General features: G+C 60.4%; 642 protein-coding genes, 10 tRNA genes, 1 other RNA gene, 8 pseudogenes and 3 riboswitches (1 of these 664 cut by a window edge). Of the genes and pseudogenes, 377 read left to right on the top strand and 284 right to left on the bottom strand.

Going from position 1 to position 693535, the window contains the following annotated elements; all coding sequences use genetic code 11:
* Positions 1–20 precede the first annotated feature (20 nt).
* From rpmH to def (GMET_RS17825), 12 genes are all read left to right on the top strand, one after another.
* On the top strand, positions 21–170 hold the full coding sequence (gene rpmH, locus GMET_RS17880) for a 50S ribosomal protein L34 (RefSeq protein WP_004513719.1): 150 nt from the start codon (positions 21–23) through the stop codon (positions 168–170).
* Positions 171–219: 49 nt separating this feature from the next.
* The gene (gene rnpA / locus GMET_RS17875) at positions 220–570 is read left to right on the top strand and encodes a ribonuclease P protein component (RefSeq protein ID WP_011366204.1); all 351 of its coding nucleotides are present in this window, start codon (positions 220–222) and stop codon (positions 568–570) included.
* A complete protein-coding gene (yidD, locus tag GMET_RS17870; protein ID WP_004513718.1) occupies positions 564–773 on the top strand; it encodes a membrane protein insertion efficiency factor YidD in 210 nt (69 codons plus the stop codon). The genes rnpA and yidD overlap by 7 nt, the downstream gene beginning before the upstream one ends.
* Before the next feature lie 19 nt (positions 774–792).
* Positions 793–2403, top strand: coding sequence for a membrane protein insertase YidC (gene yidC / locus GMET_RS17865; RefSeq protein WP_004513717.1), 1611 nt, complete (start codon positions 793–795; stop codon positions 2401–2403).
* A 7-nt stretch (positions 2404–2410) separates the two neighbouring features.
* Positions 2411–3784 carry a tRNA uridine-5-carboxymethylaminomethyl(34) synthesis GTPase MnmE gene (gene mnmE, locus GMET_RS17860; RefSeq protein WP_004513716.1) on the top strand — a complete coding sequence of 458 codons (1374 nt, stop codon included), beginning with the start codon at positions 2411–2413 and terminating at the stop codon, positions 3782–3784.
* 150 nt (positions 3785–3934) lie between these two features.
* Positions 3935–5809: a tRNA uridine-5-carboxymethylaminomethyl(34) synthesis enzyme MnmG gene (mnmG, locus tag GMET_RS17855; protein ID WP_004513715.1), complete on the top strand. Its 1875-nt coding sequence runs from the start codon at positions 3935–3937 to the stop codon at positions 5807–5809.
* 1 nt (position 5810) lies between these two features.
* The gene (gene rsmG, locus GMET_RS17850; protein ID WP_004513714.1) at positions 5811–6473 is read left to right on the top strand and encodes a 16S rRNA (guanine(527)-N(7))-methyltransferase RsmG; all 663 of its coding nucleotides are present in this window, start codon (positions 5811–5813) and stop codon (positions 6471–6473) included.
* 216 nt (positions 6474–6689) lie between these two features.
* Positions 6690–7430, top strand: a complete 741-nt coding sequence (locus GMET_RS17845; protein WP_004513713.1) for a hypothetical protein — start codon at positions 6690–6692, stop codon at positions 7428–7430.
* 65 nt (positions 7431–7495) lie between these two features.
* Positions 7496–7894, top strand: coding sequence for a YbgC/FadM family acyl-CoA thioesterase (locus GMET_RS17840; protein WP_004513712.1), 399 nt, complete (start codon positions 7496–7498; stop codon positions 7892–7894).
* Between the two features lie 25 nt (positions 7895–7919).
* On the top strand, positions 7920–8267 hold the full coding sequence (locus tag GMET_RS17835; protein ID WP_004513711.1) for a phage holin family protein: 348 nt from the start codon (positions 7920–7922) through the stop codon (positions 8265–8267).
* 116 nt (positions 8268–8383) lie between these two features.
* On the top strand, positions 8384–8950 hold the full coding sequence (locus tag GMET_RS17830; RefSeq protein WP_035468817.1) for a glycine cleavage system protein R: 567 nt from the start codon (positions 8384–8386) through the stop codon (positions 8948–8950).
* A gap of 4 nt (positions 8951–8954) precedes the next feature.
* Positions 8955–9461 (top strand): peptide deformylase, encoded by a 507-nt coding sequence (gene def / locus GMET_RS17825; RefSeq protein ID WP_004513709.1) that lies wholly within the window; start codon positions 8955–8957, stop codon positions 9459–9461.
* Positions 9462–9545: 84 nt separating this feature from the next.
* On the opposite strand, the gene GMET_RS17820 is transcribed toward def (GMET_RS17825), so the two are convergent.
* Together GMET_RS17820 and hemG (GMET_RS17815) are read right to left on the bottom strand one after the other, a co-directional pair.
* Complete coding sequence (locus tag GMET_RS17820) at positions 9546–9902, bottom strand: hypothetical protein (protein WP_004513708.1); 357 nt, start codon at positions 9900–9902, stop codon at positions 9546–9548.
* Positions 9903–9985: 83 nt separating this feature from the next.
* Entirely contained in the window at positions 9986–11395 is a 1410-nt protein-coding gene (hemG, locus tag GMET_RS17815; RefSeq protein WP_004513707.1) for a protoporphyrinogen oxidase, read from the bottom strand.
* Between the two features lie 158 nt (positions 11396–11553).
* On the opposite strand from hemG (GMET_RS17815), the gene GMET_RS17810 reads away from it, so the two are divergent.
* Entirely contained in the window at positions 11554–12450 is an 897-nt protein-coding gene (locus GMET_RS17810; RefSeq protein ID WP_004513706.1) for a DnaJ C-terminal domain-containing protein, read from the top strand.
* A gap of 93 nt (positions 12451–12543) precedes the next feature.
* Here the strand turns inward: GMET_RS17810 and GMET_RS17805 are convergent, their stop codons facing one another.
* From GMET_RS17805 to mfd, 3 genes are read right to left on the bottom strand one after another with little or no spacing between them, the layout of a single operon-like run.
* Positions 12544–13545, bottom strand: coding sequence for a peptidylprolyl isomerase (locus tag GMET_RS17805; protein ID WP_011366203.1), 1002 nt, complete (start codon positions 13543–13545; stop codon positions 12544–12546).
* A 60-nt stretch (positions 13546–13605) separates the two neighbouring features.
* Positions 13606–14553: a peptidylprolyl isomerase gene (locus GMET_RS17800; protein WP_004513704.1), complete on the bottom strand. Its 948-nt coding sequence runs from the start codon at positions 14551–14553 to the stop codon at positions 13606–13608.
* A 57-nt stretch (positions 14554–14610) separates the two neighbouring features.
* Complete coding sequence (gene mfd, locus GMET_RS17795; RefSeq protein WP_004513703.1) at positions 14611–18087, bottom strand: transcription-repair coupling factor; 3477 nt, start codon at positions 18085–18087, stop codon at positions 14611–14613.
* A gap of 242 nt (positions 18088–18329) precedes the next feature.
* Here mfd and GMET_RS17790 point away from each other — a divergent pair, with 242 nt between their 5' ends.
* The gene (locus GMET_RS17790; protein ID WP_004513702.1) at positions 18330–19211 is read left to right on the top strand and encodes a pentapeptide repeat-containing protein; all 882 of its coding nucleotides are present in this window, start codon (positions 18330–18332) and stop codon (positions 19209–19211) included.
* Between the two features lie 84 nt (positions 19212–19295).
* Here GMET_RS17790 and GMET_RS17785 read toward each other — a convergent pair whose 3' ends face one another.
* Positions 19296–19829 (bottom strand): gamma carbonic anhydrase family protein, encoded by a 534-nt coding sequence (locus GMET_RS17785; RefSeq protein WP_004513701.1) that lies wholly within the window; start codon positions 19827–19829, stop codon positions 19296–19298.
* A gap of 54 nt (positions 19830–19883) precedes the next feature.
* A complete protein-coding gene (nadA, locus tag GMET_RS17780) occupies positions 19884–20798 on the bottom strand; it encodes a quinolinate synthase NadA (RefSeq protein ID WP_004513700.1) in 915 nt (304 codons plus the stop codon).
* Positions 20799–21027: 229 nt separating this feature from the next.
* On the opposite strand from nadA, the gene GMET_RS17775 reads away from it, so the two are divergent.
* On the top strand, positions 21028–21339 hold the full coding sequence (locus GMET_RS17775) for a TatA/E family twin arginine-targeting protein translocase (RefSeq protein WP_004513699.1): 312 nt from the start codon (positions 21028–21030) through the stop codon (positions 21337–21339).
* A gap of 56 nt (positions 21340–21395) precedes the next feature.
* On the opposite strand, the gene ybgF is transcribed toward GMET_RS17775, so the two are convergent.
* The 7 genes from ybgF to GMET_RS17740 form a co-directional block, all read right to left on the bottom strand.
* Positions 21396–22211, bottom strand: coding sequence for a tol-pal system protein YbgF (gene ybgF / locus GMET_RS17770; protein ID WP_004513698.1), 816 nt, complete (start codon positions 22209–22211; stop codon positions 21396–21398).
* Positions 22212–22291: 80 nt separating this feature from the next.
* The gene (pal, locus tag GMET_RS17765) at positions 22292–22873 is read right to left on the bottom strand and encodes a peptidoglycan-associated lipoprotein Pal (RefSeq protein ID WP_004513697.1); all 582 of its coding nucleotides are present in this window, start codon (positions 22871–22873) and stop codon (positions 22292–22294) included.
* 112 nt (positions 22874–22985) lie between these two features.
* Positions 22986–24275, bottom strand: a complete 1290-nt coding sequence (gene tolB, locus GMET_RS17760; protein WP_004513696.1) for a Tol-Pal system beta propeller repeat protein TolB — start codon at positions 24273–24275, stop codon at positions 22986–22988.
* Entirely contained in the window at positions 24272–25027 is a 756-nt protein-coding gene (locus GMET_RS17755) for an energy transducer TonB (RefSeq protein WP_004513695.1), read from the bottom strand. The genes tolB and GMET_RS17755 overlap by 4 nt, the downstream gene beginning before the upstream one ends.
* Positions 25024–25443 carry a protein TolR gene (gene tolR, locus GMET_RS17750; protein ID WP_004513694.1) on the bottom strand — a complete coding sequence of 140 codons (420 nt, stop codon included), beginning with the start codon at positions 25441–25443 and terminating at the stop codon, positions 25024–25026. Before tolR ends, GMET_RS17755 begins: the two co-directional genes overlap by 4 nt.
* Before the next feature lie 9 nt (positions 25444–25452).
* Positions 25453–26127 (bottom strand): protein TolQ, encoded by a 675-nt coding sequence (gene tolQ / locus GMET_RS17745; protein WP_004513693.1) that lies wholly within the window; start codon positions 26125–26127, stop codon positions 25453–25455.
* A 113-nt stretch (positions 26128–26240) separates the two neighbouring features.
* A complete protein-coding gene (locus GMET_RS17740) occupies positions 26241–27020 on the bottom strand; it encodes a carbon-nitrogen family hydrolase (RefSeq protein ID WP_004513692.1) in 780 nt (259 codons plus the stop codon).
* A gap of 126 nt (positions 27021–27146) precedes the next feature.
* Here GMET_RS17740 and hemW point away from each other — a divergent pair, with 126 nt between their 5' ends.
* From hemW to dnaJ, 5 genes are all read left to right on the top strand, one after another.
* A complete protein-coding gene (hemW, locus tag GMET_RS17735) occupies positions 27147–28298 on the top strand; it encodes a radical SAM family heme chaperone HemW (RefSeq protein WP_004513691.1) in 1152 nt (383 codons plus the stop codon).
* A gap of 116 nt (positions 28299–28414) precedes the next feature.
* The gene (hrcA, locus tag GMET_RS17730) at positions 28415–29446 is read left to right on the top strand and encodes a heat-inducible transcriptional repressor HrcA (protein WP_004513690.1); all 1032 of its coding nucleotides are present in this window, start codon (positions 28415–28417) and stop codon (positions 29444–29446) included.
* A gap of 20 nt (positions 29447–29466) precedes the next feature.
* Positions 29467–30036, top strand: a complete 570-nt coding sequence (gene grpE, locus GMET_RS17725; RefSeq protein ID WP_004513689.1) for a nucleotide exchange factor GrpE — start codon at positions 29467–29469, stop codon at positions 30034–30036.
* An 82-nt stretch (positions 30037–30118) separates the two neighbouring features.
* Complete coding sequence (gene dnaK / locus GMET_RS17720; RefSeq protein ID WP_004513688.1) at positions 30119–32035, top strand: molecular chaperone DnaK; 1917 nt, start codon at positions 30119–30121, stop codon at positions 32033–32035.
* A 102-nt stretch (positions 32036–32137) separates the two neighbouring features.
* On the top strand, positions 32138–33256 hold the full coding sequence (dnaJ, locus tag GMET_RS17715; protein ID WP_004513687.1) for a molecular chaperone DnaJ: 1119 nt from the start codon (positions 32138–32140) through the stop codon (positions 33254–33256).
* A gap of 75 nt (positions 33257–33331) precedes the next feature.
* Here dnaJ and thpR read toward each other — a convergent pair whose 3' ends face one another.
* Together thpR and GMET_RS17705 are read right to left on the bottom strand one after the other, a co-directional pair.
* The gene (gene thpR, locus GMET_RS17710) at positions 33332–33886 is read right to left on the bottom strand and encodes an RNA 2',3'-cyclic phosphodiesterase (protein WP_004513686.1); all 555 of its coding nucleotides are present in this window, start codon (positions 33884–33886) and stop codon (positions 33332–33334) included.
* A 22-nt stretch (positions 33887–33908) separates the two neighbouring features.
* Positions 33909–34958, bottom strand: a complete 1050-nt coding sequence (locus tag GMET_RS17705; RefSeq protein ID WP_004513685.1) for a CapA family protein — start codon at positions 34956–34958, stop codon at positions 33909–33911.
* A gap of 89 nt (positions 34959–35047) precedes the next feature.
* Between GMET_RS17705 and serS the strand changes: the two genes are divergently transcribed.
* The 11 genes from serS (at position 35048) to GMET_RS17650 (ending at position 42757) form a co-directional block, all read left to right on the top strand.
* Positions 35048–36319 carry a serine--tRNA ligase gene (gene serS / locus GMET_RS17700; protein ID WP_004513684.1) on the top strand — a complete coding sequence of 424 codons (1272 nt, stop codon included), beginning with the start codon at positions 35048–35050 and terminating at the stop codon, positions 36317–36319.
* Positions 36320–36435: 116 nt separating this feature from the next.
* Positions 36436–37659 (top strand): ISL3-like element ISGme5 family transposase, encoded by a 1224-nt coding sequence (locus tag GMET_RS17695; protein ID WP_011365652.1) that lies wholly within the window; start codon positions 36436–36438, stop codon positions 37657–37659.
* Between the two features lie 97 nt (positions 37660–37756).
* Positions 37757–37842: transfer RNA gene (locus GMET_RS17690), tRNA-Ser, on the top strand.
* Positions 37843–37862: 20 nt separating this feature from the next.
* Positions 37863–37955: transfer RNA gene (locus GMET_RS17685), tRNA-Ser, on the top strand.
* Between the two features lie 49 nt (positions 37956–38004).
* The gene (locus GMET_RS17680; protein ID WP_004513683.1) at positions 38005–38496 is read left to right on the top strand and encodes a DUF2155 domain-containing protein; all 492 of its coding nucleotides are present in this window, start codon (positions 38005–38007) and stop codon (positions 38494–38496) included.
* 7 nt (positions 38497–38503) lie between these two features.
* A tRNA-Arg gene (locus GMET_RS17675) sits at positions 38504–38580 on the top strand.
* 174 nt (positions 38581–38754) lie between these two features.
* Positions 38755–39858 carry a hypothetical protein gene (locus tag GMET_RS17670; RefSeq protein WP_011366202.1) on the top strand — a complete coding sequence of 368 codons (1104 nt, stop codon included), beginning with the start codon at positions 38755–38757 and terminating at the stop codon, positions 39856–39858.
* 23 nt (positions 39859–39881) lie between these two features.
* Positions 39882–40397 (top strand): tRNA adenosine(34) deaminase TadA, encoded by a 516-nt coding sequence (gene tadA, locus GMET_RS17665; protein ID WP_004513681.1) that lies wholly within the window; start codon positions 39882–39884, stop codon positions 40395–40397.
* Between the two features lie 176 nt (positions 40398–40573).
* On the top strand, positions 40574–41227 hold the full coding sequence (gene elbB, locus GMET_RS17660) for an isoprenoid biosynthesis glyoxalase ElbB (protein ID WP_004513680.1): 654 nt from the start codon (positions 40574–40576) through the stop codon (positions 41225–41227).
* 40 nt (positions 41228–41267) lie between these two features.
* Positions 41268–41873, top strand: a complete 606-nt coding sequence (locus GMET_RS17655) for an OmpW family outer membrane protein (RefSeq protein WP_004513679.1) — start codon at positions 41268–41270, stop codon at positions 41871–41873.
* A gap of 446 nt (positions 41874–42319) precedes the next feature.
* Complete coding sequence (locus tag GMET_RS17650) at positions 42320–42757, top strand: GSU0071 family protein (protein ID WP_004513678.1); 438 nt, start codon at positions 42320–42322, stop codon at positions 42755–42757.
* 109 nt (positions 42758–42866) lie between these two features.
* On the opposite strand, the gene nrfD is transcribed toward GMET_RS17650, so the two are convergent.
* The 6 genes from nrfD to GMET_RS17620 form a co-directional block, all read right to left on the bottom strand.
* Complete coding sequence (gene nrfD / locus GMET_RS17645) at positions 42867–44120, bottom strand: NrfD/PsrC family molybdoenzyme membrane anchor subunit (RefSeq protein WP_004513677.1); 1254 nt, start codon at positions 44118–44120, stop codon at positions 42867–42869.
* Positions 44121–44122: 2 nt separating this feature from the next.
* The gene (locus GMET_RS17640; RefSeq protein ID WP_004513676.1) at positions 44123–44896 is read right to left on the bottom strand and encodes a 4Fe-4S dicluster domain-containing protein; all 774 of its coding nucleotides are present in this window, start codon (positions 44894–44896) and stop codon (positions 44123–44125) included.
* Complete coding sequence (locus GMET_RS17635) at positions 44889–45371, bottom strand: cytochrome c3 family protein (RefSeq protein WP_004513675.1); 483 nt, start codon at positions 45369–45371, stop codon at positions 44889–44891. Before GMET_RS17635 ends, GMET_RS17640 begins: the two co-directional genes overlap by 8 nt.
* A 137-nt stretch (positions 45372–45508) precedes the next feature.
* Positions 45509–46144 (bottom strand): carbonic anhydrase, encoded by a 636-nt coding sequence (locus tag GMET_RS17630; RefSeq protein ID WP_004513674.1) that lies wholly within the window; start codon positions 46142–46144, stop codon positions 45509–45511.
* A complete protein-coding gene (locus GMET_RS17625) occupies positions 46141–46833 on the bottom strand; it encodes a peroxiredoxin-like family protein (RefSeq protein ID WP_011366201.1) in 693 nt (230 codons plus the stop codon). The genes GMET_RS17630 and GMET_RS17625 overlap by 4 nt, the downstream gene beginning before the upstream one ends.
* Before the next feature lie 131 nt (positions 46834–46964).
* Positions 46965–47177: a GSU3473 family protein gene (locus GMET_RS17620; RefSeq protein WP_004513671.1), complete on the bottom strand. Its 213-nt coding sequence runs from the start codon at positions 47175–47177 to the stop codon at positions 46965–46967.
* Between the two features lie 803 nt (positions 47178–47980).
* On the opposite strand from GMET_RS17620, the gene GMET_RS17615 reads away from it, so the two are divergent.
* Both GMET_RS17615 and GMET_RS17610 read left to right on the top strand, forming a co-directional pair.
* Positions 47981–49537 (top strand): hypothetical protein, encoded by a 1557-nt coding sequence (locus GMET_RS17615; RefSeq protein ID WP_004513670.1) that lies wholly within the window; start codon positions 47981–47983, stop codon positions 49535–49537.
* Between the two features lie 286 nt (positions 49538–49823).
* Positions 49824–50585, top strand: a complete 762-nt coding sequence (locus tag GMET_RS17610; protein ID WP_004513669.1) for a hypothetical protein — start codon at positions 49824–49826, stop codon at positions 50583–50585.
* Between the two features lie 3 nt (positions 50586–50588).
* Here GMET_RS17610 and pruA read toward each other — a convergent pair whose 3' ends face one another.
* Positions 50589–53600 (bottom strand): L-glutamate gamma-semialdehyde dehydrogenase, encoded by a 3012-nt coding sequence (gene pruA / locus GMET_RS17605; RefSeq protein ID WP_004513668.1) that lies wholly within the window; start codon positions 53598–53600, stop codon positions 50589–50591.
* A gap of 199 nt (positions 53601–53799) precedes the next feature.
* On the opposite strand from pruA, the gene GMET_RS17600 reads away from it, so the two are divergent.
* Positions 53800–54129 carry a CGGC domain-containing protein gene (locus GMET_RS17600; protein ID WP_004513667.1) on the top strand — a complete coding sequence of 110 codons (330 nt, stop codon included), beginning with the start codon at positions 53800–53802 and terminating at the stop codon, positions 54127–54129.
* An 11-nt stretch (positions 54130–54140) separates the two neighbouring features.
* Here GMET_RS17600 and GMET_RS17595 read toward each other — a convergent pair whose 3' ends face one another.
* The 7 genes from GMET_RS17595 to GMET_RS17565 all read right to left on the bottom strand — a co-directional run bounded on the left by GMET_RS17595 (position 54141) and on the right by GMET_RS17565 (position 64446).
* Entirely contained in the window at positions 54141–54734 is a 594-nt protein-coding gene (locus GMET_RS17595; RefSeq protein ID WP_004513666.1) for a hypothetical protein, read from the bottom strand.
* Positions 54731–57835 carry an efflux RND transporter permease subunit gene (locus GMET_RS17590; protein WP_004513665.1) on the bottom strand — a complete coding sequence of 1035 codons (3105 nt, stop codon included), beginning with the start codon at positions 57833–57835 and terminating at the stop codon, positions 54731–54733. The genes GMET_RS17595 and GMET_RS17590 overlap by 4 nt, the downstream gene beginning before the upstream one ends.
* Before the next feature lie 132 nt (positions 57836–57967).
* A complete protein-coding gene (locus tag GMET_RS17585) occupies positions 57968–59242 on the bottom strand; it encodes an efflux RND transporter periplasmic adaptor subunit (protein WP_004513664.1) in 1275 nt (424 codons plus the stop codon).
* Complete coding sequence (locus GMET_RS17580; RefSeq protein WP_004513663.1) at positions 59239–60546, bottom strand: TolC family protein; 1308 nt, start codon at positions 60544–60546, stop codon at positions 59239–59241. The genes GMET_RS17585 and GMET_RS17580 overlap by 4 nt, the downstream gene beginning before the upstream one ends.
* 122 nt (positions 60547–60668) lie before the next feature.
* On the bottom strand, positions 60669–61022 hold the full coding sequence (locus tag GMET_RS17575) for a hypothetical protein (protein WP_004513662.1): 354 nt from the start codon (positions 61020–61022) through the stop codon (positions 60669–60671).
* A 152-nt stretch (positions 61023–61174) separates the two neighbouring features.
* A complete protein-coding gene (locus GMET_RS17570) occupies positions 61175–62158 on the bottom strand; it encodes a dipeptidase (protein ID WP_004513661.1) in 984 nt (327 codons plus the stop codon).
* Between the two features lie 254 nt (positions 62159–62412).
* Positions 62413–64446 (bottom strand): B12-binding domain-containing radical SAM protein, encoded by a 2034-nt coding sequence (locus GMET_RS17565; RefSeq protein ID WP_004513660.1) that lies wholly within the window; start codon positions 64444–64446, stop codon positions 62413–62415.
* Between the two features lie 232 nt (positions 64447–64678).
* Here GMET_RS17565 and GMET_RS17560 point away from each other — a divergent pair, with 232 nt between their 5' ends.
* From GMET_RS17560 to pal (GMET_RS17545), 5 genes are all read left to right on the top strand, one after another.
* Entirely contained in the window at positions 64679–65740 is a 1062-nt protein-coding gene (locus tag GMET_RS17560) for a threonine aldolase family protein (RefSeq protein WP_004513659.1), read from the top strand.
* Positions 65741–66044: 304 nt separating this feature from the next.
* Entirely contained in the window at positions 66045–66263 is a 219-nt protein-coding gene (locus tag GMET_RS17555) for a hypothetical protein (protein WP_004513658.1), read from the top strand.
* A 62-nt stretch (positions 66264–66325) separates the two neighbouring features.
* Positions 66326–66559, top strand: a complete 234-nt coding sequence (locus tag GMET_RS17550) for a hypothetical protein (RefSeq protein ID WP_004513657.1) — start codon at positions 66326–66328, stop codon at positions 66557–66559.
* A 593-nt stretch (positions 66560–67152) separates the two neighbouring features.
* Positions 67153–67278 carry a hypothetical protein gene (locus GMET_RS19215; protein ID WP_261974671.1) on the top strand — a complete coding sequence of 42 codons (126 nt, stop codon included), beginning with the start codon at positions 67153–67155 and terminating at the stop codon, positions 67276–67278.
* A 65-nt stretch (positions 67279–67343) separates the two neighbouring features.
* A complete protein-coding gene (pal, locus tag GMET_RS17545) occupies positions 67344–67928 on the top strand; it encodes a peptidoglycan-associated lipoprotein Pal (protein WP_004513656.1) in 585 nt (194 codons plus the stop codon).
* 109 nt (positions 67929–68037) lie between these two features.
* Here the strand turns inward: pal (GMET_RS17545) and GMET_RS17540 are convergent, their stop codons facing one another.
* Positions 68038–68499, bottom strand: a complete 462-nt coding sequence (locus GMET_RS17540) for a universal stress protein (RefSeq protein ID WP_004513655.1) — start codon at positions 68497–68499, stop codon at positions 68038–68040.
* Positions 68500–68639: 140 nt separating this feature from the next.
* On the opposite strand from GMET_RS17540, the gene GMET_RS17535 reads away from it, so the two are divergent.
* On the top strand, positions 68640–71141 hold the full coding sequence (locus GMET_RS17535; RefSeq protein WP_238378955.1) for a plasma-membrane proton-efflux P-type ATPase: 2502 nt from the start codon (positions 68640–68642) through the stop codon (positions 71139–71141).
* A 162-nt stretch (positions 71142–71303) separates the two neighbouring features.
* Positions 71304–72137, top strand: coding sequence for a hypothetical protein (locus GMET_RS17530; RefSeq protein WP_004513653.1), 834 nt, complete (start codon positions 71304–71306; stop codon positions 72135–72137).
* A gap of 146 nt (positions 72138–72283) precedes the next feature.
* On the opposite strand, the gene GMET_RS17525 is transcribed toward GMET_RS17530, so the two are convergent.
* Together GMET_RS17525 and ric are read right to left on the bottom strand one after the other, a co-directional pair.
* Positions 72284–73072, bottom strand: coding sequence for a PP2C family protein-serine/threonine phosphatase (locus GMET_RS17525; protein ID WP_004513652.1), 789 nt, complete (start codon positions 73070–73072; stop codon positions 72284–72286).
* Positions 73065–73814: an iron-sulfur cluster repair di-iron protein gene (ric, locus tag GMET_RS17520; protein WP_004513651.1), complete on the bottom strand. Its 750-nt coding sequence runs from the start codon at positions 73812–73814 to the stop codon at positions 73065–73067. Before ric ends, GMET_RS17525 begins: the two co-directional genes overlap by 8 nt.
* A 228-nt stretch (positions 73815–74042) precedes the next feature.
* On the opposite strand from ric, the gene GMET_RS17515 reads away from it, so the two are divergent.
* From GMET_RS17515 to GMET_RS17490, 6 genes are all read left to right on the top strand, one after another.
* The gene (locus GMET_RS17515) at positions 74043–76313 is read left to right on the top strand and encodes a nitric-oxide reductase large subunit (RefSeq protein ID WP_004513650.1); all 2271 of its coding nucleotides are present in this window, start codon (positions 74043–74045) and stop codon (positions 76311–76313) included.
* Between the two features lie 66 nt (positions 76314–76379).
* Positions 76380–76601 (top strand): ferredoxin, encoded by a 222-nt coding sequence (locus tag GMET_RS17510; RefSeq protein WP_004513649.1) that lies wholly within the window; start codon positions 76380–76382, stop codon positions 76599–76601.
* Between the two features lie 23 nt (positions 76602–76624).
* Entirely contained in the window at positions 76625–77197 is a 573-nt protein-coding gene (locus tag GMET_RS17505) for a DUF488 domain-containing protein (RefSeq protein ID WP_004513648.1), read from the top strand.
* A gap of 68 nt (positions 77198–77265) precedes the next feature.
* Positions 77266–77727 (top strand): (2Fe-2S)-binding protein, encoded by a 462-nt coding sequence (locus GMET_RS17500; RefSeq protein ID WP_004513647.1) that lies wholly within the window; start codon positions 77266–77268, stop codon positions 77725–77727.
* On the top strand, positions 77724–79964 hold the full coding sequence (locus tag GMET_RS17495) for a xanthine dehydrogenase family protein molybdopterin-binding subunit (protein WP_004513646.1): 2241 nt from the start codon (positions 77724–77726) through the stop codon (positions 79962–79964). The genes GMET_RS17500 and GMET_RS17495 overlap by 4 nt, the downstream gene beginning before the upstream one ends.
* A gap of 12 nt (positions 79965–79976) precedes the next feature.
* The gene (locus GMET_RS17490; protein WP_004513645.1) at positions 79977–81113 is read left to right on the top strand and encodes an ion channel; all 1137 of its coding nucleotides are present in this window, start codon (positions 79977–79979) and stop codon (positions 81111–81113) included.
* 29 nt (positions 81114–81142) lie between these two features.
* Here the strand turns inward: GMET_RS17490 and GMET_RS17485 are convergent, their stop codons facing one another.
* From GMET_RS17485 to GMET_RS17465, 5 genes are all read right to left on the bottom strand, one after another.
* On the bottom strand, positions 81143–82012 hold the full coding sequence (locus GMET_RS17485; RefSeq protein WP_004513644.1) for a L,D-transpeptidase family protein: 870 nt from the start codon (positions 82010–82012) through the stop codon (positions 81143–81145).
* A 306-nt stretch (positions 82013–82318) separates the two neighbouring features.
* Positions 82319–82621 carry an Lpp/OprI family alanine-zipper lipoprotein gene (locus GMET_RS17480; protein WP_004513643.1) on the bottom strand — a complete coding sequence of 101 codons (303 nt, stop codon included), beginning with the start codon at positions 82619–82621 and terminating at the stop codon, positions 82319–82321.
* 51 nt (positions 82622–82672) lie between these two features.
* Positions 82673–83989, bottom strand: a complete 1317-nt coding sequence (locus tag GMET_RS17475; protein ID WP_004513642.1) for a L,D-transpeptidase family protein — start codon at positions 83987–83989, stop codon at positions 82673–82675.
* A gap of 83 nt (positions 83990–84072) precedes the next feature.
* Positions 84073–84149, bottom strand: a riboswitch (cyclic di-GMP riboswitch).
* A gap of 131 nt (positions 84150–84280) precedes the next feature.
* A riboswitch (cyclic di-GMP riboswitch) is annotated at positions 84281–84357 on the bottom strand.
* 145 nt (positions 84358–84502) lie between these two features.
* Positions 84503–86188, bottom strand: coding sequence for an FAD-dependent oxidoreductase (locus GMET_RS17470; RefSeq protein WP_004513641.1), 1686 nt, complete (start codon positions 86186–86188; stop codon positions 84503–84505).
* A gap of 387 nt (positions 86189–86575) precedes the next feature.
* Positions 86576–86651 (bottom strand) — tRNA-Asn (locus GMET_RS17465).
* Positions 86652–87141: 490 nt separating this feature from the next.
* On the opposite strand from GMET_RS17465, the gene GMET_RS17455 reads away from it, so the two are divergent.
* The 12 genes and pseudogenes from GMET_RS17455 to GMET_RS18675 all read left to right on the top strand — a co-directional run bounded on the left by GMET_RS17455 (position 87142) and on the right by GMET_RS18675 (position 104373).
* The gene (locus GMET_RS17455; protein WP_187148458.1) at positions 87142–87441 is read left to right on the top strand and encodes a hypothetical protein; all 300 of its coding nucleotides are present in this window, start codon (positions 87142–87144) and stop codon (positions 87439–87441) included.
* Positions 87442–87579: 138 nt separating this feature from the next.
* On the top strand, positions 87580–88833 hold the full coding sequence (locus GMET_RS17450; RefSeq protein WP_011365741.1) for an ISL3-like element ISGme6 family transposase: 1254 nt from the start codon (positions 87580–87582) through the stop codon (positions 88831–88833).
* A 177-nt stretch (positions 88834–89010) separates the two neighbouring features.
* A complete protein-coding gene (locus GMET_RS19320; protein WP_202943502.1) occupies positions 89011–89319 on the top strand; it encodes a M48 metallopeptidase family protein in 309 nt (102 codons plus the stop codon).
* Positions 89220–89531, top strand: a pseudogene (locus GMET_RS17440) (integrase core domain-containing protein); the annotation flags it as partial. The gene GMET_RS19320 and the pseudogene GMET_RS17440, both read left to right, overlap by 100 nt.
* Positions 89532–89821: 290 nt before the next feature.
* On the top strand, positions 89822–92887 hold the full coding sequence (locus GMET_RS17435; RefSeq protein WP_011366197.1) for a PAS domain S-box protein: 3066 nt from the start codon (positions 89822–89824) through the stop codon (positions 92885–92887).
* A gap of 165 nt (positions 92888–93052) precedes the next feature.
* Positions 93053–97357, top strand: a complete 4305-nt coding sequence (locus GMET_RS17430; RefSeq protein ID WP_238378954.1) for a PAS domain S-box protein — start codon at positions 93053–93055, stop codon at positions 97355–97357.
* Positions 97358–97486: 129 nt separating this feature from the next.
* Positions 97487–98797, top strand: a complete 1311-nt coding sequence (locus tag GMET_RS17425; RefSeq protein WP_004513926.1) for an HD domain-containing phosphohydrolase — start codon at positions 97487–97489, stop codon at positions 98795–98797.
* Positions 98798–98806: 9 nt separating this feature from the next.
* Positions 98807–99484, top strand: coding sequence for a GTP-binding protein (locus GMET_RS17420; protein ID WP_004513925.1), 678 nt, complete (start codon positions 98807–98809; stop codon positions 99482–99484).
* 78 nt (positions 99485–99562) lie between these two features.
* Entirely contained in the window at positions 99563–100882 is a 1320-nt protein-coding gene (locus GMET_RS17415) for a sensor histidine kinase (RefSeq protein ID WP_004513924.1), read from the top strand.
* Position 100883: 1 nt separating this feature from the next.
* Positions 100884–103355: an ATPase, T2SS/T4P/T4SS family gene (locus tag GMET_RS17410; RefSeq protein ID WP_004513923.1), complete on the top strand. Its 2472-nt coding sequence runs from the start codon at positions 100884–100886 to the stop codon at positions 103353–103355.
* Positions 103352–103915: a response regulator gene (locus GMET_RS17405; protein WP_004513922.1), complete on the top strand. Its 564-nt coding sequence runs from the start codon at positions 103352–103354 to the stop codon at positions 103913–103915. Before GMET_RS17410 ends, GMET_RS17405 begins: the two co-directional genes overlap by 4 nt.
* Before the next feature lie 275 nt (positions 103916–104190).
* Positions 104191–104373, top strand: a complete 183-nt coding sequence (locus tag GMET_RS18675) for a hypothetical protein (RefSeq protein WP_138983420.1) — start codon at positions 104191–104193, stop codon at positions 104371–104373.
* Between the two features lie 79 nt (positions 104374–104452).
* Here the strand turns inward: GMET_RS18675 and GMET_RS19210 are convergent, their stop codons facing one another.
* The 5 genes from GMET_RS19210 to treZ form a co-directional block, all read right to left on the bottom strand.
* Entirely contained in the window at positions 104453–104587 is a 135-nt protein-coding gene (locus tag GMET_RS19210) for a hypothetical protein (protein ID WP_261974672.1), read from the bottom strand.
* Positions 104588–104629: 42 nt separating this feature from the next.
* A complete protein-coding gene (locus GMET_RS17400) occupies positions 104630–106471 on the bottom strand; it encodes a chloride channel protein (protein WP_004513921.1) in 1842 nt (613 codons plus the stop codon).
* 79 nt (positions 106472–106550) lie between these two features.
* A complete protein-coding gene (gene treS / locus GMET_RS17395; RefSeq protein ID WP_004513920.1) occupies positions 106551–109889 on the bottom strand; it encodes a maltose alpha-D-glucosyltransferase in 3339 nt (1112 codons plus the stop codon).
* A 26-nt stretch (positions 109890–109915) separates the two neighbouring features.
* On the bottom strand, positions 109916–112900 hold the full coding sequence (locus GMET_RS17390; RefSeq protein WP_004513919.1) for a malto-oligosyltrehalose synthase: 2985 nt from the start codon (positions 112898–112900) through the stop codon (positions 109916–109918).
* A gap of 27 nt (positions 112901–112927) precedes the next feature.
* Positions 112928–114766, bottom strand: a complete 1839-nt coding sequence (treZ, locus tag GMET_RS17385) for a malto-oligosyltrehalose trehalohydrolase (RefSeq protein ID WP_004513918.1) — start codon at positions 114764–114766, stop codon at positions 112928–112930.
* 278 nt (positions 114767–115044) lie between these two features.
* Between treZ and GMET_RS17380 the strand changes: the two genes are divergently transcribed.
* From GMET_RS17380 to GMET_RS17330, 11 genes are all read left to right on the top strand, one after another.
* Positions 115045–115647, top strand: a complete 603-nt coding sequence (locus tag GMET_RS17380; protein WP_004513917.1) for a TetR/AcrR family transcriptional regulator — start codon at positions 115045–115047, stop codon at positions 115645–115647.
* Positions 115648–115911: 264 nt separating this feature from the next.
* Complete coding sequence (locus tag GMET_RS17375; protein ID WP_004513916.1) at positions 115912–117237, top strand: TolC family protein; 1326 nt, start codon at positions 115912–115914, stop codon at positions 117235–117237.
* Positions 117234–118241: an HlyD family secretion protein gene (locus tag GMET_RS17370; RefSeq protein WP_004513915.1), complete on the top strand. Its 1008-nt coding sequence runs from the start codon at positions 117234–117236 to the stop codon at positions 118239–118241. Before GMET_RS17375 ends, GMET_RS17370 begins: the two co-directional genes overlap by 4 nt.
* A complete protein-coding gene (locus tag GMET_RS17365) occupies positions 118238–119155 on the top strand; it encodes an ABC transporter ATP-binding protein (protein ID WP_004513914.1) in 918 nt (305 codons plus the stop codon). The genes GMET_RS17370 and GMET_RS17365 overlap by 4 nt, the downstream gene beginning before the upstream one ends.
* On the top strand, positions 119152–120078 hold the full coding sequence (locus GMET_RS17360; RefSeq protein WP_004513913.1) for an ABC transporter ATP-binding protein: 927 nt from the start codon (positions 119152–119154) through the stop codon (positions 120076–120078). The genes GMET_RS17365 and GMET_RS17360 overlap by 4 nt, the downstream gene beginning before the upstream one ends.
* Before the next feature lie 53 nt (positions 120079–120131).
* Positions 120132–121241 carry an ABC transporter permease gene (locus GMET_RS17355; RefSeq protein WP_004513912.1) on the top strand — a complete coding sequence of 370 codons (1110 nt, stop codon included), beginning with the start codon at positions 120132–120134 and terminating at the stop codon, positions 121239–121241.
* Position 121242: 1 nt separating this feature from the next.
* Positions 121243–122364 (top strand): ABC transporter permease, encoded by a 1122-nt coding sequence (locus tag GMET_RS17350; RefSeq protein WP_004513911.1) that lies wholly within the window; start codon positions 121243–121245, stop codon positions 122362–122364.
* A 137-nt stretch (positions 122365–122501) separates the two neighbouring features.
* Complete coding sequence (locus tag GMET_RS17345) at positions 122502–122873, top strand: hypothetical protein (protein ID WP_004513910.1); 372 nt, start codon at positions 122502–122504, stop codon at positions 122871–122873.
* Positions 122874–122947: 74 nt separating this feature from the next.
* Positions 122948–123610 carry a DUF6448 family protein gene (locus GMET_RS17340; protein WP_004513909.1) on the top strand — a complete coding sequence of 221 codons (663 nt, stop codon included), beginning with the start codon at positions 122948–122950 and terminating at the stop codon, positions 123608–123610.
* An 88-nt stretch (positions 123611–123698) separates the two neighbouring features.
* Positions 123699–124382 (top strand): hypothetical protein, encoded by a 684-nt coding sequence (locus tag GMET_RS17335; RefSeq protein WP_004513908.1) that lies wholly within the window; start codon positions 123699–123701, stop codon positions 124380–124382.
* Between the two features lie 98 nt (positions 124383–124480).
* Positions 124481–125521: a DMT family transporter gene (locus tag GMET_RS17330; RefSeq protein ID WP_004513907.1), complete on the top strand. Its 1041-nt coding sequence runs from the start codon at positions 124481–124483 to the stop codon at positions 125519–125521.
* Positions 125522–125535: 14 nt separating this feature from the next.
* Here the strand turns inward: GMET_RS17330 and GMET_RS17325 are convergent, their stop codons facing one another.
* From GMET_RS17325 to GMET_RS17310, 4 genes are all read right to left on the bottom strand, one after another.
* On the bottom strand, positions 125536–126933 hold the full coding sequence (locus GMET_RS17325; protein ID WP_004513906.1) for a sensor histidine kinase: 1398 nt from the start codon (positions 126931–126933) through the stop codon (positions 125536–125538).
* On the bottom strand, positions 126926–127180 hold the full coding sequence (locus GMET_RS17320; protein ID WP_004513905.1) for a sulfurtransferase TusA family protein: 255 nt from the start codon (positions 127178–127180) through the stop codon (positions 126926–126928). The genes GMET_RS17325 and GMET_RS17320 overlap by 8 nt, the downstream gene beginning before the upstream one ends.
* Before the next feature lie 34 nt (positions 127181–127214).
* Positions 127215–128330 (bottom strand): YeeE/YedE family protein, encoded by a 1116-nt coding sequence (locus GMET_RS17315; RefSeq protein ID WP_004513904.1) that lies wholly within the window; start codon positions 128328–128330, stop codon positions 127215–127217.
* Between the two features lie 267 nt (positions 128331–128597).
* Positions 128598–129446, bottom strand: coding sequence for a hypothetical protein (locus tag GMET_RS17310; RefSeq protein WP_004513903.1), 849 nt, complete (start codon positions 129444–129446; stop codon positions 128598–128600).
* Between the two features lie 501 nt (positions 129447–129947).
* Here GMET_RS17310 and GMET_RS17300 point away from each other — a divergent pair.
* The 3 genes from GMET_RS17300 (at position 129948) to GMET_RS17290 (ending at position 131824) form a co-directional block, all read left to right on the top strand.
* Entirely contained in the window at positions 129948–130424 is a 477-nt protein-coding gene (locus GMET_RS17300; RefSeq protein WP_337998865.1) for a MarR family winged helix-turn-helix transcriptional regulator, read from the top strand.
* Between the two features lie 77 nt (positions 130425–130501).
* Positions 130502–131092: a YceI family protein gene (locus GMET_RS17295; protein WP_004513901.1), complete on the top strand. Its 591-nt coding sequence runs from the start codon at positions 130502–130504 to the stop codon at positions 131090–131092.
* Positions 131093–131206: 114 nt separating this feature from the next.
* The gene (locus tag GMET_RS17290) at positions 131207–131824 is read left to right on the top strand and encodes an NUDIX hydrolase (RefSeq protein ID WP_004513900.1); all 618 of its coding nucleotides are present in this window, start codon (positions 131207–131209) and stop codon (positions 131822–131824) included.
* A gap of 18 nt (positions 131825–131842) precedes the next feature.
* On the opposite strand, the gene GMET_RS17285 is transcribed toward GMET_RS17290, so the two are convergent.
* A complete protein-coding gene (locus tag GMET_RS17285) occupies positions 131843–133012 on the bottom strand; it encodes an IS4-like element ISGme2 family transposase (RefSeq protein WP_004514806.1) in 1170 nt (389 codons plus the stop codon).
* 192 nt (positions 133013–133204) lie between these two features.
* On the opposite strand from GMET_RS17285, the gene GMET_RS17280 reads away from it, so the two are divergent.
* The 6 genes from GMET_RS17280 to GMET_RS17265 are packed head-to-tail and all read left to right on the top strand — an operon-like array spanning position 133205 to position 135818.
* The gene (locus GMET_RS17280) at positions 133205–133759 is read left to right on the top strand and encodes a nitroreductase family protein (protein WP_004514674.1); all 555 of its coding nucleotides are present in this window, start codon (positions 133205–133207) and stop codon (positions 133757–133759) included.
* A 9-nt stretch (positions 133760–133768) separates the two neighbouring features.
* A complete protein-coding gene (locus GMET_RS17275) occupies positions 133769–134029 on the top strand; it encodes a nitroreductase family protein (RefSeq protein WP_261974689.1) in 261 nt (86 codons plus the stop codon).
* A gap of 35 nt (positions 134030–134064) precedes the next feature.
* On the top strand, positions 134065–134358 hold the full coding sequence (locus GMET_RS18495; RefSeq protein ID WP_004514672.1) for a hypothetical protein: 294 nt from the start codon (positions 134065–134067) through the stop codon (positions 134356–134358).
* Positions 134297–135400: an amidohydrolase gene (locus GMET_RS17270; protein WP_004514671.1), complete on the top strand. Its 1104-nt coding sequence runs from the start codon at positions 134297–134299 to the stop codon at positions 135398–135400. Before GMET_RS18495 ends, GMET_RS17270 begins: the two co-directional genes overlap by 62 nt.
* Positions 135401–135637, top strand: a complete 237-nt coding sequence (locus tag GMET_RS19315) for an MFS transporter (RefSeq protein ID WP_202943501.1) — start codon at positions 135401–135403, stop codon at positions 135635–135637.
* Positions 135537–135818, top strand: a complete 282-nt coding sequence (locus GMET_RS17265; RefSeq protein ID WP_202943491.1) for a hypothetical protein — start codon at positions 135537–135539, stop codon at positions 135816–135818. Before GMET_RS19315 ends, GMET_RS17265 begins: the two co-directional genes overlap by 101 nt.
* Positions 135819–135821: 3 nt before the next feature.
* Here the strand turns inward: GMET_RS17265 and GMET_RS17260 are convergent.
* Positions 135822–135911, bottom strand: a tRNA-Ser gene (locus GMET_RS17260).
* 161 nt (positions 135912–136072) lie between these two features.
* Between GMET_RS17260 and GMET_RS17255 the strand changes: the two genes are divergently transcribed.
* From GMET_RS17255 to GMET_RS17245, 3 genes are all read left to right on the top strand, one after another.
* Positions 136073–136663: a hypothetical protein gene (locus tag GMET_RS17255; protein ID WP_004514669.1), complete on the top strand. Its 591-nt coding sequence runs from the start codon at positions 136073–136075 to the stop codon at positions 136661–136663.
* A gap of 74 nt (positions 136664–136737) precedes the next feature.
* Positions 136738–136935, top strand: coding sequence for a hypothetical protein (locus tag GMET_RS17250; RefSeq protein WP_004514668.1), 198 nt, complete (start codon positions 136738–136740; stop codon positions 136933–136935).
* Positions 136936–136944: 9 nt separating this feature from the next.
* Positions 136945–137268 (top strand): PilZ domain-containing protein, encoded by a 324-nt coding sequence (locus tag GMET_RS17245; protein WP_004514667.1) that lies wholly within the window; start codon positions 136945–136947, stop codon positions 137266–137268.
* On the opposite strand, the gene GMET_RS17240 is transcribed toward GMET_RS17245, so the two are convergent.
* Complete coding sequence (locus GMET_RS17240) at positions 137265–137855, bottom strand: helix-turn-helix domain-containing protein (RefSeq protein ID WP_004514666.1); 591 nt, start codon at positions 137853–137855, stop codon at positions 137265–137267. The genes GMET_RS17245 and GMET_RS17240 overlap by 4 nt on opposite strands.
* Before the next feature lie 177 nt (positions 137856–138032).
* Between GMET_RS17240 and GMET_RS17235 the strand changes: the two genes are divergently transcribed.
* The 5 genes from GMET_RS17235 (at position 138033) to GMET_RS17215 (ending at position 142793) form a co-directional block, all read left to right on the top strand.
* Positions 138033–139451 carry a DegQ family serine endoprotease gene (locus tag GMET_RS17235; protein ID WP_004514665.1) on the top strand — a complete coding sequence of 473 codons (1419 nt, stop codon included), beginning with the start codon at positions 138033–138035 and terminating at the stop codon, positions 139449–139451.
* 59 nt (positions 139452–139510) lie between these two features.
* Complete coding sequence (locus tag GMET_RS17230; protein WP_004514664.1) at positions 139511–139774, top strand: hypothetical protein; 264 nt, start codon at positions 139511–139513, stop codon at positions 139772–139774.
* A 73-nt stretch (positions 139775–139847) separates the two neighbouring features.
* Positions 139848–140807 carry an RluA family pseudouridine synthase gene (locus GMET_RS17225; protein WP_004514663.1) on the top strand — a complete coding sequence of 320 codons (960 nt, stop codon included), beginning with the start codon at positions 139848–139850 and terminating at the stop codon, positions 140805–140807.
* 5 nt (positions 140808–140812) lie between these two features.
* Positions 140813–141613, top strand: a complete 801-nt coding sequence (pgeF, locus tag GMET_RS17220) for a peptidoglycan editing factor PgeF (protein WP_004514662.1) — start codon at positions 140813–140815, stop codon at positions 141611–141613.
* A gap of 4 nt (positions 141614–141617) precedes the next feature.
* Positions 141618–142793: an aminotransferase gene (locus GMET_RS17215; RefSeq protein ID WP_004514661.1), complete on the top strand. Its 1176-nt coding sequence runs from the start codon at positions 141618–141620 to the stop codon at positions 142791–142793.
* 63 nt (positions 142794–142856) lie between these two features.
* Here the strand turns inward: GMET_RS17215 and GMET_RS19115 are convergent, their stop codons facing one another.
* From GMET_RS19115 to GMET_RS17170, 9 genes are all read right to left on the bottom strand, one after another.
* The gene (locus tag GMET_RS19115) at positions 142857–145247 is read right to left on the bottom strand and encodes a sensor histidine kinase (protein WP_011366192.1); all 2391 of its coding nucleotides are present in this window, start codon (positions 145245–145247) and stop codon (positions 142857–142859) included.
* Between the two features lie 227 nt (positions 145248–145474).
* The gene (locus GMET_RS17205; RefSeq protein ID WP_004514659.1) at positions 145475–146320 is read right to left on the bottom strand and encodes an FAD/NAD(P)-binding protein; all 846 of its coding nucleotides are present in this window, start codon (positions 146318–146320) and stop codon (positions 145475–145477) included.
* Between the two features lie 81 nt (positions 146321–146401).
* Complete coding sequence (locus tag GMET_RS17200; protein WP_004514658.1) at positions 146402–147430, bottom strand: 4Fe-4S dicluster domain-containing protein; 1029 nt, start codon at positions 147428–147430, stop codon at positions 146402–146404.
* Positions 147431–147478: 48 nt separating this feature from the next.
* On the bottom strand, positions 147479–148435 hold the full coding sequence (locus GMET_RS17195) for an IS110-like element ISGme8 family transposase (protein WP_004513407.1): 957 nt from the start codon (positions 148433–148435) through the stop codon (positions 147479–147481).
* A 310-nt stretch (positions 148436–148745) separates the two neighbouring features.
* Positions 148746–149663: a 4Fe-4S dicluster domain-containing protein gene (locus GMET_RS17190; protein ID WP_004514235.1), complete on the bottom strand. Its 918-nt coding sequence runs from the start codon at positions 149661–149663 to the stop codon at positions 148746–148748.
* 1 nt (position 149664) lies between these two features.
* On the bottom strand, positions 149665–150171 hold the full coding sequence (locus tag GMET_RS17185) for a hydrogenase iron-sulfur subunit (RefSeq protein WP_004514234.1): 507 nt from the start codon (positions 150169–150171) through the stop codon (positions 149665–149667).
* A gap of 167 nt (positions 150172–150338) precedes the next feature.
* Complete coding sequence (locus GMET_RS17180; RefSeq protein WP_004514233.1) at positions 150339–152336, bottom strand: CoB--CoM heterodisulfide reductase iron-sulfur subunit A family protein; 1998 nt, start codon at positions 152334–152336, stop codon at positions 150339–150341.
* A 214-nt stretch (positions 152337–152550) separates the two neighbouring features.
* Entirely contained in the window at positions 152551–153441 is an 891-nt protein-coding gene (locus GMET_RS17175) for a CoB--CoM heterodisulfide reductase iron-sulfur subunit B family protein (protein WP_004514232.1), read from the bottom strand.
* Positions 153438–154022, bottom strand: coding sequence for a 4Fe-4S dicluster domain-containing protein (locus GMET_RS17170; RefSeq protein ID WP_004514231.1), 585 nt, complete (start codon positions 154020–154022; stop codon positions 153438–153440). The genes GMET_RS17175 and GMET_RS17170 overlap by 4 nt, the downstream gene beginning before the upstream one ends.
* 461 nt (positions 154023–154483) lie before the next feature.
* On the opposite strand from GMET_RS17170, the gene GMET_RS17165 reads away from it, so the two are divergent.
* The 23 genes from GMET_RS17165 to GMET_RS17060 all read left to right on the top strand — a co-directional run bounded on the left by GMET_RS17165 (position 154484) and on the right by GMET_RS17060 (position 179152).
* Positions 154484–156208 carry an ABC transporter ATP-binding protein gene (locus GMET_RS17165; protein ID WP_011366191.1) on the top strand — a complete coding sequence of 575 codons (1725 nt, stop codon included), beginning with the start codon at positions 154484–154486 and terminating at the stop codon, positions 156206–156208.
* An 89-nt stretch (positions 156209–156297) separates the two neighbouring features.
* A tRNA-Ser gene (locus tag GMET_RS17160) sits at positions 156298–156385 on the top strand.
* Positions 156386–156481: 96 nt separating this feature from the next.
* An RNA gene (gene ffs, locus GMET_RS18490) (signal recognition particle sRNA small type) lies at positions 156482–156580 on the top strand.
* A gap of 83 nt (positions 156581–156663) precedes the next feature.
* Positions 156664–158412: a DNA polymerase III subunit gamma/tau gene (gene dnaX / locus GMET_RS17155; protein WP_004514229.1), complete on the top strand. Its 1749-nt coding sequence runs from the start codon at positions 156664–156666 to the stop codon at positions 158410–158412.
* A gap of 70 nt (positions 158413–158482) precedes the next feature.
* Positions 158483–158797, top strand: a complete 315-nt coding sequence (locus GMET_RS17150) for a YbaB/EbfC family nucleoid-associated protein (RefSeq protein ID WP_004514228.1) — start codon at positions 158483–158485, stop codon at positions 158795–158797.
* 276 nt (positions 158798–159073) lie between these two features.
* The gene (gene recR, locus GMET_RS17145) at positions 159074–159667 is read left to right on the top strand and encodes a recombination mediator RecR (RefSeq protein ID WP_004514227.1); all 594 of its coding nucleotides are present in this window, start codon (positions 159074–159076) and stop codon (positions 159665–159667) included.
* 205 nt (positions 159668–159872) lie between these two features.
* Positions 159873–163460 (top strand): pyruvate:ferredoxin (flavodoxin) oxidoreductase, encoded by a 3588-nt coding sequence (gene nifJ, locus GMET_RS17140; protein ID WP_004514226.1) that lies wholly within the window; start codon positions 159873–159875, stop codon positions 163458–163460.
* Positions 163461–163736: 276 nt separating this feature from the next.
* Entirely contained in the window at positions 163737–164228 is a 492-nt protein-coding gene (locus GMET_RS17135) for a roadblock/LC7 domain-containing protein (protein ID WP_004514225.1), read from the top strand.
* 19 nt (positions 164229–164247) lie between these two features.
* On the top strand, positions 164248–164835 hold the full coding sequence (locus GMET_RS17130) for a GTP-binding protein (protein WP_011366190.1): 588 nt from the start codon (positions 164248–164250) through the stop codon (positions 164833–164835).
* Positions 164836–164977: 142 nt separating this feature from the next.
* Positions 164978–166786, top strand: coding sequence for an ABC transporter ATP-binding protein (locus GMET_RS17125; protein WP_004514223.1), 1809 nt, complete (start codon positions 164978–164980; stop codon positions 166784–166786).
* A complete protein-coding gene (selB, locus tag GMET_RS17120) occupies positions 166783–168693 on the top strand; it encodes a selenocysteine-specific translation elongation factor (protein ID WP_011366189.1) in 1911 nt (636 codons plus the stop codon). Before GMET_RS17125 ends, selB begins: the two co-directional genes overlap by 4 nt.
* A gap of 93 nt (positions 168694–168786) precedes the next feature.
* Positions 168787–169206, top strand: a complete 420-nt coding sequence (locus GMET_RS17115) for a response regulator (RefSeq protein ID WP_004514221.1) — start codon at positions 168787–168789, stop codon at positions 169204–169206.
* Between the two features lie 144 nt (positions 169207–169350).
* Positions 169351–170124 carry a ParA family protein gene (locus GMET_RS17110; protein WP_004514220.1) on the top strand — a complete coding sequence of 258 codons (774 nt, stop codon included), beginning with the start codon at positions 169351–169353 and terminating at the stop codon, positions 170122–170124.
* Positions 170117–170956: a ParB/RepB/Spo0J family partition protein gene (locus GMET_RS17105; protein WP_004514219.1), complete on the top strand. Its 840-nt coding sequence runs from the start codon at positions 170117–170119 to the stop codon at positions 170954–170956. The genes GMET_RS17110 and GMET_RS17105 overlap by 8 nt, the downstream gene beginning before the upstream one ends.
* Before the next feature lie 182 nt (positions 170957–171138).
* Complete coding sequence (locus GMET_RS17100) at positions 171139–171564, top strand: ATP synthase F0 subunit B (RefSeq protein ID WP_004514218.1); 426 nt, start codon at positions 171139–171141, stop codon at positions 171562–171564.
* A 1-nt stretch (position 171565) separates the two neighbouring features.
* Positions 171566–172186 (top strand): ATP synthase F0 subunit B, encoded by a 621-nt coding sequence (locus GMET_RS17095; RefSeq protein ID WP_004514217.1) that lies wholly within the window; start codon positions 171566–171568, stop codon positions 172184–172186.
* The gene (gene atpH, locus GMET_RS17090) at positions 172183–172725 is read left to right on the top strand and encodes an ATP synthase F1 subunit delta (protein WP_004514216.1); all 543 of its coding nucleotides are present in this window, start codon (positions 172183–172185) and stop codon (positions 172723–172725) included. The genes GMET_RS17095 and atpH overlap by 4 nt, the downstream gene beginning before the upstream one ends.
* Before the next feature lie 8 nt (positions 172726–172733).
* Complete coding sequence (atpA, locus tag GMET_RS17085; protein WP_004514215.1) at positions 172734–174245, top strand: F0F1 ATP synthase subunit alpha; 1512 nt, start codon at positions 172734–172736, stop codon at positions 174243–174245.
* A gap of 21 nt (positions 174246–174266) precedes the next feature.
* Entirely contained in the window at positions 174267–175130 is an 864-nt protein-coding gene (atpG, locus tag GMET_RS17080; RefSeq protein WP_004514214.1) for an ATP synthase F1 subunit gamma, read from the top strand.
* Positions 175131–175188: 58 nt separating this feature from the next.
* Positions 175189–176601, top strand: coding sequence for a F0F1 ATP synthase subunit beta (atpD, locus tag GMET_RS17075; RefSeq protein ID WP_004514213.1), 1413 nt, complete (start codon positions 175189–175191; stop codon positions 176599–176601).
* A gap of 62 nt (positions 176602–176663) precedes the next feature.
* Positions 176664–177080, top strand: a complete 417-nt coding sequence (locus GMET_RS17070; protein WP_004514212.1) for a F0F1 ATP synthase subunit epsilon — start codon at positions 176664–176666, stop codon at positions 177078–177080.
* Between the two features lie 87 nt (positions 177081–177167).
* Complete coding sequence (pdxA, locus tag GMET_RS17065; protein ID WP_011366188.1) at positions 177168–178187, top strand: 4-hydroxythreonine-4-phosphate dehydrogenase PdxA; 1020 nt, start codon at positions 177168–177170, stop codon at positions 178185–178187.
* A gap of 2 nt (positions 178188–178189) precedes the next feature.
* Positions 178190–179152, top strand: a complete 963-nt coding sequence (locus tag GMET_RS17060) for a transglycosylase domain-containing protein (protein WP_011366187.1) — start codon at positions 178190–178192, stop codon at positions 179150–179152.
* Between the two features lie 212 nt (positions 179153–179364).
* Here the strand turns inward: GMET_RS17060 and GMET_RS17055 are convergent, their stop codons facing one another.
* Positions 179365–180369, bottom strand: coding sequence for a hypothetical protein (locus GMET_RS17055; RefSeq protein ID WP_004514209.1), 1005 nt, complete (start codon positions 180367–180369; stop codon positions 179365–179367).
* 183 nt (positions 180370–180552) lie between these two features.
* Between GMET_RS17055 and GMET_RS17050 the strand changes: the two genes are divergently transcribed.
* The 3 genes from GMET_RS17050 to GMET_RS17040 all read left to right on the top strand — a co-directional run bounded on the left by GMET_RS17050 (position 180553) and on the right by GMET_RS17040 (position 184714).
* Entirely contained in the window at positions 180553–182175 is a 1623-nt protein-coding gene (locus tag GMET_RS17050) for a GspE/PulE family protein (protein WP_004514208.1), read from the top strand.
* Between the two features lie 12 nt (positions 182176–182187).
* Positions 182188–183258, top strand: a complete 1071-nt coding sequence (locus GMET_RS17045; protein ID WP_004514207.1) for a type IV pilus twitching motility protein PilT — start codon at positions 182188–182190, stop codon at positions 183256–183258.
* 139 nt (positions 183259–183397) lie between these two features.
* A complete protein-coding gene (locus GMET_RS17040) occupies positions 183398–184714 on the top strand; it encodes a hypothetical protein (protein WP_004514206.1) in 1317 nt (438 codons plus the stop codon).
* A gap of 51 nt (positions 184715–184765) precedes the next feature.
* On the opposite strand, the gene GMET_RS17035 is transcribed toward GMET_RS17040, so the two are convergent.
* Both GMET_RS17035 and GMET_RS17030 read right to left on the bottom strand, forming a co-directional pair.
* On the bottom strand, positions 184766–185533 hold the full coding sequence (locus GMET_RS17035) for an alpha/beta fold hydrolase (RefSeq protein WP_004514205.1): 768 nt from the start codon (positions 185531–185533) through the stop codon (positions 184766–184768).
* Between the two features lie 50 nt (positions 185534–185583).
* Positions 185584–185874 carry a hypothetical protein gene (locus GMET_RS17030; RefSeq protein WP_004514204.1) on the bottom strand — a complete coding sequence of 97 codons (291 nt, stop codon included), beginning with the start codon at positions 185872–185874 and terminating at the stop codon, positions 185584–185586.
* A gap of 147 nt (positions 185875–186021) precedes the next feature.
* On the opposite strand from GMET_RS17030, the gene GMET_RS17025 reads away from it, so the two are divergent.
* Positions 186022–186098: transfer RNA gene (locus GMET_RS17025), tRNA-Pro, on the top strand.
* A gap of 49 nt (positions 186099–186147) precedes the next feature.
* On the opposite strand, the gene GMET_RS17020 is transcribed toward GMET_RS17025, so the two are convergent.
* Together GMET_RS17020 and gabD are read right to left on the bottom strand one after the other, a co-directional pair.
* Positions 186148–187371, bottom strand: coding sequence for an ISL3-like element ISGme5 family transposase (locus GMET_RS17020; protein WP_011365668.1), 1224 nt, complete (start codon positions 187369–187371; stop codon positions 186148–186150).
* 147 nt (positions 187372–187518) lie between these two features.
* Entirely contained in the window at positions 187519–188973 is a 1455-nt protein-coding gene (gabD, locus tag GMET_RS17015) for an NADP-dependent succinate-semialdehyde dehydrogenase (protein ID WP_004512621.1), read from the bottom strand.
* Positions 188974–189212: 239 nt separating this feature from the next.
* Here gabD and GMET_RS17010 point away from each other — a divergent pair, with 239 nt between their 5' ends.
* Genes GMET_RS17010 through GMET_RS16985 form a run of 6 tightly spaced genes read left to right on the top strand, consistent with a single transcriptional unit; the run spans position 189213 to position 194627 of the window.
* The gene (locus GMET_RS17010) at positions 189213–189743 is read left to right on the top strand and encodes a hypothetical protein (protein WP_004512620.1); all 531 of its coding nucleotides are present in this window, start codon (positions 189213–189215) and stop codon (positions 189741–189743) included.
* Positions 189733–190629 carry a 4-hydroxybenzoate octaprenyltransferase gene (locus GMET_RS17005; RefSeq protein ID WP_004512619.1) on the top strand — a complete coding sequence of 299 codons (897 nt, stop codon included), beginning with the start codon at positions 189733–189735 and terminating at the stop codon, positions 190627–190629. The genes GMET_RS17010 and GMET_RS17005 overlap by 11 nt, the downstream gene beginning before the upstream one ends.
* Positions 190626–191246, top strand: a complete 621-nt coding sequence (locus GMET_RS17000) for a flavin prenyltransferase UbiX (RefSeq protein ID WP_004512618.1) — start codon at positions 190626–190628, stop codon at positions 191244–191246. Before GMET_RS17005 ends, GMET_RS17000 begins: the two co-directional genes overlap by 4 nt.
* A gap of 43 nt (positions 191247–191289) precedes the next feature.
* On the top strand, positions 191290–192372 hold the full coding sequence (mqnE, locus tag GMET_RS16995) for an aminofutalosine synthase MqnE (protein ID WP_004512617.1): 1083 nt from the start codon (positions 191290–191292) through the stop codon (positions 192370–192372).
* A gap of 2 nt (positions 192373–192374) precedes the next feature.
* Positions 192375–193436, top strand: coding sequence for a cyclic dehypoxanthinyl futalosine synthase (gene mqnC, locus GMET_RS16990; RefSeq protein ID WP_004512616.1), 1062 nt, complete (start codon positions 192375–192377; stop codon positions 193434–193436).
* Positions 193437–193478: 42 nt separating this feature from the next.
* The gene (locus GMET_RS16985) at positions 193479–194627 is read left to right on the top strand and encodes a ribonuclease D (RefSeq protein ID WP_004512615.1); all 1149 of its coding nucleotides are present in this window, start codon (positions 193479–193481) and stop codon (positions 194625–194627) included.
* Positions 194628–194866: 239 nt separating this feature from the next.
* Here the strand turns inward: GMET_RS16985 and GMET_RS16980 are convergent, their stop codons facing one another.
* The 3 genes from GMET_RS16980 to prmA are packed head-to-tail and all read right to left on the bottom strand — an operon-like array spanning position 194867 to position 197375.
* A complete protein-coding gene (locus GMET_RS16980; RefSeq protein ID WP_004512614.1) occupies positions 194867–195643 on the bottom strand; it encodes a hypothetical protein in 777 nt (258 codons plus the stop codon).
* Between the two features lie 44 nt (positions 195644–195687).
* The gene (locus GMET_RS16975; protein ID WP_004512613.1) at positions 195688–196479 is read right to left on the bottom strand and encodes a 16S rRNA (uracil(1498)-N(3))-methyltransferase; all 792 of its coding nucleotides are present in this window, start codon (positions 196477–196479) and stop codon (positions 195688–195690) included.
* The gene (prmA, locus tag GMET_RS16970) at positions 196476–197375 is read right to left on the bottom strand and encodes a 50S ribosomal protein L11 methyltransferase (protein WP_004512612.1); all 900 of its coding nucleotides are present in this window, start codon (positions 197373–197375) and stop codon (positions 196476–196478) included. Before prmA ends, GMET_RS16975 begins: the two co-directional genes overlap by 4 nt.
* A 142-nt stretch (positions 197376–197517) precedes the next feature.
* Between prmA and GMET_RS16965 the strand changes: the two genes are divergently transcribed.
* From GMET_RS16965 to GMET_RS16935, 7 genes are all read left to right on the top strand, one after another.
* A complete protein-coding gene (locus tag GMET_RS16965) occupies positions 197518–198681 on the top strand; it encodes a M20 family metallopeptidase (protein WP_004512611.1) in 1164 nt (387 codons plus the stop codon).
* Positions 198682–198759: 78 nt separating this feature from the next.
* Positions 198760–199569, top strand: coding sequence for a pyruvate, water dikinase regulatory protein (locus GMET_RS16960; RefSeq protein WP_004512610.1), 810 nt, complete (start codon positions 198760–198762; stop codon positions 199567–199569).
* A gap of 49 nt (positions 199570–199618) precedes the next feature.
* On the top strand, positions 199619–200293 hold the full coding sequence (locus GMET_RS16955) for a response regulator (RefSeq protein WP_004512609.1): 675 nt from the start codon (positions 199619–199621) through the stop codon (positions 200291–200293).
* 4 nt (positions 200294–200297) lie between these two features.
* On the top strand, positions 200298–201710 hold the full coding sequence (locus GMET_RS16950; protein WP_004512608.1) for an ATP-binding protein: 1413 nt from the start codon (positions 200298–200300) through the stop codon (positions 201708–201710).
* Between the two features lie 16 nt (positions 201711–201726).
* On the top strand, positions 201727–202458 hold the full coding sequence (mqnB, locus tag GMET_RS16945) for a futalosine hydrolase (protein WP_004512607.1): 732 nt from the start codon (positions 201727–201729) through the stop codon (positions 202456–202458).
* Positions 202448–203293 (top strand): 1,4-dihydroxy-6-naphthoate synthase, encoded by an 846-nt coding sequence (locus tag GMET_RS16940; protein ID WP_004512606.1) that lies wholly within the window; start codon positions 202448–202450, stop codon positions 203291–203293. Before mqnB ends, GMET_RS16940 begins: the two co-directional genes overlap by 11 nt.
* A gap of 106 nt (positions 203294–203399) precedes the next feature.
* Positions 203400–203852: a septal ring lytic transglycosylase RlpA family protein gene (locus GMET_RS16935; protein WP_004512605.1), complete on the top strand. Its 453-nt coding sequence runs from the start codon at positions 203400–203402 to the stop codon at positions 203850–203852.
* 79 nt (positions 203853–203931) lie between these two features.
* Here the strand turns inward: GMET_RS16935 and GMET_RS16930 are convergent, their stop codons facing one another.
* Together GMET_RS16930 and GMET_RS16925 are read right to left on the bottom strand one after the other, a co-directional pair.
* Entirely contained in the window at positions 203932–204675 is a 744-nt protein-coding gene (locus GMET_RS16930) for a lipoprotein insertase outer membrane protein LolB (RefSeq protein ID WP_004512604.1), read from the bottom strand.
* 126 nt (positions 204676–204801) lie between these two features.
* The gene (locus GMET_RS16925; protein WP_004512603.1) at positions 204802–205818 is read right to left on the bottom strand and encodes an ADP-ribosylglycohydrolase family protein; all 1017 of its coding nucleotides are present in this window, start codon (positions 205816–205818) and stop codon (positions 204802–204804) included.
* 239 nt (positions 205819–206057) lie between these two features.
* On the opposite strand from GMET_RS16925, the gene GMET_RS16920 reads away from it, so the two are divergent.
* Positions 206058–206717, top strand: a complete 660-nt coding sequence (locus tag GMET_RS16920) for a hypothetical protein (RefSeq protein WP_004512602.1) — start codon at positions 206058–206060, stop codon at positions 206715–206717.
* 96 nt (positions 206718–206813) lie between these two features.
* Complete coding sequence (locus GMET_RS16915; RefSeq protein WP_004512601.1) at positions 206814–207227, top strand: DUF309 domain-containing protein; 414 nt, start codon at positions 206814–206816, stop codon at positions 207225–207227.
* Positions 207228–207254: 27 nt separating this feature from the next.
* Here the strand turns inward: GMET_RS16915 and gspN are convergent, their stop codons facing one another.
* From gspN to gspC, 12 genes are read right to left on the bottom strand one after another with little or no spacing between them, the layout of a single operon-like run.
* The gene (gene gspN / locus GMET_RS16910; RefSeq protein ID WP_004512600.1) at positions 207255–208097 is read right to left on the bottom strand and encodes a type II secretion system protein GspN; all 843 of its coding nucleotides are present in this window, start codon (positions 208095–208097) and stop codon (positions 207255–207257) included.
* Positions 208094–208639 (bottom strand): hypothetical protein, encoded by a 546-nt coding sequence (locus GMET_RS16905; RefSeq protein WP_004512599.1) that lies wholly within the window; start codon positions 208637–208639, stop codon positions 208094–208096. Before GMET_RS16905 ends, gspN begins: the two co-directional genes overlap by 4 nt.
* On the bottom strand, positions 208636–209919 hold the full coding sequence (gene gspL, locus GMET_RS16900) for a type II secretion system protein GspL (RefSeq protein WP_004512598.1): 1284 nt from the start codon (positions 209917–209919) through the stop codon (positions 208636–208638). The genes GMET_RS16905 and gspL overlap by 4 nt, the downstream gene beginning before the upstream one ends.
* Complete coding sequence (gene gspK, locus GMET_RS16895) at positions 209919–210818, bottom strand: type II secretion system minor pseudopilin GspK (RefSeq protein WP_004512597.1); 900 nt, start codon at positions 210816–210818, stop codon at positions 209919–209921. Before gspK ends, gspL begins: the two co-directional genes overlap by 1 nt.
* Positions 210815–211426, bottom strand: a complete 612-nt coding sequence (locus GMET_RS16890) for a GspJ family type II secretion system protein (protein ID WP_004512596.1) — start codon at positions 211424–211426, stop codon at positions 210815–210817. The genes gspK and GMET_RS16890 overlap by 4 nt, the downstream gene beginning before the upstream one ends.
* 1 nt (position 211427) lies before the next feature.
* Entirely contained in the window at positions 211428–211799 is a 372-nt protein-coding gene (gspI, locus tag GMET_RS16885; RefSeq protein ID WP_004512595.1) for a type II secretion system minor pseudopilin GspI, read from the bottom strand.
* Positions 211799–212335, bottom strand: coding sequence for a pilus assembly FimT family protein (locus GMET_RS16880; RefSeq protein ID WP_011366184.1), 537 nt, complete (start codon positions 212333–212335; stop codon positions 211799–211801). The genes gspI and GMET_RS16880 overlap by 1 nt, the downstream gene beginning before the upstream one ends.
* Positions 212304–212747: a type II secretion system major pseudopilin GspG gene (gspG, locus tag GMET_RS16875; RefSeq protein ID WP_004512593.1), complete on the bottom strand. Its 444-nt coding sequence runs from the start codon at positions 212745–212747 to the stop codon at positions 212304–212306. Before gspG ends, GMET_RS16880 begins: the two co-directional genes overlap by 32 nt.
* Before the next feature lie 22 nt (positions 212748–212769).
* Positions 212770–213981 (bottom strand): type II secretion system inner membrane protein GspF, encoded by a 1212-nt coding sequence (gene gspF / locus GMET_RS16870; RefSeq protein ID WP_004512592.1) that lies wholly within the window; start codon positions 213979–213981, stop codon positions 212770–212772.
* Entirely contained in the window at positions 213962–215524 is a 1563-nt protein-coding gene (gene gspE / locus GMET_RS16865) for a type II secretion system ATPase GspE (RefSeq protein ID WP_004512591.1), read from the bottom strand. The genes gspF and gspE overlap by 20 nt, the downstream gene beginning before the upstream one ends.
* Positions 215521–217431 carry a type II secretion system secretin GspD gene (gene gspD / locus GMET_RS16860; RefSeq protein WP_004512590.1) on the bottom strand — a complete coding sequence of 637 codons (1911 nt, stop codon included), beginning with the start codon at positions 217429–217431 and terminating at the stop codon, positions 215521–215523. Before gspD ends, gspE begins: the two co-directional genes overlap by 4 nt.
* A gap of 50 nt (positions 217432–217481) precedes the next feature.
* Positions 217482–218354 carry a type II secretion system protein GspC gene (gene gspC, locus GMET_RS16855; protein WP_004512589.1) on the bottom strand — a complete coding sequence of 291 codons (873 nt, stop codon included), beginning with the start codon at positions 218352–218354 and terminating at the stop codon, positions 217482–217484.
* 164 nt (positions 218355–218518) lie between these two features.
* Between gspC and GMET_RS16850 the strand changes: the two genes are divergently transcribed.
* Both GMET_RS16850 and GMET_RS16845 read left to right on the top strand, forming a co-directional pair.
* Positions 218519–219913 (top strand): DegQ family serine endoprotease, encoded by a 1395-nt coding sequence (locus tag GMET_RS16850; protein WP_011366183.1) that lies wholly within the window; start codon positions 218519–218521, stop codon positions 219911–219913.
* Between the two features lie 59 nt (positions 219914–219972).
* Entirely contained in the window at positions 219973–221463 is a 1491-nt protein-coding gene (locus tag GMET_RS16845; protein ID WP_004512587.1) for a leucyl aminopeptidase, read from the top strand.
* 86 nt (positions 221464–221549) lie between these two features.
* On the opposite strand, the gene atpE is transcribed toward GMET_RS16845, so the two are convergent.
* From atpE to hemL, 5 genes are all read right to left on the bottom strand, one after another.
* The gene (atpE, locus tag GMET_RS16840; RefSeq protein ID WP_004512586.1) at positions 221550–221825 is read right to left on the bottom strand and encodes an ATP synthase F0 subunit C; all 276 of its coding nucleotides are present in this window, start codon (positions 221823–221825) and stop codon (positions 221550–221552) included.
* 54 nt (positions 221826–221879) lie between these two features.
* Complete coding sequence (locus tag GMET_RS16835; RefSeq protein WP_004512585.1) at positions 221880–222569, bottom strand: F0F1 ATP synthase subunit A; 690 nt, start codon at positions 222567–222569, stop codon at positions 221880–221882.
* A gap of 3 nt (positions 222570–222572) precedes the next feature.
* The gene (locus GMET_RS16830; RefSeq protein ID WP_004512584.1) at positions 222573–222956 is read right to left on the bottom strand and encodes an ATP synthase subunit I; all 384 of its coding nucleotides are present in this window, start codon (positions 222954–222956) and stop codon (positions 222573–222575) included.
* A complete protein-coding gene (locus tag GMET_RS16825; protein ID WP_011366182.1) occupies positions 222931–223173 on the bottom strand; it encodes an AtpZ/AtpI family protein in 243 nt (80 codons plus the stop codon). The genes GMET_RS16830 and GMET_RS16825 overlap by 26 nt, the downstream gene beginning before the upstream one ends.
* Before the next feature lie 82 nt (positions 223174–223255).
* On the bottom strand, positions 223256–224539 hold the full coding sequence (gene hemL / locus GMET_RS16820; RefSeq protein ID WP_004512582.1) for a glutamate-1-semialdehyde 2,1-aminomutase: 1284 nt from the start codon (positions 224537–224539) through the stop codon (positions 223256–223258).
* Between the two features lie 318 nt (positions 224540–224857).
* Here hemL and GMET_RS16815 point away from each other — a divergent pair, with 318 nt between their 5' ends.
* Genes GMET_RS16815 through GMET_RS16750 form a run of 14 tightly spaced genes read left to right on the top strand, consistent with a single transcriptional unit; the run spans position 224858 to position 239872 of the window.
* A complete protein-coding gene (locus GMET_RS16815; protein WP_004512581.1) occupies positions 224858–225214 on the top strand; it encodes an NADH-quinone oxidoreductase subunit A in 357 nt (118 codons plus the stop codon).
* Positions 225205–225717, top strand: a complete 513-nt coding sequence (locus GMET_RS16810) for an NADH-quinone oxidoreductase subunit B (RefSeq protein WP_004512580.1) — start codon at positions 225205–225207, stop codon at positions 225715–225717. Before GMET_RS16815 ends, GMET_RS16810 begins: the two co-directional genes overlap by 10 nt.
* Before the next feature lie 31 nt (positions 225718–225748).
* On the top strand, positions 225749–226237 hold the full coding sequence (locus GMET_RS16805) for an NADH-quinone oxidoreductase subunit C (RefSeq protein ID WP_004512579.1): 489 nt from the start codon (positions 225749–225751) through the stop codon (positions 226235–226237).
* A 60-nt stretch (positions 226238–226297) separates the two neighbouring features.
* The gene (gene nuoD, locus GMET_RS16800; RefSeq protein ID WP_004512578.1) at positions 226298–227470 is read left to right on the top strand and encodes an NADH dehydrogenase (quinone) subunit D; all 1173 of its coding nucleotides are present in this window, start codon (positions 226298–226300) and stop codon (positions 227468–227470) included.
* Positions 227471–227497: 27 nt separating this feature from the next.
* Positions 227498–228019 carry a complex I 24 kDa subunit family protein gene (locus tag GMET_RS16795; RefSeq protein ID WP_004512577.1) on the top strand — a complete coding sequence of 174 codons (522 nt, stop codon included), beginning with the start codon at positions 227498–227500 and terminating at the stop codon, positions 228017–228019.
* A 37-nt stretch (positions 228020–228056) separates the two neighbouring features.
* Positions 228057–229832: an NADH-quinone oxidoreductase subunit NuoF gene (nuoF, locus tag GMET_RS16790; RefSeq protein ID WP_004512576.1), complete on the top strand. Its 1776-nt coding sequence runs from the start codon at positions 228057–228059 to the stop codon at positions 229830–229832.
* Between the two features lie 42 nt (positions 229833–229874).
* A complete protein-coding gene (locus GMET_RS16785; protein WP_004512575.1) occupies positions 229875–232361 on the top strand; it encodes a molybdopterin-dependent oxidoreductase in 2487 nt (828 codons plus the stop codon).
* Between the two features lie 59 nt (positions 232362–232420).
* Positions 232421–233461: an NADH-quinone oxidoreductase subunit NuoH gene (gene nuoH, locus GMET_RS16780; RefSeq protein WP_004512574.1), complete on the top strand. Its 1041-nt coding sequence runs from the start codon at positions 232421–232423 to the stop codon at positions 233459–233461.
* 27 nt (positions 233462–233488) lie between these two features.
* On the top strand, positions 233489–233884 hold the full coding sequence (gene nuoI, locus GMET_RS16775) for an NADH-quinone oxidoreductase subunit NuoI (RefSeq protein ID WP_004512573.1): 396 nt from the start codon (positions 233489–233491) through the stop codon (positions 233882–233884).
* A gap of 13 nt (positions 233885–233897) precedes the next feature.
* Positions 233898–234401, top strand: coding sequence for an NADH-quinone oxidoreductase subunit J (locus GMET_RS16770; RefSeq protein ID WP_004512572.1), 504 nt, complete (start codon positions 233898–233900; stop codon positions 234399–234401).
* Positions 234402–234419: 18 nt separating this feature from the next.
* Positions 234420–234722 (top strand): NADH-quinone oxidoreductase subunit NuoK, encoded by a 303-nt coding sequence (gene nuoK, locus GMET_RS16765; protein WP_004512571.1) that lies wholly within the window; start codon positions 234420–234422, stop codon positions 234720–234722.
* A 57-nt stretch (positions 234723–234779) separates the two neighbouring features.
* A complete protein-coding gene (nuoL, locus tag GMET_RS16760) occupies positions 234780–236789 on the top strand; it encodes an NADH-quinone oxidoreductase subunit L (RefSeq protein WP_004512570.1) in 2010 nt (669 codons plus the stop codon).
* Positions 236790–236824: 35 nt separating this feature from the next.
* Positions 236825–238384 (top strand): NADH-quinone oxidoreductase subunit M, encoded by a 1560-nt coding sequence (locus GMET_RS16755; protein WP_004512569.1) that lies wholly within the window; start codon positions 236825–236827, stop codon positions 238382–238384.
* A gap of 33 nt (positions 238385–238417) precedes the next feature.
* Positions 238418–239872 carry an NADH-quinone oxidoreductase subunit N gene (locus GMET_RS16750; protein ID WP_004512568.1) on the top strand — a complete coding sequence of 485 codons (1455 nt, stop codon included), beginning with the start codon at positions 238418–238420 and terminating at the stop codon, positions 239870–239872.
* A gap of 205 nt (positions 239873–240077) precedes the next feature.
* Here GMET_RS16750 and GMET_RS16745 read toward each other — a convergent pair.
* The 5 genes and pseudogenes from GMET_RS16745 to priA form a co-directional block, all read right to left on the bottom strand.
* A pseudogene (locus GMET_RS16745) lies at positions 240078–241210 on the bottom strand (IS256 family transposase).
* Between the two features lie 570 nt (positions 241211–241780).
* The gene (locus tag GMET_RS16740) at positions 241781–242536 is read right to left on the bottom strand and encodes a DUF116 domain-containing protein (protein ID WP_011366180.1); all 756 of its coding nucleotides are present in this window, start codon (positions 242534–242536) and stop codon (positions 241781–241783) included.
* A gap of 1 nt (position 242537) precedes the next feature.
* Complete coding sequence (gene fmt, locus GMET_RS16735) at positions 242538–243473, bottom strand: methionyl-tRNA formyltransferase (protein ID WP_004512564.1); 936 nt, start codon at positions 243471–243473, stop codon at positions 242538–242540.
* Positions 243474–243482: 9 nt separating this feature from the next.
* On the bottom strand, positions 243483–243986 hold the full coding sequence (def, locus tag GMET_RS16730) for a peptide deformylase (protein ID WP_004512563.1): 504 nt from the start codon (positions 243984–243986) through the stop codon (positions 243483–243485).
* 87 nt (positions 243987–244073) lie between these two features.
* A complete protein-coding gene (gene priA / locus GMET_RS16725) occupies positions 244074–246314 on the bottom strand; it encodes a replication restart helicase PriA (RefSeq protein ID WP_004512562.1) in 2241 nt (746 codons plus the stop codon).
* Between the two features lie 138 nt (positions 246315–246452).
* Here priA and ttcA point away from each other — a divergent pair, with 138 nt between their 5' ends.
* The 12 genes from ttcA (at position 246453) to GMET_RS16665 (ending at position 257343) form a co-directional block, all read left to right on the top strand.
* Positions 246453–247226 carry a tRNA 2-thiocytidine(32) synthetase TtcA gene (gene ttcA / locus GMET_RS16720; protein WP_004512561.1) on the top strand — a complete coding sequence of 258 codons (774 nt, stop codon included), beginning with the start codon at positions 246453–246455 and terminating at the stop codon, positions 247224–247226.
* A 203-nt stretch (positions 247227–247429) separates the two neighbouring features.
* The gene (locus GMET_RS16715; RefSeq protein ID WP_004512559.1) at positions 247430–248410 is read left to right on the top strand and encodes a 4Fe-4S binding protein; all 981 of its coding nucleotides are present in this window, start codon (positions 247430–247432) and stop codon (positions 248408–248410) included.
* 113 nt (positions 248411–248523) lie between these two features.
* Positions 248524–249177 carry a lactate utilization protein gene (locus GMET_RS16710; RefSeq protein WP_004512558.1) on the top strand — a complete coding sequence of 218 codons (654 nt, stop codon included), beginning with the start codon at positions 248524–248526 and terminating at the stop codon, positions 249175–249177.
* Positions 249177–249905 carry a ComF family protein gene (locus tag GMET_RS16705; protein ID WP_004512557.1) on the top strand — a complete coding sequence of 243 codons (729 nt, stop codon included), beginning with the start codon at positions 249177–249179 and terminating at the stop codon, positions 249903–249905. The genes GMET_RS16710 and GMET_RS16705 overlap by 1 nt, the downstream gene beginning before the upstream one ends.
* A gap of 231 nt (positions 249906–250136) precedes the next feature.
* Positions 250137–251276: a hydrogenase small subunit gene (locus GMET_RS16700; protein WP_004512556.1), complete on the top strand. Its 1140-nt coding sequence runs from the start codon at positions 250137–250139 to the stop codon at positions 251274–251276.
* Positions 251257–252957, top strand: coding sequence for a nickel-dependent hydrogenase large subunit (locus GMET_RS16695; protein ID WP_004512555.1), 1701 nt, complete (start codon positions 251257–251259; stop codon positions 252955–252957). Before GMET_RS16700 ends, GMET_RS16695 begins: the two co-directional genes overlap by 20 nt.
* Before the next feature lie 9 nt (positions 252958–252966).
* The gene (gene cybH / locus GMET_RS16690; RefSeq protein ID WP_004512554.1) at positions 252967–253635 is read left to right on the top strand and encodes a Ni/Fe-hydrogenase, b-type cytochrome subunit; all 669 of its coding nucleotides are present in this window, start codon (positions 252967–252969) and stop codon (positions 253633–253635) included.
* A 1-nt stretch (position 253636) separates the two neighbouring features.
* Positions 253637–254155, top strand: coding sequence for a HyaD/HybD family hydrogenase maturation endopeptidase (locus tag GMET_RS16685; protein WP_004512553.1), 519 nt, complete (start codon positions 253637–253639; stop codon positions 254153–254155).
* 215 nt (positions 254156–254370) lie between these two features.
* Complete coding sequence (locus tag GMET_RS16680; RefSeq protein WP_004512552.1) at positions 254371–254721, top strand: VOC family protein; 351 nt, start codon at positions 254371–254373, stop codon at positions 254719–254721.
* 7 nt (positions 254722–254728) lie between these two features.
* Entirely contained in the window at positions 254729–255193 is a 465-nt protein-coding gene (locus tag GMET_RS16675; protein WP_004512551.1) for a WbuC family cupin fold metalloprotein, read from the top strand.
* Between the two features lie 2 nt (positions 255194–255195).
* The gene (locus GMET_RS16670; protein WP_004512550.1) at positions 255196–255786 is read left to right on the top strand and encodes a hypothetical protein; all 591 of its coding nucleotides are present in this window, start codon (positions 255196–255198) and stop codon (positions 255784–255786) included.
* Between the two features lie 252 nt (positions 255787–256038).
* Complete coding sequence (locus GMET_RS16665; RefSeq protein WP_004512549.1) at positions 256039–257343, top strand: pyridoxal phosphate-dependent aminotransferase; 1305 nt, start codon at positions 256039–256041, stop codon at positions 257341–257343.
* A gap of 82 nt (positions 257344–257425) precedes the next feature.
* Here the strand turns inward: GMET_RS16665 and GMET_RS16660 are convergent, their stop codons facing one another.
* From GMET_RS16660 to tssJ, 15 genes are all read right to left on the bottom strand, one after another.
* Complete coding sequence (locus GMET_RS16660; RefSeq protein ID WP_004512548.1) at positions 257426–259030, bottom strand: methyl-accepting chemotaxis protein; 1605 nt, start codon at positions 259028–259030, stop codon at positions 257426–257428.
* A 1-nt stretch (position 259031) separates the two neighbouring features.
* On the bottom strand, positions 259032–259553 hold the full coding sequence (locus GMET_RS16655) for a hydrogenase maturation protease (protein ID WP_004512547.1): 522 nt from the start codon (positions 259551–259553) through the stop codon (positions 259032–259034).
* Positions 259514–259972 carry a hypothetical protein gene (locus GMET_RS16650; RefSeq protein WP_004512546.1) on the bottom strand — a complete coding sequence of 153 codons (459 nt, stop codon included), beginning with the start codon at positions 259970–259972 and terminating at the stop codon, positions 259514–259516. The genes GMET_RS16655 and GMET_RS16650 overlap by 40 nt, the downstream gene beginning before the upstream one ends.
* Complete coding sequence (locus GMET_RS16645; protein WP_004512545.1) at positions 259969–260220, bottom strand: 4Fe-4S dicluster domain-containing protein; 252 nt, start codon at positions 260218–260220, stop codon at positions 259969–259971. The genes GMET_RS16650 and GMET_RS16645 overlap by 4 nt, the downstream gene beginning before the upstream one ends.
* Positions 260220–261641: a Ni/Fe hydrogenase subunit alpha gene (locus tag GMET_RS16640; protein ID WP_004512544.1), complete on the bottom strand. Its 1422-nt coding sequence runs from the start codon at positions 261639–261641 to the stop codon at positions 260220–260222. Before GMET_RS16640 ends, GMET_RS16645 begins: the two co-directional genes overlap by 1 nt.
* Positions 261619–262569 carry a methyl viologen-reducing hydrogenase gene (locus GMET_RS16635; RefSeq protein ID WP_004512543.1) on the bottom strand — a complete coding sequence of 317 codons (951 nt, stop codon included), beginning with the start codon at positions 262567–262569 and terminating at the stop codon, positions 261619–261621. Before GMET_RS16635 ends, GMET_RS16640 begins: the two co-directional genes overlap by 23 nt.
* Positions 262566–263078 carry a hypothetical protein gene (locus tag GMET_RS16630; RefSeq protein WP_004512542.1) on the bottom strand — a complete coding sequence of 171 codons (513 nt, stop codon included), beginning with the start codon at positions 263076–263078 and terminating at the stop codon, positions 262566–262568. Before GMET_RS16630 ends, GMET_RS16635 begins: the two co-directional genes overlap by 4 nt.
* A 2-nt stretch (positions 263079–263080) precedes the next feature.
* The gene (locus GMET_RS16625) at positions 263081–263581 is read right to left on the bottom strand and encodes a chemotaxis protein CheW (RefSeq protein ID WP_004512541.1); all 501 of its coding nucleotides are present in this window, start codon (positions 263579–263581) and stop codon (positions 263081–263083) included.
* A gap of 303 nt (positions 263582–263884) precedes the next feature.
* The gene (locus GMET_RS16620; protein WP_011366178.1) at positions 263885–264331 is read right to left on the bottom strand and encodes an SH3 domain-containing protein; all 447 of its coding nucleotides are present in this window, start codon (positions 264329–264331) and stop codon (positions 263885–263887) included.
* Positions 264328–266964 (bottom strand): type VI secretion system ATPase TssH, encoded by a 2637-nt coding sequence (gene tssH / locus GMET_RS16615; RefSeq protein WP_004512539.1) that lies wholly within the window; start codon positions 266962–266964, stop codon positions 264328–264330. Before tssH ends, GMET_RS16620 begins: the two co-directional genes overlap by 4 nt.
* Before the next feature lie 30 nt (positions 266965–266994).
* Positions 266995–267984 (bottom strand): type VI secretion system baseplate subunit TssG, encoded by a 990-nt coding sequence (tssG, locus tag GMET_RS16610; RefSeq protein WP_004512538.1) that lies wholly within the window; start codon positions 267982–267984, stop codon positions 266995–266997.
* Entirely contained in the window at positions 267948–269678 is a 1731-nt protein-coding gene (gene tssF / locus GMET_RS16605) for a type VI secretion system baseplate subunit TssF (protein ID WP_004512537.1), read from the bottom strand. The genes tssG and tssF overlap by 37 nt, the downstream gene beginning before the upstream one ends.
* Before the next feature lie 29 nt (positions 269679–269707).
* Positions 269708–270118 (bottom strand): type VI secretion system baseplate subunit TssE, encoded by a 411-nt coding sequence (tssE, locus tag GMET_RS16600; protein ID WP_004512536.1) that lies wholly within the window; start codon positions 270116–270118, stop codon positions 269708–269710.
* A 3-nt stretch (positions 270119–270121) separates the two neighbouring features.
* Positions 270122–271513 (bottom strand): type VI secretion system baseplate subunit TssK, encoded by a 1392-nt coding sequence (gene tssK, locus GMET_RS16595; protein WP_004512535.1) that lies wholly within the window; start codon positions 271511–271513, stop codon positions 270122–270124.
* On the bottom strand, positions 271510–272064 hold the full coding sequence (gene tssJ / locus GMET_RS16590; RefSeq protein ID WP_004512534.1) for a type VI secretion system lipoprotein TssJ: 555 nt from the start codon (positions 272062–272064) through the stop codon (positions 271510–271512). The genes tssK and tssJ overlap by 4 nt, the downstream gene beginning before the upstream one ends.
* Before the next feature lie 299 nt (positions 272065–272363).
* Here tssJ and GMET_RS16585 point away from each other — a divergent pair, with 299 nt between their 5' ends.
* The gene (locus GMET_RS16585) at positions 272364–272825 is read left to right on the top strand and encodes an NUDIX hydrolase (RefSeq protein WP_004512533.1); all 462 of its coding nucleotides are present in this window, start codon (positions 272364–272366) and stop codon (positions 272823–272825) included.
* Positions 272826–272828: 3 nt separating this feature from the next.
* On the opposite strand, the gene GMET_RS16580 is transcribed toward GMET_RS16585, so the two are convergent.
* Positions 272829–274475: a sigma-54 interaction domain-containing protein gene (locus GMET_RS16580; RefSeq protein WP_004512532.1), complete on the bottom strand. Its 1647-nt coding sequence runs from the start codon at positions 274473–274475 to the stop codon at positions 272829–272831.
* 253 nt (positions 274476–274728) lie between these two features.
* On the opposite strand from GMET_RS16580, the gene GMET_RS16575 reads away from it, so the two are divergent.
* From GMET_RS16575 to GMET_RS16555, 5 genes are all read left to right on the top strand, one after another.
* Positions 274729–275871 (top strand): cyclohexane-1-carbonyl-CoA dehydrogenase, encoded by a 1143-nt coding sequence (locus tag GMET_RS16575; protein WP_004512531.1) that lies wholly within the window; start codon positions 274729–274731, stop codon positions 275869–275871.
* Between the two features lie 46 nt (positions 275872–275917).
* Positions 275918–277060: a cyclohex-1-ene-1-carbonyl-CoA dehydrogenase gene (locus GMET_RS16570; protein WP_004512530.1), complete on the top strand. Its 1143-nt coding sequence runs from the start codon at positions 275918–275920 to the stop codon at positions 277058–277060.
* Positions 277061–277121: 61 nt separating this feature from the next.
* The gene (gene oah / locus GMET_RS16565; RefSeq protein WP_004512529.1) at positions 277122–278246 is read left to right on the top strand and encodes a 6-oxocyclohex-1-ene-1-carbonyl-CoA hydratase; all 1125 of its coding nucleotides are present in this window, start codon (positions 277122–277124) and stop codon (positions 278244–278246) included.
* A 97-nt stretch (positions 278247–278343) separates the two neighbouring features.
* Positions 278344–279657 (top strand): acetyl-CoA hydrolase/transferase family protein, encoded by a 1314-nt coding sequence (locus GMET_RS16560; protein ID WP_004512528.1) that lies wholly within the window; start codon positions 278344–278346, stop codon positions 279655–279657.
* 47 nt (positions 279658–279704) lie between these two features.
* Entirely contained in the window at positions 279705–281051 is a 1347-nt protein-coding gene (locus GMET_RS16555; RefSeq protein ID WP_004512527.1) for a hypothetical protein, read from the top strand.
* 282 nt (positions 281052–281333) lie between these two features.
* On the opposite strand, the gene GMET_RS16550 is transcribed toward GMET_RS16555, so the two are convergent.
* From GMET_RS16550 to GMET_RS16460, 19 genes are all read right to left on the bottom strand, one after another.
* Positions 281334–282509 carry a thiolase family protein gene (locus GMET_RS16550; protein WP_004512526.1) on the bottom strand — a complete coding sequence of 392 codons (1176 nt, stop codon included), beginning with the start codon at positions 282507–282509 and terminating at the stop codon, positions 281334–281336.
* Between the two features lie 49 nt (positions 282510–282558).
* Positions 282559–283479 (bottom strand): electron transfer flavoprotein subunit alpha/FixB family protein, encoded by a 921-nt coding sequence (locus tag GMET_RS16545; protein ID WP_004512525.1) that lies wholly within the window; start codon positions 283477–283479, stop codon positions 282559–282561.
* A gap of 56 nt (positions 283480–283535) precedes the next feature.
* Positions 283536–284312, bottom strand: a complete 777-nt coding sequence (locus GMET_RS16540) for an electron transfer flavoprotein subunit beta/FixA family protein (protein WP_004512524.1) — start codon at positions 284310–284312, stop codon at positions 283536–283538.
* 81 nt (positions 284313–284393) lie between these two features.
* Positions 284394–285740: a hypothetical protein gene (locus GMET_RS16535; RefSeq protein WP_004512523.1), complete on the bottom strand. Its 1347-nt coding sequence runs from the start codon at positions 285738–285740 to the stop codon at positions 284394–284396.
* 135 nt (positions 285741–285875) lie between these two features.
* On the bottom strand, positions 285876–286406 hold the full coding sequence (locus GMET_RS16530) for a hypothetical protein (RefSeq protein WP_004512522.1): 531 nt from the start codon (positions 286404–286406) through the stop codon (positions 285876–285878).
* Between the two features lie 33 nt (positions 286407–286439).
* The gene (locus GMET_RS16525; RefSeq protein ID WP_004512521.1) at positions 286440–287096 is read right to left on the bottom strand and encodes a CoA transferase subunit B; all 657 of its coding nucleotides are present in this window, start codon (positions 287094–287096) and stop codon (positions 286440–286442) included.
* A gap of 17 nt (positions 287097–287113) precedes the next feature.
* Positions 287114–287803 (bottom strand): CoA transferase subunit A, encoded by a 690-nt coding sequence (locus tag GMET_RS16520; protein WP_004512520.1) that lies wholly within the window; start codon positions 287801–287803, stop codon positions 287114–287116.
* A 32-nt stretch (positions 287804–287835) separates the two neighbouring features.
* Entirely contained in the window at positions 287836–288414 is a 579-nt protein-coding gene (locus GMET_RS16515) for a DUF6125 family protein (RefSeq protein WP_004512519.1), read from the bottom strand.
* Between the two features lie 142 nt (positions 288415–288556).
* Positions 288557–289870: an acetyl-CoA hydrolase/transferase family protein gene (locus GMET_RS16510; protein ID WP_004512518.1), complete on the bottom strand. Its 1314-nt coding sequence runs from the start codon at positions 289868–289870 to the stop codon at positions 288557–288559.
* A 26-nt stretch (positions 289871–289896) separates the two neighbouring features.
* Positions 289897–290826 (bottom strand): hydroxymethylglutaryl-CoA lyase, encoded by a 930-nt coding sequence (locus GMET_RS16505; RefSeq protein ID WP_004512517.1) that lies wholly within the window; start codon positions 290824–290826, stop codon positions 289897–289899.
* Position 290827: 1 nt separating this feature from the next.
* Positions 290828–292834 (bottom strand): acetyl/propionyl/methylcrotonyl-CoA carboxylase subunit alpha, encoded by a 2007-nt coding sequence (locus tag GMET_RS16500; RefSeq protein ID WP_004512516.1) that lies wholly within the window; start codon positions 292832–292834, stop codon positions 290828–290830.
* 5 nt (positions 292835–292839) lie between these two features.
* Positions 292840–293631 carry an enoyl-CoA hydratase/isomerase family protein gene (locus GMET_RS16495; protein WP_011366176.1) on the bottom strand — a complete coding sequence of 264 codons (792 nt, stop codon included), beginning with the start codon at positions 293629–293631 and terminating at the stop codon, positions 292840–292842.
* 145 nt (positions 293632–293776) lie between these two features.
* Positions 293777–295384: a carboxyl transferase domain-containing protein gene (locus GMET_RS16490; RefSeq protein WP_004512513.1), complete on the bottom strand. Its 1608-nt coding sequence runs from the start codon at positions 295382–295384 to the stop codon at positions 293777–293779.
* A gap of 54 nt (positions 295385–295438) precedes the next feature.
* Positions 295439–296611 carry an isovaleryl-CoA dehydrogenase gene (locus GMET_RS16485; RefSeq protein ID WP_004512512.1) on the bottom strand — a complete coding sequence of 391 codons (1173 nt, stop codon included), beginning with the start codon at positions 296609–296611 and terminating at the stop codon, positions 295439–295441.
* A 492-nt stretch (positions 296612–297103) separates the two neighbouring features.
* Positions 297104–299071: a solute symporter family protein gene (locus tag GMET_RS16480; protein ID WP_004512511.1), complete on the bottom strand. Its 1968-nt coding sequence runs from the start codon at positions 299069–299071 to the stop codon at positions 297104–297106.
* 9 nt (positions 299072–299080) lie between these two features.
* A complete protein-coding gene (locus GMET_RS16475) occupies positions 299081–299389 on the bottom strand; it encodes a DUF485 domain-containing protein (protein ID WP_004512510.1) in 309 nt (102 codons plus the stop codon).
* Positions 299390–299474: 85 nt separating this feature from the next.
* Positions 299475–300230, bottom strand: coding sequence for an IclR family transcriptional regulator (locus GMET_RS16470; protein ID WP_004512509.1), 756 nt, complete (start codon positions 300228–300230; stop codon positions 299475–299477).
* A 447-nt stretch (positions 300231–300677) separates the two neighbouring features.
* Positions 300678–302450 carry a sigma-54 interaction domain-containing protein gene (locus GMET_RS16465; protein ID WP_004512508.1) on the bottom strand — a complete coding sequence of 591 codons (1773 nt, stop codon included), beginning with the start codon at positions 302448–302450 and terminating at the stop codon, positions 300678–300680.
* Positions 302451–302493: 43 nt separating this feature from the next.
* On the bottom strand, positions 302494–303306 hold the full coding sequence (locus tag GMET_RS16460) for an enoyl-CoA hydratase-related protein (RefSeq protein ID WP_004512507.1): 813 nt from the start codon (positions 303304–303306) through the stop codon (positions 302494–302496).
* Positions 303307–303880: 574 nt separating this feature from the next.
* On the opposite strand from GMET_RS16460, the gene GMET_RS16455 reads away from it, so the two are divergent.
* The 4 genes and pseudogenes from GMET_RS16455 to GMET_RS19310 all read left to right on the top strand — a co-directional run.
* Positions 303881–304894, top strand: coding sequence for an IS5 family transposase (locus GMET_RS16455; protein WP_148206087.1), 1014 nt, complete (start codon positions 303881–303883; stop codon positions 304892–304894).
* 81 nt (positions 304895–304975) lie between these two features.
* Positions 304976–306001 carry an IS21-like element ISGme4 family transposase gene (gene istA, locus GMET_RS16450; protein WP_004514801.1) on the top strand — a complete coding sequence of 342 codons (1026 nt, stop codon included), beginning with the start codon at positions 304976–304978 and terminating at the stop codon, positions 305999–306001.
* Positions 305998–306792, top strand: coding sequence for an IS21-like element ISGme4 family helper ATPase IstB (gene istB / locus GMET_RS16445; RefSeq protein ID WP_004514800.1), 795 nt, complete (start codon positions 305998–306000; stop codon positions 306790–306792). The genes istA and istB overlap by 4 nt, the downstream gene beginning before the upstream one ends.
* Positions 306793–306815: 23 nt before the next feature.
* Positions 306816–306938: pseudogene (locus GMET_RS19310) on the top strand (IS5/IS1182 family transposase); the annotation flags it as partial.
* 343 nt (positions 306939–307281) lie between these two features.
* On the opposite strand, the gene GMET_RS16440 reads toward GMET_RS19310, so the two are convergent.
* The 4 genes from GMET_RS16440 to radA form a co-directional block, all read right to left on the bottom strand.
* Positions 307282–307357 (bottom strand) — tRNA-Ala (locus GMET_RS16440).
* A gap of 83 nt (positions 307358–307440) precedes the next feature.
* Positions 307441–309267: an ATP-binding protein gene (locus GMET_RS16435; protein WP_004512717.1), complete on the bottom strand. Its 1827-nt coding sequence runs from the start codon at positions 309265–309267 to the stop codon at positions 307441–307443.
* A gap of 57 nt (positions 309268–309324) precedes the next feature.
* Positions 309325–309681, bottom strand: a complete 357-nt coding sequence (dksA, locus tag GMET_RS16430; protein ID WP_004512716.1) for an RNA polymerase-binding protein DksA — start codon at positions 309679–309681, stop codon at positions 309325–309327.
* 101 nt (positions 309682–309782) lie between these two features.
* Positions 309783–311123, bottom strand: coding sequence for a DNA repair protein RadA (radA, locus tag GMET_RS16425; protein WP_035468633.1), 1341 nt, complete (start codon positions 311121–311123; stop codon positions 309783–309785).
* Between the two features lie 177 nt (positions 311124–311300).
* Here radA and GMET_RS16420 point away from each other — a divergent pair, with 177 nt between their 5' ends.
* Positions 311301–312974, top strand: coding sequence for a HEAT repeat domain-containing protein (locus GMET_RS16420; protein ID WP_011366173.1), 1674 nt, complete (start codon positions 311301–311303; stop codon positions 312972–312974).
* Positions 312967–314313: an HD-GYP domain-containing protein gene (locus GMET_RS16415; RefSeq protein WP_011366172.1), complete on the top strand. Its 1347-nt coding sequence runs from the start codon at positions 312967–312969 to the stop codon at positions 314311–314313. The genes GMET_RS16420 and GMET_RS16415 overlap by 8 nt, the downstream gene beginning before the upstream one ends.
* Before the next feature lie 22 nt (positions 314314–314335).
* On the opposite strand, the gene GMET_RS16410 is transcribed toward GMET_RS16415, so the two are convergent.
* Positions 314336–314920 (bottom strand): HEAT repeat domain-containing protein, encoded by a 585-nt coding sequence (locus tag GMET_RS16410; RefSeq protein ID WP_011366171.1) that lies wholly within the window; start codon positions 314918–314920, stop codon positions 314336–314338.
* Between the two features lie 181 nt (positions 314921–315101).
* Between GMET_RS16410 and GMET_RS16405 the strand changes: the two genes are divergently transcribed.
* Both GMET_RS16405 and GMET_RS16400 read left to right on the top strand, forming a co-directional pair.
* Positions 315102–315422 (top strand): hypothetical protein, encoded by a 321-nt coding sequence (locus tag GMET_RS16405; protein ID WP_004512710.1) that lies wholly within the window; start codon positions 315102–315104, stop codon positions 315420–315422.
* A gap of 117 nt (positions 315423–315539) precedes the next feature.
* The gene (locus GMET_RS16400; RefSeq protein WP_004512709.1) at positions 315540–316520 is read left to right on the top strand and encodes a beta-ketoacyl-ACP synthase III; all 981 of its coding nucleotides are present in this window, start codon (positions 315540–315542) and stop codon (positions 316518–316520) included.
* Here the strand turns inward: GMET_RS16400 and GMET_RS16395 are convergent.
* Positions 316507–317598, bottom strand: coding sequence for a CheR family methyltransferase (locus GMET_RS16395; protein WP_004512708.1), 1092 nt, complete (start codon positions 317596–317598; stop codon positions 316507–316509). The two genes, GMET_RS16400 and GMET_RS16395, sit on opposite strands and share 14 nt — an antisense overlap.
* Before the next feature lie 82 nt (positions 317599–317680).
* Here GMET_RS16395 and GMET_RS16390 point away from each other — a divergent pair, with 82 nt between their 5' ends.
* Positions 317681–318013 (top strand): hypothetical protein, encoded by a 333-nt coding sequence (locus tag GMET_RS16390; protein ID WP_004512707.1) that lies wholly within the window; start codon positions 317681–317683, stop codon positions 318011–318013.
* On the opposite strand, the gene GMET_RS16385 is transcribed toward GMET_RS16390, so the two are convergent.
* The 5 genes from GMET_RS16385 to GMET_RS16365 are packed head-to-tail and all read right to left on the bottom strand — an operon-like array spanning position 318010 to position 323234.
* A complete protein-coding gene (locus GMET_RS16385; RefSeq protein ID WP_004512706.1) occupies positions 318010–319083 on the bottom strand; it encodes a protein-glutamate methylesterase/protein-glutamine glutaminase in 1074 nt (357 codons plus the stop codon). The two genes, GMET_RS16390 and GMET_RS16385, sit on opposite strands and share 4 nt — an antisense overlap.
* A 6-nt stretch (positions 319084–319089) precedes the next feature.
* Positions 319090–319983 (bottom strand): HDOD domain-containing protein, encoded by an 894-nt coding sequence (locus GMET_RS16380; RefSeq protein ID WP_004512705.1) that lies wholly within the window; start codon positions 319981–319983, stop codon positions 319090–319092.
* A 17-nt stretch (positions 319984–320000) separates the two neighbouring features.
* Entirely contained in the window at positions 320001–320834 is an 834-nt protein-coding gene (locus GMET_RS16375) for a CheR family methyltransferase (RefSeq protein WP_004512704.1), read from the bottom strand.
* Between the two features lie 44 nt (positions 320835–320878).
* Positions 320879–322702 (bottom strand): chemotaxis protein CheA, encoded by a 1824-nt coding sequence (locus tag GMET_RS16370; protein WP_004512703.1) that lies wholly within the window; start codon positions 322700–322702, stop codon positions 320879–320881.
* A 37-nt stretch (positions 322703–322739) separates the two neighbouring features.
* A complete protein-coding gene (locus GMET_RS16365) occupies positions 322740–323234 on the bottom strand; it encodes a chemotaxis protein CheW (RefSeq protein ID WP_004512702.1) in 495 nt (164 codons plus the stop codon).
* Positions 323235–323689: 455 nt separating this feature from the next.
* Between GMET_RS16365 and GMET_RS16360 the strand changes: the two genes are divergently transcribed.
* The 3 genes from GMET_RS16360 to GMET_RS16350 all read left to right on the top strand — a co-directional run bounded on the left by GMET_RS16360 (position 323690) and on the right by GMET_RS16350 (position 326788).
* Complete coding sequence (locus tag GMET_RS16360) at positions 323690–325084, top strand: sigma-54-dependent transcriptional regulator (RefSeq protein WP_011366169.1); 1395 nt, start codon at positions 323690–323692, stop codon at positions 325082–325084.
* A gap of 9 nt (positions 325085–325093) precedes the next feature.
* The gene (locus tag GMET_RS16355) at positions 325094–325867 is read left to right on the top strand and encodes a lytic transglycosylase domain-containing protein (RefSeq protein ID WP_004512700.1); all 774 of its coding nucleotides are present in this window, start codon (positions 325094–325096) and stop codon (positions 325865–325867) included.
* Positions 325868–325993: 126 nt separating this feature from the next.
* Positions 325994–326788, top strand: a complete 795-nt coding sequence (locus tag GMET_RS16350; RefSeq protein ID WP_004512699.1) for a sterol desaturase family protein — start codon at positions 325994–325996, stop codon at positions 326786–326788.
* A gap of 146 nt (positions 326789–326934) precedes the next feature.
* On the opposite strand, the gene GMET_RS16345 is transcribed toward GMET_RS16350, so the two are convergent.
* The 23 genes from GMET_RS16345 to GMET_RS16235 all read right to left on the bottom strand — a co-directional run bounded on the left by GMET_RS16345 (position 326935) and on the right by GMET_RS16235 (position 350637).
* Positions 326935–327012: transfer RNA gene (locus GMET_RS16345), tRNA-Glu, on the bottom strand.
* Between the two features lie 50 nt (positions 327013–327062).
* A tRNA-Lys gene (locus GMET_RS16340) sits at positions 327063–327138 on the bottom strand.
* 70 nt (positions 327139–327208) lie between these two features.
* Positions 327209–328501: an adenylosuccinate synthase gene (locus GMET_RS16335; protein WP_004512698.1), complete on the bottom strand. Its 1293-nt coding sequence runs from the start codon at positions 328499–328501 to the stop codon at positions 327209–327211.
* A 13-nt stretch (positions 328502–328514) separates the two neighbouring features.
* Positions 328515–329819 (bottom strand): ATP phosphoribosyltransferase regulatory subunit, encoded by a 1305-nt coding sequence (locus GMET_RS16330; RefSeq protein ID WP_011366168.1) that lies wholly within the window; start codon positions 329817–329819, stop codon positions 328515–328517.
* A gap of 173 nt (positions 329820–329992) precedes the next feature.
* Positions 329993–330412, bottom strand: coding sequence for a type VII toxin-antitoxin system HepT family RNase toxin (gene hepT, locus GMET_RS16325; protein WP_004512696.1), 420 nt, complete (start codon positions 330410–330412; stop codon positions 329993–329995).
* Entirely contained in the window at positions 330405–330803 is a 399-nt protein-coding gene (mntA, locus tag GMET_RS16320; RefSeq protein ID WP_004512695.1) for a type VII toxin-antitoxin system MntA family adenylyltransferase antitoxin, read from the bottom strand. Before mntA ends, hepT begins: the two co-directional genes overlap by 8 nt.
* A 25-nt stretch (positions 330804–330828) precedes the next feature.
* A complete protein-coding gene (locus GMET_RS16315) occupies positions 330829–332361 on the bottom strand; it encodes an FG-GAP-like repeat-containing protein (RefSeq protein ID WP_004512694.1) in 1533 nt (510 codons plus the stop codon).
* A 188-nt stretch (positions 332362–332549) separates the two neighbouring features.
* Complete coding sequence (locus tag GMET_RS16310; RefSeq protein ID WP_004512693.1) at positions 332550–332831, bottom strand: hypothetical protein; 282 nt, start codon at positions 332829–332831, stop codon at positions 332550–332552.
* Between the two features lie 129 nt (positions 332832–332960).
* A complete protein-coding gene (locus GMET_RS16305; protein WP_004512692.1) occupies positions 332961–334379 on the bottom strand; it encodes a hypothetical protein in 1419 nt (472 codons plus the stop codon).
* A 526-nt stretch (positions 334380–334905) separates the two neighbouring features.
* Entirely contained in the window at positions 334906–335310 is a 405-nt protein-coding gene (gene mce, locus GMET_RS16300) for a methylmalonyl-CoA epimerase (RefSeq protein WP_004512691.1), read from the bottom strand.
* A 48-nt stretch (positions 335311–335358) separates the two neighbouring features.
* Positions 335359–335769, bottom strand: a complete 411-nt coding sequence (locus GMET_RS16295) for a GxxExxY protein (protein WP_004512690.1) — start codon at positions 335767–335769, stop codon at positions 335359–335361.
* Positions 335770–335773: 4 nt separating this feature from the next.
* Entirely contained in the window at positions 335774–337432 is a 1659-nt protein-coding gene (locus GMET_RS16290) for an acyl-CoA mutase large subunit family protein (RefSeq protein ID WP_004512689.1), read from the bottom strand.
* 92 nt (positions 337433–337524) lie between these two features.
* Positions 337525–338160 carry a dTMP kinase gene (locus tag GMET_RS16285; protein ID WP_004512688.1) on the bottom strand — a complete coding sequence of 212 codons (636 nt, stop codon included), beginning with the start codon at positions 338158–338160 and terminating at the stop codon, positions 337525–337527.
* Between the two features lie 106 nt (positions 338161–338266).
* Entirely contained in the window at positions 338267–341146 is a 2880-nt protein-coding gene (locus GMET_RS16280; RefSeq protein WP_004512687.1) for a biotin carboxylase N-terminal domain-containing protein, read from the bottom strand.
* A gap of 172 nt (positions 341147–341318) precedes the next feature.
* Positions 341319–343043: an acyl-CoA carboxylase subunit beta gene (locus GMET_RS16275; RefSeq protein ID WP_004512686.1), complete on the bottom strand. Its 1725-nt coding sequence runs from the start codon at positions 343041–343043 to the stop codon at positions 341319–341321.
* A gap of 138 nt (positions 343044–343181) precedes the next feature.
* A complete protein-coding gene (locus tag GMET_RS16270; protein ID WP_004512685.1) occupies positions 343182–343745 on the bottom strand; it encodes a helix-turn-helix domain-containing protein in 564 nt (187 codons plus the stop codon).
* A 243-nt stretch (positions 343746–343988) separates the two neighbouring features.
* Positions 343989–345254, bottom strand: a complete 1266-nt coding sequence (locus GMET_RS16265; RefSeq protein ID WP_004512684.1) for a (Fe-S)-binding protein — start codon at positions 345252–345254, stop codon at positions 343989–343991.
* Between the two features lie 197 nt (positions 345255–345451).
* On the bottom strand, positions 345452–346831 hold the full coding sequence (locus GMET_RS16260) for an FAD-binding oxidoreductase (protein ID WP_004512683.1): 1380 nt from the start codon (positions 346829–346831) through the stop codon (positions 345452–345454).
* Between the two features lie 125 nt (positions 346832–346956).
* Entirely contained in the window at positions 346957–348219 is a 1263-nt protein-coding gene (gene larA / locus GMET_RS16255) for a nickel-dependent lactate racemase (RefSeq protein ID WP_004512682.1), read from the bottom strand.
* A 6-nt stretch (positions 348220–348225) separates the two neighbouring features.
* Positions 348226–349446, bottom strand: coding sequence for an FprA family A-type flavoprotein (locus tag GMET_RS16250; protein WP_238378952.1), 1221 nt, complete (start codon positions 349444–349446; stop codon positions 348226–348228).
* Positions 349447–349548: 102 nt separating this feature from the next.
* Positions 349549–350001, bottom strand: coding sequence for a ferritin family protein (locus GMET_RS16245; RefSeq protein WP_004512680.1), 453 nt, complete (start codon positions 349999–350001; stop codon positions 349549–349551).
* A 54-nt stretch (positions 350002–350055) separates the two neighbouring features.
* Entirely contained in the window at positions 350056–350166 is a 111-nt protein-coding gene (locus GMET_RS19255; RefSeq protein WP_011366166.1) for a rubredoxin-like domain-containing protein, read from the bottom strand.
* Positions 350167–350190: 24 nt separating this feature from the next.
* A complete protein-coding gene (locus GMET_RS16235; protein ID WP_004512679.1) occupies positions 350191–350637 on the bottom strand; it encodes a Fur family transcriptional regulator in 447 nt (148 codons plus the stop codon).
* A 233-nt stretch (positions 350638–350870) separates the two neighbouring features.
* Here GMET_RS16235 and GMET_RS16230 point away from each other — a divergent pair, with 233 nt between their 5' ends.
* Positions 350871–352925, top strand: coding sequence for a sodium-translocating pyrophosphatase (locus tag GMET_RS16230; protein ID WP_004512678.1), 2055 nt, complete (start codon positions 350871–350873; stop codon positions 352923–352925).
* 87 nt (positions 352926–353012) lie between these two features.
* Here the strand turns inward: GMET_RS16230 and GMET_RS16225 are convergent, their stop codons facing one another.
* From GMET_RS16225 to GMET_RS16190, 8 genes are all read right to left on the bottom strand, one after another.
* Positions 353013–353510 (bottom strand): ferritin family protein, encoded by a 498-nt coding sequence (locus GMET_RS16225; protein ID WP_004512677.1) that lies wholly within the window; start codon positions 353508–353510, stop codon positions 353013–353015.
* 78 nt (positions 353511–353588) lie between these two features.
* Positions 353589–354356 carry a tRNA threonylcarbamoyladenosine dehydratase gene (locus tag GMET_RS16220; protein WP_004512676.1) on the bottom strand — a complete coding sequence of 256 codons (768 nt, stop codon included), beginning with the start codon at positions 354354–354356 and terminating at the stop codon, positions 353589–353591.
* Between the two features lie 216 nt (positions 354357–354572).
* Complete coding sequence (locus tag GMET_RS16215; RefSeq protein WP_011366165.1) at positions 354573–355331, bottom strand: TatD family hydrolase; 759 nt, start codon at positions 355329–355331, stop codon at positions 354573–354575.
* A 52-nt stretch (positions 355332–355383) separates the two neighbouring features.
* Positions 355384–356925 (bottom strand): uroporphyrinogen-III C-methyltransferase, encoded by a 1542-nt coding sequence (gene cobA / locus GMET_RS16210; RefSeq protein WP_011366164.1) that lies wholly within the window; start codon positions 356923–356925, stop codon positions 355384–355386.
* 9 nt (positions 356926–356934) lie between these two features.
* The gene (hemC, locus tag GMET_RS16205) at positions 356935–357891 is read right to left on the bottom strand and encodes a hydroxymethylbilane synthase (protein WP_004512673.1); all 957 of its coding nucleotides are present in this window, start codon (positions 357889–357891) and stop codon (positions 356935–356937) included.
* A gap of 50 nt (positions 357892–357941) precedes the next feature.
* Complete coding sequence (gene hemA, locus GMET_RS16200) at positions 357942–359246, bottom strand: glutamyl-tRNA reductase (RefSeq protein WP_004512672.1); 1305 nt, start codon at positions 359244–359246, stop codon at positions 357942–357944.
* 16 nt (positions 359247–359262) lie between these two features.
* On the bottom strand, positions 359263–360078 hold the full coding sequence (ccsB, locus tag GMET_RS16195; RefSeq protein WP_004512671.1) for a c-type cytochrome biogenesis protein CcsB: 816 nt from the start codon (positions 360076–360078) through the stop codon (positions 359263–359265).
* Complete coding sequence (locus GMET_RS16190; RefSeq protein ID WP_004512670.1) at positions 360075–360749, bottom strand: precorrin-2 dehydrogenase/sirohydrochlorin ferrochelatase family protein; 675 nt, start codon at positions 360747–360749, stop codon at positions 360075–360077. Before GMET_RS16190 ends, ccsB begins: the two co-directional genes overlap by 4 nt.
* Before the next feature lie 160 nt (positions 360750–360909).
* Between GMET_RS16190 and trxA the strand changes: the two genes are divergently transcribed.
* The gene (gene trxA / locus GMET_RS16185) at positions 360910–361239 is read left to right on the top strand and encodes a thioredoxin TrxA (protein WP_004512669.1); all 330 of its coding nucleotides are present in this window, start codon (positions 360910–360912) and stop codon (positions 361237–361239) included.
* A 29-nt stretch (positions 361240–361268) separates the two neighbouring features.
* Positions 361269–361781 (top strand): TlpA family protein disulfide reductase, encoded by a 513-nt coding sequence (locus GMET_RS16180; RefSeq protein ID WP_004512668.1) that lies wholly within the window; start codon positions 361269–361271, stop codon positions 361779–361781.
* A 39-nt stretch (positions 361782–361820) separates the two neighbouring features.
* On the opposite strand, the gene uvrC is transcribed toward GMET_RS16180, so the two are convergent.
* On the bottom strand, positions 361821–363665 hold the full coding sequence (gene uvrC, locus GMET_RS16175) for an excinuclease ABC subunit UvrC (RefSeq protein ID WP_004512667.1): 1845 nt from the start codon (positions 363663–363665) through the stop codon (positions 361821–361823).
* A gap of 206 nt (positions 363666–363871) precedes the next feature.
* Between uvrC and GMET_RS16170 the strand changes: the two genes are divergently transcribed.
* Positions 363872–366853, top strand: a complete 2982-nt coding sequence (locus GMET_RS16170) for a tetratricopeptide repeat protein (RefSeq protein ID WP_004512666.1) — start codon at positions 363872–363874, stop codon at positions 366851–366853.
* Position 366854: 1 nt separating this feature from the next.
* A complete protein-coding gene (locus GMET_RS16165) occupies positions 366855–367547 on the top strand; it encodes a LysM peptidoglycan-binding domain-containing protein (protein ID WP_004512665.1) in 693 nt (230 codons plus the stop codon).
* 165 nt (positions 367548–367712) lie between these two features.
* Here GMET_RS16165 and GMET_RS16160 read toward each other — a convergent pair whose 3' ends face one another.
* Entirely contained in the window at positions 367713–369413 is a 1701-nt protein-coding gene (locus tag GMET_RS16160) for a LysM peptidoglycan-binding domain-containing protein (RefSeq protein ID WP_004512664.1), read from the bottom strand.
* 30 nt (positions 369414–369443) lie between these two features.
* Positions 369444–370829, bottom strand: coding sequence for a hypothetical protein (locus tag GMET_RS16155; RefSeq protein WP_004512663.1), 1386 nt, complete (start codon positions 370827–370829; stop codon positions 369444–369446).
* Positions 370830–371033: 204 nt separating this feature from the next.
* Between GMET_RS16155 and GMET_RS16150 the strand changes: the two genes are divergently transcribed.
* Positions 371034–374261: a UvrD-helicase domain-containing protein gene (locus GMET_RS16150; protein ID WP_004512662.1), complete on the top strand. Its 3228-nt coding sequence runs from the start codon at positions 371034–371036 to the stop codon at positions 374259–374261.
* Positions 374262–374272: 11 nt separating this feature from the next.
* Here the strand turns inward: GMET_RS16150 and GMET_RS16145 are convergent, their stop codons facing one another.
* The 5 genes from GMET_RS16145 to GMET_RS16125 form a co-directional block, all read right to left on the bottom strand.
* Complete coding sequence (locus tag GMET_RS16145) at positions 374273–374938, bottom strand: NAD(P)/FAD-dependent oxidoreductase (RefSeq protein ID WP_004512661.1); 666 nt, start codon at positions 374936–374938, stop codon at positions 374273–374275.
* Between the two features lie 81 nt (positions 374939–375019).
* Entirely contained in the window at positions 375020–376270 is a 1251-nt protein-coding gene (locus GMET_RS16140; protein WP_004512660.1) for a spinster family MFS transporter, read from the bottom strand.
* Between the two features lie 10 nt (positions 376271–376280).
* Positions 376281–376982 carry a response regulator gene (locus GMET_RS16135; protein WP_004512659.1) on the bottom strand — a complete coding sequence of 234 codons (702 nt, stop codon included), beginning with the start codon at positions 376980–376982 and terminating at the stop codon, positions 376281–376283.
* 16 nt (positions 376983–376998) lie between these two features.
* Complete coding sequence (gene uvrB, locus GMET_RS16130; protein ID WP_004512658.1) at positions 376999–378996, bottom strand: excinuclease ABC subunit UvrB; 1998 nt, start codon at positions 378994–378996, stop codon at positions 376999–377001.
* A gap of 121 nt (positions 378997–379117) precedes the next feature.
* Positions 379118–379570 carry a response regulator gene (locus GMET_RS16125; RefSeq protein WP_004512656.1) on the bottom strand — a complete coding sequence of 151 codons (453 nt, stop codon included), beginning with the start codon at positions 379568–379570 and terminating at the stop codon, positions 379118–379120.
* A 261-nt stretch (positions 379571–379831) separates the two neighbouring features.
* Here GMET_RS16125 and GMET_RS16120 point away from each other — a divergent pair, with 261 nt between their 5' ends.
* On the top strand, positions 379832–380017 hold the full coding sequence (locus GMET_RS16120; protein WP_004512655.1) for a twin-arginine translocase TatA/TatE family subunit: 186 nt from the start codon (positions 379832–379834) through the stop codon (positions 380015–380017).
* A gap of 102 nt (positions 380018–380119) precedes the next feature.
* On the opposite strand, the gene GMET_RS16115 is transcribed toward GMET_RS16120, so the two are convergent.
* Complete coding sequence (locus GMET_RS16115) at positions 380120–382051, bottom strand: tetratricopeptide repeat protein (RefSeq protein ID WP_011366162.1); 1932 nt, start codon at positions 382049–382051, stop codon at positions 380120–380122.
* Positions 382052–382529: 478 nt separating this feature from the next.
* Here GMET_RS16115 and GMET_RS16110 point away from each other — a divergent pair, with 478 nt between their 5' ends.
* The 12 genes from GMET_RS16110 (at position 382530) to GMET_RS16055 (ending at position 393086) form a co-directional block, all read left to right on the top strand.
* Positions 382530–382982 carry an Hsp20/alpha crystallin family protein gene (locus GMET_RS16110; protein WP_004512653.1) on the top strand — a complete coding sequence of 151 codons (453 nt, stop codon included), beginning with the start codon at positions 382530–382532 and terminating at the stop codon, positions 382980–382982.
* On the top strand, positions 382982–385453 hold the full coding sequence (gene lon, locus GMET_RS16105; protein WP_004512652.1) for an endopeptidase La: 2472 nt from the start codon (positions 382982–382984) through the stop codon (positions 385451–385453). Before GMET_RS16110 ends, lon begins: the two co-directional genes overlap by 1 nt.
* Positions 385450–386439 (top strand): thiamine-phosphate kinase, encoded by a 990-nt coding sequence (gene thiL / locus GMET_RS16100; RefSeq protein ID WP_004512651.1) that lies wholly within the window; start codon positions 385450–385452, stop codon positions 386437–386439. Before lon ends, thiL begins: the two co-directional genes overlap by 4 nt.
* A gap of 104 nt (positions 386440–386543) precedes the next feature.
* Positions 386544–387401 carry a CheR family methyltransferase gene (locus GMET_RS16095; RefSeq protein ID WP_238378951.1) on the top strand — a complete coding sequence of 286 codons (858 nt, stop codon included), beginning with the start codon at positions 386544–386546 and terminating at the stop codon, positions 387399–387401.
* Between the two features lie 102 nt (positions 387402–387503).
* Complete coding sequence (locus GMET_RS16090; RefSeq protein WP_004512649.1) at positions 387504–387872, top strand: response regulator; 369 nt, start codon at positions 387504–387506, stop codon at positions 387870–387872.
* A 61-nt stretch (positions 387873–387933) separates the two neighbouring features.
* A complete protein-coding gene (locus GMET_RS16085; RefSeq protein ID WP_004512648.1) occupies positions 387934–388548 on the top strand; it encodes a chemotaxis protein CheC in 615 nt (204 codons plus the stop codon).
* Positions 388545–389033 carry a chemotaxis protein CheD gene (locus GMET_RS16080; protein WP_004512647.1) on the top strand — a complete coding sequence of 163 codons (489 nt, stop codon included), beginning with the start codon at positions 388545–388547 and terminating at the stop codon, positions 389031–389033. The genes GMET_RS16085 and GMET_RS16080 overlap by 4 nt, the downstream gene beginning before the upstream one ends.
* An 18-nt stretch (positions 389034–389051) precedes the next feature.
* Positions 389052–389870: a LolA family protein gene (locus GMET_RS16075; RefSeq protein WP_004512646.1), complete on the top strand. Its 819-nt coding sequence runs from the start codon at positions 389052–389054 to the stop codon at positions 389868–389870.
* A gap of 92 nt (positions 389871–389962) precedes the next feature.
* The gene (locus tag GMET_RS16070) at positions 389963–390691 is read left to right on the top strand and encodes a LolA family protein (protein ID WP_004512645.1); all 729 of its coding nucleotides are present in this window, start codon (positions 389963–389965) and stop codon (positions 390689–390691) included.
* A gap of 31 nt (positions 390692–390722) precedes the next feature.
* Positions 390723–391208: a YajQ family cyclic di-GMP-binding protein gene (locus GMET_RS16065; protein ID WP_004512644.1), complete on the top strand. Its 486-nt coding sequence runs from the start codon at positions 390723–390725 to the stop codon at positions 391206–391208.
* Between the two features lie 33 nt (positions 391209–391241).
* Complete coding sequence (rimO, locus tag GMET_RS16060; RefSeq protein ID WP_004512643.1) at positions 391242–392579, top strand: 30S ribosomal protein S12 methylthiotransferase RimO; 1338 nt, start codon at positions 391242–391244, stop codon at positions 392577–392579.
* 87 nt (positions 392580–392666) lie between these two features.
* Complete coding sequence (locus GMET_RS16055) at positions 392667–393086, top strand: TraR/DksA family transcriptional regulator (protein WP_004512642.1); 420 nt, start codon at positions 392667–392669, stop codon at positions 393084–393086.
* 98 nt (positions 393087–393184) lie between these two features.
* On the opposite strand, the gene gpmI is transcribed toward GMET_RS16055, so the two are convergent.
* The 13 genes from gpmI to GMET_RS15990 form a co-directional block, all read right to left on the bottom strand.
* On the bottom strand, positions 393185–394723 hold the full coding sequence (gpmI, locus tag GMET_RS16050) for a 2,3-bisphosphoglycerate-independent phosphoglycerate mutase (protein ID WP_004512641.1): 1539 nt from the start codon (positions 394721–394723) through the stop codon (positions 393185–393187).
* Between the two features lie 30 nt (positions 394724–394753).
* On the bottom strand, positions 394754–395218 hold the full coding sequence (locus GMET_RS16045; RefSeq protein WP_004512640.1) for a 23S rRNA (pseudouridine(1915)-N(3))-methyltransferase RlmH: 465 nt from the start codon (positions 395216–395218) through the stop codon (positions 394754–394756).
* The gene (gene rsfS, locus GMET_RS16040; protein ID WP_011366160.1) at positions 395215–395610 is read right to left on the bottom strand and encodes a ribosome silencing factor; all 396 of its coding nucleotides are present in this window, start codon (positions 395608–395610) and stop codon (positions 395215–395217) included. Before rsfS ends, GMET_RS16045 begins: the two co-directional genes overlap by 4 nt.
* Entirely contained in the window at positions 395600–396250 is a 651-nt protein-coding gene (gene nadD / locus GMET_RS16035) for a nicotinate-nucleotide adenylyltransferase (RefSeq protein ID WP_004512638.1), read from the bottom strand. The genes rsfS and nadD overlap by 11 nt, the downstream gene beginning before the upstream one ends.
* 31 nt (positions 396251–396281) lie before the next feature.
* Entirely contained in the window at positions 396282–397538 is a 1257-nt protein-coding gene (locus tag GMET_RS16030; RefSeq protein ID WP_004512637.1) for a glutamate-5-semialdehyde dehydrogenase, read from the bottom strand.
* Positions 397539–397633: 95 nt separating this feature from the next.
* Positions 397634–398755, bottom strand: a complete 1122-nt coding sequence (gene proB, locus GMET_RS16025; protein WP_004512636.1) for a glutamate 5-kinase — start codon at positions 398753–398755, stop codon at positions 397634–397636.
* A 10-nt stretch (positions 398756–398765) separates the two neighbouring features.
* Positions 398766–399782 (bottom strand): GTPase ObgE, encoded by a 1017-nt coding sequence (gene obgE / locus GMET_RS16020; RefSeq protein WP_004512635.1) that lies wholly within the window; start codon positions 399780–399782, stop codon positions 398766–398768.
* 89 nt (positions 399783–399871) lie between these two features.
* Positions 399872–400129 (bottom strand): 50S ribosomal protein L27, encoded by a 258-nt coding sequence (rpmA, locus tag GMET_RS16015; protein ID WP_004512634.1) that lies wholly within the window; start codon positions 400127–400129, stop codon positions 399872–399874.
* A gap of 81 nt (positions 400130–400210) precedes the next feature.
* Entirely contained in the window at positions 400211–400519 is a 309-nt protein-coding gene (gene rplU / locus GMET_RS16010) for a 50S ribosomal protein L21 (RefSeq protein ID WP_004512633.1), read from the bottom strand.
* Between the two features lie 77 nt (positions 400520–400596).
* On the bottom strand, positions 400597–400899 hold the full coding sequence (locus GMET_RS16005) for a Rieske (2Fe-2S) protein (RefSeq protein WP_004512632.1): 303 nt from the start codon (positions 400897–400899) through the stop codon (positions 400597–400599).
* A 24-nt stretch (positions 400900–400923) separates the two neighbouring features.
* The gene (gene purT / locus GMET_RS16000) at positions 400924–402102 is read right to left on the bottom strand and encodes a formate-dependent phosphoribosylglycinamide formyltransferase (RefSeq protein WP_004512631.1); all 1179 of its coding nucleotides are present in this window, start codon (positions 402100–402102) and stop codon (positions 400924–400926) included.
* An 18-nt stretch (positions 402103–402120) separates the two neighbouring features.
* Positions 402121–403623, bottom strand: coding sequence for a ribonuclease G (gene rng, locus GMET_RS15995; protein ID WP_011366159.1), 1503 nt, complete (start codon positions 403621–403623; stop codon positions 402121–402123).
* Positions 403613–406141, bottom strand: coding sequence for a TIGR03960 family B12-binding radical SAM protein (locus GMET_RS15990; RefSeq protein ID WP_004512629.1), 2529 nt, complete (start codon positions 406139–406141; stop codon positions 403613–403615). Before GMET_RS15990 ends, rng begins: the two co-directional genes overlap by 11 nt.
* A gap of 315 nt (positions 406142–406456) precedes the next feature.
* On the opposite strand from GMET_RS15990, the gene GMET_RS15985 reads away from it, so the two are divergent.
* Positions 406457–406705 carry a hypothetical protein gene (locus GMET_RS15985; RefSeq protein ID WP_004512628.1) on the top strand — a complete coding sequence of 83 codons (249 nt, stop codon included), beginning with the start codon at positions 406457–406459 and terminating at the stop codon, positions 406703–406705.
* Positions 406706–406794: 89 nt separating this feature from the next.
* On the opposite strand, the gene GMET_RS15980 is transcribed toward GMET_RS15985, so the two are convergent.
* From GMET_RS15980 to GMET_RS15950, 7 genes are all read right to left on the bottom strand, one after another.
* Positions 406795–407172: an exosortase system-associated protein, TIGR04073 family gene (locus GMET_RS15980; protein WP_004512627.1), complete on the bottom strand. Its 378-nt coding sequence runs from the start codon at positions 407170–407172 to the stop codon at positions 406795–406797.
* Positions 407169–407585 (bottom strand): exosortase system-associated protein, TIGR04073 family, encoded by a 417-nt coding sequence (locus GMET_RS15975; protein ID WP_004512626.1) that lies wholly within the window; start codon positions 407583–407585, stop codon positions 407169–407171. The genes GMET_RS15980 and GMET_RS15975 overlap by 4 nt, the downstream gene beginning before the upstream one ends.
* A gap of 76 nt (positions 407586–407661) precedes the next feature.
* Positions 407662–409896 (bottom strand): DNA polymerase domain-containing protein, encoded by a 2235-nt coding sequence (locus GMET_RS15970; RefSeq protein WP_004512625.1) that lies wholly within the window; start codon positions 409894–409896, stop codon positions 407662–407664.
* Between the two features lie 69 nt (positions 409897–409965).
* Positions 409966–410565 carry a peroxiredoxin gene (locus tag GMET_RS15965; RefSeq protein WP_420794821.1) on the bottom strand — a complete coding sequence of 200 codons (600 nt, stop codon included), beginning with the start codon at positions 410563–410565 and terminating at the stop codon, positions 409966–409968.
* Between the two features lie 128 nt (positions 410566–410693).
* Positions 410694–411407 (bottom strand): ATP-binding protein, encoded by a 714-nt coding sequence (locus tag GMET_RS15960; protein ID WP_004512623.1) that lies wholly within the window; start codon positions 411405–411407, stop codon positions 410694–410696.
* A gap of 51 nt (positions 411408–411458) precedes the next feature.
* The gene (locus GMET_RS15955; protein WP_011366158.1) at positions 411459–411815 is read right to left on the bottom strand and encodes a nitrous oxide-stimulated promoter family protein; all 357 of its coding nucleotides are present in this window, start codon (positions 411813–411815) and stop codon (positions 411459–411461) included.
* Positions 411816–411923: 108 nt separating this feature from the next.
* Entirely contained in the window at positions 411924–413093 is a 1170-nt protein-coding gene (locus GMET_RS15950) for an IS4-like element ISGme2 family transposase (RefSeq protein WP_004514806.1), read from the bottom strand.
* A gap of 150 nt (positions 413094–413243) precedes the next feature.
* On the opposite strand from GMET_RS15950, the gene pcnB reads away from it, so the two are divergent.
* Complete coding sequence (pcnB, locus tag GMET_RS15945; RefSeq protein ID WP_004513899.1) at positions 413244–414617, top strand: polynucleotide adenylyltransferase PcnB; 1374 nt, start codon at positions 413244–413246, stop codon at positions 414615–414617.
* A 15-nt stretch (positions 414618–414632) separates the two neighbouring features.
* Here pcnB and GMET_RS18660 read toward each other — a convergent pair whose 3' ends face one another.
* Complete coding sequence (locus GMET_RS18660; protein ID WP_138983419.1) at positions 414633–414818, bottom strand: hypothetical protein; 186 nt, start codon at positions 414816–414818, stop codon at positions 414633–414635.
* 300 nt (positions 414819–415118) lie between these two features.
* On the opposite strand from GMET_RS18660, the gene GMET_RS15935 reads away from it, so the two are divergent.
* The 7 genes from GMET_RS15935 to GMET_RS18880 all read left to right on the top strand — a co-directional run bounded on the left by GMET_RS15935 (position 415119) and on the right by GMET_RS18880 (position 424621).
* Positions 415119–416741 carry a sensor histidine kinase gene (locus GMET_RS15935; RefSeq protein WP_004513897.1) on the top strand — a complete coding sequence of 541 codons (1623 nt, stop codon included), beginning with the start codon at positions 415119–415121 and terminating at the stop codon, positions 416739–416741.
* Between the two features lies 1 nt (position 416742).
* Positions 416743–417105 (top strand): response regulator, encoded by a 363-nt coding sequence (locus tag GMET_RS15930; RefSeq protein WP_004513896.1) that lies wholly within the window; start codon positions 416743–416745, stop codon positions 417103–417105.
* A gap of 97 nt (positions 417106–417202) precedes the next feature.
* The gene (locus tag GMET_RS15925; protein ID WP_011366156.1) at positions 417203–419713 is read left to right on the top strand and encodes a mannose-1-phosphate guanyltransferase; all 2511 of its coding nucleotides are present in this window, start codon (positions 417203–417205) and stop codon (positions 419711–419713) included.
* Positions 419710–421914 carry a glycoside hydrolase family 57 protein gene (locus tag GMET_RS15920; RefSeq protein WP_004513894.1) on the top strand — a complete coding sequence of 735 codons (2205 nt, stop codon included), beginning with the start codon at positions 419710–419712 and terminating at the stop codon, positions 421912–421914. The genes GMET_RS15925 and GMET_RS15920 overlap by 4 nt, the downstream gene beginning before the upstream one ends.
* A 13-nt stretch (positions 421915–421927) precedes the next feature.
* The gene (gene galT / locus GMET_RS15915) at positions 421928–422953 is read left to right on the top strand and encodes a galactose-1-phosphate uridylyltransferase (protein ID WP_011366155.1); all 1026 of its coding nucleotides are present in this window, start codon (positions 421928–421930) and stop codon (positions 422951–422953) included.
* Between the two features lie 53 nt (positions 422954–423006).
* Positions 423007–424461, top strand: coding sequence for a glycogen synthase GlgA (glgA, locus tag GMET_RS15910; protein ID WP_004513892.1), 1455 nt, complete (start codon positions 423007–423009; stop codon positions 424459–424461).
* A 4-nt stretch (positions 424462–424465) separates the two neighbouring features.
* Entirely contained in the window at positions 424466–424621 is a 156-nt protein-coding gene (locus GMET_RS18880) for a hypothetical protein (RefSeq protein ID WP_004513891.1), read from the top strand.
* Between the two features lie 92 nt (positions 424622–424713).
* On the opposite strand, the gene GMET_RS15905 is transcribed toward GMET_RS18880, so the two are convergent.
* A complete protein-coding gene (locus GMET_RS15905) occupies positions 424714–426228 on the bottom strand; it encodes a cytochrome c3 family protein (protein ID WP_004513890.1) in 1515 nt (504 codons plus the stop codon).
* A 342-nt stretch (positions 426229–426570) separates the two neighbouring features.
* Between GMET_RS15905 and GMET_RS15900 the strand changes: the two genes are divergently transcribed.
* Both GMET_RS15900 and GMET_RS15895 read left to right on the top strand, forming a co-directional pair.
* Entirely contained in the window at positions 426571–427644 is a 1074-nt protein-coding gene (locus tag GMET_RS15900) for a pyridoxal-phosphate-dependent aminotransferase family protein (RefSeq protein ID WP_004513889.1), read from the top strand.
* A gap of 111 nt (positions 427645–427755) precedes the next feature.
* Positions 427756–427935 carry a hypothetical protein gene (locus GMET_RS15895; RefSeq protein WP_004513888.1) on the top strand — a complete coding sequence of 60 codons (180 nt, stop codon included), beginning with the start codon at positions 427756–427758 and terminating at the stop codon, positions 427933–427935.
* A gap of 60 nt (positions 427936–427995) precedes the next feature.
* Here GMET_RS15895 and rd read toward each other — a convergent pair whose 3' ends face one another.
* On the bottom strand, positions 427996–428154 hold the full coding sequence (rd, locus tag GMET_RS15890; protein ID WP_004513887.1) for a rubredoxin: 159 nt from the start codon (positions 428152–428154) through the stop codon (positions 427996–427998).
* 36 nt (positions 428155–428190) lie between these two features.
* The gene (locus GMET_RS15885) at positions 428191–428382 is read right to left on the bottom strand and encodes a ferredoxin (protein ID WP_004513886.1); all 192 of its coding nucleotides are present in this window, start codon (positions 428380–428382) and stop codon (positions 428191–428193) included.
* A 213-nt stretch (positions 428383–428595) separates the two neighbouring features.
* Here GMET_RS15885 and pckA point away from each other — a divergent pair, with 213 nt between their 5' ends.
* Complete coding sequence (pckA, locus tag GMET_RS15880) at positions 428596–430188, top strand: phosphoenolpyruvate carboxykinase (ATP) (protein WP_004513885.1); 1593 nt, start codon at positions 428596–428598, stop codon at positions 430186–430188.
* 169 nt (positions 430189–430357) lie between these two features.
* Positions 430358–430813, top strand: a complete 456-nt coding sequence (locus GMET_RS15875) for a hypothetical protein (RefSeq protein WP_004513884.1) — start codon at positions 430358–430360, stop codon at positions 430811–430813.
* On the opposite strand, the gene GMET_RS15870 is transcribed toward GMET_RS15875, so the two are convergent.
* The 3 genes from GMET_RS15870 to GMET_RS15860 form a co-directional block, all read right to left on the bottom strand.
* Positions 430794–433313: a helicase C-terminal domain-containing protein gene (locus tag GMET_RS15870; RefSeq protein WP_004513883.1), complete on the bottom strand. Its 2520-nt coding sequence runs from the start codon at positions 433311–433313 to the stop codon at positions 430794–430796. The two genes, GMET_RS15875 and GMET_RS15870, sit on opposite strands and share 20 nt — an antisense overlap.
* A 91-nt stretch (positions 433314–433404) precedes the next feature.
* Positions 433405–433677 carry a cytochrome c7 gene (locus GMET_RS15865; protein WP_004513882.1) on the bottom strand — a complete coding sequence of 91 codons (273 nt, stop codon included), beginning with the start codon at positions 433675–433677 and terminating at the stop codon, positions 433405–433407.
* 131 nt (positions 433678–433808) lie between these two features.
* Positions 433809–434096: a cytochrome c3 family protein gene (locus GMET_RS15860; protein WP_004513881.1), complete on the bottom strand. Its 288-nt coding sequence runs from the start codon at positions 434094–434096 to the stop codon at positions 433809–433811.
* A 148-nt stretch (positions 434097–434244) separates the two neighbouring features.
* Here GMET_RS15860 and GMET_RS15855 point away from each other — a divergent pair, with 148 nt between their 5' ends.
* Together GMET_RS15855 and GMET_RS15850 are read left to right on the top strand one after the other, a co-directional pair.
* A complete protein-coding gene (locus GMET_RS15855) occupies positions 434245–435192 on the top strand; it encodes a helix-turn-helix transcriptional regulator (protein WP_004513880.1) in 948 nt (315 codons plus the stop codon).
* Positions 435189–436121 carry a TIGR01212 family radical SAM protein gene (locus tag GMET_RS15850; RefSeq protein ID WP_004513879.1) on the top strand — a complete coding sequence of 311 codons (933 nt, stop codon included), beginning with the start codon at positions 435189–435191 and terminating at the stop codon, positions 436119–436121. Before GMET_RS15855 ends, GMET_RS15850 begins: the two co-directional genes overlap by 4 nt.
* Here the strand turns inward: GMET_RS15850 and GMET_RS15845 are convergent.
* From GMET_RS15845 to GMET_RS15820, 6 genes are all read right to left on the bottom strand, one after another.
* Positions 436118–437362 carry a BamA/TamA family outer membrane protein gene (locus GMET_RS15845; RefSeq protein WP_004513878.1) on the bottom strand — a complete coding sequence of 415 codons (1245 nt, stop codon included), beginning with the start codon at positions 437360–437362 and terminating at the stop codon, positions 436118–436120. The genes GMET_RS15850 and GMET_RS15845 overlap by 4 nt on opposite strands.
* Before the next feature lie 94 nt (positions 437363–437456).
* Positions 437457–437741, bottom strand: a complete 285-nt coding sequence (locus tag GMET_RS15840) for an EscU/YscU/HrcU family type III secretion system export apparatus switch protein (protein WP_004513877.1) — start codon at positions 437739–437741, stop codon at positions 437457–437459.
* Positions 437728–439446: a flagellar hook-length control protein FliK gene (locus GMET_RS15835; RefSeq protein ID WP_004513876.1), complete on the bottom strand. Its 1719-nt coding sequence runs from the start codon at positions 439444–439446 to the stop codon at positions 437728–437730. Before GMET_RS15835 ends, GMET_RS15840 begins: the two co-directional genes overlap by 14 nt.
* 96 nt (positions 439447–439542) lie before the next feature.
* Complete coding sequence (locus tag GMET_RS15830) at positions 439543–442107, bottom strand: glycosyltransferase family 1 protein (protein ID WP_004513875.1); 2565 nt, start codon at positions 442105–442107, stop codon at positions 439543–439545.
* Positions 442108–442229: 122 nt separating this feature from the next.
* Positions 442230–443618, bottom strand: coding sequence for a sigma-54-dependent transcriptional regulator (locus tag GMET_RS15825; protein ID WP_011366154.1), 1389 nt, complete (start codon positions 443616–443618; stop codon positions 442230–442232).
* Positions 443619–443729: 111 nt separating this feature from the next.
* Complete coding sequence (locus GMET_RS15820; protein WP_004513873.1) at positions 443730–445184, bottom strand: sensor histidine kinase; 1455 nt, start codon at positions 445182–445184, stop codon at positions 443730–443732.
* Between the two features lie 172 nt (positions 445185–445356).
* On the opposite strand from GMET_RS15820, the gene hypA reads away from it, so the two are divergent.
* The 11 genes from hypA to GMET_RS15765 all read left to right on the top strand — a co-directional run bounded on the left by hypA (position 445357) and on the right by GMET_RS15765 (position 453350).
* Positions 445357–445689, top strand: coding sequence for a hydrogenase maturation nickel metallochaperone HypA (gene hypA, locus GMET_RS15815; protein WP_004513872.1), 333 nt, complete (start codon positions 445357–445359; stop codon positions 445687–445689).
* Positions 445690–445825: 136 nt separating this feature from the next.
* Positions 445826–446914 (top strand): glycine cleavage system aminomethyltransferase GcvT, encoded by a 1089-nt coding sequence (gene gcvT, locus GMET_RS15810; protein ID WP_004513871.1) that lies wholly within the window; start codon positions 445826–445828, stop codon positions 446912–446914.
* A 50-nt stretch (positions 446915–446964) separates the two neighbouring features.
* A complete protein-coding gene (gene gcvH / locus GMET_RS15805; RefSeq protein ID WP_004513870.1) occupies positions 446965–447339 on the top strand; it encodes a glycine cleavage system protein GcvH in 375 nt (124 codons plus the stop codon).
* Positions 447336–448682: an aminomethyl-transferring glycine dehydrogenase subunit GcvPA gene (gcvPA, locus tag GMET_RS15800; protein WP_004513869.1), complete on the top strand. Its 1347-nt coding sequence runs from the start codon at positions 447336–447338 to the stop codon at positions 448680–448682. The genes gcvH and gcvPA overlap by 4 nt, the downstream gene beginning before the upstream one ends.
* Entirely contained in the window at positions 448673–450118 is a 1446-nt protein-coding gene (gene gcvPB / locus GMET_RS15795; protein WP_004513868.1) for an aminomethyl-transferring glycine dehydrogenase subunit GcvPB, read from the top strand. The genes gcvPA and gcvPB overlap by 10 nt, the downstream gene beginning before the upstream one ends.
* Complete coding sequence (locus GMET_RS15790; protein WP_004513867.1) at positions 450096–450938, top strand: lipoate--protein ligase family protein; 843 nt, start codon at positions 450096–450098, stop codon at positions 450936–450938. Before gcvPB ends, GMET_RS15790 begins: the two co-directional genes overlap by 23 nt.
* On the top strand, positions 450935–451786 hold the full coding sequence (gene lipA, locus GMET_RS15785; protein ID WP_004513866.1) for a lipoyl synthase: 852 nt from the start codon (positions 450935–450937) through the stop codon (positions 451784–451786). The genes GMET_RS15790 and lipA overlap by 4 nt, the downstream gene beginning before the upstream one ends.
* An 81-nt stretch (positions 451787–451867) precedes the next feature.
* The gene (locus GMET_RS18875) at positions 451868–452212 is read left to right on the top strand and encodes an NfeD family protein (protein WP_004513865.1); all 345 of its coding nucleotides are present in this window, start codon (positions 451868–451870) and stop codon (positions 452210–452212) included.
* 125 nt (positions 452213–452337) lie between these two features.
* Positions 452338–452559: a hypothetical protein gene (locus tag GMET_RS15775; protein ID WP_004513864.1), complete on the top strand. Its 222-nt coding sequence runs from the start codon at positions 452338–452340 to the stop codon at positions 452557–452559.
* Positions 452560–452643: 84 nt separating this feature from the next.
* Positions 452644–452865, top strand: coding sequence for a dodecin (locus GMET_RS15770; protein WP_004513863.1), 222 nt, complete (start codon positions 452644–452646; stop codon positions 452863–452865).
* A gap of 50 nt (positions 452866–452915) precedes the next feature.
* A complete protein-coding gene (locus GMET_RS15765; RefSeq protein ID WP_004513862.1) occupies positions 452916–453350 on the top strand; it encodes an FKBP-type peptidyl-prolyl cis-trans isomerase in 435 nt (144 codons plus the stop codon).
* A gap of 203 nt (positions 453351–453553) precedes the next feature.
* On the opposite strand, the gene GMET_RS15760 is transcribed toward GMET_RS15765, so the two are convergent.
* Positions 453554–454030, bottom strand: a complete 477-nt coding sequence (locus GMET_RS15760; protein ID WP_004513861.1) for a ferritin family protein — start codon at positions 454028–454030, stop codon at positions 453554–453556.
* A 158-nt stretch (positions 454031–454188) separates the two neighbouring features.
* Here GMET_RS15760 and GMET_RS15755 point away from each other — a divergent pair, with 158 nt between their 5' ends.
* On the top strand, positions 454189–455073 hold the full coding sequence (locus GMET_RS15755) for a complex I NDUFA9 subunit family protein (RefSeq protein ID WP_004513860.1): 885 nt from the start codon (positions 454189–454191) through the stop codon (positions 455071–455073).
* Between the two features lie 10 nt (positions 455074–455083).
* On the opposite strand, the pseudogene GMET_RS15750 reads toward GMET_RS15755, so the two are convergent.
* Positions 455084–455311, bottom strand: a pseudogene (locus tag GMET_RS15750) (JAB domain-containing protein); the annotation flags it as partial.
* A gap of 80 nt (positions 455312–455391) precedes the next feature.
* On the opposite strand from GMET_RS15750, the gene GMET_RS15745 reads away from it, so the two are divergent.
* Positions 455392–457260 carry a recombinase family protein gene (locus GMET_RS15745; RefSeq protein WP_004513858.1) on the top strand — a complete coding sequence of 623 codons (1869 nt, stop codon included), beginning with the start codon at positions 455392–455394 and terminating at the stop codon, positions 457258–457260.
* A gap of 185 nt (positions 457261–457445) precedes the next feature.
* A complete protein-coding gene (locus tag GMET_RS15740; RefSeq protein ID WP_004513857.1) occupies positions 457446–458057 on the top strand; it encodes a recombinase family protein in 612 nt (203 codons plus the stop codon).
* Positions 458058–458240: 183 nt separating this feature from the next.
* On the opposite strand, the gene GMET_RS15735 is transcribed toward GMET_RS15740, so the two are convergent.
* Positions 458241–459410: an IS4-like element ISGme2 family transposase gene (locus tag GMET_RS15735; RefSeq protein WP_004514806.1), complete on the bottom strand. Its 1170-nt coding sequence runs from the start codon at positions 459408–459410 to the stop codon at positions 458241–458243.
* Positions 459411–459675: 265 nt separating this feature from the next.
* Between GMET_RS15735 and GMET_RS15730 the strand changes: the two genes are divergently transcribed.
* The 4 genes from GMET_RS15730 to GMET_RS15720 are packed head-to-tail and all read left to right on the top strand — an operon-like array spanning position 459676 to position 464515.
* Positions 459676–461592, top strand: coding sequence for a Dam family site-specific DNA-(adenine-N6)-methyltransferase (locus tag GMET_RS15730; protein WP_004514315.1), 1917 nt, complete (start codon positions 459676–459678; stop codon positions 461590–461592).
* Between the two features lie 2 nt (positions 461593–461594).
* Positions 461595–462590: a DUF7226 domain-containing protein gene (locus GMET_RS18485; RefSeq protein ID WP_004514314.1), complete on the top strand. Its 996-nt coding sequence runs from the start codon at positions 461595–461597 to the stop codon at positions 462588–462590.
* A 27-nt stretch (positions 462591–462617) separates the two neighbouring features.
* Positions 462618–462800 (top strand): hypothetical protein, encoded by a 183-nt coding sequence (locus tag GMET_RS15725; protein WP_004514313.1) that lies wholly within the window; start codon positions 462618–462620, stop codon positions 462798–462800.
* A gap of 44 nt (positions 462801–462844) precedes the next feature.
* Positions 462845–464515: an AlwI family type II restriction endonuclease gene (locus GMET_RS15720; protein ID WP_202943490.1), complete on the top strand. Its 1671-nt coding sequence runs from the start codon at positions 462845–462847 to the stop codon at positions 464513–464515.
* A gap of 868 nt (positions 464516–465383) precedes the next feature.
* On the opposite strand, the gene GMET_RS15715 is transcribed toward GMET_RS15720, so the two are convergent.
* From GMET_RS15715 to GMET_RS15705, 3 genes and pseudogenes are all read right to left on the bottom strand, one after another.
* Positions 465384–465758 carry a hypothetical protein gene (locus tag GMET_RS15715; RefSeq protein WP_238378949.1) on the bottom strand — a complete coding sequence of 125 codons (375 nt, stop codon included), beginning with the start codon at positions 465756–465758 and terminating at the stop codon, positions 465384–465386.
* A 513-nt stretch (positions 465759–466271) separates the two neighbouring features.
* Positions 466272–466742 (bottom strand): annotated as a pseudogene (locus GMET_RS15710) (UPF0758 domain-containing protein); the annotation flags it as partial.
* An 88-nt stretch (positions 466743–466830) separates the two neighbouring features.
* On the bottom strand, positions 466831–467640 hold the full coding sequence (locus GMET_RS15705) for an undecaprenyl-diphosphate phosphatase (RefSeq protein ID WP_004514308.1): 810 nt from the start codon (positions 467638–467640) through the stop codon (positions 466831–466833).
* A gap of 204 nt (positions 467641–467844) precedes the next feature.
* On the opposite strand from GMET_RS15705, the gene GMET_RS15700 reads away from it, so the two are divergent.
* Both GMET_RS15700 and GMET_RS15695 read left to right on the top strand, forming a co-directional pair.
* Positions 467845–468462 carry a DUF47 domain-containing protein gene (locus GMET_RS15700; protein WP_004514307.1) on the top strand — a complete coding sequence of 206 codons (618 nt, stop codon included), beginning with the start codon at positions 467845–467847 and terminating at the stop codon, positions 468460–468462.
* Complete coding sequence (locus GMET_RS15695; RefSeq protein ID WP_004514306.1) at positions 468455–469456, top strand: inorganic phosphate transporter; 1002 nt, start codon at positions 468455–468457, stop codon at positions 469454–469456. Before GMET_RS15700 ends, GMET_RS15695 begins: the two co-directional genes overlap by 8 nt.
* Before the next feature lie 76 nt (positions 469457–469532).
* On the opposite strand, the gene GMET_RS15690 is transcribed toward GMET_RS15695, so the two are convergent.
* A complete protein-coding gene (locus tag GMET_RS15690) occupies positions 469533–470015 on the bottom strand; it encodes a DUF2062 domain-containing protein (protein ID WP_004514305.1) in 483 nt (160 codons plus the stop codon).
* Between the two features lie 241 nt (positions 470016–470256).
* On the opposite strand from GMET_RS15690, the gene GMET_RS15685 reads away from it, so the two are divergent.
* From GMET_RS15685 to GMET_RS15555, 28 genes are all read left to right on the top strand, one after another.
* The gene (locus tag GMET_RS15685; protein WP_004514304.1) at positions 470257–471597 is read left to right on the top strand and encodes a TolC family protein; all 1341 of its coding nucleotides are present in this window, start codon (positions 470257–470259) and stop codon (positions 471595–471597) included.
* The gene (locus GMET_RS15680) at positions 471594–472706 is read left to right on the top strand and encodes an efflux RND transporter periplasmic adaptor subunit (RefSeq protein ID WP_004514303.1); all 1113 of its coding nucleotides are present in this window, start codon (positions 471594–471596) and stop codon (positions 472704–472706) included. The genes GMET_RS15685 and GMET_RS15680 overlap by 4 nt, the downstream gene beginning before the upstream one ends.
* A gap of 34 nt (positions 472707–472740) precedes the next feature.
* On the top strand, positions 472741–472878 hold the full coding sequence (locus GMET_RS18870) for a hypothetical protein (protein ID WP_187148457.1): 138 nt from the start codon (positions 472741–472743) through the stop codon (positions 472876–472878).
* Positions 472879–472888: 10 nt separating this feature from the next.
* The gene (locus tag GMET_RS15675) at positions 472889–476104 is read left to right on the top strand and encodes an efflux RND transporter permease subunit (protein WP_004514302.1); all 3216 of its coding nucleotides are present in this window, start codon (positions 472889–472891) and stop codon (positions 476102–476104) included.
* A 61-nt stretch (positions 476105–476165) separates the two neighbouring features.
* Complete coding sequence (locus GMET_RS15670; RefSeq protein ID WP_004514301.1) at positions 476166–476594, top strand: C-GCAxxG-C-C family protein; 429 nt, start codon at positions 476166–476168, stop codon at positions 476592–476594.
* A 48-nt stretch (positions 476595–476642) separates the two neighbouring features.
* Positions 476643–477041, top strand: a complete 399-nt coding sequence (locus tag GMET_RS15665; RefSeq protein ID WP_004514300.1) for a DUF302 domain-containing protein — start codon at positions 476643–476645, stop codon at positions 477039–477041.
* 21 nt (positions 477042–477062) lie between these two features.
* On the top strand, positions 477063–477275 hold the full coding sequence (locus GMET_RS15660; RefSeq protein ID WP_004514299.1) for a YgaP family membrane protein: 213 nt from the start codon (positions 477063–477065) through the stop codon (positions 477273–477275).
* Positions 477272–478102 (top strand): MBL fold metallo-hydrolase, encoded by an 831-nt coding sequence (locus GMET_RS15655; RefSeq protein ID WP_004514298.1) that lies wholly within the window; start codon positions 477272–477274, stop codon positions 478100–478102. Before GMET_RS15660 ends, GMET_RS15655 begins: the two co-directional genes overlap by 4 nt.
* A 21-nt stretch (positions 478103–478123) precedes the next feature.
* The gene (locus GMET_RS15650) at positions 478124–478507 is read left to right on the top strand and encodes a rhodanese-like domain-containing protein (RefSeq protein ID WP_004514297.1); all 384 of its coding nucleotides are present in this window, start codon (positions 478124–478126) and stop codon (positions 478505–478507) included.
* 114 nt (positions 478508–478621) lie between these two features.
* Positions 478622–479029, top strand: a complete 408-nt coding sequence (locus GMET_RS15645; protein ID WP_004514296.1) for a bacteriohemerythrin — start codon at positions 478622–478624, stop codon at positions 479027–479029.
* Between the two features lie 59 nt (positions 479030–479088).
* On the top strand, positions 479089–479358 hold the full coding sequence (locus tag GMET_RS15640) for a hypothetical protein (RefSeq protein WP_004514295.1): 270 nt from the start codon (positions 479089–479091) through the stop codon (positions 479356–479358).
* A gap of 78 nt (positions 479359–479436) precedes the next feature.
* Positions 479437–479799 carry a response regulator gene (locus GMET_RS15635; protein WP_004514294.1) on the top strand — a complete coding sequence of 121 codons (363 nt, stop codon included), beginning with the start codon at positions 479437–479439 and terminating at the stop codon, positions 479797–479799.
* The gene (locus GMET_RS15630; protein WP_004514293.1) at positions 479796–480302 is read left to right on the top strand and encodes a chemotaxis protein CheX; all 507 of its coding nucleotides are present in this window, start codon (positions 479796–479798) and stop codon (positions 480300–480302) included. Before GMET_RS15635 ends, GMET_RS15630 begins: the two co-directional genes overlap by 4 nt.
* 24 nt (positions 480303–480326) lie before the next feature.
* Positions 480327–481424 (top strand): response regulator, encoded by a 1098-nt coding sequence (locus GMET_RS15625; RefSeq protein WP_004514292.1) that lies wholly within the window; start codon positions 480327–480329, stop codon positions 481422–481424.
* A gap of 177 nt (positions 481425–481601) precedes the next feature.
* A complete protein-coding gene (locus GMET_RS15620) occupies positions 481602–483710 on the top strand; it encodes a tetratricopeptide repeat protein (RefSeq protein WP_004514291.1) in 2109 nt (702 codons plus the stop codon).
* Between the two features lie 151 nt (positions 483711–483861).
* On the top strand, positions 483862–484284 hold the full coding sequence (gene flgB / locus GMET_RS15615) for a flagellar basal body rod protein FlgB (RefSeq protein ID WP_004514290.1): 423 nt from the start codon (positions 483862–483864) through the stop codon (positions 484282–484284).
* Positions 484284–484727: a flagellar basal body rod protein FlgC gene (gene flgC, locus GMET_RS15610; protein WP_004514289.1), complete on the top strand. Its 444-nt coding sequence runs from the start codon at positions 484284–484286 to the stop codon at positions 484725–484727. Before flgB ends, flgC begins: the two co-directional genes overlap by 1 nt.
* Before the next feature lie 104 nt (positions 484728–484831).
* Positions 484832–485137, top strand: coding sequence for a flagellar hook-basal body complex protein FliE (fliE, locus tag GMET_RS15605; RefSeq protein ID WP_004514288.1), 306 nt, complete (start codon positions 484832–484834; stop codon positions 485135–485137).
* A gap of 169 nt (positions 485138–485306) precedes the next feature.
* Complete coding sequence (gene fliF, locus GMET_RS15600; RefSeq protein WP_011366144.1) at positions 485307–486890, top strand: flagellar basal-body MS-ring/collar protein FliF; 1584 nt, start codon at positions 485307–485309, stop codon at positions 486888–486890.
* A gap of 50 nt (positions 486891–486940) precedes the next feature.
* Positions 486941–487933 carry a flagellar motor switch protein FliG gene (fliG, locus tag GMET_RS15595; RefSeq protein ID WP_004514286.1) on the top strand — a complete coding sequence of 331 codons (993 nt, stop codon included), beginning with the start codon at positions 486941–486943 and terminating at the stop codon, positions 487931–487933.
* Complete coding sequence (locus GMET_RS15590; RefSeq protein ID WP_004514285.1) at positions 487920–488834, top strand: FliH/SctL family protein; 915 nt, start codon at positions 487920–487922, stop codon at positions 488832–488834. Before fliG ends, GMET_RS15590 begins: the two co-directional genes overlap by 14 nt.
* A complete protein-coding gene (gene fliI / locus GMET_RS15585) occupies positions 488827–490152 on the top strand; it encodes a flagellar protein export ATPase FliI (RefSeq protein ID WP_035468938.1) in 1326 nt (441 codons plus the stop codon). Before GMET_RS15590 ends, fliI begins: the two co-directional genes overlap by 8 nt.
* A 59-nt stretch (positions 490153–490211) precedes the next feature.
* Positions 490212–490658, top strand: coding sequence for a flagellar export protein FliJ (fliJ, locus tag GMET_RS15580; protein WP_004514283.1), 447 nt, complete (start codon positions 490212–490214; stop codon positions 490656–490658).
* A 3-nt stretch (positions 490659–490661) separates the two neighbouring features.
* On the top strand, positions 490662–491210 hold the full coding sequence (locus GMET_RS15575; protein ID WP_004514282.1) for a MotE family protein: 549 nt from the start codon (positions 490662–490664) through the stop codon (positions 491208–491210).
* Between the two features lie 214 nt (positions 491211–491424).
* Positions 491425–492864: a flagellar hook-length control protein FliK gene (locus GMET_RS15570; protein ID WP_004514281.1), complete on the top strand. Its 1440-nt coding sequence runs from the start codon at positions 491425–491427 to the stop codon at positions 492862–492864.
* A gap of 62 nt (positions 492865–492926) precedes the next feature.
* On the top strand, positions 492927–493583 hold the full coding sequence (locus GMET_RS15565) for a flagellar hook assembly protein FlgD (RefSeq protein WP_004514280.1): 657 nt from the start codon (positions 492927–492929) through the stop codon (positions 493581–493583).
* Positions 493584–493590: 7 nt separating this feature from the next.
* A complete protein-coding gene (locus GMET_RS15560) occupies positions 493591–493980 on the top strand; it encodes a TIGR02530 family flagellar biosynthesis protein (protein ID WP_004514279.1) in 390 nt (129 codons plus the stop codon).
* A gap of 158 nt (positions 493981–494138) precedes the next feature.
* Positions 494139–495398 (top strand): flagellar hook protein FlgE, encoded by a 1260-nt coding sequence (locus tag GMET_RS15555; protein WP_004514278.1) that lies wholly within the window; start codon positions 494139–494141, stop codon positions 495396–495398.
* Between the two features lie 47 nt (positions 495399–495445).
* On the opposite strand, the gene GMET_RS15550 is transcribed toward GMET_RS15555, so the two are convergent.
* Positions 495446–496669, bottom strand: a complete 1224-nt coding sequence (locus GMET_RS15550; protein WP_011365668.1) for an ISL3-like element ISGme5 family transposase — start codon at positions 496667–496669, stop codon at positions 495446–495448.
* A 469-nt stretch (positions 496670–497138) separates the two neighbouring features.
* Here GMET_RS15550 and GMET_RS15545 point away from each other — a divergent pair, with 469 nt between their 5' ends.
* The 8 genes from GMET_RS15545 to flhB all read left to right on the top strand — a co-directional run bounded on the left by GMET_RS15545 (position 497139) and on the right by flhB (position 502541).
* Positions 497139–497663 (top strand): flagellar basal body-associated FliL family protein, encoded by a 525-nt coding sequence (locus GMET_RS15545; protein ID WP_004514555.1) that lies wholly within the window; start codon positions 497139–497141, stop codon positions 497661–497663.
* Between the two features lie 45 nt (positions 497664–497708).
* Positions 497709–498692: a flagellar motor switch protein FliM gene (gene fliM, locus GMET_RS15540; RefSeq protein WP_004514554.1), complete on the top strand. Its 984-nt coding sequence runs from the start codon at positions 497709–497711 to the stop codon at positions 498690–498692.
* Positions 498689–498994 carry a flagellar motor switch protein FliN gene (gene fliN / locus GMET_RS15535; protein WP_004514553.1) on the top strand — a complete coding sequence of 102 codons (306 nt, stop codon included), beginning with the start codon at positions 498689–498691 and terminating at the stop codon, positions 498992–498994. The genes fliM and fliN overlap by 4 nt, the downstream gene beginning before the upstream one ends.
* Positions 498991–499482 carry a flagellar biosynthetic protein FliO gene (gene fliO, locus GMET_RS15530; protein ID WP_004514552.1) on the top strand — a complete coding sequence of 164 codons (492 nt, stop codon included), beginning with the start codon at positions 498991–498993 and terminating at the stop codon, positions 499480–499482. The genes fliN and fliO overlap by 4 nt, the downstream gene beginning before the upstream one ends.
* A gap of 19 nt (positions 499483–499501) precedes the next feature.
* Positions 499502–500254, top strand: a complete 753-nt coding sequence (gene fliP / locus GMET_RS15525) for a flagellar type III secretion system pore protein FliP (RefSeq protein WP_004514551.1) — start codon at positions 499502–499504, stop codon at positions 500252–500254.
* 78 nt (positions 500255–500332) lie between these two features.
* Complete coding sequence (fliQ, locus tag GMET_RS15520) at positions 500333–500602, top strand: flagellar biosynthesis protein FliQ (protein ID WP_004514550.1); 270 nt, start codon at positions 500333–500335, stop codon at positions 500600–500602.
* 83 nt (positions 500603–500685) lie between these two features.
* On the top strand, positions 500686–501480 hold the full coding sequence (gene fliR, locus GMET_RS15515; protein ID WP_004514549.1) for a flagellar biosynthetic protein FliR: 795 nt from the start codon (positions 500686–500688) through the stop codon (positions 501478–501480).
* Positions 501480–502541 carry a flagellar biosynthesis protein FlhB gene (gene flhB / locus GMET_RS15510; protein ID WP_004514548.1) on the top strand — a complete coding sequence of 354 codons (1062 nt, stop codon included), beginning with the start codon at positions 501480–501482 and terminating at the stop codon, positions 502539–502541. The genes fliR and flhB overlap by 1 nt, the downstream gene beginning before the upstream one ends.
* A gap of 353 nt (positions 502542–502894) precedes the next feature.
* Here flhB and GMET_RS15505 read toward each other — a convergent pair whose 3' ends face one another.
* The 3 genes from GMET_RS15505 to GMET_RS15495 all read right to left on the bottom strand — a co-directional run bounded on the left by GMET_RS15505 (position 502895) and on the right by GMET_RS15495 (position 504575).
* Complete coding sequence (locus GMET_RS15505; protein ID WP_004514547.1) at positions 502895–503116, bottom strand: YgiT-type zinc finger protein; 222 nt, start codon at positions 503114–503116, stop codon at positions 502895–502897.
* Complete coding sequence (locus GMET_RS15500) at positions 503113–503448, bottom strand: DUF4258 domain-containing protein (protein ID WP_004514546.1); 336 nt, start codon at positions 503446–503448, stop codon at positions 503113–503115. Before GMET_RS15500 ends, GMET_RS15505 begins: the two co-directional genes overlap by 4 nt.
* An 86-nt stretch (positions 503449–503534) precedes the next feature.
* Entirely contained in the window at positions 503535–504575 is a 1041-nt protein-coding gene (locus GMET_RS15495; protein WP_004514545.1) for a cytochrome-c peroxidase, read from the bottom strand.
* A gap of 592 nt (positions 504576–505167) precedes the next feature.
* On the opposite strand from GMET_RS15495, the gene GMET_RS15485 reads away from it, so the two are divergent.
* The 18 genes from GMET_RS15485 (at position 505168) to GMET_RS15400 (ending at position 525560) form a co-directional block, all read left to right on the top strand.
* Positions 505168–506784 carry a DUF3373 family protein gene (locus GMET_RS15485; RefSeq protein ID WP_004514544.1) on the top strand — a complete coding sequence of 539 codons (1617 nt, stop codon included), beginning with the start codon at positions 505168–505170 and terminating at the stop codon, positions 506782–506784.
* Between the two features lie 81 nt (positions 506785–506865).
* A complete protein-coding gene (locus tag GMET_RS15480) occupies positions 506866–507162 on the top strand; it encodes a TOBE domain-containing protein (protein WP_004514543.1) in 297 nt (98 codons plus the stop codon).
* A gap of 147 nt (positions 507163–507309) precedes the next feature.
* The gene (locus tag GMET_RS15475) at positions 507310–508674 is read left to right on the top strand and encodes a cytochrome c (RefSeq protein ID WP_004514542.1); all 1365 of its coding nucleotides are present in this window, start codon (positions 507310–507312) and stop codon (positions 508672–508674) included.
* A gap of 191 nt (positions 508675–508865) precedes the next feature.
* Positions 508866–511289, top strand: a complete 2424-nt coding sequence (locus tag GMET_RS15470; protein ID WP_004514541.1) for a methyl-accepting chemotaxis protein — start codon at positions 508866–508868, stop codon at positions 511287–511289.
* Between the two features lie 76 nt (positions 511290–511365).
* Positions 511366–512370, top strand: a complete 1005-nt coding sequence (locus tag GMET_RS15465) for a helix-turn-helix transcriptional regulator (RefSeq protein WP_004514540.1) — start codon at positions 511366–511368, stop codon at positions 512368–512370.
* 109 nt (positions 512371–512479) lie between these two features.
* Positions 512480–515197, top strand: a complete 2718-nt coding sequence (locus tag GMET_RS15460) for a sensor domain-containing protein (RefSeq protein WP_004514539.1) — start codon at positions 512480–512482, stop codon at positions 515195–515197.
* 106 nt (positions 515198–515303) lie between these two features.
* Complete coding sequence (locus GMET_RS15455; RefSeq protein WP_004514538.1) at positions 515304–516461, top strand: class I SAM-dependent methyltransferase; 1158 nt, start codon at positions 515304–515306, stop codon at positions 516459–516461.
* A gap of 49 nt (positions 516462–516510) precedes the next feature.
* Positions 516511–517602: an HAD family hydrolase gene (locus GMET_RS15450; protein WP_004514537.1), complete on the top strand. Its 1092-nt coding sequence runs from the start codon at positions 516511–516513 to the stop codon at positions 517600–517602.
* A 39-nt stretch (positions 517603–517641) separates the two neighbouring features.
* On the top strand, positions 517642–519051 hold the full coding sequence (locus tag GMET_RS15445) for an aspartate ammonia-lyase (protein ID WP_004514536.1): 1410 nt from the start codon (positions 517642–517644) through the stop codon (positions 519049–519051).
* A gap of 121 nt (positions 519052–519172) precedes the next feature.
* Entirely contained in the window at positions 519173–520342 is a 1170-nt protein-coding gene (locus GMET_RS15440) for an IS481-like element ISGme9 family transposase (RefSeq protein ID WP_011365616.1), read from the top strand.
* A gap of 224 nt (positions 520343–520566) precedes the next feature.
* The gene (locus tag GMET_RS15435) at positions 520567–520791 is read left to right on the top strand and encodes a NifU family protein (protein ID WP_004513639.1); all 225 of its coding nucleotides are present in this window, start codon (positions 520567–520569) and stop codon (positions 520789–520791) included.
* A gap of 52 nt (positions 520792–520843) precedes the next feature.
* Positions 520844–521044 carry a hypothetical protein gene (locus tag GMET_RS15430; RefSeq protein ID WP_004513638.1) on the top strand — a complete coding sequence of 67 codons (201 nt, stop codon included), beginning with the start codon at positions 520844–520846 and terminating at the stop codon, positions 521042–521044.
* A gap of 124 nt (positions 521045–521168) precedes the next feature.
* Complete coding sequence (locus GMET_RS15425) at positions 521169–522359, top strand: phospholipase D-like domain-containing protein (RefSeq protein ID WP_004513637.1); 1191 nt, start codon at positions 521169–521171, stop codon at positions 522357–522359.
* Between the two features lie 84 nt (positions 522360–522443).
* The gene (locus GMET_RS15420; RefSeq protein WP_004513636.1) at positions 522444–522704 is read left to right on the top strand and encodes a type II toxin-antitoxin system Phd/YefM family antitoxin; all 261 of its coding nucleotides are present in this window, start codon (positions 522444–522446) and stop codon (positions 522702–522704) included.
* Entirely contained in the window at positions 522701–523129 is a 429-nt protein-coding gene (locus GMET_RS15415; RefSeq protein ID WP_004513635.1) for a type II toxin-antitoxin system VapC family toxin, read from the top strand. The genes GMET_RS15420 and GMET_RS15415 overlap by 4 nt, the downstream gene beginning before the upstream one ends.
* 28 nt (positions 523130–523157) lie before the next feature.
* Positions 523158–523871 (top strand): 7-cyano-7-deazaguanine synthase QueC, encoded by a 714-nt coding sequence (queC, locus tag GMET_RS15410; protein WP_004513634.1) that lies wholly within the window; start codon positions 523158–523160, stop codon positions 523869–523871.
* 58 nt (positions 523872–523929) lie between these two features.
* The gene (gene folE2, locus GMET_RS15405; protein ID WP_004513633.1) at positions 523930–524715 is read left to right on the top strand and encodes a GTP cyclohydrolase FolE2; all 786 of its coding nucleotides are present in this window, start codon (positions 523930–523932) and stop codon (positions 524713–524715) included.
* Positions 524716–524873: 158 nt separating this feature from the next.
* Positions 524874–525560, top strand: coding sequence for a TIGR04282 family arsenosugar biosynthesis glycosyltransferase (locus GMET_RS15400; protein ID WP_148206086.1), 687 nt, complete (start codon positions 524874–524876; stop codon positions 525558–525560).
* Here the strand turns inward: GMET_RS15400 and ilvA are convergent.
* Both ilvA and GMET_RS15390 read right to left on the bottom strand, forming a co-directional pair.
* Complete coding sequence (gene ilvA, locus GMET_RS15395; RefSeq protein WP_004513631.1) at positions 525511–526719, bottom strand: threonine ammonia-lyase; 1209 nt, start codon at positions 526717–526719, stop codon at positions 525511–525513. The genes GMET_RS15400 and ilvA overlap by 50 nt on opposite strands.
* Before the next feature lie 18 nt (positions 526720–526737).
* Positions 526738–527742: a cation diffusion facilitator family transporter gene (locus tag GMET_RS15390; protein WP_004513630.1), complete on the bottom strand. Its 1005-nt coding sequence runs from the start codon at positions 527740–527742 to the stop codon at positions 526738–526740.
* 142 nt (positions 527743–527884) lie between these two features.
* Here GMET_RS15390 and trxB point away from each other — a divergent pair, with 142 nt between their 5' ends.
* The 13 genes and pseudogenes from trxB (at position 527885) to GMET_RS15335 (ending at position 545700) form a co-directional block, all read left to right on the top strand.
* Positions 527885–528835: a thioredoxin-disulfide reductase gene (gene trxB / locus GMET_RS15385; protein ID WP_004513629.1), complete on the top strand. Its 951-nt coding sequence runs from the start codon at positions 527885–527887 to the stop codon at positions 528833–528835.
* A gap of 52 nt (positions 528836–528887) precedes the next feature.
* Positions 528888–529814 (top strand): YifB family Mg chelatase-like AAA ATPase, encoded by a 927-nt coding sequence (locus GMET_RS15380; protein WP_004513628.1) that lies wholly within the window; start codon positions 528888–528890, stop codon positions 529812–529814.
* Position 529815: 1 nt separating this feature from the next.
* Entirely contained in the window at positions 529816–531510 is a 1695-nt protein-coding gene (locus GMET_RS15375) for a hypothetical protein (protein ID WP_238378948.1), read from the top strand.
* Between the two features lies 1 nt (position 531511).
* Positions 531512–531790 (top strand): annotated as a pseudogene (locus GMET_RS18650) (IS5/IS1182 family transposase); the annotation flags it as partial.
* Between the two features lie 114 nt (positions 531791–531904).
* Positions 531905–532264 (top strand): nitrous oxide reductase accessory protein NosL, encoded by a 360-nt coding sequence (locus GMET_RS15370; protein WP_081431805.1) that lies wholly within the window; start codon positions 531905–531907, stop codon positions 532262–532264.
* A 312-nt stretch (positions 532265–532576) separates the two neighbouring features.
* Positions 532577–532789 carry a hypothetical protein gene (locus GMET_RS15365; protein WP_138983417.1) on the top strand — a complete coding sequence of 71 codons (213 nt, stop codon included), beginning with the start codon at positions 532577–532579 and terminating at the stop codon, positions 532787–532789.
* A gap of 264 nt (positions 532790–533053) precedes the next feature.
* Positions 533054–534478, top strand: a complete 1425-nt coding sequence (locus GMET_RS15360) for a Wadjet anti-phage system protein JetA family protein (protein WP_004513624.1) — start codon at positions 533054–533056, stop codon at positions 534476–534478.
* 24 nt (positions 534479–534502) lie between these two features.
* Positions 534503–535102: a DUF4194 domain-containing protein gene (locus GMET_RS15355; protein ID WP_238378947.1), complete on the top strand. Its 600-nt coding sequence runs from the start codon at positions 534503–534505 to the stop codon at positions 535100–535102.
* Complete coding sequence (locus tag GMET_RS15350) at positions 535099–538521, top strand: SbcC/MukB-like Walker B domain-containing protein (protein WP_004513622.1); 3423 nt, start codon at positions 535099–535101, stop codon at positions 538519–538521. Before GMET_RS15355 ends, GMET_RS15350 begins: the two co-directional genes overlap by 4 nt.
* Positions 538508–539713 carry a Wadjet anti-phage system protein JetD domain-containing protein gene (locus GMET_RS15345; RefSeq protein ID WP_004513621.1) on the top strand — a complete coding sequence of 402 codons (1206 nt, stop codon included), beginning with the start codon at positions 538508–538510 and terminating at the stop codon, positions 539711–539713. Before GMET_RS15350 ends, GMET_RS15345 begins: the two co-directional genes overlap by 14 nt.
* A gap of 11 nt (positions 539714–539724) precedes the next feature.
* A complete protein-coding gene (locus tag GMET_RS18480; protein WP_004513620.1) occupies positions 539725–540942 on the top strand; it encodes a DUF6361 family protein in 1218 nt (405 codons plus the stop codon).
* Positions 540939–542714 (top strand): phospholipase D family protein, encoded by a 1776-nt coding sequence (locus GMET_RS15340; protein ID WP_004513619.1) that lies wholly within the window; start codon positions 540939–540941, stop codon positions 542712–542714. Before GMET_RS18480 ends, GMET_RS15340 begins: the two co-directional genes overlap by 4 nt.
* 4 nt (positions 542715–542718) lie before the next feature.
* Positions 542719–545700 carry a C-terminal helicase domain-containing protein gene (locus GMET_RS15335; protein ID WP_004513618.1) on the top strand — a complete coding sequence of 994 codons (2982 nt, stop codon included), beginning with the start codon at positions 542719–542721 and terminating at the stop codon, positions 545698–545700.
* A gap of 5 nt (positions 545701–545705) precedes the next feature.
* Here the strand turns inward: GMET_RS15335 and GMET_RS15330 are convergent, their stop codons facing one another.
* The gene (locus GMET_RS15330) at positions 545706–545999 is read right to left on the bottom strand and encodes an integration host factor subunit alpha (RefSeq protein WP_004513617.1); all 294 of its coding nucleotides are present in this window, start codon (positions 545997–545999) and stop codon (positions 545706–545708) included.
* A gap of 384 nt (positions 546000–546383) precedes the next feature.
* On the opposite strand from GMET_RS15330, the gene GMET_RS15325 reads away from it, so the two are divergent.
* The 6 genes from GMET_RS15325 to GMET_RS15305 all read left to right on the top strand — a co-directional run bounded on the left by GMET_RS15325 (position 546384) and on the right by GMET_RS15305 (position 551072).
* Entirely contained in the window at positions 546384–546596 is a 213-nt protein-coding gene (locus GMET_RS15325; protein ID WP_004513616.1) for an integration host factor subunit alpha, read from the top strand.
* Positions 546596–547252 carry a 3'-5' exonuclease gene (locus tag GMET_RS15320; protein WP_004513615.1) on the top strand — a complete coding sequence of 219 codons (657 nt, stop codon included), beginning with the start codon at positions 546596–546598 and terminating at the stop codon, positions 547250–547252. The genes GMET_RS15325 and GMET_RS15320 overlap by 1 nt, the downstream gene beginning before the upstream one ends.
* Positions 547253–547266: 14 nt before the next feature.
* Positions 547267–547701, top strand: a complete 435-nt coding sequence (locus GMET_RS15315) for a hypothetical protein (RefSeq protein ID WP_004513614.1) — start codon at positions 547267–547269, stop codon at positions 547699–547701.
* A gap of 16 nt (positions 547702–547717) precedes the next feature.
* A complete protein-coding gene (locus GMET_RS15310; protein WP_004513613.1) occupies positions 547718–548257 on the top strand; it encodes a thermonuclease family protein in 540 nt (179 codons plus the stop codon).
* Between the two features lie 280 nt (positions 548258–548537).
* A complete protein-coding gene (locus GMET_RS19305) occupies positions 548538–548708 on the top strand; it encodes an antitoxin Xre/MbcA/ParS toxin-binding domain-containing protein (protein WP_081431804.1) in 171 nt (56 codons plus the stop codon).
* A gap of 45 nt (positions 548709–548753) precedes the next feature.
* Positions 548754–551072 (top strand): surface-adhesin E family protein, encoded by a 2319-nt coding sequence (locus GMET_RS15305; RefSeq protein WP_004513612.1) that lies wholly within the window; start codon positions 548754–548756, stop codon positions 551070–551072.
* Positions 551073–551079: 7 nt separating this feature from the next.
* On the opposite strand, the gene GMET_RS15300 is transcribed toward GMET_RS15305, so the two are convergent.
* From GMET_RS15300 to GMET_RS15275, 6 genes are all read right to left on the bottom strand, one after another.
* Positions 551080–552330 carry a YozE family protein gene (locus GMET_RS15300; protein WP_004513611.1) on the bottom strand — a complete coding sequence of 417 codons (1251 nt, stop codon included), beginning with the start codon at positions 552328–552330 and terminating at the stop codon, positions 551080–551082.
* Between the two features lie 12 nt (positions 552331–552342).
* Positions 552343–557715, bottom strand: a complete 5373-nt coding sequence (locus GMET_RS15295) for an AAA domain-containing protein (protein WP_004513610.1) — start codon at positions 557713–557715, stop codon at positions 552343–552345.
* A 586-nt stretch (positions 557716–558301) separates the two neighbouring features.
* Positions 558302–559495 (bottom strand): TniQ family protein, encoded by a 1194-nt coding sequence (locus GMET_RS15290; RefSeq protein ID WP_004513609.1) that lies wholly within the window; start codon positions 559493–559495, stop codon positions 558302–558304.
* Positions 559492–560403 (bottom strand): TniB family NTP-binding protein, encoded by a 912-nt coding sequence (locus GMET_RS15285; protein WP_004513608.1) that lies wholly within the window; start codon positions 560401–560403, stop codon positions 559492–559494. The genes GMET_RS15290 and GMET_RS15285 overlap by 4 nt, the downstream gene beginning before the upstream one ends.
* Position 560404: 1 nt before the next feature.
* Positions 560405–562315, bottom strand: a complete 1911-nt coding sequence (locus GMET_RS15280) for a Mu transposase C-terminal domain-containing protein (protein ID WP_004513607.1) — start codon at positions 562313–562315, stop codon at positions 560405–560407.
* Positions 562293–562952, bottom strand: coding sequence for a heteromeric transposase endonuclease subunit TnsA (locus GMET_RS15275; protein WP_004513606.1), 660 nt, complete (start codon positions 562950–562952; stop codon positions 562293–562295). The genes GMET_RS15280 and GMET_RS15275 overlap by 23 nt, the downstream gene beginning before the upstream one ends.
* Positions 562953–563123: 171 nt before the next feature.
* Between GMET_RS15275 and GMET_RS15270 the strand changes: the two genes are divergently transcribed.
* Positions 563124–563825, top strand: coding sequence for a YifB family Mg chelatase-like AAA ATPase (locus GMET_RS15270; RefSeq protein ID WP_081431803.1), 702 nt, complete (start codon positions 563124–563126; stop codon positions 563823–563825).
* Between the two features lie 259 nt (positions 563826–564084).
* Complete coding sequence (locus tag GMET_RS15265; RefSeq protein WP_004513604.1) at positions 564085–565680, top strand: acetyl-CoA hydrolase/transferase C-terminal domain-containing protein; 1596 nt, start codon at positions 564085–564087, stop codon at positions 565678–565680.
* A 145-nt stretch (positions 565681–565825) separates the two neighbouring features.
* On the opposite strand, the gene GMET_RS15260 is transcribed toward GMET_RS15265, so the two are convergent.
* The gene (locus GMET_RS15260; protein ID WP_004513603.1) at positions 565826–567184 is read right to left on the bottom strand and encodes a DEAD/DEAH box helicase; all 1359 of its coding nucleotides are present in this window, start codon (positions 567182–567184) and stop codon (positions 565826–565828) included.
* Between the two features lie 377 nt (positions 567185–567561).
* The gene (gene xerC / locus GMET_RS15255) at positions 567562–568446 is read right to left on the bottom strand and encodes a tyrosine recombinase XerC (RefSeq protein ID WP_004513602.1); all 885 of its coding nucleotides are present in this window, start codon (positions 568444–568446) and stop codon (positions 567562–567564) included.
* A gap of 186 nt (positions 568447–568632) precedes the next feature.
* Between xerC and GMET_RS15250 the strand changes: the two genes are divergently transcribed.
* Together GMET_RS15250 and GMET_RS15245 are read left to right on the top strand one after the other, a co-directional pair.
* A complete protein-coding gene (locus GMET_RS15250) occupies positions 568633–569874 on the top strand; it encodes an NAD(P)/FAD-dependent oxidoreductase (RefSeq protein ID WP_004513601.1) in 1242 nt (413 codons plus the stop codon).
* Positions 569871–571001 (top strand): DUF362 domain-containing protein, encoded by a 1131-nt coding sequence (locus GMET_RS15245; protein WP_011366136.1) that lies wholly within the window; start codon positions 569871–569873, stop codon positions 570999–571001. The genes GMET_RS15250 and GMET_RS15245 overlap by 4 nt, the downstream gene beginning before the upstream one ends.
* A gap of 17 nt (positions 571002–571018) precedes the next feature.
* Here the strand turns inward: GMET_RS15245 and GMET_RS15240 are convergent, their stop codons facing one another.
* On the bottom strand, positions 571019–572188 hold the full coding sequence (locus GMET_RS15240; protein WP_004514806.1) for an IS4-like element ISGme2 family transposase: 1170 nt from the start codon (positions 572186–572188) through the stop codon (positions 571019–571021).
* A 450-nt stretch (positions 572189–572638) separates the two neighbouring features.
* Here GMET_RS15240 and GMET_RS15235 point away from each other — a divergent pair, with 450 nt between their 5' ends.
* The 3 genes from GMET_RS15235 to GMET_RS15225 are packed head-to-tail and all read left to right on the top strand — an operon-like array spanning position 572639 to position 575802.
* Positions 572639–573850, top strand: coding sequence for an efflux RND transporter periplasmic adaptor subunit (locus GMET_RS15235; protein ID WP_004514352.1), 1212 nt, complete (start codon positions 572639–572641; stop codon positions 573848–573850).
* Entirely contained in the window at positions 573851–574576 is a 726-nt protein-coding gene (locus GMET_RS15230) for an ABC transporter ATP-binding protein (protein ID WP_004514351.1), read from the top strand. It begins immediately after the preceding gene.
* Positions 574573–575802, top strand: coding sequence for an ABC transporter permease (locus tag GMET_RS15225; RefSeq protein ID WP_004514350.1), 1230 nt, complete (start codon positions 574573–574575; stop codon positions 575800–575802). Before GMET_RS15230 ends, GMET_RS15225 begins: the two co-directional genes overlap by 4 nt.
* A gap of 90 nt (positions 575803–575892) precedes the next feature.
* Here the strand turns inward: GMET_RS15225 and GMET_RS15220 are convergent, their stop codons facing one another.
* Complete coding sequence (locus tag GMET_RS15220) at positions 575893–577209, bottom strand: DEAD/DEAH box helicase (RefSeq protein WP_004514349.1); 1317 nt, start codon at positions 577207–577209, stop codon at positions 575893–575895.
* A 135-nt stretch (positions 577210–577344) separates the two neighbouring features.
* Here GMET_RS15220 and trmB point away from each other — a divergent pair, with 135 nt between their 5' ends.
* From trmB to GMET_RS15190, 6 genes are all read left to right on the top strand, one after another.
* On the top strand, positions 577345–577980 hold the full coding sequence (trmB, locus tag GMET_RS15215; protein ID WP_011366135.1) for a tRNA (guanosine(46)-N7)-methyltransferase TrmB: 636 nt from the start codon (positions 577345–577347) through the stop codon (positions 577978–577980).
* Positions 577977–579191, top strand: a complete 1215-nt coding sequence (gene truD / locus GMET_RS15210) for a tRNA pseudouridine(13) synthase TruD (RefSeq protein ID WP_004514347.1) — start codon at positions 577977–577979, stop codon at positions 579189–579191. The genes trmB and truD overlap by 4 nt, the downstream gene beginning before the upstream one ends.
* Before the next feature lie 90 nt (positions 579192–579281).
* Positions 579282–579608: a DUF4212 domain-containing protein gene (locus GMET_RS15205; RefSeq protein WP_004514346.1), complete on the top strand. Its 327-nt coding sequence runs from the start codon at positions 579282–579284 to the stop codon at positions 579606–579608.
* A complete protein-coding gene (locus GMET_RS15200) occupies positions 579601–581130 on the top strand; it encodes a VC_2705 family sodium/solute symporter (protein WP_004514345.1) in 1530 nt (509 codons plus the stop codon). The genes GMET_RS15205 and GMET_RS15200 overlap by 8 nt, the downstream gene beginning before the upstream one ends.
* 24 nt (positions 581131–581154) lie before the next feature.
* Positions 581155–582351, top strand: a complete 1197-nt coding sequence (locus GMET_RS15195) for a putative nucleotidyltransferase substrate binding domain-containing protein (protein ID WP_004514344.1) — start codon at positions 581155–581157, stop codon at positions 582349–582351.
* A gap of 5 nt (positions 582352–582356) precedes the next feature.
* Complete coding sequence (locus GMET_RS15190; RefSeq protein WP_004514343.1) at positions 582357–583154, top strand: sugar phosphate isomerase/epimerase family protein; 798 nt, start codon at positions 582357–582359, stop codon at positions 583152–583154.
* On the opposite strand, the gene GMET_RS15185 is transcribed toward GMET_RS15190, so the two are convergent.
* On the bottom strand, positions 583144–583599 hold the full coding sequence (locus tag GMET_RS15185) for a universal stress protein (protein WP_004514342.1): 456 nt from the start codon (positions 583597–583599) through the stop codon (positions 583144–583146). The two genes, GMET_RS15190 and GMET_RS15185, sit on opposite strands and share 11 nt — an antisense overlap.
* A gap of 336 nt (positions 583600–583935) precedes the next feature.
* On the opposite strand from GMET_RS15185, the gene GMET_RS15180 reads away from it, so the two are divergent.
* A complete protein-coding gene (locus GMET_RS15180; protein WP_004514341.1) occupies positions 583936–584718 on the top strand; it encodes an IclR family transcriptional regulator in 783 nt (260 codons plus the stop codon).
* Positions 584719–584732: 14 nt separating this feature from the next.
* On the opposite strand, the gene coaE is transcribed toward GMET_RS15180, so the two are convergent.
* The 3 genes from coaE to GMET_RS15165 all read right to left on the bottom strand — a co-directional run bounded on the left by coaE (position 584733) and on the right by GMET_RS15165 (position 588264).
* Entirely contained in the window at positions 584733–585338 is a 606-nt protein-coding gene (gene coaE, locus GMET_RS15175; RefSeq protein WP_004514340.1) for a dephospho-CoA kinase, read from the bottom strand.
* A gap of 80 nt (positions 585339–585418) precedes the next feature.
* Positions 585419–587059: a FapA family protein gene (locus tag GMET_RS15170; protein ID WP_004514339.1), complete on the bottom strand. Its 1641-nt coding sequence runs from the start codon at positions 587057–587059 to the stop codon at positions 585419–585421.
* 119 nt (positions 587060–587178) lie between these two features.
* A complete protein-coding gene (locus GMET_RS15165; RefSeq protein ID WP_238378946.1) occupies positions 587179–588264 on the bottom strand; it encodes an aminopeptidase in 1086 nt (361 codons plus the stop codon).
* A 283-nt stretch (positions 588265–588547) separates the two neighbouring features.
* Between GMET_RS15165 and GMET_RS15160 the strand changes: the two genes are divergently transcribed.
* The gene (locus GMET_RS15160; RefSeq protein WP_004514337.1) at positions 588548–590566 is read left to right on the top strand and encodes a dihydropyrimidine dehydrogenase subunit A; all 2019 of its coding nucleotides are present in this window, start codon (positions 588548–588550) and stop codon (positions 590564–590566) included.
* A 121-nt stretch (positions 590567–590687) separates the two neighbouring features.
* Complete coding sequence (gene nuoG / locus GMET_RS15155; RefSeq protein ID WP_004514336.1) at positions 590688–593183, top strand: NADH-quinone oxidoreductase subunit NuoG; 2496 nt, start codon at positions 590688–590690, stop codon at positions 593181–593183.
* A 140-nt stretch (positions 593184–593323) separates the two neighbouring features.
* Here nuoG and mltG read toward each other — a convergent pair whose 3' ends face one another.
* The 9 genes from mltG to typA all read right to left on the bottom strand — a co-directional run bounded on the left by mltG (position 593324) and on the right by typA (position 599823).
* Complete coding sequence (gene mltG, locus GMET_RS15150; protein ID WP_004514335.1) at positions 593324–594400, bottom strand: endolytic transglycosylase MltG; 1077 nt, start codon at positions 594398–594400, stop codon at positions 593324–593326.
* 26 nt (positions 594401–594426) lie between these two features.
* Entirely contained in the window at positions 594427–595011 is a 585-nt protein-coding gene (gene plsY, locus GMET_RS15145) for a glycerol-3-phosphate 1-O-acyltransferase PlsY (RefSeq protein WP_004514334.1), read from the bottom strand.
* Positions 595012–595082: 71 nt separating this feature from the next.
* On the bottom strand, positions 595083–595499 hold the full coding sequence (locus tag GMET_RS15140; RefSeq protein ID WP_004514333.1) for a MauE/DoxX family redox-associated membrane protein: 417 nt from the start codon (positions 595497–595499) through the stop codon (positions 595083–595085).
* Positions 595499–596017: a rhodanese-like domain-containing protein gene (locus GMET_RS15135; RefSeq protein ID WP_004514332.1), complete on the bottom strand. Its 519-nt coding sequence runs from the start codon at positions 596015–596017 to the stop codon at positions 595499–595501. Before GMET_RS15135 ends, GMET_RS15140 begins: the two co-directional genes overlap by 1 nt.
* A 6-nt stretch (positions 596018–596023) precedes the next feature.
* Entirely contained in the window at positions 596024–596368 is a 345-nt protein-coding gene (locus GMET_RS15130; protein ID WP_004514331.1) for a DUF190 domain-containing protein, read from the bottom strand.
* Positions 596369–596379: 11 nt separating this feature from the next.
* Entirely contained in the window at positions 596380–596754 is a 375-nt protein-coding gene (gene crcB / locus GMET_RS15125; RefSeq protein WP_004514330.1) for a fluoride efflux transporter CrcB, read from the bottom strand.
* Between the two features lie 7 nt (positions 596755–596761).
* On the bottom strand, positions 596762–597154 hold the full coding sequence (locus GMET_RS15120) for a nuclear transport factor 2 family protein (protein ID WP_004514329.1): 393 nt from the start codon (positions 597152–597154) through the stop codon (positions 596762–596764).
* Positions 597154–597903 carry an outer membrane protein assembly factor BamD gene (locus GMET_RS15115; RefSeq protein ID WP_004514328.1) on the bottom strand — a complete coding sequence of 250 codons (750 nt, stop codon included), beginning with the start codon at positions 597901–597903 and terminating at the stop codon, positions 597154–597156. The genes GMET_RS15120 and GMET_RS15115 overlap by 1 nt, the downstream gene beginning before the upstream one ends.
* 123 nt (positions 597904–598026) lie before the next feature.
* Positions 598027–599823 (bottom strand): translational GTPase TypA, encoded by a 1797-nt coding sequence (gene typA / locus GMET_RS15110; protein WP_004514327.1) that lies wholly within the window; start codon positions 599821–599823, stop codon positions 598027–598029.
* Between the two features lie 227 nt (positions 599824–600050).
* On the opposite strand from typA, the gene GMET_RS19205 reads away from it, so the two are divergent.
* Both GMET_RS19205 and GMET_RS15105 read left to right on the top strand, forming a co-directional pair.
* Positions 600051–600182, top strand: a complete 132-nt coding sequence (locus GMET_RS19205; RefSeq protein ID WP_004514326.1) for a hypothetical protein — start codon at positions 600051–600053, stop codon at positions 600180–600182.
* A 23-nt stretch (positions 600183–600205) separates the two neighbouring features.
* Entirely contained in the window at positions 600206–600805 is a 600-nt protein-coding gene (locus GMET_RS15105; protein ID WP_004514325.1) for a M23 family metallopeptidase, read from the top strand.
* A gap of 30 nt (positions 600806–600835) precedes the next feature.
* On the opposite strand, the gene GMET_RS15100 is transcribed toward GMET_RS15105, so the two are convergent.
* From GMET_RS15100 to GMET_RS15090, 3 genes are read right to left on the bottom strand one after another with little or no spacing between them, the layout of a single operon-like run.
* Positions 600836–601699: an NAD(P)-dependent oxidoreductase gene (locus GMET_RS15100; RefSeq protein ID WP_004514324.1), complete on the bottom strand. Its 864-nt coding sequence runs from the start codon at positions 601697–601699 to the stop codon at positions 600836–600838.
* Positions 601700–601719: 20 nt separating this feature from the next.
* Complete coding sequence (gene pabB / locus GMET_RS15095; RefSeq protein ID WP_004514323.1) at positions 601720–603480, bottom strand: aminodeoxychorismate synthase component I; 1761 nt, start codon at positions 603478–603480, stop codon at positions 601720–601722.
* Positions 603477–604334, bottom strand: coding sequence for a TIGR02757 family protein (locus GMET_RS15090; protein WP_004514322.1), 858 nt, complete (start codon positions 604332–604334; stop codon positions 603477–603479). The genes pabB and GMET_RS15090 overlap by 4 nt, the downstream gene beginning before the upstream one ends.
* Positions 604335–604490: 156 nt before the next feature.
* Here GMET_RS15090 and GMET_RS15085 point away from each other — a divergent pair, with 156 nt between their 5' ends.
* On the top strand, positions 604491–604688 hold the full coding sequence (locus GMET_RS15085; protein ID WP_004514321.1) for a hypothetical protein: 198 nt from the start codon (positions 604491–604493) through the stop codon (positions 604686–604688).
* Positions 604689–604700: 12 nt separating this feature from the next.
* Here the strand turns inward: GMET_RS15085 and dtd are convergent, their stop codons facing one another.
* Genes dtd through GMET_RS15070 form a run of 3 tightly spaced genes read right to left on the bottom strand, consistent with a single transcriptional unit; the run spans position 604701 to position 606701 of the window.
* Positions 604701–605156: a D-aminoacyl-tRNA deacylase gene (gene dtd / locus GMET_RS15080; RefSeq protein WP_004514320.1), complete on the bottom strand. Its 456-nt coding sequence runs from the start codon at positions 605154–605156 to the stop codon at positions 604701–604703.
* A complete protein-coding gene (locus GMET_RS15075) occupies positions 605153–605674 on the bottom strand; it encodes an O-acetyl-ADP-ribose deacetylase (RefSeq protein ID WP_004514319.1) in 522 nt (173 codons plus the stop codon). The genes dtd and GMET_RS15075 overlap by 4 nt, the downstream gene beginning before the upstream one ends.
* A 37-nt stretch (positions 605675–605711) precedes the next feature.
* Positions 605712–606701, bottom strand: a complete 990-nt coding sequence (locus GMET_RS15070) for an integron integrase (protein WP_238379041.1) — start codon at positions 606699–606701, stop codon at positions 605712–605714.
* 178 nt (positions 606702–606879) lie between these two features.
* Here GMET_RS15070 and GMET_RS15065 point away from each other — a divergent pair, with 178 nt between their 5' ends.
* From GMET_RS15065 to GMET_RS15040, 5 genes are all read left to right on the top strand, one after another.
* The gene (locus GMET_RS15065; RefSeq protein ID WP_004514317.1) at positions 606880–607323 is read left to right on the top strand and encodes a hypothetical protein; all 444 of its coding nucleotides are present in this window, start codon (positions 606880–606882) and stop codon (positions 607321–607323) included.
* Between the two features lie 984 nt (positions 607324–608307).
* Positions 608308–609561: an ISL3-like element ISGme6 family transposase gene (locus tag GMET_RS15055; protein ID WP_004514804.1), complete on the top strand. Its 1254-nt coding sequence runs from the start codon at positions 608308–608310 to the stop codon at positions 609559–609561.
* A 64-nt stretch (positions 609562–609625) separates the two neighbouring features.
* Positions 609626–610690: a hypothetical protein gene (locus tag GMET_RS15050; RefSeq protein WP_011366133.1), complete on the top strand. Its 1065-nt coding sequence runs from the start codon at positions 609626–609628 to the stop codon at positions 610688–610690.
* Between the two features lie 228 nt (positions 610691–610918).
* Entirely contained in the window at positions 610919–611221 is a 303-nt protein-coding gene (locus GMET_RS15045; RefSeq protein WP_004514492.1) for a HigA family addiction module antitoxin, read from the top strand.
* Positions 611222–611319: 98 nt separating this feature from the next.
* Positions 611320–611769 (top strand): hypothetical protein, encoded by a 450-nt coding sequence (locus GMET_RS15040; RefSeq protein ID WP_004514491.1) that lies wholly within the window; start codon positions 611320–611322, stop codon positions 611767–611769.
* Positions 611770–611831: 62 nt separating this feature from the next.
* Here the strand turns inward: GMET_RS15040 and GMET_RS15035 are convergent, their stop codons facing one another.
* From GMET_RS15035 to dapF, 8 genes are all read right to left on the bottom strand, one after another.
* Positions 611832–612887 (bottom strand): response regulator, encoded by a 1056-nt coding sequence (locus tag GMET_RS15035; RefSeq protein ID WP_238378945.1) that lies wholly within the window; start codon positions 612885–612887, stop codon positions 611832–611834.
* A 16-nt stretch (positions 612888–612903) separates the two neighbouring features.
* The gene (locus GMET_RS15030) at positions 612904–615315 is read right to left on the bottom strand and encodes a response regulator (RefSeq protein ID WP_238378944.1); all 2412 of its coding nucleotides are present in this window, start codon (positions 615313–615315) and stop codon (positions 612904–612906) included.
* Positions 615316–615326: 11 nt separating this feature from the next.
* Positions 615327–615728, bottom strand: a complete 402-nt coding sequence (locus GMET_RS15025) for a hypothetical protein (protein WP_004514488.1) — start codon at positions 615726–615728, stop codon at positions 615327–615329.
* A gap of 14 nt (positions 615729–615742) precedes the next feature.
* Positions 615743–617089, bottom strand: coding sequence for a hypothetical protein (locus tag GMET_RS15020; protein WP_004514487.1), 1347 nt, complete (start codon positions 617087–617089; stop codon positions 615743–615745).
* Between the two features lie 135 nt (positions 617090–617224).
* A complete protein-coding gene (locus tag GMET_RS15015; protein ID WP_004514486.1) occupies positions 617225–618040 on the bottom strand; it encodes a nitroreductase family protein in 816 nt (271 codons plus the stop codon).
* A gap of 3 nt (positions 618041–618043) precedes the next feature.
* Positions 618044–618901: a deoxyribonuclease IV gene (locus tag GMET_RS15010; RefSeq protein WP_004514485.1), complete on the bottom strand. Its 858-nt coding sequence runs from the start codon at positions 618899–618901 to the stop codon at positions 618044–618046.
* 184 nt (positions 618902–619085) lie between these two features.
* Positions 619086–619502, bottom strand: a complete 417-nt coding sequence (locus GMET_RS15005) for an HIT family protein (protein ID WP_004514484.1) — start codon at positions 619500–619502, stop codon at positions 619086–619088.
* 90 nt (positions 619503–619592) lie between these two features.
* On the bottom strand, positions 619593–620441 hold the full coding sequence (gene dapF, locus GMET_RS15000) for a diaminopimelate epimerase (RefSeq protein WP_004514483.1): 849 nt from the start codon (positions 620439–620441) through the stop codon (positions 619593–619595).
* 151 nt (positions 620442–620592) lie between these two features.
* Between dapF and GMET_RS14995 the strand changes: the two genes are divergently transcribed.
* The 5 genes from GMET_RS14995 (at position 620593) to larE (ending at position 623772) form a co-directional block, all read left to right on the top strand.
* Positions 620593–620802 (top strand): hypothetical protein, encoded by a 210-nt coding sequence (locus GMET_RS14995; protein WP_004514482.1) that lies wholly within the window; start codon positions 620593–620595, stop codon positions 620800–620802.
* Positions 620803–620889: 87 nt separating this feature from the next.
* Positions 620890–621291: a cytochrome c gene (locus GMET_RS14990; protein ID WP_011366132.1), complete on the top strand. Its 402-nt coding sequence runs from the start codon at positions 620890–620892 to the stop codon at positions 621289–621291.
* Positions 621292–621447: 156 nt separating this feature from the next.
* Entirely contained in the window at positions 621448–621912 is a 465-nt protein-coding gene (locus GMET_RS14985; RefSeq protein WP_004514480.1) for an RrF2 family transcriptional regulator, read from the top strand.
* 15 nt (positions 621913–621927) lie between these two features.
* Positions 621928–622851 (top strand): cysteine synthase A, encoded by a 924-nt coding sequence (cysK, locus tag GMET_RS14980; RefSeq protein ID WP_004514479.1) that lies wholly within the window; start codon positions 621928–621930, stop codon positions 622849–622851.
* 78 nt (positions 622852–622929) lie between these two features.
* On the top strand, positions 622930–623772 hold the full coding sequence (larE, locus tag GMET_RS14975) for an ATP-dependent sacrificial sulfur transferase LarE (protein WP_004514478.1): 843 nt from the start codon (positions 622930–622932) through the stop codon (positions 623770–623772).
* Positions 623773–623847: 75 nt separating this feature from the next.
* Here larE and GMET_RS14970 read toward each other — a convergent pair whose 3' ends face one another.
* Both GMET_RS14970 and GMET_RS18645 read right to left on the bottom strand, forming a co-directional pair.
* Complete coding sequence (locus GMET_RS14970; RefSeq protein ID WP_004514477.1) at positions 623848–624291, bottom strand: Hsp20/alpha crystallin family protein; 444 nt, start codon at positions 624289–624291, stop codon at positions 623848–623850.
* Between the two features lie 134 nt (positions 624292–624425).
* Positions 624426–624596: a hypothetical protein gene (locus GMET_RS18645; protein ID WP_187148488.1), complete on the bottom strand. Its 171-nt coding sequence runs from the start codon at positions 624594–624596 to the stop codon at positions 624426–624428.
* 278 nt (positions 624597–624874) lie between these two features.
* On the opposite strand from GMET_RS18645, the gene GMET_RS14965 reads away from it, so the two are divergent.
* The 5 genes from GMET_RS14965 (at position 624875) to GMET_RS14945 (ending at position 630714) form a co-directional block, all read left to right on the top strand.
* Entirely contained in the window at positions 624875–625060 is a 186-nt protein-coding gene (locus GMET_RS14965) for a DUF4177 domain-containing protein (protein ID WP_004514475.1), read from the top strand.
* On the top strand, positions 625057–627735 hold the full coding sequence (polA, locus tag GMET_RS14960) for a DNA polymerase I (protein ID WP_004514474.1): 2679 nt from the start codon (positions 625057–625059) through the stop codon (positions 627733–627735). The genes GMET_RS14965 and polA overlap by 4 nt, the downstream gene beginning before the upstream one ends.
* A 166-nt stretch (positions 627736–627901) precedes the next feature.
* Positions 627902–628930, top strand: a complete 1029-nt coding sequence (locus GMET_RS14955) for a GGDEF domain-containing protein (protein ID WP_004514473.1) — start codon at positions 627902–627904, stop codon at positions 628928–628930.
* 131 nt (positions 628931–629061) lie between these two features.
* The gene (locus GMET_RS14950) at positions 629062–629802 is read left to right on the top strand and encodes a DUF4197 domain-containing protein (RefSeq protein WP_004514472.1); all 741 of its coding nucleotides are present in this window, start codon (positions 629062–629064) and stop codon (positions 629800–629802) included.
* A 9-nt stretch (positions 629803–629811) separates the two neighbouring features.
* Positions 629812–630714, top strand: coding sequence for a L,D-transpeptidase family protein (locus GMET_RS14945; protein ID WP_004514471.1), 903 nt, complete (start codon positions 629812–629814; stop codon positions 630712–630714).
* A 178-nt stretch (positions 630715–630892) separates the two neighbouring features.
* Here GMET_RS14945 and GMET_RS14940 read toward each other — a convergent pair whose 3' ends face one another.
* Positions 630893–631306: a hypothetical protein gene (locus GMET_RS14940; RefSeq protein ID WP_004514470.1), complete on the bottom strand. Its 414-nt coding sequence runs from the start codon at positions 631304–631306 to the stop codon at positions 630893–630895.
* Between the two features lie 28 nt (positions 631307–631334).
* A complete protein-coding gene (locus GMET_RS14935; protein WP_004514469.1) occupies positions 631335–631964 on the bottom strand; it encodes an O-methyltransferase in 630 nt (209 codons plus the stop codon).
* 139 nt (positions 631965–632103) lie between these two features.
* On the opposite strand from GMET_RS14935, the gene GMET_RS14930 reads away from it, so the two are divergent.
* The 6 genes from GMET_RS14930 (at position 632104) to GMET_RS14905 (ending at position 637741) form a co-directional block, all read left to right on the top strand.
* Entirely contained in the window at positions 632104–633033 is a 930-nt protein-coding gene (locus GMET_RS14930; RefSeq protein WP_011366131.1) for a DMT family transporter, read from the top strand.
* A 3-nt stretch (positions 633034–633036) separates the two neighbouring features.
* Entirely contained in the window at positions 633037–633402 is a 366-nt protein-coding gene (locus GMET_RS14925) for a peptide chain release factor family protein (RefSeq protein WP_004514467.1), read from the top strand.
* 315 nt (positions 633403–633717) lie between these two features.
* On the top strand, positions 633718–634674 hold the full coding sequence (locus GMET_RS14920; protein ID WP_004513407.1) for an IS110-like element ISGme8 family transposase: 957 nt from the start codon (positions 633718–633720) through the stop codon (positions 634672–634674).
* Positions 634675–634736: 62 nt separating this feature from the next.
* On the top strand, positions 634737–637094 hold the full coding sequence (locus tag GMET_RS14915; RefSeq protein ID WP_004512907.1) for an endonuclease MutS2: 2358 nt from the start codon (positions 634737–634739) through the stop codon (positions 637092–637094).
* A gap of 48 nt (positions 637095–637142) precedes the next feature.
* Positions 637143–637421 (top strand): type II toxin-antitoxin system RelE/ParE family toxin, encoded by a 279-nt coding sequence (locus GMET_RS14910; protein WP_004512906.1) that lies wholly within the window; start codon positions 637143–637145, stop codon positions 637419–637421.
* 14 nt (positions 637422–637435) lie between these two features.
* Entirely contained in the window at positions 637436–637741 is a 306-nt protein-coding gene (locus tag GMET_RS14905; RefSeq protein ID WP_004512905.1) for a HigA family addiction module antitoxin, read from the top strand.
* A 19-nt stretch (positions 637742–637760) separates the two neighbouring features.
* On the opposite strand, the gene GMET_RS14900 is transcribed toward GMET_RS14905, so the two are convergent.
* Positions 637761–639275, bottom strand: coding sequence for a B12-binding domain-containing radical SAM protein (locus GMET_RS14900; RefSeq protein WP_004512904.1), 1515 nt, complete (start codon positions 639273–639275; stop codon positions 637761–637763).
* Positions 639276–639395: 120 nt separating this feature from the next.
* Here GMET_RS14900 and GMET_RS14895 point away from each other — a divergent pair, with 120 nt between their 5' ends.
* From GMET_RS14895 to GMET_RS18470, 6 genes are all read left to right on the top strand, one after another.
* Positions 639396–640076 (top strand): class I SAM-dependent methyltransferase, encoded by a 681-nt coding sequence (locus GMET_RS14895; RefSeq protein ID WP_004512903.1) that lies wholly within the window; start codon positions 639396–639398, stop codon positions 640074–640076.
* Positions 640077–640101: 25 nt separating this feature from the next.
* Positions 640102–640422 (top strand): toxin-antitoxin system TumE family protein, encoded by a 321-nt coding sequence (locus GMET_RS14890; protein ID WP_011366130.1) that lies wholly within the window; start codon positions 640102–640104, stop codon positions 640420–640422.
* 1 nt (position 640423) lies between these two features.
* Positions 640424–640765, top strand: coding sequence for a hypothetical protein (locus GMET_RS14885; RefSeq protein ID WP_004512901.1), 342 nt, complete (start codon positions 640424–640426; stop codon positions 640763–640765).
* A 117-nt stretch (positions 640766–640882) separates the two neighbouring features.
* Positions 640883–642253 (top strand): hypothetical protein, encoded by a 1371-nt coding sequence (locus GMET_RS14880; RefSeq protein WP_011366129.1) that lies wholly within the window; start codon positions 640883–640885, stop codon positions 642251–642253.
* Positions 642254–642320: 67 nt separating this feature from the next.
* Positions 642321–643250, top strand: coding sequence for a hypothetical protein (locus GMET_RS14875; protein ID WP_004512899.1), 930 nt, complete (start codon positions 642321–642323; stop codon positions 643248–643250).
* A gap of 40 nt (positions 643251–643290) precedes the next feature.
* The gene (locus GMET_RS18470; protein ID WP_004512898.1) at positions 643291–643935 is read left to right on the top strand and encodes a hypothetical protein; all 645 of its coding nucleotides are present in this window, start codon (positions 643291–643293) and stop codon (positions 643933–643935) included.
* Between the two features lie 121 nt (positions 643936–644056).
* On the opposite strand, the pseudogene GMET_RS14870 reads toward GMET_RS18470, so the two are convergent.
* A pseudogene (locus tag GMET_RS14870) lies at positions 644057–645402 on the bottom strand (IS5-like element ISGme3 family transposase).
* A 127-nt stretch (positions 645403–645529) separates the two neighbouring features.
* On the opposite strand from GMET_RS14870, the gene GMET_RS14865 reads away from it, so the two are divergent.
* The 6 genes from GMET_RS14865 (at position 645530) to GMET_RS14845 (ending at position 649284) form a co-directional block, all read left to right on the top strand.
* On the top strand, positions 645530–646939 hold the full coding sequence (locus GMET_RS14865) for a hypothetical protein (RefSeq protein WP_004512896.1): 1410 nt from the start codon (positions 645530–645532) through the stop codon (positions 646937–646939).
* Positions 646940–647054: 115 nt separating this feature from the next.
* On the top strand, positions 647055–647213 hold the full coding sequence (locus tag GMET_RS19105) for a type II toxin-antitoxin system RelE/ParE family toxin (protein WP_315971691.1): 159 nt from the start codon (positions 647055–647057) through the stop codon (positions 647211–647213).
* Positions 647210–647491 carry an XRE family transcriptional regulator gene (locus tag GMET_RS14855; RefSeq protein WP_004512895.1) on the top strand — a complete coding sequence of 94 codons (282 nt, stop codon included), beginning with the start codon at positions 647210–647212 and terminating at the stop codon, positions 647489–647491. Before GMET_RS19105 ends, GMET_RS14855 begins: the two co-directional genes overlap by 4 nt.
* Before the next feature lie 142 nt (positions 647492–647633).
* Positions 647634–647888, top strand: coding sequence for a DMT family transporter (locus tag GMET_RS18465; protein WP_238378943.1), 255 nt, complete (start codon positions 647634–647636; stop codon positions 647886–647888).
* A 34-nt stretch (positions 647889–647922) separates the two neighbouring features.
* Positions 647923–648429: a glutaredoxin domain-containing protein gene (locus GMET_RS14850; protein ID WP_004512894.1), complete on the top strand. Its 507-nt coding sequence runs from the start codon at positions 647923–647925 to the stop codon at positions 648427–648429.
* Positions 648430–648447: 18 nt separating this feature from the next.
* Complete coding sequence (locus GMET_RS14845; protein WP_004512893.1) at positions 648448–649284, top strand: class I SAM-dependent methyltransferase; 837 nt, start codon at positions 648448–648450, stop codon at positions 649282–649284.
* Positions 649285–649308: 24 nt separating this feature from the next.
* Here GMET_RS14845 and GMET_RS14840 read toward each other — a convergent pair whose 3' ends face one another.
* On the bottom strand, positions 649309–650013 hold the full coding sequence (locus tag GMET_RS14840) for a YkgJ family cysteine cluster protein (RefSeq protein WP_004512892.1): 705 nt from the start codon (positions 650011–650013) through the stop codon (positions 649309–649311).
* A gap of 266 nt (positions 650014–650279) precedes the next feature.
* Between GMET_RS14840 and GMET_RS14835 the strand changes: the two genes are divergently transcribed.
* The 12 genes and pseudogenes from GMET_RS14835 to GMET_RS14785 all read left to right on the top strand — a co-directional run bounded on the left by GMET_RS14835 (position 650280) and on the right by GMET_RS14785 (position 661603).
* Entirely contained in the window at positions 650280–652622 is a 2343-nt protein-coding gene (locus GMET_RS14835; RefSeq protein WP_004512891.1) for a GAF domain-containing sensor histidine kinase, read from the top strand.
* Between the two features lie 175 nt (positions 652623–652797).
* Positions 652798–653403 carry an SAM-dependent methyltransferase gene (locus GMET_RS14830; protein ID WP_004512890.1) on the top strand — a complete coding sequence of 202 codons (606 nt, stop codon included), beginning with the start codon at positions 652798–652800 and terminating at the stop codon, positions 653401–653403.
* 160 nt (positions 653404–653563) lie between these two features.
* Complete coding sequence (locus GMET_RS14825) at positions 653564–654103, top strand: hypothetical protein (protein ID WP_238378942.1); 540 nt, start codon at positions 653564–653566, stop codon at positions 654101–654103.
* Between the two features lie 93 nt (positions 654104–654196).
* Positions 654197–654724: a menaquinone-dependent protoporphyrinogen IX dehydrogenase gene (gene hemG / locus GMET_RS14820; protein ID WP_004512888.1), complete on the top strand. Its 528-nt coding sequence runs from the start codon at positions 654197–654199 to the stop codon at positions 654722–654724.
* Positions 654725–654742: 18 nt separating this feature from the next.
* Positions 654743–655300 carry a cysteine hydrolase family protein gene (locus tag GMET_RS14815; RefSeq protein WP_004512887.1) on the top strand — a complete coding sequence of 186 codons (558 nt, stop codon included), beginning with the start codon at positions 654743–654745 and terminating at the stop codon, positions 655298–655300.
* Positions 655301–655359: 59 nt separating this feature from the next.
* Complete coding sequence (locus GMET_RS14810) at positions 655360–656046, top strand: DUF2461 domain-containing protein (RefSeq protein WP_004512886.1); 687 nt, start codon at positions 655360–655362, stop codon at positions 656044–656046.
* Positions 656047–656116: 70 nt separating this feature from the next.
* Positions 656117–656266 (top strand): annotated as a pseudogene (locus GMET_RS19200) (GyrI-like domain-containing protein); the annotation flags it as partial.
* A gap of 67 nt (positions 656267–656333) precedes the next feature.
* Entirely contained in the window at positions 656334–657206 is an 873-nt protein-coding gene (locus GMET_RS14805) for an EamA family transporter (RefSeq protein WP_004512885.1), read from the top strand.
* A gap of 92 nt (positions 657207–657298) precedes the next feature.
* Entirely contained in the window at positions 657299–659227 is a 1929-nt protein-coding gene (locus tag GMET_RS14800) for a carbon starvation CstA family protein (RefSeq protein WP_004512884.1), read from the top strand.
* A complete protein-coding gene (locus GMET_RS14795; protein ID WP_004512883.1) occupies positions 659224–659709 on the top strand; it encodes a dihydrofolate reductase in 486 nt (161 codons plus the stop codon). Before GMET_RS14800 ends, GMET_RS14795 begins: the two co-directional genes overlap by 4 nt.
* Positions 659706–660842, top strand: a complete 1137-nt coding sequence (locus GMET_RS14790; protein ID WP_004512882.1) for an HAD-IA family hydrolase — start codon at positions 659706–659708, stop codon at positions 660840–660842. Before GMET_RS14795 ends, GMET_RS14790 begins: the two co-directional genes overlap by 4 nt.
* A gap of 317 nt (positions 660843–661159) precedes the next feature.
* Entirely contained in the window at positions 661160–661603 is a 444-nt protein-coding gene (locus GMET_RS14785; RefSeq protein ID WP_004512881.1) for a tetratricopeptide repeat protein, read from the top strand.
* A 59-nt stretch (positions 661604–661662) separates the two neighbouring features.
* Here the strand turns inward: GMET_RS14785 and GMET_RS14780 are convergent, their stop codons facing one another.
* Positions 661663–662925, bottom strand: a complete 1263-nt coding sequence (locus GMET_RS14780; RefSeq protein WP_004512880.1) for a porin — start codon at positions 662923–662925, stop codon at positions 661663–661665.
* A 303-nt stretch (positions 662926–663228) separates the two neighbouring features.
* Between GMET_RS14780 and recO the strand changes: the two genes are divergently transcribed.
* From recO to GMET_RS14755, 5 genes are all read left to right on the top strand, one after another.
* The gene (gene recO, locus GMET_RS14775; protein WP_004512879.1) at positions 663229–663963 is read left to right on the top strand and encodes a DNA repair protein RecO; all 735 of its coding nucleotides are present in this window, start codon (positions 663229–663231) and stop codon (positions 663961–663963) included.
* Positions 663964–664098: 135 nt separating this feature from the next.
* A complete protein-coding gene (glyQ, locus tag GMET_RS14770) occupies positions 664099–664974 on the top strand; it encodes a glycine--tRNA ligase subunit alpha (protein ID WP_004512878.1) in 876 nt (291 codons plus the stop codon).
* A gap of 1 nt (position 664975) precedes the next feature.
* The gene (gene glyS / locus GMET_RS14765; RefSeq protein WP_004512877.1) at positions 664976–667036 is read left to right on the top strand and encodes a glycine--tRNA ligase subunit beta; all 2061 of its coding nucleotides are present in this window, start codon (positions 664976–664978) and stop codon (positions 667034–667036) included.
* A gap of 140 nt (positions 667037–667176) precedes the next feature.
* Positions 667177–669843, top strand: a complete 2667-nt coding sequence (gene ppdK, locus GMET_RS14760) for a pyruvate, phosphate dikinase (RefSeq protein WP_004512876.1) — start codon at positions 667177–667179, stop codon at positions 669841–669843.
* Positions 669844–670035: 192 nt separating this feature from the next.
* Complete coding sequence (locus GMET_RS14755) at positions 670036–672126, top strand: methyl-accepting chemotaxis protein (RefSeq protein WP_004512875.1); 2091 nt, start codon at positions 670036–670038, stop codon at positions 672124–672126.
* A gap of 9 nt (positions 672127–672135) precedes the next feature.
* On the opposite strand, the gene GMET_RS14750 is transcribed toward GMET_RS14755, so the two are convergent.
* The 14 genes from GMET_RS14750 to GMET_RS14685 form a co-directional block, all read right to left on the bottom strand.
* Positions 672136–673830: a methyl-accepting chemotaxis protein gene (locus tag GMET_RS14750; RefSeq protein WP_004512874.1), complete on the bottom strand. Its 1695-nt coding sequence runs from the start codon at positions 673828–673830 to the stop codon at positions 672136–672138.
* 510 nt (positions 673831–674340) lie between these two features.
* Entirely contained in the window at positions 674341–674997 is a 657-nt protein-coding gene (locus GMET_RS14745; protein WP_004512873.1) for a fumarylacetoacetate hydrolase family protein, read from the bottom strand.
* A gap of 39 nt (positions 674998–675036) precedes the next feature.
* Positions 675037–675996 carry a TIGR01212 family radical SAM protein gene (locus GMET_RS14740; RefSeq protein WP_004512872.1) on the bottom strand — a complete coding sequence of 320 codons (960 nt, stop codon included), beginning with the start codon at positions 675994–675996 and terminating at the stop codon, positions 675037–675039.
* Between the two features lie 3 nt (positions 675997–675999).
* The gene (gene thiE / locus GMET_RS14735; RefSeq protein WP_004512871.1) at positions 676000–676641 is read right to left on the bottom strand and encodes a thiamine phosphate synthase; all 642 of its coding nucleotides are present in this window, start codon (positions 676639–676641) and stop codon (positions 676000–676002) included.
* Complete coding sequence (locus GMET_RS14730) at positions 676634–677416, bottom strand: thiazole synthase (RefSeq protein ID WP_004512870.1); 783 nt, start codon at positions 677414–677416, stop codon at positions 676634–676636. The genes thiE and GMET_RS14730 overlap by 8 nt, the downstream gene beginning before the upstream one ends.
* A gap of 15 nt (positions 677417–677431) precedes the next feature.
* Entirely contained in the window at positions 677432–677629 is a 198-nt protein-coding gene (gene thiS / locus GMET_RS14725; RefSeq protein WP_004512869.1) for a sulfur carrier protein ThiS, read from the bottom strand.
* Between the two features lie 93 nt (positions 677630–677722).
* A riboswitch (TPP riboswitch) is annotated at positions 677723–677828 on the bottom strand.
* A gap of 118 nt (positions 677829–677946) precedes the next feature.
* Positions 677947–678477, bottom strand: coding sequence for a menaquinol oxidoreductase complex Cbc5, membrane protein subunit (locus GMET_RS14720; protein WP_011366126.1), 531 nt, complete (start codon positions 678475–678477; stop codon positions 677947–677949).
* A 37-nt stretch (positions 678478–678514) separates the two neighbouring features.
* Positions 678515–679363 (bottom strand): HAMP domain-containing protein, encoded by an 849-nt coding sequence (locus GMET_RS14715; RefSeq protein WP_004512867.1) that lies wholly within the window; start codon positions 679361–679363, stop codon positions 678515–678517.
* Positions 679364–679484: 121 nt separating this feature from the next.
* On the bottom strand, positions 679485–680474 hold the full coding sequence (locus GMET_RS14710; RefSeq protein ID WP_004512866.1) for a cytochrome c3 family protein: 990 nt from the start codon (positions 680472–680474) through the stop codon (positions 679485–679487).
* 175 nt (positions 680475–680649) lie between these two features.
* Positions 680650–681324, bottom strand: coding sequence for a cytochrome b/b6 domain-containing protein (locus GMET_RS14705; protein ID WP_004512865.1), 675 nt, complete (start codon positions 681322–681324; stop codon positions 680650–680652).
* Positions 681325–681326: 2 nt separating this feature from the next.
* Entirely contained in the window at positions 681327–682379 is a 1053-nt protein-coding gene (locus GMET_RS14700; RefSeq protein ID WP_004512864.1) for a cytochrome c3 family protein, read from the bottom strand.
* Positions 682380–682443: 64 nt separating this feature from the next.
* On the bottom strand, positions 682444–682674 hold the full coding sequence (locus GMET_RS14695) for a hypothetical protein (RefSeq protein WP_004512863.1): 231 nt from the start codon (positions 682672–682674) through the stop codon (positions 682444–682446).
* 49 nt (positions 682675–682723) lie between these two features.
* The gene (locus GMET_RS14690) at positions 682724–683116 is read right to left on the bottom strand and encodes a response regulator (protein WP_004512862.1); all 393 of its coding nucleotides are present in this window, start codon (positions 683114–683116) and stop codon (positions 682724–682726) included.
* 31 nt (positions 683117–683147) lie between these two features.
* Positions 683148–683387, bottom strand: coding sequence for a hypothetical protein (locus tag GMET_RS14685; protein WP_011366125.1), 240 nt, complete (start codon positions 683385–683387; stop codon positions 683148–683150).
* A 480-nt stretch (positions 683388–683867) separates the two neighbouring features.
* On the opposite strand from GMET_RS14685, the gene GMET_RS14680 reads away from it, so the two are divergent.
* A complete protein-coding gene (locus tag GMET_RS14680) occupies positions 683868–685280 on the top strand; it encodes a sigma-54-dependent transcriptional regulator (RefSeq protein ID WP_004512860.1) in 1413 nt (470 codons plus the stop codon).
* Positions 685281–685371: 91 nt separating this feature from the next.
* Here GMET_RS14680 and GMET_RS14675 read toward each other — a convergent pair whose 3' ends face one another.
* Positions 685372–687003, bottom strand: a complete 1632-nt coding sequence (locus GMET_RS14675; protein WP_004512859.1) for a sensor histidine kinase — start codon at positions 687001–687003, stop codon at positions 685372–685374.
* 187 nt (positions 687004–687190) lie between these two features.
* Between GMET_RS14675 and GMET_RS14670 the strand changes: the two genes are divergently transcribed.
* From GMET_RS14670 to GMET_RS14650, 5 genes are all read left to right on the top strand, one after another.
* Entirely contained in the window at positions 687191–688048 is an 858-nt protein-coding gene (locus GMET_RS14670) for an alpha/beta hydrolase (RefSeq protein ID WP_004512858.1), read from the top strand.
* 63 nt (positions 688049–688111) lie between these two features.
* The gene (locus tag GMET_RS14665; RefSeq protein ID WP_011366123.1) at positions 688112–688576 is read left to right on the top strand and encodes a DUF3015 family protein; all 465 of its coding nucleotides are present in this window, start codon (positions 688112–688114) and stop codon (positions 688574–688576) included.
* A gap of 110 nt (positions 688577–688686) precedes the next feature.
* Complete coding sequence (locus GMET_RS14660; RefSeq protein WP_187148454.1) at positions 688687–690639, top strand: Lnb N-terminal periplasmic domain-containing protein; 1953 nt, start codon at positions 688687–688689, stop codon at positions 690637–690639.
* A gap of 52 nt (positions 690640–690691) precedes the next feature.
* Positions 690692–691096: a glutaredoxin family protein gene (locus GMET_RS14655; protein WP_004512855.1), complete on the top strand. Its 405-nt coding sequence runs from the start codon at positions 690692–690694 to the stop codon at positions 691094–691096.
* Positions 691093–693535, top strand: partial view of an alpha-amylase family glycosyl hydrolase gene (locus GMET_RS14650; RefSeq protein ID WP_011366121.1) — the 5' portion only. Its footprint extends 1103 nt past the window's final position; only the first 2443 of its 3546 coding nucleotides appear in the window; the start codon lies at positions 691093–691095; the stop codon falls past the right edge of the window. Before GMET_RS14655 ends, GMET_RS14650 begins: the two co-directional genes overlap by 4 nt.

The raw sequence follows: 693535 nt of genomic DNA, 5'->3' as shown, positions 1-693535 counted from the left end.
CTGATTCAGGGAGATAGCATATGAAAAGGACCTTTCAGCCCAGCAACACTTCCCGGAAGCGCACCCACGGCTTCCGTGTCCGTATGTCCACCAAGAACGGCCGGCTCGTCATCAAGCGTCGTCGTGCCAGGGGGCGTAAGCGTCTTGCTGTGACCATCGCCGGCAAGTAATCCTCCGGTTGCCTTCCGACGCCTGGAGGCGGACCGAGGGGGAATTCCTCTGTTCACGTTCACCAAAGACGAGCGCCTACTCAAAAGAGTCGATTTTCTCAGGCTCTCGGAGAGCTCGCGCAAGATCAGCACCCCCTGTTTCCTAGTTCTTTGGGCAGCGGGGCCTGATCCAGCCTGTCGTATTGGCATCACCGTAAGCCGCAAGGTAGGTAATGCGGTAACCAGAAACCGGATCAAGCGCCTTGTGCGGGAGTACTATCGACTGCACAAGGCGCTCTTTCCTCCCCTCGACATCAACATAATTGCCCGAAGGGGAGCTGACAAGCTCGACTACCAGGGAGTCTGCAAGGAACTGGACCGGGTGGTGGAGCGCCTTGCGGGCCTCACACGATCATGCTGAAGATTCTCATCAAGATCATCGGCATCTACCAGCGCTACCTCTCGCCCCTCACCGGGCCCACCTGCCGCTTCTATCCCTCCTGTTCAACCTATGCCAAGGAATCGCTCATGCGGCACGGCCTTCTCAAAGGGCTGTGGTACAGTGCCGTCCGGATCATGAAATGTCATCCGTACCACCCCGGTGGCTACGACCCCGTCAAGTAACCATCCATCAGGAGCTGACATGGAAAAAAGGGCTTTGATTGCAGTTATCCTCTCTATTGTATTCTTCTACGGGTACTCGGCCCTGTTCCCCCCGCCGAAGAAGGAGGCTCCGGCGCCGTCCGCCCAGCAGGCGGTGACCGGTTCCCAGCCGGGAGCACCCCAGGCTTCTGTAGCGGCAGTTCCGGCCCCTTCACCTGTGCCCGCTGCAGCGGTTAAGGCCCAGCAGAAGGAGATAGCCGTCGAGACGCCGGACTATACGGCGGTCTTTTCGACTCAAGGGGGTAGTCTGACCCGCCTTGTCCTGAAAAAGTACCGCGAAACCGCTGACCTCACCGGCAAACATGTCACCTTGGTGGACGAGCGCGACCCGTCCGCTTATACCCTCTCCACCCGTGCCGCCGGCATTGGTCTCGATCCGTCTGCCCTCTTTGTGTCGAGCGCCGACTCCCTGACCGTGGAGGCAGGGGAGGAGAAGAAGGAACTTGCCTTCACCTGGATATCGCCTGCCGGCGTCACGGTCCGCAAGATTTACACTTTCCAGGGTGGCAACTACGGCATCGACATGGTCTACCAGACTGCCAATTCCGGCACGGCCCGGGTCGGCGCCGCCTTCCAGACGGTCATGACCTATCCGGCGGTTCCCCGGGTCAAGGAGAGCCGGCTTGAGACGTTCGGACCGGTGACCTTTGCCCAGGACAAGCTTACGGAGGAGAAGGTCAAGGACCTGGTCGGGCAGGGGAAGAGCTACAGTGCACCTCTCTGGAGCGGTTTTGCCGACAAGTATTTCCTCTCGGCCGTCGTGGGGCAGGGGGGGAGCATCGCCACGGCCGCTGTCCGCAGCACCCCCCGGGGGATGCTTGAGGACACCATCACCGCACCGGAAACTTCTCTGAATCCCGGCGAGTCGAAATCCGTCGCCTATCGCCTCTACTTCGGTCCCAAGGATCTGGATATCCTCAAGGCACAGGGGAACAGCCTGGAGCGGGCCATCGACCTGGGCTGGTTCGCAATGCTGGCCAAACCGCTTCTCCACAGCCTCAAGTTCTTCTACAAGTACGTCCACAACTATGGCATCGCCATTATCATTATCACGGTGATCCTGAAGATCATCTTCTATCCCCTGACCCACTCCAGCTACAAGTCCATGAAGCAGATGCAGAAGCTTCAGCCGAAGATGCAGGAGGTGCGGGAAAAGTACAAGAATGACCGCGATGCCATGAACAAGGCGATCATGGAACTCTACCAGACCCACAAGGTGAACCCCGTGGGTGGTTGCCTCCCGATGCTCGTCCAGATCCCGGTCTTCTTCGCCCTCTACAAGGCCCTCATGTTCTCCATTGAACTGCGCCACGCGCCGTTCATGCTTTGGATCCAGGATCTCGCCGGCAAGGATCCTTATTATGTGACTCCCATCATCATGGGGATCACCATGGTCATCCAGCAGAAGATGACGCCGTCCCAAATGGACCCCATGCAGCAGAAGATGATGATGGCCCTGCCGGTGGTCTTCACCTTCATGTTCCTGAACTTCCCGTCGGGACTCGTCCTCTACTGGCTCGTGAACAACGTTCTGACCATTATCCAGCAATCCTACATCAACAAGAGCATCGCCGCGGCCGAGGCCAAGTAGGGACACGATGTACCTGGAAGATACCATAGCGGCCATCGGCACGCCGGTGGGGGAGGGGGGGATCGGCATCATCCGCGTGAGCGGTCCCGATGTCCCCGCCATTGCCCGGCGGATCGTCCGGCGGGTTAACGAGAACGGTGACTTCGTGAGTCACCGTTTTTATTATGGCACCGTAGTGGATCCCGAGTCGCGGGACACCGTTGACGAGGTTATGGCGGTGCTGATGCGGGCACCCCGTTCCTTCACCCGGGAGGATGTCCTTGAGATCCAGTGCCACGGGGGATACCTGGTCACCCGCCGGGTCCTGGACGCGGTGCTCCAGTGCGGCGCCCGTCCGGCCGAGCCGGGGGAGTTTACCCGCCGGGCGTTCCTGAACGGCCGCATTGATCTCGTTCAGGCCGAGGCGGTCATCGACGTGATCCGCTCCAAGACCGAGGCGGCTCTCAATCTGGCCCAGCACCAGCGGGAGGGGCGCCTCTCCGAGCGGCTCAAGGCCGTGCAGGGTTGCCTGCGACATAGTCTTGCCCTTGTTGAGGCGTTCATCGATTTCCCCGATGACGAGGTGGATCCCGCCTCCCGGGTGGAGATCGAGGCAAAGGCCCGGGAGGCCTCGGGCCGAATTGAAGAACTCCTGGAGGGTTTCGACGAGGGGAGGGTGCTCCGGGACGGGGTGTCGGTCCTCATTGCCGGGAAGCCCAACGTGGGGAAGTCGAGTCTCCTTAATACGCTCCTCCAGGAGAAGCGCGCCATCGTCACGTCGGTCCCCGGCACCACCCGGGACATCATTGAGGAGGTGGTTAACGTCCGGGGCCTGCCGCTCCGGATGCTGGACACCGCCGGCATTCGGGAGACTGAGGATGTCGTCGAGCAGGAGGGGGTCCGTCTCACCCTGGAGAAGATACCCCAGGCTGACCTGATCCTTTTCGTCCTCGACGGTTCCCGTCCCTTTGACGACGACGACCGGATGATTCTTGCCGCCCTGGCGGAACGGCGCGTAATTGTCGTCACGAACAAGAGCGATCTTCCGGTCACCCTTCGTATTCCCGGCGAGCTGGAGGGTGTGCACACCGTTGCTATTTCCACTGCCACCGGGGCCGGCATCGACGACCTGCGGGAGGCCGTTTTCGAAACCTTCATTCACGGTCGAGCCATTGACAGCCGGGAGTATGTGGCCCTCTCGCAGACACGGCACCGGGATGCCCTGGTAAAGGCTCGGGGAAGAATCGCCGTATTCTTCGCCAATCTGGCGGCGGGCAACGATCTGGAAATTCTGGCCGTGGACCTCAGGGACGCCCTTGATGCCGTTGGGGAGGTTACCGGCGAAACGACCCCCGATGATATTCTTGAGCTTATCTTCCAGCGGTTCTGCATCGGGAAGTAGGTTTGACGAACAAGGGGTGCAACGGGTATCATTGGGTAGATGTTTCACGTGGAACATTGTGGCTAACTTCTTGTTGCCACTGACTAATTTGCTGGGATACCGTATCCATTATCGCCTCCTGTGAAACAGGATTGAGGTCATACGCAAGAGATGGAATTCATCGACTACGATAAACAGTACGACGTCATCGTGGTGGGGGCGGGCCATGCCGGCTGCGAGGCGGCCCTGGCCGCTGCCCGCATGGGGTGCGAGACGCTGCTTCTCACCATTAATCTGGACGCCATTGCCCTCATGTCGTGCAACCCTGCCATCGGCGGGTCGGCCAAGGGGCATCTGGTGAAGGAGATCGATGCCCTCGGCGGCGAGATGGGAAAGAATATCGACGCCACCGGCATCCAGTTCCGCATCCTCAATACCCGCAAGGGGCCGGCGGTCCGGGCCTCCCGGGCCCAGGCCGACAAGCAGCTCTACCGTCTCCGGATGAAACACGTCATGGAGCAGCAGGAACGCCTCTCCCTCAAGCAGGCCGAGGTGACCGGCATTGTGGTTGAGGATGGCGAGGTACGCGGTGTCGATACGAAGGTCGGGGTCCGCTACCTCGGCGCCACCGTCATCCTCACCACCGGCACCTTCATGCGGGGGCTCATCCATGTGGGGCTCACCAACTACCCCGGGGGGAGGGCGGGGGATCTACCGTCCGTGGGGCTGTCGGACCAGCTCCGGGAGCTGGGCTTTGCCGTGGGCCGTCTCAAGACGGGCACCCCGGCCCGGCTCGACGGCCGCACCATTGATTTCACCCGCCTGGAGCCCCAGCACGGGGATGACCCGCCAGTACCGTTCTCTTTCTCCACGGAGCGGATCGACCAGCCCCAGGTGCCGTGCTACATCGCCTACACCAACCCCCGCTCCCACGAGATCATCCGCTCGGGGCTCGACCGCTCGCCCCTCTATGCCGGCGTGATCGAAGGAATCGGTCCCCGCTATTGCCCCTCCATCGAGGACAAGGTGGTCCGCTTCCCCGAGAAGGACCGTCACCAGACCTTTCTGGAGCCCGAGGGGCGGGACACGGTGGAGTACTATCCCTCGGGGCTCTCCACCTCGCTCCCCATCGATATCCAGTGGGCCTTCTACCGGAGCATCGAGGGGCTGGAGCGGGTGGAGATCATGCGGCCCGCCTATGCCATCGAGTACGATTACGTGGACCCGATCCAGCTCCACGCCTCCCTGGAGACCAAGCTTGTCCGTAACCTCTACCACGCCGGCCAGATTAACGGCACCTCCGGCTACGAAGAGGCGGCGGGGCAGGGGCTCATGGCGGGGATCAACGCCGCCCTGCGGGTGCGGGACAAAGAACCGCTGATTCTGGGCCGGAGCGAGGCTTATATCGGCGTCATGATCGACGACCTTGTTACCCTCGGCACCCGGGAACCCTACCGGATGTTCACCTCACGGGCCGAGTACCGGCTCCTCCTGCGGGAGGACAACGCGGACCTGCGGCTCCGGGAGCGGGGCCACGCCGTGGGGCTCGTGCCGGAAGGAGCGTACCAACGGTTCCTGGAGAAACGGGAGCGGATCGGTGCCGAGCTTGCTCGGCTCAAGGGAACGAAACTCCTCCCCTCCGAAGCGGATCCGGATTTCCTGGCCGCGTTCTCCCTGACAGCTCTCCAGAATGCCCTCACCTATGAGCAGCTCCTGCGGCGTCCCGATATAACCTACGAGGAATTATGCCGCATCGATCCCCGGGCGGCGGAGGTGCCGCCGGTGGTTCGGGAGCAGGTGGAGATCCAGATCAAGTACCAGGGGTACATCGAGCGGCAGCTGGACCAGGTGGAGCGGGCCCGGAAGCTGGAAGGGACCCGTGTTCCCGCCGGCTTCGACTACGGGGCCCTCCCCGGCCTCTCGGCCGAGGTGCGGGAGAAGCTGGCCAAATTCCGTCCCGACACCCTGGGGCAGGCCTCCCGCATCCAGGGGGTAACCCCGGCGGCGGTGGGGATTCTGTCCCTTGCCCTCAAGGCCCGGGGGTAGCATGGACCAGGAAGCCAAGGACCTCCTGGTGCGCGGAGCGGCCCAGCTGGGTGTGGAACTCACGTCGGCCCAAGTGGGGAAATTTGCTCTCTTTGCCGCTGAGCTTCGGAAATGGAACCGCAAGATCAACCTGACCGCCATCACCACCGAACGGGAGATCGCCCTGAAGCACTTCGTGGATTCCCTCTCTCTCTGCCGCGCGGTCGGGAAGGGGGGGAAGCTCTTGGATCTCGGCTCCGGCGGCGGCTTTCCGGTCATCCCCTTTGCCATCCTTCATCCGAAGAGCGAAGTGGTGTCAGTTGACGCAGTGGAAAAGAAGATTATCTTCCAGCGCCATATGGGGAGGCTCCTGGGGCTTTCGTGCTTTCAGTCGATCCATGCCCGGGGCGAGGAACTGGCCGGGCGGTTCGCCGGTCACTTCGACTGGATCGTTTCCCGGGCCTTCTCCGACATCCCCACCTTTGTCCGCATGGCGCTGCCCCTCCTGAGGCCAAACGGTGCCATTGTCGCCATGAAGGGGCAGGGGGGCCGCGAGGAGGCCGAGACGTCCCGCCCCGCCCTGGAGGTGCTCGGTGTGGAGATCCGCCAGGTGCTGGAATTCCCTCTGCCGTTCTCCGGTGACGGGCGAAGCCTCATCGTAATGGGACGAAAAAACGAGTCATAGACTGTTTTCGCGTTATTGACACCAGATTCGCGTGTGGACGGTTTTGGGGTATAAATGAGCCTGTGCCCTGTCTCTGCTCGAGAAAACCCGTTACATCGAAAAATCTGATGCCGCTTTTTTGGGCACATTGAGCCACGGATGATGATTGTCACGGGAAAGAAGCGTGATAATCTTTTCACAGTTCCATTCACATCATCACCAAGGAGTGAACAAGCCATGAAGCATGCCATGCTCAAGAAAGGCGCCACCCTGCTTATCCCCCTGATGCTGATCTCGGCCTGCACCCCCTACCGGAGCCAGTACGTCGGTTTCCGGCCCGCCGAGGACTACGTGAACCGGCTCGTGGTAAGCGGCGTCACCATCGGCGGCGAGGCCTACGCCGACAGCGGGGCCGCCCAGAACGCCTTCGGCTTCGACATCAAGGGGAGCGGCCTCATTCCCGTTCAGATCGTCATGACCAACCAGGGAGCGAAAAACATGGAGATTGTCTCCAATCAGACCTTCCTGGTGAACGACCAGAACCGCTACTTCCAGGTGGTCCCCAACGCGGTGGCCGTGGACCGGATCGAGAAATCGACCCAGTTCGCCTCCTTCTTCGGAAGTGAAACCGGAAAGGGTGCCATTCTTGGCGCCGTCGGTGGTGCCGTTCTCGGCGCTGCAATTGGCATTGTCTCCGGGCAGAGCATCGGCGAGGCGGTCGGCAAGGGGGCTGCCATCGGTGGTGCCGGTGGTGCCGTTGCCGGCGGCCTCAAGGGGGGAACCTCGGGGGAACGGGAGCGATCCATTATCAACGACATTCGGGCCAAGGGGCTGGAAGGGAAGACCCTCCCGGCCGGGAGCATCGCCAGCGGCTTCCTCTTCTTCCCTGCCGAGGCGGATACGGCGCGGGAACTGCGGATGCAGCTCCGGGACCAGAACACCGGCTCGCTCCACAGCGTGGTTCTGAAATTCAAGTAGCAGCGCTAAGGTGCCGCTCATAAAGAGGCCCCGGGCCTCTTTTTTTTGCCATGGGAGGGGAAGGAATGGAGTTTCGCGTCTACTATGAGGACACCGATGCCGGAGGGATTGTCTACCATGCCCGCTACCTGGGTTTTTTCGAGCGGGGGAGGTGCGAGTTCCTCCGCCGGCGGGGACTGTCGGTGCGGGAGTTGGCCGACGAGGGTGCCGTCTTCCCGGTAGTGCGGATGGAGGTGGATTTCCGGGCGTCGGCGGTCCTCGATGACCTCCTCCGGGTGGAAACCGAGGTGCTTGAGGTGGGGAAGGCCACGTTCTCCCTGAGGCAGCGGGTAGTGAGGGCGGAAGACGGAAAGACCCTCGTGGAGGGGCGCGTCACCCTCGTCTGCGTCCGGCCTGGGATGAAGCCCCGCCGGCTTCCCGAGCAACTCATCGGGGCGCTCAGATCTACGAATGGGGCCGGCTAAAAGACCGGTAGGGAGACATCACACAATGCTCGGAATTATCCTTAAATTGATTGTCAACGCAGTGGCCCTCTTTGCCGTGGTCCGCCTGGTTCCCGGCATCAGCATCGCCGGTAGCGGTACTCTTTTCCTTGCGGCCCTTGTGCTGGGCTTCCTCAACGCGGTACTCAGGCCCATCATCTCCTTTTTCACCCTGCCGATCACGGTGCTCACCCTCGGCCTCTTCACCCTCGTGGTGAACGGCGCCGTCTTTGCCCTGGCCGCCTGGATCGTCCCGGGATTCAACATCGCCGGCATCGGGAGCGCCATTCTAGGCGCACTCGTCTTCAGCGTCGTCAGTTTCGTGCTCAATATAATCGTTCGGCCGGTCGAGTGAAGTCCTGGCCCTGAGGAACCTCATCCGCACCTTGCCATTGGCGGCGCCATCTGCTAGAGTCGACGTCTACCCGCTGCGGAATAGCGCGCCGATCACCGAAGGAGACCCTTTCCATGATGAGCACGAAGAAAACGGATTCCCTTGCCCACTACGCCGTCACGGTTGTGGGAAAAGACCGCCCCGGTATCGTGGCCGCAACGGCCGGGGTCCTCTACCGGCTGGGGTGCAACGTCGAGGATTCCAGCTCCACCATGCTCGGGGGGGAGTTCTCCATGATTCTCATCGTCTCCCATGAGAAACCCTTCAGCAAGGGGAGGATTCTGGAGGAGTTCCGGGGAGTGGCGGAAGAGATGGGGCTCACGGTGGCGGCCCGGACCCTTTCCCCCGACGAGGTGGCCTACCAGGCGCCGGAAGGGGAGCTCTGCATGGTTTCGGTCTACGGCTCCGACCGGCCCGGGATCATCTACCGCGTGACAAATGAGCTGGCAGAGCGGAAGGTGAATATTACCGACCTCAATACCAAGCTCATCGGCACCAAGGAAGAGCCGGTCTACGTCCTGATGCTGGAGGCGGCACTACCGGAAGGTATTGTCGTGGAAGACGTGGCGGCAATGTTCGACAAGATTAAGAAGGAGATGAACGTGGAGATTTCGGTGCGATCCATCACGCCGGTCTCCCTCTGACGCCATGCCCGCACAGCCCATCCTCTGCTATCCCCATCCCGTTCTAAAGAAGGTGAGCCATGCCGTCGCCGTTATCGACGACGAGATCCGGGGTCTTATCGACGACCTTCTGGACACCATGCGTGCCGGACCCGGCTCCGTCGGGGTCGCCGCACCCCAGATCGGCGCCACCCTCAGGGTCTGCGTGGTGGACGTCTCCGGAAGCCGTCACGGCAAGGAGAACAACCACGGTGTCCTTGTCATGGTAAACCCCGAGATCGTCCACCGGGAAGGTGCGGCTATCATGCGGGAGGGATGCATGAGCGTCCCAGACTACACCGGCGACGTAGAGCGGGCCACCACCATCACCGTCCGGTTCCGGGACGGGGAGGGGACGGAGCGGGAGATCTCCGCCAGCGGCTTCGAGGCGGTCGCCATCCAGCACGAGATGGACCATCTGGACGGGATCCTCTTTTTGGATCGGATCGTGTCGCTCAAGACGGGGCTGTTCCGGAGGAAGAACTACAGGTAGCGTGAGCTGCCGGATGGATAAAACTAAAGCGGGGAGGCTGCTGGCGCGGCCCCCCCCGAAGACTGGCGTCGTAGTCTGTGGCGGTTACTTCATCTCTTTCAAGTCCTGCACTTCTTTCTTCCCGGCTTCCTTCATCTGCTTGGCCTTCTCCTTCTTCTGCTTCACTTTGCTCTTTACCTTTTCGTGCTTTTCAGTGGCCTGGGCTTTTTTCTTCTCAACCTGCTCCTTTACGTCGGTCTGCTTGTCGGAGACCTTCTTTTCCTTTTCGGCAAGCTTCTCTTTCGCGGCCTTTTCCTTCTTCTGGACCTTTTCCTTTGCCTTATCCTCCCTCTTCTGGAGCTCGGCAGAGGGGGAGGGGATGGTGTAGTCGGCGGCCGAAGCGATACCGGCAAAGGCGCCGAGGGTGATGCAGGCGGTCAGGGTCAGCAGGGTTTTCTTCATGGTCTTCCTCCTTGGTATTGGTGTGAATGCCCGTACGGGGTACGGGAAGAATAGAATGTGATCGTCGTATGTTCAAGCATTAACTATCGGCCCTTCAGATAGGCCACCACCTCGTCGGTGGTGCGGTTGGCGGCGGTGGCGCAGTCGTTGAGGCCGATGCCGCGGTAGGAGTTTCCGGTAAGGAAGAGCCCCGGGAGGGCCGAGGAGCGTTCCTGGAGGGCCGCCAAGCGCTTTCCGTGGCCGACGGTGTACTGGGGGATGGCCTGGGGATGGCGGAAGATCCTGATGAAGGAGGGGTCCGCCGTGATTCCCATGGTCGCCTTGAGATCTGCCTTCACCCGCTGCATCACCTCCGCGTCGGAAAGTTTCACGTACTCGGGGAAGCAGGCGCCGCCGAGCATGCTCCGCAGTAACACCTTACCCTCTGGGGCACGGTTTTCGAAGATGCTGGAGTCCCAGAGGGTACCGAGGGTGTTCATCCCCTCATCCTTGGGGATCAGGTAGCCGAAGCCGTTCAGGTCGTAGGCGATCCGCTCCCGTTCGAAGCCGAAGCAGACCACGGTCATGGAGGCGTAGGGGATCTCCCCCAGCACCTGGGCCATGGCGGCGTCAACGCCGCTGACGATGCCGGCGGTGGCATGGGCCGGCGAGGCGAGAATCACCACGTCGGCGTCGATATCGACGGTGGGTGTCTTCAGCCGCCACGGGACGCTCGATCCCCTGGTCAAGCCCGTCACGGGCTGACCCGTAACCACGGTCGCGGAACCGAGCTGCTCCGCCAGGATGTCGGTCAGCTCCTGGATCCCCCATCGGAAAGAGGTGAGGACTCCACCGGGGCCGGCGGCGCTCGATACCGCCTTTCCCTGGGCCGCTTCCTGCTTCTTCTTTTTCGCCAGTTTGATCATGGCTTTTATGAGGCTACCGTATTCGTCCTCCAGTTCCGCGATGCGGGGGAAGCAGGAGCGGAGCGACATGGTTTCCGGGTCGCCGGCGAAGATCCCCGACACCATGGGGGAGATGAGCTTCTGGAGGGCCTCCTCGCCGAGGCGCCGGCGGCCAAAGGAGGCGAGGGTCTCGTCGGTGCCGTCGGTCCGCTTCGAGATGAAGGGTTCCATTGCCAAGCGGAGTTTGCCGGGCCACGAGATGAGGCTGCTCTTGAGAAACGTGGGGCCGTTCTCGGGGAGCCGGTTCAGAACGCCCCCGGTGTAGATGAAGCGCTTACGGGCGTTATCGTTACTCCGCAGGAGCCTTTCCGAGGCACCCAGGTCCCGGCAGAGGTCGAGGGTCTGGGGCTTGGAGTCCAGAAAGCCGTTGGGCCCCCACTCGCAGAGGTATCCCTCCTCCTTGATGCTCCAGATCTTGCCGCCGACCCGCTCTTCCTTTTCCAGCAGGGTCACATCCAGCTCGATGCCCGCCTCTGCTCCTTTATTGCGCAGCTCAAAGGCGGTTGCGAGCCCAGAAATGCCGCCCCCCACCACGATAACTTTTTTCATCCCTGCTCCTCGCCGTTCGATGAATGCACTCTGATCATTGATAGACCCTGCATGGGCGGCTGTCAAGAAAGTAAACATGGAGCCTTCTCCAGCTGAACCGTTGACAGGGTACTCCGGAGCGCTTACATTCTTTCAAGACCTACGGAAAGGATTTTCAGATGGCGCAAACGGATTACTACGAGGTACTCGGCCTGAAGAAAGGGGCCACTGAAGCTGAGATCAAGAAAGCTTACCGGAAGCTGGCCGTCAAGTACCATCCCGACAAAAATCCCGGCGACAAGGGGGCCGAGGACAAATTCAAGGAGATCAACGAGGCCTATGCGGTCCTCTCCGATCCCCAGAAGCGGGCCCAGTACGACCAGTTCGGCTCCAGCGGCTTCCACCAGCGCTACAGCCAGGAGGACATCTTCCGCGGGTTTGACGTGGGGGACATCTTCAAGGACATGGGGTTCGGCACCGACGACATCTTCTCCCGCATCTTCGGCGGCGCCGGCGGTTTCCGCCAGGGTGGGTTCGGCTTCGGTGGCGGTCGCCGGCGGGGCGAGGACTTCACCATGGAGGTTCCCGTTACGTTCCGGGAATCGTATGACGGCGGAGAAAAGCGAGTGGCCTTCATGCGAGACGGGAAGCGGGAGGAGCTCGCCGTCAAGATACCGGCCGGGGTGGAGGACGGCGCGCGGCTTCGGGTAGCGGGGAAGGGGGGCTTTGGCCATGGCGGCGGACCAACCGGCGACCTCTACCTGATCATCAAGGTGGGAACCGATCCCCATTTCACTCGGGAGGGTGATGACATCGTGGTGGAGCGGAAGATCCGCTTTACCGACGCCCTCCTCGGTGCCTCCCTCGACGTGCCAACCTTGGAGGGTACCAAGCGGATCAAGATACCCGCCGGCATCCAGCCGGGGACCAAGATCCGCCTCAAGGGGCTCGGCTTCCCCCGCATGGGGAAGGCGGGAAAGGGAGATCTTTTCGTGCGGATTGGGGTGTCAGTGCCCGAGAGCCTTACCCCGGAGCAGAAGACCCTGGTGGAGGAGTTGCGGGGCAAGGGGCTGTAAAGGCCGGGACCGGGGACCAGGGATCGGTAAAAGCGAAGAAAAACGTCAAGAGCATCCGAACCAAAAGTCGGCGAGAAGCGGGTGGAGGTTGGTTTACGGTTTTGCTGGTCCCCGGTCCCCGGTCCCCGTTTCCTGTCTAATCTCTATGGCCGCCCCCTTGCGGAGGTCGGCCACCCACTGGTTGAAGCGCTCTTCCGACTTTTTCCGGTAGAGGATGTCCTCCACTTCGGCCTTGACCTGTTCGAAGGGTTTCGGTGTGCCGGCGAAGCGTGCCTCCAGCTTGACGATGTGGAGCCCCCCCGAGACATAGATGAGGTCGCTCACCTCGCCCGGCTTCATCTTTATGAGGCTCTCCTCGAATTCGGGGAGGATGTCCCCCTTGCGGAAGGTTCCCAGATCGCCACCGGTATTCTTTGCCGCAGGGTCGTCTGAGTGCTGGCGGGCCAGTTCGGCAAAGTCCTTGCCGTCACGGGCCTCGTGGAGGACGGTCAGGGCGGTGGTCATGATCTTCTTCACCTGGTCGGCCGGCATCTTTTCATCGAGCTTGAAGTAGATGTTGCGGGCCCGGAAGTTCTCCTCGCCGCCAAACCGGCCGGGGTTCGCCTCGTAGTACTCCCGCATCTCCCGTTCACCGACCTGGATCTTCGACCGCACCTCCTGGCTTACAAGGCGCAGCCGCTCCAGCTGTTCGCGGATCTGGACCTTGTACTGGTCGAAGGAGAGCCCCTGATTGGCCAGGGCCGATACGAGGGACTCCTGGGAGAGCTTGTTCTGCCGCTTCACGTCCTCGATGGCCTGCCGGACTTCCTCTTCGCTTACCTTGATGTCCAGCTCCCGGACTTTCTGCTCCACGAGCTTCTTGTCGATGAGGCGGTTAAGGGCCGTCTCGTCCAGATGGACGAGGGATTCAGGGGGGGGCGGAGGCTGCTGGCGCTCAGCCTCTTTGAGGATAGTGGCCTTTTCCTTCTCGACCGCGTAGGAGGTGATGATTTCGTCGTTGACGACGGCAAGAATCCGGTTGACCACCTCTGCGTGTGACGGTGAGGGAAGGGTGGCGATAAGGACAAGGGTGGCTGTGATGAGGGTTTTGATCATGGTTTCCGTTGGGGAGGGGGCACGGGGCTGCCGACGTTGCTGCCGGCAGCCCCGGTGCGCTTACTTCGTTTCCGCTTTCTTTGCCGGAGTGCTCTCGGGGCCCGCGGGTGCCGGCTTTTCCGCGGCGGCGCCTCCGATTCCCTTGAGGACGTCCTCCTTGATGGTGACCTTGGCCCCCTTCTTGATGTCATCCTTGAGCTTCTGGAAGACTTCCTGCTGCTTGCTGGGGAGGATGGCTGCCCTGAGCTGCTCTTTCACCTCGTCGAAGGTACGGATGCCGGCCGGCCGCTTGCCGGTCAGCTTGATAATGTGGTAGCCGAACTTGGTCTTGACGATGCCGGAGGTTTCCCCCTCTTTCAGGCCGAATACCACCTTTTCGAATTCGGGGACCATGGAGCCCTTGCTGAACCATCCCAGGTCGCCTCCCTTGGCCGCGGCGGAGTCGATGGAGTGCTTCTTGGCCAGCTCCTCGAAGTTCCCCCCTTCTTTGAGTTCCTTGAGGACCTTCTGGGCTTCGTCCTCGCTCTTCATGAGAATGTGGCTCGCGTGGACCTGGGGACCGGTCTTGAATTTGTCCTTGTTTTCTTCGTAGAATTTCTTCATCTCCTCGTCGGAGACTTTGGCCTGCTCCTCCACTTTCTTCTTGAGGAACGCCTCCACTACGACCCGCTTCTTGAGCTCCTCCAGCTTGGCTGCCACGTCGGGGCTCTTGTCCAGGCCGTCCTTTCTGGCCTGCTGGAGGATCAGCTCCCGGACCACCATGGTATCGAGGAGTTCCTTTTTCCCTTCGGCAGTGTCGGCCATGGGCTTCAGGTAGGGGGGAAGGTTTTCCAGCTCCTTCTGGAAGTCGCCGGTGGTGATGGTGTCGCCGTTAACCTCGGCGATCACTTCCCCGGCCTTCTTGGCGGGGGCCGTGGCAGTGCCGGTTTCGGTCTTTCCTTTGCAGCCGGTGAACGGGACCGCCAGGAGGGTGGCCGAGAGGATCGTCAGAACCGCTGTTCGTTTCACGTTGAAACTCCTTTTCAGGCTCATTAAGTATTGAAGAATCTTACGGAAGCTAGCACATCACCCAAGCCTTTTCAAGAGATTTCTGGCCTCTTCCAGGACCCCCTCGAAGGAGGTGTCGGCAAGCTCCGCCGTAAGCCGGAAGTCCGGTGAGAACTGGTATCGCTTCGGGTTTGAACGGATGAGTCCGATGATGGTATCCGGAGGGACCGGCGTCTTCTGGTGGAAGCTGAGGCAGAGGCGCCTGCCGTCGAATTCCGCCATGGTGATCAGGAAGCGCTTGAAGTGAATCCGCAGCTTCATCACTTCCAGGAGGTACGTGGCGGCCAGGGGAAGCTTGCCGAAGCGGTCCACCAGTTCCGCCATGACTTCGTCCACTTCTTCCTCGCTTTCGGCCTGGGTGAGCTTCTTGTAGATGATAAGCCGCTGGTTCGGCTCCCGGACGTAATCCTCGGGAACGAAGGCGGGGATGCGGAGGTTGATCTCCGGCTCCACCCGCTCCAGCCGTTCCTCACCCTTCAGGTTCTGGATCGCCTCCTCCAGGAGCTCCGTGTAGAGGTCAAAGCCAACGGCGGCTATGTTCCCCGACTGCTTGGCCCCGAGGATGTCGCCGGCGCCGCGGATTTCGAGATCATGGGTGGCGAGCCGGAAACCGGCGCCGAGTTCCGTCAGTTCCTGAATAATCTTCAGCCGTTCACGGGCATCGGACGAGATGGCCCCTTCGCCGGGGATCAGCAGGTAGGCGTAGGCCCGCTGCTTGGAGCGCCCGACGCGACCCCGAAGCTGGTAGAGCTGGGCCAGGCCGAAGGTGTCCGCCCGGTCGATGATGAGGGTGTTGGCGTTGGGGATGTCGAGCCCCGACTCGATTATGGTCGTGCAGAGCAGGAGATTGGTCTCCCCGTGCATGAAGCCGAGCATCACCTTCTCCAGTTCCCCTTCGTCCATCTGGCCGTGCCCCACGGCGATCTTCGCCTCGGGGACGATGCGGCGCAGGTGCTCGGCCCAGTTCATGATGGACTGGACCCGGTTGTGGACGAAGAAGATCTGCCCCCCCCGGCGCAGCTCCCGCATGACCGCCTCCCGGATAAGGTCGTCGGAGGAGCGGGCCACGAAGGTCTTCACCGCCAGCCGGTCCACGGGCGGGGTGTCGATGATGGAGAGATCCCGGATCCCCATCATGGACATGTAGAGGGTCCGGGGGATCGGGGTGGCGGTGAGGGTCAGGATATCCACCACCGCCTTGTATTTCTTGAGTTTTTCCTTGTGGGTGACGCCGAAGCGCTGCTCCTCGTCCACGATGAGGAGCCCCAGGTCCTTGAAGGTCACGTCGCTCTGGAGCAGGCGATGGGTACCGATGATGACGTCGATGGCCCCTTTCTTCACCTTCTCAAGGATTTCCTTCTGCTCCTTGGGCGTGCGGAAGCGGGAGAGCATCTCTACGGTGACCGGGTAGGCGCCGAGACGGGCCTTGAAGGTTTCCAGGTGCTGCTGGGCCAGGACCGTGGTGGGGACCAGCACCGCCACCTGTTTCCCGTCCATGACCGCCTTGAAAGCCCCCCGCATGGCCACCTCGGTCTTGCCGTAGCCGACGTCGCCGCAGACAAGGCGGTCCATGGGCTTCGCGCTCGTCATGTCGCCGATCACATCCATGATGGCCGACATCTGGTCCGAGGTCTCCTCGTAGGCGAAGGAGGCCTCAAACTCCCGGTAGAGGTCGTCGGGGGGGGAGAAGGCATGCCCTTCGTGGAGCTGGCGGGCAGCGTAGATCTGGAGCAGTTCTCCGGCCATCTCCTGGACGGCGGCCCGGGCCTTCCCCTTGGCCTTTTCCCAGGAGGTCCCCCCCAGCTTGTCCACCCGGGGTTCGAGCCCCTCGGCCCCCACGTAGCGCTGGACCAGGTTCAGCCGGTCCACGGGGAGGTAGAGCTTGTCTCCCCCCGCGTACTCCAGGAGGATGAAGTCCCCGGCGCAGCCGCTCAGGGAAATGTGTTGCAGTCCCCGGTAGATGCCGATGCCGTGGTCCAGGTGGACCATGTAGTCGCCGGGCTTCAGCTCGGCCAGCGACGTCATGATCTGCTTCTTGCGCAGCTCCGAGACCCCGCGCCGCTTCTGGCGGCGGCCGAAGATCTCCTCTTCGGCGATAACAATGAGCTTCTCTTCGGGGAGCCGGAACCCCCGTGAAAGGTCGCCGATTACAACGTCCACCTTGCCGTCGTCCCGCTCCCGCTCGGCGGGGAAGGGGCGGTCGGAGATGTTCAGGGGGAGGGGGTAGTGGGAGAGGAGCTCGTAGAGGCGCTGGGCCTGGCCCCGCTGGTGGCAGGCGACGATCACCCGCTGCCGTTCCTCCAGCCAGCCGTTGAGCCTTGTCACCAGAGGCTTCAGGATCCGCTCGCTGTCGGAGGAGACATCCACCTTGAGGTCGGTGTTTTCCTGGATGTCCAGGGCGAGGGCTGTTTTTTCGTCGCTCTCCCCGGTTACGGTCAGGTAGGGGATGGTCACGAGCCGTCCCGCTTCGATGCTGCCGGCGGTTTCCGAAGCTGTCAGGAAGAATTCCGCCGGTGACGCGAAGAGGTCTCCCCGTTCCCGGGCCTGGTCCTCGGCCGTTACCAGTTCGCGGTCGAAACGTTCGTCCTCTTCGGCCAGGGCTTCCGGGTCCAACACCACCCGGACTGCGTCGCCGGCATAGTCGAAGAGGGTCTCCAACCGGGGGTGGAAGAGAGGGAGGAGCCACTCTACGCCGGTGGGATAGAGGCCTTGCTGTAGCTGCTCCAGAAGTTCTCGCCGGGCCACGGGGGATATTTCCAGCTCGTCGCAGCGGGCCTTGATGTGGTGAGAGGCGGACTTCAGCACTTCATCGGTCAGGACCATCTCCCGGGAGGGGAGGAGAAGGAGCTCTTCCAGGGGAGCCAGGGAGCGCTGGGATAGGGGATCGAAGGCCCGGATGGTCTCCACGAAGTCGCCGAAGAACTCGATCCGCACCGGCTGTTCGAAACCGGGGGGGAATATGTCCACGATCCCTCCCCTTACGGCGAAGGTTCCCCGGTCTTCCACCAGGGGGACATTCAGGTAGCCCAGGGTGACGAGTTTTGCGAGAAATTCATCCCGGTTGCTTTCCTCGCCGGGGAGGAAGTAGAGGGAGGCGTTGTCCAGCATCGTCCTGGGGAGCACCCGCTGCCTGAGGGCGTCCGGTGTGGTCACCACGGCGGCCGTCTTGCGGTCCATGAGGCGGCGGAGGCAGGCGAGCCGCTGGCCGGTCACGTCGGCGTGGGGCGATCCCTTTTCGAAGGGGGCCACGTCCCAGGCGGGAAAGGAGAGGACGTCGAAGGGGCGCCCGCTGAAGAAGCGAAGCTCGGTGCAGATCTCGGCGGCCCTGTCGGCGTCGGGGGCGATGACGAGGAGGGGGCGCTCCGCCGTTTTCAGAAGCTGGGCCAGGAGATAGGCCGGGGCCGATCCTTTGAGACCGGTGAGGGTGACCCGGCCGGTTTTTGGGGCGAGGTGGCCGGTGATCCGGTCGATGAGCTGGCTGTCTACGAGGGGCATTCCGTCTTCCTTTGCGTCGTAAGGGTGCTCTGGAACGATACCAGCGCGGGTGTGAAAAGGCAAGGCTGCCCCCTCGGCATATCCCTTGGTGAAAGGGGTTCCGGGGGCGCAGGACCGGGTTCTCGAGAAAAAAATGCTCAAGGAAGGCGAAAAATGTCCGATACGGAAAGAGGGGACAATGTCGTCTGCCTCCGGCAAGCCCGCCCCCCTGTTCGCACTACGCCCGAGAGGAAGTACCGTCCATGAAGCACCTCCTGTTCCGTTGCCTGGGAATTCCGATCGTCATCACCACCTTCTTCGTCTCCGTCGGCAGTGAAACGCCGGCCGCCGCCTCCCCGGCGGGGAAGAAAAAAACCGAGTCCACCGAAGTCGCGGCCTCTTCCCCGGCGAAGCCGGCCCTTGCCTATGCCGAGTATGTGCGTCTCGTAAGCAGGCGGGGTGTCGCCGGGCGTGGCCACGCCAAAAAGAAGCCGGCGAAGGCGGCAAAGGTGACCCGTACTGCAAAGAAAGCGGACCAGAAGGTGGTTTCCGCAAAAGCCGAGCCGACGCCGGTCGTTCCCGTCCGGACCGTTGCGCCGGTCGTGGCAGTCGAGCCGAAGCGGGGAGGGGGATGGCGGCCCGGTCCGGCAGAGGTGCGCGAGGTCCTTGGCACGACCCGCGATCTGTCGGGGGCGAACCTGCGGGGGATGAACCTGGCCGGCCTTGATCTGCGCAACGCCTCCCTGGCCAATGCCGACCTCTACCTGGCTAATTTGGCGGGGGCGTGCCTCGACGGGGCGAACCTGCGAGGGACATCCCTCGAAATGGCCAATCTGCGGGGGGCAAGCCTCAAGGGGGCCAAGCTCTCGGGGGCCGGCCTCTTCATGACGAACCTGGAAGGGGCCGACCTGGAGCGGGCGGACCTGACGGGTGTCTATGCCGTGGGGGCGAACCTGCGGGGTGCAGCGCTGGCAAGCGCAAACCTACGGGGCGGGCTCTTCACCAATGCGGTCATGGCGCGGAGCGTGGCGGTGCTGACGGAGGATGGAGAGGGGAGGGGGGGCGGCACGGTGACAAAGGCGACGGCACGGGACGATGCAGCTCGACCCGACCCGGCCGAACGGCTCACGTTCCTCAAATTCTGACCAGTTTCCCTGCGTTGCGATAACAAAAAAGCCGGCTCCCCTCGAGGGGATGCCGGCTTTTTTGTTGGCTGCGGAGGCCGGGTGCTATGGCGTATCGTCCAGATACTCCCGGGAGTATCTCACGTAGTTGCCGGCCGAACGCTTGAGCCAGGCGATCTCGTCGGGGGTCAGGTCCCGCTTGTACCGGGCCGGCGCGCCGACCCAGAGGGTATGGGGTGGGATGACGGTTCCCTCGGTGACGAGGGCCCGGGCACCCACCAGCGCCCCTTCCCCCACCACCGCCTTGTCCATAACCATGGCCTGCATCCCGATGAAGGCGCCGTTTTCGATGGTGCAGCCGTGGAGGGTGACGCTGTGCCCCACGGTCACGTCGTCACCGATGACGAGCGGGGCGCCGGGGTCGTCGGCGTGCTTCTTGTGGGTCACGTGGAGCATGGTGAGGTCCTGGATATTGCTCCGGGCGCCGATCCGGATGAAGTTCACATCTCCCCGGACCACCACGTTATACCAGATGCTGCTTTCGGCCCCCACGGTCACGTCGCCGATGACCACGGCGGTTTCGGCGATGAAGGCGGAGGAGTCGATCCGGGGGTTCATCCCCTGAAAAGAACGTATCATCATAGACCTCGACAGGTTGGATTTTTCCGATCACGGGTCCCCGGTCCCCGCATCTCAGTCCCTCGGTATGGCGATCATCCGGTCCAGTGCCCGCTTGGCTTGCACCCGGATATCCTCAGGCACCTGCACCACCGGCGCCATGGTCGTGAGGGCATCGAGGATGTCCTCCAGGGAGGTGAGCTTCATGTTGGGGCAGACCAGGGCCGGCGAGGCGAGGATGAACTCCTTGTCGGGGTTCTCCAGGCGGAGCTTGTAGAGGATTCCCGCCTCGGTGCCGATGATGAAGCGTTTGGCCGGACTCTTGCGGCAGTAATCGTACATGCCGCTCGTGGAGCAGGCGTGGTCGGCCAGGGCCACCACCGCCGGGTTGCATTCGGGGTGGCAGATGAAAAGGGCATCGGGATTCTCTGCCTTCAGGCGCGCCACCACGTCGGCCTTGAGCCGCTCGTGGGTGGGGCAGTAGCCGTCCCAGAAGTGGAAGGCCTTGTCCGACTGCTTCGCCACGAACTGGCCCAGGTTCCGGTCGGGGACGAAGATCACCTCCCGGTCCGGGAGGGAGTTGACCACCTTCACGGCGTTGGCGGAGGTGCAGCAGATGTCGCTCACGGCCTTCACTGCCGCCGAGGAGTTCACGTAGGTGACAACCGGCACGCCCGGATGCCTGGCCTTCAGCTCCAGGAGTCCCTCCACCGTCACCATGTCGGCCATGGGGCAGCCGGCGTCGCGCCGCGGCAGGAGCACCGTCTTATGGGGCGAGAGGATGGATGCCGACTCGGCCATGAAGTGAACACCGCAGAAGACGATCACGTCCGCAGCGGTTTTGGCCGCCTCTTGGGAGAGCCCCAGGGAGTCGCCGGTGATGTCGGCGATTTCCTGCACCTCGTCCCGCATGTAGTTGTGAGCCAGGAGGACGGCGTTGCGCTCCTTGAGGAGCCGCCTGATTTCCTGCTTGATGGTATCGGCCTGCATGGGTGTGTTTCCTTTCCCGTTTTCCCGTATACGGGCGAAATTGGATGATACTAAATCAACGTTCGCCCCGATGTCAAACCCTTTGCCCGTCCATGGGCGGGGCCTCGATATGGCGCCCTTGACACGACTCGGCCCACACTCTATTATTTTCACATCCTTTGGTCAGAATTGAGAAGGTGTTTTGCGGCGGGCCGGCGACTCCGGTCGCTGTCACGGGAGGTATACGAACATGTTTGGAATCGGCATGCCGGAGTTGATAGTCATCCTTGTCATCGCCCTGATCGTTATCGGTCCCCAGAAGCTCCCCGACATCGCCCGGTCCCTGGGGAAGGGGCTGGCCGAGTTCAAGCGGGCCTCCGACGACTTCCAGCGGAACATGGCCGAGGAGGTCCGGAACCTGGATGAAAGGGAAAAGGCCGAAAAAGAAGCCCAGACCGCCGCTGCTGACCCGAAGGGGGACCCGGCTGCCGAGGTTAAGGCCCATGGGGACCGGGCAGCAGAGACTGCGTCCAGGGGAGGCGACGGGGCGAAGTCGGCTTGAGACGGCCTGATACGAGATGTCGGAAATGAAAAAGGCGGGCTTGCACCCGCCTTTTGTTATTTGAGGGCCTTGAGCCTCTCCTTGGCCCGCCTCGCCTCCTCGGTGGAGGGGTGCTCGTCGATGAGTTTCCGCAGCACGTAACGGGCGCTCTTCACGTCGCCGATCTCGTTGAAGGCCCCGGCCTGTTTCAGCATGGCCGCAGGTACCTTTTCCTTGCCGGGGAAATTTTTGATCACCTCCTGGAATTCCAGGATTGCCTGTTCGTATTTCTTTTCGCCGTAGTAGGCCTCGCCGGACCAGTAGTGGGCGTTGACCGCAAGTTCGTGCTTCGGGTGCTGTTCCAGGAAGCGGGCAAATGACTCCCGGGCCGCAGCGAAATTGCCGCTCCGGTAGGCGTCGAGCCCCTTCTGGTAAAGGGCTTCGGGAGTCGCAGGCTCGGGGGGCTTGGCCTGGGCCGTTTCCATGTCCGTCACCTTCTTCTGCACCGCTCCTAGCCTTTCCTCCAGGGAGGAAAGGCGCCGTTCCAGGTCTTCCTTGAGGAGATTCACCTCCTCGGTCGGCTTCTTGGCGGCCAGGGAGAGGTCGTCCACCTTCCCGGCCATTACCTGGAGGTCAACCTTCATGGCGTCCATGGATGCTTGGAGGTCCGCGAGCCCCTTACGGGCGCCGGCCCGCTCCTTCTCGAAGTCCTGCAAGGTTGTCTCGATGCCGGCCCTGGTCTCCGTCCGCACCCCTCCCAGGTCCTTCTCAAGGCGGAAGATGCGGGTCTTCAGTTCCTCGTTGTCCCGTTGCACCGTCTCCAGGTCGCTGCGCATGGCGCATCCCGACAGGGCCAGCAGCACGACGAGCGATATATTCCGTACGATGTTCATCGGCGTCTCCGTAGTTGTTGCCCGGCAATAGAGAAAGGGAGCCGTTGCCGGCTCCCCTCCCGTTTTCCCGGACGATGGTTTTATTTGACAATGAGGAATTCGGCCCGACGGTTTTTCGCCCAGGCTTCTTCGGTATGTCCCGGATCAAGGGGCTTCTCCTCACCGTAACTGATGATGGAAAGGCGATTGGCGGCGACGCCGAGGGTCACCAGGTAATCACGGGCCGCCTTGGCCCGCTTTTCCCCCAGGGCCAGGTTGTACTCGTCGGAGCCCCGCTCGTCGCAGTGCCCTTCAATGAGGACCCGGGCATTGGGCTGCTTCTTGAGGAGGTACTCCGCGTTCTTGGAAAGGATATCCCGGGCGGCCTGACTGAGGACGAAGGAGTCGAAATCGAAGAAGATCCGATCCAGAGTCGCCGTGACGGTGTCAAGGGCCGTGGCCGGTTGGAGGGTTTCCGTCTTGACGGGGGCCTCGGGGATGGGCTGGGCCGCAATGGGCTCCTCCTTCACCGGCGGAGCAGCGGGTTTGGCCGGAGTTGTGGGTTGGGGGGCCGCTACCGGCGGTACCGCCTCTTCAGGCTTCACCATCTCCTTTTTGGCGCAACCAGCCGCAACGAGACCGAAACAGAGCAGGGCAACGAGACCAAAGGTGCATTTACGCATACATCTTCTCCTTTTGTTGTTAGACAATCGCCTGCCGGAACATGATCACCGGCCGGTCACCGAAAATTCTGTTTTCATTATAGAGAACGGTGCTTCATTTTCAACACCTGCCTCACCAACGCGGCGACCACGTGGGATGGGAGTCCCTCCCCTTCCCGCCGGAAACCCGGGTCTGGCCGCTGCCGTCGGCCCTCATCACGTAAATCCCTTCACCGCCGCCGCGGGTGGAGCTGAAGGTGATGAAACGGCCGTCGGGAGACCACCGGGGATGCTCGTTGCTTCCCTCGCTGGTGAGCCTGGTATCGTTGGTTCCGTCGGGGTTGATGGCGTAGATCTGGAACCCTCCCTCCTGGCGGCTGTAGACGATCCGGTCACCCTTGGGGGACCAGCGGGGGCTCACGTTGTAGTTGCCGCTGGTGGTGAGGCGCCGGACCCCGGTGCCGTCGGCATTCATGATGAAAATCTGGGGTTTGCCGAGCCGGTCGGAGACGAAGACGATCTTGCGGACGTCGGGGGACCAGGCGGGGGAGACCTCGATGGCGCTGGTGTTGGTGAGCCGGTGCGGGTTCTTCCCGTCCCGGGAGATGGTGTAGATCTCCGAGTTGCCGTCCTTGCTCAGGGTCAGGGCGATGGTCTTGCCGTCGGGGGACCAGGCGCCGGTGGCGTTGATCCCCCGGTAGGAGGAGATCCGGGCCTCGGCGCCGGTGAAGAGCTCGCGGCGGAAGAGGTCCGGATTTCCCTGGCGGTAGGAGGTGAAGATGATTTCCTTCCCGCTGGGGGAAAAATCGGGGTTCAGGTTGATGGAGCGGTTTTTCGTGAGCTGCTGGACGTTGTGACCGTCATAGTCCATGAGGAAGATCGCCTTGGCGCCGGCCCGGGTGGAGACAAAAGCGATTTTTCCCGTGAAGGGGCCACGCTCCCCGGTCAGGGCGGCCATGATGTCGTCCGAGAAGGTATGGGCGATTCTCCGGACATCGCCGGGACGGCCCGTGTACCGCTTGGCCAGGATCTCCTTCCCCTGGGTGACGTTGTAGAGGCGGAACTCCATGGTCATGGCGTTTCCCGTAACCGTGTAGCCGCTCTTGACCAGAAGGTCGACCCCGGCGCCGCGCCAGGGGGCGAAGTCGAACTCTCCCGGCCGGATGCCGGCCGAGGCCGCGGCGGCCGAGGGGGCCGTGACGGTGAAGGGGCCGGCAAGGACCATGTCGAACTGGAGCGCTTCGGCCGTCTCGCGGGCCACCTGGGGAGCATCGGAACCGCCGAGGCGCCGTGGGGAGTCCACGGTGAGGGTCAGTTTGTGGGTTCCCGCAGCCGTCACTTCCCGATACCCTTCCTGGGAATGGAGGAGTGCGGGGATCAGGCAGAGCATGATGGTGATGAGAATGAAGAGACGTCGTGTCATTTTTTTCCCACTCCCTGTGGTCTGAAGATGAAACCGTAGTCGAATTCGCCGCCGCCGGGGGGCGGGACAAAGGTCTTTTCGGCCCGGGCGATGGCCTTGTAGACCGATTCCTCGAAAATTTTGTCGCCGCTCGAACGCTCGATCCGCTTCCGCGCGATGTGCCCGCCGGCGTCGATGGTGAGTTTTACCACCACTTCCGGTGCCTTGCTCTGGTGGGCGATGGTGGACTGGAAGGCGTCCGTGAGCCGGGACTGGATATAGCTGGCGTAGTCGCTTCCGGCCTCTTTCCCGGTGCCGCCGGGGGTTCCCACCCGCTCCGGCTGGCGGCCGCTTCCTGCGGTCTTGCGCCGCAGGGAGTCGAGGGCCGCTTCTTGGCGCCGTTCGTCGATGGCCCGCTGGAGTTTGTCCATCCGCTCCTCGAAGGCCTTGCCGGCATCACTCTCCTTTGAGGAACTCTTCTTCGGCGTGGCCGCCTTTGTCGGGGTGCGTTTCTGGGGAAGGGCCATCTCCGCGGGCTTCGGTGGGGGAGACGGCGCCGCTGGGGGCGGGCTCCCTCCGGTTACGGGACTCCCGGCTTGGGGAGCGGCCACCGGCAGGTTCACGACATCCACGTAGTAGACGGGCGCCTCTAGGGGGGCGGGGGAAGAGAAGTGGTGGAGGAGGACAAAGGCGGCGACGGAGGCGTGGACGACGCAGGAAGCGGCAACCCCCCACCCCAGCCCGGTATCTCTCGGTTGGCGGGTACGGCTCATTTTGTCGGGGCTGGCTCCGTCACCATGCCGAGGCGCTCGATGCCGGCCCCCTTGATTTCAGCCATGGTTCGCACCACATCTCCGTAGGGGACATCCCGGTCGGCCTTGAGGAAGACCTCCTTCTTGGTCCGGTTGGCCACCATGGAAGTCAGCTTTCCCTTCAGGTCCCCCGGAGCCACCTCCGTGGCGTTGATGAAGACCTTGCCGCTTCGGTCGATGGAGACGACCACCGACTCTTCCTGGGTGGCCATGGCCTTGGTTTCCGCCTTGGGGAGGTTCACCTGGACCCCCTGCTGCATCATGGGGGCCGTAACCATGAAGATGACCAGGAGCACGAGCATCACGTCCACCATAGGGGTGACGTTGATCTGCGACATGGTGCCGCGGTCGCCGTTGTTTCTGCTGCCGATTTCCATGGTCTGCTCCTACTTCTTGGTCACGGTCCGCTGGACGATATTCAGGAACTCGGTGGAGAAGTTGTCCATGGTGGCGATAAGAACCTTGATCTTGTACTGGAAGTGGTTGTAGGCCATGACCGCCGGGATGGCGGCCACCAGGCCGATGGCGGTGGCGATGAGGGCCTCGGAGATGCCCGGGGCCACCACGGCCAGGGATGCCGACCCGGTCTCGCCGATCCCCTTGAAGGCGGTCATGATCCCCCAGACCGTGCCGAAAAGGCCGATGAAGGGAGTAGTGGAGCCGGTGGTGGCCAGGAAGGTCACATACTTCTCCAAGCGGGTGATTTCCGAGGTGGTGGCGCGGCGCAGGGCCCGGGCGATGTTCTCGATGCCCCCCAGCTCGGTGCTCATGACATCCAGCTCCTCCTTCTGGTCCCCCTTCTCCACGAGGCGCTTCAGTTCACTGTAACCCTCGCTGAACAGGACCGTCAGGGGAGAGTTGGTGAAGCGGTCCAGTTGGGAGTTGACGGCATCGAAGCGCTTGGTCTTCCAGAAGAAGTCCAGAAAACGCTCCGACTCGCTGTTGGCCCGGTAGACCTGGAGGAGCTTGAAAAAGATGATTGCCCACGAGACCACCGAGAAGAAGATGAGAATGAGCAGAACGAGTTTTACGACAAGACCGGTTCCCGCAAGGTGTAACACGGTATGAACCTCCGTTAATAATTAATGGGTTACGTGATCGCTGAACAATAGTCCCGGCCCGCCGTCGCGTCAACCGTTTTCCTGAAGCCGACCGAAATCGGCAGAGAATAATCTTAGTAATATTCGGGCTTTCGATCCTCGAAGCAGGGGATCTGCCGCCGCCAGGATTGCATTTCGCCAAAGTCGAGGGTGGCGCTGATCTCGCACGGCTCATACCCCCCCTCGGCCAGGTGCTCCCCCTTGGGGCCGATGATGAGGCTTGAACCGAAGAAGTCCAGCTTTCCCTGGATTCCGCAGCAGTTGGCCGCCACCACGAAGAGCTGGTTCTCGATGGCACGCGCCTTCAGGAGCGCCTTCCAGTGCTCGTCCCGGGGCTTGGGCCATTCGGCTGGCACCACGAGAATCTCCGCCCCCTCCACCGCCAGCCGCCGGGTCAGCTCCGGGAACCGGAGGTCGTAGCAGATGAAGACGCCGATCCGTCCCACGCTGGTATCCACCACGAGCCAGCGGTCGCCGCCGTCCAAGGAGCGGTCCTCCCCCATGAGGGAGAAGAGGTGGATCTTCCGGTAGGAGCCGACCAGCTCCCCCCGGTCCAGGACGTAGGCGGTATTGCAGACCTTTTCCCCATGGGGCTCCGGCATGCTCCCGACGATCACCATCCCCAGCTCCCGGGAGAGCCGTCCCAGTTCCGTCACCACCTCGGGGGTCCGCTTTGCCAGCTCGTTCAGCTCCCGGTAGGCATAGCCCGTGTCCCACATCTCGGGGAGGACCGCCAGGGCGCACCCCTGGGCGGCGAGGCGGCGCAGCGCCCCCTCCACATACCGCATGTTGACGTCCACATCGCCAACCTTGATGGTGAACTGGACGGCTCCTGCCTTCACGGTACGCGTCATGCCGATCTCCCTCCGGGTCCTTTTGGGGTGCCTGCGGAACGCCGTTTAGTGTAGCGGCATACCGGGCCATTTTCAACCAAAGAAGTTTGGACTTCCACGTAAAAACTGGCGTATCATCGGCACTAAATGGACGACACGACAGCCCTCTACATCCACATTCCTTTCTGTGTGCGCAAGTGTCTCTACTGCGCCTTCGCTTCCACGGACGAAGCCCCCCTCGCGATCGGGGAGTACACGGCGCTTCTCCTCCGGGAGATGGAACTTCGGGCCGCCGCGCTGGCATCCCCACTGCGCGCCACCACCCTCTATCTGGGAGGAGGAACCCCGTCGCTGTTGGAGCCCGACCTTGTCGGGAATATCATCGATGGCGCCGCCCGCCTCTTCTGGCTCGATCCGTCGGCGGAAATCACCCTCGAAGCCAATCCCGGCACCGTCACGGCCGACTCCCTCGCGGGGTACCGGGGCGCTGGGGTGAATCGCCTCTCCCTCGGGGTCCAGTCCTTCGACGACCGGATGCTGGAGCGCCTCGGCCGGGTCCATACGGCCCGGGAAGCGAAGGACGCCTTTGCCCTGGCCCGCCGGGCCGGCTTCGACAATATCGGTATCGATCTCATCCACGGGCTTCCGGACCAGAGTCTTGACCACTGGCGGGACCAGCTCCGGATGGCGGCAGCCCTTCGGCCGGGGCACATCTCCGCCTACGGCCTCACGGTGGAGGAGGGAACCCCCTTTGCCCGCCTGGAGGATCAGGGTGTATTGGCGCTTCCGGACGAGGATGACGCTGCCGCCATGTTCGAGGAGACGGCGGAGGTCCTGGCGGCGGCCGGCTATGAACAGTACGAGATTGCCAACTTCGCTCTGCCGGGACGCCGCTCCCGCCACAACCAGGTCTACTGGCGGCGGTGGAATTATCTCGGGTTCGGCGCCGGGGCCCACTCGTTCCTGCGGGAGCCGTTCCCCGGCATCCGCTGGCGCAACCCGGATGATCTCGGCACCTACGGATGCTCCCTGGCGGATGGGGTTCTGCCCGAGACGGACATTGCCCTTCTTGCGGAAGAGGACGCCATGGCCGAGTGGCTCTTTCTGGGGCTCAGGATGCTCGAAGGAATCGAGGAAGCGCGGTTTCGGGAGGAATTCGGCCGGCCCCTCATGGAGATCCACGGCACCGCCATCGAGGGGTTCTGCGCCGCCGGTCTCCTCGTGCGCGGGGGGGGGCGCCTGCGGCTCACCCGCCGGGGGGTAATCCTCTCAAACCGGGTCTTCGCGGCCTTTCTCTGACCGGTCCCACTGCCGGAAATCTCCGGAAATCTCCTTGACAAAGAAGAGGGGCGTTGTTACCTTTACCCCGTTAGCACTCACCAACTCTGAGTGCTAATCTTCTTTGTGGGGTCGGTATGGGAGAAGGGCTTTCAGAGCGCAATAAAAAGATCCTTGAGGCGATCATCGAGGACTATATTGTGACCGCCGAGCCGGTGGGAAGCCGGGCCGTCACGCGGCGGCACGGTCTCAACCTGTCGCCGGCCACGGTCCGCAACGCCATGGCCGATCTGGAGGAGATGGGGCTCCTTACCTCGCCCCACACCTCTGCCGGCCGTGTTCCCACTGACCGGGCGTACCGTTTTTACGTGGATTCCCTTCTGGCGGTGGGGCGCATCGACAAGGCCGAGCGGGAGCGGATACGGAAGCGCTACACCGGCGCGGGGCGCGACATGGGTGCGGTCCTCCACGAGACGACCCGGCTCCTGTCGTCGGTTTCCCACTACATGGGGATTGTCCTAGCTCCCCGCTTCTCCTCCACCACCCTCCGGCACATGGAATTCGTGAAGCTGGGGGGGCGCCGGATCCTGGCCATCCTGGTGGCCGATAACGGCGCGGTCCAGAACCGGCTCATCGAGTCAGAGGAAGAGTTCGCCGAGGCCGACCTGGTCCGGATGTCCAACTACCTGAACGAGCTTCTTCAGGGGCTTCCCGTCGCCCAGGTGCGGACCCGTATCCTGGAGGAGATGCGGAACGAAAAGGTCCTCTACGACACGCTCTTCTCACGGGCGCTCAAACTTTCGGAGCAGACCATCGTGGAGGGTAGCGCCCAGATCTTCATGGAAGGGCAGACCAACATTCTGGATCAGCCTGAATTCGCCGATGTGGGGCGCATGAAGGATGTGTTCCGGGCTTTCGAGGAGAAGAACCAGCTGGTGAACCTCCTGGACCGCTGCATCTCGGCCCAGGGAGTCCAGATTTTCATCGGTTCCGAGACCCACCTGAACCACATGGAGGGGTTGAGCGTCATCACCTCCGCCTATGTGTCGGGGAAAAACACCCTCGGCGTCCTCGGGGTGATCGGCCCGACCCGCATGGGGTACGGCAAGGTGATCCCCATCGTCGACTACACCGCGAAGCTTGTGAGCAAGCTGCTCGAAGACGAGTAGAGTAAGAAAGGAAAACCATCGTGGACAAAAAAAAGCACGGCTCCCACGCAGGAGCGCACCATACCGATGAGCCCGCAGCCGAAACCGTGGCCCCGGCAGCCGAAGGGGCACCTGCCGCCGCCGACCGAGTGAAGGAGCTGGAGGAGGCCCTGGCCGCCAAGGAGGCCGAAGCGGCCGCCAACTGGGATAAGTTTGTCCGGGAGCGGGCCGACCTGGAGAACTACCGCAAGCGGACCCAGAAGGAGAAGGAAGAGCTCCTCAAGTACGGCAACGAAAGCCTTATCGTAGAGATCCTCCCGGTGGTGGACAACATGGAGCGAGCCCTGGATCATTCCGATGATGATAGTGCCTCGGCGGTCATCGAGGGGGTCCGGATGACCCTAAACATGCTCCTGTCCACCCTGAAGAAGTTTGGGGTCACGGTTGTGGAAGCCGAAAAGGGAACCCCCTTCGATCCGGCGGTTCACCAGGCCATGTGTCAGGTGGAAAACACCGATGTGCCGGCCAACAGCGTGGTGGAGATCTTCCAGAAGGGGTACCTCCTGAACGAGCGGCTGATCCGCCCTGCCATGGTTTCGGTGTCCAAGTAGATTTTTTTCGCCGTCCCCTTGTTTTTCACCGGGGCGATAACTAGGTTCTGTCTCAGAGACACACTAAAGGAGGAACAGTAACATGAGCAAAGTCATCGGTATCGACCTGGGTACCACCAACTCCTGCGTTGCCATCATGGAGGGGGGGGAGCCCGTTGTCATAGCCAACTCCGAGGGGAGCCGCACCACGCCGTCCATGGTGGCCTTTGCCGAGAGCGGCGAGCGTCTGGTGGGACAGCAGGCCAAGCGCCAGGCAGTCACCAACCCGGAGAACACCCTCTTCGCCATCAAGCGCCTCATCGGCCGCAAGTTCGACACCGACGAGGTCCGCAAGGACATCTCCATCTCCCCCTTCAAGATCGTCAAGGCCGACAACGGCGACGCCTGGGTGGACGTACGGGGCAAGATGTACTCCCCCCCTGAGGTCTCGGCCATCGTGCTCCAGAAGATGAAGAAGACCGCTGAGGACTACCTCGGTGAGACGGTCACCGACGCGGTCATCACCGTGCCGGCCTACTTCAACGACTCCCAACGCCAGGCCACCAAGGACGCCGGCAAGATCGCGGGGCTCAACGTCCTGCGGATCATCAACGAGCCGACCGCTGCGGCCCTGGCCTACGGCCTCGACAAGAAGAAGGACGAGAAGATCGCCGTCTTCGACCTGGGTGGGGGTACCTTCGATATCTCCATCCTGGAGCTGGGTGATGGCGTGTTCGAGGTGAAGTCCACCAACGGCGACACCTTCCTCGGGGGCGAGGACTTCGACCAGCGGGTCATCGACTGGATCGCCGACGAGTTCAAGAAGGACCAGGGGATTGATCTCCGCGGCGACAAGATGGCCCTCCAGCGCCTGAAGGAGGCGGCGGAGAAGGCCAAGTGCGAGCTCTCCTCCTCCATGGAGACCGACATCAACCTGCCGTTCATTACCGCCGACGCCACCGGGCCCAAGCACCTCACCATGAAGCTCTCCCGTGCCAAGCTGGAGGCCCTCTGCGCCGAGCTCCTCGACAAGCTGGAAGGTCCCTGCCGCACCGCCCTCAAGGATGCCGGCCTCTCCCCCTCCGAGGTGGACGAGGTGATCCTCGTGGGGGGCATGACCCGGATGCCGGCCGTCCAGAAGCGGGTCCAGGAAATCTTCGGCAAGGCACCCAACAAAGGGGTTAACCCCGACGAAGTCGTTGCCATCGGCGCTGGCATCCAGGGCGGGGTTCTCCGGGGCGATGTGAAAGACGTGCTCCTGCTGGACGTGACGCCGCTCTCCCTGGGGATCGAGACCCTCGGCAGCGTCATGACCAAGCTCATTGACAAGAACACCACCATCCCGTGCCGGAAATCCCAGGTCTTCTCCACGGCCAGCGACAACCAGCCGGCGGTCACCATCCATGTCCTCCAGGGCGAGCGGGAGATGGCCTCCGACAACAAGACCCTCGGCAACTTCGAGCTGACCGGCATCCCGCCGGCACCCCGCGGTGTCCCCCAGATCGAGGTCACCTTCGACATCGATGCCAACGGCATCGTCCACGTGTCGGCCAAGGACCTCGGCACCGGCAAGGAGCAGTCGATCCGGATCACCGCTTCGTCGGGCCTCTCCAAGGAGGAGATCGACAAGATGGTCCGGGAGGCCGAGTCCCACGCCGCCGATGACAAGAAGAAGCGGGAGTTGATCGAGGCCCGCAACCATGCCGACACCCTGGCCTACTCCACCGAAAAGTCCCTCAAGGAGTACGGCGACAAGATCGGCGACGACGAGAAGAAGAAGATCGAAGAGGCCGTGGCCGCCCTCAAGAAGGCCATGGAAGGGGACGACGTCGACGCCATCAAACAGGCCACCGACGCCCTGACCCAGGCATCCCACAAACTGGCCGAGGCGGTCTACGCCAAGACCCAGACCGAGGGCGGAGCCCAGCCGGGCGCCGAGGCCGACGGCGACACCGGCGCCAAGGGTGGCGAGAAGGTGGTGGATGCCGACTTTGAAGAAGTGAAGGACGACAAGAAGTAATCAAAACACCACTGGCTGAAGGCAAAGGGGCCAGGGGCGCAGGGGGCGGTTATATCCCCCTGCCGTCCCTGGCCCTGAGCCGTTTGCCCTAAAGGATATCACTTGGCAGAAAAACGCGACTACTACGAGGTTCTCGAGGTCCACCGCAACGCGTCGGACACCGAGATCAAGAAGGCATTCCGCAAGCTGGCCATCCAGTACCACCCGGACAAGAACCCCGGCGACAAGGAGTCCGAGGAGAAGTTCAAGGAAATTACCGAGGCTTACGAGGTTCTCTCCGACTCCCAGAAGCGGGCCCAGTACGATCAGTTCGGTCATGCCGGCCTCGGGGCCGGCGGCTTTTCCTCTGGCGGCTTCGGTGGTTTCGGCGCCGGAACTCCCTTTGGCGACATCTTTGGGGACATCTTCGGCGATATCTTCGGGGGGCGTCCCCGGGGGAGCCGGGGACGGCGGGGGGACGATCTCCAGTACAACCTGGAGCTCTCCTTCGAGGAGGCCGCCTTCGGGGTGGAGAAGGAGATCCTGGTACCCTTCGGCAAGCGGTGCGACGAATGCGGCGGCAGCGGCGCCAAGCCCGGCACCGAGCCCAAGGTCTGCCCCACCTGCCGCGGCGCCGGCCAGGTCCGGTTCCAGCAGGGGTTTTTCAGCGTCAGCAAGACCTGCAGCCACTGCAATGGCGAGGGACGCGTGGTGGAGAACCCGTGTCCCACCTGTCGGGGGAACGGCATGGTGCGGGACACCAAGACCCTCTCGGTGAAAGTACCGGCTGGCGTCGAAACCGGCACCCGCCTCAAGATGACCGGAGAGGGGGGGCAGGGGACCAAAGGGGGGGGCAACGGCGACCTTTACGTGGCCATTGCCGTGAAGGAGCATCCAATCTTCACCCGGGAGGATAACGACGTCATCTGCGAGATCCCCATCAGCTTCGTCCAGGCGGCCCTGGGATGCGAGATGGAGGTGCCGACCCTTGACGGCAAGGTTTCCATGAAAGTCCCCGAGGGTACCCAGTCGGGGAGGATATTCCGCCTCAGGGGCAAGGGGGTTCCCCAACTCCAGGGGTACGGTCGGGGCGACCAGATGGTGGTCGTCAAGGTGGAGACCCCCTCAAATCTCAACAAGCGCCAGAGGGAGCTCCTTGAAGAATTCGCCCGCATCAGCGGCGAAGACGCCCACCCCATGAAGAAGAACTTCTTCGACAAGGTCATGGACCTCTTTAGCTGATCCCTCCAATGACCACGGCCGCCATCCCCTCAGGATGGCGGCCGTGCTTTAACCCTGTTTCGCCCCTCCCGAACGTCAGCCAGCCGTCTCCATTCGCCCTGCAAGAGGATAGCTCGCCTCGTGCCGGTGGATGGCCCCCTTTGCGGCAAGGATGCTCGAATAGAGGTGGAATGCGTCGACCGTGAACGGCTCGCAGTGGAAGGAGGCATTCCGCGCCAGGAAGGGGGCGACGTCACCCTCCCGGTGTTCCCTCAGGCGGGCCAGGGTGATGTGGGGTGAGAAGGGGCGCTCTTCGGCAAGGATGCCGGCTGCTACCATCGCCGCCTCAACCTTCTGCTGGAGCTGCTGGAGGGGGGCTCCGCCGCTGAGCCCCACCCAGAGAACCCGCGGACGCCGGGGGGAAGGGAAGCAGCCCACCCCCTGGAGGGAAAGGGGGAAGGGGGGAGAGGTGATCTCTGCCAGGCCGCGACGGATCGCCGCAGCGACGGCATCGTCCTCCTCGCCGATGAACCGGAGGGTCAGATGGAGTTGGTCCGGTGGAAGCCACCGCACTCCGGGGACTCCCCGGCAGATATCAGCCACTGACCGTTTGACCTCGTCGGGAAGATCGATTGCCACGAACAGGCGCATGACGCGCCTCCTTTCCAACCCGTCAGCGGGTGGCGATGCGCTGGTCGGCTCCGGATGTTCTTGCCCTGAAGCGCCCCGCAGAACCCGAAATCACCGTGCCGAACGGTTGCGACAGCCGGTTCAGCCGCTCGATAACCTCCGCTCCCTTGCGCCCCGCAAGGATGCCGGGCTGGTAGCGGGTCTCCCGGTGCAGAACGTTCAGGGGTACCAGTTCCACGGAGGTTTCTTCGTCGGAGAGGGTCAGCCGTGCCATGACGCTCCGATCGGCGGCGGTGCTCCGGCTGCCGAAGGCGAAGTTGCCGAGGCTGTAGAGAATCGGCTTTCCCCGGTAGAATTCGATCCCCTGGAGCACGTGGGGGTGGTGGCCGATGATGGCGTCGGCGCCGGCATCAATGGCCAATCGGGCAGTCTCCGTCTGGTACTGCTTCGGAAACTCTGCCCGTTCCGCCCCCCAGTGGAACGAGACCACCACGTAGTCGGCCTCCGCCTTCGCCCGCCTGATATCCTCCCGTACATGGGGGGCGTAGCCGGGGGCGGTGCCTGGCCGGTTCGGGCCAGCATAGAACTCCGACGGAAAGGTGAGGGAATAAGCGAGGAAGGCGATCCGCTTCCCCCGCACCGAGACCACCGCCTCCCGGCGGGCCTCGGCCAGTGACGCGCCGGCGCCCGTGTGGGCAATGCCGTGGCGGGAGAGGGTCGCCAGGGTGTCCTGGAGTCCCTCATTTCCGTAATCCATCATGTGGTTGTTGGCCAGGGTGAGGACCGAGAAGCCGGCCCGCTTCAAGGCTGCTGCAGCGATGGGGTTTGTCCGGAAACGGTACGTTTTGTCCCGGTACTCGGTTCCGCGCTCCGTAAGGGGGGCCTCCAGGTTCCCCATGGCAATATCGCCCCGCCGAAGTTCCTGGGCCGTCTTCGCGAAGGGGTAGTCGTATCCCGACCGGGAGAGGGTCGGTGTGGCGCTGCCGGCGAGCATGATGTCGCCGACGCAGGTGATGACGATTCCGTCGGCGCCCAGGGCCGGGACGGCAAGGAGGGTGACGATGGCGGCAAGCATAAGCCGGACCTGGCGCATGGGGACTCCGAGGGGGAAAACGGTTGACTCTTGGGGATACGGATGCTAAGAACTATAGCTTTAATGCCTGAAAAGTAAAGGACTTATCCATGCTTGACCCCAAACACCTGAGGGAAAATTTCGAGTCTGTCGAACAGCGTCTTGCCACCCGTGGCGGCGCGGTGACCTTGGACCGGTTCCGGGAACTGGACTCCCGTCGCCGGGAACTCCTCCGCGAGGCCGAATCCCTCAAGGCGGTGCGCAACGCCGCCTCCGAGGAGATCAGCCGGATCAAGGACAAGAGCCAGGCCCAGCCCCGCATCGCCGAGATGCGCGAAGTCTCCGCCAAGATCAAGGTTCTCGACGACGACCTCCGGGGGGTCGACGACGACCTCCAGGCGGTCCTCCTGACGATCCCCAATATCCCCCACCAATCGGTGCCGGTGGGCGCCTCCGAGGCCGACAACCGGGAGGTGCGGAAATGGGGTGAGCCTCCCCGTTTCGGGTTCACCCCCAGGCCCCATTGGGAGATCGGCGAAGGTCTCGGTATCCTCGATTTCGAGCGGGGAGCCAAGCTCACGGGCGCCCGCTTCACCCTCTACCGCGGTGCTGGTGCCCGGCTTGAGCGGGCGCTTATCAACTTCATGCTCGACCTCCATACGGAGAAGCACGGCTACGAGGAAACTCTCCCGCCATTCATGGTCAACCGCGAAAGCATGACCGGCACCGGCCAGCTCCCCAAGTTCGAGGAGGACCTCTTCCACCTGGACGGCACCGACTACTACCTGATCCCCACCGCCGAGGTGCCGGTGACCAATATCCACCGGGGCGAGATCCTGAAGGGAAGCGATCTTCCCCTCTCCTACACCGCCTACACCCCCTGCTTCCGGAAGGAGGCTGGCTCCTACGGCAAGGACGTGCGGGGTCTGATCCGCCAGCACCAGTTCAACAAGGTGGAACTGGTTAAATTCACCCATCCCTCCACCTCCTATGCGGAGTTGGAACGGCTTCTGGCCAATGCCGAGGAGGTGCTCCGCCAGCTCGGTCTCCACTACCGGGTGGTGGAGCTTTGCACCGGCGATATGGGATTCTCGGCCGCCAAGACCTATGATATTGAGGTATGGCTCCCGGCCCAGGATACCTACCGGGAGATCTCCTCGTGCAGCAACTTCGAGGATTTCCAGGCCCGTCGGGCGTCGATACGCTTCCGTGAGGACGACAAGGCCAAGCCCGAATTCGCCCATACCCTGAACGGCTCAGGGCTTGCTGTTGGCCGGACCCTGGTTGCCATCCTTGAGAATTACCAGCAGGAGGATGGTACCGTGGTGATTCCCGAGGTGTTGAGGCCCTACATGGGAGGATGTTCAAGCATCGGCCGTTAGATGCGGTGAAAAAATTAGGTTCTTCAGGGAATTCCGGGGAAGATTAATAAACAACAACGGCAGCACTGCGGTATCTTGATGGTTCCCCAACCAAAAAAGATCGCAGGAGGCTGCCGTTGTCGTATTCCGATGTTATCGCAATTGCGGGAGGGTGGGAAGGATATCGTGTTGCTGGGGCACGCACTATCGTCACAAGTGATGCCAAACGGATCGAGGTAGAACTGATTGCCCTGTCCCAGGATGAGATGGTGTGTGGCTCGTGCGGTGGGCGTTGCACAAGCGTCCATGAAACGACCAAGCGCGTAATTCGAGATTTGCCGATTCTCGATGCTCAGACTTATCTGATCGTTCACCGCCGCAGGCTGCTGTGCCCTCAGTGTGGGCCAACGCTGGAGCGTCTGTCATGGCTGGCGAAATACGCCCGCGTGACGCGCAGGCTTGCAGAGAGCGTAGCGCGACTGTGTGGTGTCGTGTCTGTGAAGCACGTGGCGCAGTATCTGGGGCTTTCTTGGGACCAGGTGAAGGAAATCGACAAGCGCTCACTCACAGAGCGGGTCGGCACCGTCGACCTCTCAAACATCGAAGTTCTCGGGATGGATGAGTTCGCCCTTCACAAGGGGCACCGCTATGCGACGGTTATCATCGAGCCATACCGTAAGGAAGTCTTATGGATCGGCAAAGGCAGGAGTCGCGAGAGTATCCGTCCTTTCTTCACGCAGCTTGGCCCACATGGCTGTAAACGGCTCAAAGCGGTCGTGATGGATATGAACGCATCATATGAGGAGGAAATCAAGCAGCACTCGCCCCAGGCAGACATAGTCTACGACCTGTTCCATGTGGTGGCGAAGTATGGCAGGGAAGTGATCGACAGGGTGCGAGTCGATGAGGCAAACCGCCTGAAGGAAGACAAGAAGGCACGGAAGGTAGTCAAAACATCGCGGTGGTTGCTGCTACGAAACAGCGAGAACGTCAAGGGCGACGACATGCTTCGCCTCCAGGAACTGTTGGAGGCAAACCGCAGCCTCCTTACGGTCTACCTGCTCAAAGACGATCTGAAGCAACTGTGGAAGTTTACCTGCATTGAAGAGGCGGGACTATTCTGGGAGCAGTGGCACCAAAGGGCGATGGAGAGTGGAATACCGCCACTCATCCTGTTTGCCCGCCGGCTAAAGGGCTATCTCCAAGGAATCCTCAATCACTGCCTCTGGCCCCTTCACACCGGAATCCTCGAAGGCATCAATAACAAGATCAAGGTGATCAAAAGAATGGCCTACGGCTTCCGGGATCACGAATACTTCTTTCTCAAGATCAGGGCCGCTTTCCCCGGAATTCCCGGATGAACCAAAAATTAATTGCGTGACCACGGAAAGTATGCTAAACAGGACGTTCCGTGTGGCTGCGTAGGGCGGATAATAAGGTTGGATCGGTTGGACTCCCGGAGGAGTGGCCGAGTGGTTTAAGGCGGCGGTCTTGAAAACCGTTGAACGAAAGTTCCGTGGGTTCGAATCCTACCTCCTCCGCCATTATCAGATATGAGTTTAAGGGAGAGATGGCCGAGTAGGTCGAAGGCGCTCGCCTGCTAAGCGAGTATACTGGGAAACCGGTATCGAGGGTTCGAATCCCTCTCTCTCCGCCAGTTGACAGCGCGACGGCGGTGCCGGCGCGATTCGGATTGAGGAGGCCTTGTGGGGTCGGTTTTCAGGCTCTTTGTGGTAGTTGCCATGGTAATGGCAGCGGTTGCCGGTTGCAGCAAGAAGGAAGAAGCAAAGCCTGAGGGAATGGCATCTCCCCATGGGGAGGCGGCGACAAAAAAGAAAGAATCGGTAGTTGTCGTCCCTGAAAGCGTCAAGGGGAAGTGGAAAGCGGTCAAGATCGCCGTCACGGATAAGGCTGTCAACAAGGAAGCCGTTTACACGGTAAATATCGGCTCTCAGCTTGCAATTCCCGGCTCGGGACTTACCATTGCGGTGGACACGTTCCTCCCCCAATTTACCATGGATGGAACGACCCTGACGTCCCAGTCCAATGAGCCGAAAAACCCGGCAGCCCAGATCCGAATCATTGAAGGTGGAAAAGAAGTTTTCAAGGGATGGCTTTTTTCGCTGTATCCGACGACCCATTCATTCAGTCATCCCAAGTACGGTTTTACGCTGGTGGATTTCATTCCTGCCAGTTAATGCATGCGCGCTCGTAGCTCAGCTGGATAGAGCACCAGACTACGAATCTGGGGGTCAGGAGTTCGAATCTCTTCGAGCGCGCCATTTTTACAAGAGGGGTTACGGCAAGAGCCGTAACCCCTCTTCTTTTCAGGCGTGGGGCGCCCACCTGACAGCGTGACCGGTTGAGCGATGAATGTGGCCGAAATGGTACGAAACCTGCTAGTCTTATGCCTTGACGAGTTGTTCATAGCTACTGTTCTCTTGATGGAGTCATACGTGAAATCACATATCCCCTACATGCGGCGCCGGGTTGTAGCCGTTGCGGCGTGCGGCGTTCTCTTCCTGCTGTCCGTTCTGCCAGGATGCAAGTTCAACAAGGCACAACAGGAGAGCAGTCGTTCCGTTGAGACGTTGGAGTCAACGGCGATTGCTGGAAAGAAGACGGTTGCTCCTCCTCCCCAACCAGAAGAGCCACGCTTTAAACCTGTTTCCAGTTCGAGGGTTGCCACGCCGAAGAACCGGTACCGGACCGGCGAGAACCCCGAGGTGGCCGCGCAGGCCGGATGGCCCGTGAAGAGCCCCAACCCGTTGCCGGGGGCGATCCTTCCCGGGAGGCGCATCGTTGCCTATTACGGGAATCCGCTTTCAAAGAAGATGGGGGCGCTGGGCGAACATCCGAAGGATGACATGCTGCGGCGCTTGAAGGAAGAGGTGTCCCGCTGGGAAAAGGCGGACCCCTCGAAGCCGGTGCAACCGGCCCTTCATCTTATTGCAGTGGTAGCCCAGGGTGACCCTGGCAAGAGTGGCAAATACCGGATGGTCATGCCGGATGACGTGGTGAATCAGGTGCATGAATGGGCACGGGAGGCCAATGCCCTCATGTTTATCGATATCCAGACGGGGCACGAGAACATCAGGACGCTTCTGCCGCGCTTCGAGTGGCTCCTGAAAAATCCCGACGTTCATCTGGGCATCGATCCTGAATTTAACCTTGTCAAAAGCGGGGCGAAGCCGGGGACGAAAATCGGCACCTACGATGCTGCCGATATCAACTACGTCACCGAGTATCTCAGCCGCCTGGTAAAGACCAATAACCTCCCTCCCAAGGTGCTGACGGTACATCGCTTTACCCGCAACGGCGTCACCAATGCACGCAAAATCACCCTCCGGCCCGAAGTGCAGATCGTCATGCACATGGACGGCTGGGGCGCACCTTCGCTGAAGCGCGATTCCTATGCCGACTATATCGTGGCAGAGCCGGTCCAGTATACGGGGTTCAAGCTTTTCTACCACAATGACACCAAGAAGGGAGACCCGATGATGACCCCTCGCGAGGTGCTCATGCTGGATCCGAAGCCCCTGTACGTTCAGTATCAATAACCGACGGAGAGGAACCGGATCGGATGGTTCGCCGTAAAGCCGAGGGAGTGCGGGACGACAGCTACTGGATGGGGAAGGCCCTGCGAGAAGCGGAAAAGGCCGCTGCCCGGGACGAGGTCCCCATTGGTGCTGTCGTTGTCAGAAATGGCGCAGTAATCGGTCGTGGGCACAACCTGCGGGAAAATAAGCAGGACCCCTCGGCCCACGCCGAAATGATAGCCATCCGTCAGGCCGCCAGGCGACTCGGGTGCTGGCGCCTTACGGGATGCGTTCTCTATGTGACCCTTGAGCCGTGCCTCATGTGCATGGGGGCCATCATCCTCGCCCGGTTCGACCGGGTGGTCTTCGGCTGCCATGATCCCAAGGGAGGCGCGGCCGGTTCCCTCTACGACCTCTCCGATGACCGCCGGCTCAATCACCGGGTTGAACTCACTTCCCGGGTGCGGGAAGAGGAATGTTCCGCAATCCTGAGCGGTTTTTTCGCCGATCTCCGCACACGGAAAAAGAAGGCCCGTCGCGCACCATCGGCCGGTATCTGATCTCTCCTCCTGTAAGCCTTTTCCTCCAGTAATTGACACAAGCGTGTAAAAATCATCCTTGCGGAGAGGGGGGAGAGGGATTACACTTTACTCCACTTTGGTACCCTCTATTACTCCATTCACGCCAGATATGACCGGCGTCCGCCATCCCGCAACGAAAACAAGGAGGAGAGCGCATGAAGAAAATCGGAGTTGTCCTTTCCGGCTGTGGTGTTTACGACGGTAGTGAGATTCACGAGGCGGTTTTTACCCTGCTTGCCATCGACCGGAACGGGGCAGAGGCGGTATGCCTGGCGCCCGACATGGAATTTCGCGAGGTGAACCATCTCACCTCCCAGGAGACCGGCGCCGTCCGCAATACCCTCGTGGAGTCGGCCCGGATCGCACGCGGCAAGATCAGGAACGTGGCGGAGATTGCGGCTGCCGACCTGGATGCCGTCGTCTTTCCCGGCGGTTTCGGGGCGGCAAAGAACCTTTGCAATTTCGCGGAGAAGGGGGCAGATGCGGCCATCCATCCCGAGGTGGCGCGGCTTATCCGGGAGATGGCCCTCGCGAAGAAGCCCATTGGCGCCATCTGCATCGCTCCGGCTCTCATCGCCGCAACCCTCGGCCGTGACTACAAGCCGAAAGTGACCATCGGGACCGACGCCGGCACGGCGGCAGCAATTGCCGCTACGGGGAGCGAGCATGTTGATTGTCCAGTTACGGAATTTGTGGTGGACCGGGAGAACAAGATTGTCACCACCCCCGCCTACATGCTTGCCAACCGGATCTCTGAAGCGGCCGAAGGGATCGAGAAGGCGGTGAAGACGGTCATCGACATGGCGTGAAGACGGTGCGCCAGCACATTCTAATCAAGGAGGAGAAAGGATGAAGCGATTGGTAACCGTGGCATGGATTGTTGTGGCTGTTGCCGGCCTCAGCGGCACGGCGCTGGCCGACAGCATCAAGGGAAAGTTGGGCGTTACGGGGCGGCTCGGTGTTTACCTCCCTGCCGAGAGTGATTTTGACGACCGCAAGTTGGAGACCGACGTCGGGTTCATCGGCGGAGGCGGGGTGATCTACGGCATTACCGATAACATAGCGGCCGAGATCGACGTGACGCATACCGAATTCGGCTCCAACCGCGTTTCGGGACTGGACGAGGGGGACTTTGAGGTTGTGAACGTCTCCCTGGGGGGGCAGTATCGATTCCTGTTGCCCCAATCCAAGTTTGTCCCTTACGCAGGGGGTGGTCTCGACATCCTGCTGATCGATTATACGCGCCCTTCGGGCACAAAGGCCCATGTGGACACGGGAGTTGGAGTCCATGTCAACGGGGGTGTTGATTATTTCGTCACCAGACAGCTTGTGTTGAACGCCGAGGTCAAAGGGGTTATTGCTCCCGAGGTCGACATGACGGCGGAAGGCAGACCGGGAAATTTTGACCCGAGCGGCGTTGCCGGTACCGTGGGTGTAAGATTTTTCTTCAATTAGCTCATTTCTGGAGGGGCGGCCCGGCTGCCCCTCCGACACATCTCTCCTTTTTCGCATCGCTACGAAAATGTGCTGGGGCGCTTCGCGCCGCTGCGAAATGCCCGATGCCGCGTCACTGTCCCTCCTCCAGATGTAAATGCCCGCCGTACAACGATCCGCGTGTTAACAGAAATATAATGTGACCTGATATGATGTAAAATATGAAACTGTAGTAAAATGATATACACATAAGGAACATTGCCCGAACTGCCTGTAACCACTGAAGAAAAAACCATAAGATGCGAAGCGGGCATCTGCTGGCACGATTTGTGTAGTTTAATTCTGCGCAAAGGAACATGGAAGACGTCGAAAATGCGTCGTCAATTCTTTGCCAGGCCAGTGGTTGCGGGAAAATTTCCCGACCTGTTATACGTCTTGAAGTGGACAGTAGACAGAAGGGTGGGTTTATGGACACGACAGTTATTGATGAGGCTATTGACAAGTACGTGAACGAGCGGATGAAAACGGGGAAAAAGTCGGCGGCGGACCGGTTCATCTCCTATGCATACCTGAGATATGCAGGGGACGAGCTGGCTGAATTCCTCAAGAAGGTGCGGGGGCTTTCCCGCTACTATGTTGATTTCCTTACGCTCATGGAGAACCCCTTCAAGGGTCCGGAACTGGCGTGGTTTGCCTCCATGATCACCGTGGGGGTCGTCTCCTGCTACATGATGGGAAACGAGGATACCCGAATCGCCGGAATCTTCGTTTTTTCCGGCACGTTGGTCCACGCTTTGTCTCTGCTCAGGATGGTGGCGAAGAAGTGGCGTGAGATCGGCGTCATGATTGCCATCTACCGCGAGATCATCGAGATCGTGGAACGGGAAGCGAAGACCCTGGCGTAAAGCCGGAAAAGAGGGTTGCTCGCATCATCCGGCGCGAGCCCTCTCCGAACGTCCTTTCTCCGGGCGGCCATGCAGGCCGCCCTTTTTTGTGCCGAAGAACGGGGAGAGGTCAGTGGGGTTCCTTCAGGTCGAAGATTGGGAAGATGCGGGAAAGGAGCCAGAAGAGGGCGAAGGGGATAGAGCCCACCATGAGGGCGCCGAAGAGCCCCTCCTTGAAGGTCTCCATGTCGTGGGGCCAGATCGGCATGTGATAGTGCATGAACCCGGCAAAGGAGGCGGAGAAGGCCTGGCCGCCGATGACCACGTTCCACCGCATCATGAAGACCCCGAAGAGGACGAGGACCGTCCCGACCACCGCCCGGCGGACCGTGAGTCCCGGCATGAGGAACAGGATGAAGGGAACCAGGTTCCCGAGCCCGTACTGGAGGATGAAGATTGAGGTGAAGTCCTTGCCGTAGATGACGCTTCGGAGGATATCCCACGATTTGACCGCCGTGTACCCCCGGAAGATCAGGTCGAGAAGCTCCAGGGTGATGGCGAGGATGAGGAACATGATGAGATACCTGGAGGTCATCGTCACCACCTGGGTCTCCACCCCTCCCAGTTCACCGGGGGAGGGGAGGGAGGGGTTCTCCTTCCACCGCCAGGCAATGATGAGTTTTCTCAGCTCCATGGTGATGACGTAGGTGAGAATGCAGAGGGCAATCCCCGAGACCACCGCCGAGCAGATGAAGATGACCGGCATGAGCGGCGTCATCCAGAGGGCGTTGGCCTTCACCGAGCCGAAGATGAAGCCGGCGTAGCCATGGAGAAAGCAGGCCACGGGAATGCCGACCGCGGCCAGGATCTTCACCGCCCTCTCGTCCTGCTCCAGGGCGTGGTGGCTCACGTCCCAGGCTCCCATCACGAGGATCGAGTAGAGGCCCATGAGGAAGGTTTCGGAGAGGGTGCGGTTCGGCTTCAGGCGCAGCTCCCGGGCGGTGGTGACGAAGTAACCACGGTAGACGAACCAGAGCTCCGAGGCGACGATCATCCCGTAGGTGAGGAAGACAATCCCGAAGGCGGCGATGGCCGAGGTGAAGTGGGGGGTCATGAGGACATTGAGGTTCCGCTGGGGCTGCTGGAGGTGGAGGAGGAGCGGCATGGGGGCGCAGGGGAGTAGGGCGAAGGAAAAGACCAGGGAGAAACGGGCGATCTCCTTCAGCTTCGTGACGCCGAAGACGTGGTAGAGGGACGACAGCACGAAGGCCCCGGCCACAAGACCCGTGAGGAACGGGTACATGACGATCTGGATGGTCCAGTAGATATACTCGTTGGGATAGACGAAGAGCTCCTTAACGGTCCAGGCTTCCCCATGCAGCATGGCTAGCGTACCTCCTTGGACAGGCCGATGTAGTAGACCTGGGGCTTGGTTCCGTACTCCTCCTTGAGGATGCCGACCCGCTCGGTCATGATCACCTTGGTGACCGGGTCGTCGGGGTCCCGGAGGTTGCCGATCTGCCGGGCCCCGAAGGGGCAGGCGTCGACGCAGGCCGACTTCATCCCCTTGGTGATCCGGTGGTAGCAGAAGTTGCATTTCTCCGCCGTCTTGTGGACCGGGTGGAAGAAGCGGACCCCGTAGGGGCACCCCATGATGCAGTAACCGCAGCCGATGCACCACTTCCGGTCCACGAGCACCACCCCGTCCGCCGTGGCGTAGGTGGCCCCCACGGGACAGACCTGAACGCAGGGGGGATTCTCGCACTGGTTGCAGAGTTTCGGCACAAAGAAGGCCTTCTCGATCTCCTCGTCCTTCACCTCCCGGAACTTCCCTTCTCCCACCTCGATTTTCTTCGTGGTGAACCCATCCCGGGCCGCCTTGGGGGAGTCTATCAGGACTTCACCGTCCTTCTTCACCACATAGCGCTCCACCCAGGTGCGGGAAACATTGGCCTCATAGGGTACCTCGTTCTCCAGTTTGCACGCCTTGACGCAGAATCCGCAGCCGACGCACTTGTAGGCATCCACCAGGAAGGCCCAGCGGAGTTCCGGCTTTGCTGCCAGAAGCTGTTTCGGGTCGATGAGGTGTAGGGCCGCCGCCGGCACCGCCATGCCGGCCACGACAACCATGCTCCGCTTGAGAAACTCGCGTCTATTCATGGCGTTTCAGCTCCTCCAGGTTCGGGTGGTGGGGGTCGTGGCAGAGGCTGCATTCGGCCTCGGGATTGTGGGTCTCGGGATCGATGCCGCGGATCTTCGACCTGCCGCTGGATGGTGTGTCGAGCTTGGCGTGGCACCGGATGCAGAGCTTGCGGCTGTGGTCGATGGTGAGAGTCGGCGGGTCTTTCGGGTGGTCCAGGGCCGGCCCGTGGCAGTTTTCACACTGCAGGACACCGTGGGGGGAGCGGCCGATGCTCTCCACCTTTTCCCCGTGGCATTCCTTGCAGTATGCCTTGGTCTTGTACTTGACCGTGACCTTCTTCCACTCCTCCTCGTTTCCCTTGCGGTGCCAGCCGTACATGTAGCCCCGCTCTCCGATGCCGAAATCCGCGGGAACCACGAAGACCCTGGCAACGAGGATGAGGATGACGAGACCGAGAGCCACGAACAGGGGGCGCCAGACATGACTTTTCACCGGGTTGCCTCCTTGAGAGATGTGAAGGAAAAGCTGATCGCTAAGCCGATTTTGATGTTGTGTTTTGTTGATTGTATAAGTAGTGAAAGGCTATTGCAATAGGCTGGTTCGTAAATTTTCTGAAAAATATAACGATGTTATTTTATTTTAATGCTGCATGTCCCCTTCCCGATCCTGGGCGCACTCTCGGTGGCGACTATCCTGATCTCGCCGTTGCCCATGTCGTAGACCCAGCCGTTAAGGGTTAGTTTTCCCTCTTCCACGGCCCTGCGGACAAAGGGGTATTCGCGCAGGTGTTCCAGCTGGAGGCGGACATTCTCCTCCACGATCAGCTTCATCCGCTGCTCATGGGGAATATCTATGTGGAGCGCCCGGAGCTTTTCGTCGACCCGTTCCTTTGCCTTGTAGGCGTTGATGAGCCAGATGGGAATGTATTTGTCGTCGCTGTTTTCCTCGTCGAGGGCCTGGATGCCGCCACAGCCGTAGTGGCCGCAGATGACGATGTCGGGGATCTTCAGGTGGTTGATGGAGAATTCCAGGACAGCGGAGAGGTTCCAGTCGTTGGCGGCGACGATATTCCCCACGTTGCGGTGGACGAAGACCTCGCCGGCCTTGGTCTGGGTGATGGTGTTGACCGGCACCCGCGAGTCGGAGCAACCGATCCAGAGAACTGTCGGTTTCTGTCCCCGCGTCAGTTCGACAAACAACTCCTTCTCCTTCTCGAACGTCTCGGCCACGAAGCGCCGGTTTCCTTCCAGAAGCGTGGTAATCACGGAATACCCCCCACATCCCGCATTGCCCGGAGGGTGTCGAGGATTGCGGCGGGCTCCAGGCGCCGGGTATAGTCTGCATCCACAAAGGAAAGCCGGACGGTCATGGTCCGGTCGATGACGAAGGTGCCGGGGAGAGGGAGTTCCCAGGAGTCGTCGCCGTTGTACTCGGCCAGGTCGACGCCGAAGCCCAGGTAGATCCGCCGTACCTCGGCGCCCACCGGGTAAACGAGGCCGAAACGTTTCGCGACACGGTTCCCCACGTCGCTCAATACCTCGTATTCGAGGAAGTTCTTGAGGAGGGTCGCCTGGGTCTTGTCAGGGGTCTGGGGGGAGATGGCGAGGAGCTCTCCCCCCAGTAACTTGAGCTGGGGAAGGATTTTCTGGTAGGCCCGCAACTGCAGGCTGCAGTAAGGTCACCAGGCTCCGCGGTAGAAGGTGATTACCGAGGGCCCCCGAGCTGTGACCGACGAGAGGCGGACTTCCCGCCCCACGGCGTTGGGGAGGGCAAAATCCGGTGCAGGGGAGCCCACCTGCAGTGCCCGTTCCACGATCCCGGCGCGGATGAGTTCCTCCGCAGACCGATCCATGGCGGTAACGACGTCAGGAGATGCCGTTGCCCTGAAGTTTTCCCGAATCGCGTCAAGCTCCTTCTGGAGCTCGAAAATGAAGGTCGGCTGCTCACCGTCCATGGGCCGCCTCCCGTGCAGGGGCCGACAGGCACTGTGTAGTCTGAATCGGGGTGTGGCGGAACAGTTATCTGTCGGCCGGGCTGGAAGAATGCAAACGGTGCCTCTGGGCACCGGTCATGGGAGAATTCCGGTCAGGCGACCCGGGAGAGGTTGTTTTCACGCCGGCGCCGTTCGGGGCCGCCATAGGATGTGTCGCCGCTGTGGCGGACCTGGTCGCGACTGACGGTCACCCATTCGTTGCCCCGGTGGAAGGCGGAAATTTTGCCCGTGGCGATGTACTCCTCAAGGCGCCACGCCTTCACCATGTCGTAGGTGTTGTCCTGATATCTGACCCGTATGAGCATCCGTGCCACCTCCTGGAAAAAAGATTGGTCGGAACGGTCGACTATGGTCACATTCTAACAGTGAAGGGGCTGCTGTCAAACGGCCGGTCATTCTCCCCGGGTAGGCTTTTCGGATTTCGGGATTGTCCGCCAGTTCCCCGGCCGGACCCTACGGACGGTTTCCAGCACGTATGCCCGGTGGGCGATATAAAGGGCCATGTGGCGGAGGTGAGTGCCATGGTGTAGCAAAGGTCATCGGGGTAATACTTTGTCCTTGTGCAACGTTACCGATGGTCCTATGGGCAAGTGTCGAAAATTATTACATAAAATTTCATTAACGCCGCTAAGTTCGTCGAACGCCTTTACAGTGGGCACATCCTTTAATCAAAAAAGAACTGTTTATTGGCATGTTATAATCTGGAACGCACATTGCATTAACCTTGATTAATTGCATAAAGGCTTTGCCACGGATGACGCTTTCACCTCTCGGGAATCCTCTAACCATTCCCGAACATTCCTTATGCTGCAAATGCGGAGCCACTGTGAAGGCTCCATGCCCCACCGTTAGTCTTCTATGTAATCCCTATGTGCCATCAATGGTTTTTTCCGCTCAACTGATTGGAATGTAAAACAATCCGACAGGAGGTGATGTCTCATGAGGAATACAATGGCCTGAGACAGAAGTCGAGGGGCGTGTTTGCATGGTGTCAGTTGGCGGGAGTGTGGATACGACCCCCTTTTCTCACCATGTCAGGGTGCAAGCCTGACAACCTTGCTCTTTGTATTGGCAAGGCAGTTTTACTACAACTATCAAGGAGGATAGTATGAGATATTTCAGGCGGATAGTACCTTTCGTGCTCCTCACGCTGACTGCCCTGGCGTTTGCAGGCTGCGGGGGAGGAGGTGGTGGTGGCGCCGCGCCGGCCGCAACCCAAACAGACACCTACCGCTTCTTTGCCGGCAGCCTCCACGCCGTCGACCCGGCAAATCCCGCAAACCCCCTGGTTGTTGACAGCGAAGCGCATGCTGATGAAGCAACCATAGTACACGGCACCATCGACGCTGCCGCCAAGACGGTGACCGATCTCCACGCCCGCACGGTGGTCTACGTGAAGGGGGGGAAACTGTACAAGGTAAGCGCCCTGAAGGGGGCGACTCCTGCCCCGGTCCAGCTCTCCAGTGCGGCCGACGTTCAGTCCATTGAAACGGTTGCACCCGACCTTGCCAACCATAACAATGCGCAGGTCGTTTTTCGTGCAGTCGCGGTAGCACCCACACCTACACCCACACCGGTACCGGTAGAACCGGTAGCTATTAAGCAAGCGTCATTGGCAGCAGGAGATGCATCGGGAACAAGCTATAAGATGGTCAGGGTGGGGATGAGCGCTACGGATACACCGATCCCGGCCAAGGAACCCCTTTCAGCTCTTAACGACCAGACCGGCGCCATCATCGGTTGGCTCGCCTTTGAAGACAATGCCAATGTGATCAAACGATACGATGCGAACTTCCAGAACGGCAAGGATGTTATCCCCTATAAGAACAGTGTCGCGTTCGTGGACTCCACCCTCGAGGGGATCTTCATGGAGGTCGACGGCGATCTCTATGGCTACCATGTGGCCACGGGGGAACTCAGGAGGCTCACTTCCACCGCAACGGGTATATATGGCAACACCGTAAAGGACGGCGATCATCTCTACGTTACGGACGGTGGCTATAACATCCTGAAGGTGCCCCTCGGCAATCCGACATCGGCTGAGACATTCGTGCCGACTGATGGCGCATGGGCGATGCCTTTCGGCTTTACCGACACCAAGGTGGTGTATTACCAGGGAGGAAAGATGCTGGCGAAACCGAAGGTGGGCGGAGAGCCTGTCATCCTCTCCCCAGCCGGGTGGGGGTTCGTGGGAGCCAAGGGGACAGTTGTTTATTTCAACTCCTCTAAGGAAGGAATTCCAACGGCGGTAGCCGTCAGGGATGACGGAACCGTCCTGAGCGAGACTGCCAATGCCTACTGGGTCGGTGCCTCAGTCTCCAACACCTATGCCCCGGCGGTCAGCTCAACTCCCCAATACATGGTCATGGCCACCGGCTATAAAACCGACGGGACGGGGTTTGGGGGAGGTGCGCTCCAGTCCTTCGACGCGGCAACCAACAGGCTGGTGGCAACCCTCGGCACCATCCCGGCTGATGTCCGCTGGATAGAGGTGTATGGCCAGATTGGCGTCGACGTCCTTGGATATGCATGGGATAACAATGACGATGACGTATTCTTTATGAACCTCAAGACCCCGAACTCCCTGGTACGTATGTCCAATACCCCTGAAGTCGACGAGTGGCCACTTCCCGTGCTTGACTATGATTGGTGGCGGTGGAGTTAATAAAGATTTCTCCCCCTGCGGTAATCCCGCAGGGGGAATCTCCCTCTGTATTCTCTTCCTGATCAATTCTCCCTCCCCTTCCATTCCAACGTCCTCCCCGTAGGTATCCGTCCCCTTTGCCGTGGCTGTTGCACGAGCTTTCCTTAGGGAATGACTGCCGCCGGTCCGTCATGCAACTCTCTAAAATTATTCCTAAAGTTTTTCTCTCCCCTGCCGAAGAGAGTCTCAGGGTCACCGAAAATTCTGGTGACCCCGAAAACGGAAGAAATGGAGAGGAAGAAGACGTATGCGACTGGTTCTCACGGTGTGTGTGCTCGTGTGCCTGGCCGCCTCTGCCTGGGCGGGGGAGACCGAAGTTTTTCTCAAGAGCGGCTACTTCGACTGGAAGGAAACCGTCAGCGATAAAGGGGTTATCAGGGAAAGGGGGCTGGTGAGCGGTGCCGGCATTGCCTACACCGGCTTTGTCGGGGAGAGGGTGTTCATCCGGCCGTCTCTTGAGGTCTGGGGGGGGAACGTCGACTACCGGGGATTCCAGGTGGGGACCTGGGCACCCCTTGAGGGTGATACAACCTATTTCGGAACCACCGAAGAGGTCCGGGTGGGGCTGAAGCTGCCGGTGGGGGAAGCTTTTTCGGTTTCGCCCTTTGCCGTGCTGGGCCATAAATTCTGGCTGAGATCCCTTTCGGTCGAGGACTGGAACAGTTTTTACGGAAGGATCGGTGTGCGGGGTGCGACGAAGCATCTGTTTGCCGAAGGAGGAGTCACCCTCCCCGTGTACACCCGCGTTCATACCGACTGGAGTTCGGATGGGTACAACGATTTTGTCACCGAGCCCAAGAATAAACCGTCGGCTTTCGCCGAAGCCGGCGCCACATTCGGGCAGTGGAGGATCGGCGTCTTCTACGAGCAGATGGAATTCGGCCAGTCCGACACGGTGCGGGTGGAGAAATCTTCCGGTTCCGCAGGTGCGGTCCTGGTAGCCTCCGGTGCCTTCCAGCCCGATTCCGTGGCGCACCATGTCGGGCTTAAGGTGGGGTTTGCCTTCTGAGTTTTAAAGGCGGCCGCTCTCCTCGTCGCTCGGCGCGAAGCCGCGCCGCATGGTGTTCTCGGTCACCGTTCGCGGGTCCATGAAGTGGAGGAGGTAGTCAGGTCCCCCCGCCTTGGTCCCTCCCCCCGACATGCGGGAGCCGCCAAAGGGTTGCCGCTCCACGAGGGCGCCGGTGATGCCGCGGTTGAGGTAGAGGTTTCCCACCCGAAACTCCCGCCTCGCCTTTGCCAGGTGCTCGGGGCTGCGGCTGAAGACCCCTCCCGTGAGGGCAAACCGGGGGGCGTTTGCCCATTGGATGGCCTCATCGAAGTCCTTGGCCCGCATGACCGCCAGCACCGGGCCGAAGATCTCCTCCCGGGCGATGCAGTGCTCGGGCCGGATGCCGCCGATGATGGTCATGGGGACGTAGTACCCGGTGCCGGCCGGCACCGGCCCTTCGTGGAGGAGCTGCCCCTCCGTTTTCCCGATTTCAATGTACTCCCTGATCCTCTTCATGGCGTTGTCGTCGGCCACGGCCCCCATGGAGTGGGCCGGGTCCTCCGGCGGACCCACCGAGATGGCCCGGGCCATGGCCACGAGCCGCGCCACGAACCGGTCATGGATGGCGTCCAGCACGATGACCCGGGAGCAGGCCGAGCACTTCTGCCCCTGGAACCCGAAGGCCGATGAGAGCACCTGGGGGACCGCCTCGTCCAGGTCCGCGTCGTCGTCGATGATGATGGCGTTCTTCCCCCCCATCTCGCAGATGACCCGTTTCACGTTGGCCTGACCAGGCTGGACCCTGGCGGCCCGCTCGTTGATCCTCAAGCCCGTCTCCAGGGAGCCGGTGAAGGCGATGAGGCTCACGTCCGGGTGGTCCACCAAGTAGTCTCCCATGACCGAGCTCCGCCCCGGCACGTAGTTGAAGACCCCGTCGGGGAGCCTCGCCTCCCGGAAGAGCTCCGCCAGGTGCCAGCCGACGATGGGGGTGAGGCCCGACGGCTTGTAGACCACGCAGTTGCCGGTGACGATTGCCGCCGCAGCCATCCCCGTGCTGATGGCCAGGGGGAAGTTCCAGGGGGCGATGACCGCGGCCACTCCCCGGGGCTCGTAGCAGTAATGGTTCAGCTCCCCCGGTGCGTGGCCGAGCCGTTGGGGCTCTCCCAACCGCATCATCTCCCGGGCGTAGTATTCCAGAAAATCAATGGCCTCGGTCACGTCGGCATAGGCCTGGTCCCACTGCTTGCCGATTTCGAGGATCTGCCAGGCGGAGAGGTCGAAAATCCGCGTGCGGGCTATCAGAGCTGCCTTGAGGAGATAGTCGGCGCGGGTCCGGGGATCGGTGTCGCGCCACGCCGGAAAGGCGGCCTTGGCTGCGGCGACGGCATCCCCCGCCTCCTTTGTCCCGGCCTGGCAGATCTGCCCCAGGACCTCGGAGGGGTTGTTGGGGTTCACGGTCGGCATGAGTTCGGCGGTCAGGACCTCTTTACCGTTGATGAAGAGGGGATAGGTTTTTCCACGTTGAGTCCGCACCCGGGCCAACGCATCCGGAAAGGCGGCGCGGTGGTCGGGCCGGGTGAAATCCACCATCGGCTCGTTCCCGAAGGGGGGGAGACCGTCGGGGCCCGTCCGCTCCTTTTCCGGCCTGGCGGCCCGGGCTTCCCGCTCCCGCTCCGCCGCCACGGCCGGGTCTTCCAGGAGCTGTTCGATCCGGGCCTCCTCGGCAAAGCTCTTGCGCAGAAACGATTCGTTGGCGGTGTTCTCCAGGAGCCGGCGCACCAGGTACCCCATCCCCGGCACCATGCTCCCGTAGGGACAGTAGAGGCGGATGCGCCCCGCAACCCTGAGGATCCCCTTGCGGACCGGCTCGGCCATGCCGTAGAGGACCTGGAACTCGTAGCGGTCAGGGGGGACGTTCAGTTCCCGCGCCAGCTCCATGACCGCCGAAATGGTGCGGATGTTGTGGGAGCCGCAGGCGAAGTGGCAGACGGCGTGGTTTTCCAGAATCTTTCGGGACTGGCGCTCGAAGGCGGCATCGGTTTCGGCCTTGATGGTCCATACCGGCACCTCCCAGCCGTTCTGCCGGGCCCGGACGGTCTCGTAGTCCCAGTAGGCCCCCTTCACGAGGCGGATGGAGATCGGGACCCCCTGCTCCTTCGCCCAGGCCAGGAGGCCGTCCAGGTCCCGGTCCGTATCCTTCTGGTAGGCCTGGAGCGCGATCCCCAGGTGGGGATAGCCCGGATGCTCCAGCCTGAGGCGGCGAAAGACCTCCAGAGTCATGTCCTTGAAGCGGTACGATTCCATGTCGATACAGAGGAAGCCGTTTAGCGCCATGACCTTCCGGAAGATGCGGCGCATCCGGTTCAGGATGGCGACCACCGACCCCTCGAAATCCTGGGGATTGGCGAGACAGTAGAGGGCCGTGGGCTTTACCGCGATATTCACCCTGGGGGCGTGGCCCCAGTCGAGATCCGGATCGCCCCCCGTGCCCGGTAGTCCCTTCCAGGTTCCCTGCTCCTTCTTCAGCGTCTCCAGAAGCTCCAGGTACGTGTTCGTGTAGGCCTCGGCCTCCTCCTCCGAAAGAGTCGCCTCGCCGAGGACATCCACCACGGCGGCGAAGCCGTCTTTCCGGAGTTTTTCCAGGTTCTTCACCGCCTCCTTCGTGGTTTCACCCACGATGAACTGGCGGGCCATATCCTCGACATTGGAGGTGAGCACCCGGTTCAGCACGGCGCCGCCGAAGGAGCCGAGCATCCCCGCCACCTTGGCCCCAGTGGCCATGAACGGGGGCATTGCCTCCTCATCCCCGAAGTACTCGCGGATGTGCTCCGTCAGGAGCCTGCTGGTGGTGAGGGAGGGGAACACGTCCACGAACCGGAACAGCTGGACCTTGAACTGGTCGTTCCGCATGCTCCAGTCCATGGCCTTTCCCATCCAGGCCCCCTTGTCGAAGAGGGACGGCTTCTCGCCGGCGATGCTGGTGAAAAATTCCTTGCCGCGGCTGACGATTCTGGCGTTCAGTTCGCTGCTGTGCATGCTGTGCTCCTTCGTGAGGGCCACCGGGGCGAAGCTCGTGGTGTCGCGTAGTCTGTCTTTTTAAAAAACCCGGTGAGATGCTATAAAAGGGTACAACCATTGTAATCCTGCATGGCGACGATGCAACGGGAGGGAAGCCTTATATGGTTCCGGCTGGTGTAGTCATTCGAGCAGAAAAACGAGAGGGAGGAACGCAGCGATGAAAGTGGGAATCATCCGGTGTCAGCTGACCGAGGATATGTGTCCGGGGAGCACCGATTTCAAGGTCGCCCGTGAGGGGAGCCTGGCCTTTGCGGAAACCGGGCCGGTGGAGATCATCGGGTTTCTTTCGTGCGGCGGCTGCTCCGGCAAAAAAGCCGTGACCAGGGCCAAGATGATGGTCGAGCGCGGAGCGGAGGCGATCGTGTTCGCCTCCTGCATGAAAAATGGCAATCCCATCGGGTATCCCTGCCCCCATTTCGCCGCCATCAAGGGCGCCGTGGAGAAAAAGGTCGGTCCCGAGACCCGGATCATCGACTGGACCCACTGAGTTCCCGCGCCTTAAATGGTCTCGTCATTGAGCACTACGCGCAGGGCGCGGATCCCTTCCCTGAAATCGGTTACGGTGTAGGACGAAGGACGCCTTCGGGGGGATGCTGTACCGTATCCCGGCTCCAACACGATGGTGGTGCTGCTCCCCTCGGGGAGGATGATCTCCCGCTCGGTGGCGACGTTGTCGGCGGGGAGGGCAACCACCATGTGGTGGGTGCCCGCCTTGACATACAGGGTCTGCGTGAACCGGTACCTCATCCCCTCGCCGGCCTCCGGGTCGCGGAGTCCGAGGGGCTCGCTGCGCTCCGGGCGGGGATCGCCTGAAAGCTCCGCAGTCTGCCCCCCGATGTTCAACAGCAGTTTGTATTCCGGGGTGCCGTGGACGTCTCTGCGTGAATAGATTTCCGGCCCATGGGTCTTCAGGGACGACACAACCCGAAGCTCGGCATAGCCCGGCGGTAGAGACTGCCCCTGCGCTTTTTCGACAAAAACATCCTGCCGCGTGGCGATGGCAGCGGTTCGTGCCAGTTCGGCAGTCCCCGCGCAACCGCCAAGGATGGCAAGGGTGACGACGGCCAGCACGGTCATGGTGATCCGGTTCATACCTCTTCCTCCACCTTCCTCTTTTCAAACCAGCCATACACCGACGGAATGACCAGAAGCGTCAGCAGGGTGGACGTCACCAGTCCGCCCACGACAACCGTTGCCAGCGGTTTCTGAATCTCCGAGCCGGTGCCGCCGGCCAGGAGCATGGGGATCAGGCTGAAGATGGCGATGGAGGCGGTCATCAGCACTGGCCGCAGTCGGTCGGCGGCACCTTTGCGGATGGCCTCCTCCAGTTCCAGCCCCTCCTCCCGCAGTTGTGAGATCCGTGACACCAGCACGAGGCCGTTCAGGACGGCAACGCCGAAGAGGACCACGAACCCCACCGAGGCCGGCACCGACAGGTACTGCCCGGAGATGAAGAGCGCGAATACCCCGCCGATCAGGGCAAAGGGGAGGTTGGCGATGACCAGGAACGCCAGGCGGATCGAACGGAAGGTGACGTAGAGGAGGAGCAGGATCAGGCCGATGGCCACCGGTCCGATGATCATCAGCTTCTTCATGGCCCGCTGCTGGTTCTCGAACTGCCCGCCCCAGGTGAGGTAGTAACCGGGGGGGAGCTTCACTTCTTCCCTGATCTTCTGCTTCGCCTCGGAAACGAAGCTGCCGATGTCCCGGCCGGTGATGTTCATCTCGATCCCGATGCGGCGCACCCCGTCCTGGCGGCTGATCTGCACCGGGCCTTCGATCATCTTCACCTCGGCCAGCTGCTGGAGGGGGACGTTGACCCCGGTCTTCGTGGTGATGATCAGGTTGTTGATGGCGTCCAGGGAGTTGCGCTTCTCCTCCGGCAGACGCACCGTGATGTCGAAGCTGCGGTTCTCCTCGTAGAGCTGCGATGCCGCCTTGCCGGCAACGGCGATTTCGATCACCTTCTGCACGTCGCTGATGTTGAGGCCGTAGCGGGCGATTTTTGCCCGGTCGATGTTGACGGTCAGGTAGGGCTGTCCGGAGACCTTTTCGGCGTTCAGGTCGGTGCCGCCCCTGATGGTGGAGAGGACCTTGGCGATCTCCTGGGACTTTGCACTGAGCACGTCGATGTCGTCGCCGAAGAGCTTGAGGATCAGCTGCGCCCGGGTTCCGGCCACCAGCTCGTCGATGCGGCACTGGATAGGCTGGCTGAAGCCGAAGGTGATGCCGGCGATGGACTCCAGGGACTCGCGCATCTCGTTGGTGAGCTCTTCCTTGGAGATGTCCCGCGGCCATTCGTCCTTCGGCTTGAAGATCCCCACGTAGCCGGTCTTGTCCGACCCCCTGGTGTCCAGGGCCACGCCGGTCTGGCCGGTCCGCGACACCACCGTTCCCAGCTCGGGGAACTGCTTCAGTTTCTCTGCAACCCGCTGGTTGACCTCCATGGCCTTGGCCAGGGAAACACCGGGGAGCAGGGAGACATCCATGTCGAAGGAGCCTTCATCCATGGTAGGGATGAACTCCGTCCCGAGCCGGGTCACCATGACGAGGGAGACCACCAGGAGCGTTCCGGCCACCCCGAGCACCACGCGCCGCTTGTTCATGGCGTAGTCGAGGAGCGGCTCGTAGAGCCGGTGGGCCCGCTGCATGATGACGCTCTCCTTTTCCGGATCCGGCTTCAGGAAGAGGCTGCAGAGCACTGGGATGATGAAAATGGAAAGGAGCAGGGACGCCAGGAGGGCAATGGCCACGGTGATGGCCAGGGGGCCGAACATCTTCCCTTCGATCCCCTCCAGAGCCAGGATCGGGATGAAGGTGATAGCGATGATCATTTCGCCGAAGATACTCGGTTTGCGCACCTCCATGACCGCCTTCAGCACCGTCACCAGTTTGGGATGGCGTTCCCCTTCTTCGCTTAGGTGCCGCTGCACGTTCTCCACCTGGATGATGGTGGTGTCGATGATCATCCCGATGGAGATGGCCAGGCCCCCCAGCGACATGAGGTTGGCGCTGATTCCCGAGAGCTTCATCACGACGAACGTCGCCAGGAGGGAGAGGGGGAGGGCGATCAGGACTACGATGCTCCCCCGGATGCTGTTCAGGAGCAGATAGAGAACGATCAGGACCAGGATAGAACCTTCGATGAGCGCCTTGTTGACCGTGCCGACGCTGGCCTTGACGATGTCGCTCCGGTCGTAATAGGGAACGATCTTGATCCCTTCCGGCAGGACGTTGTTCTCGTTGATTTCCTTCACTTTTTCCGCAACCCGGCGCACCACGTCGCGGCTGTTCTCGCCCCGCAGCATCATGACGATGCCGCCGACGCACTCATCCTTGCCGTCCTTCATGGCGGCCCCCATGCGGACCGCCTCACCCACCTTCACCTGGGCCACGTCGCGGATGTAGGTGGGGGTCCCCCCCGCCGACCTGAGGACAATGTTCTCGATGTCCCCCACATCCTTGATCAGGCCGACGCCGCGGACGATGTACTGGTCCGTCCCCCGCTCCAGGAGGTTGCCCCCCACGTTCTCGTTGTTGCTGCCGATGGCGGTGTAGACGTCATCCACGGTGATGCCGTACTTCAGGAGCTTTTCCGGCGCCACGAGCACCTGGTACTGCTTGAAATAGCCGCCGAAGGAGTTGATCTCGTTCACCCCGGCCACGTTCTTCAGCTGCGGGGTCACGATCCATTCCTGGACGGTCCGCAGGTTGGTCAGGTAGGCCGTCTTCTGCTGCGGATCCTGGGGCATCTTTCCTTCCAGGGTGTACTGGTAGATCTCCCCCATGGCGGTGCCGATGGGCCCCATGGCGACCTCGACTCCCTTCGGCACCTTCTCCCGGGCCTCTGCCAGTCGCTCAAACACCAGCTGCCGGGCGAAGTAGATATCCACGTTGTCCTTGAAGACGATGGTGACGATGGAGAGGCCGAATTTGGTGACCGAGCGCATCTGTTCAATGTCGGGGAGCCCCCGCATGGCCATCTCGATGGGGTAGGTGACGTTCCTCTCAATTTCGATGGCCGACAGGCCGTCGGCGTGGCTGACAACCTCCACCTGGATGTTGGTCACGTCGGGAAAGGCGTCGATGGGGAGTCTCGCGTACGAATACAGTCCCGCGACGATAATCAGCAGCGCCAGGAAGATGATCATTCCTTTCTGCCGCAACGTATAGGCAATGAGTTTTTCCAGCATGAACTGTATCTCCTGTAGTCGTAACACCTTCTCCCCATGGGAGAAGGTGGCCGAAGGCCGGATGAGGGGAAAACAGGGAGGCAGCAACATATCCCCCTCACCCTAGCCCTCTCCCATAGGGAGAGGGTATTATCATTTGCCGTGGCCGTGCTCGTCGGTCATCTCACCCTTCTTGATCTCCGACTTGAGGATGAACGAGCCCTTGACGGCGTAGTTCTCACCCTCCTTCAGACCGGAAACGATCTCCACCAGACCGCCGGCCGCCCGGCCGGTCTGCACGGGACGGGCAGCGAATTCGGAGTCCTTCTCCGCGATGAAGAGCACCTTTTTCCCGTCCAGGTCCTGCAGGGCATCCTCGGGGACGGCCAGGACCGGCGGCGCGTCGGCCGCCAGCGTCAACTCAATAGTGGCGAACATCTCCGGCTTCAGCTTCCGCCCCGGATTGGCCACCTCGACCCGGGCCTTGACCGTGCGGGTTGATTCGTCAACCAGGTCGGCGATGTAGGTGATCCGCCCCTTCAGTTTCAGGTCGGGAAAGGCGCTGACGGTGACGGCGGCAGTCTGCCCCCGGTGAATCTTGACCAGATCTTTTTCGTTGATGTCCACCATCACCCAGACCGACGAAAGGTCAGCCACGGTGTAGAGGCTCTTGGATGGGTCGGCCAGCTCGCCGACGATGGCGTGTTTTTCGGTGATGATGCCGCCGATGGGGGAGCGGACCGGCAGGAGCGGCTTCCGGTGGTTTGCCTTTCCGAGGTCAGAGGTTGAAACGCCATAGAGGGAGAGGCGTTCTTCATCGGTATGGAGTTCCGTCTGCGCCATCTTGTAGTCGGTCTCCGCCTGGAGGATGTCCTTGCGGGCTGCAATCTTCTTCTCCACCAGCGCCTTGATCCGGTCCATATTGGACTGGGCCAGGGCGAGCCGTGTCTTTGACTGGTGGTAGCGGTTCAGGGCCTCACCCAGTTCGACGCTGTCCAGGGTCACCAGGGGCTGCCCGGCGGCGACGCCGTCTCCGAGGGAGGCCCGGACGCTGACGATCTTGCCGGAGATGCGCGGCGAGACATGGGCGATCCGGTCGGCATTGGCCTCCACCTTGCCGGTGGCGCTGATCGCGCCGGCGAGCCGCTGTTTTTGGGCCGGAGCAACGGCCACGCCGTTCTGCTTCTGCACCTCGGCGGTCATCTTGATCGTCCCTTCTTCCCCATGCTCATCATGGCCTTCATGACCTTCCTTCTCTCCCTCGTGCTTCCCCTCTTCGTGGCCTCCCTTTTCATCCGTATGGCCGGCCTCCTTCGTTTCGGCGTGCTCGCCGGCGCCCCCTTTCACATGGGTAGAGCGATAGACAAAGGCACCGCCGACGGCCATGGCCAGGATGATGCCGATTATGATTCCGTTTTTCCTGTTCACTGCGCACCTCCGCTGGTCTTGTTCTGGAAATCGACCCCCACCGAGGCTTCGAGCCGCGCCAGGGCGGTCTGCCGGTCGGCAAGGGCGGCGAGGTAGCCGTCGTGGACCTCAATGTATTTCTTCTGTTCCTCGATGACTGAGAGGATCCCCACCTCGCCCAGCTGGTAGGCCTCCTGGATGATCTTCAGGTTCTCCTCCAACTGGGGGAGGATGCCGCCGGTATAGAGGTCGAGGGCCTTGTCCGCCGTCGCCAGCCGGGCATAGTCCCCGTCGATCTCCCGGGCCACGCCCGTGCGGGCGAACTCCAGCCGGTTCCCGGCGCTCTGCGCCCTGGCCCGGGCTTCGAGGATGCCGGCCTGGTTCCGGTCGAATACGGGGAGCGGGATGGAAAGTTTCATTCCCAGGAGGTTGTCGCGGGTCTTTTCTTCTCCGACGCCGGTGGCGTCCACCCGTTGCTCGTGGGTGTAGCCGACTCCAACAATCACATTCGGGATGCGCTCCGCCTCGGCCAGTTCCACCGCGGCGTCCCCCCTGTCGTGGGCAGCCTGGAGCGCCTTCAGGTCGGGGCGGTTTTCCAGGGCGAGGCGGGTGAGCTCATCGGGGGGGATAGTTACGGGCTGCCGTTCGGGAGAGTCGGCTAAATTGACCTCATCCCCTGTCGGGAGCCCCAGGAGGGTCAGCAGTCGGGCCAGAAGGGGGCTGAGCCCGCGCACGGTCTCGATTTTTCGCCCTTCGCTCCGAGCCAGCTCCACCTGGGCGAGATTCACCTCAAGCTCCGGGATATCCCCGGCTGCCAGGCGCTCCCGCGTTATCTCCAGCAGCTTCCCGTTCAGTTCCACGGCCCGCTGGGCCAGCTCCCGCCTTTTGTGGGCCAGCATGAACTCGGCAAACGTGCTCTTCACCTCCAGGGCAAGGGTTCTTTCCCGGTCGGCAATCTGCTGGCGGACCTCCTCCGCCTCCACCTCGGCGACGGCCCGGCGCTTTGCCCGCTTGCCGCCGGTGAGGAATTCCTGGGAAAGGCCGATTGAGACGACGTTCTCGCCGGAACTGCCGGTCAGGGCACCGGTATCTCCGGACAACTCCAGGGTGGGGTTGGGAAAGAGCGCGGCCCGCTCCAGCCCGGCCCGGGCCACCTCCTTTTCGGCGCGCAGCGCCTTCAGCTCGCCGTTGTTGACGAGGGCATACTCCACAGCCTGCGGCAGGGTCAGCGAGTGCATTTCACCCGAGGCTCCCTGGGGGGAAAGAACCAATGACGCCAGGAGCAGATGGACCGCTCCGGGCACGAAACGATACGCTCGCGACAAGACAGCACCTCCTTGCTGATTTGCTGGGTTGAATTGTGGGTGACAGAGTGGCGCTGAAGGGTGGAAATTCGGACTAAGGGCGCACGAATTCCCCACGGCTGCGGGGCCGTTGCTTCAGCGGATCAGGCTTGTATCTGGGGAGGGACAAAGATGGAGCGGTACACGTCCGGTGGCGCGTTGAGGTGTTCGAGGAACGACAAGCTGATGACAAGAGGCGAATAGGAAATCAGGGGGGGCTGGCTGTTCAGCGGGGCGTGGCACGGGCAGGAGAGACAGCAGTGGCAGTGCCCCTCGGTATCCCCGCCATCATCGGGACAGCAGGGGCTTGCGTCTCCGCAATCCGCCTTCAGAACCGTCCCGGCCTTGGCGCAGGATGCCTGGGGGCAATGGTCGTTATCCTGCGCGAAACAAAGCCCGTTGCCGGCAATGGTGATGACGGCCATGATGAGCAAAACGGCTATGATTTTGTTGAACATGGCTGGTCCCGTACGCAATTGCCAGGCTTTCATGAAAGTGAGGAATATCATAATTGTGGGATGTCGGGCGTGTCAATGAACAATCGGCTCCAGGGCAAAAAGCTCTTGTCCGGCAGTCTGTTAGGCATCCGAAAAGATAAAAACAGCGACTCTCATGCCGGTCCGCCGGGAATTCCCCCGTAGATCCGGCACCAGTTTCCCCCCATGATGAGCCCCACTGCCCCGGCGGGATAGCCCGCCCCCAGGAGGCGCTCCGCCAGGAGGGGAAGTCCGCCGTGGTCCTCCGCTCCCTTTGCCGTGTCGTCGAACCCGCCGAAATCGCTCCCGATGCCGACCGCCTCCGGTCCATGCCGCTGAACCACGTGATCGACCTGGCGGAAGAGGTCGTCGAGGGTCGCCGTTCCTCCGGGAACAAGCATCTCGGGAGCGGCGGAAATTCCCACCACCCCTCCCCGGCGGGCAATCTCGGCCACCTGGGGATCGGAGAGGTTGCGGGGGCGGTCGCAGAAGGAGCGAAGCCCCGTGTGGGAGGAGATGAGGGGGCCAGTGACGAGGGAAGCCACCTCCCGGAAACCAGGCTCGGCCAGGTGAGCCACGTCGAGGATGAGGCCAGCGCCGGCGATGCTCCTCACCAGACTTTTCCCCGCAGCGGTCAGCCCCTTCGGGTCGGTAACGCCGTTGCCGTCGGCCAGCCGGTTTCTGCCGGCATGGGTCAGCCCCACGGCCCTCACTCCCCAACGCCGTACCTCGTCCAGGTCCAGCTCCAGCAGGGCGTCGGCATTTTCGACGAGAAAGACGATGCCGGGGGGGCCGCTTCCTCCGAGGGCGGCCGCCATCTCCCCGGGACTCCGGAGTAGCGCGAACCATTCCAGGTATCGGCAGGCGTAGTCGTGGAGCCGCCGCATCTCCCGCGCGGCGCTCGCGGGACCGTTGTGGCTGTCGGCGCAGTAGAGGGCAGCCACCAGCACCCACACTCCTCCCTTCTTTAGTGATTGGGCGGTTACCTGCCCGTCTGCCACCTGCTCGAAGGGGATTCCGGGGTGACGGCGCATCAGGTCGTAGACGAGGTCCACGTGGCCGTCGACGACCGGGAAGCGCGGCGGTTTTTCAATGAAGTCCGCGGGATGCAGCGACACAATCGCTCCTCATCGGTTCCGCAGCAGCGGAACGAAAAAGAGCGGGCAGACCATGGCGTCAACCCGCTCGGAAAACTTCAGCGATCATTTCCTATGCCGGGGCATGGCACGCAGGTGCATGACATGCGGGTGAGTGGCAAGCCGGCGAATGGCACGCCGGACCGTGACAGGCAGCCGTCGACATGGCTTTTGATTCGATCGTCCTGATCTTCAACACGGGAATCACCTCCTTTCCGTGGGATGAGAAGAGCGTGTCAAGGGGCGGGTGCCGCACCGTCGCGGACGAGTCCCATCCCCGTGAACACGGTAAGGGCGTCCTTGCACTCTTCGCTGAACGCGCCGGAATCCATGGCGTCGCCGTACTCTCCGTACAGCGTCGCCGCGATCTCCTCGCAGGTGGCCAAGCCGTTGCAGAGGAGGAGAAAATCCTTGCCGAACCGGTTGATCTCCATCACCTCAAGCCTCTCCCCCGAGGGATAGAAGATGAGGAGCGTCGGCTCCGGGGGGTAGGACTCCCTGAAGATGCCGCTCTTCAGGTCGGCGATGATCGCCGGCAGGTTCCGGCGGAATTCGGACACTGTGACTTCTTCCCGGAGCACCGGCCGGCACTCCCCAGCGGGGTCGCCCTTGAGCGGTCCGGCCCCGTCCGCGCGGGGCGGACCGCGATGGGTCGCCCGTAGCGCCAGGGTCTCGTAGGTGAGGATTTCGGCGAAGTGGGGCCACGAGGCGCTTCCGGCCATGAGCCCTTCGGCATGGCAGGGAAAGCGCTCCAGGAAAGCGGTTTCGGCCGTCGGGTCATCCTCGCGCCACCCGTCCTCCTCCAGCCGGGAGAGGATTTCCCGGAAGAGGTTGCTGGGAGGCCGGCCGAGGGCCAGGGAGAGGAGGATGAACGACTTGGGGTAGCCGTTGAGGATGAGGGGAAACCACCGGGCGATCCGGTCCAGCTCCGCCAGGGGAACCCCGGCGCAGGGGAGGTTGTAGAAGGAACTGAAAAGGAAGGGGTCGGCATCGATGAGACGCTCGTCGTCGGCCAGGCGGCGGCCATGGTCGAATTCGAGGCCGAGGGAGAAGTAGGTGTCCACCTCCCTGACAAGGCGGCCGGTATAGCGCCGGTGGAGCTCGGTCCCCGCCAGGACCGTCGGGAGCTGGACGAGGGGAGCGCTGTTCCCCTGGACTCCCGCCTTCAGGGCGAGGAAGAGGGTTTGGTCGATATCCTCGCGCTCCTCCTCGGGAAAGCCGATAACAAAGCTCAGGGTGGGAACCATCCCCGCCTCGGTGGTCTCCCGCACCCGCTGGTAGAGGATCCCCTCGTCGATCTCCTTGCCGATGAACGCCAGGGTCCTGCGGGAGCCGGAGTCGATCCCGTAGCACATGGACTCGCACCCCGCTTCGCGCATGAGGTCGAGGAGCGGCCTGTCGAGGGAATCGAGCCGGGAGATGCAGTACCAGGGGACGCGGTTCAGCCGGGCATCGATGACCCGGTTGCAGAACTCCTCCACGAAGCGCCGGTCCGCCGTGAACTGGTCGTAGGCGAGGACGAGGCACTCGGCGCCGAAGCGGCCGTGGAGTTCCTCCATCTCGCGGATCAGCCGGGGAATGGAGAAGGTCCGGGTCCGTCGCCGCCACATGACCGACTCTGAGCAGTAGACGCACCGGTGGGGGCAGCCTCGCCCCACTTCGAGGATGGCGATGCTCCGGGGGATGCCGCAGGCGTCGCGGTAGCTGGCCAGGGGGGGGACGAGGGTGTAGTCGGGGAGGGGAAGGGTGTCGAGGTCGGCAATCAACTCCCGGTCGGGATTGCGGACGATCTCCGTGCCCCGGCGCCAGGTAACTCCCGCTACCTCCGCAGGATCATTGCCGACTGCAAAGGAGGCTGCCAGTTCCCGGAACGTCACCTCTCCCTCGCCCCGGACCACGGCGTCAATCCAGGGGAAGCGCTCAAGGGTGGGGACGTCGAGGAAGGAGACGTTGTGCCCACCCGCCACGATGCGCAGGTCGGGCTTTTGTTCCTTGAGGAGCCGGGCGATCCGGACGACTGCCGGGAAGGTGGTGCATTGGGCGGAAAAGCCGACCAAGTCCGGATCGTCCCGGAGGATCATCCGTGCCGCCTCCCCGTACAGCTCCTTTCCCATGCCGAGGCTTCCCTGCCGCAGGGCCAGCACCAGGTCGCGGATGACCGCACGGTGCCCCGCCTCACCCAGCACCGTGGCGAGGCTGATGAGTCCCAGGGGGGGGAGATTGTAGAGGGACTGGAGATGAAAGGGGGGGAAGACCAGGGAAATGTTCATGGGCCGCTACCTCCCCGGCGTTCCCGCCTCGAACGCAAAACCGGGCGGCTGTTTCTGCCGGAGTAGCTGAGAGTGTAGCACACAAATCGACCCGTGCAAGGCGGCGGGCCAGCGACCGTTTTGTCCGCTCTTGACCGTGGATCCGCGACGGATTCAGGTTTACTATTTTCCCGCGCCCGTATACTCTCTCCCGAAAAGTGCCCGCGTCCGCGCGGTTCTATGGAGAGTGCCGATGACAGATGGAGTCGATACGGTCAAAAAATACCAGTTCGCCAGCGACAACTACGCCGGGATCTGTCCCGAGGCCTTGCAGGCCATGGAGGCCGCCAACAGGGGGTACGCCTGCTCCTACGGCGACGACCCCTGGACGGAGAAGGCGTGCCGGCTCCTGCGGGACCTCTTCGAGACCGACTGCGAGGTCTTTTTCGTCTTCAACGGCACCGCCGCCAACTCCCTGGCCCTGGCATCCCTCTGTCACTCCTACAACAGCATCATCTGCCACGAGACCTCCCATGTGGAGACCGACGAGTGCGGAGCCTCCGAATTCTTCTCCAACGGGACCAAGATCCTCCTCGTCTCCGGCGGGCACGGCAAGGTGGACCTGGAGGCCGTGGAGCACACGGTGAAGCGCCGCACCGACATCCACTATCCCAAGCCCAAGGCCCTGAGCATCACCCAGGCCACGGAGCTCGGCACCCTCTATTCGGTGGAGGAGCTTCAGGCCGTGGGGGAGCTGGCCCGGCGCCTCGATCTGAAGCTCCACATGGACGGGGCCCGCTTCGCCAACGCCGTTGCCACTCTCGGCGCGGCCCCCGCCGAACTCACCTGGAAAGCGGGGGTGGATGTCCTCTGCTTCGGCGGTACCAAAAACGGCATGGCGGTGGGGGAGGCGATCATCTTCTTCAACCGGGACCTGGCTTCCGAATTCGACTACCGCTGCAAGCAGGCGGGGCAGCTCGCCTCCAAGATGCGCTTCCTGGCCGCCCCCTGGGTCGGCATGCTGGAAAGCGGCGCCTGGCTCACCCGCGCGGCCAACGCCAACGCCTGCGCCGCCAGGCTGGAGGCCCGCCTGCGGGAGATTCCCGGCGTGGGAATCCGTTTCCCCCGCCAGGCCAATTCGGTCTTCGCCGACTTCTCCCCTGAGGTGGCCGCCGCCCTCCAGGAGCGGGGGTGGCACTTCTATTCCTTCATCGGCTCCGGCGGGGCCCGTTTCATGTGCTCCTGGGAGACCACCGAGGCGGACGTGGATCTCCTGGCGGCCGACCTTTCGGCCGTCGCCTCGCGCCATGGGTGAGGAGTTAGAATTTTTTCTTAAGACGCATTATTTTTATATGCACCCGATACGAGGTTTAGTGATGAGTAATATCAAGCTGTTACACTGATGTGTTTCAGGGAAGGAGAGATTTCCCTTCCCAGCATGTATGCCCCCCCTATACGATTTCCTCCCCCGCCGTATCTCCGTTGCCGGATGCTTCGAATAATCATTCAGTAATTTCAATATGTTATAAAATAATAATAAATTTTCATACTCCTGGCATGCCCGATGCTATGTAAAAGACAAAAGCAATCAGTTAGCACCGGAAAACAAGGAGGATGTCATGAAAGCCATAGCCAACGCCCTGATCGTTACGATAGTCACCGCTTCTTCAGCCCTTGCCGCCAGCGGCGCAGCCGCCGACGAAGGGGGATTCCTCGCCCCGTTGTTCCTGACCCTGGGCGCCGCCGTCATCGCCTTCCAGACCATCCCGGCAATCGTCCTGCTCGGCTCCATGGTAAAGGGGCTCTTCTCGGGCAAGGAAGAGGAAGGTGCCCGCTAGGTTTCGGAAACAACCCGGTCAGAGACCGGCACAATACGAATACGATGAGAAAGGAGACGGCCATGAGAGCGAGAACTGCAGCCGGCACACTGGCACTGGTAATGGGGAGCGTAACGTCGGCCCTGGCGGCATCGGGAGCACGGGAAGACAACAGCGGCGTGTTCGTGTGGATTTTCCTCGGGTTCTGCGCCCTGATCATCGTGGCCCAGATGGTCCCGGCGGTTCTCACCATGCTCGGCATGGCCAAAGGGGTTAAGGAGAGCTTCGGCGAAAAAGCTGAGGTGAAGAGCCGCTAGAACGCACGGCAACCACTGCGGCCTCAAGATGATCGGGTGCCCGGCACGGGAGAATTAATGGAGCCGCAAGCAAAAAGGCCGTCCCCTATGAGAGGGAGACGGCCTTTTTGCTTGCCTGCTGATAGCCTTCAGGTTTTCAGAGAATTCCTTGCAATGCTCCTCTATTCGGTATAGATAGTGTTCTCATGAAAGAGTGGAGGGTTTCTCTTGCAGATAAAAGGGTTCTGTGGCCGGTCATAGTGACCGTTTCCCTTGTCCTCGTGTTTCTGGGGACGAGAACTCCGAACATAGCAAGACCCCAGAAACCCACGTCACGGCCCCGTGCCGTAATTGAAACTCAGGTAAAAACGACACAGGCAGGTATTGAAAAACACGGTCAGGCGGTTGAACTCTGCCATCGAGCCGAGTTCTTCAATGTATCAGCGCCACGGGTTTCAGCCGTCCATTTCGAACCCCACAAGATTGTTTCTTCCGTACTCTGCTTCATTTCCGCCAGAGCACCTCCCCTAGCGTACGCCTGATACATTTTGTTCTCTCTGTTCGTTGACGTCAGGCATGTTCCGGACGTAATCACCATTCATTCCATTTTCTGATTGGCACTGATCTCTGCTAAAACCTTCTCTCTAGGGAAGAAGGTGGCCGAAGGCCGGATGAGGGGAGCGACACGATATCGCCACTCCCCCCTCACCCTGGCCCTCTCCCTCAGGGAGAGGGGATGATGTAATCGCCGAAGCGGAAAATTTGATGCCAATCAGCTTCCATTTTTACCAGGAGAAGTATCGCCATGAGAAAAATGTTGTGTCGTGTCACAATGTTAAGCATCGGAATCCTTGCGGTGGCAGGTTGTGCCAAAAACGAGACGATAAAGAAAGATGAGATGGTCCCGGTCGCATCAAACAAGACTGCTCAAGCGGCCGTTGCCAAGCCGGCAGTAAAGGATGGGGGAATCAAGACTCCGCCGGCCAAGGAGGTTCAGTCCAAAGACCAGTCCAAGGAAGGTGCCGCAAAGGGCACTATGACAGAAGCTCAACTGCAGGCTGCCCTTACCAAGATTTTCTTTAATTTCGACTCGTCCGTGCTTTCTTCGGAAGGGCGGGAAACACTGGTCAAGAACGCCGAGTTGTTAAAGAGTGCCAGTTTCAAGGTGCGGATAGAAGGGAACTGCGACGAGCGGGGTTCTGACGAGTACAATCTTGCCCTTGGGGAGAGGAGGGCACAGGCAGCAATGAAATACCTGCTTACCATGGGTGTGCCGGCCGATCGCCTCTCCATCATCAGTTACGGAGAGGAAAAACCCGCTGATCCGGGACACGACGAAGCAGCCTGGGCAAAAAACAGGCGGGATGAATTCGTCGTAATGGTCAAGTAACGGAAACCATGGGGGCAAAGGAGCCGGAACGGCTCCTTTGCCCCTCTACCCACGCCTTGCCACGTTCGCTGCATCACTCTGCTGATGGCTGGTTGGCAAGGCGACCTTCCTACCACTTCACCGACTGGGGTTCCTTTTTTACGAGAAGGACCGAGCAGGGCATCTTCCGGACGATCTCCTCGTTGCTCCTTCCGAACAGGAAATGCTCGAGACGCCATTCTTCATGGGAGAGCATGATCAGAAGATCGATCTTCAGCTCTTCCACCGCCTTCAGGATCTCCTTGGTTGGCTCCCCTTTCCTGATCAACTCGGCCACCGGGAGACCATTGCTTCGTTCCCTCTCCAGAATCCTGTCCAGGTCTGCCTTGGCCTCCCGCGTGATCTTCTCATACTCCTTTTCGAGGGAAACAACGGGGAGGTTCCATCCTTCAAGTCCAAACGGATTGTGAATTGCGTGGATAAGAAAGAGTTCCGCGCCATACTTGCGGGCGAGGGAGACGCCGCAGTGAACCGCCTCCTGGCAGTAGGTGGTCATTCTGCTCACCACGAGAATACGCCTGAAATCTTCCATGATTTTCACCTCTGTCAGTAAATTTGAACGCCTTTCCTGCTACAAGTGTAACACGGATCAAGTGCGAGGAAAGTAGTCGTCCGGGCGGTTGCCTGTGGAGCGGGACGGGATATCCTTTAGCCTGACCCACCGTTATCAGGATGAAGGCACGCAAAGGACTGCAGAGAATGAACCAGAACCCTGTAAACGAGGAACGATCCGCTGAGGATCCTTCGCTGCAAACGATCCCCCTTGTCGAGCTCTTCGGCCGGCTCTCTTCTTCGCCCGAAGGACTTTCCCCCACCGAGGCTGCCCGACGTCTCGAAAAGGTTGGCTACAACGAACTCCAGGAAAGGGAGCCCTCCGCCTTCCGGAAACTCCTCACCTTCTTCTGGGGGCCTATCCCATGGATGATCGAGGCTGCGGCGTTGCTCTCTGCGCTCGTGGGGCACTGGGAGGATTTCGGAATCATCATCGTCCTCCTCATGGTGAATGCCGTCGTGGGGTTCTGGGAGGAGTACCAGGCGGGGAATGCCATTGCGGCCCTGAAGCAGACCCTTGCCCTCAAGGCAAAGGCCCGGCGTGGTGGCGAGTGGCAGAGTGTGCCTGCCCGGGAACTGGTCCCGGGAGATGTGATCCGGCTCCGGCTCGGGGACATCGTCCCGGCCGATGGGCGCCTCATCGAAGGAAATCCCCTGGAGGTGGACCAGTCGGCCCTGACTGGCGAATCGCTCCCGGTTTCGCGAGGGGTGGGGGAGGCGGTCTACTCGGGAACCGTGGTAAGGCGGGGCGAGGGTAATGCCCTTGTCTACGCCACCGGCCGGGAGACATCCTTCGGGAAAACCGCCCGGCTCGTGGAGGAGGCCCGGACCGTCAGCCACTTCCAGCGGGCCGTTCTCAAGATCGGCGATTACCTCATCATCGTCGCCATTGGCCTCGTGCTGCTGATCATCGCCGTGGCCCTCTTTCGGGGGGACCCAATCGGCGAAACGCTCCAGTTCGCCCTGGTTCTGACCGTGGCGGCCATCCCGGTGGCGATGCCGACCATCCTCTCGGTGACCATGGCGGTGGGAGCCCGGATCCTGGCCGGCCGCCAGGCCATCGTGAGCCGCCTTGCCGCCATCGAAGAGCTTGCGGGGATGGATATCCTCTGCTCCGACAAGACCGGGACCCTCACGAAGAACGAGCTCACCCTCGGCGCTCCCTCCTGCACCGAGGGGATCGACCCTGACGCCGTCATCCTCGCCGCGGCCCTCGCTTCCCGAAGGGAGGACGCCGATCCCATCGATCTGGCCATTTTACGAAAACTCCCGGCAGGAGCATCCCTGGAAGGATACCGGGTGCTTCGCTTTGTCCCCTTCGACCCCGTGACCAAGCGGACCGAGGCAACGGTTTCCGCCCCCGACGGGACCACTTTCACGGTCACCAAGGGAGCCCCCCAGGTCATCGTTGGACTTGCGTCGCCTCCCCCCGAGGTCCGAGCCCGGATCGACGCAGCCGTGGAGGCGTTCGCGGCCCGGGGGTTCCGCTCCCTCGGTGTGGCCCGCGCCGACAAGGAAGGGGCGTGGCGCATGCTCGGCATCCTCCCCCTCTTCGACCCCCCACGGGACGATTCACGGGAGACCCTGGCCGCTGCCCGTCGCATGGGGACCCGGGTCAAGATGGTGACGGGGGATCAACTCGCCATTGCGCGGGAAATCGGCAGGGAGCTCGGCCTTGGGGACCGGATTCTCGATGCCGCGCTCCTTACCGGCGCCGACTACCGGGAGGCCTCACGGCTCGCCGACGCCATCGACAAGGCCGACGGCTTTGCCCAGGTCTTCCCCGAGCACAAGTTCCACATTGTCGAGGCCCTCCAGCAGCAGGGGCACATCGTGGGGATGACCGGCGATGGCGTCAACGATGCTCCGGCCCTCAAGAAGGCGGATGCGGGAATTGCCGTCTCCGGGGCCACCGACGCCGCCCGGGCCGCGGCAGACATCGTTCTCCTCACCCCCGGCCTCTCGGTCATTATCGACGCCGTCACCGAGAGCCGCCGTATTTTCCGACGGATGAACAGCTACACCATCTACCGGATCTCCGAGACGATCCGGGTTCTCCTCTTCATCACCCTCTCGATCCTTGTCTTCAACTTCTATCCGGTCACGGCGGTGATGATCGTGCTCCTGGCGCTTCTGAACGACGGGGCGATCCTCGCCATTGCCGTCGACCGGCAGGAGGCGGCCCCGGAGCCCCAATCCTGGAACATGCCGGTGGTCCTCGGCGTATCCACGGTGCTTGGCATCGTCGGCGTCGTCGCAACCTTCGGTCTCTACTACCTGGCGGAACGGCTCTCGGGTCTTGGCCGTGACGTCATCCAGAGCCTCATCTACCTGAAACTCTCGGTATCGGGACACCTCACCATCTTCGCCGCCAGGGCGCGGGGGCCGTTCTGGAGCAACCGGCCGGCCACGGCCCTTCTGGCCGCCACCGTCGGCACCCAGCTCGTCGCCACCGCCATCGCGGTCTATGGCCTCTTCATGGCTCCCATCGGCTGGGCATGGGGCGGGATCGTCTGGGCCTACGCCCTTGTCTGGTTCGTGATCGAGGACCGGGTAAAACTGGGGGCCTACCGCATCTTTGACCGGCGGGCCCCGGGACTGCTGGAGAAAGTACGGCGTTGACGTTGTTCAACCTCCTGGCAATGTCACAGGCATCGGATATTCGCTAATAAGGTTGTCACAACGGTGAAAATTGGTGTATTGAGTGTTGTGGTTTTGCCTCTTCATTAAAGCGTCATGCCAGAGGTTGGCGGATTATTTCATTTCATCGGAAGGAGAAGTGTCGTGAAGAAGACGGTTGTTGCAGTGGTAGGGATGTTGCTGTCGGCGACAGCGGCGCATGCGGAGCACAAACTGCTGATCACTGACGTTCTGGAGCAGAAGCAGATGGAGGCCCAGGCCCGCTTCGAGTACTCCCACACCAGAGGGGATGTCAGCAGCCCCATCGATGGTTCGGGGACACGGACGACCAACATCCTCGAGTCCGTTTACTCCCTCGGTGCCGGTCTCGGGCATGGCCTGGAGATAACCGCCTCGATTCCGTTCGTTTTTAACGAGCGGGCAAAGACGGAACTGAGCGCGGTCGAGGCTGAATTTGAAAAGCGTGACGGCTTCGGCGACGTTGCACTCGAAGCCAAGTATCGGTTGCTTGGGGGAGAAGAAGAACCGTTCACCGTTGTCACCGGCCTCGGCCTGAAATTCGATACCGCCCGGAAGAAGGACGCAGGGACAGGCACGACGGACGTGAGTCCCTTTATCGCGGCAAGCGCAAACCTTGGCCACCATTACCTCCCCTATGCCGTCTACCGCGCGACCATCAGGAATCACGACATGCAGGACACCCATACCCTTTCCCTCGGCCTCGAGAAGGAGCTTAACCATACGGTCACGCTCGACGCGAAGATCGATGCCAACTTCAACACCTCGACAGCTGACATGGGTGCCAACGAGGATTTCGTCTTCGAAGTGTCGAGTTACCTTCAGGTGGCGCACAACTTCTATCTGATTCCTTCCGTGGCCTACACGGTCGCCACCGATGCCACCGACAAGGCTGCAGAACTCCGCTTGGGGCCGGCTGACGGATTCCGTGGCGGCCTCTCCCTCTATTACCTCTTTTAAGCGTACGTTCCGCACGATAAACCCGATTCAGGGCGTAGGCCCCACAAGAAAAGTCCTCGCTCAACAGCGGGGACTTTTCTTGTGGGGCCATCACGTTCCGCAAAGGACAGGACCGGCACCAGGAGAGTCTGAAATTTTTACAGATGTCAGGGCGGCACCTGACCGTGGATATCCACGACCAGGAGGGTGCAGTCATCTTCCGGAGGGTCGGCGGCGCCGAACGAGCGAAGGCCCGCGAAGACGCGGTCGAGAAACTCCATGTGGTCAGGGGAGTTGCCCGCCAGCGTCTCCTTCAGGCGCTCCAGGCCGAACCGGTCCCCGGCGGGATTGACGGCTTCGATGATCCCGTCGGTATAGAGGAGCAGGCGGTCGCCCTGTTCCAGGCGGACCGACGCGGACGGAATGTCGAGGGCCTTGAAATACCCGAGGGGGTTGGTGGTCGGGGGAAGCTCGATGATGCCGTCGGCGCGGCGGATAAGGGGAGGGACATGCCCGGCGTTGATGTACTCCAGTTTCAGGGTTGTCGGGTCGATGATCCCCATGAAGAGGGTGGTTGAAAAATAGAGGTCGAACGTTCGGGACCGCTCGGCAAAATGGGAGAGAAAGGCATTTACCTGCGCGGCCAGTCCCTTCGGTTCGATCTGGTCGAATGCCGCATGGTGGATGAATCCGTAGAGCATCGACATCACGACGGATGCGTGGAGACCGTGGCCGGTGACATCGCCGACAATGAGGGCCAATCGGCCGTCCGGCAGGGTGATGGAGTCAAAATAGTCTCCGCCCAGCACCCCGGCCGTGCGATTCTTCACGCCGATACAGTTCCAGGTGCAGACCGGCGAACTCTTCGGGAACAGGAGCCGCTCCACCTCCCGTGCCAGTTTCAGCTCGAACGGATCTACCCGTAAGCCGCCCTTGCCGCGCTTTTTCTCAGTCATAGTCCCCCAGATCCCTTTCCGCGTTCAGAAAAAGGATGTTGTTTTCTAGGTGCACGTGCTTGTGGAGGTCGTCCTCGAACTCCTTCAGTTTCCGGTAGGTGACCGCGTAGGTGTTGCAGGCGTCGTCGGGGATCGCGAAATCCCCGGCAAGGCGGCGGATGGTGTGAATCGCATCCCCCACCTCTTCGTGCTCCCGGCGGAGCCTTGCCAGATCCCCCCGGATGGCGTCGATATCCTGCCGTTCCGGCCTCTTCCCCGCTTTTTTCGCCGCATCGGCCCGCTTGACGGCCGGAAAGAAGATTTCCTCCTCCTCGCGCAGATGGGTTGCCAGATCGGCGGCGACCTTCTCGAAGATCGCGGCGATCTCCTTCACTTCGGCATGGCGGCCGCCATGGACCTCGGCAACCTTGCGGGCGTACAAGACGATCTGCCCGGCATTGTCCTTGATGTAGGCATGGTGGACGGCAACGATGTAGTCGGCCAGGAACGAGAGTTCCCACACCGCAAAGTTCTGGCTCCGCTCCATCGGTTCCCTCTTCGCTGCTTCGATCTCGTCCAGGATAACGGCCGGGTCGATCCCTTTCTGTCGGCAGGCAGTATCAAGGGGAACATTTCCGCCGCAGCAGAAGTCGATCCCGTGCCGCTCGAACACCTCCGCCGTCCGGTAATCCTCGGCCACGAACCCACCGATGGTCCTGACGGCGCCTGCATCTTCCTGCTGCGTCTTTGTGTCTTCCATCATCGTCCCCCCTTGGATAGTTGCTGCACACACCTACGTTATCGCATTCCCCTGCGAGGTCAAGCCACCTTCACCTGCTTGTTCTTCCCGGCGGAAGCAGGCAGGGGAGCCCGGATTTGTATTTCCCGGAAAAGGTTGTACTGTTGACTGTGCGCCCGCCTGATATCAGATGGTTGTGATGGACGATACGTCCCAATGTCCAAGGATGGAAGCGGGGAAGGAGGGACGCACATGGCCGAACGAATCACGCCGGTCGAAACCCTTTCGCCCTGGTGGCGGAATTCCGTCATCCTGGTCCTCGTGCTCGGGTTCACGGTGTTGATCTGGATTGCCGTCCGGAGCTACCGGGATGCGCCGCCGATCCCCGACAGGGTGGTGAGCGGGGACGGCACAACCATCTTCACCGGGGACGACATCCTTGCGGGACAGCAGGTGTTCCTCCGGTACGGCCTCATGGAGAACGGGACCATCTGGGGGCACGGCGCCTACCTGGGGCCCGATTTTTCGGCGGAATACCTCCACACGCTGGCGGGCGATACTGCCCAGTCCCTCGCCCGGCAGCGCCATGGCCGGGATGCCGGAGGGCTGAATGCCGCGGAGCGGGAAACCGTTGCCGGCGCGGTGGGGACCCTTCTGAAGGAGAACCGCTATGATTTCCGGACCCGGACCCTCACCTTCCTGGAGCCCGAAGCGGCTTCGTACCGGCAGCAGATTCGGAAATGGCGGGACTATTTCTCCCACCCCACAAACGATGGAGGACTCCCCGGCGCCTACATCAGCGACCCGCGGGAACTGGAGCAGCTCACCTCCTTTTTCGCCTGGACCGCGTGGGCGTCGGTCGCCAACCGTCCCGGCAAGCCGTATTCCTATACAAACAACTTCCCCTATGACCCGGCGGTCGGCAACCGACCCACCAGCGATGCCTTCCTCTGGAGCGCCCTCAGCCTGATCATGCTCCTGGGCGGCACCGCGGCCGTCCTGTTCGCCTTCGGCAAGTTCGATTTTCTCGGCTGGCGGGGGAGGGGGGAGCATATCCATCCCCAGATGCTCCCCGGCGCCACCACCGACAGCCAGCGGGCCACGATCAAGTACTTCGTCGTCGTGGCGCTCCTCTTCCTCGCCCAGACCCTGGTGGGAGGGGCAACGGTCCACTACCGGGTCGACCCGGAGAGTTTCTACGGGATCGACATCTCCTCCCTCCTTCCCAGCCACATCCTCCGCACCTGGCACCTCCAGTTGGCGATCTTCTGGGTTGCCACCGCCTATGTGGCGGGGGGGCTCCTTCTGGCCCCCTCCCTCGGCAAGGAGCCCAAGGGGCAGGTGGGGGGGATCAATTTCCTCTTCGGCGCCCTGGTCGTTGTCGTGGTGGGGAGCCTCGCGGGCGAGATGCTCGGCGTCCGGCAGATGCTCGGCTCACTCTGGTTCTGGTTCGGCCACCAGGGGTGGGAATACCTCGACCTGGGGCGCGCCTGGCAGATCCTCCTGGCGGTGGGGCTTGTGGTCTGGGGATTCCTCCTGTTCCGGGCGCTCGCCCCGGCCAGGCAGGACCCGGAGCGCCGCGAGATCGCCTCCCTCTTCCTGTACGGCGCCCTGGCCATACCGCTTTTCTACCTCCCCGCCATGTTCTTCACCGGCACCACCCATTTCTCCGTGGTGGACACCTGGCGGTTCTGGATCATCCATCTTTGGGTCGAGGGATTCTTCGAGGTCTTCGTGACCGCCATGGTGGCGGTCATCTTCTACAACCTCGGCATGGTCTCCCACCTGACAGCGGCGCGGGTGGTCTACCTGGATGCGCTCCTCTACCTGGGAAGCGGCATCGTCGGCACCGGGCACCACTGGTACTGGACCGGGCAGTCCGCCGTCACCATGGCTCTTGCCGCCATGTTCTCGGCCCTGGAGGTGGTCCCCCTCACCCTCCTTACCCTCGATGCGTGGGACTTCGTCAAGCTCACCCGGGGAAAGTGCGACGTCTGCAACAAACCGGTCTCTATCCCCCACAAGTGGACGTTTTACTTCCTGATCGCCGTCGGCTTCTGGAACTTCGTCGGCGCTGGCGTGTTCGGTTTCCTCATCAACCTTCCCATCGTCAGCTACTTCGAGGTGGGGACCATGCTCACCCCGAACCACGGCCACGCCGCCATGATGGGGGTCTTCGGCATGCTTGCAGTGGCGCTTACGGTCTTTGCCCTGCGCCAGGTGCTGACCGACGAGCAGTGGGCCGGACCGGAGAAATTCGTCCGGTTCTCCTTCTGGGGGCTGAACATCGGCCTGGCCCTCATGGTGGTGACCAATCTCTTCCCCGGCGGGGTGCTCCAGCTTTTCGACGTCCTGGACCACGGCTACTGGCACGCCCGGGGACCCGGGTTCCTCAACGGGACGATCCCCCGCCTCATCGAGTGGCTCCGGATGCCGGGAGACCTCGTTTTCATCGTCGCGGGCGCTTTTCCCCTCCTGGCCGCCACGGGGCTCACCTACCGGATGGTGAGGAAACGGTCGTGAAGGAGGAAGAGGTTCGCGCATATCCAACGTCAGTGTGTTCAGTAACCCCACGAGGAGGAAACAGCTATGACAAAAGCACCATTGGTGGACAAGGACGTATGCATCAGTTGCGGGCTCTGCGTCGACAACATTCCCGACGTGTTCCGCTTCGATGACGACAACAAGGCGGAATGCTTCGACCCAAACGGCGCCGCTGAGGATGTTATCCAGAGCGATGCCATCGATGCCTGTCCGGTATCGTGCATCAGCTGGAGCACCGACCCCGATTACCTGAAGAGCTTCGCCTGAGCGCCGAACTCTACCAGGCACCCATGCAGCTCACGATCTACACCGTGGGGCATTCGACGCGCAGCCTGGAGGAATTCGTGGTGCTGCTGCGGGCACACGGCATCAGGCAGCTTGTGGATGTGCGCACGATACCCCGCTCACGGCACAATCCACAGTTCAATCGCGACACCCTAGGGACGTTTCTCCGCAACCGCCGTATCGGCTACCGGCACATGAAGGAGCTGGGAGGGCTGCGGCATGCCCGGGCCGATTCGGTGAACATGGGGTGGCGCAACGCCTCCTTCCGCGGCTTTGCCGACTACATGCAGACACCGGTGTTTGCCGCGGCCCTGGAAAAGCTTATCGTGCTGGCCAGTAAACGACCGACCGCCATCATGTGCGCCGAGGCGGTTCCCTGGCGTTGCCACCGCTCGCTCATCGGCGATGCGCTCGTTGTCCGGGGGATCGAGGTGAAGGACATCATGGGGATAAACAGCGTGAAACAACACCTCCTGACCCCTATGGCGAGGGTCGAGGGGGGGCAGGTAACCTATCCGGCTCAGGGGGAAGAGGATAGCGGCGTTTCCGCTCGAGGGATCAAAACCGCCATAACGTGAAGAATACTTGTCGCCATGAGCTAAGGAGAATTGTGCCACCGGAGGTGCCGGCAACAGGGGAGGAGTCCATGAAAAGGATCACGTTCAAGGTCAACGGCGTTACGCACTCGTTCGCAGGGGAACCGGAGATGCCGCTTCTGTGGTATCTCCGGGACGAACTGCACCTGACCGGCACCAAGTACGGCTGCGGCAAGGGGCTCTGCGGGGCTTGCACGGTGCAGATCAACGGGGAGGCGACGCGCAGCTGCATAACGACCATGAAGAGCGTGGCGGGGAAGAAGATCGTCACCATCGAGGGGTTGAGCGCCCGGGGAGACCACCCGCTGCAAAAGGCCTGGCAGGAGCTGAACGTGCCCCAGTGCGGCTACTGCCAGAGCGGCCAGATTATGCAGGCCGCGGCTCTTCTCAAGGGAAAGCCCCATCCGACCGATCAGGAGATCGACGAGGCGATGGGAGGCAATATCTGCCGCTGCGGAACCTACGAGCGGATCCGCCAGGGGATCAAACGGGCAGCGGAGGTGAAGCCATGAGCGCCGTGGTTCGCATGAGCCGCCGCGGATTTCTCAAGACGACGTTTTCGGCGGGGGCCCTGATCCTCTGCGCCCGTGTTCTTCCCGGCGGAGCCCTCGACGCCCTGGCGGCGCAGACGTGGCATCCCGGCGTCTACCTGGGGATCGAGCCGGACGGCACGGTGATCATCGTCGCCCATCGCTCGGAGATGGGGACCGGCATCCGCACCTCTCTGCCGATGGTGGCAGCCGACGAGCTGGACGCCGACTGGCGGCGGGTCAGGGTCGAGCAGGCCATCGGCGACCCCCGGTACGGCGACCAGAACACCGACGGTTCCAAGTCGATCCGCGATTTCTACGGCGCCCTGCGCCAGGCCGGGGCCACGGCGCGTCTCATGCTCGAGCGGGCCGCCGCTGCCCGGTGGGGAGTGCCGGTTGCCGAATGCCGGGCCAGCAATCACCAGGTTGTGCATACCGGCGGCAAGACCCTCGGCTTCGGCGAACTGGCCGCCCTTGCCGCACGCCAGCCGGTCCCCGCCGCGGATGAGCTCCGCTTCAAGGCGCCGGCCGACTTCCGCTACGTGGGCCACGGGGTGCCCATCGTCGATCTGGCCGGCATCTGCACGGGAAAGGCCGTCTACGGCATCGACGCCCGGATGCCGAAGATGGCCTATGCCTCCATCGAGCGGCCGCCGGTCCTCGGTGGGAGACTGAAATCCCATGATGACCGGGAAGTCCGCAAGGTCAGGGGAGTGCTGCGCACGGTGGTGCTGGAGACCCCCATCCCTCCCTACGGGTTCAAGGCGCTGGGGGGAGTGGCGGTGATCGCCGGGAGCAGCTGGGCGGCCATGGAGGGGCGCAAGAAACTGAAGGTCGCCTGGGAGGCAGGGGAGAACGGCAGCTATGATTCGGCAGCCTTCGAGAAATCGCTCCTGGAAACCGTCCGGCAGCCCCAGAAGGCAGTGAGGGCCGTCGGGGACGTGGATGCGGAATTTGCCAAGGGGGGGACGGTGCTGGAGGCGGAGTACTATGTTCCCCACCTCGCCCACGCCTCCATGGAGCCTCCGGCGGCGGTGGCCGAGTTCAAGAACGGCAAGGTGACGGCCTGGGCCGCGACCCAGAACCCGCAGGCGGTGCAGGATGCGGTGGCCAAGGCGCTCACGATCCGCAAGGAGGACGTGACGTGCCACGTGACACTTCTGGGGGGCGCCTTCGGCCGGAAATCGAAACCCGATTACGTCGTGGAGGCGGCGCTGCTGTCCAAGAACGTCGGCAGGCCGGTGCAGGTCACCTGGACCCGGGAGGACGACATCGCCCACGACTACTACCACGCCGTGGCGGCCATGTACCTGAAGGCGGCGACGGATGCCCGGGGAAAGCCGACCGCATGGCTGCAGCGGTGCGCCTTCCCGCCGATCCCCTCCACCTTCGACGCGTCGGTGCGCTACGGCGGTGACGGGGAGCTGGCCCAGGGGTGGGTGGACGTGCCGTTCGCCATCCCGAACCTGCGCGCGGAAAACGGACCGGCAGAGCCCCACGTCCGGATCGGCTGGTTGCGGTCGGTGGCCAATATCTACCACGCCTTCGCGGTCCAGTCGTTCACCGATGAGCTTGCCGCCGCCGCGGGGCGCGACCGGATCGAGTATTTCCTCGACCTTCTCGGCCCGCCCCGGACCATCGATTTCACGGCCGAGGGGACGAAGAACGCCAATTACGGCAAGCCGGCCGATCAATACCCCTGGGAGACGGGACGGCTGCGGCGGGTGATCGAAGTGGTGGCGGAGAAGTCGGGGTGGGCGAAGCGGAAACCGGAAAAGGGGCGTGCGCTCGGTTTTGCCGCCCATCGGAGCTTCCTCACCTACGTGGCGGTGGTGGTTGATCTCCAGGTGGACGACCAGGGGCGGATCACCATCCCGCGGATCGACATGGCCCTGGATGCCGGGCGGGTGATCCATCCGGAGCGGGTGACGGCCCAGTTCGAGGGGGCCGCCGTATTCGGCGCGAGCCTTGCGCTCATGGGGGAGATCACGGCAGCCCATGGCCGGATCACCCAATCCAACTTCGACAACTACCCGGTGGCGCGGATGGCCGAGGCCCCGCGGGAGGTCCACGTGCACATCGTCCCCTCCGACGCCCTGCCGACCGGCGCGGGTGAACCGGGCGTTCCCCCCATTGCGCCGGCGATCTGCAATGCGCTCTTCGCCGCCACCGGCCGGCGCATCCGCCGCTTGCCGGTCAAGAACACGAAGCTCGTGTAGCCGGAGGGGCCTGTGACTATCGTTGCCGTCATGTGCGGCATTGCCCTGATCGTGGTGGTGCTCTGGGAGGGGTTTGAGACCATTGTCCTCCCCCGCCGGGTGACCCGCCGGTTCCGCATGACCCGCTTTTTCTACCGGCGCACCTGGCTCCCCTGGGTAACGATGGTCAACGCCTGTGTCCCGCCGCGGCGGCGGGAAACCTGGCTGAGCTTTTTCGGCCCCCTGTCGCTCATCCTCCTGCTCAGCATCTGGGCCTTCGGGTTGATCGTCGGCTTTGCCCTCCTCCACTGGGGGCTTGGCTCGGCCATCGTAACCCATGACGGGAGCAGCGGGCTCCTTGTCGACCTCTACCTGAGCGGCACCACGTTCTTCACCCTCGGGCTGGGGGATGCCATCCCCCGGAGCACGGCGGCGCGCTTTCTCGTGGTGCTCGAATCGGGGATGGGGTTCGGCTTTCTCGCCCTCGTGATCGGCTATCTGCCGGCCCTCAACCAGTCGTTCGCCAGCCGCGAGGTGAGCATCTCGCTCCTGGATGCCCGGGCCGGTTCACCTCCTACCGCCTCCGAAATGCTTCGCCGCCACGGCCACGAACGGGGGATGGACGCGCTCCGGCAACTCCTCCACGAGTGGGAGAACTGGTCGTCGGAGTTTCTGGAGGGGCACCTCTCCTACCCGGTCCTTGCCTATTTCCGCTCCCAGCACGAAAACCAGTCGTGGCTGGGGGCCCTGACGGCGATCCTGGACACCTGCGCCCTCCTCATGGCTGGCGTGGACGGGGCCTGCGAGCGCCAGGCGGAACTCACCTTCGCCATGGCCCGCCACGCCGTGGTCGATCTCTCCCTGGTCTTCAGGACCAGGCCGCAGGAGCCCGCGTCACCACGACTTCCGCCCGAAAAGCTGGAGGATCTCCGCGCCCTTCTGGCGGAAAGGGGACTGAAGCTCCGTGAAAGGGATACCGTTGACCGGAAGCTGACCGAGCTGCGCTGGATGTATGAGCCCTACGTCCACGCCCTGGCAGCGTACTTTCGGGTCAAAGTTCCCCCCTGGATCGCCGCGGAAAACCAGCCGGACAACTGGGAGGTGAGTGTCTGGGATCGTCGCACCGTCAGCAGAAAGGTTACGGAAAAGGCCAAGGGGGAGCATTTCTAGTCGCCCTGCGGAATGATCCGTGCGGCCTTCTATGGCCTGATCTCGACAATGGTGCCATTGGGCGCCAACGTGTCAATTTCCTCTATTTCCTCGTCCGTTACGGCAATGCACCCCTTTGTCCAGTCCACCCCTGCGTGAGCATCTCCAACCCACGAGAAACCATTCTTGATGCCGTGGATCATGATGTTTCCGCCCGGGGAGACTCCGAGTTCCCGGGCGCGCTTCCTGTCCCTCTCGTTGGGATAGGAGATATGGAGAGCCCGGTGATAACGGCTATCCCTGTTTCTGGCATCGATGGTGTAGGCTCCTTCCGGGGTTTTGTTGTCGCCTTGCCGTTCTTTCGGGCCGATGGGGTCTCCCCCCAGGGCGATCCTGTAGGTTTTGAGCACCGCCCCCTTTGAGATCAGCATCATGCGTCGTGCCTGTTTTTCTATCAGGATCTTGTCGAGCGATGGCTTCCGGATGGCGTAGGCAAACACATTTTTTTCAAGCGCTTCAATCTTTCCCCGCAGGGCAGCGATCTCATCCTCTTTGCCCGTGAGCTCGCGCTGGAGGGCCTCGATCCTCGTTTGCTGCGTGGCAATCGTCGCGTCCTTGACCGGGACAGTATTGATATACGATGCCATCGTCTGACTGTTCTGCCGGTAGTGGCTCCCGGGATAATCCTTTATGACCCGCTGAAAGCACTCCAGGGATTTCTGATAATCTTTGCGCTCGTTCTTCGGGTACGAATAAACGATACCCATCTCGAAGAGAGCCCTGTCGCCCGCCGCAGGTTGCTGGTCGACAATCTGCTCGTATTTGCTCAGCGAGGCCTGGTAGCTTCCCTGATTAAACAAGTCATTCGCTTCTTCAAAGGTCGGCTTGGACTGAAGGTGACCGCATCCCGCCATGAGCATCGGTGTTACCAGGATGCCGATACGAAAAAAGCTAAGGCGTTTGCCCGGCCGGCTTTGTTTTGTTGCCGTATCGGCCAAAGACCGTCCTGATTCCGCAGACGGTCCACGGCGAAAGATTTCCGGTCCCCTCATCTCCTCACCCCTTGCTGGAATCATCAGGAATATCCCGTTCCGGGAGCCTGATGTCCGTATGTTCAAAATGTCCGGCCGGACCCACCTGCCGGATAAGGAAATGGCAGGGCGCGTGGACCCTGCCATTTCTTGTCCGGGCGTCGCAGGTAACGCGACGGCCCCCTTGAATGTGCCTTACTTCCTCATGGATTTCTGGAAAGTAGCGTCAGCCTTTTTCGCCTTTTCATCGGCGATCCGTTCCCTTTCCTCAGCCGCCTTTATAGCACTATCGGCGCGGGCTGTGGCATTATCTGCCTTTGCTTTGGCCGCATCGGCTGAGGCCTTGGCTGCTTGTGCATCCTGCACTGCCTGCTCGACTTTCGCATCAAGCATTCTTTGATCCGCCTGCACTCTCTCCAGGTCACCGGAGGTTGCACAACCAATCATGGTGACAGGGAGAACGAGCAGCATTGCGATCAGCAAGAGAATCCCTTTCATCGCTAATCACCTCCTTTCTCTCTAGGTTGCCCAGCCAGGAAGAGGGGCTGTCTACTTCCCAGCAGGATCAATCAATATGCCGTCGATTTCCAAATCGATCTTCAGGCGTTTGGCCGCATCCCTGGCCCTACTGCCATCAGCGAACGGGCCGGCGATGACACGGTAGGCGTTGTTCTTTGCCAAGACCCGTGCCGGTATCGGAGGGCCCTGGTGGTTGATGATGGCGGCAATCCTCCGGGCCTCAAGCTCGTTACGCACATCGGCAGCCAGAACATACCAGGCATCCGGTTTCAGGTCCGGTATTTCCGGTCTGCCGTGCAGTGTGTCGGGGTGCCCGACTTCCATGGTTTGCGGAATCCCTTTTTCACTTCCCTGGCGCAGTTCGAGGATGGGAACCGGAATCCCCCGGGCCTCGGCCTGAACTTTTCTGATTTTTGTCCAGTCAAGCGCACGGCCTGTTTTCTTTTCAATGGCTCTCAACTTTTCATACACCTTCGTCAGTTCGAGAGTGCCTGCGTCTTCCAGCGGGGTATGGGCTTCCAGGTAAAGCACCCCGTCCCGTTGACCGATGAGGTAGGGTTGGTTGACAATGGCCACCGGGGTGTTGACCGGCGTGTCGTTATAGAGCACCTCGATGTTTTCCGGATAGAGCCTCATACAGCCATTGGTTGCCTTAAGCCCGATGCTGGCCGGCTTGTTCGTGCCATGGATCAGATACCCCGGTTTGCTCAGGTAGAGAGCGTATTCCCCCAGGGGATTCTCCGGCCCCGGCGGAACTTCCGGGGGGAGCGGATCCCCCTTCTTTCGATGGTCCTCGGCAATTGAAGCAGGCACATGCCAGGTCGGCCGGGCCGCCTTGCGATACACCCGCGTTGGGCCGGTGGGGGTGGGGCGCTCCTTGGTGCCGACGCCGACGGGGTAGGTGGATACCGCCAGGGAGGCGCCATCGCCCTTGTACTGAAAGAGCCTCATTGTGGCGACGTTGACCACAATCCCTCGTCTCGGGGTGTCCGGCAGGACAAAGCTCAGGGGCAGGATGACCGGTTTTCCGGCCTCGGGCGCCCAGACATCCATGCCCGGATTGGCGGCGCTGAGTGCCGTGATCCCCAGACCGAAATGTCTCGCAATATCCGGGAGCGTATCCCCCTGTTCAAGTCTGAGGACGGCAAGCCGGCCAATGACGTCGTCGCCATTGGCAACGGGAAAGTCATTTCGTTCGATCTCCGCGGCAAGATGGCCTGGCGCAAGCGATGATTGCTCCTGGGCACCCCTGAGTACAGCGCATCCTTGAAGGGATAGGATACATACCCCTAGAGCGATCAGGCGAAAACAGGCGGTAGAGAGGGGCAGGTCAGCGATTCGGTACATGGATTGAGTTCGGTACCTTTCTCGAGAATGGGTAAGTTCCGCGTCAAGACACAAAAAAGCCGGGACCAAATATCGCGTGATATTTCGGCAACCCGGCTGTCTCAGGGAGACCCTATAGGCTTTCCGCCCCATTCTCGCGAATGGTTTAGTATTATCGTCTACCACCAACTATTTTGTTGCAGTTTTCCGGCGCCCACAGGCACCGCCACGTCAGAGACGCACTCCTTGTCGGCTCGGCCTCCAGTCATGGTTTGCACAATAAAAAAGCCGGGACCAAATATCGTGTGATATTTCGGCAACCCGGCTGTCTCCATGAGACCCTATAGGCTTTCCGCCCCATTCTCGCGAATGGTTAAGTATTGTCGTCTATCTACTCAAGCAAAATTTTTGGCAATAGTACATCACAATGAGGCTTTGTCAATAGTATTCTTGAAGTCCCGGGTGACAAACAGCCAGCGGATCAGTCCCTTCCTAAAGCAGGATTTTGCGGGAGTGTCGGCATTGCCCGGCTGATCAGGCTCCTCCGCCGCGTCGAAGTTCATAGGGCCACGTCATTATGCCGCCATCCAGGAACTTGACATCCCTGAAGCCGGCAGCATCGAGGATCTTCTGGGCCTCGTAGCCTCTGAGGCTGATTTTGCAGAAGGTGACGATCTCTTTGTCCTTGGGGAGACTCTCCAGCTTTTCCCTCAATGCCCCCAGGGGGATAAGCGTGGCCCCCTCGATGCCGACCTCTGCATGTTCCGCGGGAGAGCGGACGTCGAGGAGGATGAAGTCGTCGCCATCATCCAGCATCTGCCTCACCTTTCGGGGGGAGATACCCCTGGCGTGGCCGGCCAGTTTGTTCTTCAGGATATCCGCGGCCACGATGAGGTTGTCCATGGCGGCTGAGTAGGGGGGTGCGTAGGCCAGATCCAGGTGCGAAAGCTGGTCGGCGGTGGCGCCGAACGTAATGGCCGCGGCTGCGGCGTCCACCCGCTTGTCCACGGCCCCCTCGCCGACAGCCTGAAGCCCGAGAATCCTCCCGGTAGCCCGGTCTGCCACGAGCTTTAGGGCGATCGGTTTCGCGCCGGGGAAAAAGTGCGCTTTGTCGGGGGCCGGCGAGAGGACGGTTTCGACGTCATACCCCTGTGCCCTCGCCTCGGATTCAGTGAGGCCGGTCTTCCCGGCGTTGACACTGAAGACCCTGAGGATGCTGGTGCCGAGGATTCCGGCAAAGGTTGCCTCCCCCCCGGATGCGTTTATCCCGGCGACCCTCCCCTGCTTGTTGGCGGTGCTGCCGAGGGGGACATGAACCTTTTTCCCGGTAACCAAGTGGGTGGTTTCGCAGCAGTCACCGCAGGCGTAGATTGCCGGGTCGCTGGTCCCCATGCGGGAGTCGACGGCGATGGCGCCAGTGGGGCCGATCTCCAATCCGGCCTCCTTCGCCAGCTTCACGTTCGGCGTCACCCCTGGTGCCAGTACCACCACGTCAGCCGGGATCTCTCCCCGTTCGGTCAGAACTTTATTCACTACTCCGGTGCCGTCAAAACCGGCCACCCGGCAAGAAGTCTCAACCTCGACACCGTTCTGACGGATATGCCTTTCAACCAGACTCGCCATCTCCGGGTCCAGTATTCCCGGCAGAAGCTGGTCGCGCATCTCGACGATCGTGACCTCCAACCCCTTCTGCCTCAAGGCCTCTGCCGTTTCCAGGCCGATCAGACCGCCGCCGACGATACAGGCTCTCTTTCCCGTCACGGCCCGCTCTTTCAGCAGTTCCGCATCCTCAATGGCCTTGACCGTCAGGATGTTGCCAAGATCCCGGTTCTTCAACGGTGGAAGGGACGGCGAGCTCCCCGTGGCCAGAACCAGCCGGTCGTATTCAAGGGAGAAGGCTTTCGCGCTCTCCTTTTCGAACAGCTGGACCGTCCTCGACTGCCGGTCGAGGCTGACCACCTCGGTTCCGGTGATAACGTGGACTCCCTTCACCTTGTTGAAAAAGGCTGCATCTCGCACCACTCCGACCGGGGTGCTCATCAACTCTTTTACATCGGCTACGGTATCCGAAACGAAATAGGGAATACCGCAGGCGCCGTAAGAAATAAAATTGCCCCGCTCGATCAGAGTAACCTCCGCATGGGGGTTCATCCTTTTTGCCTTGGAGGCGGCCTTTGCCCCCGCAGCGTTGGCTCCGATCACGACAACTCGCAGTTTCATGAGAGACCTCCGTAGCTTAAAGTCTTGTGAATGGTGCAATTCGAATATATAGCTAATACCATTTTGAGGTCATTTTTGAAACCGTCTTTTGTCAGTTACACTAAACAGCTCTTTCCGGGACGGGTAGAACTCGAGCTTCAGTGGCAGATGCTTCAGAGGAGGCTTTTTGAAACCGTCTTTTGTCAGTTACACTAAACAGCTCTTTCCGGGACGGGTAGAATCTCGAGCTTCAGTGGCAGATGCTTCAGAGGAGGCTGGATGCACTCTACGTGGACAGATTGGAGGGTGTCCCAGGAGACAAAACCCTTTGATTTACTGGCAGCTACAATGGGAGAGTGGCGACAAAAAAAGGCCGTCAATCCTATGGATGACGGCCTTTGTCCAATTTGGCTCCCCAGCGCGGACTCGAACCACGGACAAGGTGGTTAACAGCCACCTGCTCTACCGACTGAGCTACTGGGGAATGAGTTGTTTCCGCAGGTTGTTAACCCTACGGTGCTTTTTGCTGGGTTTTGACTACAAGCACATGTTGTAAATGCCTGAATTTACGTTCCGAAAACCTTGTAGCATAAAGCGAAGATTCTTGTATCACACCGGATTTGGGATGTCAATAACAAGATTCCCATGCCGCGATTATCTGCTCTGTTCTTGACAGGACACGTCATGGAACTCAAGTGCTAAAGAAGAACAAACCGCCATCGCCGCCATCCTCTCCGACATGGACACCGGGAACGCCTCCCTGGAACAAAAGCGCGACAAAACCCGGCTGCTGAAGCAGGGGATGATGCAGGAGCTGTTGACCGGGAGTATCAGGCTAGTGTGATGGAGTAAAATCACTCAGTGACTGAGTAAAATTGGTTATGCTCTGAATTGCTCTATGATACAAGGCGGTTATGAGCTACGAACGTCCCCTTTTAGCACCCCTTCGCGCTGCCTTGTCCCGCCCGACGCCGGTGGTTCACGTCCTGATCGGCCCGCGGCAGGTGGGAAAAACCACCATTACCCGCCAGATTCAGGAATCCATCGGCATCTCCTCCATCTACGCCACCGCTGATAGCCTGGTACCGCTGGATTCGGCCTGGATCGAAACCCAGTGGCGCCGTGCCGTGGCCGAAGAGGCCGCGTCCGGCGGCCCGGAGATCCGTGTCCTGATCCTCGGGTCGTCGGCCCTGCTGATGCAGCAGGGGCTGACCGAAAGCCTTGCCGGCAGGTTCTTTCTGCATCGCTGCACCCACTGGGGCTATCCGGCGTGACCCATCCGGAGAATGAATCCATGAGAGCCTCGTCCGCAGAATCTGTGGGTAGTTGGCTGAAAAAATAAGGGCATTGCCCCTCCGTGAAGGATAAGATTGTTTTTGCGAGAAACGATCAAGTCCGACACGGGAGAAGCAATGCTTATCAAGACTGTACTGAACAAGTTCGAGCGTTTCAAGTCCTTCATTTACGGAGATTGCCGACTGGCGAAAGTCGGCGGCTCAGAAGCACTAGTCATTGACATCAAGGCTCGTCGCAACAGCAAGCCCGAATGCCCGGAATGTGGCAAGCGAGGCAAGACATACGACACGCAACCGGCCCGACTGTTCGAGTATGTGCCGATCTGGGCGTTCAAGGTCTTCTTTCGCTACGCTCCCCGTCGGGTTCTGTGCCCAATCCATGGGGTAAAGGTTGAATCCCTCCCCTGGGGGTATGGCAAAGAGCAAATGACGATCTCGTACCAGGTCTATCTTGCCCGGTGGGCTCGGCGACTCTCCTGGAAGGAAGTTGCCGAAATCTTTAAGACCAGTTGGGACAGCATCTTTCGGGCGGTGCAGTATGCTGTCGATTACGGCCTGGCAAACAGAAACCTTGATGGCGTTACGGAAATCGGTGTTGATGAAATTGCCGTCTTCAAGGGCCATCAGTATCTTACGATGGTCTATCAGCTCAATGCCGGCGTCAGGCGTCTTCTCTGGTGTGGTCCGCAACGTCGGATAAGAACGCTACTGCGCTTCTTTCGGGAATTCGGCAAAGAACGCAGCGCCAAGCTCAAGTATGTCTGCAGCGACATGTGGGCACCGTATCTCAAGGTTATCGCCAAGCGGGCACCCAATGCCGTGAACATCCTCGACCGCTTCCACATCATGCGGAAGTTTAACGAAGCGATTGACGAGGTTCGGCGCACCGAAGCCAAGGAGTTCAAGGCCGTAAAGCAGGAGAACGTCCTGGAAAAGGGCCGTTGGTTGCTGCTGAAACGGCCGGAAAATCTGTCCGAGAAGCAGACGTCACGATTGGGAGATTTGCTCAAGCTCAACCTCTCATCAATCAAGGCATATCTGCTGCGCGAGGACTTTCAGCAGTTCTGGGACTACCAGCGGTCTGACTTTGCTGGCAAGTTCCTCGACGACTGGGTCATCAGGACAATGCAAACTGACCTGGAACCGATGAAGAAGGTTGCCAGGATGTTACGCAACCACAAACCGATGATTCTCAACTGGTTCAAGGCAAAAGGCCGACTTTCCAGCGGCGCGGTAGAGGGTCTGAACCTCAAAGCAAAACTGACTATCAGAAAAGCGTACGGTTTCCGAACCATCAAGTGCCTGCAAGTGGCGCTATATCACACACTTGGCGACTTGCCAGAACCCCTGTGTCACCACAGATTCTGCTAAAGAGCCCCATGAGAGGAGTTCAGGCATGACTCCCGTAGGTCAGATCGAGAAGAAGACCCAAAACCGCATCGTCGCCAGTTGAAAGAGCAGATCCCCCTTCTCCTGGAAAAATGGGAAGAACCCATCGTCGTCCAGGCCGCCGCATGGGGGGGAAGCGGATGAAAACCAAGTGGGGGTCTGCAACACCACGGCCCTCGGATCTGGCTGAACCTGGAGCTGGCCAAGAAACCGGCCCCCTGCCTGGAGTATATCGTCGTCCACGAGCTGGCCCACCTGCTGGAGCGGCACCATAGCGATCGGTTCACGGCCCTCATGGATCGGTTCATGCCCCAGTGGCGTCTCTACCGCGATGAGCTGAACCGGGCACCGCTTGGGCATGAGGCGTGGGGAGCCAGTTCACCAGCGATGCATTCACCAAGGTGCTCAAGGACGCCAATATCCGCATCTCCATGGATGGGAAGGGGCGTTGGCGGGACAACGTCATGATCGAGCGGCTATGGCGGTCCCTCAAGTACGAGTGCATCTACCTGCAAGCCTACAAGACCGGCAGTGAGGTTCGCCAAGGATTGAAACACTGGATCGAGTTCTACAACAGGCTGCGCCCGCATTCCAGTCTGGACGACCGGACTCCGAATGAGGCATATTGGCAAAAACCCCGGCCTGGCTACGCCGGCCGGTCGCTCTTACTGGCGGCATGACTACAACTGGCTATCCACCTTATTTGGGCCGCCAACCTGTCCTACTAACCGGGGCCACCTCTATGTGCCGGCGCTTGGGAACAACGTTGGGCTATCTCAGGCAATCTTTTATCGCCTCCCAAGGAATTCCCCCATCCCCTCCTCTACGACTTTTCTTCAGTTTTTCCTTTTTAAGTCGATAAGCTAGTGAAAGGCTTCTTCTTTGGTCTGGCGCCCATACACGTTGAATCTGTACGCCAGTCCGCCCGTGGCCGATTTTTCCCCTTGGAGTCAATTCCGTGAAACAAGTCATGAGCATCAAGACCAGGATGAGCGTTATCGCCTGTTGCCTTGTGGCGGGCTTTCTCGTGCTGACGGCTGTTCCTGCCTACATCTACATTTCCAGCGAGCTAAAGAGGCAGATCTCCAGCGAGCAGTTCGCATTGGCCAGGTATATGGCTGCCCATTTCGACGACAATGTCGACATGGCGAGGGAGAAGATCGCAAAGTGCGCGGCAGCCCTCAATCCCGCTGAAGTGAACGATCCGGCCGGTCTTCGGGAATTTCTGGAGTTCGAGCAGGAACTCCAGACATTTTTCGACCAAGGGATGTATGTGATCCGTCTTGACGGCACCCTGGTCGCGGCCACCTCCCGGGATGCTGCCCTGAGGAAAATATCTCCCGACGAAATTGATCTCCTCGTGAGGGGAAAAGCCGTGTCGAATGCCTGTGCTTCGCCCCACGGGCCGATCCCCTGCCTGACAGTGGCCGCTCCCATCCGTGACCGTTCCGGAAGCCTGGTCGCGGTGCTGGCGGGACGGCTCGATGTCACCAAAAAGCATTTTCTCGGCGAGCTTACCGCTTTGAAGGTGGGGAGCGACGGATACGCGTACGTTATCGATTCCCGCCGTACTCTCATCATGCATACGGACCGGATCCGGATCCTGGAAACACTGCACGTCGGCGCCAACGAGGGAATCGAAAAGGCCCTCCATGGCTTCGAGGGAACCGTGGAGAACACCAACGCAAGCGGCGTGCGCGGCCTCACATCGTTCAAGCGACTTTCCTCGGCCGGCTGGATTCTCGCGGTTCATCTTCCCCTCCAGGAGGCGTATGACTCCCTCTACCGTGTCCGGTTCTACTTCGGGATCATGTTGGCGGCCGCCATGTTTTGTTCCGCGATGGTTGTCTGGTTCGTAATGGGAAGGGTTGTGGCCCCCCTCCTTTCCCTGACCCGGCACGTGAGGGACATGGCCGAAAAGAACGGAGCGGACAGGCTGGTACGCGTCGATACCCCCGACGAGATTGGCGATCTGGCCCGGGCGTTCAATGGCATGGTCCGGAAGATCGAGCAGCAGCGGGGGGAACTGGAGCGGGCCAAGGATTTTCACCTCTTACTCTTTGAAGAGTTTCCCACCCTCATTTGGCGGATGGGCCTCGACGGACGGTGCAACTACCTGAACCGGACATGGTTCGAGTTTACCGGTAGGAGATCCGCCGAAGCTCTCGGAGACGGCTGGCTCGAAGATATCCATCCCGACGACCGCCCGGAGGTTGAGCACTGCTTTGCGAAGGCATTCGCCGCCCGTAGCGCCTATGTCATGGAATACAGACTTCTCCACCGCAACGGAGAATTCCGCTGGATCGAGGACAATGGCAGACCTTTCAATGATCTAGACGGCAACTTTGCCGGATACATCGGTTTCTCCCTCGACATAACCGAACGGATGAGAGCGGTAGAGGCGCTAAGGGAGTCGGAGCGCTTTGCCCGTTCCACGGTCGATGCCCTGTCGAGCCATATCGCCATTCTGGACGCCACGGGAACCATTGTTGCAGTCAACAAAGCGTGGCGGGAGTTCGTCCTGGCCAATCCACCTCTGTCAAACAATGTGAACGAAGGAGCCAATTATCTGGCTGTCTGCGATGCGGCGGTCGGTGAGGATGCCGAGACGGCGCAATCCTTTGCCCAAGGGATACGGAACGTGCTGGAGGGGAAAGCTGCCGTTTTTTCCCGGGAATATTCCTGCCATTCCCCCGAAGAGAAATGTTGGTTTGTCGGGCGCGTCACCCGCTTTTCGGGAGATGGTCCACCCCTCGTGGTTGTTGCCCATGAAAACGTGACGGTCCGGAAGCTGGCGGAGGAGGAGCTGGCCAGAAGTCGGGAGGAGCTTGTCGCGAAGCACAAGGAGCTCAAAAGTGCCTTTCTCCAGGTGGCTCAAGGAAAGAAAGAGTGGGAGCTCACCCTTGATTGTATCGGTGACTTGGTCATCATGGCGGATGCCGCCGGTCGGGTCAGGCGGTGTAACCGCGCCGTGACCGAGCTTGCCCGCAAGCCCGTGGACGAGCTGATTGGCCGACCGTGGCCCGAGGTTGTTATTCTTCCTGAGGTGGAAACCGATAGTTACGCGAACGGGGGAGGTGAAATACACCACAGGGAAACAAATCGGTGGTTCTTGCTCACCTCTTATCCGTTCACCGGCACTGGAACGGAGAAGGGCGCTGTCATTACGCTCCATGACGTGACCGAGGCCAAGCGGTCTGCCCTTGAACTGGAGCAGGCCAACACCGAGCTGAAGGAAACCCAGTCCCAGATGCTCCAGAGGGAGAAAATGGCTTCCATCGGCCAGTTGGCGGCCGGCGTGGCCCACGAGATCAACAATCCCATGGGGTTCATTACCAGCAACCTGGGAACGCTGCGCAAGTATGGGGACAAGTTGTTGGAATTCATGGCGTTTATTGCAGAGAAAGCGGAAAGTCACCTTGATCTGCGGAAGGAAATCGAGGCTGAGCGGCGAAGGCTCAAAATCGACTACGTGGCCGACGATCTGGAGAACCTCATCACTGAGTCATTGGAGGGGGCCGAGAGGGTCAGAAAGATTGTTGCCGATCTCAAGAGTTTTTCCCGGGTCGACGAGGCTGAATACAAGGTGGTTGACTTGACCGAGTGTCTCGACAGCACCATCAACATCGTCTGGAACGAGCTGAAGTACAAGGCAACCCTGAAAAAGGAGTACGGAGAACTGCCGCCGCTCCGCTGCTACCCCCAGCAGCTTAACCAGGTCTTCATGAATCTGCTCGTAAATGCGGCCCACGCCATCGAAACCCAGGGAGAGATCACCGTCCGGACCAGGTCGAAAGAGGGGTGGGTCAGCATCGCCATCGAGGATAACGGCTGCGGGATTCCCGACGATGTCATGGCGAGGATCTTCGAGCCGTTTTTTACCACCAAAGAGGTCGGAAGGGGGACGGGGCTCGGGCTCTCCATCAGCTACGACATAGTGAAGAAGCACGGCGGTGAGATCACTGTGACCAGCGAACAGGGGAAGGGAACCACCTTCGTCGTCCGTCTGCCGTCATGCGCTGCTGGCCAGGGGTAGAACGCCGGCTGTTGGCCGTGAACCGGTCATGAGGATGGGCCTCGGTGATACTTGATGTACGCAGTCTGAAACATGCTAAAGGAATCGGCTACTTTTGCCGATAAGTTAGCTGTAACTATTTTTTTTAAAGGCAAGCACATGCGACCCTTGAGCCTGAAATCGAAGATGAGCATCACGGTCTTTCTCCTGGTGGCCGTGCTGATGTCCTCTCTGGCATTCTTCTCCTACGGGTATTTTGAAGGGGAGTTCAAGCGGTTGATTTGTGCCCAGCAGTTTACGCTGGTATCGTCCCTGGCCGACGAGGTGGACGACGAGCTGGCGACCAGCAGCGCCCTCCTCCGGGAGACGGCGAAGCGGATGCCTCTGGACGCATATGGAGACCCACTCAAGGCCCAGAGATACCTCGACGGCTGCGCGGAAACCCTCTCGGTCTTCGACGACGGCCTCTCCCTCTTCTCTCCGGAGGGAACGCTCATGGCTGCGACCCCCCATGAGCCGAACCTCCTGGGAAAGGACTATTCTTACCGCGAATACTTCCGCCAGACGGTTGCCACCGGCCGCCCCCACATTTCCATCCCTTACTGCACCACCAGGCAGCACCGGAATCCGGCCGTCATGTTCACCGTGCCGCTCTTCGGGACCGATGGAAAGCTTGCCGGTATCCTGGCCGGGAGCTTTGACCTGCTGAAGGACAATTTCCTGGGAAAGATAGAAAAGACCAGGGTCGGCAAGACCGGGTATCTCTATACATTCAACGCCGACAGACGACTCATTACCCATCCCGACAGTCCGCGGATACTGGAGACAGTGCCCGTCGGGAAGAACATCGGCTTCGAGAGGGCACTCCAGGGATTCGAGGGGAGCATGGAGAATGTGACGTCCCGTGGAAACAGGGGGATCACATCCTTCAAGAGGCTCAGGAACGCCAGTTGGACCATCGCTGCCCACTATCCCGTGGATGAGGCCTACGCCCCGGTCCATGCTGTGAAAAAGTACTTACTTGCTGCACTCGTGGGGGCGATTCTTCTGTCGATCTTCGTTGTGCGGCTGACCATGGCGTACCTGACCGCCCCGCTCCTTCACTTCACCAGACATGTGGCCAACCTCGGCGACATGTCGCCGAAAGGGAGGCGTTTCTCCGCTCCGTCGCGGGACGAGATCGGAACCCTGGCCGAGACCTTCAACGCCATGGTGGCTAGGCTGGAAAAAAAAGAGGAGGAGCTGAAGCGGAGCAAGGAGCTCTACCAGGTGGTGGCCGATTTCTCCACGGACATGGCGGTCTGGCGGAATTCCGACGGCACGATGGCCTACGTCTCTCCCCACTGCTTCCAGATCACGGGGTACACGGACGCCGAATTCTATGCCGACCCAGGGCTCATGGACCGGATCATCCATCCCGATGACCGTGACCTGTGGATCGAGCACAAGGAGACTGTGGGTACCGAAATCCAGGCAACTCCCCTGGAATTTCGCATCGTCACCAAGGCGAACGAGGTACGTTGGGTCAGCCATTTCTGCCGGTTCGTCCACGATGAAGCCGGGGAGCTCATCGGGGTCCGGGGGAGCTTCAGCGATATCTCGGCAAAGAAGATGGCCCTTGATGTCGTTATCGCCCAGAAAAACTTCGCGGAAAATCTCATCAGCAGCGCGACAGCCCCCATCTTCGTGCTTGACAGCCGGAACCGGATCCTTTTCTGGAACAAGGCGTGCGAAGAGCTGACCGGATACCCGGCGGCCACGATGATCGGCACCGACCGGCAATGGCAGCCGTTTTATTGCGGCAGGCGGCCCACCCTGGCGGATGTGATCATTGACTGCGGGGAGGAGGCAACCCTTTCGGAACTCTATGAGAAATTTTCACCTTCTCAGCTGGCCAAGGAGGGTATGCAGGCCGAGGGGTGGTATTTGGGCCTCGGCGGCAAGAACCGCTACATCCTCTTCGACGCCGCCCCCATCAGAAATGCCGAGGGGGAGCTGGTGGCGGCCATCGAGACGTTCCACGACATCACGGACCGGCAGATCGCCGAGGACAGCGTGGTTCTCCTGAAGGATTTCTACCTCACCCTGTTCGAGGAGTTTCCGGCCCTCATCTGGCGTTCCGGCACCGATGCGAAATGCAACTATTTCAACAAGACCTGGCTCCAGTTCACCGGCCGTTCCCTGGAGGAGGAACTGGGGGGCGGGTGGGCCGAAGGGGTCCACCCGGAAGACCTGGAACGGTGCGTCTCCACGTATCTACGGGCGTTCGACAGTCGCGAACCATTTTCCATGGAATACCGCTTGCGTTGCCACGATGGTGACTACCGGTGGATTGTGCACACGGGGAGGCCCTTCCAGGAGCCCGACGGCGCTTTCGCCGGGTATATCGGGGTCTGTTACGACATTACCGACCGCCGGCGGGCGGCGGAAAAACTCCGCGAAAGTCAGCGGGACCTCGCGCAAAAACACAAGCAACTATCCACCCTGTTCATGGAGGTTGAAATGGCCAAAAAGGAGTGGGAGCAGACACTAGACTGCATTGGCGACCTGGTGATCCTGACGGACAACGAAGGACACATCCGGCGCTGCAACCGGGCCGTCGTCGAGCTTGCCGGTCTTCCCTACCAGGATGTCCTTGGGAGAGAGTGGCGTTCGATCGTTCTCTCGCCCGAGATGGAGAGGATCCGGTTCACCCAAGAGGGAGGAGAGCTCTTCCACAGGTTGACGGAACGCTGGTTCTTCTGCGCCATCTACCCCTTCAGACAAAAAAATGAAAGCGGGATGAGTGGGAGCGTCGTCACACTTCACGATACCACGGAGCTGAAAAAGGTCGGCGAAGCCCTGGAGAAGGCCTACGGCGAGTTGAAGGAGGCCCAGGGACAGATGCTCCAGCGGGAAAAAATGGCCTCCATCGGGCAGCTGGCCGCCGGCGTGGCCCATGAGATCAACAATCCCATCGGTTTCATCATGAGCAACCTCGGAACCCTCGGTAAGTATCTGGGACGGATTCGGGAATTCATCGCCGCCCAGGATGAGACCATCGCCGAACTGGAAGGGGAAGCGGTGTCGCAGCGCCTCGCCCAAGCAAAAAAGACGCTGAAGATAGAGTACATCATGGGAGACATCGACGGCCTCATCACCGAATCCCTCGACGGGGCGGAGCGGGTGAAGAAGATCGTGCAGGATCTCAAGGGATTCTCCCGGGTGGATGAGGCAGAGGTGAAGGTGGTGGATCTGCGCGAGTGCCTCGACAGCACCATCAACATCGTCTGGAACGAGTTGAAGTACAAAGCGACTCTCAAGAAGGAGTACGGCGACGTCCCTCCCCTGCGGTGCAACCCCCAGCAGCTCAACCAGGTATTCATGAATCTCCTCGTGAATGCCGGCCATGCCATCGAGAGCCAGGGAGAGATTACCGTCCGGACCTGGCGTGAGGGGGAGGACGCCTTCATTGCCATTTCCGACACTGGCTGCGGGATTCCCGAGGAGATCAGAGCCCGGATCTTCGAGCCCTTCTTCACCACCAAGGAGGTGGGAAAGGGGACGGGGCTCGGGCTTTCCATCAGCTACGACATCGTGAAGAAGCACGGCGGCGAGATTACCGTGGAGAGCGAGCAAGGCCGGGGGACCACCTTCACCGTGCGGTCCCTGTCCGGGAGAGGAACTGATATGGACGAACAGGTACGCATTCTCTGTGTGGATGATGAGATGAACGTGCTCCGGTCGCTGGGACGGATGTTCCTCGACGACAACTACGACATCCTTACCGCTTCGTCGGCGGCCGAGGGGCTGGAAATCCTCGAGCGGGAGTCCCCGGTGCAGATCGTTATCTCTGACTACCGGATGCCGGTCATGAACGGGGTCGATTTTCTCCGTAAGGTCTGTACCCAGTGGCCCGACACGGTCCGCATCGTCCTGTCGGGGTATGCCGACACGGCCGCCATTGTCGCCGCCATCAACGAGGGGCAGATCTACAAGTTCGTCCCCAAGCCGTGGACCGACGACGAACTCAGGGTTACAGTGATAAACGCCCTGGAGAAGTACCAGCTCCAAAAGCATAACGCCAAGCTCCTTGATGAGTTGAGCCGGTCCAACGAGGAGCTCGTCCTTATGAACGAGAACCTGGAGGCGATCGTTGCCGAACGGACCGAGGAAGTCCTGTTCCGCAACCGGGCCCTCAGTGCCGCCCAGAACATCCTCGACGCTTTGCCGGTGGGGGTCCTGGGGATGGACACGGAGGGGACGGTGGTCCAATGCAACCGGAGTGCGGCGCGGCTTCTGGGGCTCGATGAATACGCAGTCGTCGGTAGAGGCGCAGCCGAAGCCCTGTCGCCGGAGATCTGTGCGTTCATTGACGAGCTCGCCCGGGAAAAGACCTCCATGTGCCGGCTATTGGCCGGTGTCGCCGGAGTCCGGAGTCTGGGGGTGTATCTCAAGGAGGGGGAGCAGGAGGGAATCGTTCTTGTCTTCAATGGGGAGGAACCCCTATGAGTGCCAAAATTCTGTTCGTGGATGATGAAGAGCATATTCTCAACTCCTTGGAGCGGCTCTCCGCGGATATTTCCGCATTCAAGAAAAGGGAATTATTGCCGAACGATAGTAAAGAGGGAGTACACGTTCATGTATGAACTGCCGGAAACTGCACCGGTACGGGTGCTTTTCGTCGATGACGAGGAAAACATGCTCAAGTCCCTGAGCAGGGTTTTCATGGATGAGGAGTTCGAGGTCATCACCGCTCCGTCGGCCAGGGAAGGACTGCGGATTCTCATGGAGACGGAGGACGTGGGGGTTATCGTGTCCGATCAGCGGATGCCCGAGATCACCGGGGTCCAGTTTCTGGCCCAGGTCCGGGAGATGTTCCCCGAGACACTCCGGATCATGCTGACCGGATACGCAGACATTTCGGCAACTGTGGATGCCATCAATCGCGGCGGCGCCTATCGGTACATCACCAAGCCGTGGAACGACGAGGAACTGGTCCAGATCATCCGCGACGCGGTCAACCAGTACCGGCTCGTTCAGGAGAACCGGCGCCTCACGGAGATCGTCAACAAGCAGAACGAGGAGCTCAAGGAGTGGAATGAGAACCTGAAGGTGCGGGTCCTCGAGCAGACTACCGAGATCCGGAAGAAACACGAAAACCTGAAAGAGCTCAACGAACGGCTCCGGAGCAATTTCAAGGACACCGTCACGGCGTTTTCCCGGCTTATAGAACTGGGGGGGAAAAAGCGTCACGCCGAAACCGTGGCGACCCTCGCCATGAACATTGCCCAGGCAATGGGGGTTTCCGCCGGGGAGGTGGAGACGGTGCACAACGCGGCCCTGCTCCACGACATCGGGGAGTTGGGGATAGCTGATGCGATCCTGAAGAAGGACCTGTCAGAGATGACTCCGGGAGAGCTGAGAGAGTACATGCTCCATGCCGTGAGGGGGCAGACGGCCATTGACGCCATTGAGGAGCTCACCCCTGCCGGGGTCCTCATCCGCCATCACCACGAGCATTACGACGGCAGCGGTTACCCCGACGGCCTGCGGGGAGAGGCTATTCCCCTCGGCTCCCGCATCATCGCCATAGCCGATTTTCTCGATAGGGCCATACAGAAGCTGCACGGTTACACTGCCATCGACTACGGCCTGCGGAGCGTCGCCGCCGAGTTGGGGAAGAAGCTCGATCCGTCCCTCTATGAGTCCCTGCGCAAGTTCGCCAAGCACGTCTACTATGTGAAGGAAACGGATACCAGGAAACTCGGCGAGGTCGAGGTGGGAATCGCCGAGCTTTTTGTCGGCCAAGTGCTCTCCCGCGACATATACAGTGGCACCGGCCTCCTTCTCCTCAACCGGGGGGTACGCCTCGATGTGGTCAAGATCGAGGCGATCCGCCGCTACTACCGCCTCGACCCTCCCCCTCACGGCGTCTTCGTGGAAGTATGAGCGTGGGTAATGATTGAATACGACGAAGCACAAAAAAAGATGGTCTTGAAGCTGGTCTACTACGGACCAGCCATGTCGGGAAAGACTACAAATCTACTGAAACTCCACGACCTGATCACCCAGGAGGGGCGTGGAGAGCTGATGGTCCTCGACACGACTGACGACCGGACCATATTCTTCGATCTCCTCCCCTTTTTCCTCGTGGCGCCAAGCGGCTTGAAGATCAAGGTGAAGGTCTACACAGTGCCGGGGCAGGTGCGCCACGATGCAACCCGCAAGGCGGTTCTTCAACGGGCAGACGGAGTGGTCTTCGTGGCTGATTCCCAACTCTCCGAGGCGGCCAACAATTTCGAGAGTTTCGACAACCTGGAGAAAAACCTTGCCTTCGTGGGAATCGATATCGAAAAGGTTCCCCTCGTGATCCAGTTCAACAAGAGGGACCTGACAAACATCGTGAGCGAGGAAGAGATCGCCCGGGTCTGGGAACCCACGGGGATCCAGGTGACGGGCGCATCGGCCCTGGAGGGGTGGGGTGTGGTGGAGACCTTCACTAGGCTTCTGGAGCTTACCTATGCTGCCATCGACCGGAAGTACCGGCTCCTGGATGAGCACGGACTCGGCAGCGAGAGCTTCGTGCGAAAGATGACATCGGTTGAAGCGACGCAGGGCATAGCTGGATTCGTGTAGGGGCGCCTTCATGGCGCTCTGCTCATGCGATGCGAGGCGCTATAGAGTGTGCCCAGTGGATGTTCAAAGAGACCTATCATGAAAAACCAACATACATCAAACGTATCGGCCAAGCGCCTCAACTACGTGGTCGGCGAAGAGCGGCTCCTCAGGGACGTCATCACCGAGACAGAGGTGATCCCGCTCCTCAGGGGTGCCGTACGTGCCGGCGCCCGTGCCGCGGCCCTCGCCGATGCCGAGGGAACCACTCTCTGGTCCCATGCCGCGCCGACCGACGGAGGGGAAGCTGCCTCCCTGGGGCTCCGAGGGCCCGCCATCCTCCTGGAGGGGGAGCCGGTGGGGTCGATTCTGGTGAAGGGAGAGAGGGGAAGGGAGGAGTTCCTGAAGGGGATTGCCGTCATGCTCACGGCTGCGGTGAACCTCCTGGTGGGCTCGAACCTGAAGAGGATGCTCACCACCGAGATCCACACGACGGTGGTGAACCAGTCCTACGAGGAGCTTCTGGAAACTAACCGGAAGCTTACTGCCTCCGAGGCCCGCTATCGGGAGCTGGCGGAGAGCCTGGAGATCAAGGTGGAGGAGCGGACCGCGGAGCTGAAAAAGGCCCTGGCCCGACTCCTGCAACAGGAGAAGCTCGCCTCGGTGGGGCAGCTGGCGGCTGGCATCGCCCACGAGATCAACAATCCCATGGGGTTCGTCACGAGCAACATCCGGACGATGCAGAAGTATGCAGGGCGCTTCGTGGAGATGCTTCAGTTCGCCCGGGATCTCTTCCCCGTGGCGGGGGGAGGAGCGGGCGGGGAGCGCTTTGCCGAGAAGTGGCGCCAGTTGAAGCTCGACATGGTACTTGCCGATGTGGACGAACTTGTATCCCAGAGTCTCGGCGGGGCGGAGCGGGTGAAAAAGATTGTGGCCGACCTGAAGGGGTTCTCGCACATCGACGACCTAGGGGAAACGGTGGCGGACCTGAACGCCGAGATCGACCGAACCCTCGCCGTGCTGGTCCACGAGATCCCGGCGGGGACCGAGATCGCCAGGGAGTACGGCTCCATTCCGGGACTCAGCTGCCGGGCGGGGGAACTCTGCCAGGTGTTCCTCAACATCATCATGAACGCCTGTCAGGCCCGGAGCGAGGGGCTCAGGCTCACCATCCGCACCGCCCTGGAGGGGGATGCCATCGCCATAACCATCACCGACAACGGCCCCGGCATCCTGCCGGAGCTCCTGGACCGCGTCTTCGAACCCTTCTTCACCACCAAGCCGGTGGGCCAGGGGATGGGGATGGGGCTTGCGGTGGCCCACGAGGTAGTAACCGCCCACGGCGGCACGGTGGAGGCTGGAAGCACGCCCGAAGGAGGTGCCTCTTTCGTGGTGAGACTGCCGGTGACAGGGGGATAGCATGGCAAAGTTTTCGGAACTCTTCAAAACCGTTGCTGCCGGCAAGGAGCCCCCGCCGCCCCTTTTGCCCGATGACGACGCCTCGCTGGTGGAGTACAGCGAGACCGAGAGCAGGTTCACCCTCCTCTTCGTCGACGACGAGGAGGGGGTCCTAAGGGCGTTGCGGCGTATTTTTATCGACGAGAACTACGAGATCCTCACCGCCGAATCGGCCGAAAAGGCTTTGGAGATCCTTGGAAAACATTCGGTGCACTTGGTCGTCTCCGACCACCGGATGCCGGGGATGACCGGCGCTCAGCTCCTCAAGGAGATCAAACAGAAGTGGCCCGATACCATCCGGATCATGCTGACCGGCTACGCCGACGTCCAGTCGATCATGGGGGCGGTGAGGGAGGGGGCGGTCTTCAAGTTCATCACCAAGCCGTGGAACGACGAGGACCTGCGCCTCACAGTGAGTCTCGCGCTCCAACAGTATGCTCTCATCCAGGAGAACAAGAAGCTCAAGGAGATCGCCAAGGCCCAGCAGACGAAGATCAGGAACTTCGCCGGGCTCTTCGATGAGGACAAGTCGATGCTCGGGAGCATCCTGACCGAGGCGGGGGTGATCCGCAAGGATGACTTCGCCGCGGTGCTCCAGGGGAAGAAACCAGGAGAGCTCCTGGTGGACGCCCTGGTGAGGACCAGCGTCTCCACCGAGGCGAAGATTCTCAAGACCCTCCAGAACCACCTGGGCGTCGAGTTCATCGACCTGCGGGAGGCGAACATCACCCCCGGGGTGGTGCGGTGTCTCCCCCGCGACATGTGCGACAGGCACCGCCTCATCCCGGTGCGGCTCGACGGTAACCGGCTCACCATTGCCATGGCCGACCCCTCCGACATCTTCAAGATCGACAATATCTCCCGGGTCCTGGGCCTCAAGGTGATGCCCCTCCTCTCCACCAGTTCCGAGATCCAGGCCCAGCTCGCTCGGATCTACGGCGAGGGGGCCGCCGCCATCGTTTCCGGTGGCGGAGAGGAGCTCGACGAATTCGGCGAACTGGAGCCCCTGGACGAGATTGACATCGTCATTGAGGACGAAGAGGCCGACGTGAGCGTCGACGAGTTGATCGGCTCCTCCAAAGTCCCTCCCATCATCAGGGTCGTCAACGCTGTCATCTCCGAGGCGGTCCGCTACCGGGCCAGCGACATCCACATCGAGCCCAAGACCAAGTGCACCGTGATCCGCTACCGGATCGACGGGCTTCTCCACGGTAAAATCAGGATCCCCTCCGACATCCACGCGGCGGTGGTTTCGCGGGTGAAGATTCTCGCCAAGATGGACATTTCCGAGCGGCGTAAACCCCAGGACGGCCGGATCACGGTCAAGGCCGGAACCAGGATCGTAGACATGCGGGTCTCGACCCTCCCCACCATGAACGGCGAGAAAGTGGTGATGCGGATCCTCGACAAGAGCGCTTCCATCAAGGGGTTGGACGAACTGGGGGTACTTCCCGATGACATGAGGAAGCTGACCGTTCTCAGCAAAAAGCCCCAGGGGGTCATCATCTCCACAGGCCCCACCGGGAGCGGCAAAACCACCATGCTCTACTCGCTGCTGTCTGCCATGATGGACAGCCACAAGAACTTCGAGACCATCGAGGAGCCGGTGGAGTACTTCCTGGAGGAGGCGAACCAGGTGGCGGTCCGGGAGAAGATCGGCCTCTCCTTTGCCCAAGTGCTCCGCTCGACGCTGCGCCAGGATCCGGACGTGATCATGGTGGGGGAGATCCGCGACCAGGAGACCGCCGACGTGGCGTTCAAAGCATCGCTCACGGGCCACATGGTCCTCTCCACCCTCCACACCAACAGCGCCGTCGCCTCCATCACCCGCCTCATGGATATGGGGATCAAGCCGTACATCATCGCCTCGGCCCTGGAGGGGATCATGGCCCAGCGGCTCGTGCGGCGGGTCTGCGAGGCGTGCAAGACCGCCGTCCCCCCCGACCGGGACCTCCTGGAGCTTCTGCGGGTTCCCGCCGACTACCTGAATGGAACCGTCTACCAGGGGAAGGGGTGCGACAAGTGCAACAAGACCGGCTACCGGGGGCGGATCGGGGTGTTCGAACTCTTCGTTATGAACGATGACTTCCGCCACTTCATCAGCAGTCACTACCGGGAGTCAGAGCTCTTCGAGATGGCGCGGGCCAACGGCATGAAGACGCTCATCGAGGACGGGATTGAGAAGGTAAGGCTGGGGCTCACGACCCTGGAGGAGCTCCTGCGGGTGATTGGCCCCCAGATGGTCTACGAGCGGGCCTGCCCCCACTGCGGGAAGATGGTGGACGCCAAGTTCCTCTTCTGCCCCTTCTGCGGGACTTTCAAGAGCAACTGCTGTAAGGGATGCAAGATGCCCCTGGAGGAGGAGTGGTCCGTTTGCCCCTTCTGCGGGGTGGAGAAGGGGACGGACAGCCTGACTTTGATGGAGGAAATATGAAAAAGACCCTGCTGCTGGTGGATGACGAGCCCTTTGTCATTAATTCGCTCCGGAGGGCCCTCGCGGACGAGCCCTACGAGATACTGACTGCCGGAAGCGGTCAAGAGGGGTTGGCGCTTTTCGCTGAGCACCGGGTCGGTGTGGTGGTGTCCGACGAGAAGATGCCGGGCATGGGGGGAGCCGAATTTCTTGCTGCTGTCCGCGAGCGGTACCCCGAGACGATCAGGATCATGCTCACGGGTCATGCCTCTATCGATGCCACCATGAGGGCGGTGAACCAGGGGGAAATCTACCGCTTCTTCACCAAGCCGTGGGATGACCTGGAGTTGAGATTTGCGCTACGCTCAGCTTTTGACAGGTTGGTGCTCGAAGAGGATAACCGGCGTCTCCTGCGAACGGTGAAACGCCAGAGCCAGGAACTGAGCGCTCTGGAACAGAAGTACCCCGGGATCACCGACGTGGAGAAAGATGCCGATGGCGCTCTGGTTCTGCCGGAGATTTCGGTTGAAGACATCAACAATTTCATTGAACGATGCAACAGAGAGTATCAGAAGACCTGACGGGTTTGTGGAGACATTGCACGGTTGCACGGTTTGTCACGGGGCATTTCGGGGTGGGTCTGCCTTTGAAGCCGATCAACATCAACGATTTGTTAATTTGGACTGCAAATGTTAACTGGCCGATAACATTATGTAATTGAGCTTGAAGTGTCCGTCTCCAATCGCCATATTGCAGCGTAATTGAACGCATAAAAGCCCATGGATGCTGTGTCCATGGGCTTTTATTGTTATCTTCATGCTCACTCGTTCTACCGACTGAGCTACAGGAGAATGAATTGTTCCCGCAGGTTGTTAACCCTGCGGCGCTTTCTGCTGGATTCTTTGGCTACAAGCACCGTTTTGAAAGTACCCGAAAATACACTCCTCAAAACCCTATGACGAAAAGCGAAGAATTTTTTACCACACCATATTGGGGTGTCACAGTATTCCTAGTTGATGGCGCAGGGCTGACCGCCTGAAGGACGTACCCATAACAATCATCCCTGCCCGCGCTTGATAAATGTCCCCTTTTCGTATTCCTCGAAGGCAATCCGGAGTTCATCCTGGATATTCATGACGATGGGGCCGTACCAGGTCCAGGTACGAGGGATCGATGACCACGTCCCCGACCGATCCCCGGACGCCGTTGATCTCGCCACAGATGACCTTTGCCCGGACATCCCCCTTGAGCATGAGGTCGGGAAAGTGATGCCGAGAGCTATGGCGGAAGGGGGCTCACGCCCGGAACGTCCGTTCCACGATCGCCCGGTTGTAGGCGGCAATGACTTCCCGTCGCGACAGAATCCCGATAACCTTTCCATTGCCGGAATCGACAACCGGCAGTTCTTCGATGGGGGTGAGGTCCATCTTCCTGAGCGCAGCGGCGAGGCTTTCGTCGCCCTGCACGGTGATGACGTCGTCGGTGGCCATTTCCCCGAGGGGAACCTTGTCCAGGATGTCCGGTTCGAAGGCGACGCCCAGGAAGTCATGGATCGTGACGACGCCGGCCAGGCCGCCGCCGGCGTCTACCAGGGGAAAGGTGTGCTGGCGAGGGGTATGGGCGCGTTCCAGAAACTCACGGATGGTCATCGATTCGGGGAGAACCTCCGCATCGTGCATCATGACTCCCCTCACCTGGATCTTCTCCAGTATCGTCTCCTCGCGCCCCGTTCTCAGGTCGATCCCCCGGGCTGCAAGGTCGGCGGTGTCGATGCCGTCCTTGCGGAAATGGCGCGCCACGGCAGTGCCGATGGAGCAGGCAAGCATGATCGGAATGATAACCTTGTAGGAACCGGTCATCTCAAACAGGAGGAAGATGCCGGTCATGGGCGCATGGGTGACCGAGGCGAGGAACGCCCCCATTCCCACCAGGGCATAGGCCCCCGGCGTTGCGGTATGGAGCGGAAAGAGGAGGTTTGCCAGGAAACCGAAACTCATGCCGGTCACTGACCCTATGAAAAGCGACGGGGCGAAGGTTCCCCCCGGCAGCCCCGAGCCGATCGTGACGCAGGTGGCGGCCATCTTCCCGACGATGAGGAGCGTGACAAGGAGCCATCCCACGTCGTTGCCGACGGCCTTTTCAATGAATCCGTACCCGTTTCCCTGGACCTGGGGGAGGAGGACCCCGACACAGCCGGCGAGGAATCCCCCGAGCAGCGGCTTCCAGAGGGGATTCACCCGGAGCTGCTCGAAAAACTCCCTGGTTTTTCCATAGCCAGTGATGAAGAGGGCCGCGACGCAGCCGCACACGATCCCTAACAGGGCATACAAGACCAGTTCCAGGGGGTGGACGAGCTGGTAGGCCGGTACGTCAAAGGCGGGGATGTCGCCGTACATGGCCCGGGAGACGACCGTGGCCATGCCGGATGAGATGACGATGCTCGTGAAAGAGGAAAGCTCGAAGCTGGAGAGAAGGACAATTTCGTGGGCAAAAAAGACGCCGGCGAGGGGGGCGTTGAAGGTGGCTGCCACGCCGCCGGAAACTCCGCAGCCGATCAGGACCTTGAGCCGTTCCTCCGGCATGCCGAGCAGATGGCCAACCACGGAGCCGGCCGTGCCGCCGATCTGGGCGATGGGGCCTTCCTGGCCGGCCGAGCCGCCGGAGCCGATGGTGAGGGCCGACGAAATCCCCCTGGTGAACATGAGCCGCAGGGGAAGTCGTCCCCCCCTCAGGTTGACCCTCTCAAGGAAACGGGGGAAGCCGAAGGCCATGTCCTCTCGGTACCAGATGAAGAGGGGGAGCATGATGGTCGCGCCGATGACGGGAAAGGCCAACGCCCAGAGCCGGCTTGCGTCCCAGGTGTCGGGGGAATAGCCGGTCAGTCGGGCACCGTTGTCGATGATGAGCCAGCGGAAAAAATCGATGCACGAACGGAAGGCGTAGTTGCAGAGTCCCGCCAGGAGCCCTATCCCCACGGCCAGAACTGCCATGAGGGTGCTCTCGCTGATCCGCAGACGGGAGAGGAGGGCCAGGACACTCCGCCGTAGCCGAACGAACCGGCGAAGCAGGTGGAGGTCGTGGATCAGGACCAATGGCGTGGGCCAGAGCGGAGCTCGTCGAGGGGGTTGCTGTTTCATGGGCACGCAGATTTTATACTGACGCCACGGGAATTGCGCAACTGATTTTCCCAGCGCGGTTCTAACGCGGCGGCGCGGACTATTCCCCGTATTCCCGCAGCACCGTCTCGATCCCCTTCAGGGGGGACGAGGCCGTTTCGGGGCGGTTGCCCAGGGCGAACCCGAGGTCGCGGAGCGCCCTGTCGAGCAGGAACGAGCGGAGGAGGGTCGCCAGGTCGTTCCGGTCTGCCGGAACGAGGGGACTGTTCCCCATCCGTTCGAGGTACCCCGCGAGGTAGCGGCAGCTCACGTGGTAATAGCAGGCATCCGCCCACGGCTCCAGAAGCTGGACGTCTCCGGAACGGCCGTTCCCATGCCGTGCGAGGGCAGTCAGCGTGGCAGCGTGGAAGGAGCGGATCATTGATGCCACGTCCCTCAGGGGAGAGCGCTTGATGCGGCGCTCGCTGAGGGTCCGGTCCGGCTCCCCCTCGAAGTCGAGGATTACGAAATCCTTGCCGGTGAAGAGCACTTTCCCCAGGTGAAAATTGCCGTGGATGCGGATCTTCATCGTCCCTATCCGCCGGCCGACGATTTGGGCCAGCCAGGAGAGAATCTCCTTTTCGGCCCCCAGGACCCGGTCAGCCGGTCCCTGGTCGTCGATCGGCAGAAGATTGCGGTTCTGGGACAGGAGCTGAAGGGTGCGCCGTGCCTGGTTGCGCATGGACTGGTACACGGAGCGCTGGTAAATGGTTGAATACGCCTCCGGTTTCCAGGCCGGATCGTTTCCCCCCGCGGCAAGGGCCAGGTGGAGTTCGGCGGTTCTACGCCCGAGAAGTCCCGCCATTTCCAGATAGAAGCCGCCAATGAGATTCGCGACCGGTTCCGGAACGGTGCAGGCGCTGCCGTCTATGAGGCTCGAGAACCGCTTCGGCGGAGGAGGGATCTCGCCCCGGCGGGAGAGAATCCGCTCGAAGTACTGGCCGAGGAGGTGGAGCGCGAGCCGCCAGCCGTTACCCTGGTTTTTCACATATTCCTGCACAAGGCCAATGGTGCATGGTTCGGTGCCGGGATGGCGCAACTCGAGACTCGCCTGGAAGGGGACAATGTTGGGGTAGCGGGACTTTTCCGTCAGAAACCGGACCAGCTCCACCTCCGAATTCACCCCCGGTTCCACCGTGCGGTACAGCTTGAACACGTGCCGATCGCCATAGAGGATGACACTGCTCGCCTCTTCCCCCGTGACGAGCTCGGAAATGAGATGCTCCGTTTCCCGCATTCCTTCGGCGTGGCCTCCTCTCCCATGGAGCGGTACGACGAGGCTCTCCCGTTTACCATGGAGTCGGCGCCGGCCAAGGGCAAGGGCGAGGAGCGCGTCCCTGAACTCCCGGTCATGGAGCGCATCGCAGAGGATCCCTGCTTCGTCCCCCACGGAGAGGGATGCAATGGCCGCCTGTGGCGATTCGGCATCGACCCGTTTCGCCCCGGGGCCCCGGAGAAACGCAACGGGGATCAGGTAGGTTTCCGGCGCGCCGTTCTGGTAGCGGACCTCCAGGAAGAACAGGGGAAAGACCTGGTCTGATGTCCGCAGAAGCACGGTGTCGCGCAGGGCATAGCCGATGATTGCCCGGGCTTTCCCCCGGAACCAGCCGCTTCGGTTCAGGTAGTCGGTGGTCGCCCGTTCCAGGCGGGTGTCCCCTCCGGTATGCTGGAGGGCCTCCCACCACGGGAGTCCTCCCGGGAGGTTGATCCGCGGCAGTTCTCCCTCTGGCAGGCGTGGCGACTCTGCACGGCTCAGGATGAACCAGAAATGATCGTGGGGGCCCAGGGTGAGGGGGTAGGGGATTTCGCGGATGACCGGAAACCGGTTCCGGCTGAAGAGGTCTGCTGGCGATATGCCGGCGAACTCCTTCAGGTCGAGGCTCACGGCCTGGGCGAAGCGGGAGAGGTTTCCCACTACGAGGATCACCTCGTCTTCGTGGCGCCGGAGAAAGGCGAGGACCCGGTGATTGGCCGGATAGAGCATCTCCAGGGTGCCGCTGCTGAAGGCCCGGTGGCGGCGGCGCACGGCGATGGTGCGGCGCATCCACCATAAGAGCGACGTGGGGTTGCGCTCCTGAATCTCCACGTTTACCGCCTCGTAGTGGTATTCGGGGTCGATGATGACCGGCAGGTAGAGCCGCTGGGGGTTGGCGCCGGAGAAGCCGGCGTTGCGGTCAGGGCTCCACTGCATGGGGGTGCGGACGCCGTTGCGGTCCCCCAGGTAGTAGTTGTCCCCCATGCCGATCTCGTCGCCGTAGTAGATGATGGGGGTGCCGGGGAGCGAGAAGAGAAGGGCGTTCATCAGCTCGATCTTCCGCCGGTCCCGCTCCATGAGCGGAGCGAGGCGCCGCCGGATCCCCAGGTTGATCCGCGCTTTCGGGTCGGCGGCGTAGATCCGGTACATGTAGTCCCGCTCTTCGTCGGTGACCATCTCCAGGGTCAGCTCGTCGTGGTTGCGGAGGAAGATGGCCCACTGGCACCCCTCGGGGATGGCGGGGGTCTGGTCGATGATGTCGATTACGGGGAAGCGGTCCTCCATTTCGATGGCCATGTACATACGGGGCATGAGGGGGAAGTGGAAGAGCATGTTGCACTCGTCCCCCTCGCCGAAGTAGGCGATGGCGTCTTCGGGCCACTGGTTGGCCTCGCCGAGGAGCATCCGGTTGGGGAACGAGGCGTCCACGTGGGCCCGGAGCTTCTTCAGGAAGGCGTGGGTTTCGGGGAGGTTCTCGCAGTTGGTCCCCTCGCGCTCGAAGAGGTAGGGGACCGCGTCGAGGCGCACCCCGTCCACTCCCATCCCGAGCCAGTAGTCGATGACCCGGAGCATCTCCGCCTGGACCTTGGGGTTGTCGTAGTTGAGATCGGGCTGGTGGGAGTAGAACCGGTGCCAGTAGTAGGCCTTGGCCACCGGATCCCAGCTCCAGTTGGAGGTTTCGAAGTCCTGGAAGATGATCCGGGTTCCTTGGTAGCGGTCGGGGTTGTCACTCCAGACGTAGTAGTCGCGGTGGGCCGATCCCGGTTTGGCCCGGCGGGCCCGCTGGAACCAGGGGTGCTGGTCCGAGGTGTGGTTGAGGACCAGCTCAGTGATGACCCGGATGCGGCGGGCGTGTGCCGCCCGGAGGAACTCCCGGAATTCCCGCAGGGTGTTGTAGCTGGGGTTCACGCTGTAATAGTCGGCGATGTCGTACCCGTCATCCCGTAGCGGCGAAGGGTAGAAGGGGAGGATCCAGATGGCGGTGATCCCCAGGGATTGGAGATAGTCGAGCTTCCCCATGAGGCCCCGGAAGTCCCCCATGCCGTCGCCGTCCGAGTCGGCGAAGGCCTTGACGTGGAGCTGGTAGATAATGGCGTCCCGGTACCAGAGGGGATTGCCGCCCCGCAACGGTTCTCTGCGTGCCATGGGGTACCTCCTTGTCACTCATCCCTTCATGCTTCCAGCAGGGCCACGGGAAAATCCGAGAGCACGGCGGAAAGGGGGAGGGTCGCCACTCTCTCCTGCTGCGACATCGCGACCCGCTCGCCGGTGAAGATGTTGCGGCAGGCGCGGCCGCTCCCCGCGGCAGGGATGACGAGCCGCGTATCCTCCCAGACCGCGGCACCCAGGGGGGGAACCCCCAGCCGGGTGAAGAAGCGCGGAGCCACGGCAATGGCCATCGCGCCGTCGTGGCAGCGCGCGAAGGCGCAGACGTTGTCGCTCTGTTCGCCCTGAACCTCAAGCGGAAGGTATGTGCCGAGCTCGAAGAGGGAGCGGTTGGCCCGGCGATGGGCGAGGGCCTTCCCGATGAGGAATAGCTTCACCCGGCCGTCGGCCATGGTTTCGAGGAGCTCCCGCGTCAAGGCAAGGGGGCCCCGCTCCTCCTCTGCCGTCCGCAATCCATCGAGCATGGCGATCCGCTTCGCGAAATCCACCGGCCGGCGGTTGTCCGGGTCCACGAGGCTGAAGTCCCAGAGCTCGTTCCCCTGGTAGAAGTCCGGGACGCCGGGTGAGGCCACCTTGAGCAGGGTCTGGGAGAGGGAATTCAGCATTCCGCAACGGATGAGGGGGGGAAGGGTCCGCCGCAGGTCGGCAAGGAAGTTGTTGGCGGTGACGTCCTGGAGGATGGTGTCAACGAAGTGGAGCGCCGCCTCTTCGTAGACCGAATCCGGGTTGATCCAGCTCGTGTTCACCTTGGCCTCCCGCATGGCCTTGAGCATGTACTCCCTGATCCGTCCCACGAAAACGTCCCGTTCATTCCCCGTGAAATCCTCTGCCGGCCAGGCGCCGACGATGGTCTGGTAGAGGAGGCACTCCTCGTTGCGGCTCGGCACCTTGATCCCCTGGACGGTCGCCTTGTGGGGGCGGTTCATCCGGCTCCAGCGCATGAGGCAGTCGTGCCACGCTCCAGGGTCCTCCGAGAGGACGCAGATCCGGGCGCGGACATCCTCGCTCCGCTTGGTGTCGTGGGTGGAGGTGGTAAGCAGCGCCGTCGGGATGCTCCGGGCCCGCTCGATGTTCTGGCCGTGGAAGGCCTCGATGGTGATGCCGAAGCGCTCCGGGGTTCCTCCCACCTCGTTGAGGGCGACGAGCCGGTTGTAGACGTAGAAGGCGGCATCCTCAAGCCCCTTGGCCATGACCGGTCCGGTGAGCTGCTGGACCCTCATGACAAAGTCGAGCCACTGCTCCTGCTCATCCCCGCTGGTGCTGTCATGGAAGCGGAGCAGGAGCACATCCTCGATGAAGGTGAAGATCGATTCGCTCATGGCCGGATTGCGCCGCTTGGCCCTGGCCACGGCATATTCGATGTACTGGCGGTCCCGGTCAGCCACCTTGCGGGTTGCCGTGTAGGTCCGGTAGACGGGGAAATGGGCGATCACCTCCAGCAGTGCCTTGGTGAGGCTCCCGAGGGTGAAATCGCGGGTGTGGCGGTTGGTCTCCGAAAGCTTGTTGAGGTAGTGCCCCAGGGTGTTGATTTCGCCCCCCATGGAGAACTTCATGACCTGCTTCTTCTTCTGATAGGCGATCTCGGGGAAATCGGGCTTTTCGTGGATGAACCGCGCGTAGACGGTGTCGAACCGGCGGCCGTTGCGGGTATCCACCAGGAGGCCGGTCGCGGCGTTGGCGAATTCGTACCCCGTGGTGCCGTGGACCGGCCAGTCCTCGGGGAGCCGCTCGTTCTTCATGAGAATTTTTTCGCCGATGATGTAGAAGGGCTTGATCCGGGGCGAAACCTCCAGCATCTCGTCGTAGAGCTGAAGGATACCCTCGGCGAGAGTTCCCGCGGGTTCTTCCTCTTCCCTGGCCCTGCTCCTGTTCCCGAGGCCTGCCAGGCGCGTCTCCAGGAAGCAGCTCCGCTGGAGCCGCCTGAAATAGTCGGTGGGGTTAAAGAGCCCGTCGGCGTGGTCGATCCGCAGCCCCGTCACCTTCCCCTCCCGCACCAGTCCCAGGACCAGCCGATGGGTCTCCTCGAAGACCCGGGGGGTCTCCATCCGTATGGCGCCGAGGGCGTTGATGTCGAAAAAGCGGCGGTAGTTGATCTCGTCGGTGGCGGTCCGCCAGTGGGCGAGGCGGTAGACCTGCTGGCGCAGGATTCCGTCCAGCAGGTCGAAGCTGCGGGGATTCCCCTTCTCGCCATTGAAGATCCGGACATTCTCATCGATGAACGTCTTGACGGGCCAGTAATCACGGCAGAGGGCCGCGAGCCGCAGCTTGATCACCTCCTTTTCCCGATAGCGCTCCCGGACCAGGTCCGGATCGCGCTCCGTGTAGAAGGGGAGGTGAGAGATGGCGGTCACGATGCTCAGGAGCTCCTGGTACGCCTCGTGATCAGGGGGGAGGAGCCGCTCCAGTTCCTGGAGCCGGTGGGTGAGGAGGGGGCAGTAGGTCTTGGGGATGATGGGGAACCGGTGCTCGTAGTAGCTGATGAAGAATGCCCCTTCCTCGAAGGAGAGGACCAGTTCCCCCTTTTCCAGAGCCGTTCCGTACTGGTCGCCGAGGACCGGAATGAGCACCTTGTCGGCCAACTCCTTCTTGACCGGCGACCAGTCCACATCGAAAAAGGCCGCGTGGGGCGAGCTGGGGCCGTTTTCCATGAGGTCGAGCCACCGCTCGTTGCCTCCCCCCTCGACGCACATGTGGTTCGGGACGAAGTCGAGTACCTGCCCCATGCCGTGGCGCCCGAGGCAGTCGCAGTAGGAGTCGAAGTCCTCCCGGGTGCCGAGTTCCGGGTTCAGGCGGTTGTGGTCGACGATGTCGTAGCCGTGCATGCTCCCGGCCCGGGCCTTGAAGAAGGGGGAGGCATAGACGTCGCTCACCCCCAGGGCGCTCAGGTAGGGAACGATCCGCTCCGCATCCTGGAAGCGGAACCCCTCGTTGAACTGGAGGCGGTAGGTTGCCGTCGGTATCCGTGCCTTGGCAAGGTTCGTCTGGTTCATGGGTGACTCCGTGAGGCGGCGTAGCTCTTACCCTGTGCCGTAGAGCGTGACGCTGAAGGGCGCGAGGGTGAGGCCTGCGCCATCGCCGTCAGCGCCGATTCGTTCCGGCGCGATGCTCCCCGGACCGCCCCAGCTCTTCCCGGCCGAATCGAGGAGCTTGCGGCATTCGCCGTGTCTGAAGGGGAGCCGGACGGTGCGGGGAGTTTTCCCCAGGGCAAAGAGGGTGATGAGTTCTCTCCCGCCATGGCGATAGCGGAGGGCGATGACCCGGTCCGCTTCCAGCCCGACCACCGCCACCTCCTCCCGCTCGGGGTGGCGCAGGTGCGGAAGCTCCCGGCGGAGCCGGATCACTTCCCGGTAAAAGGCGTACAGGGAGCGGTGCCACCCCTGGTGACGGCGCTCCGGGTCGATTCTGGCGGCGAGGAAGGTCTCTTCGGCCTGGGGGTCAGGCACCTCGGCCTCCCAGCCGAAGGAGGCGAACTCTTCCCGGCGCCCCTGCCGCACCGCCTCCGCCAGCTCCGGGTCGCCGTGGCTCGTGAAGTAGGGAAAGGGTGCGGTTTCGCTGTACTCCTCCCCCATGAAGAGAAGGGGGAGGTAGGGGGAGAGGATGACCGCGCCGGCGGCCAGCTTGAGCTGCTCCAGGGAGAGGCGGAGCGAGGGGCGGTCCCCCCGTAGCCGGTTTCCCACCTGGTCGTGGTTCTGGGAGAAGACCACCAGCTGCCGGGGTGGACGGGCCGCCGACGGGCTGCCGTGGCGGCGCCGGCGGTGGCGGGAGTATTGGCCGGAGTAAACGAACCCTTCCCGAAAAGCCTTCTCCAGATGGCCGAAGAGGCCGAAATCCGCGTAATACCCCTGACGTTCCCCGGTGAGGTACGTCATGAGCCCGTGGTGGAAATCGTCGCACCACTGGGCGTGGCAGCCGTGTCCCCCCCATTCCGGCGGCGTGATGGTCCGCACGTCGTTCAGGTCGCTCTCGGCGATGACGTGGACCTTCCTCCCCAGCTGCCGGGCCAGGGAATCGACCGCCTGGCTGATGTCCAGAAGGATGTGGCGGGCGCTGAAGTCGTAGATGCCGTGGATGGCGTCGAGGCGCAGGCCGTCCACGTGGTACTCGCTTACCCAGTGGAGGGCGTTGGCGATTACGTAGTGGCGCACCCCGTTGCTGTCGGGTCCGTCGAAGTTGACGGCATCTCCCCACGGCGTGCGGTAGCGGTCGGTGAAGTAGGGGGCAAAGGGGTGGAGATAGTTCCCCTCGGGGCCGAGGTGGTTGTAGACCACGTCGAGGATCACGGCGAGCCCCCGCCGGTGGCAGGCGTCCACCAGGGCCTTGAGCCCGTTCGCCCCTCCGTAGGCGTGGTGCGGGGCAAAGGGGAAAACCCCGTCATACCCCCAGTTGCGGGTGCCGGGAAACTCCGCCACCGGCATGAGCTCCACCGCGGTCACTCCCAGCTCCGCCAGGTAATCGAGGCGCCTGATTGCCGCCGTGAAGGTACCCACGGGGGTGAAGGTCCCCACGTGGAGCTCGTAGGTGATCAGTTCTTCAAGCTTCAGCCCCCGCCACTGGCCATCGGTCCAGCAGAAGGAGACCGGAGCCACCACTTGGGATGGACCGTGGACCCCGTCGGGCTGGCTCCGTGACGCGGGGTCGGGACGCCGGAGAGTGCCGTCAAGCAGGTACCAGTAACGGTCTCCCGGGGCCATGCCGGCGATGGTCCCCTGGAAGTATTCGCCGGCCCGGGAGAGGGGGTACGATGCCTCTTTCCCGCAGGGGATGACCGCCACCGACTCGGCCAAAGGGGCCCATACCCTGAAGCGAACTCCCCCGGCAAGGGGGGTCGCCCCCATGTCCAGATGCCACTCTCCCATGTCTGCACCTTCCCTGTGCCGTCAGCCGGGTTATGGCTGCGCCGGTGCGCGGCCGTTTTCCGGCAGGGTAAGAGGGCCGACTCCGTGGCCCCCGCCTGCTGCAATCATCTCTGAAAGACTAACAGGCAACGGCATGGATGCAAAGGGTTCGGCCGAGATGGAGCTAGGGACGGTCTTTGCCAGAGAAATAGCCCTTTTTGACTTAGATCAAACTCAAACCGGGAGGGAGCCTGCAATACTGTCATGCAAGTAACCGCTCACTTGCAAAGAGACCGACCATGAAACCACGAAAAAAAGAGCCCACGGAAGTAAGGCGACAGCAGATTACCGAGGCGGCCCTCAGGATTATCGGAACGAAAGGAATAAGCGGCGCAACAACAGCGGAGATCGCCTCTGCGAGCGGCATCTCCGAAGGGAACCTTTACCGGCACTTCAAGGGGAAGGAAGAGATCCTCGGGTCGGTGATCGACAAGATCGGAAACGATCTCGCATCGATTCTCGATGCCGCTGCGGATATCGCCGAACCACTGCGCAGACTTGAGGAAATCTTCAAGCGGCACCTCTCGTACATCGAAGAGCATGTGGGCATTCCCCGCACCATCTTCACCGAGGAGGTTCTGGTGCTGAACGAGACCCTCCGGGAAAAAGTCAGGGGAAATCTCATGCACTATTTCAGGGGGATCAGCGCCGTTATCGAACAGGGACAGGAAGCGGGGGCATTGAACAGGGAAATGGACCCGAACGCTCTGGCCACCATGTTCATCGGCACGGTCAATTTTACCGCCCTGCGGTGGGTAATGAACAAGTTTTCCTCGAAACTGAGCGATGAGGGGGAAAGGCTCTGGGAAACCTTTGTGAAGTCGCTCGTCTGCAAGGTGTGAGATTGCAGGCAAGATCTTTCAACTCGCTCACTAGTGAGAGGCGCTCATTCAGCACGGAAAAAAGACTGGCGCCATCGGGCATGTTGTTGATCCGGCGGCCGCCGCCTCGATGCTGATAGGAATGGTGCTGGCAATGACCCTCAAATGGTCGCTGAACGGTCATTCCTTTTCCCTGGTCAATGAAGGGATGAAGCTCTGGCGCAATTACGAGGAATATCTGACTTCGGGGATTTTGCGGACTCAACCTTCATAACGGAGACGGGCATGAAAAGGTTAGTGATCTTGATGGGGATGGTTCTTCTGCCGCATGGAGTCTTTGCAGAGGCTGGCGTGCCGGCCTTCGCCCTTTCCCGGGTGATTGATTTCGCCCTGGAGAACGAGCCGAAGCTTTCGGTCTTGGGCAAGGATATCGAGGCGGCAAAACACACCGTCGACGCCGCCAAGGGGGGGAGGTGGCCAAGGCTCGATCTGGAGGCAGGCATCACGCGCTACCGCTATGCCGCTCCCATCACCCCTATCTCCGGGGCCCCGCAGAATGGCGGAGGATTCCCCCCCTTCGACAAAGACATCTACGATGCGTCGCTGACCCTGAAGCTTCCCATCTACCGGGGGGGACGCCTGGTGAAAAACGTGGAGATTGCGGAGATCAACCGGCTGATTGCGGAGCGGGCCCTTCATCAGGGGAGACAGGAGCTGGTCTTCAACGTCACGAGCGTCTACTGCAAGATCCTGGAGCTGGAGGAGCTCCTCAAGGCCCACGAGCAGAATGTGCGGCAACTCGAAGAGCACCGGCGAGTCACCGAGCAGTTTGTCAAGGCCGGGAGCGCGGCGCGGGTGGACCTCATGAAGACCGACGTGGAGCTCGCCCATGGCCGTCAGCAGGTCCTGGCGACGCAAAACGCCGGCGCTGCCGCCTATGCGCTGCTGCGCTCCCTCATGGGGGTGGACGAAAGCTACCCGCGATTCACCGTGGCCGAAGAGCCTTTCCCTGAAAAGGGGTATCCGCCTGAAGAAAAAGCGGTCGAGGTCGCCCTGCGGCAGCGTCCCGACTACCTGAAGGTAAAGGCGCGGACGGAACTTTTCCAGGCACGGCTCGACCTCGCCAGGGGGAAACGCCTCCCATCCGTGGATGTGGCGGGGGAGTACGGGGAAAGGGCGGGGGATTCCTTGTCGTTCAAGGAGAACTGGAACATCGGTCTTCGGCTCTCCTACCCCCTCTTTGACGGCGGGATAACCAGAGCGGAGATCAAAAAGGGGATGGTGGAGCTGGAGCGGACCGGCGAAGAGCTCCGTGCCGTGCGGCTTTCGATCGTCCGGGAGGTGAGGGAGGCGTATCTTGCCGTCGCCGACGCGGAGAAGAGGCTTGCCGTGGCGCGGGAGGCGATCTCCTCGGCGGAAGAGAACCTGCGGGTAGAGCAGTTGAAGTATGAAACCGGGGTCGGGACGACGAGGGACGTGATCGACGCCCAGACGGCGCTCCTGCGGGCAACGACCGACCGGCACCAGGCCTCCTACGACTTGGCGGCGGCGAAGGCGGCCCTGGACAAGGCCTTGGGGAGCAACGCATACGGGGAGGTGGCCTCACGATGAAAAGGAAACTGATACTTCTAATACTTGTGGTCGTCATTGCGGGTGTTGCCGCCTTCTTCCTGCTGAATCGGAAAAAGGACGATACCGGTATCCTGCTAAGCTCCGGAAACGTGGAGGTGACCGAGGTGGATCTCGGCTTCAAGGTTCCCGGGAGGGTGGAGAGGCTCCTGACCGACGAGGGGAGGAAAGTGGTAGCGGGGGAGGCCGTGGCGGTGCTCGACCGCTCGGAACTCCTGCGCCAGATGGAAGCGCAGCGGGCCGTCATCGACGCCAGCAGCGCCCGGCTCCTGGAACTGCAGCACGGCTCCCGCCCCCAGGAAAAAAGGAGCGCTCGGGCCATGGTCGCATCGGCATCGGCTGATCTGGAAAAGGCTGTAAAGGACCTCGAACGGGCCGAGACCCTCTTCAGAAACGGCGCCATCGCCGCCCAGCAGCGGGACGTCGCCAAGCGTTCCTTCGAGGTGGCAAAGGCCCAGCAAGATCATGCCGTGCAGAACGAGAGCCTGGTAAAGGAAGGACCGCGCCTGGAGACGATCAGGGCGACGGAGGCCCAGGTGCGGCAGGCCGGGGCACAGCTCGGGGTCTACCGGGAGCAGCTGGCGGACATGGAGCTGAAAACGCCGGTAAAGGGGGTGGTCCTGCGGAAAAACGTGGAAGCGGGTGAAACCGTTACCGCCGGGACCCCCATCTTCACTGTGGGGGAACTGGAGCACCCCTGGGTGAAGATCTATGTGAAGGAGGACAAGCTGGGGCTCGTGAAGCTCGGCCAGAAGGCCGAGGTGACGGTCGACACCTATCCCGGCAGGAAGTTCGCGGGGGTGGTGACCTACATCTCCTCCGAGGCGGAATTCACTCCCAAGAACGTGCAGACCCAGGAAGAACGGGTGAAGCTCGTCTTCGGGGTCAAGGTGAGCGTGGACAACCCGAACCAGGAGCTGAAGCCCGGCATGCCGGCCGATGTCAGGATCGTGACCGGGGACCGGGAATCGGGGACCAGGAAATGAACCCGGTCATCCGTACCGACAACCTCACCAAGGGCTTCGGCCCGCTGACTGCCGTGGACGGCCTGACCCTGGAGATCGGCAAAGGGGAACTGTTCGGCCTGGTGGGTCCGGACGGCGCCGGCAAGACCACTACCATGCGCCTTCTGACCGCCATCATGGAGCCTTCGTCCGGCGAGGCATGGGTGGCCGGGCATTCGGTCCGGACAGAAGGAGAGCGGATCAAGGAGCGGATCGGCTACATGTCCCAGAGATTCGGCCTCTACGAAGAGCTGACCGTCATGGAAAACATCACCTTCTACGCCGACCTCTACGAGGTTCCGAAACGGGAGCGGCCGCCGCGCTTCGAGCGGCTTCTCGGCTTCTCCAACCTCACCCCCTTCAGGGACCGGCTGGCGGGAAAGCTCTCCGGCGGCATGAAGCAGAAGCTGGGGCTTGCCTGCGCCCTCATCCACACCCCGGAGATCCTCTTTCTCGATGAGCCAACCAACGGGGTCGATCCGGTCTCCCGGCGGGACTTCTGGCGAATCCTCTACGATCTCCTGAAGGAGGGGATCACCATCTTCGTCTCCACCGCCTACCTGGACGAGGCGGAGCGCTGCACGAGAGTCGGCCTCATGCACCGGGGGAGAATCCTGGTCGACGACACCCCGGCGCGGATCAAGGGTTCCCTCGGCTTCCCGATGGTGGAGCTCTGGACCGGCGAGGCAAGGCTGGCGGAGGAGATCGTGCGGGGAACCGACGGAGTGCGGAGCGTGAGCATCTACGGCGACAAGCTCCACGTCTCCCTGGAGCGGAGCGGGATCGAGGAGCTGGTGGCCGGGAGGCTGAAGGGGGAGGGAATCGAGGTGAAGGGGCACCGGCCGATCCTCCCATCCCTGGAGGATGTCTTCATCGCCATGGTGGAGGGGAAATGAACGGAAACGGTACGGCAGTGGAGTTTGGGGGGCTGACCCGGGTCTTCGGCGACTTTACCGCCGTGGATCACATCAGCCTCACGGTCCGCAAGGGGGAGATCTTCGGCTTTCTCGGCCCCAACGGCGCCGGAAAGTCCACCACCATCAAGATGCTCTGCGGCCTCCTCACTCCAACGGCCGGCAAGGGGATGGTGGGGGGCTTCGACATCATGGGGGAAGCGGAGGAGATCAAGAAGACCATCGGCTACATGTCCCAGAAGTTCTCCCTCTACGACGACCTCACCGTTGAGGAGAACATCAACTTTTTCAGCGGGATCTACCGGGTGCCGAGGGAGAAGAAGCGGGAGCGGAAGGAGTGGGTCTTGGAGATGGCGGGGATCGCCGGCAAGCGGGGCGCCCTCACGCGGACCCTCTCCGGCGGGTTCAAGCAGCGGCTGGCGTTGGGCTGCGCCATCCTCCACGAGCCCCCCATCATCTTTCTCGACGAGCCGACCTCCGGGGTCGACCCCATCTCCCGGCGCAACTTCTGGCGGCTCATCTACGACATGGCAAGGGAGGGGAAGACCATCTTCGTCACCACCCACTATATGGACGAGGCGGAGTACTGCGACCGGCTCGCCCTCATCTACCGGGGACGGATCATTGCCGAGGGAATGCCCGGCACCCTGAAGGAGCGGCACATGGCCCGGGATGTCCTGGAGATCGAGGTGGAGGGGGTGGTGGAGGCGCTGGAACTCCTCGACAGTCACGGCATTGACGCGGCCATCTTCGGCAGTGTCCTCCATGCCACCGTGGAAAACGCGGCCGACGATATCCCGCGAATCAGGGAGGCCCTTGCCGGGGGGGGGATCGGGGCCGTGCGGATCGAGAAGATCGTGCCGTCGCTGGAGGATGTGTTCGTGACGTTGATCGAGACGTCGTGAACAATGCTTGCAAAGTCCCCCTTTAAAAAAGGGGGGAGCAAAGGACTATCGCCATGAAACTCTCTCGCATCCGCGCCATAGCCAAGAAAGAGCTGATCCAGGTTATCCGCGACCCCCTGAGCCTCGCCATGGCGTTTCTCATGCCGGTGATCCTCCTCTTCATCTTCGGCTACGCCATCACCATGGACGTGAACAACCTGCGCACCGTGGTCTACGACCTGGACCGAAGCTCCCTGAGCCGGGAGCTCGTGTCCCAGTTCCGGGAGTCGGGGTATTTCACCATTGTCGCCACCCTGGAGCAAGGCGGCGACATCGACGCCGCCCTGGACGCGAACCGGGGACAGGTGGCGCTCTGGATCCCGGAGGATTTCTCCGAGAACCTTCGGCGGGGGAAAAGCGCCCCGCTCCAGGTGGTGGTGGACGGAAGCGATTCCAACACCGCCACCATCGCCCTGGGCTACGTGGAGGCGGTTGCGGAGCGCTTCAGTCAGCGGACTTCGGGAGGGCTCGCGACCCCCACCATCGATCCCCGGGTGCGGGTCTGGTACAACCCGGAGCTGAAGTCCCGCAACTACATCATTCCCGGCCTCATCGCGGTGATCATGGCGGTCATCGCCGCCCTTCTCACCTCCCTCACCATCGCCCGGGAGTGGGAGCGGGGGACCATGGAGCAGTTGATCGCCACCCCGGTAAAGCCCACCGAGCTGATCGCCGGAAAGCTCATCCCCTACTTTTTCATCGGTTTCATCGACGTGGCCCTCTCGGTGGCCATGGCGACGCTCATCTTCGACGTTCCGTTGCGGGGGAGCCTCCTTCTTCTCGCCCTCCTCTCCTCGCTCTTCCTCTTCGGCGGACTCTCCCTGGGAATTCTCATCTCCGTGGTCGCCAGGTCCCAGCTTGTGGCGAGCCAGATCGCCATGGTGGTGAGCTTTCTCCCCGCCTTCCTCCTCTCCGGGTTCATGTACGCCATCGCCAACATGCCGACGCCGCTGCGGAACGTGACCCGGGTCATCCCGGCCCGCTACTTCGTCTCGATCCTCAAGGGGATCTTCCTCAAGGGGAGCACCCTCCGGCTCCTGGCGGCGGAAACCGCCCTCCTCGCCCTCTTCGGCGTGGTGGTCTTCATCCTGTCGGTCAGAAAATTCAGGAAAAGGATCGTGTGAGATGTTCGAACGGATAAGAGAGATGGTAATCAAGGAGTTCAGCCAGGTCTTCCGGGACCGGCGGATGAAGGCGATCATCTTCGTCACCCCCATCCTGCAGCTCCTCATGTTCGGCTACGCGGTCACTACAGATGTCAAGAATATCACCACCGCCGTTTACGACCTGGACCGCTCATATGAAAGCAGGGAGCTTGCCCGAAGACTTGAATCCTCGGGCTACTTCACCATCACCTCCACCCCTGCTTCGCCGGAGGAGCTGGGGGAACTCATCGACCGGGGGAAGGTCCTCGCTGCGGTGCAGGTGAACCGCGGGTTCGGCCGCGACCTGGCGCGGGGGATCCCCACGGAGGTGCAGGTGATCGTGGACGGCACCGACTCGAACACCGCCTCTGTCGCCATGGACTACGCCACGCGGGTCATTGCCCGGTTCGGCAAGGATATGGGGAGCCGGGCGATGACCCGGCCCCTCGCGAAGACGGGGAGAGTCGATCTCCGCCCCCGTGCCTGGTACAACCCGGATCTTCGGAGCCGAAACTACAACGTCCCGGGGGTCATCGCCATCATCATCATGCTCACCTCTCTGCTGCTCACCGCCATGGCGGTGGTGCGGGAACGGGAGATCGGGACCATGGAGCAGCTCATGGTAACCCCCCTGAAACCGGTGGAGCTGATCCTGGGGAAGACCATCCCCTTCGCCGTCATCAGCTTCTTCGACATGGCACTGGTGACCACGGTCGGGGTCTTCTGGTTCGGCATCCCCATAAAGGGCTCCCTGCCGCTTCTCACCCTCGCCACCGGCATCTACCTCCTGTCGGTCCTCGGGATCGGGCTCTTCATCTCCACCATCTCCCGGACGCAGCAGCAGGCCCTCATGGCCACCTTTCTCTTCTACATCCCGGCGGTGCTCCTCTCCGGCTTCATGTTCCCCATCGAGAACATGCCGGAGGCGATCCAGTACGGCACCTTCCTCAATCCGCTCCGCTACTTCCTGGTCATCATCCGGGGGATCTTCCTGAAGGGAAACGGCATCGGCGTCCTCTGGCCCCAATTGGCCGCGCTCCTGGCCCTGGGGGTGGCGGTCATGTCCCTGAGTGCCCTGCGGTTCCGCAAGAGACTCGGCTGAGATGGAGGTGTCCGTGGCGATGAACGCGACGGGAAAAGGGGACGGTTTTTGACCTCGGTCAAGGAATTACAAGTCGGTACCGGGTATATAAGTGTAGAATAAAACATGGCAATTTAATGAAAGGGCAACACGCGACCATGAAATTTTCGCATGTACCCATACAGGCCGTGGCCATGGTGATGGTGGTGCTTCACCTGTTCCTCTTCCCCCTGGTCCACGCCCACGGCCTTGCGTTCGTCGAGCCTGGCGGGCCCCACGCCTCGGATATCGTCTGCCTTGCCACCGATGCTGACGCCGGCCATGACTCCACGGAGGACGCCGGCCATGACTCCACGGGGGACCATCACGGCAGCTCCGGCATCTGCCATCCGGACACCCCTTTTGTCGTCACGCATAGTCAATCCCATGCCGTAACGCAGCTCATCGTGGAACTCTCCCCTTCCTATGCCGGCAGACTCCTCCTCGGCTATCCCCGGCCCCTGTATATCCCCCCGAGGAATGCTGCCTGACCATGGGCGCCCGGAAAACCATGCGGGCGTGATTACTTCAAACTCAGAAATCAAAGAACAGGAGACAGATAACCATGAACACGAAAAATATACTCTCTATCAAAACGGCGGGAATCGCGGCAGCCATCGCCCTCTCCCTCGCGCTTCCCCAATTCGCCTCGGCCCATTGCGATACCCTCGACGGGCCGGTCGTTCAGGACGCGCGGAAGGCCATCGAAGCCAAGGATATTACCCCGGTCCTGAAATGGGTACGGCCGACGGATGAACATACGGTAAAGAGTGCTTTCAACGCGGTGCTGGCCGCCAAGGGGAAGAATGCCGAGGCTGCGGAGACACGGTTTTTCACGACCCTCGTCAAGGTCCATCGGGCCGGCGAGGGAGCACCGTTCACCGGCCTGAAGCCCGCCGGAGCGGTGGAGCCCGCCGTCGCCGAGGCGGACAAGGCCCTGGTCGGCGGTTCTGCCGACGCCTTGGTGAAACTGGTCAGCGACGATGTTGCGGCGGGGATCAGGAAACGCTACGAGCATGCCGCGGAGACCTACCGGCACAAGGATGAGAGTGTCGCCCAGGGGCGGGAGTTCGTGAAGGCGTATGTGGAGTTCACCCACTACGTCGAGCGGCTCCATACGGATGCCACCGGCGCGGGCGCCCACGGCGAGCACGGCGGAGACCCCCATGCCGAGCAGCACGGCGGCGCCGGGCATTCCCCGGTCGGGCACGGCGCGGCGGAGCACTGATCCATCGGGATGAACAGGGGAGGCGGGGCAGAGCCCCGCCTCCCATCACGACAATCGCTGTCATTGGTCAGCAAAGAGAGGAACACCCATGCGTCACGGTATCTACAACCTGATCCTGATTCTACTGTTGCTTGCCCCACTGCCGGCGCAGGCGATTCCCGCCATCACCTGCCATTGCTTCACCGACCGCTCCTACGATCCGGCGAGCCCCACGGTGGCCGATCCGTACTTCCTGGCCACCACCCAGAACTCGTTTTTCGCAACGGCGTTCAATGTGGAGAAAAAGACGATCGTGATGAAGAAGCAGCGGGGAACCTCTGCGGATGACCTCTGGGTAGCCTACTGGATCGCGTCCAAATCCCCGGCGTCGCCGGAGTCCCTCCTTGAGGCGAAGAAGTCCAGGGAATCGTGGAAGGATGTCGTGGCATCCCAGGGGATATCCCCCGGCGTCCTCGGCCCCCGGTTCTCCGGCACCCTTGCCGCGAAGGCCCCGGCAGCGCGCCTTGCCGGCGCAGTGGTCGACGAGCTGCTCCTTCGGTACCGGTTGCTGAACGATGGGGAACTGGCGGGAATGCACAAGGATGGCGCTTCCAACCAGGAGTTGATCATTGCCTCCGTCATTGCCCGGAAGACGAAACAACCGGCCCCACAACTCTACCACGAGGTCAAAAGCGGAAAGAAAAGCTGGGGAGCGCTCCTCCAGAATGCGAAGATCGATGCGACCGACATGCAAGGGGAGATCTCGGACCTGCTGAAGGCACAGCCGCGGTGATGGCACTGGCGGCCCCAATCGGGTAATTCATTCAGACAATTTGGGGGGCGTATGGTATCCTGAAGCGCTTGAACAAAGCCACTAGTTTAAGGATGCCTATGTATTCCGGACAATTCCTTGCTGTCATATCCGCGGCGCTCTTCGGCATTTCTCCTGTCTTATGCAAGCTGGTGATAGGTGAAATGTCGCCCGCCCTGTTGGCAGGCCTTCTCTATTTAGGGTCGGGGATCGGACTGCACATCCTGCTGTTGTTTCAGGGGAAAAAATCAATCGAGGAGGTAAAGCGGCTATCCCCGAAGAAGCGGCTTGCTTTGCTTGGTTCGATACTCTCCGGCGGTGTTGTCGCTCCGCTCTTTCTTGCCTACGGCATTAAATTCGGCACCGCTTCAGAGGTTTCTCTCCTATTGAATATTGAAACGGTGGCAACCACACTCATTGCGTGGTTTGTCTTCAGGGAGCATGTGGGCCTCGGCGTTTGGGGGGGCAAGGCGCTCATTCTTCTCGGTTCGGTATTTGTCATTCTTAAGAACGACGGTTCTCTTGCCTTTTCCTTTGCCGGACTGCTCGTCCTTCTGGCCTGTGCGTTCTGGGGGATCGACAACAACCTGACCCGTGACATCGAGGAGCTGCCGGCAACGGTTCTCGCCAGCATCAAAGGGTTTGGCGCCGGGGCGTTCAACACACTCCTGGCGCTCGCTCTCTCAACCGGAACGGCAACCGTCCCTCAGGTCGCCGGTTCGCTCCTGATCGGCGCCATGAGCTACGGCATGAGCCTGGTTCTGTTCGTCGAGGCGTTGCGGAGAATCGGTTCCGCCAGGACCAGCACCCTCTTTGCCATTGGCCCTTTCGTCGGGACGTTCCTCTCCGTTCTCATCCTCGGCGAACGCCCGCCAGCGACCTATTGGGTTGCCGCTTCACTCATGCTTGCGGGGATAGCGCTCCTCCAGCGGGAAATGCACGGCCACCCCCATACCCACGAGGAGCTTTCTCATTCCCACAAGCACCTGCATGATGAGCATCATCAACATGAGCACGCTGAAGGTGAGGGGACGGAGCCCCATGACCATCCCCACCTGCATGAGCCGCTCACCCATTCTCACGTTCACTGGCCCGATATCCACCACAGGCACAGCCACTGATCATGGATGGGGGCCTAAGGTTGCCGCGGGGAGGCCAACGTGAAGTAAAAGGTTGCCCCGTTGCCCGGAGAAGACTCAGCCCAGATATCTCCGCCGTGACGGTTGACGATCCGCTTGACTATTGCCAGGCCGATGCCGGTTCCCTCAAATTCTTCGCCGTTCAGCCGTTCGAAGACCTTGAAAAGCTTGTTCTGATAGGTCATGTCGAAGCCGACGCCATTGTCAAGCACAAAAAATACGTCCCTCTCCCCCTGTCGTTTCCTCCCGAAAGAAATGGCCGCCCGGCTGCTCCTTGCCGTGAATTTCCATGCGTTGCCGATCAGGTTCTGGACTACCATGTTCAACAGTGAAACATCCCCATGGGCAACCAATCCATCCTGGATTTCCACCTCCACCTGCCGGTCGGGCTCCGTTTCGCGGAGCATGACGGTTACGTCGCGGGCCAGTTGGCTCAGGTCGACCGTTTGAGGGTTTTTGAGGGTTCGCGGGATCCGCGAGAAGGAAAGGAGGTCGTCGATCAGCATTCCCATCTGTTTGCTGGCGGCATCGACCCGTTGCAGGCAGTTGATCCCAGCCATATCCAGATGGCCGCCATAATCCTCGCGGAGAATGTTGATATAGCCGTTGATGTGCCGTAACGGCGCCCGCAGGTCATGGGAGATGGAGTAGCTGAACGACTCCATCTCGCGGTTGGCCTGGATCAATTCCGCCGTTCGTTCCTGCACCCGCATTTCCAGGTCATCATTCAGGGCCAGGATCTCTGCTTCCGCCTCTTTCTGGGCAGTGATGTCAATGAAGCTTTCAAGAAAGTGCGGAATGCCGTGCACCATGACCCGCCCGACGGTTTTCAGCACCGGCACGATGTGACCGTCAGCCGCACGGAGCATCCGTTCGGAATTGTCGATTTTCAGGTTCTGCTCCTTCATGGGGCAGGCACCGGTGCAGTCGGGGTAGATGAACGAAAAACAGAGTTGGCCGAGGATGTCTTCACGCTTCAGCCCAAGGCTGCGGCACGCCGTTTCGTTCACGTCCGTGATCACATGGTCTTCCTCCCGGATCAGGAGGATGCCCGATTCGAGAGAGGAGAAGATGGTCTGCAACAACTCCCGATTCTCGGTGAGTTCGCGGTTTGTCGTGTGGAGATGGTCGAGGATGTGGGCGAAGGAATCCACCAGGATGCCCAAGGGGTCCACGTCGATCAAGGTGTTGTCGTCGAGTTCTTCCTGGCGGAGCGGCCGGGTGCCCATGACCGTGAGCATCTGGTCGACCTTGCGGCGGATGTAGTCGGACTTGCTGGCGAGCCGGGCGCGGAGCCGGGCATTTTCCTCCTTGAGTTGCGCGAGCTCGGCCGCGGGGCCGTCAGGGACTCGAGCCGTTATCGTGCCGCTGGTTTGCGGTTGATGCTCACTCATTGCCGGACACCCTGATGGCATAGTAGCCGTCCCGGGGGGCCACCACAGCACAAAATCCCATGTTCTGCGCCGATTCGGGAATGGTGTGGGTCGAGTCGCGATTGGTGGTCAGGAACAGGAGGGCTACCTCGCCTTTGCGCAAGGCAGCAGCATGGCTGTTGATCTCCCGCAGGGCGATGAGCAGCGTGGACGGGCATATCTGGCCCCGGATGTCGTATTCGATAGTGTCGACAGCAGCGGATGTCATGATTGTATCTCCGGCAAAATGTAGGGCGACACGCTCAGCGCACTACCCATCTGGTTAGTATGCAAGCTCCGAGCCAGGCGCCCGGGAGGATTCCTGCCAGGAAAAAAATGCTGGAAAATGCAAGGATGGGCAGCCCCCCCAGAAAATGCCAGACATTACAGGCAGGAGCCATGCGCGAGGCGAGCCCCATCAGGATTCCCCCCACTGCCGCCGAAAGGTACTGCCGCCAGGGGGCGGGATGGCCAAGGGTGAATTCGCCAAGGGAGAGGGCGGAAACCGTGCTTCCCAGGATGATGCCGGCAATGAGCGGGAACTGGATCAGGGCAATACCGTCCAGGGCCGGCCCCGGCCCTCCGGTCAGCATCATGCCGGTCAGGGGATTTCGGCAGGAAAGGGGCTGGGAAGCAAAAAAACCGAGGTCCGCCACATGGTCCGGGAATACAAGCTGTTCACCCATGGCGCCGATTTTCGCGTAGGCGTTTGTGATCCCCAGCGGCATGCCGATCAGCAGATACGAGGCGAGGCTGACGCCGGCAAGCACGAGGGCCGCCTGCCACAGCTGCAGGGCTCCCTTGGCATAGAGCCTGCGTGACAACTGTCCGTGCCGGCACCAGAACGTGACTAGTCCGCCGAGGATGGCAACCGCCACGGCAATCAGGGGGGTCGGTGACAGACTGAAATATTGGGGAATGGTAATGCTTCCTGAGAAGAGGGTGGTTGCGGTCAGGAGGCTCTTCCAGAACGGATGGAACTCAGCGTACAGGGCGCTGCCGATGATCAGGCCGATGAAAGCAACGAGGCTGGGGCGGTTCCCTGCCCCCAGGCGGTAGAGGGTGCCGACGACACACCCCCCGGCCAGCACCATGCCGATCCCGAACAGCACCCCTCCCAAGGTACCGGCAAGCGACGCCGGACCGAGGAGGGGGAACGGATAGAGAGGCAGAAGACCCAGGAGTCGGGCACCTTCAAACAACACCATGGCCACGGCCAGGTAGAGGACCAGGGCGCGCAGCCTGGCCGTCGACCGGAAGAGGAACAGGTCCCGGAACATGCCGGCAATGCAGAAGTCAGCACGGTGCATGACAAAGCCGGCAATCAGCCCGAGCATCAAGCCAATTGCCGTCACTATGACCGTGGGCGAAACGAACATTACCGCCTCCCTTTGTGCCTGATGTTGCTTGATATTCCTTTTTCATACCACAGTTACGCCGTAGTGCGATGGAATTTCCACTTGCCGTCAGCCGGTGATGCCCGTATGAGAAGTCTGATAAGCGGCAATGGGCTGTGAAAAAAACATGCCCGCGACCGGTTGGACCAAATCCTGGTCCAAATCCCGGTGCGCGGGCAAATAGTGCAGTGTTTCAGGCTGGTTGGGGATAGGGCGTCGAGACCGCTATCCGGGCGAGGGATCGATTTGTTACATCATGCCGCCGCGCATTGGCGTCATGGGAGTAGTGTTGCTCCAGAAATAGCGGCTGCTCGTCATATTGCGGAACATGGCCGAATAGTTCACGAAGCCGCCAGTCGTTGGTATCGCTCCGATTTGTGACTGCATGGTTGTCATCATGGTTGTCATGAACGGACTGTTCGTGACATTTGCCGCGATCCCCGGCATATTGGCGTTAATCGTGGCCATCATACCGCGGTACCGGTTGACCTGCACACTGCTGCCGGTCATGACCAGATTCGCCTGTCCCCCCATCAGGCCCGCCATTTGTTGCGCGATTGAGTGCATGGTCTGGTAGGAAGCCCCATTTGTTCCCGACTGGGACTGTGCCATGTAATCAGCCATCACGTCGATACCCTCGGGCAGATTCATCTGGTTCCGGAGTTGCGTCATGGCGTCGGTCAGGGTCATGGCGGGATTGGCCGTCATTTTTTCTCTGACAAGCGTAGTCATGGGGCTTATGAATCCCGGATGCCCCGCGGGGGCGGACATGACATAGCCGTTCGCGACCGCGGTATTGGTGTCCTTGTCAATGGTCGTTCCGGCAATGGCGCGGACGACGACCGGGTACATGGAAGCATCGGCGGCCGATACCGTCATGCGGTATGCCCCGTTGGCATCAGTCGTCGTCTTTGGCTCACCGCTATCCCACTGGTAGTTGCCGTTCTTGTCCAGAAAGACCTCTGCCCCGATGAGATAACCATCAGCAACAGTGCCGCTGATTGCTGTCGTGGCCGGACTGCTGGAGCCTCCCCCACCACCGCATCCGGCAATGGTTACAGCCATGGGAATGAGAACCGCCACAATTACTCTCTTCATCGTGCCTTCCTCCCTTGTGCGCCTTATCGGCATTTAACTACTGTTTCCGTCAAGTATCCTACAGCACCTTTTGTATGAAAGTATATATATTTTGCGATTAATTTCCGCTTATGAGTCCTTCGTAACTATGCGATTCTTAGAGGGATTTTCGGTTTGAGGAACGGTGGTGTCAGTTCTGACTCCGTTCTCGCATCATTCCCGGGAGTTAGCCGGCGGTTGTTTCAGTCTGCCGGAGAAAAGGGGGCAAACTTGCTGTGCCACTCCCGCGCCACAACTCCAAAGGAGTTCTCCGCCGGCTCGCCCACTGCGGCCTTCTGAGTCCAGTGGTTCTGGGGGGCTGCTTGCCGGATAATAAAAAAGTCCGATTTTTCGGGGCTTTTTAGCCGGCATTGGACTGTGCCGGATTCTTGAATGGCGGAGAGATTCATACGATTGGCCAGTATGAAAAATATGTTTGACAAGTTTGCTGGAATCATATAGCTTAACGTTAAGCTATATGACATGGAAATAAAGAGGCTGAAAATGAAACATGCAAACAACTACACTGCCTATCGTGCTCTGAACAGTTACACCAAGCTGATGCGTGCGGCGGAGTCAGTGACCTCCCGCACTAGTCGGCCGATGGCGGCAGCAGGTCTGACCATCAGCCAGTTTGGCGTGCTGGAAGCTTTGTTGCACAAGGGACCATTGTGCCAGCGGGACATCGCGGCCAAGATCCTCAAGAGTACCGGCAACATCACCATGGTGATCGACAACCTGGAGAAACAGGGTCTGGTAAGGCGAGAGCGTGACATGGAAGACCGGCGCTATCTGACTGTCCATCTGACCGAAAAGGGGACAATACTCATTAATAAAGTGTTTGCGGATGTTGAGGCATCGATCGTTGCCGAAATGTCCACGCTTTCCGCTGATGAGCAGGAACAGCTGGGAAGTTTGTGCAAGAAACTGGGATTGAAAGGGGGAACCAGCCAAGCATAAAAAATTTGTCCAACTAGTTTAATGTCAAATTATCTGGCATCCAGCCAGGCATAACAACAGAAAAGGAGAAACAGTTCATGAAACGCATCATCGCATCAATCGCCACTATCGCCGCCCTGTCCCTTCCGGCCTTTGCCTTCGCCTCCACCTGGACTATCGACCCCGACCACTCCAATGTCGGTTTCAAAGTCCGTCACCTGATGGTGTCCAACGTGAAGGGGAATTTCGACAAGCATAGCGGTACCGTTGAAATCAATGACAAAGACATCACCAAGTCCAAGGTGAACGTCAGCATCGACACCGCTTCCATCAACACCAACGTGCAAAAGCGGGATGAGCATCTGCGCAGCGCCGATTTTTTCGATGTGGCCAAATATCCGACCATGACCTTCGTTTCGAAGAAAGTGGCCAAGAACGGCAAAGACAAGCTGAAAGTTACGGGAGACCTGACGTTGCACGGTGTTACCAAGCAGGTAGTGCTTAATGTGGAAGGGCCCACCAAGGAGAGCAAGGACCCGTGGGGGAATATCCGCAAAGGCGCCACCGCCGCCACCAAGATCAACCGCAAGGATTTCGGCCTGGTCTGGAATGCGGCCCTTGAAACCGGCGGAGTCGCCGTGGGCGATGAAATAGCCATTACCCTGGAAATCGAGATGATCAAGAAGTAAAGAGAATGGCTCTGGGCCGGGAGGGGGAGGGTTGACCGCACCCTCCCGGCCCAGAGCGGCTATCGCAGGAAGCATAGACTGACCCGGCAGTATCGTTTCTAAGGACAGATCGCTATGAAACAGGCCCAAGACATCAGCACTGCGCTCAACAGCCACCCGGTTCGCATTATCGAGCCTGGCAAACGCGCCCATGCCGCAGTGGCCCTGATTCTGGAGGAACAGCCAGACGGGCCGAACATCCTCTTCATCCAGCGGTCAACCGACGAATGCGATTACTGGTCTGGCCAGATCGGGTTCCCGGGAGGGAGGGCGGAACCCGGTGACAAGGGGCCGCAAGAGACTGCCGAGCGGGAGACGCGTGAAGAGATCGGCCTGGATCTTGGCACCGCAACGTATCTTGGACGGCTCAATGACCTTGTGCCCGGCGGCTTGCAGATCGTTATTTCGTGTTTCGTGTATGCGGTAGACCGACAGCCGATCCTGAATCTGGACAGAACGGAAATAGCCCGTGCCTTCTGGCTGTCGGTCCGTGAATTGAACAACCCTGCCCGCCTTACCCGGGTGGAATTTATCGGTCGGAGAAGGCAGAGGAGATTCCCCGCATTGCGACTCGGCGACGGGACGGAACAGCCGCTCTGGGGGATAACGTACCGGTTACTGCGCAATCTGGACAAGATACTCAGGGGTGCCGGCAAGCAGGTGCGGAGTACCTGCAAGGAGCAAAAACCATGATCACCCACTACTGTCCGGTTAATAGTTGAATAAGTTCAGTTGGTTGCGCTCAGGATAATCAGCATTTCGCTTGAGAGCCTCCGCAACCAGCGATGAAATGGGCTTTTTCTCGAACAAGTTGACCTCCAGAATCTGTAGAAAAGTGTAGAGCGAACACGGAACCCCCAACTTCTTTTTCGTGATCGCCACCAGCAGATAGATGCACAAGGCAACCCATATCTGGCTCTTCACGGCATTGACTGACGTTCCGATGAACGACTTGATCCGCAGGTGCTGTTTGATCCATTTGAAAAACAGCTCCACCTGCCAGCGCTGCTTGTAAATCGCAGCCACCGTCGCTGCCGGAATCTCGAAGTTGTTCGTGAGAAATACGAGTCGCTTGTTCCGTTCTTTGTCAACATAGCTGACCCGGCGCAGTTTCTCCGGATACCCCTTTTTCGACTTCTGCGTCACCAGGGTGATAATCTGGTCTGCCCGTACACCTGATTCCTTGTCCTTCGGATGGGAATATAACCGCTGGCATTTCAGGTTGTCCTTTGCCCGAACTACGAAGAATGCTCCCTGCTTGTGGATGGAGTGGAGCCGGGCAAAATCGACATACCCTCTGTCCATCGTGTAAATGGCATCCTTTGCAACCGGCAGATGGTCCAGCATCCTGACATCGTGGACCTTGCCAGTGGTAATAGTGACCCAGGTTGGAATGGGACCACGCAGATCAATGAGCGTATGCATCTTGACCGCCGCCTTGGTTTTGCGGAACTCGGCCCATGGGAACAGCGTAAGGCACAGGTCGATAGTGGTCGAGTCAAAGGCGTAGAGCGGTTGCGTAAGCTCAACGGCGATGGCATCAGCCTGGTACAGCTGCTGAGCTATGCCGATCAGTACATGACCGAAGTCTTGGAAGATACGCCAGTCCCTGCGCTCGTTCGCGTCGGCAAGGGTCGTGCGGGAGACATCACCACGAAAGCCGATGTGGTACAGCTTCTCCTGGTGGGAGTTCAGGCAGGTCTCGATATCCCGCAAGCTCTCACGGCCAGCCATCTGGGCATAAGCCAGGCAGAGGAACTGGTCATAGGTCGAGAACTTCTTCTCCCGATACTCGCCACGGTGTCGGCGAACGCAGAGATTGAATTCGTACCGGGGCAGAAACTGCAGAAGTTGTTTGAAAACGGTCGGACCGGTGTGCATTGCTCCCCTCCTGTAAAGGGAGGAAGGCTACACCCAGAACGAATTCATGTCGAAAAAAGAACAATTGTGCCAAAGAGCAATAAAGTTCAACAAGTTACAGCTGTACAATCAAAGTTTACCGGACAGTAGTAATGATCACCATAAATACCGACCATTGAACAACACAAGAACGGATAGGCAAGGAGGTTAAGAATGAACGTTACAGAGGCAATAACAGCGAGAAAGAGCGTAAGGGCCTATCTTGACACACCGGTCCCGGCGGATGTCCTGGAAAAGATCGTTGAAGCAGGGCGCTGGGCGCCGAATGCCGGGCCAATCCAGCTTTCGGTGGTCCGCAACGCCGAGCTGCGGAAGAAAATTAACGACGTGACACTGGACGCCATGGCTCACTCAGGCATCGAATTCCTACGGCAAAGGGCGGCGCTGCCTGGCTATCAGCCGCTTTACGACGCTCCAGTTCTGATCCTCATTTCAGGTCCGGTGACTATCCCGATCAGCGCCGTCAATGCGGCGGTCTCCGCTGAGAACATGCTTCTCCAGGCAACCGGCGCCGGACTGGGATCGTGCTTTCTCCTCTCTCTGACGCTGGCGTTCGACGGAGCAGATGGCAGCGATCTTTTACAGAAAGCGGGTATCCCTGATGGGTACCGTGTCCAGTGCGCAGTTATCGTGGGGTATGCGGCGCCTGAGAGCAAGTTCACCACTGGCGAGCGCACTATAAAGGGCGCCGTCAGTTACATCGACTGATCGTTCCCCCTGTACAGCGACAACTTCCCCGTCTGGTCCAATCAGTCATCCGGCATGCTGCAGTACGCCATCTGGTCGGCCCTGGAGTTGGAAGGATGGGGAGCATCGCTGCAGCATTACAATCCGGTCATCGATGATTCGGTCAAAGCAGCCTGGAACATCCCGGACAATTGGAAACTCATTGCGCAGATGCCGTTCGGTAAGCCGGTTGCCGAGCCTGTCAGTAAAGAATTTCAGCCAGTTGCAGGCCGGGTAAAGCTGTTCAAATAGTGAATTGAATTACTGACGTATCGCGGTAGGCTTGAGTGATTGGAGCCAAATTTATCAAGGCAGGTATCGCCTGTCCCAACGCCGGCAACCTCTATGCCACCGTCGGCAAACAGCCGAGACTTCCCCCCGAACAGCAGATGAACTCCTCGCGCCACTTCATGCGGGAACTGAATCGCTTCGGCCTCACCAGCCTGGTGGACGCTGGTGACGGCAGCGTGAAATATAAGCTGACAATGAAGAGATTGGCTACAATCGAAAGGAGTTGCCATGAATTCAGTCCGCAAGATCAGGCAAATATCCGGGGTGGTCGGCATCCTGAAGAATGGTGATGGTCCGACGGTCATGCTGCGTGCTGACATGGACGCCATGCCGATGAAGGAAGATACCGGAGTGCCGTACGCCAGCACCAAAGAAGGGGCTAACGCCAAGGGGGAGACCGTGCCGGTGGCACATTCCTGCGGACATGACATGCACACCTCGTGGCTGCTTGGCGCCGCCACGGTACTGTCCCTGGCACGCGAGACCTGGCATGGCACGCTCATGACGGTGTTCCAGCCGGCGGAAGAGACCGCCCAGGGGTCGCAGGCGATGCTCGATGACGGACTGATGGAGCGTTTCCCGCGGCCTGACGTCATCCTGGGTCAGCATCTGCTGCCGTTCCGAGCCGGTACAGTCGGCTATCATTCGGGGCAGATTCTGACCTCAGGCGACAGCCTGCTGGTACGTTTTTTCGGTAAGGGAGCCCATGGCGGCATGCCGCAAAACGGCATCGATCCGATCGTGATGGCCGCCTCAGCGGTGCTGCGCCTGCAAACCATCGTCAGTCGCGAGATTTCTCCCCAGGCCCAGGTTGTGGTGACGGTAGGGGAGTTCCATGGAGGCACGGCGGAAAACATCATTCCGGCCGAGGCGTATATAAAGCTGAATGTGCGGACGACGGACGAAGCCGTGCGCGATCATGTGTTGGCAGCGATCAGGCGGATCTGCGTCGCCGAGGCCCGCGCCTCCAATGCGCCGAAAGACCCTGAGTTCGAAGAAATCAACAATTACCCGCTGACCGTCAATGATGCGGAAGTGACCAGAAAGGTTGCCGATGCGTTCCGTGGCCAGTTTGGCGACCAGTTGTTCGAAGCGCCATCCCAGGGTGCCAGCGAAGACTTCGGTCGTTTCGGTCAGGCATGGAAGTCTCCGTATATGTACTGGTTTGTCGGAGGCAGCGACCCCGAAAAGTACGACCAGGCGGTACGGGAAGGGGGGGTGGAACGGCTGCCCGGTCCCCATTCACCATTCTGGGCGCCCGTACTGTATCCCACACTGCAGACCGGTCTTGAAACTATGCTGACCGCTGCCGGTGTCTGGTTGGCCAGATAGATCAAAGGGAATCAGCATGGCAGACTCGACAACGGTAGGGGTCCGCTCCGCCACGCGGTTTTCCGCTGTCTGTGGATTGCATCACTTGTCTCCAACCTGGGTACCTGGATGCAGAATGTGGCCGGGGTGTGGGTTCATGACCACGGAGACTCGATTGGCGACGCTGGTGGCGCTCATGCAGACGGCTCTCCGTCTCGTGCGGCTCATGGGGCATGGAAGCAAGCAGATGGTCTTTGATGTCTACGGCAACTACATTGACGGGTTGGAGAACGATTACTGGGACGTCCTCAACTGTTTCGGCAAGGACTATGTCGAGATAAAAAGAAGACCCCTGCCGTTTCATAAAAACCTTCTTTGTGAAAGTTTTTGTGAAAGTCAGGGGCCTGCTCAGTCTAACCAGTTGATTACACTGAGGTAAATATGGCGGAGAGATAGGGATTCGAACCCTAGGTACCGCAAGCGGTACAACAGATTTCGAGTCTGCCGCCTTCGACCACTCGGCCATCTCTCCTGGAGTGATATTCTGTTAGAGGGAACACGTCCGGCTGGTCTTGGCCGGAAGAGGTTTACTTATAGCCCACTTTTTTCTAAAACTCAAGGATCCTGTGGCAGGTCTCCGGCATGGAGGGGACAAGGAGGGACGGGTGTGATATGGTGTCCGATGGAGAAAGCATGAACGGAACATCGCCCCCCGTTGAACAGTTGATAGCGTGCCAGCAGGTGCTCATGGATGATTCCACGGTCTTCTCCATTCAGTGGATGACCATGCCGGAGTCCGGTGTGGCCGGCGTTACCCCCGATCTCCTGTTTGACCGCTACCTTGCCTACATTAGGCGATTCACCCGTTCTCTCGTCCGCCCAAAGGTGACGGACAACGGGGTTGAGTTTCGCCTCCTGGGCCTCCCCGTGAGCCTCATCAGCTTCGCATCGCCCGTCAGGTCGGAAGAAGAGAACAGGGCATCCCTGTCTCTCCCCATCAGCGGCGGCCTTCTGGTGTTGGCCGGCCAGGGAGCCCTTTCGTTCCTTGTTGAAGAAGCTGCGGGTGGCGTGAGGCTTACGCTCCGCCTTGCCCACTCCCGACCGTTGCTTCTGGGGAGCGCTCCCGTTTCCCCCTTAAGGAAGTTCCTCTATCGCTTCACCCAAGCACATATCCACAAGGTGGTGACGGTGCGGTTCCTTGCCCGGCTCTACCGGCAGCTGACCGGTTGCGCGGCCCGCGCGAGGGTCGTGCCGGTCCGGGTCTGTCAGGGGGAGGAGCTGTAGCCGGTACCGATTGCAAAGCGGGGCTGCCGTGCTACGCTAGTGGTGTAACTACGCTTGGACACAGGAGGAACATCATGAAAGAAAAGGATCGCGTAGCAGTATGCGAGCGGACAGAGCGGAAGGAAGAACGGGTAAAGGTGAGGAACCTGAAGAGCGGCGAGATCGGGTACACCTCCTTCTGCACCGAGGCGGGAGAGACGATCCAGGTCACGCTGGAGAACGGCCAGTTTGACAGCTGGGTCTATGCCGACTGTGAGGAGTTGCCCGAGTAGGGTGGTGTCGTGGAAGAGCGCTCGTGCAGGAGAACGCCCATTGAGGTGGGATGCTGGCTCGTGGAGCTGGACGGGGCATCCTGCCTTTATACGTTCGACATCTCGGAGAACGGTGTTTCGATCATCACCAAGGATCCTCGGCCGGTGGGGCAGGTGGTAAAGCTCCAGTTTTACACTTCCCGGTCTGCGCAGGCCGTCACCCTGGATGCCCGGGTGGTCTGGAGCCGTCTGGAACCGGAGGGGGGGATGGGGCTCGCGTTCAGCGATCTCGACGCCGAGAAGAGGGGGGTGCTCCGCTCCTTTATGGCGGAGCTGAAAAAGCGCAAGCTCTAATCCTTCGAGTAGAGGACGGCCACCGCTGTTGCCTTCTGCTCTCCCACCGACACATAGCCGTGGGGCTCGGAGGAATCGTAGTAGATGCTGTCACCCGGGTTGAGGCGCATGATGTCGGTGCCGTAGTGGAATTCCAGCTCCCCTTCCAGAAGATAGATGAACTCGAAGCCGTCGTGGCGGTAGAAGAAGGCGTCGTCCCACTCTGTCAGCTCGAATTCCACGAGGAACGGCTCCATGGGCTTGTGGCGGATGCCGGGGGCGAGGGAGCGGTAGACGTAGCCGTGGGGAGCGTCGTTCCCGGTACGGCGCCGGGTGGCTGTCTGCTGGGAGGCCCGCGTCAGCACCAGCTTCTGCTGGTCTTCCTCTTCCTCGAAGAAGTAGTGGATCCCGACCTTGAGCCCCTTTGAGATCTTGAGGAGCGTGGCGATGGGGGGGGTGACCTGATCGTTTTCGATCTGGGACAGGAGCGGCTTGGAGAGGCCGGAGAGTTCCGAGAGCTCCTGCAGGGTGAGCCGCTGTTCCTGGCGGAGCTTGCGAACCTTTTCGCCGAGCCGCAGTTCCTTGATCTGGGATTTTATGTCTGGCACGGTCACCTCCTCTCTCCCGCCCGTTATAGGGCAATCGAATGGGCAGCGTCAAGAGCTTATATATGATGGGAATCCGAGTGAGTTTGACAGCCGAAAGGACGTTGACATCGCAGGGTAATTTGGCTACTCTTTCAACGGTTTAAGGTCATCTCCTCCGTTGCTGCCGAGGCATTTCCGATGCGTATCTGTCGCCTGTTCATTGTCATCATTGCGCTCTTTACCGTTGTGCCCGCCTGCTCGAAGAAGGAAGATAAGCTCTTCTACGAGACGGGGCGGGCCGAAGCGCCGGTAAAGGACGTTCCCAAGGACATCATGGCTACCCAGCAGGCCTTCGTGGAGTTGGTGAAGAAGGTGACGCCGTCGGTGGTCAACATCTCCACCATCAGCAGGAAGAAGGTCGAGCAGCCCTTTTTCGAATTTTCTCCCTTATTCGGCGACTTGTTCGGCGACGGCAGGCCCCGCTACCGCCGCGACAAGAGCCTCGGCTCCGGATTCATCATCAACAAGAGCGGCTACATCGTCACCAATGACCACGTGGTGCGGGACGCCGAGACCATCAAGGTCAGGCTCTCCAACGAAAATGTCTATGACGGCAGGGTTGTCGGCAGTGATCCCAAGACCGACATCGCCGTCATCAAGATCGACGCCAAGGAGGATCTCCCCGTGGCGGTCCTGGCCGATTCCGACAAGCTCCAGGTGGGGCAGTGGGCCATCGCCATCGGCAATCCTTTCGGCCTCGACCGGACCGTGACCGTGGGGGTAGTGTCGGCCACCGGCCGCTCCAACATGGGGATCGAGACCTACGAGGACTTCATCCAGACCGACGCCTCCATCAACCCCGGCAACTCGGGGGGGCCGCTCCTGAACGTCCACGGGGAGGTGATCGGCATCAACACCGCCATCGTGGCCGCCGGCCAGGGGATCGGCTTTGCCATCCCCGTCAACATGGCCAAGCAGATCGTCACCCAGCTCGTCACCAAGGGGAGTGTGAGCCGTGGGTGGCTCGGCGTATCAATCCAGCCGGTGACCGACGAGATTGCCCGGGAGTTCGGCCTCAAGAAGGCCCGGGGGGTGCTGGTGGCCGACGTCGTGGAGGGGAGCCCCGCTGCCAAGGGGGGGATCAAGCAGGGAGACATTATCCTCGACTTCGCCGGCACCGAGATCAAGGACGCCCAGCACCTCCAGCGGGTCGTGGCCGCAACGGCACCGGGGAAGACCGTCCAGGTCACGGTGTTCCGTGGGGGGCGCGAGGTGAAGCTTTCCCTCACCTCGGCCAGCGCCGACAGCGCCGGGGCCCGGCAGGCCCGACCCCAGGGGGAGGAGCCCGACCTCCTCGGTCTGATGGTCGAGGAAATTCCTTCCGACCTGCGCCGCCGTGGCGTATCCGGCGTGGTCGTGGCCGAGGTTGACGAGGAGGGGATTGCCGCCGAGGCGGGGATCCAGCGTGGCGACATCATCGTTTCGGTGAACCGCAAGGGGGTCGCGACCCGGGCCGAATATGAACGCGCCATGGCGGAAGCCGGACGCCGGGGCACGGCGATCCTGCTAGTGCGCCGGGGCAACGCCAGCATTTTCTTCTCGCTCAGGCTGCGCTAACTCCTTCTTCCGGGGCTGTTGCCGGGAGTCTGCAATGAATTCACAGGAGAGGATATCTCATGAGTCTTATCGATAACCCCGACCAGGCAAAGCGTCTCGCCCGGGCCATCATCTCGGACATCGCCATCTACAACCGCGAGAAGGTGGAGCGGGGGATCAAGGAGGATTCCATCTTCGAGCTCCTCGCCGAGGAGATCGAGGAGGGGCGCCAGCACTTCCAGTCGCGGGTGGCGCCCGAGCTTTCATCCGAGGCCATCTATGACATGGCCCTCGTGGACGTGCTCATCAAGAGGGCAGGGAAGATCGAGTCATCAATCTGGTGATTGAGGGGACGCACAACGGTTTATGCGGACGGGGCGCGATCAACGGTCGCGCCTTCGCCGTTTTTGAGGATCAATGGACACAACCTATGAATTCATAGCCCCCGGCGAGGGGGAGGCCGGCCGTCTTGACCAGTTCGTGGCCCGCTCCGTGGAGGGGATGACCCGCTCCACGGTGCAGCGCCTCATCGATGAGGGGCGGGTGACAGTGGACGGGAAGGTGGAGAAGCCGTCCCTGAAGCTGCGGGGAGGGGAGCGGATCGTGGTGGCGGTGCCGCCGCCGGCTCCGGCGGTTCCCGAGGCGGAGGAGATTCCGCTCGTGATCCTCCACGAGGACAGCGACCTGGTGGTGGTCAACAAGTCGGCGGGGATGGTGGTCCACCCCGGAGCCGGGACGCCGGGCGGAACCCTCGTGAATGCGCTCCTGGCCCACTGCACCGACCTGTCGGGGATTGGCGGCGAGATCCGCCCCGGCATCGTCCACCGCATCGACAAGGACACCACCGGCGTCCTGGTGGTGGCCAAGAACGACCGTTCCCACGAGGGGCTCGCCCGCCAGTTCCGGGAGCACACCATCAAGCGGATCTACCTGGCCCTGGTCTTCGGCTCGCCGAAAACCGACACGGGGCGCATCGAGGGGGCCATCGGCCGCCACCCCACGGACCGCCTCCGGATGTCGGGAAAGGCGAAACACGGCAAACATGCCGTCACCCACTGGAAGGTCCTGGCCCGCTACCCGGGGATGACCCTCCTGCGGCTGCGGCTTGAGACGGGGCGGACCCACCAGATCCGGGTCCACCTGGCGGAATCCGGGCATCCCCTGGTGGGGGACGAGGTCTACGGGGGGGCCGGCCGAGCCAACGACCTGCGGGACCCGGTCCTGAAGAAGCTCGTCCGGGAGCTGGGGCGCCAGGCCCTCCACGCCAAGACCCTCGGCTTCATCCACCCGGCCAGCGGCTCCTACGTCGAATTCGACACGGAGCTGCCGGACGATATGGCCCGAATCATTACCTATCTTGAACAGCAAGGAGCATAGAACTTATGGAGATGAAACGAGCCGACAAGGTTCACTATCTGGAGCCGGAGCTCCTGACCGCCGCCGGGGCATCGTTCCACGGCTTTACCTCCCGCCACGAGGGGGTGTCGCGCCCTCCGTACAACTCCCTCAACCTGGGGGTCGGCACCAACGACTCGCCCCACTCCGTTGAGGGGAACCGGAGCCTCCTGTCCCGGGCCTTCGGGGTGGAGGCGGGGCGGCTTGTGACCGTGACCCAGGTCCACGGCACTGACCTCCTGGTGATCGATTCCCCCAACCCGGACTACGCCTACTTCCAGAAGCTGGAAGCCGACGGCATCATCACCAACCAGCCGGGCGTGATGATCGGGGTCTGCGTGGCCGACTGCGTGCCGGTGCTCCTCCTGGACCCGGTTAAAGGGGTTGCGGCTGCGCTTCACGCAGGGTGGAAGGGAACCGCGGCCGGAATCTGCCGCAAGGGGGTGGATGCCTTTGTCAGCCTCTTCGGTTCAGAGCCCCGGGACATCCTGGCGGCCGTGGGGCCCGGCATCGGTCCCTGTTGCTACGAGGTGGACACGCCGGTGGCCGAGGCGTTCCGGGCCGGGGGGCATGACTGGGACGCGGTCGCCACCATCAAGGAGATGGCCCGGTGGCAGTTGGACCTGGTCCGGGCCAATGCCCTGCAGCTGGGGGCAGCCGGCATCCCCGAACGGAACATCGAGACGGCGCCCCAGTGTGTTTCGTGTGCCCCGGAGTTCTTCTTCTCCCACCGCCGCGACAGCGGGGAGACGGGACGGCAGATGGGCTTCATCATGTTGAAGGGGTAAACCGATGAAATTCGCCATTTCCGACCAGATCCGCTCGGTCCACGCACCCCCCATCACCGAGGTGAAGGGGTGGCTCGCCAGCCGGGAGCCCGATCCAGGGCGTCACCTCATTGATCTCTGCCAGGCGGTGCCCGACTACGCCCCGGCCCGGCAGTTGACCGACTACCTGGCGACATGCCTCGACGATCCGGCCATGGCGAAGTATTCCCCCGACGAGGGGCTTCTTGAAGTGCGGGAGGGGGTCTGTGCCCGCTACGGTCGGGTTTACGGCGCGGCCCCCGCGCCGGAGGGGGTCTGCCTCACCATCGGCGCCAGCCAGGCCTTCTGGCTCGCCATGGTGACCCTCTGCCGGGCCGGGGACGAGGTGATCGTGCCGCTCCCCGCCTACTTCGACCACCCCATGGCCCTGGAGATGCTAGGGCTGAGGCCGGTCTGGCTCCCCTTCGACGAGAAGCGGGGGGGCGTCGTGGACCCGGCGGCGGTGGAGCGGCTCATCACCCCCCGGACCCGGGCGATCCTGCTGGTGACCCCCTCGAACCCCACCGGTGTCGTCACCCCGCCCGATGTGATCCACGAACTCTACTCCCTGGCCCGGCGCCGGGGAACCGCCTTGGTCATCGACGAGACCTACGCTGACTTCATCCCGGGCGGCGCGGCCCCCCACGACCTCTTCGCCGACCCCCACTGGGGGGATCACCTGGTCCAGATCATGTCCTTCGGCAAGACCTACGCCCTTACCGGCTACCGTGCCGGGTGCCTCGTGGCGTCCGACGCGTTCATCTCCCATGCCCTCAAGGCCCAAGACACCATGGCGGTCTGCCAGCCCCGCATCACCCAGCACGCGGTCCTCTACGGCGTGCGTCACCTCGACGACTGGGTCGCCGAAAATCGCCTCATGATGGAGCGGCGCCACGATCTTTTCCGGTCAGTGTTCACACGGCCGGGGAACCCCTTCGAGCTGGCGGCCAGCGGCACCTTCTTCGCCTGGGTCCGGCACCCTTTCCCGGGAAAGACCGGCCGGGAGGCGGCCCGCCGGCTTGCCGTTGAGGCTGGAGTCATCTGTCTGCCCGGCGAGGTGTTTGGACCGGGGCTCGAACCGTACCTGCGGCTTGCCTTTGGCAATATCCGCGAGGAGGCGATACCCGAGGCCGTGGAGCGGTTCAGGGGGCTGGCCGTTTGATGGCGAAGCAGAGGGAGAACGTGTTGCCTTTCTCCTGAATTCTGACTCCTTGAATTCATTCAGTTACCCCTCAGCAAGGGTAAAGAAGAAGGTTGCCCCCTTGCCAGCCGCGCTTTCGGCCCAGACCGTTCCCCCGTGGCGGGTGACGATGTTGTGGACGATGGCGAGCCCCACGCCGGTCCCCTCGAAATCCTCACTGCGGTGGAGACGCTGGAAGACACCGAAGAGCTTGTCGGCGTACGCCATGTCGAAGCCGTCCCCGTTGTCCCGCACAAAGTAGACCGTTGCCCCGTCCTTTTTGAAACTCCCCACCTCTATCCGGGCATCCTCCCGTTTGCGGCTGTATTTGAAGGCATTGGAGAGAAGATTCGCGAAGACCTGTCGGATGAGGGAGGGGTCCGCCTGGCAGGGGGGGAGCTCTCCCACCGTAACCTGCACCGTGCGTCCCGCCCGTTCCCCTTCCAACTCTTCCAGAACGTCGCGGACCACGGCGGCAGGATCCACGTTCTCCCTCTTCAGGGGGTGGCGGCTGAGGCGCGAGAAGGTCAGGAGGTCGTCGATGAGGGCGGCCATCCTGATGCCGTTGCCGGCGATCTGGCCGAGATACCGTTGGGCCTCGGCCGGGAGGTGCGGTGCGAAATCCTCCAGCAGGATGGTGGCGTAGCCGTTCACTGCCCTCAGGGGAGCCCGCAGGTCGTGGGAGATGGAGTAGGAGAAGGACTCCATATGGAGGAGGGCCGATTTCAGCTGCGCCGTCCGTTCATTGACCCGCTCCTCCAGCTCCTCGTTGAGGCGGCGGATATCCTCGGTACGCTCGATCACCCTCTGTTCCAGTGATTCGTTGAGGGTCTGCAGTTCGTGGACGTAACTCTGGAGCGTGGCCGCCATCTGCCGGACGTTGCCGATGAGCCCCGCCACCTCCCGAATGCCGCTGTGGGGCCAGTCAATCTCCTGGTGCCGTATCACGTCCACGGGGAGGGTGGCGGATATCTGCTCCAGGTGGGCGATGGGGCGGGTGAACGCTGCGCTGGCCACGTGTGCGGTGGCGATGGAGAAGAGGATGAGGGCGAGGAGGAGGGCAAAACCCCGGCTGGCGTTGTTCTCGAGCCCCTCCAGGAAAGGTTTCATCGGCGTCGTGATGACAATGGACCACGGCACGTCAGCATTGAGGGGAGAATCCATGCCGAAGGACGCCTGTTGCCAGCGCTGAAGGTCGCGGCCCCCCGGGGTGAGGGGAATGAACTGGTAAAGTCCATCTGACAGCCGGCGTCGTTCCTTCCCCATGCCGGGGGCGAAGCGCTCCATCATTTTTCTCGCTGAGTCGGTGCTGGCGATGACCTGCCGTTTCCGGTCCAGGAGGGTGATGTCCATGGCGCGGTTGTCGGCGATGATGCGCAGCTGTTCCGTCATGCGCGCGATCTCGACGGTGCCGGTACAGTAACCGCGGAATTCGCCATCTATGACAATGGGGGCGAAGAGGGCCAGCCGGGGCACCTTCGACACGGTTCCGTAGTCGATGTCAGAGACCGCCGGACGCAGGGTTTCCCGTACGATCCGGTGGTAGGGCATGGTGGAGTAATCTCTCCCCACATTGGAGCGCCCCTGCTGATCCACCGCCGGAACGAAGGCCACGGAGATGGCCCTGCTGTTCTGCACTGACATCTTCACAAAATGGGGTGAAAGCAGCTTTATCAGATTAGCCTTATTCTGGATGATGGCGGCGGGGGTAGTCTGGGGGTCTCCAACCTGGGACGCCAGGGTCTGAACGTCGTGGGTTTTGTCGGCAAGCCAGGTCTCGATCACCTGGCGGGTAAGGTTCGTGGTGGTCTGCAACCGCTGGTGGATCCGTTGTTCTTCCTGGGATATGTCCCGTCGGATTTCGAGAACGACGTAACAGATACCCGGAATGAGGATGGCTGCCACCATGGATGTCGCGAGGAGGTGGTGGAAGTGGGTTGACTGTTCGCCAGGACGCCTGAAGGGCTGCGAGAGGTTTACCAGATGAAGGAGCAGGGCGGCGGCCAAGGCGTTAAAGATGCCGTTGACTCCATACTTGAGTGACAGCAGGACGGCCAGAGACAGGTCGGTCTGGCTTGCCATATGGTAAAACAGGTAAAAGGGCATGCCGAGGCAGAACCAGTAGAGGGTGTCGAGAAACGCGATATTGCGGGACCGCCGCAGCATCCGCCCCACGACCAGGGCCTCGCCCACCCAGACCAGCACCCCCAAGGGACTGTGCCAGAAAATCAGAGAGTAGCTTGCGGCCAGGGCTGCCGCCAGGACGCCGGCCCCCGTCCCGTAGCGGAACAGGGCGAGCATGACAAAGAAGGAACCGAAGAAGATGTTGACACCAAAGAAGAGGGACGGGTTCAGCCAGTTGACGGCAAAGCCAAGAGTGCCGAGCAGCAGGGCGGCGGCAATGGTCTTAATCTTCGATGTTGTGTGGTTGCGCATTGCCGAGAGATGCCCCTCCCTGACGGAACGAAACAAGGTGAACCTCTGGAGGATTATAAGCGTGACGCCGGTGTCAGGGACATAAAAAACTTTGTACACTGACACGGCAAAATGCGTTCCGAAAGGGAAAGGGCCTGTTCTGGCGCAACGGAAGGGGGCCGGGGGGAAAATCCCACGGGCAAGGACCAGTGCTGCCGGCTGCTGAGAGGTGAGGGTGATGGGAGGTTTCAGAACTCCTGGGGCATGGCCTTGACCTGAGCGGCAGTGAAGACCGGGCCGTCCTTGCAGACATAGACGTTCCCTACGTTGCAGCGGCCGCACTTGCCGAGGCCGCACTTCATCCGGTTTTCCAGGGTGGTGTAGATGGCGTTGTCACTGAAACCGAGCTTCTCCAGCACCGGCAGGGTGAACTTGATCATGATGGGGGGGCCGCACACAAGGGCGATGGTGTTGTCCGCCGCGGGAGCCGCCTCTTCCAGGATCGTGGGGACAAAGCCGACCTTGCCGTCCCAGTCGGGTGAGTTCCCGCCGGGGTCCACGGTCTTCACGAGCCGCACGTCGCTGCGCTCTTCCCACTCCGTGAGCTCCCGCTTGTAGACCAGATCCCCCTCGGTGCGGGCGCCGTAGACAATCGTAATGTCGCCGAACTTCTCCCGCCAGTCCAGGCACTGCCCGATGAGGGTCCGCAGCGGCGGGAGCGCGATCCCCCCGGCCACAAAGACGAGATTCCTGCCGAAGAACTCCTCGATGGGAAAGGAGTTGCCGTAGGGGCCCCGCACGCCGATGGCGTCGCCCACCTCCAGTTGCCGGAGCGCCTCGGTGACCCGCCCCACGGCCCGGAAGCAGCACTCGATGTACCCTTTGCGGGTCGGCGCCGAGGCGATGCAGAAGGTGGCCTCCCCGGCCCCGAAGGCCGAGTACTCGGCGAACTGGCCGGCCCGGAAGGTGAAGTTCTCCCGCACCGTCTCGTCCTGGAACTCAAGCCGGAAGGTGCGGATGTCGGCGGTCTCGTCGACGATCTCCTTGATCGTGGCGAGTTGGGGGAGATAGATGTTTTTACTGTGATCGCACATAAAATCGGTGATTGGGGACCGGGGACCGGGGACCAGTAAAAATCTTTACCAGTCCAGGGCTTCCGGTCCCTGGTTCCTTTCTTAGTCTTTGCCGGTCCCTGGTCCCTGGTCCCTGGTCCCGATCGCGGAAAGAATTTCCGCGATGTCGATCCCCACGGGACAGGCGCGGATGCACCTGCCGCAGCCGGTGCAGAGGCGTTGGTCGAACTTGTCCACGTAGTACTTGAACTTGTGCATGATCCGGTTGCGGTAGCGCTGGGGCTGCACATCCCGGGGGTTGTGGCCCGAGGCGTGGTTGGTGAACTTACCGAAGCCGCAGGCATCCCACGATTTTCTCCGCGCTCCCTTCTTCTCGCCCCCCTCATCGTTGATGTCGAAGCAGTGGCAGGCGGGGCACAGGAATGCGCAGGCGCCGCAGCCGGCGCAGCGCTCGGCGATTTCCTCCCAGAGCGGGTCCTCGAAGTGGTTGTCGAGCCACTGTTTGATCTTCTCCAGGTCGAGCTTCCCCAATGCCGGCTCGGCTAGGGGTGCGGGGGTGCCGTCACCCTCGGCAAAGAGGCCACCATGGGCGGCAAGAAGCGCCATCCCCTTGTCGGTGATGACGTCGCAGCGGTAGCCCCCGCCGGTGAGGGTGGTGAGAAAGAGGTCGCTCCCCTTGGTGTCATTGGTGGAAAGCCCCACGGCGGTGCAGAAGCAGGCGTCGTCGGCCCTCGCGCAGGCCAGGCCGATGATGGTGGTCTTTCCCCGGCGCGAGAGGTAGAACTCATCCTGGTAATCCCAGGAAAAGACGCTGTCCAGAACCGGCGCGGCGGCCACGTCGCAGGGGCGGGCAGCGACGAGCACCGTCTCGGGGATGGCGCCGGGGTCCACGTCGGTGACCCGCACCCCCTCCCTGTCCCGCTCGTAGGTGAGGATGGTCTCGCACAGGGGAAAGAAGGTCTCCTTGGCGGAGCGGCGGGGAAGCTCCCCGAGGTTCAGCTCCTCGCCTGTTGCGAGGGGCTCGTAGAGGGTCATGGTGCCGGCGGCCTTCGGGCCGATGACCCGCTTTCCTTCGTTCACCAGGGTGTCGATGAGGCGCAGGAGATTCTGTTCGGAGATGGTCTTTGGCATGGATAACCCTTTTGATAACACAGAGCAACCGTGTTCTCAGTCAACAAATTAGTGCAGAAGTGGAGTGAATTTCGAGTGATCCCACTTCTGGTTGTTTTTCACCATGGCATTGAGGATGGTGAGTAGTTTTCGCATGCAAGCGGTGATCGCGACTTTGTGAAGTTTTCCGGCGCTTGTAAGGCGTTGATAGAAGGCTTTTATAACCGGGTTAAACCTGGCGGCACACAATGTTGCCATGTACAGGACAGAACGCACGGTTGCTCTGCCACCGGAGATTGCGCGCTTTCCACGGAATTTGCCACTGTCCCGATTATAGGGGCATACTCCGACCAGAGCGCCAAGCTGCTGTCGGGAAATGGTCCCCAACTCCGGAAGTGCTGCCAGTATGGTGGCCGCAGTCACAGGGCCGATGCCCTTGACACTGGTAAGGATTTCTTCTTTTGCCTTCCAGGATTCGCTGGACTGAATAAGAGTTGAGATGTCTTTATCAACGTCATCGATCTGCTGTGTCAGCCAGGCAATATGGGTCATGATGCCTTTGCGGACCGTAGGTGCAGCGGAAATCACGCGATTTTTTTCCGCCACAAGCATCTCGACCAACTGCCGGCGGCGGGCCAGCAGTGCTGCTAGATTTTGGCTTGTCTCGTCCTTGAGCGGCCTGATTTCAGGCTTGATGGCTTGGGCAAATCGGGCAATGATCTTGGCATCAAGAATATCGGTCTTCGCCAGCAGCCCGCATGCTTTGGCAAAGTTTCTGACCTGCCGAGGATTAACCACGACCACTGGCAGACCCGCTGCTGATAAGGTGCTGACAGCTAGCATCTCCAAGCCGCCGGTGGCTTCGAGAACAATCCGACAAGGGGCGTTCGTAATGAGCCACGTCGTCAGCTCAGCACAACCGGCATCATCGTTAGTCACCCTTTTCTGGTCACCAGTTGGCATGAGGTAGACATCAAGATGCTCTTTACTAACGTCGACTCCAACAACTGCATCATTGGGTTCCATATTCTCTCCAGTCCCTTTCTTGCGAAAATTCGGGCTCGTTTCGGCCCAAGCAACCGTTCGGGTTGAGGAAAGATGGACACGACGCATTACGCTCTGTGACGGGCTCAATTGGCCCAAGCAACGACCAAGCTGTCGTGTCCAATTCTGGAGAACATATAACCGGTTACTGAAACATACAAGCAACGGAGCAACGGAGAACGGCTTAAACCCGATCATTAGGGGTACCTGAAATGATTTGCGACCCGTTGTCTTGTCAGTTTATTCGGTTTTCTCCGTGTGCTCCGTTGTTCCGTGTTATTCCAGGTTTTGGTTATTTTATAAAACTCTGGTCGTCGTTTTCCCGGTACTCCGCCAGGGGACCCTTCTCCTTCACCTCGAACCCCGCCTCGTGGCCGTAGAGCTCCTTCAACTCCTTGGCCATCTTGCGGTTCAGGAGATTCAAGGGGATGTCCATGGGGCAGGCCCGCTCGCACTCGGCACACCCGGCGCAGCGCCCCGCCAGGTGCATGGCCCGTACGATGTGCCAGGCCATGTTGCCGGCCGGCCGCGGCGTGGTCTCCACCGCCTGGGGGCGGTTGCGGTCGCAGAGGCACTGCTCGCAGTAGCAGAAGGGGCAGACCTGGCGGCAGGCGTAGCAGCGGATGCAACGGGCGAAGTGTTCCTTCCAGAAGCTCCAGCGCTCCGCCGGGGTCATGGCCTCAAGCCGGGCCAGTTCCTCGCTCTCGGCCGGCGTGAAGTGCGGCAACTCGGGGAGCGTCCCCACGGTGACATCGGCCCCTTCCGGGGTGTGCACCGTGCACTCCCGGCACTTCTTCGCGAGGGGTTCGCTTGTCCCTCGCACCCCGGGGCAGACCACGCCGATCACGTGGATATCCGCCCGTTTCAGCTGGTTCTCTCCCATGAGTCCCACAAGCGCCTTGAGGTCGCATCCCTTGACCACGATGGCGATCTTCCCCCTGGCCCGGATCTCCTTCTTGGCTTTGGAGAGGTAGAGGGCCAGGTTGTTGACGCAGGCCGGGGAAAAGATGAGCTTGTCCGTATCTGCCGGGGTGGTGACGATGGCCGGCATGGCGGTGCCTTGCCTTCGCCCCGCCTGCCACCCCACCACGGCGGCCACGGCGCCGCTCTCCAGGGCTTTCTCAGCTTCCCGGCAGATGGCGTCGGTAATGGTCGCGTAGACCGCAGGGGCGATGGCGGTGGTATCGAGTTGTTGAGCCGTAGTGTTCATGTCAGATGTTCCCCACCGCCTCGTACGCTTCCTGCAGCTCCGGAGAGTCTATTGCTCCGGACCACTGCTCCTGCGCCTCCAGTTCCTTGAACTCCCGCATCGGCCCCAGTGCCCGGACCCGTTCGGTGAGCTCCGTGGCCACCTCGACCCATTTGCCCCCCTCGGCGGCGGAGACCCAGGAGAACTGGAGCCGCTGCAGGTCCACCCCGATGAAGTCCAGAAGCGCCCGGAAGGCGGCAAAGCGGCGTCGGGCGTGGAAGTTGCCCGCCATGTAGTGGCAGTCCCCGGGGTGGCACCCGGAGACCAGCACCCCGTCGGCCCCCTTCTGGAAGGCCCGCAGGATAAAGACCGGGTCGATCCGCCCGGTGCAGGGGAACTTCACCACCCGGGTGTTGGCCGGGTACTGCAGGCGCGCGGTCCCCGCCAGGTCCGCCCCGGCGTAGGTGCACCAGGTGCAGACAAAGGCGACGATCTTCGGTTCGAATGTGTGGTTTGGTTTTACATGCATTTTTAAAACCTTCTCTAGCCACAGAGGACACAGAGAGCACAGAGAAAAGTCGAAAACAACGCCCACTTACCCTGTACTCTCGGCAAGAGGGTAACTTCGGGCGTATTTTTTTTGATGCTGGTTTTCTCTGAGTCCTCTGTGACCTCTGTGGCAAAAAGTTTTTGATCCTACAGCGCCTCGATCATGGCCATGATCTGTTCGTCGGTGTAGCCATCCAATTCCACCGATTTGGACGGGCAGCTCGCCTGGCAGGTGCCGCAGCCGCCGCAGACCCCGGGGTTCACGTAGGCCACGACGCGAATCAGGTTCCCCTGGCGGTCCCGGATCTCCTTCTCCTCCACGGCGCCGTAGGGGCAGACCTTCTTGCAGTAGAGGCAGGCCACGCAGTTCTTCTCGTTCACCTTGGCGACGATCGGCTCCCGCTCCAGCTCATCCTTGGCAAAGAGGGTCATCACCTTGGCCGCAGCGGCGCTCGCCTGGCTCACGGTGTCGGGGATGTCTTTCGGCCCCTGGCAGGCGCCGGCCAGGTAGATGCCGGCGGTGGCGCACTCAACGGGCTTCAGCTTGGCGTGGGCCTCGGAGTAGAAGTGATAGCTGTCGTAGGAGATGCCGAGCTTCTGGGCCAGGGTGTCGGCGCCGGCCCGGGGCTGCACCGCAGTGGCCAGAACCACGAGGTCCGCCTCGATCTCCACCTGGACCCCCACGGAGATGTCGCTCCCCATGACCACCACCTTGTCACCCTTCTGATAGAGCCGGGAGACCATTCCCCGGATGTAGACCGCCTCCTCTTCCTCTACCGCCCGGCGCCAGAACTCGTCGTAGCTCTTCCCCGGGGTCCGGGCGTCCATGAAGAAGACGTAGGCCTGGCCGTCGTGGATCTTGTGCTTGTAGAGCATGGTGTGCTTGGCGGTGTACATGCAGCAGATCTTGGAGCAGTAGGAGATTCCCTTCTCCCGGGCCCGGCTTCCGACGCACTGGACAAAGACCACCTGCTTGGGCTCTTTGCCATCGGAGGGGCGCAGGATTTTTCCCCCGGTGGGGCCGGAGGCCGAGGCCAGCCGCTCGAAGGTGAGGCCGTCGATGACATCGGGGATGGTGCCGTGGCCGAATTCGCCGTATCCCTTGATGGGGGAGCCCTTGGGCTTCTCGGTAATGGAGTAGAGCTCGAAGCCGGTGGCGACCACGATGGCACCAACGGGCTCGACGATCAGTTGGTCCTCTTGTTCGTAGTTGATGGCGCCGGGGCCGCAGACCTTCTGGCAGACCCCGCATTTCCCCGTCTTGAACCAGGTGCAGTTTGCCCGGTCGATGACCGGGGTGTTGGGGACCGCCTGGGGGAACGGGACGTAGATGGCAGGGCGGGTGCCGAGGTTCTTGTCGAAGGTGTTGGGGATCTTCTTCTGGGGGCACTTGGCGGAGCAGACGCCGCAGCCGGTGCACTTTTCCTCGATGACGCTTCTGGCCTTCTTGCGGACCGTGATCTGGAAGTTGCCGATGTAGCCGTCAACCGCCTCGATCTCGCTGTAGGTGTGAAGCGTGATGTTGGGGTGATTGGCGACATCGACCATCTTGGGGGTCATGATGCACTGGGAGCAGTCCAGGGTCGGGAAGGTCTCGGAGAGTTGCGCCATGTGCCCGCCGATGGAGGGCTCCCGCTCCACGAGCACCACCTGGTGGCCGGCGTCGGCGATATCCAGGGCCGCCTGGATGCCGGCGATGCCGCCGCCGATCACAAGGGAACGCTTGGTGACCGGCACGGTGATCGGGACGAGCCTCTTGTCCTTCTTTACCCGGGCGACCATCATGGCGACGATGTCGCTGGCCTTGGCGGTGGCTTCGTCTCTGTCCTCGTGGACCCAGGAGCAGTGCTCCCGGATGTTTGCCATCTCGCAGAGGAAGGGGTTCAGCCCCGCGCTCTTCGCGGCATTGCGGAAGGTTTTCTCGTGCATCCGGGGACTGCAGGCCGCCACGACGATCCCGTCGAGCCGGTGCTCGGTCACGGCGTTTTTCAGGAGATTCTGGCCCGGGTCGGAGCACATGTACTTGTAGTCGGTGGCATAGGCAACGCCGGGAAGCCGCGCGGCCTCGGCAGCTACCCGTTCCACGTCAACGGTCCTTGATATGTTCTCGCCGCAATGGCAGACGAATACGCCGATTCGGGACATTGAATACCTCTTACAAATTCAATAACACGGAGATACGGAGAGCACGGAGAAAAGCAAAAATATTTATTGTTTAATGGGGATACTCATAAGGATCGGGATGCGAACCGAAAATCATTTTTTGGTTTACGCCTCGACGTCTCTTAATCCTTGAATACCCTTTGATGAGGCCTGTTAATTATTGTCCGTTCTCCGTGTGCTCCGTTTCTCCGTGTTATTACAAAAGCTGTTTTTCCCGCAACAGCGGCAGCGGGTTCACGATCATGCTGTCAAAGCCGAGTTTTCCCGGCGCGACCCCTACAGCCAGGGCCAGGAGCTGGGTCATGTAGAAGACCGGCATGCCAAAGCGCTGCCCTGTGGCCTCCTCGATCTCTTTCTGCCTGATGTCCAGGTTGCCGTGGCACAAGGGGCAGGCGACCATGAGGCAGTCGGCGCCGGCGGCCTTGGCGGAATCGAGGATACTGCCGGAGAGCTTGAGGACCACGCCGGGGCGCGACAGGGTGAAGTTGGCGCCGCAGCACTCCATCCGGTGGCTCCAGCCCACGGTCTCGGCCCCCACGGCGCCGATGACCCGCTCCATGATGGTGGGGGCCTCGACGCAGTCCAGTTGCGGCACCTCGGGGGGGCGGGTCAGGAGGCAGCCGTAGTAGCAGGCGACTTTCAAGCCGGCAAGGGGTTTCTGTACTGCCTCTGTGAGCCGGTCGAGACCAAAGTCCTTCGCCAGGATCTCCAGCAGGTGCTTCACCGGTTTGGCCAGGTTCACAGTCCCGTCGATGGCGTACTCCACCTGCTTGCGCTTGGTCTCGTTGTCGGCCAGGTGGTGCTGGGTGACCTTCAGGCGCGAGAAACAGGCGGCGCAGGCCACGGCCAGGTCCCCCTCAACCCCTTCGGCCAGGGAGAGGTTCTTGGCGCACAGGGAGAGCGACAGCAACTCGTCCACGTTGTGGGCCGGCGTGGCTCCGCAGCAGAGCCAGTCGGGGACTTCCTGCAGGCCGATCCCGAGGGCCTTGAACAGCCCGCGGGTCGATTCGTCGTATTCCTTGGCCGAGGCGTGCAGCGAGCAGCCCGGGTAGTAGGAGTAAGAAAGGAGTTTCTTTGCAGGGGTCACGGTGCCTCCCCCTTTTTGCGCAGCTCCTCGATCCGCTTGAAGATCTGCTCGATCTCGGCAAGGTTCTTGTTCTTCTGGTGGAACACCTTGAGCTTCCCCTTGGTGATGAGTTTGGGGCCGAGCATGAGATCCTTCAAAAACTGGCCGCTCTTTACGTTGAAGACCGCGGCGAGCCGCATCTCGTACTGTCGGCCGTAGGTGCGGATGTTGTCGATGAAGAGCCGGTTCGCCAGCTGCACGTAGGATTCCTTGGACGGCCCCTTGGCGTCCCAGGAGCATTTGCGCAGGGCATCCATGATGGCCGCAAGGTCCACCTTGTTGGGGCAGCGGGTGGTGCAGGTCTCGCACGAGGCGCAGTACCAGATGCTCCGGCCCGCCAGGACCCGCTCGTACTGCCCCAGTTGCAGGAACCGCACGATCCGGTTGGGGGGGTGCTCCATGAAGCTGCGCATGGGACACCCCGCCGAGCACTTGCCGCACTGGAAACAGCGCCGCACGGAACTGCCCGACAGGGCTTCGACCTTCTTCACGAAGTCCAGATTCATCGTCTCGATGGAGAGACGCATTGTTGAGTGCTTCATACGACCTCCTGGGCTGGGGTGGCCGAAGGAAGAAAGGGGGGCGGAAATCGCGGTGCGGAGCGACATGGGGAAGGGGGAGGAATTAGTGCTCCGTCGCGTAATTTATGAAAAAGCAAATGACGGTTTTACTTTTACTAAAACAAATATTCTATTAGTCGTTGTTTGACGGGGTTGTGTGGGGGTAGTTTTTAGTTTTATTAAATTGTGGTACCACAGGGTACAACGCCTTGTCAATGCCAAAGTAGAACGGTGTGTGACTTTGTGGGTGCGCACTATTGCTGAAAAATGCGTTGTTCAATCGGCCCGTTGCCGCCAGTCGGTTTCAAAACTGGAACTGTCAACATGAAGGGATGAGTGCTGGACCTGATTTTGACAACGAGCCGGAAATGGATTACAAGGTCCGGAGCAACCATTCCCCCGGGAGGCGACCCATCGGCGAACTCAGACGACTCTACGGTTACATGCGGGAACGTCGCGGGACGTATGTTCTCGGCGCCATCTGCCTGCTCGGGACCAACGCCTTTTCTCTCCTGATCCCATGGCTCCTGAAGCTGGCGGTGGAAAGCCTCCGGAATCCGGGCACTGCCTCCCGTTCCGCCGCCTGGTACGGTGGGGTTATCATGGTCGCGGCCCTTCTCCACGGCGTGATCCGGATCTTTTCCCGCACGACGCTCCTCCATGCTGCCCGGCGAACCGAGTATGCCATCCGCGAAGACCTCTTTGGAAAGCTCCTCACCCTCGACATGCCCTATTATGCCGGGGAGCGGACTGGCGACCTCATGTCCCGCTTCGCCAACGACCTGACCAACGTCCGGATGCTCCTCGGCTTCGGCATCCTGAACGTCATCAATACCGCCCTGGTCTATGTTTCCGCCATAGTTCTCATGGCGAGCATCAATCCTTCCCTCACCCTCTGGGCCGTCATCCCCTTCCCTCTCATGATCGTCGCCGCCAAGGGGATTACCCGCCGGATGTTCCATCATTCCAGGCGGGCCCAGGAGGAGCTGGCACGCCTCACCAGTCAGGCGGAGGAGAGCATCGCCGCAGCCGTGGTGGTGCGCTCATATTGCCGCGAAGAGGCGACGGTGGCCGCCTTCGAGGAAACCGGCCGTCGCTACCTGGCCCGCAATATGACCATGGCGCGGCTGCGGGGGATCCTGCTTCCCATCATGGCGGCCGCCTCGGCCTTCGGCACCCTCGTTGTCCTCTTCCTCGGGGGGCAGCGGGTCATTGACGGCGTCATGACTCTGGGGGATTTCGTAGCCTTCAACGGCTATCTGGCCATGCTGGTCTGGCCCACGATCGTTTTTGGCTGGATTCTCAACCTGATCCAGCGGGGGGGCGCGTCCATGGCCCGCCTTAACGAGGTGCTCGACGCCACTCCCATCGTCACGGAGCCGGCGGAGCCGGCCGATGCCTGTACTCCTCGGGGTGAGATCGCGCTGCGGGAGGTGAGATTCTCATATAACGGCATGGGGGAGGCGTTGCCGCCGATTCTCGACGGAATATCGCTCACTATTCCCGCCGGTTCCCGCCTCGGCATTGTCGGGCCCGTGGGGAGCGGTAAATCGACTCTGGTTCGCCTGCTGGCCCGGCTCTATCCAGTTCCGGATGGCAAGATTTTCCTGGACGGGGTCGACATAAACCGGCTCCCGCTGGCCCAGCTCCGGAGCGCCATCGGGTTCGTTCCCCAGGAGAGCTTTCTCTTTTCCCGCACCATCCGCGAAAACATCGCCTATGGCAGGGAGGGGGCGACCGTGGAGGAGATCGCGGGGGCGGTGCGCCTTGCCAGCCTGGAAGGGGATGTGTTCCGTTTCGCCGACGGCTACGATACTCTGGTGGGGGAGCGGGGCGTGACCCTCTCCGGTGGCCAGAAGCAGCGCGCCGCCATTGCCCGGGCGCTTCTCAAGAATCCGGCAATTCTGATCCTCGACGACCCCTTGTCGGCCGTGGACGCCCAGACCGAAGAGGCGATACTCGAGGGGCTTTCGGGTTATTGGGGCGACCGGACCGTCATCGTTGTCTCCCACCGCCTCTCGGCTGTGCGGGAGTGCGACCGGATCATCGTGCTGAAGGATGGCGTCATCGCCGAGCAGGGGAGTCATGACGACCTGGTTGCCCGTGACGGGCTCTACTGCGCCATGTGGCGTGAGCAGCAGATCCGTCGTGAGCTTGCGAGCCTCTGAGTTGTCCGGTATGCTCTTCTGCAGTGAGAAAAGCGGGAGAAAAAAGTGGCTTTACAAACCGGGGGGCTTATACTATAGTCCATGGTTCCGGAGAGATGTCCGAGAGGTCGAAGGAGCACGACTGGAAATCGTGTGTACTGCAAGGTACCGAGGGTTCGAATCCCTCTCTCTCCGCCATAATGGAAATCGACAAGTCCGCCGTGGCTTGTGTGATAATAACACCGAGGCCCGGACTCCGTTCCGGGCCGAGCGTCTTTTGCGGGCAGAGCTGATAGCTGGGTCCCGCGCAACGGTAGGTTATGAACCCCGCCAGGTCCGGAAGGAAGCAACGGCAGTAACTGACACCGTGTGCCGCGGGGAAGCCCAGCTATCAGTTGTGCCCGCAACGCCCCCGTTACACCCTCCCCCCTTTCCGAGCACGCAAGCATCCGACCGCGTCGTGAGGTGTTGATCCCTTGTCCTATCTCGTTCTCGCACGAAAGTGGCGCCCCCAGACCTTCAGCGACCTGACCGGCCAGGAGCATGTCAGCCAGACCCTTCAGAACGCCATCGATTCCGGCCGCATCGCCCATGCGTTCCTTTTCACCGGCGCCCGTGGGGTGGGGAAGACCTCGTCCGCCCGTATTCTGGCCAAGGCCCTGACCTGCGAGCAGGGGATGAGCCCCGAGCCGTGCAATGTCTGTCCCGCCTGTACGGAGATCACCGCCGGCACCGCCGTGGACGTCCTCGAGATCGACGGCGCCTCCAACACCGGCGTCGACGACATCCGGGAGCTGCGGGAAAACGTCAAGTACCTCCCGTCCCGGCTCCGCTACAAGATCTTCATCATCGACGAAGTCCACATGCTCTCCACGAATGCCTTCAACGCTCTGCTGAAGACCCTGGAAGAGCCCCCTCCCCACGTCAAGTTCATCTTCGCCACCACCGAGCCCCACAAGGTGCCGATCACCATTCTCTCCCGCTGTCAGCGGTTCGACTTCCGGCGGATACCGCTCGGCAAGGTGGTGGGGCGTCTGCGCCACATCGTGGACCAGGAGGGGATCGCCATCAGTGACGCGTCTCTCACCATGGTGGCTCGCAAGGGGGACGGGAGCATGCGCGACTCCCTGTCGGTGCTCGACCAGGTCCTCGCTTTCTGTGGCGACCAGGTGCGGGACGAGGAGGTGGTGAGCCTCCTGGGGGTGGTGGACCGACGGCTTCTTCTCGATGCCACGGCGGCGGTCTTTGGCCGGGATACCCGCACGGTCCTCGACATCGTGGCGCGGGTGGACGAGTTCGGCTACAATATGCGACAATTCTGCGGAGAGCTCATCGACCACCTTCGCAACCTCCTGATCCTCAAGGCGGTGGGGGATGGCACCGACCTCCTTGACCTTTCCGAGGCGGAACTGGCGACCCTGCGGCAGCAGGCGGAGAGCGTTCCGCTTGATGACCTCCAGCGGCACTTGACGGTGCTGTTGCGGGCTGACGGGGAACTCGGCCACACATCCTTCCCCCGGCTCGTGCTGGAGATGGCCCTGGTCAAAATGGCGACTCTGGCACCGGCGGTGCCGGTGGATCAGCTCTTGGAGCGTCTGAACAAGATTGAAGAAGGGAGCGGGGGCGGCGTTGCCGACGCTCGTGCCCAGTGGCGTGCAACGCCCCCGGCGCCTGCCGGTTCTCCCACTCCGGCCAGGGCACCTGAACGCACCGCCGCCACTCCACCACCACGGCCGGCCGAGCGGCAGGCTGCACCCTCTGCTCCCGCGCCGCGCCGCGAGGAGGCGAAGCCCGTTTCGGAGCCTCGCCGGACCGGCGATTCCTGGGCTGATTTCGTCGCTCTTGTCAAGGGTGCCAAGCCGCGACTCGGTTCGATGCTCGAACAGGGGAGTCCGCTTGTTGTCTCGGCAGACCGGCTGGAAATCGGTTTCCCGGAAGGCGCCTTCGCCCTGGCCAGCCTCAGGGACAGCGACTCCCAGGCTGCCTTGAAGGAGCTGGCTCGCCAGTTCTTCTTGGCCGAACCCGTTCTCGTCATGCGTCCCCTTGCTCCTGACGCGGCGGAAGCTCCTCCCAATCTTCTGGAAAAAAAAAGGGTTGAGAAGGAACAGCAACAGACCGTCCTGAAGCAGGCCGCCACCTCTCATCCCGCGGTTGCCGACGCGCTCGATGTCTTCGGCGGCACCCTTGCGGAGGTTGAGCCCCTGGAGCGGAAAGAGTCCCGCTAACAATGTTTTAATTTCAACAAAACTCTTTAATCAAGAGTAAATCTCATCTCACGAAACCACGGAGGAACAGATGTCCAAAGGTTTGGCAGGTATCATGAAGCAGGCCCAGATGATGCAGCAGAAGATGGCGAAACTGCAGGAAGAGGCGGCGCAGCAGACCGCCGAGGCGACGGCAGGGGGCGGTGCGGTGACTGCCGTGGTGACCGGCAAGAACCAGCTCGTTTCCCTGACAATCAAGCCGGAAGCGGTTGACCCCAACGATGTGGAAATGCTCCAGGATCTCATCGTTGCCGCTGTGAATGAGGCCCTCAAAAAGGTTCAGTCCAAGTTTTCCGAGGAGATGGGCAAGATTACGGGCGGCCTCAATATTCCCGGCCTTTTCTGAGTCTGGCATGGGTCTGTCCGGGCATTGTCCCGGTTGCAGCCGGTTTTGGGGCGGTAGCTGGAAGGCTGTCGCCCCTTCTTTGTATCTGACGCGAAAATGAAAACTCTGCTTGATTTTGGGGGTGGTGGCGGGTTCCCTGGTGCAGCATTAAAGTAGTAATTTTTACTATAACTAAAAAATCTTTAGTGCAAATCGCAAAAAGCGGTGAAACTTTACCGTAAGTAAAAAGTTTTATTTTCGTTTTAATAAAAAATTGTTTTATCTTTGGCGGGAACTATGCTACAGTCCTCAAACTCGTTTGCGCGGCTCCTTGCGGAGCTGCAGAAATTGCCGGGTGTTGGTGAGAAAACCGCGTTGCGGCTCGCGTTTCACCTGCTTAAATACCCGGAGAATACCGCAGCCCTTGCTGAGAGCCTCGGCGAGGTGCTGAGCCGGGTGAAATTTTGTTCCGTCTGCTTCGGCATCACCGAGGAAGATCCCTGCCGGCTCTGCAGCAGCGACCGCGACGAGACGTCCCTTTGTGTTGTCGAGGAACCCCAGGACCTCCTGGCGGTGGAGAGGACCCGGGCCTTCCGGGGACGTTACCACGTCCTTCAGGGGGCCCTGTCGCCGTTGAACGGGGTCACTCCCGACCGGCTCCGGATCGCCGAACTGATGCGGCGGCTCGAAGAGGGTACGGTGCGGGAGGTGGTCATTGCCACCAACTTCTCCGTTGAGGGGGAAACGACGGCCCTCTATCTTGCGCGGCAGATCAAGCCCCTTGGCATCAGGGTCACGCGGCTTGCCCACGGCATCCCCCTGGGGAGCGATCTGGAGTATGTGGACGCGGCCACGGTGCAGCGGGCCCTTGAGGGACGGAGCGAATTGTAGGACAAATGAGGCACGTGCAAAACGTGATTGGGAGGCCGGGATGCTGGCGCAAGAGAACGAGGAAGTGAGGCGTACCCCTCGGTACGTTGAGCTTTCGAGTGAACGGCAACAACGCAAACCGGCCACGCAATAGTTTTGCATGAGCCTCAACTCAGGAACGACGACAGTTTAACGCTGTTTCGTATTTATCACAGAGGAGGAGAGCATGAGTCGCAACATGGTTACCATCGACGGCAACACAGCGGCCGCCCACGTGGCCCACGCCACAAACGAGGTGATTGCCATCTACCCCATCACCCCGTCTTCGGTCATGGGAGAGATCTCGGACATGAAGAGCGCCATGGGTGAGAAGAACATCTGGGGGACCATTCCGTCGGTCGTCGAGATGCAGTCCGAGGGGGGCGCCTCCGGTGCCGTCCACGGCGCGCTCCAGGCAGGGGCGCTGACCACCACCTTCACCGCCAGCCAGGGCCTGCTCCTGATGATCCCGAACATGTTCAAGATCGCCGGCGAGCTGACCTCCACGGTCTTCCACGTCTCGGCCCGCGCCATCGCTGCCCAGGCTCTCTCCATCTTCGGCGACCACTCCGACGTCATGTCCTGCCGCTCCACCGGCTGGGCCATGCTCTGCTCCAACAACGCCCAGGAGGTCATGGACTTCGCCCTGATCTCCCAGGCCGCCACGCTCCGCGCCCGGGTGCCGTTCCTCCACTTCTTCGACGGATTCCGTACCTCCCACGAGGTCTTGAAGGTGGAAGAGCTGACCTTCGACGACATGCGCGCCATGCTGGACGACGAGCTGATCGCCGCCCACAAGGCCCGCGGACTCTCCCCGGATCACCCCTTCATGCGCGGCACCGCCCAGAACCCCGACGTTTACTTCCAGGGGCGCGAGACGGTAAACTCCTACTACCCGAAGTGCATCGAGATCGTCGAAGAGGAGATGAACAAGTTCGCCAAGATCACGGGCCGCCAGTACAAGCTGGTGGACTACGTGGGCGCCCCCGACGCCGACCGCGTCATCGTGATCATGGGCTCCGGCGCCGACACGGCGCAGGAGACGGTTGAGAACCTCTCCGCCAAGGGTGAGAAAATCGGCGTGGTGAAAGTCCACCTCTACCGGCCGTTCCCCATCGACGCCTTCATCGCCGCTCTGCCGAAGACCGTAAAGAAGATCGCCGTCCTCGACCGGACCAAGGAGCCCGGCGCCCTGGGCGAGCCCCTCTACATGGATGTCCGCACTGCCATCGGCGAGGCCATGGCCGACGGCAAGTGCCAGTTCGACGGCTACCCGGTTATCGTCGGCGGCCGCTACGGCCTCGGATCCAAGGAGTTCACCCCGGCCCAGGCCAAGGCGGTGTTCGATAGCCTCGCCACCGACAAGCCGAAGAGGAACTTCGTGGTCGGTATCACCGAGGACGTGACCAACAGCAGCCTCCCCTGCGATCCGGCCTTCTTCAACCCGATGGAAGGGGCCTACCAGGCCATGTTCTTCGGCCTCGGCTCCGACGGCACCGTGGGCGCCAACAAGAACTCCATCAAGATCATCGGCGAGATGACCGACAACAACGCCCAGGCCTACTTCGTCTACGACTCCAAGAAGGCCGGCTCCATGACCACGTCGCACCTGCGCTTCGGCAAGAAGTATATCCGGGCGCCGTATCTGGTGCAGGAGGCCGACTTCGTGGCCTGCCACAACTTCGCCTTCGTGGAGAAGTACGACATGCTGGCCAAGGCCAAGCAGGGGGCCACGTTTCTCCTGAACGCCCCCTTCGACCACAACGAGATCTGGGACAAGCTCCCCACCGACGTGCAGCAGCAGATCATCGACAAGAAGCTGAAGTTCTACGTGATCGACGGTGTGCGGCTCGGCAACGAGATCGGCCTCGGTCCCCGGATCAACGTCATCATGCAGACCGCGTTCTTCAAGATCTCCAACATCATCCCGCTGGATCAGGCCGTTGCCGAGATCAAGGGCGCCATCAAGAAGTCCTACGGCAAGGCGGGTGAAGCGGTCGTTGCCATGAACTATAAGGCGGTGGATGCCGGCCTCAACAACTTCTACGAGGTGGCGGTGCCCGAGAAGGCCACCAGCACCATCACGAAGCCGCCGGTCGTCAGTCCCAAGGCGCCCCAGTTCGTTCAGGAGACCACCGCGCCCATGATCGCCGGCCTCGGCGACGATCTGCCGGTTTCCAAGATGCCGGCCGACGGCACCTTCCCGACGGCCACCGCCCAGTTCGAGAAGCGGAACATCGCCGTGGATATCCCGGTATGGGACGAGCAGCTCTGCATCCAGTGCGGCATCTGCTCCTTCGTCTGCCCCCACGCCACCATCCGGATGAAGGCCTACGACGCCTCTGTCCTTTCCGGCGCTCCGGCCACCTTCAAGTCGGTGGACTGCAAGGTTCCCGAGTTCAAGGGACAGAAGCTGACCGTCCAGGTGGCTCCGGAAGACTGCACCGGCTGCGGCGCCTGCGTCCACAACTGCCCGGCCAAGAGCAAGGAAGACCCGAACCACAAGGCCATCAACATGGCATTCCAGGCCCCGCTCAGAGCACAGGAAGTGGCGAACTGGGATTTCTTCCTCACCATTCCCGATGTTGATCCGACCGTGGCCAAGCTGGATACCGTCCGCGGCTCCCAGCTGGTTCGCCCGCTGTTCGAGTTCTCCGGCGCTTGCGCCGGCTGCGGCGAGACCCCGTACCTGAAGCTTCTGACCCAGCTCTTCGGCGATCGGACCCTCATCGCCAACGCCACCGGCTGTTCCTCCATCTACGGTGGCAACCTCCCGACCACCCCCTATGCCAAGCGGGCCGACGGGCTTGGTCCGGCTTGGTCAAACTCCCTGTTCGAGGACAACGCCGAGTTCGGCTACGGCATGCGGCTGGCCGTGGACAAGTTCAACGCCATGGCCCTTGAGCTGATCGACAAGCTTTCCTCCTCCTGCTCCTGCTCTTCCTGCACGAGCGCGGTACCCCTCATGAACGAGATCAAGGGTGCCGACCAGTCGACCCAGGCCGGCATCGAGGCCCAGCGCGGTCGGGTGGCGGAGCTGAAGAAAGCCCTGGCCGGCTGCCCCGAGGCGGAGGCCAAGCGTCTCCTCACCGTGGCCGACTACCTGGTCAAGAAGTCGATCTGGTGCATCGGCGGTGACGGCTGGGCCTACGACATCGGCTACGGCGGCCTCGACCACGTCATTGCCAGCGGCAAGAACATCAACCTGCTGGTTCTCGACACCGAGGTGTACTCCAACACCGGCGGCCAGGCCTCCAAGTCGACCCCGCTGGGCGCCGTTGCCCAGTTCGCCGCCGGTGGCAAGGCCGTTTCCAAGAAGGACCTCGGCATGATGGCCATGTCCTACGGCTCGGTTTTCGTGGCGGCCGTCTCCCTGGCCAATCCGGCCCAGTGCATCAAGGCCTTGCTGGAGGCGGAAGCCTATGACGGCCCGTCCCTCATCATCGCCTACGCGCACTGCATCGCCCACGGCATCGACATGACCAAGGCCGTCGATTGCCAGAAGCGGGCGGTCAACTCCGGCTACTGGCCGCTGTACCGCTACAATCCGCAGCTTGCCGCCGAGTGCAAGAACCCGCTGCAGCTGGACAGCAAGGCCCCTACCATCGCCTTCGACGAGTACGTCAACAGCGAGAACCGCTACCGCGTCCTCAGAAAGAACAACCCGAAGGGGTACGAGGAGCTGATGCGGAAGGCGGCTGCCTGGTCCAAGGCCCACTTCGGCTACTACCAGAAACTGGCGGCCCTCAACTTCGAGGAGACCTGCGAGAAGTAACGTCTGCCCGTACCAACAAAAAGCCCCGGCAAGGATCTTGCCGGGGTTTTTTGTTGCACGAAATGCCAGGGACGAATACTGAAAGTGTCATCCGGGTGGCATTGATACACTGGCCTTGATTTTGCAGAAATGTCGGCTAGTTGCAGAAGGGCTAGTGGCGGCTGTGACGGCAGGTGCCGCACTGGCGCTGTTTTCTCTCCTTGAACGAGTGTCAAATTTTTGTTATAACCCATCAGTATCGGTGCAAATTTTACAGCCCGGTGAAGGGGTGCATACATGGCAGATCCTCAGATGGTGATGTACGACGAGGAGTTCAGGCTGATCAATCTTGCGATCGAGAAGCTGCTCCGGGAGGCCAACGCCAAGGTGATCTTCCTGGTCGACAAAAACGGCCAGCTCATCGCCGGCTGCGGCGAGACCGAGCGGTTTGACACCACGTCGCTGGCATCGCTCACTGCGGGAAACATCGCCGCCACCGGTGGTCTTGCCAAGCTGATCGGCGAGAAGGAATTTTCCATCCTGTTCCACGAGGGGGAAAAGGACAACCTCCATATCTCCATCGTCGGTGGGCGGGTGATTCTTGTGGTCCTCTTCGACACCCGGTCCTCCCTGGGGCTGGTAAGGCTCCGGGTCAAGAAGGCCTCCGAGGAGTTGACCGCCATCTTCGACCGGCTCATGAAAAAGGCCGAGGAGAAGGAGCGGAGCGGCATCCAGGAGTTCCCTTTCGCCGAGATCACCGACGACGACATCGATAATCTCTTTAACTGACGGCCCGGGGGTACGGCGGATGTCCTTCATCAACTACGCATCGCGCGAGATAAACTGTAAGATTGTCTACTACGGGCCGGGCCTCTGCGGCAAGACCACCAACCTTCAGCATGTCTACCAGAAGACCGCTCCCGAGGCGAAGGGGAAGATGATCAGTCTCGCCACGGAGACGGAGCGGACTCTCTTTTTCGATTTCCTCCCCCTGGCCCTTGGCGAGATCCGCGGCTTCAAGACCCGGTTCCACCTCTACACCGTTCCCGGCCAGGTTTTCTACGATGCCTCCCGCAAGCTGATCCTCAAGGGGGTGGACGGCGTGGTTTTCGTGGCCGATTCCCAGGAGGAGCGGATGGATGCCAATGTCGAGTCACTGGACAACCTCCGTTTCAATCTCAAGGAACAGGGATACGATCTGGACAAGCTTCCCTACGTGATTCAGTACAACAAGCGGGATCTGCCGGAAGTCCTGTCCGTGGAAGAACTCCGGCGAGAACTGAACCCCACGGGGGTTCCCGAGTTCGAGGCCTGCGCCTCCACCGGCGAAGGGGTTTTCGAGACCCTGAAGGCGGTCGCCAAGCTGATCCTCATTGACCTCAAGAAAGGGCGCTGAAGCCTCAGCGCGTGAATCGATCCCACGTTTGCGGCCCATGGCAATGCCATGGGCCTTTTTTGTTTTGCCTGCCGGTAAAATGACGTAGAATGGCGGCCACCGACGGTTAGAAGCCGAAGGACGGGCTTTCAGGCGGGGGACGATGCATTTCGGTGGTGCCTACGAAGACGAGATAGTTGGCAAGGCCTATGACGGGAGGCTCATGGCGCGGTTTATCCGCTACGTGCTCCCCTACCGGTGGCTCGCCGTGGCAGCCCTCTGCCTCCTTCCCCTCTCGGCGGCGGCCCGGCTGGCCCAGCCGTGGATCATGAAGGTGGCCATCGATGAGCACATTATCACCGGCCGGATGGAGGGTCTGCCGCTGGTGGCGGCCGGATTTCTCGCCCTGATCCTTGCCGAGTCGCTCCTGACGTTCTTTGAGGTCTGGCTCCTCCAGTACCTGGGGCAGAGGGTGATGTTCGATCTCCGCATGGAGCTCTTCAGCCACGTCCAGCGGCTTCCGGTCGCCTTTTTCGACCGGACTCCCACCGGGAGCCTCGTGACAAGGCTCACCAGCGACGTGGAAGTCCTCGGCGAGATGTTCGCCGCAGGGATCATTACGGTGGTGGGGGACATCCTCTTCCTGGCCGGGATCGTCGGGGTGATGCTCTGGATGAACCTGAAGCTCTCCCTAGTCACCTTCGCAGTCCTGCCGGTGCTCATCTGGGTCGCCTTTACGTTTCGGGTCAGGATGCGCAAGGCCTTCCGGGAGGTACGTGCCCGGCTGGCGAACCTCAACACCTTTCTGGCCGAGACCATCGGCGGCATGGCGGTGGTTCAGCTTTTCAACCGGCAAGAAACCGAGCGGCGGGAGTTTTCGCGGCTCAACGCCGCTTACCGGGACGCCAACCTCCCGGTCATCACCTGGGACGCCTCCCTCTATGCCTTGGTGGAGACCCTTTCCTCCATCGCCGTGGGGCTCATCATCTGGTACGGCGGGGGGGAGATCGTCAGCGGCGCCCTTACCTTCGGGGCACTGGTGGCCTTCATCCAGTACACCGAAAAATTTTTCGGCCCCATCCGGGATCTTTCGGCCAAGTACTCCATCATGCAGGGAGCCATGGCGGCCCTAGAGCGGATTTTCAACCTGCTGGACACCGAGAAGGATGGATACCCCTCACCCGGCCTTCGGCCACCCTCTCCCTCCAGGCGGGGGGCCGGGGATGAGGGGGCAGTCAACACCATCGCCTTCAAGGATGTCTGGTTCGCTTACAAGGACGAGGAGTACGTCCTCCGGGGGATAGACCTCACCATCCGGCGGGGGGAGAAGGTGGCGTTGGTGGGGGAGACGGGCGGCGGCAAGACGACGGTGACCCGGCTCCTCTCCCGCTTCTACGACGTGAGCAGGGGGAGCATCCTCTTTGACGGCGCCGACATCCGGGAGCTGCCCCTTCCCGACCTCCGGCGCCGGATCGGCGTGGTCCTCCAGGAACCGTATCTTTTCACCGGCACCATCGGGTTCAATATCTCCCTGGGGGACGAGGGGGCTGCTGCCAGGATGGAGGAGGCGGCACGGCTTGTGGGGGCCGCCCGGTTCATCGAGGCGCTTCCCAAAAAGTACGACGAGGAGGTGCGGGAGCGGGGGGTGAACCTCTCCGCCGGCGAGCGGCAGCTCATTTCCTTTGCCCGTGCCGTGGCTTTCGACCCGGAGATCCTCGTCCTCGACGAGGCCACCTCCAGCGTCGACAGCGAGTCTGAGCGGCTCATCCAGGAGGGGCTCCGGGCGCTCATGGCGGGCCGTACGTCTCTGGTGGTGGCTCACCGCCTCTCCACGGTTCAGGATGCCGACCGGATCGTCGTCATCCACCGGGGTGAAAAGGTGGAGGAGGGGACCCACCGCGAACTCCTGGCCGCCGGAGGAGTCTACGCACGGCTCTATCAGCTTCAGTTCAGGGAGCAGGACAATCCATGAAACACCTCATCCTCGGCACCGCCGGCCATATCGACCACGGCAAGACCTCCCTCGTCCGGGCACTCACCGGCATCGACACCGACCGCCTCCCCGAGGAGAAGAAGCGGGGGATCACCATCGAGCTCGGCTTTGCCCACCTGGAACTGCCGGGCGGTCTCCGGTTCGGCATCGTGGACGTGCCGGGGCACGAGCGCTTCGTCCGGACGATGGTCGCCGGTGTAGGGGGGATGGATCTCGTGATGCTCGTCATCGCCGCCGACGAGGGGGTCATGCCCCAGACCCGGGAGCACCTGGAGATCTGTCAGCTCCTGGGGGTGAAGAAGGGGCTCGTGGCCCTCACCAAGAGCGACATGGTGGACCCCGAGTGGCTCGGTCTCGTGGCCGAAGAGGTGCGGGAGTACCTGGCAGGGAGCTTCCTGGAGGAGGCGCCGGTGGTGCCGGTCTCGTCCCGGACCGGCGCGGGGATCGATGATCTCAAGGGGGAACTGGCCCGCCTTGCCGCCCAGGTGGAGGAAAAGCGGAGCGAAGGCCCGTTCCGCCTCCCCGTGGACCGGGTTTTCACCGTCACCGGCTTCGGCACGGTGGTGACCGGAACGCTCCTGGCCGGCGAGATCCGGGTGGGGGACGAGGTGGAGCTGCTCCCCTCGGGCAGGGAGGCTCGGGTGCGGGGCGTGCAGACCCACGGCCGGAAGGGAGATGCGGCCGGCGCCGGGCAGCGGGTGGCGGTGAACCTCCAGGGGGTCGAGCACACGGAAGTGGTGCGGGGGGACATCGTGGTGCCCCGGGGTGTTTTTCGGACCACCCGTGCCGTGGATGTCCGCCTCGACCTCCTCCCAACGGCCCCCAAGGAGCTTCGGCACCGGGCCACGCTCCGGCTCCATTCAGCCACCTACGAGGTGCCGGCCCAGGTGATCCTTCTGGACCGGGACGTCCTGGCGCCGGGGGAATCCGCTTTTGTCCAGCTTCGCCTGAAGCATCCGGTGCTCCTCCTCCCCGGCGACCCCTTCGTGCTCCGCTCCTACTCCCCCCAGGTCACCGTGGGCGGTGGCCGGGTTCTGGACCCGATACCTCCCCGTCGCCGGCGGCGCTCCGATGAGGCGCTGGCGCTTCTTCATGCCTTGGGGGAGCACGCCGAGGCGGACACCGTCAGACTCCTGGTGGCCGGAAGCCTCCTCTCCGGCGTTGCCTTCGAGGAAATATCGCTCCGCAGCGGCCTCTCTCCCCGCAGGGCCGAGGCTGCCCTGGCCTCGCTCCTGTCGGCCGGCGAGGTGGTGCAGGTGGTCCGGGAACCCCGGATCCTCCTCTCCCGGGACGCGTTCGGCTCCCTCAAGTCCCATCTTCAGGGGGAGGTGGAAGGGTATCTGCGGGATAACCCGCTGAAAGAGGGGATCGGCAAGGAGGAGTTGAAGACCCGCCTTCCGAAACGGAGTGATCCCCGTTTCTTCACGCCACTGCTGACTTCCCTCGAAAAGGAGGGGAAGGTGGTGGTGGAGCGGGAACTGGTGAAGCTCCCCGGCCGTAAGGGGGAGCCGACCGTGGACCAGTCCGGCCTCCAGGGGCGGATCGAGGCAGCTCTTCTGCGGGGGGGCTTTGAGCCTCCCACCGTGAAGGAACTGTGCGACCAGCTCCGCTGCGGCGAGAAGGAGCTTCTGGAGCACCTGAACATCCTTGCCCGGCAGGGGCGGGCCGTGAAGCTCAAGAGCGACGTGTTCTACCCCCCCGGCCCTGTCGGAGAGATCCGGGAGAAACTCGTCGCCCGCCTTCGGGAGAAGGGGGAGATCACCCCACCGGAGTTTCGGGAGCTTACTGGCCTCTCCCGTAAATTCATGATCCCTCTCCTTGAGTTTTTCGATCAGGAGAAAATCACCATCCGGGTTGGTGACAAGCGGATTCTGCGTAAGGGGTAGAGGTTTGCACTCTGGAGCATTGCAACAGTTTCATTATGGCGTACTATTTAACGGCCAGTTTTGGGAAAGCGGGACGCAGAGAGGAGAGTGCCGATGGAGAAGTTTCAGGTTCTTCTGGTGGAGGATAATCCGGACGATGAATTTCTCGCGCTGCGCGCCTTGCGCAAGCAGGGAATCGACAACATTGTCGTTGCCCACGATGGGGAAGAGGCCCTTGCACGTCTTCTGGGCCCCGGTTCTCCGGGGGGGGGAGGGGAGATTCTCGAACCGGCGTTTATCCTGCTCGACCTGAAGCTGCCGAAAATAAACGGCATTGAGGTTCTCACCGCCCTTCGCGGCAACGTGAGGACTAAGCAGGTTCCGGTCATCGTCATCAGTTCGTCCCGGGAGGAGACCGACCTGAAATGCTGCCGTGAGTTGGACGTCCTCAGCTGCCTGACCAAGCCGGTGGATGGGAAAGAGATAGTTGGCATCCTGGAGAAGGCCGGCCTCTTCGATATACACCCCTCTTGACGCGCCCTGCCCCGTGGGGGGGCGATGACCCTCATTCCACGCGCCATCGGGTAAAAATACCTTCACAAGTCGGGGGTAATGTGGTAATTATTACGACTTTCCAGCTGCTTTCCCTTCTCACTTTTCCCGCGACGGTTACCTGTGATGGCAAAGAAGATCTGCATAGCGAATCAGAAGGGTGGGGTCGGCAAGACCACCACCGCCGTCAACCTTGCCGCTTCCCTTGCGGCGGCGGAAAAGCGGACGCTCCTGGTGGACATGGACCCCCAGGGGAACGCCGGAAGCGGCGTCGGCATCGACAAGGGGAGCCTGACGGAGTCGGTCTACGACGCCATCATCAACGACGCCGATCCGGCAACGCTCATAGTCAGGACCGACCTCGCCTGTCTCGACCTCCTTCCCGCCACCACCGACCTGGCCGGCGCCGAGCTGGAACTCGTCTCCGCCATGGCGCGGGAATGGAAACTCAAGGAGGCCCTGGCACACCTTGATGATCGGTATGACTACATCATCATCGACTGTCCCCCATCCTTGGGGCTTCTCACCGTCAACGCCATGACCGCCGCCGACTCGGTCCTTATCCCGCTCCAGTGCGAGTACTACGCCATGGAAGGGCTTTCACAGATCATCAAGACTATCAAGCTGGTTCAGAAGGGGCTCAACCCGAAGCTCGCCATTGAAGGGATCCTTCTCACCATGTACGACGGCCGTATCAACCTTTCCCGCCAGGTAAGCGAGGAGATCCGGACCCACTTCGGCTCCCTTGCCTTCCAGACCGTGGTCCCCCGCAACGTGAGACTCTCCGAGGCCCCGAGCCACGGCCGTCCCATCATCCTGTACGACATAACCTCCAAGGGGGCCGTCACCTATATGGAACTGGCCAAGGAACTCATGGAAAGGGAGGCGCACCATGGTTAGGAAGACCGGACTCGGCAAGGGGATGGCGGCCCTTCTTCCGGTCGTGGAGGAGGAGGGGAAACGCTACTTCTCCTGCCCCATCGAAGAGATCCGTCCCAACCGGAACCAGCCCCGCAAGACCTTCACCCCCGACAGGCTGGAAGAGCTTGCCGCATCCATCCGCGAGAAGGGGATAATCCAGCCCCTCGTGGTGCGGAAAAAGGGAGACCACTACGAGCTCATCGCCGGCGAGCGCCGCTGGCGGGCCGCCCAGAAGGCCGGACTCCGCGAGGTGCCGGTGGTCATCCAGGACGTCTCCGAGGATACCGCCCTGGAGATGGCCCTCATCGAGAACATCCAGCGGGAGGACTTGAACGCCGTGGAGGAGGCCGAGGCCTACCACGCCCTCATGGAGAACTTCAGCCTGACTCAGGACGAGCTCGCGAAGAGGGTGGGGAAGGATCGATCCACCGTGGCCAACTCCCTGCGGCTCCTGAAGCTTCCCGCCGAACTGAAGAAGGACATCGTCGAAGAGCGCTTGGCCATGGGCCATGCGCGGGCGATTCTTGCCCTCGATACCGACCTCCAGATGCGGGAGGCCCGCGATGCCGTCGTCAAGGGAAACCTCACCGTGCGCGAGGCGGAAAGCCTTGTGAAACGGTTGAAGGGGGAGCAGAAGCCCAAGCCTAAGGTTGCAACCGTGGAGGTCCATGCTGCTGACCTCGTGGAGCAGTTGCGGCGTCGCTTCATGACAAAAATTGCGGTTCGCAAGAGCGGCAAAGGGGGCAAAATCGAGATTGCCTACGGCAGCCGCGACGAACTTGCAAGAATCGTCGATCTTCTGCTCGGTTAAAGGGCGTGCGATACGGTCGGGAGCATGCACGCCGTATCGTTTTTTGGATAAATTTGTTGACAAGTGCCAATGCGTGTGATAGCTAACGTCTGTTTTGCGGCCTTACGACCGCATATTTTTTTGATACAGTACCCCGTATACGGAATACAAACTACAAGTGGTGGATTTTACGGAGCGGTAGCGTGATAAGTTTAGATCTTGCCTTTGTGATTCAGTTCGTAAACTTCCTGGTTCTCCTCCTGGTTCTGAACATCTTCCTCTACAAGCCGATCAGAAAAATCATGGCGGACCGGAAGGCGCAGATTGACGGCGCAAAAGAGCGGGCCGCGGCGGTTGACAAGGACGTGCAGGAAAAAATGGCACTCTACGAAGCCCGCCTGCGCGAAATTAAGGCGAAGGCCAATGCCGAGCGTGAGACCCTTCGCAGCGGCGCACTTCAGGAAGAGGCCGCTGTCATCGAGAAGGCCCGCAAGGAGGCTGCCGATTCTCTCTCCTCCATCAAGAACAGGGTGGCACAAGAAGCCGCTGCCGCCAAGCAGCTCCTGGCGGAGCAGGCCCGTGCCCTGTCCCTTGAAATCAGCGAGAAAGTCCTTGGGAGGAGTCTGTAACATGGCAAACGCATGCAAGAAGAAAAGGCTCCTGAAGTCCGTGATGATGCCTGCGGCGGTCTGTGCCGCCGTGATCGGCCTTTCAGCCCTCGGGTTTGCCGCCGAGGGGGGCGAGGGTGCCCACCACGTCGACACCGGCAAGCAGATGAAGGATTTCATGTGGAGGGTCATCGACTTTGCCGCCCTTCTCGGTGTCATCATCTGGGCCCTCAAGAAGGCCAATGCCAAGGGTGCCTTGGCAGACCGCACCGCCAACATCGAGAAGGCCCTCCGTGAAGCCGAGGAGGCCCGGGCAGCTGCCGAGAAGAAGTTTGCCGAGTATAGCGGGAAGCTGGAAAAGGCGAACCTGGAAATCGACGATATCTACGCCGCAATCCGCAAGGAAGCCGAGTTGGAGAAGGAGCGGATCATCGCGGAGGCGAAGCTGACCGCTGACAAGATTCGCGAGCAGGCCGCCGCCACTGCCTCTCAGGAGGTTCTCAAGGCCAAGGCAGAACTCCGCGGGGAGGCTGCGCGACTTGCCGTTCAGATGGCTGAGCAGTCACTGCGCGAGAACATCAAGAAAGACGACCAGGATCGGCTGGTTAACGACTATCTTACGAAGGTGGAGAACTTACATTGATCTCGAACGCTATTGCACGTCGCTACGCCAAGGCGCTGGTGCAGCTCGGGGCCGAGGAAGACGCGGTCGACCGGTTCGGTGCCGAGTTGGGGCAGTTCGCAGCCCTGCTTGAAGGAAACGCCGACATCGATTCCGTCTTGAAAAGCCCTGCGTACCGCATTGAAGCCAAGAGGGAAATTCTCAAGGACGTTCTTGCGAAGTTGAGCCTCTCCGGCACGGTCTCCAACTTTCTCCAGGTTCTCCTCGACCGGGGGAGAATCAGTTTCCTTCCCCAGATTGCCCACAGCTATGCCGCATTCGCCGACGAGCTTTCCGGCGTCATTCGCCCGGTGCTCACTTCGGCTTTCCCTCTTGAGGATGCCCAGGTGGAGAGCATGAAGGGCGCGCTGGTCAAGGCAACGGGGAAGAAGGTGCAGCTGTCGGTCCAGGTGGAGCCCTCGCTCATCGGCGGGGTGATCACCAAGATCGGCGACAAGGTTTTTGACGGCAGCGTACGGACCCAGTTGAACAGGATTCAGGATATATTACAGAAGGGGTGAGAGGTTCCATGGAAATCAGAGCCGAAGAAATCAGCGAAATTATCCGCAAGCAGATCAAGGAGTACGGCAAGGAGGTCGAGGTGGCCGAGACCGGCACCATCATCTCCGTCGGTGACGGTATCGCCCGCATCCACGGCCTGGACAAGGCCATGGCCGGCGAGCTCCTGGAGTTCCCCGGCGGGGTCTCCGGCATGGTTCTCAACCTCGAAGAGGACAACGTCGGTGCGGCGATCCTCGGTGAAGACAACGAGAACATAAAGGAAGGGACCACCGTCAAGCGGACCGGCAGGATCGTCGAGGTTCCGGTTGGCGAGGCCCTCATCGGCCGCGTTGTCAACGCCATTGGCCAACCCATTGACGGCAAGGGCCCCATCAACACCTCCACCTTCGGTAAGGTCGAGGTGAAGGCCCCCGGCATCGTCAAGCGGAAGTCGGTCCACCAGCCGATGCAGACCGGCCTCAAGGCCATCGACGCCATGGTTCCGGTTGGCCGCGGCCAGCGGGAGCTCATCATCGGCGACCGCCAGACCGGCAAGACCGCCGTTGCCATCGACACCATCATCAACCAGAAGGGTGGCGACCTCATCTGTATCTACGTGGCCATCGGCCAGAAGCGTTCCACCGTTGCCCAGGTGGTGAGCAAGCTCCAGGAGCACGGGGCGATGGATTACACCATCATTGTTTCCGCCTCCGCCTCCGAGCCTGCACCGCTCCAGTTCATCGCCCCCTACACCGGCGTCACCATGGGCGAGTACTTCCGGGACAACGGCAAGCATGCCCTGATCATCTACGACGACCTCTCCAAGCAGGCCGTCGCCTATCGCCAGCTTTCCCTGCTCCTTCGCCGTCCGCCGGGGCGTGAAGCCTATCCGGGCGACGTTTTCTACCTCCACAGCCGCCTCCTCGAGCGTGCGGCGAAGCTCTCCGACGACTGCGGCGCAGGCTCCCTTACCGCGCTCCCGATCATCGAGACCCAGGCTGGTGACGTTTCCGCCTATATTCCGACCAACGTCATCTCCATCACCGACGGTCAGATCTATCTGGAGAGCGACCTGTTCTACTCCGGCGTCCGCCCGGCCATCAACGTCGGCCTCTCGGTCTCCCGGGTCGGTGGTTCCGCTCAGGTGAAGGCCATGAAGCAGGTTGCCGGTACGCTCCGTCTGAACCTCGCCCAGTATCGCGAGATGGCAGCCTTTGCCCAGTTCGGTTCCGACCTGGACAAGGCGACCCAGATGCAGCTGGCCCGTGGCGAGCGCCTCGTGGAGATTCTCAAGCAACCCCAGTACCGTCCGATTCCCAACGAGAAACAGGTCCTCATCATCTTCGCCGCCAACAACGGCTACGTGGATGACTACCCCGTCGCCTCCCTGCGCCGTTACGAGAGCGAGCTCTATTCCTTCTTCGATGGAAGGAAGGCCGATATCCTCGCCGAACTGCGCGACAAGAAGGCGATCGATGACGACCTCAAGGGCAAGATTGTTGCCGCCCTTGACGAATTCAAGAAGGAATTTACCGCGTAATCTAAGGACGGTTCTCCCACTATGGCAAGCCTGAAAAGCATAAAAAAGCGTATTGTCTCGGTAAAAAACACCAGACAGATAACCAAGGCCATGAAGATGGTCTCGGCTGCGAAGCTGCGCCGTGCCCAGGAAAACGTGGTTGCCGCCCGCCCCTACGCGAAGAAGCTGGGGGAGGTTCTGGACCGCCTGGCCAAGAGTCAGGACGGGAGTTCGAGCCCCCTGCTACAGAAGCGCATCAGCCAGAAGGCCCTCCTCGTGGTGGTTACCTCTGACCGGGGTCTCTGCGGTGGCTTCAACGCCAACATCTGCAAGGCCGCGGAGCGCTTCATCAGGGAGAAGAAGGCTGAGTTCGCCGAAATCTCCGTGACCACCGTCGGCCGCAAGGGTTTCGAGTTCCTGAAAAATCGTCAGAAGATCCACAAGAACTACGGCAACGTCCTTTCGAACCTCAGCTACCCCACTGCTGCGCTTCTGGCCCAGGAAGTGGTTGAGGGGTACGTGGCGGAGGAATACGACGAGGTCTATCTCCTCTTCAACGCGTTCCGCAGTGTCATGTCCCAGGACATCACCCTCCAGCAGCTCCTCCCGATTGTTCCCGAGGAGACAGCCGAAGAGGAATACGTTCCCGAGTACATCTACGAGCCATCCAAGGGGGAGCTTCTTGATGAACTCCTTCCCAAGCACATCGAGGTGCAGGTATTCAAGGCGCTGCTGGAGTCGGTGGCATCGGAGCACGGCGCCCGGATGACCGCCATGGACAGTGCGTCCAAGAACGCCACCGAGATGATCGGCAAGCTGACCCTTCAGTACAACCGGGCCCGCCAAGCAGCAATCACGACCGAGCTCATGGAGATCATCTCCGGTGCCGAGTCGATCAAGGGATAAGTTAATCTCACGATTATAAAATAGAGGCCCGGCACGGGCCGCAGGAGGAAGAGGCACCATGAGTCAGAACTTTGGTAGAATTTCGCAGGTTATCGGCGCGGTTATCGACGTCGAGTTCGAGCCGGGCAAACTGCCTCCCATCTACAACGCCCTCCGGGTCACCAACCCGGCCATTGACGATAAAGAATACAACCTGGTGCTCGAAGTTGCCCAGCACCTGGGCGAGAACTCCGTCCGGACCATCGCCATGGACTCCACCGACGGTCTCGTTCGGGGCCAGGCTGCCCTCGACACCGGCAAGCAGATCTCCGTGCCGGTCGGCCGCAAGACCCTGGGCCGCATCCTGAACGTCATCGGCGAGCCCGTTGACGAGATGGGTCCGGTCAATGCAGAGAAGGAGTACGGCATCCACCGCGAATCCCCTTCCTTCGTGGACCAGTCCACCAAGGTTGAAGCCTTCACCACCGGCATCAAGGTCGTCGACCTCCTCGCTCCCTATGCCCGGGGGGGCAAGATCGGCCTCTTCGGCGGCGCCGGCGTCGGCAAGACTGTTCTCATCATGGAGCTCATCAACAACATCGCCAAGCAGCACGGCGGTTTCTCCGTGTTCGCCGGCGTTGGCGAGCGGACCCGTGAAGGAAACGACCTCTGGATGGAGATGAAGGAGTCCGGCGTTCTCGATAAGGCTGCTCTTGTCTACGGCCAGATGAACGAGCCGCCGGGAGCCCGTGCCCGGGTGGCACTCTCCGCGCTTTCCATTGCGGAGTACTTCCGTGACGAAGAAGGGCAGAACGTGCTCCTCTTCATCGATAACATCTTCCGTTTCACCCAGGCGGGTTCCGAGGTTTCGGCGCTTCTCGGCCGGATCCCTTCTGCCGTTGGTTACCAGCCTACTCTGGCCACTGAGATGGGTGAGCTCCAGGAGCGGATCACCTCCACCACCAAAGGTTCCATCACTTCGGTTCAGGCGATCTACGTTCCGGCTGACGACCTTACCGACCCTGCACCGGCAACGGCCTTCGCCCACCTGGATGCAACCACGGTTCTGTCCCGTCAGATCGCCGAGCTTGGCATCTACCCGGCCGTTGACCCCCTCGACTCCACGTCGCGGATTCTCGACCCCCAGGTAATCGGCGAAGAGCACTACGCCATCGCCCGCCAGGTTCAGTACGTCCTCCAGAAGTACAAGGACCTCCAGGACATCATCGCCATTCTCGGCATGGACGAGCTCTCCGAGGAGGACAAGCTGGTGGTTGCCCGCGCCCGGAAGATCCAGCGCTTCCTCTCCCAGCCCTTCCACGTGGCAGAAGCCTTCACCGGCAGCCCCGGCAAGTACGTTGAGCTGAAGGACACCATCAAGGGCTTCCAGGAGATCGTTGCCGGCAAGCACGACGACATCCCCGAGCAGGCCTTCTACATGGTTGGCACCATCGAAGAGGCACTAGAAAAAGCGAAGAAGCTTGCTGCCTAAGATTCACATGACCTCGTCGCAGGGAGGCCGTGACGGCTTCCCTGCCAAAAGGATGAAGATAGATGGCTGAAAAACTGAAAGTCGATCTGGTAACACCCTATAAGAAGATCCTGTCCGAAGAGGTCGATGAGATCACGGCCACGGGCGCCCTCGGCGAGTTCAGCGTTCTTCCGGGCCACGCGCCGTTTCTCACTTCCCTGAAGATCGGTGAGCTCACCTACAAGAAGGGTGGGCAGTTCTTCCATCTGGCCGTCAACTGGGGCTATTTCGAAGTGGAGGACGACAAGGTCACGGTGCTCGTCGAAACCGCGGAGCGGGCAGACGAGATCGATCTTGAGCGCGCAAAGGCTGCTCTTGGTCGTGCCGAAGCGGCACTCAAGGGTCTCTCCCCTGAAGACAAGAGCTACAAGACCCAGGAGGCAGCCCTGGAGCGGGCCCTGATCCGTATGCAGGTGGCAGGCAAGTCCACCCGGAAGTAGCGAAAAATCACCACGTACCAAGAAGAGCGGCCTAGCCGCTCTTTTTTTTTCACTGATGCAGGCCCTGAATCCTGCTATGATCCGACCATGCCAAACACTAAACCACGTATTGTCATAACCATGGGGGACCCCACCGGGGTCGGCCCCGAGATCATCGCCGCAACCCTGGCCGAGCCAGAGGTGCGCCAATGCTGCCGCTTCCTCGTTGTCGGCGACAGCGCGGCCATGGCACGGGGAATCACCGTCGCAGGCGCCGCGCTCCGGGTAGAGCGGACCGATACCCTGAACTGGGAAGAAAGCAAAGAAGGGGTGCTCCCCCTTTGGGAGATTTCGTCCCTCACCGAAGCGGACATGCAGTATGGCTGCCCCACCGTTGCCAGCGGCGACGCCATGTACCGGGCCATCTGCGAGGCCGCGCGACTCTGCCTTGAAGGAAATGCCGACGCCATGGCGACCGCTCCCATCAGCAAGGAGGCCCTGAACCGGGCCGGGCATCGGTATCCGGGGCATACGGAACTCCTGGCCGAACTGGCGGGGGCGGAGCGGGTCGTCATGATGCTGGCCGGCTTCCGGCTCCGGGTCACTCTCGTCACCATCCACGAGGCTTTGGCCGACGTGCCGCGTCTAGTGACCTTCGAGCGGGTGCTGGAGACAATCCGGATTACCCACCGGGATCTGCACCGCTATTTCAGGAGGAATCCCCGCATCGCGGTCCTGGCCCTCAATCCCCACTGCGGCGAAGGGGGGATGTTCGGGGACGAGGAGGCGCGCATCATTGCCCCTGCCGTGGCGGCTGCCCGGCAGGAGGGGATCGATGCGATCGGCCCCCTCTCGGCCGATACGCTTTTCCACTTCGCCGTCCAGGGCGCCTACGACGCGGTGGTCTGCATGTACCACGACCAGGGACTCATCCCCCTGAAGCTCCTCCACTTCGACGACGGGGTCAACGTGACCCTAGGGCTCCCCATTATCCGCACCTCCGTGGACCACGGCACCGCCTACGATCTGGCCGGAACCGGCAGGGCCTCGGCCGAGAGCATGAAGGCGGCCATCCTCATGGCGGCGGAGATGGCGCGGGTGAAGGGATCGGGAGGCGGAACACCGTGACCATGAAAAAGATGCTCTATCTGGCCATCGGGGCCGTGGTGGCCTATGGAGCCTACATTGCCCTATCCCTCATGTTCCTTCCGTCGGTGGAAGAGCTCAAGAACCGCCGCACGAACATGACCATTCAGGTGAAGGACTGGCACGGCGACTACCATCCCTTCACCGTGGGGCCCAAGAACCGCTACTGGACCCCGTCGGGGAGCATCCCGGCGGAGATGAAGTGGGCGGTGATCCTGGCGGAAGATTCCAACTTCTACAAGCACGAGGGGATCGACGTGAAGGCCATCAAGAATGCCATCAAGTACGATCTCGAAAAGAAGAGCTTCGCCCGAGGGGCCTCCACCATCACCCAGCAGGTGGCCAAGAACCTCTTCCTCTCCCGCGAGAAGACCATCTCCCGCAAGGTGAAGGAGATCGTCCTGGCCAAGCGGATGGAGGAGGAGCTGACCAAGGGAAGGATCATCGAGCTCTACCTGAACGTTGTGGAGCTGGGGCCCATGGTCTACGGTATCGGCCACGGCGCCCGCTACTACTTCGGCAAGCCCGCCTCGGCCCTGACCCCCCGGGAGTGCGCCTTCCTGGCCGCCATGCTGCCGGGGCCCCGGGTGGCCTACAATCCCTACAAGAATCTGGACAAGGTGCTGAAGCGCTCCAACATGATCCTGCGGCTGCTGCGGAACAAGGGGGTCCTCTCGGCTGGCGAGTACCAGCAGGCCCTGGGGCAGGAGCCCAATATCGCCGGACTCCAGCGGAAGGTGGATCAGAGCATCGAGAAGGTGGAGGCGACGTTCCAGAACTTCACGGGTAGTGCCGGGCCCCAGGAGCCGGTGCCGGTGCCGGCGTCCGAGGGAGAAGGCACCGTTAAGGAAGCGCCTGCTGCACTGCCGCCTGCGGAACCAGCCGGTACGACACCTGCGGAAGAGGGGAAGGGGGGAGCGCCCCCCGTTCAGGAGGAGCAGAAATAGGAAAGGGCGGGGATTTCCCCGCCCTTTTTGCGCGAACTCGATTAGTAAGAAAACCTGAAATTCATCAGAATAACCCGGAGATACGGAGGACACGGAGCAACGCCAAGCGGTCGGTAACAAATGAACTTTGGTATCCCCCCGCCTTGCAGGCTGGAGCTATTGTCTTTTCTCCGTGCTCTCTGTGTCTCCGTGTTATTAATAACGATTTCATTCTACACGCGGTAACTCTCGATGGCCGGGTCCGAGAACTCGTTAGGGACGACAATAATTCGCTCGTTGTCGTCGATCACCACTTTCACCCGGCACTCAGCCCCCGCTTCGGCCCGGGTGTAGCGCAGGAGTATCTTCGCGGAGGTCTCCAGAAGCGCGTCGTCCACGACCCCCATGAGGACCCCCAGGGGGCTCGATCCGTCGAGCCAGCGGAGCGTCGCCTCTCCCGGCTGGATGTTGTGGGAGAGGAGCTCGTTCTCCGCTTCGTTGCGGCCGATGAGGACCTTAGTGCGGGGGCCGACCCGGAAGTGGCGCGCAACCTTGAGGAGGCGGAAATCCCGCAGGTTCAGCTGGTCCGAGTGATCGAACACGTCCCTCACCTTGGAGACAAAGGAGACCTCGGTCAGGAGGCACCCCCCCGCGGGGCAGGGGTAGTTCTTCACGTCCAGCTCTTCGGCCAGCTGCATCTGCTCCTTGCGGGAGCGTCCCTGGATGGCCAGGAGCTTCTCCCGGTCCACCCACCCTTCCTGCTCGGGGAGGGTCGGTTCGAAGTGCTTGGCCGACAGGGGGCGCAGGAGCCGTCCCGCCAGGCCGCTCTCCCGCTCGATGATGTCGAGGGTGTGGCGGCGCTGGCTCATGGGGCGCTGCCCCAGCACCTCGCCGGTGATGACGAAGTCGGCGCCGCTTTCTTCTAAGTACTCTTTTGCCTTGCGCAAGAGGAAGATCCGGCAGTCGATGCAGGGGTTCATCCCCTTGCCGTAGCCGTGTTTGGGCTTTCTGACCACCTCCAGGTAGTCGACACCCTTGTGCATCACCTTGATGGGGATGCCGAACTCTTCGGCCACCCGGATCGCTTCCGATTTGCATCCCGCGTTTTTTCCGGTACAGGTACAGAAGGGGGAGGTGAAATTGAGGGCTTCGACCTCGATCCCCTGCTCAAGCATCACCTTGACCGCAAGGGTAGAGTCGAGCCCCCCGGAGAGGAGGGCGAGGGCTTTTCTTTTCATGTGAACGCTCCTGGGGCGCCATGACGGGCGTCAGCAGACGCGGGGCCGGTCACGGAACCGAAAATTTTTCATGAGCCTAGCACAGGGCCGTCTGTTGTGTAAAGGATGAGAACCGGGGCAAGCCGAAAATATTCCTCAAGAATTGAGCTGACCCGACCGATGTAGTCAAAAGGGAGGATTACCATGGAAAGCATCGTACGGCCTGGGTCTCTGGGGGACATACTCTTCCGGTGCCAGATCATCAGCGAGAACGATATCCGCGCCGCCCTCGACGAGCAGCAGACGACGGGGTGCCGCTTCGGCGAGGCCCTGGTGAAACTGGGGGTCGTGGCCCAGGAGGACATCGACTGGGCCCTCTCCAACCAGCTCAACATCCCCTACGTACGGCTCAAACCGACCATGGTGGACACAGAGGCCGTGGCCCTGATCCCGGCGGCACTGGCGCGCCAGCACAACCTTATCCCCCTCATCGTCACCGGGGACGAGATCAGCATCGCCATCGCCGATCCCCTCAACACCGCGGCCCTGGCAGCGGTGGAGAAGGCTGCCGGCTGCCCCGTATCGGTGTCGGTGGGGCTCCTGCGGGAGATCCGCGAGATGCAGGAGATCTTCTACGGCCCGCCGGAGGAGACCGACATCCTCGGCTTCGAGTCGGCCGCCTTCCCGGCCAGCGTCCTCAGCGCCATCAACCACGACCTGACCGGCGCGAAGTTCGTCGATTACCTCCTCCTCTTCGTGGTCCAGCAGAAACTCTCCTCCCTCTCCCTTCAGCCCCTGGGGGACGGGATCGTGGTGGTCTGCCGCCGGGGCGGGGTCGGACGCGAAGCGGGGCGGCTCTCCCCCACCCATTACCCCGAGGTGGTCATGCGGGTGAAAAAGCTGGCCAAGCTGGCAGGAGGCGAATTCACCGCCAAGGGGGCATTCGCCTTCGGGTGGAAGGGGCGGATGATCCCGTTCCAGGTGGCGCTCCTGCGGGGGGAGGGGGGCGATTACCTCACCTTCAGGATGCGGGTCGACGCCTCCTTCCCCGACTCCGTGGCCGACATGGGGCTTCCGGAGGCCACCACGGCCCGCTTTGCGGAACTGGCCGCGGCGGGGCGGGGGATGGTGGTCGTGGGCGCCCGGGAAGAGGAGATGCGGGGACGGCTCATGGAGCTGTACCTTCAGGAGTGCGACACCGCCGGCAAGACCGTCATCATGGTGGGGAGCGGCTCGCCCCAGGGGGGGCGGCGCTTTCCCCGGGTGCCGGTGCCGGCCGGCACCGAAGTGGGAGCCGTGGTCATGGCAGCCCTCGAACACGACCCCGACATCCTGATCCTGGAGGATGTGGCCGACGGCAAGGTCTTCGCGGCCGCCTGCCGGGCCGCCCAGCGGGGGACCCTCGTGGTTGCGGGGTTCTCCTGCGGCGACGGGGCCGGTGCTCTGCAGCAGCTCATCACCTTCCGGGACCGGCACCTCCTCACCCCGGCCCATCTGCGGGGGATCATCGTCTGTGCCGGGGTCCGCACCCTCTGCCCCGACTGCCGTGCGGCCGTGCCGTCGCCTCCCAACGAGGCGGAGCCCTCCTTCCGGTCGGCGGGGTGCCCGGCCTGCGGCCAGACCGGCTACGCGGGTACCCGCTTCCTCATGGACATCATCGCCTTCGACCAGCGGGTGCGGGAGCTCTTCGAGTCCGCCCGCGACGCCGGCGACGTGCTCGGACACCTGCGGGAGCACGGCTGGCGGGGGATCGCCGAGGACGGACGGTCACTGGTCGCGCAGGGAGTAATCTCCCGGGAGGATTTCATGGCCTCCCTACTCGGCTGACGGAGAAACCACATGGCACGCATCGACACACTCTTTAAAATGCTCAAGGATCAGGGGGCTTCCGACCTCCACCTCTCCTCCGGGGCGCCCCCCATCTTCCGGCTCCACGGCGAGATGGCCCGCCAGAACTTCAAGCCTCTCACCCATGACGAGCTGAAGGCCATCCTCTACGAGATCCTCACCGAGAAGCAGAAGGCCGACTTCGAGGAGCGCCACGACCTCGACTTCGCCTACGCCATCCCGGGGCTCGCCCGGTTCCGGGGGAACTACATGCTGACCCACCGGGGGATCGCCGCGGTCTTCCGGATCATCCCCAGCAAGATCCTCTCGGCCGACGATCTCAGCCTCCCCGACGGGGTCCGGCGCATGACCCTGTTCAAGAAGGGGCTCGTGCTCGTCACCGGCCCCACCGGCTCGGGGAAATCCACCACCCTGGCCGCCATGATCGACCTCATCAACGCAACCCGCAAGGAGCACATCCTCACCCTGGAGGACCCCCTCGAATTCATCCACGAGAACAAGATGTCGCTCCTGAACCAGCGGCAGATCGGCGAACACTCCATGACCTTCACCGCTGCCCTGCGGGCAGCCCTGCGGGAAGACCCCGACGTCATCCTCGTGGGGGAGATGCGGGACCTGGAGACCATCGGCCTCGCCATGAGTGCCGCCGAGACCGGCCACCTGGTCTTCGGGACGCTGCACACCAACTCGGCGGCCAAGACCATCGACCGGATCATCGACGTCTTCCCCACCGACCAGCAGGAGCAGACCCGGGCCATGCTCTCCGAATCCCTCAAGGGGGTCGTCTGCCAGCAGCTCCTGAAGACCGCCGACGGCAAGGGGCGGGTGGCGGCCCTGGAGATCATGCTCGGCACCCCGGCCATCGGCAACCTGATCCGCGAGGGGAAGACCTTCCAGATCCCCTCCATCATCCAGACCGCCAAGCGGGACGGGATGCAGCTCATGGACCAGCACCTCCTGGACCTCTTCAAGACCAAGCGGATCACCGCCGAAGAGGCCTACCGCTGCGCTCAGGACAAGAAACAGTTCGAGCAGTATTTGGCCGAGAAGCCGGCCCAGTAAGGGGGACCGTGTTCCGGAAATAATGTGACGGTGTGGTTGTGCGGAAGGGCAGGGTTATTGAGATTGGTTTGATTTAACAATTGACCGGTACAGGCGATATGTCTAGGATGCGGGGCATCTCTGTTCTTGGAGGGTTCCCATGGGTCGACTCGTTTGTGCCGTTGTCCTTCTCGCCGCTCTTTTCGCGGCAACAACTCCCTGCCGCGCCGAAGGGGGAGAGCACCCCTTCGGCTCCCACCAGCCCCGACATACAGGGCAGCAAGAGGAACACCCGCTTCAGCAGCTTCTCCTTGCCCTAATCACCCGACCCGGCATCCCCTCCGACTCCCACCGCACGGCCCTGCTCCCCGCCATCCATGCCGGGGCCGAAGCGTTTGGCGATGCGCTCGGCCACAGGCGCGCCCATCGGTTTTCCCGCGACCTGAAGCCCCTGCTGGCAGCCTACGACGCTGCGATATCGAGTGCCGCCGACGGCCTTGCCGGGGCCGAAGCGCGGGGCGCTACCATGGACCGGCTCCTGTCAGGCATCATCGAAGTTGCGAAACAGTCAAAAATCTACCCCGAAGAAGTGGATACGGCCCTTCTCCAGGCGGCAGCGGCAGTGGAGAAGTCCCTGCTGAGGCCGCCGCTTGCCAAAGTCCTCTCCCTTGAGGACCGCGAGCTGGTATCACTGCTTCTGCTGAAAAGCGTCTATCAGGTCCACGGCCGGACCGTTCTGCTGGTGGAAATCCCCGATGCCCTGGCGACCCTCGGCGTCGAAGCCTCTCTTGCGGAAACCTACACCAAGAGTATCGCCTGGTGTGGGCCGGCGCTGGCTCGAGAGCTTGTCGCCCTGGAACGGGACCTCTCAGACCCGAATATCCTTGCTGACCTGAACAACCTCATCATGATGCAGTTCAACGCCGAAGCAACCAACGACATGTTCTATGCGAAGGTGGGATTGGAATCATACTTGGCTGCGTACAGCTTTGATCTGACTCCCCTCGCCGCGAAAATGGCGTCCTTGGGGGGCATCATGGCACACATGACCCCCGACCTGCTCCGGGAGTCCGGCGCTGTCCCCCTCGGCCTCCGGTACCTCGCAGCCTTCAGCTGGCTTGAACCCTTGTCGCCCCTTGTCTATGCACCCGACCCGGCCCTGGCTGACAGGCTTCGTTCCCTGGGAGGAGAAGTGCCCGCTTCGCCAGATTTTTCCCTGTTCACATCCCCCTATCGGGACATCTTTCAGCTGCGTTACGACCTTACCCTCTGCGAGCTGATCATGATACGGGAGTGGTGGGATGCCGCGGACCAGGCCTTCGTGCTGAGACAGCGGCCCCTTTCCATGACCGAGCGCCTCGCCTTGCGCAAGGCCGATGCCGAACGCCGCCAAACGGTGATGGGGAGGCTCGCCGGGGTCACCGAGAACGAGAAGCACGCGCTCCGGATTCTGATGTCGGGCTTTTTCGGCAAATAGCCCCAAGGGATCTGTTCCACTGGTCCCTCTTTCAGGGAAGAGGGACCAGACTCACGCCGGCAGGCGCTCCACGAACTCCGCCATCAGCCCCAGAACCTCAGCGCTCCTCTCCAAGTGCGGCACATGGCCGCACCCCTCAATCATCACCTTCCGGGCATCCGGCACCTTTGCCATGATCGTATCCACCTGGGCTACCGTTCCGTAGTTGTCCTCCGTTCCCTGGATAACCAGTACCGGACATGCTATTGAGGGCAAGGCATACTCGATGTTCCACGGCCTGAAGCCGTCGCTGAGCCATGCGCCGGACCATGCCGTGAAGAGTTCCTCGGTCTTGTCTCCGTGATACCGGAAAAGCCCGCGCAGCTTGCCGGCCCTGAAGGCGTCCACAGTGGCCCGGATACCCGCTAACGTCTTCTCCTCCACGAATACATGGGCCGCCTCGGCGATGAGCCCCTTGAGCCGGAGGGGCCTCTCGGCAGCCGCAATGAGGCCGATGCTCCCCCCGTCCGAGTGGCCGATGAGCACATACTCCTTCTCCGGGATCAGCTGTTCGATAACGGCCGGCAACTCGATCAGGGCATAACGGTGGAGAAAATGGAGGTTCATGGGGCCATCGAGGGGCGACGACTTGCCGTAGCCGAGACTGTCGTAGAGAAGGCCGGGACACCCGGTTTCCCGGCAGAGCTGGTGGGGGAACCCCTTCCACATGGCCGCGCACCCCAGCCCCTCATGGATGAAGACCAGGTGGGGGCGGTCCGGTTCCCCGTCGATGAGTTCGTAGTAGATCTGTTTGTTCCGGCCCAGGTCCAGGAATGGCATGGCAAGAGTCCTCCTCGTTCGTGCGTCTTTTCAGGATGGGGCGTGCTTCGTCAGGCGCTGTAGGTGCCCGGCTCCACCTCCCTGGCCTGGCCGATGGCGGCGAGGGTTGCCAGCAACTCCGCCACCTTGTCGGTGCGGGCCCGTTGGAGGGTGCGGGCGATGGTGTCGGCGGTGGCGGGGCCACCGGCCGCGGCCAAAGCGGCCCGGACCGCCTGGACCTGCTCGGGGAGGGTTTTGAGCCAGGGCGTTTTCTCCCCTGCTCCCCTCGCCACGGCCCTCTCCCTCAGGGAGAGGGTGGCCGAAGGCCGGGTGAGGGGGTGTCTCTTCGCCGTGGTGGTCATTGCATGGCAAAAACAGAGTCGGCAAAGGACATTAGCGTATTTTGAGGTGGATGTCGAGGGGGCGGAAAAGGTGAGAGAAACATGACAAAACAGAAAAAAACCTTGCCACAACGCCACATCGCGTGATATAGAAAGTTCCTTCTTTGTCGGGGCGTAGCGCAGCCTGGTAGCGCACCTGCTTCGGGAGCAGGGGGTCGGAAGTTCGAATCTTCTCGCCCCGACCATAAAAAGATCAAGGGGTTACGGCAGATGCCGCAACCCCTTTCTTTTGGTTCATCCGGGAATTCCGGGGAAAGCGGCTCTGATCTTGAGAAAGAAGTATTCGTGATCCCGGAAGCCGTAGGCCATTCTTTTGATCACCTTGATCTTGTTATTGATGCCTTCGAGGATTCCGGTGTGAAGGGGCCAGAGGCAGTGGTTGAGGATTCCTTGGAGATAGCCCTTTAGCCGGCGGGCAAACAGGATGAGTGGCGGTATTCCACTCTCCATCGCCCTTTGGTGCCACTGCTCCCAGAATAGTCCCGCCTCTTCAATGCAGGTAAACTTCCACAGTTGCTTCAGATCGTCTTTGAGCAGGTAGACCGTAAGGAGGCTGCGGTTTGCCTCCAACAGTTCCTGGAGGCGAAGCATGTCGTCGCCCTTGACGTTCTCGCTGTTTCGTAGCAGCAACCACCGCGATGTTTTGACTACCTTCCGTGCCTTCTTGTCTTCCTTCAGGCGGTTTGCCTCATCGACTCGCACCCTGTCGATCACTTCCCTGCCATACTTCGCCACCACATGGAACAGGTCGTAGACTATGTCTGCCTGGGGCGAGTGCTGCTTGATTTCCTCCTCATATGATGCGTTCATATCCATCACGACCGCTTTGAGCCGTTTACAGCCATGTGGGCCAAGCTGCGTGAAGAAAGGACGGATACTCTCGCGACTCCTGCCTTTGCCGATCCATAAGACTTCCTTACGGTATGGCTCGATGATAACCGTCGCATAGCGGTGCCCCTTGTGAAGGGCGAACTCATCCATCCCGAGAACTTCGATGTTTGAGAGGTCGACGGTGCCGACCCGCTCTGTGAGTGAGCGCTTGTCGATTTCCTTCACCTGGTCCCAAGAAAGCCCCAGATACTGCGCCACGTGCTTCACAGACACGACACCACACAGTCGCGCTACGCTCTCTGCAAGCCTGCGCGTCACGCGGGCGTATTTCGCCAGCCATGACAGACGCTCCAGCGTTGGCCCACACTGAGGGCACAGCAGCCTGCGGCGGTGAACGATCAGATAAGTCTGAGCATCGAGAATCGGCAAATCTCGAATTACGCGCTTGGTCGTTTCATGGACGCTTGTGCAACGCCCGCCGCACGAGCCACACACCATCTCATCCTGGGACAGGGCAATCAGTTCTACCTCGATCCGTTTGGCATCACCTGTGACGATAGTGCGTGTCCCAGCAACACGATATCCTTCCCACCCTCCCGCAATTGCGATAACATCGGAATACGACAACGGCAGCCTCCTGCGATCTTTTTTGGTTGGGGAACCATCAAGATACCGCAGTGCTGCCGTTGTTGTTTATTAATCTTCCCCGGAATTCCCTGAAGAACCTTTCTTTTTGCTCAGCGAAGGTGAAAACTCCGCACTCCCTTGAAGAAATCAGATTCCCCCCATGCAGAGGTATTTCACCTCCACAAACTCCTCGATGCCGTACTTTGACCCCTCCCGGCCCACCCCCGACTCCTTCACGCCACCAAAGGGCGCCACTTCGGAGGAGATCAGGCCGGTATTGATGCCGACCATGCCATATTCCAGGGCTTCGGACACTTTCCATACCCGCCGGATGTCCCGGCTGTAGAAATAGGATGCCAGGCCGAATTCGGTATCGTTGGCCATCCGGATCGCTTCCTCGTCGGTGCTGAATTTGAACAGGGGGGCCAGGGGGCCGAAGGTCTCTTCCCGGGCGACCAGCATCCCGGGGGTCACATCGGTGATGATGGTGGGCTCGAAGAAGGTCCCCCCCAGGGCATGGCGCTTCCCCCCGAGGACGACGCGGGCCCCCTTGGCAACGGCGTCGGCAATGTGCTCCTCCACCTTCTCCAGGGCAGTCATGTCGATGAGGGGCCCCTGCTGCACCTCTCCCTTGAGGCCGTCGCCCACGGTCATTTTTGAGACGGCGGCGACCAGCTTCGCGGAAAAGGCTTCGTAGACCGATTCCTGGACGAGGATGCGGTTCGTGCAGACACAGGTCTGGCCGGTATTGCGGTATTTGGAGGCGATGGCCCCCTCCACGGCGGCATCGAGATCGGCGTCGTCAAAGACGATGAAGGGGGCATTCCCCCCCAGCTCCATGGAGACCTTTTTCATGGTGCCGGCGCACTGGGCCGTCAGCTGTTTGCCGACCTCGGTGGAGCCGGTGAAAGTCAGCTTGCGGACAATGGGGTTGCCGGTCATCTCGTCGCCGATCTCCTTGGACGAGCCGGTGATGACGCTGAAGACCCCCGCCGGAATGCCGGCCTGCTCGCCGATGAGGGCCAGGGCCAGGGCCGAAAACGGGGTGGCGGTGGCGGGTTTGACCACCATGGTGCAGCCGGCGGCCAGGGCCGGGCCGGCCTTGCGGGTGATCATGGCAGCGGGGAAATTCCAGGGGGTTATGGCGGCGCAGACGCCGATGGGCTCCTTGATTACCACGATCCGCTTGTCCCGGGCATAGGAGGGGATGGTGTCGCCGTAGATCCGTTTTCCTTCCTCGGCAAACCACTCGATGAACGAGGCGGCATAGGCGATCTCACCCCTGGATTCCGCCAGGGGCTTCCCCTGTTCGGCGGTCATGATGACGGCCAGATCCTCCAGGTTCTCCATGATCAGCTCGAACCACCGGCGGAGGATCGCGCTCCGCTCCTTCGCGGTCCTCGCTTTCCAGCCGTCCAGCGCCCCGTTGGCGGCCTCTATGGCGCGCCGTGTTTCCTGGGTACCCATTTTGGGGACAACGCCCAGTATCTCGCCGGTGGCCGGATTGGTTACATCAATGGTTGCGCCGCCATCGGCGCAGCACCAGTGCCCATCAAGATAGCATTGTTGCTTCAGGAGGGAACTATTCTTGAGGATCATCATTTCGCTGCTCTCCTTCGTCGTTTTTTGCAAATCCAGTTGTAGTGTAAACGGAAAATCGCACAATGGAAGTTCCATTATGAAGGTTCCTTACTTTGTTGCCAAAAAACTTCTTCGTGAAACGGCTCCGGAGAAAATGATTGTCACCATCCGACCGGAAATGCTACAAAACTAAGGTTTTGTCGAACGGTTCGGGAGGCTGCCGGGCGAATGATCGAAGAACGGTGGAGGGAGTACGGGTTTTGACGGCGAGACGTTGGTTGTGGGGATGGATCCTGCTGCTCTGCTTTCTGGTGACGCCCGGGTGTTACTACTTCAGACTGGCGGCCGAGCCTCTGCAGAAGTCGCGGATTGTGACGGTACGGCCGGCGGACGAGGTCTTTGCCCTGGTGAAGAACCTCCTTATGAAGGACGGCTACGTGATTGCCGAGGAGGATCCGAAGAATCATCTCCTCCTGACGGAATTGCGCCACATTTCGACCCGTGCCGGTGGTGTGACCCTTCCGGAGGGAGGGCGCCTTTACTACCACCGGCTCCGGGTCGCCGTGGACGGTGGCGAGGAGGGCGCCGCGGTGGAGCTGGAATCGAGGGACCTTGAGATCCGCTCCCGCTATGTCTATGAGGAGGGGGGGAAGGTGCTCTCCTTCATGAAACGCTATCCCTACGACCACTACCCCAGCATGTTCGACCTTTCCACGGTAAACGTCGAGATGGGCCGCATGAGGAGATATCTGGAGAGTACCCTCGGGGAAGGGGGAGCAAATGGTAAGTGAGGAAAGGATGGCCATGGGGATGTTCGGGAAGATTAAGGTGTTTCTGGAGATGATCAAGTTCTCCCACACGGTCTTTGCCCTCCCCTTCGCCTTTACGGGAGCGGTGCTGGCCGCCCGGGGAGTGCCGACGGCGTACCAGGTGTTCTGGATCCTCATGGCAATGGTGGGGGCCCGGACGGCCGCAATGGGGATGAATCGGGTCATCGACGCGGAGATTGATGCCCGCAACCCCCGCACCGCCGGCCGCGCCATCCCGGCGGGACTCATCGGCAAGGGAACCGCCGTCGCCTTCATCGTTATTTCGATCCTCCTCATGCTCTACGCGGCTTACCGGCTGAACCCCCTCTGCCTCTACCTGTCGCCAGTGGCCCTCTTTTTCCTGGTCCTCTACTCCTACTGCAAACGCTTCACGGCACTGGCCCACGTGGTTCTCGGCATCTGTCTGGCCGCTGCCCCCCTGGGGGCCTGGATCGCCATCCGGGGGACGGTGGAGCTCCCTGCGGTGCTCCTGGGGCTTGCGGTCCTCTTCTGGGTGGCCGGCTTCGACATCCTCTACGCCCTCCAGGACCTGGAGTTCGACAAGGGGGCAGGGCTCCACTCGATTCCGTCCCGGCTCGGGGTGAACGGGTCCCTCTGGACTGCCCGCCTCTTCCACGTGGCCATGGCGGCGCTCCTGGCGGGGCTGTACGTCAGCGCCGGACTCGGCGTCTGGTACCTGGCGGGGCTCGGGCTCTGCGTCACCATGCTCCTCTACGAGCACTGGCTCCTCCGGGGTGGGGACCTCTCCCGTCTGGACGCCGCCTTTTTCGCCATGAACGGCTACATCAGCATTACCCTCTTCGTGGCCACCTTCGTGGATGTCCTGGCGCGAAAGGGGGGGGCATGAGCGGTACGGTTCTCGTGGGGATCACCGGGGCCTCCGGCTCCGTCTACGGGCTGCGACTCTGCGAGGAGCTCCTCAAGGCGGGAAAGCGGGTGGTGGTCACCGCCAGCGGCGCCGGCATCGGCGTGGTGCGGGAGGAGACCAATCTGGACCTTTCGGCTGGGGAGGAGGACGCGGTGGCCCGACTGCGGGAGCTCTTCGGCGCTTCGCCGGAACAGCTCTCCTTTTATGGCGCCGATAACCTCTTCGCTCCCCCGGCCAGCGGCTCGGCGGCCCCCGACGCCATGGTGGTGGCCCCGTGCAGCATGGGGACCCTGGCCCGCATCGCTACCGGCCTTTCCTCAACGCTCCTTGAGCGGTGCGCCGATGTCATGGTCAAGGAGGGGCGTCCCCTGGTGATCGTCCCCCGGGAGACTCCCCTGTCAGCCATTCACCTGGAGAATATGCTGAAGCTGGCCCGGCTCGGGGTGCGTGTTGTGCCGGCCATGCCCGCCTTCTACCATCGGCCCAGAACCCTGGACGACCTGGTGGATTTCGTGGTGGGTAAGGTGCTCGACACCCTCGGCGTTCACCATGAGCTCTTCACCCGTTGGGGAGTAAAGGCCGGGACCGGGGATTAGGGACCGGTGACCAGCAACTGATTTTTTCATAGAGCGAGGCACCATGACATCTCTTTCTTCAATATCCGAGAAGGTTCACGCCGGCGAGCGAATCACCGACGAGGAGGCCCTCTTCCTCTTCGAGTGCCGGGATCTCATCGCCGTGGGTGAGCTGGCCGCAACCGCGAACCGGCGCCGCAACGGCGACCGGGTTTTCTTCAACGTGAACCGCCACATCAACCACACCAACATCTGTGTGAACCGCTGCTCCTTCTGCGCTTTCTACCGCACCGCCGACCAGCCGGGGGCCTACCTCTACGACCTGGAGGAGATCCGCAACCGCGCCTTGGAGGCCCACGCCCAGGGGGCCACGGAGATCCACATCGTGGGCGGCCTCCACCCGGACCTCCCCTTCGACTTCTACCTGGAGATGCTCCGGACCGTGAAATCGGTCTCCCCCGAGCTCCATCTGAAGGCCTTCACCGCCGTGGAGATCGAGTACCTCTCGAAACTGGCAGGCCTCTCCGTGGCCGAGACCCTGGCGGAGCTGAAGGGGGCCGGGCTCGGGTCGCTGCCCGGCGGCGGGGCCGAGATCTTCGCCCCTGACGTGCGCAGCCGGCTCTGCCCCGAGAAGATCAGCGGCGAGCGGTGGCTGGCGGTCATGGAGGAGGTCCACCGGGCGGGCTTGAAGTCCAACGCCACCATGCTCTTCGGTCACATCGAGAGCTACGCCGACCGGGTCGATCACATGCGCCGGCTGCGGGAGCTCCAGGACCGGACCGGAGGGTTCCAGGTCTTCATCCCCCTGGCCTTCCAGATGGAGAACAACCCCCTGGGGCACCTGAAGCGCCCCGGCCCCGGCGGGGTCGACGCCCTGAAAACCTTGGCGGTCGGCCGCATCTACCTGGACAACTTCGCCAACATCAAGGCCTACTGGGTGATGCTCGGGCTGAAGACGGCCCAGGTGGCCCTCTCCTTCGGGGTGAACGACCTGGACGGCACCGTGGTGGAGGAGAAGATCGGTCACGACGCCGGCGCCGCCACCCCCCAGACCATGGGGCGCGACGAGATCGTCACGCTGATCCGCACGGCAGGGCGGGTGCCGGTGGAGCGGGATACGCTCTATAACGAGCTGAGGGTGTACTGACCATGGATACCGTGATCGAAAAAATCGAGCAAGGGGAGGCCGTCGACCGGGCCGAGGCCTTACATCTCCTGACCAGGGCCGACCTCCTCACCCTGGGGCGCCTGGCCGACGGCATCCGCCGGCGCCTCCACCCGGAAGAGGTGGTCACCTTCGTGGTGGACCGCAACGTGAACTACACCAACGTCTGCGAGTCCAGGTGTAAATTCTGCGCCTTCTACCGGGAGGAGGGTGCCCCCGACGCCTACCTCCTGGCCGAGGAGGCCATCTACGCCAAGATCGCCGAGCTGGTGGAGCACGGCGGGACCCAACTCCTCATGCAGGGGGGGCTCCACCCCCATCTGGGGATCGAGTGGTTTGAGCGGCTCTTTCGGGAGATAAAGGAGCGTTTCCCCCAGGTCCAGAACCACTCCCTCTCTCCGGCGGAGATTACCCAGATCGCCACGGTCTCGAAGCTCACCATTCCGGAGACGGTCAGGCGACTGCGGGAGGCGGGGCTCGACTCCATCCCCGGCGGCGGGGCCGAGATCCTCGTGGACCGGGTTCGCAAGGAGATCTCCCCCAAGAAGATCGGCTGGGAGGGGTGGGCCGCGGTGATGGGGGAGGCGGCCCGGCAGGGGATGGCCACCACGGCCACCATGATGTTCGGCAGCACCGAGAAACCCGAGGATATCGCGGAGCACCTCTTCCGGGTCCGGGAGCTTCAGGCCGCCGGGGGCTCCTTCACCGCCTTCATCCCCTGGACCTACCAGCCCGGGAACACCGAGCTGGGGGGTGGGAGCGCCACCGGGGTCGAGTACCTGAAGGTCCTGGCCCTTTCCCGGATCGTCCTCCATAACGTGCCGAATATCCAGGCCAGCTGGGTGACCCAGGGGGGCCAGATGGCCCAGGTGGCCCTCTTCTTCGGCGCCAACGACCTGGGGGGGACCATGCTGGAGGAGAATGTGGTGGCCGCAGCCGGCTGCACCTTCCGCATGAGCCTCGATGAGATGGTGGAACTGATCCGCGAAGCCGGCTTCAGGCCTGCCCAGAGAACGACGCTTTATAAAATAATTCGGGAATTTTAGAGTATTTTCCCCTCCCGACAATTCTTACGACTGGAGATTTCCTTGCCCGTTCAACCCGTTTCACCCGAGATCATAACCACCCCCGACGGGGTCCGCCGCCTTGCCGACCGCCTCTCCCGGGAGCCCTATGTGGCCTGCGACCTGGAGGCCGACTCCATGCACCACTACCAGGAGAAGGTCTGCCTGATCCAGTTCACGGTGCCGGGGCTTGCCGCCATCGTCGACCCCCTGGCGGTTGCCGACCTGGCCCCCTTGGCGCCGGTCTTTGCCAACCCCTCCATCCGCAAGGTATTCCATGGGGCCGATTACGACATCCGGTCCCTGCACCGGGACTTCGGCATCGAGGTGAATAACCTCTTCGACACCATGATCGCGTGCCAGTTTCTGGGGGAGCGGGAGTTCGGCCTGGCGGCGGTGCTCCGGAAGCGTTTCGGAGTGGAGCTGGACAAGCAGTACCAGCGGGCCGACTGGAGCCGGCGCCCCTTGACGGCGGGGATGATCGAGTATGCGGCGAAGGATACGACGCTCCTCATCGAACTCTGCGGGCGGCTGGAGGCGGAACTCCGGGAGAAGGGGCGTATCGGCTGGGTGGAGGAGGAGTGTGCCCTCCTGGCGCGGGTGCGGGTAGCCCAGCGCTCCGACGGCGAGCCGATGTTCCTCCGCTTCAAGGGAGCCTCGCGGATGGCTTCCCGGTCCCTGGCGGTGCTGGAAGAAATCCTCTGCTTCCGGGATCGGCGGGCGCAACAGATGGACGTCCCTCCCTTCAAAGTGCTGGGCACGGAAACGGTCCGGGAACTGGCCGAGAAGAAGCCCCGATCCCTTGCCGAGTTGACCGGCATTACGGGCATCACGGAACGGGTCGTGGAGCGGTGCGGCGAGGGGATAGTGCGGGCCGTGGAGAAGGGGCTGGCGGTGCCGGAGCAGGAGCTTCCCTTCTTTCCCCGGGAGGAGCGGCGGAAGGTGGGGGGGGACGAGGAGCGGCGCATCAAGGCCCTCAAAGGGTGGCGTGAGGATAAGGCCCGGCGGTTCGCCGTGGAGCCCGGCTTCCTGGCCAATAACGCCCTTTTGGAGCAGATTGCCCTGGTCTTTCCCCGGTCGGAGGTGGAACTGGAGGGGATCGCCGGTCTTCGTCCGTGGCAGCGGCGGGAGTTCGGGGCCGAGATGGTGGCGGCCCTCCAGGCCAGGCGCTAGCAGGCTGTTGAAAAACTATTGCGGGGCCGGTCTGCGTTGTTTCCGCTCGCTCAAAAGCTCAACGTACCAACGGGTACGCCTCGCTTTTTCGCTTGCTTGCGCCTAGCATCCCGGCCTCCTCACGACGTTTTTCAACAGCCTGTTAAGAGCAGTGGGCTGCAGAAAAAGAAAACGGCACGGCGGAGAGGATAATTCCTGCTCCGCCGTGCCGTTTTTTTATGTGTGTCGTGACGCCGCTGTTACGGTTTGTCCGGCTCTCCGAAGAGGGAGTCGAACTCGGCGGGGGAGAATCCATCCAGCTCCACCTGAGGGCCCTTGGTCGGAGGGGATGGGTTGAAGCTTTCCAGGTCGAGCCCGCCGGCTTCCTGGGGAGCGGGGGGAGCCTCGTTTCCCCCCTCGCCGAAGCCGCCAAATACGTTGGCAGGGGTCTCCCAGGCGGACTCCAGTTCAGGGGTGGCATCCGGGATCGCTGCCGCCGCGGTCTCTTCGCTGCTGTCGCCGGTCTCCAGGAGGGACGCAAACCCGTCGTCATCAGCCGGCGCAGAACCGAAAAGGGACGGTGGGGTCGCCGAGGCGTCGGCAGCCGGTTCATCGAAGGAGAAATCGGGGAGGTCTGCCTCTTGCGCGGTTGGAGGAACCGGCGGAGCAGCTGCGCTGGTGGGTTCCAGGTCGAAGGAGACGGGCGGGGGCGACGCCGGTGCCGCCGGCGGCGGAGTGGCGAAGTCCAGGTCCATGGAGGGGAAGATGTCGTCTCCCTGCTTGATTGAAGGGGGAACAGGAGTTGCCGTGGCGGCCGGTTCGTCCCAGGTGAAGTTCTCATCGGCGGCTGCCGGGGGAGCGGCTACGGCTGCTGCGACCGTCGCCGCCGCAACGGCCGGTGCTGCTGCAGCGGCAGCGAGGGAAGTCATCGGGGAGTGGATGCCGTGGGTCTGCTTGAAGCCGCTCAGATCGGTCTTGCACTTCTTGCAGGTGTCGAGAAATTCGAAACTGTTGTATCCGCACTTGGGACACTTCATGGTTGCTGCTCCTTGTGCGGCACAACACAGCTGGTGGCTGGCCGCTATGACGTGAGTGACGATCCGGGGCCTTCTTCGGGATTTTCTCCTTCTCCCAGGTCGCCGTAGAGATACTGCAGAATTGCCAAAAGGGCGATTCCCGCGGTTTCGGTTCGGAGGATGCGCCTGCCGAGGGTCACGGGGATGAAGCCCGTCCGACGGGCCGTTTCCGCCTCCTCCCTCGTGAGCCCTCCCTCGGGCCCGACGATGACGGCGATGCTTGCGGGCCGGGGCCGGACGTTAATGGCCCCCTGCAGGGTCGTTGCCCGCTCCTCTTCCCAGAGGAGGAGCTTCAGGTCGTGGTCCGTATCCCGGACAGCTTCATCCATCCCCTGGGCCAGCTGCACCGTCGGGATGTCGAGACGTCCCGCCTGGCGGGCCGCTTCGGCGGCTATCCGCTGCCAGCGCCGCAGCCGTTCATCCTGCCGGTCGGCCGGGATGCGGGAAACCGACCGGTCCGCCTGGAAGGGGACCACCTCGTTTACCCCGAGTTCAGTCCCTTTTTGCAAGATGAGTTCCATCTTCTCCCCCTTGGGGAGCCCCTGGATAAGGGTGATTCGCAGTGACCCGCCGACGGGGGCCACAGCATGGCGCTCCTCCACGGCTACGGTGAGATGGTCGCGGCCGATCTCCTGAATGATTCCCGCGCATTCGACGCCGTGGCCATCAGCCAGCCTGACGCGGGTGTCAATTTTCAGGCGCAGGACCTTCACCATGTGACGGAAAAGGTCCCCCTCGATCCGCACCGACTCTCCGGCGAGGTCGGCGCCGGGGGCCATGAAGCGGCGGACGCTCATTGTCCGGCCTGATAGAGGAGGCAGCTCCACTCCCCCTCGCGGGTGGTTTCGGCAAGGGTAAGGCCGGTGGAGACAAAGCCGTCAATGACGTAGGACTCGCGCTCCACGAGAATTCCGGACAGGATCAGGAAGCCGCCGGGGGCGACCTTTGCCGTCAGGTCGGCCGCCATCCTCACCAGGTCCTCGGCAAGGATGTTGGCGAGGACCACGGAGAATTGCCCCGGGATATCCGCCAGGGGAGTGGTGACCAGTTCGGCGGTGACCCCGTTCATGGCGCAGTTTTCCCGGGCCACTGCCACGGCGTCGGGGTCGATGTCGGTCCCCACGACGCGTTGCGCCCCCAGCTTGACGGCGGCCATGGCCAGGATTCCCGAGCCGGTCCCCACGTCGAGGACATCGCCGGCGGTGCCGAGCTTTTCCAGGGCCTCCAGGCAGAGGCGGGTGGTGGGATGGGTGCCGGTGCCGAAGGCCATCCCCGGGTCCAGTTCGATGACTAAGTCGCCGGGCTCCGGCGAGAACGGCTCCCAGGTGGGCTTGATCACGAGTTTTCGGCCGATGCGGGTCGGTGCGAAGTGCTGGCGCCACCCCGTGGCCCAGTCCTCCTCCCTGAGGGTGGTGACGGTGGGCGGGGCTGGAGCGGCGTCGCCGTAGGCGGGCGCGTGCTCCTGGATGAACCGGTTCAGGGCGGCCAGTTTTTCTTCCAGTTCGTCGTCGGGAGTGAAGTAGGCCCGCACGGTCTTCACCGGCGCCTCGTCCATGGTGTCGAGGGAGAAGGTGTCCAACTCCAGATTGTCGATGCTCACTCCGTTGCCGGAGAGTTCCACGAGGAAGTCGGCCAGAAGGTCGATCATTGCCGCGGGGATCTCGCAGGTGACTTCGGCCCAGGTTTTGTCCATGGATGCTCCTCGGAGTTGCGTTTGGATTGATTCAGTCAAGGTGGGCCAACGTAGCAAAACTAAAGGGCTTTGACAATAAAAACCTTGACAAATACCCGTCTCTGGGGTTGAATTTCATTAAAATAAATTCGGGGTGGCCGTGATGGATCTGGATCGAATCAAGGGGGAGATCGTCGCCTTCGTCGAGGGGCGGAAGAGCGAATTTGCTGCTATTGCGGAGGATCTTTATCTCCATCCCGAGACCGGCCTGAACGAGGTGCGGAGTTCGGCCCTCCTGGCCGATTTCCTGGAACGGGAGGGGTTCCGGGTGGAGCGGGGTATTGCCGGGCTTCCCACGGCGTTCCGGGCCGAGACGGGTGAGGGTGGGCCGGTCATTGCCTTCATGGCCGAGATGGACGCCCTCCCGGTTATGGGTCATGCCTGCGGCCACAACGTGATCGCCGCCGCGGCCGTCGGGGCTGCCACGGCACTGCGCTCCATTCTTCCTCCGGATGCGGCCCGGATCGTCGTCCTCGGCACCCCCGCCGAGGAGATGGGAATCGGGAAGGTGGATATGATCGCCAACGGCGCCTTTGACGGGGTCGAGTTCGCCCTGATGGTGCATCCATCTTCGCGGCGGTACGTGATCAAGCACTACCTGGGGCTCGCCCGGGTTCGCTTCACCTTTTTCGGCAAGCCGGCCCATGCCGCCGCCTACCCGGAAGAGGGGATCAACGCCCTCGATGGTGTCATCCAGACCTTCAACGGGATCAGCGCCCTGCGCCAGCAACTCCGCCAGGACGTGCGGGTCCACGGGATCATCACCGAGGGGGGAGTTGCCCCCAACATCATTCCGGAGCGGGCCTCGGCCCATTTCTATGTCCGGGCCGACGACCTGGCGGAGCTGGAGCGGGCGAAGGCACGGGTTCTCGCATGCGCCGAAGGGGCCGCCCTGGCCACCGGGTGCCGGCTCCAGGTGGACGCGGATCCCCGGATCATGGCCCCCCTCAAGGTGAACCGGATCTTCTCCGACCTCTACTCGGCCCAGCTGGCGTATTTGGACCTTCAGGAATCGGAGAATCAGCCCGATAAGAACAAGGGGTCGTCGGACATCGGCAACGTCTCCCAGATCGTGCCGACCATCCACCCCCATGTCCCCATTGGCGACGGCATCAATATCCACAGCGAGGCATTCGCCCGAGCCACGGTCTCCGGAAAGGGAAAGGCCGCCGTGGCGGAGGGGGCCACGGCCCTGGCGCTGACCGCGGCGGAGCTGGCCGCTCGGCCGGATATCCGTGAGGAAATCTGGCGGGAATTTCGCTCATGAGAATTCTGCCATTGCCATGGTGAGAATACATGGTATATAGTATTTAATGAAAATGCTGGCGACTCGAATAGGACGGCCATGAACGGATCAATGCGGCATATCTACCTCTTTTCCGACGCCACGGGGGAAACCGTGGAGCGGGTGTTGCGCGCCGCCCTCTCTCAGTTCCGCGACGTGGAGGCCCGCATCCACCGGATGAGCAAGATCCGGACGAGGGAAGATATCCTTTCCGCTCTGGAGGACGTGCTCAAGGAGCCGGGGATAGTGATCTATACCCTTGTTGACGCGGAGCTGGCGCAACTGCTTCGGGACGAGGCCGAGGCCCACGGCCTCGACGCCCTGGATCTCATCAGCTCGCTCCTCTTCAAGCTGTCGGATTTCTTCGGCGTTGCTCCCCAGAATGAGCCGGGACTCCTGTACGAGCTCAACACCGAATATCACAAGCGGATCGAGGCCGTTGACTTTACGGTGAAGCACGACGACGGCCAGGACCCCCGTGGGCTCAGCAAGGCCGATTTTGTGCTGGTGGGGGTGTCGCGTTCCTCCAAGACCCCCCTCTCCATGTACCTGGCCCACAAAGGGTACAAGGTGGCCAACGTCCCCCTGGTGAAGGGGATCGATCCTCCTGCTGAACTCTTCAAGGTGGATCAGAACAAGATTGTGGGGCTCCTCATCGATCCCCACCGGCTTCTGGAGATACGGTCGGTGCGTCTCAAGAACCTGGGGCAGATGTCCAGGGGAAGCTACGCCGACTACGAAAAGATCGAGGACGAGCTCAACTACTGCCGCCAACTCTACCGGCGCAACCCCCAGTGGCTCGTCATCGACGTGACGAAACGATCGGTGGAAGAGTCGGCGGCGGAAATCATACAGAAACTCTGCAGCTAGAAACCATGAGTCCGCAGCATCGGAAAACAGAGAAAGGGAGGTGCAGACAATGAAGATTCTCGTGGTAGAGGACGAAAAGAAGGTTTCGAGCTTCATAAAGCGCGGTCTTGAGGAGGAGCGGTACGAGGTTGAGGCCGCCTTCAACGGCGAGGATGGTCTCAAGATGGCCCTGGAGAAAGGGTTTGATCTGATTATCCTCGATGTCATGCTCCCCAAGAAGGACGGACTGAGCGTGGTGCGGGAACTGCGGGAGAGGAAAAACGCAACGCCGGTTCTCATGCTGACCGCCAAGGATTCCGTGGAGGACATCGTGGCGGGGCTCGATTCCGGTTCCGACGACTACCTGACGAAACCCTTCGCCTTTGCCGAGCTCCTGGCCCGGGTACGGGCCCTGGTGCGGCGCAGCGAGCAGGACCGGGGCGCCGAGATCCGCTTCGCCGATCTGCGGCTCGATCCGGTCACCCACAAGGTGTGGCGCAAGGACAAGGAGATCGACCTGACCGCCAAGGAGTACTCGCTGCTGGAATACTTCATGCGGAACCCGAACCAGGTCCTGACTCGGACCATGATCGCCGAGCACGTCTGGGACTACACCTTCGACAGTTTCACCAACATCATCGATGTGTATGTGAACTACCTGCGGAAGAAGATCGACCGCGAGGCCGACAAGAAGCTGATCCACACGGTACGGGGCGTGGGCTACATCCTGAAGGAAGAGGAGTGACCCGTTGTTCTTCCGGTCGATCCGCTTTTCCCTTACCCTCTGGTATGCGGTCACCCTGGCGGTCATCCTCGTTCTGTTCAGCTCGTTCATCTACCTTATCCTTCAGAACCAGCTCACCAAGGAGATCGACCGGGAACTTCTGACCGTTGCCGAGGCCGTGGCGAGCCCGACGCTGGAGCCCTTCCGGCGTGCGGGCCCGTCGGTCTTCGATCAGGTTCTGGAGGACTTCATCGGCACCCGTCTGACCGGTAAGTTCGTCCAGGTCCTCGACGGGGGTGGGCGGATCACTGCGTCGTCCAAGGGGGCCGAGGGGCTCCGGACTCCCCTTGGCAAGGGAGCTTCCCGCCGGGCGTGGGCCGGTAAGGTGACCTACGAAACCAAGGTCAGCCTCGATCTCTATCCGGTCCGCACCATTACCTATCCGATCATGGATAACGGCAGGCTACTGCAGATCGTCCAGGTCGGCACCTCCATGCGGGCCGCTGCCGAAACCCTCGACAAGGTTCTCGTCGTCTTTGCCGTTTCCATTCCCTTGGCGCTTATCCTCTGGAGCGTCGGGGGATGGTTCCTGGCGGGACGGGCGCTGAAACCGGTCGATTTCATCACCCGCAGCGCCCAGAAGATCACGGCCGAAAACCTGGGGCTGCGGCTTGAAGTGGTCAATCCCCAAGACGAAATCGGGCGTCTCGCGATAACCTTCAACGACACCCTTGAGCGCCTTGAGGACGCCTTCCGGCGGGTGAAGCAGTTCACCGGCGACGTCTCCCACGAGCTTCGGACCCCCCTCACCATCCTCCGGGGAGAGACCGAGGTGGGGCTGCGCTGGGCTCGGGAGCCGGAGGAGTTCCGGGAGCTTTTCCGGAGCAACCTGGAAGAGATCAACCGGATGTCGAAGATCATCGAGGCGCTCCTGGAGCTATCCCGTGCCGAAGAGGGAGGGCTCAAGCTGGAGCGTGTCCCCATTGAACTGGAGGACCTCCTGGGAGAGCTGGTCCAGCAGTCCCGCCTCATTGACCCGGAAAAGGGACTCAAGATTGCCTTCTCGGCCGTGACGCCGGTCACTGTCACGGGGGACTGGCTCCGGCTGCGTCAGGTATTCATGAACCTCCTCGACAACGCCGTCACCTATACCCCTGCCGGCGGAGAGGTGTCGGTGGTCCTCGACGCCAGCGGCGGATTTGCCCGGGTGACCGTCATCGACAGCGGCGTCGGCATCCCGGCCGATGACCTCCCCCACATCTTCGAGCGATTCTACCGGGTCGACAAGGCCCGTAACCGGGCCGACGGTGGCTGTGGTCTCGGTCTCTCTCTGGTTCGCACTATCACGGAGGCCCATGGCGGAAAGATCGACGTGGTGAGTGAGGTGGGGAAGGGGAGCGTCTTTACGGTGTATCTCCCCCTTCAGGGTACGGTCTGACGGAGCGCACTCCCCCATGGATTCCATTATCATTGCCGCGGCAACCAGTCTGGAGCTTTCCCTCCTCGTCCGGAGCATCGGTGCCCGGGAGGTCAGGAGAAAAAAAGGTTTTAGCGATACCTACCGGGGGAAGGTCGGCGGCACCACGGTGCTTCTGGCCGTGACGGGGATCGGCAAGGCGAATACCGCATCGGCGCTCACCGCGCTTCTGGAGCGGTACACTCCACGGCTCCTCATCGATACCGGCTGTGCCGGAGCCTACGGGGGGGGCGGCCTGGCGGTGGGAGACCTGGCCGTGGCCTCGACTGAGGTCTATGGCGACGAGGGGATCCTGACGCCGTCCGGTTGGGAATCCCTTGAGATCATCGGCATTCCGCAGCTGGAACGGGGAGGACGCCGTTTTTTCAACGAGTTCCCCCTGGCTCTTTTGCCGGCGGAGCGGGCCGTGCAGCTTGGCGCCGCGCTGGGGGTGCCGGTGCGGCGCGGAAGGTTTGTCACCGTATCCACCTGTAGTGGCACCACCGCCCGGGGGAACGCGCTGGCCCGCCGCTTCAACGCCATCTGCGAGAACATGGAAGGAGCCGTGGCGGCCCACCTGGCGCTCAGGTACGGGATCGACTGCCTGGAGCTCCGTGGCATCAGCAACATGGTGGAAGACCGGGATCTCTCCGGCTGGAACATTCCCCTGGCGGTGGAGAGGGCCCAACGCTTCATACTCAAATTCCTGGAAACCTGCAATGACGACTGACACCGTTCCCCTTACCCTCGGTTTTTCACCCTGCCCCAACGACACCTACATCTTTCACGCCCTGGTCCACGGCCTGGTCGACACGGGGGGGCTCACCTTCCGGGAGCGGCTCGAGGACGTGGAGACACTGAACCGCCTCGCCCTGGAAGGGGCCCTGGATGTGAGCAAGGTCTCCTACCATGCCCTCGGATTTCTCCGGGACGAGTACGTACTCCTGCGGTCAGGGGGGGCTCTGGGGCGGGGGTGCGGACCCCTGGTCGTGACACGGGGGGCAGCGTCCATGGCAGAGCTGCGCGGCAAGCCCGTCGCCGTCCCCGGGCGCTACACCACCGCCGTGCTCCTGCTGCGTCTCTTCGACCCATCCCTCGATAACCTCGTCTATCTCCCGTTCCACGAGATCATGGGGGCCGTGGCCAGGGGCGAGGTGGCCGCCGGGGTCATCATCCACGAATCCCGCTTCACCTTTCCGGAGTACGGTCTCTCGAAGCTCCTCGACCTGGGAGAGTGGTGGGAGGGGGAAACCGGCTGCCCCATACCCCTGGGAGGGATCGTGGCCCGCCGCTCCCTCGGCCGGGAGGCCGTTGCCGCCATCGACAGGGCGCTTCGGGCGAGCGTGGTCCATGCCCGGACCAATCCCGGCGCTGCTGCCGGTTACATCCGGGCCCACTCCCAGGAGATGAGCGATGAGGTCTGCGCTGCCCACATCGATCTCTATGTGAATGATTTTTCCCTCCAGCTCGGTCCCGAAGGGGAGGGGGCCGTGGCCACGCTCCTCCAAAGGGCTGAGGCTTCAGGGGTCATTCCCCGTTCCACGGCACCTCTTTTCGAAGTCTGATAACTTATTGAAATATCTGCATATTGCCTCTGGATGGCACTCTTTTTTCTTGACCTGACTTCCCCGTCTGTGCTATTAAAGCGCCTCGCCCAGAAGGAGGTGCCTATTGGTATCTGTTTACCGGAAGGGGCGTCTGGCCACCCTGATTATTCTTTGCCAGGCGTTCTTCCAGATCCAGACACTGTCCTTGCAAGCAGATGAAATTGCAGCAAAGGCAACAACGGAGGGGGTCGCATCAGCGACCACGAAAGCGGATGAGGGGGTCATAGGGACCGCCTCATACTATGCAAAGCGGTATAACGGAAGAAGAATGACATCGGGGAAGCGGTACAATCCGCAGGAGCTGACCGCCGCGCACCCCACCCTCCCTCTCGGAACCAAGGTCAAGGTAGTTAACGTGGCCAACAACCGGGAGGTGACGGTCACCATAACCGATCGCTGCCGGAAGAAAGTGTCGCATTTCATTGACCTTTCCCGGGCCGCGGCCAGGAAACTCGGCTTCCTCGGCAGGGGAACAACGGTAGTTCGGATTATCACCCTCGACGAAGCAGTATCCTGAAAAACAACATTTGGGCGAACAGTAGAAAAGGGTCGGCACCATGCCGACCCTTTTCTCGTTTTAAATCTCCCTCACCCGGTTACCGGGAGCTATACGCCTCTGCCAGGCGTGCCAGCGGCAGAATAGTCACACCCTCCAGCTTCGGGGTGAGCGCTCCGTCGTCCACCGGAGCGTTTACCTCCGGTTCATCGAAGGATATTTTCACCTGAACCCCCTGGCGATCAGTGAGCTCAATGGTCGCGGGAAACGGCACCCCCCCCACTGACTGGTAGTCGCGGTAGACCGCCTCACTCCCTCCCGATGTCTTGCCTTGCAGGAGCCCTTCTCCATCGTAGCGGGCAACGGTCGTGCGCCCCTCCGCATCGGTTCGTTCGACGGTTCCAGTGGTGCCGGGGGCGAAGAGAGGATCCCCTTCCACCACCCACCGCATCATCCGCCATCCCTGAAGCCCTCCCTTTGCCGGAAGGTCCCCGAAGGAGCCTACGTAGGCTATCCCCTTGGAAGGGACAAGGACCGTTACCCGGTCGTCCCTGGCAAAGAACTCCAGGGCCGTTGTGCCGAAGGGGGTGAGCATGACCACGTGGAAGCTGTCGGGACGCCGGTAGAGGAGGTAACCGGTACCGCCGGTGCTCCCCTCGAGGCTTGTGACTGAAAGGGAGATTCCCGACGCCAGGGTCTCAACCGTGGCGCCGGGGATGAAGGGTTCCCGGGGCTTCGGTGCCGTGGCACAACCGAGGGTGGTGAGGATCAGGAGGGCCAGGAGGAATAAGAATCCGTATGCTACGGGGAGTCGCCGGTGCGGCGTCCAATCGGTAACGGGCATTATCGTGCTTTCGAAGGATAAGATGATTCCAGCTTACCTGAGTGAAATTACAGTTGTAAACTGATTTCTCGACGCAATAATTCCGGTATGTCATGGCGTGCGCCGGCGGCGTCGCGGATCGCCCTGTCATTGGGCCTTTTGCACGAGTTCTTCGAGGTGCCTCTCAATTTCATAACGGGCGGCAAGGCGGTGGCGCCACGCCGCCGATATCCCTGCAATGCCGTGGAACGCCCCGAGCCATGACCCGATCAACGCCGCCCGTCCCGCGCTGTCACCTCCGGCATTGGCCGTATCGAGAACGGCGGCGGCGAAATCGACCGAATGCCGCAACGCACAGTGCACCGCTGCCGGGAAACTGGAAGAGAGGGGACATGACTGGCCAAAGGCGAGGGTTGCATCCCGTACGCTCAGGGTGAGTGATGCACAGGCTTTCCGGATGCCGTCAGCCACCTCCGGGCCGAAGCCGGATCCACGCTCCATTTCCGTCGCGGCCCGGTGAAAAGCCTCGTGCAGGTCGGTTCCGTTGAAAAGCTCCCGCAGGATCAGAGCGTGGCACTTCAAGTAGTCCACTGCCCCGTCGTTATTCTGGCAGACGCGCGTAGCGGTTTCCACCACCCGGAGGAGTGATGCGTCACGCCAATGGGCGATCACCACCGGGACTAGCCGTGTGGCGGTGGCCGGCTGGTCGTCATCGGCCCCGTCCTGGAAATTATAGGGGTCGCCGGGGTGCGTTTCGGTGAATGCCCGCCAGTGGGTAAGGGTATCCCTGGTGGCGTGGTCGAGGTACCCCCGGTACGAATCGGAACCAAACAGTTCCACGAAGCGGCGGCCGAAATCCTGGGGATCGAAATGTCCCCTTTCAGCCACAGACCGCAGCATTACCAGGGCTCCGTCACCGTAGTGGGTAAGTTCGCCGGAGTGTTTGCCCGTGTGGTAATGGCCGTCTGCCGGCGTCTCGAACCCGACTACTCCCCCCTGAAACCGTCGTTCCAATTCCGCCAGCTCGTAGATCCAGTGGCTTCCGAGGCAGGCCGCGTCCCCCACGAACTGTCCCCAGACCGCCCCCCGAAACCGGTCGGCGACAGTCGGTACGCCTTTGGTCTCCCGGTGTTTTGCCGCCCCCTCTCTGTCTCGTTGTTCCATTGTCGTACCTCCCCATTGTTTGGCACGCACCGTTCGATCTCCGGCGAATGGCCTCTTCGGTATCTGTTATCAGCTCCATGACGGTTGTCAAGGTATCCACTGGACTAATCGGTGTGGGGGATGATGGTAAGTTGGGGGGGAGAAGATGTCGATATATTCAGTATTTTGCATGTTCCGATTTCAGAAGAAAGAGTATAATGATGTCAAAGGTAGGTAGGGCACAAAGGAGGTAGTAAGCCATGAAAAAGATACTATTGATTTTGCTGGCCATGGCTGTGACAGCCTTGGCTCCGATGGGAACAACGGCGTATGCTGCCGAGCATTCCCATGCCGTTAGGGATAAGGGAGCAACAACGGTGACGGCGCGGGCTGATTTGCAGGCGGGGTTGCGAGACCTGTGGATCGGCCATGTGTTCTGGGTGAGGAACGTCGCATTGACGACAAAATATGGGGACAGTACGGCTGCGGCAATAGCCGAAGGAAAGGTCGTTGAAAATGCGAAGGCCATTGCAGCCTCCATCGAGCCGTTTTACGGCAAGCCGGCGTCCGACAAGCTGTTCGGCCTGCTGGCGGGGCACTACGGCGCGGTAAAAGCGTATATGACAGCGTCCTATGCGGGCGACAAGGCGGGCAAGGAGGCGGCAAAGGACAAGCTGGTCAAGAATGCCGATGAAATCGCGGCCTTCCTGAGCGGAGCAAACCCGTATCTTCCTAGGGAGACGCTCAAGACGCTCCTGTACGCCCACGGCGGCCACCACATGGCGCAGCTTGACGCTCTGGCCGGGAAGGACTTCGCACAAGAAGCCAAGGTCTGGGATGACATGAAAGACCACATGTACGTCATTGCCGATGCCTTGGCCGGCGGACTCGCGAAGCAGTTCCCGAAAATGATCCGATAACGGGGAGATGGCCGGGTTAATAGAAGAGAGGGGATGGCTGCTTGTCCCTGAAGCAGTCATCCCCTCTCGGTGCGACCTGATGAGGCAATGATATCCATGGAAAAGATGCCAGAAACCAGCCGTGCCTGTGAAGGCTCGCCGTCGGGACAATTGCTGCTGGGCATCCGCCAGTTCAACAGGGAGGAGTGGTTTGAGTGCCATGAGACTCTAGAAGCCCTCTGGCTCAAGGAAAGGGGAGACGTGCGGAATTTTTACCAGGGGATCATCCAGATTGCCATCGCGCTTCATCACTGGCGAAACGGCAACCTTGGCGGGTCACTGAGCCTCTTGGCCGGCGGCAGAGGCTATTTGCTCCGTGTGCCGGAGGTCTGCCTGTGGGTTGATGTGGCAGGGTTCATCGCCCAAGCTGACCGAGTGATCTCTGCACTGGAACGGCTCGGCAAGGAGAAAATGGGGGAACTGGACCCGGTGCTCATCCCGCGACTGAAGACGGTGGAGGTAACAGAGTAACCCCCGTCTCTCTGTCTTATCGGGTGGCTACAGGAGGAGTGGTTTCGCCAGTGCCCCCCGCACCGGCAGCTGGTAGTGGCCGGGGGTTACAAGGTACTTGGAGAGGAGAACGAAGACCAGCTTCTGGCGGTCGAGAAAGGCCGGCTGAGGCATCAACTCCAGGGTCAGGTTGAGGGGAGACGCGCCGAGAGGGGTGGCGAGGGGACTATCTCCTTTGAGGCGGATATAGAGGTCCGCCCCCTGGAGGGTGAAGCTGTCGAGGGTGGCCCGACCCGAAGCCACGCGGACCATTCCCCGGACCGTGTCGTAGGCGGCATCGGGAAGAGGGGTGCCGCCGATGGCCACCCCGCGGATATCAGCCCCCTTGACCTCCAGGCGGAGTTGCCCGGCGGTCCGGGGCCCCGCCCCCGTGAAGGATGCATCCACCGTCAGGAGCCCCTTCACCTCGGCGCCGGCAACAGTCTTGAAGAAGGGGATATCCTCCAGCCGGACATCCCGCGCTTCCAGGGTTCCCTTTCCGCCATTGGAAGGACGGTAGGAACCGCTCACACGGCCTGGCCCCACGGTGGCGTCCATGGTGACGACCGCTTTTCCGGTCAGGAGGGGGAGGAGGGCGAGCCGCGCCGCGACCCGATCGAAGCGCAGGACCGGCCCCTCATCGGTGGCAATGGTGACACCTTTGGCCGAGATCCCCAGGGGGAAAGCCTTGCCGAAGCGGTCGGCGTGGAAGGTGTACCCCTCCCGCGCCAGAAGCCGAGACACGATCCCTTCCAGCTCACGGGAGGGGATGAGGATCACCGTGAAGGCGACGGTCATGAGGATGCCTGCCACGATGGCGGCACCCCAGCGGAGGGGACGGCTGAGGGTCATCGGGCCCCCGGGGCCTGCCGCAGGAGCGCCACGGTGAGGGTCAGGTCAAGGCGGGAGGGGTCGTCGAAGCGGGTCCGGAGGAGGGCCTTTTTCACGATGAGCGGCCTGGTGCCCTTTTCGAGCCGGTGGAGGAGGTTCACTGCCTCGTTGGCGGTGAGCCCTTCGATCTTCACCTCGGCGGCGTCTTCCAGGAAGCCTCCCCGCTCCTCCCCCTTCATGGGGGCGACTCGGGTCGATTTTCCCTTGATACCGGTCTCCTCCACGATCTTCGCCGGAGTCTCGTCGCCGCGGGTGGCCGCAAGGCGGTTGGTGAACCGCTGGGAGACCGCCCTTACGTCGCGAATGTTATTCTTGAGCCCCATCATCTCCACCAGGTCGGCCTCGCGACGGATCCGTTTCTTCTCCAAAAGGGCGATCCGGTCGTAGATGGCTGAAAAAGCCACGGCCAGGGCCAGCAGCGCAATGAGGGCATATCCCCAGCGGAGGCGGGTCTGGCTGTCCATGGCCCCATAGGCGTCGCGGATGCGGTCGAATACGGTCATTGGCTCCCCTCCTTCATGGTGCCCCGGAGGGTGAACGTGACGGTGCCGTCCGGCTTCGAGGTTATCTGGCCCACCTCAGCGGGAGAGAGCATGGCTGCCAGGCGGTTCTTGAAGTCGTTGACCGCCTGGGTCGAGCGGGCGTCACCCTTGAGTCGCACCTGGCCGCTGTCGATCTCCACCTCGTAGAGGCCGAGGATGTCATCACCCTTGGCCATGGCGAGGCGGTTCAGGGTTTCCAGCACCTGGCTTTTCCCGCCGGATGAGCCCAGCTTGCGGAGTTCGGCCCGCATCTCCGCTGCCTCGTCCACCCCCTTTTTTCGTCCGGGGAAGACCTCGCGATAGATGGTGCCAATGGAGGCGTCAAGGGATGCCAGATCGCGCTTCACGAGGAGATAGCGGATGCTGGCGTCGGCCCCCAGGAGGAAAAGGAGGAGTGCCGCCAGGGCGAGGGGGAGGCGGAGGCGGCGCAGCGCCTTTTCCTTCCCCTTTGTCCAGGCCAGATCCCCGGCGCGGAAATCCACCGCATCCCCCTGGGCCATGGCCGTGGCCAGAGCCCAGGCGGAACCATAGCGGCGGGCCGCTCCCTCGTCGCCGCCAAAGGCTGCGGCAAGGCTCCCCTCAACCGGAAGGGGGGTGCCCTCCGCCGTGGCAGGTGCGCCGAGGCGGCAGGTCCGGTCCACGGTGATCCCCTTGCTTATTTCCAGGAGCGCCAGGGTGCGGGCGCAATCCTCCCCCTCGGTCAAGGCCCGGAAAAAGAGAGGTTCCCTGTCCCGGAAGAGGGCCAGGGCCGACCCGTCGGTGAGGGCCACGGTCCCATGATCTTGCGACGGGAGGAGTTCCCCCCAGTGGAGAGGAGCCGCGGAGAGAACCTCCGGTTCGACACCGGCCGCTGCCGTGGCCGAGATGCAGGCGGCAAGCTCCCGTTTCCTCCCCCAGAGGGCGAGGACCGCTCCCCCCGCAAGGGGGAGTCCGGCAAAGGCCAGTTCGTCGGTCTCCAGGGCCGTTTCTCCCCTGAGTTCCAGGGGGAGTACCTCCCGCAGTTTCTTCCGGTCCCGGATGGGGAGACCCATCTCCCGCATGAAAAGGCGGGCCAGGGGGAGGGAAAGGGCGATCCGGGAGTCGTTGCCGGCAGGAGGCAGTTCCCGCAGGGCATCGGCCAGTTCGGCTTCGGTTGCTGCAGGACGGCTGTCGGCGCCCTGGAAAAGGAGCTCGCCCCGGCGCTGCAGGAACCGGCTTGCAACCAGCTCGGCGCCGGTCCATTCGAGAATCAGGTAGATCATCAATACTCTCTCCAGTAGAGATACTGCGGCTGCATTCCTTCGAGGCCCACCACCGCTTCGACGATCCGGACCGCCTCGCCCACCGTGGCCCGCGAGACGAGCCGGTAGGTGGAACCCCTCACACCCAGCTGCATGCCGGGTGAGTTGGCGATCCGGTCCATCCCCGGCACCGTGGCGAGTTCTCCGGTGCTGGCAAAGGGGGTCTGGCGGCGCCGCTCGATGATGGCCCGGGCCAGCTCTTCGGTCATGTCGTCGTGGAGCGCCATGAGGACCGGAAGCGGGGCGGTGTTGATGTCGATGGCCCAGTCAGCGCCGTAGACGGTGGCATAGGGGCTCAATTTCTGGACGATGGCCGGCGTGAAGCCCCGGACGAGTCCCAGTTCCCCGAAGGTTTGCATGGGGCCGTTGCGGGGAAGGTACGGGGCGGACAGCGCCTGGTAGTAAGGTGTCTCGGCGCCGTCGGGGCGCGGGTCCTGATCCGCATCCACCCAGTCTGCCACGGCGTCGCTGATCCCTTCGGGGAACCCCTGGAGCCGCAGCAGCCGCCGCCTGGCCTGGTCGTGGAATTCGGAGACGGCGTTCAGGTTGAGCTTGCCGTTCTCCTCCTCGATGGTAACGGAGACCTTCCCCTTTTCGTCTTCCAGTTCCTGTGGTATTTCCAGGACCTGGAGCAGGGCCGTGTTGTCCCCACTCTGCCGCAGGCTTCGAATGAGGGCGATCCCTCCCTTTACTCCACTATCGGCCATGAGGCTTGCCTGCTGGAGGTTCACGAAGTTGCGCTGCAGGGACGTATCCACGTAGACTCCGTGGATGAATTCGACGGCCACCGCCACCAGCAGGGCGGTCACCACCAGGGTCAGGACGAGGGCGAATCCCTGTTCTTGGCGGAGTGTTCTCATCGCAGCCTCGGCTTGGCCGTGACGGAGTAGTCGGCGGTATTCTCCCCGTCCCTGACGGTGAGGATGATCCGCACCCGCTCCGGGAGCTTGGGGGAAAGCTCCGTGTTCCAGGTCCGCACCCACTTGCCGCTGTCGTAGCACTCCACGAGGAACCCCTCGATCTCGTCCATCTGGGGATAGGGGATCGGCTTCATGCTCCCGAAGAGGTCAGTGGCCTCCCGGTTGAGGCTGAGTCGCTTCTCCTTTTCCTTTACCTCGTATTTCACCAGAACGAGGTCCGAGGCGGGGCGCTCCTCCGCCGATGGCGGAGCCACAGTCACCAGCTCCAGGGTGGAGGCAGGCTTGCCGAAGATGTCCCGGTCGTTTACCACGAAGCGGAGGCGTTTATCGCTGGTCCGGTAGAAGGCCCCGTCGAGCTCCCGCCGGAGGAGGTCGAGGGTTCCCCGCAGTTCCCGGCGCTGCTCCCCCCCTTCCTCCGCCCGCTCCCTGGCCCGCAGCACGGTGAAGTAGCTGGAGTAGAGGGCGCCGGCTATGATGACGAGGAGGAGCATCGCCACCAGCACTTCCAGGAGGGTGAAACCGCCGTTTCCGCGTTCGGTTCGAGTCATTCTAGGGGGCCAGGTACCGGACAAGGGCAACGCTCCGCTTCTTGTTGTCCCACGACACGACAAGGGTCATCCGGCGCAGGCTTTCCACCTCCGTGGGTGTCGCAGTCATCTCCCAGCTGTATTCCGGGCGCGTGGGGGCGAAAGTCCCTTCCTTTTTTTCCGGGATGTCCTTTTCCTCTTCCAGGTCGGACAGCTTCTGCCGCGCCAGGAGGACGGCCACGGTTTCCCGGCGGTCCCGCTCCACGATGGAGAGGTGATAGTTCACCGCACCGATCACGGTGAAGACGACGCCGGCCATGATGGCAAGGGCGACCATGACCTCCAGGAGGGTGAATCCTCCCGCATCGCCGCACAACAGGGTGGGTCGCCGCATTACTGGGGTTCCTCCACGTATCCCTCGGAAACCGTCACCTTCCCGGAGGGGTAGGCCATGACCGTCATGGCGGCATCGTCCTCTCCCCTCAGGTGGATTGCTGTGAAGTCGCCGAGACCGGCCATGTCGAACCGGAGCACTACCTCGCCGGTCGTCACCTTCCCCCCACGGGGAGTCGTCACGTCGGCCACGGTGACCCCTTCGGCCGGAAGCGGCCGATCGAGGAAGCTTTCCCCCGTCGATCCTTCCGTGCCATCGGAGAGGAGGCGAGTGACCCGGACCGTGCCGGTGCCGGGCTCAAGGCGGATCCGGTGGGGGGTCTTCCCCGTAATGGCCCGGTCCTGCACATAGCGGATCGTGGCCGCCAACTGCCGGGCCGAGCGGTTAAGCTCCAGGGCATGGCTGACGGTGAGCCGGGGGAGGGCGATTGCCGCCATCAGCCCGAGGAGGGCGATCACCACCAGGAGCTCCATGAGGGTGAAGCCCCGGCATGAGGGGCGCCGGTTACTGGAGGTTCCAGCTCTCGATGTCGGCATTCTTTCCTTCGCCCCCCTTCACGCCGTCGGCGCCGAGGGAGTAGAGGTCGTAGTCGCCGTGCTCCCCCGGGGAGAGATAGGCGAAATCGTTCCCCCAGGGATCCTTGGGAACCTTCTTGCTTTCCAGATACCCTTCGGCCTTGTAGTTCTTGGGGATTTGCCCCACCGCGGGCTTCGCCACCAGGGCCGCCAGTCCCTGCTCCGTGGAGGGGAAGACGCCGTTGTCCAGCTTGTAGAGCTTGAGGGCCGTCTCCATGTTCTTGATCTGCACCTTGGCGTCGGCGATCTTGGCGTCGTCGGAGCGGCCGATGATCTTCGGCGCCACGAGGGCCGCCAGGAGCGCCAGGATGGCGATGACCACCATGATTTCGATGAGGGTGAAGCCGCGGTTGTTCATGGGTTTCCGGTTCATTGGGGAAGACCTCCTGTCAGGATTATCGGACCAGTTGGTTCAATTCGAATATGGGGAGGAGCACTGCCAGGACCACGAGCCCCACGGCAAGCCCCATGGCGAGGACCAGGAGCGGCTCCAGCAGCGCCATGAGCCCCGAAACGGCGGTGTCAAACTCTCGCTCGAAGGCATTTCCCGCCTTGGCCAGCATCTCTTCCAGCTCTCCCCCCTTTTCTCCCACCGCCACCATGTGGATCAGGAGTGGCGGAAAGAGCGTTCCTTTGCGTAGCGCCCCCGAGAGGTTCCCCCCCTCGGCCAGTTCCGCCGCGATAGTGTGGAGAGACCCCCGGTAGACCCGGTTCACCAGGACCTGGGCGGTGATCTCCAGGGCCTTGATGACCGGCACGCCACTGGCCAGCAGAAGCCCTAGGACCTTGGCGAAGCGGGAGAGGATCAGGTGCCGGATGAGTCCCCCCACCACGGGGAGCCCCAAGAGCCACCGGTCCCGCCGGAGCCGGAACCCTTCCTGCGTCGCGAGGCGGCGGTAGAGGAATACTCCGCCGGCGGCGAGCCCCAGAAGTGCCCACCAGAAGTGGCGCAGGAAGGCACTCGTCTTGATGAGCGCAATGGTGATGAGGGGGAGGGCAGCCTTGTTGTCCTCGAAGATGGTGACGATCTTGGGGATGACGAAGGTGAGAAGAAAGAGCATCACCCCCCCACCCACGACGATCATGAGGAGCGGGTAGGCGAGGGAGGCCGTCACCTTGCTTCGGATGGCCCGCTGCTCCTCCAGAAAGAGGGCAAGCTTTTCCAGCACCGTTTCGAGGGAGCCGCTTGCCTCGCCCGCCGCCACCATGGCCACGTAGCTCTCGCTGAAGAGCCCCGGCTCCAGGGAGAGAGCCTTGGCCAAGCTCGCACCCTCGGCCAGCCGTTCCCGGATGCGCCCCAGGGCCTTTTTCAGCTCTCCCGGCTCCTCCTGCTCACCGAGGGTGGTGACCGCCTCGAAGATCGGCACCTGGGAGCCCACGAGGGTTGCCAGCCGCCGGGTCATGAGGGCGATCTCCGCAAGCCCGGTGTGCCCCCCGAAGAGGCGGCGTCCCGGTGCCGCTCCCTCATCTTCGGCCGGCGAGATCTCTCGGGGGAAGAGGCCGTCCCGCTTGAGCCGCTGGCGGGCCTCCTTGAGGTTTTCCGCCTCCAGGGTGCCGGCGGTGTCGCGGCCTTCGGCCGTATAGGCGCTATACCGGAAGGTCGGCATACTCCTCCTGGGTCACCCGCAGAACCTCCTCGATGGTGGTGATGCCGGCCGCCGCCTTGGCAAGGCCATCATCCCGCAGGGTCCGCATGCCGCGGGAGACGGCGTACTCCTTGATGGTTCCCGCCGGTTCCCGCCGGATGATCATGGAACAGATCTCCCCGTCCACGGGGAGGAGCTCGTAGATGCCGACCCGTCCCCAGGTGCCGAGTCCGTAGCACTTCTCGCATCCCCGTCCCCGGTAGAGGGTGGCGGGGAGAGTGATGCCGGCGTACTGGCGCTCGGGCGTATAGGGCTCCCGGCAGTGGGGGCAGATGCGACGCACGAGACGCTGGGCCAGGACCGCCGAAAGGGACGACGCCACCATGAACGGTTCGATCCCCATGTCCACGAGCCGGGCGATGGCCGTGGCCGAATCGTTGGTGTGGAGGGTGGAGAGGACCAGGTGCCCCGTGAGGGAGGCCTGCATGGCGATCTCCGCAGTCTCGGCGTCCCGGATCTCCCCCACCATGACGATGTCCGGGTCCTGGCGGAGGATGGCCCGGAGCCCCTGGGCAAAGGTGAGGTCGATCTTGGGGTTCACCTGGATCTGGCCGATCCCCTTGATCTGGTATTCGATGGGGTCCTCGATGGTGATGATGTTCTTCTCGGGGGAGTTGAGTCGGTTCAGGGCCGCGTAGAGGGTGGTGGACTTGCCGCTCCCCGTGGGGCCGGTGACGAGGATGATGCCGCTGGTGCGTGACAGGAGCCGCTCCATGGCGGCGACCCCCCGCTCTTCCATGCCGATGTCGGCCAGGGAGATGATCCCCTTCTGCTTGTCCAGGAGCCGGAGCACGGTCCGCTCGCCGAAAAAGGTGGGGATGATGGAGACCCGGATGTCCACGTCGCGCCCTGCCACGATGACCCGGATGCGGCCGTCCTGGGGGAGGCGTTTTTCGGCGATGTTGAGGCCTGCCATGATCTTCACCCGGGAGGCAAGGGCCTCCTGCACCACCTTGGGGGGGGCGAGCTTTTTGTAGAGGATGCCGTCGATCCTGAACCGGACCTCCAGCTCCCGCTCGTAGGGCTCGATGTGGATGTCGCTGGCCCGCTCCTTCACCGCCTCGGAGAGGATGGAGTTGAGGAGCCGGATAACCGGGGCCTCGTCGGTCAGATCCAGGAGATCCTTGGGTTCCGAGAGCTCGGTGGCGATGACAGAGAGGTCTTCTCCAACCAGTTCCTCCACCACCTCCTGGGCCGTGCTCCCGAGGCGGCCATAGAGGCGGTTCACCGCGTCGAGGACCGTCTTTTGCGGCGCCGCCACAAGCTCCACCGGCAGGCCGTAGACCCCGCGCACCTCGTCAACGGCGGCCAGGTCGGCCGGGTTCCCGGCCGCCACCATCAGTCTCCCGTCTCGCTCCCGCAAGGGCAGGACGAGCCGCCCCCGGGCGAAAGCGAGGGGAAGCCGGGCCAGGAGCGTCAAGTCGGCTTCACCTTCCTCGATTTCGGCCGTGAAAGGGATACCGAGCCTTTCGGCTATGCGTTCCACGTCGTGGGTATCGGTCATTGCTTCGTCTTCAGTTCTTCCCGGTCGAGGCTGAAGGGGATATCCATCCTCACCGCGTTGTCGAACGTTCCCTTCTGAAGGTTCGACACCTCAGCCATTTCCTGGGCACCGCGGATAATCCGCGGGGTGAGGACGATCATCAGATTGGTCTTTTCCCGCCGGGCCGATTTGGTCTTGAAAAACCACCCCAGGAGCGGGATGTCGCCGAGGATCGGGATCTTGTTGATTGTTTCGGTGTCGCGGTCCTGGATGAGCCCGCCGATGACCACGGTGTCCTTGTCCTTCACCACCACGGCGGTCTTGGCCGAGCGCTTGGTGGTGACCAGGTCCTTGGCCTGGCCGACGCTATCCTTGACGGCCGAGATCTCCTGGTAGATGTCGAGCTTCACGAATTCCCCCTCGCTGATCTGGGGGGTGATCCGGAGCGTGATGCCGGTGTCCTTCCGCTCGATGGACTGCTGGGAAAGGCCCGTGGATGTGAGGTTTGTCTGGGTGAGAAACGGCACGTTCTCGCCCACGAAGATCTCGGCTTCCTTGTTGTCGGAGGTCAGAATGTTGGGTGTGGAGAGGACGTTCACGGCGCCGTTGGAGATGAGAGCCTTGAGGACCCCTCCCAGTTGCAGGTTGCTTGAGCCGGCAAATCCGGTGAGTACGTTGAGGATTGCTGCCTGTTGCGGAGAAGCCCCCCCCACGAAGTTGAAGGGATCGAAGACCCCTGCCTCAGCCGTGTTGCCGGCTGTCCCTCCGCCGCTCACGGCCAACTGGAGGCCCAGTTCTTTCGCCTTGTCGAGGGAGACTTCGGCAATGACCGCCTGTACGAATACCTGGCGGCGTCGCTTGTCCAGTTTCTGGATCACCTGGAGGAGGTTCTGGTAGTCGACCGGCGAGGCCATGATCACCAGGGAGTTGGTGGCCTTGTCGGGGGTGACGGAAATCTTGCCCCCCTCGAAGGGGGATTGGGCAGGGGCCGTTGCGGGCGCTCCCCCCTGCTGGCCCGGGAGAGGGACACCTTTGATGATGCCGTCGAGGACTTTACCCACCTCGGTGGCATCGGCATTCTCCAGGTAGTAGACGTTGATCTTGCTGCTCGAAGTGGGGGGAACGACGTCTATCAGGGCGACCAGCTTCTTGATGTCTTCCTTGTCGCGGTCGTTGCCGGAGATGACGAGGGCGTTGAGTCGGTTGTCGGGAATGACGAGCACGCCGGCGGCGGAGGTGGTCTGTTGCCCGCCCTGACCAGCGGCGGCCGGCCGGCTCCCCTTGCCGCCGAGCCATTCGCGGATCACCGTTGCCACGCTTTCCGCCGAGGCGTTCTTGAGGAAGACGGTTTCGGTTCCCTCGCGCTTCTGGAGCGAATCAACCTGGGCGAGGATGCCGGTCAGCTTCTGGATGTTCAGGGCCGAATCCACCACCATGAGCATGTTGTTGGCGCCGAAGGCGGCGATGTAGCCATCCTTGGAAACGATGGGCTGGAGAAAGGTCACCGCCTCCTGGGCCGAGATTCTTTCGAGGGGAATAATTCGGGCCACGTAGGCGTCGCTGACCGGTCCCCGGTCCTTCTCCGTGAGGAGCTTCATCCCCGACTGCTTCGCCTGGGACGTCGGGATGATCTTGTAGACCCTTCCTGCCGGTACGATGGTGAATCCCTTCAGTTCCAGCACTGATGTGAAGACGTTGAAGGCTTCGTCGGACGAGAGCTTCGAAGGGGAATAGACCGAGATCTTCCCCTTCACCCGTTCGTCCATGACGAAGTTCTTACCGGTGAGGTCGCTGATGAACTTCACCATGGTGGCGATATCCACATCGCTGAAGTTGAGAACCACCCCCTTGGCCATGGCTGGCACGGGGGCCAGGAGAGAGAGGAGAAGTGCCGCCGAGGCGAGCCCTGCTGAGAAGCGTATGATCACGAATGCCTCCGGGTGAAGCGTCTGCTGGTTCGGGATGGCCCGGACCTGGATTAGCGTATGTCGTAACTGAACGTTGACGGTTGCCCGTCCCGTACCAGATCGAGCTTGATCCGGTTCTGCCCCTTGAGGGAGGCAAGGGACTGGATAGCCCGTTCAGGGGAGTCAACGGGGAGATCGTTTATTTTGTGCAGCACATCGCCGTTTTTGATGCCTACCATGGCAAAGACCCCTGACGGTTTCACCTCCGAAACGCGGAACCCCTCCACTTTGCCGTCCTTGACGCTGGGGAGGAGCCGGGCGTCGGTCATGGCCTGGCCGATGTTGTCGAGGGCCGCATTCAGGAGCCGTTGGTCGACGACGAAGGTCCCCGATCCGGTTTGGGTTGCCCCGCCTGTCACGGCAGGTCCCTGGGGGGAAGGAGATGCCGGTGATTCAGACGGTGTCGCCTGAGGTGTCAGCAATTTGACCCGCTTTCCGCCGGACAGAATTTCGACACTCTCCTTTTGGACGCTCACGAGGGGGCCCCGTTCGAAAACCTGGTCGCCGAGCCTGAAAACCCGCTCCTCGGGCGGCGTGGTTCGCCTGATCAGGGCAAAGGTCTCCCGGAATGAGCCCCGTACCGTGCCGACGAGGACAAGGTCCCCTTGAGCGGATGGCGGGTTGCTTCCCTTGGCAACTGGTGCTGTTGCTGTGAGGAGTGTCAACTTCCCCTGTGCCGCACGCCCGAAGAGCCCCTTTTCGACAATGGGCGCATACGCTGACAGCGCCTCTGATTGGGCCGGTTTCACGGCGTTGTGGGTACGATTGACGGTGCTCTGAAGGGTATGGGACAGGCGATAGCCCACCAGGGCCGCCGCAATCCGAGCGAGTGCCAGAGAGTTCAGAATGAGGAGAAGAGCGGTTATGAAATAAATCTTTTTCATAATGCCTACTTAGCGCTGCCGAAAGTGAGGTTCATACTAATCAAGATGTTCAGGGCTGGCAAGAGAAAACACCACCAGAGCGCTATCAACGGGAGGCCCCCATGTTGACAAACCGCTACCCCCTTATTACAGTTATCAGGTTAAATCCATTGTCGGAGGTAGCCATGAAACTGTCTTCACTGCGGTTTTTTAAAGAGATTGTCTTCGCTGCCTGTCTCGCAGTGCTTGCGGTGGGAGAATCCCCTGCAAAGGTTTTGACGCCCGATTTCGTCGATCTCGCTGAGAAGCTCAAGCCTACGGTCGTCAACATTAGTACCACGAAGACGTTAACGCCCCAGTTCCGAATGCGGCGCCAGCCATCTCCATTCCCCGACCCGTTTCAGGACTTTTTCGAGCATTTTTTCGAGGAAATGCCCCGCCGCCCCCAGCGTGAGCGGAGTCTCGGATCGGGCTTCATCATCAGCAAGCAGGGGTTCATCATTACCAATAATCACGTCATTGCCGGGGCTGACGAGATCAAGGTCCGCCTCTCCGACGGCCGTGAATTCAAGGCGGAGGTCAAAGGCTCCGATGAGAAGCTCGATTTAGCTCTTATCAAGATTGATGCCAAAGAGAATCTCCCCGTGGCTGAACTGGGGGACAGCGCCCAGATCAAGGTGGGGGAATGGGTCATGGCCATCGGCAACCCCTTCGGCCTGGCTCAGACTGTTACCGCAGGGATTGTCAGCGCGACGGGGCGCGTTATCGGCAGCGGCCCCTATGACGACTTCATCCAGACTGATGCCTCCATCAATCCGGGGAATTCCGGTGGTCCCCTCTTCAACGCCGAAGGGAAGGTCATAGGGATCAACACCGCCATTGTGGCTGGCGGACAGGGGATCGGCTTTGCCATTCCGGTCAATATGGCCAAAGATGTTCTTCCCCAGCTCGAAGAGAAAGGGAAGGTGACGAGGGGATGGCTTGGCGTTACCATGCAGCCGATGTCACCGGAGTTGGCCAAGTCGTTCGGCCTCGAAGGTGAAAAAGGAGCCCTCATCACGGATGTTGTCAAGGACGGGCCGGCGGCCAACGCGGGGCTCAGGAGCGGCGACATAATTCTGGAGTTCGATGGGAAAAAGATCAATGAGATGAGCGAGCTGCCGCGGCTGGTGGCTGCCGAGCCCATTGGCAAGGCTGTCAAAATCAAGGTTCTCCGGGAGGGGAAACCCCGGGAATTCACCGTTTCTGTCGGCCGGCTTGCCGAGTCGGGCGACGAGAACAACCAGAAGACCGCCGGTGATGCGTTCGGCCTCTCTGCCCGGGAACTGACCAAGGATCTCGCTGCACGGTTGGGGCTGAAGGAGTCCCGGGGGGTGGTCGTCACCGGTGTGAAGCAGGGGAGCATTGCCGAGCTCGGAGGCTTCCAGTCAGGGGACATAATACTCGAGATTGGCGACAAGGCGGTTGCGACTGTTATGGATTACGAGAAGCTGATCAAGGAATACGGGAAGGGTGATGTTGTCCGCTTCCTGTTGCGTCGTGGAGACTCCAACTACTATCTGGCTTTGCGAATAGAATAGATGTTCACGGGGTGCAGGCTGAACTGAACGCACCCCGTTTTTATTCAGGAGGAACTGTTATGAATGCTCGGGTTGTTTTGCATGATGCCCTGCTCTACCCCTGCCCGCTGCTTGTTCTGGGCTGCTACGAAGACCGATTCAGTGAGAACACCCTTCTGGGTTCCGTTGACGATGCATTGGGGCGAGGTCTGTCTGCCATCCGTGAGGCTGGAGAATTTACCGGCAAACTCAACAGGACCAAGCTCATCCACACCCTTGGCCGTCTCCCTGCGGAACGGCTTCTCCTTGTCGGGCTGGGCCAGCGGGATGCGGTTACTCCCGAGCGGGTTCGCCAGGCGGCGGGGAGTGCGGTGAAGGCAGTCCGTGCCACCGGTGTGGTGCGCTTCGCTACCATCTTGCACCGTTCGGCTGATTCCGTGCCTGGATCACTGGAAGCCTCACTGGAAGGTTATCTTCTTGGCGGTTACGGTTTCGATATCTACAAGACTACGAAAAATGACGAAGGCACCGTTGAGGAGATGGCCGTCCTTGTGGACGAGGAAGGCGAACTGGCATCGACCGAGCGCGCGGTGAGCGAGCGCACGACGGTCTGTGATGCGGTAAGCTTTGTCCGCGATCTGGTTTCCCATCCCTGCAACGTGGCGACCCCCGCATATCTCGCCGACCGAGCCATCGAAATGGCAGGGCGACTCGGCGTCGCCTGTCGCGTGCTCGAGCGCGAGGATATGGAGCGGCTTTCCATGGAGGGAATCCTGTCCGTGGCCAAGGGATCCCATCACTCGCCCCGGTTCATCATTCTCGAATATCTGGCGGGAGACCCCAAGAAACGTCCCGTTGTTCTCGTCGGGAAAGGAGTGACGTTCGACTCGGGGGGGATATCCCTCAAGCCGCGGGAGGGGATGGAGAGGATGAAGGACGACATGGCGGGAGCCGCGGCGGTAATGGGTACCATCAGTGCTGTGTCCGGGCTCCGGATGCCGGTCAACGTTGTCGGCCTCATCCCTGTAGCGGAAAATATGCCCGGCGGTGGCGCCTATAGGCCTGGCGATGTGGTGCGTACGATGTCAGGGCAAACGGTGGAGATTGTCAACACAGATGCGGAGGGGAGGATGCTCCTCTGTGACGCCCTTTATTACGCGCAACGCTATCGTCCCGCCGCTCTCATCGACCTGGCTACCCTCACGGGGGCCTGTCTCGTGGCCCTTGGCACTGTCGCAACAGCGGTCATGGGAAACGATTCGACGCTCATCCGCGCGCTTACGACTTCAGGCGAAGCCACGGGGGAGCGGCTCTGGGAGCTTCCCGTCTGGGACGAGTACGGAGAACTCATGAAAAGCGACATCGCCGACATGAAAAATGCCGGGGGACCCCATGCCGGCACCATCTCTGCGGCATGGTTTCTCCAACGCTATGTGGGGAAGGCGAAATGGGCCCACCTCGACATCGCGGGCACCGCGTGGGAGGAGAAGGGGAAGCCTTACCTCCCCAAGGGGGCGACCGGTGTCGGCGTGAGGCTCCTGGTGGAATATCTGCAGAGAACCTTTGGCTGAAATTCGGATTGACGGTTGGATAGAGACAAAAAGGGGTGTGCCCACTGGGACACACCCCTTTTGCTCTTTAAGAGATTTGAAACCGATTACTTCGCGACGGTCTCGGCAAGCTTGATCGCAACGTCCTTGTAGGGGTTGGCGAACAGGATGATGAGGCACACGACGAGAACGTAGATGGCCAGAGACTCGATCATGGCCAGACCGATCATCATGGTGGTCAGGATCTTGCCGGAAGCACCCGGATTGCGGGAAACGCCTTCAACGGCGCTCTTTACCGCGAGACCTTGGCCGATACCGGTACCGAACGCACCGATAGCCATACCGAAACCAGCTGCGAGCATGCACATCGTAAGAAAATCCATCTTTTACTACCTCCCTTTGGGTGTTGTCTCCTAAACAGTATAGGATTCGAGTAATTAGTGAGCCTCTTCGAGAGAGCCCTGAATATAAATCATGGCGAGAAGCATGAATACGAACGCCTGGATAAAGGATACGAGAACCCCCATCAGCATCATCGGCAGCGGCACGAGGAACGGCGCCAAGGCGAAGAAGATCATGAGAACGAGTTCGTGGCCGTTCATGTTGCCGAAAAGACGCAGTGAGAGAGAAAGGGGACGGCTCAGGTGGCCGATGATCTCAATGAAGAACATGAGCGGTGCCAACCACCAGATCGGGCCCATGAAGTGCTGAAGGTAATGGAATCCGTGTTTCTTGATCCCGACCACGTGGGTCGAGAGGAACACGATAATTGCGCACGCCGCGGTCGTATTCAGGTTTGCAGTTGGCGGGAAGAACCCGGGAATGAGGCCGATGAGGTTCGATACGAGAACGAAGAGGGCAAGGGTGGCTATGAGCGGAAAGTAGGGCCGTCCTTTCTCTCCCATGGTTTCTTCCACCATATTCTCGATGCCGCCGACCACCACTTCCATGAAGTTTTGCATTCCTGTGGGAACGGCTTTGAGCGCTTTGGTGGCAATAAGCGAAACGATTAGCAGGAATACGATAATGAGCCATGTGTATGCAATGGCGTCAGCTCCCGCTTCCGAAATGTGGAGCGGTTCGAGGAGCTTTCTGAAGAACTGCAGGAACAGCAGCGGATGAACCATGAGTTACTCTCCTTTATCAAGCAACATATAAATCGAAAGTCCTATAATTACGACCACGAATATCGACAAGCCGATGATAAGGCCTATGACGTCGATTCCAGCGTGGACAATGAGCACATAAAGTATAAGGGCGACAAAGGCAAGCCGGAGCAAATAGCGGAACTGGGCGAAACTGCCTGCCTGCCGGGGATGAAGATTCAGGACACGTTTCAGGGTGTTTCGCATCCAGTAAAAATTGAAGAGGGCAAGAATTCCGCCAGCAAGGATACTAACAGCAAATCTGCCAGACCAGAACACATAGCCGGTCAGGCAGAGAACACCAAGAAGAACTAGGCCACCAATTGTGACGGCGGCAAAGAGCCTATCCTCGCTTATTGTCCTCCCCATCTTTTCGTATTTCCCTGCCGGCGATTATATATATATTCCTGAAGCCGGCCGCGATGCCAAAAAACAGAAATATGAAGAAGAACCAAGGGTGCGTGCCGAACCACTTGTCGAGTTGTCTTCCGATGACAACGCCAATGATGATAGCCAGCGCCATCGAAATGCCCATGCTCGAAACGAGACCGACGGTCTTTATGAGGTTTCGTTTTTCTTCGTCCATGGGGCAACGTATAGTGGAATGTGGCACGGAAACCTCAGCTTCTTACCACAGCATCTATAACGGTGTCAATGACAATTAACGGCTAGAGTTTTTTGAAACATGAGAATGCCGCTGCAATGGTCTTTTCGATGTCTTCACTGGAGTGGGCAATGGAGACAAAAGCGGTTTCAAACTGCGATGGTGCCAGGTAGATACCTTCTTCAAGCATCGATCGGAAGAAGGTGGCGAAAGACTTGGTGTCGCACATGGCCGCCGACGTCCAGTCGTGCACTTCGCCGTTTGTGAAGAAAGCGCAAAACATGCTGCCGACCCGTGTCGAGTAGATTGGGTAGCCTGCACGACGAGCTGCGTCTGCAATCCCTTCGGCCAGCGCACGACTCTTTTCCTCGAGGCGACCGTAGAAGCCGTCTTCCTGGAGTAGCTTGAGTGTTTCTATGCCCGCGGTCATGGCAAGTGGATTGCCAGAAAGAGTTCCTGCCTGATAAACCCCGCCCGAGGGCGAAAGTTGTTGCATTATCTCTCTTTTGCCACCAAATGCTCCGACAGGAAGGCCTCCGCCGATAATTTTCCCCAAGGTGGTCATGTCAGGTGTTATGCCATAGCGTTCCTGGGCGCCGCCGTATGCAACGCGGAAACCAGTCATGACTTCGTCGAAGATGAGGATAATTCCCTCGTTGGTGCAGATCTCTCGGAGTCCTTCAAGAAATCCCGCGCGGGGAGGGACGGTACCCATATTGCCAGCAATTGGCTCGACAATAATGCACGCGACCTCTCTGGAATGGGCGCAAATGAGTTCCTCGACCGATTCAAGGTCATTGAAGGTTGCAGTGAGGGTATGTTGAGCAAAGTCCCTTGGAACGCCAGGTGAGTCGGGAACGCCAAAAGTCGCCGCGCCGGAACCTGCCTTGACGAGGAGGGAGTCGGCGTGGCCATGGTAACATCCTGAAAATTTGATGATCTTGTCTCGTCCTGTATAACCGCGTGCCAGGCGGATGGCGCTCATGGTTGCTTCTGTGCCTGAGCTTACCATGCGGACCATTTCGATCGATGGGACTGCTGCAACCACCATCTCCGCCAAAGTGATTTCGAGTTCGGTCGGCGCACCAAAGCTGCTGCCGTTCTCCGTGGCGCGCTGAACGGAAGCCACGATCCGGGGGTGACAATGGCCGAGAATCATCGGTCCCCAGGAACCAACATAATCTATATAGGCATTATCGTCGGCATCAATAATGGTAGAGCCTGAAGCTTTCTTAATGAAAACCGGTTCTGCTCCTACTGATTTGAATGCTCGTACTGGGCTGTTAACACCGCCGGGGATAATTTCTTGTGCCTTGGCAAAAAGTTCTTTGGAATGGGATGTGTTCATCGTCGTGTGGCCCCTTATTGTGTCTAATTTAGCTGGAAAATTAATATGTTATTAGCATGTGGCAAGTCAGGTGTCAAGGGGCAAAAGGTTGCGGCCAGGGGGTGCTGGAGAGGCTGGAATTTGGTAGGAAATCGACAAATTAAGCGGGCAAGATTAAAGCTTTTTTTCCTTGACAAAGTTTTTTAAATGGCATAAGTTCCCATCAAATTGTATACAGTATACGCATGCGACAAACGTGGTTTTAGATAGAACCTGAGTCGCCAGTTGATGTTGATAATAATTAAATTGAAGCAATAACTCAGTCTGGAGGTAAGACATATGCTTGGCGCCTATCTTCCGATACTTGTCTTGGTGGCAATTGCTGTCATCTTTGGTCTCTGCTCGCTGGTGTTTTCGTCGCTGATCGGGCAGAAGAAGCCAAGTGTTGTCAAGCTTGCTCCATACGAGTGTGGCTGTGAGCCGGTCGGGTCTGCCCGTGAGAGGTTCTCGGTAAAGTTTTATATTATCGCCATGCTCTTTATCTTGTTTGATATTGAAGCAGTCTTTCTCTATCCGTGGTCGGTTCTCTTTAAGAGGTTGGGGATGTTCGGCGTGATGGAGATGGGGGTCTTTATCGTTATACTCTTTGTTGGTTACATCTATGTATGGAAAAAAGGAGCCTTGGAATGGGAGTAGATCAGCCGTTGGGAGATAGCTTCATTACAGCGTCCTTGGACGGTCTCGTCAACTGGGCGAGGAAGTCCTCCATTTGGCCGATGACCTTCGGTCTTGCCTGCTGTGCCATCGAGATGATGGCTACCGGGGCATCCCATAACGACCTTGACCGTTTTGGTATTATTTTCCGTGCTTCGCCAAGGCAGGCCGACTGCATCATTATTGCTGGAACGGTCACCAAAAAGATGCTGCCCGTAATCCAGACCGTTTACGAGCAAATGCCTGAGCCGAAGTGGGTGGTCGCTATGGGGGCCTGTGCCTGTTCGGGTGGGGTTTTTGATACGTATAGTGTCGTGCAGGGGATTGATGAGGCGCTTCCGGTAGATGTGTATATCCCTGGTTGCCCTCCCCGGCCGGAGGCATTGCTTTATGGTCTTATCAAGCTTCAGGATAAAATCATGAAGGATAAGAACTCCTTTGGTTCTACTATCGGTCTTGGCCAGCGACTCGAGTCGGCGGCGTGACCATATCAACTAGGTAAGGGAGCCAACGGTTATGGCTGAAACTAATCGCGCAGTAATAAAGCTCAGGGAAAAATTTTCCGCTTCCGTGCTTGATGTGAAAGAGTTCCGCGGAGAGGTGACGGTTACGGTGAAGCGTGAGGACATTGTTGAAATTTGCAATTTCCTCAAGTCGTCGCTTGCCTATAATCTCTGTACCGACGTAACCGCGGTGGACTATCTGGGGAAGCAAGAGCCACGCTTTATGGTAGTTTACAATCTTTATTCGATTCCGAATAAAGACCGCCTCAGGGTTAAGGCGGGGGTTCCGGAGGCTGGCTGCTCCATTGATACGGTTTCCTGCGTCTGGAGCGCGGCCAATTGGTTGGAGCGTGAAGTTTACGATTTGATGGGTGTGGTCTTCAATAATCACCCAGATCTTCGTCGGATACTGATGACTGATGACTGGGTCGGCCATCCGCTTCGGAAGGATTATCCGCTGCAGGGGCCTGGTCGTGAGCCTTACAAAGGGCGGTTGTCGTAGCGATACGGATTATTTGAGCGAAATTAACCTACTCTAGAGAGAAGAATACAGAGGCGCGCAATGGCTAGTACTGAGATTATGACAGTCAACATGGGGCCACAGCATCCGAGTACCCACGGCGTTTTGCGGTTGGTCGTCGAACTGGACGGCGAAATCATCCAAAAGATTACGCCGCATATCGGGTATCTGCACCGTGGCGTTGAGAAACTCTCGGAACACCGCACGTACCACCAGACGATCCCTCTGACCGACCGTCTTGATTACCTTGCACCGATGCACAATAACCTCGGCTATGTGTTGGCAGTTGAGAAGCTCTTGGGAATTGAGGTTCCTGAACGTGCTCAGACTATACGTGTGATCTTGGCTGAGTTGACCAGGCTCAAATCTCACCTTGTCTGGGTTGCGTGCCATGCCCTTGATATCGGTGCCATGACCGTGTTCATCTATGCTTTCCGCGAGCGTGAGATGGTGATGAGCCTTTATGAGAAGATTTCCGGTGCCCGGATGACAAGCAGTTATTTCCGGGTGGGCGGTCTCTCGTCGGACGTATATGACGGATTCGAAAAAGACGTGAGGGAAATTGTTGACACGTTCCCCGGTCATTTTGATACGTATGAGGGGCTTCTCACCAAGAACACTATTTGGCTTAACCGCACGGTCGGCAATGGCGTGATATCTGCTGAAGATGCAATTGATTACGGCATTACCGGGCCTGCGCTGCGTGGCTCGGGTGTTGATTGGGATCTTCGCCGCGACAACCCCTACAGTGGGTACGAGAAGTACCAGTTCAAGGTTCCAGTGGGGGAGAAGTGTGACACCTTCGACCGTTATAAAGTCAGGCTCGTCGAAATGCGCGAAGCGGTCAATATCATCCGTCAGGCTCTCGACTCCCTTAAGCCTGGTCCCGTCTTGGCTGATGCACCTCAAGTGACTTATCCGCCCAAGGAAAATGTTTACAATACGATTGAGGGACTTATCCATCATTTCAAGATAGCCAGCGAAGGATTCCCTGTTCCTGAAGGTGAAGTATATCAGGGAGTGGAGAACCCCAAGGGAGAGCTTGGCTACTATATCGTCAGCGACGGTGGCAACAAGCCGTACCGCATGCGCATACGCCCCCCCTCATTCGTCAACCTTGGGGCCATAGAGAAGATGGCAAAGGGTTCCATGATTGCAGACCTTGTTGCCGTTATCGGTACGTTGGATATCGTGCTTGGTGAAATCGACCGGTAATGCCACTGCGATAAAGGAGAGGGAGTAATGAGCAACGCTCCGGCCGAAGCGACAAATGTTGAGGAAACGCCAGTAGAGGAAATAGATCTCGGACCGGCGAACCATGTCATTGACAAATACTTGACCCTTCCAGGCAATCTTATGCCGGTGCTACAGGGTATTCAAGATGAGTATGGCTATGTGCCAAAGCCGACCATCGATCTGGTGGCAGAGCGTCTCAATGTCTATCCCAGCCAGATATTCGGAGTGCTGACATTTTATGCCCAGTTCCATCTCAAACCTCGTGGACGCTACATTATCCGGGTCTGTGTGGGAACCGCGTGTCACGTTCAGGGGGCTCCCCGAATTGTTGAAACCTTTTTCGACAAGCTTGGGATTAGTCATGCCGAAACCTCACCCGACCTTCGGTACACCTTTGAGAAGGTTGCTTGTCTCGGTGCCTGCGGGATGGCTCCTTTGGCGATGGTCAACGACGACACCTTTGGGAAAATGACAGTGCAAAAGGTTGAAGAGATTATCGCTGAGTATAATCAGCGGCCGATGAAGTAGGATCGATCCAACCATTCACATCAGAGGATAGAGCGTTATGGGCGAAGCTATAAAGATTCTGATTTGTCAGGGGACAGGCGGCGTATCGGCCGGTGCAAAAAAGGTCGAGGCCGAATTTAATCGGATAATTTCCGAAAGAGGCGTCAACGCCGTTGTGGGCAAGCGTTGCGACATTATTAAGACTGGCTGCCGCGGACTCTGTGCAAACGATGTTCTCGTCGATATCGTGGATCCTGAGCTTGGACGGGTCACCTATGATTTTGTGCAGCCAGAAGAAGTAGCGCAGCTCGTTGATGAACACATCATCAAGCGCACGCCTTTGGAAAAGCGAAAGGCAAAACCTTATTACAATACATTTGTCGATCAACAAATGCGGATTGTTATGACCGGTTGCGGTCAGATTGATCCCGAGAGCCTTGACGCCTATCTGGCAGAAGATGGATTCAAGGCCATCGAAAAATGCGTGAAAGAGATGACTCCGGCTGCGGTTATCGATGAGGTCAAGAAGGCGGGTCTGCGCGGCCGTGGGGGGGGGGGCTTTCCCACCGGCATGAAGTGGTCCTTTTGTGCTGCTACACCCGGGAAGCTTAAATATTTGATCTGTAATGCTGACGAAGGGGATCCCGGGGCCTTCATGGACCGTTCGATCCTTGAGGGTGACCCCTACTGCATCATCGAGGGGATGATGATTGCGGCGTATGCGATCGGTTGCTCTAAGGGGTACGTTTACGTACGCGCAGAGTATCCGCTGGCGATTGAGCGCCTCCAAAAGGCCCTTGATGTATGCCGTGAGAAAGGCTATCTCGGGCACAATATACAAGGTTGGGGCTTTGACTTTGACCTGATTATCAAAAAGGGTGCCGGTGCCTTCGTGTGCGGTGAAGAGACTGCGCTCATGGCTTCCATCGAAGGTGAACGAGGCATGCCACGCCCCCGGCCACCGTTCCCTGCGGTCAAGGGCTTGTGGGCCAAGCCGACCAACATCAATAACGTTGAGACGTTTGCCAACGTCCGTCACATAATCAACAAGGGAGCTGAGTGGTATGCCTCCCTCGGAACTGACACGACCAAGGGGACCAAAATTTTTGCCGTCACTGGCAAGGTAAAACACACGGGCCTTGTTGAGGTTCCTGCAGGCATGACAGTTCGCGATGTTATTTATAATGTCTGCGGTGGGATTGCGAATAATCGCAAATTCAAGGCGGTACAGGCGGGTGGGCCCTCTGGTGGCTGTATCCCTCCTGAAGTGCTTGATACTCCCGTTGACTACGATTCATTGATTAAGGCCGGAGCCATGATGGGTTCGGGTGGTCTGGTCGTCATGGACGAGACAACCTGTATGGTCGACGTTGCCCGCTTCTTCCTTTCGTTCACCAGAATGGAGTCTTGCGGGAAATGTGTCCCCTGCCGGATTGGCCTCAAGGTTATGCTTGACATTCTGGAGAGAATTACCGCAGGCCGCGGCCAGGCGGGCGACATTGAGACTCTTCTGGAGATGGGCAGTACCATCAAGAAGGCTTCTTTATGTGGCCTCGGCCAAACAGCGCCGAACCCTATTCTCTCGACCATTCGCTATTTCCGGGAAGAGTACGAAGCCCACATCACCGATAAACGCTGCCCGTCAAACTGCTGCAAGGAACTACTCCTGTGGCAGGTAATAGAGGAAAAGTGCGTTAAGTGCGGTGCGTGCTTCAAAGCGTGTCCGGTAGACGCAATTGTCTGGGAAAAGGGACAGGTTGCCTATTTGGACAAGGAAAAGTGTACAAAATGTAAGTCGTGTTATGACGCCTGTCGGTTCATGGCGATTGAGTAACAGCTCGATGAGCTAACTATCCGAGGTTATACAGAGGTCAAGATGGTAAATCTCACGATTGACGGAAAACAGGTAACGGTACCCAAGGACGCTACCATTTACGATGCTGCAAAATCAGCCGGCATCAGGATACCCATTCTCTGTCACGACAAGAAGCTCCATCCCTTCGGCGGTTGCCGTATGTGTCTTGTCGAGGTCGAACAGATGAAAGGGCGCCAGATTCCGGCGTGTACGACCCCTGTAACTGAGGGCATGATAGTCAACACCATGACTCCTGAGATTATTCAGGCCCGTAAGCTCGTTCTTGAACTACTGTTGCTGAAGCATCCAATCGACTGTCCTGTTTGCGACGCCGCTGGCGATTGCGACCTCCAGAATCTCACCTACGAATACCAGGTGAATTCAAATCGGTTCAAAGATGAAAAATTTCAGCATCAGATCGACTACCAAAACCCGCTCATTGAACGGGACATGAATCGTTGCGTTCACTGCGGCAAGTGTGCTCGAATCTGTGATGAAATAGTTTCATTCGGCGCCTATACCTTTATCAATCGGGGTCTTGAAGCAAAAATTGGTACAGAGTTCGATGGACCGCTTAATTGCGAGTTTTGCGGATCATGTGTATCAGTTTGCCCCGTTGGCGCTCTCGTGAGCAGACCGTTCAAATTCAAGGCCCGCTGGTGGTCATTGAATAAAGTGAAGACGGTTTGTTCTTACTGCGGAACGGGGTGCCAGCTAACTCTTGGGGTAAAGGATAACAAAGTACTTACCACGGTCTATGACGAGAATCAGGGTTTCCATAATGGTCAGCTTTGTACTCGTGGTAGATTTGGATATCAATTCGTGAACAGTGATAAGCGTCTCAAGACACCACTGGTCAAGAAGAACGGTAAGCTTGAGGAGGCCAGCTGGGACGAAGCTCTCGGACTGGTACACCAGAGACTTGCTGATGCAAAAAGCGTTGGTGCATCATCTGTTGCCGGACTGGTAACGCCCCGTCTTACCAATGAAGAGCTCTATCTTTTCAAGCAGCTTTTCAATAAAGGAATTGGGTCCGATAACATTGATCACTCGGCAGGCTACGCCCACGATGCGTTGACAGCGGGCGCGGTCGAGAGCCTTGGGTATCCAGCCTCGCCAGCTTCTATTTCGGATATTCAGACAACGAATCTGTTGTTGGTTGTGAAGACGGATGCTTACGAAACGCACCCTGTCCTTGGCTTTGAGATAAATCTCGGAGTGAAGCGCAAAGGCGTTAATCTCCGAATTGTGTCGGACAAGAAAGGTAAGCTTTCAAAACTTCCGAACGCTATTACATATGTTCATAAGCCCGCAAGTGAAGTCCTCCTCTTTAATGCCCTTGCAAAGGTCATCGTTGATGAGGGACTTGCTGACAGCTCAGCCTCATCCCTCCCTGGTTATGACGATTTCGTTAAGAATCTCGGGGCATGTGCTCCGGCTATTGTCGCAGCCCAGTGTGGTATGTCAATTGAAGATATTACAACCCTTGCACGCGACTATGCAAAAGCCGAGAAGGCACTCATCATGCTGCCCATCGGGCTTGCCTATCCGGGGCATGGGAAGGCGCTTGCCCAAGCCACCATCAACCTTGCGTTGCTTACGGGCAAGATTGGCAAAGAAGGGTGTGGCGTTCTCATAATGGGCGAGAAGAACAATAGCCAGGGGGCTGCTGATCTTAGGATTCATCCGGTTGCAGGTGGTCGTGATGCCATGGGAATTCTAGACGGTTGTGCTTCAGGCGCCATCAAGACACTGTACGTAGTTGGTGAGAATCCCGTTATCTCTTACCCGAACCGTAAAAAGGTCGAAGCTGCTCTCGATGCTGTCGAGTTCCTTGTGGTTCAGGATCTGTTTATGACCGAGACGGCCAGTAAAGCAGATGTCGTTCTCCCGGCATGCTCCTTTGCTGAGAAGAATGGTACCTTTACCAGCGCCGGTAAGGCCGTTCAAAGGGTTCGCAAAGCAATAGATACTATCGGCATGGCCCGCAGTGACTTTGATATATTTAACTCTTTGTATTCAACCCTTGGGTGTGACTCCTTTAAAGGATTGTCGGAAGTTTTTGCCGAGATTGCGTCTGTGGTTCCTTCGTACAGTGGGCTTACTTTCGATGGTTTGGACGAGAACGGTTCAGTCTATTCAGTTGCCAACAGGCTGCGGTTCGTTTCAACGGTTGCGGATGGCCAGGAGTCGGCAGCTGGTGCGATGGCTCTCGTTACGGGCAATGCTCTCAATCATTGCGGTACCTTGTCGCTGCATGGGGAAGGCCCCATGTATGTCTGCCCAGAAGGATATGTAGAGTTGAATAGTGGCGATGCTAAAAAACTTGGCGTTGAAAATGACCAGACGTTAACAGTGAAATCGTCTGTTGGAGAAGTCAAGCTGAAGGCCAAAGTAAGTATGCGCATGCCTGAAGGTGTTGTGTTCGCGCCGTATCATTTTTCCGACATGTCCATTAACAGTATCACCAACGGTGCACCTGTTACGTGGGTTACAATAAGCAAGTAGCTATACTTGGATGTAAAGTCCACTCACAACACCATCACATCAAGAGGGGAAGAGTGCAAATGGGATACGAAATATTGGGATTGCCGATGGCATACTACATCGCCATGGTACTCAAGGTTCTCGTGGTGTTCGTCTTCGTACTGCTTACTGTGGCGTACGCCACCTATGCTGAACGTAAGATCATTGGTCACATGCAGGTGCGGCTTGGTCCAATGCGCACTGGCTGGCATGGCCTGCTGCAACCGATTGCAGACGGTGTTAAGCTATTCTTTAAGGAGGAGATAATCCCTTCGAAAGCGGACAAATTCGCCTTCCTGATAGCTCCTCTGATAGCGCTCGTCCCAGCGTTCATTGGCTTCGCAGTCATCCCTTTTGGTGAAACAATTGAGGTGGGTGGCTACAAAATACCCCTCCAAATTGCTGCATACTACGACACTGCGTCGGGACAAGTTGTAGACCTCAATGTTGGTGTCCTTTATATCCTTGCGCTGGCATCAATAGGTGTATATGGCATTGTCTTGGCCGGGTGGTCTTCAAACAGCAAATATTCACTTCTCGGTGGTCTGCGCTCCTCCGCCCAGATGATCTCTTACGAGTTGGCCGCTGGTCTGGCGATCATTTCGGTCTTTATGCTCTCTGAGTCCCTTTCGCTCCAGAAGATAGTGGCTGATCAGGCCAATGGTGCCTGGTACGCCTTTAAGCAGCCCTTGGCGTTCATACTTTTCTTTATCTGCTCCATTGCAGAAATCAACCGGACCCCCTTTGACCTTCCTGAAGCTGAAACAGAGTTGGTTTCCGGTTTCTGCACCGAATATTCAAGTATGAAGTACGCCATGTTCTTCATGGCAGAATATGCAAACATGGTAACGGTCTGTGCTGTAACAACCACCCTGTTCCTGGGGGGATGGCATGGTCCCAGCTTCTTGCCCGGTTGGTTCTGGTTTATTGCAAAGGTCTATTTCCTGATCTTCACGTGCATGTGGATTCGTGCTACCTATCCCCGCTACCGGTATGACCAACTGATGCGTCTCGGATGGAAGGTGTTCCTGCCTTTGACTCTGATCAATATCGTAGTAACTGGAATTATTGTATCACTCTAGTCACAACCTATTACGAGGTTACACGCCATGATAATGCCATTGATTAATGGTCTCAAGATCACCCTGAAGCATATGTTCATGAAGCCAGTTACGCTTCAGTACCCAGATGAGCGGCCGACACCGTCACCCAATTTCCGTGGCTTGCATGCTCTGAAGGTTTCTCACAGTAAAGCCAAGTGTGTTTGCTGCTATCTCTGTCCTACAGTGTGCCCAGCAAAATGCATAACCGTTGAGGCTGGTGAGGATCAGGAACACAATAAATATGCCGAGCGGTATGAGATTGATATGCTGCGGTGCATTTTCTGCGGCTATTGTGTTGAGGCTTGCCCTGTCGATGCCCTTAAGATGACGGGTGAATTTGAATTGGCAAATTATAAGCGCGAAGATTTTGTATTCGTCAAAGAGCGACTCTTAGAAAAGTAATAAAGGAGCAGCAATGGAAACGTTCTTCTTCATGATCGTGGCAGCAGTAGCTGTCCTGGCCAGTATTCTGGTCATTACCTGCAAGAACCCGATCAACAGCGCGCTCTCTCTCATTCTGACTTTCTTCTGCTTGGCAACTCTGTACGTGACGCTTGATGCACCGTTCATGGCAGCCATACAGGTGTTGGTCTATGCAGGCGCAATCATGGTCTTGATTGTGTTCGTAATCATGCTTCTCAACGTACGGACAGAATCTGGTCGGAGGAGCTCGCACAGTGTGCTGTTTGGCAGTCTGATCGGACTATTTAGCTTGTTCCAGCTGTTCTACCTGTTTAATAGAAGTTCGCTCACAGGGCAGAAGGGAGCAATTGATTCGGCTCTCATAAACAAGGTTGGCCATACTGAATTGATCGGCAAAGCGTTGTACACTGACTTCCTTCTCCCCTTCGAGGTGACCTCCATTCTTCTCTTGGTGGCCATCATCGGCGCGGTTGTTCTCACGAAGAAGAAAATCTAACTGACAGGGGTTAAGCTCATGGTCTCTTTGCACAGTTACTTGATACTCAGCGCAATACTATTTTCCATCGGGACCATTGGTGTCCTCATCAGAAGAAATGCCATCGTTATCTTTATGTGCGTCGAAATGATGCTAAATTCGGTCAATCTTACCTTCATCGCGTTGTCTAAGCATCTTGGAAATGTTGACGGACAGATATTTGTTTTCTTTGTTATGACGGTTGCCGCAGCAGAAGCCGCCGTGGGCCTGGCGCTTATGATTGCATTTTATAAGAATCGTGAGTCTATTGACGTTGAAGATATCAAGCTCATGAGACTGTAGCAGTTCTGACAGAACTTACGAAATTCTGAATTACTCGCGATAATAAAGGAGTCAGGAATGTTCGAGTACGTATGGCTGATACCACTGTTCCCTCTGATCGGCGTCGTCATAAACGGCCTTCTTGGGAAGAAGATCAAGAACGAGACCGTGATCGGTGGAATAGGATCACTCATGGTGTTCGGTTCGTTTCTTGTGTCATTCGGCATCCTGATCGAGCTTCTCTCGAGATCTGCGGAAGAGCGCGTCTTTGAGAAGGTGCTCTTTACGTGGATTAAATCCGGTAACTTCAACGCTGAGATCGGTTTTCTTATCGATCCGCTTTCCGCGCTGATGATCATGGTCGTGACGGGTGTTGGTTTCCTGATTCATGTTTACTCCATCGGCTATATGCACGGTGAAGAGGGCTTCTATCGGTATTTTACCTACTTGAACCTTTTCACTTTCTCTATGCTCCTTTTGGTGCTCGGGAACAACCTCCTGCTTATGTTTGTCGGTTGGGAAGGAGTCGGTCTCTGCTCTTACCTCCTTATTGGTTACTATTTCCATAAGAAATCAGCGGGAGACGCCGGCAAGAAGGCATTCGTAATGAACCGGGTAGGTGACTTCGGTTTTCTGCTGGGTGTCTTCACGCTCTACTGGTATCTCGGACAAAACCATAATGTCTGGACCATCAATTTCCGTCAATTGGCAGCAAATGCCCATCTTCTTCCGGTTGGTGGCGTAGTTACGGTAATTGCACTCTGCTTCTTCCTGGGTGCTACCGGCAAGTCAGCACAGCTTCCACTCTATACATGGCTTCCTGATGCCATGGAAGGCCCGACGCCAGTATCCGCACTCATCCATGCGGCAACAATGGTCACAGCTGGCGTATATATGATCGGTCGTTTGAATTTCGTATATATTCGTTCGCATGAGACGATGATGATTGTTGCCATAGTTGGTGCGGCTACAGCCATTTTTGCTGCGACTATTGGTACTGCTCAAAACGATATCAAACGCGTCCTTGCCTATTCAACAGTATCGCAGCTTGGTTTCATGTTCCTCGCCATGGGTGTTGGCGCCTTTACTGCGGGTATTTTTCACCTGATGACTCACGCGTTCTTCAAGGCCTGCCTCTTCCTAGGGTCTGGTTCAGTCATTCATTCAATGCACCATGCCTTGCATCATGCCCATTCCCATGATGACCCGCAGGACATGCGTAACATGGGTGGTCTGAAGAAGCAGATGCCGATAACCTTCCTGACATTCCTTGTGTCAACTATTGCTATCGCCGGTATCCCAGGTTTCTCCGGGTTTTTCTCCAAAGATGAGATTCTCTGGCAGGCCTTTGCCAACCCGCTCCATGGAGACCTGAATATTATTCTCTGGGCAACTGGCGCTATAGCCGCAGGTTTCACGGCGTTCTATATGTTCAGACTTGTGTTTATGACCTTCTTCGGTGAGTGTCGCATCGTGGAAAAGGCAAAGAGCCACCTCCATGAATCTCCCCTTGTCATTACTTTTCCGCTGATGGTACTTGGTTTGCTGGCTGTCGTAGGTGGTTACGTTGGCATACCGAAGCTGATTGGCGAGCTTTTTGGGGGCATTCCGAATTATCTTGAGCACTATCTTGAGCCAGTATTCAAGGGATCCGAAGAGTTCATGGCTCAGCAGCTCGCTCATGGTGCGGCTCACCATAGCCCTGCACTTGAGTGGGGACTCATGGGCACGTCTGTTGTGATCGCGCTGATCGGTATCTCCATTGCCTTCTTCCTCTATGTGGTGTCACCGTCCATTCCTGCAAAATTCACAGCTGCCTTCCCGGCGCTCCACCGGGCAGTTTATAACAAGTGGTATGTTGACGAACTCTACGATTTTCTCTTCGTCAACCCCTGCAAGGCGCTCGGTAATGGTCTCTGGAAAGGTTTTGACGTCGTGGTGGTAGATGGTGTTGTCAACGGTGTTGCGGCAATCGTCAAGGGTTTCGGTGGCGCGCTCAGAAACATTCAGACAGGGTATGTGCACAACTATGCCCTTGGCATGTCACTCGGTGTTGTAGTTATCGTTGCCTTCTATCTCTTCCGCTAACTCTGAATTACCAATAGGACTAAAGGAGCAGATTCATGAGTCAGTTTCCCTTAATCAGCGTGATGACCTTTCTACCACTTCTAGGGGTCGTACTGCTCTTCTTCGTTCCCAAGCAGAGCCATTCTGCACAGCGGGGGCTTGCACTTCTGGTGGCTCTTGCGACGTTTGTCGTATCACTTCCGCTTGTTACCGGCTTCCAGAGCAACGCTGAGTTCCAGTTTGTGGAGAAGGTACCCTGGATCGCTGCCGGCCCGTACCAGATGAATTATCATGTTGCCATCGATGGAATCAGTCTCTGGCTCGTGATTCTGACAACCTTCATCGTGCCAATCGCCATTCTTTCAACCTGGACAGCCGTTGAGAACAAGGTGAAGGAATACATGATCTGTCTCCTCCTCCTTGAGGTCGGGATGCTTGGCGCTTTCGTTTCACTTGACCTGTTCCTCTTCTACATATTTTGGGAGGTCATGCTCATTCCAATGTACTTCATCATCGGTATATGGGGTGGGAAAAACAAGATATACGCTGCGCTCAAGTTCTTTATCTATACAATGGTCGGTTCGCTCCTGATGCTGATCGCTCTTGTCGTCCTTTACTTTAAGGGCGGAGCCGGCGACTTCAGTGTGCTTCGCTTCTATGATCTCGCTCTCGATCCTGCGACCCAGACCTGGATGTTCCTTGCGTTCGCTTTGGCCTTTGCCATTAAAGTACCGATGTTCCCGCTGCATACGTGGTTGCCGGATGCACATACCGAAGCCCCGACCGCTGGTTCCGTAATTCTGGCTGCCGTTCTCCTTAAGATGGGAACCTATGGTTTTGTACGCTTCGCCATGCCGCTTTTCCCGGACGCTACAGCTCAGTTTACTCCTCTCTTTGCAGTCCTTTCAGTGATAGGTATTGTGTATGCTGCCCTTGTGGCTATGGTTCAGGAGGACGTAAAAAAACTTGTTGCCTACTCCTCAGTTGCACACCTTGGCTATGTTATGCTCGGCGTGTTTGCGCTCAACCAGCAAGGACTCTCGGGCGGAATGATTCAGATGCTCAATCACGGTGTTTCCACTGGCGCACTGTTCCTTATAGTTGGTTTCATCTATGAGCGTCGTCACACTCGTCTCATAACTGATTTCGGCGGATTGGCCAAGCAGATGCCGGTTTTTGCTACAATTTTCATGATTGTCACCCTTTCTTCCATCGGTCTTCCGGGAACCAACGGCTTTGTTGGAGAGTTCCTTATTCTCATCGGTGCGTATGAAAGTGAACTGCGTTGGTATGCTGTAATCGGGACGAGCGGCGTGATTCTTTCCGCAGTTTATATGCTCTGGATGTTCCAGCGTGTCATGTTTGGAGAGCTGAATAACCCCAAGAACCAGACGCTTACAGATTTGAATGCACGCGAAGTGGTGATTATGCTGCCGTTGCTCGTGTTGATCTTCGTTATGGGCGTGTATCCTACCCCCTTCATCGACAAAATGAGCCCATCGCTTGAGAAATTGATCGTTCACGTCAAGTCGAAGCAGACCGCCAAGGCACAGATTCCTCAGATCCCGGCACCGCAGGCTCTTCCTGCCGCCGTGCTGCCTGTTGAGCACAAGTAATCGGTTTCAGAAAAGCCACCGGAGGGAACCTAGATGGAAACAATTGCAATTCCTGCCATTAACTTCGCACCAATAATGCCAGAGGTCATACTTTCGATCTTTGCGATGGTGCTGCTCCTTGTAAACGTATTCGTTCCGAGTGAGCACAAGGCCTATCTGGGATATTTGAGTCTCGTAGGCGTCATTGTCGCCGGATTCACGCTCATTGGTGGATGGGGGGTACCTCTCTCGGCGTTCAATGATTCTGTTGTTCAGGATAACTTCTCTATATTTTTCAAGGGCATTTTCCTCCTCACGGTTGCGATGAGCATTCTTATCTCGGATCAATATTTCAAGCGTGAAGAATGCAATCTCGGGGAACTTTACCCACTGCTTCTCTTTGCCACGGTTGGTATGATGCTTATGGCGTCTGGTACGGATTTGATGACTATTTTTCTTGGTCTCGAAGTGCTCTCCGTATCTCTGTATATTTTGGCAGGCTTTAACAGGGCCAATGTTAAGTCGAATGAAGCTGGCCTCAAGTACTTTCTTCTTGGCGCGTTTTCAACTGGATTCCTCCTGTACGGAATGGCCCTCACCTACGGCGCTACCGGCACTACGCGCGTAGTGAAGATTGCTGAGTATGTGTCGCAAAACGGAGTCGTGGCGCAGAATCCTATGTTTGTGATCGGAATGCTGCTGATGGCGGTAGGCTTTTCCTTCAAGATCGCCGCTGCTCCGTTCCATATGTGGACTCCGGATGTCTACGAGGGTGCTCCGACTCCAATGACCGCTTTCATGTCAGCGGGGCCGAAGGCAGCCGGTTTCGCAGCATTTATGCGCGTTGTTATTATTGCTTTCCCTTCGCTTAAGGCTGACTGGTCCGATCTCCTCTGGATTCTTGCCGTTCTTACCATGACCATTGGTAACCTGATTGCTCTCAATCAGGACAATATCAAGAGGATGCTCGCATACTCATCGATTGCGCACGCTGGGTATGCTCTGGTCGGTTTTGCCGCCGGAAATGCAGAGGGGACGGCAGGCATTCTCTTCTACATGCTTTCCTATGCTTTTATGAATATAGGGGCCTTTGCCATTATCGTTCTTGTTGGCAAGAAGGGCGAAGCAAACAATAATGTTATGGATTACGCAGGGTTCGGAACTAAGCACCCGGTGCTGGCCCTGGCAATGGCAGTCTTCCTCTTCTCGCTGGCTGGCATACCGCCGACTGCTGGTTTTATCGGTAAGTTCTACCTCTTCTCTGGCGCCATAAAGGCTGGGTATGTATGGCTTGCCATCATCGGGGTACTGAATAGTGCCGCGTCGGTATATTACTATCTCCGTGTGATGGTTTATATGTATATGAAGGATCCTGTTGAAGAGTTTGACTGGATGAAGCTTACTCCGGCAGTTGCCATCTGCATTATTATTGCTGTGGTTGGTGTCCTGTTGCCAGGAGTTGTTCCAGCGTTTCTCCTCAACCTTGCACAGCAGGCAGTTCTCCTTTAACTAGAAGTAAGTAATAGGCTTTTCCCTCAGGGCTCCTTTATATGAAGGAGCCCTTTTGTATTTTGTAAGAAGAATCGGCATGGCACGGAATAACTGGGTGTTCGACGTGACGATTTCGAGCCCTGAAGTTACGCTTGCCCACGATGCTACATGGATAGTGTAAAGAGTTTTTCGCTTTTTTGTTTTTGGCAGTGCCTTCGGTAAGTTAGATTGCCTCAGCCTCTTCGAGTTGTTGGTTTAACTCCTGTTCTCTGAGAAGATCGATATTGAGGTAGCGTTTCGTACCCCATTGGGTTCCGGCAATGTGACGCAGCCGCGCAGCGCAGAGCATCAATGCTGAATTCCCGTCGGGGAAAGCGCCAACGACTTTGGTTCGTCGTCGGATCTCTTTCATGATCCTCTCAAGGGCGTTATTCGTCCGGATGCGGATGCGATGCTCGCGGGGAAAGTCATAGTAGGACAGGGTTTCGGTAATAGATTCCTGAACCTTCTTGGCCGCTTCCTTGAGTTTCATCGCTTCCAGCTTGGCAAAGACAGCCTCGGCCTTTTCCAGGGCCGCCTTCTTGTCTTCCGACGCATGGATCGCCTTGAGCATGGCCGCTACTTCCGCCATCCGTTTGGCCGGCACAACGCTGAAGACATTGCGGTAGAAATGAACCGTGCAGCGCTGCCATTTGGTTTTCGGATAGAACTCGGCCAGGGACTCCACCAGCCCCATGCAGGCGTCGGTGATGAACAGCCGCACGCCCGTGAGGCCAAGTGGCGCAGAAAGCTCGACCAGCCGGCCTTGTCCTCCTTGGCCCCTTCGCAGACGCCGAGGATCTTGCGATATCCCTGATCGTTGACGCCTATGGCCACCAGTACCGACACGTTGGTCACTTCGCCGCCCCAGGAGCGCTTGAGCACGATGCCGTCCAGATAGACATAGGGAAACTCCCCTTTGATGGGACGGTTACGCCACTCCTCGATCTTGGCGTAGACCTTCTTGTTGAGGTTGCTGATGGTGCCGGGACTGACCTTGGTTCCCCACAAGGTTTCGGTAATGTCTTCGACGCGCCGGACCGAAACACCGGCCAGGTACATCTCAATCAGCGCCTCTTCCACCGAGGCTTCACGCCGGCGGTAGCGCTCGATGATGGCCGTTTCAAAGGTCTGTCGCCGCAGCTTCGGCATGTTCAAGGTCACTTCTCCGGCCTTGGTCTGGAGCTTTCGCTGGTAATGGCCAGCCCGGGTATCGGTTCGAGCATCGTTGCGCTGATACTTCTCGGCGGTGCATAGACGATCCGCCTCGGCATCGAGCATCCGGTTCAGGGTCTCTTCCACCGTACTACGGACCATTTCTCCGAGGTGGTCGCGGACGGCAGTTTCATTCAGTTGGATGATTTGAGCCTTTGGGGTACAATGTTCTTCCACGGCAGTGTGCTCCTTTCGGGTCGAATTTTCGTTTGGCGACGCAATTCTAACCGATTCGAGGCACTGCCGTGCTTCGTTTTAAAAAAGCGAAAGATATTTTACGTTATCGCTACATGCCGTTCGATCAAAGATCCGTGGTGGAGATAGCCGCAAGTCTTGGACTCAGGCGCCGAAACAAGACTTATGAACCCCTCCCGGCAACGCTAGTCAGGTTGCTGCCGAAATGCCGACAGAGCAAACCTTGACGGTTTTATTGAGGCATGGAATCAAGCTTTTTGCGGAGGAAAACGCCAACCACTGTTGAGCATAGTTCCAACCGACTGCAGCCTCCTGCCGGCTGGTGGCTTGTGGCCAGCGCTTGTGAATGGATTTGCTGCTTGCTACTGTTATGGACATCTCGGGTGGAAACATCTCGTCGGAGGGTAGTAATTCAGGCGCTTGCGGAAAGAAATGGAACGGGAGAGAAAACTCGGATAAGGACGTCGTGCGAGGGTTCTAGCCAATTACTGCCTGTAGGGCTTCATTGATCTTCTCTATGTCAACCTTGGTGTTGAAGCAAGGTCCGAAGGGGCGGTCGTTCAGAACTCCGATGACCGGCAGGGGGTAGCAGTCTTTGATACCGGAAGTCAGGTCACGCTCGCAGGCAACTGCCAGAACGAGTTTGGGACGTTTCTCTATGATGACCTTCCGTGCCAGAGTTCCCCCTGTGGCCACGGAGATATCTATTGAGTATTTTTCGGCCAGTTCTGCCAGTCCCATGATATCGCAGCGGCCGCACCGGACGCATTTGTTGATGTTGCCGGTCACCTTGATCTCGCATTCGAAAAGCTGGAGACAGTGAGGCAGGAGTATCAAGACTCGGTCGGGTTTTACCCGGCGACGCTGGGAGAGAACCAGACTGTTATTCATGGCAATGAACGACTGGCGGATGGTGTCAATGGAGATGCCGAACGTGCGACCGATCAGTTCAATGGCCGGAAGAAGAAACTTGATGACAACACCGCGCAGAAAACGGGTGAAAAGGATATCCTTGCCGAGCGCCGAGGTCAGCACGAGCACAAGGGTGCCAAGGAGGGCTAGTAGGGACAGGCCACCAAAAACTATTCCGGCGATGCGAGGGAGGCTTGGGTGGATGTTCGCCAAGCCGGTCGTGGGAATCCACCAGAGAAGGTAGATTGCGCCGACAATCAGGAGACAAGTGACCCCCATGAGCACAATGAAAAGACGTTTTTTAGGAGTATTGTCAGGCATTTTAATGACCGAGCCGAATCCCTGGCTCCAGACGGCAACCTGCTAGGAAATCTTGAGCCGATAGCCGTTTCCTTCCTTCCAGTTGCAGTTCCTCGATTCGGAGGCTACCTGACCCGCAGCCGACGATGATCCCGTCTTTTCCGACAGCCATGATATCTCCGGGCTTGCCGCATTCAGTGGCCACCGACACCTTGTACAGCTTCAGTGTCTTGCCGTCCAGCGTGGTATACGCTCCGGGCCACGGAGTGAAGCCGCGAACGAGGTTTTTAATTTGCTGCGGCTCCTGCTTCCAGTCGATAAGGCCGTCTTCCTTCTTCAGCATCGGAGCGTAGCAGGTAAGAGCGTCATCCTGCTTTTCGCGAGTAAGGGTGCCTACCTGGAGTCTGTCCAGGGTCTCGTCGATGGTTTCAGCCCCAAGGAGGGAGAGGCGGTCGTGGAGCGACTGGGCGTCCTCGTCCGGGCCAATGGAGATGGACCGTTTGACAAGCATATCCCCCGTGTCGAGACCCGCATCCATCTGCATGGTGGTTATGCCGGTCTCGGTCTCGCCGTTGATGAGGCACCAGTTAATGGGAGCGGCCCCCCGGTAGCGTGGAAGGAGTGAGGCGTGAATGTTGATGCAGCCATGCCGAGGGATTTCGAGGAGGCTCTGGGGGAGAATCTGGCCGAAGGCGACCACCACAATCAGGTCAGGATTCAGTTCCCTGATCTGTGCGACAACCTCGGGCGCACGGACTTTCTGGGGCTGCAGGACCGGAATGCCATGCTCCTCGGCAATGACCTTCACGGGAGGCGGCACCAGTTTCTGGCCACGACCCTTGGGGCGGTCAGGTTGGGTCACGACGGCAATTACATCCTCGCCTCGCTCGATGAGTCTCGTGAGCGTGGGACAGGCGAAATCAGGGGTTCCCATGAAGATGATGCTGAGTCCGGCCATGCAGTAATCCTACCCTTCCTCAACCATGCGGCGGTATTTTTTCTTGAACATCTCCCGCTTCAGGGGAGAAAGGTGATCCACGAAGAGCATCCCTTCCAGGTGGTCTATCTCGTGCTGGAAAGCGATGGCCAGAAGCCCTTCCGCCCTATAGGTCACTTCCTCTCCATCGAGATTGAGCGCCTTAACGACAACCTTGGCGTGCCGGTGCACATTGGCGGAGTACTTGGGGACAGAGAGGCAACCCTCTTCCTCGTATGATTCCCCTTCGGTATGGACGAACACCGGGTTGATGCAGACAATCAGCTCCGGCCTTTCTTCGCGCTGAGAGACATCAATGACGATGACCCGCTGGCTTACGCCGATCTGCGGGGCGGCCAGGCCGACCCCCTGGGCGTCATACATGGTTTCGGCCATGTCGCGGACCAGTTCACGGGTCGCGTCGTTGATGACCGCAACCGGCACCGCCTTCTTTTTGAGGATCGGGTTGGGATAAGTAAGAATTGTACGCACCATGGTTCATGCACCTTCAACGATAGTTATTCGTATGAATATAGAGAGATAGGGCGAAAAAATCAAACCCTTCCTGACGGGACGGCGAAGTCACATGAGATCCACCGGGTCAACATCGATCAGGATCCGTATGCCGGAAGGAGGGGTATAGGTTCTCCGCAGACGGGCAAGGAGGCGGTGGAGCGCCGAACGTACCGGTGCCTTGAGTAGGAACTGCCACCGGTACCTCCCCCGCAGCTTCAGCAGGGGGGCGGGGGAGGGGCCGAGTATCTCGACATGTCCACCCGCTTCACGGCGCAGGGTGCGGATCTGTCCGGCAAGGCGCCTGCTCTCCTGTTCCACGGCTGATGCAGCAGTGCCGGTCAGGTAGATGGCCCCCAGGTGAACGAATGGTGGATAGCCGGTTTCCTGACGAAAGGCAAGCTCAGTCGTGTAAAACTCCTCCATGGATGCGGTTCCGGCGTGGATGAGAGCATAGTGGTCGGGATTGAGGGTCTGGATGATGACCCTCCCCGCATCCTCGCCCCGTCCGGCCCGCCCCATGAGCTGTGTCATCAGCTGATAGGTCCGTTCGGCGCTCCGGTAGTCGGGGATGTTGAGAGTTGACTCCACCGACACGATCCCCACGAGGGTGATGCCGGGGAAGTCGTGCCCTTTGGCAACCATCTGGGTGCCAATGAGGATGTCGGTCTTCCGCTCGGCCACCTTGCGCAAAATCCGTGCGTGGCCCCCTCTCCCCCGCGTTGTGTCCCGGTCCATCCGGTCGACCCGGGCTTCGGGAAAGCGTTCCCGCACAAGTTCTTCCACCTGTTCGGTGCCAAGGCCGAGGTGCGTGACCCGGGTGCTTCCGCAGTCGGGGCAGACAGAAGGGGCCGGGATGGCGTAGTCGCAGTAGTGGCAGACGTGGCGGTTCTTGCGCTGGTGATAGGTGAGGGTGACGGCGCAGTTGGGGCAGCGGAGCACGTGGCCGCACTCCTCGCAGGTGAGCCAGGTGGCAAAGCCGCGGCGGTTCAGAAAGACCAAAGTCTGCCCGCCGTTGGCCAGGTTGGCGGCCGTGGCATCGGCCAGCAGCGGGAGTATTGCATCGGCTTTTTTCCCCCGGGCATCGATAATCTCGGCATGGGGGACCGGAAGGCCATTCACCCGTTCGGGAAGGGAGAGGAGGGTGAGCTTCCCGGTCACGGCGGCATGCCACGTGGTAACCTGGGGGGTGGCGGACCCAAGGACCACTGAGGCTTTCTCCATCTTTCCCCGTACGAGGGCCAGGTCCCGTGCGTTGTAACGGAACCCCTCCGACTGCTTGTAAGAGGACTCGTGCTCCTCATCCACCACGATCATGCCGATCCGCTCCAGGGGGGCAAAGATGGCCGAACGGGCACCGATGACGATGGCCACTTCACCTCGCCTGATCCGTCGCCACTCGTCGTAGCGCTCCCCGTCGGAGAGGCCGCTGTGGAGCACCGCGATGCCGCACCGGAACCGGCGCCGGAAGCGGTTCACGAGCTGGGGGGTGAGGGCGATTTCCGGAACGAGGACCAGGGCGGTCCGTCCGGCATCCAGGAGGTGGGCGATGGTCTGGAGATAGACCTCGGTCTTGCCGCTGCCGGTGACGCCGTGGAGGAGGAAGGGGGCAAAACGCCCCGTATCGATGGCTGCGACGATGCGGTCTCGGGCCTCGGTTTGACCAGGGTTCAGGGGAAGGGGGGCGTCGGGGGTGACGGACTCCTCCCGGAACGGGTCCCGGTAGACCTCTCGCTCCTCCGTCACCACGAGGCCAAGCTCCCGGAGCCGGCGTAGCTGGGGGGCGCAGTCGGCAAAAATACCGCGCAGTTCCGCCGCCGTGGCTTTCCCTTCCTGCTGGATATGGGAGAGGATGGAGGATGCTTTTCCCCGCGGCACCTCCACAGCCGGAGGGGGTGTTGCGGGGTGGTAGACGGTCTCCGTCAGCACTCTCCTTCCCCCGGTCATGGCATCGCCGTCGGTGGAGGTGCCCCGCCGGCTCTGGACATTGATTCCGGCAGGAAGAGCCGCCTTGATCACCTCCCCCAGGGGATGGAGGTAGTAGGCAGCGGCCCAGCGGTAGATCTCCAGTTCCCGAGGCGTGAAGAGGGGAGCGTCATCCAGGACGTCTGCCACCTCCCGCAGTTCCCGTTCCTCGCCGGTCGCGAAGCCGAGGATATAGCCGGTCACCTTCCGCCGGCCGAAGGGGACCAGGACCCGCTTTCCCGGGGCGATGCGCGGCATAAGCCCTTCCGGCACCCGGTAGTGGAAGGTGGTGTCAAGGGGGAGCGGGATGGCAACCTCAATGATGTCCGTCGTGGAATGGTTCATGGGATCCGATGCTGATGGCGTTACGGGAATAATAGCAGGACGGTCCCGGGGGAACAAGGGAAAGGGAGGGGCACACTGTCTTGACTTGGGCAAGACCGGTGGGGTACCGTAGTCGAATTGTGGAAGGAGAAGGAATCCGTGGAGTTTGTGGACGAAAAGCGGTATCGGAAAATAAAGAACGGGGTCGGCCGGGCCGTCGCCGACTTCAACCTCATCGAGGAAGGGGACCGGATTGCGGTGGCGGTCTCGGGGGGGAAGGATTCCTACACTCTCCTCCATATCCTGGAGGCGCTCCGGCGCCGGGCGCCGGTGAAGTATGATCTGGTGGCGTTTACCATCGACTCTGGGTACCCCGGCTTCCGCAGCGACGTCATCGCTGCCCATCTCAAGGAGCATGGCTTCAGCCACCACGTGGAGGCCACCACCCACTACGACATCATCAAGGAAAAGCGGCGCCCCGGCTCCTCCTACTGTTCCATCTGCGCCCGGCTCAAGCGGGGCGTCCTCTACACCCTGGCTCAGCAGCACGGCTGCAACAAGCTGGCCCTGGGGCACCATCTGGACGACTTCGTGGAGACCCTCCTCCTCAACCAGTTCTTCGTGGGGACCCTCAAGGCCATGGCGCCGCGGATGCTGGCCGACAACGGCGCGACCACGGTGATCCGTCCCCTGGTCTACGTTGAGGAGCGGGAGATCATCCCCTTTGCCCGGGAGAACAGCTTTCCCGTGGTCTGCTGCTGCTGCCCGGTCTGCGGCAAGGCTGACATCCAGCGCAAGCGGATGAAGGAGCTTCTGAAGGAGTTGGAGCGGGAGAATCCCGCTGTCAAGCGGAGCCTTCTGCGGGCATTGGCCAACGTGCAGCCGCGGCACCTCCTCGACCGGGAGCTGCAGCGGGTCTGCGAGGTCCCCTGACGACAGCCTTTGCCCGGGCCGTCTCCCGCTTGGCGCTGCGGGCCGGTGCCCGGTCCCGGATCATGTCCATGATGCAGATATAGGCGCCCCAGGCCACGAGGCCGACGCCGAAGACAACGATGGGTTCCATGGTATCCTCCTTTGGTTCGATGGTGACAGGATACCGCAGTCATGCGACACAATATGTCTCAAGGAGCAACGGCGTGAGCAAGCGCTACGTGCAGCCCCTCAGGATTGCCATCCAGTGGGGATTTCTCCTCTTCATGGTCTATCTGGGCGTCAGGCTTTTCCTCTTCGTGAGCCACTTTCGCACCGGCGGGGCTGCCCCCTTCGTTCCCCGGGCCGACGGGGTCGAGGGGTTCCTCCCCATCGCCGGGCTCCTGGGGGTGAAGGACTGGGTCGAGAGCGGCGTCATCAATCCGATCCATCCGGCGTCGGTGGTGATCTTCGTCACCGTGGTGGCAGTGTCGCTGCTGCTCAAGCGCTCCTTCTGCTCCTGGATCTGCCCGGTGGGGACCCTGTCGGAGCTTTTCTGGAAGCGGGGATTCGTGCTCTTTAAACGCAATATCCGCCCCCCCCGGTGGCTGGACGTGGCGCTACGGGGGATCAAGTACCTGCTCCTCCTCTTCTTCCTCTACTCCATCCTTTGGGCCATGACGCCGGAGGCGGCCACGGCCTTCATCCATTCCGACTACAACGCGGTGGCCGACGTGCGGCTCCTGGACTTCTTCCTGCACCTGTCGGGCATCCCCCTCGCGGTGATCGCGGTGCTTCTGGTCCTGTCGCTCCCGGTGCGGAATCCCTTCTGCCGCTACCTCTGCCCCTACGGGGCGCTGTTGGGGCTTGTGTCGGTCCTCTCGCCGGTGAAGGTGACCCGGGAGAAAAAGACCTGCGTCTCCTGCGGGGTCTGCACCCAGGTCTGCCCCTCCTACATCCCGGTGATGAGCAAGGAGCGGGTCATGTCCGAGGAGTGCGTCGGCTGCTGGCGCTGCGTGAGCCACTGCCGGGCCATGGGGGCCCTGGAGATGAAGCTGGCCGGCCGGAAGGTGGCGGTGAACGCCATCCTCTTTGCCGCCCTCGTGGTGCTCATTGTTGCGGGCGGATCGCTGGTGGGGCGCGCCACGGAGAACTGGAAATCCCGGATTCCCTATGCCGAGTACATGCGGCTTCTGGGGCTGCGGTAACTAAGCGAGATTGCGAAATAGCGAGGGAGCGAGCTAGTCAAGAACTGAGATTTTACTACTTCACTACTTGCTATCTCGCTACTTCGCTCATTGACAAGAAAGGAGTATTACCCATGTCACTCACGACCGAACTCGTTGACTGGACCCATGAGCAGAAATGCCGCAAGGCGGTGGCGTCCCTGGAAAAGAACGGCTTTACCGCCGTCTACTGCGGCACCGGTCAGGAGGCCCTCGAATACATCGTGGCCGAGGCGGCCGAGGCGGAAAGCGTCGGCTTTGGCGGCTCCATGTCGGTTGACGACCTGAAGGTGATCGAACGAATCCGGGAGATGGGAAAGGAACTCCTCATTCACGGGGCGCCGGGGCTCTCCCTGGAGGAGCGGGTGACCATCATGCGGCGCCAACTCACCTGCGACCTCTTCCTTGCTGGCACCAACGCCCTTACCCTCTCCGGGTGGCTCGTGAACATCGACGCCACCGGCAACCGGGTCGGCTCCATGTTCTTCGGGCCCAGGAAGGTGATCGTCGTGGCTGGCCGGAACAAGATTGTGGACGGAGGCGTCCAGGAGGCCATCGACCGGATCAAGGAGTGGGCCTCTCCTCCCAATGCCCGGCGTCTCAACTACAAGACCCCCTGCGGCACAACCGGCTTCTGCTCCGACTGCAACTCCCCCGACCGGATCTGCCGCATCACCACAGTCATCGACCGCAAGCCCCGCCTCACCGACCTGCGGGTGCTGGTGGTGAACGAGGAGATGGGGTTCTAGTGGAACTCCTCCGGGCGTTTCTCGACGTCCTCTTCCCGCCCCTCTGCCACCTGTGCAAGGCGCCGGTGCCCGGGGCCGGCCCGCTCCATCTCTGCGATGCCTGCCTTGGGGCCATGACCCCCATCACCTCCCCCCTCTGCCCGGTCTGCGGCGTACCTCACCGGACCGAGGGGGGGATCGACCACCTTTGCGGTTCCTGTATGCTCACCCCGCCTCCCTTCGACGGGGTCCGGGGGGCGCTCCTCTTCGACGGCCCTCTCCAGGAGTTGATCCACCGTCACAAGTACGGCCACAAGGTCCACCTGCGCCGCCCCCTGGCCCTCCTTGCCATTCGGCATCTCACCCCCTTTGTCCAATCCGTCGCCCCCGATGTAATCATTCCCGTCCCTCTCCACCGTTCGCGTCTGCGGGAGCGGGGGTTCAACCAGGCGGTTCTCGTGGGTGCCGTCCTGTCCCGCGAGTGGCGCCTGCCGCTCCTGCGGCACACCCTCCGTCGTGTCCGTCCCACCGTTGCCCAGGTGACCCTTTCCGCCCGGGAGCGCCGGGCCAACGTCCGGGGGGCCTTCGCCGTTTCCGGTCCCGCCGGCATCGCGGGAAGGCGTGTCCTCCTCATGGATGACGTTGTCACCACCGGTAGCACAGTGGCGGAGTGCGCCCGGGTGCTCAAGGATGCCGGCGCCTCGGCTGTATTCGTCATCACGGTTGCGCTGGCTCCGCCGGGGCGCTAGATCGACGGCCGCAAGAAGAGGCATGTCCGCAGTTAAGGAAATATCGTTATAGTATCGCGAATGGTCTTCGCATAAACCTACTTGGATTGCGGAGTATTATATAAAACTAACTTGACAAATATGGTGGTTGGAGCGATTTGACATAAGAGAATATCGTTATAAAGTCGATGTAGGCAGTCTGCCGTTCGTTGTGGTGATGTCACGCTGTATTCTGTCCGGGGAGGAATGTCCATGGCGAAGAATGGTGATGAGCATGACGAGATGAAGCAGCATTGTTCCGGCACGTCGGGGCCCTGGGAGGAGCGGGGGGTATCCCGGCGCGACTTCCTGAAGTTCTGCACCGCCATGTCGGCGGCCTTGGCCCTGCCGGTCTCCCTGGCGCCACGCATTGCCGAGGCGCTGGAGAGCGACAGTCGGCCGTCGGTGATCTGGCTCGAATTCCAGAGTTGCACCGGCGACACCGAGGCGCTCCTGCGGGCCGCTAACCCCACGGTGGGTGAGATCGTCCTCGACGTCCTCTCCATTGATTATGCCGAGACCATCATGGCCGCCGCCGGCCACCAGGCCGAGGAGGCGCGGCTGAAGACCCTGAAAGAGCGAAGTGGCAAGTACATCGCCGTCGTCGAGGGGGCGATCCCCATGAAGGACAACGGCGTCTACTGCTGCGTCGGCGGGAGATCGGCCGTGGATATCGCCCGGGAGGTCTGCGGCGGCGCCATGGCCACCATCACCGTCGGCACCTGCGCCTCCTACGGCGGCATCCCGGCTGCATCCCCCAACCCCACCGGCGCCGTGGGGGTCAAGGACGCGGTCCCCGGCGCCACGGTCATCAACCTTCCCGGCTGCCCCGTCAACACCGACAATCTGGTGGCCACCGTGGTCCATATCCTCACCTTCGGCAAGCTCCCGGCCACCGACAGCAAGGGACGCCCCCTTTTCGCCTACGGCAAGCGGATTCACGACAACTGCGAACGCCGCCCCCACTTCGACGCCGGCCAGTACGTGGAGCAATGGGGCGACCAGGCCCACCGTGCCGGCCACTGCCTCTACAAGATGGGGTGCAAGGGGCCCGAAACCTTCCACAACTGCCCGACCCAGCGCTACAACGAGAAGACGAGCTGGCCAGTGGGATCAGGCCACGGCTGTGCCGGCTGCTCCGAGCCCCACTTCTGGGACACCATGACCCCCTTCTACCGGCGGCTTCCCAGCGTTCCCGGTTTCGGGATCGAGGCCACGGCCGACAAGATCGGCCTTGGCGTCGCTGCGGCCACGGCGGCGGTCTTCGGCATCCACGGCGTGGTGAGCGCGCTGCGCAAGGGAGATGAATCCGACGGGGAAGGAGGGGTAGACCATGGCCAGGATCGTCGTTGACCCGATTACGAGAATAGAGGGGCACCTCCGTATCCAGGCCGAGGTGAACGGGGGCCAGATAACCGATGCCTGGAGCTCCAGCACCATGTTCCGGGGGATCGAGAAGATCCTCAAAGGGCGCGATCCCCGGGACGCCTGGTACTTCACCCAGCGCTTCTGCGGCGTCTGCACCACGGTCCACTCCATAGCCTCCATCCGGGCCGTGGAGAACGCCCTGAACATCCGCGTCCCCCTGAACGCGGAGTTGATCAGGAACCTCATCATCGGCATCCAGGTGGTGCAGGACCACGTGATCCACTTCTACCACCTCCACGCCCTCGACTGGGTGGACGTGGTCTCAGCTCTCAAGGCCGACCCCACAAAGACCGCAGCCTTGGCTGCCTCCCTTTCCGACTGGCCCCTCAACTCCCCCACCTACTTCAAGTCGGTACAGGACAAGGTGGCCGCCTTCGTGAAAAAAGGGCGCCTTGGCCCCTTCGGCAACGCCTACTGGGGACACCCGGCCTACAAGCTGCCGCCCGAGGCGAACCTCATGGCCACGGCCCACTACCTGGAGGCCCTGGACTGGCAACGGGAGGTCATCAAGATCCACGCCATCCTCGGCTCCAAAAACCCCCACCCCCAGACCTTCCTCGTCGGTGGCATGGCGATCCCCGTGGATCCCAACTCCCAGAACGCCCTCAACGCCGACAAGATCGCCGAGATTGCCCAGCTCCTCAAAAAGGCCAAGGCGTTCGTGGAGAAGGTCTACATTCCCGATCTCCTGGCGGTGGCCTCCTTCTACAAGGAGTGGGCCGGAATCGGCGGAGGGGTGGGGAACTACATCTCCTACGGCGAATACCCGCTGGACAACAGCGGCAAGCCGGAAAAGCTCTGGTTTCCCCAGGGGATCATCGTGGGCAAGGACCTCTCCCGGGTCTATCCCATCGACCAGCAAAAGATCACCGAGAGCGTGGCCCACTCCTGGTACGAGGGGGGTGATGCCGGGGTCCATCCGTGGGAAGAGCAGACCGAGGTACGGTACACTGGCCCCACGCCCCCCTACGACATGATCGACACGGACAAGAAGTACTCCTGGGTGAAATCCCCCCGCTACGACGGCAAGCCGATGGAGACCGGCCCCCTGGCCACCATCCTCGTGGCCTACGCCGCGGGGCACCAGGGGACGAAAGGGGCGGTGGAGCTGGTCCTCGGCAAGCTGGGGGTCGGCCCGGAGGCGCTCTTCTCGACGCTCGGTCGGACCGCGGCCCGGGGGATCGAGACCCTGTTGGTGGCTCAGGAACTTCCCAAGTGGCTCGACATGCTCGTGGCCAACGTGGCCGGCGGCGATCTGGCGATTCATAACGGCGAGAAGTGGGACCCCGCCACCTGGCCCCGGGAGACGGCGGGGTACGGCTGGCACAACGCTCCCCGGGGTGCTCTCGGTCACTGGATCAGGATCAGGGACCAGAAAATCGAGAATTACCAGGCGGTGGTCCCCTCCACCTGGAACGCGTCACCCCGGGATGAGAAGGGGCAGCGGGGCCCCTACGAGGCGGCCCTGGTCGGCACCCCCATGGCCGACCCCAACAAGCCCCTGGAGATCCTCCGCACCATCCACTCCTTCGATCCGTGCCTCGCCTGCGCCGTCCACGTGGTCGATCCCCGCGGCGGCGAGCTGGTGAGCGTCAAGGTCCTGTAGGAGGTCGCCATGGCACGGAACCGGAGCTGTCTTTACGAAAAGTACGTCTGGGAGGTCCCGGTGCGGCTGACCCACTGGGTCAACGTGATCGCCATCATCGTCCTCTCGGTCACCGGCTTCTACATCGGCTCCCCCAGGACCCTGGGGCTCGTTCCCGCCGACTTTGTCATGGGTTGGGTGCGGGTGGTGCATCTTACGGCAGGGTATGCCTTTGCCGTGAGTATCGTGAGCCGCATCTGGTGGGCCTTCGCGGGGAACCGCTACGCCGGGTGGCGGGAGTTTGTCCCGTTCATCTATCCCGAAGGGCGGCGCGACATGGGGCGGATGTTCCTCTACTACGTCTTCCTCTCCCGGAAGGTTCCCCACCCCACCGGCCACAACGCCCTGGCCGGAGCCACGTACCTTCTCGTCTTTGTCCTCTATCTGGTGATGGCCGGCACCGGCTTCGCCCTCGATGCCGAGCACGCGCCAGGCGGTTTGGCGCATGTTCTCCTCACGCCGCTCTACGCTCTCTTCAGCAACCAGGGGATGCGGCTCACCCACCACATGGGCATGTGGCTTCTCATCGCCTTTGCCATCCATCACATCTACAGCGCTTGGCTCATGGACGTGAAGGAACGGGGCGGGGTCATGTCGAGCATCTTCGGCGGCTACAAGCCGGTGAAGCGGGGGGAGTAGAATGTCGATTCTCGTGCTCGGCATCGGGAACCTGATCATGACCGACGACGGCGCCGGCGTACGGGTGGCGCAGCGGCTCATGGACGGGTGCCGCTTCCCCGAAGGAGTGACGGTCATGGACGGCGGCACCCTCGGCCTCGACCTGCTCCCTTACCTGGACGGCGTGGAGCGGCTCCTCCTGGTGGATGCCGTGGAGACCGGCGGACCACCGGGGACGGTGGTGCGGCTGGCGGGGGAGGAGATTCCGGTGGCCTTCCGGACCAAGCTCTCTCCCCACCAGATGGGGCTCCAGGATCTTTTGGCCGTGGCCGAGTTCCAGGGGAGCTGTCCCGTCGAGATGGTCCTGTGGGGGGTGCAGCCGGAGTCGGTGGAACTGGGGATGGAGCTCACGCCGGCGGTGGCGGCGCAGGTGGACCATCTTGTGGAGAAGGTCCTCGCGGAGCTTGCCCTGTGGGGAGTGGTTCCCGAGCCGCTTGATCCTGAAAAATGCACTCGAAACACTGAGCAACAGAGCAACTGAGCAAAATCTGGGAAAAACCTTTCAGACTGTTTTTGATAAATTCTCAGTTGCTCTGTGTTATTCATGCTGACGTTTTCATGAGGTGAAGGGGCGTCCGGACCGTTGCAGGTGCGGGCGCCCCTTCCCGTTGGGGGCCCGGCGGTTCCCCCTTGCCGCGAACGCCCCTCTCTGCTATGTTCGGACGGTACGCGAAACATCATTCAGAGAGGTCTTCCATGGTTGAAGCGATGAAGAACGTGGTGGTCTTTGTCCGCGATTTCGAGGCGGCGAAACGGTTCTACAAGGAGCAGTTGAAGCTCCCCCTGACCCAGGAGGGGGTGACGATGATGGAGTTTTTCTCCGGCGGCGCGACCCTCGGGGTGGCCATGGCCCTCACCGACGAGGCCGCGGCCCTGGCGGGGCGCCACACCGGCATCACCCTGCGGGTGAAGGATATCGACGACTTCTGCCGCGAGCTGACCGATACGGGCGTCCGATTTGATCAGCCCCTGGAGCAGAGCCCCTGGGGAAAGATGGCGGTGGTGGCCGATCCCGACGGCAACCTTTTTGCCCTCGCGGACCGGTAGGCCTCCCGTGAAGATCATCACCCGGGAGCTTCTCGATCAGGTTACCGGTGAGGCCCGTGGCAGCGCCCGCCTCCGGAAGAACCACAACCTCCACCCCAGCGACGATTTCTGCTGCCACCGGCTCCTGAACGCCATGGAGCCCGGCTCCTACATCCAGCCTCACCGGCATCTCGACCCCAACAAGGACGAGTCGATGGTGATCCTGCGGGGGCGGCTCGGCGTCGTCTCCTTCGACGGGGCGGGGGCGGTGACCGGCACTCGTCTCCTCCAACCCGGCGATGCGGTGGCTGTCGACATCCCCCACGGGGAGTTTCACACCGTCGTGAGCCTTGAGCCCGGCACGGTTTTTTTCGAGGCCAAGGCCGGACCGTACCTCCCCCTTGCCGGGGAGGAAAAGGCCTCCTGGGCTCCTGCCGAGGGGGACGGGGGAGCCGGTACCTACCACGCGTCACTTGTGGCACTCTTTTGCTGACCATGGCCTTCATCCGTACGATCGTGCCGGTCATCTGTGTTGCTCTCTTCGTAGCGGTATCCGGTGCGGCGCCTCCTCCCCGCCCCGACACGGGGATAGGCGTTCTTCTGGTTGGTGCCGTCCCCGGCGAGCCGGCTCCCCCTCAGCTCATCCTCTACGGGGAGCCGGGGATCGGCCGGATCGCCGAAAAGAGCGCTGCGTCGTTGCCCCATCTGGCAATTCCCCACAAGATTCCGCCCGGTGAGTTTCCCCTTGTGGTCACCGCCCGCAAGGGAGGGTGGCTGAAGGTCATTTATGATGACGCCGGGCGCGCGGCATGGCTGAAGCCGCGTCGGGCGTGGCCCTTCGTTTTATGGGATGAGCTGCTCAAGGGGAGGGAGGCGCGGCTCTTGCGGGGACTCAAGAAACCCTTGTACCTTCTCTGGGGAAGCGGGGGGGATACGGTGCCGGATCTGGAACCTCTCACCCCCGAGCGGAGCTTCAGGATCATCTCCGTGGACGGGGATCGGATCCAGGTGCTTCTGGATCTGGCTGTCGTGGGATGGCTGCGGTGGCGGGACGAGGATGGCCGGCTCCTCATCGCTCTGGAGTGACGGGGGGCGGCAAAAAATCGTTGACGCCCCGCGACTTTCTGTGTTATTCGAGACCCCTATGAAGAAAAACACCGTTTCCATCGCCATCGCAGCACGAGCTATCATCGCCGCGGCGTCCGTCGCCGCAGGGGAACCCGCTGCCGTGTGAGGAGGCGTCGTAACGCTTCGTGTATCATCAAAGGCCGTGGGTACCTCCCACGGCCTTTACCATTTTCAGGACCATCACCAACAGAGAGAAAAGAGGGAGATGACGTGAGAAACGAACTGGTGACGCCCGGAGCGGGCGAACTGACCTACGAGATCCGCAACATCGTCAACGTGGCGGAGAAGCTCCAGAAGCACGGGGTGAAGATCAACTGGGAGAACATTGGCGACCCGATCGTCAAGGGGGAGGAGATTCCCCGCTGGATGAAGGAGATCGTGGCCAATGAGGTGATGGAGAATGACACCTGGGGCTACTGCCACACCCGGGGGGTCCTGGAGACCCGGGAGTTCATCTGCGGCCTCACCAACAACCGCGGCGGTGCCCGGATCACCCCCGACGACATCATCTTCTTCAACGGCCTCGGCGACGCCATCTCCACGGTCTACGGCAACCTCCGCCACGAAAGCCGCATCCTCATGCCGTCCCCTACCTACACCACCCACTCCATCGGCGAGGCGGCCCACGCCCAGGCCTCGCCGGTCTGCTACCGGCTTGACCCGGCCAACAACTGGTTCCCCGACCTGGAGGACATGGAGAACCATGTCCGGTACAATCCCCAGATTTCCGGCATCCTCCTCATCAACCCCGACAACCCCACCGGCATGGTCTTCTCCAGGGAGACCCTGGAGAAGATCGTCGCTATCGCCCGGAAATACGAGCTCTTCATCATCGCCGACGAGGTCTACAACAACATCACCTACAACGGCCAGACCACCGTCCCCATCTCCGACGTTATCGGCGACGTGCCGGCCATCGCCATGAAGGGGATCTCCAAGGAGATACCCTGGCCCGGCTCCCGCTGCGGCTGGATCGAGGTCTACAACGGCGCTAAGGATGACCAGTTCCGCAAGTACATCAACTCCATCCTCTCCGCCAAGATGAACGAGGTCTGCTCCACCACCCTGCCGCAGAAGTGCATCCCGGCTATCATGAAACACCCGGAATACCAGACCTACCTCCAGGAGCGGATCAGGCGCTATGAGAAGATGAGCACCATCACCTTCGACTGCCTCAGGGAAGTTCCCGAACTCATGGTGAACCGGACTAACGGCGCCTTCTACATGTCCGTGGCCTTCCGGGATGGCCTTCTCACCAACGGCCAGTCCCTCCCCATCGAGAACGCCGAGGTGCGGGAGCTGGTGGAAGGGCTCGTGAACGCCCCCGGCGTCTCCCCGGACAAGCGGTTCGTCTACTACCTCCTGGCCAGCACCGGCATCTGCATCGTGCCGCTCTCCTCCTTCAATACGCCGCTGCAGGGGTTCCGGGTGACCCTCCTGGAGAAGGACGAGGCCGAATGCCTTCGGATCTACCAGACCCTGGCGAAGAAGATTGCGGAGTATCTGAAGTCCTGACACAGGGTTCTTCAGGGAGTGGTGATGAAAAAGGGGGAGCTGACTGCCGGCTCCCCCTTTTTTTGTCCCGCATTGGCTGCTTTTATTGCCCCGCCGCCCTCGCCAGCCGGAACTTGCTCACCATCTTCGACAACTTCGTCACCTGCTGCCCCAGCCCCTGGGCCACTTCGGACGACGAGAGGGCGCAGGCGGCGTTCTGCCGGGTGACCTCGTTGATGTGGGTGACGGAGCAGCTGATCTCCTCGATGGCGCTGGCCTGTTCCTGGCTGCTCTGGGAGATCTCGTCGGTGAGGGAGCTGATGGTGGATGCCCCGGTCACCGCCGTGGTGAGGTGGCCGTCGATTGCCTGGGAAAGGTCCTCTCCCTTGCGGGCCTGCTCCACCGATGTCCTGATGAGGGTGTCGGTCTGCTTGGCCGCGTCGGTGGAGCGCTTGGCCAGTTCACGGATCTCTTCGGTGAGGACCTGGAAGTCGTTGCCGGCCCCCTCCACGTGGGCCGCCGAAATGGCCGCGTTCACTCCCAGGAGCCCGGAGTTGGAGGCGACGCTCTTCAGGTCGTGGATGAGGTCGAGATACTCGCTCACCAGCTGATCGGTGGTGCTGTCGGTGCCGGCATTGGGGGTGAAAGTGACCCGGCGCCGGAAGTCGTGGAGCCGGGAGACTGCCTCCTCGCACCGCTTCGACAGGTTCCGCACCTCGGAGGCGACCACGCTGAAGCCGCTGGCCGAGGAGCGGATCAGGGCCGCCTTGCTGGTGGCGTTGGAGGAGAGCTTGTCGGTCTCCTTGGCGATGGCGTCGATCTGCTGGACGATGCCGACGGTGTTGTCGGCGGAGCCGCGGATCTCCCCCATGGCGTGGAGCATCTGGTCCATGACGGTCTTGGCGGTGCCGATGGACTCGGCGGCCTGCTGGGCCACCTGCCGGGCGTCGGCGGTGTTTTTGGCGCTCTTCTGGGAGGTGTCGGCGATGTGATTGAGGACGCTGGCCGCCTCGGTGAGTTGCGTCTCCTGCTCCCGGGTACCCGCGGTGACGGTCTGGCTGCTGGCGGCAATCTGCTCGCCGACGGCGGAGACCAGGTCCACCGTCTCCGCCATCTGGGTCACGGCGGAGTGGAGGGATTCCGCCGTGGCGTTCATGGCCTTCTTGATGGCGGCATGCTCACCGTGGTACTTCCCCCGCATCCGGGCGCTCAGATCGTATTGGGCCAGGCGCTGCAGGACGGTCCCGGCTTCGTTCACCGGGTCGATTACCGCGTCGAGGGTGCCGTTCACCCCCCTGATGAGGTCCCGCCAGATCCCCTCGAAATCCCAGTCGTTGCCCCGGGTCTGGAGTCGTCCCTCGCCGATGTTGCCGATGAGGTGCCGGGTCTCGCTGTCGAGGCCGTACAGCGTTGCCAGGAGGGTGTTGAGGTTGCGCTTGAGGGTGTTGTATTCCCCGGCATAGTCGTCGATGACGAAGGGTGGGATCCTGCCGTGGGCGATCTCGTCGATGGCGCCGGCGGCCAGGCGCAGCGGGGTCACGAGGGTGTCCAGCATCCGGTTGACCGTGAGGACCAGGGCGGCGTCGTCACCGGTGAACTGGGCGGGGTTTCCCCGCTCGTCGAGCCTGCCGTTCATCATGGCTTCGGCGAGCCTCTGTATCTCGCTGTGCAGAGTCGGTTTTGTCTCTTTGGCGGTGGATGTCTTCATGTCAGGTTCCTTGGCGGAGAGTGTGAAGATGTTCCCGGATGGAGGCGGTGGCGGGCTCGATGGCGGCGGCCACCTCCGGCGACATGGCGTCGCGGGTCTGGTCGAAGCGGCGTCCCTCGATCCCCACCAGCAACACCGTTGACGGGATCAGCTCCGGGTAGAGGCATCTCCCGATGTCGATGGTTTCCTTCAGGCCGATGAAATGGGCCGATATGGCCCCGGCGCCGAAATCGGGGAGCTCATTCCAGCCGAGGTTGTGGATGGTTCCCGTTGGCGCGCCGAACTGGACCGCGTCCACGACGATCATGGCCGACTCATCGCCGGTCAGGTAGTCAAGGAGGTCAATCCCCCCCACGGCCGCGTAGTGGAGCGTGACCCCCGGCGGTAGGGACGAGCCGGCCAGCTTCCGGTAGACCTCGAACCCCGCGGCGTCGTCGGCCACCAGGTCGTTGCCCACGCAGACCACAACGATTCTGCGGAAAGCTACTGAGTCCTGAGACTCAGGCGGCACTGGTCCCCGCATGAGACAACCTCCGATTTCACCGGGCGGCAGATGAGTTCGTTCAGGATTCCGTCCAGGTAGGCATGGAAGAGGCGGCAGAGGGCCGTCCCCAGGGTGAGCCCCCGCTTGGCGCAGACCTCCTGCAGAACGCAGTGGTCGAACAGGAGGACGCGCTCCGTCCCTTCCCCCTCCAGCCGGAACTGGTACCCGGCCTTCATGCGGGAATTGAGGAGCGCGACGATCTCGTCCAGGGTCGGGTTTGTCAGGTGGATCGGGAGCTTGCGCGCCATTTCCCGCCCGGCGATCCTCCCCACCGACGCCGTTGCCCCCCCCATGATGGTGTCGACGGTGGCGGCGAAGATGTCCAGCAGAAAGGCAACCTCGGTCGCGGCGTTTACATGGTCCTCAAGGGTGACCTGTTCCGTGGTCGTGGTGCTCATATGAATTTCTCCATCTTGGCGCAGAAAGCCAGGTCCCGGTAGAAGTTTTTCACAACGTGATAATCCTCGTGGCGCAGCGCCCCGGAGGGGCAGAGGTAGGCGCAGCTCAGGCAGGCGATACAGTCGTCCCGGTGCTCCACCGCGCAGAGCCGCTTCTCCTCGTCGAAGGCAAAGACCTTGGTGGGGCAGATGTCCACGCACATCCTGCAGCCGCGGCACGCCTCTTCATGGAGCTTGATCTCGACCATCAGCAGTTCCTCCTGATGAGATGGGGCCTGTCGGCACGGTTCACGACGATTTCCAGCGGCATGGCCCCCAAGGCATGGGTGGCGCAGGAAAGGCAGGGGTCGTAGCAGCGGATGCCGAACTCCACCGCGTTGAGCAGGGCCTGGTCGTCGGGGCGGTTGATGACATGGGACGTGGCGGCCTGGGCGATCATGGTGTTGATCAGGGCATAGTTCTGCTGGGTCGCCACGATGAGGTTCGCGGCCCGGACGATGCCGTTCTCGTCGATCTCGTAGTCGTGGATCAGGGTTCCCCGGGGGGCCTCCACGTGCCCCACCCCCCGTCCGCCGGAGAATTTCACCGGCACCCGCGTCTCGCCGTGGATCTCCGGGGAGGCCATGATTTCCTGCGCCCGCTCTGTGCAGTAGAGAAGCTCGATCAGACGGGCCCAGGGCTGGAGGGCATTGGCATGGCAGGGGCGGCCCACGGTCCGGATGAATTCCTCCCGCTCACGGTCCGCCAGGGGGGTGCCGTACCGGTCGGAGATGTTCAGCCGCGCCAGGGGGCCGACCCGGTAGTCGTGGCGGGTCTCGCCCTCCACAAAGGAGACCTGCTTCATGTAGGAGAAATCCACCGCCGCTTCGGAGAGGTGGGTGTCGTAGCCGGCGGTGGGGAACTGGGCCTTCCGGGCTCCGCTTTCGTCAATGGCCCGTATCTCTCCGTTCACCAGGGCGATGGTGCCGTCGCCCTTGACGGTGCCCACACTCCAGGCCGGGATGACCCACTGTTCCAGCATCGCCGGGTTGGCGTCGAGCATCTTCATGAGGAGTTGCTTCACCACCGGCGCCAGTTCCAGCACGAGCCCGTGGGCTTCCTGGATCCAGGCGTTCAGCTGGCGCTCACGGTCGGCGTCGAGCACAAAGGCGATCCCCCCGGCCACCGAGGTGACGGGGTGGGTTCCCCGTCCCCCCACCAGCTCGTTGATCTTCTGGCCGATGGAGCGGCACTGGAGGGCCTTTCTGGCGATGTCGGGGACCGCCTGCACCACCCCCACCACGTTGCGGATGGCGGGGTCGGCGTCGAGCCCCAGGACCAGGTCCGGCCCCTGGAGCACGAAGAGGGAGAGGCAATGGGAGTGGATCAGGTGCCCCATGTACATGAGCTCCCGCAGGAGTTTCGCGGCGGTTGGGGGCTCAACGCCCGCGGCGTTGTCCAGGGCGTTGGTGGCGGCCAGATGGTGGGCCGTGGGACAGACCCCGCAGATGCGGGCCGTGACCAGCGGCATCCGGTCCGCGTCCATGCCGGTCAGGATCTTCTCGAATCCCCGCAGCTCGTTCACCACGAGCCCCGCCGCTTTGAGCGCTCCCCCATCGTCCAGGTCGATGAAGACCCGCGCATGCCCTTCGATGCGGGTGACGGGATCAATGGTTATGGTCTTGTTCATAGTCGTCTCGTTCCTCATCGGTCCATTTTTTAATCAGAAAGGTGGGCTTCTCGCCGATCATGGGGGTCGCCATGGTGTAGGAGTAGTGGGTCTTGGATGTCCTCTCGATTTCCCGGACGATGGCTTCCCGGGGGATCTCGGTCAGGCGCGACATCCGCTCGGCGATCTCGGTGCGGATGTCGCGGTTGGGCTCGGCCAGCACCTGCATGGTGGCGCCGGCGCAGCCGCTGCACGGTATCCCGTTCAGGGGGCAGGGGGACATGCAGCGGTCCAGGGTCACCGATCCCATGCAGAGGTATCCCTGGCTCAGGAAGCAGCGGTCCGGGTCGGGGACCCCCTCCGAATTCTTCCTGATCCGGTCAACCTCCGTCTTCTCCATCTTCCTCCGGCACCGGGCGCAGACCGATTCACCGGTGGCGGTGCGGGGGGAACGCCCTTCCAGCAGCGCCAGGAGGGCATCGAATACAAAGGCCGGGTGCGGTGCGCAGCCAGGGAGGTAGAGGTCCACGTCGATGACGCTGTCCAGGGGGGAGACGGACGGCTCCAGGGCCGAAACCTCCTTCGTTGGCGGAGCGTGGGTAGCGGTGGTCTTGTTGCCGATGTAGACTGCATCGATGATCTCCTGGCGGGAATGGACATTGCCGGCACCGGCGATCCCCCCGTACACCGCGCAGGAGCCCCAGGCGATGATCAGGTCGCAGCTCTTGCGCATCTCAATGGCCGCGTGGCGGTCGTGCTCGGTCCGGATGGCGCCGGAGACGAGCCCCAGCTTCGCCTTCGGGTAGTCCTTCACATCAGTCAGTACCGGGCAGCGCTGGATGGTGACGGATTCCAGGACCGCGAGGATTTTCTCGTGCAGGTCGACGATGGCCACATGGCAGCCCGAGCAGTCGCTCAGCCATTCCAGATTTATGGGTACGGTGCTCACTGGTCTTCCCCCTTCTTCCTGTGGATCACCAGCCGCTTGAGGCAGGCGTTTTCTCCCGCATGGAGGATCTCCAGGGTGGAATCGACCCCCATGACGTTCAGGAGCGCCCCGGAGAAGAAGCCGAACATCATGGTGCAGAGGGACCCCTTCTGGTGGTGACCGAAGCGAAAGAGGGACTGGCGGATCATGCAGTCCCGGAAAACGAGCTGGAGATCCTCGTCGCCGCTGTCAGTGGTCTGGACCAGGGCCGGCCGGTCGTGGGCCTTGAACGGCTCGAAGTGCCAGAGGCAGTTGTTGTCGAGGAGCACTTGGTGAACGGCTTCCAGGGCCTCCTCCACGTCGTCGGTCTTACGGATATTGGCGGAAAGCTGCATGCCGAGCCGTTTGCCAGCCAGGTAGGTGATGCTGTTGGCGGATTCGCCGATGGCCTCTTCGATGCCGCTGGCGATGGCGCCGAGGAAGGTCATGGTCTCCTGGAGAGCCGCGCGGGTGGTCATGAGATCGGACATGGTCAGCTCACTCCTGTCAAAGTGGTTAGTTCATCGGCGGAAAACATCTTGTCCAGATCGAGAACGATGACGAGCCGGTCGCCCACGTTGCCTACCCCCCGGATGGCCTCGGCGTCGCACCCCGCGCCTCCCGCCGGCGCAGGCGACAGATCCTCGGCAGGCAGCTTCATGACCTGGCTCACGCCATCGACGATGAAACCGACGGTCGCGTTCCCCGTGCCGGTCACGACGATGACCCTGTCCGCCTCGTCGACGGTGCGTTCGCCGGTTATGCGGAACCGCCGGCGGAAGTCGATGATGGGGACGATCCTGCCGCGGAGGTTGATGATCCCCTCCACATGCTCGGGAGCGTCGGGAACGGCAGTGATGGGTACTATCCGGATGATCTCCTGCACCGTGAGGATCTCGAAGCAGTATTCCTCATTCCCCACCCGGAAGCCGACCAGGTGGAGGGGCTTCCCTGCAGCGGATCTCCCCTTGGCAAGGGTTGGCAACGATGTCATGGGTCGGCCTTTTACTCCTCGGTTTTTGTGTGCGTGGGGCTTCGTAAAACGTCTTTTGGTGTAAGCCGGGTACGGCAACGCATCTGCAATGCAGTTTGACTTCGTGTGTCAGGGCGGTGAAATTGCCGGGCAGGTAGTATAGTTTATCGGTAGGGAATGGGGAAACTTTAGGCGTTTTTTGAGAAATAATAAATAAATGAGAACATATGGAGCGGGGAGAAGGAAACCGCGGTTGAGGAGAGGAGAGGGCGAGCCGTAAGGGAAAAAGGGAGGGGGCCGACGGTCGGCCCCCGTGGCGAGGGTTCAGGGAGTAACGGTGTCCACAAATTTCCCGGCCACCCATCCTTCATGGGCCTTCTTTCCCCGGGTCCAGCGAATCTTCACCCATGTCCCCTCCCGGCCGAGCACCTCCACGTACTTTCCTCCCGAGAGCACGGCGACAGGTTTCTTGCCGGTGGAGGGCTCCGGGCGGACGTTCACGTACTTCTGCCGGGGAGTTATTTTCCCGGGGACCAGAGGGATCGTTGTTACGGTGACCGATGCCTGAGGGGTCACCGGCGCCACTGCCGGGGGGGCGGCCGGTGCCGGTACGGGAGCGGGTGGCTCGGCTTCCAGCCCTGTCTCCGGCGCCTGGGGGCCGGCCTGCTCCTCGACGGGAGCGGTATTCACGGTGGCACACGCTGCCGTGAGCGAAAGGGAGAGGAGAAACGCCATCCTGGCGATACCCATTGCTGTTTGATGCTGGTTCATTGTTCCATGCCTCCACTGGTATCAAAGGTGACGGCAAAGTCGCCGTCGGCCGTCGTGTCGAGCCTGATAGCCTCCGGCGTCTCGCCGGTGCCGAGCCGGGGGAGAATTTCCCGGGAGAGAAGCGGCAGCAGCGTGCTCCGTAGGATATGGTCGATGGTCCGGGCGCCGCTCTCCACCTCGGTGCAGCGGGCCGCGATCCGTTCCGTGACCGCCGGGGTCCAAGAAAGCGCCGTTCGGCTGTTCTCCCGGAGCCGCTCCGCCACCCGCCCCAGCTTCAGGGTAACGATCTCCCCCAGGTACTCGGGGGCCAGGGTCAGGTAGGGGACCACCGACATCCGGGCCAGGAGCGCCGGCTTGAAGTGTCGGGAGAGGTGGGGGCGGATGGCGGAGGTCAGCCCCTCCGCCGTCGGTGCTTGATCCCCGCAACAGAGGGAGGTGATGACATCCGAGGCCAGGTTACTCGTGAGGAAGATGACTGTGTTGGCGAAGTCGATGACCCGCCCCTCGCCGTCGGCCAGCATCCCCTTGTCGAAGACCTGGTAGAAGAGGTTCATGACGTCGGGGTGGGCCTTCTCCACTTCGTCCAGGAGGACCACCGAGTAGGGCTGGCGCCGGACCGCCTCCGTGAGGACCCCCCCCTCGCCGTACCCCACGTACCCCGGCGGCGAGCCGATGAGGCGGCTCGTGGTGTGGCGCTCCTGGAACTCGCTCATGTTGATGACCGTGAGGAACCGCTCCCCCCCGAAGAGGAGGTCGGCCACGGCCAGGGCCGTCTCGGTCTTCCCGACCCCCGACGGCCCCACCAGGAGAAAAACTCCCAGGGGCTGGCGTGGGTCCTTGAGCCCTGCCGCCGAGGAGCGGAGCACCTCGGCCACGGCGGAGAGGGCCGGCTCCTGCCCCTTGATGCGGCGGCGCAGGTCGCCCTCCAGGGTGAGGACCCCGGCGGCCCGGTCCTTCTGGAGGCTCCCCAGGGGGATGCCTGTCCAGTCGGCCACCACCCGGGCCACCACCTCCGGCTCCACCTCGATCCGTACCAATGGGGCGTCACCCTGGAACTCCGCTAGGCGAGCCGTGGCCTCGGTCACCTGCCGTTTCAGTCCTCGCCGATCTTCGTTTTCTTCCGCTTCCGTCGACAGTTCCTTGCGAAGGGCCATCACTTCCGCGGCCAGCTCCTGTTCCCGGTGCCACCGCGCCGTGACGGCGGCCAACTCCTCCCGCAGGGTTAACAATTCCGCCTTCAGGAGATCCAGTCGCTCGTCGTCAACGGGGCGGCCGTGGAGCTGGTCCCGGGCCATGGCCGCCTCTTCCCTCTCCAGAGCCTGGATGCGGCGCTCTTTCTCCTCCACGGCCCCCGGCTTCCCGGTGAGAAGGAGCTTCACCCGGGCCGCCGCCGTATCCAGGAGGTCCACTGCCTTGTCCGGGAGCTGGCGCCCCGACAGGTAGCGGGAAGAAAGCTCCGCCGCCGCCCGGATGCCGTCGTCCCGGATGGTGACCCCGTGGGCCGCCTCGTACTTCTCCTTGAGACCCCGCAGGATCAGGACGGCGGTCTCGACGTCCGGCTCGTCCAGCTTCACCGGCTGGAAGCGCCGGGCCAGGGCCGCGTCCTTTTCGAAATATTTCTTGTACTCGCTCCAGGTGGTGGCGGCGATGGTCCGCAGTTCCCCTCGGGCCAGGGCCGGTTTCAGGAGGTTAGCGGCGTCACCTCCGCCGGTCTGCCCCCCGGCGCCGATGATGGTATGGGCCTCGTCGATGAAGAGGATGATGGGGCGCGGCGACCCCTTCACCTCCTCGATGACGCTTTTCAAGCGGTTCTCGAACTCACCCTTCACTCCGGCCCCCGCCTGGAGAAGCCCCAGATCGAGCCCCAGGAGCCGTACCTCCCGGAGGGCCTCCGGCACGTCCCCCTCCACAATCCGAAGTGCAAGCCCTTCGGCTACGGCGGTCTTCCCGACCCCCGCCTCGCCGACGATGATGGGGTTGTTCTTCCGGCGCCGGGCCAGGATGTCGACCATCTGGCCGATCTCCCGGTCCCGGCCGAAGACCGGGTCGATATTACCTTCCGCCGCCTGGCGGGTGAAATCGGTGCAGAAGCGGTCGAGAGAGGTGGTTCCCTTGGGTGCCTCGTCGCTGGTTGCGGAGCGGACACTGGTCGGTGCATGCTCCACCGAACCGGCCGTGGCCGTGCCGAAGCGGGAGAGGAGCGTCTCCCTCCCCACGGCCATTAGAAGGTCCACGTAGCGGCCCGCCGTGAGCTGGAGCGGCCGGGCCAGGAGCGCCAGCAGCAGCGCGCCGGAGCGGATCCGCTCTTCGTTGAGGTCGAGGGAGGTGATGAGCCACGCTGCCTGGAGCCACTCCAGAAGCACCGGCGAGAAGACCGGCTTCCCCGAGTTCCCGGAGGGAAGCTCGTCGAGGACCCTGGTGATCCCGGCCTTCACGGATGCGGCATCCACCTCGAAGGCCCGGAGGATGAGGGGGAGGTCACCCCCCGGCTCGTCCAGAAGCCGCGCCAAGAGGTGCTCCACGGTCACCTCGTAGTGGCCCCGGGCCACGCAAAGCCCCGCCGCCCCTTCCAGGGCGCCGGAACAGTGGGGATTGAGGCGGGATATGAGGGCTTTAAGGTCAACGGTCAGCATGAATGGTTGATTCTCCTTGGGTTTGTTCGGTTAACGAGGTGCCGCGAGGGGCTCCCCTCCGCCGGGAAAGCTCACCGACACCCGCCCCACATCCGCCCCTGACGTCATCCACACATCCCATCCGAGCCGAATGCCGCTGCCGAGCATGGCCGGCGGGGCCTCGCCGGGGGCGAGGATCAGCTCGATTTCGTAGGCGAGGGGGTCGGTGATGTAGAGGGCGACGAGGAGGTCGAGGCGCTTGCGCTCCGGGGTGCCGGGGAGGAGTTCGGCGAACCGGTCGCGGCGCAAGGGACCCACCTCAATGCGGAACATGCCGGAGCGGTCGGGGATCTCGGAGCCCACAAAGGCGTCCTCGCCGAGGGTGCCGATGGTGCCGAGGCGTGAGCGCTCCTCCGGCGGTACCGTCACGATGCGGGGGACGGCGGAGATTACCTCCACCGGCGCGTCGAGGGCATCGGTCAGCAGCGTCCGCAACCCCAGGGCCGAGCGGGGGTGTTGGGCGAAGAGCCCCGTGTAGCGCAGGAGCGACCGGGGATCGGGGAGTTGGGCCCGAAGCGTTTCTTCGCCGTACCCCCCGAGGGCGTGGAGCCGCTCCGTGACGGCGTCGCTGCGCTGCTCGTCCACCTGGAGAAAGAGCCGGTATTTCCGGGCAACATTCGCGAAGATGCCGTAGATGTGCCGGTTGACGATGTCGAGGAAATCCCGGCCGGCGCTGCTGTCGGTGGCTTCCTCGTCGAGAAGTTCCTCGGTGTAGAAGGCGGGAAGCGGGGTCGCCTGGCCGTAGAGCCCCAGGAACGTGGCAATGACCCGATAGCCGTCGCCGACCCGCTCCACCCCGGCTACGTCCGCGGCCGGAAAGCCCAGGGAGAGCCGGGGGATCACCTCCACGGGCCGTTTGGTCCCGTCCCGTTCTCCGAGAAGCTCCAGGATCCGGAGCACCTGGAGGAATGAGAATTCGTGCCCCCGGTGGAGGAGTTCCTGCTCTAGAGGAGCGGCTGGTATCCGGCTCGCGGCGGCCACTGGAACTCCTCTCCCCGCACGGTTTCGCGGATGGTCAAGCGCGTGAAGGTGTTGAGGGTGGCGCTCCCCGCCATGAATTCATCGAGGACCGACCCGAAGAGGAAGAGGTCCCCCGGTCCCGCGAAGTGGTCGCCCCGGATATCAATGGCGATCTCCACCCCCCGCATGGGGGCGCCGCGCACGATGCGGTCCGTCTGCCGGGTCGCGACCCGTTCGATCCCCTCGATCCGGCGCCGGTTGGCCGCAAGGAGGGTCCGGTCGAAGCCGGGGAAGAGGTAGAGGCCGAGGCACTCCCGCAGGTTGTCGGCGTGGGCCACGGAGAGGCGGCTCAGGGGAATGGCCGAGAGGAGCCGCCAGAGGAGGTTCGGCCCCAGGGGGGGAGGGGACGATGGGGTGACGGGGGTGATGTTCCGGAACGAGGCAAAGGTCGGCGCATCCCGGGTGGGTTCCGCCACGTCGCCGACCCGGAGGCTTTCGGGGAGTCGCCCGTTGGTGCAGGTGAGCCCCACCGACAGGGTCGTCCCCTCTGGGGGTACCGTGCCCGGCGGATAGGCGAGGGCGAGGCGGACGTCGCAGCCGTCCTTGAAGGGGGATTGCGCGATGGACGTGTGGTAGCTGGGGCGGCCGTCGGCCGGGGTCCGGAATGCCTCGAAGGGGTCTAGGTGGTACTCCCGGGAAGTGCCCCGCTCGAAGGCGGTGACCCGGTCCACGGAAAAGACCTCGGCGTGACCGGGGGGCAGTTCGGCTGGCCGCAGGAGGTGGCGCTCCTTCCGGTGGTCCAGGGGGATCGGGTCGGCATCGTGGGAGAAGAGGTTGACGGCCGGGGTGGCGAAGAGGGCGATGCTCTCCCGGCTGACTCGGGGCGCTTGGGCCGGCGCGTTTAGCAGTTCGAAGGTGACGCTGAACCGGGTGCCGTTGCCCCGTCCCCGCCACTGGTCCCAGCCGGTCAGCTCCAGGAAGAAGAAGCGGCGGGGGGCCGTCAGGTACTCCTGGAGGAGCCGGTAGCCGGGGAAGGCGTTGGGGGGGTAGGGGATGAGGGGCTCATTTCCGTTGAGCCCCGCGGGTCTGAGGCAGTTGGCCGGCAGGACGGTCCCCGTTCCCCCCTCGGCTGGGGCGATGACGATGCGGGAAACGGAGCGGGCGAGGAGGAGGTAGAGCTCCGCCGCCTCGGCCTCCCCGGCCGCCAGGAAGAGCCGCAGGGATTGGGGCGCCCACTGGCCGAGGGTGAGCCCCGTGAGGGCCAGTCGGAGGGTCACGGCCGGGGGGCGGCCGGCCGGCTGGTCAAAGGAGGCGTCTTGGAGGGTGAGGGGGTGCACCTCCACGGGGCTCGTAGTCCGGAAGTGGCAGCGGGTCCCCTCCACCGGCACCGAGGCGAGCTGCATCCCGGCCGGCACCGTCTGGGGCTGGACCAGGGAGGGCTTCGGTTCGAAGGCGACGATGGTGGTGGCGGGGATGGGTCGCAGGTAGTGGGGGGCCACAAGCCGCACCATGTCGTGGACCAATTCGGGGAAATCGTCATCCAGCTTCCGGCGCAGGAGCGCCGTCTGGAAGGCTACTCCCTCCAGAAGCCGTTCCACGTCAGGGTCGGTCGAGGTGCCCCCGAGCATCGGCGCCAGGGCCGGGTGCCGTTGGGCGAACTCACTCCCCAGCTCCTTGAGGCGGGCCAGTTCTTCCTGATAGTGGCGGGTGATCATTGCGTGGGTGCTCTCTTATCTGGAATCGGTCAGCGTTTGACTGCGATCTTGCCGTCGGTGTCCACCACGGTCTCGAAGCGGACCGTACCCCCATCGTCATCGGTGATCCGGGCGGTGATCTGGAACCGGAGCGCCAGGACGTCGTCTTCCTGGGGGATGAAGGCGACCCGCACCCCGTCGAGGCGGGGCTCGTAGGTCTGGATGGCGACGCGGATGCTCCGCTCGATCTCCCGCACCGAGTCGGGGTAGGTCTGGAGGAAGTCGAGAAAATCGGGGACCCCGTAGTCGGGGGCAATGGGGGCGCTCCCCTGGCGAGTGTTGAGAATCTGGCGCAGGTGAGCCAGGACCGACTCCACCAGCCGCCCGTGGTCGGGGCGGCCGCGCCGGGCCGGGTCCCGCTCGAAGGAGCGGATCCGTTCCAGAAGACGTTCGTCGCGCATGGGTTAGTCTCGCGCCACCACCATCAGCTCCACCTCCAGGTCGGCGGGGGCGCTGGTCCAGTAGAGGGCCAGTGTGTGCTCCCGCTCCACCAGGGGCCACTGGTCGCCGGCGGCGTCCACGGCGAAGTAGTGGGTGTCGGAACGGCGCGGCAGCTCCTGGGGCGGAACCGGCATGTGGGCCAATTCGATGCCGGGGAGTGCCCGTGACGCCAGGACCGGCAGGTGCTCCCGGGCGCTGAGCTTGGCGGAGGTTTCCAGGGAGGGGAGGAAGGTGGTTGGCTCTTCCTTGGTGCGCAGGGCCAGGTAGTAGCGGCTGCCGCCGTCGAATACCGCAGGTTTCAGCTCGGCGCTGAAGAAAGTGCCGTCGTGGAGGAGGCGGATCACGTAGTTGGGACCGGCGGTGATCTCGTCCAGGAGCTGGGCGATCAGGTCCCGGGCCCCGGCGAAGCACTCTCCCAGGGCCCGGTGGTCGTAGGGGGGAAGGAGGCGGACCCCGTCGTCCAGCTCTCCCAGGGCCGAAACCCGCTCCGAGAAGGAGGCCAGCTCGCCGATGAGCTGACGCAGGGCACCGTAGGCGTCCCAGGGGTGGACCCGCCTGGCCTCGGTCAGGTGGAAGAGGTACGGTACATGGCGGTTCAGGGAGCGGAGCGCCAGGAGGTAGACCAGGTCCCGGGAGCCGAACTCGGCGTTCTGGATCCCCCGCTGCTTCTTGTGCTCCTCCAGCTGCCGCCCCCGGGCCGCCACCTGGTCCCGGATTTCCCGGATGATGCGGAAGAGTGGTTCGCTGGCTTCCAGGGCCAGGGAAGGGGGGATGAATCGCCGGGAGAGGCGCACCTCGGCCCCGAAGCGCTCCAGCCGGGCCACGGGAATTAGGTGCCAGTCCCCCAGCTGCTCTCGCTCGCTGTCCCAGAAGATCTTGATCATATGCCGCAGCCGCTTTACCTGCCCCGGGGGACCACCGGCGTGGAGATCCCGTGCCTCCTCCGGGTCCATGGGGGCCGCAAAACGGGTGGAGACGGCCGAAAGCCCCTCCAGACGCTCCACCGTCGTCACGTTTTCCCCCGCTTCCTGCCATTTGCGGATACCGACGGAGACCATGAGGGGTTTATCCCCCTCAAGCCAGGCACTGTCGAAGGAGCGGGGCTCGCATAGGGCGTTTTCGCCCAGGACCGCCCAGGTGCCGTCGGGGAAGAGAAATTCTCCCGAGAGGATGCTGAAGATCCCGGTGCCGAGGGCGCTCTCCTCGATCTCCAACTCCCCGGCCCCCCAGAAATGGGGGTGGAGATAGCTGAAGAGGGGGGCGAGGCGCCCCTGGATTGACAGGTCAAGAAGCTGGAAATGCTGGGGCTGGAGAAAGAGCCCCTGGTGCCAGTGGACTGGGGGGTGGGCGGTCATGGTTTTTCGGTCTCCTCAGTCACGTCCTGGATCTCCTGGGGACCTAGGAGGAGTTTCATGTCAAGCCGTCCCGGTTTCACGAGTTTGGTCCGGCTGAGGAAACCCTTGGTCTCTTCCACTGAGGGGATGGTGTAGAGCCGTGCCGAGCGATCCTTGTCAAGGCGGTAGTAGCCGGCAACGAACCCCACGTAGCGGGCCCCTTCGGCTCGGTCCAGGGACTCGTTCACCTCTTGTCCCGGCTGGATCACCATCCGCTTGGCGGTCGCCACTCCCGGATCGAAGCGGCCGCACTCCAGAAGCTTGGTCAGGCCGTCGGGCTCGGTGCGGAACTGGTTGAAGGCATTGGGGTCCCGGAGCTGGTAGAGGCAGGCCACGAGAGCGTGGGGACTCTTCTGGAAGAGATTCAGCTGCGGGTCCCCCTTCAGGGTGACGGAGATCGCCTCCTTTTCGTAGCCCCAATCCAGCGGAGGCGTTGCCTTCGGAGTGGAGGTGCAGGAACAAAGCGATGCTATGGCGGATACATAGAGCAGCAAAGCGGCTCGACGCTTCATGGGCTTCTCCCTATGGATGGTGTCGTCGGCAAGAGATAGGACAGACGGGTGGGGGGAAATGAAATATTCCTAAGTTTGCCAAAAATAAAAAAATTCTTATTATCATTTTTCATGTATGTATGTCAATCAGCTTGCGTCGAGGTGTGGCAAGGCACTGAGAGAAGGTACGGAGCACTGCTGTGTCATTGCTGACGGCGCAGCGAAGGCCAAGGGGCAGAATTGTGATCTGACGGCGAGAAAAGAAGTAGAGACTTTGCTAAAGTTGACAGGCGTATCTATTTGATGCCGGAGAGGTGGCCATGAGTACCCATGATTCCCCTGTTCACATCGTTGTCGTAGGGTGTTTGATTCGAAACGGGCTCGGCGAGATCCTGTTGATCCGGCACCATAAACGTGGCTGGGAAATCCCGCAGGGGCGTGTCGAGGCAGGGGAGGGGATTGTCGACGCGCTTCGCCGGGAGGTGAGAGAGGAGACGGGGGTCGAGATCAAACCGGGACCCCTTACTGCCGTCTGGTCCAAGGTTTCACCCCCTGCGTCGCTAATCCTCACGTTTCTGGCGGACTATGCGGAGGGTGAACTGGCTCCCAGCGATGAAACGCCGGAGCTGGGGTGGTTTAGCGAGCGCGAAGGGGTGGAGCTGGTTGCTCATCCCGTGACCCGGGACCGGCTCAGGGCGCTTCTTGACTATTCGGGAACCGTTGCCTGTTTCTCGTACGCAACCAATCCATACAAGCTTTTGGGAAGTTTGGGGGAGCCATAGTCGCTATTCCATCCCCAGTCGGTGCATCTTTTTGTATAAGGCGGTGCGATGGATTCCAAGCATGCGTGCGGTCAGCGCCCGGTTCCCACCCGCAGCCTGCAGGGCCGATTCGATGGCGGCCCGCTCCGTCCTGGCTGTCTGTTCCTCCAGCGTACCGGAGACCCCGACGGTCTGTCCCTTGTTGAGCGCCGGCGGCAGGTGGTGGGGCTCTATGGTTAATCCCTGGGATTTCCAGGCCATCTGACGCATGACCCCGCGCAGTTCCCGTACATTGCCGGGCCAGTCGTGCGATATCAACGCCTCCGTGGCTCCTGCGGAAATCTTGAGCATCGGCAGTTCTTCCCGGCGTGACACTTCCGTCAGAAAATGCTTCGCCAGCAGGGGGATGTCTTCCGGTCTGGACCTGAGGGGGGGAATCTCGAGGGGGAACTCGTTGATGCGGTAATAGAGATCGGCGCGGAATCTCCCTTTGTTGACGTTCGTCATGAGATCGCGGTTCGTGGCGGCCACCAGGCGAAAATCGACGGGGAGCGGCGCCGTGCCTCCCAGGCGGTCTATCTTACGCTCCTCAAGCACCCGCAGCAGCTTTGCCTGACTTTCGAGGGGGAGTTCACCGATCTCATCCAGAAAGAGCGTTCCGCCGCACGCCAGTTCGAACTTGCCGGGCTTCCCCTTTTTCCTGGCGCCGCTGAAGGCCCCTTCTTCGTAGCCGAACAGTTCCGATTCGATCAGGTCGCGGGGGATTGCGCCGCAGTTTACTGCAATGAAAGGCCCCTTGTTCCTCCTCGAAGCTTCGTGGAGCGCCTGGGCGAACAACTCCTTGCCAGTCCCGCTTTCTCCCAGGATGAGCACGGTCGCGCCGGAGTCGGCCACGCGTCGTGCCTGTTCGATGAGCATCAGCATTTCTTTGTTTTTGGTGAGGATGTTACGGAAGGAGTAGCGTTTCCCCCGCATTTCATCCAGCAGGGTCTCGAAACGCTCCACCTGGAGTTCCATGGTCCGCACCTTGGTCACCAGCTTCTCCACTTGTTCCGTGCTCTTGAAGAGGATTCTCCCGAAAGCGCCCATCACCTTGTTGTCCCGCCGGATGGGAAGGTTCACCGTGACCTTGGTCTTGCCGTGCAGGTCGACAACCTGGGCGTGTTCGGCCACGCCGGTGCGGGCCACCTCCGACAAATGGCTGGCCGGCGCAATGGCCGACAGGTCGAGGCCCCGTCCCCCTCCGACTTCCAGCCCCAGCCACTGCTCGTTGGACGGGCTGAGCAGGGTGACCTTCCCCGTAGCGTCGACGACCGTCAGTCCCTCGTAGGGGTTGTCGAGGACCATTTTCACCATCTCTTCATTCAGGCAGTTCTCTCCGTACGGCCCCAGTATATGGTCCGCAGCCCGAACGCGCCGGATTGCCAGCAGCTCCACCCCGTGCCGCCCCTCCGCTTGCACGAACCACTTCCTCCCCCAGAAAATCCACTCTCCTTTCTTCAGCCCCCGCAACTCGTCGGGAGGGAGATCACCCTCTCTGAACTCCAGGCCTGTCGTGTCGAAAAACTGCCGGTTCAGGGCGGTAACGCGGCCTGATTCGTCGAGGAGGACAATACCGCATCTGCAATAGTCTGCTTTAAGGAACAGCGAAGCGGGGGTATGTGTATCCATCAGTCGACATGTCTCCTTTTGGGTTCATAGCTGCAAAACCGCCATCTCTTCGGAGGTGGTGGGCGATGTGTGTATCCATATGTCTACACGCGTTAAAATATAACAAATCGTTTTCTAGATGTATACATTAAAAATATCATTACATATTAGTGTTTTACGATGTTGTTGCAGTTGTTGCCTTTGTTGGCACGGGTGTTGGATATAAAGGCGTTATAAAAAATAAATATGCCTGTGTCGGCATGAGGAGGGACGAATGTTTAATACCAGCGAAGAAGTACGCATTGTGACTGAAACCATACGCCAGGCGGCACGGGAACGGATTGCACCGGCGGCTGCATCCGTCGACGCGACCGGTGAGCTCGACGGCGAGGTGTTGTCGCTGCTGTGGGATCTGGGGCTCATGACCCTGGTGTTCCCGCCGGAGTTCGGCGGCGCGGAACAGAGCCAGGGGACGCTGCTCTGTACGGCAGTGGAAGAGATCGCGCGCCACTGCGCCTCATCATCCTTGATGCTGATCATCCAGGCTGTGGGCAGTTTTCCGCTGCTGCACGGCGGCAGCCGGGAACTCCTGGAGCGGGTGCTCCCCCGGATTGTGGAAAGGCGGGAGTTGGCCGCCTATCTGGTCTCCGAGCCGGGTGCCGGGTCCGATGTCGGCTCTATCCGCACCACGGCGGTCAGGGATGGCAACGAGTACGTCATCTCCGGCACCAAATGCTTCTCCACCAACGGACCGGTGGCATCCTACTACACCGTCCTGGCGCGCACCTCCGAGAACGGGCGTAACGGCCTCAGCTTTTTCCTGGTGGATGGCGATGCGCCGGGGCTCAAGGTGGGGAAGATCGAGAAGAAGCTGGGCCAGCGCGGGTCCAAGACCTCCGAGATGTATCTCGACGAAGTGCGGGTTCCGGCCGGTAACCTTCTCGGCGAAGAGAACAAGGGGTTCCTCCTCGCCATGAAGGACTTCGACATGTCCCGCCCCGCCATCGGCGCCCAGGCCCTCGGCATTGCCGAAGGGGCCTTCGATCAGATGCTGAAGCATTCCCGGGAGCGGAAGACCTTCGGGCAACCGCTCTGCGAGCACCAGATGATCCAGCAGATCATCGCCGACAGCGCCACCAAGATAGAAGCGGCGCGCGGCCTCATCTACCGGGCCGCGGCCCTCTACGACCAGGGCAAGCGCAACACCAAGCTCGCCTCCATGGGGAAGCTCTTCGCCTCCGACGCCGCCATGCAGATCACCACCGACGCCATCCAGGTCTTCGGCGGCTATGGTTACATGCAGGACTACCCGGTGGAGCGGATGTTCCGGGACGCCAAGCTGACCCAGATATTCGAGGGGGCCAACCAGATCCAGCGGCTGGTCATCGCCCGGGAGATCCTGAAAGAGGCCGCTTGAATCCCGGAAAGCGTGAATTTTCGCACTGATAAAAGGAGATATCCCCATGAAACATCTTACCGAAGAACAGAAACTGACGCTGGACATGGTGCGCGACGTGGCGACCCGCGAGATCGCGCCCCGGGCGCTGGAACTCGACGAGAAATCGCTCTTTCCGGAGTACGCCCGTGACCTCTTTGCCAAGCTGGGTCTCCTCAACCCGCTCCTCCCCGCTGCATACGGGGGCACGGAGATGGGGGTCCTGACCCTGGCCCTGATTCTCGAGGAGCTGGGCCGCGTCTGCGCCTCCACCGCTCTCCTCCTCATCGCCCAGACCGATGGCATGCTGCCGATCATCCACGGGGGGAGTCCGGAGCTGAAGGAGCGCTACCTGCGCCGGTTTGCGGGTGAATCCACTCTGCTGACGGCCCTGGCCGCCACCGAGCCGGCCGCCGGTTCCGACCTCCTTGCCATGAAAACCCGGGCGGTGCGCCAAGGCGACAAGTATGTCATCAACGGCCAGAAGTGCTTCATCACCAACGGCTCGGTGGCTGACGTCATCGTCGTGTATGCCTACACCGATCCGGAGAAGGGGTCCAAGGGTATCAGCGCCTTTGTCGTGGAGAAGGGGACCCCGGGACTCGTCTACGGCCGCAACGAATCGAAGATGGGGATGCGCGGCTCCATCAACTCCGAGCTCTTTTTCGAGAACATGGAGGTCCCGGCGGAAAACATCATCGGCGCTGAAGGGACCGGCTTTGCCAACCTCATGCAGACCCTCTCCACCAACCGAGTCTTCTGCGCGGCCCAGGCCGTCGGCATCGCCCAGGGTGCGCTGGACATAGCCGTCAGACACACCCAGGACCGGGTGCAGTTCGGCAAGCCCATCGCCCACCTCGCGCCGGTTCAGTTCATGGTCGCCGACATGGCGACGGCCGTGGAAGCCTCGCGGCTGTTGACCCGGAAGGCGGCGGAACTGCTCGATGATGGGGATAAGAAGGCGGTGCTCTACGGCAGCATGGCCAAGACTATGGCGAGCGACACTGCCATGCGGGTGACCACCGATGCCGTGCAGGTGCTCGGCGGCTCCGGCTACATGAAGGAAAACGGCGTGGAGCGGATGATGCGGGACGCCAAGCTGACCCAGATCTACACCGGCACCAATCAGATAACCCGCATGGTGACGGGGAGGGCCCTGTTGTTCCCGTAAAGGGTAACAACAGGAATGTATCGTGACATCAGGCAGATAGCCTTAAGAGCGGAGAAAGAGAATGGCTAGGACAAATGTGATGATCGCCGAGACCTTTCCGGAATATCTGGTCGACCACAACCTGATCGACTGTGAGGTGGAGAGCCTCTGCAACGGCATGGTCCGGTACGAGAAACGGCCGGCCAGGCGCCGTGACGGGTCGGTGGCGGAAGGGCTCTACAACGCCTGGATCATCTTCAACAACCCCAGGCAGTACAACTCCTACACGACCGAGATGGTCAAGGCCACCATCCTTGCCTTCCGTCGCGCCTCCGTCGATCGCGAGGTGAATGCCGTGGTCTTCACCGGCGTTGGCGACAAGGCGTTCTGCACCGGCGGCAACACCAAGGAGTACGCGGAGTACTATGCCGGCAACCCCCAGGAGTACCGGCAGTACATGCGGCTGTTCAACGACATGGTCTCCTCCATCCTCGGCTGCGACCGGCCGGTGATCTGCCGGGTGAACGGCATGCGGATCGGCGGCGGCCAGGAGATCGGCATGGCCTGCGACTTCTCCATCGCCCAGGATCTGGCGAAATTCGGGCAGGCTGGCCCCAAGCACGGCTCAGCCGCCATCGGCGGGGCAACCGACTTCCTGCCGATCATGATTGGCTGCGAGCAGGCCATGGTGTCCGGGACCCTCTGCGAGCCCTTCTCGGCCCACAAGGCGGCGCGGCTCGGCATCATCGCCGATGTGGTCCCGGCCCTCAAGGTTGGCGGTACGTTCGTCGCCAACCCCACCGTCGTCACCGACCGGTTCCTGGACGAGTATGGCAGGGTAGTCCAGGGCGAATTCAAGACCGGCGCCGACTTCAAGGCGGGACAGGCCCGGATCAAGGAAGGGGAGGTCGATCTCAGCCTCCTCGATGAGAAAGTGGAAGAGCTCTGCGCCAAGCTTCTGGAGACCTTCCCCGAGTGCATGACCAAGAGCTTGGAAGAGTTGCGCAAACCAAAGCTCCAGGCGTGGAACCTGAACAAGGAGAACTCCCGCGCGTGGCTGGCGCTCAACATGATGAACGAGGCCCGCATCGGCTTCCGGGCGTTCAATGAAGGAACCAAGGAGACGGGGCGCGAGATCGATTTCGTCAAGCTTCGCCGTCAGCTGGCCGAGGGAACGCCCTGGGCCGAGGAGTTGATTGAGATTTGATGCTTCCGGTCGTCACGATGATCCGAGATGTCATCAGGTGCGTAACGTGCCGGCAGGTGTGCCGAACCAATGAAACCATCCAACGGGGGTATCGTTTATGGAAAGCGTAAAAAATGCCAAGCGCAGCTATGAAAAGGAGTACCGGCAGAAAGTCTGCTCGCCGGTAGAAGCCGCGGCAGTCGTCAAGTCGGGGGATTGTCTCTGCTTCCCCATCAGCGTCGGGGAGCCGACGCTCTTCGTGAGGGCGTTGGCGGCCCGCAGGCACGAGTTGGAAGGGGTCGTCATCAACCAGCAGCATCACCTCTGCCCCGATTACTTCACGGAGGATTCGGCTCCGCACATAAAGGTCAACGCATGGTTCACGAGCCACGTTTCCCGCGAGGCGGTCCAGAAGGGGTGGGCGGATTTCGTTCCCAACTATTTCCATGAGGTTCCCCGGCTCCTGCGTGATTACTGGCCCGTTGACGTGGCCGGGACCGTGGTTTCCCCCATGGACGAGCATGGCTACTTCACCTGCAGCCTCTCCGTGGCCTACACCATGGAGGCGATTAAGAAGGCAAAGAAAGTGGTGGTGCAGGTGAACCCCCAGGCCCCCCGGACCCACGGCAACTGCCATATTCACATCTCCGAGGTGGACCACATCATCGAGTGTGACGAGCCCCTGGCATCCTTGACCATCCCCCCCATCACGCCAGTTGAAGAGGCTATCGGCGGCTATATCTCGGAACTTGTGGAAGACGGTTCATGCCTGCAACTCGGCTGGGGCGGCATACCGAACTCGGTCTGCAAGGCACTGCTGCACAAGAAGGATCTGGGGATACACACCGAGCTCCTTTCCGACGGCATGGTGGACCTGATGCTTTCAGGGGCGGTCAACAACTCCCGCAAGCAAACCCATACCGGCAAGACCGTCGCCACGTTCGCCCTCGGCACCAGCCGGCTCTATGAGTTCATGAACGAAAATCCGCGGATAGAGATGCACCCGGTGGATTACGTCAACTATCCCCACAACATCGGCAAAAACGACAACGTGGTGTCGATCAACGCCACGCTTGAGGTGGACCTGCTCGGCCAGTGCTGTTCCGAGTCGTTCGGGCATCTGCAGTACAGCGGAACCGGCGGCCAGGCCGATTTCGTCCGGGGTTCGAATATCTCCAACGGCGGGAAAGGCTTCATCACCACGGCGTCCACCGCAAAAAACGGAACCATATCACGCATCGTTCCGACCTTGGCGCCGGGGGCATCTGTCACCACCGGGAAGAACGATGTGGATTATGTGGTCACCGAGTTCGGGGTGGCCAAGCTCCGGGGGCAGACTGCCCGGCAACGGGCCATCAACCTGATCAACATCGCACACCCCGATTTCCGGGGCGAACTCACCGAGGCAGCCAGAAGGATGAACCGCATTTAGAGCCTGTCGGCAGTACTGTCCCGCAACCGGTTTGGGAGGGGTACGTGATGAGATTTACATTGATGTATTGTGCAGCGGCTTTGGTAATGCTTGCGGTGCCGGTATCGGCCCAGGATGTTCCACAGCAGTCTCCGCCTGCGTATAATTGCGATTTTGAGCCGGCCTGCGAGGTGAGCCCCGGCATCTATGGAAATATGGCGTCACCCGTCACGAGTAAATTCAAACTGTCGATCGGCGGTTTTGTAAAGCTCGATTACGTGTACAACTCCGTCAATCTGGGCTCTGCAAACGGTATCGGCCTCGTGGCAACGCTGCAGCCCAACGGCATTCCCAAAACCAGTTCACCTGCGGCGAAACAGGATCAATCCCTCTTCTCCGCCCGACAGAGCCGCATCTGGTTCAAGGCCGAGGGGCCGACATTTCTGGGCGCCAGGACGGGCGCGCTGATCGAGACCGATTTCTTCGGCTCCGGCGGCAGCAGCAATGAAACCGCCACCATGAGGATCAGGCTTGCCTACGGCACCCTCGACTGGGCAAACACGCAAATCCTCTTCGGACAGTCATGGGATCTCTTCGGGCCGGCGGCGGCATCCACTGTCGACTTCGGCCAGGGGCAGACCGCCGGCAACCCGACCACCCCCCGCGTTCCCCAGTTACGGGTGTCACAGAAAGTGAGGCTGAGTGAGCAGAACTCTCTCAAGCTCATAGCGGCACTGCAGAATCCGATACAGAACAGCAATACCGCCAACGGCACGGCGGGGGAATCCTGGGGAGCCAGGCCCAATATCGCGGGACAGGCGATGCTTGTCAGCAAGGCCCTTGGCGCGGCACCCGGATTCTGGGGGCTCCCCATGAACCAGTTTACGGTTGGGCTGTTCGGCCTCTACGGCAATCAGGAGATAGCGGGCAACGGGGGAACGGTTGATTCATGGGGATATGGCTTGTACGCCTTCGTGCCGGTTCTGAGGTCCGCGGATGGCAAAAGCAGGGCCATGACCGCCTCCTTCGAAGGGCAGGCGTACCGGGCCGCCAACATGTCGTTCAACTACGCAACCGTCAGCCCGTTAATCGGTCCACAGGGGGACAAGACCGGCGCCAAGGGGTATGGCCTGTTCGGGCAGATGATATTCTACCCGACCCAGAATCTGGGCATCACCGCCGGGTACGGCATGAGGGGGGCGGAAAATTTCGCGGATTATACCCGGAGTGGCATCAAGGACTTCCAGAAGTCAAACTCCCAGGCCTTTGCCAATATCGCCTACGACCTCAACGCCGCCGTCAGGGTCGCAACCGAGTATCAATACGTGAGCACCCGGTATGGCAACGTTACCGCAGGCACTTCAGATTTCGGGAAGGCGAACGTGTTCCGGTTCTCGATGATCTATTTCTTCTAGAATGTTCAGGTTCCCGCAATCGAGTTGCGCCGGAAGTTACCCGTGAGGCGCCCCGATAACAGACTGGCTGTCGGCTCCACCTTCACGACGGACGCTCCCGGTTGCCGGAGGCGTCGGGCAGCGGCGGACCAGAAAGATTTACGGCCAAATTGTTTCCTCAGAGGGGGGCTTGATTCCTCTTTGCAACCACTGAGAGACGGAGGCGTTGAGATAACCTGGGAAACGAACCCCATTTCTTTGCCTTTTTCCGTGCCACCCTGTCTCCGTGGTGGATTTTTAATATCAAACCCGCTCGAAGATGACTGCCACCGCCTCGCCGCCGCCGATGCAGAGGGTGGCGAGGCCGTAGCGTTTCTGCCGCCGATGGAGTTCCCGGATGACCGTGGCTGCAAGCCGGCCGCCGCTGGCGCCGATGGGGTGGCCGATGGCGCAGGCGCCGCCGTTGACGTTCACCTTGTCCAAGGGGAGGCCGAGACCCTTGACGGCCAGGAGGGCCACCGAGGCAAAGGCCTCGTTGATCTCGAAGAGGTCGATGTCGGACACCGTCAGGCCGGCCTTGGCGCAGGCCTTCTCGATGGCGCCGATGGGGGCCTCGGGGAAGTTGTCGGGATGACGGCTTTCCGTGGCCGAGGCAACGATCCGGGCCTTGGGGGTGAGGTTGTACTTCTTTAGGCCGTCGGCATCGGTCAGTAGGGCCAGGGCCGCGCCGTCGTTGATGGTGGAGGCGTTGCCGGCGGTGATGGTGCCGTCCTTCTTGAAGGCGGCCCGCAGAGATGGCAGCTTGCTCGGATCACCCTTGAAGGGCTCTTCGTCCGTGCCAATGGTTTCGTCACCCTTTTTCCCCTTCTTTACCACCGGCACGATCTCGTCGGCAAAGATGCGGCCGGTCACCGCCGCCTGGGCCAGTTCGTAGGAGCGCCGGGCGAACGCGTCCTGCTCCTCGCGAGAGAGGTTGCCCCGCTCCGCGCTCGCCTCACCGATCTCTCCCATGTGGCGGCCCGTATAGGGATCCTGGAGACCGTCGTAGATCAGCAGGTCCAGCAGTTCACTGTGCCCCATGCGGTAGCCGGCGCGGGCCTTCTTGAGGAAAAAGGGCGCCAGGGACATGTTCTCCATGCCGCCGGCGATGACAATTTGGGACTCACCGAGACGAATGCTGTCGGCGCCGAGCATGATTGCCTTCAGGCCGCTTCCGCAGACCTTGTTGACGGTCAGGGCATGGGCCGTGTCGGGGATTCCCGCCCCGCGCATGGCCTGGCGGGCCGGGGCTTGGCCACAGCCGCCGGAGAGGACCTGCCCCACAATGACTTCATTCACCGTGTCGGGGGCGAGGCCGGCCTTTGCCAGAAGCTCTTTCATGACGGTGGCGGCCAGCTTTGGGGCATCCACGTCGGCCAGCATGCCGGAAAATGAACCAAACGGTGTTCTCAGAGCATCAACCACAAATATTTCATTCATCGAAGCCTCCCGATAGTCTGTGCCACTTTTGTAGAAGATATGCCGTTTGTCACCGCATGACCCGTGCTGTCAGGGCCGGCACGAACTGCATGACATCGGCCACCACCAGGACGTCGGCAACCTCTCCGATGGGGGCATCCCGGTCCTTGTTGATGGCCACCACAAAGTCAGCCTTTTTCATTCCTGCAACATGCTGGATGGCACCGGAGATACCACAGGCCACATAGAGCTTGGGGCTGACCACCTGGCCAGTGGTTCCCACCTGGTGGCTATGGTCAACCCATTTGGCATCGACCACCGGCCGACTTGCCCCCAACTCTCCGCCAAGCACCTTGGCAAGCTCGGCAATGACCCCCACGTTTTCCTTCTTTCCGACACCCCTGCCGGCACTGACGACTATTTCTGCCCGGCCGAGATCAACCCCCTTTTTCTCCGCAGCCTCGTAGCCGTCGAATTGAATCCGGTCCGGTTCAAGGGGGACGTCGAGGGGGACTATTGCCGGCATTCCCGCAGGTTCTCTCTCAAGGCTGAATGCCCCGGCCTGGATGGTGAGTATGGTCCTGGGTGTTTTTGGCGTCACGGCGCGGCGTAGTTTGGCGTTGCAGCAGTTCACCTCGTAGGCGCCGTCGCCGGCAACCGCAACCACTTCCGACACCTGTGCAGCCCCGAGTGCAACCGCCAACCGCGGGGCCAGATCCCAGCCGTAGGATGAGTGGACAAAAGCGATGCAGTCAGGGTCTTCCCGCTCTACGGCAGCGAGGATTATTCTCTTGTGGTGCTCCGGGTTGTACTCGCCGCACTGCGCCGCGTCGGCAATGTAGAGGGTCCCGTCCACGGTTGGCACCGTCCCCGCCGGCGCCACGAGAACCATGGAGCGCTGGGCACCAAGGGCGTCGGCAAAGGCCACTAGATCGTAACTTTCCTCGCGGAGCTTTCCTTCGCGGTATTCTCCCACCAGAAGCACCTTCATAGAACCTCCTTCATAGGCGGGCCGCGGAACCGTTGATCGCGGCCGGCATGTTGTCACTACCTCAGCACCATGGTTTTCTGCTTCAGTATCCCCACGAGCCTGTCGGCAAGATCATTCACTTCCCCCTCGATGACGAGCCCGCCCCCCTTCTTTGCCGGCTGATAGAGTCGCAGGGTTGTTGCATGTCCGTCCACGACGGAGAAATCCGCCACCGGCACCGACAGAATTTCCTTTTTTTTGGCCTTCATGATATTGGGAAGGGTAGGGTAGCGCGGCACGTTGAGCCCCAGCTGGCAGGTGACGACCGCCGGCGTCCGGAGTCGCACGACTGCCTTGGTTCCTCCTTCCAGTTCCCGCCTGGCGCTGATGATGCCGTTGTCGTAGGAGAAACCGACCAGGGTGGAGGCGCAGGGATAGCCGAGGATTTCGGACACCATGATTCCCACCTGGGCGGAGCCCCGGTCCTGGGATTGCATCCCGGTGAGAATGAGGTCAAATTCCTTGTCCCCGGCGAAGGAGGCGATGAGGGAGGCGATCTGCCACGGATCCTTGCGGGACGATTCGGGGTCCCGGATGTGGACTCCCCGGTCGCATCCCATGGCCAGTGCCTTCCTTATGGACTCGCCGACCCGGTCCGGGCCAATGGAGAGGACCGTGATCTCGGGGATGTCCCCCAGCTGTTCCTTGAGCTGGACCGCCTGCTCCACGGCGTACTCGTCGTACTCGTTAAGCCGGAAGGCCAGATCGGATTCTTCGAGCCAGTTTCCGGAGCTGCTTACCCTGAAGCGGGACTCCATGTCGGGTACCTGTTTGATGCAGACCAGTATCTTCATGCTGACCTCCTAGGTGAAGAGCGTTAAGCCTGTTCCGCGGTTGCGGCGTGCCCCCCGGCGGAAGGGGCACGCCGCCGCTGATCAGAAGAAGTAGAATGCCGCAAACCGCGCAATGTTGGCGGTCCCGCTGGTCGCCAATCCCGCCAGGTTGCCGGTGCCGTTGGTGACGTTACCGTACTGGGTGTTGAGGTTCTGGTATTCCACGGCGACCCGTACTGCTGCGTTCAGGTCGTAGGCGATGTTGGCGTAGATATTGGAGTTGGATTTCTCGAAGTTGTTGATGCCGCTGTAGCTGGCATAGTTATAGGCGTTTCTCCGCCCGTAGCCGGCGGTTATTCCGAGGTCCTGGGTGGGATAGAAGATGAGCTGGCCGTAGAAGCCGTACCCCTTGGCGGCGGTCTTGCTGCCGGCGGGGCCGATCACGGTCCCCGCAGTGGCGCCGTTCACGCTCTGGTTGGCCGCCATGTAGAGCTGTCCTTCGAAGGAGGCGGTCATCGCCCGATTCCTGCCGTCCTTGGAGGACAAGAGCGGCACGAAGGTGTAGAAGCCATACCCCCACGTGTCGACGGTCTTGCTGTTATCCCCCACGCTCTGGTTGCCGTAGAGGCCGAAGACGCCGGCGGTCAGGGAGTTCATGGAGAGCCCGTAGTAGCCGGGGGCGACCCCGAGGGCCTTGCTGATCAGCATCGCCTGGCCGGCCACGTTCAGCTTTCCTCCCCACGAATCGCTGTTGGTGCCGGTCTGGGCGTTGGCATCCTGCACCGGGTTCTGCACCCCGAGGACCAGCCGCAGAGCGTTGTCGGAGTTCAGGTTCACCTTCTGGGTTACCCTGACCTGGGGGACACGGGGGTTGTTGGGGGCGCCGGTCTTGTTGCCGGACCCGAAGTCGACCGTGGAGGAGATGGCCGGTCCGAAGATGTCATAGGCCTGGCCCACCAGCACCTGGGTGTTGACCCAGTCGAGGGTGGTGTTGGCGAGCCGCAGCCGCATGTTGGGGCTTTCGTTGGAGGAGCCCCCTCCGCCGTAGAAGTCCGCCTCGATGATGGCGTTGGTTTTGGCGCCGAGGAAGTTCGGTCCGGCGACCTTGAGCCAGAAGCGGGACTGGCGGGCGGTGAAGATGGACTGGTCCTGCCGGCCGGCGGCGGAGCTGCTTTTGGGGATGCCGTTCTGGAGGGTCCCCAGTGCGCCGTTGGACCCCAGGTTCACCGAGTTATAGGCGTAATCGAGCTTGACAAAACCGCCGATGGAGAGATTGAATTTGCTGGTGACCGGCGACGCCATCTTGCCGTAGATGCCCGGGGCCACCTCGCACGAGGGCTCGAAATCGCAGTTATAGGCCGGTGTGGTGGCCTGGGGTACCTCCTGGGCTAGGGCCGGCGCGGCCAACATCATTACTGCTGCAACCGAAACAGATGTTTTCTTGATCATTAATTCCTCCTTCACAATTCCCAGAAAAAATTGACAACAACCCTCCAGCCACCGTTACCCGTAGCCCGCAGCGCACCTCCTCTTCCCCGCTCCTCCGGAGAGTCAGCGGATCTTGTCACCGCCGAAAGCCGCGTTTCATTCCACCCTCACCAAGTCGTTCACCCGCGCCTCTCCTCCCTGATCGAGGGTTCCGCAGGCGCCGGAGCCGACCGGATCGGTAATCGTCACCGTCCCCACCACGTTGCCCGGCACAAAGCCGATCCCTTCAACGACACTCCCGCCGCGATACAGCCGCAGCTTCACTCCCGGCTTGATGCCGGCGTTCCGGTCGGTGTTAAAGCAGACTCTCTCCTTTTCCACTGAGACCACCCGGTTGTATCTGGCATAGGATCGGCTTTCTTCCGCTCTCGCCGGCGGCGAAGAAATCTCACCGGAACCCCGTGTCGCCGCTTCATACCCTTTCTTAACCAGTTCCCCTCCACGGGGAATGCCGTTATCCACATAGCGCTTCGGGACCCAGATGGTGGCAGGGGCGGAGGGAGACATGGTGGCGGCCGGGTTGTCGACCTCCACGTACTCCTCGGTTGGGGCGGGAACGGGACGGCTTCCCGCGCACCCCGCGAGGAGAAGGAGGACAAGGATTACGGCCAGGGGACATGCTTTCATTGAGTTGCTCCTTTCCCGTCGGGGATTGCGCGGTTACAGGGCCATCGTTCCTACGTCGGCGGGCACGGCAAGCGACGCTTCCGTTGCCCGGACCACATCGTCGACGCTCACCTCCGGTGCCAGTTCCCGGAGGATGAGACCGTCGCCAGTGACATCCATCACTGCCAGGTCGGTGATGATCCGGTTCACTACTCCCTTGCCGGTGAGGGGGAGGGTGCACTGCTTCAGGATCTTGGACTGCCCCCCCTTGCTGCAGTGCTCCATGACCACCACGATCTTCTTCGCCCCGTGGACCAGGTCCATGGCTCCCCCCATTCCCTTCACCATCTTTCCGGGGATCATCCAGTTCGCCAGGTCGCCGGAGTCCGAAACCTCCATCCCCCCGAGGATGGCCAGGTCGATGTGCCCACCCCGGATCATGGCGAAGGAGTCGGAACTGCTGAAGATGCAGGCGCCGGGAATCATGGTGATGGTCTCCTTGCCGGCATTGATCAGCTCCGGGTCCACCTCGTCCTCGCGGGGGGACGGGCCGATCCCCAGGAGGCCGTTCTCCGACTGCAGGACCACGTGACAGGCAGGGGGGATGTAGTTCGCAACCATGGTGGGGATGCCGATCCCCAGGTTCACGTAAAAGCCGTCTTCAACCTCCTGTGCTGCCCGCTGGGCCAGCTGTTCCCGTGTCAAAGCCATTGTTTCTCTCCTTTCAATCAAGCCCGGACAGTCCGCCGCTCGATCCGCTTCTCGTAGTTGCCACACAGCACGATTCGCTGCACATAGACGCCGGGTGTGTGAATGAAAGCCGGGTCCAACTCTCCGGGGTCCAGAAGATCCTCAACCTCGGCGATGGTGACCTTTGCCGCCGTGGCCATCATGGGATTGAAGTTGCGGGAGGTCTTGTTGTAGATGAGGTTCCCCATCCAGTCCCCCTTCCACGCCTTCACCAGGGCGAAGTCGGCCACAAGGCCTGTCTCCAGGAGGTACTCCCGGCCGTTGAAGCTCCGCACCTCGCGCCCCTCGGCCAGGGGGGTGCCGACGCCGGCCGGGGTGTAGAAAGCCGGGATTCCCGCGCCGCCGGCCCTGATCCGTTCCGCTAGAGTCCCCTGGGGGGTAAGCTCCACCTCCAGCTCGCCGGAGAGGAACTGGCGCTCGAATTCCTTGTTTTCCCCCACGTAGGAGGAGACCATCTTCCTGATTTGCCGGTTCTGGAGCAGAATTCCCAAGCCGAAGTCATCCACCCCGCAGTTGTTGGAGATGACGGTCAAATTCTTCACCCCCTTTTCCCGGAGCCCGAGGATCAGCTTCTCGGGGATTCCCACCAGGCCGAACCCGCCGACCATGAGGGTTGCCCCGTCCTGGATCCCCTCCAGGGCCTTTTCTATGGACGATTGAACTTTCATTGCACGTTCTCCCTTTCTCCCGGAGGACTTCGTTATGACTCCCGCAGGGTAAATTCCCAGGCACACCAGAAATAGTCGGGGTGCGGGTCGGGGGGGCAGGCGATGCAGCGGGTTTCGATCCTGGGGTCCACGGTCCGGGCGAATTCGGCGTATTCCACGATTCCCACCGACTTGCAGGGGAAGTCCGGAAGCCCCTTCCGCTTGCGGGCCGACTGGACCCGGCAGTCCACCATCATGAAGACGGCACGGGTGTCGGTCGCTTCATCCATCTGCTGGAGGTTCAGGCGGGCGTAGAGACGGTGCTTCAGGCACTCGACCAAAGCGGGAATTCCTCCCCCCGGTTCGATGCCGAGGCGCGCCATGATCCTCTGGGCCTCGATGACGGTGAACTTCCGCCACGCCTCGCGGTCGGCGTCCATGGCCGCGTCCATGCCATGGGTAGCTTCGATGGCCTGGAACCAGAGGCCGTCGTGGGCCAGCCAGTTTTTGGCGCTGTCGACGATGATGTCGACCAATTGGTCCTTGTTCAGGTCGTAGAGGAGGCGTACCCCCTCGTCGAGGATTATGCTTTTCGGGGGCATGAAGCCGGGTGCGCAACAGGTGTCGGACATGTCTCTCTCCTTTGGTAAAGGTGGCACCGCGCGCCGGGCGAAGGAGGCGCCCCTCCCGGCGCGCGGTGCGGTCCCAGGCCTTGGGACTCGGAATATTCCTCGGCGTATCTTCCGAATCCCTACCAGGTCCCGGGCCATTTCTTTAAATTCGGTTCATCCGCCGGGCTTCAGCCGTCAGTTCCTCACGGAAGTCGGGGTGGGCGATATTGATAAGGTTGAGGGCACGCTGCCGGGCGGTCTGGCCGCGAAGCTTCGCCACCCCGAACTCGGTCACCACGTAATCGACGTCGTTCTTGTTGGTGGTGACCGCCGCTCCCGGCTTGAGGGTCGGTACGATGCTCGACACCGTTCCGTTCTTGGCGGTGGCGGCGGTGGTGATGAAGCTTTTCCCTCCGCGAGAGATGTTGGCCCCCCGGACGAAGTCGGCTTGGCCGCCGGTGCCGCTCCACTGGACGTGGCCCAGGGATTCGGAGCAGCACTGTCCCAGGAGGTCCACCTCAATAGTGGCGTTGATGGCCACCACCTTGTCGTTCTGGCCGATGTTGTAGGGGTTGTTGGTGAAGTCCACGGGGTGCATCTCAATCATGGGGTTCTCGTTCATGAACTCGTAAAGCCGCTTGGTTCCCAGGGCGAAGGTGCCGAGGGTCTTCCCCGGCAGGAGGTTCTTTTTAGAGTTGTTCACCGCTCCGCTGAACATGAGGTCCACCATGCCGTCGGTGATCATCTCGGTGTGAATTCCCAGATCTCGCTTTTTCAGGAGCGCCTTGCAGACTGCGTTGGGAATGCCGCCGATGCCGAGCTGCAGGGTGGAGCCGTCCTCGATGAGTTCGGCGATGTAGCCGCCAATCGCCTCCTCGATGGGGGTGATGGGAGGAATGGCCAGTTCGACGATGGGGTCGTTGGTTTCGATGATGAAGTCCACGTCGGATATGTGGATGTGGCAGTTGCCGTGGGTGCGGGGGGCATTGGGGTTCACCTGCACCACCACCCGGTTCGCCTTCTTGACCGCCTCCATGGTGTAGGCCACCGAGAGGCTGCAGGTGAAGAAGCCGTGCTCGTCCATGGGGGAAACCACGGTTCCCGCGATATCAACGGGCCAGTATTCCCGCAGGAGCTTGGGCACCTCGTGGAAGTAGTTGGGGACGAAGTCGGCCCAGCCGTTCTGGACCGCCTTGCGGGAGACGTGGCTCGTGAACCAGGAGTTGACCCGGATATGGGGAGTGGACTCCTCGGTGAGGTAGTCGGGGCAGAGGTGGTGCTGCTGGTTTACCACCACCCTTTCGAGCTCATGTTTGCGGGCTGCAAGGGCCTTGACGAAGAGAGTCGGCTCTCCGGCGCAGATGGGGAAGCAGAGATGGTCCCCCGATTTGACGGTGGCCGCCACCTCTTCGGCGGTGGAGAGCTTCTGCTGATATTCCTGTTCGTATCGGGATACGGCCAATGCTGCATTATTCATGGTCAATCCTCCTGTATTGTTTTAGTTCAGGCGTTTGCCGTCGTCGTTATCTGGTGTGGAGAGCACCCCATGGCCCGAGCCACACGGGAGCCCGACGGGCGGCCCAAGTGGCCGGAGATGTAGTTTCCGGCGGCCATGAGGTGTTCCAGGTCGACCCCGGTCTCGATGCCGAGGCCGTTCAGCATGTAAAGAAGATCCTCGCTGGCAACGTTGCCCGAGGCGCCGGCGGCGTAAGGACAGCCGCCGAGGCCGGCCACGGAGCTGTCGACGGTGGCGATGCCCCGTTCGAGGACTGCCAGGATGTTGGCCAGGGCCTGGCCGTAGGTATCGTGGAAATGGACTGCCAGTTTCTCCCGCGGCACCAGTCTCGACACCACATCCACCATGGTCTGCGCCCGGCCGGGGGTGCCCACGCCGATGGTGTCGCCAAGAGATATCTCGTAGCAGCCGAGCTGCAGGAGCTGCCCTGCCACCCCTGCCACCACGTCGAAGCTCACCTCACCCTCGTAGGGGCAGCCGAGGACGCAGGAGACATACCCCCGCACCCGCAACCCCTGGACCCTGGCCACGGTGATGACCTCGGCGAAGCGTTCCAGACTCTCGGCAATGGAGCAGTTGATGTTCTTTCGGGAGAAGGACTCCGAGGCGGCGGCGAATATGGCGATTTCGGCCGCGCCGGCGGCAATGGCCGCTTCCAGCCCCTTTCGGTTAGGGACGAGAACCGGATAGGCGACACCCTCCCGGCGGGCGATTCCGGTCATGACCTGGGCGTTGTCGGCCATCTGGGGGACCCAGGTGGGAGAGACGAAGCTCGTGACCTCGATCGCCGGAAGCCCCGCCTCCGACAGCTTATCGATAAGGGCGATCTTTACCTCGGCCGGGATGATCGCCTTCTCGTTCTGGAGACCGTCCCGGGGCCCCACCTCCACCATCTTCACCCGCGTCGGCATTGGCATCTCAGACCCCCTCTTCGTCGGCAAGGGCCAGAAGTTCCGCCCCATCGCTCACCAGGGAGCCGACGGTGAAGTTGAGCCGGGCCACGAGTCCGTCCCGGGGGGCGGCGATGGTGTGCTCCATCTTCATGGCCTCCAGGATCATGAGGGGGCGCCCCTTTTCCACCCGCTCCCCCGGTTCCACCATGACCGCCACAACTTTTCCCGGCATTGGGGCGGTGAGTCTGCCGCCGGCACCCTCCTCGTCGCCGGAGAGGGCGTAGGGGTTATGGATGGCCAGAGTATGGCTCCGCCCTCCCTTCATGATGGTGAGGGTGGCGCCGTGGCGAACCACGGTGGCCTTAACCCGTGCCCCACCCAGATCGGCCAGAATATCTCCGGCTGCATCCAGCTCGCCCCGGACAAGGAGATCTCCCCCCGGCAGGGCAAGGAGATACCCCTCTGCGCGGTAGTGGACCGTGATCGTCACGACCTTTTCCCCGTCCAGGAAGTGGAGGTCGTGGTGGTTGTCGAAGTTGAGGCGCCAGCCGCTGGTCTGGTGCCACGGGGAATAGGGATCGGCGGAGGCGAGGGCCGTCCGCTTCGCCTCGGCGGCCCGGCGCAGGAGCACGTCGAGGGAGGCGAGGGCCAGGGTCCGGTCCGATGCCAGGCTGGGATCGGGGAAGAGGTCGGTCCGGTGCCGCTCGATAAAGCCGGTGTCCAGGTCTGCGGCGGCAAAGGCGGGGTGTGCCGCTACGCTCCCGAGGAAGCCGATGTTGGTGGTAACCCCGACCACCTGATAGTCGGCCAGGGCCTTCTGAAGTCGGCGCAGTGCCCCGGCCCGGTCGGTGTCCCAGACGATCAGTTTGGCAATCATGGGGTCATAGTAGATGCTCACCTCCCCCCCCTGGCCCACGCCGGTGTCGATCCGGACGTTGGCGCTTTCGGCGGGGGTGCGGAGATGGGCCAGCCGGCCGATGGAGGGGAGAAAGTCCTTGGCCGGGTCTTCGGCGTAGATGCGGGCCTCGATGGCGTGGCCGCCAATGGCGAGATCCTTCTGCCGGCAGGGGAGGGGGGCGCCGGCCGCCACCTGGAGCTGCCACTCAACCAGGTCCTGGCCGGTGATCATCTCGGTCACGGGGTGCTCAACCTGGAGGCGGGTGTTCATCTCCATGAAGTAGAAGGAGCCGTCTTCGTCCAGAAGAAACTCCACGGTTCCCGCCCCCACGTAGCCGATGGCGCTGGCCGCGGCTACCGCCGCCTCCCCCATCTTCTTGCGGAGGGCAGGCTTCATGCCGGGGGCCGGTGCCTCCTCCAGCACCTTCTGGTGGCGGCGCTGGATGGAGCAGTCGCGTTCGAAGAGGTGCACCGCGTTGCCGTGGGTATCGGCGAAAACCTGGATCTCCACGTGGCGGGGCTTGGTGAGGTATTTTTCGAGGAGCACCCGGTCATCGCCGAAGGAGGCCTGGGCCTCCCGCTTGGCCGAGGCGAGGGCATCGGGAAACTCCACTGCCTCCCGCACGGCCCGCATCCCTTTGCCGCCACCGCCGGCACTCGCCTTGATGAGGACCGGGAAACCAATCCGCTTCGCTTCCCGCCCCAGAAACTCCGGATCCTGGTTCTCGCCGTGGTAGCCGGGAACCAGGGGGACGCCGGCCTTCTCCATGATCTCCTTGGCGGCGCTCTTGGAGCCCATGGCGCGAATCGCCCCGGTGGGGGGGCCGATGAATACGACACCGGCCTTGGCGCAGGCTTCTGCAAATTCAGCGTTTTCGGAAAGGAAGCCATAGCCGGGGTGAATGGCTTGGGCGCCGCTCCTGGCCGCCACCTCCAGGATGACGTCACCTCTCAGGTAGCTTTCCCGGGCAGGGGCCAGGCCAATGTGGTACGCCTCGTCGGCCATGGTCACGTGAAGGGCGTCGGCGTCGGTGTCGGAGTAGACGGCCACGGTGCGGATGCCGAGGCGGCGGGCGGTGCTGATGACGCGGCAGGCAATTTCGCCCCGGTTTGCAATGAGAATCGTATCGAACATGGTATCTATCCTTTCACCCAGCGAGGTTTTCTTTTTTCCAGGAAGGCGGAGAGCCCCTCTTTCCCCTCGGCGGAGGCGCGGGTGTCGGCGATCCGTTCGGCGGTGTCGCGTATCATCGCCTCGTCGATGGGGCCGGAGGCGACCCGGGCCACGAGCTCCTTGGCGGCGGCCATGGCCCGGGGACCGTTGAGGAGAAGAGTTGCGGCAAGGCGTTCCACGGCGGCGGGAAGCTCCTCCTCCGTCGTCACCTCGTGGACGAGACCGAGGCCGCGGGCCTCGGCGGCGTCGAATATCTCGGCGCTCTGGAAGTAGCGGCGCGCGGCCCGGGGACCTAGTGCCTCCACCACGTAGGGGGAGATGACCGCCGGGATGAGCCCCAGTTTCACCTCCGAGAGGCAGAAGGTGGCCCGCCGGCTGGCGATGGCCACGTCGCAGCAGGCCACAAGCCCCACCCCCCCGCCAAAGGCGGCCCCCTGGACCTGGGCGATAGTCGGCTTCTTCAGGGTGGCCAGGGTCCGCATCAGCTCGGCCAGCACCTGGGCGTCGGTAAGGTTTTCCTCCCGGGTGTAGTCGGCCATGCGGCGCATCCAGGAGAGGTCCGCCCCGGCGGAGAAGCTTCGGCCCGAGGCGGCGAGGATCACGACCCGCACGCTGTCGTCCGCTTCGAGCCGCCGCAGTTCCGCGGTGAGGGCGGCGATGAGGAGATCGTCAAAGGCGTTGTGGAGCTCGGGCCGGTTCATGGTGAGGGTCGCCACGCCCCGGTCGTCGATCTGGGTCAGGATGGTTTCAGTGGTCATTGTTCTGTGTCCTTTGGTCTTCCGGTGAACGTGGATTTTTCGCAAGGTCAAGGCGATCTAGGAATTGCGCGGAGGCGTAGCAGCGCTACGTCGCACAAGCAAATTCCGAAGATAAACGCAGAGATTGCGGAAAAGCCGCGTTCACTTACATCCGGAAGACGCCGAAATCGGTCTTCATGGGCGGTGCGTTGAGGGTCGCCGAGATGCCGAGCCCCAACACCATCCGGGTGTCGGCCGGGTCGATGATTCCGTCGTCCCAGAGCCGGGCGCTGGCATAGTAGGGGTGCCCCTGGGTCTCGTACTGCTCTCGGATGGGTCTCCTGAATTCCTCTTCCTCGTCGGCGGGCCAGGTTTTCCCCTGGGCCTCTATTCCGTCTCGCTTTACCTGGGCCAGGACGCTGGCCGCCTGCTCTCCCCCCATGACCGAGATCCGGGCATTGGGCCACATCCAGAGGAAGCGCGGCGAGTAGGCCCGGCCGCACATGCCATAGTTGCCGGCTCCATAGCTTCCGCCGATGATGACCGTGAACTTGGGGACCTTGGCGCAGGCCACGGCGGTCACCATTTTGGCCCCGTCCTTGGCGATCCCCCCCGATTCGTACTTGCTTCCCACCATGAAGCCGGTGATGTTCTGGAGGAAGATGAGGGGGATCCCCCGCTGGCTGCAGAGCTCGACGAAATGGGCCCCTTTGAGGGCCGACTCGGAGAAGAGAATTCCGTTGTTGGCCACGATCCCCACCGGGTAGCCAAAGATGTGGGCGAAGCCGCAGACGAGCGTGGTGCCATAGAGTTGCTTGAATTCGTCGAACTCCGAGCCGTCCACGATGCGGGCGATAACCTCCCGCACGTCATAGGGCTTGCGAGTGTCGGTGGGGATGACGCCGTAGAGCTCAGCCGGGTTGTAGAGAGGGCCTGCCGGCTCCCGGAGGGCGAGCTCGGGGCGCTTGACGCGGTTCAGGTTTGATACGATCCGGCGGGCCACCTCCAGGGCGTGGCCGTCGTTGGCGGCATAGTGGTCGGTGACGCCGGAGGTGCGGCAGTGGACGTCGGCGCCACCCAGGTCCTCGGCGCTCACCACCTCGCCGGTAGCCGCCTTCACCAGGGGGGGGCCGCCCAGGAAGATGGTCCCCTGGCACCGGACGATGACGCTCTCGTCGGACATGGCCGGGACATAGGCCCCGCCGGCGGTGCAGGAGCCCATCACCACGGCAATCTGGGGAATTCCTTTGCCCGACATGTTCGCCTGGTTGTAAAAGATCCGGCCGAAGTGATCCCGGTCGGGGAAGACCTCGTCCTGCTGGGGGAGGTTGGCTCCGCCGGAATCCACCAGGTAGATGCAGGGGAGGTGGTTCGCCTCGGCAATCTCCTGGGCCCGCAGGTGTTTTTTGACCGTGCTGGGAAAGTAACTCCCCCCCTTGACCGTGGCGTCATTGGCAACGATCATGCACTCCCGGCCCGAGACTCGGCCGATGCCGGTGATGACGCCGCCGGAGGCGACGTCACCACTGTACATTCCCCAGGCAGCTAGCTGTGACAGCTCCAGGAAGGGGGAACCCACGTCCAGGAGCTGGCGGATACGCTCCCGCGGAAGGAGCTTTCCCCGCTCAACGTGCTTGGCGCGAGCCTTTTCGCCGCCACCCAGCTTGATCTGGGCGACCTTGTCCTCCAGGTCGGCCACCAGCCCCCTCATCACGTCGGCATTGGTGCGGAACTCTTCGGTAGTTGTGTTGATGGAACTTTTCAGTACGCTCATGGCGGGTTGGTCTCCTCGTCGTTTCTGCGTGTTCAGGCGTCTGCCGCCGCTTCCTCAGGCGTGGACCGTTTCCTCGAACAGTTCGCGGCCGATGAGCATTCTGCGGATTTCGCTGGTGCCGGCGCCGATCTCGTAGAGCTTGGCGTCCCGCAGGAGGCGACCGGTGGGGTACTCGTTGATGTAACCGTTGCCGCCGAGGCACTGGATCGCCTCCAGGGCCATCCAGGTGGCCTTTTCCGCTGCGTAGAGGATGGCGCCGGCGCAGTCCTTGCGGCTTGTTTCGCCACGGGTGCAGGCGTTGGCGACGGCGTAGACGTAGGCCCGGGAGGCGTTCAGGGTGGTGTACATGTCGGCGATCTTCCCCTGCATGAGTTGGAACTGGCCGATGGGCTGATCGAACTGCTTCCGCTCGTGGAGGTAGGGGACGACCACGTCCATGCAGGCCTGCATGATCCCCAGCGGACCGGAGGCCAAGACCGCCCGCTCGTAGTCGAGGCCGCTCATGAGTACGTTGACCCCCCGGCCCACGCCGCCGAGGATGTTTTCTTCGGGTACCTCACAGTTTTCGAAGACCAGCTCGCAGGTGTCGGAGCCCCTCATCCCGAGCTTGTCCAGCTTCTGGGCCGTGGAAAACCCCTTGAATCCCTTCTCGATGAGGAAGGCGGTAATGCCGCGGGGGCCCGCGTTCATGTCGGTCTTGGCGTAGACCACCAGGGTGTCGGCGTGGGGGCCGTTGGTGATCCACATCTTGTTGCCGTTAAGAATGAAGCGGTCTCCTTTTTTGTCGGCCCGCAGGCGCATGCTGACCACGTCGGAGCCGGCGCCGGGCTCGCTCATTGCCAGGGCGCCCACGTGCTCGCCGCTGATGAGTTTGGGGAGGTACTTCCGCCTTTGGGACTCGTTGCCGTTGCGGAAGATCTGGTTGACGCAGAGGTTTGAGTGGGCGCCGTAGGCCAGCCCCACCGAGGCCGAAGCCCGGGAGAGCTCCTCCATGGCGATGACGTGCTCCAGGTACCCCATGGCGGCGCCGCCGTACTCCTCGGAAACAGTGACCCCTAGGAGCCCCAGTTGCCCCATCTTGGGCCAGAGGTCCATGGGGAAGTGGTTGTCCCGGTCGATGTCGGTGGCACGCGGCGTGATCTCCTTAGCTGCAAACTCCTTTACCGTTTCCCTGAGGATGCTGCTGGTCTCGCCGAGATCGAAATTAAGAGTTGGATATGCTTTCATCGTTGCTCCCTCCTGTGTTTTTTTCGGAAATGGCGCCCTCTTATGAGAGAAGAGGGTTGCATGCCTGATTTCCGTGTGTGTGCTATTTACGCAAAGGTAAAGCAATGGCAATGCCAAACACTGTTTGTAGGCAATTGTTTGAGCGCTTATATTTGTAACAGTCTGTAAATATTTGATAAATAAAAAGTGAGCTAGCGAGGGTGGGTGTTGGTGGTAATGGTTGCAGTGTAAATAAAGGTAAACAGTGTTTTGACTGGTTTTGCCCGTTGTGCCAAAAACCTTCAATTATTATGCAGTTAACAAACGGTTTTACTGAAATTTACAGAGTCTACAAAAGTAGACATCGCATGGAACAAATAAATAACATCAATGCATATTGTGAAAAATAATATGACAAAAAGAAGAGCACACAGATAATTATCCGTGTGCTCTTGTGTGTGATGTGAATTGAATGTTATGGCTATGACATATTATAAATATTTTGGTACATAATTAGTGATCTATTGCCTCGGCAATACCAATTCCGGTATTTTGACGTACATAGATTTCGTCGAACATCTCTTCGGCACGGCGATCCCTGAAGGCCAGGCAGCCGATGATGGCGGCCAGGAAGCCGAGGGGGACAGAGACGATGCCGGGGTTCTTCAGCGGGAAGAGCGGATTGTCCAGCCCCATGATCGACTTGCCGTCCTTGTTCTTGGTGTAGTCGGTTCGTGCCTTGTTCAGGGCGTTCAGATCCTTCTCCGCCAGGATCTCGCCGGTCGCCTGCTTTTTCTCCAGGGTATCAATCACATTCTTGGCATCGGCTGCGATTTTTTTCGGGTAGGTCATGTTGGGAGAGACCAGCACGAGGCCAATTGCGGCAATGGTGCCGACCACAATGCCCGAGACGATCCCCGCTGTGTTGAACTTGCGCCAGAAGAGCGAGAGGATGATGACCGGGAAGTTACCCGATGCGGCCACGGCAAAGGCAAGGGCCACCAGGGCGACGATATTCTCCTTTTCGGCGGCGATTCCCAGCCAGATGGCGGCCGTGCCCACCACAAGCGAAGTGATGCGGGCGGTCAGGACCTGTTCCTTCTGGTCGGCCTTGCCGTTTTTTACGATGTTTACGTAGATGTCGTGGGCAATGGCGGCGGAGGCCGCAAGCACCAGCCCCGAGACGACGGCCAGGATGGTGGCGAAGGCCACCGCACAGACGAAGGCGAGGAATAGGTCGCCGCCAATGGAGCCTTCACCCCCGCCCAGGTACTGGGCAAGCAGGAGGGTCGCCATGTTGCCACCTTTGTCCATGGCTGCGACCTTCTGGGGGGTGATGTGGATGGCGGCGCCGAAGCCGAGGAAGGTAGTCATGATGAAAAAGGCACCCATAAGGAAAACCGAGACCCGGATCGACTTACGCGCCTCTTTGGCGTTGGGCACCGTGAAGAAGCGCATCATGATATGAGGGAGGCCGGCGGCTCCCAGAACCCAAGCGAGGCCCAGCGATATCTGGTCGAGGGGATTCTTCAGGAAGAGGCCTGGCTGGAGGAAGCGCCTGCCGTAATCGAATCCAGGCTCGGGGAGCGGATGCTTGAGCACGGCGATCCTGACATGATCCTGAACAGCGCCGCTGTTGACCACGTCTGCAAAGAGGCGCAGGGGGTTCATCCCCGCCTTGACCGCCACCAATATCGACAGAAGCACCGCAGCGGACAGAAGGAGAGACGCTTTAATGATCTGTACCCAGGTAGTGGCCTTCATGCCGCCGAACACCACATAGATAATGAGGAGTGTGCCGACGCCGATGACCGACACCTTGTAGGGGATGTCCAACAGGAGCTGCATCAGTTTGCCGGCGCCCACCATCTGGGCCAGGAGATAAAAGGTGGAAACCGCCACGGTGGAGATGGCCGCCGCGGCCCGGACCGGCTTCGGGGAGGCCCGGAAGCAGAGGATGTCACCCATGGTGTACTTACCGGCGTTGCGGAGCGGTTCAGCCATGAGGAGGAGAATGGTCACGAAGCCGAGGATCGGTCCGGTGGAGTAGAGAAACCCGTCGATCCCGTAGAGAGAGATGAGTCCCGACATGCCCAGGAACGAGGCAGCCGAGACCACGTCGCCGGTGATGGCCCAACCGTTCTGCAGGCCGGTGATGCCGCCGCCGGCTGTGTAGTAGTCGGCAGCGGTCTGGGTCTTCCTGGCTGCCCAGACCACGACCCCCAGGGTGGCGAGGACGATGAGGGCAAACATGCTGAGGGTGATGGCCTTGTTGGTCTTGATCTTGGCGGGCGCGCCGGCTGCGGGGGCGGCAGTGCTCTTGGCCGTCGCGGCCGCCGCGGATGCCATAGGGGCTGGCGCCGGGGCCGCCGCGGAAACGGCGGAGGTCTGGGAGGGTGTCGCTTGCTTGGCTGGTTCGGCTGCGACGGCTGCGCCCCCCATGAGAAGTGCTGCAATACAAAATGGAGCCAATCGTTTCATCATACCCTCCTATCCGATTTGCTTGACAAGCTCCTGGGTGAGCCTGTCGAAGTCCCTGTCGGCAACCCTGCCGTAGTGAATGGCAATGCCGAAGCTTACGACGAACTGGGCAAGGGCCAGGAGGTAGCCGACGTTTATGTTGCCGATGATTTCAAGGCCGAAGAATCCGGGAGTGTATCCCGCTCCAAGGAGGAGCAGGAAGTAGAATCCGGCAGAAAATGCCCACCAGCCGTAGAGAAAAACCATCTTTTTCCGGTGGAGTTCCACGAATCTGGGATGATTGGCTATTTTGGTCCAGTTATGCTGATCTGCTGCCATGGTCACCGCTCCTTTTCCAAGTGTATTGGTATTGCCGACTCAATTCCCCATCCGTTCCGCACAAACGTTTCGTTCTCCTTTCCCGTTACTTCGCATAGCCGAATCTAAGAGAAAGCACCTCAGCACCCTCCATGAGGGACGGTGCAATTTCCTTCTCGATGCGGTCCCTAAGCATTCTGACCGACGGGCCGAGCACCGTCAGGGCGCAAACAATTTTTCCGGTATAGTCTCGTACCGCCGTTGCCGCGCTGCTGGTTCCCCCCCCCTCGTCAATGGCAACACCGTGTTTTCTGATGACTTCAAGTTCACCGATGATCGCCTCCAGATCCACGGAGCGCTGACGCCCGCGCTTCCCTCCCAGGAGTTTTTCCAGCAGATCCCGTGATTGGAGCGACCGGATTGCCTTGCCGGCGCTGGTGGCCAGGGAGGGGAACCGCTTGCCGACAAGGGAGCCGGAACCTTCTACCCCGGCACAATCGGCAACATCGAGAAATATCACGTCGTCGTCCTTCAGGACCGACAGGTAGACCGCCTCTCCGTGTCTTCTCGCCAGTTCATTCAGCACCGGCCGTGCGTGGCCGATTATGTTCACGTTGTCCAAAAGACGTCGAGCCAGGTCCGCAGCCGCGGTGCCGAGGCGGTATGAGCCATGCTTGTCCTTTTCCACGAGTTCTCGGGACTCAAGGGTAGCGAGGAGGCGAAACGCCTTATTGCGGCTAATGCCGAGCCGCGACGAGATGGTGGCCACAGAGTGGATCGGAGTGTCTTCGGTCAGTGTTTCCAGCAGTGCGATGACGTGTTCCACTGATCCTGTCTGGTGAAGTGAGAGATCCTGTTTCATGTATTCGCCTCGGCATCATTGTGGGGAGAATGAAGCTCATTCCGTTGACGTTAAAACAAAGCAATTCAAATACCAAACATCGTTTTTAGTTTGGCTTGTCGTGCGTTTTGTGGGTAGTCGCCTGAAATTAATGAAAAAATCAGGCTGACTCCTGGCAGGGGGGCGGTAACCGGAGGGGTGAGGCTGTGTAAACAAAGGTAAGCAGTGGAGGCTGCCAAAAGGGGGGTGTGTGCCGTAAGCCGTGTAAGTATAGATAGTTAGACGTAGTTTACAGCTAGATACACATGATGCTTTAGTTTACAGTGTTGATTAAAGCCTTGGTCAATCTGAAAGCCTGTCTGTCGTTTGAAAAGGTTTGAAATGTAGGGCTTCGGATGTGTGAAATGAATAGAACGTTATTGTATGGCCATTGAATGGCAATTCGGCGACGGTATACTCATATACGTCTTATGTTTTTTCCAGTGAGGGGTACTTCTGGAGCTTTTTGTAGAGACCTGGGCGGGATATGCCGAGGAGTTGAGCGGCGTGGAGCTTGTTGCCGTTGCAGATTTCAAGGGCTTTTTCCAGGATTACCCGTTCAAGGTCGTCCATCATATCACTAATGTTTTTCTTTCCCAGGTGCTGTCGAATGTAACTTTCCAGATCCTCTCCAGGCGCAAACTCATGGGGCAGCGTGGAATGTGGGCAGAGTTGGGCGAGACGGATTGGGAGGTTTTCTTTGGTGATGAGAGGGCCGCTTACTGCATTGAAGGCGCTTTCGAGCACGTTGCGAAGCTCGCGGATATTGCCGGGCCAGTTGTGGTGCTTGAGGACCTCCCACGCTTCACTGTCGATTCCCTGGACGGAGAGGCCGAATTCAGCGTTGAAATGATCAATGAAATTTTTCGTGATGATGTAGATGTCTTCCATTCTGTCCTTCAGCGCAGGAATGGTAAGGGCGACCACATTAAGCCGATAATAGAGGTCCTCCCTGAATTTCCCTTCGCTGACCAACTGTTCGAGGTTGCTGTTGGTTGCCGCCACGACTCGCACATCAACTACCTTTGGGACGGTGCTTCCCAAGGGGACCAGTTCCCGCTCTTGAAGAACTCGGAGAAGTTTTGCCTGCATGGCAAGGGGCATGTCACCGATCTCGTCAAGAAAGATGGTGCCGGTGTCGGCCAGCTCGAACTTGCCGACCTGCCCTCCTTTTTTGGCCCCGGTAAAGGCCCCGTCCGCGTAACCGAAGAGTTCCGATTCCAGGAGGTGGTCAGGGATGGCGGCGCAGTTCACCTTGACGAAGGGGGCGTAGCGTCGTGTGCTGGCAGCGTGGATGGCATGGGCGCAGAGTTCCTTCCCCGTCCCGCTCTCTCCCCTCAAGAGAACGTTGGAGTTCTTGGGGGCTACCCTGAGAAGGGTCTCCTTCAGTTCGGCGATTTTGGCGCTCTGCCCCACAATGCTGTCAATGTCGTATTTGAAAAGGGAACCTTTTTCCGCAATTGCTCTCGCGGGAGTTTTTTTCTCTCGGGCACTCTGCAGCCGATTCGCGAGGAGTGAGATCTCGCGGACATCCTTGAAAAGAATCTTTCCCACGCAACCGATCACTTTCCCCTGCTTGATAAGAGGGTAGCGGCTGGCAAAGACCTCTTTGCCGTTCATGTAGTGGGAGCTGATCTCCGGTTTGCCGGTTTCCATCACGACCGGCATCCGGGAGGGTTGTGAATTATGATAAGCCTGATGGACATGCTTGCCGATCATGGTCTGCGGGGTGGCGTCGAGCACCTCGGCAAAGGACTGGTTTACCATTACGACCGTGCCGTTGCGGTCGAGGATGATGATGCCGTGATAGTCGAGGTCCATGAAAGCGCCGGCAGAGCGAAGAAGTTCCTTGAGGTCGTCCGAAGAGCCGTCGGTCTCCTTGGGGAGTACGCCGAGTACCGTCAATACTCCGCCGACAATCCTGTCATCCTCCACGATGGGGACGTAATCGCAGGCGAGACGCCGGTCACCGGCAACGATGACCTGATTGCTGAAGCTGATGCCGTTGTGCATCAGTTTGCCCAGGTTCGCCAAGTCGACTATCCCGTCGATTCTCCGTCCCAGAAGAGATTCGGGAGGGCTTCCGATCAGGCTTCCGGAGGTTTCGTCCAGGGAGACGATCCCCAGTTCGGCGTCAAGTCGGATAATTCCAGCCTCCCCGGCCTTTTTGTGCATATTTTCAGAAGCGCCGTTTCTCTCCATTATTTCCTCTTGATCCATGACAACCTGTTTTCCGTTTCGAGGTTCACCTGCCTGCATAGACGGGAGCCCTTTTTTCGAGGAAGGCATTGATGGCCTCTCGGTGATCGTCGGTATGGTGCGCCATCCCTTGGAAACAGGCGCACAGATCGAGGAAATCGGCCAGATCTCCCCGCTGGGCATGTTTCATAAGCCGCTTGGTCATGCGTACGGCATGGGGGGATTTGCTGGCGATGCGGCTCGCCAGCTCATGAGACCGTGGTATGAGCTGGGTCGGTTCGGTCACCTCCAGAAATATCCCAAGCTTCAGCGCTTCTGTGGCATCCACTAGACGCCCTGTAAAGGTAAGTTCAGCTGCCCGCTGATACCCCACAAGCCGTTGGAGGAACCAAGCCCCCCCGTCGCCGGGGATGATACCTAGATTGATGAAGGTCTCACCGACAACTGCTTCCGATGAGCCGATGCGAATGTCGCACATGCAGGCGAGATCGAATCCTGCGCCAATGGCGGGGCCGTTCACCGACGCAATAAGGGGAATCTCTGCCCGTTCCATGGCCAGAGGAATCCGCTGGATCCCGCGACGGTATTGATCCTGGATGGTCATGGAAGAGCCGCTGAAGATTCCCTGCCGGTCCCTCATCTCCTTCACGTTGCCACCGCTAGAAAATGCTGCTCCCTCGCCGGTCATTACCAGCACCGATACCTCCGGTGTCCGGTTGGCCCAATCGAGGGTCGCTAGGATGTCATCCACCAGGGTGGTTCCCGTCAGGGCGTTGCGCACGTCGTTACGGCAAAAAGTAAGGAGCGCCACTCGCTCTGAAAGTTCAAGGGTCGCATCGGTCAGTTGTGGCATTGCCATTGTCATTCTTCTCCCTGCTGGAATTCCTTGACAAGTTCGTCGGTCGAGTGGCCGAATTTGTTGTCGACTTCCCGGTTGCAGATGATGTCACAAATAAAGCCGCCATGAACTAGGAAAGGATGAATAGAAAGCCCCAATTAACCACGCAGATGATCAGATCTTGTTGCTCCGCCAAGCAGGCAGAAATACCTTTCCTTCCGTTTCAGTTCCAGCCATTAGGGTTTCTCGCGACCAAGATACGGTTGCATCTACTGGTAAGTGTTGCTTGGTTTTAAGTTTACGTTTCACGGCTGCTTATGTAATGCGGCGCTGTGACTTGGTGTGTTGGCGGTAACGGACATACATTAACATTTGGGCGGAACTTACATACATTTTACGTGCATGTCAATTGCATTTAAAACGGCTTTATATATATTCATTAGCGATTCAATAATGGAAAAGCTCATTGTTGAAAATCCTGTGGAGTCAGCAACCTTTAACAGGTTGTTGAAAAACTAAACCTTTTTGATTCAATAGGTTAGCGAACTGTGCTATATTTTTACGCGTAACAATCTGAATTTACAGGAGAAAAGTTATGCGCGGCGCCGAGACAAAAACCGAAGCTCTGTTCTGTTATCTCTCCCCTGAGTCGTACGTCCCGAAGGACCACCCCTTGCGGTCGATCAGGGCGATGGTGGATAAGGCCCTTGCAGAGCTCAGCCCGCAATTCGAGGCCATGTACTCCCACACCGGCCGGCCCTCGATTCCTCCTGAGCAGTTGCTTAAAGCACTTCTGCTTCAGGCGCTGTACACCATCAGGAGTAACCGTCTGCTGGTGGAGCAGATCAGCTACAGCATCCTGTTCCGCTGGTTTGTGGGATTGGCCCTGGACGAGAAGGTCTGGGACCACTCCTCGTTTTCCACCAACCTGGAGCGGTTGATCGATACCGACGTGGCACGGCTGCTCTTGGCAAAAGTAGTTGAGCAGGCCCGAAGGGCAAAGCTGTTGTCCGACGAGCACTTCAGCGTTGACGGCACCCTCATCGAGGCGTGGGCTTCTATCAAGAGCTTTCGGCCCAAGGATGGACCAAAGCCTCCAGTGGGTCGTAACACGGAGCGTGATTTCCACGGCGAAAAGCTCAAAAACGACACCCATGCCTCCACCACCGATCCGGATGCGCGGATTGCCAGGAGAAGCTCGGGCAAAGAGGCGAAGCTCAGTTACCACGGGCACGCTCTCATGGAGAACCGCAACGGGATCATCGTCGATGCCAGAATCACCCACGCAACCGGTACCGCTGAGCGGGATACCGCAGTCGAGATGATCGCAGACGTCGCCGGTAACAAGCGGATCACCATGGGCGGCGACAAGGGCTACGACACCAAAGAGTGCGTCAAAGATCTGCGAGCACTCAAGGTAACCCCTCACATTGCTCAGAACACCGCTAACCGCCGCTCAGCCATCGATGGCAGGACTACCCGCCACGAAGGCTACAAAACCAGCCTGAGGATTCGCAAGCGGATCGAAGAGGCCTTCGGCTGGCTCAAGACTGTCGGCAATCTCCGCAAGACCCGGCATCGGGGAATAGCGAAAGTCGACTGGTGTTAGCGGCAATGTAAAAATGACCCACCTCGGAAATTGAAAATTGACCCACTCTTCCTGATAACCTAGCCGACCTGGAGGGTCGGCATGATCGGAAAGGAAGAGTGTATGGAAGTCAGAATTCTCAAGAAACAGGGCAAAAGCATCCGGGAGATCTCGCGGATCACCGGGCTATGCCGAAACACGGTCAGGAAGTTCCTCAGATCAACGGCCGATCCCAGATACAAAGAACGGGCGAAGCGGCCGGGGAAGCTAGATCCATTTAAAGCCTTTCTCGAAGAGCGGGTGAAGGCGGCGCTGCCACACCGGATTCCTGCTCCGGTGCTTGCTCGGGAAATTGCCAGCTTTGGCTACGATGGCTGCGAGCGCACCGTAAGAACGTTTTTGGCGACACTTTACTCCCGTGTCACTCCGGAGCCGGTTGTCCGGTTTGAAACGGAGCCCGGCAAGCAGATGCAAGCCGACTGGTGCGAATTGCGCAGGGGTAAACACCCATTGTACGCGTTCGTTGGAACCCTTGGTTTCAGCCGCGATTCGTTCGTCGTCTTCACCACCAGCCAGGCCTTTGATGTCCTTCGTGAGTGCCATGAGATGGCATTTTCCTTCTTCGGCGGCGTCCCGCGTGAAGTGCTCTATGACAACATGAAGACTGTGGTTCTGGAGCGAAACGCCTTCGGCGAGGGCAAGCACCGCTTCCACTCCGGCCTGTGGGACACAGCCAAGCATTTCGGGTTTATCCCCCGGCTGTGCAAGCCGTACCGCGCCAAGACCAAGGGAAAGGTCGAGCGGTTCAACCGCTACCTGCGGTACAGCTTCTACTATCCGCTGGTCTCGCGCCTTAAGCAGGCAGGATTAACTCTCGATGTCGCGACCGCCAACATCGAGGTCCGTAACTGGCTTAATGACGTAGCCAACTGCCGAATCCATGGCGAGACCAGCGAGCGCCCCTGCGATCGTCTCAAGATCGAGCGCGCGGCAATGTCGCCGCTGCCGCCAAGGGTTAAGGTTGAGCAGGGCAAGCCGGAAGTCATCACTCCCATGCCGTGGCCGGTGATCCCACTTCAGCGCCCCGCCTCCTTCTATGATCAGATCCTTCAGGAGGGGCGGCTATGAGCGACATCCAGCACCAGCGTATGGTCACCCTCTGCGACGACTTGAAGTTTCTGGCGGTGACCGATGTGTACGCCGACCTTGCCGATGCTGCGGCAAAGCAGGAGTCGTCATACATCGACTATCTCGAGCAGGTACTCAAGGCCGAGAACGACGTCCGGCAGGGGCGCTCGCGCCACACCATGGCAAAGCTCGCGGGCTTTCCCGCGATCAAGACCCTTGAGGATTATGACTTCGATTTTGCCACCGGCGCCCCGAAGCAGCGAATCCTGGACCTATCGGCAATGGCGTTTCTGGAGCGTCGGGAGAATGTAATCCTGCTCGGTCCCAGCGGTACCGGCAAGACTCACCTCGCCATTGCCCTCGGCTACCGGGCAACCCAGTGCGGCGTGAAGGTGCGCTTCATTTCCGCTGCGGACCTGATGCTGCAACTCGAAAGCGCCCAGCGCCAGGGGCGGTACAAGGAAGTAATGCGGCGCAGTGTCCTGGGGCCGAGACTACTCATCATCGACGAGATTGGATACCTTCCGTTCAGCGAAACACAGGCAAACCTGTTCTTTCAGGTGATCGCCAAAAGGTACGAAACAGGTTCCGTCATCCTCACCTCGAACCTGAGCTTTGGGGAATGGGAACAGGCTTTCGGCGGCAACACGGCACTCACATCAGCAATGCTCGACCGGTTGCTGCACCACGCCCATGTCATTCAGATCAGGGGTGACAGCTACCGATTGAAAGAGAAGCGCCGAGCTGGCATTCTCGGGCAGCAACTGCCGACACCCCAGATGGATGATTAACCCAGGAAGGTGGGTCATTTTTCAATTGCCGATCAACCGGTAAAGTGGGTCAATTTTCGATTGCCGTTGACAACTGGTACTTCACCATGGCCATTGCGGCATACAATCTGGTCCGGCTGCGCAATCTCGGGACGAAAACGGCATAATCAGGGGAATAATGCGACTCTTGGTCGCAAAGCCCGCCCGAAAAGGCCAAATCAAGGTAAAAAGCAAAGTTTCAAAGAACGAATAGGGCGAGATCAATGCAACTATCGGCCTAAAATGATCTCCTTGAAGGGGATTGCCCTGGAAATGAAGGAGTTTTACAACGGCCTGTTAAAAGCCCCGTGCCGGCCAGACACGAGGCTTTTGTTTTTTTCTGGGTTGCCATCCATTTTATTTCATCCTATTCCTTCCTTATCTACGTCACAGAAGGCAACGAAGCGGCAACAGTTGTTGCCAGAAAAGAACAAAGGGCCTACAGCATTAGCTGTAAGCCCTTGTTATTATTGGTGGAGATGAACGGGATCGAACCGTCGACCTATGCGTTGCGAACGCATCGCTCTCCCAGCTGAGCTACATCCCCGTTATTGAATTGTAAATGCTCCTGTTTAGACAAACACAACATCGTGTTTATACCGTAAACTGATTCTCTTGAAAAGGGCAAAGTTAGGGGGATACCGGGATGACGACGGTGAATTCAGCTCCTCCGGTCTCGCGGTTTTTAACCGTGATGGTGCCTCCATGGGCCGTTATGATCTTGTGGGCGATAGCCAGACCGAGGCCGGTCCCTTTTTCCTTCGTGGTGAAGAAGGGGCTGAAGAGGGTATGGATATGTTCAAGGAGAATCCCTGCTCCTGTGTCGGAAACCTTGACTGAGACGGCTCGGCTTCCGTCGATCTGGGCGGGGAGGGACTCGATTTCCAGGACGCCCCCAGGCTCCATGACGTCATTGGCGTTGCTGAACAGGTTGATGAAAACGTGGCGGATCTGCTGGTAGTCGCCCAGGACCGAGGGGAGGCGCGATGCCAGGATTTTTTCAACCTTAATTCCTTTTTCCTCGATGGGGAGAGCGACCACCGAGAGGGCGTCTTCGATAATCTGGTTAATGCTGCACCGGCTGTAGCAGATGGTCGTCTTCTTCGAGAAGAAGAGGATGTCGGTCAGCATGGTTTCCAGATGCTGGACTTCACGGGTGATGAGATCCGCGTATTGCCATTCCTCGGTATCGGCGGGGAATCTCCTTTTCAGCCGTCCCGCAAAGCCCCCTACCGAAACGAGAGGGTTCTTGATCTCGTGGGCGATTCCGGCGGCCATCTGGCCGATGGCAGCCAGTTTCTCCCCCTGCAGGAGGCGCTCCTGGGTCTCGTGGAGATTGCGGTTGGTTTCTTCGAGCCGGTTGTAGAGGATGGAGTTTTCCGCCGCCATTCCCGCCTGGTTGGTGAACAGTTGCAGCAGATTGAGTTCATCGGGGGTGATGGGGCGTCCGCTGGTGCAGTTGTCGACGACGATGGCGCCGATGACCTGATTGTGGGCGATGAGTGGGGCGATGGCGAATGGGGTACCGCCGAACTTCCGGTTGAAGGATCGGTCAATGGGGGATTCGCGACGGGGGGCGCGGACAAGGACCAGCTGCCTGTCGAGCACTGCCTTGGAGATGTGGTTCTGGGTGCTGTCCAGGGGAAGCCGCGTCGCCTTGACAAGTCTGCAAAATTCGGTTTGCTGTAGGAGGGCAATCTCTTCGTCTGATACGTTCAGGGAATCCGGCGTGGGGGCGGGTGGCAGGTCCGCCGGCGGTTCAGGTCCCCCGGCCCGGGCGATGCCGGTCATTCCCTGGAGGATCTCGGTCCGTTCGTTGGCCAGAAAGAGCATGGCACGGTCGAAAACAGGGGGGGTCCCCGACGTGATGGCTGAAAGAATCAGGTGCACGAGTCGGTTCAGCTTGATGGTGGAGAGCATCGCGTTGCTGATGCGGTAGAGGAAAGAAAACTCCTCAAGCCGCTTGTTCATGTCATCGCGGGAGCGCTTGCGGCGGATAATGCCGGCGGCCTCGATCAAGAGGACCTGCAGAAGTTCGAGATCCTCCCCGTCGAGAAGGGTGGTGTCGGGGAGGCCGATGGTCAGGACCCCCAGCAGTCGCTCTCCGTCGATGATGGGGTGGGCATGTACTTGGTGTTCGGTGCCCAGGGAGGGCTCGTGGGGGTGCAATGACGAGATTCCGCGGTAGATTGGTCTGGCATGCGCCGCGCATCGTCCTGCAACTCCCTTGCCGAAGGGGATAATGCAATCGCTGATTTCGTCGGGGAGGAGAGTGGATATCTTTCGGTGGAGCAGGTGGTCTCTCTCGTCGGCCAGGTAGATGGTCGCCGATGAGCAGTGGAAGGCTTCGGTAATGAGGTGCGCGAAGGCTTTCAGCCGGACATGGTGAGGGTGTTCGGTGGAGTTGGCTATCCGAATCGCATTGCTGGCTATCTTGAATTGATTCTGAGCAGCCATCCGGACTCCGGGGCACGGGTAGATGCTACGGGGAGTAAGCGGGACGAAAGGATAAGATTACGGGTGTTTTTCTTTCCGCTCCTGCTCCATTTTGCAGTCAATGCAGAGGGTGGTGACCGGACGGGCCTTGAGGCGCGCCTCGCTGATATCCTCTCCACAGACCTCGCAGGTGCCGAAGCTGCCGTCCTCGATCCGTTCGAGGGCCTCCCGGATCTTGTTGATGAGCTTGCGCTCCCGATCCCTGATGCGGAGCTCGAAGTTGCGGTCTGACTCCTGGGTTGCCCGGTCGGTGGGGTCGGGGAAGCTGGTGGAGTCGACGGTCATTTCCGAGACGGTTTTTCCCGCCTCTTCCTGGAGCGATCGGATCTCATCGTTGAGGATCGATCTGAAATATTCGAGCTTCTCCTTGTCCATGCCGCGTGTCTCCCCTTTATGACGCTTAATCGTACAGATAATAAAGGGATTGTGCGGTCAAGTAAAGTAAAAAGTATGTGACGCCGGTAATGGGGAGAGGCTCACAGGAGCCGGTCCAGGGCCTCTTCAACCGATTTGACCCCGATTACTTCCATCCCCTCCACGGCGGTCACCTGCTTGAGGCTGCCGGCGGGGATGACGGCCCGGGTAAAGCCGAGCTTGGCCGCCTCCCGTACCCGGGTTTCCGGCTGGGTTATGGCCCGCACCTCTCCGGCCAGTCCCACCTCGCCCACAACCACCGTCTGGGGATCGATGACCTTGTCCAGATGGCTGGAGGCGAGGGCGGCCACCATACCGAGGTCGGCGGCCGGTTCGCTTACCCTCGCCCCGCCGGCGGCATTCAGGAAGATGTCCTGCCCCGCCATGTGGAGTCCCACCTTCTTGTCGAGGACGGCCACCAGGAGGGCAAGACGGTTGGCGTCGACCCCCAGGGTGGTGCGGCGGGGAACCCCCAGGGAGGAAGGGGTGACCAGGGCCTGGAGCTCCACCAGGAGCGGACGGCTTCCCTCGATGGTGGTGACCACGGCGGAGCCGGACACCCCCAGGGGGCGCTCCGAAAGGAATATTTCCGAGGGGTTGCGGACCTCGCAGAGTCCCCCCTCCTTCATCTCGAAAACGCCGATCTCGTTGGTGGAGCCGAAGCGGTTTTTGACCGCCCGCAGGATCCGGAAGGCGTGCCCCCGGTCCCCCTCGAAGTAGAGGACCGTGTCGACCATGTGCTCCAGGACCCGGGGGCCGGCGATGGAGCCGTCCTTGGTGACGTGCCCTACAATGAAGGTGGGGATGGCGCTCCGTTTCGCCGCCACCATGAGGCGCCCCGCGCACTCCCGCACCTGGCTCACGCTTCCGGGGGCCGATTCGAGCCCCGGGGCGTACATGGTCTGGATGGAGTCGATGACCACGGCCCGGGGGGCCACGGCGCCGATCTGGGCCAGCACTGTTTCGAGGGCAGTTTCGGCCAGGATGAGAAGCTCCTTTGCCCGGATACCGAGCCGCTCTCCCCTCAGCCTCGCCTGCCGGGCCGACTCTTCGCCGGAAACGTAGAGGACCGGTCCGACGGTGCGCGCCAAGTGGTCCATCACTTGCAAGAGAAGGGTTGATTTTCCGATGCCGGGATCGCCGCCGATAAGGATGACGGAGCCGGCCACTAACCCTCCGCCCAGGACCCGGTCGAACTCGGATATGCCGCAGGGGAGCCGTTCTTCCGCCTCCCCCGCCACGTCGCAGATGGGGACCGGCGCCACGCCGGAGAGGGGGGCGGAGGGGCCTTTCCCCTTGCCCCGCACCTCTTCCACGAGGCTGTTCCAGGCGGAGCAGTCGGGGCACTTACCGAGCCACTTGGCCGACTGGTATCCGCAGTTCTGGCAGACATACAATGTCATGGTTTTCAAACGGATTATCCTCCGCAACGGGTTCGAGGGGTGGCGCAATGCTCAGTTCTAAACCGATTCGGAGTGTCTGTCAACGGAGCCACAGGACAACCCGTGTCAGGAAGTTGTCGCCGGCGTGCTCCCTTTGACAGGTGCGTGGGCGTTGTCCCGACCATAAAGGAGACAGAGATGGTTACTCGGGAGGAGCAGCACAACCGACGTGATAATGCCGCCTCACGTCGTCGCGGTGCTGCCTTGGCCGAACTCCACAAGGCCCTCAAGGCCATGGGATTCTACCCTGCGGGGCATCCGCTCCGGGCGGAAAGCCTCCGTCTTGCCTTCGGCGCCCTTCGCGAGGCCGTGGGGGAGGAGCATCTTCTGCTGGCGGTGGGCAAGGGGGGCTTTGCCGTTCCCGACGGGGAAGCGGCCGTGGAGGATAATCCCATGGCCCAGGCCCTCGCCCGGGAGCTCTTTATCCGGAGGGTTCGCCGCATCGCGTTTCTGGCAGACCTCACCCTGACAGACCTGGAGTCCTTTCTTTCCCTTCTTTCCCTCGATTATCGGAGCATTCCCTCTGCCGGCGGCATGGAGGCGCTCATGGCGCAACGGGGGATCACCACCATCTGGGCCAATGAGATCGATCTGTCCGCCATCGGCCGCAAGCGGCAGGAAATTCAGGACTCCTTTGCCGCGGCGGGGCAGGGACCATCTGTCGGGGAATGGCAGCCTGGCGAGGCGTTTCTGAAAGAAATTGAGGAGGCAGAGATCGATACGGCGCTTTCCGTGATCCCTGCGGCGGAGTTCCATGCCGACGGTGCCTGGGAGCAGCAAACGACGACTCCTGAAGAGCTCATCGAACTCATGGCGCGGGAGCCCGATGACGAACGCTATCGCGAGCTCAGTCGGGCTTTCGTGAAAGAGTGCCTCCGCCTTCAGGACGACAGCGAATTCGAGCGGCTCTTTCCGCTCCTTGAGCGTCTACTGCAGCAGGCCAATGACGGGGAGATGGGACTCGCCCGGCGCGGCAGCGCCCTCCTCGCCTTCGACCAGACGGTGGGGACGGGGATGGTCGGTTTTCTCGTGCGGCACCTGGAGGAACACGGGGCCACGGAGGGGGACCGCCTTCTCCCCTTCTTCGCCGAATTGGGCTCCCGGGCAGCGGCTCCCCTGGCGGCGCGGCTTCGCTGCGCCGAAGGGGTCCGTCCCCTCAGGAATCTTGCTTTGGGGCTTTTGGCCGTGGGAGACGAGGCGGTCGAGCCCGTGCTTGAACTTCTTGCCGACGGGAGCGATCCCGTGGTTCAGACGGCGGCGGAGATTCTCGGCGAGATCGGCGCGGGTGGCTGCTTGGCGGAACTGCGGCAATGCCTTGGCCATCCCGCTGAGGGGGTGCGCCGCGAGGTCCTCAGAAGCCTTGTGCGCATCGGCGGTCCCGAAGCGGAGGAGGCGATCATTGCCTGTCTCGACTCGTCCCGCGATCCGGCCCTACGACGCCTTGCAGCAGTCTCCCTTGGGGCGCTCCGGAGCGGCCGGGCGGTGGAGCCGCTCCTTGCCGTCGTGGCCAGGAGGGATCTCTTTGCAAGCACGTTCTCCCTCAAGAAGGTTGCTCTTGCCGCCCTCGGCAAGATCGGCGACCGGCGGGCCGTTCCCGCCCTTGTGGCGCTGTTGGGGAGTCGGCACTGGTTTTCCCGGCGGCGGGGAGAGGAACTGCGCTGCCTTGCCGCCGCCGCCCTCGGCCAAATTGGTGATACGGCAACGCTTCCCCTTCTTTCGGAGCTGGCTGCCAAGGGGGGGCGCCTCGGCGCGGCCTGCGACGGGGCCGTCGGCGCCATAGGGCAGCGACAGCAGGAGGGAGCCCATGACTGATTTGTCCCTGGCCCAGGCGCAACGGGTGGTTCTTCTTCTGGCGGGCACCGTGAAGGGGTACTCCCTCTATCCCGAGGCCCATCCTGCCATTGCCCAGCCCCTGCGAGAGACCTGCACAATTTTAGAGCAAATTCTCAGGGGGAGGAACGATGTCCGCCTTGGCATCCACGACGGGGTTCTCTTCCTGGAGCAGCACCTCTTCTTTACTCCCACCGCTTCAGTGGATGAACTGGCAGGGATTCTCACGGCACGGGAAATCCGGGCCGTCACCTTCCTGCGGGGCCTTGTCCCTGACGAACTGGCGGCACTCGTGGCCCTTCTGTCCCGACGGGAACTCACGGGGGGGGGCCTGGCGGCGGAGCTTGCCCGGCGAGGGGGGGGCCACGTGGCTCTGGAGCTGGAAGAGCACCGGCAGGAGGAGGCGGAGGAGTTCGATCCCTCGGCCACCTACCGGCAGGCTATCACCGCCGTCAGCGCACTCTTTGAGGATATCGAGAACGGACGGATCCCCAGCACGAAGATGCTCCACGGCGTCGTGGACCGGGTGGCCGACCTCACCATCCGGGAACCGTCGACACTCCTGGGGCTTGCCATGATCAAGGATTACGACAATTACACCTTTTTCCATAGTGTCAACGTGGGAATCCTTGCCATGGCCCTGGGGGCCGCCTTCGGCATGGGGAAAGAGGAGTTGCGGGAGCTGGGTATGGCGGGTTTCCTCCATGACGTGGGCAAGACGAGGGTGGCGAAGAAGATACTCAACAAGCCCGGGAAGCTTTCCCCTGAAGAGTTCGAGGTAATGAAGCGGCATGCCGAGGACGGCGCCCGGATCATCGATGAGATGGAAGGGATAAGTTCCGGTGTTGCCCGTGCGGTCCTGGGGCACCACCTCGGTTTCGACCGCACCGGCTACCCCGGCTGGGCCAAGGAGCTTCCCTTCGGCCGCTCATGCGAGATCATTGCCGTAGCCGACTGCTACGATGCCATCACCACGCTGCGGGTTTACAAGCCTCCCCTCACCCCCCGGGAAGCCGTGGAGATGATCAGGGGACTTGCCGGAACCCAGCTCAACCCGGATCTGGTGGAGACCTTCACGGGAATGATGGGGCGCTATCCCGTCGGCACCCTGGTGCGGCTCGACACGAACGAGATTGCGGTGGTCTTCCGCCCTCCTCCCCCCGGGGGGGAGCGGCCGATGGTAAAGGTGGTGAAGGACGGCCTGGGGAGGGTGCTGCCGTCGCCGGTGGTGAAGGATCTGGCCCGTGAGGAGGGGGTGGGAATCGTCGCCGTGGTGGATCCTGCCCTGGCTGCTGTCGAGGTGTCCCGCTACCTTGAGTGAGGCTCGCTGGCTTGTGGGCCGGTCACTCCGGGAGAGGAAGCATGCCGAGGGCCGTGGCGGCCGCCTGGCGGGTCTGCGGATGGGGTGAGTCGAGAAGGGCCAGGAGCCGTTCTTCCAGGTCTGGACCGCCGATTCTGCCGAGGGCCAGGGCGGCTTCGGCATCGAGAAAGCCGTCTCCGGCGTCGAGGAAGGGGATGAGGAGGCGCGTTGCCTCCGGGGTCGGGTAATTGCCAAGGGCGGCGATTGCTTTCGCCCGAATCGCCGTACTGGTTTCCTGGAGTCCCTGGGCCAGGGCAGGAAACGCCCGGGGATGGCCCAATGCGCCGAGAACCTCGATGGCGGCCGACTTGATGTCCTCTTCCGGGCGGGACGCGCAGTAGATGAGGGGGGGGAGGACCCGCTCGCCGCCGATCTTGCCGAGGGCGTAGATGGCCTTCACCTTGGTTCCCCGGTCTCCCTTTTTCAGAAGCTCGGCCACCTCGGCAAAGCTGCCGATCCCTTCAAGGCGCTCCAAGGCCGCTGCCGCCGCTTCCCTCACGTCGCCGGCCGGATCCTTCAGGAGCGGAACGAGCCGCTCGCGCCGTTTTCCCGTTGCGTTAGACTCCATGACTGTGGCATTAGTAGCAGAATTCCCCCGGATCAACAACCCCATTAATCCAGGAAAAAGCATTTGATAACACAGCGAAACAGAGAAAACGGAGCAGCCCCGGGGATAAGCTGTTCAAGAAGCAGTTCTCCGTCTCTCCGTGATCATTCCGAATGCCGTTCTTCAGATTGAAAGGAACACGATGAAACTGGACGTGAAAGCTGCCCTTCTCTCCGCTTTTGTCCTGCCGGGTCTCGGCCAGGTCGTCCGCGGTGAGCGGGTGAAGGGAGGGATACTCATCGCCCTCGCCAATATCTTTCTCCTGGGAGCCTTTTTTCTGGTCCTCAAGGGGATGGGGCCGGTGCTCCTCGAAGCCCAGTTGGCCGGCAGTGTCGATCCGAACGCCGTTACCCGCAAGCTCGCCGCCGGTGCGCCGGCAGCACGTATTCTCCTTGCCTGTTTCGCGGCTCTCTGGTGCTTCGCTGTCGTCGACGCCTTTGTGGGCCGACGAAAAGGAGAGTAAACTGGTTTATAATTGCGTTTGACAAAATCATGTAAACTATGAGATAAACTAACGAGTTAGCATGGAGCCCCCGTTCAGGGGGCTTATGTGTATCACTGGTCAGAATGGAGCGGTGCGATGATTTATGCCGAAATCGTGGCAACAGGCGGGTGCGTTCCCGAGCGGGTCGTTCCCAATGATTTTTTCAACTACCTCGTGGATGACGCCGACACCTGGATCGCATCCCGTACGGGAATCCGGGAGCGCCGCTTCGCGTCTCCCAAGGAGTCCACCTCTGACCTGGCCACCGCCGCGGCCCGCAGTGCCCTCGCCCGGGCCAACATGGAACCGGGCGAGCTCGACTGCATCATCGTAGGCACCTCGACCCCCGACATGTATCTCCCCGCCACCGCCTGCATGGTCCAGAAAAACATCGGCGCCAAAAACGCCGTTGCCTTCGACATGAACGCCGTCTGCAGCGGCTTCATCTTCGGCGTGGAAACGGCCGACAACTTCATCCGCTCCGGCAAGTACCGACGGGTCATGGTGATCGGCGCCGACACCTATTCGAAGATCCTCGACTTCGATGACAAGGGGACCTGCCCCCTTTTCGGCGACGGAGCCAGCGCCGTCATCCTTGGCGCCACCGAGGAGAAGCGGGGAATCCTCCAGAGCATGATCTTCAGCGACGGCGGCGGGTGGGAGCTGATCCAGGTCCCCTCGTCGGGTTCCCGGTGTCCGGTCACCGCAGAGACTATCGCCGCTCACGACAACACCTTCAAAATGTCGGGCAAGCAGGTTTTCGTCTTCGCCACCGACGTCATCCCCCGGATCATCGAACAGGTCACCACCAGGGCAGGGGTGAGCGTCGGCGACCTCGACTACATCATCCCCCACCAGGCCAATGTCCGGATTATCGACTTCATCTCCAAGAAGACCGGTCTCGGCAAGGAGCGGTTCCTTCTGAACCTGGACCGCTATGGCAACACGGCTGCCGCCTCGGTGGGGCTTGCCCTGGACGAGAACCTCCGTAACGGCACCCTCAAGCCGGGGCAGCTGGTCCTCATCATGGGATTCGGCGGTGGACTTTCCTGGGGAGGCGCCCTTATCCGCCTCTGATTCCCGCTATTCCTTCGCCGGCCGTTACCACCGAAAGTCCCTTGCCGGTAAGGATTTCAACGAGCAGCTCTGGCGGCACGATCCGCTTCCATCCGTCGTGGAAGCGGTCGGCCGCCAGGATGATCCCCCCCCGTGCCAGGCGGTTCGCCAACCCCGCCACGACCCGCTCCAGAATCCGCCGTTCGTGCATGAACGGCCCGCCGAGAATTCCGTTGCAGAGAATGACATCGAAGGTTTCAGTGCCACCGGCATCGGCTGTCAGGTCTGCGGCGATGAACCGGATGCGCCCGAGGGCGCCGGTTGGGCGGAGCTCGTCCCTGAGCAGGCGGAAGGCCTCCTGTCGTGGCGGATCATGGGGGAAAAAGCCGTGGGCCGCCGCGAAGATTTCAAGGGGATCTCGGCTGGCGCCCACGATGCGGAAGCCGTAGGGCTCCAATCCCGTTTCAGCCAGGAGACGGGCCAGACCGTAGGTCCCTTCGCCGGCCCCGCAGGCGGCGTCGAGGCATCGGAGCCGCTTGTCGAACCTTCTGCCCCTTGTCACGAGCCATTGGCGGAGAAAATCACCCTGGGCAGGGTAGCGGTCGGCGTTGGCCCCGTGGCGGCGGGGAACGAAGAGGGAGAAGATACAACGGGTACGGAACTCCGCGTCGTCCGCAAGCTTTGCAAGGAGCCGGGCCGGATTTGGTTCCCGAAAGGGTGGATCGAGGCGCTCCAGGCAGTCGGGCCACGAGGGGGCCGTCTGCAGGGGCGTGCCGCCGATGTCCGGGGCGAAGGGGAGGGCGCGGCGGAGGAGCAGCCGGAAGGCCCGCCGCACCTCTTTCAGGGGAAGAAGGAGATCGGTGGTTGCGCGCATCTCCGCCGTGATGGCGAGCCCCTCCCCCCAGAGGCCGAAGGGAACCGTGCCGGCATAGACGCGAAACCGCTCTCCGAGGCGGGTGATGTGCTGCTGCAGGTCATGGTCGTCGAGGACCCCCGGGACCAGGAGGCGGCGCAGGGCCTTCTGCGTTTCGTCCGGATCGGTAACTGGACGGATACACGCCGGCGGGTGCGGCCGTGGTAAATGGTGAGGATTTTTCATCGGGCTCCCGTGGGGCTCTATTCGGAAGCCATTCTATGCAACGGATTTTCCCCTGTCCAGAGAGGATGCAGGAGGTGACGGCGTGGCCCTTTTCTCCGGAATGAAACTCTTTGTCATCATCGCGTTCAATGCCCTCTGGCCCCGGACGAAAAGGGGCGGCGCCCCTCTGCGGAACGCCGCCTCTCATCTTCCTTCCGTCCCGCCGGGCTTTACCCCCGTGGCGCCTGCCGGCATCCCCCCCATCCTGGCTGACCCCGGACGGGCCGTGAATGCTGAGGGGGATCTTTCGCTCTTTTTCCCCGGATGCCCGGCCCTGGCTGCCCCTTTTCTCCTCTTTCGCCTCAAACGGCTCGGATTCTCCCGGTGCCGCGTTCGTCTCCTTCCAGAGGGCCTTGCCCTTACTGCCCGGCGCTAACCTGCGATCTTCGTGATCTCGGTGCCGATCTGGGTGAGCGGCAGGACCGTATCGGCCACCCCCCCCTCGATGCAGGCCCGGGGCATGCCGTAGATGGTGGAGGTGGCCTCATCCTGAACGATAGTTCCTCCCCCCTTGGTCTTTAGGTGCTTCATTCCCTTGAAACCGTCAGCTCCCATCCCCGTAAGGATGACCCCGAGGAGTGAACCGTTGCAGGCGTCGGCAAAGGTGGTCAGCATGTGGTCCACCGACGGGATGTAGATGTACTGGGGATACTCGGCCGTGGCAATGGTCCGGATGGCGACGGTGCTTCCCTGGCGGACCAGCGCCGTGTGCATCCCGCCTGGGGTCACGAGCACAACGCCCGGTTGGACGATGTCGCCGGCCTTCGCCTCCTTTACCTGGAGGGAGCACTTGGTGTTGAGCCGCTCTGCGTAAGGGCCGGTAAACGCCTTGGGCATGTGGATGGCCACCACGATCCCGTGGGGGAAGTTGCCCGGGATCCGTCCGAGAACCTCCTGCACGGCCACCGGCCCGCCGGTGGAGGCGCCGATTCCCACGTACTGGTACCGCTGCCCCGCCGGTCGGGGGATTATCACAGGGCGCGGCGGCACCACGAGGCGAGGGGAAGGGGAGACCAGGGGCCTGCCGAGGATCGATATGCCGGACCCCTTCACCTTCCGCAGGAGCTCCTCCTTGAAGGCTTTCTGGGCGTCAATGCTGTCGGTGACGTTCTTGGGGATGTAGTCGATGGCGCCGGCGTCGAGGGCGTCGAAGGTGGCCTTGGCACCCTCGCAGGTGAGGGTGGAGACCATGAGAACCCTGGTCGGGGCCTTGGCCATGATCTCCTTGAGGGCTGAGATGCCGTCGAGCCGGGGCATCTCGATGTCCATGGTTATGAGGTCCGGTCTGAGGGCCAGGGCCTTTTCCACCCCCTCGACCCCGTCCATGGCCACGGCGATGACCTCGATGGCGGGATCCTTCTCCAGCACGCTCCGGATGACCATCCGCATGAAGGACGAGTCGTCCACAACGAGTACGCGCAGTTTTCTTTCCTGATTCGGAAGCATGCTTTGTCACCTGTCCTTGAAGATGTTCGTGACCAGTTCCCGGATCTCCTCCACCTGGTCGTCCAGTTCGTAGCAAAACCGTTCCACGTCAAACTCCGCAAGCTTCTTCCCCTGTTCCTGAATCATGGCCCAGGCCGGCTCATCGGCCAGGGAAAAGCTGGTCCACTCCTTCCCGCCGTAATCCAGGTTCCGGACGGTGCAGAAGAGGTCCGCCAGGTTCACGATGGCGACGAGCCGCGGCGCGTTTGTGGCCTCGCGGGGGGCGTGGTGGCAGGCGACAATCTCACAGTAGTCATCGGGGAAATGCCACTCCCGGGCCAGGCAGAGTCCCACCTCGCAGTGGGTCGTGCCGAGAATGCGTTCCTCGGCCTCCACCAGTTGCACCGGGCTCTCCCTGATGGCGTCTACCACCTTTTGGAATTTGTCCTTCAGGTAATAGCTCAGGAAGACCTCGCCGATGTCGTGGATGAGGCCGCCGATGTAGGCCTTCTCCGTATCGTGGTATCCAACCTTCGCGGCGATGAGCCGCGCTACGATGCCGACGCCGAAGGAGTGCTCCCAGAAGGGCTTTACCCCGAGCACTCCCTCTTTTCCCTCGAAGCTCTGGATGAAGGAGCAGGTGAGGATGAACTCCCTGATGTGCCGCAACCCCAGATAGACCAGCGCCCCCTTGAGGGAGGTGATGACCGTGGCTGGCCGGTAGAGGGGAGAGTTGACCATCTTCAGGACCCGGGCCGCCATGACCTGGTCGGTGAGGAGAAGCTCGGCCACCTGGTCGATCTCCACGTCGGGTTGGTCCAGGAGCGACAGGACCTGGGTGGCCACGGCGGGGATGGTGGGGAGATCAGTCATGCCGCGGATCAGAGCCGCGGCTTTTTCCATTTTGCTCAATTGTTCCACGCTATCCGTTCCACCTTTCACTTTTTGTAGGCAAATCCGCCGGGGAAGTGGACCGTTTTGAACTTGTCATTCACGCCGTGCAGGGATTCCGATTGCCCCACGAAGAAGTAGCCGTAGGGCTGGAGGTTGTTGTAGTAGTGCTGCACTACCTTGGTCTTGGATGCCAGGTCGAAGTAGATCAGGACGTTGGCGCAGAAGATGAAATCGAAGCTCTTCATGAAGACCATCTTCGCGTCTTCGTAGAGGTTTAGGTGATTGAAGCTCACCAGCTTCTTCACGTCGGGGGAGAGGACATAGCGTTCCCCCGGTTCCTGACGAAAGTATTTCTTCTTGTAATAATCGGGAGTGTTGCGCACGGAGTAGGCGTTGTAGACCCCTTCCCGGGCCTGGGCTAGGACCGTCTCGCTGATGTCGGTCCCTACGATCTCGATGATCCAGTCCTTGAGGATCGTGGCCCGCTTCTCCAGGAGGAGCATGGCCATGGTGTAGGCCTCTTCGCCGGAAGAGGAGCCTGCGCTCCAGATCCTGAGCTTGCGGAAGCCGATTTTCCCCTTGGCCGCCACGATCTCGGGAAGAAAGACGTTTTCCAGAGCCTTCAACTGGGGAGGATTGCGGAAAAAGCAGGTTTCGTTCGTGGTTATTTCGGTCAGGAGTTTCAGCAGTTCATCGGATTTGCCGGGGCCACTTTTCAAGAGCCCCATGTAGGTCATGAGGTTCGGTGAGCTGGTTGCCTCGATCCGCCGAGTAATGCGGCTCTCCAGGAAATACTTCTTGCTCGTGTGGAAATATATCCCGCAGTGATTGTAGATGAAGTCCCTGAGGACCTCGAAATCCTTGTCAGAGAGTGTCACTGGCGTCCCTTCTTCGGTTGAGTATCGTGCTTTCGGCCGGCGGGTCAGGCGGCAATGCGGCCGCCGCCGCTTCCGTCGCTGTTCTCCATGAGCCCCGCGGGGTCGATGATGAGGGTGACCCGTCCGTCACCGAGGATGGTGGAGCCGGCAATGCCGGGGAGGTTTGCCAGGTACTTGCCGAGGGACTTGATGGCCACCTCCTGCTGCCCCAGAAGCCGCGAAACCACAAGCCCGACCCGCTTCTCGGCAACCCCCACGACAACCACGTAGCAGGCGACACGGCTCCGCTCGCTCGGGGCGACGTTGAAAATCTTCTGCAGCCGCATGAGGGGGAGCACCGAATCTCGAAGCTTGAGCACCTCCTGGCCGCCGATGGTGTGGAATTCCCGTTCCTCCACCCGGAGCGTCTCCAGGACCGCCGCCAGGGGGATCGAGTAGGTCTCGTCCTCCACCTCCACCAGGAGCGACTGGATGATGGCGAGGGTAAGGGGGAGCTTCAGGATGAACTCGGACCCCTGCCCCAGTTCGCTGCGGATATCGATGATGCCGTTCAGCTTTTTGATGTTGGTTCTGACCACGTCCATGCCGACGCCGCGTCCCGAGAGGTCCGTGGCCTTCTCCTTGGTGGAGAAGCCGGGGAGAAAGATCAGGTCCAGGATCTCACGCTGTCCCATGGCGGCCAGTTGCTCGTCGGTTACCAGCCCTTTTTCCTTCGCTTTTCTCGCGATTCTCTCGGGATCAATCCCTTTGCCGTCGTCCTTGATGCTGATGACGATCTGGTTCCCCTCATGGGCCGCCGAGAGGATCAGGGTCCCCTTGCGGGGCTTGCCGGCCGCCATCCGTTCGTCGGGGGTCTCCAGGCCGTGGTCCATGGCGTTACGGATCAGGTGGATCAGCGGGTCGCCGATTTCATCCACCACTGAGCGATCCAGTTCGGTCTCTTCGCCGAAGACGAGGAGATCCACTTCCTTGCCCAGGTCCCGGGCCAGGTTGCGCACGATGCGGGGGAACTTCTTGAAGACCTTTTCCACCGGGATCATCCGCATCTTGAGGACCTGCATCTGGAGTTCCGAGGTAACGAAGCTGATCCGCTTGGAGAGCTTGCCGAACTCTTCGCCGAAGGTGTCGTCTCCGCCGTCGTTGAAATCGGTGTTGAGCTGCATCATCCGGTTGCGCTCAAGAACCAGCTCCCCCACCTGGTTCATGAGGTCGTCGAGCCGTTTCACATCCACCCGGACCGTGGTGTTGTCCGCCAGGTCATCCCCCTTTTTGTCGTCACGGGGGGCAGGGGGCGGGGGCGCCTGGACGCGGGGAGCGGGCTCGGGTGCCTTGACCGGCGCTGCCTCCGGGGCCGGAGAAAGTTCGGCAGAGGGGTGGGTTTCCGTTTCCGTCGCTTGGGGCGTCGGAGCCGCTTCGGCCGGCGCTGAAGGCGTCACGGTGGTCGCCGACGGCTTGAGAACCGTCGCTTCCTTGGCGTTTTCCGAGAGGAAGGGGAGGAGTTTGCCGACGGTCCCGTCGATTTCACGCTCGACGATGTCTCCCCCCTTGATGTCGCTCACCAGGAGTTTCACCAGGTCCACCGCCTCCAGGATCACGTCCATGACCTCCGGGGTTACCTCCAGCTCTCCCCGCCGCATGCGGTTCAGGACGTCCTCGGTCTTGTGGGTGACCTTCACGAGAAGCTCAAAACCGAGAAAGCTGGAGGCCCCTTTCACCGTATGGATCGACCGGAAAATGCCGTTCATGAGCTCCGCGTCCGATGGGGTCTTTTCCAGGGCAACCAGATCGTCGTCAAGCTTCTCGAGCAGTTCCGCCGTTTCGGTCAAAAATCCATCCAGGAGTTCCTGGTCTTCGCACTCAATCGCCATCTGCTATTCCTCACGAATGTGAAAGATATTTATTGTGTCACATCATGCCGCTGAACAGGCTTCGCTCGTCCCGGGAGATGAGTTTCTCCAGGTTGAGGAAGAAGAGGAGACGGTCGGTCTGGTTGATGACCCCCGCGAGGCACTCCTGCTCCACGGCGCTGTTGACCACGGCCGGCGGAGGCTGGATCTCGCTCTCGGAGATCCGGATCACCTCTGAGACCGCATCAACCACGAATCCCATCAGCTCCCCTTCCATGTCGATGACCATGATCCTCGTCTGGCTGCTTGTCTCCCCCTCGGGGAGGCTGAAACGCTTGCGCATGGAGATGATGGGGATTACCTTGCCCCGCAGGTTGATCACCCCCTCGATATAGTGGGGGGTATTGGGAACGCGGGTGATGCTCGGCATCCGGATGATCTCGCGCACCTTCAGGACGTTTACCCCATACTCCTCCTGCTCCAGCTTGAAGCTCACGAGTTGGATCAGTTCGCTTCTCGATTCCTCTACTTTGGTCTGCAGCGCAGTTTCCATCGCCCTCTTCCTCCTTATCCGTTCCGACTGATCGGAATTCATCGCCCTGGTCGCTTGCAAGGAAACACTTCACTGCTCGATGCAAAGAGTGTTCTCATGCCGCTCGATTCAGAATGAATCTGGCGGATAGAGGACTTTTTCGCAGTGAAGGCTGTGCATTTATATTTATCGGCGCAGCCGGTGAAAATTTTAACAATTTTTTTCGACGGTTTCTCGGTAGGTTTTGGGTCTTTGATAAAAATTGACACGCCGTGCGACAGAAAATCTGAAATGGGCGCCGCCGGCCGCATCGGGCTGGCGAGGGAGTCGGACGAATACAAAAGTTGTTTCAAGAGGTTCCCGTAAAAAATATTTATCACTGGTCGTCATTTTGTTGACTTTTGTCAGGATTATGACTACACTGACGTCCGCATCGAGATGACCCGCTCCAGATACCCAGTTTGTTCGAGGAAACCATGGATACGCCGCGACTGCTCATTGCCGACGACGACAAAAAAACCCGAGACTTTGTAGCCGCTTTTCTCAAGTACAAAGGGTACGACGTGGTCCAGGCCTGTGACGGTCAGGACGCCCTCGACAAGCTGGAAACCGAAGAGGTTCACCTTGTCATCACCGACCTGATGATGCCCCGGGTGAACGGCCTCGAATTCGTCAAGAAGCTGAAGACCATGCGTCCGGGCACCGTCATCATTGCCTACAGCGCCTTCGGCAACTACGAAATGGCCTCCAACCTCCTCAAGGCAGGGGTCTTTTTCTATCTGGAAAAGCCCTTCAATCTGGACGAGCTTGAAACGCACGTGAAGCGCGGGTTCGAGCACCAGTCCCTCCAGAGCCAGACCTACCGGGCCAAGCCGGCCCTCAAGAACCGGGCCCTCATGCCGAATATCATCGGCGAGAGCTCCAAGATGCTCTCCCTCTTCGAGCTGATCGAAAAGGTTGCCGAGTCCGATTCCACCGTCCTCATTCAGGGTGAGTCGGGGACCGGCAAGGAACTGGTCGCCCGGGCGGTCCATGACCTGAGCAATCGCAAGACTCGCAACTTCGTGCCGGTCAACTGCGCCGCCATCCCCGACGAGCTCCTTGAAAGCGAGCTCTTCGGCCACGTGAAAGGTTCCTTCACCGGCGCCGTGGCGAACCGCATCGGCCGTTTCGAGATGGCCGACCGCGGCACCCTGTTTCTCGACGAAATCGGCGACATGAAACCGAACCTCCAGGTGAAGCTCTTGCGGGTGCTGCAGAACCGCGAGCTGGAGCCGGTGGGTGCCACCCGCTCCAAGAAGATCGACGTGCGGATCATTGCCGCCACCAACCAGAACCTGGAAAAGCTGGTCGCCACGAAACAGTTCCGCGAAGACCTCTACTACCGGCTCTCTGTCATTCCCATCTTCATTCCGCCCCTGCGGGAGCGCAAGGAAGATATCCCGCTCCTGGTCAACTCTTTCCTTGAGCGTTTCAACCGCAACAAGAAGAGCAAGGTGAAGGGGATCGACTCCGACGCCATGGACCTTCTCGTCCACTACGACTGGCCCGGCAACGTGCGCGAACTGGAGAACCTCGTGGAGCGCCTCGTGATCCTCAAGGGGTTCGGCGCCATTGGTGTCAATGATCTGCCCGAAAAGTTCTCCGGCGTCACCATTTCCCCCCCTTCCGAAAGCATGACCCTTCCCGATTCGGGCATCTGCCTCAATACCGTGGTGGAGGAGTTCGAAAACAACCTCATCCTCCAGGCCCTCAAGAAGACCGGCGGCAACAAGAAGGAGGCCGCTCTTCTTCTGAACCTCAAGCGAACCACCCTCATCGAGAAATTAAAAAAGCGGAGACTCGATACAATTGCCACGTCTTTTGCATAAGACGTGGGTATGATCATCGATACTCTTATCAATCGTTCCACTCCATCCGAATCCAAACCCCAGACTGACCGCCCCACTGTTCGAGAGGCCGGTGCAGGCCTCGTCTTCGACGAGTTCCTGGCTGCCGGTACCGGTATCGACGTGCAGCCGGGAGCACGTGCCTCCGCTGCCGCTGCTGCGGAATTGATGCGGCTCGACATGATGCGGAGCGCCTTCACTCTTGGCGACTCCGAAGGTGGGGGGAATCCGCCGGCAATGGGGCGTGCCGTGGAATTCATGCTCAAGAGCTTTGCCGAAAACAGCCGGGAACCTGTTGATCCGGCATCTCCCGTGGCTGCCGGGGGATCTTCTGCTGCCCCGGTTGCTTCTGCCGCTCCCGAGCCTCTGCCCGCAAAGGGCAGTGGCAACTGGCTCGACGACGTCGTCAATCGTGCTTCACGCCGCCATGGCGTCGAGGTTGGACTCATCAAGGCAGTCATCAAGGCCGAAAGCAACTTCAATCCCAACGCCGTCTCCCCGGTGGGCGCCCAGGGGCTCATGCAGCTCATGCCTGCCACCGCCAAGGGACTCGGGGTCACCAACTCCTTCGATCCCGAGCAGAATGTCATGGCCGGCACAAAGTTTCTCAAGGATCTCCTGGCCCGTTACGGCGGGAATGTGGACAAGGCCCTTGCCGCCTACAATTGGGGGCCGGGCAATGTCGATCGCAAGCCCCATCTCCTTCCCCGGGAAACCCGCGAATATCTTGCCAAGGTGAAAGATTACTACAATCAGTACGCCTGATGGCGCCACTTGATCCCCGTCGGTCGTCAACGGCCCTTTCGCGTGATGCGAGGGGGCCTTTTTCGTGGTAAACATTCTCCGTAGCGCAGCATCGCTTTTGGGCAGGACAGGGGAGGGGATAAGGGCATGCACGACGAAGCGCTGATCAGGCTCGCTTTTTTCTTCGGCGTGCTGGCGGCGGTTGCCATCTGGGAGGTGGCGGCTCCGCGCCGACGGCTCACTGACAGCAAGGCACGGCGTTGGTACACCAATCTCTCCCTAGTAGCCATCGACACCGCGGTGGTACGCCTGACCCTTACCGTCCTCCCCGCTGACATGGCGGTACAGGCGCGCGAACACGGCTGGGGACTCATGAACACCGTCGTCCTTCCGCCATCGGCCGGGATTCTTCTGGCCTTCATCGCCCTCGATCTGATTATTTACCTGCAGCATGTCCTTTTTCACTTTCTTCCGGTGCTCTGGCGTCTCCACCGGATGCACCACACCGACCTTGACATCGACGTTACGACCGGCAACCGCTTTCACCCGGTCGAGATTTTTCTCTCGGCCGGGATCAAGCTTGGGGCGGTTGCGCTGCTCGGAGCGCCCGTTGTGGCGGTGGTTGCCTTCGAGGTGGCACTGAATGCTACCTCAATGTTCAATCATGGCAACATTCGGCTTCCTCTCACCTTTGACAGGTGGTTGCGGCTCGTCGTCGTGACGCCGGACATGCACCGTGTCCACCATTCAATTATTCTTCGGGAAACTAACAGCAACTTCGGCTTTAATCTCCCCTGGTGGGACCGCCTGGCAGGCACCTATCGTCCACAGCCCGAAGGCGGCCATGGGGAAATGACGATCGGGCTTAAGGAGTTCCGTGATCCGGCACAGCTGACCCTTTCCCGTCTTCTCGTTCAGCCGTTTGTGCGCAAATCGACTTGAAGCGGTAGCTCTGTCGCGGTGAGGACATGCGAGCTGGACCATCACAGGAGGGAGGATAGTCTGGAGGGGGAAAGGGTTTGGAGAAGCAGGCGATAAAGCGTAGCAACAAAAAAAGCCCTTCCGCATCTTACGGAAGGGCCTTCGATTGGCGTCCCCTGCCGGATTTGAACCGGCGTCGCCGCCGTGAAAGGGCGGTGTCCTGGGCCGGGCTAGACGAAGGGGACGAAGGGAAAACGACCCGGTCGGATATCCGACCGGGTCGTTCGATTGTGAATGGTGAGCCGCGTTGGGATCGAACCAACGACCACCTGATTAAAAGTCAGGTGCTCTACCAGCTGAGCTAGCGGCTCTCAAAGAGAAAACATCTTTTATCAAACCTATTGCGATGCGTCAAGAAAAAATTTCCAAACGCTCAATTTTTTACGCAAACGGGTTTCTGATCGTTATGGTTTCGTCGCGGCCTGGACCGATCGAAACAAGGACAATGGGGCAGCTGATCAGCTCCTGGAGCCGATGGACATAGAGCCGGGCCTTCTCCGGGAGATCCTCGAACCGGCGAACGCCGCGGATGTCGCTCTTCCAGCCGGGCATTTCCTCGTAGACCGGCTGGCACTTCTCGAATACCGCCAGGTTGGCCGGCAGGTCCTCAACCGGTTTCCCCTCGTAGGTGTAGCCGGTGCAGATCTTGATGGTATCGAAATCGTTCAGGACGTCCAGCTTGGTGAGCGCCACGCCGGTAAGGCCGTTGACCCGCACGGCGAAGCGGACCACCATGGCATCGAACCAGCCGCAGCGCCGGGGCCTGCCGGTGGTGGCGCCAAACTCGCCGCCGGTCTGGCGCAGTTGCTCGCCGTCGGCGTCCAGCAGCTCGGTGGGGAAGGGGCCGCTGCCGACACGCGTCACGTACGCCTTGGAGATGCCGATAATTTCGTGGATATCCCGGGGGCCAACCCCTGTTCCCGTACAGGCGCCTCCCGCGCAGGTGGACGAAGAGGTGACGAACGGATAGGTGCCGTGGTCCACGTCGAGAAGGGTTCCCTGGGCACCCTCGAAGAGGAGCTTCTTCCCCGCCGCGATGTCCTTGCAGAGAATCAGGGAAGTGTTGGCAACATACTTCCGGAGGATATCGGCGTAGCCGCTGTAGGTTTTGTGGATCTCATCGAAGGAGAGAGGTTTTTCGCCCAGGAGCTTTTCGAGGATGAAGTTTTTCTCCTCCAGGTTCTCGCGGAGCTTGCGGGCGAATATTTCGGGGTCGAGCAAATCCATGAGGCGGATCCCCCGACGGCCGATCTTGTCCTCGTAGGTGGGACCAATGCCCCGGCCGGTGGTGCCGATCTTCTTGTCGCCGCTCTTGGCTTCACGGGCCAGGTCGATCTGCTTGTGATACGGCATAATGATGTGGACCGATTCGCTGACCAAAAGGGCGCTGTCGTCCTGGAGGCGACCCTTTTCCTTCAGTCGGTTGATCTCCATGATGAAGACCTCGGGGTCGAGCACCACGCCGTTGCCGATGATGCACCGCTTTCCCTTGTGGAGAATCCCGGACGGAATGAGGTGGAGGACGGTCTTCTCGCCGTTTACGACCAGCGTATGGCCGGCGTTGTTTCCTCCCTGGTAGCGGACCACGTCGTCTGCATGCTCGGTGTAGATATCGACAACCTTGCCTTTTCCTTCATCGCCCCACTGGGCGCCAACCACTACCACGTTTGCCATGTTCTTCTCCTTGTCAGGGAAGGGTATTGAGCGAAAAATCGTTCCGCATGAGATCGGCCTTCTTGACGGCCGTCCCCCGTTTGTCTGCCACCCGTACAACGTATGCTTCGTCGGCTGCGCAGTAGTCGCCGCCGATTACCATCATTCTGAGGATATTCATCCGCCGGGCATAATCGAGGGAGTCGTTGAAGTCCCTGTGGATGATGTCGCGGGCGGTGGAGTAACCCAGTGCCCGCAGGTGCTGGGCGATTTCGAGGGCCTCCCGGCGGTCGTCCTTGAGGTTGAAGATGAGGAGATCGCGGGTCTTGCTCGCCTCCACATCGGGCCGCTTTTCCAGTGCGTTCAGGAGGGCCAGGATATTGAAGGCGAAGCCGGTGGCCGGGGCTGGATATCCGTAGCGCTGTGTCAGGTTGTCGTAGCGCCCGCCGCTGCAGACCGCCTCGCCGATTCCGGTCACGAACCCCTCGAACGTGAGGCCGCTGTGGTAATCGAGCCCCCGGATCTCCCCCAGGTCGAGGGTCAGGTGGTCGGAAACGCCGTGGATATCCAGAATGTCCAGCACCTGCGCGATATTGTCCAGTGCCCGGCGGGATGAATCGGAAGTAGCAACCCGCGCCGCTTCGGCCAGCACCTCGCGCCCGCCAAATAGGCGCGGCAGCGCGGCGAGCTCTTCCTTGATCCGGTCCGCGACCGGCTCGGTTTCGAGGATTGCCCTGACCGCCGACGAGTCCTTCTTCCCCACTGCCTCCTGGAGCCGCCGGCGCGCATCGCCGCCGAGCCCCGAAGCCGCCATGACCCCGCGGATGAACCCCGTATGCCCCAGATCCACCTTGAATTCTTCGAACCCGAGCCCCTTCAGGATTTCCACCGCCATGGCAACCATCTCGGCATCAGCCTCGGGGGAATCGAGCCCGATCAGCTCGACCCCAGCCTGAAACGTCTCGCGGCTTCGACCCGACTGGAGTTCCACGTGCCTGAGCACCCGGCCGATATAGTAAAGTCGGTGGGGAAGGGGGCAGCCCCGCATGCGGGTTGCGACGATACGGGCCACCTGGGGGGTGATGTCCGAGGGAATGGCCAGGAGCTTACCGGTTTGGCGGTCGTCGAAGCGGAAGGTCCGCTCCTTGAGATCCTCGCCGAGGCCCGCGGCCATGACGTCCTGGAACTCCAGGAGCGGGGTGATGATCCGCCGGAAGCCCCAGAGTTCGAACACCCTGCGGATTTTCCCTTCGATGTAGCCGATCTTGTCGGCCTTTTCGGGAAGAAAGTCGGTTACCCCCTTGGGAAGGGGCGCTTCTATGGGAGCGGGATTTGTCAAACGCGTGTCCTGTGAAGTGAAAAAAAGTGCTAAACCGTAAGCAAAACGGGAAAAATCGTAGCAGCATACGGGTTCGATGTCAACGAAATATATCCCCTCGAAATTGCTGAAAAACAAAGAAAAAAGCGGCCCGAAGACCGCTTTGCGGCAAACCGCTGCGAAGAGACATCGGTTCAGCAGCGCATATGACGAACAATCATTCTTGAGTACTCCGTAAAGTCTCCAAGTCTTCGCTGCAGAATGCCGAAGACTATTTCGTCGTCGATTTTGCCGTAATCGTGGACGATCAGATTCCGAAACGAGGCCATCGGTTGGAGGGCTTCCAGGAGCTTCGCATTAATAATTCCCCCTTCGGCAAGGACTTTGAATACATCCCTGTTGTCCTCGGGCTCCCGCAGTCCTTCATCCGCTATAATGTGATAACCCAGGTCAAGGCAGGCCTCTATGGCTATCTGCAAGGTCCGTTCAACGAACCTCTTGGTCCGGAGGTCGGCTGAATACTCGGCAAAGCTCATGGACTGAACCGATCGGAGGTCATTGACATATCCTTCCAGCAGCCCGATGAGTCTCTCCGCCACTTCCCTGTCAACCATTGCCGTCTCCCTGCAAAAGCCTTTCCTCCCTCTTGCTTACGAAGAGATGGTGGGCCGGGAGAAAATCGAAATACATCTTGCGGGAACGGATTTCGAATGCCAGGCGCGCTCTCCTGTCACGTTCATAAAGGACGATGCCGTGCTTCAGCACCTGCCGCTGCATGAGAATTCCGCACTGGTCCAGCACCAGTACATCCACCTCCGTTTTCAAGAGGCTCGCAAGGTCGGACATTGCCCTCAGGCGGTAGTCGTACGCGGGCTTTTCCCGGAGAAGGACCGCCAAATCGATATCGCTCTTCGCCGTGGCCTTCCCCGTGGCCTGTGAGCCGAAGAGGTAGACTGCCGTCACCGCCTCGTCGCCGGCGAAAAACGCCCGGATTGTTTCGGTCATGGCATCGTTCACAGGCTCGGTACCTTTACTCCACCCTCTTCACCACCACCACGCTGGCTCCCTTGTCCAGGAGCCCTTCCTTCTTCACCACCTCCAAGGCCACAAGCTCCTTGCGGGCACCGTCATAGAGGTAATCGGCCAGGTAGCTCTGGCTCTGCTTGGTGTGCCAGACCTCGTCCAGGGATGATCCGTTCCAGGTAAAGGCATAGATGCTGCTCTTTTTGTAGGCGCGGTTGTTGCCGATGACGAACATCCCCTCGTTTTTCGGCACGATCACCTCGCCCGATGGGGAAACCGTAATCCGTTGCTCCAGGAAGACCCAGCGGAAGGGGTCGCCGGTCCTCTGGACATTGGCCAGATCCTCGCGCTTGAAGTAGGTCTCCGAACCGCCGAACTTGTCGCTGCTCCGCCACAGTTCCTCGCCGGCGGCGGAATAGACGATGAGGTACCCGTCGTCGTTCAGCACCGCGGTGCAGCTGTTACCCGCCGCGTCACGGAACTGGTTGAAGTTGTACAGGTAGCCGAAGCGGGGGAGCTTTATGGGATTTTTCAGCTCAAAGCGGTCACCGGCTTTGACCACCTCGTAAACGTCGCCGTAGAAATCCTTGTCGGTGCTCATCTGCTGGGCGTACATCTTATACTCTTTGCCGTTCAGGGCGATTCCGCGGAAGTAATAGGGGAGCTTGGCCGCGACCCGCTTGAGGGAATCCTTTTCCGCCACCCATACCTGGGAAGCGAGCGAATCGCCGTTGAGGACGGTCAGGTAGGCTTCGGGGGTCCCGTCGCCGTCCAGATCGGCGGAATCGACAGCAATCACCCGGTCGCCGGGAGAGAACGATACCTCGGCCACCAGCTTCAGCCCCTCCCTCTTGCGATAGAGGCGCAGGGCCTGCTCGTCGGCCACGTAGAAATCCCGTGTCCCGTCGGCCGCCGCCTTGCCCGGGGCAATGCCGATGAGGGTACCCGTGAGCCGCTGGCTCATCCAACCGCCCGAGGCGGTGCGGGTAAGATCCTGGGGCTTCACAATATCACTGGTGGTGGACGCCTTCACCACATCCGCGGCCGGCTGGGGAGCGGATGGGCGCACCACGTCGGAGACGGGAACCGGTACCGGCGCGGCGACCGGTTGGACAACCGGCTGCGGCACCATCACCACGCCCGGCTTCACCTTGGCCGCGATCTCGGCCGCCAGGCTCTGCCCCAGCTTGCCGGCGGCGGGGATCAGCTCGTCCTGGCTCTCCCCCTGCTGGAACGACCGGGCAATGACCCGGCCGCTCGTATCCTTGGCCACCGCGTCGAGGCTGAAGACCTTGCCGAAGGCGATATAGCTCCCCTTCACCAGCACATCGGCCCCCACCGGTGAGTCCACCGACAGCACCGAATCATTGCTCAGGCGCGATGCAAACAGCGTCTGCAGCGTCGACTTCAGTTCATCCTTGTTGGCGGCGCCCGTCACCGCGAACTCCGACACGTAAACCCTGATCTGGGCCGCGAACAGGGTGGAGGCGGCCGTGAGGGCCACGAACAGAACTGCGCAGAGAAGGGAAAGTCTTTTCATTGTTGCTCCTGGAAGAGGTGTTACCTTCTTGATTGTTGCTGAGTTACTAGGTTGCGCAGGCCGATTATTGCAAACCGCCTTTACCATGTCAAAGCATTAGTCGTCGGCTGAATCACCACTGCGGCACACTGAAACAAAAAGAGGGGAGAGTTGCCTCTCCCCTCGGGATGGTGCCGGTGCGGGACGGGTTAATTGCCGCCACCCTTGAGGATGTCGTCGAGCAGGGCGTTGGCCTCGTCAAGCTTCTGCTGGAGCTTCTTGATCTCGTCGGCGGAGTAGACTTTCTTCCCCTTCTTGATCTCGGAGTTGAGCTTCTTGATCTTCTTCTGCAGAGTGTCGACCTCCATACCGCAGTTCTTGGAAGCCAGGAGGCACTGGTCCTTCTCTTCCTTGGTCATCTCAGCAGCGAAAACCGGTACGGTAGCCGACATCATAAATGCCGCCATCAACAATACAGCCATCTTCTTCATGGTTGACCTCCAAGTGGATAGTTGAACTTCCTGTTCATTTAGTTAACCAGACAGCGCGGTAAAGTCAAACGGCACAGCGTAAAGAAAAACCGGGGGGAAGCAGCGCTTCCCCCCGGCGTCGAGCATTACTTAGAATGCGTAGTTCAGCATGATGCGGCCCTCGTACGGGTCGCGCGGGGTTTGAGGATTGGCTGCCGTGCCGACAGTATCCTTGTAGTAGTCGCCAAGGAACACATAGGCGCCCTGGAGGCTGGCGGTCAGGTTGTCGAACACCTTATAGCCGATTTCGCCGTTGATCTCGGTGCCGAGGTAATCACTCTTGTGGCCGCCAATCGTGACGCGCGCGGAACCGAAGTCGTCGTTCCCCGTGGCGGCAGCCACGAAACCGGCATTGACGTTGGCGAAGGCCTTGGGAGTAATGTTGGCGTTGTAGCCCACAAAGCCGCCGATGACGTTGGTCACGTTGTACACGATGGCCCGGTCGCCGGTAATGTTGTACTTGTTCCGGAACAGGATCATCATGTCGGACTCATAGAAGCTGTGCTCGCCGTTGGCTCCAGAGGTCTCGTTGGTGATCCCGTAATAGGTGTTGTCATCTCTTACCGTGCCTCTCTTGCTGTCGCCGGAGGCATAGAGGAACGACGCCTTCAGGGTGCCAGGGCCCAGCTTCCCCTTGCCGGTAAGGTTGGCGGCCCAGCCCTTCTGGTCGATCTTGTCCGGCCCGTTGGTGCGGGCGGTCTGATAGAGGAGGAAGCCGTCCAGGGTGAGAGGTGCGAACTTTGCTTCAGCGTTCACGCCGAAGGTGTGGCGCATGTAGTCATAAGTTTGGGTGGTTGATGTGGGGACGAAGTTATCCCCGGCCTTCTGATCGACGTTGAGGAGGTAGTAGGAGGCCCCAACCTTCACGTCCTTGGTGATGTTGTACTTGCCGTCCACGATGTAGAGGTCGCGCTTGGCCTTACCGGGGGTGGACGTTGATCTGCCAGCTGCTGAACCAAGGGTAAAGGTGTCGGCGTCGTCCAACCGGGCGAAGCCGACCACCACGGAACCGTTGCCGAGCTTGGCGGTGGCAAGGGCTGCGGCCACGTCGGTGTTGAAGAAGACCCCCTTGTAGGAGTCGACGAGCGGCTGGATACCGACCTTGAAGTTCATGGGGGTGGAGGGGATGTTGAAGTCGAGGTAGACGTTCTTGGTTTCCAGGTTCACGGTGTCGGCGCCGATGGCGCCGCCGGAGTTGCGGCCGTTGGCATAGGAGTTGTCACCCCAGCGGGAGTCGATCTCGAAGTGGGTAACCAGTTTGAGATCGTCGTTGGCCTTGGCGATGTACATGAGGCGGGCCCGCTGCTCGACGAAGCTCCTGGTCTTGGGGTCTCTTCCCGTGGTTGCGTCTGTAGGCAGAAGGCGCCCGGAACCACCGTCGTTGAAGTTTGACATCGTCCCGAACACCCGGAACATCCCGTGGAACTCGTTTTCCAGCGCCAGGGCCGGAACTGCCGTCGCAGCGGTCAGCGCACAGGCTGCGGATACTGCCAATACTTTCTTTTTCATGTTGCCTCCTTCATTGGTGATAATAACTGCATATGAGAGTTGTGGTGCTAAAAGCCGTGGTTTGTTGTGCTGTTTCGCCGATCACCACCTTTCCCGAGAGAAATGTCCAGACGTAACTGGCTTAAGTACCCCCTCCAAAAACAAAAACCCTTTTCGCCCTTCTCAGGGAAGGGGGAAAAGGGGTCGTTCAGTCAATGCGCCAAACCTGCGGGAGACCCCGCCGGTTGCGAACATGCAAGCAAAATTGTGATAAGGACGTGTAGACATCGGCACCTGTGCGTTCATATCAGGGATGAGATTCTACTTAACAATCAGGTTCTGTCAATCGCAAACTGCATGGGGCACTGCGTCATCAGTGTGAAAACGTGGATAATGCCTGGTTAATGTCACGAATATGTTACATTTTTATCGCAATAACGTTAAATTGCAAAATAGCGTTCTAAAATTCAGGGACACTATAAAGAGATTAAAAGCAATGTCAAGAAAAAAATCCCGATAAATCAAGGCCTGGGGAGGCTTTATGCAGTCAGTGCCCCATCTGGCAGAGTTCGGTCAGGACCCCACGACTTGTTTTAGGGTGGATGAACGCGATGCGGGCGCCGTGGGCGCCGTTTCGCGGCACGCTGTCGATCATCCGGGCGCCGTCGGCCACGAGCCTGGCGATGGCCGCTTCGATGTCCTCCACCTCGTAGGCGATGTGGTGGATGCCGGCGCCGTTCTTCTCGATGAACTTCGCCACCGGGCTGTCGTCGGATGTGGGCTCCAGGAGCTCGATCTTCGATTCACCGATCTGGAAAAAGGCCACGGTGACCTTCTGCTCCGGAACTTCCTCGGTGCCCATGAAGGCCATGCCGAGGTTGTCGCGGTAGAAGGGAACGGCGTCGGCGAGGGATTGGACGGCGATGCCGATATGGTTGATTTTGGTGAGCATGGGAAAACCTTTCTGAATAACACGGAGATACGGAGAGCACGGAGAAAATCAGAATATTATCCGTTTGATTCCCTCTTTCAGGTATTTCGTATAAAAGTTCATGAGAAGCCCAACTCTCAATCCTGAAAGCTTCAAATAGGTCTGAAGCTGTGCTTCGTGGACCGGGAGAATGGTGTCAACGCACTTCAATTCGAGAATGATCCTGTTTTCGACAACCAGATCCATGCGGAGTCCATCATCAAGGTTGATGTTCTTGTATCGTACCGGCAAAACCTTTTGACGTTCTACGTGTAAGCCGGCTTCTGATAATTCATAGGCAAGGCAGGCTTCATAAACTGATTCGAGAAGCCCTGGACCGAGCGTACTGTGGACAACAATGGCTTTGCCAATAATCAGGTCGGTCAATTCTGATTCTAAGAGCTTTTTCTCCGTTTCTCCGTCTCTCCGTGTTATTCCCATAAAATTACAGCACCACCGTCTCCCGGTGGACACCGAAGACGTCGCGGAGGACGTTGGCGATTTCGCCGAGGGTGGCGTAGGCCTTGACAGCGTTGAGGATCGGCGGCATGAGGTTGTCGGTTCCCTTGGCGGCGGCGGCGAGGGCGGCGAGGGTTTCCTTGACCCTTGCGTCGTCGCGTTTGGCCTTCATGTCGCCGAGGGACTTCTTCTGGGCGATTTCGACCTCTTCCTTGATCTTGAGAAGCTCGGGGGCCGGCTCGCCGGTGACGGTGAACTTGTTGACCCCGACGATGATCAGGTCGTCGGTTTCGATGGCCCGCTGGTAGGCGTAGGCGGAGTCCTGGATTTCCTTCTGCTGGAAGCCGCGGGAGATGGCTTCGACGGCGCCGCCGAGGGAGTCGATCTTGTTGATGTACTCGGTGGCGGCCATTTCGATCTGGTCGGTGAGGGATTCCACGAGGAAGCTGCCGGCCAGGGGGTCGATGGAGTCGGCCACGCCCGATTCGTAGGCGATGACCTGCTGGGTGCGGAGCGCTATCCGGACCGAGTCTTCGGTGGGGAGCGCCAGGGCCTCGTCGCGGGAGTTGGTGTGGAGCGACTGGGTGCCGCCGAGAACGGCGGCCAGGGCCTGGATGGTGACCCGCATGATGTTGTTGTCGGGCTGCTGGGCGGTGAGGGTGCAGCCGGCGGTCTGGGTGTGGAAGCGGAGCATGAGGGACTTGGGATCCTTGGCCCCGAACCGCTCTTTCATGATGGTGGCCCACATGCGGCGGGCGGCCCGGAACTTGGCGACTTCCTCCAAGAGGTTGTTGTGGGCGTTGAAGAAGAAGGCGAGCCGGGGGGCGAATTCATCCACGTTGAGGCCAGCCTTGATGGCGGCTTCCACGTAGGCGATGCCGTCGGCCAGGGTGAAGGCCACTTCCTGCACGGCGCTGGAGCCCGCCTCGCGGATGTGGTAGCCGGAGATGGAGATGGTGTTCCACTTGGGGACGTTGTCTTTGCAGTAGGCGAAGATGTCGGTGATGATCCGCATCGACTCCTGGGGGGGGTAGATGTAAGTCCCCCGGGCCATGTATTCTTTGAGGATGTCGTTTTGGATGGTGCCGGAAATCTTCTCCGGCGAGACACCCTGCTTCTCGGCCACGGCGATGTACATGGCTAGGAGGATAGCGGCGGTGGAGTTGATGGTCATGGAGGTGGAGACCTTGTCCAGGGGGATGCCGTCGAAGAGGATCTCCATGTCGGCCAGGGAGTCGATGGCGACCCCTACTTTACCAACTTCGCCCTGGGCCATGGCGGCGTCGGAGTCGTACCCCATCTGGGTGGGGAGGTCGAAGGCGACGGAAAGGCCGGTCTGACCCGCCTGAAGCAGATATTTGTAGCGCTCGTTGGATTCCTTGGCCGTGCCGAAACCGGCGTACTGGCGCATGGTCCAGAAGCGGCCCCGGTACATGGTGGGCTGGACGCCGCGGGTGAAGGGGTACTGGCCCGGGAAGCCGAGCTCCTCTTCGTAGCCCGGATAGTCGTCGAAGCCGGGAGTGAAGCAGCGCTCCATCTCGATATTGGAAGTGGTGCGGAATTCGGGCTTCCGCTCCGGGGATCTGGCGATGCTCTTGGCCACGACAGTGTCCTGCCAGGCCTGTTTCTTGTCGCTGATGCTCATGGTGTTCTCCTTCCGGTGGATAATTCGTGTCCTGAAAATGAAAACGGCCCCCGCCGTGGTGTTCAGCAGGGGCGCGTCGGTGGGTTGTGCGGCTAGAGGATGGTTTGAACCTTGGCCCAGATGTCGGCGTTTATCTCCTCTTCCGACCTGTCGGCTCCAGCGGCGATGCTGGCGCCATGCCAGCGGGAAATCTCCTTGAGATAGAACTCCCGCATCTTCTCATAGTATTCGATGCCCCCTTCGTGGTGGATCTGCAGGACATCCTCGATCCGCTCGAAGGCCTCCTGGGCCGGCACGTCGATGAAGAGGGTCAGGTCCGGATAGATCTCATCCTCGAAGAGAAATCCCCGGGAAAGCTTTTCGATATGGCGCAGCACGTCGAAATGCTTGGTGTAACCGCTGACCCAGGCGTTTGCCAGGGAAGAGATGCTCGATTGCTTGCACAGGACGATCTTGTCATCCTGGAGCGCCGGCTCGACGATGTTCTTGAAGACCTCGGTCCGGACCGCGGCCTCGAACATGAAGTCGGCCCGGGGGGTCCTGCCGAAGGGCCAGTTGAGAAGATTGTCGATCCCGAGTTCCTTTGCCCGGCCGGAATCGGGGTTGGCGCATTCGACCACGTCGTATTTCATTCCTGTCAGCGCCTTGTGCAGCCCCACGATGGCCGCCTTGACCTGCTGGCCCGAGCCGCTGATTCCCTCAATGACGATAAGTTTTCCTTTTCTCACGGTATCCTCCCGAATGTTGGTGTTAGTTCAGGCAAGGCAATTCGGCCGGCCCATAAAAACCGACCCCGCCTTTCCGGGCGGGGCCGGCGGATGCGGGCAGGGCCTGCTAGAGAACGGCCTTGAGATAGGCCGCGGTCCGCTCCCGTTTGAGCTGTTCCACCTCTTCCGGGTTCACTTCGACGAATTTCTCGTCGGGCGTGACCTTGAAGAGGGGCTGCCCCTTCTGGACGATGCTCCCGTCGGCGCCCTGCATAATGATCTTGTCGATGGTGCCTGAGAAGGTGGCTCGCACGGTATTGAACATCTTCATGACTTCGATGATGTAGAGAGCCTGCCCCTTCTCGAAGTGCATCCCCTCGTACACGAAGGCGGGCATGCCCGGCGCCTCCTGGCCGTAGTACATGCCGCCGCACATGGCGACGATCTCGTCGGCCTTGGTGGCGGGGGGAGGAACGAGAATCTTCTTCATCCTGGCCTGCAGCTCCGGATCGTTCAGGTAGTCGGGGATGGTGACTTCCAGGTCGTCCTCAACCTTGAAGTCCCAGAACTTGACGGTATCGGCGATGATGAAGAGCATGCCGAGGAGTTCAAGCCCGGCCTCGAAGCCCATGTGGGCGGACTGGATTTCGAGCCACCGTTCGTCGGAGAACCCGCCTTGGGGCTTCTCCTTGACGAGGATGGCCGAAAGGGCGTCGAACTCGTGGAGCCCCAGCTTGAAATGGCCGGCCAGGGTCGTGTAGAAGCGGAGTCCCTTCTGGAGCAGGTCGTTGTCATGGTCCCAGATCACGTCGGCTGCCGGTGCCGCCGGGTCGTAGGACATGTTCAGATACTCGTAGGTGTCTGCCAGGATCACAAAGGGGTTGTCGTGCCAGATTACCTTCCCGTTTTCCATGGTGAAGTTCCTGCGGTTGATGGAGAGCCACCCCGAGAGGAGGTGCGGGTCGGCCAGGAGCCGGTCCATGGGGCGGGTGACCAGGGTTCCCTTTCGGTCGAGGATGGCGGACATCTCCTTGGCGATCTTCGGGTCGTCGGGGAACTGGGCGGCCACCTTCCTGGCGTAGGCCTTCTTCATCTGGATGAAGGCGAAGACCGTGTCGAGCTTGTTGGCCTCTTCCTTCAGCTGCCCCACCAGAGTCAGGTAGGGGACCACGAAACGGGTAGTCGGTTTGGCCATGACGTTCTGGCCAAGGAACCAGTTGACGAGGCCGTAGTGGAACTCCAGGTTGGTGGCCAGGTCGGTGCCGCGCAGGATGGTTTTGCCCAGAACTTCGGAAAGCTTCAGGTAGCTGTCGAGGCGGTCCTCTCCCTTGGTGAGGAGCAGGGCGATGTTGGAGTCGTAGGCGCCCGCCACCTTGTAGCGCATGAACATGCCGGTGTCGGGGTTGACCAGGCAGATTCCCTGGTCATCGCGGATTTCTCCTTCAATGGGATCCGACCAGTACCGTATCATGCCGCCGGCATGGGGGGAGAGGGAGGCGTCGGTGGCGTTGAGGCGGGCCTCGGCGCCGGCCGCGAACCGGGCAATCCGCTCCGGCTTGGGGAGCCGCTTCTTGTGCTTCACCAGCAGGGCCATGGCCTCCACCAGGGACTCGACGATAAAGAAATCGTTCTTGTCCTTGGGATTGGTGAACTTGAGGGAGTAGCAGAGCTCGGAGACCCGGTGCTCCACCTGGATGCGGGTGTTCACTTCCATGAAGTAGTAACGGTCCCGGTCCACGATGCACTCGAAGGTGGAAGCGGAGTCGAGCCCCACGGCGGCGCCGAACTTGGCGGCATCTTCCTCCATCCGCTTGAGCACCTTGAGGTCGCTCTCCAGGGCCTTCACCTCGGCCTTGCGCCCGGCAGCCTTGGCCTTGTCGATGGCCAGGGCAAGCCCTTCCTGGGTGACGGAGATTTCAAGGAGCTTCTGCTCGTGCATCTGGAGGGAGCAGTCGCGACCCCCCATGGAGATGCACCACTCGCCGTTGCCCAGGAGCTGGATCTCGTTGTGGCGGGTCTGCTCGATGTTGAGCTCGATGAGGACGTTCTTGTTGTCCCCCACGCCGTTGGCCTTGACCTCGTTGAGGACCTCCCGGACCAGGCCGGGGGCCTCGGCGGCCGCTTCCCTGACCTGGGCCTCGGTCGGCTTCTTGGTGTTCAGCAGCGACGCGCCGAGGATCCGTTGCCCCTTGCCGCCGCCGCCACCAATGGCCTTGAGGCGGATCCGGCTGCCGGGGTACTCGGTGAACATGTTCGCCACTTCCACCTGCACCTGGGCGGAGAGCTCCTCAATGGAGTAGAGGTCGATACCCTTGGCGTAGGAGGCGTAGAGGATGGCGTCGGCCAACTCCTCAAGGGAGAGTTTGGTGTCTTTCAGGACCTTGGCGTCCACGTCGAGCCCCTGGGCCGGCACGAGGGCCAGGAGCGCCTCGCGGGTCTGGTGCTTTTTGACCAGGGTCCGGGCCGTGACGTTGTTGATGCCCGGGGTGACGCTGACCCCCACTTGGAGGGCGGTCCGCTTGGCCTCGTCCTTCTTGCCGGCGTCGGCCTGGGTGCGGGAGTTGGGGCCCATGAACGACAGGCCGGCGTTCTCGATGGCGGCGACAAACTCCTCGTCCTCGGCCATGAAGCCGTAGCCGGCGAAGATGGCGTCGTACCCGTTGTCCTTGGCGATCTGGATGATCTGGCCGATCCGCTCGACCCGCTCCTCCTTGGAGGCGCCGGTGTAGTCAGGCACCCGGTGGACCCGGTTGGAATCGGTCAGCTGGCGCAGTTCCGGAGCCAGGGCGTTGGCGTAGACGATGGAGTCCTTCTCGGAGAGGAGGATACCGTAGTGGGTGATCCCCATCTCCTCATAGACATCCATGGCCTCCTTGCGGATGGGGCCGCGGCAGACGATGAGCGGCTTCAGGTCCTCGCAGGCAAAGGAGCGCACCCACTCGGAATCGGACGCGCCGAGACGACGGTCCCGGTGAATCAAGGGGTTGTTCATGTACAGGTCGGTCATTGGTCTCTATCTCCAATTCATTAGAATGAAAAATGCCTGATCAATAACACGGAGAGACTGAGGGCACGGAGAACGGCTAAAACCATTAATTGGGGTAAGCCTCGGCACAGCAGGTGAAACCGTTCAAGAGGTTTTTCTCCGTGTCCTCCGTGTCTCTGTGTTATTCAATAATCTAGTGGAACTCGCGCTGCGGGCCGCACATGGGCGACGGCTTGTAGTGCCGCATCAGGAAGGCGATGTTTTCGCCCAGGACCTGGCGCAGGTCGGTTGGCATGACGATGGAGGAGATGGAGCCCAGGGCTAGACCTTCCTTCGGGTTCATCAGTTCTTTTTCGTACCGCTGGTTCAGGGTCGCTTCCTGGCCTTTGAGCCACTCGGCGGCTTCCTTCTCGGCATCCCGTTTGGCTGCCGCGGCTTCCGTGCCGGCACAGATCCGCTCCTCGGTCCCCTTCTTGACCATCTCGGCCACGGTTCCGCGAATCTTGCGCAGTTCGTCCTTGTAGACGAATTCCTTGCCGGCGGGCCCCATGACGGCGAGGCGGGTGGTGGGAAGCGCTAGCACCAGGTCGGCGCCGGTGGGGTAGTTGTTGTAGGACGCGTAGGCGCCGCCGAAGGCGTTGCGGAGGATGAGGAGGATCCGCGGGGTCCGGACGTCGACGATGGCGTCGAGCATGGAGCGGCCCGCCTGGACGATGCCGCGGCTCTCCTGTTCGCGCCCCGGCAGGAAGCCGGTGGTGTCTTCCATGAAGATGATGGGTATGTTGTAGATGTTGCAGAACCGGACGAAACGGGCGATCTTCACCGCCGAGTCGCAGTCGATCTGTCCCGAGGCCACCGCCGAGTTGTTGGCCACGAAGCCGACCACCTGGCCCCCGAGGCGGCCGAAGGCGGTGACCGCTTCCTTGGCCCGCTCGGGCTGGAGCTCGAAGTAGTCGCCGTGGTCGCAGATCTGCTGGATGATGATGGAGACGTCGAACGGCGTGTTGAAGCCGGTGGGGGAGTTGAAGGCTTTTTTCAGGAGCGTGTTGATCTCCCAGGTCTTGCGGTCCAGGGGATCGCTGGTCTTCTGGAATGGAGCCCCCACGCTGTTGTTGTCGGGAATGTAGGAGAGGAGGCGGACCGCCGTGCGGAGGGCGGCAAGTTCATCGGAAACGGTCAGGTCGGCTACGCCCGATCTGCCGTGGACCTTGGGCCCCCCCAGCTCGTCGGGGGTGATGTCCTCGCCGAGGACCGACTTGACGACGCCGGGGCCGGTGAGGCCGAAGAAGGTCTCGTTGGGCTGGATGACGAAGCTCCCCTGCCGCGGCAGGTAGGAGCCGCCGCCGGCGTTGAAGCCGAACATGCACATGATGGAGGGGACCACGCCGCTGATCTTGCGCAGGGCCGTGAATGCCTCGGCGTAGCCGTCGAGGCCGCCGACCCCGGCCGGCACGAAGGCGCCCGCGGAGTCGTTCATGCCGATGAGGGGAATCCCCTTCTCGCCGGCCAGGTTGAAAAGCTTGGCCAGCTTGCTCCCGTTGGTGGCATCGATGGAGCCGGCCCGGACAGTGAAGTCATGGCCGTAGACCGCAACGTCGCGGCCGCCGATATTCATGATGGCGGTCACCAGGGAGGCACCGTCCAGGTTCTTGCCCCAGTTCTGGTACAGGACGTTGGGAGCCTGGTCGGAGAGGACCTTGAGGCGTTCCCACACGGTCATCCGCTTCTTGAAGTGCTGTTTCTCGATCTGGTCGATCTTGACCGACTTGATGGGGCGCTGGATGAGGTCGTATCCCTCCTGTATCGCCTCCTCGTAGGGGCCGGTCGTCCGAGAGATTTCGCCAGGGATGGTAAATTCTACTTTCTCGGGGGGGTCAAACGGGTTCTTGAGTTGCGGTTTGATTGCATTCTTAGACATCGCGGCCATCCTTCCGGTTGGTAGATTTTTTCAACAGTCGCATTGCGAAATCCCTCCTGTTGAGTTCCGTGCACGTTTAAAGGTGATTATGTATACGATTCTGCATAAAAAAACGGGTTGTCTGAGGGGGGTGTCGGTTTAGCGGGTAACCACCGCCAGCACTTGGACTTCGTTTCCGTCCCTGGAGAGGAGTCGGTGTCTGAGGGACGAGTCGAAGTAGACGCAATCCCCCTCTTCGAGGGCGATCCGTTCGTCTTCGAGCAGTAGCTCCGCAGTCCCTTTCATGACAAAGAGGAACTCTTCGCCATCATGGCTGTAGGTGTTCTCCTCGGCGGCCTTTTCGGTGACGGTGAGGAGGAAGGGTTCCATCTTCTTGTTCTGCTTGCGGAAGGAGAGTGACTCGTAGGAGTACCCCTGGCTGGTGCCGGCCCGGGAGATGACCCGGGGGATCACCTTGCGCTCGCCCCGGCGAACCACCTCATAGCGGTATTCCTCTTCATCCTCGGAGAAGAAGAGGCTGATCTTAACGTCGAAGAATTTTGCGATCTTGGACAAGGTCGCGATGGGAGGGGAGACGTTGTTGTTCTCGATCTGGGATATGAGGGCGGGGGAAAAGCCTGTTTCTCGGGCGACCGCCTGGAGAGTCAGCTTCTTGGCCAGACGGAGCTTTTTGATCTTGGCCCCGATGTTGTATTCGGACATCCGCTACCCCGTTGAAGAAAGAAATAAAACTGGTTTTTATTCAGCATTTACATACCCTAAAGTGGTTTGTACTGTCAATAAAATAATTTTTATCTTGACTTAATTTGTCAGAATAGACGGGGGATTGGAGCGGGGAGGGAGAGATGGATACCGTCATTGAGGAGACTATAGAACGATTTTTCCAGAGGGGAAAAACGAGTCGGCGGGAGAGGGATGGAAACCCCGTCCCGCCGACTCGCCGGATTACGGGCGGATGGAACGGGCGAGGATCTCGAGGGTATGCAGGACGCGGGTCCGGTTGCGTTGCTGCTTGAGCCCGTCGGAGAGTTGCATCATGCAGCCGGGGCAGCCGGTGACCACCGCATCGGCGCCAGTGTTGATGATGGCGGCGCTCTTCATCTTGTTGATGGCCAGGGAACTCTCGTAGTGGTAGACGTTGAAGGTGCCGCCGAGGCCGCAACACTTGTCGGCGCCCTCCATCTCGGCCAGTTCCACGCCCGGGGTCCCCTGCAGCAGTTCCCGGGGCTGACGGGTGATGGCGCGGGTTCTCAGGTGGCACGGGTCGTGGTAGGTGACGCGGATGTCGCTGCCGGCGCCGGTTTCCTCGGGATTGAGCCCCAGTTTTTGCAGGAGCTGGGCCGCGTCCACGGTCTTCTCGGCGATGGCCTTGAGGCGGGCCGCCAGTTCCGGGTGCCGCTTACCTACCAGGTTGGGGTAGAACTTGTGGAGGGCGCCGCCGCAGGTGGCGCAGGCGGTCATGATGTAGTCGGCCTCGTACCGCTCCAACTCGGCCAGGTTCTTCTCGGCCAACCCGCGCACCGTGTCCAGGTCGCCGCCGGACATTCCCGGCAGGCCGCAGCACTGCTGGTTCTTGGGGATGATAACCGTGCACCCCAGGTGCCGGAACAGGGCCAGGGCCGCCTCCCCCACCTGGGGGTAGCAGAAGTTGGTCATGCAGCCGACGAAGTAGACGATGCGCGGCTTTCCCGGTTCCCCTGGAATCACTTCGGGGTGGCGGTCCAGGAACGGCTTTTTCGCGATGGAGGGGATGTGGCGCTTCCCCCCCAAAAAGGGGAGCGGGAAGCGGAGCCGCAGCCCCGAGGTCTCCGGCACCTTGCGGAAAAAGAGGGGACCGAGAATCCGGGCCGCCGCGGCGCCAAATTTCATGAGAGAGCGATTCCTGATCACCCGCCCCACCGCCGCGTGGAAGGTGGTGAGTCCCCGCTGGCCCGAGAGGGCCTCCCGGGCCACCACGACGATCTCGTCCGTGGGGACGTCGTTGGGACACTTTTCCACGCAGCTTCCGCAGAGGAGGCACTTGGACATGGCGGCGTAGGTGGCGTCGTCCAGCTCGATGTCCCCCTTGAGGAGGTGCTGGGCCAGGGCCACCTTCCCCCGGGCCACGGCCGGCTCCTTGCCGAAGGTGGCGAAAGCGGGGCAGTGGGCCCGGCAGGCGCCGCACTTCACGCATTTTTTCAGTTCGTTTTCGACTCGTTTGAGAGGATCCACGGGAAAACCTTTTTGAATAACACGGAGAGACGGAGGGCACGGAGAAAAGCTCGTAACTAAAAAGAAGAAGTGTTTTGAGAAGTCCAGCTGATCGTCGAATTATGAGGAAATCATTTGTGAATCTAATTTCCTGATAGTACTGGAACTCCGTGCTCTCCGTCTCTCCGTGTTATTAATGAAGTTGGTCTTGCAGCTACTTACACCGGGAACATCTTCCCCGGATTGAGGATGTTGTTGGGGTCCAGGGCCTTCTTGATGGCCTGCATGGTCGCCACCTGGGCCGGTTTCAGCTCCAGGTGGATGTAGGGCTGCTTGGCGAGCCCCACGCCGTGCTCGCCGGACATGGTGCCGTTCAGGTCAAGGGCCGCCTGGAACACCTCGGCGATGGCCTCGTGGGCCTTCTCTTCCTGTCCGGCCACGGACTTGTCGATCATGATGTTGACGTGGATGTTGCCGTCGCCGGCATGGCCGAAGTTGACGATGGGGATCGCGTACTTCTGCTGAATCTTCTCGATCACCCGGATAACGTCGGGCACCTTCGAGCGGGGGACCACGATGTCTTCGTTGAACTTGTCCGGGTTCACGTCCCGAAGGGACGGCGACACCAGCCGCCGCACCTTCCAGAGGGCCTCGGATTCGGCGGCGTCCTTGGCGATCTTGCACTCAACCAATCCCAGCGGTTTGATCAATTCCTGGATGCGGGCCGCCTGTTTCTCGATCAGGTCCCGGTCGCCGTCCACTTCGATAATGAGGACGGCTCGGCCGCTGGCCGGAATCCCCAGGTTGAAGCGCTTCTCCACGCACTGGAGTGTGGCGTGATCCATGAACTCCAGGGTCGTGGGGATGATCTTGTTGCCGATGATGGTGGAGACCGCCTTGGCGGCGCCGTCGATGGAGTCGAAGATGGTCATCATGGTCTTCTTCGCCTCTGGCAACGGCAGGAGCTTGAAGATGATCTTGGTGATGACGCCGAGGGTCCCCTCGGAGCCGCAGAGGAGCCGGGTTAGGTCGTACCCCACCACCCCCTTGTAGGTCTCGCCCCCGGTGCGGATGATCTCGCCGGAGGGAAGGACCACTTCGAGCCCCATGACGAAGTCCCGGGTGACACCGTACTTCACGCAGCGGGGACCGCCGGCGTTCTCGGCCACGTTTCCCCCCAGGGTGGAGAACTTGAGGGATGCGGGGTCCGGCGGGTAGAAGAGCCCCAGCTTTTCCACCTCCAGTTGGAACTGCTCGGTGACTACGCCGGGCTCCACCTCGGCGATGAGGTTCTCGGTGTCGATGCGGAGGATGCGGTTAAGCCGCGTGACGACGAGGACAATACCGCCCCCCTTGGGGAGCGCCCCGCCGGTGAAGCCGCTGCCGGCCCCCCGGGGATAGACCGGGAACTGCTCTCGGTTGGCCAGCTTCAGCACCGCGGAAACCTCGTCGGGGCTGCCGGGGTGAACCACGGCGTCGGGGAGGAATTCCATCTGGGTGGCGTCGTAGCCGTAGCAGATCAGGTCCTGGCGGTCGGTGGCCACGTTGTCGGCGCCGACGATGGTTTTCAGTTCATCGATGATGCGGTTGTCGAGCATGTTACCTCTGTTCTTGAATAACACAGAGCAACAGAGCAACTGAGAAATCAAAAGCTAAAATACAAAACGTTCAAAGAACTTGTCTTGTGATTTTCAACTCTGTTGCTCAGTTGCTCTGTGTTATTTCATGGTTTTATTACCGGCAGCACCGTTCCCCCCTCGGGGATGACGTAGGCGGTGTAGTCGGCCGGGAGGAACTCCGCCGCCTGTGCCATGGCCTCGTCGAGGCTCCTTGCTGGAGTCATTCCCATGGTGCGGACTTCCTCCGGCGGAAGCTCCGAGACGAGGATGACGCGGAATTTCTGCGCTTTTTGGAGCAGGGAGTAGGCGGTCTGGCCGTTGATCTCGTAGTGGCTCCGGAGCCGCGTCTCAAAGGCGCCCAGATCCCTGAACCGGAACCAGTCGAAGAAGGTGGCGTTGCCGTAGCCGTCCCGGCACTGGGCCAGGAGGACCATGACCCCCCCCTCCTTCAGTGCCTGGCTACCGTACTCCATGGCCTTGTGGGACTGGATGACGTTGATGTCCTTGGGGAAGCCGCCGCAGGAGACCACGACGAGATCCGCCTTCTCCCGGAGCGGCCAGGCGAACCGCTCGGCGTAGAAGCGGCACCCCTCTTCGTGGGCCTCCCGCCAAGGGCCGGCAAAGGCGGCCATGATCCGCTTGTCCGGGGAGAGGACCGTGTTCAGGATGAAGTCGGGCTCCACCATGGCGCACGCCTCCACCATGGCGCCGTGGACCGGGTTCCCCTCCAGGTTGCCGGTAACGGCCAGGGGGTTCTTGCCGGTCCCCTCGCCGGGGTTCAGGACGGCGAAGTGGCTGGCCATGCACGTTGCCCGGGACGCCACGCCGGGGAGGATGCTCTTTCTCCCCCCACCGAAACCGGCGAAGTAGTGGAAACCGATGGTGCCGGTGAGGATGACCCGGTCCGCCTCCACCACCCGGCGGTTCACGGTCACCTCGATGCCGTTGGAGGTGCGGCCGATGAAGGCCAACTGCCCCGGGTCGTCGCAGTCGTGGTCCACGATCCGGATCCGGCCGTGGAGGGGGCCGGCGATCTTTTGGTGCTCATGCTCCGTCTGCTTCCGGTGGATGCCGAGGGCCACGAGGATTTCCATGTCCCGCTCCCGGATGCCGGTGGCCACCAGTCGTTCCACGAGAAGCGGCAGGTAGAGCTCACTCCCGGTGTAGCGGGTGATATCCGAGGTGACGATGACGACCCGCTCCCCGGGCCGGAAGGTGCCGATCGTTTCGGCGCACCGGTCGAGGGCGGCCGCGATGATCGTTTCGGGCCTGTCGACCGGTACGCCGATTTCCGGGCGGATGACGCCGAGAAGCCGCTCCGGGGGAAGCGTCAGGGTGAATGAGGTGTCGCCGTAGTGCAGGTCCATGGGGGATCAGAACCCCTTGTGGTACTCGGATACCTGGCGGGCGAAGGTGCGGCCGAATTCGAAGCAGGCCTCCTCGTCGGCCAGGGAAGGACGGTAGGCGAGTTGGATTCCCGGTTCCACGGTCTGGAGCCCCATCTGTTTGAACACCTCGTAGGACTCCTTCACGGCGCCGCCCCCCCAGCCGAAGCTGCCGAAGGCCCCGACGATCCGGTTTTTTGGGCGCAGGCCCCGCAGGTGGGTGAGGAATTCGGCCACGCTCGGGAAGAGGATGTTGTTGAGGGTCGGTGAGCCGATGAGGGCGCCACGGCACTTCCAGAATTCCTTGATGGCGACGCTGGTGGGGGTGGCCCGCAGCTTGATGATCTGGCAGTTGAGACCCTCGGCCCTGACCCCTTCGGCGATGGGGCCCGCCATCTTCTCGGTGCTCTGCCACATGGTGTCGTAGATGATCGCCACCGATTCCCGGGCCTTGCCGTTGGCCATGTCCAGGTACATGCCGAGGACCTTGCCGGGGTCTTTGCGCCAGATGAGGCCGTGATCCGGAGCGATTATGTCGATCTCGAATCCCTTTGCCTGGATCTCGGCAATCTTGGTCTTGATCATCTGGCCGAAGGGCATGAGGATGTTGGCGTAGTAGTCGACGACCGCGTCTTCCAGTTCGACCGGGGAGTTGGAAATCTCGTACTCGTCATCGAAGCGGTTTGCCGAGGCCACGTGCTGGCCAAAGGCGTCCTGGGTGAAGAGGATCTTGTCTTCACGGGCATAGGTCACCATGGAGTCGGGCCAGTGGAGCATGGGGGTTTCGAGGAATTCGAGGGTCCGCTTGCCGATGGTGAGGGTGTCCCCCGTCTTGACCGTCTTCACGTTCCAGCGGGAGAGGTCGAAGAAGCGCTCAAGCCCCTTTTTCCCCTTTTCCGAGATGTAGATGGTGGCGTTGGGGGCCAGATCCATGACACAGTCGAGGCTCGTGACGTGGTCGTTTTCGATGTGGTTGATGATAACGTTCTTGATCCGTGCCGGGTCCACCACCCCGCTGATGTTCTTGAGGGTGTAGGTGGCAAAATCATACTTGACCGTGTCGATGAGGGTGATCTCGTCGTCCATGATCAGGTAGTTGTTATAGGTGGTGCCCCGGGGGGTCTCGTAGCCGTGGAAATCACGCACTGCCCAGTCGACGGCGCCGACCCAGTAAATATCTTTCTTTATCTCAACAGCCTTCACTGGCATATCCTCCTGTTATATGGTGTTTGGTTGCCGTCGGCATGCCTTCCGGCGGGTAAAACGAGAGCGGGAGCGCCTCGGCGCCCCCGTTGTCAGTAGCCTGAAGAGTTACATCTCGGTAAGGACCCGTTCGTCGTAAACCGCCTCTATCTTCTGTTTGTGCCCCTTCTCGATGTCGGCGAGCACCAAGAGCATCCGCTTGAACTTGGGGTCGTCGGTCAACTCGGCCGCGGCCGTATAGAGTTTGTACGCATTCTCTTCAGTCTTCATGGCGTAGCGGAGGATTTCGGGGTAGCTCATGTCGTCCCGGAAGGGCATCTCCACCATGTACTCGGCGATCTTCATGTCAGGGCGGTCGGCGAGAGAGTACTTTTCAGCCCCCTCGATGTCCAGTCTTTCGAAGGCGGTCTTGTGGCCTGCCTCTTCGTTCGCCATCTCCTCGAACATCTTGCGGGCCGAGATGCTGGTGGCCTTCTGGGCAGCGGTCTTGTAGAGCTGGTAGGCGTTTTCTTCCCGCTCAACGGCGAATTTGATGATATCGTCAAGGGTCTTGAATTCCATGCTGTCTCCCCTCCCTGGCAGGTTTGAGTTCTCGTTCATTGCAGACAAACAAATCTATTCAACTTCCTCGAACTGGTCCCTGCCGACTCCGCAAACGGGACAGATCTCGGGCGGCTCCGGTCCCTCGTGAATGTAATCACAGACAACGCATCTCCATTTTTTCATCCTGTCCTCCTTTCGCGTGATGGGTCATGAACGACAGTCGGGGCAGATCCCGCTGAAGTTGATGGAATAGTCGACGATGGTAAAGCCGCTTTCCGTGGCGATGGGCACCTGCTGCGCGAGGTGAAGGGCCGGGGTGTGCATGTCCTCGATCTTTTCGCAGCGAATGCAGTGGATGTGGTGATGGCGCACCGTATTGGCATCATACCGGGCCTTGGACTCGGGGTTGCTGATCTTCTGGACAACGCCGATTCCCACGAGGGTTTCCAGAACCCGATAGACGGTGGTGCGGGAAATTCCCCGGAGCCTTCCGCGGACCGCATCGTAGAGCTGGTCGGCGGATGGGTGGTCCGTGCGCTCCGCAAGGGCGTCCAGGACGACGCGGCGCTGGACGGTCATGGCGAGGCCGTTTTGGCGGCAGCCGTCTTCAAGGTGGCGGAGTTTTTCCTTTTTGAATGCAAGAGGACAATCCATACTAGGTTGGTACTTTATTGCAATCGATGCCGCTAGTCAAGTGGATTCCCCTGTTGATGAAGGTCCTGTTTCCGCCTCGACTACTTGAGAGTGACGGTCGGGATCCGGTAATTTAACATTGACAAAACTTCAGACGTTCTATAACAATGTTACGTTTTTTGCTCTCTTGGAGCATTGTCTGGTTCGAGCAGGTTCAAAGCCTTTCGCAGGCTATTTTGTCAGGAGGTTGGTAAATGGAACAGTATGCAGTTTATTTCGCCCTGGCCTGTGCCGTGGCGGCCGTCGCCTACGGCCTCGTTTCGGCCCAGTGGATTCTGGGGCTCCCCCAGGGCAACGACCGGATGCGCCAGATTGCGGCAGCCATCCAGGAGGGTGCCGGCGCCTACATGAAGCGCCAGTACACCATCATCGCCGTCGTCGGGGTGATCATGTTCATCGCCCTGTTCGCTACCCTGGGGATGAAAACCGCCATCGGCTTCGCCATCGGCGCCCTCTTCTCGGGACTGACCGGCTTCATCGGCATGTTCGTTTCGGTCCGCGCCAACATCCGCACCACGGAAGCGGCCAAATCCGGCATCCACAAGGCCCTCAACGTGGCCTTCAAGGGGGGCGCCATTACCGGCATGCTGGTGGTGGGTCTGGGGCTCCTGGGTGTTGCCGGTTACTACTTCATCCTCCAGCAGGTCATGCCGGGCGCCCCGGTGAAAGAGGTGGTCAGCCAGCTTGTGGGCCTCGGCTTCGGCGGCTCGCTCATCTCCATCTTCGCCCGTCTCGGCGGCGGCATCTTCACCAAGGGTGCCGACGTGGGCGCCGACCTGGTGGGTAAGGTGGAGGCCGGCATCCCCGAGGACGACCCCCGCAACCCGGCGGTCATCGCCGACAACGTGGGGGACAACGTGGGTGACTGCGCCGGCATGGCCGCCGACCTGTTCGAGACCTACGCCGTGACCCTCATCGCCGCCATGCTCCTCGGCGCCATCGCCTTCACCGGCAATGTCGCCGCCGTCAACTATCCGCTGATCCTCGGCGGCATCTCCATCGTCGCCTCCATCATCGGCACCTTCTTCGTGAAGCTGGGCGGCAACCAGAAGATCATGCCCGCACTCTACAAGGGGCTCATCGCTTCCGGCGTCCTGGCCTGCATCGCCTTCTATGTGGTGACCGCCCAGATGTTCCCCCAGGGGCTGACCACTGCCGCCGGGGTGACCTATTCGGCCACCAACCTCTTCATCTCCGCCATCGTGGGCCTCGTGGTCACCGGTGCCATCTTCTGGATCACCGAATACTACACCGCCACCGAGTACGGGCCGGTTAAGCACATCGCCCAGGCCTCCACCACCGGCCACGCCACCAACATCATCGCCGGCCTCGGCGTCTCCATGAAGTCCACCGCCATGCCGGTCATCGTCATCGCCGCCGGCATCATCGTCGCCTTCCAGTGCGCCGGAGTCTACGGCATCGCCATTGCCGCCGTCTCCATGCTGTCGCTGACCGGCATCGTCGTCGCCATGGACGCCTACGGCCCCATCACCGACAACGCCGGTGGCATCGCCGAGATGGCCGAGCTGGACGACTCGGTCCGCGCCGTCACCGACCCCCTGGACGCCGTGGGGAACACCACCAAGGCGGTCACCAAGGGGTACGCCATTGGCTCCGCCGGCCTTGCCGCGGTCATCCTCTTCACCTCCTACGTAGATGAGCTGAAGCTGGCCGGCAAGATTATTGACTTCAACCTGGCCGATCCCTACATCATCGTCGGTCTGTTCCTCGGCGGGATGCTCCCCTACTACTTCGCCGCCCTCTGCATGGAGGCGGTTGGCAAGGCGGGCGGGTCGGTCGTTGAGGAAGTCCGTCGCCAGTTCCGTGAAATCAAGGGAATCATGGAAGGGACCGGCAAGCCGGACTACGCCTCCTGCGTCGACATCGTGACCAGGACGGCGCTTAAGGAGATGGTCATTCCCGGCATCATCCCCATCGCCGCTCCGATCATCATCGGTTTCACCCTCGGCCCCAAGGCCCTGGGCGGGGTCATCGTCGGCACCATCGTCACCGGTATCTTCGTGGCCATCTCCATGACCACCGGCGGCGGCGCCTGGGATAACGCCAAGAAGTACATCGAGGACGGCTACCACGGCGGCAAGGGTGGCGACGCCCACAAGGCCGCCGTCACTGGCGACACCGTCGGCGACCCCTACAAGGATACCGCCGGCCCGGCCGTCAACCCGATGATCAAGATCATCAACATCGTGTCGCTCCTCATCGTGCCGCTGCTCGCCAAGCTGGGGTAACGTGACAAGCAGTTTTTGACGCAGAAAGGGCGGCCGGAATTTTCCGGACCGCCCTTTTTTATGCCCCCACTGCGGCCATGTTCTCCCTCACTCCCGCACGTAGATGTCCTGATCCGACTCGTGGACCATGGTCATGACGTGGCGGTACTCCTCTTCGATCATTGCCAGGTGCTTTTCGGTCTCCTTGATGACCTGCTCGAAGATGGATCTGACAAGGGGATCGATGAGGTCCCTGGCAAGGACCGTGTACTGGTCGATGCAGGACTTCTCCTCCCTGAGGGCCAGTTCGAGGGCCTGCTGCTCGGGGGTCTCCTCGTTGACCGCCTTCATGAGGGCAACGTACGTGGGGTTCTTGGTGTCCGGGGGCTGTGCCATGTAGTCGGCCACGCTGCCGAATTCTCCTCCCTTGTAGTGGTCGAAGAATGCCTTGAGGTGTCCCACCTCCTCGTTGGCCAGAAGATCGAAGACCTTCTGCGCTCGTTCATTCCTGGTCACCAAAGCGGCCTTGCGGTAAAAGTCCATGCTGTCCTTTTCGCCCTTGATGGCGAGCTTCAGGGCCTCCTGAACCGAATACTCCCTCGTCATACGGGTATCCTCCTTTCATCCCATTCGATGGCGTCTGGTTGAAAGTATAGCGGCAAATTGTTGACCTTCAACCGGGTGTCAATCCTTCGCCAGATCGTTCACCACGACCCCCGCCATGGTGAGCCCGAAAATGCTCGGGATGAAGGAGATGCTCCCGAGGATGTTCCGGCGGTGCTCACAGGAAAAGCGCTGTTCCTCCTTGTTGGGGCAGATGCAGTTGGAGCGGCAGCCGGCATCGGCAATGGCCTGTTCCCGGGGCTCCTCGGTGGAGTAGACCACGGTGACGCCGCTCTTGATCCCTTGCCTGCGCAACTGCTTGCGGACCACCCTGGCCAGGCCGCAGACGCTTGTCTTGGAGATGTCGGCCACGCGGATCTTCGTGGGGTCCAGCTTGTTGGCGGCCCCCATGCTGGAGATGATCCGCAGTTCCCGCTCCCGGCAGCTGCGGATCAGGTGGAGCTTGCTCGTGATGTGATCGATGGCGTCCACCACGTAGTTGTATCCCCCCGAGAGGAGGAAGTCGCTGTTGCCGGCTTCGTAGAAATCCTTGTGGGGGACGATGTCCGCATCGGGGTTGATGAGGCGGAGCCGCTCGGCCATGACCTGCACCTTGGCCTTCCCCACCGTGCCGTCCATGGCGTGGAGCTGACGGTTTACGTTGGTGAGGCAGATGTCGTCGAAATCCACGAGGACGAGCCGACCGACCCCGGCCCGACAGAGGGCCTCGGCAGCAAAGCTCCCGACCCCTCCCAGGCCGAAGATGGCCACGGTCGACTCGCGGAGCCGCTGGAGCTTCTCGGGGCCGATGAGGATCTCGGTGCGGGAAAAGCGGTGAAGTGGTGACATGGAAATACCTCGTTTCAAAAAATATCCTGAAAACGGCTGATTGAATAACACGGAGAGACGGAGCACACGGGGAAAGACGTAGAAGTTCGAAGTGTTATGGTCTGATTATAGCCTTTGAACCGGAATCTCCTGAATATCATAGCGATGAACAAATCGGATCTTGCTTTTCTCCGTGTGCTCCGTTGCCCCGTGTTATTGCATTGATTTTGCAAAGAATTATAAACGAAAGAGCCGCACAGCATTCTCGCTCGTAGCCCGGGCCACCTCCTCCGGCGTCACCCCCTTCAGCTCCGCCAGGCGGTGTGCCGTCACCGCGAGAAATGCCGGCTCGTTGGGTGCGCCGCGGAAAGGCTCGGGGGTCATGTCGGGGGCGTCGGTCTCGATGAGGAGGTGTTCCAGGGGGATCTCCCGGGCTACGGTCACGGGTCTCACGGCGTTACGGTAGGTAACGGTCCCCGCGACGGAGATGAAGAGGCCGAGCCTGATGCATTCCCGGGCAATCTCCACGCTACCGGAGAAGGCGTGCATGACCCCGCCAACCCGGGAGACACTTTCCTCTCTGAGGATGCGGAGAAGGGGCTCGAAGGCCCGGCGGCAATGAATGATGACCGGAAGCCCCGCTACCACCGCGATCCGGAGTTGCTTCCGGAACGCCGCCTCCTGGGTTTCGTGGGGAACGGTGGAAAGCAGATGGTCGAGCCCGATCTCCCCCACGGCAACGGCTGTGCCACTGAGGGTGGCGAGCCGCGCCAGGGCGCCGTCGTCGGCCTGGCCCGCCGTCTGGGGATAGATGCCGAAGGCGGGAAAGATTCCCTCCTGCTCCCGTGCCAGGGAGGCGATCCGCTCCCATCCACCCGGAGCGATCCCCGGAACGATGATCCGTCCGACCCCGGCCTGTCGCGCGGCGGCCATGACCTCGCCGAGGCGCGAGCTGAGGGTCGGGTCATCCAGGTGGCAGTGGGTGTCGGTGAGCATCGGGGCGCTCCACACTCCGGTTGCAGGGGCGAGGGGTGAAGGAGAGGCGTATCTACTTCGACCGTGAAAAAAAGTCGACGAGGGCGTCCGTCATGGCAGCGAGGGTGTACTTCGAGGGCTCCACGTGAACCTCAAGCCCCAGTTCCCGGCAGGTTCTGGCGGTGATTGGGCCGATGGCGGCGATCGTCACCCCCTTCAGGAGGTGGAGGAAGCGGTTCTCCCCGAGGATGGCGGCCAGGTTCTCCACGGTGGATGACGAGGTGAAGGTGACGCAGGTGATGCGCCGTTCTTCCAGCTCGGCGATGACGCCGGCGGGAAGGGAGTCGGGCGTCACGTTGCGGTAGGCGACCGGCGCGGTCACCTCTCCCCCCAGCTCCGCGAGGCCCTGGGGGATCACGTCCCTGGCCCGGTCTCCCTTGGGGAAGATGATCCGTTTCCCTGCAATCTCCTCCGAGCGGAACACCTCCACCACCCCTTCACCCTTGTAGTCGGCCGGAATGAGGTCCGGTCGGATGCCGAAGGGGGCCAGGGCTGCTGCCGTCTTGGGCCCCACGGCGCAGACGCGGCAGTTCCCCAGGGCGCGGGAGTCCTTTCCGGCTGCGGCGAGTCGCTCAAAGAAGAAACGGACCGCGTTGACCGACGTGAAGACGGCCCAGTGGAACCGATCCAGAGAGGCGATGGCTGCGTCGAGGTTGTCCCAGCTTTCGGGGGGGACAATGGCAATGGTGGGGCACTCCAGGACCCGGGCCCCCAGTGCCCCGAGCATGGCACCGAACTCGCCTGCCTGGTCCGCGGCACGGGTAACGAGGATGCTTGTGCCGAAGAGGGGACGGTTGTCGAACCAGCGGAGCTTCTCCCGCAGGCGCACCACCTCTCCCACCACGGTGATGGCCGGGGCCCGGAAGCCGGTCCGCCGTGCCTGCTCGGCGATGTCGGCCAGGGTGCCGGTGAGTACTTCCTGCTCGGGCCGAGTCCCCCAGCGGATGAGGGCGACCGGGGTCTCCGGCGGCCTGCCGTGGGCCATGAGGTTTGCCGTTATCTGGGGGAGGTTCTTGATCCCCATGTAGAAGACTACGGTGCCGCTCCCCAGGGAGAGACCCTCCCAGTCGATCTGGGAGACCTCCTTGTCGTGCCCCTCATGGCCGGTGACGAAGGTGACGGAAGTGGTCACCCCCCGGTGAGTGAGGGGGATGCCGGCGTAGGCAGTGACGCCGATCCCGGCCGTGACGCCGGGGACGATCTCAAAGGGGATTCCCGCCGCCACAAGGGCCTCGCACTCCTCACCCCCCCGGCCGAAGACAAAGGAGTCACCCCCCTTGAGTCGTGCCACCACATTCCCCGCCAGGGCCTTTTCCACCAGGAGCGCGTTGATCTGCCACTGCTCGCGGTTGTGGTGCCCGCCGATCTTGCCGGCGTAGATCAGCTCGGCGTCGGGCCGTGCGAAGCGGAGGAGGTCGTCATTGGCCAGGTAGTCGTAGATGACCACGTCGGCTCTTCCCAGGGACTCCCGACCCTTGACGGTGATGAGCCCCGGGTCGCCGGGGCCGGCACCGATGAGGTGGACGAACGGTTTTTTGAGGGATTTATCGGGCATGGGGTGCGACTAGACCGGGATTTCCTTCTCCCGCGCCACTTCCCGCTGGTAGACCTCAGCGAGGATCTCGTGGGCGCCGTCGGCCAGGAGCTTCTCCGCCAGGGCAATGCCGAGCTTCTCGCACTCCGTCACCGGTCCGGAGATGGTGTCCTTCACCGAGCGGGTGCCATCCACCGAGGCGACGAAGCCGGTGAGGGTGAGGGTGTCGCCGGAAACCTGGCCGTGGGCGGCTATGGGGACCTGGCAGCCGCCTTCGCAGCGCCACAGAAGCGCCCGCTCGGCCCGGACCGCGTGGGCGGTGTCGGGGTGGTTGAAGAAGGCGATGGTATCCTTGATGGTTTCGTCATCGAGGCGGCACTCGATGCCGAGGGCCCCCTGGCCGATGGCCGGGAGCGACAGCTCCACCGGCAGGTACTCGGAGACCTGGTCGGCGAAGCCGAGGCGGTTCAGGCCGGCAGCGGCCAGAATGACCGCATCCAGGTTCTCGTCGGTGAGCTTGCGGATGCGGGTCTCCACGTTGCCGCGGATGACCACCATCTGGAGGTCGGGGCGCACCTTGAGGATCTGGGCCTGGCGGCGCAGGGCCGAGGTGCCGATACGAGCCCCCTGGGGAAGGTCGGCGAATTTCACCCCCCGGGAGATGACGGCATCGCGCGGGTCCTCCCGCTCGGTGATGCAGTAGAGGCCGAGCCCCTCGGGGAATTCGGTGGGGACGTCCTTCATGCTGTGGACCGCGATATCGATCTCGCCCCGGAGCATCGCCTCTTCAATCTCCTTGACAAAGAGCCCCTTGCCCCCCACCTGGGCCAGGGGGACGTCGAGGATCTTGTCCCCCATGGTCTTGATCTTGACGAGTTCCACGGCCATGCCGGGGTAGCGCTTTTCCAGCTCACCCTTCACCCAGTTGGCCTGCCAGAGGGCAAGCTGGCTCGCCCGGGTTCCTATTCTCAGCTGCTTCGGTGCCATTGCAGTCTCCTTTTTTTATCTATGAAAACAGCGGAATGCTTTGAGGGGTCTTACTCTTCCAGCTCTCCAAGTTCCTCCGCCTCAGACTCGCCGGTCTGGAGCTCGAAGAGGGTACGGAGGGCATCCACGTAGAGGTCGGTCCGCCCTCCCTGGCCCACCCGCTTGAGGGTTGCGGTAGGGGGGTGGAGGAGCTTGTTGACGATGGCGGTGGTGAGGGCCTCCAGCCGCTTGGCCCCGTCGGGGGGGAGGTCCTTCCAGGAGGCGAGGGTCTTTTCCAACTCGGCCTTCCGCGTCTCCTCGAATTTCGACCGGAGCGCCACGATGGTCGGCGTCACCTCCAGGTTGGAGAGCCACTTGTGGAACTGGCCGATTTCCTCGTCGATAATCGCCTCGGCCTTTTTCGCCTCCTCGGCCCGCTGCTGCAGGTTGGAGGCGACGACCCCCTGGAGGTCGTCCATGTCATAGAGGTAGACGTTCTCCACGTCGTTCACCTTGGGATCGATGTCCCGAGGCACCGCGATGTCGATGAAGAACATGGGCTTCAGCTTCCGGCGCCGGATCACCTCCTCCACGTCCTTGGGTTTGATGATGAATTGGGTGGCGCCGGTGGAGGAGAGAACGATGTCGGCCTTATGGAGCTGGTCGAAGAGGTCGTCGAAGGAGACCGGTTTCCCCTCGAACTCCTCGGCCAGCTTCACGGCCCGTTCGTAGGTCCGGTTGGTGACCATGACCCCCCGCACCCCGTTGTTGATGAAGTGCTTGGCTGCCAGTTCGCACATCTCGCCGGCGCCGATGAGCATGACCGTCTTGTCCGAGAGATTGCCGAAAATCTTTCGGGCCAGTTCCACCGCGGCAAAGGAGACGGAGACGGCCGACGAGGCGATCTTCGTTTCGGTCCGCACCCGCTTGGCCACGGAGAAAGCCTTGTGGAGGAAGCGGTTGAGGATGATGCCGCTGGTCTTGAACTCGGCGGCGTAACCGTAGGCGGTCTTGATCTGGCCCAGGATCTGGGGCTCTCCCACCACCATGGAGTCGAGGCTTGAAGCGACCCGGAAGACGTGCCGGATGGCTGCCTCGCCGTGGTGGGCGTAAAGGTGAGGTTCGAGGATTTCGGGGGAGATGCCGTGGTAGTCGGCCAGAAAACGCTTGATCCGCGCCATCCCGCCGGCGATGTCGCGGGTGGAGATGTATACTTCCACCCGATTGCAGGTGGAAACGATGACCGCTTCGGCAATGTCCTCGATGGCCAATAGCGCCCGCAGCGGCTTTTCCATCTGTGTCGGTGCGAAGGCGACTTTTTCCCGTATATCGACGGAGGCGGTCTTGTGTGACAGCCCCACAACCACAATGTTCATGGGATCCTCTGACTTCTTATTTGTAACTGTGCAGCCCCGACAGGAACAGGTTCACGCCGAGGAAGGTGAACAGGAGGACGAAGAAGCCGACAATGGCGAGAATGGCGGCCTTCTTTCCCCTCCATCCGGTGGTTAGCCTGCCGTGGAGCAGCGCCGCGTAGACGAACCAGGTGATGAGGGACCAGGTTTCCTTCGGGTCCCAGCTCCAGTAGGTTCCCCACGCGGATTCAGCCCAGATGGCACCCGAGATGATGGCGAAGGTGAGAAGCGGGAACCCGATGGTGAGGCAGCGATAGTTGATCTCGTCCAGTATGTCCAGGGAAGGAAGCTTCTGGTACATGGGGCCCAGCTTCTTGCTCTTGAGGAAATGCTGCTGGATCAGGTACATGATGGCGGCGCCAAAGGCAACGGAGAAGGCGGCGTAACTCAGGAACGCCATGACCGTGTGGACCATGAGCCATTTGCTCTTGAGGGCCGGATTCAACGGCATGATGGCCGAGGGAAAGCCGGTGGAGGCCGCCATGAGCAGGAATGCCACAGGGGTGACGAAGGAGCCGAGGATGAAGATCCGGTATTTCCGCTCGAAGAGGATGTAGATGCCTACAACGGCAAGACTGAAGAAGGAGAGGGACTCGTGGAGGTTGGTGATGGGAGTGTGTCCCGCCTCCAGGTACCGGTCGACCGTGTAGGCACAGTGAGCCACGAACCCCGCCGAGAGAATCCAGCAGGAAACCTTGCCGAGTACTTCCCGGGGTTTGACGAGGTAAGCCAGGTAGGCAATGGTGGCTGCGAAGTAGATGGCCAGGGTCAGTTTGAAGAACAGGGCGTTCATGCGGGGTCCTCGGTCCTCGTTCCCAGCGAGGCCAGGGTAAAACCGGGGCCGGCGTGGGTCACGAGGAGGCGGTCGATCGTTTCGTATTCCCCCCGCCGGATCAGGCCGGGGAGGTCGGCATCGGCAAGGGTGCGTAAAACCGCCTTATTGTAGGTGCGGTTGCCGCGGACAGTCAACAGCTTTTCACGGACTGCGCCAAGTATCGCAACGGTTTCAGCGTATTCGGGGCCGAATCGTTGTGCCAGATCGTTACAGATGCTCTGAGCCAGGGCCGGGCTCTTCCCTCCCGTGGAGACGGCGACCAGAAGATCTCCCCTGCGGAAGTGCGCCGGAGTTGTAAAACTTCCGTGCTCCGGCGCACCGGTGATGTCCACAAGGATGCCGAGGGCAGCCGCGTCCCTGGCCACGTGCAGGTTCACGGCGGGGTTGTCCGTGGCTGCGAAGGCGAGAAAGGCATCTGCAAGGTCCCCCTCCCCGTACTGGCGGGCGTGGCAGATGATCCAGCCTTCCCTCCGAAGTTCTTCCAGGCGGGGATCGAGGCGGGGAGCGATCACGGTGACCCGCGCTCCCGCTTCCATAAGGAGAAGGCACTTGCGTGCGGCAACGGCACCGCCGCCGACGATGACGGCATTCCGCTCGCGAAGGTTCAGGTTTACGGGGAATTGGGACATGGAATCCGGTAGTTTCGCTAGGGTAAGTAACGATATGTGTGTGTACCAGATTTCAGGCCGATTGCCAAGGGGAGGGGAAACGGTGCCGTTTTCCTCCTTGATGTTTCGGGGAAGCTCGTCTATATTCTAAAAGTACAATTTGTTTGACAAGGAGGCTTCCATGGCCAGTGAAAAGGTGCTGACGTTCAGTGATGATAACTTCGATACCGATGTGCTCAAGGCTACCGTTCCGGTCCTTGTGGATTTCTGGGCCACCTGGTGCGCCCCCTGCAAGGCCATCGCCCCGGTCATCGACGCCATTGCCGACGAGTACGACGGCAAGGTGAAGGTCGGCAAGGTAAACGTGGACGACAACCCCGGCACCCCCGGCAAGTATGGCGTACGCGGCATCCCTACGGTCATCCTCTTCAAGGACGGCAAGGTTGTCGACCAGGTCGTAGGGGCTGTTCCCAAGGCTCAGCTTGAGGCCCTCATCAAGAAGGCGCTCTAGCTCGAACTAACTCAGGAGTTGTGCCTCTTATGCGGATAGTCCCTGTTTTGAGAGCTTTTGTTGCGGCGGCCGGTTTTACGATGGCGGTTGCCTCGCCGTCGCTTGCCATCCCCCAGAAAGGGCAGCCTGCCCCGCCCCTCAAGGTGGTAAGCACCTCCGGGCAGCAGATAAGTCTCGCCAATTACAAGGGGTATGTGTTGGTCATCGATTTTTTCGCCACCTGGTGCCCCCCCTGCAGAGAGGCTATTCCGCATCTGAATGGCATCAGCAGGAAGTACGGCAGGCAGGGACTCCAGGTCCTGGGGCTCTCGCTTGACGATGGCGATGAGGGGGCAGTCAAGGACTTCATCGCCAGCAAGCGGATAGTCTATCCCGTGGCCCTTGCCGGCCAGGATGTCCAGACCGATTACGGTCTCCGGTCCCTCCCCACGGTGTACGTCATCGACAAGAGGGGAAATGTGGCCGACAGGTTCATGGGAGGTTCGGACGCCACCCTCAAGAACATGGAAACCCTCATCAAGAAGCTCCTGGCCGAAAAATAGGGGGAGTTTCCACTGGAGCGCCCGAAGGCGGCATCCCTTTCAGGGGGTGTCGCCTTCGTCGTTTTCGTGGAGAGATTTCCAGATGCTCTCGGCTAGGGTCGGCGGAATGGTCGGGGTGGCGGCCAGCTCATCCCGACTCGCTTCCCGTATTCGCCGCAGGCTTCCGAATTGCCGCAGAAGTTCCTTCCGCCGTTTCGGCCCGATTCCTGGAATGGTGTCGAGGATCGACCGGATGGTGTCTTTTCCCCGCAGTTTCTGGTGGTAGGTGATGGCGAAGCGGTGGGCCTCGTCGCGGATCCGTGCCAGGAGGAGGAGTGGCGCGCTGTTCTGGCGGAGGATCACCGGGTTTTTGCGGCCCGGGAGGAAGACCCGCTCGGTGCTCCGTGTCAGCTCTTCCGCCGCCATGTCCCGTTCCACCCGGCTCTTGGCCAAGGAGGCGGCATCCACATCCTCCACCTGCAACTCCCGGAGAACGGCGGTCAGGATGTTCAACTGTCCGATGCCGCCGTCAACCACAATCAGGTCGGGATGTTCGTCCTTGGCCGGGCTGTCCCTGAACCGGCGTGAGAGGACCTCGTGCATCATGGCGAAGTCGTCGGCGCCGGCGACCGTCTTGATCCGGTAGTGGCGATAGCCTCCCTTGTCCGCCTTGCCGTCACGGAACGAGACCCTGCTTCCCACTGGGTAGGTCCCCTGGATGTTCGATATGTCATAGCACTCGATGCAGCGGGGGAGGTTCCGCAGGTGGAGCCGTTCCTTCAGTTCCGTCAGGACCGCTTCCGCTCCTTCCTCCCGTTTCTGCTTCTCCCGAAGGGCCGCCTCGGCGTTCTTCCCCGCGAGTTTGACCAGACCGGCCTTTGTTCCCCGTTGGGGGTGCGCTACGCTTGTCCGCTTGCCCCGCCGCTCGGAGAGAAGTTCCGCCAGTGCCGCGCTGTCGGCCACGGGCAGCGGAACAAGCACCTCGTCGGGGATGAAGACCTCCCGGCTGTAGTAGTCGTTGAGGAATGACGAAACGGCCTCCTCGTCCTCCAGTTCCCAGGCGAGAAGGTAGCTGCGGCTGCCGATGAGACGCCCTCCCCTGATGAAGAGGAGGGCGAGGGAGAGGGAGCTCCCTTCCCGGTGTATGCCGAGAACGTCGGCATCTCCTCCCGTGGTCACCATTTTCTGTTTTTCCACCGTTACCTCGATGGCGCGGATGAGGTCCCGGTAGCGGGCCGCCTCCTCGTAGCGCTCGTTCGCTGCCGCGGATGCCATCCGTTCCCGGTAGGTCTTCAGAAGGTCACGGTTCTTCCCGTCCAGAAAGAGGGCGGCCCCCTGGACGAGGCCCTGGTATTCCTCGGGTGAGATGAGGCCGTGACACGGAGCCGAGCACTGCCTAAGCTGGTAGAAGAGGCAGGGGCGCCGGCGCCGGCGGCAGGTTTCAAGGGGGTAGTGGCGCAGGGGAAAGAGCCGGTAGAGCTGCTTAAGGGCTTCGCGGGCCGAAGCGGCCGATGAATAGGGGCCGAAATAGCGGGCTCCGTCCTGGCGCACCTTCCGGATGATGGTGAGTCGGGGGAACTCCTCGTTCATGTCCATGCGGAGCGAGAAGTAGGTCTTGTCGTCCCGCAGGTCCAGGTTATAACGGGGGCGATGCTTCTTGATGAGAGTGTTCTCGAGGATGAGAGCCTCTTTCTCGGTGTCGGTGACAATGACCTCCACTTCCGCCACCCGGGCCACGAGGAACCGGATGTGGTAGCGGGATTCACCGGCAGCGCCGAAGTAGGAGCGAACCCGTTTCCTGAGGCTCTTGGCCTTCCCCACGTAGAGGATGGTGCCGTCTGACCCTTTCATGAGGTAGACGCCGGGGGATTCGGGGAGGGTGTTCAGGCGAGATTTGTCGAACATGGGGCCAGTATACCGAGTGAGGGCTCCGTTGAAAAGAGGGTCGGGACCCCGGAATTCAAAGTTTTGTATGGCCGTTTTTCGCGTAGTTACGGGGCCTCGCGCCGGCATTCATCGTTGACAAGCGGGTGTTATGATGCTATGTAACTGAATCTAATTACCTTAATTTCTTTGCCCTCACGAAGGGAAAGGTCAAGCCCGTGGATTTTATGAAATATTTCCGCACTGCCGCTTTCCGGTGCCTGACCGGATGTCTCATAATCGCGTCGCTCCTTTCCACTCCCGTCTATGCTGTCAACTCCGACGATTCCCAGGTATTCATCGCAGGTTTCAACGCCTACCAGAAAAAGGACTACCAGACCGCCATCGAGCGGATGAAGACGGTCCTTGAGAAATACCCCGACACTCCCTTGCGCGACATGGCCATCTTCTGGCTTGCCCGGGCCAATTTCAAGGCGGGGTTCGAGCGGGACGCGGCACGGTACATGTCCCAGTTCATGAAGGAGTATCCCGACAGCCCTCTCAAGGGAACCGTCGAGGATGAGCTTCTTGGGCTTGTGGCGCGCTTCGACAAGGGGGAGCAGCTTCCCGTTACGGCTAAGCGTCCGGCATCCGCGACGGTTGCCGCTGCTCCGGCGCCGGAACGGAAGGCGCTGGCGGAAAAGACTGCGGCGGCAAAGCAGGCCGCGGAGCAGGCTGCGCGCACCGTGTCCGAGGCCGAGCGCCTTGCGGCGGAGAAGGCTGCTGCGGAAAAGGTTGCGGCAGAGCGGGCCGCTGCAGAGAAGGCTGCGGCGGAACGGGTTGCCGCCGAACGTATGGCAGCGGAGAAGGCTGCCCGGGAGAAGGCGGAAGCCGAGCGCATGGCCCTGGCGAAGGCAACGGCCGAGAAGGCGGCCGCAGAGCGTGCGGCTGCGGAAAAGGCCGCAGCGGAACGGGCTGAGGCTGAGCGCCTGGCAGCGGAGAAGCTTGCGAAGGAGAAGGCTGAGGCTGAGCGACTGGCCTCGGAGAAGGCCGCCAAGGAGAAGGCCGAGGCTGAGCGCTTGGCCCTGGAAAAGGCGGCTGCGGAAAAAGCCGCTGCGGAACGTGCCGCAGTCGAGAAAGCCGCTGCGGAGCGGGCTGCTGCGGAACGCCTGGCAGCGGAGAAGTTTGCGCGGGAAAAGGCGGAAGCCGAGCGTCTGGCGGCGGAAAAAACGGCCAGGGAGAAGGTCGAGGCTGAGCGCCTTGCCGCGTTGAAGGCGGCTGACGAAAAGGCTGCTGTCGAGCGCGCTGCTGCAGAAACGCTCGCCGCTGACCGGGCCGCTGCCGAGCGGATCGCCGCGGAGAAGGCTGCCAGGGAGAAGTCGGCGGCTGAGCAGGCGGCCCGAGAGAAGGCGGAAGCCGAGAAGCGTGCTGCCGAACGCCTTGCCGCCGAAAAAGTGGCTGCAGAGAAGGCGGCTGCGGAGCTCCGGCTTGCCGAACAGAAGGCCCGGGAGAAGGCCGAGGCTGATCGTCTCGCAGCCGAGAAGGCCACAAGGGAACGGGCCGCAGCGGAAAAACTGACTGCGGAAAAGGCGGAGGCCAGCAAACGTGCAACTCTCAGGGAAAAGGCCATCGGCGAATACAAGTCGCTCATCGACCGTTTCCCGGGGACCAGGGCCGCGGCAACAGCGACGGCCAAGCTGAAGGATCTCGGCATTGTCTATCCGGTTCCCGGTACCGCCGCCGTGGCGTCGAAGCCGGCACCTTCCGAAAAGAACGCCCAGATCCTCTCTCTGGAGGTGGGTCAGTTTGCCGATGCGGACCTGACGGTTGCCCCGGTCTCCCAAAGCCTGGAGGTCGGCAAGCGGCACGACATTCCCTTTGAAGTGGCCAACAGGGGTAACGGCACCGACAGTTTCTATCTCGAATCGGGCTTTCCTGCCGAGTTCGGAGCCCAGTTCGCCGATGCAGCCAGGAAGGAAATCCCCGTCAACATGACGCCGCCCATCGCTCCCGGGGAACGTTTCAACGGTGTGGTCTCCGTTACCGTTCCGCGCGAGTACATCGATGGCCAGAAGATGATCTATCCCATCAAGATTGCCTCGCGTATGGACAGGGATGCCACCCAGGCCCGGGATATCATGTTTGCCGCCTCGGCGCCGCTTCTCCGCGCCGTGGTCAAGACCGACAAGGGTCAGATTCTTCCCGGAGAGAAGGTCGCCTATCGGGTGACGCTCCTCAACATCGGTACCGCCACTGCCCAGGGGGTAAGCCTGCGGCTTAACTATCCGCCCCAGTACGAACCGGTAAGCCCGGTGGGGACCGGCCTCAAGCAAGAGATGAAGGCGGCGCTGGTGCTTGACGCCATACGTCTCGCATCGGGAGAGAGCAGGGAATTCGATGTGGCCTTCCAGCTGAAGGATGAGGCAATCGCTCAACAAGAGCTCTTCCTGCGGGCAGACGTGGTCAATACTGAACTCCAGACCCGGGATTCCTTCATCTCGGCCTCTTCCTTCGTGAAGCCAGTGAGCGGCGTCGCCGTCAGGACCAACAGCGACAAGCTGGTCGTGATTCCCGGCCAGTCAATAGCCGTGCCCCTTATCGTTACCAACACCGGCAACGTGCGGGAGGATTTCCTCATCAAGCCGCAACTTCCTCCCAACGTCACCTATACCTTCTATCAGGACCTCAACCGCGACGGCATCCGCCAGACGAACGAGCCGATCATTAACCACGTTGGGCCGCTGGCGCCTAAGGAGGAGTCCTACGTGATCCTCGATCTCTCCACGCCGGCCGCCGAGAGCGACGGGACAGCCGCCACCGTTTCCATGGCCTTCGAGCCGGAAAGCGACAAGGCAAAAAGCGTCACCGCGAACCTGCGGTTGGTCTACGCTAGACCTGTGGTTGAACTGGCCATGAGTGGCAAGGGGGGAAGGCTCAAGCCGGGCGAGGTGTCCTCCTTCGAGCTTAATTTCACCAACCGGGGTTCGAGCATGGCCAAGGCTGTGGAACTCCAGAGCGTTCTCCCTGAAGACCTGGAACTGGTCGCATCGGATCCTTCTTTCGGTCGAGCGAAAAACGGCGATTACATCTGGAAGTTTGACGAGCTGGGGGCTGGAGAGAAGCGGGTCATCAAGGTGACCTTCAGGGTCAAGGCGGGAACCGCGGTTGGCAGGAGCATCCAGGTGAAGAACGTCCTGAACTACCAGGATCAACTCGGGAACAGGTACTGATATGAACGGCACTCTCAGACTTGTCGCGTCGTCTCTTGTCCTCTCCCTTGCGTCGCTTTCCTCAGCCAGTGGCGCGGAGTATCTCCGCTACGCTCCGGAACCATCGGATGGCAAACCACTGGCGGGCCCCGAGGAGGGGGTTCTTGTCGAGCGCATCACCATCGAAAAGGGAGATACCCTGTATGGCCTGTCGCGGAAATACAGCGGCAAGGGAACCTACTTCTCCCAGATTCTGCTCTTTAACGAGATTGCGAACCCCAACCTGATCTATGCGGGCCATAAACTCCTGGTTCCCCTGCCTCCCGGTCACGGCGAGGAAACCGCGGCGCCGACACGCCGTGCCAAGCCTGCAGAGAAGCGGAAGGGTGCCAGAAAGCATCAGGCGGTGACCCCTGCTTCAAAGGAGGCAAAGCCGGTGGTCAAGTTGCCTGCGGCTACGACCCGTCCCTCCTCGCCACCTAGGGCGTCCGAGGTGCCGGCGTCAAAGGCCGTTTCTCCCTCTCCGGCCACGCGCAAGGGGGGAGAGAACGAGCAGACCCTCTTTGAGAAGGGAGTCAGCGCATACAAGTCGGGCCAGTACCAGCAATCGCTCGACGCGTTTGACCGGTTCCTGGCCCGTTATCCGGAATCTCCCCTTGCCCCCGATGCATCCCTCTATCGGGCCGATGCCCTCATGAAGATGGCGGGTCAATAGGTACTAGTTCATCTGCAGTATCATCTCTTTTGCCGGTAGTCTGTTCATGCGGAAATCACACATTTCCGTGATGCCGCGCCCGTTTCCTTTGATCGAAAAATCCCCTCCCGATAGTCTGTAATCATCGCCCGTGCACCATGGCGGCGTTGCTTACCCCAGGGCCCTTTATTTCCTCTCAGCCGGAGCCCACCGCAGCAACTCGGCAAATACCGGGTCGGATGGCCGGGACGTGAGCAGGAGACGGCCGGCTGACGTATCGCGGCGGGTAATCTTGAAGCCGGTGATCGCGATCCTGTACCGCCCGTAGTCCATTTCATGCCTTCCAAATGAGTTGGGGTAGTTGAGCTCAGTGAGCAGACGCCGCGTTACGTCGGTGAAATCATCGTTCTCCTGGGGTTGGATGATGCCGTAACCCTGCACCTGGAGGAGCCTGAAGAGGGTGTAGTTGTAGGGATCGTTTCCTGAGCAATCGAGGATAAAGCGCTTTCCCCCCGCCTCGAAGTATCCTTCTACCCTGATGCTGAACCGGTTCTCCGAGTTCTCTCCCATGGCCCCGGAAACGATACGGTTGCGGTCCAGTTTCAGGGAAAGTGCGTTAAGAAGCGAAACCGCCACATCGCAAGGTGTGGAAGGAGGGATGGCCCTGAGGTCGTACCCCGGCTCGGCAACGGTGTCTCCCGGACGGTCGCAGAACTGGGCCACCTGGTAACCTTTCCGATGGAGGTAATCGGTGAGGGGGGGAGGAAGGCAGGGGCCATGTTCGTCCAGAAAGACGAGGACGGTTTCGGGCCCCCCCCGGCCCGTCGGAAGCCTCACGATGCGGAAGTCTGCCCGGACGGAGAGGGTGGGATCAGCTCCCAGGTCGACGGCCACGTTCTCTTCTGCCCGGGCGAACTCGGCTGCTCGCACGAGGGTTGCGACGAGCGTCTTGAGGCTATCGTTGCCCCGGGTGACAATGTGGATGTCGGGGTACTTTTGAGCCAATTGAGTACGAAGCTGGGGTTGGAGGGTGCCCCGGAGATCCACCAGAATCCGGCCTCCATCGGCAGCCAGGAGGAGCGGGTAGTCGGCCGGGTCGAGAACCTTCCCGTTGACGGTCAAAGGTTCGATTTGCCGCTGGCCGGGAACGAGGTTTTCCCACAGACGGATAAGTGCCGTGGAAAAGGAAAGGTCAGCCTTTGCTTCCGTGGCTGGTGCAGGCGACACAGTTTCATGGCCCGATAGTGTGAGTGGCGGTGGCGGCGGAGGCGACGCCACCGTTTCCGTTGCTGTTTCATGTTGTGAGGACGCCACCGGCTCAGGGGGCGAGGTGACGACGGTGGAGGGAGCCGGCGCCGATGACGGAGCAGGCGGGATGATGAGGGGGCGGTGTCCTTCCGGTGCAGATGCGGATCCATGCGTGGATGCCGGAGTGGGTGCAGGTGTAGCGGCCTTAGCCAGGGATGATGCCCGGCGGTGACGGGGAATGAGGATGGTCTGTCCCACCTCGAGGCGCGTGGTGCTCGGCAATTTGTTGATTCGTTGGATTTCCGGGATGAGCGCCTCGGCCTGGGCGTTGCTGAGGCCGAAATCGCGGATCAGGATCTTAAAGAGAAAGTCGCCGGGCCTGACGGTATAGCGGGTATAGTCGCCGGATGCTTCTGAGGCTGGGGTGTCCGGCTTGGTGTCTGGTTTCCGGGCACTATCCTTGCGGGGGGGGCGGACGGGTTGCCGCCGGTGTTGGGGGGAAGGCTTCGTCGTTTCCAGGTCCTTCAGCTCCAGTTCGAAGGAGGGGGAGGCAGCCTGGGCGGTTCCAGCCTGCAGCGGTCCGAGAAGTCCCCAGAGGGTAAAGGCGGCGCAAAAACTCATGTAGGTGCGTGATGTCATGGAAGAGTCCGTATCCTCGGTAAGGAGTAATCAGTTGAAGTGGACGACGAAGGCCCTGATGGCGCCTTTGGGAACCGTACGGTAGACAACGAGCCGGCCCCCTCCCTTCACCGTCCCCTTCTCCACCCGGAATTTCCCCTGGGTCTCCGTGGAGTCCAGGGTGAACTCCCGCGAGGTGCTCATCTGGTTCAGGGCGCCGCGCAGGAAAGATTCGGGAATGCCGACACCGCTGCGGTCGATGGCCTGCACGGCCCGGATGACGGTGCCGTCGCGGTAGACCTTGAACTCGGTGCGGGCGCCCTTGTAACGCTCCCAGCCGGGGTTCGACTTTCCATAGTCCCGGTCGCGCCCCTCCCGCGGTATGAAGGAGGGAAGCTGGGCGAGTCCCCCCCCCGTGCCAACCGGGGGGTGAGGAGGCGTGGCAGCTTGAGGGGGGCGTTGCGGCTCTGGCTGTGCCGGGATTTTGACTGGTGTCACTGCCGGTGCGGTTGCCCCAGGCGATGAGGCTTGTGCGGCAGTCGGTGGCGCCGCCGGTGCGGGGGGCTGTGGTGTAGGGACAATTTTCTTCGGCGCTGGCGCTGCGGGACGTGCCGCCGGCCTGGGGGCCTGTTTGGGGGAGGGCGTTTCGGGAGTCAGCAGCATGATTGTTCCGACCGCAACGACAGCCAGAGCGGCAAGCCCGATCCAGAGTAGCTTTGTGAGTTTCGTCTCTTTCCTGCCAATGCGGGGGCGTGTTGCGGCAGATGACCTCGCACCGTCAGCCCCAGCGGTGAGGTGCACCGTATCCTCCATCTCCGCCAGGGGGACCGGTTCGGCAGTCTGTTCGATGACGGTCGTGAGCTTCTCGTCGAAGGGGCTCATGGATTGAGGCGGAACAGGTGATCCCTGCCGGCCGAAAGTGTCCACCACGGTATCCGTGGCCGGTATGGGCGGTTCCGTGCTCGACGGCGCGGCATCGGTGGCTGGCGAAGCAGGTACGGGCTGTTCCGCGGGGGAAGGCGCAGGCGCCTGTTCTTCCGTCTCCACGGAAGGTGGGATCTCGACGGGGGGCGGCGGTGCGGGGAGTTCCGAGATGATGCCGATGATGGCGGCGGTCAGTTCCTCGTCGGTGCGGGCAATGTCGAGGCATGCGTCCAGGGGGCCCTGGTCCGGCGGCTGTTGTGCCATCTCCCCGAAAAGTACCACCCGGGGCCTTGCCCCTTCCGCCTGGCCGATGAGGTGCCGGGCGATGATTTCCCCGGAGAGCCCCGAGAGGTGGTTCTGGACGAAGAGGATGTCCGGGGCCTCGTCGGCAATGTCCTGACTTCCCTGGCGGAGGGAACGGGAGATCCTGAAGTGTATCTGAGGGGAATCGCTCACAAAGTCGAAGAGCTTTTCGAGCCGGTCCTGGTCCGCTATGAGAAGGATTTTTACCACATGCACCCCGTGCGCCGAAAAAATAACCGTATTCTATGTGACGGTCTGGAGAGAATCAAGAGCGAATGGATCATGGAATGCAAAATGGTTGCCGTCCAGCCAGGGGGGTGACGTTGGGGCCGGATTTCACGGAAAAGGAGTGGACGGCCTCCGCCGACTCGGTGTACCTTTGACAGTCGAAAAACGCAGAAGGAGAAGAGATCCATGGAGTACGTTGCCGATCTTCACGTCCATTCTCCCTTTTCGCGGGCCACGAGCCGGGAGTGTGATCCGACCGGCCTTGCCGCCTGGGCCCGGGTGAAAGGGATTCAGGTTCTGGGGACCGGCGACTTCACCCATCCCGGCTGGTTCCGTCTCCTGAGGGAGACCCTCGTGCCGGCGGAGCCAGGGTTCTTCCGGCTGCGGGAGGGAACGGTCCCCTCCCCCCTGCCGGGGCTCCCCCCCTCATCGACGCCGGTCCGCTTCGTCCTTTCTGCAGAGATCAGCTGCATCTACAAGCGCCACGGTGTGGTCCGCAAGGTCCACAACCTCGTCTACGTTCCGGATTTCGCCTCGGCGGAGCGTCTTGCCGCGCGGCTAGCGGGCATCGGCAACATCGAGTCGGACGGCCGCCCGATCCTCGGCCTCGACTCCCGGGATCTCCTGGAAATCGTCCTTGAGGAGGCACCCGAGGGGTTCCTCGTCCCGGCCCACATCTGGACCCCGTGGTTTTCCCTCTTCGGTTCCCGGTCCGGCTTCGACACGGTGGAGGAGTGCTTCGGCGACCTCTCTCCCCACGTCTTCGCCCTAGAGACCGGCCTCTCCTCCGATCCTGACATGAACCGGATGATATCGGCCCTGGACCGTTTCACCCTCATCTCCAATTCCGACTGCCACTCCCCCTCTCGGCTCGGCCGGGAGGCGAATCTCTTCGCCACTGGCTTCGATTTTTTCTCGCTCCGCGACGCCCTGAAGTCGAATCACCGCGATACCTTCCGGGGGACCGTTGAGTTTTTCCCCGAGGAGGGGAAGTACCACCTGGACGGCCACCGGGCCTGCTCGGTCTGCCTTGAGCCGGAGGAGACCCGGCGCCTCGACGGCCGCTGCCCCGCCTGCGGCCGCCCCCTCACCGTGGGGGTCCTCCACCGGGTGATGGAACTGGCCGACCGGGAGCACCCCCTGTTTCCTCCTGATGCGCCGGAGTTTTTCAGTCTCGTGCCCCTCCCCGAGGTGCTGGGGGAGATCCTTGGCGTCGGCCCGGGCTCCAAGGAGGTGTTGCGCCAGTACGGACGCCTTATGGCCCGCTTCGGCTCGGAGTTTGGACTCCTGCTCCACACGCCTCCGGAGGAGATTTGGGAGGTGGCGCCCCTGGTGGCCGAGGCGGTGACCCGCATCCGGTCAGGACGGGTCATCCGGCACGGGGGGTACGATGGAGAGTTTGGGACGATCCGGGTCTTCGAGGAGGGGGAGGTGGCGCGCCTCTCGGGCCAGGCCGGCCTCTTCGCCGACGATCCCCCCCGACGGAGCCGTCGGAAAGAACCGCCGCAGCCCCTCGCCCCGTCCGTTCGCAAGGACGTTACGGCAAGCGATTCCCCACCCGGAGGGCCGAACCCCGAGCAGGCCGAGGCGATCGGCTGTGCCGACCGGCAGGTGCTGGTGGCGGCCGGACCGGGCACCGGCAAGACCTACACCCTCGTAGCGCGCATCGCTGCCCTCCTGGCGCGGCCGGAGACGGTGCCGGAGCACGTTTGTGCTATCACCTTCACCAACCGGGCCGCCAGGGAGGTGCGGGAGCGGCTTGTGGCTACGGCCGGCGGAGCAGGGGAGCGGGTCTTTGTGGGGACGTTTCACCGGTTCTGCCTTGACTGGCTCCGGCAGGAGGAGCCGGGGCTCGCCGTGGTGGGGGAGGAGAGCCGGGAGCGGCTCCTGAAGCGCCTCTTTCCCGATCTGGGGAAAAAGGAACAGGGTGCCGTGGCCGACGGCATCGCAGATCATCTTCACCGCTCGGGTCTCGACGGGGCGTCTGAGTCGCTGCGGCGGTACCTGGAGGAGCTTGCGGGACGCGGGGCCGTGGACCTGGATGCCGTGGTCCCCCTCGTTGTGCGGCGCCTCGCGGAGGACGACTGTTTTCGGCAAAGGGTCTGTGGCAGTGTCGAGCATCTCTTCGTGGACGAGTTCCAGGACCTGAACGCCCCCCAGTACGCCCTGGTGGAGATCCTGGCCCGGGAAGCGACGGTCTTTGCCATCGGCGACCCGGACCAGGCCATCTACGGCTTCCGGGGGAGCGATCCCACCTTTTTCTTCCGCTTCGCCGACCATCCCGGCACCCGGCGGCTTTCCCTCTCCCGCAACTACCGTTCGGTTTCGCCGGTGGTGGAGGGGGCTTCGGCGGTCATTGCCCGAAATACCCTGCGGAGCGGCCTCGCCCTTGTGGCCGGGGCACCGCACCAGGGGATGATCGAGCTTCACCGTGCCCCCACGCCGGCAGCGGAGGCGGAGTTCATCGTGCGGCGCATCGAGGAGTTCATGGGTGGGGTCAGCAACTTCTCCCGGATTTCGGGGCGGGGTGGCGACCAGGGGAGGGGGCGAAGCTTCGGGGAGATGGCGGTTCTCTACCGGCTTTCCAGGCAGGCCGAGGAGCTGGCCGGGGCGCTGGAGCGGCGGGGCATCCCCTTTCAGCTCATTGGCTCGGTCCCCTACTTTCTGGGACCGGCGGTGCGGGCCGTTACCCGGTTCATTCAGGCAGCCGCCGGAAGCGACGACATCGGCGAGTGGCTGGCCCTCCTGGGGGGGCTGCGGGGAATCGGCGAGGAGAGCCTGACCCGGCTGGAGGAGGCGCTTCCCCTGACCGGCGATTTCCTTCCCTTGACGGCCGCGGCGGGCCTCCCTTCCGTGGCCGCGCGTCAGGTGGCGGAACTGGCCGCCGCCCTGGGGCGGTTCCGGGACGTGATGTCCCGGGAAGGAATCGCGCCGGCCATTGGTCCTGTCTTTCCCTTTCTGGAGGTGGATGCCGGCCATCCCGATGTCTGCCGCCTCGTGGCCCTTGCGGGGAGTTTCGGGCGCAATCTCGCGGCCTTTGCCCGCCATCTGCGGGACTATGCCTCCGAGACCCTCTACGACGAGCGCGCCGAGGGGGTTCCCCTCATGACGATCCATGCCGCCAAGGGGCTGGAGTTCCCGGTGGTCTTCCTGGCCGGGTGCGAGGAGGGGCTTCTCCCCTGCACCCTCTGGCGCGATGCCGATCTGGAGGAGGAACGGAGGCTCTTCTACGTGGGGATGACGCGGGCCAAGGAGGCGCTTATCCTGACCGCCTCCCGGGAGCATCCCTGGTGCGGCCCGGGGGAGCGCCCCCTTTCCCGGTTCGTGGAGGAGATTCCGGCGCGGCTTGTCAGCCGCGCCGTTCAGGATACCGTGCGCACGGGGAAGAAGGGGGAGCAACTGGAGCTGTTCTGAGGGGTGTTCCGTCAGGTGCCGAGAACTGCCTGCCGGAACGTCTCGATCCCCATCTGCTCCACGATCCGCCCCAGCCTCTGCTCGCTTCCGGAGCCTTTGTAGTAGTCGACGATCCGTGCAACAACAGCCAGAACCTCGTCATCGTCAGGAGCGGTATCGGTGAATACCTCCCCGATGCGGGGCCGGGCGCCGGCGTTTCCCCCCACGTAGATCCGCCACCCTTTCGGCGTCCCCACCACCCCGATGTCCTTCAGCAGCGTTTCGGCGCAGTTGACCATGCACCCCGAAATCCCCATCTTCATCTTGTTGGGAAGCTTCATGGCGTGGTAGATGGTGTCGATCTTGAGGCCGAGGGCCACTGAATCCTGCACCCCCCGCTTGCACCAGGTGGTGCCGGGGCAGATCTTGACGCTCCTGACGCAGAGGCCGATGGCCGCCCCTGGTTGCTGGTCCAGGTCGCTCCAGATGGTGTCCAGGTCCTCTTCCTTCACCCCCATGAGGGCGATGCGCTGGGCCGACGTGAGTTTCAGTTCCTTGACGCCGTAGCGGTCGGCCACGTCGCAGATCTTGCGGAGGGTGGCGGTATCGGTGATGCCGCCGGGGATGTGGGGGGCGATGGCGTAGGTTTCCCGGTCCCGCTGGACGATTGCCCCCTTTTCGAGGATGTCCTTTTTCATTGACTGACTCCTGGATTGGAAAATAACCCTTTCATTAGCATAGTTCAGGGGGGAACGGAAGGGGATTGGCGATGCCAGAGGCTACTCAGCCTTTGCCATGTCCCCTTCGATGCTGTGGCAGCAAACGAAGGCAAAGAGAGCCGCAACGAGGATGGCGACAGGGGTGGAGAGGAGGGCAGTGCGGAGTCCCCAGATGTCCGAGAGCCGGCCGAGGATGGTGGGGGAGATTGCGTCCCCCAGGGCATGGATGAAGAAGATGTTCACGGCGAAGGCCATGGCGCGGACGGCCGGGCGGGTAACGTTGACGATGACGGTGTTGAGGGGGCCGGTGTTGAGGAAGAGGAAAAACTCGGCCAGGAACATCCCTCCCAGGCAGTGGTTGAGGGAAGGGGTCAGGATGGCGTAGGCCGCCGCCGGCGTCCCCAGGAGGAACCCCCAGCCCGAGACCAGGAGGTATCCCTTGGGGGTGCGGCGCTGGAGGCGGTCGCCGAGCCATCCGCCGGTGAGGGTGCCGCAGATGCCGGTCACCACGGTGAGCCCCCCGAACAGGGTGTTACCGGTGGACACGCTGAGGCCGTGCTCCCGGTAGAGGAAGGTGGGTATCCACTGGGCGAGCCCCCCCAGGGCGAAGGTCATGGCTGCCATGGCCAGGGTGTTGGCGATGAAGGAGCGGTTCCGGAACAGGGCGCGGTAGCCGCCGTTGTCCGGGTTATCGTTCTGCTCTAGTGCTGCATCGGCGCTGCGGGGCGGTTCCCGCATGAGCCAGACCGGGAGGACGAGGAGAAGCCCCGGCAGGCCCACCATCATGAACGCGGCATGCCATCCCCATTGCTGGCCGATGACCCCTCCCAGGAGATAGCCGAGGGCGCTCCCGACGGGAATCGCCAGGTAGAAGTAGGAGAGGATGCGCCCTCGACGCTCCCGGTCGAAAAATTCGGCCAGGAGACCGGGGGAGACGGTGCCGAAGCTCGCTTCACCGACCCCGACCGTGGTGCGGGCAGTCAACAGTGCCGGATAGGTGGGGGCAAGGCCCGCGGCGGCGGTGGCGACGCTCCAGATCCCGAGGCCCGCCGCGGCGAGCCTGGTCCGGCTCCAGCGGTCGCCGAGCCACCCGAAGAGGGGAGCCGATACCATGTAGGTGACCATGAAGCCGCTTCCCAGAAGCCCCAGGGCGGTGTCGGAGAGGCTGAAATCGTGCTGGATGAGGGGAAAGACGGCATAGAGGACCTGGCGGTCGATGTAGTTGAGAAGGTTGACCCCCAGAAGGAGGGCCAGGACGTAGCGTGCGTAGGGAGAGCTTTTCGAGGGGGGCGACGGAGCGTTGATATGCATGGGCTGATCCCTAACGAGGAACGTAAGCGGCAATGTACCGTTTCACCTGGTCGGCGGCCTTGGCTGCGATGCCGACGAACTCGACCCCGAACCCTTCGGGGAGGCCCGACTTGATCCGGCGGTGTCCTTGGTTGACCCACGCTACCCGGGCGTCGGTCTCGATGAGATCGCTCCCCGGGAGAAAGAAACCGAGCCGGATCCGGTCCTCCATTTTCACGTCGCACCGCGCACCCACATAGACACCGCTGAAGCTGATGTCCTCGATGGAGCCGTGGAAGCTTTCGTTCCCCCTGCGGAAGACGGCCAGGGACCCGCACCGGATCCGCTGGTGGCGACGCTCCACCTCGGGGACGAATCGCCGCCCCGCTTCGAGGAACTCCCGCCGGTCGATGGGCTTCGCGATGATCCCGTCGCACCCCGCTGCAAGGCACCGCTCCCGGTCCTTCTCCTTACCCTCCGGCACCATCATCAGAACGGGAATGGTGCGCAGTTCCCGGTCTCCCTTGAGGATCGTACAGCAGGCGACGCCGTCCATCTCCGGCATCCGGCAGTCGAGGTAGATCAGGTCGGGCCGCTGCTCCCGGGCGATTCTCAGGGCCTCCTCTCCCCCCGAGGCGGAGAGGACGGCGATCGGGGAGCCCTTGAGAAAGTCCCGCTGCACGGAGAGAAAAAAGCGTTCATCGTCGACGAGCAGTACTGATGGTGGTTTCATGACGTTCTCCGGCATTTCAGGGGTGGAGCTGAAGGTGCCGCTCCTCCAGGTTCTTGATCCGGTCACGGAGTTCGGCCGCCTTCTCGAATTCCAGGTTCTTGGCAGAGGCAAGCATCTCCTTGCGGAGGCGCTTCACCAGCTTAGGAATCTCATCGGCAGGAACGTATTCTTCTTGAGGCTCGGCCGCAAGGGGAATGGTGTAGTAGTCCCGCTCCTCGATGGATTCGAGTATGGTGCGGAGCCCCTTTTTCACCGTCCGGGGGGTGATGTTGTGCTCGGTGTTGAAAGCCTCCTGGATCGTCCGGCGCCGTGCGGTCTCTTCGATGCATGCCTCCATGGAGCCGGTTACCGCGTCGGCGTACATGGTGACCCGGCCATTGACATTGCGGGCGGCCCGGCCACAGGTCTGGATCAGGGACCGGGCTGAGCGGAGGAATCCCTCCTTGTCGGCATCGAGGATCGCCACCAGCGAAACCTCGGGGATGTCGAGCCCCTCCCGCAGGAGGTTGATCCCCACGAGCACGTCGAACTCGCCGAGGCGCAGGTCCCGGATGATCTGCATCCGCTGGATGGTGTCGATATCCGAGTGGAGGTACCGCACCCGTACCCCCAGGTCCCGGTAGTAGTCGGTCAGTTCCTCGGCCATCCGCTTGGTGAGGGTGGTGACCAGCACCCGCTCGCCCCGGGCCACGGTCTCCCGGACTTCGTGGAGGAGGTCGTCCACCTGGCCTGCGGCAGGCCTCACCTCAATGACCGGGTCCAGGAGGCCGGTGGGGCGGATCACCTGTTCCACCACCACGCCGCCGGCCTGCTGCAATTCGTAGTCGGCGGGGGTGGCGGAGACGTAGATCGTCTGGTTGAGCCGGGCAGTGAACTCCTGGAAGGTGAGGGGGCGGTTGTCCAGGGCCGACGGGAGGCGGAACCCGTAATTCACCAGGGTCTCCTTGCGGCTTCGGTCCCCCCGGTACATCCCTCCCACCTGGGAGACGGTGATGTGAGACTCGTCCACGAAGAGGAGGAAGTCCTTCGGGAAATAATCGAGGAGTGTGTAGGGGGGCTCCCCCGGCGCCCGGCCGTCAAAGTGGCGGGAGTAGTTTTCGATTCCCTGGCAGAACCCCATCTCTTCCATCATTTCCAGGTCGAACATGGTGCGCTGCTCGAGCCGCTGGGCCTCCACGAGCATGTTACGTTCCCGGAACCACTGGATTCGCTCCCGCAGGGCTACTCTGATTTCTTCGATTGCCCGCTCAAGGGTTTCCCGGGTGGCCACGTAGTGGGACGCAGGATAGACGGCGCATTTGGCAAGCCGCTGGTGCGCCACCCCCCGCAGGGGATCGATCTCGCTGATGGCCTCCACCGCGTCGCCGAAGAATTCGATCCGCAGCGCCTTCTCGTCCTCGTGGGCCGGAAAGATCTCCACGATGTCCCCACGCACCCGGAAGGTTCCCCGATGGAAATCAATGTCGTTACGCTCGTACTGGATCTCCACGAGCTTGCGCAGCAGGGTGTCCCGCCCGTACTCCTCTCCCTCGTGAAAGAAGATGTGCATTGCCTGATACTCGGCCGGGGAGCCGATGCCGTAGATGCACGACACCGAGGCCACGATGATCACGTCCTGCCGGGTCAGGAGGCTGCGGGTGGCCGCGTGGCGCAGTTTGTCGATCTCGTCGTTGATGGAGGAGTCCTTCTCGATGAAGGTGTCCGTGGTGGGGATGTAGGCTTCGGGCTGATAGTAGTCGTAGTAGGAGACGAAGTACTCCACGGCGTTGTGGGGGAAGAGCTCCTTGAATTCGCCGTAGAGTTGCGCAGCCAGGGTCTTGTTGGGGGCCAGGACCAGGGCGGGACGGTTGGTGGCGGCGATGACGTTCGCCATGGTGAAGGTCTTCCCCGAGCCGGTGACCCCCAGGAGAACCTGGTGCCGGTCGCCCCGGAGGATTCCCTCGCTGAGTTCCTCGATGGCCCTCGGTTGGTCTCCGCGGGGAGTATAGTCACTTACCAGGGTATAACGGTCCATGGGGGGATAGTACCATGGACGGGTCGCGTTTGCATCGGGGAAAAGGACGCACGAAATCCGGAGTTATGCGAATGTTTCGGAAGGAAGCGGTAGCGGAGCCACAGATTGCCGCGGGTTGCGACTACCTTGCGGCGTTGGAGAGCTTCGGGGTCAGGTTCATGGTGAGCCAGTAGGTGCCGATGAGGCGGAGCGCCTCACTCAGGTGGTTGAAATCGACCGGCTTGCGGATGTAGCTGTTGGCCCCCAGGGTATGGCACTCAAGGATGTCCTGCTCCTCGTTGGAGGAGGTGAAGACCACCACCGGAAGGAGCTTTGTCCGTTCGTCGCTTCTGATTCTGCGCAGGACTTCGAGTCCGTCCACCTTGGGGAGTTTCAGGTCAAGCAGGACCAGGCAGGGCATGGTGGTCGTGTCGCGTCCGCCGTGGGTGCCGGTGCCGAACAGAAAATCGAGGGCCTCAACCCCATCCCGTGCCACGGTTATTTCGGAGGCGATGTTGTGCTTGCGGAGTGCGCGAAGCGTCAGTACTTCGTCGTCGGGGTTGTCTTCAACAAGGAGAATGTGTCTGTTGGTCATGGAAGGCCCTTGCATCTAGCGTTGCCGACAAGTTAGACAATATATACCATAGAGGGAAAGGATAGTTGAAGAGTATAAATAAAATGTGCTGCTGATTTTGAGATGTCGAGGTTAATTCTATCGGCAGTCAATCATAAAATACAGGAAAATATTGAAGAGGGCGAGGGAGACCGTTGGGTGCCGATGAAGGATGAGCTCTTGATTTTTAAGGACCCAGATGTAATACTTTTTCGTACCGTTCAGAGCAGAAGGAGGTCCAGTATGTTTGGAATCGGCATGCCCGAGCTGATAGTTATTCTCGTCATTGTCCTGGTGGTCTTCGGCGCCGGGAGGCTCCCCGAGATCGGCGGCGCCCTCGGCAAGAGCATCCGGAACTTCAAGAAGGCATCGGATGGAAAGGATGAAATCGAGATAAAGCCGGAGAAAAAGGACGACCCTTCGAAATAGGGCAAAGGTCTCCGATGGGCGAAGGGCCGGCAATGCCGGCCCTTCTTGTTATCAATAAGAGGATATTTCTGACGAATCGATCCGTGGTGAGCGGGCAGGCTCCTAGTGGCTCTTCTTGGCTTTTTTGGCCTTGCCTCCGGATTTAGTGGATGATTTCTTGGAAGTGGCCTTAGCGCCCTTCTTCGATGATTTCTTCTTTGATGCCCGGGATTTTTTTGCCTCTTTCGAAGCTTTTCCTTTGCGCCCTTTCTTGCTGTAGCGGGGTGGTTCGGGAGAAAGTTCTTCTTTGATGTTGCTCAGAAGGACGGCTGTTTCTTCCATTCCCGGGTCGGCTTTCTTGGCTGCTTCCAGAGCTCCTTTTGCTTCGGAGATCTTTCCCGTCTTCAGGTAGATCCGTCCCAGGGCATTGAGACTCTTGGCGTGATCCCCCTTCAGTTCCACCGCCTTTTTGTACTCTTGTTCGGCGGCATCGTAGTCCTTCTTGAATTCGTAGATGAGCCCAAGCTTGTAATGGCTGGCCGGATCATTGGGGGCGAGTTCCACCCCGTCCTTCAGAAGGGTGATTAATTCGTCGTATTTCTTGGACTTCACATAGAGCGCAGTGAGGATGTTGCGGGCTTCGGCGTCGTCTTTCTTGATGCGGAGGATTTCCTTGTATTGCTTCTCCGCCTCCTCGTTCTGGTTTCCCTTGCGGTAGAGGGCCGCCAGTTCGCGGCGGGCCTCCAGGTTGTCGGGAGCGATTTTGAGGGCGTCCTGGTAGGAGGCCATGGCTTCCTTGGGGTTCTTGGCCCCCAGCAGTGCCCGGGCGAGTTTCAGATGGAGGACCGGGTTGTTGTCCCCTTTCTTGAGAAGCTCGCGGTACTGTTCGATGGCCTGGGGGTAGCTGCCGCGAAGCGCATATATGTCTGCCAGGCGTCGGCGGGCGTCGCCGTTGTCGGGTGAACTGTGGATTGCCTGTTTGTACTCGACCACTGCCTCGTCGATGAGACCCTTCCGCTCATAGAGGACGCCGAGGTTGTAGTGGGTATCGCCGGTGCCGAGTTTGAGCCTGATCAACTCCTTGTAGGAGGTAATGGCCTCGTCATCGAACCCCGCTGCCGTCTGGGCTTCGGCGAGCCTCATCAGGGCCTCTGGCCAGTCGGGTTTTTCCCTGAGTGCCGCCTTGAACTCTTCCGCGGCCTTTGCATACTCCTTGGCCTGCATGAGTTCGTCTCCCCTCCTGAGTCGCTCGTCGGAGAGGACACCGCGCTGCTTCCCCGCCAGGAGTGACTGGTAGTCGGCTGCCTGACGGTCCCCCTTTTTCTCATAGGCCTCGGCGAGGAGGCTGCTGACCTCCTTGTTCCCGGGGCTGGCGATCTGGGCCTGTTTCAGTTCCTCGATTGCCCGGTCGGTCCGCCCTTCCGCCATGTAGAGGGACGCAAGGCCCACTCGTGCCTCTTCGTGGGAGGGGGAGAGGCTGAGGGCCTTGCGGTACTGCTTTTCGGCGTCGCTAACCTTCCCCATCTCACGGTAGAGGGCGGCAAGCTCGGTGGGGATTACCGGGTCGGCAGGGAGCCCCTTTGCCGCTTCAGCGTAATGGTAGAGGGCGAGGGAGTATATCTTGCGCTGGCCGAAGATCATGGCAAGGCCATGGTGGTAGCCTGGGTCGGGGTCGGAGGAGATGGCCCGGGTCAGTTCCACGACGGCGTCGTCGTGACTTCCTTTAGCCAGGAGGGCGAGGCCCAGGTTTCCCTGTGCCCGGGGAAAGGCCGGCTCAAGGCGGAGAGCCTCGCGGTAGTCCTTGATTGCCTCGTCATGGCGTCCCGCCCGCTCCGCGCGGAGGCCTCGGACGAAATAGCCCGCGGCCCCGTCGGCACAGGATTCGAGGACGACATCCTCGGTTTTCCTCGTCGTATCGCCATCGGCCTGCACCGGGATGGTGGCTGCCAGGCGCTTTGCGTCGTCGCAACGGCTGTCGGCCCCTGCAGCAAGGGGGAGCGCGAGTGCAAGCTGAAAGAGGAGGGTCGGGACCAAGATCGTTCTGCTGTGTATCACGAAGTGTCCTCCTGAAATCGTTTCGAGTGTGTTTCGATGCCTGTCGGTTCACTCTGCATGACAGGTCTTTGTTGTGCGTGGGGTGCCCGGCGGCAGTCTCCTCGCAGTGGTCCCCTTGCTGATGGGACGTTCTGGTGTGGCGGCGGCGCGTAAGGGCCGGTTAGGCGGAGCAGGCGGCCGCCAGTGCGGCACGGTTTCCGGATGAAGGGAGTGGGAGTCGGTACGGGACAATGTCCGGCCGGCATATGCAATTCGGGGGATTATACACAGTGGGGTGGTAAAATTCAACGGATTAACCTCTTTCGAGGCTTCCCGGTGGGCAAGGGTGCGGTATTCCCGTCGGTTTTAGCCAGCGCGGATTGCCTTGACTTCGGACGCAAAGATGATTAGATGATTAAACTGATGCACTGGACCTGAATTCAATTCCAGAGAGCGCGGATTTCTCCGTCCAGGTCTTTCCGCACACAATGAGGGTGCTATGGCCGTTATTCCCAAGGAGCCGCTTGACTGGCTCTCCCTCCTGCATCTGCAGATTGACGAGGTCTTCGACTACATCGCCCGCATCGGCGGGGGGGAGCGTTGGGGCGAATGCGAGTATCTTCCGGCCATTGACATCTTCGAGACCCCGGACGAATTCACGGCGGAGTTTGAACTCCCCGGCTGCGACCGGGGCGACCTGTCACTCAAGCTATGCTCTAATACGCTGATTCTGGAAGGGGTCAAGCGTGACGATACCCGTGACGGGGTGAGCTACCGTTGTCTGGAGCGGAGGTTCGGGCGCTTCTGTCGCGCCGTCGAGGTTCCGCTCACGGTGGATATCGCCGCCGTCAGGGCCTCTTTTCGGCAGGGGGTCCTCACGGTCACCTTTCCCCGTCTCGCGGATCGGGGGAAAATCATCCGCGAGATACCGATAGAACAAGGAGACGAGTAATGGAAGAAATTGAAGATAAAGAACCCCGGCAGGAGAACGAGGAACTGAAAATCCCCGATGTTTTGCCCCTGTTGCCGGTGCGGGATGTGGTGGTCTACCCGTACATGATCCTTCCCCTTTTCGTGGGACGCGAGATCTCCATCAACGCGGTGGACCAGGCTCTCTCCAGGGACCGGCTCATCTTTCTCGCCACCCAGAAGGAGATGGGAGACGAAGAACCGACCCCCGAGGGGATGTACACCGTCGGAACCGTGGCAATGATCATGCGGATGCTGAAGCTTCCCGACGGGCGGGTGAAGGTTCTCGTCCAGGGGCTCGCCAAGGGGCTTATCACCGAGTTCGTGGAGTCGAAGCCCGCCTATACGGTCCGGATCGAGCGGATCGTGGAGCCCTCGGTCCCCGAGGAGTCCCTGGAAACCGAGGCTCTCATGAGGGCTGTCAAGGAGCAGTTGACCCAGATCGTCTCCCTCGGCAAGGCCGTTTCTCCCGAAGTCCTCGTGATTGTGGAGAACATGCAGGAGCCGGGAAGCCTGGCCGACCTCATTGCCAGCAATATCGGCCTCAAAGTCGATGACGCCCAGGCCCTCCTGGAGATCATCGATCCGGTCCAGCGGCTCCAGAAGGTCAATGAGCATCTCAACAAGGAGCACGAGCTCCTCGACATGCAGGTGAAGATCCAGTCGGCCGCCAAGGAGGAGATGGGGAAGAGCCAGCGGGAGTACTTCCTCCGGGAGCAACTGCGGGCCATCCAGCAGGAGCTGGGGGAGACCGATCCCCGTTCCGAGGAGCTGAACGAGCTCCGCAAGGCCATCGAGCAGGCCAAGATGCCGCCGGTCGTGGAGAAGGAGGCCTTCAAGCAGTTGGGGCGCCTGGAGCAGATGCACCCCGACGCCGCCGAGGCGGGGATGCTCCGCACGTTCCTGGACTGGATGGTGGAGCTTCCCTGGGGCAAGGCGACCAAGGACGTTCTCGACATCAAGCGGGCCCGGCAGATTCTCGATGAGGACCACTTCTACCTGGAGAAGATCAAGGAGCGGATCCTGGAGTTCCTGGCCGTGCGCAAGCTTCGCAAGAAGATGAAGGGGCCGATCCTCTGTTTCGTTGGTCCTCCCGGGGTGGGCAAGACCTCCCTCGGCAAGTCCATCGCCCGGGCCATGGGGCGGAAGTTCGTCCGCATCTCCTTGGGAGGGGTGCGGGACGAGGCCGAGATCCGGGGGCACCGGCGCACCTATGTGGGGGCGCTCCCCGGCCGGATCATCCAGGGGCTCAAGCAGGCCGGCTCCAACAACCCCGTTTTCATGCTCGACGAGCTGGACAAGCTTGGGGCCGACTTCCGGGGCGATCCCTCCTCGGCTCTGCTGGAGGTGCTGGACCCGGAGCAGAACCACATGTTCTCGGACCATTACATCAACCTCCCCTTCAACCTGTCCAACGTGATGTTCATCGCCACCGCCAACCAGATTGACACGGTCCCGGGGCCTCTTCGCGACCGGATGGAGGTGATCCAGCTCTCCGGGTACACGGAGGAGGAAAAACTGGAGATCGCCAAACGCTACCTCATCCCTCGGCAGATGAAAGAAAACGGCATTTCGGAGAAGGAGATCGTCATCAGCGACGAGGCGGTGCGCACCATCATCGCCAAGTATACCCGGGAGGCGGGACTGCGGAACCTGGAGCGGGAGATCGGCAGTGTCTGCCGCAAGGTGGCCCGCAAGGTGGCCGAGGGGGATGGCCGCCGCTTCCGGATCACCCCGGCCACGGTGGCGAAATATCTCGGACCGGCCCGGTTCATCCGGGAGGGGGAGATGGAGAAGAACGAAGTGGGGATCGTTACCGGCCTTGCCTGGACCCCCGTGGGGGGCGAAGTCCTCTTCGTGGAGGCGACGATCATGAAGGGGAAGGGGGGACTCACCCTCACCGGGCACCTGGGAGACGTCATGAAGGAGTCGGTTCAGGCGGCCCTTTCCTACATCCGCTCCAAGGCCAAGGAGTTCCACCTGGCCGAGGATTTCCTCTCCGGGTATGACATCCACGTCCACGTTCCAGCGGGCGCTATCCCCAAGGATGGCCCCTCTGCCGGCGTTACCATGGCAACGGCCCTTGTCTCGGCCCTGACGCGGGTTCCGGTCCGCAAGGACGTGGCCATGACCGGCGAGATCACCCTGCGGGGGAAGGTTCTTCCCATCGGTGGCCTCAAGGAGAAGATGCTCGCCGCCATCCGGGCGGGGATCAAGACCATCGTCATCCCCGAGCAGAACGAGAAGGACCTGGAGGAGATTCCCAAACATATCCTCAAGAAGGTGACGGTCGTTTCCGCCAAGGTCATTGACGACGTTCTCGCGGTGGCTCTGGAAACCTTCCCGCCACCCCCTCCCGCCAGCGAGGGGAAGCCGGCAGCCACGGTGAAGGCGCCGCCGCGGCGGGGGATTGCCGCTCCCCGCAAAGGAGCCATGGCCGGGGCAAAGAGTTGAGACTTAGGGAGATAGGGGAATTCGGCCTCATCGGACGCATATCTTCCCGGGTCGCCGACGGTGCCGGGGTGCGGATCGGCATCGGTGACGACGCTGCCGCCACGGAGCCCACGCCGGGGCGGTGGCTCCTCGTTACCTCCGACATGCTTCTGGAGGGAATCCACTTCGACCTTGCCTTCACCGACCCCTACCGCCTCGGAAGAAAATCCCTGGCGGTGAACCTCTCGGACGTGGCCGCCATGGGGGGGGAGCCCCGCCATTTCCTTCTTTCCCTTGCCGTCCCTACCGGCGTGACCGTGGAGTTCCTTGACCGGTTCACCGAGGGGATGCTCGATCTGGCCCGCGAACACGGCGTTACTCTCATCGGCGGCGATACCTGCCGCTCGTCAAATGGTCTCGTGATATCGGTTACCCTCCACGGCGAGCAGGTTCCGGAACTGGTTGTCCGCCGTGGCGGCGCCCGCCCCGGTGACCATGTTTTCGTGACGGGCACCGTTGGCGATTCGGCCCTGGGGCTCGAACTCCTGAGACGGGGTGAGCGTCGGGGATGGGCCGTGGACCGCCACCTGGACCCCACCCCCCGGGTCCGGGCCGGCCTTGCCCTCGCTGGGGCAAGGCTTCCCAGTGCAATGATCGACGTGAGCGATGGCCTTGCCGCCGATCTGGGACACATCCTCGATCTTTCCGGCGTTGGTGCCCGTCTTAAGCTCGACCTTCTTCCCCTCTCTCCCTCTTTTCGCGAACTCGCTCCCCAGATGACCCCGAATCCCTCCCTTCTCTCCCTGACCGGCGGCGAGGATTACGAACTCCTGTTTACGGTTCCGGCCGATCGGAGCGAGGAAGTGGCCCCCCTCCTGGTGGAAACCGGTTGTGCCGCCACCCTCATCGGTGAAATAACCGACGGTAGAGGCCTTGCGGTGGTGGGACCCGATGGCCGCGAGATACCCGTTACCTGCGGTGGCTACAATCATTTTGCCGTAGCGTGACGCCCGGGGGGGGATTCTTTCGCTTCCCGGAACGGTTCTTGCTGCCAACAACCGACATCTCCCGTGACAATGCAGGGCATGAGGCCATGATTTTACCAACATGGATGGCAACCGAGAGTGACGAAACCTCCCTTGATTTCCCCGATCACGCCCTGGAGCGGGTCCGGGACATCCTGAGGCTTCGTCGGAACTTTGACATCAGCAGTTATAAGGACAAGTATCTGAAGCGGCGGATTGCCATTCGGGTAAGGGCGACCCGCTCCGTGACGGCAGACGCCTATTGCGATCTCGTGGCACGAAACGAAAGGGAACTGGAACTTCTCCTCAAGGGGCTCACCATCCACGTGAGCCAGTTTTTCCGCAACAGTTCCACCTTCGAGGCGCTGCGCGGAACGGTCCTCCCGGCGATCTTCGACCGGCTTCGGCGCGAGGGGCGGGACAGTGCTACCTTTTGGAGCGTCGGCTGCGCCAGCGGCGAAGAACCTTACTCGCTGGCGATCATCCTGAGAGATTCGTTCCGCGAGTCACTGAAAGAGTTCAAGGTTTCCCTCGTGGCGACCGATATAGATGGAGGGATACTTGATGCGGCCCGCGCCGGGATATATTCTCCGGAGCGTCTCGCCGAGGTTCCTGCCGAAGTTAAGGATCGCTATTTCAGGCCCATGGGAGAGCGGTTCGTGCTGGATCCGACCATCAGGGAGATGGTGGACTTTCGCCGCAGCGACCTGTTCGACCCTGAATCATCCGTCGAGAGCGACCTGATTCTCTGCCGCAATGTTCTCATCTACTTTGAACGTAGTGAGCAGGCGCGGATTCTGCGAGGATTCGTTTCTTCTCTCTGTACCGGGGGGGTGTTGGTGCTCGGCAAGGCAGAGACCCTCGTCGCAGAGGTGCGGCAGCGGTTTACCACCCTCTGTCCCATGGAGCGGATTTACCAGAAGAACCGTTTTTCAGTCTACTGAGGCCCGCTGCCGAGCCCTGCCGCCGAATGGCAGCAATGCTTGCGCCGAAAGTACCGGCTGAATTTCATAAAGAGATCCAGAAAGCCTAAACATGGAGGATTCATGGCTAAGAAGAGAGTGATGGTCGTTGACGATGCCCTGTTCATGCGGAACATGCTGCGGGGCATTCTGGAGGCAAACGGTTTTGAGGTGGTGGCCGAGGCGGCGGACGGAGCCGAGGCGGTGGTGACCTATCGCGACGTCCGGCCCGACATCGTGACCCTTGACATTATTATGCCGGTCAAGAACGGCATCGAGGCGCTCCGCGAGATCATGGCCATCGACCCTCACGCCCGGGTCGTCATCTGCAGCGCCGTAGGGCAGGAGTCCCTTGTCCAGAAGGCCCAGAGCTTTGGTGCGCGGGATTTTATCCTGAAGCCCTTTAACCCCGACCGGGTCAAGGAGATCATCAAGAAGGTCTCCGAAGGGTAAGCGTCGGTCCGTAGTTTTTTTTCACTCACCAAGCCGGCAATGGAATAGGGGGAAAAGCTGCATGAAATTCGATGCATTGACAGAGGAACACCTGGATGCCCTACGGGAGGTGAGCAATATCGGGGTGGCGCACGCTGCCACAGCCCTTTCCCAACTTATCGGCCGGAGCATCTCGCTCACCGTCCCGAAGGTGCTCCTGACGGAAATCTGCAAGGTGCCCGAGGTCTTCGGCGGTGCCGAAAAACTTGTCGTGGGCATCTATCTGCAGATGCTCGGCGACGCCCGGGGGAACATCCTCATCGTTCTCCCCCGGGACAGCGCCCTGAAGCTCCTCTCGCGGTTGCTCCCCCGGGAGAAGAGCGAAGGAACGCTCCTCACTGAACTGGAGATATCGGCCCTCAAGGAGGTGGGAAATATTCTCGCTTCCGCCTATCTGAACGCCCTTGGTGCCCTCATGGGGAAGACCTTGATCCCTTCCGTGCCGGTCCTCTCCTTTGATATGGTCGGTGCCGTCATCGACTACGCCCTCATTGAGCTGGGGGAGATCGGCGACCTGGCTCTCATGGTCGAAACCGACTTTTTTGGAGAGGAGGAGAAGATCAACGGCCAGTTTTTCCTCCTTCCCGACCCCGAGTCCCTGAAGATAATCCTCAACGCCATAGGGGTGAAACTTTGAGCAAGATTATCAGCGTCGGCATATCGGAGCACAAGGTTGCATCTGACCCGGTGGTCCTTGTGACCTACGGGCTCGGCTCCTGCGTCGGCATCGCCCTCTACGATCCCGAAGTCCGGATCGGCGGGCTTGCACATACCCTGTTGCCCGCCCCTGTCCGCGAAGTGCAAGGTGCGGAAAGGACAGCCAAATTCACCTGCTGGGCCGTCGATCTCATGGTGGAGGAACTCCTTAAATGCGGTTGCGCCCCTGAGCGACTTGTGGCAAAATTGGCCGGCGGTGCCACCATGTTCGAACCCCAGTACCGCTCGGCCCACGGCGGCATCGGCGAGCGCAATGTTGCGGCGGCCAGGGAAGCCCTGGAGCGGAGCGGCATCCCCCTTGTGGCCGAGGATACGGGGGGGGACTACGGGCGGAGCCTGGAGTTCAATACAGCAACCGGGATCATCATGGTCAGGGCGCTGCAGCAGCCCATAAAGCAACTTTAGCGGTCGCGCGGAGGGGGCATGAAGATTTACAGGCTCGTCATCGTGGTATTCCTGGCGCTTTTTGTAGGGGCGGTTCCCGCCACGGCGGCACCGGTGGCTAGAGTGAACGCCGGCCTTCAGGATGTCATCGACACGGTGGAGAAGTCGTTCAGACCGGACAGGAATACCGGCCTTCCTCCCCTTGCCACGGTGACTGCCGACTTTTTCCAGCGTTCGACCATTGCGGGGAAGGAACGGGAGATGCGGGCCGACGGCCAGATGTACTTTAAGACGGCTTCCAGCCGCGAGCCGCTCATGTTCCGCTTCGACTACTTCCGCCCCCTGAAGCAGGAGATCGTTTCCGACGGCCGGACCCTCTGGATGTACCTCCCCGAGAACCGCCAGGTGATCGTGAGCGACGTAACGCCGGTCTTCAATCCCTTTACCTTTAATCCAGACCGGGACCGGGCATCGAATTTCCTCCAGGGTTTGCCGCGGATATCCAAGGATTTCCTGATTGTTTTCTCACCCCAGGGGCAGGACATCGCCGGCAACTACGTACTGGAACTGACCCCTCGCCGGGCCACCGCGGCCATCGCAAAGCTTTTCATCGTCGTTCCCCGTGAGGCGGTCCTGAGTTATGTCCAGAGCGGGAGAACCTCGGTGAACACTATCTCCAACATCGGCCGGCAGGAGTGGCCGTTTCCGATTCTCTCCACCACCATGGAGGACCATCAGGGGAGCACGACCCTCATGGAGTTCAGCAACGTGCGGACGAACATCATGCTGAGCGACAGCCTCTTCTCGTTTGCTGTTCCGCCAGGGGTCCAAGTGGTGAAGCCACCCCGGAAGCACTGAAGCAGATTTTCCGTAAGGTTTGTTGGCGGGGGCGGTATGAAACATGCCGCCCCCGCTGTTTGCATGGACCATCAACCGCTCAGGAGGAGCCCATGATCTTTCGTCGCCTCTTGCCGTGCCTCGTCGCGGCCCTTATGACCGTAGCCCCGACTCTTGCCGCTGCAGCCTCTGTCAGCGAGGTGGTGACGGCCCTGGAGAAGGGGTACGCATCCCTCAGGGACCTGCAGGCCTCTTTTACCCAGCGCTCCGAGCTGGCCTCGGTGAAGAAGGCACAGACCGGCAGCGGGGAAGTATTCATCCGCAAGGGGAGCGGAGCAGGGGCCATGTTCCGTTTCAACTACACCAAACCCCGGCAGGAAATCATCTCCAACGGTAAGAAGGTCTGGTACTACCTCCCCGAGAACCGGCAGGTGATGACCATGGACGCTGCCTCCCTCTTTGCGGGGGGAGGAGGGGTGGCTCTATCATACCTTACGGGGATGGGGGAGGTTTCCCGGGACTTCACGGTCCGTTTCGTGGGGGACGGGAAGGACGCCCGGGGGAACTACGTCCTGGAGCTTGTGCCCAAGAAGCCGGGCCAGGCTTTCCAGAAGCTCCATCTGACCGTGTCGGGCCGGGCCGTGGAGGAGTATCTGGCGCAGGGCCGCGCATCGATGCCGTTTCCCATTGTGTCATCCGTGGTCTTCGATCAGATGGGCAACCGGACCGCCATTGAGTTCAGCAAGGTCAAGGTAAACCGGGGGGTGAAGGCTTCGCTCTTCACCTTTACGCCTCCCCCGGGTGTTGAAGTGATACAGAACCCCATGGGGGGAGTCCGATAACAAAGGCACTAACCAGATAAAGGAGGAGATGATGCCGTCATTCGACATCGTTTCAAAGGTGGACATGCAGGAAGTGGACAACGCGGTCAATCAGGCCGTGAAGGAGATCGGCCAGCGCTATGATTTCAAGGGATCCAAGAGCGAGGTGACCCTGGAGAAGGATGCCATCAAGATCCTGGCGGACGACGACTTCCGGCTGAAGGCCATCGTCGACATCCTCCAGTCCAAGTTCATCAAGCGGGGGATTTCACCCAAGGCCCTCCAGTACGGCAAGGCCGAGACCGCCTCCGGCGGCATGGTGCGGCAGATCATCACCGTCCAGCAGGGTATCTCCAAGGAGAAGGGGAAGGAGGTCGTGGCCGTCATCAAGGATACCAAGCTCAAGGTTCAGGGGCAGATCCAGGATGACCAGGTGCGGGTCACCGGCAAGAACCGGGATGACCTCCAGGAGGCGATCCGGACCCTCAAGGGGAAGGATCTGGGGATCGAGCTTCAGTTTGTGAATTTCAGGGATTAGACGTTACGGAAACAGAGAGAGGGAGCGGATTTGATGAAGGAAAAAGTTAGCATGGTCAGCCTCGGCTGCCCGAAGAACCTGGTGGACGCCGAGGTGATGCTCGGCTGCCTGGCCAAGGACCAGTACGAGATCACCACCGACGAACACGAGGCGGACATCATCATCGTCAACACCTGCTCCTTTATTGGCGATGCCAAGAAGGAGAGCATCGACACGATCCTCGATCTGGCCGACCGCAAGCACGACGGCCGCTGCAAGCTCCTGGTCGTGACCGGCTGCCTCCCCCAGCGCTACCAGGAGGAACTGGCCACGGAGCTCCCCGAGGTGGATATCTTCGTGGGGACCGCCGACTATCCCCGCATTGCCGAGATCATTGCCGAGAAGCGGGGCGTTGCCGAGCAGCTCCGTTACATCAGCGACCCCAACTACATCTTCGACGAGAGCCTGCCGCGGCTCAAGTCGTCCCCCGCCTACACCGCCTACCTGAAAATCGCCGAGGGGTGCTCCAACTGCTGCTCCTACTGCGTCATCCCTTCGCTGCGGGGTGCCCTCCGCTCCCGCCCCCTGGACAACCTCCTCATGGAGGCCCGGACTCTGGTCGCCACCGGCACCAGAGAGATTAATCTCATTGCCCAGGACATCACCGCCTGGGGGCGCGACCTGCCGGGAAGCCCCACCCTGGAGGAGCTTGTCCGGGAACTGGCGAAGATCGTGGGACTGCGCTGGATCAGGCTTCTCTACGCCTACCCCGACGGGATCACCGACGGGCTCATCGAGATCATCAAGACCGAGCCCAAGGTCTGCAAGTACCTGGATATCCCGATCCAGCACATCAGCGATCCGGTCCTGAAGCGGATGAACCGCCGGAGCACCGAGCCCCAGATCCGGGCGCTCATCGCGAAGATCCGCGCCGAGATCCCCGAGATCGCGCTCCGCACCTCCCTCATCGTCGGCTTCCCCGGCGAGACCGAGGAGGATTTCCGCACCCTTCTCCACTACGTGGAGGAGACCCAGTTCGACCGTCTTGGCGTCTTCTGCTACTCACGGGAGGAGGGGACACCGGCTGCCGGGATGGAGGACCAGGTTTCGGAGCGGGTCAAGCGGGACCGCTACAAGAAGCTCATGAAGGTTCAGGCGAGGCTCTCCTTCAAGCGGAACCGCCGCCTCATCGATACCGAGGAGGAAGTGATCGTGGAGGGGTACAGCGACGAGACCGACCTCCTCCTCAAGGGTCGTTCGTCCCGGCAGGCCCCCGACATCGACGGCCAGGTCTACATCACCGCCGGCAATGCCAACGTGGGGGATATTGTGCGGCTGCGGATCACCGATTCGTCCGACTATGACCTCATCGGCGAGATTGTTGAAGAGTAATGGGCCTGAAATTTGCTTGACAATCAAAAGTTTTTGAGTAACATTTCGAGACCTTTTGGCCCACCCTATAACGATGGAGTGATGTAAATGGTTGAAAAACAAGACGAAATGAAGGCTCTTCTCCTGAAGGCAAAGGAGGAGATCCTGGCAGGGATAAACAAGGCGCTGAAGTCGGGGTCCGAGACGAACACCGGCGAGCCCACGGGCGACATCTACGACCAGGCGTCCAGCGAGCGGGACCGGGAACTGGGGCTTCTCCTCAACGACCGGGAGCGGGACAAGCTGCGCCAGATCGATGAAGCTCTGCTCCGCATCGCCGATGGCGAGTACGGCATTTGCGAGGAGTGCGAGGAGGAAATCCCCCTCGGGCGCCTCAAGGTGATGCCCTTTGCCCGCTTCTGTGTCCGCTGCCAGTCGGACATGGAAAAACTCCAGGCCCAGACCCGGCGCGTGGAGGAAGAACGGTCCTACCGCGAGGTTTCCTTCGGCGAGGAAGAGGAAGGGTAGCAGCCGACCAACAAAAAGGTTAACGGAAACGGAAAAAGGGCGCCACGTGATGCGGCGCCCTTTTTTTGTCAAATGAAAGAATTCTTGTCAAAAAACTGTCATGATTGGGCGATGAGGCTCTTTCCCGTTATCTCCGCCGGCTGGGAAAGGCCCAGAATCTCCAACATGGTGGGGGCGATGTCGGCCAGGGTGCCGGCACGAAGCCGAATCCCTTTGCGGCTGTCATCCACGAGCACCAGGTGGACCGGCTCGCTCGTATGGGCGGTGTGGGGGCCTCCGGTCTCGTCCACCATCTTCTCGGCGTTGCCATGGTCGGCGGTGATGATGACGGCGCCTCCTTTCTCCCGCACCTTTGCCACGATGCGCCCCACGCAGCTGTCCACCGCTTCCACGGCCCTGGCGGCTGCTTCCAGGATCCCGGTATGCCCCACCATGTCGGCATTGGCGAAATTGACGATGACCACGTCGTAGGCATCGCTGTCGATTCGCTTCAGGAGCTCGTCGGTGACGGGGTAGGCGCTCATCTCCGGTTTCTGGTCGTAGGTGGCCACGTCCTTGGGGGAGGGGATGAGGCAGCGCTCCTCAAGGGGGAACGGCTCCTCGACGCCGCCGTTGAAGAAGAAGGTGACGTGGGCGTACTTCTCGGTTTCGGCGATCCGCAGCTGCCGAATTCCGGCATGGGCAAGGACGTCGCCGAGAATGTTCTTGAGCTCCTCGGGGCCAAAGGCGATCGGGAGGCCGAAGGTGGCGTCGTACTCGGTCATGCAGACGTAGGAGGCGAGGTTCGGCCGCGCCTGCCGCGCAAAGCCCTCGCAGTCGGGGAGGGCCAGAGCCCTGGTGATCTCCCGTGCCCGGTCGGAGCGGAAGTTGAGGAAGATGAAGCCGTCCCCGTCCCGCAGCTGCCCCACCGGCGCGCCGTCGCGGACCATCACGGAAGGCTCCACAAATTCGTCGGTCACGTCGGCGGCGTAGCTCGCCTCGATGGCTTCGGCTGAACTTGCCCGCTGGACCCCTTCGCCCTGGACCATGGCGTTGTAAGCCCGCTCCACCCGCTCCCAGCGGTTGTCCCGGTCCATGGCCCAGTATCGCCCCATGACCGTAGCGATGGCGCCGACGCCGATGCGGGCGATTTCCGCTTCCAGTTGGGCCAGGTAGTCGGCGCCGCTCTTGGGCGGGGTGTCGCGGCCGTCGAGAATGGCATGAATGAACACATCCGTGAGCCCCTGGCGCCTGGCCAGCTCCAGCAGGGCGTAGAGGTGGGTGTTGTGGGAGTGGACCCCCCCGTCGGAGAGAAGCCCTGCCAGGTGGAGCCGTCCGCCGGCAGCCTTGGTTTTTGCAATGCACTCCAGGAGCACCGGGTTGGTGAAGAAGTCGCCGTCCTGGATCGCCTTGGTGATGCGGGTGAGATCCTGGTAGACAACCCGCCCGGCGCCGATGTTCAGGTGTCCAACCTCCGAGTTCCCCATCTGGCCATCGGGAAGTCCCACCGCCATACCCGACGTCTGGATTTCGGTGGTAGGGTAGGTGGCAAGGAGGGTGTCAAGGTTCGGAGTCCGGGCCTGGGCCACGGCGTTGTGCTCGGCGCTGGGGTTGATCCCCCAGCCGTCGAGGATCATGAGCATGAGGGGGCGGGTCATGGTTCCTCCATAAGAAGATAGAAATTCATATCATGAGTGATGATACGGTTCGCCGTTGAGGATGGTATGGGCTCGGTAGATCTGTTCGAGGAGGATGACCCGCACCATCTGGTGGGTAAAGGTGAGACGGGAGAGGGCGAGTACTCTGTCGGCCCGGGCCCGGAAACTGTCGGCAAAGCCGTAGGCGCCGCCAATGGCGAAAACCATCTCAGGCACGGCGCTGTCCCGGCACTTGCCCATGAAGGCCGCCAGTTCCGGGGATGTCAGCTGGTCGCCCCGCTCATCCAGCAGGACGAGGCGGGCGTTCTTCGGCACCAGTTTCTCCAGCCGCTCGCACTCCCGGGTTCTCATGGCCTCGGCGGCGGCTCCCTTCTCCTCACGGGCCTCGGCGATTTCCAGGGGGGTGTAGCGCCTGATCCGGCCCGTGTACTCGTCGATGCCGCGCCGCAGCCACTCCTCCTGGGTCTTGCCGACCCAGAGGATCTTCAGCTTCACGTGGGGATACCTTCTTTCCCTTCCCAGAGCCACGCGTCGGGAATCTCCGACGTCGGGGCCGATGACCAGAGTTCGTCCAGGTTGTAGTAGCGGCGTACCTCCTCCTGGAAGACATGGACGAGGACGTCACCGTAGTCGATGACGACCCAGTTACCTTCCTTCAGCCCTTCCACGTCGAGGGCCTTGCCGTACTTCTTGAGCCCCTTCTTCACCGAATCGGCGATGGCCTGGACCTGTCTGTCGGAGCGGCCCGAGGCGAGCACCAGATAATCGGCGATGGACGAAAGACGGCCGATCTTCAGGATCTTCACGTCGAGGGCCTTCTTGTCGAGGGCGAGGCGGGCGCATTCAAGGGCCCGCTCAAGGGGGGCGAGGGTCGGTTTATCGGTCATGGGTGTAAATCCTTTGTTCCGTGATGTAATGCGCGACCGGCTCCGGCACCAGGTACCTGATGGAACGGCCCAGACGGGCGAGTCTGCGGATGGCGCTTGATGAGATGTCCAGGGGGATGCCGGCCAGGTAGTAGACCGAGTATCCCGAGCGGTGGGCGAGGCGTTTTTCGGCGGCATGATAGCAAAACTGCGGCGCCACCGCAACGGGGATGGCCGCCGCCAGGTCGCGGATAACGGCGCCGGGGCGCTCCACCGCCACGATGTTGCACGAAGAGAAGATGGCTTCGTACTCGTGCCAGGAGCCGAAGTCCAGGAAGGAGTCGCTGCCGATGATGAAGAAGAACTCGTCCCCGGGGCGCTCCCGCCGCAACTCCCGCAGGGTGTCGATGGAGTAGGATTTTCCCGTCCGCCTTCCTTCCAAGTCGGAGACGGCGAAGGAGGGGTTGTCCGCCGTGGCAAGGCGGACCATCTCGCAGCGGACCTCGAATGGGATCTCTCCCTCCATGGGTTTGTGGGGAGGGGAAGCCGCGGGGATGAAGATGACCTGGTCCAGGGCGAACGCGTCCCGGACCTCCTCCGCAATGCGGAGGTGGGCGTGGTGGATCGGGTTGAAGGTGCCGCCGAGAATCCCCGTTCTCATGCTTTGCCGGTCTCTGGTCCCTGGTCCCTGGTCACTGCCTTACCTGGCCGTCGCCGTAGACGATGAACTTGGTGGTCGTCAGATCCTCAAGTCCCATGGGGCCGAAGGAATGGAGCTTGGTGGTGGAGATGCCGATCTCCGCGCCGAGCCCCAGCTGGTTCCCGTCGGCGAAGCGGGTGGAGGCATTCACGAGGACCGTGCTGGAGTTCACCTCCCGGATGAAGCGCTGGGAATTGTGGTAGTCCCGGGTGACGATGGCCTCGGTGTGGAGGGAGCCGTAGGCATTGATGTGGTCGATGGCTTCGTTCAGGCCGTCCACCACCCGGACGGCCAGGATCAGCTCCAGGTACTCGGCCTGCCAGTCCTCTTCCGTGGCCTTCTTCGCCTGGGGGGCGAACTGGCGGACGCAGTCATCGCCCCGCAGCTCCACCTTGAGGTCGGTCAGGGTTGCGGCGATGCGGGGGATGAAGGCCTCGGCCACATCCTTGTGGATAAGGAGCGTCTCCAAGGCGTTGCAGACTCCGGGGCGCTGGACCTTGGCGTTCACCACGATCCGCTCGGCCATGTCGAAATCAGCCGACGCATCCACAAAAACGTGGCAAACCCCCTTGTAGTGCTTGATGACCGGGATCTTCGAATGCTCCACCACGAAGCGGATCAGGCTCTCGCCCCCCCTCGGGATGATGAGGTCGATGAACTCCTCCTGCTTGAGCATCTCCAGGACCCCCTCGCGCTCCGGGAACGGGATGACCGACAGGGCCGCCTTCGGGATGCCGGCCCGCTCCATCTCCTCCCCCAGGATGCGGGCGATGGCGAGGTTGGAGTGGATGGCCTCGGAGCCCCCCCGCAGAATCACGCTGTTCCCCGCCTTGAGACAGAGGGCTGCGGCGTCGGCCGTCACGTTAGGGCGCGCCTCGTAGATGATGCCGATGACCCCCAGCGGAATCCGCATCTTCCCCACCATGAGGTTGTTGGGGCGTTTCCACATCCGCGTCACTTCCCCCACGGGATCGGGGAGTCCCGCCACCTCCCGCAGGCCGTCGGCCATGGCCTTGATGCGTGCCTCATCCAGCATGAGGCGGTCGAGCATGGCGCTGGAAAGCCCCTTCTTCTCCCCGGCCTCAAGGTCCTTGCGGTTCTCGTCGATCAGGTGCGGGGTGTTGCTGATGAGGGCCATGGCCATGGCCATGAGGAGGTCGTTCTTGGCCGTGGTGGGGAGCTTCGCCATGGCGATGGCGGCCTGGCGGGCGTCGGCGGCGATGGTGCGGATCTGTTCAGCGATGGTCACGGGAGGTACCTCCGTTATGAGTAGTCAGGAGACAGGAGTCAGAATTCAGGAGAAAAACTTACTGGATTCTGAATTCTGACTCCTGAATTCTTTCTTTATAGCACCACCAGGTTGTCCCGGTGGATGATCTCGTCTCCGTACTTGTAGCCGAGGATCGCCTCGATCTCGCCGCTCCGGTGGCCGAGGATCCGCTCGATTTCGGCGTGGGAGTAGTCCACCACCCCCCGGGCGATTTCGGCGCCGTCGGCCCCGCAAACCCGGACACAGGCCCCTCGGTCGAACTCTCCCTCCACTCGGATTACCCCCGAGGGGAGGAGACTTTTCCCCTGACGGGAGAGGACCGTCCGGGCTCCGTCGTCCACGATGACTCGGCCGCTGGGGCGCAGGGTGTGGGCGATCCAGTGCTTGCGGCGGTTGAGGCTCTCCCGGGCGGGAAGGAAGAGGGTTCCCACCTCCCGGCCGGCAAAGGCCTTGGTGAGAATGCCCGGCACCGTGCCGTTGAGCATGAGGGTCGGGACGCCGAACTGCCCCGCCTTCTTGGCTGCGGCCAGCTTCGTCACCATGCCGCCGGTGCCCACGCTGGAGCCGCTGTCGCCGGCGGCCCGCTCCGTTTCGCGGGTGATGCTCTTCACCAGGTGGATCAGCCTGGCATCGGGGTTCGCCCGGGGGTCGGAGTCGTAGAAGCCGTCGATGTCGGTCAGGATCACCAGGAGGTGGGCCTCGGCCAGGTTGGTCACCAGGGCCGACAGGTTGTCGTTGTCGCCGAACTTGATCTCGTCCACCACCACGGTGTCGTTCTCGTTGATGACGGGAATGACGCCGAAGTCCAGGAGCGTGTCAAGGGTTGCCCGGGCGTTCAGGAAACGGCGGCGGTTGGCGAGATCGTCCCGGGTGAGGAGTATCTGTGCCACCTTGTGGCCGAAGCGGCCGAAGTCCTCTTCGTAGGCCCGCATGAGGCGTGACTGGCCGATGGCGGCAGCGGCCTGCTTCTGGGGAATGCTCTTGGGCCGTCCCTCGATGCCGAGTTCGCGCCTGCCGGCAGCCACGGCACCCGATGAAACGACGATGACCTGGCGCCCCTGCTGTCGCAACGATGCGGTCTCGGCGGCAAGCCGGGCGATGAAGGCGTGGTTGAGGCCGTTCTCGTCGCCGGTGAGGACACGGCTCCCGATCTTGATGACGATCCGTTTGACCTTTTTGAGGATGGCTGTGCGCATTGGTACCACGCTACCACTCTTCCTCGGCCTGGCCCCAGAGATGCCGGGCGATTTCGTCGAGGAGGGTCGGGATTCCCTCGCCGGTGGCGGCGGAGATGGGAAACACCGCAATCCCCCGCTCCTTGAACCAGTCGATGACCGATGGGAGGTTCTCGCGAACCACCGGGAGGTCGATCTTGTTGATGACGGCGATCTGTTCCTTGCCGGCCAGCTCGGGGCTGAAGAGGGCCAGTTCCCGGTTGAGGGTCTCGTACTCCCGGATCGGGTCTCGATCGGGGATCCAGGAGAGATCGATGAGGTGAAGGAGAATGTTGGTCCGCTCCACGTGCTTGAGGAACCGGTGCCCCAGTCCCGCCCCCTCGGACGCCCCCTCGATGATGCCGGGGATGTCGGCCACGACGAAGGAACGGTAGTTCTTGTAGGAAACTACCCCCAGATTCGGCTTGATGGTCGTGAAGGGGTAGTCGGCGATCTTGGGCCGGGCCGCGGAAACCTTGGTGATGAACGACGACTTCCCCACGTTGGGGAATCCCAGGAGTCCCACATCGGCCATGAGCTTCAACTCCAGCCGCAGCCAACGCTCCTCCTCGTCCTCACCCGGCTGGGCGAACTTGGGTGCGCGGTTGGTGGAGGTGGTGAAGCGGGCGTTCCCCTGGCCACCGCGCCCCCCCTTGAGGAGGACTACGGTCTGTCCCGGCTCGGTCAGGTCCGCAAGGATTTCCCCGGTCTCCGCGTCTTTCACGATGGTCCCGGGGGGGACAGGGATGGTGAGGTCATCGCCGTTGGCGCCGTGGCGGTCCTTCCCCATGCCGTTTTTCCCCCGCCCCGCCTTCAGGTGGGGGCGGTAGCGGAGGTCCATGAGCGTGGAGAGGTTCGGGTCGACGGTGAAGATCACGTCGCCACCCTTGCCGCCGTCTCCGCCGTCGGGGCCGCCAAAGGGGATGAACTTCTCCCGGCGGAAGGAGACGCACCCAGCGCCGCCGTGCCCCGACTGTACGTGGATTTTTACTTCATCGATAAACTGCATCGTCGTATCTCGTATCCTGTTTCAAGAAACAACAAAAGCCCGGAACTCGAAAGTCCCAGGCTCTTGGGTTTGTGCGACCCGCCAACGCGTTAGCTGGCCGGGTAGACGGAGACCTTCTTCCGGTCGCGGCCCAGTCGCTCGAACTTCACCACGCCGTCGATGAGGGCGAAGAGGGTGTAGTCCTTGCCGCACCCCACGTTGGTGCCGGGGTGGATCTGGGTGCCGCGCTGGCGGTAGATGATGTTCCCCGCCTTGACGTTCTCGCCGCCGTACTTCTTGCAGCCGAGTCGTTTTGATTCGGAATCGCGCCCGTTCCGTGTGGAACCGACGCCTTTCTTGTGTGCCATGGTGTTAAACCTCCTGACGGCATGCCGTATCGGTAGTCAGGACTGCCGAGCCGTCGTTGCGAAAAAATGCTGTGGTGCTGATTACCCGTTGATCTTTTCGATCTTGAGTACGGTTCTCGGTTGACGGTGCCCGCGCAGCTTCTTGCTGTCCTTGCGCTTCTTGGACTTGAAGACGAGGATCTTCTTGTCCTTGCCCTGCTCGACAATTTTGCCGACCACAGAGGCGCTGGGCACTAACGGTGTTCCGATCTTGACCGTTTCGCCGCCAACCATCAGGATGTCCTTGAGTTCGATGGTGTCGCCCACCGCTCCCTCAAGCTTCTCGACTTTCAGAAAGTCGCCTTCGGAAACTTTGTACTGCTTCCCTCCGGTTCTCACTACCGCGTACATGTACTTCACCACCTTTGTTCAAATTTTTTGACGAGCTTGGAAGGTTAACCGGAACAGCGCGAGGAGTCAAGAAATTTTTATTCCAGTCCCACCAGCACATCGTCACCTGCCACCTCCACCGGATAGACCTTGAGGGTGTACTCGGGAAACTCCTTGCAGGCCCCGGTCTTCAGGCTGAACCGATAGCCGTGGCGCTGGCAGGAGATATGCCCTTCCTCCTTGACCAGGGCGCCGGATAGAGGGGCTCCCTGGTGGGGGCACTCGGTCTCGCAGGCGTAGATGTTTCCCTTGGTCTTGACGAGGAGGATCTCCTGGCCCTTGACGGTGACAATTTTCTTTCCCCAGTCGGGTACATCGGAAACTTTGGCCGCGAAATCCATGACAAACCTCCTTTTGAATGATGGTCAGAGGGTGACGATCTTCACTGCATGGGCTGCCTGCTCGGCCCGGTTTCTCGCCTCGTCGGTGTCGGCGCCGAAGGAGAGTGCGACCCCCATCCGTCGTCCCGGCCGGGTGTCGGGTTTTCCAAAGAGGCGCAGCTTCGTTTCCGGGACAGAGAGGGCGGCGTCCAGGCCGGAGAAGGTGACCTCCTCGGCTGCTTCCGAGGCCAGGACGACATGGGAGGCCGCCGGGGCCAGGTTTGCCACCTCCGGAACGGGAAGGCCAAGGATTGCCCGGACGTGAAGCTCGAACTCGGAGAGGTTCTGGGAGATCATCGTGACCATGCCGGTGTCGTGGGGGCGGGGTGAAACCTCGCTGAACCAGACCCGATCTCCCTTGATGAAGAGTTCCACCCCGAAGATCCCGGAGCCGCCGAGAGCGTCGGTCACTGCTTTGGCCTGGCGCTGGGATTCCGCCAGGGCGGCCGGCGTCATGGCCATGGGCTGCCATGACTCGTGGTAGTCCCCCTTGATCTGCACGTGGCCAATGGGAGGGCAGAAGGTGGTGCCCCCGGCGTGGCGCACGGTCAGGAGCGTGATCTCGTAGTCAAAGGGAATGAATTCCTCAACGATTACGGTATCGGAGGCCCCCCGGCCCCCTTCCATGGCGTAGGTCCAGGCGCCGTCGATTTCTTCCATACTCTTTACAACGCTTTGTCCCTTGCCGGAGGAACTCATGATTGGTTTCACCACGCAGGGAAGGCCGATATCCTTCACCGCCGCCCGGAACGATTCGATACTCGCGGCAAAGCGATAGGCAGCCGTTGGCAGGCCCAGCTCTTCCGCCGCCAGGCGCCGGATGCCTTCCCGGTTCATGGTCAGGTTGGCGGCCCGGGCCGTGGGGATCACGGTGTACCCCTCCTGCTCCAGTTCCAGGAGGTAGGGGGTGTCGATCGCCTCGATTTCCGGGACGATAAGGTGGGGCCGTTCCCGGGCCACGATCCGGCCGAGTTCGACCCGGTCGAGCATGTTGACGACATGGGCGCGGTGGGCCACCTGCATGGCGGGCGCATCGGCGTAGCGGTCGACGGCGATTACCTCGACGCCGAGCCGCTGGGCTTCGAGCACAACCTCTTTCCCGAGCTCGCCGGAGCCGAGGAGCATGACGCGCGTGGCGCTTTTCTTGAGAGGGGTTCCAATCATGGAAGAATTCCTTTGTTCCTAGCTGATGGCGATCTCGAACTGCTCCTGGTGGAAGCCCGGCTTGGCCCGGACGGTGATCCGCTTCTTGAATTTCTTCTCCAGCTCCTCCAGCCCCCGGCGCTCCTCATCGTAGAGGAGGTCGGCCACCTGGGGATGGACGGTGAGGGTCGCCTTGGTGCCGCGAATGTCGAGCATCTCCCGGCGCAGTTCCCGGAAGATCTCGTGGCAGACCGTGGTCTTGGATTTCACGTAGCCGCGCCCCTCGCAGTAGGGGCAGGGTTCGCACATCATCCGGCCGATGGACTCGCGCACCCGCTTGCGGGTCATCTCCACGAGGCCCAGTTCCGAGATCTTCAGGATATTGGTCTTGGACTTGTCGGCCTTCATGGCCTCTTCCAGGGCCGTGAAAACCTTTTCCCGGTTCACCTCCTTCTCCATGTCGATGAAGTCGATGATGATGATTCCGCCGATGTTCCGGAGCCGGAGCTGGTAGGCGATCTCCTTCACCGCCTCCAGGTTGGTCTTGAGGATCGTATCCTCAAGGTTGTGCTTCCCCACGAAACGGCCGGTGTTCACGTCGATGGCGGTCAGGGCCTCGGTCTGCTCGATGATGATGTAGCCGCCGGACTTGAGCCAGACCTTGCGCCCCAGGGCGCGGCTGATCTCCACCTCCAGCCCGAAGTGGTCGAAGATGGGCTCCTCGTCGTCGTAGAGCTCCATGGAGTACTTCATCTTCGGCATGAAGGTGGAGATGAACTGGACAATCTTGTCATGCTCGGTCTTGGAGTCCACCACGATGCGGGAGACGTCCTCGGTGAGGATGTCGCGGATCACCTTCTGGGTCACGTCCAGGTCGGCGTGGATGAGGGAGGGGGCGTGCCCCTTGTCGTTGCGCTTGACCACCTCGTCCCAGAGCTTGGTCAGGTAGTTCATGTCCGAGACGAGATCCTCCTCGCTCTTCCCCTCGGCGGCGGTCCGGACGATGAAACCGCCGTTCTGGGGCTTCATCCGCTCCACGATCTCCTTGAGTCGTTCCCGCTCCGGCTCCTCCTCGATCCGGCGGGAGATCCCCACGTGATCCACCGTGGGCATGTAGACCAGGTGCCGACCCGGCAGCGAGATGTGGGAGGTGATCCGCGCCCCTTTGGTGCCGATGGGCTCCTTGGACACCTGGACGAGGATCTCCTGCCCCTCCTGGAGGAGCTCTTCGATGGGGTGGAGGGGCTGGAGCACCTGCTGCTCCCCTTCGCCGTCCTCGCCGTTGCGGTCCATGAAGGAGTCGAACTCCTCCATGGCGTCGAAGACGTCGGCCACGTAGAGGAAAGCCGCCTTTTCCAGGCCGATGTCCACGAAGGCTGCCTGCATGCCGGGGAGGACCCGGACGACCTTCCCCTTGTAGATGTTCCCGACGATCCCCTTCTCGCGGCTCCGCTCGATGTAGAGCTCGGCAATGGTGCCGTTCTCGATGAGGGCGATGCGGGTCTCGTGGGACGAGGTGTTGATTACCAGTTCATTGGCCATTGCACATACCCTGTATAGATAAAATCGAAAATTCTTTGAAAAGGACGTCGAGCTTTTCGATGCGGGCATCGGCCAGCTCTTCGGGCGAAAGCCCCGTGATGGCGGCGGCGTACTCGAGGGGTTTTCCCCGGCCGATGGTCAGCTCCAGGGTCGGGCCATCGACGGTGAGTGCGGCCAGTTCGTGGCGCAGGTCGTATTCCTGGATCCGCCCCTTTTTTGCCCGCCGGAGGGGGAAGCTGTCCCGGGCAAGGAACGCCTCTGCCCGGGCGGCAAGGTCGCGAGCCGCTTCCTCCAGCAGGATAATCCGGTAGCGAACCTTGTCCATGAGCACTGACAGGGACGGCGTCCCCGGCGGGATGACCACGGCCTCGACGATCCGCATCCCTTCGGGGAGTGCGGCGTTGAGCCGGTCCCGTACTTCCCCCGGCGTGAGGCTGGGGATGAGCTCCATGTCGAGATACTCGGCCCACGATTCTACACCGACCGAAAGGGCCGTGGCAAACGAGAATTTGGGGTGGGGGTGGAACCCTTGGGAGAAGCGGATGGGGAGTCGGGCGCGTCCCACGGCCCGGGTGAAGAGGCCGATCATCTCCAGATGGCTCAGGTAACGCATGGCGCCGGTCTTCGTGTAGCGAAGCCGCATGGTCACCTTCGCGTCGGCTTCAACGGGGGAAGGCGTGGCGGGTGCGCTGCCTTTCTGCCACGCCGGATCGGTGGTCCGCATGGCGATCCGGTCGAAGTCGCAGATGCCGCAGCCGGTGCAACGTCCCGTACGACAGTCGCCGGTGGGTTCCCCGGCCCACGCCTTTTCCAACTCCTGGCGCAGGAATGCCCTGGTCACACCGAAGTCCAGGTGGTCCCAGGGGAGTGTTTCGTCGATTCCCCGGCGCCGGTGGTAGAAGGCAGGGTCGATGCCGCAGACGGCAAAGGCCTCGTGCCACGTGGTGCTTTTCAGCCGGTCCCCCCAGCCGTCAAAACGGCATCCCAGCTCCCACGCCTTTGCCAGCACGGCGCCGAGACGCCGGTCTCCCCGGGCGAAGACCCCTTCCATGAAGGAGAGGGGGGCGTCGTGCCACTTGAGGCCCAGCTTGCGCTTCTTGAGCTCGTCCCGGAGAAACCGCTGCTTGGCCACGGTCTCCTCGGTGGTGATCTGGGGCTCCCACTGGAAGGGGGTGTGGGGCTTGGGGACGAAGGTGGAGACCGAGACGTTTACCTCGCCGCCGCTGCCGGCACGCTTTCCCTCCTGTTTTACCTTGCGGGCCAGGTCGGCGATGCCGACGAGATCCTCCTCGGTTTCGCCGGGAAGTCCGATCATGAAGTAGAGCTTGATGACCCGCCAGCCGTTGGAAAAGGCTTCGAAGGCGTTGCGGAGGAGGTCTTCTTCCGAGATCCCCTTGTTGATAATCGTGCGCAGTCGCTCGCTTCCCGCCTCGGGGGCCAGGGTGAAGCCGGTCTTGCGGACCTTGCGGATCTCTTCGACCAGTTCCTGGCTGAGGCTCCCGACCCGCAGTGACGGCAGCGCCACGGCGATCCTCTCGTGGGCATAGCGGACCATCAGCTCCCGCAACAGCGGCGTGAGGCAGCCGTAGTCGCCGGTGGAGAGAGAGAGGAGCGACACCTCGTCGTAGCCGGTGTTCCGCAGGGTCTCCTCAACGAGCTTAAGAATCGTTTCCGGGGAGCGTTCCCGCACCGGCCGGTAGAGGTACCCCGCCTGGCAGAAACGGCACCCCCGGGTGCAGCCCCGGCCGATCTCGATGCTCACCCGGTCGTGGATCGTCTTGAGAAAGGGGACCACCGGAGCCGTGGGGTAGGGGGCCGTATCGAGATCGGAGAGAAACCGCCGCCGTACCCGGCCGTGGGCAGGACGCAGGGGGATGATGGCGTCGATGGTGCCGTCGTCGTGGTAGCGGGGCTCGAAGAAGGAGGGGACGTAGACCCCGTCAATGCTGGCAAGTCGTTCCAGGAGCCACTGCTTCGACTCGCCGTTCCGCTTCCGCTCCAGGCAGGCCGCGGCGATCTCTACTACCGCCTCCTCACCGTCCCCCAGGAGGACTGCGTCGAGAAAATCGGCCAGGGGCTCTGGGTTGCAGGCGCAGGGGCCCCCGGCGATCACGAGGGGGAATTCGTCCCCCCGCTCCGCGGCCCGGAAGGGGATACCGGCCAGGTCGAGCATGGTGAGGATGTTGGTATAGGAGAGCTCGTACTGGAGGGTGAAGCCGATGATGTCGGCCCGAGCCAGGGAGGTCTGGCTCTCCAGGGTCGCAAGGGACTCGCCGAGGCTCCTCAGTTGTGCTTCCCGGTCGGGCCAGGGGGTATAGGCCCGTTCCGCGGCGATCCCCTCCTCCCTGTTCAGGATATCGTAGAGAATCTGGAGTCCCAGGTGGCTCATCCCCACCTCATAGACATCGGGGAAGGCGAGGACGAAGCGGAGTTCGGCATCCTCCTTCGGGCGGGAGCCGATTTCATCTCCTGTGTAGCGGACAGGTTTTTCTATGGCGAGCAGATTGTTATACGACACTAGTTGGGTTCTCCGTGTGAGGGACGACAGAGGGATGCCATACAGGTTAAATATTCAAATTTAGTGAATTAGTCGTGATTTGGCAAGGCAAAAGACCATGGTTTGCCTTGGCCGTTCCATTCCCGGCGGTAAATCCTGGTGCCTTATATGCGGTAGTCTTCGGAGCATATGCGGTTATGTTGCGATCTATTTCCTTCCCCTGATCGAGGTCGTCTGGGTTTGCAATGGTGTTATTTCAGTGAGTTGAAGGTATTCTTGAGAAGTGGCACGTTCCCTGCTCAAGGATACGACAAAATATCCTTTGGAGGTGTTGTAATGAAGAAAGTTGTTTCCTCGATCGTTGCTGCTCTTGTTGCCGTTGCCTTCGCCGGTGCTGTTTTCGCTGCCGAGCCGAAGAAAGAAGCTGCTCCGGCTGCCGCTCCGGCTGCTCCGGCTGCTGAAGTGAAGAAAGAAGAGAAGAAGCCGGCTGCCAAGAAGGCCAAGAAAGCCAAGAAGGCCAAGAAAGCCGTGAAGAAAGAAGAAGCCAAGCCTGCTGAGGCCCCGGCTGCTCCGGCTGCGAAGTAATAAGTCCCCTAAGGACGTAAAAAAGCCGCATCTTTGGATGCGGCTTTTTTTGTGCCTAATGAGTGTCGGCCTGATGTACCGTCCTTGGACTACTCCTTTTCCCAAACGTAGGCTGGGTCCATGTAGGCGTCGAAGAAGCCGGGCCAGGAGATAAAGAACGTCACCGCTTCCCCCGCACCGGCCAGGGTCCTCGCCACAGTCATTCCCACCCCCTTCAGGGGGCCGACGGTCAATCCCTTTGCCGGCCCCTCTTCCTGCCAGGTGACATAAATCTGCTTTGGAAACTCCAGCCAGCCGGTCGCCGTGTTGGCTACCCCCCGGGCGAACTTGTTGGCCATGCCGTCAACCACCTCCTGGGCCGAGGCGTCTTCGACCGAGGTTATGCTTTCGGCATGGACCCGTTGGTGCTGCCCACAAACGAGCAGGCAGGCGAGGGCTGCTCCGGTAATCAGGCGTCCCGGTTTCATTGCCCCTCTCCCGACTCTGTCTCCATCGTCATGTCACCTTCCTCCACAGTCGCGCGCTGGGGCGGCTCCCATCCTTTCCATACGAAGTCGGGTTCGATCATGGGGTCGTAATATCCCGGCTGGGGGACGGGGAAAAAGACTGCCTCGGTGGCGCCGATGAAGGCCCGGTAGAGGGTCATGCCGACTCCCTTGAGGGGGCCGATGACGTAACCCACGTTGCCCCGGTCACGGACGCTCAGGTACGACTGCTTGGGAAGTTCCACGATAGCCGTTGCAAAATTGGTCACGCCGCGGGCCAGTTTGAAGGCCATTTTTTCCACGACGAATTCCGGTTTCGGTTCGTCCTGGGCAAAGAGGGGGGTTGAGCAGGAAAGGGTCAGCGTCAGGGCAAGAAACCATGCGAAAGAACGCATATATTCTCCTTTTGCCGGCATGTGATGGGAGTTTCTTACCCCTTGTAGCACACTTGCCGACAGGTGGCAAGCGGCCTCAGTCAAAGAGGGTGGGCTCCTTCGGCAGGTAGGCGGCAAGCCTTTTCACGAGCTGGTTGAGCTTGTCGAGATAGAATTCCGTATTTTCATCGGGCCGGGTTGGATCGTACTGGGAGACCGGCTTGCAGTTTTCGTAGACGGTCACCCCTTTTCCGTGTCCCGTTACGTAGTAGCTGATCTGGTCGCCGGCCCGGAAGGGGCGCTCGGCGCGCAGGGCTATCTCGAATGCCGCCGACGGGTTCCGCTTCCCTTGGCGGACCTTCTGGAGATAGGTGGGCGGCGCTTCACCGAGGGTTTCGGTGCGGGCGAGGCTCTCGATGGGGATGAGGTGGTTCCGCAGGCGCCGGATGCAGTCCTCGTGGAACGCCGGGATTTTTGCCCCGTCGCCCTGTAGCAGGAGCCGGACCGCCGCTGCCATGAAGTCCCGCAGGTACCGTTCTATCCCCCGGGAGCGGAGGGCGCTTCCCCTGACAATTACCTTCCCGTCGTGGTCCAGGAGGGCGTAGTTCTTTATCTTGTAGGAGAAGATGGCGCGGTACCGGCCGTCCATCTCCACGGCAATCCCTTCCGGGAGGGTTGCGGAGAGCTCCCGGACAAGGGCCTCCTCCTGCCCGATGGTTTCTATCCCCTGCGGAGGGATGAAGTAGATGCCGTCGGTGTCCACTTCCACGGGACGAGCCCCGTGCCGGCGAAGCCATTCGATCATGTCCTGGATCAGCTCTCGCCCCCGGCGGGTCACCTCGGCGGCCACCCCCGGGTCGGAGAAGGTGTGGATGGTGGTTCCCAGGTAGCCGTAGAAGGAGTTGATGAGCACCTTGAAGGTCTGCTGGAGGGCGTTGAAGTAGTCTCGCTCGTGGGGGAGCGCCGCCTCCCGTGCCCGCTCCTTGGCGGCGAGGCGAAACTGCCGCAACTGCGCCAGGAGCGGCAGGAAGAGCCCCAGGTGCTCCCGTCGGGGGTCTAGGCCGTAAGCAAGCATGATGGAGGGGTAGAGGGAGGCCACGTCGCAGTGGACGATGGGGCCGAGAACGCCGGTCTCGAAGACGGCGGCGTACCCACCCTCGAAGGTCCCCACGGATCCGGCAGGTTTCGGGACCGCAGCGCCCTGCCGCAGGTATTCCCGCAGGAAGAGAGCGTTGATCCGCGTGGCGTTCCCCCGGATGACGCAGGTCTGGTAGGAGTAGGGAAAGATGCGGGCCTGAAGGAACCAGGGGTAGGAGAGGAGCCGCGACAGGGCAAGGGTCTCCCGCACGTCGTCCAGATTGTAGCGCCTGAGCGCCTCCGGGTCGCTGCGGAAGACCTCGTCCATGGCCTGACGGTCCAGGTAGACCCGGTCGGGTGAGGCGAGGCCGAAGTGGATAGCCGCCTGCTTGAGGCCGTGGCTCTCCAGTTCCCGGCTGGAGACGTCATAGATTTGAAGGAGGAAGTAGGTGTCCATGACCGAGCGGCCGTAAATGTTCCAGCGGGGATAGTCGATGGTCCGCTCCGCCACGGCGAACCGGGAAGGGTGGACCCGGGGCTCGCTCCCGTCGCGCCCCCAACGGAGCCTGACCCCGTGCCGGGCCGCCCGGGCCCTGATGTATTCGAGGTCAAAGCGGAAGAGGTTGTGCCCTTCGATTACGTCCGGATCCCGCTCCCGGATGATGGCGGTGAGCCGTTCCAGCATCTCCCGCTCGGAGAGTGCATGGGCCGACAGGTACTCCTCATAGCCCCCTTCCTCCATGACGGCGATGGAAAGGATGCGGTCCTCCTCCCGCGCCGGGTTGGAGAACTCGAACCCCTCGGCGCAGGCGGTCTCGATATCCAGGGCCAGGCGGCGCAGCGCATTGAATTCCAGCCCTTTGAAGAAGGTGGTGCCGGCGAGGAGGAGGTGTTGGTGCACCGGGTCCGAGAGAAAGAGGTAGGGAGCGTCGGGGGCGGAGGGGGTATGGCCGGTCCGCTTCGCCAGGAAATCCCGGGCGGCGAGGCATTCGGACCAATCGGCGAAGAGGGCCAGGTAACGGAAGGCGCCGGGGCCGGCCAGGGGGCGGGTCTCGACGTCGCTCCGGAAGCCGCCCAAAAGTGCCCGGTCCTCCAGGAGGATGAAGGGGCGGAAGGGGGTGTCCCTGAAGATGACGCCGCCAGGCGTGCGGATGAAGAGGCGGATGAACCGTCCCGCCAGTTCGGCGGCAACGATCCCTTCCGTGGGATCGGCGCCGGAGAGGAGGGGGCTTTCGGTGAGGCGGGGCTCGGCCATGGAATCCTCGGAGAAACAGAAAAGGCACGGTCGCCGGACCGTGCCTTTCATTTCGCTGCGTGGAGGCAGCTACCCTGCGGCATGCTTCGCCAGGTAGTCGGCAACGCCGGCGGCCGTGGGCTTCATGGCCTCGTCACCCTCCCGCCAGTTGGCAGGGCAGACCTGGTCGCCGTGGGTTTCCACGAACTGGAGGGCGTCCAGCATCCGCAGGGCCTCGTCAACGCTCCGACCCAAGGGGAGGTCGTTGATGACAGCGTGGCGGACGATCCCCTTGGTATCGATGAGAAAGAGTCCCCGAAGGGCGACGCCGCCGTTCTCGAAGAGAACGCCGAACTGGGTGGCGATCTCCTTCTTCAGGTCTGACACCAGGGGGTACTGGATGTTGCCGATGCCGCCATCTTCCACCTTCGTGTTTTTCCAGGCCAGGTGGGTGAACTTCGAATCCACGGAGACGCCGATGACCTCGCAGTTTTTGGCCTTGAACTGGTCCAGCTTTTTGTTGAAGGCGAGGATTTCCGAGGGGCAGACAAAGGTGAAGTCCAGGGGATAGAAGAAGAGGATCACGTATTTCCCACGAAAGCTCGACAGCTTGATGGTGGCGAAGGTGTTGTCGGGCAGGACAGCGTCGGCTGCGAAATCAGGGGCCTCTTTGGTGACGAGGGTACACATGCACATGGAATGGTCTCTCCTTTCGTACGGCGAGTGTGAATGCAATGACAGTGAAAGAGATACCAGCCGCAGTGCCCCTTGTCAATGGAAAAAGACAAAAAGAATCCTGTTTGTCCTGTGTGATGAATTTATCCCTTTACATCCCCCTGGATGCCGATGGTCACCTCCCGGAAGGGGATATTTTTTCCGCTGGCGGTCAGGGCCTGTCGGGCCGCCATGACGATGCCGCCGCAGCAGGGGACTTCCATCCGCAGGACCGTGATGCTCCTGATGGAGGAGACCCGGAAGAGCTCGGTCAGCTTCTGGAGATAGGCGTTGTTGTCATCCAGCTTGGGGCAGCCCATGACGAGGGCTTTCCCCTCCAGGAATTCCCGGTGGAAGTCGCCATGGGCGAAGGCGACGCAGTCGGCGGCGATGAGGAGGTCGGCGTCCTGGAAGTAGGGGGCCGTGGTGGGGACCAGGTGGAGCTGCACGGGCCACTGGCGCAGCCGGCTGGCGATCTTCCCCCCTGCGGATTGTTCGCCGGCGGGGTGGGAGGGAGCAAAAGCCATGGCCCGGGAGCCGGGACAGCCGCCGGCATGGTGCCCGTGGGGCTGCGGGCCCGTCCCCTTCAGGTGCTCGTCCACCGCAGCCTCGTCGAATTCGTCCGCTTCCCGCTCAATGATCCGGATGGCGTCCTGGGGGCAGTCCCCGAGGCAGGCCCCGAGTCCGTCGCAGAGGTTGTCGGCGGCAAGGACCGCCTTACCGTTCACGATTTTGATGGCCCCCTCGGCGCAGGCGGGGACGCAGAGGCCGCAGCCGTTGCACTTCTCTTCGTCGATCTGTACGATTTTCCTGATCATGGCAGATATCTCCTTTACACCTTATGTTTCTCGTCGTGTCGTTGGTTCGGTTCAGAAAAGGAAATGCAGGAGGTAATCGAGTCGGCCCCGCATGATCATCCGTTTCCCCGAAAAGCCCATGACCTCCCGGATCTTTGCCCGGTACTCCTTGCTGTAGCAGTGGATGCGGCAGCTCTTGCATGAGGGCTTCGGGTCCAGGGGGCACTTGCGGCGTTTCTGGATGCCGTGGGCAAGGAGGGCGGCGCATTCGGGGCAGAGCTCCACTCCCCTGGAGTAGCGGCGCTGCAGCTCCGGAGGCAGGTCAAAGGGGGCGCGGAGGGAACGGTCGTGGCAGGCGTGACAGTAGACCCTGACAAAGTCGACGAGTACCTTCACATCCTTCAATTGTTTGTTTGAGAACGTTTCCATGGGGTCATCATAGGTCAAGCAGGTGGACCTTGTCATGACCAATGTCAAAAAATACCCGTTTTTTGACTGCTCGGGGGCTTTTTGCTTTTGTCCCCCACTACTGTCCGGTTAATAGTTGAATAAGTTCAGTTGGTTGCGCTCAGGATAATCAGCATTTCGCTTGAGAGCCTCCGCAACCAGCGATGAAATGGGCTTTTTCTCGAACAAGTTGACCTCCAGAATCTGTAGAAAAGTGTAGAGCGAACACGGAACCCCCAACTTCTTTTTCGTGATCGCCACCAGCAGATAGATGCACAAGGCAACCCATATCTGGCTCTTCACGGCATTGACTGACGTTCCGATGAACGACTTGATCCGCAGGTGCTGTTTGATCCATTTGAAAAACAGCTCCACCTGCCAGCGCTGCTTGTAAATCGCAGCCACCGTCGCTGCCGGAATCTCGAAGTTGTTCGTGAGAAATACGAGTCGCTTGTTCCGTTCTTTGTCAACATAGCTGACCCGGCGCAGTTTCTCCGGATACCCCTTTTTCGACTTCTGCGTCACCAGGGTGATAATCTGGTCTGCCCGTACACCTGATTCCTTGTCCTTCGGATGGGAATATAACCGCTGGCATTTCAGGTTGTCCTTTGCCCGAACTACGAAGAATGCTCCCTGCTTGTGGATGGAGTGGAGCCGGGCAAAATCGACATACCCTCTGTCCATCGTGTAAATGGCATCCTTTGCAACCGGCAGATGGTCCAGCATCCTGACATCGTGGACCTTGCCAGTGGTAATAGTGACCCAGGTTGGAATGGGACCACGCAGATCAATGAGCGTATGCATCTTGACCGCCGCCTTGGTTTTGCGGAACTCGGCCCATGGGAACAGCGTAAGGCACAGGTCGATAGTGGTCGAGTCAAAGGCGTAGAGCGGTTGCGTAAGCTCAACGGCGATGGCATCAGCCTGGTACAGCTGCTGAGCTATGCCGATCAGTACATGACCGAAGTCTTGGAAGATACGCCAGTCCCTGCGCTCGTTCGCGTCGGCAAGGGTCGTGCGGGAGACATCACCACGAAAGCCGATGTGGTACAGCTTCTCCTGGTGGGAGTTCAGGCAGGTCTCGATATCCCGCAAGCTCTCACGGCCAGCCATCTGGGCATAAGCCAGGCAGAGGAACTGGTCATAGGTCGAGAACTTCTTCTCCCGATACTCGCCACGGTGTCGGCGAACGCAGAGATTGAATTCGTACCGGGGCAGAAACTGCAGAAGTTGTTTGAAAACGGTCGGACCGGTGTGCATTGCTCCCCTCCTGTAAAGGGAGGAAGGCTACACCCAGAACGAATTCATGTCGAAAAAAGAACAATTGTGCCAAAGAGCAATAAAGTTCAACAAGTTACAGCTGTACAATCAAAGTTTACCGGACAGTAGTATTTGTCCCCGTTGTGTGCTATGAAAACCCCTATGAACAGCGAACCAGTCATCATCCCCCGCCCCGATCATCCCATCTCCCGCTCCCAAGTGAGCCCCAACGCACTCCGGGTTCTCTACCGTCTCAAGGATAACGGCTGCATTGCCTACCTCGTGGGAGGATGCGTCCGCGACCTCCTGCTGGGACGCGAACCCAAGGATTTCGATGTGGCCACCAACGCCACCCCAAACCAGGTGAAGCGGCTGTTCCGCAACTGCCGTCTGGTGGGGCGCAGGTTCCGGCTCGCCCACATCCATTACCAGGACGAGATTATCGAGGTTGCCACTTTCCGGGCCCTGGCGCCGGAGGAGCCCGAAGATACCGCGCCTGCTCCGGTCTCCCCGGAGAACGTGCCCGGCGAGGGGGAGCGCCCCCGGCTGCCCCGCCATGTGGTGAGCGACGAGGGAATGGTGCTGCGGGACAACGTCTTCGGGACCCCTGAAGAGGACGCCGTGCGGCGGGACTTCACCGTGAACGCCCTGGCTTACAACATCGCGGATTTTTCCATCATCGACTATGCGAATGGCATGGAAGACCTGCGGCGGGGGGTGATCCGGACCATCGGCGATCCCCTTGTCCGCTTCACGGAAGACCCCGTCCGGATGCTGAGGGCGGTGCGCTTTGCCGCCACCCTGGGTTTCACCGTGGAGGATGCCACCTGGCAGGCAATCCGGGAGCTGGCCCCCGCCATCACCCGGGCCACGGCCCCCCGACTCTACGAGGAGGTGCTGAAGCTCTTCCTCTCGGGTGAAGGGGAGCGGGTCTACCAGCTGCTCCGCCAGGCAGGGCTTTTCAGTCATCTCTTTCCCCGTTTCAGCGCCTGGCTCGACCGGGAGATCGACGGTTTTCCCCATTCCCAGGTCGGCAAGGCCCTGGAGTGGGCGGACGATCAGGTGGGGGGCGGAGAGCCGGTCTCGCCCCCCCTCCTTCTCGCCCTCATGTTCGGCGAGTACGTGGAGGAACGGGCCGCGGAGTTGGCTGATGCGGGGATGCCGGTGCCGGACGCGGTCAACGCGGCAATGGCCGGCTTTCTTGGCGAGCAGGCGCCGATCATTGCCATTCCCCAGCGGATCGCGCTCGCTGTGCGGGAGATTCTGCTGATTCAGCACCGTCTCCGGAAGATACCGGGGAAGCGGCCTCAGGGGGTACTTGCCCGATCCTGCTTTGCCGAGGCCCTGGCCTACCTCCGTTGCCGGTGCGCGGTGACGGGGGAGGGTGGGAAAATTCTCGCCTGGTGGGAGCGCTACGCCCGGGAAAGCGTCATGCCGCCGGTGGAGCCGGCGACCGGCGGAGGAGAAGCTCCCCCGAAACGCCGGCGGCGCCGGGGGAAAAGGCGGAAGCCTCCTGCCGCGTGAGTGTCGACGGGATTGCTACCTGTCCGCGGAGAGCCTCTCCTTCCATCGCCGATAGGCGAAGATCCGTTCGATGAAGCTTTTCATAAGCTCCCGGTCGCGGAGCCGTTCCTCCTCCGGCAGGTGGGGGAATGCTCCGTCACCGCGTTGGCGAAGAGCCCCCGCCCCCTTACCGCCGCATCCCCTTGCGATACACCGTGACATCGTTGAGTCCCGAGCTTCCCCGTTCACTCAGGAGGCAGGCGCTGGCGCCTATTCTCATCAGTAACTGCTTTGACATGATCATGGTTGTAAGTGCCTCCTCTCGAAAAAATATTCATGAATTTTTGTGGAGTGCCGATGAGTATCCAATGAAGAAGCACGCGTTCAAGCTCTCCTTGGTGGAGCGGATATTTGGTGAACTGATTAATTAATAAAACCTTTACCGTCTTGAAAAGGTGCTGTCTGCTGGTATAATTGTGCTGTTGTGTCGCGCATAAAATCAACCCTCTCGGGAGATGGTCAGTGGATTGGGTCTGTTGTTGGCACAGAAAAGTGGTTGAACCGGGAGGATGTCCGAATATCGGCGAGGGGGAGGAGGTTCTCTACACCTCCTACCAGCGGCGGATCCTTGAAAAGTGCATCGACTGTCCCAATTTCCGTAATGACCTGCAGAAGATGCAGGAGTCGGGAAATCCCCTGGGAGAAGTGGTTTCGTTCCTGCTCGGCGAAGTCAGGGAACAGCGGGGAAAGCTCCAGTCCATGGTCAGTTTTCTCGACAGCCGGGAACGGGAGATTAAGTTCCTCCACGAGATCAGCCTCGTTCTCCAGACCTCCGTCGACCTGGACGAAGTCCTTTCGGTGGTAATGACCGCCATCACCGCCGGCAAGGGGTTCGGCATGAACCGGGCCTTCCTCCTGCTTGCCGACAAAGAGCGGAAATTTCTCCGGGGGTACCTGGGTGTGGGCCCCCTGACCTTCGGCGAGGCGTGGGAGATATGGGAGGATATCCAGCGGGACGACTTTACCCTCAAGGAGATGGCCAGGGACTTCTACCAGACCAAGCTCACCTCCGAGAAGCAGAAGTTCCACGACGTCCTCAAGCGGATGACCATCCCCCTGTCGGACCCGAACCATGTTCTCGTCCGGGCGTTGCGGGAAAAGAGGCCGATCCTGGTGGAGAACGCCTTCCAGAACCCCGAATGTGATCACTCCCTGGTTCAGGCCCTGGGGGTGGATACCTTCCTCATCACGCCGCTCATCTCCCGCAACCGCCGGATCGGGGTGATCATCTCCGACAATTGCATCACCCACAAGCAGATCACCCCCCAGGACGTGCAATCCCTGGAGACCTTCGCCTTCTCCGTGGCCTTCGCCATCGAACGTGCCTCGCTCTACGAGCGGCTCCAGGAGGAGCTCCTCAAGGTGACGGCCGCCAACGTGAAGCTCAAGGAGCAGCAGGAGCTGATCGTCAGGATGGAGCGGATGGCGCTCGTGGGGAAGATCACCTCCAGCATCGCCCACTCCATCCGCAATCCCCTCATGATCATCGGCGGGTTTGCCCGCACGCTCCTGCGGGGGGCTGCCGATGACGACCCCCAGCGGGAGTACCTGGAGTCCATTGGCCAGCAGGTGCGCCAGTTGGAGGAAGTTCTGGAGGATATTCTCAACTACTCCGATTCCCTCTACCCGACCTTGGATATCTGGGACGTGAACCAACTGGTGAGTGCTGTCTGCCGCGAGTTGAACGGCCGGCTCCACGAGCGGCGGGTGGCTTGCCGCCTCCGGCTCGACACAGGCCTGCCGCCGGCCCGCATTGATTACAAGCAGGTGGCTTACTGTGTCAGAACCATCGTCAATACGGCCATGGAAGGTATGCCGGAGGGGGGGGAGATCAGGGCCGAAACCCGTCGGGAAAACGGCTGGATCCTTGTGGAAATATCGGACAACGGCGTCGCCTTGAGCCGGGAAAGCATCGATGCCATGACAACCCCCTTCGGCTCCACCGAGGAACTCGGTTCCGGCCTCGGCGTGGCCATCTGCAAGACGATTATGGAGAAGCACGGCAACCTCTTCGAGGTTGATACCCCGCCTGGCGGGGGAACCCGGTATATCATCAAACTACCCGTGAACAGGGAGGAGACGTAACATGGCACGACTGCTGGTGGTGGACGATGAAAGCAGCATCAGGCTGCTCTATTCCCAGGAACTGGCTGACGATGGGCACGAAGTGGCCACCGCCGCCACTGCCGCCGAGGCGGTGGAGAAGATCAAGGAGAGTGAGTTCGACCTGATCGTCCTCGATATCAAGCTCAAGAACGAGAGCGGCCTCGACCTCCTCCAGAAGGTTGTCAAGGAACGCCACAACCTGCCGGTGATCCTCTGCACCGCCTTCTCCTGTTTCAAAGATGATTTTTCCGCCTGGCTCGCCGACGGCTACGTGGTGAAGTCCAGCGACCTCACGGAGCTCAAGGAGGAGGTCAAGCGGGTTCTGGTGAAGAAAGGGAAGTGAGGTGGCGAGATGGCGAGGTCGCGAGGTAGTTTAATCAATACTATCTCGCGACCTCGCTCCCTCACTACCTCGCTCAATACATAAAAAGGAGCATCCCATGAAAGCAGTCATTATGGCAGGCGGGTTCGGGACCCGCATCCAACCCCTCACGAGCAGCATCCCGAAACCGATGATCCCGCTGCTGAACCGCCCCATCATGCTCCATATCGTAGAATTGCTGAAGAAGTACGAGATCACCGATCTCGTAATGCTCCTTTACCACCAGCCGGCGGTCATCAAGAACTTTTTCCGGGACGGCACCGACTTCGGCGTCAAGATCACCTACGTCACCCCCCTCCAGGACATGGGGACCGCCGGGGCCGTCAAGTGCGCCGAGAAGTTCCTGGACGAGCGGTTCCTCGTCATCAGCGGTGACCTCCTCACCGACTTCAACCTCCAGAAGATCATCGACTCCCACGAGGACAACAAGGCCCTGGCCACCATCACCCTCACCTCGGTGAAGGACCCGCTCCAGTTCGGGGTCGTCATCACCGACAAGGAAAAGCGGATCACCCAGTTCCTGGAAAAGCCGGGGTGGGGGGAGGTGATATCAGATACCATCAACACCGGCATCTACGTCTTCGAGCCGGAAATTTTCGCCCATATCCCGGAGGAGGAGAACTACGACTTCTCCCAGGACCTCTTCCCGAAACTCCTGGAGCAGCAGAAGCCCCTCTTCGGCTACACCGCAAAGGGGTACTGGCGCGACATCGGCAACACCGACTCCTACCGTGAGGCCCATCACGACATCTTCAAGGGGAAGGTAAACGTAAAGATCGACGAGGCGAAGCAGGACCTGGTGGGGAAGGATCTGCGGCTTGGGAGCGACGTGAACCTGGACGAGCATGTCACCCTGGAGGGAACGGTGGTCGTGGGGGACAACTCCCAGGTCTTCGAGAGCGCCCACATCAAGGACACGGTTATCGGCCGCAACTGTACCATCGAGCCGGGGGTCCGCCTCAACCGCTGCGTCATCTGGGACAACGTCTACGTGAAGAAGGGGGCGAAGCTCAACGACGGCGTCCTCTGCAGCAATGTGCGGGTCGGGCACGGGGTCGTCATGGAGGAGGGGGTCATCGTGGCCGACGACACCTCCATCGGCGAGGAGGCCTACATCAAGCGGGACGTGAAGATCTGGCCCCGGAAGGTGATCGAGGCCGGGGCCACCGTCACCGGCAACCTCATCTGGGGTGAAAAGTGGAAAAAGTCCCTCTTCGAGGGGGCCATGGTCAAGGGGCTCACCAACATGGAGCTTACCCCCGAGTTCGTGGCCAAGCTGGGGTGCGCCTATGGTACCATGCTCCCCAAGGGGAGCCATATCATCTCGGGCCGCGATTCCTACCGCTCCTGCCGGATGCTGAAGCGAAGCTTTATCGGCGGGCTCCTCTCCGCCGGGATCAATGTACGGGACCTGACCATGGTGCCGATGCCGGTCTTGCGCTATAAGCTCCGCACCTTTGGCGAGGTGGGTGGAATCTACTTCCGCCAGGCCATTGACGACCCCGCTTCCACCGAGATTGTCTTCCTGGATGGCGACGGCCTCGACTTCTCCAGTTCCATGGGGAAGAACGTGGAGAGAATCTTTTTCAAGGAGAACTTCCGCCGGGCCCACCACACGGAGCCGGGGGCGTTGTCCGAGATTCCACAACAGGTGACGGATTTTTATCGTGAGGGGTTCCTCCACACCATCGGCAAGTCGCCGCTGCAGAAGAAACAGTTCAAGGTGGTGATCGACTTCAACCACTCATCGGCCAGCCAGCTCCTTCCCGGCATCCTGACCCAGATGGGGTGCGAGGTCATCAGCCTCAACGCCTACGTGGACGAGGAGCGGGGGATCCAGGCAGTGGCTGAACGGCAGCAGAGTCTCGCCCAGCTTTCCAAGATCGTTGCCACCCTGGAGGCAAGCGCCGGGTTCTGGCTCGACCCCGGCACCGAAGGGGTCATCGTGGTGGACGAGACCGGCAAGGTCTACGAGGGGGCCGAACTTCTGCCGCTCATGGTGGGGCTTGCGCTCCGCTCGGGCGAGAAGGGGCTCTTCGCGGTGCCGGTGTCGGCCCCCTCGGCCATCGAGCGGATGGTCCAGGAGCGCGGCAGTGCCGTGACCCGCACCAAGAGCGCCGACCGGGCCATGATCGAGGCCACCCTCTCCTCCGAGGTGGTCCTTGCGGGGACCATGGACGGCCGTTTTGCCTTCCCGAAGTTCCAGTCCGCCTTCGACGGCATGTTCGCCATCGCCAAGACCATCGAGCTGGTGGCCAAGGGGGGGCTCTCCATCTCCAGGGTGGCGGCGGAGATTCCGCAGCGTGTCTTCCTCCAGACCCGGGTCCCCTGCGTCTGGGACATGAAGGGGGGGATCATGCGGAAGATGAGCGAGGACAGCCTCGACAAGGAGGCGAGCTTCATCGACGGGATCAAGGTCCATTTCGGCGAGGACTGGGCACTGGTGCTCCCGGACCAGTACCTCCCCTACGTTCACATCGTGGCCGAGGCCCGGGATGCCAAGACGGCCCAGAAGCTCCTCGATGAGTACAAGAAAAAGGTCGAGGGGTGGAAACGGGAACTGCAGTGAGCGCCCCCCTCTCCGTCATATTCGTATGGCACATGCACCAGCCCTACTACAAGGATCCGGTGAAGGGGGAGTACGCCCTTCCCTGGACCTACCTCCACGCCGTCAAGGACTACTTCGACATGGCGGCCATCGTGGACGACACCCCCAATGCCCGGGCGGTCTTCAACCTGGTGCCGTCGCTCCTGGACCAGATCATCGACTACGCCGGCGGCACGGCCGTGGACCCTTGGCTTGTCCGGGGGCGGATGGCCCCGGCCGACATGGCCGAGGAGGACCGGCTCTTCGCCCTGGAGAACTACTTCTCCGCCAACCGCCAGCGGCTCATCGAGCCGAACCGCCGCTATCTGGAGCTCCTCCATCTTGCAGGCGACGGGACCCGGGTGAAGAGCCGGGAACGGCACCGCCACTTCAGCCACCAGGACCTCCTGGACCTCCAGGTCTGGTTCTTCCTGGCCTGGACCGGCGAGGCGGCCCGCCGCCGCTACCCCGAGCTCAAGGAGCTGGCGCGGAAGGGGCGCAACTTCACCGAGGATGACAAGGCGCTCCTCTTCACCCGCCACGCCGACATCCTCAACGGGATCATTCCCCTCTACAAAAAGCTCCACGATGAGGGGAAGGTGGAACTGGCCGTCTCCCCTTACTACCACCCGATTCTTCCCCTTCTCTGCGACATGAAGGCGGCCGCCATCGCCATGCCCCGGGCGAACCTCCCGGCAACCCGCTTTCGCCATCCGGAGGACGCCCGGAGCCAGGTGAGTCGCGGCATCGCCCGGTTCCAGGAGGTGTTCGGCTTCACCCCGGTGGGCATGTGGCCGTCGGAGGGGTCGGTGAGCGACGAGGCCCTTGCCATCATTGCCGGCTGCGGCATCAAGTGGATCGCCACCGACGAGGAGATCCTCGCCCGCACCCTTCCCGGGGGACTCGGTCCCGACCGGGAGGCCCTCTACCATCCCTACACCTTCCGCCACCGCACCCGGGAGCTGAAGGCCTTTTTCCGTGACCATCTCCTCTCGGACCTGATCGGCTTCACCTATTCCTCCTGGGAACCCCGCCGGGCGGTGGAGGATTTCGTGGGGAGACTCCGGGCAATACGGGAGAGCACTCCCGACGCCCGGGTAGTGCCGGTGATCCTGGACGGCGAGAACGCCTGGGAGTACTACCCCGACAACGGCTACGACTTCCTTCGGGGTCTCTACAGCGTCACCGCCGCCGCGCCGGGAATCGAATGCACCACCTGCTCCGGGTTCCTTGCCCGGGAGCCGGAGCGGAGGGTCATCGAACACATCCACCCCGGCTCCTGGATCAACGCCGACTACGGCATCTGGGTCGGCCATCCGGAGGAGAACCAGGGGTGGGACTACCTGGAGCGGGCCCGGGAGGCGGCGGTCACCGCCAGCCCGCTGGTGGCCGACCTCATGGCCGTGGGTGACCAGTGGGAGGGGGAGGGGACCGACGAGGAGCGCGTTGCCCGGCTCGTCTGCACCTCCCTCTACGCCGCCGAGGGGAGCGACTGGTTCTGGTGGTACGGCGATGATCACTTCTCCTCCCACAGCGACCGCTTTGACCGCCTCTTCCGCAAGCACCTCATGAACGTCTACCGCCTCCTCGGCCTCGACATCCCCCGGGAGCTCTACGAGCCCATCAAGAAGCTTACTCCGGCGGGGCTCGTGCGGGAACCGGCGGCCCTTATCACCCCCACCATCAACGGACGGGTGGACGACTATTTCGAGTGGCTGGCGGCGGGGCTCGTGGACCTCACCAAGCAGGCATCGGCCATGCACGCCGCTGAAAGCCTTCTCCAGTCCATTTTTTACGGCTATGACCGGGATAACCTCTATATCCGCCTCGACGGCCCAACACCGTTGAACCTCGCCATTCAGGAGGGTGATGCCCTTCAGCTCCACCTGGTCACCGGGAGCGAGTATCGTCTCGAAATAACTCCGTCCGATCGGTCTGGTGAGCTCATGGTGAAAGGGACCAAGGGGTGGAAGAAGGCCAAGGGGCGCTGCTGCTGGGAGATCGGCCATGTCTGCGAGGCGGCTGTTCCCCTGGGGCCCCTGGCGCTCAAGCCGAGGGGGAAGCTCTTCGCTTTCGTGACCCTCGTCCGCGGAGGCGAAGAGTTTGGTCGCTGGCCCGCCGATTCGCCCCTCGTTCTGAGCTATGCGGGGCCGGAGCTGGATGCGGAGAACTGGCTCATATGAAACTGGAGGAACAATGTCCGAACTGAGATGGGACCCCCTCAAGCAGCACTGGGTGATTATCGCCACCGACCGGGGGCGCCGGCCGCGGGATTTCCTCGTGGAGCCCGAGCCCACGGAGATGACCAGCTGTCCCTTCTGCTACGGCAACGAGGACAAGACCCCCGGCGAGGTGTACGTGGTTCGTCCTGTCGGCGGAGCGAATGCCACCGGGTGGAAGGTGCGGGTGATCCCGAACCGCTTTCCGGTGCTCCGGATCGAAGGGGAACTCAACAGCCGCGCCTACGGCATCTATGATGTCATGAACGGCATCGGCGCCCACGAGATCATCATCGAGACACCGGACCACAACCGGGGGCTGGCAGAGCTCTCCCCCGCAGAGATCACCGAGGTTCTCAAGGCGTACCGCGCCCGTTTCCTGGACCTGCGCCGGGACACGCGGTTCCGCTACATGGTCCTTTTCAAGAACCACGGCCGGCGGGCCGGGGCCACCCTTTCCCACTCCCACAGCCAGCTCATCGCGGTCCCCCTCATTCCCCCGGCTGCGGCCACCGAGCTGCGCGTCTGCCGGGAGCACTATGCCAACAAGGAGCGCTGCCTCTTCTGCGACCTGCTCGATTTCGAGCTCCAGAGCGGCGACCGGATTGTTCGGGAATTCGGCAACTACGTGATCATGACACCCTACGCCTCCTGTTTTCCCTTCGAGCTGCGGCTCTACCCGAAGCGCCATTCCCACGATTTCGCCCTGTCCACCGACGGCGAACTGGCCGAACTGGCCGTGGCCCTCAAGGATATGCTCGGCCGGCTCAAGAGCGTCCTCAAGGATCCCCCCTACAACTTCATCCTCCATACCGCGCCCCCACCGCAGCCGCGGCTCGGCAAGCCGGAATTCTGGAGTTCCATCGAATACGACTACCACTGGCACATCGAGTTGGTGCCACGGCTTACCCCCATCGCCGGCTTCGAGTGGGGGACCGGCTTCTACATCAATCCAACCTCGCCGGAAGACGCAGCCACATTCCTTCGGGGGGCTGAGCTGTAGATGCCCGAAGCCTGACGCCACCTATCGACTCTGAGCCGCTGCGAGGCCCGATAATGAAAATCCTGCAGGTTGCATCCGAGGTTGCCCCCCTTGCCAAGACCGGCGGTCTGGCGGACGTGGTCGCTGCTCTCCCCAAGGAGCTCCGGCGGATGGGGCACGATGTCCGCGTTGCCATCCCCTTCTACAAGGAGGTGTCGTCGGGGAATCTCCCGGTGCGCAAGGCCCGTAAGAGTGCGGAGGTGGCGTTGGGGGGGGAGCTCCACAAGGGGTACCTGCGCCAGACTGCCTTGGGGGAGGTGCCGGTCTACCTGGTTGAAAACCGCGATCTCTTCGGGCGGGACCACCTCTATGGCCCCCCCGAGGGGGACTATCCCGATAATCCCCTGCGCTTCGCCTTCTTTTGCCGCAGCGTGCTCCAGTTCCTGAAGCGGATGGACTTCCGCCCCGACGTGATCCATTGCCACGACTGGCAGTCGGCCCTCATTCCCATCATCCTGAAATACGAACTGGGCCATGACCCGTTCTTCAACCGCACGGCAGTCATCTTTACCATCCACAACCTGGCCTACCAGGGGGTGTTCCCCGCTGACGCCCTGGCGCAGACGGGGCTCGACCCGTCCCTCTTCTCCGTGGACCGGATTGAATTCTACGGCCGCATCAACCTCCTGAAAGGGGCGATCCTTGCCGCCGACGCCATCACGACCGTTTCGGAAACCTACTGCCACGAGATACTGAGCCCTGGCCAGGGATGCGGGCTTGAAGGGGTGCTCGAGCGCCGTCAGGCCGACCTTGCCGGCATCCTCAACGGTCTCGACTCGGAAGAGTGGAACCCATCCCTGGATCGGCGCATTTTCCGGAACTACTCGTCCAAGTCCCTGGCGGGAAAGGGGGCTGACAAGCGGGAGCTCCAACGGGAACTGGGGCTCAAGGCGGGAGCGTCGATCCCCATCATCGGCATGGTGGGACGGATTGTGGAGCAGAAGGGGATCGACCTGGTCATCGACCTCCTTCCCCGGTTTGCCGCCGAAGAGCTGCAGTTGGTGATTCTTGGCACCGGCGACCTCCGCCTCATGCATCAGCTCCATGAATTCAGGAACAAGGGGGTGAAGAACGTCTCCATCAACCTCGGCTTCAAGGAGCCCCTGGCGCCAAAGATCTATGCCGGATGCGACATGTTTCTCATGCCCTCGCGATTCGAGCCCTGCGGCCTGAGCCAGCTCATTGCCCTCAGCTACGGCACGGTGCCGATCGTGCGAAGGACCGGCGGACTTGCCGACACGGTCATCGATGTCACCGCCAATCCCCGGGAAGGGAACGGCTTCTCCTTCACGGAGTTCAGTGCCGATGCGTGCTGGGACGCTGTCCAGCGGGCGCTGGCCGCCTACCGGGACCGGGAGGGGTGGCGCAAGATCATGCGGCGTGGTATGCTCCGTGACGTTTCCTGGCGCAGTGCCGCCGGCAAGTACGAGGAACTCTATCGCACATGTGCGGACAATAGGCGGGGGTAAGGAGATGGGTGACGAGCGCAACGAGTTGGACGAATTGAGCAGGGAGATCCGGAAGGTCATCGAGAACAACCGGAAATTTCTCGACCATGTCATGGATGAGGATTTTGAGCCGGAGGAGACAGAAGAAACAAAGGACGAGGACGTTTTCGAGGAATTGTAGCTCCCGGCCGCTCAACAGGATACTGAACAAAAAAATCCCCCCGGTGGCTGACCTCCGGGGGGATTTTTTTGTTCAGCGAAATCAGTGAGTGCCTAGTGCTTTCCGCCACCCGGCACGTCTTCGCCGCCTGACATGTGGCAGTCGCTGCAGTTGGTCTTGTGGATTTCATCCCCGATATCCACCGGGTGAACAAAGTCCTTCACCTGCTTGCCGGCCGGAATGTTCTCCTGGGTCTGGCTGATCATGGTGTGGCACATGTTGCAGTCCTTGGAGATGGTTTTCTTCCCGTCGATGGACTTGTGCTTGCCGTCGTGGCAGCGGAAGCAGCCGGGGGTGTAGAAGTGGCCGATGTGGTTCGGGTAGGTGTTCCAGGAGACCTTCATCTCGGGGAAGAAGTTCCGTGAGTAGATATCCTTCACCTGGGTCACCGCCTGGTTGATGGCCGCGGCCTTGGTCTTGCTGACCTCCGGGTAATTGGTGGCGTAGTACTCGGGGAGCTTCGCCGCGATGGCGGTAAAGGCCTCTTGCTGGGTCTTATAGGGTTTCTCCAGAAGTTCAACGCCAATTTTCTTGATGTACGGGAGCGCCGGGTCGATGAGCCCGGAGACGATGTGCTCGTCCATCTCTTGCCCCGGCGACTTGTAGATGTGGGTCGGCCGGTTGTGGCAGTCGGTGCAGTCCATGAGCCGCTTCTTGGCCTTGGCGATCTCGTCCCTGGTCAAGGGGGTCTCGGTGCTCATGTACTCCACGAAGGAGCCGTCCTTTTGCTTGACCGCGATGTAGGGGATGTCGAGGCGCTTCTTGTCCCGGGAGATGTAGTAGACCTCGGTGCCGATGTGCCAGTGGATACCCTTGGCATGGGGCGATTTGGGAGCGCCACCGATGTTGATCAGCATGTTGATCTCGCGGGGGGTGTTCTCCTTGTTGGGTGCATAGTGATAGAAGATCTTCTGGCGACCGGAATAGAACTTCTCGGGCCAGTGGCAGTGTTCACAGGTGTCCCGCGCCGGGCGGAGGTTCTCGATGGGGGTCTCGATGGGGGTCGGATAGCTGTGGGTCGCAACGGCCCATACTTGGCGCAGGCCGGAGATCTTCGCTTTGACGTACCATTCGGCGCCGGGGCCCACGTGACACTCGACGCATTTCACCCGTGCATGGGGAGAGTTCTTCCAGGCCGTGTGCTCGGGAGTCATGACCGTGTGGCAGAGTTCGCCGCAGAAGGTGGTCGACTCGGTGAACTCGAAGCCGAGGATCGACGCCACCGAAACGATCAGGACGAAGATGACGCTTGCCAGGACGAAGAAGATGAAGAGGCGGCGCTTGTGGGGATCGTTGAAATCCATCCGGGGGTAGGGGGGGATATCTTCCTCCTCCTTGCGCCGACGGTTCCGGACCATCCACGCGCCGACCGGGACCAGGATGAGCCCGAAGATGAGCATCCCCGGGAAGGCAAAGTAGGTCAGAAGTCCGATGTAGGGGTGTTCGACCCCGGTGATCATCTCCATCGCGAGGAACGCGATGATGAGACCGGTTCCCACGAACGCCAGGAGCAGACCGATGAGGCTGATCGGGTTCCAGAGATAACCTGCCGTCTTGCGCAAAGCCATACCTTTTCCTCCAAATAAAACACTTTTTTGTTGTGGAATGGGTTGTCGTATTGACACCACCGAATCCAAAGCTCTTAAACTTACCGTCAGACTTGGCAGTTTGTCAAACCTAAAAAAATTGTTTTGAATAAAAGCCTTGCCGGACCGGGGAAGCATGAAATCGAATGGAGGGTCTGGCTTATGAGTGAATTCTTAAAATGGTGGTTTGCTGTGTGGTGCCTCCCTTGACAGTTTGGGCGGATTTTGCTAATTTATTAAGCTCTCGATAGCACCGTGAATGGGCGCTTTGCAAGGCCCGTATCCCCCGTATCAGTTTCGATTCCTTCTTCCCGAGGAGACTTTATGGCAAAGAAGCTTTTTATCCCCGGACCGGTTGAGGTCCATCCCGATATCCTTCAGGCAATGGCGACCCCCATGGTCGGCCACCGGATGGCGGAGTACGCAACTCTCCACGGCAGGGTGACGACGGGGCTCAAAAAGCTCCTCGCAACCGAGGCGAAGGTTTTTCTCTCGACTTCCAGCGCCTTCGGCGCCATGGAAGGGGCGGTGCGCAACCTGGTGGCAGGGCGCTGCGTCAATTTCTGCAACGGCGCTTTTTCCGACAAGTGGCACGATGTGACGCGTCGTTGCGGCAAAGAGGCCGATGCGGTCAAGGTGGAATGGGGAAAGCCGATTACCGCGGAACTGGTTGACGAGGCACTGGCCACGGGAAAATACGACAGCCTTACCCTTATCCACAACGAAACATCAACCGGCGTCATGTCCCCCCTGCCGGAGATCGCCGCGGTGCTTCGAAAGTACCCTGATGTGGTCTCCATCATCGACACCGTCTCTTCCATGAGCGCCCTCCCGATTCCGGTGGATGAACTCGGCATCGACTGCTGCATTTTCGGCGTCCAGAAGGCCTTCGCGCTTCCTCCCGGCCTTGCCGTTTTTACGGCGAGCGAAAAAGCGCTGGCCCGGGCCCGCACCGTCGAGGGGCGCGGCTACTACTTCGATTTCCTCGAATTCGAGGCAAGCGACGCCAAGAACAATACGCCCTCCACCCCGTGCATTTCGCTGATCTACGCCATGGACAAGCAGCTGGAGCGGATGTTCGCCGAGGGGTTCGAACAACGCTGGGCCAGGCATCGGGCCCTGGCCGACTTCGTGCGGGGCTGGGTGTCGGACCGCGGGTACGGTTTCTTCGCCGAGGAGGCCTACCGTTCCATGACCCTTACCTGTGCCGTAAACTCCCGTGGCACCGATCTTGCTAGCCTCAAAAAGATGCTTGGCGAGCGGGGCTTCGCCTTTGACGACGGCTACGGCAAGATCAAGGGGAAGACCTTCCGGATTCCCCATATGGGGGATATGCAGCGTTCCGACCTGGAGGAGTTCCTTGCTGTGATTGATGAATGCCTCGCCGTACTCGGTTAATGAAATTTTGTGTGACGCCCTGACTTTTTCTCACCTCCTGCTATACTGTGCTGTGGTGAACGAGCCACGCTCTCTGCCTGCGGGGAGATCCGGCAAAAAGGAGAAAGAACGATGAAATGCCCCAATTGCGGCAATAGAACTTCGGTGGAGATCGATATTCATTCCGAGGGGTTCTCTGCAGAGGAGTCTCCCGTCAAGGAGTGCGGTGAGTGCGGTCTCGTCTGGCGTGTTCGGATCGTGAAGGGAGAACCCGAGATCGATATCATCAAGGCCGGGAAAAAGGGGAAATAGAAGAAGCCTCCCCGTGAGGAGAGGCTTCTTCCCGAGCGGACCGGCATTGCCGGTACGTCGTCAAACTTCCTCGAACATCTCCTTGCCCGCTCCGCAGAGGGGGCAGACCCAGCTGTCGGGCAGATCTTCAAAGGGAGTTCCCGGGGCGATGCCGTTTTCCGGGTCCCCTGCTGCCGGGTCGTAAATGTACTGGCAGATGGTGCATCTCCATGATTGCATGGTGTTCAGTCTCCTCTCTTTTTTGTTTTGCTGCGGCTACTCCTTCCAACTGATTGCCTGGACCGGACAGCCATCGATGGCCTGCTGGATTTCCTGCTCCGAGGCCCCTGCCGGATCGTAGGCCTCCGATTTGCCGTTCTCGGCGAACCGGAATACGCCGGGGCAGACCGACACGCAGAGTCCGCAGCTTATGCACGCTTCCTGATCCACCCATGGTCTTCGTGCCATTGACATTTCCCTCCTTTGAAATTCCCGATGTCCCCAATTGTAGCAACGCCGATACTGCTGTCAATGCGAGGCGCACGTTCACCGGGAAGCGTTTTCCCCCTTCTAACGTGCCGGTTTTTCTGGTTTTTACTGGTGCTTGATATTTTCTTGTGCTAGTAAAGGTGTCAGTTTCTCTATCTGGGCAAAACCTAATCCCCCATGGAGGTGACGACCGTGAGACTGAACGACATAACCAGAGGCACCGGGCTCGAGGAGCATGGGATTACCAACGCGAACCTCATCTACTGGACCCCCCCGACCGCCGTGCTCTACGAGCAGATCGTGAAGCGGGGCGAGGGGCTCGTGACCCATCTGGGCGCCGTTGCGGTGAAGACCGGCCATTACACCGGCCGGGCAGCCAACGAGAAGTTCATTGTCGATGAGCCCTCCAGCAACGACCACATCGCCTGGGGCAAAGTGAACCAGCCCTTCGACTCCGCCAAATTCGACGCCCTCTTCGGCCGGATGCTGGCCTATCTCCATGGCAAGGACATTTTCGTTCAGGAGTGCTTTGCGGGGTGCAGCCCCGACCACCGGCTTCCGGTCAGGGTCATCACTGAGCGTGCCTGGCACTCCCTCTTCGCCCGCAACATGTTCGTGCGGGCAACCCCCGAGGAGTTGGTCGGCTTCAAGCCGGGTTTCACGGTCATCGACCTCCCCGCTTTCCACGCAATCCCCTCCGTGGACGGCACCAACACCGAGACCTTCATCATCGTCAACTTCGAAAAGAGGCTCATCATCATCGGCGGCACCAGCTATGCCGGCGAGATCAAAAAATCCATCTTCACCATCCTCAACTACCTCCTTCCCCAGCACAAGAATGTCCTCTCCATGCATTGCTCCGCCAACGTGGGAGAGAAAGACGACGTGGCAGTCTTCTTCGGCCTTTCCGGCACCGGCAAGACCACCCTCTCCGCCGACCCGCGGCGCCGGCTCATCGGTGACGACGAGCACGGCTGGGACAACAGCGGCGTCTTCAACTTCGAGGGGGGGTGCTATGCCAAGATCATCAACCTCTCTCCCGAGGCCGAGCCGGAGATCTACCAGACCACGCGGCGCTTCGGAACGATACTGGAAAACGTGGCCATCGACACCGTGAGCCGGCGCATCGACCTGAACGACGACTCCTTCACCGAGAATACCCGGGCCTCGTACCCCATCACCCACATCCCGAACATCGTGAAATCGGGGATGGGGGGACATCCGACCAATATCATCATGCTCACCTGCGACGCCTTCGGGGTCCTTCCCCCCATTGCCCGGCTCACCCCTGACCAGGCCATGTACCACTTCCTCTCCGGCTACACCGCCAAGGTGGCCGGTACCGAGGCAGGGATCACCGAGCCCCAGGCGGCCTTTTCCGCCTGCTTCGGCGCTCCCTTTATGGCGCTCCACCCGTCGGTCTACGCCAAGCTTCTCGGTGAGAAAATAGCCCGGCATGGGGTCAGCTGCTGGCTCGTGAACACCGGCTGGAGTGGCGGCCCCTACGGCGTCGGCTCCCGCATGAAGATCGCCTACTCCCGCGCCCTGGTCAACGCCGCCATCGACGGGACCCTCAATGCCGGTTCCTTCGTGAAGGACCAGTTCTTCGGCCTTGACATCCCCACCGGCTGCTCCGGTGTCCCCGCCGAGGTCCTCAATCCGAAGAACACCTGGGTCGACAAAACGAAGTACGACGAAACCGCAACTATGCTCGTGGAGCGTTTCCGCAAGAACTTCGAGCAGTATCGCTCCTATGTTTCAGCCGGAGTGGCAGAGGTCATGTAGGTTTTTTAGCGCGCGAGGTAACGGTGAACGAAAAAAGGCTCCCGGGGAGGGGGCCTTTTTTCTTGAGTACAAATGCAAAACGCACTGCACTATTGTAAAACGATATTTTATTTGCTACAGTGCGTGGCAACGGTTTGACGCGTTATCCATCTTACGGCGGGGAGTTCCCATGGCACAAACGTTTGATTTTACCCGGTTGCGCAAGCTTACGGTTATCCACGGATTCGTCCAGGTTTTTCTCCTGATCCTCCTTGCCGGCATGTCCTTCGTGCTCCTGGGGAAGGTTCCTTCCCAGGTCTTCATGAACAGCATCATCCGGGTGGTGGTGATCCAGCTGATTCTCTTCTACCCCGTTTACAAGTTCGCCCTCGGCGATGCCCGGCGGGAGGTATCATCGGCAGCCGCGGGGCTCACCGCCGACGAGCAGCAGGCGTTGCGGCGCAAGCGGGTCTTCAGCGACATCCTGAAGGGCGCCCTGATCATCTTCTTCTTCACCTTTACCCTCAGGGCCCCCAGTGCGCCCCAGATCCAGTTCATGATCCTGGCCGTGTTCCTCCTCTCCTACCTCACCTACTTCCAGTGCTTTAACTACGCCGCGAAGAAGCTCATGAAGGCGAAGAGCTGAAAAACCGCTCCATCTCCCCGAAGACCTCCCCGCTGCCGCCGTCCGCAAGCCGTACCGGCGGCAGCGACCGGAGGAAAAACCGCCCGTAGTTTTTCGAAAGCACCCGGCTGTCGAGGATCAGGACCGCTCCCCGGTCCTCCCTGCTCCGGATCAGCCTCCCAAATCCCTGCTTGAACTTGATGACCGCCTGGGGGACCGTGTACTCCATGAAGGGGTCCCCTCCCCGGAGGGCGATGTGGTCGGCCCGTGCCTCCAGAATCGGCTCCGTCGGTACCCGGAAGGGGAGTCGCGTGATGACCACCAGCTCCAGTGCCTTCCCCTGCACGTCGACCCCTTCCCAGAAGGAGTCGGTGCCGAAAAGGACCGCGTTGGGCTCCTTCCGGAACCGGGCCAGGAGGTGGTGCCGGTTGATCTCCCCCTGGCGCATGGGAGTGAGCCCCCGGCGCCGCAGCGCCTCTGCCATCCTGCCGTGGATGCGGGAGAGGAGGTCGTAGGAGGTGAAAAGGACGAAGGCGTGGCCGTTGGAGATGGCGAGCCCCCGGTGGAGGGCCACCTCCAGGGCCTCCTGGAACCCCCTTGACGTGGGCTCGGGAAGGTCGGCGGGGATACCGACGAAGGCCTGGCGCTCGTAGTCGAAGGGGGATGCGAGGAGGAGCTCCGTCACTCGTCCCCGGTCCAGAAGGGCGATTCCGGTCCGACCTTCCAGGTAGTCGAATGTTTCCCCCACCGCCAGGGTGGCCGAGGTGACCACCACGGTCCGGAAGGCGTCGAAGACAGTTCGCTTGAGGGAGGCGGCCACCTCCAGGGGGGAGGCGCAGAGCCTCACCGCTATCCCCTTGGCCCCTTTTTTCACCTCGAACCAGCGGCAGACTTCGCCGTCCCGGCCGATGAAGAAGAGGAGGTCCGCGGCCAAGGCTTCGAGGCGCCCCGTCACCCCCCGAAGGTCCACGAGGAGCCCCGAGAGCTTCTCCTGGACCGCTTCCGGGAGCCGTCCGCACCCGGTGAGGAATTCCTTCAGCTCCCGCACGAACGTGTTCAGGTCCGCGGCCAGCTCCCGGGCCTCGTCGTCGGTCTCCTGCCAGAGCTTTGAGCCGAAGAGGGACGGGGTGACCCGGAGCTTCTTTTCCCCGTTCTCCGGTCCCTTCCCCTTCAGGTGGGAGAGGAGGGCGAGGCCGATGGCGTCCATGGCCCGCACCGCCCCGGCTGCCAGCTCCTGGGTGCGGGAGATGAGCTTTTCCTCCAGCCGCTCGGCCAGGTCCCGGTAGAGGTCGTCCAGCTCCACCGGCACCTCCCGGGAGAGCTGGGCCGAGAGCTGGGGCAGGAGCCCCCGCTGGGCTTTGCGCGGATTCTGGAGGCGCCCCAGGAGCTTCAGGATCCCTTGGCGGGAGACCTGAGAGGAGAGGTGCCCGGTGGCCACGTCCTCCAGGTGGTGCCCTTCGTCCACCATGAGCCGTTCGAAGGGGGGGAGGATGGCGGTGGAGCGGTAGCCGGTCTCCTGGCGCAGGGCCACGTCGGCCATGAGGAGCGCGTGGTTCACCACGAGGACATCGGCGCTTGCCGCCTGGCGCCGGGCGCCGTAGAAGAAGCAGCGGGCGTAAAGGGGGCACTTGATCCGGCCGCACTGGTCCGCCTCGCAGGCTACCTCCTCCCAGGTCTCCGGCTTGGGGATGAAGGAGAGATCGCTGCGGCATCCCTCGGCCGTCTTTTCGCTCCAGGCGATGATCGCCTCCAGTTCCCCGGCCGCCGGGTCATCGGCGAAGAGGGATGGTTCGCTTTTGACTCCGGCCAGTTTCCGGAGGCAGAGGTAGTTGGAGCGACCCTTCACGAGGACTGCCCGGAACTGGACCCCGGCGTGGCGCTGGAGGAAGGGAATGTCTTTTTTTATGAGCTGTTCCTGGAGGTTGATGGTGTTGGTGGAGACGACGATCCGCTCCTTGTTGCGGATGGCCCAGAGCACCGCCGGGACGAGATAGGCGAGGGATTTGCCGGTGCCGGTGCCGGCCTCGATGACCGCCACCCGGTCGTCATTGAACGCCTCGGTGACGGCAAAGGCCATCCGGAGCTGCTCTTCCCGGTGCTCGTAACCGGGGAGATTGGCTGCCAGGACCCCGGCCGGCGCGAAAATCCGCTCGATCTCGGGGAATGACAGCCGCTCTGTCTCCCGCCGGGCAAAGGGGGCCACCGCCTGATAGCACCGCTCCACGGCGTTGTCCACGATGGAAAAGCCGACTCCCTGGTTCCCCAGGAGGGATGCGATCTCGATGTCGGCCTGGGAGGGGTCAAGGTTCCCTGAGGGGTGGTTGTGGATCACCACGTCGCCGAAGCTGGTGGCGATCATGATGGCGGCAACCGCGTCCCGGTTCCCCCGGGCCAGGGGCTCCGCCTCGGTCACGATCCGGTTTTCGTCGGTGCGCCCCAGGAAGAAGACTTCGTTTCCCCCCGCCGCCGCGATGGCGGCCCGCATGTCGAGGATGGCCTGCTCTGAAAAGTACCGCTTCATCCGGTCGAGAATATCGGGTTTGGGGGGAGGGGGCAATGAAAAAAGGGGCGGATCGCTCCGCCCCCTGTTCCGGCTGATTCGGCCGAAGAGATTACTTCTTGTGGCACTCACCGCACTTGGTGGGGCCGGCCTTCTTCTGCTCGTGGCACCCTTTGCAGGTCTTGTGGGCCCAGTCCTTGCCGAACCCTTCGATCTTGCCGGGGGCCTTTTCGTGGCATGCCTTACAGCTTCCCGCTACTTGCTGGTGCTTCTTGTGGCCGAAGCTCACGTTGCCGTTCTTGGCGGGGAAGGTGAGGGTGTCGGCCGCCATGGCCGCCCCGGCGGCAAAGATGGTGAGGGCTACTGCTGCAATCAGTTGCTTCATGGTACATCTCCTTTCGGTGTGTGGTGGTGTAACCGCATGGGGTCATTGTATGGGATATCCCATGCCTCTGGTATCGATATCGACCGGAATGTGACCCGATGTCGGGTCGTCATAGACAAAAAATCAACGAGTTAGCCACCTCCGTGACATCCCTTGCAGAGGACCGGTCCCCTCTTCATGGCTTCGTGGCACCCTTTGCACCCTTTGCCGTGGGCCAGCACCTTGTCGAAGCCGTCGATCTCTCCCGGTCCCTTTTCGTGACATCCCCGGCACTGGCCCAGGGCATCCTGGTGCTTCTTGTGGGGGAAGCTCACCTGGCCGATCCGGTTCGGAAAGGTAATGGTCTCGATGGCGCTGGCGGCTCCGGCACCGAGGATCAGTATGGCCACCACAGCTGCGGCATGAATTTTACGTTCCATCGCGTCAGCTCCTTAGGAAGGCTTTGCCCAGGGCATTACCCCGGGACGGGAATCCAGTACTGCAAGTTTCTTGCCCGTGGCTGAGCACCTGGCGTCTGAACGCAAAATGCTTCCGTGACTTTCGGAAAACCTGCTACAATGCCACCCCATGGAAACCCAGGACGAAAAGAGTGAACGCGAACGGAGTGTGCCCCCGATCGTCGCCATCGACGGTACGGCCATTAAAAGGATACGCGAAGCCAAGAAACTGACCCAGCTCTACGTGGCGAGCGTGGTGGGAGTCACCACCGACACTATTTCCCGGTGGGAGAACAACCGCTACCCCACCATCAAGCGTGACAACGCCGAGAAGGTGGCAACGGCCCTGGAGGTTTCCCTTGAGGAAATTCTCAAGCCGGAGCCGGTTTCCGAGCCGGAACCGGAGCCGGAAGCCGTTCCCGTGCTCCTGTCGCCGCGGAAACAGCGTCTAGCGCCCCTTGTCCTCGCCGTGGGCCTTGGCACCCTCCTGGTCGCCTTGATTGTGGGGGCCGTCCTCTCGCGCCGTGGCGCCGCCGAGCTGGTGGCGACCAGGGTTCTCCCCCCCTTTGGAGCACCGGGACAGCTCGTTCCGGTTCAGGTGAAGGTGGACCGGCGCGACGGAGAGAAGAGCGGATTCATCGTCAAGGAGCGGATTCCTGCCGGCTGGCGGTTTGTTGCCTCCAATCCCCCGGTGGCAGGAGAGGCGGGGGAACGGGAGGTGAAATGGCTCATCCCCCCCGGCGGTACCGGTCCTGTCACCATTTCGTATACCCTCACGGCGCCCCGGACGCTTCTCCTGGGGAGCCAGGCCGACTTTGGCGGAGAGGTCATCCTGAGCCACGGGAAGGCAACCCGCCGGGGGATCATCGGCGGTCCGGCGCGGATTGTCGTCAATGGCCGCCACTGGGCCGACACCAATGGCGACGGCAGGATTGACGACAACGAGATCATGCCCGCCTACTACCTGTGCGAAGAGATGAGGGGTCTCGGCCTCGACTGGAAGACCATCGAGACCATCTGGAGCGGCGCGGGGTATACGTGGAACGATAAGCTGAAGGTTTTCGAGGTGGTCAAGTGACCGAGCGGCGCTATACCGCCTTCTCCGACGAGCTGCGCCACATATTCGGTTGCCGGGTCCAGCGGATCTCGGTGGATGCCGGTTTCACCTGTCCCAACCGGGACGGCGCAGTCGGTACCGGTGGGTGCATTTTCTGCGGCGGCAAGGGGTCCGGCTCCTTCGGCATCAGGCCCGAGCTCTCCGTCACCCGCCAGCTCCTCCATGGGAAGGAATTCCTCGCCCGCCGTTACGGCGCCGCGAAGTTTCTCGCCTACTTCCAGGCCTACTCCAACACCTACGCCCCCGTGGAGCGGCTCCGCCTCCTCTACGAAGAGGCCTTGGCAGTGTCCGACGTGGCTGGCCTCATCGTCGGCACCCGCCCCGACTGCCTCCCCTCCGAGGTTCTCGATCTCCTGGCCGGGTATGCCCGCCGCACCTACTTCTGGCTGGAGTTGGGTCTTCAATCCCCCCTGGATCGGACCTTGGCGCTCATCAACCGGGGCCATGACTTCGCCGCCTTTGCCGATGCCGTGGTCTGGAGCCGGGAGCGGGGAATCCGGGTCTGCGCCCATGTGATCCTGGGGCTGCCGGGGGAGTCGCGGGAGGAGATGCTGGCAACTGCTGAAATACTGAACGGACTCGGCGTGGAGGGGGTGAAGCTTCACCAGCTCCACGTGATGAAGGGGACAGTGCTTGAGGAGATGTACCGGCGGGGAGAGGTGCGGTGCCTGGAGCGGGACGCCTACGTGGATATCGTCTGCGATTTCCTGGAACGGCTCGATCCCCGCATCGTCATCCATCGCCTTGTGGGGGATGCCCCCGCTGACCACCTGGTGGCGCCGGATTGGTCCTTGCGGAAGGGGGAGGTGCTTGATGCCGTCGATGCCGAGCTGACGCGGCGGGTGACACGGCAGGGATCGGTTATGCGGGATCGTGGGAGGATGGTCTAGAACGGATACCCCAGCCCCACGAAGACCGCTGGCCCGTCGTTGCCGACGCCGATGTCGACCCGTCCCACGATGTTGGGGCGGACCACTGCCCGGAAACCGATGCCGGGGTTGAACTCGAAGTTTTTGCTTCTGGTTTTGTCCAGGGACTCCATCACCGCCCCCAGGTCGATGAAGGGAGCCACTTCCCAGTCGGTGTTTACGTCGAAGACGCTCCAGCGGAAGAGACGGATCCGCTCCTCCAGGTTGCAGAGGAAGTAGCTGGAATCGATGAAGCGGTTGCGGCCGTACCCCCGCAGGGTGGACTCGCCGCCGAGGATACTCCGCTCCAGGAAGGGGACGTCGCTCCCCAGGGTCTGGTTGTAGGCAACCCGCGCCACAGTGATGTAACGGGCTTCCTTCAGGGGGAAATACCCTTTGAGTTCTGCCTCGTAGTGGCGGTAGCTGGCGTCGCTTCCAAGGAACTCCGCGCTTCCTTCGATGGCTGCCTTGGCGTAGAGCCCTCGGGTGGGCATGTCGCGGGAATCGAGGGTGTTGTAGATGAGGGAGAGCTTCTGGGCATGGGCGGTGAAACCGTTGATTCCCGGCACCTGGCTGTCGGTGAAGCGGTCGCGGATGGAGGGGAGTTTTGAAACGGCGCCGCGTCTGATGGAGACCTGACGGAAACGCTCGCCGACGACCAGTTGGAGGTGGTCGATGATGTCGTAGCCGACCCCCAGGGTGAAGCCGTATTCCTTGTCGGCGTAGTTGGTCTCGTCCTCTTTTCTGCTGTCCGACTGGAAGCCAAAGAACCGGGCCGAGCCGTCGGTGAAGTTGTAGATGAAGGCGTTGGTCTCCAGCTTGCCGTCAAGAAAGGTCTTGTCCCGGAGCCTGACTTCGTAGTCCTCGTTGACTTTGGTGGACGTGGAGAGGTTGAACTCCCAATTCCGGTTGGGGAGCGGAAAGAAGGCGCCGTAGAGGGAAAAGGTGGTGCCGAAGTTCGCGTTGTAGTTCACCTGGGGGGCGATGAGGGTGTTCACCTCGTCCCGGGCGTTATGGAGGAGGAAGGCAGTCAGCCCGCCGAGGATGGCCCCCTCGTTGGGGCTTGTGGCGATGACCGGCAGCGGAATGGTCACCACCTTGACCGGGTCGCCGAAGCTGGCGTCGGTGATAGGGTAGGGGAGCTTCTCCCGGGGGACCATGGTGGTACAGGCCGCCAGGAGGGACGTGCCGAGTATGAACAGCAGGAGGACTATGCGTTGCATCGAGCGGTCTTTCTTTCTGGAATCGTGAGAGACGACCCCGAAGAATAACGGGTTTTTCCCTCGCGGGCAACACAAAAGACCGCCTCACGCCAGGTCACGGTTTCCCGTCGCGTCCCTCCTCCTGCTCCAGCCAGTAGAGCCAGGCGAGCAGCTCCGCCACCGCCCGGTAGAGTTCGGGGGGGATGTAGTGGTCGATGTCCACCTGCATGAGCTGGCTCACAAGGGCCGGCGACTCATGGACGAACACACCGGCCTCCCGGGCGCAGGCGATGATCGCCTCGGCGGTCACACCGTGCCCCTTTGCCACCACCTGCGGCGCATACTGCCCCTCCCGGTAGGAGAGGGCCACCGCCTTTTTTTCCCGCTCACTGTGATCCATCTCTCACCGTAAAACCGCCGAGCCGCAGCCCTGCGGCGTCGAACCGCTCATCAAGGCCATTCTGCCCTGCCGCAAGAATCTCCGCCGTCCGTCCGTCTTCCGCAACCAGGGTCACACCGATCCCCTCCTTTCCCGCACGGAGGGTTGCCCGGACAGCCCCCAGGCTTGGCAACTCCACGGCCACCTCGGTCAGCCACGACCGCTCCCCCTTACCCCCTTCCGCCTCCCGCTCCTCCACCTTCCATTCCATGTCCTGGCCGGGCCAGGCCTGGCCGAACCAGGTGAAGACGCCGGTGGTGAGGGTGGTGAGCTGCTCCTTGATGATGGGGATGGTCTGGGACTCAATGCCTGCGGGAGGCGGTGGCTCCCCCAGCCGGCCCATTGCGCCCCGGCTGGTTGGCGCGGTCTCTCCGGGAATTACAACTCGTGCTCCTCCCTCCGGCGTTCCGGGGAGGGGGGGAGGAGAGGACGCCCTGCCGGGGGATGTGGCTGCTGCTCCGTCCCTAAGGAGGGACTGTGGGTGGCCTTCTGTCTGGGGGCGTGCGTCCGGTGATGATGCCGGGGCGGGGTGCCCGAATTCCGTAGGGTTCGGGACAACGGTGTCCCGCGGTTGAGGTGGCTGCCCCCCCTGGAGAACCGTCGTTGCAAGCTGTTGACCGGGAACCTCACCAACAGATTTTGGCAGGGGGGCTCCGGTCGGTGCCGCTGCGTTTTGCGGGGCGGCCGGCGGTGCGTCGACGGTCTCGGGGTCTGGTGAGGTCGTGGCCACGCCTCCCTGAGGCTCCGCAGGGAGAGGTGCAGGCGCTCCTGGCCGTCCCGGGGCCTGGGGCTGGTTCTGGGGCGAAATAGCCGTTTGGGGAAGGGGGTCTCGGGGCGCTGCTGAGGTCGTCTGGCCCCCTTTCGGGGTGTCGGGAGAGGGCGGAGTTTCCCCCTGCCGGGGTGCCGCGTCGGGGGCGGCGTTCCCTGGTGCGGACGGACTCCCCTCCGCGATGGTTCGTGGGGGGGGTGGAGTGACGCCTTCCTCGAGAGGTAGTCCTGGCGTCACAGCTGGAGGCGCCGGCGCCGGTGGCGTCTCGCCAGGAGAAACCCGGACGCCATGAAGTGTCGTGGTTGCCCCGTTTCCCTCGGCCGGGAGCCGGCCGGCAAGGGGGGAGAGTTGCCCCTGGGGCTCCCGGAGGAGGTCGGTAAGGGGATATTCCCCCTGCACCCACTGGGCCAGGTGGGATTCGTAGAAGACTCCGCTCCGGCTGAGGACGTTCTTCAACCCCTCGGCCAGGAGGGCCGGGTCCCGGGGAGGGCCCGAGATTACGAGGGAAGGGCGGGGGAGAGAGCTCGCGGCCTGTGTGCCGCCGGTCCCCTGGGCCAGGGTGTTGAGCCAGCGCCCTGTGTCGCTGATCTGGACGGGCGTCGCGGAATTGCCCGACTTCGACAGGGAAAAGACCAGCCGGGGCTCGTCGGTGACGTAGGTGAGCTCCACTGCCTGGCCCGGCTGGAGGTTGAGGGGAAGCTCCATGTGGAGGAGCTCGTTGGCGATTCTCACCAGGTAGCGGCTGTTGGCGAAGTTCGCCATGACCTCGCCGTGGACCATCTGTCCCGGCGTGAGGTTAAGGGGGGTAAGGGACTGCCAGGTGGCCTCCACCAGGGAACCGGTGGTGTCTTTGAGGAGGGCCTGGGCGATCCGGGCTATGTCCTGGGTGATGATCATGTCATACGTATCGGCCGAAACGGCAGAAACTTGAAGGGAGAGACCCCAGGCTGCGCGACCGGGATGTTTCCGATCCCCGATCCCCGGTCCCGGTCTTCACCCCCACGCAATACTTCCCTGCTCGTAGACCGGCCCCAGCTTCGGGTGGCGGGGCATGACCCGCACCATGAAGCCGTGCCTGCCGCAGAAGCGGCTCTCGATCTCGCCGTAGAAGCGGTGGGCACCGTCCCCTGTCGCTTCTTCCCAGGCAAGGGGAACCAGTTCTCCTCCGACGATGTTCCCTCGGGAGTCCAGGACCCCGCAGTAGAGATCCGCGGAAAGCTGGTCGGGGGGGATGTCGCCGAGGATAATGTTCACCGTCACCGGAATTACCGCCCCCAACGGGACCTCGGTGGGGGTCTTGGCTTCGATCCCCGCAATCCTTACCTGGTGCCAGGTGCGGCGGATATCCCCCTTCCAGCCGGCGAGATCCACTGCCAGGGCCAGGCCGTCCGCCGAGAGCATCTCCCAGTGGGCGAAGGAGGGACGGTACATGGTCCTGGTGTACTCCTGAACCATCCGCTCGGTGCTGAAAAGGGGGCAGAGGGTCTGGAGGCTTGCCTTCATGAAGGCGAGCCAGCCGCGGGGGATGCCGTCGGGGCCCCGGTCGTAGAAGAGGGGGACCACTTCTTTCTCCAGCAGGTCATAGATGGCCCGTCCCTCTACTTCGTTCTGGTAATCGAGGTCGTCGTAGACCTCTCCTTTGCCGATGGCCCAGCCATTGTTCCCCTGGTACCCCTCGGGCCACCAGCCGTCGAGGATGCTCATGTTGAGGCCGCCGTTGAAGGCCACCTTCATGCCGCTGGTGCCGCTGGCCTCCAGGGGGCGGCGGGGGGTGTTGAGCCAGACGTCGACCCCCTGGACCAGGTGCCGGGCCACGGCCATGTCGTAGTCCTCGATGAAGACGATCCGTCCCCGGAACCGACTGTCGAGGGAATGCTGGAAGATCTCCCGGATCAGCTCCTTCCCTTCGGTGTCGTGGGGGTGGGCCTTGCCGGCAAAGATGATCTGCACCGGCCGGTCGGTGCTCCCCAGGATTTTTTCCAGCCGCGCCAGGTCCCGGAAGAGAAGGGTCCCTCGCTTGTAGGTGGCGAAGCGGCGGGCAAAGCCAATGGTGAGGGCTTCCGGGTCAAGAACCTCGTCGGCCTGGGCGATCTCTTTTGCCGTGGCCCCCACCTGCTTCAGGTGGTCCTTGAGGCGGCGGCGGGCGAAGAGGACGAGCCGCTCGCGGCACCGTTCGTGGGTCCGCCAGAGCTCCGATTCGGGGATGTGGGCGACCCGCTTCCAGAGCAGGGGATCGGTGGCGTCCTCGCGCCAGCGGTTGCCGAGGTACCGGGTGAGGAGCCCCGCCATCTCGTTGGAGAGCCAGGTCTTGGTGTGGACTCCGTTGGTGACCGAGGTGATGGGGATATGTTCGTCGGGGAGCTCGGGCCAGAGGTTCTTCCACATGAGCCGCGACACCTCGCCATGGAGCTGGGAGACGCCGTTGGCATGGTCGGCCAGCTTGAGGGCCAGGACCGCCATGCAGAACGCTTCGTGGGAGTTCTTGGGGTTGATCCGTCCCAAGGCCAGGAACTCGTCCCGGGAGAGGCCCAGGAAGCGGTAGTAGCGCCCCAGGTACTTCTCTAGGAGATCGGGGGGAAAGTGGTCGATGCCGGCATCCACCGGGGTGTGGGTGGTGAAAACGTTGCCGGCCCGCACCGCCTCCATGGCCTCGGCGAACCGGATGCCGTGCTCTTCCATGAGGAGGCGGGTCCGCTCCAGGGCCAGAAACGCCGCGTGCCCCTCGTTCATGTGGCAGACGTTGGGGGTGATCCCAAGGAGGTGGAGGGCCCGGATGCCGCCGATCCCCAGGAGGATCTCCTGCCGGATCCGCATCTCCAGGTCGCCGCCGTAGAGCTGGGCCGTGATCTCCCGGTCCTCGGGGGCGTTCTCCTCCAGGTTCGTGTCCAGGAGGTAGAGGGGGACCCGCCCCACCTGAACCCGCCAGATGTGGGCCGTCACCTTGCGGCTTGGCATGTTGAGTTCCACGGCCAGGGGGGCGCCGGAAGCATCCCGCTCCAGGGTGAGGGGGAGGTTGTAGAAGTCGTTTTCGGGGTAGAGTTCCTGCTGCCACCCCTCAATGTTCAGGTACTGGCGGAAGTAGCCCTGCCGGTAGAGGAGTCCGACTCCTACCAGGGGAATCCCCAGGTCGCTGGCCGACTTCAGGTGGTCGCCGGCCAGGATTCCGAGTCCCCCCGAATAGGTGGGGAGCGACTCGTGGATACCGAACTCCATGGAGAAGTAAGCGACGGACATGGGCCTGCCGCCGTTGCAGGTCCGCTCGAACCAGGTCCTGGCCGAGAGGTATTCCCGGAACTTCTCATCCACCTGTTTCAATTGGGACATGAATCCCTCGTCGGTGGTGAGCTTGTCGAGGGTGGTCTGCTGGAGGATACCGAGCATCTCCACCGGGTTGTGGCGGGTCTGCTGCCAGAGGTCGATGTCGAGCCGCTTGAAGAGCTCCACCGCCTCGGGCTCCCAAGTCCACCAGAGGTTGTAGGCGATGGTCTGGAGTCTGGCCAGTTCGCCGGTCAGCGACGGGACAACGGTAAAACGGTGCATTCCCTTGGTGAAGTCCATTGAAACCTCCGGGACCGGGGACCGGGGACCGGGAAAACCCTTGATCCACGGTCGGTCGTTGCATCCTCCGTATTTGACTGGTTGATGGCGTTTTCGTATGTGCTGAAAAGATTGTAAGGTTCTTACTGGTCCCCGTTCCCCGTTCCCCGGTCCCGGCCTATCTCGAACTTCTCCAGCCGGTACTGAAGCGTCTTGTAGCTCATGCCCAGAAGCGGGGCCGCCTTGGCGATGACCCAGTCGGCCCGTTCCATGGCCTTGATGATGAGGTTGCGCTCCAGCTCATCGAACTGGATTCCGTCGGGGGGAAGCTCGAAGGGGAGCCATCCTGCCCGGGAGAGCCCTTCGGTGATCTCGGCCGGCAGATCCTCGGGCTGGATCAGGTCGCTTTCCGCCATGAGCGCCCCCCGCTCGATGACCGATTCCAACTGCCGGACGTTGCCGGGCCAGCTGTAGTCCATGATGAGCTTCAGGGCCGGTTTGGCGATCCCCCTGACGGTGACTCCCGCCTGGGCGCTGCACTTTTTCACGAAGAAGTCGGCCAGGGCCGCGATGTCGCTCCCCCGCTCCCGCAGGGGGGGGAGAGTGATCCGGATCACGTTCAGGCGGTAGAAGAGGTCCTCCCGGAAGCCCCCCCGTTTGATCTCCGCCTCCAGGTCCCGGTTGGTGGCGGAAATGATCCGCACGTCCACGGGGATGTTCACCTTTCCCCCGACCCGGCGGATCTCCTTCGACTGGATGGCCCGCAGGAGCTTTGCCTGCATGGCCACACTCATCTCGCCGATTTCGTCCAGGAAAACCGTCCCACCGGTGGCCGCCTCGAAAATTCCCAGCTCCCGGGAGCTGGCGCCGGTGAAGGCCCCTTTCTCGTGGCCGAAGAGCTCGCTCTCCATGAGGCTCTCGGGGATGGCGGCGCAGTTTATGGCGAAGAAAGGCTTGTCTTTCCGGGGGCTCCCGTCGTGGATCGCCTTGGCCACCAGCTCCTTGCCGGTCCCCGACTCGCCGTAGATGAGGACTGTTGAGGCGGTGGGGGCGATCTTGGTGACGATCCGGAAGACCTCCCGCATCTTCGGGTGTTCGCCGATGATGTTGGGGATGCTGCTCGTCTCCTTGAGCCGCTTCTGGAGGACCCGGTTCTCCCGCAGGAGATTCACCCGCTCGAAGGCCCGGCGCAGGGTGAGGAGGAGGTTGTCCCGCTCCAGGGGCTTCTCCAGATAATCGAAGGCCCCCTTTTTCATGGCCTCCACCGCCGAGTCGACGGTGCCGTGGGCGGTCATCATGATGGCGCACTGGAGGGGGTCGGCCTCCAGGACCCGCTCCAGGAGCTCCATCCCCGACATCCCCTGCATCTTCAGGTCCGTGAGGATCACGTCGAACTCGCTCGTTTCGAGCTGCTCCAGGGCCTCGCGCCCTCCGGGAGCCGCTGCCACGCGGTACCCTTCTCCCTCCAGGATCGTCTGGATGATCTCCCGCTGTGCCCGCTCGTCGTCAACTATGAGAATGGTTCCGGTCATTGGTCTCCTTCGGAGACAGGGACCGGCAAAGGCCGGGACCGGGGACCAGTAACGTAAAACCTGATTTTGCTCCCAATCCCTCTTCCCATGCTAGATCCCTGTCGTTTGTTTCTAGTCTTTTCCTGGTCCCCGGTCCCTGGTCCCCGGTCCCGGCTTCTCCCCTCCGGGGAGAAGCACCGTAAACGTCGTCCCCTTGCCGGCACTGCTTGCCACCCTGATTTCTCCCCCATGCTCCCGGACGATCCGCTCGGTGATGGCAAGGCCCAGGCCGATGCCGGCCTCGCGGGTAGTGTACCAGGGCTGGAATACCTTCGCCAGGTCCTCCTCCCGAATGCCGCACCCCTCGTCGCTGAAGGTGAGGAGGAAGCGATTCTGCTCCCGGTCGAACGTGGCGCCGAGGGTGACGGTGCCGCCGTCGGGCATGGCCTGGGCGGCGTTGGTGACGAAGTTGAAGAGGCAGTTGCGGAGCATCTCCCCGTCGACTCGCATGGCGGGAAGGTCGGTGGGGATGGCGGTGCGCACCGTTACCCGCTGTTCCGCGAGCTTTTCCTCAAGGAGCGGCAACGCCTTTTCGATAAGCTCTCGGTAGGAAATCTCCGTTATCCTCAACTTCAGGGGGCGGCCGAAGTTCATGAAGTTGACCACCATGTAGTTGGCCCGCCGCACCTCTTCCTTGATCTTGTCGGCCACGGGGACGACCCGCTCCGTCTTGTCCGGGCAGGCGGCCGTAAACTCGCTCTTCAGGTGGTCGATGGCGAGGCTGATGTAGTTGAGGGGGTTTCGGATCTCGTGGGCAATGCCCGAGGCGAGCTGCCCCACCCGGGAGAGGTGCTCGGCCTCGTAGAGGCGCTTTTCGAGGATCTCCCTCTCCCGGAGCTTCTCCACCATCTCGTTGAAGTTCTTGGCCAGTTCACCGATTTCATCACCGGTTGTTACCGGGAACGTGACGGATAGGTCCCCGACGGCCACCCGCCGCACCCCGTCCGCCAGGTGGTTGATGGGTGCGGTGTAGCGCTTTGCCAGGAAGATGGTAAGGGATATGCCCAGGAGAAAGACCAGGGAGGTGGCCACCACCCGGTTGACGAAGTTCTCGTGCTGGATGGTGCGGATGTTGTCGAGGAGGAGGTTAATCTGCACATAGCCCAGCTGCTCGTCGCCGACGATGACCGGAACGACCAGGTCGTAGGCCCGCGACGACCCGGCATCGGTCTTCGTCCCCGGGGAAACCTTGAGACCCTTCTCAAGCTTCTTGATCTCGCGCTTTTTCCCGATCTTCGCCGGGTTCGAAGAGTCGATAATCTCCCCCTCGTTGCTGAAGATGTTGATCTCCTTGACCCCCTTGACCTTCGCCTCCTTCAGGTACTCCGTGAGGCGGCCCCGGTCGGGCTCGTACTCGGAGGTGAGGTCCTCGATGCTCATCTGGAGGGCCTTGGTCACCATGGTGGAGCTTTCCTGGATTTCCTGCACCATCTCGTTCTGGCTGTACTGGTTCAGGAAGAAGAGCGTGAGGATGGCGATGACCAGGAGCGTCAGCATGATCATAACCAGCCTGGTATTGAGGGTCATGGATAACCTCGGGGAGAACGGCGTGAAATACCGCGGAAGTATACCTTACCCATGCCGGTGGAGACAAGGAAGTAAGGAAGTATATCCCTTTCTTTCCTCGGAGAGGCGGCTCTGCTATCATGCCCGTTCAAGCACAAACGGCCCTCGGGGCTTTGCGGAAGGGGAGATGCAGATGCACGAGATGTCCATAACCCAGAGCGTGGTGGAGATCTGCGAGAAGAGTGCCGGGGGGCGGCGGGTCCTGGCGGTGACCCTGGAGATCGGCGACCTCTCCGGCGTGGTCCCCGATGCGATCGAGTTCTGCTTCGAGGCCTGCACGCGGGATACGCTCCTGGAGGGTGCCCGGCTCGTCATCGAGCGGGTGCCGGGTCGTGGGGAATGCACCTCCTGCGGAAAGGAATTTCCGGTTCGTGGCTACTTCGACCCCTGTCCAGCCTGTGGCGCCTACGGCATGAGAGTTGTGTCGGGGGAGGAGCTGCGGGTGAAGGAGTTGGAGGTGGAGTAACCGCCGATATTTTCTCTTGCCTGACCTGGTGGCGTCGCTGGTTTTGTGGTGTACAATAGTGTTTTACAAAGCCAGGCAAATCAATTAGAGTCCAGTTTTATGTATCTTGTTTAATTTCCCCGCCGGAGGACCAGTCATGGAACCCCTCAAGAACACCCCCCTTTGCGCTGAACACGAGAAGCTGAACGCCCTCATGGCCCCCTTCGGCGGCTGGAACATGCCGATCCAGTACGAGGGGATCATTGCCGAGCACCGTTGGTGCCGGGAGAAGGCGGCCCTCTTCGACATCTGCCACATGGGAGAGTTTCACTTCAAGGGGGACATTGTCGCCTCGGGGCTTGAAGACGTCTTTACCTTCTCCGTTAAGTCGATCCCGGTGGGGCGCTCCCGCTACGGGTTCCTCCTGAACGAAAACGGCGGTGTCATTGACGACCTCATCGTCTTCCGCCTGGCCGATGACGAGGCCATGGTGGTGGTGAACGCCGCCACCATCGAGAAAGACTTTGCCGCCATCTCTGCCCGGCTCTGCGGCGGGGAGTTCCGGGATATTTCGGCTGAAACTGGCAAGCTGGACCTCCAGGGGCCCCTCTCCCGCGAGGTCCTTTCCGGCGTCGTTGGCCCGGAGATTGCCGCCATCCCCTACTTCAAGTTCATCCGGACGAAGGTCCTCGGCGTTGATGCCATCGTGAGCCGCACCGGCTACACCGGCGAGTTGGGGTACGAGATCTTCCTTCCGGCGGAAAAGAGCGCGGAGCTCTGGACCCGGTTCCTCTCCGACGAGCGGGTGAAGCCCGCCGGCCTCGGCGCCCGGGATGTGCTCCGGCTGGAGATGGGGTACAGCCTCTACGGGAGCGACATCGACGAGGCCACCACCCCCCTTGAGGCGGGGCTTGAGGCCTTCGTCAACTTCGACAAGGCGTTCGTTGGCAAAGAGGCGCTCCTGAAGCAGCGGGCCGAAGGGGTGAAGCGGCTCAAGGTGGCCTTCGACGTCACTTCCCGCCGTTCCCCCCGCCACGACTATGAAATCCACTTCGAGGGGGAGCGGGTCGGCACCGTCACCAGCGGCGTCTTCTCCCCCATGCTCGGTTGCGGCATCGGCATGGGATACGTGAATCCCTCGGTGGCCACCCTCGGCGCGCCCCTAACCATAACTCACGAGAAGGTGAGCATGGAGGCGACGGTGGTGGAGCTTCCCTTCTACCGGGGCGGGTCGCTTCGTTCATAAGAAATTTTTCGCCGGATACGGATTCTGTTATCAAAATCAAGGAGGGATACATGGAAATCTATTTCACCAAGGAGCACGAGTGGGTCAAGGTCAAGGAAGGAGTTGCGTTGGTGGGGATCACCGAGCATGCGGCCCACCAGTTGGGGGATGTGACTTTCGTGGAGCTTCCGAAAGTGGGTAAGGTCGTGAAGCAGTTCGAGGTCCTGGCGGCCATCGAGTCGGTGAAGGCGGCCAGCGACATCTACGCCCCGGTTTCCGGCACGGTGACCCAGGTGAACGAGGCCCTTGAAGAGCGCCCCGAGATCGTCAACGAGGCGGCCGAGGACGCCGGCTGGATGGCAATTATGGACATGGAGGATCCGGCCGAGCTCCAGAAGCTCATGACCCGCGACCAGTATGACGAGTACGTGAGGAGCCTCGGATGAGCACTGCCAGCTACTGCCCCAACACGCCAGAGGAGGTACGGGAGATGCTGGCCGCCATGGGCGCGGCGAGCATCGACGACCTGTTCCAGCCGATTCCGCCGGGGTTGCGGGCCCGCTCCTTTGATCTCCCTGCGGGGATGTCCGAGTTCGAGATGCTCCGCCGGTTCGAGCACCTGGCCGGGAAGAACGCCCAGCACCTCGCACACTTTGTCGGCGGCGGCTACTACGACCACCTGATCCCGGCCGTGGTGGACCACCTTTCGGGGCGGGCCGAATTCTACACCGCCTACACCCCGTACCAGCCCGAATGCTCCCAGGGGACCCTCCAGGCCCTCTTCGAGTACCAGACCGCCATCTGCCGCCTCACCGGCATGGAGGTCTCCAACGCCTCCCTCTACGACGGCGGCACGGCCCTGGCTGAGGCGGCCATGATGGCCCTGCGGATCACGGGGCGAAACCGCCTCGTCATCGACGGGGCCGTGAACCCCTTTCACCGGGAGGTCGTCAGGACCTACCTGGCCAACCTGGACGTGGAGCTGGTGGAGATCGGGCCCAAGCTCGGCATGGAGGACGACCTGCGGCTCCGGGCCGCCATCGACGACGCCACTGCCGCGGTCCTCGTCCAGAACCCCAACTTCTTCGGGAGCGTGAGCGACTTCCGCAAGCTGGCTGCCGACGCCCATGCCGCCGGGGCGCTCCTGGTGGTCTCCGCCTACCCGGTGGCCCTGGGGCTCATCGAGAGCCCCGGCGCCATGGGGGCCGATGTCGTGGTGGGGGACGGCCAGAGCCTTGGCAACCCCCTCTCCTTCGGGGGGCCCTCCTTCGGCTTCATCGCCAGCCGCAAGGAGTACATCCGCAACTTGCCGGGCCGGATCATCGGCGAGACCGTGGACAAAAAGGGACAACGGGGCTTCGTCCTCACCCTTCAGGCCCGTGAACAGCACATCAAGCGCCACAAGGCCACCTCCAACATCTGCAGCAACCAGAGCCTCTGCGCCCTGCGGGGGCTCATCTTTCTCTCCAGTCTCGGCGCCCAGGGGTTTGCGGAGCTGGCGCGGCTCAACTACGATAAGGCCGAGTACGCGAAAAAGGTCCTCGGCTCCCTCTCTGGGGTCGAGGTGATGAACGGCGGTGCCACCTTCAACGAGTTCACCGTCTGTCTCCCCACGATCGCCGAGGAGGTGGTCACGGCGCTCCTGCGGAAAGGGGTCGCCGCCGGTGTTCCCCTGAGCCCCTACTATCCGGAGATGGAGCGGTGCATGGTGGTGACCGTGACCGAGAAGCGGACCCGGGAGGAGATCGACACCCTGGCCCGGCACCTGGAGGGTATCCTATGCAGCTGATCTATGAGAAATCGGTCCCGGGCCGAAGGGGAGTGCGCCTCCCGGCCAGTGACGTCCCCGCTGCCCCGGAGCTTCCGGCGGCGCTTCGCCGGAAGGAGCCGGCGGCACTCCCCGAGGCGAGCGAGTTGGACGTGGTGCGCCACTTCACGGGGCTCTCCCGCCGCAACTTCTCGGTGGACACCAATTTTTACCCCCTGGGCTCCTGTACCATGAAGTACAACGCCAAGGTCCTGGAGGAGGCGGCGCGGCTCTTCGCCCCCTACCATCCCATGGTGCCGCTCCTTCCCCATGGCTCTTCCTTCAGCCAGGGGTGCCTGGGGCTCGCCTATGAACTGGGGGCGGCCCTCGCCGAGATCACCGGCATGGACGAGGTGACCACCCAACCCCTGGCCGGCGCCCACGGCGAGATGACCGGCATCATGCTCATCGCCGCCTACCACGAGGCCAAGGGGAACAAGAAGAAGTACGTGGTGGTCCCCGACTCCTCCCATGGCACCAACCCGGCCTCCGCCACCATGGTGGGATACGAGATCATCACCGTCCCGACGGCCCCCTACGGCGACATGGACCTGGACAGATTCCGGGAGGTGATGACCGACGAGGTGGCGGCAGTCATGATGACCTGCCCCAACACCCTGGGGCTCTTCAACCCCCACATACAGGAGATCTGCGACATCGCCCACGACCACGACGCCCTCATGTACTACGACGGCGCCAACCTGAACGCCATCCTCGGCAAGGTCCGCCCCGGCGACGTGGGATTCGATGTGATCCATCTGAACCTTCACAAGACCTTCGGCACCCCCCACGGCGGGGGCGGTCCCGGGAGCGGCCCGGTCGGGGTGAAGAAGCAACTGGTCCCCTTCCTTCCCTCTCCCCGGATCGTGAAATACGACGACGGTTGCTACGGGGTCGATGCCCCGGCCCACGGGAGCATCGGCCGTACCTCTGGCTTCTTCGGCAACTTCGGGGTCATGGCCAAGGCCTTTGCCTACATCACCATGGTGGGCCGCGAGGGGCTCATCCAGGTGAGCGAGCAGGCGGTCCTGAACGCCAACTACGTGATGCACCGCCTGAAGGACGTGTACGACCTCCCCTATGACCAGACCTGCATGCACGAGTGCGTCTTCTCGGCGGCCCGGCAGGTGAAGAGCGGCGTCCATGCCATCGACATCGCCAAGTTCCTCATCGACCGGGGCTACCATCCTCCCACGGTCTACTTCCCGCTCATCGTCAAGGAGGCGATCATGATCGAGCCCACCGAGACCGAGAGCAAGGAGACCCTGGACGCCTTCATCGCCGTCATGCGCGAGGCGGCGGAACTGGCCGAGTCCGATCCGGCCGCCTTTGCCGAGATGCCCCGGACCATGCCGGTCACCCGCCTCGACGAGACCAAGGCGGCCCGGGAGCAGAATGTCTGCTACTTTGGCTGCTGATGGTTCTCCCAACCTGACCCGCTGGCGCCTCGTGGACACCGGCCCCCTGGACGGCCCCGCCAACATGGCGGTGGACGAGGCGCTTCTTCTCCATTTCGACCCTGCTGCATCGCTGCCGGTGCTCCGCCTCTACGGGTGGGAGCCACCGGCTTTTTCCGTAGGGCGGTTCCAGCGGGCCGAGGATGCGCTTCACCTGGAGCGGTGCGCGGCCGCCGGCATTCCCGTGGTGCGGCGGATCACCGGCGGCGGGGTTATCTACCACGCCGCAGAGTTGACCTATGCCGTGGTCTGCGCCCCGCGCCATATTTCCGACGCACAGGGAGTCAAGGAATCGTTTCGGGCCCTCACCGGCTTCCTCATTCGCTTTTACGGTACTCTCGGGTTCGAGGCATCCTGGGCCGTGGATTCCCAACCGCCAGGGAAGCGCTTAGGCGTGCGAACTCCCCTTTGTTTTGCCGGCCAGGAAGAATACGATATCGTTTCCGGCGGGAGAAAGATCGGCGGCAACGCCCAGCGGCGGCTGAAGGATGTGATCTTCCAACATGGCTCGGTGCCGTTGCGTTGCGCCCTGGCCGAGGCACTTCCCTTTTTCCGCCAGCCTCCCGCCGGCCTCCTGGAGGGGGCCGCGAGCCTTGCCCAACTGGGGGTGACGGCTGATTCGGCATGGTTGCGGGAGCGGCTTGTCGCCGCTTTTGCTGAAAGCCTCGGCGTCGACCTCGTTCTTGCGGTCCTCACCGCCGAGGAAGAGGCGACCGCGGCCCGCCTCGGCGCGGAGCGTTACGGGAAAGCTGCCTGGAACCTGCACGGAGAAACGCCATGACCATCGTCCGCAAGCCCCAGTGGCTGCAAAAGAAGATCAACCCCGCGGCCCACGCCGGCATGGAGGGGCTTCTGGGGGAGCTGCGCCTTCACACGGTCTGTCAGGAGGCCCGCTGCCCCAACATTACCGAGTGCTTCCGGGAGCGACAGGCGACCTTCCTCATCCTGGGGGCCGCATGCACCCGCCTCTGCTCCTTCTGCAACGTGACGAAACAGACACCCATCCCTCCCGACCCGGGCGAGCCGGACCGGGTTGCGGAGGCGATCCGCCGCCTTGGTCTCTCCCACGTGGTCATCACGAGCCCCACCCGGGACGACCTCCCCGACGGCGGTGCCGGCCACTATGCCGAAACCGTCGCCGCCATCCGGAGTGCGTCTCCCGCCACCACGGTGGAGCTCCTCATTCCTGATTACCTCGGCAACCGCGAGAGCCTCGCCCGGGTCGTCGCCTCGGCGCCGGCCATCATCGGCCACAATGTCGAGACGGTGCCGCGCCTCTACCAAATCCGGGCCGGGGCCGACTACGGCCGCTCCCTTGGAGTGCTCCGGACCCTGCGTGAACTGGACCCTGTCGTGCGAAGCAAGTCGGGAATCATGCTCGGCCTCGGCGAGGCGGAGGAGGAGGTGCTGGCGGTTTTCGCCGACCTGCGGTCGGTGGGGTGTTCCTACCTCAGCATCGGCCAGTACCTGGCCCCCAGCAAGAGCCACCATCCCGTCAGGGAATTCATTCCTCCCGAATGTTTCGAAAGATACCGGGCAGCGGCCCTGGCCACGGGGTTTGCCCACGTGGAGAGCGGCCCCTACGTGAGGAGTTCCTACCACGCGGCCCGTTACGACGGGCAACTGTGACCCTCGGCACGAAACGTGCTGATTATTCGCCAGAACACCTCGGGGAGGTTGTGACGGATATTGGCGCGTGGAGGTCGACAGGTGGTGTGCGAATGGTGGTACTGGATAGTCTTCGGCTTCGCCTTGATAGGTTTTGAACTTCTTTTCCCCTCGTTCACCATGGTTTGGTTCGGGCTCGGTGCCCTTATGGTTGGGGGCTGGTCGCTTTTCTGGGGTGGCTTCGGCCTGCTGGTGCACGTTGCCATCTGGGTTGCGGTGTCGGCGGCCTGTTCCCTCTGCTGGCGCAGGTACCTGAGGCGCAGGTCAAGCCAGGGGGGAGGGCAGGATACCTCCTCACCCCCTTTTGACGGATGCTCCTCCGTGGCGGGCCGGGCTGTTCACATGGTTTCCCGGCAGGGGCATCTGCTGAGAGTGGTCAAACTCTGATTCCCAAACTTTCACTGGACGTTTGCTGAGAATTCTTTCATACTGCTGCAAATTTTTGCCCTGCTGCAGATGTCGCTGCAATGAGGGCTTTGATTCTATTGATCAGTTGCATTGGGGGAGGGAATATGGGGCGAGGTGTCGTTGTCGCTTTTTTCTTCTGCATGCTCGCTCTGGCGGCATGTTCCGGCAAAGGTGCCCAGGAACTCTTCGAGACGGCTCAGTTCGAGGAGAAGCAGCACAATCTTGAGCATGCCCGCAAGCTCTACGAGGAAATCATTGCAAAGCATCCCCAGTCGGAGCTTGCCGCCAAGGCCAAGGAGCGGCTGAACGCGATGCCGGCGCGGTGACGGGACGTTCCTGACGGATTCCGACCCTTTACACCTCTTTACCCGGTGGTAAGCTTGTGGAAAATTCACGCTGCGGAGGATGCCATGAGCTACGGTGACGACAGGATTTACAAAAAGGTTGAGATTATCGGGGTGTCGAAGCGGGGGTTGGAGGCGGCCATCCAGGCGGCCGTGGCCAAGGCTCACAAGTCGCTGGACAAGCTCTCCTGGTTCGAGGTCCAGGATATCCGCGGCCATGTCGGGGACGACGGCATGATCGCCGAATATCAGGTGGTGCTGAAGGTGGCGTTCGAGATCAAGGAGTAAGCATCTGACAGGGAAGACAATTCATTAATTCGTGAAAGGAACAATCAAACATGGCACAGGCAAAAAAGGGTGATACCGTCAAGGTTCACTATACCGGCAAGCTCACCACCGGCGAGATCTTCGATTCTTCCGAAGAGAGCGGGAGCGGCCCCCTTGAGTTCACCATCGGCGAGGGCGACGTGATCCCCGGCTTCGAGGAGGCGGTGATCGGCATGAATGCCGGCGATGCGAAGACGGTGACGATCCCCGTGGACCAGGCCTATGGCCCCAGGCAGGAAGAGCTGGTGGCCGCGGTGGAGCGGGAGTATCTCCCTCAGGATGCCGAGCCGAAGCTGGGGCAGCAGTACGAGGTGACCCAGGATGACGGCCAGGTCTTTAACGTGACCGTGACGGAGATGACCGACACCACCGTGACCCTTGATGCCAACCATCCATTGGCTGGCCGGGACCTGGTCTTCGAGATCAAGCTGGTCGAAATCGCCTGACCGCGAATACCTGCGCCACAAGAAAAAAGGGAAGGGGCTGTGAGCCTCTTCCCTTTTTGTTTATGAAAAACCACTGAGCTGCGGAACGTGGATTTTGTGTCCTGGCTAGGCGCCCGAGCAAGCACGCGGAGGCGTACCCCTTGGTACGCCGCACAAGTGCTCGCGCAGGGCAACAACGCCAGGGCGCAAAAGCCGCGTTCCGCTCAGTTTTCGGTCATGAAGTGCTCTTCGTACAGATCCTCCAGTTGCTGCAGGTGTTTCGCCTCGTCCGCCAGCATCTTCTCGAAGATGCCCGCCATGGGGGCACCGGCGCACCCCTGGGACATCCGTTTGTAGAAATCCATGGACCCCTTTTCCAGGTGGATGGCGTAGGCCAGGGCCTCACGAGTGTCCGAGTTGGGGCTCAGTTCCTTCTTGGCGAGGACATAGCCGAGGTTCATGGTCGAAATCTGCCGGTCAAGGGCGCCAGCCCCTTCCATCTCCCCTTCGAGGAGGGCCTGCTCCAGGCTGTGCTTGTGCTCAAGCTCGTCAAGGGCCGCTTCCTTGAGAATCTCGCGGGCTCCCTTGTGCTTCACCTTCCTGATGGCGGCCAGATAATGCCGGAAACCCTCTTCCTCCATTTGTATCGCCATTTCAACGGCGGCTTCGAACGTGTAGCAGACCGCACCCTGTTCGCTCATGGTTTTCTATCCTCCCCATGTCTCGATAAATGATTCTTTATTAACACACCCGCCGGTCAATCACAAGGGTCTTGTATACACGTGGTGCTGGCAAATGGACGGCAGTACGGTACACTTCACTCATCACACCACCATCGCCTGGGCTGAAGGAGGGCTTCATGAAAATATTTCTGACGGGTGGAACAGGTTTCATCGGCGGTCATGTGAGGAAGGCGTTGCTGGAGGCGGGGCACCGCATCAGGCTCCTCGTCCACCGCCGGCACGAGGGGGTCGAGGCAGGGGTTGAACAGGCCGAGGGGGACGTGACGCGGCTGGACACCTTTGCCACGGCAGTGGAGGGATGCGACGCGACCATCAATCTCGTGGGGATCATCCGGGAGTTTCCCGGGCGGGGAATGACGTTCGATAAACTCCACGTGGAGGCGACGCAAAATGTCGTGGAGGCGGCCCGGCGGGCGGGGATCCGGCGCCATCTCCAGATGTCGGCCCTGGGCTCCCGGCCCAACGCCACCTCTCGGTACCATCAGACCAAATGGCGGGCCGAGGAGGAGGTGCGCGCCTCGGGGCTGGAGTGGACCATCTTCCGCCCTTCCATTGTCTTCGGTCCCAAGGACGATTTCATCAACAAGCTGGCCGGTTACATCAGGTCGTACCCGGCAGTGCCGGTCATCGGCGACGGCAAGTACCGGCTTCAGCCGGTGGCGGCCGATGACGTGGCCCGCTGTTTCGTCCTGGCCCTGGAGAAGCCGGAGACGGTGGGGCAGGCCTATGAACTCTGTGGCCCCGACCGCATCTCCTACAACGACCTTCTCGATACCATCGGCCGGATCGTCGGCAAGGGGCATGTGCCCAAGGTCCCCAACCCCCTGGGGATCATGAAGCTGGTCGTGCCAGTCATGCAGGGCTTCTCCTTTTTTCCCATCACCATGGACCAGATCACCATGCTCGTGGAGGAGAATATCTGCGCGAGCCCCTGGCCCCAGGTCTTCGGTTTCGATCCCGAGTGCTTTGAGCTGGGGATTGCCAAGTATCTTCGGCACTGACTCGCTGCTACTACATGAAGCCCGCTGAAACGAAACTCGTGAAGCGGCCGTCGCCGATGATGATGTGATCGAGCACTTTTATCCCCATGAGATCCCCCACCTCCCGGAGACGCCGGGTGATTTCCTGGTCCTCGCGGCTCGGGGCCGGGTCGCCGGTTGGGTGGTTGTGGACGAGGATCACGGCGGCGGCCGATTCCCGCACGGCCGGGTTGAAGACCTCCCTGGGATGAACGATGCTCTAATAGTGTATAGATTTGCACTACTGAAAAATGTATAAAGATTAATCATAGTTGAATATTAAAGACAGGGAAGCTCTCCGTGGAACGACCTCTTTGTATTTCGTATATCCGGTTTTCAAAAGCAACACAAGCAGAGGGAAGCAGCTTGGAAAGACAGCTTCAACTCTCCCGAACGTACGCAGAAGAACACGGGTTAGTGCTAGATGATAAACATTCCTATCAAGATTTGGGTAAGTCCGCCTTCACGAGTGAACATGTCAAGGAAGGTGAATTTGGTGTATTTCTCGAATTTGTGAAGCAAGGACGGGTGCCTAAAGGATCGGTTCTTCTAGTCGAATCGCTGGACCGATTGAGTCGAGAGAGTGTATTGACAGCCTTCAAGCAATTTCAAGAGATTTTGGACGCTGGCATCAAAATCGTTACTCTTAGTGACAAAATGGAGTACACAAAAGAAGGATTTGAAGCGAATATCGGCAACATATTCATTTCCTTGGGTATTATGGCTCGTGCAAATGAAGAAAGCTTGCGGAAATCAGAACGAATATGTGCGGCGTGGCGTCTGAAGCGCAAAAATCTTCACAATATAAAGTTGACAGCGAATTGTCCAGGGTGGCTTGAACTAACTCCTGACAAGAAAGATTTTATACTGAAAGAAGACAGAGTCGAAATTGTAAAACAAATATTTGAATTATCTTTATCTGGTCTTGGTGTAAAGGCAATATCAACCATATTAAATAAACAAAAAATAGAACCTTTTAGGTCAAAAATAGGTTGGTATCAGACAACCGTCAGAAAAATCCTTTCCAATAGTGCTGTGATTGGAGAGTTTCAGCCACATGTGTTTGGCTCAAAACATTCAAAACCGGTTCCGGACGGTGAACTAATCAAAGATTATTTTCCTCCTATTATAGACACCGATACATTCTATGCAGTACAAGCTAAATTGAAAAACGGAGCACATAGACCTGGTAGAACTGCTAAAGTAGAAAATTTGTTTAGCGGATATACAAGGTGTGGTTACTGTGGTTCACGTATGGATGTTGTTGCTAGGCATAACGTTGGAGGTGAAGTAAGGTATCTGGTATGTGATAGTGCAAGACGCGGAGTCAAGTGTAGTTACATTTCTATGAAATGTAATGAGATCGAGAAAGCATTTTTTGAATATTGCAGAGAAATTGATATTAGATATGTGCTTAGAGCAGAACAACAGGCAGACCAGAATAGATTAAATGAACTGAGAAAAAGCTTAACGGCAAGAAATGGCAAACTAATGAAGGTGCAAAAACAAATTGATATGTTGAATGTTTTTTTAGATGATATTACTGAAAGAGCAGAATTAGAGCATTACCACGAACAGATAAAGAAAAAGTTAGAAGAAAAAACAAACCTATCTGAAGAGATAGAAAAATTGAGTAAGGGAATATGCATCGCAGAATATGATAATAATAATATAGATGTTAGAGTGCAAAATTTGCTTACTTTGGATAAGGCACAGAATAAATCAGTGAAAGAAGATGACAAAATAATGTTTAGAATCAGATTGCGTGACGAGTTAAGACAAATAATAAGCCAAATATTAGTATACCCGAGAGGAAGCGTCTTTAGTGATGAACAGATAGAACAGAAAGAAAGAGACTACGAAATTAAAATAAAAAGTGCATCTGATTCAGAAAAACACATTCTGAAGCATGAAAAAACCATTGATTTGGATGGAATGAGGCAGTCACAGCAAAACACAAAAGATGATAGATTCTTCGTCGTCAGGTTCAAAAACGGTAACTACCGAACTATTAAATACGACAAGAAACAACAAGCGTACCGGGTAACTTCAGAATTAATTAACGATAAATTGAATTGGTGGATGGGGAATAAAGAAATGGCGCCAATATTTAGAGAAGAGGAAGAATTACACCCATTCGAAACCGAATTTGAACTGGATTCAAATTAGTCTCGCCAAACATAATGAATGGTATTGTAAGAGTGACATCTCTAGTTACCATTAATAAGAGTCTAGCAAAACATACGTTTTTAGTATGCAATATATAACAAATTAACCATAGACTTCCTTTGACTGTATCCGTAAAATAAAAATAGCAATTAACTATTTTATTAACAGGCAAAGGAAGGCTGAATATGGCGAAAACAATAGCATACTTGAGAGTCAGCACAAGTCAGCAAGATTTGAAAAATCAAAAATTTGAGATTCTTGATTACGCTCAAAAGAATGGATTATCTATAGACGACTTTGTAGAAGTTGAGATTTCAAGTCGTAAGTCAGTAGAAGAGCGTAAAATTGACTATTTAGTTAGTATGTTGTCTCAAGGGGACCGTGTTATTGTCTCTGAATTGTCGCGGATAGGTAGAAGTACAGTAGAAGTTTTGAATATTATAAATGAATTGGCATCTAAGAAGGTGTTCTTAATAGCGATAAAGCAAAACCTGAATATAAATGGGAGTGAGAACCTTCAGGCAAAGGTTATGGTTACGATGTTCTCGCTCTTTGCAGAGTTGGAAAGAGATTTGATTTCTGATCGCACAAAAAGGGCTCTAGAAGCCCGAAAGGCTGCCGGGGTCAAGCTAGGACGTCCCAAAGGAGCTACCGGGGTAAGCAAACTTGACGGTATGGAAGGTCAGATAACAGAACTCCTGCGGAAGCAGGTATCATTGTCGTCTATTGCTAAAATATTTTCGGTTTCGCGCGGTACAGTCTACAGTTTCATTGCTACACGCGGGTTGACTGCCTGAATGTGGACCGATTTTTACCAATAGCTTCTGCATGAAAGGGGGAATTCTATTATTTCCAGAAAACCAGCTTAAATCTGCCATGAAATCCATTCAAGCATATCTCTTAAGGCAGCTACCGAATTTGTTGAGACAAATCGGGTAGCTTATTCACAATTTTTTCGTTTCGATATCACTACTGTCCGGTTAATAGTTGAATAAGTTCAGTTGGTTGCGCTCAGGATAATCAGCATTTCGCTTGAGAGCCTCCGCAACCAGCGATGAAATGGGCTTTTTCTCGAACAAGTTGACCTCCAGAATCTGTAGAAAAGTGTAGAGCGAACACGGAACCCCCAACTTCTTTTTCGTGATCGCCACCAGCAGATAGATGCACAAGGCAACCCATATCTGGCTCTTCACGGCATTGACTGACGTTCCGATGAACGACTTGATCCGCAGGTGCTGTTTGATCCATTTGAAAAACAGCTCCACCTGCCAGCGCTGCTTGTAAATCGCAGCCACCGTCGCTGCCGGAATCTCGAAGTTGTTCGTGAGAAATACGAGTCGCTTGTTCCGTTCTTTGTCAACATAGCTGACCCGGCGCAGTTTCTCCGGATACCCCTTTTTCGACTTCTGCGTCACCAGGGTGATAATCTGGTCTGCCCGTACACCTGATTCCTTGTCCTTCGGATGGGAATATAACCGCTGGCATTTCAGGTTGTCCTTTGCCCGAACTACGAAGAATGCTCCCTGCTTGTGGATGGAGTGGAGCCGGGCAAAATCGACATACCCTCTGTCCATCGTGTAAATGGCATCCTTTGCAACCGGCAGATGGTCCAGCATCCTGACATCGTGGACCTTGCCAGTGGTAATAGTGACCCAGGTTGGAATGGGACCACGCAGATCAATGAGCGTATGCATCTTGACCGCCGCCTTGGTTTTGCGGAACTCGGCCCATGGGAACAGCGTAAGGCACAGGTCGATAGTGGTCGAGTCAAAGGCGTAGAGCGGTTGCGTAAGCTCAACGGCGATGGCATCAGCCTGGTACAGCTGCTGAGCTATGCCGATCAGTACATGACCGAAGTCTTGGAAGATACGCCAGTCCCTGCGCTCGTTCGCGTCGGCAAGGGTCGTGCGGGAGACATCACCACGAAAGCCGATGTGGTACAGCTTCTCCTGGTGGGAGTTCAGGCAGGTCTCGATATCCCGCAAGCTCTCACGGCCAGCCATCTGGGCATAAGCCAGGCAGAGGAACTGGTCATAGGTCGAGAACTTCTTCTCCCGATACTCGCCACGGTGTCGGCGAACGCAGAGATTGAATTCGTACCGGGGCAGAAACTGCAGAAGTTGTTTGAAAACGGTCGGACCGGTGTGCATTGCTCCCCTCCTGTAAAGGGAGGAAGGCTACACCCAGAACGAATTCATGTCGAAAAAAGAACAATTGTGCCAAAGAGCAATAAAGTTCAACAAGTTACAGCTGTACAATCAAAGTTTACCGGACAGTAGTATTTCGATATCTGAAAACTTTGTAACTCCTTACAACATTTATAGCAGCGAAAATATACAGCAGGGTCCATGGAATTACTTTGCATTGTGGCTAAATTTTAGAGTAGATTGTACCCTTTGAACATCGCTATCTATTATGACAAAATCAAAAACAAACAGAAATATCAGTGAGTTGTGCGATTTGTCTGGTTGCCGACCTCTTTTGAAGTGGGCAGGCGGCAAGTCGCAACTGCTTGGGCAACTGTTGCCCAAGATGCCGAAGAAGTACGGTCGCTATATCGAGCCATTCTTCGGCGGCGGAGCATTGTTCTTTGCGGTCAAGCCGGAAGATGCCATTATTGCCGACAGCAACCCGGAACTGGTCAACCTGTACCAATCGGTTGCCGACAATGTTGACAATGTTATCCGGTGCCTGAAACGCCACAATAACACGGAAGACGATTTCTATAAGGTCAGGGCGCAGGACTGGACCAAGCTTTCGCCAGCGTCCGCAGCGGCTCGGACAATCTTCTTGAACCGGACCTGCTTCAATGGATTGTACCGGGTCAACAAAAGCGGTCAGTTCAACTCGCCCTATGGTCGGTACGTCAATCCCCGCATTCTTGACGAAGAAGGATTGCGTGCCGCTTCTTACCTGTTGAGCAAGGCAACGATAGTTCTTGGCGACTATAAGGACGTACTACGGGAACACGCACGTTCCGGTGATTTTGTCTTCCTTGACCCGCCATATCTCCCGGTATCGGCGTATGCTGATTTCAAGCGATACACCAAAGAACAGTTCTACGAGGAAGACCATGTGGAACTTGCTACGGAAATCGCCCGCCTGCATGAACTAGGGTGCTATGTCATATTGACTAACAGCAACAATCCCTTGGTGCATGAACTATACGGGCGTTATGAAATGTACGTCGTTGAGACCAAGCGCCATATCAGTTGTAATGGACAAGGACGCACAGGGCAAGATGTTATCGTTGACATCAAGCCCAAGGCACGTCTGAACCTGAAACTTGTGCCGGAACCACTTCCGGAACAGGCTTTGCTGTATCCGCCTACCCGTTATATGGGAAGCAAGAACAAACTCCTGAAAGACATTTGGGCAGTAGCGTCCCAGTTTGACTTCGATACCGCCGTTGACCTTTTTTCCGGTAGCGGGATTGTCGGCTATATGTTCAAGTCTCATGGCAAGGCGGTCATATCGAATGACTACATGCACATGTCGGCGTGCTTTACAAAAGCAATGGTCGAGAATAATTCCGTTATTCTTCCGCTTGAAGAAGCACGGAGACTGTTGGAACCAAAGCACAAGTCTGACGGCTTCGTGGCGGAGAAGTTCAAGGGTCTTTACTTCGAGGATGCCGATAATCGCCTGATTGATGTCTTGAGGTCAAATATTTGGGCATTGAAGAATCAATATAAGAAGGCAATCGCCCTTTCGGCGCTTATCAGAGCCTGCACCAAGAAGCGTCCACGCGGGATATTCACTTATACCGGTCTTGGTCGCTATGACGACGGGCGGCGTGATCTTCACCTGTCATTTGCGGACCAGTTCCTAGAAGCTGTGGAAGCGATTAACAGTGCCGTTTTTGATAATGGGCATGAAAACAAATCACGCCACGGCGACGCTTTGACCGTACCGGTCGTAGAAAATGCACTGGTCTACATTGACCCGCCATATTACAGCCCGCTGTCGGACAACGAGTATGTCCGCCGGTATCACTTCGTTGAAGGGCTGGCAAGGAACTGGAAGGGTGTGGAGATACAGGAACACACCCAGACCAAGAAATTCAAATCCTATCCGACACCATTTTCCACAAGAAAGGGTGCTGCGGACGCCTTTGACCACTTGTTTAAGCGGTTCAAAAACAATATTCTGATAGTATCATACTCGTCCAACAGCCAGCCCACGCAGGACGAGATGCTTGAAATAATGGGCAAGTACAAGACCAATGTTGCGGTCATTCCGGTGGACTACAAGTATTCATTCGGAACACATGGGCACAAGGTCGGAGATAACAATAACGACGTGCAAGAATACTTATTTGTTGGGTATTGAGAATGATTTCCCAAAGCGACTTTCCGCAAGCAGACAGACTTGAAAAAGTCGGTGAAGTCGCTATTGCTGTATCACAAGGGAACTTTTCGGATGTCAGCATTGAAGGTGTTATAGGGTTAGATTCTGGCGGAAGACAAGGAAGATATTATAGGCTTGCAGCAGAGATACTTGGTCTTATTGTAACCAGTAATAATCACTCTGAACTTACCGCTCTTGGCAAGGAATTTTCTTCTCTCAATACGTCATCTGCTCGTAATGAATTTCTAACAAGATGCGTACTTGATTCGATAGTTTTTCAGCGTGCCATTGCATATATCAATAGTGATCATCCTACTGAAGCACAATTGAGGCTTTGGTTTTTGAAATTTTATCCAGGTGCTGAAAGTACGGCTAAAAGACGTTTTTCGACTTTTATTAATTATTTGAATTATCTCGTAAAAAATAAAACCATTGTTATTAATAAAGATAATTACATCCTTAACAAATACATTGGAGCTGCGGTAAAAACCAAGACTTTGTTATGTGATGGCATTTCTGACAAAGAATTCAAATCTGACCCTAAAGTGGGTAAAAAAATTAAATTCGAAGTTCAATCACAAAAACTCGACAGGGCAAACCAGATACATTGGAATCTTGTCACGGCAAAATCACTTTTTCTAAAAAACAAGAATCTCCCGGCATTTGAAAATGAAATAATTGACTTATACTCAAAAAACAATAAAGACATCGTCCTATACGAAATGAAATCAATCACAGATACAAACTTTGTAAGCCAAATTCGAAAAGCATTGTCTCAATTGTACGAATATCGGTATGTATTTTCAGAACCAAATGCATGTATCTGTATAGTGACCAATGCACCTATCAGTAAGAAAGACAAGTGGGTTATTGATTACCTGAATAATGACCGGCTGATTGCTTATGAATGGACAGAAGATTTCAAGACATTTGAATGTCATGATGGCTCCCAGAAATTACTTTCATATTTTTCTCCGTAATAAGTTTATATAGGTTCAGGAGGCAATATGTTATTAACAGACCGTGAGAAGTTGGAAGCGGCGCAGCAGGCGCTTGACCTTTCCCGCCAATCTGTAACCGAACTATACAAGGCAGACGACATGATACTGGTGGAGCACGCTTATGACCTGCTGCAACCGTTGGTGAAAATGGAACAGAAACTTTTCCGTCTTCTGACTGTTGTCAAATGAGACCTTGGTACCTTGGCAATACGACCGTCCGTAATCCATTCAGGTTGCGCGACGGTCTTTTAGCATTAGCGACCTCGAACCTTGACGGAAATATCAAGGGACGTGAAAACGAAATCCGTTTCGCTTGGGAACTTCACCACGCTGGCGTAGTGAATATTATCCGACCGGATGCAGACGTATCCGACATGGGACGCAAGTGGCGGGCGGCATTGAGCCAGCTTGGCTTTATCTATCCGGAGCTTCCAACACGAGCCGGGATTGCACAGGAAGAACTGGGCAGACCGTTTATCATTACCCCAAACGGTCGCCGACTGGTGGAAGCGGAAAGCGTTTCCGGCATTCAGGAATGCTTCCTGCGGTCCTTGGCAGCATATTACATTCCTTCGGTTCTTGAACCAAATTACACCTACAATCTGTTTTCCCCTTTACGTCATACCTTGGCGGTGCTGCTGGAACTGGAACGTCGGACCGGTGAAAGCAGGCTGAACTTTCAGGAAATGGCGCTGTATGTCCAACTTACCGCCACAGAAGCGCCAACGGTTGAAATCGTTGACCAGATACTGACTTTCCGCGCTGCACGCAGTGAAGCGCAGAACAAGCGGCGTTTCGACCAAGATAGCTATAATGCCGCTGGTGTGGAGCATCAGTATGCTCCGGGCACATTCCGGGATTATGCAGATACAAACTTCCGGTATCTGAAAGCTACCGGTCTTGTGCAAAGCAAGGGACGAGGGATTGCTATTGTTCCGGAGAAACACGTCTTTGTTGAACAGCTGGTGGCGGATATTGCCCTTCCGGATAATGACCTTCGGCTTGTTTCTTCTCTGTGCAACGGCGCTACGCTGCCGACTGATAACCGTGATACGGCTCGGATAGTCCTTTACGACCTTGTTGCTCAAGTCAATCGCCGGGGTGTCCAGTTCAACATTACCGGAAGAACGGTTGATACTGCTGCCGATATAGCGATTGTCCGGCACGAAGCCGAAGATATCCTGTCCCGGATGAATGAAGAGGAATATGCGAACCGCCAAGGGGAAGAATGGCATGAGATAGCGGAGTATATGGACCTGCTTATCAATCCGCGTAGGCGTCGTGGTGGCGATGACGATGAAGAGGCTATTGCCATTCCACAGGCGGAAGCTCCAGCATACTTCGAGTGGACGCTATGGCGGGCGTTCCTTGCCATTGATAGCCTTATGAACCGTCCTTACGAAGCTCGCCGGTTCAAAATTGATCAGGACTTCCTGCCTATTGGACCGGCTCCGGGCGGTGGTCCTGACCTGCTGTTTGAATTTGAGGATTTTGTGGTCGTCGTTGAGGTCACTCTGACGGAGAATTCCCGGCAGGAAGCTGCTGAAGGGGAACCAGTCCGACGGCATGTAGCAGACGAGGTTGTCCGGTATGCTGCCCAGAATAAGCCGGTTTATGGGCTGTTCCTTGCCAAGAAGATTGACAGCAATACCGCTGAAACGTTCCGTATCGGCGTCTGGTATGACCGGGACGATAATAGAATGGGACTGGACATTATTCCGCTGACCATAGCCCAGTTTAAGACACTGTTCGAAGCCATGTTCCGTTCGGGCAATGTTAGGGTTGCAGAAATCCGGGAACTGCTGAATATCTGCACCGGTTTCCGACCGGACCTGCATGCTCCCGAATGGAAGGCTGAAATTGATAGAACTGTGCTTGCTCGTGCAGCAGTTTTGACTGCTTGATTTATATTGTCCCTGTCCTGCTGCTGCCAAGTCGAAAAGAGACAGTTACCCGATATTCCCCTAGGTTATCGCCCTTCGTGTATTCCCGACTGTCCCTCGGTGTGGCAGGAGTAGCTCATGGGGATATTTTCCCCGGAAGAACTGCTCCTCCGATAACACATGGATACTCGGTATCCGCTGCACTGGCAAGTTTTCGGACAGCTGGTAATCATAGTATCCGTAACATTGGACTGTTCCAAGAATCCCCCGCGTCGGCTCCCGCATAGTTACGAATATCCCCAGTTTAACGCTTGCCCGCTGCATGGTCCAGTACCATGTCAGGCTGTATAAGGTAAATTTGCCCACAAGAAATACGATAAATACAGTTAAAGCAACGACGGTTTGCCGTTGCTACTAACAATTTGATTCAGTGGAGGGGCAAGGTGGGCAATAAAGACATAAAACTGGATACGAAAAGTATTACAGGTAATTGTGACTGCAATTCTGGTACGGATGTCGACCATCAAGAAAAATCGTGCAATAACTGCGCGGAAACCAAAAGAAGTAAGGACATTTCATTGTCTGATACATCCATACTCAAAAATTTTATGACATTCAAGCAATTTATTAACAGCAACAGGTACAAGACAAAAAATAAAATTATATAATTTATATAGTTAGCGTATGGCAAAAAATGTAATTATAGCACCATTGACAATATGTCTGTAATTGCTTGACCAGGAGTCATTTTTGATTCATTTTTAGCTATCCAATTCTCCAGCTTCTGCATCGTGTCTTCTGGGACATAAATACTGAGGCGCTGTTTGTTGGTCCCTGTTTTCTTGCAATGATAAAGAGATTGTCGATAAGGCTTTAGCATATCCTTCTCCTATTGTATTCCATACTTGCCTATTGGTTGAAAAGCATCTAAGTTCAAATTCCTTTCAAAGGTCTTTGTGAAATAGCTAACTAGACCATCCAAGTCATAAATTACAGTAATATCACAACAATTTTTGGCAAAGGCTTTGACCTGCGGAATGTCCTTTCCATGAAGCACCCCGTACTGAACATTGACCTTCCCCAAGCACTCATAAAAGTGCTCAGAAAAGGGCTTTTTGCCCTCACAGTCCAGTTTGTCATGAGAACATAAAAGAATATGACAGTGCAGTTCATTGTTTGCAAAAGAGCGATGTTTTTCAAAAGCACAAAATCCGTTCAAATACTCTCCGTCTGATTTCCTTCCCAATACCTTTTGTTTAAGCAAATGAAGCAGAAAGTTTATCTGCCGCTTGCTTTCGTCTTCGGATTGCCGATTTCTGAACGTTAGCGTTATAAAGTACGAAAACGGTGCGCACTGCATTATAAAGTCCTTATAGCTCTTGTGGAGCTGGTCTTGGTATGTATATGAATATGTAGATTCAATGTTCATTTTAGATGCACCTTTCCCATCAAGTAGATATAGTGATTTTTCAATGTTTAGTTGCAGTGCCCCATAGCATTGCTGATGGAGTGATCTGCGTTGTTCATTTCGAGGTTCAGTTCAGACTTGGTCTTGAACATGTTTATTTATGTTCGGAAGACCCAAAAACTCGGGATAAAATAAATTATTTTTACCTAATGTTGCGCAGGGAGAAATATATGTAATTATAAGGTGTTGTGGGGGGGTGTGGAGTGATGGGGTTGAGTCTTGAACTCTAATGAAATAAAAAAAGCCCTTGGGCAAGTTGTGTGTCCCAAGGGCTACCATTTTAAAGAAATGTTTCGGGGTTAAATTCTACACGATACTCTGGTTGAGGCTTCCTTCCGATATCTGCACTTCCCGCATGATCCGGTTCTTTCCGTCCAGCAGCAGCACCATGAAGTACTCCTTGCGCCGGTCCCGAAAGGCATAGTGGTAGTGGTTGTAGACCTGTTCGGGGGAGGTGAACCGCTCGCTGCAGATCATGAGTCGCTCAGAGTTGATGCGGGACGCGATCTCCAGGGCCGCCTTGATGGAGGCCGCCTTGGCCGGTCCGGTCCCCTTCACGGCGCAGAGCTCCCCCACGGTGGCGCCGGCCAGGGCCCGGAGATCGCCGAACTCCTGAAGGAGCGCCCTGCCGAGGTCGATGGCGCTCCGCCTGCTGACCGAGTCGCCGGTGCGGATGATGAGGGCCAGAAGTTCCGCGTCGGAGAGGGCCGGACTTCCCCGTCGCATGAGTTTTTCCCGGGGACGCTCGTCCTCGGGCCACGCCTTGATGCCGCCTGCCATATGGTCGTTCCTCCCTGCTGATTGGTGCCGGATCGGGAGCGGGAACTGTAGCATGGGTGGTAAATAATGAAAAGAGGCTCAGGATGTTTTATTGGTTGAAGATGAAGAGTAGCACTCCTGCCCCTGCCAGGAGCCGGTACCAGACAAAGGGGTAGAGCGAGTAGCGCTGCACCAGCTTGAGGAGGAGGGCGACGCTCACATAGCCGAACACTGCCGAGACGCCGACGCCGATCAGGAGCGGCTGCAGTTCCCCTTCGGGAACGCCGTGCCGCACCAGGTGCCCCACCTTCAGGAGCGCCGCTCCGGCCACGATGGGGAGGGAGAGGAGGAAAGAAAACCGGGCCGCCGTTTCCCGGCTGAAGCCGAGGAAGAGCGCCGCGGTGATGGTGATCCCCGAGCGGGAGACGCCGGGGAGGAGCGCTAGGCACTGGGCGAGACCGATCATCATGGCGTTCTTGAGGTCGATCTGGTCCATGCGCGACTTTTTCGAACCGAGGGTGTCCGCCAGGGCCAGCAGAAGCCCGAAGCCGATCAGGAAAGCGGCGATAATGGCCGGGTTGGCGCGGAAGATCGCTTCGATGGGCTCTTCGAGGGTCTTTCCGACGATGGCGGCGGGGACGCAGCCGGCGATGATGTACCAGGGAAGCCGGGTGGCGGAGGAGTGTGCCCCCCCTGTGAGGCCCGAGAGGGCATTCACGACCAGTTCGGCGATGTCGCGGCGGAAGTAGAGGGCGAGAGCGATGAGGGTTCCCAGATGGAGGGCCACGTCGAAGGTGATCCCCGATTCGGGCCACCCGAAGAGCCAGGGAATGAGAATCAGGTGCGCTGAACTGCTGACGGGGAGCACTTCGGTGAGACCCTGAATGGCTCCGAGAACTGTTGCGTGAAGGGGATTCATGACTGCTTTCTCCTTGGCGTCCTGAAGTGAGCGTCGTAGCGTAACCGATGTGTCGCTACAAGTCAAAGAGTGGAGTGAAGTACACGGAGTTGTAACGCAGTTGTAATAATTTCATAGGCAGTGGGGGGATTTTATGCTATGTCTCATCTGTTTTGGACCTTAAACCCGCGGCGTTTTGCTGCCGCACCAGAAGCGGAGGGAGCAATGTTCGGCCTTATTCCGAAGGAAGAAAAATTTTTCGCCCTGTTCAAGGACATGACCGCCAATATCATCGAGGGGGCCAAGCTCCTCAAGGATATGATCGACAACTACGACGATCCCCAGGGGATGCAGAAGCGGATCAAGGACGTGGAGCACAAGGGTGACCACATAACCCACGACATCATCCAGAAACTCAACAAAAGCTTCGTTACCCCCCTGGACCGGGAAGACATCTATGCTCTCTCCGCTGCCCTGGACGATATCCTGGACCTGATTGACGCATCATCGCAGCGCTTCATCATGTACAACGTGGAGAAGCCGACCCCGGAGGCCAAGGAGCTCGCCTTCATCATCCTCAAGTCGTGCGAGGCGGTTGCCAAGGCGGTGGCCCAGCTCGGCGGCAAGTTCGAGCACATCGCCGAATCCTGCGTGGAGGTGAATGCCCTGGAGAACGAGGCTGACCGGGTCTGCCGCGAGGCCATCAGCCGCCTCTTCGACGAGGAGAAGGACCCGATCCAGCTCATCAAGTGGAAAGAGATCTACGAGACCCTGGAGCGGGCAACCGACAAGTGCGAGGACGCGGCCAACATTCTGGAAAGCGTGGTGGTGAAAAATGCTTGATGCCACGTTGATCATGCTCGTCCTGGTCATCGGAGCGGCGCTGGCGTTCGACTACATCAACGGCTTCCACGATACGGCAAATGCCATCGCCACCTGCGTCTCGACCCGGGCACTCTCCGTCAGGGCCGCCATTATCATGGCGGCGGTGCTGAACTTCGCCGGCGCCATGATCTCCACCAAGGTGGCCGCCACCATCGGCAAGGGGATCGTCGATGCGCCCAACGTTACCCAGATGGTGGTCCTGGCGGGGATCCTCGGCGCCATTGTCTGGGATTTGATCACCTGGTACTACGGACTCCCCGCCTCCTCCTCCCACGCCATCATCGGTGGACTCATGGGTGCGGTGATCGCCCATGCCGGCACGACGGCCCTCCACTGGAAAGGCCTCGAAAAGATCGTCCTCTCCCTGGTCCTTTCCCCCATCGTGGGAACCTTCCTCGGTTTCGCCGTCATGGTCATCATGCTCTGGTGTTTTAAAAGCACATCACCCTATTCCATTAATAAACACTTCCGGCGACTTCAGGTTCTCTCGGCGGCCTTCATGGCCTTCTCCCACGGCACCGCCGACGCCCAGAAGTCCATGGGGGTCATCACCATGGCGCTGGTGAGCTACGGAGCCCTCTCCTCCTTCGTTGTTCCCACCTGGGTGAAGATTGCCTGCGCCGTGGCCATGGGGCTCGGCACCGCCGCCGGCGGGTGGCGGATCATCAAGACCGTCGGCAAAGACTTCGTGAAGCTTCAGCCCGTTCACGGCTTCTGTGTCGAAACCGCCTCGGCCGGGGTCATTCTGGGGGCGTCATCCATCGGGATGCCGGTCAGTACTACTCACGTCATCACGTCCGCAATTCTCGGCGTTGGTCTCTCAAAGCGCCTCACAGCGGTCAACTGGAACGTGGCCGGGAGGATAGTCGTCGCCTGGGTCCTGACCATCCCGGCATCGGCGATCATGGCCTATGTCTGCTACCAGGTTCTCAATCCTATTCTTGGGAAGTGAGCGGAGTTGCCGCTGAACAGTGGCGGGTGACAAATCGACAGGAAACAGAAAAAGCGGGGCATCGTCCCCGCTTTTTCTATTCCAGCTCTTCGCCGACCTCTTCCATCTCATCGGCAAGGGTGGCAAGGGTTTCATCCTTTTTCCGGAAGCGGACCACGAGCCAATAGCAGAGGGCGTAGGAGACGAGGGCGGCGGCAAAGCCGAGGAGGGAGGTTCCCACTATGAGGGTGGCGGCGTGGCTCTTCAGGTAAGCCCAGTGGAGCCCCTTGAAATGGAACTCCTGGGGGGGGAGTCCCCGGACCACCCGCCCCAGCTTGTAGCTGGCCGCCAGGATGGGGACCACGGTAAAGGGGGTGTTGACCCAGGCGCCGGTGATGCAGGTGAGCTTGTTGAGCCGGAAGATGAAGGCGGCCGCGATGGCCAGGACCGTGTGGAACGTGAAGAAAGGGGTGAAGCTGATGAAGACCCCCACGGCAAGGCCGGCGGCGATGTGCCCCGGATGGCTGTCGAGGGAGAGGATGGCCCTGAAGTTCTTTTTCCACTTTTCCTTGTCCAGCACGTCATCCTCCCTAGTTCAGCAGGGGTCCGAGTCTAAAGGCCCGCCCCCCCCCTTGTCAATTCATTTCACCCCCCAACCACTCCGCACATGAAATCCCCGGGCGTTTGCTGAGAGCTCTGACAAATTATCTCCTTCCGGTATACTTTTACGGTTGACACAATCGAGTGCAATACATATATATAAATTCATATATTTTACGTTCTGCTAGATTTGGCCGACATCAAGGAGAAAGGGACGTTCCGTGAAGTATTTTTCCGCCGCTTTATTGTTACTGGTTCTTACCCCGTCGTTCCTGCTGGCTGCCGAACCCTCGGTGGCCCTTAACGAGGCCCTGATCCTGGCTCTGAAACAGAACCACCTGGTGAGCGGCGCCGCTTACGAGAAAGAGGCGGCGGTGGAGGGGGCGGCTGCGAGCCGCAGCCGGTACCTGCCCCGGATCGTGGCGGAAGAGGCGTTCAGCGCTTCGGACCTTCCCACCCGCGTTTTCATGATGAAACTGGACCAGGGGCGTTTTGCATCGAGCGACTTCGAACTCGGCAATCTGAACACTCCCTCTTCCTACCATGACTTCCGCACGGCGCTTACCCTGGAACAGCCCCTCTTCGACCTGGGGATCGGCTACGGTCGGGAGATGGCAGAGCGGGAGGCGGAGCGGATGGGGTACCGGTTCGAGGGGCGCCGTGAAGATGTGGGGTTCGCAGTTTATGGAGCCTATCTGGGAGTGCAGCGGGCAAAGGCTGTCCTGGCTGCCGCCGAGAAGGACGTGGAAGAGGCCCGGGAGCACCTGCGGGTGGCCACGGTCCGCGGCCATGAGGGAACCGGGCTCAAGTCCGACGAATTGCGGGCAAGAACCTTCCTTTCCGAGGCGGAGGAGCGGACCATCACCGCCCTCAACGACCTGAAGCTGGCCAAAATGCGCCTGGCCCTCGCCGTGGGAGGCGGACCCGGGGAATCCCTCGATATCCGCGGGGATGTGACGGGTGAGGCGTTCCGCTTGAACGAGGATGAGATCGTGCGCCAGGCCGTTGCCAACCGCCGGGACCTGAAGGGGGCCGAAAAGGGGGTGGAGCGGGCCGCGGCCGCCGTGGGGCTCGCCCGTAGCGCCTGGTTCCCCACGCTTTACGCCGCTGCGTCCGTGCAGATGAACGACAGGGATGTTCCCTTCGGTCGCGATAACGACGGGTGGAGCGCCGGGGTGAACCTGCGCTGGGAGGTCTTTGACGGCATGGGAAGGATGCACGGGGCGGCCAAGGCACGGGCCGAGCGGGACGCTGCCGCCCAGTACCTGGAGCAGTTCCGCAAGGAAGTGGACCTCCAGGTGCGGGAGAGCATTCTGCGCCGGGCCGAGGCGGGAAAACGGCTGGAGGTGGCGCGCCATGCGCTTCTGGCGGCCGAGGAGGGATCCCGGCTCGTGAACAAGCGCTTCGCCAACGGCCTCGCCACCATGGTGGAGCTTCTGGATGCCCAGTCGGCCCTCAGCCGGGCGAGGACCGGACTCGTGGAGCGAGAGGCCGACCACCTGCTGGCAACGGCCCGGATATATTACACCGCCGGCATATTCCTGAAGGAGATGGCACCATGAGGATGCGGACAATCACCGTCCTTCTCCTTTTCGCCGCTGCCGTACTGACGTTTTACGGCTGCGGCGGGGGGAAGGAAGGAGCGGAGAAGAGAGAAAAACCCCCTGTCGTGACCGGGATCGCGGTGGAAAAGGTCGCCGCGGTGACGGTCCCCGAAGGGATTGAAGCGGTGGGGACGGTGAAGGCCCGCAATGCCGCGGTGATCGCCGCCCGCATCCCCGGTACCGTCACCGGCGTCTTTGCGGTCGAGGGGGATCGGGTCGGGCGGGGGAAGGTTCTCGTGACCCTGGAGGCCACGGAGAGCACGGCCCAGGCGGCGGCCGCATCGGCCTCGGCGGAGGAGGCAAGGCGTGGGCTGGAGGAGGCCCGGGCCCGCAAGCGTCTTGCCGACGCCACTTTTGAACGTTACCACAACCTTTTCAGGGAGGAGGCCGTTACGCGGCAGGAACTGGATAACCGGCGTGCCGACAAGGATGTGGCCGACCAGGGGGTTGCCCGGGCCGAGGCCAGAGTTGCCGCAGCGCGGGAAGGCGCCCGGGCCGCCGGTGCCGTTGCCGGCTACACCCGGATCACCGCACCCCTGACCGGGGTGGTCACGGCGAAACAGGTGGAGCGGGGGATGACGGTCTTCCCCGGCACGCCGCTTCTCACCGTTGAGGAGGAGGGGAACTACCGCCTTGAGGTGGCGGTTCCCGAGTCCCTGGTGGCCAAGGCCAAGGTGGGCGCCACGGTGCGGGTGGCCGTGGATGGCGCCGGTGCGGCTGCATCCGGACGCATCGCCGAGGTGGTTCCGGCCGCCGACCCGGCGAGCCGCACCTTCACCGCCAAGGTGGATATTGCCGGCAAGGGGCTGAAGTCGGGGATGTTCGGCCGGGTCCTTTTATCCACCGGGGAAAAGAAGGGGATCCTCGTGCCACGGGGGGCGGTGCTGGAGCGGGGCGCCCTCACCTCGGTCTGGGTGGTTGACGGGCGCAACATCGCCCGGATGCGGCTCGTGAAGCCCGGAGCGGTCCAAGGGGATCGGGTGGAGATCCTGACGGGGCTCACCGAGGGCGAGCGGGTCGTGACGAGCGGCATGGAGAAGGTTGTCGAAGGAGCGGAAGTCCGGTAGCACGGCTCCCATCACCCGTGGGGGGGTGCCTTGAGTGCGTCGCGACGATGACGATACCCGCAGCGGGAGGAGGTACCTTGTCTGGTTCCTCTGCTTTGTGGCGGTCTGGCTCCTGATTGTTGGCATCATCCTCGTGGTGCGCCACGGGTGGTCGTTCCCGGACATGGGATAAGGTACACGTAATGGAAAAACTCGGCGTCGCCGGAAACATAGCGAAAGCGTTCATCAATTCGAAACTGACCCCCCTCATCGTACTGGCCGCGCTTCTGCTGGGGGTCTACGCAGTGCTCGTGACCCCCCGGGAGGAAGAGCCCCAGATCGTCGTGCCGATGATCGATGTGTATCTCCCCATGCCCGGCTCCACCCCAAAGGAGGTGGAGGAGCGGGTGGTAGTCCCCTTCGAGAAGGTCATGTGGGAGCTTCCGGGGGTGGAGTATGTCTACTCCATGAGTCGGCCGGGGATGGGGATCGTGACGGTACGCTTCCTGGTGGGCGAGGATATGGAGAAGTCCCTCGTCAAGCTCTACAACAAGGTGATGGAGAAGCGGACCATGCTTCCGCCGGGGGCGGGTGAGCCGATGGTCGTTCCGAAATCCATCGACGACGTCCCCATCCTGACCCTTACCCTCTGGTCCGACCGCTACGACAGCCAGACCCTGCGACGCCTCGGGCGCGAACTCTGCGACGAGCTGAAGAAGGGGACCAACGTGGCCGAGACCCGCATCACGGGCGGCCTCAGCCGGCAGCTCTCGGTCCGCCTCGACTCGGCCCGGCTCGCCGCCTACAGCCTCTCTCCCCTCCAGGTCATGGGCGCAATCCAGGGGGGGAATGCCCGGCTTTCCTCTGGCTCCTTCGACGCGGGGAACCGGGAGCTTCTCGTGGATACCGGCGGCTTCATCGCCAGTGCCGACGACGCCAGGCGCCTTGTGGTGAGCGCCCGCGACGGCCGTCCCGTCTACCTCTCCGACGTGGCAACCGTGGTGGACGGCCCTGAGGAGCCCAGGGACTACGTCTCCTTCGGCCTCGGGCCGGCAGCGGACCACAAGGGGATTTCCGGCAACCGGGCCGAGAGCTATCCTGCCGTCACTCTCTCCGTTGCCAAGCGGAAAGGGGCCAACGCCACCTGGGTGGCCGAGGACCTTCTGAAGCGGGTGGAATTCCTCAAGGGGAAGCTGATCCCCTCCGACGTGCAGGTGACGGTCACCCGCAACTACGGCGAGACGGCCAAGGAGAAGAACAACGAGCTCCTTTTCCACATGTTCCTGGCGGCCATCTCGGTCACGATCCTCATCGCCGTCTTCATGGGGTGGCGGGCCGGGGCCGTGGCGGCCATCGCCATCCCGGTGACCCTGGCCCTCACCATGCTGGTCTTCAATCTGATCGGCTATACGCTCAACCGGATCACCCTCTTTGCCCTCATCTTCTCCATCGGCATCCTGGTGGACGACGCCATTGTGGTGGTGGAGAACATCCACCGCTACTTCACCACGACGCGCTTCAAGCCCCTGGAGGCGGCCATCCGGGCCGTAGACGAGATCGGCAACCCCACGGTGCTCGCCACCTTCGCGGTCATCGCCTCCATCCTCCCCATGGGGTTCGTGGGGGGGCTCATGGGGCCGTACATGCGCCCGATCCCCGTGGGTGCCAGCATGGCGATGCTCCTCTCCATGTTCATCGCCTTCATGGTCACTCCCTACTTCGCCTACCGGCTCATGAAGGGGGAGTCCCACTTCGGGAGCGAGGCGCCGGCCGAGGAGTCGAAGCTTACCGCCTTCTACCGGAAGTGGATGGGGCGCCTGATCCATGACCGGAAGCTCCGCTACGGTTTCCTGACCGGGGTTGTGGTGCTCCTCCTGGTGGCCTGCTCCCTCATCTACTTCAAGCTCGTCACCGTGAAGATGCTCCCCTTCGACAACAAGAACGAGCTTCAGGTGATCATCGACGCCCCCGAGGGGACCCCCCTGGAGGAGACGGCCCGCATGACCGCCGAGATGGCCGAGGCGCTGCGCACCGTGCCCGAGGTGACCGACTTCCAGACCTACGTGGGGACCAGCGCCCCCTTCAACTTCAACGGCCTCGTGCGCCACTACTACCTGCGAAGCGGCTCCAACGTGGCCGACATCCAGGTGAATTTCGTCCACAAGGAAGAGCGCACGGACCAGTCCCACGCCCTGGCCAAGCGGATTCGCCCCCTTCTCAAGGCCGTGGCCGACCGCCACGGTGCCCGCATCAAGGTGGCCGAGGTGCCGCCGGGGCCGCCGGTCCTCTCGACCCTCGTCACCGAGGTCTACGGCCCCGACCAGGCGACCCGCCTCGACATCGCCCGGAAGATCAAGGCCATCTACCAGAAGGTGGACGGGGTGGTGGATACCGATTGGTATGTGGAGGACGACCAGCAGAAGGTCACCTTCGCCGTGGACCGGGAGAAGGCGGCCCTTTCCGGCATCGCTGTGGCGGACGTGGCGAAGACCCTGCGAATCGCCCTGGCGGGGATGGATGCGGGGATCATGCACCTGCCGGCGGAGAAGGAACCGGTCCCCATCACGTTGCGGCTCCCCGTGGCCCAGCGGAGCTCCGTGGCCTCCCTCTCCTCCATCTACGTTCCCGGCCCCCGGGGGAATGTCCCCCTGTCGCAGCTGGTGCGGGTCTCCACCGGCATCGAGGACCAGACCCTCTACCGGAAGAACCTGAAGAGCGTGGTCTACGTCACCGGCGACGTGGCCGGGACAATCGAGGCGCCGGTCTACGCCATCCTGAAGATGCAGAAGGAGATCGACAAGATAGAGCTTCCCGGAGGGTATCGCATCGAGCAGCGGGCCGCGACCCAGCCCTGGAGCGAGGAGCGCCCCGGCATCAAGTGGGACGGTGAGTGGCATATCACCTACGAGGTCTTCCGGGACCTGGGGCTCGCCTTCGGGGCGGTGATGATCCTCATCTACCTTCTCGTGGTGGCCTGGTTCCGGGACTTCACCACGCCGCTGGTCATCATGGCGCCGATTCCGCTCACCCTCATCGGCATCCTCCCGGGACACGCCCTGTTCGGCGCCTTCTTCACCGCCACGAGCATGATCGGCTTCATCGCCCTGGCCGGGATCATCGTGCGGAACTCCATCATCCTCATCGACTTTGCCGAGCTGAAGCGGCGGGAGGGATTGCCGCTCGACGAGGCCATCATCGAGGCGGGAGCGGTCCGGTTCCGCCCCATGCTCCTGACTGCGGCGGCGGTGGTGGTGGGGAGCTTCGTCATCGTCTTCGACCCCATCTTCCAGGGGCTCGCCCTGGCCATGATGTTCGGGGAGATCGCCTCTACGACCCTCTCTCGGGTGACTATCCCAATACTCTATTATATGGTTGAAGACTGGAAGGAGCGCCACCGGAAGGGTGTTTCCGTATCGTAGGGGCAATTCATGAATTGCCCCTACAGGGCGTTCAGAAAATCAATTCATAACCGGAGGTTCAATGTTCTGGCAGAAGAAACAAGTGACTCCCGCTGACGAGTCCGTGGCCGAGAAGGTGGGGATCGAGGCGGAGGGGTTCTACCGCTCCGGGAAGATGCACTGCGCCGAGGCGGTGCTTATGGCGGCCCGCAACCAGTTTTTCCCGTCGGTGCCCGAGGATGTCGTGGGGGCCGCGTCGGGCTTTGGCGGCGGTTCCGGCGTGGGATGCGTCTGCGGCGCCGTGGCCGGCGGCACCATGGCCTTCGGCTTTGTCCTCAAGGATGACAAGCGCAAGCTTAAGCGGGTCACGAAGGAGCTCCACGAGTGGTTCAAGCAGGAGTACGGCGCCTCCTGCTGCCGCATCGCCACGAAGAATGCCAAGGACAGGGGCGGGTGTGCCGTCCTGACGGGCGAGGTGGCGAAAAAGATGGCGGAACTTCTGGCGTCGTAGAATCGGGGCGGTCACGAGGATCGCTCCAAGGAAACAGGGAGGTTTGACATGGAACTGACGACATCGTACGCATTCGGCAAGACGGTCGGGATGGGCTACGTCGAGGCCGTGGCCCGGGTCCGGGAGGAACTGGGGAAGGAAGGGTTCGGCGTCCTCACCGAGATCGACGTGACCGAGAAGTTCCGGGAGAAACTGGGCCGCGACTTCCGGGATTACATTATCCTCGGGGCCTGCAACCCGGCCATGGCCTGGGAGGCCTTCCAGCGGGAGCTGAACATCGGGACGCTCCTCCCCTGCAACGTCTGCGTCTACACCGACGACGACGGAAAGACCGTCGTGATGGTCATGGACCCGGTGGCGGCCCTCGGCGTGATCGGCAACGCGGAGTTGACCGAAGTGGCCGCCGCCGTGCGGCAAAAGATGGAGCGGGTGCTGGCCGCCCTGTAGCACACGTAAGGAGAACAAACAATGTACATTGATCGCATGCTCAGAATCATCGCCGGGAGCTTCATCCTCATCTCGCTCCTCCTGGCCAACTACCACAGCATCAACTGGCTCTGGTTCACCGCCTTCGTGGGGCTGAACCTCCTCCAGTCGGGGTTCACCAACTGGTGCCCGATGATTACCATCCTGGAGAAACTGGGAGTGCCGCGCTTTCCCGCGGAATGCTGCCGTAAATGACCCGGAGGATCACCATCCTCTGCGACAACACCGTGGGCCCCATCGCCGGCACCATCGGCGAGCACGGCTTCTCCGCCCTGGTGGAGTGGGAGGGGGGCGCGCTCCTCTTCGACACCGGCCGGGGGGAGGGGCTCCTCCCCAATGCCCAGCGGATGAACCGGGACCTGCGCCGGGTGGGTACGGTGGCCCTCTCCCACGGCCACTATGACCACACCGGCGGGCTCTGGGGACTCCTCTCCTCCTGCGGGGGGAAAGAGATCCTGGCCCATCCGGGGATCTTTGCCCGGCGCTATCGCGTGAAGGACACCGGCGAAGCCCTTTCCATCGGCATTCCCTATGCCGAGGAGTTTCTTCGGGGCCAAGGGGCCCGCTTCTCCTTTTCGGACCAGTTCCGGGAGGTGGGGTCCGGCCTCTTTCTCACGGGGGAGGTGCCTCGCACCGCCCCCTTCGAGAGGGGGGACACGGGGCTCTTCTGTGACGATGCGGGGTGCGACGCGGACCCGATTCGCGACGACCAGTCCCTCATTGTCCGGACGGAGCGGGGGCTCGTGCTCCTTCTCGGATGCTGCCACGCGGGGCTCGTGAACACCATCGAGTGGGCCCGGGAGGCCACCGGCGTGGCCGAGATCCATGCCGTCATCGGCGGAACTCACCTCGGCTTCTGCGGCCAGAATCAGTTGGACGAGACGGTGGCGGCCCTCAGGGGGTATGGCGTGCGGAAGATCCTCGGGAGCCACTGCACCGGATTCGCCGCCGCGGCCCGGCTCCACCAGGAGTTCCCGGGCCGCTTCCATCCGGCCCACGTGGGATACACTATCGAAGTGTAAGAAACGAAAACGGAGTCACTCATGGTCATGAAACAGATTGCCATCTTCCCGATGATCGTTCTGGCCCTGGCGGTCACGGTCCTGGCGGCCGGCTACCGCGACATCAAGGCCTCTGAGGCGAAGAGCCTCCTCGCCGCAAACAAGAAGGTCTTTCTCCTGGACGTTCGCACTCCCGAAGAATTCGGCCAGGGGCGGCTCCAGGGAGCGGTCCTGATACCCATCAACGAGGTGGAGCGCCGCATCGGCGAGATCCCCCGCAACCGGCCTGTCGTGGTTTACTGCGCCGTGGGCTCCCGCTCGGGGCTCGTGGCCGGTTTCCTCTCCCGGAAAGGGTACCGGGAGGTATACAACATGGCCGACGGCATCGTTGGCTGGTACCGCAACGGCTTACCCATTCTCCGCTGAACCCTTCCAGATACGCCCTCTTATTTTTCTAAAGTTTACCTTCCGTTGGTCGATTGATAGTAGTACGTGACGGCGACGCCGTGCGATCACCATGACGAAGGAGGCAATACCTCTATGGCGCTCATTACCTGGAACGACAGCCTGAGTGTGAAAGTGAAACAGTTTGATGATCAGCACAAGAAGCTCGTCGAAATGCTGAATCAGCTCTTTGACGCCATGAAGGCCGGCAAGGGAAGTCTGGTCGTGGGGGACATCCTCAAGCAGCTCATCGCCTACACGCAGACCCATTTCGCCGCCGAGGAACGGCTCATGACGCAGTACGGTTACGCCGACCTCGAGATCCACAAGAAGGAGCACAACGCCCTTGTCGTGCAGGTTCTTGACCTCCAGAAACAGTTCCAGGACGGGAAAGCGGTTCTCACCCAGAATGTCATGACCTTCCTGCGGGACTGGCTCTCCAAGCATATCCAGGGCGACGACAAGAAGTACGGCGTCTTCTTCAACGGCAAGGGAGTGATGTAGCCGCTCGACCCTTCTTCCGGAATTTCTCTTCTTTCAAGCTTTTGTGGAACGGACCGTGCATGAGACACGGATGCCCGGGGGTATTCCCGCGGCCGGTGAGGGAACACGTGAACAAAGCGGGGGCAACGGTCAGAGGGATGGAGGAGGTGCTTCGCACCATCGAGGAATCGGCGGATGCGGCCAATCTCCTGGCTATCGAAATGGCCATCGGGGGGTGGGAGACGGCACCGGTGCGTCAATGCGACGATCAGCTTGCAGCGGCGGCGGACCGTTCCGTGCGGGCGACCGCCGACATGGCCTGCCTCTTGCGTTCCTCCGGGCTCCTTTGACGAACGGTTCAATATTCTGACTCGTCGGGGCAACCCGGCATACTCTATCGGTTATAGTAGAAACGGAAGGAGAAAGGCATGGCCAACGTACTCATTGTGGACGATTCCTCAACCATGAGAAAGATCATCTCCCGTTCGCTCCGTCAGGCGGGTCTCCCCGTGGACGAGATCTTCGAGGGGGGCGACGGCATCGAGGGGCTCAATGTCCTTGCCGGCAAAAGCGTCGACCTCATTCTCTCCGACATCAACATGCCGAACATGGACGGCCTCGAGTTCATCAAGCAGGCCCGGGCCAACGGCTGCAAGGCCCCCATCGTCATGATCACCACCGAGGGTGGCGAGGACATCCTCAAACAGGCTCTGGAAAACGGTGCCAGCGACAGCATCAAAAAGCCCTTCACCCCGGACCAGCTCAACGAGAAGCTCGGAGGCCTCCTATGACCCTCGCGAGCGGTGTGGCCGAAGCGACCAGGCTTACCGAGGAGCAGGTTGCCGGCTTCATCATCGATGCCACCAAGGAAGTATTCAACACCATGGTGATGATGGAGCTGGAGGACCAGTACCCCCTCCAGGAGCCGGTTACGAAATTCCGCTGCAGCGTCACCGGGATGGTGGGGCTTGCCGGTACCTATTCGGGAATCCTTTCCATTCACTGTCCCTTGGAGTTTGCCCTGCGGATCACCTCAAACATGCTCGGCATGGAGGTGGACCAAGTGGGCGAGGATGTGAACGACGCCCTGGGGGAGATTGCCAACATGCTGGGCGGCTACGTGAAGATGGTCCTCTCCAAAGGCGGGATGGACCTCCACCTTTCGGTCCCGACGGTCATATCCGGCGAGGAGTACACCCTGAACGCCATGGCCGACAGCGACTGCGTCATCATTCCCTTCGTCAACGAGTCGCAGCGGTTCCTCGTGGGGTTGAAACTGCAGAAGGAAGCATAGATCTCAGCAGGAGCCTCTTGATCCATGGATGGGTTTACGAATCTCACCTCCATCATCGATAACGCCCTGAAGCAGACCGCCGAAGACAGCGGCATGCTTCTGGGGCAGGAACTCACCATCGGCGAAGCCGACATCATCGCCACGAACCGGGCCACCTACTTCTGCGACCTGGACGAGGTCTGTTTCGTGGCGGAGGTAACGGCCAGCGGTGAGTACCCCGGCACGTTCCACCTGGTTTTCGGGTTGCGGGACGCCATCTGCATGAGCGGTTTCCTCCTTGGCATCCCCTCTGCCCGCATCAACGAGAAGCGCCGCCTCGCCATCATGGAGACTGACGACGCCGACGCCTTCTCCGAGATCATCAACCAGGCAATCGGATCGTTCAACACGGTTTTCCAGCCGGCCTTCGAGAACAAGGTTCACCTGAAGGTAGTTCCCCCCAAGAAGTTTGTCCCCGAGACCACCGAGATCACCGACACCGAACCGATTCCCGACGGCGAGTATCTCATGTTCCGCGCCCGCATGGAGATGCCGGGGCTGGAGATGGGGAATTTTGACATCCTCATGCCGCGGGGGCTTGCCGAACTCTTCGATCCGCCGGCGGAAGAGCCTGAACCGGTTCCCGAAGACTCAGGCAGCGACAGCGAAGAGGGGGATGAGGCGGCTGCTGCTGAGGAGGAGTTCGTCGCAACGCCGGTGGTCGCTCCTGTGGCCGAAGAGGGCGAGGCGGCGTCTGCCGTGGTGGAAAGCTGCGCCCGCAGGGTCCTCATCCTCGAAGACGACGAGACCGATCGCCAGATGGTGCGGGAACTCCTGGAAACCCGCGGGTTCGAGCTGGTGGAAGCCCGGCTCGATGCCGACATCCGTGAGATATTCTCCCAGGGGGGCGTACGGCTCGTGGTGCTCGGCATCCACAATAACGACGACCGCGACATGTCCCTTTGCATCAAGATCAAGGCCATCGCCCAGGGCGAGACCCTTCCCATCATCATGTGCGCCCGGGAATGGACCCGCACCGCCGTGCTCAAGGCGGTCAGGTACGGCGCCCGCGACATCATCCTCAAGCCCTACCAGGAGGACGACGTGCTGGCCAAGGTGGAAAAGTTCCTGAACGCCGCATGATTTTCCACCCTGGTCCCGTTTGTCAAAATTGTGACATAAACGGACCTCTTTTGACGTCACCCTTCCCCTCGCCCCTCTCTATCGTCCCGAATCCCCCTGTTTGACGCCTCGCCGTAACGGCACGACTTTTGCCGTTCGTGATGGGGGGATTGCGCCCCGGACTTCACTCAAGGTGTCATGACCGTGAACAGATTACTGAAAACAGCCCTCGGCTGCGCCCTCCTGCTCCTGACCATCCTGGCGACAGCGGATCCTGGCCGGGCCGACGACCGGAACCGTCTCCGCCGCATTGACGTCAGGCCCCGAAGCGGATTCACGCGGCTTATGCTCAAGCTCGATCGGGAACCGGCTTATACGCTGACCCCTCTTGCGGGAAACCGGGTGCGGGTCACGCTGCGGGATACCGACGGCGCCCGATGGAAGCGGCTCCGCTCCTACAGCGACCCCAACATTGCCGGCTGCGCCGTTGCCAGGCGTCGGGGGGATCTCCTCGTCACCGTGGGTGTCAAAGGTGATCCCCGCGGAGTGAGGGCCATCGCCATGCCGGGAGTGGCGGCGCTCACCCTCGACGTGGGGAGCCGCCTGGCCCCTTCCCGCACCTCTCCCTTCGCCCAGGGGCGTGATGGAATCAAGGTTGGGGTCGAGCAGCTTGTCTCGCGCTTCGATCCTCCGGTGAAGAGCGACATCCCCTTTGTACCCACCGACCGCCGCGTCCTCCAGAAAGTGCTCACCCCCGAGGAGGTGGATATCGTTCTCGCCGGCGAGGCTGCCCTCTACCGGGGGCAGGGGAGCGAGGCCGAAAGGATATTTGCCCCCATCGTCACCGTTCAATCGCCGGTGAAAGCCCTGGCCTACTACCGTCTTGGCGAGGCCCGCACCATGCTCCAGAAATACGGCGAGGCCCTGCGGGACTTTCGGGAGGGGGAAAAGCTCCTGCCCGAGTTCCTGGCCCAGTCGCCAGGAACGGCCTTTGCCTACGCCGATGCCGTAGTCCGCAGCGGCGACCTGGAGGGGGGGCGCAGGATGCTGGGACGCCTCATTGCGAGCCTTGCCGACAAGAAGTTTGCGCCGGTGCTCCTGGTGAGGCTGGCCGACATCCTTTCCCGCCAGGGGAAGGAGATGGCGGCAGAGGCCATCTACCGGACTGTCGCGGAAAACTTCCCGGACAACAAGGCGAAGTGGCAGGCACGGATGAAGCTTGCCGACCGCAAGTTCATGACGATCGAGCCGGCCACCTTCAGGGGGCTCGTGGACGAGTATCTGGAGATCAACCGGAACAGCGACTTTTCCCTCCGTGAGGAGTCGCTCTTCAAGGCGGCGCTTCTTACCGCCCTCTTCGGCGAGGCCCCGGACGGCTTCGCCCTCGTCTCCGAGTACGAAAAGAAGTTCTCCCGGGGCACCTACATAAGCGTCGCCCGGGGGATGCGGGAAGAGCTCATCGTGCCGATGGTCCGGGTGTTGATTCAGGCCAAGGATTTTCCTGCCCTCATCACGCTGGCCCAGGAGAACCGGGACTACCTGGGGAGGTGCATCGCCGATCCCGATTTCGTGCGCAGCCTCGTCATCGCTTTTGCCGATCAGGGACGCTTCTCGGAAGAAGCGGAGCTCTTCTCGTACCTGGCCGGCAAGGATTGGAGCGCCCCCCAGGCACCCGAACTCTACCGTCGGATCATCGAGGCCGCGGAGCGGACCGGCGACATCCCCTTGCTGGAAAATTCAGCCGACAACTTTCTGAGGCGCTTTCCCGATCATCCCCTGGCCCAGGGGTACCGGGAGCGGGTGGCGGCCCTCGACTACAGCCGGGGAAATCTGCCCAAGGTAGCGGCGCGGCTCGCCCCCCTCCTGACGGGCAAGGGGCGTCCCGATGACGTGGAAAGCTACTACATCCTTGGCAAATCCCTGGAAAGCGCGGGCAACAAAAAAGACGCGGAGCGGGCCATGATCCTCTTCCTGTCAGAACTCCGACAGCGGGGGGGGACGTCGGAACTGGCGCCCGACGCCCATTACGTGGCTGCCTCGGCCCGGCTTGCGAGGGGTGACCGGAAAGGTGCCATGGAACTCCTCCGGGCCGGGAGTACCGCGGCCCCCGAGGCCCAGCGGGACCCGTTCCTCTACAAGATGGGGGAGATTGCCCGCCTTGAGGGGCGCAACGACGAGGCCGCCGGCCACTTCAAGGCGGTTGCCGACAAGGGGAAAGACCCCGTCTGGCAGCAGATGGCCGCCCAGGCCCTGGCCGACATGGAGCTGAAAAAGAAACTGGCGACGCAGGTGAAGTTGTCAAAATAGTGACTAAAGAGAAGGTTTGGAATTCAGAAGTCAGGAGTCAGCAGTCAGAATGAAAGACATTGAAAATTCTGGATTCTGAATTCTGACTCCTGACTTCTTTCTCTGGTACGCCTTTTGCTGAACAGGTTGCGTAGGAACAAGGAGGACCCCAATGCCGATTGACAAAATATTTGGAACCACGGTGGATCTTCTGGCCAAGAGCATCGATCTCCGCTCCCGGAGCCACACCATGATTTCCGCCAACCTGGCCAACGTCGAGACCCCCAACTATACCCCCACGGCCCTTTCCTTCGAAAATGAGCTCAAGGGTGCCCTCAAGGGGAAAAAGGTGGGAACCCCGGCCATCACCCATCCGAAGCACATCCCGCTCAAGGGGCAGAGCAACTCCATCCAGCAGGTTCAGGGGACGGTGATTGATACCTCCTCCCTCTCCCCCGGCAAGGACTATAACGGGGTAGACCTGGAAACGGAGATGTCCCGCATGGCGGAAAACCAGATCATGTACAACGCCTCGATCCAGATCCTCTCCAAGCAGTTCAACGAAATCAAATCCGCTATCAGGGAGAATAAATAATGGATTTCTTCAGCGCCATGCAGATCAGCTCTTCCGCTCTCTCTGCCGAGCGGACGCGGATGAACCTCATCTCCTCCAACATCGCCAACGCCAACTCCACCCGCACCGCCGAGGGCGGTCCCTACAAGCGCAAGGACGCCGTCTTTGCCGCGACCCCGGCTGCCGAAAAGTTCCAGGCGGCCATGGAGCGGATGCGGCGCGGCACAAGCCCCGCAGGGGTCCAGGTGACCCAGGTCATCGAAGACCAGAACCCGCCCCGGCTCCAGTACGACCCCACCCATCCGGACGCCAATGCCCAGGGGTACGTGGCGCTCCCCAACGTGAACGTGGTGGAGGAAATGGCCGACATGATCGCCGCCACCCGGGCCTACGAGGCCAATGTCACGGCGGTGCAGGCCGCCAAGGGTATGGCCCTCAAGACCCTGGAACTCGGGTCACGCTAATCGGTTTCATTTTTTTGACGTAAAAAAAAGGGTGCGACGCAGGCACCCTATGGAAGTTTATCGGCCGCACGTAGTGAAACGCTAGAGTTTTTCAGGAGGGAGTCGTGATAGACGGAATCGAAAGCGGTATAGGCCTGGGTCAGGCATTTCCCGAAATCGGCGCGAAAAGTGCCAAACCGGCCAACATGGCCGGCGACGCGGGTAAATTCTTCGGCGAGCTGGTCTCCAAGGTGAACGAGCTCCAGTCCCAGTCGGACTCGGCCGTTCAGGCCCTCGCCACCGGAGAGTCCCAGGGGCTCCACGAAGTGATGATCGCCATGGAGAAGTCGTCCCTTGCCTTCCAGTTCCTGGGCCAGGTCCGGAACAAGGCCATCGACGCGTACAACGAAGTCATGCGGATGCAGGTGTAGGTGAGCGTGAGCGCTGAAAAACGCCCATCTGCGTTGTTCTTCTCACCCTCGTTCGCTGCGGCGTGGCTGTGCTACGCTTCACTCCTCGGGTTCGGGCGCCTAGCATCTGGGCATTTTTGAGCGCTCACGGTAAGAGCGGAATTCTATAAGGTTTAACCCGGAGTCATAAATGCCTGAAGGTCTGAAAAAATTGTTGGAGCCGTTCATGGCCCTTCCCCCCGCGAAGCGGTGGATCGTGGGCGGGGTCGTGGGGGTGTCGATCATCGCCTTCGCCCTCCTGATAATGGTCGCCAACCGGACCGACTACCGGCCCCTCTTCACCAACCTCACCACCGAGGATGCCGGCGAGATCGTCACCAAGCTCAAGGAGCAGAAGGTTCCCTACCGGATCGCCGCCGACGGCAAGGCAATCCTGGTCCCCTCCGACAAGGTCTACGATCTGCGCCTGACCATGGCCTCCGCAGGGCTTCCCCAGGGGGGCGGGGTCGGCTTCGAGATCTTTGACCGAAAAAACTTTGGCATGACCGAGTTCGTCCAGAAGCTCAACTACCAGCGGGCCCTCCAGGGGGAACTCTCCCGGACCATCGGCCAGATCGCCGGGGTGGAGCAGGCTCGGGTCCACCTGGCAATTCCTGAAAAGGCCCTCTTCAAGGAGGACGAGAAGCCCGCCACCGCATCGGTGGTGCTCAAGGTGAAGGGGAATCGCCAACTCAATGACAGTGATGTTCAGGGGGTCGTCCATCTCGTGGCTTCCTCCATCGAGGGGATGAACCCGGAGCACGTGACCGTCCTCGACCAGAAGGGGAAGCTCCTTTCCAAGAATGGACCCACTGACGCCGCCGGCAAGATGACCGCCTCCATGCAGGAGGTGCAGCGGACCTACGAGCGGGGCACCGAGGAGCGGCTCCAGTCGCTCCTGGACAAGGCGGTCGGTTCTGGCAAGTCGGTGGCCCGCGTGTCGGCGGTCTTCGATTTCCGGCAGGTGGAGCGCTACGAGGAGAAGTACGACCCCGAAACCGTGGTCCGCAGCGAGCAGCGCAGCGAGGAGAGCATGGGAGGCGCCAACGCCACGGCGGGAGTCCCGGGGGCACAGACGAACCTGGGCCGCACCCCGGCCGGCGCCGGCGGCGCCACCGGCCCTAACGGAAGCAAGAACGATGAAACCCTCAACTACGAGGTGAGCCGCTCCACGGCCCGGACCATCGAGCCGGTGGGAGCCCTTTCCAAGGTGTCGGTGGCGATCCTCGTGGACGGCAAGTACGACGCCCCGGCCGTCGGCAAGGACGGCAAGAACGCCAAGCCCAAGTACACCCCCCGCTCCCCCGCCGAACTCCAACAGATTGAGGCTCTGGTCAAAGGCGCCGTCGGCTTCAACGCCGTCAGGGGTGATCAGGTGACGGTGGCGAACATCCCGTTCCAGGATACCGCCGAGGCGGGCACCGACGAGGGGAGCCAGTGGTGGAACGCGCCGATCTTCCTCTCGCTCCTCAAGAACGGCCTCATCGGCTTCGGCTTCCTGGCACTCCTCCTCTTTGTGGTACGCCCCCTCATGAAGATGCTGAAGCCCGAGAAGAAGACCTCCTTCGAGCCGATTTCCACTGCCGAGGAAACCATCAACCAGATCGCCGAGGTCCACCGCGCCCAGATCCAGAACCAGACCATCCGGCAGGTGGAACTCATGAACAAAGTGAAGGAAGAGCCCTACCAGGCCGCCCAGATCCTCCAGAACTGGCTCCGCGCCAAGGAACAGTGATCCGTTAGCATGAACCACCATCCCATCCCACGTTTTCCGAGGCTCTGACCATGGACGGTACCGACAAGGCTGCCATTCTGCTCCTCTACCTGGGTCCCGACGCGACTGCCAGCGTATTCGAGCATTTGGACGATTCCGAGATAAAGCAGATATCCAAGAGCATGGCGAAGCTGGGCCATGTCCCCCATTCCGTCATCCAGGACGTGGTCAACGAGTTCACCGAGATGACCAACCCGGAGACCGGCATCTTCTCCCAGGGGGAGGAATTCGTCCGCAAGATCCTGGAGCAGACTCTGGGGCCCCAGAAGGCCGAGATGCTCCTCAAGGAGATCAGTTCTTCCAGCTTCGGCGACATGGTTGACATCCTGGCCAACCTGGATGGCAAGACCATCGCCAACTTCCTCTCCCAGGAGCATCCCCAGACCATCGCCGTCATCCTGGCGAAGCTGCGGGCCAAGCAGACCGGCGAGATCATCGCCATGCTTCCCCAGGAGCTCCAGGCCGAGGTGGTGATGCGGATCGCCGACGTCGACCAGGTGTCACCGGAGATCCTCGAGGACATCGACGAGGTCATCAAGCGGGAGCTGACCGCCATGGGGGGCATCCAGCGCTACAAGGTCGGCGGTGTGGAAAAGGTGGTCGACATGTTCAACTACCTGGACCGGAGCAAGGAGAAGCAGATCCTCGACAAGCTCGACGTTCTCAATCCGCCGTTGGCCGAGGTCATCCGCAAGCATCTCTTCACCTTCGACGATATCTTCAAGCTGGACGACCGCTCCATCCAGGGAATCATGCGCGAGCTCTCCAACGACACCCTGACCCTTGCCATGAAGACCGCCCCCGACCAGATCAAGGAGAAGATCTTCCGCAACATCTCCAGCCGCGCCGCCGAGATGATCAAGGAGGACCTGGAGGTCATGGGCCCCGTCCGCCTCTCCGACGTGGAAAAGGCCCAGGGGGAGATCATCAAGATCGTCCGCCGTCTGGAGGAAGAGGGGAAAGTGGTGCTGGCGGGCCGCGGAGGCGACGATGTTCTCGTCTAAGGGACGGTCGAGGATCATCAAGGCGGGGGAACCCTCTCTCCACACCCCCCAGGGGTTCACGTTCGGCCGCATCCTGGCCGAGGCCCCATCCCAGGAGCCACCCGAGGAACTGCCGCCAGGCGCGTCGGGATTCGTTCCCCTCTCCCTCGGTTTCGTGTCCGGCGGGGAGGAGCTTCCCGATCCTGTCGCGTCCATTGCCGAGGATCCGGATCCGCCCATGCCGAGCCTGGAGGGGATGATCGTACTCTCCGAGGAGGATTTTCAGGCCAAGGTGGACGAAATCTACCGCAACGGCATGGACGAGGGGCGTCGCCAGGCGGAACGGGGACTGGCCAACGTCTTCAAGTCTCTGCGCGACGGCGTGTCGGCCGTGACGGGGTTGCGGAGCCGGCTCCTCAAGGAGAGCGAGGAGGATGTCCTCAAGCTCGCCGTCATGGTGGCCCGCAAGATCGTCCAGCAGGAGATTACCCAGGATCCGGCGATCCTCACCTCCATCATCGCCGCGGCAGTGGGGGGGTGTACCGAGCGGGACCGGGTGGTGGTGCGCCTCAATCCCAACGATTACACGGTGGTGGCGGCAAACCGGCAGGCGTTTCTGGCAGGCCTTGGCGACGACGTTCCCATCACCCTCACCCCCGACGACGGGGTGGGGCCGGGGGGCTGCCTCGTGGAGACCGCCACGGGGACGGTGGATGCCCGCATCGAGTCCCAGCTGGACGAGATCTACCGCACGCTTCTCGAAGAGCGGAGCGCGCCTGTGGAAACGGCATTGCCGGCACCCGCGGAGCCGGAGCCCCGGGGCGAGCTTCCCCTTCCCGGCGCCGACGACGTGATCCCCTCCTTCTCGGGGCAGGGGGCGTGGCTCAAGGCCGATGGGGAGACAACCAGTGTCGATGGATAGGATCGACCTCTCCCGCTATCTCACCGCCGTGGAGACCATGACGCCGATCCGCTTTCACGGCAAGGTGACCCAGGTGGTGGGGCTCGTCATCGAGGGGTATTGCCCCGATGCGGCCGTGGGAACCCTCTGCCACGTCCATCCCCACGACGGCGATCCGATCCCGGCCGAGGTGGTGGGGTTCCGCGACAACAAGACGCTTCTCATGCCCCTTGGTGAGTTGCGGGGTGTCGGGCTCGGGAGCCTCATCTCCGTCAAGCGGAAAAAGTCATCCCTCGGCGTCGGCCCGGGCCTTCTGGGACGGGTCATCGACGGTCTCGGTGAGCCCATTGACGATAAAGGTCCCCTCGCGACCCGCGAAGAGTATCCCATCTACGCCAATCCCGTGAACCCCATGAAGCGCCGCCCCATCAGGGAGCCCCTCGATCTGGGGATCCGGGCCATCAACGGGCTCCTCACCTGCGGCAAGGGGCAGCGTGTCGGAATCATGGCCGGCTCCGGTGTCGGAAAGTCGACACTGCTCGGGATGATAGCCCGCTACACCGAGGCGGACGTGAACGTCATCGCCCTGATCGGCGAGCGGGGGCGTGAGCTACGGGAATTCATCGAGAAGGACCTCCAAGAGGAGGGGCTGAAAAAATCGGTGGTCGTGGTGGCCACCAGCGATCAGCCACCCCTGGTGCGGATGCGGGGGGCCTACATCGCCACCACCATTGCCGAGTATTTTCAGGCCCAGGGGAAAAAGGTCCTCCTCATGATGGACTCGGCCACCCGCTTCGCCATGGCCATGCGCGAGGTGGGGCTGGCCATCGGCGAGCCTCCCACTACCAAGGGGTACACCCCGTCCGTCTTCGCCGCGCTTCCCAAGCTCCTGGAGCGGACCGGCAACTTCATGGACGGGAGCATCACCGGCCTCTACACAGTTCTGGTTGAGGGGGATGACTTCAACGAGCCGGTCTCAGACGCCATGCGGAGCATCCTGGACGGCCACATCGTCCTGAACCGCGAGCTGGCGGCGCGGGCCATCTACCCCCCCATCGACGTCCTGGCCAGCGCCTCGCGGGTCATGATGGACGTGACCGAGCGGGGCCAGCAGCAGTTCGCCTCCCGCTTCAAGGAGCTTCTGGCGGCCCACAAGCAGGCGGAGGATCTCATCAATATCGGCGCCTACAAGCCGGGGTCCAACCCGACCATCGACTATGCCATCTCCAAGATGGAGGGGATGGTCGGGTACATCCGCCAGGGTATCCATGACGGGGTCACCATGGAGCAATCGGTTACGGCACTCGGAGACATTTTTGATGAAGGAATGGCACTCTGATTGCACATTCCCTGGTAAGAGAAAAGTCTTTCTGATTCCGAGCGATTCGGGAGCATGCCATGATGCAAAACCATAACAACGGGTTCCAACTGCAGCAGGTCCTCAATTACCGCAAAGAGATCGAGAAGGTGCGCAAGGTCGAATTCGCCACTGCCAAGCGCGAGTTCGAGAGCGCCACCGAGGTGCTGGAGCGCCACAAGGCCGAGGCGGACCAGGCCCGGGTCGAGTACAACAACAAGCAGGCCTCCGTGGTCAATGCCGCCGAGCTCCAGATGTATGCCGACTTCTTTCGGCGCAAGACCGGCGACATCCAGTCCCAGCGCGTGCAGGTGGACTCCCTTGGCCGGGAGATGACCGAGCGCCGCGAGGAGCTCATGGACGCCGCCAAGGACAAGAAGGCCCTGGAGCTCCTCAAGGAGAGACAGATGGCCGCCCTGCGGCGGGAGCGGGCCGAGAAGGAACGGGCCTTTCTCGAAGAACTGGCCATCCAGAAGGCCCACCGGTAACCCATGCGGAAAAAGGCTTTCATACCGATTGTGGCGGTGGCGGGGTTCTTCCTTCTCCTCGCGCCGCCGATTTGTTCTCCTCCCTCCGTCGAGGCCCAGCCCTCCGGAGGGGGCAGCACGCGTCCCGCCGTGGCCGCGCCCGTCTATCCGACGGCGGGCACCAAAAATGGCGTCAGCGAAGCCGCGTCCCTGGAGCTGAAAAAGCAGCAGCTCGCCGCCAAGGAGGCGGCCCTCGCCGTTAAGGAGCAGGAGCTGAAAGCCCTGGCAGCTACCCTTGAAGCGCGGGTGAAGGAGCTGGAGGCTGCCAAGGCGGGGCTGGACCGTTCCCTGGACGCCCGTAAGAAGGTGCAGAGCGCCAACTACCAGAAGCTCCTCAAGGTCTACAAAGGGTTGAAGCCCCAGGAAGCGGTGAAGCTCCTGGACGGCCTCTCCGAGAACGAGGCCCTGGAGCTCCTGAGCGAGATGGACCAGAAGCGGGCCACCAAGCTCCTCCCCCTCATCAAGAAGGAGCGGGCGCTCAAGTGGACCCGGCAGAACCTGGCGGCGAGATGATGGAACGCCACTTTTCCGCAATATCTGCGTAAGTCTTCGGTATCGCTTGTGCGGCGTACCAACAGGTACGCCTCCGCGCAATTCCTCGACAGCCTTGATCTTGCGAAAAATTGACGTTCCTGGAAGATGTCTTTTCTGTTCTCTGACAACTGAATAGCAGTGCAAAACGCGGAAAAGCCGCGTTTCATACCACAAAGAAAGGAGGTGAAAAAGTATGAGCATGGAGATCATGCAGATGCTCCAGGTGATTCCTCAAGCCGTCCCCACCGCCGGAACCGCACCTGAAGTCCCTGCCGGGTCTGCCGCCACCCCCGACCTCTTCGCCTCGCTCATGGCCGGGCTTCTCGTTGAGCCCCCCGCCACGACGGCGACCGCGGAACTGCCATCCCTTCCCGCGGAAACCGCAGAGCCGGACGATCAAAACGCCACCGCCGCAAAACCGGACGATATCACCACCGCCGAAGCAGCCATGATGTCGCTCGCATCCCTTGTGGCACCCCGGACGATCGTTCCGCAGGCCGCTCCGGTCACCGAAACCCCTGTCCCGACCGGCACGACCATCGAGGCGAGCGCCGCCGTTGCGGCGACGCAGGTCATGGCCGCTGCAACCGCCACGGCACCTGCCGCGCTTCCGTCCCAACCCCCCCTTGCCGACGCCGTCATCCATCAACCCGAACTTCCCCGGGAGACGACGCAGGCGAAAACTCCGATAACGGAAGCAGCCCCCGCCGCACCGGCGCCCCAGGCCACCCCGGCACCCAAGGCCGAGGAAAAGAATGCGGTGGAGGTCCTTAAGGTCAACCTCGAACCCACCAAAACCACCGAGGTAGAACTCCGGACACAGGCGTCCGAGCCCTTGCCCGAAACGGCACCGGCACCGGAGGCGGCAGCCAGCAAACCGGCACCCCGCACCATGGGACCGGCGGCAGCCTATCCCGACCGGATACCGGTCATCCCGAAGGAGGGGAATCCCTCGGCCGAGACCAAACAGGCTTCGGGGACGGAAACCGCACCACTCACTGATGCAAAGCTCCAGAAGGTGGAGGTGACCATCGGGGATGAAGGCGGCAAGGAGCAGTCCACCGGCGAGCAGGGAAAAGGCGGGAGCAACTCCGCTGACCTGAAGGCCCACGTCGCACCCGTCCAGACCGACGCGGCGAAACCCTTCGAGCCGACCCTCACTGGCACCACGAAGTCAGAGCACCAGCCGAACCACGGCTTGCGCGACAGCATCATGGCCCAGGTGAAGGAGGGGATCGCAACCCGGCAGCCGGCCGGCAACGGCGAGATCGCGATCCGGCTTGCCCCGGCGGAACTGGGGGAACTCCGGATCAACGTCCAGGTGGTGGATCAGCACGTGAAGGTGGAAGTGCTGGCGGCCAACAGCCAGGTGCGGGAGATTCTTCTCAGCAACCTGGATTCCCTCAAGGAGAACTTCTCGCGGCAGAACCTGACCATGACCGGTTTCGACGTATCCACCGGCACGGGCCAGGGGTACGAGCAGCTCTTCCACCAGGGGAAGGAGGCCGGCCAACAAGGGGGCTTCCGGACCGCGTACCAGCGGGGAACGGCAGAGACCGAGGCACCGGCGACCCAGGCAGCCGACTACTACTACACCGACCGGCGCGACTCGATCCTCGACGTAAGACTATAGGGACTCGGAACAAACAAATTATCAGTTCATTCCAAGCCCCTTAGAAAAGGAGGTGCACAATTGTGGTAAACGGAATCACCACTGACACGACAGCGGCGGCAGCGGCCATGAAGAAGTCCACCGGCATGAACAAGGACGACTTCCTCAAGCTGTTCGTCACCCAGCTCCAGCATCAGGACCCCCTGAACCCCGCGGACAGTTCGGAGTTCATCGGCCAGCTGGCGCAGCTGACCCAGGTGGAGCAAGCCTACAACACCAACTCCAACCTGACCAAAATCATCGACCTGTTCAACGGCGCCACGAGCCTCTCGTCGGTCTCGTACATCGGCAAGTCGGTAACGGCCAACGGCGATCAGATCAACCTCACCGCCGGCTCCAAACCGGCCCTCGGCTACCGGCTCCCGGCCGATGCGCAACAGGTGGCCATCAACATCTCTGATATCAGCGGCACCGTGGTCCGGACCCTGAACCTGGGAAATACCCGGGCCGGCGACGGCACGATCCTCTGGGACGGGAGAAACGGCAACGGAAGTACGCTGCCGGCAGGGCAGTACAGCTTCAGCGTGACCGGCTACAATGCCAAGGGGGAGAAGTTCCAGGGGAACCCGCTTCTCGTCGGCACGGTGGAAGGGATAACGCTGGAAGGAAAGGAACCCAACGTAACCATCGGCGGCATCAGCGTGCCGCTCAGCAACGTACTCTCGGTGAAAGGAGCGTGAGGAAGGGATGATCGACAAGATCTATTTTCCCGAACCACTCCCCATCAACCCGGGACAGAAACCGGCGCAACCGCAACCGGCGAAGCAGGGGGGCGCACAGCCACCCGCCTTCGCGAAGATCCTCGACGGCAAGATGCCGGCCCAGGGGGTCAAATTCTCCCAGCATGCCCAGGAACGGCTGAGGGCACGGGGGATCAGCCTCAACGAAGCTGATATGAAGAGGCTGGAGGGAGCGGTGGACAGCGTGGCCCAGAAGGGTGGGCGCGAATCGCTCATCATGCTCGGCGACGCGGCACTTGTGGTGAGTGTCAAAAACCGGACAGTCATCACCGCCATGGACCGGGGGAGCATGCAAGGGAATGTGTTCACGAACATCGATTCGGCAGTAGTTTTCTAGGATACGGGGACCAGGGATCGGGGACCTGAAGCAGCAGGGAAGAAAATGATCCACAACGGGCCGGACCTTCACGGGGGCCCGGGGACGCCGACCGACAGAGGCGTCCCGTTTGAACCAGGCGGCAGTCGACTACTGCCGACCCCTCGGAGGCAACACACATGAGCGTTACATCTGCACTGTATACCGGCATCAGCGGCCTCAACGCCAACGGCGAAGCCATGTCCGTCATCGGCAACAACATCTCCAACGTTAACACCATCGGTTTCAAGCAGGGACGGATGCTCTTCTCCGACGTCCTCTCCAGCACCATCAGCGGCGGCTCCCAGATCGGCCGCGGCGTCCAGATCCAGACCGTTGAGAACCAGTTCACCCAGGGCTCCTTCGAGAGCACCGAGAGCGGCACCGACCTGGCCGTCCAGGGCGATTCCTTCTTCGTGGTCCAGAACGACAACGGCCGCTATTACACCCGTGCCGGCGCCTTCACCTTCGACAAGGACAAGACTCTCGTGAACCCGGAAGGGTACCAGGTGCAGGGGTATGGGATCATCCCCTCGTCGGGCCTTGCCGATGGCGTCATGAAGCCCATCGATCTGACCACGTTCGCCACTACCCCGCCGAAGCAGACCTCTGCCGTCGACATGGTGCTGAACCTGGATTCCACCCAGAGCACGCCGGCCCTTCCCTGGAATCCGGCCAACCCGGTGGCCACCTCCAACTTCTCCACGAGCCTGTCGGTTTACGACTCCCAGGGGAACGCCCACACGGCAACGGTCTACTTCCGCAAGACCGCCGCCAACGCGTGGGACTGGCACGCCATTCTCCCCGACGCCCAGGCCGGTACCCCCGGCAGCAGCACCACCCCCTTGGACGGGACCCTTACCTTTGACGCCACCGGTGCCCTCACCGGCCAGACCCCCTTGGCCAGCGCGGCCCAGAACATCACCTTCACGGGCGGGGTAACCGCTCCGCAGCCGATCCTCTTCGGCATGGGCGTCGGCGCCACCACCCAGTACGCCAGCCCCTCCATTGTCTCTTCCCAGACCCAGGACGGCTACTACCAGGGTACCCTGACCAAGGTCACCATCGACGACAAGGGGTACGTGAACGGGGTTTACTCCAACGGCGAGCTCAAGAAGCTCTACCAGGTGGCCCTGGCCAAGTTCGCCTCCACCACCGGCCTCTCCAAGGCGGGGGGCACCCTCTTCGAGGAGACCCTGGACTCGGGTCAGCCTCTCTTCTCCAACGCCAGCACTCCGGGCGTCGGGAAGGTCCTTGCCAACTCCCTGGAGCAGTCCAACGTGGACATGGCGGCCCAGTTCGTCAAGATGATCACCACCCAGCGGGGCTACTCCGCCAACTCCAAGACCATCACCACCGCCGACGAGATGCTCCAGGAAGTCCTCAATCTCAAGCGGTAACCTGACATTCCCCGGGGGGAGCCACGCGGCTCCCCCTTTTTTTTGGTTCATCCGGGAATTCCGGGGAAAGCGGCTCTGATCTTGAGAAAGAAGTATTCGTGATCCCGGAAGCCGTAGGCCATTCTTTTGATCACCTTGATCTTGTTATTGATGCCTTCGAGGATTCCGGTGTGAAGGGGCCAGAGGCAGTGGTTGAGGATTCCTTGGAGATAGCCCTTTAGCCGGCGGGCAAACAGGATGAGTGGCGGTATTCCACTCTCCATCGCCCTTTGGTGCCACTGCTCCCAGAATAGTCCCGCCTCTTCAATGCAGGTAAACTTCCACAGTTGCTTCAGATCGTCTTTGAGCAGGTAGACCGTAAGGAGGCTGCGGTTTGCCTCCAACAGTTCCTGGAGGCGAAGCATGTCGTCGCCCTTGACGTTCTCGCTGTTTCGTAGCAGCAACCACCGCGATGTTTTGACTACCTTCCGTGCCTTCTTGTCTTCCTTCAGGCGGTTTGCCTCATCGACTCGCACCCTGTCGATCACTTCCCTGCCATACTTCGCCACCACATGGAACAGGTCGTAGACTATGTCTGCCTGGGGCGAGTGCTGCTTGATTTCCTCCTCATATGATGCGTTCATATCCATCACGACCGCTTTGAGCCGTTTACAGCCATGTGGGCCAAGCTGCGTGAAGAAAGGACGGATACTCTCGCGACTCCTGCCTTTGCCGATCCATAAGACTTCCTTACGGTATGGCTCGATGATAACCGTCGCATAGCGGTGCCCCTTGTGAAGGGCGAACTCATCCATCCCGAGAACTTCGATGTTTGAGAGGTCGACGGTGCCGACCCGCTCTGTGAGTGAGCGCTTGTCGATTTCCTTCACCTGGTCCCAAGAAAGCCCCAGATACTGCGCCACGTGCTTCACAGACACGACACCACACAGTCGCGCTACGCTCTCTGCAAGCCTGCGCGTCACGCGGGCGTATTTCGCCAGCCATGACAGACGCTCCAGCGTTGGCCCACACTGAGGGCACAGCAGCCTGCGGCGGTGAACGATCAGATAAGTCTGAGCATCGAGAATCGGCAAATCTCGAATTACGCGCTTGGTCGTTTCATGGACGCTTGTGCAACGCCCGCCGCACGAGCCACACACCATCTCATCCTGGGACAGGGCAATCAGTTCTACCTCGATCCGTTTGGCATCACCTGTGACGATAGTGCGTGTCCCAGCAACACGATATCCTTCCCACCCTCCCGCAATTGCGATAACATCGGAATACGACAACGGCAGCCTCCTGCGATCTTTTTTGGTTGGGGAACCATCAAGATACCGCAGTGCTGCCGTTGTTGTTTATTAATCTTCCCCGGAATTCCCTGAAGAACCTTTTTTTTTTGACCCTCCTCGGCATTGATCCGCCACAAAGTCGTGCCGGAAAATTGACCCCGCTGCGCCGTTCCACCGGCTGACAGCGTTTCATGGCCCCTTCATGCCGCCCATGTATCGTCTCCTACCGTTGTTCTGTGTCAAAACATCGACCATCAAAGCCATTCCCGTAGTGCCCCGTCCCCATCCGTTCGTCAGTCCCATTCGCTGAGAATCCGAGTTCGTCGGTTTTTCGGGATTTTTCCCGGTTCTTTTGCTCTTCCCCTTCTTTTGGATTGTTTTTAGCATTCTGGCACTTCGGTTGCAGTATCTGCATCGGTGCGTCAAACCCACTGATATCAACCGCAAAGTAACGAGGAGGAGGACCCCAATGGCTGCAGAAGAAAACGCCTCGGCAGAAGGTGCGCCGAAAAACAAGAAAATGCTCTTCATCATCATCGGCGCGGCCGCCGTGGTGATTATCGCCCTTGCCGTCGTATTCATGGGGGGCAAAAAGGAGAAAAAGGGAGAAGGTGCCGAGGCGAAGGTTGAGCAGAAGGCTGAAGGGGGAGGCGCCGCTTCCAGTGGCGGCAAGGAGGGAGCGGCTGGCGCCGCTGCCAACATCTTCCCCATGGAGCCGTTCATCGTCAATATCTACGACGGACAGGAACTGCGGTACCTACGGGTCAAGGTGGAGTTCGAAACCGCCAGCGCCGACGCCAAGAAAGAGATCGAGCTTCGCCAGGCGCCCCTGCGGGATGCCATCCTCGTGCTCCTGACCACGAAGACCCTTCAGGATGTCCAGGACCTCCAGGGGAAGAACCAGCTTCGGGACGAGATCATGGTGGCAGTCAACAAGATCCTCCCTCCGGGCAAGGTGAGCAAGGTCTATTTCACCGACTTCGTGGTGCAGTAGGGGCGCCGCTTGCCGTGTGATTCGCCGTAACACCAGGAACCGTCCATGGAAAAGATCCTCACAAAACAAGAAATAGAGGCGCTGCTGGCCGCCGTCTTCGAGGGGAAGATCGAGCCCGACAAGGAGCTGGCCAAGGCAGAGGCGACGGTTCAGTCCTACGACCTCTTCAGTAGTGAGTCGAAGGGGAACATTCCCAACCTCGACATCATTTACGACAGCTTCATCCGCTACCAGCGGGGCACCCTGTCGAACCGCCTGGGGCGCATCGTCGAGATCAAGAAGGTGGGGGCAGCTTCCTTCAAGTTCGACGACTTCCTCCATACCATGCCGTCGCCGGTGGCCATGGCCGTCTACAAGGCCGATCCCCTCAAGGGGGCGGCGCTGATCGCCTTTGACAGCACCCTGGTCTTCACCATCGTCGACTGCATTCTGGGGGGGACCGGTTCCTCGGTCGTGCCGACCGTCGGCAACCGGATGTTCACCTCCATCGAGTTGCGGCTGGTGCAGAAGATCGTCATGGATGTGCTTGCCGATCTCGAAAAGGCCTGGGCCCCCATTTACGCCACCAAAATGGGCTTTTTGCGGATGGAGATGAACCCCCGGCTCGTCAATATCGTTCCCCCCGAGTATCAGGTGGTGACGATGGAGATGGAGATTCAGATCGAGGAGATCATCGGCAAGATGATCTTCGCCGTACCCCTCACGACCATCGATCCGGTCAGGGAAAAGCTCAAGAACGGCGCCCAGGTCGACATGATGGCCATCGATCCCCAGTGGTCGTTCCGCCTGTCGAAGGAACTTCTGGAGGCCCCCCTCGACCTTTCCGTGGAGGTGGGAGGAGCCATCATCAGCATGGACGAGCTTCTGAATCTCACCCCTGGCGACACCATCATGCTTGACACACCCTGCAACAGCGACCTGGTGGTGAAGGTTGGGGGGGTATCGAAATTCATGTCCGCACCGGGGCTGAGGCACGGCAACAAGGCGGCGCAGATAACCACCATTATCGGTAAAGGGAGAGAGCAGTGAGCGACCTCGACAATGAAAACCTGAAGGATGGCGAACTGGATACCAAGAACCTGAACTTCATCCTCGACATACCGCTGCAGCTCACGGTGGAGCTGGGGCGCACCAAGATCCTCGTGAAGGACGTTCTCCAGCTTAACCAGGGGGCGGTCGTGGAGCTGACGAAGCTGGCGGGGGAGCCCCTCGACGTGTTTGTCAACTCCAAGCTCGTGGCCCGGGGCGAGGCGGTGGTGGTGAACGAGAAGTTCGGTATCCGGCTTGTGGATATCGTCAGCCCCAACGAGCGGGTGGAGAAGGTGCTGTGAAACGCCTCGCCATGTCAGGGGCTGCAACGGCGGCAACACTCGTGCCGGCCGCTGCCCTGGCCGCGGACGGGCAGGGCAGCCCGAGCCTGTTCATGCTTACCCTCCAGATGGTGGCTGCGCTGGGGGTGGTGCTGGGGCTCATCTACCTCTTCTACCACCTCTCCAACCGCTGGCTGAAACTGGGAGCCCCAATGGGGGGCGGCGAGCGCCACATCCGCCTGGTGGAGACGCGCCACCTGGCGCCGAAGAAGTCGCTGGTCCTCGTGGAGGTGGGGGGAGAGTTCCTGCTGCTGGGCTCCAGCAACGACAACCTCACCTTCATCAAGCAGATCGACATCCTTGAGGAGATTGAAGTGATCGATGATCCGGAAAAGCAGTCGACCATGGCCGCCCTCTTTCAGGGAAAGCTCGATGCCATGGCCGCGAAGATTGCCGCCATCAAGCAGGGGCGGGCCGACTCCCCCAGTCGGCGCGCCGAAAAATTCTGACACCAGGGACGGTGTTGTCATGACCAAACGTATTCTCATCATCCTCACAACCATCGCCGTGGTTGCCGGATTCGCCGCCGCGGCCCTGGCCGAGCCGGTGATCCCGACCCTCTCCATTGGCGTCGGCAAGGCCTCCAAGCCGGGCGACGTCTCCACGGTCCTTCAGATCTTCTTCCTCATGACGGTGCTGTCGCTGGCGCCGGGGCTCATGATGATGACCACCTCCTTCACCCGGATCGTCATCGTCCTCTCGTTCCTGCGCAATGCCATCGGCACCCAGCAATCTCCCCCGAACCAGATCATCGTGGCCCTGTCGCTCTTCCTCACCTTCTTTGTCATGAGCCCCGTCTGGCAGCAGGTGAACACCCAGGCGATCCAGCCCTACCGGGCCGCTCAAATCACCCAGGAGGAGGCTTTCAGGCGGGCCCAGGTCCCCGTGCGCAAGTTCATGTTCTCCCAGACCCGGGAGAAGGACCTGGCGCTCTTCATCAACCTTTCCAAGCTGCAGCGCCCCCGCAACGCCGACGATATCCCGACCCTCACCCTCATCCCGGCCTTCATGATCTCGGAGCTGCGGACGGCGTTCCAGATCGGCTTCCTCATCTTCATCCCGTTCCTGGTTATCGACATGGTGGTGGCCTCGGTCCTCATGTCCATGGGCATGATGATGCTGCCGCCGGTCATGATCTCGCTCCCCTTCAAGATCCTCCTCTTCGTCCTGGTGGACGGGTGGGGGCTGGTTATCGGCTCGCTTGTCAAGAGTTTTGGGTAAGGCCGGGACCAGGGACCGGAAAAAGCATTAAAGCCTTTCCCGGTCCCCGATCCCCGGTCCCCGATCCCGGAGGTTTCCATGAGTCCCGATCTCGTCGTTCAGCTGGCACGCCGTAGCTTCGAGGTGACGCTGCTCCTTTCCGCGCCGCTCCTCATCTCGGGGCTCGTAGTGGGTCTGCTCATCAGCATTTTCCAGGCGGTCACCTCCATCCAGGAGGCGACCCTCGCCTTTGCGCCGAAGATCATCATCGTCATGGTGGCGATGGTTATCTTCTTCCCGTGGATGATGAGCTACATGAGCGACTTCACCCGGGAGCTCTACGCGCTGATTCCCAATATGAGGCATTGAAAGGCCGTAATGAGGGAGCAGGACCCCGTGCTCAGGTAACAGTTGTTACTGGTCCCCGGTCCCCGGTCCCCGGTCCCTGACTTATGTTCCCCCTAACCACCCCATTCCCGTCGGTCAATGACGTCGCCTTCTTCGCCCTGGTGCTCGGGCGGATGGCCGGCATCTTCGCGGCCATCCCCCTGTTCGGCGGCCGGCGGGTGCCCATGAACATTAAGGTCCTGGCGATCTTCGCCCTGACGGTGGTCTGCTTCCCTCTCATCAAGGCAAAAATCCCCCAGCTTCCCGCAGACATGCTCTCCCTCGGCATGCTCATGATCCGCGAGGCCCTCGTGGGGACCTGTCTCGGCCTCCTCTCCCTCATCATCTTTGCCGCCGTCGAATTCTGCGGCCAGATCTGCGGCATCCAGATGGGGCTCTCCATCGTCAGTGAAATCGACCCTTCCCGGGGGAGCCAGTTGTCGATTATCTCCATCTTCCAGGAGATGTTCGCCACCCTCCTGTTTCTCTCCCTCAACGTCCACCATGTTTTCATCAACGCCCTGGTGGAGAGCTATGCCGTTCTCCCCGTGGGGGCCTGGACCATGAGCGAAGGGCTTCTGAATTTCCTGGTCGTCACCATCGGCCAGGTATTCATCCTGGCCATCAAGCTGTCCGCGCCGATCATGGTGACCCTGCTCCTGACGAGCGTCATGCTCGGCATCATGGCCCGGGCGTTCCCCCAGATGAACGTCTTTTTCGTGAGTATGCCTCTCAATATCGGCATAGGCTTCATCATCCTCGGACTCTCACTGACGGTGTTTCTCCATACCCTCCGGGGATCGTTCGGGGCGTTGGACGAGCAGATCATTGCTCTCATGAAACTTATGGGTAAGGGATAGTGTCGGAAGAAGACAAGCATTCAAAAACAGAACAACCCACCCCGAAGAGACTGGATGAGGCGAAAAAGAAGGGGGTCCCCCACAGCCGCGACCTCACCTCCACCGTCACGCTCATCGCCTCCATGGTCGCCCTCTACACCACCGGCGGCTTCATGTTTACCACCCTCAAGTCCACCACCAGCGAGATTTTCGGCTCCATGGGTACCTTCCAGCTCACCGAGTCGAGCGTCGAGATGCTGCTGGTGAAGCTTTTTCTTGTCATGTTGCAGGTCGTGGGGCCCTTCATGCTCGTGGTGGTCATTGTCGGCCTCTTTACCACCGTGGCCCAGGTGGGCTTTTCCATGAACGCCGAACGGATCGCCTTCAAGCCCGAAAAGCTGAACCCGGCGGAAAATTTCGGCAAGCTCTTCAACAAAGACTCCTTCATGGAGATGGCCAAGGCGACCCTCAAGATTCTGATCGTCGGCTACATGTCCTACAAGATCATGCGTGACGAGCTGGACGGGATCATCTACCTGACCGACACCGACCTGTCCGGCATTCTGGAACTGTTCAAGCATCTCTGCTTCAAGCTCGTGATCCACACCTGCGGGGTGCTCCTGATCCTGGGGATCGTTGACCTCGTCTTCGTGAAGTGGCGCTTCATCGAGCGGCAGAAGATGACCAAGCAGGAGGTGAAGGACGAGCACAAGGAGTCGGAGGGGGACCCGAAGGTCAAGGGGAAGATCCGCCAGATGCAGTTCCAGCAGGCCCAGCGGAGGCTGCGGGCCGTCATCCCCACCGCCGACGTGGTCATCACCAACCCGACTCACTTCGCCGTGGCCCTCAAGTACGACCGCCTTACCATGGCCGCCCCCACGGTCCTCGCCAAGGGTGCCGATCACATGGCCCAGACCATCAAGGCCATGGCCCGGGAGAACAACGTCATGCTCGTGGAAAACCGCTTCCTGGCCCGGGAACTCTACGCCCAGGTGAAGGAGGGGGAGGAGATCCCCGAGGCGCTCTATGCGGCGGTGGCGGAGGTGCTAGCCTACGTCTACAGCCTCAAAGGAAAGGTCTAGGGTGGCTCGCGTCCGTCTGCACGCCATCTTCGCCGCGGCTTCAATCACGTCATCCTCGACGTAGCTGGGCTACGCCTGCGGTGCCGTTCAATCAGCCACGACGAATCTGACGCACATGCGAACGCGATGGTGGCAGTGGTGGCTCGCGTCCGTCTGCACGCCATCTTCGACCGCTCCTCAATCGCGCAATCCTCGACGTAGCTCTGGCTACGCCTGCGGTTGCGCTCAATCGTCGCGGCCAAATCTGGCGCACATACGAACGCGATGACACTTCAGTGGTATGCGAGAAAGGAAAAGGCCGGAGCATGTTTGCTCCGGCCTTTCGTCGTCTCGGTTAGGGGGGCTTTGTGCCGTTATGCCGCGTAACGGAGAATTTCCACTTCAACGGTCTTCCCGGTGCCGGCGATAATCGCGTCCACCTTCTCCATGACTGCATCTTCCAGTAAAAATTCGCTGCAATTTCCGCACTGCAGGACCGGCAGCTCCTTGATGATGATGATGGAATGGGGGCCGGTCTTGAAGGGAAGGTCCGTAGTGATCTGCTCGAAAGAACCGCCACAATTGTGACACTTCATGACTTCCTCCGGGTCCTGCCGTCAGCTTCCCATTTCTCGGACGACGGCGTGTACGTGGTAATGATCCTGACCGCATCGTTGTCCCGGTCCAGAGCGAAGAGGATATGAAAGACCACCTCCTCGTGTTCAGCCCGGATCAGGTAACTGGGCAGGTATTTGTCGTCGGGGTACGATTCGATTATTTCATACGTATCTAGGGATGCAAAGATAATTTGCCGGGGAACAAAACGCTCGGCCATGCGCATGCTGACGTGATAGGTCCAGAAAATGCTCTTGCGACTGACGCACGAGCGGATTATATCGATAACATTTTGTTCTTTCTGGGGAGACATGGGACCCATATTGCATGACTTCGGCGGAAAGTCAATGGGCGGAGGGAAAGGCCGGAGGAAGTTCTCCGGCCTTTCCTTTTTGGGGCTCAGTTCGTCATGGGGCGTGGCGTGGTGTCGGAGTTGGGGGGCAGGATCGGGTGCATGACCTTCGGTTGCTTGCCGGTGAGGCTCCCCAGGAACGCGGTGATCTTGCCGGCGTCGTCGTCGGTGAGGGAGATGCCGAGCTGGGCGCCTCCCATGATCTTGACGGCATCCTTCAGCGCCCAGACCTTGCCCGAGTGGAAGTAGGGCATGGTGATGGCCGCGTTGCGCAGGCTCGGCGACCGGAAGACGTACTTGTCAGCCGCCGTGTTGGTCACCTTGAACCGGCCGGTGTCCCCCTCGGGGCGGATTTCGGGGCCCGGGCTTTCCTTGACGCCGAAGGGGAAGTAGCCGGTCCCCCCCACGTTGATGCCGCTGTGGCAGGCGACGCATCCCTTGTCGAGAAAGAGGGCGAGCCCCTGCTCTTCGGCGGCAGTCAGGGCTTTCTTGTTCCCGTTCAGGTACCTGTCGAAGGGGGCGTCCGGGGTGACGAGGGTCGCCTCGAAAACCTCGATGGCCTTGGCCACGTTGTCGAAGGTGACAGGGTCTTTTTCGCCGGGGAAGGCCTTCCTGAACAGGGGTTGGTAGCCGGGGATGCTCTTGAGGGTCGCCACCAGGTTCTCGGGTTTGTTGTTCATCTCAACGGACGCCTGGACCGGCCCCTTGGCCTGGGCCGCCAGGTCCTCGGCCCGGCCGTCCCAGAACTGGGCGATGTTGTAAACGGCGTTCAGGACCGTGGGTGAGTTTCGGGGACCCTTCTGCCAGCCGTGGCCGATGGCGGTCTCCTGGAGGTCGGCGCCGGCCAGCCCCACATTGTGACAGGTATTGCAGCTGATGAGCTGCGACGACGAGAGCCGCGGGTCGAAGTAGAGCATCTTCCCCAGCTCTACCTTTGCCGGCGTGGCCGGGTTCCCCTTCAATGCCTTGGCCTTGGCGGGAATCGGCTTGAAAATTCCCTTGGCCCGTCCCATGACATCATCCTTGCCCCAGGCCGTTCCGACAACCAGGGCGAGTACGGCCGCACATGCAATAGCCTTTCTCTCCATGCGTTTCCTCCTCCCGAGTGATTGATGAGAATGTTTTCAGTATAGTTCATGACGGCTTAATCGCAAGACAGGCATAGTGAGTCAAGTTTCCATTGCCGTTCATTCCAGCTTGCGTTCCTTCCCGAGAGAGATCCTCTTTTCATCCTGCCGTTATGTACCGTTTACCAATCCTGCACGATTGCAGTTTACCGCCCCACGGAGCTGCGTGCCGATTTATGCGTTGATGTTCGGGGATTATAGCTTGCCCATGCTCGTCGATAACCCTGACGGTCAGTGGTTTTACGCTAAATTTACGTGCTTCATTGCCCAGGGTAACCGAACAATTAATTCGGTATTAATATTTGCATATCTGCATTTATTGGCATTGGTACTGCAAGAGATAATGAGTGAAAACCGTAAGATGGCGACAATGGGCGGAAGGCCGCGGGTAAATTTTGGGGATTTCGCGATGTGGTGACAATTTTTGACGCCTCCGTGACGGACAAACGACACCCCGTCCCCTAAGGCGTGACGCAACGATGGAGTGAGAGGCCGGAGCAATTTAAGTATTAAACCTTCTGTCAGCAGCAATGACCACGAGAAAGGAGAACACATGAAACGGGTAGCGAACAGAGTTCTGGCGGGCGCGGTGCTATTGGGGTTGTCCCAGCCGCTCGCGGCAGGCGCGGCGGAACAGGACGTCCTTAAGAAGATCGAGGCGCTGGAAAAGCAGTTGCAGGAAATGAAGGATCAGATGAAGAGCACCGAGCAGAAGGCGCAGACCAGTGAGAAGAAGGCCGATGATGCCGCAAGGAAGGTCGAGAAGGTGGAAGAGAAATCCCTGGGGCGCTGGCTGAGCATCGGCGGCGACTACCGGTTTCGGTATGATTACCTGAGGGGGAAAATCGCACCGTACTATCAGCTCAATCCTCGAAACAGTGGCCTCGGTGACCTCTTCCTTCCCGTGCAGGGGGGGACGGTCAAGAACAACTCCCTCTATACCAACCGTTTCGGTCTCAATGTTGATGCCAAGGCGACCCAGGATGTCACCGTTCACGCCCGTCTCCTGATGTACAAGGTAACGGGCGCCCGCGACGACGCGGCCCTGCGCGGGGAAAACGGCCAAGCATATTTTTCGGACCGGGCCGGCCTCTTTGACGGCACCGTCGGTCACGTTCCCGGAGACGGTACCCTTGCCGTGGACCAGGTCTATGCCACCTGGAAAAATATCGCCGACCAGCCCATCTGGTTCTCCATCGGCCGGCGCCCTTCCACTGGCGGCATCCCTTCCCACCTGAAGCAGAACAAGGAAAAGCCGGGGAACTCCGGTGTGCCCCAACTGCTGGTGGACTACGCCTTTGATGGCATGACCCTCGGCTATGCGCCGGACATCGAGTCCCTTCCTGGCGCCTATGTGAAGTTCTGTTACGGCCGCGGCTTCGAGAACGGCATTACCGACAAGCAGGGTAACGGTCTCCATGACACCGACATGCTCGGCTTCAACATTGTCCCCTACGATACCGACAACCTCAAGGCCGAGTTCCAGTACAACCGTGGCATGAACATCTTCAACACCCCGGTCATGCTGTCCGGTCCCTTTGAGGGGAGCTCGCCAGCGACGGATCTGGGCGACATCGACTGGTACGGCCTCAACTTCCTCGGTCGCGTGAAGAAAGCTGGCCCCGGCACTTTCCACTGGTTCGCATCGGGTGCCGTCAGCCACACCAATCCGAACAACAATACGGTGAAGGTGCCGCTTAAAACGCCGGTCGACTTCGGCGCCGGTTCCACCTCAACCCTTGATACCCAATCGGGCCTCATGTGGACCGGCAAGCAGGAGAGTAAGACCGGCTGGGCCGTGTACCTCGGTGGCCGCTATGACATCGAGGCGACCGGAACCAAGCTCGGCTTCGAATACAACCACGGTTCCAAGGATTGGATCACCTTTGCCCCGGCCGCCGACGACATGTGGACCAGCAAGGTCGGAGCTCGCGGCAACGTCTACGAAGGGTATATCATCCAGGAGTTGAAGCTGAAACCCATCTCCAGCTACCTGAGCAAGACATTCTTCAAGATTGGCTACCAGTACTACGACTTCGACTACACCGGCAGCAACAACTGGGTGGGTGCCCCGGTCAAGATCAGCGGATTGGGGCAGACTACTCCCCAGATGCTTACCCCTCTCAAGAGCGCCCAAGACCTCTACGCGACATTCGAGGTCCATTTCTGATCGGTATCCGGGCGGGGGACTCCGGTTCCCCGCCGTTACTCAGCCCTGAGAAGGGCTTGGAACGAACAAAGGAGCAGAGTCATGAGAAAAGCAATCGCAGCAGCAGCGGCAGTCATCATGTTGTCCATCGGCACAATTGCCGGCGCGGCCGAGGTGAAGATGGTCGGCACCGTCCAAAAGATTGAGATGCAGGGGGGAACGGCCACCGTCATTCTCAAGGACACCAAGAGCGACAAAGAGGTCAAGGTGACGGTGAAAGACGACCTTACCCTCGATAAGTTCAAGGACAAGCGAATCGTCGAAGGTGACGAGGTGCGGGTCAAGTTTGACGACGGCGACGGTGTCGTCACCATTTTCCGCAAGACGGCGGGTTGCTGAGTGAGCAGGGTGCCGGCTGACCGTTTTCACACGCAGCGGGCACTCTTTCTCCTGTAGTTTCCCGACGTATATTTCATTCATTTATCTATATAGACAAAAATTACAGGTTCCTCAGCTCGTGGGGGACCGGAGTGAGAGGATAGAGATATGATCAAGATACTTTTCACCGGGCTCGTTGCCGGGGCGGTGATGGCATCCGCCGCCTTTGCCAAGGATCATCCCGGCAGGGAGTATATGGAGAAGAACGGCTACAAGGGGCCGGAAACCTGCGAGGTCTGCCACCCCGGCAAGGCAAAGGAGTTCCTCTCCACCGTCCACTGGACCCACGCCTCGAAGGTGGACAATGTGGAGAATACCGATCCGACCCGGGAATACGGCATGAAAAACCGCATCTACACCATGTGCAACGGCAACGATATTGTCAATAACCTCAAGGAGATCCCCAAGATCCCCGACGCCAAGGGGCCGAAGTTCTCCGGCTGCAACACCTGCCACCCCGGCAACCACGTGAGCGACGTGGGGAGCACCGGCCCCGAGGCCGAGGCGGCCATCGACTGCCTGCTCTGCCATTCCCGCGAGTACGACTACAGCAAGCGCAAACCCTTCAAGGATGACCAGGGGCGGGTCGTGCTCGGGCAGGACCGCAGTGTCAAGGCGGCGCTCGCCATCGCGAAGCCGACGGTCAAGAACTGCATGACATGTCACGAGGCGGCCGGTGGCGGCGTGCTGGTGAAGCGCGGGTTCGCCTTCACGAAAGAGAACGATGTCCACGCCGCCAAGGGGATGGTCTGCGTCGACTGCCACAAGGCAAAGAACCACAAGATCCCCACTGGCTTTGATCCCAACAACTGGGCCCACGATGGGGTACGGGTTGCCTGCACCGACTGCCACACGGAAACCCCCCACAAGGATGCGGAGTACAACCGGCATACTGCCCGCATCGCCTGCCAGACCTGCCACGTGACCAGAACCGGCGGCGCCTTCGCCAAGGATTTCACCAAGTGGGAGAAGCTCTCCAGCGGCTACTACGAGCCGACCACCCTCCGCAAGGATGCCAACGAAACGGTGCCGGTCTATGCGTGGTACGACAAGACCGTTGCCAACCGGCCAGACTTCATCGGCCCGAAGGGAAGCCGGAGTGACAAGGCCAGCAGGATTTACCCCTTCAAAGTCTTCCAGGGGAAAGGGTTCTTCGACCGCAAGACCGGCAAACTGCTTTCCATGGACTTCGCCCCGCCCATGGCAAACGGCGACACCCTGGCCGGCGTGGCCTCGGCGGCAAAGATCCTCGGCATCAAGCAGTACGACCCGGTTCCCGGCTGGCAGACCATCATGTTCGGCAGCAATCACCTGGTGACGAAAAAGAATGCCCTGACCTGCAACAACTGCCATGCCCCCAACGGGGTGCTCCGGTTCAAGGAGCTGGGCTATTCGGACGATGAGGTGAAGCGGCTGACCAGTCCGGAGTTGTATCTCCAGAAGATGGCGGAGAAACAGCGGGAAGAGTGGTAGATGCAACGGAGTCACTTGCTTGATCTGGCTGATTGCGCATGATTAATGTGCCAAAATTATTTTTAAACACGCTCAAGTTGTGCAGATTTTGCCGATAAGCAATAACAGGGGGGGAGAAGGCGCTTGGCGTCTTCTCCCCTTGTTGGTGCAGTTTAGTTGGGCTACATGGCGGCAAGCAGAGGACTTTTCGAATGACCATCAAGACAAAACTCACGGCGAACGCCTGTATCATGATCATCGTTGTTGGTGCCGTCGCCGTCACCAGCTTCATCGGCATGCGGTCCATCAAGGGGCGACTCTCGTATCTCACGGAAAAGAGCACCCCCTTCCAGATGCGCACCGTCGAGTTCCAGCGGTCGCTTCAGGGGGCCACCGCCGATCTGATCAAGGTGGTGGCGTCGGCAACCACCCAGGAGTTCGCAGCGGCGAAGGCGGAGGCCGAACAGTCGCTGAGGGATGTCAGGGCGGCGCAGGAGGTGCTGGAAAACCTCTCCGGGGAGAAACTCCAGGCGTCTGATGAGTTGAACGGCATTGCCGCCGAGCTGTTCAGCACCATGACCGCGAAACTTACGTCCGAAAGGGAATCGGCGGAGGCAAGCGCCATGATTTCCCGGCAGGCCAGGGAGACAACCGCGCGGCTCAAGGAGTTGGACCGCAAAGTCAAGAACCTCCAGCAGAGCAGTTCCGCCGCCTATGCCTCGGCCACTGACGAAACCGACAAGATTGCCCAGCGGTTGAGGAGCATTGAAACCCTCAAGGCATCCCTGAAAGAGGTCCAGTACCTGGTCGTCGACCTGCAGCGGGTGCAGAACAAGAAGCAGATTCAGGAAAAGTACGCCGTTGCCATGAAGAAGGTTATGCAGAACAGTAACGTCCGGCAGAACAAGCAGATCGGCAGCGAAGTCGCTGCCATCAATGCCAGGATGGAAGAACTCATCAAGGCCCAGGTGGAGGGGAGCGATCAAAGGCGGGTCGATGCCCTTGCCGGCCACGTGGGCGAGGCGTTGGCAACGATTTCCGAAACGATCGAGGATGAGGCGGACAAGGCGAACCAGATGAGCACGGCTGTTGCCGCCAAGCTGAAGGGCAATTTCTCGAATTCGAATATCGCCGTTGGTGTTCTGTCGAGCAACTCCGATCTGGTCTCCCTCGGTGTCTCCGTGGAAGGGCTCTCCTCCCGCCTGTTCCTCGCCGGGTCGGAAAAGGAACTGGACGGTATCGCCGCCGAGATCAACCAGCAGTACGGGAGGATAGCCGCGGCAGAGAGAGCGGTGGAAGTCTCGCTGCGGAAGGTCAAGGCCAACCAGGAGCTGAAGCTCCTCAATGCAGCCTTCGGCTCGCTCTCCAGCATCCGGGAGACCATTCTGGCCAAGGACGGGATCCTTGCAAAACTCCACCAGAAGATGCAACTCAAGGCCCGGGCGGAGCACGATGCGGCAAAGCTTCGGGAAATCGTGCGGAAGCAGGCAGCGAAAGGAAAAGAGACCGTAACAACTGCCCAGGGTGATCAGGAAAAGGCCATTGCATCGGTCAATACGACGATCCGTTTCAGCATGGGCCTCATTGTCGGCATCAGCATCGGTGCCATCGTGTTCGGCATTCTGATTGGCTTCTGGATCTATCGCTCCATTGCCCTGCCGATGGGACAGCTCATCGCCGCTTCCGAGGAGGTGGCCGGAGGAAACCTTGCCGCGCGCCTGGAAAGCGGCAGCCGCGACGAGGTGGGGAAGGTTCAGGCGTCAATGGCGAAGATGGTGGACAGTATCCGCCAGATAGTGGCCAGAATCGGCGCTGCCACGGAGTCTCTGGCCAGTAATTCCGAAGAGATGTCAACCACTGCCGCTGTCCTTGAGGAGGGAGCGGAACAGCAGGCTCTACGCGTGGAGCAGTCGGCGGCTGCCATGGTGGAAATGTCCCAGACGACCCTCGATGTGGCCAGGAATACCTCCGAGGCTGCCGGAACCGCCGAGATGATGAAAACGGCCGCGCTTGAGGGAAAGGAGGCCATGTCGCTCACCGTCCGGGAGTTGCGCCACTTCGCCGGAACCTTTGAGGATACCGCCGGCAAGGTGGAACTCCTGGGGGACCAGTCGGCCCAGATCAACGAGATCGTCACCCTGATCGAGGATATTGCGGACCAGACCAACCTGCTGGCCCTCAACGCCTCCATCGAGGCTGCCCGTGCCGGTGAGCAGGGGCGGGGCTTCGCCGTGGTCGCCGACAGCGTCCGGCAACTGGCCGAGAGAACGGCAACCGCCACCGCGGACATTTCCCAGACGGTGAAAGCCATGCAGGAGAGCGTGAAGCAGTCGGTGGGCTCCATGCATCACGAGCGGCGGTCGGTGGGCACGATCCTCGACCGGATTAACGATACCATGGAGGCCACGGACCGGATCGTGGAGTATGTGGAACGGGTCACCGACATGGTGCGGCGCATCGCCGTGGCGGCGGAGCAGCAGTCGTCAACCAGCGGTGACGTTTCCCGGAACATGGATGAGATTTCCGTCATTACCCGTGAACTGCGCAGTTCGTTCAGTGACATCAAGCATTCCTCCGAGGATCTCTCCCGCCTGGCCGGTGAGTTGAACGGCATGGTGGGGTGGTTCAGGGTGTAGGAGCCGTTTTTTCTCGTTGCACCTCCCGGCGCTTCAGGTATCATCCCCCCCCAAAGTCGTCACCGGGAGGTCAACCATGCAGAAGGGAAAGCCGGCCAAGAAGTACTCCCAGGCAGGGAGGGTCCATGACCTCATCCGCCTCATCGAGGCGCGTCACGGGGTCACCCTCGACGAGATGGCCGAGGAGACCGGAGTGGACCGCCGCACCGTCCACCGGGACCTGAACGTCATCCACGAGGCGGGGTATCCGCTGATTTCCGAATGGCTGAACGGTCGCAAGGCCTATCGCTTCCTCACCCGCTTCAAGGATGTCCCCCCCATCACCTTCACCCTCCAGGAGCTCATGGCTCTCTCCTTTTTCCGCTCCCAGCTCTCCTTTCTCGACGGAACTCCCTTCCGGGAGGATCTCGATGCGGTCTTCCGCAAGATCAATTCGGTGCTTCCCCCCCGCTACGCGGCCCACATGGAGCGGATCGCCGACGTGTCGCTGCCGCTTTTGCAGGGGCGGCGCGACTACGCCCCGGTGGCCGGGCACCTGGAGAGCCTGCGGGACGCCCTCATCTACCAGTACCGGGTGCGGCTCTCCTACCGGGGAGCGGGGAAGGGGAGGGCCAGCACCTACGAGGTGGACCCCTACACCCTGGTCTTCTACAAGGGGGGGCTCTACCTGGTGGGGTATGCCCATAACCGCCAGGCCCTGCGGACCTTTGCCGCCGAGCGGATCACCGGCGTGGAGGTGCGGAAGGAGCGCTTCGAGATTCCCGCCGACTACCGCCCCGAGGAGCGGCTCAGGGGGGCCTTCGGCATCGTGGAGGAGGAGCCCCTGGAGGTGATGATCCGCTTTTCCCCCGGGGTCGCCCACGCGGTCCGGGGGCGGGTCTGGCACCCGAGTCAGACGGAGCGGAGCGGAGCCGACGGAAGCCTCGTCCTCTCCTTCACTGCCGGAGGGAAAATGGAGATCGTCTCCTGGGTCCTCTCCTACGGCGAGCATGCCGAGGTGCTGGCGCCTGCCTCCCTGCGGGATGAGGTCGGCGCGGCGGCGCGGCGGATGGCTGAAAAATACGGGGCAAAGACTTCCTGACCACTGCGGCTAAAGTTTTTTGCCGGCCGGTCGATACGGGTAAATAGAGTGTGAACAATCCGTAGCACGCGGCCCCTCGCCCCTTCCGGCGCCGCGATGGAGTGCCCGTATGGGTTTGGCCGAAAAATCCGACAAGATTCTGCGATATCTGCCGTCGCCTAAAAAGCAGCTGCTGGCCCTTCTCCTCATTGTTTTCGTCATCGAGTTGTTCCTCATGGTGCTGCTGCCGCGAACCGCGGATGGCGGCACTCCCCTGGCCATCTCCCTCCTCGACGCGCTTCTCCTCGTCATCCTTTCGGCCCCCATCATCTGGTTGAGCATTGTCCGTCCGCTGCGGAGCGTGGCATTCACCGCCTCGCTGCACACCGATCTCCTCCTCGATCACATCGCCGACGGCATCATAAGTTTTGACGGAGCCGGCCGCCTCCTCTCCCTCAACCCCGCTGCCGAGCAGCTCTTCGGCTACCAGAGTGCCGAGGCAACGGGACGCTCCCTTGGCGATATCCTGGCAATCAGGTCGACGGGGAAGGATAATCCTCTCCTTACCCCCCTTGTCTGCTGCGGCGAGGAACATTCCCGCCTGACCTGCGAGGCGGAGGGGATCCGGAGCGACGGGAGCCGTTTCCCGGCCGCCCTTTCCCTGAGCCGGGTGCAGATGAAGGGTGTCTGGCACTTTCTCGGCATTGTTCGCGATGTTACCGAGAGCAGGGAGACCGGTGAGCGGCTCCGCGAAACCAATGAAAAGCTTGACACCCTGATCCAGGCCTCGCCCCAGGGTATCGTGGCGGTGGACTGCGGTGGGAAGGTGACCCTCTGGAACCGGGCTGCCGTGGAAATCTTCGGCTGGAGCGCCGAGGAGGTGCTGGGAAAACCCTATCCCGTCGCCCCGGCGGAGCGGGCGGCAGAGCACCGGAAGCTGCGGGAACTGGTCCTCCAGGGGAAGAGGATCACCGACGTGGAACTTCGTCGCCGGCGCAAGGATGGCTCCCCCATCGACGTGAGCCTCTCGGCGGCCCCCATCTGCGACGGCTCGGGCACACCGCTCGGGGTCATCACCATCATCTCCGACATCTCGGCCAGAAAACGCAATGAGCAGGAGCTGGTTCTCCTCAAGCGGGCCATGGAGTCGAGCATCAACGGCATAACCATCACCGACGCCACCCATCCCGACAACCCCATCATCTACGTGAACCCGGCCTTCGAACGGATCACCGGCTACGGCGTCGATGAGGTGATCGACAAGAACCCCCGCTTCCTCAGGGGCGACGACCGGGACCAGGCCGAGCTCAAGAAGCTCGTGCAGGCCTTCAAGGAGGAGCGGGAAGGGTGCTTCGTGCTCCGCAACTACCGCAAGGATGGCTCCCCCTTCTGGAACGAGCTCTTCATCGCTCCCGTCCGGGACCGGGACGGCGTGGTGACCAACTACATCGGGGTCATGAACGACATCACCGAGCACCGCCGCTACGAGGAGCAGCTGGTCTACCAGGCGACCCACGACCCCCTCACGGGGCTCCCCAACCGCAACCTCCTCCAGGATCGCCTCGGCCAGGCCCTGGCCCTGGAAGCGTTCCGGCGCCGCAACCCCATCTGCGTCATGTTCCTGGACCTGGACAACTTCAAGAAGGTGAACGACACCCTGGGACACACGGTGGGGGACATGCTCCTGAAGGCGGTGGCCAACCGGCTCAAGAACTGCCTGCGGGGAGGAGACACGGTGGCGCGGCTCGGCGGCGACGAATACATCATCGTGCTCCCCAACGTGCGGGAAGTGCCTGACGTCATCACCGTGGCCAAGAAGATGATCAACGTCTTCGCGGCGCCGCTCCTCCTCATGGGGAACGAGATCTACGTCACGGCCAGTATCGGCATCGCCCTCTTCCCCACCGACGGCGAGACCGTGGACGCGCTCCTCAAGAACGCCGACGCCGCCATGTACCACGCCAAGGAGCAGGGGAAGAACAACTACCAGTTCTACTCGGCGGAGATGAACATCCGGGTCTTCGAGCGGCTCTCCCTGGAGACGAGCCTCCACCGGGCCGTGAAGAATCAGGAGTTCTTGCTCCACTACCAGCCCCGGGTCGACCTGCGGAACGGCCGGATCTGCGGCGTGGAGGCCCTGGTGCGCTGGAACCACCCGGAGATGGGGCTCGTGTCGCCGGCCAAGTTCATCCCCCTAGCCGAGGAGACGGGGCTCATCGTTCCCATGGGCGAGTGGGTTCTCAGGACCGCCTGCGCCCAGAACAAGGCCTGGCAGGATGCTGGTCTGCCGCCGCTCCGCATGGCCGTCAACCTCTCGGCCCGCCAGTTCCGGCAGGAAAACCTCATCGCTATGGTGGAGGAGATTCTCATGGAGACGGGGCTCGCCCCCCAGTGGCTGGAGCTGGAGCTGACCGAGAGCCTCGTCATGCAGGAGGCGGAGAAGTCGGCCGCCATCCTCCGCGAACTGACGGACCGGGGGATCGAGGTGGCCATCGACGACTTCGGCACCGGCTATTCATCCCTCAGCTACCTGAAGCGCTTCCCCATCGCCAACCTGAAGATCGACCAGGCGTTCATCCGCGACATGACCCGGGACCCCGACGACGCCACCCTCGTGAAGACCATCATCACCATGGCCCACGGCCTCGGCATGAAGACCATCGCCGAAGGGGTCGAGCTGGCGGAGCAGATCGACTTCCTCTGCCGCCACCAGTGCGAGGAGATGCAGGGGTACTACTTCAGCCGCCCCATCACCGCCGAAGAGCTCGGCCGGCTCCTGGCCGACGGGAAGACCCTTGATCTCTCTCCCGTCAATGTGGATCCCCGTGACCGTATCCGGGCGGTGTAAGCCGCCCGTTTCCCTTCTTGCACTTTCATCGTTACCGTTGTGCCACCCCTGCATTGACAAACCCATCCCCATCCTCTATAACTGAGCTTTTTTCGGGAGGTTTTGCGTGGATCAGCCGGACGACAACAGGCTCAGGGGGATCATTCTCAACCGGATTCGGGAGCAGGGGCGAATTCCCTTTGCCGACTTCATGGCGATGTGCCTCTACGAGCCGGGGCTCGGCTACTACACCTCCCCCGGCCGCAAGGTGGGGGCCGAGGGGGATTTCTACACCAGCATCAACGTCCACTCCGTTTTCGGACGCCTCATTGCCCGGGAGATCTGCCGCATGTGGGAGGAGATGGGGCGCCCCGCCTCCTTCGACATCGTGGAGGCCGGGGCAGGCCACGGCCGTCTCGCCACCGATGTCATCGACGCCATCCAGGAGCTGAACCCCACCCTCTACGACGGCATCCGCCTCACCCTCATCGAGGCCGAGCCGAGCCTTGCCGCAGTGCAGGGGGAGCTCCTCGCCCCGCATCTTCCCAAGGTCTCCTGGAGCACCCCCGCCGACCTGGCCGAGGGGCGGCTCCGGTTCACCGGCTGCCTCTACTCCAACGAACTGATCGACTCCTTCCCGCCCCACCTGGTCGAAATGGGCCCCGAGGGGCTGCGCGAGGTCTTTGTCGCGGCCGAGGGGGACCAGTTCTCAGAAATCCTCGACCTCCCCTCAACGCCGGAGCTGGAGGCGTACCTCTCCCGTCTCGGCATCACCTTCGCCGTGGGACAGCGGGCCGAGATCAACCTGAACGCCGTCCGGTGGCTTGAATCGGTGGCCACTGCCTTGGAACGGGGCTTCGTCCTCACCATCGACTACGGCTACCTGGCCCCCGAGCTCTACGGCCCCATGCGCCTGAACGGCACCCTCCTCTGCTACTACCGCCATACCATCGAAGAGAACCCCTACATCCGGATCGGTCTCCAGGACATGACCACCCACGTGGACTTCACCACCCTTGCCGCGCGGGGGGAGGAACTGGGGCTGCGCAAGGTCTGGTACGGCGAGCAGTACCGCTTCCTGGTGGCCACCGGCATGATGGAGGAGCTCATGGCCCTGGAGGCCGCCGCCACATCGGAAAAGGAGCAGATCGCCATCCGCCTCGCCCTCAAGAAGCTCATCCTCCCCGAGGGGGGGATGGGGGACACCTTCAAGGTCCTCGTCCAGGCGAAAGGGGTCGAAAACCCCCGGCTCCTCTGCATGCGCGACTGGGGCAAGCTCTTTTGACACGGGGCCTTCCGATGATAGACTCTACCCGTAAGGGGAGGGGGTAACGGTGAGCGGGATTCGCGCCCTGGTTTTCGACCTGGACGGCACCCTCTACGACAGTGAAGGGGTCGGTCGCCAGATCGACGCCTCCGCCATGGGGCATGTGGCCGCGGTACGGGGGATTTCCCCCGAGGAGGCGAGACTCCTCATCCGGGAGACCCGGGAAAAGATAGCCGTCCGCACCGGCCGGACCGCCTCCCTGAGCCATGTCTGTCTGGAACTGGGGATTGACCTGCGGGAGCTCCATCGCCGTTTTGAGGCCGAGATCGAACCGGAGCCCTTCCTCACCCGGGACGAACGGGTGGTGGAGTTGCTGGAGAGGCTGGGCGAGCGGTTCGATCTCCATATCTACACCAACAACAACCGCCTCCTCTCTTCGCGGATCATGACGGCCCTCGGCGTTGACGGGTGCTTCCGGCGCATCTTTACCATCGAGGATTCCTGGCGCCCCAAACCGGACCGTCAGGTTCTCGAAGAGATTTTCCGGGAGATCGGGCAAGAACCCTCCCACTGCCTCTTCGTGGGGGACCGTTACGACATCGACCTGCGGCTGCCGCGGGAGCTCGGCTGCCGGGTATTTCACTCCAGGACCGTTGACGAACTTTTGACCATTGAAACCACTTTACCGTCAGGAGCGCCCATGAACGACCAGACCAAAGAGACCCTCGACGCCATCATGCGGGCCATTGAGATCGAAAAGGAGACCTTTGACTTTTACACCAGGGCCGAGCGGAAAACCTTCAATCCCGAGGGGAAGCGGATCTTCCGCTGGCTTGCCAAGACCGAGGAGCAGCACTACCTGAAGCTGAACGAGCTCTACCAGTCACTCCACGAGGGGGGGCGCTGGGTCTTCTACGGCGGCTCCACCATTACCCTCGACCCGGCGGGCTCCGGGGAGAAGCAGGTGGGGTTCGACACCGACGACCTTCAGGCCCTGGAGATCGCTATGGAGATCGAGAAGAAGGGAATCGCCTACTTCGACGACCTCATGGCGAAGACCGCCGACGCCGACGGCAAGGGGATGCTCAAGGCCCTGCGGGACGAGGAGACCGAGCACTTGCGGGTGATTACCGAGAAGTACAACGCCATCAAGGGGTAATCGGGGACCTGTTCCCGGGGACCGGGAAGGGGCGAAACAGTGACGTTTCGGATTGAGAAGGATACCCTCGGCGACGTGCAGGTCCCGGCCGGCGCCTACTACGGTGCCCAGACGGCCAGGGCCGTGGCCAACTTTCCCCTCTCGGGGCTCCGGCCCCATCCGGCCCTGGTTCGGGCCACGGTCGTCATAAAAAAGAGCGCCGCCCGGGCCAATATGACCACGGGGAGGCTCGACCCCCGGCTCGGCGAGGCCATCGTCCGGGCCGCCGACGAGGCCCTCGCCGGCGACTTCGATCCCCACTTCGTGGTGGACCCGTTCCAGGCCGGGGCCGGCACCTCCCACAATATGAACGTGAACGAGATCCTCGCCAACCGGGCCAACGAACTCCTGGGGGGAGAGCGCGGCGCCTACGCGCCGGTCCACCCCAACGACCACGTGAACATGGCCCAGTCCACCAACGACGTCTTTCCCACGGCCATGCGGCTGGCGTCTCTTTCACTCGTGGAGAAGCTGCGTCCGGGACTGGAGGGGCTCGTGGCGGCCCTGCGGGGGAAGGGGCGGGAGTTCGACGCCGTCCTCAAGAGCGGCCGGACCCACCTCCAGGACGCGGTGCCGATTCGCCTCGGCCAGGAGTTCGAGGCGTGGGCCGTGGCAATGGAGAAAAACCTGGCGGGGATCGACGCCGCGCTGCCGGGGCTCCGGGAACTGGGGATCGGCGGCACCGCCGTCGGCACCGGCATGAACGCCGAGGCGGCCTACATCGATCTGGTGGTGGCGGAACTGGCCCGGGAAACCGGGTTTCCTCTTCATCGCGGGACGAACCTGGTGGAGCGGATGCAGAACATGGACCCCTTCGTGGCTCTTTCGTCGGCCCTCAAGGGGCTTGCCGCGAACCTCGTCCGCATCGCCAACGACCTGCGGCTCCTCTCCTCCGGCCCCCGGACGGGGCTCGCCGAGATCGCGCTTCCGGCGATCCAGCCCGGCTCCTCCATCATGCCGGGGAAGGTGAACCCGAGCATGGCCGAGGCAACCGACATGGTTGCCTTCCAGGTGATGGGGGCCGATGCGGTCATAACCCTGGCAGCCCAGGCGGGACAGCTGGAGCTGAACGTGATGATGCCGGTCATCGCCTTCAATCTTCTCTTCAGCCTGGAGATCCTGAAGAACACGGTGCCAAGGCTGGTCCAGGCGTGCATCGCCGGCATCACCGCCGACCGGGAGCGCTGCCGCCGGTACCTGGACCAGTCGGTGGGGCTCGCCACGGTGCTGGCCCCCTACGTCGGCTACGCCGCCGCCGCCGAGGTGGCAAAGGAGTCGACGGCCACGGGACGGAGCATCCGGGAGATCGTGGAGGAGCGGCAGCTGCTGACGGCCGACAAGCTCGCGGAGATTCTCGACCCCCTTCCCCTTACGAGCCCCGGGGTTCCGGGAGAGAAGCATAACGATTAAGTGTTGAGTGCCACGACATCGTGGACAGAAAAATGTGCCAGCACATCGTAGACAAAGTTCTCTGACAATCGAATAGTCGCCACGGCATTCTGTGAACACCACATCAAACTCGGAGGTGTTCATGGAAGATAAAAACAAGCAGCTTCGGGTGTTGGCCGTTCAACGGTTCAGAAACGGCGAAACCCCGGAATCAATTTGCACATCACTCGGCAAGTCTCGTTCCTGGCTATACAAATGGGTTGCTCGCCAGAATGGAGATGACCCTGTATGGAGTGACGAGCGATCCCGATGCCCACAATCCATGCCGAACCGTACAACGGCAGAGATTGAAGAAATCGTCAAAATGGTTCGCCTCAATCTCTACAACAAGGGCTTGTTCTGTGGTGCACAGGCCATCCTGTGGGAGTTGGAGGACCTGGGTGTCAAGCCGTTGCCTTCTACCAGAACCATCAATCGGATTCTTGCAAGGAATGAACTGACACATCGGCGCACCGGCAAATACGAAGCCAAAGGGACGCTTTACCCAGTTCTGCCGTCAGCGTTGCCGAACCAGACGCACCAAGCTGATCTCGTTGGTCCATGCTATCTGACAGGGCCAATTCGCTTCTACAGCCTGAATGTTGTCGATACAGCAACCGTCAGGTGCGGGTTGCACTCATCTCGGTCCAAAGCTGGTCAGATGGTCATTGACGGTTTGTGGGAAGTCTGGAAACGACTAGGCATCCCAGAACGACTCCAGGTTGACAATGCCATGTCATTCTTCGGCAGCCCGACACATCCCCGCGGCATGGGACCACTGATTCGTCTTTGCCTGCATAACGATGTCGAACCATGGTTCATACCCATGGCTGAACCATGGAGAAACGGCATGATCGAAAAGTTCAACGACCGGTACCAACAACGGTTCCTCGGCAAAGTCATCATGACTTCAGAAGAGGAATTGAAAGTCGGCTCACTGACCTTTGAGCAGCGACACAACAGCAAGTATCGCTACAGCAAGCTAAAGGGGAGTACGCCGCTGAAAGCACTGGCCACCTCGCATGTGCAACTGAGGTTCCCGACTGAGGATGAACCTCCCAGGCATCGCCTGAAGAAGCCAGAAGTCGGAAAATATCATGCTGTCCGCCTTATCCGCAGTGACCTGAAGCTGAACATCTTCGGCGAATGCTTCTCGGTTCCACCGGAGACAGCGCTTGAATACGTGGTGGCGACTATCGATGTCAAAGAACAGAAACTGAAACTCTTCCTGGATAAAAATCAGGTCGAGGAATTCGATTACAAACTGCGGTGATTCAGATGAGTGTCCACGATGTCATGGCACAAAAAGTTGTCCATGATGTCGTGGCACTCAACAATTAAGCATTTCCCCTTCACCCCCGCCCCTCTCCCTCAGGGCGAGGGGAGAACTCAAACCCTCTCCTTGGGGGAGAGGGTGGCCGAAGGCCGGGTGAGGGGAAGTGACGGACAGCGGAAGTTAGAATAAGCAGAGCACACAAACCCAAGGAGGAGACAACAATGCTGGAAGAAGTGAAGAAGGTTCTCGATACGGTGCGCCCCGCGCTCCAGGCGGACGGCGGTGACGTGGAGCTGGTGGAGGTGACCGAGGACGGCGTGGTGAAGGTGAAGCTGGTGGGGGCCTGCGGCCACTGCCCCATGTCCACCATGACCCTCAAGATGGGGATCGAGCGGACCCTGAAGGAGAAGGTCCCCGGCGTGAAGGAAGTGATTTCCGTCCAGTAGCCGACGTACGCGTTACCCGGATCAGCCTGAAGGTAACATCAAGGAGGATGGCATGGGCTACAAGGTCAAAACATTTGGCATGGAAATCCGTCCCCTCAAGACCATGAAGGAGCTTTCCTCTCTGGACGCCATGGTCAACGACTTCGTGACAAACAACGGCGTGAAGCGGATCATCTCCGTTTCCGACTCGCCGACCACCGACGACAAGGGTGAGACCATCGGCCTTGTCCGGGTGGTTGCCTACGAAGACTGAAAAGAACGCAAGATGACAAGCAGGGAGGCGCGGGGGAGACTTCGCGCCTCTTCGCTTTTCCCCTCCATCATCTCCCTTGCCCTCCTTGCCCGCCTGCGTTACCCTTGATGCAGGAGTCCCGGGCATGTCCATCGTGAGACGAAAAAAGATAATCGGTACCCACCGTGCCCCCCGTTTCCTCCGCATCTTCCGGAGAAATGCCGAGGCGTCCCATTCCCGGGGGAACAGGGTGAAGCTCTACGATTCCGGTGCGGAGTTCTTCCCGGCCATGCTGTCGGCTCTGGCCGAGGCCCGTCACCACATCCACGCCGAGTTCTACATCGTGCGCGACGACGCCACCGGATCCGCCTTTGCGGAGGCGCTTCTGGCCGCCGCTTCCCGCAGGGTCGACGTTTCCCTCATCTACGATTACATCGGCTGTTTCGATACTCCCTCCTCCTATTTCCGGCGCCTGGAGCAGGGGGGAGTCCGGTGCCTCGCCTTCAATCCTCCCCCATTCCGGCGGGGACTCGCCTGGTTCGACAAGCGGGACCACCGGAAGATGGCGGTCATCGACGGAGAAACCGCCTTCACCGGCGGAATCAACATCGGCGACGAGTACTCGGGGTTCGGGAGGGGAACCGACCGCTGGCGGGACGTGGGGGTGAGAATCGACGGGCCCGCCGTCACGGACCTCGTGCGGCTCTTCCGCGAGTTCTGGCTGGAGGAAAAGGGGAGCCCTTCTCCGGCCTGGTTTGCGGAGCATATTCCCGTGGCAGGCATGGGAGATGCCGACGTGATGATCGTGAGCGACGGCCCCCACCACGCCCGTTCCTTCATTCGCAACGCCTTCCGCATCGCCATGGCCGGAGCGGGAGAATCGATCCGGATCATGAACCCCTACTTCGTGCCGGGTCCGCGGGTGGTCCGCTCTCTGCTGCGGGCCGTGCGGCGTGGGGTAAACGTTCAATTGATCCTCCCCGCCAAGAGTGACGTCCCCATCGTCCGGCTCGTGGGGCGCGGTTACTACGCCCCCCTCCTTCGGGCCGGCGTCGAGATCTACGAGCGCCAGGGGGAGTTTCTCCATGCCAAGGTCATGCTCATCGACGACACCTGGGGGGTGGTCGGCTCGGCAAATCTCGACCAGCGCAGCTTCCATCGCAACTACGAAGTCAACACCATTGTTGCCAGCCGCGAGTTCGGCCGGCAGATGGCGGAGATGTTCGCCGACGACCTCAGGGGGTCCCGCCGTATCGTTCTAGAGGAGCATGAGCGCCGGGGCTCGCTGGTGCGGCTTCTGGAGCGGATTTGCAATTCGGTGAGCTGGTTTCTGTGATTCGGTTTTGTGTTTGAAAAGTGACCACTTTTTGTGTAGAGTTGTAACTACTTAAAGTATGTCTCGTTCCGGTGAGGTGATGCCATGATAGCGGTAGGGATCAAGGAGTTGAAGGCGCGTCTGAGCAGCTATGTGGAAAAGGTGCAGCAGGGTGAAGAGGTGGTGATAACGGACCATGGCAGGGAAGTGGCGCTGGTGGTCCCCATCTCCCCGGAGCGCCGCGCGGTGAAAACTCTCATGACTGAAGGGCGGGCGAAATGGTCGGGCGGGAAGCCGGCGGGGAAGCGGGGGGTGACACTGAAGGGCGAATCCCTCTCTGATACCGTGCTGGAGGAGCGCCGTTGATCCTCTATCTCGACACGAGCAGTCTGGTGAAGCTTTATGTGGAAGAGGTCTGCTCCGACACCGTTCGACAGTGGGTGGAAAGTGCCGAAGCAGTCGCCACCTGCCGCGTCGCCTATCCGGAGATGCTGTCGGCCCTCACCCGGAGGCACAACCGCGGCGACCTCCCGCGCGAAGATTGCGAAGTTGTGGCCGAATGCTTCGCCGGTGAGTGGGAACATTTCGTGGCCCTCGATTTTGATGAGATCGAGGCGGGGCATCTCGTCAGGAAATACGGTCTTCGAGGGTTTGACGCCGTGCATCTGGCCGCGGCAAAACTGCTGTCAAATGACTGCGGCGCCATTGAGGTCGCCTTTTCATCGTTCGACAACAAGCTCAACGGGGCAGCCGAGGCCGAGGGGTTCGCCCTGCTCGCGGCAGGTCACTAGTCCGACATTCGGGAAGGAACTACATCCGATGCACAAAAAAGCCGTCGTCCTCTACAGCGGAGGACTCGATTCCACCACCTGTCTCGCCATCGCCCGGGCCGAAGGGTATGAGCCCTACGCCATGAGTTTCTCCTACGGCCAGCGCCACAGCGTTGAGCTGGAGCAGGCCAAGCGCAACGCTCGCCCCATGGGCGCCGTGGACCATCTGGTCGTGGAGTTCGATTACCGCCAGGTGGGGGGAAGCGCCCTCACCAGCGACATCGCCGTCCCCAAGGAAGGTGTGGGGAGCGACATCCCGGTCACCTACGTGCCGGCCCGCAACACGGTCTTTCTCTCCTTCGCCCTGGGATGGGCCGAGGTGCTCGGCGCCTTCGACATCTTCATCGGCGTCAACGCCCTGGACTACTCCGGCTACCCGGACTGTCGGCCGGAATACATCGCCGCCTTCGAGGCCATGGCCAATCTTGCCACCAAGGCCGGGGTGGAAGGGAAGGGGCGGTTCCGCATCCACACCCCCCTGATCCACCTCACCAAGGCCGAGATCATCCGCAAGGGGCTCTCCCTCGGCGTCGACTACGGCCGGACCCACTCCTGCTACGACCCCACGCCCGAAGGGCTTGCCTGCGGCCTCTGCGACTCCTGCCGCCTGCGGCTCAAGGGGTTTGCGGAGGCCGGGGTGGCGGACCCGGTTGCGTACGCAACCATCAAGAATCCAGAAGTTAGGAGTCAGGAGTCAGAATAGAAGATGCCTGGTTTTTTCTGGCTCCTGAATTCTGACTCCTGAATACCCAGAGGTTGTTATGACCACCATGCCCGACATGCAGAAAACCTCCGACACCCGGAAGATTCCCATCAACAAGGTGGGGGTGAAGGACATCTCCTACCCCATCGTGGTGATGGACAAGAACAAGAAGTTCCAGCAGACCGTGGCCCGGATCAATATGTACGTGGACCTCCCCCACCACTTCAAGGGGACTCACATGAGCCGGTTCGTGGAGATCCTCAATGCCTACCGTGAGGATATCGCCCTGGACAAGATGGAGCCGATCCTCCAGAAGATGAAGGAGAAACTGGGGGCCTCGTCGGCCCACCTGGAGATCGAGTTTCCCTATTTCATCGAGAAGCGGGCACCGGTCTCCGGCGCCCGCAGCCTCATGGAGTACACCTGCACCTTCTGCGGTTCCCTGGGGGAAGAGTTCGACTTCGTGCTGGGGGTGCAGATTCCGGTCACGTCCCTCTGCCCGTGCAGCAAGGAGCTGTCCCGCTACGGGGCCCATAACCAGCGGAGCCACATCACCGTGCGCCTGCGGTACACCGACTTCATCTGGATCGAGGACTTGGTGGCGATGATCGAGGAGTGCGGGTCGAGCCCGGTCTGGTCCCTACTCAAGCGGGTGGACGAACAGTACGTCACCGAGCGGGCCTACGAGAACCCCAAGTTCGTGGAGGATATCGTGCGCGAGGTGACCCAGAAGCTCCTGGCCCACGATGCTATTACGTGGTTTTCCGTAGAGGCGGAGAACTTCGAGTCGATCCACAAGCACTCGGCCTACGCGGCCATCGAGCGTGACAAGAAAATGACATGATTCATGAGGGATTGTTGTCGCCGAATTAATTTTTTTTGACGTGGAGTTCTGTGCCGCCTTGTCCCGTGGGTGTTGATAACTATGTTGAAAAGCGCCAAAGTTGTGGATAACGCTATGCGTTGCAGCTGCGCTCCCTTCCCCCAAACCCGCTCTGCCGTATGTCAAAAGCACTGATCGTTTTTGCCAAAAGACCGTCACCGGGCCGTGTCAAAACTCGGCTCACCCCCCCCTTTTCTCCTGAGGACGCCGCCAAGCTCTACCGTTGCATGCTTCTGGATGTCCTCGCAAAAACCGGCCAAATGACAGGTGTGGACAGACTCCTCTTTTATGAACAGGGGGACGGTGTGCCTGAGTTCTTCGCGGAAACGGTGGGGGAGGGGGAGAGTTATCCACAGGAGGGGGACGGGTTGGGAGCGCGGTTGGCGGCGGCCTTCGACCGGACCTTTGGCCAGGGGTACGACTCGGCGGCGGTCATCGGCACCGATTCGCCCCATCTCCCGCCAGACTACATCGAACAGGCCTTTGATCTGTTGAATGATCCTCGGGTGGATGCCGTCTTCGGCCCCACGGAGGATGGCGGCTACTATCTCCTAGCCATGAAGCGGCTCCACCGGGAGCTCTTCGAGGGGATCGCCTGGTCAACGCCGGAGGTGCTGGAGCAGTCCCTGGCCCGGGCTGAGTCAGCCGGCATCGCCACGGCGCTCCTGCCGGTGTGGCATGATGTTGACACGGCCGCCGACCTCCTGCGGCCGGAGTTGGTGGATCCGGGCAACGGCGCTCCCCTCACGAGGGAGTTCATTTTACGACATCCACCTCATAGCCCCGTCGCCCCAGGTGGCCGATGATCTCCTGGATGTGTTCGTAGCCCCGGGTCTCCAGTTCCAGAAGGACCTCGGTCTTGCCGAGGGGAAGGTCCAGGGAGCGGCGCTCGTGGTTGATGAGGAAGATGTTGGCCCGGACAGCAGCCACCTCCGTGGCCAGCCCCGCCAGGGAACCGGGAATGTCGTCCAGCACCACCTGCAGCTTCAGATAGCGCCCCGCCGCCACAAGGCCCCGCTCCACCACGGTGGAAATGGTCTTCACGTCGATGTTTCCGCCGGAGAGGACGCAGACCGTCTTCCCCGGCAGTTTCCCCGCCTTGCCGTTCAGAAGGGCCGCCAGGGTCACGGCTCCAGCCCCTTCCACGAGGAGTTTCGTCCGCTCCAGGAGCCCCACGATGGCCAGGGCGATCTCCTCTTCCTCCACGAGCACCACGTCGTCCACCAGTTCCCGGATGATGGGGAAGGTGTTCCGTCCCACCTTCTTCACGGCGATCCCGTCGGCAAGGGTAACCGTGAGGGGGGCCTCCACGATCTTTCCCTTCTTGAGGGAGAAGTGCATGGAGGGTGCGGCCTTGGATTCGATGCCGATGATCCGCACGTGGGGGTGAGTCTCCTTTACCGCCGTGGCAATGCCGGCGATGAGCCCGCCTCCCCCGATGGGGACCAGGATGGCTGAGACGTCGGGGAGTTCATCGAGGATTTCGAGGCCGATGGTACCCTGGCCGGCCATGACCAGGGGATCGTCGAAGGGGTGCACGAAGAGGGCGCCGGTCTCCTTCTGGGCCTGGACTGCGGCGGCATAGGCCTCGTCGAAGTTCCTGCCGGTGAGGACTACGTCGGCGCCATACTCCTTGGTGGCCTGCACCTTCTGGGGCGGGGTGCTCTCGGGCATGAAGACGGTGGCCTGCGCCCCCAGGAGGTCGGCGGAAAAGGCGACCCCCTGGGCGTGGTTGCCGGCCGAGGCGGTGATGACCCCCTTTGTCAGGGCCTCCCGGGGCTGGGAGGTCATGAAGTTGAGGGCTCCCCGGATCTTGAAGGCGCCGGTCCGCTGGAGGTTCTCGCACTTGAAGAGAAGGGGGAAGCCGAACCGCTCGCTGAAGTGGTGGGAGTGGATCAGCTCGGTGCGCCGGACCCGCTTTTTGAGGCGGTCTGACGCTTCCTGGATCAGGGTGTAGGGGAGCATCGGTTCTCCGTGGGGTTGCTAGTGGTCATGGTGGCAGTGGTCGTGGTCGTGCCCGTGGTGGTCATGGCCGTGCCCATGGTCGTGGCCGTGATGGTCGTGGTGCTGGCCGTGGCGGGGGCGGTGGCGTAGCTCCTTTATGATCGGCGGTGTTTCCGCGCACCGGGTGCACTCGGCCTGGAGGGTGGTGTGGGAGATGTGGTAGCGCTCGAAGAGCAGCTCTTCGAGCCGCCTGAGCACATCCGCCTGCCGCTCCTTGTGCTCGGGCTCCACATCCACGTGGGCCGACAGGGCCAGGATGTGGGAGCAGATGGTCCAGATGTTCAGGTGGTGGACCGTGTTCACCCCCTCCACTTCCTGCATGGCAATGGCCACTTCCCGGGTGCTCATCCCCCGGGGGACCCCCTCCATGAGGATGTGGGACGACTCCCGGATCACCCGCCACGACCCCCAGAAGATGACGCAGCCGATCCCGGCGGAGATGATGGCGTCCAGGAGGTACCAGCTGGTGTAGTACATGATGACGCCGCCGATGATGACCCCCACCGAGGCGGCCGCGTCGCCGATGACGTGGAGAAAGGCGCTGCGCACGTTCAGATCGTCGTGGGAGTGGCTGTGGAGGGCCGAGGCGGCGACGAGGTTCATGACGAGGCCCACCGCGGCGATGACCAGCATCGGGAGGCTCTTGACCTCCACCGGGTGGCGCAGCCGCTCCCAGGCCTCGTAGAAGATGCCGATGGCCATGAGGAAGACCGTGGCGCCGTTGATGAAAGAGGCGAAGACCTCGGTCCGGTGCCAGCCGAAGGTGCGGGTGTCGGAGGCGGGGTAGCCGGCGAGCTTGATGGCCGCCAGCGACAGGATCAGGGCGAAGAGGTCGAGAAAGACGTGGGCCGCGTCCGACAGGAGGGCCAGGGAGTTGGTCCAGATCCCACCCGCGACCTCGGCCACCAGGGTGAAGGTCGTCAGGATGATGGCATACTTGAAGCGTCCGGTGATGCTCTGGTCAAGGTGCGTTTCGGCGTGCATGGTCGGCTTCGTCCCCCCTTCCCGTCAGGGGTTCACTGTAGCAGATGCCCCTTTGGCGGGTCAAACGGAAAGAACCGCTCCCCCCTTGCATTTCCGGAGTGTTGCTGCTATCGTAGCGCGACTGTCTTTGGAGGATTCTAATATGGAAACAACCCATCACCGCCTCATCATTCTCGGCTCCGGCCCTGCCGGCTACACCGCCGCCGTCTACGCCGCCCGCGCCAACCTTAATCCGACCCTCATCACCGGACTCCAGCAGGGGGGGCAGTTGATGACCACCACCGAGGTGGACAACTGGCCCGGCGATCCAAACGGCGTCCAGGGACCCGACCTCATGGAGCGGATGCGCCAGCACGCCGAGCGCTTCAATACCACCATGGTCTTCGACCACATCGGTAAGGCGAATCTTCGCGAGCGACCCTTCCGCCTGGAGGGGGACAATGGCATCTATACCTGCGACGCCCTCATCATTGCCACCGGTGCCACCGCCAGATACCTGGGGCTGCCGTCGGAGGACGCGTTCAAGGGGAAAGGGGTTTCGGCCTGTGCCACCTGCGACGGTTTTTTTTATCGCGGCAAGCCGGTGGCGGTCATCGGCGGCGGCAGCACTGCCGTGGAAGAGGCCCTCTACCTTTCCAACATCGCCAGTCATGTCACGGTCATTCACCGGCGCGACAAGTTCCGCTCCGAGAAGATTCTCGCCGACCGTCTGATCGAAAAGACCAAGGGGGGTAATGTTACCATCGAATGGCACCATGTGCTGGACGAGGTTTTGGGGGACGCCACCGGGGTCACCGGCATCCGCATCCGCCACACCAGCGGTTCCACCAAGGATATCCCGGTGCACGGCTGCTTCATTGCCATTGGCCATGCTCCCAACACCCAGCTCTTTGAGGGGCAACTGGAGATGGACAACGGCTACATCCGCACCCTCTGCGGCGGCGAGGGGAACGTCACCGCCACCAGCATCCCCGGCGTCTTTGCCGCCGGCGACGTGCAGGACCAGTACTACAAGCAGGCCATAACCTCGGCTGGCACCGGCTGCATGGCGGCCCTGGACGCCGAGAAATATCTGGAGACTCTCTTGTCATGATCGGTCAGGTTCTTCTCACGGCCACTACCCTGTCTCCGGTCCACGGCCCCTGATGTTAGCCAAGGCCCTCTCCAGCGCTCTCCTCGGGATCGACGCAGTCATCGTCGACGTGGAGGTGGATATCGCCCAGGGACTTCCCCAGTTCGCCACCGTGGGGCTTCCTGACGGCGCCGTCAAGGAGAGCAAGGACCGGGTCAAATCAGCCCTCAAGAACTCCGGTTACGATTTTCCCCCCCGCAAGATCACCGTCAACCTGGCCCCCGCCGACCTGAAGAAGGAGGGGGCCTCCTTTGACCTCCCCATCTCCATCGGCATCCTGGCCGCCATCGGCGTCGTCAAGGGAGAGCGGCTCAAGGAGTACCTCCTCCTCGGCGAGCTCTCCCTGGACGGGAGCGTCAAACCGGTCCGCGGCTGTCTCCCCGTGGCCGTGGCCGCCCGGAATGCGGGGCTGCGCGGCATCGTGGTTCCCCTGGAAAACGCCCGCGAGGGAGCGGTGGTGGAGGGTATCGAGGTCGTCGGCGTATCGGAACTGGCCGAAGTAGTGGATTTTCTCAACGGCGACCGGTCCATCGACCCGTCCCGGGTGGACGTGGAGGAGTTCTTCGCACGGAGCGCCGACGCGGGCGACGACTTCTCCGAGGTGAAGGGGCAGGAACATGCCAAGCGGGCACTGGAGGTGGCGGCCGCCGGGTCTCACAATATCATTATGATTGGTCCGCCGGGATCCGGCAAGACCATGCTCTCCCGGCGGATTCCGACCATCCTTCCCCGCATGTCCTTCGAGGAGGCCATCGAAACGACCAAGGTTTACAGCGTCATGGGGCTCCTTGACCGGGACAATGCGCTCGTGGCGCAGCGCCCGTTCAGGTCACCCCATCACACTATCTCGGATGTGGGATTGATCGGCGGAGGGAACTGTCATTTTCAGAAGTTAACGCTACATTTCAATAGTTATTGCTACAACTCCGGTGCGGGGTAACGTGCCGGCTGACCTCGACAAAATATACATCCTGCCAAAGATGAGGTCCGAGGATCCCAGAAATCGCTTTCAACTCGTCTGGATCCTCAACCTAAACGTAAGTTCATCCCGTTGCCTCATCAGGCTACTGTTTAAAAACGTCAAGACCGGTTATTATCTCGCCGACACCATCCCTCCTGAGCTCCTTTCGTATTGCACTGTAGGCTCCTATTTCGCCAAGGGCAGGAAACTGATCAAAGAACCAGCGCTAGGTACCGTCCGTAAATTTACTGTCAACTCCTCCGAGCATAATAAAATCGTACGGATCCAGGACGCGTTAACTGACTTAGAATACGATCTTTCGTTGACCAGCACGCGCTATCAGAGCGATTTTACCAAAAATAACTCGGCCATCTGCAAGAACCAGCAGTGTCTGGTATTTCACTGTGACGATATGAAGATCGTCATTCCTTGCGCAGTTCTCGCAGGCGTCTACTATTTCAAATCCACCTCCTTGCGTGAGGCGGTCTTTTCTCAAAACCTAAAGCGCCTCCACGAAGACTATTCATTGGATGATAGTACCCTACACGCCAAGATCACCATGAAACCTGGCGCTGCGGATTCTGACGCAAAGAGCATAGTCCGATTTCTGGCTAATGGATTCGCGGGTAGTCGCATGAGAATGGTTCGGAATAGCGTTAACGCCGATAGTGGTCAATTTCAACGCCTCAAGGTGGATTTTCCAGTCAACCAGGAAATAACAATCAAGGCGAGAGGGCATCTTGCCACCAATCCTGAAGGTGGCAAGACTTTTGTTGTGTTCCAGGTATTGGAAGAAGACAGCCTCTTTCCTTTCGACAGCATCACTATTGATCGACGAACGTATGAAATTGATGATCCTGATGGGGATACGGAAACTTTCCCGGCTTTGACAGCAAAGTCAGGGAAGAACCTTGCACCCAGCAATCCTTCCAGCCGTTACATCCGAAGGATCCTCCAGAACCATGTGAGCATCGCCAACTGTAATGCACGTGCCATAAGGGAGAACAAGGACTACATTCCTACACCACGCAAGGATGAGGGAAAGGTTCCCAAGTTAATGCCTGGCGATAAGGATGTTGAGCTGAGTACCCAGCAAGACTATCCCATGGACGATATTGCCATTGCGAAGGCGAAGGTGGAGCGAGACGATGGTGATGCTGCCGAGCCCGATGACTACTCAATGCCTTTGGACGATTTTGTGCGGTTGGTCAGAGGGCTGAAAGGGTATAGGCTGGTCAATGAGGACAGCAGCATTGCAGCGGTGACTCGTATTTCATTGTCAAGGCAGCCTGTCTGGCAAAGACAGAGAGGTTCTCGTAAGCCGTCTTTACGGGAGACATATGGTAATACAGCTGAGAAGCGACGGGAATGTGCTTATGTCTGGTTCAGGTATCGAGAAAAATACGTTTGCTTGGTAGAGATTGATCAGTCGGGCTTACCATCGGGATGTTCTACGTACGTTTTGATTTCATCTACTGTGGTCACTAGGGACCTGGCCGACGAAGTTGTACGAGATTACGTGGAAAGGGAGCTATTCGACGAGACCCAAAAAAGCTTGAGGCGTAAAGGCATCGTCTTGGAAAGAAAGAATCATCCACATAAGGATAGCGTTGAACACCTGTCGGCTTGGCGCAACAGGTTGATCGAGATCATCGCAGTTTGCGCATTCGGTTGAAAAGGGGACACCGGCAATACTCAGCACCATTGAGATCTATCTAGCCAACAAGAAAAAGAGGAGTGTGAAGGCTAGCGCCTAGAAATGGCGTCGAAGGCGCAGCAGTATCGAGCCGATCATCGGCAAAGTAAAGCAAGACCACCGGATTGGCCGCAACTACCTCAAGGGCGAAGAAGGCGACAAAATCAACGCCACCTTGGCCAGGTGCGGCGTCAACATCAAGAATCTTCTCATGGCTATCCTATTGAAGCTATTCCAAGAGCGGTTCAGGGGCAGATGAGTTAGTAGGTGAAAATCATGGACAAATTTATGCTGGGCATCATGCTTTGCCTTGTTTTTGTAGATTCCCCAGCCTTCGCACTAGAGAGGGTGAGAGGCCCCGGCGTCTTGCCTGATGTGCGGGATGAACCGGACAAGTTTTGCCCATAGCCGAATGCTAATCGTTTATACTGATGGGACTACCGTTGGGACCTGCAGTTTGCATTGTGCTGCGATGGCGATGGACGAGAGAACTGGTAAGCAGGCCATATCGATCAAGGTGGCTGATTTCAATTCGGGGAAGCTGTTAGAAGCAAAATCGGCGGCATGGATTGTTGGCAGTAACCAGAAGGGGCTTATGTCTAATGTGGAGCAGTTGGCCTTTGTCAGTAAGCAGAATGCCAAGGCTTTCGCGAAGAGAAATGGCGGTATGTCTGTCACGTTCGAACAGGCTCTAAAGCTAGCGAGAATGGGAACGGTCACTAATAAGCATTAATCATCTGGACATTCGCCCATTGCAACTCTGATCCACGAGTTGCTTATTGTTGTTGCGGTCCCTGAAGTATGGCTGCTCGCTAATTAGGCGCTCAGTATCGAAAACATGCGAAGACAATTATGCTATGGAAGGAAATGGAAAAAAATCCGTGATGAGGGCAGAGATTGAGGAACTGAAAGAACTTCTTGACCCAGCCAAGAGCAAGAGAACGTGAACGCCAAGACATCGCCAGTAGTTGCCACCATGCTTCTTCTTCTCGCTGCTGGATGCTCTGACAATGATTCGCATAAGCGTGGTGTAGGGGAATTTGATGTGTCGACTTCATCCCGCAACCCGGCGGTGAAGGACATGACGCTGCTGCATGGTGACAGCCGCCTCCAGACGGACAGTCTTCCCGGCCGGATCAAACGCCTCAAGCGCGAGATCGCACGAGGGGAGAGCATTTATACTCGTGAAGAGTTGGGAATCCTTGAGCGGAAGCTGGCGGATAGCGAGGAACAGTTCCGCGTCATCCAACACCCTTGACCAACCCCCTTAGACATACTTGACAGAGCTTCCTGATTTTCGATTGGTAGTCTTATGAGAAGTGTCATCTCAGGCCCGGGTTGTGATCTGGTAGCCTTAGGTGGCTAAGTTGCATGTCACAAAATAGGAAGTTCCAGTAAATAGAGTTTGAGACGTATCCTGTCGCACTTGTGTGAGAAAATGCATTGATCATGGCCGGCAACTGCAATCAACTTTGCACTTGGATGGATTGGACTGAAAACAGCTACACTGCTGGAGCGCCTCATGCTTTTCAACAAGCTGCCCGACGAAATCTTCAAGCCTCTCGCGGGCGCAAACAGATATTTCTTTGAGGAAATCCTTCTCTTCCTTTTCAGGTATTTCTCGGATGAGGATATAACCAACGAGGCGGTTTTTCCACGACGCGGTCATGTCGTCCGTGAGATAGAAGAACTGCTGGAACGCAAAGGCCGCCTGCTGCAAATCGTCGATGAGGAAGGGGACGCGGAGGAGGATATCAGCAATGCGCCAGGGCCGGCCGCCAGGTACATCTACAAGCGCCTCGTCGTGACAGGCTGGCTCGAAGAGGAAGAAGACGGCTATCACGTCAACGTCATCATGCCACCTCACGCCAGTCTTCTCTTGGAGGCCCTTGAAGGTGTCGCCCATGCAGAAAAGAAGAACTACGGCAGCACCATCGCCTCTATCCATCTACAACTCCAGGCGATTGCCAATCACCCTGAAGACAATGCCCGCGCATTCATTGAGGTTGTTAGAGCGGCGCGTGACTTCACCCGTCACTTGCAAAATATCTTCTCCGGCCTCCGCGGCTTTCAGGACATCATCACCCGTCAGCACAACCCTAAACTTGCCCTGTCCACTTTTTTCGATGATTTTGTCGAGAATCTGCTGATCTCCGATTACAAGTCCCTCCAGGCGGAAAACAACCCCTTTCGTCATCGCGCCAATGTCCTGAACCTCCTGATTCAGATCGAACATATAGACTCAATCATGACGGCGCTGATCAAGGTCTACCAGGAAGACAAGAACCTGGCGCCAGACGCAGCGCGGGAAAAGGTGATAAGCGATCTTCATTTTATCGCCAGGGTGTTCCGCTCAGTTGATCGGCGACTCGATGCCATCGATTTGTACCGCATGCGCCTGGAATCACGGGTGGCGGAAATGGTCCGTTACATGGATCGCAACGTTCCCGATCTAACCAACCGAGGAATCAAGCTGCTGGAAGAGCTCGGCAGGAGATCGCTGGAGCAGCCCGATGGAGAGCTCCCCGCTTTACCCCAACCTCCTCGCTGGATATCTCATGCGCTGTTGAGTCATCGCAGCATCCGCAAACCACAGAGACGCCGACAACCTCAATTCATCGAGCTGGCCAGGGAGCAGGAACTCAGTACAGAAGTCAAAGAGCGCCTGCGGCTTATCCAGGATTACCTGCAGCGGCGTGTCATGTCACCTGCCAAAGTGGTTGCGTTCATCGACCGGCAGATGGGGGAGCGCGCCACGTTCGCGGCTAAGGATTTCAAGATCGAATCGGTCGATGAGTTGGTGGCATTTGCCTTTGTCCCTTTTCTCAACCAGATGAAGGGCAAACCGGTCCCGAACATGCCTCTGTTCAACATTCGCCGCACAGGGGATCGGCTTGATACACCACTGTTGGAATGCAGCGATTTTATCGTCGAAAGGAAGGGGTAGGGGATGCTTCACGAGCTCCGTCGCATGCTTGATAAGGATGAAAACCTGGCCGCAGAGGATTTACGTCGCGCAGCATCAATTGCCCTGGATCGTCAGTTCCTTTTCGGAGACAAGAGCAGGGACCAGCGTTCTTTTCACCAGATCCTCGACGCCGAGGATTATTACCGAAACCTGTTCGATGCCCTGAATCTCGAATTGATATGCGACCGGACGGCAGGGTATGTTGGCGTGGTCCCCCGGGAATCTCATCTGACCGTTGGCCTGGACACTGAACACTCTCTGTTCCTCCTCGTCCTGCGGGTCATCTACGAGAGAGCCGCCCAGGAGTGCAGAGTGGGAGAGTTTTCGCAGGTCTTTACCGACAGCGAGGTCATGCTGGACACCTTTGTTGCGCACACCGGCAGAAAGCGGCCAGGCTTGGTGAGGCTGCGCGAAATTCTTAGAACCTTCTCCCGCCAAGGGCTTTTAGAGATCGACGAAGACGAGGACAAGGCGATCCGCTTCCGCATTCGCCCATCGATCCGTGACATAGTAACGCACGGTTTCTTGCAGGCTTTGGAAGAATACACCAAAGGAGGAGAAGGCGAGGAAAACGGAACCGATGAAGCAGGGGGGGGACAATGAAGACATTGATTAAAGCCGTTCTCATTCAATGGTTCCGCCTTGAAGCCGTAGAAATCCCAATCGTTGGCAATACAGCCTTCATTGGCGATAATGGCGCTGGCAAATCGGCCTTGCTTGACGCCATCCAGACTGTGCTGACCGGGGCAAACAAGCGGCTCCTGGTCCTAAATCGGGGGAGCAATGAACAATCCTCCCGCAAACTCTGGGAATACGTCCTTGGGGTCATGTCGGACCCGAAAAAACCGGAACTTGCCACGAAGATCAAGCCGCGAGACAAAGCGAATTGCTATCTGGCCCTGAACTTCCATGATGTCGAGACCGGGGAAACCACCTGTGTCGGGCTTGGCATTTATGCTTGCATGGCAGACATGGCAGAAAAGGTGGAAGGGTATTTCATTTGCCCCGGCCTGGTTGGGCACAAGGACCTGTTCCTGGAACAGGGCAAAGGCGACAGCACGATTGTCCTGCCCTGGGCGCGCGTCAAGGAGCGCTTGGCGAAAAGGTGCCACGCCACCCGGTTTCACCACGAGCCGGGAAAATTCACCCAGGATCTCTACGGCTGCCTGAGTGAACACCCAGGTTCACCCAACAATGACAAGACCGTTCTCAAGGCTCTCCAAGCAGCGTTCCGCCTGGAGAAGATCTCCGATCCTACCGAGTTCATCCGCCGCTACATGCTCGATCGTGATGACCTGCAGATCAAGGAGCTGCAGAGCGCCTTGAAAAATTATCGTGACATGGCGGAGAAGACCGAATCGGTTAGTCGGCGGGTCGCTGATTTGACTCGCCTCGAAGTTTGCTGCGAGAAGGTGGAAAATGCTCGCGCCCAACATGTGATGGCCGAGTATGTCTCGTTGAATGCCCGTATCGAGCAGATTGAGGGAAGCGCCGACCCCTTGCGGGGCGCGTTGGCCGATCTTGAAGAGGCCCGCGAGCATATGGGTAAGGACAAGACGGTTCTTGAGGACCAGCAGGCAAAGGTTCAAGAGGAACTCGGTGAGAAACGTGGGGAGTTGAAGCTCTGTGATGTCCAAGTCCAGCGGGATCGCCTGCAATTAGAAAGTGATCAGGCAAGGCAGCGCGAAGGAGATGTGAAGGCGAGGATTACCGAGATCCGCAGGCTGCTGCAGCGCTTTGAAAAACTTAAGGATGTGCCGGTCAATGATTCTCTGGCCGTGGCCATTTCCGATATAGTCAAACTGATGCCGGGTGACGACATGATAAGCACCGCGGTCTGGCCGTCAAATCCTTCCGAGGTTGACATCTGTCTTGAATTGCTGCTGGTGGCAGTTGAGCGCTCTTTACCGGAACTGAGCAGCCGCTATGATGATTTCTGTGCGGATCATAAGGACTTGGAGAAGCGGCTGAAAAATCTCGTTGAAGCACTCAAGCAGCTACAACACGGTAAAGCCCCGCTTCAACCAAACACTCGGAATCTGATTCAGTTTTTCAAGAAACATGGCATTGAATCCAAGCCATTGTGCGATCTGGTGGATGTTGCCGACGAGACGTGGCGCGGCACCATTGAAAGCATTCTCGGCAATATCCGCGAGGCCCTGGTAGTGCTTCCTGAGCAGGCCCGCAAGGCAGTTCACCTCTATCGCCATGAGGGGAGGCAAGAGTTTCCCGGCTGTCATATCATCAATACAACCCAGACCGACCGCTGGAAGGCCTCCAAACAGCAGGGCACTCTAGCCGATTGCCTCAACACCGATGATGTGCATGCGAGGGCGTTTATCAATCGCCGTCTCGGGAATATCGTCTGCGTCGATACCGAGAAGGACCTGCTTCACCACGACCGGGCCGCAACTGCCGATGGGATGTTGAGTTCCGGTGGTACAGTATCAGAGCTGAAGAACGTACAGCCAATCTTGGGGAGAGGTTCCCGAGAAGGGTTGCGGGTTGCTTATCAACGTGATTTGAACGAGCTGTCGACAAAACAGGCGGGGGTAGTAGGAGAAAAGGAGAATCTCGGCAGTCTGAAAGTTCTGCTGGAAGATTGCAAGCGGCAGTTCTCGGGCGATGCCGTTATTTCATTGTCCGCTCTCGTAGAGCAGCGCACAGCTTCTGAGAAAGCCATCCAGGAGATGCAGGAAAAACTTGCAGCCTTGGCTTCTGATGCCCGGGAGCAGAAACTCAGAGATGAAATCAAGAAGCTTGAGGACAAGGCAGAAGGAATAAAGAAAAGTCTCAAGGATCTGGATGAAAAGCGCCTTCAAGCTGAAAAAGAGTACGCACAAAACGATGACAAATTGAAGGCTCTTGACGCTCAGATGGACGCTCTGCAAGTTGTCTTGGAAGAGAAGCGTGGGAATCCGCTGCTTGATCCTGCGAAGGCAGCCGATACCCTTGACCGGTGGCGCGAGCAGAACGCCGGGGATTTTGCGGCGATCTGTGAAAGGGCTGAAAAGGAGATAGGTTCAGCGTTAAAAACAATCGAAGAAAACAATACTCGAATGATCAAGGAGTACACGGAGTATTATCTCCGCTTCGCTCTGGAAGAGGGCGAAGAATCCCGACCAGAGCATTTCGAAGAGTACGCCGTCACTATCCGACGGAAGAAAAAACACCTGGTCGAAACCACTCTGGCCGAATACCGCGAAAAATCGGCCAGAGCACTCCAGGAAGCTGAGGACACCTTCCGCTCCAAGTTTGTAGGCCGCCTGATAGGCAAGGTCGAGGCCGTAAGAGGGTCGATCACCCAGCTTAACAAGACGCTGGAGAAGCATCCTTTCCATGGCGAAATCTACAAGTTTCGTTCCAGCTCCAACCCAGAATTTAAGCATATCATTGATTTTGCCAAGGCCTGCAATAGCCCGGCGTCACGTGAAGTGGGCGGACTGTTTGATCCTGTTGCAGATTCCAATAGCCCGCACCGCAAGGCATTGGAAGATATTACCACCGCTTTGCAGGATCCCAAGGCCGCGGAGAGGCTGCAGGACTACCGGAACTTTCTGGTGTTTGATGTGGAGATGTGTGATACGGAGGGGACCCCAACATCCGACCTCGAACATCGTATCCAGAAGGGTTCCGGTGGCGAAAACCAGACCCCGTTCTATGTTGCTATCGGCGCATCACTGGCAGCGGCCTACCGTCTCAAGGAAGAATACGGTAAACATCACGGTGGCATGAGCTTGGCAGTTTTCGATGAGGCATTCTCGAAGCTCAGTGTCGCAACCTGCCACAGCTGCATCGAGTTTCTGAAGAACATCCAGCTTCAGCTTATTGTCGCTGCGCCCGACGAAAAATTCGCCACAATGGCCGAGGTGATGGACACTATTGTCTGGGTAACGCGAGACGGCGGCACGGTGGAGACGGAGGTGATTTCCATCAAACCTGCCATGCGGGCAATGCTGAGAACCGACAACCCTTACCGGAAGGCTTCGGGAACGGCGGAGTTCCTTCATGAACCAGTCTAGCCGTCAACTCCTTAGGAAACTCCTCGATGCCTGGCAGGCTAATCCCGACCGTTCCCGATTGGTTCGACTGCCAATCACTCAAGCCAGGGCCCCACAATATTTTGAAGCGTCTCTTCCTGAAGCTAAGGAGGCCATTCACGCAGGGCTCCTTGAAGCAGCCTCGGCAGGGACAGTGGCGCTCGAATGGGGGAGAGGGTATGAAAGCCACATTCTGAAACGAATCACCCTGACAGATGGTCCTGGCTTAGCCAATTATCTGGGGATGCCGCTGGCTGCCAAGCAGGCAGATGATGCCCGCTCCATACTGGAAACGGCGCTCAGCGGGCGAGAAACTTGGATAAATGAATGGGTTGAGGACCTTCTCGGCAAGTGGAGCCGAAACCAGTCGGCCGCTGGCATGTCTCCGGGGGATACCGCGTCAGCCCGACTGATGGTCCGGGCATTGGAGGCGGTTGTCGCCGGCCGTCACCTCAATCTCGATCTGCGGACGTTCAGTACTCGCGAGTTCGGGGACTCCAAGGCTATGGAGGGTATGCTGGCACGATTTACGTCAGTCTGGAAAAAATACCATCCGACAGAGCTGACGGGCGAAGAGCTGTTAGAAACGCTTGGGCTGGTCAGATTTCCTCCTCCATTATTGCTTAGCGGGCCGGTTGTTTTGAAGCTTTCTGACCGTCACCTCGACTGCGAAGGCATTCGGCCTTTCGTGGGATTGCCACCTCAAGCTATTCGGGGAGTTTCGGCCGATAAGTTGCCAGAGTACGTTCTGACTGTAGAAAATCTTGCAAGCTTCAATCGTTATGCCGCCGAGATTCGAGATAACGGGCTTGTTCTTTATACAGCCGGCTTCCCCTCCCCAGGTCTTGCTGACTTTCTTCGGATGCTTGATGTCTCACTACCATCTGGAATGCCTTTTTTCCATTGGGGGGATATTGACGAGGGCGGACTGAAAATATTTGTCTACGTACAAGGGTTATTACGTCGGACCTTGCAACCTCATTTAATGACTGTTGATCTCCTTGCCTCGTGCGGTCTGCCAAAACCCAGCCTGCGGGTGGACGAAGTCAAACGGACGGCTGAGAAATATCCGGCTATCGCTTTATTGGCGGCTGCTATCATTTCGACAGACCCGCCAAAGACACTAGAACAGGAAAATGTTAATCCTTTCACGCCGGCTGTAGAAACCCAATGATATAGGAGGGCATGTTGGAGCCAGCATTAGGTTGGACGGTGCTATCTCGAGATGCTTTGAGGCGGGCCGAGGCGAAACTGCGTAACGATGAGCAGGGGGTACGAGACGAAGTCGGGTTCCTCGCACTTCACCAGGGATATGCGAACCGTTTTTTCCCTGGGACTTCAGTTCTCCAAACACGTCTAAGATACATCCTCTTTGTTCCATGGCTTTACGAAGAAGCACGGAATAGAAACCTGAGCGAAACACCGGAACGTGCCATTTCCCGTATGGAGATCAGCCTCGCAGGACGTTTAAAGAGAACCGGTCAAGATGGGGTTATCGGGGGGAGGTCTTACCCCGGTCCGACTTCTCAGCCTGCTTCTATGGTTTACTGGACAGCGCTGGGGACATGGGGGATTCTTCGCCCGACAATGTCGGGCACTATTCCTGGAAGGGCGGTTGTTAATCGAATGTTGGTGAAGCGCACTATGGTTCCTCAACTTGTAGATGACGATGGCGAACCTACCGAAGAAGGATTGGAGTTATTTTCAAGCATTCCAAGACCACCAAAAGAGTGGACGGATAAGAGCGCTTCTCTCACGTTTGATATACAGCCTGACGAGGCTGCGTTTCTACGGCGACATTTGAGTGCTGTTACCAGGCCCGGAACCCCAGACAAAACGTCATTGCTATCATCACTGGTTGAGCGAGCCCTGCCGGTGGAAGAAATTCAATCCCCTTGGGATCGTACGGTCATGGCTATTGCTGATACTGATGATCGTGCAGCGCTAAGACGAGCTGGACGAGCTTCCGCACTCGCTGCCATTGGCCGTGCGATCTATTCGGCACTTGTAGAAGAATTACGAGAACGTGATGGAAATGAAACGCCAAGTCACCACCGGAAACAAATTCTCAAGACTATCCCTCAGTACATAACTCCTGCGAAAAATCTTGATATTAGCTCCGTTGAGCAAGATATCCCGGGTATTCCACCACAATTCACCACACTTCTTCGCGAGACCCAATTGTGGCTGAATAAGGGAGGGCACAATTATTTGGATCTTCTGGAGGTTTATCAAAAGGCTGAAATACGTCGTAAGGGCACTAGGTCAAGATTACCTTCAACGCCTGCGGCCAAGAAACGTAGAGCGGAGTGGGGAATTGAAGACAATACTCTCGCCGAACCGCTTTCATACCGTTGGTACAACGTCCGAAGGATTCTGTCGGATTTAAGAAGTGCATCATGACCAGGCAAAATTGGGACAGCTTGCCATACCTAGATGCAATCAGACCTGATCCCGGCTGGAGAGTGGAGTATGCAGTAGTTGCTACCTACTCTGCCGATCTTGTTGCTGTAGTTGCCGCACTTCTGGCATTTGCTGGCCTGGATGATGATCGTGGTTCAGGCACAAAGATGGATCTTGCTGATGCTTGCGAAATGCTGAGACGACGTGTCCGATTTGTTGTGCAGAGAGGAAGGGTTTCCCTTCCACGAAAGACCTCCCGAATTATTGGCATTTGTGATCAATTCATTCGCGAGGTTCCTGCTGATGAAAGAAAAAGATCGTGGCATCCGAAAACAACAGTCGTCAGTTATCGGAATGATGCCGATGGTCGACTGGTATGGCGGCTTTGGTTGGGAAGCCGGAATCTGACTCAAGATATTTCGTGGGATACGGGAATTCTCCTTACTGGAACCCCTGGCCAGCGGGGAACCATAGTTCCTGGCATACCTCCACTTGTCAAGAAGCTCGCCGAATTCGCAGAACTCCCTGAAATAATACGCTTAAAGGTCGCTGGTGTACAATGGGACGCGCCGGCAGGGACTTCTGTTAAAGATGTCAAGTTGTTTTGCCCCGGTGAACTTCGCGATATCCCATCCGAACCGAAAGGTGTATCCGAGCTCTTATTGGTGAGTCCTTTTTTGGATGCTAACACGGTACGAAAGTTCGGAAGCTGGGGGGCAGACGAAAAAACTCATCGAACAATACTCTCAACGGGTACTGCACTGGCGAAACTTCTAGCTCAAGCGAAGAAACCACTCTCTTCATATGCCGAAATGTTGTACCTGGATGAGGCCCTTACCGATGAACCGCATCCTGAGTTTGACGAGGCTATGGAATCAGATGAAGATGTTTCCCGTGGACTGCATGCGAAAATATTGTCCGTTAAGCATTCTTTGGGGCGCACTTTGTGGGTTGGGAGCGCAAATGCGACTACAAGAGGTTGGAGTGAGAATTACGAGGTATTAGCTGAACTCACCGTGGACGAGACCGTTTATAAAGGTTTACGCACTTTTGCAGATTCATCTCAAGAGTTTGATTCGTCCATGCCCCCGGTCATCGATCCAGACGATCCTACCGAGAAAGATTTGGCGGACGCTCGAAATGAGGTTGCTGCAATCTGGGATGTTCAGCGGCAAATTCATGCGGATAGAAATGAACTTGTCGCAAAGGTCCCGCCTCATCCACATAAGCCAGCGATCGAACTGGAAGTTGGCATTCTCGGAGAGGCATTACATACATGGCCAAGGGGGGCTTCATCGCTTATTCTTCCCCTGGTCCCGAGACCGCGTGATAGTGAATTCATTCATATACGCCTGTCATTGAATGAAAAATCCCAGGAATGGTGCCAGCGAGTTCCTGTTAATCCTCCACTTGGTGAAGAACGGGATCGGCTTGCCTTTGCTTCATACCTTGGGCCAAGAATGTTTCTTCAGTGGCTGAGAAGTCTTCTCCTCGATAATGCTGGGAGTGATGGCGGTGGTGACTGGACTTCGGATAAAACTGGTTCAACTGATTCCGGAGTTTCATTCCAAATGGAGTTAATTGCGCCATCTCTTGAAGATATTCTTCGAGCGTGGACCAGAAACCGAAAAACGCTTGCCGATATAAACCTACGCGTTACCTCCTTTCTGAAGGCTTTTGAACAACATGAAACCGATGCTACCCCAGAGGAGCTGGCGGAAATTGAGAAATTTCAGGAATTATGGAAGATGATTACACAGGGGCTGGTTTGATATCATGAGCGACCCGAAACCTTTTCAGGAAGCAACTGTTGCTCGAATTCTGAAAGCCTTTCATGATCCAAACGGATCACGCCGGTTTCTGGTTGCCGATGAAGTTGGCCTTGGGAAAACTGTTGTTGCTCAGGCACTTGTTAAAAAGATGATGGAGGGAAAAACTCGGCCGCTGGTTGTATTTTATGTCTGCAGTAACCTTACTGTAGCTCGTCAGAATCGCAACAAATTGCTGGAAGTAATTCCGCATGATCGAAGAGATTCGGCCACCAGTCGTACGGATCGTCTGACCCTCATGGCGACATCGGTCAAGCCTTCGGACAGACAACTTGCTATTTACACTCTCACCCCGGATACATCAATTCCTCTCAGAAGTGGCAAACGAAAAAGTGCTGGTCGATGTGAAGAACGGGCGTTGATTTTTGCGCTTATAGAGTCAGCGTGGCCAGAGCTTCTTGAATTGGTTGATGAAAAGGTGTTTCGGCGCTCAGCTTCAAGATCCTGGGGCGCTGCGGTCTATACGCAACGTAGTAAAGTTACGGACACACTGCTGAAGTCCTTTATCCGATCTGTTCGCGAGGAGTTCGACATTGGAAAAGGCCAGTCCGTCGTTCAGAACCTGGAAATTCAATCGAAAAAGGCACTCGATTTTGTAGCACACCTCCGAAATGCTCTAGCGGCATGTGCAATAAGGACATTAACACCCGACCTGGTAATTTTTGACGAGTTCCAACGCTTTCGGGATCTTCTGGCGCCGGATCTCGACAATGCAGAAAAACGGGTTATCAATGTCCTGAGAGGTGATGACCCTTCTTGTCGGCCTGGTTTGCTGCTGTTGTCTGCAACTCCCTACAGGATGTATTCCCGTCGTTGGGAAGAGTCGGAAGGCAGCGCTCACCATACGGAATTTCTCAGCCTTCTGAAATTTCTGTGGGGAAATGTTGATGATTGCGGAGTTCGTCTGGGCAGGTGCCAGAAATCTTTTGGGGTGTTGGAAAAAGAAATTCGAAAGGGTACGCCTACCTCATCTGAAGCAGCTGTCGCAAAAATAGAAATTGAGTCACTTCTTTCGTGTATTGTCGCTCGGACAGAGAGGGGGGCGCATCCAGATGGTTGGGATGATTTCCGAACAGAACACCTTCCCTCGTCAGTGATCAGCGCAGACATCAAGACGTTTAAACATCTTGCCGACTGTTTCCAACTGCGTCACCATCCGTGGGCGGTTCCTTATTGGTCCTCAATTCCAATCCCGATGCAGACTATGTCAATCCGTTACGTTGCGCGTCGCCATGCCAAATGCATACCTCGACGCGGCATTTCCTGGTTCCGCAAATCATCTCGCGATAAACTCAAGCCATTTGATCCCCCTCATCCAAAAATGCGCGCGTTACGTCAACGACTTTCTCCGGAATCCCTCTCTTTGCCATGGGTATCGCCATCATTCCCATGGTGGCCCCTCCGAGGAAAATGGAAAGGAAAGACGACTGGCAAGGCGTTGGTGTTCAGTCGTTTCCGGGCCGTTCCACAGGCAGTTGCTGCTTTACTTAGTTATGACGTGGAAGTAGCTTCTGCGCGTGGGACTAACGTTGTTTATGAAAGCGTTTCCAAAAGGCGCCTTCTTCAACCGTCTCCGAAGCGGCCCCAACTGCTTGGCCTCTTTCATCCCTCCATCTTTCTTTCTCAAATCGATCCTCTGGTGACATTGAGTGCCCCAGACAGATTGAAGAAAAATGTTCGTGACCAAATCAAAAAGGCACTGAAGGATCTCGGAATTTCTGTCGAATCAAGCGGAAAAGCGCGACGAACGTGGATACTTCTTGCGCGCCTGGATGCTGAATATACAAAACCTGCGCGATTCATCGGAGCGGCCTGGCGTGCAGCGCTGACGGCAGGCCGTGACATTCTCGGGGCCGGTTCTTCTGCCGCAGTAAAGAAGTGGGAGGATGAAGCAGGGAAACCTGTTGGTCATGTCACCCCGAAAGAGTTGGAAGACCTTGTAGATTACGCTCTTTCATCGCCCGGGGTTGTTCTGGCGCGTGCCTTGAAGAGACACTGGCCGGATGCGGTAACTGCATCAGGGTTTGCCGAAACACTCGATCTGTCATGGAACGGCTTCAGGTCATACCTCGATCACCCCGTATTTGCTGCAGCACTTGAAGCGAGAGATGATACCTATCCGGACGCAATACGTAAGGCGGTGAAAGATGGCAATCTTGAAGCCGTTCTCGACGAACATTTCTGGATATTGCGGAAGACGCGAGGTGCCGAGGGATCAGATCTTTTAAAGGCGCTTCGGACTGCTCTCAGGCTGCGAACAGGATCTTTCAGGTTAACTGCTCCTGCTGCAAGCGGAGAAACGTCATTTAATTTGCGCTGCCACGCTGCTCTGCCGTTTATTGATATGAAGGAGGGTGCCCTCCAAGAGGGTGGTGAAGCTCAGTTGCGGACTGAGGATCTTCAAAAGGCTTTTAATTCGCCATTCTGGCCTCACGTCTTAGTAACAACGTCCGTAGGTCAGGAAGGTCTGGATTTCCACCTTTGGTGCGACACTGTGGTTCATTGGGATCTTCCGAGGAACCCTGTTGACTTGGAACAGCGGGAGGGTCGTATTCAAAGGTTTGGTGGACTATGTATTCGGCAGGCGATTGCATCTAAAGTAGATATCTACGGGAAGACTAATTCTGGGAGTCCGTGGGAAACGCTTGAGCGTCTTGCGCACGATACTCTCAGCGATAAATCAGGAATGTCACCCTGGTGGGTTTGCAATGGTGCTCAATCAAGAAGATGGATCTTCAGTGTTCCTCTTAGCGAGGAACACCAGCGATTAGAATGGTTGAAGCAGCAGCGTCTTCTTTATAGGATGGTACTCGGTCAACCGAATCAAGAAGACCTTGTTGAAATTCTTTCACGGAAGGTTGGGACTGATATTATGAAGGCACGGGAAGCAATGATAAACCTTTCCCCGTTCTTTGTTCAACGAGACTAATGCTATCAGTCACTTGACATCAAGCTGGAATTTATCCGATTTTTCAAGATCACGCTTGGTTTGAACGTCAGAACCTTCCGAGATGAAATGGTAATTGTCTCCCCGGTCTGCGGGTTCCTTCCGGCTCTATCCGTCTTCTGCCGAACGACAAAATTTCCAAAACCGCTGATCTTCACAAGTCCTTCGGTCGCAATGGCATCCTTGAGCGATTCCATGACGAGTTCCACCAATTCAACGGCTTCCTTCTTCTGGCAAGAGATCCTTTCCTGAATTTTGTCGGCTAAATCGGCTTTCGTCATCTCCCGGACCTCTCCATGAATTGGTAGTGGATTGTTAATCGGCATCGTGGATTGACCCGCCATCGGCAAGCAAGGTTGACCCTGGTAACAACATAAATAAAATCGCAATATCAACAAGATAGCCTGTTAAGTGGTGGGTCACTCTTGGACGCCGATTACCCCTCAAAGTGGGTCAAAGTTCCATGCCGATTAACATCCTATCAGCGCAACCGGTTACGCCAATGGTGTGTTGCGCAGAAAGCTTCCTCTGCCCGATGAATTTGTGGTAAATTCCCGCGATTAAAAAACGATAAGCAATGGGAGGAAGCGTAACCCCATGACAAAAGAAGAGATTGCAGAACTGGTGAGCACCAAGGGAGCTATTCAAGGAGAGAAGCGGACGAGATGGTCGAAGTGCTCCTTGAGCAAATCAAGAAGACCCTTGAGCGGGAAGACAGGATAAAGATCACCGGTTTTGGCAACTTCGAAGTAAAAAGGAAAGCGGACCGGCGGGGGCGCAATCCCCAGACCGGCGAGGCGCTCACCATCCAGTCCCGGCGAGTGCTGACATTCAAGCCCAGTGCGGTCCTCAAGAACTCCATCAACGGGGAGTCCTGATGGGGAAGTTTACCGCCGTCATCCTCGACTTCGAGACAACTGGCCTCTCACCTGGCTATGGCGACCGGGCCATCGAGATCGGTGCGGTACTGGTCCGGAACAACCGGATTGTTGACAGATTCCAGAGTCTCATGAATCCCGGCAAGAGGGTGAGCGGTTTCATCGAGGAATACACCGGCATCACCAATGAGATGCTGGCCAAGGCCCCACCTGCGGAGCAGGTGATGGAGCGGTTTGCCTCCTTCATTGCCGGCCACAACCTGGTTGCCCACAACGCGAGCTTCGACCGCCGCTTCCTGGACGCCGAACTCTCCCGCATCGGCAGGAGACGGACCGGGGACTTTGCCTGCTCAATGCTCGCTGCCCGCCGGATCTACACCAATGCCCCAAACCACCGCCTGGAGACGCTGGTCAGCCACCTCAGCCTCCAGACAGACGGAGTCTTCCACCGGGCTCTCGCCGATGCGGAAATGACCGCCCAGCTCTGGACGGCGATGATCGGGGAACTCAAGGAAACCTATCGCCTCAGGCAGGTCACCTTTGAGCTCATGCACTCCCTCGGCGGCGTGGCGAAGAAGGCAGTGCCGGCCTATCTTGAACGGGTGGCGGCAGGGCGAACTTGTGCCTGTGCGAGGGGCGGGCGATCTTTAGGCTGACCAGGGAGGGGTAGATGTCGACAGAAGAAAGAGACGGGGGATTATCGCAACGCGGGAGCAACAAACGGTTGCTGCTGTTGGCTACTATACTTGTCCCGTTGCTGACCATAACATTCGGAATGCGAAGCAAGGCAGCGAAGCTACCCTCGCCAGAAATAAGGCTGTCCGATACCACGCCCCGGGGCCAGGAAGTGTCTAGCGAGCAACGCCAGCGATTTCGCCTGAACTTTCAGGAGAAGTTCTCGAAGAAATTTCAGGGATCGAAGGTTGACTTAGAGGGGGATGGTGGCAAAACCTTTTGTATCGAGTGGCCTGGCGTGGACCGGTCGTTTGCTGCTACAATCACGGAAACTGGGGAAATCATTAAAGACCTCCGGGATATGGGGTTTACGCACCTGATCATTTCCGATGGTCACAAGTCGAACTGGAACGTCGATTTGAACAATTGAGCTTCGTGGAGCCGTGATGAAACGAATTTGCGGTGTTGTCCTGTTATGGATAATCCTTATTTCTCTGCCGGTATGGGCAAAGGAGCCCTTGCGGATCATCGAGGGGGAAGTGGTGAAGGTCGTCGATGGCGACACGATCACCATCGATTCCGAGGGAACAAGGGTCAAGGTTCGACTGTATGGTATCGATGCTCCTGAAACTGAGAAAATCAACAGAAAGACCGGTGTGGTTACAAAGCCAGGACAACCTTTCGGTGAAGAGGCGTTTCATGCTCTTGCTGACAAGGTTTCGAACAAGTCGGTACGACTTGAGGTGATGGGCATCGACAAGTATCGACGATCGGTTTCCTTTGTCTGGTTGGGGGATCGGAATATCAATCGGGAAATGGTTCGAGAGGGATGGTCATGGGCATTCCGGAAGTACCTCGACCGTTTCAGTGCATATTTCCTTGATGACGAGGACATCGCCCGCAGTGAGAAACGAGGGATCTGGCAAGATGCCGATCCTGAACCCCCATGGGAATTCCGGAAACGGACCAAGACAAGCGGGGGCTGACCGAGGAGGGTTCGATGAGCATTCAAGTGATTCAGAAGATTCTTGAAGGGAAGAAAATTTTTGATTAGAGAGAACTCGTCGTTATTACGCGCAAGGGACCTCCTCGATGTTCCGTAGATATTGTGGCACGTGCTTTTGGTATTCCTGTAAAGGAGCTATGTGGATTGCTGCCTGTTTCTTGGCGCTCCTTGCAGCGCTATGATGCTGATCGCCTCTTGAATCCTCATCTCACAGATCACCTTGTTCGCCTGATGATAATCTTCGCTAAAGCAGCCGATGTATTGAGGGTGCGGCGGAGTGGCTGAAAGCTTCGATTTTGGCATTAGTAGGTGCGAAACCGATTGAATTTTTCGATACGCGTGCAGGACTCGAGGTCGTAAGAACCATTTTGTTGGCCGGCTCGTTCATCATCTTGATTTTGTTGCTAACGATTGTATGGTTGTTAGGCTAATAAATTGAAATGTCGATGAAATCCAGCCTTTAAATGGAGGGCTTTATGCGGTTAATTACAAATCTTCTAATTATTGCAATTCTTTTTTCAGTTCCTCATGTTTCCATCGCCAGAATACCCGAGGTTGTTCTTTCCAAGAAGTCCGCAGTCGTTTCCATTTACGTTGAAGATAAACAAAAGATAGTCGCTGGTGGCAGTGGGTTCATCATTGACCAGAACGGTATCATTGTTACAAATGCCCACGTCATAGAGCCATGGAATAAGAGTACTACTGGCATTCTGTATGTTAAAAAATCCGATGGCACTTTCCTTGAGCCGACTGAGGTCATCGCTGCAGATGCGGTTAAGGATGTTGCCCTGGTTCGAGTTAAGGAACAGAACCTGCCTTTTATTAAGCTGACATCGAACATTACGCCCACTCAAGGTGATGATGTCGTAGTTATCGGGAACCCCCTTGGTCTGGAGACAACGGTTACTGATGGTATTATCAGCGCCATCAGAGGGGAAGATGGTTTCCTGCAAATTTCAGCGCCCATCTCACAGGGGAGTAGTGGCAGTCCAGTGCTGAACAGCAAGGGGGAGGCGATAGGGGTTGCCACCTCGATTATGGCAGGTGGCCAGAACCTAAATTTTGCCATACCAGCGAGCTACGTCACTAATCTTCCCACTCAGGAGAAAGCGCCCCCTGTGAAGGGGCTTAAAAAGAGAGCAGAGTCACCTTCCGGCTTTGAGACAGTAACCCCGGAGGATATCGAGCGGGACGTTGTTCAGATACCGGAAGGGGCTGTTCACAAGGGCAAGGTCTTATTTGCGACAGACAGTGGTGGCTACACGTACATAAGAATTGAGGAGAATGGTGCACCATTATGGGTTGCCGTCACGCAAACCACTATTTCCATCGGTGACATAATCGAATTTCCTGACAGCCCTCCGATGACTGGATTCAATTCAAAATCTATGAACATGACTTTCGACAAGATAACATTTGCAGCCGGTATACGGATTGTCCAACGGGGAAATGTTGAATTTAAATCTCCCGAAGAGAAGCATCTTTATTATGCTGAGCAGTATTCTTCTATGAATAACACTCCAGCAGCGATTGAGGAAATTTCCAAAGCAATCGAGTTGAACCCGAAGAAGGCTGAATATTACGGGAAAAGAGCTAATTACTATCTGCAGCGAAGAATGTATGCAGATAGCAAATCAGATGAATATCAGCAAATCGTGGCATCGAACAGAGAATCGTGCCGTAACGCGGTTGATGATCTGAACAAGGCTATCGCCATAAACCCAGGCAATGATGTGTTTTATGCAACACAGGCCCGTATTTTCACAGATTCACTATTTTGCGACTATGCCAATGCTGACAAGGCAATAAAACTCTATGAAACAGCAATACAGCTGAATCCGAAGAAAGCGGATTATTATGTTGAAAAGGGGTGGCAGCATAAGATAAAAAATGATTTTAGCAAGGTTCTGGATTGTGCTAAAAAAGCGCTTTCAATCAGCCCTAATAATGAAGATGCACACTATTTGTATGGTTCGTATTATGAAGAAAACAACAAGTACGATAAAGCCCTTGAGTATTATACGAAAGGTTTGTCTGTAAGCGACAACGTCACTTTTGGTTATTTTTATATAGACGGTGTAATGGAAAAGACCAAGAAATATGATGATGCCGTCAGGATATATACTGACCTCATCAAACAACATCCTAAACGTTTGATATTTTATAACGGCAGGGCGGAGTATTACGCCAAATTGAAAAATTACAAGAAGGCTATTGCAGACTATACGACTTGCATCAAGCTAAATCCAAATTCCGAATATAATTACAACCTGAGAGCAAACTGTTATTACGAAGACGGAAAGAAATCCGAAGCATTGACCGACTATCGAACTGCTTGCGATATGAAGCACGCTGAATCATGCGAGATGATTCCAATTGTATTTGCCGATATCAAGCGTGGCGCTAATTGGGTACCAGTGGCAGCAAGCAGCGATGTAAATTATTATTACGACAAGAAGGGATATACAAAAAATAAGAACGGAGTTGCTGTTGCCTGGATTCGCGGGGAAATAACTGACAAGGAAGAATATATCAAGGATATCGATATCAGCGAATACGAAAAGGAAAAATACAAAAATGTGTCACATGTTATGAGCAGGTTTGAAGTCGATTGCCCAAATCAAAAATTGAGAGTGCCGATTTCACTGATTTATGCTGAAAACGGCAACGTTATCAGGTCGTATGAAGATGAAAAAACAAAATACAGCAATATTATTCCCAATTCAATCGGTGCGAGCATTCACGAGAATCTGTGTAAAGGCGCCCCAGCAAAAAAGATAGGGAAAAAGAAATAATATATCACTAGTGTCCTGTTTGGTTAGTCGGGTCTACTAATGTTGCTCTAGAATCATTATCTTTGAGTACAGCAATAAATGACACCAGATCATGATGAGGAGCAAACCACTCACCCTTGAGGCGGTGATCTGCAAACTTCCGGTGGAGTTCTTTTTCATATTCACGTGTTCCAGGAACAGTAGCGAGTACACGCAGATTGCTTGAATGGGCGGTTTGAAGGGAGGTTATCCGCTTTTCAATAGGGCCAGCGGTATATCCGATCTTGATTTCATGACTGCTTTCAGATTTTATGAAATATACCCATCCAGAGTTGCCTGATGCCGGAATAACAGCCCATAGCTTCAGTTTCTCTTCAAGCTTTTCTATGTCGAGTTCACTCAAGCCTACTTTTGTTGCCAATTCCTCAAGGTCAGCACCGGTAATTCCTGGAAGTGGCCGCGATTCCATGGGATCAAATTCATCGAATTTTGCACGGCAGTCAGCATCAAGGATAAATACTTCGTTCTGGTCTTCCTTGCTCCAGGCAATCAATGCATCCTCGATATTCAATTTTTGCCCACATTCATCACACCATGCAGCAGGTTTTATCCTTTCAGGGTATTGCTGAATATATTCCAGCCAACCATCCTTGAAGCATTCAAGAGCTGCATGGGATACGTTTGCAGTCAGATACGTGATCAATTCACCATAATCATTGCTTTCACGCGGATATGTATCGTCAATAGCCGCATCTTTTGCGGTATCTCCTATGTGATCAGGTCGCTCCACCTGAGAAACCAGCCATTGGTAGTATGTTGCTCCTGCAGCATGATTCTTAACTTTCTTGACTGCAGCCAACCAGTTTTCATTACGAAACCGGATGGAAAAATCATTCAGCGCTTTCCTGCTAGACTCAGGAATTACCAGAATGACATCGCCAGCAATGGGAGATTGGCCAATTTCGCTTTTCGGGCCAGAGTTCATATCTGACCACGCAACAGCCTCTTCAAGCTTTTCGCCACGCAGTTTAAGGGTTTTGGCGAGCCGTTTCCTTTCAAACGTAAGCAATTTGCTGTATGTCTTTTCTCCCACATAAGTTCTATTGTGTAACGTTGTAAGCTGATCAGAAGGGACTCTGCCACTATCAGTCATCCATTGATACAGCGATGAAAAAACAGATTGCTTGTCACTCAAATTATCAAACCAGTCATTAGGCAATGAAATGCTTTGAACTTCTGAAATCTCTTTAATTATTTCTTGTGCAGTACATTTAGGCACAGTAGCTCCAATTTAAGACTCAGTAGCAAATTGCCACCCAAGCTTTAACCGGTCATTTTTGCTTTTATACGCAACCAACTTCCCATCCCTGATCATAACCGCCACTTGGCTTTCCACTTTTCGAGTAAACAACTTACGGGGCGTCCCTCTTGTTTTGATGTGACATTTTCTAAGGATGATTGTTGGTAATGCTTTACGCACACAGGAATTATTCGGCAGTGTTTTCATTGCTTCAATTATCAATCGCCGCAATTCAGCAGGCTTCGCATTCAACGCCTCTTGAGCTGAGAGTGGACAACCTTCTAGAGGCACTTCCGATTCGCCAATGTCATCTTCACTATCCATTTCGGAATCAACATCATCTGTATCTGATGTATCATTCGTATCATCATTTACACCTGTATCATTCTGGTCGAACTCCTCTTGGTCGTTTGCCGGTTCGGAATCCATTTTGGCTGATTCGTCCGATGAACATTGCTCGCTTCCTTTTGGGAAAATGCCCCTTGCTTCAAGCATTCCCCAAAGTTCTTCCAGTGTCTTTTCCTTGTTACTGCGGTAATAGCTTTCTTTTATTCTGAAAAAGACCCAATTGCAGCGCTCCAGCATGCGCTGCCGTTGCATATCGTCTTCATATTTGTCCCGTCCATGCCAATGATCGCCATCGCATTCGACGGCAAGCTGTGCACTGCCCCCCTGGATAACAAGGTCTATTCTCTTGCCTGCAAACTCGAATTGCGGAATAACCGTATAGCCGCGCCCAGCGATGTGCAACGCGACATCTACTTCAAACCAGCTGTCGAACGGATCAGGCGGCTGCTCACGCCAGCGGTCAGCAATATGGGCAGCCCGTTGCAAGTCCTCCACGGATATTCCGGCTACCTTGCGAACAGACGTATCATAGAAGTGGTTCAACAGCCGTCTTCTGAAGCAACTGCTGCTGAGATCGTTACTGGTAACGGAGTGGAACAGCCACATCTGTTCCCTTGCACGACTTGCAGCAACGTTGAAGCGCCGCATGTCTTTATCTTGAGTGAAAGCGCCAATCCGTTCATTCTTTGCTGCAACCATACTCATAAAGACAACATCGCGCTCATCGCCCTGGAAGCTGTACGGGTTGCCGCACAATAGCCGCCGTTCCTGCATCTCTTCGGTACCCAACCGCTTTACTAGCATGTCTTCAATGATTTTTGCCTGGGCATCACCTTGAAGAACGATAACCCCCATCGTCATACCGTCGTACTTGCTGTCTTTACAGCATTTGATGATTTGCTCAACTATCGCTTCAGCTTCAGGCTTATTGACAATGGTCTGTCCACTGCCTTCCCTGTACCCTGATGGGACATGAACCGCCTTCAACGGTTCAAGCCGATTCGGTGGGACTTGTTTCAAGGGGATGAGCGGATCAGAGGTGTAACACAGCTCATTACTGAAACGGATAATTTCGGGAGCACACCTGAAATGCTCGCACAAGGTAATTCTGTTACCGAAACGAATCTGCCCATGGGCAAACAGGCTGTTCTCAATATCGAAGGAAGCACTATGTTTAAAGTCGGCAAGGTGCGTCCGCATCAGGTTGAACACATGCGACCTGTCAATACCGACAGCTTCAGGGCTTATCTGCTTTTCATCACCAACAACAATGATTTTCTTGGCAAGGTACAAAAGAGGCAACGCTTCAAAACCGCACTGCGATGCTTCGTCAACGATAATCACATCAAAGCAACCGGGGGATGCCTCAACCGTTTCATAAACCCTGTGGAGCGGCATGATCCACGAAGGAACAGCTCCCTTGCATTCGTTCAGGCTTTTCTGAGCATCCTGACGATGCTTGTGAGCATGCTTCCCCGTTCCTTTGCCCAATCGACGCATGGATTGATGCCAGGAAACCAGATGTTGCTGATGATCTCTGGTCATTCTGGAAAAACAGTGTGACCATGCCTTAAGCGCGGCAAGTTCTTCCAATGCCTTTGCTGATGAGACTTCAAGGCGGTGAATGTTCCTTTCAAGCACATTCCCATCCTGATTATGGAACTTGTACATCCAGTCAGATGCCTGTTTCCATGCCCATGCATTATCCAATCCCTTGAGGCGTTGCACGGCAACCTGTTTATCATGTACGTTTTTCAGGGTTGCTGCAAACCGAGGGGCTTTTGAGGCAATGGCATCAAGGTAGGCCTGTTTTGCTATGACCCGTGAGCGCTGTGCCCCAACGGCCTTGATTTTACTGACGGCGGCACAATAACTGTCTGCGTTTCTCACCTTGAATGACTGGAAAAGCTCGCCACAAAGCGGATGGGCATTAGTATGGGCGACTACAGCCGATATGCGACCTTCTTCCTGCAGCATTTTTTGATAAAGATCTTTGAGAACAGACTGCTTGAGAACGTCCTGACAGGTGTTCATAAGCTCATCAAGCGATTCGACATTCTCGAATTGTGGACGGGGCAGACCATGAATCCTTTCGACTACCGCAAGAACTTCTGCGCGGAGCGTATACAGACTTAAAATGTGCTCTAGTGCTTCAATCAGCTCATCAATCTCTGCAATCTGCATTAGTGGGTGTTTTTCTGGCTGGCAGGTAACTTTACCAACCCAGAAAGACCAGATTTCTTTCAACAGAAACTTCACCTCGAGATAGCTGACCAGCTTTGGCAGCACATTCCTGTCTACGCATTCCTGACCGTTCACCCGTACCTGTTTTACGGATTCACCATGTTTTTTTACTATTGGATGTCCAAAAAAGCCGAACTGCTTGAGACCACCCCCAGCGGAAAAATGGTCCAGTAGGGTCTTGGCATCGCCATGCAATTTCATCAAATCCATGGATGCCGGAATTTCCACCGTAAGAGACTGAGTTTTTTGCGCAAGTGTTTTCAGCTCACCAAGCCGTTCAGTTGTGAGCTTGTGCAGCTGTTTCCATGGGGTGTCAAGGTCTGCCAGTACTTCCCTGATTGCCCCATTTACCCATGGCAGAGGACGACGCATGACGCTATGTATTTCAGCTACAAGACGGGTCATGGTTTCGTTCAGAGTGGTGATCTGGTCATATGCCGCCCGTGCTATAGCTTGTCCTGAAATGGAACTTAACCTGGCTTCGCTGGCTTTTGCCGTAAGCTCATGGTTTGTTAGCTCCTGCCATGCGTTGCGTAGGTATTCACAATCGGGGATATCTTTGGCAATGTCAGGAACATGCTTGCTGTACTCAGCTTCCATCTCATCACTGATCTCAAGCAGCATTGCAGACAAAATGTCTAAATCCGAACGAGTGAGGGGGATTTCGTCACTATCGCTGATTTCATCATCAAGCCAGTTATATAGGGGGGTATCCTCCAAAAGCTTGACAGCAATGGTTGCAGCGGTACCGGTATATGCTCCTCCAGCCAGAGTATGTTGGAATGTTTCTTTTTCCCGCAAGGCGATCAATGCATATTGGGCTTCGGCAACGGCTTTCTTGTTGTCATGGAGTTTTTGTTCAAGCTCTTCCATTTTCCTGGCGGCAACAAGATCGTTACGGGTATTGACGTTGTTCAGAATGCCATTAACGCTTCGCTCAAGCGATTCACGTTCTTCCGTGCCGCTGCCAAGCATGCTGATGCACAGTGGACTTACGACGGGAGGAATCTTTTGGTGAAGAACCTCAAGCGCCCTTGCCGTCTTTGCAGTTACAAGGACCCGTTGCCCGGTTGCCAACAGATGACAGATCAGGTTCGAGATTGTCTGAGATTTACCGGTACCGGGCGGGCCTTGCACCAGTACCCCATTCTGTTTGTTGTACTTGTAGATTATCTGTCGTTGCTGTTCGTTTGCAGGAAGAGGGAAGTAGATATGATCAGGGGGGGTAGCTTCCAGCGCATCCCCTCCATTGGCCATTTCATGCTGACCTGAGACTTCACACAGGTCAAGGAACTGCTCCGGTATTTCCAACCCCATTTCTACCTGTCGACGCATATCGGCAAGGATATTTAGCAACCCTTTTTGAGACCGTTTTCTCAGTATCAAGGCTGGAGCGAATTCGATAAGAGGGATATCGGTAGCACTGGCACCGCTTGCACGGTCGATTTCCGCCTGATAATTGCCTCTGCCTTGCTTTTCCAGAGAGTTCGATATGGAAGCCAGTATTGCATTGGAAATCGTTCTGTCCCAGAAATTGTCCCGCAATTGCCTGCCAGATGCTATCAGTGACGATGAATTTGCTGGATAGGATTCCGGGTCAAGCATATCGAGTTCGACTTCAGATTGATCGCCATCTGGAGCAGGTTTTACGGCAAACCGTCCTATTGCGGATTCGAATTCGAGAGAGGCCTTGGCTACCAATAAATGCCGACGCACTGATTGTCCACCCGGTTGTTGCCATGTCAACAACCCCAGGCCAACGACCAGTTCATATTGCTCGCCAAGACGTTGCTGTTCCTGGTAAATACTGAACAGAGCGCCAAAGACCTTCTGGATTTCAAGGTGCTTTTTGTAGATTGTTGTCCAAGGTTGCCATTTTTGCTGAATATAGCCATCCCATGCAATGACTACCGCTGGATTGTCAGATAGCTGTTTTGTCTCTATTTCTTCATGCTCTTCGCCTGTAACGGGGTCGATAAACTTTTTGCTCAGCACAATCGATTGCCGAAGAGTGGGTACAAAGTCGATCTTACGCAGGAGAGATTCATCAACCCAATGCTCACAAACCTTGGGGATTGCAGGCATTGGGGGTTCCGGCATTTTTTTCACTTCCAGCCATACATCGTCAGGAATGCTTTCGTCAGCCCCCCACGTCCTTGAATAGCAGTTTGTCCCGTCGCGGGGGATATCTGAAAGCCAGAGAGTGTTCTGGTAGTTAGTGATATCCCTGACTACTATAGAATTAACTCTGGCAAGGGATGACAGATACTCGATCACATTGAGAACGTGTACTTGCTGCTTATTAAGCTGTGGCTTGAGCACTGACGGTCTCACTGGTTGAGATTGGGATTGTGGTGGTGAAGTTGGTTCAGTTGTGGCTTTTATATGTGGTTCCGGCTGTGCATGCTGTTCGGATTGGACGGGTGGAGGATGGGGCGGTGCTGGTATTGTGGGCGGAGAAACTGACCGAGATTGCGTCTGTACAGGTGCTACACGAGCAATTGGTGGCGTCAATGCAAGTGAAGACTGGCTTGGCGTTGAAAGTGGCTTGGGGGCTGCAGCTTGTTGCTTGGTATCAGCTACAGAAGTACTCCCCTGTTTCTTCTTAGCTAAAGTAGCGGTAATTTCATTCCGTAATTGGACGGCTTTTGGTTTTTCGCGATGGTGAAGTTCTTTTAGAATTTCGTTGAGTATTGAGATGTTATCAATATTTTTTCTGTAAATTGCATCAAGTTCTGCAGTCGATGTGTTGAAATGTGGCCTCGGCTCCATAAAAAACGAGACCTCCTTATTTATTAAAGCATTTTAATACCATCATATCAGGCCAACCATTGCCTGCATAAAATAGTATACCAACCAACGATAAACAAGCCTTTAGTGGTGTGGGAGGTCGGCGGGGGGAGACCCCGTCTCCTGCCAGATTTGACAAAACAAATTAAAAATATATACACAAATAAAGCTGGAGTTTAAGCGAACCATGTGCTCGTAAAATGAATCACCCCGCCGCAAACAGCGGGGTATCTACTACCTTTATTGGATACATCAATCGCCCCAAGGGGTGGGGAATTGCACCAATCAAGCAGGTTCAATCCACAGAATTCGGTAGAGGCAAACTTTACTATTAAGACCAGAGCCGCCGCCCATCAGCCGGATATGTTCTACGTCAACAAGTACATACGGAGTGTTGCTGATGATTTATTGTAAATTGTATGGTGGGCCCGGTTTTCTCGGCACGAAAATGAGGTAAATCTACGTGTTCAAGGAGGTCGTTAATGGTAAAGGATGTCAAGGTGTCAGATTTCGACCTTTTTGGTGAAACCGGTGATTAGATCGCTTCCGAACAAATTTCATATCCATATTATGTCACGCGACTCCCAGCGGCGCCAAAGACCTTTGCGATGTCTGTTCGCTTCCTGAAGTCGATCCCCCTACCTATAAGCGATTTCACTCGATCCAATTGCACATCCATGTCTTTGGATTTCATATATTCCAATACACTCGAGACCTCGTCACAGCTTAAAGGCCAAAACGTATGGTCAAATCGGTCGACGATCTTGGAATACCAATAAGGAACGATACGCAAATCCCTCGTAAGTTCCGTCTTGCCAAATCGGTTCCGGCGGCAGTAATCCATCAGTCTGTGCGGGTAATCCTCGAACAGGTGCATCAGTCCGGAAAAAAACAGATACTGCTCCTTCAGGCGAATTTGATCCAAAACAGTGGGTTTGAGTTCCCATGTCAGGTCGTCGACGCGGTCTTTCATTACTTCATGATGCAAGAAGCCGTCGGTCTTATCCCAGAAATGGGCAGCCTTCCATAGTTGGTGGATGATGATAAAAAAGAGGAATGAGTAGACAGGCACCTCTCCGAGCATGATAAACCCGCAGCCTAGAATCGCATACATGCGTTTAATTGCTTTCAACCCGTATGAGCCCCTGGCGATCGGTTCGACTTCGGCACTTTTAAGCGGGAAGCCGCATTTGTCGCAGTTCGGGAAGTCCACCACCGAAGGTCTGCGGTAAACGGTGAGCGGAGCCAGGCAGGCCGGGCACCTGTCCCGAAGAAAGCATTTATGCCGCACACAGGCAGTTGAAAACGAAAGCCGCCACTTTCGCCTGAAGTAAGGCTGTTCATCTTCCCGCAGGCATACGGGGCAGAAGCGAAGGCCGTGTGAGGTGTTCTGACGCCCACGCATCCGAAGCGGCAAGATAAACTGCGTACCCCCAGTCTTCGTAAAAGCCTTTTCGAACAGATACCCTTCATAACCCTCAAGCGTCATTGCCTGCAGTGCTTCCAACGGCGCACCGCTTTTCGTTGCCAATGTCGACAGGAAATCCGGGGCTGACTGCAGGTCCATGTCGACAGACCATAACATGTTCTTGGTCTCCGGCATGTACAGGTTGGTGAACGTCATCGGCATGGTTCGGTGCCGCAGGGCCAGGCGGATGAGCCAGGAACTCAGGAGTTCATCCTTCTGGGGCCGCAGCTTGAGGGGGAAGTTGTAGTGGGCGTATGCCCCCCTCCTGCGAACCTTGTACACCAGCTTGGTCACTTGAGGCCTCGTTCCGCCGGCGGTTGTCTCTTTGACGACGGGGTGAAGTCGCAGCCTTTGATTTCTTCTGCAGTAATCTGCTCCTTCCCGCCATTGATCGCCATAATGGTTGCCTCATTGATCAAGTCCACAAAATCGCCGATACATCCGCTTTCTGTCCGCTCGAAGACCAGTTTTGACAATTCGGGAGCAGCGAGCAGAGACGCCATGCTCAACGGAAGGGTCAGCTCGAGCCGTGCGAGGAACCTCTGGAACTCGTTGCCGTATTCCCACCGCGGAAGGTGTTCTGCCTTGAACCTGCTGGCAAACTGCTCGTCACTGCTCGTTGCGTACAGGGCCTCCATCGTGCCGACCAGGACGATGGGGACGTGCATCTTGTTATGGAGCGCCTTAAGCGCATTCAGAAGGACCCGCTGCTTGAGAACTGACCCGCTCAATGCATGGCCGATTTCGTCCAGAATGATCATCTGGACCTGAATCTGCTCGAACTGGTAGATAACCTCGCTCAACTTCTTGTCTGGCCTGTCGTTGTAACGGAATGGGACCTTGAGAGTCGTAAGTATCTCGTCATAGAGCCTGCCTTCATCCGGCTCAGGGGGACAGGATTCGAGGTAAAAGACTGGGCAGGCCGACTCGTAAAGCCCGTCGGTGGGTGGGTGAGCGTCCTTGAATCGCCGCACCAAGGTGCTCTTGCCGCAATGGGAATCGCCGACGATGAGAAGGCTGGGCGGTCTGATCTTCCGCGGCATCTTCAACAGCATCTCGAATTTCGAAAGGAGACGGTCTGCCTGGGGATAGGGGAGCCAGCGATCCTGATGGATGTAATGGATCCTTTCTTCGAGGCTCCTGCCAATCATTTCCCTGGCATCGGGGAGCAGTCTGGCGACATGCTTGTCATCTATCGTCACGTTACTCTTCCCCCGAAGTTTTCTTCACGATCACGCCATCCAGCAGCGATGCGTCATCATAAATGCTCGCGATGTCATCCAATGGAGCGGACTGTTCATCGGTTCTTGCGAAGGCGTTGCTACGGTCTGTCTGATCAATAGGCTTGTTCTTGCCCCGTCGCCTCTCGGTCTCCCGCTCCCGCCGGGCCTGCTTGGTCTTCGCGACCGCCTCTTCCCGGATCTTCATCCGCTCAGCATAGGCTTCGAAAATCTGCTGTTCGCCTGGATCGTCGATCCCCTTTTCCTTGCAGCGCTTTTTGGAACCCTGAAGTTCCCAGATGGTCATCGGGGGCCGGGTGAGGTCCTTGTATGGAAGTTTGAAAAATTCCTTTCGGTCGGGGTCGAAAAAATAGAGGGGGCTTATCTTCCTCGGATCGCGTTTGAACAGAAACTTGCGAGCGTTGCCGTTTTCGTCCGTTTTGCCGACCCAGTGCCTCAAGATATCGTGAAAATATTTGATCTTGTCGAGTTTTACCCCCTCGCGTTGTATTGTGCGCCAAAACGTCGGAAGAAGAAAAATTTTGAGCCGTTCCTGGTCTTCGACTATGTCTGGGAGCCCGATTCCTACGGTCTTGTCGTCCCCGAAAATGCCGAGCTCGTATTTCTTACGTGGTGAAATGCCCAACTCTGAATGCTTTTCCTCGTTGTATTCCTTTGCGATGAGTACGGTGAGCCATCTCTCTATCTCATCAATGGTGTAGACGGCTTTTTCTTCAGAAGGGTAGTCGCCGCGATCATTGATGCCCGAAAACGTGCTGCCGGGTTCGTCATGGATTTTACCGTTAAGGGTCTTGGCATACCGCTCGATGTGCCCTCCGTATTCAGGCTTACCAACAGGGCGCCAACTGATCTCCACCCAATATTCTTCCTCAAACGGAACGAAGTCTTCACTGCGAAATTCCCCGGCGTTATCAAGTAGCAAGGTCCGCATGATACCGAATGCATCCCACCTCGCATTGACACCTACGCTTTCTAGGAAATGGTCTTTAGGAAGGATACAGTGGGCAATCAATTGGCCGACCGAAAAAATGCTCGGCGCATCGAATGATAGGCTGAAACCCAATACCATCCGGCTATAAACGTCAATGGCTAGAGAAACATATGGCTTGCCAATGGGCTCGCGGTCCTTATCGTCAACCAATATTAGGTCGAGTGGCGTATGGTCTATCTGCACCACGTCAAGAGGCCATTTCGCATCTGGGAATGTACCTCCCGCAGTGAGGCGTTGGCGTCTTTTCCTGCGGCCCCTCTGTCTTGGGATATTCTGCTCTTTTAGGTATGTCTCTAGCCGCTCGGCGACGGTGACCCACGTTGGCGCCTTCAATCCCGCAATCTTGCATTTGTTCTGGATGGCTGTTTGGAGAGACTGTATGGAGACCTTTGTGATGTCGACCAGTTTCGCTTCTGCTATGGCGTTGAAATGCTGCCGTATGATATCCTCCACAGCCTGGTCTATTCGATGTTGTCCCTTGCCGCCACGGCAATGCGTCTTCGGTAGCAGGGAAGAAGGCGTTGCCGATTTTCCGTATTCCCGAAGCATCCGGTAGATAGTCGTGAAATGAACTCCATTCTGCGCGGCAAGCTCTTCGATTTTCTTGCGTGAGAGTTGATTCCTCACGGCGGGTTTGATGATCTCGAACCGCTGCAAGGCGATCTTCTGCTCTTCTTCGGAAAGGCAGTTGAGTGGCGCAGCAGGGACCTTCTCTTCATCTGTACTTCGTGCCGATAGCTCGCCCAATGTCAGGACTCGAATTGCTCCGTCGATGACATTGCGCGCCTTGATGGAGTTGAAGTCTACGGGGCCAATGACCTCGTATTCCACGTTCCCGCAGTAGACGATGCTTCCGGCCTTAAGAGAGATTCTCTGTGCCATTTGAGATCCTCAATATGGTGCTATGACTTATTGGCTTGCTCAGATCGGCCTCAATTTCACGTGTGTACAACATGTGCCAGATTGCACGGGTGAAATGGGCTTGGGCTATGCGGTCCTCTCCAAGGGACTTTAGAAGATCTCTGAGAGGCAGGGGCCCGGCGTGCTCCAGTATTCCAATGATTAGCTTTCGTTTCGTTTCGATATTAGGGGGAGGCTTGACGAAGCGGTAGATGAGGCGATAGTTGGCAAGGGCGTCATCATAGATATCCTTTTCATTTATGATGACAAATTCGCCACCTTGTCCCTCGACGTGGTTTCTCGCAAGAGAGAACCTTCGCTCGAGGTCTTCGGCTTTCTTGTCTAATTCTTCCTGGGATTTGACTTCAACGATTCGTGGCGGTTTGCCGTCGAGGAATTTGACCAGGCAGTCTGGTGTGTAGGACACCTCCTTGCCATCAACCGAGCCGGAAAGTCTGATTGGCTGCTCCTCGTAGCTTGCGATGGTCTGATCGAACTCAAGGCGGAGATAGTAGTCCCGCTCAAGTTTGGATTCGTAGCCGATGCAGCGTCCGTTGATGGCGCTCGGGAACCTGCCGGAGATGGAGCGGTATGTCTTGGGGATCTTGCGGACTGGCATGCGCCCCTCTGCAATTTTGTAGCGCTATCTATTGAAAATTGCGATTTTGTAGCACTAACTATGCAAAGAGTAGCATTAACTTTTAAAATTTGAAACAATTAATCTATGTTGACAATTTAGCATAAATGGCTATATTCGACGCGTAAAAGCGACTTCGGGAGCAGGTGGGAATTGGTAGCACGAACTATTAAAAATGACAGGAACACACCCCGCCCCGGTGAGGTCTCCATGGCGAACCATGGTGTTCTTTTCCTCGATGAATTACCGGAGTTCAAGAAACATGTCCTGGAGGTTCTCCGCCAACCTCTGGAGGACGGTCGCGTCTCCATCTCCCGCTCTCTCATGTCCCTTACCTATCCGTCGCGCTTCATGCTCGTGGCGGCCATGAACCCCTGCCCCTGCGGCTATCTGGGAGATCCCCTCCACCCCTGCTCCTGCACGCCGGTCATGGTCCAGCGCTACCGGTCCCGCATCTCCGGGCCGCTTCTGGACCGGATCGATATCCACATCGAGGTTCCCGCCGTCAAGTACCGCGATCTGGCCGACCGCAGCGAGGGTGAAAGCTCCCGGGCCATCGGCAGTCGCGTGGAGCGTGCCCGGGAGGTCCAGCGGGATCGTTTCCGGGGCTCCAAAGTTCACAGCAACGCCCAGATGACACCCCGTTTCATAAAGAAGTTCTGTGAGCCGGACGCGGCCGGCAGTCGGATGCTGGAGCTGGTCACTGATCGGCTCGGCCTTTCGGCCCGCTCCTACAGCCGCATCCTCAAAGTGGCCCGCACCATCGCTGACCTGGATGGGAGCGATGCGGTCAGGGAGCAGCATGTCTCCGAGGCGATCCAATACCGCAGCCTGGACCGCAAGGTGTCGTCGTGACATCACTCTTTCTTTTCCTATTGTGCAGATGTCTGAAAGTGTATGCAGTATGCCGCATCACCCGCGCTACTCCATGAATAGTTAATAATTTTTTAGCTTGACTAAAGAATGGTGCGCAAGTAAAATCCGGTTCTAATTTTAGGTAAACGCTATCGCGAATTTGACGGATTTTTCGTTTCAGGTGTTTGGGTAGTGTCAACTTTTGTACCAGCGTTTACAGGCTTTGCTTGTAATCACCATCACAAAACGGAGGTAAGAGATGTCAGAGTACGGCACACTGCAAGACCGCGTACGTTGCAAGTCACTGCTCAGTAAGGTCATGACCCCCGAGCAAACTGTCCAGTTTTTCAAGCCGGGCATGAACCTCGGCTGGTCCGGTTTTACCCCGGCCGGTTATCCCAAGGCAGTGCCCATCGCACTGGCTGACCACGTTGAGAAGAACAACCTCCAGGGCAAGATGAAGTTCAACCTCTTCATCGGCGCCTCCGTCGGGGCCGAAACCGAAGACCGTTGGGCCACCCTCGACATGATCGACCGCCGTTGGCCGTACCAGACCGGCAAGAACATCGCCGCCGGCATCAACGAAGGCCGCATCCGGATGGGCGACAAGCACCTCTCTCTTTTCGCCCAGGACCTTGGCTACGGCTTCTACACCAAGGACAGCGAAACCGGCAAGCTTGACCTCGCCATCATCGAAGTCTCCGCCATCACCGAGGACGGCGGCCTGGTCCCCACAACCTCCTGTGGCGTCATCCCCGAAATCCTCATGATCTGCGACAAGATCATCGTCGAGGTGAACACCGGCGAGCCCTCCTTCGAGGGGATGCACGACATCGTTGTCTGCAACCATCCGCCGAAGCGCCAAATCCTCGGCATCACCCATGCCGGCGAGCGGATCGGCACCACCTACGTGCCGTGCGACCCGAGCAAGATCATCGCCGTGGTCGAGTCCAAGCACCGGGACAAGGGGCGCGCCTTCTCCGAGCAGGACGACACCTCCGAGGCCATTGCCAACAACATCATCGACTTCTTCAGCCACGAAGTGAAGATGGGCCGTCTCCCCAAGAACCTCCTCCCGCTCCAGTCGGGCGTCGGTTCCATCGCCAACGCCGTTATCGGTGGGCTGGCAAAGGGGCCGTTCACCAACCTGACTGTTTACACCGAGGTTCTTCAGGACACCATGCTTGACCTCTTCGACTCGGGCAAGCTGGACGCCGCTTCCTCCTGCTCCCTTTCCCTCTCGGAGACTCCGGGATTCCCCCGCTTCTTCGAGAACTGGGATAAGTACTTCGACAAGATCACCCTCCGGCCCCTCTCCATCTCCAACGCGCCGGAACCGATCCGCCGCCTCGGGTGCATCGCCATGAACACCCCGGTCGAGATCGACATCTATGCTCACGCTAACTCCACGCTGGTCGGCGGTACCCGGATGATCAACGGCCTTGGCGGTTCCGGCGACTTCCTCCGCAACGGCTTCCTGAAGATCATGCACACCCCGTCGAGCCGGCCGTCCAAGACCGACCCGACCGGTATCTCCTGCGTGGTGCCGCACTGCTCCCACATCGACCACACCGAGCACGACCTTGACTGCGTCGTTACCGAGCAGGGTCTGGCCGACCTCCGCGGTATGGCGCCGAAGGACCGGGCCAAGCGGATCATTGAAAAGTGCGCACACCCGGATTACAAGCCGATTCTCAGCGAGTACCTGGAAATAGCCACCAAAGACTGCCTCGCCAAGAAGGTCGGTCACGAGCCGCAGCTGTGGGACCGCGCCTTCAAGATGCATCTCAACCTGGCTCAGAACGGCACCATGAAGATCAAGAACTGGGACGTGAAGATCGACCTCTGCGAGTAAGATCAACAGTCAGTGCCAGACACGAAAAAAGCCCCGCCGGGAAACCGGCGGGGCTTTTTTCGTGTCTGCGGAGAGGAGCGACGGACGCCTTGAAGGAAGTCCGTCGCCGGTAAGGGAGAGACCCCGAAGATGACGCTTTGCTCGATCAGGACTGTCGGCGGGGTTGGCCGCTCCCCTCGCGTCCCTTGGAGCTGCGATATTCAACGACTGGACCGTTGGAAGTGGTGTGCTTGCCCCAGGGGGAACGCTTGGCGTTGCCGGGCCTGCCGCCCGTCTTGGCAGCGTCGCGGTTTCCGTAACTTTTCCGGGGACCGCCGGTGGAGTTCCCCGGCCTGCTTCCCCTGCCGGTAGAAACACGGTGAAGGGGCCGGCGGGGCTCCAGACCCGGAATCTGGTGCTCGGGAAGGGTTTGGCCGATGTAGCGCTCGATCCGGGCCAGGTAGCTGACCTCATTGAGGGAGGCGAAGGAGATGGCGATCCCCGATGCCCCTGCCCGGCCGGTGCGGCCGATGCGATGGACGTAATCCTCGGCGAATTTAGGCAGGTCGAAGTTGATCACATGGCTGATGCCGGAGACGTCGAGGCCCCGGGCTGCCACGTCAGTAGCCACCAGGAGCCGGATTCTCCCCTGCTTCATGGCGGCGATGGTCCGGTTGCGTGCACTCTGGGGCATGTCGCCGTGGAGTGCCGCGGCGGAGTGCCCCTGGCTCCTGAGTTCGATAGCCATGTTTTCGGCATCGCGCTTGGTGGCGGAGAAGATGATCGCCTTCCGGACATCGCCATCGGTGATCAGATGCTGAAGCAGCCTGTTCTTGTGGGAGAGGTCGTCAGCCACGTGGAGGCGCTGCTCGATATGCTCATGGGTCGTCTTGGTGCCCGCGACCTCGATGCGCTCCGGTTCGTTCAGGAGCCGCCCCGCCAGGCGCGCCATGGTGGCGTCCATGGTGGCGGTGAAGAGGAGGGTCTGGCGGTCGGAGGGGGAGGCGGCGGCGACCCGGTCGACATCATCGCTGAAACCCATGTCGAGCATCCGGTCTGCCTCGTCGAGAATCAGCAACTCCAGGCGGGAGAGGTCGAGGCTTCTCCGGTCCAGCAGGTCCACGAGGCGCCCCGGTGTGGCCACGATCAGGTCCACCGGCGCCGAGAGGAGCCGGAGCTGCTCCCGGTAGGGCATGCCGCCAAGGATGGCGCCGCTGCGTATCCGCAGGAACTTACCGTAGGAGCGGACCGCGTCGGTTACCTGTTGGGCCAGTTCCCGGGTGGGGGTGAGGACCAGGACGCGGGGTCCCCGACCGGGCTTTTGGGCCGGCCGAGCCAGACGCTGGAGGGCTGGAAGGACAAAGGCTGCGGTCTTGCCGGTGCCGGTCTGGGCCGTGGCGAGAAGGTCGCGGCCCTCCAGTGCCCTGGGAATCGCCTGGGCCTGGATCGGGGTCGGGTCGGTGTAGCCGCAGGCGGCGACCGCCTTGAGAATGGGGGGGAGGAGGTTCAGTTCAGCAAACGTCATGAATCGGTTCCTTAGGTCGTTTCCAAACGCCAACGGGCACAGCCGGACGGATTGCGGGCATGCAACGCACCATGCCACGCGCGTCGCGAAGGGCGCCGTGATCGTTACCGGAAAAGACGGAAATGAGTACGCGTGTGAGCCGCAGGGCAACCTGATGCCCTGAAAGGGGACGGCAGCAACACAGAATGACTGGCATGATACATCGTCGCCAACCGTGAGTGCTGCTGCGCCGTGGGGCGTTGCCGAAAGCAGAGGGGGTTAGTGAGCGATGAAGCAAATGGCGGGAGTACTTCGTGGGTGTGCCTGAAGGCAGGTTCCGCCTGAGCGTTGATCAGTCGTCGGTCACTCTACGGGATAATTAATGAAATGACAAGGAATTATTTCCGGGCCTTGGGGTGGGCCTTGTCGTAGACTTCCATGAGGCGGTCGATGCCGACATGGGTGTACTTCTGGGTCGTGGAGAGGGAGGCGTGCCCCAGAAGCTCCTGGATGGCTCGCAGGTCGGCTCCCCCTTCCAGCAGGTGGGTGGCGAAGGTGTGCCGGAGGGTGTGGGGGGAAATCTTTCGCATGGCGGCGATCCGGAGGATATGCTTGTCCACCACGCGCCGGACACTGCGGGGGGTGAGGCGTCCCCCCCGGGCATTGGTGAAGAGGGGGGCGTCGAGGGGGGGATGGTTTCGGGCGGTCAGGTAGTGGGAGAGGGCGGCGCGGGCGATGCTTCCCACCGGCACGATCCGCTCCTTTCCCCCCTTGCCGAGAACCCGCGCGGTGCCGTCATCCAGGTCGATCCCCCCTATGTTCAGGCCGGTCAGTTCAGACACCCGGACGCCGCAGGAGTAAAGGGTTTCGAGGATGGCCCGGTCCCGCAGGCTCAGGATGTCCGGCTCCTTTGGGGTTTCCACCAGGGCGGTCGCCTCGTCGATGGAGAGGTGATAGGGGACCTTCTTTTCCTTCTTGGGGGTGGAGACGAGCTCGGCGGGATTCTTGACGAGGCGCCCGGTCCGGATCAAGTGCTTGAAAAAGGCCCGCACCGCCGCTAGCTTCCGCCCCACGGAGCTTTTGGTGTGGTCCCGGTGCAGGAGCGCGAGCCAGCGCCGGATCAGGAGGTGCGAAACCCCTTCCGGTTCCGCCGCCGCTCCCGTTTCCTGCCGGACGAACTCCCGGAACTGGGCCAGGTCCGAGCGGTAGGCGGCGAGGGTGTGGGGCGAGACGTTGCGCTCCGTTTCCAGGTGCCGGATGAAGGCTGCTATCTCCTGTTCCATGGGGACTCCTTTTTGCTGCCAACAGCATAGCAGATTCTTTCCCTAAACCGAACCCCGGTTGTTTCCGAGAGGAAAACAGGATATTCTTCTTTCGTTTCCCTGTGGTTTTGACCACGGTCAAGGCGCGGGTACGGCTTTGAAAGTAAGTTTCGGAATAGTCAATCAATCCTGGAGGTACATGAGAGCGTGAAACGGGTGGTTATTATCGGCATGGGGTTCGGCGGCATCAGGGCGGCCCGCGTGCTGGCAGGGAAGGGGCTCGACGTGGTGCTGGTGGACCGGAACAACTACCACCTCTTTCAGCCCCTCCTCTACCAGGTGGGGACGGCGGGCCTCGAGCAGGAATCCATCGCCTACCCGGTGCGGGCCATGGCCCGCGAATGGCGCGGCACCCGCTTCCACCTGGCGGAGGTGGCCGGGGTCGATTTCCCGGCCCGGGAGGTGGTGACCGGCAACGGCCGCATCCCTTACGACTATCTGATTATCGGCGCCGGGAGCGTCACCAACTACTTCGGCCTCGAATCGGTGGAGCGCCACGCCTTCGACCTGAAGGAACTGGTGGACGGGGAGCGGCTCCGCAACCATATCCTCACCGCCTTTGAACGGGCCGTGGTGGAGCCCGACCCGGCGAAGCGGCGGGCCCTCATGACCTTCGTCATCGTGGGTGGCGGACCCACCGGGGTGGAATTTGCCGGGGCACTCATGGAGCTCGTCCGCTACGTCCTGGCCAAGGATTACCCGGAGTTGAGCGTCCAGGCGGCCCGGGTGGTCCTCGTGGAGGCATTCGACCGGCTCCTGGCCGCCATGCCGCAGGAGCTGCAGGTGTACACCCTGGAGAAGCTCCGGGCCATGGGGGTGGAGGTCCTGTTCAACGCCCGGGTGGTGGATGCGGAGCCCGAGCGGGTCATCCTCCACGACGGCGCCATCATCCCGGCCCATACCCTCTTCTGGTCGGCGGGGGTCAAGGCTGCCCCCCTGGCCGCGACCCTCGGCGTCACCCCCAAGCCGGGGGGGCGGATTCCCGTGGAGCCGGACCTGACCCTTGCCGGTCATCCCGAAGTCTACGTCATCGGCGACATGGCGCACCTCGAGCAGGACGGCGCGGCGCTTCCCATGGTGGCGCCGGTGGCGATGCAGATGGGAACCTACGCCGGCGAGGCCATCGTGGCCCGGGAGAAGGGTGAAACTCCCAAACCGTTCCGCTACCGGGACCGGGGAAGCATGGCCACCATCGGCCGGAGTGCGGCGGTGGCGTGCGCCTTCGGCATGAAGTTCCGGGGCTTTTCGGCGTGGCTCGTCTGGCTACTCCTCCACCTTTACTACCTGATCGGCTTCCGCAACCGGATCGTCGTCATGCTCAACTGGATCTGGTACTACTGGTTCCACGAACGGCAGGTGCGGCTCATCACCGAGCGGGTGGAGGAGTGAGGCACGCCGTCGCCATCGAGCGGGCCGGGGATTACCAGTCCGACGTGGTCAGGCCTGCTCTGGACCGCCTTCTCGAACCCTTTGGGGGGATGGCCTCCTTCGTCAAGCCTGGGGAGAGGGTTCTTCTCAAGCCGAACATGCTTGCTGCGAAGGAGCCGGAGCGGGCGGTCACGACTCACCCGGAGCTGCTCCGGCAGGTGATCGGGCTCGTGCGGGAGGCGGGTGGGATTCCCCTCGTGGGTGACTCCCCCGGCGTCGGCGGCATCCGGCGGGTGGCGGAGCGAAGCGGTATCCTTGCCGTGGTGGAGGAGACCGGGGCCGAGTTCATCCCCTTTGACGAGACGGTGACGGTACGGGGCAAGGGGCTCTTTCGGGAGTTCCAGATCGCCCGCCCCTATCTGGAGGCGGACCGCCTCATCAACCTCCCCAAGCTCAAAACCCACGAGATGATGACCATGACCTGCGCCGTGAAGAACCTCTTCGGCGCGGTGGTGGGGGCCGCCAAGGCGGGTTGGCACCTGAAGGCGGGGGCCGACCGGGAGCTCTTTGCCCGGATGCTCCTGGAGATCTATCTCTTGCGCAGGCCCGACCTGACCATCGTTGACGGCATCCTCGCCATGGAGGGGGACGGACCGGGAAGCGGCGACCCGCGCCTCTGCGGGCTCCTCCTCGCCGGGACGAACCCGGTGGCGGTGGATGTCATCGCCGCCGAACTGGCCGGCATCCCGAAGAAGCTCCTTTGGGTGGAGCGGGCCGCCGAGAAGCTCGGCATCGAGGGCTGGGACCGGGCCACCATCGACACCCGCGGCGTACCCGTTGACGAAGCGAAGGTTTCCCCCTTCCGTCTTCCCCACATTTCCGATGTCCAGTTCGGCCTTCCCCGCTTCCTCAAGAACCGGCTTCGCCACTACCTCACCTCGCGTCCCTGTGGCAATCCCGAGGCGTGCACCCTCTGCGGCATCTGTCGCGATGCCTGCCCCCCCGGGGCCATCACCATCCAGGACGGGAAGCTGGCTTTCGACTACCACGCCTGCATCCGCTGCTTCTGCTGCCGGGAACTCTGTCCCGAGGGGGCACTCGGCGTGCGGGAAGGGGCGCTCCTGAAAATGATTAAGAAATGTGTATAAAGATCACTACTGTCCGGTTAATAGTTGAATAAGTTCAGTTGGTTGCGCTCAGGATAATCAGCATTTCGCTTGAGAGCCTCCGCAACCAGCGATGAAATGGGCTTTTTCTCGAACAAGTTGACCTCCAGAATCTGTAGAAAAGTGTAGAGCGAACACGGAACCCCCAACTTCTTTTTCGTGATCGCCACCAGCAGATAGATGCACAAGGCAACCCATATCTGGCTCTTCACGGCATTGACTGACGTTCCGATGAACGACTTGATCCGCAGGTGCTGTTTGATCCATTTGAAAAACAGCTCCACCTGCCAGCGCTGCTTGTAAATCGCAGCCACCGTCGCTGCCGGAATCTCGAAGTTGTTCGTGAGAAATACGAGTCGCTTGTTCCGTTCTTTGTCAACATAGCTGACCCGGCGCAGTTTCTCCGGATACCCCTTTTTCGACTTCTGCGTCACCAGGGTGATAATCTGGTCTGCCCGTACACCTGATTCCTTGTCCTTCGGATGGGAATATAACCGCTGGCATTTCAGGTTGTCCTTTGCCCGAACTACGAAGAATGCTCCCTGCTTGTGGATGGAGTGGAGCCGGGCAAAATCGACATACCCTCTGTCCATCGTGTAAATGGCATCCTTTGCAACCGGCAGATGGTCCAGCATCCTGACATCGTGGACCTTGCCAGTGGTAATAGTGACCCAGGTTGGAATGGGACCACGCAGATCAATGAGCGTATGCATCTTGACCGCCGCCTTGGTTTTGCGGAACTCGGCCCATGGGAACAGCGTAAGGCACAGGTCGATAGTGGTCGAGTCAAAGGCGTAGAGCGGTTGCGTAAGCTCAACGGCGATGGCATCAGCCTGGTACAGCTGCTGAGCTATGCCGATCAGTACATGACCGAAGTCTTGGAAGATACGCCAGTCCCTGCGCTCGTTCGCGTCGGCAAGGGTCGTGCGGGAGACATCACCACGAAAGCCGATGTGGTACAGCTTCTCCTGGTGGGAGTTCAGGCAGGTCTCGATATCCCGCAAGCTCTCACGGCCAGCCATCTGGGCATAAGCCAGGCAGAGGAACTGGTCATAGGTCGAGAACTTCTTCTCCCGATACTCGCCACGGTGTCGGCGAACGCAGAGATTGAATTCGTACCGGGGCAGAAACTGCAGAAGTTGTTTGAAAACGGTCGGACCGGTGTGCATTGCTCCCCTCCTGTAAAGGGAGGAAGGCTACACCCAGAACGAATTCATGTCGAAAAAAGAACAATTGTGCCAAAGAGCAATAAAGTTCAACAAGTTACAGCTGTACAATCAAAGTTTACCGGACAGTAGTATATAAAGATATTTAATCGCCCCCTCCGTTGACATTCTCCGGGGGGGTGATTACTATTGAATCAGGCCCGCAAACGCGGGAACATCATTGCGAAAGGAGACCTCGGCCATGTGGACCACGATCTATATGCTTCGCCCGGTAACCCGTTGCAAGGAGGGTTGCCGACGCATGCCCGTCGCGTAGTGCGGCGGGCTTAACCACCAGCCCCCTGTCTGATGAAGACAGGGGGCTTTTTTGTGTCAACCGGTTGAGGTTTGCCTCGTTTTCATCTATACACAAAGCATAATTCCGATAAAAGATCATCCTCGCCGAGGTCCCCCATGAAGAAATTCCTCATCCCCGCCGCTGCCGTCCTCGTGGTGGCCGGCGTTGCCGCGTACTTTACCCTGAACAAAAAGCCGGAAACTGTGTTCAAGACCGCCAAGATCGAGCGGGGGGATATTGTCTCCACTGTCTCCGCCACCGGCAACCTTGCCGCCGTGGTGACGGTACAGGTGGGTACCCAGGTTTCCGGCACCATCCAGAAGCTCTTTGTGGACTACAACTCGCCGGTGAAAAAGGGGCAGGTCATCGCCCAGATCGATCCTTCCCTGTTTTCGGCCCAGGTGGAGCAGACCCGGGGAAACTACCTGAACGCCCAGGCCAACCTCCAGAGGGTGAGGGCTGATCTGGCAGATGCCCGGCGCAACCAGGAGCGGAACCGCCAGCTCCTCAAGGACGGCGTCGTCTCCCAGAGCGATTTTGACGCCGCCGACAACCGCTACCAGATGGCCCAGGCCACCGTGAAAGCAGCCGAGGGAAGCGTGGCCCAGACCCGCGGCGCCTTCAGCCAGTCGGAGACCAACCTCCGCTATGCCACCATCCGTTCGCCCGTGGACGGCATCGTCGTCTCCCGCAACGTGGACGTGGGGCAGACCGTGGCCGCCTCGTTCCAGACCCCGACCCTCTTCACCATCGCCCAGGACCTGACCCGCATGGAGATCGACACCAGCGTGGACGAGGCCGACATCAGCCGGGTGCAGGTGGGGCAGCCGGTCAGCTTCACCGTGGACTCCTATCCCGAGAACCGCTTCACCGGCACCGTCCGCCAGGTGCGCAACGCACCGGTGGTCACCCAGAACGTCGTGACCTACGTGGTGGTGATCGACGTGGACAACAAGGACATGAAGCTCAAGCCGGGGATGACCGCCAATGTCAGCATCGAGACCGCCCGCAAGGACAATGTCCTGAAGCTCCCTTCCGCTGCGCTCCGGTTCCGGCCCAAGAAGGGGGGTGATGAGAAGGCGGCGAAGGGACAGCAGGCTGGCCAGGAGCAGCGGAGGAAAAAGCGGGAAGGTGGGCAGCAGGTCTACATCCTGGGGGCGGAGAACAAGCCGGTTCCGGTGCCGGTTAAGACCGGCATCGGCAACGATGGGCAGGTGGAACTGGTTTCCGGGAACCTCAAGGAAAACGACCAGGTGATCATCGAACAGGTTACCCCGCAGCAGAAAAAAGCGGGCGGCATGGGCGGATCCATGGGGCCGAGGTTCTAGATGGGCGAGGTGGTCAAAATAACCGACGTCACCAAGGTCTATACCATGGGAGACCAGCGGGTGGAGGCCCTGAAGGGGATATCCTTCACGGTCTCCCAAGGAGAGTTCGTCGCCATCATGGGGGCCTCGGGGAGCGGCAAGTCCACCTGCATGAACATGCTCGGCTGCCTCGATGTCCCGACCAGCGGCGAGTATCTCCTGGAGGGGGTGAATGTGGGAGGGCTCTCCCGCAATGAGCTGGCCGAGATCCGGAACACCAAGATCGGCTTCGTGTTCCAGGGATTCAACCTCCTGGCCCGGACCACGGCCCGGGAGAACGTGGAGCTGCCGCTGGTCTATGCTCATGTGTCGGCTGCGGCCCGCCGGGAGCGGGCCCTGGCGGCCCTGGAGCGGGTGGGGCTCGCCGGCCGGGCCGACCACTACTCGAACCAGCTCTCCGGGGGCCAGCAGCAGCGGGTGGCCATCGCCCGTGCCTTGGTGAACGAGCCGGCCATCATCATGGCCGACGAGCCCACCGGCAACCTCGACTCCCGGACCACCGTCGAGATCATGGCCATCTTCCAGGAACTGAACCGCCACGGCATCACCATCCTCATGGTCACCCACGAGCCGGATGTGGCTGCCTTCACCGGCCGCCATCTCGTCTTCCGGGACGGCACCATCATCGCCGATTCGCCGAACGCCTCCCCTGCCGTGGCGTCGCCGGCCCAGGGAGAGGCCCCATGACGACCCTCTGGCAAAGTCTCCTGATCGCCCTCCGGGCGCTGCGGGTCAACAAGATGCGGGCACTCCTGACCATGCTTGGCATCATCATCGGGATCGCCGCCGTCATCGCCATGGTGGCCATTGGTGCCGGGGCGAGCAAGATGATCTCCGACCAGATCTCCAGCATCGGGAGCAACCTCCTCCTGGTCCTTCCCGGCTCCACCACCAGCGGGGGGCTGCGGACCGGGGCCGGCGGCACCCCGACCCTCACCTACGACGACGCCCGGGCCATCAAGGCGGAATGCCCGTCGGTGGAGAATGTGGCCCCTACGGTGCGGGGCTCGGCCCAGATCGTCTACGGCAATCAGAACTGGTCCACCATCGTCATGGGGTGCACCCCCGAGATGGTCGTCGTCCGGGACTGGTCCCTGACAACCGGCAGAAACATCTCTCTGTCCGATGTGGACGGCGCCACCAAGAACTGTCTCATTGGCCAGACCGTGGCCGAGAACCTTTTCGGCGATGCTGATCCCATCGGCAAGATCATCCGGATCAAGAAGATACCGTTCACCGTCATCGGGATACTGGACCACAAGGGGCAGTCTCCCCAGGGGACAGATCAGGACGACGTGATCTTCGTGCCGCTGCGCACTGCCCAGCGCAAGCTCTTCGGCAGCCAGTTCCCCAACACGGTGGGCGCCATGATGATCCAGGCGAAAAGCGCCGATGTTCTCAAAAAGGCCGAGGAAGAGGTGACCGCGCTCCTGGACCAGCGCCACCGGATCGGTCCGAGCCGGGAGCGGGACTTCACGGTGCGCAACCTGTCGGAGATCCTCGCGGTATCGGAACAGTCCTCCAAGGTCATGTCGATCCTCCTGGGGGCCGTGGCCTCCATCTCCCTGGTCGTCGGCGGCATCGGCATCATGAACATCATGCTTGTCTCGGTCACGGAGCGGACCCGGGAGATCGGCATCCGGATGGCCATCGGCGCCAAACAACGGGACATCCTCCTCCAGTTCCTGACCGAGGCGGTGCTCCTCACCACGGCGGGGGGGATCATCGGCATGGGGCTCGGGGTGGCGGGGGCCATGGCGGTCTCGAAGATCATGCAGTGGCCGACCCTGATCTCCACGCAGGCAATCATCATCGCTTTCCTCTTCTCCGCCGGCGTCGGCGTCTTCTTCGGCTTCTACCCGGCCCGCAAGGCGGCCAACCTGAACCCCATCGAGGCGCTGCGGTACGAGTGAGTCCCGCCAGGGACGCAATGAACGAAAAAAGGGGAAAGGCTGGTCGGCCTTTCCCCTTTTTCGCTCTATCCATCTTGTTCTGAATGGTTCCTATTCCGGCTTCGGCTTCTCCCCCGCCGGTTTCTTCCGGGGCCCGCGGCGGCGCTTCTTCGCCTCCCCTTCTCCCTCTTTCTTCTCCCCTTCCGGGTGCTTCCGGCCGTGGCGGGTCGGCCCCTTGGCTCGGGTCTCGTGCCCCTTGGGCTTCGGTTTCACCCGCTTGAAGTCGTGGACGAAGAGGTCGTCCTCGGCCCATTCAACCGGGATTTTGTCCTTGATGTACTCGTGGATCGCCTCCAGGTGGAAGGCGCCGTCCTCATCGGCCATGGAGATCGCCTTTCCCTCGGCGCCGGCCCGGGCGGTGCGGCCGATGCGGTGGACGTAGTCCTCGGCGTCCTGGGGAAGGTCGTAGTTGATGACGTGGGAGACCCCGTCGATGTGGAGGCCGCGGGAGGCGACGTCGGTGGCGATCATGATCGGGAGCTTGCCGTTCTTGAAGTCCTCCAGAATCCTCATCCGCTTGCGCTGCTCCACGTCGCCGGAGATGACCCGACAGGGGAAGTCGTTGGCATTAAGCCGCTCGTCCAGGAACTCCGCCTCCCGCTTGGTGTTGACGAAGATCATGGTCCGCTCCATCCCCTTCTTGCGCAGGAGGCCCAGGAGGAGCGGGAATTTCTCCTTGCGCCCCACGTGGTAGAGGACCTGCTCCACCCGCTCGGCGGTCATCTGCTCGGGGGTGACCGCCACCTTTTCGGGGACGTTCATGAACTCGTAGGCCAGTTCCATCACCCGCTGGTTGAGGGTGGCGGAGAACATGAGGTTCTGGCGTTTGTCGAAGGGGGGGAGCCGCCGGAGGATGAAGCGGAGGTCGGCGATGAACCCCATATCGAACATCCGGTCCGCCTCGTCGATGACCAGCACCTCGATCTCCTTGAGGGAGTAGACCTTCTGCTTCAGGTAGTCGATGAGGCGCCCCGGGGTGCCGACCACCACGTCGGCCCCTTCCTTGAGGGCGCTCCGCTGCTTCATGTAGTCGACGCCGCCGTAGATGGCCTGGATCACGAAGCCGCAGTGGGCCCCGAGGGCCTGGGCGTCCTTCTCGATCTGGACGACGAGCTCCCGGGTGGGAGCCAGGATCAGGGCGCGCGGATTGCGGGTTTCTCCCTCCGTGGGGTTCTTCAGGAGCCGGGTGAAGAGGCTGATGAGAAAGGCTGCAGTCTTGCCGGTGCCGGTCTGGGCCTGGCCGGCCACATCCTTACCGGAAAGGGCCAGGGGAAGGGTCTTTTCCTGGATCGGGGTGCAGTCGGTGAAGCCGGTGTCGGCGATACCCCGTTGCACCAGTTCGGGGAGGTTTAAGTCGGTGAATTTCATCTGGTGTTCCTTTTTTTCGTTATTTCAACCAGATAGCTATAGCACAGGAGGTCGGGAATGGCAAGAAAAGCGCTTCCGGGCTTCCGGGCTTTTGTGGTATGGTACGCCCACTTCAACCCCGAGGAACCGACAAGAATGCAGCGCATGATCGAAATCTCTTCACCCTTTTTCCTGAACCCTGACGAACTGTCAACGCCCGCCGATTGGGCCGCCGTCTTCGGCAACGCCAATCCCCTGGCCCTGGAGATCGGCTGCGGCATCGGCGACTTCATCGCCAGGACAGCCGCCGACAACCCCGGCACCAACTATATCGCCATCGACTTTTACAACAAGGGGTGCGACAAGACCTGCCGCCGCCTCGAACGGCTGGCTATTCCCAACGTCCGGGTCGTGCGGGACGAGGCCCGCAAGTTCATCGTCGAGCGCATTCCCAAGGGTTCCCTCTGTGCCGTCCACATCAACTGTCCCGACCCGTGGCCCAAGATGCGCCACCGCAAGCGCCGCCTCGTGAACCGGGAGTTTGCGGCGTTCATCCGCGAGTATCTGGCACCGGGGGGCGATTTCTACTTTGCCACCGACTTCGATGACTACGGCATCGACGTGGCGGAGTTCATGCCGGGAGTGGAGGGGTACGCGAATATGCTCGCCCCGGACCGTTACCGCCACGAGTTGGAAGGGTACCATCTCTCCAAGTACATGATGAAGTTCATGGCCGAGGGGAAGCGGATCTACTTCGTCCACTACCGGAAAACGGCAGAGGGGGCAGCGTGAGCGGCGAGAAGCGCTATCTGACCGCCGGCCTCCCCGGCACCGGAGGCACCATCAAGGAGACCGCCGACGATTTCGTGGTGGAGGAGATTCCCCTCTACCTCCCCTGTGGCGAGGGAGAGCACGTCTACGCCCTCATCGAGAAGCGGGGGGTGACGACCCTGGACGCCATCCGCCGCCTGGCCCGGGCACTGAAGCTCTCCGAGCGGGACGTGGGGTATGCGGGCATGAAGGATGCCCGGGGGGTGACCCGCCAGACCGTGTCGCTCCCCCGGATGAAGCCCGAGGAGGTGCTCGCCCTGGAGCTTCCCGGCATCCGCATTCTCTCCGCGGAACGGCACCGGAACAAGCTGAAGCTGGGGCACCTGGCGGGAAACCGGTTTCGGATCCGAGTCAGGGGGGTGGTGTCCGACGCCGTGGCCCGGGCCGAGGCGATCCTGGCGGTGCTGGAACGGCGCGGCGTCCCCAACCGCTTCGGGGAGCAGCGCTACGGTGCCCAGGGGAACAGCCATCTCATCGGCCGGGCCATGCTGGCCGGCGACTGGTGCGCTGCGGTGGATCTCCTCATGGGCGATCCGGCAAAGGTTACGGGGGAGGCATGGCGGAGCGCCATCGAGGCGTACCAACGAGGGGAACTGGAGGAGAGCCAGCGCCTCTTCCCGGGCCACTGCCGCACCGAGCGGGACGTCATCCAGCGTCTCGTGAAGCGCCCCGACGACTTCGAGGGGGCCTTCCGCGCGGTCAATCCCCGGCTCAGGAAGCTCTACCTCTCCGCCTGCCAGTCGGCTCTTTTCGACCACGTGGTGGAGGCCCGGCTCGACTCCCTCGACACCGTCCAGGAGGGTGATCTGGCCTGGAAGCACGCCAACGGCGCCTGTTTCCTGGTAACGGACCCCGCGGCCGAAGCGCCACGGGCGGAGCACTTCGAGATCTCCCCCACCGGACCCCTCTTCGGCTGCCGGATGATGATGCCCGAGGGTGAAGAGGGGGCGCTGGAACGGTCGCTTCTGGCGGCCGAAGGGGTGGAGCCGGCCAGCTTCGACCTCCCCGGCGGGCTCCGGATGGAGGGGGAGCGGCGACCCCTTCGGGTTCCCCTGGGGGATCCGCGGGCTTCCGCGGACGCTGACGGGCTGGTGCTGGAGTTCTCGCTTCCCAAGGGGAGCTACGCCACGGCAGTCCTGCGGGAGGTCATGAAGGGGGGTAGGCCGGATTGAATTACGCCCGCGGCCTGGAGAAATCGCGGTAAAAGCCGATACAATGTAAAACAGCCGCAATGCAGCCGATTCCCCATGGGGAGGTGCTCTATGGAGCATGATCGCGAGTGGTACGACGTCAACATCTTTCGTCCCCGGAAGGGGTACATGACCGGCGAGGTGGTGATCATCCTCTTCGTCCTCCTTGGCTGGGCTGTGGCCAACTTCGGCGTCCAGGCCATCCTCTGGCTCCTCTCCGAAACTCCCCAGGGGGAGGGTATCCTGACTCGCCTCACCTTCCTTTCGTTCCCCTGGCATTTCTGGTTCACGGCCCAGTTTCTCCCCCTCTGGTTCATCATTCTCTGCATCCTCTTCAATATTTACATCGACCGGCACACGGAGCAGCACAGCAGAAGGAAGGATCGAAGCCATGACTGACGCGGGGCCCAATCTCATACCCCTCATCATTGTCACCCTTGCCCTTGCCTCCTTCATCGTGGCGGGGCTCCGCGCCCGGGCCCGGAGCGCCAGCGATTACGGCATCGGTGGCCGCTACATCGGCCGGATCGGCGGCGGGGCCGCCATCGCCAGCAACTGGATGAGCGCTGCGAGCCTCCTCGGCATGGGGGGACTCCTCTACCTCCACGGGTATTACGCCCTGGCCTACGTGATCGGCTGGACCGGCGGGTACGTACTCCTTCTGGTCCTCATGGCGGGACAGATCCGGCGTTTCGGCAAGTACACGGCGCCGGACTTCGTGGGGGACCGTTACGCGTCGCCCATGGCAGGTCTCATCTCCGCCGGCATCTCCATCACCATCTCGATCATCTACTGCACGGCCCAGTTCAAGGGGATCGGGATGCTCTTCGGCTGGCTCTTCGGCACCGGCTATCGCAACGGCGTGATCCTGGGAGCCGTCGTGGTGGTTGGGTACGTGATCATCTCGGGGGTGCTGGGTGTGGCCCGCAACCAGCAACTCCAGTACACGCTTCTCATTGTCTCCTTCATTCTCCCCCTCATGGTGCTGGCGTACAAGCTCGGCTACTTCTGGGTTCTCCCCCAGTTCGGCTATGGGGTGGCCATCCAGGACCTGAAACGGGAGTTCGGCATCAACTTCGCTGCCCCCTTTGCCTCGGGTTCCCTCTTTCAGTGGATATCCCTCTGCTTCACCCTCATGGTGGGGACCGCAGGGCTCCCCCACGTGCTGTCGCGCTTCTACGTGGTCCCCAACATCCGGGACGCCCGGTGGAGCCTCGTGTGGGGGCTCTTCTTCATCGCCCTCATCTACTGGTCGGCTCCGGCCTACGCCGTCTTTGCCCGGCTTCTGGAGGCCCGAGCCGGAATGACCCTTCCGCCTGCCGCGGCCGAGAAAATGGCCGACCTTATCGTTATAAGGACAGCGGTCATGGGGGGGCTTCCCCCGTGGATGATCGGGATTCTCGCCGCCGGGGCCGTGAGCGCCGCCTTTTTCACCGTGGCCGGGCTCCTCATCACCGGCGCCTCCTCTTTTTCCCACGACATCTACTACCGTTTCATCAACCCCCGGGCGTCGGAGACCACCAAGATGGCCCTCTCCAAAGCGGCGGTGGTGGCCCTGGCCGTGGTGGTGCTGGTGATCGCCATGGACCCGCCGGGACTCATCGCCGAGATTACCGCCGTGGCCTTTGCCCTGGCCGGCAATACCATTTTCCCCGCGTTCCTCCTGGGTATCTGGTGGGGGCGGGCCAACCGCCACGGGGTTATCGCAGGGATGCTGACCGGGGTCGTCATTACCTTTTCGACTCCCCTATTCGGCCGTTTTCTGCCGGTAGTGGCGGATATTTTCCCCCTTACCTCGTCGGCCTTTTTCGGCGCGCCGGCCGTTATCGCCGTAATGGTAGCGGTGTCGCTCCTGACCCCTCCGCCCCCTGAAGAGGTCCGGCGGTTCCTGGCCGAGCAGGTTCACGGCCACATGGACTGACTATGACGGTAAAGGAGCTGTGACATGGCGCTGTTACTAGGTGCGAGGGGGGAGGATATCCTTACCCGGCGCGGGACCGCCGAGTTCATCGAGCAGGTGCGCCAGGGACTCTATGTCCGCATGGCGCACCTGTCGGCCGGGGACGAGGAGCTGCTGCTCTTGGGGGTGAAGGATGCCCTGGAAGAGGAACTGACGGCTGAACAGGGGTGCCGGGAGGATTTTTCCCGTGTCCTGGACGAAGCCGACCAGGCAGAGGATGTCCGGGAGCTCATGCCCATCCAGGACCGGCTGCGGGCCATGGCGGCCGATTACTTCAGCCGTCGCGGATCGGTTGCGGCCTACCACCTTATGCGCACGGTGGCCCTGGACCGGATCACGGGGGCAGTCCTGAGGATAACCTTGAGCCAGATGGCGGCGGGAGGTGTGGGGGTGCCGGCCGGGCGCTGGTGCTGGATGGCCCTCGGCGCTGCGGGGCGGGGGGAGGTGAGCCGGTTCGATGCCTGCGATTTTCTGTTGGTCCACGAGGAAATCGAGGCCGGATCGTCCTTTGTGGGGTTCAGCGGCAGGCCAGCCCCCCTGCTGGAGCGGTTGAGTATTGGCAGCCGCGCGGGTATCACCCCCGCCTCTTCCTCGTGGCGCGGGAGTCTCACGGAGTGGCGCCAGCGGATTGCCGCCAGGGCGGTCGAGGGGGGAGGAGACATGGAGTGGCTCGTCCGCCTGGCCGATCTGCGCCTGGTGGCCGGCGATCCCTCCCTTGCCGCCGAAATGGTCAACCTGGTCCGGTCCGCTCTCTCGGTCCAGATCGATCCCCTGCGGGAGATCGCCCGGCGGACGGCAATGATGCAATCGGGCTTCGACTTCTTCGGCAGGCTCCGGCTGGAGCGGGGGATGTTCAATCTGGCCCTCTACGGTATCGGTCCCCTTGTGGCCAACGTGCGGATCATGACGGTACGCTTCGACATTCAGGAAACGGCGACAACGGAGCGGATCCGGGGACTTCTCTACCAGGGGCGCATTGACGTGGAACTGGCGGAACGGCTCCTGCGGGCCTGGAATTGTTTCTATCGCCATGGCATCCGGCGGGAGATTGCGGGGGAAAACGGCATTCTCGTTGATACCGAAGAATTCGGAGAGGATGCCGAGCGCGAGCTTCACGCGAGCCTCGAAGCGGTGGGAAGCCTCCAGAAGATCGTTTACAGCAGTATCAGTGGGCAGGGGTAGGCGGGATGCGGATATCCCTCTCCACCGGCACCCTCTTTACGTTTCCCCTCGGCAAGGTCATGGCCATTGCCCGGGATGCGGGGTTCGACGGGGTGGAGCTCATCGTCAATCAGGACTTCCAGAAGGTCAACTGCCGCACCCTCATCCGGGAGCTTGCGGAAATCCTGCCGATTCACTCCATGCACGCCCCCTTCATGCCCCTGGATGGCTGGGGAAGCTCCATCGACTCGCTGAAGCGGTGCGTGGAACTCTCGGCCGACTGCGGCGTTCAGCTGGTGAATTTCCACCCCCCCTCGTGGATGGGGTTCGAACTGGGGTTCTGGCGCTGGCTCTACCGGGTGATGGATTTCCAGAAGGAGGTGGGGCAGGGGGGGGTCATCGTCACCCTGGAGAACATGCCGTGGGTGGGGAAACGGGTCAGGATGAACCCCCATATCCTCTCCAGCACGACGAAGTTCATCGACTTCATCCAGGAGCGCAACCTTTTCATGACCTTCGACACCACCCACATGGGGTCGGGGAAGGCCAACTTCATCAACGACTTCTATCTCTGTTACAACAGCGGCCGGATCAGGAACATCCACTTCTCAGACTATGGCCACGGTCGCGAGCACCTGCTGCCGGGACACGGCATCCTTCCTCTTACCCGCTTTCTCAATCATCTGCGCAGCACCGGCTACAACGATACCCTGACCCTCGAACTCTCCCCCGAAGAGTTTCCCCGCGACGAACGGATCATCGTTGAAAGCCTCAGGGAAATTCTCTCCTATCTCCGCAAGGAGACCGAACACCCTATCCCCTGACGATGTAGACCGAGCAGGGGGAGTTCTTCACCACCTTGTGGGAAACGCTTCCCAGAAGTTTCCGTTTCAGGAATCCCTTCCCCGAACTACCGATCACGATCACGTCAATCTGTTCCTTTTCCGCGAAATCAATGAGCTCGTCCGCGGGATCGCCATACACCACCTTGATCTCGAGGGGGATATCCGCCTCCCTGGCGTTCTTCTCGATGACATAGAAGACCCGCTCCCTCAGTTCGTCCCATTCCTTGGTTTCCGTGATGGGAGGCGGGGGGACGAAGTCGGTGAAGGTGCTCCGGGGTGCATTGGGGAGGACCAGCATGGCGTAGATTTTGCTTTTGAACTGGCTTGGGTTCCCCGCAGCCATCCGGACCGCTTCCTCGGCTGCTTTGTCGGAGAAGGGGGAGCCATCAATGGCCACAAGGATTTTTTTACGCAGGTTGAGCATGGAGAATCTCCTGGAATAGAACAGACATGGAGTTGTCCGGGAGTCTCGCCGGCTCCTGGGTAAGGCGGGAAAAATAATCGATTGGGATGAGGTTATGGTATGAGGCCATCGATATCGGCTGACGCTATCTCCGTGAGACGACTATAAAATAAATAATGAGTCTTGACAATTATAAAACGATATTCTACAGTTCAAGGGGTTTTCGTATAAATATATAACGGAGAAGTGGGCCTTGACAATGGAGTGACGGTTTCTGGCAGAGACGTTACCCTTGACTTATTTCCCCTTAAAGCTTATGTAAGAAGGCTTATTTCTTTCTGTGAAAGAGGAGGGCCAATGGCCAAGAAGGATAAATCGGAATATATCATTCAGGCGGTCGATCACGCCCTTGACCTTCTTGAGCAGTTTCATGAAGATGTGGACGAACTCGGCGTTACGGAGCTCTCCAAGCGGCTGAAACTCCACAAGAATAACGTGTTCCGGCTCCTGGCCACCCTGGAGTCGCGGGGCTATATCGAGCAGAACAGGGTTACGGAGAACTACCGGCTCGGGCTCAAGACTCTGGAACTGGGGCAGACCTTCATCAAGCAGATGGGACTTCTGCGCCAGTCGCGGCCGGTGCTCGAGTGGCTCGTCAAGGAGTGCAACGAGACCGCCTACGTGGCGATTCTCAAGGAGCAGAGCATTGTCTATCTGGATGTGGTGGAGACCGACCTCACCGTGCGGGTTGTACCCCGTGTCGGCTCCCGGCTTCCGGCATACTGCACCGCAGCGGGAAAGGTTCAGATTGCATACATGCCCGACGAAGAACTTGATGCCTTTTTCCCTGTCAAAGAGCTCAAGCCGTACACTCCCAATACGATCACCGACCGTGACGTGCTGAGAAAGCACCTGATGGAAGTGGCGGAGCAGGGGTACGCCATCGACAACGAGGAACTCGATCTGGGGGTCCGCTGTGCCGGCGCGCCGATCCGTGACTATACCCGCCGGATCATCGGCGCGGTCAGTCTTTCCGGGCCATCCATGCGTTTTACCGACGAGAGGATGGCAAAGGAACTCATTCCCCTCATTACGCAGGCCGCCGATGAGATTTCCATGAAACTCGGCTACCACAAATAAAAAAACCCCCGGATTTACCGGGGGTTTTTTTCTATTCTCTCCTTCCAAAGGGCAACCACCTGCCGTTCCGTCTCCTCTGACGTCCCCCGGTTGTCAATGACGGCCGAGCCATAGGAAGCCTTTTCGTCCATGGGCATCTGGGCTGCGAGTCGCTGTTCAGCCTCCCCTCGCCCGATTCCGTCGCGCTCCGTAAGTCGAGCGAGCTGTGTCTCCCGATCGGCGTACACTACCCAGATATCGTCAACCCGGTCAGCCGCTCCCGCCTCGATGAGCAGGGGCGCCACGTAAAAGACCGCTGGTGCGTCGGAGCGGCGGGCCTCTGCCAGCCGCGCTTGTGACAGGCGGGCGATGGCGGGATGGGTTATGGCCTCCAGGCGTCGCCGCGCATCCGGATTGGCGAAGACGATGCGCCCCAGCGCTTTGCGATCGATGGTGGCGTCCGGCAGGAGGATCTCCGTGCCGAAGGCGGCCACGATGGCCCGGTGGGCCGGGGTGCCGGGAAGAACAGCTTCCCTCGCGAGGAGGTCGGCATCGATAATCGTGGCGCCGAGTCGTTCCAATATCCGCGCAACGGTACTTTTCCCCGACGCTATCCCACCGGTCAGTCCTATGACTAGCATGGCTCCCTCCCCTGATGACCAGGAACCATTCCATACTTTGTTAAAGCTGTCAATCGGGAAGGGGGCCCGAAGTGGCAGGCTCACTGGGAGGCGACGATGGCGTCATCTTCCAGTCGGAAGGTGATCCCTCCTTCCATGTCATCTTTCACTTCGAGGGTCTTGGTGCCGATGGAGATGACAACGCCGCTCAATACGGCCCGCTCCACGCGTATCAGGGCATCGGAGGCCTGTTCGAGCCTCTTTTCGAGCCGTTTCCTTTCTCCCTTGAGTTCCGATAGCGCCGTCACGAGCTTGTCCTTGGCCTGGCGGGTCTCATTGATCTGCTCGGGGGAGCCTTTGAGTGGGGTAGAGGCAAAGTAGTCAAGTCTCTTGGTCAATTCGTCGAGTTCACGCTCCGCTTCAGCGATCTTCAATTTGACGGTGGAGAGCTTTTCCTTTACGTGGGGATTAACCCCCACGCTCACTGTGGTGTGGACTCCCGCGTGGGAACCGAGGGTTACTGCCTGGATCCGCGATACCGCCTGACAGGACCCGCCGATGATGTGCCCTTTCGTGGTCCCCTCCTGGCCCACCACAACCTGGGTGCCGGCCACCAAGTTGCTTTGCATGGCAAATCCTGCAATCTGGATCATGCCGCCGGCCTCCACAAGGGAGTTTTCCACAAAGAGCGCCTCAATGTTACCCTTTGCGCGGATCAGGGCGCGTTCTTGGCCTGACTTACCCTTGGGGTCCCGGTTCTCTCCCGGGCCGATTATCCCTCCCCGCACCACAATGTCCCCCTCCGCCTCAAGGGTGGCCCCTTCGACGACACCGCCGACGGTGATGTCGCCCGTGGCGCGCACCGTCATCCCCGGGGTAATATCCCCTGAAATGTCGACGGAACCCTTGAAGCTGATGTTGCCCGATGAAAGGTCGACATTTTTGATCTTTATGACCGGCTCGATCATGACGCCGTTGGCCACGAGCACCGGTTGTCCGTCGATGGCGGCAATGAGAAGGTCGGGGTCGTCGGGGGCAAAGGTCGTGCCGGGCAGGTTCGGGGTAAACTTGAGATCCTTTGCCGGTGGTGCCGGGACCTCCTTTCCCATGATGTTGGTACCCGGCTTTCCCGGGGTCGGAGGAATCCGGCGCATGAGGGGATCACCCGCCTTGACGCTGCTGATCTCTCCCCTGTCACGATAGTCGACGGTTTCGTTGTCCTGAAGTTCGGGTTGCCGGTCGCGTGCCTGGGGGATCAGGCTTACCAGTTCTGCGTCGGTCCCCTGCTCAGGGGGAATTCCCCGCGCAATGAGCAGGTCCGTGGCCTCGCCGGCCTCTATGGCCGTCTCGATTTCATCTGTGAGGACTCCATAGATAACCCCCTGCTCTCTGAGGGCCTGGTGCAGCTGTTCCGGGCATACCGGTTTCCCGCCATAGGGGCGGGTCAGGGTCAGATAGGCCTCGATGTTGTCAGGAGTGTTGCGGATGATGTAGGTCCCGTCGCGTTGTTCGCCGACATCGTAGACGAACTCCTGGGTGGCGGCATTATAGCGCTTGATGAGCTCCACGAGGGCATGGTCGTAGATGAAGAGATCGGCGAAGCCGCCGGCGACGAGGGCATGCCTCAGGAAGCCGAGGTTCACGGAGGCTTTCTCGGCCGCAGGCACATAGATGGCCTTGAGCTTGCGGTCATCGGCGAGCCTGAAGGTGAGACCCGAAGGGTTTGAGGGGGATTCTCCCATGCTTCCACCTTACTCGGTTGGGTGTTGTTGAGTCTCTCTGAAGACGTGCGTCTATAGGCATACTCATCGGATGGATGTAAAAAAACTTGAGCCACCCCAAGCAATTTGTGTGAAGGGGATTAGAGCAAAAGCGTACCGTCCCTCAACAGCACCGTGGGGGAGCCATTAGCGGCTACGGCGGTAAGGGTTGGTCGGTAGAAGACGTAGTCCTCGTGAAACGGCGTCTGGACCGTGCCGCCGAAACCTGAATTGTCACCGAGGGCGATGTGGATAGTGCCGAGAATCTTCTCTGCTTCGAGTATGTTGTCGGGCCTGGTAGCACGGTCATTGGTTCCAATGCCGAGTTCGGCGATGTTGCGGTTTTTTCCGTTCTCGGCGAACCGGCGTTCAAGCCACTCCCGATGGGGTTCGTCGCCGCGGATATCGGTAACGATTCCGTTGCGCACGATTAGTTCCACGGAGGAGGAGAGCTTTCGGGTCGGTCCATACTCCAGCACCATGACCCCTTCGCTTGTCCCTTCGAGGGGGGCCAGGTAGACCTCGCCGGCCGGGAGGTTGCCGAAGCTTCCCGGTGCGGTCAGGAGGCCGTCGTCTCCCTCGGCCTGTCGACCCGCCTTGCCGATCCGCATCCGCGTCCCGTTGGGGGTTTCAATAAGGATTTCCGTTGCTTCGTTAACTGCCGCCGCAAGCTGTTTGGTCCGTTCTGCCAGGGCATGCCAGTCGACCTGCATGGAGGTGAAGAACATTTCGGGATCGAAGTGGGGAAGACTTGCGAAGCGTCCTCCGGCCGCGTTCACGAGGGACCGGAAGCGGGTATGGCTCGTTGAGTTGTTTGCCAGGGCCACCACCACGTCAACCACGTCACGACGGGAGGCGAGTATCAGTTCCCTGGAGCGCTCAACATCGTCCGCTGTAGCCTCTTTTGCCAACAGACGCGGCAGGATGCCCTCGGCGGCAAGCGTGTCGACAATGCCATTCCCGAAGGCTGACCGCCAGAGAGTTTCCGGCGGCTCGGCTCCCGATGCGGCAGTTGCGGGGAAAGAAACGAAATCCGTCCTTCCGTACGTTGTTTCCGCGAAACGGGCGGCTTCCTCCGCTACCTGCAATAGGCGTTCGCGGCGGTTCCGCTCGGAAGGGATTGGTGCCTCGTCGATGCGGATCGTGTCACTGAAAACAAGTACCCGTTCTCCGCTACGAATCCCCATATTAATCTCAAATAGCGATCTGAAAGCATCCTGATACATTACAGGCTCCTTTTCCGTATGGATGGGTCACGACTGGTGGCTGTCCGGGAACTATACCAGAGGGGGAGAGGTGGAGCAATCATAAGGGAAAACCAATGATTTGTTATTTTTTCCCTTGATTTATCAAAGGATGTTGTGATAGATATTGCATACTGTATACAATTGTGGCTAGCTAAAACAATTAATAAATATAAGTGGTTAAGTGATATAGATCCTGTCTGTGAAGGTCTGAACGGAGGCGTGCGTGGCACAGGTGGTTTTTTCGAGCTGGGGAGGGACTGTCGTCGATAATCGCGCGGGTAGCGAGGCGAAGGACGCAAGCTTCAGGCTCCCGACTACCCTGGACGGTGACCGGGCGTTGGCCGCCTTTATGGGGTGGGACGGCATCATTGTTTTCGATAAGGGTGTCGATGTGCCGGCCATGGCCGCGGAATACATGAAGAGGGTGCAGACCCTGTACTGTTGCGGTAAGTGCACTCCGGGCAAGAAGGGGACCCGTGTCCTTATGGACGCATTGGCCGCCATCGTCGAGGGGAGAGGGACTGAAGCCCAGCTGGATACTATTGCCGATCTGGGTGATCTCCTGGCAAACTGCAAGTGTACCCTCTGCCAATCGTCCACGGTGCCGGTCATTGATGCGGTAAAGCATTTCCGCGATGACTTCCTTGCCTACGTCAATGGCGCCAAAAAGCCCACGGCAAGCCATCGCTATATCGAGAAGTACACCGCCCCGTGCATGGACCGCTGTCCCGCCCATATCGACATCCCTGCGTACATCGAGGCCATCAAGGAATACCGCTTCGACGAATCGCTTCACGTCATCCGCGATAATATGCCTCTTCCCTCTGTCTGTGGACGGGTTTGCCCCCATCCGTGCGAAACCCACTGTCGTCGCAAAAACGTGGATGATTCGATCAATATCATGGTACTCAAGCGCTCTGCGTCCGACTATGAGTGGATGCATAATGTTGCGCCTCCCATGAAGCCGAAGCCCCGCAAGAATAAGACGGTTGCCATTGTCGGGGCCGGGCCTGCCGGCCTTGCCTGTGCCTATTACCTGGCCCTGGAAGGATATCCCTGCACCATCTACGAAGCTCTTCCCGAAGGGTATGGCGGCGGCATGATCGCCGTGGGTATCCCCCCCTACCGGCAACCGCGGCATCTGCTGCAGCGGGACATCGATATTATCGCCTCCATGGGAGTTGAGATCATCTACAACACCCGCATCGGCGTTGATATCTCCCTCGAAGAACTCAAGAGCAAGTACAATGCTGTCTTTCTCGCTCCCGGCGCCCACCGCTCGAAGCCCATGGGGGTCGAGGGTGAGGACAAGGGGTACAAGGGGTTCCTCAGGGGAGGGATCGATTTCCTCCGTGAGGCCTATATGGGGCGCCCTACCGGCATGGGTAAGAAAGTGGTTGTCGTGGGCGGCGGTAACACTGCCATCGACTGCGTCCGTGTTGCTCTGCGTGAAGGGGCCGAGGAGTCGATCCTCCTTTATCGCCGCTCCAGGAAGGAGATGCCGGCCGACGTGTGGGAGGTGGATGGCGCCGACGAGGAGGGGGTACGCTTCGAGTTTCAGGTGCTTCCCACCAAAATCATCGTCGACCAGAACGAACAGGTTACTGGCGTCGAGTGTGTCCGGATGGCCCTCGGAGAGCCCGACGCCTCAGGGCGCCGTCGTCCCGAACCGGTTCCCGGCAGCGAGTTCGTGGTTGAGTGCGATACGGTCATCCCGGCCATCGGTCAGGACCCGGACCTCTCGTTCATTCCCGAGAACATGGGGATCGACATCACCAAATGGAATACCGTGGTCACCAAGTACATTCCCCTCAAGGACGCAGCGGGCAAGGATCTGAAGGATGGTATGGGGAACCCCCTCGTCCGGACCCTCATTACCGACCTGGACGGCGTCTTTGCCGGTGGTGACGCCGAGATCGGTCCGCTGACCGTCGTTGCCTGCATCGGCAATGCCCACCGGGCGGCACGGGTCATCCAGCGCTGGCTGGAGGAGGGAAAGGTGTACCTGACCGACGACGAGTTCATGGAGGACATCCTTACCAACCTGCCGGTCTACGACAAGGGTGAAGCGGTGCCGTGGCTCGACTCGGTTGAGAGGGCGCACCAGGCCGAAGTTCATGGCCGGGAGCGGGCCAGCAAGGGGAACTACCAGGAAGTCGAGCTCGGTTTTGCCGACAGTCAGGCGATCCGCGAAGCAGAGCGTTGTCTGCGTTGCTACCGCGTCGCTATGGCTGCGGTCTAATCCACACAAGTCAGCATGTCACTTCGGCCCAAGGCCGGGGCCATGGCGGCCCGGGAGTCGGTGACGACCCCGGGCGCTGGTGTGTCCCGGGTCTGGGCCGCTTTCCAGGGGTGAAACGGATATGGTCAGTCTTACAATCGACGGGAAGGACATCTCGGTAGCCAAGGGGAGCACCATCCTTGACGCGGCGGCGCAGCTTGGCATCACGATACCGACTCTCTGCTGGCTCAAGAAGGTATCGCCAACAGGCGCGTGCCGCGTCTGCGCGGTGGAGGTGGAGGGTGTCGACCGCCCCATGACCGCCTGCAACACGCCGGTCAAGGAGGGAATCAAGGTAACGACCCAGTCGGAGAAGCTCTCCCGGATCCGTCAGAAGATCATGGAGCTGATGCTGGTCAACCACCCCCTCGACTGCCCCGTCTGCGACGCCGGCGGCGAGTGTGATCTTCAGAACTCCTGCTACGGTCTGGGGGCATCACGCCAGGAATACTCGGCGCTCCTGGAACGGCGGGAGATCCGCTACAACTGGCCCCTCATCGAGAGCGATCCGAACCGCTGCATTCTCTGCGAGAAGTGCGTCAAGGTCGACCACGAGGTCGTGGGATGCGATGCCATTGCCGTGGTGAACCGGGGCGAGGCGACGATCATCGATACCATTGACGGCAAGCCCCTCAACTGCGAATTCTGCGGCAACTGTGTCGGTGCCTGCCCCACCGGTACCCTCATCAGCAAGCCTTTTAAATTCCGTGGCCGTCCCTGGGCCTTTACCGTAACCAAGAGCGTCTGTGCCTTTTGCTCCACCGGATGCCAGATCGAGTATCACACCCGCAACGGCCGCGTCGAAAGGGTCACGAGCGACGACGATAACTTCAACAGCGGCAATCTCTGCATCAACGGCCGTTTCGGGTACAGCTACATCAATTCCTCCGACCGCCTGACACAGCCCCTGGTGCGGGGCGAGAAGGTGGACTGGAACGCCGCCATGGGGACTGCCGCGACGGGGCTCAAGGAGATCGTCGCCAATTATGGTCCTGACGCAGTGGCTGGTTTCGGTTCGCCGCGGGTCACCAACGAGGAGAGCTACCTCTTCCAGAAACTCTTCCGGAACGCCTTGGGGAGTGGCAACATCGATTCCGAGGCGCGGCTTGGCTTTGCCCAGGCCCAGAAGGCGCTCCGTGAGCGGTTGGGCCTTCGGGGCGCCAGCGCCACCATCGACGCCATTGACAGGGCCGGTGCAATTCTTGTCTTCGGTTGCGATCTGAACGCCGAGGCAACCGGCATAGAGTATCGGGTAATCAAGGCTGCCACCAAGAACGACGCAAAGCTGGTCCTCGCGAACATGCGGGACGTGAAACTGAAGAAGTTTGCCAACAGCCACCTCAAGTACCGGCCGGGGAGCGAGCTGGCCCTCATCAATGCCCTCACACGGGTCGTGCTCGACGAAGGTCTGCAGGACAACGATTTTGCCTCAGCCCGCATTGCCAACCTGGCCGAACTGACTGCAGCCCTCGGCACCGTATCGGTTGCCGATGCCGCAGCTGCCGTCGGTCTGTCCGAGGCCGAGCTTCGCGCTGCCGCCCGGCTGCTCGGCAAGAAAAAGAGCGTGGCCGTTCTCTTCGGCGCCGATCTTATGCGGAGTAGCGGAGCCGATGAAGCCGTGAATGCTCTCGCGAATCTTGCCATCGTCCTGGGTGCCCTCGGCAAGGAAACGGGGGGCCTTTTCCCTGTCTATGAAAAGACCAATATCCGCGGTCTCCTCGACATGGGCGTTGCACCTGACATGCTTCCGGGGTACGCGGCACCGGCGGTTGCGGGCAAGGATCTCTGGCAGATCGTCGAGGGGATCGAGCAGGGAAGCGTCAAGGCCCTCTATCTCCTCGGGTGTGATCCCGTCGCCTCCTTCCCCGAGGGCGAGAGGATTCGGGCAGCCCTCGGCAAGCTGGAGCTTCTCATCGTCCAGGACCCGTTCCCCGGCGAGTCGGCGAAGCAGGCCCATATTGTCCTCCCCTCTTCGGTGGCGGCAGAAAAGAGCGGAACCTTCACCACCATTGACGGCCGAGTCCAGTCCATTGCCAAGGCAGCCAACCCTCCTGGCGAGGCCCGCGAGGACTGGGACATTCTGACCGAACTCTGTAACCGGCTGACGGGTGAGAGCCGTCCGGCGTCCCCGGCATCGATCATGGCCGAGATTACGGCACTCGTTCCAGGGTACGGGGCCGATGTGGTACTGCCGGCGGGCTTCCCTTCCGCTGGGCCGGTTTCCCTCGCCGTTTCGAAGGATGTACGTCCGGTTCAGTCTCAGCAGGCCCCTCTGCTTCTTGCTGGCGCTATCCTTTACCATAGCGGCACCACCACCACCTGGTCGAAGAACAACCTTGAGATTGTGCCGGCCGGCTACGTGGAGATCCACCCCGACGACGCCGCCAGGCTGGGCGTGTCGGACGGTTCCTCGCTTCGTATCTCTGCGGGTGCTGTGAGTGTAAACGCCCCCGCGCGGGTTTCGGGTAAGGTACAGGCTGGTCTCCTCTTCGCGCCTTCCCATTTCCGCGCCATGAACGTCAATGCCCTCCTCGGGAAAGGGGCCGGTGTGGTGCCGGTAAAGGTGGAAAAGGCGTAACCGGCCTTTTGCCCGAGAAAAAAGCACGAAACCCCGCCGTACGAAACGGCGGGGTTTTTTGTTTTTGGAGGCGCGCGAACACTATTGCTGACAGGCCGGTGTCCCTGGGTTTCGGTTCCGGTCGCACTGGTTAGCGCTGTTCAGTTGCCACGGTTCGTCTTCAGGTAGGTGGCGACAGCGGCGTTGTGCTCGTCGAGGCTGGTGGAGAAGTGATGGGTGCCGTCTTTCTTTGATACGAAGTACAGGTAGCGGGTGCGGACCGGGTTGAGGGCGGCCTCAATCGCTCCCTTGCTTGGATTGCCGATGGGGCCGGGGGGGAGCCCGGCAATGAGATAGGTGTTGTAGGGCGTTTGGCGCTCGATGTCCTGCTTCGTGACGGCGCTGGCGAAGGCCCTGACGCCGTAGACGGCGGTGGGGTCGCTCTGGAGGCGCATTCCCTTGGCAAGCCGGTTGTGAAAGACCGACGAGATGAGTGGGCGATCCGTGGCAACTACAGCCTCTTTCTCGATGAGAGAGGCGAGGGTTACAACCTGAAAGGGGGTCATGCCGATGCGGCGCGCAGCGTCGGCGAGTTGACCATCGCAGACCTTGTGGAACTGGGCCGTCATGGCCCTGATAAGTGCTGCCTCGTCCATGGTGCGCGTCACATCGTAGGTGCTCGGGAAGAGATACCCTTCGACGCTTTTCCCCTCAATCCCCAGTTCGGTCAGGAGCGCAGGGTCGGTGGCAGCCTTGAGGAACCCTTCTTTGCTAAAGAGTTTCTGACTCTCAAGGAGTTCTGCCAGTTGGTGGATGGAGTATCCTTCGGGGACGGCGAACCGGCGCACCGCGACCTCACCGTTGAGCATCATGCGGAGGATTTCCCCGGGCCGCATTCCGTTGCTGAACTGGTATTCCCCTGCCTGGAGTTTTCCTGATACTCCCTTGAGACGGGTATGGATGACAAAGATGCGGGCACTGGAGACAATCCCGTCCCGTTCGAGGTCGGCGGCGATCCTGGCGACCGATTCCCCCTTCGCAAAGTCGACGATCCGCACTGTCTTGCCGTCGCCGGCAGGTAGGGCGAGAAAGAATAGATAGCGGGCAGGGAGGACCAGGAGCAGAAGGAGGGCAAGGGCCGACGCCGCCAGAATACGGCGATCTTTCAGTACGAAACGCCGGGGCGGCTGATCACCGGTTTCGCCGGGGGTATCTTTTGGTGGTATGGACTCTTCCATGGAAGCAGGGTATCACTGAGTGCGTGTCATGCCTTGAAGCGGTTTTCCGTGCCAGCCCGCAGTCGCTGGATGTTCTCCCGGTGTTTCCAGATGACCAGAAGAGCGATCACAACGGTCACGCCAACGAGGGGGGGGCGCCCGCTCAGAAAAGCCACGACGGGCGGCATGGCTGCCGCGGCTGTTATGGAGCCGAGGGAAATGTAGCGGGACGTGGCGACAACGGCGACAAAAATGCCGAGGGCGATGAGCACCGCCAAGGGGGCAAGGCCGAGAAAGACACCGAGGGCCGTGGCCACCCCCTTCCCCCCCTTGAAGCCGAGAAAGACCGTGTAGACGTGCCCCAGAAAGGCAGCCAGCCCCGCAAGGGCAATCCAGAGGTCGGTCATTCCCAGGTATTTGGCGGCGAGGACCGGGATCAGCCCCTTGAGACAGTCCCCCACCAGGGTGGCGATGCCGACGGAGCGGCCCAGGGTGCGGTAGACGTTGGTGGCGCCGATGTTGCCGCTGCCGGTGGTCCGGATGTCGACGCCGGCAGCCTTGGCCAGCAGGAGTCCCGTGGGTATGGAGCCGAGGAGGTATGCTCCGGCCAGGAGAAGAATTTCGATCAGCATGTGCAACTCCGACAAGTCATAAAAACGCCGGGAATAGTACCCTAATTCAGCGCCAGGGGCAAGGGTGCGGCTTACTTTGTCCCCCTCCGGTAGACGAAGACGGCGGCCACCAGGAGCATGGTGTCCCGGAAGATGGCGGTCCAGGCCGTGGTCTTCTCTCCCCCCTGCTTGAAGCAGCCGCAGTCGATATCGAGGCCCCGCACAACCGTGGAGAAGAGGAGGACGATGAAAAACGCATTCATGCAGGCCACGAGGGCCGCCGCGCTCCGGGCTCGCCAACCGGTGACGAGGAGGGCGCCGCAGATGACCTCGACCCACGGCAGGATGGCCGCCACCAAGTAGTTGCCGGCATAGGGGAGGACCTGGTAGTTGGCGATGCTGCCGGCAAAGGCCGCTGGGGTGATGATCTTGATGACTCCGGCGTAGAGGAAGAGGGCACCGAGACCCACCCGGAGGACCGCGGTGAGGTGTTTCTTGACCGGTTCCATTACTTGTCCCCCTTCGTCACGGGGTGGCCCGCGTCCTGCCACTCGGGGTATCCCCCCTCGTAGACGAAGACCTGGGTGAAGCCGGCCGCCAGGAGTTTCTCGCCCAGGAGTTTACTGTCATGGCAGTCGTAGCCGCCGCAGTAAACCACGAGGAGTTTGTCCTTGGGAGTCCGGTCGGCAAAGGGAGTGATGAGACCGCCGGCCTCACCCACGGGGAGAGACATGGCGCCCTTTATGTGACCCTTGCGGTAGGCCTCCCGGTCCCGGGCGTCGATGATGATCGCCTCGCCGGTATCGAAGAGCTCCTTCACCTGCATGAGCCCCAGGGGGAGGGCTGCGGCCGCAGTTGGGGCCGCTGCCGGGGCACCCTTGGGCGCCGCGGGCGTTTGCTGGGCCTTGACCCCTTCTCCCCGGAAGACGTTCAGGAGGAGCCGGTGGTTCCAGGCGATGCCGATCACGGCGGCTATGAGGACGATCGCCGCCATCTCGGCTGCGAGGCGCTTCGCGTCTGACTTCATGGGATGTTACTCCTCCCTGCGATGGTCGTAGTGGATGACCGTGGCCTTTTCCAGCGTAATCATCCCGCCGCTCATCATGGCATCAATCTTCGGCATGATGGCGTCGAACCGCTCCTGGGAATCCACCACTTCCACCACGAGGGGAAGGTCAGCGGAGAGCCGGAGGAGCTTGTCGGTGTGGTAGACGCTGCGGGCACCGAAGCCGGCCACTCCCCGCAGCACCGTGGCTCCCGCGAAACCCTCCTGCCGGAAGAGTTCCACGAGGGCTTCGTGGAGGGGCTTGCGGCCATGCTTGTCCCCTTCGCCGATGAAGATGCGCATGAGAACCTGTTCGCCGATGAGTTTGGTCATGGGATCTCCCGTTACAGGTGCCGTGCCGTCATGATGCCGAGCCAGGTGCAGGCGAGGCAGACCAGCACGCTGGCAAGGACGTTCACGGCCGCGGTGATGAACTCGCCGTCTTCCAGGAGCCGGAACGTTTCGTAGCTGAAGGTGGAGAAGGTGGTGAGCCCCCCGAGGAAGCCGATGGTGAGCCCGATCCGCAGTTCCTGGGGAATGAGGGTCGTCCGGAGGCTGAACTCCATGATGAGGCCGATGAGAAAGGCTCCTACCACGTTCACCGTCAGGGTACCGTAGGGGAATCCCCTGCCGACAAAGGCGTAGACCCATCCCGCGAGGAGGTAGCGGGCAAGGCAGCCGAGGGCGCCGAAAAGGGCTATGGCAACAATGGTCAGCATGGGGCGGTCAGATGCCTCCGACGATCTTCCAGTCCTTGGCCTCGCGATGGAGCAGGATGGTCTCTTCGCCGGAAAGTTCCAGGGGTTTCCCGGCGGTCGTCACCTTCATGGCGTAGCGACTGTTCACCGTGGCGTTATCGCCATTGACCGCAATGGCGCGGCTGAGCGAGCGGTAGGAGACGGGGCCAAAGGCGGCGAGGGTTTTTGCGATCTCAGCCCGCTTGGTCCGGGCGTCAATGCCCTTGTCCCGGTAAGCGGGGGAGATGAGCGATGCGTAGCGGGCAACGTCGGCCGTTGCCAGTGCCCGTTCCCGCTGCCGCAGCACCTCTTCGATGGAGCGATCTTCCCGGGCGCAGCCGGCAAGGGCCAGGAGGAGCAGGGCTACCAGCGGAGCGCGCATCAGAAGTTCTTATCCATGAACTTCCGGGCCTCGTCCACGTATTTGCTCGTCCGGTACTCGGCGAAGAGGCGCTGGAAGGCATCGCGCCCTTTGGCCTTGTCGCCGGTGCGGATATAGGCCGACCCCAGATAGAAGAGGGTTTCGTCGTGGGCCGGCGAGCGGGGATACTTCTTCAGGGCATCCTCCAGGCGCTTGATGGCTGCCCCGTACTGGTCAGTACGGTAGTAGAACCGCCCCACATAGATTTCGTGCTCCACCTGCTTGAGGCGGCAGACTTCGAGCTTGTCCCGCACCTCCGCGGCGTACTCGGAGGACGGGTAGATCCGGAGGAACGATTCGAACAGGGTCACCGCGTTGGATACCGGCGTCTGGTCGGTGTCGATGCCGGTGATCTGCTCGTATTGGCTGAGAGCCTGACGGTAGAGGGCGTAGGGAGCCTTTTCGTGGTTGGGGTGGAGCTTGCGGAACTCTTCGTAGGAGGCGGCCGCCTCGATGTAGCTCTTGTCGGCGAATTGGGCGTCGGCGATCTTAAGCTCGGCCTCGGTGGTGAGTTCCGGCGAGGCATAGCTCTCCCGCACCTTCTTCCACTGGGCGATGGCGTCCTCGTAGCGGCCGGAGGTCTGGAACTCTTCCGCCGCCTTGGCCATGGATTCGGGATTGCGGCTCACCGCGTCCGGAGTGGTGGCGCAGCCGGCGACCACAAGGACGAGGAGGAGAGGGAAAAGAGAGCGTCTCTGGATACGGTTCATGGGGTCCCGCCTTCCGATCTGGTATCAGGGGAAAAGTAGTGAAATCCCCTGATAAAGTCAACGCAAAGTTCCGTCCCGTCCCCTGGGGCCAACAGTCGCCCAGAGGGCGGGACGGCAGATGCGTTACTTGCGCTTGCGCCGGTTCGGGTCCAGCTCCTTCTTCCGGAGCCGGATCGACTGGGGGGTTACCTCCACCAGCTCATCGTCGTCGATGAACTCCAGGGCCTGCTCCAGGGTCAGGATGCGGGGCGGGGTGAGCTTGATGGCGTCGTCGGAGCCCGAGGCCCGGACGTTGGTGAGCTTCTTCCCCTTGCAGGGGTTCACGTCCAGGTCGTTGTCCTTGGCGTGCTGGCCGATGATCATGCCACCGTAGACCTCGACTCCTGCCCCGATGAAGAGGATGCCCCGGGGCTGGAGGCCGTCCAGGGAGTAGGCGGTGGTCTCGCCGTTCTCCATGGCGATGAGGACCCCGTTCTTGCGTCCCGGGATGTCGCCCTTGTAGGGGGCGTAGTCGTGGAAGGTGTGGGTCATGACCGCGGTGCCCCGGGTCTCGGTGAGGAGCTCGCCCCGCAGGCCGATGAGTCCCCGGGCCGGCACGATGAACTCAAGGCGCACCGTCTCCCCCATGGGCTGCATGGAGGTCATCTCACCCTTGCGGGGTCCCATCTTCTCGATGATGGACCCCTGGAACTCGGAGGGGACGTCCACCACCAGGTACTCCATGGGCTCCATCTTCTTGCCGTCCAACTCCCGCATGATGACCTCGGGCTTGGAGACCGCCATCTCGAACCCTTCGCGCCGCATGTTCTCGATGAGGATGGAGAGGTGGAGCTCGCCGCGACCCGAGACCTTGAAGGTGTCGGCGTTCCCGGTATCCTCGACGCGCAGCGACACGTTGGTCCGCAACTCCTTGTCGAGGCGGTCACGGATGTTGCGGGAGGTGACGAATTTCCCCTCCTTGCCGGCGAAGGGGGAGGAGTTGACGATGAAATTCATGGCGATGGTCGGCTCGTCGATGGAGACGTAGGGGAGGGCCACGGGATTGTCGGCGGCTGCCAGGGTTTCGCCGATACCCACCTCATCAAAGCCGGCCACGGTGACGATGTCGCCGGTGCACGCTTCCGGAACCTCTACCTGCTTGAGCCCCTCGTAGCCCAGGAGTTTCGAGATGCGGCTCCTGACGATGCTGCCGTCGCGGCGCACCAGCGCCACGGTTTCGCCGCTCTTGACGCTGCCGTTGAAGACCTTGCCCGTGGCGATGCGGCCGATGTATTCGTTGTAATCAATGTTGGTGACCAGCAACTGGAACGGTAATTTGGCATCGCCGGAGGGGGGGCGGACATTGGATTCCACCACGGCGAAGAGGGGTTCCATGCTGGATGAGTCGGAGGTGAGGTCCAGTTTGGCGAAACCGAGCTTGGCACTGGTGTAGACGATGGGGAAATCCAGCTGCTCGTCGTTGGCGTTCAGCTCACAGAAGAGGTCGAAGACCATATCGACGACTTCGTCGGGACGGGAACCGGGGCGGTCGATCTTGTTGATGACTACGATGGGCTTCAGGCCCAGATCGAGGGATTTCTTGAGCACGAAACGGGTCTGGGGCATGGGGCCGTCCAGGGCATCCACCAGCAGGAGCACCGAGTCCACCATCTTGAGCACCCGCTCCACCTCGCCGCCGAAGTCGGCGTGGCCAGGGGTGTCGATGATATTGATCTTGTAGCGGCCATGGTGCACCGAGAGGTTCTTGGCGAGGATGGTGATCCCCCGCTCCTTCTCCAGGTCGTTGGAGTCCATGACCCGCTCGGTGATGGCCTCATTCTCGCGGAAGACCCCCGCGTGCTTCAGCATGGCGTCGACCAGCGTGGTTTTGCCGTGGTCGACGTGGGCGATGATGGCGATGTTCCTGATCCGTTCTTGCATGGGTGGTGCGTGCTCCTTCTGCCGTGAGGCGATAGATTCAAGGTGGTGGAGGCAAACGAAAAAGACGAGCATCGGCTCGTCTGAAAAAACGCCATAGTATGGCAATGGTAGCGACAAAAAACAAGTTAAATTTAGGTTAAATTTGAGGGGAGGGGTTGCCGGGAGGGGGGGATCCGTGGCATATTTGTTGCTTTGAAAAAGGGCAGCTGGTACCCGAAGGTGTGCCCATGTGGATCATCAGAGACTTCATCCGTACCATCAGCGAAGGAGCGGCAGACGGCGATGGGCCCATTCTGGCGGCCATGTTCTGCCTGTTCGTCCTCTCCCTCGTTCTTATCGCGTACGGCCTCGCCAAGTAGCCGGACCTGTTGGTGAAAACCCCATGAAACTAATAATCTCCGCAATCCTTTTCCTTCTCCTCCTTCCCGCCTTTGCCGCCGCCTCCCGTCAGCTCCCCGTGGACGGCGGCACTGTCACCTCCGGCATTGGCTGGCGCCTCGACCCCTTCGGCAGCGGCCGGATGACCTATCACCAGGGGGTCGACATCGCCGTCCCCGAGGGGACCCCGGTCTACCCCACCCAGCGGGGGACCGTCACCTTCGCCGGTCCCTACAAGGGGTACGGCAACCTGGTGGCCGTGGATCACGGCAACGGCTACGTGACCCTGTACGGCCACAACTCGACGATTCGCGTCACCCCGGGGCAGGCGGTGGATACGAAAACCGTCCTCGCCCTGGCGGGGAGCACGGGGCGCTCCACCGGCCCCCACGTCCACTACGAGGTGCGGCAGATCCCCGGTTATGACAAGAAGGCGCGGGAGCGGCTGGAGGAGCAGCTGAAGGCCCTGGTGGCCGAGAAGGTCAATGGCTGGGTCGAGGAGTATGTTGCCAAGGGTGAGGGTGACGAAGGGGGGAACCCGGAGGAACCCCGGCAGCACCCCCTGGCCGGACTGGCCCTGCCTGGGGGCGAGGAACTGCCGTAAGCTCTGCTGGAACTCCCTGGGGGAGGGCTTTCACCGCTCGATGGTTTTGAAGATGGCGGAGAAATCCTCGTCGCCGAAGCCGGCGGCCCTGGCCCCCTTGAACAGCTCGTTGGCCGCCGCGGAGGCCACGAGGGGCTGACCCACCCGGTCACCCAGGGCAACCGCCAGCCGCAGATCCTTCTGCATATGCTTCAGGGGGAAGGCCGGCGCGAAGTTCCGGTCGCGGATGAGCCCCCCCTTCAGGGCGAACATGGGATTCGCCATGGCGCCGGCGCCGATCACGTCGAGGATGGCGTCGGTGGCGAGCCCCGCCTTCTCCCCCAACGCCAGTCCCTCGCAGAAGCAGGCCATCATCCCACCCATGACCATGTTCACCACCAGCTTCATCTCGGCGCCCTTTCCCACGTCACCAAGGTGGATGATCTTCTTCCCCATCTTCTCGAAGCCGGGCATTGCCTCGTCGTAGAGGTTCCGGTCCCCGGCTGCCAGGATGATGAGGGTGCCGTCCTCGGCCGGCTTTTTGCTCCCCGACACGGGCGCCTCCAGGAACCGTCCCCCCTTGGCCACCACGGCCACGCCGATCCGCTGGGATGTGGCCGGGTCCACGGTGGACATGTCCACGTAGCCACGCCCTTCGCCGATCCCCTCCAGCACCCCGTGCTTGCCGAAGCAAACCTCCTCCGCCGCAGCTGGGTCCGCCAGCATGGCAAAGGTCACGGGGCATGACTCCACCACTTCGCAGGGGGTTGCGGCCCGTTCCGCCCCCAAGGCCGCCAGTTCCTCCGCCTTCTCCGGGGAACGGTTCCAGATCGTCACCGAACAGCCCGCTTTCACAAGGTTCTTAGCCATGGCGCTTCCCATGATGCCGAGGCCGATGAAACCGAATTTCTGCATGGATTACCTCCGTTTCCTTTTCAAGTCAGCCGCGCCCAGCGCCACTGCCGAACCGAGTTGACGAGGTAGATGTCCTCGGCCCCTTCCAGTTCCTCCCGGGTGATGACCCGCTCCCGCACCTGGCCCAGGGCCAGGATTTCCTCCCGGAAGGTGCCGGGAAGAAGCCCGCAGGGAAGGGGAGGGGTCACGAGGGTGCCGCCGATCCGGGCCACCACGTTGGCGGTGGTCGCCTCGGTCACCTCTCCCCGCTCGTTGACGAAGATGACATCGTCGCAATCGGGATGCCTCTCCCGCTCCCGCATGTAGAGGGGGCGATGGGTCGTCTTGTGGTAGAGGAACGGGTCTGCGGACTCGACGGCCTCCGAGGCGAAGCAGGTAATCATCGTCTCAACGCCTTCCGTCGGCGGGAGCGGCTCGGTCTCGATGGTGAAGGCCCCCCGGCGGTTCAGGAGGAGCCGCACCTTGTGCTTTCCTTCAAGGCTACCGGTGCGGTGGGCGAGGACCATGGTGATGGTGCCGAGGCGCACGGTGAAGCCGAAGTAGGCGGCGGAGCGGAAAAGCCGCGCCAGGTGCCGGTCGAGAAGGAAGCACCCCTTGTCCTCCTCGTGGAGCATGGTCTCCACGAGCTGGAAGTCGGGCATGCGCTCCCGGGCAAAGCGGGCCTTGGCGAGGCACTCCTGGTACTCGTCCTCTGCCTGGGAGCCGATGGTGACGCCGCTTCCGATTCCCAGTTCACCCCTTCCCGTCTCAGTGTCGACGACCACGGTGCGGATGGCTACGCTGAAGGTCATCTCCCCGCCGGGGGATACGTGGCCGATGCAGCCGGTGTAGACCCCCCGGGGGGAGTCCTCCAGCTCACGGATGATCTCCATGCTCCGCTTCTTGGGGGCGCCGGTCACGGAGCCGCAGGGGAAGAGGGCCCGAAAGAGCTCCGGCAGGTCTACCCCCTCCCGCTGCCGGGCCGTGATGGTGGAGGTCATCTGGTGGACCGTCTCCAGGGTCTCCACCGCAAAAAGCCCGTCCACCTGCACTGAGCCGGTCTTCGCCACCATCCCCAGGTCGTTGCGCAGAAGATCGGTGATCATCAGGTTCTCGGCCCGCTCCTTCTCGCTCTCGGCCAGGCGCGCCTTGATCTGCTCGTCCTCGCTCCGCCAGCGGCCCCGCGTAGCGGTCCCCTTCATGGGACGGCAGGTGAGGACGCCGTGGCGCAGTTCGAAAAAGAGTTCGGGGGATGCCGACAGAATCTGGAAGCGTCCCGTGTCCAGATGGGCACAGAACGGGGCATTCTGGGCCCGGCAGAGGTCGCCGAAATAGGCAGCGGGATTCCCCGTGAAGGCGAAACGCTGGCTGAAGGTGAAGTTCACCTGGTAGGTGTCGCCGGCGGCGATGTATTCCTTGGTCCGCTCGACGGCCCCCTGGTAGGCCTCGGGCGAGAGGGTGGTCTCCCAGCCGGAGGTTCCGCAGGCCACCCCGCATTCCGCGGCGCTGGGGAGGCGTGGGGCAATGCCGAGGCGGTTCTCGAACACGCCGAACCAGACAAGGGGGAGGGGGCCGGGGGAGTGCGTGGCGAGGCCGGTGCCGAGCCCCGCCGCCGCTTCGTAGGAGACGAACCCCGCCGCGTGGAGCCCCTGGGCAGCCGCCTCCTCAACCCTCTTCAGGGCAGGGATGACCTCCTCGGGGGTGCGGGCCGTGATCTCCTCCACGAATCCGTCGAAGCGGAACGAGGCCGGATGGTGCTCCGGCGCCAGGGATAACAGGGTGACCGTCGGCGTCCCGCTCATGGCGCACCCGCCCCACAGAGCTCCACCACCGGGCATTGGCGGCAGAGGGGCTGCACCGTGCCGTCGCACCCCTCCGAGATTCCCAGGTGGCAGAGGGGAAAATCGTACTTCACCGGGTCGGCCGGGTCCAACTGCCGGAGCGCCGCCGTGATCTCCCGGGCCATGCGCCAGTCGGCCTGCTTGCGCTTCGTGAACCCCAGGCTGCGGCAGATCCGCCGGATGTGGGCATCCACGGGAATAACCAGCTGGCCCGGTGAAACCCCCTTCCAGACCCCCAGATCAATGCCGTCGGCGGGGCGGACCATCCAGCGCAGGTACATGCAGAGACGCTTGCAGGCGCTCCCCGAGGCGGGGGAGGGGAAGAAGAAGGGGAAGTAGGAATCGGCAGGGATGGCATCGCTGCCGAAGACGGGGGCGTAGTCGAAGGCGAGGATGGCGGCGCTGAATTCCGTGAGGGAGGAGGTAATGTCCTCGGCATGGGGGTCGTGGCACCCCAGGAAGAAGTCGCCGATGGTGTCCGCTTCCTCGATCATGGTCCGGGCCGCCAGGAGCAGCGCGCAGAGGTCGCGGCCGTCGTTGAAGCGGTGCTTGAACCCGGCGAAGAGCCGCAGACCTTCTTCCAGCTCGAAACGCTCCACGAACCGCCGGGGCGACGGCCCCAGGGCGGCGAAGACCGTCTCCAGGTTCCGGAGGATGATCTTCACGTTGCCGTAGGCGAGGCACGACGCCACGAGCCCCGCGATCTCCCGGTCCTCGGGGGCCACAAAGCGGTGGCAGAACGAGAGGGGGTCGTTTGCCAGGTGCCGGGTCGAGCGGGCGGCGTAGAGATTGTCGAGAACTGTTTTGAAGTCCAACGGATACTCCCGGTCAAGAGAGAATACAGAAAGCGGCTATGGTACACCACGGCGGAGGGAAGCGCAAAACGTAAAAAGGGAGGGACATGCTTCGGTGAAAATGTCCTTCTTGCGCTCATATCTATGCTGGCATATTCTTATGGCAGGAGGTCTGTCATGAAAACATCACCTAAGCACAATTTCCATCTTCCTTTTCCGGCGGTGGAAGAGTGGGTGAGGCCGCAGCGGGTCAATGCTGTTAACGAAGAACTGGTTTCTTATGCCCAAGCCCATGCTGGCACCGCTGCCGACCTGGACGAAGCCCTGGAGGGGGCGGCGAGCGAGCACCTTCGCGGATCGAGGAAGGGACCATGATCGCCGTGGGGATTATCCCCCGGTAGCCTTCGGACTCTCCAGGATAAATGTCACCGGCCCGTCGTTCACCAGATGCACCTTCATGTCCGCCTGGAAGATCCCCGTGGCCGTGGGGATGCCGGTTTCCCGCATGAAATCAACGAAACGGCCATAGAGCCGCTTCCCCTCGTCGGGTGGTGCCGCCGTGTCGAAGGATGGGCGCCGCCCCTTGGCGCAGTTCCCCGCCAGGGTAAACTGGGACACGGCGAGGATCCCGCCGGTCACCTCCCGCACCGACAGGTTCATCTTCCCCGCCTCGTCCTCGAAAATCCGCAGCCCCGCGACCTTTTCCGCCAGCCATGCCGCGTCCCGCTCCGCGTCCCCCTTCTCCACCCCGAGAAGGACCAGAATTCCCCGCTCGATGGCTCCCACAACCTCGCCGTCCACCACCACCCTGGCCTCGCTTACCCGCTGGATAACCGCCTTCATGCGCCGAACACCTTCGCCAGGGCAGCCCGGTAGGCGGCCTCCGCCTCGGCACCGAAGGGGGTGAAGATCACCCGCGCTAGCTCCGGATAGCGCTCCAGCGCTGTCTTCGTCTCCTCCACGGCAATGGCGCACGCCTCAGTCAGGGGATAGCCGTAGACCCCGCAGCTGATGGCCGGAAAGGCGATAGAGGTGAGACCGGCCCCGTGGGCCACCTCGAAACAGCGGCGGTAGCAACTCCTCAGAAGCTCTTGCTCACCCTTAGCCCCCCCGTGCCACACCGGCCCCACCGTGTGGATCACGTGCTTCGCCGGGAGGCGATACCCCTTCGTTATCTTGGCGTCGCCGGTGGCGCAGCCGTTCAGGGTCCGGCACTCCGCCAGCAGCTCCGGCCCCGCGGCCCGGTGGATGGCGCCGTCAACCCCGCCCCCCCCAAGGAGCGAATTGTTGGCCGCGTTCACAATGGTGTCCACCGCCAGCTTCGTGATATCCCCCGGTATGATCTCGATCTTTTCCCTCATGGCGTTACCTCCGTGGCAATGACGTTACCGGACAATTCTACAGCCGATCAAGGGGACTTTCCACCCCTTTGCCGCCACGGTTCAGCACATGGGTGTAGATCATCGTCGTCTGCACATCCTTGTGGCCCAGAAGTTCCTGCACCGTGCGGATATCGTAGCCCGACTGGAGCAGGTGCGTCGCGAAGGAGTGCCGTAGCGTGTGGGGAGTGGCTGGCTTGGCAAGCTCCGCGTCCCGCACTGCCTGACGGATGGCCCGCTGGATTCCCTTCTCGTCAGCGTGGTGCCGACGGGTTACCCCCGTGCGCGGGTCCGTCGAAAGCTGCTTTGCCGGGAACACATACTGCCATCCCCATTCCCGACCCGCGTTCGGGTACTTCTTCCCGAGGGCATGGGGGAGGTGGACCTCGCCGAAGCCGGCCCTCAAATCCGCCCCGTGAAGAGCCTCCACCCGCCCCAGGTGCTCCCGCAGCGGGGCCGCAACCGCTTGGGGGAGCATGGTGATCCGATCCTTTGCACCCTTACCTTCCCGGACGATGATCTCGCTCCGCTCGAAATCCACATCCTTCACCCGCAGCCGCACCGTCTCCATCAGGCGCATGCCGGTACCGTACATCAGTCGCCCCATCAGCGCATGGGTTCCGGTCAGGCGGGAGAGGAGAGCCTGCACCTCGCTTACCGTCAGCACCACCGGCAGCCGTTGGGGCTTCTTCGCCTGTTCCACATCGTCCAGCCAGGGGAGTTCAATGTCGAGTACCTCGCGGTAGAGAAAAAGAATCGCGGCCCGGGCTTGGCTCTGGGTCGAGGCCGAGACATTGTGCTTCACCGCCAGATGGGAGAGAAACGCCTCCACCTCTTCCTTCCCCATCTCGGCGGGATGGCGTTTGCCATGGAAGAGAATGTAGCGCTTCGCCCATTCGGTGTAAGTCTGCTCCGTGCGGAGGCTGTAATGTTTGAGGCGGATTCTGGTGCGGAGGATATCCAGGAGGCGGGGTTTTTCGGGTTCGACAGCAGAGGCGTTTTTGCCCATGTTGATGGGGTGCATTTCAGAATCCCTTTACGAGTAGAATTCATTAATTAGCTTGACTCAAGACTGCCTTATACACCATACTGGCGCAAAATTCCACGCCTTTTAGGGCGTCCAATCAACGTTGGGGGGCTTGGTGACTCAAACACAATGAAATGGGCGAATGTAGGGTCGTTGCACAATGGGACTTTTGAAAAAAATAGCCATATTTCTTCCCCTTTGGTTGGTGCTAGCTGGTGTGTTTGCCGTTTTCATTGCCTTTACTTGGAGTAATTGGCCGCAATATTACCAATTAAGCCAAGCTCCAGTGGCTACCAAAGCCACCATCGTTGGCATAGACAATACGACACCCAAAAAGCTGGAAATATATTCCTACACCGTTGGCAACCAACTCTACCGCAGGACATGGCGAGTCTGCGGTGGAGCGGTCGGCGATGTTATCACCATCTACTACGATGCGCGCAACCCAGCACTCTCCTTCCCTACGCATCCGGACGAACTTCTGAAAAAGGAGTACAAGGGCCTTCTTATAAGTGGCTTTTGGTTCTCCACGTTCATTTCGATAATCCTTACTGGCCTAATCGGAGAATGGCTCAGTAAGGGCAAAACCAGTACCTTTTGCTAGAGGACGGCTGCCCAACTGACACTTCCAGGGGACCGTCGCTATCGCGCCGGCCCCTGAAGCGAGACGTTAGCCCGATAGAGTTTAAATATGGCCCACAGTTATCAAGTCTTCATATCGTTCAAGAATTCTGATGAGCAAGGACTACCAACGCGTGACAGCCAGCTTGCGGATCTTCTCTACCGGGAGTTTACAAGTCGCGGCTTGGATGTGTTCTACAGCAACCTTTCCCTTCCTCGCCTTGGAGAGTCTGAGTACAAGAAGTGCATAGACGATGCATTGGATTCAAGTACCGTACTCATTGCTGTGGGGACATCACGCGAGAATCTTGAGTCTAAATGGGTACGTTACGAGTGGGATAGCTTTTACAACGATGTCTTGAGTGGCGTAAAGCCGCAAGGGAGGCTTTTCGTCTACTACGAAAAGATGAGCACAAAGGAGTTACCTCGAACGCTCCGACAGAATCAAGCATTCCCACACGGGTTAGACCATCTGAATGAGCTCTCTGAGTACATAATGCGTGCTCTTCCTGCTTCTCCTGTTCCGAAATTTCAGGATTTAGCGATCTGCACCAACTGTGGCCACCAATTTGATCAGCGGGATCCTCCGCATTGCTCCTACCATCCGGAACCGGCTCTTCACGTCAAAAGCCTGGGTGCCCGAGATGACTACAGGGAAGTCTATAGATTCCCCTGCTGTGACAGTTTCGCGTTCGCGGCAATTGACTGGGCTAGGGGTGGCACAGACGTTCCGCCTTCCAGATTTCCAGGTTGTAAACAAGGACGCTGTATTGCTGGCTAACATTTACTTCCAGGGGACCGTCGCTATCGCTCCGGCCCCTGAAGCCTGACGTTATGCTTATTATTAAGAATATAGCCTCGTCCGCAGAATCTGTGGGTAGTTGGCTGAAAAAATAAGGGCATTGCCCCTCCGTGAAGGATAAGATTGTTTTTGCGAGAAACGATCAAGTCCGACACGGGAGAAGCAATGCTTATCAAGACTGTACTGAACAAGTTCGAGCGTTTCAAGTCCTTCATTTACGGAGATTGCCGACTGGCGAAAGTCGGCGGCTCAGAAGCACTGGTCATTGACATCAAGGCTCGTCGCAACAGCAAGCCCGAATGCCCGGAATGTGGCAAGCGAGGCAAGACATACGACACGCAACCGGCCCGACTGTTCGAGTATGTGCCGATCTGGGCGTTCAAGGTCTTCTTTCGCTACGCTCCCCGTCGGGTTCTGTGCCCAATCCATGGGGTAAAGGTTGAATCCCTCCCCTGGGGGTATGGCAAAGAGCAAATGACGATCTCGTACCAGGTCTATCTTGCCCGGTGGGCTCGGCGACTCTCCTGGAAGGAAGTTGCCGAAATCTTTAAGACCAGTTGGGACAGCATCTTTCGGGCGGTGCAGTATGCTGTCGATTACGGCCTGGCAAACAGAAACCTTGATGGCGTTACGGAAATCGGTGTTGATGAAATTGCCGTCTTCAAGGGCCATCAGTATCTTACGATGGTCTATCAGCTCAATGCCGGCGTCAGGCGTCTTCTCTGGTGTGGTCCGCAACGTCGGATAAGAACGCTACTGCGCTTCTTTCGGGAATTCGGCAAAGAACGCAGCGCCAAGCTCAAGTATGTCTGCAGCGACATGTGGGCACCGTATCTCAAGGTTATCGCCAAGCGGGCACCCAATGCCGTGAACATCCTCGACCGCTTCCACATCATGCGGAAGTTTAACGAAGCGATTGACGAGGTTCGGCGCACCGAAGCCAAGGAGTTCAAGGCCGCCAAGCAGGAGAACGTCCTGGAAAAGGGCCGTTGGTTGCTGCTGAAACGGCCGGAAAATCTGTCCGAGAAGCAGACGTCACGATTGGGAGATTTGCTCAAGCTCAACCTCTCATCAATCAAGGCATATCTGCTGCGCGAGGACTTTCAGCAGTTCTGGGACTACCAGCGGTCTGACTTTGCTGGCAAGTTCCTCGACGACTGGGTCATCAGGACAATGCAAACTGACCTGGAACCGATGAAGAAGGTTGCCAGGATGTTACGCAACCACAAACCGATGATTCTCAACTGGTTCAAGGCAAAAGGCCGACTTTCCAGCGGCGCGGTAGAGGGTCTGAACCTCAAAGCAAAACTGACTATCAGAAAAGCGTACGGTTTCCGAACCATCAAGTGCCTGCAAGTGGCGCTATATCACACACTTGGCGACTTGCCAGAACCCCTGTGTCACCACAGATTCTGCTAAAGAGCCAGAATATATATCGGTCATATTTTTTTAGGTTCAATATTTTCAAAAATTAAGAGAGGGTATGAAAATGAAAAAAATCTTGAATATTAGTAACACGTTCACATGGATTCTCATAAGTATATTGGTATTAATAGGGCTTTCAGCATGCTGCCCACCATTTTGTATAAACCAAAATGGGGATACAAAAAACCCCTATGTTTTTGCTTACGTTGACACGAGCTGGAATCTTCGCTTCCGCTGGTCAGATGATGGAACGACCTGGTCTGCGGCAGCAGGAACACCTCAAAATGTAGACTTTGCGCCGGGCATTGATACAGATGATGTGGGCATCTACCTGGCAATCTTTAAAGCAAGTGGGTCATATCCTGTAAGAGTATTAAGAGGCTTATACAACTCGTGGGACAACACACCTAGAACAGTGGGTGACGGTCATCCAAATGAGATCCATTCGGGAACATCGATTGTCCATATCGAGGGAGAGAAATGGTTGGTAGCGTATAATCATTACAATCAAGCAAAGGTCGTTATATATGACAATTCATATCCTCAGGACTTTAAAGCTGAGGTGACTCCTGTGAGCGGTGTAGCTGCGAATAACAATCTCATTGATAAGCCTGCCCTCGTGAACCGAAATGGCAAAATCATAGTCTCTTGGCTGATGAATAACCAACTTCAGATGGTAACGGGTGATATTCAAGGGGGAAATCCCGTGTGGCAACCAGGGTACTTGTTCAGTGCTAACGTACCCGAACAGGGATTTGGACCGCCTATAGGTGCGCACGCCCTCGCTCGCGACCGACAGCGCTTTTATGTCGCGGTGGTTCGCCAACGGGACCCACTACCCGGTGAACAAATTAGTCATTACTTTCTTTTCATTTATACTTCCGACAACGGACTCAACTGGGCTAGGCTAACTTACCGGGAAACAAGAAATCCCCAATCCATGAGCATTGCCGCCCGCGGGACAAATGACATCATCGTCATACTCAGCAGTCCGATCGTGACCGGCCCGGCGAATTCATATCGCTTCGACGGATCGAATTGGACCGTACTCGACAACAGCATGGTCTTTGGTAGCTACCCAATTAACGCAGGCCATGATTTCACGCTTTACTTGCGGTACTAGCCGTACGCGAGTCTGGTACGATCATAAATCAGTGAATTATTAAGTAAAAGGCGATGGGCAATAGGGTCAACACGTAACAAAAGACAGCATAAACAGCACGTTGACAGGGCATAAGTGCATAACCAGGTAATACACCGGACGCTCGTTCCTTGCGCCGGTGATTATTTCGTTGGCGGGACGGTAACGCCTTTGAAGTGGAGATTGTGGACTACCATTAGGGAGTGAGTCATGAGCAAAAGAGATTTTCCGCCCATTCATCCCGGCGAAATCCTGAGAGAAGAGTTTCTTGTTCCGTTGGGCATCAGTCAGTATCGGCTCGCCAAGGAAATTCATGTGCCTGCGCGGCGTATAAATGAAATCGTTCTGGAAAAGCGCGGCATCTCGGCAGACACCGCGCTTCGCCTTGGCCGGTATTTCGGAACTACCGCCCAATTCTGGATCAACTTGCAGGCACACTACGACCTTGAAGTGGCGCGTGACGCCGAAGACACATTGGAGCAGGAAATTAAGCCTTTCAACAAGGCCGCCTGAGTCCAACTGTAACTTCCAGTGCACCGTCGCTATCGCTCCAACCCCTGAAGCCTGACGCGGGTTGCCGTGCTCTTTCTGGAACAGTTCCCTTTCCCGCCATGAACCGTTTGCTTCTCATTCTCCGCTACCTGTGGGCCTCTCCCGCAAGCGTTCTGGGGCTTCTCCTGGCGGCTGTCGCGATATGTCTGGGGGCCACCTGCCGCGTGGCCGACGGGGTGGTCGAGGTGGCCGGCGGCAAGCTCTTTCGCCTCTTTCCCCTGCTCCCCCGCATCTTCCACTTCGAGGCCATTACCTTCGGCCATGTGGTGATCGGGCTCGATCACTCCCTCCTGGCGCAGCTGCGCACCCACGAGCATGTCCATGTCCGCCAGTACGAGCGGTGGGGCATCCTCCTCATTCCCCTCTACCTCGGCTCCAGTGCCGTTCAAAAACTGCTGGGGCGCAATCCGTACCTGCACAACCGCTTCGAGCTCGAAGCATTCGCGAAGGCCGCTGCTCCCCCTGCCGGGGTGCATGCGAGTGCCGAGAAGACCGACGCAAACGCCTGACGGCCCTGCGACTGCCTCAGCGCCAGGTCTCCCGTTGCCGACCAGCCTCTACCGGTGCCCCATCAGCCCAATTCGCAGCTTATCGCAAAGAATTCATCCTCGGATTCGATGAACGCTGCAACCACATCCGGGTCGAACTGGGTGCCTGATCCTTCCAGAATCATTGCACGGACTTCCTCATGGGGTAGTGACAACCGATAGCATCGATTGGAACGGAGTGCGTCGTAAACGTCCGCGACGGCGGTGATGCGGGCATGGAGCGGGATTTCCCTCCCCTTGATCCCGTCGGGGTAACCGGTGCCATCCCACCATTCGTGATGTGACTGCGCTATGGCAATGCCGGTACGGAGAAACTCGTTCTGCGGATATTTTGCCAGGGCCGTGGCAAGGGTTTGCGCTCCGATTACCGTATGGGTCTGCATGATCTTGAATTCTTCCGCTGTCAGTTTGTCGGGCTTAAGCAGCACGCGGTCGACTATGGCCACCTTTCCTATGTCATGGAGCGGGCTTGCAAAGGTTATGTTGTTGATGAATTCCGGGGTGACTTCTCCCCGGTACGGTCCCTTTTCCGCCAGTCGCTGCGCAAGCAGGCGGCAGTAAATCTGAACCCGTTCGACGTGCTTGCCGGTGTTGTCATCGCGGGACTCGGCAAGTTTCGCCAGGGCGAAAATGGTCGCCATCTGGGAGGCGATAATCTCTTTCGCATACGCCTCAACTTGGCTCTCAAGGTTGCGGTTATGGGATTCCACTTCCATCTGCAGACGACGAAGGTTGAGATGGGTTTCCACCCGCGCATGGACCTCTTCGAGCTGGAACGGCTTGGTTATGTAATCCACCCCCCCCAGGCTGAACGCCTTGACCTTATCCGCCGGCTCGTTCAGGCCGCTGAGAAAGATTACCGGAGTGGAGCATAAACGGCTGTCCGCCTTCAGGCTCGCGCAAAACTGGAAGCCATCCATTCCCGGCATGGTGATGTCGAGCAGCACCAGGTCGGGGGGATTTTTCTTCGCCGCTTTCAGGGCGATATCCGCCCGTGGAAACAACAGCACGCGGTAATTCTTTTCCTGCAGCATCGTTTCAAGAAGCCGGAGATTGGCAGGAGTGTCGTCCACTATCATGATATTGGGCGGCTGCTCAAGCGCTGGCATATCTGGCGTCCCCCCCTGCAAGCAGTGTGGTCAGTTCGTCGTAGGAATAAGAATCGACAAGGCGGCGTAACGCTTCGGCCGGTATCGGTTCGGACTCGCCTATCTGCTCGATGAGCCCCCGAAGTGAAGCAATGTCTCCCGCCTCAAGCGCATCACGCATGGCCCCCAGGAGAACGTCCGGCAGCGTGGTCAGCCTGTCAACCCAGGGGGGAAGGATCTCCGCGGCCGCATCCCCGGAGGACCTGCTGTCATCGTACAGATAGGCCACGTTGGTGAGACGCCGGATTTCCTCGAAGAGGCACTCCATGGAAACCGGCTTCATGATGAAACCGTCAAATCCAAGATCGAGGGCCTTCTGATGTTCATCCATCATGACGCTGGCGGTAACGGCGATTACGGGGGTAACGCCCCCCTCTGAGGTTGCCTTTATCTGCCGCAGGGCCTCATAGCCGTCCATATCCGGCATCAGGATATCCATCAGAACGATATCGGGAAGCCAGGCGCGAAACTGGGCGACGCCGTCAATGCCGCCGTCCGCCTCGCGAACCGCAAAGCCGGCCCTGGTGAGCATGTGCGACAAAAGGCTCCGGTTGTTCTCCTGGTCATCGACGACCAGGACGCGCCATTCTTTTTCGTCCGGGATAATCCGCCAGAAGAACCGCTCATCGACTGCCGGCTGCTTGAATTCCGCCAGGTCCAGCGCCTTTGCCCTGAAGACAAAACGGAATGCCGAGCCGATGCCGGGCTCGCCGCGCACAAGAAACAGGTCTCCTCCCATCAGTCGGGCGAACTGGCGGCTGATTGGCATGCCGAGTCCCGTTCCTCCTATCCTGCGTCGGCCGCTTTCGGTCTGCTCGAACAGGGCAAAGACTTGGTCTGCCTCCTCGGCAGAGATTCCGATTCCCGAGTCTTCGACATCGACGGTTATGGCCGTTTCGCCGTACGTGTCACGTTCTTTGTCCGGGCTGTCGGTCGAGGAGGAAACCGTGACGGCAATCGTCCCCTCGTCGGTGAATTTGAGCGCGTTGCCGATCATGTTGATGAGGACCTGGCGCACTTTCATCTCATCCGCATCCAGCACCACGGGTACCTCGCCCTGCAACCGGACGTCGAACCGCAGCTTCTTCTGCCTGGCCCGGTCGGCGAACAGGGATTCCACGTCGTGCAGCAGATTGTGAAAATTGAAGGGAACCGGCGTGAGGTTGACCGTGCCGGACTCGATTTTCGACATTTCGAGAATGTCGTTGATCAGCTTGAGGAGATGCTCTCCGCTGTTGTTGATGACATTGAGGTATTGTCCCTGTTGTGGCGCAAGATTGCCTTCTCGCTTCAGCAGTTGCGCATAGCCGATGATAGCGTTCATGGGAGTCCGGATTTCATGGCTCATGCTGGCGAGAAATATGCTTTTGGCCCTGCTGGCCGCCTCGGCAGCCTCCTTGGCGGCAAGGAGCTCGGTTTCCAGGGTCATCTGTTTCGACAGGTCGACAAAGCTTTTCAGCATATACCGGCGACCGTTTATGGCCACGTAGTTGACCGATTCAAGGACGGGAAGGCGTTCGCCATTGCACAGGCTCAACATCCCCTTGGATATGTCGATTGCCTTCCCCTCGTCATGCTCCGGATCTGTCCGCACATTGTCCCCATGGAAGAGACGCTCACTCGGATACCCTATCAATTCCTCCTTTGTTCCCCCGTGCAGGCGAAGCGCAGTCGGATTGACATCCACGATGCTGTTGTTATCGCAATCGATGAGCACAATGCCGGCGTTGATCGACTCGAACATTACCCGCATTCGCTCTTCGCTCTCCCGCAAGACCAGCTCGAACCGGGTAACATGCCGAATAAGCATGACAATCAGGGCAAGTGTGACGAGTGCTCCCAGTGCCAGGGCCGTGAACACCATGATCTTTCTGGACTGGGTGGAATTGATGTTCTCCAGGATCATTTGTCGATTTGTTTCGTCGCATTGTGCGGCAAGCGCCGACAGGTCCGCATCGATCCCATTGATGGTATCCCGCAGCGGCAGTACCTTCCCGAAGGAGCGGTCTTTCCTCAGGTGCGCGAGCAGGGCGTTTGTCCTGGCCGCCAGGGAACTGAAATCACTGCTGCGGTCCCCGGTGGTGATGGACTTGAGTTCAACGGTTGTATGTTCGAGGTTGTGGACGGCATCCTCGGAGACTCTGCCGGTATCGATCGCATCAACGACGCCGTTGACGAACAGTCTGTATCTCTGGTAGGCCGACGACGAGGCGGCAAGGAGCCGATGGGTGTCGGCAAGCCTGTCGGAGACGGTGATGTCGCTGACGGTCTGATAGATGAGCAGCATCGTCAGGGGGAGGAAGACGATGATGATTTCTGAGAATATGCCCGCACGGAGTGATTTGACGTCGTTTCTCATATCGTTGCCCATCAATAGGACCTGATAACCTTGAGCCCTTTGGGGAGGACTCTCACATAGCCAACCGCTCCGGGTGTTTTCCTCACGAATTCAATGGTTTCAGTATCACCAGCCTTCACAGGCGGTTGGCGGGTACCGTCCCTGAACGACTTTCGTATCCAGAGGGCGGTATAGCGCGAATGGCTCATCCGCAATACCTTGGCCAGGAACTCTTCGTGGGCGGCGGCATTGTCTACTGGAACCAGTTTTGTGTCTCCGCTGAACTGCTTGCCGCCGAGAAACACATCGAATATTTCATCGGAGTCAAGGGACGTGCCGCTATTGCTCACGACGAAGATCTCGGCCCGCGCCGATCCGGCCAGACTTGCGGCCAGCAGGGCGACGGTGAATAAAACCAGGCATCGTGCCATCATGCTGAGCTCTCTCTTTAAAAATGGATGGCGAGCTGGGAACTTATCTCGAAATAGTCATCATGCTCACGGTTCAGGATGCGCGTGTGGTCTCCCTCCACCTTCAGCGCCGTCTTCGGACTCAGGTCGAAGCGAACCCCTGCAAGACCACGCCGGTAAGAGGAACCTTCCTTCAGCCTGCTGAAATAATTGTCCTTCTGGTCAAGGGAAGCGAACTCGAACCGGGCGTAGGGGGTAAAGCTGCCAATGAGCCGGCCCGCCTGCAGGAAGCCGGCGGCACTGGAATGGTACCCGCTGCCGCCGGACCGGTCACGGTTGAGAAACTGGTAGAACTCTCCGATGATCTCCCAGTCATTGGTGGTGTATATCCCGTAACCGCCAAGAATATTCAGCTCGGAGCGGCTCAGGCGCTGATCGGCCGCATCATAACCGTCCACATCGGTGCGGAGTCCATGGGCGCCAAGCCTCAGGCCGTCGAGCGCGCCCGAAAAGTCGTAACTGACATTGAATCCCAGAGCCAGATTATGGTTGTCATCGGTGAACGAATTCGGTTCAAGCCTTCCGTCTCCCCCAGTGGCTAGGTCTTTTATTTTCGGGCCATTCGCCACATACAGGTCATAATTCATCTTCCCGTCGCCCAACCGCACCGACCCGGAACCCCACAGCCCTGTCATGTGCACCGGGAGCACGCCGTCATCTTCCTCGAAATCAAGGAATTTAGGGCGCAGAATTGTCGTCTGGATCTGTTTGCCGTGGTGAAACGCGGTATTCCAGTAGCCCAGGGGGGTGTGATATCGGCCGCCCCAGAGCGTGAGATAATCGTTGAAGGAGTATCCGATTTGAAGCCTTTCCAGCTCTGCCATGGTCTCGCCTTCGTTATTCACCTCGAAAATCAGCTCCGCAAGGCCCTTGACCCGGGGTCCCAATTGGGGAGTCAGATAGAAGTCCAGCGCTCCGACGGAAAAACCCTTCCTCTTCGCGTTATCGCCCTGGTGCCTCCCGCTGTAGGTGAGGCCGACATCGGCAAAGCCGTGGAGCCACGTGACATCCTCGAACATCGACAAATCGCTTCCACTGGCCGCCGGGGCATTCGCCACGGCCTCCACCGGCGGCGAAGAAGCACCTGCCGCTGCAACCGGTTCAAGGCTTTCCTGGGGGGGCTTCTTCTCCAGTTCCCGGATTCGTTCCACAAGTTTCTCGATTATTTTTGCATGCTCTTCCAGGCGTTTTTCCAGTTCGCTGATCCGCTCCGCGTCGGAGGGAGCAGCGCTCCCTCCCCACACCTGGAAAGGAAACGAAAAAAATACGATGGCAGCTGCAAGTAACGGAAGGCGAATTCGCCCTCTGAACAGGTTCCAACCCATCCTGACCCCCGGTTTTTGATCATTTAGCTGTAGTGCGTGGTTCAACTTGTCTATTCATTAGTTTCGGCCGGAAACGAGGAATACTTGAGAAAAAATAGATGCCGGTAACGGCCTTGGAACTGCCGGGAGAACTCCTCAGCGCCAGGTGACGTCGAGGCGGTTGCGTTTGGGGGGGCGGCGGTAGGTGGTCGCGGGGTAGCCGAGAAGCAGGGCGCATTCGGGATAGTACCCATCGGAGAGGTTCAGGGCAAGCCGCAGCGGTTCCCACACCTCGGCGGCCATCTGAAAGTAGCCTCCCCAGCAGGTGCCGATGCCGTGAGCCGGCGCTACGATTTCCAGATGGGCGGCGGCTATGGTGGCGTCGAAGGGGGCCAGCGAATGCTGCCGGGGGGTGCAGGGGATGACCAGGTGGGGGGCATTGCGGCAGATGGGATCGCTGCCATTGTTCCAGGAGCGGATCATCGCTGCCAGGGTCGTGCGGTTCGGACAGGAGGGGTCCGCCAATCGGGAGCGGAACCAGTCGATGACGAGTCCGGTGAGCCGGCGCACTTCAGCGGTGTCGTGGATGACCAGCCACCTGACGGCTTGCCTGTTGCTGCTGGTGGGGGCGTAGCGGACCACGTCCAGAAGGCTTTCGATGGTCTTACGGGGCACCGCCTCGGTCCGGAAACGCCGGATGGAGCGCCGCATCCTCAGGTAGGCATCCAGAATCTCAGGGGGGAGCGGGGCTTCGGGTGGTGGAGGCACAGTCGGGTCAAGGCGGGGATCGTTCACCGTCAGGGCGGCGGTGGGGCAGACCGCCTCGCAGTGGCCGCAGATGATGCAGCGCGCTTCCCCAGTGGCAGTGAAACGCGGCACCCCCTTCGGCAGCTCGATAATCCGCGCGGGACAGGTGGCAACGCAGGCGCCGCAGCGGGTGCAGAGGGAGCCGGTAACGATCAGGTCGGGCATCGCTCAGTTCTTTCCTGCCATCAGTCCCCGGAGCGTCTTCAGGTTCATGACGTCGAACTCGTCGTTGTCTCCCTTGGGGGTTTCGAGAATTTTGGGGACCTTGGCGAATCGCGGGTCATTGACCAGGGTGCGGAACCCTTCGAGCCCCATGGCCCCCTGGCCGATGTGCTCGTGGCGGTCGACCCGGCAGTTGAGCCCCTTCTTGGAGTCGTTGATGTGGAAGCACTGGAGCCTGTCGATGCCGATGATCCGGTCGAAGTCGGCGAAGACCTGCTTGTACCCTTCCGGCGTAGTGATGTCGTAGCCGGCGGCGAAGGTGTGGCAGGTGTCGTAGCAGACGGCGAAGCGGTCGGGGTGCGCGGAGCCGTCGATGATGGCCCGCAGGTGCTCGAAGGTGTACCCCAGGTTCGTCCCTTGGCCGGCGGTGGTCTCCAGGAGGATCTTCCCGGTGAACTCGGGGACCGCGGGGATGAGCGCGTCGAAGGCCTCGCAGATGCGCTTGATGCCGGTCTCCTCGCCGTCTCCCACATGGGCGCCCGGGTGCATGACGATCTTGTCGATGCCGAGGCGGGCGCAACGCTCCATCTCCTCCCGGAAGGAGAGGAGGCTCTTGTCACGGGTCTCCCCCTCCGGGGCCGCCAGGTTGATGAGGTAGATGTCGTGGCAGATGATCTCGTGGAGCCCCGATTCCGCCCACTTCTCCCGGAAGAGGGCCACGTCGGAGTCACTGGGGATTTTCCCCCGCCACTGGTTGGAGTTCTGGGTGAAGATCTGGATGACGCCGCACCCCACCTTCACCCCCCGGTCGGGGGCGTTGTGGAGACCGCCGGCGATGGACATGTGGGCGCCGAAGTAATCCATGAGTAACCTTCCTTTCGGATAAAACCGTCGTAAATAACACGGAGAGACGGAGGGCACGGAGGAAAAGCTGAGAAAAAACTGGTTTCTTGGACAAACATGCAGGACCGGTTGTGAATCACGTCAGTCTGTCCTGCATGTGTATTTACTGGTCTAGGATTTTCTCCGCGTTCTCCGTCTCTCCGTGTTATTCAATGAGCTGCTTTCTGATCTGCTCGATCCGCCCGGCATACTCTGCATCGGCGAGAATCACCTCCCCGTGGGGCTCGCTCCAGATGGGGCGGGGCCAGAGGGGGTCGGTCCCGAAGCGGGGGACCAGGTGCCAGTGCATGTGGGGAACCATGTTGCCGAGGAGCTCGTAGTTCATTTTAGCGGGGCGGAAGATGGTATAAAGGGCCGCGGCCACGGCGGTTACCTCATCCATGATCCCCTGCCGGATGTCGCGGTCCAGGTGGAAGAGCTCGGTGACGTGCTCCTTGGTGAAGACGAAGGTGTAGCCGGGGAAGAACTGGTCGCGGTTCAGCATGACGAGTGTGTGCTCCAGCTCGGCGATACGCAGGGGCGGTTCGTCGTGCCATTTCGTGCACATGGGGCAGGTGGACATGGATACCTCCAAGGACGAAGGGCCAAAGGCGCCCGGGGAGTGAACCCCGATCGGCCTTTGGCCCTTATTCTGTGGTCGTGTCAGCCGGAATTACAGCTTTGCCAGGTCGATCTCGCCGGAGAAGACCTCCGTGGCCGGGCCGGTCATGTAGAGGAAGCCGTCGTCGGCCCATTCCAGTTCCAGGTCGCCGCCCGAGAGGTGGTTGAGGATCTTCTTCTCGGTGAGGCAGTTGAGGGCTCCGGCCACGCAGACGGCGCTGGCGCCGGTGCCGCAGGCCAGGGTTTCGCCGGCGCCCCGCTCCCAGGTCCGCTGGCGCACCTCGGTGCGGGATATGATCTGGACGAACTCCACGTTGGTGCGGCGGGGGAAGAGCTCGTGGTTCTCGATGAGGGGGCCGTACTTTTCCACCTGGAAGCTCTCCACGTCGTCCACGAAGATGACGCAGTGGGGGTTCCCCATGGAGACGCAGGTGATGTTGAAGGTGGTGTGGAGGATGTTGAGGGGCTGGCTGACGATCTGCCCGTCGGCGGGCTCGCCCGCCATGGGGATCTCGGCCCGCTTCAGTCGGGGAACGCCCATGTTGACCCGCACCTTCTCGATCTTGCCGTCGGCACCGGGCACCAGCTGCAGCGTCAGGATGCCGGCGCCGGTCTCGGCGGTGATCTCCTTCTTGGAGACGATGCCATGGTCGTAGGCGTACTTGGCCACGCAGCGGATGCCGTTGCCGCACATCTCCGACTCGGAGCCGTCGGAGTTGAACATCCGCATCCGGACGTCGGCCTTGTCGGAGGGCATGATGAGGATGAGGCCGTCGGAGCCGATGCCGAAGTTGCGGTTGGAAACCTTTATGGCAACCTGCTCCGGGTTGTCGACCCGCTCCTCGAAGCAGTTCACGTAGACGTAGTCGTTGCCGGCGCCGTGCATCTTGGTAAATTTCATGGAAGTTCCCCTCGTTATTGAAGAAAGTGAATCGAATCCCGGTAGAAATACCAGAAACGCCCGTTGCCAACAAGGAAAAATCTCCCCTCCTTGACCGCGTCGCTGATTCTTGAGTATGATGCGTATAAATATTTATTGGAGGCATGTTCCCATGGAACTCAAAAACAAGATCTGGATGACCGGTAACCTGGACTGGTTCGCCTACGTGGGCGAAGAAGAGATGTACCTGGGGAGGCGCGAGGTTCCGTCTCCCCTCGAGGAGGGCGACGCCTGGGTCAATTCGATCGGCGACAGCTTCAAGGTGGAAGACGGCGAGATCAAGTATCTCGGCAGGGTGGAGCCTCCTCAGACGTTCTGGTGAGATGCGGGCGCGGCGGGGCCGTTGCGGATGGCCGGCCCCGTGGTATCCTTGTTGGGTACGATTCCGCTGAAGAGGTGCCGTCATGGGGTGAACCGCATCACATCCGCAGGTCTGGCAGTGGCGGTGGTGCTGTCGACGGGTTCGGCGTCTGCCCGCGCCGAAACGGTCGACCATTACGGCGCCATGGTCGACCGGCGCGCAAGCTTCGAAGAGTGCGTCGCCTGCCACGACGGAACTATCGCAAAGGATGTCGCCTACTGCCGCGAGAACTGTTCGATCAGAACCCCCCACCCAATCATGCGCCGCTACCCCCCACCGGGGCGAGAAGCTGCATACCGTCCGGTCGAGTTCCTTCGGGAGGCGGGAATCGAGTTGGCGGACGGGATGGTCGTCTGCATTTCCTGTCACAACCTCGGCAATCCACCCCCCTTTCATCTGGCCGTAGATCCTGCCACCGGCAGCCTGTGTTTGTCCTGCCATATCCAGTAATACCTAAGAGCCTCGCCTTTCACGTTCTGCCGTTCCGGAAGAGTTTATCGTGAATTCCCATGTTGTTTCCGTGGAAACTTTTGTGCTGATTGTTTATATTCTTGACGCTGCAGGTAAAGGAACGTATAGTGACGTAAAACGCTTAAGGAGGATCGTGTGAAGCTCTCGACGAAAAGCCGCTACGGTCTGCGGGCAATCTTTGATATAGCCTATAACTCCGGAAATCTTCCGTCTCAGGTTCAGGATATCTCCCGGCGCCAGGGAATCTCTCCCCGGTATCTGGAGCAGATCTTCCAAGGGCTCAAGCGGGCCGGCATCCTCAAGAGCAAGCGGGGCCCCCAGGGGGGGTACTGTCTCGCCAAGAAACCCGAGGAGATCACGGTGGCCGATGTTCTGCTCGCGACGGAGAGGGACATGAACCTCGTGGAGTGTACCAACAAGCGGAAGAAAAAAGTCGAGTGCGGCTTCGACGGCACGTGCGTCACCCAGGAACTCTGGTGCGAGGCAAGCAGCAGGCTTGTGGAGTATTTTTCGGCCATCACGGTGAAGGATCTGTGCGATCGGGGCCAGTCCATGGGGATCAAGCGGGAGCAGGACCACCGTTTTATGTATTTCATCTGAGAAAAGGAGACGGAGATGCCGGTATTTGACAGCGACAAGGTAATCGAGCAGATCGGCAACACGCCGCTGCAGCGTCTGGCGAAGCTTGAGGCGCCCGGTTCCGCGGCCGTGTATGGCAAGGCGGAGTTCTTTAACCCGGGTGGCAGCGTGAAGGACCGCATCTGCCTGGCGATGATCGAGGCGGCCGAGAAAGACGGTTCCCTCAAGCCGGGGATGACCGTGGTGGAGCCCACCAGCGGCAATACCGGGATCGGCCTCTCCATGATCTGCGCCATCAAGGGATACAAGCTCGTTCTCACCATGCCCGACACCATGACCGTGGAGCGGCGCAGGCTCCTGGCCGCCTACGGGGCCGAACTCGTCCTGACCCCCGGGGCCCAGGGGATGCGCGGGGCCGTCCAGAAGGCCGAGGAACTGGCCGCCCAGCCGGGGCACATCATGATGCAGCAGTTCAAGAACGGGGCGAACCCCGAGGCGCACCGCAGGACCACCGGCCCCGAGATCGTCAGGGCCCTCAGCGGCCAGAGCATCGACGCCTTCGTGGCCGGGGTCGGAACCGGCGGCACCATCACCGGCGTCGGCGAGGTGCTGAAGGAACACAACGCCGCTGTGCGAATCGTGGCGGTGGAGCCCGATGCCTCTCCCATTCTCTCCGGCGGGCAGCCCGGTCCCCACAAGATTCAGGGGATCGGTGCCGGCTTCGTCCCCGACGTGCTCAACACGAAGGTCTACGATGAGGTGATCCGGGTGACCAACGAGGACGCCTACGAAACCGTTCGGCGCCTGGCCCAGGAAGAAGGGGTCCTCGTGGGGATATCCTCCGGCGCCAACGTCTTTGCCGCCCTCCAGGTGGCGAAAAGGCTCGGCCCCGGCAAGAACGTGGTGACGATCCTCTGCGATACCGGGGAGCGGTACCTTTCGACGGGCGTGTTCGACTAGCTGTCAGCGTCGAAACTGCACGGATAATGACCAGAGAAGCCCGTTCCCCGAACGGGCTTCTCGTTTAAGGGACCACCGATGAACGACATTCACGATAAATATGAAAAACTCAAGGCCATCCTCAGGGAGATGGGTTCGGTGCTGGTTGCCTTTTCCGGCGGGGTGGACTCCACGTTCCTCCTGCGGGTGGCCCATGATGTCCTGGGCGATAGGGCCGTGGCCCTGACCGCCACCTCTCCCACCTATCCCGAGTCCGAGTTCCGGGAGGCGGTGGCCCTGGCCCTGGAGATAGGTGTCCGGCAGGTGGTGGTGGAGTCAAACGAACTGGAGATCCCCGGTTTTGCCGGGAATCCCCGCAACCGCTGCTACCACTGCAAGAAGGAGCTGTTCCAGCTGGCAGGCGCACGGGCCGCGGGGTTGGGGCTTTCCTGGGCGGCCGACGGGAGCAACGTGGATGACCTCTCCGATTTCCGTCCCGGCCGGCAGGCGATCCAGGAGCTCGGCGTCCGGAGCCCGCTCCTGGAGGCGGGGCTCGGCAAGGAGGATATCCGGCAACTCTCGCGGGAACTGGGGCTTCCCACGTGGAACAAGCAGGCTTTTGCCTGCCTGTCGAGCCGCTTCCCCTACGGGACCGAAATCACGCCGGAGCGGCTCCGGCAGGTGGGGGAGTGCGAGGAGTTCCTGAAGGGGGAGGGGTTTTTCACGTACCGGGTCCGCTACCATGGCGATACGGCCCGCATCGAGCTGGGCGAAGCGGAGATTGCGCGCTTTCTGGAACCGGCGATGCGCCGGAAGGTGGCGGCCTTCTTCAAGGGGGCGGGGTTTACCTACGTGGCGCTGGATCTGGAGGGGTATAGGACAGGCAGCATGAATCTGGGGACCGGGGACCAGGGACCAGGGACCGGGAAAACCGGGGATTAGGGACCGGGAAAACCGGGGATTAGGGACCGGGAAAATCTTTTGCTTCTTGCTGGTCCCCGATCCCTGGTCCCGGCTTTATTTCACTTCCACGTTGATCTGCTTCGGCTTGGTTTCCTCGCGCCGGGGAAGGGTTATAGTCAGGATTCCCTTGTCGCAGACCGCCTTGACGGTATCGCGGTCGATGGTGGTGGGGAGCGAGAAGCTCCGCATGAAGGAGCCGTAGTACCGCTCAACCCGATGGTAGTTCTCCTTCTTCACTTCCTGGTCGTGCTTGCGCTCGCCCCGGATGGTGAGGGTGTTGTCCTCGATTTTTACCTCGATGTCCTTCTGGTCGATGCCGGGGAGTTCGGCCTTGATGACGACGCCGTTTTCATCCTCGAAGATGTCCACCGGCGGCTGCCATACCCCTTCGCGGAGTTCTTCGCCGCTCTCCCTGCTCCACGCCATGTCCAGAAGCCGGTTCATCTGCTCCTGCAGATTCCTGAGGTCCCCAAACGGGGTGTACTTGACGATTGCCATGGTTCATGCACCTCCTGGTGGTTGTGTTACCCATAACATAATCACTCATCCGCCACAGTCAAGGGGGGAGGACGCCCGTTTGCGTTCCTCCCCCCTCATTTCCGCATCAGTGCTGCTATTTCATTGTCAGGCTGTCAGACCCGCTTCCCCTTGGGCACGCTGTGCTTGAGCTTCTTGGAACCGTCGTAGAGATTCCCCTTCTGCACCCCCCGCCGTTCCTTCAGGTCCCTCTTGTCGTAGTCGGTGGAAAGGTTGATTTCAGCGTCTTCAGCCAGCTTTTCGATCGTTTCGTTTTCTTTTTCCATCATACCGCACACCTCGTGTCGTTGATGGGCACGCCGTGGGGCGCGCCGGTTGGTCCACAATGAGAAATCCCTCTGGGCACCTCCTTTCTTCTGTGTGACTCCATGATACCATGGCATCCAGGAGATGCAATTGACGGAAAATTAAAATTTTGTCAGCATTATTAATGAGTTACGGGGTGATGGCATTGTCATTCCGCAGGGCCTTATGCCTTGATGGACGGCGCGATATGGGCTACTATCCTGCGAGGCTCAGAGGAGAACAATGAAAGAGGTGCGCAATGCCCATATACAAGGTTGTTGAGATAAATACGGTTACCGAGGATGTCCTGGAGGAGATCCTCAACGAGTGGACCGCCAAGGGGTGGCGGTTCGACGGGATGCAGTTCGCCATGCGGGATGCGAGCCGGCGCCCCGCCATGGCCTTTGTCTTTTTCACGCGGGAGGAACGGGAGGTGGCGCCATGACCGGGAAACAGACCCTCTACCTCATCGACGGCTCCTCCTATATCTACCGGGCCTACTACGCCATCCGGCACCTCTCGTCCCCCAAGGGGTTCCCCACTAACGCCCTCTACGGTTTCACCCAGATGCTCCTCAAGGTCATCAAGGACCGCCGCCCCGACCATATCGCCGTGGTCTTCGACGTGGGGCGCACTACCTTTCGCACCGACCTCTACCCCGACTACAAGGCCAACCGCTCCGCCATGCCCGACGATCTCGTCCCCCAGATCGCCCCCATCAAGGAGATGGTCCGGGCCTTCAATATCCCGGTGCTGGAGCTGGCGGGGTACGAGGCCGACGACATCATCGGCACCATCGCCCGGGAGTGCGAGGAGCGTGGGATGGAGGCGGTGGTGGTCACCGGCGACAAGGACCTGATGCAGATCGTGAGCGAGCGGGTCACGCTCCTCGACACCATGAAGGAGAAGGCCTCGGGCATCCCCGACGTGCAGGAGCGGTTCGGCGTCGGGCCGGAAGGGGTGATCGACATCCTCGGCCTCGCCGGTGACACCTCCGACAACATCCCCGGCGTTCCCGGCATCGGCGAGAAGACCGCCATCAAACTGATCCAGGAGTTCGGCTCCCTGGACACGCTTCTGGAGCGGGCTGGCGAGGTGAAAGGAAAGACCGGGGAGAAGCTCCGGGAGTTTGCCGACCAGGCCCGCCTCTCCCGGCAGTTGGCCACCATCGTGCGGGACGTGCCGATGGCGTTTGATTTTGCCGCCTTTGCCGCCTCTTCCCCCGACAACCGGCGTCTGGCCGAGCTCATCAAGGAGTACGGCTTCACCACCCTCATGAAGGAGCTGACCAGCGAGGCGACCCTCTCCACCGAGCAGTACCGGACCGTCGCCACCGAGGAGGAATTTGAGGCGCTTCTTGCAGATTTGAAAGCCGCCGGCACCTTTGCCGTGGACCTGGAGACCACGAGCCTGAACCCCCTGGAGGCGGAGATCGTCGGCATTTCACTCAGCTACCGGGACCACGAGGCGTGCTACATCCCGGTGGGGCACTTCTATCTGGGGGCGCCGGAGCAGCTCCCCCGCCGGCGGGTGCTGGACGCCCTGACGCCCCTCCTCATCGACCCGAAAATCCGCAAGGTGGGGCAGAACCTGAAGTACGACTACCAGGTCTTCCGGCGCCACGGCATCGAGCTTGGCGGGGTCTGGTGCGACACCATGGTGGCCTCCTACCTCCTGAACCCGGTCCGCTCCGGCCACGGCCTCGACTCCCTGGCCGTGGAGCATCTGGATCACAAGATGATCTCCTACGAGGAGGTGGCGGGAAAGGGGAAGGAGCAGGTGAACTTCGCCCAGGTGCCGGTGGAGAAAGCCTCCACCTATTCCTGCGAGGACTCGGACGCCGCGTGGCTCCTCCACCGTCTCTTCCTCCCCCGGGTGGCGGTGTGGGGGATGGAGCGGCTCTTTTTTGATGTGGAGATGCCCCTGGTGCCGATCCTGGCCGAGATGGAGCTGGCCGGGGTAAAGCTGGACCTCCCCCTTCTCGGGGAACTATCCGCCGGTTTCGGGAAACAGCTGGCGGAACTGGAGGGGCGGATCACGGGGCTCGCTCCGGAGCCCTTCAATCTCAACTCCCCCAAGCAGCTCGGGGAGGTGCTCTTCGAGAAGCTGAAGCTCCCCACCGGTAAGAAGACCAAGACCAAGACCGGTTGGTCCACCAACGTGGAGGAACTGGAGCGGCTGGCCGAGGCCGGCCACGAGATCGCGGCCCTCATCCTCCAGTACCGGGGGCTCGCCAAACTCAAATCCACCTATACCGACGCCCTCCCCAAGCTGGTGCAGCCAGCCACGGGAAGGGTCCATACCTCCTACAACCAGACCGTCACCAACACGGGGCGGCTCTCCTCGTCGGAGCCGAACCTGCAGAACATCCCGGTCCGGACCGAGGAGGGGCGACGGATCCGCCGGGCTTTCATCGCCGAGGAGGGGCACCTGCTCCTCTCCGCCGACTACTCCCAGATCGAGCTCCGGGTCCTGGCCCATTTCTCGGAGGACCGGGTCTTCTGTGACGCCTTTGCCAAAGACGAGGACATCCACACCCGCACCGCCGCCGAGGTCTTCGGCCTCTTCCCCGAGATGGTGACCCCCGAGATGCGGCGCCAGGCCAAGGCCATCAACTTCGGGGTCATCTACGGCCAGGGGGCCTTCAGTCTCGCCAAGCAGCTCGGCATCGCAACAAAAGTGGCCAGGGAGTTCATCGACAACTACTTCGCCCGCCATCCCGGTGCCCGGGCGTTCCTGGACGGCTGCGTGCGGGAGGCGGAGGAGAAGGGGCATGTGACCACGCTCCTTGGGCGCAGGCTCCCGATTCCCGACATCAAGAGCGCCAACGGTAACATCCGGGCCTTTGCCCAGCGCAACGCCGTCAACTACCCCATCCAGGGGTCCGCCGCCGACATCATCAAGGAGGCCATGGTGAAGGTGACGGCCCGGATGCGGCGCGACGTCGTGGGGAGCCGGCTCATCATGCAGGTCCACGACGAACTCGTCTTCGAGGTGCCCAAGGGCGAGGTGGTTGCCATGGAACAGCTCGTGCGGCGCGAGATGGAGCACGCCGTGAGCCTGCGCGTGCCGCTTAAAGTGGATATAAACCACGGCGGGAACTGGAGCGAGGCCCACTAGGCCATGCCGGAGTCCGGCAGGGGCAAACGGGGATTGATGCTTATTCTATAGATGGGTTTTATTAAGAATAACTGCGTGGAATTGCGGGCGTCTTTCGTGATAGTGTTTACAACCTTGTACTGAGGAAAACCCGGTCCCTGCCCATGGGTGGGGAGAGGAGGCGGCTGTGGGGTGTGACATTTTGCAGGAGATCCTTGACTCGTGCCTGTCCCTGGAGAAAAAGGCCGCGGCCATCTTCAGGGCCTTTGCCGCCCATGCCGTCCGGGACGATGCCCGGAGCTTCTGGGAAGCCGTGGCCGCTGAAACCAACCACCACAGCGCTCTCTACGAGCGCCTCAACACCCCCATCTCCGAGGGAGGGGCCGCTCCCCTCGTTATCTACAAGCCGGCCGAGACCCGGGAAGAGCTGGAGATGATCGGGCGGAACATCGACGAGCAGTTCGAGCTCTACCAGGCGGCGCCCACTCCCGAGGCCGCCTGTCTCCTTGGTTTCCGGCTCCAGCTCTATCTCCTTCACCCTGCCTTTGCCAGCCTCTGCCGCATGACCAAGGATGTCACCGGCGAGGATGCCAACGACCTGGGCTACGGTAGGTATCTGCGCCGGTTCATCGACGGGATCGGCATCTGCGGCATGGCCACGGCCGAATCGGAACTTCTCGGAGAGGCCCTCTTCCGCCTCTGGAACGAGGCGCGGCAGCTGGCAGTCCAGTCCCATACCGATGCCCTGACCGGGGTCCTCACCCGGGCCGGCTTCTTCCAGGCCGTCTCCCCCTTGGCCTACGCGGCCCAGCGTAACGGGAACAACGCGGCCATCATGCTCATCGACATCGACTACTTCAAGCTTCTGGGGGAAAATTACGGTCACCAGACCGGCGACCGGGTGCTCCAGGTGGTGGCCGACACCATCACGTCGCACCTGCGGCGCTCCGACGTGGTGGGGCGGTACGACGGGGACGAGTTCATCGTCTACCTCTCGCCGGTGGAGCCGGCCTCCCTCAAGTCCGTGGCCGAGAACCTCAGGGTCCAGGTGGAGGAGGCGACTGCCCGGATCGTCCCGGTCACCATCAGCATCGGTGTGGCCCAGGGGACTTTCGGCCCCGACGTGGACCATTCCCTCGAAGAGCTGGTCCGCAAGGCCGACGAGTGCCAGATGCAGGCCAAGTACACCGGCAAGAACAAGGTCGTCATGAAGTAACTTCCTGCGGGCCAGGTCCTGCGGCTTACCGGACTGCCCGTGGCGAAACCTCAATCTATCTCCCGCTTGCGTTGGCCTGAAACGGGGGCATACTTCCCTAGTGAAGCTGATTAACCACCGGGAGGTGCCCCATGCGCTACATTCTCGTCTCCATCCTTTCTCTCTCGCTTATCATCTCCGCATCCCCCAGCCAGGCAGGATTTCTGGACGACCTCACCCGCCAGGCGGCGCCGCTCCTCCAGGGGGGGATGGGGAGCAGCCTGGACGACTCCACCATCATCAAGGGGCTCAAGGAGGCACTTGCCACCGGCACCGAGCGGGCCGTGAACGAGGTGGCGAAGCCCGACGGCTACTTCGGCAACAGCCTCATCAAGATCATGCTCCCCGACAAGATCCAGAAGGTGGCCGATCTCCTGGGGACCGTGGGGTACCAGAGGCAGGTGGACGAGTTCGTTCTGAGCATGAACCGGGCGGCGGAGAAGGCGGCGCCCCAGGCTGCGCACTTCTTCGGCGACGCCATCCGGGACATGAGCGTGGAGGATGCGCGGGGGCTCCTGAACGGCGGCGACCGGGCCGCCACCGACTTCTTCGAGAAGAAGACACGCGGCAAGCTCTACGACGCCTTCAAGCCGACCGTGGGTAAAACCATGGGAGAGGTGGGGACCGTCAAGGCCTTCCAGGATATGGTCGGGAAGTACCAGGCGCTCCCCCTGGCCGCCTTCGGAGGAAAGCCCTCCCTGGACCTGAACGATTACGTGACCAATAAGGCCCTGGACGGACTCTTCACCATGGTGGCCGCGGAGGAGAAGAAGATCAGGACGAACCCGGCGGCCCGGACCACGGATCTGCTGAAGACGGTGTTCGGGCAGTAGGAAAGGTCCATGGCGGCACCGTGGGGCAATGGCGGGAATCGGTGGCGCCGGGAGGTTGCGCTGTTGGTGTGGGCGGCGCTTCTGGGGGCGCGGTTGGCAGGGGCGACCATCTTTCCGGGGCCGGCCGAGGTGGTGGGACGGAGTTCGCTTCAGGAGGCCCGGAAGGGAGAATCGCTCATCGAGGTCGCCCGGAGCCACGACCTCGGTTTCAATGAGATTGCGGCGGCCAATCCCGGTCTCGACCCCTTTGTCCCAACCGCGGGCAGCCCCGTCACCATCCCCGGACGGCACGTGGTTCCGGCGGCGGTGGTGCCGGGACGGCTGGTGGTGAATCTGTCCGAACTTCGCCTCTACTTCGTTCCGGAAGGGGGGACGCCGCGCATTGTCTCCTTTCCGGTCGGGACAGGAAGCGAGGGGAAGGAGACCCCCCTCGGCGTCTACCGGGTGACGGAGAAGCGCGCCAATCCCGCCTGGCACGTTCCTCTCTCCATACGCCAGGAGCGGCCTCGCCTACCCGCCGTGGTTCCCCCGGGACCCGACAATCCTCTCGGAAGCCACGCCCTGCGGCTTACCGACGACGGCCTGATGATTCACGGCACCAACCGGCCATGGGGGGTTGGTCGTAACGTGAGCCACGGCTGTATCCGGCTCTATCCCGAGGATATCCCCGTTCTTTTCCGGCTGGTTTCCCTCGGGACGCCGGTAGCCATCGTCCGGGAGCCGGTGAAGGTGGGTGATCAGGAGGGGCGGCTCCTCATCGAGGTCCATCGGGATGAGGGAGCCGGGATCGACTACGCGGCGGAGGCGACCCGCCTAATCATGGCGCGGGGGAGGCTCGACCGGGTGGATTTCCCGCGTCTCTTCCGGGCCCTGGCCGAAAAGCGGGGGGTGCCGGTCGACATCGGCCGGTGACCCGCTAATTCGGTAACAACAGAAGTTGAATAACACGGAGAGACGGAGAGCACGGAGAACCCAATAGAATAGAATAAGTTTTTTGCCGACCCCACAGGTGATAACAATCGGATGGTCCTTGAACTCACGTGCCGGACTTTACTCCGTGTTCTCCGTTTCTCCGTGTTATTGAATGCTTTTATTTTTTCTGCTGGAGTTCGAAGGCCTTCGCTGATTTCCCCGCCGACTGTTCCGCCTGCCGGGCGGCTCCCTCTGCCTTCGTTGCGGCCGCATCGGCCTTTGTGGCCGCCGTCTCGGCCCTGGTTGCAGCGGCGGCGGCCGCTTCCGCCGATTGCTGGGCGTTTTGGGCCGACTGCTGGGCCTGGGTGCGAATGTCGGCGTTTTCGCGTTTCACGGCGTCCAGGTCGGCTGGTGTGGCCACGGGGCGTTTCGACAGATCGGCAACCTGGGCTTCGATGGTATTCAGCCGCTTTTCCAGTCCGCTGATCCGGTCCGCCAGGGGGGCGGTCTGCTCCTGGACGAATGTTTTGGTGGCGCACCCCGCCGTGAGGGCGAGGAACGGGATGACTGCCGCAGTGACGATTCGTTTCATGGTTCCCCCTTGTGATGCCGTTCTGGCGTTATGACAGGCGATAGGCGACCATCACCCCGTCGCGCAGCGGAAGGATGGAGGTGAAAAAGTCCTTCCTACCGGTCATGAAATCGTTGAAGTCCCGGATGCCGCGGGTTTCGGGGTCGTCCTCTCCCTCCACCACCTTGCCGTACCAGAGGACGTTGTCGGCGATGACCAGGGCATGGGGGGCGAGGTGCGGGATCATGGCCTCCATGGCTTCCCGGTACTGGTGCTTGTCCAGGTCGATGAAGAGGATGTCGATGTCGCGGTAATCGCGGCCGATATTCAGGGCGTCGCCGACCCGGAACTCCACCCGGTCGCTGAGGCCGCTTTCCTGGAACATTTCCCGGGCATAAGCAATATTGGTGGGGGAGTAGTCGGTCATGACCACCTTCCCCGTGATGCTGATGGCCCGGGCGAACCACCAGGCCGAGTAGCCGAACCCCGAGCCCAGTTCCACCACGAGCCGAGGCTGCTTGATGCGTGTGAGGATATAGAGGAACCGCCCAACCAGGCGGTCAACGATGGGGAAGCCCAAAGCCTTGGCCCGGCTTTCCATTGCGAGGAGGCTGGGGTTATCCTCGGGCGCCAGCCCCATGAGGTACTCCTCGATGCGGGAATCGGTTATGGGGATCATCGTTCGTTTTCCTTCCAGGTATCCGTTACCCATACAGTCTGTTAAGTCTAACACTTTCGCCGGGATGCGCAATTCGAGCCGGGAAAAAGGGTAAAAACTGCGTGTTGACTTCCTCAGCCCCCCGGTCTTTAATGACCCAATGACACACACGCGCGAATCGGCACCGATGCCCCAGGGGAAGGTCACCGCCATCCTCGTCTTCACCACGGTCCTGTGGGGCGGGAGCTTCCTCTTCAACAAGATCGGAATGCGGGAGATTCCCCCAATCCAGTTTTTCTTCTTCCGCTTCGCCCTGGCGGCGCTTCTCATGGGGATCATCTGCATCCCGCGGCTTTCCCGCCTGAACCGTGACATTGTCCGGCGCGGAGCCATGGTGGGGGTGGCCCTGGCGGCGGTGAACCTCACCTTTGTCCTGGGGGTCTCGGGGACCACCATCTCCCGGGCCGGCTACCTCAACAATCTCTTCGTCCTCTTCATCCCCCTCATTTCGTTCCTGATCTGGCGGGAGCGGCTCGACCGGATCACCTTTGCCGGAGTTTTCCTGGCGGTCGCCGGTCTCTGGGAACTGGCCAGCGGTGGGGCCGAGGGGTTCAACCGGGGTGACCTCCTCTCCACGGTCTGCGCCGTGTTCATTGCCATTCACATCATTACCGTGTCGCGGGTCCTGCGGGATGAGGACGTCTACCTGGTCACCTTCGTGCAGTTCTCCACCGTGGCCCTCGCGGGGGCGGCCATCACCCTTGCCATGCCGTGGCCGGCGTTCACCATCGGCGCGGCCGGGGGGTGGTCCCTGGCCTACTGCGCCATCTTCCCCACGGTCATCTGTTTCACGCTCCAGAACGCCTTCCAGCGCTTCACCACCCCCACCAAGGCGGGGCTCATCTACACCCTTGACCCGGTCTGGAGCATGCTGGCCGGGGTCTTTATCCTGGGGGAGCGCCTCACCCCCCGGGAGCTCGTAGGGTGCATGCTGATCCTCGTGGCCGTGGCCGGTCCGCTCCTGGGGAGGCTCTACCTGGAACAGCGCCATCGGCGGCTCTACCACCTTGACGACGTGGAGGAGGCGTAGCCCATGGCCACCCCGACCTTTGCCGTCAGCGAGGAGAAGAACCGCTGGCTCCGGGAGAAGATGACGGAGCTGGGGGTGGCCGAGGCCGACCTGGAAGAGAGCTTCGTCCGCTCCTCCGGCGCAGGGGGGCAGCACGTGAACAAGACCGCCACCTGCGTCCAGATCAAGCACCGCCCCACGGGAATCGAGGTGAAGTGCATGAAGGACCGGAGCCAGTCGGTGAACCGGTTCCTGGCCCGACGGGAGATTCTGGTGCGGATCGAGCGGTTGCAGAAGGGAGAGAGCTTCCGGGACCCCAAGGCGGAAAAGCTGAAAAAGCAGAAGGCGCGGCGGAAGCGGCGCGCCAGCGGGAAATACGAGAAGGAATAAGTCCCAAAACCATTTAATAACACAGAGCAACTGAGCAACAGAGTAAACTCGATAGGCTGAAGGTCACACCCTTGACAATCGTTTGTTAGGCTCTTTCCGAAAACAGAAATTTGTCTTTTCTCAGTTGCTCAGTTGCTTGTATGTTTCAGTAACCGGTTATATGTTCTCCAGAATTGGACACGACAGCTTGGTCGTTGCTTGGGCCAATTGAGCCCGTCACAGAGCGTAATGCGTCGTGTCCATCTTTCCTCAACCCGAACGGTTGCTTGGGCCGAAACGAGCCCGAATTTTCGCAAGAAAGGGACTGGAGAGAATATGGAACCCAATGATGCAGTTGTTGGAGTCGACGTTAGTAAAGAGCATCTTGATGTCTACCTCATGCCAACTGGTGACCAGAAAAGGGTGACTAACGATGATGCCGGTTGTGCTGAGCTGACGACGTGGCTCATTACGAACGCCCCTTGTCGGATTGTTCTCGAAGCCACCGGCGGCTTGGAGATGCTAGCTGTCAGCACCTTATCAGCAGCGGGTCTGCCAGTGGTCGTGGTTAATCCTCGGCAGGTCAGAAACTTTGCCAAAGCATGCGGGCTGCTGGCGAAGACCGATATTCTTGATGCCAAGATCATTGCCCGATTTGCCCAAGCCATCAAGCCTGAAATCAGGCCGCTCAAGGACGAGACAAGCCAAAATCTAGCAGCACTGCTGGCCCGCCGCCGGCAGTTGGTCGAGATGCTTGTGGCGGAAAAAAATCGCGTGATTTCCGCTGCACCTACGGTCCGCAAAGGCATCATGACCCATATTGCCTGGCTGACACAGCAGATCGATGACGTTGATAAAGACATCTCAACTCTTATTCAGTCCAGCGAATCCTGGAAGGCAAAAGAAGAAATCCTTACCAGTGTCAAGGGCATCGGCCCTGTGACTGCGGCCACCATACTGGCAGCACTTCCGGAGTTGGGGACCATTTCCCGACAGCAGCTTGGCGCTCTGGTCGGAGTATGCCCCTATAATCGGGACAGTGGCAAATTCCGTGGAAAGCGCGCAATCTCCGGTGGCAGAGCAACCGTGCGTTCTGTCCTGTACATGGCAACATTGTGTGCCGCCAGGTTTAACCCGGTTATAAAAGCCTTCTATCAACGCCTTACAAGCGCCGGAAAACTTCACAAAGTCGCGATCACCGCTTGCATGCGAAAACTACTCACCATCCTCAATGCCATGGTGAAAAACAACCAGAAGTGGGATCACTCGAAATTCACTCCACTTCTGCACTAATTTGTTGACTGAGAACACGGTTGCTCTGTGTTTCAATAAGCCTTTTACTAAGGATTTTTCTGATGATACGACACGAAACCCTCCGCACCCTCGAATTCGACAAGGTCCTCGCGGCCGTCGGCGGCTACGGCCACAGCACCGCCACCCAGGATGAGATCGCCCTGATCCGTCCCCTGGACGATTGGTCGGCCATCACCCGGCGCTTCGGCCAGGTGGACGAGATCCGGCGCATGACCCAGCAGGGGATCGCCATCCCCCTCTCCACGTTCGACGACATCTCGGCCCTTCTGGACGCGGTGCGCCCCGAGGGTGCGGTCCTCGACCCCACGGAATTGGTGATACTCTTTCCGGTGCTCCGGACCATGACCGCCATCGCCAAACAGTTCGCCTACCGGTCCGACATCCCGCTCCTGAAGGAGTTGGCTGGCCACGTGACCGGCTTCCCCGACATCCTGGACGAGCTGGAGGTGTCCATCGACAGCGAGGGGGAGATCCTCGACTCCGCCTCGCCGCTCCTCTTCGACCTGCGCAAGAAAAAGCGCGCCCTCACCGAGCGGATCCGGCGGCGGCTGGCCGAGATCGTCCGGGAGACCGGCGTCACCACCTTCCTCCAGGACGACTTCATCACCCAGCGGGGTGGCCGGTGGGTGATCCCGGTCCGGATGGACTCCAAGGGGATGGTCCCCGGCGTGGTCCACGACGTCTCCAACTCCGGCGAGACCGCCTTCATGGAACCATTGGAAATCATCGGCCTCGCCAACGAGTTGGAAAACCTGGTGGCCGAGGAGAAGGCCGAGATGATCCGCATCGTCCGGGCCATCTGCCGGATGCTTCGCCGCGAGGCCGATCCCCTGGCGGAACAGTTCCGGACCCTGGTCCACCTGGACCTCCTGAACGCCGTGGCCACCTTCGCCGATTCCCTCTCCGCCGAAAACCCCGAGATCAACGACGCCCGCTTCATCCGGGTAAACGAAGGGCGGCATCCCCTCCTGGCCCTCATGGCCCGGGAGCGGGGTGCCGGCAGGGTCGTGCCCCTGGACCTTTCCCTCGGGGAGACTGAGCAGGTCATGGTCATCACCGGCCCCAACGCCGGCGGCAAAACCATCTCCCTCAAGACCACCGGCCTCCTCCACCTCATGGCCCTGGCCGGGCTTCCGGTACCGGCCGCATCCACCTCGTCGTTCCCCCTCATCTCCGACCTCCTGGTGGACATCGGCGATGAGCAGTCCATCGAGCAGAGCCTCTCCACCTTCTCGGCCCACGTCTCCAACATCGCGGGGATCCTGGAACGGGCCGACGACCGGACCGTGGTGCTTCTGGACGAGCTGGGGACCGGTACCGAGCCGGTCCAGGGGGCGGCCATCTCCTGCGCCGTCCTGGCCGATCTCCAGGAGAAGGGGGCACGGGTCATCGCCACGACCCACCTCACCGACATCGTCGGCTTCGTCCACAAGCGGGACGGGATGGTGAACGCCTCCATGGAGTTCGACCGGGCGACCCTCACCCCCCTCTACCGCCTCAAGAAGGGGGAGCCGGGGCAGTCCCACGCCCTGGAGATCGCCCGCCGTTACGGCCTCCCGGACCGGGTGGTGGAGTTCGCCACCGGCATGCTCTCCCGCATGGAGACCGAGTTCCACGAGCTTCTGGCCGAGCTGAAGGACCAGCGCCGGCGCCACGAGGAGGCCCTGGCCGAGGCGGAGCGACTGCGGCGGGATGCCGAGGAAAAGGCCCGCATCGTCCGTGAGCGGCTGGCCGAGGCCGAGGCGAAGCGGCGGGAGGCGGTGGAAAAGGCGTTTCAGGAGGCGAAGGAGATTGTCCGAAGTGCCCGGCGGGAGGTGAACGCCATCATCGAGGAGGCCCGGAAAGAGAAGAGCCGCGAGGCCCGGAAAAAGATCGACGAGGCCGAGGCGCGGGTGGAGGAGCAGCTCCAGGAGTTCCACCCCGAGGAGCGCGTTCCCCTGGAGGCCATCAGCGAGGGGGACACGGTCCATGTGAAGCGTCTCGGCCACGACGTGACCGTCCTCGCCGTGGACCGGAAGGGGGAGACCCTCAAGGTCCGGGCCGGCACCTTCGAGCTGGTGGTGGAGGCGGCCGACGTGGCCCCGCCGAGGGAAAAGGGGGGGAAGAAACCCAAGGCCAGGGCCGCCGCCAAGATCGCCGCCCCTTCCCGGGAGTCCACACCCCACGAACTGAACCTCATCGGCCTGCGGGTGGACGATGCCCTGGGGCGGCTGGAGCCGTTCCTGAACCATGCATCCCTGGAAGGGTACGGCGAGGTGCGGATCGTTCACGGCAAGGGGACCGGCGCCCTCATGCGGGGGGTGCGGGAGTACCTGGACGGCCATCCCCTGGTGCGGGAGTTCCGCCCCGGCGAGCCCTTCGAGGGGGGCGAGGGGGCCACGGTGGTGCTGCTAAGGTAGGGGGTAAATCTGCTTGACGTTTAACGTGGAGCGTTATATCTTTTTGCCATGATCAAGTCATTCCGCTGCAAGGACACCCAGGCTTTGTTCGAGGGGAAATGCCCGCGTCGGTTCAAGGCGTTCTCTACGGTTGCCGAGCGAAAGCTGCAAATGCTTGATGACGCCCACTCGCCCGAAGATCTCCGCTCGCCCCCGGGCAACCGCCTGGAAGTCTTGCGCGGTGACCGCAAAGGACAGTGGAGCATCCGGATCAACGATCAGTGGCGCCTTTGCTTTCGCTTTGAGGATGGCAACGCCTTTGATGTGGAGATCGTGGATTACCATTGAGGAGATGAAACGTTATGAACCCCACCAACAGAATGCGCCCCATTCATCCCGGTGAAGTGCTGCGTGAGGAGTTCCTGATCCCCCTGGGGATGAGTGCCCATGCGCTGGCGCTGGAACTCAAGGTGCCGGCGCCGCGCATCAACGACATCGTGCGCGAGCGCCGTGCCGTTACGCCCGACACGGCTCTCAGGCTGGCCCGGTACTTCGGCACAACGCCGCAGTTCTGGCTCAATCTGCAGACCAGTTACGACCTTAAGATCGCCGAACGGGAACTGGGCTCGAAAATCGAGCGTGAAGTTCACACACGCCTCGTGGCCTAGCCGAAAATAAATTTTCCCTCTACTCCGCGCACTCCTTCCCCTCGAACATGCCGGTGGCGCTGATGCCTTCGGCCACCTTCCGGAAGTGGAACCCGAAGATGGCCAGGGTGATGGCCAGGGGGAAGAGCCGGGGGCGCCGCACCAAGGACCAGGCGAAGAGCTTCCAGAACTGGAACCGCTCCCTTCCCAGCACCCCCAGGAACAGGATCGATGAGAAAAAGGCCCGGAGGTGGGCCGGGTTCGGCTGGAACCCTCCCGGCGGGGTCCGGTACTCCTTGAGGAAGGTGATGATCCGCCGGTAGTAGGGGCGGGGGGAGTAGATCCCCTTGAGGATCTGCCGATAGCCGCGGATGAGGTCGTCCGTTGGCATTCGGGGGACAAAGTTGAGGGCGATGGCGGTGTTGTTGCCGGAGGCGTCCCGCAACAGCCGCCCCTCGTCGGCCAGGCGCTGGTGGAGCTTGGTTCCCCGCAGGGCCGTGAGCATCCCCACCATGGCGGTGACGATGCCGCTCTCCTGGATGAAGCGGATCTGCTTCTCGAAGATGGAGGCCGGGTCGCTGTCAAAGCCGACGATGAACCCCCCCTGCACCTGGAGCCCCGCCCGCTGGAGCCGCTTGACGCTCTCCAGGAGGTCGCGGTTACGGTTCTGCACCTTGCCGCTTTCGTCAAGCCCCTCCTCGTGGGGGGTCTCGATGCCGACAAAGACCTCCGTGAACCCGGCCTCCACCATGAGGGCCATGAGTTGGGGGTCGTCGGCCAGGTCGATGGAGGACTCCGTGAAAAAGGAGAAGGGGCGGCCGTGTGCCTCCTGCCAGGCGATGATGGTGGGGAGGAGCTCCCGCTTCAGCTTGTTCCGGTCGCCGATGAAGTTGTCGTCCACGAAGAAGACGCCCCCCTTCCAGCCGCGGATGTGGAGGCTGTCCAGCTCCGCCACCAGCTGTTCCCGGCTCTTGGTGCGGGGTCTGCGACCGAAGAGTTGGGTGATGTCGCAGAATTCGCAGTCGAAGGGGCACCCCCGGGAGTACTGGATGTTCATGGCGGCGTAGTCCCCGATGTCCAGAAGCTCCCACCGGGGGAGCGGGGTCCGGGTCAGGTCGGCCCGCCCGCTGGCGGTGTAGGAGCGTTGGGCGTGCCCCGCCGCCAGATCCTCCAGGAAGGGGGGGAAGGTCAGCTCCGCCTCCCCCAGAACCAGGTGGTCCGCCTCGGGGAACTCCTCGGGCGCCGTGGTGAAGAGGGGGCCGCCGGCAACGGTGGTGACTCCGAGCGTACGGCACCGGGCGAAGAGGTCCCGCACCGCGTCCCGCTGGATGATCATGGCGCTCACGAAGACCATGTCGGCCCAGGCGAGATCAGAGTCGGTGACCTCCCGGACATTCTGGTCCATGAGGCGCGTTTCCCAGGAATCGGGGAAGAGGGCGGCAACGGTCAGGAGCCCCAGGGGTGGGAACGCAGCCTTCTTGCCGACGAATTTCAGGGCGTGGCTGAAGCTCCAGAAGGAATCGGGGTAGCGGGGGTAGACGAGAAGAACGTTCATGGAATCCTCCGTGATCCATGCCTCCCTGTCAGGGGGGCAATGTCCGGGTGAAATTGTACCCCCCGGCAGGTTTGGTAACTGTAATTTTTATGTAAAACAGGGGTAAACGAGGGAATTGCCGTGTTTCAGGACCCGACCGACGAGTACATCCGCACCATCACCGCCCACTGCGACCTGGCGGGGAAAGAGGTCCTCGAAGTGGGGTGCGGCACCGGCCGCATCACCCGTGATCTGGCCCGCCACGCCCGCCGGGTCGTGGCCGTGGATCCCGACGAAACTGCCCTGGCAAAGGCCCGCTCCGCCGTCCCCGCCCCCAACGTCCAATTCCTCCCCATGCCCGATGGCGTCCTCCACTTCCCCCCCGCCTCCTTCGATGTGGTCATCCATACCCTCTCCCTCCACCATGTTCCCCTCGATCGGATGAACGAAAGCCTCCGCGCCGCCGCCGGCCTTGTGCGGGACGGGGGCGTCATCGTCGTGGTGGAGCCCGGCGACGGCGGCTCCTTCACCGAGGCCAAGGAGCGCTTCGGCGCCGGCAGCGGCGACGAGCGCCCCGGCCGGGAAGCCGCCATCCGCGCCATGCACGGGCTTGACGGCTGGACCGTGGGGGAGACGGTCCTCTTCCGGGTCCGGTTCCTCTTTGCCGACGAGGATGACTTCATCGCCACGAAGCTCCCCGGCTTTGGGGAGAAGCCGGAGGCGTTCCAGCAGGAGGTGCGGGAGTTTCTGGCCCGGCACCGGACGGCGGAGGGGGTTGTGCTTGATGCGGGGCGGAGGTTGAATGTTTTACGGCGGGGATGAAGAGAATAAAAATGAAGTGTTGTAGGTGTTGACAACACTAATTGCCGTTGTTACTCTCTCCAACATGAATGCGAAACTTCTTCTGAACGAACGCCACATCATTTCTGAAAATGCGTTTGTAGAGATGGTGGTGTGGCGTGTGCCGTCGCCTCTTCCCGGAAGCGCACATGGCTTCAAGTATCGACTTGCCCTTGTTGTCGATGAGCAATGTGTGCTTCGCTATGACAATGAGGCGGGCAAGGGTGATCACAAGCACCTGGGCGAAGAAGAAATGCCGTATTCCTTTACCTCGCCTCAGGACCTGTTGGATGACTTCTGGAGAGATGTGGACAATCGGAGGTTTTAATATGCGTACCGTAACGTTGGAAATTGCTTCCCGTGAAAAAATCAATCGCAGGTTTCTGCGGGCGTTCGATGACGAATCGCAAGGGGCCTTTATCAGTTTCGAGTCGCCCGAACTCCTGTTCAAGGTGATTTCGGGCCGGCGCTGGGATCTGCTCAAAGTTATGACCGGTGCCGGACCGATGACAATTCGTGAGGCAGCCCGCCGAATGAAGAGGGATGTAAAAGCGGTGCATGCCGATGTGCATGTGCTGCTCAAGGCTGGGATAGTGCAGAAAACTGACAAAGGGCTGATTGTCTTTCCCTTTGACGCGGTGCATGTGGATTTTATGCTGAAAGCGGCCTGAGTGCTCGATGGGGAAGTGCCGCGCTTTTTCTTCGCCGCCAGCGAAATGTTCTATTTGGGTAGATGAGCGGTTCACGCGCGCACGTGAACCGCTCAATATCGAGTTAGGTGAATAAAAATGAAGACATTTTTCATGCAACTTCAAGTCGTGCCTACGCGAGAAAATGAAAATTACGATATGGCAGAAGGAGCTTTGGTGGGATGCTGGATTCTCGAAACTGACCCTGAAGTTGCCTTTGCGAAAGCTACATTCCAGGTTTCAAAATACGACTGGCTAATCACAGGAGTAGAAACCCCACCTATTGAAGTAACACAAGAGAACTTTGTCGGTGAGGACATAGGTGCAGAACAATATGCAAAAGCCCAGCAGGAAGGGCTCGCCTTCTTTTACGTCGGATGGGCGAGAGACAAAAAGACGTCTGTAGAGCCTATTACAATCAGGCCATCGTTCAAACCAAATGTCGAATCTCACTTAAGGAAGCAGAAACAGGAAAAAAATCGAGGAAGATGCCTGCATTACGATGGCGGAGTCCGATGTCGTGAATATATAAATGCTCATTCAATCCAAAAGAATCAAGCGCTGTCAGCAATATCGCGCGATGGCCATGTTTATACTCCTTCAGCGAACATGACTACGTTGAGGGAAAACAGAGGTGCACCTGCTTATGAATTGAATGGCATAGGCACCGTATCAACATTTCTAGGATTCTGTAAAAAACACGATAACGAACTTTTTGCTCCTATAGATAATAGCCTGCTTCTTCCTACAAATGAACAAGTGTTCCTGTATGCTTATAGGTCCATTTGCCGAGAGGTTTTCGTTAAGGATAATGCGTTAAATCTCATAACCCACAAGATAAATGATATCCCAGCCAATAACTTCTTAAGAGGCCACCTAGAAGCTTTCAAAGCTGGAACAGAAATTGGATTTAAAAACCTCAAACGTCACAAGTCAAATTATGACGATTCATTGAGAAAATCAGCCTTTAATGACATAAAGCATGCATTATTCACGTTCAAGGGCGCCCCACCTATCGCATTTTCGGGTTTATTCTACCCTGACTATGACTTTAAAGGGACACAGCTACAATATCTAGCCGACCATCGGAATGACTTTGACCTCATTACTTTTTGTTCTGCACCAATGGCGAAGGGATGGGGGTTTTTGTTCGCTTGGCACCATACAAGTTCTCAGATCTGCAATAGGTTTCTGTCGTCACTATTCGAAGAGATGTCAACTGGAAGCCGTGTCGCAGATATGCTTTTCCGCTTGGTGATTTCCGCCTGTGAAAATCACGCCATTTCTCCAATTTGGTGGGAACAATTGCCAAAAGATCATAAAGAGGAAATCAGCAGAACATTTGGCTGCACAGTCAGCTCGTTTTCACCCACAAAGGCAACATATTTAGCCAAGGGGTTAGAAGGAATAGCAGAATGGGATTTGTCATCTGTGATAACTAACACCGACCTAGCACCCAACTTGCGCTAAGACCATGACCGGGCGATAAGGCTGCCCGGCAGGTCAGGCGCAGCCCCGTTATACAGAGAACTAAGACATGAAAAAACAAACTGAAATTAATCCGGTCGAATTTGCAAAATGGTTCAGGGAACTACCAGAAAAAGAGAAGCGTAAGGGTAGTCAAATTGAGGCACTGCGGGCGGAAGAGGATTGGGAAAACTTCTCAGAACTCTTCAGAAAAGGCGTTTGCAGCATTTGCAACAAGCCACTGAAAACCTTTAGCGTTAGTAATCCTTGCCTTCATTGGCTTTTAAAACCAAAAGGGTTCAAGAAAAACCACTTTAAATACCTTATGGAGAACTTCAGGTACTTTAGAATATCCGCCTATGCAAGATGGGTGGCAGCTATTGATGGACCAATAAGAAATATCAACGATTTAAAAGATGAGCATTCAGGAAATAAGATTTTCGATTTTACTGCAAGATACAAGCATATAACCTGGTCGTATTCTTGTTCAGACACCGACTTTAAAGGGCATTCTACAAGTAGGAATAGCGATTTTCCGCACTACCACATGCAAATGTATGTGAACAAGATGCCCTTTATAAAGTACAACGATTTTCATATTCCGTTTCATAACGAGGACCTATGCGATCTGGAACTGCTTATAAACAACAGTGACATAGTCAAGCATTCGTATGGTCGAGGAGATGGCATGGAAGCCATTTTCAGCAATGAGGATGCTCTCAATTTCATCATAGACAAGTCAACACCTACGACTGACGCCGAAGCGGCTTTTCACATGAGTACAATCGTAATGGCACCAGAAGGTGGCACCATCTCAGGTGATGAAATCCATGAAGCCTTTGAAGAAGCTAAAGCGACAGGCAGAACAATGGCATCAGTGCTTAGAGAAAGGCTCAAAGATGCAAACATTCGGACAATAGTTTCGCCTGGAGAAGGAGTCCCTGAAGCAATGCCGCGGAGTGGTCGAAATAAAGATCGCGCAAGAGATGATGAGATATAAAAGCGATTAGGGCTTCTTCAGTAAAAATAGGAGCAATAATATGAACGAACCAATTACAAATGTCACACTGCGAGTACATGTCGGAGATTATATCAAAGAAATTACTCATGAGCGATTAGCTGATTTCGCCGACCTAACAGGACTTGATGCAGTAGCACCCAATCGATATTCATGGCTGCTTGTGGTGGATATGTTGGTAAATTTGGAAGTAAATGGCATCGACCCAACACAAATCGTTCAAGAAATTAAAGCATTGGAAAGCAGTAGTCATACCAGTTTCGTCAAACCTGCTACGCAGTTTAAACATCCTCCACTACATCCATTATGGCACAAGCACTACTTTTCAGCTCATTTCGTGCCTCACAACATACATGCAGAGTTAAATCGCGGAGGAAAGCTCGAAAATTTAGTAAACGAAGTATTAGATCCCAATAAGTCACCTATCATTACGCGTGAGATGATAAACGAGTTGGCGCATCGTGTCGTCCACGAACCTTTTGAGGCTCGTTCCGATGAAGGACGTATGACTGGAGAATGGCTCATCTTCGCCAAACAAGATGGAAACAATTACTATTTATGTATGGCAACACATGATGCTGGAGATCAGGCCATCTACGACAAACTCGCATATGCTGTTAAACGTCAATTCCCTATGCTTGAGCCATTTGCAAGCGCACGAACATAGAGAGGACAGGGTATAACCACGCCCTTGGACACCGACCGCCCAAAGAAACTGGGCGGGCGGGTCAAGTCCGGTCCAGTTGGTAGGCTAAACAAGTCGTCCCTGAAAAAGTCCCCAAACGGTCTCAGTTGGTCTGAAACCGGCAGGGTAAGCACTCCAGCAAGGGCATCAGGTTCAGATCGATGCCCCTGAATCGCTCTTTGAAAAGCCACAAAAGGATAGCTCTGAGGAGCTTCCTGATGTTGAAGCCGCACCCGGCCAGGATGGCGTTGATTTTGTCGCCTTCTTCGCCCTTCAGGTAGTTGCGGTCCATCCGGTGGTCTTGCTTGACGTGGCCGATAATCGGCTCGATGCCGCTGCGCCTGCGATACCATTTCCAGGCGCTGGCCTTCATGCTCTTCTTTTTCTTGTTGGCCAGATGGATCTCGGTGCTGTCGAGTTTTGCCGGGGCGCCTTTGTAGCCTTTGTCGCAATAAGCATGCTGGGGGCGCCAGCCACTGATGGCCTGTGCCTGATCGAGCGCCTCTTTTAGGGTATGCCCGTCATACGGGTTGCCATGGACGGCCTGAACGCCGACGATCCAGCTGTTCTCTGAGGTGCTGACCAGCGATACCTTGCAGCCAAATTCGTATTTCTTGTGGGCCTTGCCCTTGGCGATGCATTCCACTTCGGGGGCCTGCATGCTGTAGAGCTTGTTCGAGTCGTTTCGCTTCTGGCCAAAGATCCGCTTCGCCCGCTCCAGCATGGTGGCCAGCAGAGGGGCCGGAGCCTCGCATTTGCGTTGGATGTCACGAATCACCCGGCCAAGGTACAGGCGCAGCCGCTTTTGTTCCCGCTTGGCCCGTTTCGTCTGCCGGGCGTGGCTGTAACGACCCTGCATGATGAAGGCCCGCTTGCCAAGTCGCTCGTAACTCTGGCGAAGCTCGATGCCGCCTCTTCTGGCGAGCCGCACCAGAATACGCCGGGCCTTGTGGTAAAGTCGGGCGTCGGTCGGAAAGGCGATGGCCTTTTCCTGGACCGTGGTGTCGACGTTGACTCGCTCCAGGTCTTTTTCGGTCACGTACTCCTTGCCCTTGGCCGTCTCGATGGTCACCTGGAGCAACTTCTCCATCCCCTTGGGTCCGATGCGCTTGCGCCACTTGACCAACGTGGTCGGATCGAGCGGGAACTGGTGCTGGAAGTGTTCGAAGCCGCAGAAGTACTGCCAGTAACCGTTTTCGATGAACTGGGCTACCACCGCCTCATCGCTCACATTGTAGGCATGCTTGAGGTAGTGCAGCCCGACCAGCAAACGGATCGGCAGTCCCGGTCGACCGATTTTGGCGACGTAGTGGGAACCAAACTCCTTGTCAAAGACCGTCCAGTCGATGGTGTTGGCCAGGCGGAACAGGGGATGCCGGCGTTGAGGATCTGATCGAGTCGGGAGCGGAACAGATCTTCCTGGCCGGTGGCGCTTGTTTTTGGTTTCATGAAATCACCAGGTTTTGAGAGTGTTGATTCAATTGCTGGCGATTTTACCACACAATAAACGCAAATTATATCAATAACATCAGTATGTTATACTTTTTCAGGGGCGACTAAACAATCGGAGTTGGCAATGATCCCGAATTTGGATTGGTATTTAAGCATCAGTACGCAACAACAACTAAGTCCTCGCTGTCCCTATGCCACGGTATATCACTGCCCAAGATACTACCAAAGCCTATCCTTGCTTGGTGAGGCTGGAAGTACTGGAATCGCCCCTGCTGAAGATAGCAGATTAAAACAACAGTGGGAGCAAACTGAGGTATGGCCGGTCACCGCCGAACAAGCAACCTCAATATCAGGACCAGGAAACGAGGTTAAGCACTTCATGCGGTTTTGCCCTGAAGTGTCGTATGACCGCTTTGGTCTTTTTGCCGCTGAACTGCATAGGTTTGCAGATGAAATAGATGTAGATTGCACTCATAAAACGCTTCGCAATGAGGGGGCCACGCCCGAAGACTGGCGATGGAATTGGAGCTTGGTTGAGTCGATGCATTACACCCAATGCCCGCTTTATTCGTTGTTAAGGGTCGGGAAAGGCAAGGATGGCCCCAAACCGATTTTTCCCGACATCGGCATGCCGGATTCGATTACCAGCCACTTGGTTTCCATAACGGAATGCGACGACTATACCGCGCAGGACGTTGAAAACCTGATCGTTGAAATGTATGAACACCCTGAAATAAAAACGTACGAAATCTACTGTCGGCAAGAAAATCCGCACCTGCAAAGAGCGTTGGACGATTATAGGATTACTGGCGATACGGTGAAGATGCACTATTACAAAGATCCCGACTATGAACTGAGCTTTGTCAAGATCAATAAGAACGCCGCCACGTCGGACTGGGAAAAACATTTAATCGCAACCAGCCCGATGTATTTCAAACGGGAAATAACTCTATCGGACCGACAGCGGGAAAGGATGGACAGGGAAAGGAGCCAGACTGTATGGGACAGGGCACAACGGCATCCTGTCTATGTCATTCTGATGATTCTTGCGGCAATTGCCTCGCTGATAGGGCTTGTGGCGTTATTTCGCGGAACAGAGGACAATAACAAGATTAATTCTCAGACCGCCCCTCAACTACACGAAGTAGCGAAAACACCTGTCATGCGCAACTTGTCGTCCTCCTCAGTTGCCTCTCCTCCGCCTGTGCAGGAACACACGACTTCCAAAAACGTTAGATTTGAGGAAAGTCTTGCGAGGATGAAGGTGAAGCTACGAAGCGGTATGAGTTACGAACAGCTTGTTGAATTATTAGATGAAGCTAGAGTTGCGAAAACTATGAGTGGGGATATTGCTCCGGTACAGATAAGACAATTCAGCTGTTATGAAGAGCTGGAGAACTTGTGGAGCCAAAGAACTCCAAACGCTCTGTTACAGAGGGGTGTTGTGAGCAGCTGGGAGGAGGCAAAAAGGGAGTATTCTTTCACAGAAGAACCTATTATCAATAAGAAGTTTGCGGAGTGCTATTCTTATTGACAGCGAATGAGAGCCCAACCAAGCAGATCCCCCCACAATTTGGTCAGGCGATCTCCCCAACCGTTATTCACCACCCAAATTCAGAAAGATCGACAAGGATATATGAGAGGTCAGAATCAGATTGGCGGATGGTATTGCTCGGGTTTTCTTCACGGTGGACAGCGACTACATGATCTTACTGCATGGCTTCATCAAGAAATCTCAAAAGACCCCACAAAACGAACTGAAGACGGCATTAAGCCGCCTTGGCAATTGCAAGAGAGGCACAAAATGAAAAACGAACATGTAGGATCGAGCTTTGACGACTTTCTTGAAGAAGAAGGGCTGCGTGCGGAGGCGGAAGCTGCCGCAATCAAGAGGGTTATCGCATTCCAGATAGAGCAGGAGATGAAACTGGCGAATCTCTCAAAAACCGCCATGGCTGAAAGGATGTGCACCAGTCGCACTGCCCTTGACAGGCTCCTTGATCCCGCCAATGTTTCCGTTACCCTCCAAACCCTCGAAAGAGCGGCCCTTGCCCTCGGCAAAAGCCTGAAAATTGAACTGGCATGACCACGCACTCAGACCGGGCGGGGAATCCGCCCGGCAGGTCAATCCCCCGCTCCATTAGTTCCCAAGTACGGAGATCATCATGGCATGGTTTTACCTCGTTCTTGCCGGCCTCTTTGAGATCGGCTGACCAGTCGGCCTGAAGATGGCACAAGCACCCGAGACCCGGTGGCCGGGCATTGGAGTCGCCGTTGTTTTCATGGCGTTCAGCGGACTTTTTCTTTGGATGGCTCAACGGCAAATTCCAATCGGCACTGCCTATGCCGTCTGGACAGGCATCGGCGCTGCTGGAACCTTTCTTGTCGGGGTTCACTATTATGGTGATCCGACGTCAATTGCTCGATACGCGGGCGTGGCACTTATCGTGGCTGGTGTTGCCACGCTCAAAATGGCGCATTGATACCTGTGCGCCAACTCCATTGTCAGGAGGACCAATGCCAACACGCACACTCCTTTCCATCCTCATCCTGCACCTTTCCTGTTCCCTCGCCGGCGCCGAGATGTACCAGTGGGTGGACGGGAAGGGGACCGTGGTCATCACGGACACGCCTCCTCCCCCATCCAAGAAGCGCAAGAAGGTGAAGGTCTACAACGATGGCGACTTCGCTCCGGCTCCTCCCCCGCAGCCGACGCCCGCCAAGCGTAGCGCCAAGGGCGCTGCCGCAGCGGAAGCGCAACCCGCTTCCCCCAAAAAAGAACACTTCACCGGCACGGTGGAGATGTACGTGACTTCATGGTGCGGCTACTGCCGGCGGGCGGAGAGCTACCTGAAGAGCAAGGGGATTCCCTACGTGGCCTACGACATCGAAAAGGACAGCGCCGCCCGGCAGCGGCACCGGGAGCTTGGAGGGAACGGCGTGCCGCTGATCATCATCGGGTCGAACAAGATGTCAGGCTTCTCTCCGGAGACCCTGGAGTATTATCTGAATAATGGCAGGTAGGATTAGAGGAGCGCGACCGTGAGCGATGTGACAGACGCACAAGCGATTGCAGACCATTGGGGGAGAGGCGACGTGTTCGGCCTGATCGTGGCGGCTCTGAACCAGATGGCGAAGCCCCTGGATGGCCTGACGGTTGAAGAGCTGGCGCCGGTGGACCATTTCCACTCCCGGGGCTTTCCCGCAACCGTGGAGTTCGCCGACCGGCTCCCGATCAATGCCGGCGAGCAGATCCTGGATATCGGCTGCGGGCTGGGGGGCCCTGCCCGGTATATGGCGAAACGGTTCCAGTGCCGGGTGAGCGGCATCGACATCACCGGGCCCTTCGTGGAGGCGGCTAACAGGCTGACGGCGCTTCTCCACATGGAACAACAGGTGGAAATTGCCCAGGGCAACGGCCAGCGCCTGCCGTATCCGGATTCCTGCTTTGACGGCGCCTATACTCAGGACGTCACCATGAACGTGGCCGAACGCGCGGGATTTTTCGCGGAGGCGTACCGCGTGCTGAAGCCCGGCGCCTTCTTCGCGCTCTCGGAGCATGGGTTGGGACCGCAGGGGAAGCCCCATTACCCCGTCCCCTGGTCCGATGACGGCACCGGCGCCTATCTGACCGCACCGGCCGAAACCCGGGCGATTCTTGAAAGGACGGGGTTCGAAGCCATCACCGTCGAGGATACCGGAGCCAAGTGCGTGGCCGGTTACGGGAAGGTGATCGAACGGGCCGAAAAGGGCGCTCTGCCCCCCTTGGGGTTGCACCTGTTCATGGGCGAGTCCATGGTGGAGAAGATGCGCAATGCCGCGCGCAACATCGAAGAAGGCCGCACCCACCCCATACAGCTGATCTGCCGCAAGCCGTGATGAAGTAGACTGGTCCGGCAGGGGTCAGGGAAGGAATGACACGAGGAAGGGATGGCCGTATCCCGCCCGCTCCACCAGCTCCTGCACCGCATCCCGTCCCTTGGCGGCCGCCTCGCTCAGCCGGTGCTCGCGCTCCAGGAAGACCAGGGCCGGGAGGTTCCCGTAGAGGCTGAAGCCGAAGGTCTCGATCATGCGGCCGGCGCTGCGCTCCTCGAACTCCTGCCCCAGATCCTGAGTGGCCTTCACGTAGTGCATGGGAAAGGCCACCACCGTCTGGTCGAGGCTCTCCATGAAGGCCCGTTTTTCTTCCCGGGAAAGGATCGAGAAGTCGGCGCCGCACCAGTGGCTCTCCCTGGTGGCGAGGAGGGAGCGGCAGGAGAAGGGGCGCCGGCCATAGACGCCGCAGGCCCCGTCGTTGTCGAGGAAGGGGCAGTCGCCCAGCGCCCGACGTGCCCGGAGAAACGACGGGAAATCGGAGGAGGAAAAGGCAGCCGCCCGGATCGCTGCCGCGTGCTCTGCCAGGGCCGCGGCATGGCGGTCGGCAAGCACCGTGGAGACGGCCAGAGCCTCGGTAAAGGTGCAGTTTACCGCCAGGCTGCAACAGGCATGGCATCCCTTCCCGCAGAGAATGGTCCCCTGCTTCAGGGCGTAGCCGGCAACCCACTCCCTGACCGCAACGTCGAACAGCGCCTGCTGGTCCCTGACTTCAGCCATAAGTTGCTGCCACATGAATCGCTCCTTCTGTATGCTGCGGTTGGTGGCCGTTGCCGGCTCCGGCGACAGTAATGGATTGGCTTTTCCGTGTCAATGGTGTGACGGGACGGACACTCCGGCCCTCTCCCGTCCCTTGACTCTCAAGGCTGGCAATTTATTATAGTTTGATGGGAACGGTCGTCGCGCCCTTGTTCGTCAAGCTGCACCATCCGCCGTTGCGAGCCAGTATCCGGCTCAGGAAGAACCGGTTCTCCTCGAAACGGGCGCAGAGGCTTCAGTCCATGACTATAAAGACGAAAACCAGTGAGGAGTTGCTGGCGGAAAACAAGGACCTCCGCGCTCGCCTTGTTGAGGCGGAAAAGCGTGCCCGCGAGGCCGAATCGCAGGCCCGGATGGCGGAAGAGCTGACCCGGCGATTGGCCGAGGAGGAGGTGGAGCGGAAAAGCGCCGTGCTGGCGCGGAAGGAAAGCGAAACGCGGTTCCTGGCGGCCCAGGAGCTTTCACTGGACGGCTTTACGTTGATGGAAGCTGTCCGGGACGATGGTGGACATGTGGTGGATTTCCGCTGGACATACGTGAACCCGCCGGCAAGCCGGATGTTGCGGCAACCACAGGCAGAGCTGGTGGGCCGGCGGCTGCTGGAGGTCCTGCCCGGAAACCAGGAGAACAGCGACCTCTTCGAGCGCTACGTTCAGGTTGTCGAGACGGGCGAACCCCATGATTACGAGCTTCACTACCAGTCCGAGGGGGTTGACGGCTGGTTCCGCAACATGACCATCAAGCTCGGCGACGGCATTGCCGTCTGTTTCTCCGACATTACCCAGCGCAGAAAAACCGAAAAGGAACTGCGCGCGAGCGAGGAACGTTCGGAACTGTTGTCGCGGACCATCAGCGCCCTGCTGACCGCCGCGGATCCCCAGGACGTGGTCGAGCAATTATGCAATGAGGTTCGGGAATTCCTGCAGTGCGCGGTTTTTTTCAACTATCTCTTCGATCCCCACACCGGGAGGCTCAAATTCAACGCCTGCGGCGGGGTAGACAGGCGGCTGGCGCGGCTTGTGGAAGATCTGGAGCTTTCCGGATCCCTCTGCGGCACGGCTGCCCAGGGCCGCTGCCGGGTTCATGCGGAGAACCTCGGGTCCAGCGCCGATCCGCGCAGTTCCCTGGTCCGGAGCCTCGGCATTCGCGCCTATGCCTGCCATCCGCTGCTGGGCCCGGCCAACGAAGCCATCGGGACCCTCTCCTTCGGGGCGACCGACAGGGATTCGTTCAGCAGTGACGATCTGGAGCTGATGAAGACGGTCGCCGACCATGTGGCCGTCGCCATGCTTCGGCGCAAGGCGGAGAAGGAATTGCAGGCGGACTTGGCCGCCCTTACGCGCATGCACGAGTTAAGTGGCAAGCTGCTGGAAACGGCGGGTCTCCAGCAGCTCCTCCAGGAGGCGATGGACGCGGCATTAAGCATCGTCGGCGCGGCCAAGGGGACGCTGCAATTGCTCGAAGCCGATACGTTGCACATTGTTGCGCACCACGGCCACGAGCCGCCGTTCCTGGATTTTTTTACGGCCGCCGAAAACGTCGCCTCCACGTGTGGCAAGGCGATGCAGTGCGGCGAACGGGTGGTGGTCCACGACGTGGAGGAAAGCCCGTTGTTCGCCGGCACGCCGTCGTTGTCGGTGCTGCGCGCCGCCGGGGTGCGCGCGATGCAATCCACGCCGCTCTTCACCCGCTCCGGCCGGGTGCTCGGCGTCCTTACCACGCATTGGGACTCGCCGCACGTGCCCGATGAGCACGACCTGTGGCGGATGGACCTGCTGGCCAGACAGGTCACCGACCTCATCGAACGGACGCAGGCCGAAGAGGAGCTTAGAAAGCTGAACGAGATTCTGGAACAGCGGGTCGCCGAACGGACGGCGCAGTTGCGGGAAAAGGACCGGATGCTGCTGGTTCAGGGGCGCCAGGCAGCCATGGGTGAGATGATCGGCAATATCGCCCACCAGTGGCGGCAACCCCTGAACACCCTGGGGCTCACCATCCAGCAGTTGCCCCTGTTCTACGATCTTGGCGAGTTCAACAGGGAATTCCTGGAGCAGGCGGTCAACCGGTCGATGGAGCTTATCCAGTACATGTCCAAGACCATCGATGATTTCAGAAACTATTTCAAGCCGGACAAGGCCCGGATCGATTTCAGCGGGCGCGAGACAATCGCCCGGTCCCTGTCGCTCATCGGGGACAATCTACGGCACCAGCAGATCGATGTTGAGCTGAAGGTGCTGGATGATGTAGTTATAACCGGCTATGAGAACGAATTCGCCCAGGCGCTGCTCAACATCCTGGTCAATGCCAGGGATGCCCTGACGGAGAGGGGCGTGCAGCACCCGAAGATCACCATCGCCATCGGCGCCGAAGGCCGGAAGGCGGTCGTGACCATTGCCGACAATGCCGGCGGCATCCCGGAAGAGATCATAGACAAGATTTTTAATCCCTACTTCACCACCAAGGGACCCCATCAGGGGTCAGGGGTGGGGTTGTTCATGGCGAAGACGATCATCGAGAACAACATGGGGGGGAAGCTGACGGTGTGCAACACGGCCGACGGCGCAGAGTTCAGGATCGAGGTGTGACGGTGACTGCTGAAACGCCGGGGAGGCCGGTTTCAATGCTGCTGGTGGAGGATGAAGAAGAGACGCGGACTTGACCGCTGCACCCGCCCGGACCTACCGTTCCCGAAGCCTGGCGGCTAGCGTTGTCTGTTATTTTAAAGGCACTATATCACCGTGAAATCGAGAAGGAGCAGCCATGTCTGACCGGAAAACCATGTGGGATGAACGATACGATACGACGGATTTTGTCTACGGGCGGGAGCCCAACGCCTTCCTCGCCGAAGTGGTCCAGCAGATTCCGCCGGGGGATGTCCTCTGCCTCGCCGAGGGAGAAGGACGGAACGCCGTCTTTCTGGCAAAGCAGGGGCATCGGGTACTGGCGGTGGATTCCTCCGCCGTGGGGCTGGTCAAGGCGGCGCGGCTGGCCGAGGAGAGCGGGGTGCGGATCGAGACCGAGACCGCCGATCTGGCTGAATTCGCCATCGAACCGGTGTGCTGGGACGCCATCGTCTCCATCTTCTGCCATGTCCCGCCGCAGGTGCGCCGGGCACTCCACCGCAAAGTGGTCGAGGGGCTTCGCCCCGGCGGGCTCTTCATTCTGGAGGCGTACACGCCGGCGCAGCTGAAGCTTCGGACCGGTGGCCCGCCGACGGAGGAGGTGATGATGACCCTTGCCGGCCTGCGGGAGGAGCTGGCCGGTCTGGAATTCCTCCAGGCCCGGGAGATCGAGCGGGAGGTGGTGGAGGGACGGTTCCACACCGGGCGGGGCGCCGTGGTGCAGGTGGTGGCGCGCAAGCCGTGAAGAGGAGAGCCTTGGTACGACGAAAAACATTTATCGCCCAATCAGGAGGAACCATATGTCTCACAGAGCAGCAACCAAACGTATAATCTCAGCCTTAGGCCTCCTGCTGATTGCTTCTGCATCGGCGGATGCCTTCGTGTTTGATGTGTGGAAATCCGGCATGAAACCTGACCGAGTCATTGAGGCGGGGAAAAAGAAGGATGTCTCTGTCAAGTTGGCGGGTGGCGGGTTGTTTTCAAAAAAGGAGCCCGAGGATCTGGCCGTCAAGGTTGAATACCAGTGCGACACCAAGCTCATGGGGTATGATGCGAGGATACTGTTTTCCTTCGCGCCCTTGAGCCGCGTGCTCCACACGTTGCGGGTGACGGTGGTGCTCCCCATGTCTTCGGAAAAGGCGGATATGGATGTTCTGGCTGATACCATTGCCCGGCAACTCGATACCAAATACAGGGACCAGGGTGAGCCGGCAGCGGAAAGCATGATCGGGGGACTGGTCGACAAGGTGCGCGATGTGAAGCGCCGCACTTGGAAGGGGGGCGGCGACACGGTAACCATGGAATCGCACTGGAAAATGATGGGCGGAGAGGTGGTCGTCCTGTACGTTGACGACAAGCTTGCGGAAAAGGCGGCGGTTGAAGACCGGCGAGTCCGCGAGAAAAAACTGGAGCGTTCTTCGGGCGGTGACCGGAGTAAATTCTAGCCATAACAGCCAGGGACACGGTCCTGGCCGGGCGCGCAGCGACAGGCCTTCACGCTGTCACGACCATACCCCGAGAGGAAACTTCTTCAGATCATGGCAAACATTCTCATCATCTATGCCACCACGGACGGGCAAACCAGAAGGATATCCAGGAGATTGCAAGAGGTCATCGAACGTCAGTCACACCACGTCACCGTTGTTCCCATTGAGGATGCACCGAGCCTTGACCTGACGGCCTTCGACAAGATCGTCATCGGGGCCAGCATCCGCTACGGTAAGCACAGCCCGCTGATTACCGACTTCATCGAGAAGAACAAGTCATTTCTGGAGAGCAGACCGAACGCGTTTTTTTCGGTAAACGTCGTGGCGCGAAAACCCGAGAAGAGCAAGCCCGAGCACAACCCCTACCTGCAGAAATTCCTCAATCGAATAGAGTGGAAACCGAGAAAGCTGGCAGTCTTCGCCGGAAAAATCGATTATCCGAGCTACCGGTTTTTCGACCGCCTGATGATTCGGCTGATCATGCGGATGACCAAGGGGCCGACCGACCCCAAAGCCGTTGTGGAATTCACCGACTGGGGCCAGGTCGAGGCCTTCGGGAGAGTGATAAGCGATATGTAGGGGAAAGGACAGAGGACCATGAAAAAGGCATTGCTGGTCATCGACGTACAGAACGAATACTTCACCGGCGCGCTGCCGGTGACCCATCCGGCGGGGAGCTTCGCCAACATCCTCGCTGCCATGGATGCCGCCACGGCCAACGGGATTCCGGTGGTCGTCGTCCGCCATTCGTCCAACCGCCCCGGTGCGGCGAGTTTCCAGCCGGGAACGCCGGCCTGGGACCTTCACCCTGAGGTGGCCCAACGCCCCCACGACCTGCTGCTGGAAAAGCAGTTGCCGGGGAGCTTTACGGGCACGGGCCTGGAGGCCTGGCTCCGCGAGCGGGAGATCGGCACCGTGGTCATCAGCGGCTACATGACCCAGATGTGCTGCGACACCACGTCCCGCCAGGCGTTTCACCGAGGCTTCAGCGTGGAGTTCCTCTCCGATGCCACGGGAACGCTGGCGTTTGCAAACAACGCCGGCTCCGTCACCGCCGAAGAGCTTCACCGGACGGTGCTGGTGACACAACAGCTCATGTTCGCCACGGTGATGACCACGGCTGCGTGGGTCGGTTCGCTGGCTAAGAAGGGCTGAGGGCCGGGACAGGGGGGACTGTCCGGATGGGAAGGCATCGACTCGTAAAGGAAAAGGCTATGGACGATAGACCCCGCGGCACGTTCACCGGTTTCTCGCCGCAAACAGTAACGTTCTTAAGCAGTCTGGCCGGGAACAACACCAAAGCATGGTTCGAGACGCACCGAGGGGATTACGAAGAACGCCTGCTGGAGCCGATGAAGGCCCTGGTTGCGGAGCTTTCCGATTTCATGCTCTCCATTGACCAGGATTTTGTGACGGTTCCGGGCAGAGCGATTTCCCGCATCCACCGCGACACGCGCTTTTCCCGCGACAAATCCCCTTACAAGACAACCCTGTGGATCACCTTCAAGCGTCAGATTACGGAGTGGCGGGATGCGCCGTGTTATTTTTTCGAGCTGACCGCCTGTTCCTACCGTTTCGGCATGGGATTTTACAGCGCCTCGAAAGGGACCATGGACCGGTTGCGGGAAACGATCGAGCGTAAGCCTGCGCAGTTTCGGGAGACCGTGGCGTTCCTCGGGGGGCAGAAACGGTTTGTGCTTGAGGGGGAGGTGTATCGAAGACCCTTGCGGCACGATCTGCCCGAGGATCTGCAGGAGTGGCACCGGCGAAAAAACCTTTACCTCGTCTGCAACCGGCAGCCGGACAATGCCCTCTTCTCGCGGAAGCTGGTGGACGACCTGCGCACTGGCTTTGGAATGCTGGCCCCGTTCTACGATTATCTCTTAAAGGCGAGGGTCTAGTATGGATTCCGATCGAATCGCACAGCGCTACGAGCGGAATCCCCCGGTGTAGTAATCGGCTGCGGAGCGGTTGTTCGCCATTGCGGACACCTACTGCGTGATCTTCTCCCGCTGGCTCCCGAGCAGCGGCGAGAAGTTGCGGGATGCCCCCTGCTTCGAGGTCTATCTCAACCGGGACTCGCGTCGCACCAAACCGGAAAATCTCGGAACCGAGATATGGGTGCCGCTCCGGCGAATGGCTAAAATTTTTACTATCACTAAAATTTTAGTTTGGCTATACTTCCCTGGTGAGCACTCTCGCCTTTACCCTCATCGTCATCTCCGCCGTGATGCACGCCCTCTGGAACCTGCTGGTGAAGCGGAGCAGGCACAAGACCGTCTTCATCTGGTGGATGTTTGTCGCCTCCAGTTCCCTCTTCACCCTCACGATACCGTTCCTGCCGGAGCGGTTCCGGTGGCCCGACCCTGCTACCCTCCTCCTCGTGACGGCAGGGGCGGTCTGCTTTGTCCTCTACCACCTCTTGAACGGCCGCGCGTACCGGGGGGGGGACTTGTCGGTGGTCTACCCCCTCTCCCAGACTTCCATGGTCTACGTCCCCATCTGGGGAATGAGCATCCTGGGAGAGCGGCTGACGATGCCGGGGATCGCCGGCATCCTCCTGGTGATCCTGGGGGCCTTCTCGGTGCAGATGGAGCGCCTCTCCCTGGCGGAATTCCTGCGGCCCTTCCGCAATCTCGGTTCCCCGACGGTTCGAAACGCCCTTGCGGCGGGATTCATCTACTCCCTCGGCTCCATCGCCGAGAAAGTGGGGGTGCGGGACTACACCCCCCTCTACTTCACCTATTTCCTGGTTCTCATCATGCTGGGGCTCATGTCGGTCAACCTCCTCCGCCCCTGCTACCGCCCCCTTATCGTCGCCGAATTCCGGGAGCACTGGCCGCTCATCCTCGTGAGCGGCCCGGTGATGATGGCGTCGTTTCTCACGTTCCGCTATGGGCTTAACCTCTCCCCCATGAGCTATGCCGTGCCGGTGCGGCAGGTGAGCATCCTCATGGGGGTGCTCATCGGCATTCTCTTCCTCGGCGAGTCATGCGGCCGCATACGTCTCGGCGCGGCCCTGGTGATCCTCGCCGGTGCGATCATGATTCGGCTGGGATAGTCCAACTTCCCGAGCCGCTTGATTTTTTGTGTGGCTTCCGGCACTGTTAGATGTGTCTCACAGAGGCGCTCGGCAGGAAAGGAGGCGAATAGATGCTCGGAAAGCTCGTCTGGCTGGTGATTTCGGCGGTTGCGGCCGGTTCCCTTGCTGTAGTGGCCGGCGTCGTGAACCCGGGGGAGAAGGTGAACGCCCTCTGGCTCGTGACGGCCGCCGCCTGTTTCTACCTAGTTGCCTACCGGTTCTATGGCGCCTTTCTGGCGGCGAAGGTCCTCTCCCTGGATCCCCGCCTGAAGACCCCGGCCCGGCGCCTGGCTGACGGCATGGATTACCACCCCACCAACCGCTGGGTCCTCTTCGGTCACCACTTTGCGGCCATCGCTGGCGCCGGTCCCCTCATCGGTCCCATGCTGGCGGCCCAGTTCGGCTATCTCCCCGGCTTCCTCTGGCTTCTGGTGGGGGCCGTCATGGTGGGGGCGGTGCACGACATGGTGATCCTGGCGGCGTCGGTGCGGCGCAACGGCCGCTCCCTGGCTAGGATCGCCAAGGATGAGATCGGGCCGGTGGGGGGGCTGGCGGCCTCTCTCGCCATCCTCTTCATCCTGATCGTGGCCTTGGCTGGGCTGGGGCTCGCGGTGGTGAACTCCCTGGCCAAGAGCCCCTGGGGGACCTTTACCATTTTCCTTACCATCCCCATCGCCCTCTTCATGGGGCTCTACCTCTACAAGATCCGCCCCGGCCGGGTGGGGGAGGTGAGCGCCATCGGCTTTGTGCTTTTGCTGGCGGCGGTCTTCAGCGGCCACTTCATCCCCGGCTCTCCCCTGGAGCCCATCTTCAGTCTCGGGAAGGGGGGGCTGACCCTGGCCATGGCCGCCTACGGCCTCATCGCCTCCATCCTTCCGGTCTGGATGCTCCTCTGCCCCCGGGACTACCTCTCTACCTACATGAAGATCGGCACGGTGATCCTCCTGGCCTTCGGGGTCGTCTTCATGGCCCCCACCATCCAGATGCCGGCAATGACCCGGTTCGTGGCCGGCGGTGGGCCGGTGATCCCCGGCAAGCTCTTCCCCTTTATGTTCATCACCATCGCCTGCGGGGCGGTCTCCGGGTTCCATTCCCTCATCTCCTCGGGGACCACGCCGAAGATGATCATGAGCGAGCGGGAGATCCCCATGATCGGGTATGGCGCCATGCTGGCCGAGGGATTCGTGTCGGTCATGGCCCTGGTGGCGGCCACGATCCTCATCCCGGGGGACTACTTCGCCATCAATACGAAGCTCTCCTTCGACGCCATCGCGGCCCTGGGCTTCCCGGTGGAACGGGTGCGTGAGCTGTCGGCCATGGTGGGGACCGACGTGGCCGGCCGCCCCGGCGGCGCCGTCTCCCTTGCCGTGGGTATGGCCTCCATCCTGTCGTCCCTCCCCGGCATGAAGGGGCTCATGCCCTACTGGTACAACTTCGCCCTCATGTTCGAGGCCCTCTTCATCCTCACCACCGTCGACACCGGCACCCGGGTGGCGCGGTTTCTCCTCCAGGAGCTGGGGAGCCGGGCTTTCCCCCGCCTGGGCCAGCAGAACTGGCTCCCCGGCATCATCATCACCAGCTTTCTCGTGGTGGCCGCCTGGTCGTACCTGATCTGGTCCGGCAACGTCTCCACCATCTGGCCCATGTTCGGGGTATCGAATCAGCTCCTGGCGGCCATCGCCCTGGGGATCGGCACCACGATCCTCATCAAGAGCGGCAAGGCGCGCTATGCCTGGACCACGGTCCTCCCCATGGTGTTCATGTACGCCACCACCTTCACCGCCGCGTGGAAGCTGACCGGCAGCTTCCTCGGCAAGGCCGCCGCAGCTGCCACGGCTGCCGAGGCCTTCACCTTGAGGATGAACGCCGGCCTGGTGGTGTTGATGGCCATCCTGGCGGTGGTGACTCTGCTCGACATGCTCCTCAAGTGGCGCGGCTACCTCTCCGAGCGGAGACCCATCACCACGAGCGAGGTGCTGGAGTTCGAGGAGCCGGCATGATCGTCACCATCATTGCGGCCATGGCCGGGAACCGGGTCATCGGGAAGGAGGGCGCCATGCCGTGGCACCTCCCCGACGATCTCGCCCGCTTCAAGGCCATCACCATGGGGCATCCGGTCGTCATGGGGCGAAAGACCTTCGAATCCATCGGTCGTCCCCTGCCGGGGCGGCTGAATATCGTCCTCACCCGGCAGGCGGGGTATGCCCCCTCAGGGGTGACCGTTGCCCGGACCCTTGCCGAGGCCTTGATCCTTGCGGGGACCGCCGGAGAAGTCTTCATCTGCGGCGGCGGTGAGGTCTACCGGGAGGCGTTGCCGCTGGCCGACCGCATCCACCTCACCGTTATTCACCGTGCTTACGGAGGGGACACCACCTTTCCCGAGCTTCCCGCCGATTTCGAGGAAACGTGCCGGGAGCATGGGGAGGGGAAGCCGCCTCACTCCTTCATCACCTTCGAGCGGCGGAGGGGGTCGACGCCATGACCGAACGCCGCTTTTCCGTCTTTCTCGTACCTGCATCCGATGACCGCCGCTGGGCCCAGGGGGTGATCGCCGAGCTTGCCGCCCGCTACGACACACCTCCCTTCGAGCCCCACGTGACGGTCTACGGCGGTTCCTGCGTCGATGATGGGGAGCTGGAGCCGGTACGCCAGGTTCTTGCCGAGGCCGCGGCAGAGGGAGGGCCCATTACCCTGCGGGTGTCAGGGCTTGGCGTGACCGAGGAATATTTCAAGACCCTCTTTGTTTCCTTCGAAGAGGAACCCCGCCTGCGCCGGCTCCACGAGGGGGTGAAAGGGGCGGTGGCCCGGGATTCGGGGTACGTGCTCATGCCGCACCTCTCGCTCCTCTACGCCGACATGCCCCTGGCGGAAAAGGAGATGGCGGCCCGCACCGTCGCCCTGGACCGGGAGGAGATCCGTTTCGACGAGGTGAAGATCGTGACCCCGGACTCGATCACCGGCTGGAGCGATGTCAGACGGTGGCAGACCCTCTTCCGGGTGCGGCTCGGGGAGCCGGTAATCCGGGCGGTCCTCTTCGACTACGGCGGGGTGCTGGCCGAAGAGGGGTTCCGGGAAGGGCTCTTCGAGATCGCCCGCCGCCAGGGGCTCGACCCCATCGCGGTGCATGGTGCCGGCATGGAGGCAGTCTACGGGAGCGGCTATGTCCTCGGGAAGGGGAGCGAGACCGCGTTCTGGCGCCGGATGCGGGAACAGGCCGGCCTGCGGGGGAGCGCCCGGGAGTTGTCGGCCCTCATCCTCGACCGCTTCGTCCTCCGCCCCGGGATGCTGGAGCTCGTCCGGGCCCTGCGGGCGAAGGGGTACATCACCGCCATCGTCAGCGACCAGACCGATTGGCTCGAATGGCTCGACCGGCGCGACGGCTTTTTCCGGGAGTTCGACCGGGTCTTCAACAGCTACCGGCTCGGCAAGGGGAAGCGGGATCCGTCCCTCTTCGACGACGTGGCCCGGGAGCTCGGCATCGAACCTCGGCAGGCCCTCTTCGTGGACGACATGCTCGCCAACGTGGTGCGGGCCGAAAGCCGGGGGGTGCGGGGGATCGTGTTCGAGGACGAAGCGCGGTTCCGGCGGGAACTCAGGCGGTACGTGGAGGTATGACATGCGTGCGATGATCTTCGACGGGCCGGAGAGTGCCCCTTCACCTCACTGAAGTGCCGGTACCCGACCGGGGGACGGGGGGGCTGGTGGTGGGGCCGTGGTTTGTATCTGTAGGACTTTTTTGTTGCCAAATAGCTGAGCAGTTGTCGCAATTTGTTAATGCTTAGTAGTGATAATGGATTTATTTTTTAGCTAGTTGTAATGATTTTGAGGCGTTTGGCGGGTTGGGAGATATCGTTATATCGCTGGCTTGAATCTTGAATTAGGCAGGTTGAATCAAGTTCTGTCAGGGTTGCAACGGAACCGCGAGGCGCATCATGGAAACGTCACGTGTTGAAGAATGGTTTGAGCGGGGGGTAGAGGCCCTGGGGCATGACCAGGTCTATCTGGCGCGGAGCTGTTTCGAGCACGTTGCTCGGGTGAATCAGCATCCCGCCGCCAGTTCGTACCTTGCCCTTTGTCAGGCGAAAACCCGCGGGAAGTTCAGCGACGCCATTGCGCTGGCCCGGGAGTCCATTGCCCGTGAGCCCCACAATCCGCTCCTCTATCAGAACCTTGGCCGCATCTATCAGTTGGCCGGCATGAGGATGGATGCGGTGGAGGTCCTGCGCGAGGGGGTACGGCGCGGGGCCGGGGAGGAGGCCGTTGCCGAACTGAACCGGATCGGCACCCGGAAGCAGCCGCCCTTCCGACGGCTCCATCGCAATCATCCCCTCAACAAGTATGTGGGGAAGCTCCTGGCGCGGCTCAGGCTGCGGTAGACGGGGAGAATAAGCAAAGGGCGTCCGGATGGCCGGGCGCCCTTTGCTTTTTAGGTCTGCTAGAAGACAAAACCGAGGGTTACCTGGAATTTGTCGTTGTCCAGCGGTTTCTCGCCCCCGCTGCGGTGATCGTCGTAAATCTGGTAGTCGGCCTTGATGGCGACGGTGGGAACGGGCTTGAAGGAGAAACCGAAATTGGTGTAATTCCGGTCGTATTTGCCGCTTGCCTTGGTGGGGTCGGCGATGCTCCCCTGCTGGGTGTCGAATTCCGAGTAACGGGCAAAGGCGACCAGGTCGGCCTCGGCGAGTTTTCCGGTTTTCAGGGCGGCGGGCATCAGGTGGTAGGCCCCCTCGACCCAGTAGCCCGACATCCGGTGGCCGATGTCGCTTGCCAGGAGCCCCGGTTTGTCCTGGATTACCTGGACGTATTCACCGGCGATCTCGAAGTCGCTGATGCGGTACTTGCCGTCAAAGGCCAGAATAGTGGTGTAGGCGTTGTCCGACCCCTTGGGCGCCGAGTTGGCCGTGTAGAAGGAGAAGTTGGTGTAGAGGTTGGTGACGGGGCGCAATTCGAGTCGGCCCGTAAGCGCCTTTCCCCGGTTGTTGTCTTTGTTCATGTCCTGGCGGCCATCGCGCAGGCCGTTTTTGGCGGAAAATTCCTTGCCGTCAAGACCGTTCATGACGAGGAGCTGGTAATCGGCCCGGTCCCCCAGGGAGCCGTGGATGCCGATTCCCATCTCCCTCCAGGTGGAGGGGATCAGGTACTTGTCCAGGTCGGGCCGTTCGGAGGAGTTGAAGTTGGTGGGCTCATGGTAGAGGTTGATGGCCCCCACCGGCACGAGCATGATCCCTGCCTTTACGTTGAGGGGGCGGAACAGTTTGAAGTCGAGAAACGCCTGCTCGACGACCACTTCCCCGGAGAGTTCGTCGCCTTTTACTTCATCGTTGACCCCGCTATGCTCCCACTCAAGCTCCGCGTTGAGGGTGATCCAGTCGGCCAGATCAGAGTTGACGTAGAGGACGAAGCGGTGCGGGTCGAAGGTATTCCCCCCCTTGCCGTTGCCGTTGTCGCTCTTCATGATGTAGTCGAGCTCGCCGTAGCCGCCGATCCGTGTCCGGTCCCAGACAGTTTTCAGGTACCCCTCACCCTGAGGGGCGGGCGCTGCCGCCGGTTTTTGGGCCTTTTCCGCCTGGAGCGCCTTGATCTGGCCGCTCAGATCATCGAGCTGGTGTTGCAGTTCGTCCACCGTGGCCGCGCTTGCCAGGGTGGCGGCAGCGAGCAGGAACGATGCGGTTGTGGGAATGATGAAGCGTTTCTTCATGGTGCGATTCCTCCTGTGATGGTGTGCATGGTGAAAAGCTCCGCCGTTCGGCGAAGGACTTCCACCAGATGAAATGCAAGAAATTGAAATTCATATTCATGCAGGTGACGCACTGCCCCCTGTACGGGTACGGCTGATGGATTTGCAAAAAAAGCCCGACTCGACGCAGGTTATGCTTAAAAATGAAAGTCTTTTTCAAGTATCATGGTCCGACCGGCCCGGTCAAGAGGGGAGAGTATTATTTCCGTCCAATGTTGTGGCTGCCGTTGACGGAGGGCGCAATCCGGTGCTACCTTGTGCGCCATGGAATCGACCCGCACCGAAGCCATCGTTCTCGCCGCCATGGACTACCGGGAGAGCGACCGCATCGTCACCCTCTTCACGCTTCAGTACGGAAAGGTGCGGGGGGTGGCAAAGGGGGCCAAGCGGAGCGCCCGCCGCTTCGGCCCGGCCCTGGAGCCCTTCGCCCGCATCGGCGTGGAGCTGGTGGTGCGGGAAGGGCTCTCCTCGCTCCGGGGGGCCGATATCGTCACCCTCTATCCCGGCATCCGGCGTGACCTCCGCGCCATCGGCCTCGCCGGCTACGCCGTGGAGCTCGTGGACCGCTACCTTCCCGACGGGGCGCCGAGCCCCCGGCTCTTCCGGCTTCTGTCCTCCTATCTGGAGCGGCTCGACCAGGGGGAACCGCTGCCGTCGGACCGCCGCTTCTTCGAGGCCAACTTCCTCAATATCCTCGGCTACCGGATATCTCTGGACCATTGCGCCTCCTGCGGCGTGGAGCTTCCGGCAACTGCCGAGCGGCGCACCGGAGCATCGGGGATGATCCTCTGTGCCAATTGCGGTCGGTACGGCGCATCGGTCGGGCCGGAAGCCGCGGCGCTCCTGGGCCGATGCATCGCCACGGGGCGGTTCGGGGCTGTGCTCTTCTCCCCTCAGTCCCTGCGGGAGGCCGGTACCCTCCTGGACGGCGCCATTGCCGCCCACCTCACCCGTCCCCTCAACTCTCTCGCCTTTCTGAAACAGATTGAACCCGATTAATCCTTGACACGACCCGCCGGACAATGTAATCTTTCCGACTCTAATTGCCCGTAACTTGGACTGTTTTTAAGTTTCATCAAACACTGTTTATAACGGGTAAAGAACTCTCATTTTTCTGCCGACGGAGGAGCCGTTTTGACCTTTCAAGACCTGATTCTCTCCCTCCAGGGGTACTGGGCCAAACAGGGGTGCGTGATACAGCAGCCCTATGACACCGAAAAGGGTGCCGGTACCTTCAACCCTGCCACTTTCCTCCGCGTCCTGGGCCCTGAGCCCTGGAACGTTGCCTATGTGGAGCCCTCACGCCGTCCCACCGACGGCCGCTACGGCGAGAACCCCAACCGGCTCCAGCACTACTACCAGTTCCAGGTCATCATGAAGCCGTCCCCCCTGAACATCCTGGACCTCTACCTGGATTCACTGCGGGCCTTCGGCATTGATCCCCAGAAGCACGATATCCGCTTCGTTGAGGATGACTGGGAGTCCCCGACCCTGGGGGCCTGGGGCCTTGGCTGGGAAGTCTGGCTCGACGGCATGGAGATCACCCAGTTCACCTACTTCCAGCAGGCCGGCGGCATCGACCTGAAGCCGGTCTCCTCGGAGATTACCTACGGTTGCGAGCGGATCGCCATGTATCTGCAGGGAGTGGACAATGTTTACGACCTGGAGTGGATCAAGGGAGTCAGCTACGGCGACATCCACCACCGGAGCGAGGTGGAGTTCTCCACCTACAACTTCGAGGAAGCGGACGTGGCGATGCTCCTCCAGCTCTTCACCATGTACGAGAAGGAGTGCGTCCGGCTGGTGGAACGGGGACTCGTGCTTCCGGCCTACGATTTTGTCATGAAGTGCTCCCATACCTTCAACCTCCTGGACGCCCGGGGCGCCATCTCGGTCACCGAGCGGGCCTCTTACATCGGCCGGGTGCGAAACGTGGCGCGCCTCTGTGCCGAAGGGTATCTGAAACTGCGCGAAAGCCTCGGCTTCCCGCTCCTGAAAGGAGGCCGCTAGCATGAAAGAGTTGTTCCTTGAGATAGGCACCGAAGAGATCCCGGCGGGCTTCATCCCGAAGGCCATGGCCGATATGGAGGCCCTGCTGGCGAAGGAGCTTGAGAATGCCCGCATCTCCTTCGACGACATCCGGACCCTCGGCACCCCCCGTCGCCTGGCCCTGACGGTGAAGGGTCTTCCGACGGTCCAGCCCGATGCGGAGATCACTGCCATGGGGCCGGCCAGGAACGTAGCCTTCGACGCCGAAGGAAAACCCACCAGGGCTGCCGAAGGGTTTGCCCGGGGGCAGGGGGTGGACGTGGCGTCCCTCACCCTCGTCGCCACTGAAAAGGGTGAGTACGTGGCCGCCGTCCGCAAGGAGAGCGGTCGCCCCGTGCCGGAGCTCCTGGCCGAGATCCTGCCGCGGCTTGTTGCGAATATCCCTTTCCGCAAGTCCATGCGCTGGGGTGCTCTCGACGTCCGCTTCGCCCGCCCCATCCACTGGATCGTGGCCCTCTTTGACGGCGTCGTGGTTCCCTTCACCTTCGGGAACATCGAAAGCGGCACCATTTCCCGGGGGCACCGCTTCATGGCCAACCAGCCCTTCCCGGTGCGGGACTTTGCCCACTATCTGGAGGAGTGCGAGCGCCACTTCGTCATTCCCGACCCGGAACGGAGACAGGAGATCATCCGGCGGGAGATCCACCGGGTTGCCAAGGCCGCCGGCGGGCATCTTCTCCCCGACGAGGGGCTTCTGGAGGAGGTCTCCTTCCTCTGCGAGTACCCGAGCGCGGTTCACGGCACCTTTTCCGCCGAGTTCCTGAAGGTTCCCCGGGAGGTTCTCATCACCTCCATGCGGAGCCACCAGCGTTACTTCTCCATTGTCGACGACGCCGGTAAGCTCATGCCCGGTTTCATCACCATCAACAACACCCTCACCGAGGATCCCACCGTGGTGGTCAAGGGGAACGAGCGGGTGCTCAGGGCCCGGCTCTCCGATGCCCGTTTCTTCTTCGAGGAGGACCAGAAGGTCAAGCTGGAGACCCGGGTGGAGTCCCTGAAGAACGTGGTCTACCAGCAAAAGCTCGGCACCTCCTTTGAAAAGATGGAGCGGTTCCGTGCCTTGGCCGAGGGACTTGCCGACCTCCTGAACCCGGCGGTGAAAGTGAAGGTTTCCCAGGCCGCGTTCCTCTGCAAGGCGGATCTCGTCTCCGGCATGGTGGGTGAGTTCCCCGAGGTGCAGGGGATCATGGGGCGCGAGTACGCCCTCATCGAGGGGGAGGACGCCGAGGTGGCCGCGGCCATCGCCGAGCACTACCTCCCGACCCAGGCGGGGGGCGAGCTGCCGGCGTCGGACATTGGCGCCTTCGTCTCCATGGCCGACAAGCTGGACACCATCTGCGGCTGCTTCGGCGTGGGGCTCATCCCCACCGGTTCCGCCGACCCCTACGCCCTGCGCCGCTCGGCCCTGGGGATCATCAATATCATTCTCGACAAGGGGTACCGCCTCTCCCTGGAGGAGCAGGTGGACAAGGCCCTTGGCCTTCTGGCCGCCAAGCTCACCCGGCCGGCCGTTGACGTGAAGGCCGACGTTCTGGAGTTCTTCCGGGGCCGGTTCGTGAACCTGATGGCCGACCGCCATGCCTCCGACGCGGTGGATGCCGCCGTGGCCGCCGGCTGCGCCGATCTCGTGGATGCCGCCGCCCGGATCGCGGCCCTTTCGGAGTTCAGGTCGCACCCCGACTTCGAGCCTCTGGCCGTGGCCTTCAAGCGGGTCGGCAACATCGTGAAGGAAGGGGTGGACGCCCCTGTGGATACGGCTCTCTTCCAGGACGCCGCCGAGGGGCTCCTCAACGATGCCGTCCAGGGGGTTGCCGTATCGGTGCGCGAAAAGATCGCAACCGGAGCCTATCTGGAAGCCCTCACGGAGATCGCCGCCCTGCGGGGACCCGTCGACACCTTCTTCGACAAGGTCATGGTCATGGCCGAGGACGAACGGGTCCGGACCAACCGTCTGGCGCTCCTGACCGGGATCGCCCGGATGCTCGGCGCCATCGCCGACTTCGCCAAGATAGCCGCCTAGCCCACGCTAGGCGGCTTTTTTTATGTTTTAGTCCGGCTGAATCTCTGTTGAGTTACGCTTAATCACATTTAATGCAGCTGAAGGGTTTTGACTTTCAGTAAACGGCGGTGTCACCGTCACAACCACAGAGGAGGAGTGCAATGGCTGAAAAGTATGTCTATTTCTTCGGGAACGGCAAGGCAGAGGGCAAAGCCGACATGAAGAACCTGCTGGGGGGCAAGGGGGCCAACCTGGCGGAGATGACCGCGATCGGACTGCCGGTTCCCCCCGGCTTCACCATCACCACCGAGGTCTGCACCTACTACTACGCCAACAATAAGAGCTATCCGTCGGTCCTGGCCGCCCAGGTGGCCGAGAACCTGAAAAGTGTAGAGGCCATCATGGGGCGTACCTTCGGTGACCCGAAGAATCCCCTTCTGGTTTCGGTCCGTTCAGGCGCCCGGGCCTCCATGCCGGGGATGATGGATACGATCCTCAACCTGGGACTAAACGACGAGACAGTGCAGGGGATCATCGTCCAGAGCGGTGACGAGCGCTTTGCCTACGACGCCTACCGCCGTTTCGTCCAGATGTACTCCGACGTGGTCATGGGGATGGACAAGGAGGCTCTGGAGCACCTGCTGGAGGAGAAGAAGGCGGCGAAGGGGGTTCACCTGGACACCGACCTCACCGCCGCCGACTGGAAGGAGCTGGTGGGGGCCTTCAAGGCCAAGATCAGGGAGACCCTCGGCACCGCGTTCCCGGAGAATCCCCAGGAGCAGCTCTGGGGGGCCGTGGGCGCCGTGTTCGGCTCGTGGATGAACCAGCGGGCCATCACCTACCGCCGCCTCAACGGCATCCCCGCCGACTGGGGGACCGCCGTCAACGTCCAGTCCATGGTCTACGGCAACATGGGGAACGACTGCGCCACCGGCGTCGCCTTCACCCGGGACCCATCCACCGGCGAGAACTACTTCTACGGCGAGTACCTGGTGAACGCCCAGGGCGAGGACGTGGTTGCCGGCATTCGGACCCCCCAGCCCATCAACCGCGCCAACAGCAAGGACGCGACTCTCCCCTCCATGGAAGAGGTGCTTCCCGAGTGCTACCAGCAGCTGGTCCAGATCCGCGGCATCCTGGAGAAGCATTACAGGGACATGCAGGACATCGAGTTCACCATCGAGAAGGGGAAGCTCTTCATGCTCCAGACCCGCAACGGTAAGCGGACCGCCAAGGCGGCCATCAAGGTTGCCGTGGACATGGTGAAGGAGGGGCTCATCGACGAGAAGACCGCCGTGCTGCGGGTCTCTCCCTCCCAGCTGGATCAGCTCCTCCACCCCTCCCTCGATCCCAAGGCTCCCAGGACGATTATCGCCAAGGGGCTTCCCGCATCGCCGGGGGCGGCATCGGGCGAGGTGGTCTTCACCGCCGACGAGGCCGAGGCCGCCGGTCGCCTGGGGCTCAAGGTCATCCTCGTTCGGATCGAGACCTCTCCGGAAGATATCCACGGCATGCATGCGGCCCAGGGGATCCTCACCGCCCGGGGGGGCATGACCTCCCACGCGGCGGTCGTTGCCCGCGGCATGGGCAAGTGCTGCGTTGCCGGCTGCGGCGACATCAAGGTGGACTACGCCGCCGGCCAGTTCGTGACCGCCAAGGGGCAGGTGGTGAAAAGGGGCGACACGATCACCCTTGACGGTTCCACCGGAGAGGTGATGCTCGGCGAGGTCCCCACCGTGGCGCCACAGCTCACCGGCGACTTCGGCGTTCTCATGGGATGGGTCGACACCTACCGCAAGCTCAAGGTGCGGACCAACGCCGACACTCCCAACGATTCCCGCGTGGCCCGCGAGTTCGGGGCCGAGGGGATCGGCCTCTGCCGCACCGAGCACATGTTCTTCGAGGCGGACCGGATCGCGGCCGTCCGTGAGATGATCCTCTCCGAGGACGTGGAAGGGCGCACGAAGGCCCTGGCCAAGATCCTCCCCATGCAGAAGGGGGACTTCCTCGGTATCTTCCGGGAGATGAAGGACCTGCCGGTCACCATTCGCCTCCTGGACCCGCCGCTCCATGAGTTCCTCCCCCAGGAGGAGAAGGACGTGGATGCCCTGGCCAAGACCATGGGGGTGACGGCCCAGACCCTCAAGAACAAGGTGGACTACCTCCACGAGTTCAACCCGATGCTGGGGCACCGGGGGTGCCGTCTGGGGCTCACCTTCCCGGAGATCTACGACATGCAGGTCCAGGCCATCATGGAGGCCGCCTGCGAGCTGACCAAGAACGAAGGGTTCACTATCGTCCCCGAGATCATGATCCCGCTGGTGGGGGTGGTGAGCGAGCTGGCGCGGCTTCGTGAAAACACCGTCCGGGTATGCGAGGAGGTCATCGCTCGTTACGGCGTGAAGATCGACTACCTCATCGGCACCATGATCGAGCTTCCCCGGGCCGCCCTGACCGCCGACGAGATTGCCCGTGAGGCAGACTTTTTCTCCTTCGGCACCAACGACCTGACCCAGACTACCTTCGGCCTTTCCCGTGACGATGCCGGCAAGTTCCTGCCGTTCTATGTGGAATCGGGGCTGTTGGAAGAGGATCCCTTCGTCTCCCTGGACCAGAACGGCGTCGGTATTCTCGTGAAGATGGCCGTGGAGAAGGGGCGCACCACCCGCGCCGGCATCAAGCTCGGCATCTGCGGCGAGCATGGCGGCGACCCGTCGTCGGTCATTTTCTGCCACAAGATCGGCCTTGATTATGTCTCCTGCTCCCCCTTCCGGGTGCCCATCGCCCGCCTCGCCGCTGCCCATGCTGCTCTGGGTGAAGGGAACTGAACCTCCGTTAGTCTTCCGTTTGCAAAGAAAGCCCCGGTCACGCCGGGGCTTTCTTTGTTGAGCCTGCCCGTAACACTTCGTAATCCTGTCTAAACTAATTAATAATCAAACACGTTTCTGAAATCGATTAAAGGATTGCCTCTCGGTACCGATAAGATACTAGCGGTCATGTTATCGGAGAGAGGTGTCATAATGCGTAACAGGCTCGAGTTCAAGGTGCTGGGGATTATTGGAGCAACCCTTTGCGTGGGATTCGCCATCCTTGGTGTAACCGCCATCTGGCTTGAATACACCGCCCTGATGAAACTTCAGGCTGCCAATACCCGCGGCCTCTCAACCCTCATCTCCCAGGAAATCGCTGAAAACATGATGTCGGGCGACATGGCGGTGATAAACCGATATATCGCACGGGTGAAAGGGAAGGGGCAGGTGCTCGACCTCAAGGTGTTCGGTCCCGCCGCAAAGCCGTGGGGGGACAAGGGCGCGGCTGCTGACCCGGTGGTTGCGGAAGCCATTGCGGCAGGCCGTGCCCGGGAACTGCGCCATACCCTGGATGACGGGAAGCATGTCCTGAGCTTTGCCGTCCCCCTGGTGAACGAGGAGCGCTGCACCACCTGCCACGAGAAGGGAGCCCGGTACACCGGTGCGATTCTTCTCACCACCTCGCTTCAGGATGGGTATGTCAGCGCGCGGAACCTTACCATAGCCCTGGCTGCAACCGGCTTTGTCTTTTTCCTGATCATGCTTGGTACCTTGTACCTCTTCTTCCGTCAGACCATCGTGCGGAACATCCGTGAGCTGTCCGACAGGATCCAGGTCATCGCCCACGGCGAGGGGGATCTGACCTCACAGATGCCAGTCCGGACCGGCGACGAGCTCGGAGAGCTTGCCGAGGGGGTCAACATGCTGATCGCCAAGCTGCGGGAGATTGTGACATCCCTCTACAGCCAGGCGGGGCACATCGCCATATCGGCCTGCCGCACCGTCAAGGGGACCGAAGGGCTCGTCGCCTCTACGGCGGAACAGAAGGACCTTTCCACCTCGGTGGCCGTGGCGTCGGAGGAGATGTCGGCTACCCTGAACGATGTGGCAGCCACCACCCAGCGGGCGGCGCAGCTCTCCATTAACGTGGATCAGGCTGCAAAAGTGGGGATGGAGACCGTGGAGGAGACCTCCCTGAGCATCGACCAGATCCGGACCAGCGTCCTCGGCACCCTGGGAGCCATGGGGAAGCTGGAGACTTCGTCGGGGCAGATCGGCGAGATCGTGGGAATTATCGAGGATATCGCCGACCAGACCAATCTCCTGGCCCTCAACGCGGCCATCGAGGCTGCCCGGGCCGGCGATGCGGGGCGGGGCTTTGCGGTGGTGGCCAACGAAGTGAAGACCCTGTCAAATCGCACCGCCACGTCCACAAGACAGATCGCCGCCATTGTCCGGAGCATCCAGGAAGAGATCGGGACGGTGGTGACATCCATTGGCGAGGGGAAAACGAGGGTTGAGGAAGGGGTCGAGAAGGCGGGGCATGCCCGCCAGCAACTGGAGGGGATCCTGCGGTTGGCGACCGATTCAACGGACATGATCAGCCAGATTGCCACGGCCACTGAGGAGCAGAGTGCCACGACCGTCGAGATCACGGAGAAGATCGGCCAGGTGTCGGCCACGGCAGGGGCGGTGAACGGCCAGATGGAGGAGACGGCCCGCATCTTCCGCGAGTTGTCGGAAACAGCCGAGAAAATCTACGGGACCGTGGGCCGGTTCAGCGTGGGGTGCTACCATGATGCCGTCAAGGGGTATGCCGCGGAGCTGCGGGACCGGGCGACGGCGGTCATAGAGAAGGCCCTGGAGGACCGGAAGATCACCATCGATGCCCTCTTCAGCACCGATTACACGCCGATTCCGAACACCACTCCCCAGAAGTACCGTACCCCCTTCGACCGGTTCTTTGACGAACTCGTCTCGCCGGTTCAGGAGGAGATCCTGGGCCGGGACAGTGGGGTGTACTATGCCATCTGTGTCGATCGCGAGGGGTACTGCCCCTCCCACAACCTGCGCTATTCCCGCCCCCTGACCGGCGACGTCGCCGTGGACAAGGACCACAACCGCACCAAGCGGATCTTCAACGACCGGACCGGCATCCGTTGCGCCACCCATACCCAGAGCTTTCTGCTCCAGACCTATCTGCGGGACACGGGGGAGGTCATGAACGACCTGTCAACGCCCATAACAGTCGGCGGGAAACACTGGGGAGCGGTCAGGATCGGCTACCGGGCCGACGACTGATAGCAAGCCCTAAACCCGGAACCCGGTCATTGCCTCGTTCAGTTCGTCGATCTGGCGGGTGAGGCCGTTGACGGCATTTTCCATGACCCGGGTGGTCTCCACATTCCCCTCGGATGTCCGCGCCATGTTGTCCACCGCCTGGACAATCTTTTCGGTGCTCTGGGTCTGGACCTGGCAGGCCTGGCGGATCGTGGCGATCATCCCGGTGATCCCCTCGCTGGACCTGACGATGAGGGTGCTCGCGTTGCGCTGCTCCTGGCTGGACTGCCGCACCTGAGACGTGACGCTCTTCATACGGGCTACGGCATCCATGATGAGCCCTGTGCCGTAGGTCTGCTCTTCGGTGGCCCGGGCGATCTGCTCCACCATTCCCGCCACCCGCTCCACGGCGTTCCGCATGTGCTCGCTGCTCTGGGCCTGCTCCACGGTGGTGCGGGCGATGTCATTCACCTGCCCCGCAGCCATTTTGACGCCGTCGACGATCTTGTCGAGAGCCTCGCCCGAACGGTACGAAAGTTTCTCCCCTTCAGTGATCCGCAGTTCCGCATGCTTGTTGGCCGCAACCGCGCGCTCGCTCTCTTCCCGCAGCCCCATGATAATGGTGCCGATCTCTCCGGTAGAGCTGGTGGTCCGCTTGGCAAGTTCCTTGATCTCGTTGGCAACCACCGCGAATCCCTTGCCGTGCTCCCCTGCCTGGGCCGCGATGATGGAGGCGTTGAGGGCCAGAAGCTTGGTCTGCTCCGCGATGTCGTTGATGACCGAAATGATCGTGCCGATGTGGCCCGCCCGCTGTGACAGGGTTTCGATGGTTTCACCCACGGAGCGTGAGGAACGACGGATCTCGTCGATGCCGGAGATGGTGCTCTCCACAGCCTCGCGCCCCTGCTCGGCATCCCTCAGCACTTCCTCGGAGATTGCCGCGGTCTCCACGGCGCTCTTCTCGATCTGCTTGATGGAGGTGTCAAGCTCGGCAACCAGCGACGCCGTACGCATGGCATCGTTCATGAGGGTGGCGGCGTTGGAGCCTATCTCCTTCTCGGCAGTCGCCATCTGGATGATGGAAGAGCTCACCTCTTCAACGGCATTGGCCAGGGATTCCACGTGGTCGGCCACTTCCTCGATGCTTGCCGACATCTGGAGGATGGAAGAGGAGTTCTCCATGGCGGTGCGGGAAAGCTGCCCCACGGACAGGGCCACGTCAGTGACCGACCGGTCGATGGCATGGATGCCGTCTGTGGTCCCCTGGACCGCCTCGGCCTGTATCTCCGCGGTGGCAACGCCCCGGTCGGCCGCATCCCGTACCGTTGCAGCAATGGTACGCAGTTCTGTCACCGATGACTTCACCTTGGTGACTGTCGCGGCCAGGTGCTGGAGCATGGCGTTGAAGTTGGTAGTCAGCAGTCCCAGTTCGTCCTCGGTATCATCCCGTACAGATATTGTCAGATCGCCCTCGGCGCCACGATCCATGGCACCGGCCAATTTGCCGACACGGACGACCATTTTTCTGGCAGTGAACATCCAGAGGACAAAGAGAAAAAGAAGCGCATTGATGAGGGAGATGCCCAGGGTTAGCCGGGCGTATCCCTGGGTCGCGGGGGTGCCGCCGGCATTATAGGCGCAGATGATGCCCACCAGGGCAATGACGAAGCCCGCAAGGAGCGAGGAGCGGATCAGTTTTGAGCCGAGGCGCAGGTTTTTGGTCATCGGGGTCTCCTTCTGCGATGGCGTACCCAGGATTTATCGGGGATGAATCAGTCCAGAGATTGATGCACGAAATCAGATCATCTCCTAAAATATGCAAAGGGCGTACCCGAGCATGTGTTCGATTCGCTAGGATAACCGCTTCCCGGCAGCACAGCGGAATCCGGGATCGCGTGAGAATGGCCGCGCCGATTTTACCATCCGGGGGAGAGAGGCGACAAGGTCTGAAATCGAAATGGTGGCTCCAAAAAATCAGAAAGGGGATGGATTCCATCCCCTTCCGCTCATCCGCAACATCCTGCCGGTTCCTTATCCGAGAACGGCATCTTCTTTCCGCACTTCTGGCACCGCCAGAAGAGGGTCCCTCAGCCGGGAAGAAGGAACATCGTCCCCTGGCACTCCGGGCATGTTTTCTGGGTTTCCATTGCCCACCTCCTGTAATTTGCTGACAATACCGATTTCGGCCAGAATAACCCGGTGCGGAAAATAAAATCAATAATTTGAGTATTTAAATTATTTAACGGAGACCTGGAGCCGGGCAACACCCGGTATCTCAGCCACGAGACGATCTCCCGAAACAATGGGGCTGACGCCGGCGGGGGTTCCGGTGAGGATCACGTCCCCCGGTTCCAGGGTGAATATCCCCGACATATGGCTGATGATCTCGCGGACCGTGTGGATCATGAGGGAGGTTGAGCCGTCCTGGCGCGTTTCGCCGTTGACGGTCAGGATAATCCGCAGGTCTTGCGGATCGGCGACCCGGTCGGCAGGCACAAAAGGAGAGAGGGGGCAGGCGGTGTCGAACCCCTTGGCGATGTCCCAGGGGAGCCCTTTCTTCTTGAGCTCGGCCTGCACGTCCCGTAGCGTCAGGTCGATGGCGACACCGTAGCCGGCCACGTGTTCCAGGGCGCGTTCAACGGGGATATCTTTTCCCGCTGTCCCGATGAGGACCGCCAGTTCCGCTTCGTGGTGGCAGTCTCTGGAGTAAGGGGGAATCACAATGGCGTCGCCATCACCGATGACCGACGTGGCGGGTTTGGTGAAAATGACCGGCGCATCCGGGGTTTCGTTCCCCAGTTCCTTGATGTGTTCCGCATAGTTGCGGCCAATGCAGAGGATCTTGCCGATGGGGTATTCCGTGGCGCTTCCTGCCAGGGTGGCAAACGTCATGATGTTCCTCCTGAAAAAAGGGCGGGTTTGAGACCCGCCCTACAAGTTACCCGCCTTGAGGCATGAGTCGGTAAGTCGGCATCCCTGCCAGGTGCCGCGGCGTTTCAGCTCGTTCACGATCGAAAACCACATCTGGTTGTTCTTCAGATTCCAAGTGGGAGCAACCCGGATGGTGAGGGGGGCCGAGCCGTAGAGTCGCTGGATGGCGATGCGCGGCGGCAGGATCTCCAGGAAGTCGCAGGCGGTGGCCACGTACTCCTGGTGGGTGATGGGAACGAAGTCGCCCTGGTGGTACAATTCCGCCAGCCGCGTCCCCTTCACCGCGTGGAGTTGGTGGATCTTCACCGAGTTCACGGGAAGCCCCGCCATCATGTCGGCGGTTCGCAGGAACCCGTCGCGGGTCTCGCCGGGGAAGCCGTAGATCAGGTGGGTGCAGAGCTCGATCCCCCGTCCCTCGATCCGTGCAACCGCCTCCAGGTATTCGGTCAGGGTGTGGCCACGGCCAATCTGTTGGAGGATTTTGTCGTCCATGGACTGGAGGCCCAGCTCGATACAGACGTAGTGACGTTTCGCCAGATCGGCCAGAAGGTCCAAGGCCTCGTCCGACAGGGAATCGGGGCGGGTGCCGACGGAGATGCCGATTACGTCCGGATGGGCCAGTGCCCGGGCGTAGAGGTCCCGGAGTCGCTCCACCGGGGCGTAGGTGTTGGTGAACTTCTGAAAGTAGACGATGAATTTCTCGCTCCCGAGGCGGCGCCGGTGATAGGCCATCCCCTCGGCCATCTGAATCTCGATCGGTATTTCGGCCACGGTGCCCCCCGGCGAGAAGGAGGCATTGTCGCAGTAGATGCACCCCCCTGTCCCCCGAGTGCCGTCGCGATTGGGGCAGGTGAATCCGCCATCCACGTTCACCTTGCTCACGCGGCAGCCGAAGCGGCGGCGCAGGTACGTGCCGTACGAATTGAAGCGGAGATCGGGGTTGATGAGCAAATCGGGCATTGGTTACTCGGTGCGTCGTCCCTGCTCCAGGAGCGTCAGGATGGCGCGGGCTTCTTCGTTGGGGTTGACGGCGGCGATGACGGCCGAGATGAGGGCAACGCCGGCGGCGCCTGTTGCCAGGACTTCCGGGATATTATCCCCCTTGATCCCGCCGAGGGCGAAGACGGGGATAGTGAGGAGCGCCGCCGCTTCGGCCAGCCGCTCCACCCCCACCGGCGCGCCGTAGGCCGCTTTGGAAGGGGTGGGGTAGACGGGGCCGAAGGTGATGAAGTCGGCCCCCGACTTTTCGGCGGCCAGTGCCCCCTCCCTGTTGTGGCAGGAAACGCCGATGAGCCTGTGGGCGCCGAGGATCCGCCGCGCGGCATCGGCGGGGATGCTTGCTTCCCCCAGGTGTACCCCGTCGGCATCCGTCGCCAGGGCAATATCCACCCGGTCGTTGATGATGAGTTTCGCCCCGTAACGGCCCGTCAGCTCTCTCATTACACGGGCCAGCTCCAGAAGTTCCCGGGAGGAGAGGTCCTTCTCCCGCAGCTGTACGGCCCGCACTCCCCCTGCCAGGGCCTCCTCCACCACGGCGGGGAGGTCCCGGCCAGTCGTCTGGCGACGGTCGGTGATGAGGTAGAGGGAAAAGTCAACCTTACTCAATCATCCCCTCGATGGGGCTCGATGCGGTGGCGTAGAGCTTTTTCGGGATGCGCCCCGCCCGGTAGGCGAGCCGCCCGGCCCGCACCGCCAGGTTCATGGCCTCGGCCATGGCGATGGGATTCTGGGCGCCGGCGATGCCGGTGTTCATGAGGACGCCGTCAACCCCCAGTTCCATGGCAATGGCCGCGTCAGAGGCCGTTCCCACGCCGGCGTCAACGATGACCGGCACCTTTACCGTCTCCATGATGATCCGGATGGTGTAAGGGTTGCGGATGCCGAGGCCGCTCCCGATGGGTGCGCCAAGCGGCATGACTGCGGCACAGCCGATGTCCTCCAGCTTCTTGCAGATGATGGGGTCGTCGCTCGTATAGGGAAGGACTGTGAACCCGTCCTTGACGAGGATCTTGGCCGCCTTGAGGAGCTCCTCGTTGTCGGGGTAGAGGGTCGTCTCGTTGCCGAGAACCTCCAGTTTAACCATGTCGCTCATCCCCGCTTCCCGGGCGAGTCGGCAGGTGCGGACCGCGTCGTCGGCCGTGTAGCAGCCGGCGGTATTGGGAAGAAGCGTGTATTTCCTGGTGTCGATGAAGTCCAGGAGCGACTCCTTGGAGCGGTCGGTGATGTTGACTCGCCGCACCGCCACGGTGATGATCTCGGCTCCCGAGGCCTCCAGGGCCGCCACCATCTGCTCGTTACTGGCGTATTTGCCGGTTCCGACCATGAGGCGGGAGCTGAATTCCCGGCCGGCGATGATCAGCTTGTCGTTCGTAGTGGACATGGGTAGTCTCCTTTGTTATCCCCCGCCCACAAAGTGGACGATCTCGATCCGGTCTCCGTCGTTGAGGATGGTGGATTCGTATTCACCCTTGGGAAGAATGTCGTGGTTCAGTTCTACCGCCACCCGGCGGGGGTCGATGTCGAGGGAGCGAAGAAGCTCAAGCATCGACATGGGGGTGGCAGCCCGTGCTTCGCCGTTGACGATGATTTCCATTGTGTTCTCCGAGTATGGGTGCCGGTTCGTCGAAACCGGCATCTGGTCGCGTAAACAAAAAAGGCCGCAGAAGCGGCCCGTGGTCGTGGAATAGACCATGGTGGAACGCTTCCCTACGCCGGCATTATCCGGATCAGGTTCAAAGGGTTGTCCGTAGCAGCGCGTCGGACTCTCAGTCGAAACTCCCCTAGCGAGTTGGTTCTATGTGATTATAAAACAGCGTAACCTCGGAACAAAGCTAACAAGTATGCCGGAATTCGTCAAGGGTTTTCAGCCGAACTCCTGTGACGGGGATGGGAGGAAGGAGCACGGAGATGCTACGATTTTCTTAACCGCTCGATGGAGTCGAGAACCTCCTGCTCGCGGCGGATCGCTTCATTGCAGAAGTTCCAGATGTGGTAGCTTTCGAGCCCCAGGATGGTGACGCCTGCAACAAAGACCGCCCAAAAATTCTCATTGAGGGCCTTGGCGAAATGGTAGAAGCCGTAGAAGGCGGCGAGGTATCCCACATGGGCAAAACCGCTGTACTCTTCCTTTCCTCCCATCATGCGCGAAAGGATGAGGATGATCGCCGAGAAAGTATAGAGAACGAGGGCTCCGCTGATCATGATGGCGGAGGGTGGCTTTCCGAGGGTTGCGCGGATCGATGGAGGGAGCGGGGGGAGGATGCTGAAGTCCCCTAACGCAACGATACTGACGGCGATGAAGAGAGCCATGGCCCAGAGGCCGCGGTTCGACTTGCTTCGGAGTCGTTTGATCCGTTGAACGGTTTCCTGTCGCACCGCGTCCCTGTCCGGGGGGGTGCCCGTTGCGTCGGGCTTGGGAGGGGGGGGCTGGAAGCGCTTCATGGAGGATGGGTCACGGATGTCGGCCATGAGCGACGGATCAGGAACGGCTGTCGGCGCCGTCGCCTTCGGCTGACCGCTGTTGTTTCGACTCATTCTGAGTCGCCGTCAGCCTGGTTGCCATCTCCTCGAACGAACGGGCCAGTTCGCCGATTTCATCACGATAGGCCGGAGCTTTTCTGTTCGCGTCGCCCCTTTTTATGGCAACAACATAGTTGGCCAATTCCTTGATGGGAAGAAGGACATTGCGGAGCAGGAGCGCGGAGACTCCCCCAACCGTGAGAATGAGAACCATGACGCAGAAGACGATCATTCTGCCGCGCAGGGTACCGAGCGTTTTTTGGAGCGGTTCCTCCGAGAGGCCAATGTCCAGAGTGCCGAGAAGTTTCAGGTTGGGGCTGTGGACGTGGCAGGCGGCGTTGAAGCAATCGGGTTCGTTGTAAATGGGGACCGTGATGGCGATGACGCTGTGGCCTTGTTCGTTGATGTAGCGTCGGGCCTGTTCCATCCTTCCCATGCTGGTGAGGGGAACCGGGCCGGTATGGCAGGCGATGCATCCAGCGGCCTTTTTGTCGACGAGTTTGTTCACGTCCTCGGTGTGGGCCGAGAACATGATGACCCCTTTCTTGTTGAAGATGCGGGTGTGCTCAACCCCCTTCTGCTGGCCTATGTTGTCAATGATGTTGCGTAATGTCTCCCGGTCGTCCTTCAGCATGGCGTAGCGGGCCGATTTGACGATGGTTCCGGCCAGATTGGTTTCGTGCTCTATGGCATCATTGAGCATGTCGGTCTTGATGACCGAGTAGAGGAGGATGCAACAGACTACGACGAATCCTGTTACGGCGATGGCGGGCGGCACGGTTGCCTTGGCGGCGAAGCTTTTCAGCATGGGCGCTCCCTGGATGAGGTTCTTTTAAGTTAGAGAATAACCCGTTCGGCCGATAATGCAAGGGCGGGAGTCGGAACTCCCGCCCCTGGGTGATCATTTCGTCAGCAAGAGACCTGAATTACTACATGTCGTGGCATTTCACGCAGTCCTCGCGTACACTGAAGGCTTTCTTGCCGTCGTGGCAGGCGCCGCACGATTTCCCCTTCTCCATTTCGAACATGGTCACTACCTTGGCGCTGCGGCCCGCTTTGAAGATCTTGGTGTGGCAGGCGTTGCAACTGTACATCGCAAGGTGGACATCGTGGCTGAATTTGACCGGTCCAGCTCCCGATACTTTGAAGTTTACAGCTTTGACGGGGTGGCACTTGGCACACTGCTTCACGTCGAAGAGTCCCTTGCCGTTGTGGCAGGCCCCGCAGGATTTCCCCTTTTCCATGGCAGCCATGCCGACCGGCTTGTTGCGGCCCGCTTCATAGAGCTTGTTATGGCATTCTCCGCACTTCCTCTTTGCTGCATGGAGTTTGTGGCTGAAAATGATCTTGCCGGTTTCCTTTGAGGTGAGCCCCACTTCCTTCACCAGGTGGCAGCGTGCACATTCATTCACGCTGAAGGCCGACTTGCCGTTATGACAGGCGCCGCAGGACTTCCCTTTCTCCATTTCGGCCATGGTGACCGGCTTGTTGTGGCCGGCCTTGAAGAGCTTGGGATGGCAGGCGCCGCAGTCTGAGTACTTGGCCAGGTGTTTCTTGTGACTGAAGGGGGTGGGACCCGCGGACTTCACCTGGTAGGTGATTTCCTTCACCGCGTGGCATCGGGCGCAATCCTTGAGGGGGAATACGCCATCTTTCCCGGTATGGCAGGCGCCGCATGATTTTCCCTTTTCCATGTCGGCCATGGTGTAGGTCACCTTCTTCTTCATGTCGAAGATGGCAGGGTGACAGGCCTTGCAGTTGTTTTCGATACCCTTCTTGCCGATATGGACCTTATGGCTGAAGACGATCTTGCCAGCGTCCTTCGTGGTGAAGACCACGTCTTTGATGCTGATGCCGAAGGCAAGACCGGCAACGGCGAGTGTACAGGCCACGAGGGGAAGGGTGAAGCGGAATCTCATGTTAGCCTCCTCAGGAATGATTGAATACTGTATACACCGGAACTGGCCGAATTATAGGTAATGAAGCAAGATTAGTCAATTTTAAATACCCTGCTTTCCATTCAGTTTGGATAGTGGCGCAAAAGAAAGGCGAAACGGCAGGCCGTTTCGCCTTTGAGAGATCTGTCTCCCCGGGTCAGTGGTGCTTGACCTCTTCCCAGCCGTCCCACATGGGCTTGAAGTGGGCAAGCATCGTGTGCCCCATGGTTGCCAGGTAGATATGGACGAAGAGGAAGGCGCAGAAGCAGCAGGCGATCAGGAAATGGGCGCTGACGAGAATTTTGAGGCCTCCCAGCAGCATGATCATTTCTCTGAGGGGGGCAACGTTGAGGATGAGAATGCCGGTCAGGATGACCAGGGGGAGCAGTACGAGCATCAGCCCCATGTAAGCCACCTTCTGCATCGGGTTGAATTTGTCGTCAGGAGTGGCGTGGTGCGGACTCGGACCCCCCTTGAAGAAGTAGTAGAAGTAGTAAAGCACCTGCCGGAAAATTCCCATTTTTATGTCATAGGTGTTGGGGACGTAGAGCTTGAAGAGATTCCCCTTCACGATCAGGTAGTACGCGAACCAGATTGCGTAGAAGATGGAAACGGTGATGCCGGCGGTGTTGTGGAGCCTGATGGCGGCTTTGTAGGTCCCGAAGATGTTCACGTATTCGGGGAACCTGATCTGGAGCCCGGTGACACAGAGGGTAACGATGCCGAGGGCGTTGATCCAGTGCCAGATTCTGACCGGCATTGGGGTAAGGTAGATATACTCAGCGTGTTCCGCATGCTCTGTATGCAATGCTTGCTCGTTATGGGCGCTCATGATTAGTGCTCCTTTCTATTTTTTCTGGTGAGGAATCTTAGTGTCCCGTGCACTCCGGCAAACCCCATGCCGCCGAGGACGATGAGTCCGCCGACGATGGAGAGCGCCGTGCTGCGGGTGGAGCCCATCATGTAGAAGTCGGGAGTCCCGTAGAGGACGTCGAGGACGGCTCCCTTCTCGACGGCCACGCGGGTGTAGGTGCCTCCCTTTTCCGGGAAGGCGACGAAGCTCGTCTGCATGGCCCTGGGGCCGGAGGCATGGCAGAAGGTGCAGTCCCAGCGGTTGTCCAGAATCTGGTAGCTGTGGGTTACCTTTTCGGGGGTCATCATTCCCCAGAGTCTCATGTCGTCATGCTTCGAATTGCGGTTGAAGGACCGAAGCTCAGCCAGGGAGATGAAGTTGTCGCCATTGGTGTCGATAAGGGCTTTCACGTCCTTGTCGCCCGGCACGAGCTGGGTGAGCTCGTCAAAGCTGGCCACCTTGAAGTCGCTGTGCTCCTTTGTCCCCAGCCGTTTCTCGATGTACATGGTTATGACGTAATTTTGCGAACCGGTGTGGCAGGTGATGCAGGGGAGGGCGTCGATGTGGAGGTCTGCCTGCGGAAGCCATTTGGCGTGAACATTGACCATCTTGGCGGTTTCGTGGCATTTGGCGCACATGGCGTTCATGTCCCGGGCCGACGTCATCGCCGGCGGCTTCACCGCATGGGGATTGTGGCAGTCGGCACACGCCGCGTTATTGGCGTGGAGACTCGCGGCATACTCCTGGTGGACCGGGCTGTGGCATTCCTTGCAGGTGGCCCGCGACGGCCTGATGCCGTCATTCGGGTGATTGGATGTCACCGATTCATGGCAAGAGGTGCAGCCGATGATCGAATGGCTGGTTTTCTTGTACTGGCCCGGGTCGATGAAGAGATGGGACCCGCTCTTGCCGCTGATATTCTTGTCGCCGTGGCAACCGATGCATCCGTCTTCGGTAGCTGCGGCGGCAAGGGCCACCATCGGGAAGACCAGGAGAATCGATAGCACGAGAGTTGCTGATCGTAGGGTTGTCATTACGTCGCCTCCTTTTCCTGTGCGGTGAATACGTTGGTTTCTCGTGACGCGGTGCGGCATTCATTTAGTGGTGCGCAGACTCTTTGGCCATGGGCTGTTCCTTCTTGAGCCCCTTGGCGAAGCCGAGCATCATGAGCAGTGCCGGAAGAAGTTGGGCGACGACGATAAGGGCGCAAAATCCGAGGAATATCCAGACGAAGATGCCGCTGTTGTCTTCCCGCGCTCCTGATGCTGCCAGCGCCGGAACCGCCATGCCGAGCCAAACTGCGATTGTTTGTGCCAATGAGCGTTTCATGGTGTCCTCCTTTTTTCCCTTTGATTCCGTGGTTGGTTAACCAAAAGCGTTATCTTGCCGGCCGTGCGCTGAGAAGGTTTTCGAAGGCGCATCGCACGGCCTGGCGGATTTCTTCTTTGTCCTCCGGTTTGACCGGTCTCAGTGCGTGGTAGAATATCCCATCCTTGCGAAGCTTACGCATGACCGGGAGGGAGTCCTCATCGGATACGAGGATAATCGTAACGTTCCGATCGCATTGCTTGAGGAGTGGTATCAGATCGCCGGCCTTGAAATTGTCGAATTCGCTCCCGATAAGGACCACCTGCGCGGTTTTTTTGAGTATCCCATAGAGGGCGTTGGCCGCTGAGTTGGTCACGGTAACGTTGTAGCCTGCTTCGATGAAAAGATCCGCCAGTTCCTTGCGAGCAACAGTATCGTTGTCTGCGATGAGAAGTCCTAACATGGCTGTCCTCTCTCCGTCGGAATCGCCAGACCTACCGTTCGTTGCCGGAGTCGCCCATGACGGTTTCGTCGGCCGGCCTGGAGAAAAGCCCTTTCATCATGGAGCCGAACAGGATCAGGCCGGGGGCCAGTTGGAAAGCTATGACCAGGGCACCAAACGCGAGGAAGAGCGTCACCAGGAAGCCGTTGGCCTCGGATTCGGCACCGCTTGCCGCAAGGGCTGTACCGGATGCTGCAAGAAGTGCTAAGAGTGCTCTCGCTGAGGTTTTCATGGCATTCTCCCTGGGTATGTGAATAACGATGCGTGCCGTCTTGACCATTACAAGTGCATCCGTTATGCCAGATTGATTAAATATTTTTAAGTTATTGAAAATTGGGAAGAATTCGTTTAAAGGCCAGAGCCTGAGAGGACGGGGATGGGGCGATGTGTATAATGTAGTTATACGGGCACCGGGCAGTCCCGGAGCGGCCTGAAAGGGTGTCTGTGGCTAACTTGCCGTAATTGCATGGTATTGTGCTTGGGTTTGGAGTGTATAAATTATTGTACAGTCGGGTTTTCGGTTGTATCATATTGAAATCATGTAATAAATTCAAGCGAGTCGACTTTCGGTCGATAGGTGTGACTCCATAAGGTGTTTGACTTGTCAGGGTGGTTGATGTAATTTAGAAACTACTAATCGTCTGTTGCTTTGTCGCCGGTCTGTTATGAATGAGTAACCCACCCGTATGGGGGATGAAAAGGGAAGGTGGCGATGGAAAACATTGATGTTCTTGTGGTGGACGATGAAGCGGTTATTCGCGAGGGACTGCGGCGCATCCTGGAGAAGGAGGGATTCCATGTGGAGACCTCGGCCAGCGGGCAGATTGCCCTCGAACGGATGCAGGAGGAAAACTTCAGTCTTGTGATTACCGACCTGAAGATGCCCGGCATGAGCGGCATGGAGGTTCTCAAGGCAATCAAGGTTCTGCAGCCGGAAGTTCCGGTTATCATCATTACCGGCTTCTCAACCGTCGACACCGCTGTGGAGGCCATGAAGAACGGTGCCTTCGACTACATCGCCAAACCCTTTACCCCCGAGCAGATTACGGAGAAAGTGAGGAAAGCTCTCGATCAGCGTGCAGTCCTGATTGAGAACATCTTTCTGAAGAAGGAGCTGGGAGAGCACCACGGCTTCGATCTCTTCGTGGGGGAGAGCAAGGAAATCCAGAAGGTCTACCGGCGCATCATCCAGGTTGCCCCCACCGACAGCACCGTTCTCATCACCGGCGAGAGCGGTACCGGGAAGGAGCTGGTTGCCCGGGCCATCCACAACCACAGCAACCGCCGCGAAAATCCCTTTGTTGCCGTCGACTGTACGTCCCTGGCCGAGAACCTCCTGGAAAGCGAATTGTTCGGCCACGTGAAAGGATCGTTCACCGGTGCGATCCAGACGAAAACCGGACTCTTCAAGGTGGCTGACGGCGGCACCCTCTTCTTGGACGAGATATCCAACATAAGCCTCACCACCCAGGCGAAGCTCCTGCGGGTTCTTCAGGAGCGGGAGATCACCCCCATCGGCGGCACCCAGCCGGTCCCCATCGACATCCGCCTCGTGGCTGCCACCAACAAGAACCTCCGGACCCTGGTCCCCCAGGGGACCTTCCGGGAAGACCTCTTCTTCCGCCTGAACATTATTCCCATAGACCTTCCTCCCCTGCGTGAGCGCAAGGGGGATCTGCCGCTCCTCATCGCCTTCTTCCTCAAGAAGTTTTCCGAGGAGATGGGGCGGGAAATCCGGGGACTGGCGCCTGACGCCATGGCACTCCTGGAGGATTACACGTTTCCCGGCAACGTACGGGAGTTGGAGAACATCATCGAGCGGGCCGTGGTCCTTGCCGAGGAGGATTTGATCCAGAAGGAAGATCTGGAACTGCGTCTCTCCGGAAGCGAGGGGACCGGAGTTGCGGCCTATGTCCCCCAGAACGTCGAGGAGTTGAAGGAGACCAAGCGGCAGATTCGGGAGCGAGCCGTGGAACCCATCGAAAAGGCCTTTGTCCTCCAGGCCCTCAAACGCAACAACTGGAACATTACCCGGGCTGCTGAGGAAACGGGTATGCTTCGGCCCAACTTCCAGGCGTTGCTTAAAAAACTGCGGATCTCAGTGCGAAGTCAGATGAACAATTGACGCGAAGCCGCTGCTGCGGGGCGATTGAAACGAAAAAGGGGGCCACAATCCGTGGACCCCTTTTCTTATGCCGATGAAAGCGGATGGAGAGTCAGGAGGATTCCGGCAAGGGAGCCGCCTGATTGGCCGCCGCCGCTTCGGCCGTAGCCGTTGCCCTGTCATGGTTGAGCGGCAGCCAGCAGGTGAAGGTGGTCCCCGCTCCCATGGTGCTCCGGACCTCGATTCTCCCACCGTGGCCCTCGATAATTCCGTAGGAAACCGAAAGTCCCAGGCCGGTACCCTTGTTTTCCTTGGTGGAAAAGAAGGGGTCGAATATTTTGGATAAATGTTCCTCGGGAATCCCGCAGCCGTTGTCGGTAATGGCGGCGTAGGCCTCTTCCCGCTCCTGGTCGAAGCCGGTTCTGATCCTGATCTCCCCAGGACCCCCGATGGCGTGGCAGGCGTTCAGGAGCAGGTTGATAAACACCTGCTCGATCTGGTTCGGGTCGAGGTTCATCTCGGGGATGTCGGGGTTGTACTCCTTGATGACGTTGATATCGTGGAAGCTCGACTGGTTGCAGACCAGCGTCAGTGTTGCGTCCATGATGGCGTTCAGGGACGAGGGCTTTTTCTGGGGCATCGATTCCCTGGAGAAATCGAGCAGCCCCTTCACGATTCGGGCGCAGCGCTGGGTTTCCTTGACGATCAGGTCCAGGTCCCCCTTCAGGGACGGATCGAGCTTCGAATCGCTGGCAAGCAGCGACGCGAAGACGAGGATGCCGGTCAGGGGGTTGTTGATCTCGTGGGCAATCCCTGCCACAAGTTCTCCCAGGGAGGCGAGCTTCTCGGAGTGGACCAACTGCGACTGGATTTTCTTGATCTCCTGGGTCCGCTCTTCCACCTTGTCTTCAAGGTTTTTGCCCCAATCCTCCAACTCTACCCGTGCCTTTTTCAGGTTTATTGTCATGCCGTTGAAGGCATCGGCCAGTTCGCCGAGCTCGTCGCGGTTCTTGACCCTCACCGTGGCGTCGAGGTCGCCGCCGCCTATCAAATGGGCATGGTTGACCAGCGCCCGGACCGGCCGGTTGACCAGGCGCTGGGTGAGGAAGGTGAGACAGAGGGCGATAAGGCCGATCTGCAGGACCGTGAGAACGATGATCTCGTTGCGATAGGCGTATACCTTCTGGTGCATCTGGTCGAGGGAAACGATAACGTCCAGGACGCCGAGGACCTTGGCCTCCTTGGGGTGAAAATGACAGGGGGCCGTGTAGCAACGCTCCTCGTTATAGATTGCCTTGGCGAGGCCCAGGACCTCTTTCCCCTCCCTGTTGGTGAAGAGACGGCTGCGATTCATGGTGGTAGCGTGGACAAGGGGAGATGGCCCCGAGTGGCACATGCTGCACGCCTCGGCCTTCTTGTCCAGATAGAGGCCTTTCTCCTTTGAGTCCGTGGAGTGGGTTACGAGGCCAAATTTGTTGACCATCCTGATGCGGTCAATGATTCCCCGCTGGGACCCTACCTCGTCGATGATCTGGTAGGCCCGTTTCAGGTTGTTTTCGAGCATGTGGTAGTGGGTGGTGCGGATGATGGTCTCGCTCAGCTTGTCGGCATCGATGACCGCCTCCTCGTAGAGGAGCTTTTCGAGTTGTTCTACGTTAATGTAGGCAAAGAGCCCCATGGTGGCGAGGAGGATGAGGCTTATGGCGAGGGAGAGTTTGGCAATGAGCGACAGGCGCAAGGGCATGACCTCGGGTGGTACTGTTGTGGCAAGGATCGATGGGGTGTAGTAAATTTAAATACAGCTTAATCTTTGCTGCAATATTAGTCAAGCTCCAGGCGATTACCCGCCTCGGTCCGGCAAGGGGGACGGCGGCGTTGACGGAGTATGCGGGATCAGTTACCATCTGCTATCAGTTCGTGCCGGAGAGACCATGCGTATATCCTCTGTTGTCGCTCTTATGACCCTGCTTTTGCTCTGCACGGGCTGTTCGTCGTTGATCTTTTATCCCCAGCGGCACCTGGTGGACAATCAACTGCTCGTTCGTTTTCCCGCCGAAGATATCTCATTCCGCGCATCCGATGGTGTCCGGCTGCACGGTTGGCTCCTTCGCCCCTCCGGCCAGCCGCGGGGGAGCATTCTCGTCCTCCATGGTAATGCCGAAAACATCAGCACCCACGTGAACAGCATTCTCTGGCTGGTCAAAGAGGGGTTTGCGGTTTTCATCATCGACTATCGTGGCTACGGCCTCTCCGAGGGGACGCCGACCATCGACGGGGTCCATCGGGATGCCGAGGCGGCCCTTGCGACCCTCCTCACCCTGCCGGGTGTGGACCCGCAGCGGGTCGCGGTGCTGGGTCAGAGCCTGGGAGGCGCCATTGCCATCCATCTGGTTGCGACCACGCCCCACAAGAAGGCGGTCAGGCTTCTTGTTGTCGACAGCCCCTTCGCCGACTACCGCCTCATTGCCCGGGAAAAGCTCGGCGGTTTTTTCCTCACCTGGCCCTTCCAGTATCCCCTTTCCCTTCTTTTCAACGACGACTACAGTCCCCTGCGTTTCGTGGGAGAGGTGGCGCCGGTGCCACTCATCATCATCAACGACGAGCTGGATCCGATAGTCCCATCCCGCCATGGCCGGCTGCTGCGCGAGGCGGCAGGCCCTTCCGCGGATCTCTGGACCACATCGGGCCTGGGGCATGTGGGCTCATTTGCCGACCCGGCGTTGCGGCGCGCCCTGGTGGAGCGTCTTGACGGGGCGTTTGCTCCCGGCGCCGACACGCAGAGGCGTTGACAACACTTTATGCTGTGGTAGGGTTGAATCAGTAGGAGGAAAATTTTTACAAGGAGGTAGGATATGAAAAGAGCTCTTCTCGCTGTGGCAATCACGGTCGTCACTGCCGCCTCTGCCTTTGCGGCCAGCGGCAAAGCCAATACCGGCTGTGGCCTTGGAACGGTCCTGTGGAAAGGCCGGGCAGACAGTTCGGTTTTCTCGCAGGCATTACAGGCAACCACCAACCAGACCTTTGGCACGCAGACCTTCGGTATCACCTCCGGCACCCTCGAGTGCGGCACCCCTGGCAAGGTGGTGCAGAACGAGCGCCTGAACCACTTCGTCCGAGCCAACATGGATAACTTGGCCCGTGACATCGCCCAGGGGCGCGGTGAGTCCCTCGACGCCTTTGCCGAGCTTCTCCAGGTGCCGGCTGATAAGCGTCCCGGCTTCTATGCCGCGCTTCAGAGCAACTTCGCGTCGGTCTTCACCTCCGAGAACGTTGTTGTGGCCGAGGTGATCGACAACGCCGTTGCCCTTGCCAACTAGCTAGTCCATTGTGACCAGTCCAACTGAGGGGTGCGTCCCGTGGCGCGCCCCTTTTCTGTGTAAGCTATCACCCCCAGGCGGCGACGCGGCCCTTTGCAATGATTGTGACTATGCCCATGCTCTATTGCCCGTTCCGGAAGAGTTACGATGCAATGGGGGTACATCCCCTGCTGATATGGTTGCTGGTGTTGATCGTAAACCTGGCGGCTTTTGCCGGCGTCTGCGCCGGGGCCGACGATCCGTACCTGGCGGAACTCCTGAATCGGGCTGCAGAGCGCCAGCTACACCGGGAGCGCGCCTGGGAGGTGCTCCTCCACTACCGGCCCCGGGGCGACGAGCGGGAAAGCCTGGTGGACGATCCCCGCTTTTTCCTCGCTCCCGAGGGGAAGACCGACCCTGAGGCGGAGCTGTCGGCGACCCTGCGGAGCCTCTTCTCCTCCGAGGCAAGCGGCGACGAGCACCCCCGTTGCCGTTTCCCGGCCCGCGCCGCCTGGCTCGCCGAAGAGCTGGCCATCGATGCCGGCCATCTCCCCCCCATGGCCTGCCCCCAGCTGGACGAAGCCCTGGCGGCCGTCAATCCCCGGTCCGCGGTGCTGGTCTTCCCCGCGGCCCATCCCAACGGCCCCGCCTCCATGTTCGGTCACACCCTTTTACGGGTTGGGAGCACCTACCGGAGCGACCTTCTCTCCTACGCGGTCAACTATGCCTCCCACACCACCGACACCAACGGCATTGTCTACGCCTTCAAGGGGATCTTCGGGGGGTACTCGGGGTATTACTCGATCCTTCCCTACTACGAGAAGGTCAGGGAGTACAATGACCTGGAGCATCGGGACGTCTGGGAGTATCCCCTCACCCTCGCCCCCGACGAGGTTCGGCGGATGGTGCTCCACATCTGGGAGCTGCGGGGGATTGCCTCCGATTACTACTTCTTCGACGAGAACTGTTCCTTCAATCTCCTCTTCCTTCTTGAGGCGGCTCGGCCTGAACTGCGGCTTGCCGAAGAATTCTGGGACCGCTCCAGCTTCTGGGTGATGCCGGCCGATACGGTTGCGGTCATTGGCCGGGCGGGGCTCATCGAGAAACAGGCCTACCGCCCTGCCCAGGCGACCCGCATCCTTCGCCGGGCATCGCTTCTGCCGCCGGATGCCCGCCATGAGGCCCTGCAGACGGCCCTTTCGCCCCAGCGGGCACAAGCGGTTGCAGCTTCCAGCCGCCCGGTGGAGGAGCGCCGCCAGATACTCAATCTGGCCGCCGAATACGTGCAGTACCGCTACTCACGCAAGGAGCTGGAGCAGCCGGAGTTCCAGCGGCAGTTCCTGGAGGTGCTCAAGGTCCGCAGTCCCCTGGGGCCCGACGAATCGGACGCGGGGGAGGTTCCGGTCCCTCCCGCGCCGGAAACGGGGCACCTGCCGGGCCGGATTGGGCTTGGTGGTGGCTACCGCCACGACACCCCCTTCGTGGAGGCGAGCATTCGTCCCGCGTACCACGCCTTGATGGATGCCGATGAAGGATACAGCCCCCACTCCCAGATCATCTTCGCCGAGGCGGTGGGCCGCTACTACCCGGAGCGGCACTCCATCAGGCTCCAAAGGTTCTCGGCGGTGGATATCGTCTCCCTGGCCCCCCGGGACGAGTTCTTCAAGCCCATTTCCTGGAAGGTGAACGGCGGCCTGTTCCGTCGACCCTTTGCCGACGGCGCCGATCGCCTCTTCTTGCGGCTCAACACCGGCGGTGGCATGGCCTGGCCCGTCCCGGGCAACGGGGTCGCCTACGGCATGGCGGAACTGGACCTGAACCTGAGCGATCGCCTGCGGGACAAGGCGGTGCTCGGGGCTGGAGTGTCAGCCGGGGTGATCGTCTCCCCCGCCGACTGCTGGAAGGTAGCCCTCTCGGGGAGCGCCTTTGCCTACGGTCTCCAATACCATGAATACTACCGGTTGGCCCTGGAACAGAATCTGGCCCTGAGCCGTACCCTTGGCCTCGGCCTTACGGCATCCTGGGAGCGGAGCTTCGACCGCAGCCGGGCCGAGGCCCTGCTGATGGTCAATCGCTATTTCTGATGGGTCCTTCCCGTTAATTCCGGTATACTCTTCACGGACGAGGAAAACGTACATGATTCTGCGAATTATCGTTGCGCTGCTCACGGTTGTCCTGGCTGTTGCCTTGCTGGCAGGATGCACCCCCGCCCGACCTGCGGTCCCGCCGGTACCTTCGGGCGCGGCGGCGGAGAACCGGCACGAGGTGGTCGTCTATGTCAGAACCGGCTGTTCCTTCTGCCAGGAGGCGCGGGAGTTTTTAGCCGCCCGGGGGGTACCGGTCCGCGAGCGCAACGTGGCGGCCGACCGGAGCGCCCTGGTGGAAATGCTCGATATTCATGTCCGCCGGTTTCCGGACGAGGAGCCCCTTGTCCCGCTTATCGTGATCGGTGACCGTGTGGTGAGAGGGTTTGATCGCCAGGAGGTCGAGGCGGCGTTGGCCGAGGTGGAGCGCACATCAACAGCAGGGAGTAAACAGTGACCATTACCAGCAACTCCACGTATTTCCCCTTCAATCTGCAGGTTGCCGCCCGGTTCTGGCGTGCCCTGGATCTGGCGCCGTCGGCCCGGGAGCTGGAGCGCCTGGGGAGGCCGCCCATCCTGTTCTGCCGGGAGCTGGCGGCACGGCTCAACCGCCTGCCGGAGCGGGCGGGTCGACCGGTTCAGGGAGGAGTTCTCAATCTCTACTCACTCCAGGGGGCCATCTTCCGGCATCTGATCACCCGCTACGCACAGGGACAGGCTCCGGGGGTGCTGGAGAAGTCCCTGGCCGATGCCGGTTTCCCCCTTGACTCACCGCAGCTGACAGCTCTTCTGGAGCGGTTCGCTACCCTCTTTCCGCCGGCGGCGCTCCTCTATGGCGATGCCGAGTCCCCCGCGGCCTGGCTTGCGGCTGGCGGGACTTCTCAGCGGCTCCAGGCCGTGGAAGAACTCCTTCTCCTCTCCCTCGCCGCCGAGAACAGCGCCCTGGACAGCTTTAGGGAGCTGGTGGACGACACCGAACTGGCCGCCACGGCCCCCTACCGTGCTGCCGTTACCGGCCTGGAGAGGGCGTTGGCCGATGCCCTCCCCGTGGCCGGGTTCGGCGTGTCGCTGACGGAGCTTCTCCGGGCGCCGCTGCGGGCCGCCCCCGAATCCCTGGCGGGTCAGCTGGCATACATGCGGGATGCGTGGAGCCCCTTACTCCCTGATGAGCTTCTGGCCCAGTTGGAGGTGGCCTTCGGCATCGTGGAGGAGGAGACGCGCCCCTTCTGGAGCGGTGGCGGTGGCGCCCCCGCGCCGGTCCTGGAGTTCGGCCCCGGCGCGGGGTTCCCGGCCCCCGATGACCACTATCCCGAGCCCGAGCAGTTCTCCGCCGACGTGGACTGGATGCCCAACGTGGTGCTCATGGCCAAGATGGTCTATGTCTGGCTCGGCCAGCTCTCCGGCTGGTACGGGAAAGATATTCACCGTCTCGACCAGATTCCCGATGAAGAGCTGGACAAGCTCGCCCGTTGGGGCGTCACGGGGCTGTGGCTCATCGGCATCTGGGAGCGTTCCCCCGCCTCCCAGACCATCAAGCGGATGTGCGGCAACCCCGAGGCCATCGCGTCCGCCTACTCCCTCTACGACTACACTATCGCCCATGACTTGGGAGGATGGGAGGCCCTGGCGGACCTGCGGGAGCGTGCCCTGAAGCGGGGCATCAGGCTTGCCAGCGACATGGTGCCGAACCACACCGGCATCTACTCCAAGTGGATCGTGGAGCATCCCGACTGGTTCGTGCAGCTGGACTACCCGCCGTACCCCACCTACCGCTTCACCGGCCCCGACCTCTCCTCCTCCCCCGAGGTCTCCATCCACATCGAGGATGGCTACTGGGACAAGAGCGACGCCGCCGTGGTCTTCAAGCACTACGACCACCGCAACGGCCGGACCCGCTACATCTACCACGGCAACGACGGCACCAGCACCCCCTGGAACGACACGGCCCAGCTGGACTACCTGAACCCCGAGGTGCGGGAGGCGGTTACCCGGACCATCCTCCACGTGGCCCACAACTTTCCCATCATCCGCTTCGATGCCGCCATGACCCTGGCCAAGAAGCACTACCAGCGCCTCTGGTTCCCCCAGCCGGGCCTGGGGAGCGGCGTCCCCTCTAGGGCCGAGCGCGGCCTGACCCGGGCCGTCTTCGACGCCGCCATGCCCGAGGAGTTCTGGCGCCAGGTGGTGGACCGGGCCGCGGCGGAGACGCCGGACACGCTCCTTCTGGCCGAGGCCTTCTGGCTCATGGAGGGGTACTTTGTCCGGACCCTGGGGATGCACCGGGTCTACAACAGCGCCTTCATGAACATGCTCAAGATGGAGGAGAACGCCAAGTACCGCCAGACCATCAAGAACGTGCTGGAGTTCAATCACGAGATCCTCAAGCGCTTCGTCAACTTCATGAACAACCCCGACGAAAAGACCGCTGTGGAGCAGTTTGGTAAGGAAAGCAAATACTTCGGCGCGGCGGTGCTCCTGGTGACCATGCCCGGGCTCCCCATGCTGGGCCACGGCCAGGTGGAAGGGTTCCACGAGAAATACGGCATGGAGTACAGGCGGGCCTACTGGGACGAGCCAGTGGACGAACACCTGGTGGCGGAGCATGAACGGCGCATCTTTCCCCTCATGCGGCGTCGGCGCCTCTTCTCGGGCTCGGAGAATTTCGTCCTCTACGACTTCTTCGTGGATGGAGCCGTGAACGAGGATGTCTTCGCCTACTCCAACCGCCGTGGCGACGACCGGGGGCTCGTCCTCTACCATAATCGCTTCGCCACTACCGCCGGGTGGATCAGGAGCTCCACGTCCCGTCTCGTGCGGATCGACTCGGGGGAGACCGTACTGCGGCAGACCGACCTGGGGGCGGCCCTCGGGGTGAACGCCGATGGCCGCCACTACT

Origin of the sequence: Geobacter metallireducens GS-15, from assembly GCF_000012925.1 — a bacterium.
GTDB lineage: Bacteria > Desulfobacterota > Desulfuromonadia > Geobacterales > Geobacteraceae > Geobacter > Geobacter metallireducens.
The sequence above is the reverse complement of the archived record's forward strand: the minus strand, read 5'-3'. Positions and strand labels throughout refer to the sequence as shown.

What these genes read in the sequence shown, in the direction of transcription:
- GMET_RS16915 (WP_004512601.1), top strand. Translation starts at nt 206,814, where the DNA reads ATGGAAAAGATGCCAGAAACCAGCCGTGCCTGTGAAGGCTCGCCGTCG.
- GMET_RS16260 (WP_004512683.1), bottom strand. Translation starts at nt 346,831, where the DNA reads ATGCTCGACAACCGCATCATCGATGAACTGAAAACCATCGTCGGCGCC.
- GMET_RS16640 (WP_004512544.1), bottom strand. Translation starts at nt 261,641, where the DNA reads ATGAACAAGACCATAACCATTGATCCCGTCACCCGCATCGAAGGGCAT.
- GMET_RS16925 (WP_004512603.1), bottom strand. Translation starts at nt 205,818, where the DNA reads ATGGAACAACGAGACAGAGAGGGGGCGGCAAAACACCGGGAGACCAAA.
- GMET_RS17325 (WP_004513906.1), bottom strand. Translation starts at nt 126,933, where the DNA reads ATGAGTGAGCATCAACCGCAAACCAGCGGCACGATAACGGCTCGAGTC.
- GMET_RS15115 (WP_004514328.1), bottom strand. Translation starts at nt 597,903, where the DNA reads ATGAACCGTATCCAGAGACGCTCTCTTTTCCCTCTCCTCCTCGTCCTT.
- GMET_RS15735 (WP_004514806.1), bottom strand. Translation starts at nt 459,410, where the DNA reads ATGCACACCGGTCCGACCGTTTTCAAACAACTTCTGCAGTTTCTGCCC.
- fliF (WP_011366144.1), top strand. Translation starts at nt 485,307, where the DNA reads ATGCCTGAAGGTCTGAAAAAATTGTTGGAGCCGTTCATGGCCCTTCCC.
- GMET_RS14855 (WP_004512895.1), top strand. Translation starts at nt 647,210, where the DNA reads ATGAAAAACGAACATGTAGGATCGAGCTTTGACGACTTTCTTGAAGAA.
- GMET_RS18485 (WP_004514314.1), top strand. Translation starts at nt 461,595, where the DNA reads ATGATTTCCCAAAGCGACTTTCCGCAAGCAGACAGACTTGAAAAAGTC.
- pcnB (WP_004513899.1), top strand. Translation starts at nt 413,244, where the DNA reads ATGAAAACCCCTATGAACAGCGAACCAGTCATCATCCCCCGCCCCGAT.
- GMET_RS16510 (WP_004512518.1), bottom strand. Translation starts at nt 289,870, where the DNA reads ATGAATAATGCAGCATTGGCCGTATCCCGATACGAACAGGAATATCAG.
- GMET_RS15035 (WP_238378945.1), bottom strand. Translation starts at nt 612,887, where the DNA reads ATGATAGTGGACGACACTCCTGCCAATCTCCGGCTTCTTGAAACGATG.
- GMET_RS16475 (WP_004512510.1), bottom strand. Translation starts at nt 299,389, where the DNA reads ATGGCAGCAGATCAGCATAACTGGACCAAAATAGCCAATCATCCCAGA.
- GMET_RS15705 (WP_004514308.1), bottom strand. Translation starts at nt 467,640, where the DNA reads ATGAATCCCCTTCACGCAACAGTTCTCGGAGCCATTCAGGGTCTCACC.
- trmB (WP_011366135.1), top strand. Translation starts at nt 577,345, where the DNA reads ATGCAGCGCATGATCGAAATCTCTTCACCCTTTTTCCTGAACCCTGAC.
- GMET_RS17820 (WP_004513708.1), bottom strand. Translation starts at nt 9,902, where the DNA reads ATGAAGAAAACCCTGCTGACCCTGACCGCCTGCATCACCCTCGGCGCC.
- GMET_RS16770 (WP_004512572.1), top strand. Translation starts at nt 233,898, where the DNA reads ATGGAAACGTTCTTCTTCATGATCGTGGCAGCAGTAGCTGTCCTGGCC.
- GMET_RS15075 (WP_004514319.1), bottom strand. Translation starts at nt 605,674, where the DNA reads ATGAGGGAAAAGATCGAGATCATACCGGGGGATATCACGAAGCTGGCG.
- GMET_RS14790 (WP_004512882.1), top strand. Translation starts at nt 659,706, where the DNA reads ATGACCGAACGCCGCTTTTCCGTCTTTCTCGTACCTGCATCCGATGAC.
- GMET_RS16090 (WP_004512649.1), top strand. Translation starts at nt 387,504, where the DNA reads ATGGCTAAGAAGAGAGTGATGGTCGTTGACGATGCCCTGTTCATGCGG.
- GMET_RS15010 (WP_004514485.1), bottom strand. Translation starts at nt 618,901, where the DNA reads ATGGATTACTTCGGCGCCCACATGTCCATCGCCGGCGGTCTCCACAAC.
- GMET_RS15895 (WP_004513888.1), top strand. Translation starts at nt 427,756, where the DNA reads ATGAAATGCCCCAATTGCGGCAATAGAACTTCGGTGGAGATCGATATT.
- GMET_RS16585 (WP_004512533.1), top strand. Translation starts at nt 272,364, where the DNA reads ATGAGTACCCATGATTCCCCTGTTCACATCGTTGTCGTAGGGTGTTTG.
- tssE (WP_004512536.1), bottom strand. Translation starts at nt 270,118, where the DNA reads ATGCGCGACGAACGTCTTCTGGAACGGATCCGCTCCTTCGAGCGGGAC.
- GMET_RS15020 (WP_004514487.1), bottom strand. Translation starts at nt 617,089, where the DNA reads ATGGGTTGGAACCTGTTCAGAGGGCGAATTCGCCTTCCGTTACTTGCA.
- atpD (WP_004514213.1), top strand. Translation starts at nt 175,189, where the DNA reads ATGAGTCAGAACTTTGGTAGAATTTCGCAGGTTATCGGCGCGGTTATC.
- GMET_RS15015 (WP_004514486.1), bottom strand. Translation starts at nt 618,040, where the DNA reads ATGCCCGACCTGATCGTTACCGGCTCCCTCTGCACCCGCTGCGGCGCC.
- uvrB (WP_004512658.1), bottom strand. Translation starts at nt 378,996, where the DNA reads ATGGACCGTTATACCCTGGTAAGTGACTATACTCCCCGCGGAGACCAA.
- GMET_RS16650 (WP_004512546.1), bottom strand. Translation starts at nt 259,972, where the DNA reads ATGAGCACCACGACCACGGAACAGGTCACCCTTGAGGACCATGTAAAC.
- GMET_RS16580 (WP_004512532.1), bottom strand. Translation starts at nt 274,475, where the DNA reads ATGGATACACATACCCCCGCTTCGCTGTTCCTTAAAGCAGACTATTGC.
- GMET_RS14780 (WP_004512880.1), bottom strand. Translation starts at nt 662,925, where the DNA reads ATGAAGAAACGCTTCATCATTCCCACAACCGCATCGTTCCTGCTCGCT.
- GMET_RS17810 (WP_004513706.1), top strand. Translation starts at nt 11,554, where the DNA reads ATGGCGCAAACGGATTACTACGAGGTACTCGGCCTGAAGAAAGGGGCC.
- GMET_RS16550 (WP_004512526.1), bottom strand. Translation starts at nt 282,509, where the DNA reads ATGAATGAAATATTTGTGGTTGATGCTCTGAGAACACCGTTTGGTTCA.
- GMET_RS17595 (WP_004513666.1), bottom strand. Translation starts at nt 54,734, where the DNA reads ATGAACCGGATCACCATGACCGTGCTGGCCGTCGTCACCCTTGCCATC.
- GMET_RS14935 (WP_004514469.1), bottom strand. Translation starts at nt 631,964, where the DNA reads ATGATCCCCATAACCGATTCCCGCATCGAGGAGTACCTCATGGGGCTG.
- GMET_RS15695 (WP_004514306.1), top strand. Translation starts at nt 468,455, where the DNA reads ATGCTTGATGCCACGTTGATCATGCTCGTCCTGGTCATCGGAGCGGCG.
- rsfS (WP_011366160.1), bottom strand. Translation starts at nt 395,610, where the DNA reads ATGACCGATAAACCGACCCTCGCCCCCCTTGAGCGGGCCCTTGAATGC.
- GMET_RS16405 (WP_004512710.1), top strand. Translation starts at nt 315,102, where the DNA reads ATGAAACTGGACGTGAAAGCTGCCCTTCTCTCCGCTTTTGTCCTGCCG.
- GMET_RS18480 (WP_004513620.1), top strand. Translation starts at nt 539,725, where the DNA reads ATGTTGGAGCCAGCATTAGGTTGGACGGTGCTATCTCGAGATGCTTTG.
- mfd (WP_004513703.1), bottom strand. Translation starts at nt 18,087, where the DNA reads ATGCCCCTCGTAGACAGCCAGCTCATCGACCGGATCACCGGCCACCTC.
- nuoI (WP_004512573.1), top strand. Translation starts at nt 233,489, where the DNA reads ATGATAATGCCATTGATTAATGGTCTCAAGATCACCCTGAAGCATATG.
- GMET_RS15905 (WP_004513890.1), bottom strand. Translation starts at nt 426,228, where the DNA reads ATGGCTTTGCGCAAGACGGCAGGTTATCTCTGGAACCCGATCAGCCTC.
- hemC (WP_004512673.1), bottom strand. Translation starts at nt 357,891, where the DNA reads ATGGCACCGAAGCAGCTGAGAATAGGAACCCGGGCGAGCCAGCTTGCC.
- GMET_RS16480 (WP_004512511.1), bottom strand. Translation starts at nt 299,071, where the DNA reads ATGAAACGATTGGCTCCATTTTGTATTGCAGCACTTCTCATGGGGGGC.
- GMET_RS17505 (WP_004513648.1), top strand. Translation starts at nt 76,625, where the DNA reads ATGCAGCTCACGATCTACACCGTGGGGCATTCGACGCGCAGCCTGGAG.
- GMET_RS17415 (WP_004513924.1), top strand. Translation starts at nt 99,563, where the DNA reads ATGAAAAACCAACATACATCAAACGTATCGGCCAAGCGCCTCAACTAC.
- GMET_RS14900 (WP_004512904.1), bottom strand. Translation starts at nt 639,275, where the DNA reads ATGAACGTTCTTCTCGTCTACCCCCGCTACCCCGATTCCTTCTGGAGC.
- GMET_RS16620 (WP_011366178.1), bottom strand. Translation starts at nt 264,331, where the DNA reads ATGAACCAGCATCAAACAGCAATGGGTATCGCCAGGATGGCGTTTCTC.
- GMET_RS16515 (WP_004512519.1), bottom strand. Translation starts at nt 288,414, where the DNA reads ATGTCCGACACCTGTTGCGCACCCGGCTTCATGCCCCCGAAAAGCATA.
- rplU (WP_004512633.1), bottom strand. Translation starts at nt 400,519, where the DNA reads ATGTACGCGGTAGTGAGAACCGGAGGGAAGCAGTACAAAGTTTCCGAA.
- glyS (WP_004512877.1), top strand. Translation starts at nt 664,976, where the DNA reads ATGAAAGAGTTGTTCCTTGAGATAGGCACCGAAGAGATCCCGGCGGGC.
- GMET_RS14665 (WP_011366123.1), top strand. Translation starts at nt 688,112, where the DNA reads ATGAAAAGAGCTCTTCTCGCTGTGGCAATCACGGTCGTCACTGCCGCC.
- GMET_RS16310 (WP_004512693.1), bottom strand. Translation starts at nt 332,831, where the DNA reads ATGAAGAAGATGGCTGTATTGTTGATGGCGGCATTTATGATGTCGGCT.
- GMET_RS15885 (WP_004513886.1), bottom strand. Translation starts at nt 428,382, where the DNA reads ATGGCACGAAGACCATGGGTGGATCAGGAAGCGTGCATAAGCTGCGGA.
- nadD (WP_004512638.1), bottom strand. Translation starts at nt 396,250, where the DNA reads ATGAGAACGGGGATTCTCGGCGGCACCTTCAACCCGATCCACCACGCC.
- GMET_RS16270 (WP_004512685.1), bottom strand. Translation starts at nt 343,745, where the DNA reads ATGTCCGAATACAACATCGGGGCCAAGATCAAAAAGCTCCGTCTGGCC.
- GMET_RS17295 (WP_004513901.1), top strand. Translation starts at nt 130,502, where the DNA reads ATGAAACGCATCATCGCATCAATCGCCACTATCGCCGCCCTGTCCCTT.
- GMET_RS17540 (WP_004513655.1), bottom strand. Translation starts at nt 68,499, where the DNA reads ATGGAAGATTTCAGGCGTATTCTCGTGGTGAGCAGAATGACCACCTAC.
- GMET_RS14675 (WP_004512859.1), bottom strand. Translation starts at nt 687,003, where the DNA reads ATGCCCTTGCGCCTGTCGCTCATTGCCAAACTCTCCCTCGCCATAAGC.
- GMET_RS15085 (WP_004514321.1), top strand. Translation starts at nt 604,491, where the DNA reads ATGAAAACATCACCTAAGCACAATTTCCATCTTCCTTTTCCGGCGGTG.
- larE (WP_004514478.1), top strand. Translation starts at nt 622,930, where the DNA reads ATGAACGACATTCACGATAAATATGAAAAACTCAAGGCCATCCTCAGG.
- GMET_RS15430 (WP_004513638.1), top strand. Translation starts at nt 520,844, where the DNA reads ATGGGCTACAAGGTCAAAACATTTGGCATGGAAATCCGTCCCCTCAAG.
- GMET_RS16355 (WP_004512700.1), top strand. Translation starts at nt 325,094, where the DNA reads ATGATCATCGATACTCTTATCAATCGTTCCACTCCATCCGAATCCAAA.
- mnmE (WP_004513716.1), top strand. Translation starts at nt 2,411, where the DNA reads ATGTACCTGGAAGATACCATAGCGGCCATCGGCACGCCGGTGGGGGAG.
- GMET_RS16160 (WP_004512664.1), bottom strand. Translation starts at nt 369,413, where the DNA reads ATGACATCACGCACCTACATGAGTTTTTGCGCCGCCTTTACCCTCTGG.
- gspC (WP_004512589.1), bottom strand. Translation starts at nt 218,354, where the DNA reads ATGAAAAAGATTTATTTCATAACCGCTCTTCTCCTCATTCTGAACTCT.
- GMET_RS17640 (WP_004513676.1), bottom strand. Translation starts at nt 44,896, where the DNA reads ATGAATAGACGCGAGTTTCTCAAGCGGAGCATGGTTGTCGTGGCCGGC.
- cysK (WP_004514479.1), top strand. Translation starts at nt 621,928, where the DNA reads ATGCCGGTATTTGACAGCGACAAGGTAATCGAGCAGATCGGCAACACG.
- dapF (WP_004514483.1), bottom strand. Translation starts at nt 620,441, where the DNA reads ATGAAATTTACCAAGATGCACGGCGCCGGCAACGACTACGTCTACGTG.
- gcvPB (WP_004513868.1), top strand. Translation starts at nt 448,673, where the DNA reads ATGCAGCTGATCTATGAGAAATCGGTCCCGGGCCGAAGGGGAGTGCGC.
- GMET_RS16120 (WP_004512655.1), top strand. Translation starts at nt 379,832, where the DNA reads ATGTTTGGAATCGGCATGCCCGAGCTGATAGTTATTCTCGTCATTGTC.
- GMET_RS17785 (WP_004513701.1), bottom strand. Translation starts at nt 19,829, where the DNA reads ATGATACGTTCTTTTCAGGGGATGAACCCCCGGATCGACTCCTCCGCC.
- GMET_RS15390 (WP_004513630.1), bottom strand. Translation starts at nt 527,742, where the DNA reads ATGCACGCCGAAACGCACCTTGACCAGAGCATCACCGGACGCTTCAAG.
- GMET_RS16805 (WP_004512579.1), top strand. Translation starts at nt 225,749, where the DNA reads ATGGCTGAAACTAATCGCGCAGTAATAAAGCTCAGGGAAAAATTTTCC.
- GMET_RS17045 (WP_004514207.1), top strand. Translation starts at nt 182,188, where the DNA reads ATGGCACGCATCGACACACTCTTTAAAATGCTCAAGGATCAGGGGGCT.
- fliP (WP_004514551.1), top strand. Translation starts at nt 499,502, where the DNA reads ATGACCAAACGTATTCTCATCATCCTCACAACCATCGCCGTGGTTGCC.
- GMET_RS14965 (WP_004514475.1), top strand. Translation starts at nt 624,875, where the DNA reads ATGCCCATATACAAGGTTGTTGAGATAAATACGGTTACCGAGGATGTC.
- GMET_RS17655 (WP_004513679.1), top strand. Translation starts at nt 41,268, where the DNA reads ATGAAGCGATTGGTAACCGTGGCATGGATTGTTGTGGCTGTTGCCGGC.
- GMET_RS15950 (WP_004514806.1), bottom strand. Translation starts at nt 413,093, where the DNA reads ATGCACACCGGTCCGACCGTTTTCAAACAACTTCTGCAGTTTCTGCCC.
- GMET_RS14945 (WP_004514471.1), top strand. Translation starts at nt 629,812, where the DNA reads ATGGCGGCACCGTGGGGCAATGGCGGGAATCGGTGGCGCCGGGAGGTT.
- GMET_RS14825 (WP_238378942.1), top strand. Translation starts at nt 653,564, where the DNA reads ATGAAACCTGACCGAGTCATTGAGGCGGGGAAAAAGAAGGATGTCTCT.
- GMET_RS15025 (WP_004514488.1), bottom strand. Translation starts at nt 615,728, where the DNA reads ATGATGGCACGATGCCTGGTTTTATTCACCGTCGCCCTGCTGGCCGCA.
- GMET_RS17300 (WP_337998865.1), top strand. Translation starts at nt 129,948, where the DNA reads ATGGAAATAAAGAGGCTGAAAATGAAACATGCAAACAACTACACTGCC.
- GMET_RS15320 (WP_004513615.1), top strand. Translation starts at nt 546,596, where the DNA reads ATGGGGAAGTTTACCGCCGTCATCCTCGACTTCGAGACAACTGGCCTC.
- GMET_RS15500 (WP_004514546.1), bottom strand. Translation starts at nt 503,448, where the DNA reads ATGTCTCCCCAGAAAGAACAAAATGTTATCGATATAATCCGCTCGTGC.
- GMET_RS16835 (WP_004512585.1), bottom strand. Translation starts at nt 222,569, where the DNA reads ATGGTTCATCCGCTGCTGTTCCTGCAGTTCTTCAGAAAGCTCCTCGAA.
- GMET_RS16295 (WP_004512690.1), bottom strand. Translation starts at nt 335,769, where the DNA reads ATGGGAATAACACGGAGAGACGGAGAAACGGAGAAAAAGCTCTTAGAA.
- queC (WP_004513634.1), top strand. Translation starts at nt 523,158, where the DNA reads ATGCACAAAAAAGCCGTCGTCCTCTACAGCGGAGGACTCGATTCCACC.
- GMET_RS15420 (WP_004513636.1), top strand. Translation starts at nt 522,444, where the DNA reads ATGATAGCGGTAGGGATCAAGGAGTTGAAGGCGCGTCTGAGCAGCTAT.
- GMET_RS15005 (WP_004514484.1), bottom strand. Translation starts at nt 619,502, where the DNA reads ATGTCCACCTGCCCCATGTGCACGAAATGGCACGACGAACCGCCCCTG.
- GMET_RS17740 (WP_004513692.1), bottom strand. Translation starts at nt 27,020, where the DNA reads ATGACGCGTACCGTGAAGGCAGGAGCCGTCCAGTTCACCATCAAGGTT.
- GMET_RS16880 (WP_011366184.1), bottom strand. Translation starts at nt 212,335, where the DNA reads ATGCCGACATCGAGAGCTGGAACCTCCAGTAACCGGCGCCCCTCATGC.
- GMET_RS18660 (WP_138983419.1), bottom strand. Translation starts at nt 414,818, where the DNA reads ATGTCACGGTGTATCGCAAGGGGATGCGGCGGTAAGGGGGCGGGGGCT.
- GMET_RS17475 (WP_004513642.1), bottom strand. Translation starts at nt 83,989, where the DNA reads ATGTACCGAATCGCTGACCTGCCCCTCTCTACCGCCTGTTTTCGCCTG.
- mltG (WP_004514335.1), bottom strand. Translation starts at nt 594,400, where the DNA reads ATGGAAGAGTCCATACCACCAAAAGATACCCCCGGCGAAACCGGTGAT.
- GMET_RS15830 (WP_004513875.1), bottom strand. Translation starts at nt 442,107, where the DNA reads ATGGACTTCACCAAGGGAATGCACCGTTTTACCGTTGTCCCGTCGCTG.
- GMET_RS16225 (WP_004512677.1), bottom strand. Translation starts at nt 353,510, where the DNA reads ATGACGAGGGAGTATTCGGTTCAGGAGGCCCTGAAGCTCGCCATCAAG.
- GMET_RS17405 (WP_004513922.1), top strand. Translation starts at nt 103,352, where the DNA reads ATGAAAAAGACCCTGCTGCTGGTGGATGACGAGCCCTTTGTCATTAAT.
- gabD (WP_004512621.1), bottom strand. Translation starts at nt 188,973, where the DNA reads ATGATGATCCTCAAGAATAGTTCCCTCCTGAAGCAACAATGCTATCTT.
- mqnC (WP_004512616.1), top strand. Translation starts at nt 192,375, where the DNA reads ATGGATACCGTGATCGAAAAAATCGAGCAAGGGGAGGCCGTCGACCGG.
- nifJ (WP_004514226.1), top strand. Translation starts at nt 159,873, where the DNA reads ATGAGTCGCAACATGGTTACCATCGACGGCAACACAGCGGCCGCCCAC.
- gspI (WP_004512595.1), bottom strand. Translation starts at nt 211,799, where the DNA reads ATGCGGCGACCCACCCTGTTGTGCGGCGATGCGGGAGGATTCACCCTC.
- GMET_RS16055 (WP_004512642.1), top strand. Translation starts at nt 392,667, where the DNA reads ATGGTTGAAAAACAAGACGAAATGAAGGCTCTTCTCCTGAAGGCAAAG.
- rpmH (WP_004513719.1), top strand. Translation starts at nt 21, where the DNA reads ATGAAAAGGACCTTTCAGCCCAGCAACACTTCCCGGAAGCGCACCCAC.
- GMET_RS17285 (WP_004514806.1), bottom strand. Translation starts at nt 133,012, where the DNA reads ATGCACACCGGTCCGACCGTTTTCAAACAACTTCTGCAGTTTCTGCCC.
- GMET_RS15505 (WP_004514547.1), bottom strand. Translation starts at nt 503,116, where the DNA reads ATGAAGTGTCACAATTGTGGCGGTTCTTTCGAGCAGATCACTACGGAC.
- GMET_RS17370 (WP_004513915.1), top strand. Translation starts at nt 117,234, where the DNA reads ATGAAAAGGAAACTGATACTTCTAATACTTGTGGTCGTCATTGCGGGT.
- larA (WP_004512682.1), bottom strand. Translation starts at nt 348,219, where the DNA reads ATGGACCTGCACTACGGCGACACCTCATTCACCCTGACGCTTCCCCCG.
- GMET_RS16980 (WP_004512614.1), bottom strand. Translation starts at nt 195,643, where the DNA reads ATGAAGTGTCCCAAGTGCGGATACAACAGTTTCGAATTTCTCGACACC.
- GMET_RS16140 (WP_004512660.1), bottom strand. Translation starts at nt 376,270, where the DNA reads ATGCATATCAACGCTCCGTCGCCCCCCTCGAAAAGCTCTCCCTACGCA.
- dksA (WP_004512716.1), bottom strand. Translation starts at nt 309,681, where the DNA reads ATGGACAAGGAGAAGCTCGAATATTTCAGATCGATCCTCAACGATGAG.
- GMET_RS16485 (WP_004512512.1), bottom strand. Translation starts at nt 296,611, where the DNA reads ATGAAAGCATATCCAACTCTTAATTTCGATCTCGGCGAGACCAGCAGC.
- GMET_RS17130 (WP_011366190.1), top strand. Translation starts at nt 164,248, where the DNA reads ATGTCCTTCATCAACTACGCATCGCGCGAGATAAACTGTAAGATTGTC.
- recR (WP_004514227.1), top strand. Translation starts at nt 159,074, where the DNA reads ATGCTACAGTCCTCAAACTCGTTTGCGCGGCTCCTTGCGGAGCTGCAG.
- atpA (WP_004514215.1), top strand. Translation starts at nt 172,734, where the DNA reads ATGGAAATCAGAGCCGAAGAAATCAGCGAAATTATCCGCAAGCAGATC.
- GMET_RS14750 (WP_004512874.1), bottom strand. Translation starts at nt 673,830, where the DNA reads ATGACCAAAAACCTGCGCCTCGGCTCAAAACTGATCCGCTCCTCGCTC.
- GMET_RS17435 (WP_011366197.1), top strand. Translation starts at nt 89,822, where the DNA reads ATGAGCATCAAGACCAGGATGAGCGTTATCGCCTGTTGCCTTGTGGCG.
- GMET_RS14930 (WP_011366131.1), top strand. Translation starts at nt 632,104, where the DNA reads ATGACACACACGCGCGAATCGGCACCGATGCCCCAGGGGAAGGTCACC.
- GMET_RS15725 (WP_004514313.1), top strand. Translation starts at nt 462,618, where the DNA reads ATGTTATTAACAGACCGTGAGAAGTTGGAAGCGGCGCAGCAGGCGCTT.
- hemA (WP_004512672.1), bottom strand. Translation starts at nt 359,246, where the DNA reads ATGAACATTGTGGTTGTGGGGCTGTCACACAAGACCGCCTCCGTCGAT.
- GMET_RS16170 (WP_004512666.1), top strand. Translation starts at nt 363,872, where the DNA reads ATGAAATATTTCCGCACTGCCGCTTTCCGGTGCCTGACCGGATGTCTC.
- GMET_RS16490 (WP_004512513.1), bottom strand. Translation starts at nt 295,384, where the DNA reads ATGAGCGTACTGAAAAGTTCCATCAACACAACTACCGAAGAGTTCCGC.
- GMET_RS14670 (WP_004512858.1), top strand. Translation starts at nt 687,191, where the DNA reads ATGCGTATATCCTCTGTTGTCGCTCTTATGACCCTGCTTTTGCTCTGC.
- GMET_RS17390 (WP_004513919.1), bottom strand. Translation starts at nt 112,900, where the DNA reads ATGAACCAGACGAACCTTGCCAAGGCACGGATACCGACGGCAACCTAC.
- GMET_RS17705 (WP_004513685.1), bottom strand. Translation starts at nt 34,958, where the DNA reads ATGCGCCAGGTCCGGCTTATGCTTGCCGCCATCGTCACCCTCCTTGCC.
- GMET_RS16525 (WP_004512521.1), bottom strand. Translation starts at nt 287,096, where the DNA reads ATGGCTTTGACACGGGAACAGCTGGCCCAGCGGGCAGCACAGGAGGTT.
- GMET_RS14815 (WP_004512887.1), top strand. Translation starts at nt 654,743, where the DNA reads ATGAAAAAGGCATTGCTGGTCATCGACGTACAGAACGAATACTTCACC.
- GMET_RS17215 (WP_004514661.1), top strand. Translation starts at nt 141,618, where the DNA reads ATGAAATTCGCCATTTCCGACCAGATCCGCTCGGTCCACGCACCCCCC.
- GMET_RS16740 (WP_011366180.1), bottom strand. Translation starts at nt 242,536, where the DNA reads ATGCCTGACAATACTCCTAAAAAACGTCTTTTCATTGTGCTCATGGGG.
- GMET_RS15835 (WP_004513876.1), bottom strand. Translation starts at nt 439,446, where the DNA reads ATGATCATCACCCAGGACATAGCCCGGATCGCCCAGGCCCTCCTCAAA.
- GMET_RS16920 (WP_004512602.1), top strand. Translation starts at nt 206,058, where the DNA reads ATGAAAAAGATACTATTGATTTTGCTGGCCATGGCTGTGACAGCCTTG.
- GMET_RS14715 (WP_004512867.1), bottom strand. Translation starts at nt 679,363, where the DNA reads ATGCTGAAAAGCTTCGCCGCCAAGGCAACCGTGCCGCCCGCCATCGCC.
- GMET_RS16965 (WP_004512611.1), top strand. Translation starts at nt 197,518, where the DNA reads ATGGATCTGGATCGAATCAAGGGGGAGATCGTCGCCTTCGTCGAGGGG.
- pgeF (WP_004514662.1), top strand. Translation starts at nt 140,813, where the DNA reads ATGGAGATGAAACGAGCCGACAAGGTTCACTATCTGGAGCCGGAGCTC.
- GMET_RS17340 (WP_004513909.1), top strand. Translation starts at nt 122,948, where the DNA reads ATGAACACGAAAAATATACTCTCTATCAAAACGGCGGGAATCGCGGCA.
- GMET_RS17650 (WP_004513678.1), top strand. Translation starts at nt 42,320, where the DNA reads ATGGACACGACAGTTATTGATGAGGCTATTGACAAGTACGTGAACGAG.
- GMET_RS15305 (WP_004513612.1), top strand. Translation starts at nt 548,754, where the DNA reads ATGCGGTTAATTACAAATCTTCTAATTATTGCAATTCTTTTTTCAGTT.
- GMET_RS15730 (WP_004514315.1), top strand. Translation starts at nt 459,676, where the DNA reads ATGACAAAATCAAAAACAAACAGAAATATCAGTGAGTTGTGCGATTTG.
- GMET_RS17070 (WP_004514212.1), top strand. Translation starts at nt 176,664, where the DNA reads ATGGCTGAAAAACTGAAAGTCGATCTGGTAACACCCTATAAGAAGATC.
- GMET_RS19210 (WP_261974672.1), bottom strand. Translation starts at nt 104,587, where the DNA reads ATGCTCAAGGGGGATGTCCGGGCAAAGGTCATCTGTGGCGAGATCAAC.
- GMET_RS15545 (WP_004514555.1), top strand. Translation starts at nt 497,139, where the DNA reads ATGGCTGCAGAAGAAAACGCCTCGGCAGAAGGTGCGCCGAAAAACAAG.
- nuoK (WP_004512571.1), top strand. Translation starts at nt 234,420, where the DNA reads ATGGTCTCTTTGCACAGTTACTTGATACTCAGCGCAATACTATTTTCC.
- priA (WP_004512562.1), bottom strand. Translation starts at nt 246,314, where the DNA reads ATGAACCATTCCACGACGGACATCATTGAGGTTGCCATCCCGCTCCCC.
- GMET_RS16810 (WP_004512580.1), top strand. Translation starts at nt 225,205, where the DNA reads ATGGGAGTAGATCAGCCGTTGGGAGATAGCTTCATTACAGCGTCCTTG.
- GMET_RS17555 (WP_004513658.1), top strand. Translation starts at nt 66,045, where the DNA reads ATGAAAGCCATAGCCAACGCCCTGATCGTTACGATAGTCACCGCTTCT.
- glgA (WP_004513892.1), top strand. Translation starts at nt 423,007, where the DNA reads ATGAAAATCCTGCAGGTTGCATCCGAGGTTGCCCCCCTTGCCAAGACC.
- GMET_RS15400 (WP_148206086.1), top strand. Translation starts at nt 524,874, where the DNA reads ATGTCAAAAGCACTGATCGTTTTTGCCAAAAGACCGTCACCGGGCCGT.
- GMET_RS14730 (WP_004512870.1), bottom strand. Translation starts at nt 677,416, where the DNA reads ATGTCCACTACGAACGACAAGCTGATCATCGCCGGCCGGGAATTCAGC.
- GMET_RS17600 (WP_004513667.1), top strand. Translation starts at nt 53,800, where the DNA reads ATGAAAGTGGGAATCATCCGGTGTCAGCTGACCGAGGATATGTGTCCG.
- GMET_RS16220 (WP_004512676.1), bottom strand. Translation starts at nt 354,356, where the DNA reads ATGTCACCACTTCACCGCTTTTCCCGCACCGAGATCCTCATCGGCCCC.
- lon (WP_004512652.1), top strand. Translation starts at nt 382,982, where the DNA reads ATGGAAGAAATTGAAGATAAAGAACCCCGGCAGGAGAACGAGGAACTG.
- GMET_RS16315 (WP_004512694.1), bottom strand. Translation starts at nt 332,361, where the DNA reads ATGAAAAGACTTTCCCTTCTCTGCGCAGTTCTGTTCGTGGCCCTCACG.
- GMET_RS16540 (WP_004512524.1), bottom strand. Translation starts at nt 284,312, where the DNA reads ATGAAGATACTGGTCTGCATCAAACAGGTACCCGACATGGAGTCCCGC.
- GMET_RS15775 (WP_004513864.1), top strand. Translation starts at nt 452,338, where the DNA reads ATGGGGCGAGGTGTCGTTGTCGCTTTTTTCTTCTGCATGCTCGCTCTG.
- GMET_RS15970 (WP_004512625.1), bottom strand. Translation starts at nt 409,896, where the DNA reads ATGGCCGAGCCCCGCCTCACCGAAAGCCCCCTCCTCTCCGGCGCCGAT.
- GMET_RS16955 (WP_004512609.1), top strand. Translation starts at nt 199,619, where the DNA reads ATGAAGATTCTCGTGGTAGAGGACGAAAAGAAGGTTTCGAGCTTCATA.
- GMET_RS14785 (WP_004512881.1), top strand. Translation starts at nt 661,160, where the DNA reads ATGGAAACGTCACGTGTTGAAGAATGGTTTGAGCGGGGGGTAGAGGCC.
- mnmG (WP_004513715.1), top strand. Translation starts at nt 3,935, where the DNA reads ATGGAATTCATCGACTACGATAAACAGTACGACGTCATCGTGGTGGGG.
- GMET_RS17320 (WP_004513905.1), bottom strand. Translation starts at nt 127,180, where the DNA reads ATGACATCCGCTGCTGTCGACACTATCGAATACGACATCCGGGGCCAG.
- galT (WP_011366155.1), top strand. Translation starts at nt 421,928, where the DNA reads ATGTCCGAACTGAGATGGGACCCCCTCAAGCAGCACTGGGTGATTATC.
- GMET_RS17005 (WP_004512619.1), top strand. Translation starts at nt 189,733, where the DNA reads ATGGTAAGTGAGGAAAGGATGGCCATGGGGATGTTCGGGAAGATTAAG.
- gspK (WP_004512597.1), bottom strand. Translation starts at nt 210,818, where the DNA reads ATGAGAACACTCCGCCAAGAACAGGGATTCGCCCTCGTCCTGACCCTG.
- ppdK (WP_004512876.1), top strand. Translation starts at nt 667,177, where the DNA reads ATGGCTGAAAAGTATGTCTATTTCTTCGGGAACGGCAAGGCAGAGGGC.
- GMET_RS17835 (WP_004513711.1), top strand. Translation starts at nt 7,920, where the DNA reads ATGCTCGGAATTATCCTTAAATTGATTGTCAACGCAGTGGCCCTCTTT.
- nuoH (WP_004512574.1), top strand. Translation starts at nt 232,421, where the DNA reads ATGGGATACGAAATATTGGGATTGCCGATGGCATACTACATCGCCATG.
- GMET_RS16335 (WP_004512698.1), bottom strand. Translation starts at nt 328,501, where the DNA reads ATGGCAAACGTGGTAGTGGTTGGCGCCCAGTGGGGCGATGAAGGAAAA.
- GMET_RS17030 (WP_004514204.1), bottom strand. Translation starts at nt 185,874, where the DNA reads ATGACCACCACGGCGAAGAGACACCCCCTCACCCGGCCTTCGGCCACC.
- GMET_RS17400 (WP_004513921.1), bottom strand. Translation starts at nt 106,471, where the DNA reads ATGAAACAGCAACCCCCTCGACGAGCTCCGCTCTGGCCCACGCCATTG.
- rng (WP_011366159.1), bottom strand. Translation starts at nt 403,623, where the DNA reads ATGGCCAATGAACTGGTAATCAACACCTCGTCCCACGAGACCCGCATC.
- plsY (WP_004514334.1), bottom strand. Translation starts at nt 595,011, where the DNA reads ATGCTGATCGAAATTCTTCTCCTGGCCGGAGCATACCTCCTCGGCTCC.
- rd (WP_004513887.1), bottom strand. Translation starts at nt 428,154, where the DNA reads ATGCAATCATGGAGATGCACCATCTGCCAGTACATTTACGACCCGGCA.
- tssF (WP_004512537.1), bottom strand. Translation starts at nt 269,678, where the DNA reads ATGATCACCCGCCACTATCAGGAAGAACTGGCCCGCCTCAAGGAGCTG.
- GMET_RS14915 (WP_004512907.1), top strand. Translation starts at nt 634,737, where the DNA reads ATGATACGACACGAAACCCTCCGCACCCTCGAATTCGACAAGGTCCTC.
- GMET_RS17615 (WP_004513670.1), top strand. Translation starts at nt 47,981, where the DNA reads ATGAGATATTTCAGGCGGATAGTACCTTTCGTGCTCCTCACGCTGACT.
- purT (WP_004512631.1), bottom strand. Translation starts at nt 402,102, where the DNA reads ATGATTGGAACCCCTCTCAAGAAAAGCGCCACGCGCGTCATGCTCCTC.
- GMET_RS14690 (WP_004512862.1), bottom strand. Translation starts at nt 683,116, where the DNA reads ATGTTAGGACTTCTCATCGCAGACAACGATACTGTTGCTCGCAAGGAA.
- GMET_RS15655 (WP_004514298.1), top strand. Translation starts at nt 477,272, where the DNA reads ATGACCCGGAGGATCACCATCCTCTGCGACAACACCGTGGGCCCCATC.
- GMET_RS17225 (WP_004514663.1), top strand. Translation starts at nt 139,848, where the DNA reads ATGGACACAACCTATGAATTCATAGCCCCCGGCGAGGGGGAGGCCGGC.
- fliQ (WP_004514550.1), top strand. Translation starts at nt 500,333, where the DNA reads ATGAGTCCCGATCTCGTCGTTCAGCTGGCACGCCGTAGCTTCGAGGTG.
- GMET_RS17420 (WP_004513925.1), top strand. Translation starts at nt 98,807, where the DNA reads ATGATTGAATACGACGAAGCACAAAAAAAGATGGTCTTGAAGCTGGTC.
- hypA (WP_004513872.1), top strand. Translation starts at nt 445,357, where the DNA reads ATGCACGAGATGTCCATAACCCAGAGCGTGGTGGAGATCTGCGAGAAG.
- oah (WP_004512529.1), top strand. Translation starts at nt 277,122, where the DNA reads ATGGCTAGGACAAATGTGATGATCGCCGAGACCTTTCCGGAATATCTG.
- gcvPA (WP_004513869.1), top strand. Translation starts at nt 447,336, where the DNA reads ATGAGCACTGCCAGCTACTGCCCCAACACGCCAGAGGAGGTACGGGAG.
- fliI (WP_035468938.1), top strand. Translation starts at nt 488,827, where the DNA reads ATGGATAGGATCGACCTCTCCCGCTATCTCACCGCCGTGGAGACCATG.
- GMET_RS16280 (WP_004512687.1), bottom strand. Translation starts at nt 341,146, where the DNA reads ATGACCGACCTGTACATGAACAACCCCTTGATTCACCGGGACCGTCGT.
- GMET_RS15855 (WP_004513880.1), top strand. Translation starts at nt 434,245, where the DNA reads ATGGAAACCCAGGACGAAAAGAGTGAACGCGAACGGAGTGTGCCCCCG.
- GMET_RS16560 (WP_004512528.1), top strand. Translation starts at nt 278,344, where the DNA reads ATGGAAAGCGTAAAAAATGCCAAGCGCAGCTATGAAAAGGAGTACCGG.
- istB (WP_004514800.1), top strand. Translation starts at nt 305,998, where the DNA reads ATGAGCGACATCCAGCACCAGCGTATGGTCACCCTCTGCGACGACTTG.
- GMET_RS16700 (WP_004512556.1), top strand. Translation starts at nt 250,137, where the DNA reads ATGGCGAAGAATGGTGATGAGCATGACGAGATGAAGCAGCATTGTTCC.
- GMET_RS16455 (WP_148206087.1), top strand. Translation starts at nt 303,881, where the DNA reads ATGCGCGGCGCCGAGACAAAAACCGAAGCTCTGTTCTGTTATCTCTCC.
- GMET_RS16960 (WP_004512610.1), top strand. Translation starts at nt 198,760, where the DNA reads ATGAACGGATCAATGCGGCATATCTACCTCTTTTCCGACGCCACGGGG.
- GMET_RS15425 (WP_004513637.1), top strand. Translation starts at nt 521,169, where the DNA reads ATGTCCATCGTGAGACGAAAAAAGATAATCGGTACCCACCGTGCCCCC.
- GMET_RS16505 (WP_004512517.1), bottom strand. Translation starts at nt 290,826, where the DNA reads ATGCCAATGCCGACGCGGGTGAAGATGGTGGAGGTGGGGCCCCGGGAC.
- mce (WP_004512691.1), bottom strand. Translation starts at nt 335,310, where the DNA reads ATGCTCACCAAAATCAACCATATCGGCATCGCCGTCCAATCCCTCGCC.
- GMET_RS15555 (WP_004514278.1), top strand. Translation starts at nt 494,139, where the DNA reads ATGAGCGTTACATCTGCACTGTATACCGGCATCAGCGGCCTCAACGCC.
- GMET_RS16555 (WP_004512527.1), top strand. Translation starts at nt 279,705, where the DNA reads ATGAGATTTACATTGATGTATTGTGCAGCGGCTTTGGTAATGCTTGCG.
- GMET_RS17205 (WP_004514659.1), bottom strand. Translation starts at nt 146,320, where the DNA reads ATGTGCGATCACAGTAAAAACATCTATCTCCCCCAACTCGCCACGATC.
- GMET_RS16400 (WP_004512709.1), top strand. Translation starts at nt 315,540, where the DNA reads ATGATTTATGCCGAAATCGTGGCAACAGGCGGGTGCGTTCCCGAGCGG.
- GMET_RS14920 (WP_004513407.1), top strand. Translation starts at nt 633,718, where the DNA reads ATGGAACCCAATGATGCAGTTGTTGGAGTCGACGTTAGTAAAGAGCAT.
- GMET_RS14885 (WP_004512901.1), top strand. Translation starts at nt 640,424, where the DNA reads ATGCGTACCGTAACGTTGGAAATTGCTTCCCGTGAAAAAATCAATCGC.
- GMET_RS17830 (WP_035468817.1), top strand. Translation starts at nt 8,384, where the DNA reads ATGAGCACGAAGAAAACGGATTCCCTTGCCCACTACGCCGTCACGGTT.
- def (WP_004513709.1), top strand. Translation starts at nt 8,955, where the DNA reads ATGCCCGCACAGCCCATCCTCTGCTATCCCCATCCCGTTCTAAAGAAG.
- GMET_RS14925 (WP_004514467.1), top strand. Translation starts at nt 633,037, where the DNA reads ATGGCCACCCCGACCTTTGCCGTCAGCGAGGAGAAGAACCGCTGGCTC.
- GMET_RS15860 (WP_004513881.1), bottom strand. Translation starts at nt 434,096, where the DNA reads ATGGAACGTAAAATTCATGCCGCAGCTGTGGTGGCCATACTGATCCTC.
- GMET_RS15265 (WP_004513604.1), top strand. Translation starts at nt 564,085, where the DNA reads ATGTCAGAGTACGGCACACTGCAAGACCGCGTACGTTGCAAGTCACTG.
- GMET_RS14660 (WP_187148454.1), top strand. Translation starts at nt 688,687, where the DNA reads ATGCCCATGCTCTATTGCCCGTTCCGGAAGAGTTACGATGCAATGGGG.
- nuoD (WP_004512578.1), top strand. Translation starts at nt 226,298, where the DNA reads ATGGCTAGTACTGAGATTATGACAGTCAACATGGGGCCACAGCATCCG.
- GMET_RS15475 (WP_004514542.1), top strand. Translation starts at nt 507,310, where the DNA reads ATGATCAAGATACTTTTCACCGGGCTCGTTGCCGGGGCGGTGATGGCA.
- trxA (WP_004512669.1), top strand. Translation starts at nt 360,910, where the DNA reads ATGGCCAGTGAAAAGGTGCTGACGTTCAGTGATGATAACTTCGATACC.
- GMET_RS14875 (WP_004512899.1), top strand. Translation starts at nt 642,321, where the DNA reads ATGAAAAAACAAACTGAAATTAATCCGGTCGAATTTGCAAAATGGTTC.
- GMET_RS15190 (WP_004514343.1), top strand. Translation starts at nt 582,357, where the DNA reads ATGCGGATATCCCTCTCCACCGGCACCCTCTTTACGTTTCCCCTCGGC.
- flgC (WP_004514289.1), top strand. Translation starts at nt 484,284, where the DNA reads ATGGATTTCTTCAGCGCCATGCAGATCAGCTCTTCCGCTCTCTCTGCC.
- GMET_RS15650 (WP_004514297.1), top strand. Translation starts at nt 478,124, where the DNA reads ATGGTCATGAAACAGATTGCCATCTTCCCGATGATCGTTCTGGCCCTG.
- GMET_RS16230 (WP_004512678.1), top strand. Translation starts at nt 350,871, where the DNA reads ATGGAACAGTATGCAGTTTATTTCGCCCTGGCCTGTGCCGTGGCGGCC.
- GMET_RS15205 (WP_004514346.1), top strand. Translation starts at nt 579,282, where the DNA reads ATGGAGCATGATCGCGAGTGGTACGACGTCAACATCTTTCGTCCCCGG.
- selB (WP_011366189.1), top strand. Translation starts at nt 166,783, where the DNA reads ATGAAACACCTCATCCTCGGCACCGCCGGCCATATCGACCACGGCAAG.
- GMET_RS16825 (WP_011366182.1), bottom strand. Translation starts at nt 223,173, where the DNA reads ATGGACGAAGAAAAACGAAACCTCATAAAGACCGTCGGTCTCGTTTCG.
- ccsB (WP_004512671.1), bottom strand. Translation starts at nt 360,078, where the DNA reads ATGAACGCCCTGTTCTTCAAACTGACCCTGGCCATCTACTTCGCAGCC.
- GMET_RS15295 (WP_004513610.1), bottom strand. Translation starts at nt 557,715, where the DNA reads ATGGAGCCGAGGCCACATTTCAACACATCGACTGCAGAACTTGATGCA.
- GMET_RS15070 (WP_238379041.1), bottom strand. Translation starts at nt 606,701, where the DNA reads ATGGGCAAAAACGCCTCTGCTGTCGAACCCGAAAAACCCCGCCTCCTG.
- GMET_RS15050 (WP_011366133.1), top strand. Translation starts at nt 609,626, where the DNA reads ATGAAAATGAAAAAAATCTTGAATATTAGTAACACGTTCACATGGATT.
- GMET_RS17115 (WP_004514221.1), top strand. Translation starts at nt 168,787, where the DNA reads ATGGAGAAGTTTCAGGTTCTTCTGGTGGAGGATAATCCGGACGATGAA.
- GMET_RS14800 (WP_004512884.1), top strand. Translation starts at nt 657,299, where the DNA reads ATGCTCGGAAAGCTCGTCTGGCTGGTGATTTCGGCGGTTGCGGCCGGT.
- GMET_RS16670 (WP_004512550.1), top strand. Translation starts at nt 255,196, where the DNA reads ATGGCCTTCATCCGTACGATCGTGCCGGTCATCTGTGTTGCTCTCTTC.
- GMET_RS16135 (WP_004512659.1), bottom strand. Translation starts at nt 376,982, where the DNA reads ATGAAACCACCATCAGTACTGCTCGTCGACGATGAACGCTTTTTTCTC.
- treS (WP_004513920.1), bottom strand. Translation starts at nt 109,889, where the DNA reads ATGGCACGCAGAGAACCGTTGCGGGGCGGCAATCCCCTCTGGTACCGG.
- gcvT (WP_004513871.1), top strand. Translation starts at nt 445,826, where the DNA reads ATGGAACCCCTCAAGAACACCCCCCTTTGCGCTGAACACGAGAAGCTG.
- GMET_RS17170 (WP_004514231.1), bottom strand. Translation starts at nt 154,022, where the DNA reads ATGAAGCACTCAACAATGCGTCTCTCCATCGAGACGATGAATCTGGAC.
- GMET_RS15820 (WP_004513873.1), bottom strand. Translation starts at nt 445,184, where the DNA reads ATGACCCTCAATACCAGGCTGGTTATGATCATGCTGACGCTCCTGGTC.
- GMET_RS14755 (WP_004512875.1), top strand. Translation starts at nt 670,036, where the DNA reads ATGCGTAACAGGCTCGAGTTCAAGGTGCTGGGGATTATTGGAGCAACC.
- GMET_RS15170 (WP_004514339.1), bottom strand. Translation starts at nt 587,059, where the DNA reads ATGGGAGAATCCCCCTCAAACCCTTCGGGTCTCACCTTCAGGCTCGCC.
- gspG (WP_004512593.1), bottom strand. Translation starts at nt 212,747, where the DNA reads ATGAACCGGAAACCCATGAACAACCGCGGCTTCACCCTCATCGAAATC.
- fliM (WP_004514554.1), top strand. Translation starts at nt 497,709, where the DNA reads ATGGAAAAGATCCTCACAAAACAAGAAATAGAGGCGCTGCTGGCCGCC.
- GMET_RS15230 (WP_004514351.1), top strand. Translation starts at nt 573,851, where the DNA reads ATGGGCGAGGTGGTCAAAATAACCGACGTCACCAAGGTCTATACCATG.
- GMET_RS15700 (WP_004514307.1), top strand. Translation starts at nt 467,845, where the DNA reads ATGTTCGGCCTTATTCCGAAGGAAGAAAAATTTTTCGCCCTGTTCAAG.
- GMET_RS14905 (WP_004512905.1), top strand. Translation starts at nt 637,436, where the DNA reads ATGAACCCCACCAACAGAATGCGCCCCATTCATCCCGGTGAAGTGCTG.
- GMET_RS16435 (WP_004512717.1), bottom strand. Translation starts at nt 309,267, where the DNA reads ATGGCTGCTCAGAATCAATTCAAGATAGCCAGCAATGCGATTCGGATA.
- GMET_RS17150 (WP_004514228.1), top strand. Translation starts at nt 158,483, where the DNA reads ATGTCCAAAGGTTTGGCAGGTATCATGAAGCAGGCCCAGATGATGCAG.
- thpR (WP_004513686.1), bottom strand. Translation starts at nt 33,886, where the DNA reads ATGCGCCTGTTCGTGGCAATCGATCTTCCCGACGAGGTCAAACGGTCA.
- GMET_RS17620 (WP_004513671.1), bottom strand. Translation starts at nt 47,177, where the DNA reads ATGCTCATACGGGTCAGATATCAGGACAACACCTACGACATGGTGAAG.
- GMET_RS14745 (WP_004512873.1), bottom strand. Translation starts at nt 674,997, where the DNA reads ATGACGTTTGCCACCCTGGCAGGAAGCGCCACGGAATACCCCATCGGC.
- GMET_RS14695 (WP_004512863.1), bottom strand. Translation starts at nt 682,674, where the DNA reads ATGAAACGCTCATTGGCACAAACAATCGCAGTTTGGCTCGGCATGGCG.
- GMET_RS15960 (WP_004512623.1), bottom strand. Translation starts at nt 411,407, where the DNA reads ATGATCAGGAAAATCGTACAGATCGACGAAGAGAAGTGCAACGGCTGC.
- GMET_RS17590 (WP_004513665.1), bottom strand. Translation starts at nt 57,835, where the DNA reads ATGCTGGAAAAACTCATTGCCTATACGTTGCGGCAGAAAGGAATGATC.
- hemG (WP_004513707.1), bottom strand. Translation starts at nt 11,395, where the DNA reads ATGAAAAAAGTTATCGTGGTGGGGGGCGGCATTTCTGGGCTCGCAACC.
- GMET_RS16460 (WP_004512507.1), bottom strand. Translation starts at nt 303,306, where the DNA reads ATGGCAATGCCACAACTGACCGATGCGACCCTTGAACTTTCAGAGCGA.
- GMET_RS15875 (WP_004513884.1), top strand. Translation starts at nt 430,358, where the DNA reads ATGGCACAAACGTTTGATTTTACCCGGTTGCGCAAGCTTACGGTTATC.
- GMET_RS15660 (WP_004514299.1), top strand. Translation starts at nt 477,063, where the DNA reads ATGTACATTGATCGCATGCTCAGAATCATCGCCGGGAGCTTCATCCTC.
- GMET_RS17360 (WP_004513913.1), top strand. Translation starts at nt 119,152, where the DNA reads ATGAACGGAAACGGTACGGCAGTGGAGTTTGGGGGGCTGACCCGGGTC.
- GMET_RS17060 (WP_011366187.1), top strand. Translation starts at nt 178,190, where the DNA reads ATGAAAAAGATGCTCTATCTGGCCATCGGGGCCGTGGTGGCCTATGGA.
- yidD (WP_004513718.1), top strand. Translation starts at nt 564, where the DNA reads ATGCTGAAGATTCTCATCAAGATCATCGGCATCTACCAGCGCTACCTC.
- proB (WP_004512636.1), bottom strand. Translation starts at nt 398,755, where the DNA reads ATGCGCACAGCCATCCTCAAAAAGGTCAAACGGATCGTCATCAAGATC.
- GMET_RS17165 (WP_011366191.1), top strand. Translation starts at nt 154,484, where the DNA reads ATGCGGGAACGTCGCGGGACGTATGTTCTCGGCGCCATCTGCCTGCTC.
- GMET_RS17110 (WP_004514220.1), top strand. Translation starts at nt 169,351, where the DNA reads ATGGCAAAGAAGATCTGCATAGCGAATCAGAAGGGTGGGGTCGGCAAG.
- GMET_RS17000 (WP_004512618.1), top strand. Translation starts at nt 190,626, where the DNA reads ATGAGCGGTACGGTTCTCGTGGGGATCACCGGGGCCTCCGGCTCCGTC.
- GMET_RS16695 (WP_004512555.1), top strand. Translation starts at nt 251,257, where the DNA reads ATGGCCAGGATCGTCGTTGACCCGATTACGAGAATAGAGGGGCACCTC.
- GMET_RS15235 (WP_004514352.1), top strand. Translation starts at nt 572,639, where the DNA reads ATGAAGAAATTCCTCATCCCCGCCGCTGCCGTCCTCGTGGTGGCCGGC.
- GMET_RS17790 (WP_004513702.1), top strand. Translation starts at nt 18,330, where the DNA reads ATGAAGCACCTCCTGTTCCGTTGCCTGGGAATTCCGATCGTCATCACC.
- GMET_RS16575 (WP_004512531.1), top strand. Translation starts at nt 274,729, where the DNA reads ATGTTTAATACCAGCGAAGAAGTACGCATTGTGACTGAAACCATACGC.
- GMET_RS15865 (WP_004513882.1), bottom strand. Translation starts at nt 433,677, where the DNA reads ATGAAGCAACTGATTGCAGCAGTAGCCCTCACCATCTTTGCCGCCGGG.
- GMET_RS15440 (WP_011365616.1), top strand. Translation starts at nt 519,173, where the DNA reads ATGGAAGATAAAAACAAGCAGCTTCGGGTGTTGGCCGTTCAACGGTTC.
- GMET_RS15755 (WP_004513860.1), top strand. Translation starts at nt 454,189, where the DNA reads ATGAAAATATTTCTGACGGGTGGAACAGGTTTCATCGGCGGTCATGTG.
- GMET_RS17310 (WP_004513903.1), bottom strand. Translation starts at nt 129,446, where the DNA reads ATGAAGAGAGTAATTGTGGCGGTTCTCATTCCCATGGCTGTAACCATT.
- GMET_RS15105 (WP_004514325.1), top strand. Translation starts at nt 600,206, where the DNA reads ATGAAACTAATAATCTCCGCAATCCTTTTCCTTCTCCTCCTTCCCGCC.
- GMET_RS15370 (WP_081431805.1), top strand. Translation starts at nt 531,905, where the DNA reads ATGTGCGGGATGAACCGGACAAGTTTTGCCCATAGCCGAATGCTAATC.
- GMET_RS16085 (WP_004512648.1), top strand. Translation starts at nt 387,934, where the DNA reads ATGAAATTCGATGCATTGACAGAGGAACACCTGGATGCCCTACGGGAG.
- GMET_RS15310 (WP_004513613.1), top strand. Translation starts at nt 547,718, where the DNA reads ATGAAACGAATTTGCGGTGTTGTCCTGTTATGGATAATCCTTATTTCT.
- GMET_RS16975 (WP_004512613.1), bottom strand. Translation starts at nt 196,479, where the DNA reads ATGAGCGTCCGCCGCTTCATGGCCCCCGGCGCCGACCTCGCCGGAGAG.
- GMET_RS16500 (WP_004512516.1), bottom strand. Translation starts at nt 292,834, where the DNA reads ATGTTCGATACGATTCTCATTGCAAACCGGGGCGAAATTGCCTGCCGC.
- GMET_RS15790 (WP_004513867.1), top strand. Translation starts at nt 450,096, where the DNA reads ATGTCTGCTACTTTGGCTGCTGATGGTTCTCCCAACCTGACCCGCTGG.
- GMET_RS15240 (WP_004514806.1), bottom strand. Translation starts at nt 572,188, where the DNA reads ATGCACACCGGTCCGACCGTTTTCAAACAACTTCTGCAGTTTCTGCCC.
- GMET_RS14850 (WP_004512894.1), top strand. Translation starts at nt 647,923, where the DNA reads ATGCCAACACGCACACTCCTTTCCATCCTCATCCTGCACCTTTCCTGT.
- GMET_RS15760 (WP_004513861.1), bottom strand. Translation starts at nt 454,030, where the DNA reads ATGAGCGAACAGGGTGCGGTCTGCTACACGTTCGAAGCCGCCGTTGAA.
- tssH (WP_004512539.1), bottom strand. Translation starts at nt 266,964, where the DNA reads ATGCTGACCGTTGACCTTAAAGCCCTCATATCCCGCCTCAATCCCCAC.
- GMET_RS17095 (WP_004514217.1), top strand. Translation starts at nt 171,566, where the DNA reads ATGGCAAACGCATGCAAGAAGAAAAGGCTCCTGAAGTCCGTGATGATG.
- GMET_RS16785 (WP_004512575.1), top strand. Translation starts at nt 229,875, where the DNA reads ATGGTAAATCTCACGATTGACGGAAAACAGGTAACGGTACCCAAGGAC.
- GMET_RS17315 (WP_004513904.1), bottom strand. Translation starts at nt 128,330, where the DNA reads ATGTTCGTTTCGCCCACGGTCATAGTGACGGCAATTGGCTTGATGCTC.
- uvrC (WP_004512667.1), bottom strand. Translation starts at nt 363,665, where the DNA reads ATGTTCGACAAATCTCGCCTGAACACCCTCCCCGAATCCCCCGGCGTC.
- GMET_RS17195 (WP_004513407.1), bottom strand. Translation starts at nt 148,435, where the DNA reads ATGGAACCCAATGATGCAGTTGTTGGAGTCGACGTTAGTAAAGAGCAT.
- GMET_RS15590 (WP_004514285.1), top strand. Translation starts at nt 487,920, where the DNA reads ATGTTCTCGTCTAAGGGACGGTCGAGGATCATCAAGGCGGGGGAACCC.
- GMET_RS19205 (WP_004514326.1), top strand. Translation starts at nt 600,051, where the DNA reads ATGTGGATCATCAGAGACTTCATCCGTACCATCAGCGAAGGAGCGGCA.
- tolB (WP_004513696.1), bottom strand. Translation starts at nt 24,275, where the DNA reads ATGACACGACGTCTCTTCATTCTCATCACCATCATGCTCTGCCTGATC.
- GMET_RS18880 (WP_004513891.1), top strand. Translation starts at nt 424,466, where the DNA reads ATGGGTGACGAGCGCAACGAGTTGGACGAATTGAGCAGGGAGATCCGG.
- GMET_RS17350 (WP_004513911.1), top strand. Translation starts at nt 121,243, where the DNA reads ATGTTCGAACGGATAAGAGAGATGGTAATCAAGGAGTTCAGCCAGGTC.
- GMET_RS16890 (WP_004512596.1), bottom strand. Translation starts at nt 211,426, where the DNA reads ATGACTCGAACCGAACGCGGAAACGGCGGTTTCACCCTCCTGGAAGTG.
- GMET_RS14840 (WP_004512892.1), bottom strand. Translation starts at nt 650,013, where the DNA reads ATGTGGCAGCAACTTATGGCTGAAGTCAGGGACCAGCAGGCGCTGTTC.
- mqnE (WP_004512617.1), top strand. Translation starts at nt 191,290, where the DNA reads ATGACATCTCTTTCTTCAATATCCGAGAAGGTTCACGCCGGCGAGCGA.
- GMET_RS17290 (WP_004513900.1), top strand. Translation starts at nt 131,207, where the DNA reads ATGAAACAGGCCCAAGACATCAGCACTGCGCTCAACAGCCACCCGGTT.
- GMET_RS17470 (WP_004513641.1), bottom strand. Translation starts at nt 86,188, where the DNA reads ATGAAACTGCGAGTTGTCGTGATCGGAGCCAACGCTGCGGGGGCAAAG.
- GMET_RS15225 (WP_004514350.1), top strand. Translation starts at nt 574,573, where the DNA reads ATGACGACCCTCTGGCAAAGTCTCCTGATCGCCCTCCGGGCGCTGCGG.
- hepT (WP_004512696.1), bottom strand. Translation starts at nt 330,412, where the DNA reads ATGGTTGACAGGGAAGTGGCGGAGAGACTCATCGGGCTGCTGGAAGGA.
- GMET_RS14685 (WP_011366125.1), bottom strand. Translation starts at nt 683,387, where the DNA reads ATGAAAACCTCAGCGAGAGCACTCTTAGCACTTCTTGCAGCATCCGGT.
- GMET_RS14835 (WP_004512891.1), top strand. Translation starts at nt 650,280, where the DNA reads ATGACTATAAAGACGAAAACCAGTGAGGAGTTGCTGGCGGAAAACAAG.
- tolR (WP_004513694.1), bottom strand. Translation starts at nt 25,443, where the DNA reads ATGGAAATCGGCAGCAGAAACAACGGCGACCGCGGCACCATGTCGCAG.
- hemG (WP_004512888.1), top strand. Translation starts at nt 654,197, where the DNA reads ATGGCAAACATTCTCATCATCTATGCCACCACGGACGGGCAAACCAGA.
- GMET_RS17235 (WP_004514665.1), top strand. Translation starts at nt 138,033, where the DNA reads ATGCGTATCTGTCGCCTGTTCATTGTCATCATTGCGCTCTTTACCGTT.
- GMET_RS16190 (WP_004512670.1), bottom strand. Translation starts at nt 360,749, where the DNA reads ATGTCCCAATTCCCCGTAAACCTGAACCTTCGCGAGCGGAATGCCGTC.
- GMET_RS15465 (WP_004514540.1), top strand. Translation starts at nt 511,366, where the DNA reads ATGCAGAAGGGAAAGCCGGCCAAGAAGTACTCCCAGGCAGGGAGGGTC.
- fliG (WP_004514286.1), top strand. Translation starts at nt 486,941, where the DNA reads ATGGACGGTACCGACAAGGCTGCCATTCTGCTCCTCTACCTGGGTCCC.
- hemL (WP_004512582.1), bottom strand. Translation starts at nt 224,539, where the DNA reads ATGAACACATCCCATTCCAAAGAACTTTTTGCCAAGGCACAAGAAATT.
- GMET_RS15770 (WP_004513863.1), top strand. Translation starts at nt 452,644, where the DNA reads ATGAGCTACGGTGACGACAGGATTTACAAAAAGGTTGAGATTATCGGG.
- GMET_RS17280 (WP_004514674.1), top strand. Translation starts at nt 133,205, where the DNA reads ATGAACGTTACAGAGGCAATAACAGCGAGAAAGAGCGTAAGGGCCTAT.
- GMET_RS16005 (WP_004512632.1), bottom strand. Translation starts at nt 400,899, where the DNA reads ATGGATTTCGCGGCCAAAGTTTCCGATGTACCCGACTGGGGAAAGAAA.
- GMET_RS15495 (WP_004514545.1), bottom strand. Translation starts at nt 504,575, where the DNA reads ATGGAGAGAAAGGCTATTGCATGTGCGGCCGTACTCGCCCTGGTTGTC.
- GMET_RS15840 (WP_004513877.1), bottom strand. Translation starts at nt 437,741, where the DNA reads ATGGATCACAGTGAGCGGGAAAAAAAGGCGGTGGCCCTCTCCTACCGG.
- GMET_RS14950 (WP_004514472.1), top strand. Translation starts at nt 629,062, where the DNA reads ATGCGCTACATTCTCGTCTCCATCCTTTCTCTCTCGCTTATCATCTCC.
- GMET_RS17515 (WP_004513650.1), top strand. Translation starts at nt 74,043, where the DNA reads ATGGCCGAACGAATCACGCCGGTCGAAACCCTTTCGCCCTGGTGGCGG.
- crcB (WP_004514330.1), bottom strand. Translation starts at nt 596,754, where the DNA reads ATGCTGACCATTGTTGCCATAGCCCTTTTCGGCGCCCTCGGCTGCCTT.
- GMET_RS16235 (WP_004512679.1), bottom strand. Translation starts at nt 350,637, where the DNA reads ATGGATTGTCCTCTTGCATTCAAAAAGGAAAAACTCCGCCACCTTGAA.
- GMET_RS16395 (WP_004512708.1), bottom strand. Translation starts at nt 317,598, where the DNA reads ATGAAAAATCCTCACCATTTACCACGGCCGCACCCGCCGGCGTGTATC.
- GMET_RS14910 (WP_004512906.1), top strand. Translation starts at nt 637,143, where the DNA reads ATGATCAAGTCATTCCGCTGCAAGGACACCCAGGCTTTGTTCGAGGGG.
- mntA (WP_004512695.1), bottom strand. Translation starts at nt 330,803, where the DNA reads ATGACCGAAACAATCCGGGCGTTTTTCGCCGGCGACGAGGCGGTGACG.
- GMET_RS17550 (WP_004513657.1), top strand. Translation starts at nt 66,326, where the DNA reads ATGAGAGCGAGAACTGCAGCCGGCACACTGGCACTGGTAATGGGGAGC.
- nuoG (WP_004514336.1), top strand. Translation starts at nt 590,688, where the DNA reads ATGGTCAGTCTTACAATCGACGGGAAGGACATCTCGGTAGCCAAGGGG.
- GMET_RS15220 (WP_004514349.1), bottom strand. Translation starts at nt 577,209, where the DNA reads ATGAAATTCACCGACTTAAACCTCCCCGAACTGGTGCAACGGGGTATC.
- GMET_RS14680 (WP_004512860.1), top strand. Translation starts at nt 683,868, where the DNA reads ATGGAAAACATTGATGTTCTTGTGGTGGACGATGAAGCGGTTATTCGC.
- GMET_RS16420 (WP_011366173.1), top strand. Translation starts at nt 311,301, where the DNA reads ATGGTTACTCGGGAGGAGCAGCACAACCGACGTGATAATGCCGCCTCA.
- GMET_RS16095 (WP_238378951.1), top strand. Translation starts at nt 386,544, where the DNA reads ATGGCAACCGAGAGTGACGAAACCTCCCTTGATTTCCCCGATCACGCC.
- GMET_RS15130 (WP_004514331.1), bottom strand. Translation starts at nt 596,368, where the DNA reads ATGACCAAACTCATCGGCGAACAGGTTCTCATGCGCATCTTCATCGGC.
- GMET_RS17575 (WP_004513662.1), bottom strand. Translation starts at nt 61,022, where the DNA reads ATGTTCAACAAAATCATAGCCGTTTTGCTCATCATGGCCGTCATCACC.
- GMET_RS15135 (WP_004514332.1), bottom strand. Translation starts at nt 596,017, where the DNA reads ATGAAGTCAGACGCGAAGCGCCTCGCAGCCGAGATGGCGGCGATCGTC.
- GMET_RS15575 (WP_004514282.1), top strand. Translation starts at nt 490,662, where the DNA reads ATGCGGAAAAAGGCTTTCATACCGATTGTGGCGGTGGCGGGGTTCTTC.
- rpmA (WP_004512634.1), bottom strand. Translation starts at nt 400,129, where the DNA reads ATGGCACACAAGAAAGGCGTCGGTTCCACACGGAACGGGCGCGATTCC.
- GMET_RS17430 (WP_238378954.1), top strand. Translation starts at nt 93,053, where the DNA reads ATGAGCATCACGGTCTTTCTCCTGGTGGCCGTGCTGATGTCCTCTCTG.
- obgE (WP_004512635.1), bottom strand. Translation starts at nt 399,782, where the DNA reads ATGCAGTTTATCGATGAAGTAAAAATCCACGTACAGTCGGGGCACGGC.
- ybgF (WP_004513698.1), bottom strand. Translation starts at nt 22,211, where the DNA reads ATGAACATCGTACGGAATATATCGCTCGTCGTGCTGCTGGCCCTGTCG.
- GMET_RS17485 (WP_004513644.1), bottom strand. Translation starts at nt 82,012, where the DNA reads ATGCTCATGGCGGGATGCGGTCACCTTCAGTCCAAGCCGACCTTTGAA.
- GMET_RS15635 (WP_004514294.1), top strand. Translation starts at nt 479,437, where the DNA reads ATGGCCAACGTACTCATTGTGGACGATTCCTCAACCATGAGAAAGATC.
- elbB (WP_004513680.1), top strand. Translation starts at nt 40,574, where the DNA reads ATGAAGAAAATCGGAGTTGTCCTTTCCGGCTGTGGTGTTTACGACGGT.
- GMET_RS15045 (WP_004514492.1), top strand. Translation starts at nt 610,919, where the DNA reads ATGAGCAAAAGAGATTTTCCGCCCATTCATCCCGGCGAAATCCTGAGA.
- GMET_RS17525 (WP_004513652.1), bottom strand. Translation starts at nt 73,072, where the DNA reads ATGACTGAGAAAAAGCGCGGCAAGGGCGGCTTACGGGTAGATCCGTTC.
- GMET_RS16845 (WP_004512587.1), top strand. Translation starts at nt 219,973, where the DNA reads ATGAATGCTCGGGTTGTTTTGCATGATGCCCTGCTCTACCCCTGCCCG.
- flgB (WP_004514290.1), top strand. Translation starts at nt 483,862, where the DNA reads ATGCCGATTGACAAAATATTTGGAACCACGGTGGATCTTCTGGCCAAG.
- GMET_RS14995 (WP_004514482.1), top strand. Translation starts at nt 620,593, where the DNA reads ATGGAACTCAAAAACAAGATCTGGATGACCGGTAACCTGGACTGGTTC.
- pruA (WP_004513668.1), bottom strand. Translation starts at nt 53,600, where the DNA reads ATGCACAGCAGCGAACTGAACGCCAGAATCGTCAGCCGCGGCAAGGAA.
- GMET_RS15275 (WP_004513606.1), bottom strand. Translation starts at nt 562,952, where the DNA reads ATGCCAGTCCGCAAGATCCCCAAGACATACCGCTCCATCTCCGGCAGG.
- GMET_RS14865 (WP_004512896.1), top strand. Translation starts at nt 645,530, where the DNA reads ATGATCCCGAATTTGGATTGGTATTTAAGCATCAGTACGCAACAACAA.
- GMET_RS17500 (WP_004513647.1), top strand. Translation starts at nt 77,266, where the DNA reads ATGAAAAGGATCACGTTCAAGGTCAACGGCGTTACGCACTCGTTCGCA.
- GMET_RS17565 (WP_004513660.1), bottom strand. Translation starts at nt 64,446, where the DNA reads ATGAACATTTCCCTGGTCTTCCCCCCCTTTCATCTCCAGTCCCTCTAC.
- GMET_RS15435 (WP_004513639.1), top strand. Translation starts at nt 520,567, where the DNA reads ATGCTGGAAGAAGTGAAGAAGGTTCTCGATACGGTGCGCCCCGCGCTC.
- GMET_RS16660 (WP_004512548.1), bottom strand. Translation starts at nt 259,030, where the DNA reads ATGAAGACATCCACCGCCAAAGAGACAAAACCGACTCTGCACAGCGAG.
- GMET_RS16830 (WP_004512584.1), bottom strand. Translation starts at nt 222,956, where the DNA reads ATGGGGAGGACAATAAGCGAGGATAGGCTCTTTGCCGCCGTCACAATT.
- GMET_RS17330 (WP_004513907.1), top strand. Translation starts at nt 124,481, where the DNA reads ATGTATTCCGGACAATTCCTTGCTGTCATATCCGCGGCGCTCTTCGGC.
- GMET_RS14970 (WP_004514477.1), bottom strand. Translation starts at nt 624,291, where the DNA reads ATGGCAATCGTCAAGTACACCCCGTTTGGGGACCTCAGGAATCTGCAG.
- GMET_RS17035 (WP_004514205.1), bottom strand. Translation starts at nt 185,533, where the DNA reads ATGCCATTCCTGGACCTGGGCCGGAACAAACAGATCTACTACGAACTC.
- GMET_RS16350 (WP_004512699.1), top strand. Translation starts at nt 325,994, where the DNA reads ATGCACGACGAAGCGCTGATCAGGCTCGCTTTTTTCTTCGGCGTGCTG.
- GMET_RS17135 (WP_004514225.1), top strand. Translation starts at nt 163,737, where the DNA reads ATGGCAGATCCTCAGATGGTGATGTACGACGAGGAGTTCAGGCTGATC.
- GMET_RS15065 (WP_004514317.1), top strand. Translation starts at nt 606,880, where the DNA reads ATGGGACTTTTGAAAAAAATAGCCATATTTCTTCCCCTTTGGTTGGTG.
- tadA (WP_004513681.1), top strand. Translation starts at nt 39,882, where the DNA reads ATGGTTCGCCGTAAAGCCGAGGGAGTGCGGGACGACAGCTACTGGATG.
- mqnB (WP_004512607.1), top strand. Translation starts at nt 201,727, where the DNA reads ATGGATTCCATTATCATTGCCGCGGCAACCAGTCTGGAGCTTTCCCTC.
- GMET_RS16570 (WP_004512530.1), top strand. Translation starts at nt 275,918, where the DNA reads ATGAAACATCTTACCGAAGAACAGAAACTGACGCTGGACATGGTGCGC.
- folE2 (WP_004513633.1), top strand. Translation starts at nt 523,930, where the DNA reads ATGACCACCATGCCCGACATGCAGAAAACCTCCGACACCCGGAAGATT.
- GMET_RS17105 (WP_004514219.1), top strand. Translation starts at nt 170,117, where the DNA reads ATGGTTAGGAAGACCGGACTCGGCAAGGGGATGGCGGCCCTTCTTCCG.
- GMET_RS16655 (WP_004512547.1), bottom strand. Translation starts at nt 259,553, where the DNA reads ATGCGGGGACCAGTGCCGCCTGAGTCTCAGGACTCAGTAGCTTTCCGC.
- GMET_RS15460 (WP_004514539.1), top strand. Translation starts at nt 512,480, where the DNA reads ATGGGTTTGGCCGAAAAATCCGACAAGATTCTGCGATATCTGCCGTCG.
- GMET_RS15570 (WP_004514281.1), top strand. Translation starts at nt 491,425, where the DNA reads ATGAGCATGGAGATCATGCAGATGCTCCAGGTGATTCCTCAAGCCGTC.
- GMET_RS14655 (WP_004512855.1), top strand. Translation starts at nt 690,692, where the DNA reads ATGATTCTGCGAATTATCGTTGCGCTGCTCACGGTTGTCCTGGCTGTT.
- GMET_RS15350 (WP_004513622.1), top strand. Translation starts at nt 535,099, where the DNA reads ATGAAGACATTGATTAAAGCCGTTCTCATTCAATGGTTCCGCCTTGAA.
- pdxA (WP_011366188.1), top strand. Translation starts at nt 177,168, where the DNA reads ATGCCAAACACTAAACCACGTATTGTCATAACCATGGGGGACCCCACC.
- GMET_RS15030 (WP_238378944.1), bottom strand. Translation starts at nt 615,315, where the DNA reads ATGAGAAACGACGTCAAATCACTCCGTGCGGGCATATTCTCAGAAATC.
- GMET_RS17805 (WP_011366203.1), bottom strand. Translation starts at nt 13,545, where the DNA reads ATGATCAAAACCCTCATCACAGCCACCCTTGTCCTTATCGCCACCCTT.
- GMET_RS16245 (WP_004512680.1), bottom strand. Translation starts at nt 350,001, where the DNA reads ATGGAATTCAAGACCCTTGACGATATCATCAAATTCGCCGTTGAGCGG.
- GMET_RS15980 (WP_004512627.1), bottom strand. Translation starts at nt 407,172, where the DNA reads ATGAAACCGGGACGCCTGATTACCGGAGCAGCCCTCGCCTGCCTGCTC.
- GMET_RS15335 (WP_004513618.1), top strand. Translation starts at nt 542,719, where the DNA reads ATGAGCGACCCGAAACCTTTTCAGGAAGCAACTGTTGCTCGAATTCTG.
- GMET_RS16305 (WP_004512692.1), bottom strand. Translation starts at nt 334,379, where the DNA reads ATGAAAAAGAAAGTATTGGCAGTATCCGCAGCCTGTGCGCTGACCGCT.
- gpmI (WP_004512641.1), bottom strand. Translation starts at nt 394,723, where the DNA reads ATGACCCGCCCCCTCATGCTCATGATCCTCGACGGCTGGGGGATCAAC.
- pabB (WP_004514323.1), bottom strand. Translation starts at nt 603,480, where the DNA reads ATGAGCGGGACGCCGACGGTCACCCTGTTATCCCTGGCGCCGGAGCAC.
- GMET_RS16180 (WP_004512668.1), top strand. Translation starts at nt 361,269, where the DNA reads ATGCGGATAGTCCCTGTTTTGAGAGCTTTTGTTGCGGCGGCCGGTTTT.
- GMET_RS17845 (WP_004513713.1), top strand. Translation starts at nt 6,690, where the DNA reads ATGAAGCATGCCATGCTCAAGAAAGGCGCCACCCTGCTTATCCCCCTG.
- GMET_RS14880 (WP_011366129.1), top strand. Translation starts at nt 640,883, where the DNA reads ATGAAGACATTTTTCATGCAACTTCAAGTCGTGCCTACGCGAGAAAAT.
- GMET_RS15965 (WP_420794821.1), bottom strand. Translation starts at nt 410,565, where the DNA reads ATGTGTACCCTCGTCACCAAAGAGGCCCCTGATTTCGCAGCCGACGCT.
- GMET_RS16360 (WP_011366169.1), top strand. Translation starts at nt 323,690, where the DNA reads ATGGATACGCCGCGACTGCTCATTGCCGACGACGACAAAAAAACCCGA.
- dtd (WP_004514320.1), bottom strand. Translation starts at nt 605,156, where the DNA reads ATGAAGGCGGTTATCCAGCGGGTAAGCGAGGCCAGGGTGGTGGTGGAC.
- GMET_RS17125 (WP_004514223.1), top strand. Translation starts at nt 164,978, where the DNA reads ATGCATTTCGGTGGTGCCTACGAAGACGAGATAGTTGGCAAGGCCTAT.
- GMET_RS16645 (WP_004512545.1), bottom strand. Translation starts at nt 260,220, where the DNA reads ATGGTCGAGATCAAGCTCCATGAAGAGGCGTGCCGCGGCTGCAGGATG.
- GMET_RS17755 (WP_004513695.1), bottom strand. Translation starts at nt 25,027, where the DNA reads ATGAGCCGTACCCGCCAACCGAGAGATACCGGGCTGGGGTGGGGGGTT.
- nrfD (WP_004513677.1), bottom strand. Translation starts at nt 44,120, where the DNA reads ATGCTGCATGGGGAAGCCTGGACCGTTAAGGAGCTCTTCGTCTATCCC.
- tssK (WP_004512535.1), bottom strand. Translation starts at nt 271,513, where the DNA reads ATGACCGCCCACCCCCCAGTCCACTGGCACCAGGGGCTCTTTCTCCAG.
- GMET_RS15040 (WP_004514491.1), top strand. Translation starts at nt 611,320, where the DNA reads ATGAACCGTTTGCTTCTCATTCTCCGCTACCTGTGGGCCTCTCCCGCA.
- gspN (WP_004512600.1), bottom strand. Translation starts at nt 208,097, where the DNA reads ATGACCCTCAGCCGTCCCCTCCGCTGGGGTGCCGCCATCGTGGCAGGC.
- GMET_RS16290 (WP_004512689.1), bottom strand. Translation starts at nt 337,432, where the DNA reads ATGAGCATCAGCGACAAGAAACAGGCCTGGCAGGACACTGTCGTGGCC.
- GMET_RS18645 (WP_187148488.1), bottom strand. Translation starts at nt 624,596, where the DNA reads ATGGAAAAAGAAAACGAAACGATCGAAAAGCTGGCTGAAGACGCTGAA.
- GMET_RS15120 (WP_004514329.1), bottom strand. Translation starts at nt 597,154, where the DNA reads ATGCGCGCTCCGCTGGTAGCCCTGCTCCTCCTGGCCCTTGCCGGCTGC.
- GMET_RS15680 (WP_004514303.1), top strand. Translation starts at nt 471,594, where the DNA reads ATGAGGATGCGGACAATCACCGTCCTTCTCCTTTTCGCCGCTGCCGTA.
- GMET_RS16530 (WP_004512522.1), bottom strand. Translation starts at nt 286,406, where the DNA reads ATGAAAGCATGTCCCCTGGCCGTAATCCTTGTCCTCCTTCTCCTCGCG.
- yidC (WP_004513717.1), top strand. Translation starts at nt 793, where the DNA reads ATGGAAAAAAGGGCTTTGATTGCAGTTATCCTCTCTATTGTATTCTTC.
- istA (WP_004514801.1), top strand. Translation starts at nt 304,976, where the DNA reads ATGATCGGAAAGGAAGAGTGTATGGAAGTCAGAATTCTCAAGAAACAG.
- gspF (WP_004512592.1), bottom strand. Translation starts at nt 213,981, where the DNA reads ATGCCGACCTTCCGGTATAGCGCCTATACGGCCGAAGGCCGCGACACC.
- GMET_RS15280 (WP_004513607.1), bottom strand. Translation starts at nt 562,315, where the DNA reads ATGGCACAGAGAATCTCTCTTAAGGCCGGAAGCATCGTCTACTGCGGG.
- GMET_RS15330 (WP_004513617.1), bottom strand. Translation starts at nt 545,999, where the DNA reads ATGACGAAAGCCGATTTAGCCGACAAAATTCAGGAAAGGATCTCTTGC.
- GMET_RS17355 (WP_004513912.1), top strand. Translation starts at nt 120,132, where the DNA reads ATGAAACTCTCTCGCATCCGCGCCATAGCCAAGAAAGAGCTGATCCAG.
- GMET_RS19115 (WP_011366192.1), bottom strand. Translation starts at nt 145,247, where the DNA reads ATGCGCAACCACACAACATCGAAGATTAAGACCATTGCCGCCGCCCTG.
- treZ (WP_004513918.1), bottom strand. Translation starts at nt 114,766, where the DNA reads ATGGGAGAGTGGCATCTGGACATGGGGGCGACCCCCCTTGCCGGGGGA.
- GMET_RS16930 (WP_004512604.1), bottom strand. Translation starts at nt 204,675, where the DNA reads ATGCCCGTTACCGATTGGACGCCGCACCGGCGACTCCCCGTAGCATAC.
- GMET_RS15140 (WP_004514333.1), bottom strand. Translation starts at nt 595,499, where the DNA reads ATGGAACCGGTCAAGAAACACCTCACCGCGGTCCTCCGGGTGGGTCTC.
- atpE (WP_004512586.1), bottom strand. Translation starts at nt 221,825, where the DNA reads ATGGATTTTCTTACGATGTGCATGCTCGCAGCTGGTTTCGGTATGGCT.
- GMET_RS17480 (WP_004513643.1), bottom strand. Translation starts at nt 82,621, where the DNA reads ATGAAAGGGATTCTCTTGCTGATCGCAATGCTGCTCGTTCTCCCTGTC.
- GMET_RS16215 (WP_011366165.1), bottom strand. Translation starts at nt 355,331, where the DNA reads ATGCTCACCGACACCCACTGCCACCTGGATGACCCGACCCTCAGCTCG.
- GMET_RS15180 (WP_004514341.1), top strand. Translation starts at nt 583,936, where the DNA reads ATGGCCAAGAAGGATAAATCGGAATATATCATTCAGGCGGTCGATCAC.
- GMET_RS16385 (WP_004512706.1), bottom strand. Translation starts at nt 319,083, where the DNA reads ATGCTTCCGAATCAGGAAAGAAAACTGCGCGTACTCGTTGTGGACGAC.
- GMET_RS14700 (WP_004512864.1), bottom strand. Translation starts at nt 682,379, where the DNA reads ATGACAACCCTACGATCAGCAACTCTCGTGCTATCGATTCTCCTGGTC.
- polA (WP_004514474.1), top strand. Translation starts at nt 625,057, where the DNA reads ATGACCGGGAAACAGACCCTCTACCTCATCGACGGCTCCTCCTATATC.
- hrcA (WP_004513690.1), top strand. Translation starts at nt 28,415, where the DNA reads ATGGGAGAAGGGCTTTCAGAGCGCAATAAAAAGATCCTTGAGGCGATC.
- GMET_RS15185 (WP_004514342.1), bottom strand. Translation starts at nt 583,599, where the DNA reads ATGCTCAACCTGCGTAAAAAAATCCTTGTGGCCATTGATGGCTCCCCC.
- prmA (WP_004512612.1), bottom strand. Translation starts at nt 197,375, where the DNA reads ATGGACAAAACCTGGGCCGAAGTCACCTGCGAGATCCCCGCGGCAATG.
- GMET_RS17535 (WP_238378955.1), top strand. Translation starts at nt 68,640, where the DNA reads ATGAAGGCACGCAAAGGACTGCAGAGAATGAACCAGAACCCTGTAAAC.
- GMET_RS15345 (WP_004513621.1), top strand. Translation starts at nt 538,508, where the DNA reads ATGAACCAGTCTAGCCGTCAACTCCTTAGGAAACTCCTCGATGCCTGG.
- GMET_RS17425 (WP_004513926.1), top strand. Translation starts at nt 97,487, where the DNA reads ATGTATGAACTGCCGGAAACTGCACCGGTACGGGTGCTTTTCGTCGAT.
- GMET_RS15640 (WP_004514295.1), top strand. Translation starts at nt 479,089, where the DNA reads ATGAGACACGGATGCCCGGGGGTATTCCCGCGGCCGGTGAGGGAACAC.
- GMET_RS15355 (WP_238378947.1), top strand. Translation starts at nt 534,503, where the DNA reads ATGCTTGATAAGGATGAAAACCTGGCCGCAGAGGATTTACGTCGCGCA.
- GMET_RS17040 (WP_004514206.1), top strand. Translation starts at nt 183,398, where the DNA reads ATGGGTCGACTCGTTTGTGCCGTTGTCCTTCTCGCCGCTCTTTTCGCG.
- GMET_RS17255 (WP_004514669.1), top strand. Translation starts at nt 136,073, where the DNA reads ATGAACGGAACATCGCCCCCCGTTGAACAGTTGATAGCGTGCCAGCAG.
- GMET_RS15985 (WP_004512628.1), top strand. Translation starts at nt 406,457, where the DNA reads ATGAAGAAAGTTGTTTCCTCGATCGTTGCTGCTCTTGTTGCCGTTGCC.
- GMET_RS15620 (WP_004514291.1), top strand. Translation starts at nt 481,602, where the DNA reads ATGACCGTGAACAGATTACTGAAAACAGCCCTCGGCTGCGCCCTCCTG.
- GMET_RS17050 (WP_004514208.1), top strand. Translation starts at nt 180,553, where the DNA reads ATGGAAAGCATCGTACGGCCTGGGTCTCTGGGGGACATACTCTTCCGG.
- GMET_RS17560 (WP_004513659.1), top strand. Translation starts at nt 64,679, where the DNA reads ATGACAGATGGAGTCGATACGGTCAAAAAATACCAGTTCGCCAGCGAC.
- GMET_RS16465 (WP_004512508.1), bottom strand. Translation starts at nt 302,450, where the DNA reads ATGGAGAGAAACGGCGCTTCTGAAAATATGCACAAAAAGGCCGGGGAG.
- GMET_RS16365 (WP_004512702.1), bottom strand. Translation starts at nt 323,234, where the DNA reads ATGGAAACTGCGCTGCAGACCAAAGTAGAGGAATCGAGAAGCGAACTG.
- GMET_RS15845 (WP_004513878.1), bottom strand. Translation starts at nt 437,362, where the DNA reads ATGCAACGCATAGTCCTCCTGCTGTTCATACTCGGCACGTCCCTCCTG.
- GMET_RS15200 (WP_004514345.1), top strand. Translation starts at nt 579,601, where the DNA reads ATGACTGACGCGGGGCCCAATCTCATACCCCTCATCATTGTCACCCTT.
- GMET_RS17840 (WP_004513712.1), top strand. Translation starts at nt 7,496, where the DNA reads ATGGAGTTTCGCGTCTACTATGAGGACACCGATGCCGGAGGGATTGTC.
- GMET_RS17335 (WP_004513908.1), top strand. Translation starts at nt 123,699, where the DNA reads ATGCGTCACGGTATCTACAACCTGATCCTGATTCTACTGTTGCTTGCC.
- atpG (WP_004514214.1), top strand. Translation starts at nt 174,267, where the DNA reads ATGGCAAGCCTGAAAAGCATAAAAAAGCGTATTGTCTCGGTAAAAAAC.
- fmt (WP_004512564.1), bottom strand. Translation starts at nt 243,473, where the DNA reads ATGGCCGGACTCAGCATCATCTTCATGGGAACCCCTGATTTCGCCTGT.
- GMET_RS16710 (WP_004512558.1), top strand. Translation starts at nt 248,524, where the DNA reads ATGTCACTCACGACCGAACTCGTTGACTGGACCCATGAGCAGAAATGC.
- GMET_RS15825 (WP_011366154.1), bottom strand. Translation starts at nt 443,618, where the DNA reads ATGACCGGAACCATTCTCATAGTTGACGACGAGCGGGCACAGCGGGAG.
- GMET_RS16150 (WP_004512662.1), top strand. Translation starts at nt 371,034, where the DNA reads ATGGAGTACGTTGCCGATCTTCACGTCCATTCTCCCTTTTCGCGGGCC.
- GMET_RS16165 (WP_004512665.1), top strand. Translation starts at nt 366,855, where the DNA reads ATGAACGGCACTCTCAGACTTGTCGCGTCGTCTCTTGTCCTCTCCCTT.
- typA (WP_004514327.1), bottom strand. Translation starts at nt 599,823, where the DNA reads ATGCAAGAACGGATCAGGAACATCGCCATCATCGCCCACGTCGACCAC.
- GMET_RS15165 (WP_238378946.1), bottom strand. Translation starts at nt 588,264, where the DNA reads ATGGGGATTCGTAGCGGAGAACGGGTACTTGTTTTCAGTGACACGATC.
- GMET_RS19255 (WP_011366166.1), bottom strand. Translation starts at nt 350,166, where the DNA reads ATGAAAAAATGGAGATGCGTTGTCTGTGATTACATTCACGAGGGACCG.
- GMET_RS16065 (WP_004512644.1), top strand. Translation starts at nt 390,723, where the DNA reads ATGCCGTCATTCGACATCGTTTCAAAGGTGGACATGCAGGAAGTGGAC.
- trxB (WP_004513629.1), top strand. Translation starts at nt 527,885, where the DNA reads ATGGAAACAACCCATCACCGCCTCATCATTCTCGGCTCCGGCCCTGCC.
- rsmG (WP_004513714.1), top strand. Translation starts at nt 5,811, where the DNA reads ATGGACCAGGAAGCCAAGGACCTCCTGGTGCGCGGAGCGGCCCAGCTG.
- GMET_RS16110 (WP_004512653.1), top strand. Translation starts at nt 382,530, where the DNA reads ATGGCCGTTATTCCCAAGGAGCCGCTTGACTGGCTCTCCCTCCTGCAT.
- GMET_RS17185 (WP_004514234.1), bottom strand. Translation starts at nt 150,171, where the DNA reads ATGCATGTAAAACCAAACCACACATTCGAACCGAAGATCGTCGCCTTT.
- GMET_RS15665 (WP_004514300.1), top strand. Translation starts at nt 476,643, where the DNA reads ATGGAACTGACGACATCGTACGCATTCGGCAAGACGGTCGGGATGGGC.
- GMET_RS17345 (WP_004513910.1), top strand. Translation starts at nt 122,502, where the DNA reads ATGAAATTTTCGCATGTACCCATACAGGCCGTGGCCATGGTGATGGTG.
- GMET_RS14795 (WP_004512883.1), top strand. Translation starts at nt 659,224, where the DNA reads ATGATCGTCACCATCATTGCGGCCATGGCCGGGAACCGGGTCATCGGG.
- recO (WP_004512879.1), top strand. Translation starts at nt 663,229, where the DNA reads ATGGAATCGACCCGCACCGAAGCCATCGTTCTCGCCGCCATGGACTAC.
- GMET_RS16370 (WP_004512703.1), bottom strand. Translation starts at nt 322,702, where the DNA reads ATGGCGATTGAGTGCGAAGACCAGGAACTCCTGGATGGATTTTTGACC.
- GMET_RS16750 (WP_004512568.1), top strand. Translation starts at nt 238,418, where the DNA reads ATGGAAACAATTGCAATTCCTGCCATTAACTTCGCACCAATAATGCCA.
- GMET_RS16940 (WP_004512606.1), top strand. Translation starts at nt 202,448, where the DNA reads ATGACGACTGACACCGTTCCCCTTACCCTCGGTTTTTCACCCTGCCCC.
- GMET_RS17410 (WP_004513923.1), top strand. Translation starts at nt 100,884, where the DNA reads ATGGCAAAGTTTTCGGAACTCTTCAAAACCGTTGCTGCCGGCAAGGAG.
- GMET_RS14740 (WP_004512872.1), bottom strand. Translation starts at nt 675,996, where the DNA reads ATGCCCGATTTGCTCATCAACCCCGATCTCCGCTTCAATTCGTACGGC.
- GMET_RS17250 (WP_004514668.1), top strand. Translation starts at nt 136,738, where the DNA reads ATGAAAGAAAAGGATCGCGTAGCAGTATGCGAGCGGACAGAGCGGAAG.
- GMET_RS15195 (WP_004514344.1), top strand. Translation starts at nt 581,155, where the DNA reads ATGGCGCTGTTACTAGGTGCGAGGGGGGAGGATATCCTTACCCGGCGC.
- GMET_RS17365 (WP_004513914.1), top strand. Translation starts at nt 118,238, where the DNA reads ATGAACCCGGTCATCCGTACCGACAACCTCACCAAGGGCTTCGGCCCG.
- GMET_RS15670 (WP_004514301.1), top strand. Translation starts at nt 476,166, where the DNA reads ATGTTCTGGCAGAAGAAACAAGTGACTCCCGCTGACGAGTCCGTGGCC.
- GMET_RS16850 (WP_011366183.1), top strand. Translation starts at nt 218,519, where the DNA reads ATGAAACTGTCTTCACTGCGGTTTTTTAAAGAGATTGTCTTCGCTGCC.
- GMET_RS18465 (WP_238378943.1), top strand. Translation starts at nt 647,634, where the DNA reads ATGGCACAAGCACCCGAGACCCGGTGGCCGGGCATTGGAGTCGCCGTT.
- GMET_RS17265 (WP_202943491.1), top strand. Translation starts at nt 135,537, where the DNA reads ATGACCACGGAGACTCGATTGGCGACGCTGGTGGCGCTCATGCAGACG.
- fliJ (WP_004514283.1), top strand. Translation starts at nt 490,212, where the DNA reads ATGATGCAAAACCATAACAACGGGTTCCAACTGCAGCAGGTCCTCAAT.
- GMET_RS17775 (WP_004513699.1), top strand. Translation starts at nt 21,028, where the DNA reads ATGTTTGGAATCGGCATGCCGGAGTTGATAGTCATCCTTGTCATCGCC.
- GMET_RS15055 (WP_004514804.1), top strand. Translation starts at nt 608,308, where the DNA reads ATGCTTATCAAGACTGTACTGAACAAGTTCGAGCGTTTCAAGTCCTTC.
- GMET_RS15100 (WP_004514324.1), bottom strand. Translation starts at nt 601,699, where the DNA reads ATGCAGAAATTCGGTTTCATCGGCCTCGGCATCATGGGAAGCGCCATG.
- GMET_RS15625 (WP_004514292.1), top strand. Translation starts at nt 480,327, where the DNA reads ATGGATGGGTTTACGAATCTCACCTCCATCATCGATAACGCCCTGAAG.
- GMET_RS15360 (WP_004513624.1), top strand. Translation starts at nt 533,054, where the DNA reads ATGCTTTTCAACAAGCTGCCCGACGAAATCTTCAAGCCTCTCGCGGGC.
- GMET_RS15480 (WP_004514543.1), top strand. Translation starts at nt 506,866, where the DNA reads ATGAGAAAAGCAATCGCAGCAGCAGCGGCAGTCATCATGTTGTCCATC.
- cobA (WP_011366164.1), bottom strand. Translation starts at nt 356,925, where the DNA reads ATGCCCGATAAATCCCTCAAAAAACCGTTCGTCCACCTCATCGGTGCC.
- GMET_RS15630 (WP_004514293.1), top strand. Translation starts at nt 479,796, where the DNA reads ATGACCCTCGCGAGCGGTGTGGCCGAAGCGACCAGGCTTACCGAGGAG.
- GMET_RS16125 (WP_004512656.1), bottom strand. Translation starts at nt 379,570, where the DNA reads ATGACCAACAGACACATTCTCCTTGTTGAAGACAACCCCGACGACGAA.
- xerC (WP_004513602.1), bottom strand. Translation starts at nt 568,446, where the DNA reads ATGGAACAGGAGATAGCAGCCTTCATCCGGCACCTGGAAACGGAGCGC.
- dnaK (WP_004513688.1), top strand. Translation starts at nt 30,119, where the DNA reads ATGAGCAAAGTCATCGGTATCGACCTGGGTACCACCAACTCCTGCGTT.
- GMET_RS16145 (WP_004512661.1), bottom strand. Translation starts at nt 374,938, where the DNA reads ATGAAAAAGGACATCCTCGAAAAGGGGGCAATCGTCCAGCGGGACCGG.
- GMET_RS15975 (WP_004512626.1), bottom strand. Translation starts at nt 407,585, where the DNA reads ATGCGTTCTTTCGCATGGTTTCTTGCCCTGACGCTGACCCTTTCCTGC.
- thiS (WP_004512869.1), bottom strand. Translation starts at nt 677,629, where the DNA reads ATGGAAATCATCGTCAACGGCGAAGCACGGGCTGCCACCCCCATGTCG.
- GMET_RS15340 (WP_004513619.1), top strand. Translation starts at nt 540,939, where the DNA reads ATGACCAGGCAAAATTGGGACAGCTTGCCATACCTAGATGCAATCAGA.
- GMET_RS17180 (WP_004514233.1), bottom strand. Translation starts at nt 152,336, where the DNA reads ATGTCCCGAATCGGCGTATTCGTCTGCCATTGCGGCGAGAACATATCA.
- GMET_RS15955 (WP_011366158.1), bottom strand. Translation starts at nt 411,815, where the DNA reads ATGGAAACGTTCTCAAACAAACAATTGAAGGATGTGAAGGTACTCGTC.
- GMET_RS15870 (WP_004513883.1), bottom strand. Translation starts at nt 433,313, where the DNA reads ATGAAGCGGTACTTTTCAGAGCAGGCCATCCTCGACATGCGGGCCGCC.
- GMET_RS15470 (WP_004514541.1), top strand. Translation starts at nt 508,866, where the DNA reads ATGACCATCAAGACAAAACTCACGGCGAACGCCTGTATCATGATCATC.
- tssJ (WP_004512534.1), bottom strand. Translation starts at nt 272,064, where the DNA reads ATGAAGCGTCGAGCCGCTTTGCTGCTCTATGTATCCGCCATAGCATCG.
- GMET_RS17200 (WP_004514658.1), bottom strand. Translation starts at nt 147,430, where the DNA reads ATGCCAAAGACCATCTCCGAACAGAATCTCCTGCGCCTCATCGACACC.
- GMET_RS14940 (WP_004514470.1), bottom strand. Translation starts at nt 631,306, where the DNA reads ATGAAACGAATCGTCACTGCGGCAGTCATCCCGTTCCTCGCCCTCACG.
- GMET_RS16795 (WP_004512577.1), top strand. Translation starts at nt 227,498, where the DNA reads ATGAGCAACGCTCCGGCCGAAGCGACAAATGTTGAGGAAACGCCAGTA.
- ilvA (WP_004513631.1), bottom strand. Translation starts at nt 526,719, where the DNA reads ATGCTCCCCTACACCCTGATCCAGGAAGCGTCAGACCGCCTCAAAAAG.
- GMET_RS16625 (WP_004512541.1), bottom strand. Translation starts at nt 263,581, where the DNA reads ATGACATCGTTGCCAACCCTTGCCAAGGGGAGATCCGCTGCAGGGAAG.
- cybH (WP_004512554.1), top strand. Translation starts at nt 252,967, where the DNA reads ATGGCACGGAACCGGAGCTGTCTTTACGAAAAGTACGTCTGGGAGGTC.
- GMET_RS15315 (WP_004513614.1), top strand. Translation starts at nt 547,267, where the DNA reads ATGTCGACAGAAGAAAGAGACGGGGGATTATCGCAACGCGGGAGCAAC.
- GMET_RS16905 (WP_004512599.1), bottom strand. Translation starts at nt 208,639, where the DNA reads ATGACCGTATTCGACCGCATCCGCGACGCCTATGGGGCCATGGACAGC.
- GMET_RS17450 (WP_011365741.1), top strand. Translation starts at nt 87,580, where the DNA reads ATGCTTATCAAGACTGTACTGAACAAGTTCGAGCGTTTCAAGTCCTTC.
- pal (WP_004513656.1), top strand. Translation starts at nt 67,344, where the DNA reads ATGAGAAAAATGTTGTGTCGTGTCACAATGTTAAGCATCGGAATCCTT.
- GMET_RS15765 (WP_004513862.1), top strand. Translation starts at nt 452,916, where the DNA reads ATGGCACAGGCAAAAAAGGGTGATACCGTCAAGGTTCACTATACCGGC.
- GMET_RS17495 (WP_004513646.1), top strand. Translation starts at nt 77,724, where the DNA reads ATGAGCGCCGTGGTTCGCATGAGCCGCCGCGGATTTCTCAAGACGACG.
- GMET_RS17270 (WP_004514671.1), top strand. Translation starts at nt 134,297, where the DNA reads ATGAATTCAGTCCGCAAGATCAGGCAAATATCCGGGGTGGTCGGCATC.
- GMET_RS16495 (WP_011366176.1), bottom strand. Translation starts at nt 293,631, where the DNA reads ATGACCACTGAAACCATCCTGACCCAGATCGACGACCGGGGCGTGGCG.
- GMET_RS16250 (WP_238378952.1), bottom strand. Translation starts at nt 349,446, where the DNA reads ATGCCAGTGAAGGCTGTTGAGATAAAGAAAGATATTTACTGGGTCGGC.
- GMET_RS16535 (WP_004512523.1), bottom strand. Translation starts at nt 285,740, where the DNA reads ATGATCAAGAAAACATCTGTTTCGGTTGCAGCAGTAATGATGTTGGCC.
- GMET_RS17510 (WP_004513649.1), top strand. Translation starts at nt 76,380, where the DNA reads ATGACAAAAGCACCATTGGTGGACAAGGACGTATGCATCAGTTGCGGG.
- GMET_RS17610 (WP_004513669.1), top strand. Translation starts at nt 49,824, where the DNA reads ATGCGACTGGTTCTCACGGTGTGTGTGCTCGTGTGCCTGGCCGCCTCT.
- GMET_RS14720 (WP_011366126.1), bottom strand. Translation starts at nt 678,477, where the DNA reads ATGAAGCGCTTCCAGCCCCCCCCTCCCAAGCCCGACGCAACGGGCACC.
- serS (WP_004513684.1), top strand. Translation starts at nt 35,048, where the DNA reads ATGCTTGACCCCAAACACCTGAGGGAAAATTTCGAGTCTGTCGAACAG.
- pal (WP_004513697.1), bottom strand. Translation starts at nt 22,873, where the DNA reads ATGCGTAAATGCACCTTTGGTCTCGTTGCCCTGCTCTGTTTCGGTCTC.
- GMET_RS14830 (WP_004512890.1), top strand. Translation starts at nt 652,798, where the DNA reads ATGTCTGACCGGAAAACCATGTGGGATGAACGATACGATACGACGGAT.
- GMET_RS15645 (WP_004514296.1), top strand. Translation starts at nt 478,622, where the DNA reads ATGGCGCTCATTACCTGGAACGACAGCCTGAGTGTGAAAGTGAAACAG.
- def (WP_004512563.1), bottom strand. Translation starts at nt 243,986, where the DNA reads ATGGTGCGTACAATTCTTACTTATCCCAACCCGATCCTCAAAAAGAAG.
- GMET_RS14810 (WP_004512886.1), top strand. Translation starts at nt 655,360, where the DNA reads ATGGACGATAGACCCCGCGGCACGTTCACCGGTTTCTCGCCGCAAACA.
- GMET_RS15675 (WP_004514302.1), top strand. Translation starts at nt 472,889, where the DNA reads ATGGAAAAACTCGGCGTCGCCGGAAACATAGCGAAAGCGTTCATCAAT.
- GMET_RS18470 (WP_004512898.1), top strand. Translation starts at nt 643,291, where the DNA reads ATGAACGAACCAATTACAAATGTCACACTGCGAGTACATGTCGGAGAT.
- GMET_RS17375 (WP_004513916.1), top strand. Translation starts at nt 115,912, where the DNA reads ATGAAAAGGTTAGTGATCTTGATGGGGATGGTTCTTCTGCCGCATGGA.
- GMET_RS16630 (WP_004512542.1), bottom strand. Translation starts at nt 263,078, where the DNA reads ATGTCCGATCTCATGACCACCCGCGCGGCTCTCCAGGAGACCATGACC.
- nuoF (WP_004512576.1), top strand. Translation starts at nt 228,057, where the DNA reads ATGGGCGAAGCTATAAAGATTCTGATTTGTCAGGGGACAGGCGGCGTA.
- GMET_RS17380 (WP_004513917.1), top strand. Translation starts at nt 115,045, where the DNA reads ATGAAACCACGAAAAAAAGAGCCCACGGAAGTAAGGCGACAGCAGATT.
- hemW (WP_004513691.1), top strand. Translation starts at nt 27,147, where the DNA reads ATGGACGACACGACAGCCCTCTACATCCACATTCCTTTCTGTGTGCGC.
- lipA (WP_004513866.1), top strand. Translation starts at nt 450,935, where the DNA reads ATGACCATCGTCCGCAAGCCCCAGTGGCTGCAAAAGAAGATCAACCCC.
- GMET_RS16070 (WP_004512645.1), top strand. Translation starts at nt 389,963, where the DNA reads ATGATCTTTCGTCGCCTCTTGCCGTGCCTCGTCGCGGCCCTTATGACC.
- GMET_RS15260 (WP_004513603.1), bottom strand. Translation starts at nt 567,184, where the DNA reads ATGACGTTTGCTGAACTGAACCTCCTCCCCCCCATTCTCAAGGCGGTC.
- GMET_RS16410 (WP_011366171.1), bottom strand. Translation starts at nt 314,920, where the DNA reads ATGGAGTCTAACGCAACGGGAAAACGGCGCGAGCGGCTCGTTCCGCTC.
- radA (WP_035468633.1), bottom strand. Translation starts at nt 311,123, where the DNA reads ATGACATTGTATGTCTGCCAGAACTGCGGATACCAGTCGGCCAAGTGG.
- nuoL (WP_004512570.1), top strand. Translation starts at nt 234,780, where the DNA reads ATGTTCGAGTACGTATGGCTGATACCACTGTTCCCTCTGATCGGCGTC.
- GMET_RS16755 (WP_004512569.1), top strand. Translation starts at nt 236,825, where the DNA reads ATGAGTCAGTTTCCCTTAATCAGCGTGATGACCTTTCTACCACTTCTA.
- GMET_RS15485 (WP_004514544.1), top strand. Translation starts at nt 505,168, where the DNA reads ATGAAACGGGTAGCGAACAGAGTTCTGGCGGGCGCGGTGCTATTGGGG.
- coaE (WP_004514340.1), bottom strand. Translation starts at nt 585,338, where the DNA reads ATGCTAGTCATAGGACTGACCGGTGGGATAGCGTCGGGGAAAAGTACC.
- GMET_RS16680 (WP_004512552.1), top strand. Translation starts at nt 254,371, where the DNA reads ATGGTTGAAGCGATGAAGAACGTGGTGGTCTTTGTCCGCGATTTCGAG.
- ric (WP_004513651.1), bottom strand. Translation starts at nt 73,814, where the DNA reads ATGATGGAAGACACAAAGACGCAGCAGGAAGATGCAGGCGCCGTCAGG.
- GMET_RS16815 (WP_004512581.1), top strand. Translation starts at nt 224,858, where the DNA reads ATGCTTGGCGCCTATCTTCCGATACTTGTCTTGGTGGCAATTGCTGTC.
- GMET_RS15325 (WP_004513616.1), top strand. Translation starts at nt 546,384, where the DNA reads ATGGTCGAAGTGCTCCTTGAGCAAATCAAGAAGACCCTTGAGCGGGAA.
- GMET_RS16075 (WP_004512646.1), top strand. Translation starts at nt 389,052, where the DNA reads ATGAAGATTTACAGGCTCGTCATCGTGGTATTCCTGGCGCTTTTTGTA.
- GMET_RS16275 (WP_004512686.1), bottom strand. Translation starts at nt 343,043, where the DNA reads ATGTCTAAGAATGCAATCAAACCGCAACTCAAGAACCCGTTTGACCCC.
- GMET_RS17190 (WP_004514235.1), bottom strand. Translation starts at nt 149,663, where the DNA reads ATGAACACTACGGCTCAACAACTCGATACCACCGCCATCGCCCCTGCG.
- gspE (WP_004512591.1), bottom strand. Translation starts at nt 215,524, where the DNA reads ATGACCGATACCCACGACGTGGAACGCATAGCCGAAAGGCTCGGTATC.
- GMET_RS16685 (WP_004512553.1), top strand. Translation starts at nt 253,637, where the DNA reads ATGTCGATTCTCGTGCTCGGCATCGGGAACCTGATCATGACCGACGAC.
- gspL (WP_004512598.1), bottom strand. Translation starts at nt 209,919, where the DNA reads ATGATCTACCTGATTCTCGAATGGACCGGCGCCGAGCTGGTTGCAAGC.
- GMET_RS14710 (WP_004512866.1), bottom strand. Translation starts at nt 680,474, where the DNA reads ATGAGATTCCGCTTCACCCTTCCCCTCGTGGCCTGTACACTCGCCGTT.
- GMET_RS15380 (WP_004513628.1), top strand. Translation starts at nt 528,888, where the DNA reads ATGTTAGCCAAGGCCCTCTCCAGCGCTCTCCTCGGGATCGACGCAGTC.
- nadA (WP_004513700.1), bottom strand. Translation starts at nt 20,798, where the DNA reads ATGCAGGCCGATACCATCAAGCAGGAAATCAGGCGGCTCCTCAAGGAG.
- GMET_RS15560 (WP_004514279.1), top strand. Translation starts at nt 493,591, where the DNA reads ATGATCGACAAGATCTATTTTCCCGAACCACTCCCCATCAACCCGGGA.
- GMET_RS16470 (WP_004512509.1), bottom strand. Translation starts at nt 300,230, where the DNA reads ATGAAACAGGATCTCTCACTTCACCAGACAGGATCAGTGGAACACGTC.
- GMET_RS15900 (WP_004513889.1), top strand. Translation starts at nt 426,571, where the DNA reads ATGGCAAAGAAGCTTTTTATCCCCGGACCGGTTGAGGTCCATCCCGAT.
- gcvH (WP_004513870.1), top strand. Translation starts at nt 446,965, where the DNA reads ATGGAAATCTATTTCACCAAGGAGCACGAGTGGGTCAAGGTCAAGGAA.
- GMET_RS15925 (WP_011366156.1), top strand. Translation starts at nt 417,203, where the DNA reads ATGAAAGCAGTCATTATGGCAGGCGGGTTCGGGACCCGCATCCAACCC.
- GMET_RS16545 (WP_004512525.1), bottom strand. Translation starts at nt 283,479, where the DNA reads ATGAAGGTGCTTCTGGTGGGAGAATACCGCGAAGGAAAGCTCCGCGAG.
- GMET_RS16520 (WP_004512520.1), bottom strand. Translation starts at nt 287,803, where the DNA reads ATGAAAGTTCAATCGTCCATAGAAAAGGCCCTGGAGGGGATCCAGGAC.
- GMET_RS15740 (WP_004513857.1), top strand. Translation starts at nt 457,446, where the DNA reads ATGGCGAAAACAATAGCATACTTGAGAGTCAGCACAAGTCAGCAAGAT.
- GMET_RS17055 (WP_004514209.1), bottom strand. Translation starts at nt 180,369, where the DNA reads ATGAAAAGAAAAGCCCTCGCCCTCCTCTCCGGGGGGCTCGACTCTACC.
- GMET_RS14705 (WP_004512865.1), bottom strand. Translation starts at nt 681,324, where the DNA reads ATGAGCGCCCATAACGAGCAAGCATTGCATACAGAGCATGCGGAACAC.
- GMET_RS15930 (WP_004513896.1), top strand. Translation starts at nt 416,743, where the DNA reads ATGGCACGACTGCTGGTGGTGGACGATGAAAGCAGCATCAGGCTGCTC.
- rimO (WP_004512643.1), top strand. Translation starts at nt 391,242, where the DNA reads ATGAAGGAAAAAGTTAGCATGGTCAGCCTCGGCTGCCCGAAGAACCTG.
- GMET_RS16415 (WP_011366172.1), top strand. Translation starts at nt 312,967, where the DNA reads ATGACTGATTTGTCCCTGGCCCAGGCGCAACGGGTGGTTCTTCTTCTG.
- fliR (WP_004514549.1), top strand. Translation starts at nt 500,686, where the DNA reads ATGTTCCCCCTAACCACCCCATTCCCGTCGGTCAATGACGTCGCCTTC.
- GMET_RS17230 (WP_004514664.1), top strand. Translation starts at nt 139,511, where the DNA reads ATGAGTCTTATCGATAACCCCGACCAGGCAAAGCGTCTCGCCCGGGCC.